851 protein-coding genes, 2 tRNA genes, 8 pseudogenes and 3 riboswitches (2 of these 864 running past the window's edge) are annotated in these 914,577 nt (G+C 64.7%); of the genes and pseudogenes, 377 read left to right on the top strand and 484 right to left on the bottom strand.

Features of this window, described 5'->3' with window-relative positions; genetic code table 11:
* Together N2605_RS15705 and N2605_RS15700 are read left to right on the top strand one after the other, a co-directional pair.
* On the top strand, positions 1-82 hold the end of the coding sequence (locus N2605_RS15705; RefSeq protein WP_035999994.1) for an alpha/beta hydrolase. 566 nt of this gene lie to the left of the window's left edge; 82 of the gene's 648 nt are visible here — the last part of the coding sequence; the start codon falls outside the window, past its left edge; the stop codon is at positions 80-82.
* Between the two features lie 64 nt (positions 83-146).
* On the top strand, positions 147-437 hold the full coding sequence (locus N2605_RS15700; protein ID WP_225125548.1) for a DUF1330 domain-containing protein: 291 nt from the start codon (positions 147-149) through the stop codon (positions 435-437).
* A gap of 13 nt (positions 438-450) precedes the next feature.
* On the opposite strand, the gene N2605_RS15695 is transcribed toward N2605_RS15700, so the two are convergent.
* The 3 genes from N2605_RS15695 to N2605_RS15685 all read right to left on the bottom strand — a co-directional run bounded on the left by N2605_RS15695 (position 451) and on the right by N2605_RS15685 (position 2,890).
* Positions 451-774 (bottom strand): DMT family transporter, encoded by a 324-nt coding sequence (locus N2605_RS15695; RefSeq protein ID WP_225125549.1) that lies wholly within the window; start codon positions 772-774, stop codon positions 451-453.
* 10 nt (positions 775-784) lie between these two features.
* Positions 785-1,462, bottom strand: coding sequence for a glutathione S-transferase family protein (locus tag N2605_RS15690; RefSeq protein ID WP_225125550.1), 678 nt, complete (start codon positions 1,460-1,462; stop codon positions 785-787).
* A 324-nt stretch (positions 1,463-1,786) separates the two neighbouring features.
* A complete protein-coding gene (locus tag N2605_RS15685; RefSeq protein ID WP_225125551.1) occupies positions 1,787-2,890 on the bottom strand; it encodes an anhydro-N-acetylmuramic acid kinase in 1,104 nt (367 codons plus the stop codon).
* Between the two features lie 158 nt (positions 2,891-3,048).
* Between N2605_RS15685 and tyrS the strand changes: the two genes are divergently transcribed.
* The 4 genes from tyrS to N2605_RS15665 all read left to right on the top strand — a co-directional run bounded on the left by tyrS (position 3,049) and on the right by N2605_RS15665 (position 8,382).
* The gene (gene tyrS / locus N2605_RS15680) at positions 3,049-4,299 is read left to right on the top strand and encodes a tyrosine--tRNA ligase (RefSeq protein ID WP_225140345.1); all 1,251 of its coding nucleotides are present in this window, start codon (positions 3,049-3,051) and stop codon (positions 4,297-4,299) included.
* Between the two features lie 97 nt (positions 4,300-4,396).
* Entirely contained in the window at positions 4,397-5,656 is a 1,260-nt protein-coding gene (locus N2605_RS15675; RefSeq protein WP_260347450.1) for an MFS transporter, read from the top strand.
* A gap of 228 nt (positions 5,657-5,884) precedes the next feature.
* On the top strand, positions 5,885-6,295 hold the full coding sequence (locus N2605_RS15670; RefSeq protein ID WP_036000011.1) for a DoxX family protein: 411 nt from the start codon (positions 5,885-5,887) through the stop codon (positions 6,293-6,295).
* A 392-nt stretch (positions 6,296-6,687) separates the two neighbouring features.
* The gene (locus N2605_RS15665) at positions 6,688-8,382 is read left to right on the top strand and encodes a methyl-accepting chemotaxis protein (RefSeq protein ID WP_260347211.1); all 1,695 of its coding nucleotides are present in this window, start codon (positions 6,688-6,690) and stop codon (positions 8,380-8,382) included.
* Between the two features lie 157 nt (positions 8,383-8,539).
* Here N2605_RS15665 and N2605_RS15660 read toward each other — a convergent pair whose 3' ends face one another.
* Positions 8,540-12,346 carry a DUF3971 domain-containing protein gene (locus N2605_RS15660; protein ID WP_260347210.1) on the bottom strand — a complete coding sequence of 1,269 codons (3,807 nt, stop codon included), beginning with the start codon at positions 12,344-12,346 and terminating at the stop codon, positions 8,540-8,542.
* Positions 12,347-12,541: 195 nt separating this feature from the next.
* Between N2605_RS15660 and N2605_RS15655 the strand changes: the two genes are divergently transcribed.
* Together N2605_RS15655 and N2605_RS15650 are read left to right on the top strand one after the other, a co-directional pair.
* On the top strand, positions 12,542-13,243 hold the full coding sequence (locus N2605_RS15655; protein WP_225113980.1) for a peroxiredoxin: 702 nt from the start codon (positions 12,542-12,544) through the stop codon (positions 13,241-13,243).
* 111 nt (positions 13,244-13,354) lie between these two features.
* Complete coding sequence (locus N2605_RS15650; RefSeq protein ID WP_260347209.1) at positions 13,355-14,710, top strand: M23 family metallopeptidase; 1,356 nt, start codon at positions 13,355-13,357, stop codon at positions 14,708-14,710.
* On the opposite strand, the gene N2605_RS15645 is transcribed toward N2605_RS15650, so the two are convergent.
* The 5 genes from N2605_RS15645 to N2605_RS15625 all read right to left on the bottom strand — a co-directional run bounded on the left by N2605_RS15645 (position 14,697) and on the right by N2605_RS15625 (position 21,956).
* Positions 14,697-15,674, bottom strand: a complete 978-nt coding sequence (locus tag N2605_RS15645) for a DMT family transporter (protein WP_225173391.1) — start codon at positions 15,672-15,674, stop codon at positions 14,697-14,699. The genes N2605_RS15650 and N2605_RS15645 overlap by 14 nt on opposite strands.
* Before the next feature lie 134 nt (positions 15,675-15,808).
* Entirely contained in the window at positions 15,809-16,690 is an 882-nt protein-coding gene (locus tag N2605_RS15640; protein ID WP_109143907.1) for an NAD(P)-dependent oxidoreductase, read from the bottom strand.
* 2 nt (positions 16,691-16,692) lie between these two features.
* Positions 16,693-17,824, bottom strand: a protein-coding gene (gene prfB, locus N2605_RS15635) for a peptide chain release factor 2 (RefSeq protein WP_260347208.1) whose coding sequence is annotated in 2 segments (ribosomal slippage) — positions 16,693-17,754 and positions 17,756-17,824 — 1,131 coding nt in all. Because the reading frame shifts where the segments join, the coding sequence is not laid out codon by codon here.
* 107 nt (positions 17,825-17,931) lie between these two features.
* Positions 17,932-20,433: a penicillin-binding protein 1A gene (locus N2605_RS15630; protein WP_036022896.1), complete on the bottom strand. Its 2,502-nt coding sequence runs from the start codon at positions 20,431-20,433 to the stop codon at positions 17,932-17,934.
* 227 nt (positions 20,434-20,660) lie between these two features.
* The gene (locus N2605_RS15625; RefSeq protein ID WP_036000033.1) at positions 20,661-21,956 is read right to left on the bottom strand and encodes an N-acetylmuramoyl-L-alanine amidase; all 1,296 of its coding nucleotides are present in this window, start codon (positions 21,954-21,956) and stop codon (positions 20,661-20,663) included.
* Positions 21,957-22,661: 705 nt separating this feature from the next.
* Here N2605_RS15625 and N2605_RS15620 point away from each other — a divergent pair.
* Both N2605_RS15620 and N2605_RS15615 read left to right on the top strand, forming a co-directional pair.
* Positions 22,662-25,769 (top strand): Rne/Rng family ribonuclease, encoded by a 3,108-nt coding sequence (locus N2605_RS15620; protein WP_036000036.1) that lies wholly within the window; start codon positions 22,662-22,664, stop codon positions 25,767-25,769.
* A gap of 66 nt (positions 25,770-25,835) precedes the next feature.
* Complete coding sequence (locus tag N2605_RS15615; RefSeq protein WP_260347207.1) at positions 25,836-27,068, top strand: NAD(P)/FAD-dependent oxidoreductase; 1,233 nt, start codon at positions 25,836-25,838, stop codon at positions 27,066-27,068.
* Positions 27,069-27,078: 10 nt separating this feature from the next.
* Here N2605_RS15615 and N2605_RS15610 read toward each other — a convergent pair whose 3' ends face one another.
* Both N2605_RS15610 and N2605_RS15605 read right to left on the bottom strand, forming a co-directional pair.
* A complete protein-coding gene (locus N2605_RS15610; RefSeq protein ID WP_036022889.1) occupies positions 27,079-27,636 on the bottom strand; it encodes a biotin transporter BioY in 558 nt (185 codons plus the stop codon).
* A 92-nt stretch (positions 27,637-27,728) separates the two neighbouring features.
* Positions 27,729-28,916, bottom strand: a complete 1,188-nt coding sequence (locus N2605_RS15605) for a pyridoxal phosphate-dependent aminotransferase (protein WP_260347206.1) — start codon at positions 28,914-28,916, stop codon at positions 27,729-27,731.
* Positions 28,917-29,121: 205 nt separating this feature from the next.
* On the opposite strand from N2605_RS15605, the gene N2605_RS15600 reads away from it, so the two are divergent.
* The 10 genes from N2605_RS15600 to aat all read left to right on the top strand — a co-directional run bounded on the left by N2605_RS15600 (position 29,122) and on the right by aat (position 39,049).
* Entirely contained in the window at positions 29,122-30,522 is a 1,401-nt protein-coding gene (locus tag N2605_RS15600; RefSeq protein ID WP_260347205.1) for a M48 family metalloprotease, read from the top strand.
* A 97-nt stretch (positions 30,523-30,619) separates the two neighbouring features.
* Positions 30,620-31,387, top strand: coding sequence for a DsbA family protein (locus tag N2605_RS15595; RefSeq protein ID WP_036000050.1), 768 nt, complete (start codon positions 30,620-30,622; stop codon positions 31,385-31,387).
* A gap of 209 nt (positions 31,388-31,596) precedes the next feature.
* Positions 31,597-32,472, top strand: a complete 876-nt coding sequence (locus tag N2605_RS15590) for a DUF1236 domain-containing protein (protein WP_260347204.1) — start codon at positions 31,597-31,599, stop codon at positions 32,470-32,472.
* Positions 32,473-32,698: 226 nt separating this feature from the next.
* Positions 32,699-33,166: a type II 3-dehydroquinate dehydratase gene (gene aroQ, locus N2605_RS15585; RefSeq protein ID WP_225171224.1), complete on the top strand. Its 468-nt coding sequence runs from the start codon at positions 32,699-32,701 to the stop codon at positions 33,164-33,166.
* A gap of 35 nt (positions 33,167-33,201) precedes the next feature.
* A complete protein-coding gene (gene accB / locus N2605_RS15580; RefSeq protein ID WP_036022883.1) occupies positions 33,202-33,690 on the top strand; it encodes an acetyl-CoA carboxylase biotin carboxyl carrier protein in 489 nt (162 codons plus the stop codon).
* Between the two features lie 82 nt (positions 33,691-33,772).
* On the top strand, positions 33,773-35,131 hold the full coding sequence (accC, locus tag N2605_RS15575; RefSeq protein ID WP_036022882.1) for an acetyl-CoA carboxylase biotin carboxylase subunit: 1,359 nt from the start codon (positions 33,773-33,775) through the stop codon (positions 35,129-35,131).
* Between the two features lie 106 nt (positions 35,132-35,237).
* Positions 35,238-36,764, top strand: a complete 1,527-nt coding sequence (locus N2605_RS15570) for a sensor histidine kinase (protein ID WP_036022881.1) — start codon at positions 35,238-35,240, stop codon at positions 36,762-36,764.
* The gene (locus tag N2605_RS15565; protein WP_036000093.1) at positions 36,761-37,201 is read left to right on the top strand and encodes a response regulator; all 441 of its coding nucleotides are present in this window, start codon (positions 36,761-36,763) and stop codon (positions 37,199-37,201) included. The genes N2605_RS15570 and N2605_RS15565 overlap by 4 nt, the downstream gene beginning before the upstream one ends.
* Entirely contained in the window at positions 37,198-38,313 is a 1,116-nt protein-coding gene (locus N2605_RS15560; protein WP_225125574.1) for a sensor histidine kinase, read from the top strand. Before N2605_RS15565 ends, N2605_RS15560 begins: the two co-directional genes overlap by 4 nt.
* A gap of 55 nt (positions 38,314-38,368) precedes the next feature.
* On the top strand, positions 38,369-39,049 hold the full coding sequence (aat, locus tag N2605_RS15555) for a leucyl/phenylalanyl-tRNA--protein transferase (protein ID WP_036022879.1): 681 nt from the start codon (positions 38,369-38,371) through the stop codon (positions 39,047-39,049).
* A 12-nt stretch (positions 39,050-39,061) separates the two neighbouring features.
* On the opposite strand, the gene N2605_RS15550 is transcribed toward aat, so the two are convergent.
* Positions 39,062-40,090, bottom strand: a complete 1,029-nt coding sequence (locus tag N2605_RS15550) for a DUF2155 domain-containing protein (RefSeq protein ID WP_192893224.1) — start codon at positions 40,088-40,090, stop codon at positions 39,062-39,064.
* A gap of 204 nt (positions 40,091-40,294) precedes the next feature.
* Between N2605_RS15550 and N2605_RS15545 the strand changes: the two genes are divergently transcribed.
* Positions 40,295-41,341 (top strand): Na+-dependent transporter, encoded by a 1,047-nt coding sequence (locus tag N2605_RS15545; protein WP_225141774.1) that lies wholly within the window; start codon positions 40,295-40,297, stop codon positions 41,339-41,341.
* A 38-nt stretch (positions 41,342-41,379) separates the two neighbouring features.
* Positions 41,380-41,634, top strand: coding sequence for a PepSY domain-containing protein (locus N2605_RS15540; RefSeq protein ID WP_260347203.1), 255 nt, complete (start codon positions 41,380-41,382; stop codon positions 41,632-41,634).
* A 76-nt stretch (positions 41,635-41,710) separates the two neighbouring features.
* Here the strand turns inward: N2605_RS15540 and N2605_RS15535 are convergent, their stop codons facing one another.
* A complete protein-coding gene (locus N2605_RS15535; RefSeq protein WP_074447899.1) occupies positions 41,711-42,649 on the bottom strand; it encodes a GlxA family transcriptional regulator in 939 nt (312 codons plus the stop codon).
* Between the two features lie 104 nt (positions 42,650-42,753).
* Between N2605_RS15535 and N2605_RS15530 the strand changes: the two genes are divergently transcribed.
* Positions 42,754-43,440, top strand: coding sequence for a DJ-1/PfpI family protein (locus N2605_RS15530; protein WP_225146725.1), 687 nt, complete (start codon positions 42,754-42,756; stop codon positions 43,438-43,440).
* A 422-nt stretch (positions 43,441-43,862) separates the two neighbouring features.
* Here N2605_RS15530 and N2605_RS15525 read toward each other — a convergent pair whose 3' ends face one another.
* The gene (locus N2605_RS15525) at positions 43,863-44,270 is read right to left on the bottom strand and encodes an NADH:ubiquinone oxidoreductase subunit NDUFA12 (RefSeq protein WP_036000111.1); all 408 of its coding nucleotides are present in this window, start codon (positions 44,268-44,270) and stop codon (positions 43,863-43,865) included.
* A 243-nt stretch (positions 44,271-44,513) separates the two neighbouring features.
* Between N2605_RS15525 and N2605_RS15520 the strand changes: the two genes are divergently transcribed.
* The 3 genes from N2605_RS15520 to N2605_RS15510 all read left to right on the top strand — a co-directional run bounded on the left by N2605_RS15520 (position 44,514) and on the right by N2605_RS15510 (position 48,122).
* Positions 44,514-45,206, top strand: coding sequence for a BA14K family protein (locus N2605_RS15520; protein WP_260347202.1), 693 nt, complete (start codon positions 44,514-44,516; stop codon positions 45,204-45,206).
* Between the two features lie 238 nt (positions 45,207-45,444).
* On the top strand, positions 45,445-45,867 hold the full coding sequence (locus N2605_RS15515; RefSeq protein ID WP_036022871.1) for a response regulator: 423 nt from the start codon (positions 45,445-45,447) through the stop codon (positions 45,865-45,867).
* A complete protein-coding gene (locus tag N2605_RS15510; protein ID WP_225171227.1) occupies positions 45,864-48,122 on the top strand; it encodes a CHASE3 domain-containing protein in 2,259 nt (752 codons plus the stop codon). Before N2605_RS15515 ends, N2605_RS15510 begins: the two co-directional genes overlap by 4 nt.
* A 21-nt stretch (positions 48,123-48,143) precedes the next feature.
* Here the strand turns inward: N2605_RS15510 and N2605_RS15505 are convergent, their stop codons facing one another.
* Both N2605_RS15505 and mdcA read right to left on the bottom strand, forming a co-directional pair.
* Entirely contained in the window at positions 48,144-49,424 is a 1,281-nt protein-coding gene (locus N2605_RS15505; RefSeq protein ID WP_260347201.1) for a malonyl-CoA decarboxylase, read from the bottom strand.
* A 12-nt stretch (positions 49,425-49,436) separates the two neighbouring features.
* Complete coding sequence (gene mdcA / locus N2605_RS15500; protein WP_260347200.1) at positions 49,437-51,083, bottom strand: malonate decarboxylase subunit alpha; 1,647 nt, start codon at positions 51,081-51,083, stop codon at positions 49,437-49,439.
* 111 nt (positions 51,084-51,194) lie between these two features.
* On the opposite strand from mdcA, the gene N2605_RS15495 reads away from it, so the two are divergent.
* From N2605_RS15495 to N2605_RS15485, 3 genes are all read left to right on the top strand, one after another.
* Entirely contained in the window at positions 51,195-52,055 is an 861-nt protein-coding gene (locus N2605_RS15495; protein WP_036000125.1) for a LysR substrate-binding domain-containing protein, read from the top strand.
* A 581-nt stretch (positions 52,056-52,636) separates the two neighbouring features.
* Complete coding sequence (locus N2605_RS15490; protein ID WP_225141768.1) at positions 52,637-53,608, top strand: ABC transporter substrate-binding protein; 972 nt, start codon at positions 52,637-52,639, stop codon at positions 53,606-53,608.
* An 8-nt stretch (positions 53,609-53,616) separates the two neighbouring features.
* Entirely contained in the window at positions 53,617-55,416 is a 1,800-nt protein-coding gene (locus N2605_RS15485) for a cache domain-containing protein (protein ID WP_051056832.1), read from the top strand.
* Positions 55,417-55,435: 19 nt separating this feature from the next.
* On the opposite strand, the gene N2605_RS15480 is transcribed toward N2605_RS15485, so the two are convergent.
* Positions 55,436-56,335, bottom strand: coding sequence for a DMT family transporter (locus tag N2605_RS15480; RefSeq protein ID WP_225187414.1), 900 nt, complete (start codon positions 56,333-56,335; stop codon positions 55,436-55,438).
* Positions 56,336-57,103: 768 nt separating this feature from the next.
* Between N2605_RS15480 and N2605_RS15475 the strand changes: the two genes are divergently transcribed.
* The 5 genes from N2605_RS15475 to N2605_RS15455 all read left to right on the top strand — a co-directional run bounded on the left by N2605_RS15475 (position 57,104) and on the right by N2605_RS15455 (position 64,200).
* The gene (locus N2605_RS15475; protein WP_260347199.1) at positions 57,104-60,871 is read left to right on the top strand and encodes a vitamin B12-dependent ribonucleotide reductase; all 3,768 of its coding nucleotides are present in this window, start codon (positions 57,104-57,106) and stop codon (positions 60,869-60,871) included.
* A 42-nt stretch (positions 60,872-60,913) separates the two neighbouring features.
* Complete coding sequence (locus tag N2605_RS15470; RefSeq protein ID WP_260347198.1) at positions 60,914-61,612, top strand: ImmA/IrrE family metallo-endopeptidase; 699 nt, start codon at positions 60,914-60,916, stop codon at positions 61,610-61,612.
* A gap of 285 nt (positions 61,613-61,897) precedes the next feature.
* A complete protein-coding gene (locus N2605_RS15465) occupies positions 61,898-62,191 on the top strand; it encodes a hypothetical protein (protein ID WP_260347197.1) in 294 nt (97 codons plus the stop codon).
* Between the two features lie 342 nt (positions 62,192-62,533).
* Positions 62,534-63,049 carry a ParB N-terminal domain-containing protein gene (locus tag N2605_RS15460; RefSeq protein WP_260347196.1) on the top strand — a complete coding sequence of 172 codons (516 nt, stop codon included), beginning with the start codon at positions 62,534-62,536 and terminating at the stop codon, positions 63,047-63,049.
* Positions 63,050-63,336: 287 nt separating this feature from the next.
* Positions 63,337-64,200: a nitroreductase family protein gene (locus tag N2605_RS15455; RefSeq protein WP_260347195.1), complete on the top strand. Its 864-nt coding sequence runs from the start codon at positions 63,337-63,339 to the stop codon at positions 64,198-64,200.
* 138 nt (positions 64,201-64,338) lie between these two features.
* Here the strand turns inward: N2605_RS15455 and N2605_RS15450 are convergent, their stop codons facing one another.
* The gene (locus N2605_RS15450) at positions 64,339-64,605 is read right to left on the bottom strand and encodes a DUF2312 domain-containing protein (protein WP_260347194.1); all 267 of its coding nucleotides are present in this window, start codon (positions 64,603-64,605) and stop codon (positions 64,339-64,341) included.
* Positions 64,606-64,649: 44 nt separating this feature from the next.
* Here N2605_RS15450 and N2605_RS15445 point away from each other — a divergent pair, with 44 nt between their 5' ends.
* On the top strand, positions 64,650-65,435 hold the full coding sequence (locus N2605_RS15445; protein ID WP_260347193.1) for a phasin family protein: 786 nt from the start codon (positions 64,650-64,652) through the stop codon (positions 65,433-65,435).
* A gap of 189 nt (positions 65,436-65,624) precedes the next feature.
* On the opposite strand, the gene N2605_RS15440 is transcribed toward N2605_RS15445, so the two are convergent.
* Positions 65,625-65,924, bottom strand: coding sequence for a hypothetical protein (locus N2605_RS15440; protein WP_260347192.1), 300 nt, complete (start codon positions 65,922-65,924; stop codon positions 65,625-65,627).
* Between the two features lie 313 nt (positions 65,925-66,237).
* On the opposite strand from N2605_RS15440, the gene N2605_RS15435 reads away from it, so the two are divergent.
* A complete protein-coding gene (locus N2605_RS15435) occupies positions 66,238-67,251 on the top strand; it encodes a hypothetical protein (protein WP_260347191.1) in 1,014 nt (337 codons plus the stop codon).
* Positions 67,252-67,430: 179 nt separating this feature from the next.
* Here N2605_RS15435 and N2605_RS15430 read toward each other — a convergent pair whose 3' ends face one another.
* The 7 genes from N2605_RS15430 to N2605_RS15400 all read right to left on the bottom strand — a co-directional run bounded on the left by N2605_RS15430 (position 67,431) and on the right by N2605_RS15400 (position 72,347).
* Entirely contained in the window at positions 67,431-67,934 is a 504-nt protein-coding gene (locus N2605_RS15430; RefSeq protein ID WP_225113956.1) for a hypothetical protein, read from the bottom strand.
* Between the two features lie 288 nt (positions 67,935-68,222).
* Positions 68,223-69,263: an acyl-CoA desaturase gene (locus tag N2605_RS15425; RefSeq protein WP_260347190.1), complete on the bottom strand. Its 1,041-nt coding sequence runs from the start codon at positions 69,261-69,263 to the stop codon at positions 68,223-68,225.
* Between the two features lie 219 nt (positions 69,264-69,482).
* Positions 69,483-69,764 carry a hypothetical protein gene (locus N2605_RS15420; protein ID WP_036022858.1) on the bottom strand — a complete coding sequence of 94 codons (282 nt, stop codon included), beginning with the start codon at positions 69,762-69,764 and terminating at the stop codon, positions 69,483-69,485.
* A 297-nt stretch (positions 69,765-70,061) separates the two neighbouring features.
* Positions 70,062-70,703: a cell envelope biogenesis protein TolA gene (locus tag N2605_RS15415; RefSeq protein ID WP_260347189.1), complete on the bottom strand. Its 642-nt coding sequence runs from the start codon at positions 70,701-70,703 to the stop codon at positions 70,062-70,064.
* Between the two features lie 97 nt (positions 70,704-70,800).
* A complete protein-coding gene (locus N2605_RS15410; protein ID WP_260347188.1) occupies positions 70,801-71,205 on the bottom strand; it encodes a VOC family protein in 405 nt (134 codons plus the stop codon).
* Positions 71,206-71,441: 236 nt separating this feature from the next.
* The gene (locus N2605_RS15405; protein WP_225133101.1) at positions 71,442-71,801 is read right to left on the bottom strand and encodes a c-type cytochrome; all 360 of its coding nucleotides are present in this window, start codon (positions 71,799-71,801) and stop codon (positions 71,442-71,444) included.
* 93 nt (positions 71,802-71,894) lie between these two features.
* Entirely contained in the window at positions 71,895-72,347 is a 453-nt protein-coding gene (locus tag N2605_RS15400) for a pyridoxamine 5'-phosphate oxidase family protein (RefSeq protein WP_225113953.1), read from the bottom strand.
* 233 nt (positions 72,348-72,580) lie between these two features.
* Here N2605_RS15400 and N2605_RS15395 point away from each other — a divergent pair, with 233 nt between their 5' ends.
* Positions 72,581-72,931, top strand: coding sequence for a zinc ribbon domain-containing protein YjdM (locus N2605_RS15395; RefSeq protein WP_260347187.1), 351 nt, complete (start codon positions 72,581-72,583; stop codon positions 72,929-72,931).
* A 6-nt stretch (positions 72,932-72,937) separates the two neighbouring features.
* Here the strand turns inward: N2605_RS15395 and N2605_RS15390 are convergent, their stop codons facing one another.
* Together N2605_RS15390 and N2605_RS15385 are read right to left on the bottom strand one after the other, a co-directional pair.
* Positions 72,938-73,852, bottom strand: coding sequence for a DMT family transporter (locus tag N2605_RS15390; protein ID WP_260347186.1), 915 nt, complete (start codon positions 73,850-73,852; stop codon positions 72,938-72,940).
* Between the two features lie 85 nt (positions 73,853-73,937).
* On the bottom strand, positions 73,938-74,153 hold the full coding sequence (locus N2605_RS15385) for a nuclear transport factor 2 family protein (RefSeq protein WP_260347185.1): 216 nt from the start codon (positions 74,151-74,153) through the stop codon (positions 73,938-73,940).
* On the opposite strand from N2605_RS15385, the gene N2605_RS15380 reads away from it, so the two are divergent.
* Complete coding sequence (locus N2605_RS15380) at positions 74,140-74,397, top strand: hypothetical protein (protein ID WP_260347184.1); 258 nt, start codon at positions 74,140-74,142, stop codon at positions 74,395-74,397. The genes N2605_RS15385 and N2605_RS15380 overlap by 14 nt on opposite strands.
* Positions 74,398-74,484: 87 nt before the next feature.
* Complete coding sequence (locus N2605_RS15375) at positions 74,485-75,045, top strand: bifunctional transcriptional activator/DNA repair enzyme AdaA (RefSeq protein WP_074447944.1); 561 nt, start codon at positions 74,485-74,487, stop codon at positions 75,043-75,045.
* Here the strand turns inward: N2605_RS15375 and N2605_RS15370 are convergent.
* Positions 75,042-75,293, bottom strand: coding sequence for a hypothetical protein (locus tag N2605_RS15370; RefSeq protein WP_225187402.1), 252 nt, complete (start codon positions 75,291-75,293; stop codon positions 75,042-75,044). The two genes, N2605_RS15375 and N2605_RS15370, sit on opposite strands and share 4 nt — an antisense overlap.
* Positions 75,294-75,464: 171 nt before the next feature.
* Positions 75,465-75,668: a hypothetical protein gene (locus N2605_RS15365; RefSeq protein WP_025035973.1), complete on the bottom strand. Its 204-nt coding sequence runs from the start codon at positions 75,666-75,668 to the stop codon at positions 75,465-75,467.
* A 241-nt stretch (positions 75,669-75,909) separates the two neighbouring features.
* Here N2605_RS15365 and N2605_RS15360 point away from each other — a divergent pair, with 241 nt between their 5' ends.
* The gene (locus tag N2605_RS15360; protein ID WP_260347183.1) at positions 75,910-77,229 is read left to right on the top strand and encodes a M15 family metallopeptidase domain-containing protein; all 1,320 of its coding nucleotides are present in this window, start codon (positions 75,910-75,912) and stop codon (positions 77,227-77,229) included.
* 4 nt (positions 77,230-77,233) lie between these two features.
* Here the strand turns inward: N2605_RS15360 and pdxY are convergent, their stop codons facing one another.
* The gene (pdxY, locus tag N2605_RS15355; RefSeq protein WP_225155984.1) at positions 77,234-78,049 is read right to left on the bottom strand and encodes a pyridoxal kinase; all 816 of its coding nucleotides are present in this window, start codon (positions 78,047-78,049) and stop codon (positions 77,234-77,236) included.
* Between the two features lie 124 nt (positions 78,050-78,173).
* On the opposite strand from pdxY, the gene N2605_RS15350 reads away from it, so the two are divergent.
* Entirely contained in the window at positions 78,174-78,518 is a 345-nt protein-coding gene (locus N2605_RS15350; RefSeq protein ID WP_036000232.1) for a DMT family transporter, read from the top strand.
* A gap of 42 nt (positions 78,519-78,560) precedes the next feature.
* On the opposite strand, the gene N2605_RS15345 is transcribed toward N2605_RS15350, so the two are convergent.
* The 3 genes from N2605_RS15345 to N2605_RS15335 form a co-directional block, all read right to left on the bottom strand.
* A complete protein-coding gene (locus N2605_RS15345) occupies positions 78,561-78,767 on the bottom strand; it encodes a hypothetical protein (RefSeq protein WP_036000235.1) in 207 nt (68 codons plus the stop codon).
* Between the two features lie 129 nt (positions 78,768-78,896).
* Positions 78,897-79,178 (bottom strand): hypothetical protein, encoded by a 282-nt coding sequence (locus N2605_RS15340; protein ID WP_036000293.1) that lies wholly within the window; start codon positions 79,176-79,178, stop codon positions 78,897-78,899.
* A gap of 225 nt (positions 79,179-79,403) precedes the next feature.
* Entirely contained in the window at positions 79,404-81,326 is a 1,923-nt protein-coding gene (locus N2605_RS15335) for an FAD-binding monooxygenase (protein ID WP_260347182.1), read from the bottom strand.
* Between the two features lie 101 nt (positions 81,327-81,427).
* Here N2605_RS15335 and N2605_RS15330 point away from each other — a divergent pair, with 101 nt between their 5' ends.
* Positions 81,428-81,892: a MarR family winged helix-turn-helix transcriptional regulator gene (locus tag N2605_RS15330; protein WP_260347181.1), complete on the top strand. Its 465-nt coding sequence runs from the start codon at positions 81,428-81,430 to the stop codon at positions 81,890-81,892.
* 118 nt (positions 81,893-82,010) lie between these two features.
* Positions 82,011-82,442 carry a COG4315 family predicted lipoprotein gene (locus N2605_RS15325; protein WP_036000243.1) on the top strand — a complete coding sequence of 144 codons (432 nt, stop codon included), beginning with the start codon at positions 82,011-82,013 and terminating at the stop codon, positions 82,440-82,442.
* A gap of 42 nt (positions 82,443-82,484) precedes the next feature.
* Here N2605_RS15325 and N2605_RS15320 read toward each other — a convergent pair whose 3' ends face one another.
* A complete protein-coding gene (locus tag N2605_RS15320; RefSeq protein ID WP_167361659.1) occupies positions 82,485-83,081 on the bottom strand; it encodes a L,D-transpeptidase in 597 nt (198 codons plus the stop codon).
* 343 nt (positions 83,082-83,424) lie between these two features.
* On the opposite strand from N2605_RS15320, the gene N2605_RS15315 reads away from it, so the two are divergent.
* Together N2605_RS15315 and N2605_RS15310 are read left to right on the top strand one after the other, a co-directional pair.
* Positions 83,425-84,498, top strand: coding sequence for a hypothetical protein (locus N2605_RS15315; protein WP_260347180.1), 1,074 nt, complete (start codon positions 83,425-83,427; stop codon positions 84,496-84,498).
* Positions 84,499-84,987: 489 nt separating this feature from the next.
* On the top strand, positions 84,988-85,218 hold the full coding sequence (locus tag N2605_RS15310; protein WP_057029028.1) for a DUF6894 family protein: 231 nt from the start codon (positions 84,988-84,990) through the stop codon (positions 85,216-85,218).
* Position 85,219: 1 nt separating this feature from the next.
* Here N2605_RS15310 and N2605_RS15305 read toward each other — a convergent pair whose 3' ends face one another.
* Positions 85,220-86,002 (bottom strand): SDR family NAD(P)-dependent oxidoreductase, encoded by a 783-nt coding sequence (locus N2605_RS15305; protein WP_225140314.1) that lies wholly within the window; start codon positions 86,000-86,002, stop codon positions 85,220-85,222.
* 127 nt (positions 86,003-86,129) lie between these two features.
* Here N2605_RS15305 and N2605_RS15300 point away from each other — a divergent pair, with 127 nt between their 5' ends.
* A complete protein-coding gene (locus tag N2605_RS15300) occupies positions 86,130-86,522 on the top strand; it encodes a hypothetical protein (RefSeq protein ID WP_036000295.1) in 393 nt (130 codons plus the stop codon).
* Positions 86,523-86,629: 107 nt separating this feature from the next.
* Positions 86,630-86,878: a hypothetical protein gene (locus N2605_RS15295; RefSeq protein WP_057029327.1), complete on the top strand. Its 249-nt coding sequence runs from the start codon at positions 86,630-86,632 to the stop codon at positions 86,876-86,878.
* Positions 86,879-86,899: 21 nt separating this feature from the next.
* On the opposite strand, the gene N2605_RS15290 is transcribed toward N2605_RS15295, so the two are convergent.
* The 8 genes from N2605_RS15290 to N2605_RS15255 form a co-directional block, all read right to left on the bottom strand.
* Positions 86,900-87,085, bottom strand: a complete 186-nt coding sequence (locus N2605_RS15290; RefSeq protein ID WP_036000257.1) for a hypothetical protein — start codon at positions 87,083-87,085, stop codon at positions 86,900-86,902.
* Positions 87,086-87,261: 176 nt separating this feature from the next.
* Positions 87,262-87,543, bottom strand: coding sequence for a cell division topological specificity factor MinE (minE, locus tag N2605_RS15285; RefSeq protein ID WP_036033781.1), 282 nt, complete (start codon positions 87,541-87,543; stop codon positions 87,262-87,264).
* Positions 87,540-88,355, bottom strand: coding sequence for a septum site-determining protein MinD (minD, locus tag N2605_RS15280; RefSeq protein WP_036022837.1), 816 nt, complete (start codon positions 88,353-88,355; stop codon positions 87,540-87,542). Before minD ends, minE begins: the two co-directional genes overlap by 4 nt.
* A 21-nt stretch (positions 88,356-88,376) precedes the next feature.
* The gene (minC, locus tag N2605_RS15275; RefSeq protein WP_225140313.1) at positions 88,377-89,075 is read right to left on the bottom strand and encodes a septum site-determining protein MinC; all 699 of its coding nucleotides are present in this window, start codon (positions 89,073-89,075) and stop codon (positions 88,377-88,379) included.
* Between the two features lie 259 nt (positions 89,076-89,334).
* Positions 89,335-90,426 carry a TRAP transporter substrate-binding protein gene (locus N2605_RS15270; protein WP_225140312.1) on the bottom strand — a complete coding sequence of 364 codons (1,092 nt, stop codon included), beginning with the start codon at positions 90,424-90,426 and terminating at the stop codon, positions 89,335-89,337.
* Between the two features lie 185 nt (positions 90,427-90,611).
* Positions 90,612-91,112 carry an SMI1/KNR4 family protein gene (locus N2605_RS15265; protein ID WP_225113942.1) on the bottom strand — a complete coding sequence of 167 codons (501 nt, stop codon included), beginning with the start codon at positions 91,110-91,112 and terminating at the stop codon, positions 90,612-90,614.
* A 94-nt stretch (positions 91,113-91,206) separates the two neighbouring features.
* Positions 91,207-91,464 carry a hypothetical protein gene (locus N2605_RS15260; protein WP_036000273.1) on the bottom strand — a complete coding sequence of 86 codons (258 nt, stop codon included), beginning with the start codon at positions 91,462-91,464 and terminating at the stop codon, positions 91,207-91,209.
* Between the two features lie 66 nt (positions 91,465-91,530).
* Positions 91,531-92,481, bottom strand: a complete 951-nt coding sequence (locus N2605_RS15255) for a DUF2778 domain-containing protein (protein ID WP_036000297.1) — start codon at positions 92,479-92,481, stop codon at positions 91,531-91,533.
* 206 nt (positions 92,482-92,687) lie between these two features.
* Between N2605_RS15255 and N2605_RS15250 the strand changes: the two genes are divergently transcribed.
* Complete coding sequence (locus N2605_RS15250) at positions 92,688-93,128, top strand: DUF1810 domain-containing protein (RefSeq protein ID WP_036000275.1); 441 nt, start codon at positions 92,688-92,690, stop codon at positions 93,126-93,128.
* A 10-nt stretch (positions 93,129-93,138) separates the two neighbouring features.
* Here the strand turns inward: N2605_RS15250 and N2605_RS15245 are convergent, their stop codons facing one another.
* Together N2605_RS15245 and N2605_RS15240 are read right to left on the bottom strand one after the other, a co-directional pair.
* Entirely contained in the window at positions 93,139-93,915 is a 777-nt protein-coding gene (locus tag N2605_RS15245; protein ID WP_225114106.1) for a crotonase/enoyl-CoA hydratase family protein, read from the bottom strand.
* 35 nt (positions 93,916-93,950) lie between these two features.
* On the bottom strand, positions 93,951-94,433 hold the full coding sequence (locus tag N2605_RS15240; RefSeq protein ID WP_225114107.1) for a tautomerase family protein: 483 nt from the start codon (positions 94,431-94,433) through the stop codon (positions 93,951-93,953).
* Between the two features lie 126 nt (positions 94,434-94,559).
* On the opposite strand from N2605_RS15240, the gene N2605_RS15235 reads away from it, so the two are divergent.
* The 3 genes from N2605_RS15235 to N2605_RS15225 all read left to right on the top strand — a co-directional run bounded on the left by N2605_RS15235 (position 94,560) and on the right by N2605_RS15225 (position 98,114).
* On the top strand, positions 94,560-95,147 hold the full coding sequence (locus tag N2605_RS15235) for a TetR/AcrR family transcriptional regulator (RefSeq protein ID WP_225140308.1): 588 nt from the start codon (positions 94,560-94,562) through the stop codon (positions 95,145-95,147).
* 14 nt (positions 95,148-95,161) lie between these two features.
* Positions 95,162-95,947, top strand: a complete 786-nt coding sequence (locus N2605_RS15230) for a 2-keto-4-pentenoate hydratase (protein WP_225128566.1) — start codon at positions 95,162-95,164, stop codon at positions 95,945-95,947.
* Positions 95,948-96,032: 85 nt separating this feature from the next.
* Positions 96,033-98,114 carry a methyl-accepting chemotaxis protein gene (locus tag N2605_RS15225; protein WP_036022825.1) on the top strand — a complete coding sequence of 694 codons (2,082 nt, stop codon included), beginning with the start codon at positions 96,033-96,035 and terminating at the stop codon, positions 98,112-98,114.
* A 103-nt stretch (positions 98,115-98,217) separates the two neighbouring features.
* Here the strand turns inward: N2605_RS15225 and N2605_RS15220 are convergent, their stop codons facing one another.
* Together N2605_RS15220 and N2605_RS15215 are read right to left on the bottom strand one after the other, a co-directional pair.
* Positions 98,218-98,808, bottom strand: coding sequence for an NADPH-dependent FMN reductase (locus N2605_RS15220; RefSeq protein ID WP_036022824.1), 591 nt, complete (start codon positions 98,806-98,808; stop codon positions 98,218-98,220).
* A 50-nt stretch (positions 98,809-98,858) separates the two neighbouring features.
* Entirely contained in the window at positions 98,859-99,806 is a 948-nt protein-coding gene (locus tag N2605_RS15215; RefSeq protein ID WP_225114110.1) for an AraC family transcriptional regulator, read from the bottom strand.
* Between the two features lie 296 nt (positions 99,807-100,102).
* On the opposite strand from N2605_RS15215, the gene N2605_RS15210 reads away from it, so the two are divergent.
* From N2605_RS15210 to N2605_RS15200, 3 genes are read left to right on the top strand one after another with little or no spacing between them, the layout of a single operon-like run.
* Positions 100,103-101,215, top strand: coding sequence for a DUF2336 domain-containing protein (locus N2605_RS15210; RefSeq protein WP_260347449.1), 1,113 nt, complete (start codon positions 100,103-100,105; stop codon positions 101,213-101,215).
* Positions 101,212-101,544 (top strand): PilZ domain-containing protein, encoded by a 333-nt coding sequence (locus N2605_RS15205; RefSeq protein WP_036033812.1) that lies wholly within the window; start codon positions 101,212-101,214, stop codon positions 101,542-101,544. The genes N2605_RS15210 and N2605_RS15205 overlap by 4 nt, the downstream gene beginning before the upstream one ends.
* Before the next feature lie 51 nt (positions 101,545-101,595).
* On the top strand, positions 101,596-102,714 hold the full coding sequence (locus tag N2605_RS15200) for an HD-GYP domain-containing protein (RefSeq protein WP_260347179.1): 1,119 nt from the start codon (positions 101,596-101,598) through the stop codon (positions 102,712-102,714).
* A gap of 363 nt (positions 102,715-103,077) precedes the next feature.
* Here the strand turns inward: N2605_RS15200 and N2605_RS15195 are convergent, their stop codons facing one another.
* Positions 103,078-103,755 (bottom strand): nitroreductase, encoded by a 678-nt coding sequence (locus N2605_RS15195; protein ID WP_109145820.1) that lies wholly within the window; start codon positions 103,753-103,755, stop codon positions 103,078-103,080.
* A 115-nt stretch (positions 103,756-103,870) separates the two neighbouring features.
* On the opposite strand from N2605_RS15195, the gene N2605_RS15190 reads away from it, so the two are divergent.
* Entirely contained in the window at positions 103,871-104,833 is a 963-nt protein-coding gene (locus tag N2605_RS15190; RefSeq protein ID WP_260347178.1) for an alpha/beta hydrolase, read from the top strand.
* A 6-nt stretch (positions 104,834-104,839) separates the two neighbouring features.
* Here N2605_RS15190 and N2605_RS15185 read toward each other — a convergent pair whose 3' ends face one another.
* Positions 104,840-105,301 (bottom strand): cupin domain-containing protein, encoded by a 462-nt coding sequence (locus N2605_RS15185; RefSeq protein WP_036000328.1) that lies wholly within the window; start codon positions 105,299-105,301, stop codon positions 104,840-104,842.
* A gap of 202 nt (positions 105,302-105,503) precedes the next feature.
* Between N2605_RS15185 and N2605_RS15180 the strand changes: the two genes are divergently transcribed.
* The 3 genes and pseudogenes from N2605_RS15180 to N2605_RS15170 all read left to right on the top strand — a co-directional run bounded on the left by N2605_RS15180 (position 105,504) and on the right by N2605_RS15170 (position 107,729).
* Positions 105,504-105,752 (top strand): hypothetical protein, encoded by a 249-nt coding sequence (locus tag N2605_RS15180; protein ID WP_260347177.1) that lies wholly within the window; start codon positions 105,504-105,506, stop codon positions 105,750-105,752.
* Positions 105,753-106,044: 292 nt separating this feature from the next.
* Positions 106,045-107,097, top strand: coding sequence for a type II asparaginase (locus N2605_RS15175; protein WP_225141706.1), 1,053 nt, complete (start codon positions 106,045-106,047; stop codon positions 107,095-107,097).
* A gap of 180 nt (positions 107,098-107,277) precedes the next feature.
* Positions 107,278-107,729, top strand: a pseudogene (locus tag N2605_RS15170) (REP-associated tyrosine transposase).
* A gap of 167 nt (positions 107,730-107,896) precedes the next feature.
* On the opposite strand, the gene N2605_RS15165 reads toward N2605_RS15170, so the two are convergent.
* Both N2605_RS15165 and N2605_RS15155 read right to left on the bottom strand, forming a co-directional pair.
* Entirely contained in the window at positions 107,897-109,519 is a 1,623-nt protein-coding gene (locus tag N2605_RS15165; RefSeq protein WP_109143956.1) for an ABC-F family ATP-binding cassette domain-containing protein, read from the bottom strand.
* A gap of 281 nt (positions 109,520-109,800) precedes the next feature.
* Positions 109,801-111,081 (bottom strand): amidohydrolase family protein, encoded by a 1,281-nt coding sequence (locus N2605_RS15155; RefSeq protein WP_225114117.1) that lies wholly within the window; start codon positions 111,079-111,081, stop codon positions 109,801-109,803.
* A gap of 415 nt (positions 111,082-111,496) precedes the next feature.
* Here N2605_RS15155 and N2605_RS15150 point away from each other — a divergent pair, with 415 nt between their 5' ends.
* The 5 genes from N2605_RS15150 (at position 111,497) to N2605_RS15130 (ending at position 116,286) form a co-directional block, all read left to right on the top strand.
* Positions 111,497-112,624 (top strand): TRAP transporter substrate-binding protein, encoded by a 1,128-nt coding sequence (locus N2605_RS15150; RefSeq protein WP_036000349.1) that lies wholly within the window; start codon positions 111,497-111,499, stop codon positions 112,622-112,624.
* Positions 112,625-112,738: 114 nt separating this feature from the next.
* Positions 112,739-113,341 carry a TRAP transporter small permease subunit gene (locus tag N2605_RS15145; RefSeq protein WP_025035930.1) on the top strand — a complete coding sequence of 201 codons (603 nt, stop codon included), beginning with the start codon at positions 112,739-112,741 and terminating at the stop codon, positions 113,339-113,341.
* Positions 113,338-114,687: a TRAP transporter large permease gene (locus N2605_RS15140; protein WP_260347176.1), complete on the top strand. Its 1,350-nt coding sequence runs from the start codon at positions 113,338-113,340 to the stop codon at positions 114,685-114,687. Before N2605_RS15145 ends, N2605_RS15140 begins: the two co-directional genes overlap by 4 nt.
* A gap of 97 nt (positions 114,688-114,784) precedes the next feature.
* On the top strand, positions 114,785-116,119 hold the full coding sequence (locus N2605_RS15135; protein ID WP_260347175.1) for an amidase: 1,335 nt from the start codon (positions 114,785-114,787) through the stop codon (positions 116,117-116,119).
* Positions 116,116-116,286: a hypothetical protein gene (locus N2605_RS15130; RefSeq protein ID WP_157284651.1), complete on the top strand. Its 171-nt coding sequence runs from the start codon at positions 116,116-116,118 to the stop codon at positions 116,284-116,286. Before N2605_RS15135 ends, N2605_RS15130 begins: the two co-directional genes overlap by 4 nt.
* A gap of 74 nt (positions 116,287-116,360) precedes the next feature.
* Here N2605_RS15130 and N2605_RS15125 read toward each other — a convergent pair whose 3' ends face one another.
* The gene (locus tag N2605_RS15125) at positions 116,361-116,819 is read right to left on the bottom strand and encodes an Rrf2 family transcriptional regulator (protein ID WP_260347174.1); all 459 of its coding nucleotides are present in this window, start codon (positions 116,817-116,819) and stop codon (positions 116,361-116,363) included.
* Positions 116,820-116,906: 87 nt separating this feature from the next.
* On the opposite strand from N2605_RS15125, the gene N2605_RS15120 reads away from it, so the two are divergent.
* The gene (locus N2605_RS15120) at positions 116,907-117,686 is read left to right on the top strand and encodes a class I SAM-dependent methyltransferase (protein WP_260347173.1); all 780 of its coding nucleotides are present in this window, start codon (positions 116,907-116,909) and stop codon (positions 117,684-117,686) included.
* 183 nt (positions 117,687-117,869) lie between these two features.
* Positions 117,870-119,129 carry a glycosyltransferase gene (locus N2605_RS15115; protein WP_482151222.1) on the top strand — a complete coding sequence of 420 codons (1,260 nt, stop codon included), beginning with the start codon at positions 117,870-117,872 and terminating at the stop codon, positions 119,127-119,129.
* Positions 119,130-119,693: 564 nt separating this feature from the next.
* On the opposite strand, the gene N2605_RS15110 is transcribed toward N2605_RS15115, so the two are convergent.
* Entirely contained in the window at positions 119,694-119,948 is a 255-nt protein-coding gene (locus N2605_RS15110) for a hypothetical protein (protein ID WP_260347171.1), read from the bottom strand.
* Between the two features lie 160 nt (positions 119,949-120,108).
* Here N2605_RS15110 and N2605_RS15105 point away from each other — a divergent pair, with 160 nt between their 5' ends.
* Positions 120,109-120,843 (top strand): DUF3750 domain-containing protein, encoded by a 735-nt coding sequence (locus N2605_RS15105; RefSeq protein ID WP_260347170.1) that lies wholly within the window; start codon positions 120,109-120,111, stop codon positions 120,841-120,843.
* Positions 120,844-121,022: 179 nt separating this feature from the next.
* Here N2605_RS15105 and copM read toward each other — a convergent pair whose 3' ends face one another.
* Together copM and N2605_RS15095 are read right to left on the bottom strand one after the other, a co-directional pair.
* A complete protein-coding gene (copM, locus tag N2605_RS15100; protein WP_260347169.1) occupies positions 121,023-121,793 on the bottom strand; it encodes a CopM family metallochaperone in 771 nt (256 codons plus the stop codon).
* Positions 121,793-122,425: a hypothetical protein gene (locus N2605_RS15095; RefSeq protein ID WP_260347168.1), complete on the bottom strand. Its 633-nt coding sequence runs from the start codon at positions 122,423-122,425 to the stop codon at positions 121,793-121,795. The genes copM and N2605_RS15095 overlap by 1 nt, the downstream gene beginning before the upstream one ends.
* A gap of 433 nt (positions 122,426-122,858) precedes the next feature.
* Here N2605_RS15095 and N2605_RS15090 point away from each other — a divergent pair, with 433 nt between their 5' ends.
* Entirely contained in the window at positions 122,859-123,611 is a 753-nt protein-coding gene (locus N2605_RS15090; protein WP_050991661.1) for a hypothetical protein, read from the top strand.
* 158 nt (positions 123,612-123,769) lie between these two features.
* Here N2605_RS15090 and N2605_RS15085 read toward each other — a convergent pair whose 3' ends face one another.
* The 5 genes from N2605_RS15085 to N2605_RS15060 all read right to left on the bottom strand — a co-directional run bounded on the left by N2605_RS15085 (position 123,770) and on the right by N2605_RS15060 (position 131,313).
* Positions 123,770-124,348 (bottom strand): cupin domain-containing protein, encoded by a 579-nt coding sequence (locus N2605_RS15085; protein WP_225140298.1) that lies wholly within the window; start codon positions 124,346-124,348, stop codon positions 123,770-123,772.
* 75 nt (positions 124,349-124,423) lie between these two features.
* The gene (locus N2605_RS36455) at positions 124,424-125,908 is read right to left on the bottom strand and encodes an enoyl-CoA hydratase-related protein (RefSeq protein ID WP_225126007.1); all 1,485 of its coding nucleotides are present in this window, start codon (positions 125,906-125,908) and stop codon (positions 124,424-124,426) included.
* Between the two features lie 124 nt (positions 125,909-126,032).
* Positions 126,033-127,346 carry an epoxide hydrolase family protein gene (locus N2605_RS15070; RefSeq protein WP_036022790.1) on the bottom strand — a complete coding sequence of 438 codons (1,314 nt, stop codon included), beginning with the start codon at positions 127,344-127,346 and terminating at the stop codon, positions 126,033-126,035.
* A 173-nt stretch (positions 127,347-127,519) separates the two neighbouring features.
* On the bottom strand, positions 127,520-130,264 hold the full coding sequence (locus tag N2605_RS15065) for an ATP-binding protein (RefSeq protein ID WP_225125637.1): 2,745 nt from the start codon (positions 130,262-130,264) through the stop codon (positions 127,520-127,522).
* Positions 130,265-130,569: 305 nt separating this feature from the next.
* Positions 130,570-131,313: a hypothetical protein gene (locus N2605_RS15060; RefSeq protein ID WP_036022789.1), complete on the bottom strand. Its 744-nt coding sequence runs from the start codon at positions 131,311-131,313 to the stop codon at positions 130,570-130,572.
* A gap of 245 nt (positions 131,314-131,558) precedes the next feature.
* On the opposite strand from N2605_RS15060, the gene N2605_RS15055 reads away from it, so the two are divergent.
* Positions 131,559-132,647 (top strand): alpha/beta fold hydrolase, encoded by a 1,089-nt coding sequence (locus tag N2605_RS15055; RefSeq protein WP_036022787.1) that lies wholly within the window; start codon positions 131,559-131,561, stop codon positions 132,645-132,647.
* Positions 132,648-132,773: 126 nt separating this feature from the next.
* Positions 132,774-133,670, top strand: a complete 897-nt coding sequence (locus tag N2605_RS15050) for an alpha/beta fold hydrolase (protein WP_036022786.1) — start codon at positions 132,774-132,776, stop codon at positions 133,668-133,670.
* 97 nt (positions 133,671-133,767) lie between these two features.
* On the opposite strand, the gene N2605_RS15045 is transcribed toward N2605_RS15050, so the two are convergent.
* Entirely contained in the window at positions 133,768-134,472 is a 705-nt protein-coding gene (locus tag N2605_RS15045; RefSeq protein ID WP_225140293.1) for a hypothetical protein, read from the bottom strand.
* 303 nt (positions 134,473-134,775) lie between these two features.
* On the opposite strand from N2605_RS15045, the gene N2605_RS15040 reads away from it, so the two are divergent.
* Positions 134,776-135,228, top strand: a complete 453-nt coding sequence (locus tag N2605_RS15040) for a hypothetical protein (protein WP_036022783.1) — start codon at positions 134,776-134,778, stop codon at positions 135,226-135,228.
* Between the two features lie 102 nt (positions 135,229-135,330).
* On the opposite strand, the gene N2605_RS15035 is transcribed toward N2605_RS15040, so the two are convergent.
* The 3 genes from N2605_RS15035 to N2605_RS15025 form a co-directional block, all read right to left on the bottom strand.
* The gene (locus tag N2605_RS15035) at positions 135,331-136,152 is read right to left on the bottom strand and encodes a tetratricopeptide repeat protein (protein WP_036000453.1); all 822 of its coding nucleotides are present in this window, start codon (positions 136,150-136,152) and stop codon (positions 135,331-135,333) included.
* A gap of 69 nt (positions 136,153-136,221) precedes the next feature.
* Complete coding sequence (locus N2605_RS15030; RefSeq protein WP_036022782.1) at positions 136,222-136,923, bottom strand: GrlR family regulatory protein; 702 nt, start codon at positions 136,921-136,923, stop codon at positions 136,222-136,224.
* A gap of 186 nt (positions 136,924-137,109) precedes the next feature.
* Positions 137,110-138,144, bottom strand: a complete 1,035-nt coding sequence (locus N2605_RS15025) for a glutamine synthetase beta-grasp domain-containing protein (RefSeq protein ID WP_036000382.1) — start codon at positions 138,142-138,144, stop codon at positions 137,110-137,112.
* 539 nt (positions 138,145-138,683) lie between these two features.
* On the opposite strand from N2605_RS15025, the gene N2605_RS15020 reads away from it, so the two are divergent.
* A complete protein-coding gene (locus tag N2605_RS15020) occupies positions 138,684-138,887 on the top strand; it encodes a DUF2735 domain-containing protein (protein WP_036022780.1) in 204 nt (67 codons plus the stop codon).
* A 111-nt stretch (positions 138,888-138,998) separates the two neighbouring features.
* Here the strand turns inward: N2605_RS15020 and N2605_RS15015 are convergent, their stop codons facing one another.
* Entirely contained in the window at positions 138,999-139,325 is a 327-nt protein-coding gene (locus N2605_RS15015; protein ID WP_225114128.1) for an MliC family protein, read from the bottom strand.
* 86 nt (positions 139,326-139,411) lie between these two features.
* On the opposite strand from N2605_RS15015, the gene N2605_RS15010 reads away from it, so the two are divergent.
* The 4 genes from N2605_RS15010 to N2605_RS14995 all read left to right on the top strand — a co-directional run bounded on the left by N2605_RS15010 (position 139,412) and on the right by N2605_RS14995 (position 142,040).
* Complete coding sequence (locus tag N2605_RS15010) at positions 139,412-140,155, top strand: tyrosine-protein phosphatase (protein ID WP_036022792.1); 744 nt, start codon at positions 139,412-139,414, stop codon at positions 140,153-140,155.
* A gap of 24 nt (positions 140,156-140,179) precedes the next feature.
* Positions 140,180-140,860 (top strand): SDR family oxidoreductase, encoded by a 681-nt coding sequence (locus tag N2605_RS15005; protein WP_225125646.1) that lies wholly within the window; start codon positions 140,180-140,182, stop codon positions 140,858-140,860.
* A 98-nt stretch (positions 140,861-140,958) separates the two neighbouring features.
* Positions 140,959-141,645, top strand: a complete 687-nt coding sequence (locus tag N2605_RS15000; protein WP_260347167.1) for a DUF2161 domain-containing phosphodiesterase — start codon at positions 140,959-140,961, stop codon at positions 141,643-141,645.
* 95 nt (positions 141,646-141,740) lie between these two features.
* On the top strand, positions 141,741-142,040 hold the full coding sequence (locus tag N2605_RS14995; protein ID WP_036000395.1) for a hypothetical protein: 300 nt from the start codon (positions 141,741-141,743) through the stop codon (positions 142,038-142,040).
* 80 nt (positions 142,041-142,120) lie between these two features.
* Here N2605_RS14995 and N2605_RS14990 read toward each other — a convergent pair whose 3' ends face one another.
* From N2605_RS14990 to N2605_RS14960, 7 genes are all read right to left on the bottom strand, one after another.
* Positions 142,121-142,726 (bottom strand): GNAT family N-acetyltransferase, encoded by a 606-nt coding sequence (locus N2605_RS14990; protein ID WP_036000398.1) that lies wholly within the window; start codon positions 142,724-142,726, stop codon positions 142,121-142,123.
* A gap of 151 nt (positions 142,727-142,877) precedes the next feature.
* Entirely contained in the window at positions 142,878-143,276 is a 399-nt protein-coding gene (locus tag N2605_RS14985) for a PaaI family thioesterase (RefSeq protein ID WP_036000401.1), read from the bottom strand.
* 140 nt (positions 143,277-143,416) lie between these two features.
* The gene (kynU, locus tag N2605_RS14980; protein ID WP_260347166.1) at positions 143,417-144,619 is read right to left on the bottom strand and encodes a kynureninase; all 1,203 of its coding nucleotides are present in this window, start codon (positions 144,617-144,619) and stop codon (positions 143,417-143,419) included.
* Positions 144,620-144,627: 8 nt separating this feature from the next.
* The gene (gene kynA, locus N2605_RS14975) at positions 144,628-145,467 is read right to left on the bottom strand and encodes a tryptophan 2,3-dioxygenase (protein ID WP_260347165.1); all 840 of its coding nucleotides are present in this window, start codon (positions 145,465-145,467) and stop codon (positions 144,628-144,630) included.
* Positions 145,468-145,498: 31 nt separating this feature from the next.
* Positions 145,499-146,311 carry an alpha/beta hydrolase gene (locus tag N2605_RS14970; protein ID WP_260347164.1) on the bottom strand — a complete coding sequence of 271 codons (813 nt, stop codon included), beginning with the start codon at positions 146,309-146,311 and terminating at the stop codon, positions 145,499-145,501.
* Positions 146,312-146,554: 243 nt separating this feature from the next.
* Positions 146,555-147,832: an ArgE/DapE family deacylase gene (locus N2605_RS14965; protein WP_036000410.1), complete on the bottom strand. Its 1,278-nt coding sequence runs from the start codon at positions 147,830-147,832 to the stop codon at positions 146,555-146,557.
* Positions 147,833-147,886: 54 nt separating this feature from the next.
* A complete protein-coding gene (locus N2605_RS14960) occupies positions 147,887-148,612 on the bottom strand; it encodes a pyridoxamine 5'-phosphate oxidase family protein (RefSeq protein ID WP_260347163.1) in 726 nt (241 codons plus the stop codon).
* A 74-nt stretch (positions 148,613-148,686) separates the two neighbouring features.
* On the opposite strand from N2605_RS14960, the gene pdxR reads away from it, so the two are divergent.
* Together pdxR and N2605_RS14950 are read left to right on the top strand one after the other, a co-directional pair.
* Positions 148,687-150,156, top strand: coding sequence for a MocR-like pyridoxine biosynthesis transcription factor PdxR (gene pdxR, locus N2605_RS14955; RefSeq protein ID WP_260347162.1), 1,470 nt, complete (start codon positions 148,687-148,689; stop codon positions 150,154-150,156).
* 67 nt (positions 150,157-150,223) lie between these two features.
* Positions 150,224-150,469, top strand: coding sequence for a DUF6719 family protein (locus tag N2605_RS14950; RefSeq protein WP_225155956.1), 246 nt, complete (start codon positions 150,224-150,226; stop codon positions 150,467-150,469).
* Positions 150,470-150,479: 10 nt separating this feature from the next.
* On the opposite strand, the gene N2605_RS14945 is transcribed toward N2605_RS14950, so the two are convergent.
* Positions 150,480-150,842 carry a hypothetical protein gene (locus tag N2605_RS14945; protein WP_036022768.1) on the bottom strand — a complete coding sequence of 121 codons (363 nt, stop codon included), beginning with the start codon at positions 150,840-150,842 and terminating at the stop codon, positions 150,480-150,482.
* A gap of 32 nt (positions 150,843-150,874) precedes the next feature.
* Positions 150,875-151,039, bottom strand: a complete 165-nt coding sequence (locus N2605_RS14940; protein ID WP_167361658.1) for a hypothetical protein — start codon at positions 151,037-151,039, stop codon at positions 150,875-150,877.
* A gap of 415 nt (positions 151,040-151,454) precedes the next feature.
* Here N2605_RS14940 and N2605_RS14935 point away from each other — a divergent pair, with 415 nt between their 5' ends.
* Complete coding sequence (locus tag N2605_RS14935; protein ID WP_311735374.1) at positions 151,455-151,664, top strand: hypothetical protein; 210 nt, start codon at positions 151,455-151,457, stop codon at positions 151,662-151,664.
* A gap of 12 nt (positions 151,665-151,676) precedes the next feature.
* Here the strand turns inward: N2605_RS14935 and N2605_RS14930 are convergent, their stop codons facing one another.
* A complete protein-coding gene (locus tag N2605_RS14930) occupies positions 151,677-152,225 on the bottom strand; it encodes a CreA family protein (protein ID WP_036000425.1) in 549 nt (182 codons plus the stop codon).
* 208 nt (positions 152,226-152,433) lie between these two features.
* Here N2605_RS14930 and N2605_RS14925 point away from each other — a divergent pair, with 208 nt between their 5' ends.
* From N2605_RS14925 to N2605_RS14905, 5 genes are all read left to right on the top strand, one after another.
* A complete protein-coding gene (locus tag N2605_RS14925) occupies positions 152,434-153,957 on the top strand; it encodes a L,D-transpeptidase (RefSeq protein ID WP_225114137.1) in 1,524 nt (507 codons plus the stop codon).
* Between the two features lie 89 nt (positions 153,958-154,046).
* On the top strand, positions 154,047-154,616 hold the full coding sequence (locus N2605_RS14920; RefSeq protein ID WP_036022762.1) for a glutathione peroxidase: 570 nt from the start codon (positions 154,047-154,049) through the stop codon (positions 154,614-154,616).
* 179 nt (positions 154,617-154,795) lie between these two features.
* On the top strand, positions 154,796-155,815 hold the full coding sequence (locus tag N2605_RS14915) for a polysaccharide deacetylase family protein (protein ID WP_036033905.1): 1,020 nt from the start codon (positions 154,796-154,798) through the stop codon (positions 155,813-155,815).
* Between the two features lie 9 nt (positions 155,816-155,824).
* Positions 155,825-156,376 (top strand): dihydrofolate reductase family protein, encoded by a 552-nt coding sequence (locus N2605_RS14910; protein ID WP_260347161.1) that lies wholly within the window; start codon positions 155,825-155,827, stop codon positions 156,374-156,376.
* Positions 156,377-156,666: 290 nt separating this feature from the next.
* Complete coding sequence (locus N2605_RS14905; RefSeq protein WP_260347160.1) at positions 156,667-157,782, top strand: helix-turn-helix domain-containing protein; 1,116 nt, start codon at positions 156,667-156,669, stop codon at positions 157,780-157,782.
* 3 nt (positions 157,783-157,785) lie between these two features.
* Here N2605_RS14905 and N2605_RS14900 read toward each other — a convergent pair whose 3' ends face one another.
* Both N2605_RS14900 and N2605_RS14895 read right to left on the bottom strand, forming a co-directional pair.
* Positions 157,786-158,238, bottom strand: a complete 453-nt coding sequence (locus N2605_RS14900) for a DoxX family membrane protein (RefSeq protein ID WP_036000486.1) — start codon at positions 158,236-158,238, stop codon at positions 157,786-157,788.
* Between the two features lie 352 nt (positions 158,239-158,590).
* Positions 158,591-160,900: an NADP-dependent malic enzyme gene (locus tag N2605_RS14895; RefSeq protein WP_036022760.1), complete on the bottom strand. Its 2,310-nt coding sequence runs from the start codon at positions 160,898-160,900 to the stop codon at positions 158,591-158,593.
* A 239-nt stretch (positions 160,901-161,139) separates the two neighbouring features.
* Here N2605_RS14895 and N2605_RS14890 point away from each other — a divergent pair, with 239 nt between their 5' ends.
* Positions 161,140-163,104 carry a hypothetical protein gene (locus N2605_RS14890; protein WP_225125659.1) on the top strand — a complete coding sequence of 655 codons (1,965 nt, stop codon included), beginning with the start codon at positions 161,140-161,142 and terminating at the stop codon, positions 163,102-163,104.
* A 44-nt stretch (positions 163,105-163,148) separates the two neighbouring features.
* Here the strand turns inward: N2605_RS14890 and N2605_RS14885 are convergent, their stop codons facing one another.
* Together N2605_RS14885 and aspS are read right to left on the bottom strand one after the other, a co-directional pair.
* Complete coding sequence (locus N2605_RS14885) at positions 163,149-163,304, bottom strand: hypothetical protein (protein WP_158284410.1); 156 nt, start codon at positions 163,302-163,304, stop codon at positions 163,149-163,151.
* A gap of 169 nt (positions 163,305-163,473) precedes the next feature.
* Positions 163,474-165,246 (bottom strand): aspartate--tRNA ligase, encoded by a 1,773-nt coding sequence (gene aspS / locus N2605_RS14880; RefSeq protein WP_260347159.1) that lies wholly within the window; start codon positions 165,244-165,246, stop codon positions 163,474-163,476.
* A 197-nt stretch (positions 165,247-165,443) separates the two neighbouring features.
* Here aspS and N2605_RS14875 point away from each other — a divergent pair, with 197 nt between their 5' ends.
* Genes N2605_RS14875 through N2605_RS14860 form a run of 4 tightly spaced genes read left to right on the top strand, consistent with a single transcriptional unit; the run spans position 165,444 to position 168,180 of the window.
* On the top strand, positions 165,444-166,916 hold the full coding sequence (locus tag N2605_RS14875) for a protein adenylyltransferase SelO (RefSeq protein WP_260347158.1): 1,473 nt from the start codon (positions 165,444-165,446) through the stop codon (positions 166,914-166,916).
* A 12-nt stretch (positions 166,917-166,928) separates the two neighbouring features.
* Positions 166,929-167,501 (top strand): SEL1-like repeat protein, encoded by a 573-nt coding sequence (locus N2605_RS14870; RefSeq protein WP_225114143.1) that lies wholly within the window; start codon positions 166,929-166,931, stop codon positions 167,499-167,501.
* A complete protein-coding gene (locus N2605_RS14865) occupies positions 167,498-167,932 on the top strand; it encodes a hypothetical protein (RefSeq protein ID WP_225114144.1) in 435 nt (144 codons plus the stop codon). The genes N2605_RS14870 and N2605_RS14865 overlap by 4 nt, the downstream gene beginning before the upstream one ends.
* Positions 167,929-168,180: a hypothetical protein gene (locus N2605_RS14860; RefSeq protein WP_260347157.1), complete on the top strand. Its 252-nt coding sequence runs from the start codon at positions 167,929-167,931 to the stop codon at positions 168,178-168,180. Before N2605_RS14865 ends, N2605_RS14860 begins: the two co-directional genes overlap by 4 nt.
* A 4-nt stretch (positions 168,181-168,184) precedes the next feature.
* Here N2605_RS14860 and N2605_RS14855 read toward each other — a convergent pair whose 3' ends face one another.
* Entirely contained in the window at positions 168,185-169,192 is a 1,008-nt protein-coding gene (locus N2605_RS14855) for a M23 family metallopeptidase (protein WP_260347156.1), read from the bottom strand.
* A gap of 251 nt (positions 169,193-169,443) precedes the next feature.
* Between N2605_RS14855 and N2605_RS14850 the strand changes: the two genes are divergently transcribed.
* Genes N2605_RS14850 through N2605_RS14835 form a run of 4 tightly spaced genes read left to right on the top strand, consistent with a single transcriptional unit; the run spans position 169,444 to position 173,456 of the window.
* Positions 169,444-170,295, top strand: a complete 852-nt coding sequence (locus N2605_RS14850) for a phosphodiesterase (protein WP_260347155.1) — start codon at positions 169,444-169,446, stop codon at positions 170,293-170,295.
* Between the two features lies 1 nt (position 170,296).
* A complete protein-coding gene (locus tag N2605_RS14845; RefSeq protein ID WP_260347154.1) occupies positions 170,297-171,247 on the top strand; it encodes a carbohydrate ABC transporter permease in 951 nt (316 codons plus the stop codon).
* Complete coding sequence (locus N2605_RS14840; protein WP_260347153.1) at positions 171,244-172,113, top strand: carbohydrate ABC transporter permease; 870 nt, start codon at positions 171,244-171,246, stop codon at positions 172,111-172,113. The genes N2605_RS14845 and N2605_RS14840 overlap by 4 nt, the downstream gene beginning before the upstream one ends.
* An 11-nt stretch (positions 172,114-172,124) precedes the next feature.
* Positions 172,125-173,456, top strand: a complete 1,332-nt coding sequence (locus tag N2605_RS14835) for an ABC transporter substrate-binding protein (RefSeq protein ID WP_260347152.1) — start codon at positions 172,125-172,127, stop codon at positions 173,454-173,456.
* A gap of 76 nt (positions 173,457-173,532) precedes the next feature.
* Here N2605_RS14835 and N2605_RS14830 read toward each other — a convergent pair whose 3' ends face one another.
* Positions 173,533-174,522, bottom strand: coding sequence for a zinc-dependent alcohol dehydrogenase family protein (locus tag N2605_RS14830; protein ID WP_260347151.1), 990 nt, complete (start codon positions 174,520-174,522; stop codon positions 173,533-173,535).
* A gap of 103 nt (positions 174,523-174,625) precedes the next feature.
* On the opposite strand from N2605_RS14830, the gene N2605_RS14825 reads away from it, so the two are divergent.
* On the top strand, positions 174,626-175,525 hold the full coding sequence (locus tag N2605_RS14825) for a LysR family transcriptional regulator (protein ID WP_036000535.1): 900 nt from the start codon (positions 174,626-174,628) through the stop codon (positions 175,523-175,525).
* Positions 175,526-175,876: 351 nt separating this feature from the next.
* Positions 175,877-177,025: a ribonuclease D gene (rnd, locus tag N2605_RS14820; RefSeq protein ID WP_036000537.1), complete on the top strand. Its 1,149-nt coding sequence runs from the start codon at positions 175,877-175,879 to the stop codon at positions 177,023-177,025.
* A 127-nt stretch (positions 177,026-177,152) separates the two neighbouring features.
* Here the strand turns inward: rnd and N2605_RS14815 are convergent, their stop codons facing one another.
* The 5 genes from N2605_RS14815 to N2605_RS14795 all read right to left on the bottom strand — a co-directional run bounded on the left by N2605_RS14815 (position 177,153) and on the right by N2605_RS14795 (position 180,746).
* Complete coding sequence (locus tag N2605_RS14815; protein WP_036000540.1) at positions 177,153-178,535, bottom strand: aspartate aminotransferase family protein; 1,383 nt, start codon at positions 178,533-178,535, stop codon at positions 177,153-177,155.
* A gap of 196 nt (positions 178,536-178,731) precedes the next feature.
* Complete coding sequence (locus N2605_RS14810) at positions 178,732-178,902, bottom strand: hypothetical protein (protein WP_260347150.1); 171 nt, start codon at positions 178,900-178,902, stop codon at positions 178,732-178,734.
* Positions 178,903-178,932: 30 nt separating this feature from the next.
* Positions 178,933-179,496, bottom strand: coding sequence for an isochorismatase family protein (locus tag N2605_RS14805; protein WP_225187364.1), 564 nt, complete (start codon positions 179,494-179,496; stop codon positions 178,933-178,935).
* Positions 179,497-179,521: 25 nt separating this feature from the next.
* Entirely contained in the window at positions 179,522-180,142 is a 621-nt protein-coding gene (locus tag N2605_RS14800; RefSeq protein WP_036033956.1) for a GNAT family N-acetyltransferase, read from the bottom strand.
* Complete coding sequence (locus tag N2605_RS14795; RefSeq protein ID WP_036000548.1) at positions 180,129-180,746, bottom strand: hypothetical protein; 618 nt, start codon at positions 180,744-180,746, stop codon at positions 180,129-180,131. The genes N2605_RS14800 and N2605_RS14795 overlap by 14 nt, the downstream gene beginning before the upstream one ends.
* 68 nt (positions 180,747-180,814) lie before the next feature.
* Between N2605_RS14795 and N2605_RS14790 the strand changes: the two genes are divergently transcribed.
* Positions 180,815-181,855, top strand: a complete 1,041-nt coding sequence (locus N2605_RS14790) for a LysR family transcriptional regulator (RefSeq protein WP_036000552.1) — start codon at positions 180,815-180,817, stop codon at positions 181,853-181,855.
* Positions 181,856-181,872: 17 nt separating this feature from the next.
* Here N2605_RS14790 and N2605_RS14785 read toward each other — a convergent pair whose 3' ends face one another.
* Entirely contained in the window at positions 181,873-183,039 is a 1,167-nt protein-coding gene (locus N2605_RS14785; protein WP_260347149.1) for an autotransporter outer membrane beta-barrel domain-containing protein, read from the bottom strand.
* 379 nt (positions 183,040-183,418) lie between these two features.
* Here N2605_RS14785 and N2605_RS14780 point away from each other — a divergent pair, with 379 nt between their 5' ends.
* Entirely contained in the window at positions 183,419-183,625 is a 207-nt protein-coding gene (locus N2605_RS14780) for a cold-shock protein (RefSeq protein ID WP_027576280.1), read from the top strand.
* 25 nt (positions 183,626-183,650) lie between these two features.
* Positions 183,651-183,893, top strand: coding sequence for a DUF6678 family protein (locus N2605_RS14775; RefSeq protein WP_260347148.1), 243 nt, complete (start codon positions 183,651-183,653; stop codon positions 183,891-183,893).
* Between the two features lie 155 nt (positions 183,894-184,048).
* Here N2605_RS14775 and purN read toward each other — a convergent pair whose 3' ends face one another.
* Together purN and purM are read right to left on the bottom strand one after the other, a co-directional pair.
* Positions 184,049-184,702 (bottom strand): phosphoribosylglycinamide formyltransferase, encoded by a 654-nt coding sequence (gene purN / locus N2605_RS14770; RefSeq protein WP_225156138.1) that lies wholly within the window; start codon positions 184,700-184,702, stop codon positions 184,049-184,051.
* A gap of 14 nt (positions 184,703-184,716) precedes the next feature.
* On the bottom strand, positions 184,717-185,790 hold the full coding sequence (purM, locus tag N2605_RS14765; RefSeq protein ID WP_036000563.1) for a phosphoribosylformylglycinamidine cyclo-ligase: 1,074 nt from the start codon (positions 185,788-185,790) through the stop codon (positions 184,717-184,719).
* Between the two features lie 156 nt (positions 185,791-185,946).
* On the opposite strand from purM, the gene N2605_RS14760 reads away from it, so the two are divergent.
* From N2605_RS14760 to ppx, 4 genes are all read left to right on the top strand, one after another.
* Positions 185,947-186,489, top strand: a complete 543-nt coding sequence (locus tag N2605_RS14760) for a CDP-alcohol phosphatidyltransferase family protein (protein ID WP_025035876.1) — start codon at positions 185,947-185,949, stop codon at positions 186,487-186,489.
* Between the two features lie 92 nt (positions 186,490-186,581).
* Positions 186,582-187,259 (top strand): P-loop NTPase family protein, encoded by a 678-nt coding sequence (locus tag N2605_RS14755; RefSeq protein ID WP_260347448.1) that lies wholly within the window; start codon positions 186,582-186,584, stop codon positions 187,257-187,259.
* A gap of 135 nt (positions 187,260-187,394) precedes the next feature.
* A complete protein-coding gene (locus N2605_RS14750) occupies positions 187,395-189,584 on the top strand; it encodes an RNA degradosome polyphosphate kinase (RefSeq protein WP_260347447.1) in 2,190 nt (729 codons plus the stop codon).
* Between the two features lie 15 nt (positions 189,585-189,599).
* The gene (gene ppx, locus N2605_RS14745) at positions 189,600-191,102 is read left to right on the top strand and encodes an exopolyphosphatase (protein ID WP_260347147.1); all 1,503 of its coding nucleotides are present in this window, start codon (positions 189,600-189,602) and stop codon (positions 191,100-191,102) included.
* A 4-nt stretch (positions 191,103-191,106) separates the two neighbouring features.
* Here ppx and N2605_RS14740 read toward each other — a convergent pair whose 3' ends face one another.
* The 4 genes from N2605_RS14740 to ndk all read right to left on the bottom strand — a co-directional run bounded on the left by N2605_RS14740 (position 191,107) and on the right by ndk (position 196,355).
* On the bottom strand, positions 191,107-192,231 hold the full coding sequence (locus N2605_RS14740; RefSeq protein WP_260347146.1) for a PepSY-associated TM helix domain-containing protein: 1,125 nt from the start codon (positions 192,229-192,231) through the stop codon (positions 191,107-191,109).
* A 117-nt stretch (positions 192,232-192,348) separates the two neighbouring features.
* Entirely contained in the window at positions 192,349-194,685 is a 2,337-nt protein-coding gene (locus N2605_RS14735) for a TonB-dependent receptor (RefSeq protein WP_425248847.1), read from the bottom strand.
* 345 nt (positions 194,686-195,030) lie between these two features.
* Complete coding sequence (locus N2605_RS14730; RefSeq protein ID WP_225146665.1) at positions 195,031-195,891, bottom strand: TerC family protein; 861 nt, start codon at positions 195,889-195,891, stop codon at positions 195,031-195,033.
* Positions 195,892-195,932: 41 nt separating this feature from the next.
* Complete coding sequence (gene ndk, locus N2605_RS14725) at positions 195,933-196,355, bottom strand: nucleoside-diphosphate kinase (RefSeq protein ID WP_036000620.1); 423 nt, start codon at positions 196,353-196,355, stop codon at positions 195,933-195,935.
* Between the two features lie 305 nt (positions 196,356-196,660).
* Between ndk and N2605_RS14720 the strand changes: the two genes are divergently transcribed.
* From N2605_RS14720 to N2605_RS14710, 3 genes are all read left to right on the top strand, one after another.
* On the top strand, positions 196,661-196,942 hold the full coding sequence (locus N2605_RS14720) for a sulfur globule protein precursor (protein ID WP_074447892.1): 282 nt from the start codon (positions 196,661-196,663) through the stop codon (positions 196,940-196,942).
* A 213-nt stretch (positions 196,943-197,155) separates the two neighbouring features.
* Positions 197,156-197,329 (top strand): hypothetical protein, encoded by a 174-nt coding sequence (locus N2605_RS14715; RefSeq protein ID WP_225149509.1) that lies wholly within the window; start codon positions 197,156-197,158, stop codon positions 197,327-197,329.
* Between the two features lie 46 nt (positions 197,330-197,375).
* A complete protein-coding gene (locus N2605_RS14710; RefSeq protein ID WP_260347145.1) occupies positions 197,376-199,235 on the top strand; it encodes an ABC-F family ATP-binding cassette domain-containing protein in 1,860 nt (619 codons plus the stop codon).
* A gap of 133 nt (positions 199,236-199,368) precedes the next feature.
* Here the strand turns inward: N2605_RS14710 and N2605_RS14705 are convergent, their stop codons facing one another.
* Positions 199,369-200,334: a tripartite tricarboxylate transporter substrate-binding protein gene (locus tag N2605_RS14705; RefSeq protein WP_225150952.1), complete on the bottom strand. Its 966-nt coding sequence runs from the start codon at positions 200,332-200,334 to the stop codon at positions 199,369-199,371.
* A gap of 325 nt (positions 200,335-200,659) precedes the next feature.
* Between N2605_RS14705 and N2605_RS14700 the strand changes: the two genes are divergently transcribed.
* Positions 200,660-201,637 carry a hypothetical protein gene (locus N2605_RS14700; RefSeq protein WP_141697615.1) on the top strand — a complete coding sequence of 326 codons (978 nt, stop codon included), beginning with the start codon at positions 200,660-200,662 and terminating at the stop codon, positions 201,635-201,637.
* Between the two features lie 116 nt (positions 201,638-201,753).
* Here the strand turns inward: N2605_RS14700 and N2605_RS14695 are convergent, their stop codons facing one another.
* Complete coding sequence (locus N2605_RS14695; protein WP_260347144.1) at positions 201,754-202,224, bottom strand: MarR family winged helix-turn-helix transcriptional regulator; 471 nt, start codon at positions 202,222-202,224, stop codon at positions 201,754-201,756.
* Positions 202,225-202,321: 97 nt separating this feature from the next.
* Between N2605_RS14695 and N2605_RS14690 the strand changes: the two genes are divergently transcribed.
* Together N2605_RS14690 and N2605_RS14685 are read left to right on the top strand one after the other, a co-directional pair.
* Positions 202,322-202,690, top strand: a complete 369-nt coding sequence (locus N2605_RS14690) for an antibiotic biosynthesis monooxygenase family protein (protein ID WP_260347143.1) — start codon at positions 202,322-202,324, stop codon at positions 202,688-202,690.
* A gap of 23 nt (positions 202,691-202,713) precedes the next feature.
* Positions 202,714-203,187 (top strand): hypothetical protein, encoded by a 474-nt coding sequence (locus tag N2605_RS14685; RefSeq protein ID WP_260347142.1) that lies wholly within the window; start codon positions 202,714-202,716, stop codon positions 203,185-203,187.
* A 43-nt stretch (positions 203,188-203,230) separates the two neighbouring features.
* Here the strand turns inward: N2605_RS14685 and N2605_RS14680 are convergent, their stop codons facing one another.
* From N2605_RS14680 to N2605_RS14670, 3 genes are all read right to left on the bottom strand, one after another.
* Positions 203,231-203,719 (bottom strand): hypothetical protein, encoded by a 489-nt coding sequence (locus N2605_RS14680; RefSeq protein WP_260347141.1) that lies wholly within the window; start codon positions 203,717-203,719, stop codon positions 203,231-203,233.
* A 149-nt stretch (positions 203,720-203,868) separates the two neighbouring features.
* Positions 203,869-204,321 carry a DNA polymerase III subunit chi gene (locus N2605_RS14675; RefSeq protein ID WP_260347140.1) on the bottom strand — a complete coding sequence of 151 codons (453 nt, stop codon included), beginning with the start codon at positions 204,319-204,321 and terminating at the stop codon, positions 203,869-203,871.
* A gap of 6 nt (positions 204,322-204,327) precedes the next feature.
* Positions 204,328-205,827, bottom strand: coding sequence for a leucyl aminopeptidase (locus N2605_RS14670; protein ID WP_260347139.1), 1,500 nt, complete (start codon positions 205,825-205,827; stop codon positions 204,328-204,330).
* A gap of 339 nt (positions 205,828-206,166) precedes the next feature.
* On the opposite strand from N2605_RS14670, the gene lptF reads away from it, so the two are divergent.
* The 9 genes from lptF to N2605_RS14625 all read left to right on the top strand — a co-directional run bounded on the left by lptF (position 206,167) and on the right by N2605_RS14625 (position 216,109).
* Positions 206,167-207,333, top strand: coding sequence for an LPS export ABC transporter permease LptF (gene lptF, locus N2605_RS14665; RefSeq protein WP_109143997.1), 1,167 nt, complete (start codon positions 206,167-206,169; stop codon positions 207,331-207,333).
* Positions 207,330-208,427 carry an LPS export ABC transporter permease LptG gene (lptG, locus tag N2605_RS14660; protein WP_036000645.1) on the top strand — a complete coding sequence of 366 codons (1,098 nt, stop codon included), beginning with the start codon at positions 207,330-207,332 and terminating at the stop codon, positions 208,425-208,427. Before lptF ends, lptG begins: the two co-directional genes overlap by 4 nt.
* Positions 208,428-208,459: 32 nt before the next feature.
* Positions 208,460-210,916, top strand: coding sequence for an LPS-assembly protein LptD (locus tag N2605_RS14655; RefSeq protein WP_425248858.1), 2,457 nt, complete (start codon positions 208,460-208,462; stop codon positions 210,914-210,916).
* A 61-nt stretch (positions 210,917-210,977) separates the two neighbouring features.
* Positions 210,978-211,913, top strand: coding sequence for a peptidylprolyl isomerase family protein (locus N2605_RS14650; RefSeq protein ID WP_036000650.1), 936 nt, complete (start codon positions 210,978-210,980; stop codon positions 211,911-211,913).
* On the top strand, positions 211,913-212,980 hold the full coding sequence (gene pdxA, locus N2605_RS14645) for a 4-hydroxythreonine-4-phosphate dehydrogenase PdxA (protein WP_225141637.1): 1,068 nt from the start codon (positions 211,913-211,915) through the stop codon (positions 212,978-212,980). Before N2605_RS14650 ends, pdxA begins: the two co-directional genes overlap by 1 nt.
* Positions 212,980-213,834 carry a 16S rRNA (adenine(1518)-N(6)/adenine(1519)-N(6))-dimethyltransferase RsmA gene (gene rsmA / locus N2605_RS14640; protein ID WP_225141635.1) on the top strand — a complete coding sequence of 285 codons (855 nt, stop codon included), beginning with the start codon at positions 212,980-212,982 and terminating at the stop codon, positions 213,832-213,834. Before pdxA ends, rsmA begins: the two co-directional genes overlap by 1 nt.
* 27 nt (positions 213,835-213,861) lie before the next feature.
* The gene (locus tag N2605_RS14635; protein ID WP_225141633.1) at positions 213,862-214,920 is read left to right on the top strand and encodes an alcohol dehydrogenase; all 1,059 of its coding nucleotides are present in this window, start codon (positions 213,862-213,864) and stop codon (positions 214,918-214,920) included.
* Positions 214,921-214,994: 74 nt separating this feature from the next.
* Positions 214,995-215,231 carry a hypothetical protein gene (locus N2605_RS14630; RefSeq protein ID WP_036000665.1) on the top strand — a complete coding sequence of 79 codons (237 nt, stop codon included), beginning with the start codon at positions 214,995-214,997 and terminating at the stop codon, positions 215,229-215,231.
* Between the two features lie 158 nt (positions 215,232-215,389).
* Complete coding sequence (locus tag N2605_RS14625; protein WP_260347137.1) at positions 215,390-216,109, top strand: Crp/Fnr family transcriptional regulator; 720 nt, start codon at positions 215,390-215,392, stop codon at positions 216,107-216,109.
* A gap of 10 nt (positions 216,110-216,119) precedes the next feature.
* Here the strand turns inward: N2605_RS14625 and N2605_RS14620 are convergent, their stop codons facing one another.
* Positions 216,120-216,857, bottom strand: coding sequence for a Crp/Fnr family transcriptional regulator (locus N2605_RS14620; protein ID WP_036022714.1), 738 nt, complete (start codon positions 216,855-216,857; stop codon positions 216,120-216,122).
* Between the two features lie 153 nt (positions 216,858-217,010).
* On the opposite strand from N2605_RS14620, the gene N2605_RS14615 reads away from it, so the two are divergent.
* Both N2605_RS14615 and N2605_RS14610 read left to right on the top strand, forming a co-directional pair.
* On the top strand, positions 217,011-217,250 hold the full coding sequence (locus N2605_RS14615) for a hypothetical protein (protein ID WP_036000675.1): 240 nt from the start codon (positions 217,011-217,013) through the stop codon (positions 217,248-217,250).
* A gap of 17 nt (positions 217,251-217,267) precedes the next feature.
* Positions 217,268-217,969, top strand: a complete 702-nt coding sequence (locus N2605_RS14610; protein ID WP_036022712.1) for a Crp/Fnr family transcriptional regulator — start codon at positions 217,268-217,270, stop codon at positions 217,967-217,969.
* Here N2605_RS14610 and N2605_RS14605 read toward each other — a convergent pair.
* The 3 genes from N2605_RS14605 to N2605_RS14595 all read right to left on the bottom strand — a co-directional run bounded on the left by N2605_RS14605 (position 217,957) and on the right by N2605_RS14595 (position 219,483).
* A complete protein-coding gene (locus N2605_RS14605; RefSeq protein WP_036000681.1) occupies positions 217,957-218,568 on the bottom strand; it encodes a cupin in 612 nt (203 codons plus the stop codon). The two genes, N2605_RS14610 and N2605_RS14605, sit on opposite strands and share 13 nt — an antisense overlap.
* Before the next feature lie 115 nt (positions 218,569-218,683).
* Positions 218,684-219,169, bottom strand: a complete 486-nt coding sequence (locus N2605_RS14600; RefSeq protein ID WP_036000685.1) for an SRPBCC family protein — start codon at positions 219,167-219,169, stop codon at positions 218,684-218,686.
* Positions 219,166-219,483 (bottom strand): ArsR/SmtB family transcription factor, encoded by a 318-nt coding sequence (locus tag N2605_RS14595; protein ID WP_036000689.1) that lies wholly within the window; start codon positions 219,481-219,483, stop codon positions 219,166-219,168. Before N2605_RS14595 ends, N2605_RS14600 begins: the two co-directional genes overlap by 4 nt.
* Before the next feature lie 268 nt (positions 219,484-219,751).
* Here N2605_RS14595 and N2605_RS14590 point away from each other — a divergent pair, with 268 nt between their 5' ends.
* Positions 219,752-220,954, top strand: a complete 1,203-nt coding sequence (locus N2605_RS14590; RefSeq protein WP_260347136.1) for a hypothetical protein — start codon at positions 219,752-219,754, stop codon at positions 220,952-220,954.
* Here the strand turns inward: N2605_RS14590 and gmk are convergent.
* The 9 genes from gmk to N2605_RS14545 form a co-directional block, all read right to left on the bottom strand.
* Entirely contained in the window at positions 220,887-221,546 is a 660-nt protein-coding gene (gmk, locus tag N2605_RS14585) for a guanylate kinase (protein WP_036000695.1), read from the bottom strand. The two genes, N2605_RS14590 and gmk, sit on opposite strands and share 68 nt — an antisense overlap.
* Positions 221,547-221,549: 3 nt before the next feature.
* Complete coding sequence (locus N2605_RS14580; protein WP_260347135.1) at positions 221,550-222,437, bottom strand: YicC/YloC family endoribonuclease; 888 nt, start codon at positions 222,435-222,437, stop codon at positions 221,550-221,552.
* A gap of 117 nt (positions 222,438-222,554) precedes the next feature.
* Positions 222,555-223,838: an endolytic transglycosylase MltG gene (mltG, locus tag N2605_RS14575; protein ID WP_036000702.1), complete on the bottom strand. Its 1,284-nt coding sequence runs from the start codon at positions 223,836-223,838 to the stop codon at positions 222,555-222,557.
* 127 nt (positions 223,839-223,965) lie between these two features.
* On the bottom strand, positions 223,966-225,231 hold the full coding sequence (gene fabF / locus N2605_RS14570) for a beta-ketoacyl-ACP synthase II (protein ID WP_260347134.1): 1,266 nt from the start codon (positions 225,229-225,231) through the stop codon (positions 223,966-223,968).
* A 108-nt stretch (positions 225,232-225,339) separates the two neighbouring features.
* Positions 225,340-225,579 carry an acyl carrier protein gene (locus N2605_RS14565; protein WP_008551805.1) on the bottom strand — a complete coding sequence of 80 codons (240 nt, stop codon included), beginning with the start codon at positions 225,577-225,579 and terminating at the stop codon, positions 225,340-225,342.
* 312 nt (positions 225,580-225,891) lie between these two features.
* Positions 225,892-226,629: a 3-oxoacyl-[acyl-carrier-protein] reductase gene (gene fabG / locus N2605_RS14560; RefSeq protein WP_025035827.1), complete on the bottom strand. Its 738-nt coding sequence runs from the start codon at positions 226,627-226,629 to the stop codon at positions 225,892-225,894.
* Between the two features lie 12 nt (positions 226,630-226,641).
* Positions 226,642-227,601 (bottom strand): ACP S-malonyltransferase, encoded by a 960-nt coding sequence (fabD, locus tag N2605_RS14555; protein ID WP_109144010.1) that lies wholly within the window; start codon positions 227,599-227,601, stop codon positions 226,642-226,644.
* A 188-nt stretch (positions 227,602-227,789) separates the two neighbouring features.
* A complete protein-coding gene (locus N2605_RS14550; RefSeq protein WP_036034039.1) occupies positions 227,790-228,815 on the bottom strand; it encodes a fatty acid desaturase family protein in 1,026 nt (341 codons plus the stop codon).
* A gap of 3 nt (positions 228,816-228,818) precedes the next feature.
* Positions 228,819-229,523, bottom strand: coding sequence for a TetR/AcrR family transcriptional regulator C-terminal domain-containing protein (locus tag N2605_RS14545; RefSeq protein ID WP_036000718.1), 705 nt, complete (start codon positions 229,521-229,523; stop codon positions 228,819-228,821).
* A gap of 349 nt (positions 229,524-229,872) precedes the next feature.
* Here N2605_RS14545 and rpsF point away from each other — a divergent pair, with 349 nt between their 5' ends.
* The 4 genes from rpsF (at position 229,873) to rplI (ending at position 232,348) form a co-directional block, all read left to right on the top strand.
* On the top strand, positions 229,873-230,340 hold the full coding sequence (gene rpsF / locus N2605_RS14540; RefSeq protein WP_025035823.1) for a 30S ribosomal protein S6: 468 nt from the start codon (positions 229,873-229,875) through the stop codon (positions 230,338-230,340).
* A gap of 5 nt (positions 230,341-230,345) precedes the next feature.
* Entirely contained in the window at positions 230,346-230,585 is a 240-nt protein-coding gene (gene rpsR / locus N2605_RS14535) for a 30S ribosomal protein S18 (protein WP_007592020.1), read from the top strand.
* A gap of 134 nt (positions 230,586-230,719) precedes the next feature.
* Complete coding sequence (locus N2605_RS14530) at positions 230,720-231,697, top strand: DUF2232 domain-containing protein (RefSeq protein ID WP_057028958.1); 978 nt, start codon at positions 230,720-230,722, stop codon at positions 231,695-231,697.
* A gap of 51 nt (positions 231,698-231,748) precedes the next feature.
* Positions 231,749-232,348, top strand: coding sequence for a 50S ribosomal protein L9 (rplI, locus tag N2605_RS14525; protein ID WP_036000730.1), 600 nt, complete (start codon positions 231,749-231,751; stop codon positions 232,346-232,348).
* Between the two features lie 75 nt (positions 232,349-232,423).
* Here the strand turns inward: rplI and N2605_RS14520 are convergent, their stop codons facing one another.
* The 3 genes from N2605_RS14520 to N2605_RS14510 form a co-directional block, all read right to left on the bottom strand.
* Complete coding sequence (locus N2605_RS14520; protein ID WP_225112259.1) at positions 232,424-232,891, bottom strand: PaaI family thioesterase; 468 nt, start codon at positions 232,889-232,891, stop codon at positions 232,424-232,426.
* Between the two features lie 11 nt (positions 232,892-232,902).
* A complete protein-coding gene (locus tag N2605_RS14515) occupies positions 232,903-233,499 on the bottom strand; it encodes a TetR/AcrR family transcriptional regulator (protein WP_225112258.1) in 597 nt (198 codons plus the stop codon).
* A gap of 110 nt (positions 233,500-233,609) precedes the next feature.
* Positions 233,610-234,458, bottom strand: coding sequence for a hypothetical protein (locus N2605_RS14510; protein WP_225112257.1), 849 nt, complete (start codon positions 234,456-234,458; stop codon positions 233,610-233,612).
* A 275-nt stretch (positions 234,459-234,733) separates the two neighbouring features.
* Between N2605_RS14510 and N2605_RS14505 the strand changes: the two genes are divergently transcribed.
* Positions 234,734-235,984: a cyclopropane fatty acid synthase gene (locus N2605_RS14505; protein ID WP_225185928.1), complete on the top strand. Its 1,251-nt coding sequence runs from the start codon at positions 234,734-234,736 to the stop codon at positions 235,982-235,984.
* Between the two features lie 9 nt (positions 235,985-235,993).
* On the opposite strand, the gene N2605_RS14500 is transcribed toward N2605_RS14505, so the two are convergent.
* Positions 235,994-236,305: a hypothetical protein gene (locus tag N2605_RS14500; protein WP_225133024.1), complete on the bottom strand. Its 312-nt coding sequence runs from the start codon at positions 236,303-236,305 to the stop codon at positions 235,994-235,996.
* A 445-nt stretch (positions 236,306-236,750) separates the two neighbouring features.
* On the opposite strand from N2605_RS14500, the gene N2605_RS14495 reads away from it, so the two are divergent.
* Both N2605_RS14495 and alr read left to right on the top strand, forming a co-directional pair.
* Positions 236,751-238,256 (top strand): replicative DNA helicase, encoded by a 1,506-nt coding sequence (locus N2605_RS14495; protein ID WP_036000744.1) that lies wholly within the window; start codon positions 236,751-236,753, stop codon positions 238,254-238,256.
* Between the two features lie 54 nt (positions 238,257-238,310).
* On the top strand, positions 238,311-239,588 hold the full coding sequence (gene alr, locus N2605_RS14490) for an alanine racemase (protein WP_260347445.1): 1,278 nt from the start codon (positions 238,311-238,313) through the stop codon (positions 239,586-239,588).
* Positions 239,589-239,599: 11 nt separating this feature from the next.
* Here the strand turns inward: alr and N2605_RS14485 are convergent, their stop codons facing one another.
* The gene (locus tag N2605_RS14485; protein ID WP_128262008.1) at positions 239,600-239,815 is read right to left on the bottom strand and encodes a cysteine rich repeat-containing protein; all 216 of its coding nucleotides are present in this window, start codon (positions 239,813-239,815) and stop codon (positions 239,600-239,602) included.
* A 39-nt stretch (positions 239,816-239,854) separates the two neighbouring features.
* Here N2605_RS14485 and N2605_RS14480 point away from each other — a divergent pair, with 39 nt between their 5' ends.
* Positions 239,855-240,625, top strand: coding sequence for an exodeoxyribonuclease III (locus N2605_RS14480; protein ID WP_109144012.1), 771 nt, complete (start codon positions 239,855-239,857; stop codon positions 240,623-240,625).
* Positions 240,626-240,783: 158 nt separating this feature from the next.
* Here the strand turns inward: N2605_RS14480 and N2605_RS14475 are convergent, their stop codons facing one another.
* Positions 240,784-241,560 (bottom strand): potassium channel family protein, encoded by a 777-nt coding sequence (locus N2605_RS14475; protein WP_036022702.1) that lies wholly within the window; start codon positions 241,558-241,560, stop codon positions 240,784-240,786.
* A 506-nt stretch (positions 241,561-242,066) separates the two neighbouring features.
* On the opposite strand from N2605_RS14475, the gene N2605_RS14470 reads away from it, so the two are divergent.
* From N2605_RS14470 to N2605_RS14430, 9 genes and pseudogenes are all read left to right on the top strand, one after another.
* Complete coding sequence (locus tag N2605_RS14470) at positions 242,067-242,807, top strand: FadR/GntR family transcriptional regulator (RefSeq protein ID WP_036000760.1); 741 nt, start codon at positions 242,067-242,069, stop codon at positions 242,805-242,807.
* Between the two features lie 48 nt (positions 242,808-242,855).
* A pseudogene (locus N2605_RS14465) lies at positions 242,856-243,761 on the top strand (NAD(P)-dependent oxidoreductase); the annotation flags it as partial.
* A 10-nt stretch (positions 243,762-243,771) separates the two neighbouring features.
* A complete protein-coding gene (locus tag N2605_RS14460; RefSeq protein WP_036000766.1) occupies positions 243,772-244,455 on the top strand; it encodes an amino acid ABC transporter permease in 684 nt (227 codons plus the stop codon).
* 7 nt (positions 244,456-244,462) lie between these two features.
* Positions 244,463-245,131, top strand: coding sequence for an amino acid ABC transporter permease (locus tag N2605_RS14455; protein ID WP_036034095.1), 669 nt, complete (start codon positions 244,463-244,465; stop codon positions 245,129-245,131).
* Between the two features lies 1 nt (position 245,132).
* A complete protein-coding gene (locus N2605_RS14450) occupies positions 245,133-245,891 on the top strand; it encodes an amino acid ABC transporter ATP-binding protein (RefSeq protein WP_036000768.1) in 759 nt (252 codons plus the stop codon).
* A gap of 21 nt (positions 245,892-245,912) precedes the next feature.
* Positions 245,913-246,707 (top strand): transporter substrate-binding domain-containing protein, encoded by a 795-nt coding sequence (locus tag N2605_RS14445; RefSeq protein WP_260347133.1) that lies wholly within the window; start codon positions 245,913-245,915, stop codon positions 246,705-246,707.
* A 72-nt stretch (positions 246,708-246,779) separates the two neighbouring features.
* Entirely contained in the window at positions 246,780-247,226 is a 447-nt protein-coding gene (gene rpiB, locus N2605_RS14440; protein ID WP_036022692.1) for a ribose 5-phosphate isomerase B, read from the top strand.
* A 12-nt stretch (positions 247,227-247,238) separates the two neighbouring features.
* Positions 247,239-248,189: a ribokinase gene (locus tag N2605_RS14435; RefSeq protein WP_260347132.1), complete on the top strand. Its 951-nt coding sequence runs from the start codon at positions 247,239-247,241 to the stop codon at positions 248,187-248,189.
* A gap of 25 nt (positions 248,190-248,214) precedes the next feature.
* Positions 248,215-248,940 (top strand): sulfite exporter TauE/SafE family protein, encoded by a 726-nt coding sequence (locus N2605_RS14430; protein ID WP_036034075.1) that lies wholly within the window; start codon positions 248,215-248,217, stop codon positions 248,938-248,940.
* A gap of 12 nt (positions 248,941-248,952) precedes the next feature.
* On the opposite strand, the gene N2605_RS14425 is transcribed toward N2605_RS14430, so the two are convergent.
* Together N2605_RS14425 and N2605_RS14420 are read right to left on the bottom strand one after the other, a co-directional pair.
* Positions 248,953-251,004 (bottom strand): putative bifunctional diguanylate cyclase/phosphodiesterase, encoded by a 2,052-nt coding sequence (locus tag N2605_RS14425; protein ID WP_370111401.1) that lies wholly within the window; start codon positions 251,002-251,004, stop codon positions 248,953-248,955.
* A gap of 17 nt (positions 251,005-251,021) precedes the next feature.
* Positions 251,022-252,134: an ABC transporter substrate-binding protein gene (locus N2605_RS14420; RefSeq protein ID WP_036000788.1), complete on the bottom strand. Its 1,113-nt coding sequence runs from the start codon at positions 252,132-252,134 to the stop codon at positions 251,022-251,024.
* Positions 252,135-252,360: 226 nt separating this feature from the next.
* On the opposite strand from N2605_RS14420, the gene radA reads away from it, so the two are divergent.
* From radA to N2605_RS14395, 5 genes are all read left to right on the top strand, one after another.
* Positions 252,361-253,806, top strand: coding sequence for a DNA repair protein RadA (gene radA, locus N2605_RS14415; protein WP_260347131.1), 1,446 nt, complete (start codon positions 252,361-252,363; stop codon positions 253,804-253,806).
* Between the two features lie 167 nt (positions 253,807-253,973).
* Positions 253,974-254,603, top strand: coding sequence for a CvpA family protein (locus N2605_RS14410; RefSeq protein ID WP_036000794.1), 630 nt, complete (start codon positions 253,974-253,976; stop codon positions 254,601-254,603).
* A 29-nt stretch (positions 254,604-254,632) separates the two neighbouring features.
* The gene (gene purF, locus N2605_RS14405; protein WP_109144018.1) at positions 254,633-256,156 is read left to right on the top strand and encodes an amidophosphoribosyltransferase; all 1,524 of its coding nucleotides are present in this window, start codon (positions 254,633-254,635) and stop codon (positions 256,154-256,156) included.
* 139 nt (positions 256,157-256,295) lie between these two features.
* The gene (locus N2605_RS14400; RefSeq protein WP_260347130.1) at positions 256,296-257,036 is read left to right on the top strand and encodes an SDR family NAD(P)-dependent oxidoreductase; all 741 of its coding nucleotides are present in this window, start codon (positions 256,296-256,298) and stop codon (positions 257,034-257,036) included.
* Between the two features lie 275 nt (positions 257,037-257,311).
* Positions 257,312-258,535 carry an ABC transporter substrate-binding protein gene (locus N2605_RS14395; protein WP_157284558.1) on the top strand — a complete coding sequence of 408 codons (1,224 nt, stop codon included), beginning with the start codon at positions 257,312-257,314 and terminating at the stop codon, positions 258,533-258,535.
* Positions 258,536-258,638: 103 nt separating this feature from the next.
* Here N2605_RS14395 and N2605_RS14390 read toward each other — a convergent pair whose 3' ends face one another.
* From N2605_RS14390 to N2605_RS14350, 9 genes are all read right to left on the bottom strand, one after another.
* A complete protein-coding gene (locus N2605_RS14390) occupies positions 258,639-259,895 on the bottom strand; it encodes a TCR/Tet family MFS transporter (RefSeq protein WP_260347129.1) in 1,257 nt (418 codons plus the stop codon).
* Positions 259,892-261,274, bottom strand: coding sequence for a ribosome biogenesis GTPase Der (der, locus tag N2605_RS14385; RefSeq protein WP_260347128.1), 1,383 nt, complete (start codon positions 261,272-261,274; stop codon positions 259,892-259,894). The genes N2605_RS14390 and der overlap by 4 nt, the downstream gene beginning before the upstream one ends.
* Before the next feature lie 124 nt (positions 261,275-261,398).
* Positions 261,399-261,962: a hypothetical protein gene (locus N2605_RS14380; RefSeq protein WP_260347127.1), complete on the bottom strand. Its 564-nt coding sequence runs from the start codon at positions 261,960-261,962 to the stop codon at positions 261,399-261,401.
* A gap of 31 nt (positions 261,963-261,993) precedes the next feature.
* Positions 261,994-262,647 (bottom strand): tetratricopeptide repeat protein, encoded by a 654-nt coding sequence (locus N2605_RS14375; protein WP_036022675.1) that lies wholly within the window; start codon positions 262,645-262,647, stop codon positions 261,994-261,996.
* Between the two features lie 166 nt (positions 262,648-262,813).
* A complete protein-coding gene (locus N2605_RS14370; RefSeq protein ID WP_260347126.1) occupies positions 262,814-264,406 on the bottom strand; it encodes a class I adenylate-forming enzyme family protein in 1,593 nt (530 codons plus the stop codon).
* A 73-nt stretch (positions 264,407-264,479) separates the two neighbouring features.
* Complete coding sequence (locus N2605_RS14365) at positions 264,480-265,064, bottom strand: NnrU family protein (RefSeq protein WP_036022669.1); 585 nt, start codon at positions 265,062-265,064, stop codon at positions 264,480-264,482.
* A gap of 70 nt (positions 265,065-265,134) precedes the next feature.
* On the bottom strand, positions 265,135-265,713 hold the full coding sequence (locus tag N2605_RS14360; protein ID WP_036022667.1) for a hypothetical protein: 579 nt from the start codon (positions 265,711-265,713) through the stop codon (positions 265,135-265,137).
* A 76-nt stretch (positions 265,714-265,789) separates the two neighbouring features.
* Positions 265,790-266,767, bottom strand: a complete 978-nt coding sequence (locus N2605_RS14355) for an ABC transporter substrate-binding protein (RefSeq protein WP_260347125.1) — start codon at positions 266,765-266,767, stop codon at positions 265,790-265,792.
* Positions 266,768-266,824: 57 nt separating this feature from the next.
* Complete coding sequence (locus tag N2605_RS14350; RefSeq protein WP_036034125.1) at positions 266,825-268,447, bottom strand: peptide chain release factor 3; 1,623 nt, start codon at positions 268,445-268,447, stop codon at positions 266,825-266,827.
* A gap of 158 nt (positions 268,448-268,605) precedes the next feature.
* On the opposite strand from N2605_RS14350, the gene sugE reads away from it, so the two are divergent.
* Positions 268,606-268,920, top strand: coding sequence for a quaternary ammonium compound efflux SMR transporter SugE (sugE, locus tag N2605_RS14345; RefSeq protein ID WP_036022660.1), 315 nt, complete (start codon positions 268,606-268,608; stop codon positions 268,918-268,920).
* Here the strand turns inward: sugE and N2605_RS14340 are convergent.
* The 7 genes from N2605_RS14340 to N2605_RS14310 form a co-directional block, all read right to left on the bottom strand.
* Positions 268,913-269,917, bottom strand: a complete 1,005-nt coding sequence (locus N2605_RS14340; RefSeq protein WP_036022657.1) for an inorganic phosphate transporter — start codon at positions 269,915-269,917, stop codon at positions 268,913-268,915. The two genes, sugE and N2605_RS14340, sit on opposite strands and share 8 nt — an antisense overlap.
* A gap of 12 nt (positions 269,918-269,929) precedes the next feature.
* Positions 269,930-270,574: a DUF47 domain-containing protein gene (locus N2605_RS14335; protein ID WP_036000836.1), complete on the bottom strand. Its 645-nt coding sequence runs from the start codon at positions 270,572-270,574 to the stop codon at positions 269,930-269,932.
* A 157-nt stretch (positions 270,575-270,731) separates the two neighbouring features.
* A complete protein-coding gene (locus tag N2605_RS14330) occupies positions 270,732-271,700 on the bottom strand; it encodes a branched-chain amino acid ABC transporter permease (protein ID WP_036022655.1) in 969 nt (322 codons plus the stop codon).
* 1 nt (position 271,701) lies between these two features.
* The gene (locus N2605_RS14325) at positions 271,702-272,565 is read right to left on the bottom strand and encodes a branched-chain amino acid ABC transporter permease (RefSeq protein WP_036022653.1); all 864 of its coding nucleotides are present in this window, start codon (positions 272,563-272,565) and stop codon (positions 271,702-271,704) included.
* 75 nt (positions 272,566-272,640) lie between these two features.
* Entirely contained in the window at positions 272,641-273,861 is a 1,221-nt protein-coding gene (locus N2605_RS14320; RefSeq protein ID WP_036000846.1) for an ABC transporter substrate-binding protein, read from the bottom strand.
* A gap of 56 nt (positions 273,862-273,917) precedes the next feature.
* A complete protein-coding gene (locus tag N2605_RS14315; protein ID WP_036022650.1) occupies positions 273,918-274,664 on the bottom strand; it encodes an ABC transporter ATP-binding protein in 747 nt (248 codons plus the stop codon).
* A complete protein-coding gene (locus N2605_RS14310; RefSeq protein WP_018317619.1) occupies positions 274,657-275,412 on the bottom strand; it encodes an ABC transporter ATP-binding protein in 756 nt (251 codons plus the stop codon). The genes N2605_RS14315 and N2605_RS14310 overlap by 8 nt, the downstream gene beginning before the upstream one ends.
* A 340-nt stretch (positions 275,413-275,752) precedes the next feature.
* On the opposite strand from N2605_RS14310, the gene N2605_RS14305 reads away from it, so the two are divergent.
* Positions 275,753-276,400: a hypothetical protein gene (locus tag N2605_RS14305; RefSeq protein WP_167361655.1), complete on the top strand. Its 648-nt coding sequence runs from the start codon at positions 275,753-275,755 to the stop codon at positions 276,398-276,400.
* Positions 276,401-276,403: 3 nt separating this feature from the next.
* On the opposite strand, the gene N2605_RS14300 is transcribed toward N2605_RS14305, so the two are convergent.
* Positions 276,404-276,763: an ArsC family reductase gene (locus tag N2605_RS14300; protein WP_036000881.1), complete on the bottom strand. Its 360-nt coding sequence runs from the start codon at positions 276,761-276,763 to the stop codon at positions 276,404-276,406.
* A gap of 105 nt (positions 276,764-276,868) precedes the next feature.
* On the opposite strand from N2605_RS14300, the gene N2605_RS14295 reads away from it, so the two are divergent.
* On the top strand, positions 276,869-277,240 hold the full coding sequence (locus tag N2605_RS14295) for a tRNA-binding protein (RefSeq protein ID WP_057028941.1): 372 nt from the start codon (positions 276,869-276,871) through the stop codon (positions 277,238-277,240).
* 13 nt (positions 277,241-277,253) lie between these two features.
* On the opposite strand, the gene N2605_RS14290 is transcribed toward N2605_RS14295, so the two are convergent.
* Positions 277,254-277,985, bottom strand: a complete 732-nt coding sequence (locus tag N2605_RS14290; RefSeq protein WP_036022638.1) for a glutathione S-transferase N-terminal domain-containing protein — start codon at positions 277,983-277,985, stop codon at positions 277,254-277,256.
* Between the two features lie 86 nt (positions 277,986-278,071).
* On the bottom strand, positions 278,072-278,218 hold the full coding sequence (locus N2605_RS14285; RefSeq protein WP_192893234.1) for a hypothetical protein: 147 nt from the start codon (positions 278,216-278,218) through the stop codon (positions 278,072-278,074).
* A gap of 166 nt (positions 278,219-278,384) precedes the next feature.
* On the opposite strand from N2605_RS14285, the gene N2605_RS14280 reads away from it, so the two are divergent.
* Positions 278,385-278,597: a hypothetical protein gene (locus tag N2605_RS14280; RefSeq protein ID WP_157783966.1), complete on the top strand. Its 213-nt coding sequence runs from the start codon at positions 278,385-278,387 to the stop codon at positions 278,595-278,597.
* A gap of 6 nt (positions 278,598-278,603) precedes the next feature.
* Here N2605_RS14280 and N2605_RS14275 read toward each other — a convergent pair whose 3' ends face one another.
* Positions 278,604-279,275, bottom strand: coding sequence for a DUF429 domain-containing protein (locus tag N2605_RS14275; protein ID WP_036000909.1), 672 nt, complete (start codon positions 279,273-279,275; stop codon positions 278,604-278,606).
* Between the two features lie 942 nt (positions 279,276-280,217).
* Between N2605_RS14275 and N2605_RS14270 the strand changes: the two genes are divergently transcribed.
* The 3 genes from N2605_RS14270 to N2605_RS14260 all read left to right on the top strand — a co-directional run bounded on the left by N2605_RS14270 (position 280,218) and on the right by N2605_RS14260 (position 283,258).
* Positions 280,218-280,373, top strand: a tRNA-Arg gene (locus N2605_RS14270).
* A 107-nt stretch (positions 280,374-280,480) separates the two neighbouring features.
* Positions 280,481-281,806, top strand: a complete 1,326-nt coding sequence (locus tag N2605_RS14265) for a TROVE domain-containing protein (protein WP_260347124.1) — start codon at positions 280,481-280,483, stop codon at positions 281,804-281,806.
* A gap of 111 nt (positions 281,807-281,917) precedes the next feature.
* Complete coding sequence (locus tag N2605_RS14260; protein WP_036022627.1) at positions 281,918-283,258, top strand: RtcB family protein; 1,341 nt, start codon at positions 281,918-281,920, stop codon at positions 283,256-283,258.
* 71 nt (positions 283,259-283,329) lie between these two features.
* Here N2605_RS14260 and N2605_RS14255 read toward each other — a convergent pair whose 3' ends face one another.
* From N2605_RS14255 to N2605_RS14230, 6 genes are all read right to left on the bottom strand, one after another.
* Positions 283,330-283,851 (bottom strand): RNA polymerase sigma factor, encoded by a 522-nt coding sequence (locus N2605_RS14255; protein ID WP_225150983.1) that lies wholly within the window; start codon positions 283,849-283,851, stop codon positions 283,330-283,332.
* Positions 283,848-284,057 (bottom strand): YgaP family membrane protein, encoded by a 210-nt coding sequence (locus tag N2605_RS14250; protein WP_225150985.1) that lies wholly within the window; start codon positions 284,055-284,057, stop codon positions 283,848-283,850. Before N2605_RS14250 ends, N2605_RS14255 begins: the two co-directional genes overlap by 4 nt.
* A gap of 94 nt (positions 284,058-284,151) precedes the next feature.
* Positions 284,152-285,336, bottom strand: coding sequence for a serine hydrolase domain-containing protein (locus N2605_RS14245; RefSeq protein WP_225150987.1), 1,185 nt, complete (start codon positions 285,334-285,336; stop codon positions 284,152-284,154).
* 73 nt (positions 285,337-285,409) lie between these two features.
* Positions 285,410-286,102: a GNAT family N-acetyltransferase gene (locus tag N2605_RS14240; RefSeq protein WP_225150989.1), complete on the bottom strand. Its 693-nt coding sequence runs from the start codon at positions 286,100-286,102 to the stop codon at positions 285,410-285,412.
* A gap of 4 nt (positions 286,103-286,106) precedes the next feature.
* The gene (locus N2605_RS14235; protein WP_225140228.1) at positions 286,107-286,454 is read right to left on the bottom strand and encodes a Lin0512 family protein; all 348 of its coding nucleotides are present in this window, start codon (positions 286,452-286,454) and stop codon (positions 286,107-286,109) included.
* Between the two features lie 213 nt (positions 286,455-286,667).
* Positions 286,668-288,323: an acetolactate synthase large subunit gene (locus tag N2605_RS14230; protein ID WP_225150991.1), complete on the bottom strand. Its 1,656-nt coding sequence runs from the start codon at positions 288,321-288,323 to the stop codon at positions 286,668-286,670.
* A gap of 162 nt (positions 288,324-288,485) precedes the next feature.
* Between N2605_RS14230 and N2605_RS14225 the strand changes: the two genes are divergently transcribed.
* Together N2605_RS14225 and N2605_RS14220 are read left to right on the top strand one after the other, a co-directional pair.
* On the top strand, positions 288,486-289,358 hold the full coding sequence (locus N2605_RS14225) for a bifunctional helix-turn-helix transcriptional regulator/GNAT family N-acetyltransferase (protein WP_260347123.1): 873 nt from the start codon (positions 288,486-288,488) through the stop codon (positions 289,356-289,358).
* 55 nt (positions 289,359-289,413) lie between these two features.
* Positions 289,414-289,800: an ester cyclase gene (locus tag N2605_RS14220; protein WP_109144036.1), complete on the top strand. Its 387-nt coding sequence runs from the start codon at positions 289,414-289,416 to the stop codon at positions 289,798-289,800.
* A gap of 21 nt (positions 289,801-289,821) precedes the next feature.
* Here the strand turns inward: N2605_RS14220 and N2605_RS14215 are convergent, their stop codons facing one another.
* Positions 289,822-291,042 (bottom strand): MFS transporter, encoded by a 1,221-nt coding sequence (locus N2605_RS14215; protein WP_225141568.1) that lies wholly within the window; start codon positions 291,040-291,042, stop codon positions 289,822-289,824.
* Between the two features lies 1 nt (position 291,043).
* Positions 291,044-291,385, bottom strand: a complete 342-nt coding sequence (locus N2605_RS14210) for a hypothetical protein (RefSeq protein WP_260347122.1) — start codon at positions 291,383-291,385, stop codon at positions 291,044-291,046.
* Here N2605_RS14210 and N2605_RS14205 point away from each other — a divergent pair.
* On the top strand, positions 291,384-291,839 hold the full coding sequence (locus N2605_RS14205; protein ID WP_109144039.1) for a cupin domain-containing protein: 456 nt from the start codon (positions 291,384-291,386) through the stop codon (positions 291,837-291,839). The two genes, N2605_RS14210 and N2605_RS14205, sit on opposite strands and share 2 nt — an antisense overlap.
* A gap of 13 nt (positions 291,840-291,852) precedes the next feature.
* Here the strand turns inward: N2605_RS14205 and N2605_RS14200 are convergent, their stop codons facing one another.
* Both N2605_RS14200 and N2605_RS14195 read right to left on the bottom strand, forming a co-directional pair.
* Positions 291,853-292,428, bottom strand: a complete 576-nt coding sequence (locus N2605_RS14200) for a DUF308 domain-containing protein (RefSeq protein WP_109144040.1) — start codon at positions 292,426-292,428, stop codon at positions 291,853-291,855.
* Positions 292,429-292,505: 77 nt separating this feature from the next.
* Positions 292,506-293,090, bottom strand: coding sequence for a TetR/AcrR family transcriptional regulator (locus tag N2605_RS14195; protein WP_036000944.1), 585 nt, complete (start codon positions 293,088-293,090; stop codon positions 292,506-292,508).
* An 80-nt stretch (positions 293,091-293,170) separates the two neighbouring features.
* Here N2605_RS14195 and N2605_RS14190 point away from each other — a divergent pair, with 80 nt between their 5' ends.
* Entirely contained in the window at positions 293,171-293,671 is a 501-nt protein-coding gene (locus tag N2605_RS14190) for a peptide deformylase (RefSeq protein ID WP_225140220.1), read from the top strand.
* 163 nt (positions 293,672-293,834) lie between these two features.
* Here N2605_RS14190 and N2605_RS14185 read toward each other — a convergent pair whose 3' ends face one another.
* Positions 293,835-294,197: an ArsR/SmtB family transcription factor gene (locus N2605_RS14185; protein ID WP_057028929.1), complete on the bottom strand. Its 363-nt coding sequence runs from the start codon at positions 294,195-294,197 to the stop codon at positions 293,835-293,837.
* A complete protein-coding gene (locus tag N2605_RS14180) occupies positions 294,197-294,859 on the bottom strand; it encodes an SRPBCC family protein (protein WP_260347121.1) in 663 nt (220 codons plus the stop codon). The genes N2605_RS14185 and N2605_RS14180 overlap by 1 nt, the downstream gene beginning before the upstream one ends.
* Before the next feature lie 173 nt (positions 294,860-295,032).
* Between N2605_RS14180 and N2605_RS14175 the strand changes: the two genes are divergently transcribed.
* The gene (locus N2605_RS14175) at positions 295,033-295,383 is read left to right on the top strand and encodes a cupin domain-containing protein (protein ID WP_036022587.1); all 351 of its coding nucleotides are present in this window, start codon (positions 295,033-295,035) and stop codon (positions 295,381-295,383) included.
* Between the two features lie 160 nt (positions 295,384-295,543).
* On the opposite strand, the gene N2605_RS14170 is transcribed toward N2605_RS14175, so the two are convergent.
* From N2605_RS14170 to guaA, 5 genes are all read right to left on the bottom strand, one after another.
* Positions 295,544-296,797, bottom strand: a complete 1,254-nt coding sequence (locus N2605_RS14170) for a serine hydrolase domain-containing protein (RefSeq protein WP_260347120.1) — start codon at positions 296,795-296,797, stop codon at positions 295,544-295,546.
* Between the two features lie 307 nt (positions 296,798-297,104).
* On the bottom strand, positions 297,105-298,115 hold the full coding sequence (gene cydB, locus N2605_RS14165; RefSeq protein WP_225151000.1) for a cytochrome d ubiquinol oxidase subunit II: 1,011 nt from the start codon (positions 298,113-298,115) through the stop codon (positions 297,105-297,107).
* A complete protein-coding gene (locus N2605_RS14160; RefSeq protein ID WP_057028924.1) occupies positions 298,112-299,557 on the bottom strand; it encodes a cytochrome ubiquinol oxidase subunit I in 1,446 nt (481 codons plus the stop codon). The genes cydB and N2605_RS14160 overlap by 4 nt, the downstream gene beginning before the upstream one ends.
* Positions 299,558-299,781: 224 nt before the next feature.
* A complete protein-coding gene (locus N2605_RS14155; RefSeq protein ID WP_260347119.1) occupies positions 299,782-300,219 on the bottom strand; it encodes a nuclear transport factor 2 family protein in 438 nt (145 codons plus the stop codon).
* Between the two features lie 214 nt (positions 300,220-300,433).
* The gene (gene guaA, locus N2605_RS14150) at positions 300,434-302,032 is read right to left on the bottom strand and encodes a glutamine-hydrolyzing GMP synthase (protein ID WP_036000981.1); all 1,599 of its coding nucleotides are present in this window, start codon (positions 302,030-302,032) and stop codon (positions 300,434-300,436) included.
* A 260-nt stretch (positions 302,033-302,292) separates the two neighbouring features.
* On the opposite strand from guaA, the gene N2605_RS14145 reads away from it, so the two are divergent.
* Positions 302,293-302,625 (top strand): DHCW motif cupin fold protein, encoded by a 333-nt coding sequence (locus N2605_RS14145; RefSeq protein ID WP_036000985.1) that lies wholly within the window; start codon positions 302,293-302,295, stop codon positions 302,623-302,625.
* A 263-nt stretch (positions 302,626-302,888) separates the two neighbouring features.
* The gene (locus N2605_RS14140; protein ID WP_008141931.1) at positions 302,889-303,098 is read left to right on the top strand and encodes a cold-shock protein; all 210 of its coding nucleotides are present in this window, start codon (positions 302,889-302,891) and stop codon (positions 303,096-303,098) included.
* 205 nt (positions 303,099-303,303) lie between these two features.
* Here the strand turns inward: N2605_RS14140 and N2605_RS14135 are convergent, their stop codons facing one another.
* Both N2605_RS14135 and N2605_RS14130 read right to left on the bottom strand, forming a co-directional pair.
* Positions 303,304-304,605, bottom strand: a complete 1,302-nt coding sequence (locus N2605_RS14135) for an RsmB/NOP family class I SAM-dependent RNA methyltransferase (RefSeq protein WP_260347118.1) — start codon at positions 304,603-304,605, stop codon at positions 303,304-303,306.
* A gap of 28 nt (positions 304,606-304,633) precedes the next feature.
* Complete coding sequence (locus tag N2605_RS14130; protein ID WP_260347117.1) at positions 304,634-305,056, bottom strand: MAPEG family protein; 423 nt, start codon at positions 305,054-305,056, stop codon at positions 304,634-304,636.
* Between the two features lie 153 nt (positions 305,057-305,209).
* Between N2605_RS14130 and N2605_RS14125 the strand changes: the two genes are divergently transcribed.
* From N2605_RS14125 to N2605_RS14115, 3 genes are all read left to right on the top strand, one after another.
* Positions 305,210-305,824, top strand: a complete 615-nt coding sequence (locus N2605_RS14125; RefSeq protein WP_225155895.1) for an acriflavin resistance protein — start codon at positions 305,210-305,212, stop codon at positions 305,822-305,824.
* A gap of 69 nt (positions 305,825-305,893) precedes the next feature.
* A complete protein-coding gene (locus N2605_RS14120; RefSeq protein WP_260347116.1) occupies positions 305,894-306,736 on the top strand; it encodes a metallophosphoesterase family protein in 843 nt (280 codons plus the stop codon).
* A 202-nt stretch (positions 306,737-306,938) separates the two neighbouring features.
* Positions 306,939-307,469, top strand: a complete 531-nt coding sequence (locus N2605_RS14115) for a DUF992 domain-containing protein (RefSeq protein WP_050995857.1) — start codon at positions 306,939-306,941, stop codon at positions 307,467-307,469.
* A gap of 18 nt (positions 307,470-307,487) precedes the next feature.
* On the opposite strand, the gene N2605_RS14110 is transcribed toward N2605_RS14115, so the two are convergent.
* Complete coding sequence (locus N2605_RS14110) at positions 307,488-308,429, bottom strand: alpha/beta fold hydrolase (RefSeq protein WP_260347115.1); 942 nt, start codon at positions 308,427-308,429, stop codon at positions 307,488-307,490.
* 230 nt (positions 308,430-308,659) lie between these two features.
* Between N2605_RS14110 and N2605_RS14105 the strand changes: the two genes are divergently transcribed.
* On the top strand, positions 308,660-309,256 hold the full coding sequence (locus N2605_RS14105; RefSeq protein ID WP_036001015.1) for a phasin family protein: 597 nt from the start codon (positions 308,660-308,662) through the stop codon (positions 309,254-309,256).
* A gap of 174 nt (positions 309,257-309,430) precedes the next feature.
* Here N2605_RS14105 and N2605_RS14100 read toward each other — a convergent pair whose 3' ends face one another.
* The 3 genes from N2605_RS14100 to N2605_RS14090 all read right to left on the bottom strand — a co-directional run bounded on the left by N2605_RS14100 (position 309,431) and on the right by N2605_RS14090 (position 312,756).
* Positions 309,431-309,724 (bottom strand): hypothetical protein, encoded by a 294-nt coding sequence (locus N2605_RS14100; protein WP_225125753.1) that lies wholly within the window; start codon positions 309,722-309,724, stop codon positions 309,431-309,433.
* A gap of 257 nt (positions 309,725-309,981) precedes the next feature.
* Entirely contained in the window at positions 309,982-311,004 is a 1,023-nt protein-coding gene (locus N2605_RS14095; RefSeq protein WP_225185901.1) for an NADP-dependent oxidoreductase, read from the bottom strand.
* A gap of 186 nt (positions 311,005-311,190) precedes the next feature.
* On the bottom strand, positions 311,191-312,756 hold the full coding sequence (locus tag N2605_RS14090; RefSeq protein ID WP_225185900.1) for a winged helix-turn-helix domain-containing protein: 1,566 nt from the start codon (positions 312,754-312,756) through the stop codon (positions 311,191-311,193).
* 195 nt (positions 312,757-312,951) lie between these two features.
* Here N2605_RS14090 and N2605_RS14085 point away from each other — a divergent pair, with 195 nt between their 5' ends.
* Genes N2605_RS14085 through N2605_RS14075 form a run of 3 tightly spaced genes read left to right on the top strand, consistent with a single transcriptional unit; the run spans position 312,952 to position 315,235 of the window.
* A complete protein-coding gene (locus tag N2605_RS14085; protein ID WP_225185899.1) occupies positions 312,952-313,722 on the top strand; it encodes an SDR family oxidoreductase in 771 nt (256 codons plus the stop codon).
* The gene (locus N2605_RS14080; RefSeq protein WP_036022549.1) at positions 313,719-314,540 is read left to right on the top strand and encodes an alpha/beta fold hydrolase; all 822 of its coding nucleotides are present in this window, start codon (positions 313,719-313,721) and stop codon (positions 314,538-314,540) included. The genes N2605_RS14085 and N2605_RS14080 overlap by 4 nt, the downstream gene beginning before the upstream one ends.
* A gap of 47 nt (positions 314,541-314,587) precedes the next feature.
* Positions 314,588-315,235: an HD domain-containing protein gene (locus N2605_RS14075; protein ID WP_036001024.1), complete on the top strand. Its 648-nt coding sequence runs from the start codon at positions 314,588-314,590 to the stop codon at positions 315,233-315,235.
* Positions 315,236-315,364: 129 nt separating this feature from the next.
* On the opposite strand, the gene guaB is transcribed toward N2605_RS14075, so the two are convergent.
* Positions 315,365-316,858, bottom strand: a complete 1,494-nt coding sequence (guaB, locus tag N2605_RS14070; protein ID WP_109144053.1) for an IMP dehydrogenase — start codon at positions 316,856-316,858, stop codon at positions 315,365-315,367.
* A 453-nt stretch (positions 316,859-317,311) separates the two neighbouring features.
* Here guaB and N2605_RS14065 point away from each other — a divergent pair, with 453 nt between their 5' ends.
* Positions 317,312-318,802, top strand: a complete 1,491-nt coding sequence (locus N2605_RS14065) for an MDR family MFS transporter (RefSeq protein ID WP_225141541.1) — start codon at positions 317,312-317,314, stop codon at positions 318,800-318,802.
* Positions 318,803-318,950: 148 nt separating this feature from the next.
* On the opposite strand, the gene N2605_RS14060 is transcribed toward N2605_RS14065, so the two are convergent.
* Both N2605_RS14060 and N2605_RS14055 read right to left on the bottom strand, forming a co-directional pair.
* Positions 318,951-319,637 (bottom strand): RlmE family RNA methyltransferase, encoded by a 687-nt coding sequence (locus N2605_RS14060; RefSeq protein ID WP_036022539.1) that lies wholly within the window; start codon positions 319,635-319,637, stop codon positions 318,951-318,953.
* A gap of 2 nt (positions 319,638-319,639) precedes the next feature.
* On the bottom strand, positions 319,640-320,713 hold the full coding sequence (locus N2605_RS14055) for a Ppx/GppA phosphatase family protein (RefSeq protein ID WP_225146611.1): 1,074 nt from the start codon (positions 320,711-320,713) through the stop codon (positions 319,640-319,642).
* 210 nt (positions 320,714-320,923) lie between these two features.
* On the opposite strand from N2605_RS14055, the gene N2605_RS14050 reads away from it, so the two are divergent.
* Positions 320,924-323,296: a xanthine dehydrogenase family protein molybdopterin-binding subunit gene (locus N2605_RS14050; RefSeq protein ID WP_260347114.1), complete on the top strand. Its 2,373-nt coding sequence runs from the start codon at positions 320,924-320,926 to the stop codon at positions 323,294-323,296.
* Between the two features lie 170 nt (positions 323,297-323,466).
* On the opposite strand, the gene N2605_RS14045 is transcribed toward N2605_RS14050, so the two are convergent.
* Complete coding sequence (locus tag N2605_RS14045; protein ID WP_225146609.1) at positions 323,467-324,267, bottom strand: hypothetical protein; 801 nt, start codon at positions 324,265-324,267, stop codon at positions 323,467-323,469.
* 104 nt (positions 324,268-324,371) lie between these two features.
* Here N2605_RS14045 and N2605_RS14040 point away from each other — a divergent pair, with 104 nt between their 5' ends.
* Genes N2605_RS14040 through N2605_RS14030 form a run of 3 tightly spaced genes read left to right on the top strand, consistent with a single transcriptional unit; the run spans position 324,372 to position 327,760 of the window.
* Positions 324,372-324,863, top strand: coding sequence for a YaiI/YqxD family protein (locus tag N2605_RS14040; RefSeq protein ID WP_109144059.1), 492 nt, complete (start codon positions 324,372-324,374; stop codon positions 324,861-324,863).
* A gap of 2 nt (positions 324,864-324,865) precedes the next feature.
* A complete protein-coding gene (locus N2605_RS14035; protein WP_225146608.1) occupies positions 324,866-326,677 on the top strand; it encodes an ABC-F family ATP-binding cassette domain-containing protein in 1,812 nt (603 codons plus the stop codon).
* A 3-nt stretch (positions 326,678-326,680) separates the two neighbouring features.
* Positions 326,681-327,760, top strand: coding sequence for a D-TA family PLP-dependent enzyme (locus N2605_RS14030; protein ID WP_260347113.1), 1,080 nt, complete (start codon positions 326,681-326,683; stop codon positions 327,758-327,760).
* Between the two features lie 115 nt (positions 327,761-327,875).
* Here N2605_RS14030 and N2605_RS14025 read toward each other — a convergent pair whose 3' ends face one another.
* From N2605_RS14025 to N2605_RS13990, 8 genes are all read right to left on the bottom strand, one after another.
* Entirely contained in the window at positions 327,876-329,051 is a 1,176-nt protein-coding gene (locus N2605_RS14025; RefSeq protein ID WP_260347112.1) for a TIGR03862 family flavoprotein, read from the bottom strand.
* A 38-nt stretch (positions 329,052-329,089) separates the two neighbouring features.
* A complete protein-coding gene (locus N2605_RS14020) occupies positions 329,090-330,007 on the bottom strand; it encodes an SDR family NAD(P)-dependent oxidoreductase (protein WP_260347111.1) in 918 nt (305 codons plus the stop codon).
* A 118-nt stretch (positions 330,008-330,125) separates the two neighbouring features.
* The gene (locus tag N2605_RS14015) at positions 330,126-330,605 is read right to left on the bottom strand and encodes a MaoC family dehydratase (RefSeq protein WP_260347110.1); all 480 of its coding nucleotides are present in this window, start codon (positions 330,603-330,605) and stop codon (positions 330,126-330,128) included.
* Complete coding sequence (locus N2605_RS14010; protein ID WP_260347109.1) at positions 330,606-332,324, bottom strand: AMP-binding protein; 1,719 nt, start codon at positions 332,322-332,324, stop codon at positions 330,606-330,608.
* Positions 332,324-333,214: a 3-hydroxyisobutyrate dehydrogenase gene (gene mmsB / locus N2605_RS14005; protein ID WP_225112209.1), complete on the bottom strand. Its 891-nt coding sequence runs from the start codon at positions 333,212-333,214 to the stop codon at positions 332,324-332,326. The genes N2605_RS14010 and mmsB (N2605_RS14005) overlap by 1 nt, the downstream gene beginning before the upstream one ends.
* A gap of 25 nt (positions 333,215-333,239) precedes the next feature.
* On the bottom strand, positions 333,240-334,304 hold the full coding sequence (locus N2605_RS14000) for an enoyl-CoA hydratase/isomerase family protein (protein ID WP_225112208.1): 1,065 nt from the start codon (positions 334,302-334,304) through the stop codon (positions 333,240-333,242).
* The gene (locus N2605_RS13995) at positions 334,301-335,446 is read right to left on the bottom strand and encodes an isobutyryl-CoA dehydrogenase (protein ID WP_225171305.1); all 1,146 of its coding nucleotides are present in this window, start codon (positions 335,444-335,446) and stop codon (positions 334,301-334,303) included. Before N2605_RS13995 ends, N2605_RS14000 begins: the two co-directional genes overlap by 4 nt.
* A 23-nt stretch (positions 335,447-335,469) precedes the next feature.
* The gene (locus tag N2605_RS13990; RefSeq protein WP_036001072.1) at positions 335,470-336,966 is read right to left on the bottom strand and encodes a CoA-acylating methylmalonate-semialdehyde dehydrogenase; all 1,497 of its coding nucleotides are present in this window, start codon (positions 336,964-336,966) and stop codon (positions 335,470-335,472) included.
* Between the two features lie 102 nt (positions 336,967-337,068).
* On the opposite strand from N2605_RS13990, the gene N2605_RS13985 reads away from it, so the two are divergent.
* Positions 337,069-337,977, top strand: a complete 909-nt coding sequence (locus N2605_RS13985; protein WP_036001074.1) for a LysR family transcriptional regulator — start codon at positions 337,069-337,071, stop codon at positions 337,975-337,977.
* Positions 337,978-338,115: 138 nt separating this feature from the next.
* Here the strand turns inward: N2605_RS13985 and N2605_RS13980 are convergent, their stop codons facing one another.
* Together N2605_RS13980 and N2605_RS13975 are read right to left on the bottom strand one after the other, a co-directional pair.
* Positions 338,116-338,736, bottom strand: coding sequence for a TetR/AcrR family transcriptional regulator (locus tag N2605_RS13980; RefSeq protein ID WP_036001077.1), 621 nt, complete (start codon positions 338,734-338,736; stop codon positions 338,116-338,118).
* A gap of 69 nt (positions 338,737-338,805) precedes the next feature.
* Complete coding sequence (locus N2605_RS13975; protein ID WP_225171307.1) at positions 338,806-339,333, bottom strand: PaaI family thioesterase; 528 nt, start codon at positions 339,331-339,333, stop codon at positions 338,806-338,808.
* A 155-nt stretch (positions 339,334-339,488) separates the two neighbouring features.
* On the opposite strand from N2605_RS13975, the gene N2605_RS13970 reads away from it, so the two are divergent.
* From N2605_RS13970 to N2605_RS13955, 4 genes are all read left to right on the top strand, one after another.
* Positions 339,489-340,259 (top strand): enoyl-CoA hydratase, encoded by a 771-nt coding sequence (locus N2605_RS13970; RefSeq protein ID WP_109144069.1) that lies wholly within the window; start codon positions 339,489-339,491, stop codon positions 340,257-340,259.
* 297 nt (positions 340,260-340,556) lie between these two features.
* Positions 340,557-341,753 (top strand): acetyl-CoA C-acyltransferase, encoded by a 1,197-nt coding sequence (locus tag N2605_RS13965; protein ID WP_260347108.1) that lies wholly within the window; start codon positions 340,557-340,559, stop codon positions 341,751-341,753.
* Between the two features lie 109 nt (positions 341,754-341,862).
* The gene (locus N2605_RS13960; protein WP_225155877.1) at positions 341,863-343,152 is read left to right on the top strand and encodes an MFS transporter; all 1,290 of its coding nucleotides are present in this window, start codon (positions 341,863-341,865) and stop codon (positions 343,150-343,152) included.
* A gap of 121 nt (positions 343,153-343,273) precedes the next feature.
* Positions 343,274-344,017, top strand: coding sequence for a DUF72 domain-containing protein (locus N2605_RS13955; RefSeq protein ID WP_051056846.1), 744 nt, complete (start codon positions 343,274-343,276; stop codon positions 344,015-344,017).
* 22 nt (positions 344,018-344,039) lie between these two features.
* Here N2605_RS13955 and N2605_RS13950 read toward each other — a convergent pair whose 3' ends face one another.
* A complete protein-coding gene (locus N2605_RS13950; protein ID WP_081494475.1) occupies positions 344,040-344,207 on the bottom strand; it encodes a DUF2934 domain-containing protein in 168 nt (55 codons plus the stop codon).
* Between the two features lie 182 nt (positions 344,208-344,389).
* Here N2605_RS13950 and N2605_RS13945 point away from each other — a divergent pair, with 182 nt between their 5' ends.
* Positions 344,390-345,859, top strand: coding sequence for an FAD-binding oxidoreductase (locus N2605_RS13945; RefSeq protein ID WP_260347107.1), 1,470 nt, complete (start codon positions 344,390-344,392; stop codon positions 345,857-345,859).
* Positions 345,860-346,810: 951 nt separating this feature from the next.
* On the opposite strand, the gene N2605_RS13940 is transcribed toward N2605_RS13945, so the two are convergent.
* From N2605_RS13940 to N2605_RS13930, 3 genes are all read right to left on the bottom strand, one after another.
* Entirely contained in the window at positions 346,811-348,508 is a 1,698-nt protein-coding gene (locus N2605_RS13940) for a GMC family oxidoreductase (RefSeq protein ID WP_260347106.1), read from the bottom strand.
* Between the two features lie 270 nt (positions 348,509-348,778).
* A complete protein-coding gene (locus N2605_RS13935; RefSeq protein WP_260347105.1) occupies positions 348,779-350,338 on the bottom strand; it encodes an acyl-CoA carboxylase subunit beta in 1,560 nt (519 codons plus the stop codon).
* The gene (locus tag N2605_RS13930; protein WP_036034277.1) at positions 350,268-351,242 is read right to left on the bottom strand and encodes an IclR family transcriptional regulator; all 975 of its coding nucleotides are present in this window, start codon (positions 351,240-351,242) and stop codon (positions 350,268-350,270) included. Before N2605_RS13930 ends, N2605_RS13935 begins: the two co-directional genes overlap by 71 nt.
* Before the next feature lie 95 nt (positions 351,243-351,337).
* On the opposite strand from N2605_RS13930, the gene N2605_RS13925 reads away from it, so the two are divergent.
* The 4 genes from N2605_RS13925 (at position 351,338) to glsA (ending at position 357,074) form a co-directional block, all read left to right on the top strand.
* Positions 351,338-351,559, top strand: coding sequence for a biotin/lipoyl-containing protein (locus N2605_RS13925; RefSeq protein WP_036001120.1), 222 nt, complete (start codon positions 351,338-351,340; stop codon positions 351,557-351,559).
* Positions 351,560-351,726: 167 nt separating this feature from the next.
* Positions 351,727-352,893: a TAXI family TRAP transporter solute-binding subunit gene (locus N2605_RS13920; RefSeq protein ID WP_036001123.1), complete on the top strand. Its 1,167-nt coding sequence runs from the start codon at positions 351,727-351,729 to the stop codon at positions 352,891-352,893.
* Between the two features lie 236 nt (positions 352,894-353,129).
* Positions 353,130-355,205, top strand: coding sequence for a TRAP transporter permease (locus N2605_RS13915; protein WP_156447100.1), 2,076 nt, complete (start codon positions 353,130-353,132; stop codon positions 355,203-355,205).
* A gap of 21 nt (positions 355,206-355,226) precedes the next feature.
* Positions 355,227-357,074: a glutaminase A gene (glsA, locus tag N2605_RS13910; RefSeq protein WP_260347104.1), complete on the top strand. Its 1,848-nt coding sequence runs from the start codon at positions 355,227-355,229 to the stop codon at positions 357,072-357,074.
* Between the two features lie 130 nt (positions 357,075-357,204).
* Here the strand turns inward: glsA and N2605_RS13905 are convergent, their stop codons facing one another.
* From N2605_RS13905 to N2605_RS13840, 14 genes are all read right to left on the bottom strand, one after another.
* The gene (locus tag N2605_RS13905; protein WP_036022497.1) at positions 357,205-357,507 is read right to left on the bottom strand and encodes a nucleoside triphosphate pyrophosphohydrolase family protein; all 303 of its coding nucleotides are present in this window, start codon (positions 357,505-357,507) and stop codon (positions 357,205-357,207) included.
* A gap of 28 nt (positions 357,508-357,535) precedes the next feature.
* Positions 357,536-358,063 (bottom strand): carboxymuconolactone decarboxylase family protein, encoded by a 528-nt coding sequence (locus N2605_RS13900; protein WP_036001128.1) that lies wholly within the window; start codon positions 358,061-358,063, stop codon positions 357,536-357,538.
* 638 nt (positions 358,064-358,701) lie between these two features.
* Positions 358,702-359,061 (bottom strand): Zn-ribbon domain-containing OB-fold protein, encoded by a 360-nt coding sequence (locus tag N2605_RS13895; RefSeq protein WP_225125785.1) that lies wholly within the window; start codon positions 359,059-359,061, stop codon positions 358,702-358,704.
* Positions 359,058-360,194: a thiolase family protein gene (locus tag N2605_RS13890; protein ID WP_260347103.1), complete on the bottom strand. Its 1,137-nt coding sequence runs from the start codon at positions 360,192-360,194 to the stop codon at positions 359,058-359,060. The genes N2605_RS13895 and N2605_RS13890 overlap by 4 nt, the downstream gene beginning before the upstream one ends.
* Positions 360,195-360,351: 157 nt before the next feature.
* Entirely contained in the window at positions 360,352-361,551 is a 1,200-nt protein-coding gene (locus N2605_RS13885) for a CaiB/BaiF CoA transferase family protein (RefSeq protein WP_260347102.1), read from the bottom strand.
* A 124-nt stretch (positions 361,552-361,675) separates the two neighbouring features.
* A complete protein-coding gene (locus N2605_RS13880) occupies positions 361,676-361,882 on the bottom strand; it encodes a hypothetical protein (RefSeq protein ID WP_036001140.1) in 207 nt (68 codons plus the stop codon).
* Positions 361,883-362,004: 122 nt separating this feature from the next.
* Positions 362,005-363,174, bottom strand: a complete 1,170-nt coding sequence (locus tag N2605_RS13875; protein WP_027571779.1) for an acetyl-CoA acetyltransferase — start codon at positions 363,172-363,174, stop codon at positions 362,005-362,007.
* A gap of 59 nt (positions 363,175-363,233) precedes the next feature.
* Positions 363,234-363,884: a bifunctional 4-hydroxy-2-oxoglutarate aldolase/2-dehydro-3-deoxy-phosphogluconate aldolase gene (gene eda, locus N2605_RS13870; RefSeq protein ID WP_260347101.1), complete on the bottom strand. Its 651-nt coding sequence runs from the start codon at positions 363,882-363,884 to the stop codon at positions 363,234-363,236.
* Between the two features lie 37 nt (positions 363,885-363,921).
* Positions 363,922-364,884: a sugar kinase gene (locus N2605_RS13865; RefSeq protein ID WP_260347444.1), complete on the bottom strand. Its 963-nt coding sequence runs from the start codon at positions 364,882-364,884 to the stop codon at positions 363,922-363,924.
* 24 nt (positions 364,885-364,908) lie between these two features.
* Entirely contained in the window at positions 364,909-365,895 is a 987-nt protein-coding gene (gene denD / locus N2605_RS13860) for a D-erythronate dehydrogenase (RefSeq protein ID WP_036022474.1), read from the bottom strand.
* A gap of 87 nt (positions 365,896-365,982) precedes the next feature.
* Complete coding sequence (locus tag N2605_RS13855; protein WP_036022472.1) at positions 365,983-366,918, bottom strand: carbohydrate ABC transporter permease; 936 nt, start codon at positions 366,916-366,918, stop codon at positions 365,983-365,985.
* The gene (locus N2605_RS13850; RefSeq protein WP_197424462.1) at positions 366,911-367,828 is read right to left on the bottom strand and encodes a carbohydrate ABC transporter permease; all 918 of its coding nucleotides are present in this window, start codon (positions 367,826-367,828) and stop codon (positions 366,911-366,913) included. Before N2605_RS13850 ends, N2605_RS13855 begins: the two co-directional genes overlap by 8 nt.
* A 101-nt stretch (positions 367,829-367,929) precedes the next feature.
* Positions 367,930-369,249, bottom strand: coding sequence for an ABC transporter substrate-binding protein (locus N2605_RS13845; protein WP_036001174.1), 1,320 nt, complete (start codon positions 369,247-369,249; stop codon positions 367,930-367,932).
* A gap of 51 nt (positions 369,250-369,300) precedes the next feature.
* Positions 369,301-370,368 (bottom strand): ABC transporter ATP-binding protein, encoded by a 1,068-nt coding sequence (locus tag N2605_RS13840; RefSeq protein WP_036001178.1) that lies wholly within the window; start codon positions 370,366-370,368, stop codon positions 369,301-369,303.
* 201 nt (positions 370,369-370,569) lie between these two features.
* Between N2605_RS13840 and gntR the strand changes: the two genes are divergently transcribed.
* From gntR to N2605_RS13805, 7 genes and pseudogenes are all read left to right on the top strand, one after another.
* A complete protein-coding gene (gene gntR / locus N2605_RS13835) occupies positions 370,570-371,670 on the top strand; it encodes an HTH-type transcriptional regulator GntR (RefSeq protein ID WP_057028886.1) in 1,101 nt (366 codons plus the stop codon).
* 123 nt (positions 371,671-371,793) lie between these two features.
* Entirely contained in the window at positions 371,794-373,623 is a 1,830-nt protein-coding gene (locus tag N2605_RS13830) for an IlvD/Edd family dehydratase (RefSeq protein ID WP_225155868.1), read from the top strand.
* A 136-nt stretch (positions 373,624-373,759) separates the two neighbouring features.
* The gene (locus N2605_RS13825) at positions 373,760-374,491 is read left to right on the top strand and encodes an SDR family oxidoreductase (protein WP_036001186.1); all 732 of its coding nucleotides are present in this window, start codon (positions 373,760-373,762) and stop codon (positions 374,489-374,491) included.
* 18 nt (positions 374,492-374,509) lie between these two features.
* Positions 374,510-375,257 (top strand): annotated as a pseudogene (locus tag N2605_RS13820) (SDR family NAD(P)-dependent oxidoreductase).
* 7 nt (positions 375,258-375,264) lie between these two features.
* Complete coding sequence (locus N2605_RS13815) at positions 375,265-375,657, top strand: GFA family protein (protein WP_225155866.1); 393 nt, start codon at positions 375,265-375,267, stop codon at positions 375,655-375,657.
* 147 nt (positions 375,658-375,804) lie between these two features.
* Entirely contained in the window at positions 375,805-376,485 is a 681-nt protein-coding gene (locus N2605_RS13810) for a site-2 protease family protein (protein WP_036001193.1), read from the top strand.
* 63 nt (positions 376,486-376,548) lie between these two features.
* Positions 376,549-376,971, top strand: a complete 423-nt coding sequence (locus N2605_RS13805) for a hypothetical protein (protein WP_036034307.1) — start codon at positions 376,549-376,551, stop codon at positions 376,969-376,971.
* Here N2605_RS13805 and N2605_RS13800 read toward each other — a convergent pair.
* From N2605_RS13800 to N2605_RS13780, 5 genes and pseudogenes are all read right to left on the bottom strand, one after another.
* Positions 376,959-377,783 (bottom strand): TonB family protein, encoded by an 825-nt coding sequence (locus N2605_RS13800; protein WP_036001198.1) that lies wholly within the window; start codon positions 377,781-377,783, stop codon positions 376,959-376,961. The genes N2605_RS13805 and N2605_RS13800 overlap by 13 nt on opposite strands.
* Before the next feature lie 12 nt (positions 377,784-377,795).
* The gene (gene exbD / locus N2605_RS13795) at positions 377,796-378,251 is read right to left on the bottom strand and encodes a TonB system transport protein ExbD (RefSeq protein WP_036001202.1); all 456 of its coding nucleotides are present in this window, start codon (positions 378,249-378,251) and stop codon (positions 377,796-377,798) included.
* Positions 378,252-378,254: 3 nt separating this feature from the next.
* Complete coding sequence (exbB, locus tag N2605_RS13790) at positions 378,255-379,187, bottom strand: tonB-system energizer ExbB (protein ID WP_225185873.1); 933 nt, start codon at positions 379,185-379,187, stop codon at positions 378,255-378,257.
* Positions 379,184-379,390: pseudogene (locus N2605_RS13785) on the bottom strand (PKHD-type hydroxylase); the annotation flags it as partial. The gene exbB and the pseudogene N2605_RS13785, both read right to left, overlap by 4 nt.
* A 147-nt stretch (positions 379,391-379,537) precedes the next feature.
* On the bottom strand, positions 379,538-379,834 hold the full coding sequence (locus N2605_RS13780; RefSeq protein ID WP_225146776.1) for a hypothetical protein: 297 nt from the start codon (positions 379,832-379,834) through the stop codon (positions 379,538-379,540).
* Positions 379,835-380,208: 374 nt separating this feature from the next.
* On the opposite strand from N2605_RS13780, the gene N2605_RS13775 reads away from it, so the two are divergent.
* Genes N2605_RS13775 through N2605_RS13765 form a run of 3 tightly spaced genes read left to right on the top strand, consistent with a single transcriptional unit; the run spans position 380,209 to position 385,148 of the window.
* The gene (locus tag N2605_RS13775) at positions 380,209-381,381 is read left to right on the top strand and encodes an efflux RND transporter periplasmic adaptor subunit (RefSeq protein WP_225125804.1); all 1,173 of its coding nucleotides are present in this window, start codon (positions 380,209-380,211) and stop codon (positions 381,379-381,381) included.
* Positions 381,378-384,521: a multidrug efflux RND transporter permease subunit gene (locus N2605_RS13770; protein WP_036022406.1), complete on the top strand. Its 3,144-nt coding sequence runs from the start codon at positions 381,378-381,380 to the stop codon at positions 384,519-384,521. Before N2605_RS13775 ends, N2605_RS13770 begins: the two co-directional genes overlap by 4 nt.
* Before the next feature lie 60 nt (positions 384,522-384,581).
* Positions 384,582-385,148 (top strand): invasion associated locus B family protein, encoded by a 567-nt coding sequence (locus N2605_RS13765; protein WP_225146584.1) that lies wholly within the window; start codon positions 384,582-384,584, stop codon positions 385,146-385,148.
* Between the two features lie 10 nt (positions 385,149-385,158).
* Here N2605_RS13765 and N2605_RS13760 read toward each other — a convergent pair whose 3' ends face one another.
* The 6 genes from N2605_RS13760 to N2605_RS13735 all read right to left on the bottom strand — a co-directional run bounded on the left by N2605_RS13760 (position 385,159) and on the right by N2605_RS13735 (position 390,510).
* Entirely contained in the window at positions 385,159-385,521 is a 363-nt protein-coding gene (locus tag N2605_RS13760; RefSeq protein ID WP_225146583.1) for a DUF1428 domain-containing protein, read from the bottom strand.
* 172 nt (positions 385,522-385,693) lie between these two features.
* Positions 385,694-385,767: transfer RNA gene (locus tag N2605_RS13755), tRNA-Gln, on the bottom strand.
* A 158-nt stretch (positions 385,768-385,925) separates the two neighbouring features.
* Positions 385,926-386,828, bottom strand: coding sequence for a ribonuclease Z (gene rnz, locus N2605_RS13750; RefSeq protein WP_260347100.1), 903 nt, complete (start codon positions 386,826-386,828; stop codon positions 385,926-385,928).
* A 52-nt stretch (positions 386,829-386,880) separates the two neighbouring features.
* Entirely contained in the window at positions 386,881-387,864 is a 984-nt protein-coding gene (locus N2605_RS13745) for an antibiotic biosynthesis monooxygenase (protein WP_260347099.1), read from the bottom strand.
* A 15-nt stretch (positions 387,865-387,879) separates the two neighbouring features.
* Complete coding sequence (gene guaD / locus N2605_RS13740) at positions 387,880-389,277, bottom strand: guanine deaminase (RefSeq protein WP_036001234.1); 1,398 nt, start codon at positions 389,275-389,277, stop codon at positions 387,880-387,882.
* Positions 389,278-389,292: 15 nt separating this feature from the next.
* Positions 389,293-390,510, bottom strand: a complete 1,218-nt coding sequence (locus tag N2605_RS13735) for a multidrug effflux MFS transporter (RefSeq protein ID WP_036001237.1) — start codon at positions 390,508-390,510, stop codon at positions 389,293-389,295.
* Between the two features lie 509 nt (positions 390,511-391,019).
* Here N2605_RS13735 and N2605_RS13730 point away from each other — a divergent pair.
* Positions 391,020-391,604: a DUF1349 domain-containing protein gene (locus N2605_RS13730; protein ID WP_225112182.1), complete on the top strand. Its 585-nt coding sequence runs from the start codon at positions 391,020-391,022 to the stop codon at positions 391,602-391,604.
* 44 nt (positions 391,605-391,648) lie between these two features.
* Here N2605_RS13730 and N2605_RS13725 read toward each other — a convergent pair whose 3' ends face one another.
* Positions 391,649-392,278 carry a TetR/AcrR family transcriptional regulator gene (locus tag N2605_RS13725; RefSeq protein ID WP_225149461.1) on the bottom strand — a complete coding sequence of 210 codons (630 nt, stop codon included), beginning with the start codon at positions 392,276-392,278 and terminating at the stop codon, positions 391,649-391,651.
* Between the two features lie 199 nt (positions 392,279-392,477).
* On the opposite strand from N2605_RS13725, the gene N2605_RS13720 reads away from it, so the two are divergent.
* Positions 392,478-393,722 carry an efflux RND transporter periplasmic adaptor subunit gene (locus tag N2605_RS13720; protein ID WP_036001246.1) on the top strand — a complete coding sequence of 415 codons (1,245 nt, stop codon included), beginning with the start codon at positions 392,478-392,480 and terminating at the stop codon, positions 393,720-393,722.
* Between the two features lie 181 nt (positions 393,723-393,903).
* The gene (locus tag N2605_RS13715; RefSeq protein ID WP_036001401.1) at positions 393,904-397,092 is read left to right on the top strand and encodes an efflux RND transporter permease subunit; all 3,189 of its coding nucleotides are present in this window, start codon (positions 393,904-393,906) and stop codon (positions 397,090-397,092) included.
* Positions 397,093-397,128: 36 nt separating this feature from the next.
* Here the strand turns inward: N2605_RS13715 and N2605_RS13710 are convergent, their stop codons facing one another.
* The 6 genes from N2605_RS13710 to N2605_RS13685 all read right to left on the bottom strand — a co-directional run bounded on the left by N2605_RS13710 (position 397,129) and on the right by N2605_RS13685 (position 402,141).
* Positions 397,129-397,641, bottom strand: coding sequence for a hypothetical protein (locus tag N2605_RS13710; RefSeq protein ID WP_036001249.1), 513 nt, complete (start codon positions 397,639-397,641; stop codon positions 397,129-397,131).
* 86 nt (positions 397,642-397,727) lie between these two features.
* Complete coding sequence (locus N2605_RS13705) at positions 397,728-398,174, bottom strand: MaoC family dehydratase (protein ID WP_260347098.1); 447 nt, start codon at positions 398,172-398,174, stop codon at positions 397,728-397,730.
* A 484-nt stretch (positions 398,175-398,658) separates the two neighbouring features.
* Positions 398,659-399,081 carry a hypothetical protein gene (locus N2605_RS13700; RefSeq protein WP_036001255.1) on the bottom strand — a complete coding sequence of 141 codons (423 nt, stop codon included), beginning with the start codon at positions 399,079-399,081 and terminating at the stop codon, positions 398,659-398,661.
* Between the two features lie 12 nt (positions 399,082-399,093).
* Positions 399,094-399,315 carry a hypothetical protein gene (locus N2605_RS13695; RefSeq protein ID WP_007592399.1) on the bottom strand — a complete coding sequence of 74 codons (222 nt, stop codon included), beginning with the start codon at positions 399,313-399,315 and terminating at the stop codon, positions 399,094-399,096.
* A gap of 113 nt (positions 399,316-399,428) precedes the next feature.
* Complete coding sequence (locus N2605_RS13690; protein ID WP_036001257.1) at positions 399,429-400,247, bottom strand: lytic murein transglycosylase; 819 nt, start codon at positions 400,245-400,247, stop codon at positions 399,429-399,431.
* Positions 400,248-400,287: 40 nt separating this feature from the next.
* Entirely contained in the window at positions 400,288-402,141 is a 1,854-nt protein-coding gene (locus tag N2605_RS13685; protein WP_260347093.1) for a flavin-containing monooxygenase, read from the bottom strand.
* 170 nt (positions 402,142-402,311) lie between these two features.
* Between N2605_RS13685 and N2605_RS13680 the strand changes: the two genes are divergently transcribed.
* Positions 402,312-403,937 carry a long-chain fatty acid--CoA ligase gene (locus N2605_RS13680; RefSeq protein WP_260347092.1) on the top strand — a complete coding sequence of 542 codons (1,626 nt, stop codon included), beginning with the start codon at positions 402,312-402,314 and terminating at the stop codon, positions 403,935-403,937.
* Positions 403,938-403,968: 31 nt separating this feature from the next.
* Positions 403,969-405,180 carry an acyl-CoA dehydrogenase family protein gene (locus tag N2605_RS13675; protein ID WP_036022388.1) on the top strand — a complete coding sequence of 404 codons (1,212 nt, stop codon included), beginning with the start codon at positions 403,969-403,971 and terminating at the stop codon, positions 405,178-405,180.
* Between the two features lie 21 nt (positions 405,181-405,201).
* On the opposite strand, the gene N2605_RS13670 is transcribed toward N2605_RS13675, so the two are convergent.
* The 5 genes from N2605_RS13670 to N2605_RS13650 form a co-directional block, all read right to left on the bottom strand.
* A complete protein-coding gene (locus N2605_RS13670) occupies positions 405,202-406,110 on the bottom strand; it encodes an amino acid ABC transporter substrate-binding protein (RefSeq protein WP_260347090.1) in 909 nt (302 codons plus the stop codon).
* A gap of 136 nt (positions 406,111-406,246) precedes the next feature.
* On the bottom strand, positions 406,247-407,680 hold the full coding sequence (locus tag N2605_RS13665) for an amidohydrolase family protein (RefSeq protein WP_260347088.1): 1,434 nt from the start codon (positions 407,678-407,680) through the stop codon (positions 406,247-406,249).
* 16 nt (positions 407,681-407,696) lie between these two features.
* Positions 407,697-408,722 (bottom strand): ABC transporter substrate-binding protein, encoded by a 1,026-nt coding sequence (locus N2605_RS13660; protein ID WP_225185860.1) that lies wholly within the window; start codon positions 408,720-408,722, stop codon positions 407,697-407,699.
* Between the two features lie 39 nt (positions 408,723-408,761).
* Positions 408,762-409,538, bottom strand: coding sequence for an ABC transporter permease (locus tag N2605_RS13655; RefSeq protein ID WP_036001283.1), 777 nt, complete (start codon positions 409,536-409,538; stop codon positions 408,762-408,764).
* Entirely contained in the window at positions 409,538-410,395 is an 858-nt protein-coding gene (locus tag N2605_RS13650; RefSeq protein ID WP_036001404.1) for an ABC transporter ATP-binding protein, read from the bottom strand. Before N2605_RS13650 ends, N2605_RS13655 begins: the two co-directional genes overlap by 1 nt.
* Positions 410,396-410,589: 194 nt before the next feature.
* Here N2605_RS13650 and N2605_RS13645 point away from each other — a divergent pair, with 194 nt between their 5' ends.
* Positions 410,590-411,348, top strand: coding sequence for a GntR family transcriptional regulator (locus N2605_RS13645; protein ID WP_225185859.1), 759 nt, complete (start codon positions 410,590-410,592; stop codon positions 411,346-411,348).
* On the opposite strand, the gene N2605_RS13640 is transcribed toward N2605_RS13645, so the two are convergent.
* Entirely contained in the window at positions 411,345-411,761 is a 417-nt protein-coding gene (locus N2605_RS13640) for a nuclear transport factor 2-like protein (protein ID WP_225185858.1), read from the bottom strand. The genes N2605_RS13645 and N2605_RS13640 overlap by 4 nt on opposite strands.
* Positions 411,762-411,910: 149 nt before the next feature.
* Here N2605_RS13640 and N2605_RS13635 point away from each other — a divergent pair, with 149 nt between their 5' ends.
* Together N2605_RS13635 and N2605_RS13630 are read left to right on the top strand one after the other, a co-directional pair.
* Positions 411,911-413,146: an amidohydrolase family protein gene (locus N2605_RS13635; RefSeq protein WP_260347083.1), complete on the top strand. Its 1,236-nt coding sequence runs from the start codon at positions 411,911-411,913 to the stop codon at positions 413,144-413,146.
* Positions 413,147-413,342: 196 nt separating this feature from the next.
* Positions 413,343-413,666 carry a hypothetical protein gene (locus tag N2605_RS13630; protein WP_128262247.1) on the top strand — a complete coding sequence of 108 codons (324 nt, stop codon included), beginning with the start codon at positions 413,343-413,345 and terminating at the stop codon, positions 413,664-413,666.
* Here N2605_RS13630 and N2605_RS13625 read toward each other — a convergent pair whose 3' ends face one another.
* The 6 genes from N2605_RS13625 to N2605_RS13600 form a co-directional block, all read right to left on the bottom strand.
* Positions 413,667-414,590: a DUF1932 domain-containing protein gene (locus N2605_RS13625; protein ID WP_109144107.1), complete on the bottom strand. Its 924-nt coding sequence runs from the start codon at positions 414,588-414,590 to the stop codon at positions 413,667-413,669. It abuts the gene before it with no gap.
* The gene (locus N2605_RS13620; protein WP_260347081.1) at positions 414,590-415,468 is read right to left on the bottom strand and encodes a substrate-binding domain-containing protein; all 879 of its coding nucleotides are present in this window, start codon (positions 415,466-415,468) and stop codon (positions 414,590-414,592) included. Before N2605_RS13620 ends, N2605_RS13625 begins: the two co-directional genes overlap by 1 nt.
* Complete coding sequence (locus N2605_RS13615; RefSeq protein ID WP_260347079.1) at positions 415,465-416,178, bottom strand: PIG-L deacetylase family protein; 714 nt, start codon at positions 416,176-416,178, stop codon at positions 415,465-415,467. Before N2605_RS13615 ends, N2605_RS13620 begins: the two co-directional genes overlap by 4 nt.
* A gap of 75 nt (positions 416,179-416,253) precedes the next feature.
* Positions 416,254-417,138, bottom strand: a complete 885-nt coding sequence (locus N2605_RS13610) for an amidohydrolase family protein (RefSeq protein ID WP_260347077.1) — start codon at positions 417,136-417,138, stop codon at positions 416,254-416,256.
* A gap of 31 nt (positions 417,139-417,169) precedes the next feature.
* Positions 417,170-417,880, bottom strand: coding sequence for a TetR/AcrR family transcriptional regulator (locus tag N2605_RS13605; RefSeq protein ID WP_036001304.1), 711 nt, complete (start codon positions 417,878-417,880; stop codon positions 417,170-417,172).
* 84 nt (positions 417,881-417,964) lie between these two features.
* Complete coding sequence (locus tag N2605_RS13600; RefSeq protein WP_036001308.1) at positions 417,965-419,107, bottom strand: mechanosensitive ion channel family protein; 1,143 nt, start codon at positions 419,105-419,107, stop codon at positions 417,965-417,967.
* Between the two features lie 126 nt (positions 419,108-419,233).
* Here N2605_RS13600 and N2605_RS13595 point away from each other — a divergent pair, with 126 nt between their 5' ends.
* The gene (locus tag N2605_RS13595; RefSeq protein WP_225171328.1) at positions 419,234-420,484 is read left to right on the top strand and encodes a DUF763 domain-containing protein; all 1,251 of its coding nucleotides are present in this window, start codon (positions 419,234-419,236) and stop codon (positions 420,482-420,484) included.
* Positions 420,485-420,519: 35 nt separating this feature from the next.
* Here N2605_RS13595 and N2605_RS13590 read toward each other — a convergent pair whose 3' ends face one another.
* The 8 genes from N2605_RS13590 to N2605_RS13555 form a co-directional block, all read right to left on the bottom strand.
* Positions 420,520-420,762 carry a hypothetical protein gene (locus N2605_RS13590; RefSeq protein WP_036001316.1) on the bottom strand — a complete coding sequence of 81 codons (243 nt, stop codon included), beginning with the start codon at positions 420,760-420,762 and terminating at the stop codon, positions 420,520-420,522.
* A gap of 24 nt (positions 420,763-420,786) precedes the next feature.
* Positions 420,787-421,050, bottom strand: a complete 264-nt coding sequence (locus N2605_RS13585) for a hypothetical protein (RefSeq protein ID WP_036001319.1) — start codon at positions 421,048-421,050, stop codon at positions 420,787-420,789.
* Positions 421,051-421,065: 15 nt separating this feature from the next.
* Positions 421,066-421,293, bottom strand: coding sequence for a hypothetical protein (locus N2605_RS13580; RefSeq protein ID WP_225171329.1), 228 nt, complete (start codon positions 421,291-421,293; stop codon positions 421,066-421,068).
* Position 421,294: 1 nt separating this feature from the next.
* Complete coding sequence (locus tag N2605_RS13575; protein WP_036001325.1) at positions 421,295-421,495, bottom strand: hypothetical protein; 201 nt, start codon at positions 421,493-421,495, stop codon at positions 421,295-421,297.
* A 14-nt stretch (positions 421,496-421,509) separates the two neighbouring features.
* Positions 421,510-421,695 carry a hypothetical protein gene (locus N2605_RS13570; RefSeq protein WP_225171381.1) on the bottom strand — a complete coding sequence of 62 codons (186 nt, stop codon included), beginning with the start codon at positions 421,693-421,695 and terminating at the stop codon, positions 421,510-421,512.
* A gap of 147 nt (positions 421,696-421,842) precedes the next feature.
* Complete coding sequence (locus N2605_RS13565; protein WP_225141457.1) at positions 421,843-423,114, bottom strand: cytochrome P450 family protein; 1,272 nt, start codon at positions 423,112-423,114, stop codon at positions 421,843-421,845.
* Between the two features lie 101 nt (positions 423,115-423,215).
* On the bottom strand, positions 423,216-423,539 hold the full coding sequence (locus tag N2605_RS13560) for a hypothetical protein (RefSeq protein WP_036001330.1): 324 nt from the start codon (positions 423,537-423,539) through the stop codon (positions 423,216-423,218).
* A 191-nt stretch (positions 423,540-423,730) separates the two neighbouring features.
* The gene (locus tag N2605_RS13555; RefSeq protein ID WP_036022348.1) at positions 423,731-424,504 is read right to left on the bottom strand and encodes a ferredoxin--NADP reductase; all 774 of its coding nucleotides are present in this window, start codon (positions 424,502-424,504) and stop codon (positions 423,731-423,733) included.
* Positions 424,505-424,661: 157 nt separating this feature from the next.
* Between N2605_RS13555 and N2605_RS13550 the strand changes: the two genes are divergently transcribed.
* Positions 424,662-425,858 carry an amidohydrolase family protein gene (locus N2605_RS13550; RefSeq protein WP_036001335.1) on the top strand — a complete coding sequence of 399 codons (1,197 nt, stop codon included), beginning with the start codon at positions 424,662-424,664 and terminating at the stop codon, positions 425,856-425,858.
* A 124-nt stretch (positions 425,859-425,982) separates the two neighbouring features.
* Entirely contained in the window at positions 425,983-426,585 is a 603-nt protein-coding gene (locus tag N2605_RS13545; protein ID WP_260347068.1) for a hypothetical protein, read from the top strand.
* 102 nt (positions 426,586-426,687) lie between these two features.
* Here the strand turns inward: N2605_RS13545 and N2605_RS13540 are convergent, their stop codons facing one another.
* The 9 genes from N2605_RS13540 to N2605_RS13500 form a co-directional block, all read right to left on the bottom strand.
* Positions 426,688-427,077 carry a hypothetical protein gene (locus N2605_RS13540; protein WP_225171382.1) on the bottom strand — a complete coding sequence of 130 codons (390 nt, stop codon included), beginning with the start codon at positions 427,075-427,077 and terminating at the stop codon, positions 426,688-426,690.
* 162 nt (positions 427,078-427,239) lie between these two features.
* Complete coding sequence (locus N2605_RS13535; RefSeq protein WP_036001344.1) at positions 427,240-427,695, bottom strand: MarR family winged helix-turn-helix transcriptional regulator; 456 nt, start codon at positions 427,693-427,695, stop codon at positions 427,240-427,242.
* Positions 427,696-427,719: 24 nt separating this feature from the next.
* Positions 427,720-428,424: an ABC transporter ATP-binding protein gene (locus N2605_RS13530; RefSeq protein WP_036022338.1), complete on the bottom strand. Its 705-nt coding sequence runs from the start codon at positions 428,422-428,424 to the stop codon at positions 427,720-427,722.
* Entirely contained in the window at positions 428,421-429,212 is a 792-nt protein-coding gene (locus N2605_RS13525) for an ABC transporter ATP-binding protein (RefSeq protein ID WP_036001349.1), read from the bottom strand. Before N2605_RS13525 ends, N2605_RS13530 begins: the two co-directional genes overlap by 4 nt.
* The gene (locus N2605_RS13520; RefSeq protein WP_260347063.1) at positions 429,209-431,098 is read right to left on the bottom strand and encodes an ABC transporter permease; all 1,890 of its coding nucleotides are present in this window, start codon (positions 431,096-431,098) and stop codon (positions 429,209-429,211) included. The genes N2605_RS13525 and N2605_RS13520 overlap by 4 nt, the downstream gene beginning before the upstream one ends.
* 165 nt (positions 431,099-431,263) lie before the next feature.
* Positions 431,264-432,466 carry an ABC transporter substrate-binding protein gene (locus tag N2605_RS13515; protein WP_225140161.1) on the bottom strand — a complete coding sequence of 401 codons (1,203 nt, stop codon included), beginning with the start codon at positions 432,464-432,466 and terminating at the stop codon, positions 431,264-431,266.
* Positions 432,467-432,502: 36 nt separating this feature from the next.
* Positions 432,503-433,087: an amino acid synthesis family protein gene (locus tag N2605_RS13510; RefSeq protein WP_025035619.1), complete on the bottom strand. Its 585-nt coding sequence runs from the start codon at positions 433,085-433,087 to the stop codon at positions 432,503-432,505.
* A gap of 15 nt (positions 433,088-433,102) precedes the next feature.
* On the bottom strand, positions 433,103-433,999 hold the full coding sequence (locus tag N2605_RS13505) for a UPF0280 family protein (protein WP_036001359.1): 897 nt from the start codon (positions 433,997-433,999) through the stop codon (positions 433,103-433,105).
* Positions 433,996-435,453 carry a 6-hydroxynicotinate reductase gene (locus tag N2605_RS13500; RefSeq protein WP_192893441.1) on the bottom strand — a complete coding sequence of 486 codons (1,458 nt, stop codon included), beginning with the start codon at positions 435,451-435,453 and terminating at the stop codon, positions 433,996-433,998. The genes N2605_RS13505 and N2605_RS13500 overlap by 4 nt, the downstream gene beginning before the upstream one ends.
* Before the next feature lie 265 nt (positions 435,454-435,718).
* On the opposite strand from N2605_RS13500, the gene N2605_RS13495 reads away from it, so the two are divergent.
* Both N2605_RS13495 and N2605_RS13490 read left to right on the top strand, forming a co-directional pair.
* Positions 435,719-436,201, top strand: a complete 483-nt coding sequence (locus N2605_RS13495) for a (2Fe-2S)-binding protein (RefSeq protein WP_260347059.1) — start codon at positions 435,719-435,721, stop codon at positions 436,199-436,201.
* Positions 436,201-439,725, top strand: coding sequence for a molybdopterin-dependent oxidoreductase (locus N2605_RS13490; RefSeq protein WP_260347056.1), 3,525 nt, complete (start codon positions 436,201-436,203; stop codon positions 439,723-439,725). Before N2605_RS13495 ends, N2605_RS13490 begins: the two co-directional genes overlap by 1 nt.
* 116 nt (positions 439,726-439,841) lie before the next feature.
* Here the strand turns inward: N2605_RS13490 and N2605_RS13485 are convergent, their stop codons facing one another.
* Positions 439,842-440,807, bottom strand: a complete 966-nt coding sequence (locus N2605_RS13485; RefSeq protein WP_036001365.1) for a catechol 2,3-dioxygenase — start codon at positions 440,805-440,807, stop codon at positions 439,842-439,844.
* A 252-nt stretch (positions 440,808-441,059) separates the two neighbouring features.
* Here N2605_RS13485 and N2605_RS13480 point away from each other — a divergent pair, with 252 nt between their 5' ends.
* From N2605_RS13480 to N2605_RS13470, 3 genes are read left to right on the top strand one after another with little or no spacing between them, the layout of a single operon-like run.
* Complete coding sequence (locus tag N2605_RS13480; RefSeq protein WP_260347054.1) at positions 441,060-442,286, top strand: hypothetical protein; 1,227 nt, start codon at positions 441,060-441,062, stop codon at positions 442,284-442,286.
* Entirely contained in the window at positions 442,283-443,383 is a 1,101-nt protein-coding gene (locus N2605_RS13475) for a hypothetical protein (RefSeq protein WP_260347052.1), read from the top strand. The genes N2605_RS13480 and N2605_RS13475 overlap by 4 nt, the downstream gene beginning before the upstream one ends.
* Positions 443,380-444,780: an esterase/lipase family protein gene (locus tag N2605_RS13470; RefSeq protein ID WP_260347050.1), complete on the top strand. Its 1,401-nt coding sequence runs from the start codon at positions 443,380-443,382 to the stop codon at positions 444,778-444,780. Before N2605_RS13475 ends, N2605_RS13470 begins: the two co-directional genes overlap by 4 nt.
* On the opposite strand, the gene N2605_RS13465 is transcribed toward N2605_RS13470, so the two are convergent.
* Positions 444,777-445,409 carry an ABC transporter ATP-binding protein gene (locus N2605_RS13465; RefSeq protein ID WP_260347048.1) on the bottom strand — a complete coding sequence of 211 codons (633 nt, stop codon included), beginning with the start codon at positions 445,407-445,409 and terminating at the stop codon, positions 444,777-444,779. The two genes, N2605_RS13470 and N2605_RS13465, sit on opposite strands and share 4 nt — an antisense overlap.
* 275 nt (positions 445,410-445,684) lie before the next feature.
* On the opposite strand from N2605_RS13465, the gene N2605_RS13460 reads away from it, so the two are divergent.
* Both N2605_RS13460 and N2605_RS13455 read left to right on the top strand, forming a co-directional pair.
* Positions 445,685-447,424: an ATP-binding protein gene (locus tag N2605_RS13460; RefSeq protein ID WP_225146559.1), complete on the top strand. Its 1,740-nt coding sequence runs from the start codon at positions 445,685-445,687 to the stop codon at positions 447,422-447,424.
* A gap of 213 nt (positions 447,425-447,637) precedes the next feature.
* The gene (locus N2605_RS13455; protein WP_109144125.1) at positions 447,638-448,219 is read left to right on the top strand and encodes a peroxidase-related enzyme; all 582 of its coding nucleotides are present in this window, start codon (positions 447,638-447,640) and stop codon (positions 448,217-448,219) included.
* 84 nt (positions 448,220-448,303) lie between these two features.
* Here the strand turns inward: N2605_RS13455 and N2605_RS13450 are convergent, their stop codons facing one another.
* The 3 genes from N2605_RS13450 to N2605_RS13440 form a co-directional block, all read right to left on the bottom strand.
* A complete protein-coding gene (locus tag N2605_RS13450; protein WP_260347046.1) occupies positions 448,304-450,856 on the bottom strand; it encodes a cation-translocating P-type ATPase in 2,553 nt (850 codons plus the stop codon).
* Positions 450,853-451,020, bottom strand: coding sequence for a hypothetical protein (locus N2605_RS13445; protein WP_167361653.1), 168 nt, complete (start codon positions 451,018-451,020; stop codon positions 450,853-450,855). The genes N2605_RS13450 and N2605_RS13445 overlap by 4 nt, the downstream gene beginning before the upstream one ends.
* Before the next feature lie 239 nt (positions 451,021-451,259).
* Positions 451,260-451,403 (bottom strand): hypothetical protein, encoded by a 144-nt coding sequence (locus N2605_RS13440; RefSeq protein ID WP_198399654.1) that lies wholly within the window; start codon positions 451,401-451,403, stop codon positions 451,260-451,262.
* A gap of 259 nt (positions 451,404-451,662) precedes the next feature.
* Here N2605_RS13440 and N2605_RS13435 point away from each other — a divergent pair, with 259 nt between their 5' ends.
* Positions 451,663-451,818 carry a hypothetical protein gene (locus tag N2605_RS13435; protein ID WP_165637160.1) on the top strand — a complete coding sequence of 52 codons (156 nt, stop codon included), beginning with the start codon at positions 451,663-451,665 and terminating at the stop codon, positions 451,816-451,818.
* A gap of 11 nt (positions 451,819-451,829) precedes the next feature.
* On the opposite strand, the gene N2605_RS13430 is transcribed toward N2605_RS13435, so the two are convergent.
* A complete protein-coding gene (locus tag N2605_RS13430) occupies positions 451,830-452,459 on the bottom strand; it encodes a ParB-like protein (RefSeq protein ID WP_057028844.1) in 630 nt (209 codons plus the stop codon).
* Positions 452,460-452,782: 323 nt separating this feature from the next.
* Here N2605_RS13430 and N2605_RS13425 point away from each other — a divergent pair, with 323 nt between their 5' ends.
* The 6 genes from N2605_RS13425 to N2605_RS13400 all read left to right on the top strand — a co-directional run bounded on the left by N2605_RS13425 (position 452,783) and on the right by N2605_RS13400 (position 457,569).
* On the top strand, positions 452,783-453,124 hold the full coding sequence (locus N2605_RS13425) for a hypothetical protein (protein ID WP_128262271.1): 342 nt from the start codon (positions 452,783-452,785) through the stop codon (positions 453,122-453,124).
* 234 nt (positions 453,125-453,358) lie between these two features.
* Positions 453,359-453,646 carry an acyl carrier protein gene (locus tag N2605_RS13420; RefSeq protein ID WP_007592476.1) on the top strand — a complete coding sequence of 96 codons (288 nt, stop codon included), beginning with the start codon at positions 453,359-453,361 and terminating at the stop codon, positions 453,644-453,646.
* A 10-nt stretch (positions 453,647-453,656) separates the two neighbouring features.
* Positions 453,657-454,127: a 3-hydroxyacyl-ACP dehydratase FabZ family protein gene (locus N2605_RS13415; protein ID WP_036001387.1), complete on the top strand. Its 471-nt coding sequence runs from the start codon at positions 453,657-453,659 to the stop codon at positions 454,125-454,127.
* Entirely contained in the window at positions 454,124-455,329 is a 1,206-nt protein-coding gene (locus N2605_RS13410; protein ID WP_036034420.1) for a beta-ketoacyl-ACP synthase, read from the top strand. The genes N2605_RS13415 and N2605_RS13410 overlap by 4 nt, the downstream gene beginning before the upstream one ends.
* Positions 455,330-455,350: 21 nt before the next feature.
* Positions 455,351-456,628 carry a beta-ketoacyl-ACP synthase gene (locus tag N2605_RS13405; protein ID WP_225129697.1) on the top strand — a complete coding sequence of 426 codons (1,278 nt, stop codon included), beginning with the start codon at positions 455,351-455,353 and terminating at the stop codon, positions 456,626-456,628.
* 8 nt (positions 456,629-456,636) lie between these two features.
* Entirely contained in the window at positions 456,637-457,569 is a 933-nt protein-coding gene (locus tag N2605_RS13400) for a lipid A biosynthesis lauroyl acyltransferase (protein ID WP_260346925.1), read from the top strand.
* A 99-nt stretch (positions 457,570-457,668) separates the two neighbouring features.
* On the opposite strand, the gene N2605_RS13395 is transcribed toward N2605_RS13400, so the two are convergent.
* The 7 genes from N2605_RS13395 to N2605_RS13365 form a co-directional block, all read right to left on the bottom strand.
* A complete protein-coding gene (locus N2605_RS13395) occupies positions 457,669-458,781 on the bottom strand; it encodes a polyamine ABC transporter substrate-binding protein (RefSeq protein ID WP_260346924.1) in 1,113 nt (370 codons plus the stop codon).
* Between the two features lie 6 nt (positions 458,782-458,787).
* Complete coding sequence (locus tag N2605_RS13390; RefSeq protein WP_042336240.1) at positions 458,788-459,969, bottom strand: aminotransferase; 1,182 nt, start codon at positions 459,967-459,969, stop codon at positions 458,788-458,790.
* 7 nt (positions 459,970-459,976) lie between these two features.
* Positions 459,977-460,303 carry a rhodanese-like domain-containing protein gene (locus tag N2605_RS13385; protein WP_036001486.1) on the bottom strand — a complete coding sequence of 109 codons (327 nt, stop codon included), beginning with the start codon at positions 460,301-460,303 and terminating at the stop codon, positions 459,977-459,979.
* Positions 460,304-460,476: 173 nt separating this feature from the next.
* Entirely contained in the window at positions 460,477-462,411 is a 1,935-nt protein-coding gene (locus N2605_RS13380) for a potassium transporter Kup (protein ID WP_260346917.1), read from the bottom strand.
* Positions 462,412-462,551: 140 nt separating this feature from the next.
* Entirely contained in the window at positions 462,552-464,450 is a 1,899-nt protein-coding gene (locus tag N2605_RS13375) for a potassium transporter Kup (RefSeq protein WP_036001442.1), read from the bottom strand.
* Positions 464,451-464,623: 173 nt separating this feature from the next.
* The gene (locus N2605_RS13370; RefSeq protein WP_036001445.1) at positions 464,624-465,454 is read right to left on the bottom strand and encodes an OmpA/MotB family protein; all 831 of its coding nucleotides are present in this window, start codon (positions 465,452-465,454) and stop codon (positions 464,624-464,626) included.
* 23 nt (positions 465,455-465,477) lie between these two features.
* Positions 465,478-466,251: a motility protein A gene (locus N2605_RS13365; RefSeq protein WP_036001447.1), complete on the bottom strand. Its 774-nt coding sequence runs from the start codon at positions 466,249-466,251 to the stop codon at positions 465,478-465,480.
* 301 nt (positions 466,252-466,552) lie between these two features.
* Between N2605_RS13365 and N2605_RS13360 the strand changes: the two genes are divergently transcribed.
* Positions 466,553-466,846, top strand: coding sequence for a hypothetical protein (locus N2605_RS13360; protein WP_036001448.1), 294 nt, complete (start codon positions 466,553-466,555; stop codon positions 466,844-466,846).
* Positions 466,847-466,963: 117 nt separating this feature from the next.
* Here the strand turns inward: N2605_RS13360 and N2605_RS13355 are convergent, their stop codons facing one another.
* The 4 genes from N2605_RS13355 to N2605_RS13340 all read right to left on the bottom strand — a co-directional run bounded on the left by N2605_RS13355 (position 466,964) and on the right by N2605_RS13340 (position 471,529).
* Complete coding sequence (locus N2605_RS13355) at positions 466,964-467,683, bottom strand: RraA family protein (protein WP_036001451.1); 720 nt, start codon at positions 467,681-467,683, stop codon at positions 466,964-466,966.
* A 124-nt stretch (positions 467,684-467,807) separates the two neighbouring features.
* Complete coding sequence (locus N2605_RS13350) at positions 467,808-468,689, bottom strand: CDP-alcohol phosphatidyltransferase family protein (protein WP_036001453.1); 882 nt, start codon at positions 468,687-468,689, stop codon at positions 467,808-467,810.
* A gap of 86 nt (positions 468,690-468,775) precedes the next feature.
* Positions 468,776-469,474, bottom strand: coding sequence for a phosphatidylserine decarboxylase (locus tag N2605_RS13345; protein ID WP_036001456.1), 699 nt, complete (start codon positions 469,472-469,474; stop codon positions 468,776-468,778).
* 96 nt (positions 469,475-469,570) lie between these two features.
* Positions 469,571-471,529 (bottom strand): ABCB family ABC transporter ATP-binding protein/permease, encoded by a 1,959-nt coding sequence (locus N2605_RS13340; RefSeq protein ID WP_036001459.1) that lies wholly within the window; start codon positions 471,527-471,529, stop codon positions 469,571-469,573.
* Between the two features lie 200 nt (positions 471,530-471,729).
* Here N2605_RS13340 and N2605_RS13335 point away from each other — a divergent pair, with 200 nt between their 5' ends.
* Positions 471,730-472,335 (top strand): LOG family protein, encoded by a 606-nt coding sequence (locus tag N2605_RS13335; RefSeq protein ID WP_036001463.1) that lies wholly within the window; start codon positions 471,730-471,732, stop codon positions 472,333-472,335.
* 109 nt (positions 472,336-472,444) lie between these two features.
* On the opposite strand, the gene N2605_RS13330 is transcribed toward N2605_RS13335, so the two are convergent.
* The 4 genes from N2605_RS13330 to cysS form a co-directional block, all read right to left on the bottom strand.
* On the bottom strand, positions 472,445-472,822 hold the full coding sequence (locus tag N2605_RS13330; RefSeq protein ID WP_036001466.1) for a VOC family protein: 378 nt from the start codon (positions 472,820-472,822) through the stop codon (positions 472,445-472,447).
* A gap of 141 nt (positions 472,823-472,963) precedes the next feature.
* Positions 472,964-474,562, bottom strand: a complete 1,599-nt coding sequence (cimA, locus tag N2605_RS13325; protein ID WP_036001469.1) for a citramalate synthase — start codon at positions 474,560-474,562, stop codon at positions 472,964-472,966.
* Positions 474,559-475,050 carry a GNAT family N-acetyltransferase gene (locus N2605_RS13320; protein ID WP_036001471.1) on the bottom strand — a complete coding sequence of 164 codons (492 nt, stop codon included), beginning with the start codon at positions 475,048-475,050 and terminating at the stop codon, positions 474,559-474,561. Before N2605_RS13320 ends, cimA begins: the two co-directional genes overlap by 4 nt.
* A gap of 115 nt (positions 475,051-475,165) precedes the next feature.
* Positions 475,166-476,548: a cysteine--tRNA ligase gene (gene cysS, locus N2605_RS13315; protein WP_036001475.1), complete on the bottom strand. Its 1,383-nt coding sequence runs from the start codon at positions 476,546-476,548 to the stop codon at positions 475,166-475,168.
* 290 nt (positions 476,549-476,838) lie between these two features.
* Between cysS and N2605_RS13310 the strand changes: the two genes are divergently transcribed.
* The gene (locus N2605_RS13310) at positions 476,839-477,132 is read left to right on the top strand and encodes a hypothetical protein (protein WP_036001478.1); all 294 of its coding nucleotides are present in this window, start codon (positions 476,839-476,841) and stop codon (positions 477,130-477,132) included.
* A 139-nt stretch (positions 477,133-477,271) separates the two neighbouring features.
* Entirely contained in the window at positions 477,272-478,441 is a 1,170-nt protein-coding gene (locus N2605_RS13305) for a DUF2865 domain-containing protein (RefSeq protein WP_260346908.1), read from the top strand.
* 52 nt (positions 478,442-478,493) lie between these two features.
* Here the strand turns inward: N2605_RS13305 and N2605_RS13300 are convergent, their stop codons facing one another.
* Complete coding sequence (locus tag N2605_RS13300; protein ID WP_225155823.1) at positions 478,494-479,399, bottom strand: DUF2189 domain-containing protein; 906 nt, start codon at positions 479,397-479,399, stop codon at positions 478,494-478,496.
* Between the two features lie 527 nt (positions 479,400-479,926).
* On the opposite strand from N2605_RS13300, the gene N2605_RS13295 reads away from it, so the two are divergent.
* The 5 genes from N2605_RS13295 to N2605_RS13275 all read left to right on the top strand — a co-directional run bounded on the left by N2605_RS13295 (position 479,927) and on the right by N2605_RS13275 (position 484,452).
* Positions 479,927-480,760: a cytochrome c oxidase subunit II gene (locus N2605_RS13295; RefSeq protein WP_109144140.1), complete on the top strand. Its 834-nt coding sequence runs from the start codon at positions 479,927-479,929 to the stop codon at positions 480,758-480,760.
* Between the two features lie 73 nt (positions 480,761-480,833).
* The gene (locus N2605_RS13290; protein ID WP_036001499.1) at positions 480,834-482,612 is read left to right on the top strand and encodes a cbb3-type cytochrome c oxidase subunit I; all 1,779 of its coding nucleotides are present in this window, start codon (positions 480,834-480,836) and stop codon (positions 482,610-482,612) included.
* A complete protein-coding gene (locus N2605_RS13285) occupies positions 482,609-483,313 on the top strand; it encodes a cytochrome c oxidase subunit 3 (protein WP_036001502.1) in 705 nt (234 codons plus the stop codon). The genes N2605_RS13290 and N2605_RS13285 overlap by 4 nt, the downstream gene beginning before the upstream one ends.
* A 14-nt stretch (positions 483,314-483,327) precedes the next feature.
* The gene (locus N2605_RS13280; protein WP_036001504.1) at positions 483,328-484,050 is read left to right on the top strand and encodes a heme-copper oxidase subunit III family protein; all 723 of its coding nucleotides are present in this window, start codon (positions 483,328-483,330) and stop codon (positions 484,048-484,050) included.
* A 9-nt stretch (positions 484,051-484,059) separates the two neighbouring features.
* Positions 484,060-484,452, top strand: a complete 393-nt coding sequence (locus N2605_RS13275) for a cytochrome C oxidase subunit IV family protein (protein ID WP_036001507.1) — start codon at positions 484,060-484,062, stop codon at positions 484,450-484,452.
* 25 nt (positions 484,453-484,477) lie between these two features.
* Here N2605_RS13275 and N2605_RS13270 read toward each other — a convergent pair whose 3' ends face one another.
* Genes N2605_RS13270 through N2605_RS13260 form a run of 3 tightly spaced genes read right to left on the bottom strand, consistent with a single transcriptional unit; the run spans position 484,478 to position 488,004 of the window.
* Positions 484,478-486,235 (bottom strand): NAD+ synthase, encoded by a 1,758-nt coding sequence (locus N2605_RS13270; protein ID WP_260346903.1) that lies wholly within the window; start codon positions 486,233-486,235, stop codon positions 484,478-484,480.
* Between the two features lie 22 nt (positions 486,236-486,257).
* Positions 486,258-486,611 carry a diacylglycerol kinase gene (locus tag N2605_RS13265; RefSeq protein WP_036001513.1) on the bottom strand — a complete coding sequence of 118 codons (354 nt, stop codon included), beginning with the start codon at positions 486,609-486,611 and terminating at the stop codon, positions 486,258-486,260.
* Positions 486,612-486,615: 4 nt separating this feature from the next.
* Entirely contained in the window at positions 486,616-488,004 is a 1,389-nt protein-coding gene (locus N2605_RS13260; RefSeq protein WP_036001515.1) for a class II 3-deoxy-7-phosphoheptulonate synthase, read from the bottom strand.
* Positions 488,005-488,185: 181 nt separating this feature from the next.
* Here N2605_RS13260 and N2605_RS13255 point away from each other — a divergent pair, with 181 nt between their 5' ends.
* Complete coding sequence (locus tag N2605_RS13255) at positions 488,186-489,082, top strand: alpha/beta hydrolase family protein (protein WP_109144142.1); 897 nt, start codon at positions 488,186-488,188, stop codon at positions 489,080-489,082.
* Positions 489,083-489,089: 7 nt separating this feature from the next.
* Here the strand turns inward: N2605_RS13255 and N2605_RS13250 are convergent, their stop codons facing one another.
* From N2605_RS13250 to N2605_RS13230, 5 genes are all read right to left on the bottom strand, one after another.
* Positions 489,090-489,353 (bottom strand): hypothetical protein, encoded by a 264-nt coding sequence (locus N2605_RS13250; protein ID WP_036001521.1) that lies wholly within the window; start codon positions 489,351-489,353, stop codon positions 489,090-489,092.
* A gap of 202 nt (positions 489,354-489,555) precedes the next feature.
* Complete coding sequence (locus N2605_RS13245; RefSeq protein WP_036022249.1) at positions 489,556-490,140, bottom strand: TIGR00645 family protein; 585 nt, start codon at positions 490,138-490,140, stop codon at positions 489,556-489,558.
* Between the two features lie 31 nt (positions 490,141-490,171).
* Positions 490,172-490,819, bottom strand: a complete 648-nt coding sequence (locus N2605_RS13240) for a TerC family protein (protein ID WP_036022248.1) — start codon at positions 490,817-490,819, stop codon at positions 490,172-490,174.
* Positions 490,816-491,178, bottom strand: coding sequence for a hypothetical protein (locus tag N2605_RS13235; protein WP_036022245.1), 363 nt, complete (start codon positions 491,176-491,178; stop codon positions 490,816-490,818). The genes N2605_RS13240 and N2605_RS13235 overlap by 4 nt, the downstream gene beginning before the upstream one ends.
* A 2-nt stretch (positions 491,179-491,180) precedes the next feature.
* Complete coding sequence (locus tag N2605_RS13230) at positions 491,181-491,648, bottom strand: tellurite resistance TerB family protein (protein ID WP_260346896.1); 468 nt, start codon at positions 491,646-491,648, stop codon at positions 491,181-491,183.
* 359 nt (positions 491,649-492,007) lie between these two features.
* Here N2605_RS13230 and N2605_RS13225 point away from each other — a divergent pair, with 359 nt between their 5' ends.
* The 4 genes from N2605_RS13225 to N2605_RS13210 all read left to right on the top strand — a co-directional run bounded on the left by N2605_RS13225 (position 492,008) and on the right by N2605_RS13210 (position 495,798).
* Positions 492,008-492,835 (top strand): class II glutamine amidotransferase, encoded by an 828-nt coding sequence (locus tag N2605_RS13225; protein ID WP_036001537.1) that lies wholly within the window; start codon positions 492,008-492,010, stop codon positions 492,833-492,835.
* Between the two features lie 18 nt (positions 492,836-492,853).
* Entirely contained in the window at positions 492,854-494,083 is a 1,230-nt protein-coding gene (locus tag N2605_RS13220; RefSeq protein WP_260346894.1) for a carboxylate-amine ligase, read from the top strand.
* Positions 494,084-494,148: 65 nt separating this feature from the next.
* Positions 494,149-494,334, top strand: a complete 186-nt coding sequence (locus tag N2605_RS13215) for a hypothetical protein (protein WP_036022282.1) — start codon at positions 494,149-494,151, stop codon at positions 494,332-494,334.
* 324 nt (positions 494,335-494,658) lie between these two features.
* Positions 494,659-495,798: a glucuronate isomerase gene (locus N2605_RS13210; protein WP_260346892.1), complete on the top strand. Its 1,140-nt coding sequence runs from the start codon at positions 494,659-494,661 to the stop codon at positions 495,796-495,798.
* 2 nt (positions 495,799-495,800) lie between these two features.
* Here N2605_RS13210 and gor read toward each other — a convergent pair whose 3' ends face one another.
* From gor to rpiA, 3 genes are read right to left on the bottom strand one after another with little or no spacing between them, the layout of a single operon-like run.
* Entirely contained in the window at positions 495,801-497,189 is a 1,389-nt protein-coding gene (gor, locus tag N2605_RS13205) for a glutathione-disulfide reductase (protein ID WP_225125865.1), read from the bottom strand.
* A gap of 47 nt (positions 497,190-497,236) precedes the next feature.
* Positions 497,237-497,779, bottom strand: coding sequence for a DUF2059 domain-containing protein (locus tag N2605_RS13200; protein WP_036022233.1), 543 nt, complete (start codon positions 497,777-497,779; stop codon positions 497,237-497,239).
* On the bottom strand, positions 497,776-498,495 hold the full coding sequence (gene rpiA, locus N2605_RS13195; RefSeq protein WP_260346890.1) for a ribose-5-phosphate isomerase RpiA: 720 nt from the start codon (positions 498,493-498,495) through the stop codon (positions 497,776-497,778). The genes N2605_RS13200 and rpiA overlap by 4 nt, the downstream gene beginning before the upstream one ends.
* Before the next feature lie 175 nt (positions 498,496-498,670).
* On the opposite strand from rpiA, the gene N2605_RS13190 reads away from it, so the two are divergent.
* The 5 genes from N2605_RS13190 to N2605_RS13170 all read left to right on the top strand — a co-directional run bounded on the left by N2605_RS13190 (position 498,671) and on the right by N2605_RS13170 (position 504,656).
* Complete coding sequence (locus N2605_RS13190; RefSeq protein WP_057028819.1) at positions 498,671-499,378, top strand: HAD family hydrolase; 708 nt, start codon at positions 498,671-498,673, stop codon at positions 499,376-499,378.
* 265 nt (positions 499,379-499,643) lie between these two features.
* Positions 499,644-500,663, top strand: coding sequence for a GTP 3',8-cyclase MoaA (gene moaA / locus N2605_RS13185; protein WP_036001562.1), 1,020 nt, complete (start codon positions 499,644-499,646; stop codon positions 500,661-500,663).
* 169 nt (positions 500,664-500,832) lie between these two features.
* Entirely contained in the window at positions 500,833-501,414 is a 582-nt protein-coding gene (locus N2605_RS13180; RefSeq protein WP_036001566.1) for a TRAP transporter small permease subunit, read from the top strand.
* A 27-nt stretch (positions 501,415-501,441) separates the two neighbouring features.
* Complete coding sequence (locus N2605_RS13175; protein WP_036001569.1) at positions 501,442-503,097, top strand: TRAP transporter large permease; 1,656 nt, start codon at positions 501,442-501,444, stop codon at positions 503,095-503,097.
* Between the two features lie 269 nt (positions 503,098-503,366).
* The gene (locus N2605_RS13170) at positions 503,367-504,656 is read left to right on the top strand and encodes a M20/M25/M40 family metallo-hydrolase (RefSeq protein WP_260346886.1); all 1,290 of its coding nucleotides are present in this window, start codon (positions 503,367-503,369) and stop codon (positions 504,654-504,656) included.
* Between the two features lie 90 nt (positions 504,657-504,746).
* On the opposite strand, the gene N2605_RS13165 is transcribed toward N2605_RS13170, so the two are convergent.
* The 4 genes from N2605_RS13165 to N2605_RS13150 all read right to left on the bottom strand — a co-directional run bounded on the left by N2605_RS13165 (position 504,747) and on the right by N2605_RS13150 (position 507,455).
* Positions 504,747-505,043, bottom strand: coding sequence for a type II toxin-antitoxin system RelE/ParE family toxin (locus N2605_RS13165; RefSeq protein WP_036034500.1), 297 nt, complete (start codon positions 505,041-505,043; stop codon positions 504,747-504,749).
* On the bottom strand, positions 505,033-505,308 hold the full coding sequence (locus tag N2605_RS13160) for a ribbon-helix-helix domain-containing protein (protein ID WP_036022224.1): 276 nt from the start codon (positions 505,306-505,308) through the stop codon (positions 505,033-505,035). Before N2605_RS13160 ends, N2605_RS13165 begins: the two co-directional genes overlap by 11 nt.
* 97 nt (positions 505,309-505,405) lie before the next feature.
* A complete protein-coding gene (locus tag N2605_RS13155) occupies positions 505,406-506,779 on the bottom strand; it encodes a sensor histidine kinase (protein ID WP_425248846.1) in 1,374 nt (457 codons plus the stop codon).
* Between the two features lies 1 nt (position 506,780).
* A complete protein-coding gene (locus N2605_RS13150) occupies positions 506,781-507,455 on the bottom strand; it encodes a response regulator (RefSeq protein ID WP_036034504.1) in 675 nt (224 codons plus the stop codon).
* Between the two features lie 251 nt (positions 507,456-507,706).
* Here N2605_RS13150 and N2605_RS13145 point away from each other — a divergent pair, with 251 nt between their 5' ends.
* Positions 507,707-507,916, top strand: a complete 210-nt coding sequence (locus tag N2605_RS13145) for a hypothetical protein (RefSeq protein WP_036001583.1) — start codon at positions 507,707-507,709, stop codon at positions 507,914-507,916.
* A gap of 438 nt (positions 507,917-508,354) precedes the next feature.
* Here the strand turns inward: N2605_RS13145 and N2605_RS13140 are convergent, their stop codons facing one another.
* The 4 genes from N2605_RS13140 to N2605_RS13125 form a co-directional block, all read right to left on the bottom strand.
* Entirely contained in the window at positions 508,355-509,443 is a 1,089-nt protein-coding gene (locus N2605_RS13140) for a TRAP transporter substrate-binding protein (protein WP_225146538.1), read from the bottom strand.
* Positions 509,444-509,609: 166 nt separating this feature from the next.
* Positions 509,610-510,698, bottom strand: a complete 1,089-nt coding sequence (locus tag N2605_RS13135; RefSeq protein WP_057028813.1) for a TRAP transporter substrate-binding protein — start codon at positions 510,696-510,698, stop codon at positions 509,610-509,612.
* 207 nt (positions 510,699-510,905) lie between these two features.
* A complete protein-coding gene (locus tag N2605_RS13130; RefSeq protein WP_036022219.1) occupies positions 510,906-512,042 on the bottom strand; it encodes an Mrp/NBP35 family ATP-binding protein in 1,137 nt (378 codons plus the stop codon).
* Positions 512,043-512,095: 53 nt separating this feature from the next.
* Positions 512,096-512,533 carry a VOC family protein gene (locus N2605_RS13125; protein ID WP_036001594.1) on the bottom strand — a complete coding sequence of 146 codons (438 nt, stop codon included), beginning with the start codon at positions 512,531-512,533 and terminating at the stop codon, positions 512,096-512,098.
* A gap of 182 nt (positions 512,534-512,715) precedes the next feature.
* Between N2605_RS13125 and N2605_RS13120 the strand changes: the two genes are divergently transcribed.
* The 5 genes from N2605_RS13120 (at position 512,716) to N2605_RS13100 (ending at position 517,728) form a co-directional block, all read left to right on the top strand.
* Positions 512,716-513,588, top strand: a complete 873-nt coding sequence (locus N2605_RS13120; RefSeq protein WP_036001597.1) for an NAD(P)-dependent oxidoreductase — start codon at positions 512,716-512,718, stop codon at positions 513,586-513,588.
* A 117-nt stretch (positions 513,589-513,705) separates the two neighbouring features.
* Positions 513,706-515,139 (top strand): sodium:proton antiporter, encoded by a 1,434-nt coding sequence (locus tag N2605_RS13115; RefSeq protein WP_425248845.1) that lies wholly within the window; start codon positions 513,706-513,708, stop codon positions 515,137-515,139.
* A gap of 162 nt (positions 515,140-515,301) precedes the next feature.
* Complete coding sequence (locus N2605_RS13110) at positions 515,302-516,897, top strand: sensor histidine kinase (RefSeq protein ID WP_036001601.1); 1,596 nt, start codon at positions 515,302-515,304, stop codon at positions 516,895-516,897.
* Between the two features lie 44 nt (positions 516,898-516,941).
* Positions 516,942-517,145: a DUF1289 domain-containing protein gene (locus N2605_RS13105; RefSeq protein WP_036001604.1), complete on the top strand. Its 204-nt coding sequence runs from the start codon at positions 516,942-516,944 to the stop codon at positions 517,143-517,145.
* A gap of 28 nt (positions 517,146-517,173) precedes the next feature.
* Positions 517,174-517,728, top strand: coding sequence for a TIGR02281 family clan AA aspartic protease (locus tag N2605_RS13100; RefSeq protein WP_036001607.1), 555 nt, complete (start codon positions 517,174-517,176; stop codon positions 517,726-517,728).
* Positions 517,729-517,833: 105 nt separating this feature from the next.
* Here the strand turns inward: N2605_RS13100 and dusA are convergent, their stop codons facing one another.
* The 4 genes from dusA to N2605_RS13080 form a co-directional block, all read right to left on the bottom strand.
* Complete coding sequence (dusA, locus tag N2605_RS13095; RefSeq protein ID WP_260346877.1) at positions 517,834-518,790, bottom strand: tRNA dihydrouridine(20/20a) synthase DusA; 957 nt, start codon at positions 518,788-518,790, stop codon at positions 517,834-517,836.
* Between the two features lie 1,282 nt (positions 518,791-520,072).
* On the bottom strand, positions 520,073-521,371 hold the full coding sequence (locus N2605_RS13090) for a lysine N(6)-hydroxylase/L-ornithine N(5)-oxygenase family protein (RefSeq protein WP_036001610.1): 1,299 nt from the start codon (positions 521,369-521,371) through the stop codon (positions 520,073-520,075).
* 22 nt (positions 521,372-521,393) lie between these two features.
* A complete protein-coding gene (locus N2605_RS13085; protein WP_225146537.1) occupies positions 521,394-522,455 on the bottom strand; it encodes a GNAT family N-acetyltransferase in 1,062 nt (353 codons plus the stop codon).
* A 177-nt stretch (positions 522,456-522,632) separates the two neighbouring features.
* A complete protein-coding gene (locus N2605_RS13080) occupies positions 522,633-524,330 on the bottom strand; it encodes a cyclic peptide export ABC transporter (protein ID WP_225146536.1) in 1,698 nt (565 codons plus the stop codon).
* A 300-nt stretch (positions 524,331-524,630) separates the two neighbouring features.
* On the opposite strand from N2605_RS13080, the gene N2605_RS13075 reads away from it, so the two are divergent.
* Together N2605_RS13075 and N2605_RS13070 are read left to right on the top strand one after the other, a co-directional pair.
* A complete protein-coding gene (locus N2605_RS13075; RefSeq protein ID WP_260346875.1) occupies positions 524,631-525,686 on the top strand; it encodes a siderophore-interacting protein in 1,056 nt (351 codons plus the stop codon).
* Positions 525,683-526,534, top strand: a complete 852-nt coding sequence (locus N2605_RS13070) for an ATP-binding cassette domain-containing protein (protein WP_260346873.1) — start codon at positions 525,683-525,685, stop codon at positions 526,532-526,534. Before N2605_RS13075 ends, N2605_RS13070 begins: the two co-directional genes overlap by 4 nt.
* 6 nt (positions 526,535-526,540) lie before the next feature.
* Here N2605_RS13070 and fhuB read toward each other — a convergent pair whose 3' ends face one another.
* From fhuB to N2605_RS13000, 14 genes and pseudogenes are all read right to left on the bottom strand, one after another.
* The gene (gene fhuB / locus N2605_RS13065) at positions 526,541-528,547 is read right to left on the bottom strand and encodes a Fe(3+)-hydroxamate ABC transporter permease FhuB (protein WP_260346872.1); all 2,007 of its coding nucleotides are present in this window, start codon (positions 528,545-528,547) and stop codon (positions 526,541-526,543) included.
* The gene (locus tag N2605_RS13060; RefSeq protein ID WP_225146532.1) at positions 528,534-529,466 is read right to left on the bottom strand and encodes an ABC transporter substrate-binding protein; all 933 of its coding nucleotides are present in this window, start codon (positions 529,464-529,466) and stop codon (positions 528,534-528,536) included. Before N2605_RS13060 ends, fhuB begins: the two co-directional genes overlap by 14 nt.
* An 81-nt stretch (positions 529,467-529,547) precedes the next feature.
* A complete protein-coding gene (locus tag N2605_RS13055) occupies positions 529,548-530,528 on the bottom strand; it encodes an alpha/beta hydrolase (protein WP_225146531.1) in 981 nt (326 codons plus the stop codon).
* A gap of 4 nt (positions 530,529-530,532) precedes the next feature.
* Positions 530,533-546,966: a non-ribosomal peptide synthase/polyketide synthase gene (locus N2605_RS13050; protein ID WP_260346869.1), complete on the bottom strand. Its 16,434-nt coding sequence runs from the start codon at positions 546,964-546,966 to the stop codon at positions 530,533-530,535.
* On the bottom strand, positions 546,959-553,507 hold the full coding sequence (locus tag N2605_RS13045) for a non-ribosomal peptide synthetase (RefSeq protein WP_260346868.1): 6,549 nt from the start codon (positions 553,505-553,507) through the stop codon (positions 546,959-546,961). Before N2605_RS13045 ends, N2605_RS13050 begins: the two co-directional genes overlap by 8 nt.
* 2 nt (positions 553,508-553,509) lie before the next feature.
* Entirely contained in the window at positions 553,510-563,241 is a 9,732-nt protein-coding gene (locus N2605_RS13040; protein ID WP_260346866.1) for a non-ribosomal peptide synthetase, read from the bottom strand.
* A gap of 78 nt (positions 563,242-563,319) precedes the next feature.
* A complete protein-coding gene (locus N2605_RS13035) occupies positions 563,320-564,288 on the bottom strand; it encodes a TauD/TfdA family dioxygenase (RefSeq protein ID WP_036023852.1) in 969 nt (322 codons plus the stop codon).
* Complete coding sequence (locus tag N2605_RS13030; RefSeq protein ID WP_260346864.1) at positions 564,257-564,973, bottom strand: thioesterase II family protein; 717 nt, start codon at positions 564,971-564,973, stop codon at positions 564,257-564,259. Before N2605_RS13030 ends, N2605_RS13035 begins: the two co-directional genes overlap by 32 nt.
* A gap of 60 nt (positions 564,974-565,033) precedes the next feature.
* Positions 565,034-565,261: an MbtH family protein gene (locus N2605_RS13025; RefSeq protein ID WP_036013449.1), complete on the bottom strand. Its 228-nt coding sequence runs from the start codon at positions 565,259-565,261 to the stop codon at positions 565,034-565,036.
* 376 nt (positions 565,262-565,637) lie between these two features.
* Positions 565,638-567,977, bottom strand: coding sequence for a TonB-dependent receptor (locus N2605_RS13020; protein WP_260346863.1), 2,340 nt, complete (start codon positions 567,975-567,977; stop codon positions 565,638-565,640).
* 249 nt (positions 567,978-568,226) lie between these two features.
* A pseudogene (locus N2605_RS13015) lies at positions 568,227-569,374 on the bottom strand (amidohydrolase).
* A 283-nt stretch (positions 569,375-569,657) separates the two neighbouring features.
* Entirely contained in the window at positions 569,658-570,089 is a 432-nt protein-coding gene (locus N2605_RS13010; RefSeq protein ID WP_260346862.1) for a RidA family protein, read from the bottom strand.
* Between the two features lie 18 nt (positions 570,090-570,107).
* Positions 570,108-571,286 carry an acyl-CoA dehydrogenase family protein gene (locus N2605_RS13005; protein ID WP_225112776.1) on the bottom strand — a complete coding sequence of 393 codons (1,179 nt, stop codon included), beginning with the start codon at positions 571,284-571,286 and terminating at the stop codon, positions 570,108-570,110.
* A gap of 16 nt (positions 571,287-571,302) precedes the next feature.
* The gene (locus N2605_RS13000; protein ID WP_036023847.1) at positions 571,303-573,621 is read right to left on the bottom strand and encodes a bifunctional salicylyl-CoA 5-hydroxylase/oxidoreductase; all 2,319 of its coding nucleotides are present in this window, start codon (positions 573,619-573,621) and stop codon (positions 571,303-571,305) included.
* Positions 573,622-573,902: 281 nt separating this feature from the next.
* Here N2605_RS13000 and N2605_RS12995 point away from each other — a divergent pair, with 281 nt between their 5' ends.
* Positions 573,903-574,409: a MarR family winged helix-turn-helix transcriptional regulator gene (locus N2605_RS12995; RefSeq protein ID WP_036013463.1), complete on the top strand. Its 507-nt coding sequence runs from the start codon at positions 573,903-573,905 to the stop codon at positions 574,407-574,409.
* A gap of 12 nt (positions 574,410-574,421) precedes the next feature.
* On the opposite strand, the gene N2605_RS12990 is transcribed toward N2605_RS12995, so the two are convergent.
* Genes N2605_RS12990 through N2605_RS12960 form a run of 7 tightly spaced genes read right to left on the bottom strand, consistent with a single transcriptional unit; the run spans position 574,422 to position 581,808 of the window.
* Positions 574,422-576,077 carry an ATP-dependent acyl-CoA ligase gene (locus tag N2605_RS12990; protein WP_425248857.1) on the bottom strand — a complete coding sequence of 552 codons (1,656 nt, stop codon included), beginning with the start codon at positions 576,075-576,077 and terminating at the stop codon, positions 574,422-574,424.
* Positions 576,078-576,095: 18 nt separating this feature from the next.
* Entirely contained in the window at positions 576,096-577,253 is a 1,158-nt protein-coding gene (locus tag N2605_RS12985; RefSeq protein WP_260346857.1) for an ABC transporter substrate-binding protein, read from the bottom strand.
* 58 nt (positions 577,254-577,311) lie between these two features.
* On the bottom strand, positions 577,312-578,091 hold the full coding sequence (locus N2605_RS12980) for a cyclase family protein (RefSeq protein WP_036013430.1): 780 nt from the start codon (positions 578,089-578,091) through the stop codon (positions 577,312-577,314).
* A gap of 35 nt (positions 578,092-578,126) precedes the next feature.
* Positions 578,127-579,368 (bottom strand): SDR family NAD(P)-dependent oxidoreductase, encoded by a 1,242-nt coding sequence (locus tag N2605_RS12975; protein ID WP_225186665.1) that lies wholly within the window; start codon positions 579,366-579,368, stop codon positions 578,127-578,129.
* Positions 579,365-580,543, bottom strand: a complete 1,179-nt coding sequence (locus tag N2605_RS12970) for a thiolase family protein (RefSeq protein WP_260346854.1) — start codon at positions 580,541-580,543, stop codon at positions 579,365-579,367. Before N2605_RS12970 ends, N2605_RS12975 begins: the two co-directional genes overlap by 4 nt.
* Positions 580,544-580,565: 22 nt before the next feature.
* Positions 580,566-580,994, bottom strand: a complete 429-nt coding sequence (locus N2605_RS12965) for an organic hydroperoxide resistance protein (protein WP_311735370.1) — start codon at positions 580,992-580,994, stop codon at positions 580,566-580,568.
* 31 nt (positions 580,995-581,025) lie between these two features.
* Positions 581,026-581,808 carry an aspartate/glutamate racemase family protein gene (locus tag N2605_RS12960; protein ID WP_225187239.1) on the bottom strand — a complete coding sequence of 261 codons (783 nt, stop codon included), beginning with the start codon at positions 581,806-581,808 and terminating at the stop codon, positions 581,026-581,028.
* Positions 581,809-582,434: 626 nt separating this feature from the next.
* Between N2605_RS12960 and N2605_RS12955 the strand changes: the two genes are divergently transcribed.
* From N2605_RS12955 to N2605_RS12940, 4 genes are read left to right on the top strand one after another with little or no spacing between them, the layout of a single operon-like run.
* Complete coding sequence (locus N2605_RS12955; RefSeq protein WP_260346851.1) at positions 582,435-583,583, top strand: ABC transporter substrate-binding protein; 1,149 nt, start codon at positions 582,435-582,437, stop codon at positions 583,581-583,583.
* Positions 583,584-583,625: 42 nt separating this feature from the next.
* Positions 583,626-584,669, top strand: a complete 1,044-nt coding sequence (locus N2605_RS12950; RefSeq protein ID WP_057029860.1) for a branched-chain amino acid ABC transporter permease — start codon at positions 583,626-583,628, stop codon at positions 584,667-584,669.
* On the top strand, positions 584,666-586,435 hold the full coding sequence (locus N2605_RS12945) for a branched-chain amino acid ABC transporter ATP-binding protein/permease (RefSeq protein WP_260346849.1): 1,770 nt from the start codon (positions 584,666-584,668) through the stop codon (positions 586,433-586,435). The genes N2605_RS12950 and N2605_RS12945 overlap by 4 nt, the downstream gene beginning before the upstream one ends.
* The gene (locus N2605_RS12940) at positions 586,432-587,145 is read left to right on the top strand and encodes an ABC transporter ATP-binding protein (protein ID WP_109144179.1); all 714 of its coding nucleotides are present in this window, start codon (positions 586,432-586,434) and stop codon (positions 587,143-587,145) included. Before N2605_RS12945 ends, N2605_RS12940 begins: the two co-directional genes overlap by 4 nt.
* A 321-nt stretch (positions 587,146-587,466) precedes the next feature.
* On the opposite strand, the pseudogene N2605_RS12935 reads toward N2605_RS12940, so the two are convergent.
* A pseudogene (locus tag N2605_RS12935) lies at positions 587,467-587,611 on the bottom strand (IS5/IS1182 family transposase); the annotation flags it as partial.
* A 130-nt stretch (positions 587,612-587,741) separates the two neighbouring features.
* Here N2605_RS12935 and N2605_RS12930 point away from each other — a divergent pair.
* The gene (locus tag N2605_RS12930; RefSeq protein WP_225143069.1) at positions 587,742-587,981 is read left to right on the top strand and encodes a hypothetical protein; all 240 of its coding nucleotides are present in this window, start codon (positions 587,742-587,744) and stop codon (positions 587,979-587,981) included.
* 93 nt (positions 587,982-588,074) lie between these two features.
* Here the strand turns inward: N2605_RS12930 and N2605_RS12925 are convergent, their stop codons facing one another.
* From N2605_RS12925 to N2605_RS12880, 10 genes are all read right to left on the bottom strand, one after another.
* Positions 588,075-588,746, bottom strand: coding sequence for an ABC transporter ATP-binding protein (locus tag N2605_RS12925; RefSeq protein ID WP_081494620.1), 672 nt, complete (start codon positions 588,744-588,746; stop codon positions 588,075-588,077).
* Positions 588,743-589,486, bottom strand: coding sequence for an ABC transporter ATP-binding protein (locus N2605_RS12920; protein ID WP_036013413.1), 744 nt, complete (start codon positions 589,484-589,486; stop codon positions 588,743-588,745). Before N2605_RS12920 ends, N2605_RS12925 begins: the two co-directional genes overlap by 4 nt.
* Positions 589,486-590,442, bottom strand: a complete 957-nt coding sequence (locus N2605_RS12915; protein WP_260346846.1) for a branched-chain amino acid ABC transporter permease — start codon at positions 590,440-590,442, stop codon at positions 589,486-589,488. The genes N2605_RS12920 and N2605_RS12915 overlap by 1 nt, the downstream gene beginning before the upstream one ends.
* Positions 590,442-591,341 (bottom strand): branched-chain amino acid ABC transporter permease, encoded by a 900-nt coding sequence (locus N2605_RS12910; RefSeq protein WP_036013410.1) that lies wholly within the window; start codon positions 591,339-591,341, stop codon positions 590,442-590,444. Before N2605_RS12910 ends, N2605_RS12915 begins: the two co-directional genes overlap by 1 nt.
* A 71-nt stretch (positions 591,342-591,412) precedes the next feature.
* Positions 591,413-592,717, bottom strand: coding sequence for an ABC transporter substrate-binding protein (locus N2605_RS12905; protein ID WP_260346843.1), 1,305 nt, complete (start codon positions 592,715-592,717; stop codon positions 591,413-591,415).
* A 350-nt stretch (positions 592,718-593,067) separates the two neighbouring features.
* Positions 593,068-593,775, bottom strand: coding sequence for a hypothetical protein (locus N2605_RS12900; RefSeq protein ID WP_260346841.1), 708 nt, complete (start codon positions 593,773-593,775; stop codon positions 593,068-593,070).
* Positions 593,772-594,209, bottom strand: coding sequence for an acyl-CoA thioesterase (locus N2605_RS12895; protein ID WP_225186659.1), 438 nt, complete (start codon positions 594,207-594,209; stop codon positions 593,772-593,774). The genes N2605_RS12900 and N2605_RS12895 overlap by 4 nt, the downstream gene beginning before the upstream one ends.
* Positions 594,209-595,117: a fumarylacetoacetate hydrolase family protein gene (locus N2605_RS12890; RefSeq protein ID WP_225186658.1), complete on the bottom strand. Its 909-nt coding sequence runs from the start codon at positions 595,115-595,117 to the stop codon at positions 594,209-594,211. Before N2605_RS12890 ends, N2605_RS12895 begins: the two co-directional genes overlap by 1 nt.
* A 45-nt stretch (positions 595,118-595,162) precedes the next feature.
* On the bottom strand, positions 595,163-596,269 hold the full coding sequence (locus N2605_RS12885; RefSeq protein WP_109144189.1) for a cupin domain-containing protein: 1,107 nt from the start codon (positions 596,267-596,269) through the stop codon (positions 595,163-595,165).
* A gap of 53 nt (positions 596,270-596,322) precedes the next feature.
* Entirely contained in the window at positions 596,323-597,345 is a 1,023-nt protein-coding gene (locus N2605_RS12880) for a carbon-nitrogen hydrolase family protein (RefSeq protein WP_260346838.1), read from the bottom strand.
* A gap of 127 nt (positions 597,346-597,472) precedes the next feature.
* Here N2605_RS12880 and N2605_RS12875 point away from each other — a divergent pair, with 127 nt between their 5' ends.
* The 4 genes from N2605_RS12875 to N2605_RS12860 all read left to right on the top strand — a co-directional run bounded on the left by N2605_RS12875 (position 597,473) and on the right by N2605_RS12860 (position 602,327).
* Complete coding sequence (locus tag N2605_RS12875) at positions 597,473-599,632, top strand: thiamine pyrophosphate-dependent enzyme (protein WP_225155792.1); 2,160 nt, start codon at positions 597,473-597,475, stop codon at positions 599,630-599,632.
* Positions 599,629-601,194 (top strand): indolepyruvate oxidoreductase subunit beta family protein, encoded by a 1,566-nt coding sequence (locus N2605_RS12870; protein WP_260346836.1) that lies wholly within the window; start codon positions 599,629-599,631, stop codon positions 601,192-601,194. Before N2605_RS12875 ends, N2605_RS12870 begins: the two co-directional genes overlap by 4 nt.
* 156 nt (positions 601,195-601,350) lie before the next feature.
* A complete protein-coding gene (locus N2605_RS12865; RefSeq protein WP_036023818.1) occupies positions 601,351-601,845 on the top strand; it encodes a MarR family winged helix-turn-helix transcriptional regulator in 495 nt (164 codons plus the stop codon).
* Complete coding sequence (locus N2605_RS12860) at positions 601,845-602,327, top strand: MarR family winged helix-turn-helix transcriptional regulator (protein WP_260346834.1); 483 nt, start codon at positions 601,845-601,847, stop codon at positions 602,325-602,327. The genes N2605_RS12865 and N2605_RS12860 overlap by 1 nt, the downstream gene beginning before the upstream one ends.
* 10 nt (positions 602,328-602,337) lie before the next feature.
* Here the strand turns inward: N2605_RS12860 and N2605_RS12855 are convergent, their stop codons facing one another.
* The 6 genes from N2605_RS12855 to N2605_RS12830 form a co-directional block, all read right to left on the bottom strand.
* A complete protein-coding gene (locus N2605_RS12855; RefSeq protein ID WP_260346832.1) occupies positions 602,338-603,066 on the bottom strand; it encodes an SDR family NAD(P)-dependent oxidoreductase in 729 nt (242 codons plus the stop codon).
* Positions 603,067-603,099: 33 nt separating this feature from the next.
* A complete protein-coding gene (locus N2605_RS12850; protein ID WP_260346830.1) occupies positions 603,100-604,716 on the bottom strand; it encodes an ATP-dependent acyl-CoA ligase in 1,617 nt (538 codons plus the stop codon).
* Positions 604,717-604,723: 7 nt separating this feature from the next.
* Positions 604,724-605,200 carry an aromatic-ring-hydroxylating dioxygenase subunit beta gene (locus N2605_RS12845; protein ID WP_128262357.1) on the bottom strand — a complete coding sequence of 159 codons (477 nt, stop codon included), beginning with the start codon at positions 605,198-605,200 and terminating at the stop codon, positions 604,724-604,726.
* Positions 605,197-606,537 (bottom strand): aromatic ring-hydroxylating dioxygenase subunit alpha, encoded by a 1,341-nt coding sequence (locus N2605_RS12840; protein ID WP_260346829.1) that lies wholly within the window; start codon positions 606,535-606,537, stop codon positions 605,197-605,199. The genes N2605_RS12845 and N2605_RS12840 overlap by 4 nt, the downstream gene beginning before the upstream one ends.
* Before the next feature lie 17 nt (positions 606,538-606,554).
* Positions 606,555-607,505 (bottom strand): PDR/VanB family oxidoreductase, encoded by a 951-nt coding sequence (locus N2605_RS12835; protein ID WP_260346827.1) that lies wholly within the window; start codon positions 607,503-607,505, stop codon positions 606,555-606,557.
* Positions 607,506-607,934: 429 nt separating this feature from the next.
* Entirely contained in the window at positions 607,935-608,879 is a 945-nt protein-coding gene (locus N2605_RS12830; RefSeq protein WP_260346826.1) for a LysR family transcriptional regulator, read from the bottom strand.
* A gap of 229 nt (positions 608,880-609,108) precedes the next feature.
* Between N2605_RS12830 and N2605_RS12825 the strand changes: the two genes are divergently transcribed.
* The 22 genes from N2605_RS12825 to N2605_RS12720 all read left to right on the top strand — a co-directional run bounded on the left by N2605_RS12825 (position 609,109) and on the right by N2605_RS12720 (position 633,410).
* Positions 609,109-610,044, top strand: a complete 936-nt coding sequence (locus N2605_RS12825) for an MBL fold metallo-hydrolase (RefSeq protein WP_260346825.1) — start codon at positions 609,109-609,111, stop codon at positions 610,042-610,044.
* Between the two features lie 13 nt (positions 610,045-610,057).
* The gene (locus tag N2605_RS12820) at positions 610,058-611,053 is read left to right on the top strand and encodes an alpha/beta hydrolase (RefSeq protein WP_260346823.1); all 996 of its coding nucleotides are present in this window, start codon (positions 610,058-610,060) and stop codon (positions 611,051-611,053) included.
* Positions 611,054-611,249: 196 nt separating this feature from the next.
* Positions 611,250-612,500: an ABC transporter substrate-binding protein gene (locus N2605_RS12815; protein ID WP_036013367.1), complete on the top strand. Its 1,251-nt coding sequence runs from the start codon at positions 611,250-611,252 to the stop codon at positions 612,498-612,500.
* Positions 612,501-612,624: 124 nt separating this feature from the next.
* A complete protein-coding gene (locus N2605_RS12810; protein ID WP_036013364.1) occupies positions 612,625-613,452 on the top strand; it encodes a helix-turn-helix domain-containing protein in 828 nt (275 codons plus the stop codon).
* A gap of 286 nt (positions 613,453-613,738) precedes the next feature.
* Complete coding sequence (locus tag N2605_RS12805; RefSeq protein WP_225112745.1) at positions 613,739-614,749, top strand: branched-chain amino acid ABC transporter permease; 1,011 nt, start codon at positions 613,739-613,741, stop codon at positions 614,747-614,749.
* Position 614,750: 1 nt separating this feature from the next.
* Positions 614,751-615,833 (top strand): branched-chain amino acid ABC transporter permease, encoded by a 1,083-nt coding sequence (locus tag N2605_RS12800; RefSeq protein ID WP_225112744.1) that lies wholly within the window; start codon positions 614,751-614,753, stop codon positions 615,831-615,833.
* Positions 615,826-616,608, top strand: coding sequence for an ABC transporter ATP-binding protein (locus tag N2605_RS12795; RefSeq protein WP_057030084.1), 783 nt, complete (start codon positions 615,826-615,828; stop codon positions 616,606-616,608). The genes N2605_RS12800 and N2605_RS12795 overlap by 8 nt, the downstream gene beginning before the upstream one ends.
* Positions 616,601-618,811 carry an ABC transporter permease gene (locus N2605_RS12790; RefSeq protein WP_260346820.1) on the top strand — a complete coding sequence of 737 codons (2,211 nt, stop codon included), beginning with the start codon at positions 616,601-616,603 and terminating at the stop codon, positions 618,809-618,811. The genes N2605_RS12795 and N2605_RS12790 overlap by 8 nt, the downstream gene beginning before the upstream one ends.
* Before the next feature lie 3 nt (positions 618,812-618,814).
* A complete protein-coding gene (locus N2605_RS12785) occupies positions 618,815-619,648 on the top strand; it encodes a phosphoenolpyruvate hydrolase family protein (protein ID WP_057029886.1) in 834 nt (277 codons plus the stop codon).
* 27 nt (positions 619,649-619,675) lie between these two features.
* Positions 619,676-622,594 (top strand): flotillin family protein, encoded by a 2,919-nt coding sequence (locus N2605_RS12780; RefSeq protein ID WP_260346817.1) that lies wholly within the window; start codon positions 619,676-619,678, stop codon positions 622,592-622,594.
* 10 nt (positions 622,595-622,604) lie between these two features.
* Positions 622,605-623,042 carry an SRPBCC family protein gene (locus tag N2605_RS12775; RefSeq protein WP_011086163.1) on the top strand — a complete coding sequence of 146 codons (438 nt, stop codon included), beginning with the start codon at positions 622,605-622,607 and terminating at the stop codon, positions 623,040-623,042.
* A gap of 2 nt (positions 623,043-623,044) precedes the next feature.
* Complete coding sequence (locus N2605_RS12770) at positions 623,045-623,488, top strand: SRPBCC family protein (protein WP_225115173.1); 444 nt, start codon at positions 623,045-623,047, stop codon at positions 623,486-623,488.
* A 3-nt stretch (positions 623,489-623,491) separates the two neighbouring features.
* Positions 623,492-624,310, top strand: a complete 819-nt coding sequence (locus tag N2605_RS12765) for an FAD binding domain-containing protein (protein WP_025035418.1) — start codon at positions 623,492-623,494, stop codon at positions 624,308-624,310.
* Positions 624,311-624,316: 6 nt separating this feature from the next.
* Positions 624,317-624,793, top strand: a complete 477-nt coding sequence (locus N2605_RS12760; protein ID WP_036023772.1) for a (2Fe-2S)-binding protein — start codon at positions 624,317-624,319, stop codon at positions 624,791-624,793.
* Between the two features lie 9 nt (positions 624,794-624,802).
* Positions 624,803-626,395 (top strand): xanthine dehydrogenase family protein molybdopterin-binding subunit, encoded by a 1,593-nt coding sequence (locus N2605_RS12755; protein WP_109144207.1) that lies wholly within the window; start codon positions 624,803-624,805, stop codon positions 626,393-626,395.
* Between the two features lies 1 nt (position 626,396).
* Entirely contained in the window at positions 626,397-627,419 is a 1,023-nt protein-coding gene (locus N2605_RS12750; protein WP_036023767.1) for a xanthine dehydrogenase family protein molybdopterin-binding subunit, read from the top strand.
* 10 nt (positions 627,420-627,429) lie between these two features.
* Entirely contained in the window at positions 627,430-628,311 is an 882-nt protein-coding gene (locus N2605_RS12745) for an AAA family ATPase (RefSeq protein WP_036023765.1), read from the top strand.
* The gene (locus N2605_RS12740; protein WP_260346784.1) at positions 628,308-629,426 is read left to right on the top strand and encodes a vWA domain-containing protein; all 1,119 of its coding nucleotides are present in this window, start codon (positions 628,308-628,310) and stop codon (positions 629,424-629,426) included. The genes N2605_RS12745 and N2605_RS12740 overlap by 4 nt, the downstream gene beginning before the upstream one ends.
* Entirely contained in the window at positions 629,423-630,307 is an 885-nt protein-coding gene (locus N2605_RS12735; protein WP_260346781.1) for an amidohydrolase family protein, read from the top strand. Before N2605_RS12740 ends, N2605_RS12735 begins: the two co-directional genes overlap by 4 nt.
* 30 nt (positions 630,308-630,337) lie before the next feature.
* Complete coding sequence (locus N2605_RS12730) at positions 630,338-631,186, top strand: MBL fold metallo-hydrolase (RefSeq protein ID WP_260346779.1); 849 nt, start codon at positions 630,338-630,340, stop codon at positions 631,184-631,186.
* A gap of 19 nt (positions 631,187-631,205) precedes the next feature.
* Positions 631,206-632,780, top strand: coding sequence for an isochorismatase family protein (locus tag N2605_RS12725; RefSeq protein WP_260346778.1), 1,575 nt, complete (start codon positions 631,206-631,208; stop codon positions 632,778-632,780).
* A gap of 3 nt (positions 632,781-632,783) precedes the next feature.
* On the top strand, positions 632,784-633,410 hold the full coding sequence (locus N2605_RS12720; RefSeq protein WP_109144212.1) for an FMN-dependent NADH-azoreductase: 627 nt from the start codon (positions 632,784-632,786) through the stop codon (positions 633,408-633,410).
* 27 nt (positions 633,411-633,437) lie between these two features.
* Here N2605_RS12720 and hydA (N2605_RS12715) read toward each other — a convergent pair whose 3' ends face one another.
* A complete protein-coding gene (gene hydA / locus N2605_RS12715; protein ID WP_260346776.1) occupies positions 633,438-634,898 on the bottom strand; it encodes a dihydropyrimidinase in 1,461 nt (486 codons plus the stop codon).
* Positions 634,859-635,599: a maleate cis-trans isomerase family protein gene (locus N2605_RS12710; protein WP_036023749.1), complete on the bottom strand. Its 741-nt coding sequence runs from the start codon at positions 635,597-635,599 to the stop codon at positions 634,859-634,861. Before N2605_RS12710 ends, hydA (N2605_RS12715) begins: the two co-directional genes overlap by 40 nt.
* A 206-nt stretch (positions 635,600-635,805) precedes the next feature.
* Here N2605_RS12710 and N2605_RS12705 point away from each other — a divergent pair, with 206 nt between their 5' ends.
* Both N2605_RS12705 and N2605_RS12700 read left to right on the top strand, forming a co-directional pair.
* Positions 635,806-636,516: a GntR family transcriptional regulator gene (locus N2605_RS12705; protein ID WP_225137947.1), complete on the top strand. Its 711-nt coding sequence runs from the start codon at positions 635,806-635,808 to the stop codon at positions 636,514-636,516.
* Positions 636,517-636,518: 2 nt separating this feature from the next.
* Positions 636,519-637,268, top strand: a complete 750-nt coding sequence (locus N2605_RS12700; RefSeq protein WP_260346773.1) for an aspartate/glutamate racemase family protein — start codon at positions 636,519-636,521, stop codon at positions 637,266-637,268.
* Here N2605_RS12700 and N2605_RS12695 read toward each other — a convergent pair whose 3' ends face one another.
* Positions 637,269-638,657: an amidase gene (locus N2605_RS12695; protein WP_260346771.1), complete on the bottom strand. Its 1,389-nt coding sequence runs from the start codon at positions 638,655-638,657 to the stop codon at positions 637,269-637,271.
* An 88-nt stretch (positions 638,658-638,745) separates the two neighbouring features.
* Between N2605_RS12695 and N2605_RS12690 the strand changes: the two genes are divergently transcribed.
* From N2605_RS12690 to N2605_RS12675, 4 genes are read left to right on the top strand one after another with little or no spacing between them, the layout of a single operon-like run.
* A complete protein-coding gene (locus tag N2605_RS12690) occupies positions 638,746-639,840 on the top strand; it encodes an ABC transporter ATP-binding protein (protein WP_260346769.1) in 1,095 nt (364 codons plus the stop codon).
* Between the two features lie 30 nt (positions 639,841-639,870).
* Positions 639,871-640,911, top strand: a complete 1,041-nt coding sequence (locus tag N2605_RS12685) for an ABC transporter substrate-binding protein (RefSeq protein ID WP_260346767.1) — start codon at positions 639,871-639,873, stop codon at positions 640,909-640,911.
* Between the two features lie 24 nt (positions 640,912-640,935).
* Entirely contained in the window at positions 640,936-641,799 is an 864-nt protein-coding gene (locus tag N2605_RS12680; protein ID WP_225137938.1) for an ABC transporter permease, read from the top strand.
* A complete protein-coding gene (locus N2605_RS12675; RefSeq protein ID WP_192893449.1) occupies positions 641,799-642,614 on the top strand; it encodes an ABC transporter permease in 816 nt (271 codons plus the stop codon). The genes N2605_RS12680 and N2605_RS12675 overlap by 1 nt, the downstream gene beginning before the upstream one ends.
* Here the strand turns inward: N2605_RS12675 and N2605_RS12670 are convergent, their stop codons facing one another.
* Complete coding sequence (locus tag N2605_RS12670; RefSeq protein ID WP_225149404.1) at positions 642,615-642,950, bottom strand: hydroxyisourate hydrolase; 336 nt, start codon at positions 642,948-642,950, stop codon at positions 642,615-642,617. It abuts the gene before it with no gap.
* Positions 642,951-642,976: 26 nt separating this feature from the next.
* Here N2605_RS12670 and N2605_RS12665 point away from each other — a divergent pair, with 26 nt between their 5' ends.
* From N2605_RS12665 to N2605_RS12655, 3 genes are read left to right on the top strand one after another with little or no spacing between them, the layout of a single operon-like run.
* Positions 642,977-644,173, top strand: coding sequence for an MFS transporter (locus tag N2605_RS12665; RefSeq protein ID WP_260346762.1), 1,197 nt, complete (start codon positions 642,977-642,979; stop codon positions 644,171-644,173).
* Entirely contained in the window at positions 644,154-645,524 is a 1,371-nt protein-coding gene (locus N2605_RS12660) for an amidase (protein WP_260346761.1), read from the top strand. Before N2605_RS12665 ends, N2605_RS12660 begins: the two co-directional genes overlap by 20 nt.
* Before the next feature lie 17 nt (positions 645,525-645,541).
* A complete protein-coding gene (locus N2605_RS12655; protein WP_260346759.1) occupies positions 645,542-646,402 on the top strand; it encodes an alpha/beta hydrolase in 861 nt (286 codons plus the stop codon).
* 122 nt (positions 646,403-646,524) lie between these two features.
* Here N2605_RS12655 and N2605_RS12650 read toward each other — a convergent pair whose 3' ends face one another.
* The 10 genes from N2605_RS12650 to N2605_RS12605 all read right to left on the bottom strand — a co-directional run bounded on the left by N2605_RS12650 (position 646,525) and on the right by N2605_RS12605 (position 657,247).
* Positions 646,525-646,857 carry a Rieske (2Fe-2S) protein gene (locus N2605_RS12650; protein ID WP_425248844.1) on the bottom strand — a complete coding sequence of 111 codons (333 nt, stop codon included), beginning with the start codon at positions 646,855-646,857 and terminating at the stop codon, positions 646,525-646,527.
* The gene (locus N2605_RS12645; RefSeq protein WP_036005223.1) at positions 646,850-647,554 is read right to left on the bottom strand and encodes an ABC transporter ATP-binding protein; all 705 of its coding nucleotides are present in this window, start codon (positions 647,552-647,554) and stop codon (positions 646,850-646,852) included. Before N2605_RS12645 ends, N2605_RS12650 begins: the two co-directional genes overlap by 8 nt.
* On the bottom strand, positions 647,547-648,329 hold the full coding sequence (locus N2605_RS12640; protein ID WP_260346757.1) for an ABC transporter ATP-binding protein: 783 nt from the start codon (positions 648,327-648,329) through the stop codon (positions 647,547-647,549). The genes N2605_RS12645 and N2605_RS12640 overlap by 8 nt, the downstream gene beginning before the upstream one ends.
* Entirely contained in the window at positions 648,329-649,375 is a 1,047-nt protein-coding gene (locus tag N2605_RS12635; protein ID WP_225114758.1) for a branched-chain amino acid ABC transporter permease, read from the bottom strand. Before N2605_RS12635 ends, N2605_RS12640 begins: the two co-directional genes overlap by 1 nt.
* Positions 649,372-650,244, bottom strand: coding sequence for a branched-chain amino acid ABC transporter permease (locus N2605_RS12630; protein WP_036023707.1), 873 nt, complete (start codon positions 650,242-650,244; stop codon positions 649,372-649,374). Before N2605_RS12630 ends, N2605_RS12635 begins: the two co-directional genes overlap by 4 nt.
* A gap of 68 nt (positions 650,245-650,312) precedes the next feature.
* Complete coding sequence (locus tag N2605_RS12625; RefSeq protein WP_036004998.1) at positions 650,313-651,467, bottom strand: ABC transporter substrate-binding protein; 1,155 nt, start codon at positions 651,465-651,467, stop codon at positions 650,313-650,315.
* Positions 651,468-651,543: 76 nt separating this feature from the next.
* Positions 651,544-652,740 carry a xanthine dehydrogenase family Fe-S subunit gene (locus N2605_RS12620; RefSeq protein ID WP_260346753.1) on the bottom strand — a complete coding sequence of 399 codons (1,197 nt, stop codon included), beginning with the start codon at positions 652,738-652,740 and terminating at the stop codon, positions 651,544-651,546.
* Positions 652,737-653,570, bottom strand: a complete 834-nt coding sequence (locus tag N2605_RS12615) for an FAD binding domain-containing protein (RefSeq protein ID WP_225155759.1) — start codon at positions 653,568-653,570, stop codon at positions 652,737-652,739. Before N2605_RS12615 ends, N2605_RS12620 begins: the two co-directional genes overlap by 4 nt.
* Complete coding sequence (locus N2605_RS12610; protein WP_260346749.1) at positions 653,567-655,960, bottom strand: xanthine dehydrogenase family protein molybdopterin-binding subunit; 2,394 nt, start codon at positions 655,958-655,960, stop codon at positions 653,567-653,569. Before N2605_RS12610 ends, N2605_RS12615 begins: the two co-directional genes overlap by 4 nt.
* 9 nt (positions 655,961-655,969) lie before the next feature.
* The gene (locus N2605_RS12605; RefSeq protein WP_260346747.1) at positions 655,970-657,247 is read right to left on the bottom strand and encodes an amidohydrolase/deacetylase family metallohydrolase; all 1,278 of its coding nucleotides are present in this window, start codon (positions 657,245-657,247) and stop codon (positions 655,970-655,972) included.
* 160 nt (positions 657,248-657,407) lie between these two features.
* On the opposite strand from N2605_RS12605, the gene N2605_RS12600 reads away from it, so the two are divergent.
* Positions 657,408-657,902, top strand: coding sequence for a MarR family winged helix-turn-helix transcriptional regulator (locus N2605_RS12600; RefSeq protein ID WP_225114753.1), 495 nt, complete (start codon positions 657,408-657,410; stop codon positions 657,900-657,902).
* A 266-nt stretch (positions 657,903-658,168) separates the two neighbouring features.
* On the top strand, positions 658,169-659,587 hold the full coding sequence (locus tag N2605_RS12595; protein ID WP_225149396.1) for a cytosine permease: 1,419 nt from the start codon (positions 658,169-658,171) through the stop codon (positions 659,585-659,587).
* Between the two features lie 27 nt (positions 659,588-659,614).
* Here the strand turns inward: N2605_RS12595 and treZ are convergent, their stop codons facing one another.
* Positions 659,615-661,426: a malto-oligosyltrehalose trehalohydrolase gene (gene treZ, locus N2605_RS12590; protein ID WP_260346744.1), complete on the bottom strand. Its 1,812-nt coding sequence runs from the start codon at positions 661,424-661,426 to the stop codon at positions 659,615-659,617.
* Positions 661,427-661,615: 189 nt separating this feature from the next.
* Here treZ and N2605_RS12585 point away from each other — a divergent pair, with 189 nt between their 5' ends.
* Together N2605_RS12585 and glgX are read left to right on the top strand one after the other, a co-directional pair.
* The gene (locus tag N2605_RS12585) at positions 661,616-661,849 is read left to right on the top strand and encodes a DUF3606 domain-containing protein (RefSeq protein WP_036005232.1); all 234 of its coding nucleotides are present in this window, start codon (positions 661,616-661,618) and stop codon (positions 661,847-661,849) included.
* Between the two features lie 20 nt (positions 661,850-661,869).
* Complete coding sequence (gene glgX, locus N2605_RS12580) at positions 661,870-664,107, top strand: glycogen debranching protein GlgX (RefSeq protein WP_260346741.1); 2,238 nt, start codon at positions 661,870-661,872, stop codon at positions 664,105-664,107.
* A gap of 21 nt (positions 664,108-664,128) precedes the next feature.
* On the opposite strand, the gene N2605_RS12575 is transcribed toward glgX, so the two are convergent.
* Positions 664,129-665,325 carry an NADH-quinone oxidoreductase subunit D gene (locus N2605_RS12575; protein ID WP_036005022.1) on the bottom strand — a complete coding sequence of 399 codons (1,197 nt, stop codon included), beginning with the start codon at positions 665,323-665,325 and terminating at the stop codon, positions 664,129-664,131.
* Positions 665,326-665,592: 267 nt separating this feature from the next.
* On the opposite strand from N2605_RS12575, the gene N2605_RS12570 reads away from it, so the two are divergent.
* Positions 665,593-666,597, top strand: coding sequence for a patatin-like phospholipase family protein (locus N2605_RS12570; protein ID WP_225187199.1), 1,005 nt, complete (start codon positions 665,593-665,595; stop codon positions 666,595-666,597).
* Here N2605_RS12570 and N2605_RS12565 read toward each other — a convergent pair.
* The 4 genes from N2605_RS12565 to N2605_RS12550 all read right to left on the bottom strand — a co-directional run bounded on the left by N2605_RS12565 (position 666,594) and on the right by N2605_RS12550 (position 668,748).
* Positions 666,594-667,490 carry an SIR2 family NAD-dependent protein deacylase gene (locus N2605_RS12565; protein ID WP_260346739.1) on the bottom strand — a complete coding sequence of 299 codons (897 nt, stop codon included), beginning with the start codon at positions 667,488-667,490 and terminating at the stop codon, positions 666,594-666,596. The genes N2605_RS12570 and N2605_RS12565 overlap by 4 nt on opposite strands.
* Before the next feature lie 49 nt (positions 667,491-667,539).
* The gene (locus tag N2605_RS12560; RefSeq protein WP_036034746.1) at positions 667,540-667,977 is read right to left on the bottom strand and encodes an NUDIX hydrolase; all 438 of its coding nucleotides are present in this window, start codon (positions 667,975-667,977) and stop codon (positions 667,540-667,542) included.
* Positions 667,978-668,105: 128 nt separating this feature from the next.
* A complete protein-coding gene (locus N2605_RS12555) occupies positions 668,106-668,270 on the bottom strand; it encodes a hypothetical protein (RefSeq protein WP_193760205.1) in 165 nt (54 codons plus the stop codon).
* Positions 668,242-668,748 (bottom strand): DUF2243 domain-containing protein, encoded by a 507-nt coding sequence (locus N2605_RS12550; protein ID WP_225114746.1) that lies wholly within the window; start codon positions 668,746-668,748, stop codon positions 668,242-668,244. Before N2605_RS12550 ends, N2605_RS12555 begins: the two co-directional genes overlap by 29 nt.
* A 359-nt stretch (positions 668,749-669,107) precedes the next feature.
* On the opposite strand from N2605_RS12550, the gene N2605_RS12545 reads away from it, so the two are divergent.
* Positions 669,108-669,323 (top strand): hypothetical protein, encoded by a 216-nt coding sequence (locus N2605_RS12545; RefSeq protein ID WP_036005032.1) that lies wholly within the window; start codon positions 669,108-669,110, stop codon positions 669,321-669,323.
* 242 nt (positions 669,324-669,565) lie between these two features.
* Here N2605_RS12545 and N2605_RS12540 read toward each other — a convergent pair whose 3' ends face one another.
* Together N2605_RS12540 and N2605_RS12535 are read right to left on the bottom strand one after the other, a co-directional pair.
* A complete protein-coding gene (locus tag N2605_RS12540; protein WP_082641518.1) occupies positions 669,566-669,925 on the bottom strand; it encodes a hypothetical protein in 360 nt (119 codons plus the stop codon).
* A 35-nt stretch (positions 669,926-669,960) separates the two neighbouring features.
* A complete protein-coding gene (locus tag N2605_RS12535; RefSeq protein WP_192893250.1) occupies positions 669,961-670,134 on the bottom strand; it encodes a hypothetical protein in 174 nt (57 codons plus the stop codon).
* Positions 670,135-670,318: 184 nt separating this feature from the next.
* Between N2605_RS12535 and N2605_RS12530 the strand changes: the two genes are divergently transcribed.
* Positions 670,319-670,507 (top strand): hypothetical protein, encoded by a 189-nt coding sequence (locus N2605_RS12530; protein ID WP_036005037.1) that lies wholly within the window; start codon positions 670,319-670,321, stop codon positions 670,505-670,507.
* On the opposite strand, the gene N2605_RS12525 is transcribed toward N2605_RS12530, so the two are convergent.
* The 5 genes from N2605_RS12525 to N2605_RS12505 all read right to left on the bottom strand — a co-directional run bounded on the left by N2605_RS12525 (position 670,504) and on the right by N2605_RS12505 (position 674,417).
* Positions 670,504-670,989, bottom strand: a complete 486-nt coding sequence (locus N2605_RS12525) for a metallophosphoesterase family protein (RefSeq protein ID WP_260346732.1) — start codon at positions 670,987-670,989, stop codon at positions 670,504-670,506. The genes N2605_RS12530 and N2605_RS12525 overlap by 4 nt on opposite strands.
* A 14-nt stretch (positions 670,990-671,003) precedes the next feature.
* Complete coding sequence (locus N2605_RS12520) at positions 671,004-671,222, bottom strand: DUF6894 family protein (protein ID WP_057029921.1); 219 nt, start codon at positions 671,220-671,222, stop codon at positions 671,004-671,006.
* Between the two features lie 123 nt (positions 671,223-671,345).
* Entirely contained in the window at positions 671,346-673,112 is a 1,767-nt protein-coding gene (locus tag N2605_RS12515; protein ID WP_260346730.1) for an SDR family oxidoreductase, read from the bottom strand.
* Between the two features lie 87 nt (positions 673,113-673,199).
* Positions 673,200-674,117: a glycosyltransferase family protein gene (locus N2605_RS12510; RefSeq protein ID WP_260346728.1), complete on the bottom strand. Its 918-nt coding sequence runs from the start codon at positions 674,115-674,117 to the stop codon at positions 673,200-673,202.
* Positions 674,118-674,129: 12 nt separating this feature from the next.
* Complete coding sequence (locus N2605_RS12505) at positions 674,130-674,417, bottom strand: hypothetical protein (protein WP_260346726.1); 288 nt, start codon at positions 674,415-674,417, stop codon at positions 674,130-674,132.
* Positions 674,418-674,757: 340 nt separating this feature from the next.
* On the opposite strand from N2605_RS12505, the gene N2605_RS12500 reads away from it, so the two are divergent.
* The 15 genes from N2605_RS12500 (at position 674,758) to N2605_RS12430 (ending at position 690,441) form a co-directional block, all read left to right on the top strand.
* Positions 674,758-675,858 carry an inositol-3-phosphate synthase gene (locus tag N2605_RS12500; RefSeq protein ID WP_225174874.1) on the top strand — a complete coding sequence of 367 codons (1,101 nt, stop codon included), beginning with the start codon at positions 674,758-674,760 and terminating at the stop codon, positions 675,856-675,858.
* Complete coding sequence (locus N2605_RS12495; protein WP_225153773.1) at positions 675,858-676,454, top strand: histidine phosphatase family protein; 597 nt, start codon at positions 675,858-675,860, stop codon at positions 676,452-676,454. Before N2605_RS12500 ends, N2605_RS12495 begins: the two co-directional genes overlap by 1 nt.
* Positions 676,451-677,554, top strand: a complete 1,104-nt coding sequence (locus N2605_RS12490; protein WP_225153771.1) for a CgeB family protein — start codon at positions 676,451-676,453, stop codon at positions 677,552-677,554. Before N2605_RS12495 ends, N2605_RS12490 begins: the two co-directional genes overlap by 4 nt.
* Before the next feature lie 2 nt (positions 677,555-677,556).
* Positions 677,557-678,357: a sugar phosphate nucleotidyltransferase gene (locus N2605_RS12485; protein WP_225153769.1), complete on the top strand. Its 801-nt coding sequence runs from the start codon at positions 677,557-677,559 to the stop codon at positions 678,355-678,357.
* Complete coding sequence (locus N2605_RS12480; RefSeq protein ID WP_074448197.1) at positions 678,354-679,121, top strand: TIGR04290 family methyltransferase; 768 nt, start codon at positions 678,354-678,356, stop codon at positions 679,119-679,121. The genes N2605_RS12485 and N2605_RS12480 overlap by 4 nt, the downstream gene beginning before the upstream one ends.
* Positions 679,118-680,068, top strand: coding sequence for a glycoside hydrolase 5 family protein (locus tag N2605_RS12475; RefSeq protein WP_036005069.1), 951 nt, complete (start codon positions 679,118-679,120; stop codon positions 680,066-680,068). The genes N2605_RS12480 and N2605_RS12475 overlap by 4 nt, the downstream gene beginning before the upstream one ends.
* Positions 680,056-681,261: a phosphopentomutase gene (locus N2605_RS12470; protein ID WP_225153768.1), complete on the top strand. Its 1,206-nt coding sequence runs from the start codon at positions 680,056-680,058 to the stop codon at positions 681,259-681,261. Before N2605_RS12475 ends, N2605_RS12470 begins: the two co-directional genes overlap by 13 nt.
* A 208-nt stretch (positions 681,262-681,469) precedes the next feature.
* Positions 681,470-682,582: an NAD-dependent epimerase/dehydratase family protein gene (locus N2605_RS12465; RefSeq protein ID WP_036023669.1), complete on the top strand. Its 1,113-nt coding sequence runs from the start codon at positions 681,470-681,472 to the stop codon at positions 682,580-682,582.
* Positions 682,582-683,643, top strand: a complete 1,062-nt coding sequence (locus tag N2605_RS12460) for an SDR family NAD(P)-dependent oxidoreductase (protein WP_225111869.1) — start codon at positions 682,582-682,584, stop codon at positions 683,641-683,643. The genes N2605_RS12465 and N2605_RS12460 overlap by 1 nt, the downstream gene beginning before the upstream one ends.
* The gene (locus N2605_RS12455; RefSeq protein ID WP_225153766.1) at positions 683,640-684,926 is read left to right on the top strand and encodes a TIGR04295 family B12-binding domain-containing radical SAM protein; all 1,287 of its coding nucleotides are present in this window, start codon (positions 683,640-683,642) and stop codon (positions 684,924-684,926) included. Before N2605_RS12460 ends, N2605_RS12455 begins: the two co-directional genes overlap by 4 nt.
* Complete coding sequence (locus N2605_RS12450; protein WP_225153764.1) at positions 684,923-686,035, top strand: glycosyltransferase family 4 protein; 1,113 nt, start codon at positions 684,923-684,925, stop codon at positions 686,033-686,035. Before N2605_RS12455 ends, N2605_RS12450 begins: the two co-directional genes overlap by 4 nt.
* Complete coding sequence (locus tag N2605_RS12445) at positions 686,032-687,159, top strand: CgeB family protein (protein ID WP_260346718.1); 1,128 nt, start codon at positions 686,032-686,034, stop codon at positions 687,157-687,159. The genes N2605_RS12450 and N2605_RS12445 overlap by 4 nt, the downstream gene beginning before the upstream one ends.
* Positions 687,156-688,244, top strand: a complete 1,089-nt coding sequence (locus N2605_RS12440; RefSeq protein WP_260346717.1) for a CgeB family protein — start codon at positions 687,156-687,158, stop codon at positions 688,242-688,244. Before N2605_RS12445 ends, N2605_RS12440 begins: the two co-directional genes overlap by 4 nt.
* A complete protein-coding gene (locus tag N2605_RS12435; protein WP_260346715.1) occupies positions 688,241-689,365 on the top strand; it encodes a CgeB family protein in 1,125 nt (374 codons plus the stop codon). The genes N2605_RS12440 and N2605_RS12435 overlap by 4 nt, the downstream gene beginning before the upstream one ends.
* Positions 689,366-689,376: 11 nt before the next feature.
* A complete protein-coding gene (locus N2605_RS12430) occupies positions 689,377-690,441 on the top strand; it encodes a UDP-glucuronic acid decarboxylase family protein (RefSeq protein ID WP_260346713.1) in 1,065 nt (354 codons plus the stop codon).
* Between the two features lie 46 nt (positions 690,442-690,487).
* Here the strand turns inward: N2605_RS12430 and N2605_RS12425 are convergent, their stop codons facing one another.
* A complete protein-coding gene (locus tag N2605_RS12425) occupies positions 690,488-692,800 on the bottom strand; it encodes a TonB-dependent receptor (RefSeq protein WP_260346711.1) in 2,313 nt (770 codons plus the stop codon).
* The gene (locus N2605_RS12420) at positions 692,781-693,860 is read right to left on the bottom strand and encodes a HoxN/HupN/NixA family nickel/cobalt transporter (protein WP_225141446.1); all 1,080 of its coding nucleotides are present in this window, start codon (positions 693,858-693,860) and stop codon (positions 692,781-692,783) included. The genes N2605_RS12425 and N2605_RS12420 overlap by 20 nt, the downstream gene beginning before the upstream one ends.
* 108 nt (positions 693,861-693,968) lie before the next feature.
* Here N2605_RS12420 and N2605_RS12415 point away from each other — a divergent pair, with 108 nt between their 5' ends.
* On the top strand, positions 693,969-694,121 hold the full coding sequence (locus N2605_RS12415; protein WP_156447252.1) for a hypothetical protein: 153 nt from the start codon (positions 693,969-693,971) through the stop codon (positions 694,119-694,121).
* A 72-nt stretch (positions 694,122-694,193) separates the two neighbouring features.
* Complete coding sequence (locus N2605_RS12410) at positions 694,194-694,394, top strand: hypothetical protein (protein WP_036005102.1); 201 nt, start codon at positions 694,194-694,196, stop codon at positions 694,392-694,394.
* A gap of 15 nt (positions 694,395-694,409) precedes the next feature.
* On the opposite strand, the gene N2605_RS12405 is transcribed toward N2605_RS12410, so the two are convergent.
* The 10 genes from N2605_RS12405 to N2605_RS12360 form a co-directional block, all read right to left on the bottom strand.
* Positions 694,410-695,411, bottom strand: coding sequence for a formate dehydrogenase subunit gamma (locus N2605_RS12405; protein WP_036023646.1), 1,002 nt, complete (start codon positions 695,409-695,411; stop codon positions 694,410-694,412).
* 40 nt (positions 695,412-695,451) lie between these two features.
* Positions 695,452-696,048, bottom strand: a complete 597-nt coding sequence (fdh3B, locus tag N2605_RS12400) for a formate dehydrogenase FDH3 subunit beta (RefSeq protein ID WP_036005105.1) — start codon at positions 696,046-696,048, stop codon at positions 695,452-695,454.
* Between the two features lie 13 nt (positions 696,049-696,061).
* Positions 696,062-699,004 (bottom strand): formate dehydrogenase subunit alpha, encoded by a 2,943-nt coding sequence (locus N2605_RS12395; protein ID WP_260346706.1) that lies wholly within the window; start codon positions 699,002-699,004, stop codon positions 696,062-696,064.
* A gap of 14 nt (positions 699,005-699,018) precedes the next feature.
* On the bottom strand, positions 699,019-699,228 hold the full coding sequence (locus N2605_RS12390) for a twin-arginine translocation signal domain-containing protein (protein ID WP_036023641.1): 210 nt from the start codon (positions 699,226-699,228) through the stop codon (positions 699,019-699,021).
* A 29-nt stretch (positions 699,229-699,257) separates the two neighbouring features.
* Positions 699,258-700,037 (bottom strand): molecular chaperone TorD family protein, encoded by a 780-nt coding sequence (locus tag N2605_RS12385; RefSeq protein WP_225149766.1) that lies wholly within the window; start codon positions 700,035-700,037, stop codon positions 699,258-699,260.
* Positions 700,038-700,166: 129 nt separating this feature from the next.
* The gene (locus tag N2605_RS12380) at positions 700,167-700,778 is read right to left on the bottom strand and encodes a DUF3306 domain-containing protein (RefSeq protein WP_036023636.1); all 612 of its coding nucleotides are present in this window, start codon (positions 700,776-700,778) and stop codon (positions 700,167-700,169) included.
* A complete protein-coding gene (locus N2605_RS12375) occupies positions 700,775-701,290 on the bottom strand; it encodes a DUF3305 domain-containing protein (protein ID WP_260346702.1) in 516 nt (171 codons plus the stop codon). Before N2605_RS12375 ends, N2605_RS12380 begins: the two co-directional genes overlap by 4 nt.
* The gene (locus tag N2605_RS12370) at positions 701,287-702,294 is read right to left on the bottom strand and encodes a DUF6352 family protein (RefSeq protein WP_225111855.1); all 1,008 of its coding nucleotides are present in this window, start codon (positions 702,292-702,294) and stop codon (positions 701,287-701,289) included. The genes N2605_RS12375 and N2605_RS12370 overlap by 4 nt, the downstream gene beginning before the upstream one ends.
* The gene (locus N2605_RS12365; protein ID WP_036005125.1) at positions 702,291-702,830 is read right to left on the bottom strand and encodes a DUF6505 family protein; all 540 of its coding nucleotides are present in this window, start codon (positions 702,828-702,830) and stop codon (positions 702,291-702,293) included. Before N2605_RS12365 ends, N2605_RS12370 begins: the two co-directional genes overlap by 4 nt.
* Positions 702,827-703,567: a biotin/lipoate--protein ligase family protein gene (locus N2605_RS12360; protein ID WP_225133610.1), complete on the bottom strand. Its 741-nt coding sequence runs from the start codon at positions 703,565-703,567 to the stop codon at positions 702,827-702,829. The genes N2605_RS12365 and N2605_RS12360 overlap by 4 nt, the downstream gene beginning before the upstream one ends.
* A 164-nt stretch (positions 703,568-703,731) precedes the next feature.
* Here N2605_RS12360 and N2605_RS12355 point away from each other — a divergent pair, with 164 nt between their 5' ends.
* Positions 703,732-705,702, top strand: a complete 1,971-nt coding sequence (locus N2605_RS12355) for a 4Fe-4S binding protein (RefSeq protein WP_260346697.1) — start codon at positions 703,732-703,734, stop codon at positions 705,700-705,702.
* Positions 705,703-705,732: 30 nt separating this feature from the next.
* Here the strand turns inward: N2605_RS12355 and N2605_RS12350 are convergent, their stop codons facing one another.
* Together N2605_RS12350 and N2605_RS12345 are read right to left on the bottom strand one after the other, a co-directional pair.
* Positions 705,733-707,022, bottom strand: coding sequence for a c-type cytochrome (locus N2605_RS12350; protein WP_482151223.1), 1,290 nt, complete (start codon positions 707,020-707,022; stop codon positions 705,733-705,735).
* Positions 707,023-707,110: 88 nt separating this feature from the next.
* Complete coding sequence (locus tag N2605_RS12345) at positions 707,111-707,371, bottom strand: hypothetical protein (RefSeq protein ID WP_128262436.1); 261 nt, start codon at positions 707,369-707,371, stop codon at positions 707,111-707,113.
* 236 nt (positions 707,372-707,607) lie between these two features.
* Between N2605_RS12345 and N2605_RS12340 the strand changes: the two genes are divergently transcribed.
* On the top strand, positions 707,608-707,730 hold the full coding sequence (locus tag N2605_RS12340) for a hypothetical protein (RefSeq protein ID WP_260346694.1): 123 nt from the start codon (positions 707,608-707,610) through the stop codon (positions 707,728-707,730).
* A gap of 313 nt (positions 707,731-708,043) precedes the next feature.
* The gene (locus N2605_RS12335) at positions 708,044-709,180 is read left to right on the top strand and encodes a GNAT family N-acetyltransferase (RefSeq protein ID WP_260346692.1); all 1,137 of its coding nucleotides are present in this window, start codon (positions 708,044-708,046) and stop codon (positions 709,178-709,180) included.
* 20 nt (positions 709,181-709,200) lie between these two features.
* Here the strand turns inward: N2605_RS12335 and N2605_RS12330 are convergent, their stop codons facing one another.
* Positions 709,201-710,418 (bottom strand): FAD-dependent oxidoreductase, encoded by a 1,218-nt coding sequence (locus N2605_RS12330; protein ID WP_260346691.1) that lies wholly within the window; start codon positions 710,416-710,418, stop codon positions 709,201-709,203.
* Positions 710,419-710,827: 409 nt separating this feature from the next.
* Here N2605_RS12330 and N2605_RS12325 point away from each other — a divergent pair, with 409 nt between their 5' ends.
* The 3 genes from N2605_RS12325 to N2605_RS12315 all read left to right on the top strand — a co-directional run bounded on the left by N2605_RS12325 (position 710,828) and on the right by N2605_RS12315 (position 715,121).
* Positions 710,828-712,174, top strand: coding sequence for a lipopolysaccharide biosynthesis protein (locus N2605_RS12325; RefSeq protein WP_128262439.1), 1,347 nt, complete (start codon positions 710,828-710,830; stop codon positions 712,172-712,174).
* A gap of 206 nt (positions 712,175-712,380) precedes the next feature.
* Positions 712,381-713,556, top strand: coding sequence for a glycosyltransferase family 4 protein (locus N2605_RS12320; protein ID WP_109144259.1), 1,176 nt, complete (start codon positions 712,381-712,383; stop codon positions 713,554-713,556).
* Between the two features lie 29 nt (positions 713,557-713,585).
* Positions 713,586-715,121 (top strand): glucosamine inositolphosphorylceramide transferase family protein, encoded by a 1,536-nt coding sequence (locus tag N2605_RS12315; RefSeq protein WP_260346690.1) that lies wholly within the window; start codon positions 713,586-713,588, stop codon positions 715,119-715,121.
* On the opposite strand, the gene N2605_RS12310 is transcribed toward N2605_RS12315, so the two are convergent.
* The 7 genes from N2605_RS12310 to N2605_RS12280 all read right to left on the bottom strand — a co-directional run bounded on the left by N2605_RS12310 (position 715,086) and on the right by N2605_RS12280 (position 723,602).
* Entirely contained in the window at positions 715,086-716,813 is a 1,728-nt protein-coding gene (locus N2605_RS12310; protein WP_425248843.1) for an FAD-dependent oxidoreductase, read from the bottom strand. The genes N2605_RS12315 and N2605_RS12310 overlap by 36 nt on opposite strands.
* A 46-nt stretch (positions 716,814-716,859) precedes the next feature.
* Positions 716,860-717,327 (bottom strand): MarR family winged helix-turn-helix transcriptional regulator, encoded by a 468-nt coding sequence (locus N2605_RS12305; RefSeq protein WP_225111848.1) that lies wholly within the window; start codon positions 717,325-717,327, stop codon positions 716,860-716,862.
* 150 nt (positions 717,328-717,477) lie between these two features.
* Entirely contained in the window at positions 717,478-718,425 is a 948-nt protein-coding gene (locus N2605_RS12300) for an ABC transporter substrate-binding protein (RefSeq protein WP_036023609.1), read from the bottom strand.
* A gap of 101 nt (positions 718,426-718,526) precedes the next feature.
* Complete coding sequence (locus N2605_RS12295) at positions 718,527-719,567, bottom strand: ABC transporter permease subunit (RefSeq protein ID WP_260346688.1); 1,041 nt, start codon at positions 719,565-719,567, stop codon at positions 718,527-718,529.
* Positions 719,560-721,083: a sugar ABC transporter ATP-binding protein gene (locus N2605_RS12290; RefSeq protein ID WP_057029954.1), complete on the bottom strand. Its 1,524-nt coding sequence runs from the start codon at positions 721,081-721,083 to the stop codon at positions 719,560-719,562. Before N2605_RS12290 ends, N2605_RS12295 begins: the two co-directional genes overlap by 8 nt.
* A gap of 138 nt (positions 721,084-721,221) precedes the next feature.
* Positions 721,222-722,667 (bottom strand): xylulokinase, encoded by a 1,446-nt coding sequence (gene xylB, locus N2605_RS12285; protein ID WP_260347441.1) that lies wholly within the window; start codon positions 722,665-722,667, stop codon positions 721,222-721,224.
* An 11-nt stretch (positions 722,668-722,678) separates the two neighbouring features.
* The gene (locus tag N2605_RS12280; protein WP_036023604.1) at positions 722,679-723,602 is read right to left on the bottom strand and encodes a LysR family transcriptional regulator; all 924 of its coding nucleotides are present in this window, start codon (positions 723,600-723,602) and stop codon (positions 722,679-722,681) included.
* Positions 723,603-723,709: 107 nt separating this feature from the next.
* Here N2605_RS12280 and N2605_RS12275 point away from each other — a divergent pair, with 107 nt between their 5' ends.
* The 11 genes from N2605_RS12275 (at position 723,710) to N2605_RS12225 (ending at position 734,577) form a co-directional block, all read left to right on the top strand.
* Positions 723,710-724,033, top strand: coding sequence for a Dabb family protein (locus N2605_RS12275; protein WP_036005173.1), 324 nt, complete (start codon positions 723,710-723,712; stop codon positions 724,031-724,033).
* Complete coding sequence (locus tag N2605_RS12270) at positions 724,030-725,109, top strand: maleylacetate reductase (RefSeq protein WP_260346687.1); 1,080 nt, start codon at positions 724,030-724,032, stop codon at positions 725,107-725,109. Before N2605_RS12275 ends, N2605_RS12270 begins: the two co-directional genes overlap by 4 nt.
* A 4-nt stretch (positions 725,110-725,113) precedes the next feature.
* Positions 725,114-726,478, top strand: a complete 1,365-nt coding sequence (locus N2605_RS12265) for an amidohydrolase family protein (protein WP_260346686.1) — start codon at positions 725,114-725,116, stop codon at positions 726,476-726,478.
* A gap of 20 nt (positions 726,479-726,498) precedes the next feature.
* Positions 726,499-727,401: an NAD(P)-dependent oxidoreductase gene (locus tag N2605_RS12260; protein ID WP_225188305.1), complete on the top strand. Its 903-nt coding sequence runs from the start codon at positions 726,499-726,501 to the stop codon at positions 727,399-727,401.
* Positions 727,402-727,415: 14 nt separating this feature from the next.
* On the top strand, positions 727,416-728,300 hold the full coding sequence (locus N2605_RS12255; RefSeq protein WP_260346683.1) for an intradiol ring-cleavage dioxygenase: 885 nt from the start codon (positions 727,416-727,418) through the stop codon (positions 728,298-728,300).
* 50 nt (positions 728,301-728,350) lie between these two features.
* Positions 728,351-729,745: an FAD-linked oxidase C-terminal domain-containing protein gene (locus N2605_RS12250; protein ID WP_260346681.1), complete on the top strand. Its 1,395-nt coding sequence runs from the start codon at positions 728,351-728,353 to the stop codon at positions 729,743-729,745.
* Positions 729,746-729,755: 10 nt separating this feature from the next.
* On the top strand, positions 729,756-731,279 hold the full coding sequence (locus N2605_RS12245; RefSeq protein ID WP_109144268.1) for a sugar ABC transporter ATP-binding protein: 1,524 nt from the start codon (positions 729,756-729,758) through the stop codon (positions 731,277-731,279).
* Entirely contained in the window at positions 731,272-732,222 is a 951-nt protein-coding gene (locus N2605_RS12240) for an ABC transporter permease (RefSeq protein ID WP_036023591.1), read from the top strand. The genes N2605_RS12245 and N2605_RS12240 overlap by 8 nt, the downstream gene beginning before the upstream one ends.
* Positions 732,219-733,196 carry an ABC transporter permease gene (locus N2605_RS12235; RefSeq protein WP_036005199.1) on the top strand — a complete coding sequence of 326 codons (978 nt, stop codon included), beginning with the start codon at positions 732,219-732,221 and terminating at the stop codon, positions 733,194-733,196. Before N2605_RS12240 ends, N2605_RS12235 begins: the two co-directional genes overlap by 4 nt.
* Positions 733,197-733,238: 42 nt before the next feature.
* Positions 733,239-734,213 (top strand): sugar ABC transporter substrate-binding protein, encoded by a 975-nt coding sequence (locus tag N2605_RS12230; RefSeq protein WP_036005202.1) that lies wholly within the window; start codon positions 733,239-733,241, stop codon positions 734,211-734,213.
* Positions 734,214-734,289: 76 nt separating this feature from the next.
* Complete coding sequence (locus tag N2605_RS12225) at positions 734,290-734,577, top strand: YciI family protein (RefSeq protein WP_036005205.1); 288 nt, start codon at positions 734,290-734,292, stop codon at positions 734,575-734,577.
* A 249-nt stretch (positions 734,578-734,826) separates the two neighbouring features.
* Here the strand turns inward: N2605_RS12225 and N2605_RS12220 are convergent, their stop codons facing one another.
* From N2605_RS12220 to hydA (N2605_RS12160), 13 genes are all read right to left on the bottom strand, one after another.
* Positions 734,827-735,819 carry an ABC transporter ATP-binding protein gene (locus N2605_RS12220; protein WP_225155690.1) on the bottom strand — a complete coding sequence of 331 codons (993 nt, stop codon included), beginning with the start codon at positions 735,817-735,819 and terminating at the stop codon, positions 734,827-734,829.
* Positions 735,816-736,805, bottom strand: coding sequence for an ABC transporter ATP-binding protein (locus N2605_RS12215; protein WP_225186231.1), 990 nt, complete (start codon positions 736,803-736,805; stop codon positions 735,816-735,818). Before N2605_RS12215 ends, N2605_RS12220 begins: the two co-directional genes overlap by 4 nt.
* A 31-nt stretch (positions 736,806-736,836) precedes the next feature.
* Entirely contained in the window at positions 736,837-737,760 is a 924-nt protein-coding gene (locus N2605_RS12210) for an ABC transporter permease (protein WP_036034858.1), read from the bottom strand.
* Positions 737,757-738,698, bottom strand: coding sequence for an ABC transporter permease (locus N2605_RS12205; RefSeq protein ID WP_225128937.1), 942 nt, complete (start codon positions 738,696-738,698; stop codon positions 737,757-737,759). Before N2605_RS12205 ends, N2605_RS12210 begins: the two co-directional genes overlap by 4 nt.
* 17 nt (positions 738,699-738,715) lie before the next feature.
* Positions 738,716-740,320, bottom strand: a complete 1,605-nt coding sequence (locus tag N2605_RS12200) for an ABC transporter substrate-binding protein (protein ID WP_109145850.1) — start codon at positions 740,318-740,320, stop codon at positions 738,716-738,718.
* A gap of 150 nt (positions 740,321-740,470) precedes the next feature.
* Positions 740,471-742,141: a nickel ABC transporter ATP-binding protein NikE gene (gene nikE, locus N2605_RS12195; protein WP_260346670.1), complete on the bottom strand. Its 1,671-nt coding sequence runs from the start codon at positions 742,139-742,141 to the stop codon at positions 740,471-740,473.
* Positions 742,138-742,986, bottom strand: coding sequence for an ABC transporter permease (locus N2605_RS12190; protein ID WP_036005271.1), 849 nt, complete (start codon positions 742,984-742,986; stop codon positions 742,138-742,140). Before N2605_RS12190 ends, nikE begins: the two co-directional genes overlap by 4 nt.
* Complete coding sequence (locus tag N2605_RS12185; protein ID WP_036005288.1) at positions 742,983-744,017, bottom strand: ABC transporter permease; 1,035 nt, start codon at positions 744,015-744,017, stop codon at positions 742,983-742,985. The genes N2605_RS12190 and N2605_RS12185 overlap by 4 nt, the downstream gene beginning before the upstream one ends.
* Positions 744,018-744,045: 28 nt before the next feature.
* Positions 744,046-745,665: an ABC transporter substrate-binding protein gene (locus N2605_RS12180; protein ID WP_036023574.1), complete on the bottom strand. Its 1,620-nt coding sequence runs from the start codon at positions 745,663-745,665 to the stop codon at positions 744,046-744,048.
* Positions 745,666-745,784: 119 nt separating this feature from the next.
* Positions 745,785-747,221 carry an NAD(P)-binding domain-containing protein gene (locus tag N2605_RS12175; protein WP_260346668.1) on the bottom strand — a complete coding sequence of 479 codons (1,437 nt, stop codon included), beginning with the start codon at positions 747,219-747,221 and terminating at the stop codon, positions 745,785-745,787.
* Complete coding sequence (locus N2605_RS12170) at positions 747,218-747,967, bottom strand: SDR family oxidoreductase (RefSeq protein ID WP_225186235.1); 750 nt, start codon at positions 747,965-747,967, stop codon at positions 747,218-747,220. Before N2605_RS12170 ends, N2605_RS12175 begins: the two co-directional genes overlap by 4 nt.
* 1 nt (position 747,968) lies before the next feature.
* Positions 747,969-748,943 carry an NAD-dependent epimerase/dehydratase family protein gene (locus N2605_RS12165; protein ID WP_260346666.1) on the bottom strand — a complete coding sequence of 325 codons (975 nt, stop codon included), beginning with the start codon at positions 748,941-748,943 and terminating at the stop codon, positions 747,969-747,971.
* Between the two features lie 16 nt (positions 748,944-748,959).
* Entirely contained in the window at positions 748,960-750,429 is a 1,470-nt protein-coding gene (gene hydA / locus N2605_RS12160; RefSeq protein WP_260346664.1) for a dihydropyrimidinase, read from the bottom strand.
* A gap of 56 nt (positions 750,430-750,485) precedes the next feature.
* On the opposite strand from hydA (N2605_RS12160), the gene N2605_RS12155 reads away from it, so the two are divergent.
* Positions 750,486-751,148: an aspartate/glutamate racemase family protein gene (locus tag N2605_RS12155; RefSeq protein WP_260346662.1), complete on the top strand. Its 663-nt coding sequence runs from the start codon at positions 750,486-750,488 to the stop codon at positions 751,146-751,148.
* On the opposite strand, the gene N2605_RS12150 is transcribed toward N2605_RS12155, so the two are convergent.
* The 8 genes from N2605_RS12150 to N2605_RS12115 all read right to left on the bottom strand — a co-directional run bounded on the left by N2605_RS12150 (position 751,145) and on the right by N2605_RS12115 (position 763,690).
* Entirely contained in the window at positions 751,145-751,804 is a 660-nt protein-coding gene (locus N2605_RS12150; protein WP_260346661.1) for a flavin reductase family protein, read from the bottom strand. The genes N2605_RS12155 and N2605_RS12150 overlap by 4 nt on opposite strands.
* A 5-nt stretch (positions 751,805-751,809) precedes the next feature.
* Entirely contained in the window at positions 751,810-752,742 is a 933-nt protein-coding gene (locus N2605_RS12145; protein ID WP_260346659.1) for an N-carbamoyl-D-amino-acid hydrolase, read from the bottom strand.
* A 112-nt stretch (positions 752,743-752,854) separates the two neighbouring features.
* Positions 752,855-754,531, bottom strand: coding sequence for a long-chain-fatty-acid--CoA ligase (locus N2605_RS12140; RefSeq protein WP_260346658.1), 1,677 nt, complete (start codon positions 754,529-754,531; stop codon positions 752,855-752,857).
* A complete protein-coding gene (locus N2605_RS12135; protein ID WP_260346656.1) occupies positions 754,528-755,823 on the bottom strand; it encodes an aminotransferase class III-fold pyridoxal phosphate-dependent enzyme in 1,296 nt (431 codons plus the stop codon). Before N2605_RS12135 ends, N2605_RS12140 begins: the two co-directional genes overlap by 4 nt.
* Before the next feature lie 10 nt (positions 755,824-755,833).
* Positions 755,834-757,414 (bottom strand): hydantoinase B/oxoprolinase family protein, encoded by a 1,581-nt coding sequence (locus tag N2605_RS12130; protein ID WP_260346654.1) that lies wholly within the window; start codon positions 757,412-757,414, stop codon positions 755,834-755,836.
* Positions 757,411-759,420 (bottom strand): hydantoinase/oxoprolinase family protein, encoded by a 2,010-nt coding sequence (locus N2605_RS12125; RefSeq protein ID WP_260346653.1) that lies wholly within the window; start codon positions 759,418-759,420, stop codon positions 757,411-757,413. Before N2605_RS12125 ends, N2605_RS12130 begins: the two co-directional genes overlap by 4 nt.
* A gap of 463 nt (positions 759,421-759,883) precedes the next feature.
* The gene (locus N2605_RS12120; RefSeq protein ID WP_260346651.1) at positions 759,884-761,320 is read right to left on the bottom strand and encodes a PepSY domain-containing protein; all 1,437 of its coding nucleotides are present in this window, start codon (positions 761,318-761,320) and stop codon (positions 759,884-759,886) included.
* A 12-nt stretch (positions 761,321-761,332) separates the two neighbouring features.
* Positions 761,333-763,690, bottom strand: coding sequence for a TonB-dependent receptor (locus tag N2605_RS12115; RefSeq protein WP_260346649.1), 2,358 nt, complete (start codon positions 763,688-763,690; stop codon positions 761,333-761,335).
* Positions 763,691-763,803: 113 nt separating this feature from the next.
* Positions 763,804-764,006: riboswitch (cobalamin riboswitch) on the bottom strand.
* A gap of 72 nt (positions 764,007-764,078) precedes the next feature.
* Here N2605_RS12115 and N2605_RS12110 point away from each other — a divergent pair.
* Positions 764,079-764,651, top strand: a complete 573-nt coding sequence (locus N2605_RS12110; RefSeq protein ID WP_260346647.1) for a histidine phosphatase family protein — start codon at positions 764,079-764,081, stop codon at positions 764,649-764,651.
* Between the two features lie 6 nt (positions 764,652-764,657).
* Here the strand turns inward: N2605_RS12110 and cobT are convergent, their stop codons facing one another.
* From cobT to cbiE, 8 genes are all read right to left on the bottom strand, one after another.
* Positions 764,658-765,710: a nicotinate-nucleotide--dimethylbenzimidazole phosphoribosyltransferase gene (gene cobT / locus N2605_RS12105; RefSeq protein WP_260346646.1), complete on the bottom strand. Its 1,053-nt coding sequence runs from the start codon at positions 765,708-765,710 to the stop codon at positions 764,658-764,660.
* Between the two features lie 5 nt (positions 765,711-765,715).
* Positions 765,716-766,465: a precorrin-6A synthase (deacetylating) gene (gene cobF, locus N2605_RS12100; RefSeq protein WP_036023548.1), complete on the bottom strand. Its 750-nt coding sequence runs from the start codon at positions 766,463-766,465 to the stop codon at positions 765,716-765,718.
* A 45-nt stretch (positions 766,466-766,510) separates the two neighbouring features.
* On the bottom strand, positions 766,511-767,188 hold the full coding sequence (locus tag N2605_RS12095) for an energy-coupling factor ABC transporter permease (RefSeq protein WP_036023541.1): 678 nt from the start codon (positions 767,186-767,188) through the stop codon (positions 766,511-766,513).
* Between the two features lie 37 nt (positions 767,189-767,225).
* Positions 767,226-767,444, bottom strand: a riboswitch (cobalamin riboswitch).
* Between the two features lie 45 nt (positions 767,445-767,489).
* Positions 767,490-768,221: a uroporphyrinogen-III C-methyltransferase gene (gene cobA, locus N2605_RS12090; RefSeq protein WP_036005341.1), complete on the bottom strand. Its 732-nt coding sequence runs from the start codon at positions 768,219-768,221 to the stop codon at positions 767,490-767,492.
* Positions 768,218-769,528: a cobyrinic acid a,c-diamide synthase CobB gene (locus N2605_RS12085; protein ID WP_260346644.1), complete on the bottom strand. Its 1,311-nt coding sequence runs from the start codon at positions 769,526-769,528 to the stop codon at positions 768,218-768,220. The genes cobA and N2605_RS12085 overlap by 4 nt, the downstream gene beginning before the upstream one ends.
* On the bottom strand, positions 769,528-770,310 hold the full coding sequence (gene cobM / locus N2605_RS12080; RefSeq protein ID WP_260346642.1) for a precorrin-4 C(11)-methyltransferase: 783 nt from the start codon (positions 770,308-770,310) through the stop codon (positions 769,528-769,530). The genes N2605_RS12085 and cobM overlap by 1 nt, the downstream gene beginning before the upstream one ends.
* Complete coding sequence (locus N2605_RS12075) at positions 770,307-770,675, bottom strand: cobalamin biosynthesis protein (protein WP_192893258.1); 369 nt, start codon at positions 770,673-770,675, stop codon at positions 770,307-770,309. Before N2605_RS12075 ends, cobM begins: the two co-directional genes overlap by 4 nt.
* On the bottom strand, positions 770,672-771,853 hold the full coding sequence (gene cbiE / locus N2605_RS12070) for a precorrin-6y C5,15-methyltransferase (decarboxylating) subunit CbiE (protein ID WP_225145925.1): 1,182 nt from the start codon (positions 771,851-771,853) through the stop codon (positions 770,672-770,674). The genes N2605_RS12075 and cbiE overlap by 4 nt, the downstream gene beginning before the upstream one ends.
* On the opposite strand from cbiE, the gene N2605_RS12065 reads away from it, so the two are divergent.
* Entirely contained in the window at positions 771,852-772,598 is a 747-nt protein-coding gene (locus N2605_RS12065; RefSeq protein WP_260346640.1) for a cobalt-precorrin-6A reductase, read from the top strand. The genes cbiE and N2605_RS12065 overlap by 2 nt on opposite strands.
* Here the strand turns inward: N2605_RS12065 and cobJ are convergent.
* From cobJ to N2605_RS12030, 7 genes are read right to left on the bottom strand one after another with little or no spacing between them, the layout of a single operon-like run.
* Positions 772,574-773,308 carry a precorrin-3B C(17)-methyltransferase gene (gene cobJ / locus N2605_RS12060; RefSeq protein WP_225145927.1) on the bottom strand — a complete coding sequence of 245 codons (735 nt, stop codon included), beginning with the start codon at positions 773,306-773,308 and terminating at the stop codon, positions 772,574-772,576. The two genes, N2605_RS12065 and cobJ, sit on opposite strands and share 25 nt — an antisense overlap.
* Positions 773,305-774,036 (bottom strand): precorrin-2 C(20)-methyltransferase, encoded by a 732-nt coding sequence (locus N2605_RS12055; protein ID WP_225145928.1) that lies wholly within the window; start codon positions 774,034-774,036, stop codon positions 773,305-773,307. The genes cobJ and N2605_RS12055 overlap by 4 nt, the downstream gene beginning before the upstream one ends.
* A gap of 2 nt (positions 774,037-774,038) precedes the next feature.
* Positions 774,039-774,668, bottom strand: coding sequence for a precorrin-8X methylmutase (locus tag N2605_RS12050; RefSeq protein ID WP_036005374.1), 630 nt, complete (start codon positions 774,666-774,668; stop codon positions 774,039-774,041).
* Positions 774,668-775,831, bottom strand: a complete 1,164-nt coding sequence (gene cobG / locus N2605_RS12045) for a precorrin-3B synthase (protein ID WP_225128907.1) — start codon at positions 775,829-775,831, stop codon at positions 774,668-774,670. Before cobG ends, N2605_RS12050 begins: the two co-directional genes overlap by 1 nt.
* The gene (cobN, locus tag N2605_RS12040; RefSeq protein WP_260346635.1) at positions 775,828-779,073 is read right to left on the bottom strand and encodes a cobaltochelatase subunit CobN; all 3,246 of its coding nucleotides are present in this window, start codon (positions 779,071-779,073) and stop codon (positions 775,828-775,830) included. The genes cobG and cobN overlap by 4 nt, the downstream gene beginning before the upstream one ends.
* Positions 779,073-780,122: a cobalamin biosynthesis protein CobW gene (cobW, locus tag N2605_RS12035; RefSeq protein WP_225145930.1), complete on the bottom strand. Its 1,050-nt coding sequence runs from the start codon at positions 780,120-780,122 to the stop codon at positions 779,073-779,075. Before cobW ends, cobN begins: the two co-directional genes overlap by 1 nt.
* Complete coding sequence (locus N2605_RS12030) at positions 780,119-780,493, bottom strand: DUF1636 family protein (RefSeq protein ID WP_036005458.1); 375 nt, start codon at positions 780,491-780,493, stop codon at positions 780,119-780,121. The genes cobW and N2605_RS12030 overlap by 4 nt, the downstream gene beginning before the upstream one ends.
* 94 nt (positions 780,494-780,587) lie before the next feature.
* Positions 780,588-780,809: riboswitch (cobalamin riboswitch) on the bottom strand.
* A gap of 40 nt (positions 780,810-780,849) precedes the next feature.
* Here N2605_RS12030 and cobO point away from each other — a divergent pair.
* Together cobO and N2605_RS12020 are read left to right on the top strand one after the other, a co-directional pair.
* Positions 780,850-781,485 (top strand): cob(I)yrinic acid a,c-diamide adenosyltransferase, encoded by a 636-nt coding sequence (cobO, locus tag N2605_RS12025; RefSeq protein WP_036023503.1) that lies wholly within the window; start codon positions 780,850-780,852, stop codon positions 781,483-781,485.
* 7 nt (positions 781,486-781,492) lie between these two features.
* Positions 781,493-782,941, top strand: a complete 1,449-nt coding sequence (locus N2605_RS12020) for a cobyric acid synthase (protein WP_225145931.1) — start codon at positions 781,493-781,495, stop codon at positions 782,939-782,941.
* Here N2605_RS12020 and cobD read toward each other — a convergent pair.
* A complete protein-coding gene (gene cobD / locus N2605_RS12015) occupies positions 782,930-783,895 on the bottom strand; it encodes a threonine-phosphate decarboxylase CobD (protein ID WP_225145932.1) in 966 nt (321 codons plus the stop codon). The genes N2605_RS12020 and cobD overlap by 12 nt on opposite strands.
* 11 nt (positions 783,896-783,906) lie before the next feature.
* Complete coding sequence (gene cbiB / locus N2605_RS12010; RefSeq protein ID WP_225145933.1) at positions 783,907-784,848, bottom strand: adenosylcobinamide-phosphate synthase CbiB; 942 nt, start codon at positions 784,846-784,848, stop codon at positions 783,907-783,909.
* A gap of 120 nt (positions 784,849-784,968) precedes the next feature.
* Between cbiB and cobU the strand changes: the two genes are divergently transcribed.
* The 5 genes from cobU to N2605_RS11985 all read left to right on the top strand — a co-directional run bounded on the left by cobU (position 784,969) and on the right by N2605_RS11985 (position 790,734).
* Positions 784,969-785,472: a bifunctional adenosylcobinamide kinase/adenosylcobinamide-phosphate guanylyltransferase gene (cobU, locus tag N2605_RS12005; RefSeq protein WP_036023498.1), complete on the top strand. Its 504-nt coding sequence runs from the start codon at positions 784,969-784,971 to the stop codon at positions 785,470-785,472.
* Positions 785,469-786,251, top strand: coding sequence for an adenosylcobinamide-GDP ribazoletransferase (gene cobS, locus N2605_RS12000; protein WP_036005415.1), 783 nt, complete (start codon positions 785,469-785,471; stop codon positions 786,249-786,251). Before cobU ends, cobS begins: the two co-directional genes overlap by 4 nt.
* Before the next feature lie 4 nt (positions 786,252-786,255).
* Positions 786,256-786,888 (top strand): 5,6-dimethylbenzimidazole synthase, encoded by a 633-nt coding sequence (bluB, locus tag N2605_RS11995; protein ID WP_225145934.1) that lies wholly within the window; start codon positions 786,256-786,258, stop codon positions 786,886-786,888.
* A gap of 121 nt (positions 786,889-787,009) precedes the next feature.
* Complete coding sequence (locus N2605_RS11990) at positions 787,010-788,044, top strand: ABC transporter substrate-binding protein (RefSeq protein ID WP_225145935.1); 1,035 nt, start codon at positions 787,010-787,012, stop codon at positions 788,042-788,044.
* Entirely contained in the window at positions 788,041-790,734 is a 2,694-nt protein-coding gene (locus tag N2605_RS11985; protein WP_225145936.1) for a hybrid sensor histidine kinase/response regulator, read from the top strand. The genes N2605_RS11990 and N2605_RS11985 overlap by 4 nt, the downstream gene beginning before the upstream one ends.
* 188 nt (positions 790,735-790,922) lie before the next feature.
* On the opposite strand, the gene N2605_RS11980 is transcribed toward N2605_RS11985, so the two are convergent.
* The gene (locus N2605_RS11980; RefSeq protein WP_060735631.1) at positions 790,923-791,399 is read right to left on the bottom strand and encodes a hypothetical protein; all 477 of its coding nucleotides are present in this window, start codon (positions 791,397-791,399) and stop codon (positions 790,923-790,925) included.
* A 409-nt stretch (positions 791,400-791,808) separates the two neighbouring features.
* On the bottom strand, positions 791,809-792,738 hold the full coding sequence (locus tag N2605_RS11975; protein ID WP_225145937.1) for a LysR family transcriptional regulator: 930 nt from the start codon (positions 792,736-792,738) through the stop codon (positions 791,809-791,811).
* A gap of 128 nt (positions 792,739-792,866) precedes the next feature.
* On the opposite strand from N2605_RS11975, the gene N2605_RS11970 reads away from it, so the two are divergent.
* Positions 792,867-793,805 (top strand): ring-cleaving dioxygenase, encoded by a 939-nt coding sequence (locus tag N2605_RS11970; protein ID WP_260346628.1) that lies wholly within the window; start codon positions 792,867-792,869, stop codon positions 793,803-793,805.
* Positions 793,802-794,428: an alpha/beta hydrolase gene (locus N2605_RS11965; RefSeq protein WP_225145939.1), complete on the top strand. Its 627-nt coding sequence runs from the start codon at positions 793,802-793,804 to the stop codon at positions 794,426-794,428. The genes N2605_RS11970 and N2605_RS11965 overlap by 4 nt, the downstream gene beginning before the upstream one ends.
* A gap of 40 nt (positions 794,429-794,468) precedes the next feature.
* On the opposite strand, the gene N2605_RS11960 is transcribed toward N2605_RS11965, so the two are convergent.
* On the bottom strand, positions 794,469-795,443 hold the full coding sequence (locus tag N2605_RS11960) for a magnesium transporter CorA family protein (RefSeq protein ID WP_225128897.1): 975 nt from the start codon (positions 795,441-795,443) through the stop codon (positions 794,469-794,471).
* 193 nt (positions 795,444-795,636) lie between these two features.
* On the opposite strand from N2605_RS11960, the gene N2605_RS11955 reads away from it, so the two are divergent.
* Both N2605_RS11955 and N2605_RS11950 read left to right on the top strand, forming a co-directional pair.
* Positions 795,637-796,548, top strand: a complete 912-nt coding sequence (locus tag N2605_RS11955) for an arginase family protein (protein WP_260346625.1) — start codon at positions 795,637-795,639, stop codon at positions 796,546-796,548.
* A gap of 232 nt (positions 796,549-796,780) precedes the next feature.
* Complete coding sequence (locus tag N2605_RS11950) at positions 796,781-796,951, top strand: RNA polymerase sigma factor region1.1 domain-containing protein (protein ID WP_036005446.1); 171 nt, start codon at positions 796,781-796,783, stop codon at positions 796,949-796,951.
* Between the two features lie 31 nt (positions 796,952-796,982).
* Here the strand turns inward: N2605_RS11950 and N2605_RS11945 are convergent, their stop codons facing one another.
* The 3 genes from N2605_RS11945 to styA are packed head-to-tail and all read right to left on the bottom strand — an operon-like array spanning position 796,983 to position 799,131.
* The gene (locus tag N2605_RS11945) at positions 796,983-797,510 is read right to left on the bottom strand and encodes a flavin reductase family protein (protein WP_225141360.1); all 528 of its coding nucleotides are present in this window, start codon (positions 797,508-797,510) and stop codon (positions 796,983-796,985) included.
* Positions 797,510-797,830: an EthD family reductase gene (locus N2605_RS11940; RefSeq protein WP_225145941.1), complete on the bottom strand. Its 321-nt coding sequence runs from the start codon at positions 797,828-797,830 to the stop codon at positions 797,510-797,512. The genes N2605_RS11945 and N2605_RS11940 overlap by 1 nt, the downstream gene beginning before the upstream one ends.
* 50 nt (positions 797,831-797,880) lie before the next feature.
* Positions 797,881-799,131 (bottom strand): styrene monooxygenase subunit StyA, encoded by a 1,251-nt coding sequence (gene styA / locus N2605_RS11935; RefSeq protein WP_225145942.1) that lies wholly within the window; start codon positions 799,129-799,131, stop codon positions 797,881-797,883.
* 94 nt (positions 799,132-799,225) lie between these two features.
* Here styA and N2605_RS11930 point away from each other — a divergent pair, with 94 nt between their 5' ends.
* Positions 799,226-800,182 (top strand): LysR family transcriptional regulator, encoded by a 957-nt coding sequence (locus N2605_RS11930; protein WP_225128889.1) that lies wholly within the window; start codon positions 799,226-799,228, stop codon positions 800,180-800,182.
* A gap of 210 nt (positions 800,183-800,392) precedes the next feature.
* Positions 800,393-800,980 (top strand): tetratricopeptide repeat protein, encoded by a 588-nt coding sequence (locus N2605_RS11925; protein ID WP_225128887.1) that lies wholly within the window; start codon positions 800,393-800,395, stop codon positions 800,978-800,980.
* A 408-nt stretch (positions 800,981-801,388) separates the two neighbouring features.
* On the opposite strand, the gene N2605_RS11920 is transcribed toward N2605_RS11925, so the two are convergent.
* Positions 801,389-801,709: a hypothetical protein gene (locus tag N2605_RS11920; protein ID WP_260346621.1), complete on the bottom strand. Its 321-nt coding sequence runs from the start codon at positions 801,707-801,709 to the stop codon at positions 801,389-801,391.
* A 553-nt stretch (positions 801,710-802,262) separates the two neighbouring features.
* Between N2605_RS11920 and N2605_RS11915 the strand changes: the two genes are divergently transcribed.
* The gene (locus N2605_RS11915) at positions 802,263-802,505 is read left to right on the top strand and encodes a hypothetical protein (protein ID WP_225128883.1); all 243 of its coding nucleotides are present in this window, start codon (positions 802,263-802,265) and stop codon (positions 802,503-802,505) included.
* A 303-nt stretch (positions 802,506-802,808) separates the two neighbouring features.
* On the opposite strand, the gene N2605_RS11910 is transcribed toward N2605_RS11915, so the two are convergent.
* From N2605_RS11910 to N2605_RS11875, 8 genes are all read right to left on the bottom strand, one after another.
* Positions 802,809-803,195, bottom strand: coding sequence for a nuclear transport factor 2 family protein (locus N2605_RS11910; protein WP_225128881.1), 387 nt, complete (start codon positions 803,193-803,195; stop codon positions 802,809-802,811).
* A 210-nt stretch (positions 803,196-803,405) separates the two neighbouring features.
* Positions 803,406-805,049, bottom strand: coding sequence for an amidase family protein (locus tag N2605_RS11905; RefSeq protein ID WP_225145944.1), 1,644 nt, complete (start codon positions 805,047-805,049; stop codon positions 803,406-803,408).
* Between the two features lie 226 nt (positions 805,050-805,275).
* A complete protein-coding gene (locus N2605_RS11900; RefSeq protein WP_225128877.1) occupies positions 805,276-806,772 on the bottom strand; it encodes an ABC transporter substrate-binding protein in 1,497 nt (498 codons plus the stop codon).
* 56 nt (positions 806,773-806,828) lie between these two features.
* Positions 806,829-807,833, bottom strand: coding sequence for an ABC transporter ATP-binding protein (locus N2605_RS11895; RefSeq protein WP_225143962.1), 1,005 nt, complete (start codon positions 807,831-807,833; stop codon positions 806,829-806,831).
* Positions 807,830-808,843 carry an ABC transporter ATP-binding protein gene (locus tag N2605_RS11890; RefSeq protein ID WP_036005531.1) on the bottom strand — a complete coding sequence of 338 codons (1,014 nt, stop codon included), beginning with the start codon at positions 808,841-808,843 and terminating at the stop codon, positions 807,830-807,832. Before N2605_RS11890 ends, N2605_RS11895 begins: the two co-directional genes overlap by 4 nt.
* Positions 808,844-808,845: 2 nt before the next feature.
* The gene (locus N2605_RS11885) at positions 808,846-809,733 is read right to left on the bottom strand and encodes an ABC transporter permease (RefSeq protein WP_036005488.1); all 888 of its coding nucleotides are present in this window, start codon (positions 809,731-809,733) and stop codon (positions 808,846-808,848) included.
* Complete coding sequence (locus N2605_RS11880) at positions 809,730-810,680, bottom strand: ABC transporter permease (protein WP_036005490.1); 951 nt, start codon at positions 810,678-810,680, stop codon at positions 809,730-809,732. The genes N2605_RS11885 and N2605_RS11880 overlap by 4 nt, the downstream gene beginning before the upstream one ends.
* Positions 810,681-810,764: 84 nt before the next feature.
* A complete protein-coding gene (locus N2605_RS11875) occupies positions 810,765-812,186 on the bottom strand; it encodes an amidase (protein WP_260346615.1) in 1,422 nt (473 codons plus the stop codon).
* 124 nt (positions 812,187-812,310) lie between these two features.
* Here N2605_RS11875 and N2605_RS11870 point away from each other — a divergent pair, with 124 nt between their 5' ends.
* Complete coding sequence (locus N2605_RS11870; protein WP_036005494.1) at positions 812,311-813,198, top strand: LysR family transcriptional regulator; 888 nt, start codon at positions 812,311-812,313, stop codon at positions 813,196-813,198.
* A 6-nt stretch (positions 813,199-813,204) separates the two neighbouring features.
* Here the strand turns inward: N2605_RS11870 and N2605_RS11865 are convergent, their stop codons facing one another.
* From N2605_RS11865 to N2605_RS11795, 15 genes and pseudogenes are all read right to left on the bottom strand, one after another.
* Positions 813,205-814,140 carry a carbohydrate kinase family protein gene (locus N2605_RS11865; RefSeq protein WP_225145945.1) on the bottom strand — a complete coding sequence of 312 codons (936 nt, stop codon included), beginning with the start codon at positions 814,138-814,140 and terminating at the stop codon, positions 813,205-813,207.
* 5 nt (positions 814,141-814,145) lie between these two features.
* Complete coding sequence (locus N2605_RS11860) at positions 814,146-815,792, bottom strand: FGGY-family carbohydrate kinase (RefSeq protein ID WP_225145946.1); 1,647 nt, start codon at positions 815,790-815,792, stop codon at positions 814,146-814,148.
* Positions 815,793-815,826: 34 nt separating this feature from the next.
* Entirely contained in the window at positions 815,827-816,600 is a 774-nt protein-coding gene (locus N2605_RS11855) for an SDR family NAD(P)-dependent oxidoreductase (RefSeq protein WP_036023419.1), read from the bottom strand.
* Between the two features lie 31 nt (positions 816,601-816,631).
* Complete coding sequence (locus tag N2605_RS11850; protein ID WP_036023416.1) at positions 816,632-817,639, bottom strand: ABC transporter ATP-binding protein; 1,008 nt, start codon at positions 817,637-817,639, stop codon at positions 816,632-816,634.
* Positions 817,640-817,653: 14 nt separating this feature from the next.
* Positions 817,654-818,485 (bottom strand): annotated as a pseudogene (locus N2605_RS11845) (carbohydrate ABC transporter permease).
* A 1-nt stretch (position 818,486) separates the two neighbouring features.
* Positions 818,487-819,359 (bottom strand): carbohydrate ABC transporter permease, encoded by an 873-nt coding sequence (locus N2605_RS11840; RefSeq protein ID WP_225141348.1) that lies wholly within the window; start codon positions 819,357-819,359, stop codon positions 818,487-818,489.
* Between the two features lie 84 nt (positions 819,360-819,443).
* Positions 819,444-820,757: an ABC transporter substrate-binding protein gene (locus tag N2605_RS11835; protein WP_225141346.1), complete on the bottom strand. Its 1,314-nt coding sequence runs from the start codon at positions 820,755-820,757 to the stop codon at positions 819,444-819,446.
* Between the two features lie 216 nt (positions 820,758-820,973).
* Positions 820,974-821,924, bottom strand: a complete 951-nt coding sequence (locus tag N2605_RS11830) for a sugar-binding transcriptional regulator (RefSeq protein ID WP_057030032.1) — start codon at positions 821,922-821,924, stop codon at positions 820,974-820,976.
* A 6-nt stretch (positions 821,925-821,930) separates the two neighbouring features.
* On the bottom strand, positions 821,931-822,593 hold the full coding sequence (locus tag N2605_RS11825) for an HAD family hydrolase (RefSeq protein WP_225111795.1): 663 nt from the start codon (positions 822,591-822,593) through the stop codon (positions 821,931-821,933).
* Between the two features lie 64 nt (positions 822,594-822,657).
* Positions 822,658-824,574 (bottom strand): nitric oxide reductase activation protein NorD, encoded by a 1,917-nt coding sequence (locus N2605_RS11820; protein ID WP_225186267.1) that lies wholly within the window; start codon positions 824,572-824,574, stop codon positions 822,658-822,660.
* Between the two features lie 10 nt (positions 824,575-824,584).
* Entirely contained in the window at positions 824,585-825,397 is an 813-nt protein-coding gene (locus N2605_RS11815; RefSeq protein WP_225133530.1) for a CbbQ/NirQ/NorQ/GpvN family protein, read from the bottom strand.
* A 63-nt stretch (positions 825,398-825,460) separates the two neighbouring features.
* Positions 825,461-826,807, bottom strand: a complete 1,347-nt coding sequence (locus N2605_RS11810) for a cbb3-type cytochrome c oxidase subunit I (protein ID WP_260346609.1) — start codon at positions 826,805-826,807, stop codon at positions 825,461-825,463.
* Positions 826,808-826,848: 41 nt separating this feature from the next.
* Positions 826,849-827,301, bottom strand: a complete 453-nt coding sequence (locus N2605_RS11805) for a c-type cytochrome (protein ID WP_036005521.1) — start codon at positions 827,299-827,301, stop codon at positions 826,849-826,851.
* Between the two features lie 95 nt (positions 827,302-827,396).
* Complete coding sequence (locus N2605_RS11800) at positions 827,397-827,657, bottom strand: cytochrome C oxidase subunit IV family protein (RefSeq protein WP_109145859.1); 261 nt, start codon at positions 827,655-827,657, stop codon at positions 827,397-827,399.
* 2 nt (positions 827,658-827,659) lie between these two features.
* Positions 827,660-828,235 carry a cytochrome c oxidase subunit 3 family protein gene (locus tag N2605_RS11795; RefSeq protein ID WP_260346607.1) on the bottom strand — a complete coding sequence of 192 codons (576 nt, stop codon included), beginning with the start codon at positions 828,233-828,235 and terminating at the stop codon, positions 827,660-827,662.
* 170 nt (positions 828,236-828,405) lie between these two features.
* Between N2605_RS11795 and N2605_RS11790 the strand changes: the two genes are divergently transcribed.
* On the top strand, positions 828,406-828,573 hold the full coding sequence (locus N2605_RS11790; protein ID WP_085974376.1) for a hypothetical protein: 168 nt from the start codon (positions 828,406-828,408) through the stop codon (positions 828,571-828,573).
* Positions 828,574-828,673: 100 nt separating this feature from the next.
* Here the strand turns inward: N2605_RS11790 and mmsB (N2605_RS11785) are convergent, their stop codons facing one another.
* The 14 genes and pseudogenes from mmsB (N2605_RS11785) to N2605_RS11720 all read right to left on the bottom strand — a co-directional run bounded on the left by mmsB (N2605_RS11785) (position 828,674) and on the right by N2605_RS11720 (position 842,214).
* Entirely contained in the window at positions 828,674-829,864 is a 1,191-nt protein-coding gene (gene mmsB, locus N2605_RS11785) for a multiple monosaccharide ABC transporter permease (protein WP_036005525.1), read from the bottom strand.
* Positions 829,861-831,438, bottom strand: coding sequence for a multiple monosaccharide ABC transporter ATP-binding protein (mmsA, locus tag N2605_RS11780; protein ID WP_225141340.1), 1,578 nt, complete (start codon positions 831,436-831,438; stop codon positions 829,861-829,863). Before mmsA ends, mmsB (N2605_RS11785) begins: the two co-directional genes overlap by 4 nt.
* Positions 831,439-831,683: 245 nt before the next feature.
* Positions 831,684-832,754: a multiple monosaccharide ABC transporter substrate-binding protein gene (chvE, locus tag N2605_RS11775; protein ID WP_036005529.1), complete on the bottom strand. Its 1,071-nt coding sequence runs from the start codon at positions 832,752-832,754 to the stop codon at positions 831,684-831,686.
* Positions 832,755-832,825: 71 nt separating this feature from the next.
* Positions 832,826-833,704, bottom strand: coding sequence for an SMP-30/gluconolactonase/LRE family protein (locus tag N2605_RS11770; protein ID WP_260347440.1), 879 nt, complete (start codon positions 833,702-833,704; stop codon positions 832,826-832,828).
* A complete protein-coding gene (locus N2605_RS11765; protein ID WP_036005553.1) occupies positions 833,704-834,780 on the bottom strand; it encodes an aldose epimerase family protein in 1,077 nt (358 codons plus the stop codon). Before N2605_RS11765 ends, N2605_RS11770 begins: the two co-directional genes overlap by 1 nt.
* Before the next feature lie 2 nt (positions 834,781-834,782).
* Complete coding sequence (locus tag N2605_RS11760) at positions 834,783-835,709, bottom strand: Gfo/Idh/MocA family protein (RefSeq protein WP_260346606.1); 927 nt, start codon at positions 835,707-835,709, stop codon at positions 834,783-834,785.
* The gene (locus N2605_RS11755; protein ID WP_260346605.1) at positions 835,706-836,482 is read right to left on the bottom strand and encodes a FadR/GntR family transcriptional regulator; all 777 of its coding nucleotides are present in this window, start codon (positions 836,480-836,482) and stop codon (positions 835,706-835,708) included. The genes N2605_RS11760 and N2605_RS11755 overlap by 4 nt, the downstream gene beginning before the upstream one ends.
* Positions 836,479-836,625, bottom strand: a complete 147-nt coding sequence (locus tag N2605_RS11750) for a hypothetical protein (RefSeq protein ID WP_157784002.1) — start codon at positions 836,623-836,625, stop codon at positions 836,479-836,481. The genes N2605_RS11755 and N2605_RS11750 overlap by 4 nt, the downstream gene beginning before the upstream one ends.
* 2 nt (positions 836,626-836,627) lie before the next feature.
* Positions 836,628-836,732 (bottom strand): annotated as a pseudogene (locus tag N2605_RS11745) (sugar ABC transporter substrate-binding protein); the annotation flags it as partial.
* A 333-nt stretch (positions 836,733-837,065) separates the two neighbouring features.
* A complete protein-coding gene (locus N2605_RS11740) occupies positions 837,066-838,238 on the bottom strand; it encodes a fumarylacetoacetate hydrolase family protein (protein ID WP_109144324.1) in 1,173 nt (390 codons plus the stop codon).
* Between the two features lie 112 nt (positions 838,239-838,350).
* Entirely contained in the window at positions 838,351-839,328 is a 978-nt protein-coding gene (locus N2605_RS11735; protein ID WP_036005565.1) for a HEAT repeat domain-containing protein, read from the bottom strand.
* Positions 839,329-839,330: 2 nt separating this feature from the next.
* Positions 839,331-839,564, bottom strand: coding sequence for a 4Fe-4S dicluster domain-containing protein (locus N2605_RS11730; protein WP_007593252.1), 234 nt, complete (start codon positions 839,562-839,564; stop codon positions 839,331-839,333).
* Positions 839,565-839,596: 32 nt separating this feature from the next.
* Positions 839,597-841,339, bottom strand: coding sequence for a fumarate reductase/succinate dehydrogenase flavoprotein subunit (locus N2605_RS11725; RefSeq protein ID WP_036005569.1), 1,743 nt, complete (start codon positions 841,337-841,339; stop codon positions 839,597-839,599).
* A 101-nt stretch (positions 841,340-841,440) separates the two neighbouring features.
* A complete protein-coding gene (locus tag N2605_RS11720) occupies positions 841,441-842,214 on the bottom strand; it encodes a ferredoxin--NADP reductase (RefSeq protein ID WP_036005636.1) in 774 nt (257 codons plus the stop codon).
* A gap of 205 nt (positions 842,215-842,419) precedes the next feature.
* Here N2605_RS11720 and N2605_RS11715 point away from each other — a divergent pair, with 205 nt between their 5' ends.
* The 5 genes from N2605_RS11715 (at position 842,420) to N2605_RS11695 (ending at position 846,971) form a co-directional block, all read left to right on the top strand.
* Positions 842,420-842,716 (top strand): gamma-butyrobetaine hydroxylase-like domain-containing protein, encoded by a 297-nt coding sequence (locus tag N2605_RS11715; RefSeq protein WP_036005572.1) that lies wholly within the window; start codon positions 842,420-842,422, stop codon positions 842,714-842,716.
* Positions 842,717-842,816: 100 nt separating this feature from the next.
* A complete protein-coding gene (locus N2605_RS11710; protein WP_260346604.1) occupies positions 842,817-843,590 on the top strand; it encodes a Crp/Fnr family transcriptional regulator in 774 nt (257 codons plus the stop codon).
* A gap of 182 nt (positions 843,591-843,772) precedes the next feature.
* Positions 843,773-845,194 (top strand): ABC transporter substrate-binding protein, encoded by a 1,422-nt coding sequence (locus tag N2605_RS11705; protein ID WP_036023356.1) that lies wholly within the window; start codon positions 843,773-843,775, stop codon positions 845,192-845,194.
* Positions 845,191-846,102 (top strand): ABC transporter permease, encoded by a 912-nt coding sequence (locus N2605_RS11700; protein ID WP_260346603.1) that lies wholly within the window; start codon positions 845,191-845,193, stop codon positions 846,100-846,102. Before N2605_RS11705 ends, N2605_RS11700 begins: the two co-directional genes overlap by 4 nt.
* A complete protein-coding gene (locus N2605_RS11695) occupies positions 846,099-846,971 on the top strand; it encodes an ABC transporter ATP-binding protein (protein WP_260346602.1) in 873 nt (290 codons plus the stop codon). The genes N2605_RS11700 and N2605_RS11695 overlap by 4 nt, the downstream gene beginning before the upstream one ends.
* A 126-nt stretch (positions 846,972-847,097) precedes the next feature.
* Here N2605_RS11695 and N2605_RS11690 read toward each other — a convergent pair whose 3' ends face one another.
* The 3 genes from N2605_RS11690 to ald all read right to left on the bottom strand — a co-directional run bounded on the left by N2605_RS11690 (position 847,098) and on the right by ald (position 849,759).
* The gene (locus N2605_RS11690) at positions 847,098-848,156 is read right to left on the bottom strand and encodes a YeiH family protein (protein ID WP_260346601.1); all 1,059 of its coding nucleotides are present in this window, start codon (positions 848,154-848,156) and stop codon (positions 847,098-847,100) included.
* A 111-nt stretch (positions 848,157-848,267) separates the two neighbouring features.
* Entirely contained in the window at positions 848,268-848,486 is a 219-nt protein-coding gene (locus tag N2605_RS11685; protein ID WP_260346600.1) for a hypothetical protein, read from the bottom strand.
* A gap of 157 nt (positions 848,487-848,643) precedes the next feature.
* A complete protein-coding gene (ald, locus tag N2605_RS11680) occupies positions 848,644-849,759 on the bottom strand; it encodes an alanine dehydrogenase (RefSeq protein WP_260346599.1) in 1,116 nt (371 codons plus the stop codon).
* A gap of 143 nt (positions 849,760-849,902) precedes the next feature.
* Between ald and N2605_RS11675 the strand changes: the two genes are divergently transcribed.
* From N2605_RS11675 to N2605_RS11650, 6 genes are all read left to right on the top strand, one after another.
* Positions 849,903-850,382, top strand: coding sequence for an Lrp/AsnC family transcriptional regulator (locus tag N2605_RS11675; RefSeq protein WP_260346598.1), 480 nt, complete (start codon positions 849,903-849,905; stop codon positions 850,380-850,382).
* Between the two features lie 140 nt (positions 850,383-850,522).
* Positions 850,523-851,008: a (2Fe-2S)-binding protein gene (locus N2605_RS11670; RefSeq protein WP_260347439.1), complete on the top strand. Its 486-nt coding sequence runs from the start codon at positions 850,523-850,525 to the stop codon at positions 851,006-851,008.
* A complete protein-coding gene (locus N2605_RS11665) occupies positions 851,005-852,021 on the top strand; it encodes an FAD binding domain-containing protein (RefSeq protein WP_260346597.1) in 1,017 nt (338 codons plus the stop codon). The genes N2605_RS11670 and N2605_RS11665 overlap by 4 nt, the downstream gene beginning before the upstream one ends.
* Positions 852,022-852,028: 7 nt before the next feature.
* A complete protein-coding gene (locus tag N2605_RS11660) occupies positions 852,029-854,233 on the top strand; it encodes a xanthine dehydrogenase family protein molybdopterin-binding subunit (protein ID WP_260346596.1) in 2,205 nt (734 codons plus the stop codon).
* A 96-nt stretch (positions 854,234-854,329) separates the two neighbouring features.
* Positions 854,330-856,687 (top strand): Orn/Lys/Arg family decarboxylase, encoded by a 2,358-nt coding sequence (locus N2605_RS11655; protein ID WP_260346595.1) that lies wholly within the window; start codon positions 854,330-854,332, stop codon positions 856,685-856,687.
* Positions 856,688-856,693: 6 nt separating this feature from the next.
* Positions 856,694-857,269: a GNAT family N-acetyltransferase gene (locus N2605_RS11650; RefSeq protein ID WP_260346594.1), complete on the top strand. Its 576-nt coding sequence runs from the start codon at positions 856,694-856,696 to the stop codon at positions 857,267-857,269.
* A 4-nt stretch (positions 857,270-857,273) separates the two neighbouring features.
* Here N2605_RS11650 and N2605_RS11645 read toward each other — a convergent pair whose 3' ends face one another.
* Positions 857,274-857,486 carry a hypothetical protein gene (locus tag N2605_RS11645; protein ID WP_260346593.1) on the bottom strand — a complete coding sequence of 71 codons (213 nt, stop codon included), beginning with the start codon at positions 857,484-857,486 and terminating at the stop codon, positions 857,274-857,276.
* A gap of 164 nt (positions 857,487-857,650) precedes the next feature.
* Here N2605_RS11645 and N2605_RS11640 point away from each other — a divergent pair, with 164 nt between their 5' ends.
* Positions 857,651-858,592 carry an ornithine cyclodeaminase family protein gene (locus N2605_RS11640; RefSeq protein WP_260346592.1) on the top strand — a complete coding sequence of 314 codons (942 nt, stop codon included), beginning with the start codon at positions 857,651-857,653 and terminating at the stop codon, positions 858,590-858,592.
* A 36-nt stretch (positions 858,593-858,628) separates the two neighbouring features.
* Here the strand turns inward: N2605_RS11640 and N2605_RS11635 are convergent, their stop codons facing one another.
* Together N2605_RS11635 and N2605_RS11630 are read right to left on the bottom strand one after the other, a co-directional pair.
* On the bottom strand, positions 858,629-859,069 hold the full coding sequence (locus tag N2605_RS11635) for a flagellar basal body rod protein FlgC (RefSeq protein WP_260346591.1): 441 nt from the start codon (positions 859,067-859,069) through the stop codon (positions 858,629-858,631).
* A gap of 116 nt (positions 859,070-859,185) precedes the next feature.
* Entirely contained in the window at positions 859,186-860,235 is a 1,050-nt protein-coding gene (locus tag N2605_RS11630) for a hydroxyacid dehydrogenase (protein ID WP_260346590.1), read from the bottom strand.
* A 242-nt stretch (positions 860,236-860,477) separates the two neighbouring features.
* Between N2605_RS11630 and N2605_RS11625 the strand changes: the two genes are divergently transcribed.
* The 3 genes from N2605_RS11625 to N2605_RS11615 all read left to right on the top strand — a co-directional run bounded on the left by N2605_RS11625 (position 860,478) and on the right by N2605_RS11615 (position 862,083).
* Positions 860,478-861,029 carry a thiamine pyrophosphate-binding protein gene (locus N2605_RS11625; protein WP_036005614.1) on the top strand — a complete coding sequence of 184 codons (552 nt, stop codon included), beginning with the start codon at positions 860,478-860,480 and terminating at the stop codon, positions 861,027-861,029.
* Positions 861,030-861,037: 8 nt separating this feature from the next.
* Positions 861,038-861,634 (top strand): thiamine pyrophosphate-dependent enzyme, encoded by a 597-nt coding sequence (locus N2605_RS11620; protein ID WP_225111779.1) that lies wholly within the window; start codon positions 861,038-861,040, stop codon positions 861,632-861,634.
* A 77-nt stretch (positions 861,635-861,711) separates the two neighbouring features.
* Positions 861,712-862,083, top strand: coding sequence for a VanZ family protein (locus tag N2605_RS11615; protein ID WP_036005619.1), 372 nt, complete (start codon positions 861,712-861,714; stop codon positions 862,081-862,083).
* A 40-nt stretch (positions 862,084-862,123) separates the two neighbouring features.
* Here the strand turns inward: N2605_RS11615 and N2605_RS11610 are convergent, their stop codons facing one another.
* The 10 genes from N2605_RS11610 to N2605_RS11565 all read right to left on the bottom strand — a co-directional run bounded on the left by N2605_RS11610 (position 862,124) and on the right by N2605_RS11565 (position 874,487).
* Positions 862,124-862,507 carry a DUF1236 domain-containing protein gene (locus N2605_RS11610; protein WP_036005622.1) on the bottom strand — a complete coding sequence of 128 codons (384 nt, stop codon included), beginning with the start codon at positions 862,505-862,507 and terminating at the stop codon, positions 862,124-862,126.
* Between the two features lie 112 nt (positions 862,508-862,619).
* A complete protein-coding gene (locus tag N2605_RS11605; protein ID WP_036005625.1) occupies positions 862,620-863,507 on the bottom strand; it encodes a 2-hydroxy-3-oxopropionate reductase in 888 nt (295 codons plus the stop codon).
* Between the two features lie 100 nt (positions 863,508-863,607).
* On the bottom strand, positions 863,608-864,393 hold the full coding sequence (gene hyi, locus N2605_RS11600; protein ID WP_036005630.1) for a hydroxypyruvate isomerase: 786 nt from the start codon (positions 864,391-864,393) through the stop codon (positions 863,608-863,610).
* A 13-nt stretch (positions 864,394-864,406) separates the two neighbouring features.
* A complete protein-coding gene (gcl, locus tag N2605_RS11595) occupies positions 864,407-866,191 on the bottom strand; it encodes a glyoxylate carboligase (protein WP_260346589.1) in 1,785 nt (594 codons plus the stop codon).
* A 152-nt stretch (positions 866,192-866,343) separates the two neighbouring features.
* Entirely contained in the window at positions 866,344-868,146 is a 1,803-nt protein-coding gene (locus N2605_RS11590) for an adenine deaminase C-terminal domain-containing protein (RefSeq protein WP_260346588.1), read from the bottom strand.
* A gap of 120 nt (positions 868,147-868,266) precedes the next feature.
* Positions 868,267-869,766, bottom strand: a complete 1,500-nt coding sequence (locus N2605_RS11585; protein WP_036023341.1) for a tripartite tricarboxylate transporter permease — start codon at positions 869,764-869,766, stop codon at positions 868,267-868,269.
* On the bottom strand, positions 869,766-870,251 hold the full coding sequence (locus N2605_RS11580) for a tripartite tricarboxylate transporter TctB family protein (protein WP_057030059.1): 486 nt from the start codon (positions 870,249-870,251) through the stop codon (positions 869,766-869,768). Before N2605_RS11580 ends, N2605_RS11585 begins: the two co-directional genes overlap by 1 nt.
* On the bottom strand, positions 870,248-871,216 hold the full coding sequence (locus N2605_RS11575; RefSeq protein ID WP_260346587.1) for a Bug family tripartite tricarboxylate transporter substrate binding protein: 969 nt from the start codon (positions 871,214-871,216) through the stop codon (positions 870,248-870,250). The genes N2605_RS11580 and N2605_RS11575 overlap by 4 nt, the downstream gene beginning before the upstream one ends.
* 103 nt (positions 871,217-871,319) lie before the next feature.
* Positions 871,320-872,162: an IclR family transcriptional regulator gene (locus N2605_RS11570; protein ID WP_036005661.1), complete on the bottom strand. Its 843-nt coding sequence runs from the start codon at positions 872,160-872,162 to the stop codon at positions 871,320-871,322.
* A 195-nt stretch (positions 872,163-872,357) separates the two neighbouring features.
* The gene (locus N2605_RS11565; protein ID WP_036005664.1) at positions 872,358-874,487 is read right to left on the bottom strand and encodes an acetate--CoA ligase family protein; all 2,130 of its coding nucleotides are present in this window, start codon (positions 874,485-874,487) and stop codon (positions 872,358-872,360) included.
* Positions 874,488-874,838: 351 nt separating this feature from the next.
* Here N2605_RS11565 and N2605_RS11560 point away from each other — a divergent pair, with 351 nt between their 5' ends.
* The 3 genes from N2605_RS11560 (at position 874,839) to frc (ending at position 878,684) form a co-directional block, all read left to right on the top strand.
* The gene (locus N2605_RS11560; RefSeq protein WP_157282741.1) at positions 874,839-875,534 is read left to right on the top strand and encodes a GntR family transcriptional regulator; all 696 of its coding nucleotides are present in this window, start codon (positions 874,839-874,841) and stop codon (positions 875,532-875,534) included.
* 76 nt (positions 875,535-875,610) lie between these two features.
* Positions 875,611-877,344 (top strand): oxalyl-CoA decarboxylase, encoded by a 1,734-nt coding sequence (gene oxc, locus N2605_RS11555; protein WP_260346586.1) that lies wholly within the window; start codon positions 875,611-875,613, stop codon positions 877,342-877,344.
* Between the two features lie 62 nt (positions 877,345-877,406).
* Positions 877,407-878,684: a formyl-CoA transferase gene (gene frc / locus N2605_RS11550; RefSeq protein ID WP_036005670.1), complete on the top strand. Its 1,278-nt coding sequence runs from the start codon at positions 877,407-877,409 to the stop codon at positions 878,682-878,684.
* 432 nt (positions 878,685-879,116) lie between these two features.
* Here frc and N2605_RS11545 read toward each other — a convergent pair whose 3' ends face one another.
* The 7 genes from N2605_RS11545 to N2605_RS11515 form a co-directional block, all read right to left on the bottom strand.
* The gene (locus N2605_RS11545) at positions 879,117-879,680 is read right to left on the bottom strand and encodes a group I truncated hemoglobin (RefSeq protein ID WP_036023379.1); all 564 of its coding nucleotides are present in this window, start codon (positions 879,678-879,680) and stop codon (positions 879,117-879,119) included.
* A gap of 204 nt (positions 879,681-879,884) precedes the next feature.
* Complete coding sequence (locus N2605_RS11540; protein WP_249795392.1) at positions 879,885-880,691, bottom strand: ABC transporter substrate-binding protein; 807 nt, start codon at positions 880,689-880,691, stop codon at positions 879,885-879,887.
* A 312-nt stretch (positions 880,692-881,003) separates the two neighbouring features.
* Positions 881,004-881,480, bottom strand: coding sequence for a hypothetical protein (locus tag N2605_RS11535; RefSeq protein WP_225153694.1), 477 nt, complete (start codon positions 881,478-881,480; stop codon positions 881,004-881,006).
* A 662-nt stretch (positions 881,481-882,142) separates the two neighbouring features.
* On the bottom strand, positions 882,143-882,901 hold the full coding sequence (locus N2605_RS11530) for a hypothetical protein (RefSeq protein ID WP_225154115.1): 759 nt from the start codon (positions 882,899-882,901) through the stop codon (positions 882,143-882,145).
* A 179-nt stretch (positions 882,902-883,080) separates the two neighbouring features.
* A complete protein-coding gene (locus N2605_RS11525) occupies positions 883,081-883,803 on the bottom strand; it encodes a GrlR family regulatory protein (RefSeq protein WP_109144347.1) in 723 nt (240 codons plus the stop codon).
* A gap of 224 nt (positions 883,804-884,027) precedes the next feature.
* Positions 884,028-884,858 carry an outer membrane protein gene (locus N2605_RS11520; RefSeq protein ID WP_260346585.1) on the bottom strand — a complete coding sequence of 277 codons (831 nt, stop codon included), beginning with the start codon at positions 884,856-884,858 and terminating at the stop codon, positions 884,028-884,030.
* Between the two features lie 124 nt (positions 884,859-884,982).
* Complete coding sequence (locus tag N2605_RS11515; protein ID WP_225152804.1) at positions 884,983-888,285, bottom strand: outer membrane protein; 3,303 nt, start codon at positions 888,283-888,285, stop codon at positions 884,983-884,985.
* A gap of 384 nt (positions 888,286-888,669) precedes the next feature.
* On the opposite strand from N2605_RS11515, the gene N2605_RS11510 reads away from it, so the two are divergent.
* Complete coding sequence (locus tag N2605_RS11510) at positions 888,670-889,647, top strand: AraC family transcriptional regulator (RefSeq protein ID WP_109144350.1); 978 nt, start codon at positions 888,670-888,672, stop codon at positions 889,645-889,647.
* A 283-nt stretch (positions 889,648-889,930) separates the two neighbouring features.
* Positions 889,931-890,617, top strand: a complete 687-nt coding sequence (locus N2605_RS11505; RefSeq protein WP_225145974.1) for a hypothetical protein — start codon at positions 889,931-889,933, stop codon at positions 890,615-890,617.
* Positions 890,618-890,726: 109 nt separating this feature from the next.
* Here the strand turns inward: N2605_RS11505 and N2605_RS11500 are convergent, their stop codons facing one another.
* The gene (locus tag N2605_RS11500) at positions 890,727-890,972 is read right to left on the bottom strand and encodes a hypothetical protein (RefSeq protein WP_036005707.1); all 246 of its coding nucleotides are present in this window, start codon (positions 890,970-890,972) and stop codon (positions 890,727-890,729) included.
* 260 nt (positions 890,973-891,232) lie between these two features.
* Here N2605_RS11500 and N2605_RS11495 point away from each other — a divergent pair, with 260 nt between their 5' ends.
* Together N2605_RS11495 and N2605_RS11490 are read left to right on the top strand one after the other, a co-directional pair.
* Complete coding sequence (locus N2605_RS11495; protein WP_225111767.1) at positions 891,233-891,676, top strand: SRPBCC family protein; 444 nt, start codon at positions 891,233-891,235, stop codon at positions 891,674-891,676.
* A gap of 156 nt (positions 891,677-891,832) precedes the next feature.
* Entirely contained in the window at positions 891,833-892,411 is a 579-nt protein-coding gene (locus tag N2605_RS11490) for a c-type cytochrome (protein WP_225111766.1), read from the top strand.
* Positions 892,412-892,452: 41 nt separating this feature from the next.
* Here N2605_RS11490 and N2605_RS11485 read toward each other — a convergent pair whose 3' ends face one another.
* Positions 892,453-893,778: an Hsp70 family protein gene (locus tag N2605_RS11485; protein ID WP_225111765.1), complete on the bottom strand. Its 1,326-nt coding sequence runs from the start codon at positions 893,776-893,778 to the stop codon at positions 892,453-892,455.
* A gap of 123 nt (positions 893,779-893,901) precedes the next feature.
* Positions 893,902-895,107: a zinc metallochaperone GTPase ZigA gene (zigA, locus tag N2605_RS11480; protein ID WP_225133499.1), complete on the bottom strand. Its 1,206-nt coding sequence runs from the start codon at positions 895,105-895,107 to the stop codon at positions 893,902-893,904.
* A 263-nt stretch (positions 895,108-895,370) separates the two neighbouring features.
* Here zigA and N2605_RS11475 point away from each other — a divergent pair, with 263 nt between their 5' ends.
* The 15 genes from N2605_RS11475 to N2605_RS11405 all read left to right on the top strand — a co-directional run bounded on the left by N2605_RS11475 (position 895,371) and on the right by N2605_RS11405 (position 912,873).
* Positions 895,371-895,508, top strand: a complete 138-nt coding sequence (locus N2605_RS11475) for a hypothetical protein (RefSeq protein WP_167361641.1) — start codon at positions 895,371-895,373, stop codon at positions 895,506-895,508.
* Between the two features lie 469 nt (positions 895,509-895,977).
* A complete protein-coding gene (locus N2605_RS11470; protein WP_036023325.1) occupies positions 895,978-896,982 on the top strand; it encodes a Bug family tripartite tricarboxylate transporter substrate binding protein in 1,005 nt (334 codons plus the stop codon).
* A gap of 85 nt (positions 896,983-897,067) precedes the next feature.
* The gene (locus tag N2605_RS11465) at positions 897,068-897,565 is read left to right on the top strand and encodes a tripartite tricarboxylate transporter TctB family protein (RefSeq protein WP_036005718.1); all 498 of its coding nucleotides are present in this window, start codon (positions 897,068-897,070) and stop codon (positions 897,563-897,565) included.
* Between the two features lie 42 nt (positions 897,566-897,607).
* Positions 897,608-899,107: a tripartite tricarboxylate transporter permease gene (locus N2605_RS11460; RefSeq protein ID WP_036005721.1), complete on the top strand. Its 1,500-nt coding sequence runs from the start codon at positions 897,608-897,610 to the stop codon at positions 899,105-899,107.
* Positions 899,108-899,516: 409 nt separating this feature from the next.
* Positions 899,517-900,809, top strand: a complete 1,293-nt coding sequence (gene oxlT, locus N2605_RS11455; RefSeq protein ID WP_036005723.1) for an oxalate/formate MFS antiporter — start codon at positions 899,517-899,519, stop codon at positions 900,807-900,809.
* 244 nt (positions 900,810-901,053) lie between these two features.
* Positions 901,054-902,376, top strand: a complete 1,323-nt coding sequence (oxlT, locus tag N2605_RS11450; RefSeq protein WP_225111763.1) for an oxalate/formate MFS antiporter — start codon at positions 901,054-901,056, stop codon at positions 902,374-902,376.
* A 175-nt stretch (positions 902,377-902,551) separates the two neighbouring features.
* A complete protein-coding gene (locus N2605_RS11445) occupies positions 902,552-902,980 on the top strand; it encodes a CBS domain-containing protein (protein ID WP_036005729.1) in 429 nt (142 codons plus the stop codon).
* A 180-nt stretch (positions 902,981-903,160) separates the two neighbouring features.
* On the top strand, positions 903,161-904,180 hold the full coding sequence (locus tag N2605_RS11440) for a 2-dehydropantoate 2-reductase (protein ID WP_225111762.1): 1,020 nt from the start codon (positions 903,161-903,163) through the stop codon (positions 904,178-904,180).
* Positions 904,180-904,962, top strand: coding sequence for a fumarylacetoacetate hydrolase family protein (locus tag N2605_RS11435; protein WP_225139463.1), 783 nt, complete (start codon positions 904,180-904,182; stop codon positions 904,960-904,962). Before N2605_RS11440 ends, N2605_RS11435 begins: the two co-directional genes overlap by 1 nt.
* A 568-nt stretch (positions 904,963-905,530) precedes the next feature.
* Entirely contained in the window at positions 905,531-905,728 is a 198-nt protein-coding gene (locus N2605_RS11430; protein WP_198399686.1) for a hypothetical protein, read from the top strand.
* A gap of 54 nt (positions 905,729-905,782) precedes the next feature.
* Positions 905,783-906,445 (top strand): hypothetical protein, encoded by a 663-nt coding sequence (locus N2605_RS11425; protein ID WP_225139464.1) that lies wholly within the window; start codon positions 905,783-905,785, stop codon positions 906,443-906,445.
* Between the two features lie 310 nt (positions 906,446-906,755).
* Entirely contained in the window at positions 906,756-907,751 is a 996-nt protein-coding gene (locus N2605_RS11420; RefSeq protein ID WP_225111760.1) for an NAD(P)H-dependent flavin oxidoreductase, read from the top strand.
* A 25-nt stretch (positions 907,752-907,776) separates the two neighbouring features.
* A complete protein-coding gene (locus tag N2605_RS11415; protein WP_260346584.1) occupies positions 907,777-908,748 on the top strand; it encodes a zinc-binding dehydrogenase in 972 nt (323 codons plus the stop codon).
* A 208-nt stretch (positions 908,749-908,956) separates the two neighbouring features.
* Entirely contained in the window at positions 908,957-910,330 is a 1,374-nt protein-coding gene (locus tag N2605_RS11410; protein WP_128262575.1) for a cation-efflux pump, read from the top strand.
* 215 nt (positions 910,331-910,545) lie between these two features.
* A complete protein-coding gene (locus N2605_RS11405) occupies positions 910,546-912,873 on the top strand; it encodes a PAS domain-containing sensor histidine kinase (RefSeq protein WP_260346583.1) in 2,328 nt (775 codons plus the stop codon).
* A gap of 227 nt (positions 912,874-913,100) precedes the next feature.
* On the opposite strand, the gene N2605_RS11400 is transcribed toward N2605_RS11405, so the two are convergent.
* Together N2605_RS11400 and N2605_RS11395 are read right to left on the bottom strand one after the other, a co-directional pair.
* The gene (locus N2605_RS11400) at positions 913,101-913,994 is read right to left on the bottom strand and encodes a LysR family transcriptional regulator (protein ID WP_036005748.1); all 894 of its coding nucleotides are present in this window, start codon (positions 913,992-913,994) and stop codon (positions 913,101-913,103) included.
* A 186-nt stretch (positions 913,995-914,180) separates the two neighbouring features.
* Positions 914,181-914,577: the final stretch of a bifunctional [glutamine synthetase] adenylyltransferase/[glutamine synthetase]-adenylyl-L-tyrosine phosphorylase gene (locus tag N2605_RS11395; protein WP_260346582.1), read on the bottom strand. The gene runs 2,573 nt beyond the window's last position; the window shows 397 of its 2,970 coding nt (coding positions 2,574-2,970); the start codon falls outside the window, past its right edge — the gene reads right to left on this strand; it ends in the stop codon at positions 914,181-914,183.

Genomic DNA, 914,577 nt, shown 5'->3' with positions numbered 1-914,577 from the left:
CCACTTCTTCGACTCCAAGCTCGAGCCGCTGATGGAAACCATCACGGCCTATCTCGACATGCGCCTCGCCAACGTGCGGTAATATCTTCCGACGTGGATGGGTTCGCGGCATGGCTGCGAACCCATCACCCTGGAGATTGCGAGCGATGAAGGCGTATCTGGTTCTTGATCTCTCGGTGAACGACTACGCCGGATTCAAGACTTACATCGCTGAAGTTCCGGCGTTCATCGCCAAGCACGCAGGGCGATACATCGTCCGCGGCGTCGAGCCGACAACGATTGAGGGCGACTGGGCGCCCGAGCGTCTCGTCATCATCGAATTTGCGGACCGCGAGAAGGCTCAGGCCTTCTTGGATGATCCTGAGATTCAACCCCTGTTCAAACTGCGTCAGGCGACGACGACCAGCAGGCTGCTGCTCGCGGATGGGTGCATCTGATCGCAGCAACTGACTACGCCAGCTTGAGCGCGACGATCCCCATCAAGACGAGCGCGATGCCGGCAAGCTTCATCGCGCTCAAGGTCTCGCCGAACAGCACCACGCCCATCAGGAACGTGCCGGCCGCGCCAATGCCGGTCCACACCGAATAGGCGACGCCGACCTCGAGCACCTTCAAGGCGCGCCCGAGCAGGAATACGAAGGCGGCGAGCAGCACGAGCGAGGCGATGCTCCAGCCGGCGCGCGTGTAGCCTTCGGCATATTTCATGGTGATCGCCCAGCCGACGTCGAGCAGGCCCGCGATCACCAGCATGAGCCAAGCAAGGGATTGTGACATCGGACGGGGCTCACGCCGCGAGCTTGAGCAGATGCGCGTCGTGGCGAATGAGGAAGGCGCGCAACAATTGCGGATAGTCCGCCCCGACCGCGCTGCGCACGCTCGGGCGCTTTGCGAGCTCGGCACGCCAGGCACGAACCTTCGGCACGTCGTTGAAAATGCCGTGCTCTGTCAGCTCGTCGAACAGATCGAAGTAGCGGAAGATCGGCGCGAACACGGCATCGACCAGACTGAACGCATTGCCGGCGAAGAACGGACCTGCGCCGAGCGCGGCCTCGACACGCGCGAACTTTGCGACCAGCGCCTGGCGCTTGCTTTCGAACGTCGCCGGATCGGTTGTGGTCTCCAAGCCCCAGAGGTCGCCGAGGATCGCCGAGCCGAACTCCATCCAGGCACGGTGCTCGGCCCGCTGCAACGGATCCGCCGGATGCAGCCTGCTGCCTGCCTGCGTCTCCTCGATGTACTCGCAGATCACGTTGCTCTCGAACAGCGCGACCTCGCCCTTCTCCGTCGTCACCACCAGCACCGGCACCTTGCCGAGCGGCGAGAGTTTGAGAAACCAGTCGGGCTTGTTGGCGAGATCGATGTCGATCCGCTCAACCGGCACGCCCTTCTCCTTCAGCGCGATCACCGCGCGCTGCACATAGGGACAAAGCTTGTGGCTGATCAGTTTCAGGGAAGAGGTCATGGCAAGGATCCCGGCAGTTAGATGCGACTGCATCCAATATAGATGCAACTGCATCCAATCGTCAAGATCCATGCACCTGCATTAACCACCAAATATTAGCCCGGGAGCTTCGAGTTTGAGTTTGCCGGACGGGGATAGTCTTCAAATCCCGGGCAGTGGCAATCTTTGCAGCTGCACCTATCGCCCTCCAGATGATGATAGCCGATGGGATGCTGACAATGGAGACAGGTGCCCCGCAAACCATCAGAGGGACCCGGAGGAAAACCATTCGTAGAATCGTTCAAGTTCGGTCTCCTCGCAAAGCTGGCCGGCGGGCACCCCGCTTTACGGCCTGGCGATCACCCCGCCGGTCATCGGCATCGGCACGCCCGTGGTCGCCGGATAGGACAGTGGCAGGCCCTTCATGCCGCGGACGGCGAGAAAGCCGAAGGCCTGCGCCTCGATGGCGTCCGAGGCCCAGCCGAGCGTTTCGGCCGCCTCGACCGTGGCCGAGCCCACCCGCTCCCGCAGCATCCGCAGCATGGTGAGATTGCGCGCGCCGCCGCCGCAGACAATCCAGCTGCGCGGCCGTCGCGGCAGAAGAGGAATGACGCGGGCGATCGCGGCCGCGGTGAAGGCGGTCAGCGTCGCTGCGCCGTCGGCAGGCGCGACGTCGCCGAGCCGCAGGGCCGCAAAATCGTTGCGGTCGAGCGATTTCGGCGGCGGGCTTGCGAAGAACGGCACCTCCAGCGCCTGCGCGATCCAGGCTTCGTCCACCTTGCCGAGAGCGGCGAATTTGCCTTCGGCATCGAACGCCTGGTTCATGCTGCGGTACATGAAATCGTCCAGCAGCGCGTTGCCGGGGCCGGTGTCACAGGCGATCAGCGTTTCGTTGCCGTCGATATAGGTGATGTTGGAGACGCCGCCGATATTGACCACGACGATCGGCCCTTCGCGCTCCAGCGAATGGGCGAGCGCGCGGTGGTAGACCGGCACGAGCGGCGCGCCCTGCCCGCCCGCCTCGACGTCGGCGGCGCGGAAGTCGTGCATGACAGGAATATGGAGGGCCCTTGCCAGCGCCGGCGCGTCGCCAATCTGCACCGTCAGCCGTCTTTCGGGCCGGTGCAGCGCGGTCTGGCCGTGGAAGCCGACAATGTCGATGTCCTCCGGCCTCATCCGATTCTGGGCGAGGAAGGCTGCAACCGCCTCGGCATGGGCCTGCGTCACCGCCCGCTCGGCATCACCCAGAATGCCCGGGCGGGCGTCGCGTTGCTGCAGCTGCACGGCCTCGCTCAAGGCCTGGCGCAGCAGGTTGCGCTCGGCCGGGCCATAGGGCCGGTAACCGGACGGCCCGAACGCCTTCACCTGCTTTCCGTCGGTTTCGATCAGCGCGACATCAACCCCGTCCAGCGAGGTGCCGCTCATCAAACCGAGTGCCGTCAACATCATCTTAAGCGCGCCTCGACGTCGCTGCTGGACGCGTGACTTGTATCAACCAAGTACATCTTATAATGCCACAGCGAGCTAGACTGCCGGAGCCCGAGGAGCAAGGGTTCCGCAACTTGCGGCAATCACCGTAAACTTGGAACTATCCGAGTCGCACACAAATGACTGAATTTAAATCAGATTTTCTGCGAGAGCTGCAGTGGCGCGGCTTTATCCATCAAATCTCAGCGCCGGTTGAACCATTGGATGACTTGGCGAGGCGGGGGGAACTGACCGCCTACGTCGGCTATGACTGCACAGCGCCCTCGCTCCACGTCGGCCACTTACTATCAATAATGATGCTCCATTGGCTGCAGGAGTATGGAAATCGGCCAATCACGCTGATGGGAGGCGGCACCACTCGAGTTGGAGATCCTTCTGGGCGAGATGAAACGCGAAAGCTGCTCACGTATGAGCAAATCGAAGCAAACAAGGACGCTATCCGCCGCACATTCAGACCTGAGTTTGTCAGATTCGGATCCGGCCCCAGAGACGCGATCATGCCAGATAATGCTGAGTGGCTGACTCGCCTAAACTGGATTGAAATGCTGCGCGACGTCGGGAGGCATTTCTCTGTCAATCGAATGCTCGCGATGGATTCTGTTAGGCTCAGATTGGAGCGAGACCAAGAGATGAGCTTCATCGAATTCAACTACATGATCTTACAGGCGTTCGATTTCGTTGAGCTCAACAAGCGTTACGACTGCCGTTTGCAAATGGGAGGCTCTGATCAATGGGGAAACATTGTCAACGGTATTGAACTTGGCAGACGAATGGGCACACCTCAACTGTTCGCCTTAACGTGCCCTCTACTAACGACTGCATCTGGCGCCAAGATGGGAAAAACTGCATCTGGAGCGGTTTGGCTGAACGCCGATATGCTCAAGCCGTACGAATATTACCAGTTCTGGCGCAACACCGAAGACGCGGATGTTGTACGGTTTTTGAAACTTTTCACTACTCTACGCCAGACCGACATCGCCCGCCTTGCAAGTCTCGAAGGCGCCGAGATCAACGAAGCAAAGAAGATTTTGGCTAGGGAAGCCACAGCGTTGATGCATGGAAGGTCTGCCGCAGAGCAAGCAGAACGCACAGCACAGGAGACCTACGAATATGGAAGCTTCGGTACTGACCTTCCAGTATTGATCGTCTCGGTTGGCGACTCCCTGCCTGCAGCAAATACGCAGCTTGGTTTCTCGAGCTCAAACGCTCAGGCTCGTCAATACATCAAGGACGGCGCAATGAACCTTGGTGGTCGTGTTGTGACCGATCCGCAATATCGCTTACGGAGGGAAGACTTCGATGACGACGGACGCGTGTTGCTAAGCACAGGGAAAAGGAAGAGAGGAATCCTGACGCTAGGCTCCGATTGATAGTGAATCGGAAGAAGCACGTCCTCATCAAGCCTGCATAGGCGCATGAGCTTTTCGCTGCTTGTCATGGCGCACGGATGCGCGCTCCCTGACGGCAATGGACCAGAACACGCCCAAGGAAGCGAGCAAGGATAGCGCCGTAGTCACCCGGCGGGACGCGGTGCGCACCGCACTCGTCGTGCTCGGCCTCTGCTTCACGCTGGCTGTTCTTGGCCGGGGCTTGAGCGAGAGCTTCACGGTCTTCCTCAAGCCGATCTCCGAAAGCCTCGGCTGGGATCGCGCCCAGGCCGTCTCGATCTACTCCCTCACCTGGCTCGTCAGCGGCATGACTGCACCCCTGGTCGGGCGCCTGTTCGATCATTCCGGGCCACGGCTCGTCTATGCGCTCGGCTTGCTCCTGCTCGGTTCGGCGTTTCTGATCGCGAGCCATGCGCACGCCCTCTGGCAATTCCAGCTCTCGATCGGAATCTGCGTCGGCATCGGCGTTGCCTTCATCGGCAATGTGCCGAACTCGATCCTGCTCGGTCGCTGGTTCGGACCAAAGCTGCCGACCGCCATGGCGGTGGTCTATTCGGCGATGGGCGGCGGCGTGCTGGCCTTGCTGCCGGCCTCGCAGCTCCTGATCGATCATCTCGGCTGGCGCGAGACCTACCAGCTGTTCGGCTTTGCAGCGCTCGGGCTGCTGGCGCCCCTGCTGCTGCTGCCCTGGCGCATGTTCGCGGCCGGCTCGCCGCACGTCGCCAAGAAGAGCGATCCTGACTTCGTCGACAGCGGCTGGACGCTTGCGAGCGCGATGCGCCACCACGCATTCTGGGCGCTGTTCTCGACCTTCTTCTTCACCGCGGTCGGCATGTATGCGATCGCGGCGCAGATCGTGGCCTATCTGATCGACGCCGGCTTTCCGCCGCTCCAGGCTGCGACCGCCTGGGGCTTCTCCGGAATCGTGCTGGTGTTCGGCATGCTCGGCGTCTCCGCGCTCGACGGCCTGATCGGACGGCGGCCGTCGGTGCTGCTCAGCTACGCGATCTCGATTCTCGGCATCGTTCTGCTCTGGCTGCTGCAGTACTATCCGAACGTCATTCTGCTCACCGGTTTCGTCGTCTGCTTCGGCAGCATGATGGGCTCCCGCGGGCCGCTGATCAGCGCCACCGCCATGAAGATCTTTCGCGGCAAACGCGTCGGCACCATCTTCGGCACGATCTCGATCGGCAGCGGCCTCGGCTCGGCCTTCGGTTCATGGAGCGGCGGCCTGATCCACGATGCCACGCACGGCTACGATCTCCTGCTCGTCTTCGCACTTGCGAGCGTGATCCTCGGAATGATTCCGTTCCTGGTCGTCCCTGCTTTGCGGGAGTAGGTCTCCCCGACGTAACCTGCACACCCTGGTTTCACCGGAATCCTACGGACGAGCGCGAGGCGAACGTGCAAAAAAGAGGGTCGCATGCAGCTGGTGGCGGCGCCTTGCGGTGTTTTGTCCGACATGACGAAAATGTCAGCGCTGAATTGATCCTGGTGGCTTGCGAGGCGGAAGCGAATGCGGTCCAAGTCGCAGCATTGGGTCCAGCATTGGATGGAGGGCAAACCAATGGACTTTCCCTATCTTACTCGCTTTCAACCGGTTCTCCTGAGCCTGTTTCGCTTCATCACCGGCCTGCTGCTGTTCCAGTACGGCGTCGCCAAGCTGTTCAAGTTTCCGGCTGTCCCAATGTTCGCCAAGGTCGAGCTGATGTCGCTTTACGGCGCCGCCGGTGCGCTCGAACTGGTGCTTGGCGGGCTGCTCATGATCGGCCTGTTCTCGCGCCTCGCAGCCTTCATCTTGTCCGGTGAAATGGCTTTCGCCTACTTCATGGGCCACATGTTCAGGGGCGAGACGCCGATCTTCCTGCCGCTGCTGAACAACGGCACCCTGGCGATCCTGTTCTGCTTCGCCTGCCTGTATCTCTCGGCGGCGGGCGGAGGCCCGGTCAGCGTCGACGCAGCGATGGGCAAGAAATAGCCGCCGGACCGGCGGGCGCATCCGCGCCCCGCTGAAGCACATCTCATCCGCTAAGCACGAGGATGGCGCCGGCAGATCTCCGGTGCCGTCTCAGCGCGCGCCCAGCACGTTCCAGATCAGAACGAGGGCCGCGACGAGCAGCAGAGACATGATGATGCGATGAACGAATCGATTCATTGCAGGTCCGTCCAGACGGTCTAGCTGCCAAAACCCAAGATCGATTCCCTTCCCCAGACGGGCTGGAGTCCGTCTGCACGGCGATTTGCCTGCACCATTGCGCACGCGCCTGCGCACGTTGTCCGCGCGGCAGGCCGCCGCATGCCTCCATTCATGATTGGTAAGAACTTCATGCTACCGGTGCGAGCAATAACAACCATTCCGTAGGGGCTGTGATGAAACTGCTGAGTCATTTGAAGATCCGCACCAAGCTTGCCAGCATGGTCTGCCTCGCGGCTCTCACGGTCACAGCCATCATCGGCGTATCGGCCGTGCTCAGCAAGAGCCGGATGATGGAGGACCGCGTCCAGCAGATGCGGACCGCCGTCGAACTCCTCTACAACTACGCCCAAGCGCTCCAGGACGAAGTGACCGCCGGCAAGCTGACGCCGGCCGAGGCCAAGAGCCTGTTCCACCAGCGCGGCCGCCGCATGAACTTCAACGGCAACCAGGGCTATCCGGTGGTTTACAATCCGGACGGCTCCCTGGTCGTGAACGGCGCCAACCAGCAGCTCGAAGGCAAGATCACCGGCGCCAAGGATTCAAACGGCGTGCTGATTGCCGACGCCATCATCAAGGCCGGCAGCGAGACTGCGCAGGGCGGCGTCACCTCCTATCTCTACCCCCGTCCCGGCCAGACCGAGCCGGTCCGCAAGACCGTGTTCGCGCGCAAATTCGCGCCCTGGAACGTCATCATCAGCTACGGCCTCTATGTCGACGACATCGACGCCGATGTGCGCGCCTTGACGCTGGAGCTTGGCGCCATCGGCATCGGCCTGATGCTGCTGATGGCGGCGCTGTCCTGGCTGATCGCCCGCGACGTGCTCGGCGCGCTCGACCGTCAGAAGAACCGCATGCAGGCGATTTCCGAAGGCGCCATCGACAAGCCGGTCGAGGAGACCGACCGCGGCGACGAGATCGGCCGCATGGCCGAGACGCTCGAAATCCTCAGGCAGACCGCGCTCACGGCCCGCACGCTGGAGGCCGCGCAGGTCGCGGCCAAGGCCCGCAGCGAGCAGGAGAAGCGCGAGGCCCTGATCGCCCTTGCCGACCGCTTCGATGCCTCCGTCGGCCAGCTCGTCGGCCTGATGGCCTCCGGCTCCGGTGAATTGGAGACCACGGCCAAGTCGATGTCGTCGACCGCCGAAGGCACCAATCGCCGCGCCGCCGTGGTCGGCTCGGCCGCCAATGAGGCCAGCCAGCGCGTCCAGACCGTCGCCTCCGCCGCCGAGGAGCTCTCCTCCTCCATCACCGAGATCAGCCGCCAGGTCGCGCAATCGGCCGAGGTCACGGGACGTGCGGTGGACAGCGCCCGCCGCACCGACACCATCGTGCGCGCACTCTCGGACGGCGCCCAGCAGATCGAGCATGTCGCCGAGCTGATCTCCAACATCGCGGCGCAGACCAACCTGCTCGCGCTCAACGCCACCATCGAGGCCGCCCGCGCCGGCGAAGCCGGCCGCGGCTTTGCCGTGGTCGCTTCCGAGGTGAAGTCGCTGGCGAGCCAGACCGCGGAAGCCACCCGCGAGATCGGCGACAAGATCGCCCAGATCCAGGGCGCCACCAAGGAAGCTGTCGATGCGATCGGCGGCATCACCGCCACCATCGAGGAGGTCAGCCGCATCGCCACCTCGATCGGCGCGGCCATCGAGGAGCAAGGCGCCGCCACCGCCGAGATCGCCCGCAGCGTCTCGCAGACCGCGGAGGCGACCAAGGAGGTCACCACCAATATCGGCGGCGTCTCCACCGCAGCCAACGAGACCGGCAACGCTGCCGGCATGGTGCTCGCTGCAGCCAGCAACCTCTCCAAGCAGGCCGAGCAGCTCTCCGGCGAAGTCGGAACATTCCTGAAGGGCGTGCGCGCGGCCTGACGCCCCGCTCCAGCCTCAAAACGTTTGGCGCGAAAGCATCGCCACATTCGTCATGGCCGGGCTTGTCCCGGCCATCCACGTTTTTGGCCGCGCCGCACGAAGAACGTGGATGCCCGGGACAAGCCCGGGCATGACGTGCACCTGGAAATGTGCGTGGCTACCGCCGCGCGAGGGTGCAACCGCTCGACAGCTGGCGCGTCGATCCGGTCGAGCCGTCGTTCGAATGCGATGGGAATTCCTCGAATGGCGAGTTCTGCTTGCCGGTGTTGAACTCGAAGATCTTGCGGAACAGGCCCGGCGCCATCGCCGAGATCGGATTGACGCGCATCACGGGCGCGGCTGGCGTGCCGACGACCTCGTAGGTCACGCCGATCAGCCCCTCATTGTTGCCGCCACCGAGGAAGATGCCGAACAGCGGGATCTGGCCGAAGATGTTGTTGACGCCGTACATCGGCACGAAGGTGCCGCTCATGCAGACCTGGTTGCCGGGATAGTCGATCGAGCCCTCGATGGTGGCACCGATCATCGGCCCCTTGACCACGCCGTCACGGACCGTGAGCGCACCGTTCTGCCGCGTGAACTCGGCGCGAAGTGCGCTGAAGGAGACGCCATTCCCGGTCCCGTTCGGCGCGCCGGCGGCAACGCGTTCGAGCTGCGCCTCGCCCTTCACGGTGAAGTCGCGGACATTGATCAGGCCCTCGCGCGCGGCGTTCGGCTCGGAAGACGGCGGCTCCATCGCGACCACCATCTGGCCGCCGACCGCCTTGGTGTAGGTGTCGGTGAAGCGGAGCAGCGCGCCGGCGTCGTTGGTCTGCAGGTAGATCACCTCGCGGTTGCCCTGGGCACGGCCGCCGCGCAGGTCGGCAGCGACAGGCGTGTCGCGGCCGATCTTGCCGCTCAGCGTGAACGCCTTGATAGCCCCATTGCGCTTCGACATCTTGGCATCGAGGCTGCGCATGGCCTCGCCGTTGAAGCCGGCGACGGCACCGAGCTTCACGTCGATGTCGAAATCGACGTTCTTCAGCTTGTTCTTGTCGTCCTTGGAATTGCCTGAGATCGCCGACTTCAGGAAGCCGCGGCCGTCGAACACGTCGCCACGCATGGTGCCGCGCAGCACACCGTCCTGGCTGCGCTCCACCCTGAGCGAGGCCTTGTCGCCGTCGGACGGCGCGTAGGTCGGGAAGTTCGCGTTCACGAGATCGCTGTTCGCGTCGAGCTCGAGCGAGCCCTTGATCGAGGCGCCGCCGCCTTCGATGACGATGTCCTCGAAACGCGTCGATTGCGCCGTCGGCACCACCTTGAAGCTGGCCTTGCCGGACTTGCCCGGCAGCTTGACCCAGCCAGGCAGGATGTTGTCGAGCCTGACCGAGGTCAGATCGGCCTCGACGCCGAGCTTCGTCGTCTGATCCGCGCCGCTCGCGATCTTGCCCGACAGCTTGATCGGCAACGATCCGATGACGGCGGGGCTGAGATCGAAGCCGAGCCGCGCGCGGCTGGCATCGTCCAGCGTCGCCTGCAGCCTGACATCCGCGTCGCCCTCGGCCGGCTTGCGATAATCGAGCGAGGCCGCCTGGCCGTTGATCTTGACGTCGCCCCTGACCTGATAGCCCTGGTTGTTGGCTGATATCTTGAGGTTGTTGGCTTCCAGCTTCTGGTTCATCACCAGCTTGTCGGCGGCAAAACCGTTGAGATCGGCGGTGACGGCGTAGGTGGTGTCGGCCTTGGTCAGCTCGCCCTTGACCGGCATGCCGAGCTGGATGTTCGCCGAGAACGTTCCCTTGCTGGTGTTGGGATCGACGACGGTCGCCGACAGGTCGCTCAGCCGATCATTGGCGAGCATTTCAGCGGCCGCGGGCACCGGCCCTTCGACACGGAACCTGCTCCGCGACGGCGACGGCTTGGGCGCCATGTCGGGCACCTCGAAGACGAAATCGGAGATCGTGACCTTGCGGCCCGCGGGGGTATCGGCAATGCCCTGCCCGATGTTGACGGTCGCGGTGCGACCGGTCACGCGCGCCTTCAGATCGGCATCGCGCACCACCGGCATGCCGTCCACGGGCCGGACCGCAACGCCGCTCGCCACGATGTTGACCGACAGGCCGTCGTCCGGAATGGGCGGACCCTTGCGCGGCAGGTTCCTGGTCGGCGAGTTGACGCCGATCTCAATGCGCTGGAGCGTGCCGCGCTCGATCCGTTCTATCACCCATTCACGCAATTCGGGGACGATCAGCGTCGGCCACATCCGCTTCAAGGCGGAGGCCGACATCGGCGTGCCCGCAAAACCGAGGGTGAGCCGCGGCTCGCCCGAATAGTCGAGGGCGCCGGTGCCGGCGACGCCGATCTCGCCGTTGGAGACGTCGGCCTGTGTCAGCAGGATGCGCTTGTGGTCGGCGTCGAAGCGGAAGCCGATCGCAATGCGGTTGAAGACGAGCGGCGGCTCGTTGTCGATGCCGCCGAGCAGGATCGACCCGCCGCTGAAGCCGAGCTGCCAGTCGTTGATGTTGCCGTTGGGTGGCTCGAGATGGGCCAGCAGCGTCAGGCGGTTCGCGCCGGAGAGAACCTTGAACGGCGCGACCAGCACCCGCCGGTTCGCATCCCACTCGACGTTGATCTCGGCCGAGTCGATTGCCATCGGGTAGTCGGGCGTGTCGGTATCGATGATGTTGCCGGCGCCGGCCGCGATCTTGCCGCGGAAGAAGGTCGGCACGCCGTCGCGGCCGAGCTCGCCCTTGAGCTCGCCCGTCAGCGGCAGGTCGGCGGTGTAGGTGAGGTCCTTCACCCGCAGCGCCAGCAGGATGTTGGAGGTCGAGACCTTGTCGGCCTTGATGTCGACCGAGCGCACGCCGTTCTCGGCCGGGCCGATCGTGGCGCGCAGCATCCACGGGCGCGCGCCCTGCTCGCCGAGGCTGAGCGCGACGCCGCCGCGACTCGGCCGGCGCAGGCTGAGCGTGATGTTCTCGAACGACCATTTGCTGCCGCGCTGCTGATCGTCGACGATCAGGACGCCGTTCTTCAGACCGATCTCGTTGAGGTTCTGACCGTCGAGGCCCGTCATGCTCAGGCTGTCGAGCCAGTCCAGGCCCTGAAGGATGCCGCTCTGCGCGGTCGCCTGCGGCGCGGCCTGCGATGCGTCCGGGCTCGCAGGCGCGGTCGCGAAGGGCGGCGGGGGAACACCGCTGCGCGGGAATGTCGGCGGCAGGCCCGCGTCCTTCTTGGACGCGACACCGGTCGCCAGCGGCTTTGCGGTGTCGCCGGCGGACACGGTGACGGTGCCGTCGGGCGCAATGCGGATGGCGAGCTCGGCATCGACCAGGTTAAGACTCTCGGCACGCAGGTGCCCCATCAGGAGGGCCGCACCCGACAGCCTCACCTCGGCCTTCGGCGCGCTGGCGACGACGGCGTGATCGCGGTCGCGAACGATGATGTCTCGGATGCGGACGGCGACGCGGACCCGGCCGGCCCGCTCGATCTGGGTGCCGCCGACCTCAACGGTGTTGCCGTGGCCGATATTGTCCTCGATCGCGGCTGCGAGCCACGGCGTTGCGATGTCCAGACTGATGGGACCGGCACCGAGCCGCCACCACAGCGCACCGAAACAGCCGATGAAAATGACGATGACGGTGGCGACGGCCACCGCCAGGCGCTTCAGCCAGCGTCCCCCACCCGTCCAGCGGCGCAGCGCGCTAAATCCACCACCGAAGCGAAGAAAGCCCGAACCGGAACGCGCCAGCAACCGGCGTGCGCGATTGCGCGCAGCCGCTTCCTGATCCGGATCCCAGTCGGCGTCGTCCCATTCCTGCGGCTCGAGTTGGCCGCCGCGCCGATCAAAATCCCGGTTGTAGTCCTGGGGCGACGTATTCCTTGCCATTGCCTCTCGATACAGGCGCCCGTCATAGGACTGAGCGCCGCCGGGACCGCAGCCGTTCGCGGGAAGTGATGCTCCCTGCGCCGGCACTGCCGCCATACCTCGAATATTCCTGCTGTTCGTCATTTCGCCCCGGGAGCGCGTTCAACGAGCAGTGGGGTGGTGCGTGGAATTCCTTGTAACCATACTCCGGCGTCGCCAGACTTGCCCAGCCGAGGGCACGATTCCGGCTCGCCGGACAAGAGCTGCAATACCGCTTCGGTTGACCTGCCGAAAGCGTCGAAAGGAAGGCGTATGTCCAAGAAATCCCGAAAGAAATCGTCCAAAACGCCCTCCGGCAGTCCGACCGCTGAAAAGAAGTCCGCAAAAACGCGGGCATCGACTCAAACAAGATCCGCGAAAACGCAGCGCACACCGGCACGCAAATCAGCTGCGACCGTAGCAAAAGCAGGATCACATAAGGCCGCATCGAAACAGTTAAAATCCTCCAAATCCGCCTCTTCTCCGGCTGCCGCCAAGTCGGGCTTGAAGTCCGGCTTGGCCGAGGGCCAAAAGGCCCCGGCCTTCCGCCTGCCGCGCGATGGCGGCGACGTGGTCACGCTCGCCGACTACGCCGGCCGAAAGCTCGTCCTGTTCTTCTACCCCCGCGCCGACACCCCCGGCTGCACGCGGGAGGCGATCGACTTCACGCGCCTGGCGGGCGCCTTCGCGGCCGCCGGCACCGCCGTGCTCGGCATCTCCGCCGATCCGTTAAGGGCCCAGGAGAAGTTTCGCGACAAGCACAAGCTCGGCGTCCCCCTCATCTCGGACGAGACGCATGAGATGCTGGAGGCTTATGGGGCCTGGGGCGAAAAGTCCATGTATGGCAAGAGCTTCCTTGGGATCCTTCGCACCACGGTGCTGGTCGGGACTGACGGTAAAGTCGCGCGGATCTGGCGCAATGTCCGGGTCGATGGCCATGCCGACGAAGTGCTGGAGGCGGCAAGGAGCCTTTAACCAATCCTTTAAATTCGCGCGTTCCCATTTGCGGAAAATTAACCATGAGCGGCCCAGATTGCGGCGGCAATTGAGCCGCAAGGAACCCATCCGACCGGCGCGGGAGTGCCGATGTCGAAAAGTTCTGCCCAATACTCGCAGTACCCCCAACATCATCCTCACGATCACGGACGCGCCTTCCGGCGCCCTCTGGGTGCCCCGGCGGCGGTAACCGCGATTTCCCTGCCCGCCACCGACGATGCCTACACCATCGTGCATGCCGGCAAGCAGGTCCGCTTCGGACCCGTGGTGTTCTGGATCGTGGTCGGCACCGTGGTGCTGCTCGGGCTGTGGTCGGCCGCCACCGCCACCTATTTCGCGTTCCGTGACGACGTCCTGACCCGGCTGATCGCCCGCCAGGCCGAGATGCAATACGCCTATGAGGACCGCATCGCCGAGCTGCGCGCCAAGATCGATCGCACCACCAGCCGTCAATTGCTCGACCAGGAGCAGTTCGACCAAAAGCTCGACCAGATCATGAAGCGCCAGACGGCGCTCGAGTCCCGGGCCACGGCGCTCGGCGCCATGCCCGACGTGACCGGCTCGATTCCCCGCGCCGCTCCGCAGCGCAGCGATGCAAGCCCGACCACGCCAAAACCGTCGCCCATCAGCGACACCGTGATCTTCGTGGCGCCACCGGATCGCGAAGCGCGCCTCGAATCGCGCGCGCCGAGCGTTGCGGCAACGCCGACCAGCCAGTTTGCCAAGAACCGCGGTTTCGACAACGTGCTGGTCCGGCTCACGACCTCGCTTGATCAGGTCGAGCGGCGCCAGATGGCGACGCTCAACGCGGTCGAGGAAAGCATGGATTCGCGCATGCGCCGGATGCGCAGCGTGGTCAGCGACCTCGGCCTGAACCTTGCCCATCTCGAAGCCGCCGTGCCGCGCAGTGCGATGGGCGGACCGTTCGTCCCGGTCAAGCTGACGGCGAATGCCGGACCGTTCGAGAAGCAGCTCCACCGCATCCACACCACGCGCGCCGAGATGGACCGTCTCAACCGCACGCTGGCGTTGGTGCCGTATCGCAAGCCCGTCATTGGCGAGGTCGAGTTCACCTCGGGCTTTGGCGTGCGCAGCGATCCTTTCCTGGGTCGGCCCGCGATGCACACCGGCCTTGATTTCCGCGCCGCCAGCGGTGATCCCGTCCGCGTCACCGCCTACGGCAAGGTGGTTTCCGCCGGATGGTCCGGCGGCTACGGCCGCATGGTCGAGGTCGACCACGGCAACGGGCTTTCGACCCGCTACGGCCATCTCTCCGAGATCAACGTCAGGGTCGGCGAAGTCGTGAAGATCGGCCAGGTCATCGGCCTCGTCGGCTCGACCGGCCGCTCCACCGGTCCGCACCTGCATTATGAGACCCGCATCGAAGGTGAAGCGGTCGATCCACAGAAATTCCTGCGCGCCGGCGTGCGGCTCAGCGCGGGTTAGGCCCGCGCTTTTCAGTTTCGCAGCGCAGAGCTTCCCTAGAGCCAGAGATGGCGGCCGAGAGCTTGCGCAGTAAGCTGAATGCACGCCCATCAATCACCAGCAGCGCGCTGGCGATGACGATCGAGCCGGCGATCTCGCGGCCGGAGATCGGCTCATCCAGCACCAGCCAGCCCAGCAGGATGGCGGTGACGGGAATGAGCAGCGTCACCAGCATCACGTTGCTCGCACCCGAGCGCCGCACGATCTGGAAGAAGACGATGTAGGCGAGCGCCGTCGACAGCGCGGCGAGGCCGAGCACGGCGAGCCAGGTCGTGAGGCTCGGCATCGGTAACTGCCAAGGCTGCTCCACGACGCCGGCTACGACCGCTATCATCACCGTGGATGACATCAATTGAAACGTCGCCGTCCCCAGCGGCGCTGCGTCCTTCAGCAAGCGCCGCGCAGCCAGCGCCGCAAAGCCGTAGCTCAGTGCCCCGCCGAGGCAGAGCAGAATGCCGAGCCCCTGTCCCGGCCTGGTCTCGAAGCCCCATCCGCGCAGCAGGATCACGCCGACAAAGCCCAACGCCACCCCGGCCAGGCGGCGCATCTGCAAGGCCTCCTGGCCCGCTGCAATCATCACGGCCACCGTGAACATCGGCGTGGTCGCGTTCAGGATCGAGGCCAGCCCACTCGGAATGAAAGTTTGGCCGATCGCGATCAGCGAAAACGGGACGACGTTGTTGAGCAGCCCGATCGCAATGAACGGCGCCCAGCCCGTCCAGCTCCTGGGAAAGCCGATGCCATGTGCGCGCAGCAGCGGCAGCAGCATTGCAGCGCCGAGCGCGACGCGCAAAAACACCAGTGTGAGCGGCGGCAATTCCCGCAAGGCTGCGCCGTTGAAGAAGAACGAGCCGCCCCAGAGGATCGAGAGCAGAGCGAGCAACGACCAGTCGCGTGCATCGATCCGGTGGTCATTGTCGGGCATGGGGTCTTACCTCAGCCCCATGGCCTAGAACGGTGCGATCAATGTCGCCACCCGATTTCTGACGAGGTCCCGGTTTACAAACCGATGCTCGGCGCGAATGGAGTGACTGAGGGGCACCGGTTAGCGCGGTTTGACTAGGATGGCTTCTTCGGCCGCGACACCAGCTCGATCATCCTGCCTTCATCATCGTCCGGCATCACCGCTTTCGCCTGCGCGTACGCCTCGACCGCGGCGCGCGCGACCAGCGGCTTGCCCGCGAGCAGGCTCTCGGCGAGCTTCACGGCGTAGGCGGCATCCTTGTGCCGCAGCGCTGCGGTGAAGGTCGCGCCGCTGAAATCGCGGGCGACCATGCGCTTGGAGTGACGCGCTACCTGCGGGCTTGCCGCGACGCCTGCCTGGATCGATTCCAGCACCAGGTTCATGTCGAGCCCGGCCTGCTCGGCAATCGCAAGGCCCTCGGCGAGGCCGGCGATCTGGATCGCGCCCATGAGATTGTTGATCAGCTTGTAGACCGTGCCGGAGCCGACCGCGCCGAAATGGCGGATGGTCGAGCCGATCGGCGTCAGATAGGGCCGCGCGCGCTCGAGATCGGCCGCGTCGGCGCCAACCAAGAGCGTCAACTTCCCGGCCGCCGCCGCGTCCGGCAATCCCGTCACCGGGCAGTCGATATAGATCAGCCCGCGCGCGTTGAGCTCGCGGCCCATCTCACGGGAATGGTCATAGGAGACGGTGGAGCATTCGATCGCGATGGTGCCGGCCTTCGCCGTCTTGGCGGCGCCGTCAGGCCCGAGCCAGACCGCGCGCGAGGCCTCGTCGTCGGCGACCATGGTCACGACCGCGTCGGCATCGATCGCGGCATCCTCCGGCGAGGTCGCCCAAATCGCGCCGCGCGCGATCAGGTCCTCGGCCTTTGCCTTGCTGCGATTCCAGATCGTTACCGTGAAGCCGGCATCGAGATAGCGGCCGGCCATGCCATGGCCCATCCGCCCAAGCCCGATGAAGGCGATTCGGGACATGGCTAGTCCACGTCCTCGACGTCGCCGGCGGTGGTGCCGAAGGCGCGCTGCGCCAAGGTCGCGGCCATGAACTCGTCGAGCTCGCCATTGAGCACGCCCGATGTGTCGGAAGTCTGCACGCCCGTGCGCAAATCCTTCACCATCTGATAGGGCTGCAGCACGTAGGAGCGGATCTGGTGGCCCCAGCCGATATCGGTCTTGGCGGCCTGGTCGGCGGCGGCTTTCTCCTCGCGCTTCTTCAGCTCGATCTCGTACAGACGCGCGCGCAGCATGTCCCAGGCCTGCGCCCGGTTCTTGTGCTGGGAGCGGCCGGCCTGGCAGACCACGGCGACGCCGGTCGGGATATGCGTCAGGCGCACCGCGGATTCGGTCTTGTTGACGTGCTGGCCGCCGGCACCGCCCGATCGCATCGTGTCGACGCGGACGTCGGATTCCTTGATGTCGATCTTGATGCTGTCGTCGATGACGGGGAACACCTGCACGCTCGAGAACGAGGTGTGCCGCCGCGCGTTGGAATCGAATGGCGAGATGCGCACCAGCCGATGCACGCCGGCTTCAGTCTTCAGCCAGCCGTAGGCGTTGTGACCGGAGACCTGGATGGTCGCCGACTTGATGCCGGCCTCTTCGCCCTCGGACTCTTCGAGATACTCGACCTTGAAGCCGTGGGTTTCGGCCCAGCGCGTATACATGCGCAGGAGCATCTGCGCCCAGTCCTGGCTCTCGGTGCCGCCGGCGCCGGCGTGGACTTCGAGATAGGAATCGAAGCGGTCGGCTTCGCCCGAGAGCAGTGCCTCGAGCTCGCGCCGCGCCACTTCCTTCTTGAGGTTCTTCAGGGCAGCTTCGGCTTCGGCGACGACGCCGTCATCGCCCTCGGCCTCGCCGAGCTCGATCATGCCGATGCCGTCTTCGAGCTCCTGCTCGACCTTGCCGATGCCTGAGAGCGAATCCTCCAGCGAGGTGCGCTCCTGCATCAGCTTCTGGGCTTTCTGAGGGTCGTTCCAGAGATTGGGATCTTCTGCGAGCTTGTTCAGCTCAGCGAGGCGCGCCGTCGATTTCTCGACGTCAAAGATGCCTCCTCAGCAGCCCGACTGACTGCTTGATCTCTTCTACCAACCGTTCGATTTCGGCGCGCATGTTGTTCTCTGTCTTGCGGAATCCCGCGTGCAGTTCGAGAGGGGATGTAGCGGCGGCGGCCGCAAAGCGCAACCGCCCGAACCGTGATCGCCGGCCTTATCCGCGGCCTACCACAACCCGCCAGTGCCCGGCCGGAAGAGGAAGCCGGAATCCGGCTGCTGCTGCTGCACCGGCATGCCGCGCCCGTCGGCGTCGGCAACGCCGATGACCGAATAATTGTCCGGCGGCGCCGTGCCGGGCTTGAAGGCTTCGAGGATCGTTCCGCCGGTCTCGCCGGGGCCGGCGCGCATGCCGGTCTTGGCGACGACGCGAACGAGCTTGATGCCGGCGGGCACCTTGAACGGGACCGCGGGCTTGTCGGCGAGCGCGAGCTTGAGGAAGTCACGCACGATCGGAGCAGCGAGATGACCGCCGGTCGCGGCATTGCCCTTACCGAGCGGACGAGGCTTGTCGTAGCCCATGTAAACTGCGACTGCGATGTCCGGCGAGAAGCCGACGAACCAGGCGTCCTTGGCCTCGTTGGTGGTGCCGGTCTTGCCGGCGACGGGCTTGCCGACCTCCTTGATCACCGTGGCCGTACCGGACTGCACCACACCCTCCATCAGCTCGGTGATCTGATAGGCGGTCATGGAATCCAGCACCTGCTCGCGGCGGTCGATCAGCTGCGGCTCGGGCTGGTTCTTCCAGCCGCCCGGCGCGTCGCAGCCGCGGCATTCGCGCTGGTCGTGCTTGAAGATGGTGCGGCCGTAACGGTCCTGGATGCGGTCGATCAGCGTCGGCTTCACGCGGCGGCCGCCATTGGCGAGCATCGAGTACGCCGTGACCATGCGCATCGCCGTGGTCTCGCCGGCGCCGAGCGCGTAGGAGAGATAGTTCGGCAGTTCGTCATAGACGCCGAAGCGGCGGGAATATTCGCCGATCAGGGGCATGCCGATGTCCTGCGCGAGGCGCACCGTCACGGTATTGAGCGATTGCCGCAGCGCATTGCGCAGCGTCACCGGTCCCTGGAACTTGCCCGAGGAGAAGTTTTCAGGCCGCCACACGCCGGCGCCCTGCCCCTGGTCGATCTCGATGGGCGCGTCGAGCACGACGGTCGAGGGCGTGTAGCCGTTGTCGAGCGCGGCCGAATAGACGATCGGCTTGAACGACGAACCGGGCTGCCGGTAGGCCTGCGTGGCGCGATTGAACTGGCTCTGGTCGAACGAGAAACCGCCGACCATCGCGAGCACGCGGCCGGTCCAGGGATCCATCGCCACCATCGCGCCGGAGACTTCCGGAATCTGGCGAAGCCGGTACTGGCCCTCGACGGGGTGGCCGTCCTTGTAGAGGGGATCGGCATAGATGACGTCGCCGGGCTGGAGCACCTGCGACACCGCTGTCGGCGTCTTGCCTCTCGTGCCGCCCTGCAGCGCCCGCGCCCAGCGCACGCCGTCGACCGTCACGATGCCGGTCTCGCGCTGCTTGCTCACCGCGCCGCCGAGCTCGCGGCCAGGCTGAAAGCCGATCCGTGCCGACTGATCGCTGGTCTCCAGCACTACCGCCATGCGCCAAGGCGAGATGTCGGACAGCGACTTGATCTCGGCGAGCTTCACGCCCCAGTCGCCCGAGATGTCGAGCTTGCTGATGGCGCCGCGATAACCCTGCTGCTCGTCATAATTCACGAGGCCGGCGACCATGGCCTTGCGCGCCATGACCTGAATCTTCGGATCGAGCGTGGTGCGAACCGACAGGCCACCCTCGTAGAGCTTCTTCTCGCCGTAGCGCTCGAAAATGTCGCGGCGGACTTCCTCGGCGAAATATTCGCCGGCAAAGGTGTGGGCGCCGTTGGAACGGCTGGTGACGGCGAGCGGCTCCTTGCGCGACTTGTCGGCGTCGGCCTGCTTGATCCAACCGTTTTCCACGAGACGGTCGATCACGTAATTGCGGCGCTCGATGGCGCGGTCGCGGTTGCGGACCGGATGCAGCGTCGCCGGCATCTTCGGCAGCGCCGCCAGATAGGACGCTTCCGCCACCGTCAGCTCGTTCACCGACTTGTCGAAATAGACCAGCGAGGCCGCCGCGATGCCGTAGGCGCCGAGGCCGAGATAGATCTCGTTGAGATACAGTTCGAGGATTTTGTCCTTCGAATAGGTCTTCTCGATGCGCATCGCCAGCAAGGCTTCCTTGATCTTGCGTGAGAAGGAGACCTCGTTGGTGAGCAGGAAGTTCTTGGCGACCTGCTGCGTGATCGTGGACGCACCCTGCGGACGGCGGTTGGAGCCGTAGTTCTGCAGATAGAGCAGGCCTGCGCGAGCCATGCCGGTGTAGTCGATGCCGCCATGCTCGTAGAAATTCTTGTCCTCGGCCGCGAGGAAGGCGTTGATCACGAGCTTCGGCACCGCCTGGATCGGCAGATACAGCCGCCGCTCCTTGGCGTATTCGCCGACCAGCGAACCGTCGACCGCGTGCACACGCGTCATCACCGGCGGCTCGTAATCCTGAAGCTGAGAGTAGTCCGGCAAGTCCTTGGAGAAATGCCAGATCAGGCCTGCCACGGCCCCGACGCCAACAAGGAACACCACTGTTCCCGCGGCGAACAGGAAGCCCATGAACCGCACCAGCAAGCGCATTATCTGTTTATCCGTTCAAACTCTGGATCAGCCCAGTATCAGCCCTTTGGCACACAAAACGGTACCAACCTCACGCCGCGAATTCACCGGCTTACGCAATCACATCGAGGCCGGACTTAAGACGCTTGCCGAACAGGTTCTCGCCGATTCCGGAACCCTCTACCGGTTTCTATAAAGCGTCCGCTGTGGCCAAACTAGGGCCTTCGGGCCGGGAGGAACAAACCGGCTCAGTTCGACGTCCCCGCCGTGGCCATCCGCTTGGTCAAAAATCCGTCGATCGCCTGGGCCATCGAGCCCACGGCGCGGGAGCGCCAGCCCTCGGAGACCAGCTGCTCGAGATCGCCCTTGTTGGAGACGTAGCCGATCTCGACCAGCACCGATGGCACGTCGGGCGCCTTCAGAACCCGGAAGCCGGCGGATTTCAGGGGATGCTTGTGCATCCGCACCGTCTGCTTCATTTCGCTCATCAAATGGCGGGCGAAACGGTTTGAAAAGGTGCGGGTTTCCCGCTGTGTGAGGTCGATCAGGATGTCGGCGACGTCGGTCGGCTCCTCCGCGAGGTTGAAGCCGGCGATCGCATCGGCGCGGTTCTCCGCATCCGCCAGCCGCTGGGCCTCGGCGTCGGACGCCTTGTCGGAGAGCGTATAGATGGTCGCGCCCTGCGCATCCCCTTCCGCCCGCGGCAGCGCATCGGCGTGGATCGAGACGAACAAGGCCGCCTTGAGATTGCGGGCGATCTTGGTGCGGTCATTGAGCGGAACGAAGGTGTCGTCGTCCCGCGTCATGACCACGCGGTACTTGCCGGCTTTTTCCAGCTTGTCGCGGAGCGCCAGGCCAAAGGCCAGCACCAGGTTTTTCTCGCTCTCGCCGCTCGACTGCGTCCCGTTGTCGATGCCGCCGTGGCCGGGATCGATCACCACCACCGGGCGAGTATCAGCCTTCTGCTGCGCGCCATCCGGGGCCGCGGCACTGGGAACCGTGGCAGGCGGCGCTTCAGCGATCGCGGGCCGCAGCTCGGGACGGTTTTCGGGGGCACGCGACGACACGAAGGCGGTGCGCTCGACCTCCTCCAGCTCGAGCACGAGCCGGGCCGGTTGGCCGTTGGCCGCCTCCAGCACGTAGGATTTGGCGATCTTCGCCGGTCCGGTTAGGTCGAACACGATTCGCGAGCCGCCGGGCATGACGAGCCCGTAGCGGAAGGCCTTGACCAGCCCCCGCCCCCCGTTTCCGGTTCCGGCGGGCAGCTGAAAATTGACCTGCGGCACGTCCACCACCACGCGGTAGGGGTCGCCCAGCGTGACGGCGCGGAAGGTGACGGTCTGGTCGAGATCGAGGATGAAGCGGGTCTGCTTGCCATCGCCGGCCAGGCGGGCGGCCGAGGCGACCGGAAAATTCGCCGCAACGGCAGCAGGTTGCAGCCGGCTCTCGGCGGCGATCAGGCGCGCGGAATCAGCACAGGGCAATGCCGCAGTGCACAGCAACACGCCCCCCAGCAAAATCCGTCGATTTGTGCGGCTCGCCACCGATTCCGTGCCTCCGAGCAGCTCTCTTAACGCAATAGAACCACAGGGTTAATCGATCCTTAATGACGGAAACGCGAAACTCGCCGACTGTGACCGCCGTGCGACGCTCCCTTGCACGGATGGCTCATTCCTCGTATGTACGGAATGCTGACGGCCGATATTTCCGGTTGTGTCGCATTCAGCCTCCCGGTGCAGCGCCGGAACTCTCAAGGTTTGAGAATTCCAGCGTTTTCCACTTCCCTCTATGACCAGCGCGGTGCGCGGCAGCGAGGTGGAGCGGGTCAAGCCCCGGCGGCGGACGGTCTCGGGCTACCACTCATGTTGCCGGGACGGTTCTGACAGCGGCGTAACCCATTACCCGGTCCCTTGACCCCAAGGGGGCGGTTCGTGATCCCCAAGGCGAGCGCGCTCGCGCCGTGCCTGGCCAGCAGCAACTGATTGAAGGGCGGCCTCGCCGCCCAGTGTTTCATACGGGCCGACGCTTGATGCGCCAGACTGTGCCGACGAAATCTGAAGGAGCATTCGCGACGCTGCGGAGTGACAATCCCGTGCGTCGCAATGGTCCTGAAGCTTCCGGTTCGGCAAGGCGCGAGAGACGGCGTTTCGGCCTTCCCCTCACCCCCGAATCAGGTGGACCGTCGCGTCACCCGCCGGCGCGATACGCGCCCACGGCTTATCGCGTCCGCCGCCGCCAAGAGTTAAGACATGCCCAACAAGATGTTGATCGATGCCACCCACCCGGAGGAGACCCGGGTCGTCGTGGTCCGCGGCAATCGTGTCGAAGAGTTTGATTTCGAGACCGCGCAACGCAAGCAACTGCGCGGGAATATCTACCTCGCCAAGGTCACAAGGGTCGAACCCTCGCTCCAGGCTGCTTTCGTCGAATATGGCGGCAATCGCCACGGCTTTCTCGCCTTCAGCGAAATCCATCCCGACTATTACCAGATCCCGGTCGCCGACCGGCAGGCGCTGATCGAGGCCGAGGAACAGGCCCATCGCGAGGCCGAGGAAGAAAGCGAGAACCGCTCGCACGGCCGTCGCCGCTCGCGGCACCGCAACGCCCGCCGCCGCGGTCATGGCGAGCGCGTGCGCAGCGACATCGTCGAAGGTCTCGAAGCCGGCGCCGATCCCGCCGCTCAGCCGGTCGAAGGCGCCGCGCTGCCCGAGCATGCCGAGGGCGAGCATCCGCACGCCGATACGGAGCATCATGGCGAGCACGAAGGCCACGATCCCGATCATGGTGACCATGATCATGACGAACATCGTCATGCCCGCGATGACGAGCACGATCACGCTCACGATGATGCCCACGGCCGCGAGGACGAACGCGATCATCACGATCATGATCACGCCGACGAGACGCCCGCGCCTGTCGCGGCGGTCGGCGCCGAGCCCGCGGTCGAAACCGCTGCCGAGCCGCAGCCGGCGTCAACCTTCGACGTTCCCGCTCCAGAAGCTCATGCCGCGGAAGCGCAGGCGGAGCCTCTGGCCGAAGCCGTGACATCGGCCGCCGAGCCGGCCGAGGCCATCTACACCGCCGGCGAAAGCACGGAAGCCCCGCATGCGGACGCCGGGGAAGCAGCCGAGGAGGACGACGAGGACGAGGACGGCGAGGATGCCGAAGAGGAAGTCGTCGAATCCGTCGGCGGCGACGACGTGCTCGAGGAAGTGCCGGAGCGCACCTTCCGCCCGCGCCGCCAGTACAAGATCCAGGAAGTCATCAAGCGCCGCCAGGTGATGCTGGTTCAGGTCGTCAAGGAAGAGCGCGGCAACAAGGGCGCGGCGCTGACGACCTACCTCTCGCTCGCCGGCCGCTACGCCGTCCTGATGCCGAACACCGCACGCGGCGGCGGCATTAGCCGCAAGATCACCAGCGCGCAGGACCGCTCGCGCCTGAAGGAAGTGGTGCAGGACCTCGACGTGCCCGAGGGCATGGGCATCATCCTGCGTACCGCGGGCGCCGCCCGGACCAAGCCCGAGATCAAGCGCGACTTCGAATATCTGATCCGGATGTGGGAGACGGTGCGCGACCTCACGCTGAAATCGCAGGCCCCGACCCTCGTCTACGAGGAAGGCTCGCTGATCAAGCGCTCGCTGCGCGACCTCTACAACAAGGAGATCGACGAGATCCTGGTCGCCGGCGAAGCCGGCCACCGCGAGGCCCGCGACTTCATGAAGATGCTGATGCCCGCCAATGTTGGCGCGGTGAAGCAATATCGCGACGGCCAGCCGCTGTTCTCGCGCATGGGCGTCGAGAGCCAGCTCGATGCGATGTTCTCGCCGACCGTGCAGCTGCGCTCCGGCGGCTACATCGTCATCAACCAGACCGAGGCGCTGGTCTCGATCGATGTCAACTCGGGACGATCGACGCGCGAGCACCATATCGAGGACACCGCGCTCAAGACCAACATGGAAGCGGCTGAAGAGGTCGCCCGCCAGCTCCGCCTACGCGACCTCGCCGGCCTGATCGTCATCGATTTCATCGACATGGACGAGAAGCGCAACAACCGCGCGGTCGAGCGCAAGCTGTCCGATTGCCTCAGGCAGGATCGCGCGCGCATCCAGGTCGGCCGCATCTCGCATTTCGGCCTGCTCGAGATGTCGCGCCAGCGCATCCGCGCCAGCGTGCTGGAATCCTCGACCGATCCGTGCCCGCATTGCGGCGGCACCGGCCACGTCCGCTCGGTGTCCTCGGTGGCGCTGCAGCTCCTGCGCGGCCTCGAAGAGATCCTGATGAAGGGCGCCACCCACAATCTCGTGGTCCGCACCCGCACCGACGTCGCGCTCTATGTGCTGAACCACAAGCGCGGCCATCTGCGCGATCTCGAGAACGGCTTCAAGGTCACGCTGTCGGTGATCGCCGATCCCGGCGTCAGCGGTCCGCAGGCCTATGTGATCGACCGCGGCGAGCAGGTGCATACGCTCGAAGCCGCCAAGGCGCTGCTCGTTGCGCAAGCCGCTGCGAGCCCGCCGCCACCGGCCGAAGAGGCCTATGACGACGAGGACGTCTTCGACCTGGAGACGGAATCCGAGGTCGAAACCGACGAGACCGAAGGCCTTGCCGACGAGCAGGCTGGCGGCGAGGCAGCCTCGGAGCAGGACGGCCAGCGCCGCAAGCGCCGGCGCCGCCGGCGCGGCCGCGGCGGCCAGCGCGAAGGAGAGTTGCGCGAGGATACGGCGCCGACCGTGCCTGAGCCCGCGATGATCGCCGGCGAAAGCGAGGAGGAGACCGAGTCCGAGCAGGACGGTGAGGAAGGCGAGGAACAGGCCGCCCGTGGCGAACAGCAGGGCAGCGGTGATCGCCGGCGTCGGCGTGGCCGCCGCGGCGGTCGCCGCCGTCGCGGTGGCGGCGAGGAAGGTCTTGCCGGCTCCATCAGCGACGAGCTCGGCACCAACCCGCCGCCGGAAGCTGCCGATGCAGTGGCCGATTTCGACGGCCTCGGCAGCCAGGCTTCGCCTTCGATCGCGCAGGCCGAGCCGACCGGCGAGCCGCAAGTTGCGGAGCCTGAGCCGCACGCCGAGATCCGAACCGAGGCGCCGGCCCAGCCGGAGCCCGCTCCCGCCGCGACGACCGCAACGCCGGACGAAGAGTCAGCCGGCGACAGGGCCGCGCGGCGCCGCTCCACCGTGCGCGAAAAGGTGAGCTTCCTGGCGAACAGCCAGGCGGAGCCCGCAACGCCGGCGGCGGAGGCGACCGAGCCGGTTGCTGCACCCGCGCCGGCACCTGAGCCCGCGCCGGAGGCGGCAAGCGAAACCCCGGCCGCCCCACGTCGTGCCGGCTGGTGGTCACGCCGTTTCGGCGGCGGCGAGTAAAGGGACAAATGGAATTGAAACCGCCCGGCCCAACCGGGCGGTTTTGATTTGATGAGGTCAGTTGCGATGCAAAGCGCGATCATTCTCGGCGGCGGCATGGTGGGCGTCGGCGCCGCGCTGCATCTGCAGCGGCGCGGCTGGTGGGTGACGCTGATCGATCGCAGGGAGCCGGGCCGCGAGACCAGCTACGGCAACGCGGGGATGATCCAGGCCGAAGCGGTACGCCCCTATCCGATGCCGCGCGACCTCGCTTCGCTTTTGAAGATCGCGACCGGCCGCACCAACGACGTGCGCTACAGCCTCTCCTCGCTGCATCTCCACATCGAGCCCCTGCTCCGCTATTGGTGGCATTCGGCGCCGAAGCGACATCGCGAGGCGATCGAGGCGTGGGCACAGCTGATCGCCTACGCAACGGCCGAGCACGACATCCTGATCCGCGAGGCGCATGCCGACAATCTCATCCGCCGCGCCGGCTACCGAGCGCTGTTTCGCGATGCCGCTTCGTTGGATCTCTCGGTCAAGGCTGCCGAGGAAGATCAGCGCGAATTCGGCGTGAACTACCGCGTGCTGTCGGGCAGCGAGCTTGCCAGGGCCGAGCCGATCCTGCGCGACGATCTCCCGGGAGCGATCCATTGGCTCGACACCTGGACCGTGTCCGATCCCGGCGCGCTGGTCACGGCCTATGCCGAGCTGTTCGTACGGCTCGGCGGCAGGATCGTGCTCGGTGATGCGCAGTCGCTGCGACAGACCGCGACCGGCTGGTCGGTGGACACCGACCAGGGCCGCATCGACGCTGCCCACGCCGTCGTGACGCTCGGGCCGTGGTCGCCTGATTTATTGTACAAGTTCGGCTATCGCATCCCGCTGGTGCGCAAGCGCGGCTACCACATGCATTACAGCGGCGGCGCTTCGCTCGACCTGCCGCTGGTCGACAAGGCCCGTGGCTACGCCATGGGGCCGATGGCCAAGGGCATCCGCATCACCACCGGCGCGGAATTGACGGGCGCGGACGCGCTCGCAACCCCGGTGCAGCTCGCCAGCGCCGAAGCCTCGGCGCGCGAGCTGATCGACCTCGGCAAACGGGTCGAGCCGGATCCGTGGTTCGGCACGAGGCCCTGCACGCCCGATATGCTCCCGGTGCTCGGCCCAGCCCCGCGCCACCCCGGCCTGTGGATGAATTTCGGCCACGGCCACCAGGGTTTTACGCTGGGACCTGCGACCGGGCGCCTGCTCGCGGAAATGATGAGCGGCGAAACGCCCGCGGTCGATCCCACGCCGTACCGGCCCGAGCGATTTTAGCGAGCGCGTCCTATCCGCGACGCTCGACAATCCGGCGCGCCGCCGGAATCAGGGTCGCGCCGAGCGCATTCTTGACCAGCGAGGCCGCGATGAACGGCACGATGCCGACCTGCCAGGCCTTGGTGGCGCCGAGACCAAGGCCGAATGCCAGCCAGCCGAATCCGGCCGCGAGAATGACGATGTGGCCAACAGCCATCGCCGCAAACAGCAGCACGACGCTGCGATCCCAGCCGCGCTCGGCGAGCCAACCGGTCGCGAACGCAGCCAGCACGAAACCGAACAGATAGCCCGCGGTCGGGCCGACCAGCGGCGCGATCCCACCCACGGGGCCGGCGAACACCGGAAGCCCGATCGCGCCCTCGGCGAGGTAAGCGATCATGGTCGCGCTGCCGAGGCGCCAGCCATAGGCGGCGCCGATCATCAGCACCACCAACGTCTGCAACGTCATGGGCACGTAAGGCAGCGGCAGATTCACCTTGGCCGACAGCGCCATCAACGCCGTGCCGAGCGCGACCAGCACGACGGCACGCAGCGCGCCGACGGCTTCGCCCGGTCGCGTCGGCCACATCAATGCGGCGAGAGAAGAATGTGGCGTAGCGGCGGACGGGACGGAACGGTCTGACAAGCTGAACTCCGGAAGGCTGAAGAAAACTGGCGCAGTTATTTAAGCCACTCAGCAATCCGGTCAACTGCCTCACGCATCTCCCCTGGCGAGCGCGCATAGGAGAAACGAATGAACGAGCGGCCATGAATGGGATCGAAATCAAGGCCGGGCGTTGCCGCCACGCGCGCCTGCTCCAGCATCTGCTTTGCGAATTCGAAACTGTCGGCGGTGAAGTCCGAGACGTCTGCATAGAGATAGAAGGCGCCGTCGGCCGGCAGGAATTTCGTCAGTCCCGCCTTGGGCAAACCATCGATCAGGACGCGCCGGTTTTCCTGGTAGCCGTGCTTGATCGCCTCCATCTCGGCCGTGCCGTCGAAGGCGGCCTCCGCCGCGATCTGCGACAGCGCGGGCACCGAGATCGAGAGGTTCTGCTGCAGCCGCTCGATCGGCCGCACCAGGATCTCGGGCACCACCATCCAGCCGATGCGCCAACCGGTCATGCAAAAATACTTCGAGAACGAATTGATCACGAGCGCGTGCTCGGACAGCGCAGCCGCTGTCACGGCCGGAAACGCGTAATCGAGCCCGTGATAGATCTCATCGGAGATGAAGCGGATGCCGGCGTCTTCTGCGGCCGCGATCAGGCCGGCGAGCGCTTCACGGGACATCATCGTGCCCGTCGGATTGGCGGGGCTGCCGACCAGAACACCCTTCAGCGGCGCCTTGCGATGCGCTGCGAGCAGGGCCTCGCCGGTGAGCGCGTGACGCGTTTCGTTCGTGGTCTCGATCAGCACCGGCTCGCAGCCGAGCGCGGTCAGAATATGTCGATATGGCGGATAGCCCGGCACCGTCACGGCGACGCGATCGCCAGGTTCGAATATCGACAGAAAGGCCAAGATGAAGCCGCCCGACGAGCCCGTCGTCACCACGATCCGCTCGGGGCTGACATCGCAGCCATAGGCGTCGCGATAATGGCGCGCGATGCGCGCGCGCAAGGAAGGGATGCCGAGCGCGGACGTATAGTCGATTCGTCCGGCCTCGAGCGCCGCATGGGCGGCCGCGATCGCGGTCCTGGGCGCGCCGGCCGCGGGCTGGCCGACCTCCATGTGGATCACATGACCGCCGGCGGCCTCGATTCGAGCCGCCGCGGCCATGACGTCCATCACCATGAACGGGGGAACATCGCTGCGGCGGGAGGGCTCGAGCCACTGCCCCAACCGGTTCCTCAATGTCGCGTCGTGCATCGATTTCTGCTATTGGTTGGCGAACCGGTCCGTCCGGTCCGTAAACGGGGCGCTTGTGCCCCAGACTGGCCGCATTGTACGGCTCATAAGGGCATTGCTCACAAGGGCATATCGCGTATCCGGTCCGCCGCCAATCGCCAAAACCAATCACTGAACTGCTTGACCAACACCACTTGACCGAGCCCCTTTTGACCAAGACCGCTTGATGTCGCTCCAGATCGCATTGCGCAAGAAGGCCTCCGCCCTCACCGCCCTCGTCACGGCCACGGCGATCGCGCTGACGCCGTTCTCGGCCGCGCGCGCGCAGGCCAAGGGGCCGCCGGTCCTGCGCGACACCGAGACCGAGCAGCTGCTGCGCGAATACACGCGTCCGATCCTGCGCGCTGCGGGTCTGGAGAAGCACAACATCCAGATGGTGATCATCAACGACGGCTCGTTCAACGCCTTCGTCGCGGATGGCCGCCGCATCTTCGTCAATTGGGGCGCGATCCTGCAATCGGAGACGCCGAACCAGATCATCGGCGTGCTCGCGCACGAGACCGGACACCTGGCGGGCGGCCATCTGTCCAAGCTGCGCGAGCAGCTCGCCGCCGCCCAGACCCAGATGATCATCGCGATGCTGCTCGGCGCCGGCGCGATTGCGGCCGGCAGCACGCAGCGCAGCAGCGTAGGCAACAACGGGCTCGCCAATGCTGGCGCGGCCGCCATCGCCGCTCCGCAGGAGGTGATCCGCCGCACGCTGCTGTCCTACCAGCGCCAGCAGGAGGAGAATGCCGACCGCGCCGGCGTGAAATTCCTGGCTGCGACCCAGCAATCGCCCAAGGGCATGTACGAGACGTTCAAGCGCTTCACCAGCGAGAGCCTGTTCGCCGCGCGCGGCGCCGATCCCTATCTGCAGTCGCATCCGATGCCGGCCGAGCGCGTCGCCGCACTACAGGAGTTCGCAAGCTCCAGCCCCTACTGGAACAAGAAGGACGATCCCGCGCTCCAGCTTCGGCATGACATGGTCCGCGCCAAAATCTCCGCCTTCATGGAGCGGCCGGAGACGGTGTACCGCCGCTATCCCCAGACCAACGACAGCCTGCCGGCGCGCTATGCCCGCGCCATCAGCACCTATCTGCACGGTGATCTGCGCAGCGCGCTCGCCCAGATCGACGCGCTGATCCAGGTGCAGCCGAACAACCCGTATTTCTACGAGGTGCGCGGCCAGGCGCTCCTGGAAAGCGGCAAGGCGGCCGAAGCGATCGCTCCCTTGCGTAAGGCCGTCGCCCTCTCGAACAACGCCCCCCTCATCGAGATGTTACTTGGGCAGGCTCTGGTCGGAACCGATAATAAGGCCTACACCGACGATGCCGTTCGGATTCTCCGCGCCGCGGTGGCCCGGGAGCCCGAGGCGGCGCTCGGTTATACCCAGCTCGCGATGGCCTATGGCCGGAAGGGAGATTATGCGGAGGCAGATCTCGCCTCGGCCCAGGCCGCATATTTGCGCGGCGACAACAAAACCGCCCGCGAGCTTGCCACGCGCGCGAAAACACGTTTCGCCGTCGGCACCCCCGGATGGGTCAAGGCCGACGACATCGTGGCGGCGAAGCCGCCGCGCAACTGACGCAAACTCGAACGAGGCCCGACCACGACGTCACGACACCGGGCTTGAATCCGCCGGGACGTTTCTCGAAACCTGCTTTGGATAAGAGGATTTGACTATGCCTTCGCTGCGCCTGTTCGCTCCTGCCTTGTTCGCGCTCGCCATGTTCGGCGCAGCCGTGCCCGCCTCGGCCGACAGTTTCTCCGACAGCCAGCGCACCGAGATCGAGAAGATCATCAAGAACTATCTCGTCAGCCATCCCGAGGTGCTCGAGGAGGCCATGGCCGAGCTCAGCAAGCGCCAGGCCGCGGCCGAAACGCAGAAGCACCAAGCCAGCATCGCGCAGAACGCCGAGGCGATCTTCAACTCGCCACGCCAGGTCGTGCTCGGCAACAGGGACGGCGACGTCACCTTCGTCGAGTTCTTCGACTACAATTGCGGCTATTGCAAGCGCGCGATGGACGACATGCTGACCATCATGAAGGGCGATCCGAAGCTGAAGGTGGTGCTGAAGGAATTTCCGGTGCTGAGCCAGGGCTCGGTGGAAGCGGCGCAGGTCGGGGTCGCCGTGCGCATGCAAGATCCCTCCGGCAAGAAATATCTCGACTTCCATCAGAAACTGCTCAGCGGCCGCGGCGCCGCCGACAAGGCCCGCGCGATGCAAGCCGCCAAGGAAGCCGGTCTCGACACGGCTCGCATCGAGAAGGACATCGCCAGCCCCGAGGTGCGCGCCACCCTCGAGGAGAATTTCAAGCTCGCCGAAGCGATGGGCATGAACGGTACGCCGAGCTACGTGATCGGCAAGCAGATCGTGATCGGCGCCGTCGGTGTTGAAAGCCTGAAGGAGAAGATCGGCATTGCCCGTTGCGGCAAGGCGACTTGCTGATCACAGTTTTACGATAGCGAGAACACAAAAAGGCCGGCAGACATGCCGGCCTTTTTTCTTGCGCTGAACGTTGGCGCCTTCGTGCAAAGTCATTCATCTGGCGTTCAACAAACAAAAGCCGCGGAACAGTCGAAGTTCCGGAACAACTCAAATCCCCTTTCGTTGTCGGCGCGGGCAATGACGCGAATGAACACGTGAGGAGAATTTCGATGTTGAACCGCTTTATGATTTCGGTTGCCGCAGTCGCGCTCGTCGCGGGCACTGGCCTCGCGAACGCGCAGGGCAATATGGGCCGCGACAGCGGCGGCGGCGCCGGTGGCGCGCAGATGCAGCATTCGCAGCCTTCCGGCGGCGCGGCTGAGCGCGGTGGCTCGATGAGCCAGGACAAGGGGACCGTTGGCCAGGCCGGCGGCTCCGGGACGATGAAGTCCGAAGACAAGTCCGGCGCGATGAAGGACGAGCGCTCCTCGGGCGGCGCGATGAACAAGAACGCGGCCGAGGACAAGTCTGGTACCACCAAGGGCCAGCGCACCGATGATCGCGCGCAGGGCCAGATGGACAAGTCCCAGCAGGACAAGTCCAAGAGCATGAGCCAGGACACCAGCAAGTCCGGTGCTAAGGACCAGAAGGACATGAAGGCTGAGGGCAGCAAGAGCGGCACCTCGACCACCGAGACCCGACAGGGCACCGGCACGAGCACCAACCAGAATGCTCAGGGCCAGACCGGCACCAGCACGAACCAGAACGCGCAGGGCCAGACTGGCACCAGTTCGACCCAGAACGTTCAGGGCCAGAGCTCGACCACGGTCGGCCAGGCCGGCGCCGCTGCCAAGCTTTCGACTGAGCAGCGCACGCAGATCACGTCCGTGATCCGCGAGCAGCGCGTCGCCCCGGTGACCAACGTGAACTTCTCGATCTCGGTCGGCACCCGCATTCCGCGGGAGGGCATCACCCTTCACGCCCTGCCGTCGCGGGTCGTGTCGATCTATCCGGAATGGCGGAGCTACAAGTACGTCCTGGTCCGGGAAGAGATCGTCATCATCGATCCGGACACCTACGAGATCGTGGCCGTCCTGAACGTCTAAGGCGGACACGGGCAATCTCAGGGGCGGGCAGCGATGCCCGCCCCTTTGCATGCGCCGGGCAGCCATGCTTCGGACTGGTTAACAAGCAATTTCCGTGGTTTCCGCACAGGTTTTTGCGCACTGGATGAGGCGGTTGAACCCGCCGCTGAGGCCCTTCAAGGCTTCCCCTCACGCGCTTTGTTACCTATAACCCCCGCCACGCCGAAACACCTCTTCCGGGATTGGAATGGCCGAACCTGCAACCGACACGATCCTCGTCCTGAACGGGCCGAACCTCAACATGCTGGGGACCCGCGAGCCCGACAAGTATGGCCATGCGACGCTGGCCGACGTCGAGTCGCTGTGCCGGGACACGGCCGCGACGTTCGGCCTGAAGGCGGACTGCCGGCAATCCAACCGCGAAGGCGAGTTGATCGATTTCATCCACGAGGCGCATGCGCGCAAGATGAAGGGCATCATCATCAATGCCGGCGGCTATTCCCACACCTCGATCGCCCTGCACGATGCGCTGCTCGCGGTGCAGATTCCGACCGTCGAGGTGCACGTGACCAACATCCACGCCCGTGAGAGTTTTCGTCACCATTCCTACACCGCGCGCGCGGCTTTCGCCTCGCTCTGCGGTTTCGGCATCGAGGGCTACCGCCTCGCCATCCAGGGCCTTGCCGCCAAGCTCGGCATCAAGCCCAACGCCTGACGCTCCCTTCCAACAGAACATTCGGATCAAACAACATGGCGCGCCAGCCAGACGACAAAGCAGCCGCAAAGTTTTCCAGCGAGGATTCCGCGCTCGTCCGCGAGCTGGCACTTCTGCTCGATGAGACCAGCCTCACCGAGATCGAGATCGAGCGAGCGGGTCTGCGACTGCGCGTTGCCCGCAACATCAGCGTTGCCGCGACCATGCCGATGCAGGTGACGGCTCCTCCGGCCGCCCTGCCGGTGGCAGCAAGCCCCGCGGCCCCTGCCGCGGCCGATCTGTCGAAGCATCCCGGCGCCGTGACCTCGCCGATGGTCGGCACCGCCTATTGGGCGCCGGAGCCGGGCGCAAAGCCGTTCATCGACGTCGGCACCAAGGTCTCAGTCGGCCAGACCCTGCTGATCATCGAAGCCATGAAGACGATGAACCAGATCCCCTCGCCGCGCGCCGGCACGGTGACGCAGATCCTGGTCGAGGACGGCCAGCCGGTCGAGTACGGCGAGCCGCTGGTGATCATTGAGTGACGCGAATGGGGAATAGCGAATAGCGAATGGCGTCAGCCTTCCCTACTCGCCATTCGCCACTCGCCATTCGCTGCAGGACAACATGTTCGACAAGATCCTCATAGCCAACCGCGGCGAGATCGCCCTTCGCATCCTCAGGGCCTGCAAGGAGCTCGGGATCGCCACCGTCGCCGTGCACTCCACCGCCGACGCCGATGCCATGCATGTGCGGCTGTCGGACGAGAGCGTCTGCATCGGGCCGCCGGCGTCCAAGGACAGCTATCTCAACGTGCCCGCCCTGCTCGCGGCCTGCGAGATCACGGGCGCCGACGCGGTGCATCCCGGTTACGGCTTCCTCTCCGAGAACGCGCGCTTTGCGGAAATCCTCGCCGAGCACAATCTGCACTTCATCGGTCCGAAGGCCGAGCACATCCGCCTGATGGGCGACAAGATCGAGGCCAAGAAGACCGCCAAGCGCCTCGGCATCCCCGTGGTGCCCGGCTCGGACGGCGCCGTCGGTCCCGACGACGATGCGATGGCGATCGCGAGGAAAATCGGCTTCCCCGTGCTGGTGAAGGCGGCGGCGGGCGGCGGCGGCCGCGGCATGAAAGTCGCGCACAGCGAGGCCGACCTCCAGGTCGCCTTATCGACGGCGGCCAACGAGGCCAAATCCGCCTTTGGCGATGCTTCCGTCTATCTGGAAAAATACCTGCAGAAGCCGCGCCACATCGAGATCCAAATCCTCGGCGACGGCCGCGGCGGCGCGATCCATCTCGGCGAGCGCGACTGCTCGCTGCAGCGCCGCCACCAGAAGGTCTGGGAGGAAGGCCCCTCGCCCGTGCTTGCTGCCGCCGCGCGCGCCAAGATCGGCGAGACCTGCGCGAAAGCGATGCGCGAGATGAAATATCTCGGTGTCGGCACCATCGAATTCCTGTTCGAGGACGGCGAGTTCTACTTCATCGAGATGAACACCCGCATCCAGGTGGAGCATCCCGTCACCGAGAGCATCACCGACATCGACCTCGTGCTGGAGCAGATCCGCATCGCCGCCGGCGGCGACCTGCCGGCCAGGCAGGACGAGGTCCAGGTCATCGGCCATGCGATCGAGTGCCGCATCAACGCTGAGAATCCGCAGACCTTCCGCCCCTCGCCCGGCCGGATCCTGCAATATCATCCACCCGGCGGCCTCGGGGTGCGGATCGATTCCGCCGTCTACCAGGGCTACACGATCCCGCCCTATTACGACTCCCTCGTTGGCAAGCTGATCGTGCACGGCAAGACCCGCGCCGAATGCCTGATGCGGCTGCGCCGCGCCTTGGACGAGATGGTGGTCGAGGGCATCGAGACCACGCTGCCGCTGTTCCGCGCGCTGGTGCGCGAAGCCGACATCATCAACGGCGACTACCACATCCACTGGCTGGAGCAGTACCTGGCCGGCAAGGTGGAACCAGCGCCGCGATAATCACGTCCTCTCATGGAACCCCTTGCCTCCAATCGCGTTCTGGATGGTTGGGGCCAGTTCCAAGGGGGCGTTTTGAACTCCATTGCCTGCAGACAGGTGAACCGTCGTGACGGCTGAAGGCCAGCGACGGCGCGCATTCTGGCAGATCCTGCTGTTCGCGGCGGGCCTTTTGGTGCTGACCGTGATCAGCGCCGGTTCCGTCTACCTCGTCAACAAGGCGCGGGAGGACAGCAAGTGGGTGGTTCACACCATCGAGGCTGAAAACCAGATCAACGCCCTCCTCTTGGAAATCCGGCGTGCGGAAAGCACCGCCCGCGGCTACCTGCTGACCCAAAGATCGGATTTCAAGGCAGACCACGACAAGGCCATCGCTGCAATCGTGCCAGCGCTCGACAGGCTTACACGCCTGATCGGCGACAATCCGCAACAGCGCAAGAGCATCGAAAAGCTGAGTTCGGTGATCGAGACGCGGCTCGGCCAATTCGCGCAGGAGATGGATTTCATCCGTCAGGGTCAGCCGGAGAAGGCCGCAGGGTTGGTGCGCGAGCTAGCCTCCGCCGATACCACGGCGGCGATTGCCGAAGTCGCGACGGGAATGCTTCAGGAGGAGGAACGGTTATTCCGCCTCCGCACGGCCAACTCCGACCGCAGCCAGACCCTGGCCGCTTCGATGACCGGTATCGGATCCGGCCTGGTTGTGGTGCTGGCGCTGATCTCGATCTGGCTGGTGCGGCGTTCGACACGCGAACGCGATGCGGCCGAAGCGCGCCTGCGCGATGCCAACCTCAATCTCGAGGCCGTCGTCGACGAGCGCACGGCGGATCTGCGCGAAGCCAACGACGAGATCCAGCGCTTTGCCTATATCGTCAGCCACGATCTGCGCTCGCCGCTCGTCAACATCATGGGCTTCACGAGCGAGCTCGAAGAGCTCGGCGGCGACATCTTCCGCCGCATCGGCAGCCTCGCGCACGCCCCCGCGGATGGAGCGCCGCTCGCGCCCGCCGCTCCGGGCGAGATCGCGCTCGAGGGCGCCGACAAGCAGCTCCATGAGGATTTCTCCGAAGCGCTCGGCTTCATCAAATCGTCGATCGCCAAGATGGACCGGCTGATCTCGGCCATCCTCAACCTCACCCGCGAGGGCCGGCGCGAATTCCAGCCGGTGAAGGTCGACACGCGCGAGCTGATCGAGGCCATCGTGACGACGCTGGCGCACCAGGCCGCCGAGGCGCAGGCCGAGATTCACGTCGAGCCCCTGCCGGACCTCGTGAGCGACCGTCTCGCCCTCGAGCAAATTTTCTCCAACCTGATCGACAATGCCATCAAATATCTCAAGCCCGGCGTGCCCGGCGAGATCAGAATCCGCGGGCGGACCAAGCTCGGCTACGCTATCTTCGAGGTCAGCGACAACGGCCGCGGCATCGATCCCAAGGACCACCAGCGGATATTCGACCTGTTCCGCCGCGCGGGAACCCAGGACAAGCCCGGCCAGGGCATTGGTCTTGCCCATGTGCGTGCACTTGTGCGTCGCCTCGGCGGCACCATGTCGGTATCATCGGAACTCAACACGGGCAGCACCTTCACGATCACGCTGCCGATCGCCTGGAACGTGAGCAACCGGAACAGAGATCGATGACCCAGCCTGTCACCATCATCATGGTCGAGGACGACGAGGGCCATGCCCGTCTGATCGAGCGCAATATCCGCCGCTCGGGCGTCAACAACGAGATCGTCTCCTTCACCACCGGGACCGACGCCATGCGGCACCTGTTCGGCGCCGACGGCTCCGGGCTGGTGCAGAAGGGCAACGCGCTCCTGATCCTGCTCGACCTCAACCTCCCCGACATGACCGGGATCGACATCCTGAAGCAGATCAAGGAGAACAAGTACCTGAAGGCCTCGCCCGTGGTGGTGCTGACCACCACCGACGATTCCCAGGAGATCAAGCGCTGCTACGAGCTCGGCTGCAACGTCTACATCACCAAGCCCGTCAACTACGAGAATTTCGCCAACGCCATCCGGCAGCTCGGTCTGTTCTTCTCGGTCATCCAGGTCCCGCCCGCCGCCACATGAACCAGCGCACGCCGACACTGCTCTACATCGACGACGACGGGGCGCTGGCGCGCCTGGTCGATCGCGGCCTGACGCGGCGCGGCTTCCGGGTCGTCCATGCCGCGAGCGGCGAGGAAGGTCTCGAGCACATCCGCCGCGCCGCCGCCCAGAACAGCACCGTAGGCGGCATCGACGTCGTCGCGCTCGACCAGTACATGCCAGGCCTCGACGGGCTCGAGACGCTCGAGCAGATCATGGCGATCCCGGACGCGCCGCCCGTCGTGTTCGTGACCGCCTCGCAGGATTCCAGCATCGCGGTGACGGCGCTCAAGGCGGGAGCGGCCGACTATCTGGTCAAGGACGTCCAGGGCGACTTCATCCCGCTCCTCCACGTCGCGGCCGAAGGCGCGCTGCGCCAGGCCGAGCTGCAACGGGCGCGCGAGGAAGCCGAGGCCGAGATCCACGCCTCGCGCGACCGCTACGCGGCGCTCGCCGCCGAACGCGAGCTCCTGCTGCGCGAGGTCAACCACCGCGTCGGCAACTCGCTCCAGATCATCGCCTCGCTGCTGCATCTGCAGGCAAGCTCCGCCGCGCAGGACGAGGTCAAGGCGGCGCTGACCAACGCGATGGGCCGCGTCGCCGCGGTGGCGCAGGTGCACCGCCGCCTCTACACCTCGCAGGACCTCAAGAGCGTGGTCCTCAATCAATATCTGGACTCGCTGCTCGAGGATCTCAGGCGGTCGGCCGAAGGCAACCGCATGTCGCGCCTGACGCTGAAGGCCGAGCCGATCGAGATCGATCCGGACCGTGCGGTCGCCGTCGGCATCATCGTCAACGAGCTGGTGATGAATGCGGTGAAATACGCCTACCCCGACGGCGCCGGCCCGATCCATGTCGAGCTGATCTCGCAAGGCGATGACCTCCTGCTCTCGATCACCGACGACGGCGTCGGCGACAACGCCAAGGCCGATCCGCGCTCCACCGGCATGGGCCAGCGCATCGTCGCGGCCATGGCCACCAAGCTCGACGCCGCGGTCGAGCGCGATCCCGCGCATTCCGGAACCCGGGTCGTGCTGAAGTTCGGCCGCATGCCCGCAAGCGTCGGCAAGACCAGCACCGCTGCCGCCAGCTGAGCGGTCCGGCCGCACCCATCGCAACTGCATTGCGATCCTGCTATGATGGCAAGCCATGACTTCGCGCGACTCCGCCCCGTCTGAAATCACGCCGGCCGTGCTGCTGCGCGCTTATGCCTGCGGCATCTTTCCGATGGCGGAAAGCGCCGACGATCCGACCCTGTTCTGGGTCGAGCCGGAGCTGCGCGGCGTCATCCCGCTCGACGGCTTCCGCGTCGCCTCGCGCCTCGCGCGCACCGTGCGCTCGGATCAGTTTCGCGTCACCGTCAACACCGCGTTCAAGGCGACCATCGCCGGCTGCGCGGCGCCGCAAGTGGGCCGCGAGGATACCTGGATCAACAAGCGCATCCGCGACCTCTATGGCGGGCTGTTCGAGCTCGGCCATTGCCACAGCGTCGAAGCCTGGCAGGGCGACGAGCTGGTCGGCGGTCTCTACGGCGTCAGCCTGGGGCGGGCCTTCTTCGGCGAGAGCATGTTCCACAATGTGCGCGATGCCTCGAAGGTCGCGCTGGTGCATCTGGTCGCGCGGCTCATTCACGGCGGCTTCGAGCTGCTCGACACCCAATATGTCACCGAGCACCTGAAGAGCTTCGGCGCCGTCGAGATCTCGCGGCGACGCTATACCGCGCTGCTCGACAAGGCGCTGGCGGGCGAGCCCGGCGATTTCCTGAAGCTCTCCGCCGGCGAAGCGATCCCGGGCGCACGAGCCCTCGAGATCATCGCTTCGCGGCAATAACAAACAGCTCGGTTAGCGGCCAAACCCGGGAATGCCGAACAGGCCTGGGCGCTGCTCCGGTGGTGGCGGCGGTGGCGGCGCCGGTTGCTGCTGCTGGATCGGCGGCAGCGGCTGCGGCGGGCGCTGCTGCACCTGCTTGGGCGCGGCCTTCTTCTGCGCCGGCGGCGGTGGCGGCGGCTTGGCCGCGGCCGGATCCGGTGCCGCCGTCGCCACAGTCTGCTGCGGCTCTTTGCAGTCGGTCAGCCAGATGTCGTAGATCGGATGCTCGACGCCGTGCAGGCCGGGGCTCGCCGCGTACATCCAGCCCGAGAAGATCCGCTTCACCTCGCCCTGCAAGGTGATCTCGTCGACCTCGACGAAGGCGTCGGTGTTGGCCGCTTCAGTCGCCGGACGCGTGTAGCAGGCGTTGGTCTTGACGCGGAGCGCACCGAACTGGACGGTCTCGCCGATCTCCTCGTCGAAATTGATGATGCGCCCGGTGATCTTGTCGAGGCCGGAGAACGTCGCCTTCTTGTTCACGATCTTCTGGGCCGGCGGCTCCGTCACGACCTCGTCGCCCGGCTGGAGGCTGGCCGGCGTCTGCGGCACGCCGCCCTTCTGCTGGGGCTGCCGCTGACCGGGCGCTCCGGGAGCGCCTTGCGGACCCGGCGGAGTGATCGCGGCCGAGGGCGGCTGGTTCGGCGGCGCGAGGGTCGAGCCCGGCGGCGGTGCTAGGGGCTGGGTCTCGACCGGCCCGGGCATCACGTTGCCCTGCCGGCCCGGAGGCGGCGGCATCGGGCGCGACGGCAGCACCCGGCCCTGCGGCGGCAGCTCCGGCACCTCTTCGTCGTCCTCGGGCATCTGCTGCGGCTGGGGCTGGCCGCGCGGAATGCTGCCGGGCGGCCGCAGCGGCGGCGGATCGGAGAAGATCGTGCCGATCTGCGCACTTGCCGGCGTCGCAGCCGTCAGTGCGGTGGCGGCCAAAAGCGCCGCAAGACCGGTCAGGGAAAAGGTTTTGAACATTTCGCGCGGCTTCAACAGCGAATCGGGCTCGTTGGACATTCTACAGGGGATACCGCCGCTCGCAGGCCTTCCGGTTAACACGCCGAATACGGCGGGGGAAGGGCGGCATCCCTGCCCTTCCCGGCCCGGTCTGGCCAGGCCGGCTCCCGGATGGGATAGTCCTGAGCCCCTCGCCGGGGCACCCCCATGGCCGAAGGCGAGCATGCCCTCCAAAGCGCTACACAGCCGATAATACCGACAGAAATGCCCTCCCTCGTCCGAGCCGTCCTCGCCCTTCCCCTGCGTGCCCTCGGCTGGCTTGGTGGCCAGGGCACGCGCGCGGTGGCGGCGATTGCCTTCATCGCGGTCGCGGTGCCGCCGCTCGGCGCGCTGCTGCGCCCCTACGTCACCGAGGCGATCTTCCTTCTGCTCTGCATCTCCTTCATGCGCGTCGATCTCGGCGCGCTGTACGGACATCTGCGCCGGCCGGCGCTGGTCGCGGCCGCCACCGCCTGGACCACGATCGGCGTGCCGCTAATCTTCGCCCTCGCTGCCCACGCGACGGGGCTCTCCACGAGCTCTCCAGGCCTTGCTCTCGCGCTGATGCTCCAGGGCATGGCCTCGCCGATGATGGCGGCGCCAGCGCTTGCCGCGCTGATGGGCCTCGATGCCGCGCTGGTGCTGGTCACGCTGGTGACCTCGACCGCGCTCGTGCCATTCACCGCCTCGCTGTACGCGAGCCTGTTTCTCGGCGGCATGCTCAGCATCTCTCCGATGACGCTCGGCTTGAAGCTGCTCGGCATCCTCGCCGCATCACTGGTGACCGCCACGATCATCCGCCGTCTGGTGGGCAGTGATGCAATCCAGCGCCACAAGCGGCCGATCGACGGCCTCAACATCATCATACTCTTGGTGTTCGCCTCCGCAGTGATGGGCGACGTCGCAACCGAGTTTCTCGCCGATCCGCTGTTCACGATCGCCGTTGCGCTGCTCGCTTTTGCGGTCTACTTCACCCTCCTCGCCGCAACCACGCTGATCTTCCGACGTGCCGGCACCGAGCGCGCGTTCGCGCTCGGCCTGATGGTGTCACAGCGCAATCTGGGCCTGATGCTGGCGGCCACCGCCGGCGCGCTGCCGGCGACGACCTGGCTCTATTTCGCGCTGACGCAGTTTCCGATTCACTTTGCGCCGTACATGCTGATGCCGATCGCAAGGCGCCTGACGGCACGCACGAATGGGTCCAGCGAGGCAAAAAAGGCCGAAGTTCACTCGTTTGTGTCACAGGAGCGCCGTGAAGGAACAACAATCTAAGGTGGCCGTTCAAGGTCTGTTACCCAAAGGAGGTCGCGATGAGGTTTGCCGTGATTTTGGTTCTCGGCTCGCTCGCGCTGGGCTCGGCCGCGAGAGCCGATCGACTCGGCCCCGACTGGATGCCGATGCAACAAGTGATAGCCAAGATCCTGGAGGCGGGCTATTCCGAGGTCACCAAGCTTGAAGCCGACGATGGCCGGTGGGAGGGCGAAGGCATCAAGAACGGCCAGAAGATGGAATTCCGTGCCGATCCCAAAACCGGCGCCATCGTGAGCGAGAAGCCGGACAAGTGAGCATCGCCGAAGTCCGCTTCTGAGCAACGCCCGACTTCGCCGTTCCGCAGGGCTCGCCAAGGTCAAGAGAAACGTCCTACCCCGCCCGCGCCGCGCGCCGCAGCGCCTGCGGCGGCTGGCCATAGGCGCGGATGAAGGCACGCCGCATGCGCTCGGGGTCGCGGAAGCCGGTCACCTCCGCCACGCGCTCGATCGCCTCGCGCGAGGACTGCACGCGCTCGCGCGCGACTTCGAGCCTGAGCCGCTCGATCGCCTTGGACGGTGTCGTGCCGGTCTCGGCGGCAAAGGCGCGGGCAAAATGCCGCGCGCTCATGCCGGCGCGATCGGCGAGATCCTCCACCGTCAGCGGCGCGTCGAGATTTTCGCGTGCCCAGGACAAGAGCGTGCCGAAGCGTCCGTTTGGCGCCTTCAATTCCAGCAGCGACGAGAACTGCGACTGGCCGCCGCTGCGGCGATGGTACAGAACGAGCTGCCGCGCAGTTGCCTGCGCGATCTCCTCGCCGTGGTCCTCGGTGACCATAGCCAGCGCGAGGTCGATCCCTGCGGTGATACCTGCGGAGGTCCACACATTGCCGTCGCGGGTGAAAATCTGGTCCGGCTCGAACTTCACCTTGGGAAACCGCGCGATGAAATCGCGCGTCCGTCCCCAATGCGTGGTGGCGCGGCGGCCGTCGAGAAGCCCCGCCTCGGCGAGCACGAAGGCGCCCGAGCAGACGCTCGCGACCCGCACGCCGCGCCTTGCAAGCCGCTGCACGAAGGCCCGCGTGATCTGACAGCGCCCAGCTTCCGCGACGCCCATGCCGCCGGCGACGACGAGCGTCGTGATCGCGTTCGCGGTCTTGAAGTCGCGCGCCATCATCTCAACGCCGGACGAGCTGCGCACCAGCCCCGGCTTGGCGGCCAGCACGCGGATGGCTGGCGCCTTGCCGAGGCAGCGCGCTGCGATCTCGAACGCCGAGATCGGACCTGCCGCATCGAGCAGCTGGAAGTCCGGGAAGATCAGGATGCCGATCATGGGCCAAGCCGTAACGTATGTCCGAAAGCGAGGGAATTATGCCATTTCGGACAGAAGGGCACCATGCCATTCTGCCGGCGTCAAGCGCATTATCGGAGGCTCCCATGTCGTCACCGCTCCAGATCGGAATCCTGGTATTTCCGCGCGTCACCCAGCTCGACTTCACCGGGCCCTTGCAGGTGTTCGCCATGGTGCCGGACGCAAAGCTGCACCTGATCTGGAAGCGGATCGAGCCGGTGCCGAGCGATTCCGTCCTGACGCTGACGCCGACCACGACCTTTGCGGATTGCCCCCAGCTCGATGTCATCTGCGTGCCGGGCGGCCAGGGCACCAACGACCTTCTCAACGACGAGGACGTGCTCGCATTCCTGCGCAGGCAAGCGGCAGGCGCCAAGTACGTCACCTCGGTCTGCACGGGATCGCTGGCCCTCGGCGCCGCCGGCCTTCTGAAGGGCTACCGCGCCGCCACCCATTGGAGCGCAATGGAGATGCTCGCACAGTTCGGCGCGACGCCGACCAAGACACGCGTCTGCGTCGATCGCAACCGCATCACCGGCGGCGGCGTCACCGCCGGGATCGATTTCGCGCTGACGCTGGTCTCGATCATGGTCAATCGCACCACCGCCGAAGCGATCCAGCTCCAGATGGAATATAATCCAGCCCCGCCGTTCAATGCCGGATCGCCCGACACCGCGCCAGCCGAAGTGCTGGCGCTGCTGAGGGAGCGCGGCGCGCAGAACCATGCACGGCGGCTCGAGGCGGTGCAGCGCGCGGCCGAGCGGGTGGCGTAAAGGATCGGGCTTGCTCTTGTACCCCGGACGCAGCGCAGCGTTTCACGCTGCAGCGCGCCCGGGACACGCGAGGCGAACAACGACAGAAAAAGGCCGCTCGGTTTCCCAAGCGGCCTTTCCTGTCTCACGGTGGCTGCACATTCACATCGGGCGATGTCGGAGCTTCCAGACCGGGGGCCTATCTCCCGATCGAGTCCTTCCTCGGCGGCCGCTGCATCTCGGGACAGTCGCGAACTGTTGCCCGAACCGAACGCGATGGTCTCCCATCTCCGTAAGATGGGATCATTGAGCCGCATCGCCCGCCTCGCGGCAACACCTGCGCAGGCGGCATCCCCGCTGTTCCCGTTGTCCACAGCGGCGCGGCGCGGATGCATGTGCATCCGCTTTGGACGATGGTGATTCGTGGGTCGGCCGAAAGGGGCTTAGCCGGGCGTCCAGGGCTGATAGTCGCCGGTCGCCTTGGGACGCCTGCCGCTGGCAAGCGTCGAGCCGGAGGGCCGATACGCCTTCGCCGTGCCGGTGAGATTCGGCTGGTGCGGTTTTTCCCACTCGCGCGGCTGATAATTGATCTCGGTCGGCGGCTTGTCGACGACGTGGTGGATCCAGCCATGCCAGGACGGTGGAATCCGGCTCGCTTCCGCGTAGCCGTTATAGATCACCCAGCGCCGCTCGAAGCCGAGTGCCGGATCGATCGCCCCGCCACGGGTGCGGTAGTAACGGTTGCCCTGCTCGTCCTCGCCGACCAGCTCGCCATACCGCTTGGTCCAGAGCTGGGTGCCAAAGGTCTGGCCATTCCACCAGGTGAAGAACTTGAGGAAGAATTGTTTCATGCGGCAAGGGCCCTGCTTCGTGGGGTCCTGATGCCATCCGGGGGGCGAAATGTCCAGTTCGGCAGGCGCGTCGGCGCCCCCGCAAATCCGCCTGCCGCGCGCGCCCCTGCCGCAAAGCGGACGCGATTCATTCATGCGCGGTACAGCGGCGGGACCTGAGGCTCCATGCGCGCGCAAACCGGCGTGATCCGAGGAACCCCCGCGCTTTCGTCGGGTTTGCTTTCCGGGAAAAGGAGTTTCACCATGAACAGTCTGAAATTGTTGAGTGCCGCTGCGACGGTGGCGTTGGTTCTTCCCTTGGCGAGCCCGAGCTTTGCGCAGCAGAGTCGTGCCGCCGCGGTCGGAGCGGGCGGTGGTGCCGCGATCGGTGGCGGAGGTGCCGCGGTTGGTGGCGGAGGCGGCGGCTTCGGTGGCGGCGCCCGCATGGGCGGCGGCGGCGCCGCGTTCCAGGGCGGTGGCGGCGGTTTCGGGGGCGGAGCGGCGATGCGCCCGAGCGGTGGCAATTTCGCAGGCGGTGGCGCGGTCCGCCCGGGCGGTGGCAGTTTCGTCGGGGGCGCGGCAGACCGTGCCGCTATCTCGCCGAGCTTCAGTGGGACCCGTAGCGCTGCAGTTGCGGGCAACTGGCAGGGCGGCAGCGGCAACTGGAGCGGTCGTCACTGGCACGGTCGCCACCACCATCATCATCGCCACGGCGGCTTCTGGCCGGGCTTTGCGGCTGGCGCCGCGATCGGCGGCCTCGGCTCCTACGCCTATTACGGCAGCGGCTACGGCTATTACGATGATCCCTACTACTACGGCTACTATGACGAGCCGTCGGTTGCCGTAGTGCAGGATGGCGGCGGCGACGCCGCTTATTGCGCGCGGCGCTTCAAATCTTACGACCCCGCCTCGGGCACCTATCTCGGCTACGACGGCCGGCGGCATCCTTGCCCGTAAGCAGATCGCGAAGACTAGAGGCGAAAGGCGTCGCAGCAATGCGGCGCCTTTTTTGCAATCGGCGCCTTCCTCGCTCCTTTCGGCTCCATCACCCTCGCAGATAAATACAAATCGATGCAAATGGACCTTTATGCACCAAACCGTGCATATCCTGCGCGATCCAATCGCAAATTGACCGGACCCACGATTCGCGGATATCACAAACCACAGTGGGGACTTCGATCTTCTGGGAAGTGTCATGCCGCGTATTCTCGTGGTTGATGACGATCCGATGGTCGGCGCGACCATCGAGGTCCTCCTCCAACGTCAGGGCTTCGACGTCACGCTGACCGACGGCGGCGAAACAGGACTGGCTGCGCTGGAATCGCAAGCCTTCGACGTCATGCTGGTCGACATCTTCATGCCGCATATGCGCGGCTTCGAATCCATCCGCATCTTTCACGAGCGCGCCCCTGCCACGCCGCTGATCGCGATGTCAGGCTATGCCTTCGCCTCGTCCGCCTCGCCCTCTCCCGATTTTCTCCGCATGGCGCTTGAGCTCGGCGCAACGCGCTGCCTGCGCAAGCCGTTCACGCCGGAAGCGCTGCTGACCACGATCCGGGAATGCCTTGCCGGCGCGGGCGAGAGCGCGCCGCCGAAGGACCAGAAAGAAGCCCCTTGATTCCAACGCAGCGCGTCATTCTCGGTGTTGGACTTGCCATCCTCCTGATCATCACCGCGGCCTCGATCGCCCTCGACGTCAAGTCGCGGTCCGACGCGGCGTCGGTGAACCACACCGTCCAGGTGCAAAAGAAGATCTCCGATCTGCGCGTGCTGCTGCGCCGGGCCGAGAGCGCCGCGCGCGGCTACGAGCTCTATCGCAGCCAGGGCTTCAGCGACGAGTTCCAGGCGGTGCACGCCAAGCTCGCGCCGGCCCTCGCCGAGCTCAAGCGCGACGTGCGCGACACCCCCGATCAGGTCGCCCTGCTTGAGGGCACCGAGCCGCTGGCGCTGCGCCGGATCGAGATCGCCGCCACCGCGATGCGCCTGCGGGCCGCCAACGACCAGGCCGGCATTGCCGCGCTCAACAGCAAGGCCGAGGGCCGCGGCCTCATGGACACGGTGATGCGCAATCTCGACCGCCTGAGCGCGGAGGAAGAACGCCTGCTCGCCGCCCGCTCCCAGGATTCGCGCCGCACCGGCATCGTGCTGCTCGGCATCGACGTCGCCGGCGCCGTGCTGATCCTGCTCCTGGTCGCATTGGTGATGCGCGAAAGCCGCCGCACGACGGGTGAGCTCCAGAGCTCGCTCGAGCAGACCCAAGCCGCCAAGGCGGCGCTCGAGGCGGCGGTGGCCGAACGCACCGAGCACCTCGTCGCCGCGCATGACGAATTGCGCCTGTCGGTCAACGTGCTCCAGAGCACGTTTCGCAGCATGGCGGAGGCGGTGCTGGTCATCGACGCCGAGGGCACCGTGCTGCTGTCCAATCCGGCCGCCGAGCGCATGCTGCTGCATCGCACCGGCATGAACGTCGGCAATCTGCGCGCGCTGTCCGACGTGTTTCACGGCGACGGCGTCACGCCGCTTCCGGCCGACGAGCTGCCATCGACGCGCGTGCTGCGCGGCGAGCAGTTCGAAGAGCTGGAGATGATCGTCCGCCCGCACAGCGGCAACCCGCCGCGCCATCTCATGGTCAGCGGAAGGCCGATGCGGGACGGGCAAGGCAACATTTCCGGCGCGGTGCTGGTCTATCACGATGCGACGACCTCGCGCGAGACCGAGCGGCAGTTGCACCAGTCGCAGAAGCTGGATGCGATAGGCAAGCTGACCGGCGGCGTCGCGCATGACTTCAACAACATGCTCACGGTCATCTCCGGCAACACCGAGACGCTGGTGGAGCGCCTGAAGGACCAGCCCGAGCTGCAGCGCACGGCCCGGCTGATCGACGATGCCGCCGAACGCTGCGCCGAGCTGATCCAGCACCTCTTGGCATTCGCGCGCCGGCAGCCGCTCGAGCCGCGCAACGTCGACATCAACGCCGCGATCTCGGACATCGCAAAGCTTCTGCGCCCCACCCTCGGCGAGCAGATCCAGATCGAGACTGTGCTGGAGCAGGGGCCGATGACGACGCATATCGATCCGTCCAGGCTCACCAACGCCGTGCTCAACATGGCGATCAACGCCCGCGACGCCATGCCGGGCGGCGGCAAGCTGCTGCTGGAGACCCACCGCGTCGTGCTCGACGAAGCCTATGCGCAGGCCAATGCCGACGTGGCAGCGGGCCCCTACATCATGCTAGCGGTCAGCGATACCGGCACCGGCATGCCCCCTGACGTGCAGCAGAAGGCGTTCGAGCCCTTCTTCACCACCAAGGAGGTCGGCAAGGGATCCGGCCTCGGCCTCTCCATGGTCTACGGCTTCGTCAAGCAATCCGGCGGCCACATCAAGATCTACAGCGAGGAAGGCCACGGCACCACGATCAAGCTCTATCTGCCGCCGGGCGAAGGCGCAGCGGACATCGCAACCGGCGTCACGCCGACGGCCGAAGGCGGCGCCGAGACCATTTTCGTGGTCGAGGACGATCCGCTGGTCCGCAACTTCGTCACCGCGCAGCTCCAGAGCCTTGGCTACAAGACGATCGCCGCGTCCGACGGCAAGGCGGCGCTGGACCTGATCGAGGCCGGGCAGAGCTTCGACCTGCTGTTCACCGACGTCGTCATCCCCGGCGGCATGAGCGGTCGCGAGCTCGCCGACGAGGTGGCGAGGCGCCGGCCGGGCGTGAAGGTGCTCTACACCTCCGGCTACACCGACAACGCCATCGTCCATCACGGCAAGCTCGACGACGGCGTGCTGCTGCTGACCAAGCCCTATCGGCGCAACCAGCTCGCCGAGATGATCCGTAAGGCGCTGAACGGCGGCGGGATGGCGCCGAGCTAGCGCAACGAACTTGATCGCGGCTCAGTCGGTGATGTGCAGTAGAGCATCGACATCAGGCGAACGGACGATAGTGCCGTCGCGTACAAATGCTTCGTGATTGGTCTCAATGGTGTTGTGGTCATAAAGATAGTTGACCATGATCCCGAAGGATTCTTGAATCGCACGCAGAGCGGTATTGCCGAGCCAATTGATGCGCTCGAGCCGTGCGCCGTTGCCGAGGTGAAAACGCGCCACGGGGTCGATGCGTATCGAGGGCTTCCGTGTCAGATAGCTAGCGCAGAGCCGCATCAAGGGCACGCGCAGCTTCTCGCTCTGCGCCGGGTCATTCCACCAGCTATCGCTCTCCAGTTGCGATAACAGCGCCGCATCGGGATCACTTGCATTTGCAAGCCGATTAGCGAGCCATTGCCGAAATCCCGGTACCGGAGATAGGGTGGAAAAACGCTTCAGCTGCGGAAACTCCGACTGCAGCTCTTCAACGACCTGCTTGATCAGGAAATTGCCGAACGCCACGCCGCGCAGGCCGTCCTGACAATTGGAGATCGAGTAGAAGATCGCGGTGTCGGCGCGCGCGGCGCGTTGCTGCGCGATGGCTTCACCGTCGTCCTGCGACAACAACGGCTGCACGGCCGTGGCCAGTCCTTCCACCAAAGCAACCTCGACGAAAATCAGTGGCTCGCCTGGAAGTGCGGGATGAAAGAAGCCAAAGCAGCGCCGATCGGGTGCAAGGCGCCGGCGCAGGTCGTCCCAACCCTTGATTTCGTGCACGGCTTCGTAGGCGATCAGCTTTTCCAGCACCGCGGCCGGTGTCTGCCAGTCGATGCGCCGCAACTCGATGAAGCCGCGGTTGAACCATGAGGCGAACAAATGCTTGAGATCCGCGTCGAGCAACTTCAGTTCGGGGTCAGTGCGCATGTATGAAGCAATTTCGCTGCGAATCGCGATCAGCGCGCTGATCCCGCCGGGTGCCATGTTGATTCGCCGCAGCAGTTCCTGGCGCGGCGGCTCGGCAGCACGCGCGAGTGCGGCCGCGGCTTCTGCGGTGCCTTCGGCGAGGTAGCGCTGCGCCGCCGCGCGCAAAGCCGGACCGTGAGGATGGAATTCCGTGGCGAGATAGCGCTGAAAGCAGCGGCGATCGTTGTCGTCGAGTGCACCAAGCATCTCGCGCAATTGCCGCGCGACCAGCGCTCCTGAGGCCTGGCTGCGCTCGGAGAGCAGCGATGCTGCGAGCTGCTTCGCGCGATCGAGGGGCGGCATTGTCGTGCTGGATGGATCGTTGAAAGTTTGGCGGATTGCGGACATGACTATTCCTCCTCAAGCTTGGGCGGTGACGGCGCGGCGGAACTTGGCCGGTGGCGCGTAGAGTCCGCTCGAGGCGGCCACGAGGTCATCGATCGTCTTGGCGGCGAGCAGATCGCGCCTCGCCGTGCCGACGTCGATGCCAAGGTCTGCCGGAAACATCACGATGCCGCGACGGCGGAGGCTCTCGGTTGTGTCAGGCGATTGGCGCTTGCCAAATTCGGTGTCGCCGGCGATCGCGCGCAATGCCGCCTCGCGATCTTGCGGTGATCGGCAGCGCAACAGGTTCGCCACGGCCTTCTCGGTGATGACATGGCTCACGTCGTCGCCATAGATCATCACCGGCGGCAATGCGAAGCCGGCGGAGGCGGCCAGATCGAACGCGTCCAGACGCTCGACAAAACTGGGCGTACCGTTTGGCTGATGGGTCTGCACCATCTGCACCACAAGCTTGCGCCCGCGTAAGGGATCGCCTGCTTCCTGACCGGCGCGAAGCCAGGTGGGACTGTCGTGGCGACGACCGCGTGCATCCGCGCCCATGTTCGGCGCACCGCCGAAGCCTGCGATCCGGTCTTTGGTGGCCGTCGAACTGTTGCCTCGCGCGTCGATTTGCAGCGTGGCGCCAACAAACATGTCGCAGGCATATTGTCCGGCGACCTGCGCCAGTGCCCGGTTCGACCGCAGGCTGCCGTCGGCGCCGATCGGGAATATATCGGCGTGCTTTGCGACGTAGCGCTCCATACCGAGCTCGGAGCCGAAGCAATAGACGCCGTCGACGAAGCCGGCTTCGATCGCCGGGATCAGGGTCGGGTGCGGGTTGAGCACGAATTGGCTCGCGATCTTGCCCTTCAGGCCACGCCGGGCGGCAAATGTCGGGAGGATCAGCTCGATCGCCGCGGTGGCGTAACCGATGCCGTGGTTGAGCCGCCGGACCTCAAATGGCTCATAGACCGCAGCAATCGCCATCATCGCCATCAGCACGTTCTCGTCCCTTACCTTGGCGGGGTCGCGCGTGAACAGAGGCTCGATCGCGTAAGGCTTTGGGCTCGGTATGACGAAATTGACCCAGTCGCCGGGGACGTCTACTCGCGGCAACCGGTCAACGATCTCGTTGACTTGCGCCACGACAATGCCGCCGCGAAAGGCCGCGGATTCGGCGATGGTCGGCGTGTCTTCGGTGTTGGGACCGGTGTAGAGATTGCCGTTGCGGTCGGCCTTGTCGGCGACGATCAGCGCCACGTGCGGCGTCAGGTCCACCAACATCCGAGCATAGAGCTCGAGATAGGTATGGATTGCGCCGATCTTCACCGTGCCGCTGCCGACCAGTTCGGCGAGCTTGCGGCTCTGCGGACCTGCGAAGGCAAAATCGAGCCGATTGGCGACACCGCGCTCGAACACGGCGAGATGATCGGGCAGCGCCAGCACCGACTGCACCATGTGCAGATCGTGAATCTGCGCCGGATCCACGCTCGTCAGGGCGGCGGCAAGAAAATCGGCCTGCTTCTGATTGTCGCCCTCGATGGCAACGCGGTCGCCCGGCTCGATGATCGCTTCGAGCAACTCGGTCGCGCGCTCGGCAGGGCAGAGCTTTTCAGAGCAGATCGTGGCGGCCCGAGCTAGCCTCGCGGAGCGATCCGCTCCCCGTCGTGATGTGGCGTGCATGATGAACCTCCTTCGCTCGACGCTGTCTTCGATGCAGAAGTTAGGTGACCAGTATTGATTATAGAAACGATATTTTGTAATATGATTGATCATGAATTTGGATCAATCGGCATGCTGGAATTCGAGCTTTTGCGTTCCTTTGTTGCCGTCGCGGATTGCGGCGGCTTCCACCGCGCCGCCGAACGGCTCAATCTGACGCAGTCGACCATCAGCCAGCAGGTCAAGCGATTGGAGCTTGAAACCAAACGTCCGCTGTTCCGGCGCACGACCCGCAGCGTCGCGCTGACCGACGATGGAGAGATGCTGCTGGGTGACGCCCGTCGTCTGTTGCAACTCGAGGAGGCGGCCCGCCATCGCCTGTCAGCGCCGCGTTTGTCAGGAGCCGTGCGTCTTGGAGTGGTCGAGGAAGTCGCCGGCGGCTCGCTGCCATCGGCGCTGGGACGCTTCGCCATGTTGCACGCGAGCGTGAAGCTCGAGGTGCAGATCGGCGTTAGTGCGGAATTGATCGAGCAGTTGAACAAGGGACGACTCGACGTCGTGTTCGCTAAGCGTCCGCTCGGTACGTCGCGTGGGCGCCTGGTCTGGCGCGAACCCATGGTCTGGGCCGCCGCCGACGCGTTTGATCTGGTTCCGGGCGCGGTGCTGCCGCTGGCGCTCTATCGCGAGCGGTCAGTATCGCGTGAGGCAGCGCTCGCCGCGCTAAATGACAGCGAACTGACGTGGGAGATCATCTATACCAGCCCCAGCCTGACAGGTGTGCGCGCGGCGGCGCTCGCTGGTCTCGCCATCACGCCGCTTCCCGCGAGCGCGGTCATTGCAGGTTTGCGCATTCTGGGATCGCAAGAGGGGCTGCCGCGCCTTCCTGACCTTGAGTTCGCAATCTATGAGAAAGCCCGGCCCGAAAAGGCCGCGGCGGCGCTGGCCGCAGCGCTTCTGGCACTTGGGCAATCGCCAGCGCGCCCGACGATTTAGCGCCATATGTTCCGTTGCGGGTCCAAACCCCAGGGTACAGATTGGTTCATCTCGCAATGATGAGGATCCGTCAGGCGGTATTGAGCGCATCAGTCTCATGACGGCTCTGGGTCACAAGCAGTGATGCTCTGGCAGATCAGAATATCTCCGCTCGTCCCTCAGGAGCGAACATTGCCTTTATGAGCCCCTAGCCCGTATGAGTACACGCGCTAGCCCGTGAGTTGCCGAAGGCGCTGAAGTCACCCAATCTATGAGGTCGTGGGCACTGGCTCAGGATGTGAGTTCCAACTGTCCTTTTGAGGCGCCATAGCTAGCCCGGATCCGCGCTGGAGGTGTTCAGACACCGCGCGATGCAACGCGCAAGGCCGTTTTGGTCTTAACCGGGCCGGTCTCAAGTAAAAATCAAGCGCATCTCAAGGACAAATCGTCTCGCCAGCCCAGTCTCTGAGCATGCTCACGAGGACAAATGTCGGAGCCGGTGGCGCGACAGTCCGCTTGCGGAGCGCAGCAGTCATCAGACGCACAGCTAGGATCTTGGTCTGCGGCCGGAACTGCAAGGCCCAGCTTCGACAGGTGCTCGCATGAAAAGACGAGAGTTCATCTTGTTGATCGGTGGAGGACTGGCCTGGCCTGCGATCGCACGGGCGCAGGGCGGAGCCAAGCTGCATCGAATCTTCTGGGTCTCGACTGAGTCCGAACCGGATCCCTTCCTGGACGGCTTTCGCGATGGAATGCGCGCCCTGGGATATGTCGAAGGCAAGACCGTAACCTTCGAGACGCATTATGCCCCTGGAAATCCGCAGGCACTGCGGAAGATCGTCTCCGAGCTGCAGCGAGGGGATGTCGACCTTGTGGTCTCGAGCGGTCCGGCGACACGCGGCATGACTGCAATCACCGACATCCCAGTGCTGTTTGCATTGAGCGGCGACCCCGTCGCTTTGGGTGTGGTGAAGAGCCTTGCTCACCCCGGCACCAATTTCACCGGCAGCACATTCCTGTCGCTCGAGCTGGCAGGAAAGCGCGTTGAGCTGCTCAAGGACATTTATCCAAAGCTGCGAAAACTGGCGGTCCTCTCGAACACGGATCATCCGGGAGAGCCGCTGGAATGGCGTGCGACGTTGGAGTCGTGCCGAAACCTTGGGATAGAGGCAGCCTACGTTCCGTTCTGCGGCGCGCGCGAAATCGAGAATGGGTTGAAGGCTGCCGGCAAGGTGGACGCGGATGCTCTCCTCGTGTTTCCCGATGCTGTGACGCTGGTGCATCGTGCGAAGATTGCGGAGCTTGCAATTGCGCACCGGCTGCCTTCGATGTTTGGCTGGTCTGAATATTGTGACGCTGGAGGTCTCTTGAGTTACGGCGCAAACCAGCGCACGACCTATTTTCGGCTTGCCACTTATGCCGATCGCATCCTGCGCGGTGAATATCCGTCAGATCTTCCGGTGATGCGTCCCGAGAAGTTTGAACTGGCAATCAATATGAAGACAGCCAGGCTTCTGGGTATCAAGCTGGATGTGTCGTCGATCCTGTTTCGCGCCAGCAAGGTGATCTCCTGAGAGTAGCTATGAAGGACGGTGCTGCGCAGCCCTCTTCGTGTACGATGCCTCCGCGTCGCTCGCTGTTCTGCAAGTACTTCGCGACGTTGTTTGTCGCTGCGGTCGTGCCTCTGATACTCGGCGCGGCCGTCGAGGCTTCTTTCGGTTACCGAGACCAGCGTCGCCAGATCAGCGCGGTGCTGCAGGCCGATGCTCGCGCGGCGTCCGACAGGATCGAGGCGTTCACCGATGGCATGCGAGATCAGCTGGGTTGGATGGTGCAGCTTCCCTGGTCTGCCGGAGACGATGCGCAACATAAGATCGATGCCTTGCGTCTCCTCCAGCAGGTGCCTGCAATCGTTTCGGTTTCGCTTCTGGATGAGACCGGCACCGAACGGGTCTTTGTTTCCAGGCTGCTTCTGAACAGGACCGGGCGCGGCATCGATATGTCTGCGGATCCCGCTGTTCTGGGCGCACGCGGCAACAAAGTCTGGTACGGACCGGTTCAGTACCAGCAAGATTCAGAGCCCTATATGAGGATCGCGGTTGCCGGGAGCCTGCCGGCCGCAGGGGTTGCGATCGCCGAGGTCAATCTGAAGCTGATCTGGGATGTCATCGCAGCCATTAGAATCGGCGAGACCGGCTACGCCATTGTCGTCGATGATTCCGGTCATCTGATCGCACATCCCGATATCAGCCGGGTTCTGCGCGGCCGCGCCAGCTCCGGCAGTTTTGGCCGGATCAAGCATCTCGTTGGCGCGGCAAGCGGAGCGGCGGTGATAACCGGGGAGCGAGGCAACCCGGTGGTGGCGCTATCCGTTCAAGCCGCCGATGTGGGATGGACGGTGATCGCGATGCAGCCAGCCGCGGAAGCCTTTGCATCAATTCGGGCTGCCTTGTGGCGCTCGTCAATTCTCATTGCCTTTGGTGTTCTTGTCGCGCTGGCGCTCGCCTATTGGCGCGCGCACAGAATGTCCGGTCCGATCAAGCAACTGGAAGAGGGCGTGGAGCGGATTAGAACCGGACAATTCGAGCATCGCATCAAAATCTTCAGCGGTGACGAGTTGCAGCAGCTGGCGTTGCGTTTCAATGAAATGGCTTCTGAACTGGCGATCTCGCAGCAGAAATCTGCGCGGATCGAACGGCTGAAGCAGTTCCTGCCATCACAGGTCGCCGAATTAGTCGAACATTCTCACGAACTGCTCGAAGGGCAGCGCCGTGAAGTGGCTGTCATTTTTGGCGACTTGCGCGGCTTCACGGCGTTCTCCACTCGCAATGAACCCGATGTCATCATGGCCGTCATGCGAGAGTACTACGAGGCCGTCGGCGCCGTGACGACTCGTCACGAGGCAACGCTCATCGGCTTTGATGGCGACGGAGTCATGCTGCTGGTCAATGCCCCGATCGCATGCGAACAGCCGGCAACTCAAGCGGTCCGCCTCGCGATCGACCTGCAAATGACGGTTCAGTCCCTTGCCGGCAAATGGTGTGACGCCGGCCACGCGATCGGCTTTGGTGTGGGCGTTGCCATGGGACCGGCAACGGTAGGAACGGTCGGTTACAACGGCCGGCTGGATTACACGGCGATGGGAGCCGTGGTGAATTTGGCCTCGCGGCTCTGCAATCTCGCCAAGGACGCGCAGATCCTGGCTGATCCCACGATCGCTGGAAGAGTGAGGGATAGCGTCCCGATGGCATCGCTCGGACAGCGGACCATCAAAGGCTACGACCAGGCTCTCGAGGTCTTTGCCGTCGCACCTGCTGACCTGCCGTTGAAACCGCCGGGCCCGGCACAACGCCGGCGAGAGAAAGAACCTCAGGACCACTGATACCCCGGCCTCCGGACGGCTACCCCCGTGTCGCCAGCACCACCGCGGCCAGCGTAAACACCAGCCCCGCGATCTGCCCTGCCCCGAGCGGCTCGCCAAGCGCGACCGCCGAGGCCACGACGCCGATCACCGGCACCGCCATGGTGCCGATCGCGGCGACCGAGGCCGGCAGGCGCGCCAGTGCTGCGAACCAGCTGACATAGGCGATGCAGAACTGCCCGACGACCGAATAGACCAGCAGCCACCAGCCGAGCGGCGTCACATGCGACAAATGCGTCGTCTCGATCAGGAGGCCGACGATCGAGATCGGCAGGCAGCCGATCCCGATCTGCCAGGCTGCCGCCGCGAGCGGCGGCAGGTGAATCGGGTACTTCTTCGAGAGCACGGTGCCGAGGGCAAAGCCGAACGCACCGACCAGCACCATGATGATGCCCGGCAGCTTTTCCGTGCTGGCGGCAAGGCCGTTGCCCCCCATGATCGAGGCAAGCCCTGCGAAAGCCAGCACCAGCCCAAGCGTGCGCAAGACCGTCGGCCGCTCGCCCAGGACCGGCCAGGCGAGGATCGAGGCCCAGACCGGCATCGTATAGGCGATCAGCGCCGCCTCGCTCGCCGGCAGCCAGAGCAGTGCCAGCCCCATCAGCACCATCCAGCAGGTGACGTTGAGCGCGGCTGCGGTGAGCAGGCGTGGCCAGATCGCGCCCTCCACGTACAGGCTTTGCCGCCGGATCACCGCAAGCAGCGCCAGCAGCAGCGCGCCGAGCACACCGGTGACCCCGCGCAGTGTCAGAGGCGGCAGCTCGGCAAGTAGGAATTTCGTCACCGGCCAGTTGAAGCCCCAGCCGATCGAGGTGATCGCAAGGAACATCAGGCCGGCCGGGGCGATGCGCGGCCGCACGCCCGGCGTCGTCGAATCAAGCATGTCGGCTAGTCCGGCAAATCGGGCGGTCACCTTGGCCCGGATTCGCGGGTCCCACCACCGCTTTGGCGGGCATGCCTGCCCTCACCGTCCGTAGGGCTACGTGAGTCCTGCTGACGCAATCCCATTGCTCAAAAATATACCTGCCCTGTGAACAGCGGGATGAAGGCCCCGCGTCATCACGGCATGCAAATTTTTTCAGTTGGGAATCCCTGAGGACTCACTGATACTTGGGTCCACGACAGGCGCGGCGAAGACCCCTGTTATCCCCCGCAATCCACCATATTTAGTATTTGATTCAGGAACTCGCACTAGTTCTTGACGGGCGCAGCGGAGAGTCCTAGCTTTCGGTCCGTTCGGCGCGAGTGAGTTTGCGTCCCGCCGGCACTCCCCCAAAGGGTCTCGCAAATTTCAGCTCCGCCAGCCGGCCAAAGGCTGCGGATGAGGGCTTGTCTGCCCTCGGAATGCAGGCTCTTCGGGGCGCCAGAACGGGCCGGCAACAGGCTCGGATGGCATCGATGACGAAGTGACGTTGTGGGGCGTTGAACGCATGTCGCGCACATCCCCTTGGGGGCGGATGGGTGTGGACATGCCGGCGGGATGATCGATGCGACGCATCGAGCTCGCGCCGGGAAAAAACAGGGCCGGATCCACCGGCTGAACTGCGGTGCCCCGAGGCCGAACGGCCGAAGGCAACGCGAGATGCAATGACGACCCGGCACGCCCACAACGAGGGGCGGGACCGGTCAAAGAAAAGGACGGGGCAAGACCATGCGGATTGAGCGGCGCCACACCACTTCGGGACAGTCACCTTATGCGGGTATCGAATTCCGCCTGACCACGTCGGAGATTCGCAATCCCGACGGCTCGGTCGTGTTCAAGCTCGAGAACGTCGAGGTCCCGGCCGAGTGGTCGCAGGTCGCCTCCGACGTGCTGGCGCAGAAATATTTCCGCAAAGCGGGCGTTGCCGCGCGCCTGAAGAAGGTCGAGGAGGAATCCGTCCCCTCCTTCCTGTGGCGCTCCGTGCCCGACACTGATGCCCTCGCCGCGCTGCCCGAGAAGGAGCGCTATGTCAGCGAGCTCAGCGCCAAGCAGGTGTTCGACCGCCTCGCCGGCTGCTGGACCTATTGGGGCTGGAAGGGCGGCTATTTCACCAGCGACGACGACGCCCAGGCCTTCTACGACGAGCTCCGCTACATGCTCGCCATGCAGATGGTCGCGCCGAACTCGCCGCAATGGTTCAACACCGGCCTGCACTGGGCCTATGGCATCGACGGCCCCGGCCAGGGCCATTATTACGTCGATCCCTTCACGGGCAAGCTGACCAAGTCCAAATCGGCCTACGAGCATCCGCAGCCGCATGCCTGCTTCATCCAGGGCGTCGGCGACGACCTCGTCAACGAGGGCGGCATCATGGACCTCTGGGTCCGCGAAGCCCGCCTGTTCAAATACGGCTCCGGCACCGGCTCCAACTTCTCGCGCCTGCGCGGCGAAGGCGAGAAACTCTCCGGCGGCGGCCGCTCCTCGGGCCTGATGAGCTTCCTCAAGATCGGCGACCGCGCTGCCGGCGCGATCAAGTCGGGCGGCACCACGCGCCGCGCCGCCAAGATGGTCGTCGTCGATGTCGATCACCCCGACATCGAGACCTATATCGACTGGAAGGTGAAGGAGGAGCAGAAGGTCGCCGCCCTCGTCACGGGCTCCAAGATCAACCAGAAGCACTTGAAGGCCGTGCTGAAGGCCTGCGTCAACTGCGAAGGCTCGGGCGACGATTGCTTCGACCCCGAGAAGAACCCTGCCCTCCGCCGCGAGATCAAGCTCGCGCGCCGCAGCCTCGTGCCCGACAATTACATCAAGCGCGTCATCCAGTTCGCCAAACAGGGCTACAAGGACATCCAGTTCGACACCTACGACACCGATTGGGATAGCGAAGCCTATCTCACGGTTTCGGGGCAGAACTCCAACAACTCGGTCTCGCTCCGGGACGACTTCCTGCGCGCGGTCGAGACCGACGGCGATTGGAATCTCAACGCCCGCACCTCGAAGAAGGTGACGAAGACTCTGAAGGCGCGCGATCTCTGGGAGAAGATCGGCTACGCCGCCTGGGCCTCGGCCGATCCGGGCCTGCACTTCAACACCACGATGAACGACTGGCACACCTGCAAGGCGTCCGGCGACATCCGCGCGTCCAATCCGTGCTCGGAATACATGTTCCTGGACGACACGGCGTGCAACCTCGCCTCGGCGAACCTTCTGACGTTCTACAACACCGAGACCAAGCGCTTCGACGTCGAAGGCTATGAGCACCTCTGCCGGCTCTGGACCATCGTGCTCGAAATCTCCGTCATGATGGCGCAGTTCCCGTCGAAGGCGATCGCCGAGCTCTCCTACGAGTTCCGCACGCTCGGCCTCGGCTACGCCAATATCGGCGGCCTGCTGATGACCATGGGCCTGCCCTATGACAGCAAGGAAGGCCGCGCGCTCTGCGGCGCCCTCACTGCAGTCATGACCGGCATCACCTACAAGACCTCGGCCGAGATCGCGGCCGAGCTCGGCACCTTCCCCGGCTACAAGAAGAACGCCGCGCATATGCTGCGCGTGATCCGCAACCACCGCCGCGCCGCGCATGGCCAGTCCAACGGCTATGAAGCGCTCAGCGTCAACCCGGTGCCGCTCGACCTCGTCTCCTGCCCGCAAGCCGACCTCGTCGGCCATGCCCAGGCAGCCTGGGATGCCGCGCTCGAGCTCGGCGAGAAGCACGGCTATCGCAACGCCCAGACCACGGTGATCGCGCCGACCGGCACGATCGGCCTCGTCATGGATTGCGACACCACCGGCATCGAGCCCGACTTCGCGCTGGTCAAGTTCAAGAAGCTCGCCGGCGGCGGCTACTTCAAGATCATCAACCGGGCGGTCCCCGCCGCGCTGCGCGCGCTCGGCTATCGCGAGAGCGAGATCGCGGAGATCGAAGCCTACGCCGTCGGCCACGGCTCGCTCGCGAATGCCCCCGGCATCAACGTCACCACGCTGAAGGCCAAGGGCTTCACCGATGAGGCGATCGCCAAGGTCGAGAAGGCCCTGCCGACCGCCTTCGACATCAAGTTTGCCTTCAACAAGTGGACCTTTGGCGAGGATTTCATCCGCGACCAACTCGGCATCGGCGCCGAGGCGATCGCAGCCCCCGGCTTCGATCTGCTCCAGGCCGTCGGCTTCACCAAGCGTGAGATCGAAGCGGCCAACGTCCACATCTGCGGCGCGATGACCGTGGAAGGTGCCCCGCACCTCAAGGCCGAGCACTATCCGGTGTTCGACTGCGCCAACCCCTGCGGCAAGATCGGCAAGCGCTACCTGTCGGTCGAGAGCCACATCCGCATGATGGCGGCGGCGCAGCCCTTCATCTCGGGTGCGATCTCCAAGACCATCAACATGCCGAACGACGCCACGGTGGAGGACTGCAAGTCCGCCTACATGCTGTCGTGGAAGCTGGCATTGAAGGCCAACGCGCTCTATCGCGACGGCTCCAAGCTCTCCCAGCCGCTCAACTCGCAGCTCATCAGCGACGACGAGGACGAGGACGATGCGGTCGAGCTGCTGCACGAAAAGCCCATGGCGGCGCGCGCCACGCATGTGGCCGAGAAGGTCGTGGAGAAGCTGGTCGAGCGCATCGTCGTGATGCGCGAGCGCGAGAAGATGCCCGATCGCCGCAAGGGCTACACCCAGAAGGCGGTGGTCGGCGGACATAAAGTCTATCTCCGCACCGGCGAATACGATGACGGCCGTCTCGGCGAGATCTTCATCGACATGCACAAGGAAGGCGCGGCGCTGCGCTCCTTCATCAACAACTTCGCCATCGCGGTGTCGCTCGGCCTGCAATACGGCGTGCCGCTCGACGAATATGTCGACGCCTTCACCTTCACCCGCTTCGAGCCGGCGGGCCCGGTGCAGGGTAACGACAGCATCAAGTACGCGACCTCGATCCTCGACTACGTGTTCCGCGAGCTCGCGGTGAGCTACCTGTCCCGCTTCGACCTCGCCCACGTCGATCCCAACGAGACGGGCTTTGACGCGCTCGGCAAGGGCGTCGAGGAAGGCAAGGAGCCGGACGAGGACGGCGGCCAGCACGCGACAAAACTGGTCTCGCGCGGCCTCACCCGCTCGCGCACGGACAACCTCGTGGTGATGCGCGGCGTCTCAATGCCAACAAGCGATCCGTCTAGCTCGGCGGTCAAGATGGGCTTCCACCAACCCGCCGGCTGGACCGAGAAGAACCGTACCGGCGATGCCATTGAAGGCGCTGTCGCCCTAAAGCAAGAGGCCAACCATGACCTCTCTCCGACCGAGAAGCTCGAAGCCCTGCAGTGGAGCAAGTCCGGCAGCGCACAAACGGTCGCAGTTCCTTCCAAGGCCGAGCGGCGCGCAGAAGCCAAAGCAAAGGGATACGAAGGAGAAATGTGTTCTGAGTGCGGAAACTTCACGCTGGTCCGCAATGGCACTTGTATGAAGTGCGACACTTGCGGCAGCACCACCGGATGCTCTTGAGTTTTCCGTAGGAGTGTCTGGTGTCCTAGAGGGACACCCGTAATGCAGTCTGACTACAAGGTTCGGTATCTCCACGATGATATAATCGCGGCAGCCGCCGAATCCTGCTGGAGGCACGCGCCTCCAGAACGTCCCCACACCTTCGACGTCATCAAGCTTCTTGAAGTCTTGGTGACGGCGGGGATTGACCATGTGTTTCACATCAAGGGCGATAGGAAGAAGGGACCGTTAGAAATCGAGTTTTTCGATCGTCGACGCCGATGGCAATGGGAACGACCGGCTTGGGTGACCTTCGATAAGAAAGTCAAATTGGTTGTGGATTCCGCGATCTGGGAAGCCGCCACGTTGGGCAAGACTTTTGCAAGCTTCGTTCTCGCCCACGAAGCAGGCCATATCCTTCTTCACGATAGCAGTGCCAAAGCCTTCTCTAGCAGCAAGTCAGACCAGCTCTCCTTTGTAGACGAAGGAGAGTCGGCGGAAGAACAGGCCAACTCCTTCGCTGGGCATCTACTTGTTCCGACCAGGACGGTGCATCGCTTTCCCGACAAGGATCTGCTCGCAGCAGTATGCAACGTTCCCGATGAACTAGCAGCGGACCGTCTCGCCGCCGTCAGCAACGCAAAGGCGATCTTGGCCCAACATAGGATGACCGACTACTGCCGTGGTTGCGGGCGCTTCACCGAAGTAGCCCTCGGGATTTGCCAATCATGCACGCACGATCAACTTCAGCCGACGAGCTAGAACCGCATTTCATCAGGAGACAGACGACGAACTTCCGTTGATAATCTACCAACGCCCGAGCGCCCTATGAACCGGGTGCTGTAGATTCAGATGTCAGTGTAGTGATTCGCGTTCTTGAGACACCAATGCCGAGGCAAGCCTCGGCATTGGGCCCGTGAAGACCAGCTAAGGTACTTACGGGGACGTCGAGAAAGTTGAGCTTCCTCTCCGTGGCACGAGCAGTTAAGCGATTCTTTCTTCCTACGTCTAGCGGGGCCTTAGCGTTTTCTACAACGAGGTTCGCATATGGCGAATAACCTGCATATCTCCTACGACCTTCACGACCCCGGAAGGAACTATCACACTGTGATTGCTGCGGTTCAAAGCCTCGGCAGTTGGGCGAAGATCCACTACTCGTTCTGGTATGTGCGAAGCAACTACAGTGCGGAACAGGCCCGAGATATACTGGCGCGGGCGATCGATCCCAACGACAGTATCTACGTCGTCGATTCAACTAACAACAATGCTGCCTGGTTGAACATTCCTCCCGAATCTGCCGCCTTTATTCAACGGCACTGGTTCGCACTCGCTGCAGCCTGAGAACAGGGGCGGCGTTGGTCCGCCCCAACTGACCTAACTCGAGCCCGTAGGATCAGCGAAACCCATCAATCCGTGACGGATATCGATGGGTTTCGCTTCCGCTTTACCCATCCTAGGGGCTGCCACAACAATCAGACCGAAGAAGGCCCAGTCTGGTCTTCTGACCGGTGTCATTGGCTTTCCGTTCGCTCTGCCGATCCTACGGACTAGGGCTTCTCGCGTCATCCAAAACCCCGTGAGGAGGGCGTTAGCGGAATTGCCTTGCGCCCGCCCCCTTCCCTCCTAAACTCCCAACCTAGCGGCATGGGTTCCGACGGCCCCGGTAGAAGCGGAGTAAAAGTTATGCCCAAACCGGAAAGCTTCCCGATCGAGAAGATCTTTGTTCCCACGAAGCAGAAGAAAACCATCAAGCCCAAGACCGTCGCTGAGATCGCGGAAAGCATGCTGGAGATCGGACAACAGACCCCGATTTCCGTTTGGCTCGACGGAGACCGCCTCGTTCTGGTCGAGGGACTGCATCGGTTGGAGGCCTGCAAGGCGCTCGGCGAGACGACCATTCTCGGTGTCCTTGTTACGGCCGAGGTTGCTCAGCACAAGCCGCAGCTCGCCGAGCGACCCGAGGTCGAGGCGGAGCGCATCAAGATGGCGCGATTGAAACAGTTGCGACTGGAGAAGGAAGCCGCGGAGGCCTCGATGGCTGCCTTGAACGGCGTCAGGCAGACGGAAGCGCCGCGTACCCGTCCGGCGAAAGGTGTCCGCGACAATACGAAGGCGTCACCGGGCCGGACTGCGAAATCGACGCCGAAAACCTTGTCGGACTGGATCACGCAGCAAAAGAGCAGCGGCGGCCGCTATTGATTTGAACGAGGGCAGCCCGGATGTCGCTAGGCTCATCCCGGAGACGAGACTGCCGATCCGACGAAGACACCCTCTGCGCCGTCATTCCGGGGCGCGCGAAGCGCGAGCCCGGAATCCATTGCGCTTCGTGTCCTGCCGCCCGATGGATTCCGGGCTCGCGCCCAAGCGGGCGCGCCCCGGAATGACGGTGGGTTTTGGTGCACCCCACCTTGCGCCAACCCCGCTCTTTCCTCCTCCGGCCCTGCCGCCCTAAACTCCAGCCAAACAAAATACCGGGAGGACAAACCATGGCCGACGCCCCGCTGTTCCAGGACGTCATCCGCCGCCGCCGCAGCGTGCGGAAATTCGAGCCGGGCCGCAGCGTCGGGCGTGACGTGCTGGAGCGGATCGTCGATTGCGGGCGCTGGGCACCGTCAGGGGCGAACGTGCAGTGCTGGGACTTCATCGTCGTCGACGATGCCGCGATGCGCGAGAAAGTGCTCGCGGTGTTCCTGCGGCAGGCGCAGCGGCTGGTCGATCACGCCAAGGGCTTTCCGGCCGTGAAGAAGACCTATCTCGCCAACACCGTCGCAATCATCCTCGTGCTCGGCGATCCCCGCTGGAAGGTCTGCTTTCCCCAGGCGACCTCGCCCGAGTTCGATGCCGAGTATCGCGACAACAACGAGGCGATCTTCTTCTGCTCGCTGGGCGCGGCCATCCAGAACATCCAGCTCGGCGTCACCGCGGAAGGGCTGACATCGGCCTGGCTCTCCGGTGGCGGCGAGGCCGAGACCAATCGCGAACTCGCGGACGTGCTCGGCTATCCCGAATGGATGACGGCCTATGGCACCATCCCGATTGGCTATCCCGCCGTGGACCAGGACCGCCGCTACCGCCGTCCCCTCAGTCAGCTGCTGCACTGGAACGGCTACCAGAAGCAGCAATATCGCAGGCATGCCCAGGTCGATTTCTACGAGAGCACGCTGCGTCCCTTCGCCATGTATCGCGACCAGGAATCCATGGATTCCTGGCCGGACCGCGACGAGATGCTGGGCGAGTGGACGGACGCCTTCACCGGCCCGGTCAGCAACCCTTCTCAAGCGCTTGAAAGCAAAGCGGACTTCTCGCATCCGCGGGAAATCGGCCAGGCCACCAAGCGGCGTCGAAGCTGAGCGCCTGAACCTGCTCGGCCTCGCGGCCGCATGCCAGAATTTTCGGACTCCGTAACCCCACCCCGCAATTTCGTGCTTGGGTGATGGCCGCAATCCCGGAGATCGCGGCTATCTTTTACGTCGATCAGACAGATCGTCTCACGCCGCCTTCGCCTGCTCCGGCGAGGCCGTCTCCATCGCGCGCATGTAGAGGTCGAGCAGGCTTTCGCGCTCGTCGCGCTCGTTCTTGTCTTCCTTGCGCAGCTTGATGATCTCCTTGAGGATCTTCACTTCAAAACCCTCGCCCTTGGCTTCCGCGAAGACTTCCTTCTTCTGTTCGCTCAACTCCTGCATCTCGCTGTCGAGGTTCTCGATCCGCTCGACGAAGGAACGGATCTTGCCGCCGGGAATGGTGATATCGGACATGGTGCCTCCTCGCTGAATGAGGTCGTGAAAATGCCCGCAAAGAAATGACCAATGTGTTAACCGAGTTGCCGCACCCCATGCCATCGCGCCGCAGCGATACCCGGGACAGGCGGCCACCCCGCAGCTATCTGGATCGGCGACGTCTTGCCGTATGCGTCGACGATGCAGCGGCAAAATCTCACCACATCGCCGCCACGCAAGCGACAGCCCACAATCGCGATTTCAGCGCAAACGCGACGGAGGCTCGCGGCTTCATCGATATTCAGGAGCCATTTGCAATGTTGAGTGCGGTGGACAACAAGCCAAGGGGAAAATCCGGCCGGCGCGGCGGCAAGAAGAAATCGGGACATCGGACCGGGGCCGGCGAGCAACGCGCAAGTGCAGCGCATCAATTGCCGGATGCCCCGGCGGAGACCAGGCACGAGACCGGGCAAGAGCCGAGCCGACCGATCAGTGCGGAGATACCTTCGGCTGCAGCCTTGCCGAACGAGGCTTCCGGGATGGAGCTCGCTGCAAGCCCACCCGTCGCACCGGTCGAACCCTTGGAGGCTAGTACGCAGGCGATTGCCGACGCCTATAGCGACTACATCAGGACCTCGCTTGAGCAAGCCTGGAGCTTCCTGGGAAAGCTCGCGACGGCGCGTTCACCCGTCGAGGCCTTTGAGCTTCAGATGGCGTACGCGAAACAGGCCTGCGACTCGTTTGTCGCCGAATCCCAGAAGATCACCGAGCTGCATGAACAATTGACCAGAGAAAGGGTCATGCATCTTGAGGGGTTCGTGGCCAGGCTCACCCAGACCACGCTCGAAATCCGCACGATACGTCACTGACGACGGGTGCACATTGCGGCGCCGCGGGACGTAAGGTGGGTTAGCTGGCGGTTGCGCGAAGCGCGGTCCGCCGGCGTAACCCACCACCTCTCCGCCGCCGAGATTAAAGAGGTGGGTTGCGCTACCCGACCTGCGCTTTGCGCCGTCGCGGAGCTAACTCACTCTACGCGCCTGAGGACCGCCTGGAGTTCAGTACCCTGACTTCGTGCCGGTGGTCGACCCGGTGCCCGCGCCTGTGGTTTGACTTGTGGTTTGCCCTGTAGTCCGTCCTGGAGCGTAGCTCGACGCGCCGGGGCTGGTTCTCTTCGAGGACTTCGCGTGCTGCTTCTTCTTGTGTCCCGGAGCGTAGCTGGAAGCGCCCGGCTCGCCCTTCTTGCCCATTTGCTGCATCTCATGACCTGGCGTCTTGCTCGATACGCCCTGAGCAAATACGGCTGGTGCGGTAGCCATGACAACGGCAGCCGAAAGCGCGATGATCATTGCTTTCATGTTGTCCTCCTCTGACAAACCCCTCAAAGGAAACGGAATGGACTAGCGCCCGTTCCCCTCAGCGAACGTTCATAGCGCCGCGGGGCTGGACGCCCCTGGGATCGTCATTCGTTGATGATCTTCGATCCGCTCGACTACCCTACGAAATGCGCTTTGCGCAGTCGCGGCGACAACCCATCCTACGCCCTCACTCCGCTCGCTCCCTCGCCCGCCATAATTTCTCCTTTGCACACGCGTTGTGTCTGACAGCGGCGAGACCTATCCTTGATCGGACTGCCTCCCATTGACGCCCGACCGGATGGAGAGCGCATCGATGCCTGACACGAACGACCCCAAGCCTGATACCGGCAAGACCGATAACGCCAAGCCTGATACCGCCAAGCCTGATGCGTCCAAGCCGGACGAGGCGCGCGCCGACGGTGGGCTGGCGCGGGCCTACGACCGGATCAAGAGCGCAGAGGAAGACCTTGCGCGGCTGGACCGGCTGGTTTCCGGAATGGAACGCAACAGCGAAGCCCCGCGGACCTCGCACGCAAGCGCCGCCTCGACGGCAGCCGCCACCTTCGCAAACAAGGCGCCGACGCCGGATGCCAGGGTTCTAAACACCAAGCCACGCAATCAGGGCCTGAGGGGAGACAAGGCCATGATGCGCGCTTTGGCCATTCTCGTGATGGCGATCGGCCTTCTCGGTGCCGCCGTCGCATCGCAATACAGCGACGAGGCGACATCGATCGGCAAGTCCATCATGGCGCGATGGGCTCCACTCGCGAGCGCGCCCCCGCAAGCGTCCGCGGCGGAAAGTCCGGCGCAGCCGGCGACGGTCCTGCTGGCGGCCGCGGATGAGCCGAGTCCGGTGCCTGCGCCGCCGGGGCCCAAGGACACCGAAAGCGCCCCGAAGCCTGCCGCCACGGCGGCCGAGCCGTCATCGTCCGAGCTCGCGCAATCGCTCAAGGCCATCACGAGCGAGCTTGCGAACATCAACGGCAAGCTCGAGCAGTTGAAGAGCCGCAGCGAGCAGACCCTGCGCGATCAGGCCGCCACCATCGAGCAGCTCAAGGCCGCGCAGGAGAAGGACGCGGCGGACAATGCGCGCCTCGCCGCGCAGGTCCAGGCGTTGCAAACGCAACTGAGCGCGTCCTCCGCGTCATCCGCCTCTGCAGCCGCCAAGCCCGTCGTGCGCAGCGTGGTGAGCAACGATGCGGCTGCGCGCGCCCGGGCGTACGTACCGGACACCGCGCCACGGCGGCCGAGGCCGCCGCCGCGAGGCCCCTGGATGCCGCCGCGCTATATGGCCGACCCTTATTATTACGGCGATCCGGATTGGTGAGCCCGTTTCGCGAAGGCGCGCGATTTGAAGTGCCGTAGGGTGAGTTAGCCTGCGGCGGCGCGAAGCGCAGTCCGCTGGCGTAACCCGCCTCTTTGATTTCAGCGGAGGCAGACGTGGTGGGTTACGCTGCGCGAGCTGCGCCTTGCGCAGTCGCGCAGCTAACCCACCCTACGCTCCCCTCAGCGTATCTCGCTCATCGTCACCTTGGCCGCGATCCCCGTCAGCTCGGGCTCTTGCGGCGCAAGCTCCTCATCGGAAGGGCCGACCGAGACTTCAGCCATTCTGCGTTTGACCTGTTCGCAGGTCTTGCGAACGTCTTCGGTGAACAGCGCGCATTCTTCGATACGCTTGAAGATCTTGCGTCCCTCTTCGCGATAGCCTGCCGCCGTTTCTCGCATGAAGGCGATCGCATCATGAACCTGGGCCGTCAGCGCCTCGCATTTTTGCGCGGCGTCGATCAACTCGGTGCCCATGGCCTCGATCTCTTTTGCAGCGGACTCATAGTCGCGAATGACCGCTTCTGCACTGAGCGCACCGACCCGGGACACCCCCGCGGTGTGCTCGACGTAATCAGGCAGATTAATTGAAGTAATGGAGCTTCCCGACCGGATCGAAGTGATGTCCGCTTCGAGTTGGACCAAGTTCACTCCGTCCCGTCTGTGCAATTGTTCGACACTTGCCATGACTGTCCTCCCAATACGCGCCCAGAACCCCAAGCAGCATTGGGTTTATTACGGGGATAAATGCCGTTCTACCTCTATGTATTCTTGACAGTCTCCACTTTGCCACTTTTACCCAATCGCCAACTCTGCACGCAGAGACGGCGAGCCATCAAACTTCAATTTTTCCGTGCACCTGTTCGAACGCGCGAACCTGACAACGAGTTCGACCGGCACTCTCGTCAACCTCAACGTCCGGCGAACCGCCTGCGCAGCGGAAATCCGCATCGCGCCCGCCATTGGCGGGCACGATTATGTTCCGGGGGCGCGAAGGTCGTCGCCCTCGAAGGCATTCCCGACGGCGGCTGGCGCAGGCTCGCCCGGCCCTGCATCCGCCGCACGTTGGCGGCCGGCACCGCCCGCCGCGAAAATATCATGCACCAGCCCGAGCTTCCCCAATCCCAGAATGATCAACCCGTTGATGTCCACCTCGTACCAAGCGTGCGAGATGTAGGCATCGCGCGGAAAGCGGTGATGGTTGTTGTGCAGCCCTTCGCCAAAGGTGAGCAGCGTGGTCACCAGCTCGTTAGTGGTGCCGTCATGGGTCTCGAAGCGACGGTAGCCCCACCGGCCGTCGCTGTGGCAGACCGAGTTCACTAGCGAGGTCGCCATGGTCATGAGGTAGCTGCGGAACAGGCCGGCGAACAGGATGCAGCCGATCATCGTGCGCGCGCCGCCGAAGGCATAGCCGATGGCGCCCGGAATGATCAGCGCCGAGAGCGCGTACCAGTACCAGCGCGTCCTGGTGAAGAACATCGCGATCGGGTCGGCCAGGATGTCCTTGGCGTAGTAGCTGGCATCGGTGGTCTCGCGGTCCCACACCCAGCCGCCTTGCGCATGCGTCATGCCCTTGGCGAAACTGGTATAGGGATGGCCGCCGCCGTCGTAATAGGGGCTGTGCACGTCGCCGGGCCGGTCGGAGTGCAGATGGTGCCGCCGATGGTTGCTCACCCATTTCAGGATCGAGCCCTGCACCGCCATGGTCGCGAGCGCGGCGAAGATCGTCCGCATCACCGGACCGCAGCGGAAGCTGCGGTGCACGAAGTAGCGATGCATGAAGCCGATGCCGATCGTGGACATGATGAACGTGCCGGCGAAGACCGAAACCTCGACCCAGCCGATGCCTTGCCAGAAGGCCCAGACCAGCGCCGCGACCGAGCCGCCGACCATGATGGCGAACGAGATGTAGGAATCGCGAAACTTGGCCTCGACCACCGGACCTTCGGTCAGCACGCCCGGCGGCATCTTCGGCTCCGCAAGCTGCTCGGACGCCACGCTCTCAATCACGCTCATTTCAGCCGATCCATTTACGCCCATGCACTTTTCTGCAGTGCAGCGTACAACCCCTAGTTATCAGAGGCAAGGACCGGAGCGGCCGTAGGAGCACGGGCGGCGCAGCCCCGCCCCTTTCGCTTCTCTGCCGATAGAGAGTGGTGATCATGACGAGCAGATGCACGTCCTGCATCTGTCAGCGTGCGCTCATGCGCCGATCAGTTTGGCGTCCGTCGGCCTTCACCACCAATACGGCCAGCGCCATCCCTCATAGCGCACGTAGGACGGCACCAAGGGCGGCCCGTAGGGATCGACCCGGTCGTGCTCGGGGCGATAGCGATAGCGTGGCACGATGTTGTAATCCCACGGCGTCGGCCTCAGCACCGGCGCCGTGACGATGAGCCGCTCCTGCGGCGCGCGAACGACGACGGCTCTCCGCGTCCGGGCTTCGGCGTCCGAGATTGCAAGGCTGCTCAGAACCAGGGCGGTTCCGAGCGCACAGGCGGCAGTCATCTTGGTCATGCGTTGGTCTCCTTCGCGCGGAGAGTGCAAAAGGATGCCAGGCGAGGCAAGCAAATTTCGCGCGAGGTGCGGACATAAGCGCTGTGAGCTTTGGCGCTCCGACCTCTCCCCGTCATTGCGAGGAGCACTTGCGACGAAGCAATCCAGAGTCCTTCCGCGGAGGGAGCCTGAATTGCTTCGCGGAGCCTGTCATCGGGCCGCGCTCCGCGCGGACCCAGTGGCCCGCAATGACGGCGAGTATGACGCAAGTGTGGTCTGGTTGAGCAACAAATCTCCCCGGACGTCGGCACCTGCTCCTCACTCGCGCGCGCGGCGCAGCGCCTGATCCAGCTTGTGCCTCTGCTTGTCCCAGCGCTCCTGCTCGGCTTCGGCGCGCGCCTCGAGCGCGGCCCGCTCGGCTTCGATCGCCCCGGCCTTCGCTTCGTGCTCGCGTCTTGCTTTGTCGAGCGCGGCTTCCGCCGCGGCAACCGCCTTGTCGCGCCGCGCACGCTCCTTGGCGCGGGCGGCCTCCTCCTTGGCACGCCCTGCCTCGCGCCGCCGCTCCTCCTTCTCGAAAGCTGCAGCAGCCTTGCGCGCGGCCGCATCATCGATTTCGCGGGATGCATTCCGGGCCGTCTTGGCGGGACGCTTCTTTGACGTCGCCTTGCTCTTGGACCTGGTCTTGCTCTTAGTCTTGCTCTCGCCCTCGCCGAGATCGGTCGGCAGCTCCGCGCTCTCGGTGAACGGGCCGTCCGAGCCGACCGGGCGCCTCAGCACCACGCCCGGCTTCGCCATGGTTGCAGCGACGACATCAGGGTCGTCGGTCTCCCTGGCGACTCCCTGATGGAACAGATTGGAGCTGGCGCCCCAGGCGGCAAGTGCCGCCTTCATCGAGGGCGCGGCGATCGCCTGATCGTAGAAGCCGAGCGAGGTCTGGTACGTCTTCAGCTTCTTTGCCATGTCGCTCCGATGTCGGCGCAGCCTTCCGCAGGCGATCGTAGCCCGGATGGAGCAAAGCGCAATCCGGGTGGCTCAGCACGCTCGGCCCCGGATTAGGCTACGCACCTTCAAGCAACGCGTCATACCCTTGCGCGCTGAACGCCAACAGACAAAAACCGTGCCCGAACGGATCGGCCAGCATCGCGATCCGCCCATACGGCGCATCGCTCGCCGGCACCTCCAGAATCGCACCCGCAGCGAGCGCACGCGCGACAGCTACGTCGACATCGTCGACGACGACGTCGATATGCACCGGCGTCCAGTGCCGCTCATACCGGCGGCGGTCGCCGCCGGCGCCGATGGTGCCGGCCTGCTTCGTCAAGAGATACACCGGTGCGGGCCAGCCGTTGAGCTCGACGAAGTCGGCGCCGAAGCGGCGGCCGACCGAGAGGCCAAAGGCTTCGGTGTAGAACGTCGTGGCTTTCGCCACGTCAGGAACGTCGATGTTGAGGAGAAAGCTCATGAGGGAACTCGTCGCAAGTTGCGAAGCGAGCGTAGCCCGGATGGAGCGTCAGCGTAATCCGGGATGGTGCCGCACCTGACGCCCCCGACCGCGTTCCACGATGGCATCATGCCATTGTTTTGCCCGACGGGTCAACTCTTGTTCGATTTTGCCGAAGTCAGGAAAAACCCGAGCAATTCCATGGGGATGGCTACTGTGCATGGGGTTGTTTTCGCAACACTTGCTTGAGCCGGCCCTCAATTGCGCTTCAGGCTCAGGATATAGGCCGATAGCACCTCGGCCTGCTCCGGCGAGATCACGAGATTCGGCATGGTCTGGTGACTGGTCCGCCAGAACACCTTGAGCGAGAGCGCGGTGGTGCCGTTGCGGTCGGCGATGGATTGGAAGCTCGGTGCCTCGTCGAAGAAGCCGGCCATGTGCGGCTCGATCGCGTGACACGACTGGCACCACGCCTGCGCCAGGCGATGACCTGCGGCGACCGCGCGCGAGCCGGGCCTCGGCGCCCCGGCGGCGGTGTGAACGACGCTGAAGAGAAACAGCACCGACAGCGCGATCAGGACGGCGATGCCGATGGAGATTCGAACATTGTGCGACATCGCCCGACCTCACGGCATTGAATCGTGGAGCAGCTTAGATGTGCACCACGACGCCAGCTTGATCTGCGTCAAGCCAGCTCGCAGCTCGCGTCCTCAGCACGTCACGAGATCGGTGTGGCCGAATCCCTTGGAATAATCGAGCAGCGAGATCACCGTCGGTGTGAGACGGATCAGCCGCACCTCGGATGGCTTCGGCACGGGGAGGCCGATGGCCTTCTGCTCGGGATAGCGCGCCATCAAAAGCGCGATCGCCTTCTCGGCCTCGGCTGGATCGGTCACGGCCACCGCCCGCGCCGCCATGGACAGGCCGGTGATCTCCATCACTTGCGCGGGATCGTCGTCGATCGCCAGCGACACGCGCTCGTCCCGCGAGATGTTCTGCGCCTTCTGGCTGTCGGGGCCGCAGAGGAAGTAGATGGTGAAACCTTCGTTGGCATAGCCGACCGTCGTCACTTGCGGCCAGCCATCGGCGCGAAGCGTCGCGATCCGCATCGTGCGGTGCTGGTCCAGCAAGGTCTGGATTTTTCGTCTGAGTGTGTCGTCCATCGCTGCCTCCGGCGGTCATTCCTGAAGACACGATACGCCCCCCGCGCGCAGTGCCGTTGATGCAGCTCAACGCGCGGCGGCGATGTTGCCTCATTGAAAGCGTCGGCAGGCATCGCCCGGTGATATCGCACCGGCAGGCGCGGCCAGCCCGCGCCGTGCGCAGCTTTTGCTTGCTTTCCCGGTTCCCGCCTCTACGGTCGCGCCGCGAACGAACGCGCGAGACAAGACCCGTCATGACCGACACGATGAAATGCCCGACCTGCAATTCCGAGCACGCCTATCAGGACCGCGATCTCTGGGTCTGCCCGGAATGCGGCCATGAATGGAGCGGCGCGGCGGACGCGGTCGCGGACACGGCGCAGGATACGGGCGTGCGCGATGCCAACGGCAATGTGCTCGCCGACGGCGACAGCGTCATCGTGATCAAGGATCTCAAGATCAAGGGCTCGTCCTCGGTCGTCAAGGGCGGCACCAAGGTGCGCAATATCCGCCTGCAGGACGCCAGCGACGGCCACAACATCGCCTGCAAGATCGACGGCATCGGCGCGATGAATCTGAAGTCCGAGTTCGTGAAGAAGGCGTGAGGTCCGCTAGCTTTGCCGCTGCGCCAGGTAGAACCCGCACAGCACCGTCACGAGGCCTGCCGTCTGCAGCATCGTGGGCGGCTCGCCGAGCAGCAGCCAGCCGGTGAGCAGCGTCAGCGCGGGCACGCAGGCCGGAAACACCGCGGCGCGGGCAACGCCGAGACGCTGGACCGAGACGGCGTAGAGATAGAGCGCCGCGGGGCCGGCAAGCACGCCCTGCGCCAGCGCCTGGATCGCGTTCTCGGTCATGCCGATCGACGCAATGTGGGCGAGGCCCACCGTGGCGACGTAGACCGGCACCAGCAGCAGCGACAGCACGTTGATCACGAGCGCAGCCGACACGGCCGAGACGCGCCATCGACGCAGCATCGCGCCGAAGCCGGCGAACATGAATCCGGCGAGCACGAAGATGAGATCGCCCTGAATGCCGTCGGCACCGATGTGGCCGATTGATTCCGCACCGATCACGCCGAGGCCTCCGACGATGACGAGCGCGCCAGTCAGGCGCGAGGCGGAGATCCGCTCCTTCAGCACGACCGCCGCGAGCAGGAGGCCGCCGAGCGTGGCGCAAGAGGGCTGGATCACGCTGCCATGGCCGAGCGGGACGAACAGGAAGCCGATGTACGAGATCAGCGACATCACGGGACCGCCGAGCACCATCAGCACGAGCCCCCTGCCCCAGCCGATGCCGCAGAGATCGGAGAGTCCGGCGCGCAACACCAGGGGCAGGAATGCGATCCCCGACCAGACATAGCGATGCACCAGCAGATCGACCGGCGTGAAGCCGGCCTTGAGGCCGTGCCGCGTGGCGGCAAAGCCGAGCGCCCAGAACAGCGCTGCGGCAAGCCCGCAGACCACGCCGAGCAGTGCCGGCGCGGTATCCTTGTTCTGAGCGTCGGCGCCGCTCGTCCGCTGATCCATGGATCACTCGATATGTCGGCTCGCTGAGCCGCTCAACCCACGCGGCTGCAGGGCTGTCACGCGAGGGCGATGCCGCCTACGCGTGTTACAGCCCCTCATCGAAGACCGTCCGCCATCCCTTGCGCGTATCCATGTATTCCCGCACTTGCCTGATCCGGTCGCCCACCACCTCGAACACGAAGCAATACTCGTTCTCGTACGGCTTGCCGCCGGGCAGCGTGGCGCGCATCCGCTCCTCCACGATCACGACATCGCCGTCGACATACACGCCGCGGAAGACGATATCGATGTCCGAAAACAAATCGGTGCATCTCCTGCGCGATGAAGCGCGCGATCTGGTGCGGCCCCTTCATGTGATCGGTGTGGTCGAGCGCGATGGCGGTGGCATTGCCCTTCGGCGCGATCCATTCGGCGTCTTCGGTGAAGAGTGCCGCGATGCGCTCGGGATCGCGGGACGAAAAGGTCTTCCAGGCGTTCAGTACGACGTCTCTCGGGCTGGTCACGATGGGGTCTCCGGCCGTGTTGCGATGAGAACCGCCTTCTAGGCCGCGAGGCGAGCCGCGGCTCGCCACAATCAGACTCGGTCATCCGGCAGCCCTTCCGCCGCCGACCTCATGCGCTACCATGCGATCATGCTGAGCTTTGATGTCTGCAACGCCGCGCGCCTGCGCCGCGATCCCCGCTATGACGGCCGCTTCTTCACGGCGGTGAAGACCACGGGCATCTATTGCCGGCCGGTCTGTCCGGCCAAGCAGCCGCTGGCGCGCAATGTGGTCTATTATCCGACGGCTGCGGCTGCCGAGGCCGCCGGCTTCCGGCCCTGCCTGCGCTGCCGTCCCGAGACCGCTCCTTTCTGCCCGGCCTGGAACGGCACGCGCTCCACGGTGGCCCGGGCCATGAGGCTCATCGATGACGGCGCGCTGGATGAAGGCTCGGTGGTCGATCTCGCGACGCGGCTCGGCATCTCGTCGCGTCACCTGGCGCGCCTGTTCGAGCGCCATGTCGGCGCTACGCCGCAGCAGCTCGCCAAGACACTGCGTGTCCAGCGCGCCAAGCGCCTGCTCGATGCCGGCGATGACAGCATGACCGCTATCGCATTCCAGGCCGGGTTCGGCAGCCTGCGCAGGTTCAACGCCGCCTTCGCCGAACTCTACGGCCGCTCGCCGTCAAGCCTGCGCGCGCGGCGAGCTTAGCGGCCCGCGCCAGTGATTACGTCCGCGGTCTTCACCTTGCGCGGGCTGAGCACCTTCGCCTGGTGGACCGAGGCGATTGCGCTTGGCGCTGCGACCTGCTGCTCGACATGTGCGGCACCGAGCACGCGCACCTGCAGCGGGGAAACCGGGAAACCGTTGGCCTCATAGGTCGGCAGCTCGGCGGCGAAAGCCGCGGTACCGCCCGCGATCGTCAGGAAGGCGGCGATCGACAAGGTCTTTTTGTTCATTGGTGATGCTCCGAGGTTTGAGAGTCGGAGCCTATTTAGGCGTATTTTGCTGCAGTGCGACATACACCGCCGCATTGCAACATCGCATGCAATGCATGACGTTATGCCTAATGCGTCCAGGGATTTGGGCGAATCACGCCGCCTGCGACGCGGCGCCTCCAGAGGAGCCGCTCAGCCACCAAGCACGTTGCCCCAGCCGTCGAAGAGATAGGTCTTCCAGGCCACGGTTCCATCCGCGCCGGGCCGGCTGGCGCGGCGGTAGTCCTCGGCCTGGTCGGCGGTCCAGGTGATGATCGTGTCGGAGAGACGATCGTGCAGGATGGCGGGCTCGGTGGGGTCGAAGGCGTCCATGGGACGAAGCGAGGGATGCGTCATGGCGCCTCCAACGCACCAGCCGCAACAAAGTTGCGGCAACGTCAAATGGAACCGGGCGTTGCACCTCGGCCACAGTTGCCCCGAAAAGCCCGCACTCCCCGATTTGCGCCATTGCGCCGCCACACCGTGGCCCGAACAATCGACGTGCTGCGTGCCTTTCCGTGCGACTGTTTCGTCAGACTGTTTGCATCATCACTGTTCGGGCAAGATTGTTCGAGCAGACCGTTTGGAGGCAGGGATCATGAACGATCGGCGGTCTCTTCTGGTGGCGGTGTCGTGTCCCTCGGCCGTTCTCGCCGGCTGGCTGGCATTGTCTCTCTCCGCTTATGCGCCTGCGCTCATCGAAAACAGCGCCGCCAATGCGGCCGCCATCTCGCGCGCCAAGGATCATGCCAAGGATCTCGGCCGCATCGACCTCGCCGACGTGCCGCGCGCTACGACCCTTGAGGACCGCTTCGCCTTGACCGCCGACATCGCAGACACCGTCACTGCGCTGCCCGACCCTCCCGCGCCGGCAGAGGCAACGCCGGAAGAGCCCGCCTCCACCATCAAGCTTGCCTCGGCCGACCCGGCGCTGATCCTGCCGGTGGAAGCCGTGCCCGCGCCGCCGATCTTGCCTGAACCGGAGCCCGTCGTCAGCGAGGTTGCCCCCGCCCCTGTGGCGGAGCCCGTCAAGCTCGCATACACCGATCCCACCGAGATCGTGACGACGGACACATTGTCGGCCGCGGCGATCGCGAGCGACCCCGTTGCGCCTGCGCGCAAGGCGTCACCGCCTGCCGACAACATCGCCGTGCTCGACGAATGCTTCGTCATGGAGGCCTGCATCGACCGCTACCTCTGGGCGCTCTATCAGCGCACCGCCAAGGAAGACACGATGAAGGTGCAGGAGCGGCGCGCAGTCACCATCAAGCGCAAGGGCAAGACCGTCACGGTGATGCGCAGCTTCACCAAGCTGGTCGATCAGGACTTCACCTGGAAGGATCCGCATGCGGCCGAGCGCGCCGGCATGTCGATGATGGACTACGTCATCGGCGGCATGGACAAGAGCTTCAAGCAGAAGCTGTTCCGCATGATGCTCGCGGCCGAAGCCGCCGGCCTGTCGCCGGGCATCACCAGCGCGTTCCGCGACGACTATCGCCAGTCGATCGCGAGCGGCCTGAAGGCCGCCTCCAACCGCTCCTATCACGGCGGCAGCACGCGCGGCGGCTACGGTCACGGCATGGCGGCAGACATCGTCAGCACGCAAGGCAGCAACAGGGCGCAGCGCTGGGTCTCGACCGAAATCCTGTGGAAGTGGGTCGATGCCAACGGCAAGGCCTACGGCATCGGCCGACCCTATCTCGGCCGCGATCCGCCCCATGTCGGGCCGATCGACGGCCAGGAATATATCTCGAAGCGCGGCACCTCCGACCGCAAGGACGTTGCCGGCGTTAAGCCGAAGAAGACACAGGGCCTTGCGAGCGCCAAGCCGCCGAAGGCCGACGTCGCGCGCGAGCAGAAGGGCCCGGCGGCCAAGCCGCAGAAGTCGGCGCAATCGGCCGGCAAGCGCGCGACCTGACGGTTTACGGCTTGCGCTCTGCCGTCGGCAGCGGCACCAGCCGCATCTCGGCCGAGCCGGCGGCCTGCGTGCGCACCAGCACGGCAAAGACCGTGTCGACCGCGCGCCGTACCGCCAACTCCATTGCTTCGCCCTTGGCCAGATGCGCCGCGATCAGCCCGGTGAGGAGATCGCCGGTGCCGTAGGGACGGATCGGCAGGCGCGGCGTCGCAAAGCGCGACAATCGCCCATCAGTGCACAGGATCGTCTCCACCTGGCCCGCCGCCGTGTCAGCGAGGGTGCAGCCGGTGGCGACGACGTCGGTGCCTGCCCCAGCCAGCACCGCGCAGGCCGCGCTGAGGCTCTCGGCGTCGGCAATTGCGACCCCAGAGAGCAGCTCGAGCTCGAACTGGTTCGGCGTCGTCAGGTTCGCCGTCGGCAGCAGCCGGTGGCGGAGCACGTCCAGGATGCCGTCCGCGACATAGACGCGGCCGTCGTCACCGATCACGGGATCGCAGAGATAGACGAGCTTCCCATTGCGCGTGCGCGCCCGCTCGACGAAATCGGCGATGACGGCGGCATTGCCGGGCGAGCCGAGATAGCCGGTGACGACCACCGCGGCCTCGTCGACCAGGCCGCGCTCCTCGACTCCCCTCAGGAGATCGGCGACGAGCTCGGTCTCCAGCACCCGTCCGCGCAGGCTCGGATAGCGCGGATGGTTGGACAGCAGCGTCGTCGGCACCGCAGCGACGTTCACGCCCTCCGCCTGCATGGCATAGGCGGCCGCGCTGTTGCCGACATGGCCGTGGACCACCTGGCTCTGGATGGAGATGACGAGCATGAAAGAGGTCCGTAGAGTCAAACTTCGGGCGACGCAAGCGCTGCGTCCTGTCGCGGACTCGTCATTCCCGCGTGATATTTGCGGTCGCACGTCAGCCATCCGTCGGCCCGGACACAGCCTCCGCATGACCTCCGTCTTCAACGCCTATACGGCTCTCGCCCTCGCCATCGTGTTCGAGGTCACCGCGTCGGCGTTCCTGCAGCAGTCCGCGCAGTTCACCCGTCCCTGGCCGACGCTGGCGATGGTGCTGTTCTACGTCGCCTCGTTCTACGCGCTCTCGGTGGCGATTCGGGTGATCCCGTTGAGCATCGCCTATGCGATCTGGGGCGGGGTCGGCATCATCCTGACCGCCACCGTCTCCTTCGTGCTGTTCCGTCAGATCCTGGACGCCGCAGCCTTCGTCGGCATCGCGCTGATCGTATCAGGGGTGGTGATCATCAACCTGTTCTCGGAGACCACCGTGCGTTGATGCGCGCGGTGCCGACTCTGAGCAAGAGGTCGCGCCCCACCATCACGCTGCGGACAGCTGATCGAGCTCGGACGGCGCGTAGGCCTTGCCATCCTGGTCGGTGACGACCACCCGCCACCCCTCGCTCGCCCACACTTTCGCCTTCGCCACGATGAGCAACCGGCTCTCGCGGGCGAAACTGTACTTCTCGTTGTCGCGTTCTGCGACCATCTTGTAGGCCAATTCGCATCCCCTTGCGTCGCCCTGCACCCGGCCTTGTCGTGGCAGCGGGCTTTGGCGGCAATTCGCCGGGAGCGTGGCAATTTGGTGCCATCCACGAGGCCTGTGGCCGGCCCCGTGCCGTCGCAACAGAGCCGATCTCGTTGCCTCGGATCGGCGCTAGTGCACGCGGATAATATGCGGGCGGCCGAGATTGATCAGGCCCTGCACCGCCGAAAGGCGGTCATTGAGGGCTGCGATGGTGAGCAGCAGATTGTTGCGACGCTCATCGAGTAGTCCCATTTCTGCGCCCGACAGCTTGGTGCCCGCCCGCTCCTTGTGGATCTCCTCGAGGGATTCGCGCAGTCCGGCAATCAGGCCGGCCAGCTGCTTGGCCTCCTTGGTCATCGACCGCTTCGCGACATTTTGCTGACGGCGCGTCTCCGCTTGGTTCTGTCTCATCGTCATCCTCCGGTGCCCCGCTGCCCCGAGTGGATGCTTACAGCTTTGGATAGACATATTACGATCGATGAAATCTGCCCGCGAAGAACTTTCTTAAATTGTACGCGCACGGAACCGGAGGGCGCGGGAGCGGAAAGCCCGGCACCAAGGCCGGGCTTTCGTTGCGGCTAGCCAGAGCTCGGCGGCGGAAACGCGGGCGGAACGGCCCGCGCGGCGCTTTCGGCGTCACCTCGCCGGCAGCATGAATGCGTCGAAGAACGAGGCCAGCCCGGCAAAATCGTTGAGCGGCAGCACGGTCGCGACATACTGGTCGGGCCGCACCACGACCATGCAGCCGGCCGCCCGATCGATGCCGCGCATCGTGAAAACGTCGTGGCCGCTCTTGAGATCCGGGCAGAACATCTTCTCGTAGTCGTACAAGCCGTAACGGCCTTTGCTCGGGAGCAACATCGGCGGCATTGCCTCGATGGCGAGCTCGCGATGGTCCTGCTGAAACACCGCGCGCAGATCGATCACGCTGTCGATGTCAGCTCCAACAGGCGTATATCGACGGATAGGTGACTTCCGGGATTCCGCGAGGAAATTGCACAAGGCACGAATGGCCGAGCCCGACGCTGCCGGGCTCTCATCGGGCGAGAACGCGTAGATGCGGAAGCGGCCATCGGCCCGTGCGGCATGGCCGAGATGCACCGGCTTGGCGTCCGCCAGCCGGATCACCGGCGCGGAATGGAAGCGCGTGCCGATAATGAGGCCCTGCGCGAGGTGCTGATGCGTGGCCGCGCCGGTGAGCATCGACGGCTTGTAATGCGTTGCCGTGCCCGCGGTAAAACGTCCGTGCCGGACGAAATAGTCCTGCGTTTTGGCGGCATCGGCGCCGCCGGCCTTGGCGGCGGAGGCGAGGATATCAGCCCATTCGCGATCGAAATCGATCAGCTCCTTCGCGACTGCCCGGCGCTCGGCCGAATAGGAATGCAACAGGCTTGGCGCGCACTGCCTCCGCAGCACGGCGGCGAGCTTCCAGCCGAGATTGAAGGCATCCTGCATCGACACGTTCATGCCCTGCCCGGCCTTCGGACTGTGGGTGTGGCAGGCATCGCCGGCGATGAAGATGCGCGGCTGGCGCGTCTCGATCTCGCCCTCCGGCACGTCGTCGAACTTGTCGGTGAGGCGCTGGCCGATCTCGTAGACGGACCACCAGGCGATCTCCTTCACCTCGAGCCGATGCGGCTTCAGGACCCGCTGCGCTTTCGCAATCACGTCATCGGCGGTGATGTTGCGATTGGCAACGCGTTCGCCGACATCGAGCTTGGCGAGCTCGACATAGATGCGGACCATGTAGCCGCCTTCGCGCGGAATGATCAGCAGGCTGCCGTCCTTGGCCGACTGGATCAGCGACTTGAAGCGAATGTCCGGAAAATCGGTCACGGCCAGCACGTCCATCACGCCCCAGGCGTGGTTGGCGGAATCACCGTGCAGCTCGCGCCCGATCGACTTGCGCACCGTGCTGCGGGCGCCGTCGCAACCGACGACGTAGCGGGCCTTGATCGTCTCGACCTTGCCCTCGTTCGCGGCATCGACGCGTTCGAGGCGCACGGTCACGGCATGATGGTCGGCGCCGGCGGCCGGATCAACATTCACATCAAGCACGCGCCGGCTGTAATACGGCGCGAGCTTCGCCGGCGATTTGCGCATGACGTCGAGAAAGCAATCATGGACGCGCGCCTGGTTCAGGATGAGGTGCGGGAATTCCGACAGCCCGTCCTCGACGTCCTGCACCCGGCCGCTGCGGACGATCTTCTCCGGCGCCGCTTCATCCGGCTTCCAGAACGTGGTCTCGTTGACCCAACAGGCCTCCTTCAGCACACGCTCGCTGAAGCCATAGGCGTGGAACATCTCCATGGTGCGGCAGGCGATGCCGTCGGCCTGGCCGACGAGGAGGCGGTCCGGCTTCTGCTCGACGATGCACGTCCTGATGTCGGCGAATTGCGCGAGCTGGGCGGCGAGCGTCAGGCCGGCCGGCCCGCAGCCGACGATGAGGACATCGACCTCGCCAGGCACGGCGCCCGCCGCTCCCGATGCCTGAACGCGCGCGGCAGGATCGGCGATTTCAGGGTCGCCCGGCTGAAATCCATTGAGATGGAACTGCATGAGCACCTCTCCCGCCAAGTTCTGTTTGGTTATTGATCAGTATGCTGACTATCAGTATACTTGTCAACGATCCGCACCGCTCTGCCCCGGAGGAGATTTCGGTGAAAGACAACAACGACATGCCCGGACATCTGGCACGCCGCTTCCAGCAGATCTCGGTCGCGGTGTTCCTGGCCGAGGTCGAGGACGCCGGCTTCGATCTCACTCCGGTGCAATACGCCGCGCTTGCAACCATCAAGGCCAATCCGGGGCTCGATCAGGTGACGCTCGCCGGATTGATCGCCTACGATCGCACCACCATCACCGGCGTGATCGATCGCCTCGTCCAGAAGGGCCTCGCGGAGCGGCGCCCCTCCAGCCGCGACCGCCGCGCGCGTGAGCTCGAGATCACCGACGAGGGCCGCCGCACGCTGCGCAAGATCACCCCGGCCGTCGAATCCGCGCAGCGCATCATGCTGCGCGGCCTCAGCGCGAAAGAGAGTGAGGAGCTGATGCGGCTGCTGCGCAAGGCCATCGCCGCCGGCAACGAGCTCAGCCGCGCGCCGCTGCGCGATACGCAGCTCTGATCGCGGACCATGTCCGTAATTGTCGCAGCGCACGAAACCAGGAACTAACCTTCGGCTGCTAACGTCGGCCGCATTGGGGCGCTTAACGCGCGATTAACTTTGCGGGGCGGAGTTTCGGATGTTCAGGTTTCTCGTTGTGGCCGCGGCCGTCGCGCTCTCGACCGTTCAGGCGGTCGCAGGGGGCCATGGCGGCGGCGATCCTCCTCCGCCGAAGGTCGAGGCGCCAACGGCTCCCGCGAAGGTCATCCTGACCAAGCAGGGGCCCAAGCTCGTCGATCTCAACGGCATGACGCTCTACTATTATGAGCGCGACACCACGGGAAAGACGTCGAACTGCAACGGCAAGTGCATCGAGAGCTGGGTGCCGCTCGCCGCAACGGCCGACGCCAGGGCCGTCGGCGACTTCACCGTGATCAACCGCAACGACGGCAGCAAGATGTGGGCCTACCGTTATCGCCCGCTCTACACCTCGCCCGCCGACAAGGCGCCGGGCGACGCCAACGGCAACGCCACGACGCTGCAATGGCGGGTCGCCCGGCCTGAGAACTAGAGCGTGACAACGCACCTAAATTCGAACTGACCGGCGCAGACCTCAGCCGCGCCAGCGCCCGCCCGCCGCGGCCTGCGCGCTCTGCCCCGGCGGCAGCACCACGACCATCGAATTGAGCTTCACCCGGTCGTAGAGATCGATGACGTCCTCGTTGCGCATCCGGATGCAGCCGGACGAGATCGCCTGCCCGATATATTCGGGCTGGTTGGTGCCGTGGATGCGATAGAGCGTGTCCTTGTTGCCGACATAGAGATAGATGCCCCGCGCGCCCAGCGGATTGGCGGGACCGCCGGGAACGCGCGCGGGATAGGGACCGAGCCGCGCCTGGATATCCGCGGTGGGGACCCAGTCCGGCCATTCCGCCAAACGGCCGACCCGCGCGACGCCGGAGAACGCCATGGCTTCCTCGCCGACCGCAACGCCGTAGCGGATCGCCTTGCCCTCGGGCAGCACGTAATAGAGGTAGCGCGCGTCGGTATCGACCAGGATCGTGCCCGGCTGCTCCTTGCGGTGGTAATCGACGATGTGACGCAGATATTGCTGGGGCACGTTCGCCTTGGCGTAAGGCGCGTGCGCGAGCAACTGACGGTCGCGCGGCGTCATGCTCGCATCCGTCGATGGCGAAAGTGTCGTCTGCATGCAGCCGCCCAGCGGCAGCAGGGCTGCGACGAACAAAACGAGTAGAGATCTTGGCACCGCCGGCCCCCCGATAGCGGAATAACGACGCCCCCGCCGTCACCAGATAGTGCCAAAATCGTGCTGAAAACAAGGCGGTGCAGGAACACATGCGCGTGTTCGGCAAATTGGGTTCCATCACCACAAAGGGCGGAAGAGTGTCGCATCATCTCCATCCCCTCGCCTTGCTTTGGTCAAACCCGGCTGGACTCGTGCGACATGGGGACCGGGTATGGCCTCACCTCGGATCAGCCCCGCGCCAATGCGGATGCCTTAACCTCGAACACTGGGCTTCAAAGGAGCTGCGATGCTCGCGACGCTGAACGCCAAGCAAATCGTCGATGAGATCGTGAAAGACACGGTCAAGGACAACGATCCTCACGACGCGGTCCAGATCTCGCCCGAGATCGTGCGGGCCTCGCGCCCCGCCAGCGTGTCGCCTGCGCTGGCGCCAGAGATCGCGCCGCGTCCGGAGCCCAGGTTTGCCCCGGAACCCAAGTTTGCCCCGCAGCCCAAGGTCACGCCGAAGTTCACTCTGGAGCCGGCGCGCGCGCCCGAGCCAAGCATCAACGTCGTCTACGGAAAATCCACTGCGGCACCGTCGATCGACACCGCTGTCCGCGTCACGTCCAGCGATGGTCCCGTGATGAAGAAGCGGTCCTCGGTCGGCAAGTGGCTGCGCGGGGCGTTCGTCACGTTCCTGCTTGCCGGCGCCAGCGTGGCCGCCAGCATCGCCTGGGAGAAGCACGGCGACACAGCAAAGCAGTTACTGGCCGAATGGACGCCGGTGCTGACCTCGCTGCTCCCGACGACCTCGTTGTTGTCTGCGACACCGCAGCAAAGCGCGCCGGTCGCCGCCGCCCAGGCTGCGCCGCCCGCAGCGGAAGCCACGCCCAACCAAACCGCAGATCAAGCTGCGACGCCGCCCGCGGCTCAGCTAGCTGCGACTGTGCCCGCGGCACCACAGTCGGTCGACGCGGCGCAATCGGTGCAATCGATGACACGCGATCTCGCCGCCATGGCGCAGCAGATCGAGCAGCTCAAGGCCAACATCGCCGAGTTGAAAGCCGGACAGGAGCAGATGGCGCGCGAGATGGCGAGGCCTCCCGCACCGAAGCCGGTCACCGAGGCGAGGCCGCCGGTCGATCCGCGCGCGCGCGCAGCCGCGCTCCCGCCGCAGCCTGCGGCGGCGCCGGTTCGCAAGCCCAAGCCGCCTGTAACGCGGACCTACATGCCGGCCTCTTCGCCCGCGCCGCTCGCGCCTTCGCCGCCGCTATCGCAGGCCGCCGCCGCCACGCCGCCGGCTGCGCCGACCACGACGACGCAAGCCGTTGCTGATGACGACGGACCTATCGTGCGTCCGCCGATGCCGCTGCGCTAGAGCATGATCCGAACCCGAAGGGCCGCGTAAGCGCAAAGTGCGCAGCGGTTTTCCGAAACGATCATGCTCAAACAACAACAACCTGAAGCGCGATGACGATTCATCCTCATCGCATCGCGCTTTAGAGCAACGACGCAGCCTTGCTGTCACGCGCTCACGCACGCTGTCCGAGTCGATGTGAAGCGTTAACTCCGGGCGATTACGGTGAGCGACGTCTCGCTCAAGAGAAAAGGCCGTCGGGATCTATGCCGGCGGCCTTCTCTTGCAGCTGCCGGTTCCCGGAGCCCGGTTCTGCTGCAATTCCATGCCTAATGATCGCGCGGGTATATTTAATAAACTCTTAACGAGCCCGCACGTTGCACATCATTTCTGCGCCATAAGCCCAGAGATTGCGCGCTCTGTTCATTCGATAGATGTCGACTCAGTGGTACCATCCGACATGTGTTGAGACTTGCACTGAAGCTCAGATCGTCACACCGGGGAATTCGCATGCCCTACTATTCTTTCGATCTCGTGGTTGGTGGTGAGTTCAAGAACCAGGGTGGAATCATCCTCGAAGACATCGAGGTTGCCTCCGATCGCGCCGACCAATTGGCTTGCGAGCTGTCGCAGGTAAAGCCCGAACTACAGCAGAAAGGTTGCGCGGTGCGCGTCACCGATCGCGATCACAACGAGGTCTATCGCACGCCGCTCGATCCGGTGCCGGCCTGGCAGCGCTAGGCTAATCCAGCACCGGCGCCTCGAACCAGTTCGTCAGCGACAATCCGCCGTCGACGACGAAGGCTGCGCCGGTGACGTAAGCGGACAGCTTGTTCGACAGCACCGTGAGCGCCATCGGTGCGAGATCCCCGGCCTCACCGAGGCGTCCGAGCGGAATGTGCCGCGCCAGCGCGGGATCGGCGACGAACCCGCCGGCTGCGATCGCGCCGGGGACCAGCGCGTTGACGCGGATGTCGTAGCGTCCGAGCGTCTTGGCCAGCTCCTTCACCAGCATCGCCATGGCGGCCTTTGCCGTCGAGTAATGCGCCAGGTTGCGCGGCGTGCCCGCATGTAGCGAGGTCAGAAACAGGAACGAGCCCGGCCGCTTCGCCGCGATCAGCCGCTTGGCGAGCCCGCGCGCCAGGTGAAAGCCGGCATCGAGATTGACGGCATGCATCTCCTGCCAGGTGTTGCGATCGACTGCGAGCAAGTGATCCGCCTCGCGCCGCGGCGGCGAGGCGCTGTGGACCAAATGCGTGACCTCGCCCAGCGCGGAATGCGCTGATGTCAGCAGCTCATCGCAGGCCTCGAAGCTGGCAAGATTGCCGACCCAGGGCACGGCGAGACCTGGCCTCTCGCTCGCGCCGATCGCGGCACGCACCCGCTCCGCGCTGACATCCGCGAACACGGTGCGGACGCCCTCGCCGACCAGGCCGAGCGCGATCGCGCGGCCGATGCCGTTGCCTGCGCCGGTGACAAGCGCGGTGTCGCGTGTGGGATCGAACGGCGTGCTGAACAGGCTCATATCGCGCTCCGATGCTGGGGAGCGCAGGTTAGCCTACTGGGCCGATCGGCGACAATTGTGTCCCGGTCCCATTGCCGAGCGGCGCGCCGGACGCTAGCCTCTCGATAAAATGGAGGAGGTCCCAGGGATGCGCACCGGTTTTCTGATGACGGGCCTGTTGCTGTTGGCCGCGCCGGCCCTCGCGGGCGATGCGCCGCCGCGATCGACCTATGTGACGATGGTCTTGCAGGCGTTCGCCGCCAAGGTCGAGTGCCCCAACACCGATCTCGCCTATCAGGACCTCGTGCAGAGGGCGCAGCAGATGCACCTGCCCGACGGCACCACCGAGAAGGTGCGCAAGGCGATCGCCTGGCTGCATACCGGCGGCAAGATGGGCGAGAAGCAGGACGATGACCTGATGGCGGAGGTCGCGATCGCGACCCAGGCGACCGACATGGACCAGCGCCGCCTCGGCATGTCCGGCTGGTGCGAAGCCCAGAAGACCAATCTCGCCGGCCTGATCCGCAGCAAGGGTGGCTAGCGCGCCGCCCCGTTAAGCACGCCGCGACGGAACCTCTGCCGCGGCCCAAAATCGTCATAATTTTTCACAGCATGCGGCCTCTTTCCGAATTCGAACAGGAGGTCCTCATGCGGAGTATCCATTTCGTTTTCGCCGGCGCGATTGCAGCCGCCGCGGTGCTGACTGCGCCCGCACTGGCGAGAAATTCCGACGCCCAGAAGGGCGGGGAAAAGTCCACCTCGCCGTCCTGCAGTGCCTATCAGCAGGCGCCGGACGGCTCGTGGGAACCGCTGCCCTGCAAGGAATCGGGCGAGCGCGCGCAGCCGCAGACACAGAACCGCAATTCGTCCCAAGGCGGCGATCGCGGCGAGCGTTGAAGGGGCTCGCGCCTTCGGATGTCAGCTCTGATGCGGGCCGCGCATGATCTTCATGGCGTCCACGATGTGACGCCATTCCCTGGCCTCATCGGCCTCGCCGCGGCCCTCGCAGGCCTGAGCCTGCTCAGCGGCCTTCGCGATCGCAGCAAAGCCGTGCTGTTCGAGCATCTGCCGGGCAAGTGTATGGACCTGGACCTCGGACATCATGGGCGCTCTCCCGTCTGACCAGCCGCGGTGCAACGCTGCCGCGGGTGGTTCACAACGGTCGAGGCGCGGGGCGCGTTCCGTCCAATCGATGTGAGCGGCAAGACAAGGGCGGCCCGCCATGCCCGGCGGACCGCCTTCTCACCCACCCCAAAACGGGAGTCTGCGGGCCGCGTCCCCTACGCGACCGCCACCTTCTTGCCCTCGAAATCGTTGGGCACCTCGATGTCGACCTCGAGGGTCGAGACCTCGTCGCCGCGTTCGAGCCGGACGATGACCTTGGTCGGGTCCAGCGTCACATGTTTGGACACGACAGCGAGAATTTCCTCACGCAGCACACCGAGCAGATCGGGCTGGCCGCGCATTCCACGCTCATGGGCAAGCAGGATCTGCAGCCGTTCGCGCGCGACGGGTGCTGTGGCCTTCTTGCCGCGGAGGAGTCGAAGCAGACCCATGCTCATGCAGCCCTCCGTCGCAGCAGCCGGTCCATAAATCCTCTGCGCTCGGCAGGAACGTGCATTGTCACGTTCTCGCCGCAGAGGCGCTTAGCGGCGTCCATATAGGCTCGTGCCGGCGCTCCATCGGCATTCGACAGAGTCACAGGCGTGCCGACGTTGGAGGCCTTCAACACGTCCTGGCTCTCGGGGATGATGCCGAGCAAGGGCGTGGCAAGGATCTCCAGGATGTCGTCGATGGTCAACATCTCGCCGCGCGCGGCGCGTGAGGGATCGTAGCGAGTGATGAGAATATGCTTCTCGACGCGCTCGCCCTTCTCGGCCCGCACCGTCTTGGAATCGAGCATGCCGATGATGCGGTCGGAATCGCGCACCGAGGAGACTTCCGGATTGGTGACGATCACGGCCTCGTCGGCAAAGCGCATCGCCATGGAAGCGCCGCGCTCGATGCCGGCCGGGCTGTCGCAGATCACCCAGTCGAACCGGCTGCGCAACTCGGCAATGACCTTGCCGACGCCCTCCTCCGTCAGCGCGTCCTTGTCGCGGGTTTGGGACGCCGGCAGCAGCCACAAATTCTCCAGCCGCTTGTCCTTGATCAGCGCCTGCGGGAGTTTGGCGACGCCCTGCACCACGTTGATGAGATCGAACACGACGCGGCGTTCGGCGCCCATCACGAGGTCGAGGTTGCGCAGGCCGACGTCGAAATCGACGACGACCACCTTGTCGCCGCGCTGCGCCAAGGCAGCTCCCAGCGCGGCGGTGGTCGTGGTCTTACCGACCCCGCCCTTGCCTGATGTCACGACCAGTACCTTACTCATCTGAAATGTCTCCTTTGCTGGTCAGTTCAGTGCTGTAATTCGCATGGTATTCCCCTGCAGCCAGGCCTGCGCCGGCTTGCCGCGCAGGGCCTCGTCGATGTCCTCGGCGGTCTGGTAAAATCCGTCGATTGCAAGCAGTTCGGCTTCGATCTTCTGGCAATAGATGCGCGCGCTGGTGTGTCCATTGACGCCCGCCATGGCGCGGCCGCGCAGCGCGCCGTAGACGTGGATGGAGCCGCCGGCGACGACCTCGGCGCCCGAGCCGACCGAGCCGAGAATGGTGACGTCGCCTTCCGGGAAGATCACGGTCTGGCCCGAGCGCACCGGGGTTTCGAGCAGCAGCGACGTCGGCTTGGTCTCGACCTTCACCTCGGCCTTCTTCGACGCGCTCGGCTCGACCACGCAGCTGCGTCCGCCCGACAGCAGCGGCGGCATCGTCGGCGTCAGCCTTCCCTCCTCCACACCCTCGATGCCGAGCACGCGGATGTTGCGGTCCTGCAGGCTGGTGAGCAGATGGCAGATGCCGGCCTGGCTGAGATCGACCGAAGACAGGTCGATCACCACCGGCCGGCCGGCGAAAAAGCCGGGCGAGCGCGCAATCGTGGCGTCGATCTCGTGCAGCCAGTCCTGGACCGGAACCGTCGGCGTGAACACGAAAGCCACATAGGAGCGCCCGCGCAGGCGCACCATCTGACGTTGGACCTTTGCTGCAGCCTCCATGGCGGCCGACTCGTTCCCTGTTATTGAATGGTTAACGATGCGGCCGATATGGTTAATGGCTGGTTAATGTCTCCGCGCAGTTACGTGAGTGGATGCGCGGTCCCGTAGCCTGGATAGAGCCAACGGTCGGCGCGAAAGCGCCGCCCGTTTGTGCAATCCGGGTCTCGCGCATCACCCGGCACTCTCCCGGATTGCGCTGCGCTCCATCCGGGCTACGAAGCTGGGCGCGGCGTAAACACCGCGCCCTCGCCTCTTCCGCTCAGGTCTTGCTGCGCGTCTTGCTGAGCAGATAGTTGTCGTAGAAATTCTCCGCGATCTGCGTATAGAACAGCACCTCCTTCATATACGCGTCGTGGCCCTCCTTGGTCCGCTTGAACAGGTCGCTCTTGGCGGCGAGCTCGTTCAGATGGTCCTGAGTCGCATTGTAGCAGGCCTCCAGCACCGGTTGCGGGAACGCCTTCAGCTCGGTGCCGTTCGCAATCAGCCGCTTTAGCGCACCGGGGTTCACGCTGTCGTATTTCTCGAGCATCCACGCACCGGCCGCCGCGCCCGCCTGGTTGACGATCGCCTGATATTGCTTAGGCAGCGAATTCCATTTCTCGTCGTTGACGATCATGTGCAACATGGCACCGCCTTCCCACCAGCCGGGGAAGTAGTAGTATTTGGCGACCTTGTAGAAGCCGAGCTTCTCGTCGTCATAAGGACCGACGAATTCGACCGCGTCGATCGTGCCCTTCTCCAGCGCCGGATAGATATCGCCTCCCGCGATCTGCTGCGGGACGACCCCGAGCTTTGCCAGCACATGGCCACCCATGCCGGCGATGCGGAATTTCAGGCCCTTGAGGTCGTCGACGGACTTGATCTCCTTGCGGAACCAGCCGCCCATCTGGGTGCCGGAATTGCCGCAGAGGATGGCGTGCGCCTTGAAGGGTTTGAGCGCTTCGTTGGTGAGGTCGGCGCCGCCCCCGAAGTGCCACCATGATTCCTGATGCCGATGGTTCATGCCGAAGGGCGCGCCGGTGGCATAGGCCAGCGCCGGCTCCTTGCCGATGTAAAAATAGAGCGGCGTCTGCGCCATCTCCACTGATGCGGTGCTGACCGCATCGAGCGCCTGCAGGCCGGGCACGAGCTCGCCCGCCGAGAAGGTCTGGATCTGGAATTTGTTGTCGGTGGCCTCGGCGACATATTTCGCGAAGGTCTGCGCCGTGCCGTAGATGGTGTCGAGCGATCTCGGGAAGCTCGACGTCAGGCGCCATTTGATCTCGGGCATGCTCTGCGCGATCGCAGGGGCCGCAACCAGCGTGGTCGCGCCGGCGACCGCACCACCTTGGAGGAATGTACGGCGTTTCATGATGGGTCTGCCTTGAACTCAGCGTCGAATGGATGGCCTGGGCCACGGTTTCTTGGCGAACCGTTTGCCCGTTCCGGGAGCGGAGTTCAAGCGACGGAAAAGAAAGGTCGGGCTTGCACCGGATACCGTGGACCAGCTGGACCCAGCATGTCGCGGCGGACCCGCCCGCTCGGCCCGGCCTCGCCTCAGGCGGCCGCTGCTTCCTCGTACAGGCCGGCGATGAAATCGCTGAACGTCGGTGCTAGCGGCAGGACATAGCCCCATTGATCGGACATCGCCTGCGCCAGTGTCCAGGGCTTTTCGTATTCGGCCATCTCGTGGTCCATGAACCAGATCTCGCCGAAATGGGCCTTGTCGATCGTCATGCAGATCGGATTGCCGCCGTGGTCGCTCATGATCCACAACAGCTCATCGACGGTCGGCCATTGCGGCGTCTGGCGCGTCTGCACCAGCGAGCACTCGTCGGACCGCAATCCCAGGACCTCCTGCACCGAACCCGCCCAGTCCCCATGCGGCCAATTGAAGCCGGCGCCCCCCTGATGATAGCCGCCGGCGCAGGCCAGCAGGAAGCGGCGATAGTCGTCCGGCAAGCGACAGCCGATGGACGTCTCGAAGGCGGTGAGCGCGGCTTCGGTTGGTTGCTCCGCGCCAACTTCGATGCCTGCAATGAATTCTGCCAATTTCATATTCCCTCTCCCTGGCGCGGACGCGCAAGCCTTCGTCGCACCCGCCTTGCAGTGGGTTCGAGGGCGACGGATCAGGCCAGAGGGAGAGATTCTCTCAGAGCAGCTTGGCGCTGACGAACAGCGCGCGCACGGCGTTGGTTGCCTGCACCGCCAGCATGGCGTTACCGGCGGCGCCTTCCAGGGCCGCGACGGCGTCCTCGTGCAGCGAGCGAAATTCCATCCACTCGACCGATTTGAAGTTGGTCAGGAATTGATAGGCCTGACCGACGGTCGCGATCGCCAGCGTGTCGCCGTTCAGCTTGATCTTGAACGTCGTGCGCAGCGGGGTCTCGGAATTGGATGGATCGCTCATGGGCTGCTTCTGGACGAGGACGGCTTAACGAAGGGGAAACGGCAGCCCCGCCGTCGCAGGCGAATATCAGGAATCGGTGCTCGCGCGCTGCGAGGCGGTCGCCGCGCCGCGCAGACTCGGCACCACGACCAGGCGGTTGAACTCGCCATTGTCGTAGGCCTTGATGAACCGATCATAGTCCTTGATCGAGACGCAGCCGTTGGAATCGCCGCGCGGCCCGAGCAGGTAATTGTGCGTGAGCAGCCCGACGCGGCCGAGCGCGCTGGTGCCTTCGACCGGGGTCATGCGCAGCGCACGGACGCCGTGGAACGGCTTTTCGCGCGGCTTCAGATCGTAGATCGCCGGCGGCGTCGCGCCGACCATCCGCCGGTCGACATGGTCAGGATTGTCCATCAGGGCGCCCAGGCCGGAATGAGCTTCCAGCGCCACGCCGCTCGGCAGATAGACCGCCTTGGCCGAGATGTCATAGACCGCGGTGCGCGAATCGTAGCCGAGCGCGGCGAGGTCCGGCCCCCTGCCGAGCAGGCCGTCGCCGGGCGTCAGCGAGGCCAGCTTGATCTTGTCGGTGAATTTTTCGAAGAAATTGCGGTTGTCGACCCTGAGATTGGTGTCCGCATAGGCCTGGCTGGAGGCGATCTGAGCGGAGAAGTCCGCCTGGACTGGACGCGCGCGCGGCATGGGGATGGCGTCGGCGCGCTGCGAGCGCCTCGCCTCCTCGGTCATGTACCGGTCGTCCTCGGTCAGGATCGAGCGCCAGTCGTCGCCCTGGAGCTTCTGGGCCAGCATCGCCTTGGCATCCCGCAGCTTGAGCTGGGCCGCATTCACCGCGGAGCGCTCCAGCACCCGCAGACCAAGCTCGCGCGGCGACGGGCCGGCTGAGGCCGAGGCGAAACGGTCCTCGAATGAGGGGGCATTGGCCGGCGGCAACGCCGCGGAGACCAGCGGGGTCGAATCGCTGATATCGGCGACCCACGCGGCGGCGCCGAGCGCCAGCGCCATCGCGGCCACAGACAGCAGAATCGTTTCAGCCCGCCCGACACGGCGGCGCGACAACAGCCTCTCGGCGTGTGCTGCGTCGGAAACCATCAGATCCCCAAATCGACCCCCGGGGGCTTACCCACCCCCACCCGGAGAGACTCTATACCAGCTACCACATTGGGAGCCAAAAGTTAGGCATAATCGGGGCCGCCAAGGCCCTCCAAAGGTATCCCCTAAGGTATCCAATGACCGATCCGTTCGATCTCGATCGCTTTGTCCAGGCCCAAGACCCGGTCTATGGCGACATCTTGGGCGAGCTGACTAGGGGCCGGAAGCAGACTCACTGGATGTGGTTCATCTTCCCCCAGGTCGCAGGTCTCGGCGCCAGCGCCATGTCGCAGCGATATGCCATCGGCTCCCGCGCGGAGGCCGAGGCCTATCTCGTCCACCCTATCCTGGGCGGCCGGCTGATCGAATGCACCAGGCTGGTGCTCGCGGTCGAGGGCCGGACCATCAACGCGATCCTCGGCGCGCCGGATGACGCCAAATTCCGCTCGTCGATGACGCTGTTCGGCGCGGTCTCCGACGAGCCCGTCTTCGATCAGGCGCTCGCCCGATATTTCGCAGGCGAACGCGATGGCGCTACGCTGGATATCCTCGAAAGGCTCGATCAGGCCCGGCATTAGCAGGCGCCGATCAACGTCCCTGGAAGACGGCCGCGCGACGCTCGATGAAGGATTGGATGCCCTCCTTGGCGTCGGCACTGCCGAGCACACGATCGCGAATTTTCGGGATGTAGGCAATCGCAGCCGCTTCGCCAGCTTCGACATAGTTCGCCGCCGCTTCCTTGGTCACCTGGATGCCGAGTGGCGCATTGCGCGCGATCATGGCGGCGAGCGTCATCGCCCGCCCGATCTGCTCGCCTGCAGGCACGACCTCCTGGACGAGACCGATCGCATGCGCGCGCTGCGCCGAAAACTCGTCGCAGAGGAACAGATGATACATCGCATCGCCCCAACCGGCCCGCGACAGGAAGCGGAAATGCGCGCCGCCCAGCGGTGCGATGCCGCGCCTCGCCTCCATCTGGCAGAAGCGTGAATCATCGGCCGCAACCACGATGTCACCGGCGAGCATCAGCTCGATGCCGATGGTGTAGACGATACCCTGCACGGCCGTCACGATGGGCTTGCGGCAGCGCTTATTGAGCCCGAACGGGTCGACATTACCGTCCTTGATGTTGCGCTTCTCCGCGGTGGGACCGAAGAATTTGGGCATATCGAGACCTGCAGTGAAATCCCCGCCCTCGGCGCAGACCACGCCGACGCGATAGGCCTCGTTGTGGTGCAATTCGGTGAGTGCATCGGACAATTGCTCCATCATCGCAGGCGTGAACGCGTTCTTCTTCACGGCGTTGGCGATGATGATCTTGAGGACGTGGCCGTGCACCTCGGTGCCGATCTGACCTTCGCTCATGTGCTCGTCTCCCGATTGTTGGTGTTGGCAGCAAGTCAGGCCGGCTGCTGAAGCGCCGCGCGGATCGCCTCGATCCGGGCCGGCGTGAACACGCCGGAATCCAACAGCTGAAGGATCGAGAGCACCCCGCCGCGCGATCCCCAGCTTCCCTCATCGATGATCTCGAAATTGACCCACCAGGTCGGCGACGGCGCCGGCATGCCGCAGGCCTCCGCAAGCCGCGCCAGCACGTTGCGGATCACCTCGGCGCGCACCTCCGCCGGCCAGGCCGCGTTCATGACGGCGATGTTGACGGTGATGATGTCGCGCGGCTTGTCCTGGTCGCACAGCAACCGGCCGCCGATCGCCATGCTGTCGGACGGAAGTTCGTGGAAATGCACCTGAAACCCCATTTGGGCCGCCGGCGCCCTCTGGCCGACCTCGGGCTCGAGCACGGCGTCGGTCAGGCTTTCCGCAAGCTGCCGGCGCTGCGGCAGGCCGAGCCGTCCGGCCGGTGCGGTGACGGTAATGATGGTCAAATCGGCACCTCTCCACGAATATGACACTCGTCATATCTCAGCACGGCTTGCCTATGTCAAGTGTCATAGTCTAGATGGAGATGGCCAATTGCAGGATTCCCGATGACTGCCACCACACGCGACAGGATGATCGCCGGCGCCGCCGACCTGATGAGCCGCCGCGGCGTCAACGCCACCAGCATGCGCGACGTGGTCCGCCACACAGCGACGCCGCGCGGCTCGATCAGCCACCACTTCCCCGACGGCAAGCCGCAATTGATCGCCGAAGCCGTGACCTTCGCCGGCCGGCAGGTATCCATTCCTCTGGAGAAAGCCATGAACGAACGCGGCGTGATCGGCGGCCTCAAGGCTTTTGTCGCATCATGGCGCCGCCAGTTGGAGGCAACCGGCTTCGAGGCCGGCTGCCCCGTGCTCGCCGTGGCGGTCGATCGCTATGTCGGTGAGCCCAGTGACAAGGACGACGCGGCCGCGCAGCAGCACCTGCTCGATCTCGCCGAAGGCGTGTTCGCCGATTGGCGGCGGATCATGCTGGCAGCCTTGTTGCGCGAAGGACTGGCTGCCGAGCGCGCCGAGCGGCTTGCAACGCTCGTCGTCGCCTCGATCGAAGGCACGGTCGCGATGTGTCGCGCCAGCCGCAGCGCCGACGCGCTCGATCAGGTTCAGGAGGAACTGGAGATCGTCCTCGCAACCGCCCTCGCCTGCACAAAAAAATAGATTGGAGACGCGCAATGGACTTATCCCGGCAACGCGAACTCGCCCGTCAGCTCGCCGATTTGCGTCGCGAGGGCCGGCAACAGAGCGGCCTCGACGAACGGCTGGTCCCACCGGATGCGGACACGGCGTACCAAGTCGCGCAGATGGTGGAAGAAGAACTCGGCTGGGATGTCGTCGGCTGGAAGATCGCGGGCATGAAGTCGGGGCTCCAGCGTCAGCTTCGCATCTCCGCGCCGATCTATGGGCGGGTGTTCGCGCCCCTGATCAAGAGTTCGCCCGCCAGCGTCGAGCATGCCAGACAATGCAGCCCGATCCCTGAAGTCGAGTTCCAGGCGCGTCTCGGCGCCGATCTGCCGCCGCGCGCGAAGCCCTATACGGTGGACGAGGTCGGCGACGCCGTGGTCTCGTTGCATCCCGGCATCGAGCTCGCCGAGTGCCGCTTCATTCACGATGCGGCGTTTCCGCCGATGCCGGCGATCATGGCCGACGGCTCCGGATCAGGAACGATCGTGCTCGGAGAGCCCATCGCCGACTGGCGTAGCCGCGACGTCGCCACTCAAGATGTCGTCCTGAATTGCAACGGCATCGAGAGACGCCGCGGCTCCGCTGCAGAGGCGATTGACCATCCGCTGGTGCCGCTGGCCTGGCTTGCCAACGAGCTGTCGCGGACCGGCATCGGTCTCAAGGCCGGCCAGACGATCAGCACGGGCACGCTGACCGGTATGCTCCGGCCCAAGGCTGGCGAGACCTACGTTGCCGATTTTGGTCCGCTGGGATCGGTCAGCGCGACCTACAGCTGAGCCGGCCAGGGAGCGTAAACCGCAGATTAACATGGCCGCCCTATCGTCCGGGCAAAATACTTCTCCGTTATTTGCCGGACAGATCATGAAAATCGGTACGCTCCTGACCAGCGCCATCGTCTCGCTCTCGACCGTCGGCGGCGGTCTCGCCGTCTACGTCGCCGCGACGAAGTACCAGACCATGGAACGGATCACTGAAGCGCAGGGGCGGCTCGCAATCGTCCGTGCGGTCAGCGACATCCCGCGCTATCTCAATCCGGAGCGCGGCTTTTCCACCAACATCCTCTACGGACCTGCGGCCATCGACCCTGCGCTGCTGGCCGAGCAGGACAAGCTGCGCAAGCAGACCGACCGCGCCCGCGACAAGATGAACGCGCTGCGCAAGGAGCTGCCCGGCCCGTTCGACGACGGCACCACGATCGGCAGCAACATCGACGGCATCAACGCGAAGTTCACCGCGTTGCGCGAGGCCATCGACAAGGCGCTGGCGGGTCCCGCCGAGGCGCGCAAAGACGCGGCCAAGAAGATCGTCGCCGACAATGCCGTGCTCAACGGCGGCGTGACTGCGCTGCTCAACGAGCAGGTCCGCCGCATGGCGATCCTGAACGGTGACGCTTACCGGCAGGCTAGCTACGCTAATGTCGCGATGACGCTGCGCGACGTCGGCGGCTTCAATTCCAGCCTGCACAAGAACCTCCTCGGCGGAAAGAAGCCGGCGACCGACGCCGAGAAGGCCGACATTGCCCGCTCGCAGGGCCGCAACGATCAGATCGTGATGTCGCTGCAGGAATTGCGCGGCAATCCAACAACGCCGGCGAATGTCGCGGAGGCCCTGGAGAAGTTCAACGCGATCTATGTCGAGGAGTTCGGCCGCGAGCTCAAGCTGGTGAAGGACGGCGCGATCACCGGCAAATACGAACACGACATGGACACCTATTACGCCGCCACGCAGCGCGGCCTCGGCACCATCATCGGCGTCCGCGACGCCTTCTACGACAACGCCGAGCAGATTCTCGCCGGCGCTTCGTCGGCCGCGCACACCAGCTTCACGATCGCGCTCGTCGGCCTTGTCGCCGTGCTGATCGCCAGCGCCGGCCTCATCGTGACGGTTCGCCGCCGCGTCTGCGCGCCGATCGTCGGCCTGACGACGCGCATGTCGCGGCTCGCCGACGGCGAGGTTGCGGAGAGCATTCCGGGCGCCGAGCGCTCCGACGAGATCGGCGCGATGGCCGCGGCCGTTCAGGTGTTCAAGGATAACATGATCCGCGCCGATCGGCTCGCGGCCGAGAAGCAGGCCGAGAACGACGGCAAGATGCGCCGCGCCCAAGCGCTCGACGATCTCACCCGCGCCTTCGAGGCCAAGGTGACCGAGCTGGTCGGCGGCCTGTCGCGGGCCTCTGCTGCAATGGAAAGCACCGCGCAGTCGATGACCTCGACGGCGGCGCAGACCAACAGCCAGGCCGCCGTGGTCGCCGCCGCCTCCGAACAGACCTCGACCAACGTGCAGACGGTCGCGAGCGCCACCGAAGAGCTGACCTCCTCGATCGCGGAGATCGGGCGTCAGGTCGCCCAAAGCACCGAGATCGCGGCCCGTGCCGTCGACAATGCCCGCCGCACCGGCGACACCGCGCGGACGCTCGCCGAAGGCGCCCAGAAAATCGGCGACGTCGTGACGCTGATCCAGAGCATCGCCGAGCAGACCAACCTGCTTGCGCTAAATGCAACCATCGAAGCCGCCCGTGCCGGCGAGGCCGGCCGCGGCTTTGCCGTGGTCGCCTCCGAAGTGAAGTCGCTGGCCGGGCAGACCGCCAAGGCCACGACCGAGATCTCCGAGCAGATCACCGCGATCCAGACCGCGAGCGACGAGACGGTGGCGGCAATCCGCAACGTCGCCGACGTCATCGCCGAGATCGACCAGATCGGCACCGCCATCGCCGCGGCGATCGAGGAACAGGGCTCGGCGACCAAGGAGATCGCCCGCAGCGTTCAGGAGGCTGCCCGCGGCACCCAGGAGGTCAACAGCAACATCTCCGGCGTGCAGCGCGCCGCCGACGACACCGGCGCCGCGGCAAGAGAGGTGCTGGGCGCGGCCGAGCAGCTCTCGACCCAGTCGCGCGATCTCGCCGGCCAGTTCGAGCGCTTCCTCGGTGAGGTCCGGGCGGCGTAGCACGCGAAGTCGTAGCCCGGATGGAGCGCAGCGCAATCCGGGACAGTGCCGTTGGCGCGCGAGACCCTGGATTACGCTGTCGCTCCATCCAGGCTACGCGACCTCAATACGGCGGCGCCTTGCGCGCGCGCTGTGCTTTCGCCGCCTCGATCCACCAGGTCAGATCGTCGGCGAAGCGCGGAAACGAGCGCTCCAGAGCCTTGCCGCCGTCGCCGATCGGCTCGCCGGCGTCCGACAGCGTCTGCGCGATCGGGCCGACACCGATGGTGCTCGATATCACCACCATGCCCATCTCCGAGAGGGTGCCGTGCCAGGCGGTCGCTGCGCGCGCGCCGGACAGCCGGCCGGCCGAATAGCTCACGATCGCGGCCGGGCGCCAGAACCATTCCTCCAGGAAATGGTCGGTGAGGTTCTTCAGCCCGGGCTGCATGCCCCAATTGTACTCGCCGGTGACGAAGACGAATCCGTCGGCGCCGCGGATCTGCCCGGCCAGCTTCTCCAGCGCCTCCGGCGCCGAGCCCTTGGGATGTTCCTTGTACATCCGGTCCAGCATCGGCAGCCCGATCGCCTTGGCGTCGATGAATTCGACGTCCTCGCCGCGATCGCGCAGCCGGTTGATGACGAAATTCGCAAGGCGGATGCCCATGCGGTCGGAACGGTAAGAACCGTAGAGAACGAGAATGCGATTGCTCATGGCCGAACGGTAGCACGAAACCGGCGCCCAGCCCTACCCGATTTATCGTTCTACCTTCCGCGACCGCGGTCCAGTGTTTGCGACGGCGTCTCGCCGAACTGGTCGCGGTAGCTTCTGGAGAAATCGCTGAGGTGCCAGAAGCCATACGCCAGCGCGACCGCCTTGACGCTATCGGCCCCGGCGAGAAGGCGCCGACGCACCAGCCACAGCCGATGCAGACGCAAATAGCGGTGCAGGCTCATGCCGCGATAGCGGCGCACGACGTCGTGCATGGTGCGAACGGACAGTCCGAGCCTGCGCGCGATCTCGTCGCTATAAATCGGCTCCGACAGGTCGTCAGACAGCAGCGCGCGGATGTCCTGGAATAGCCTGAAATTCCGTCCGTCGTTGGGTGCAAAGGTCCAGCGGGCCGGAACGATCGTCGCAAAGGCCTCGTCAACGGCTCCGAGCAGGGACTCCTTCATCGCCGCGCCCTTCAACAAGAGCTCCGGTGCCGAAATCGGCCCGGCCGCCTCGGCCAGCACCTCCCTAACCACGCCGCGCAACCGCTGCAAGCCGGCCGTGGAGATTTCAAAAATCTTGAAGCTCGAGAGCGTGGGCGGCCAGCCACGATCCCTCACCTCGGGCCGGAAAACCACCGAGGCGATTTGCCGCTGCACCTCCTCGATGGTGGTGTAGGCCGCCCCGCCGCTGCCAATGACCACGGCGGGTCGCGCCCGTTGCGAGCCGTTAAAGCGAATTGGCACGTTGAGATCATCCATCGTGAAGCCGATCGCCGTGCAATTCTCCACGAGTTGTGCGTCAACCACCCGCGGAAACGCGCGCGTCAAATTCACGTCGCAGCCCGGTAGGGCCAGGATCGTCTGCTCAGCCGAAATCTTCCGCACAAAAGGGGTGAATTCGAAATTCAGCCCGCGTATAGCGCTTCGAAATTCGTCGACGTCTGAAAAACGAAATGTTTTGAGTGCCGACCTCGGCACATCGTCAATGCTGTTCATGGAAATATGAGAAATGCCGCGCCGCTCTGAATGTGCGTCCGGCCGCGGGGTGCCGTTCGCTGCCTCCTTCGGTTATTTCGTTAGAATCGATCCTAACGTGCCCTGATCAATTGGAGACGGGCCGGTTGAAAGAACAATCCGGGACAACCCTGTCTCGCCGAATTTCGATAGCGTTTCCTGCGATTGAGGCGGTGCGCCAATACCGAAGCCGTTGCCATTTAAGATTCAAATTAACGCCTTTGCGGCGGAATAACCGTCGTTTGATTGTGCAATTTATTTCATTTCAGGCTCCTGCCATGACGGCAAATTCGCCTGCCGACAATCTGGCCGAATTGGAGAACGCGGTCGCAACGTGTCCGCTGGACCGGTGCGCCCGCATTCTCTTCGGCCTTTTGCAACTGCTCACAACCAGCCGCGGTCGATCCCAGGAATTGCTCGCCGGTGTGGTCGACGGCGTCCTGGTGCGACTGATCGAGCGGGTTGAGGCCAGCGCGCTGATCGATGTCAGCGCGGCGCTCGCAGAGCTCAAGGCGGCTCCGCCGGACACCGTGCGACGTCTCGCCTCGCACCGCGACCCGGAAGTCGCCTGCCCCGTTTTGCTCCGCTCGCGGTCGCTGTCCACGGCCGATCTCACACTGATCGCAGCCGCGAGCGGCGTACGGCAGCAATGTGCCATCGCCGGCCGCGCGCCGATCGATCCACGGGTGATGGAGACGCTGATCAAGGGTGGCACTTCCAGCGTTTGTCTTGCGCTGATCGGCAACAGCGAGGCAAGATTCTCCGAAGCCGCTTACGTTGCGCTGGTTGAGAAGTGCCTGGTGGATGACGAACTCACCAAGGCACTGGCGCTCAGGCCCGACACGCCCGACACAGTCATGCGGAAGTTGCTGTCGGCCTCACCGGCGCCGAAATCCGGCATCGGCCTGAACGCCACCGTCTCGCTTCAAGCCGCAACGGCCGCACCCATCGTCACCAAGCTACCCTCCGCGGCGGCCTATGCGATCGCGCGACCGGAGATCGTTGCACTCAGCCGCATCGGCAAGCTGAACGATTCCACGGTGAACCGCTTCGCCATCCGCGGCGAGACCGCCAACCTCATCACCGCGATATCGGTGCTTTCGGGCGCTCCCATCGAGATCGTCGAACATGTCATGACCGACGAGGATTGCGAGGCTCTCGTCATGGCCTGCCGCGCCTCGCGGCTGAACTGGCAGACCACGCTCGCCATCCTGAGCAACCGCTGCGGCACACGGCTTTCTTTCGCCGAGCGCGAACGCGCGCAGGACATTTTCGAGACGCTGCTGCTGTCGACCAGCCAGTGGACGGTGCGGTGGGGCGAAATTGCCGCAAACGCCAAGGAGTGCGGTCGGGGACAGCGCGACGCAAAAAAGATGGGGGTTAGCCGATGAAGTTCGACGGTCGCAAAGCCTTTCGCGTGAAAATGGACCACAGGCAGCCGGTCAATCTCATGGGATCCGACGGCACCTGGCGGCGCAGCTGCGTCCTGCTCGACGTCTCGCAGACGGGCGCGAAGGTCGAGGTCGAGGGCACGCTGGATGTGCTTCAGGCCAAGGAATTCTTCATGCTGCTGTCGTCGACGGGCCTGGCCTACCGGCGCTGCGAGCTGGTCTGGATCGACGGCACCACCGCTGGCATCCACTTCGTCACCGCACAAAGCAAGAAGAAGCAGGCGATTACGCCGGCTGCCGCAGCGCAGAGCTCCGATCAGGCCAAATAGACCGAGAATTCGACCCATCGATTGGAGCCCGCGCTATTCCGGGGCATATCCGTGCAGAACGCGCAAACCACACTCAAACCCACCAGCCTTGGCGGCGTCGCGGTCGCTGCAGCGCCACGCCCATTCGTTCATGTGCTGGCCGACACGTCCGACAAGCTGGCCGGTGTGTGCTCGCTCCTCGAGCAACGCTTCGCCGTCGCGGGCGAGCGGCTGGACGCCGAGGCCAAGCTGTCAGAGGTGCCGTCCGCCATCGTCATTCGCGCCGAGCTTCGCGATGTCGGCAATATCGCGGCGATCAAGAAACGGGCGGGCAAGCTCGCAAAGGCGAAGAAGCGGATTTTCCTGCTGGAGCACACCTCGCATGTCGCCGTTTCGCAGGCCTATGCGCTTGGAGCGACGCTGGTCCTGCCGGGCACCATCAACCGGGCGAGGCTGCTGGCGGCGCTGTCCGATCCGCCTGATCCGCTCTCGGCCGCGTCGCGCGAGAGCGCGCAGGCCGACACTGCCGTCGAGACCGCCGCGACCGCGATCGCATCCATGTTCACCTCCGTCACCCTGGGCCAGCCGCTTGACGTCAACGCCACCAAGGAAGCCGGTCGCCAGATCGCCGATCGTATCACCCGGCATGGCCTGACGGAGTGGCTCATGACGGTGCGGCGGCACCACGAAGGAACCTATCAGCATTGCCTGCTCGTCACCGGTGTCGCCATCGACTTCGGTCTGAGCCTTGGCGTCGGCAGGGCCGACCTGGAACGTCTCTACTCGGCGGCCATGTTCCATGACATCGGCAAGGCGCAGATTCCGCTCGCCATCCTCGACAAGCCGGGCCGCCTCGATGCCGCCGAGCGCGCGCTGATCGAAACGCATCCCGCCGCCGGCCATACGTTTCTCAAGGATCATGACGGGATCTCGCCGGAGATTCTCGATGCCGTCCGCCATCATCACGAATACCTCGACGGCAGCGGCTATCCCGATGCGCTCTGCGCCGAGAGCATCGGCGATATCGTCAGGATTCTAACGATCTCGGACATCTTCGCAGCCCTGATCGAGCACCGGCACTACAAGCCGACCATGCCGCGCGCGGAGGCCTACGACGTTCTGTGCGGGATGAATGGCAAGCTGGAGAAGGCGCTAGTCCGCTCGTTCAAGCAGGTCGCGCTCACGCGGTGAGCGCTGTGACCCGTCTCGAGCGCAGCCTAATGCGTCGCACGATGGCTGGCGCGGCGCGGGATGGAGCGGCAGGCCAGCCCGTCGGCCAGCAGCTTCATGTCCTCGTGCCGGCCGCTGCGAATCAGCCGACCGAACTCTTCGGGTGTGAAAGGAAGACTTGGATCATCATCGATCGTGTGCCGCAGTCGTGGACCAAACAACCGCCGAACCAAGCTAGCCAGCCGCCGCATATCAATTCCCTCGCGCCAGCAACAAACCTCTCAGTCCGCATAATGTTCCTCCCGCGACTTCGAGATTGCAAGAGGCCACTCGCGACACCGCACCAAAAATTTTCCGCCAGAGAATAATCTCCTCTTGCTCGTGCTAATCGGCAAAACCCACGTAACGCACGAACTGGTGGTTGTGCTCGCGGTCCGAGCGCACGGCGTTCGCGGCAAAGCCGTCGTCGGGATAGCCCATCGCGACACAGGTCATGATGACCTCGTCCTCCGGAATCTCGGCGACCTCGCGCACGATGTCGGAGCGCATGATGCCCTGCCCGTTGATGACCGAGCCGAGCCCGCGGTCCCACGCCGCGAGCACGATGCCGTAGCAGAGCGCGCCGAGATCGAAGTGGCAGACCGCGCCGGGATCGAGCACGCGGTCATAGGTCAGCACCAGCGAGACCGGCGCGTCGAACTGGCGGAAGCCGCGCAGCACCCAGTCCTGCCGCATCGGCTTGTCGTCGCGCGCGATTCCCATCGCTCCGAACAGCTTCTTGGCGATGTCGACTTGCCGGGTGCGATGCACGCCCTGGTATTCGCCATGGCTGACGATGTCGCGCTTGACCTTGGCGCCGCCGGCCATCTCCGCCATGTTGCGGCGACGCACCTCCTCCAGCGGATGACCCGTGAGCACATGGACATGCCAGGGCTGGGTGTTCATCGACGACGGCGCGCGCTTGGCGCTCTCGATGATCGCCTCGATCACCGCGCGCGGCACCGGCTCGTTCTTGAAACCACGCACGCTGCGGCGCGACTGGACCAGCGTCTCGAATTCCACCTCGTGAACCTCCCTGCCCGTTCGTCCGGCCTCGCGACGCACGCCGGTTGCCGATGCGGCCCGCAAAACCTATGCTAATGACCAAGCAAGACCAAGAACCCTGTGAGGAAAGCCCATGGCCGCACCGCTCGATCCCGTCATCGCCCAGATCATTCCGCTTATGCCGATGCGCGATCCCACGGTCATGACGCCACAGAGCGCCCGCGATTCCTTGCGCGCACTCGCTGCCTCGCGTGCCGCCATTCCGCCGCCGCCGGTCGATAGCGTCGAGGACATCAGGGTGAAAGGCGGCGCCAGTCTGCTTCCCGCACGGGTCTACCGGATCGGCGCCGCGCCGGCACCGACCGTGGTGTTCTTCCACGGCGGCGGCTGGGTTGCGGGCGATCTCGAAACCCACGACCGGCAGGCGCGCAACCTTGCGATCGAGACCGGCGCGGTCGTCGTCTCCGTCGACTATCGCCGCCCGCCCGAGACGCGCTTTCCCGGCGCCTTCGAGGATGCTTTCGCCGCGGTCAGCGACGTGTTTGGCCGCGTCGCGGAATTTGGCGGTGACGCAACGCGCTTCGGCGTTGCCGGCGACAGCGCCGGCGGTAATCTCGCAGCGGCGAGCGCGATCGCCTGCCGGGAGGCCGGCATCAAGCTCGCCGCGCAACTGCTGGTCTATCCGGTCACCGACGTCGTCGGCGCTTATGCTGATGCGCGCGAGAACGCGCGCTATCCCTCGCGCAGCGAGAACGCCGAGGGCTACTTCCTCACGCGGGCGACGATGGAATGGTTCTGCGGCCATTATCTCGCCGATCCCGCGCACGCCGGCGACTGGCGCGTCTCGCCGCTGCGGGCCGCCTCCTTGGCCGGCGTCGCGCCCGCGGTCGTGACCACCGCCTGGTTCGATCCCCTACGCGACGAAGGCGCCGCCTATGCACGGGCGCTGGAGGCGGCCGGCGTGAAGGTCAGGCACCATGAGGGCCCCGGCCTGATCCATGGCTATTTCGGCATGGGCGACGCCTCCGACGTCGCGCGCACTGAGGCGCAGCGCGCGCGGGCCGACTTCAAGGCGCTGCTGATGCGCGGCGCATGAAGGCGATCAGGCGCTCTGCGCCCGCTGCGCCGCGGTGTGCCCCCAGGTCTCATCCCAGTCCTGGCCAGCGGCATCGACCACGCGGCCGTCGGCCTCGAAAAACTTGTTCGGCACCTGGAAGATCGCCAGGATCAACGCGCCGTCGGGGCACCAGGCGGCATGCCGGCTCCCCGCCTCGCGCCAGATGAATTCGCCGGCCTTGCAGGCAATGCCCTTGGCCGGACCCTCCTTGTCGACGAGCGCGCCTTCGATCACCCAGCTCTGCTCGATGCCGACATGTTCGTGATCGGGCAGCACCGATCCTGGCGCAAAACGCATCAAGGCGGTCATCAGCCCCGTACGGCGATCGAACAGTAGCGTCTTGGCCTCGCAGCCCGGAAAGCGCGTCTTCTGCCAATCCATGTCTTGGGGTCGAACCAGGTGGGAATGCCGATCGGCTGCCTGGTCGTGCGGGATCGCGGCGTCCATCACGATGCTTCCTCTCCATCTCAAGGGACCGACGCTAGCAGGATCGCCCGATGCGGTCAGCGAGCACTGCAACAGAGGCGACATCTTCCGAGCTGGCGCGCAAAAATCAGCGGGCGACCGGGCCGCCCAGTGCTCATCCTGCTTGATTGCGCCACGATTCCCGGCTCCACTCTCCCGGCCATTTCTGGTTCAGGAGACCCCCATGATGAAACGGATTTTTCTCGCTGCGATCGTTGCCACCTTCGCAGCGGGCTCGGCCCTTGCGCAAGAAACCTGCGAGAGCAAGGCCGTCGGCAAGGACGGCAAGCCGCTGGCCGGCGCCGCCAAGACCTCGTTTCTGAAGAAGTGCAAGGAAGACGCCTGCGCGCCCAAGGCCGTCAGCGCCGACGGCAAGCCGCTCGCCGGCGCCGCCAAGAACAGCTTCATCAAGAAGTGCGAGACCAGCGCGTAACGCGCAGTCCGTTCCCGGCTTTTTCAGCAAAGCCACAACCGAAATGCCGTCATGGCCGGGCAGAAGCGCGTCTTCGCGCGAGAATGTCCCGGCCATTTGCTTTTTGGTGCCTCCCCACCGCCAGTTTCCGACACGCGCCGAGCGCGTAAAGCAAACGCGCCGCGACCCTAGACAGAACGCAGCGGCTGACAGATGATGCGACGCTGAGCGAACCGGGGCGCATCAACGAGGCTTCCAGCAAAGGATGGACGAGATGTTGCAGTTCCGCGTGCGTGATCACATGATGGCGATAATGAGCGTGCTCTTTGCGCTGCTCATGATCGTTGACGTTGCCAACGCGAGAGGCCCCGGCCTGCCCAACGTCATGGTTCTCGCAACCGGCGGCACGATCGCCGGCAGCGGGGCGAGCAGCACCACCGTCATCGGGTATACCGCAGCCACGGTGGGCATCGAGACCCTCTTGAACGCAGTCCCCGAGTTGAAAACGGTGGCCAACGTCAAGGGCGAGCAGGTCTTCCAGATCGCCAGCGAGAATATGAACAATGATTATTGGCTGAAGCTCGCCAAGCGCGTCAATACGCTCCTCGCGCAGGACGACGTGGACGGGATCGTGATCACGCACGGGACCGACACGATCGAGGAAACCAGCTATTTCCTGAATCTGGTCGTCAAGAGCAAGAAGCCCGTGGTCGTCGTCGGTGCGATGCGGCCGTCGACCGCGATCAGCGCGGACGGCCCGATCAACCTCTTCAATGCGGTGATCCTCGCAGGCAGTGAAGAGGCCGTGGGCAAGGGCGTGCTCGTCGCCCTCAACGATCAGATCAACGCGGCACGCGACGTCACCAAGAACAACACGTCCACGGCAGACACCTTTCGCACGCCTGAACTCGGCTTTCTCGGCTACATGCAAGGCAACAAGCCGTATTTCTATCGCCAAACGACCCGCCGGCACACGGCGGATTCCGAATTCGACGTATCCAAGCTCGATGTCCTGCCGCAGGTCGACATCGTCTACGGCTACGCCAACATGAACCGGGTCGCGATCGACGCCTTTGTCGCCGCCGGCGCCAAGGGGATCGTGCATGCCGGCGTAGGCGACGGCAGCCTCGCCCGCCCGGCGGTCGAGCCGGCGCTCGACGATGCCCGCAAGAAGGGCGTGGTGATCCTTCGCAGCAGCCGTGTCGGCAACGGCATCGTCGCGCGCAATGGCGAGGCCAAGGACGATGAGCACGACTTCGTCGTCTCGGATACGCTCAATCCCCAGAAGGCGCGCATCTTGCTGATGCTGGCGTTGACCAAGACGACCGACACCAAGGACATTCAGCGGATGTTCTATGCTTATTAGAGCATGATCCGGACCCGGAGGGCCGCCCTAGTTGTAGCCCGGATGAAGCGCAGCGTAATCCGGGGCAGACCAAGCACCGGCACGACTGTCCCTGTAGCACTCCCCGGATTGCCCTGCGCGGCATCCGGGCTTCGGCCCATCCTTCGCCCGACTGAAGCGCAATCCGGGAAAGTCCCTCGCATGGTTCGCTATCGGCGAAATTTCGTACCCGGCGGGATGTTCTTCTTCACCGTCACGCTGGACGATCGAATGTCATCCGTGCTGGTTGATCATGTCGACGAGCTCCGCAGCGCATTTCGCGTAACGCGTGCCGAACGGCGGGTCGTTGGAAGCGCATCAAGAGTGCCTTCACACACCGGCTGGCAGCTTCCGGCGCACCGATCTGCCGCAATCATCGCGGCGAGTACGCGCTCTGGCAGCGGCGATTTTGGGAACACACAATTCGTAACGATGCGGATTTCGAGCGCTGCGCCGATTACATTCACTACAAGCCGGTCAAGCACGGGCTCGTTGCAGCGGCGATTGAGTGGCCCTACAGCTCGCTCCATCACTACGTTCGCGCTGGTATTCTACCTCCCGATTGGGGAGGAGCCGGCGAGATAAGCGGCAGCTTTGGTGAACGCGGAGACTGATCCCGGATTACGCTTACGCTCCATCCGGACTACCGGTCCATCACGGCCGCCCGTAGCCTGGATGGAGCGCAGCGCAATCCAGGGATGGTCCCGCGGCACGACACGAGCGCCGACGTCGCACACGGATCCCGGATTGCGCTTCGCTCCATCCGGGCTACCGCCCACCACTAGCTCCGCAAACCCGGCGCCTCCTGGCCGGTGCGCGCGACATATTCGGTGTAGCCGCCGCCATATTGGTGGATGCCCTCCGGCGTCAGCTCCAGCACGCGGTTCGACAGCGTCGCCAAGAAATGCCGGTCGTGCGAGACGAACAGCATGGTGCCCTCGAAATCCGACAGCGCGTTGATCAGCATTTCCTTGGTGGCGAGGTCGAGATGGTTGGTGGGCTCGTCCAGCACCAGGAAGTTCGGCGGGTCGAACAGCATCTTGGCCATGACGAGGCGCGCCTTCTCGCCGCCCGAGAGCACGCGGCAGCGCTTCTCGACGTCGTCGCCGGAGAAGCCGAAGCAGCCGGCGAGCGCGCGCAAGGAGCCCTGCCCCGCCGTCGGAAACGCGTCCTCCAGCGACTGGAACACGGTGCGCTCGCCGTCGAGCAGATCCATCGCGTGCTGGGCGAAATAGCCCATCTTGACGCTGCCGCCCAGCGCCACGGTGCCCTCGTCCGGCTCGCTCGCACCGGCAACCAGCTTGAGCAGCGTCGACTTGCCGGCGCCGTTGACGCCCATCACGCACCAGCGCTCCTTACGGCGGATCATGAAGTCCAGCCCGTCATAGATGCGCTTTGAGCCATAGCCCTTGTGCACGTTCTTGAGTGCGACGACGTCCTCGCCCGAGCGCGGCGCCGGCAGGAAGTCGAACGCGACGCTCTGGCGGCGGCGCGGCGGCTCGACCCGCTCGATCTTGTCGAGCTTCTTGACCCGGCTCTGCACCTGGGCCGCATGCGAGGCGCGCGCCTTGAAGCGCTCGATGAACTTGATCTCCTTGGCGAGCATGGCCTGCTGGCGCTCGAACTGCGCCTGCTGCTGCTTCTCGTTCTGCGCCCGCTGCTGCTCGTAGAATTCGTAATCGCCGGTGTAGGTGGTGAGCGAGCCGGAATCGATCTCGATCACCTTGGAGATCACGCGGTTGATGAACTCGCGGTCGTGCGAGGTCATCAGAAGCGTGCCTTCGTAATCGTGCAGGAATTTTTCCAGCCAGATCAGGCTTTCCAAATCGAGATGGTTGCTCGGCTCGTCGAGCAGCATGACGTCGGGGCGCATCAGGAGAATGCGCGCCAGCGCCACACGCATCTTCCAGCCGCCGGACAGCTTGCCGACATCCCCGTCCATCATCTCCTGGCTGAAGCCGAGGCCGGAGAGCGCCTCGCGCGCGCGGCCGTCGAGCGCATAGCCGTCGAGCTCCTCGAACCGGTGCTGCACCTCGCCATAGCGGGCGATGATCTCGTCCATTTGGTCGGCCTTGTCGGGGTCGGCCATGGCGGCCTCGAGCTCGCGCAATTCAGCCGCGACCTCGCTGACGGGGCCGGCGCCGTCCATCACCTCGGCCACCGCGCTGCGGCCACTCATCTCGCCGACGTCCTGGTTGAAATAGCCGATGGTGATGCCACGATCGATGGAGACCTGACCCTCGTCGGGCAGTTCCTCGCCGGCGATCATCCGGAACAGCGTGCTCTTGCCGGCGCCGTTCGGGCCGACGAGACCGATCTTCTCCCCCTTGTTGAGGGCCGCGGAGGCTTCGATGAACAGGATCTGGTGGCCGGCTTGCTTGCTGACGTTGTCGAGGCGGATCATGAGTGACTTTTGGGGGATTTTTGCGTTGCAGCGTCATAGGCCATACGGGGCGTGAGGGGAAGCCCGGGACAGGCCGGGATTCAGCCCATTCGCTCGTGACCGCTCGGTTCGGGGCCTACGGGCAAATGGGTCGGGCAAACTGCGTCCGGCACGGGCATCTATGCTTCGCTTGCCGGATATGTCGGCTTTTCCATCGGCTGGGTCGAAGGCCCGGAGATCAACGCTCGGCCTGTAAGAACTTTCGCCGAATCTCGAAGAGACCTGAGACCGGCGCCGCCTCTCTATCTTACTGAGAACGGCGCCTGATACGGCCGCCCGAACGGCACGCCGTTGATGACGGTCTGGATCGGCTTGAGGTGGGCTTTCCCTTCCCTCCTGTTGTTGCGCGTGTCGACGAAGCTGACCGGTCCCTCCACCAGCTCCATGATCGCGACGTCGGCGGGCGCACCGACCTGCAGCGTGCCGATCTTCGGCGCGCGGCTGATGATCTTCGCCGGCGCGGTCGTTGCCATTGCGACCACCTGCTCCAGCGTGAAACCGAGCGTCATGAACTTGCTCATGACGTTGGGCAGGAAGGGAATCCCCGGCGAATTGCCGGAGAAGACGTGGATGTCCGAAGAGATGGTATCAGGAGCGCATCCGCCGGGGATCGCCACTTCCGCCACGGTGAAATCGAAGCTGCCGCCGCCATGCCCGACGTCGAACATGACGCCGCGCTGCTTGGCCGCGAGAGCCGCAGGCAGCAGCTTGCCGTCCTGAACGATATTCGTGAACACGCTCGACATGTTCGGGGCGCCCGAATAGGCATGCGTCAGCACGTCGCCCGGGCGCATCAGGTCGAGGATTTGCGACATCAGCTCCTTGGATTCGACGCCGCCGATATGTACCATCATCTTCGCCGGCCAGCCGCACATCTCGCACGCCTGGATGCCGCGCTTGAGCGGCTCGAGCCCATGCTTGAAGATGACGTTTTCCGACATGCGCACCTTGACCCCGAGCAGGAAGTCCGAATTCTCGGCCAGTGCCATGGCGCAGGCTTCGGTCTGCGCTGTATCAATGTTGTGGAGCTCGGCGACCGGGAACGCCGACAGGCCGTTATTGGCGATGTGGACGAAGGCGTACATCCGCGCCCGCGTCTGGGCCACGATGAAGCGGCGCAACGCCGCCAGATTGTTGACGCCGGCATCGCCCGCCGACACGACGGTCGTCGTGCCCTGGAACTGGACCAGCTCGTCGGCGGGAATGCCGATGGCCGAGCCGTAGGGATAGACGTGACAATGCAGATCGATCAGGCCGGGCATCACCAGCTTGCCCGAGGCGTCGATGCTCTTCAGCGCGCGCTCGGCCGGGATCGTCTCCTGGACCGCCTCGATCGTGCCCCAGCGGATACCGATATCGCGCCTGGCGCGCAGCGACTGGCTGGGGTCGAGCACCTCGCCGCCGCGGATCACCAGATCGTACTTGTCGTTCGGCCCCATCGCCCCGCGCGCGGGCGCGGCGAGGCCGACGGCGGCGGCCGCCGTCGAGAGTGCCAGGAAATCGCGGCGTGACAACGCAAGCATGATGATCCCCCCTCTGTGCTTTTGTTCGCGGCAACGGCCGGGCTGGATGTCCAGATCTGCTTCCGCCGCCAAGGTCGAGTTCACAACGAACGGGCTTGGAAATGAAGCCCGGATGATCCGATCCTATGACGGCACGCGAGCCCTGAGGAGCCGCGAAATTTTCCAGAATCGCATCGGGCGGGCACCACTGGCAGAAGTCCGGCTGCATCTTTGCTGCGCCGCGACATGCGCGTGAATATCCGGCTGCTTGGAGTCGAACGTCTAAGACCAATAATGCGACACCGGGGCTTGTCGGATGCCGGCAATGCGTCCAAACTGTGATCAAAGTCGCTGGAATGCGGCATACCTCCAGCGGTTCACAACGACAAGCGCGTCGAAACGCGTTCGAACAATCAGGCCGCCAGGGAGGACGTCCATGACTGCAAAGTCCGAAAAGACCAGAACAACTCGTCGCAAATTCCTGCTGACCGCCGGCGCGGCCGGCGCTGCCACCATCGCCATGCCGCAAGTCAGCCGGGCGCAGACAGCGACCCTGAAGATGCAGGGCTCGTGGGGCAAGGCCGATGTCTTCAACGAGATGGCCGAAGATTATGTGAAGCGCGTCAACGATATGGCCGGAGGCCGGCTGCGCATTGACTATCTGGTCGGCGGCTCGGTCGTGCATCCGTTCCAGGTCTTCGACGGCGTTCATGGCGGCCAGATCGACGCGGCACACACGGTGACGGTGTACTGGTACGGCAAGCACAAGGCCGCCTCGCTGTTCGGCACCGGCCCGGTGTTCGGCTTCAACGCCAACGAAGGCCTTGGCTGGATCCACAACGGCGGCGGCAAGGAGCTGTTCGAGGAACTCCAGACCAAGATCATGAACGTCAACATCAAGAGCTTCTTCGCCATGCCGATGCCGACCCAGCCGCTCGGCTGGTTCAAGAAGCCGATCACCAGCGACGCCGATCTCAAGGGCTTGAAATATCGCACGGTGGGTCTGGCCGCCGATCTCTTCCAGGCGATGGGCGCATCGGTCGCGCAGCTGCCCGGCGGCGAGATCGTACCCGCGATGGAGCGCGGCGTGATCGACGGGTTCGAGTTCAACAATCCGACCTCGGACCGGCGCTTCGGCGCGCAGGATGTCGCCAAGAACTACATGATGGGCAGCCATCATCAGGCGACGGAATATTTCGAGATCATGTTCAACCGGACGAAATTCAACGCGCTGCCGAAGGAACAGCAGGCGATCCTGCAATACGCCGCCGAAGCCGTGTCCTCCGCCAACGAATGGAAGGCCATGGATTATTATTCGAAGGACCTGCAGGAGCTGATCAACAAGGACAAGGTCAACGTCCAGCGCACACCGAAGTCTGTGTTCGACGCGCAGATCAAGGCGTGGGACGGTCTGATCGCCCAGCTCGGCTCGGATCCGTTCATGAAGAAGGTGATGGATTCGCAGAAGGAATGGGTGCGCCGCGTGGTTTACTACAACATGAACAACGCGACGGACTACCGCGGCGCCTTCGAGCATCACTTCCCGGGCGTGCTCAAGGTCTGACGGCTGTCGCGGGGGATCGCGTCAGGTCTTATCGCGAGGGCGGCGCAATTGAAGCGCCGCCCATGAGTTGGAGGGGGACATCCGGATGGACTGCTCGCAGCGAGTTCAGCTCGCATGACGAAATTCCTGTTCTTCATCGATGAGCTCAGCACGTGGGTGGGCAAGGCGTTCGCCTGGCTGATCCTCGTTCTCACCCTGGGAGTCAGCTACGAGGTGTTCGTGCGCTACGTGCTGCGTGCGCCGACCACCTGGGCTTTCGACATCAGCTACATCACCTATGGCGCGATGTTCCTGATGGCCGGCGCGTACACGCTCTCGCGAAACGGCCATGTCCGCGCCGACGTGGTCTACCGCCTCTGGTCGCCGCGCACCCAGGCGACGATGGACCTCGTCCTGTATATCCTGTTCTTCCTGCCGGCGATCGCGGCGCTGATGTATTCGGGCTGGAACTACGCCCAGATGTCGGTGCGCTTCCGCGAAGTCAGCATCTTCAGTCCGGCCGGCGTTCCCGTGTTTCCACTGAAGGCGCTGATCCCGCTCACCGGCTTCCTTTTGTTCCTGCAAGGGGTCGCCGAGATCATCCGCTGCGTGCTGTGCATCCGCACCGGTCGATGGCCGCAGCGCCTGCACGACGTGGAGGAGACCGAGAGCCTCGTCATCCGCGAACATCAGCAGCACGCGGCTGAGCCGCAGAGTGAGAAGGGACCAGGCGCATGACCGATCCTCAACTCGGCATGCTGATGCTGGGCCTCTTCATCTTCATCATCATGCTCGGCTTCCCGATCGCCTTCACGCTGATGGCGATGGGCGTCTCGTTCGGCTACTATGCCTACTACACCCCCGGTCAGGACTTCTTCCAGAACCGCATCTTCACGCTTCTGGTGCAGAAGACGTTCGAGGTCACATCCAGCGACGTGCTGGTGGCGGTTCCGCTATTCCTGTTCATGGGTTATTTGATCGAGCGCGCAAACATCCTCGACCGCCTGTTCTACTCGCTGCAGCTGTCGATGAAGAACGTGCCGGGCGCACTTGCCGTGGCCACGCTGATCACCTGCGCCATGTTCGCGACCGCCACCGGCATCGTCGGTGCCGTCGTCACGCTGATGGGGCTGCTGGCATTGCCGGCGATGCTGCGAGCGGGCTACGACGCCAAGCTGTCGGCGGGCGTCGTCTGCGCCGGTGGCTGCCTGGGCATCCTGATTCCGCCGAGCATTCTCCTGATCGTCTATGCGGCGACCGCCGGCGTCTCGGCGGTCAAGCTTTACGCGGCCGCGTTCTTTCCCGGGTTCATGCTGGCCGGCTTGTACGTCCTCTATGCGATGACGCGCGCGATCATCAATCCCGCGCTCGCGCCGAAGCTGCCCCGCGAGCAGACCGACGTGCCGACCTCGAAGGTCATCTGGGCGCTTGCCACGTCGTTCCTGCCGCTCGCGTTGCTGATCATTTCGGTGCTCGGCGCGATCCTGTTTGGGCTGGCGACGCCCTCGGAAGCTGCCGCGGTGGGAGCCCTCATGAGCATCGTGCTGGCGGCCGCCTATCGTTCGCTCAACTACGAGATGATACGCGAATCCGTGTACCTGACCGTGCGCGCCACGGCGATGGTCTGCTACCTCTTCATTGGATCCTGGACGTTTTCGGCGGTGTTTGCCGTCCTTGGCGGACAATCGGTGGTCGAGCAGTTCTTCACTTCGATGAACCTTTCGCCGATCCAGTTCCTGCTGCTGACCCAGATCATCATCTTTCTGCTCGGCTGGCCGCTGGAATGGACCGAGATCATCATCATCTTCGTCCCGATCTTCCTGCCGCTGCTTCCGCAGTACGGCATCGATCCGATCTTCTTCGGCATCCTGGTCGCACTGAACACGCAGACGGCCTTCAACACGCCGCCAGTCGCGATGGCCGCCTTCTATCTGAAGGGCGTGGCGCCGCCCGAGGTCAAGCTGACCGACATCTTCTCCGGCGCGCTTCCGTTCGTCGGCCTGGTCTTCCTCACCATGGCACTAGTCTACATCTTCCCGGGGATCGCATTGTGGCTGCCGAGCTATCTCTATGGGGCGCGATGAGCGGACCCGGCAAACCGACGAGAGGCTGCGCATGAGTCTCAACGCGCTCGGCCTCGCGGAGGCTGCGGCCGGCATCCGCGAGGGCCGGCTCAGCTCGGTGGAGCTCGTCGGCGACTGCCTCAGGCGCATCGATGAGGTCGATCGCGATATCCAGGCGTGGGCGTTTCTCGATCGCGACCACGCGGTGCGGCAAGCCGAGGCGGCCGACGATCATCGCAAGCACGGCAAGGCCACAGGCCCGCTGCATGGCGTGCCCGTGGGCATCAAGGATATCTTCGACACCGGCGACATGCCGACCGAATTCGGATCGGAGCTGTGGGCCGGACGCACGCCGCGGCGCGATGCGGCGGCCGTGGCGCGTCTGCGGGCGGCTGGAGCGGTGATCCTCGGCAAGACGGTGACCACGGAGTACGCGTACTACAATCCGGGCAAGACCCGAAATCCGCACAACCGAAATCACACCCCCGGCGGATCGTCCTCGGGCTCCGCCGCGGCCGTCGCGGCGCTGATGGTGCCGGGAGCCATCGGCTCGCAGACCAACGGTTCGGTGATCCGCCCTGCCGCCTTCTGCGGCGTGGTCGGCTTCAAGCCCACGCACGGCCTCATTCCACGCAGCGGCGCGCTCCAATTGTCGCGTACGCTCGACCATGTCGGCGTGTTCGGGCGCAGCGTCGAGGACGCGGCCCTGCTGGCGGAGGTCATGGTCGACTTCGACCCGGAGGATCCGGACACCCGGCCTGTTGCGCGCCCGCCATTCTCTGCGGTCGCGGCGAGCGAGCCGCCGTTGCCGCCGCGATTTGCCTTTGTGCGCTCTCCGGTCTGGGATCAGGCCGAGCCGGAGATGCGTGAAGCCTTTGCCGAGCTCGTCGACGCTTTGGGCGAAGCGTGCAGCGAAGTCGAGCTTGGGCCGAGCTTCAACGGGGCCGTCGACATGCACCGCATCATCATGGAAGTCGATATGGCGCACAATTTGCGGCGCGATGACCAGCGAGGCGGCGACAGGCTGAGCACGCGTCTGCGCCAGGCGATCGAGCGCGGCCGCGCGCATCTTGCGGCGGATTATTGCAACGCTCTGGCCGGGATTGCGCCGCTCAACCAGGCTCTGGACCACCTTTTCGATGAATACGACGCCATCCTGACGCCCGCAGCGCCGGGCGCGGCACCCGGCATCGAGACGACGGGCAACCCGGTCTTCTGCTCGCTCTGGACGTATCTCGGCGTGCCCGCGATCAGCCTGCCATTGATGCGTTCCGAAACGGGCCTTCCGCTGGGCGTCCAGCTCGTCGGCCGCCGCGGCAACGACGCCCGCCTCTTGCGCACGGCGCACTGGCTGATCAAGAGCATCGGGCGCATGCGTGGCAGCGGTCGGCGCAACGTCCCGAGCGCCGGGTCGAAATCCGCTCCCGGCGCGGAGAAAAGGAAAGTGCGATGACCAATCTGATCACCGGACTCATCGGCCTCGCGCTCATGATCGCATTTCTTGGAATCCTGCTGGTCTGGATCAAGGCCATTCCGCTCATCATCATCGTTGTCTGCGTCGTGGTGCTGGCCGTGATCGATTTCGTGCGATCCCTGCGGACGAACGGCGCGCCTCGCTGAATGCCCCATGGCAAGAAGACGCTTCACTTCTCGGCATTGGCCGGAGCAGCCGGAATTACGACAAGAAGAGAGCTTTAGCGGCCAACCTGTTCGAGCTGCCACCTGGGATCGCCTGCGCAGCGCGCGTCGAGACCTTTGCTCAAGTCTGCGAGGCTCACCGCGCCCAACCGTTCGACCAGCAATGCTTCGGCATCGCGAAGGACATCGTCCACCGCTGCGTTGACGAGTTGCTCGATCGCACAGTCTGGATTGGAATGCTCGTTCCCGATCGCAAATAGCCGGGGACCACCAACCGCACGATAGACATCGAGAAGTGACACGCGCTCGAGGTCGCACGCGATGACCCAGCCGCCGCCATGCCCTTTGTCCGACCGGACATAGCCCGCATCGCGCAGCCCCGCCAATGTGCGGCGAACGACGACCGGATTGGTCCCCAGCATCGTGCCGATCGCCTCCGAGGTCATGGGGCCGTCATGTCGCGCCATGTGGAGCAGCACATGCAGCATTCGGGAAAGGCGGCTGTCGTTTCGCATCGGCTGATCTTTCGCATGCATCCCATCATTGGCAAGGGCACGCAGTCATGCTACATATAAAGTTACATGATACGCGAGCGATCGGAAGTGCGACAGTTTGAGGATCCAGACCACTGGGACAGCGCAGCCAGGCATTATCGAGAGACCGCGCACCCCTTCACCGCCCTGTTTGCGGAGGCGGCGCTGGCGCGCGTAACCCTGACGCCTCAGAGTCATGTTCTCGACGTGGCAGCCGGCACCGGCGCGCTCGCCCTCGCAGCCGCGCGCACCGGCGCACGTGTCCTGGCGACCGACTTCTCGCCCGGCATGGTGGCATGCATCGCCGCCGCTGGTCTGCCCAATGTGGAGGCGCGGGTCATGGACGGACAGGCGCTGGACCTGCCCGACGCGCATTTCGATGCCGTCTTTTCGATCTTCGGTGTCATCATGTTCCCCGATTGGCGCAAGGGTTTGGCCGAGATGCGACGGGTGACGCGGCCCGGCGGGCATGGCGTGGTTGCGACCTGGCGGAAACGGGGCGCGGCGACCTTCCTCCTGTTGGGCGAAGTGCGGCAAAAGCTGTTCCCTGCTCGGCCGGGCATGGCAATGCCTGAAGCCGTTCAGGCCCTGAGCGATCCGCACGATTTCGCCCGCGCCCTCGTCGCTGCCGGCTATCGCAATCCCCGGATCGACACGGTGACTCATGATTATCTGCTCGACGTCGCGGCGCTCGACGCGCCTGACACGCTCTTTGGCATGTCGCCCGACTGGACCAGCCTGGACGACATCGAAAAGGCTGCGGTGATTGCCGAGGTGCGGGCCAGAGCCGATGGTCGTCCGGTGCTGCCGATAAGCTCGACCGCGCTCATTGGCGTCGCTGAACGATGAGGCTCAAACATAAAGCCTGGCGGGCCGTCACACTATCGGCCGATCTCTCGATCTCCCGAAACCCGAGCGTCTGACCAGTGAGCAGAAACTCGCGCCCGATTGCGACACATGGGTGGGGTGTGGTCAAAGCTTAATCAGAAGCGGCTTGTCTGAGCAGCGGTTGTCGTCCCAATCCATTTCTCAATGGTCAGAAGCATGCGAGTCGCAATCCATACACTAGGCACCCGCGGCGACGTGCAACCCTATCTCGCCTTGGCGCTCGGTCTGAAGCAGGCCGGGCACGAAGTGCTGATCGCCGCGCCCTCGCAGTTCGAATCGTTCGTCGTGAGCCGCGGCATCGCTTTCGCGCATCTTCCGAGTGAATATCTCGCCCTCCTGGAAACCCCGGAAGCCAAGGCGGCAATGGCGGGCGGTGCGGGGTTTATGGCTGGCTTCAGGATGCTGAAGCAGTTCAGGCCGATCGGCCGCCAACAGCTCAGCGCCGAATGGCAAGCCGCCCGACGATTTCGTCCAGAACTGATCATCTATCACCCGAAGGCCATCGCCGCGGCGCATATCGCTGAAAAGTTATCCTGCCCTGCCGTTCTGGCTTCTCCCCTGCCTGGCTTCACACCGACAGCAGCGTTCGCGAGCCCGCTCGTGCCGTTCCGCTCGCTTGGCCCCCTCAACAGACTCACGCACAGCGCGATGGCTCACAGCGCCTACGCCCTCTTTCGCGGGATGATCGGGGAATGGCGGGCCACCGAACTCCACCTCGCAAACACGCCGGAGAAGAAGCTGCGGCCTCGCGCGACGCTCTACGCCTATAGTCCGCATGTCGTGCCCGTTCCGCCGGACTGGCCGAATACTGTCGCGGTGACTGGGTACTGGTTCCTGGGAGGCGACGACATTTGGCAGCCTGACCCGCAACTCCAGCGCTTCGTAGAGGGCGATGAGCGGCCTGTTTATGTGGGCTTTGGCAGCATGCCAGGTGTCGACCCGACGTCCCTGACGAAACTCGTACTGGAGGCATTGGCCAAGGCTGGGAAACGCGGCGTTCTAGCGGTCGGCGGCGGTGCTCTTCGAGGCGATCTCGGAGCCAGTCACGTCCATTTCATCCAAGGCGCACCGCATGCGCAGTTGTTCCCGCTGATGTCGGCCTGCGTCCATCACGGCGGGGCCGGCACTACGGGGGCTGCGCTTCGAGCTGGCAAGCCGAATATCATTTGTCCCTTCTTTGGCGACCAGCCGTTCTGGGGAAGGCGCATCGATGATCTGGGCGTCGGACCAAGATCAAGAGGAGTGAGGAACCTTTCAGCCGATTGGCTGGCCGCCGCGATCGCAGAGGCCACCGGAAATCCGTTGATTCAGCAGCGAGCGAACCGCCTTGGCGAAGCGATCCGCGTCGAAGACGGCGTCGCAAGCGCGATTGGCTTCCTGCGAAGCCAACACCTTCTCAATTAGGCCCGAAATTGCACAGGCCGATTCAAAAGGCTCGGGTTGCAATGCAGGTGAGCAGCCCTTGCGGCCGATCAACACAGATGCCTGCTCCTGGTCCACTGCGAGGGAACGTCGACCAAAGCGCTGCCATAGCGAGTGGGCACGCCGCCTTGATCACCGCTACTTCTTAAGGATACCCGTGTTGGTGTTTCCAAGCTGCTGGATGGCGGCGTCGGCGGCTGGCGTGTTGTAAGACGGTCGAGATCCGCCACCCTCCTGACCGGACGGGGGCAGCCCGAGTCTCTGGCCCGTCGTTCCCTGGCCCTTTGCATTAAGCGTGTTGGGCCCCGGCGAACCGCCGGTTCCGCTCAGCGTCGTCCCGTTCGAGAGCGTCGAGCCACCAGCGCCGCCCGAACCGGTTGCGCCCGCCCCTCCAGCGGAGGAAGCACCTCCTGAACCGCCTCCTGAGCTTTGCGCCATGGAAAACGAGATGGTGCCCAGAAGGACAGTCGCGGCCAAAACCAGAAGTCTCATCGTCCACCCTTTCCTATGCCAGCGCCTGAAACCGCTTGCTTCTTGTCACAGTTCCTAGCGGCGGCGAGCGATCCATACTCCGGCCAGGAAAGCGACGAGCAAGGACCGTAACGGCGCCCTCACCGTCACCTCGCGCAACTGATCAGCCCATCGCTTCGCCGGCTCTGGCGACGGCGTGCGGGCCTGCGGAGCAAAAGCCCGTTCTTGCTCTCCGGAACCCGGCCGCGGGCCTGAAGTCCGCTCCATGCCGCCCTGATCGTCCGTCAGCCCGGAGGCTTCGGTCATTGCCGCGGCTTCCTTCATGTCCATGCGTGTGCTCCATCCGTTGCGGAACAACTCAACCGATCTCGTGCCCGCCCGACCGAGGTGACAGGCTCGTTCGGCGACCGGGAGCGGCTATGGCGTCGACATCGATGCGAACTATATGTTTGCCGAAGATCCCCGCCGTACCACTCCCTTGAAAAAGCCATTGCTCATCTTTCTGTTCCTCGTCTTCGCACCGCTTGCCGCATCGGCGGCGAGATATTTTTGGCTGGATGATGGCCGCCAGAGCTGGCAGACGGCCGACCGCTCCAGCGCGGGTCTATTGACCGCCGCGGCCGACCACCGTGAGGCCGTCATCCGGGTGTTCGGAGCAAGAACGGTGAGATGGCGCGGCATCTTCGCGATTCACACCTGGATCGTCGTCAAAGAGAAAGATGCGCCGACCTACACAAGGTACGACTACACGGCCTGGGGCGAGCCGATCCGCACCAACGGCTTCGCTCCGGACGGGCGATGGTTCGGCGCTGTGCCTGAAATCGTCGTGGCCGTCGATGGCGAGCCTGCGGAGGCGCTGATCCCGAAGATCAGGCATGTGGTCGAAAACTACAGGTTTCGATCCTATGGAGATTACAGCGTCTGGCCTGGGCCCAATTCGAACACCTTTGTGCAGGCCGCACTCGATTCCGTCCCTGAGCTCCGGGCCGTCCTGCCGCCGACCGCGATCGGCAAGGACTTCCCGTACACCGGCAAATGGTTCGGCGTAACGGCGTCCGGCACGGGCATCTACGCCTCGCTTGCCGGATACATCGGCTTCTCGCTCGGCTGGGTCGAAGGTCTGGAGATCAATTTCTTCGGCGCCGTTCTCGGCATCGACATCCGACGCCCGGCGCTCAAGCTACCTGGCCTCGGTCGGCTTGGGGTAACCCCCGGCCTGTCGTGATAGAGAGCGAACTGCTGGGTTGGCCGCACCGTTTGTGGACTGCTCAGTCCTTTCGTAAGAGCTTGGATCGATAGAAGAGCTGGCTGCTTACTGACGTGATGTTTGTTCCTGCCGAGCATCTGCTGCGCTCAAGCGGGACCAATCAGGACGACGGAGTCTGTCGCGCTCATCGCCCTTCCTCACGGTTGCGGAATGTTCTTCTGACTGAGCCATGCGCGCATCTCGCCGATCTCTCGCCTTTGGGTGTCGATGATCTCGCGAGCAAAGTGCTGGTTTCGAGGATCCTTGCCAAATTTCAGGACGATCTCGGCCATGTCGACTGCGCCTTGATGGTGAGGGATCATGCCGAGCACGAAGGCTGCATCGGGATCAGCGTTGGTGATGCCTCGCATGATCGGACCGTGCATGCGGTCCATGGCGGCGCGGTAGGCATCCGGAGCCGTCAACCCTATCGCCGCAGCGCCGTGCATGCCATGCGGATGTTCGGGGTTCGGCGTATGGGTCAGCCGCTCTCCAGCCAGCGTTCCGATGTCTCCTTCGAGGCCATAAATCGCAATGTGCAGTCCCCAGTACCCCGTTGTGAAAATGACTAGCGCCGCCGCAAGTCCGGTCGGGACGCCGGCAAGCCTTCGCTTGAGTGCGGGCAGGAAATGAACCTCACGACTATGATCGGCAGCAATGGCAACGACGACCGCCATGATGAGCGCGTGTCCGATCAGGTCGGTTCGCCCGAACGGATAGACCGCTGCGTTGAAGATGATGAAAAGAGCGATGGCCGACAGCCGGCGGACAAGCGGCGTCCAGATCAAGCCAAATCCCATCGTGAATTCGGCGACGCCCGCCATCGGGATAAACACGTCGCGCGGCATGCCGAAGGTCAAGAAGGGCTTTTCCTGCACGAGCGGGTAGAACCAGTCCGGATAGGCAAACTTTTCGAGGCTCGACCACATCAGGCGATGGCGACGCCCCAGCGCAGCGCCTCGAAGCGATGGTTGCGCCATTCCGGATTGGATGAAGCCTCCAACACCAGATAGGCGGCGACACCGACTCCAAGCGCCAGGTAGTCCAGCAAATGGAAGACATCATAGTCGCGCAGCGCGAGTAGCCACAAGGCGATGATCCCGAGAGCCGCAAGTGGCTGCGTCTTGCGAGAGAAGATCAACCCGGCGATCAGGAGCTGGGTCCAGGACACCCATTCGGCCGGCGTTTTGAGATCTGGCGTCAGGTAGACGCCGCCGACGGCGAAGATCGCCACGAAGAAGGCGGCGATCACGACGCGCACGAAGTCGTCGAGGCGCATCCAGAGAGGGTCGGTGATGCGATCCATGGCCAGCAGGATCGTCTCGCCGGCGCTCGACTTCTCGATGGCTCGTGACGCGAGGAAGAATGCCAGCACGAGCGCAATGCCGGTCCAGAACCATACATTGGTCAACGTGGCCCCGATCGACTGTGGTGGCGCTCCGACAATATAGGGCGCAAACCATTTGACATGTGCGTGCGCCGGCACCGGGGCCGCCACCGATGCGAGGATGATCAGGGCCAGCAGGCAACCAGAGGAGCGAGGCGACGCGAGATGGTTCAATTTCTGCTCTTCAGGTGGTGAGGTGACTAAAGCGTGATTGAGGCGGGCGGTAGGAGACGAGAACGCCAGAGCATGATGTCAGGGCGATGGCTCTTGTGATAGTTTAGACGTTGCCAAGCGTGCTCCCTACTCTTTTTTCAATCGAGCTGCATCACGGCGGACGCGCGCTGTATGCCGTGCAATGCTGAGCGCGCGTACCGCCGTGGCAGCGGGCTATTGCGGCAGGTAGCCGCCGTTGATCACAAGTTCGGCGCCGGTGATGTAAGCGCGTAAGCACGCGTCGAAGGAGGCTGTGAGCTGGTTCACATGCTGTCTTAGTTAAACGGAGTACGGTTGGAAGAAGCCGGATAAGAGAAGGGCATCGCGTCGGCGCAGCGTCCGCTGCCGGAATTGGGCTTTTTCGGTCCAAACGTTTTCAGAAAAGTCATTTGCCATGTGTATTTTCACAAGCCGAGCCCGGCGCGCGGCAGGTCATAACCAAGCAAGCCGACCTTTCCTCTACCTTTTGGCTTCCATACTCTCGGCGGCCTGCGTCATTTCCTTTGCGAGCGCCGCGTCCGCTCAATGCGCGGCGCGCGACGTGTTGCAAAACAAGCTGAAGCTCAAGACGCGCTCGGCTCCGGCGTCGCAACAGCCTATTAAGTCCGCGCGCGACGTTGCGACATGGAAAACGATCACAATAGGTACCTTCGCCGACTCTCTTGCCTTGCGCAACGAACTCGATAGCAAGGGCTGCAATGTCGGTGGTCAAGCCGCTGAAATCCTTGCTAGGCCGACGTTCACCGTTAGCTCTCGGAAGACATATGTGGAGCTTCTCGATCTATCGCCTGCGCAGCTTGGATTCACGTCCGATACCGTGACTTTGGCTAACGTTTACGCACGCGCCCAGCAGTTCGGCCTCGAACTCGCTGCGGCCGAAGTCGGCCCGCAATTGCGTCTTCAATATTTCGACCAGCCTATCGGCGAATTTCTCATCATCGGAATGGACCCGATCAAGACATGGAGCGGCGAGCCGATCATTCTGAATGTGGCAAATGGCGGCGCCGGATTGATACTCATCGGCCAGGATGGTCGCTCCGAAGCGGATATACCCGTAGCATCTCGTTTCATTTTCGTTCGATCCCATCGACCGGCAGCTGGCCGCGACGTCGTCGGGCCAATAGCAGGAGCCTTTCCGCCGCCGTGAGCGGACCGACGCGCTTTTGCATCGAATGTCAGGTCAATTGGCCCTCAGCCGAACTGCCCATGACCGCCGCGAAGCCTGCTCTCGGAGAGAAACCGGACCGGACGAGCAGAGCGGTCGGACCGCAGCTTGTGACCCGTTGCGGTCATGCGACAACCCGCTCATTCAATCCGTTCCCTGCTGACGAACAGTCGTCGCGGATCGATGACTGCAGTATGACGGAACTGCTTATCGATGTGATAGGCGAATTCACCCGAAGCGGAGTTGCTGTGGTCGCAGAGACGACCATTGCTCCTCTCGCTTCCGATTGCGGCCCCCGCACTGCCGCGCGGATCATCTCGCGAGTCGTGATACTCGAGGCCGAGCGGACCGAGCGCCGAGACCTGCGTGACGTACTCACCTGATTTCGCCCAGTGGAAATGCCAGGTCTCGCCCGGGAGGACAATGACGCTCCCAGGTGGATAGGCCTTGAGCTTGTCGTCATCGAAGGCTTCTCCAAGGCCGATATAGAAGACCCCGGATATGACCGTGTAGATCCGGTCCTCCGGATGCTTGTGCGGCATAAGCTTCGTTCCGCGCGGTACTTTAACCCAAATTAGGTACGGCCCCGGTTCGGCGGGGTGACCAACCATAACAGCTAGACGTGCGCCCGCTGGAAACGCCGGGAACGGCTCCCACGTAATTTCTTCCGGCAGAATCGCTCGGAATGTATCCTCATCCAATTGATGCTCGAGGATCATAACCTCTCCTCTGCTAGCGAAGACCTGAGAGGGGGCCGCCTCGGGGCAGCCCCTTGTCGCGGATTCTCCGGATGGTTAGTTGTTCAGCCGGCCGACGTGATATCCGAGCCGGTTCTCAACATCGCCCGGCCGATGGAAGCCACGATCGAGCAGGATCTTGATTCGGCTCTGGCTGGCCGGACGCTGGACCGACGCGAGGAAAGCGTCCCATTCGGGCGCGATGTCCGCATCCGACGGCAGGCTCGCGACGTTGACCAGCCGCTTTGTCTCGGCGATCGCTTGCTTGTCGAAGGAGGCGATTCGTCTGGCTAGGGCGTCAACGAAGCCGTCGAGTTCTGCGTCCGTCAGCGATCGATTGACGTAACCGTAGCGTTCCGCAAGATCCCCGCTGATGTCATCGGCGCCTAGCAGCACCTCAAGGGCACGACCCCGGCCGATCAAGCGCGGGAGCCGCGCCATTGGGCCGCCGCCCGGCACGAGGCCAGCGCCGACTTCCCATTGCGACAGGATCGCATTTTCGCGGCTCGCAAAGCGCATGTCGCTTGCCAGCGCCAGTTCGCTGCCAACGCCGGTGGCGCGGCCACGGACCATGGCGATTGACGCGACCGGCGCGCGACTCAGACGGACCAGCAGGTCAGGTAGCGCCTGCAGTCCGGTGGCCCCCGGCGGAATCTTCGTCGACTCCTCCAGTGGGGCGAAGAAATTGTAGTGCGTCAGGAAGAAGCCCTCGACCGCGCTGTCGAACACGACCACCTTGACCTGCGGGTCGGTCTCGATCGCCGTGATGATTTCGTTGAGCTGCGGAATGTTCTCGGGCCCAAAGATATTCAGCGGCGGAAGGTCGAAGGTGACGCGCCAATAAGATGGCGTGCGGCGTTGCAGCCTGATGCCGCGGGTGGCTGCAGGCTTCAGGAGCTTGAGCAGCGCCTCGGCGCCGGCCTTTGACGAGGCTGGATTCTGGCCGGTGACGAGCCTTCCGTCGGTGATGACAAAGCTCTGCCAGTCCGGCGCCTTTTCAAATAGCCCGCCCAGCCGCCTCAATTCGTCTTCGACAAGGAACGGCACGACCTTCGTCAACCCAACCGCTTCTTCCTCACTGTTGGTGAATCCGGCCACGCGCTTGCCCTTCACGATCGGCTCGCCGTTGTATGTGACGTGCCGGAGCACGCCCGGCGCATGGCAGACGGCCGCCACCGGCTTGCCGGCGTTGTAGAAGGCTTCGATCAGCGCGACGGAATCCGGATCCTCGGCGAGGTCCCACATAGGGCCGTGACCACCCGGATAGAATACCGCATCAAAGTCTGCGGGCTTCATCTGCGACAGCTTGCGCGTATTGGCAAGAACCGCCTGCGCTGCGGGATCCTGCTTGAATCGCCTGGTCAGGTCGGTCTGACCTTCCGGCGTATCGCTGACGGGATCGAGCGGCGGCTGACCGCCCCGGGGCGAAGCTACGGTGATGTCCGCGCCGGCATCAAGGAAGGTGAAGTAGGGCGCCGCAAATTCCTCGAGCCAGAAACCGGTCTTGCGGCCGGTGTTACCGAGTTGATCGTGCGAAGTCATGACCATCAGGATTCTCATTGGAAACTCCCATTGTCGGCGCCATCAGGTGAACACGCCGTGTTTGGTTTGAGTGGCAGGGGGCGTCAGGTGCTGATGGGGGCGCGCAATATCGCGCCTCCATTTTTCAGGACGATTGACGCAAAGAGCGGAACGAGGCGCGCATCTCCGCGCTGAACAGCTCGGGCTGCTCCCAGGCGGCGAAGTGTCCGCCGCGATCAAGCCGGTTGAAATGGATCAGCTTGGGATAGGCACGTTCCGTCCAACTCCGTGGGGCGGCGTAGATCTCGTCCGGGAACACGCTCACTGCGACCGGAATAGTGACATTCTTCGGCTGGAAGAACTGAAGCTTGTTCTCCCAATAAAGTCGCGCCGATGACATTGCCGTGTTCGTCACCCAGTACAGCGTTATGTTGTCGAGGATGTCGTCCCGCGTGAGCCCGGCGGTCTCGCCGCCGAAGACTCGGGCAATAAGCTGATGGCTGCGTGTATCGTGGTCGAGGATCCATGCTGCGAGGCCGACCGGCGAATCCGTGATGCCGTACAGCGTCTGCGGCCGGTTGGCCATTTCGATAGCGTAGCCGAGGCCGTGTTTGTAGAAGAAGTCGAGCTGGTTCCACGCGTTCTGCTCTTCGCCGGAGAGACCTGACGGCTGCTTCCCACCGGCCTGGAGCGAAGCCGCAACGTCGTCAGGAACAGTTGCAGGCATGTTGGTGTGGATGCCAACAAGTTCGGGTGCGCCGAGAAGCGCCATCTGTTCGGTGATGGCGTTGCCCCAGTCGCCGCCTTGCGCGACGAACCGCATGTAGCCGAGCCGCTTCATCAACACGATCCAGGCGCGCGCGATGCGCTGCGGATCCCAGCCGGTGGTCTCGGGCTTGCCGGAAAACCCGTAGCCGGGGATCGACGGGATCACCACGTCAAAAGCATCCGACGCTGCCGCCCCGTGGGCAAGGGGATTAACCAGGCGATCAACGATCTTCAGCTGTTCGATGATCGAGCCGGGCCAGCCATGCGTTACGATCAGCGGCAGCGCATTGTCGTGCCGGGACCGAACGTGAATGAAGTGGATGTCAATCCCGTCAATCTCGGTGATGAATTGCGGCAGTGCATTGAGCCGTGCTTCCACCTTGCGCCAGTCGTAGTCCGTCTGCCAGTACTGGACCAGCTTCTTGACGGTCGCGAGCTGCACGCCCTGACTGTCGTCAGTCACGGTCTCCTTCTCCGGCCACCGCGTCGCGCCGAGGCGGTGACGAAGGTCGATCAAAGTGGCCTCGGGAACATGGACGTGGAAGGGGCGGATTTCGCCAGCGGTCTTGCCCGAGGCGGGCTGCAACGGCAGAAGGCTGACGGCTCCCGCGGCGACGATGCCCATGGCGGCGGTACCCAGCAGTTGGCGGCGATCCTGGTCGATCGTTTCGGAAGTGGACTGCGCGATCATTTTAATCTCCTTGGTTTGCGGGCCGTCGATATGGCCGGCCAGGCGGTTCGTGACGCCGCCACACTTGCGCAGAACCTGGGAGATTGCTCGTTAGGTGATGTAAAAGCGCGTTATGCTCCGCTGGGCCGCTTGCTTGCCTCGCGATAACGCGAAGCGTCGCCCACCGAGAATGATCAGGACTGGAGCAGGCCGCGAGCCGACTGCAAATCGGCTGTCTCAAGCCCCTCACTGAAGCGAGCCAACGTCTGGGCTAAAGCCGTCAGCGCGGATTTCTTGCCCTGTTTGCCGGAAAGCACGACCAGCGTAATCTCGGAGCGCAGCCGCCAGGACAACGCGCCTTGCGTCTCGGCGAGTTCAATGGATGATTTGAGGCTCTGCCTCGCGCCGTCTTCGTCGCCGCCCTGGGCCTTCAGCTTGCCGCGAAGCCGGAGCAACTCCGGCATATCAAAAATCTCACCGCCGGCGGATGTACGGGACATCGAGTTGTCGAGCGCTTCAAGCGCTTCCTCAACCCGCCCTAGCCGGCCTAGCCCTTGCGCTAGGTCGGCGCTGAACCCGGATGCGTAGAGTTCGTAGCGGTCGGCGTGCAGGCGGGGCAGCACGTCGTGGAGAAGATCGACGCCGTCCTTCACGTCGCCGCGGGCTACCATCACCTGACCACGGAATCCGTCGGCCACGGCCTGATACGGAACGAAGCCGTGCATCAAGGCGTGTTCGCTCAGGCGCGCGGTCAATTTTTCCACGCTCGCCCAATCGCCGACCCAGCCAAATACTGATGCAGCCCAGCACAGCGCGATGCTGTACATCACAACGTCTTTTGGCGCGGCATCATTGGTGACCGCACGGGCGAGTTCCACCGCTTGATCAGGAAATCCCCGCAACCACAATGTTCGCGCCAGCGGAATGCGTGGCGTGCGCGCAAAGGCGAAGTGGCTGGGACCGGCAACGCGCAGCGCGATGTCGTTTTGCATGGCCTTTTCGAGGTGATGCTGCGCAAGGATCTGATTGCCGGCCAAATGATGGGAAACGCCGAGCAGGACGCTTGCTCCGGCAAGTCCTGCGGGATCGCCGATCTCGCGTGCCACTTCCTCGGCTGCCTCCGCGGACGGTACCAGGCGGTCGCATTCGCCGGTTCGCCGGTAGAACATGTTGAGGCGCGACAGCAGCCGGAATTGGTTGGGTCGATCCGACAATTTCCTTGCGACGGAGAGCCCTCGTAGCAGCGCGGCCTCGGCCTGCTCGCTGTTGCGCTCTGTGAACATGGCTGCGTGACCGAGCGCCGATTGCAGTTCGATTTCCCAGATTCCGCCGCGGTTGGTGTCGTCGAGCGCTCCGAGGGCGCGTTGCGCCACCCGGCTGCACTCGTTGAGCAGGTTCAGTTCGACGAGCAGCGGAGCACTAGCGCCGCTCAAGGGAACGCGCAATTCTGCCGCACCTTCATCCGAATAGGCCCATGACAGCGCGGCACGCACGTCGCCGAGCAGTTCGGAGCGCGCCGGCAGGCCTAGGGCATTTCCGTTCGACCCGCTACGGACCAGCGCGCTCATCACGTATTCCGCGTGCCGTCGCGCGATGGTATTGGCCTCGCCGCTTTCGCTGAGCCTTTTCAGCGCGTAGGTCCGGGTGGTGTCAAGCAACCGATACCGCATCGACGATTTGATTGGCCTGGCTGACAGCAGGGACTTGGCGACGAGTTGCCCGATCATGTCGATGACCTGCTCGTCGTCGGGCTCAGCTCCGGCAACCGCTATTGCAGCTTCCAGGGTGAACGCCCCGGCGAACACGGCAAGCCGCCGAAGCGCCAGCCGTTCGGCGTCGGTGATGAGATTGTAGCTCCAGTCCAGCATTGCGCTCAGCGTCTGGTGGCGCGGCGGTGCCGTACGACGCCCCCGCCATTCCAGTTTCAGCCGACCGTCCAGCAGCGCATCGATCTCGCGCAGGCCGTGCGCGCCGAGGCGAACGGCCGCGAGCTCGATGGCGAGCGCGATGCCGTCGAGTTTCTCGCAGATGCCGGCGAGGAGCCGCATATTGTCGGGACTCATCTCCACGCTGTATCCAGCCGCCGTCGCTCGTTCCGTAAAGAGCCGGACCGCCGGATAGGCCAGCATCTCCTCCGATGTGAGCGCCTGGTCCGCGGGGGGGGTTGCGAGCGGCGGCAACTCGACGATCTGCTCTCCCTGAACCAGCAAGGATTCTCGGCTGGTGGCAAGAATGCTGGTGCCAGGCGCCTGCAGATAGATGGCTTCGGCGAGCCGTGCGGCATGTTCGATGACGTGCTCGCAGCTGTCGAGAATGAGCACGACGCGCCGGCCGCCCAGGAATTGCACGATACTTGAGGTCGGGTCCGCGGTTTGCACGACCAGATTGAGCGCCGAAGCGACGGTGCTTGGAACAAGCTCGCCTTCCTTCAGGGGCCCAAGATCGACGAAGCGCACTTCCTGCGCGCGGCCCGACAATGCGTGGGCAACCGCAAGCGCAACCGTCGTCTTCCCGATGCCGCCAGGTCCCCGCAGCGTAATGAACTGCTCGGCGAGTAATCGCTCCGAGAGGCGCTGAACCACATCTTCCCGTCCGATCGTGCGGGTCAGCAGCAGCGGAAACGACGGTTCGCCCGAGACCATTGCCGCCGGCTTCGGGGCATCCTGCGCCGGCTGGCGCTGTTCGATGGTCGCAACGAAGCAGTATCCCCGATTGGGTACGTTGGTGATGAAGCGCGCACCGTCCTTGCCGTCGCCGAGCACCCTTCGGATCTCTGCGATGTGGACGCGGAGACTGGCCTCGTCCACCGTCAGGTTCGGCCAGGCGTGCGCCAGCAACTCGTCCTTGTGAATAATGTCTCCCGCACGACCAACCAGCAGGCACAGAATGTCGAGCGCGCGGCTACCGATCTTGACGGGACCCTGATCTTTTTCGAGCAATCGGGATTTTTCGTAAAGACAAAACCGGCCGAATCTTACGCCCAGGGAATCAGGCTCGCTCGCGCGAGATGGCTGTGCGCCTCTGTGCTTTGCTGGGAGGCTGGAAGGCATCGCCCGCTACTTCGACAATCGTCGCGATGCAATCCGCGGCGCGCGCGTTGCTTCGTTGCCGTTTATTTCGCGCATTTCACAACTATTCCGGGAAAATTAGCAGTACTGCGGTCGAGGCCAATGAGGAAGCATGTCGCGGGCGGAGCTTCAAATCAATACACAGTTAGGTCATGGGAGATGCGCCCAATATAGGGTCACGATCCGGCATTCGACTCGGCCGGGCTGAAACGAACCACAGATAGATCTATGCCGACCATCAGATCTTCCGGGATCGGCTTCAAATCACGGTCGCGCAGATAGGCGCGCTGCCTGGTCGGAATCGTGATGCCGTCGATCACGACCGGCTCGGAGAAGTATTGGGCGGCAGGAAAATTGCCGGCGATCTGCACGTGATAGTCGTGGCGCCTGATCAGCATGTCGGGTCCGAAATAGAAGTCCTGCTCGAGGCTGTGGCTGGCTAGCCTCTCCGGAAACACGGCCCGCAATCCGCGCCAGATTTCCGCGCCTTCGCGCCATGGCTCGATCTCGCGCAGCGTGAAGCCGCGCATCGTGAGCAGGAATGGCACGGTCAGGCAAGTCCAGAGCGCGTAGCCGCCGAAATAGGCCCGGTGCAGTAGATCCCAGGCGGTACGCATGTCGTGGCCATCGAACGATGCGCGCGGGTTCCTGCGCTCGGCGATTGTCCTGCTGCCGCCGGACAGGATCGCGACGCGGTCGGGGGTGAAGTCACTCCGTTGTCCAGGTTTGCCGATATCGTCGACAGACGCCCATTGCCGGTGCAGATCGACATGCACCGTCCTTGGAAGGCCACTCTGGTGCACGCATTTCAGGTCCCAGAGTTCGCCCGTGATGACGAACGATGCGCTGAGACGGCCGTGCGCCCGCCAGCGGCTTTCGCCACCATGAGCTTCGATCGCTTCGGCCAGGAGCGGAATCATGTCTAATTCTCCCCGTTTCAACCTGGCCATGGTGCCGCCGCCTACGCGCGCGGCGCGAGTTCATAGATGTAAAGCGATGTTAATGGCCGCCCGCGGAAGGCTGGACCGGCATGCGAACCGCCGGAATGGCGCCGTTTCGCGCCAAATAACATCAGTTAACGGGCGGAAATCGCCGTGTCGTTGCACAGTGAGCTCGCAACCAAGCTCGACCGAAAGCTGGACGGGCCAACGACAGGAAAATTACCATGTCAGACAAGATCGACGTTCAGCGCCGCAACTTCTTCGGCACCGCCGCGATGACGCTCGCCACGGCTCAATTTGCTCTGGCCGGCACCTCGCAGGCTGGCCTTACCAAGCTGACCGCCGCAGCCGATGCGGATCTCAACCGGACGAAATCGGGCAGCCTACCAGCGATCAAGCCGGGCACGAATACGGCTTTCTCTGCCCTCAAGCAGATCGATGCTGGCCTGCTCAATGTCGGTTATGTGGAGACCGGCCCGACAAATGGACCCGCGGTCCTGCTGCTGCACGGCTGGCCCTATGACATCTACAGCTTCGTCGATGTCGCGCCGCTGCTCGCCGGCTCCGGCTATCGCGTGATCATCCCGTATCTTCGCGGCTACGGATCGACGCGGTTTCTCTCCCCGACATCCTTTCGCAACGGTCAGCCTTCGGCGATTGCGCTAGACATGATCGCTTTACTCGATGCGCTTAGGATTGAGAAGGCTGTTGTCGCCGGCTTCGACTGGGGCGCGCGGACCGCCAACATCATGGCGGCGCTGTGGCCGGAACGCTGCAAGGCGATGGTATCTGTGAGCGGGTATCTGATCGGCAGCCAGCAGGCCGGCAAGATGCCGCTGCCGCCGAAAGCGGAACTGCAATGGTGGTACCAGTTCTATTTCGCCACCGAGCGCGGCCAGCTCGGCTATGACAAGTATCGCCGGGAATTCTCCAGGCTGATCTGGCAGCTGGCGTCGCCGAAGTGGAATTTCGACGATGCCACTTTCGAGCGCAGCGCGAGCGCCTTCGACAATCCGGATCATGTCGCGATTGTCATTCACAATTACCGCTGGCGGCAGGCGCTTGCCGATGGCGAGGCTAGATACGAGGACATCGAAGCGAAACTCGCGCAGGGTCCTGCCATCGCCGTGCCTACAATCACCATGGAAGGCGACGCCAACGGCGCGCCGCACCCGGAGCCGGCCGCCTACGCCAAAAAATTCTCTGGCAAGTACGAGCATCGGACCATCTCGGGCGGCATTGGGCACAATCTGCCCCAGGAGGCGCCGCGCGCATTCGCAGGGGCGATCATCGATGTCGATGGCGAAGCCTGATCCCGTCGAGCGAACGAGGAGAATGTGACCATGCGCAAGACAAGTGTTCTGGCGGCACTCGCCCTCATCGCGTTGCTCATGCTGATCCAATTCAGCCCGCCGTTTCTCTATGGTTAGGAGGTCGGTATGAGCGTGCGGGCAACAAATCGCGATCTGCGTTCGACACGACAGTCGATCGCCTATCGCAGCATCGAGATCGAAGGCCTCGAGATCTTCTACAGGGAGGCAGGGTCGGTCGATGCGCCGACCGTGCTGCTGCTGCACGGCTTTCCATCCTCATCGCGGATGTGGGAGCCGTTGCTGCCGCTCCTTGCCGATCGATATCACCTGATTGCGCCTGATTATCCCGGCTTCGGTCACAGCAGCGCGCCGCCGACATCCGATTTCACCTATACGTTCGACCGGCTCGCGCAGATCATGGACACGTTTGTGACGAAGCTCGGCCTCGCCAAGTATGTCCTGTTCGTTCAGGACTATGGCGGGCCCGTCGGCTTCCGCCTAGCGCTCGCTCATCCCGAACGGGTGCGCAGCATCGTTGTCCAGAACGCGGTGTCGCATGAGCAGGGTTTGAGTTCGCTGTGGGACGCCCGCCGCAGGTACTGGGCCGATCCGGCCGGCGAACTCGATAACCTCAAGGCCAATTTCACCTCGCTGGAGGCAACCCGGCTGCGGCATGTCGGGACCAGCCCGCATCCCGAGCGGTATGATCCGGATAGCTGGACCGACGAGCACGCGTTTCTCTCCCGTCCGGGTCAGGCGGATATTCAGGCGAAATTGTTCCTGGACTATCGCAGCAACGTCGCATCCTATCCGCGCTGGCAGAAATGGCTTCGCGAAGTTCAGCCACCGATGCTAGTGGTCTGGGGAAAGTACGATCCTTCGTTCACCGTGGCGGGGGCAACTGCGTACGTCGACGATGTGCCTGACGCGGAGGTCCACCTGCTTGAAGCAGGTCATTTCGCGTTGGACGAGGCGACCGATAAGGTCGCCGAACTGGTTCGGCGCTTTCTTGCTAATTGCTAGGTGTGGTTGGTTAATGGCGCCTATGGCCCAATGCGGACATCCAGATGCGCGACTTGATTGTCGCCTCCGGAGCAGACGCGACAGAACGATCGGCGCCCTACGCTCTTCGCATCAGCTTGAGCGACGCCGTCAGCCGCAGGCTCCGCTTTCCCGCGAGCGCGATGCCTTCGAGCTCGCCGCTGTCTTCCGTGCAGGTCCCGGAGAAGCCGATGCCGACCTCGAGGCCGCCGAACACCGGGTTCTCGCCTTTCGCCGGCGTGTGCTCCTGGTTCAGCATCTCGCCCTTCCAGCGGCCGTCCGCCGAGGAATAGGCGCCGAGATAGTAGAAGAACGCATCGCCGCCGAGGATGCGCCCGTCGATCAGCAGCATCACGCCGGACAGTCCAGCATCGACGCCGTCGAGAGCGCGCAAGCCCATCCCATAGAGCCCGTTGGCGATGCCGCCCGGTCCGACCGTTCCGCTCGGCGGCAAGCCTTCGTCGTCGAGGCGCGTGAGATTGGCCCAGAACCTGGCGCCGGGCATGGTGTCCGCGCCGCCCTCGAGACGGATCTGGTTGCCGTAGAGCCGGCCACGCGCTCCGATCGAGGCGACGTCGGCGCCCATCAGCGGCTTGTAGCTGGGGTCGAGGTTGTGCCGCTCGGTGATGACCTGGGCGATGATCTCGCCGTCGCGCTCGACATAGGTACCGAGATGCGCGAAGCCAGAATTGCCGCCCAGCATCCTTCCGTCGTGCAGGCACATGATGCTGCAGCCGAACCCATCGTTGACGCCGTATTCAACCTTGTAGAGCCCGTCCAGCAACGTCTTGAACCTGCAAATCGAAAATGAATTGCGGGCTACCTAGCACCGACGCCACAGCGAAGCCATCGGCTTTTGCGCGCATCGCCACCCCGGGGACCTCCGCCCGCCGTGATGCCATTATGCCCCTGTTTTGCCCGACGGGTCAAAACTTCACTTCGTAAAACCCGCAGTCAATGATTTCAGGGACTTGGCTACTGTGCATGGGGTCGTTTTGGAGGTTTGTTTGCCGGCCTCCGAAAAAAGCTCCTCGGCCGACCGGTGCCAGGCTCGAACCTGCCCCCACGGACGCACGACCAATCGCGCATGGACACGCAATCAGCCGAAGACGAGCTCAGCGCGATCATCGCCGGCGCCGCGAAGCAGCCGCTGCTCGATGCCGCCTACGCGCTCTGGCGCCAGCGCTACCGTCTGGAGGCCATCGCGGGCCGCCCCACCGCCGAAGAGGTGCGGGTCAATCGCACCTTCTCGCCGGAGGAATTCATCATCCAGTACCGCCATGAACGCGCCCACGCCCATGAAGGGCCGATGTTCGGCTATGTGAAGCGCGCTCATCCGCGCGCCGACGATCAGGCGATCCGGCAAGCCATCATCACGGCGGTCAAATTCGAAGACGCCTACAACAAGCACTTCGACTGGAACGGCGATTTCGAGGATTGCGTGGCGCGCGCGGTGAAACAGGCCGCGCGGAAATATCCGCATTATCTCGAGACCACCTACCGCGATGCCCGCAACGATCTCGCCTACTACATGAAGTGAACTAGAGCATGATCCGGAAAAGTGTGAAGCGGTTTTCCGAAAAGATCATGCTCAAACAATAGGCTAAAGCGCGATGACGATTCATCCTGATCGCATCGCGCTTTAGAAGCACAGCGTGGTGACCAGCCTGCCCTGCTTGTCCTTGATCGCATAGGGACAGCGAATGCGCTCCAGCGCCTTCTTGGCATCCTCGTCGCCGAGCGCGGCGGCGCGCTCGTAGTAGGCCTTTGCGGCGTCCTTGTCCTTCGCACCGCCGCGCCCCTCCTGCGCGAAGGCGCCCATCCGCTCCAGCGCGCCTGGATGGTTTTGCGCCGCCGCCTTCTCGAACAGCGCGCGCGCCGCGACATCGTCCTTTGCGCCGCCATCGCCTTCAGACAACATCAGGCCGAGCTGGTACTGCGCTTCCGCATTGGTCTCGGCGGCCTTGCCGAGCAGCGCACGGGCTTGGGCGGGATCGGCCGGCGCGGCGCCACCTGCGCCACCGAGCGCTGCGAGATTGCTGACGCCGCGCGGGTTGCCGGCCTGCGCCGCCTTCTCGAAAAGCTTACGCGCCTGCGCCTCGTCCTTGGCGACGCCCGAGCCGGTGGCGTAGGTAACACCGAGCTCGACCATCGCCGCACTCGATCCCTTGTCGGCCGCCTTGCGCCAGGCCGCGATCGCCTCCGCGGTCTGCCGGTTCGCCGCGTAAGCGCGCCCGAGCTCGAACATCGCGCGGCGCGAGGCGTTTGCCGCCTGCTTGCAGAACTTGACCGCGGTCGCGATGTCGGCGGAAGCGATCTCCGCGACGCCCTTCACGTCGCCCGGCTTGTCGGGATCGCTGGGATCGGCGGCAAGACGGTCGCACAACACGAGATCGGCTGATTGCGCCTGCGCCGTCAGGGGCGCGGCGAGCGCAAAGAGCATGGCAAGGAGGAAAGTCCGCATGATCGTCACGTTGCGTCTGTGGCCCGGCAAATTCAAGGCTCAAGTCGGTTCGCGTCTGCGATGGGTGGCTCAGGCGCGATGCATCAGCTTGAGCGCTGCGGTCAGGCGCAAGCTCCGCTTGCCGGCCAGCGCGGTTGCCTCCAGCACCGCCTGCTCCGCGTCATAGCTGCCGGAGAAGCCGATGCCGACCTCGTGGCCGCCGAAGATCGGATCGTCCTTGGCCGGCGTGTGCTCCTGGTTGAGGATCTGGCCCTTCCAGCGTCCCTTCGCGGCGGTGTAGCTGCCGAGATAATAGAAAGCCGCATCGCCGCCGAGGATGCGGCCCTGGTTGAGCAGCATCACGCCGGTGAGTCCGCCGTCGAGGCCGTCGAGCATGCGCAAATGGATGGAGTAGAGACCGTCGCTGATGCCGGCTTCGCCGACGCCGCCGGCGATCGGCACCTCCTCGTCCGTGATCGGCGTCATCAGCGACTGAAACGGAACGCCCGGCAGCTCCTTGAGCTCGCCTTTGAAGCGATAGAGATCGCCGTCGGCCCAGCCCTTCGCGATCAGGGTTGCATCGTCGGTGCCGGCCATGGCGCGGTAGCTCGGATCGGGATTATGGCGGACGGTCTTGATCACGATGTCGACGCCGCTGCCCGTCTTCTCGTAGCTGCCGATATGGGCGAAGGCCGAATTGCCGCCGAGCATCTTGCCTTCGCCGGCATGCATCACGCTTCGGCCGACGGTATCGCCGAGCTGAAATCTCACTTTGTAGAAGCCTTCAATCACCAGCCGTGTCCCCGGCCCTGCGCGCATCCAGATGCACTCTATCCCGCTTTCGGCGGCGATGGACAAGTTTCGCGGCGCAGCGCCGGGTGTCTTGGGATCATCAAAATGCAAAAAATCCGCCGGAGCCTTCGCTCCGGCGGATTGCAAGCCAACCCGGGCCAGCCCCCAGCCCGGGCCGGGAGGATCTTAGGCCGCGGCCTTCTTGTCGGTCGGCACGGACGAGATCGTCTTCAGGATCTGCGAAGCGATCTGGTAGGGGTCGCCTTGCGAGTTCGGACGGCGGTCTTCCAGATAGCCCTTGTAGCCGTTGTTGACGAAGGAGTGCGGAACGCGGATCGAAGCGCCGCGGTCGGCAACGCCGTAGCTGAACTTGTTCCACGGCGCGGTCTCGTGCTTGCCGGTCAGACGCTTGTCGTTGTCCGGGCCGTAGACGGCGATGTGGTCCATCAGGTTCTTCTCGAAGGCGGCCATCAGCGCCTCGAAATACTCCTTGCCGCCGACTTCACGCATATAGGCGGTCGAGAAGTTGGCGTGCATGCCCGAGCCGTTCCAGTCGGTGTCGCCGAGCGGCTTGCAGTGGAATTCGATGTCGATGCCGTACTTCTCGGTGAGGCGCAGCATCAGGTAGCGGGCCATCCACATCTGGTCGGCAGCGGTCTTGGAGCCCTTGCCGAAGATCTGGAATTCCCACTGACCCTTGGCGACTTCCGCGTTGATGCCTTCATGGTTGATGCCGGCGGCGAGGCAGAGGTCGAGGTGCTCTTCGACGATCTTGCGGGCGACGTCGCCGACATTCGAGTAGCCGACGCCGGTGTAGTACGGGCCTTGCGGCGCCGGATAGCCGGCGGTCGGGAAGCCGAGCGGACGGCCGTCCTTGTAGAAGAAGTATTCCTGCTCGAAGCCGAACCAGGCGCCGGAATCGTCCAGGATGGTGGCGCGCTTGTTGGACGGATGCGGGGTCTTGCCATCGGGCATCATGACTTCGCACATCACCAGCACGCCGTTGGTGCGCGCACCGTCCGGAAACACCGCGACCGGCTTCAGCACGCAATCGGAGCTGTGGCCTTCGGCCTGCTGGGTGGAGGAGCCGTCGAAGCCCCAGAGCGGAAGCTGCTCGAGCGTCGGGAACGACGCGAATTCCTTGATCTGAGTTTTGCCGCGCAAGTTGGGAGTCGGCGTATATCCGTCGAGCCAGATGTACTCGAGCTTGTACTTGGTCATTGAGCCTCTCTGTAGATGATGCGAAAGGTTGGGGGCCCGGGAGGGCCCCCGCACGTTTGTACCCGGCCATCATCGGCCAGCCTTTCCCAAGCATTTCGCGTGCCAAAAGGCCGCAGTACGGGCGGTTTTCCACCGCTTCCGGCTCCTCTTCGCCACAGACGGGCCCTCCACGGCACCGTGCGTCATAGCCGCGCACCTTGGCCCGAAGCTGCGCTGCAAAAATCCGGCGGAAAACGCCCGATTTAGAAGCAGCGGACGCCGACCGCGCATTGCCGATGAAACGCGCATCAACGTCCGGTAACTTTCGCAAACTCCCCCACCCCTCCTCAGCAACCTTCGGAATGGCCCACGCGTTGGTCAGCGGTAGCGTGCCTTGGAGGATGCAGAAGGCTTCCTGCCTACAAATTGAGCGGAAACTGATTTCCTTTTCAGCACTTTCCAATCGGGGATGAGCGGCCGATATGGGGATTCCAGTAACCACAATCGAACGAGTCGGGCGCACCATGGAGGCCAAGGCGCTTCGACCAAGGAGAATCGCAATGATGAACAATGGTCTGAGTCACGGATCTGCAAAGATCTACCAATTCCCCGTCGGCGGCCGTGCGGCCCTCGCCGGACGCCGCTATGGCGAGACCCGCCTTCCCGCCGATCAGGCTTCGCTGCCCGCGAACGTCTCGATCTGCAGCGACAGCTGGTATCACCAGGATGCGGTCGACGAAGCCAAGCCCAAATGGGAACGCTGATGCCAGCTGCTGGTCTGACAGCGCCGGGCTTTCGCAAGCGGCCGGCGGCAGTTTGAAAAAGGGTCGAAACAACGGCGTTTCGGCCCTTTTTAATTCCAGGCGCGCCCGCGCCTAGATCCCGGGCTTGTCGACCACCGCGCAGGCCGTAACCGGCCGCTTCAGGTGTTTGACCGTAGCGGGCCCGGTCTTGGGAATCCTCAGCGTGACTCCCGCCCCCGAATAGCGCATCCCCGAAACCGCCAGCCGCTTGGCGAGCGTAACCGGCTGGCCATCGATCTGGACGAAGGCCCGCTTGTCGTGGTCATAAAAGCCTAGGATGAACTGCGTACCATCGGCGCAGCGGTAGGTTTGGAAGGTCTGCGCATCGGCCTGCCGCGCACCGAGCATTGCGCCCGCCAGCATGCTGACCGTCAAAACAATGGCCTTGTGCCGGCCCATGATCGCCCCCTGTAATAGACCGCAAGGACGCCAAACGTGCATCCGGTGGAACCATAACCCAAGCTCATCCCATGCAAGACTCCTCCCTGAAGGACTCCCCCGCCCGCCATCTCGCCCTTCAGGGTGCGAGCAATTTCCGCGACCTCGGCGGCTATCCGACCATTGATGGCCGCACCACACGCTGGCGGCACATCTTCCGCTCCAACCATCTCGGCCAGCTCACTGCTGCCGACATCGAGGTCGTCCGCGCGCTGGGCGTGCGCAGCGCGTTCGATTTCCGTGGCCTGGAGGAGCGCGCGGCCGGCATCTGCGTCGTGGACGAGATCACGGTGCATTCGCTGCCGATCGAACCGACCGTCGTGGCCGGGCTGCGCGCCGAGCTCGCGAAGGGCACGCTGACCGCGGCCGTGGCGCTCGAGCTCATGCGCGAGTCCTATCGCAATTATGTGCGCCACAACACGCACAGCTTCCGCGCGCTGTTCGGTCATTTGCTGGAAGATCGCGCGCCGCTCGTGATTCACTGCACCGCCGGCAAGGACCGCACCGGCTTCGCCAGCGCGCTGATCCTGCATGCGCTCGGCGTGGCGGACGAGGTCATCGCCGAGGATTATCTCTTGACCAACCGGCACTACAAGCGCGACCCGTCGAACGTCTTCGATCTGCCCGCCGACGTCCTCGACGCGATCGGCAGCGTCGAGGCCTCGTACCTTGCGGCCGCATTCGAAGCGGTCGGCAGCGAATATGGCGATCTCGAAACCTATTTGCGCGACGGGCTCAAGCTCGGCACGGCAGAGCGAGACGCGCTGAAGGCGCGCTATCTGCAAGCATAGGGCGGCTGTGCCGGGAGAACGATCATGCAAGGCAAAATCTTGATCGTGACGGGCGCAGGCGGCGCGCTCGGCCAAGTAGTCGCGGAAACGGCGCTGGTACGCGGCGCGCGCGTGGCTGGCATCGATCACGCGTCTTCGCAAACCGCCGCAAGCGCTGACCACATCGACATCGCGGGCGTTGACCTGTCCGACCCAGCGCAGGCGAAAACGGCCGTCGATGCGGCGGCAAAGCATTTCGGCCGGCTCGACGCATTGATCAACATCGCCGGCGGCTTTGCCTTCGAGACCGTCGGCGACGGCGATATCGCGACGTGGCAACGCATGCATGCGCTGAACGTGCTGACCGCGCTCAACACCTCGCGTGCGGCGTTGCCGCACCTTGCCAAGTCCACGGCCGGCCGCATCGTCAATATCGGCGCCATGGGCGCACTGCAGGCCGGCAACGGGATGGGCCCCTATGCCGCGTCGAAAGCCGGCGTGCATCGCCTGACCGAGGCCCTCGCAAACGAGTGGAAGGGCAAGGTTACCGTCAACGCGGTGCTGCCCTCGATCATCGACACCGCGGCCAACCGCGCCGACATGCCGAAAGCCGACTTTTCCAAATGGGTGACGCCCCAGGAGCTCGCCGAAGTCATCCTGTTCCTCGCCAGCGATGCCGCGAGCGGCGTCACGGGCGCCCTGATCCCGGTCGGTGGCCGGGTGTAGTCGCGTTCCGATCAAAACGTTAGAGGCACCGGCTCCGATTCAATCGGGGCCGAGAACGCTCTAGACTGGCTGCAACTGATTCTCCGATCGGACGTCCCTTGGAAACCGCGCTTTACCTGCCCGTCAAACGCTTCCTCGAAGAGCTCGGCTTCACGGTCAAGGGCGAGATCGGTGGTTGCGATCTCGTCGGCCTCAGCGCGGGCGATCCGCCAGTGGTGGTGATCGGCGAGCTCAAGCTTGCCTTTAATCTCGAGCTGATCCTGCAGGCGGTCGATCGCGCGCCGGCCGGTGACGAGGTCTGGATCGCAGCGAAGATGTCCGCGCGCGGCAAGGGACGCGAGAGCGACGCGCGCTATCGCAATCTCTGCCGCCGCCTCGGCTTCGGCATGCTCGGCGTAACCGATCGCGGCCAGGTCGAAGTGCTGGTGAAGCCGCCGACCGCGGCGCCGCGCCGCGAGCCGAAGGTGCGCTCGCGTCTCGTCGCCGAGCATCAGCGCCGCCAGGGCGACCCCGTGCTCGGCGGCAGCACCCGCGCACCGATCATGACGGCCTATCGCCAGCAGGCGCTGGCCTGCGCGTCGGCCCTTGCCGATGGGCCGAAGCCGGTGCGCGAGCTGCGCGAACGCTGCCCCGATGCCGGCAAGATCTTGCTTAACAATGTGTATGGCTGGTTCGAACGCACGGAGCGGGGAATCTACCGGCTCACCGAAGCTGGACACGCCGCCCTGAACCGTTGGCCTCAGCAACGGTTGGAGGTCGGCGCAGGTGCTGCGTCACCGCTGTGACACCAGACCGGTGCATAGCTGAGATGCCGCACCGATTTCATATTGCAATGCAACATTGGCGGCACTAGGTATCCCGGCATCAAGATGAGGCCGTTATGAGCGCAGACTGGAATACCAAATATGGCACGCGGCGCGTCCGCCACGATCCCCCGACCCTGGACGAGGCGATCTTCGCCGCTGTCGGCATCACAGACGACCAGGCGCAGCAGGCCGAGATCGCCGCAGCCTTGATGGGGATGCCGCTCGACGTCGTCCAGGCCGAGGTGAAGAAGCAGGCCCGCTCCAACAGCCGCATCACCGCCACCCGCGTGATCGCCGGCGAACAGGGCGCGCAGCGCTCCGTCGTGGTCGAACGCCGCGTCGTCCGCCGCTTCGGCGCCGGCACGCGCAGCTGAGCATTCCTTTCATCGCACCGAACACGAAAGCGGACCGGCCTGGCCGGTCCGCTTTTTGATTCCTGTCCGCAATTTCCCGGTTATGCGGCGCGATTGCCGTACATGCTCGAGATCAGCTTCCAGCACGTGCTGTTGAAGCTGAGAAGCGCGCGCCCGGCCGTGAACGGCGAGGCCGCGAGATCGGCAAGCTCGGCCTCGGGCGTCTTGGCGAGGTCGATCGTGCCGGTCGATTCACCATGGCGGAAAGCCAGATGGGCCCCGAACTTCCTGGCGAGCGCCCGCATCGCATGATTGTCCGCGCCCGTCGTGATGCGCAGCTGCTTGTAGCCCTTCCAGCGGGCCTCTGCGATCAGGCGGCGGAACAGCACGGTGCCGACGCCCTGGCGGCGCGCGGAGGCTTCCACGCTGAAGGCGACCTCCGGCAAGGAACCGTCCTCGGGCGGGTGCAGCTCGGCCGCGCCGCGCACCACGCCTTCGACGATATAGGCAACGATGACGGTGCCGTCCTCGGCACAGCGGGCGGCGTAGCGCTCGATGAAGCTGTCGTCGAGAAAGCCGTTGAAACGGTCGTGCCGGCTGCCGGCATCAAGCCTCAGCAGGTGATCGCGCAGGAGCGGCAATTCTTCCTGCTGGATCAGGGTCCGCACATAGCCGGGAACGGTACGGACGGTGTCTTCAAGTACCACGTCAGAACTCCTCTTGGTGTCCCTCGAGGAGGCGTTCGAATCCCTAGGCCTCCTATATTGTGCATCGCACCATGATTTTCAAGACGGAGACCTGCCCAAGTTTCGGGCACCGAAGCGACCAATTCGTTAATAAAATCAAAGTCCCGTAGTTTCACAGGACCAGCTGGGTCTGGGTCACCACCGCAACCAATTTGCCGTCCTCGGTTTCCAATCTGGTGGTCCAGACCTGGGTCCGCCGCCCTCTGTGCACCGGGGTCGCAGTGGCGATGACCGTGGCCCCCTCCTTGGCCCCACCGATGAAATTGGTCTTGCTCTCCAGCGTGGTCGTACCCTTGGCGTCCTCGGGCAGATTGATCACGGTCGCTGCCGCGCCGACGGAATCGGCCAGCGCCATCACGGCCCCGCCGTGGATGGTGTGGTGAAGCGTGCAGAGTTCGGGCCGGACCGTCATCCGCGCCACCACGCGGTCCTTCTCCGCCTCGACAAATTCGACGCCCTTGAGTTCGGCGAACGGCATCTTCATCGCTTTAAGTTTCTCGAGCGGCGTCATCGGATCTCCTCCCAACTTCTTGTTGGCTCAACGTGAATTGCTTCAAGCCGCAAAGCAATGACGTCCGAGTTAATGGCGATGCTGACATCGGCGCGCAGAGCCGGGAAGCGCTGCACTGCGTCCGGGGCACGAGACCACCCTCACGTCACTGCATGCACGACCTGATACTCCGGCCGTCGCCACACCTCCCCTGAAATCACCTCTTCGACGATCTCCGCGGCCCGCACGATCTCGCCCTCGCCGATGTACAGCGGCGTGAGGCCGAAGCGCATGATGTCGGGCGCGCGAAAGTCGCCGACGACACCGCGGGCGATCAGGGCCTGCATCGCGGCGTAGCCGCCGGCGAAGGCGAAGGAGACTTGCGAGCCGCGCAGCTCATGGTCGCGCGGCGTCACGAGCTTGAGTTGCGGACAACGGCGCTCGACTTCACCGATCAGGAGATCGCCCAGCGCCAGCGAACGCGCACGAACCTCGGTAATATCGACCTTGTCCCAGATATCGAGCGAGGCCTCCAACGCCGCCATGGCGAGCACCGGCGGGGTGCCGACGCGCATGCGCTCGACGCCGCCCGCGGACGCATAGGCAAGCTCGAAAGCAAACGGTTTTGCGTGGCCCATCCACCCCGACAGCGCGGCGCGCGCGCCGTCGGCATGGCGCGGTGCGACATAGAGGAAGGCCGGCGCGCCGGGGCCGGCGTTGAGATATTTGTAGGTGCACCCCGCGGCGAAATCGGCACCGCTCCCGGCGAGATCGACCGGCAGCGCGCCGGCGGAATGGGCGAGATCCCAGACCGTGACGATGCCGAGCGCATGCGCTTTCGCTGTCAACTTCGCCATGTCGTGGCGGCGGCCGGTGCGATAGTCGACCTCGGTGATGTACAGAACGGCGATCTCCTCAGACAATGTGTCCTCGATCTCCTCCGGTGCTACCAGGCGCAATTGATGGCCCCGTCCGAGCGTCGCGATCAGGCCTTCGGCCATGTAGAGGTCAGTCGGGAAGTTACCGGTATCCGACAGGATCACCTTGCGCGAGACGCTCATGTCCAGCGCGGCAGCTAGCGCCTGATAGACCTTGAGCGACAGCGTGTCGCCGACCATGACCGAGCCGGCCTCCGCTCCGATCAACCGCGCGATGCGGTCGCCGAGATGGCGCGGCTGCACATACCAGCCTGCACTATTCCAGGCGCGGATCAGCTCGTTGCCCCATTCCTCGGTGATCACGCGGTTGACACGCTCGGCAACGCCCAGCGGCAGCGCACCCAGCGAGTTGCCGTCGAGATAAATCACGCCGTCAGGCAAATGGAACAAGGCTCTGGTATCGTCGTAGACGCGAAGCCGGGTCATGGACATCCCTACAGAATCGTACGCACGCGCCAGAGTTCGGGAAACAGTTCGACCTCGAGCATGCGCTTGAGATAACTGACGCCGCCAGTGCCGCCGGTGCCACGCTTGAAGCCGATGACGCGCTCGACCGTGGTGACGTGGTTGAAGCGCCAGCGCCGGAAATAGTCCTCGAAATCGACCAGCTTCTCGGCCAGTTCGTAGAGCATCCAGTGGGTTTCCGGCGCCTCGTAGACGATACGCCAGGCCTGCAGCACGCCTTCGTTGAAGCTGTGGGTTTCGCGAACGTCGCGCGCCAGCACCGCAGCAGGCATCTTGAGCCCGTTGCGGTCGGCAAGCCGCAGCACCTCGTCATAGAGGCTCGGCGTCGCGAGCTCGGCTTCGAGCAGCTTGATCGTCTCCGCATCGTGCGCGTGCGGCTTCAGCATGGCGTGGTTGCGGTTGCCGAGCAGAAATTCGATCAGCCGGTATTGCCGCGACTGAAAGCCCGAGGATTGTCCGAGTTGCGAGCGGAAGCGGGTATACTCGCTGGGCGTCATCGTGCGCAGCACGTCCCAGGCGCCGTTGAGCTGCTCGAAGATACGCGACATCCGGGCCAGCATCTTCATCGCGGGTTGCACCTCATCCCGTGCGATCGCACGGCGCGCAGCGGCGAGCTCGTGGATGGCGAGCCGCATCCACAGTTCCGTGGTCTGATGCTGGATGATGAACAGCATCTCGTCATGCGCCTCCGACAGCGGATGCTGCGCACCGAGGATCGCGTCCAGCGCGAGATAATCACCGTAGGACATGCGCCGGGTGAAATCGGTCTCGGCGCCTTCGCTTGTGGGATCGTAATCGCTGGACGTCATGGCTGGCCCTCTCGATCGATCGTCCCTGGTCTCATTCATCGAGGCCGATCAGGCGCGCGGTGATCTGTGACGACGGATCCTTGAGCCCGTCGATCACCGTGAAATGGTTGAGGCCGGGCTCGACGACGAGGTGCGTCGGCACGTCGAAGCCGGTCCAGATGTTCGCCATCAGATCGGACTGGCGGATGAATTCGGGCCGCTCGCTGCCGCCGACCCAGGCCGTCACGGGCGAATGCCCTCGTGGCAGATGCAGCGCCGCGCTTTCCAGCGTCGCCTCCTCCATCGTCATGCGCAGCGTCTCGTTCATTCCCGTCTTCAGGAGCGGACGCAAGTCGTGCAGGCCGCTGATCGAGAGCGTACCGGCGATGCGGTTGTAGACGGCGGACTCGAGCCGACTGTCGTCGCACAGCATGCGCGTGACGAGATGGCCGCCGGCGGAATGGCCGGCGAGCCGGATCGGCCCCGAGACGAGCGATGCCGCTTTGGCGATCGCGGCAGTGATCTCCGCAGTGATATCGGAGATGCGGGCAGCCGGTGCCAGCGTGTAGCTCGGCAGCGCCACCGTCCAGCCATGGTGCCGCGCACCTTCGGCGAGATCGGTCCAGGTCGATTTGTCGAAGCGCATCCAGTAGCCGCCATGGACGAAGACGACGAGACCATTGCTGTCGCCGTCAGGCAGGATCAGATCGAGCTTCTGGCGCTCGCCGGCGCCGTAGGCGATGTCGGGGCGAAATTTCTTCAGCCCGGCGCGGTAGGCCGCTGCCCGCTCCGCCCACAGCGCCGGCATCTTGTCCGAGCCCGAGATGTGGGCCGAATTGGCGTAAGCGTCATCCCAATCGCGCATCGTTGCTCCCGAGGACTCGTCCGACGAACCGAAGCCAGTCTGCCACCGGTCAGGGCGGCATCCTAGTCTTTCTTTTAAGCTTAAAAGATTGAGGGAGCCGGTGGATTGGGCAGCGACCGCTACGAGGGTACAGGGTGGGCAAAGCGGAGCGTGCCCACCATCTTGGTTCATCCGAGAGAAAGGTGGTGGGCATGGCGCAAGTGCGCCTTTGCCCACCCTACCGCAGTGGCGATGGGGAGACCGCTACGCCTTCTCCACGCCGCACCATTCCGCGATGAACAGCGCCATCGCCTTGGTCGCCTTCTTCAATGACTCCAGGTCGACGAACTCGTTGAAGCCGTGCATCTCGCCTCCGCTGGCACCAAAACACAGACTCGGGATGCCGTGGTTGAGGCCGTAGAAGCGCGTGTCGGTCAGCGCCGTGAAGACGAGGTCCTCTGGCGTACCGCCATAGACCCTGTTGAAGGCCTTACCGAACGCAGCCTCGGGCTCCGCGGCGTTGGTCAGCTCATAGCCTTCCGACAGGAAGCCGGACCATTCGACCTGCGGCGGATTGTTGGCGAGGAAGCGGTGGTTGCGCGAAGCGGCGGCGACGCAAGCCATGATCTCCTTCTGGTGATCGGCGATCGACCAGCCCGGCAACACCGCAATCCGGCAGTCGACATCGCACCAGGCCGGCACGCTCGAGGCCCAGTCGCCGCCCTTGATGATGCCGGCGTTGAAGTTGACGGGATGGTCGAGCGTCTTGAAGTGACGGTCGGCCTTGGCCCGCTCGTTCCATTCGATCTCGAGCTTTTGCAGCGCCTGGATCAGGTGATATGCCGCCATGATCGCGTTCGCGCCGGAGCCTGCGAAGGCAACGTGGGTCGGATGCCCCTTCACGCGGAGGCGGAACCAGATCACGCCGACCTGGGAGCGCACCATCTTGCCGCCGGTCGGCTCCGGAATGAAGCAGGCGTCCGCGCGATAGCCGCGTTGCAGCGTCGAGAGTGCGCCGACACCGGTGCTCTCCTCCTCGATGACCGATTGGAAATGGATCCGCGCCGTCGGCCTGAAGCCCGCGGCCTTGATCGCGTCCAGCGCATAGAGCGCACCGATCGTCCCGGACTTCATGTCGCAGGCACCGCGGCCGAACATCTTGCCGTCCTTGATGACCGGCGCGAATGGCGGCGTTTCCCACAATTCCAGCGGACCGGCCGGCACCACATCGCAGTGCCCTTGCAGGATCAGCGACTTGCCGCCATTGGTTCTCGGACGGTAAGTTCCCACCACGGATCGCGCTTTCGAGAAGTCGTGCTCGATCGGACCGAAGCCGCGCAGATCCTTCAAATCCTCGACGTCGATATGCCAGTCGTCGACCTCGTAGCCACGTTCGCGCAGGAGATCGCCGATCATGTCCTGGCATGGTCCCTCCGCCCCGCGGGTCGAAGGGATCGCGACGAAATCGCGGGTGGTTGCGAGCTGAGCCTCGAAGCCGCTGTCGACGGCGTCAAGAATCCTCTGCTGCGTTTCGGCATTCATTCGGGCGACTCCAGACATTCCAATGGTCCCAGGGAGCGCGCAAACTAGCCGATTTCAGCCGTTCGGGTACTCCAGAAAATATGCATCCCGCAATGCATCTTCGAGCAGCCGGCCTTCGGAATAGCCGTTCAGAGTCGCAGGCCGGCTGACACCATCGAGCAGGCGCGGGCACGGTTCGGGGGCGCCGAGCACGGTGCGGACCGGAATGCGCTCCGCATAGACCGGCAGCGCATTGTCCTCGTCATCGTCGGCGACGCCCTTGGCGCGGATCTTGGCCGAGGCTTCCTCGATTTCCATTGCGATGAAGGACGTCGCCTTGATTTCCTGCGTGGTGCTCTGTCGCAGGCCGGCGGTGCGATCCGGGAAGAAGCGATCGACCATGGCGATCACCGCGCGCTCCTTCTCATCAGGATCGGTGACGAGATAGGCCGTGCCGAACGCCATCACGGCGCGGTAGTCGGCGGAATGGTTGAAGCCGCAGCGTGCCAGCACGAGGCTGTCGAGATGGGCGACCGTCAGGCAGACGCGCTCGCCCTTGCTCTGGTTGCGCAGCATGCGGCTGGCGCTCGATCCGTGCCAATACAGCCTGGTGCCCTCGCGCCAGAAGAAGGTCGGCGTACAATAGGGCTGGCCGTCGATTGCGTAGGAGACGTGGCACAGCATCGAGGAATCCAGGATGCGATGAACCGTGTCGTGATCATAGAAGCCGCGGTCGTGCCGGCGCTTCACCTGGTTGCGTGCCGATGTCGGATAGGAATTCGAGGTCTCGGTCTGGCTCACGGCCGCTCCTGCTCGGATGGAAGAAATCCGGAGCAGTTGTAGCGGCGCATTTGGTCTGCGATAGTTCCAATTCCATGCAAAAAATTCCGACCAATTCGTCCTCCCGAGCCAAGCCCGAGCTTCCGCTCGACCTCACCGGCCCTCACGTCACGGCCGGCGCTTCCGCGGCGCACCGGCTCTATCAGGCGCTGTGCGAGATGATCGTCTCCGGCCTGGTCAGACCGGGCGAGCCGCTGCCGCCGTCGCGCACGCTGGCGAGGCAGACCGGCTTCCGCCGCAACGCCGTCGTCACCGCCTATGAGCGCCTGATCGCCGACGGCTTTGCCAACGCGACGGTCGGCTCCGGAACGTTCGTCGCGGCGCGTATACCCCAGCGCGCCGCCGAGCCGAACAAGCCGAAGGTCGTTCTCGAAGCGCCAAAGCAAGGCGCGTTTGCGCTTGGCTGCACCCATATCGACGAACGCGCCGTGCAGCGTTTTCGCGCTTTCGTCGGCCGCCGCATGCGCGCATTCGGAACCGAGCACCTGCATTATGGCGACCCTCGCGGCAGCCGCGAGCTGCGCGTGGCGATCGCCGACCATCTGTTGTCGGCGCGGGGGCTGCGTTGCGATCCCGACCAGATCATGCTGACCTCGGGCACGCTGCACGCGCTGCGCATCGTGCTGAGCGCGATCCTGAAATCCAGCGACCAGGTCTGGTGCGAGGACCCGGGCTATCCCGCCGCGCGAAAAACCATCGTCCATTGCGGTTATCGCACTGTGCCTGTCGCGGTGGACGAGCACGGGATGCGCGTCGCCAAAGGCCGCATCGCGGCACCGTCCGCGCGCGCGGCCTACGTTACGCCGTCGCACCAGTTTCCACTTGGCGTGCAGATGTCGATGCCGCGACGGCTCGAGCTTCTGGACTGGGCCAAACAGGCCGGCGCATTCGTGCTCGAGGACGATTACGACAGCGAGTTCCGTTATGACGGCGCGCCGCTGATGTCGCTCGCCGGCATCGATCGGCTCCAGCGCGTGATCTATCTCGGCACCTTTGCCAAGACGCTTTTTCCGGGCCTGCGCATCGGCTATTGCGCCCTGCCCGAACGCCTGATCGCGGAGGTGACGGCGGCGCGGGCGGCGCTCGACCGCTTTCCCGGCACGCTGATGGAGGGCGCGGTGGCGGACATGCTCAATTCCGGCGCCTTCGCCGCGAATCTGAAGCGCGTGCGGAAACTCTATCGCGAGGCGCGCGACGTGCTCGCCGAGAGGCTGGAAGTCGCATCCGGTGGCGCGCTTTCGGTGCCGGTGCCCTCACAAGGCCTGCATCTTGTCGCCCGGTTCGATCCTGCCGTCGATCCGGCGGTGGCGGCGCTGGCCAAGCAGGCGGCCGGCGCCGAAGGCTGGCTATTGGCCGACACCTATTCGCGCGGGCGTCCCCTGCCCGGCTTCGTGCTGGGATTTTCCGGACATCCCGTGCCGCAGCTCGTGGCGTCCGCGGAACGTCTCGCGAGGGAATCGCGCGCAGCCTTGGCCGCAAAAGGAAAACCGGCCCGCCGGGCCTGACGAAGCTTCACTATCAGAATCGCCCGCCGCTCCCTAGATTGCGGCATCGATTCCGGGACCTCACATCATGCTGCTGCGCCACGCGACCTGCCTCTCGCTGCTGATCTCCATCGCGCTTGTCTCGACGGCACGCGCTGCCACAGTCGGACGTGAGCAGGACATCGGCGATCTGAAGCTCGGCCAGCGCGTGCACGTGGATGACGGAACCTGCCCCGCCGGTCAGCTCAGGGAAGTGCGCGGCGCGAAGATGACCGACAAGGGAGTCTCGCGCACGAGTTCCTGCGTGCCCCGGCACGGACCGAAAACGAAGTAAGGATCCGGGACTATTTCGCCGGATCGAACATGCACTGCAGGGTCGGTTTGGCGATCTTGGTGAAGGTCGGGCCGATCTCGCTGTGCTTGGAGGCCGGTACCCAATCGGTCTCGATGGTGGGCACGCCGGTCTCGCTGATGCCGCGCAGCAGCGCTTCGCGCAGATCGCGATCCTCGACGGCCGCGGCGGCGTGATCGTGCAGGCAGCCGCAGACCGCTTCCGGATGCTGCCAGCGCCCGAGCATGTGCGGCGCACACTGGCGCACGAATTCGCCACGCGGATCGGGTAGCCTGGAAGGTGAGCGGACCTGCGCCTGAACGGAGTTGATCGTCAGAAGGGACACGAACGCTGCGGCGCAGAGACGAAGCAACATGATAGTTTTGCCGGCTGTTTCGTTGTGTGCAGTCAGAAGCGCGCGGCGACCATGATCGGCTGAGCGGCCGGAACCGCAACGGGCGAGCCGCTGTACTGGAAGGTACCGACACCGGGGAGATTGCCGTCGGGCGCACCCGCCAACGAGGAGCCGGCGAGCACGAAACCGAAAGCAAGGATGAAGCTGAGCGCGCGCATGATCTGTGTCCCAATTCTGTGGCCGGCGGTGCGCCGTCGTCATTATCAGCCTGATAACCATGGGCGGTTTCGCGCGTGATGCGCGAAAAACTGAAAATGGTTTCGTCTTCGTGAGAATTGTTTCGTCCCGGCCACGGCGACGAAACAATTCTCGGAAAATGCCAGTTATTTCAGATAGGTCTGGCGGCAGGCCAAAGTCGCCTGCCAGGTTCCGGCGCCGGCACGGACGTGCACCCCGCCCAGGCGTTGTCACGCGGCCGCCGCGCGCGCTTCACATGCATTTTACGTTTTTCTGCTGAAAGGGCGGCAAAAGAAGGCTGGATCCTGTCGAACCGGAATTGGTTCAGCAACGACCCAAGCCATCGAAACCGAGACGCCCGGATCATCGGGCGCATTCACGTGAGGGATGGCCATGATGGCGGGAAATCGCGCAACGCCGCGCGATGAAAATCCACCGACGGAGCGCGCAGATCAACCGATCATTCGCGGCAGCACCGGCGCAATGGCGCTGCAATCGAGCCGCGGCCTCGAGGCGGCGCCGCAGACGTTCGTGCGACTGACCGGATCGCGCCTTGCGACGCCGCGCGATCGCCGCCGGGTGAACGCGAGCGCGCTGCAGGAGTGAACGCGGAGCGCCTCATTGCGTGAAGAACTCGCCGCACTTCTGGACGTTTGCGTCCGCCGGTCCCCACGGCATGATCGGCACGGTCGAGGTCGAGTTCTTGGGCGAGCCTTCGATCAGCTTGTCTGAATAGACCATGTAGACCAGCACGTTGCGCTTGGCGTCGCAGCCGCGCACGATCTGCATCTTCTTGAAGAACAGCGACCGGCGCTGGCGGAACATGTCGTCGCCCTGCTCCATTTTGTGCTTGAACTTGACCGGACCGACCTGGCGGCAGGCCAGCGAGATATCCGAGACCTCCTCGGCAAGGCCGAGCCAGCCTTTGAAGCCGCCCTTCTCCGGCACCGTGAAATGACAGGCGACGCCTTCGACTTCGGGATCGTCGAGACCATAGGTCGCGAGCTTGTCGTTCGGGCTCATCCATTTGAACACGGTAGAGCGGCGGAAGATCAGATCAGGTTCGTCGGCCGCAGATGCCGAGGCCATTGGCGCGGTCAGAGCCAGGAGGAATAAAGCGAGGCCTTTCAGACGGATGCTCGAAAGACCGGGGAAACGAGATGACATGAAGTTCTCCGCTAACAAGTCCCCGCAATGTAGGAACGCAAGCGGCGGTCAGGAAGGCGGCAGAGGAGCGGACCAGGCCGCCGTTTACCGCTCCGTGAGGCTTTTTTGCTACGCCTTGGACAAAAGTAGCTGATGGCAGAACCGCGCTGCTGGTGAACGCGTATCCCCTTTGCGAGACTAACGTCTGATTTGGATAATGGATTCGAGGATGAACAGCGTGAACGGGTGGGGTTCGCCTGCCAAGCCGGCACGGCTGTGGCAGGTCGCCATGTTGACGGCGGCGGGTGCGATCGGCGCAACCAGCGAAGCAAACGCAGCATTTTATTACTGGACGGACTATTCCGACCGGCCCTACTACGCCCGGCCGAACCGGCTTCCCGAAATACCGCGCCAGAAGCCGCAAAAGCGCGGCGCCGCAAGCAAGAAGGACGTCGTTGTCGAGAAGGAAGCCGGCACCAAGCCGCAAGGGCCACTCGTCATCGTCGTCTCGATCGACCGGCAGAAGATGACGGTCTACGACAAAGCCGGCGTGTTCGCGGAATCACCGGTGTCGACGGGCATGAAGGGCCACTCGACGCCGATGGGCGTGTTCAGCATCATCCAGAAGCACAAATTCCACCGTTCCAACCTCTATAGCGGCGCGCCGATGCCGTACATGCAGCGGATCACCTGGTCCGGCGTCGCGATGCATGCTGGCGCGCTGCCGGGCTATCCGGCCTCGCATGGCTGCATCCGCATGCCCATGGCGTTCGCGATGAAGATGTGGAACTGGACCAGGATGGGCGCGCGCGTGATCGTGGCGCCCGGCCAGGTGTCGCCGCAAAGCTTCTCCCATCCCGTGCTCGCCTCCATGCGCGTGCCGCCGCAGCCCGCCGCGAGCCTCGCGCCGCAGACCAATGTCGCTGACAAGGCCGATAAGGGCACGACCGAAGCCAAGCCGGTCGAGACCAAGACGGCCAGCGCCGACAGCGTGGTCGAGCTGCGCACCTCGGTCGGCCACACCGTGTTGTCGGACGTGACCACCGGCCATGCGGCTGCGCGCGAAGAAGCCGCGGCGACGGCCGACGAGGTCAAGACGGCCGAAGCAGCCAAGCCTGCGTCCGAAGACGCCGCCAAGCCGGCGACCGAGAACAAGCCTGCCGACAAGGTCGACCCGGTCAAAACGGAAGCCGCGAAGGCACCCGATGCGCCGGCGCTCGCCACCGCACCCGATGCAAAGAAGGACGAGGGCCGCCTCACCGATCCTGCGCCGGCGGCAAAGCCGGACACACCCAAGCGGGCCGGCCAGATTGCCGTCTTCATCAGCCGCAAGGATTCCAAGCTCTATGTGCGGCAGAATTTTGCGCCGCTGTTCGAGGTGCCTGTCACGATCGCCGCGAGCGACCGGCCGCTCGGCACGCATGTCTTCACCGCCGAGCTCGACAAGGCCGATGCCAACACGCTGCACTGGTCGGTGGTGTCGCTGCCCGTGTCCGCCCGTTCCGTGGCGCGCGAGGACGACAACCGCGTGGCGCGCCGCCAGCGCGGTGCCGCCGTGATCCCCGTCGCCGCAAAACCGGTGGTGACGCCGGACAGCCCAGCCGAAGCCCTCAACCGCATCTCGGTCCCCACTGAGACCATGGCGAAAATCAACGAGATGCTGACGTCAGGCGGCTCGATCATCGTCTCCGACCAGGGCATCAACCAGGGCGAGACCGGCGAAGGTACCGACTTCATCGTCCGCCTGTACTAGCTCTCTCGCAGGACCGATAACGCGGTGTTGACGCGCGAGGCCGCAGTGGCGGAGTAATCTGCCCTCGGATCATCTCGGGGGACGCCGTCATGATGAATCGCAGAACCGTGCTGAGCGTCACGCTTGCGGGCGCGTTCGCGCCTGTCACGCGCGCCCTCGCTGATGGCGCCATGAGCCGGATCTCGGCCTACGCCTTCTCCTTCCCCGCATTGTCAGGCGACGACATCCGCCTCGCCACGTTCACCGGCAAACCGCTGCTGGTGGTGAACACGGCCTCGCTCTGTGGCTACACGCCGCAATATGCCGGCCTGCAGGAAATCTGGAACGAGTTTCGCGGGCGCGGGCTCACCGTGATCGGCGTGCCGTCCAACGATTTCGGCGGCCAGGAGCCCGGTGGCAGCAGCGAGATCACGCAGACCGCACACCACCAATATGGCGTTACCTTCCCGATTACGGCCAAGGCTGCGGTGGTCGGTGCGCGGGCGCATCCCTTCTACAAATGGGCCGCGGAAGCCCGACCGAAGGAAGTTCCGCGCTGGAACTTCCACAAATACCTGATCGGCCGCGACGGCTATATCGCCGAGGTATTTCCATCCGCCGTCGAGCCGGCCGACACGCGGATCAAGACCGCCATTGCAAGGGCCCTGGCCGACACTTGACTCACGTGCACGACTCAAGTGCACGCCATCCGGCTGGGCACAATTGCGACGCGGCATCAAACAGCCGTTGCAATGGCGATGGCCCACCATCTAGGCTAGGGTTGTTTTGGGCAGGACGGTTTTTGCCGCAGGCGAAAAGCCACGGCGGAACAACGGGATCAATCTCGAGGGACATCACCATGCGCGTGGCGGCAGGACTGATTTTAGCAGGTGCGATGTCGGTGGCGCTCTCCGGCGCCGCATGGTCGCAGACGCCGGCCGCGAAGCCCGCGGCCGCACCGCAAGCCGCGCCGGCGGCAACACCAGCGGCTGCAACGTCCCCAGCTCCAGCGCCCGCAGCAGCGGCTGCGGCGCCAGCGGGCTTCGTCAATCCGCCCCCGCCGAAACAGCCGCCGCAGCCGGCCCGCGCGGCCTGCAACACGCCGGGCGCGCTCGGCGTCGCCCGCACCGTCGAGATCGACACCACGGGCGGTCCCGGCTTCGGCTTCGAGCACTTCAAGGAGCTCGACTTCCTGCGTGACAAGGAGGTCGTGCTGACCTTCGACGATGGCCCCTGGCCGCGCAACACGCCCGCGGTGCTGAAGGCGCTCGCGGACGAATGCACCACCGGAATCTTCTTCATCATCGGCAAGCACGCGACCTACGAGCCGGAGGTCCTCAAGCAGGTCTACGCAGCCGGCCACACCGTCGGCGCCCACACTTGGTCGCACGCCAACCTCAACAACAAGAAGCTCAACGAAGCGCAGCGCAAGGACGAGATCGAGAAGGGCTTTGCGGCGGTGAAGTGGGCGCTCGGCGGCATCTCGCCCGCGCCGTTCTTCCGCTTCCCGGCGCTGCAGCATCCGCCCGAGATGGTCACCTATCTCGGCAACCGCAATGTCGCGAGCTTCTCCTGCGACATCGACTCGTTCGACTTCAAGGCTTCCAAGCCCGAGAAGATCGTCGAGACCGTGATGAAGAAGCTCGACACCAAGGGCAAGGGCATCATCCTGATGCACGACTTCCAGAAGCACACCGCGGAGGCCCTACCCGAGCTGCTCAAGCGGCTGAAGGCGGGCGGCTACAAGGTGGTAGCGATGCGCGCCAAGTTCCCGGCCTCGACGCTGCCGGAATACGACCAGGAGCTGCTCAAGGATCTCAAGCTGCCGACGGTGAGCCAGCGCCCGGTCAATTCGGTGGTGACCACCGTTTCCGAATAGCCGTCGCACTTGTCTTTCCGTATCGAAGGCTACGTCATCGTCTCCGCGGACGGCATGCTCGCCGATCCATCGCACATCATGCCTGAGACGTTGAAATTCGAAGGTGACAAGCGGTTCTTCGAGCAGGCGCTCGATCGCGCCGCGCTGATCGTGCACGGCCGCAACTCGCACGAGCAGCAGCCGAATTCGGCCAGCCGCAAGCGGCTGATCCTGACCCGCAAGATCAGGGACCTCACCGTCGATCCGGAGATGCCGAACGCGACGCTGTGGAATCCTGAGCATGCGAGCTTCGAGCAGGCCTGCGCCTTCGCCGACGTCGCCTCCGGCATGGTCGCCGTCATCGGCGGACCGGTCGTGTTCGACCTGTTCATGGATCGCTACGACACGTTCTGGCTGTCGGAGGCTCCGCATGTGCGGCTGCCCGGCGGCGAGGGCTGCTTCGTCGGCGTGCCCCAGCGGACGCCTCACGAGGTGCTGGCTGCGCACGGGATGAGGCCGGGTGCGCCCTACCTCCTCGATGCGGCGCATGAAGTGACCGTGACCCCGTGGCGGCGGGGGTAGCCTGCCGGCCGTGCCGGCGGCGCTCCGACTCAAACTGGAAAACAACCCCATGCACAGTACCGGCAACATCATACCGTTACGCATATTGCTGGTGTGCCGTGCTAAAATTGGTCCCGCCGCCGGCCAGCGCAAAGCCGGCTAGCATATTTGCCGAGACCCGAAAATCGGCCCCGACGGCGGTCGTGGCGCTATAGCCAACGTCCGAGGCGCGGCGTCAATACGGGCCAACGGCTGCGACACACCGCATCAATAGACTGAGACAAAAGAGCAAAAACTAACCCACGGCCAGAATGAGCGACGACTGCACGACGACTAGTCCGACGGACGCTTCCGGATTGAATGACGATGTCGCCCCGATATCGTCCCTGCTGCCGGCATTCGGCTTCAGCGCCGATCAGATGGAGACCGAGGCGAACATCGCAGCGTGGCGGGAAGCCGTCGCCACGCTGTTCGAGGTGGACGAGCTCGCCGCCGCCGAACCGGGCCCATTTCGCGCCGACCTCAGCTCCTACGCCATGGGACCGGTGCTGATCGGGCTGAGCCGTGCCAGCGGCCAGCGTTTCCGCCGGACGGCCGAAACGATCGCGCGCAGCGGCGTCGACCACATCATCCTCCAGCTCTATCTGAAGGGCGGCTATGACGGCGTTGCCGGCACACGGCCGATGCGCGTACGCGCCGGCGACATCTGCCTGTTCGATCTCGCCCAGGCGCTGGAGACCAAGGCGACGGCGTTCGAGAATGTCACGCTGGTCGTGCCGCGCCCGATGTTCGCCGCCCATCTCTTGCGGGTCGATGATTTGCATGGCCTGGTGCTGCCGGGCAGCAGCGTGATCGCGCGATTGCTGGCGGGGCATCTCACCGCCCTGTTCGAATTTGCCCCGCGCATGAGCCTCGACGAATGCCAATCCGTGGTCGAGGGCACGGTGTCGCTGCTGGCCGCGTGCCTTCGCAACGAAATCGAACGGGGCGAGGCCGATGCCGACCATGGCGTCGCGGCAAGCCCGTCCTTGATGCGGATCCGCCAATATATCGAGGCTGGCCTTGCCAGCGAGGATCTGTCGGCCAATTCGATCGCCGCCCATTTCGGCCTGTCCCGGGCCTCGCTGTACCGGCTGTTCGCCCCGGTCGGCGGCATCGCCGACTACATCCGCAGCCGCCGGCTGCACCGCGCCTTCTTCGACCTCGCCAATTCGGGCGCGCGGGGCCCCCGGATCAGCGAGGTGGCACGGCGCTGGCAGCTCGGCACCGACGCGCACTTCACGCGCTCGTTCAAGGCCGCCTACGGCATCACGCCCCGCGCCGCACGGGAGGCCGCCCTGCTCGGCCGGCAGCGCGGCAGCGATGGAGCGAGCAGCGCGACGATTTCCCGCTGGATGCGCGAGATCGCGCCGCCGAGAGCGGAGTGACCGCTAGACGTCGCCGTAGGCCGCCTCGGCCGGACGCGTGGTGCGGCCATAGCCGATGATCATGCAGAGCGCGCCGATGATCGAGAGGTTCTTGAGCGCGTCGACCAGCATCTTGGCGTTGTCGGGCGCCGCCATGTTCCAGAAATCGTAGAACAGGACGGTCGCGACGGCGACGTAGACGATCAGCAGCATCGCGAAGAAACGCGCGCCGAAATTCAGCGCGATCATCAGCCCTGCAATGATCTCGAGCCCGCCGATCGCGATCGCCAAGAGCTGCGGCGTGGTCATGGCGGTCGCCGTCTCGACCTGCTGGGCATAAGGCGCGACGACATCGGGCACCACGAGCTTGGTGGCGATGACGTCGGCGGTGGCCTGGATGGCAAACAGCTTGGTCGCGCCCGTGTAGATGAACAGCACGGCGAACAGGATTCGCCCGAAAGTCACGAACGCTGGCATGATCGGCCTCTTGGCAAGCTCAGAGCGCAGAACGCTTGAGGAGATTATGGAGAGTCGTGCGCCGGTTTACAAACGGGGAAATGGCGAACTGATAGGAATTCAAAAGTGCCGGTCTCTTCCCTTCTCCCCCTTGTGGGAGAAGGTGGCTCGCCGCGAAGCGGCGAGACGGATGAGGGGTATCTATCGGCACGAGCAACTCGCGAGATCCCGACTCGCGGAAACAACCCCTCATCCGGCGCCACGGCCGAAGCTTCGCTTCGGCGTCGCTAAGAACGGCGGCCGAAGGCCGCCTATGCCACCTTCTCCCACAAGGGGAGAAGGATTGCACCTCCAGCGGCGCGACAGCGGTGCCTTACGTAAACAACGTCGGCTGCTGCCGCGAGGCGCGTTCCTGCGCTTCCACCACGGCGACTGCGGTCATGTTGAGGATGCCGCGTGCCGTCACCGAGGGGGTGAGGATATGCGCGGGGCGCGCGGGGCCGACCAGGATCGGGCCGACGGGCAGCGCGTCCGCCAGCGACTTGATCATCTGATAGGCGACGTTGGCAGTATCCAGGGTCGGCATGATCAGGATGTTGGCCTCGCCCTCCAGCTTGGAATGCGGCAGCACCATCCTTCGCGCAGCTGCGGAGAGCGCGGTGTCGCCCTGCATTTCGCCGTCGGCCTCGATCTCCGGATGCTTGTCCTTCAGAAGCTGGGTCGCCAGCCGCATCTTGCGCGAGGAATCGGTGTCGTAGCTGCCGAAATCCGAATGCGAGACGAAGGCGATCTTCGGCTTGATGTTGAAGCGCTGGACGTGGACCGCGGCGAGCGATGCGATCTCGGCAAGCTCCTCCGCGCTCGGATTGGGGCGAACTTGCGTGTCGGCGATGAAGAAGGCGCCTTTGCTGGTGATCAATAGCGCCAGCGCCGCATAGTCGCTGATTCCAGGCGAGAAGCCGACGATCTCGCGGACATGGCGCAGATGGCTCATGTAGCGGCCCTCGACGCCGCAGAGCATGGCGTCTGCTTCCCCGCGCGTCACCGCGAGCGCGGCGATCACCGTATTGTTGGTGCGCACCACGGTGCGGGCTGCATCCGGCGTCACGCCGCGGCGACCGGCGACCTCGACATAGGACTGCACGTAGGAGCGGTAGCGCGGATCGTCCTCGGGATTGACGAGGTCGAAATCCTTGCCGGCCCGGATCGAGAGGCCGAAGCGCTTGATGCGCGCCTCCACGACCGACGGACGGCCGACCAGGATCGGCCGAGCCAGCTTTTCCTCCAGCACGACTTGCGTGGCGCGCAGCACGCGCTCGTCCTCGCCTTCGGCATAGATCACGCGCACCGGCTGGGTCTTGGCCTTGGCGAACATCGGCTTCATGACGAGGCCGGAGCGGAAGGCGAAGCGCTCGAGCAGCGCGGTGTATTCGTCGAAATTGGTGATGGGGCGCGTTGCGACGCCCGATTCCATCGCCGCCTTCGCCACGGCCGGCGCGATGCGCAAGATCAACCTGGGATCAAAGGGGCTCGGGATCAGCGAGCCCGGACCGAAGCCCTGCGTCTCGCCGGTGTCGAAACCCTGCGCGACGGCATCCGACGGCGCCTCGCGCGCGAGCTGCGCGATGGCCTCGACGGCGGCCTGCTTCATCTCCTCGTTGATCGCGGTGGCGCCGACATCGAGCGCCCCTCGGAAGATGAAGGGAAAGCAGAGGACGTTGTTGACCTGGTTCGGGTAGTCGGAACGGCCGGTGCAGATCATGGCGTCGGGGCGCGCCTTGCGCGCCTCTTCCGGCATGATTTCCGGCACCGGATTGGCGAGCGCCATGATCAGGGGCTTGTCGCCCATCGCCTTGGCCATCTCCGGCTTGAGCACGCCGGGTGCCGAGAGTCCGATGAAGATGTCGGCGCCGCCGATCACGTCGGCGAGCGTGCGCTTGTCGGTCTTCTGCGCATAGACCGCCTTCCAGCGGTCCATCGAGGTGTTGCGGCCCTCGTGCACGAGGCCGTCGATGTCGCAGACCCAGATGTTCTTGCGCTGCGCGCCCATCGAGACCAGGAGATTGAGTGTCGCGATCGCCGCGGCCCCTGCCCCCGACGCGACGATCTTGACCTCGGACAGCTTCTTGCCGTTCAGCCTGAGGCCATTGGTGATGGCGGCGGCGACGATGATCGCAGTGCCGTGCTGGTCGTCGTGGAAGACCGGAATCTTCATGCGCTCCTTCAAGCGCGCTTCGATCTCGAAGCATTCCGGTCCGCGGATGTCCTCCAGATTGATGCCGCCGAAGGTCGGCTCCAGCGCGGCCACGGTCTCGACCACACGGTCGATGGTGTCGGCGGCGATCTCGATGTCGAACACGTCGATGCCGGCGAATTTCTTGAACAGGACCGCCTTGCCTTCCATCACCGGCTTGGAGGCCAGCGGACCGATATTGCCGAGGCCGAGCACCGCGGTGCCGTTGGAGACCACGGCAACCAGATTGGCGCGCGTGGTGAGCGTGGCCGCCTCGGCCGGGTTCTTGGCGATCTCGGTGCAGGCCGCGGCGACGCCTGGCGAATAGGCCAGCGCAAGGTCGCGCTGGTTGGCAAGCGGCTTGCTTGCCTGGATCTCGAGCTTTCCAGGGCGCGGCAGACGGTGGTAGGCGAGCGCCGCCTGGTGGAGATCATCAGAATAGGACGACATGCGGTGTCTCGCCTCGCGTTACCGGCCTCAAAAATGCGATTCGACGGCCCAAGCGGACCGTATTTCCGGGTCATGGAAACGGGATGAAGCACGGCCGAAGGCCCGGTGGCAACATCCGATTGCATCCCCGTCAACAGGGCGCGCCGTCAAATATTTGAAACCATAGCTTTCTCTGGACCGCGCGGCGTTTCGCGAATATGGCAGGTTGCGCGATCCAAAATCGGCAATCGGAGCTGGGAATGAAGCGAATCCTGATCGGCCTCGTCGTGGCAGCGGTGCTCGCCGCGGGCGGATGGTTCGGCTTCAATCTGTATGTGCAGAACCGGGCGACCGCCGAGGTCGAGGCGGTGTTCGCGCAGATCCGCTCGGGTGGGGGCAAGGCGAGCCATGGCAAGATCGGGTTCGAGCTCGCGACCCGGACGCTGACGGTGGAGGACATCAAAGTCGAGCCTGCCCAGGCGCAGCTCGCCACCTTGAAGGTCGCCAAGATCACGGCCGTCGGTGTGCGCCAGCCGGACGAGGCTCGTTTCTCGGCCGACAGCATCGAGGCGTCGGGCGTCGAGGTCGGCTTTACATCCACCGAGCGGATCACCGTGAAGGCGAACTACAAGCTCCCGCAGATCACCGCGCGCAATTTTTCCGGCCCGACCCGCGCAGAGGGCACGCCGGTGACCGGCTCGATTATCGACATGTACCGCTTCATCCTCGCGCAATACGCGAACATCTCGGCGTCGGAGATCGCGGTGCCGACCCTCGAGGTCAACGTCGATGCGGGCGGCAATGCCGGCGGCGGTGATTATGTCTATTCGGGCGTGTCCATCCAGAACGTCAACCGGGGCAAGATCGAAACGGCGAAGATGGACCGCGTCGCCCTTACGGTCGACCTGACCCAGCCGGGCAGGCCCGCGAAGATGACCGGCGAATTGTCCGGCCTGGCCATCTACGAATTCGACCCAACCGCCGTGAGGGCTGCGCTCGATCCGCAAGGATCGAACGACGACAATTTTCACAGGATCTATCGGCGCATCTCGGTCAACTCCTATGTCGTGACGGCGGCTCCCGGCATGCGCATGCAGGTGGACGGGTTCACCTTCGACGACATTGCCATCCGGCCCTCGAAATTCCGGCCGGCCGAGATCATCGCGCTGGTGCCGGCCGACGGCTCGATCCCAACGCCGGCACAGTCGCGTGACATGATCGAGAAGGTGGCCGACCTCTTCGACGGCTTCCAGATCGGCAAGGCCGAAATTGGCCGGCAAACGGCCGAGACGCCGCAAGGGACGGGACGGCTCGACGCGGTCAAATACGATCAGGACAGAATAACGCTGGAGGGCCTCGACATCCCGATGCCGCAGGGCCAGTTCAAGATGGACCGCTTCGCGTTGAAGTCCTTCAGCGTGGCAAATCTGATGCGCTGGGCGGCGAGTCTCCAAACGCCGGGACGGCCGCCCTCGCCCGATCAGATGGTCGGCCTATTCCGCGTGCTCCAAGGTGCCGAGATCAAGGGCGTGGTCTCGCCGTACAAGACGACGCGGCAGCTCTTCACCATCGATACGATCAGCCTGAACTGGGGGGAGTTCGTCGGGCCGATCCCGAGCAAGGTCAATCTGGTCGTGAAGATGGTCGCGCCGACCGATCCCGCCAATCCGGCGCTGCAGCCGCTGATCGTGGCAGGCGTGGACAAGCTGGCGATCGATCTGGATCTCGGCGCGGCCTGGACGGAATCGTCGGGCGCGTTCGCGCTCGCCCCCGCTACGCTCGATCTCGGCAACCTCGCCAGGCTGCAGACCCGCGTCGCGCTCGTCAATGTGCCGCGCGGCCTGTTCACGACCGACCCGGCGCAGGCGATGGGTCAGGCAGCGCTGGTCGAAACCGGCGCGCTTGAGGCCTCGCTGCGTGACGGCGGCGTGGTCGATCTCGTCGTGGCGCAGTTCGCACGCATGCAGAATGTCAGCCGCGATGCTGCCCGCAGCGCCATCGTCGCGATGATCAGGGCGCAAGGCGAGAAGATCGCAGGGACCAATAGCGATGCCAGGGGCGCGGTCGACGCGCTCGCCGGATTCGTGGAAGCGCCGGGGCAGACGCTGACCATCAAACTGACGCCCCGCGCCAAGGTGCCGTTGATGCAATTGATGCAGCTCTCGCAAACCGACCCGCAGAGCGCGCTGGCGCAGTTCAGGATCGAGGCCTCGACGGGGCTGTAGTTCGATCTCCCGGATGCGGCTCGGGAGGGCTTCAACTCGTGTCGTCAGTGAAGTCCCGTCGGTCCGGGGCGACCGGGCATGCAGTCTTTCATCGTTCCCCCCTTCAGGAGGCGGCAGTCCCAGTAAAAGTCGAGCATCATGCCGGCGATAAGCAGCGCAATCACTGCCAAGACTAGGGCGGCGACGCGACTGTTGCTCATTGAGCTCTCCGTCCACGACGCGACCTTAGATCGATCTCACGATTAACGTCAACTTGAACACGACGAAGACAAAAAGAGCAAGTTCACCGGAATTCTTGGGCCCCAGCTCAGCAGCGCATCACTCGCGTGCCGCGCTGCGTCCGGGGCACCAGACTAGAAACCGTCAAATTCACTTCTGCGGCAGGTTGACCCGCACATGCAGCTCGCGGAGCTGTTTCGTGGTGGCTTCCGACGGGGCGCCCATCAGGAGGTCCATGGCCTGCTGGTTCATCGGGAACAGCGAGATCTCCCGTAGATTCGTGGTGCCACAGAGCAGCATCACGATGCGGTCGACGCCGGCGGCCATACCGCCATGCGGCGGCGCGCCGTACTGGAAGGCGCGGTACATGCCGCCGAAGCGGTCGACCACTTCCTGCTCGCCGTAACCTGCGATCTCGAACGCCTTCACCATGGCTTCCGGCACGTGGTTGCGGATGCCGCCCGAGGCGATCTCGTAGCCGTTACAGGTGATGTCGTACTGGAACGCCTTGATGGTCAGCGGATCCTGCGACTTCAGCGCATCGAGGCCGCCCTGCGGCATCGAGAACGGGTTGTGCGAGAAGTCGACCTTCTTGTCGTCCTCGTTATACTCGTACATCGGGAAGTCGACAATCCAGGCGAGCTCGAACCGCTCCTTGTCGGTGAGGTTCAATTCCTCGCCGACCTTGGTGCGGGCAAGACCTGAGAACTTCCAGAACTTGTCGGGATCGCCAGCGACGAAGAAGGCGGCATCGCCTTCCTTGACGCCGAGCTGTGCGCGGATCGCGGCGGTGCGCTCGGGCCCGATGTTGTTGGCGAGGGGACCGGCGCCCTCGCCGCCCTCGCGCCACATGATGTAGCCGAGGCCGGGCTGGCCCTCGCCTTGCGCCCACGAGTTCATGCGGTCACAGAAGGCGCGGCTGCCGCCGCCCGGTGCCGGGATCGCCCAGACCTGGTTCTTGGGATCTTCGAGCATGCGCGCGAACACCTTGAAGCCGGAGCCGCGGAAATGCTCGGAGACGTCCTGCATCTCGATGGGATTGCGCAGGTCCGGCTTGTCGCTGCCGTACTTGCGCAACGCCTCGGCGAACGGAATCCGGCGCCAGCCCTTGGTCACCGGCTTCCCCTTGGCAAACTCTTCAAAGACGCCCGTGATCACAGGCTCCATCGCCGCGAAGACGTCTTCCTGCGTCACAAAGCTCATCTCGACGTCGAGCTGGTAGAACTCACCGGGCAGACGGTCGGCGCGCGGGTCCTCGTCGCGGAAGCAGGGCGCGATCTGGAAGTAGCGGTCGAAGCCCGACATCATCAGCAGCTGCTTGTACTGCTGCGGCGCCTGCGGCAGCGCGTAGAACTTGCCGGGATGGATGCGCGACGGGACGAGGAAGTCGCGCGCTCCTTCCGGCGAGGACGCGGTCAGGATCGGCGTGTTGAACTCGAAGAAGCCCTGCCCCTCCATGCGCCGGCGCATCGACTTGATGATCTCGACGCGCGTCATGATGTTCTGGTGCAGCTTCTCGCGACGCAGATCCAGGAAGCGATACTTGAGGCGGATGTCTTCGGGATATTCCTGGTCGCCGAACACCGGCAGCGGCAGGTCGCCGGCCGGGCCCAGCACTTCGATCTCGCTGATGTAGACCTCGACCTTGCCGGTCGGCAGATCGTCATTGTCGGTGCCCTCGGGGCGGCGGCGGACCTTGCCGTCCATCTTGACCACGAATTCCGAGCGCAGCTTTTCGGCCAGCGAGAACGCCGGCGAGTCCGGGTCGACCACGCACTGGGTCAGGCCGTAATGGTCGCGCAGGTCGATGAACAGCACGCCGCCATGGTCGCGGACGCGATGGACCCAGCCGGAGAGGCGGATGGTCTCGCCGATATTGCTCTCGCGGAGCGCGCCGCATGTATGTGACCGGTAGCGATGCATGGTCGTCCCAAAATCAATGTCTGAAGGAAGCGAATCGAACGGCCCGTGATGGCCGGTCCGAAGTTGCGGCAGGGTTTACCCCGGCAGGACGGGGGCGGCAACCAAGGGAACGGCCGGATTTGGACCTCAGATGCCCATTTTTGGCTTATCCGGGGACGAACCTTTGCCGATTGACGTTCCAGCCCTATCTTGAGGTCATGACGGTGCATTTCCCCTTCCAGAACTCCTATTCGGCGCTGCCGGACAACTTCTTCGCTCGCGTCGCGCCGACCCCCGTCGCCGCCCCCCGGCTGATCAAGCTGAACCGGCCGCTGGCGGTCCAGCTCGGGCTTGATCCTGATGTGCTGGAGACCCCTGATGGCGCCGAGATCCTGGCCGGCAAGACGGTTCCCGCCGGAGCTGATCCCATCGCCATGGCCTATGCCGGGCACCAGTTCGGGCATTTCGTGCCGCAGCTCGGCGACGGCCGTGCCATCCTGCTCGGCGAGGTCATCGACAAAGACGGCGTCCGCCGCGACATCCAGCTCAAGGGAAGCGGCCCCACCCCATTTTCCCGCCGCGGCGACGGCCGCGCAGCGCTCGGCCCGGTCTTGCGCGAATACATCGTCAGCGAGGCCATGTTTGCGCTGGGCATCCCGACCACGCGCTCGCTCGCCGCGGTCGTCACCGGCGAGCACGTCATCCGCGAGACCGCGTTGCCCGGCGCGGTGCTGACCCGCGTCGCCTCCAGCCACATCCGCGTCGGCACCTTCCAGTTCTTCGCCGTCCGCCGCGACACCGAGGCGATCCGCCGGCTCGCCGATCACGTCATCGCGCGCCATTATCCGGACCTGCTCCACGCCGAGCGGCCGTATCACGCGCTGCTCGCCGCTGTGGTCGCGCGCCAGGCCGAGCTGATCGCGCGCTGGCTGCTGGTCGGCTTCATTCACGGCGTGATGAACACCGACAACAGCTCGATCTCGGGCGAGACCATCGATTACGGCCCCTGCGCGTTCATGGATTCCTACAATCCTGCCCAGGTGTTCTCCTCGATCGACGAGATGGGCCGCTACGCCTATGCCAACCAGCCGCGCATCGGCTTGTGGAATTTGACGCGGCTTGCCGAATGCCTGCTGCCGCTATTTTCGGACGACCAGGAGAAGGCCGTCGCCGAAGCCCAGGACATTCTCGGCGCGTTCTCCGACCAGTTCAGCGCGGCCTATCAGGCCGGCTTGCGCCGGAAGGTCGGCCTGTTCACGGAGCGCGACGGCGACGATGCGCTGATCCAGGACCTGCTCGACGCCATGGCCAAGAACCAGTCCGACTTCACCCTCACCTTCCGCAAGCTCGGCGAGGCCACTGGCGATGAGGCTGCGGACGTGCGCGGCCAGTTCATGGAGCCCGCAGCGTTCGACGAATGGGCCGGCCGCTGGCGCGCACGCATCGCGCTGGAGCCGCAAACCGCCGCCGAGCGCCAGGCCGCCATGCACGCGGTCAACCCGCTCTTCATCCCGCGCAACCACCGCGTCGAGGCCGTGATCCAGGCCGCGGTGAACGACGACGATTACGCGCCGTTCGAGGAGCTGGTGCAGGTGCTGGCGAGGCCGTTCGACGACCAGCCGGAGTATGCGGCCTACGCCGATCCGCCGCTGCCGGATCAGCGCGTGTTGCAGACGTTCTGCGGGACGTGAGGCAAGCGGAATATGCATCCCGAATGGCGCCTCGAAGTGGCGGAACTACTTGTTGCCCGACGCTATTCGGAAGCGCTCACGCTGGTTCGCCAAGCGATCGAGGAAGGCAACATGTCCGCACGCGTGATTCTCGCGAAGATGGGCGAGAATGCAGGCCTCGTGCGTGATGAGGTCGATCGTCTGATCGATGAGGTCGAAACTACCATGGCCCCCGCAGACGTCGAAACGCATCTCGAATTGAGTAGCGCGTATGACCGAAGGCTCGGCAACCTCCCCTATCTCGAGAAGGACAGGCGGTGCTTCGATCACCTGCTGAAAGCGGTCGAACTCGGAGCCGGACCGGTTTACACGACCGCGCTGGCCATCAAATACGGGATGGGCACGCTGTCCGTTGAGGCCAATCAGGACGAGGCCGTCCGCTGGCTCAAACATGCAATCCAGCAAGGTAGCGTTGAAGCCGCCGATCAATTGCAGAGGCTCTATCGACACATCGAGCAAACGCGGCGCAAACGCGAGATCTCCGGCAGCAATGCGTCCGCCCACTCGGTCACTCTGGTCCAGCGAACTGAGAGCGATCGGTCGTGATCACGCAACTCCCGGACGACTTTCGGTTCTCCGGACCCGAAATGCCGCTCTGCTCCCTCGCAATTCGGATCGCAGACCTCGCAAAACGCTTCGGCTTCACGTTGATCCATTATCAGGACGACGGCCTCGGCTGGGCCGCCTCGATGTTCGTGAGGCTGGAATCCGGGCGGCCCCTCTTTCTGACCGAGCACGCGCATGCAGTCGAGCACCTCGGCGCAAAGGGCCCTGTGGTCGAGGTTGATGCGCAAGATATCGCGGAGATCGATGTCAAACCATTTGTCGGCGAAGTGTTGGAGGCTTTCCAGCTGTCACTCCAGGATGCCGACTGGATCACGCCGGTCGACAGGGCCTATGCGCGCGATTGGATCCGCTGGTGGGCCGACCATGTTGCGAAGCGAGATCGAGCGGGCAACGGAGAGTCGCCGACATGAATGATCCACTCACTGCCGACGAGATCGAGGCGATCAAAGCGCGATGCGAACAGGCTACCGCCGGTCCGTGGAAATCGTTCATCGAGACGCGCGAGAATATCAGCGGATCTGACTTCATCCAGACCGAAGGCGAGGATATTTACCTCACCGGCGCAACGGAAGCCGATCAGGACTTCATCGCTCACGCGCGGCAGGACATTCCAAGACTGATCGCCGAAATCGAGAGTTTGCGCACGATCGATCGTTAACCCCCTACTTCGTCGCCTTCCTGACGCCGCCGAACGATGCCACGTCGAACTTCTGGGGATCGACGGTCTCGTAGCGTGACCACTCCATGTCCGGCATCTTGCCGTAGCGTTCGCTCCAGGCCTTGTCCGTCGTCGTGTTGCCGGGAGCGACGGGGCGAAGCTCGAAATGCAGCACCTTGCTCGGGCCGATCTCGCCGATCGTGTCCTTCGCTTTGACGGTCGCTCCCACCCTAAGTGTCTCGCCTTTCGGACCGACCACGCGGCCGAGCTGGACGTAGCGCGTGTAGACGATGCCGCCATTGGGATAGGTGTGCTTGAGCACGACGTATCGGCCGCAGCCGCCGATCCCGGGAAAATCGGCCGGCGCCTGCTCGCCGGTCTCGATCTTGACGATAACGCCGTCCGCCATCGCTGCCACCGGAGCGCCCGGCTTGTCGGCGGTGAAATCGACACCGGGATGCTCGTCGTGGGTCCAGCATCCGCAGGATGTCATCGTCGTGTCCGCCGGCTTGTCGGCACGTGGAAAGCTGCGCGGGGGCAGGAATTCGTTAACCAGCAGTCCCGGCCCGTCTGGCGAGGTGAAGGCATGGATCGCATAAAGCGAGAGCTTGCCGCCGACCGGCACCTCGTTCAGGAGAAACCCGTAAACCACGTCCTGCATGAAGACCTTGAGCTCGCGCCCCTTGGCGGAGCGCACCGTGATGCAGTTGGTCGCCTGCAGGCTGTCGGCATCCTGCTTGGGCATGCCGCTCATGATCAGAGACCGCTTGAGCGCTCCGTTGGCACACGGCTCGCCGTGAGAGGCCAGCGTGACATCGAGCTTCAGGGGCGACATTGGGTAGACGTCCATGCCGGTGGCGGGCCGCCGGCGCGCCAGGAATTCGTCGAGATCGGTCTCCTTGTAGCGGGCGAAGTTGAACTCGGCCGCGGTCGCACGCGGACCGGTGCTCAACACGGCAAGCAGGACGGAGAGAGCAAGCAATCCCAGCTTGCGGAAGACTCGCGGCGGCATTGGGGAAACTCGTGATGCAATGAGGCTTGGACCAGCAAACCATGACCGCATCTTCACGGCAAGGTAGCTTCTCCACTGCAGCGCAATCGTGAGGCGCCGTCCGCGTCGCATCTGCCCCCGGAGGCGTGTCCACATCTTCAGCAGGCCGCGGGAACCGCTGTCATCAAACTGAAACACACGCGCTCTAACGGGCTGACAGCGCCGTCTTGCCGGAGGCGCAGATCCTCCCACCGTCCCGATTTAGGCGCGCCATGCCCTTCAAATTCATCCACCTCACCGACACGCATCTCGCGAATCCCGGCTCGATGCTCTACGGCCTCGATCCGCGCGCCCGGCTGGATGCGGCGATCGCCGACATCAACAAGCATCAGTCCGACGCTGCGTTTGCGGTCGTGACCGGCGACCTCACCCATTGGGGCGAGCCTGAGTCCTACGCCAACTTCGCCGAGGCGATGACGGCGTTGAAGATTCCCTACATCGCGATGGTCGGCAATCACGACAAGCGCGTCACCTGCCTGGACGCGCTGAAGGCGGCGCCGCGCGATGCCAACGGCTTCGTGCAGGGCACGCGCACCACCGAGCACGGCCTGTTCGTCTTCCTCGACACGCTGGACGAGACCAGCCATGCCGGCGAGATGTGCGCAAAGCGCCTCGGCTGGCTGGCGAGCACGCTCGCCGCCGCATCCGCCGACCAGGAATTCGTCGTGTTCATGCACCATCCGCCTTTCCCGGTCGGCGTCCACACCATGGACGAGATCGCGCTGAAGCAGAGCGCCGAATTCGCGGAAGTCATCGCGCCCTATCGCGCGCGGATCCGCCACCTTTTCTTCGGCCATGTGCACCGGCCGATCTTCGGCAGCTACGGCAAGATCCCGTTCTCGACGCTGCGCGGCACCAACCACCAGGTCTGGTTCGAGCTCGACGTTGCGGCCAGCGAGCATCTCGCCAGCCACGAGCCGCCGGCCTATGGCGTCGTGCTGATCGACGACGAGAACCTCGTCGTGCACAGCCACGATTTCCTCGACCAGAGTCTGCGCTTCCCCTTCGAGCCGCCGGCGGGAGTGGACGGCCGCGACTACGCGCTCAATTTCCGGGCGCGATGAGATGAGCCTCGCTGAACCCGCGGCTCTCCCGGTCGCGACGTCGGCGGCACCGCGTCTACACGTCCTGAAACGGTTCACGAGCCGCTTCAAGGCCTCGCTGCCGGCCTATCTGCTGCTCCTGCCCTCGCTGGTCTTCCTCGCGCTGTTCACCTATGGCGCGATGGGGCGCGTGCTGATCGATGCGTTCTATCAGCGCGCGACGCCGAAGGCGCCGGTGCGTTTCGTCGGCTTTGAGAACATCAGCGCGGTGCTCGCCGACCCCGCCTTCGCAGGCGCCGTCGTCAACAATTTGATCTACGCCTTCGGCACGGCGGTGCCGAGCATTGCGCTTGCGCTGTTGTTCGCGCTGGCGCTGTCGCGCACCAACGCGGTGACCAGCGCGCTGCGTGCCGCGCTGTTCCTGCCGGTGCTGATCCCGATGGTCGCGGCCTCGGCGCTGTTCCTGTTCATCTTCCTGCCGAACGTCGGCCTGCTCGACTATTACATCGGCCGGCTGCTGCCGGTGCTGCCGAACTGGCTCGGCGATCCCGACATCGCGCTCTATGCGATCATGGTCATCACGATCTGGAAGAACGCCGGCTATTACATGCTGTTCTTCCTCGCCGGCCTCCAGGCCGTGCCCGAGGACGTGATGGAGGCCGCGCATCTCGACGGCGCCGGACCATATCGGCGGCTGCGCCACATCATCCTGCCGGAGCTCAAGCCCACCTTCCTGTTCGTCACCGTCATCGCCACGCTGAATGCGGTGACGCAGGTCGATCACGTCTTCGTCATGACCCAGGGCGGGCCGTCCAACGCGACCAACCTCGTGCTGTTCTACATCTACCAGCAGGCAGTCGAGCACTACGACATCGGAAAGGCCTCGGCCGCGACGCTGCTGACGCTGGCCGCGCTGATGGCCCTCACCGCGCTGTCCTTCCGCACCATGGCGAGCCGCGAGGGCGGGCCATGAAGCTGTTTGATACGCTGTGGAAGGACGCCCCGCTCGCCACCCGCGGCGAGATCACGCCCAAGCTCGGCTTCGCCCTGACCGTGCTGCTCGCAATGGTCTGGCTGATCCCCTTCCTGTGGATGGTCGTTGCGACGCTGCGGCCGGCCTCCGACGGCATCAACACCATGGCCGAGCTGATGCCGAGCCTCAAACCCACGCTCGACAATGTCAGAGACGCCTGGGAGATCGGCGATTTCCCGCGCTACACGCTCAACACCACGATCATCTGCACCGGCATTTTGCTGGTGCAATTCGTCACGATCACGCTGGCGGGCTTTGCCTTCGCGCGCCTGGATTTCGCCGGCAAGACGCCGATCTTCTACCTGTTCCTGATGCAGCTGATGCTGGTGCCAGTGCTGCTGATCGTGCCGAACCTGTCGCTGGTGGCGCAGCTCGGTCTCTACGACACGCTCACCGGGGTGATGATGCCGTTCTTCGCCTCGGCCTTCGGCACCTTCCTGATGCGCCAGGCGTTCGAGGCCATTCCGACCGAGCTGGAAGACGCAGCCCTGATCGACGGCGCGGGCCTATTCCAGCGCATCCGCCACATCTACGTGCCGCTGTCGATGCCGAGCTTCTCGGCCTTCGCCATCATCTCCGTGACCAGCCACTGGAACGACTTCCTGTGGCCCCTGATGGTGATCAATTCGCCGGACAAGCGCCCGCTCACGATCGGCCTCTCCGTTTTCACCAAGACCGCCGAAGGCACGCAGGCCTGGGGCACCATCGCCGCCGGCACGCTCATGGTGATCGCGCCTCTGCTCGTCGCCTTCCTGATCTTCCAGAAACGCTTCATCAGCTCTTTCGTCACCTCAGGCATCAAATAGGAGATTTTCCGATGCTGTTCTCCCGCAGGCTCATGCTCGGCCTGGCCATGGTAGGCACCATGGCAGGCGCCCTCGCCGTTCCGGCCAAGGCCGAAGGTCCGACCGAGGTCGATCTGTTCTTCCCCGTCCCCGTCGACGGCAAGCTCGCCCGCGACATGGGCACCCTGATCAAGGAGTTCAACGAGACTCATCCCAGCGTCAAGGCGACTGCGGTCTACACCGGCTCCTATGACGACACGCTGATCAAGACGCGCGCCGCGATCAAGGCCGGCAAGCCGCCGGCCGCCGTGATCATGTCGGCGAACTTCCTGCTGGACATGCAGATCGAGAACGAGCTCACCAATCTCGATGCGCTGATCAAGGCCGACGGCACCACCAAGGAGCAGTTCCTCGGCCAGTTCTTCCCGGCGCTGCACGGCAATGCCGTGATCAACCGCTCGGTCTACGGCGTGCCGTTCCACAATTCGACGCCGCTGCTCTACATCAACGCCGACAAGGCCAAGGAAGCGGGCCTTGATCCGAGCAAGCCGCCGCAGACCTGGGCTGAGCTCACCGACTGGGCCAAGAAGCTGACCAAGCGCGAGGGCGACAAGGTGACCCAATGGGGCATCGCAATCCCCTGCGCCTACGATTATTGCGGCTGGATGATGGAAACGCTCACCATGAGCAATGGCGGGCGCTACTACAACGAGGAGTTCGGCGGCGAGGTCTATTACGACACGCCCTCGATGCTGGGTGCACTGACCTGGTGGAATGACCTCATTTACAAGCACAAGGTCCACACGCCCGGCGCCACGCCTGGTCCCGCCGTCAGCACCTCCTTCATCTCGGGCAATGCCGCGATGATGATGCTGTCGACGGGCTCGCTCACTTACGTGCGCGACAACGCCAAGTTCGCCTACAAGGTCGCCTTCATCCCGCGCAACGTCCGCAACGCGGTGCCGATCGGGGGCGCCTCCCTGATCATGCCGGCCGGGCTTGAGGCCGACAAGCAGAAGGCCGCCTGGACGCTGATCAAGTGGATGACCTCGCCCGAGAAGAGCGGCTGGTGGAGCCGCGCCACCGGCTATTTCGCGCCAAACATGGCCGCGTACAAGACGCCGGAGATGGTCGAATTCCTGGGCAAGAACCCGGACGCCAAGACCGCCGTCGAGCAGCTCGACGTCGCAAAGCCGTGGTTTGCGACCTACAAGACCGTGCCGGTGCGCAAGAACCTCGAGGACGAGGTGATGCTGGTCCTCAACGGCAAGAAGCAGCCGAAGGAAGCCCTCGCCGCCGCCCAGAAAGCCGCCGACGAGACGCTCAAGCCGTACAATGCGGAGACGTCGCTGAAGCTGCCGTAAAATCGGCTGTCCATCGCACGAACAAGCTTCGGCGCCCCGTCATGCGGGGCGCCGAATGCGTTGGGAATGCGCTCGATCAGATCGTCACCACGATCTTGCCGAACTGATCGTTCGACTCCAGAAACCGATGCGCTTCGACGATGTCCTCGAAGCGGAACGTCCTGGCGATGACCGGCTGCAACGTGCGATCCGACAGCCCGTCGAGAATGAACGCCTTGGCCTGCGCAAGGCGCGCCGGATCGCGGATGATCTCGTGCACGAGGTAGCCGCGCAACACCAGGCTCTTCGTCAACACGTTGAAGAGCGGAAACGGCGTCGGCTCAGGACTCAATCCACCATATTCGATCAGGATTCCGCCCGGCGACATGGCCGCGGTCAGCGGCTCGAACGCGGGACCACCGACGGCGTCGAAGACGACGCGGACCCCGTTAGATCCGGCGATCGCCTCCAGCCGCGCCCGAATGTCGTCTTCGTCGGAGGCGACGACGTGGGCCGCGCCGGCATCGCGCAAGGCCCGAAGCTTGGCCGAGGTCCGCGTCAGCGCGACCGCCGTCGCGCCGACCCGGTTCGCAATCTGAATCGCCGCAATCCCGACGCTGCTGGATGCAGCGGTGATGGCGACAATGTCCCCTCGACCAAGTCGGGCGATGTCGACCAAAGCGCCGTAGGCCGTCAGATACTGCATCCACACGGCCGCCGCCTTCTTGAAGCCGAGCTCCGGCGGATGTTTCACAATGAGTTCGGCCGGAAACGTCGCGAGCTCGGCATAGGCCGGCCATCGCACCATCGACAGCGGCGGCACGATGCTCACGATATCGCCTGGCACAAAGCTCGTCACATCGTCCCCGACCGCTTCGACGATGCCGGCCGCCTCCAACCCCAGCCCCGACGGAAATGTCGCGCGCTCGATATAGGTCCCCCTTCGCAACAGGGCCTCGGCGCGATTGAGGCCGAGTGCCTTGACCCGGATCTGCACCTCGCCCGTCGCCGGTGGCGGAACATCGATGGTTTCGATGCGCAGCACGTCGGGACCACCATGGCGATAAAAGCGAACGGCGCGGGCCATGGATGCACTCCAAAACAGTTGAACTGAATAGAGCTATGCCGATCCATGCGAAGGGGATAAATCGCCCAAGCAAGCCAACAGTCGAAACCAGGAGTTTTCAATCATGGACCGCCTGACCAGCATGGCCGTGTTCGTCAGGGCCGTCGATCTCGGCTCGTTTGCGGCTGCGGCCGATGCCCTGGAGATGTCGGGGCCGATGGTTGGCAAGCACGTCCGTTTCCTCGAAGAGCGCCTCGGGGCACGGCTCCTCAACCGCACCACGCGGCGCCAGAGCCTGACCGACGCCGGCCAGGCCTACTACGAACGCTGCCGCGCGGTGCTGAGCGAGGCCGAAGCCGCAGATAGCGTCGTTGCCGACCAGCTGTCGGAGCCGCGCGGCAGGCTGCGCGTCACCATGCCGGCCCTGCTGGGACGGCACTGCATTGCGCCGTTGCTGATGAAGCTCGCGCGGAAATATCCGCATCTCGAACTCGACCTCTCGTTCGGCGATCCGATTGCCGACATCGTCGAGGCCGGCTACGATCTGGCAATCCGAACCGGCGATCTCGACGACCAGTCCGGCCTGATCGCACGGCGCATCGCAAGCCAGCGCATGGTGGTATGTGGCGCCCGGTCGTATTTGCGCACGAGCGGCAAACCGAAATCGCTCGACGATCTCGCCGCCCATCAAGCGATCATCTATCGCGGCTCAGGGCGTGTCCGGCCGTGGCTCTTTCCGCAGGAGGGCGCGCCTCCGCGCGAGATCATGCCATCGGGCCGGCTCCGACTTGACGACCTGGAGGCGATTGCCGATGCCGCGGCACAAGGCATGGGTCTCGCCTGGCTACCCTATTGGCTGGTCCGCGAGCGCCTCGACACGGGTGCGCTGGTCAATCTCTTCAGCAGTCAGCCCCAATTCCTCTACGAGTGCCACGCTCTCTGGCCGCGCTCACCCCGGCTGCCGCCGAAGGTGCGCGCTGCCGTGGACATCCTCGCGACCGGCTTGCCGAAGCTGATGGCGTGACCATGGCTGCGCCCAATTAACTTCTCGTCCACCATCCGCCCCGGCCCGCCGCCGGTAACCATCGCAATTAACAGACCCTCAACGCACCCCCGACAAATCTATCAATGTTTCTGGAGATTTCGCCGTGGATCTGTTGGTTTTCGAGTTCCTGGGATTGGCCTTGGTCGCCATGTGCGTGATCGTGGTGGCGCTGCCCTGCGCCCGCAAATCCTCGCACCGGATCCGTTACGAATAGGAATTTCGTCGGAAAGGGACGATTCCGGCCCGATGCAAGGCTCGAATTCGCTTAGAGCCCCTTGACATCACAGCACTTTCGGCGGAACGGCTGATACCAAGTGTCATGGGCCGTTCATGGATTTAATTACCACCACCGCTGACCTCGCGGCTGCCTGCAGCCGGCTGGCCAAGCACCCCGTCATAACAGTCGATACCGAATTCCTGCGCGAGACCACTTACTACCCGCTGCTGTGCGTGGTGCAGATGGCCAGCGCCGAGGAAGCCGTGGTCATCGACACCCTGGCCGAGGGGATCGATCTCAAGCCGTTCTTCGAGCTGATGGGCAACGAGGGCGTGCTCAAGGTGTTTCACGCCGCCCGCCAGGACATTGAGATCATCTGGCACCAGGCGGGCATCATCCCGCACCCGGTGTTCGACACCCAGGTGGCTGCGATGGTGCTCGGTTACGGCGACAGCATCGCCTATGACGCGCTGGTCGAGAAGGTCACCGGCCACCGCCCGGACAAGACCCACCGCTTCACCGACTGGTCGCGCCGGCCGCTGACCAAGGAGCAGATGCATTACGCGGTCTCCGACGTCACCCATCTGCGCGACGTGTTCGCCGCGCTCGACGCCGACCTGAAGAAGCGCCGCCGCAGCGAATGGGTCTCCATCGAGATGGAGGTCCTGACCTCGCCCCGCACCTATGATTTCCATCCCGAGCGCGCCTGGGAGCGGCTGAAGACGCGGGTCCGCAAGCCCAAAGACCTCGCGGTGCTGATGGAGGTCGCGGCCTGGCGCGAACAGGAGGCGCAGAGCCGCGACGTGCCGCGCGGCCGCGTGCTGCGCGACGAAGCCGTCACCGATATCGCGACCCACGCGCCGACCACGCTGGAGAAGCTCGCCCATCTGCGCTCGGTGCCGAAGGGGTTCGAGAAATCCAAATGGGGCGCGGACATCATCGCCGCGGTCGAGCGGGGGCTGGCGCGGGACTTCTCGAAGCTGCCCAAGCTGGAGAAACCGCGCAACAATTCCAACGGCGCCGCCATCGTCGAGCTGTTGAAGGTGCTGTTGCGGATGACCGCCGAGCGCCACGCAGTCGCAAGCAAGGTGATCGCGACCGTCGACGACTTAGAGGAGATCGCGGCGGACGATGAGGCCGACGTGCCCGCCTTGCGCGGTTGGCGCCGCGAGCTGTTCGGCGACGCCGCGCTGAAGCTCAAGCGCGGCGAGCTCGCGCTCGCGATCGAGAAAGGCCGCGTGATCGGGGTGCAGCGGGCGTAGGGCCGCTCCGCTCACTCGATCGTCATTGCGAGGAGCTCTTGCGACGAAGCAATCCAGACTGTCTCCGAGGAGGGATTCTGGATTGCTTCGCTGCGCTCGCAATGACGACGGAGAGAGCGACGAAGCCTTACGCCGGCGTCAGCTTCGCCACTTCGCTCTTCATGTCGTTCAGCACGCCGGAGATCGCGTCCACCAGTTCGTCGATCTGGGTCTTGGTCGTGATCAGCGGCGGGCAGATCGCGATGGCATCGAGCATGTTGCGCGAGATCACGCCGCGCTCCTGGAGCATGCGGCTGGCGATGCCGCCGACGGCGCCCGGCGTTGCCGCCGCGGTCTTGCGCGCCTTGTCGAGCACGAGCTCGAGCGCGGCGATCATGCCGACGCCGCGGACCTCGCCGACCAGCGGGTGGCTGGCGAGTTCACGCAAGCGGCCCTGCATGTAGCCACCGAGCTCGGCCGCGTGTGCGACGAGGCCGCGCTCCTCGATGATCTTGAGGTTCTCCAGCGCAATCGCCGAGCCGACCGGATGGCCGCCCGCGGTGAAGCCGTGGCCGAGCACGCCGATCTTGTTGCTCTCGTCCGCGATCGGCTCGAACATGCGGTCGTTCAGGATGATCGCCGAGAGCGGGAAATAGCTCGATGTGATTTGCTTGGAGACGACGATCGCATCGGGCTTGATGCCGTAGGTCTCGCAGCCGAACATCTTGCCAGTGCGGCCGAAACCGCAGATCACCTCGTCGGCGACCAGGAGAATGTCGTACTTCTTCAGGACCTTCTGGATCTTGTCCCAATAGGTCGCCGGCGGCACCACGACACCGCCCGCCCCCATCACCGGCTCGCCGAAGAACGCCGCGATCGTATCCGGCCCTTCCTTCTGGATCAGGGCGTCGAGCTCCTCGGCCCGGCGCGTGGCGAAGGCTTCCTCGCTCTCGCCGGGGGCGCCGTCCTTGTAGAAGTGCGGCGAGCCCGTATGCAGGATGTTCGGCAGCGGCAGGTCGAACGAGCGATGGTTGTTCGGCAGGCCCGTGAGGCTGGCGGATGCGATGGTGACGCCGTGATAGGCACGCAGGCGGCTGATCACCTTCTTGCGCTGCGGTTGGCCGAGCGCGTTGGAGCGATAGGCGATCAGCTTCAACACGGTGTCGTTCGCTTCCGAGCCGGAATTGGTGAAGAACACCTTGCTCATGGGCACCGGCGCGAGCGCGACCAGCTTCTCGGCGAGGTCGATCGACGGACCGTGCGATTTGGCGGAGAACGTATGGTAGAACGGCAGCGCCTGCATCTGCTTGTGCGCCGCCTCGACCAGTCGCTTCTCGTTGAAGCCGAGCCCGACGCTCCACAGGCCCGCCATGGCTTCGAAATAGCGCTTGCCCGACGCGTCGAAGACGTAAGGCCCCTCGCCGCGCTCGATCACCAGCGGACCGGCCTGCTGATGCGTGCGCGCATTGGTGTAGGGATGGAGCTGATAGGCCACATCCCGGGCCTCTTGCGAATTGGGCAGCATGGACATTTGCGATGATCCCTAAAAGCGTCACGCCGCCGGCGGGCCGGCGTCATCACTCGATGGCGAGTACTTGTCTCAAGTACTTGGCTATTGCCACGACGCAAAACTTGCAATGCCAATTCGTCGGCGGCAAGCGCTCAGCAGCGATGCACAAAGCCGCACATGACAGGACCGCGGATCGCAGAATCGGGCTGGGCAGCTCTCACGCCGCGCCGTCGTCGTCCACTTCGTCGGTGGCGGAAACGGCTTCCCTCACCTCCATCAGCGCCATCGAGGGCAAGTAGACCGTGGTAGGCAGCCCAAGCCTGCGCGCCTTCTCGGCGGCATGCGACAGATCGCTCGCCAGCTCCTTGAGCTCGTCTCCCCGCGACAATTCTCAACCCCATCGACCGGCCGCGGCCGCCTACACCGCAACGGCGCCGCTGGTTCTGATCAGTTCGGCGCTGGACTGGATTGTAGCAAAATTCGCAATGACATCCACTACCGCATGCCGGTAGGCCGCGGCATCGTCCGTGCCCGGCTGCCGGCAAGCCACCGCGTCGGTGATCACATGGTAGCGATGACTGCGGTGAAACCCCTCGACGGCAGTGGCCAGGATGGTCTCGTCCAGGGAAAAGCCGATCAGGATGCAGCGTGTGGTGCGGATAGCGGACATGTGGCCGCCAAACCGCGACGAGCTGTAGGCGGACGGCAGCGGGTGCTCGAACGTCATCTCGCCCGGTTGTGGCCTGGTCTCCGCGATCCAATCGGTCAGCCTGGATGACGGATTGAACCAGGCCGCCTGCGCGATGCGCTTCAGATGCATCACCGGCCATAGATTGCTGCGCCACAGCGTCAGGAGTTCCAGGCAGCGCGCCGTCGTCGCATCGCCGTCGCGGATAACGTGACGGCGGCCGGGGGTCAGGTACTCGACCTGAAGATCCGCACAGACCAGGATCGGCGGATCATCGTACATTGAAACCAGCATCGAGTTGCGCGCAGCTGCACCTGTTTCAGCGGTCGGCGAGCGCGAGGTCCCGCATCGGCGAGGTCACCGCCCGCCCGGCCGAGGCATCGAGCACGCCAGGACGGTCCCAATCGCCCTCGGGACGAATAATCACATAGGGATCGCTGTCCAGCGTGATGGCGTCCGGGCCCGGCTCGATCTCCAGCAGCATCTCCGTGTAGGAGAAATCCGAGAACGTGATCTTGCGGTTGTGACCGAGCGGCTTGGCACCGAAATGGGCCCAGAAATCGACCAGCCGGTCCTGCGCCTGGCCGTAGATCTTGCGAAAGCCCTTGCGCTTCACATAATCGACACTGGCCTGCACCAGCTTGAACGAGACGCGCGAGCGCCGATATTGGTGACGCACCGCAAGCCGCTCCACCTTGGCGAAATCGCCGAAGAAGCGCACCCGCAGGCAGCCCGCAGGCTCGTTGCCGACGAAGCCGATGAAATGCGCCGCGACCATGTCGTTGCCGTCGAACTCCTCCTCGAACGGACAATCCTGCTCGGCGAGGTAGACCGCCGAGCGGATGGCGGTCACCAGCATGAGATCGCTTGGGTCGCGCGCGAGGCGGATGGTGATGGCGCGGGAACAGGGCTTGGCGACTGGAATCCTAGTACCGTGCATCTGCAAAGCTCCTTGATTGGATGATCGCTCCCGGCATGCGCATCGGCTGTCGATGCCAGGGCCGCTCGTAGCACCAAAGGTCGGGTTGGAAGCTCGGGACGGGCGCAAAGCCTGTCGCCTTCATGATGTCGCGTCCGGCCACCGTTGACGGCTGCGCATAGCAATCCGCATCGCGAAACCTTATCTGCCGCAGATGAGCCGCGGCCTTACCGAGACCGGCGATGCCGCGGCCCGTCGCCGCGATCGCCCAGATGTAGATGGCAGCGACGTCTTCGTCTGCCGATGCGAGATAACGCGTCTCGGGCGCGGTGAGGCAAATCTCGTCGAGCAGCAGCGCGTCATGTCCGCGGTCATTGAGAAACAGGAAGGCCATGCCGCCGACGAGCTTGCCTTTGCGGCTGAATGTCAGGATGCTCTGGGGATCGAAAACGTAATATTTGGCAAGCTCCGCCGTCCCGATCTGCACGCCCGGCACCAGCCGGTGCGCCATCTCCGAAAGCGCTCCAATTTCGGAAAATTGCGCACAGCGGACGTCGACGTCCGGGCTCAGCGGCAAGGCATCGAAATCATGCCTTGCGGCAAACGTGCCCCTTTCCATACTCATGTCGCGCCTCTATCGTTCGAGGCTTTCATGCCCCGCTACGACGAGCTTAGCGGTTGGGGATCAGGAGTATGCAGCAGTTATTGCACCGGGGTGCTGCGATGATGCAGCACCGTGAAGAAGCCCTGGGCGCGTCCTGGGATGATTTGAAGCTGTTTTTAGCGTGCGCAAAATTTAAAAGTTTTCGGAATGCCGCCGAAGAGCTCGGCCTCACCTCCACCACGCTGATGCGCCGCATCGACCGGCTCGAGGAGAGCATTGGGTGCAAGCTGTTCCTGCGCGACCAGAGCGGGCTGACGCTCAGCGACGAAGGCGCTGCGATGATCGCCGACGTCACGCATATGGAGCGTCATGCCTTCAACGTCTTCCGCCGCGCGGCGCGGTCCTCGAACGACACCTCGGGCACCGTTCGCGTCGCGGTGACGGAAGGCCCCGGCAATTTCTGGATCCTGCCGCGGCTGATCGACTTCCAGAAGACGTACCGCAAGATCACGGTCGATCTGCGCTGCGCGATGGAGCAGGCCGACGTCGCGCGGCTCGAATCCGATATCGCGATCCAGCTCGAGCCGCCGACCAATCCCGATCTGATCGTCGCCAAGCTCGGCCGCCTCCACATCTATCCCTTCGTCTCCAAGGAGTATGAAAGCCTCTACGGCGTGCCGGCAACGCTCGCCGAACTGAACAATCACCGCATCATCAAGCAGAGCGCGCCGCAGGTCGACGACGGCGCCTATGCCCGCGTGCTCGGGCTGAAGTCGCTCGAAGGCATCGTCGGGATCAAGACCAATTCGTCGGTGGGCGTGCTCTACGCGGTGGAGCGCGGCGCCGGCATCGGCTTCCTGCCGACGGTATCGATCGCGCTCGGTGCGCCGCTCGTTGCGGTCGATCTCGGCGTCAGCCATCACGCCGATCTCTGGCTCACCTATCACAAGGAGTTCCGCAGCTCCGAGCGGCACAAGATCGTGGTCGACTGGCTGAAGAAGATCTTCGATGCCAGGACCTATCCCTGCTTCCGCGACGAGTTCATCCATCCGAACGCGCTGGTGCCGATGATGACGGCGGCGCGCGAGGGCTTTGGCCTGGCGGGATACGTGGCGACGGCGCCGACTTAACGAAGGCGAGCGTCAGCTCACCATTTGTATTCGAAGCCGAGCGTGCCCTGGTGCGAGGTGAGCTCGTTGCGAAATTTGCCGTCGTAATTGACGTAGAGCCTCGCCACGTTGGTCAGGCTGAGCGAAGCCGAGGCGCCGGCATCCGCGCCGTAACGGCTCTCGCCGATGCCGGGGACGATGATGTTTTGGGCGCCCAGACTGATCTGGATGGATCCGAGGTCCTGGTGGAAATTGTCGACGAACTTGCCGTAGGCCGAGAGGTCCAGGATCTTCTGGTCAATGATGAAATAGCGGCCGACCTCGGCCCCGAGCATGATGCGCGCGCGCGAGAGCGCCGACGAGCCGACGTTGAGCGGATCGAGCCCGCCGGTCTCCTGGAACGCGGCGCTGGTGGCACGCACATATTCCAGCGCGCCCTTGGGCACGATGCGCATCTCGTCCTTGGTCCAGTAATAGCTGATCTCGGTCAGCGCGCCGTCCACGGCGGCGCGATAGCGCGCGGTCGCAAGGCCAAGGCCGGTATCGCGGCTGGAATGGACCTTGCCGAAGCCGTGCACCACGGCAAAGGCCCAGGTCCATGGGCCCTTGTCGATTGAGCCGCTGAAGCCGAGCTGGGTGAGATCGAGGGTTGCGGATTGCAGCGCCAGCGGCACGTCGATGTCGGTGTGGCTGTGGTCGACGGAGAATCCGATGTTGACGCCGGGTGCGAGCCGCGCGCCAAAGCCGGCAACGCCGCCGAAGGTCTTGCGCTTGTCGCCGACGAAGTCGCCTTGCGCATCGGTGCGGACCGAAAGGCCATAGCCCTCGAACCAGGTGCGGTAGCGCGGATCTTCCGCAGCCACCGAGGCGCCGCCGCCGCCCGGATTGGTGCGGAACGCCCGGTTGACGCCGCCGGAGGCCTGATTGCCGAGCCGCTCCAGAAAGCCTGAGCCGAAATTGAGCATGCTGTTGCCGGCTGACTGATTTTGATTGGTCGAGGTCGGCGACGGAATCGGGGTCGGTGACGGCGTGGGCGTCGGCGTGGGCGTCGGGGTCGGTGTGGGCGTGCTTTGCGCGAAGCCGGGGCTCACGGCCGCCATCGTCACTACCAGGGCAAACGCCATCGCAAGCGCAGCCGCGATCCGGCGGACGCAGTCCAACCCGATCGTCTGCCGTGTCCCGGAGAGCTGCGCGGCGCAGCGCATGCGATGAATCCCGAAAGCGAAGTGGCGGGCGCGCAAAAATGCAACACGGTCTGCGGCGCTTGCGGCGATTTGGGCCGAACTGCCACGAGGGGTCAACCGGTTGGCGCATAACGGCCGAGGCTATTGCACCGATTGTGGTTCTGCTGCCACAGGTCGCAAATTGCGCTTGAAGGCACCTGGCTTGCTCTTGAAATCCGCGCGCGGCTTGCTAGCCGGCGAATTTCATGTTGCAATAACGTTCACAATCGGAATTGGCCGTTTGCTGTGCGTTTCGCGACATTGCGCCTCAAGACTCGAACAGACTTCCGGGAGCCCGTTTGTGGCGTGGCACGCGAAAAAGCGGCCGCGTCGTTTTTATATCTAGTGGAGGAGACGAGCGATGCCGCAAAAGGGCACCGTCAAATGGTTCAACCCGACAAAGGGCTATGGGTTCATCAAGCCGAATGGCAGCGACAAGGACGTGTTCGTCCACATCTCCGCCGTCGAGCGTGCCGGACTCTCTACCCTCAACGAGAACCAGGTGGTTGAATTCGACCTCGTGGAGAACCGCGGCAAATCATCCGCGGAGAACCTCAAGGTTTCCTGATGTCTCTCGCGGCATGCGAGCGATCATGACGTTGCCCCCGGCTCTGCCGGGGGATTTTGTTTGTGGCGGACAGATGGCTCAGCAGTCCGACTACTATTCGGTCGCCAATGACACAAAATGGCGCGAACTGCGCGTGGCCGTGCTCGAGCTAGCTCCGTCCGAACAACCCCGATTTCGCTGCAAGAACCTGGAAACGGGATACCTGAGCCAGTGGGATGGCGAATGGCACTATCACTGGACGATCGGCGGGGTGGATGGAATGGGCTGAACTATCTGTCGAGACGGCGGCTCAGCGCGAGCGTGTCCGCACAATCCTGAAACGCATCCGGTTTGCCGGAGAGGAAACGGCTGAGGGGTTTCGCATCTACGGATACATCCGCAATGGCGAGACTGCAGATTTTGTCGAATAAGCCAGACCGCGTTTCAGCGCACCACCGGCGCAATCAGAAAATTCTCCGACGCTGCGCTTCCCGCCGTCTTGCAGACATCGCCCTCGATACGGACCTTGCCGGTCGCGAGCAGCCGCAGCGCCTCGGGATAGATGTGGTGCTCGACCTCGAGGATGCGCTCCGACAGCGTCTCCGCGGTGTCGTGGTCGCTGACGGGAACCGCGCCCTGCATCACGATCGGGCCGGCATCGGTCTCGGGAATGACGAAGTGCACCGTCGCGCCGGAGAGCTTGACGCCGGCGCGCAGGGCCTGGCCGTGCGGGTCGAGGCCGGGGAACGATGGCAGCAGCGAGGGATGGATGTTGAGCATCCGCCCGTACCAGGCTTTGGTGAACTCGGCCGTGAACAGGCGCATGAAGCCGCCGAGACAAATCAGCTCGATGCCGTGCTTGTCGAGCGCGGCCTGCAGCACCGTCTCGAAGCCGGCGCGGTCCTTGCCGAACGGCTTGCTTTCGATCACCTCGGTGGTCACGCCGCTCGCCCGGGCGCGTTCGAGGCCGGGCGCATCCGCCTTGTTAGAGATGACGAGCGAGATCTCCGCCGGGAAATCCGCGGCGGCGGCTGCCCTGATCAGCGCAGCCATGTTGGAGCCGCGCCCGGAAATCAGGATGGCGACGCGGCGCTTCATCACGGCGCCAGTCATTATAGCGCCATGTCGAGGTGGCCGTTATAGACGACGCGGTGCTCGCCCTCGGCCGGAATCACGGTGCCGAGCTGCGCCACGGTCTCGCCTGCGTCGGTGAAGACTTCGACGACCTTGTCGACCTTGTCGGGCTCGACGATCGCGATCATGCCGATGCCGCAATTGAAGGTGCGCAGCATTTCCAGCTCGGCGATGCCGGCTTGGGCCGCCAGCCATTTGAACACCGGCAGCACCGGCAGGCGTGCCAGGTCGATGCCGACACCGAGATGCTTCGGCAGCACGCGCGGGATGTTGTCGGTGAAGCCGCCGCCGGTGATGTGGGCGAGCCCCTTCACCGCCCCGGTCTCGCGGATCGCGCGCAGGCAGGATTTGACGTAGAGCCTGGTCGGCGTCAGCAGCGCGCCGCCGAGCGTCATCACCGGCGCGAACGGCGCCTGCGCCTCGAAGCCGAGGCCCGACTGCTCGACGATCTTGCGGACCAGCGAGAAGCCGTTGGAATGCACGCCGGACGAAGCGAGACCGATCACGGCATCGCCCGCGGCGATGTCCTTGCGCGGCAACAACGTACCGCGCTCGGCGGCGCCGACGGCAAAGCCGCCGAGATCGTAGTCGCCGTCCTTGTAGAGGCCGGGCATCTCGGCGGTCTCCCCGCCGATCAAAGCGCAGCCGGATTCGCGGCATCCCTCCGCAACGCCCGCGACGATGGCGGCCGTGGCCTCGGGGTCGAGCTTGCCGCAGGCGAAATAGTCCAGGAAAAACAGCGGCTCGGCGCCCTGGACCACGAGGTCGTTGACGCTCATGGCGACGAGGTCGATGCCGATGCCGCCATGCAGGCCGGTCTCGATCGCGATCTTGACCTTGGTGCCGACACCGTCGGTCGCGGCCACGAGGACCGGATCCTTGAAGCCGGCCGCCTTGAGGTCGAACAGGCCGCCGAAGCCGCCGATCTCGGCATCGGCGCCCGGCCGCGCGGTGGCGCGCACCATCGGCTTGATCAGGTCGACCAGGCGGTTGCCCGCGTCGATATCGACGCCTGAATCGGCGTAAGTGAGGCCGTTTTTGCGGTCGGTCATGCCCGATTTCCAGTGGGTTTGCGGCTGGTTACGTTGAATTCCGGGGACGCGCAATGGCTCGCATGGCGCTCCCCGCTATACTATGTAGACATATCAACCGGTTCAGCCTGCAACGGGCCGGATTTGAGGTCAGAACCGGTGCCGGGAAGCGCTTTCGTGAGTATTCCGAATATCATTACCTTGGGCCGCATCATGCTGGTCCCGATCATCGTCTGGGCCATCGTGTCGAGCCAAATGGAGGTGGCGTTCGCCGTCTTCCTGATCGCCGGCATCAGCGATGCCGTGGACGGCTTTTTGGCCAAGCGCTTCAACATGACGAGCGAGCTCGGCGCCCTGCTCGATCCGCTCGCCGACAAGGCGCTGCTGGTCTCGATCTACATGGCGCTCGGCATCTGGGGCGCGATCCCGCGCTGGATCGTGATCCTGGTGGTCTCGCGCGACATCATGATTGTCGCCGCCGTGATCGTGTCCTGGTTGTTCGACCGGCCGGTCGAGATGAAGCCGTCGAAAGTCTCCAAGCTCAACACGGTGGCACAAGTGGCATTCGCAGCTTTGGTGCTGGCGGCGCTTGCCTTCGGCTTCAAGCCCGCGCCTTATGATATCATCCTGATGGGTCTCGTCACGGTCTTCACGCTCTCCTCCGTGTCGCTCTATCTCGTCGAGTGGCTGCGGCACATGAGCACGATCGAGGCCAAATGAGCGGGGAAGCAGCCCAGCAAAAGGCCAAGTCCCGCACCATCAAGTCGAATCTCTACAAGCGGGCCGGCGCGCCGGCATGGAGCAGAGCAAGCGTGGCAGGCCGCGTTCATCCCCGACAATTGGCGTTTGCGCTTCCGCATGCGGAGAGCCTCAGCCGGGACAACTTCCTCGAAGGCCCCGCCAATGCGGCCGGTCTAGGCCTCATCGACGGCTGGCCGGAATGGCCGAACCGGATCATGTGGCTGGCGGGCCCGGAAGGAAGCGGCAAGAGCCATCTCGCCGCGATCTGGGCCGAGGAAGCCGGCGCCCGCTCGACCACCGCCAATGCGCTGACCGCGACGGACGTGCCCGGCGCGCTCGCCACCGGCGCGCTGGTGGTCGAGGATCTCAAGGCTGGGGAATTCGACGAGCGTGCCCTGTTTCACCTGATGAACCTCGCCCGCGAGGACGGCGCCTACGTCCTGTTCACCGGCCGCGAGGCGCCGGCCGCGCTTCCGATCGAGCTTCGCGACCTGCGCTCGCGCCTGCGGGCCGTTCCAACGGTCACACTGATGCCGCCCGACGACCAGCTGTTCCGCGGCCTCATCGTCAAGTTCTGCGCCGACCGCCAGCTCAATGTGGACGAGAGCGTGGTCGGCTACCTCGCGACGCGCCTGGAGCGGTCCTCGGCTGCCGCCCGGCGGGCCGTCGAGCTGCTCGACAGCGAAGCCCTACGGCTCGGCCGTCCCGTCACCCGGGCGCTGGCCGCTGAGCTGCTCCGGGACGCCTGACAAGCTCGCGGGCCCGCTTGACGCGGCGCGGGGGCGGAACATCAATGTCATCGAAACGTCATCGCTCTAACACATGCTCCCGCCGATTTTTGCGCTTGAGTCGCAATTGGGGTGAACTGGATGGACCGACTTCTGATGGACTCTGCGCAAGCTGTTGAAACCAAAGAGAAAGCCCCGGAAACCGAGAGCCTTCCGGCGATCGCGTCCAGTCCCGAGCGGTTCATCAACCGCGAGCTGTCCTGGCTGCATTTCAACCGCCGCGTCCTGGAGGAATCGGTCAACCCGAGCCACCCCGTGCTGGAGCGGGTGCGATTCCTGTCGATTTCGGCCAATAACCTCGACGAGTTCTTCATGGTTCGCGTCGCCGGCATCAAGGCCCAGGTCCGCGAGGGCATCGCCGAGCGCAGCCCCGACGGCCTGACGCCGTCCGAGCAGCTGGCGCTGATCAACCGCACCGTCTCCCAGCTCGCCTCCGACCAGCAGGCGATCTGGCGCGACCTGCGCGCCACGTTGGCCGAGGTCGGCATCGTGCTGGTCGACGGCAAGGACGTCACAAAGGCGGAACGAACCTGGATCGAGGACTACTTCCTCCACAACGTGTTCCCTCTCCTGACCCCGCTGGCGATCGATCCGGCCCACCCCTTCCCGTTCATTCCGAGCCTCGGCTTCACCATCGCACTGCAGCTCACGCGCGCCGCTGACGGCAAGCAGATGAACGCGCTGATCCGCATGCCCGGCAAGATCGACCGCTTCATCCGCCTGCCGGCGGATGGCACGGTGCGCCTGATCTCGCTGGAGCAGGCCACCGCCCTGTTCATCAACCGCCTGTTCCCCGGCTACAATCTGCACGGCCAAGGCGCCTTCCGGATCATCCGCGACTCCGAGCTCGAAATCGAGGAGGAGGCCGAAGATCTCGTCCGCCTGTTCGAGACCGCGCTGAAGCGCCGCCGCCGCGGATCGGTGATCCGGCTCGAGATCGACGCCAAGATGCCGGAGCAGCTGCGCAGCTTCGTGCAGCACGCGCTCTCCGCCGCCGACGACGAGATCTTCCTGGTCGACGGCGTGCAGGCGATGAACGAGCTCTCGCAGCTCACCCGCCTCGACCGGCCCGACCTCGAATTCACCCCTTACGTGCCGCGCCACCCCGAACGCGTGCGCGAGCATGGCGGCGACATCTTCGCCGCGATCCGGCAGAAGGACCTGATCGTCCACCATCCCTACGAGTCGTTCGACGTTGTTGTGCAATTCCTGCAGCAGGCCACGCGCGACCCCGACGTCGTTGCGATCAAGCAGACGCTTTACCGCACCTCCAACAATTCACCGGTCGTGCGCGCGCTGGCCGAAGCGGCCGAAGCCGGCAAATCAGTCACCGCGCTGATCGAGCTGAAAGCGCGGTTCGACGAAGAAGCCAACATCCGCTGGGCACGCGATCTCGAACGCGCCGGCGTGCAGGTCGTCTACGGCTTCCTCGAATTGAAGACGCACGCAAAGCTCTCGATGGTGGTGCGCCGCGAGGGCGGCAGCCTGACGACTTACGTCCATACCGGCACGGGCAATTATCATCCGGTCACCGCGCGCATCTACACCGACCTCTCCTACTTCACCTCGGACCCGACGATCGGCCGCGATGCCGCGCGCGTGTTCAATTTCATCACCGGCTATGCCGCGCCGAGCGATCTGGAAAAGATGGCGGTGTCGCCGCTGACCTTGCGCAAGCGCATCATCGAGCACATCCAGGGCGAGACCGCACATGCGCGGCATGGCCGTCCCGGCGCGGTCTGGATGAAGATGAATGCGCTGGTCGATCCCGATATCATCGACGCGCTCTACGAGGCCTCGCAGGCCGGCGTCCAGGTCGAGCTCGTGGTGCGCGGCATCTGCTGCCTCAGGCCCGGCATTCCCGGTCTGTCGGAGAATATCCGGGTCAAGTCGATCATCGGCCGCTTCCTGGAACATGGCCGAATCTACTGCTTCGGCATGGGCCAGGGACTGCCGAGCGCGAAAGCGGCTGTGTATATCTCGTCCGCCGACATGATGCCGCGTAACCTCGACCGCCGCGTCGAGGTGCTGTGTCCGCTGCAAAATCCGACGGTGCATCAGCAGGTTCTCGAACAGATCATGGTCGCGAACCTGAAGGACAATGAGCAGAGCTGGCAGTTGTTGCCGGATGGGTCTTCAACGCGTATGAAGACCGCGAAGGGCGAGGAGCCTTTCAACGTCCACAACTACTTCATGACGAATCCGAGTCTGTCTGGCCGTGGAAAGTCGCTCAAGGAATCCTCGCCGCGTCGTCTCACGCGCCGGAACGAACGTCATCAATCCTGATCGGGGATTTGCGACGTGAAGCGGCCGCGCAAGCGCGGCTCGAGCGTCGCGGTTATCGACATAGGCTCCAACTCGGTCCGCCTCGTCGTCTACGAGGCGCTGGCGCGCAGCCTCATCCCGGTCTTCAACGAGAAGACGCTGTGCGGTCTCGGGCGCGAGGTGCAGAGCACGGGCCTGCTCGCGCCCGACGCCGTCGACAAGGCGCTGACCTCGCTGAAACGGTTTCGCGCGCTGTGCCGGGTGATGAAGATCGGACGCGTGTTCGCGATCGCGACCGCCGCGTGCCGCGACGCCTCCAACGGTCCCGATTTCATCGCCAGGGCCGAGCGGATCTGCGCGGTGAAGATCGAGATCCTGTCGGGCCCGCGCGAAGCACGACTGTCCGCACTCGGCGTGATCTCCGGCATCCACCATCCGGACGGAATCGTCGGTGACCTCGGCGGCGGCTCGCTCGAGCTGATCGACGTGCGCAGGAACGCCGTACGCAGCGGCGTGACGCTGCCGCTCGGCGGCCTCGCACTGCAGGACCTCGCCCACAAATCGCTCAAGCGCGCCGATCGCATCGTGCGCGACGAGATCGACGGGGTGCAGTTACTCACTGCCGGCCGCGGTCGCACCTTCTATGCCGTCGGCGGCACCTGGCGCGCGCTCGCGCGCATCCACATCATCCAGAGCGGCTATCCGCTCCAGGTGATGCACGGCTATTCCATTCCGGCTGCCGAGGCGCTCGACTTCTCGCGCCGCCTGCGGCGCCTCGCCGCCGCCGACATGCTTGCCGACATCGAGATCGTCGCCGATGCGCGGCGCCCTCTCCTCACCTATGCGGCGCTGGTGCTCGAGCACATCATCCGCGTCGCGAAGCCAAAGAACATCGTGTTCTCCACCTTCGGCGTGCGCGAGGGCCTGCTGCACGAGAAGCTGCCCGAGACCGAACGCAACAAGGACGGGCTGATCTGCGCGGCGGAGGAGCTGAACCAGCTGCTGTCGCGTTCGGCCAGGCACGCGCGCGAGTTGATTGCCTGGACCGACCGCTTGGTGCGCGTCGTCAAGCTGCGCGAGACGGAAGTGGACCGCCGCCTCCGCCACACCGCGTGCCTGCTCTCCGACATCGGCTGGCGCGTGCATCCCGATCATCGCGGCGAGCAGACGCTCAGCCTCGTCGTCAACGGCAATTTCGGCGCGATCACCCACACCGAACGCGCCTTCGTCGGCCTGTCGGTGTTCTATCGCTATGCCGGCCTCAGCGAGGAAAACCAGCCGCCGGTCACCATGCAGGAGCTGCTGACGCCGGCCCAGCTCGAACGCGCGCGCCTCCTGGGCGCCGCGTTCCGCGTCGCGCATCTGATCTCGGCCGCACGTCCGGGCGTCCTGCCAGCCACGCATTTCCGCAGCCAGGGCCGCAAATTGATGCTGGTGTTCGAGCACCGGCTCGGCGACCTCGTCGCCGACCGCGTCGGCAGCCGCTTCCGTCAGCTCGCCCGCCTGGTTGGCCGCGCCGGTTCAATCGTCAGGCGCTGACCTCTCAGCCGGGCCTCATCTTCCCGGGCCGTCTCTTGAGCCACATCATCGCGCCGCTGACGAAGAGAACTAGCGGTGCGAAGCCGGCCGCGAACACCAGCAGGCGTCCTGCGAATCCGAACGTCGCGCCATTGTGGAGCCAGAGCTGCTCGGCCAGATAGCGGTCCCCCAACGACATGGTGCCCGGCGTGCGGTCGTGCACCACAGCGCCGCTCCACGGATCGAGCCAGATCGCTCCACGCGACCGCACCGCGGGATCAGCTCCATCAGGACGGAATTGCACCCGCCAGGTGTTGCGCGTTGCGGTCGGCGGATTGAGCATGGCGACCGTCGCACCGGGCTTGACCTCTTGCGCGCGTCGCATGATCGCGTCAGGTGAGAGCACCGGCGTCCCTGCCGGAGGCGGCATTTCGACTCGCGGCGAGCGATCAGGCGTCGGCTGCGACACGAGGCCGACGATGGGCCGCACCAGGTCGGGAAAAACGATGCCGACGCCGGTGATCGAGATCAACAAGAGCACGGACAGCGCCCAAAAGCCTGCCGCACCGTGAAGGTCCAGAACAAATCGAAGCAGCGAGACGTTCTTGCGCACCGAGATCGATCGCCAAAATCGCCCCGGCTTCGGCCACCAAAGGAAGAGACCCGAGACCGCCAAGCCGAGCAGCACGAACCCGGCCACGCCGACCAGTTCCTTGCCCCAGAACTCGTAGAGCAGCAGCGTGAAATGGAGACGGTAAACCTTGAGCGCGAACGCGTTGGCGTAGTCACGCCGCCCGAGCACCTTGCCGTTGGAAGGATCGACCATAGTCGTCCACCGGTTCGGGTAGCTGCCTGGCGTGGTCTCGTGCGAATGGATCACGATCCAGACTGGCCAGGTCCGGTCTGGCGCCAGGATCGTCGCGATCGGCGCGGGATCCGCTGCCGCGGCGGCGTGCATCACCTCCGCTAACGTGACGCTCTGCTCCGGACCGGCGGGCGCATAGAGCGCCGGATTCAGGGCGACATCGATCTCCCGGTAGAAGACGATGAAGCTTCCAGTCAGGCCGATCAGCACCACGACGATGCCGCCGATCAATCCGAACCAACGGTGCGCCCACAGCAGCGCGTGCTGCACGCGTCCGGGCATCATCCTGGATCGGGCGGGCGCCGAGCCGCCTCGACGTGGTGCCCTGATTGTTTGGTCCATTCAGAGCACCCGTCGTCTGCGCCCGATCCAGCTCCGCAGCCGGCCCGAGGAGGCCAAAGCTCAGAAGTCGGTCGACATCGACAAGAGCAGGGTTCGGGGCGAGCCTTGCGCTAGCGCAGAGAAGCTCGCGACGCCAGCCCAGTAGTTGGTGTCGAACACATTCTGGACCAGGGCCCGAACCGTCACTGGCCGGTTGTTGATGCGCGTGGTGTAGCGCGCGCCCAGATCGAGCCTCGTCCAGGCCGGAACAACCTGCGTGTTTGCCCCATTCAGATATTGGTGCCCGGTATAGATGGTGTTGGCGACCAATGTCAGCCCCGGTGCGAACGGGGTGTCCCATTCGGCGGACAGATTGGCCTGCACCTCGGGCACTCCGATCGGCGTCTTGCCGAGATTGGCCAGCGTGTTCGTCTTCGTCAGCTCCGCGTCGATCAACGTCACGCCGCCAAGAACGCGAATGCCCGGTTGCACTTCTCCGAACACCGTGAATTCCACGCCGCGATTGCGCTGCTCCTGATCAGCCCGGAAGACGTCGCCGGCACCCGTCTGCCCCGACGGCTTGGTGATCTCGAACAGGCTGATCGTGGTCGCGAGCGTGCCGAAATCGACCTTGACGCCTGCTTCCTTCTGCTTGCTCAGATACGGCGCAAGGACCTCGCCTTGATTCGCCGCCGTCGTCGGTGCGGTATCGCCCTTGCTGAGCCCTTCGATATAGTTGGCGTAGAGCGAAACGTTGCTCCAGGGCTTGACGACCACGCCGACCATCGGTGTGAACGCCGTCTGGTCATAGGCCGAGCTCACGGCGCCCGTGGTGGTGTTGTAGTTGTTCGACCTAACGCCCTGCTGCCTGACGCCGACCGTCAGCTGAAGCCGCTCCTGGAGAACCGACATGGTGTCCGCCAGCGCAATGCCGGTCAGCTCGGTGTCCGACAGCCGCGGCACGGTCGCGGGAGCCGCAACGAACTGCTGGGGACGGGCGATCGGCGCATAGATGTTGGACGACACCGCCGTGCCGTTCACCGAGCCCCGCGAGATCTCATCCCCGTAGTAGCTCCCCTGCAAGCTCACGGCATGACTGATCGCGCCAGTCTCGATTCGGGCCCGCACGCCGACGTCGGCCACGTTCCTGTCGATGTCGAACTTGAATCGTCCCGGTGTCGACGTGGTGTTGCCAGCCGCGTTCAGGATCGTCGGCGTCCCGAACAGACGGTCGACCTGGGTCCTGCCGCCGCCGACATTGGCGAACACCGTCACTGCGTCAGTCACGTCGTATTCGGCGCGCGCCAGAAGCGAGTTGTCGTGAACCTTGGCAAATTCCCAGGATTGCGTGACGTTGCGCCGTCCGACCGGCGCGGTCGGAACGGCGACGCCGGTTGCGACCAGGAACGGTCTCGTCGGCGCGTCGAACTTTTCCTCCTGATCGATGAAATCGAGCGAGGCCCTGAACTTCTCGCCGCGATAATCGAACGCTGCGGAGCCGACATGCGCCTCCCGCGTCTGGTTGTCCAACGGCGTATCGCCGTTGTGATAGCTGCCATTGACGCGAATACCGAATTCGCGATTTTCACCGAACCGCCGGCTCACGTCGAGATGTGTGCCGAGCTGGGTGTTCGACGCGTAGTCGGTCGTGACGCGCGTGAGATCGATGTCCCCGGCACGCTTCGGCACGATGTTGATGGTGCCGCCGACACTACTGTTCGGCGCCATGCCGTAGAGCAGCGCCGTCGGGCCCTTGATGATCTCGATGCGTTCGACGTAATCGGTGAACACGCGGTAGTTCGGTGCAACGCCGTAGACGCCGTTGAAGGCGATTTCTCCGACATTGCCCTCCCCGATCGGAAAACCGCGGATGAAGAAAGAATCGAAAATGCCGCCGGGTTGGCTCCCCAAGCGGACTGAGGGATCGTTGGTGACGACATCGGCGACGGTGACGGCCTGTTGATCTTCGATCTTCTTCGCCGTGTAGCTTGTGATGTTGAAGGGCGTATCCATGAAATCCTTGTTGCCGAGCAAACCGACCTGGCCTCCACGTGCCACCTGCCCGCCTGCGTAAGTCCGCGGCAGTGCACCGGGCCTCGCAGCCGTCGGGGTCGCTTCCGCCTGCAATTTAGCCCGCTCGTTCGCGGGCGCGCCGCGGCCCGCCCTCCTGACTGGATTGGCTCGTGAACGCGCGCGCGGCTTCGGCGCGTCTGCGGTGACGGTCACCGCCGGCAACGTGCTTCCCCCCGCGGCCTGGGGCGCAGCGCTCTGCGCGCTGCTGGCGTGCAGGACGCCGTCGCTGCACAAGGCAATGGAGACCACGGAAACCGTGAAGGCTCTCGGGCTGGTGCACGTCAGAAGCGTCTTGATGCGAGCGGCAAGAACGGCAACAGGACGAGAAAACACTTTCGACGACATCGCACCTTCCGATTTCATGAACATGAACGTCGGGGCGAGGTGCCGTGGGAACCCTCGTCGAGTCAACGAAAGCACCCATGAATCTCAGTAGTTTATAATAAGACAAGGTCTAAATCGCGTGAGGGTTGCGAACGACCACTCTCCACGCAACGCCCGCGCGCACGCGCGCGCGACGCGAGCTCTCGCGAAGCGTGATGCGCGCCGGTCATACGAATGCAATGATGGGAGGATTCGGACGAACCCGTGGCCGGTGATCGCTCGCGTCCTGCCAACGCGGGAAGCGCCCCAGTGATGTGGACGCCTCTCATCGCTGGAGGGGCGGCCGCACCGATGAGCGCTTCAACGTCACTCCGCGGAGGCCTTGGCGTGCCGTTCGGAGGATTCGAGGGCGGCCGCGGTGAGACTGCGCCGGCGCCAGATGGTGCCGACCACCAGCACGACGACGACTCCGATCACGGCACAGAAATACTCGCCGCCGGCCCCGCCATGGCCGAATTGCGGCGGGATGCGCGAGACCCCGAGCATGGCGTCGAGCGAGGCGCCGAACGGCCCCTCGAACAGCGCGTGCAGCCGCGGCGTGACCCCGGGATCGGTCGCCATCACCTCGCCCGCGATCCAGCCGAGCAGCGCCGCACCGGCCCAGACCAGCACCGGGAGCTTTGTGAGCAGTGCCATGATCAGCGCGGCGCCGGCGACGATCAGCGGCACGCTGATGGTAAGGCCGAGGATCAGCAGCGGCACGCTGCCATTGGCCGCGGCAGCGACAGCAATGACGTTATCGAGACTCATGACGATGTCGGCCACCACGACGATCTGGATGGCGTGCCACAGATGCGCGGCAGCGTCGACGTCGTTCTCGTCCTCGTTCTCCGGCACCAGGAGCTTTGCCGCGATCACGATCAGCGCAAGGCCGCCGACCAGCTTGAGGTACGCCAGCTCCATCAGGGTGGCGACGATGCCGGTGAAGATGATCCGGAGCATCACCGCTGCGCCGGCGCCGAAGATCATGCCCCAGAGCCGATGCCGCGGCGACAGACCGCGGCACGCGAGCGCAATCACCAGCGCGTTGTCGCCGGAGAGCAGGATGTTGATCCAGATGATCTTGCCGACCGCGATCCAGAAAGTCGGTGCGGCCATCTCGTTGCGGAACTGGGTAAAGAAGCTCCCGATCGTAGCGGGATCGAAGATCTGCCAGAGCCAGTCCACAATGAGTCCCTTCGCCGGTCGCCTCTAGTCTGCCGACTGGATCAGCCGACGATCTCGTTACCCGAGAAGAACTGCGCGATCTCGATCGCGGCGGTCTCCGGCGCATCCGAACCGTGCACCGAGTTCTCGCCGATCGACTTGGCGTAGAGCTTGCGCACGGTGCCCTCGGCAGCCTTGGACGGATCGGTCGCGCCCATCACCTCGCGGTACTTGGCGATCGCGCCCTCGCCTTCCAGGACCTGAACCACGACCGGGCCGGAGGTCATGAATTCGACGAGCTCGCCGAAGAAGGGGCGCGCCTTGTGGACGGCATAGAAGGTCTCGGCCTGCTCCTTGGTCATGCGGATGCGCTTCTGCGCGACGATGCGCAGGCCCGCCTTCTCGATCACGGCGTTGACTGCGCCGGTCAGATTACGCTCGGTCGCGTCGGGCTTGATGATCGAGAAAGTGCGTTCGATGGCCATGATCTTGTCCTTGGGGAGAAAGCGGGGGTTCGGGGTTGCGGGGCTTATATCGGCGCCTTTGCCGGACGGCAAGCGACCGCGGAACAGCCTCATAGGCGGTTTCCGCGAGGGGATGGCTCCCGATCCGCTGGATGACGACAATTTCACCCAGATGAACCCAATCTGAAACCGCCGTCAGGATCCGGTTCAGCTTCCCCGGCGTAAGGTTGGGCCCATCGAAACCGAAGCCTGACCTCAGGCGGACCGTTTCGGCGGCCTTTCAATCGGCGCGATAGCCCCGCGCTGGCAGTCTTCAGGAGATAACCATGTTGAGGAAACTTTCGCTTGCCGCTGTCGCCGCGGTCGCGCTGGGAGCTGCGCTGGCGCCGACCTCTGCCTCCGCTCATTGGCAAGGCGGCGGGCATGGCGGTGGCCGGCACCACGGGCACGCGCACCATCACCACGGCCATCACCACGGCCATGGCTGGGGCGGACCGCGCTTCTACGCCGGCGGTCCCGTCTCCTACGGTTATGGCGGCTGCTATGTGCGCCGGCTGGTCCCGACCCCCTGGGGACCCCGCTGGCGGCTGATCAACCGCTGCTACTGAATCCGTCAGCACCTTCCGAAGGCTACCTAAGCCCCCAAGGTACCTTCCAAGAGAAGCCCCGGCGCTCCCCCCGCCGGGGCTTTGCCTTGAGTGTACAAGGCGCCGCTCATACAATTTTTACGAGAATGCCCTGCTTTCCCTACAGCCAGCGAAACCATTTGGCCGGCAATGACTTGGTACCGTGTCTTTACTTCGAGAACACGGAACCTTGCGATGGCTGGGCCTTTTGCCAATGACAGCGAACAGATCGACCGGCGCACCAGCCGCTCGATTTGCGATGCCGTGGGCGAACGGCTGCAGCAGAGCCTCCGGCCCGAGCCGCGCCTGCCGACCCATCTCGAGAAGCTCCTGAACGAGCTGCGGCGGCGCGAGCGCGAGACGCACTAACGGAAAAACGAGTTGCGTTCGCCGCGCCTTGCGGTGACAAGGCCGCATGCTCGCCATCAACGACCTCTCCATCCGCCTCGCCGGACGCCTTTTGATCGACCAGAGTTCCGTGCAGATCACGCCCGGATCGCGCGTCGGCCTGGTCGGACGCAACGGCACCGGCAAGTCGACGCTGTTCAAGGTGATCCGCGGCGAGCTTGCGGCCGAGCACGGCTCGGTGACCCTGCCGCCGCGCTGGCGCATCGGCAGCCTTGCGCAGGAAGCGCCGAACGGTCCCGAAAGCCTGATCTCGGTCGTGCTCAAGGCCGACCTCGAACGCGACGCGCTGCTCAATGAAGCCGAGCACGCGACCGATCCGCACCGCATCGCCGAGATCCAGACCCGCCTCGTCGACATCGACGCGCACTCGGCGCCGAGCCGCGCGGCCGCGATCCTCTCCGGCCTCGGCTTCTCCGCCGCCGATCAGCTCCGCCCCTGCGCCGAGTTCTCCGGCGGCTGGCGCATGCGCGTCGCGCTCGCCGCAACGCTGTTCGCGGCGCCCGACCTTCTGCTGCTCGACGAGCCCACCAACTATCTCGACCTCGAAGGCACGCTGTGGCTGGAGGATCACCTTGCGCATTATCCGCGCACCGTGATCGTGATCAGCCACGACCGCGACCTCCTGGAAAGCTCGGTCGACCAGATCCTGCACCTCGAGCGCGGCAAGCTCACGCTCTACAAGGGCAGCTACTCCTCTTTCGAGGAGCAGCGCGCCGCGCGCGAGCTGCTCGACGCCAAGGCGGTCAAGCGCCAGGAGGCCGAGCGCGCTCGCCTGCAGTCCTTCGTCGATCGTTTCAAGGCCAAGGCGTCCAAGGCCCGCCAGGCACAGTCTCGCGTCAAGATGCTGGAGCGGCTGAAGCCGATCACGGCGCTGGTCACCGAGGACGTGCGCGAGATCAGCTTCCCGGCGCCGGAAAAGATTCTGTCGCCGCCGATCATCGCCGTCGACAACGCCTCGGTCGGCTACGACCCGGCGAGCCCCGTGCTCAATCGCGTCACCTTGCGCATCGACAACGACGACCGCATCGCGCTGCTGGGCGCCAACGGCAACGGCAAGTCGACGCTTGTGAAACTGCTCGCGGGACGGCTCGCGCCGTTCTCGGGCAAGGTGACGCGCGCCGACAAGCTGTCGATCGCCTATTTCGCGCAGCACCAGCTCGACGAGCTCAACGAGGACGCCTCCGCCTACGACCACGTCCGCAAGCTGATGGGCGATGCGCCCGAAGCCAAGGTGCGCGCCCGCGCCGGCGCGATCGGCTTCTCCGGCAAGGCGGCCGACACCAAGGCCGGCAAATTGTCGGGCGGCGAGAAGGCGCGCCTGCTGCTGGGGCTTGCGACTTTCTTCGGCCCCAACATGATCATCCTGGACGAGCCGACCAACCATCTCGACATCGACAGCCGCGGCGCGCTCGCGGAAGCGATCAACGAGTTTCCCGGCGCGGTGATCATGGTCTCGCACGACCGCTATCTGATCGAGGCCTGCGCCGATCGGCTCTGGATCGTCGCCGACCGCACCGTCACCAATTACGACGGCGACCTCGACGAGTATCGTCGCCTGGTGCTGTCCACGCGCAACGCGGAGGCCCCGCGCGAGCGCAGCGCGACGCCTGAGAAACCGCAGCGGCCGAAAGCGGACAATCGCGGAGGCTTGAAGAAGCGCATTGCGGAAGCCGAGGCCGAGATCGCCCGCGTCAGCGAGATCATCGCCAAGATCGACACGGCGCTGGCCCTGCCCGACATCTTTACGCGCGATCCCAAGCAGGCGGCGCAGCTGTCGAAGGCGCGCGCCAATGCCGCCGACGCGCTGGCGCGCGCCGAGGAGCAATGGCTCGAGGCGAGCGCGCAGTTCGACGAGGCGGCGGGCTAGCGCTCCTCCGCGCTCCAACCAAACGTGCAAAACAACCCCATGCACAGTACCGGCACTATGGCACCGGCAAGCGAGCCTTTGAACAAGCTGCTTTTTGCCCGCTCCGCCTTCAAGCCCGGCGGGACGCAATAGCTCAATCCGCGTATTGCCCGGCGGCCTTGATGATCGGCGCCCAGCGGTCGATCTCGCTGGTCAGCATCGCGCCCAACGCCTCCGGTGTCGCCTTGTCCTGCGGGACCGGCTCGGTGTTGATGTCGTTGAACCGGGCGATCAGCGCGGGATCCTTGAGCGCGGTCTGCAGCGCCGCCGTCAGCTTCTGAACGACCGCCGGCGGCGTGCCCTTGGGCGCATAGATGCCGTGCCAGACACCGAGCTCGAAACCCTTCAGGCCGGCCTCGTCGGCCGTCGGCAGATCGGGCAGGCTCTTCAGCCGCTCCTTGGTGGTGATCGCGTAGGCCTTGACCTGCTTGGCCGTGATCGGCCCGGTCGTGTTCGTCGCCTGGTCGCAGGTGAGATCGATCTGCTTGCCGAGCAGATCGTTCATGATCGGGCCGTTGCCCTTGTAGGGCACCGTCGTGAGCTGCTTCTGGATCGCGGTCATGAACAGCATGCCGCACAGATGGGAGGCCGCACCCAGGCCGGCGTTGGCGTAGGTCAGCTTGTCGCCCTGCTGCTGGGCGTAGGCGACGAGCTCCTTGAGCGTGTTGGCCGGGAAATCGGGCCGCGCAATGATGGTCATCGGCGCGTTGGTCACGAGCCCGATCGGCGCAAAGGCCGTCTTGGTGTCGTAGCTGAGGTTGCGGTAGAGCGTCGCCGCGGTCGAGATGCCGACGTGATGGATCAGCAGCGTGTAGCCGTCCGGCTGGGCGCGCGCAGCGCGGGTCGTGCCGATGGTGCCGCCGGCACCGGTCGCGTTCTCGACGATGACCTGCTGTCCCAGCGATTTCGCCATGCCGGCCGCGGTCAGGCGCGCGATGGTGTCGGTCGGCCCGCCCGCCGCGAATGGAACCAGCATGGTGATGGGCCGGGTCGGATAGTCCTGGGCGAATGCCGCACCGAGCGGCAAAAGCAGCGCCGATGCGAGGGCAATGAACCGCATTAGTTTCCTCCGGATTGTTGTTTGCGCCATCAAAGCGCATTCCGGGGCGCGCGGCCATCACGAAAGCGACGTCAGCAGGAGTGTTGCGATCACGATTATGGTCGGGCCACCAACGCAGACGGATATCTGAGCGACTGCGACCGGGCCCGTGGCAAGCAGCCGGCAATTGATCAGGCGGTGCGCTAATGCGCGACGAGATCCTGAGCTGTCACGCTTTTGGCTGTTCGCTGCGCATGAACTCTCCGGAAAACCGCTTCGCCCTTTTTCCGCATCATGCTTTAAGTTGTCAGTTGTGGGATCACGACAATCTGGGCCACCACTCGACATGCGATTTCAGCGGCATTTGCATCTATTGGCTGCGGCTCTACTTGCGGCGTTCGCTGCGACCATTGCGTTCGTCATCCCATCTTTCATGCAGATCGAAGAGACGATCAATATCGTCGTGATCACGCAAGGCCTGAACCTGACCATGACGACGTTCATGGTCGCAACGGCGCACGCAGTGCTGCTCGGTCTTCCCCTCTATCTTCTCATCAGCCGCAAGCGATCGCACGTCGGGATTGCGGCCTGCGCTCTCGGAGGTTTCGCCGTTGGGGCAATGCCATTCGGCGTCCTAGCATTGATTTCCATGATCGGTGGCGGCACGCCGACAACGATCAATTGGTTCAACGGCGCACCACCCCCGTTTGGTTGGATCGAGTACGTCAGCACCTTAGGACTCCTGGGTTCGTTGGGCCTTGTTGGCGGCCTCACCTTTTGGGCCGCCATACGAATATCCGGGTCTGATGAACGATCATGGCGTGTCGTTTCTGCAGCCGTCCTTCTGACATGCGGCGTCTTCGTCCTGCCGGTCGTCGTAAGAGACAAAAGCTGCCACAATCTCTTCCGGGACAGCCGCACGCCCGTCCGACTACAAGTCCATGCAAATCTAAGGGTGCCGCCCGAAGAATGGAAAAAACTCGAGCAAACCTTCGCCGACTTCGGTCAAGCGCAAGCGCTATCAATTCGGCGCGACGTACACAGCCAGGATGGAAACGTCATATGGCGGAGCGTAAGCCTGTGCAACGATGCCGGAATCAGCATCAGCGTGGACGACGAGCCGTGGCTCGCTCGTATCCATCCTACTCGTGCGGATGAAGGCATGACCCTCAGCATCTATTCTCTAAGGTCGGGTTGGGACTGGAAGCCGCTCACCCGCCATCTGCTCGGCGAGCTCGAGAAAATTTGGCCCGAGAAAACTACATTCAGGGGACTGAGCGGTCAGATCCTGTTGTTCGAAGATGCAATGAAGGGACGGCCGTAGCCGTTACCTTACGTCTGCTTCCTCTTCGGACTTGGCTGCCCTCGGCATCGGCTGCTGGTCCGGATTGCCTTCGATGGAGGACATGCGACCTGCACGCGGCCTCGCCATCGCCCACCTCACGTCTGCGCCTCGGCATCGCTCTCGAGCTTGTTACGGAGTGCCGCGACGATGCGATGAACCCGCTGCAGATCCTTGACCGCAAGCCCTTCGGAAAGGCTGTTGACCCACGGCATCTGCAAAGCCATGGCGGCATCGAAAGCGCGCCGCCCCTTGTCGGTGAGGACGACGAGCTGTGCGCGGCGGTGATGCGGATTGGCCTCGAAGGCAACGAGGCCTTCCGCATGGAGGTCGTTGACGATCCGCTGCACGTTCTGGCGATTGCCGCCGAGATCGCGGGCGAGCCAGGCTACCGGCTGCGGTCGCTCTGCCTGCACGATGGCGCCGAGAATCTGCCAGCGGGCGCTGGTGAGCCCGAGCGGGGCCACCAAACGGTCCCCTGCGGTCAGGAGCAGGCTGTTCAGCCGGAACAAGTCAAGCATGAGGTTCGTCAGGGCGTCGCCGGACGGCGTCCGTTGGGATTTCCGCATCCGTCACCATAGACAGTTATTGACATCATGATGTCAAATTACTAGATTGCATATAGTACCATAACGACATCATAAAACCATCTCGACGGAGTTCGTCATGGCACGCTTACGCCCACTGGACCCTGACTTTCCCATCGAGCGTCAGCTCGGCATCGACACCGGCCCTTTGGTGCTGGTGAATCTGTTCACGCTCGACAAGGCCGACGAACAAAGCTTTCTCCAGGTCTGGCAGGACGATGCCGCCTTCATGAAGCGGCAGCCCGGCTTCATCTCCACCCAACTTCATCGGGCGATCGGCGAAAGCCCCACGTATCTGAACTACGCAGTTTGGCAGACGAATGCCGACTTCCGGGCTGCGTTCACGCACCCCGAGTTCAGGTCGAAGATCTCGGCTTACCCCGCATCCGCCGTCGCCTCCCCGCACCTGTTCCAGAAAGTTGCGGTATCAGGCATTTGCGTTGCGTAGCCCGCTTTGAAACGGCAGACCCGATGACCAAGATCATCCACCCGTTCGCCGGAGCGGTCGCACTGATCACCATTGCGACCTTTTGGCTTTCCACGGCTCTCAGCGAGCTCTTCGCGTCGCACGAGACCGTCGCCATGGTGAAGACCGCGATACCGTGGGGCTTCCTGTTACTCATTCCGATGCTTGCGGCGACGGGAGGCTCAGGATTCGTGCTGGCAAAGCAGCGGCGCGCCGGCCTGATCGGTGCGAAAATCAAACGTATGCCGTTCATTGCCGGCAACGGCATCCTGGTTCTGATTCCAGCCGCGTTGTTTCTTGCCTCCAAGGCGAAGGCCGCGGAGTTCGACACCACGTTCTACGCCGTGCAGACTTTCGAATTGGTCGCCGGAGCAGCGAACATCGTTCTGCTCGGTCTCAACATGCGTGACGGCCTCAAGATGAAGGGCCGTTTCCGCGCTCGCCAGCCTGATCGCCTCACCACCAAGCCGATCCTCTGAGCGCGAAGATTCTTCCGTTCGACTGCGCCGGAAGTGATCCCGCCTAAGCCTGCTTCTTCTTCGGCTTGGCCGCCCTCGGCATCGGCTGCGGGTCCGGATTGCCTTCGATCGAGGACAGACGTCCAGCCGTGAACGTGTAGATGCCGGCGCGCGGGCCGGTGGTCCAGGTGACGACGGCGACGCGGCGGCCGCCAGCGTCGTTGGAGAGGTTGACGGTCGAGGGCGCGCCGATGCCGCGCACCACGTCGCATTCGGTGTGGCCGAGCGCGACCGTGCCGCCCATCGGTGCCGTCGTCGAGGCATTGGCATCGGCCGGTCCGGGCGGCGGCGCCATGCCGGGACAGGCGCCGTCGGCGCTGACGAGATCCTCAGCCCGCACCGGCTTGTCGGGGGTCAGCGGCGGCGATTCGATCGAGATGTTCTTGATGAAGATGCGCCCCGGTTTCTGGAACCATTCGGCGTCCTTCGACAGCAGATCGGTCGCGCCCGAACAGCCCGCGACCAGCGGTGCCACGGCAACGAGCGCAATCATGAGCGAGCCGGGAAGCTTTTGATGTCGCACGATAAACGAATTCCCCGCGTGAAGGACCAGCCCTAAACGATCGTCCCAACATCCCTTTGCGGCACCAAGGTGGCCAAAGCCAGCATTGCCCGAAAAGTGCAAATTATCATTAATTGCGGCTAATTGCGCTTCTGCCACCGGCCGCGGTCGTCGGCCTGCCAATAGGTGACATCAAATCCCCGCGCCTTGCAATCCGTCCAGGCCGCACGGGCGAGCGCTAGCGCGTCGGGATCGTCGCCGTCGAACAGCAGCACCATGCGTTCATAGCTCTGCGCGTCCTCCGGCAGCGCGGCGTTGTCGATCAGGAAGCGGACATTGGCCCCATTGGGATTGCCGCCCTCGATCGCCAGCACGATCGGCTGGTCGGCAACATCGTTCACCCGCCATGTCGCGTGCGGCAGGAATGAATCGTCGCGATAGGTCCACAAATGCGAGTCGAGCGCATCGGCGCGCTCCTCCGAGGTCGACTGCACCACGACGCGCCAGCCGCGCTCGAGCGATTTCTCCAGAAGCGGCGGCAACACATTCTCCACCGTCATGTTTTGCAGGTGGTAGAACAGCACTTCAGTCATGTCGGGTCATTTGCGCTCGTAATGGTCGGCGACCAGGCGGTCGAGCAGGCGGACGCCGTAGCCGCTGCCCCAGCTCTGGTTGATGTCGGTTTTCGGCGCGCCCATGGCGGTGCCGGCGATATCGAGATGGGCCCAGGGCACACCATCGACGAAACGCTGCAGGAACTGCGCGGCGGTGATCGAGCCGCCATGGCGGCCCCCGGTGTTCTTCATGTCGGCAAACTGGGAATCGATCAGCTTGTCGTATTCCGGGCCGAGCGGCATGCGCCAGACCTTCTCCCCGCTCTCGATGCCGGCCGTGAGCAGCCTTTCGGCCAGTTCGTCGTTGTTGGAGAACATGCCGGCATGCTCGGTGCCAAGCGCCACCATGATCGCGCCGGTCAGCGTCGCCAGATCGACCATGAATTTCGGCTTCACCTTCTTGGCGACGTACCAGAGCACGTCGGCGAGCACGAGGCGGCCCTCCGCGTCGGTGTTGATGATCTCGATGGTCTGGCCGGACATCGAGGTGACGATGTCGCCCGGCCGCTGCGCGTTGCCGTCGGGCATGTTCTCGACGAGGCCGATGGCGCCGACCGCGTTGACCCGCGCTTTACGCGCTGCGAGCGCGTGCATCAGGCCGACGACGCAGGCCGCGCCGCCCATGTCGCCCTTCATGTCCTCCATGCTGCCGGCCGGCTTGATCGAGATGCCGCCGGTGTCGAAGCAGACGCCCTTGCCGACGAAGGCGACGGGGGCCTCGCCCTTCTTGGCGCCGTCCCAGCGCATGATCACGGTACGGCTCGGCCGCGCCGAGCCCTGGCCGACACCGAGCAGCGCGCCCATGCCGAGCTTCTGCATCGCCTTGACGTCGAGTACCTCGACCTTGACGCCGAGCTTGCGCAGCTGACCGGCTCTGCGCGCGAATTCCTCCGGGAAAAGCACGTTCGGCGGCTCGTTGACGAGGTCGCGTGCGATGATCACGCCGTCGACGACATGCCCGGCCGCCGCAAACGCCTTCTTCGCCGCACCGGCATCGCCGACCGCCAGCGAGACGTCGGCGCGCGCGCCACCCTCCTCGCCCTCCTTTTTCTTGGTTTTGTAGCGATCGAATTTGTAAGCGCGCAGGCGCAGGCCCGAGGCGATCGCAACCGCCTGCTCGCTCGTCATGGCGCCACCGGGCAGCTCCGCCAGGATGGTCATGGCGCTGGTGCCAGCGGGCAGCTTGCTGGCCGCCACCCCGCCGAACTTGAGGAAATCGTTGATCTTGAGGCCGGTCGCCTTGCCCGCGCCGATCACGATCAGCCGGGTGGCCTTCACCCCCTCCGGCGCCAGAATGTCCAGCGCAGCCGCGCTCTTGCCCTTGAAGGCGGCGGCAGCCGCGGCGCGCTTCACGATCTCGGCAGCGCCGCCGAGGGCCTTGACCGTCGCCGGACCGAGCTTCAGGCCGTCGTCGCAGAACACGACCAGGATGCCACGAGGGGCGGCAGACAGCGGGACAAAGCCGACCTTGATGGCATCGGACATGGATAACTCCTCCAAAAGATGGGGCTTTTCGTCGTTCGGGCGTTTCCAGCCACAACCGGAGCTGAACGGCGATTCACTGAGGCGTCCCCCACTATGGGCCACCCGCCCGGCAGATGCCAAGCTCCGCCGTGGCCCCCACGCCACAACAGCGAAATATTAACCATATGATGAGGGTGCCACGGGGCAGCCATTTTGTTGACGGATCAAAGGGATGGTAGTGAGAGGATGAACTGGCGGAAGAGCTGCTGGCCGACCTTGGGGATCCCCTGATCGGGGATTGGTTGGGCAGCCGGAATTCCGATCGGAATTGGGGCTTGGTGGGAATTCGTGCGGTAGCGCATGGGGTCGATCGATAGGTATATCTTCCGCACGACGCTGGCGTCGTTTGCGTTGGTCCTGGTCAGCCTCACCGGCGTGATCTGGATTACGCAGGCGTTGCGCGGCATCGACCTGATGACGAGCCAGGGTCAGACCATCCTCACCTTCCTCGGCATCACCAGCCTCGTGATCCCGGCCCTGGTCCTGATCATCTCGCCGATCGCGCTGATGATCGCGATCTCGCACACACTGAACAAGCTCGCGACCGATTCCGAGATCATCGTGATGAATGCCGCCGGCTTCTCGCCGATCCGGCTGTTCGTTCCGTTCTTGTATGCCACCTGCGTGGTGGCGCTGCTGGTCGCCTTCATCGCGGCCTATCTCGCCCCAGACGGGATGCGGCGCATCAAGCAGTGGGATGCCGAGATCACCGCGGACGTGCTCACCAACATCCTGCAGCCCGGCCGCTTCGCCCGGCTCGACGAGAACCTCACGATCCGGATTCGCGAACGCCAACCGGGCGGCATCCTCGCCGGCATCTTCATCGACGACCGCCGCGATCCGAACGAGCGCGTCTCGATCGTCGCCGAGCACGGCGAGGTCGTAAAGAACGAGACCGGCTCGTTCCTGGTGCTGGAAACCGGCAATCTCCAGCGCTTCGAGGCGGGCAAGCGCGATCCGGCGCTCGTGGCCTTCGGCCGCTACGGCTTCGACATGTCGAAATTCGCCAAGGGCCGCGACGTCACCCTCGGCATCCGCGAGCGCTATCTCTGGGAGCTGTTCTCGCCATCCGACAACGATCCCGTCTACAAGCAGATTCCAGGGCAGTTCCGCGCGGCCTTGCATGACAGCCTGCTCGCGCCGATGTATCCGTTCGCCTTTGCGGTGCTGACCTTTGCCTTTCTCGGAGCGCCGCGCACCACTCGCCAGAGCCGCAACTTCTCCATCGCCTCCTCGATCGTGGCGGTGTTCGGCCTGCGCATGGCCGGTTTCGCCTGCTCGGTGATGGCGGTGAAGTCGCCGGGCGCGGTGCTGGCTCAATATGCGATGGTTTTCGGCGCCATCGGCGTCGGGCTGTGGATGATCATCCGCGGTGTCGTGGTCGAGCCGCCTCCCGGCCTGATGGAGGCCATCAACCGGTCGAATGCACGGATCGCACGGCTGTTCGGACGTCCGGCCACCGCATGAGCATGCTCACCAACACACTGGGGCGCTATTTCGCCGGCCGCTTCGTGGTCGCGGCGCTCGGCGTCTTCGGCGGCATTTTCCTGCTGCTGGTGCTGGTCGACTACATCGAGATGGTGCGCAAGACCTCGGGCCTTGCATCCGCCTCCGCGCTCATGGTGGCCGAGACCTCGCTGTTCCGGGTGCCGCAGCTCCTGGAGAAGCTGACGCCGTTCTGCATGCTGATCGGCGCCATGACCTGCTATCTCGCCCTCTCCCGCCGGCTCGAGCTCGTGGTGGCGCGCGCCGCGGGCATCTCCGCCTGGCAGTTCATCGCGCCCGCGCTCGGCAGCGCGCTCCTGATCGGCGTGATCGCCACCGTCGCCTACAATCCGATGTCGGCCAATTTGCGCGAGCTGTCCAAGCGCATGGAGGCCGAGCTGTTCGGCTCCGCACCCGGCGGCGGCATCCAGGACGCCTCCGGCTTCTGGCTCAACCAGATGACCAGCGACGGGCAGACCATCATCAATGCGGCGCGCAGCGAGCAGCAGGGCATCCGGCTGACCGGGCTGACGCTGTTCCGGTTCGACCAGGACCAGCACTTCAAGGAGCGGGTCGAGGCGCGCGAGGCGACGCTGGATGCCGGCCGCTGGCTGTTCAAGGGCGTCCGCCGCTTCTCGCTGGACGGACCGCCGATCGACCAGGCCACCCTGGAAATTCCGACCACGCTGACCGAGGCGCAGGTCCGCAACAGCTTTTCCACCCCCGAGACTGTGTCCTTTTGGCAACTACCGAGCTACATCCGCTCCTCCGAAAGCTCGGGCTTCGCGACAGCGGGATACCGACTCCAGTATCAGAAGCTTCTGGCACAGCCGTTTTTGCTCGCAGCCATGGTGATGCTCGCGGCCTCCGTGTCGTTGCGCTTCTTCCGGATGGGCGGCGTGCAGAAGATGGTTTTGAGTGGCGTGGGCGCAGGCTTTCTGCTCTACGTTCTGTCGAAAGTAACTGAGGACTTGAGCAAGGCTGAGTTGATGCATCCGATCGCTGCGGCGTGGTTGCCCGTTGTGGTGGGCGGCCTCACCGGCTTTTTGGCCTTGCTCTATCAGGAGGACGGATAGTGACTGCCGTCCGCCGAGGGCACGTGTCTCGTTTGACGCGGCGCACATGGGTGCGCGCGAACGGGCGCGACTTGTCCGTCCGCAGGCTCCTGATTGCCGTCGTCGCGGCTGCCTCGCTCGGCGGCTTGATCGACGCTGCCGCCGTGGCGCCGGCGAAGGCCCAGAGCTTCACCTACAATCCGCTGCCGCCGCGTGCGAAGCCGCCAAAGGCCCCCAACGACAACCAGATGCTGGTTCAGGCCACCGAGGTGAACTACGACTACAACAACTCGCGCGTCTCCGCGGTCGGTAACGTGCAGCTGTTCTACAACGGCACCAGCGTCGAGGCCGACCGGGTCATCTACGACCAGAAGACCAAGCGGCTGCATGCCGAGGGCAACATCCGCATGACGGATGCCGACGGCAAGATCACCTATGCCGAGATCCTGGATCTCTCCGACGATTACCGCGACGGTTTCGTCGATTCGCTGCGCGTGGACACGGCGGACCAGACGCGCATGGCCGCGAGCCGCGCCGACCGCTCCAGCGGCAATTACACGGTGTTCGAGAACGGCGTCTACACGGCCTGCGCGCCGTGTAAGGACGATCCGAAGAAGCCGCCGCTGTGGCAGGTCAAGGGTGCCCGCATCATCCACGACCAGCAGGAGAAGATGCTGTATTTCGAGACGGCACAGATCGAGTTCTTCGGCGTGCCGCTCGCCTACATGCCCTATTTCTCGACGCCCGACCCGACGGTGAAGCGTAAATCCGGCTTCCTGATGCCGGGCTATATTTCGGGCACGGACAGAACGGGCTATGGCGTCGAGGTTCCCTATTACTGGGCGATTGCGCCCGACATGGACGCGACCATCACCCCGCGCTTCTTGTCGCGGCAAGGCGCGCTGGTGCAGGGCGAATTCCGCCAGCGCCTGATCGACGGCGCCTACCAGATCCGTGCCTACGGCATCTACCAGCTCGATCCCGGAGCATTCGCGGGGCTGCCCGGCGACCGCGAGTTCCGCGGCGCCATCGACACCAAGGGTCAGTTCGCCCTCAACGACAAATGGGTCTGGGGCTGGGACGGCGTGCTGATGTCCGACTACTACTTCTTTTCGGACTACCGGCTCTACCAGTACCGCGATCCGCTCGGCTCGTTCCTGTTGCTGCCGACGGAAGCGCTGTCGCAGCTCTATCTGACCGGCGTCGGCAACCGCAGCTTCTTCGATGCGCGCACGATGTACTGGCTGAGCTATTCGGGCAACCAGAGCCAGGTGCCGATCGTCTACCCGGTGATCGACTATTCCAACGTGCTCAACTATCCCGTCTTCGGCGGCGAGGTCAGCTACAAGACCAATTTCGTGAACCTGTCGCGCGACGATGCGGTGTTCGACCCGATCACGACGCTCGCCAACACCAACAGCCTGTGCACCACGGCATCGGCCGATCCGCTGGCGCGGATGCCCTCGCAGTGCCTGCTGCGCGGCTTCCCCGGCACCTACACCCGCCTCACCGCGGAAGCGCAGTGGCGCAAGTCCTTCACCGACCCGTTCGGCCAGATCTGGACGCCGTTCGCGAGCCTGCGTGCCGACGCGATCAGGTCCTCGGTCTCCAACCAGCCCGGCGTGTCGAACTACCTGCCCGTCGGCGACACCGAGGCGTTCCGCCTGATGCCGACCCTGGGCCTGGAGTACCGCTATCCCTTCATCAACGTTCAGCCCTGGGGCTCGACCACCCTCGAGCCGATCGCGCAGATCATCATCCGGCCGAACGAGACCTATGCCGGCAGGCTGCCGAACGAGGACGCCCAGAGCCTGGTGTTCGACGCCTCGAACCTGTTCAGCGTCGACAAGTTCTCCGGCTACGACCGCGTCGAGGGCGGCGGCCGCGCCAATGTCGGCGTGCAGTCCACCACGCAGTTCGACAGGGGCGGCGCCGTCAAGGTGCTGTTCGGCCAGTCCTACCACCTCTTCGGCCTGAACTCCTTCACGGTGCAGGATGCCATCAATACCGGCCTGAACTCCGGCCTCGACAAGCCGCGGTCGGATTACGTTGCGAGCGCCAACTACTCGCCGAACAGCACCTACACGTTCAGCGTCCGCTCCCGCATGGACGAGCAGACCTGGAACGTGCAGCGCTTCGAGGCGGAAGGCCGCGCCAACTTCAATCGCTGGTCGGTCAGCGTGTTGTACGGCAATTACGCAGAGCAGCCGGAGCTGGGCTATCTGACCCGCCGCGAGGGCATCCTGACCACGGGCTCGCTGAAGGTTGCGACCAACTGGGTGGTGTCGGGCTCGGCGCGCTGGGACCTCGAGGCCAACAAGATCAACCAATATGTGCTCGGTGCCGGCTATGTCGACGATTGCTTCGTGCTGGCGGCTAATTACGTAACTTCGTATAGCTATTCGGCGGGCACCGCACCGCCCACGCTGAGCCACGCGTTCATGTTCCAAATCGGCCTGCGCACGCTGGCGAACTCAACGACCTCCAGCAGTTCCGCCGGCCTCCAGTAAATGGTTTGAAGTGCCGGCCGCGTTTGCCCTATCTCGACGCGGCCGACATGCGAGCGACATCATGACGACGCCATTGCCTGTCTTCCGCCTCCTTCTCGCCATCGGTGCCGGGCTGATCTTGGCCGCCCTGCCCTCGCCGTCGCGCGCGCAGAACATCGCCGTGATGGTCAACGGCGATCCCATCACCGATTTCGACATCGAGCAGCGCATCAAGCTCGACCAGCTGTCGACACAGAAGACCCCCAGCCGGCAGGAGGTCATCAACGTGCTGATCGACGACAAGGTCAAGATCAAGGAAGGCAAGAAATACGGTGTCGATCCCAGCGTGTCCGACATCAACCAGTCCTATGACGGCATGGCGCAGCGCATGCGCATCACGCCGGATCAGCTCACCAAGTCGCTCGAATCCAAGGGCGTCCGCCCGGAGACGCTGAAGAGCCGCATGAGGGCCGAGATGGTCTGGGGCAGCCTCGTGCGCGGCCGCTTCAAGGAGAAGCTGCTGGTCGGCGAGCGCGACGTCGCGCAGGCCGTGCAGGCGCAGACCGGCGAAAAGCTTCAGATCGAGGGCACCGAGTACAAGATGCAGCCGATCGTGCTGATCGTGCCGCGCGGCTCGTCGGCGGCGTTCCTGGAAACCCGGAAGAAAGAAGCCGAGTCCTATCGGGCCCGCGTCGGGAGCTGCGAGGAGGCCAATTCGCTGTTCCGCTCGACCCCGAACGCGACCATCCGCGACACCGTCACCAAGACCACCGCGGAGCTGCCGGAGCCGCTGCGCAAGGTGCTCGACGACACCCCGATCGGCCGCCTGACCGCGCCCGAGATGACCAAGAACGGCATCGAGATGGTGGTGCTGTGCTCGCGCAAGCCGACCATGATCGACACGCCGAAGAAGCGTGAGGTCCGCGAGAAGATGTATCAGGAGAAGTACGAGAAGACGCAGAAGGCCTATCTCGACGAGCTGCGCAAGGCGGCGATGATCGAATATCGCAACCGCTGATGGCTAAGCCCTTCTCAGAGCCCTCCACCGAGTCCGCAGCCAAGCCTCTTGCAACCAAGCCCCTTGCAGCCAAGCCCCTTGCCCTCACCCTGGGAGAGCCCGCCGGCATCGGCCCCGACATCACGATCGCGGCCTGGCTCAGGCGGGGCGAGCTGAACCTGCCCGCCTTCTATCTGCTCGGCGACGAGGCCCTGATCGCGCGCCGCGCCAAGGCGCTCGGCGCCGATATCAGGATCGCCGCGGTGGGCCCCAGTGAAGCGGGTTCCGCGTTCACGGACGCCTTGCCCGTGGTCGCGATCGGCGAGCGCGCCACCGCCGAGCCCGGCAAGCCCGATTCATCCAGCGCGCCGGCCGCGCTCGCCTCGATCCGGCAGGCGGTCCTCGACGTGCGCGCGGGCCGTGCCGGCGCCGTCGTCACCAACCCGATCGCCAAGAGCGTGCTCTACCGCGCCGGCTTCCGTCATCCCGGCCATACCGAATTCCTCGCCGAGCTCGCCGCGGAGAACGGCCGCGTGCCGCAGCCGGTGATGATGCTGTGGTCGCCCCAGCTCGCCGTCGTGCCCGTGACCATCCACGTCTCGCTGCGCGATGCGCTGGGCGAGCTCACCAGCGAGCTGATCGTCTCGACCGTCCGCATCGTCGCCACCGAGCTGAAGTCCCGCTTCGGCATCGCAAGGCCGCGCATCGCGGTCTCCGGTCTCAATCCCCATGCCGGCGAGGACGGCTCGCTCGGCCACGAGGAGCAGACCGTCATCGTCCCGGCGCTGAAAGCGCTGCGCAACGACGGCATCGAGGCCAGAGGGCCGCTGCCCGCCGACACCATGTTCCACGAGGCGGCGCGACGGACCTATGATTGCGCGATCTGCATGTATCACGACCAGGCGCTGATCCCGATCAAGACCGTCGCCTTCGATGACGCCGTCAACGTCACGCTCGGACTGCCCTTCCTCCGCACATCGCCCGATCACGGCACCGCCTTCGACATCGCCGGCACGGGCAAGGCCAATCCGGCGAGCCTGATCGCCGCGCTGCGGCTCGCCAGCCGCATGGCGGCTGCGACAAGCTGATGAGCGCGATCGACGACCTCCCGCCGCTGCGCGAGGTCATTCGCCAGCACGCGCTGTCGGCGCGCAAATCGCTCGGCCAGAACTTCCTGCTGGACCTCAATCTCACCGCGCGCATCGCGCGTGCGGCCGCACCGCTCGAGGATTCCACCATCGTCGAGATCGGCCCCGGCCCGGGCGGGCTGACGCGGGCGCTGCTCGCGCTCGGCGCCCGCCGCGTCATCGCCATCGAGCACGACGAGCGCGCGATCCCGGCCTTGCAGGATATTTCCGCGCGCTACCCGGGCAGACTCGAGCTCGTGCATGGCGATGCCATGACCTTCGATCCACGCCCGCTGCTCGCGGGCGAACGCGCCAAGATCGTCGCCAACCTGCCCTACAACATCGCGACCCAGCTTCTCATCAACTGGCTCATTACCGAGCCGTGGCCGCCCTGGTACGAGATGATGGTGCTGATGTTCCAGCGCGAGGTCGGCGAGCGCATCGTCGCGCGCGAGGACGAGGAGGCCTATGGCCGGCTCGGCGTGCTCGCCAATTGGCGCTGCGAGACCAAGATCCTGTTCGACATTGCGCCATCCGCCTTCGTGCCGCCGCCGAAGGTCACCTCCTCGGTCGTGCGCCTCAAGCCGCGCGCAGAGCCGCTTGCCTGCGATCGCAGGATGCTCGAACAGGTCGCCGCCGCCGCCTTCGGCCAGCGCCGGAAAATGCTGCGGCAAAGCTTGAAATCACTGAATGTCGACCCCGCACGGCTTGCACGAGCCGCCGGCGTCGACGCGACGCGGCGCGCCGAGACCATTCCCATCTCCGGCTTTGTTGCCATGGCGCGTGAATTGGCGGATATACGCAGCGAAAACTGAGTAACCAAGAATTCCGGAGGAAAGAAAATGGCGTTGATGCGTCGGCAGTCCCTGGTCAAGTTCGATGCGCCGCTGTGCGAGACCATCGTCGAGACGCCCAAGCCGCAGGGTCGTGAGGTCTTGGTCCGCATCGAGCGCTGCGGTCTCTGCCATTCCGATCTCCACATCCAGGACGGCTATGCCGATCTCGGCGGCGGCAAGAAGCTCGACACCACGCGCGGCATGACGCTGCCCTTCACGCTCGGCCACGAGATCGCGGGCGTCGTCGACGAGGTCGGCCCCGATGTTCCGGCCAGCCTCGTCGGCGCCAAGAAGGCGGTGTTTCCGTGGATCGGCTGCGGCCAGTGCCGCGACTGCGCCAATGGCGACGAGAATCTTTGTGTGAAGCAACGCTTCCTCGGCGTTTCCATCGACGGCGGCTTCGCCACCCACGTTCTGGTCCCCGACGCCAAATATCTGCTCGACTACGATCCCCTGCCCGTCAACCAGGCCGCCACCCTGATGTGCTCCGGCGTCACCGCCTATGGCGCGCTCAAGCGCCTGATCGACCGTCCGCGCCAGCGCAATTTGCTGCTGATCGGCCTCGGCGGCGTCGGCATGATGGGCCTGTCGTTCGCGCAGGCGATGTTCAAGCAGCCGATCACGGTCGCCGACCTCTCGCCGGCCGCGCGCGAGACCGCACTCAAGAACGGCGCCGCGGTGGCCTACGATCCGGCCGAGCCCGACGTGATCAAACGCATCCTGAAGGAGACCGAGGGCGGCTTCGACGAGATCGTCGATTTCGCCGGCAACGAGAAGTCGATGGCCTTTGCCGTCGCCGTTGCCGCGCGCGGCGGCAAGATCGTGGTCTCCGGCCTGATGGGCGGCCAGTTCACGCTGCCGATGGTGCAGTGGGTCTACAAGCGCATGACCATCGAAGGTTTCATGGTCGGCACGCTCGCGGAGGCTCACGAGCTGATGGCGCTCGCCCGCGCCGGCAAGATCAAGCCGACGCCGATGCGCGAGGAGCCGATGGGCGACGTGCAGAAATGGATCGACGAATTGCGTGCCGGCAAGGTCGTCGGCCGCATCGTCCTGAAGAACTGACCGCGGCGCGGCGGGTCCGACGCAAGTCTCGCCCGCCGCACGGAACGCCTGCGGCCGCGCCGCGTTGGCTGCGCATGTCGATCCGTTGCACCGTCGAAAGCGCATTCTTCATCGCCTGGAGCTGCCTGGAGAAGAGCGGCGAGCTCGGGCCGCCGGACGCGAGCGCGAACTTCCTGCTCGACGCCATCGAGGCCCAGCTTCGAACCGGTGAGCGCCGGCAATTGATGCTCGCCAACCGGGCGATCGACGCTTACCGCGCCGCTGCGTCACAGGGCCGACTGACGGGGGATCGCGAAGTCCGCTGCGGCTGACGATCCTCGCTGCCGTCCAGCCCGCTGAAGCCGCGACGCCGTGCTCTGGTTTTCAACGTTCGAACGTCCGTTGTGTGCACTTTGGAACCGTCGGTTCCGCCGCGGAAACGTAGGTTTGCCGCTGGCGCCGATTCCCGGCCCGCCCAAGAGAACACAATGTGACCGGTCGGCCCCAGAACGATCTGCTCCGGCAGCTCAATCATCAGGATTTCGAACTGCTCGCGCCTCACCTCCAGCCGATCGACGTCGAGGCGAGCTACGTCCTGCATCACGCCGGCGACGACGTCGCCGCGGTCCATTTTCCATGCGGTCCCGCGCTGGTGTCGTTCGCCGTGCCGGTCGAGGACGATCGCGAGGTCGAAAGCCTGCTGGTGGGGCGCGAGGGCGCGGTCGGCATGGCCGCCGGCCCCAGCCCTTCGCTCGCCTATCCGCGCATGGTCGTGAAGTTTGGCGGCACCCTGGTGCGGCTGCCGTTGCGCGCGCTCGAGCAGGCGCAGCAGAGATCGGCGACGCTCCAGGAGGCCTTCGCGCGCTATGCCGACTGCCAGTTCGCGCAGCTCTTGCAGACTGCGGCTTGCAACGCTGCGCATTCGATCGAGCAGCGGGCCGCCAAGTGGATCATGTCCGCGCAGGAACATATCGGCGGAGCCGAGATTCCTCTCACCCACGAGCAGCTCGCCGGCATGCTGGGCGTCTCCCGCAGCTATGCCAGCCGCGTCATCCAGATGTTCAAGGCGCGGCGCATCCTCGCGACCCGCCGCGGCGCCATCCTGATCCTCGACGCAGCAGCGCTCGAAGCGAGAGCCTGCTGCTGTAACGATTGGGTGAAGAAGCATTTCCACGAGGTGCGCGGTGGAGCGGCACCCGCGGAGGGTTGATGCCTCCGCCTCACGCATGCGGCGGCGACTGCCGCTTCAGATGCAGATAGGTCGGACTGAAATCGCCGAGCCGCTGCAGCTCGCGCCATTTCAGCACGACCAGCTCGCCATCACGAAGATCCATCGCGCCGCTGCGCCTGAGATCGGCGAGCGTCCGGTTCACCGTCGCGATCGCCATGCCGAGCGTCTCGCCGAGTTGCGTGAGACTGATCGGCATGCGGCAACGATTGCCGCGCACCAGCTGCGCCGCGCGGGCGCGGTAAAACAGCTCGCAAAACAAGTGCGCCATGCGGGTCTGCATCGGCCGGGCACTGTTGTTGGTGATGGCCTCGCGAAAGATCGCGGCATCGCGCAGCGTCTCGCGCCAGACCGCGAGGGCGAAGGTCGGCCGCCGCCGGAACGCGATGAACAATTCGCGGTGCGGGATGAACGCCACCGACGCCGGCCCGAGCGCACTGAGCCCGTGATCCATCTGGTCGATGAACAACCCCTGCGCATCCGGAAGGTCGCCGGTGAGATGGAACGCCAGATATTGCCGCCGCCCGCTGCCGAGCAGGTGATAGCGGGCAACCATGCCGGAGACGACCAAAGCGGAATGCTCGGGCTCGTCGCCTTGACGGATGAAATCCTCATTGGGTGCGAAATCGCGCAGCATGAAGGTCAACGCGCGAATCTCGCCCATATCCTCCTCTGCGAGCCCGGTGTGCTCGCCGAGGTTCCGTATCAGCACGTCGTGAGCTTTTTCCATGGAGCCGCCAAAAATCGCGCCGGTTCTATCAAATGATACGTCCGGCTTGCGTTCAGCGGACTAGAACGCAGATCGGAAGCACAGGTTGCTAACCGGCTTGCGACGCATCGATCGCAGCCACCCCATCCCCCATTCGGACCAGCCGGCCTTAACATGAAAAGCACCACTCTCCTGGAGCGCATCCGGCGCCTGTTCGCATCCGATGCCGGCGAGCATCTGGACAGCATCAGCGACGCCTTGCTGAAGGGAACGCTGAGGGAGCCGGTCCGGCCGATGTCGGATCAGGAGCTCGCTCGCGCCATCCGCGAGTTCCGCTCCGTGCCGGTTTCCGACTGGACGCTTGCGAAACTGTCGCGTCGCCTGGCCGAGGCGTCCGTGCCGCGGGACGGCTGAAGCTGCACGCGAGGCCCATGCCACATCCGAAATTCATCGTCCGTCTGCAGACGATCGAAGGCCTGTCCGAGGACGAGCGCCGCCAGATCGCGGGCTTGCCGTCCACGCTGCGCCAGGTCGCGGATGGCGAGATCGTGCTGCGCCAGGGTGAGGCCGCGAGCCGCTGCGTCTTCGTCGTCAGCGGCTTTCTCTACCAGTCGCGCATCGTCGGCGATCGCAGCCAGACCCTCGCCTTCCATGTTCCCGGCGACATGCCATGCCTGCACACGCTGCTGGTCTCGCCGATGGACGCGGATCTCGTGGGGCTCGGCCCGACCATCGTCGGCACCGTCGCCCACAGCCAGCTCCGCCAGCTGCTCGACAGCTCGATCCACCTGACCCGCGTCTTCTGGCGCGAGACGCTGATCGACGCGGCCATCTCGCGGCAATGGATCGCCCGCCTCGGCGCGCAGGCGGCGCTGCCCAAGGTCGCGCACCTCATCTGCGAGCTCGCCGCAAGGCTGGAGATCGTCGGCCTCGTCAAGCGCAACTGCTTCCAGATGCCGATGACGCAGCGTCACGTCGCGGACGCCTGCGGACTGTCGATCGTCCACGTCAACCGCACCATCCAGGAGCTGAGGCATCGCGGGTTGATCGCCTGGGACGGCAGCGAGATCGAACTGCTCCAGCCCGACGAGCTGCGCAGACTTGCGGATTTCTCGCCTGATTATCTAAGCTGAGCGGACCGCCACGCGGCGAGCAGCGGTCCGCCGCTCCCCAGCACGGGATCCGTCTTCGGCTTGCGGACCTTGGCGATGCGCTTGACCGCGTCGGGACGCTGGCGTGTGTCGGTGCACTCGTCATAGGTGCCGTCCTGCGGGTAGGCGCCGACGACCATAAAGTCCCGGCTGGATTCGATCAGCCGGTGGCCGGTGCCCGCGGGCAGGACCAGCACGTCCCCGGCTTTCAGTTTCAGGATGCGGCCCTTGATCCCGCCGCACTCGATCCTCGCCGTGCCGCGCGCCACGCCCATCACTTCATGGATCTGCGAATGATAGTGGACGAAGTCGTACACGGTGTCGCGCCACGACCGGCCCCAGCCATTGGTGTCGAACAGCGTGTCGATGACGACCTCGGGCGGAAAGCGCCGACCGTTCAGCTTCACCGCGCCGCGATAGAGCAGCGCCGGGAAGCGCGGATGGTTCGGCACGATGCCGTCATCGCGAAAGTGCATGGCCGTGGGCTTGCGGGCCCGTACCAGCCCCCGCAGCGTCGCTGCATCGGGCTGCTCCTCTACCAGCTTCTTGGCGAAGTTCTTGATCTGATCCTTGACCGGCATGACGTCTCCTCAGCCGCGAAATAACGGCTGCGGAGGTGAGAAGTTTCCGGGCCCGATCGGAGCAAGGCCCGACAGGGCCTCTCCTCGTCATGACGCGGCGTCGGAAGGAAGCGCGTCAACGCTTGGCGGCAATCAGTTCGGCAAACTGCCGCAGATAGAGCGGCCAACCCTGATCGCTGTCAACGCCGCTGCGGACGCCTTCCCAGCCCTCGCCATGCCGATCGAGGTGACGGTGCTCCAGCTCCAAGCGGGTCCGGCTTGGTGTCTCCGCAATGAACCGGACCTCCCATTCACTCGTCTTGGCGGGATCGGTCTCGATTTGCCAGCGCGGGCTGATGTCCCAGCTCAAGAGGACTCGATTGGGTGGTTCGAACGCCAACACGCGCGCCCAGCGGCATTCGCTGCCGTCGATCCCCCGATCATAAATGCTTCCGCCCACCCGAGGTTCGAATACGGTCTCTGCGATGGGAACGGCGAGCAGATTGTGCTCGCGCGGCTTGAAGCTGCCGAAGTCTTCGGTGAAGACCTTGAACGCGCGCTCGATCGGCGCCTCGACGACGATGGAATGTTTGACGGGCGCAATCGATACACGTGTGTTCATCTGGATCCCTCCGATGGTTTTTCGACGGCTAGTTTGTAAGCGGCCAACGTGTCGCTCCAGAACCGGTCGAGCCAGGCTCGCATCTGGCCGAGTCCCGCCGGATCGACGTAATAGACGTTGCTGGCGCCCTTCGGCTCTGCACGAACCAAGCGGGATTCGCGCAGCACCTTGAGATGCTGTGAGACGGCCGACTGGGACACGGGCAGCTGTCGCGTGATCTCGGCGACCGTGCGTGGCCGTGCACCGACAAGCTCGAAGATCCGCCTGCGGGTGGGATCGCCGAGTGCGGCCAGTTGTGCGCTGTCCTTAGCCATAGACACTCCCCGCCCCATGCCACGCTTGTTCGACCTGTCATAAGTTACCACTAATGATTAGTACTGACTTATGATCGTGTCAACCGGCTCAGGTCGTGGCGTGGAACTCTGATCGTGACGTTCGGAGAGTCTCATCCGGGGGCGGAACGAACGTCGCGCAGGCCCGATTCAAGCCACATCCTCTCCGGATTTGCGGCTCATTGCCACCCAAGTCTTTGACGAGAAGGGGCTCGTTGAGAGTTGCGTCATGCGTAACCGGGAGACCAGGATGGGCAACCGCGCCGCAAAGTTCATTTCGACCCTCGTCGCCAGCATCCTCGCGGGCGCGCCATTGGCCGCGGTATCGCAGAACGCGCCGACGCCATCGAGCACGGCCGCCGCGGCGCCCGACTGCCTGGCTTCGCCGAAGGATGCCACGCCGCAGGGCCAGCACTGGTACTACCGCCTCGATCGCACGACGAAGCGCAAGTGCTGGTATCTGCGCGCCGCAGGCGGCAAAGCCGCACAGACCGCGCAGGCGACGACCGATACATCCGAGCCGGATGCAGCACCGCCGCAGGCCGTGCAGAACGCGCGCGCGGAATATATCGCGCCGCAGACGAGTGCCGCAGCGGGCACGCCGAACATGGCCGCGCCCGCGCCGGCTGCAGCGAATGCACCCGCGGTCGCGCCGCAGACGCCGAGCAGCGTCGCCGAAACCAACGCGCAGCAGCCGGCCGTGACCGCGCGCTGGCCCGAGGCCTCCACAGCGTCCACCGCGCCAGCGCATCAGCCGGCGGAAACCACGGTTGCAGCAGCCGCGCAGCCAAACGCGAAGCTGTCAAAATCCCCTGCTCCGCTCCCGCTCGCGGCCGATGGCACGACTGACAAGTCCGGCGGTTCGCTGCAGATGCTGATGCTTGTGATCGGCGGTGCGCTGGCGCTCGCCGGCATCCTCGCCAGCGTCATCTACCGCTTCGCCGGCGGACGCGTCCGCGCCAGGGCCGCCGACCGCCGCGGGCATTGGGACGATTGGGCGCCGCAGGACCATGACGGAAGCCACGCGCCCTGGCGCGATTCACCGCCGGCCGCCGCCCAGCCGCCCCGCCCGATCGACTTCGATGCGGCACGTCCGCAACCGACCAGACAGGCGACGAAACTCGCCGCGATCGGCCGCGAGATCGAGCTGATCGACGCACGCAGGCAACGTGCCGCCGCTCCGGCCGCAAAACCGGTCGAGTCCAGAAGCGACAAGGTCGAGATCAAGTTGTTCGATCGGGCTGCTGCACCCAAGCTTGCCGCCAACGAAATTGAGGCGGATCGCGATGACGCGCCGGCAGGTCGGGATACCGATGCCGTCGATGTCGACGCGATCACGACGATGCTGGAGCAGCTGGCGAAGGAAGGGCCGCGCCTGTCGCGGCCTAACCTTGAAGCTGACCTTGCAAACTTCGCACGAAGCCTACGAGGCCAATCCGCCGCTCGCGCTTGAGACGCTCGGCCTTGAGGATCGACTGCACCTCGGCGAAGGCTTCGTCGACCGCGTGGTTGATCACGATGTAGTCGTACTCGGCCCAGTGACTCATCTCGTCGCTGGCGCGGCTCATGCGCTTGCGGATCACCTCGTCGGAATCCTGCGCGCGCGAATGCAGGCGCTTCTCGAGGTCGGCGGCCGAGGGCGGCAGGATGAAGACGCTGACGACATCGGCGCGCGCCTTCTGCTTCAATTGCTGGGTGCCCTGCCAGTCGATGTCGAACAGCACATCCTGGCCGGCCGACAACGCCGCATCCACGGGGCCGCGCGGCGTACCATAGCTGTTGTCGAACACCGTCGCCCATTCCAGCAGTTCGTCGGCCTTCACCATGGCATCGAACGTCGCCTTATCGACAAACGTATAGTCCTTGCCGTTGACCTCGCCCGGCCGCATCGCGCGCGTGGTCGCAGAAACCGACATTTTCAAGCCCGGCATCCGGTCGATCAGCATGCGCGACAGCGTCGTCTTGCCCGCGCCCGATGGCGAGGACAGCACGAACATCAATCCGCGCCGCTCGACACCGTCAGTTCCGTGACCGCCCGTCGTCATCGATCACTCCAGATTCTGCACCTGCTCGCGGAACTGCTCGACCACGTTCTTCATGGCGAGGCCCGTGTTGGTCAACTCGATGTCGTTCGACTTCGAGCAGCAGGTGTTGACCTCGCGGTGAAACTCCTGCGCCAGGAAATCCAGCTTGCGCCCGATCGGGCCGCCCTTGCCGATCAGCTCGCGCGCCTGCGCGATGTGGGAGGCGATGCGGTCGAGCTCCTCGCGGATGTCGGCCTTGGTCGCGATCAGGATCGCCTCCTGCATCAGGCGGTCGGAGTCGAAACGGTCGGAGGTGTCGAGCAGCGCTGCGATCTGCTCAGCGAGCTTCGCCTTGATCGCCTCCGGCTTGCGGCCGGGCGCGGCCTCCGCTTTCTTCGCCAGCCGCTCGATCTCGTCGACGCGCTGGGTCAGGATCTGCCCAAGCGAAGTGCCCTCGCGCTTGCGCATCGCAACGAGCTCGTCGAGCGCCTTGTCGAAGGCCTCGGCGGCAGCAGTGCGCGCCGCCTTGTCCTCCTCCTCGTCGCCCTCGGGCTCGGCGACCTCGACGACGCCCTTGATGGCGAGCAGGCCGTCGATGCTCGGCGCCACCGCGTCGACCTTCCCCGAGATCAGCGCGGCGGCCTTCAGCACCGCGTTGAGCACGTCCTCGTTGATGCGGACGGTGGCGGCGGCATTGGTGCGCTTGACGGTGAGATTGGCATAGACGGTGCCGCGCGAGAGCAGCTCGCCCGCGCGCTTCTTGGCATGGGCCTCGAGCTCATCAAACCCCTGCGGCAGCCGCACGCGCAAGTCGAAGCCCTTGGCATTGACCGACTTCAACTCCCATTCGAACGTATACGGCCCGCTTGCGCCGTGGCATCTCGCAAAGCCGGTCATGGACGACAGCGCCATCAGTTCAAATTCTCCAGGAACACGGGATTCGCGAGGCTATCAAGCCACGCGAATCTTAAGACTATTTTGCCGGAAAGTGGAATCGGCAATGTCCGCAAGCCGATCTGCGCGCAAGACTCAGCGCTGAACCACCGGCGGCGAGCCCTGCACCGCGCCCTGCCGGGCCGGTGGGGGATTGGCTGGAGCAGCCGGGCGTGCTGCCGGCGGCCTCTTCTGCTGATTGGGCCGTGCCGGCGTGGCCGCGGTCGGCGCGTCGGCAGCGCCAGGCGCGGCAACGGCCGGCGGCTGCGCGTCCTCGGGCGGCTCGACCGTGTCGTTCTGGATCTGCTTCTCCATCGCGCGGAGCTTGGCGACGTTCTTCTGGTGCGCGTCGTAGGTTTCGGTGAAGGCATGCCCGCCGGTGCCGTCGGCGACGAAATAGAGGTCGCGGGTGCGGGCCGGGTTGGCGGCAGCTTCGAGCGAGGCGCGGCCCGGATTGGAGATCGGGCCCGGCGGCAGGCCGTCGATCACATAGGTGTTGTAGGGCGAGGGCTGCGTGATCTCGCTGCGTTTGATCGGCCGGCCCAGCGTTCCCTTGCCGCCGACGAGGCCGTAGATGATGGTCGGATCGGACTGCAGCTTGATCCGCTGCTTCAGCCGGTTGACGAACACCGCGGCGACGCGGCTGCGCTCGTCCGCCTTGCCGGTTTCCTTCTCGATGATGGACGCCAGCGTGACCAGCTGCTCCGGCGTCTTGACCGGAATGTCCTGATTGCGGCGCTCCCAGATCTCCGACAGCACACGCTTGTGCGCCTGCTGCATGCGCTGGACCACCTGCTCGCGCGGGGTGCCGCGCGGGAATTTGTAGGTCTCCGGGAGCAGCGTGCCTTCGCGCGGCAGCTCGCGCACGCTGCCGGTGAAGATGTCGTTGTCGGACAGCCGCGCCACGATCTGCTCGGAGGTCAGGCCTTCGGGAATCGTCACGGCGTGCTGCACCACCTTGCCCTCGACGATGGTGCCGATGACGTCGCGCAGCGAGGCGTTCTTCTGGAAGGAATACTCACCCGGCTTGAGGTCCGAGCTCGCCTTCAACGCGGCGACGCTGGCGATGAACACCCAGGGATTGACGTCAGTCACGCCTTCCCGGTTCAGCGTCTCGGCGATGTCGCGCTTGCCCGCACGCTGCGGGATGTTGACGATCTTGTCCTCCTTCAGCGGTCCGGGCGCCTCGAGCACCTGGCGGCCGTAATAATAGACGCCGCCGGCGCCGAGCATGGCGATCAGCAGAAGCGTGATGATGGCGTTGCCGACGACGACGAACGGATTGCGCGCGCGGTCCGACCGCTTGGGCGGCGGCGGAAGTTGCTCGGGCTCGAGCGCGGCCCGCGGACTCCGGGGTGAAATGGGCGGCCTTTCACTCATCGAAACAACCTGAATCCTGCCGGTTCAATAGCGGCCCGACAATCGCTTGCCCTGCCAAAAACGCACGCGCCCACGTCCATGACTATCGCCGAATACGGCAAAACGGTGGATTCGTCTCAAACACAAACTAACTGACTAGGCGCCGGACGATCACCGACGCATTGGTACCGCCAAAACCAAAAGAGTTCGACAACGCGACGTTGACCTCACGCTGCTTCGACTTGTGCGGCACGAGATCGATCGCGGTCTCGACCGACGGATTGTCGAGATTGATCGTCGGCGGCACGACATTATCGCGAATCGCCAGAATCGCGAAAATCGCTTCGATCGCACCGGCCGCGCCGAGCAGATGGCCGGTCGACGACTTGGTCGAGGACATCGCGACCTTGGAGGCGGCGTTGCCGAGCAGACGCTCGACCGCGCCGAGCTCGATCTCGTCGCCGAGCGGCGTCGAGGTCCCGTGCGCATTGATGTAATCGAGATCGGACGGCGTCAGCCCGGCACGCTTGAGCGCGGCCGACATGCTGCGGAAGCCGCCATCGCCGTCGGGCGACGGCGAGGTGATGTGATAGGCATCGCCCGACAGACCATAGCCGATCACCTCGGCATAGATCTTCGCGCCGCGCTGCCTGGCGTGCTCCAGCTCCTCCAGCACGAGGACGCCGGCTCCCTCGCCCATCACGAAGCCGTCGCGGTCCTTATCGTAGGGACGCGAGGCCTTTTCGGGAGTCTCGTTGAAACCGGTCGACAGCGCGCGCGCGGCGTTGAAGCCGGCGATGCCGATGCGGCTGATCGGCGACTCGGCGCCGCCCGCGACCATCACGTCGGCATCGCCCAGCGCGATCAGGCGGGCGGCATCGCCAACCGCATGCGCGCCGGTCGAGCATGCCGTGACCACCGAATGGTTCGGCCCCTTCAGCCCGTGCGCGATCGAGACGTAGCCGGAGGCGAGATTGATCAAGCGGCCGGGAATGAAGAACGGCGACACCCGGCGCGGCCCGCGCTCCTTCAGCAGGATCGCGGTATCGGCGATGCCGTTGAGGCCGCCGATGCCGGAGCCGATCATGGTGCCGGTCGCGCATTTGTCCTCTTCGGTCTCGGGATGCCAGTTGGCGTCGTCGAGCGCCTGACCGGCCGCGGCCATGCCGAAGATGATGAAGTCGTCGACCTTGCGCTGGTCCTTCGGCTCCATCCACTTGTCCGGATTGAAGCTGTCGTTCGAGCCGTCGCCGCGCACGACCGTGCAGGCGATCTTGGTCTGCAGATCGGAGACATCGAAGCTCTCGATCCTGCGCGCACCGCTTTCGCCGTTGAGGATGCGCTTCCAGGTCGGCTCGACGCCACAGCCGAGTGGCGAGACCATGCCGAGACCCGTGACGACAACCCGCCTCATATCCGAAAACTCCGCATCGAAAGATTCACGGCCAATAACAAGAAACCGGCTGACCGCTGCGAAGCGGCCCGTCCGGTTTCAATGTTGTCCCCGCGAAATTGAAGAGCCTTAGCTCTTCGCGTTCTTCTCGAGAAACTTCGTAGCGTCGCCGACGGTGAGAATCGTTTCCGCAGCGTCGTCCGGAATCTCGCAACCGAATTCCTCTTCGAACGCCATCACCAGCTCGACGGTATCCAGACTGTCGGCGCCGAGGTCGTCGATGAAGCTCGCGTTGTCGACAACCTTCTCGGGTTCAACACCAAGGTGTTCGACCACGATCTTCTTAACCCGCTCGCCAATGTCACTCATTGCTTAACCTCGTGTTGTTCCCTGTAGACCCGACCCCCCGGGACGATACGAGCCGTCGTGGTCGTTTGACTGCCTTCGCTTACGAACTTTGATTTGGCCCATCCTAACCGATGGAGGCCCCGGCGAACGACGGCCAAAGGCTCCGCATCGCCAATATACAGGGTTTCAAAAACCTGCAATGGCGTTCTTTGCCCATCCGTTGGAGGTCCGGTTATCATACTTCAATTGCCTTGACTACAAGCCTCATTTCGCTCCGGAAACGGCCGTTTGCCGCATGCCGCACCGCCGTGACAGGCGACGCGGCACGAGATGTCAGATCATGGCCATGCCGCCGTTGACGTGGATGGTCTGCCCGGTGACGTAGGCTGCTTCGTTCGAGCTCAGATAGACGGCGGCCGCTGCGATGTCCTCGGGCGTCCCCAGGCGGGCGGCCGGAACCTTGGTGAGAATCGTTTCGCGCTGCTTGTCGTTGAGCGCATCGGTCATCGGCGTCTTGATGAAGCCCGGCGCGATGCAGTTCGCGGTCACGCCACGCTTGGCGTATTCGGCCCCTAACGTCTTGATCATGCCGATCAGGCCGGCTTTCGACGCCGTATAATTGCCCTGCCCGGGATTGCCGGTGACGCCGACCACCGAGGTGATGGCGACGATGCGGCCGAAGCGCTTGCGCATCATCAGCTTGGTCGCGGCGCGCGCCAGGCGGAAGGTCGCGGTCAGATTGACGTTAATAACCTCGTCCCAGTCCTCGTCGCGAAGCTGCACGAAGAGATTGTCGCGCGTGATGCCGGCATTGGCGATGAGAATGTCGACCTGGCCCATCGCCGCTTCCGCAGCGGGCACCAGCGCCTCGACCTCATCGGCCTTGGAGAGATTGCAGGGCAGCACGTGGGCGCGCTCGCCGAGCTTGCCGGCAAGCTCGTCCAGCACCTCCTTGCGCGTCCCTGAAATGGCGACGGTGGCGCCCTGCGCGTGCAGCGCCTGCGCGATCGCGCCGCCAATGCCGCCGGTCGCGCCGGTGACGAGCGCCTTTCGGCCAGTCAGATCGAACATTGATGGACTCCTTTAAGCCTGCTTCGCAGCGGCCAATGCATCCTTGGCGGCGGCAATATCGTTCGGGCCGCCGACCGCAATGCCGACGGCACCGTCCGCGATACGCTTGACGAGACCGGTCAGCACCTTGCCGGCGCCGATCTCGAAGAAGCGGGTGACACCCTGCCCGGCCATGTAAGCCACCGACTCGCGCCAGCGCACCGTGCCGGTGACCTGCTCGACCAGGCGGCGGCGGATCTCGTCGGGATCGGTGATGGCGCTCGCCAGCACGTTCGACACCAGCGGGGCGGCCGGCGCCTTGATCGTAACCTTCGACAGCGCCTCCGCCATGGCATCCGCAGCCGGCTGCATCAACTTGCAATGGAACGGGGCGGACACCGGCAGCAGCATCGCGCGCTTGGCGCCCTTGGCCTTGGCGATCTCGACGGCGCGATCGACCGCAGCCTTGTCGCCGGAGACGACGACCTGGCCGCCGCCATTGTCGTTGGCGGCCTGGCAGACCTGCCCCTGCGCCGCCTCGCCCGCGACCTCCATGGCGGCCTCGTAGTCGAGACCGAGCAGCGCGGCCATCGCGCCGGCGCCGACCGGGACCGCCTTTTGCATTGCGAGACCGCGGGTGCGAAGCAGACGCGCGGTATCCGAAACCGTCAGGCTGCCGGCCGCCGCGAGCGCCGAATATTCACCGAGTGAGTGGCCGGCGACGAAGGCCGCGTCTCGTCCCACGGAAAAACCAGCCTCGGCCTCGAGCACGCGCAAGGTCGCGATAGACACGGCCATCAGCGCCGGCTGGGCGTTCTCGGTGAGTTGGAGAGTTTCGGCCGGACCTTCCCAGATGATGGCCGTCAGCTTCTCCCCGAGCGCGGCATCGACCTCGTCGAATACGGCGCGCGCCACCGGAAAGGCGTCGGCCAGGGCCTTGCCCATGCCGACAGCCTGGGAACCCTGCCCAGGAAATGTGAATGCAGCCGTCATCGGCGCTCCCTGCTGTCAGGCATGATCCCTGTTCTGAACCGGCAGCCGATTTACGCCCGGCCTTAGGCCGTGGTTCCTTGGGCCATGGTTCCGGATCATGCTCCAAAGGGGGCCGTAGACACCGTCCGGGGCCGCACTGTCAAGCCGAGACGGGAACTTGGAGCAGCATTCAACGGGGAATAAGCCCCTCAAAACCCGCCGGCGGTCTGGTTGGCATCGACGTCCGCTCCTGCCCGCGCTCGGCGCGCACTGTTCACCAGTTGCCCCGGCCGATCCTCGCGGTTCGGCTTTGCCGTGGCCAGCCGCAGCACCGAAGCGTAGTTCGGCTGCACTTCCATGCGATCGGCGTACCGGCTCGCACTCAGCAGCCGGTGCACCTTCGGCAGATTGTAGCAGGGCACGTAGAACAACAGATGATGCTCGAGGTGATAGTTCACGTAATACGGCGCGATGAACAGGCGCTCGAGAAAATTGGCATGCGTCGTGCGCGTGTTGCGCAAGGGGTCGCTGCTATCGGGGACGACGGCGTGCTCGGCGATATTGCGGATGCGGGTGATGACCATCATCCACGTCAAGAGCGGCACCAGCCAGAGCAGCGGATAGGCCCACCACACGCCGGCCGCGGCGAGCGCGGCAAACATGATCCCGTTGACCACACATTGCGGGCCGAGCATCTCCCAGAAATGCGCTGCGCGCTGCCGCCATGACCAGTCCTTTGGCCCGAGCGCGTTGAGCAACTGCGCCTTGCGCTGCTGGTAGCCGGTCTGCCCGGTGATGTCGCGGATGAACTTGCGGCGATAGCTCAACTTGGTGATCGGAAACGGCGCCGACAGCACGAGGTCGGGGTCGTCCTCCTGCTGGGTGCGCGCATGGTGCTGAAGGTGATAGCGCCGGTAGCTGCGCGTCTCCGCAAACAGCGGATAGGCGCAGAACCACTGGCTCAGCGTCAGATTGGTTTTCTCGTCGGCGGACAGGCAACCATGTGCGCCGTCATGCATCAGGATCGCAAGGCCGAGCTGGCGCGAGCCGATGATGGCGACGGCGAAGATATAGGTGAGCGGATTGGGCCACCACGCGACCAGCGCGATGGCTGCAATGATCAGCGTCCAGGCGTGCGCGATCAGCGCAGCGCCTTTCCACGTCGCGCGCTGGCGCACCTCGGCCAATTGATCGTCGGTCAGGAAATCGCGGGCACGCATGCGAAGCGCGGTCATGGCCTAACCCTTTCCATTGGAATTGTCGGATGCCTCGCGCGCCTCGACGAGACGCAGGCGGGCGGTGTCTTCAGTGGATTTCGCCTGCTCGCCCAGCACGCGCAGCATCTCGGCGCAGAGCGCCTCGGGCGAGCGGCCCATCGCGTAGCCCTCGAGAATGACGCCGATGGCGACGGCCCAGAACCGCCGCGAGCTTTCGTCGGGCGCGCGCAGCGAGCGCCAGCCGTGCCGCGCGACCTGCCCCGCATAAGCGCGCGTACCCTCGCTGTGCAGGCGCTCGATGGTACGCTCCACCAGTGGCGCGAGATCCTGGCGACGCCGCGTCAGCGTCAGCGCCTCGGCGAAGAAGGCGACCGAATCGCTCGCCGTCACCGTCTCGGCCAGCGCATGGGTGTATTCCCCGGGCGTGCGCGCCTTGAGCGCCGCCTGCTCGGTGGCCCGCGCCAGATACAACAGATCGCGGCAGGCGCATTCGACAAACAGCGCCTCCTTGGTGCGGAAGTAATAGGTGATCTGGCTCGGGAACGCGTCCGCGGCGGCCGCGATGTCGGTAATCGACGTGCCTGACAGCCCCCGCTCCCGAAACAGCGGGCTCGCAGCATCCAGGAGCAGTGACCGCATCTTGCGGCCGGCCGAGCGCGTCGCGCGCGCGGCGTGCTTGGGGTCGCCTGCCGCTTCGAGCGGCGCATCGGCCGACGCTTCTGCCATGGGATCCTCTTCGCTGATTTATTTGTATGTTATACAAACAAACAGATCAAGCCGAATCTTGGTATTGGAGGATGGGGTTCTTGTTCCCGTTGGAGGGGCGGACCGCTCGGCTTGAAAATGCCCCTCCACCTTGCAAAGCCGGCCAAAATCCGTATAAGGCGCCCATCCGCAGACCCCGGCCGGGAGCTGAACGGACGGTCTCAGCAAATCATTCGTGATTTTGGTGTGGCAGGGCCAGTCGGCCCGTCGTCCCGTGTTTCCGCCTTCTGAGCTTGATCCCAGAGTCCTTTCCGAAGGCCTCTTAAGGGTTTGACGCCGGGCGATGCGCCAACATGAGGAAAGGACGACCATGCCTCTTTACGAGCATGTTTTTCTCGCGCGTCAGGACGCGAGCCCGCAGCAGGTTGAAGAACTGACTGCGCAGATGACCGGTATCGTCGAAGGTCTCGGCGGCAAGATCACCAAGACCGAGAATTGGGGCGTGCGCTCCCTCACCTACCGCATGAACAAGAACCGCAAGGCGCACTTCGTGCTGCTCAACATCGACGCGCCGTCCGCGGCGATCGCCGAGATCGAGCGCCAGGAGCGCATCAGCGAAGACGTGATCCGCTATCTCAGCGTCCGCGTCGAGGAGCTCGAGGAAGGCCCCTCCGCGATGATGCGCAAGGCCGACCGTGATCGCGAGCGTGACGATCGCGGCGGTGGCTTCCGCGGCGAGCGTGAAGGCGGCTTCCGTGGCGACCGCGAGGGCGGTTTCCGCGGTGATCGCGGTCCGCGCCGTCCGCGCGACGAAGCTGAAACCACGGATGGGGAGTAAGAATCATGGCTGAAGCTGGTGCACGTCGCCCGTTTTTCCGTCGTCGCAAGAGCTGCCCGTTCACGGGCGCCAATGCTCCGAAGATCGACTACAAGGACTCTAAGCTCTTGATGCGTTACGTCTCCGAGCGCGGCAAGATCGTGCCGAGCCGCATCACCGCGGTGTCCGCGAAGAAGCAGCGTGAGCTCGCCCGCGCCATCAAGCGCGCGCGGTTCCTGGGCCTGTTGCCCTACGTCATTCGCTGATACGACCAATTCGACCGGTGGCGGCTAGCGCCGCCGGTCGCGACTTTTCGAACTCATAAGGCTTCCGGGTCGTCCGGTCGCCGATGGTTGGGGCAAGCGACGCCTCTAACCGCTCGAAGGGAGCGGGACAGCTGATGATGGCCTTTGGACTGATAGCCCTGATCGCCGGCGCTGCGTCGGCCCTGATGTTCGCCTCGATCATCTCGGGGGCGCTGATCGCGCTCGTCCTGTTCTATCTCGCTCCGCTCCCCCTGATGGTCGCCGCGATCGGCTGGGGCCCGCTTTGCGCGAGCATTGGTGGCATCGCCGCCGCGATCGGCCTCGGCGCCCTGTTCGGCCTGCCCTACTGCATCGCCTTCGCCGTCACCGTCGCGTTGCCGGCGTGGTGGCTCGGCCATCTCGTCCTGCTCGGACGTCAGGTGGGAAGCGCCGCGTCTGCCACCGGCACAGCGCCCTCCGCGGAGCCGGAGGTCGAGTGGTACCCGGTCGGCCGCATCCTGCTCTGGATTGCAGGCTTCGCGACGCTGACCACAATGGCCGCTTTGCTCACTCTCGGGACCGACGCGGAGACCATCACCGGCACGTTGCGCCGTGGCCTGACGCGCCTCCTGCGCGCCACCGACCCGCAAACTTCGGGCGAAGCCAGCCAGTTCGTCGACGCGCTGGTGCGCATCGCACCCGCCGCCGCCACGATTGCCGCGACGATGACGCTCACTCTCAACCTCTGGCTCAGCGCCAAGGTGACCGCGACGTCGGGCCGGCTGCGCCGTCCCTGGCCGGACCTCAAGACCACCGAGCTGCCGCAGATGACGCTGGTGGTGCTGTGCATCTCCCTCGCCTTCTGCTTCACCGGGGGGCTGCTTGGCATCGTGGCGCAGATCGCCACCGCCGCGCTGATGATGAGTTATGCGCTGGCCGGTTTCGCCGTATTGCATACGCTGACGCTCGCGCTGAACGGCCGCACGTTCTGGCTCGGCTCGACCTACGCCGCCGTGGTCGTGTTCGGATGGCCCGTGGTCGCGATGGTGATCCTTGGGCTTGCGGATGCCTTGTTCGGCTTGCGCGAACGCTTCCTGCGCAGCCGGCAGCCGCCGCCACTGCCTACACCTTGAGTTCAACCCCGAAACTGAAACCTTCGAGAGCACTTCAAAAGGAGAACGAATATGGAAGTCATTTTGCTGGAACGCGTCAACAAGCTCGGCCAGATGGGCGAAGTCGTGAAGGTTCGCGACGGCTACGCTCGCAATTTCCTGCTCAAGCGCGGCAAGGCGCTGCGCGCCACCGCCGACAACCGGGCCAAGTATGACGGCATGAAGGCCGAGCTCGAAGCGCGCAACCTCGCCTCGAAGGCCGAGGCGTCCAAGGTCGCCGAGAAGATCGAGGGCAAGAACATCATCGTGATCCGCCAGGCCTCGGAAGCCGGCCAGCTGTTCGGCTCGGTCAACGTGCGTGACATCGTGCTCGCGTTCGAAGCCGACGGCGTTTCGCTCGCCCGTCCGCAGATCCAGCTCGACGCGCCGATCAAGACCATCGGCAAGCACTCGATCACCGTTGCCGTTCATCCCGAAGTCGAGGTCGAGATCACCGTCACGGTTGCCCGCAGCCAGGACGAGGCCGAGCGCATCAACCGCGGCGAGGACATCTCGACCCGCAATGAGGATCGCGATGCGGCCGCCGAGGCGATCGCCGCCGCCGGCGAGTTCTTCGATCCGGAAGCCCAGCACGACGAGGTCGCGCCGGCGCCGGCTGCGGAAGAGAAGTAAGCAGCTCAACTCGTCATTCCGGGACGGTCCGCAAGACCAGACCCGGATGACGATCCCGATCAAAGCCCGGCTGCCTCACGCGGCCGGGCTTTTCGTATTGGCAGCGACGTCCTCGCTCAGCATCGCGATCGAGGCCAGCGCGGTGGCCGTATGCTTCTCGACGCCATCGCTGACGCAGAACACGTCGGCGGCGACCACCGCGACCTGGCGGCCCGGCTTGATCACCCGGGCGCGGCAGATCAGCTTCTCGCCGACCGCGGGCGACAACAGATTGAGCTTGTATTCCGCCGTCAGCGCCGGCTGGCCGCGCGACGTGGCGGCTGCGATCGTAGTGGCGTTGTCGACCAGGAAGGCGGTGACGCCGCCATGGAAGAAGCCGTGCTGCTGTAACAGCTCCGGCCGGCGCTCCACGGCGATGGTGCAGGTGCCGCGCGACAATTCGGAGAGCTCGGCGCCGACCAGGTTCATGAAACCCTGCCGGCCGATATTGGCGTGGATGCGCTCGGCAATCGGCGCAAATTCCGGATCAGCTTCGGCCCGCATGCGATCTCCCCTTATTGCTTGTTGATGCGATCGAACGGCCTCAGCGCACGATTGGCGCAGGCGATCAGCGTGTCCGCCTCGATGCGCGGATCGGTGCGCTCGCGACCCGACAGGAAGGCGCGGCAGAAGATCTGCGCCGGACCGATCAGCTGGCTGACGAACATCACCGGCGTCATCGGCAGAAGTTCGCCGCTTGCCACCAGCGGCGCGCGCCAGCGCTCAATGCCTTCGGCAAGCCGCGCATTCTGCGCCCGCTGGGCGTCGCGCACGTCTTCGCCCCACTCGCTGCGCGAGATCTCGAAGAGGTAGCGCGCCTCGCGCCGGCTGGTGACGACCCAGTCGAGATGCGCCCGGATCAGGCGATCGATGCCCTGCTCGGCATCGGGGCCGGGATCGAGCGCGGCCAGTATCGCGGCGTGATAGTGCCGCAGGACCTCCAGAAACAACGCACCGGCAAGTTCTTTCTTCGAACCGAAGACGTGGAAGAAGCTGCCGTTGGAAGCCCGCGCGCGGGTGCGGATCGCGGCCACCGTCGCGGCTTCGAAGCCGACGCGGTCGAACACGGCAAGGCCGGCCGCCAACAGATCGTCTCGTACGCTCGCCGTCATGGCGCCTCCTAGAGCAATACTCTAGAGTACTACTCTAATGGCGGTCAAGTCGATGCGAAGGCCGCGGATGGGCGCGGCCTTCGCATCGTCGATCGAAAGATCCGGGTGACTTAGCGCGAGATCGGCGGCACCGGCGGACCGGAGGACGCAGGCGCCGCCGGCGGCGGCGGGGCTGCAGCGGTCGCGGGCGGCGCCTGTTCCTGCGGCTTGGCCGCGGGAGCCGGCTCGGCAGGTTTCGGAGCAGCCTCTTCCACCGGCTTGGGCGCGGCCGGCTCAGCGGGCTTGGCGGCGGCTGGAGCGGCCGGCGTCACCTGCGGGACCGGATCGGGCCGCAGCGCCGGCGTCTCGCTGCGCGGCTCGACCTTGGCGCTGTCAGGCTTGACGGACTCCGGCTTCGGCTCGCTCTTCTTGTCGTCGGTCGCCGGCGCCGCGGCATCGACCTTCGGGGCTTCCTCCGTGCCGGGCTTGGCGCGCCGCTTGCCTTTGCGTGCCTCGGGCGCAGCCTCTCCCTCCGGCTTGGCACCCTCCTCGGCCGGCCGCGCCGCACGCTTCTGGCGCGTACCCTCGGCGGCAGGAGCAGCGCCCTCGCCTTCCGGCCTCGCGGCATCCTGCGCGCGCTGGCGTCGACCCTGTTGTTCAGGCGCGGCGCCGTCCTTCTTGGCGTCCTTGGCCTGATAGCGCGTGTCGGTGGCACCGTTCGAGATCAGATAGGCGGAGAGGACGCCCGCCATATCCGAACTCGTCGTGTAGTGCTGGCGCAGGAATCCCGGCAGCGAGCCGGGCGACACGGACTTCAGCAGCCCGCGCGGGCTCTTGTGGCAGACATTGCAGGTCTGCGAGAACAGCTGCGACGGGGTCTTGCCAGCCTCGAGGTTCGTCGCCTGCGCAAGAACGGAATTAGCCGCACCGAAGCCAATCAGAAGCAACACCGTCGCGAGGCTGAGCGCTCGGCTCGACATTCCCATCATCTCCGTTGAATTTCCGCAAATGCAGCCGGCATCCGGCGCGGCGGCGGTCACCTTTTAACCGATTGAGCCGCGAATGGAAGCAGGTCCGCGCGCAAGGATGTGATTAAGCGGTTTTCGAATATCTACTTTGAACACAGTGCAACTAGCGCAGCCGGAACCGGCTCGCTAGATTTGAATGCAAACGCATAGGAACCGCTGCGGCGCCTGGGCGTCAGTTATAAAGGCCGGGTAGTCGCATCTTTCGGGTTCGCTCGAGAGGATTGCCGATGGACCGTTTGTTGCGTCGATTTCTGTCCCAATTCATCCGCCGCGGGTCGTTGACGGTGACCAGCGCGAGCGGGTCGAAGTTCACCGTCGGCGACGGCTCCGGCGAGCCGGTCGCAGTCCGCTTCGTCACTGCGGACTCCGAGCGGAGGGTCCTCGTCAATCCCGAGCTGGGGCTGGGCGAGGCCTACATGAACGGCGAGTTCGTGGTCGAGCGCGGCACCATAGCTGATGCCCTCGCGATCCTGCTCGATCAACCCGACCCATTGCCGCAGTGGGCAAAGCCGTGGTGGCACCTGCGCTACCTGACGCGGCACCTCAAGCAGTTCAATCCCCGCCCGCGCTCCCGTCAAAACGTCGCTCATCATTACGATCTCGACGGCCGGCTCTATTCGCTCTTTCTCGATGCCGACAAGCAATATAGCTGCGCCTATTTCGAGACGCCCGAGATGTCGCTGGACGACGCGCAGCTTGCCAAGAAGCGGCACATCGCGGCGAAGCTTCTCGTCAGCAATGGCCAGCGCGTGCTCGACATCGGCTCCGGCTGGGGTGGCCTCGGGCTCTATCTCGCCGAGATCGCGAACGCCGACGTCACCGGCATCACGCTGTCGACTGAGCAGCTGGAGGTCGCCAATGCGCGCGCCGCCGAAAAGGGCCTGACGGGCTCGGCCAGATTCCAGCTCCAGGATTATCGCGACGTCGAAGGTACGTTCGACCGCATCGTCTCCGTCGGCATGTTCGAACATGTCGGGGCGAGATTCTACGACGCCTACTTCCAGCGCTGCGCCGAGCTGCTGAAGGAAGACGGCGTCATGCTGCTGCATTCGATCGGCCGTTCGCAGGGCCCGGATTCGACCAATCCCTGGATCGCCAAATACATCTTCCCCGGCGGCTACATCCCCGCGCTCTCGGAGGTGCTGCCGGCGATCGAGCGCGCGGGCCTGCTGGTCTGCGACATCGAGATTCTCCGCCTGCACTACGCCGAGACGCTGAAGGCCTGGCGCGAGCGGTTCATGGCGCGGCGCGAGGAAGCCGTGCAGCTCTACGACGAGCGCTTCGCCTTGATGTGGGAATTTTACCTCGCGGCCTGCGAGATGACGTTCCGCAAGCAAGCCATGATGAACTTCCAGATCCAGATCACCCGTCGCCAGGGCGTGGTGCCGATGACCCGCGATTATATCCCGCAGGAAGAAGCCCGGCTGCGGGCCCGGGAGGGCGCGGCCATGCCGAAGCTCAAGCTGGCTGGTGAATAGGTCCGGATCCTAGTGACGCAGGGTCGAAATCCCGGACGTCCGGAAAGACGCCGTTAACGCCAATTGCGCCCGCAATTCCAGCAGGATTTCGGGGGCGACCGGCTGGCGACGCACCTCGGGCCGCTCCGCGTGCTTCATGGCCGCGATCAGCCCCGACAGCCAAAGCCGGCTGCCGGCCTCGCTTCGCCAGTTCTGGTGCTGCCGTTCTGGCTGCATCGCTCGCCTCGTATCCCTGTTGGCGGGGAATGAGATAATCCCCTGCCCATCCGCCTGTTCCGGCATGACACCCGAAAGAATCCGGGGAGATGTGATCTGGTTCACAGAAGTCTGGTCGGGCCTGGCTTAGACCGTCGCCATGAGCAAAGAGACCCAAACCTCATTCGACGTGCAGGACGACCTCCGCACCGATTACGCCCTGATCGTCACCGGCGTTGGGGCGGCTCTGGTTGCGCTGGTCTACCTCCTGCTGGTCTGAAGCCGAGCCAAATCGGTCAGCGTGCGTCATTTTGCGCGCCTCTCGATAGGTCTGCGCGTCAGCCCCCAGGGTTCACGGGTTTCAGGATTTTTCCGCGGCGCGATCACAGCCCTCTGCGCCGAGCGAGTTCCGCCAAAATCCAGTCAAGCGCGGCGCGTGCTGCGACTGCTAATCATCCACCATTTTAACTGAGCGGTTGATAGCGGTCAGCTTTTGCTTCCGCTTTGACCTGCGGCGGCGCTTTATCCCGGCCCCGCATCCGCCCAAGAAAATTGCTAAGCACGTCCGACCATGGCACTGACTGATTCGAACGTTCTCAAACTCGCGCCCGATGCCGGAACTCCCGCCTATCGGAGCGCACCGCACAATATCGAGGCGGAACAGAGCCTTCTGGGCGCAATCCTGGTCAACAACGACGCCTTTTACCGCGTCTCCGACTTCCTGGAGGCCAAGCACTTCTTCGAGCCGCTGCACCAGACCATCTTCGAGACCGCCGGCAGCCTGATCCGGATGGGCAAGATCGCCACCCCGGTCACGCTGAAGACGTTCCTGCCGGCCGATACCGATGTCGGCGGCATGACCATCGGACAATACCTGGCGCGGCTTGCGGCCGAAGCCACCACCATCATCAACGCCCAGGACTATGGCCGCACCATCTACGATCTGTCGTTGCGCCGCGACCTGATCGGCATCGGCGAGGACATGGTCAACGTCGCCTATGACGCCCCGGTCGACTTCCAGCCGCGGGCGCAGATCGAGGATGCCGAGCGAAAGCTGTACGAGCTCGCCGAGTCCGGCCGTTATGACGGAGGCTTCCAGAAATTCTCGCAGGCCCTCACCGTCGCGGTCGATCTCGCGGCCAAGGCATTCCAGCGCGACGGCAAGCTGTCGGGCATTTCGACGGGCCTGCGCGACCTCGACACCAAGATGGGCGGCCTGCAGCATTCCGACCTCATCATCGTCGCGGGACGCCCCGGCATGGGCAAGACGTCGCTGGCGACCAACATCGCCTACAACGTCGCGCAGGCCTACGTGCCGGAGCTTCAGGCCGACGGCACCATGAAGGCCGCCAATGGCGGCGTGATCGGCTTCTTCTCCTGCGAAATGTCGGCCGACCAGCTCGCCACGCGTATCGTGGCCGAGCGCACCGGCATTCCCTCCTCCCACATCCGCCGCGGCGGCATCACGGAGGCCGATTTCGAGAAGATCCGGCAGGTCTCGATCGAGCTGCAGTCGCTGCCGTTCTACGTCGACGCCACCGGCGGCCTCTCCATCGCGCAGCTGATGGCGCGCGCGCGCCGGCTCAAGCGCCAGAAGGGCCTCGATCTCCTGGTGATCGACTACATCCAGCTGCTCTCGGGCTCGGGCAAGCGCGCCAGCGACAGTCGCGTGCAGGAAATCACGGAGATCACGACCAGCCTGAAGGCGCTGGCCAAGGAGCTCAACGTTCCCGTGATCGCGCTGTCGCAGCTCTCGCGTCAGGTGGAATCGCGCGACGACAAGCGGCCGCAGCTCTCGGACCTGCGCGAATCCGGCTCGATCGAGCAGGACGCCGACGTCGTGCTGTTCGTGTTCCGCGAGGAATATTACCTCGCCATGAAGGAGCCGCGCCCCGGCACCGAAGAGCATGCCAAATGGCAGGCCGACATGGAACGCACGGTCGGCCGCGCCGAAGTCATCATCGGCAAGCAGCGCCACGGTCCGACCGGCACCGTCGAGCTGCACTTCGATGCCTCGGTCACGCGCTTCGGCGACCTCGCGCATGACGGCCAGCTGCCGGACCGCAGCGACTACTAGATTGTTCCCCGGGTTGAACGGGGCCGGTCTCTTGCGTAAAACGACGCCATGACAATGGCGTCCGCCCCGAAATCGATCCCGCAATCCGGCCCACTCTCCCCGGAGGCCAACCAGGCTGCCGCGCTCGCCGCCTTCGGCGGCGTGCTGACCGTCGATCTCGATGCAATCATCGCCAATTGGCGCAAGCTCGAGAAGACCGCGGTGCCGGCCGAATGTTCGGCGGTGATCAAGGCCGACGCCTATGGCTGCGGCGCCGAGCAGGTGTCGCGCGCCCTGAGCAAAGCCGGTTGCAAGACCTTCTTCGTCGCCACCATCGAGGAAGCGCGCAAGGTGCGCGCCGCCGTTCCGGAGCCCACGATCTACGTGCTCGGCGGCTATTTCCAGAACACCGGCGAGCACTACGCCAAGATCAATTGCCGTCCGGTGATCGGCGATCTCAACGAGCTCGCCGAATGGGACGTGTTCTGCCGCCGCACCGGCTGGAACGGGGGCGCCGCTGTTCACATCGACACCGGCATGAACCGGCTCGGGCTGACGCTTTCGGAGGCGCAGGCCATCATCCCCCGCATCAACGCCGGCGATCACGGCATCACGCTGGTGATGAGCCATCTGGTCTCGGCCGAGCAGCTCAACAGCCCGATCAATGCCAGACAGCTCGCGACCTTCCGCAGCATCGCCAGTGAGTTCACAGGCGTGCCGGCGGCGCTCGCCAACTCCTCCGGCATCTTCCTCGGCGCGCCCTTCCATTTCGACCTGGTGCGCCCGGGAGCTGCGCTCTACGGCGTCAACCCGACGCCGGAGGCCGACAATCCCATGCAGCAGGTGGTCGACCTCAAGGCGCGCATCGTGCAGATCCGCACCATCGATCGCGGCGAGACCGTCGGCTATGGCGGCACCTGGACCGCGCGGCGGCCGACGAAACTGGCGATCATCGCAGTCGGCTATGCCGACGGCTATTTCCGCGCCGCCAGCTCCAATGACGGCACCCGCGGCGCCGATGTCATCGTGGCGGGCAAGCGCTGCCCTGTCGCGGGCCGCATCTCCATGGACCTGATCGCGATCGACATCACCGATCTGCCGCCGAACGCGGTGCGGCGCGGCCACATGGTGACGCTGCTCGGCGAAGGCATCACCGTCGACGAGCTCGCGCACCATTTCGGCACGATCGGCTATGAGGTGCTGACCAGCCTCGGCCGCCGCTATGCCCGCGTCTACAAGGGTGGCAATGTCGAGGAGCCGCTGACGAAGCCGGAGCCCGCCTCGAACGCCGGGCAGCCGCCTTCCCCACCGTCGATCGAACAGCCGTCGGCGTTGCCGCCGCTGCCAAGTTAAACCACCCGCACCTACTTCTTCTTTCTGCTGTCTAGCGCCGTCTTGCAGGTGGCGCTGAGCTGGTCGCGCTTGGCGTTGAGACAGGCGACGATGCCGCTGCCCGGCGCGATGCCGGCGCAGAATTTGTCGTAGTCCGCCTTGCATGCGCCGCGCGTTTCGGCTGACTGTGCCGTGGCCCCGGAGAACGCGACGATGAAGGCGGTAGCGGCAAAGCTCAACTTGGACATTGTATCTCCGGGGACGAAAGGCAGAGCCGGTAGCTCTAGATGAAGATCGCGACATTCAACATCAACAACATCAACCGCCGCCTGCCCAATCTGTTGGCATGGCTGCGAATGGCGAAGCCCGATGTCGTCGCGCTTCAGGAGTTGAAGGCAAGTGATGGCGAATTTCCGGCGGCCGCCATCGAAAGGACCGGCTATGGCGCGGTGTGGCGTGGACAAAAGACCTGGAACGGCGTCGCCATCCTCGCCCGCAATGCCGAGCCCGTGCTGACGCGCGACCGTTTGCCGGGAAAGCCTGCCGATCTCGAAGCGCGCTACATCGAGGCCGCCGTGCGTGGCGTCATCGTCACTAGCATTTATCTGCCCAACGGCAATCCGCAGCCGGGACCGAAATTCGACTACAAGCTCGACTGGTTCGCGCGGCTGCGGCGCCACGCCAACACCTTCATCAAGCAGGACCTGCCGGTGGTGCTCGCCGGCGACTACAATGTTGCGCCCACCGAGATCGACATCTATCCGACGCGCTCATGGGACAAGGATGCACTGATCCAGCCGAAGAGCCGCGCAGCCTTTGCCGCGCTGGTCGAGCAAGGCTGGTGCGACGCGATCCGCGAGCTGCATCCGGACGAGCGCATCTACACGTTCTGGGACTACAAGCGGAACCGCTGGCCGCGCGATGCGGGCCTGCGGCTCGACCATCTCCTGCTCAGCCCTGCCCTCGCCCCGCGCCTCGCCAAAGCCGGCGTCGACAAGAAGATCCGCGGCGAGGACGGCGCCAGCGATCACGCGCCGGCGTGGGTGGTGTTGCGGTGATCGCGGCCCGACAAAAACCTGAAAAACAACCCCATGCACAGTAGCTGGCCCCAGTCCGCTCAATGACTTACGGGTAAACCGAAATCAAAGTTGATCCGTCGGGCAAAACACTGGCATGATGTCACCATCGAAGGCGTTCACGGGGCGCCGAGGGCTCTTCAGATCGCCCCTTCATCGGGAATGTTGAGGACGGTGCCGCAAGCCTTGCAATGCACCGCGTCGGCATCGTGCCTCTGGAGCCCGCACGTCGGGCATGGAAACCGCACCTTGTGGGGACTGAGGAGCGCGCGGGCGAGATTGAAGAACAGCGTCACGCCGAAAATCATGATCACAACGGTGATCAGACGACCGAACGTACCCGCCAGCGTGATGTCGCCGAAGCCGGTCGTCGTCAGCGCCGTGACGGTGAAATACAGGGCATCGGCATAGTTCCGGATCTCGTCGTTGCGAAACTTCTGGGTCTCGTAAACGATCCCGGTCATCACGAAGATGAAAACGGCGAGGTTCGTGACGGCGAAGATGACCTCTTCGTTGCGACGAAAGAACGGGGAATCGATGCGCAGCCTCACCAGCATCTGGTAGTCGCGAAGCAGGCCCAACGTCCGCAGAATCCGGAGAAAGCCGCCCGCCTCGCCGGCAAGCGGCGCCAGGAAGGATACGATCGCGACCATGTCAGCCCAGGTCGCGAGCTGGGTGAATTTTTGAAACGGATGCTGATCGACCAGGAGCCGGGCGGAGAAATCGGCAAGCAGAATGACGCCGAACAGGACATCGAGCGTCTCGACGATGTCACTGGGCGGCAGGAACGAGGTCGCAATAATGAACAGCACCGTCACGATATCGAAGATGAGCAGCGCATAACGGAAGCGCACGCCGTCCGGCGTTGCGCCCTCGTAAAGGAGTCGGACGTTGCTTTTGAGAGACGTGAGGGTCACTGCACCATGATCGCGGTTTGCACGGATGTTGGCAACTCGGAGCGTGTGCCGCAACCAACGACGTCTGTATAGCTAGAGTGGGCCTCGCGATTAGGAACCCGGACCGCGACGCGGTGTTCAGCTCTCTTTGGGGGCTGAATGCTCAAACCCGACGATTGTCGCAAGCTTGCGGAGCAATATCGAGCGCGCGCGAATCATGCCACATCGGCGAAGCGCCTCGCCAATGTGCTTCTGAGCGTTTCCAACGCCTATCTCGCTCTGGCGAGCCAACTGGAGCTCCTTGCGTCCGTCGAACATCAGGAGCACGCGAGGAGAGCCGGTCGGAACGTTCAAGGCTGAGCCGTCAGACGAAAGATGCAAACCGAGCCGGCGCGGCGCCATGAAGCCTCATCATTGCGGTGCTCCGCGATCGAGCTCGCCCCGCTGATCCCTCGGAGGGAAGCCTCTTGACCTCCGCGGCCTGGTAAGCATACTGGTCTGACCACGATCAGACCAAAGAGACGGGGATGGAGTTCAAGCGAGCCGCCGATGGCGAAAAGGGGTTCGAGAAGGTGTTTGCCTTCCTGCGCGAGCGCCTGCTTACCGGCTCGCTCAGGCCGGGCGACCGCCTGATTTCGGAGCGCGAGCTCGCCACCCTGCTCGGCGTCAGCCGGCCAATCGTCCGGGAGGCGTTGCGCGCCCTCACCGTCCTCGGGATCGTCGAGATCCGCGACCGCATCGGCACCGTCGTGACGCGGCCAGATGTCTCGGTGCTGAACGACTTCTTCACCTTCGCCCTCGCCCAGCAGGCCGACATGCTCGAGGACGTCATGCAGGCGCGTGTCGCGATCGAATGCCAGGCGATCCGGCTCGCCTGCGAGCGCGCCAACATCGCCGATTTCGAACGGCTGCAGCGCGCGCTGACGAAGATCGGCGAGACCATCGACGAAGCCGATGCCGGCGGCATGGCGGATTTCGACTTCCACCGCGCGATCGTCGTCGCCTCACATTCGGAGACGCTGAGCGTGCTGCACGCCTCCATGGCGGGCCTGTTGACACATTCGCATCGCAGCCGCCGCGAGCTGGTGCAGGCCTTCCCGTCGATGAAGACCTACCTTGTCGACGATCACCGCCGCATCTTCGAAGCCCTCATTGCGCGCGATCCCGAGCGCGCGGATGCGACGCTGCGCAAGCATTTCGCCATCGGCGACGAATACCGCAGACGCGCCGTCGTCGGCGACATCGACAAGACCAGTGCCTCGGGCTGATCGCGCACAGCCCTTCAATCAAGACGCCAATTAAACAAGAAACGGACTGACGACATGGGACGGAACGACAAGGGCAAGGTCGGCTTCATCGGCATCGGCACGATGGGGCGGGAGATGGTGCGCAACCTGCAGGCGGCGGGCCACGCGGTCCGCGTCTTCGATCTGAACGAAGCCGCGCTGGCCGACAGCGTCAAGGAAGGCGCGACGCGTGCCAAAAGCCCTGCCGATGCCGCGCAAGGCACCGATATCGTCATCACCATGCTGCCCGACACGCCGCACGTCGAGGCGACGATCTACGGCGAGCAGGGCCTGCTGAATTCCCCGCCGCCGGGCAAGCTGATCGTCGACATGAGCACGATCTCGCCGGTTGCCGTTCGCCGCATCCATTCGGACCTGCAGAAGACAGGCGTCGGCTTCATCGACGCGCCGGTCTCCGGCGGGCCGGTGGGCGCCAGGAACGCCGCGCTCTCGATCATGGCCGGCGGCGATGCGGACACGTTCGCCAAGGCCGAGCCGTTCTTCCGCGCGATGGGCACGACCATCACCCATGTCGGCGCATCCGGCGCCGGCCAGACCGTCAAGCTCTGCAATCAGCTGATCTGCGGCATCAACATCCAGGCGATCTGCGAGGCGCTCGCGCTCGGCCGCGCTTCGGGCCTCGATCTCAACCTGCTGCGCCGGGTGCTGCTCGGCGGCTCCGCCGCTTCCTGGATGCTCGACAAGCTCGGCCCCGCGATGATCGCCGGCGACGTTTCCGCGGGCTTCCGAATCGATCTGCAGCTCAAAGACCTTCGCCTGGTGCAGGAGCACGCACAGGCCCTGAACGTGCCCCTGCCTGGCACCGCGCTCGTCACCAGCCAATATGTCGACGCGCGCGCCCATGGCGAAGGCAGCAACGGCAACCAAGCGCTGTTCCGCGTCTATGACCGCATGACCAACCAGACCACCGGCTGACCCTGGAACGATGAGCCTCCAACTCGACTTTCCCGCAGTGCTGGAGCGTTGGCCGAGCTTTCTGGCCGGCGCCGTCCTCACGCTCGAGTTGGCATTCTTCGCGACCGTGCTAGGCGCTTTGCTCGGCACGCTCGCGGCGGTCGGACGCGGCACTCACAATTCGCTGATTGCAGGTGCCTGCAAAGTCTATGTCGAGACCATCCGCAACACCCCGCTGCTGGTGCAGATCTTCCTGGTCTATTTCGGCCTCGCCAGCCTCGGCTTGAAATACTCCGCCTTCACGGTGGCGGTGGCGGCGCTGACCATCAATGTCGGCGCCTATACCGCTGAGATCATGCGGGCCGGCTTCGAGGCGATCCCGCGCGGGCAGATCGAGGCCGCCGAGGGGCTGGCGCTGTCGCGCTTCCAGATCTACTGGCACATCATCCTGCTGCCGGCGGTCGAGAAGGTCTATCCTGCGCTCACCAGCCAGTTCGTGCTCCTGATGCTGGCCTCCTCGGTCTGCTCGCAGATCTCGGCCGAGGAGCTCACCGCGGTCGCCAACTACATCCAGTCGGACACCTATCGCGCGTTCGAGACCTACATCATCGTCGCCGTGCTCTACGTCATCCTGTCGCTGGTGATGCGTGCCGGCTTCTGGGGCCTCGGCCTCCTCCTGTTTCCGCGCCGGCGCCGGCTCGGCACGCCGTTGTGAGATGACCATGGGCGGACATCTCAACATCAATCACCTGATGTTCCTCGGCCAGGGCGCGCTGTGGACCATTGGTCTGTCGCTGATCGCGCTGATCGGCGGCGGCATCGTCGGCTTCGTGATCGCGCTGGCGCGCATCTCGCCGCTGAAATCGGTGCGGCTCGCCAGTGCGATCTATGTCCAGTTGATCCAGGGCACGCCGCTGCTCGTCATCCTGTTCCTCGGCTATTTCGGTCTTGCCGCGATCGGCCTGAAGGTCTCGCCGCTGGTCGCGGCCGGTGCCTCGCTGACGCTCTACGTCGCGGCCTATCTCGGCGAGATCTGGCGCGGCTGCATCCAGTCTGTGCCGAAGCCGCAATGGGAAGCCGCCGAAGGCCTGGCGCTGAGCCGCACCCAGCGCATGGTCAAGGTGATCCTGCCGCAGGCGATCCGCATCGCGACGCCGCCGACCGTCGGCTTCATGGTGCAGATCATCAAGAACACCTCGCTCGCGTCCGTGGTCGGCTTCGTCGAGCTGATGCGCTCGGGCCAGATCGTCAACAATTCGCTGTTCGAACCGTTCGCCATCTACGCCATCATCGCCGTCACCTACTTCGCCATGTGCTATCCCCTGTCGCTGTTCAGCCAGAGGCTGGAACGGCGGATGGGACGTGGCAGGTCCAACCTCGCGCCAGCCTGACATGCAGCAAAACGCCCCCTCCTCCGAACCGATCGTGTCGCTCCACAACGTGCAGAAGAGCTTTGGCGCGCTCCGCGTGCTCGACGGCGTCTCCTTTGCCGTTGCACGTGGCGAGGTGCTCGCCCTGATCGGCCGCTCCGGCTCCGGCAAGAGCACGGCGCTGCGCTGCATCGACCGCTTCGAGAAGGTTGACGGCGGCCAGATCGTGGTCTGCGGGCATCGCGTCGACCGTCCCGACGTGAACTTGCGTGCGCTACGCCAGGACGTCGGCATCGTGTTCCAGAGCTACAATCTGTTTCCGCACCTCACCATCGAGCAGAACATCACGCTCGCGCCCTGCGCGGTGAAGGGCATGGCGACGTCGCAGGCCAAGGATCTCGCACGAAAAGTTCTGGCGCAGGTCGGGCTGGATGAAAAGCTGCACGCCTATCCCGAGCAGCTCTCGGGCGGCCAGCAGCAGCGCGCCGCAATCGCCCGCTCGCTCGCCATGCAGCCGAAGGTGATGCTGTTCGACGAGGTCACCTCCGCGCTCGATCCCGAACTCACCGGCGAAGTGCTGAAGGTGATCGAACAGCTCGCGGCTGACGGCATGACCATGGTGATGGTTACCCACGAAATGGGCTTCGCCAAGGGCATCGCCGACCGGATCGTGTTCATGCATCGAGGCAAGGTCCACGAGACCGGACCTGCCTCGATCCTGACGTCGCCGACCACGCCCGAACTCACGCAATTCGTGGGGACGGGGAACCTAAAATCATAACAGGGAGAGGAGAACCAAGGGATGACCAACAGAATGGTGCTGGGGACTGCCGCCGCGTTGTGCGGCCTCATCATGATGGCGGCAACGCCCGCGTCGGCCGATCTGCTCGACGACATCATGAAGGCGAAGAAGATCCGCATATCGACCGACCTCGCCATCCCGCCCTCGGGCATGATGGATTCCACCATGAAGCCGACGGGCTCCGATGTCGAAGTGGCGCAGATGCTCGCCAAGGATTGGGGCCTCGAGCTGGAATTCATCCAGACCACCGGTGCGACCCGCATCCCGAACGTCCTGACCGGCAAGGCCGACATCATCATCTCGACCCTGTCGGTGACGGCCGAGCGTGCCAAGGTGATCGACTTCACCAAGCGCTATGCGACGCTGCAATCCGACGTCGGCTGCCTGAAATCGTCGACCGTGAAGGACTGGCCGGACCTGAAGGACAAGCCGATCGGCGTCTCGCGCGGCACCACGCAGGACACGACCTTGTCCAACATGAAGGACAAGGACCTCAAGATCGCACGCTATGACGACGATGCCACCATGGTGACGGCGGCGGTGTCGGGCCAGGTCGACTGCGTCGGCACGTCCGCGACAATCATCAACCAGATCGGCGTGAAGAATCCCTCGCGCGTGTTCGAGTCCCGGATTCCGCTGGCGACCTTCGACCTCGCGATCGGCCTGAAGAAGGGTGAGCAGCCGCTGATGGACAAGCTCAACGCCTGGATCACCGACAACGTCAAGAACGGCAAGCTCAACGCCATCTACAAGAAATTCCACGGCGTCGATCTGCCGGCGGACATGCGCAGCTGAACCACGGGGAAAGACATCGTGACAGCCGCGCGCGGCTGTCACGATCAATGCAAAGATCAAGAAGGACAAAGAATGCGTCTCGTCATCGGATCCGACCACGCCGGCTGGCCGCTCAAACAGACCGTCATCGACCACATCCGCAAGCTCGGCCACGAGGTCATCGACGTCGGCTCCTATGACGACAAGCCGGTGGATTTCCCCGACATCGCCCGCGCCGTGGCGGCGAAGGTGACGTCGGGCGAAGCCGCGCGCGGCATCATGGTGTGCGGCACCGGCGTTGGCGCCTCGATCGCCGCCAACAAGATGAAGGGCATCCGCGCCGCGGTCTGCCACGACGTCCACTCCGCGCATCAGAGCGTCGAGCATGACGACGTCAACGTCATGTGCATCGGCGCGCAGATCGTCGGCGCCTGGCTCGCTGTCGATCTCGTGTCGTCGTACCTGTCCGCCGAATTCTCCACCGACGAGGATTTCCGTCGCCGCGTCGAGAAGCTGCGCGTCATGGACGAGGAAGGCTGAGGGCTCTCCGCCATGATCCTGGTGTTCGGATCGCTAAACATCGATCTGGTCGCGCAGGTCCCGGTGATTCCAGGTCCCGGCCGAACGGTGCTGGCGCCGTCCTACCGAACGCATTTCGGCGGCAAGGGTGCCAATCAGGCCGTTGCCGCCGCGCGGATCGCCGGGCCTGGACGCGTGAGCATGGCTGGCCGCGTCGGCCGGGACGGATTTGGCGACAGCGCGATCGAGAACCTCAGAGCCAACGGCGTCGACGCCGACCGCGTCATCAGAGCCGACGAGCCGACCGGCTGCGCTTTCATCACCGTCGATCAGGCCGGCGAGAACGCAATCACGGTGGCGAGCGGCGCCAACATGACGGCGCGTGCCGGCGATCTTGCGAGCGAGCTGTTCAATTTGGGCACCGTACTAGTGCTTCAGATGGAGGTGCCCTTTGCGCACGCGCTGGAAGCTGCCCGAAGAACCGCCGCGGCCTCCGGCACCGTCATCTGGAACCTTGCACCCGTTCCGGAGCAGATGACGCGTGAGATGGTCACGGAGCTTCTCGCCGTCACCGACTATCTCCTCGTCAACGAGCACGAGGCGCGCGACGCCGCCACCGCCATCGGCGTGGCGTCCGCCGACTACGAAGCCGCAAGCGCCGGACTCGCGAAGTCCGGCAACCTCACCTGCATTGTCACCGCCGGCGCACAAGGCGCGCTCGCCGTGACGGCGGAAGGCACCCGCCTGCGGGCGCCCGCCCAGCGCATCACGCCGGTGGACACGACCGGCGCCGGCGACACCTTCGTCGGCGCCTTTGCGGCGATGATCAGCGAAGGCGTGTCGCTGCAACGCGCGCTCGAAGTGAGTTGCGAAGCGGCGGCTTTGAAATGCCTCAAGGCCGGCGCCCAGACCGGCATGCCCATGCGCAGCGCGATGGGCTCCCCTCGCGTAGGACCGATCGCCCGCATCGCTGCCCGCGGCTAAACTCTCCCGATTCCTGGAGGCTGTTTTGGCCTTTCTCTTCGTCCTCAGCGTCGGCCTCGTCGCCGGCACCATCTCCGGCATCGTCGGCACCGGCTCGTCGATCATGCTGATGCCGGTGCTGGTGTATGCCTATGGGCCGAAGGAGGCCGTGCCGATCATGGCGGTGGCCTCCGTCATGGCGAATTTTTCGCGGATCCTGGCCTGGTGGCGCGAGGTCGATTGGCGGGCCTGCGCGGCCTATTCGGTCACGGGCATCCCGGCGGCGGCGCTCGGCGCGCGGACGCTGCTGGCACTGCCCTCGCATGCCGTCGATCTCACCATCGGCCTCTTCCTGATCGCGATGGTGCCGGTGCGGCACTTTCTGGCGCGGCACGAGCTCAAGGCCAATCTCTGGCATCTCGCCATCGGCGGCGCGCTGATCGGCTATCTCACCGGCATCGTGGTCTCGACCGGGCCGCTCAGCGTGCCCTTGTTCTTGTTCTATGGCCTGTCCAAGGGCGCGTTCCTCGCCACCGAAGCGGCCTCCTCGCTGGGGCTCTATTTCGCGAAGTCGGTGACTTTCGAGCGTTTCGGCGCCCTGACCGGGGAGGTCTTCATCAAGGGTCTGATCGCGGGCGCCTCACTGATGTCGGGCGCCTTCATCGCCAAACGCTTCGTGCTGCATCTGAGGCCGGAAACCTTCCGCCTGCTGATGGACGCGATCATGATCGCGGCGGGGCTCTCGATGCTCTGGACCGCAACGCAGCCGTGACCCAGCCGCTACTCAGACGGCGAATTCGGGGGTGATCGATGGGCCGTCAGAGACGACGCGGCTCGCCACGGCCGGCTGCCCGTCGAGCCATTGCAGCACGGCCTCGAGTGGCTGCGGCCGCTGATAGAGGAACCCCTGCCCGAGCCGCACTCCGATCTCGCGCATGGCCTCCGCCTGCTCGGCGCGCTCGATGCCTTCGGCGACCAATGTCAGTCCCAGCGTGGCGGCGAGCGAGGCGATGACGCCGACAATGGCCTTGTCCTCGGCGCTGTCGGGGATCTCGCTGATGAACGCCTTGTCGATCTTCACCTTGTCGAGCGGAAACCGGCGCAGATGGGCGAGCGAAGAGTAGCCCGTGCCGAAATCGTCGAGCGCGATCGTGGCTCCCAGGCGCCGCAGGCGATGCAGCGTTTCGGAGGCGCTGGCGATGTTGTTGATCAGCGACCCTTCCGTGATCTCGAGCTCGAGCATCGATGCCGCGACACCGAAGCGCGCACAGGTCGCGCGCAGCTCGGCGGCGAGCGAGTGGTCGGCAAGCTCGGACGGCGGCAGATTGATCGCGATCCGCAGCTGCGGCCTGCCCGCAGCGGCCAATTGCTGCAAGGCCCGGCAGGCATCGGTCAGCACGTAGCGGGTCAGCCGCGCATTGTTCCCGCTGCGCTCGATCAGCGGCAGGAATTCGCCGGGGCCGATCACGCCGTGCTCGGGATGGCGCCAGCGGATCAGCGCTTCCAGACCGACGACCTCATGGCTGTCGAGATCGACCTGGCTCTGGTACCAGACCTCGAACTGGCCCTCGGCGAAGCCGGTGGGAATTGCGAGCTCGAGATCCCTGCGGCGGCGATAGTCGCGCTGAAGCGCTTCGTCCAGCACGGCGACCGTGCCGGGCGCCTTGCTCTTGGCGTGATAGAGCGCGATGTCGGCGAGCGTCGGCAGATGCGACAGTTCCGGATCGTCGGCGTGGCGCACGGCAAGGCCGATGCTGGCGCGCGGCACCACCTGCTTGTCATGGAGGCGGATCGGCTCGGAAATGGCATCGAGCACGCGTTGAGCGAATGCGTGCGCGGCCTGCTCGTCGCTCACCTCGGGGCGAATGACGACGAACTCGTCGCCGCCGAGCCGGGCGACCCAATCCTCGGCTTCGACCGCGCGACGAAGGCGCTGCGAAATCTGGACCAGGAACGCATCGCCGGCCTCGTGACCGAAGGTGTCGTTGATGCCCTTGAAGTCGTCGAGATCGATGAAGCAGAACGCGACCAGCGTATCCGGCGCGCCTCCATTCTGGCTCGTCACGGCGAGGCGCTCGGTCAGGGAGCGCCGGTTCGGCAGCCCGGTGAGCGGATCGTGCGTCGCCATGTGCCCGAGCCGGTCCAGCGCGCCCGACGTCGTGTGCTGCATGGCGTTGAAAGCGCGCGCGAGCTGGCCGAATTCGTTCGAGGAGGTGACGTCGGCCGGATAGGCCCGGCCATCCTGCTTGCTGCGCTGGATCGCCGACATCATGGCCGCGAGCGGCCGGCCGATGAAGATGTTGGCGGAAATCCGCATGGCGATCAGGGTCGCGAACGTTGCCAGCAGCCCGACGACGAGCAGCAGCAGCAGGCGGCTGCCCGCATCCGCGTACAGCGTCGCACGCGAATACGCGATGGCGATGCGGCCGGCCTGAACGGCCATATTGCCGTTGCTGTAGTGGATCGGGTGCGAGACCTCGGCGACCGACTGGCCTTGGGGGCGCGCCACCACGCGGGCGATCGCGGCGCCGGTATCGTCATAGACGGCCGCCGCCGCAATGGTCTCGTCGTGCATGATCTCGTTGAGCACGCCCGTGACCTGGTCGTAGCGCATCTTCCAGAGCGGCTCGGCGATCAGCTCGGCCCGGCTCTCGGCGACGCGGGCCATGCGGGCGTCGAGTTGCCTGAGCTGCGACCAGAAGCTCGATGCCTCGACGCCGGCGGAGGCGAGCAATTGCACCAGCAGCAGAACGGGCACGGTGGCCCAGATCATCGCGTGGACGACCGAGCGCAAGCGCGGCGGCGCTGCCTGCTCGTTGCGATCCGGCTCGGTCATCGCCTCATCCTTGCGCATCAGTCGGCAACGCCTTCGGCGACCGGCAGCGACGAGATGAGCGCATCGAGGGAAAAGTCATATTGACCGCAGCGCCCGGCCTTCGCCCGGAACCGCGCGAAGTCGATCCGGTCGAACGCACGGGTCTTGATGAGGTCGCCGACCGAAGCGAGATTGTCGCGCGTGATCGCTGACGTCTTGACCTCGACGCGGGGCGAGACGGCTGCAAAATCGCAGCCATCGGCATAATCGCGCAGGAGAATGACGGACCAGCCGCCGAGCAGGAAATGCCCGCCATCGGTCAGGAGCATGCGGCCCGCCTTGATCTCGCGCAGCGCATCCTCCGACCAGTTGAGGCCGACCACCTGGATGTTCTCGCCGGGCACGAGGCCGGCGGCGATCGTCGCGCGCAGCGCGCCGAGCGCCATCGGATCGTTTCCGGCCCAGATCCCGGCGGGCCGGATCTGCTTGCGCGCGGCCCAGCTCAGGTAATTTGCCGTGACCCGCTCGGCCTCGGACTTCGTCCAGTTGGCGAACAGCATGCGGTCCACCACGACGTCGGACGCAGCATCCACCGCGAGCGTGAGGCCGGCGTTGCGGGCGATCGAGGCGGGCGTGGTCTCGTCGCCACCGATGCCGAGAATGTGGATCTTGCCGTCCGCGCTCTGCCATTTCTCGGCACGCGCCGCCGTGATCAGCGCATTGGCCATCCGCGCGCCCGCGGTCTGAAGATCGGTCGTGATGTCGCCGAGCCAGGTCTTGAGCTTTTGCCTGGGCGGTCCAAGGCGCACCGCGTCCTCGCCGATCAGCGTGTTCGAAAGCAGCAGCGTCTTGACGCCCGCGGCTTCGGCCGCCTCCAGGATGGGAACGGCGGCGGATTCCTCGTTCGACAGGATGAGGAAGTCGGGCTTGTCGGGACGGGCCACCACGCCGAAGCCGAGCTCCTGCATGGTGCGGTGGTTCCGCTCGCTGGTCAGCACCTCGACATGGGCATCGAGCTTGCGGCCGGCGGCCTGCATGGTCTGCGCGACCATGTCCCAATAGACCTCGCCGGACTTGCCGGGATTGACGAAGACGATGTTGAGGGGCTTGGCGATGCTACCGCCAACGGACCCGAAGACGCCGCAGGCCATGCCCGCCGCGAGCAATATTCGCAGGAATCTCGTCAATTTCGCCGCCCCCATTGGTTCCGAGATTGGACCCACGTCCGCTAAGAATTGGCAAAATCGCACCGGGCACAGCGGCGCAGGGCTAACGAAAGGTATATCTCCCGTGCCGAATTGAGATATTCGAAGCGCCGGCGATCGGCCTGCCAATCCGTGCTATCAGCACATCTGAAACCCGCGACTCGCGCTCCCCATGGCCAAATCCACACTGTCCTTCGTCTGCCAGAACTGCGGCGCGGCCTATAACCGCTGGCAGGGCAAGTGCGAGTCCTGCGGCGAGTGGAATACGCTGGCGGAAGAAGACACCAGCGGCAGCGTGCCGGTGTCGATCCGCTCCAAGCGCAAGGGAAGAACCTTCGCGCTGGAGAGTCTCGCCGGAAAGAGCCCGGATGCGCCGCGCCTGTCCTCGGGGATGACCGAGCTCGACCGCGTCACCGGCGGCGGCTTCGTGCGCGGCTCGGTGCTGCTGGTCGGCGGCGATCCCGGAATCGGCAAGTCGACGCTGCTGACGCAAGCGACCAGCCTGCTCGCGCGCGCTGGCCACCGCGTCGTCTACATCTCCGGCGAAGAGGCGGTCGCCCAGGTGCGCCTGCGCGCCGAGCGGCTCGGGCTGTCGGACGCGCCGGTGCAGCTCGCGGCCGAGACCTCGGTCGAGGACATCGTCTCGACGCTGTCGGAGGGCGCGGTGCCCCGGCTGATCGTGATCGACTCGATCCAGACCATGTGGACCGACACGGTGGAATCGGCGCCTGGCACGGTGACGCAGGTGCGCGCCTCGGCGCAGGCGCTGATCCGCTTCGCCAAAAAGACCGGGGCCGCCATCATCCTGGTCGGCCACGTCACCAAGGACGGCCAGATCGCCGGCCCCCGCGTGGTCGAGCATATGGTCGATGCGGTGATGTCGTTCGAGGGCGAAGGCTCACAGCAATTCCGCATCCTGCGCGCGGTGAAGAACCGCTTCGGACCGACCGACGAGATCGGCGTGTTCGAGATGACGGGCCTCGGCCTGCGCGAGGTCACCAACCCCTCCGAGCTGTTCCTGTCCGAGCGCGACCTCGGCACGCCCGGCACCGCGGTCTTTGCCGGCATCGAGGGCACGAGGCCCGTGCTGGTCGAGTTGCAGGCACTGGTGGCCCCGACCTCGCTCGGCACCCCGCGCCGGGCCGTGGTCGGCTGGGATCCGAGCCGGCTCTCAATGGTGCTGGCGGTGCTGGAGGCCCATTGCGGGGTCAAGCTGTCCGGCCACGACGTCTATCTGAACGTTGCCGGCGGCCTTCGCATCCACGAGCCCGCGGCCGACCTCGCCGCCGCCGCGGCCCTGGTGTCGTCGCTGGTTAATGCGCAGTTACCCACCGATGCCGTCTATTTCGGCGAAATCTCGCTGTCGGGCGTGGTGCGCCCGGTGGCGCAGACCCCGGCCCGGCTCAAGGAAGCGGCAAAGCTCGGCTTCCAGCGCGCCGTGCTGCCCGAATCGGCACGGGGCGATGCGGGCGGCGATGCCGGAATGTCCCTGAATGCGGTGAACAGCCTGACGACATTGGTGGCCGAGATCGCAGCGCGGGGCTCCCGCCGGGGCGAATCCGGTGCACAGCCAGAGAAAAATGCCACACCGGCCAGATTCCGCCGCGGAGAGGGTTAGGTGGAGGTGACGCCGGAGGCCTCCGCCGCTATACAGCCGTCACAAAAGCAGCATGGGATTGCGTGGTTGCGGCCTTGCCGGGAACGCCGTCTGCCCTTCTTTTAGGGCAGCGGCCAAGCACCGATTCGCTAGAGCACCTTTGAAGTACGAGCGGACCAGACCAGCCGATGCCAGTAACCATCCTCGACCTGATCCTGCTCGGTGTGATGCTGATCTCGGGCCTGCTCGCGATGGTTCGCGGCTTCATGCGCGAAATCCTGTCGATCGCGGCCTGGGGTGCCGCGGCGATCGTGACGCTGTATTCGTTCTCGAAGTTGCTGCCGACCGCCAAGACCTATTTCAACAACGACACGGTGGCGAGCGTCGTCGTGGTAGCCGGCGTGTTCATCGGCACCCTGGTCGTGGTCTCCGTCATCACGGTCCGGATCTCCGACATGATCCTGGATTCGCGGATCGGCGCGCTGGATCGGACCCTCGGCTTCCTGTTTGGGCTGGCTCGCGGGCTTTTGATCGTCGTGGTCGCGTTCCTGTTCTTCACCTGGCTGGTGCCGGACAAGCAGCGCCCCGACTGGGTCAGCGGGGCCAAGTCCCGCGTCGTGCTGCAGGGAACCGGCGATTGGCTGATGGCCCTCTTGCCTGACGACCCCGAGAACACCATCTTGAAGAGATTCAAGAAAAACAAACCAGATGATGATCAAGCTGAATCCGAGCAGCAGCCTTCGGGCAGTGGCGACGGGTACAGTAAGTCGGCTCGTGACGGCATGAAAAAGCTGATCGAGAAACCTGCGGCGCGTTGATAGGGCCCCAAAAGAGAGGCGAGAACGAGATGCGACACCCTGACCAGGACGCCCTGCTTGATCTCGATCCAAACGCCGGTCCAGGCCCGGCGGCGCTTGAGCTTCAGGACGATCTGGAAGGCGATACGCTGCGCGAGGAATGCGGCGTCTTCGGCATCTACGGCCACCCTGATGCGGCCGCCATCACCGCGCTCGGCCTTCACGCGCTCCAGCACCGCGGCCAGGAGGCCGCCGGCATCGTCTCCTACGACGGCAGCCGCTTCCACTCCGAACGCCGCCTCGGCCTCGTCGGCGACACCTTCTCCCGCCGCGAGGTGATCGACCGCCTGCCCGGCAATGTCGCGGTCGGCCATGTCCGCTACGCCACGACCGGCGCGACCATCCTGCGCAACGTGCAGCCGCTGTTCGCCGAGCTCAATGCCGGCGGTCTCGCGGTCGCTCACAACGGCAACCTCTCCAACGGCCTGACGTTGCGCCGCGAGCTCGTCAAGAACGGCGCGATGATGCAATCGACCTCCGACACCGAGGTGATCCTGCACCTGGTGGCGCGCTCCAAGCGCGTCCGCTTCATCGAGCGCTACATCGACGCGCTGCGCGAGATCGAGGGCGCCTATGCGCTGGTCTCGCTGACCAACAAGAAGCTGGTCGGCGCGCGCGATCCGCGCGGCATCCGCCCGCTGGTGCTCGGCGAACTCGACGGCTGTCCGATCCTGACCTCGGAGACTTGCGCCCTCGACATCATCGGCGCCCGCTTCGTGCGCGACATCGAGCCCGGCGAAGTCATCGTGTTCGACGAGAACGGCCAGGACATCCACAAGCCGTTCCCGCCGATGGCGCCGCGCCCCTGCATCTTCGAATACATCTACTTCTCGCGGCCGGATTCCATCGTGCACGGCCGCTCGGTCTACGAGGTGCGCAAGAATTTCGGCGCGCAGCTCGCGCGCGAGAGCCACGTTCCGGTCGACGTCGTGGTGCCGGTGCCGGATTCCGGCGTGCCGGCCGCGGTCGGCTACAGCCAGCATTCCGGCGTGCCGTTCGAGCTCGGCATCATCCGTAACCATTATGTCGGCCGCACCTTCATCCAGCCGACGCAGGCGATCCGCGAATCCGGCGTGCGCATGAAGCATTCGGCCAACCGCGCCGCGATCGAAGGCAAGCGCATCATCCTGATCGACGACTCGCTGGTGCGCGGCACCACCTCGAAGAAGATCGTGCGCATGATGCGCGATGCCGGTGCCAAGGAGGTGCATTTCCGCCTCGCTTCGCCACCGATCCTTTACCCTGACTATTACGGCATCGACTTGCCCGATCGCGGCGGCCTGCTGGCTGCGACGCATTCGCTGGAGGAGATGCGCGAGCTCATCGGCGCCGACTCGCTCGCCTTCCTGTCGATCGACGGCATGTACCGCGCCATGGGCGAGCCGGGCCGCGACCCCGCCAATCCGAAGTTTGCGGATCACTGCTTCACCGGTGTCTATCCGACCCACCTCACCGACCAGACCCAGACCGAGCCGCAGCCGCGGCAATTGTCGCTGCTGGCGGAGGCGAGCTGACCAAGGATCGTCCCCGGGGGCTCATCGGAGACTTCTTTTCGTCATGGCCGGGCTTGTCCCGGCCATCTTCGTCTGTAATACCCGCCGCAAAGAACGTGGATGCCCGGGACGAGCCCGGGCATGACGGAAGTATTCGACGATGACCAAACCTCTCGCCAACCGTATCGCTCTCGTCACCGGCGCCTCGCGCGGCATCGGCTTTGCCACCGCAATCGCATTGGCCAAAGCCGGCGCGCATATCGTGGCCACCGCGCGTACGCAAGGAGGGCTCGAGGAGCTCGACGACGAGATCCGGAAAATCGGCGGCAGCGCCACCCTGGTGCCGCTCAACCTCACCGATTCCGACGGCATCGCGCGTCTCGGCGCCGGCCTGCACGAGCGCTATGGCAAGCTCGACATCCTGGTCGGCAATGCCGGCGTGCTCGGCCCCTCCTCGCCGATCGGCCATATCGAGCTGAAGACCTTCAACGACGTGATCGCGGTGAACGTCTCCGCGAACTTCCAGCTGATCCGCTGCATGGAACCGCTGCTGAAGCAGTCCGATGCCGGCCGCGCCGTGTTCATCACCTCGGGTGCCGCCAACAAGGCCACCGCTTACGTCAGCCCCTACGCCGCGTCCAAGGCCGCACTGGAGACGCTGGCGCGTGCCTGGGCGCAGGAAACCGCAAACACCAAGCTGCGCGTCAACCTGTTCAATCCGGGCCCGGTGCGCACCCGCATGCGCGCCACCCTGATGCCCGGCGAGGATCCGGCGACGCTCGACACGCCCGAGCAGGTCGCAGAATTCATCGTGCCGCTGTGCGCGCCCGACTGGACCGAGACCGGCAAATTCTACGATTACAAGAGCCGCACCCTAATGAGCTTCCGCGCGCCGGCCTGATTGCCCTCCGACGCCTTGGACGTCATGCCGGCGGTAATGTCCGTACCGCCGAGTTCGATACCGGAAAGCACATTTAGAATTTCAAGCCGACATCGAACGCGCTGAAATAGCGTCTCAACGCATTTTGCCCAAAAGTTAACCGATGGATGACGCTACGACGCAGCGTCATCCGGCTTTAGGTGCATTGCCGTCGGCCATGGGACACTGTAGAGCGTCAATTGGAACAAGGCTCCCGAAGAGAGCCGTCCGCATATTTGACAATGGAGGAAGCCTTTATGACGATGCCCGCACGCCGCGCCGCGGCTCTTCTGGCCTGTGCCGCTTTCGGCTTTGCCACATCCGCCTTCGCGCAAGACAAGACCATCAAGATCGGCGTGCTCAACGACATGTCGAGCCTCTATGCCGACATCGGCGGCCCGAACTCGGTGGCGGCAGTGAAGATGGCGGTCGAGGATTCCGGCCTGAAGGCCAAGGGCTGGACCATCGAGGTGCTCTCCGGCGATCACCAGAACAAGCCCGACATCGGCGTCAACATCGCCCGGCAATGGATCGATTCCGACAAGGTCGACGCCATCGCCGACACGCCGAGCTCCGGCGTCGCGCTCGCGGTGAGCAACCTCGTCAAGGAAAAGAATGCGGTGCTGCTCAATTCGGGTGCGGCCACCGCCGACCTCACCGGCAAGGCCTGCACGCCCAACACCGTGTCCTTCACCTACGACACCTACATGCTCGCCAACGGCACCGGCAAGGCGCTGACCAAGGCGGGCGGCGACAGCTGGTTCTTCCTCACCGCGGATTATGCCTTCGGCCATGCGCTGGAGCGTGATACCGGCGCGGTCGTCACGGCGACCGGCGGCAAGGTGCTCGGCGGCGTCAAGCACCCGCTGAACACGGCCGACTTCTCCTCGTTCCTGCTCCAGGCGCAGTCCTCCAAGGCCAAGATCATCGGCCTTGCCAATGCGGGCGGCGACACCACCAACGCGATCAAGCAGGCCGCCGAGTTCGGCATCGTCCAGGGCGGCCAGAAGCTCGCCGCGCTGCTGCTGTTCATCAACGATGTGCACTCGCTCGGCCTGAAGACCGCGCAGGGCCTGACCTTCACCGAGTCGTTCTACTGGGACCTCAACGACCAGACCCGCGAATGGTCGAAGCGTTTCCAGAAGGTCTCGCCCAAGGGCTCGATGCCCTCGATGACAGTTGCGGGCCTCTACGCCGAGATCCTGCATTACCTGAAGGCGATGGAAGCGCTCGGCAGCAATCCGCGTGACGGCGCCAAGGTCGTCGCCAAGATGAAGGAGCTGCCGACCGACGATCCGCTGTTCGGCAAGGGCCCGCTGCGCCAGGACGGACGCCGCCTCATCCCCGCCTATCTGTTCGAGGTGAAGAAGCCCGAGGAGTCGAAGGGGCCGTGGGACTATTACAAGCTGGTCGCCACCATCGCGCCGGAAGATGCGGCCAAGCCGCTCAAGGACAGCGACTGCCCGCTGGTGAAGAAGTAGGATCGTAGGGTGGGTTAGCATGCGGCTGCGCAAAGCGCAGTCCGCTGGCGTAACCCACCTCTTCCGCCTCCGCGGAAATGAAAGAGGTGGGTTACGCCTCACCCTACGAGACTGTCCTGGTCGCACCCAGCGACCGCACCGCGATCGCCACGCACACCACCATCAGCACCGCGGCGAGCAGGAACGGTGCGCCGGGCAGATGCAGCGGCGCGCTGGCGCCGATGAAATAGGAAAATGTCAGCGTGAACAGGAACGGGCCGACGAGCTGCGACACGCTCTGCACGCTCGCGGTTGCGCCCTGCAGCTGGCCCTGCTGATCCGGCGCGACGAGCCGCGTCGTCAGCGCTTGCGAGGCGGCACCAGAGATGCCCCACAGCGCCAGAATGGGAATCCCGAGCCACGATAGCGGTCCGGTCGGCGCAGCGCCGAGGACGACGAATCCGATCGCGCCACAGCAGAGGCCGAGCAGGAGCGCGTTGCGCTCGCCGAGCGCATGCACGATGGGGCCGATCGCAAAGCCCTGCACCACCATGGCGCAGATGCCGACCATGGCGAGCGTCAAGCCCACCGTCTTGGCATCCCAGCCGTAGCGATAGGTCGCGTAGAGCACGAAGGTCGAGGGCAGCACGACATGGGCGACCTGCGCGATAAAGTTGACGATCGACAACGCGGCCAGCAGCGCGTCGGACCGCAGCAGATGCAGCGCTCCGAGCGGACTGGCGCTGCGCCAGCGCAGCGGCGCGCGCTTGTCGGGCGCAAGCGACTCCGGCAGCACGAACAGGCCATAGAGCGCGTTGGCGAAGCTCAGGGCCGCCGCGGCCCAAAACGGCAGGCGCGGATCGATGTCGCCGAGCAGGCCGCCGAGCGCTGGCCCCAAGATGAAGCCGGCGCCGAAGGCCGCGCCGATCCGGCCGAAGACCGCCGCACGCCGTTCCGGCGGCGTGATGTCGGCGATATAGGCGAAGGCGGTCGAGATGCTCGCCGAGGTGATGCCGGAGATCACGCGGCCGATGAACAGCCACGCAAGCGACGGCGCCAGCGCCATCAAGACGTAATCGGCCGCGAGCCCGAAATTCGACAGCAGCACCACCGGCCGGCGTCCGAAACGATCGGACAGCGCACCAAGCACCGGCGAGAACACGAACTGCATCAAGGCCCAGGCGGTGCCGAACAGGCCGAAGATGCGCGCGGCATGTGCGGTGTCGTTGTCGACGAAGCTTTCGATCAGCTTCGGCAGGACCGGCATGATCACGCCGAGCGCGACCATGTCGAGCAGGATCGTGACAAAGATGAAGGCGACCGCGCCGCGCGGGGCCGGCGCTGCGTCCTGCACCACCGCCTCGCCGGCACCGTCGCTCACGATGGCCGCTTGCGCTTGTGCGCGAAGGGATTGGCCTTCTCGCGCAGCGTGATGCGCACCGGCGTGCCAGGCAGCTCGAAGGTCTCGCGCATGGAATTGGTGAGATAGCGCAAATAGGATTGCGGCACGGCGTCGGCACGCGAGCAGAACAATACGAAGCTCGGCGGCCGGGCCTTGGTCTGGGTGATGTAGTTCAGCTTCAGCCTGCGGCCGGAGACCGCCGGCGGCGGGTTGGCCTGGATCGCCTGCTCGAACCAGCGATTGAGCGCCGAGGTCGGCACGCGCCTGTTCCAGATCGCATAGGCGTCCTGGATCGCCTGCATCAGGCGATCGATGCCCTCGCCCATCAGGCCCGAGACGGCGACGATGGGCACGCCCTTGAGCTGCGGCAGCCAATGATCGGCATCGCGGCGCAGGCCGGAGATCGCGCCGCCGCCCTTGGTCTCCATCAGATCCCATTTGTTGACGGCGAGCACGACCGCCCGTCCCTCGCGCTCGATCAGGTCGGCAATGCGCAGGTCCTGCTCCTCGAAGCGGTTCTGCGAATCCATCATCAGCACGACGACCTCGGCAAAGCGCACCGCGCGCAGTGCGTCCGCAACCGACAGCTTTTCCAGCTTCTCCTCGATGCGCGAGCGCCGGCGCAGGCCCGCGGTGTCGAAGACGCGGAAATCGCGGCCCTTCCAGTTGATCTCGACCGCGATGGAATCGCGCGTGGTGCCGGCCTCGGGGCTCGTCAGCAGGCGCTCCTCGCCGAGCAGATGGTTGATCAGCGTCGACTTGCCGGCATTGGGCCGGCCGACGATCGCGACCCGGATCGGGCGCGTCGCGGCCTCTTCCTCCGAGATCGGCGCGTCGTCCTCATCGTCGTCTTCCTCGACGGGTTCGGGCATTAGCCTCGCGAGCGCGTCGTAAAGCTCGCCCATGCCCTCGCCATGCTCGGCCGAGATCTGGATGGGATCGCCGAGGCCGAGCGCGAACGCTTCCATCGCGCCGGCATCGCCGTGCTTGCCCTCGCTCTTGTTGGCGATGAGCAGCACCGGCTTGTCGGCCTTGCGGGCGAAATCGGCGAAGGCGCGATCGGTCGGCGTCAGGCCGATGCGGGCGTCGATGACAAAGAACAGCGCGTCGGCCTGCGCGATCGCGGTCTCGGTCTGCTCCTGCATGCGCGCGGTCAGCGAGCCCCTGGCGCCCTCGTCGAGGCCGGCGGTATCGATGATGGTGAAGCGGAGATCACCGAGCCTGGCCTCGCCTTCGCGGCGGTCGCGGGTGACGCCCGGCAGGTCATCGACCAGCGCGAGCTTCTGCCCAACCAGGCGGTTGAACAGCGTCGACTTGCCGACATTGGGCCGGCCGATGATGGCGATCGTGAAGGACATCGGTCATTCGTGCGCTGCCGGGGCTGCGCCTGTCAATGCAACGGGAAATATTGTTTGAGCATGATCTTTTCGGAAACCGCTTCACACTTTGCGCTAACGCGGCCCTCCGGGTCCGGATCATGCTCTAGCGCGAGAAGCTGCCGCTCGGCAGCGGTGCCGGGAAGGCGCTCTGCGATTGCTGCTGCGGGGGCTTGGTCGGCTGCGCCTGCTGGGTCGGCTGCGCCTGCTGGGCCGGCTGATCTGGCGGCGGCGCGGTGGTGCGCCTGCGGACGATCTTGTGCTTGGGCGGCGGAGCGGACGTCGCGGGCGCTGCCTCCGGCTGCGCCTCGCCGTCGACCTCGCCGGTAGGTGCTTCGGCCGGCGCGACGGCCGTGGCGGATTGCCTGGTCTGCTTTGCCTTGGCCCCCTTCGCCGGCTTGGCCGGCTCGGGCTCGGCAGGCAATGCCGCGACGGCAGGTGCGTTGGGATCGGGCTGCTGCTGCTGTGCGCCTTTGTACAGGTCCCTCGGCACGCCCTGCTCGAGCCCCGGCACGCCCTCGGGGAAGACCGGCTTGCGGTCGCCCGGCAGCTTCTTCTTGGTGTCGAGGAAGTCGAGCAGATCGCTCGGATCGAAGCTTGAGCAGCCGCCCAGGGCGCCGGTGAAGGCGATCAGGACGGCGGCTGCGATCAAGCGTGGCGTGCGGCGCATCTTGGTGTCTCGTTACGTCAGAGAACCGTCGTCAGCTTTTGGCGACGGGTGGCAACAAAGCCTGGAGCGCCTCGGCGCGAGAGCGCAGGCCGGGCGGCGTTTCGCCGTCTCCGTCAATCGCCTCGAGCCATTTGCGGGCTGCAGTCATGTCGTTGTTACGCCAGGCCGACAGCGCCAGCATCTCGCGGGCGGTGTGGCGGAAGGTCGATTTCGGCGCGGCGGAAGCTTCCAGCCGCTGCTGGATGTCGGCATAGCCGGCGCTGTCGAGCAGGAGCCCCGCGGCGCGGATCTTGGCCAGATCCTGCCACTCGCCGCCAATGCTGCGGTCGGCGGCGATGTCGTCATACATCTTCGCGGCCGCCTTGGGATCGCGGCTCGCGGCCTCCGCCGCAGCACGTAGCCGCGCCAGGGTGCGATAGCCGGACGGCGCCTTGGCGGCGAGCTCGGTGAAGGCCTTCTCGGCGTCCTCGTGCTTGCCCTGCTCGGACAGCTCGGCGGCCTTCTCGAAAGCGGCGCCGGCCGCGGCGGCCTTCTGGGCCTCCAGGTACCTATACCCCTGCCAGCCACCGGCGCCGGCGACGATCAGCACCATCAGCGCGATGAAGTAGATCGAATACTTGTCCCACAGCTTCTTGAACTGTTCGCGACGTACTTCCTCGTTGACTTCGTCAAATAATTCAGACACTTATGCCAATCCCATGCCCGTCCGGGTGCGCGCGCCAAAGCGTTCGCGTCAGGAATCCCGTCCCCGTGTGGCGGCGAGGTAGCCTAACGATATGGCGGTGGCAAGGCAAAGCGAGCCCGATCAAGGCGTTAACCACCCGGGACATCCCCGGATGCCCCTGCCCGGCTCAAGCTCCCAGCAGCTCCCGCAGCTGTCGCTTCAGTACCTTGCCGTTGGCGTTGCGCAGCAGGGGGTCTGTCGTGATCGCCATGGTTTCGGGAACCTTGTAGTCGGACAGGCGCTCGGCGCACCAGGCGCGCAGGTCCGTATCGGTCACCGGCTGTCGCGTCACCACCACGGCGTGGACGCGCTCGCCCAGCACCGGGCAAGCCCTGGCAATGATCGCGCTCTCGACCACGGCGGGATGGCCGGCCAGCACGGATTCGACCTCGGCCGAATAGATCTTCAGGCCGCCGCGATTGATCATGTCCTTCTGCCGGTCGAACACGCGAACGAAGCCTTCCGCATCGACCGAGCCGAGATCGCCTGAATGCCAGAATCCGCCCGTGAAGCTTTCGACGGTGGCCTTCGGGTTATTCCAGTAGCCCCTGATGACGGAGGCGCTCTGGATCCAGAGCTCGCCGATCTCGCCGGGAGGCAGCTCGCGCCCGTCCGGGCCCATCACAGCGATACGCGCGCCGGGACACGGCAGACCGACGCTGTCGATATGGCGCTCGGTCAGCTCGCCCGGCATGATGGTCGAGGGCGAGGTCGTCTCGGTCGCGCCGTAGCAGTTCATCAGCTTCAGGCCCGGAATCTTCGCCTTGAGCTTCTCGATGGTGGCGACCGGCATCGGCGCGCCGCCGAAACCGCCGATGCGCCAGCTCGAGAGATCATAGCCGTCGAAATCGGGCTGGAGCAGGCAGAGATTGTACATCGCCGGCACCATCACCGTGTAGGTGACGCGCTCGCGCGAGGCGAGCTTGAGGTAATCGGCGGCCTTGAACTCGGGCATGATGATCAGCGTCCCGCCGCAGCGGATCATGGTCGTAATGTTGGCGACGACGCCGGTGACATGGCCGAGCGGCACAGCTGCGATCGAGCGATCGACCTCCGTCAATTGCAGGCAGGACACGAACACCATGGAGGAATGGACGATGTTGCAATGGGCCAGCATCGCGCCCTTCGGCTTGCCCGTGGTGCCGGAGGTGTAGAGGATCATCGCGGTGTCCTCTTCGCTCACCTCGATCGGTGCCGATGCCGGAGCGTTTTCGGCGAGCGAAGAGAAGCTCGACCGCGCGGCATCGTCATCGATGGCAATGCGATGGATCACATCGGGCACGTCCTTTGCGTCGGGCAGTCGCTCGGCGAGCGAGGCCTCGTGGATCAGGATCTTCGCGCCGCAATCGGCGAGCACATAAGCGATCTCCGGCTTCTGCTGGCGCGTGCTGAGCAGCACGGTCACCAGCCCCTCATGCGCGGCGGCAAACAGCAGCAGCGGAAATTCGATGCGGTTGCCGAGCAGGATGGCGAGGCGATCGCCGCGCTGCAATCCTAGCTTACGCAATCCCGCAGCGATCCGCGCCGCCTGCTCCGCTGCCTGCCGCCAGCTCAGCCGAACATTGCCGCAGATCAAGGCTTCGCCATCGGCATTGCGGCCGCGCGCCTCCGCGATCATCGCCCAGAGGCTCGATGGCCGATCGCAAAATGCCGGCACCACCCGATCGCCAAAGCGCGCCTCGCGCCGCATCGGCGGGATCTGAAATTGCGACCAGTCCATTGGGATGCCCTCGGCTTGTTGCTCTCGTTGTCTTCCCCGCACGGTCAGGCGAGCCCCGTCTTGCGCCGATCGGCTAGACCCCGATCACGGGCACACCGATCACCACCGGATGGAAGGCGAAGGCCAGGGCCAGATAGGCGACCACGCCTACCGCGACCGCGATCAGATCGTTGGTGGGGCCGCCGACCGGAATCGGCGGGGCACCGGCGTCGGTGCGAGCTTTCAGCGAGATGCGGTCATAGACCGCCCAGGCGAGGAACGAGCCGAACAGGACGATGGAGCCGAGATCGCCATTGGCGAGCAGATGCGCCGCGGCCCACAGCTTGATGCCGGCCAGCATCGGATGCTTCAACGTCGCATAGATGCGGCCACGCATGTAGGACGCTACCACGAGGATGACTGCAGGCAGCATCAAGGCCAACGCGATGTGCTTCATCGCCTTCGGCGGATACCAGACGTCGATCCAGCCGGAGCTGCGGTAGTGGGCATAGCCCCAGATGATCAACGCCAGCCCCGCCAGTGAGACCGCCGAATAGAGGAGCTTGTAGGTCCCCTCGCCCAGCCTCGCGATCGCCTGCGCGCGCGCCTTCCGTCTGGTTGTGAAAATATGGGATGCAAAAAACAGCACCAGCCCCAGGATCATGACCAGCAGACCCACGACATCCTCCCCGCAAAGCAGCCCCCGCCACTGAGGTATCATCGATCGGCCGATGCTCGCAACTCGCGCGCTATTTGCCGAGCTCCCGATTGTCGACATAACGGATCGCGATGGGCCGCCCGGCCAACGCCCCGCCGAGCCCGCTGGTCAATTTCAGCGGCAGACAGGCCTTCAGCGATGCATTGATGGCGTTCAGATAGGTCGTCCGGGTGTCCGCCGGCACGCCCGCAGTCGCGTATGTGAGGCGCGGCGGGCCGATCAGGCCGCCGGTCTTGTTGAAGCTGAAGCGCACCGACATCTGCATGCCTGCGCGCGCATGGTCCGATGGCGGCGACCAGCAGCTGCGCAGCGCGGCGAAGAGGTCGCCGATCGTGTCGAGATCGTGATCGGGCTTCCGGTATTTGGCGCGGTCGGCCTCGGCAGGCACGCTCTCGATCGTGAGCTGGAGGTTCTGGCCGTAAGGGTAGTCGATCTCGGGAATACAGGGGCCGGGCTCGAGCGGGCTGCAATAGGATGGCGTGCAGGGCTCGCCGTCGAGCACGCTGCAAGGCTCGTGCGCGAACGGAATCGGATTGATCTGGCGTCGCTGCGCGTCGGCGGCGATCGAGGTCATTGCCAGCAAGGCAAGAACAAGAATGCAGCGCCACATGTACCGGGACCGCAATGGCATTTGCAACAGGTGGCGACGGCTATGAAAGCTTCAAGGCTGGCCGCGATGGTTCGCTTCACTCGACAATCTGATCCGCTTGCGCCACCAGCGTGGGCGGTAAATTCAGCCCCAACGCATTGGCTGTCTTGAGATTGAGCAGGAACTGAAATTCATTCGGTTGCTGGACTGGCAGGTCTGCGGGACGGGTTCCTCTCAAGACGCGGTCGACATAATCCGCCGAGCGACCGACGAGCTGCGTAATCGAGACTCCGTAAGACATCAGCCCGCCGTCCGTGACGAAGGACGGGAACGGATACATCGCCGGCAGACGATGCGCGGCCGCCAAGTTCAGAATCAATTGCCGATGAACGAGTGGAAATGCGTCGGGAAAGATCAGCAGCCCGCCATCTGGCTGCTCTGCAAAGCGGGAGATCGCCTGTTCGAGCTCGGCGGCGTTGTGCGCCGGCGCCGGAACGAGCTGGAGCTGGACTGCCGGAATGGCCGCCTGCACGGACGGCATCAAGATCATGGGCGCCGTGCGCGGATTGAAGATTGCGGCAACCCTCCGTATCGCCGGGGCCGCCTGCTTGAGCAATTGCAGCCACTTGCCGGCCATTTCAGGCTCGAAAGTCGTGAGGCCCGTGATATTTCCGCCCGGCTTGCCCAGACTTTGGACGAAACCGGCACCCACGGGATCGGCAACGACCGTGAAGATGATCGGCAAGGTCGGCGCGCGTCGCCTCAGGGCTTCCACAGAGGGAGTGCCGATTGCCAGAAGCACATCCGGCCGCAACTCCACGAGCTCAGCCGCTTGAGCATCGGCGACATTCGGATCGCCGGCCCACCAGCGATACTCGATATGGATGTTGCGCCCCTGTTCCCAACCGAGTTCACCCAGACGCTGTCTCAGTTTCTGGTAGCCGGCCTGGCTCTCCGGATCGCTCGACCTGCCTCCCGCCAACACACCGATCCGCCGCACATTCCCCTGCGCGGATGTGCTCAGCGGATAGGCCGCCGCGCCTGCAACGAGCATGATGAATTCGCGCCGCCTCATGACCGTCGACCTCGCTATGCGTTGCCGTCCTGCATCACGGAGAACGTCTGGGAAACATTACCCCTTTTTCTTGACGTCCTTGACGTTGCTGAACTCGATGCCCTCGGCACGCTCCTTGGTGTAGCCGAGGTAGAACTCGTTCCGGGCGAGATAGACAGGATCGCCGTCGACGTCGTCGGCAATGCTCGAATTATTGGCGGCGATGAAGCTGTCGAGCTTCTTGCGGTCCTCCGAGGAGACCCAGCGCGCCAGCTGGAACTCGCTGACCTCGAATTCGACCGGCAGCGAATATTCCGCCTCGAGCCGGGCCTTGAGAACATCGAGCTGCAGCGCGCCGACCACCCCGACCAGCGCCGGGGCGCCGTCGCGGGGGCGGAACACCTGCACCACGCCCTCTTCCGACATCTGCTGCAGCGCTTCCTTCAGCTTCTTCGCCTTCATCGCGTCGGTGAGACGGACACGGCGGACGATTTCCGGCGCGAAGCTCGGCACGCCGACGAAGTTGAAATCCTCGCCCTCGGTCAGCGTATCGCCGATGCGCAGCGTGCCGTGGTTGGGAATGCCGACGACGTCGCCGGCGAAGGCTTCGTCCGCGACCGAGCGGTCCTGTGCGAAGAAGAATTGCGGGCTCGACAGCGGCATGCTCTTGCCGGTGCGCACGAGCTTGGCCTTCATGCCGCGGCTGAGCTTGCCCGAACACAGGCGCGCAAACGCGATGCGGTCGCGGTGGTTGGGATCCATGTTGGCCTGGATCTTGAACACGAAGGCGCTCATCCTGGGATCGGTGGCCTCGACCTTGCGCTGGTCGCTGTCCTGCGCGCGCGGCTCGGGCGCAAACTTGCCGAGGCCCTCCAGGAGGTCTCCGACGCCGAAATTACGCAGCGCGCTGCCGAAATAGACCGGCGTCAGATGTCCCTCGCGGAACGCGTCCAGCTCGAACGGCTTCGACGCCTCGGTGACGAGCTCGAGCTCGTCCTTCACGGCGGAGACGTCGAGATTGGCGTTGAGCTTGGCGAGCTCTTCGATCTCGATCTCGAGCGCCGCGCCGGTCTTGGCGCCGCCGCCTTCGAGCAGGCGCACGCCGCCATTGACGACGTCATAGGTGCCGAGGAAGTCGCGGCCGCGGCCGACCGGCCAGGTCATCGGCGTGGTGTCGAGCGCCAGCGTCTTCTCGATCTCGTCGAGCAGCTCGAACACGTCGCGGCTCTCGCGGTCCATCTTGTTGATGAAGGTGATGATCGGGATGTCGCGCAGACGGCACACCTCGAACAGCTTTCGGGTGCGCGCCTCGATACCCTTGGCCGCGTCGATCACCATCACGGCGGAATCGACCGCCGTCAGCGTGCGATAGGTGTCCTCCGAAAAGTCCTCGTGGCCCGGCGTGTCCAGCAGGTTGAAGACGAGGCCTTCGAACTCGAAGGTCATCACCGAGGTCACCACCGAGATGCCGCGTTCGCGCTCGATCTTCATCCAGTCCGAACGCGTGTTGCGCCGCTCGCCTTTGGCCTTGACCTGGCCGGCGAGGTTGATAGCGCCGCCGAACAGCAGCAGCTTTTCGGTCAGCGTGGTCTTGCCGGCGTCGGGATGGGAGATGATCGCAAAGGTCCGCCGCCTCGCCACCTCGGCGGCAAGCGGGGAACGGGCCGGCGATTCGGCTGTGGTGGCGGCGATGTCGGACATGGCGGGAGCGTGTGGCAGGGAAAACGGGCCTGATCAAGCCTCATTTGGTGATTGCGAAGGTTTCCGGCCAGCCCCATATCCCCGTTTTGGGAGGACGACCTCCCTGCCCATCAGCACACCAGCCGCGGGGACGACCCTGCCTTGAATGGAGGGTCGTCATGGCCTGGAGCATCCTGTTCGTCGCCGGTCTCCTCGAGATCACCTGGGCCATCGGCCTGAAATACACCGAGGGCTTTAGCAAGCTTGTCCCGTCCGCGGTCACGCTCGCGGCCATGGCCGGCAGCGTCATCCTGCTCGGATTTGCGCTCAAATCCCTGCCCGTCGGAACCGCCTATGCGGTCTGGACCGGCATCGGCGCGGTCGGCACCGCGACGCTCGGCATGGTTCTGTTCGGCGAGCCGGCGACGGCCTTCCGCCTCGCCAGCATCGGCCTGATCGTCGCCGGCATCATCGGACTGAAGCTCGTCACTTGACGAGCTGGACCACCCACCAGGTCAGCGCGGCCACGATGCCTGAGGCCGGGATCGTGATCACCCAGGCATAGACGATGGAGCTTGCGACGTTCCAGCGCACGGCCGAGACGCGGCGGGCGGCGCCGACGCCGACGATGGCGCCGGTGATGGTGTGGGTGGTCGAGACAGGAACCCCGAGGTAGGTCGCCATGAACAGAGTCACCGCGCCCCCGGTCTCGGCGCAAAAGCCCTGCATCGGGGTCAATTTCGTGATGCGCAGGCCCATGGTGCGGACGATGCGCCAGCCGCCCATCAGCGTGCCCAGCGCCATCGCCGCCTGGCACGACAGCACCACCCAGAACGGCACCGAGAACTCGCTGCCGAGATGGCCCTGCGAATAGAGCAACACCGCGATGATGCCCATGGTCTTCTGCGCGTCGTTGCCGCCATGGCCGAGCGAATAGAGCGACGCGGAGACGAATTGCAGGATGCGGAAGGCGCGGTCGACCGCGAACGGCGTCGAGCGCACCGAGGCCCAGGACACGATCGCAACCAGCGCCATTGCGAGCAGGAAGCCAACCAGCGGCGACAGCACGATGGCCAACACGGTCTTGGACAGGCCGCTCCACACCGCGGCCGAAATACCGGCCTTGGCCAAGCCGCCGCCGACTAGCCCGCCGATCAGCGCGTGCGACGACGACGATGGAATGCCGAGCGCCCAGGTCACGAGGTTCCAGACGATGGCGCCGACGAGGGCTGCGAAGATCACCTGGGCGTCGACGACCGCGGGATCGATGATGCCTGTGCCGATGGTCTGGGCGACGTGCAGCCCGAACACCAGGAACGCGATGAAATTGAAGAACGCGGCCCAAAACACCGCGAATTGCGGCCGCAGCACTCGGGTCGAGACGATGGTCGCGATCGAATTGGCGGCGTCGTGCAGGCCGTTCAGGAAGTCGAACAGCAGAGCGACGGCGATCAAGCCGACCAGGACGGGAAAAGCCAACGCAGCATCCACGGCGGCCCTGCCCTACACTTGCTCGATGACGATGCTGTTGATCTCGTTGGCGACGTCGTCGAAGCGGTCGGCGACCTTCTCGAGATGGTCGTAAATCTCGACGCCTACGATGAAGTCCATCGCATTGCCGTCGCGATGCTTGAGGAACAGCTCCTTCAGGCCGATGTCGTGGAGATCGTCGACACGGCCCTCGAGCTTGCCGAGCTCCTCGGTGATCGCGGTCAGCATGGCGACGTTCTTGCCGATCTCCTGCATCAGCGGCAGCGCACGGCCGACCAGATTGGCGCATTCGATCAAGAGTCCGCCGATCTCGCGCATCGGCGGCTCGAAACTGCGCACCTCGAACAGCATCACGGCCTTGGCCGTCTGCTGCATCTGGTCGATGGCATCGTCCAGCGACGTGATCAGGTTCTTGATGTCGCCGCGGTCGAACGGGGTGATGAAGGTGCGGCGCACCGCCGTCAGCACCTCGCGGGTGATATTGTCGGCGTCGTTCTCGAACTGGTTGACGCGCTGGCAATAGACCGGCGTCTCCTCGCCCCCGTTGAGCATGCCCTGGAGCGCGACCGCGCCCTGGATCACGGTCTGGGCATGGCGGTCGAACAGGTCGAAGAACCGCTCTTCCCTGGGCAGGAACGCACGAAACCATCGCATCATGGGGACAAACTACCGGTTGGAAAATGGTCAGGCCCGCAAGGGCTGTCACAAAACTGTCATAGACCATTTTCGATCCGCGCGCGTGTCGCCTCACGCCCGCGGAGCCGGATCATCCACCGCTTTCATGCATCAATGAAACTGATGCAATACCAGTTACTTAGAGCGATCGCCGGAAGTAATGCGCGATTTCGCCGACGACGCCGCGGCGGAAGGTGAGCACGCAGACCACGAAGATCGCGCCTTGGATCACCGTCACCCACTGGCCGAAGCCGGCCAGATATTGCTGCATGGCGATGATCACGAAGGCGCCGACCACGGGACCGAAAACGGTGCCGAGCCCGCCGACCAGCGTCATCAGCACGACCTCGCCCGACATCGTCCAGTGCACGTCGGTGAGCGAAGCGTTCTGCGCCACGAACACCTTCAGCGCACCGGCAAGTCCGGCGAGCGTCCCCGACAGCACGAAGGCCAGGAACTTGTATTGGTCGGTGCGGTAGCCGAGCGAGATCGCGCGCTGCTCGTTCTCGCGGATCGATTTCAGCACCTCGCCGAACGGCGAGTTGATGATGCGGAAGATCAGGAGGAAGCCGGCGAGGAAGCCGACCAGCACGACATAGTACAGCACCGTCGGCTTGGACAGATCGAGCACGCCGAACATGCGTCCCTGCGGGATGCCCTGGATGCCGTCCTCACCATGGGTGAACGGGGCCTGGAGATAGATGAAGTACAGGAGCTGCGACAGCGCCAGCGTGATCATCGAGAAATAGATGCCCTGGCGTCGGATCGAGATGTAGCCGGTGACGATCGAGAGCACGAACGCCGCGGCGACGCCGACGAGAATGCCGAGCTCGGGCGGCAGCGCCCAGACCTTCAGCGCATGCGCGCTGCAATAGCCGGCCGTGCCCAGAAACATCGCGTGGCCGAACGACAGCAAGCCGCCATAGCCGACCAGCAGATTGAAGGCGCAGGCGAGCAGCGCAAAGCACAGCGCCTGCATCACGAAGAACGGATAGACGCCCGTGAACGGCACCGCTGCGAGCAGCAGCGCCATCACTGCGAATACAATCATCTCGTCGCGCATTGCGCGCGGGGTCACAGGAAGCGTGTCGTCCGTCAGGGTTGTCATCTCAGGCCGCCCTTCCCGTCAATCCCGTCGGCTTCACCAGCAGCACCAGCACCATCAGCACGAACACGACGGTGTTGGAGGCCTCGGGGTAGAAATACTTGGTCAGGCCCTCGATCACGCCGAGCGCAAAGCCGGTGATGATGGAGCCCATGATCGAGCCCATGCCGCCGATCACCACCACCGCGAACACGACGATGATGAGGTCGGCACCCATCAGCGGCCGCACCTGGTTGATCGGCGCCGAGAGCACGCCGGCAAGCGCGGCAAGGCCGACGCCGAGACCGTAAGTGAGCGTGATCATGCGCGGCACGTTGATGCCGAAGGCACGCACCAGCGTCGGATTTTCAGTGGCGGCGCGCAGGTAGGCGCCGAGCTGCGTCTTCTCGATGAGAAACCAGGTCGCAAGGCACACCGCCAGCGAGAACACGACGACCCAGCCGCGGTAGATCGGCAGGAACATGAAGCCGAGATTCATGCCGCCCCTGAGCTGCTCGGGAATGGCGTAAGGCAGGCCCGAGGAGCCGAAATAGTTCTGGAACACGCCCTGCACGATCAGCGCGATGCCGAAGGTCAGGAGCAGGCCGTAGAGATGATCGAGCCCGGTTAGCCATTGCAGCATGGTCCGTTCCAGGATCATGCCGAAGATGCCGACGATGATCGGCGCCAGCAGCAGCGCCCACCAATAATTGATGCCACCAAGGTTCAACAGGAAATAGGCGACGAAGGCGCCCATCATGTAGAGCGCGCCGTGGGCGAAATTGATGATGTTGAGCATGCCGAAGATGACGGCAAGCCCGAGACTGAGCAGCGCGTAGAACGAGCCGTTGATCAGTCCCACCAGTAGCTGAGCGTAGAGAGCCTGCATCGATCCCGCACCCGGTCCCTTCTATTCCTCAAAGACAGGCCGGCGCCGTTGCGCGCCGGCCCGCATCGTTCACCGTTACTTCTTCACCAGCGGACAGGCGCTTTCCGACAGCGGCCGGAAGGCCAGGTCGCCGGGGGTCGTGCCGATCAGCTTGTAATAGTCCCAGGGGCCCTTGGATTCCTCGGGCTTCTTGACCTCGAACAGATAGGCCGGATGCAGCTTGCGACCGTCCGCACGGATCGTTCCCTTGCCGAACAACGCATCGTCGGTCGGCATCTCCTTCATCTTGGCGACCACCTTGGCCCCGTCATGCGGATTGCCGCCCATCGCCTCCAGCGCCTTGAAGTAGTGCAGCAGGCCCGAATAGACGCCGGCCTGCACCATCGAGGGCATCGCCTTGTTCTTCATCCGCTCGGAAAAGCGTTTGGAGAAGGCGCGCGTGCCGTCGTTCATGTCCCAATAGAAGGTCTCGGTGAAATTCAAGCCCTGCGCCACCTTCAGACCGAGCGAGTGCACGTCGGTGATGAAGAGCAGCAGACCCGCAAGCTTCTGGCCGCCCGAGACGATGCCGAACTCGGACGCCTGCTTGATGGTGTTGGTGGTGTCGCCGCCGGCATTCGCCATGCCGATGATCTTGGCTTTGGAGGCCTGCGCCTGAAGCAGGAAGGACGAGAAGTCAGCGGTATTCAGGGGATGCTTGACGTTGCCGATCACCTTGCCGCCCGACTTCACCACCACCGCGGCGGTGTCGCGCTCGAGGGCATGGCCAAAGGCGTAGTCCGCGGTGAGAAAATACCAGGTGTCGCCGCCCGCCTTCACCAGCGCCTGCCCGGTACTGTTGGCCAGCATATAGGTATCATAGACCCAGTGGACCGTATTCGGCGAGCATTGCGCGTTGGTGAGATCCGACGTCGCCGCACCTGTGTTGATCAGGATGGAATTCTTCTCTTTGACGATATTGTTCACCGCCAGCGCAACGCCGGAGTTCAGGACATCCATGAAGATGTCGACCTTCTCGACGTCGATCCATTGCCGAGCAATCGTGGAGCCGATGTCGGGCTTGTTCTGATGGTCGGCGGAGATCAGGTCGAGCTTCCAGCCCTTGGCAGCGAGCCCGGAATCCTCGATCGCCATCTGTGCGGCGACGGTCGAGCCGGCGCCACCGAGATCGGCATAAAGTCCTGAATTGTCGGTCAGCACGCCGATCTTGATGTTCTTGTCCTGCGCGACCGCGCCGCCTGCCGCGCCGAGCGCCAGGGCCGTCCCGAGCAACATTGCCGAAATGCTGTGCTTCATAATCCGACCTCCCAATATTCCTTTGATAGTTACTCTCGATCGTCCGGCCTGCTCGGCTACACACCGAGATAGGTGTGGAGCTTGTCCATGTTGGCGGCAAGCTCCGAATTGGAAAACCCGTCAATGATCTTGCCGTGCTCGACTACGTAATAGCGGTCGGCGACGGTGGAAGCGAAGCGGAAGTTCTGCTCGACCAGGAGGATCGTGAAGCCCTCCTTCTTGAGCCGCGCAATGGTATGGCCGATCTGCTGGATGATGACGGGTGCAAGACCCTCGGTCGGCTCGTCCAGCATCAGGAAGCTCGCGCCGGTGCGTAGGATGCGCGCGATCGCCAGCATCTGCTGCTCGCCGCCCGACAGCTTGGTGCCCTGGCTGTTCAGCCGCTCCTTCAGGTTCGGGAACAGCTCGAAGATCTGGTCGAGCGGCAAACCGCCTTCGCGGACAACCGGCGGCAGCATCAAATTCTCGCGGACGTCGAGGCTGGAGAATATGCCCCGCTCTTCCGGACAGAAGGCGACGCCCATGCGCGCGATCTTGTCGGAGGTCGCGCGGATGATCTCCTGGTTGTTGAACTTCACCGAGCCGGTGCGCTTGCCGATGATGCCCATGATCGACTTCAGCGTCGTCGTCTTGCCGGCGCCGTTGCGCCCGAGCAGGGTGACGACCTCGCCCGCGTTCACGTCGAAGTTGATCCCGTGCAGGATGTGAGACTCGCCGTACCAGGCTTCCAAGTTGCGGACTTGCAGGATATTCCCGCCAGTCGCAGCCCTGGCCGGAGCCTCGGCGATCGCTGTATCAGGCATGACCGGCTCCCAGGTAAGCTTCCTTGACGCGCTCGTCCTTGGTGAGCTCGGAGTAGTGGCCTTGCGCGAGCACCTGCCCGCGCGTCAGCACGGTGATGATATCGGAGAGGTTGGCCACGACGCTTAAGTTATGCTCGACCATCAGGATGGTGTATTTCGCGGAGATGCGCTTGATCAGCGCCGCGATCTTGTCGATGTCCTCGTGGCCCATGCCGGCCATCGGCTCGTCGAGCAGCATCATCTCCGGGTCGAGCGCCAGCGTGGTCGCAATCTCAAGTGCACGCTTGCGCCCATAGGGCATCTCGACCGCCGGCGTGTTGGCAAACTCGTTGAGGCCGACATCGTTCAACAGCTCGCGCGCGCGGTCGTTGAAGCGGTTGAGCACCGACTTGGAGCGCCAGAAATCGAACGAAGAGCCATGCTGGCGCTGCAGCGCGACACGGACGTTCTCGAGCGCGGTGAGATGGGGAAACACCGCCGAAATCTGGAACGAACGGACCAGCCCCATGCGGGCCACATCCGCCGGCGCCATCGCGGTGATGTCCTGCCCTTTGTACAGGATTTTCCCGGCCGACGGCTTGAGGAACTTGGTCAGAAGATTGAAGCAGGTCGTCTTGCCGGCCCCGTTCGGGCCGATCAACGCATGAATGCTCCCACGGCGAACCTTGAGCGCAACGTCGCGGACGGCGAAGAAGCCCGCGAACTCCTTGGTCAAGCCTTCCGTTTCGAGAATGAACTCATCGGCCAAACAGTTTTCCCCCTGCCCGCGCGCGGCGCGTGGCTGTCCTTGTTGCTTCGGCTGTCCGGAGGACTTGCAGCCCACCGGGGCGCCGCCTCCGGGCGCGGAATATGCCGGAGGTGACGGGGGTTAGGCAAGGCGGAAAGCTGAGCAGGTCAGGCCTCCGGCCGGGGTACAAATGCTCCCTTAGTCGCAGAGGTCGATGTCGTGCCTGCCCGGCCTTTCCGGTTCGCAAGGCACCGGCCATCAAGCCGTCGTTAACGGTCTTTCGTCTCCCGCGCCAGCCTTCATCGAAAATTTTCCCGCAAGCCCGATCATCCCAGGGTTTTCACGCGCGGAGAATATTGTCTTGGATTTTGCAAGCGCCGCTCCCTCCGTCGTCAAGTCGATCCGCCAGCGTGATCTCCTCAACACGTGGCTGCGACTTTATGCGCGCCAGCAGATCGCTCCCGCGATCTGGGAGTATCAGCCCGCGCGGCTCGAGGAGGAGCTGTCGGATCTCATCTATTATACGGTGGAGCTTTCGACGCCGACGCCGCGTCTGGTCATCCAGAGCGAAGGCACGCGCATCTCGCGCGCCTATGGGCATACCGGCAAGGGCGTTTCGCTCGATGATTACGTCGGGCCGCGGCTCGCACCATACGTGATGCCGATCTATCATGAATGCGTCGCGCGCGGCCTTCCGATCTACAGCGTTGCCGACGTCGACGACGCCTATGGCCGAATCGTCGCGTATGAGCGGCTGCTGCTGCCGTTCCTGACCGACGGCAGGGTCAGCCACGTCATCGCGTCAGTAAAGACCTTCTGCGAGGACGGCGGCTTCGAGATCAAGAATCTGATGCGCGGAAATGACGCGCTGCCGCGCCCGAAGCTGCGGGCCGTGATCGATCGCGAGCTGTTTCATCGCGCCCCCGGCCGCATCGCACCCGCCGATCCGGTCGAGTTCTCGGACCAGCCGGGCCGCGCCATCTCCAACGAGATCATTGAGCTGAACTAGCCGTCAGCGCGCCTTGCCGCCGACCTCCTTGGCATAGATATCCGGCTTGAAGCCGACCAACAGCTTGCCGCCGATTTCGAGCACCGGCCGCTTGATCATCGATGGTTGCGCTAGCATCAAGGCCAGCGCCTTCTTCTCGGTGAGGCCTTCCTTGTCGGAGTCGGGCAGCTTCTTGAAGGTCGTCCCGGCGCGATTGAGCAGGGTCTCCCAACCGACCTTGTCGCTCCACTGCTTCAGCCTGTCCTTCTCGACACCCGCCGCCTTGTAGTCGTGAAACGCGTAAGCCACGCCATGGCCATCGAGCCAGGCGCGGGCCTTCTTCATGGTGTCGCAGTTCTTGATGCCGTAGATGATGGTGGGCAAGACGGTCCTCGCGCATGGCGTAGCGGTGATGTGCGTGGCGTTGTACGAAACTCCGCGTCGCGCGACAATGTCGCGAGACGCGTCACCCCACCGAACGGACATCCCATGCACGTCACCCACGATCCCGCAGCGGCGGCCGCACCGACCATCGACTTCGACACATTCCTCGCGGTCGACGTCCGTGTCGGCACCATCGTCGACGCCAAACCGTTTCCGGAAGCGCGCAAGCCGGCCTGGCGGCTGTGGATCGATTTCGGCCCCGCCATCGGCGTGCGCAAGAGCTCGGCCCAGATCACCGAAAACCACCCGCTTGAAAGTCTCGTGGGCCAACAGGTCGCGGCCGTCGTCAATTTCCCGCCGCGCCAGATCGGCCCGGTCGTCTCCGAGGTGCTGACGCTCGGCTTCCCCGATGCCGACGGCAAGGTGGTGCTGGTGCAGCCGAGCAAGCCGGTGCCGAACGGCGGACGGCTGTTCTAGCCTCAGGGCCTTGTCAGGGCCTTGCCGGAATGTTCAATCCGCGCTGCACCGCGGGACGCGCGAGGCCGCGTTCGAGCCAGGCGCCGACCGCCTTGAACTGGGCGAATTCGACGAGATCGCCGGCGCCATAAAAGCCGATGAGATTGCGCACCCAGCCGAGCATGGAGATGTCGGCAATGGTGTAGTCGTCATCCATGAACCATTGCCGGCCGGCCAGATGCGTATCCATCACGCCGAGCAGGCGCTTGGCTTCGGCGACGTAGCGGTCACGAGGCCGCTTGTCCTCGTAATCCTTGCCGGCGAATTTGTGGAAGAAGCCGACCTGACCGAACATCGGCCCGACGCTGCCCATCTGGAAGTGCAGCCACTGCAGCGTCTGATAACGCCGCGCGGCATCCTGCGGCAGCAGCTTGCCGGTCTTCTCCGCGAGATATTGCAGGATCGCCCCGGACTCGAACAGCGCCAATGGTTTCCTGTCGCGGGGACCGTTGGGATCGAGGATCGCCGGAATCTTACCGTTGGGATTGAGCGAGAGGAATTCGGGCGTCTTCTGGTCGTCCTTGCCGAAGTCGACCAGATGCGCTTCGTAAGGAAGCTCGATCTCCTCCAGCATGATCGAAACCTTGACGCCGTTCGGCGTCGGCAGCGAATAGAGCTGAAGTAATTCCGGATGCTTGGGTGGCCAGCGCCTGGTGATCGGAAAGACTGACAGACGGTCCCAGTTGGGGACAGGAATGGAGGACATATCGGACATCGGGACTCTGGGTGCATGGACTGAGGCGTGCTCAATCTAGGCAAGGTACCGCACCGCGCAAGTCACTTCCGGCTGTGCTAGGGCGGCAGTGTCGCCATCGCCACGAACGGGGGCATTGCTTCATACTGCAGCCGAGACTCGATGAACCGTTGACCCGTGATCAGCAGCAGGGCCGTAAAGGCAACCGCGAGCATCGCGGTCGCCAATTGGCACACGTCGTACATTGTATTGTATATCCCTCGACAGCCTCTGGCGTAGAACGTCGGCTCAGGCGCCACGTTCCAGGCGACGACAAAATATTGCTATTTTTTCCCGATCTCGCTGCGACGGCATCGCTCTGTTCCGGCGGCTCTCAAAGGGACCAATGGCCCCCTCGCGCGTTGTCGCTTAATGAACATCGAGAAACGCGCCCTGCTCGACCACGCCGAACGCTGTCGCCGCGTCGCGAACGATCTCACGCACAGCAAAGCGGCGCAGCGGTTGCGGGCGATGGCCGAGGAGTACGAAGCGAGAGCAACAAGACTGGACGACGAAGACGTCCGCTCGACTCCAAGCCGCAATAGTCGCTGCCGGCTGGAAGGTAAAGGCGAGCGGCGGGGCTGATCGCCTTCAGAAGTTGATCTCCATCCGTAGTCCGCGCGGATCGATCCTGCCGTCACCAACGGATTGCGTGCTGTCGCGCGCTGCGACAGCGCAGGCACAGGCGTCGATGAGATCGTCGCGACCGATCCCGGTGCCGTGGCGAAGCGTGAGCCATCTCTTGACCTCAGTGAAGCCGCGGCCTCTCAAAAGCGCGATACGCTGCTCGCGGCCCCGCGGCGAGGACTTCGGTTCGAGCCGCACGCGTCCTGCCAGATTCCAGAAGATCAATTCCGGATGCGCTTCGCCGATCGTCGCCTGCCGCGCCGGCGTCATGGCCTCGTCGACCTCCCTCATCTTGTCCCTGATATTCCAGAGCTGCGCCGACACGCCCCTGCCCTCGCCTTCGTGCTTCCAGTAATGGCGATTGGCCGCCGCCATGTCGTGGAACGCCCAGAGGTCGCGGCGCGCGCCGAGAAACACGGCTGGGCCGATCAGTTCGCGTGCGCGCAAATCGCAGGCGCGGTAGCCGCTCGCGTTCAGTCCGATCGGCATGTCGATCATCGCGCGGGCGTGCGGGATTGCGAGCAGACGCATCAGGCTTGGCGAATAATCGAAGCCTTGATCGCCGCGCTCGTCGATCCACGCTGCGACCCAGCCGAAGCGAAATCCGTCGAGCCCCAGATAGTTTTTGCAAGTCATGCGTCCGTCAATTTCAGTTTCCTCGCGCGTCTCGCTTGACATCCGCAAGTTGCGGGCGTATGTCCCGCGCCCTCGCAAGCACTTCCGTTTGCGACAGACACCATGAACCGAGCGATGTCGTACCGCTACGAAAGAACTGTCCGCATACCGAATAGCCCAAAGCTGTTCGATTGCGCATGCCCGGCTCATGGGAGCGATCTTGCCTGACCGCGAGATCGACAGTCCGCTTCTCACGGACCCTCCTGAGCCTGCCGCTCCGGAGGGTTTTTTGTTGCCCGCCGCGCGGCCCCACCGAACATCCCGGCAATGGCCGGAACGAGAGACCCGGATCTCGGGGCTCGCGCTGGAGAGGCGCGTGCCCAAGTGCGCGGGGCCTGCCGGAGGGAACGAGGCGATGAGCCGGACACCGATGGCAGAGCGAACCCAGTGGGTTCGCAATGTGCGGCGCGTCGACAGCGCCGCGATCGAATTTTTCTAACTCGGTTTGCCGTGAGGGATCGCGGCTCAACCGACGCTGGTGGTGAAGATGTCGGATACTTCTCCACACGGCACAGCGGGTATGCCTCCCGCCTTTGACACACGCACCGGGATGCGGCCTCGGAAAAGGCTTGCACGCGGCCCGGCGCAGGATCTATCCGTTGGGGACAGAGACTGTGTTGTTGTCACTGAAAGCCGATATCGCCCGTTCCCCAGCGTACCCATCAATGGCCGATGCGAAAGCACTGGCCTGGCGGTGGTGAAGATGTCTGTTACTTCGTGGTAAAGGCGGGAAAGCGCCGAGCAGGTTCGAACCCTGCGCGCCGAAAGGCGGATCGCCCGCAAGGGCAGCAACAGCATCGATCGTTCCCCGCCAACCCCATCACGATCCGTGGTGAAGATTTCTGTTACTTCGCCTGCAACGCGAGAGGTCGCGGGTTCGAATCCCGCCCGGTGTCCCATGCACCGGTAGCTCAGAGGATAGAGCGCTTTCCGGCGAGCTTCGGCTCGTCGGGTACAGCAATCGCCCGTTCCCGGATCGTGTCCCCTAGCCACCGCCGGTGGTGAGGAGCGCTGTTACTTCGGATCGCAATGTCGAAGGTTCGACTCCTTCCGGACGAAAGTCCGTAGCTCAGCGGTTGAGCATGTGACTTGCCCGCAAGGGCAGTACAGCCTCGCCTGTTCCCCGGCACCGTTTCCATCGCCCATCAACCCAAGAGGAGGCCATCATGGTCAGGCTCAACAAGATCGTTCGCGCCTTCACGCGGGAGGGCGCACGCGCAATTCGCTTCACGCCCGAGATGGAGCTGAAGCGCGCGCTGATGAACTGCCTCCTGTGGGAGGACCAGTTCTACGAGGATGGCGTCGCCATCGCCGACCGCATCAAGGCCCTCGTGCCCAAGGTCGCGCCCGCGCGCGTCGCGCAGCTTGCGATCGAGGCGCGCGAAGTGATGAAGCTGCGGCACGCACCGCTCCTCGTCATCCGCGAGATGGCGCGGAACGAGAAGCACCGCACCCTCGTTGCCGACACGCTCGCCCAGGTGATCCAGCGTCCCGACGAGATGACGGAGCTGCTCGCGATCTACTGGGCGGATGCGCTGGGGCCGATGCAGCAGCGCAAGCGCCAGCCGGTCTCGGCACAGGTGAAGAAGGGTCTTGCCCGCGCGCTGACCAAGTTCGACGCCTATCAGCTCGCCAAGTGGGACCGCGACGGCGCGGTGCGGATCAGGGACGTTCTGTTCCTGGTGCACGCCAAGCCGAAAGACGCCGATCAGGCGAAGGTGTGGAAGCAGCTCGTCGATGGCGAGCTCGCCTCCCCCGACACCTGGGAGGTTTCGCTCTCGGCCGGCAAGAACAAGCGCGAGACCTTCGAGCGGCTGATCGCCGAGCGAAAGCTCGGCGGCCTGGCGCTACTGCGCAATCTGCGCCTGATGCAGAACGCGCAGGTCCTGCGCGAGACCATCGCAGGCGCGATCGAGGCGATGCGGACGGATCGTATCCTGCCCTATCGCTTCATCACGGCGGCGCGCTATGCGCCGGACTTCGAGCCCGAGCTCGAGGCTGCGATGCTCAAGTCGATCAAGGACCATGTGCGGCTTCCGGGCCGCACCCGGCTCCTGATCGACGTGTCCGGCTCGATGTTCGCAACGCTCTCCGCGCAGTCGGAAATGACGCGCGCGGAGGCGGCGTGTGGCCTTGCCATTCTCGCCCGCGAGATCTGCGACGAGGTCGAGATCTTCACCTTCTCCAACGAGGTCGTGAAGGTCCCTCCCCGCCGCGGTTTCGCGCTGCGGGATGCGATCATCAACTCGCAGCCGCATGGCGGAACCTATCTCGGCAAGGCGGTGACGGAGATCGACTGCAAGGGCGATCGCCTCATCGTCTTCACCGACGAGCAGAGCCACGACCAGGTGCCCGAGCCGAGGGCGCGCGGCACCATGGTCAACGTGGCCTCGTATCAGCACGGCGTCGGTCACGGCGCCTGGACCCGCGTCAACGGCTTCTCCGAGGCCGTGGTCGCGTGGATCGCGGCGTCCGAGACGGCGTTGACCTGATGCGCAACAACAATGGCCCCGGACGCGAGATGCGCCCGGGGCCAACGAAATCTCTGAAATGATCCGCCCGCCCCCGTTATGGTGCGCGCGGAATGACAAGGATCTACGACCATGCGACGACCCGATCCCTACATGGAACGCGCCCGCGAGCTCTGCCTCGCCGCCGGTGTCGATCCCGACTCGCGCGTCGGCGAAGGCCGCGGCCAGCCGGCCTGGTGCCTGTACAAGGACGCAGCGCGCAAGGAGCATCTTGCCCGCGAGGCCAATGCGACCGCGAGCTCGATTGCCGCGTTCCGGACGCAGGACGCCCGCTTCCAGAATGCGCCGCTGAAGGTGTTCGGCCCGCATGAGGAGGCGACGATCGCGCAGATGCGCAATTGCATGGCCATCGGCAATGTCGTCTCCGGCGTGATCTGCGCCGACGGCCATCTCGGCTATGCGCAGCCGGTCGGCGGGGTGATCGCCTATGAGAAGCAGATCAGCATCTCCGGCGTCGGCTTCGACATTGGCTGCGGCAACATGGCGGCTCGGCTCGACACGCGCTTCGACGACATCGCGGGGATCGCTCCCACGATCATCCGCGACGTCGCCAAGGTGATCTCGTTCGGCGTCGGACGTGCCAACGCGGAACGGGCCGAGCACGACCTGTTCGACGACGGCGAGGCCTGGCGCGAAAGCGACATGGAGGACTACCGTCAGAAGGCGGTGAAGCAGCTCGGCACGGTCGGATCGGGCAACCACTATGTCGACCTCATGCGCGACGAGGAAGGCTTCGTCTGGATCGGCGTCCACTTCGGCAGCCGCGGTCTCGGGCACACCTCCGCGACGCGCTACCTCAAGGCCGCCGGCGGCAAGGACGGCATGAACGTCCCGCCCGCCGTCGTCGACGAGGACAGCGAGCTCGGCCGCCGCTACATCGCGGCGATGCAGCTCGCCGGGCGCTATGCCTATGCGGGCCGCGAATGGGTCGTCGAGCGCGTCCGCCAGATCATCGGCGGCAGCGTGACCGAGAGCGTGCACAACCACCACAATTATGCCTGGCGTGAGACCCACGACGGCAAGGATCTGTGGGTGGTGCGCAAGGGCGCGACGCCGGCGTTTCCCGGCCAGAAGGGGTTCGTCGGCGGCTCGATGGGCGACGACGCCGTCATCCTCGAAGGCGTCGACAGCCCGGAAGCCAAGGCCTCGCTCTACTCGACCGTGCACGGCGCCGGCCGCCTGTTCGGACGACGTGAGGCGAAGCGGCGCTTCTCGCGCGAGGAGATGGACCGTTGGCTGAACGAGCGCGGCGTCACCTTGATCGGTGCCGACCTCGACGAGAGCCCGATGGCCTATCGCCGCCTGCCGGACGTGCTGGCCCAGCACGCCGGCACCGTGCGCGTGCTGCACACGCTGCGGCCGTTCGCCGTCGCCATGGCCGGCGAAGGCGAGTTCGATCCGTGGAAGGACTAAAGCGAACCGCGGGCGGGAGGCGACGTCTCCCGCCCACGTCACTCCATTCTTTTCCTTAATCCGGTCGTCTCTCATCTCGTCAGATATTCGCGCATCAACGCGCGGGCGCGACGCAGCCGCGCCTTCACGGTCTGCCTGCTCGCGCCGAGCGCGGCGGCAATCTCTTCGATCGTCATCTCCTTGACGTCGCGCATCAGCGCGACATCGCGATAGTGCGGCGGCAGCGCCTCGAACGCCGCGGCGACGTCGAGCCGCAGATCGGCCTCAGGGCGCAACAGCAGTGCGGCCTCCGCCTCGGCGCCATCGACCGCCGGCACAAGGCCGGCCCGGCGCGCGAGCCGCAGGCATTCGCGCCGGACCACGCTGAACAGCCAGGCCGACAATGCCAGCAGCGAACGGATCGTGCCGACGTGACGGAACAGGATCCAGAGCGCCTCCTGCGTCGCATCCTCCGCGTCCGCCGAGCTGCGGCAGGTCGCGCGCGCATAGCGACGAATATCCGGCTGCGTCGTCTCGAGCAGACGCGCAATCGCCTCGGCATCGCCGAGCCGCGCGGCCTCGAACAGATTTGGCGAGATCGCCGCCGCGCTCACGACATCCCTCCCTTGCCGATGCCTGCCATCGCGCACATCGGACAATAACCGACGAGACCGGTCAGTGCGAAACCGGCGCCACCGAGCGCGACCAGCCATGCCGTCGCGCCGGCAAGATAAACGAACGCCGCAGCCGCCACCGCAATCCCCAGGACGACCCGCACCACCTGATGCAGTCCGCCGATGTTCTTTCGATAGAATCCCATCACATCCTCCGATATGGGCCGAGACCGATTGCCTCGACCAACAAGAGGACGCGACGGCCAAAAAGGATTCGCGCTGACGGAAGATTTTTTGCGATCAGGCTCCGACCGCCTGATAGGCCAGGCGCTTGAACTCGAAGAAGAACGGATTCCAGAAGCCCATATAGCGCTGGGCCATCAGCACGCCCGCCGTATTGGCTTCCGGACAGATCCACCAATGGGTCCCGGCCAGGCCGCCCCATTGGAATTCACCGGTCGAGTTCGGCGGATCGAACGGTGTCGGCGCGAAGGTGACGGCGCCGCCGAGGCCAAAGCCCTTGCCGGGAATCGGGCCGAGATTGGCAAAGCGGATGGTCTGGCCTGCGGGCAGCTGGTTCGTCATCATCTGCCGCAGCGTTTCCGGCTTCAGCAACGCATCGGACCCGGGCAGCAGCGCACACACCAGCGCGAGCATGTCTGGCAAGGTCGAGACCAGACCGCCGCCGCCCGAGAGCCGCGGCAGCGGCCGCCGATAGGCTTGCGGGTAAGGCAAATGGTCGGCCCGCGTGAGGCCGGGCTTCATGGGGTCGAGCACGTCGGCGCCGTTGTAGAGCGCGACCAGCCTGCCCTGCTGTGTCTCGGGGACATAAAAGCCGGTGTCGGTCATGCCGAGGGAATCGAAGATGCGCGCCTTCAGGAAGGCGTCGAGCGGCTGGCCCGAGACGACCTCGACCACACGGCCGAGCACGTCGGTCGCCACGGAATATTCCCAGGCCGTGCCAGGGTGATAGGACAGCGGCAGGTCGGCGAGCCTGTCGATCATGTCGCTGAGCGGCGTTAGCGGATTGAGCACGCGCGCCTCGTTGTAACCCTTGAACAGCACCGTGCCGGGATCGAAGATGCCGTAGCTGAGGCCGGAGGTGTGGGTCAGGAGCTGGCGGATCGTGATCGGGCTCTTCGCCGGCTCGACATCGGCAAGGCTCGAAGCGTTCTGCTTCAGCACCTTGCGATTGCCGAGCTGCGGCAGGAATTTTTCGACTGCGTCATCGAGGCCGATGCGGCCTTGCTCGACCAGCAGCATGATCGCGCAGGTGACGAAGATCTTGGTGTTGGAGAACGCCCGGAAGATATGATCGGGCCGCAGCGCAGTGTTGGCCTCTCGGTCGGCAAAGCCCACGCATTGCTGATCGACCACCTCGCGGCCGCGCAGCACGGCCCAGGATACGCCGGGAATGATCTCCTGATCGACGTAGCGCTGCATCGCCGTCCGTACGGCGGAAAAATCAGTCGTTCTGGCGTCCATGTGCTCCCCCCCCCGATTTGTGGTTGGAATCGATATAGCGCGATTTCTCAGGATATGAAGCCCACGGTGCAGCTCATCCCTGCTTCATCAGCACGGTGACCTGCAGCCGCCGCCGAATCCGCATGCCCTGCCGCTGGTACAGCGCGATGGCAGACGTATTGCTCGCGAACACGTGCAGGAACGGAATTTCGCCGCGCGCCTCGATCTGGCGCGCGATGGCGGCGAGCAACGCCTGTGCGTAACCGCGACCGCGATGATCGGGATGCACGCAGACCGCCGTCATCTCGGTGAAATTGCCCGGCTTCATCCGCTCGCCGGCCATGGCGACCAGCTCGCCGCGTGCACGGATGCCGAGGAATGTGCCGAGCTCGTGCGTCCGCGCCGCAAACGGCCCGGGCTTGGTCAGCTCGGTCAGCGCCATCATGGCGGGAACGTCAGTCGCGCCGAGGCGGACGATCTCGGCATCGCGCAGCGAAGTGTCGGCGGGCGAGCCGATCAACTGCTCGCCGGGCTCCGCGAGCAGCACCTTGAAGCCGGCGCAAATTTCGACGGGCTCGGGCGTGAACAGCACCGCGACTTGCGAGCCCGACATGAGATCGCCGAGCGCCGCAAAACTTGCCGCGGACATGTCCGCCATATCGGCAAACGGCGTCATGTCCACGGGATAGCGCAGAGCCCGCGGGCCGCCCTCGGCCAGATGCTTCTGGCTCGTCGTCAACGCGCTCCAGATCGGGCGATCCAGCAGCGCCTCATCGCTCGCGGACATCGGCCTAATCCTTGTCGAAGCTGACGATGACGGCGGCATTGGCGATCAGGATGGGATCGTTGGCCACTTCCGTGGCCGAGGGGATCTCCAGCCCGCCCTTGACCGCGGTGACGGTCACGGTGCCGTAAGGCAGCTCCTTGGCGACGGCTTCCTTGTCGACGGTTTCTGGATTCGGCACGCCGATCGTGACGTCCACGAACATGTCGTTCGCGGTCTTGCCGATCATCCGGAAGAAGCCGAGGCTGGAATGCCTGATGGCATCGGAGACCGCTCGCTTGGCCGCCTTGGTGGCGTCCCTGCCGTGGACGTCGACGCCCATGCCCATCTCGGTGACACAACGAACGCGAGGCATGCTTTATTCCTGTGGCTGGTTGGGTAGTGGAGAGTTTCGACGATCGGCACGCCCAACACAAGTGTGGTTGTCATGTTGAACCGAGACGTGCGCCACAGGCTCCGTCATTGCGAGCGCAGCGAAGCAATCCAGAATCTTTCGGCGGCGACAGTCTGGATTGCTTCGTCGCAAGGGCTCCTCGCAATGACGAACGGTGAGAGCGTTGCACAAAATTCACGCCTTCGCCTTCTCGTGCGCCCGCAGTTCGTCCACCAGCACCCGCACGTTCTCCGAATAATCGATCGGGACCACGACCAGATGCACGCCGCCTTCCCTGAAGGCGGCATCGAGCGTCGTGCCGAAGCTGTCGATGCTTTCGATGCGATGACCCTTGGCGCCATAAGCCTTGGCGTATAGTGCAAAATCCGGATTGCCAAACGTCATGCCGTAATCGGCAAAGCGGTCGACGGCCTGCTTCCAGCGGATCATGCCGTAGGCCTTGTCCTCCAGCACCAGCACGACCAGGTTGAGCTTGAGGCGGACCGCCGTCTCCATCTCCTGGCTGTTCATCATGAAGCCGCCGTCGCCGGCAACCGCAAGCACGCGGCGGCCGGGATAGAGCATCGCGGCCATCATCGCCGACGGCAGGCCGGCGCCCATGGTCGCCAGCGCATTGTCGAGCAGCAGCGTGTTGGCGACGCGGGTGCGGTAGTTGCGCGCAAACCAGATCTTGTACATGCCGTTGTCGAGGGCGACGATGCCGTTCTCCGGAATCACCTGGCGGATGTCGTGCACGATGCGCTGCGGCGTCGGCGGCCAGCGCGCTTCGGTGGCGCGGTCGGCGATGTGCTTCAGTATCTCTTCGCGCAGCGGCAGCAGCGCCGCGGCCTGCGGCAGCTTGCCTTCGAGGCGATCCGCCAGCAGCTCCAGGCTCGGGCCAACATCCCCGACGACCTCGGCATCCGGGAAATAGACCTGCTCGACGCTTGCCGGCGTGTAGCTGACGTGAATGACCTTTGGCCCTGACGGCCCCATGATGAATGGCGGTTTCTCGATCGGGTCGTGACCGATCGCAACGATCAGGTCGGCAGCGTCAATGGCATCATGCACATAGTCGCGCTCGGACAAGGCGGCAGTGCCCATGTAGAGATTGGTGCCGCCGGGCACGGTCCCCTTGCCCATCTGCGTCGTGAAGAACGGCATGCCTGTCCGCCGCACGAAGCTTGCGATGCCGTGTGTCGACCGCGGCCGGCTGGTCGCCGCGCCCATCATCACCAGCGGGCGCTTGGCGGCCATGATCATCTCGGCGGCGCGGTCGAGCGCGGCGCGATGGGCGACCGGGATTTCGATCGGATGGACCGGGATCACGGGGACCGCAGGCACCTCGTCCCCGGCAACGTCCTCGGGCAGTTCGAGATGCACCGGCCCGGGCCGCTCCTCCATCGCGACGCGAAAGGCGTCGCGCACCACGGTCGGGATACTGGAGGCGCTGACGATCTGCCGCGACAGTTTCGTGAGCGGCTTCATGGTCGCCACCACGTCCACGATCTGAAAGCGGGCCTGCCGGCTGCTCATGATCGGCTTCTGGCCGGTGATCAGGATCATCGGCATGGCACCGAGATGCGCATAGGCGGCGCCCGTCGACAGATTGAGAGCACCCGGGCCGAGCGTCGACAGACAAACGCCGGGCTTGCCGGTCAGCCGCCCGTGCGTTGCGGCCATGAAGGCCGCGGCCTGCTCGTGGCGGGTCAGGATCAGCTCGATCCTCGAAGCACGCAGCGATTCGACCAGATCGAGATTCTCTTCGCCGGGGATGCCGAAGATGCGGTCAACACCCTCATTCTCCAACGCCGCGACAAACAGGTCCGATCCCTTCGCTTTGCGTTCCATCCCGCCCAATGCCGCCTCCGCTCGTTGTGAATTCAGACTCCCCGAGCGGCCGCATGGTAACGGCTCGCGACACGGGAACAACTCACAAAGAGGCGCGCAACTGCAACTCGATCAGCTCTCGCTCGATTGACAAGCCGAGATATCTGACTAAAGTCAGATATCATGCTCGATCCCGTCTCCCGCGTTCGCCGCTTCAACCGCGCCGTCACCTCTGCGGTCGGAGCGCTCGATACGTCGTTTCTCGGGCGCGGCCGGCCGCTGGGTGCCGCGCGCGTGCTCAATGCGATCGGGCACGGGCGATCGGACGTGGCGGAGATCCGCGACTATCTCGGTCTCGATTCCGGGCTGATGAGCCGGCTGCTCCGCAGCCTCGAGGACGAGGGGCTGATCGAGACCGCCGCACGCGAGGACGATGCGCGGCGGCGCATGGCAACGCTCACACGGGCGGGCCGGCGCGAGTTCGCAGCCTACGAGGCGCTGTCCAAGGCGCAGGCCGAAGGCCTCCTCGCGCAACATTCGCAACGCGAGGCGTTGCTGGCGGCGATGGACCTGATCGCCTCCGCGCTGACGCGCGAGCGCGTCGCGCTGGAGGAGACGGATCCGCGCTGCGAGCAAGCGCGCTACTGCCTCGGCGAGTACTATGCCGAGCTCGGCCGCCGCTTCAGCCAGGGCTTTGAGGTCTCGCTGTCACGCGACCCCGACGCCAAGGACATGCGCCGGCCGCGCGGCACATTCCTCGTTGCGATGTCGGACACGCTGCCGATCGGCTGCGTCGGCTTGAAGGGCACCGATCACGGCTACGCCGAGATCAAGCGGCTGTGGGTCGCGCCCGCCGCGCGCGGGCTGCGGCTCGGCCGCCGCCTGATGGATGCGGCCGAGAGCGCCGCGCGCGAGCTCGGCATCGCGCTGCTGCGGCTCGACACCAACAGCGCACTGCCCGAAGCCGGTCAGCTCTATCGCAGCACGGGCTGGCGCGAGATCCCGCGGTTCAACGACGATCCCTATCCGGACCTCTTCTTCGAAAAGCGCCTCTGACGCTGGACCGGTTCGCGGTCCTCGCGCGTTGGTCGAGGCCGTGGGAGCTTCGATAATGATGAGAGACGACCTCGCCGACATCTACCGCGCCTACATCGCTTGCCTGAATCGGCGGGATTGGCCGGCACTCGGACAATTCGTGCATGAGGAGGCCACCCACAACGCGCGGCCCCTTGGGCTTGCGGGCTATCGCGCGATGCTGGAACGGGATGTTCGGGAGATCCCCGATCTGCAGTTCCATATCGAGATGCTGATCTCCGATCCTCCCCGCATCGCCGCCCGATTGAAGTTTGACTGCACACCGGTCGGGACATTCGTTGGTCTTGCGGTCAACGGGCGGCGCGTGTCCTTCTGCGAAAACGTCTTCTACGAATTTCTCGACGGCAAGATCCGGCAGGTCTGGTCGGTGATCGACAAGGCCGCGATCGAGGCGCAGCTCTGACGCCACGCCTCGATCTCGAATTCACGCCGCCGCGGGCGCCACCTCGCCTTGCGGCTTTGCGAAGGGGCGGAACGTCATCGCCATCAGGAAGGCCCCTAAGCCCATCGCCCAGGAGGCGATGTAGAGCCAGGCATAGCTGGAGAAGGCATCGTAGATCAGGCCGCCGGCGAGCGGGCCGGTCGCCATGCCGAGGCTGCCTGCCATCGCCGTGCCGCCGATCACCGTGCCCATCATCTTGAGCGGGAAGTTCTCGCGGATCAGAACGGCATAGAGTGGCATAGTGCCGGCATAGATGAAGCCGAAGATCGCGCCGACCGCATAGAACGTCGTCAGCTGTTGCGCGAAGACATAGGCGAGCGCGCCGAAGGCCTGCAGCAGCAGGCCCGAGACCAGCACGCGCTTGGCGCCGAAGCGGTCGCCCATCAGGCCGAAGGCGATGCGCCCGCCGAGGCCGGCAAATCCCTCGATGCTGTAGATCGTCACCGCTGCGACCAGCGGGATGCCGCAACTCACGGCATAGCTGACGGTGTGGATGATCGGGCCGGAATGCGTCGCGCAGCAGAAGAAGTTGGTGGCGAGGAGGATCAGGAATTGCGGCGAGCGCAACGCCTCGCCCATCGACATCTCGTTTTGTCCGGCGGTTTCGCCGGCGGGCGCGGCCGGACCTTGCGCGAGCGCCGGAGGACGGCGCACCAGGAACGAGACCGGGATCATGATGGCGCCGACCACGAGCGCGATGATCTGCATCGAGGTGCGCCAGTCGTGGCCGGAGACGAGCCAGGCCGCCAGCGGCGACATCGTCATCGGCGCCATGCCCATGCCGGCCGAGACCAGCGACACGGCGAGGCCGCGATTGGTGTCGAACCAGCCCGTGACGGTCGCCATCATGGGCGCGAAGATCGCCGCGCAGGCGGCGCCGACCAGCAGGCCGAACACGATCTGGAACACGAGAAGCGAGGTGGCGTGGCTCGCCGCAAACAGGCTGAGCGTCAGCACGACCGATCCCGTCACCACCACCGGCAGCGGCCCGAACCGGTCGGACAGCGTGCCCCAAGCCATGCTGGTGAAGGCCATCGCCAGAAAGCCGATCGTCATCGCGCTGGAGATGCCGGTCACCGACCAGCCGGTGTCCTTGGTGATCGGCTGCAGGAACACCGGCAGCGAAAACATGCCGCCGATCGCGACGCAGCCAAGCACGCCGCCGGCGGCGACGATCACCCAGCGATAGTTGGACGAAGTCATTTCAGTCTCCCGTCAGGTCTGTCTCGCGTGGAAGACGAATGGGAACTGAGCCCGCCGACAGGCCGACGTCATTTTTGCCGCACGCTTTCGTGAGCGGCCAGCAAAACTCGAAAAACAACCCCATGCACAGTAGCGGCGCCAGCGGGATCAATGACTTACCTACCAGGAACGACAGCTCAGCGGCTCCCTGTCCTCGCGCGACATCATCACAGATCGGTTTGACACGTCGGGCAAAACAGCCGCAGAATGACAGCATCCCACACATAGTGATCTGGTCCGCGATGTTCATCGTGATGATGCTTCGCGCCGCCGGTCTGTTGGTGGATTGCAGGGAGTCCCACATGCCAAAGATCGACGTCGCCGCCGTGCCGGCCCGCAAGGGCTCCGGCTATCCGGCGCCTTTCAATGCGCCTTGCGCCGAGCGCATTCGCAAGCGGCTCGGCGATGCCGGAGGCTTGTCGGATTTCGGCGTCAATCTGATGCGCCTGCCGCCGGGCACCTGGTCGAGCCAGCGGCACTGGCATTCGCACGAGGACGAGTTCGTCTACATTCTCGAAGGCGAGGTGACGCTGATCGAGGATGGCGGCGAAACCGTGCTGCACGCCGGCGATTGCGCCGCCTTCCCCAAGGCCAGCGGCAACGGCCATCACATGATCAACAGGTCGAGCGTGACGGCGGTCTATCTCGAGATCGGCTCACGCTCGCCAGCCGACCTCATCACCTGCTCCGACATCGACATGATGAGCCCGGCATCGGACGGCCGCTTCCTGCACAAGGACGGCACGCCCTATCCGTAAGTGACATTGCGGCTCACAGGGCCGCACTACGGCGCCAGTCGTCGACCGTGAGCCAGACGGCCGAGACCAGGAAGTAGATCGCGCCGACGGCGGCATAGCCCGCGACATTCGCAATCGACGGCACCGCAGGCGTCGCGGCCTGGAAGATGAAGAAGCCGCCCGCCAGGGCCGACTGGCCACCGCTGAGCACCATGGCCCATTGCGCGCCGAGACGCTTCCAGCGCCGCACGGCCGTGCCGAGCTGGAGCAGTCCGGACAGGATCGCCCAGGCTCCGAAGATTCCGAGCACCCAGTTCATGCTGACCTGCAAGGCCAGGATGACCGCAATGGTGGTGGCGAGGCTGACCAGCACGTTCAGGCCCTGCGTGCGGTTCTGGTTCAAGCCACCGCTCCAGAGCGCGTCGAGATAATTGGCGGCAGCGTCCCAGGCCGGATAGGCAACGAGCAACGTCGCTGCGATCACTGCCGATGACGGCGCGATCGCGAGGGCCGCAATGACCCAAGCGACGGAAAACGCGGCACGCATGAAGTAGTACCGTTTCAGCCATTCCGCCTGGTCGGCGCCCAATGCCATCTCGCTGGTTCTCATTTTCTGCTCCTTACCTACTAGTTGGTAGTTTACGTACGACGCCGAAGCACCGCCCTGCCCGGCCTGTGCCGATCTCGTCAGTGCCTGGTGGAAAGCCGCTCCAGCAGCGGCCGGGTGATTGTCCCGAAGATTTTTGGATCGCCATAGGCCCGCGCCGACAGCATCGCGCCGTGAACGGTTGCCATGAATCCCTCCGCCTCGGCCCGCGCGGTGCCGGAGAGATGGAGCCGGCCTTGCCGCTTGCCGCGCTCCATCACCGAAGCCAGCCACGACGACACGGAGCGGAAATGCGCGCGGACTTCGAGCGCCACTTCCTCGGGCAGAATCGGAAGCTCACTGGCAAGGAGCGCGCAGACGCAGAAGGGAGCCGTCGCATCCTTGATGCACGCCTCCCAATAGGCGATGTAGCTTTTGAGCTGCTCGGCGGGGTCGGCGACATTGCGCTCGAGCGCCGACAGCCCTGCCTGGGCCTCCTCGCGATAGCGCGACACCAGGGTGCGGACCAGATCGACCTTGCTGGCAAAGTGGTGGTGGATGCTCGGCTTGCGGATGCCGACGACATCGGCGATGTCGGCGTAACTGAAGCCGTTGTAGCCGCCCGCGATGATCAGCGTACGGGCGCAGCCAAGAATGTCGTCGGCGGTCGAGGAAGCGGTACTCATGGCGCTTAGCTACCTTTCAGTAGGTAGGCGGTCAAGCGAGGATGCTTCAATGATCCGTGAGTGAGTGGTAGGAGCCCTGCATGACCATCCGCCCGATCGTGCGCTATCCCGACCGCCGGCTCGCGCTGCCGGCCCGCGCCGTCACCGCGTTCGACGATTCCTTGCGCGAGCTCGCGCAGGATCTGCTCGACACAATGCGCGCCGCGCCCGGCATCGGCATCACCGCGCCGCATATCGGCGTGCCCTTGCGCGTCGTGGTGCTGGAGCTCGACGCGAAGGACGGCCCGCAGACCTACGTCAATCCGGAGATCACATGGGTCTCGCCGGAGATGATCATGCACCGCGAAGGCAGCGTCTCGATGCCGGGGATCAACGACGAGGTGCAGCGACACGCGCGGGTGCGGATCAGCTATCGGGATCTGGACGGCAACATGCACACCGAGGAGTCCGAAGCCCTGCGAGCTGTCTGCCATCAGCACGAGATCGACCAGCTCGACGGCATGTTCTGGATTCAGCGGCTGTCGCGGCTGAAGCGGGAGCGGCTGGTGAAGAAGTTCGAGAAGATGTCGCGGAATTCGTAGGGTGGATTAGCGCAGCGTAATCCACCTGAGTACGACAAAATGAGAGAGATGGTGGATTACGCCGCCCGCTGCGCTTCGCGGCGGCCTGCTAATCCACCCTACGCTACTGCCTGTGTGGGACACCCCGGATTACGCTGCGCTCCATCCAGGCTACGGAGCCCGATTACGCCCTCTTCCCTGTCCGCTTGATGATCGGCGCCTTGCGACGCTCGCGCTTGCCGCGCGCGATCTCGGTGGCGAGCGCGTCCAGCTTCGGCTCCCAGAAAATCCTGAACTGGCCGACCCAGGCATCGACCGCTTGCAGCCCGGCGGCGTCGACCGAATAGAGGCGCCTTTGCGCCTCCGCCCGGACGCTCGCAAAGCCGCTCTCGCGCAGCACCTTGAGGTGCTGCGAGACGGCCGCCTGGGTGATGCCGAACTCGGCCCCGATGACTTCGACGACCTCGCCGGACGCCATCTCCTTGAGGCCGAGCAGCTCGAGGATGCGGCGGCGCACGGGATCGGCGAGAACCTCGAAGGCGTGCATCAGCTTCCGGTGCCGGGATGAACGATGTCGGGCGGCATCTCGCCGCGATAGAATGCGATGGTGCGGTCCGAGCGCTGCTTCGCCTCGTCAGGATCGACCCCGCTTGCGACATGCGCCGCACGCCAATATTCGCCGCTCGTCGTCATGAAGTCCTTGCCCTCGGGCGAGATCATCCACGCCTCCGCCGTTTCATGATCGACCGATGCCCCGGTCGCAAGATATCGCTCAAGTCCCGCAAGCGCGAGGTCCCAACCGATACCGACCGCACCCGGACCGAACTGATTCCAATGATCCTCGATGATCGCGGTGTGCTCAAGCGTCAGGCGCGCCTGGCTCCGCTCGGCTTTCAGGCTGACGTCGATCCAGCTCGTGGCGCCGCCGAATTCCCAGGTTGCGGCGAAATGGGTGGGCGGCGTGCAGGACGTGATGGTGCCGCCGGCATTGCCCTTGACCTGGTAGCGTCCGCCGAGCCGGAGGTCGCCCTCGACCGGCGCAAACCAGCGCGGGATCCGCTCCCTGCTGGTCACGGCGTCCCAGAGATCGTCGACGCTGGTGTCGTAGAGCCGCGTTAGCGTCACCGCGCTAGCCGGCTTGCCGTCTCTCTCCAAGCTCCTCACCGAGCGCGTCACAAGCCCCAAGACCCTGGCGACGTCGATCTGCATTTTCGGTTCTCCCTGTGGTTCATCCGCCGAACAAATATCGATCGCGACTAATATAAGTCAATACTTATATTGCGCGACGTTCCGCTGCGTCAAACCGCCCGCGAGGCGGAACCAAACAACGGCCACGGCGTCTATCGGTGCCCTCCCCCAGCCCCACAAGACGGAATGACCTCATGAAAGTTCGCAAATTCGCCATCGCCGACGCCTCGCTCGAGCGCTCACCGGGACAGGACGGCGATATCTTCGTCGCCAACTTGGTCGACCAGCGCCACGGCGGACCTATCACGATCGGCTTCGGCCGCTACGCGCCGAACCAAAATCTCAAGGAGACGATGAAGGTCGACGATGTCATGATCGTCCTCGAAGGGAAGCTGTCGGTCACGAGCGACGGCAGCACCGTGACCGCGGGGCCCGGCGAGATCGTCCATATGCCGAAGGGCGAGACGGTCACGATCCGCTCGCACGAGCAAGGCGCCGTCACCGCCTATGTCACCTATCCGCATTGGCAGGAGGCGCATGAGTGAGGCACGAGCTGCGACGCCCTACCCGCCGGGCATCAGCGCCTTCGCCGGCTCGTAGGGCGGATTAGCCGAAGGCGTAATCCGCCATTGCCGACACGGCGCGGCGAGAGATGGTGGATTACGCCGGCGGGCTGCGCTTCGCGCAACCGCAGGCTAATCCACCTTACCCGCCCGTCACTAGCGCCTTCGCCAGCGCCATATAGGCCGGCAGCGTCACGGGATCGTTGGCGGCGTTACCCGCCATCGGATGCGAGGCGTAGCGTGCGATCACCATCTCGGCCTTGGGATCGATGTAGATGCCCTGGCCGTAGACGCCGCGCGCCATGTAGGCGCCGTGCTCATTGTGCGTGATCCACCATTGATTGCGGTAGGAGGCGCCCGGCAGTGTGGTGTAGCCGGCCGGCTTGAATTTTTCGGGATCGCCGCCGCGCGCGATGTCCTCGACCACCTGCGACGGCACGATCTGGCGGCCGTTGAAGCGGCCGTGGTTGCGCATGGTCTCGCCGAAGCGGGCGAGATCGCGCAACGTGGTGGAGAGGCCGCCGCCGCTCTCGGTGCCGATGCGATCGACGTGATAATGCGCATCCTCCTCCGCGCCCATCGGCTGCCAGATCCGCTCCGACAAGAGATCGGACAGCGTCAGCCCGCTGGCACGCCGGCAGATCCACGCCAGCACGTCGGTGTTGACGGTCTTGTAGGCAAAGGCCTTGCCGTGCTCGCCTTGCTTCTTCTGCGCGATGAGGAAATCGAAGATGGTGGTGGGGCCGTCATAGCCCGGGGGGATCGGCGCCATGCCGTTGGCGCGCCGCAGGCCCCACACGTCGGAATTCTTGTCGGTGTAGATTTCGGTGTAGGCGAGCCCCGTGGTCATATCCATGACCTCGTGCACACGCGCATCGCCGAACGCGCTTGGCTTCAGCTCCGGCACATAGTCCGTGACGGGCGCCTGCGGGTCGATCCTGCCCTCGGCGACCAGAATCCCCGCGAGCACGCCGGTGAACGACTTCGTCACGGACATCGCGATATGCGGCTTGTGCGGCTTCAACGCGCCGAAATAGCGCTCATAGATCAGCCTGCCCCGATGCAGCACCGCGATGCCGTCGGTGTAGGTCTCCTCCAGCATCTTCTCGAAGGTCATGGGACGCCCGTCCATCGTGGTCGAGGCGACCGCGCCGATGTCATGCTCCGCGCGCGGCAGCACCGATGCCGGCCCCGCCCCGCGCCAGACGTTCACGGTCGGCACCAGCTGGCGGATGTTGCTCCAGGCCCAGCGAAGCTCGGGGAAGCTGCGGAAAGAGCCGTCCTGGAAGGTGATGAGGCGGTCGGGGGATGGCGGGAAGCCGCGCATATAGCCGAGGGTTTCGGGGTCGGTTTCAGCGGCAGCAGGCGGCTGGCTGGCGGCAGTCGCGACGGACATTAAGCGGGCTCCTTGGAGACGATGCGGATGTCGTATCACGGGAGCAGAGATCGGGCATCCGACGTTTGTGCCGGGGAGCTACGCACAGTCGGGATGACGTGGCCAAGCATGGCACGCGAGGGGCTCGCAGCGCCGCACTATGCCGAAAGAGGAGTGGCAGCCTGCCGATCCTGCCCGCTCCGGATTCCTCATCCCGCCTTGAGCAACCACCGGATCGGCAATGCGACCACGAAGAGCGTGGTGACACCTGCAGCCCACAGCGTCACGAACCATAGCAGCTGCTTCCAGGTCCGCGATGCGCGCAGCATCAGTGATACCCCTCGCCGTGCCGCACCTTGCCGCGGAAGATCCAATAGACGTAGCCGGTATAGACAAGGATCACCGGTACCAGCACCGCCGCGCCAACGAGCAGGAATAACTGGCTGCTGGGATGCGTGGCTGCCTGCCAGATCGTAATCGAGGGCGGCACGATCATCGGCCACATGCTAATGCCCAGCCCGGCATAGGAAAGCAGGAAAAAGCCCAGTGCGCACAGGAACGGCATCCCATCCTCGCCCTTTGCGAGCGCGCGATGAAAGCGCCATGCCAACAGGGCCAGAAGGATCGGCACAGGCGCTGCGTAAAGCATGTTCGGCAGCGTCAGCCATCGCTCCCGAAACGCAGGGCTTTGGATGACCATCATCAGTGATATGAGGCCGATGAAGCCGAGTGTCGCAAATCCGAGAACGCGTGCGTAGTTGCGGCAGCGTGCCTGAAGCGCGCCGTCGGTCTTCCATATCAGCCAGCACGCGCCGAGCAGGCCGTAGCCGACGACAAGGGCAACACCGGTCAAAACCGAGAAAGGTGTCAGCCAGTCCCACCACCCGCCGGCGTAAGCACGCCCCTCCACGCGGATGCCCTGCACGATGGCACCAAGGCAAACGCCCTGGAGCAATGCGGCCGCAAAGCTGCCCCACGAGAAGGCGCGGTCCCACCATATTTCACCAGCCGACGTCCGCGCTCGAAACCGCATTTCGAAGGCTACTCCGCGGAACACCAGCGCCAGCAGCATCAGAATGAGCGGCATGTAAAGCGCAGGAAAAATCGTCGCGTAGGCCAGTGGAAACACGGCGAACAATCCGCCGCCACCGAGGACGAGCCAGGTTTCGTTGCCGTCCCAGACCGGTGCCACCGAGTTGACCATGACATCGCGATCGGGCCTCGCCACCTCGGCCGGAAACAGGATGCCGACGCCGAGGTCGAAGCCGTCCATCACAACGTAGAGCAGCACGGCCGTGGCGATCAGCAGCGCCCAAATCAATGTGAGGTCGATGCTCATGGCCGGATCCCCGCTTGCCGCGGCTCTGCTCTGTGCGTGTCTGACCCTGCTATCAAGGCTGGCGCCGGCGTGATGCCGGCCGTGCGGACCGGCTGGCCTTGTGGCGGTCCGTGCTCGCCGGCTTCAGGGGTCTGGCGGAAGAGGTGAAACAGATAAGCAATCCCCGCGCCGAAAACGACAAAGTACACGACAACGAATGCCGCCAGAGACGCGGCCACCGCCGGCGCTGCGATCGGCGCCACGCTATCGGCGGTCCTCAGCAGTCCATAAACCGTGAATGGCTGGCGTCCCGCCTCCGTCACCGTCCATCCGGCCGTCACAGCGATCAGCCCCGACGGCCCCATGGCCACGGCAAAGCGGTGCAGCCATGGCGTGTCGTACAGAGCGTCGCGCCAACGCAGAACGAGCGAGGCCATGCCGAGCACGATCATCAGAATCCCCAAGCCGACCATGATGCGGAACGCCCAGAAGACGAGCGGAATGTTGGTCGGCCAGGTGTCTTTCGGGAAAGCCTTGAGCCCCTTGACCTCTCCATCAAGGCTATGCGTGAGATAGAGGCTCGCAAAGCCAGGAATGGCAATTTGGCCGCGCGTCACCCCGGCTTCGGCGTCCGGCATTCCGAACAGGATGGAAGGCGCGCGGCGCTCGGTCTCGAAGTGACCCTCCATGGCGGCGACCTTGGTGGGCTGGTGGTGATACGAATTCACCCCATGCAGATCGCCGATCAGAAGCTGTAGCGGGGCCACGATCGCGGCCATCCACATCGCCATTGAGAACATGATGCGAGCGCGTTCGTTCATCCTGTTCCGCAGCAGGTGCCAGGCGCCCACGGCTCCCACGATCATCGCGGTGGTCAGGTAAGCCGCGGTGACCGTATGGGCGAACCGATAGGGGAACGACGGATTGAAGATGATCGCCGGCCAGCTCTCGGGGATGAATTGGCCGTCCGCTCCCATCGCGTGTCCAGCCGGCGTCTGCATCCAGGAATTTGCGGCTAGAATCCAGAAGGCCGAAAGCAAGGTGCCGCCCGCGACGAAACAGGTCGCGACGAAATGCAGGCGCGGGCCAACGCGTCCCAGGCCGAAGAGCATGACTCCAAGGAAGCCGGCCTCGAGAAAGAATGCCGTCAGCACCTCGTAGCCGAGGAGCGGCCCGAGCACCGGGGATGTCTTGTCGGCAAACACCGACCAGTTCGTGCCGAACTGGTATGACATGACCAAGCCCGACACCACGCCCATGGCGAAAGCGACGGCGAAAATCTTAAGCCAATAGCGGTAGGTATCGAGATAGGCGCCGCGGCCCGTCCACAGCCACAGCCCTTCGAGCACGGCAAGATAGCTCGCCAGTCCGATGGTGAAGGCCGGAAACAGGAAATGCCAGACCACCGTGAAGGCAAACTGGAAGCGCGCGAGATCCAACGCGCTGGGTAATAAGTCGGACATAGCTCCGCCCCCGACATCAAGTGCGGCCCGCAGCTAACGCTTTCAACCTACGCTTGTTCCAGCTGCCTCGAACATCCGATGTCGAGGGTTTTAAGCATTCTCTGCGGGCGCTGTCCTTGAAGGCTATCCTCGGCACATTACCATCTCAATATGCCGGAATGTCCTACCCCGCGCACGGCCTGCAACGGACGAGTTGCGGTTGACGCGCTGCCGTTGGGCAAGCCTCACACGAGGCCATTGTCCTTGAGCAGTTGAACTTCATCACCCGTAATCCAGCCGAAAACCTTCAGCAGCCCATCATTCTGCTCAAGCAGATAGGCATTGGTAAAAGGCACATCGATACGCCTGCCATCTTTCTCGAACTCGCTGCTCCAGCCCACGTGGACGAGGCAATGTGTTTCATCGATCGAATGCATCTCGATCTCGGAGACGGTGACCGCCTTGTTTCCGATCTGACGGTAGCGCTCGTATCCTTTTGAAATCCGCTCGACAAAAGCGTGATCGTTGTCCCCTGCCATGACACCCTTTGGTCCTGCAGCGATATATTGGGTGGAAAAAAGCGAACGGAAAAACTCCTCATCAAGAGTACCGTCCAAGCCATCTCTGAAGGCTTGGGCATATCGTTCAAAGAACTGTTCCACTTCGCTTGTCGAGATGGTCATTCGCAGCTCCTCCTTCGACCTCGAGAAAGTGTTGCCAGATCCGCCGCAAGCTGATGGTCCGCTACCTATCGATCTTGGCAAAGATGGACCCTGTGCCAGCGACGCGAGTCTTGCCGGCGCTCGCAAGCACCAGCTTGAAAACGAAGAAGCCCGCATCTCTGCGGGCGGTCCAGGGTTTCACCTTTCTGGTTTCGGGCCGTGCCAACCAACCAGATCACTCCCACTCGATCGTCCCAGGCGGCTTGCTCGTCACATCATACACCACGCGGTTCACGCCCTTCACCTCGTTGATGATGCGCGTCGCGGTCTCCCCTAAGAACTTCATGTCGAACTGGTAGAAGTCCGCGGTCATTCCGTCGGTCGAGGTCACCGCGCGCAGGCCAACGACGTAATCGTAAGTGCGGCCGTCGCCCATGACGCCGACGGTCTTTACCGGGAGCAGCACCGCAAAAGCCTGCCAGATCTCGTCGTAGAGGCCGTGCTTGCGGATCTGGTCGATGTAGACGGCGTCGGCCTTGCGCAGGATGTCGAGCTTGTCCCGGGTGATGTCGCCGGGGCAGCGGATGGCGAGGCCCGGGCCCGGGAACGGGTGGCGACCGACGAAGATTTCGGGCAGGCCGAGCTCACGGCCGAGCTTGCGCACCTCGTCCTTGAACAGCTCGCGCAGGGGCTCGACGAGCTTCATGTTCATGCGCTCAGGAAGGCCGCCGACATTGTGGTGCGACTTGATGGTGACGGAAGGTCCGCCGGTGAAGGAGACGCTCTCGATCACATCAGGATAGAGCGTGCCTTGCGCCAGGAAATCGGCGCCGCCGATCTTCTTGGCCTCAGCCTCGAACACCTCGATGAAGAGGCGGCCGATGGTCTTGCGCTTGGCTTCGGGGTCGGTGACGCCCTCGAGCTCGCCGAGGAATTGCTTGGAAGCGTCCACGTGGACGAGCGGGATGTTGTAGTGGTGGCGGAAGAGGTCGACGACCTGCTCGGCCTCGTTGAGGCGCATCAAGCCGTGATCGACGAACACACACGTCAGCTGGTCGCCAATGGCCTCGTGGATCAGGACGGCCGCCACGGCCGAATCGACGCCGCCAGAGAGGCCGCAGATCACCCTGCCCTTGCCGACCTGCTGGCGGATCTTTGCGATCTCCTCCTCGCGGAAGGCGCGCATGGTCCAGTCGCCGGTGAGGCCGGCGATCTTGCGCACGAAATTGCGGATGAGCTTGGCGCCGTCGGGCGTGTGCACCACCTCGGGGTGGAACATCAGGCCGTAATATTTGCGCTTCTCGTCCTGGATGATTGCGAAGGGCGCGTTCGGCGAGGTGCCGGCGACGGAGAAGCCCGGCGGCATCCTGGTGATGCGGTCGCCATGGCTCATCCAGACCTGGTTCTTGCTGCCTGACGACCAGACATCGGCGAACAGCTGGCTCTCGGCCTTCACCTCGACATCGGCGCGGCCGAATTCGCGGTGATGGCCGCCCTCGACCTCGCCCCCTAACTGGGCCGCCATGGTCATCTGGCCGTAGCAGATGCCCATCACCGGCACGCCGGAATCGAAGATGAGTTGCGGGGCGCGGGGTGAGCCGGCTTCATGCACCGACTCGGGGCCGCCGGAGAGGATCACCGCTTTCGGCTTCATCTCCTCGAAGGCGGCTTCCGCCTTGTTGAACGGGACGATCTCGCAATAGACGCCGTCCTCGCGCACGCGACGCGCGATCAGCTGCGTCACCTGGCTGCCGAAGTCGACGATGAGAATCTTGTCGTGCGCCGAGGCCACCGAGGGCGTCGACGCGGAGCGGTCGTTCTGTGCTGCTGTCATGGCCAGCCAATACGCTGGCGGCGCGCGGGCCGCAACCGCGGTGGTGGAGCGCCCACATGCTTCTTTGGGCATGGACACGAGGCGCTTAGGTAAGTAACATTTACCTAATTTGGTCAACGCAAACGTCGTCGCAACGCTAACGAGCGCTCCAAGAAAAAGCGGCCACATCGGGGCGACGATCAACGCCTCGCGCCCGCAATGACGGAGGCAACAGCGTGCGCTAACAAAAGCAGCGCCGGCTCCGAGACAGGATCGCCCCCATGAAACTCCCCACCTCCCCCTTCACCGTCACCGACTGGAGCAAGGTTGAGCCGACCACGCATCCCGGCGAGAGTGGCGAGGCCACATGGCGCACGCTCAACATCGGCGAACTCCGCGTGCGGATGGTGGAGTACTCGCCGGGCTATCTCGCCGATCACTGGTGCGATCGCGGCCACGTGCTCTACGTGCTGAAGGGCGAGCTCGACTCTGAGTTGCGCGACGGGCGCAAATTCAAGCTCACGGCGGGGATGAGCTACCAGGTATCGGACTTCGGCGACGCCGCGCACCGGTCCTCGACGACGACGGGGGCGACGCTCTTCATCGTAGACTGAAGCGCGCCGACGGTTAATTTGCACCGCGAAATAGCAAAGTGGCGGGACGTTTCGGGCCACGGGTGGTGCCTTGAAGTGGCCCCAAATTCTCGCTATATTGTGATCATCGATACTTGGCCGAACGACTGGGCCGCTTCGCTTCGTTGCTGACGGGCGCGCACGCTTCAGATGAATTCTCCAAACATCGACTCATCAGGGACTATGGGCGCAATGCTGCGTACCGGTCTGCGTGCGTACCTCTCTAACTAAACAAGGAAATTCCCATGGCTATGGGCACCGTGAAGTGGTTCAACACCCAAAAGGGTTATGGTTTCATCCAGCCGGATGACGGCCAGAAGGACGTATTCGTTCACATCAGCGCCGTCGAGCGCGCTGGCCTCTCCTCCCTCAACGAGGGTCAGAAGGTCTCGTTCGACATCGTCGCCGACCGCCGCAGCGGCAAGTCGTCGGCTGACAATCTCCGCGTCGGCTAACGCCCTCGCACCGTTCTGACCGCGGACGTACCGGCAGAACGTTGGAACTCGAAAGCCCCGCGACCGGGATCGGTCTGCGGGGCTTTTGTTTTGATGTCATTCCGGGGCGCCCGCAGGGCGAACCCGGAACCCATGGACCCGCGGAGACCCGCCGCACGATGGATTCCGGGCTCGCGCTACGCGCGCCCCGGAATGACAACGTCGATCAGCCGGTCTTTTTCAGCACCGACACGAAAAACCCATCCGTCCCGGTCCGGCGCGGCGTCATCAGCCAGCCCTCGGCTGACTGCAGCGCAGCCTCGCCAAAGGCTTCCGCCTTGTCCCAGAGCACGCTTGCGGTCTGCTCGGGCGGGACAACCGAGAACTCGCCATGTCGGCCGACGAACGCCCTCACCTGCTCGCCGTTCTCCTCCGCCAGCACCGAGCAGGTGATGTAGGCGATGCGGCCGCCCGGCTTGACCAGCGGAACCGCGCGCTCCAGCACCTCGGCCTGGTCACGCAGGCGGATCTCCAGCGCACCGGGGCGCATCCGCCATTTGGCATCGGGGTTGCGGCGCCAGGTGCCGGTTCCGGTGCAGGGCGCGTCGATCACGACGAGGTCGGCGGTGCTGCGGATGTCGGCAAGCGAATCGGCCTCGCCCTTGGGCGTGCGGATTTCGGCGTTGTGGACGCCGGCGCGCGACAGCCGCTCATGGATCGGCGCGAGCTGGCGCTTGTCGCGGTCGGTCGCGATCAGCCGGCCCTTGCCCTGCATCAGGGCGGCCAGCGCCAGCGTCTTGCCGCCGGCGCCGGCGCAGAGATCGATCACCTGCTCGCCGGGTTTTGCCGCGGTGAACTGGGCCGCAAGCTGCGATCCCTCATCCTGCACTTCAATCGCGCCCTTGATGAAATCCTCTTCCGCCTGGATGCCGGGGTTGCGCGCATCGGCCGAAAGCTCGATGCGCAGGCCGGTTGCGGACCAGGGCGTCGGTTTTGCATGAAGATGAGAAAGCGCCTTCAGCGCCTTGTCGCGGTTGGATTTTAGCGTGTTGACGCGCAGGTCCAGCGGCGCCCGGCTCGCCATCGCGGCCGCCTCCGCGGCGCGATCCTCGCCGAACACTTTTGCAAGGTGCGGGTCGAGCCATTCCGGGTAGTCGCCGGCTACGGCGGCAGGTGCGTCCTGGAGGGAGCGCGAGGCGAGCGCAGCCTGCTCGGCCTCGGTCAGCGGCGCCGGCGCAAAGCGGCTGCCGTCGAACAAGGCGCCCATGGTCGCCGTGTCCATGTTGCGCTCGAGGCGGAGCATGCCGATCAGCCGGGCCCGTGCGGTATCGGAATGCATCAGCCAGGCGCTCGAGGCGTAGCGGCGCAGCACATCCCAGACGAGGCCGGCGATGGCGGCGCGGTCGCCGGAACCGGCGAAGCGGTGCGCGGTGCCCCACTCCTTCAGCGCCTTCGCCGCGGGCACGCGGTCCCTCTCGATGGTGTCGATCAGTTCGATGGCTGCGGACAGCCGGGCAGCGGGGGTCATTTGGGTTCTTTCAAGTGGTGCGCAGCGCCTAGATCAGCAGCAAAAGCTTCAGCGCGAAGTAAATCCACATCGCGAGCAGCACCAGCACGCCGGCGAGCCAGACCGTGGAGCGGCGGCCGAGATCGTTGGAGGAAACGAACACGCCGGCATGGGCAAAGCGCGTCACCACGAACACCCAGGACATCAGCACGATGAAGAGATCGGCGCGGCGCAAGGGCAATGCCAGCGCGATCAGGACGTAAAACAGCACCGGCAGCTCGAACTGGTTGCGGTAGCAATTGGCGATTTGTGTGGCGCCCTTCGGCCAGTTCGGTTCGCCGAGCGCAATGTCGCGGATCTTGGTTTCGCCGGAGACCAGGGTCTTGCGGCGCGCCACGACCATGCCGATCAGCAGCCCGAAGGTGAGAGCGACCTGCACGAAGACCGGCAGCAGGACCATTTGAACGGACATCGGAACTTTCCCGGGAGGCGAAATGCCGCCGACGTCATTAGCCGCGACTTTTGGCGCTGACAATGAACGACTTGAACCGGCATTCCCGCTTCCCCGACCAACCCCAGATTGTTGAAGCGATTTCGGCCCCTTGGGCCCCGAGGCGAGCCAGCCATGAATTCCTTGTCCAGCTTGTTCAGCGAAGCCGCCGCGGGCCAGCTCGGCCTCCTGATGTCGGCACTGTCGGGGATCGCGGCAGCGCTCGCGGTCGCGTTGGCCATGACGGTCTACTTCCGCCTGAGCTATCGGACCTGGCGGGACGTCGCCCGGCATGGCCTGGCGACCTTGGCCGCGCTCGCGCTGTTCGCCTTTGCCGCCTACGACATGCGTCACGCGGCGCTCGCCTATCTCGGTCTCAACCCCTCCAAGCCCGCCGTCGAGTTCGAGATCCGCATGCCCCGGGAGATGCTGGCGGCGGTGGGCGACAGCCAGATCGAGCTGCACACCGACCGCAACCAGACATTGGCGCTGGTGGACGGCGTGCGCGACCTCTCGGACGGCCGGGCCGTGCTGCGCGGCGCAGTGGTGCTCAACCACCGCACGGCCGATCGCGTTCTGGTCGTGAACCTCTCAGGCAAGGGCGTCTTCGAGTTCCGCCTCCGCCTGCCGGCCGAGCCGCATCGCTCCGGCCAGTTCGGCCCCTGGCACCTCGCCGACCGCATCGCTTCCCCGCTCGCCGCTGCCGTCGCCCCGCAGGACGGCTACAGCATCCGCTATCGCGTGCTTTAAACTTTGTTCGTTGCGATCCATGCCCGGCCCGTCATCGTTCCGACGCGCGGCGACGGGTAGGATGATCGCATGCCCGAATTTCGTCTCACGCAGATTTCCGACACCCATCTCGGCCGGCGCTTTCCCGGCCTGATCGCCAACTTCCATCGCATCAGCGAGCACATCGGCGCCGGCAGACCCGATCTCGTCGTCAACACCGGCGACGTCTCATTCGACGGGCAGACCAGCCGCGACGACCTTGAATTCGCGAAAGGCCTGCACGACGCCCTGCCGGTCACCTGCCGCTATCTCCCCGGCAATCACGATATCGGGGACAATCCGACCGCGATCGGGCCGGCGCCGAAGCCGCCGGTCAGCGAGACCCACCGCCGGCAGTTCTGCGACATCATCGGCGAAGACCATTGGTCGTTCGAGGCCGCAGGCTGGTGCTTCATCGGCCTCAATTCGCTGGTGATGAATTCGGGCCTCGCCTTCGAGGCCGAGCAGTTCGACTGGCTGTCTGGCGAGATCGCGCGCACGAACGGCAAGCCGATCGCGCTGTTCCTGCACAAGCCGCTGTTTCTCAACCTGCCAGACGATCCCGAGACGCCGGAGACGTCGATCCGCTACGTGCCGCAGCCGGCGCGGGCGCGGCTGATCGAGATGTTCGGCAAGGTCGACCTGCGTCTCATCGCCAGCGGACACGTGCACCAGCGCCGCGACTTCACCTTCCGCCACACCCGCCACGTCTGGGCGCCGTCAGCGGGCTTCGTCATCAACGATCAGCGCCAGGACCGGATCGCGATCAAGGAAGTCGGCCTGGTCGAATACCGCTTCCAGGCCGACAGTCTCGAGGTCCGCCACATCAGGGCGGCCGGCCAGGTCGATGTCGATATCGAGGAGCTGCTCATCCAGATGGGCGACGGGCACTGATAAAATCGGCTGCGTGCAGTAGGCGCGCTTGATGTCCGCCTGTCACTCAACACCTAGCGCAGAACCGGACACGCGTGCTCCACATCCCGACCCCGTAAGCGAGGCCTGTCTCGTGGTTCTGGAGCTTCGGCTTGCGACCAACAGGAACATCGCTGGCTCCGCGCGCATTGAAGGACGATCAGACTACGTCGATGGAGGCCCCATGACCAGGACAACGCTGAATGAAGCGAGGCTGACCAATTTGGCCACGGCTTGCGCGGCCTTGGCACTCGTCCTCACGATGGTTCCGGCAACGGCGCAGGAGGCTGGGCGCTCGAGAGTCGGCACACTCACGTGCAACATATCGCCCGGAGTCGGCATGATTGTTGCGGGACAACGGCAGCTGAGCTGCATCTATGCATCGGCACGAGGCAGGGCGCGCGAGGCTTACGAAGGCACCGTCAGCACGCTTGGTCTGGACATAGGAGCCACGTCCGGCGGTCAGCTCGTTTGGACCGTGTTTGCGCCAACGACAGTTCGCCGGGCAGCCTTGGCCGGAACTTATGCGGGCGCGACCGCCGGCGGCACTGTCGGCGCCGGAGTTGGTGCCAACCTCCTGGTGGGCGGCTCGGATCGTACGATTGCCTTGCAGCCGGTGTCCGTCCAGGCGCAGACAGGTGTGAACGTCGCAGCAGGCATATCAAGAATGGAATTGCGGCCGGTTGCTGCGCCTGCACGCGGCAAGGCCCAGTGACGGCCGTCGCTGCCGATCTCAGGAGTTCGTCATTGAGTTGACGACCTCCACGATGGCGGCGGGGTCTGCGTACGTGACCATATGCCCGGCATTTGGAACAAGGTGAAGATCGGACCGAGGCAGTGCTTGATGTAAATCCTGCGCTTGTCTGAATTCGATCACTTGGTCCTCTGTTCCGTGGAATATCTGCACTCGCTCGCCGATGGCTGGATAATAAGCTTGGAATTGTGTTGCAGTTGGAATGAGGAGTGCACTTTCCTCCGCAGCCGCCCTCAACTGTGCGGGTCTGAGCACCAAAGACGCTGGAAATTCATTCCTGAACGTCTGCGGGACAGAACGGGGCGCAAAGATCTTGCGAAAAGCTCCTGGCAAGACGGCCCACGAAACGATCGGCGCGACAGTGTAACTGACCAGGTCGCCCAGGACCGGTATGGCTGGACCTGACATCAGCCACACGTCCAATCGGCCGGTCGGGAAATAGTACCCTGACGCAAGCACAAGACCCTGGGTCGGATAATCCTTTCGCACGGCGAGAGCGATAGCGACCAAGGCGCCCCAAGAATGGCCGAGCACAACCGGATTGCGGATTCCAAGTTGATTGAGCGCCTTGGCCAACAGAGCGGCTTGAGCTGCCGCGGTCCATATTCGGAGCCGCGGCCGCTGACTATAGCCAAAGCCTGGGCGATCGAAGCACACCACGCGATTGGTGCGGGCAAGAAGATCGACCAGACCGCTGATCGTGAAGTCCTGGATCATGGATCCGTTGCCATGGAGCAGCACGACGCAAGGAGCGGCCGGATCCCCTCGATCGACATAGTGGAGCACTACGCCGTCGCATTCGAGGAACTTGCCGATTGGTGGGTTCCTCCACTCGGCCAGTTTGGAGAAGCCGATGTTACCGACGATGAGAAGCGCCAATAACAAGGCAGCGATGAGCAACACGGTTTCAGCGGTGGTCATTACTGACCCTTGATGATCGAGGGTATGAACATGAGACCCGCGGTGCCAAGCAAGTGAACCAATCCATGGAGTAATTGGAAGTTGAAGCGCTCGTTCCTGCGCGCGATCGCGGAGGATTGATTAAAAATCACGTGCCCCGGAACGGTCCAGAAATGCCCACGTTGGCCGCTAAGGATCGCACCTGTGACGGAGAGGATCCGACGTCACCAACAATAATCAAGGAGCAACAGATGGCTAATCCACGCCAGGAGGAAAAGTCTACGCAAAGCCCTGAGGACACAATGCGCCGCGCCGCCGAAAGGACCGCTGAGCAAACCAGACGGATCGGCTTAGCTACCGCTGAGGCCAGCGAGGAGGTGGCCCAAGCCAGCAGTCACCTGCTGCAACAGAATGCCGAGATGTTGCAAAACAGTTGGCGCTTCGGCGTCGACATGGCCACTGTGATGTTGGGCCGGTCTGCTGATCAGCTTGGTCGCACGTTCGGTGTGACGGGCAATGAAACGGAGCAGGCAACAGAACGATCGGTCCGCAACGCTGAAGCAATCATGTACTCTACAACCGCGGTCGTCAAAGGAATGAACGGCGTCTCACGCGAGTACTTCGATTTCGTTCGACAGCAGATCGAGAGGACCATGGACCGTATGAATGAACTCTGGCGCTGCCGAACTCCGCAGGATTTGGCGGCTGTGCAGACCGATCTGATGCGCGATTCGATCAGAAGCGCCCTCGATACCAGCCGCCGGATGGCGGACATGTCTTTGAAGGTCGCTGACGATGCAGGAAACCATATTACTCAGAGTATCGAACGCATGCGGCACGCCGCCTAAAGCGCGATGCGACTAAGATGAATCGTCATCGCGCTTTGGGTTACTGTTTGAGCATGAGCTTTTCGGAAAACCGCTACCCACTTTTCCAAATCATGCTGTAGCGGGCTGTCACAGCCATGGCGCACATGTGCGGCTGAACCTCAGCCGCTCTTGTGTTGCGGCCTCGCGGAAGACTCAAGCCACGCTTTTGAGATCCTGCTGGATCGCGGCGAGCAGCGATTGCAGCGCGGCGCTGTTCACCGGCTTGGCCTCGGTGCTGGCTGGCTGGGCAGCGGGGCGCTGCGCAGCTTTCACGGGACGCTTCGGGAATGGCGGAGGCGCAGGCATTGCGGCCGGGGCGAATTCGCCCTCGTCCTCGGCGTGAACGAACTTGCCATGGATGACGTCGTCGCGACGGCCCATGATGAACATGGTCGCCCAATAGCCGACGGCCAGGAGGATGACGCAGAAAATACCAATCTCTAACATCGCAGCACCTAAAATATGCGCGATGATTCAATGCCTTCGTCCGGCCGTCAATGAACAGGCGGTCACACCCGCGGCTTTTGCGGGCAGGTGTGACCATTTGGTGACTCTTTCTTAACTATCCCCACGCGGCGTGTGGCCGCGGGGCCACGTGAGTCCCATTCCCTGTCGCCTAAAGCGCGATAAATGCGCTCGCGCTTTAGGTTGTTGTTTGGGCATGATCTTTCCGGAAAACCGCTTCGCACTTTTCCGGAGCATGCCTAGGCCTTGTCCGGCCCGACCCGGACCAGCTGCTTGCCGAAATTGGCCCCCTTCAGCAGGCCTATGAAGGCGCCGGGGGCGCTTTCCAGGCCCTCGGTGACGAACTCCTTGTACTTGACCTTGCCGTCGCGAACCCAGCCGGACATGTCGCGCAGGAAGTCTCCGTGGCGGGCGGCGAAGTCGGAGACGATGAAGCCGCGGAAGGTCAGCCGCTTGGTCAGCGTGGCGCGCATCAGGCTGGCGGCCCATTTCGGCGGCTTGGCCTCGGTGTCGTTGTAATGGGCGATCAGGCCGCACACCGGCACGCGCGCAAACGGGTTGAGCAGCGGGAACACCGCCTCGAACACGGCACCGCCCACATTTTCGAAATAGACGTCGATACCCCCAGGGCAGGCGTCCTTCAGCTTGGCGGCGAGAGCGGGATCGCGATGATCGATGCAGGCATCGAAGCCGAGCTCCTTCATCACGTAGTCGCACTTGTCCTTGCCGCCGGCGATGCCGACCGCACGGGCGCCCTTGATCTTGGCGATCTGCCCCACCGCCGAGCCGACCGCGCCGGAGGCACCGGCAACGACGACGGTCTCGCCCTGTTGCGGCTTGCCGATGTCGAGCAGGCCCGTATAGGCGGTCATGCCGGGCATGCCGAGCACACCGATCGAGGTCGAGATCGGCCCGAGCTTGGGGTCCACCTTAATCAGGCCCTTGCCGTTCGAGATCGCATGAGTCTGCCAGCCGGAGCGGATGCGCACGATGTCGCCGACCGCGAAATCAGGATTGTTTGAGGCCGCGACCTCGCTGACCGCCTCGCCTTCCATCACGCCGCCGACCGGCACCGGAGCTGCGTAGGACGGCCCTTCGCTCATGCGCCCGCGCATATAGGGATCGAGCGACAGCCAGATCGTGCGCAGCAGGACTTCGCCCTGCCCTGGCGTCGGAACGGCGAATTCCTCCAGGCGAAAATCAGACGGCTTGGGTTCGCCGACGGGACGCGCGGCGAGAACGATGCGTTTGGCTTGGGCCATGGCTTCCTCCTTTTGTCTTTCGATACGGACGGAAGCGGAGGCAGCGAGGCGCGTCAACACAAAAGCGGTGAGCGGTTGGCCCCTCGGAGCCGAGGGCGCGTCGGCGTCTAATCAAGGCCTATCGCCGATCAAGCCTGTTCAGATCTGTTGTCGCCGTTTCCAGCACTTGTGCCGACACGGCGTCCTTCATTCGGGTAGCCCGGCCATCCGCATGCCCTCCGAGGCGAGCGCGAAATCCTGCGGGCGGCGGACAAGCAGCCAATCGTCCAAAACGCCGACCCGTAAAGTCGGATCCAGCCTGCGGACGTGGGCCATCGCTTCACGGGCTTCGTCCATCCGCCCGGCCAGCGCGTGGCTCGCCGCCATGAAGGCGGCCACCCGCAGGACGTTCGGCATCTGCCGCGATGCCCGCTGCAGTGACGCCACCGCCTCGTCGAAGCGGCGGCAATACAGATGTCCCATCGCGATCCCGGTCTGCATCTGAAATATCTCGGGGTCGAGCGGGCTGAGCCGCATGGCGCGATTGAAATAGTCGATCGCGCTGTCGTGTTCGCCCATCGAGATTCGTTGATACCCGCCGAGATACCAGATCGTCGACGAATTCGGATTGAGCACCAGCGCGCGGTCTACATGGGCGACGCAGGTGTCCAGATCGCCGCCGAAATGGGGCCATGCGTGGCCGCCACGGCACAATGCAACTGCGTCGTTCTTGTTCAGCGTCACCGCGCGCTGGCACAACCGCGCCGCCTCGGCGCCATCGGCGGCGCGGTCTGCGAGCCAGCGATTCATCTTGCGCCAGTAAAAGCACCACGCCGCCATGCCATAAGCCGCAGCAAAGTCCGGATCGCGATCGATCGCCCCGTAGAACAGTGGCAACGCCGCATCGATTCCGTCGCGGGTCGCGGTGTGGAATTGCGCCAGCCCGCGGAGATAATAGTCGTAGGCATCGAGGCTTTCGGTCGGCTTGCGCTTGGCGCGTTCGATTTCGGCGAGCTCAAGCTGCGGCGCAATCGCGCCGACGACGCTGGCGGTGATCTGGTCCTGCAGTTCGAAGATGTCGTCCATCGCGCTCTCGAACCGCTCAGCCCACAGATGAGCGCCGGTAGAGGCGTCGATCAATTGTCCGGTGATGCGCACGCGGCCAGCGGAGCGGCGCACGCTGCCTTCCAGGACGTAGCGCACGCCCAGTTCGCGGCCAATTTGCTTCACATCGACCGCGCGGCCCTTGTAGGTGAAGCTGGAATTGCGGGCGATCACGAACAGCCAGCGGATTCGCGACAGACCGAAGATGATGTCTTCGACGACGCCGTCGGCGAAGTAGTCCTGAGCGGGGTCCCCGCTCAGGTTCAGAAACGGCAGCACTGCGATCGAGGGCCGGTCGGGCAGGTCGAGCGCGGCAACCGGCTTCTCCGCCGACGGCACGATCGCGATGCGCTGATCGCCCGCTACGTGCACCTCGCCGACGAAGCGGAACCCCTTGCGCGGAACGGTTCGAATCAGCCGCTGTCCCTCTCCACTGTCTTCCAGCGCCCTGCGCACAGCGTTGATGTGGCTGGCCAGCGTCGATTCCGAGACGATCCGCCCGCCCCAGACCCTGTCGAACAGATCATTCTTGCTGACGACGTGGCCGCGGTTGCGCACCAGATACAGCAGCAGATCGAAAGCCTGCGGCGTGAGGCTGACCGCCTCGGAGTCCCGCCGCAACTCCCGCCGGTCCTCATCGAGGACATAGGCTTCGAAGGTGAACCGCACCACAAAGACCCTGATTGGAACCCGAGCGGCATCCCGCTCTCGGCGCACCCCAGCCGAGGCTGCTGCGCCCTGTTTGGACGAAACTCCAAGTAGATTTCAAGCGAAAACCAAGGGCGCTGCACGTCCATACCAAGGTCTTGGGCCGGATTCCGGCGCATCCTGCCGCATCTGGAGCGAACGAGACGCGAGGGCACAATGAAGATCGTGGTGATCGGCGGCAGCGGCCTGATCGGAAGCAATGTGGTGCGCAGGCTTCAGGCCAAAGGCCACCAGGTGGTCGCGGCCTCGCCCTCCTCCGGCGTCAACACATTGACCCGCGAGGGCCTCGCCGAAGCAGTCGACGGTGCACAAGTCGTAATCGACGTCTCGAATTCGCCCGCCTTCGACGACAAGAACGCGATGGATTTTTTCCGGACCTCGGGCCGCAACCTGCTGGCGGCCGAAACCGCCGCCGAGGTGAAGCATCATCTCGCGCTGTCGGTGGTGGGTACCGACCGACTGCAGACGAGCGGCTATTTTCGCGCAAAGCTTGTGCAAGAGGAGCTCATCCAAGCATCAAGCCTTCCATACACCATCCTGCGCGCGACCCAGTTCTTCGAATTCATCGACGCGATCATCGCAGGCGGCGCCGAGGGCGACGTGATCCGGCTGTCGCCTGCGCATCTCCAGCCCGTCGCTGCCGACGACGTCGCGGCCACACTGACCGAATTGGCGCTTGGTCCGCCTCGCAACCGCATAATCGAGATCGCTGGTCCCGAAAGGCGTGGCCTCGATGAGTTTGCACAGCAGGTTCTGGCCGCCAGGGGCGACACACGCCGAGTGATCCCCGATATCCGGGCGGACTATTTCGGCCTGCCCCTGAACGATCAGTCGCTGACGCCGGGCGACGAGCCACAGCTCGGGCGGACCCGGCTCGCCGACTGGCTCCACAACCCTCTCCTCACCCCAAAGGACGCAAAACGATGAGCACGATCACCACCAAGGACGGCACCGAGATCTATTACAAGGACTGGGGCCAAGGCCCCGTCGTGACCTTCTCGCACGGCTGGCCGCTGAATGCAGACGCCTGGGACGGCCAGATGCTGTTCCTTGCCCAGCACGGCTTTCGCGTCGTCGCGCACGACCGGCGCGGTCATGGTCGCTCCAGCCAGGCCTCGGAGCACAACGACATGAACGGCTATGCGGACGATCTCGCCGCGGTGATCGAAGCGCTTGATTTACGCGACGCCACGCTGATCGGCCATTCCACCGGCGGTGGCGAGGTCGCACGCTATATCGGCCGCCATGGTACCGGTCGCGTCGCCAAGGCGGTACTGATCGCGGCGGTGCCGCCGATCATGCTGAAGACCGAAGCCAACCCGGAGGGACTTCCGATCGAGGTGTTCGACGCCATTCGTGCAGGCGTCGCCGGCGACCGGTCGCAATACTACAAGGATCTGGCGATTGCCTTCTACGGCGCAAACCGGCCTGGTGCAAAAGTCTCGCAGGGCACGCTCGACCAGTTTTGGCTGTGGAGCATGCAGGCAGGCGCCAAGAATGCCTATGAGAGTGTCAAAGCCTTTTCGGAAACTGATTTCACCGAGGATCTGAAGAAGTTCGATGTGCCGACCCTAGTCCTGCACGGCGAGGACGACCAGATCGTGCCGGTCAAGGACTCCGCGCGCAAATCGGCGAAGCTCATCAAGGGCGCCAAAGACGTCTACTACCCGGGGGCCCCGCACGGCCTGACGGCCACCCATCAGGATCAGATCAACGCCGAGCTGCTGAAATTCATCCGGAGCTAGCGATCTCGTTCACCTGAATTGCAGATCTCAACGAGAAAGACAGCAGCATGGACAAACCTGCCCACCGCACCCTCGCGGGCGTCGTCGTTCCCGACGCTCCCATAGTCGATGCCGCAATCGAACATGCGCGGCAGCACTGCGCGCCGTATCTGTTCAACCACGTCGTCCGCTCGTGGCTGTTCGCGGCAAGGCTCGGACAATTGCAGAACGTGGTGCACGATGAGGAGGTGCTCGCGGTCGGCACCCTGCTGCACGACATCACGCTGAATGAAAGCTTCGCCGGACCGCGCCGCTTCGAGGTCGAAGGCGCGGACCAGGCGCGGCACTTTGCCGCCGAGCGCGGCTTCGACCGGCGCCGCGCCCAGCTGATCTGGGACAGCGTCGCGCTGAACTCGACCCCGTCGATCGCTCTCTACAAAGAGAGCGAGGTTGCACTCGCCACAGCCGGCATCTGCTTCGACGTCATCGGGCTGCAATACGACGTCATTCCCGCCGCCGAAGTGTCGCGGATCGTCGCCGAATTCCCGCGAATGCAGATCAAGCGGCAATTCCGCCGCTGCTTCTGCCATATTGCAAGCACCAGGCCGGAAACAAGCTACGACAATTTCATCCGGGATTTCGGCGAACGCTTTGTCGAAGGATACAGCGCGCCTTCGGTGGTTGATCTGGTGGATGCAGCGCCATTCGCCGAGTAGGATTGCATCTCAACCTTACCTGAGCGACAGCGACGACGAGCTTATCCGAAATCCGGTCGCGGGCCGCTCCGATCGAATTAAGCACGGCAGTATCTTATCGCGCGCAAAACGCGCGCGCGACCGAAGCGCCTAACCCCCGCCCGGATAGTTCGGGCTCTCGCGCGTGATGGTGACGTCGTGGACGTGGCTTTCGCGCAAGCCCGCACCGGTGATGCGGACGAACTGGGCCTTGTCGTGCAGCTCCTTCATGTCGCGTGCGCCGACATAGCCCATCGCGGCGCGCAAGCCGCCGGCGAGCTGGTGCATGACGTTGCCGACCGGGCCCTTGTAGGGCACCTGCCCCTCGATGCCCTCGGGCACGAGCTTGAGCGTGTCCTTGATGTCCTGCTGGAAGTAGCGGTCGGCAGATCCCCGCGCCATCGCGCCGACCGAGCCCATGCCGCGATAGGCCTTGTAGGAACGGCCCTGCCACAAAAACACTTCGCCGGGCGTCTCGTCGGTGCCGGCGAGCAGCGAGCCGACCATGGCAATGTCGGCGCCGGCCGCGAGCGCTTTCGCAAGGTCGCCGGAAAATTTGATGCCGCCATCGGCGATGACGGGGATGTCGGCCTTCTTCGCCGCTTCGACCGCATCCATGATCGCGGTGAGCTGGGGCACGCCGACGCCGGCGACGATGCGCGTGGTGCAGATCGAGCCCGGGCCGATGCCGACCTTGATGCAATCCGCGCCCGCATCGATCAGCGCCTGCGCGCCTTCCGTGGTGGCAACGTTGCCGGCGACGACCTGCACCGAATTGGACAGGCGCTTGATGCGGTTCACCGCCTGCAGCACGTGACGGGAATGGCCGTGCGCGGTGTCGACGACGACAAGGTCGACGCCGGCATCGATCAGCCGCTCGGTGCGCTCGAATCCGGTATCGCCGACCGTGGTGGCGGCAGCGACGCGAAGACGCCCCTGCCCGTCCTTGCAGGCGAGCGGATGAGCAACCGCCTTCTCCATGTCCTTCACGGTGATGAGCCCGACGCAGCGATATTGATCGTCGACCACCAGCAGCTTCTCGATGCGGTGCTGGTGCAGCATCCGCCGCGCCTCATCCTGGTTGACATTCTCACGGACCGTGACGAGCCCTTCACGGGTCATCAGCTCGGAGACTTTTTGCCGGCGGTCGGTGGCAAAGCGCACGTCGCGGTTGGTGAGGATGCCGACCAGCTTGCCGGGCGTGTTCTTGCCGGCGCCGGTGACGACGGGAATGCCGGAGATGCCGTGATCGCTCATCAGCTTGAGCGCGTCGTCGAGCGTGGCGTCGGGGCTGATGGTGAGCGGGTTCACCACCATGCCGGACTCGTAGCGCTTGACCTGCCGCACCTGGGCGGCCTGCCCTTCGGGATCGAAATTGCGGTGGATGACGCCAAGGCCGCCGGCCTGCGCCATGGCGATCGCCATGCGGGCCTCGGTGACGGTGTCCATGGCCGAGGCCATGATCGGGATGTTGAGCGGAATGGCGCGGGTGACGCGAGAGCGAATGTCGACCTCGCCCGGCATGACGTCGGACAGGCCCGGCTTCAACAGCACGTCGTCGAACGTAAAGGCTTCGCGGATGCCCTGAAGTTGCACCGTGGCCATCTGCCAACTCCTTCCTGCGGCCCTGCCGCAAATGGTAATGGATGAGCGCCGCCCTCGGCGTCCCTTGCGGCAACGCCTTGAGAATCGGAGCCCATCGGTGGGGTTGACGCGGGTCGATAGCACGGCCGCGTGACGAATCAAAGCAATTCGGGCCGCTGGCCAGCCATGCACAGGGGTTTTTTGGTCGATTCAGCGGGGTTGGGCTCGGTACGCCGTCCCTCCACCGGTCATTCCGGGGCGCGACGAAGTCGCGAGCCCGGAATCCATCGCGCAGCGGATGCTGCGGTCCGATGGATTCCGGCTTCGCGCCAAGTGGGCGCGCCCCGGAATGACGAAAGACGGTCACACCGTTGTTACGCGGGATTTAGGTGCCATGCATGGATCCGCAATGGTCGGCGGCGGACGGCGGTGATAAGCCGCAACTCCACTCCTCCTTCCGATTTCATTGCCCTCATGGTCGACAAGCAACGCGTCATTCCGCTGATCGTGGCCACGGCTCTCTTTATGGAGAACATGGATTCGACCGTGATCGCCACCTCGCTGCCGGCGATTGCGGCCGACATCGGCACCAGCCCGCTGACGCTGAAGCTCGCGATCACCTCCTATCTGCTGTCGCTCGCGGTGTTCATTCCGGCGAGCGGCTGGACCGCCGACCGGTTTGGCGCGCGGATGGTGTTCGCGATCGCCGTCGGCGTGTTCATGGTCGGCTCGGTCGGCTGCGCGCTCTCGACCTCGGTCACCGACTTCGTGTTCGCGCGCATCCTGCAAGGCATGGGCGGCGCCATGATGACGCCGGTCGGGCGCCTCGTGCTGCTGCGTTCGGTCGATAAGAGCGCGCTGGTCAACGCCATGGCTTGGGTGACGGTCCCTGCCCTGATCGGTCCCGTGATCGGCCCGCCGCTCGGCGGCTTCATCACGACCTATGCGTCCTGGCACTGGATCTTCCTGATCAACATCCCGATCGGGCTGCTCGGGATCTTCATGGCGCTGAAGTACATCGACCCGATCAAGAGCGAGGAACGCGAGCCGTTCGATCTCTACGGCATGGTGCTCTCTGGGCTGGGGCTCGCAGGCATCGCCTTCGGCCTTTCCGTCGCCGGCCTCAACCTGCTGCCGTGGAGCACCGTCGCCGCGTTGATCGTGGGCGGTGCGATCTCGATGACGCTCTACGTCATCCATGCGCGGCGGACCGGATCGCCGGTGCTGGACTTCTCGCTCCTGAAGCTGCCGACGCTGCGCGCCGCCGTGTTCGGCGGCTTCCTGTTCCGGCTTGGCATCGGCGCGCTGCCGTTCCTGCTGCCGCTCCTGATGCAGATCGGCTTCGGCCTGTCGCCGTTCCATTCCGGCCTCGTCACCTTTGCCTCCTCGCTCGGGGCGATGGGCATGAAGACGCTGGCGGCGCGCATCATCCGCACCTTCGGCTTCCGCAATTTGATGACGGTGAACGCGATCGTCAGCGCGTTCTTTCTCGGCGTCTGCGCGCTGTTCACGGTGACGACGCCGCTGCTCATCATCATGGTGATCCTGGTGGTCGGCGGCTTCTTCCGCTCGCTGCAGTTCACCGCGATCAACACGGTCGCCTATGCCGACGTCGAGACCGCGCAAATGAGCCGCGCCACAACCCTCGTCAGCGTCAACCAGCAGCTCGCGATCTCGGCCGGCGTCGCCGTCGGCGCGGCCTGTGTCGAGACGACGATGTGGTTCAGCCACGTCAGCGAGCTCAACGCCACGGTGTTCGCGCCCGCCTTCGTCGTGGTGGCGCTGACCTCGGCGGCCTCGAGCTGGTTCTTCTGGCAGATGCCCGCGGACGCAGGCCACGAGATTTCGGGGCGCAAGGCGGTGGAGATCGCGAGCCGCAAGGGCGCCGGCAAGGGCGCAGAGAAGGCCGCGGTCAAGGCGGCGTCCGAGGATACGCAGGACGTGCGGGATCAGCGGCTGGGGTGAATACCTCCTCGGTCATTCCGGGGCGATGCGCAGCATCGAACTATGATGCGCAATTGCGCATCTGAGAATCCATCGCACCGCGGAACGCGTCGAGACATGGATTCCGGGCTCGCCTCTTCGAGGCGCCCCGGAATGACGGAGTGCGAGGCTACGCCGCTCCCCCGCCGCGAAATCCCGTCGCCAGCACGTAGCGTTCCGAGGAATCCTGCCGGCTCGCCGCCGGCTTGACGTGACGCACGGTGGCGAAGTCGCGCTTGAGCTGGGCCAGCAGCTCAGCGTCGGCGCCGCTCTGGAACGTTTTCGCCAGGAACGTGCCGCCGGGTTTGAGCACGTCGCAGGCAAAGGCCGCCGCCGTCTCGACCAGGCCGACGATGCGGAGCTGGTCGGTCTTGCGGTGGCCGGTGGTGTTGGCGGCCATGTCGGACATCACGACGTCGGCCTTGCCGCCCAGCATCGCGGTGAGCTTCTCCGGCGCGTCGTTGTCCATGAAGTCGAGCTGCGCGAAATCCACGCCCGGAATCTCGGGCATCTCCAACAGATCGATGGCGACGACCTTGCCCTTGCCTTCCAATGATCCGACGCGCTTTGCTGCGATCTGGCTCCAGCCGCCGGGCGCCGCGCCGAGATCGACCACGGCCATGCCAGGCTTCAGAAGCCGGAACTTGTCGTCGATCTCCAGCAGCTTGAACGCGGCGCGGGAGCGATAGCCCGCCGCCTTGGCTTTGGCGACGTAGGGATCGTTGAGCTGCCGCTCCAGCCACAGCTTCGACGACAATTTGCGCTTGCCGCCGGTCTTGACCTGAACGTGCAAGCGGCCGGTAGTGTCCTTGGCCATACTCACCAGCTCCTGAGCGCGCCGTCCTCGCGCATCATCTCGACCAGCATGCCCTCGCGCAAGCCGCGGTCGGCGACGCGCAGGCGCGGCAGCGGAAAGGCGCGGCGGATAGCGTCGAGGATGGCGCAGCCCGCCAGGACGAGATCGGCACGCTCGACGCTGATGCAGCTGTTGGCGGCACGCTCCTCATAGCTCATGCCCAGCAGCTTGTTGATGGTCGCGGTGATGTCGGCATCGTTCATCCAGATGCTGTCGATGCGGCGGCGGTCATAGCGCGCGAGGTTGAGATGGATGCCGGCCAGCGTCGTCACCGTGCCCGACGTGCCGAGCAGGTGCATGTCGGCGAGATCGCGGCCGTGCTCCTCGGCGAATGGCGCGACGTGGCTTGCGACCTCCTGCTCCATGGCGGCATAGATCTCTGGCGTGACGTCGCGTCCGCCGAACTGCTCAGCGAGCGTGACCACACCATAGGGAATCGACATCCAGGCTTTTATGCGCGGCTCCGGATTGGTGGCGTCGCGCTCGATCCGCACCAGCTCGGTCGAGCCGCCGCCGATGTCGAATAGGATGGCCCCGCGTCCCCTGGGATCCACCAGCGGCGAGCAACCCAGCACGGCGAGCGCGGCCTCGGTCTCGCGGTCGATCACCTCGAGCTCGATGCCGGTCTCAGCCGCAACGCGGCTGCGGAAACCTTCCGCGTTCGAAGCCGCGCGGCAAGCTTCGGTCGCGATCAGCCGCAGCCGCCGTGCCTTCCGCAGATTGATCTTGTCGCGGCAGATGCTGAGCGCGGCGATGGCGCGCTCGATCGCGGCGTCGCTGATGCACCCGGTCGCCGAGACGCCCTCCCCGAGCCGGATGATGCGCGAGAAGGAATCGACCACGCGAAAGCCGTCCTGGGTCGGACAGGCGATCAGCAGCCTGCAATTGTTGGTGCCGAGGTCCAGCGCCGCATAGACGCCGGTTCCCGGCGCCTGCGCGCCGACGGCCGGATTGGTGGCAAACGCCACCGCCGCCATCGACCCCTCCAGCTCGCTATGCGGCGCATGGCCGTCGCGGAGCCGCGTGTGGTCATTCATACAAACTGTCTTTCCGCGGCCGGTCGGGCCGGTCTGGAATTGATTATTCGCCTGAAACATTAGCAGCGCGGCAGGCCTGCGCAACAACGCATCACATGGGACCATGTCCAATCGTGCGTTGTCGTGAACGGGGGTGGTGGGTTATTTGAGGGAGTCCGGTGCTCCGCTGCCGCGAAAATGCGCAAATGCCGGCTTTTCAGGTCAATTCCCATGCAAGAACACACCAAATCGTCGACGCTCGAGAACGCTATTGCACTGCAAAAGTATGGCGTCGGGCAACCGGTCCGCCGCAAGGAGGATGACACGCTGGTGCGCGGCAAGGGCCGCTACACCGACGATTTCAACCTGCCGAACCAGGCCTATGCCGTAGTCGTCCGCTCGACCCATGCCCATGGATTCATCCGCAGCATCGGCCTCGATGCCGCCAAGGCCATGCCGGGCGTGCTGGGGGCGTGGTCCGGGAAGGATCTTGATGCCGCCGGCTATGGCCCCTTCACCTGCGGCCTGCCGCTGAAGAGCCGCGACGGCTCGCCCCTGCTCCAGACCAACCGCCAGCCCCTGGCGACCGACAAGGTCCGCTTCGTCGGCGATCCCGTCGCCTTCGTGGTGGCCGAGACGCTGGCCCATGCGCGCGACGCGGCCGAGGCGGTCGAGCTCGACATCGAGCCGCTGCCGGCGGTGACGGACCCCGAGCAAGCCGCCAAGCCCGGCGCGCCGCAGCTCTACGACCACATCCCCAACAACGTCGCGCTCGACTACCACTATGGCGACATGGACAAGGTGAACGCAGCCTTCGCCAGCGCCGCTCATGTGACCAAGCTCGACATCGAGAACACCCGCGTTGCCGTGGTCTCGATGGAGCCGCGCGTGGGGCTTGCCTCCTACGACAAGAAGACCGAGCGCTACACGCTTCAGGTTCCGACGCAGGGCGTTGCCGGCAACCGCGCCAATCTCGCCAAGAACCTGAAGGTGCCGAACGAGAAGGTGCGCATCCTCACCGCCAATGTCGGCGGCTCCTTCGGCATGAAGAACATCAACTATCCCGAGTACATGTGCATTCTGTATGCGGCGAAGGCACTGGGACGCCCGGTGAAGTGGCTGGACGAGCGCTCGACCAGCTTCCTCTCCGACAGCCACGGCCGCGCCCAGAAGATCCACGCCGAGCTCGCGCTCGATACCGAGGGGCACTTCCTCGCGGCAAAACTGTCCGGCTACGGCAATCTCGGCGCCTACATCACCGGCGTCGCGCCGGGGCCGCTTTCGCTCAACACCGGCAAGAACTTCTCCAGCGTCTATCGCACGCCGCTGATGGCGGTCGACATCAAGGTGGTGCTGACCAACACCACGCTGATGGGGGCCTATCGCGGCGCCGGCCGGCCCGAGGCGAACTATTACATGGAGCGGCTGATCGACCGCGCCGCCGACGAGATGGGCATCAATCGGCTGACCTTGCGTAAGCGCAACTTCATCAAGCCGAACCAGATCCCCTTCGCGGCGTCGTCCGGCGTCACCTATGACAGCGGCGACTTCCAGGCCGTGTTCAACAAGGCGCTCGAGATCTCCGACCACGAGAACTTCGCCAAGCGCAAGAAGGAGAGCAAGAAGGCGGGCAAGCTGCGCGGCATTGCGGTCGGCTCCTATCTCGAGGTCACGGCGCCGCCGAGCCCCGAGCTCGGCAAGATCGTGTTCGATCCTGACGGCACCGTGCAGCTCATCACCGGCACGCTCGACTACGGCCAGGGCCACGCCACCCCGTTCGCGCAGGTGCTGTGCGATCAGCTCGGCGTCCCCTTCGAGAGCGTCAAGCTCGTGCAGGGCGACAGCGATATCGTCCACACCGGCAACGGCACCGGCGGCTCACGCTCGATCACCGCGACGGGCCAGGCCATCGTGGGGGCCGCAAAGCTCGTCATCGAGAAGGGCAAACGCGCCGCTGCACATATGCTGGAAGCATCCGAAGCCGATATCGAGTTTGCCGACGGCAGCTTTACGATCGCCGGCACCGATCGCAGCATCGACATCATGGAGCTCGCCAAGCGTCTGCATGACGGCAAGGTGCCGGAGGGCGTGCCTGACAGCCTCGATGTCGACCACACCAGCGAACCGGTCGCCTCGGCGTTCCCGAACGGCTGCCACGTCGCCGAGGTCGAGATCGACCCGGACACCGGTGTGGTGCAGATCGTGCGCTACAGCGCGGTCAACGATTTCGGCACGGTGATCAACCCGATGCTGGTCGCGGGCCAGCTCCATGGCGGCGTGGTCCAGGGCATCGGCCAGGCCCTGATGGAGCACATTCGCTACGACGACAATGGCCAGCCGATCACGGGCTCGCTGATGGACTACGCCCTGCCCCGCGCGGAGGACGTCCCCAACATGACGGTCGGCGACCACCCGGTGCCCGCCACCACCAATCCGCTCGGCAGCAAGGGCTGCGGCGAAGCGGGCTGCGCCGGCAGCCTGTCGACGGTGGTGAACGCGGTGCTCGACGCGCTGTCGGAGTACGGCATCAAGCACATCGACATGCCGCTGACCCCCGAGCGGGTGTGGCGCGCGATCCAGGAGGCGAAGGCCAAGGCGGCGTAAGGGGCACTGTCGTCGCCACAAACTCTACTGTCATCGCCCGGCTTGACCGGGCGATCCAGTACTCCGAGACGGCAGCGATTGACCGAGAAGCTGCGGCGTACTGGATTCCCCGCCTTCGCGGGGAATGACGACGTCCTTGATTGACGGGCGTGGGCTTTCCCAACTGTCCGCTACGCCGCCGCCTGCTCGCGCGGCTGGTAGATCGCGGTGTGCTGGCAATGCGCGAGCGGCGTCGTGCCGTTGGCGACGACCAGCGCGTCGAACTCGACGAAGCGGTGGCCCTTCTTCTCGTAATTCGCAGTGACCTTGGCCCGCGCCGTGATCTCGTCGCCGGCGCGCGCGGCGGACAGCAGCTGCATGCGGCTGCCCACGTGGATCCAGGGACCCAGGATGGTGTTGTCCACCAGGACGCGGTTCATGACGCGCTGGATCAGCCCGGGATGGCCGAGGCTCTCGCGGGCAAAAATCGGATCGGCCTCCCTGACGTCAGTGAGATAGTCGGCCGCATCCTGCCCGGCCCACCGGCGCGGCGTCGTGCCCAGCCATTTGCCCAGCTCGAATGTCGCAGGACTGACAGGCTTGCGCTCGGCGGCGGCGGGGACTTCGACATAGTCGCTCAACGACAATGCCGGCACCGCCGCCGGCAGCGACGCCGTTCCCGTGGCGCAGAGCTCGGTGCGGCTGAACACCTCGATCGTCAGCAGGCCGTTATGCTCGGTGGCATCGACGTCGGCCGTCTCGCCGTCATAGACCGGCTTGATGAAGCGCGCCTCGACCAGCCCGCGCGACAGGAAGTCCCGCCCCCAGCGGGCGATCGGCACGTGCATCATATAGGCGAAGACATCGACGCCCGGGACCAGCCCGCCTTCAAAGCCGAAGCGGCGCGCAATCGTGTCGTCATGCATCTTGTTTTCGGATTGTTTGGCGGTGTTGTAGGCCTCGACGCGGTAGGTTTCGAGCCGGTTCGGCATGGTTGGCGTTCCCATTTCTTGTTGTTCGCGGCCGATCGTAGGCGCCGGGGAACAGCGGTCAATCCCCCTCGCCTTTGCGGCCTGAATGGGGTACCACGCGGCGAATGACCGATACCCCGACCCGCATCTATGTCGACGCCGACGCCTGTCCGGTGAAGGACGAGATCTACCGCGTCGCGCTCCGGCACGGCGTGCCCGTGAGCGTCGTCGCCGGCAACTTCATCCGCGTGCCGCAGGACCCGCTGATCGAGCGCATCGCTGCGGGTAGCGGCATGGATGCGGCCGACGACTGGATCGCCGAGCGCGCCAGGCCCGGCGACGTGGTCGTGACCTCGGACATCCCGCTGGCGAGCCGCTGTGTGAAGGCGGGCGCCGACGTGATCGCCCCGAACGGCAAGCCTTTCACGGAGGAATCGATCGGCATGACGCTGGCGGTGCGCAATCTGATGACCGATCTGCGCTCGGCCGGCGAAGTCACCGGCGGCCCACGCTCGTTCTTGCCACGAGACCGCTCCACCTTCCTCTCGGCGCTCGACCAAACGCTGCGCCGGATCCAGCGCCGCCGCGCAGATCAGGCCGCAACGAGCCAAGGTTAACCATGGCGCCGCCGTTGATCCAACTGAAAGACATCCGGCTGACCTTCGGCGGCACGCCGCTGCTCTCAGGCGTCGAGCTCAACGTTGCGCCATCCGAACGGGTCTGCCTGATCGGCCGCAACGGCTCCGGCAAGTCGACGCTGCTGAAGATCGCAGCCGGCCTGGTCGAGCCGGATTCCGGCACGCGCTTCGTGCAGCCGGGCGCAACGGTGCGCTACCTGCCGCAGGAGCCGGATTTTGGCGCGCACAAGACCACGCTCGCTTATGTCGAATCCGGGCTCGCGCCCGGCGACGACCAGCACCAGGCGCGCTATCTCCTGGAGCAGCTCGGCCTCACCGGCGAGGAGAACCCGCACGACCTCTCCGGCGGCGAGGCGCGCCGCGCCGCGCTGGCGTTCGTGTTGGCGCCCTCGCCCGACATTCTGCTGCTGGACGAGCCGACCAACCATCTCGATCTCGCCACCATCGAATGGCTGGAGCAGGAGCTCGACTCCAGGCGCAGCGCGCTCGTCATCATCAGCCACGACCGCCGCTTCCTCACCAACCTCTCGCGCTCAACCGCCTGGCTCGACCGCGGCAGGATCAAGCAGATCGACCGCGGCTTTGCCTCGTTCGAGAGCTGGCGCGACGAGGTGCTGGCCGACGAGGAGCGCGACCAGCACAAGCTCGACCGCAAGATCGTCGACGAGGAGCACTGGCTGCGCCACGGCGTCTCCGGCCGCCGCAAGCGCAACGTCAAGCGGCTCGCCAATCTGCATGCGCTGCGCGCCCAGCGCCGCAACTATCGCGGCACCGCCGGCAGCGCCAACCTCGCAGCCAGCGAAGCCGAGCAGTCCGGCAAGCTGGTGATCGAGGCCAAGGGCATCACGAAATCCTACGGCGAGCGCAAGATCGTCGAGAATTTCTCCACCCGCATCCAGCGCGGCGACCGGCTCGGCATCATCGGGCCGAACGGCGCCGGCAAGACCACGCTGGTCAACCTGCTCACCGGCGGCATGCAGCCGGATTCCGGGACGATACGTCTCGGCGCCAATCTGGAGATGGCGACGCTCGACCAGCATCGCGAAAGCCTCGATCCGAAATCGACACTGGCGGAAGCGCTCACAGGCGGCCGCGGCGATCAAATCATGGTCGGCGGCAAGCCGAAGCACGTCGTCGGCTACATGAAGGACTTCCTGTTCGCGCAGGAGCAACGCGGCACACCGCTGGAGGTGCTCTCGGGCGGCGAGCGCGGCCGGCTGATGCTGGCGCGAGCGCTGGCAAAGCCGTCGAACCTCCTGGTGCTGGACGAGCCGACCAACGATCTCGACCTCGAAACGCTCGACGTGCTCGAGGAGATGCTTGGCGACTACGAAGGCACCGTCATCCTGATCAGTCACGACCGCGACTTCCTCGACCGCGTCGTCACCTCGGTGATTGCGCCGGAGGGTAACGGCAAGTGGATCGAATATGCCGGTGGCTACAGCGACATGCTGAGCCAACGTGGCGCCGATTTGAAGCGCGAGGCGCCGAAAGCGCCACCGCTGGCGGAGAAGAAGGACGAGCGCGCAGCGGTCCCCTCGTCCGCGCCCAAGCGCAAGCTCAGCTTCAACGAGAAGCACGCGCTGGAAACGCTGCCGAAGAAGATAGAAACGCTGCACGCCGATATTGCAAAATTGCAGCGCGTGCTCGACGATCCCGGTCTCTATGCGAAAGATCGCAAAAAATTCGACGACACCTCGGCTGCCATCGCCAAGGCGCACGAAGAACTGTCCGCCGCCGAAGAGCGCTGGCTCGAACTCGAAATGCTCCGCGAAGAGATTGAACAGGCATAACTCATGACAACAACTCTTGCAGCCAAGATCGCCCGCGAATACGACACACCCTGTGCCGTCATCGACATGGACAGGGTCGAGCGTAACATCGCGCGGATCCAGAAGGCCTGCGACGACGCCGGAATCGCCAATCGCCCCCACATCAAGACGCACAAGAACCCGACCATTGCCAAGATGCAGGTCGCGGCCGGCGCCAAGGGCATCACCTGCCAGAAACTGGGCGAAGCCGAGATCATGGCCAATGCCGGCATCGACGACATCCTGATCAGCTACAATCTGCTGGGCGATGAGAAGATGGCGCGGCTCGGCGCGCTGCAGACGAAGGCCAACATGACGGTGGCGGCCGACAATTCGACCGTCGTCGCCGGCCTGCCTAAGGCGGCTGCGGCGTCAGGCCGCCCGCTCTCGGTCGTGGTCGAATGCGATACCGGGCGCAAGCGCGCAGGCGTCGAGACCCCGGCCGAGGCCATTGCGCTGGCGCGCGAGATCGCTTCGTCCAAGGGGCTCGAATTCGCCGGCTTCATGCTCTACCCCACTGAGACCGGGTGGACGGACGCGCAAAGATTCTACGACGAGGCGCTGGCCGGCGTGCGCGCGCACGGGCTCGACGCCAAGATCGTCTCGACCGGCGGCACGCCGAACCTCGTCAATATCGGCAAGCTCAAGGGCGGCACCGAGCATCGCTTCGGCACCTATATCTACAACGATCGCATGCAGGTCGCCGCGGGCTCGGCCACCTGGGACGATTGCGCGCTGCACATCTATTCGACGGTGGTCAGCCGCGCCGCGCCCGAGCGCGGCATTCTCGATGCCGGCTCGAAAACGCTGACGACGGATACCGGCGGGCTCGACGGCCACGGCCTGATCCTGGAACATCCCGAAGCCAAGATCGCGAAGTTCGCCGAGGAGCACGGTTTTCTCGATCTCTCCCGCAGCAACACGCGGCCCAATGTCGGCGACGTCGTCCGCATCGTGCCGAACCACGTCTGCGTCGTCGTCAACATGATGGATGAGGTGGTGATGGTGCGCGGCGAGGACATCATCGGCACGCTGCCGGTGGCCGCGCGTGGGAAGCTGCGGTAGGTGTACGCGCGCCGTTGCCACGGCCGTCATTGCGAGGAGCCCTTGCGACGAAGCAATCCAGACTGCCTCTGCGGAGGGATTCTGGATTGCTTCGCTGCGCTCGCAATGACGGGGGTTAGCGTTTGAGCCAGCCCAGCACGCCCCTGCCCGCCGCAGCCCCGGTCGCGAACGACGCCTGCAACAAGTACCCGCCGGTCGGCGCCTCCCAATCCAGCATTTCGCCGGCGGCGAACGTGCCCGGCACCTTGCGCAGCATAAAGTGCTCGTCGAGCTCGTCGAACAGAATTCCGCCTGCCGTCGAGATCGCGCGGTCGATCGCCGCTACTCCGGTAAGCTGAACCGGAACAGCATTGACCAGATCTGCGAGCTCCGCCGGCGAGAACGCGGCCAGCGGCCGGCCGGAGGCGATGGCGGCCTCCTGCATGAGGCCGATGCCGACCGGCGACAGCTGCGCGGCCTTGCGCAAAAAGTTCGCCAGCGATTGCTTGCCACGCACGCCCGACAACCGCGTCGTCAGCGCAACTGCGTCGAGGTCGGGCCGCAACCCGATCATCAGCGTCGCCTGCCCGAGATTCAGCACGGCCTCACGTAGTTCCGCCGAGAGCGCGTAGATCGCACCGCCTTCGATGCCGCTGCGGGTGATCATCGCCTCTCCGCGCACCGTGTGCGCACGAAGCGTCAGCGCCACGCCCTTGAGCGGCTGGCCTTCGAAACGGTCACGGAACACTTTGGACCATGCGACCGTGAAGCCGGAATTGGCCGGCCGCAGCTTCGAGACGGCAATGCCCTTTGCAGCGAGGATGTCGACCCAGCCGGCGTCCGAGCCGAGCCGCGGCCAGCTTGCGCCGCCGAGCGCGAGCAGCGTGGCGTTCGCTTCGATGGCGGAGACGCCTTTCGGCGTCTGAAAGATCAACCGACCCTCGCCGTCCCAGCCGATCCAGCGATGGCGAAAAGCAAAGCGGACACCGGCGGCATCGAGCCGCCGCAGCCAGGCGCGCAGCAAGGGCGAGGCCTTGAACGTTTTCGGAAACACGCGTCCGCTGCTGCCGACGAAGGTCGGCTCGCCCAGCGCCTCGCTCCAGGCACGCAGCGCATCGGGCGAAAATGCCTCGACCGCCGCCTGCAGCTTCGGTGCGGCCTCGCGGTAGCGCGCCATGAATTGCGGCAGCGGTTCGCTGTGAGTGAGGTTGAGTCCGCCGCGGCCGGCCATCAGGAATTTGCGTCCCGCCGACGGCATCGCGTCGTAGACAGTGACGCGGGCGCCGCCTGACTCCAGCACCTCCGCCGCCATCAGCCCGGCGGGACCTGCGCCGATGACGGCGACGTCGGTCAGAGCTTGATCCCCGCCCGCGCGGCGGCCTGGGCAACGTATTTCTGCGTCTGCTCGAACGCGCCCTGCAGCGCCCTCGCCTTCGACATGTCACTGATCTCGGCGAAATGCGCGGCGATCGCATCCGGCGTCCACTCGCTCTCCGGCAGGTTGATGCCTTCGCTCTCCAAAATCTTGATCACCGCAAACGAGCCGGCACCGGCGCCTATGATGGTGCGGGTCGGCGCATCCTCGCTCAGCATGTACTCGACCGCGGGGGTGATCGCGTTCGCCTTCATCAGCTGCAGCGCCTGCGGCGGCAGCAGCTCTTCCGTCATGCGGGTCGCAGCCGTCGGCGAGATGATGTTGACGCGGATGTCGTTCTTGCGGCCCTCCTCGGCGAGCACGTTCATCAAGCCGACCATGCCGGATTTCGCGGCGCCGTAATTGGCCTGGCCGAAATTGCCGTAGAGGCCCGAGGACGACGTCGTCAGCACGATGCGGCCGTAATTGCGGTCACGCATGCCGGCCCAGGCTGCCTTGCAGCAATAGAAGGTGCCGACGAGATGCACGTCGAGTACCTTCTGGAAATCGGCCACCTCCATCTTGCCGAACGACTTGTCGCGCAGGATGCCGGCATTGGCGCACAAGAGATCGACGCTGCCCCACTCCTTGGTAGCGCGCTCGACCATGGCGGTGACCTGCTCGAAATTGGAGACGTCGGCGCCGTCGGCCATCGCGATGCCGCCGGCCTTGCGGATCTCCTCGACCACGGCCTCGGCCGGCGACAGCGAGCCTCCGGTACCGTCGCGCGCGCCACCGAAATCGTTGACCACGACCTTGGCGCCGCGGCTCGCCAGCCCCAGCGCATGCGCGCGTCCGAGACCATTGCCCGCGCCGGTGACGATGGCGACGCGTCCGTCGAACCTGATTGGCATAGTGGGTTTCCCAGATGTTAGCCGTCATGGCCGGGTTTGACCCGGCCATCCATCAAAATCGACAGGCTTTTGAGCAGCGATGGGTTGCCGGGTCAAGCCCGGCAAGGACGGCACGGGCCTACTCGAAATAGATCAGGCCGAGCCAGTCGGCGACGAGCGCCGGTTTATCCTCGCCCTCGATCTCGACCGTGACGTTGGTGCGGGACTGGAGCTCGCCTGGCTTGCGGAGCTTGGCTTCCGCCAGCACGAAACGGCCACGCACGCGCTTGCCTGAGCGCACCGGCGAGATGAAGCGCAGCCTGTCGAAGCCGTAATTCACGCCCATCGTGGTGCCCGTAATCACGGGCATCACCTCGTAGGACATGATCGACAGCAGTGACATCGTGAGAAAACCATGCGCAATGGTAGTGCCGAACGCGGTTTCCTTCTTCGCGCGTTCCGGATCGACGTGGATGAACTGGTGATCTTCGATCACGTCGGCATAGCTGTCGATGCGGGGCTGATCGATCAGGTGCCACGACGATACGCCGATCTCCTTGCCGATCATGGCCTGATAGGCCTCGAGCGTAACAGGCGGCTTCTTCCAGACTTCGTTCACTTAGGTCTCACTCCGTGTCTTCGCCAGCTCCGAAAAATCCTCCTCACGGAATTCCCGGCCGCGCAAGGGATCGCCCCGATCGTCGTCGCGTTCGAGCCGTCGTAGCTGGACGCGGCGGATCTTTCCAGAGATCGTCTTCGGCAGCTCGGTGACGATTTCGAGGCGGCGGATGCGCTTGAACGGGGCCAGGCGCGCGTGCAGGTGCTTGAAGATCGATAGCGCGGTTTCCGGCGAGCGTTCTGCACCCGCGGTCAGCAGCACGAACGCCTTGGGGATCGCGAGCCGGATTGGATCCGGGCTCGGCACCACCGCAGCTTCCGCGACCAGCTCGTGCTCGAGCAGGACGCTCTCCAGTTCGAACGGGCTGATGCGATAATCGGAGGATTTGAAGACGTCGTCAGAGCGGCCGACGAAGGTCAAGTAGCCATCCTCATCCGCGAAAACGACGTCGCCGCTGCGATAGAGCGCGCCTGCGGCGCCGGACAATTTGCCGTCGTCGCCCTGATAACCCTGCATCAGGCCGGCGGGGCGGTCGGCGCCGAGCACCAGCGTCACCTCGCCCTCCTTTGCGGGATGGCCGTCGGCATCGCTGATCTGCACGCGATAGCCCGGCAACGGACGGCCCATCGAGCCGATCTTGATCGGCTGGCCCGGCGAATTGCCGGCGAGCGCCGTGGTCTCGGTCTGGCCGTAGCCGTCGCGAATGGTGAGGCCCCAGGCCGCCTGCACCTGATCAATCACCTCGGGATTGAGCGGCTCGCCGGCGCCGCAGACCTCGCGAAGCGCCACCTTGAACGAGGCGAGGTTCTCCTGGATGAACAGCCGCCACACCGTCGGCGGCGCGCACAGCGTGGTGACGCCGCAGCGGCCGATGGTGGCAAGCAGCGCCTTGGCATCAAAGCGCGGCTGGTTGACCACGAACACGGTCGCGCCCGCATTCCACGGCGCGAACAAGCAGCTCCAGGCATGCTTGGCCCAGCCGGGCGAGGAGATGTTGAGATGGACGTCGCCGGGCTTCAGCCCGATCCAGTACATCGTCGAGAGATGGCCGACCGGATAGCTGCGCTGGCTGTGCCGGACGAGCTTTGGTTTTGCTGTCGTGCCCGAGGTGAAATACAGCAGCATCGGGTCGTCGGCATTGGTCGGACCGTCGGGCGCAAAACTTTCGGAGGCCTTTGCCGCCTCGTCATAGGCGAGCCAGCCGTCGGATGCAGGGCCGACGACGATGCGGACGACGTTCTCCGCACCCAAGCTCGCGAATTTCGCAACCTGGTCTTGCGCCGCGATCACCGCCCTCGCCTTGCCGCGATCGAGCCGGTCGCGCAATTCATCGGCAGTCAGCAGCGTCGTGGCGGGAATGACGACCACGCCGAGCTTCATCGCCGCAAGCATCGTCTCCCACAGCGGAACCACATTGCCGAGCAGCAGCAGGAGAGGGTCGCCGCGCTTCAGACCCTGCGCGCGGAGGAAGTTCGCGACCTGGTTCGAGCGGCGCGACAGCGCCGCGAAGGAGAGCTTCGTCTGCTTGTCCTGGGCGGCATCGACGATCCAGAGCGCGGGCCGATCCTTGCTGTCCGCATTGGTCGCGAGCTCGGCGTCGAACCAGTCGAGCGCCCAGTTGAAAGGAACCGGATCAGGCCAGCGGAAGCCTTTGACCGCTGCCTCGTAATCCGTACGGTGTTGCAGAAGGAACGCGCGTGCTTCCTGGAATGTGGTCATCAAGCTTTCCCGGCTAAACTCCTAACGTGCTTGATAATTCCGGAAAAATCCACCCCGCCCTGGCCGGCTGCGTCGAAAGACTGATAGATCTCCTGCGCATGCTTGCCGAGCGGCGTGGCCGCGCCCGCGGCCTTGGCCGCCTCCTGCGCCAGGGTGAGGTCCTTCACCATCAGCGCCGAGGCAAAGCCCGGCTTGTAATCGTTGTTGGCCGGCGAGGTCGGCACCGGGCCCGGCACCGGGCAATAGGTCGTCAGCGACCAGCACTGGCCGGACGAGGTCGAGGCGACATCGAACAGCGCCTGATGCGAGAGCCCGAGCTTCTCACCGAGCGCAAAGGCCTCGCTGACCGCGATCATGGAAATGCCGAGGATCATGTTGTTGCAGATTTTTGCGGCCTGGCCGGCACCGGCGCCGCCGCAATGCACGATCTTCTTGCCCATGCTCTCGAGCACGGGCTTGGCCGCAGCAAATGCCTTCTCCTCGCCGCCGCACATGAAGGTGAGCGTTGCGCCCTTGGCACCGCCCGTGCCGCCGGAGACCGGCGCATCGACCGAGAGCACGCCGTGCTTGGCGGCGAGCGCATGCGCGGCCCGCGCGCTTTCGACGTCGATGGTGGAGCTGTCGATGATCAGCGCACCCTTGGTCATGACAGGCACGACCTCGTTCCAGACGCCGAGCACGTGCTTGCCCGCGGGCAGCATGGTGACCACGACGTCGGCGCCCTTCACCGCGGCGGGCGCGCTGTCGGCGATGGCGGCGCCATCGGCCTTGGCCTGATTGCGCGAGGCTTCGACGAGATCGAACGCCACCACCTTGTGACCGGCCTTGACGAGGTTGGCCGCCATCGGGCCGCCCATGTTGCCGAGACCGATGAATGCGATCGTGGCCATTGTCGTTTCCTCCGCTACAGCGTTGTTAATTGAACTTCAGCTCGTCCGCGCCGATCTCGGCGAGATAGGGCGCAAGCATCTCCGGCGTCACGTCCTCGATCCGCGGCGGCGACCAGGTCGGGTTGCGGTCCTTGTCGATCACGGCGGCGCGCACGCCCTCGCGGAAATCATCGCTCCGAAACACTTCCAGCGCGGCGCGGTATTCGCGCACCAGGCACTCTTCCAGGCTCGATCCGCGCGCAAGCCGCAGCAGCTTGAGCGTCACCACCATGCCGCGCGGCGATTTTTCGTTCAGCGTCTTCAGCGTCGCCAACGCGAACTCGGAACCGTCGCGCTTCAACGCAGCGACAATGTCCTCCATGCGGTCGAAGCCGAACAACGCATCGATGACCGGCTCCCTGGCGGCGACCGGCCCCGCAGTCTCGCCGGAGGCGAAGCCGTCGATGAGCTTGCTGACATCGGCTGCGGTCGCACCGGACCGCAGCTTGGTCAGCGCCTCGCGCAGCTCCGGCAATCTCACGGCCGGCACCACCCAATCGGCAAACTTCGCGTGGATCGCGTCCGGCCCGTTCATGGTCTGGCCGGTCAGCCCGAAATAGGTGCCGATCTCGCCCGGCGAATGCGACAGCAGATAGGTGCCGCCGACATCGGGGAAGAAGCCGAGGCCGACTTCGGGCATCGCGAGCTTGGTCCGATCGGTGACGATACGGTGGCTGGCATGGGCGGACAGACCGACACCGCCGCCCATCACGATGCCGTCCATGAAGGCGACATAGGGTTTTGGAAATTTCTTGATCCGGGCATTGAGGATGTACTCCTCGCGCCACAGGATCTTGCCGAGGTCGCCATTGACCTTGGAACTTTCCCAGAGCGTGCGGATGTCGCCACCGGCGCAGAGGCCGCGCTCGCCGGCGCCTTCCAGCAGGATCACGGCAACGGCAGGATCAGCCTCGAAGCGATCGAGCGCCTTGTCGATGTCGCGAAACATCTCAAGCGTCACGGCGTTGATCGCCTTGGGACGATTGAGCCTGATGATGCCGGCCGCGCCTTCGACGCGCGCGACCAGATCGCCCTCTTCCACTCCACTCATCGCGCGCCCTCGATCAGTTTGCGCGCCACGATGAGCCGCATGATTTCATTGGTGCCTTCGAGTATCTGGTGCACGCGTAAGTCGCGCACGATCTTCTCAATGCCGTATTCACTGAGGTAGCCGTAGCCGCCGTGAAGCTGCAACGCATGGTTGGCAACCTCGAACCCGACATCGGTGCCGAAGCGTTTAGCCATGGCGCAGAGCATGGTGGCGTCGGGGTCTTTGCGATCGAGCGCCGCGGCGGCGCGCCACAGGAAAGTGCGCGCAGCCTCCAGCTCGATGGCCATGTCGGCGAGACGGAATTGCAGCGCCTGGAATTCGTCGAGCCGCTTCCCGAACGCCTTGCGCTCCTTCATGTAGGCGCGCGCCTTGTCGAGTGCTGCTTGCGCGCCGCCGAGCGAGCACGCCGTAATGTTGAGACGGCCGCCGTCGAGACCCGCCATCGCGATCTTGAAGCCTGTGCCCTCCTCGCTCAGACGATTGGCCATAGGCACGCGGGCGTTCTCGAATATCACCGCGCGGGTCGGCTGCGCGTTCCAGCCCATCTTGCGCTCATTGGCACCGAAGGAGACACCCGGCGCCTTGCCGTCGATGACGAGGGTCGAGATGCCGCCGGGGCCATCACCGCCGGTCCTGACCATCGCGACCAGAATATCCGTGCCGCCAGCGCCGGAGATGAATTGCTTCTGGCCGTTTAGGACGTAGTGGTCGCCGTCGCGCACGGCGCGCGTGCGCAGCGCCGCGGCGTCCGAGCCGGCACCCGGCTCGGTCAGGCAGTAGCTTGCGATCAGCTCCATGGTGCAGAGCTTCGGCAGCCATTGGTGGCGCTGGGTGTCGCTGCCGAAGGCATCGATCATCCAGCTCGCCATGTTGTGGATGGAGATGAAGGCCGAGGTGGTCGGGCAGCCCGTCGCCAGCGCCTCGAAGATCAGCGCTGCGTCGAACCGCGTCATGGCGGAGCCGCCAACATCGTCGCGGATATAGATGCCGCCCATGCCGAGCTTGGCGGCTTCGCGCATCACCTCGACTGGAAAATACTTCTCCTCGTCCCAACGCAGCGCGTGCGGCGCGATCCTTTCCGCCGCAAACGCCAGCGCCATGTCGCGAAGGACGACCTGATCCTCGTTCAGAGCGAACTGCATGCTGGCCTCGCTCTTTAAGAGGATTACTTCATCAGCGGGATCGAGAACTCCGCGCCTTCCTTGACGCCGGACGGCCAGCGCGAGGTCACCGTCTTGGTCTTGGTGTAGAAGCGGATCGAATCCGGTCCGTGCTGGTTGAGATCGCCGAAGCCCGATTTCTTCCAGCCGCCGAAGGTGTAATAAGCGATCGGCACCGGGATCGGCACGTTGATGCCGACCATGCCGACGTTGACTCTGGCCGCGAAGTCGCGCGCGGCATCGCCGTCGCGGGTGAAGATGGCAACGCCGTTGCCGTAATCGTGGTCGGACGGCAGCGCCAGCGCCTCCTTGTAGTCGTGCGCGCGCACCACCGAGAGCACCGGGCCAAAGATCTCTTCCTTGTAGATCCGCATGTCCTTGGTGACGTTGTCGAACAGCGAACCGCCGAGATAGAAGCCGTTCTCGTAACCCTGCATCTTGAAGCCGCGGCCGTCGACGGCGAGCGTCGCGCCTTCCTTGACGCCGATGTCGATGTAGCTCTTGACCTTCTCGACCGCCTCGCGGGTCACGAGCGGACCGTAGTCGGCCGACGGATCGATCGAGGTGCCGATCTTCAAGGACTCGACGCGCGGGATCAGCTTTTCCATCAGGCGGTCGGCGGTGGACTTGCCGACGGGGACCGCGACGGAAACGGCCATGCAGCGCTCGCCGGCCGAGCCGTAGCCGGCGCCGATCAGCGCGTCGACGGCCTGGTCCATGTCCGCGTCCGGCATGACGATGGCGTGGTTCTTGGCGCCGCCAAAGCACTGGCAGCGCTTGCCGGTCTGCGCGGCGCGCTCGTAGATGTATTGCGCGATCGGCGTCGAGCCGACGAAGCCGATGGCCTTGATGTCGGGATCGTCGAGGATGGCGTCGACCGCCTCCTTGTCGCCGTTGACGACGTTGAGGATGCCGGCGGGCAGGCCCGCTTCCATCATGAGTTCGGCGAGCAGCATCGGCACGCCGGGGTCGCGCTCCGAGGGCTTGAGGATGAAGGCGTTGCCGCAGGCGATCGCCGGCGCAAACTTCCACATCGGGATCATCGCCGGGAAATTGAACGGCGTAATGCCTGCGACGACGCCGAGCGGCTGACGCATCGAATAGATGTCGATGCCGGGGCCAGCGCCTTCGGTGTACTCGCCCTTCATCAGATGCGGAATGCCGCAAGCGAATTCCGCGACTTCTAGGCCGCGCTGGATGTCGCCCTTGGCGTCGGGGACGGTCTTGCCGTGCTCGCGCGCGAGCAGCTCGGCGAGCTTGTCGTAATCGCGCTGGACCAGCTCCACAAATTTCATCATGACGCGGGCGCGGCGCTGCGGATTGGTCGCGGCCCATTCGGGCTGTGCCGCGCGCGCGTTCTCGACAGCGGCGCGGACTTCGGCCTTGGACGCCAGCGCCACCTTGGCCTGAACGTCACCGGTCATCGGCTCGAAAACGTCGGCGGTGCGGCCAGAGGTGCCCTTGACCTCCTTGCCACCGATGAAATGTCCGATTGAACGCATGGAATGATCTCCTTCAGGCCGAGCGTGGTCGCTTTGACAAATCCTATTGACCTGCATTTTATAGGATTCAAGTCTGAGATAATGCACCATAGATGTGCGAAAATGCTGGATCAAGGCGCTATCGATTGGGACGACTTTCGCTTCGTGCTGGCCATCGTGCGGGGCGGCTCGGTGTCGGCTGCGGCAAAACAGCTGGGGGTCGACCATGCCACCGTGATCCGCCGCGTCGACCGGCTGGAGAAGCACCTCTCGGCCAAGCTGTTCGACCGGCGCAAGACCGGCTACCTCCTCACCGAGGCCGGCCAGCGCGTCGCCGACAGCGCCGAAGCCATGGAATCGACCATTGTTGCCAATCAGGAGCAGGTCGGCGGCTCCGTGGCGCGGCTGACCGGGACGGTGCGGATCGGCGCGCCTGATGGGTTCGGCACCGCCTTCCTGGCGCCGCGGCTGACGCCGTTCGCGGACCGCTATCCCGATCTCGACTTGCAACTTGTAGCAACCGCGCGGCTGTTCAGCCTCTCCAAGCGCGAGGCCGACATCGCCATCAGCCTGACCATGCCGAAGGAAGGTCGCATCGTCGGGCGCAAGCTGCTCGACTACCGCCTCGGGCTCTACGCAGCCCCCGCCTATCTCGACCGCTTCCCGAAAATCGCCTCGCGGCAGGATCTGACGCAGCACCGCTTCGTCGGCTACATCGAGGAACTCTTGTTCACGCCTGAGCTCGACTATCTGCCGCAGGTGTCGCCGCGGATCTCGGCGCGCTTCCGCAGCGCCAATCTGATCGCGCAGCTCAACGCCACCCTCTCCGGCTTCGGCATCGCGGTGCTGCCGCATTTCATGGCGAGCGACTATCCGCAGCTTGTCGCCGTGCTGCCCGAAGAGATCTCGATCACGCGGACGTTCTGGATGCTGATGCACGCCGACAGTAAGGACCTGGCGCGGATCAGGGCCGTGGCGGATTACATCTCGGAGATTGTCGAGCGCGAGCGGGCGTTGTTTGCTGGGCGGTGAACGGCGGTCTCGTAGGGTGGGTTAGCCGAAGGCGTAACCCACCTCTTCCGTCTCCGCGGACGAACACAGTGGTGGGTTACGCCAAGCGAATGCGCTTCGCGCAATCGCATGGCTAACCCACCCTACACGGCATTTCGCCTAGTTCTGTTTCGCCTTCTTCGCGGCCGCCACCTTCGACTCACGCTTCGCTCCCTCGAGCGCGTGGTCCCGGCCGGCCTTCAGCATCTCGTCGGACAATTCGCTCGAGCCGGCGATGCGCGCCAGCAGCATGGTTCCGGCCATCGTCGCGAGCGTCGCGATCGCCTGCTTGCGTGCCGCCTTGCGGGGCATGTTCGGGATGGTGTCGGTCAGGGCCTCGATCATCTCATCCAGCTTGCCGGCAAAGGCCTTGCGTGTCTTCGGACTCTCGCGGGCGATCTCGGCTCCCAGCGCGGGAATCGAGCAGCCGTGACCGGGATTGTCGCGATGCAGCGTGGACAAATAGCTTTCCGCGATCAGCGCCAGCCGCTTTTCCGGAGCGACCTCGCCGGTGAGCTTGCGCCAGTGTTCCATCGAACGGTCCATCGCGTAGGCAAAAGCCTCGATCACCAGCGCCTCGCGGGAATCGAAATGCGCGTAAAAGCCGCCGTGGGTCAGGCCCGCCTCCTTCATGAGGTCGGCGACGCCGATACCGTGGGCACCCTTCTCCCGCAGCCGCACCGAGGCCTTCTTCACGATGCGATCGTGGGTTTCCTGCTTGTGTTCCCGGGAATAGCGCATGCGGATCTCATTGAATGTCGGAGATCATCTCATAACACGCAAATGCCGAGATGGGTGCATTAATTCATGTCAAGTTGTGCCGATCATAGAGAAGGTCGCAGTTGCATGGACCGCAAGTGCGCCCTTGCCGTCCCGCACAAAACCCTCGGTGTAGCTGGTCTGGCGTCCTAGCTTGATCACCTTGCCCTCGGCCGAAACCAGCCCGGAACGCACCGACAGGGGGCGCAGATAAGTCAGCTTCAGATCGAGGGTCACCGAGCTTTGTCCGGCCTCCAGCCTGGTCGAGATGGCGCATCCCATGGCCGTATCGAGCAGCGCTGCGGCGGTCGCGCCATGGAGAAGTCCGATGGTGTTTTCGAGATCCTCGCGCGGCTCCAGTTCCATGACGATCCGGCCCGGCTCGACCACGGCCATGGTGAAACCTATCAGCTTGGCGAAGGGCGGCGGCGGCAGGCGGCCGTCACGGATGCCCAGCATGGCATCCATGCCCGACAGGCCCATCGCCGCCCGCGCCACCGGCGCAGGCACCTGCCAGTCCACTACGCGTTCCCGCCTCTGCGCGGGCGAAAACAGGTCGGGTTGATCGTCACCGGTCATGGCAGCCTCTTTAGATGATATTCGTCATACTATGCCACGGACTTCACGCTGGCAACCCGCCCTCCCCGCCGCTTGACAAGACGTACGTTTCGGCCCGGAAGTGATCCCGACCGGCGCGCCCCGCGCATGTCCACGAAACCTTTCGAGATCCCACGATGGAAATGCTCAACAATCATTGCGGCGTGACGCGCGATGCGCGCGGCGTCGTTCATGTCGCGATCTGCAACGCCGGCCCGCTCAACATCCTCGGCTCGCCCGTGACCGACGCCGTGCGCGAAGGCCTGCAGCAGCTCGCATCCGACCGCAGCATCCGCGTCGTGGTGCTGCGCGGACAGAGCGAGAAGAGCCTGATCGGCGGAGCCGACATCAAGGAGATGGCCGGGCTCGACCAGACATCCGCCGAGGCCTTCATCAGCCGCCTGCGCGATCTCTGCGAGGCGGTGCGCGCCTTCCCTGCCCCGATCATCGCACGCATGCCGGGCTGGTGCCTCGGCGGCGGGCTCGAAGTGGCGGCGGCCTGCGACTTCCGCGTCGCCGCGCATGATGCCCATTTCGGCATGCCCGAGGTGCGTGTCGGCATCCCCTCGGTGATCCATGCCGCGCTGTTGCCGCGCCTGATCGGTTGGGCCCGCGCGCGCTGGCTGGTGATGACGGCGGAGAACATCGATGCAGCCACGGCGCTGGCATGGGGCCTGGTCGACAAGGTCGCTGCGCCCGGCGAGCTCGATGCCGAGGTCGAGCATCTAGTGAAGGCCTTGCTCGAATGCGGCCCCGAGGCGCTGCGCTCGCAAAAGGCGCTGCTGCGGCAATGGGAGGAACTGCCGCTGACCGAGTCGGTGAATTTGAGCGTGAAAGTGTTCGGCGAGTCATTCCTGACGGACGAGCCGACGCGGCTGATGGGCGCGTTTGTCAACCGGAAGCGGTAGACGCGAGGAAGCAACAGCGCAGCCAAACGGTGTCATGCCCCGCCTAGTGCGCAGTTGCGCACGGGGGCGGGGCCTCCAGTACGCCGCGCCTTCCCGGTTCTAGCCGCGTGGCCTCTGGAATACTGGATTGCCCGCCTTCGCGGGCAATGACAGCGTACTGTGGGTAAGCAGCCCCCAATCGCACGACCAAATCTCATCCGGCCCACGACATTTTCTCATCCCTGTCGCGGTTGCATTTTTTGCGACGCATCATATGATGTCCATCATCTTACACGTCATCGCCAGGGAGTTCTCGTCATGGCCGAAGCCGCCGAGCCCGTCGTCATCGTCTCCGCCGCACGCACCCCACTCGGCCGCTTCATGGGCGAATTGTCACAGCTTTCCGCGCACAAGCTCGGATCACACGTGATCGGGGCGGCACTGGAGCGCGCCGAGCTCGCTCCGGAGAAGGTCGACGAGGTCTTCATGGGCTGCGTGCTGCCGGCAGGCCAAGGCCAGGCGCCGGCGCGCCAGGCCGCACGCAGCGCCGGTCTGCCTGATGCGACCGGTGCCACCACCGTCAACAAGGTCTGCGGTTCCGGCATGAAGGCGACCATGCTGGCGCACGACATCATCCGCGCCGGCTCGGCCGACATCGTCGTCTCCGGCGGCATGGAGAGCATGAGCAACGCGCCCTACCTGCTCGCCAAGGCGCGCGGCGGCTATCGCGTCGGCCACGACCGCATCATCGACCACATGATGATGGACGGCCTAGAGGACGCCTACGAGACCGGCCGTTCCATGGGCGATTTCGGCGAAGCTACCGCGGAAGCCTATCAATTCACCCGCAAGGACCAGGACGCCTATGCGATGGAGACGCTCAGCCGCGCCCGCAAGGCCGTCGAGGGCGGCGCGTTCAAGGCCGAGATCGCGCCGATCACGCTGACCGAAAAGGCCGGCCCGCGCGTGATCGCCAATGACGAGCATCCGCTCAAGGTCGACCCCGCCAAGATCCCCGGATTGAAGCCGGCATTCCGCGCCAACGGCACCATCACGCCGGCCGCCTCCTCCGCCAATGCCGACGGCGCCGCCGCGCTGGTGCTGACGAAGCGCGCACTTGCTGACCGGAGCGGCCTGCCTGTTCTCGCCGAGATCAAGGGCCACGCCACCCATAGCCAGGAGCCGCAATGGTTCACCACCGCGCCGATCCCGGCGATCCGCAAGCTGCTGGACAAGGTCGGCTGGAGCGCGGGCGACGTCGACCTGTTCGAGATCAACGAGGCCTTCGCCGTGGTGGCGATGGCGGCGCAGCGCGACCTCGGCATTCCCCGCGAGAAGCTCAACGTCAACGGCGGCGCCTGCGCGCTGGGCCACCCCATCGGCGCCACCGGCGCGCGGCTGATCGTGACGCTGCTCCATGCGCTGGAGGCCAACAACCTCAAGCGCGGCATCGCCGCACTCTGCATCGGCGGCGGCGAGGCCACCGCGATTGCGGTGGAACGCCTCGCCCGCTGACGCAAAAGTCCGAAAACAAGGGAACTCTGTCATTTGCGACAGATACATCCCGTGCCATTCTCTAACTGACGCAGGTCTCTTGCGGCCTGCCCATCCACGTTGAGGCCCAATGATTTCGAACTGGCTCGCGGCAGCACTGTCCCGCCGTAACATTCATTATGGCTGGGTGATGGTCGGCGTGACTTTCCTCACCGCGCTGATCAGCGCAGGCACGGTCGGCGCGCCCGGCGTGTTCATCGTTCCCCTGCAGAAGGAGTTCGGCTGGAGCACGGCGGAGATCTCGTCCGCGCTGTCGATCCGCTTCATCCTGTTCGGACTGATGGCGCCGTTCGCGGCCGCCCTGCTCAACCGCTATGGCCTGCGCAACGTCACGCTGGCCGCCCAGCTGATCGTGGTCTCGGCACTCGTGCTCTCGCTCGGCATGACAGAGGTCTGGCAGCTCATTGCCCTCTGGGGCGTGGTGATCGGGATCGGCACCGGCATGACGGCCTTGGTGCTCGGCGCGACCATCGCCACGCGCTGGTTCGCGACACGACGCGGCCTCGTGGTCGGCATCATGACCGCAAGCGTTGCCACCGGCCAGCTCGTGTTCCTGCCGCTGCTGGCGAGCCTCACCGAGCGCTACGGCTGGCGTCTCGCACTCGGCCTGGTCTGCATCATGCTCGTTATTTCGTCGCTGGCGGTGCTGCTCGCAATGCGTGACCGGCCGAGCGACGTCGGCCTGCGGCCGTTCGGCGACGAAGGCACCGAACCTTTGCCGGCGCCGCCGGTCAGCCACGGCTCGATCACTGGCGTTGCGCTCGGCACGCTGCGCGATGCCTCGAGGTCGATGGCGTTCTGGATCTTGTTCGCGACCTTCTTCGTCTGCGGCGCCTCCACCAACGGGCTCGTGCAGGTGCACCTGATCCCGATGTGCCTCGATTTCGGCATCCCGCAGGTGCAGGCGGCGAGCCTGCTGGCGGCGATGGGCATCTTCGACTTCTTCGGCACGATCATGTCGGGCTGGCTGTCCGACCGCTACGACAATCGCTGGCTCCTGTTCTGGTACTACGGTCTGCGCGGGCTCTCGCTGATCTTCCTCCCCTTCAGCGATTTCTCCTTCTACGGCCTCTCGGTTTTCGCGATGTTCTACGGTCTCGACTGGATCGCGACGGTGCCGCCGACGGTGCGGCTCACCGCGCAGAAGTTCGGGCCCGAGCGCGCCAATCTGGTGTTCGGCTGGATCTTCGCCGGCCATCAGCTCGGCGCGGGCGCCGCGGCGTTTGGCGCAGGCTTCTCGCGGACCGTCTATCAGAGCTACCTGCCCGCCTTCTTCATCGCCGGCGCGCTCTGCGTATTCGCGGCCCTGATCGTGCTGGCGCTGTCGCGGCAGCCGAAGCCGCAAGTGGCGATGGCGTGAGAAGGAATCACGTCTTCTGCCTTCCGGTTTGACAGAAGAAACAGAGCCCCGCAGTGTCGTGAAGGCGGGCCAAATCGTTCCGACATGACCACGCCGCAAAGATGCCTCCTATGCTGTGGCGATGACAGACAGGCCTGGACGGACGCGCAAGCATGCCCTTCGGATTGGCACGGCGGGATGGAACGTGCCGTCCCAGCATGCGGATGCGTTCAAGGCCGAGGGCTCCCACCTTGAGCGCTACGCCTCAGTGCTGAACTGCACCGAGATCAACACGTCGTTCTATCGTCCGCATCGGCGCACGACATATGAGCGATGGAGCGCTGCGGTGCCGGCCGGCTTCCGTTTTGCGGTCAAGGTCCCGCAATCGATCAGCCATGCGCCGGAGCTGAGGTTCGATCGCGCGGACGTCGATCGGTTCTGCGAGGAGATTTCCGGCCTTGGGCAAAAGCTCGGCGTGCTGCTGCTGCAATTGCCTTCGTCGACAATCTTCGCAAGGCGCGGCGCCGGGAAGCTCGTAATAGCGCTGCAGAAAGGGGGGCAGGTGCCGGTGGTTTGCGAGCCACGGCACGCGAGCTGGTTCACCAGGCCGGCCGACGACTGGCTGGCGCAACGAGGCGTCGCGCGGGTGGCCGCGGATCCACCGCGTGCCGCCAATGGCGCTGCGCCCGGAGGCTGGACCGGGCTGGCCTATTTTCGGCTTCACGGTTCACCGAGGGTATATTATTCCAGCTATGACGCGGCTGCCTTGGCGGCGCTCAAGGTGCGGCTGGCCGGATGCGCGGCGGCCTCGGTCTGGTGCATTTTCGACAACACCGCTTCGGGCGCAGCCATGGCCAATGCCCGCCAGCTGGTTGAAGCCCGATAGCGCCAGACCGTTCGCTCGCGGATTACTCCGTGAAAGTCTTTGAGGATTCTTCGGCATTTGCGCCGGCGTCGTTTGATAATTCGCGCTCGGCTTCTCGCCAGAACTCGTCCTGGCGGCCCTCCGGCTTGCCTGCGAGTTCCCAAAGCTGGTGGGCTCTCACCCGGATGAGCTCCTCGTCAACCTTCGCCATGCGGCTCTCCTGTTGTGCCGAGAAGCAAACGTCGTGCTGCTGCGGACCGTTCCAAGCGGTCAGGCCGACCCAAACTCCCCACACGCGTGGCGCATTGCCGTTAGACTCGGCAGCCTAAACGTGGACAATGGCTGCGGCGCTTCGCGCGCTCAGTACACACAAAGATGTGCCAGAGGAAACAAATGCCGCTCCCGACGTCCCTGCCCACCATCCCGACCGCTCCCGTGACCGAACCATTGCGCGATGCGTTGCGCGCGACCGTCGGCGACAAAGGCCTGATCGAGGACGAGCATGGCAAGCAGCCGTTTGTGACGGATTGGCGGGGATTGCTGGTCGGCAACGCCGGAGCCGTCGTTCGCCCTGGCAGCACCGAGGAGGTCTCGAAAGTTGTCCGGCTCTGCCACGAGCACGGCGTCGCGATCGTGCCGCAGGGCGGCAACACCGGCCTGATGGGCGGGGCGACGCCCTGGCCTGCGCACACCGGCATCGTGCTGTCGCTCGGCCGGATGAACCGCGTGCTGGATGTCGATCCCGTCGGCTATTCGATGACGGTCGAGGCCGGCTGCGTGTTACAGACGCTTCAGGAGACCGCAAGCGAGCACGACCGCTTCCTGCCGCTGAGCCTCGGTGCCCAGGGCTCCTGCATGATCGGCGGCAATCTCTCCACCAACGCCGGCGGCGTGCAGGTGCTGCGCTACGGCAATGCCCGCAATCTCGTGCTGGGGCTCGAGGTCGTGCTGCCGAATGGCGAGGTCTGGGACGGATTGCGCGCGCTCAAGAAGGACAACACCGGCTACGACCTCAAGCACCTGTTCATGGGCGCCGAGGGGACGCTGGGCATCATCACCAAGGCCGTGCTCAAGCTGTGGCCGGCACCGAAGGACGTCTGCACGGCGTGGCTGGCGATCCGCGATCCCCGCGCGGCGCTGGAAATCCTGTCCGAGGCGCACGCGGCATCCGAGGACAATGTCGGCTCCTGCGAGCTGCTCAGCCGGGCGGCCATCGACCTTTCCCTGCGCCACATTCCCGGGACGCAGGATCCGCTGAAGGCGGATACGCCCTGGTACCTGCTGCTGGAATGGTCGTCGGCGCGCCCGCGGCAGGACGGAACCGAGGGCATGTCCGGCAAGATGGAGCAGTTTCTCGCCGATCAACTCGAGGCCGGCCGCGTGCTGGATGCGGCGATCGCGCACACATTCGGTCAATCGCGCAACATGTGGCGCATCCGCGAAGCAATGGCGGAGGCCTCACGCGCCGAGGGACCGGGGATCAGTTTCGACGTGTCGGTGGCGATCTCCAGAATCCCGGAGTTCATCGACAAGGGCCTCAAGGCCGTGCTCGACATTCTCCCGACCATTCGGCCCTATCCGCTCGGCCATATCGGCGACGGCAATCTGCACTTTTCGTTCATGGGGCCGAAGGGCATGGACCAGCAGACGCTAAACCAATACGCGGCCGCCATCACGCGCGCTGTGAACGATCTCGTCACCTCCATGGGCGGCTCGATCTCGGCGGAGCACGGCATCGGCATCGACAAGCTCGACGAGCTCAGCCACTACCGCTCGAAGACCGAGCTCGACATCATGCGCACCATCAAACGCGCGCTCGATCCGCACAACATCATGAATCCCGGCAAGGTGCTCCGGCTGTGATCGGCTCGGCGCCCGGCGTTGGCGGGTCGCAAAGATGTTGCGACCCGTCCGCCGTTTTTGGAGTGCTATCCGCTAGCCTCAAGCCACCGAGCCACCGCGCGGGTTGACAATCGTATACCCTCGCAGCGAACGCGCGTGGATTCGCGTCGCGCGCCCACCCGAGTTGGCGTCATAGGCCATCCAGACGTCGCCTCCGAGGTGCTGCTCAAGGACGAACACGTGTCCTCGTCGCGCAGCAACCATTCCCGGTGCGGGTGTTGTCCGCGGAAAGCGGAGCCAATTGGACGCAAGATTTAATTCCGGCACGATACGGCCGAACACGCGCAGAGCCGCGCCGCAGCCGCAGAACGACGAAGGGCAACCGGCCGGACGGCCACCGACAATGCGAGTGCCGTGGGCACCGGAGACGGCCGCCGGCGTGGTCGTGCTCCCAGCATCAGTCACCGTCAGTTGTGTCGAGCGGTACGCTTGCAGTGTGGGCCTGGAAATCAACGAAGATCTGGAAGCCAGTGAGGGCCTGGCAGCCCGCTCGCGTCGCCTCTGCGAATAGGAGAAGTCGCAGGGCATGGTGACGTTGCATTCGGGAGCTTGATGAATGCGATAAGGGCGCGCTTCCGAAGTGATAGAACCCAGGATAACGAGGACGCACGCAGAAAATACGCGCTTGAACATTGCAGGACTCCAAATGAGAGACCCTGCCCCGGGCAAAGAGACCAATAACAGTTTGGCTGAAATGGGCCTAAAGCGCGGCTGAAAATGGCTGCCATCGTGCGCCACGACTGCACGATCTCATAGCCTACACGTAGCGCCTGAGATGATTAACTCGCAGCGCTCGAATGCGCGATTAGCGCGTCAAGCTCGCGGCATGCAACCAAGTCGGACCGCGCGAGGCAAGTATCCATCAGCGCTCCTCCTCCCCGCACTGCCCGGATCGCCAGAACTCGCTGCCGCTCATTGCATCATTGCGGCCGCGATCTTCTCCGCTGACATCAACACCGGAAAGTTGGTGTTGGCGCATGGCACCACCGGGAAGATCGAGGCATCGACGACGCGCAGGCCCTGCACGCCCTTGACGCGGCCCTGATTGTCGACCACCGCCATCGGATCCTCAGTGCGGCCCATGCGGCACGAGCACGAGGCGTGCCAGACGCCGATCGTCGCCTTGCGCACGAAGGCTTCCAGCGCCTCGTCGTCGTTCATCACCTGATCGAAGGTGAAGCCTTCGACGACGAAATTGTCAATCATATAGTGACGCAGCGCCGCCGGTCCGTCCATCAAGGTCGCGGCGATCGTGGTGAGAACCTTGTTCCTGGTGTTGACCACGCCGATCTTGCGGACGCGATCGGTATAGGCGGCCGGAAACGGCTTGTCCGTCACCTTCCTGACCACCTCGCTCATCTGGATCGCCGCCATCTTGCGGAAACCGCTCATCAGGCGATCGAGATCGCGGCGGTCGGACAGCAGGTTGAACTCGACGATCGGCTCTGCCGAGGGATCGCGCGAGGCGAGCTTGACCTGTCCGGTCTCGGAATAGGTCTTGTTGACGAAGGTCAGGAGCGAGCCGATCTGCGCGCCGACGGCGTGCCAGGCCGATTTGCTGATGACGACGACGAACATGTCGCCCTTGGGCACATCAGGCAGCCCGGAGGAGTACCGCAGACCGAGCTGCATGTGACGCCTGGTGTGCTCGTTCATGCGCGCGCCGCGGCGAACAAACGACGACAGCGAGATCGAGGGATGGTCCATCAGGCGCTGGCCGACGCCCGGCAAGGCCGCCAGCACGGGAATGCCCAGATCCTTGAGGTGACCGACGGGACCGATGCCGGCGCGGAGCAGATGCGCCGGCGAATGGATGGCGCCGCTGGAGAGGATGATCTCGCGCCCGCGGAATTCCTGCTCGCGTCCGTCGACCATCGCCTTCACGCCGACGCAGCGCGTGCCTTCGAACAGCAGCTCTCGCACCTGCGTGTTGGTCGAAATCGCAAGGTTCGCACGCGCGCGGGTGTCGCGATCGAGATACCCCATCGCGGCCGAGACGCGCTGCTCGGCCTGATTGGAATGCGTCACCGGGAAAAAGCCGTCGACGAATTCGCCGTTCTGGTCGGCCACGAATTGATGGCCGGCCTGCTGGAAGGCCTGCGCGAACGCCTCCGAATGCCGCGTCCAGTGCTCGCGCGGGATGCGGCGAACAGGGATCCTTCCGTCCGTGCCGTGATACGGTCCGTCGAAATCGAGGTCGCGCTCCACCTTCTTGAAGAACGGCAGCACGTCAGCCCACGACCACCCCTCGGCGCCGCGCGCCTCCCATTCATCGTAGTCGGTCGGCGCGCCGCGGTTGGCCATCTGCCCGTTGATCGACGAGCCCCCGCCCAGCACGCGCGCCTGCTCGTATTTGCGCAAAGGAGGCCGCGACTCCTCGGGATTGTTGTGGCTGACGACCTGGGTCGTCACCTTGAGCTCGGTCCAGTGAAAGCGCGGATCGAAATAGGCGGTGCCGGGATAGCTGTCCCTGATTTCGGCTGGCTCGTTGCCGGGTGGCGTGTCCTGACCGGCTTCGCAGAGCAGGACCTTGTTGGCGCTCCTGGCGGAGAGCCGGTGGGCCAGCACGGACCCCGCCGAGCCGCCGCCCACGATGATGAAGTCGTACACGATTGGCGCTTCCTCTTGTTCTTGTTGGCGGAGCTTAGCGCGTTATTGTTTTGCCGTGGAAGTGTCTTGGATTGTGTCGATGCCGCACCTCGTGTCCCGGACGCACTGCTTCAAGCGTTGCGGCGCTGAGCCGGGACCCAGGAAGCTCCAGATTCGCTGTGGCATGGGCCCCGGCTCTGCAGCGCACCGCTGAACTGGACGATGCTTCGCATCGCCAGGGCAGCGGCGCGCTGCGTCGGGGCACGAGCGTCATGACTTGGCACAAGGATGCTACGGCCTGATCGTCATATTCTCCGGCGGCCCCGGCTTTCGCAGCGGCTCCGCGAGCCGGGCAAACTCGCACAGGAGCGATCGCGTCTTCCTGGGATCGATGATCTCCTCGACCCAGAATTTTTCGGCCGAGCGGAACGGCGAGCGGAGCTTGTTGAGCCGCTCCTCGATCTCCTTCAGCTTAGCCGCCTTGTCTTCCGCCGCGTCGATGTCGGCGCGGTAGGCGGCTTCGATGCCGCCTTCGAGCGGCAGCGAGCCCCAATAGGCCGAGGGCCAGGCATAGCGGATCGAGAAGCGGTCGGCCGGCTGGTGCACGACACCGGCGACGCCGAACGCATTGCGCAGGATCACGGTGCACCAGGGCACCGTGCTCTGGTTCACCGCCGCCATGGCGCGCACGCCGTGGCGAATGGTGGCCGCCTTCTCCGCATCGAGGCCGATCATGAAGCCGGGGCAATCCATGAGATAGACGACCGGCAGGTGGAAGGTCTCGGCGAAGTCGACCCAGCGCACCACTTTCTGGCAGGCATCCGCGGTCCAGGATCCGCCATAGTGGAAGCTATCGCTGGCGAGCAGCAGCACCGCCCTGCCCTCGAGCCGCGCGAGGCCGACGATGATCGGCTTGCCGAAGTTTTTTGCGACCTCGAAGAACGAGCCCTTGTCGACGACGGACTCGATGATGGGCCGCATCTTGTAGACCTGCTTGCGGTTGCGCGGCACCGCGTTCATCAGCGCTTCGTCGCTGCGTTCAGGACTGTCCGTGCAGGGCAAGGTCGGCGGCAGCTCGTAGACCGATGACGGCAGGTAGGAGAGGAAGCGCCGCGCGCAGGCGAACGCCTCCTCCTCGGTGTCGACCGCATGATCCACCGCGCCGGCGCGGGTCTGGATGTCGGCGCCGCCGAGCTCCTCCTTGGTAAGGTCCTGCCCCAGCGCCTTCACCACCGGCGGACCCGCGACGAACATCGCGGACTTCCGCGTCATGATGGAATAGTGGCTGGCGGCAAGACGCGCGGCGCCCAGGCCCGCCACCGAGCCGAGGCCGAGCGCGACCACCGGCACGCGCGACAGATTCTCCGTCGTGAAGCGATACCAGCGCGTGCCGCCGATGCCGCCGGGCAGATTGGCCGCGCCCTTGGTCTCGATGGTCTTGACCGAGCCGCCGCCGCCGGAGCCTTCGATGATGCGGACGATGGGCAGCCGGAAATCGTGCGCCATCTCCTCCGCCATCAGCGGCTTGGCCGAGATCGACGCATCCGCCGAGCCGCCGCGCACGGTGAAATCGTCGCCGACCACGACCAATGTGCGGCCGTCGACGCGCGCGCGGCCGAACACGCAATTAGCCGGCGTGAGCTTCTTCAGATCGCCGCTGGAATCGTACTCACCGATGCCGGAGACGGCACCGATCTCGTGAAAGCTGCCTTTGTCGATCAGCTTGTCGATACGCTCCCGAACAGTCAGCCGGCCCTGGTCATGCTGTCGCTTGACCTTGTCAACGCCGCCCATCTCCCGCGCGAAGGCTTCGCGCCGGGCGAGCTCGTCGAGTTCCGGCTTCCAGTTCATTCACTCCCTCCGAATGGATCGGCTTGTTATTGTTGTGCACGGCCATGGCGACCGGCTTGCGCGAGATGCGGTTGTTGAAGGCGTCGCCTTCCGCGCCTTCCATCAGGCTGCCGAGCGAGCGGCCAAGCTGGAGCATCAGCGGTGCGACTTCGTCGTGCAGACGCTGCTCGTCATACATCGCCGACAGAAGACCGATCGTGATGACCACGAAGGTCTGGTACTGCGGCGACCAGATCGGCACCGCGAGGCCGTTGATGTGCGGGCTCCAGAGGCCGCAGGCGACGACATAGCCGCGCTCGCGCAACATCTGCCGGTTGGCCTCGATGCGGGGCTTGAGAATCTTCGCAGCTTCGGGGGCTTCCCGCTCCATGTCCGCGACGAAGGCATCACCGACTTCCGGCGCGAGCGCCGCGGTGTAGGCCGCGCCCGCGGCTGTCGAGGCCATCGAGATGCGGCTGCCGGTGCCCTCGTGCAAGCCGAGCGCCGTCGCCGAACGCGCGAACTGGAGATAGACGAGATGGAAGCGGTCGGGGACGACGAACCCGACCGTGCCCGGCAGCTGCTCGGCGACTTCCTGCAGCCGCTGGCGAATCATGCTGCGCAGCTGCGCGCCCTTCATCATCGAAGCACTCATCGCCACCGCGCTCGGGCCGATGCGATACTTCTGGTCGCGCGGGAGATACACGAGCTGGCCCATGCGGGTCAGCGTATGCGTGAGCCGCGATACCGTCGAGCGCGGCAGACCGCAGCGATTTGAAATCTCGAGATTGCCGAGTCGCGCCTCGTGGCCCTCGAAGCATCGCAATACGTCGAACGCGCGCGACACCACCTGGATCACATCACCCTCACCGGCTTCGCCAGCGAGCGCACCTTGCCTGCTCAACCGCTCCGAACGTCGTCCCATGATCCCTACCGTTGTGTTCCGCTCTGCGGAATTAAATTCCACTTGCAGACGACGCTACCTCAGGCATTTTGCGACGACAACAAAAAGGCGATGGCATGCCAGAAATTAAGATCGTCACGGAGGTCGCGGGACGCATCTGCGCAACTCCCGTGCAAGTTGGAGGAACCGTCGCTGATGGCGATGACGTTGTGGTGGTCGAAGCGATGAAGATGGAGATCCCAGTGCCCTCGCCCGCAAACGGCACCATCACATCGCTTCTGGTAAAGGTCGATGACGTCGTTGCGGAGGGACAGGCGATAGCGATCGTCGCGAGCTGAGCGTCTTATCCGGTCTTTTCCGCGACAATGTGTCAGTCGCATTCCCACGCGCGCTGTATGGCGTTGCCATCGCTTGATCGCGGTGACATGATCGGTTTCAAACAAAACGTTGTTTCAAACAAAGAATGAAAATCTTCGCGGCAAAGCGAAGATCATTGGAGGGAAACATGCTTCGTGGGCTGCTCGTGCTCGCGCCTGCTCTGGTGGCGGGCATTTCTTTTGCGTCTACACGCTATTCGTTCGCCGAAGACATCAAGCTGCCGGCGACATTGACCTTCACCGCCTATGACACCGGCACCGCCGGATTCAACATCGCGGTCGGCGTCGGCAAGATGATGAAGGACAAGTACGGCACCGACGTGCGCGTGCTCCCCGCAGGCAACGACGTCGCGCGCCTCGCGCCGCTGCGCGCCAAGCGCGCGGTTTCCGCGGCGATGGGGTCGGGCACCTACTTCGCGCAGGAAGGCGTGTTCGAGTTCGGCTCGAAGGAATGGGGTCCGCAGCCGCTGCAGACCCTGCTCTCGACCGTCGACTGCAATTGCGCCTCGCTTGCGGTGGCCGCCGACACCGGCGTGAAGGAGCTGAAGGACCTCAAGGGCAAGCGCGTCGGCTTCGTGGTCGGCTCACCCGCGCTGAACCAGAACTCGCTCGCGGTGCTCGCCTTCGCCGGGCTGACGCAGAAGGACGTCAAGGCTGTCGAATTCGCCAGCTACGGCGCGATGTGGAAAGGGCTGATCAACAACGACGTCGATGCCGCCTTCGGCACCACCATCACCGGTCCCGCCAAGGAGGCCGAGGCTTCGCCGCGCGGGTTGATCTGGCCGCCGCTGCCCGCCAAGGACAAGGAAGGTTGGGCGCGGATGCAGAAGGTCGGCTCGTTCTTCTTCCCGCAGCTGGCGACCTGCGGTGCCGGCATCTCGCCGGAGAAGCCGATCGAGCTCGGCAATTATCCCTACCCGATCTTCGTCGCCTACGCCTCGCAACCGGCCGACCAGGTCTATGCGATCACCAAGGCGATGATCGTCAACTACGACGCTTATAAGGACTCCGCGCCCGGCGCCGGCGGACTCGCGGCCAACCGCCAGACCAAGAACTGGGTGGTGCCGGTGCATCCCGGCGCGGTGAAGGCGTTGAAAGAGGCCGGCCAATGGAGCGACGCTCAGGAGGCACACAACAACCAGCTGATCAAGCGGCAGGAGGTGCTGGCGGCCGCCTGGGCCGATTACGGCAAGTCCAATCCGCCGTCGGACGACAAGGCGTTCCTCGAAGGCTGGACGAAGGCGCGTGCCGCGGCGCTAGCGAAAGCGGGCATGCCGAACGGGTTCGAGGAATAGAGCGAGGTGTTGTTAGGCGTGATCGTTGCCTCGCGAGAAGTGCGCCCCCTCTCCCGCTTGCGGGAGAGGGTTGGGGAGAGGGTGCCTCCGCGGTGGGATTCCCCCAGAGGAGAAAGCCCTCACCCGGCGCTTCGCGCCGACCTCTCCCGCACGCGGGAGAGGTTGAGCGCGCGGCCAGAGCGGTTCAAACAACTGCCGTTTGCCTGATTGCGTTCACCAGCCCACGCGCGGGATCGATGATGTCCTCTTCCACTTCCACCGTCCCGCAAGACGAGCCCAAGCGCGTCGTGTTCGATGATCCCCATGGCGCCGCCGGCAACATGCAGGAAGCGGAAGTCACGCGCGTCCGCACGTTGCGCGGCGCGTGGCGCTGGACGCTGATCGTTGCGACCGCGGCGACGATCCTGCTCTGCATCAACCAGCAATTCTCGTTGCGCTTCTTCGTCGGATACACCCAGCTCAACACGGAATATTTCTATCTCCTGATCGCGTTGATGCTGCCGTTCACCTTCCTGATCTTTCCGGGCACCGAACGCGCGCCGCTCGACCGCATGCCCTGGTATGACCTCGTCCTGTTCGTCGTGACCTTCGCGGCGGCGATCATACTGATGGTTAACGTGCGCAAGGCGGCGGAGGCCGGCTGGGAATTCGGCGGCGCGCCCAACACGGTGATCGCCGCAGGCCTCGTGATGTGGATGATGCTGATGGAAGCGTTGCGCCGCACCGGCGGCTGGAGCCTGCTCCTCAGCGTTCTGCCCTTCACTGTCTATCCCCTGTTCGCCGAAGCCCGCTGGCTCGGACCGTTCCGTGGCACGCAATCGACGCTCGAGCAGGCGACCGCCTATCACGTGCTCTCGGGCGAGAGCCTGCTCGGCATCCCCATCCAGGCCTTCGCCGACACCGTGATCGGCTTTTTGGTGTTCGGCACCGCGCTGATGATGACGGGCGCCGGAAAGTTCTTCATCAACCTGGCCTTCGCGCTGTGTGGCACCTTTCGCGGCGGCGCGGCAAAAGTCTGTATCTTTGCCAGCGGCCTGCTCGGCATGATGTCGGGTTCGATCATCTCCAACGTGCTCACCGCCGGCACCATGACCATCCCGGTGATGAAGAAGAGCGGCTTTCGCGCCTCCTATGCCGCCGCGATCGAGGCCTGCGCCTCGACCGGCGCCGTGCTGGCGCCGCCAGTGATGGGTGCGACCGCCTTCGTGATCGCCCAGTTCCTCAACGTCAGCTACGCCGATGTCGCCCTCGCCGCAATCATTCCGGCCGTGCTCTACTACGTCGGCCTCTTCATGCAGGTCGACGCTTACGCGGCGCGCCACAAGCTGAAAGGTATTCCCCGCGCCGAGCTGCCGCGGATCATGGATACGATCAAGGACGGCTGGTACTACGTCTTCGTCATCGCGCTTCTGATCGTGATGCTGCTCTACTTCAAGCGCGAGAGCCACGCGCCGTTCTACGCCACCGCGCTGCTTCTCGTGCTCAACCAGTTCTTCTCGAAGGACACGCGCTGGACATTTGCGACGATCGGCAAGTTCCTGGAGGTCAACGGCCGCACCTTCGTCGAGCTGGTCGGCATCCTCGCCGGCTGCGGCCTGCTGATCGGCGCGTTCTCGATGACGGGCGTGGTGTCGAGCCTTGCCAACGACCTCCTGCACATCGCCGGCGACAATGCCTTCCTGCTGCTCGGCATGTGCGCCCTCACCAGCCTCATTCTCGGCCTTGGGCTGACGACGACGGCCTGCTACATCTTCCTCGCCATCCTGGTCGCGCCTGCGCTGGAGAAGCTCGGGCTCAACCGCATGGCGGTGCACATGTTCATCTTCTATTGGGGCATGCTGTCGTCGATCACCCCGCCGGTCGCGATCGCTTCCTTCGCAGCTGCCGGCATCGCCGGATCGCCGGCCATGAAGACCGGCTGGGAATCGATGTGGGTCGGCAGCATCATCTATTTCCTGCCGTTCTTCTTCGTGCTCAATCCGGCGCTGGTGCTGCAGGGTTCGAGCCCATACCTCGCCGGGCTCGGCCTGATGGGCCTCGCCGCCTTCGGTACGCTGTTCATCTGCGGCGGCATCCAGGGCTACCAGCCTTTCGTCGGGGACTTGCGCGGCACAGGCAGCCTGGAATGGCCCATCCGTGTGCTGCTGGTGATCGGCGGCTTCGTGGTGGCGACCCCCGGCGGCGGCATCATGCCGCTGTCGCAGATGCAAGTGACGCTGCTCGGCCTTGGCATCCTGCTGCCGACGATCCTGATCGCGCTTCTCTTGGTCCGGCGCCCGCCTGTGATGCCGGACGGGTTGCGCGTGCTCTGATTGCGTTGCACAAGGGAGGCGATGAAACCGCTCTCGCCTCTCGCCACCGCCTGGACCCGTTCGAAGCCGCCCCTGCTGCGGTTTCTGGGCAATTGCCTCAGCGAATTCTCCGCCGAAACGTCGGGCCATGTCGCCGATTACATTCCCGAGCTCGGCAAGGCGGACCCTGCCTATTTCGGCATCAGCCTGGCGACGCTTGACGGCCATGTCTATGAAGTCGGCGACTCCAGGGTGCCCTTCACCATCCAGTCGATGTCGAAACCCTTCGTGTTCGCGCTGGCGCTGGACCTGCTCGGCGCCGGCAAGGTCGAAGGCGCGATCGGCGTCGAGCCCTCCGGCGATCCCTTCAACTCGATCCGGCTCAATTCCGAGAACCATCCGTTCAACCCGATGGTCAATGCCGGCGCGATCGCCTGCACCGGGTTGATCTACGACAGCAGGGGCGCGGAGGCTTTCGAGCAGATCCGCCTTGCGCTCAGCCGTTTTGCAGGCCGCGACCTTTCCGTCGACGACGCCGTCTATTCTTCCGAGAGCCAGACCGGCGACCGCAACCGCGCCATCGGCTATCTGCTCAAGACCAATGCGGTGATCTCGGACAACGTCGCCGGCGTGCTCGACGTCTATTTCCGGCAATGCGCCGTGCTGGTGACCGCGCGCGATATCGCGGTGATGGCGGCAACGCTCGCCAATCGCGGCATCAATCCGGTCACCGGCGAGCAGGTGCTGAGCGCCTACGCGATCTCGCGCACACTTTCGGTGATGACGTCGTCGGGCATGTACGACTATGCCGGCGAGTGGATCTACCGCATCGGCATCCCCGCCAAGAGCGGCGTCGGCGGCGGCATCCTGGCCGCGCTCCCTGCCCGCCTCGGCCTCGGCAGCTATTCGCCAAAGCTCGACAAGCACGGCAACAGCGTGCGCGGCATCAAGGTCTGCGAGGCGCTGTCCTCGCATTACGACCTGCACATGCTCAACCGCAGCGACGACGCACGCAACGCCGTCATCGCCGACTACGACATCGGCAAGAGCCCGTCGCGCCGCGTGCGCCGCCCGCAGGAGCGCGAGATCCTGGCGGCCCACGAGCAGGAGGTGCGCATCATCGAACTGGTCGGCACGCTGTCGCTGTCGGCGGTGGATTACGTCTCGCGCCGGCTCGCGGGACGACCGCGGCCGCAATTCGTGATCTTCGATCTCCACCGGGTGACCTCGACTACGCGGGCCGGCGCACGACTTGTGGCCGAAGCGTTCGAGGAATTGGCCGCGCTGAATGTCACGGTGGTCTTGTCGGGCGTCCGGCGCGCCTCCAAGGAATGGAATACGTTACGCGAATGGACCGCTGAGCTGAAGAACGTGCGCGATTTCTATCTGCTCGACACTGCGATCGAATGGGCCGAAGACCAGATCGTCTATCGCTACGGCGGCTCGATCGATTTTCACGAGACCACCGAGCTAGCCGAACAGCCGCTGCTGACCGGGCTGAGCGAGGAAGAGCTGACGGATCTCGCCTCGCTCTGCACCATCAGGACCTATCAATCCGGCGCCAAAATCCTCACGGCCGGCGACCCCGCCGATGCCCTGTACTTCCTGCGCAGCGGCGCTGTGCACGTCACCTTGCCCGATGGCGTCAGGCTGGCGACGCTCACCGCCGGCATGGCGTTCGGCGAGATGGCGCTGCTGGAACAAACCCGCTCCGCCGACGTGTTCGCCGACATGGCAGCGACGGCATGCGAGGTCCCGCTGAAGGATTTCGAGCGCTTCCGCAAGCAGCACCCCCGCGCCAGCGAATGCATCATGCGTAACCTGGCCCAGCTCCTGGCCGACCGCCTGATCGTCGCCAACGCCAAGGTGGATATTCTGACCTCGACGTGAGCGGTTCATGCGCAACAGATCGTCATGCCCGGGCTGTCCCGGGCATCCACGTTCTTCGTGCTGCGCGGCAAGTCGTGGATGGCCGGGACAAGCCCGGCCATGACGCCGGAGCTCCCAGCTTTCACTTGCTCTACCGGCTCGCCGCTTCGCTGATGCGTCGCCTGATCTTGGCGGCACTGGCGTTGAGCAGCGCGGACGGCTGCTGGCCGGTGGCGGCGCACAGGCAGGCCCAGTAGTAGACGACATCGCCAAGCTCTTCGACGAGACCGGCCTTGTCGAGCCAGTCGTCGCGCAGGAGCTTCTTGATGTGCTCGGCGACCTCGCCCGCCTCAGCGGCAAGGCCCAGCCCGAGATAAGACAACCGCTCGTTCGACGGATGCTCGTCGACTTTGGCAATGGTTGCGGCCCAGGCCGCATATTCATCGATTGTCATGAGCATCCCTCGCAAGCCGAGCTTTGGATCAGCCCACCACTTCGGTGACGGGCTGGAGGTCGATCTCGAACGTCTCCAGGAATTTTGACGTCATGATGTAGAAGCCGACCGAGAGCTGGAGCTCGACCAGCGCCGCTGGCGTCAGCTTCGATGCGATCGCCTTGAAGGTCGCATCCGTCGGCTTCGTCAGCTTCACGATCTCGTCGGTGAAGGCGAGCGCGGCGCGCTGCACCTCGTTGAAGCAGGATGCGGCCTGCCAGTTCTCGAGCGCCTCGTTCTGCTCGTCGGTGACGCCGACATTCTTCCCGATGCGCTTGTGCGCGACGATCTCATAGGGTGCCTCGCACAGGATGCCGGTACGGGTGATCGCAAGCTCGCGCACGATGGGGTCGAGCTCGCCCTTGTGCCTGATTGCGCCGCCGAGGCGGCAATACTGCTCAAAGTAACTCGGCGAATGCGCCATCATCCGGAAGATGTTGGCATGGCGGTTCTTGTCGAGGATTTCGCGGGTGCGGTCGGATGCCTTGGACGGGTCGCTGTACTGAATGCGGGCCATGATTTTCCTGAAGTTTCCCTGATCTTTTGATGCTTTTTGTCGCCATTGGCGAAGGTTCCCGAAGACTCTATTCGCGTGGGGACGCACGAGCAACATCATCGAGTCAAATTGCCGCCGCATTGCTGATCGACCCTGGCACAGTCGATATTCGCCGCGGGGGGACAAATCGCGGCGGATACTCGCAAGGGGTGTTCCGAGTAAAAACAATTGGCCGTCGTATGCGCTCACCGCGCAACGATGAGTCATGCCCAAGTCTAGGGAGAAAACGGCATGAAGGAAGCCACCAAGGGGGCAGCCTCGGGAGCGCTCGCGCATATGCTGGCGGTGACGGCGATGCTCGTCATCGCCAGCATCTTGTTCTACGGGCGTTAGAGTATTTCGATTGCGCATGATCTTTTCGGAAAACCGCTTCACACTTTTCCGGATCAGGCGCTCAGCGTTTTCGTCATTCCGGGGTGGCTCTCGCACAAGCCAAGCCCAGAATTCCCGTTCCAGGCTCGGTCACATGACCGCCCCCGAATGACGGATCCCTCGTTGGCGTGTAGCCCGGATGAAGCGCAGCGCAATCCGGGAAGTCTGTCCGCGAGGTGCGAATCCCGGATTTCGCTGCGCTCCATCCGGGCTACATTCGCGTTTCCCTATTTGGTTTTGGCAAAGAACGGCACCAGCTTGCCGGCAAAGGGCTTGAAGCTCGCAATGACCGAATCGCCGATGGCGAGGTCATTCTCGCCGTGGGCCATCATGCGAAATCCCTCGGCGCAATCGACCAGCAGGATGTTGTAGGGCACGTGCGCGCGCGTCTCGGGCGTTGCCGCGCGGCAGACCAACGAGGTCGCATACACCCTGCCCTTGCCGCTGGCGCGCTGCTCGCGCGGGTCCGATTCGCCACAAGCTGCGCAGAAGGCCCGATGAAAATACTGTACATGCCCGCATGCGGTGCAGGCCTGGTAGGTGATGGCCTCTTCACCCTTGGTCCAGTCCGCCAGACGCTCACTCATCGCACCCGCTCCAGGAACATGCTGACGTGAGACGACAGCACGCCGCCATCGCCGTGCAGCAGTGCAATCGAGGCGTCGCGGACCTGGCGGGTGGCCGCCCGCCCCGTCATCTGCAAATGCGCCTCGACGAGATGCGCCATGGCGCCGCCGACGCCGCAATGGCCGTAACTGAGCAGGCCGCCATGGGTATTCAGCGGCATCGCGCCGTCACGGCTGAAATGGCCGGCGCGCACGCGCGCGGCCGCCTCGCCGCGGCCGGCGAGACCGAGGTCTTCCAGCAGCATCGCGAGCGTGATCGTAAAGCTGTCATAGATCGCGGCGTAGCGCACGTCGGAGATCGCGAGACCCGTGGCCGCCTTTGCACGCGCGATGGAGATCTCGGCGCCAAGCTCGCTGAGGGCGGGCGCTGCCGTGACATGCTGATGCGTGTGGGCCTGGGCGCAGCCGCGGATGCGCACGCCCGCTTCCCCGGTTCGCTCGCGGCTGACAACGAACGCCGCGCCGCCGTCGGAGACCGGGCAGCAATCGAGCAGTTTGAGCGGCAGCGCCACTGGCTTGGAGGCCATGACGTCGGCGACATTGATGGGATCGTGGAATTGCGCGCCGGGATGGGTGCAGGCGTGGGCACGCATCAGCACCGCGAATTCGGCGAGATCCTCTTCGGTCACGCCGTATTCGTGCATGTACCTGCCGGCAACGAGGCCGTAATAAGCGGGAATGGTCGGTCCTAACGGCACCTCGTAGTCGGGATGGCCGACCTGCGCCAGCGCCTGGATCGAGGCATCGCGGCTCTGCCCGGTGAGCCGGTTCTCGCCAGCGACCACCAGAACGTTCCGGCAGACACCTGACGCGACGAGATGATGTGCAAGCATCGTCATCGCAAGACCCGTGGCGCCGCCGACCTGGACGGCATGGGCGTAAGACGGGCGGATACCAAAATGCTCGGCGAAGACGGTGGCGAGCATGATGTGCGGGGAGACGGTGGAGTAGCCGCAAAGGATGCCGTCGATCTCGGTGCGCTCGAGGCCGGCATCGTCGAGCGCGGCTTGCGCGGCCTCGCTCATCAGGTCGAGCGAGGACGAGCCCTCGTGCTTGCCGAACGACGTGAGGCCGACGCCGGTGATGAAGCTCATGGTGCCATTTCTCCACCGTCATTCCGGGGCGCGACGAAGTCGCGAGCCCGGAATCCATCGAACGGCATGTGCGGAGGATGAATGGATTCCGGGCTCGCGCCCAAGTGGGCGCGCCCCGGAATGACGGATGAGAGAAGCGTGGTCATCTCCACTCCCCCTACTCCAGTGCGTCACGCGTGACGCCGTCGCGCACCATGGCTGCGATCTCGTCAGCGGAATAGCCGATCTCGCGCAAAATCTCGGCGCCGTGCTCGTTGAGCCGCGGCGCCAGGCGTACCGGCTCGGCTTCGGTCTCGGACCAGGTCGCCGTCACTTTCATGCTGCGGATCGGACCTTCGGTCGGATGGGTCACCACCGGGAAAAAGCCGGTCGCCTCCAGATGCTCATCGTGCAGGATCGAGGCGAGATCGTGCATCGGCATGACAGGCACGTCGGCTTTCGTCAGCAGGTCGATCCATTCCGCCGTGGTCCGCGTCTCGAAGATGCGGGCGAGCTCGGCATACACCACATTGATATTGGCGGCCCGGCCGGCGAAGGTTGAAAATTTGGGATCGGCGCGCAGGTCGTCGCGCCCCGTGGCCTTGAAGAAGTTCTCCCACTGCTTGTCGTTGTAGACGATGACGCTGAGATAGCCGTCCGAGGTCTTGTAGGGCCTGCGGTCGCGCGAGAGATGGCGGGCATAGCCGCCCTTGTCGAGCGGCGGCTCGAACGTGAGCCCGCCCATGTGGTCGCCCATGACGAAGCCGGCCATGGTCTCGAACATCGGAATGTCCAGACGCTGGCCGCGGCCGGTGCGGTCGCGGTGCACGAGGCTGGCGCAGATCGCGCCGACCGCGGTGAGGCCGACGATACGGTCGACGAGCGCATTCGGCACGTAGCGCGGCACGCCGTCGCCGGTCTGCGCCATCAGCGCCGGCAGCGCCGTGGCGCCCTGGATCAGGTCGTCGTAAGCGGGTTTTGCGGCATAGGGCCCGTCCTGGCCGAAGCCGAACACGCCGGCATAGACCAGGCGCGGGTTGATGGCGGAGACGACGTCGTAGCCGAGCTGAAGCCGCGCCATCGCCTGCGGGCGGACGTTGTAGACCAGGACGTCGGCGTCCTTCAAAAGCCGCAGCACGGCTTCGCGCCCCGCAGCCTTCTTCAGATCGAGACAGATCGAGCGCTTGCTGCGGTTGGTGTTGAGAAACACCGGCCCCATGCCGGCGTGACGCATCGGGCCGATCAGGCGGGTGACGTCGCCGTCCAGCGATTCCACCTTGACGACGTCGGCACCGTAATCGCCGAGCATTTGGGTCGCATAAGGGCCCATCAGCACGGTGGTCATGTCGACGACCTTGATGCCTTTCAGCGGCCCCATCGTTCGCTCCCGATTGCGCCGAGCCCAACTGCCCACGCGATTTCGGTCCAGCTAACGGCAGTGCCGCCGCTCGCGCAAGGGCGGGCGGCGTATGGCGGCATGCGCCGCGGGGCGACGTCGGCCGCTATTTCTTCTGACGGGATTCCCGGATCTTCAGGAGCCGGTCGAGTTCGTCATTCTGCTGATTGATCCGGTCGGCGATGCGCGACTCGTTCTGCTCGCCGGAGGCGGCAGCGGCCTGCTCGATGAGCTGGCGGATATTGTCTTCGAGGATCGCGATACGATCGTTGAGTGCGTCCATCGACAGTGAATCTTCGTAGTTAGTGCTCATGATGCATTTCCCGCAAAATCAATCAGAGCATTAAGGGGGGCCGCGCGAGCCCACCATGATCTAACGCAAAGAAATAAGGCGGGCATGGCGTATGGCGCCTTTGCCCACCCTACAGGATCAAACTACTTCAGCGGCTCCAGGACGGAGACGTAGTTGGCGACGGCCGCACCACCCATGTTGAAGATGCCGCCGAGCTTGGCGTTCTTGAGCTGCATGCCCTCGGGCGCCTGGCCCGCGAGCTGCATCGCGGTCATCACATGCATTGAGACGCCGGTGGCACCGATCGGATGGCCCTTGGCCTTGAGGCCGCCGGACGGATTGACCGGCAGCTTGCCGTCCTTGAGCGTCCAGCCTTCTTTGATGGCGCGGGCGCCCTGCCCCTTCGGCGTCAGACCCATCGCTTCGTACTCGATCAGCTCGGCGACGGTGAAGCAGTCATGGGTCTCGACGAAGGAGAGATCGGACAGCGTGACACCGGCCTTCTCCAGCGCCCGCTGCCAGGCGACCGTGCAGCCCTCGAACTGCAGGATGTCGCGCTTACTCATCGGCAGGAAGTCCTGGGCGTGCGCAGTGGCGCGGAAGCCGATCGACTTGGTCATGCCCTTGGCCGTCTCGGCATCGGCCAGCACCAGCGCAGCGGCGCCGTCGGAGACCAGCGAGCAGTCCGTCCGCTTCAGCGGGCCGGCGACATAGGGGTTCTTCTCGCTCTCGGCGCGGCAGAAGTCGAAGCCGAAGTCCTTGCGCATCTGGGCGAAGGGATTGGCGACGCCGTTCTTGTGGTTCTTGGCCGCGATCAGCGCCAGCGCATCGGACTGGTCGCCGTATTTCTGGAAGTAGGAGCTGGCGATCTTGCCGAACACGCCGGCGAAACCGCCGACCGTGTCGCCGTCCTCAGGGAGGTAGGAAGCCTTGAGCAGGTTCTTGCCGATCTCGGCGCTCGGCGTGCGTGTCATCTGCTCGACGCCGACGACCAGCACAATCTTGGCCGCCCCTGCGGCAATCGCGCGCAGGCCCTGATGCACGGCGGCAGATCCCGTGGCGCAGGCGTTCTCGACACGGGTCGCCGGCTTGAAGCGCAGCTTGGGATCGGCCTGCAGTACCAGCGACGCCGTGAAATCCTGTGGCGAGAAGCCGGCGTTGAAATGGCCGAGCACGATCTCGTCGACATCACCGGCCGAGATGCCGGCATCCGCCAGCGCCTCATTGGCGACGCGGGTGACGAGGCTTTCGACGGTTTCGGTGTCGAACTTGCCGAACGGCGTATGCGCCCATCCGACGATGCTGGCGGTCATGTTCGTCTCTCCCTGAGGTCTTGTCCTGAGCTAAGTCTTAGCCCAGGGATGGCAAGACTTCACGCGCCTTTCAGCGCCTTGAGGGTCCGCTCGCAGATGGCAGTTATGCCGGCCCAGTTCCCGGCCCGGATTTCCGCCGTCGGGCACAGCCAGGACCCGCCGACCGCAACGACATTGGGTTCAGCCAGCCAGGTCGCGGCATTGGCCTCGCCCACCCCGCCGGTCGGGCAGAACCGCACGTTCGGGAACGGCCCGCCGAGGGCGCGCAGACCCTTGATGCCGCCGGCCTGCTCCGCCGGGAAGAACTTTGCGACGTCGAAACCGTAGGACAGCGCCATCATCAGTTCCGAGGCCGTGGCAATCCCCGGCGCGAACGGCAATGAGCTGTCGGTCGCGGCCTTGAGCAGATCGGGGGTCAGGCCCGGGCTGATGCCGAACGCGACGCCGAGCTTCTCGACCCGGCTGAAGTCGGACGGGTTGAGAATGGTGCCGATACCCACGACCGCCTCGGGGACCTCGGTCATCATCGCGCGCGCCGCCTCGATCGCAACGGGGGTGCGCAAGGTCACCTCCAGCGTGCGGACCCCGCCGGCAACCAGCGCGCGCGCCAGCGGCACCGCATCCTGGATGCGCTCGATGGTGAGGACGGGAATGACGGTCGCAGCCTTGAACAGCGCGACGAGGTGGTTCTGTTGGGCAGCCGTGGTCATGGGTCTCGATTCATTTGGTCGCTGTCTGATTGTTGGCCTAGCGGGACGCCGCCGGCCGGTGCCGCTTCTTCGGCGGCATGGCATAGCCCGGAATGATGGCGCCGGGATAGCAGATCACGAGGCTGGCGAGCCGATGTCCTGATAGGGCCGCCTCGGCCGGCTCGGCGCCGGCAAGTCGGGCCGCGATATAGGCCGCGGCGAAGCTGTCGCCGGCGGCGGTGGTATCGACCACGGGCTTGGTCATGGGCTCGGCGCGGACCTCGCTGGCGCCGCCGGGGTAGCGCAACAGGCTCACCGGCTCGGGCAGACGGAACACCAGTTCCGGGGTTGGGATGCGCGCCATCAGCTGGTCGTGACTTTCGCCGGGATGGAGCGCGAGCAGATCCTCGGTCGAGGTCAGCACGATGTCGGCGGCCGCGAAGGCGGTCGCAAACACCTCCCGCGCGATATCGCGGTCCGGCCAGCCGCGCGCGCGGAAATTGGTGTCGAACACGAAGCGAGTGCCGAGCAGGCGCGCGCGCTTGATGGCGCCGAACAGGCGCTCGCGTCCGGCCGCGTCGTAGATCGAGAGCGTGATCGCAGAGAGATAGACGACGTCGTAGCTCATCAGCGAGTTGAGCAGCTCGTCCGTCTCCGGCAGGCTCATCAGCTGGCGCGCGGCCGCACTGTCGCGCCAATGGAAGAACTGGCGCTCGCCCTCCGCATCCGTCTGGATCATGTAGAGGCCGGGCAGCTTGCCCGCGAGCCGCACGACACGCCGCGTGCCGACGCCTTCCGCATTCCAGGCCGCGACCATCTCGTCGCTCAGGGCGTCATCGCCGAGCGCGGTGAGATAATCGACCTTGACGTCCAGCCGCGCCAGATACACCGCCGTGTTGAGGGTGTCGCCGCCGAAGCCGCGTGAGTACAGGCCACCGCCCTGCCCCTGCCCGGCGGACGCGCCGCCCTGGGCCTGCCGCAGCTCGACCATGCATTCGCCGATGCAAGCAACGCTCGCCATCATCAGGGCCCGCTCAGTCCGAGCTCAGGCGACGAAATTGCCGCCGAGCTCGTCTTCGATGTGAATGCGGATGATATCGTCGAACGTCTTCTCGGCGGTGGTGAAGCCGAGTTCGCGCGACCGCCTGGCATCGAAATTGCGCGGCCAGCCGCCGACGATGCCGACGATGAAGGGATCGGGCTCGCGCTTGATGCGCGCGGCGACCTTCTCGCCCGCGACCCGCTTCAAGGCGGCGATCTGCTCGCCGACCGTGGCCGACAGGCCCGGCATGGTCAGGTTGCGGCGCGGGCCGACAGTGGCGAGATCCATGGTGCCGGCGTGAAGCAGGAAACCGACGGCCGAGCGAGGCGTCGCGTGCCAGTGGCGGACGTCCTCGGAGACCGGGAGGATCGCTTCCTTGCCGGCGAGCGGTTCGCGCAGAATGTTGGAGAAGAAGCCGGATGCCGCCTTGTTGGGCAGGCCCGGCCGGATGCAGATGGTCGGCAGGCGGATGCCGATGCCGTCGAGGAAGCCGCGGCGGGAATAATCGGCGAGCAGAAGTTCGCCGATCGCCTTCTGCGTGCCGTAGCTGAGCAGCGGGGTATGGAAGAACTCGTCGCCGATCGCATCGGGAAACGGCGCGCCGAACACTGCGATCGAGGACGTGAACACCACGCGCGGCTTGTAGCCGCCGCCCGCAAGGCGGATCGCATCGAGCAGCATCCGCGTGCCGTCGAGATTGATGCGATAGCCCTTGTCGAAGTCGAGCTCGGCCTCGCCGGAGACGATCGCGGCGAGATGGAAGATCACGTCGGGGCGACCTGCGATCAGTTTCTCGGCGGCACCGGGGACTGCGAAATCGCCCGAGACGGTCTCGACGGCAAAACCGGCCTGCTCCGGCTTCTTCGGCTCGACCACGTCATGCATGGTCAGCTTGGTGATATCGCTCTTGCCGAGCCGGCCGTCGCGCAGCAGCCGTTCACAGAGCTTGCGGCCGACCATGCCGGCGGCGCCGAGAACCAGAATGTGCAAGAGCTCAACTCCTCCTTATTGGCCGGACTTATTGGCCGGAGCGCGCCGCTCTTGAAACCATTGGCGCGCCCTCGGCAAGCCCCGCGATCATTCCTTCACGGCGCCGGTCATCGCCGACACATAATGCTCCACGAAGAAGGCGTAAAGGATCACGAGCGGCAGCGAGCCGGCCAGCGCGCCCGCCATCAGCGAGCCCCAGCGGTAGATGTCACCGTCCACGAACTCGTTCACGATCGCGACCGGCACCGTCTTGTTGCTGGTCGATTGCAGGAAGGTCAGGGCGTAGATGAACTCGTTCCAGCACAGCGTGAAGCAGAAGATGAAGGCCGAGATCAGGCCGGGAATGGCCAGCGGCACGACGATCTTGATCAGGATCTGCCAGCGGCTCGCCCCGTCGATCAGAGCGCATTCCTCGAGCTCGAAGGGGATGGTCTTGAAATAGCCCATCAACAGCCAGGTCGAGAACGGGATCAGGATGGTCGGATAGGTCAGGATCAGCGCCAGCGGCGAATCGAACAGGCCGTACTGATACACGACCGTGGCGAGCGGAATGAACAGGATCGACGGCGGCACCAGATAGGCGAGGAAGATCAGCCCGCCGACGAGATTGGCGCCCTTGTAACGCAAGCGCACGATGGCGTAGGCGGCGAACACCGAGGCGATGATCGAGAGCACCGTGGCGCAGATCGCCACATACATCGTGTTCCAGAGCCAGTACGGATAGTAGCTCTCGAACAGCAGCTTGTGGAAGTGCTTGAAGGTCGGATTCCAGGTCCAGAACGGATTGTACTTGTCGAGGTCGAGCAGCTGCTCGTCGGGTTTCACCGAGGTCAGCGCCATCCAGTAGAATGGGAACAGCAGGACGACGACGATGATCGCGAGCGGCAGATACAGCGTCACCAGCCTGCGCGGCACCGACTGCAGATAGCTCATGCCCTCGCTGTGATCATCCTTCGCGACTGTCGGAGCCGAGCTATGCAGGACGGCCTTGAGATCGATCCGCGAGGTGGGGAGATCAGTCATTGTTTTCTCCCTGCTGCCACTTGCGGCGCTGCAATCCGAACCAGGACACCATGATCGCGGCGAGCAGGAACGGAATCATCGCGCTGGAGATCGCGGCCCCCTCGCCGAGCTGCCCGGCGATGATCGCACGCTGATAGGACAGGGTCGCCATCAGATGAGTGGCGTTGACGGGGCCGCCACGCGTCATCGCCCAGATCAGCTGGAAATCGGTGAAGGTGAACAGCACCGAGAAGGTCATCACGACGGCGATGATCGGCGTCAAGAGCGGATAGGTGATGTAGCGGAAATTCTGCCAGCGCGTGGCGCCGTCGAGCGTCGCGGCTTCATAGAGCGACGGCGAGACGGTCTGGAGGCCTGCGAGCAGCGTGATCGCGACGAACGGCACGCCGCGCCAGATATTGGCGAAGATCACGCAAATGCGTGCCCAGGTCGTGTCGCCGAGGAAGTTGATGTTTTGGTTGATGATCCCGAGATGCTTCAGCGACCAGGAGATGATCGAGAATTGCGAGTCGAAGATCCACCAGAAAGCGAGCGCGGAGAGCACCGTCGGAACGATGAAGGGGATGAGCACCATCGCGCGCAGCATCGCCTTGAAGGGCATGTGCTCGTTGAGCAGCAGCGCAAGGTAGAGGCCGATGCCGAATTTGAAGGCGCTGGCGACGAAGGTGTAGAGCAGCGTATTGAACACCGACAGCCAGAAGATGGAATCGTCCCACAGCCACTCGTAGTTCTCGAAGGCGATGAACTGTCCGACCCTGCCGATGCGCGTGTCCGTGAAGGACAGCCAGATGCCCAGCCCAAGCGGATAGGCCAGGAAGAAGATCAGGAACACCATGGCCGGCACCATGAACCAGAAGCCGAGCCAGTTGCGATTGTATTTGAGCTGGGTCCAGGCGCCAGCCTCGGTCATCTGAGGCTTGGCCCGGGGAATTGCGACATCAGCCATGCCCGATATCCCTGATCGAAATGTTGACGAGCGGGCGACCCAAGAGCCGCCCGCTCCGTGACTGTTCAGCGATAGATGCGCTTCAGCTGGCGCTCGGCTTCCGCCATCGCGCCCTTCACATCCTTGGCGCCGGTGCAGTAATTGGCGAACATGTCGACGACGATGAAGTCGGCGATCGCGGTTGCCGCCTTCTCGCCGACGGTGCCGATGCCGGACGCCGGTAGCGTGCGCTTGGAGGCCTGCGAGAACACGGCGTTCTTGGGATCGGCCGTCCAGATCGGCGCCGATTCATAGGCGTTCAGGGTCTGCGTCAGATAACCTTGCGCGCCGGCCAGCCACTTCTCGTAGTTCTCCTTCTCCAGCATGAAGGCGACGAAGGCCTTTGCCGCATTCGGATATTTGGTGAAGTTGAAGGCGAGGATCGGCAGCGCCAGCTGCAGCTCGGTCGGCTTGCCGACAGGACCGACCGGCCAGAGCGCGTGATAGGTGTCCTCGGTGAGCTCCTTCTTGCTGGCATCGGTCTTGGCGGCGACGTAGATCGAGATGCCGTTCGCCGTGCAATAGAGCTCGCCGGCGAGGTACGCCTTGTTGTTGGAGGAATCGTTCCAGGACGCCGTGCCCGGAATGAAGCTGTCGTACAGCGCCTTGCAATATTCCAGCGCCTTCGCCGTCTCCGGCGAATTGATGACGATCTTGTCGTTCTGGTCGACCGTGTAGGCACCGTGGCCCCACAGCACCCAGTGCAGCCAGGAATTGCCGTCGCCCGAGGCGTGACCGAGCGCAAAGCCGGCCGGCGTATTATTGGCCTTGAGCGCCTTGCACATCTCGAGGAAGCCGGGAAAGTCCTTCGGGAATTCCTTGAAGCCAGCCTTGTCGAGCGCCGACTTGCGGTAGGTCATGTAACCGCCGTTGGTGGCGACGGGAATGCCGAGCCAGTCGTTGCCGAGCTTGCAGGTCTTGGCAGCCGCATCGGTCCAGCCGCCGTACTTGTTGCCGAGATAATCGGCGACATCGTTCATCTTCAGCACTTTGGTCGGGAACAGCTGCGGCAGGGTGTGCAGACCCCAGGCGAGATCGAGGCCGGAGCCGGTGTTGGCCGCAACCGAGGCCTTCGGCTGCACGTCCTCGAAGGACTCGCTGAAGGTGTTCATCTCGGTGCCGGTCGCGGCCTTGAACGCCGCCACCATCGCGTTGAACGCATCGTCCTCCGCCGGCACGAAGCGCTTCCAGCGCATCACCGTCAGCTTGGCGCCGGGTTCGGCCTTCCAAGGCGCGCTCTGCGCCCAGGCCTTGGCGAAGTCGAACAGTGCCGGCCCCGTCAGCATGCCGGTCGCAGCCAAAGCGGTGCCGCCTTGAAGCAGAGACCGGCGGGTAAAGTCTTGCATGTTGTCCTCCCTGTGATGCTTTTTGTTGTCTATGCCTTGTCGTCTGATGCGTTAGGCGTTCATGCGTTTGCCCGTCGCATCGTCGAACAGATGGACCAGCGATGGCTCGGGCTTCAGCCGCACCTTGTCGCCCGGATTGAACTGGTGACGCTCGCGGAAGACCGCGACGACCTGCTCGCCGCCGAGCTTGGCAAACACCTGCGTCTCCGAGCCGGTCGGCTCGACGACGATGATCTCGGCCTCGGCGCCGTCATCGGCGATGGTGAAGTGCTCCGGTCGCACGCCATAGACCGCAGGACGGCCGTCGGAATTGGCGGGCGCGGTCTTGAGCGGGAGCTTGACGCCGTTCGGTCCTTCGAAGCTCGCAACGCCGTTGACGCGCACATGGCCTTTGAGGAAGTTCATGGCCGGCGAGCCGATGAAGCCGGCGACGAACTGGTTGTCGGGCTTGTCGTAGAGCTCGAGCGGGGTGCCCATCTGCTCGACGATGCCGTCATGCATGACAACGATCTTGTCGGCCATGGTCATGGCCTCGATCTGGTCGTGGGTGACGTAGACGGTCGTCGTCTTCAGCCGCTGGTGCAGCTCCTTGATCTCGGTGCGCATGGCCACGCGCAGCTTGGCGTCCAGGTTCGACAACGGCTCGTCGAACAGGAACACCTGCGGATCGCGCACGATGGCGCGGCCCATGGCGACGCGCTGGCGCTGACCGCCGGAGAGCTGTCGCGGATAGCGGTCGAGCAGCGGCGACAGCGCGAGGATCTCGGCGGCGCGCTTGACGCGCTTGTTGATCTCGTCCGAGCTGGCATTCCGCAGCTTGAGCGAGAAGCCCATGTTGTCGGCGACCGTCATGTGCGGATAGAGCGCGTAGTTCTGGAAGACCATCGCAATGTCCCGCTCCTTGGGCTGGACATTGTTGACGACGCGGTCGCCGATCGAGATCGTCCCGGAAGTGATGTTCTCGAGGCCGGCGAGCATGCGCAGAAGCGTCGACTTGCCGCAGCCGGAGGGGCCGACCAGGACGACGAACTGGCCGTCCTCGATCGGAATCGTCACGCCGTGCAGGACTTCAAAATTGCCGAACGATTTCCGCACGTCGCGGATTTGCACAGACGACATCTAGCTCCCTCCTCGAAAGTCCACGGCGCCTCTCGCGCCGCGACCGTCTTGTTTTTCGGACTTTACCGAACCAGGCCCGATATTAGCGGGCAACATTGTCGGTAGTTTGTGCGGTTTTGGCAATTTGTCTTTGGTTAGTCGTTGCTGGTAGCGCTGTCAACGTTCCTTTGTTTGCGGGACTGACTGTGTTAAGAGCAGCAAATGGGTCGAAAACGCACCAAGTCAGGCAAAATCCGGCTGGCCGAAGTGGCCGAGCTCGCCGGCGTCAGCCCGATTACCGCGTCGCGCTTTTTCCGCAATCCGGAGGCCCTGTCGGTCGCCAAGCGGACGCGGGTCGAGAGCGCCGCCAAGGAGCTCGGCTATGTGCCCAACCTTGCCGCGCGCGCCCTCGCCTCGCAACGCACCGAGGTCATCGGTGTCCTGATCCCATCGCTCACCAACAACGTGTTCTCGGACGTGCTGCGCGGCATCTATGACGCCTCCGAAGGCAGCCGCTACTCGATCCAGTTGTCCAACACGCGCTACAGCATTCTCCAGGAAGAGAAGTTGCTGCGTCTGTTTCTGGCACAGAAGCCGGCCGGGCTGATCGTCACCGGCATCGACCAGACCGCGGAGTCCCGCGCGATGCTTCAGGCCGCGGACTGTCCGATCGTGCAGATCATGGAGATCGGCCCGGACCCGGTCGACATGATGATCGGCTTTTCGCACTATGATGCGGCCCGCGCGGCGATCGCGCATCTGTTCGAGCAAGGTCACCGCAAGGTCGGCTTCGTCGGCGCGCGGATGGATCCCAGGGTGCAGCGGCGGCTGGACGGATATGTCTCGGCCATGAGGGACGCCGGATCGTTCGACCAGCGCCTGGTGGTCACGACGGCGACGCCGACCTCGGTGACGCTCGGCGGCGCCCTGTTCACCGATCTGCTGGCGCGCGAGCCGGACATCGATGCGGTGTTCTGCGCCAACGACGACCTCGCGCTCGGCGTGCTGTTCGAATGCCGGCGCCGGGAGATCGCAGTCCCCGGGCAGATCGCGATCGTCGGCTTCAACGATCTCGAATTCATGGCCGCCGCCGTCCCCACCCTCACCAGCGTCCGCACCAACCGCTATGAGATGGGCAAGACGGCCGCCACCATGCTGATCGACGCGATCGAGGGCCGCCGCCCGGAGCAGCCGGTGCTCGATCTCGGCTTCAAGGTGATCGAGCGGCAAAGCTCGTCGGCGCGACGTTCGGACAGCAGGCCAGCCGTATCAGGCGCGGGCGCGGCGAACAAAATGATAGCGTTACCAAGCAGCCACGACTAGTATCGGAATCGTGAGGAAACGACCCGCCAGCGGGAAGGCAGATCATCGCGCGCGCCGTTGGGCACCGCACATGCCGACACCATGAGACGGACGGTAGTCGCGTTTGCATTGCAGGAGAAACCAATGACAAAGAAACCAACCAACGGGCATGCCGCCGGCAGCAACGGTACCCGCCGCCATCTTCGCTCGCAGGAATGGTTCAACAACCCGCACAATCCGGGCATGACCGCGCTCTACATGGAGCGTTACCTGAATTACGGCCTCACCCGCGCCGAGCTGCAATCCGGCAAGCCGATCATCGGCATCGCCCAGACCGGCAACGATCTGTCCCCCTGCAACCGCCATCATCTCGAGCTCGCGCACCGCGTCCGCGAAGGCATCCGCGAGGCCGGCGGCATCGCGATGGAATTCCCGACCCATCCCATTCAGGAGACCGGCAAGCGACCGACCGCGGCGCTCGACCGTAACCTCGCTTATCTCGGCCTCGTCGAAATTCTCTACGGCTATCCGCTCGACGGCGTGGTGCTGACCACCGGCTGCGACAAGACCACGCCGGCCTGCATGATGGCGGCGGCGACGGTGAACCTGCCCGCGATCGTGCTGTCGGGCGGCCCGATGCTGAACGGCTGGCACAATGGCGAGCGCACCGGCTCCGGCACCATCGTCTGGAAATCGCGCGAGCGGCTCGCGGCCGGCGAGATCGACTATGAAGAGTTCATGGAGATCGTGGCCTCCTCGGCGCCCTCGGTCGGCCATTGCAACACCATGGGGACGGCCTCGACCATGAACGGGCTTGCCGAAGCGCTCGGCTTCTCGCTGCCGGGCTGCGCGGCGATCCCGGCGCCCTATCGCGAGCGCGGCCAGATCGCTTACGAGACCGGAAAACGCATCGTCGAGATGGTCTGGGAGGATTTGAAGCCTTCCGACATCCTGACCCGCAAGGCGTTCGAGAACTGCATCGTGATCAATTCGGCGATCGGCGGCTCGACCAACGCGCCGATCCACATCAACGCCCTCGCCCGCCATATCGGCGTCGAGCTGTCGATCGAGGACTGGCAGAAGTTCGGCCACGACGTGCCGCTCCTGGTCAACATGCAGCCGGCCGGCTTCTATCTCGGCGAGGAATTTCACCGCGCCGGCGGCGTGCCCGCGGTGGTGCGCGAATTGATGAAGCACAAGCGCATCCATGAGGACGCGGTCACGGTCAACGGCCGCGGCATCGGCGAGAACTGCAAGAACGCGCCCGCTCCCGACAACGACGTGATCTGGGCTTACGACAAGCCGCTGGTGAAGGACGCCGGCTTCCTGGTGCTGAAGGGCAATCTGTTCGATTCCGCGATCATGAAGACAAGCGTGATCTCCAAGGAATTCCGCGACCGCTACCTCAGCAACCCGAAGGACCTCAATGCCTTCGAGGGCCGCGCCATCGTGTTCGAGGGGCCGGAGGATTATCACGAGCGGATCGACGATCCCTCGCTCGACATCGACGAGCGCTGCGTGCTGTTCATCCGCGGCACCGGCCCGATCGGCTACCCCGGTGGCGCCGAGGTTGTGAACATGCAGCCGCCGGCGGCGCTGATCAAACGCGGCATCCTGTCCCTGCCCTGCATCGGCGACGGTCGCCAGTCCGGCACTTCTGGCTCGCCCTCGATCCTCAACGCCTCGCCTGAAGCGGCCGCCAATGGCGGGCTTGCCGTCCTCAAGACCGGCGACAAGGTCCGCATCGACCTCAACAAGGGCAGCGCCAACATCCTGATCCCGGACGAGGAGCTGAAGAAGCGCTACGCCGAGCTCAAGGCCAGCGGCGGCTTCAAGCATCCGCCGAACCAGACGCCGTGGCAGGAGATCTATCGCAACACCGTCGGCCAGCAATCGACCGGCGCCTGCATGGAGCTCGCCACGCGCTACCAGAACGTCGCCGGTACGTTCGGTGTGGCGCGGGACAATCACTGACACGGTCATTCCGGGGCGCGACGCAGTCGCGAGCCCGGAATCCATTCATCCACCGGCGCTGTGGCGCGATGGATTCCGGGTTCGCGCCAAGAGGCGCGCCCCGGAATGACGAAGGAAAATTCGCAGGAGAAACAACATGGCAGACCGCCTAAAGGGAAAGCGCGCCGTCGTCACGGCTGCCGCGGCAGGCATTGGGCGCGCTTGCGCCATCGCGTTCGCGCGTGAAGGCGCAACCGTCATCGCCACCGACATCAACGAAGCCGGCATCGCGAGCCTGACGAAGGAAGGCATCGCCGAGGTCGCAAAGCTCGACGTCCGCAACACCGCCGACGTCAACGCCTTCGCCAAGCGCGTCGGCAAGATCGACATCCTGCTCAACGCCGCCGGCTTCGTGCACCACGGCACCATCCTGGAGTGCTCGGAAGAGGATTTCGATTTCTCGTTCGACCTGAACGTCAAGTCGATGCACCGGACCATCAAGGCCTTCCTGCCCGACATGATCGCCGGCGGCGGCGGCAGCATCGTCAACATCTCGTCCTGCGCGGCCTTGCGGCCGCCGGCGAACCGCTACGTCTACAGCTCGTCGAAGGCGGCGGTGTCGCTGCTGTCGCGCGCGGTCGCGCTCGACTTCATCACCAAGGGCATCCGCTGCAACTCGATCTGTCCCGGCACCGTCGAGACGCCTTCGATGCTCGACCGCGCGGCAGCCCAGGGCCCGCAGGGCAAGGAGATGTTCATCTCGCGCCAGAAGATGGGCCGGCTCGGCACCGCCGAGGAGATCGCCGCGATGGCGGTCTATCTCGGCAGCGACGAGAGCGCCTTCACCACCGGCGTCGATCTCGTCGTCGACGGCGGCTACATGCTCTGACGCAGGAAGGCCTCCGGCATGAACAAGATCGATCTCAACGGCCGCATCGCTATCGTCACCGGCGGCGCGCAGGGCTTTGGCCGCGCCATCACCGAGCGCTTCGTCGCCTCCGGCGCCAAGGTCGCGATCTGGGACTTTGACGCCGCGCTGGCCGAGAAGACGGCAAAGGAGATCGGCGGCGAAACGAAAGTCTTCAAGGTCGACGTCACCGACACGGCGGCCGTCGAGCAGGCACGCGATGCGACGCTCAAGACCTTCGGCAAGATGACACATTCTCGTCAACAACGCCGGCATCGCCGGGGTCAACAAGCCGGTGTGGGAGACGGACCTGGAGGAATGGCGGAAAGTTCTGCGCATCAACCTCGATGGCCCCTTCATCGTCTCCAAGGCGATCGTGCCCGAAATGCTCAAGCAGAAATACGGGCGGATCGTGAACATCGCCTCGATCGCCGGCAAGGAAGGCAACCCGAACGCCGCGCATTATTCGGCGTCCAAGGCCGGCCTGATCGCGCTGACGAAGTCGCTCGGCAAGGAGCTCGCCGCCCATGACATCCTCGTCAACGCGGTGACACCGGCGGCGGCGAAGACCGCGATCTTCGACCAGATGACGCAGCAGCATATCGACTTCATGTTGTCGAAGATCCCGAAGGGGCGCTTCGTGCTGGTGGAAGAGCTCGCCGCGATGGTGAGCTGGCTCGCGTCGGAGGACTGCGCGTTCTCGACCGGCGCGGTGTTTGATATTTCCGGTGGGCGGGCGACCTATTGAGGACATCATGATCCGGGAAGGCGGCTGCCTGTGCGGCGCGGTACGGTTCAAGGCGGAGGGCGAGCCGCTCAACGTCCGCATCTGCCATTGCCGCATCTGCCAGAAGGCGATGGGTTCGCCCTATTTCGCCCGCGCGCAGTTCGACCAGCGTGCGCTGAGCGTCGACGGCGAGACTGCACGCTACGCCTCCTCGGAGAATATCGATCGCGTGTTCTGCAAGCGCTGCGGCACGCGGCTTTTCGCCTGGCGCCGCAACGGCACGCTAGCGGGCGTTGCGCTCGCCACCTTCGATGATCGTAACGCCTTTGCGCCGACCGAGCACATCTGGGCGTCGGAAAAGCTCGCCTGGGTGAAGCTCGACGACGGCTTGGTGCAATATCCCGGGACGATCCCGGCGTGACTTTGCGCGACTGCACGGCGGCCGGCCGAAGCATCCATCTGCAGCGTGGCAATTCGGAACCGGCCACCCTATGTTGAGCCGAAGCGTTGCTGCGCCGGTTTGGTCAGGACGGTTGCAAGGCCGCTAGCTAACCGAAATGGATGAGCTGTGAACATTTCCTTGTACGACCTGTCGGTGTGGGTGCTTCCCCTCGTGCTCGCCATCACCTTCCATGAGGCCGCGCATGCCTTCGTCGCGGACCGGCTCGGGGACAACACGGCCGCGCAGCTCGGCCGCGTCAGCTTCAATCCTATCAGGCATATCGACCCGTTCGGCACCGTCATCCTGCCGGCGATGCTGCTGTTCGCGCATTCGCCGTTCCTGTTCGGCTACGCCAAGCCGGTGCCGGTAAACTTCCGCAAGCTGAACAATCCCAGGCTCGACATGGTCTGGGTAGCGCTGGCCGGACCCGCCACCAACATCCTGCTGGCGCTCGCCACCGCCCTCGCCTTCCATGCCCTGCCGCTGGTGCCCGCGAGCGCGGCGAAATGGGTTGCCGACAACCTCAAGAATGCCCTCATCATCAACGCCATCCTGGCCGTCTTCAACATGATGCCGATCCCCCCGCTGGACGGCGGCCGAGTTGCGGTCGGGCTGCTGCCGCGGGCCCTCGCCTTGCCGCTGGCCCGGCTCGAGCCGTTCGGTATGTTGATCCTGATCGGGCTCTTGATCCTGCTGCCGCTGGCGGGCTCGCAGTTAGGTCTAAATCTTGATGTTATTTCAGCAATACTGCGGACGTTGACCGGTTATGTGATTCAGGCTGTTCTCTTCCTGACCGGCAATGCGTAGTTGAACCGGAACACCCGAACACGAGCCGAAAGGCCAGAGGCCGACTTGGTCAAAGCTGCCGATATGCTGATCGCGCGACGCGCCGACACCCGCGCCCGCGCCGATTTCGCCACCTGGAAGATGATGGCTAAGCTCAACGGGGCGTCCGCGCTGCCTCCGGAAGCCCAAGAGTTCCTGAGCAGCTACAGGAACCTGTTGGCGCAGATGAGCGAGGGCGAAGCCACCGAGGCCACCATCGGTGCGATCTACAAGGCCTATTACGTCGAGATGGGTGGCGCTGGAACGCCGCCCGACGTCCGTCCGCGCGAGGCCGAGCCGGCAGCGGATAATGTTACCGCTTTCCGGCGCCCGGCGCCGAAGCCGAAAAGCGCTGGTTTCTTCGGGACAGGCGCGGCCAGCGGAGCCCAGAAACGGCCCCTGCCCGTGGCGCTGATCTTCGCCTGCCTGGTGGTGGTCTATGTCGGGATCCGGCTCTACTGGCGTTGAGCCGACTTCTTGTTGGCGGTCTTCTTCGATTTCTCAGGGGCGAAGCTGATCTCGAGGGTGCGCTCGAAACGCTCCTCGGTCAGTTGAACCGGAGGCGGCTCGAAAGGATCCGCCTTGCGAACCATCGAGATCGCAGCTGCATCGTAGGCGGCGTCGCCGGACGACGCGATCACGTCGACCGAGACCACATTTCCCTTTCGGTTGAGCGCGAAACTCACCGTGACCTTCTGATTGGCGTTCTCTCTGCCTTCCGGATTGATCTGGTGCTGCTTGATACGCGCACTGATTTTCTTGTTCCAGTCCACCGTGATCTTCAGGATGTCCTTGCCGAGCCCAACCACCGGCGCCAGGGCCTTTTCGGCCTCGCGCGTTGCGTCCTCGAACGTTTGCCGGGCCATATCAACCTGCTTTGGGGCAGCCTCCATGGCGGGCGTTTCAACGGCAGCCGCCTTTGGATCGTCGTCCTGCTCCTTCTTCGCAACCTTTTCGCTGACGATGCGATCGGGATCCTCGGCCTCTTGCGGTCGATCTTGAGGAAGTTCTGTCTCCTTCAGTTCGGCCTTCTGCTCCGGAAGCTCCGGGCGCTCCTCTTGTGCCGCGGAGTCGTTTGGTCCGGTCGGCAAATCGGATTCCTGAGCCTCCGGCGAAGCCATCTCGACGGCGAACTCGGCTCCGGCCGCGCCGAGACCATCGCCGTCGTCGTCGCCGTGCAAATGCGCCAGCGCGAGCGCAGCACCGCCGAGATGCAGGGCGAGCGCGGCCGCCGCCGCCAGGATCCAGAGCTTCCGGGATGGTCTCGGTTCGTCCGCCATCGTTCCGTCTTCTTAAGGCTGGGCGGCGCCTGCCACAGGCGCCCCCGGTGCGCCTTCCAGCGCGACCAGCTTCACCCGCGTATAGCCGCCCGAGCGCAAGAGCTCCATCACGCCCATCAACTCGCCATAGGGCACCGAGCGATCAGCGCGCAGGAAAACGTACTTGTCCTTGCTCATCTCGGAAAGGCCGTCGAGGGTTCCGATCAACTCGGCCCGGTGAACGGCGTTCTCCCCGATCGCGAGCGTCAGATCGGGCTTGATGCTGAGATAGGTCGGCTTGTCCGGCTTCTTCTGCGGCGTGGCACTCGACGTCGGCAGATCGATCGGCAGGTCGACCGTGGACAGCGGCGCGGCGACCATGAAGATGATCAGCAGCACCAGGATGACGTCGATGAACGGCGTGACGTTGATGTCATGCGTTTCCGAGAAATCGTCGTCGTCATCATTGTCAGCGAGCGAAACGGCCATGGTCTACTCCGCCGCGCGCGAATGCACGCTGCCGTGGCTGCGGTCGAGATCACGCGACAGCAGTCGCCCCGCCGCGCCCGAGGCGCGGCTGACGAGCTCGAGATAGCCTTTCGTCACGCGCGAGAAGTGGTTGTAGATGATGACGGCGGGAATGGCGGCGACGAGGCCGATCGCGGTGGCGAGCAGCGCCTCGGCGATGCCGGGCGCGACCACGGCGAGGTTCGTGGTCTGCGACTTCGAGATGCCGATGAAGCTGTTCATGATGCCCCAGACCGTGCCGAACAGGCCGACGAAGGGCGAGGTCGAGCCGATGGTCGCGAGCACGCCCATGCCGATCCGGATGCGCCGTTGCTCCGCGCGCACGATCTCGGAAAAGCTCGAGGCGGCGCGTTCCTTGATGCCGGCATCGCTGGACAGGCCAGCCGAGATCCGCGCTTCGCGCAACGCCGCCGCAAGGAACGACGGCAGGATGCCCTCCTTGGTGCCGAGCGCCATCTGCGCTTCGGCAAGCGAGCGCGCCTCCGCAATCTTCTTCAACGCCGCACGCAGCTTGCCGGAGGCGACCGACAGCTCGATCGACTTGGCGATGAAGACGGTCCAGGTCATCAGCGAAGCGAAGGCGAGCCCGATCATCACCGCCTTCACGATGACGTCCGCCGACATGAACATCACCCAGGGCGACAATTCCTTCATGGCCGCAGCCTCGGGCTTCGCACCCGCGGGATTGGCGGCCACCGGGGCGGCGCCCACGACGGCGGGAGCCGTCGAGGCCGCAGGCGCAGCTGCCGGGGGGACGGTCCCGGCAGCGGACGGCTGAGCCGTCGATGGGGCCGGTGCCGGCGGGCTCTGCGTCTGGGCGGAAACGGGGGATGCGAGCCAGGCAGACGCCAGCATCAAGGCTGCGGCAAGGCTTGCTTGAAAGGAGATGGTCTTCATACTTCGGCCCAGTAGCGAATGAGATTGTGATAGATACCCGTCAATTTGACCGTTTCGGGATCGTCACGCCCGAGCCGTTCCACCAGCGCCTGTATCGCGGTGTCGAGGCCATAGATCATGCTCCGGGCTTGATCGTCCCGTATCATGCTCTGAAGCCAGAAGAAAGACGCAACCCGCGTCCCCCTGGTCACGGGGGCGACGAGAGGTGCTGGAGGATAGAGCACAAGGCCCTCCAATTCCTGTCGTTCACACGCGTCGAACGAATGTCGCCTGTTGGTATCGGCCACGCAATTGCGGGTCAATGCGTGCCGTTCGCGAGAACCCTTGAATAGATCAAGATCAAAACGATTCTAAACTGCCCCGCTCTCTGAGCGAAGGATGCGTCCTAAACGCAAATCGATTGCTGGCCACTCGATCGCCGCTCTGGGTTTCATCAGCCACAGCAACTCGTCGACGGTCTTCGCAACGGCGCGCACGCGATCGGTGCTGTCCATGCCGGCGATGTTGGCGCCGTTGACAACGGCTTTGATTTCGTCGCGAAAGTCGGTGAGGAAGCACAAGGGATCGCGCTGCTCGTTGGCGACACGCGCGATCAACCCCTTGATCAGAATCTGGCACGCGATCAGCTTGCCGTTCAGCTCGTGCATGCTTTGCTCCGTCGCTGCGGCGCCGAAATGGACGATGCCGAAATCCATGGTAACCGAAACGGCTACGAGGCGACTTAGAACCGTTCTTGCGGCAGATCCGAAAGGCAGCGCGGCGCGGGGCCGATCGGTCCTGAGCACACTGCTCCGCGTGCTGCGCAAGACTTGCACGCCGGCCGGTCGCGGCGGGAAAACGCGGCATTGCACGTCGCCGCGCCAACGAGCTGCCTACACGGTGCAAAGCTTTCCAATTGTTTAGGATTCTCACCCGATAGTGCTGTTTACTCTGGAAGTTGGCGTGTATTATACATCATGCTGGAACCGTACGATTGCCCCGATATTCGTAGCCGAGGGCATACGAGCCGACACGAGACGACATGAACAAGTCCCGGCCGATCCTTTGGCTTCTGATCATCGCGGCCGTGGCTTCTGCGGGCTATTATGGTTGGCAGAAATTCGGCACGTCCGAGGCTGGAAAAACCCAGACCGCACAAAAAGGCCCGCCTCGCCCCTCCGCCGTCCCGGTCAGCGTTGCGCCGGTTCAGAAGACCGACTTTCCGGTCTATCTCACTGGTCTCGGCACGGTTCAGGGCTTTAACACGGTCCAGGTCCGAAGCCGTGTGGATGGCCAGATCGACAGGCTCGAATTTAGGGAAGGCCAGATCGTCAAGCAGGGCGATCTCCTGGTTTCGATCGATCCCCGCCCCTATCAGGCCACGCTTGACCAGGCCAAGGCCAAGAAGGCGCAGGACGAGGCCAGTCTCGCCAACGCCAATCTCGAGCTCCAGCGCGCCACGAAGCTCGGCGAATTCGCCACCGCCCAGCGCGTCGACACACAGCGCTCCACCGTCGCTCAGCTCACCGCCCAGATCGCCGCCGACGATGCCGCGATCTCCAACGCCCAGACCCAGCTCGATTACACCCAAATCAAGGCGCCGATCACCGGCGTGGCAGGCCTGCGTCAGGTCGACGTCGGCAACATCGTCAACGCTTCGTCGCAGACTGCCATCGTCACGATCTCGCAGGTCGAGCCGATCGCCGTGATCTTCACCGCGCCGGAAGACCAGCTCCCCTATATCAGCGAGGGCCAGAAGGCCGGCGCGCTCAAGGTGATCGCCTTCACCACCGACGGCAAGAGAACGCTGGCCGAGGGCAAGCTCGCGGTGATCAACAACCAGGTCGACGCGACCAGCGGCACGATCCGGCTCAAGGCGGTGTTCGACAACAAGGAAAGAACGCTGTGGCCGGGGCAATCGGTCTCGACGCGGCTCCTGGTGCGAACGCTGAAGGATGCGACGGTCGTTCCGGATGACGCGGTCCAGCGCTCCACCAACGGACTCTATGCCTATACGGTCAACCAGGACAACAAGGCCGAACTGCACAAGATCAAGGTCAGCTATGGCATCGACGGTCATTCGGTCATCGAGGAAGGATTGAGCCCCGGTCAGCAGGTGATCGTCGGCGGACAGTTCAAGGTGCAGCCCGGAAGCCTGGTGTCGACGGCGGTAGCAAGCTCGGATCCGACCCAGAACAAGGTTCGACAGCAATGATCGGGGGCGGGATTTCGGCGCCTTTCATCCGATATCCCATCGGCACCTCGCTGCTGATGGCCGGCATTCTCTTCGTCGGACTGGTCGCCTATCCCCTGCTCCCGGTCGCGCCCCTGCCGCAGGTGGACTTTCCGACCATTCAGGTCACCGCCAATTTGCCCGGCGGCAGCCCCGAGACCATGGCTTCGTCGGTGGCGCAGCCGCTCGAGCGGCAATTCGCCCAGATTCCTGGCATCGCGCAGATGACCTCGACGAGCTATCTGGGCACGGCGTCGATCACCATCCAATTCGACCTCAACCGCAACATCGACGGCGCCGCCAACGACGTACAGGGTGCCATCAACGCGGCCAGCGGCCAGTTGCCGAGGAACCTGCCGTCGCCCCCGACCTACCGCAAGGTCAACCCCGCCGACGCGCCGATCCTGCTACTGTCCGCGACATCGGAGACGCTGCCGCTGACCAGCGTCAGCGATGCCGTCGACACCCAGCTCGCCCAGCAGATCAGCCAGCTCTCGGGCGTCGCCCAGGTCTTCATCGGCGGCCAGCAGAAACCCTCGATCCGCATTCAGGTCGATCCCGCAAAGCTGGTCGCCAAGGGCTTGTCGATGGAGGATATCCGCAGCCAGATCGCGATCACCACGGTCGACAGCCCCAAGGGCAATATCGACGGCGAGAAGCGGGCCTATACGATCTACGCCAACGACCAGCTCACCCACGCGAAGGACTGGAACGACGTCATCATCGCCTATCGCAACGGCGCTCCGTTGCGAATCCGCGATATCGGCCAAGCGGTCACCGCTGCCGAAGACGCCAAGCAGGCGGCGTGGGCCAACGGCAAGCGCGGCGTGTTCCTGGTAATCTTCAAGCAGCCCGGCGCCAACGTCATCGAAACCGTCGACAGGATCAAGGCGACCCTCCCTCGTCTCGTGGCGGCGATCCCGCCCGCGATCAAGATCGAGCTCATCAGCGACCGCACCGCGACCATCCGTGCCGCGGTCGAGGACGTCCAGTTCACGCTGCTCTTGACCATTGTGCTCGTGGTCATGGTCATCTTCATCTTCCTGCGCAGCTTCTGGGCGACGGTCATTCCCACCGTCACGGTTCCGCTGGCGTTGCTGGGCGCGTGCGCCCTGATGTGGCCGGTCGGCTATTCGCTCGACAATCTGTCGCTGATGGCACTCACCATCGCGGTCGGTTTCGTGGTCGACGACGCCATCGTGATGCTCGAGAACATCACGCGCTACATCGAGGAAGGCGACTCGCCGATGGAGGCCGCCTTCAAGGGTTCCAAGGAAATCGGCTTCACGATCGTCTCCATCAGCATCTCGCTGGTCGCGGTGCTGATCCCGCTGCTCCTGATGGGCGGCATTATCGGGCGCCTGTTCCGCGAATTCGCCGTGGTGCTGGCGATGACGATCTTCGTTTCGATGTTCGTATCGCTGACGCTGACGCCGATGATGGCCTCACGCTTCCTGCGCGCCCATGGTGAGGTGCAGCACGGCCGCTTCTATCAATGGAGCGAGCGCGCCTTCGACGCGATGCTGCGCGGCTACGAATATGTGCTCGATCACGCCCTCGCCTGGCGGCGCACCACGCTCGCGATCTTCTTCGTCACGCTCGGCCTGTCGATCTACCTGTTCGTGCTGATCCCCAAGGGCTTCTTCCCGCAGCAGGACGTCGGCCTGATCACGGCCACGTCCGAAGCCTCGCAGGACATCTCGTTCAAGGAGATGGTGAGACGCCAGGAGCAACTCGGCAAGATCATCCTGGCCGATCCCGACGTTGCCAGCGTTGCCATGTCGATCGGCGGCAGCGGCCGTGCCGGCAACAACGGCAACCTGTTCATCACGCTGAAGCCGCGCAATGAGCGTGACGCTTCGGCCCAGCAGATCATCGCGCGTCTGCGTCCGCAGTTCGACAAGGTCCAGGGCGCCCGCCTCTACATGCAGGCGGCTCAGGACGTGCGGCTCGGCGGTCGACCCACGCGCACTCAGTTCGAATTCACGCTGCAAGACGCCAATCTGGACGAGCTGAACGAATGGGCGCCGAAGATCCTTGGCAAGATGCAGACACTGCCGGAGCTGCGCGACGTCGCGACCGACCAGCAGACGCAGGGCACAACGGTCCAGCTCAAGATCAACCGCGACACCGCCGCCCGCTACGGCATCCAGCCCCAGCTGATCGACGATACGCTGTATGATTCCTTCGGACAGCGGCAGGTCACGCAATATTTCACGCAGCTCAACACCTACAAGGTGATCCTGGAAGTCCTGCCGGAGATGCAGGGCGATCTCGAGACGCTAAACAAGCTCTACGTGAAATCGCCGCTGACCGGCGACCAGGTGCCGCTGTCGACCTTCGCGAGCTGGACCACCGATCCGGTCCGCCCGCTCTCGATCAGCCATCAAGGCCAGTTCCCGTCGATCACGATCAGCTTCAATCTCGCGCAAGGCGTCGCGCTCGGCCAGGCCACCGAGGCCGTGCAGAAGGCGATGGCGGAGCTCGGGACGCCGCCCACGCTGAATTCGAGCTTCCAGGGCACCGCGCAGGCGTTCCAGCAATCGCTCGGCACCGTGCCGCTCCTGATCCTCGCCGCGCTGGTCGTGGTCTATCTGATCCTCGGCATTCTCTACGAGAGCTACATCCATCCGATCACGATTCTGTCGACGCTACCCTCGGCCGGCGTCGGCGCGCTCGCGATCCTGATGGCGGCCGGATTCGACTTCAGCCTGATCGCGCTGATCGGCATCATCCTCCTGATCGGCATCGTGAAGAAGAACGGCATCATGATGGTGGACTTCGCGATTGCCGCCGAGCGCGACGAGCACAAGACGCCGGAGGAATCGATCCGCCAGGCCGCACTGCTGCGCTTCCGCCCGATCATGATGACGACGATGGCGGCCCTGCTCGGCGGCGTGCCCCTCATGCTCGGCCACGGCACCGGCGCCGAAATCCGCCAGCCGCTCGGCTACGCCATGGTCGGCGGCCTGATCGTCAGTCAGGCGCTGACGCTGTTCACCACGCCGGTCGTCTATCTCTACCTCGACAAGCTCAACAACTGGTTCTCGACCTGGGGCCGTTCGGACGACGAAGGCGAGGAGACGCCCGAGCACGGCAGCGTCAAGGAAGCCGCCGAGTAAGCTTGCGCCGCGCCTGCCGCGACGCTACAGCGAGACCCCGGTCCGCAAATGCGGTTTCCCATGCCTGTGCAATCCAGACTTGTCGCCCTTGTCGCTGCTGTCCTGTTGTCAGCGGGCGCAGCACACGCCCAGCAGGGCGCCAAGAAGAACGCCGCGCCCGCCCCGGCCGCGCAGCCCGCGCCTGCCCCGACACAGGCGCAGGCTGACGGTGCTTCCGGACAGCCCGGCTGGATCGTCCGCTGCACCAGCGCAAACCGCGACGCGCCGCTCGAATGCGCGATGGAGCAGAACGCGGTGCTGACCAAGACGGGCCAGACCGTCGTCCTGATCAACATCCGCATCGCGCCCGACACCCGCACGCCGATCGCGCTTCTGCAATTGCCGCTCGGCCTCAACCTTCCGGTCGGGGCCAAGCTCCAGGTCGACGAAGGCAAGACGTTCGATCTCCAGATCCAGACCTGCGAGAATCGCGGCTGCTACGCCTCGACCCCGGTTGCGCCGGACCTGCTCGCCGCCTTGCGGTCGGGCAAGCAGCTGAAGGTCTCTTTTCAGAACATGGCCAAGGAGACCATCGCGATCCCGATGCCGCTCGGCGATTTCGCGGCGGCCTACGACAAGATCAAGTAGCGGGCACGCCTCACGTCACGATGTCACTCGCCCGAAGCAGCGTTGTGAAGCCGCCATAGATCATGCGCTTGCCGTCGAACGGCATGCCCTCGAACTTGATGCGCGGGTCCGCCATCACCTTCTTGTTGATGGCATCGCGGCTCTCGCGGTCCCGATAGACGATCCAGGCGAACACTACGACCTCGTCCTCCTTCGCGATCACAGCGCGCGGAAACGAGGTGAGCTCGCCATAGGGAACGTCGTCGCCGATGCATTCGACGTAGTCGAGCGCGCCGTGCTCCATCCAGATGGCGCAGGCTTGCGTCGCCAGCGCCTTGTAAGCCTCGATGTTGGCCTTCGGCACGGCGAGAACGAAACCATCGACATAGGGCATTTGCGGATCTCCTTGGGTTGTCCAGCCCAAGGACGATACAGCGCGCGGCGATCCGACTTGGAAACGCAAATACTAGGTGAGGCAAACCGTCGCGAGCAGCGAGGCAGCCCATCAACCTGCCTGCCATCCTGCCCAGGGACCGGAACCATACCTTTGCGAAAGCGTCCGGAACTGGCTGGGGAACCTGGATTCGAACCAAGACAAACAGAGTCAGAGTCTGTTGTGCTACCGTTACACCATTCCCCAACGGAATAGTCGAACAAATTCAAAGGCCTGCTTGATTTGTTCGACTGTGGCCGGGAAGCGCATCGCGCTAATCGCGGCTCAGGCGTGGCAGCCTTCTACCCGCTCGCATCTGGGCTGGCAAGCGCTGCGGTGGACGGATCGGGTCAGGGCGCGTTTGATCAGACGACGATGTGGTCGAAGTCTGCGGCGATCCGGGTGTTCGGGAAGATTTTTGCCGCCTCGGCGAGAATCTCTGCGTCTTCGTAGCGTCCCGACATATGCGTCAGCACGAGCTGTCCGACCTCGTTCGCGGCGGCAAAGGAGGCCGCTTCTGCCGCGGTGAGATGGCCGTAATTCCGCGCGGTCGGCGCGTCGCGATCGAGGAACGTCGCCTCGATCACCAGCATGTCGGCGCCGGCGACGTATTGCGACAACCCCTCGGTGGTCTCGGTGTCGCCGATCACGACGAGCTTGCTGCCGCCGCTCGGCGGACCGAGGACGTCTTCCGGATCGATAGTTCGGTCGGCAACCACGATCGGTCGGCCGGCGGCCAACTCGCCGCGCAACGGACCATCGGGGACACCGAGCGCGATGAGGCGATCAGGCCGCAGATGACGGCGCGCGGGGCTTTGGAAGATGAAGCCGAAGCTGTCGGTGTCGCGGTGGCGGACCGGAAAACAGTCAACGGCGAATTCACCGGTATCGATAGCTCGTCCCTCGGTCAGCGCTTCGAACTGGACGGCGATCGGCGCCCTGCCCGCGCCCCACAGGCCGGCGAGCATGCGGGTGACGAGGTCGAGCGTGCCCGCGCCGCCGTGAACGGTCATCGTCTCGGACGTCTGCCGCAAGCCGAGCGTCGAAAACAGTCCGGGGATGCCGAGCACGTGGTCGAGATGGGCGTGGGTGAGCAGGATGCGGTCGAGCCGCCGGAAGCCGGCGCCGCTGCGCAGCAGCTGGCGCTGCGTGCCCTCGCCGCAATCGACCAGGACGCGCTTGCCTGCGGCTTCCACGAGGAGTGCCGGATGGTTGCGCTCCGCCGAGGGAACGCTCGCCGATGTCCCGAGAAACGTCAGGGCGAACATGGTCGTCGATGTCCAGCGACCGTCCTTCTCCGCGTCGATACGGTTGACGGTCTCACCGTCCCCAATGCCACGCGAGCAGCAGCGCGTACAGGCCCATCGACGCGGCATAGAGCACGGCGAGCAGCACGTACCCCGCGATCTGGCGACTGATCGTCGCCTTCGGCGTCACCCACCAGTCGAGCGCCTTGAAGGCGGCGGGCACTAGCCACCAGCCGAGCAGCTGGGTGCTGACGAGATTGCCGAGGAACAGCGACAGCCAGACCGGCACGCCGTTTCTGTCGATCAGGGGCGCGCTGATGAAATAGCCCCAGAGGTAGACCACGGGATAAAGCACCAGGAGAACGATCAGGTTGCTCTTCCAGATGAAACCGGGCCCTTGCTCCGGGGCCGACGTCTTGCCGGCCGGGAACCAGAAATTGAAGCCGTAGCTCGCCCGTTTCACGTTCATGCCGGCGTTGAAGCGCGCGCCCTCCTTCAGCAGCGTCTGCCGCAACGGCGAGTCGAGCCAGGCATTGAGATTGGCATCGCTGTCGAAAGACAGGATGATGATCCATTCGTCATGCAGGCCCGGAATCGGCCGCTCGACCTTGTGCCGCAGAAATCCCTTGAACTCGGCCTCCGCTGCCTGGATGCGCTGCTGCCATTTCAGGAAGGCGTCCTCGAGTCCATCAGGGACTTTGAATGAGATGACGGCCGAGACCGCGCTGTCGCGCGGGACGCCGGTGTCGGGCAGGATATGGACGTCCTCCGAACCGACGAAGAAGCGCTGCACCTCCGCGATCAACTTCGCCCGCACCTCGCTCTGCAGCCAGGCACGTGCCGCAGCCGGGCTCGCGAAACGCAGGATCGTCACCCAGTCCACATGCGCCGGCGGTTGCGGCGGCACCACTTCAAGGCTGAGGAAGCCTGGCCAGGCCTTGAGCACCTCGCCGACCTCACCGTTCCACCGGGCGAACGCAGCAAAGCCGTCGTCGGCGATGCGGCGCTGAATGACAAGAGCGACCGGCTGGCCGGTTGTTTCAGGAGATGCGCTCATTGGCAGCGGTCCGCCTCAGCCTTTCTTGTAGAGCCGCTTGCCCATCACCCAGGTCTCGTCGACGCAGCGATCGTCGCCGACCATCATGATGGCGAACAGCATGCTCGCGGCCTCGTCCATCGTGCGCGGGCCGGCGCCGTCGGCGATCAGCGATTGATGCCACGCTTGCGCGACCTGCCCGCCGTTCGGATCGAGCGCGACGAAATCGGCCTCCTTGCCCGGCTCGAAGTTGCCGAGCTTGTCGTCGATGTAGAGGCCTTCGGCGCCGCCGAGCGTGATCGACCAGAAACCGCGATAGGGCGAGAGCTTGTTGCGCTCGGCTTCCGCGAGGTCCTTGCGCGCGGGATCGATGCTGCCGTCGAGCAGCGTGTTGTTGCACATGCCGACCTTGTAGGCGTCGTCGAGCACGGAGATCATCGAGAAGCGGTTGCCGCCGCCGACATCGGTGCCGAACGACATCTTGACGCGATGCTCGGGATCGGTGGCGCGGCCGAGGCGGAACAGGCCACTGCCGAGGAACAGATTCGAGCACGGGCAGAACACCACCGCCGCGCCCTTCTTCGACATGCGGCGGAACTCGTTGTTGGAGAGATAGACGCCGTGGCCGCCGGAGAATTTCGGACCGACCAGGTCGAACTTCTCGTAGACACCGAGATAATCCTGGCAGTCCGGATGCTCGACCAGCACGCCGCTGCATTCGGCCGGATTCTCGGAGATATGGGTGTTGACCCAGCAGTCCGGATGCTCGTGCTTGAGACGCTGACACGCTCTCAGCAATTCCGGCGAGGCACCAAAGGCGAAGCGCGGCGTGATGGCGTAGAGATTGCGGCCCTTGTTGTGGTACTGCGCGATCAGCCGCTTGCTGTCGCGATAGAAATTTTCCGGCGTATCGATGAAATCGGCCGGCGCGTTGCGATCGATCCCGGTGAGGCCCGCGATGACGCGCATTTTGCGCCTGCTCGCTTCCTCGAACAACTCCTCGGTCGAAACAGGCGAGGAGCTCGTGAAGGCTTGGCAGGTGGTGGTGCCTGAGGCGAGCAGCGCATCGAGGAAACGCTTCACGCCCTCGCGCGCGTAGTCGCGATCCCGGTATTTGAGCTCTTCCGGGTAGACCCATTTCTGCAGCCACGGCAGGAGCTGCTCACCATAGGCCCCTAACACGCGCGTCTGCGGCAGATGGATGTGGCCGTCGATGAAGCCGGGAACGATGATGCGGTCCTTGATGTGGGTGACCTCGACGCCCGGATGGGCGGCGGCAATCTTGTCATAAGGACCGAACGCCTTGATCACGCCGTCAGTGACGACCATGAGACCATCCTGGTGAAAGCGCGCGGCGGCCGGCTCGTTGCCGACGTGCTTCCAGGGATCGTCGACGAAATCGAAGAACGTGCCGCGAATTCCGACCGTGGTCATGATTTGGTTCCTTATTTAACTGTGTGTCGCTTGGCGCGCCGACGGCAGCGAGATCGCGAGCAGCGTCCCCGCAATGGCGCAGAGCCCGAGATAAAGCCATCCGATCGGCGCCTGTGTCGCTTCGGGCAACACCGCCGTGATCGCCATGGCACCGCTCACGGCGAGATAGCAGAGCGCGCTGATGAGGCCGCCAACCAGGCCATGGTCGCGTTCGAACAGGCCAAGCGCCATGCCGTACATCATCGGGCACAGCACGCCGCAGCCGCCGAGCACCAGCGCGCCGCCGATCGTGATCGACGTAAAATCCAGACCTAGGGTCATGCCCGTTACGCTCAGGACCGCAGAGCCGGCGAGGAACAGCGCGAAGGCGCCGAAGCCCAGCAAGCGCGCCGGCATGACGCGCGCGAAATGCGCGCAGCCGAGCTCGCCGGCGAGATTGACCCCGCCAAGCCCGAGTGCGACGAGGCCGTAGATGGCCGCCGAATAGCCGAGACCGGTCTGGTAGAAGAACGGCGCGACGACGCCGAACGCCAGCTGCGCGCTGGCCGCCGCGGCAAACACCAGCACGAAGGCGAGGAAGCCCGGGCGGACCAGCGCATCGCGCAAAATACCGGCAGTGCGGCGCGGATCGAACGGCGCGCGCCGCTCTGCCGGCAATGTTTCGGGCAGAAGAAATGCGACGATCGCGGCGACGATCGCCGCGGCGACGGCAATGACGACGAAGACGCCGCGCCACGAGGTCAGCTCGACGATGAAGCCACCGGCTGCCGGCGCCAGCACCGGCGCAAGGCCCCAGGCGGCACCCAACAAGCCGGAGATCGCGGTGAGCTCGCGGCCGCGGAAACAATCGGCTGCGACCGCATAGGCGACGACGAGACAAGTGCAGCCGCCGATGCCTTGCAGGAAGCGCAAGCCGAGCAGCAGCGAGGCGCTGGTGGCCATCGCACAGGCGATGCTCATCGCGATCAGGACCGACAGGCCTGCGAGCAGCACGTTGCGGCGGCCGAGAGTGTCCGAGGCGATACCGACCGGCACCAGCGCCAGAGACATGCCGAGCATGTAAGCGGTGACGGTGTTCTGCATCGACGCCGCGTCAGCTGCGAGATCCACCACCATCTGCGGCAGGCCGGGCGTGTAGGCATCGAGCGGAATCTGGCTGAACGGCACGACGCACAACAGGATCGGCACGATCCCACTCCTGGCGCGACCGGCGTCCGAAGCAAGTGCAGTCATGGCTTACGGCCCCTCGACTCCCGCCGGCTCCGTCTTTTCGTGCGCGCAATGAGACACGATGCAGGCTGCGGATATTGACGCGCGGAACGTGCCAGAACTGTATGTAAAAACTCTTAGGGGTTCCCGTATCGATACGGTTTGCGGCGCTGGATGATCAGGCTCCGGGCACGCTCAAACAAAAATGCGAAAACAACCCCATGCACAGTACGAATCATTGAAGAATTTCGCGCCGCATGGTGCGGGTCCTGCCGGCGAAGGCCGTTTGACACGTCGGGCAGAACAGGCGCAAAGTTGCATGATCGCCGATCGTGAATCCGCAACTCGCGCCGACGCCGTTAACCGGTCGGAAGCCATGGCTGCTATGAAACGTGAGCCGGCCTCGACATCGGCACCACTGTCGATGGCGCGAGGCTGAACTCTATGCACGCGCCCGATCGCAGTTTGCACGAGGCCATGCTTGTCCGGCAGATGGATCGAGCCACGGCAGGCATCGGCAATCGAGGTTGGAAATGACTCTCCTCAGAAGTGACGGCGTGTGGTTGAACGAACCGAAACGATGGACGGCAGAGGACGATCGCCTCCAGGTCGTGACGGACAAAGGCACCGATTTCTGGCGCGAAACCTACTACGGCTTTAATCGTGACAGCGGGCATTTCCTGGGCTTTCCAACCCGCGAGGCATTCACCGCCAGCTTACGTGTACAGGGCGACTTCCAGACGCTCTACGATCAGGCGGGCATCATGGTGCGCATCGACGCGCGACATTGGGTCAAGGCCGGCATCGAACTGTCGGACGGCCGCGCCATGCTTGCAAGCGTGCTAACCGACGGGCGATCGGACTGGGCAACGGCACCCTATGAGCATGATGCCGGAGACTTCTGGGTCCGCGCAACCGTCGCCGACGGCGTCCTTCGTCTACAAGTCTCGGCCGATGGCAAGACCTGGCCTCTCATGCGGCTAGCGCCGTTTCCGGCAGCAAGCTCCTATCTTGTGGGCCCGATGGCCTGCACGCCCGAGCGGGCGGGACTGGAAGTCGTGTTCTCGAACTTTCGTCTGACACCGCCGCTTGGAAAGGACCTTCACGACCTGAGCTAAGCGGCCTTGCGATCTATCGCGCTCCCGAGCGGGCAGATCGTCGTTCAGCGCAGCGCCCTGCCACTCGTCTCTATCGCCTCCGCCGACTGCGCCTCGACCGCCTGCACGGCGACATCAGCGACCTGCCGCAGCGCTTCACGATCCGCGCCCGAAGATGCCATCACGCCCATGCCGACCGACACCGCCGAGATATAGCGCGCGAGCGCGGCCGGATCGGCGGTCTCCTTGAGATCGCCCTCCGCCTTGGCCCGGACGAAACGGTCGCGGAGCTGGTCCTCGTTCTGGGCACGGCGCGCGGCGAGCTCGAAAGGGACGTTCTCGGAGCCGGTGCCGCAGGCGATGCCGCCCTGCACGAGCAGGCAGCCGGGCGGATTGGCGGGATCGGTCTGCTTGTCGGCGATGCCCATCAGCATTCGCTCGGCGACGGCTCGGGCGGTGGGCGCTGCGACCACCTCGTCCATCCAGATGTTGCGCAGCGTGGTGTAGCGGTCGAGCGCAGCCTTCAGCAGGCCTTCCTTGTTGCCGAAGCAGGCGTAGAGACTGGGCGGATTGATGCCCATGGCCTCCGTGAGCTGGGCAATGGTCGCGCCCTCATAGCCATGGCGCCAAAACACTTCCATCGCCTGGTCCAACGCCGTTTCGGCGTCGAATTCGCGGGGGCGTCCCATGCCCATGTGCCTGTCTCCTCGGATTCGGCGTGCTGTCTCAGCCTAACGCCGGATCCTATCTATTTGTTCTAGCTTTCTTTTTCTTGTGTCTTCCAATCGTCGCGGTATCGGCGTACAATTTTCTTAGTGATTGGTACATAAGTATCTTGCACTGCGGTATCCAGCTCCACATCTGTAGTGAACACTACATATCTGGAGCGCGCAAATGCATCCCTCCCAAAATACCTCCCGCACCGGCCATTTCCGCCGCCTTCTGGGCGGCGTCGCCATCGTGGGCGCCCTCGCCGCGGCCGGCTCGATCGTGACCGGCCGCTATTTTCATGCGGCGCAAGCGACCGCACCGGCGGCCGCAGCTGAACAAGCCGTTTCCGTCACCGTCGCGATGATCGAGCCGCGGCAGACCGTGCTGTGGGACGATTTCTCCGGCCGGCTCGAGGCGATCAACCGTGTCGAGCTCCGCCCCCGCGTTGCGGGTGCGATCATGTCGGCGAACTTCACCGAGGGCGCGCTGGTGAAGGCCGGCGACGTGCTGTTCAAGATTGATCCCGCCCCCTATGCGGCCGAGGTCGACAAGGCTGCCGCCCAGCTCGAGGCCGCCAAAGCGCGCGTCGTCTTCACCCAAAGCGAGCTCGAGCGTGGCGCACAGCTCGTCGGCAACGCCGTGGTCACCCGGCGGGACTACGACCAGCGCGACAACGCCAATCGCGAAGCAATCGCCAACGTCAAGGCGGCCGAGGCGACGCTGCAGACCGCAAAGCTCAATCTCGACTACACCGAAGTGCGCGCCCCCGTGGATGGCCGCGTCGGCAAGATCGAGGTCACCGTCGGCAATCTCGTCGCCGCCGGCACCGCCTCGCCGGTGTTGACCTCGCTGGTCTCGGTCAATCCGATCTACGCCTCGTTCGATGCGGACGAAGAGGTGGTGCTGCGCGCGCTGAACTCGATCGCCGATGCTTCCGGCCAACGCGGCAAGCTCGACCAGATCCCGGTCGAGATGACGACCTCGGGCGGCTTGTCCGCGAAGGGCAACATCCAGCTTATCGACAACCAGGTCAACGGCCAGAGCGGCACCATCCGTGTCCGCGCGGTGTTCCGCAACGACGATGGGCGTCTCATCCCCGGCCAGTTCGCGCGCGTGCGCATGGGCCAGCCGAAGCAACAGGCTCTGGTGATGATCGACGAGCGCGCGATCGGCACCGACCAGGACAAGAAGTTCGTGATGGCAGTCGGCGACGACAGCCGCGCCGTCTACCGGCCGGTCACGCTCGGCGGCGCGGTCGATGGGCTTCGCATCGTCACCTCGGGCCTGAAGTCCGGCGACCGCATCGTCGTCAATGGTCTGCAACGCGTGCGTCCGGGAGCCCTCCTCAAGACGGAGGTGGCGGCGATGGGTGCACGGGGGCCGCAGCAGGCGTCGAACCACAGCAACCAGGACGTGGTGCAGCGGTAATGCACCCCGTCATCCCGGGGCGCGCATCGCGCGAACTACGGTGCGCAATTGCGCACCTGAGATCTCGAGCGTACGAAACTCCGAACACATCACCTCTGGATTCCGGGTTCGCGCTTCGCGCGCCCCGGAATGACGAGTGGAGGTCTCGGAGAACATCAGGATATTGCCCAGGGGCAAGGCCATGAATCTGTCAAAGTTCTTCATCGATCGTCCGATTTTCGCCGGCGTGCTGTCGGTCCTGATCTTCCTTGCCGGCCTGATCTCGCTGTTCGCGATGCCGATCTCGGAATATCCGGACGTCGTGCCGCCCTCCGTCGTGGTGCGCGCGACCTATCCCGGCGCCAACCCCAAGGTTATCGCGGAGACAGTGGCGACCCCGATCGAGGAGCAGATCAACGGCGTCGAGAACATGCTCTACATGTCGAGCCAGGCGACCACCGACGGCGCGATGACGCTGACGGTGACGTTCCGGCTCGGCACCGATCCCGACAAGGCGACGCAGCTGGTGCAGAACCGCGTGCAGCAGGCCGAGCCGCGCCTGCCGGCCGTGGTGCGCCAGCTCGGCATCATCACCAAGAAGTCCTCGCCCGACCTCACCATGGTGGTGCATCTGTTGTCGCCGAACGGCCGCTACGACATGACGTATTTGCGCAACTATGCCGTGCTCAACGTCAAGGACCGACTGGCGCGGATCGACGGCGTCGGCGACGTCCAGCTCTATGGCGCCGGCGACTATTCGATGCGGGTCTGGGTCGATCCGCAGAAGGCGGCCGAGCACGGCCTGACCGCAAGCGACATCGTGCGCGCCATCCAGGCGCAGAACGTCGAGGCTGCCGCTGGCGTGGTCGGCTCCTCTCCGAACGTCAAAGGCATCGATCTCCAGCTCTCGGTCAATGCCGAAGGCCGGCTCGCCAACGAGGAGCAGTTCGGCGACATCGTGGTCAAGACCGGCACGCGCGGCGAGGTCGTTCGTCTGCGCGATGTCGCGCGCATCGAGCTCGGCGCGTCCGAATACGGCCTGCGCTCGCTGCTCGACAACAAGCATGCGGTGGCAATCCCGATCTCCCAGGCGCCCGGCTCCAACGCGCTGCAGATCTCCGACAACGTCCGCGCCACCATGGCGGAGATCAAGAAGAACATGCCGGAGGGCGTGTCCTACCAGATCGTCTACGACCCGACTCAGTTCGTTCGCTCCTCGATCGAAGCCGTCATCCACACGCTGTTGGAAGCCATCGCTCTCGTGGTGCTGGTGGTGATCCTGTTCCTCCAGACCTGGCGGGCTTCGATCATCCCCCTGCTGGCCGTGCCGGTGTCGATCGTCGGCACCTTCGCCGTGATGCACGTGTTCGGCTTCTCGATCAACGCGCTCACCCTGTTCGGCCTGGTGCTCGCCATCGGCATCGTCGTCGACGACGCCATCGTCGTGGTCGAGAACGTGGAGCGCAACATCGAGTCCGGGCTGTCGCCGCGCGATGCCACCTATCAGGCCATGCGCGAGGTCTCGGGCCCGATCATCGCGATCGCGCTGGTGCTGATCGCGGTGTTCGTGCCGCTCGCCTTCATCTCCGGCCTCACGGGACAGTTCTACAAGCAGTTCGCGCTAACGATCGCGATCTCGACGGTGATCTCGGCCATCAATTCCCTGACGCTGTCTCCGGCGTTGTCGGCGCTGCTGCTCAAGGGCCACAACGAGCCGAAGGACTGGCTGACGCTGATCATGGAGAAGAGCCTCGGCTGGTTCTTCCGCGGGTTCAACAAGGCGTTCACGCGGTCCTCGGAGAACTACAGCGGCAGCGTCGGCAAGGTGATCTCGCGTAAGTCCGCGATGATGGGCCTTTATGTGGTCCTCGTCGGACTCACCGCATTTCTGTTCCAGCAGGTGCCGAGCGGCTTCGTGCCGGGCCAGGACAAGCAATATCTGGTCGGCTTCGCCCGCCTGCCCGACGGCGCCACGCTCGACCGCAGCGAAGAGGTGATCCGCAGGATGAGCGACATCGCGCTGACCCAGCCCGGTGTCGAGAGCTCGGTGGCCTTCCCGGGCCTGTCGATCTCCGGCTTCACCAACTCATCCAATGCCGGCATCGTGTTCTCGACGCTGAAGCCGTTCGACGAGCGCAAGGATCCCTCGCTCAGCGGCCCTGCGATCGCGGCCGAGCTGAACAAGAAATATGCCGGCATCCAGGAAGCCTTCATCGCCATGTTCCCGCCGCCGCCGGTCAACGGCCTCGGCACCATCGGCGGCTTCAAGCTGCAGATCGAGGACCGCGCCGGTCTCGGCTATGACGCCCTGAACGAGGCAACCACCGCCTTCATGGCGGCGATGCAGAAGGCGCCGGAGATCGCCGGCGTGTTCTCCAGCTTCCAGGTCAACGTGCCGCAGCTGTTCGCCGACATCGACCGCACCAAAGCGCTGCAGCTGGGCGTGCCCGTCACCGAGGTGTTCAACACGCTGCAGATCTACCTCGGCTCCTACTACGTCAACGACTTCAACAAGTTCGGCCGCACCTATTCGGTCCGCGTCCAGGCCGATGCGCCGTTCCGCGCCCGCGCCGACGACATCAGGCAGTTGAAGGTGCGCTCGTCGTCCGGCGACATGGTGCCATTGTCGGCGCTGCTCAATATCCGCCAGAGCGCGGGGCCGGAGCGCGCGATCCGCTACAACGGCTTCCTCTCGTCCGATATCAACGCGGCGGCTGCGCCGGGCTTTTCATCGGGCCAGGCGCAGGAAGCGGCGACGCGGATCGCGGCGGAGGTGCTGCCGCCGGGCTTTGCCTTCGAATGGACCGACCTGACCTATCAGGAGTTCATCGCCGGCAATTCCGGCATCTGGGTGTTTCCGCTGGCGATCCTGCTGGTGTTCCTGGTGCTGGCCGCGCTCTATGAGAGCCTGACCCTGCCGCTGTCGATCATCATGATCGTGCCGATGGGCTTGCTCGCCGCGATGTTCGGCGTCTGGATCTCCAAGGGCGACAACAACGTCTTCACCCAGATCGGCCTCATCGTGCTGGTCGGCCTCTCCGCCAAGAACGCGATCCTGATCGTCGAATTCGCGCGCGAGCTCGAATTCGCTGGGCGCACGCCGATCCGGGCTGCGATCGAAGCTAGCCGCTTGCGGCTACGCCCGATCCTGATGACGTCGATGGCGTTCATCATGGGCGTGCTGCCGCTGGTGCTCTCGACCGGCGCCGGCTCGGAGATGCGGCGCGCCATGGGCGTTGCCGTGTTCTCGGGCATGATCGGCGTCACCGTGTTCGGCCTGTTCCTGACGCCGGTGTTCTATGTGCTGCTCAGAACCGTCACGGGCATGAAGCCGCTGGTTCATCACGGCAGTGACATCAGCGCAGCGCCGGTCCAGGGGCCTGCCGAGTGAACAGCGTCCCGCCGCGGCACGCCCCCGGCGGGACCATCATTTCCGGTTCTCCTCGCAGAATTTCAGCGCCGCCAGCGCCTCGCCGGCCCGCGGGATCTGCATCTCGATGCTGTCATCGTCGTCGTCCTCGAAGTCCAGCGTGAGGCGCTTGGCCTTCGCGAGGCGGTCCATGATCGACTGGTCGTATGCGAAGATGCCGCGCACCGTGGTCTTGTCCATGACCTCCCACTTGGCCTTCTTCATGATGTCGGCATCGTCGGTGCCGACATCGGCCCGGAGGATCTCACCGGCCTTGTCCCATTCCCAACCGTCGTAGATCATCACGATCACGATCGCCTGCTCGGAATAGGTGATCACGATGACGTAGTCGCGGTTCTCGTCATCCTTGTCCTTGTAGCCGCGGCTGGCATTGCAATGGGTGTCCTGCGCCCGCTTCTCGATGGTCCAGTCCCCGACTTTGGATTGTTGCGCAAGCGCGGGCCTCGAGCTCGAGGCGGTTGCGCTCAAGACGCAAGCGAGAATTCCGGCGGCAAGAAGAGATCGTTTCATGTCGGCCTCCAGCGCGTTCCCCGCGCCGAGATGACCACCTCTCCCGGCGGCTCGCAAGAGGGCGAGGCGAACGGCCGGCGGCCGTCCTATCCCCGCCGCGGCACGATCGCGATCGGAGTGAAGGTGTAAACCTCCTCGCTGTTCTGGTTGAACATGGTCCATTTCACCAGCGCGATGCCTTGCGGCTTCGATTTCGACGGCGTCAGGCTCATGACCTCGCCGACCAGATGCAGGCGGTCGTTGGGCCGCACCGGCATGGTCCAGCGCAGGCCGTCCACACCGGCGCCGATCAGCGGATGCGGGCCGAACGGACGGGTCTGGATCGCAAGGTTCATCGCGATCGCGGCGGTGTGCCATCCCGAGGCGGCAAGCCCCTTGAACAGGGTCTGCTTCGCCGCCTCGTGGTCGAGATGCATCGGCTGCGGATCGAACTCGGCGGCAAAGCGCTTGATGTCGGCCTCGGTGACCACGACTTCGGGGGATTTGAACTGCATTCCGGTGGTGAGATCGTCGAACCACTCGACCTGCGCCATGATTTTGCCTCGCAAACTGACGTGCCGCTCCCGAAGAGACGGCTCAAAATCGACTGAGCCATGAGGGATATAGCGGGCCCGCAGTGCACAAACCAGCGCAAGGTTCCTGACGAAACCCCTTTCCCGATGCGACGAAACACGCCTGAAACAGATGGCCGCTTAAGTAGTTGTCAAAATAAATACAGGGACGGCCACCATGCAGTTCATCCTCGACCTGATCTACGAATATTCGTGCTGCCAGAATCTCGTTGCCCAGCCGCTGCGGGAGGACGAGCTATGATCGAGCTGATCTCAGCTCTGCTCGCGCTGTGCAGCATCGGCGTCTTCGCGGCGCATGCGTTCGACGCTTACCGCACTACGCATTCCTGACCGTTCTGACGCTAAAGCGCGATGCGATTAGGATGAATCGTCATCGCGCTTTAGGTTGTTGTTTGAGCATGATCTTTTTGGAAAACCGCTCCGCACTTTTCCTCCGGATCATGCTCTAGAAAGGTCGCCGGTAGAAGTGCTCGGAATGCGTCGCCGGCGGAAACCGGTTGGCGAGCGCAAGCGCCCCCCTCTCGTCCGTCTCGAGCGCGATCTTCTGCGCCAACATCACATCGCCCGGTACCAGGAAGCCTGACGGGACGAAGCACCACCCCATCGTCGCGCGCCCCTCACTATCGACCTCGTGGACGTTGGCGGCTGTGCCGTAGTGGATGCGATAGGTCCGGCCGGTGTCGCAACCGACGACGTCGAAATACCGAAACTGCTCGAATTGAGCGCGCTGCGCCGGTGACAGCCATTCGGCCAGAAGCCGGCGGCCGCGCGCATCCGGCGTGTTCTCGCCGAAGAAGCGGCGATAGAGTTCACGCAGCGCATGCAAGCGCGCACGCGCCGGCGCGCGGAGCCAAACTGCCGCGATCATGAGCAGCTCAGATCAACCGCCGACCAGGCGGGGATAGAACAGCGTTTCCTGCGCGGTCGGATCGAACGATCGGATCCGGGTCACTTCGCCGGGTCCGGTTCGAAGCGCGGCGGTGAAGCCCGCTCCGGTCAGCTCACGAAAGCGCCGTTCGGCTCGCGCCAGCGCCTCGGCGTTGCCAGGATCAAACTCGTGGCGCGTATCGCCAGTTTGGTCCATCACGATCTGGGTAGCCATGTTGAGTCTCCTCATGCCCAGCCCTGAACTTGATCAAAGCAAACCTCGTGCCGTCGGTTCCAGAAGGCAACAACTTTCTCTCGCCGTCGCATCACACGTCGCTGAGCAAGAGCTCAGCGTGAGGCCGCAGCACTCCCGCCCTCGTCGATCTGCCGGCCCATCAGCGCGATCGCCTTCTGATAGACACCAGCGGCATTCCAAGCCTCGATGGCAGCGAAATTGGGCTCGCCCGGCTGGTATCCGGCTCCCGCACGCCAACCATGGGCTTTGAGGAAATTCGCGGTCGAGTTCAGCGCATTGGCCGCAACTTCGAGATTGCCGGTGCCGTAGGCCAGAATGCTCTTGGGCATGAACTGGGTCTGGCCGACCTCGCCATGCATGGAGCCGCGGGTCGATCCCGACAGCGTACCGCGGTCGATCAGCTTCAGGGCGGCATAGAGCTGGTCGGTGAAGAATTCGGGACGGCGGCAGTCATAGGCGAGGGTCGCAATCGACGACAGCATGTTCTGGTTGCCGCGCTGGCTGCCGAAGCCGGTCTCCATGCCCCAGATCGCGATCAGCGGCCCGGGCGGGACGCCATAGCGCTGCTCGATCGAGGCGAACAAGGCGGCCTGCGACTGCTTGAGCTGCCGGCCCTTGGCGACGATGGTGGTGGCGCCGCGCTTGGCCAGGAACTGGTCCAGCGTCAGCGAGAAGCTGCGCTGGCCGCGGTCGGCCGCGATCGTGGCGCTGGCATAGTTCGTTTGCATCAGCGCCGACAGTGCGGTGGGGCCGATGCCCTTGCCCTGAGCCTCCGCGCTGAACTCGCGCTTCCAGGCCTCGAAGCCGGCCGGCGAGCTGCCGCATTGCGCGGCCTCGGCGGAGGATGCCAGGCAACCGAGCAGCGTCATTGCGCCAAGAACCGCTCCCGCAACAGCCCTGCCCCTGATCATGCCCGACCTCTCCTGTCCTGTACCGCTCGGCGGCGCAATCTTACCCGCTGGAATGCGCCGACTCCATGGCCCGATCATAGGACAATTCGAGGCCTTCCAGGTTGCCCTCTTTGCGCCATTTGTCGAGCAGCCGCAGGAATGCCACCGGCCCGCGCCAATATTGGCTGTTTCTTGCCGCGATCGGATCGAACACGCCTTCGTTATTGTAGTAGCCCGGCGTGCATTCGGCGAGATAGGTCTGCCGACCGAGCGCGGCCTTGACGACCTCCTCGACCCAGGCGTTCTCGGCCGCAAGCGTCGGCTCCAGGGTGCGTGCGTTGCGCTCGCGCGCCTGCTTGATGACATAGGCGATGTGCTGCGACTGCTCGTCGATGATGTGCGGAAAATTGGCGCTCTGGCCGGCCTGCACGGTGACGATCAGGAAGCAGTTCGGAAAGCCGCGGCTGTAGAAGCCGTGCAGCGTCTTGACGCCGTCCTGCCAGCGCTCGGACAGGCTCATGCCGTCGCGGCCATAGACCTCGAAGCCCATTCGGCGCGCGTAATCGGTGCCGACCTCGAAGCCGCTGGCATAGATCAGGCAGTCGAGCTCGTAGGCCTTGCCGCCGGCGACGACGGCATTCTCGGTGATGCGTTCGACGCCCTTCCCCCCGGTATCGACGAGATGCACGTTGGGACGGTTGAAGGTGTCCAGATATTCGTCGTGGAAGCAGGGCCGCTTGCAGAACGCCTTGTACCAGGGCTTGAGCGCAGTCGCGGTCGCCTCGTCCTTGACCACGGTGTCGACGCGCGCGCGGATCTCCTCCATCTTGCGGTAGTCGGCCTGCTCGATGACCTTCAGCGCTTCCTCAATCGAGGTCACCGGCTGCTTTTGCCGGCGCGGTGCCAGCAGGATTTCGCCGAGCAGGCCGGTCCAGCCGTCCTGCACCAGGTCCTGCTCGAACGGCTCGCCTGAAATCACGGCGGTAAAATTGTCCATGCGCTCGCGCTGCCAGCCTGGCTTGAGGCTCTGCGCCCAGGCCGGGTCCGTCGGACGATCGTCGCGAACGCCGATTGCGGACGGCGTGCGCTGGAACACATAGAGCTCCTTGGCGGAGCGGCCGAGATGCGGCACGCATTGCACGGCGGTGGCGCCGGTGCCGATGATGCCGACGCGCTTGCCGGCAAGACCGGTAAGGCCACCATCCGCGTTGCCGCCGGTGTAGCCGTAATCCCAGCGGCTGGTATGAAAGCTGTGACCTCTGAACGTCTCGATGCCGGCAATCCCCGGCAGCTTCGGACGGCTCAGCGGACCGCCGGCGAGGATGACGAAGCGCGCGCGGATCTGGTCGCCCCTGTTGGTCTCGACCAGCCACCGCGCCTCATGCTCCTGCCAGGTCATCCGCGAGATGACGGTCTGAAACAGCGCGCGCTCGTACAGGCCGAAATGACGGCCGATGCGGCGCGAGTGCTCGTAGATCTCCGGCGCCCGGGCATATTTGCGCACCGGCATGTAACCGGTCTCTTCCAGCAGCGGCAGGTAGATATAGCTCTCGGTATCGCAGGCGGCGCCGGGATAACGATTCCAGTACCAGGTGCCGCCGAAGTCGGCGGCCTTTTCCACGATACGAAAATCCGCGATGCCGGCCTCGCGCAATCGCGCGCCACACAGCAGGCCGCCGAAGCCACCGCCGACGATGAGCACTTCGGTCGCTTCGCTGATGGCCGCGCGCGCAAATCCGGGATCGGCCCAGGGGTCGTCGAGATAACGGCCGAACTCGCCCGCAACCTCGACATACTGGGCCTTGCCCTCGGCGCGCAGACGGCGGTCGCGCTCGTCGCGATAACGGGCACGGAGGGCGGAAATATCGACCGTAGAAGCGCCGCTTGCATCGGTCTTGTGTCTTTCCGCTGACATTCGATTCCTCCCGCGCATGCTGCTTCGCCGGCAGCTCACCGCACGTTAGCGCCGAAAAAGCGCGGCATGCAATCACGCTGATTGTTTTTTGCGTGAACGCTGCGTGACGTTCCGCTAACCTCGAGCGCAAATCACGAGCCACGCAACGACGTGACCATCCGGAGGAAACCATGCAGGGATTGATGATGGACATGCCGCTGATGATCAGCGGCCTGATCCAGTATGCGGCCGATTATCATGGCGAAGCCGAGATCGTCGCACGCGAGATCGAGGGCGACATCCATCGCTACACCTACTCAGACGCGCATCCGCGCATCAAGCGCATGGCGCTGGCGCTGAAGCGGCTCGGCATGAAGCAAGGCGACCGCGTCGGAACGCTGGCCTGGAATACGCACCGGCATTTCGAGATGTTCTACGCCGCGCCGGGCATGGGCTACGTGCTGCACACGGTCAATCCCAGGCTGTTTCCCGAGCAGCTCGTCTACATCATCAACCATGCCGGGGACCGCCTGCTCTACATCGACCGCGCCACGCTGCCGATCGTGGAGGCGATCGCGCCCCAGCTAACGACGGTCGAAGCCTATGTCGTGATGTCCTCGCGCGAGCGGATGCCGGAGACGAAGCTCGCGAACGTGCATTGTTACGAAGAGCTTCTGGAACGCGAGAACGATGCCGGCTTCGCCTGGCCGGAGTTCGACGAGAAGTCTGCCTCGACGATCTGCTACACGTCGGGCACGACGGGCAATCCAAAGGGCGTAATCTACTCGCACCGCGCCGCGATCCTGCAGACCATGACCTGCTGCAATTTCGACTTCCTGCCGGGACATGTCGAAGGTGTGCGCGAGGTGATGATGCCGATGGCGCCGCTCTTCCACGGCAATGGCTGGAACATGCCGTTCACAGCGCCCTATACGGGATCGAAGCTCGTGCTGCCCGGCCGCAACTACGAGCCGGACAAGCTCTATGAATTGCTGGAAGGCGAGAAGGTGACGCTGTCGGCGGGCGTGCCGAGCTTCTGGCTGATCCTGCTCGATTGGCTCGGGCGGACCGGCAACAGGTTCTCGACCTTGCGCGCGACGTTGTCGTCGGGCTCGGCCCCGCCGCGCGCGATGGTGGAGAAGCTCAAGCGCGAGTACAATGTCGATTACATCCAGGCCTGGGGCATGACCGAGGCGCTGGGCTGCTCGATGCCGGGCCTGCGACCGGGCTCGGAGCATCTCAGCGAGAAGGAGAGATTCGACCGGCGCCAGGTCTCCGGCCGCGCCTGCTTCGGCACCGCCTTGCGCATCGTCGATGATGCCGGCAACGAGCTGCCGCGCGACGGCAAGACGGTCGGCCATTTGCGCGCCCGTGGCCCCTGGGTCGCCTCCGGCTACATGAAGCTGGACGAAGGCCTCGACCGCGACGGCTGGCTGATCACCGGCGACATGGCCGTGATCGACCCACAAGGCCACGTCACGCTGACCGACCGTTCCAAGGACGTGATCAAGTCCGGCGGCGAGTGGATCTCCTCGATCCAGCTCGAGGACATCGCCCTGTCCCACCCCGACGTGCTGCAAGCGGCCGTCGTCGCGATCAGCCACGAGAAATGGCAGGAGCGCCCCCTGCTCCTCGTCGTCCGCAAGAAGGGCGCGACCGTCGACGGCAAGGCGCTGCTCGAGCACATGCGTCCGAAGATCGCGAGCTGGTGGCTGCCGGACGCCGTCGAATTCCTCGACGAATTCCCGATGACCGGCACCGGCAAGGTGCTGAAATCCGCTCTGCGCGATAGGTTCAAAGAGTACCGGGTCGCGTGACCCGCTCGCCGTCGATCAAGGAGACCAGAAAATGCTCTATCCGATGTCGCCGAAAGTCGTCGAGCTCAAGCGCAGGCTCGAAAGCTTCATGGACCGGCACATCTATCCGAACGAGGAGCGCTTCTACCGCGAGGCTGAAGAGCTCGGGCCGTGGAAGGTCTATCCGGTCGTCGAGGAGCTTAAGCCGCTGGCGCGCGCGGAGGGGCTGTGGAATCTGTTTCTGCCCGAGAGCGATCACGGCGCGGGCCTCTCCAATCTCGAATACGCGCCACTGTGCGAGGTGATGGGCCGTTCGCACCTTGCTCCTGAAGTCTTCAACTGCTCGGCGCCCGACACCGGCAACATGGAGGTGCTGGAGCGTTACGGCAGCGAGCAGGACAAGGAACGCTGGCTGAAGCCGCTGCTCGCGGGCGAAATCCGCTCCTGCTTCGCCATGACCGAGCCGGCGGTCGCATCATCCGATGCGACCAACATCGAGAGCTCGATCGTACGGGACGGCGACCATTACGTCATCAACGGGCGCAAATGGTACACCACCAACGCGACCGACCCTCGCTGCAAGATCTGCATCTTCATGGGCAAGACCGACCCCGACAATCCCGACCGTCACAAGCAGCAATCCATGATCCTGGTGCCGATGGACACGCCGGGCATCGAGGTCAAGCGTCCCCTGCCCGTGTTCGGCTTCTACGGCGTGCCCGACCGCGCCTCCGAAGTGGTGTTCACCAATGTGCGCGTGCCCAAGGAGAACATGCTGCTCGGCGAGGGCCGCGGCTTCGAGATTGCGCAGGGCCGGCTCGGGCCCGGCCGCATCCATCATTGCATGCGGCTGATCGGCCTTTCCGAACGCACGCTGGAGAAGATGTGCCGCCGCGTGCGGAGCCGGGTCGCCTTCGGCAAGCCGGTCTCTGAGCAGACGGTGACGCAGGAGCGCATTGCGGAGGCGCGCATCATGATCGAGCAGGCGCGGCTACTGACGCTGAACGCGGCCCATGCGATGGACACGGTCGGCAACAAGGTGGCGAAGGCAGAGATCGCAATGATCAAGGTCGCCGTGCCCAACATGGCCTGTCAGATCATCGACTGGGCCATTCAGGCCCATGGCGGCGGCGGCACCTCGAACGATTTCGGCCTGACGCAGGCCTACGCCACCGCGCGCTTGCTGCGACTTGCCGATGGACCCGATGAGGTCCATCGCAACCAGATCGCGCGGCTCGAGCTGAAGAAATACTCGAACGCGTAAGAAAGGCGCTCTTCCTTCGCTTCAGTTCACCACATAGACGTCAGGATCGGCGCTCGAGCTCGGTTTCTTGAAGGCGTTGCGCAAGGCCGATGACATTGGGACGTTGTAGTTGAGGCCGTTCGGCGGCGTCGGCGATTGCAGCCATTTCTTGTAGAGCACCTCGATCTCGGGGCTGGCATAAAGCTCCGCGGTGGCGCGATCGGCGAGCGCCTTGAACGGCGCATCCTCCCGCCGCAGCATGATGCCGTAGGGCTCAGGCTTGGAGAACGCTTCTTCGCTGATCATGTAAGCTTGCGGCTCCTTCGACCGCGCGATCGCGACCGCGAGCTGGACGTCGTCGAGCGCATAGGCCTGGGCGCGGTCGGTCTCCAGCAGCAGGAACGCCTCGGCCTGGTCCTTGGCCGGCATGATGTTGATGCCGAGATTGCGCTCGGTGTTGACCTTGGCGAGCTGCGTCAGGTTCACAGATCCCGCGACCGCCGTGACCGCCTTGCCCTTGAGATCGTCGATGGTCTTGATGCTCGCCGCCTTCCTGGCCGCGAACCGCGTCGCGCTGAGGAAGTGCGTGTTGGTGAAGGCGACCTGCTTCTGGCGGTCGGCATTGTTGGTGGTCGCCGAGCAATGCAGGTCGAGCGTGCCGTTGACCATCAAAGGAATCCGGTTCGAGGACGTCACCGCGACAGTCTCGACCGAAATGTCTGATATGCCGAGCTGCTTCTTCACGGCTTCGACGATACGGAGGCAGATGTCCATGGCAAAGCCGACCGGCTTCTGGTTGCCGTCGAGATAACTGAATGGGACGGAGGCCTCCTGATAGCCCAGCGTGATCTTCTTGGTCTCCTTGATCTTCTGGAGCGTGCCCGCGAGGTCTTCGGCTGACGCCGCGCCGGCAAGACATGTCAGGGCCAGGAGAATGGTCGGTAGGCGCATCAGGGGCTCCTCGAAGGGGATGGGTGTCGAGCTATCGAGGAGCTGATAGCCGACGGGCCGGTCAAGCGCCAGACGAGGCTGCGTCTACCTGCTATCGCTCTTTGATATGCGTTCCGTCGCGGCGCCCACCGGCACGTCACTCGCAGGTCAGCTGCTGCTCGAACCAGCCGCTCAACCGATCCGACAGGGACGGCCACATCCGCCGGAAGCTGTCGAGCTTGCCGACATTGGCGCGGTACATCGCCCGCGATTCGCGCTCGATGGCCGGAAGGTCGACGCCCGTGCAGACCCCGTCCCGCGCGATCGTCCTGCCGGCGACGACCACCTCCTTCACCAGCGACGCATTGCCGCGCGCGAACAGCAGCGCCATCGGGTCAACCGACATGATCTGGTCTCGATCCAGCCGGTCAAGATCGATCACGACGTAGTCGGCGGGATTGCCCGCCGCGAGCTCCCCATTCCCGGGCGCCCCGGTCGCATGGCGTCCGTTGCGGATGGCGAGCGAAAACATCTCGGCCGGCGTCCATGTCGCCTTGAAGCCGAGGCCGCCGTGGACCATCTGCACCAGCCGCATCTCGCGCAGGATGTCGTCATCCTCGTCCAGCGCCAGGCCGTCGACGCCGACGGCAATGGCGCAGCCGCATCTGTGCGCGGCGGCGATCGGGGCGAGGCCCGAACGCAGATGCATGTTCGAGCTGAAATTGGTGACGATGCGCGCGCCGGAGGCGGCGATCATCTCCAGCTCATCCGGACGGGCGTGAATGCAATGCGCCAGCGTCAGCCGCCCGGAGAGAAAGCCGACATCGCGAAGCCAGCGCACCATTTCCGGAAAGTGCTGGTCGGCCCAGGCACGCTGGTACACAGTTTCCAGCAGATGCATGTGAATGCGGCGACCGGACCGCGCGGAGTTCTCCGCGACGGCCTCCAGCAGCGGCTTCGAGCACCATTGCACACCGGCCGGCCCGAGCTGCACGTCGACCATCGGTCCGGCGATGGCTGCGGCAATTGCGTCGGTCAGCTCGATATAGGCCTTCGGCGACATCGGCGCGCGAACGAAGAGATCCTCGATGGTCTTGCGATCGTCCCCGGCAAGCCCCGACAGCAACGGCTCGGCATCACCGTAGACGATGGGATTCTGGTCGCGCACCGCCATTGCAAACGCCATGCGAATCCCGACGTCGGATGCGGCTTTCGCGATGGCCTTGGCCTCGTCCAGCAGCGGCATCGTCCCGCTCGGACGCGTGTAATGGACCATCATCGCCGCGCAGCCTGCCTTGGCGGAACGGGCCAATGCCGAGGCGGCGGTCAGATAGGGATCGACCGGCGAGCCCAGTGCGGTGCGCAGAATCCAGCTTTCCAGGGGCATGCCGACCGCACCGAAGGACGACGGCGTGGCACGGGCATGATCATGGGCGTTGACGAAGGCTGGGATGACGAAGGAGCGAGGCGCCGGCCCCGCTCCTTCCGAGATTTCGGTGATGACGCCGTCGTCGTGCCGCAGCACGACGTTCTCGCTTACGCCACGGTCAGGGCCACGGAACAGGCTGGTTGCCGAGACCTCCGTGGCCATGGCTGTTCCTCCAAGTTCAGTTGGCAGTGTACACCAGCTCCCGCTCCGCGCGCGGCGGCAGGAATTCGCGCGAGAACACCTCCGCCGGCGTCGGCGCACGGGCGAGCTGATAGCCCTCGACCACGATGCCGATCGCGCGCGTCATCCGGTCGTCCTTGATGTCGCCGATGCCGATCTCCTTCATCTCGGACGAGACGATCAGCTTCTCGAAGGAATATTGCAGCCGGCGCTTCTCCACCTCGGCGTTGATGAGGTTGTCGTAGTTCAGTGCCGCCTTCATGCCGGCATTCTGGTCCTTGGCGATCGCGATCGCACCCTTGTTGATGGCGCGCACCAGGCCCGCCACGGCCTTCGGATTCGAGGTGATCAGCTTGCGGGAGACCATCACGCCGTTGGAGTAGAGATCGAGGCCATATTCACCGAAGGAGAACCATTTAAAGTCCTTGTCCGGATCCTGGCGGTTGAGCACCAGATTGAAATAGCTGGTGATGTTGAAGACGAGGGCCGCATCGATGTCGCCCTTGATCAGCATCGGCTCCTGCAGGTTCGGCGCCATGTTGGAGATCTTGATCTTCTCGCCGTCGAGCCCGTTCTTGCGGGTGAACACCGGCAACAAGCGCGTGGTTGGCGTGCCCTGCGCACCGCCGAGCGTGCGGCCTTCGAAATCCTTGATAGTGTTGATGCCGCTGCTCTTCTTGGCGACGATGGCGAACGGCGGCTGATTCCACATCATGTAGACCATGACGGGCGCCTCCTGCGGCTTGGTCGAGGCGTTCTGGATGATGGCGTTGACGTCGCCGAAGCCGGCGTCATAGGCGCCCGACATCACGCGCGTGACGGTGGCGCCGGAGCCCTCGCCCTGATCGATGACGACGTTGAGGCCTTCCTCTTTGAAGAAGCCGTTGTCCTTGGCATAGAAGAAGGCAGCGTCGCTGCCCTGGGTTTTCCAGCCTAGCGTGAACTTGATCGTGGTCTCCTGCGCGGTGGCGGCGCCTGCGGACAGCGCCAATCCAAGCAGCGCGGCGGTTAACTTCCTCAACATCGAGACCTCCTCAGCTTCGTTGCGTGACGGTTCAAGAAATCAGGTGGCGATCACGTCGTTCTTGCGCGTGGCCCAGCCGGTGACCTGTCCTTCGATCAGCGAGAACACGACGTAGAGCGCGACACCGAGCCCGGCGAGCACGAACAAGCCCGCGAACACCAGCGGCACGTTGAAATTGGAGGACGCGGTCATCATGACGTTGCCGATGCCGCGGTTGGAGGCGACCGTCTCCGACAGCACCGCGCCGACGAAGGCGTAGGAGATCGCGACCTTCAGCGAAGCAAAGAAGAACGGCATGGTGCGCGGCAGACCGACATTCCAGAGGATATCGAGCTTGCTGGCGCCGAGCGCCTTCAAGACGTCCTCGAGCTCGGGCTCCGTGGTGGCAAGTCCCGTCGCGATATTGACCACGATCGGGAAGAAGCAGATCGACAGCGCAGTCAGCACCGCCGGCACCGTGCCAGAGCCGAACCACAGCACAAAGATCGGCACCACCGCGACCTTGGGGATGGAGGAGAAGCCGATCAGCAGCGGATAGCAGGTGTCGTAGGCCGTCTTCGACACGCCGATGATCGCGCCGAGGGCGACGCCGAGCGCGACGCCAAGCACGAAGCCGAGCATGGTGGTGGCGAGCGTCTGCACGATGTGCGGCCACAGCACCGGGAAGCGCTGGACCAGCGTCACGAAGACCTGCGAGGGCCGCGGCAGCACCAGGTCGGACATGCCGGTCATCAGGCAGAACAGCTCCCAGGCGACGAAGAACAGCACGATCAGCCCCGCCGACCACGCTTTCTGCCTGACATCGATCCCGAACATCAGCCTGCCCCCTGCTCAGCGGCGCTGCGCGCATCCTCGATGAAGGCGCGCAGCTTCTGGTTCAGCGCGACGAAATCCGGCTCGAACGTCATCGCGACCGTGCGCGGCCGCGCGAATTCGACGCGGCTGTCGTCGAGGATGCGGCCGGGGCGCGCGCTCATCACGCAGATGCGGCTGGCAAGGAAGCCCGCCTCGCGCAGATCGTGCGTGACCAGCAGCACGGTCGGCTTGTGCGTCATCCAGAGATTCTGGAGGATCGCCCATAGCTCCTCGCGGGTGAACTGGTCGAGGGCGCCAAAGGGCTCGTCGAGCAGCAGCATGCGCGGCTCGTGGATCAGCGCACGGCAGAGATTGGCGCGCTGGAGCATGCCGCCGGAGAGCTGCCAGGGATAGCGGTTGCCGAACCCTTTGAGGCCGACCTGCTCCAGCAGCGCATTGGCCTTGTCGCGGAATTCGGTCTTGCGCAGCTTGCGGAACTTCGAGCGGAACGGCTCGACGATCTTCAACGGCAGCATGATATTCCGCTCGATCGTCATCCACGGCAGCATGGTCGGGTTCTGGAAGGCCATGCCGACCCGCATCGCCCGGGCCGCCACCTCGCGGCCGCCGACGATGACGACGCCGCTGGTCGGCTGCACCAGGCCGCTGACGAGACGCAATATGGTCGATTTGCCGCATCCGGACGGGCCGACCAATGCGACAAACTCGCCGTCGGCGATCTTGAGCGTGGTCTTCGACAAAGCAGGCACGGCGCGGTCGCCGCGCCCGAAGGTCACCGAGGCCTCCGACAGCTCGATGGCGATCGTCGCAGAGCCTTCGGGAACGGGCTGGCCGTCGAACTGGGCGTTGGGTTGCATGCGCATCACGGAAAAAAGTGCATGCAAGCTGGATGCCAGCGATCGAGCCCCGCGAAATCAAAGGCCTAGCCGAAATCCGCGCCAAACCGCCGGATTCGATTTAGGCAGTCCGGAGGCCAAACTGCATGCAATTGGAGCGCTGAATCGGCGCGAGCCTGTGCTAAAGAGAGATGTCACTCCCATGGGATTCGCCGATGGCGGCGCGCGCCAGCAGCAAGACTTCTGAATCGTCGGACAAGGTCAGCGTGATCTGCCGCGCGCTCCGGCGCGCCATCATCGAGCAGGCGCTGGAGCCCGGCGCCAAGCTGCCGGAAGATGCGCTCGGCGAACGTTTCGGCGTCAGCCGCACCATTGCCCGCCATGCGCTAGGTCAACTCGCCGCCGAAGGCCTGGTCGAGCTCCGCCGCAACCGGATCGCCGTGGTGGCGACGCCGAGCTGGCAGGAGGCGCGCGATGCCTTCGACATCCGCATCGAGCTCGAACGCCTCGTCGTGCGCCAGCTCGCGGGCAAGCTGACCAAGGCGCAGATCGCCGAGCTGAACGCCCATGTCGATGCCGAGGATCGCGCCCGCGGCGGCACGGATGCGGTGTCGATCCGACTCGCGACCGAATTCCACATTCTGCTCGCCCATATGACGAACAGCCCGATTCTGGTGCGCTATGTCAGCGAGGTCGCCTATCGCTGCTGCCTGACGCTGTCGCTGTACAGCCGGCCGCATTCCACCGAATGCGCCATCAACGAGCACCGCGCCATCATCGCGGCGCTTGCCAAGGGCGATGCGGCCAAGGTGATGGAACTGATGCATCATCACCTGGATTCGGTGGCTAATCGTGCGCTGGTCGCCCCCACTCCGCAGCGCGGCCGCGATCTACTCGACATCCTCGCACCCTATGCGGACGAGGTGACGAGCGATCGGGTGATCAAGCTGCCGAAGCTGGCTCGACGGAGTTAGGCCTCGATGCCGCGCTGAACGAGAATGCGCTCGGCGCTATCGTTCCAGACGTCCATCTTCACGATCTGCCTGTCCCTCACGACGAAGCGATCGACGTAGCGGTTGCCCTCGAACGGCGTGCCGTCCATCCACTCGCCATAGAGCGTACCGACGCTGTAGACGACGGTCTCGTCCGCGCCCGGGCAGACGTCGAACCGATCCATCTTCTTCTTGACCCAGCGATAGCGCTTCGCGTTGAAGCCGGTCGGCCCGCGCGGATGGTCGAACGCGCGCCCGCCGGTGAACGTGATCACCGTGCCCGGCTTCATATAGGCCGCAGCGGCGTCGGGATCCGGTATCATCGAAGCGGTGAGATAGGCTTCGACAATCTCGGCGTCGGTCATCGGGCTTTCGGATTTTGCGGGAGTAGACATCGCGGGATTCTCTCCGGATGCCGCTATTTTACCATCCGGGCCTCAAAGTGCATGCACAATTTTTGGACAATCCAGCCCCAGCATTGCACACAATCTGGAGCTGCCCGCCCCCACGGCTTCCGCTAGGCTGCCACGGCTGATCCAACGCCATGACCACCCAAGCCGCTTTCGACCTGATCTTCCGCAACGCGCTGTTGCGCTCTTCCGCCGCACCGGTCGATATCGGGGTGAAGGACGGCCGCATCGCCGCGATCGCGCCAAAGCTGGCCTGCGAGGCCGCCGACGTCGATCTCGGCGGCCTCCTCGCCCTGCCCGGCTTCGTCGACACCCACATCCATCTCGACAAGGCCTGCCTGCTCGGCCGCTGCGGCCACGATCACGGCAGCGTCTCGGAGGCGATCCGCGCCGTCGCCGCGATGAAGAAGGATTTCACGATCGAGGACGTCTACGCACGCGGCGCAAGAGTGCTCGAACGCGCCATCGTCAACGGCACGACGCGCATGCGCACGCATGTCGAGATCGACCCTCGCATCGGCCTTCGCGGCTTCGAGGCGGTCAAGGCGCTGAAGCGCGATTACGCCTGGGCGATCGATCTCGAGCTCTGCGTCTTCCCGCAGGAAGGCCTCACCAATGATCCCGGAGCGGAGGAGCTGCTGATCCAGGCGCTTCGCGAGGGTGGTGAAGCCATCGGCGGCTGCCCCTACATGGACACCGACCCGAACGCGCACCTTGCGCGCATCTTCGACCTTGCCGGGGAATTCGACATCGACGTCGACCTCCATCTCGACTTCGACCTCGATCCCTCCTGGTGGCATCTCGACGAGGTCTGTCGCCAGACCGAGCAGCGCAATTATGGCGGACGCGTCGCGATCGGCCATGCCACGAAACTGTCGGCCTTGCCCCCCGAACGGATGAAGGCGGCCACTGCGCAACTGGCAAGGTCAGGCGTTGCGGTCACCGTCCTGCCCGCGACCGATCTCTATCTGATGGGGCGCGAGGCCACGCATAACGCGCCGCGCGGGCTGACCCTGGCCCACAAGCTTGCCGGCGACGGCGTGCTCTGCTCGGTCGCGACCAACAACGTGCTCAATCCCTTCACGCCGTTCGGCGATGCCTCGCTGCTGCGGATGGCGAACTTCTACGCCAACGTCGCGCACGCCTCGGTCAGCGACTTCGACACCTGCCTGGACCTCGTGACCGGGCTGCCGGCCCGGTTGATGAACCTCGCCGACTACGGCATCGAGGTCGGCAATCCCGCCGATCTGATCGTGCTCGATACCAAGGACAGCCGACTCGCGATCGCCGAGCTGCCTGACGTCCTGATGGGCTTCAAGCGCGGCCGGCAGACATTTGCACGGCCCCGGCCGACCCTGTTCAAGAGCTGAGCGCGTTTCACGGCCGATATTTCGGGCATCGCGCGCACAACCTGATCGGCCGCGAGGCCACGGCAGTTCGATTTTACCGCCGGTCCGCGCCGACCCGAGTTCGGTAGAATCCCGGACCGTAGCTCAACGCATTGCGAGGCAGGCCGCGCCGCCATAACTAGGACGTGCACTGACAATCTGCGTTCAGTGGGGAAGTATGAGTCTGTTCAGCGCATTCAGCAGCATCGATGATTCCGTCCAGGCCCGAACGCCGACCGATACGGCGGTGAAGCGGCTGGACGGCATCGGCCACGTTCTCTCGGGTCTCGATATCTCGGCCATCCAGACGCAGGCCGACGTGAACCGTACGCTCTGGACGCTCGATGCCGCCAGCAAGTGCGTTCGCGCCGTGCTGGCGGAGTTCCGCACCCAGCCGGCCACCGAGCAGCTCGTCCGTAAATCCCGCAATCTGATCGACCTCATCGAACGCGCGCGTGACCAGGTCGGGAGCTTCGAATCCCGCGACCCGGTCCTGAGCTGACTATTTCGTCCGATTGATCTTCGCCAGGATCCGGTCCGCCTCGGTGCGCCAGTCCGCACTGCGGGCGAATTCGCTGCTGCCCCTCAACCCGAACAGCCCCTCATCGGCGAGATCGGCCATCCAGGCCTGCCGCTCGGCCGTGCCTTGCGCCGACCACGGCGTCAGCCCCGCCTCGCGCACGGTCTCGGCGACCTCGCGCACCTCCTCGGCCCGGCGGCGGCCGTGCTCGATCACGCGCTGGAAGCAATAGGCGCCCAGCTCCTCCCAATCGATCCCGGGGAACGTTTCCGCAAGCGAAGGCAGCACCGCATCCTCGACACCATAGGCGCGCGCTGTCGTGAAGCTCTCGATGACCATGGCCTCCAGGCCCTTGATCATGATGCTGCGGCACATTTTGACGGCCGAGGACACGCCGAGCTTGTCACTGGCAACCTTGGCCGCGAAACCGATCGTATTCAGAAGCGGCTCGAGCTCCCTCGCGCCGGGTCCGCCGAGCAGCAAAGGCACCTTGATGCGATAAGGCGGCACCGAGGTCATCACCGCGCCCTCGACATAACGCCCGGCGGCACCGTCGATCAGCCCTGCCGCGCGCTGCTTGGCGCCGGGAGAGGCCGAGTTGAAATCGAGAAACCAGGTGCCCTGATTGATCGCTGCCGCACAGGCCTTTGCGACCGGCACGGCCTGGCTCGCCGTGACGGCGGAGATGATGAAGTCGGATTTCGCGGTCAGCTCGGCGTGGGAAGTTGCAAGAGCGACACCGAATTTCGCCGCATGCTCTTGCAGCGACGCGCCCTGCTCGCCTCCGAGCTTGATGTCGTAGGCTGAGACCTTGATGTCCTGCTGGCGCAAATCCTCGGCCAAAATCCTGCCGACCTCGCCATAGCCGACCAACCCGATCTGCCAGCGCCTGGGATCACCTGCCATCAGTTCAGTCCTCGTGTCGTCTCGTCAAAGAGCTCATCGACCGCATAGCGGCGCGGGATCAGCGCCTGCTGGAATGCGTAGTCGATGATCAGCTCGAGCGGTTTTCTGTTGGCCTCGATCCCGAACGGAACGAGGTCGGGCGTTGCCGCCGGCCCTGCCTGCGCCTTGCTCCGCTTCAAGAGATCATAAACGCCGGCGACCACGTCGGGGCGCGATTTCGCGAGGCTCTCGGTCACGACCACGAGATGATTGACCGGCACGACGCTGCGCCGCGCATACCATCGGGCGGCCTCTGTGGCCGGATCGGGAAACAACGGCATCAGCTTGGGATCATCGGAGGTCTCGCCCAGAACGGCATCGAGCTCGCCGTCGCGCAGCATCTGCAGGATCTTCTTGTCCTTCGGGGCGCGCTCCGTGGTGTCGACATACTCGGCGACATGCGGATCCTCGAAGGTTATCCAGCGAATCCTGTCGAGATCGACGCCGCAATCGTTGGCGAGGATGCCCCTGATCCAGGCGCCCGTCGTGGTCGTGAAGGAGCGGATACCGACGCGCTTGCCTTCGAGATCGGTGGGCCCGAGCGTCCCATGCGCGGGATTATAGAGAGCGTAGGAATGCTGGAAGCGGCCGAGCATGGTCGCCGGCAGCAGAACCAGCGGCTTGCCGTGCGCTTTCGCCATCAGATAGGTGACGATCGCCATCTCGCAGACGTCAAAGGCCTGCTCGCGCACCATCGGCTTGAACGCCGTGTTGGTCGGCGTGTATTCGATGAAATCGAGATCGAACAGGTCGGAACGGAGCGCCCCGCTCTTCACCGCCTGCACATGGTGGTGACTGCCGAGCACGGCCTTCAGCTTGATGTTGCGGACCGGCGTCATGCCAGCTCGTCCGCAACCGTCGGGAACAGGCGCTGATAGGCCTCGCCATAGGTCATGGGCACGCCGGTGTTGCGGCTGCCCTGGATGCCGCGGTTGAGCGCGACGCGCTCGTAATAGCCCCAGAGATGTTTTTGCGCAGCGAGAATCTGGAACGTCTCATACTTCTCCTTCCAGACTTCGTCGATCTTGAGGATCGTGTCCGGCTTGTAATTGCACTGCTCGGGCTGATGCGGCTCGAACAGGAACACCGGCGGGGCCGAATATTTGTACTGCGCGCCGGGCTTGTGGCCCATGGCCTGCGCGACCACGCGCGTCTCCTGCGCGAAATGGGCCGCGTTCGGATGGTCGAAATTATAGGGGTCTTCCAGCGCATGTGTCAGGACGAAGCTCGGATTGAGCTCGCGGTAGATGTCCACCATGCGGTCGAAATGCGCCTCGGTGAGCTTCAGCGGATAGTCACCGCAATCGAAGAACTCGATTTCAGCACCCAGCAACCTGGCCGCCCGCTCCGCTTCGTCCTTGCGGCCGGCCTTGACCGATTCCAGCGTCGCACCCTGCTCCTTCCAGGCGAACTGGCTCTCGCCGCGCTCCCCGAAGGACAGGCACACGATCTTCACGCGATAACCTTTCTTCGCATGCAGCGCGATGGCGCCGCCGGCGCGCCAGACGAAATCGCCGGGATGGGCGGTGACGACGAGGCCTGTTTTCATGGGCTACTCCTTTTTGTTTCGTATGCATGCGTCCACAGCACATGTCCTCCCAGCGTGCCGGTCGCGATGACGTCGTCACGCCTCGAACCCGAACAGGCGCGCGGGATTGTCGACCAAAATCTTCGTCTGCACCGCCGGCTCCGGCGCGAACAGCGGAATCAGATCGACGAGATCGCCGTCATTCGGCATCACCTTGACGTTGGGATGCGGCCAGTCGGTACCCCAGATGACGCGATTCGGCGCGGTCTCGACGATCTTTCGCGCGAACGGCACCGCATCGGTGAACGGCGGACCGATAGAGGACACCCGCTCCGAGCCGCAGATCTTCACCCAGCACTTGTCATCGCGCTGCATCAGCTCGATCAGGATTCTGAACGGCAACTGGTCGAGCCCGTCTGCCGCCTTCACCCGGCCCATATGGTCGATGGTGTAGGTCAGGGGCAGCCTTGTCAGCATGTCGGCATATTCGGGCAGCTCGATCGCATCGAAATGCAGATCGATGTGCCAGCCGAGCGGCGTGACCATCGCGAGGATGCGGTCGAACACGCGCTCGTCGGGGACGCCGCCGAGATGGCGGACGAAATTGAAACGGCAGCCGCGAAAACCGCCCTCATGCAGCACGCGCAGGTCGCGCTCGGTGACGGCGCCATCGATGTTGGCGACGGCACGGTAGGCGCCATTGCTCTCAGCGATCGCATCGAGCGCCACCCTGTTGTCGGTGCCGTGCACGCTGGCATTGACGATGACGGCCCGCTCCACGCCGAGCTTGGCATGCAGGATGCGAAAATCCTCCAGCGGCGCATCCGGCGGCGTGTAGGAACGCTCCGGCGCGTACGGATATTTCGTGCCGGGCCCGAAGATGTGGCAATGCGCGTCACACGACAACTTCGGCAGCCTGAACTTCGGCGTGCGCGTGTTCGGGTCGGGCGGTGGAATGGTCGGCGTGTACATCATCGTCATGAGGTGAACCGCCGAAGCGAGATTTCTTGCTTCACGCCTTGCCGGCGACGACCGGCCGCCGCCGCGCCGGCGCGGCCTCATCCAGCGCCGGCGCCTGGAAGGCGGCGACGGTGGCCTGCACCAATTGTTCGATGGCGCAAGCGGCATCGCTGCCGTCGGCCTCGCCGCGCGACAGGCGCGACACGCGCTCCGGCGTCACCAGCGAATAATAGAGTGCGCCGAGCAGGAAGTGACTGCGCCAGACGATGTCCGTGCGCGGAATGTGCGGCAGACTCTCGTGCACCGCGTCGATGAAGGCGTGGCTGGTGTCGTCGAAGGTCTGCGCGATGATCTTTCGCGCGACCTCGTTACCTTCCGCCGACATCACCGCGCGCAGCCGCGTGAAACGCGCCCCGCCGCCGGCGAGATCGCTGCCCGAGGTGAAGGCCGGCACCACATAGGCCCGAACGATCGCCTCCAGCCGGTCCTGGAGATCGCGCACGCGCTTTGCGGCCGCGAGCAGCTCGGAACGGCGCAGATTCATCGGCCCGCAATGACGCCGGTAGATCTCCAGCAGCAAACCGTCCTTGGTCTTGAAATGATAGGTCACGCTGCCCGGATTTGCCCCGGCAGCTTGCGCAATGTCGCGCACCGATACGGCATTGAAGCCGTTGGTGGCGAACAGCTCCTCCGCGGCGGCGAGGATCGCCTCGCGCATGTTCGGCTTGCGGGCCGCTTCCTTGCTGGTGGGCTTGCGTACCATGAGATTTGTACTATCGTACAAAAGATCAGGTCTCGTCAACAAGAACGTGGCAATGGCGGGACGGCGCAGGCGCGTAAGCGCCGTTCAGTGACTGGCGCTCGCCCGCATCTTCTCCGGCGGTGCGGGACGCAGTCCGAGATCGCCCTCTCCGTCTCCCGACGGGATCAGGATGGCGCGGTCGCGCGGCAGCGCCTCCGGCATCTCGTCGCGGATGAAGGCGATGAGCTTCTCCCTGATCTCGCAGCGCAGGTCCCACGACTGCGGTGCGTTCCTGGCACTGACCAGCGCCCGAAGCTCGATGGTGCGCGAATCGGCATCGATCACCTGGAGATTCACCACCTCCCCGTCCCACAGCTTCGACTGCTTCACCGCCTCCTCCAGCCAGCGTCGGATGCGCGGGACGTCGGCGCGATAGTCGACATGCAGCGCGACGACGCCGATGAGGGATGCGGTGTCGCGCGTCCAGTTCTGGAACGGCTTTTCGATGAAGTAGGACAGCGGCACCACCATGCGGCGCCAATCCCACAGCCGGATCACGACATAGGTCGAGGCGATATCCTCGATCCAGCCCCATTCGTTCTCGATGATCACGGCATCCTCGATGCGGATCGGCTGGGTGATCGCGATCTGCAGGCCGGCGATCAGATTGCTCAGCAGCGGGCGCGCGGCAAGGCCGACGATGATGCCGGCAGCACCTGCGGAGGCGAACAGGCTGACTCCGTATTGCTTCACGGAGTCGAACGTCATCAGCGCGGCGGAGACCGTGATGATGACGATGATGGTGTCGGTGACGCGCTTGAACACGCGCACCTGCGTGACGTGCTTGCGCGCGACGAAATTCTCGGTGACATCGCGAAAGTTCTGCAAGTAGCGCGCCGCGCTCATGTCGACGATCCGGATCGAGATCCAGCCGATCAGCGCGATGAAGGCCACGACGAACAGCCGCGTCAGGGGGGTGCGGATCGTATCGTCGAGCGGCGCCAGCGGCAGCACCATTGCGACGGCGGCAAGGCAAAGCGCCATTTGCGCGGGGCCTGCCGTGCGCTCGATGAACACGCTCAAGAGCGGAAGCCGCGTTCCGAAAGCGCGGTTGAGAAGCCATGTGGCAACCCGGTAGACGAGCAGGGCAAGCAGGATCGCGCCGGCAACCAGGGTGAGGCCGATGAACCATGACGGTATCCAGCCGAACATCCTGTCGATATCGGCCGTCAGAGCCTGCCAATCCATGGATCGTCCCCATCATTGCACTCACGCAACCCGCACAACGCATCCCGGCCGGCTTCGCTCCCCCGCCCCGTGCAATGCAGCATCCCGCAGGTGCAACCGTCGCTGAGCTGCGCTAGGCTTGTCGCCATGACTCGACGAACCGGCAGCGCCGATCTTCCTCTTCACACCGGGCGGGTTCCGCCCTGGCTGGCAAGTCGCATGTCCTCGCTCGGGGCGATCGTCACCCAGGCGATCGTGCATCATTACGGCCGCGACGCATTTCTACAGCGCCTGTCGCATCCATTCTGGTTCCAGTCGTTTGGCGCCGTGATGGGAATGGACTGGCACTCCTCCGGCATCACCACCTCCGTGATAGGCGCGCTGAAGCGCGGGCTCGGACCGCTCCAGGACGAGCTCGGGATTTACGTCTGTGGCGGTCGCGGTCAGCATTCGCGCAAGACGCCGGACGAGCTGTTGCAGCTCGGCGACCGCGTCGGATTTGACGGCGTCAAGCTGACCCGGGCCAGCCGTCTGGTCGCCAAGGTCGACAGCGCCGCGGTCCAGGACGGCTTTGACCTTTACCTGCACGGCTTCTTCGTCACCACTGACGGCAAATGGACGGTGGTGCAGCAGGGCATGAACGGCGACAAGCGGCAGGCGCGGCGCTATCACTGGCACTCCGAGGCACTGAAGAGCTTTGTCGATACACCGCACAGCGCAATCGACGGGCCGCAGCAGGGGGAGATCGTCAATCTCACCGATCATCGCGCCGATCTATCTCGGACGGCACAGCTCGAGCTGCTCTCCGACCTCGGTCCGGATCGCATCGTCTCCGAATTCGAGCGGCTCACGGGGACCCCGTCCACGCCGGCGCAAGGCATGCTGCCGCATCTGATCATGCCTGCGCATCATGATGTGCGGCCGAAGGACGTGTTCGCGCGCCGCCTGCACGGCACGCTCGCCGCCGCAGCCGAACGCGGCCCGGCGGATTTTCCGGAGCTGCTGCTGACGCCGGGCGTCGGCGCGCGCACGGTGCGCTCGCTCGCGATGGTTGCCGAGGTCGTGCACGGCGCGCCCTATCGCTTCAGGGACCCCGCACGTTTCTCGCTCGCCCATGGCGGCAAGGACCGGCATCCCTACCCCGTTCCGATCAAGGTCTATGACGAGACCATCCGGGTGCTGAAGGGCGCGATCCGAAACGCGAAGCTCGGACGCGACGAGGAGATGCAGGCGATCAAACGCCTCGACGACCAGGCACGGCGGTTGGAGAGGACCGCGCGCGGCCCCTCAGTCGATGCTTTCATCGCCGGCGAGCGTGCGGCCTCACCGGAGCTCGATGGCCGTTCGGTGTTCGGCTGGGAGCGTGACCTTGCGCCCACAAAAAAGCGGACCGGCTGAACACCGGTCCGCAAGTTGGCGGAAGGAACGTCCTCTCAGGTCTCGTCGGCCTCCGGCTTCTCATCGAGCCGGTTTGCTGCGTGGTCCTGATATTGTTCGGTCTGGATGGACTTGCCGTCCATGCCACGAATGTCCGAATGCTGTTTCTTGTCGCGGTTGGACAGGACCATGTTGTCGCCGATCATCTCCTTCGGCACGTCGGTCAATGCGCCGGTGCCGTCGCCCTTGCCATGCATGCCCGATCTGAAGTGCGTCTTGCTGCCATGCCCACCAGGCATCAGTCTCTCCTCTCTTCCGATGATTTAGTGCTTCTGTTGTGCCGTCGTCGGTTTGGGCGGCTTGTGGCCGCTCTGGCCGGGATCGTTGTGCTTGTTGTGATCGCTCTCCTGGTTGAGACCGCCGCGGCTCACTGGAAACTCGCTGTGACGAGCTTCGGGGTTCGCACGATGGACGCGCGTGTCTTGCGGGTTATGACCGGCGGCCTGCTCGAGTTCTCGCGCATCCGGAACATCTGGCTTCCGCTCGAGGATGCGCACTTGCTGTTCGTGAGTCTTCTTGCCCTGCATTGTGGGCCTCCAATCTTACCGGCCTCTTCGGGGCGAACCGCTCCGCGCGACATCCTTGTCGATACCGCCACCGGCGTTCACGTCGTTTTCGACGTCGCCTTCGATCGTGTTCTCGCCCAAGACCTCCTCGAGGTCGTCAGGCGAAACGCCTGCCCTATTCACGCCCTTGGATCCGCCGATCAGGGGGTTGTCATGCAGGTCCTTCTCGGTCGGCGCGTACAGCTTGGGTTGCTTGTTGGTCATGTCACCTGCCTCCGCCCTTTCCGGCCTCGTCGTGCGTGTGATGGGAGTCGCGCTCGCCACCGCCGCCGGAAACCCGGCTGTGGCTGCGCTGCGGATCGTCCGCCGGCGGCTTCTTCACCTGAAGCGGTGCCTTCGCGTTCTCATGCGAGGCGCCGGGCCCACCCTGTCGAATGCTGTTCGGTGTCTTCGTGGATGTCGACATGAATGTCGTCCTCCTCAGCGATCTTGCTGATAGCCTTGGTTGGTCGTGTTCTGCTTGATGTTGCCCTGCTGTCCATGCTGATCTGGATTCTGTACACGCTCCTGACCGTGCGGCATCTGATCGGCGGACATCTGCTTGCGATCGCCGGTTCCCTTGCGGCTCTGATTGTCCGGTGGAACAGGTGGCATCTTGCTGGCCATGATCTGGTCTCCCGTTAAGACGTCGATCTGCGACATGCGCCCCAAGGAACTCCCCTCCGCGTCATGTCGGGATGACAACAGCACGAACGGCACACCGTTCCTGGCCGATCACAACAAGCAAAGATTTTCCGAAGGGCGCCGCCGACGTCAGTTTGCCGCGGTGAGGGAACGATCGCCCCTCGTTCCGCTGCGTGCAGTCGCCTCTGTTCCGCGGCCCTCTGCCGTGACGGGAAGCTTCGCGATCGCGCGCAAGCCCGGCCGCTTGCGCCAGCGGATTTCAGCGGCATCGACGGCAAGACTCAATTTCGGCCAACGCACGAACAGCGCCTCCAGCGCGCAGGCCGCCTCGATGCGCGCGAGCTGATGGCCGAGGCAGAAGTGGATTCCCGTGCCGAATGAGATATGGCGGTTCGGCTTGCGTTCGAGATCGAGGGTCTCGGGACGATCATGTACCGCGGGATCCATGTTCGCAGCGGCGAGCATCACCATGACGCGATCGCCCTTCTTCAGGCGCACGCCCTCGACCTCGACATCGCGCCGCACGTAGCGTGGCTTGGAGAATTGCACGGGCGAGACGAAGCGCAGAAACTCCTCGACCGCGAGCCCGACGCGGCTCCAATCCTGTTCCAGCCAGTCGCGCAGCTCGGGATTCCTGAGCAGCTCGTAGATGGAACCGCTGATGAGATGGGTGGTGGTTTCCGATCCCGCCCCGAGCAACAGAAACACCATCGAGACCATTTCATCCGGCGTGATCTGGCCGCCTTCGCGCTCGACCTGAATCAGCTCGGCAATCAGGCCCTCGCCGCCCTGGACACGCGCGATCTGCAACTGCTGCTCGAGGTAGGCGCGCATCTTGCGCACCGCGAACAGCAGGCGGAAGAAGCTGACGACATTCGTCAGCGAGGATATCGCGTTGGCCCAGGCGATGAATTTTGGACGATCTGCGAGCGGCAGGCCGAGCAGCTCCGAGATCACCGCGAGCGGCAGGATGCGCGCATAGCGCTGGACCAGATCGGCCGGGGATCCTTGCGCGAACAGCTCGTCGGCCAGACCGTCAGCGATGGCCCGGATGCGCGGCTCCATCGCAACGATCGCGCGGCGGCGAAACGCTTCGTCGACGATGCTGCGCAGCCGCGTGTGATCTGGCTCGTCCATCGTCAGCATGTTGTTGGCGATGGTCCTGACGAATCTCGGCATCCACCAGCGCAAGCCCGCGATGTCACCATCCTCCTTGCGCAAGGTGAAGGTCGCGCCGTCCTTCAGGACCTGCGCGGTGGCGTCATGGGTCGTGGTGATCCAGACATTGCCGACGATGGGAAACCGCGTCGCGACCACGGGTGCGGACATGCGCAATTTCGCGATCGCCTTGGGCGGATCGCGAAAGAAGGCCTCGCTGGTGAAATCGAGGCGCACTGTCATGGGATCACCGGAACGATTGGTGGCGTATCACCGAGATGGTGCGCGGCGCGGCCGGCGCAAGGGTGCGTCTGCTCGTCGGCCGCAGGCGTGGCGAGCCGCGCCTATCCGCGCCCGGAGGAGCGCTGGCCGCTCTTGCGCTGCTGTTGGGTGTAGGCGTCCCAATGGCTCCAGCTGCCGTTGCTGAGGCTCTGCAGGTCGGTTGCGAGTGGACGGCGCGTCCGTTTGTCGTGATCGGCGATGGCGCGCTCCGACTGTGCGATCTTGCGCTTGAGTTCCGCGATCGTCTTCTGCGTCTGGCCGTTGCGCTTCGAGGTGGCGATCTCGCCCATCGTGAAGCGCGCGGTCTCCAGCGCCTTCAGCTCGGCGCGGTTCTTCTTCAACTGAACCCGGTGCCAGGCGATGTTGCTGTCGCTGTCCGCAACCATGTGGGAACTCCGCTGATTCGGTCCCACATAGTATCGTGCGCCGAATCGGCGCCGCAACGCCCCGGCGGTGGCGAAAATGCGATCTTCTCGCGCAGAAATTCCGGATCTGGAGCCCCCGCAACGGGGCCCTAGATTCCTATTTGGGCGGGTCTTCTTGACGCGAACCGGTATCCACTTCGCTCGAAAACGCTTCAGCGCTCGGCGAAGGCCTTCTCTACCACGAACTGGGCAGGCTCGCCGTGATTGCCCTCGACGAAGCCGCGCTCACCCAGGAGGACGCGGGTGTCCGCCACAAGGGCCGGGCTGCCGCAGATCATGACGCGGTCATGGGCGGCTTCCAGCACCGGCAGGCCGATATCGGCGAACAGCTTGCCTGAGGTGATGAGATCGGTGATGCGGCCGCGATTGCGGAAGGGATCGCGCGTCACGGTCGGATAGTAGATCAGCTGGTTCTGGATGTACTCGCCAAGCAGCTCGTCCTTCGGCAGATGCTCGGTGATCATCTCGCCATAGGCGAGCTCCTTGACGTGCCGACAGCCGTGCAGCAGCACCACCTTCTCGAACCGCTCGTAGGTCTCGGGATCCTTGATCACGCTCAGGAACGGCGCAAGACCCGTGCCGGTGCCGATCAGGTAGAGGTTACGTCCCTCTTCCAGATTGTCGATCACCAGTGTGCCGGTGGCCTTGCGGCTGACGATGATCTCGTCGCCTTCCTTCAGATGTTGGAGGCGCGAGGTCAGCGGTCCGTCCGGCACCTTGATCGAGAAGAATTCCAGCGTGTCCTCGTAATTGGCGCTGGCGACGCTGTAAGCCCGCAGCAGCGGCTTCTCGCCGACCTTGAGCCCGATCATGGTGAATTCGCCGTTACGGAAGCGGAAGGTCGGGTTGCGGGTGGTCTTGAAGGAGAAGAGCGTATCGGTCCAGTGGTGGACGCTCAAAACGCTTTCTTGATTGAAATTGCTCATCTCACCTTCCCTGTCGCGTCGATTGCGGTTCCGAGGCCGGCAGCTATGCGTCGTTTGTACACGATCATTCGTATACTAATGAATAATCCGGCTTGATCCCGCGGTCAAGGCTGCCCAAGATCGGAAGCGTTGCAGTTAGGAATAAGGAGCCCCTTCCATGGCGCATGACGCACCCCAGGCCACCGGACCCTCGAAGCTGGTGATCCGCAATATCGGCCTGATCCTGTCCGGCGCTTTGGAAAAGCCGATCCTGGACGGCGACACCATCGTCGCCGAGAACGGCAAGATCAGCGCGATCGGCCGCTTCAAGGAGGTCAATACCGAAGGCGCCACCACCATCGTCGACGCCAACGGCACCACGGTGGCGCCGGGCCTGATCGACAGCCACGTCCACCCTGTCGCCGGCGACTGGACGCCGCGGCAGAACCAGATCAACTGGATCGACAGCTATCTGCACGGCGGCGTCACCACCATGATCTCCGCCGGCGAGGTGCACATGCCTGGCCGACCCCGCGACGTCGTCGGCCTCAAGGCCATGGCCGTGTTCGCCCAGCGCGCGTTCTGGACCTTGCGCCCCGGCGGCGTGAAGGTTCACGCCGGCGCGCCGGTGATCGAATGCGAGATGGTGGAAGAGGACTTCAAGGAGATGGCGGCCAACGGCGTCAAGCTGCTCGGCGAGGTCGGCCTCGGCGGCGTCAAGGACGGCCCGACCGCGCGGAAGATGGTCGGCTGGGCGCGCAAATACGGTATCCAGAGCACCATCCACACCGGCGGCCCGTCGATCCCCGGCTCCGGCCTGATCGACAAGGACGTGGTGCTTGAGGCCGACACCGACGTGGTCGGCCACATCAACGGCGGCCACACTGCTCTGCCCGACGACCAGATCCGCTGCATCTGCGAGGGCTGCAAGCGCGGCCTCGAGCTCGTGCACAACGGCAATGAGCGCTCGGCCCTGTTCACGCTGCGCACCGCCCGCGAGATGGGCGACCTGCATCGCGTCATCCTTGGTACCGACGCGCCCGCCGGCTCCGGCGTGCAGCCGCTCGGCATTCTGCGCATGGTCTCGATGCTGTCCTCGCTCGGCGACCTCCCGGCCGAGATCGCATTCTGCCTTGCCACCGGCAACACCGCCCGGATGCGCCAGCTCGACTGCGGCCTGATCGAGGTCGGCCGCTCCGCCGACTTCGTCATCATGGACAAGGCCCAGCACTCGCCGGGCAAGAACATCCTGGAGAGCGTTCAGCTCGGCGATCTCCCCGGCATCGGAATGACCATCATCGACGGCATCGTCCGCACCCAGCGCAGCCGCAACACGCCGCCCGCCGGCAAGGTGCCGGAGGTGGTGGCGAAGTGATGCAGCCGGAGCGGCCCGCCGCTCGCACCGTCCCTCGAAGGCATTGAACAAGTCGCAAGCCTGTTGCGTCTAACGCAGGCAGCCCTCGGCGGCGGCAGTTCATTGTTCGACCATCGAGGCTGACATGAAGGACCCATCACGGATAGCCGTGGGCGTCGCTGGCGCGGTGGCGGGCTATATCGCGATCTTTGTGCTGTTTTCTCTCCTCGATGTCGGCAACCGTGCGGACCCGATCACATCGGGTCTGCTGGGACTGTTCGTCTACTCGCCCACCGGTGCAATCGCCGGCGCGGTCCTCGCCAATTGGCTCGTGACGCGTTCAGGCAAAAATGCAGGGCAGGACGCAGGCGTCGGCGGCGTCGCGCGGAACAGCTTGAAGTCGCTCGGCATCGTCGCCCTGCTCTGCACCGCCGGCCTCGGCGCCTACATTGCGTACGCATACGCGACCGCAACGCCCTGGCTCAACCGCAACGGCGCCAATCCCCTGCTCGTGTTCGAGGTCCGCTTTCCGGCGGGAGCAACGGTGCCAACATCGGCGCAGGACATCACCATCGAACTGCAAACCGACATCAACACCATGCCGGGCGAAGTCAGTCCGGCCGCGTTCTATCGCGATGGCGACCAGGCGGTTATCGCCGGCGAAGTCGAGCTGGCGTTTCGAACCTCGCACCGGCAGCTCGCCATCAACATCCAGGGCCAGCCGAGCCGGATCTATCGATCGATTTGACGGCCCGCGCGCCGCATACGCCGGAATTCGGAACGTGGCGGCGGCTTGGTGACGGCAGCGAAATCCGCTACCGCGCCAAATGGCCGGGAAAGACGTAAGAGATCAGCGCTTCTTCGCAATCTCACAGCGCACATAGGTCTGGCGCTTGGCCCGCCCAACTGGACCGTTGTCCATCACCAGCCTGCCATCCGCAGCGACGGAGACGCGAGGATTGGAGCGGAATTTTTCGCCCTCGCCTTCGCAGGCCAGCTTCATTTTCCAGCCGAGCCTTCCGTCGGCCGTGATCTGGCTGGCGCGGCACCGCGTCTCATACCAGTACAGGCGATTGCCGCCCTCGATGCTCATGCGGTTGGGACTGTCGTCGTCGCGACAGTCCTTTTTGGTCGAGGCCCAGAAGCCTTCGTAAGGCTGCGCCGCCAAGGCGGGAGCGCATTGGCCGGCGAGCACGGCACCAAGACTCAAGACAACCGCAAAGCGCGTCGCAACTCTCATGACCAAAACCTCGATAAACCCTTCATCAAGGTTAGTCGCCAGTTCCGGCACCTTGTTCAACTGCCGTAGGGTGGTCAAACGGCGCGAAGTGCCGTGCCCACGATTTTTGCGACTCGAGAAAGGATGGCGGGCACGCTTCGCTCTGCCCGCCCTACGAAACCTTCACCTGAGCTTGTTCAGCAGCATCATCAGCGTCTCGCGCTCTTTCGCCTCGAGCGGCGCCAGCGTCTCGCGGGTGATCGCCAGCGCGTTCGGCGCCAGCTTTTCGGCAAGCTGCTGTCCGGCGCGGGTCAGGCTCACCAGCAGGCGGCGGCCGTCCTCGGGATCCTGGCTCGTCTCGGTGAGGCCGCGCGCGGTGAGACGATCGATCACGCCCTTGATGGTCGCGACGTCCATCGCCGTCAGGCGCCCGAGCTGATTCTGCGAGCACGGCCCGGTCTCGGCCAGTTTCGACAGCGCCGCCCATTGCGTCGGCGTCAGATTGGTGCCGATGTCGCGGGCGAAGATCGAGCTGTGGCGCTGCCAGACCTGGCGCAGGATGAAGCCAACCTGTTCGTCGAGCACGTAAGGCGGTTTCGCCGGTTTGACACTTTTCTTTGCCGCAACGCTTCTCGCCATCCGTTCGCAGCCCTTCCCCTTGCCTCACAACGACAGATGCGCGTCGCGGATATCCGGGCGCGCGTCGAGCTCGGCCATGGTGCCGCCGAAGCAGATGCGGCCGCGCTCGATGATGTAGGCGCGATCCGAGATCAGCCGCGCGAAATGCAGATTTTGCTCGGAGACGACGATGCTGACGCCTTCCTTCTTCATGGTCAGGATGGCGTCGACCATCTGCTCCACGATCTTCGGCGACAGGCCCTCCGACGGCTCGTCCAGCAGCACCAGCGAGGGATTGCCCATCAGCGTGCGCGCGATGGTGAGCATCTGCTGCTCGCCGCCGCTCATGCGTCCGCCCGGGCGGTTCTTCATCTCGCCGAGGTTAGGAAACAGCGCGAACAGCTTTTCGCGCGTCCAGTGCGGTGCGTTCGGACGCTTCGGCTGGCGGCCGACTTCGAGGTTTTCCTCGACGGTCAGGTCCGTGAAGATGCGACGCTCCTCCGGCACGTAGCCGAGGCCATCGCGCACGATCTCGTGTGTCGGCTTCGACGAGACGTCCTTGCCCTCGAACGTGATGCGGCCGGAGCGCTGCGCGACGAGGCCGACGATCGACCGGAACGTCGTCGACTTGCCGGCGCCGTTGCGTCCCAGCAGTGCCACCACCTCGCCCTCGCCGACCTCGAAGCCGATGTCGAACAGGATATGCGCCGGACCATAATGGCTGTTGAGGTCTTGCACCGTGAGCTTCATGTGGAGGCTCCCTCGCGGTGCCGGGCATCGTAGACAAGGCCCTCGCCGAGATAGACCGCCTGCACCTGGGGATTGCCGCGCACTTCCGCCGGCGAGCCCTCCGCGATCAACGTCCCGCGGTTGAGCACGAGGATGCGGTCGGCATGCTCGAACACCACGTCCATGTCGTGCTCGGTGAAGAGAACGCCAATGGATTTTTCCCGGGCAATGCGCGCGGTCAGCCGCATCAATTCGACGCGCTCGCGCGGTGCCATTCCGGCCGTCGGCTCGTCCATCAGCAGCAGCTTGGGCTGGTTGGCGAGCGCAACCGCAAGCTCGAGCCGCTTGAGATCGCCATAGGCAAGCTCGCCGCAGGGCCGGTCCGCATAGCCGCCCATGCCGACCAGCTCGAGCAGGCGGCCGGCCTCGTCGCGATCGAACTTCGGCGCCGAGCCGAACAGATTGAACAGCTGCTTGCCGTGCGAGATCAGCGCGACCTGCACGTTCTCGCGCACGGTCATGGTGGCGAAGGTCGCGGTGATCTGGAAGGTGCGGCCGACGCCGAGCCGCCAGACCTCACGCGGCTTCCGGCCGGTGATCTCCTCGCCAAGCAGGCGAACGTGGCCGCTATCAGGCATGTTCTGGCCGTTGAGCATGTCGAAGCAGGTGCTTTTTCCGGCGCCGTTCGGCCCGATCAGCGCCAGGATCTCGCCGGCCCGCAGCGAGAACGAGACGCCTCGCACGGCATGGATGCCGCCATAGGATTTGGTCAGGCCTTCGACCGCGAGAAGTGGAGGTGCGACGCTCATTCGGCAGACTCGATCGGCTTGGCGAGCAAAGGTGATCCCGGCGGCGATGCTTTCTTGCGGCGCTGCGCCAGCATCTCCAGCGTGCCGACGATGCCCTTGGGGAAGACGACGACGATCAGCATGATGAAGCCGCCAAGCACGAGCTTCGACAGATCGGTCTGGCTCACCAGCCAGATGTTCAAAGCCTTGTAGACGATGGCGCCGATCACCGCGCCCGAGACCGTCTCGACGCCGCCGAGCAGCACCATGACCAGCGCGTCGACCGAGAGCGAGATGCCGAGATTGTCGGGGAACACGCTGCCCTTCAGGTAGGCAAACAGCGCACCGCCGATGCCGGCGGTCGTGCCGGCGATCACGAAGGCGGTCCACTGGATGCGCTTGGCATCGATGCCGATGGCTTCGCTGCGCAGAACCGAGTCGCGCGTGGCACGAAGCGCGTAGCCGAACGGCGAGAACACCATGGCCCGCAGCGCGACAGTCACCAGCGCCGCGACGCCGAGCGAAAGCCAATAGAAGCGCGACGGACTTGCCACCCAGCTCGATGGCCAGAGGCCGAGAATGCCGTTGTCGCCGCCGGTCACGTCCACCCACTGGAACGCGATCGACCAGACGATCTGCGCGAAGGCGAGCGTCAGCATCGCGAAATAGACGCCGGAGAGCTGCACCGCGAAGAAACCGAACACGGCCGCGCCCATGCAGCCGAGCAGCGGCCCGAGCAGCAAGCAGACGATCATCGGCAGTCCCGCCATCTTGGCGAGGAAGGCGATGCCATAGGCGCCCAGGCCAAAATAGGCGGCGTGCCCGAACGATGCGAGGCCGCCGACCGACATCAGGAAGTGCAGGCTGACGGCGAAGATCACGAAGATCGCGATCTCCGAGCCCACGGTCAGCAGATAGTTGCCGGCGAACAGCGGCAGCATGGCCGCGACGATCAGCGCCGCAAGCGCCATCAGCCGCTCGTTCGAGGTCAGCGGCCGCCAGGGATTGACGGTGAGACCCGGCGTCTTGCGCGCGGCCGCCTCCGGCTTGCCGAACAGGCCCCAGGGACGCACGATCAGCACCACGGCCATCACCAGGAATACAAGGATGATGGAGATCTTCGGGAAGATCAGGATGCCGAAGGCATTCAGCTCGGAGACCAGCACCGCCGCGACGAAAGCGCCGACGATGCTGCCGAGGCCACCGATCACCACCACGACGAAGACCTCGACGATGATCCGCAGGTCCATGGCGTGATGCACGGCATCGCGCGGGATCTGGAGCGCGCCGCCGAGCGCTGCGAGGAAGACGCCGACGGCGAACACCGACGTGAACAGCCACTTTTGGTTGACGCCGAGCGCGGCCACCATGTCGCGATCCTGCGTCGCCGCGCGCACCAAGACGCCCCAGCGCGTGCGCTGGAACAGCAGCCAGAGAATGCCGAGCACGACGGGACCGAGCACGATCAGGAACAGGTCGTAGCTCGGAATGTTCTGGCCGAAAAAGTCGATCGCGCCCCTGAAGCCCGGTGCGCGGCGGCCGACGAGATCGTCGGGCCCCCAGATCAGCACGACGAGATCCTCGACCATCAAGGTCAGGCCGAACGTCGCGAGCAGCTGAAACAGCTCGGGCGCATGATAGATGCGGCGGAGCAGCACCATCTCGACGATGACGCCGATCAGCGCCACCGCGAACGCGGCCAGCACGATGCCGCCCCAGAAGCCGAACGCGCCGGACAGGCGCTCGGTCAGCGTGAAGGCGATGTATGCGCCGATCATGTAGAAGGCGCCATGCGCGAAATTCACGATCCGGGTCACGCCGAAAATGATCGACAGGCCCGAGGCCACCAGGAACAGCGACGCTGCGCTGGCGAGACCGGTCAGAAACTGTACGACGTAAAAGGCCATCGGCGGTCCGGGTTAGGTTTGAAGTCACCTCTCCCCGCTCTTGCGGGGAGAGGTCGAATTGCGGAGCAATTCGGGTGAGGGGCTCTCTCCACCAGCGCGGGGGCGTGGAGAGAGCCCCTCACCCCAACCCTCTCCCCGCGAAGAGCGGGGCGAGGGAGAAAGAACTCAATCCTTCGGGCGCAGCTTGGCGACTTCGGCGTCGCTTGGCAGATAGTCCGCGCCCTTCTTGTAGGACGAGTCCACCATCACGCCCTTGCCGTCCTTCAGCGCGGTCTTGCCGACGAAGGCCCCGAGTGTCGACTGGTGGTCGATCTTGCGGAAGGTGATCTCGCCGAACGGCGATGGCATCGTAAGCCCCTCCGCCGCGGCAATCAGCTTCTCCGGATCGGTCGATCCTGCCTTGGCCAGGATCGCGGCGGCCGACTTGATGGTCTGGTAGCCGACGATCGAGCCGAGACGCGGATAATCGTTGTACTTGGCCTGGTACGCCTTCAGGAACGCATCATGCTCTGGCGTCTTGATCGAGTACCAGGGATAGCCGGTGACGATCCAGCCCTCCGGCGTCTCGTCCTTGAGCGGGTCGAGATATTCGGGCTCGCCGGTGAGGAAGGAGACGACCTCGCGCCCCTTGAACAGGCCGCGGGTGTTGCCTTCGCGCACGAGTTTGACGAGATCCGCGCCGAACGTGACGTTGAGGATCGCTTCCGGGTTGGCGGCGGCAACCGCCTGCACCACCGGGCCGGCGTCGATCTTGCCCTGCGGCGGCCATTGCTCGTCGACCCACTGGATGTCGGGGCGCTTCTCCGACATCAGCTTCTTGAACACCGCGACCGCCGACTGGCCGTATTCGTAGTTCGGCGCGATCGTCGCCCAGCGTTTGGCGGGCAGCTTGCTGGCGGCTTCCACCAGCATCGCCGCCTGCATGTAGTTGGAGGGACGCAGGCGGAACGTGTACTTGTTGCCCTTGGACCAGGTGATGGCGTCCGTGAGCGGCTCGGCCGCGAGGAAGAAGACCTTCTTCTGGTTGGCGAAGTCAGAGACCGCAAGACCGATGTTCGACAGGAACGTTCCCGCGAGCATCGCGACGCCCTCGCTCGAGACGAGCTCGTTGGCCGCGGTCTGCGCATCCGCCGGCTTGCCGCCGTCGTCCTTGGAGATGACGACGAGCTTCTTGCCGTTGATGCCGCCGGCCGCGTTGACTTCCTCGACCGCAAGCTGCCAGCCCTTGCGATAGGGCTCGGTGAATGCCGGCAGCAGCGAATAGCTGTTGATCTCGCCGATCTTGATATCCTGCGCCAGGGCCGAATGGGCCATGCCGCCCGCCAGAAGCGCGAAGGCCGCGCCGACGATAGTATTTCTTGCTCGCATCCCAACCTCCAATTTGAACTCGCCTACGACTTCTATCTATCTCAGACCGTCTTCGCCCTTGATCTCCGCAACCGTCAGCCCGCCGACGCGCGGCAGCGGACGGCCGCTGTCGGTGACGGCGACCGCGACCATGATCTCGTTGGCGCGCGGCGCATCGTTGATCTGTACCTCCATCCCGTCGAAATGGCTGCGGACGAAGGCTGCGTCCTTGTGCCCCAGCGGAATGTCCAGGGTCGTGCCGGGGCCGCTGCGCTTCTTCGAGGACGGGATCAGCGCCGCGCCCTTGCCCAGAACTTTACGCACCGGCGCGCCCATCTTGGGGTGGAGGATTGCGGCGGCATGCTCCAGCTCGCCGTTCTCGCCGACGGCCGCGGCCTTGCCGTAGCTGTGCGCCTTGGCGCCATCGATGCCGAGCGCCGCAACCGCGCGCTTCGATAAGAGCTCGCCCAGCTCCTCGCCGATCGCGATCAGCGGCGAAAGATCCTCGACATATTTTCCGGCGAAAGGATTTTCGATCACGGCGATCGCGGCGGCACGCCGGGTCGGCGGCGACACCTGGCGTCCCATCTCCATCTGCGTCTCTTCGACGACGGTGACGATCTTGCGGATGATCGCGCTCATGTTTCGCTTCCCTGTTCAGGCATGGACCGCGTTCTCCAGCACACGCGGGCGCGATCGTTGCTCTTCTATATCCTTTGTTCCGATGACAAGCATATCACCACAAAGCCGCAGCACGGCACCTTCGATCAGTCCGCGATCGAACAATTGCCGTGCACATTCCGCGCCAGATTCAAGCGCGGCTGCGATCTCATCGTGAGACAGCTCGCCGACACCGCGCGTCACAAGGCGTGCGCCCAGATCGCTGTCGGGCTGAAGCTCGTTCGCAGGCTGTCGGATGATTGCGGGATGCCCGGGCAGATCGACGGCATTGGCGATCACCGTCGCGGCCGCATCGGCCTGCGAAGCGGTTGCGGCCAGCACGGTCACGGCATCGGCGATCCCGAGCGAAAAGCTGCGGCCGTGCCGACCGCTGGTCGCGACGCCCCGCACCGGATCGTTCGCATCGATCCGCATCCTCCGCATCACGCCGTCGTGGTCGGGACGATCCATCAGGCCGACCGAAAAATGCTCGCCCACACCGAGATGCAGCGCGATGTCGCCCCCATTGTTGACGTAAATCCGATCGAGCGGTGCAGCTCGCAGCATCGCGGCCAGAATCTCCTCCGCGACGCTGCCGGCAACGGCCGCCATCGGCGTGATGAAGCAATCGGCGGCATAAGGCGCGACGGCAGCGTGCATGCGGCGGGCGACAACGCCCTTCAGCGAGGTCTTCTCCTCGACCGCCGTACGCAGCCCTGGCAATTCCGCGCAAAGCTCGTCGAGCAATCCAGTGAACCGCAGCGCCGCAGCCTCATAGGCGACCCGCACCGCATCCGTACGTCCCCTCGCCTCCACGATCAGATCGATCGGTCCATCCTGCAAATGCAGCCGCCGGCCATCAGACAGCAATGCGATTTGCGGGCGCCTGGTCATGTGCGAGGCCCCGGAATCGGGTTCTGCCAGGGCAATTGGCGGACATCGTCGCCGCTCTGCACCTCGGAGAGCGGCTTCACATAATCCATGTGGCCACCGAGCGCGGCATAGTCGGACAGCTTCATGGTGAATTCGATCGGCGCGACCAGGGCCGGTGTCGGCACATAGCCGAACGCGCCTGACGGCATCTGCGTCACGTCGACCATGTAGGTGATGCCGCCGCCGGGCCAGACATAGACCGGCGCGCCGCCGCTGGTGACGCGCGTCAGCGCATCCTTCACCGAGCGCGTCAGCCGCACCGGGTTGTCGGTGACGCCAGCGCGCAAGGAGCCGCCCGCGCCCGCCATGAACAACACCGTGCACAACGCGGGCTCGCAATTTTCCTGGATGCGCTCGACCGAGAACTTCAAGTCGTCAGGCATCTCGGTCTCGACCGGCTTCAAGGCCTCATCGAGCACGTAATAGGACGAATGCTCTCCGGTGGTGGAGACCATCAGCATGGTCAGACCGGGCTTTGCTTCCTTGGCATCGAACGGGCCAAGGATCGACAGGGGATCTGAGATGTTGGTGCCGCCCCAGCCCGTGCCTGGATCGGCCACCTGGAAATAGCGGCCGGGCGTCGAGCGACGGCCCTTCATCTTGATGCCGGTGTCGGCGATGTCGAGCAGCTTGCCCGCTTGATGCTCGCTGAGCACGCCGGTGATGTGGTCATCGACCACGACGACTTCGTCCACCTTGCCGTGCCATTGCTTGGCGAACATGCCGATCGTCGCCGAGCCGCAGCCGACGCGCATGCGCTCTTCCTTCACGCCGTTGACGATCGGCGGCTGCCCGGCCTGCACCACCACGGTGGCGCCGCCGTCGATGGTGAGCTCGACCGCCTTGCAATTGGCGAGGTCCATCAGCGTGTCGCAGGTGACGCGGCCCTCCTTCTTGGAGCCGCCGGTGAGATGATGCACGCCGCCTAGCGAGAGCATCTGCGAGCCGTATTCGCTGGTGGTGACATGGCCGACCGCCTCGCCCTGCGCGCGCACGGTCGCGGTCTCCGGGCCGAGATAGCGATCGGTGTCGATCTTCACCTTGATGCCGCAATAGGAGAAGATGCCCTCGGTGACGACCGTCACCATGTCGACGCCGTCGACCTCCGCAGAGACGATGAAAGGCGCCGGCTTGTAGTCGGGATAGGTCGTGCCTGCCCCGATCGCCGTCACGAAAGTCGAGGGCTCGTGGACGATCTTGCCGTCCCAGTCCTCGGTGCGGCTGAACGGGACGAGCTTGCCGCCATGAGAAACGGTACGCTCCAGGATGACATGCGGATCGACGCGGACGAGCTTGCCGTCGTGATTGGCATAGCGATCGCAGGCGCCCGCCGCGCCCGGCTTGATGTAGCACATCACCGGACAAGCATCGCAGCGGATCTTGTCGATGACGGCGCTCGTCGTTTCTGTCACCATGTCGGAGCCGGCGGACATCGCAGTTATCATTCGTATACGAACGATGTTGCGCGCGCTGCCCCGGGGCTGTCAAGCGGCGGTGCAGCGCAAAAGATGCCACTGCCGCATAAAACCTCATTTGCCTATCCGCCCTGTCCACAAAGAAGGCAACCGCGCTGCAGTGCGGCATGCATGGCTTGCACGTTTGTGTACAAACGGTATCGTCGCGGCGTCCGATTTTCGCGATTGCATGATCTTGGATATCGTCTTGGGCTTGGAAACGAGGATGACGCAGACACCGATCCGCCTCACCGTGAACGGCAGGATCCACGAGGTCACGGCAGCGCGCGACACGCCGCTGCTCTACGTGCTGCGCAATGATCTCGCGCTGAACGGCCCGAAATACGGCTGCGGCTTGGGGGAATGCGGCACCTGTACTGTCCTGATCGACGGACTGGCGGCACGCTCCTGCGTGATTCCGGTGAGCGGCTGCGCCGGGCGCGACATCGTGACGCTCGAAGGCCTCGGCACAAGCGACAAGCCCGACGTCGTGCAGCAGGCCTTCATCGACGAGCAGGCCGCACAATGCGGCTATTGTCTCAACGGCATGATCATGACCACCAAGGCGTTGCTCGCGATCAACCCGCGGCCGACCGAGCAGGAGGCGCTGGCGGCACTGCGCTACAATCTCTGCCGCTGCGGCACGCATGTCGAGATCCTTCGCGCGGTGATGCGCGCATCCGGCCAACTCACCGAGGCCGCAGGTTGATGGCCTTCTTTGTTTCGAACGGAGCTGAGCGCACGGGTTCGCTCGTCGTTGCGCGCAGCGTGGACGAGGTCACATCGGAGACCTTCGTCCGCATCACCGCGGACGGTTCGGTCACGGCCTATAACGGCCATGTCGATCTCGGCACCGGCATCCGCACTGCGCTGGGCCAGATCGTCGCCGAAGAGCTCGACGTGTCCTTTGCGCGCGTTGTCGTCGTGCTCGGCAATACGGCATTGGTGCCGAACCAGGGCGCGACGATTGCGAGCGAGACCATCCAGATCACGGCCGTGCCGCTGCGGAAGGCCGCGGCGCAAGCGCGGCACTTTCTGATCGCGCGCGCGGCGGAACGCCTGGACTTGCCCGAAGCCGAGCTCAAGATCGAGGACGGACTCGTTCGCGGCCACGACAATCGCAGCGTCAGCTATGGCGAGCTCATCGGCGACGAAGCGATCCGCCTCGAGCTGGCCGATGACGTCGAGCTCAAGCCTGTCGGCGATTACGCGACCGTCGGCCAGTCGGTGCCGCGCGTCGATCTACCTGCTAAAGCCACGGGCGAGCTGACTTTCGTGCACGACGTCCGAGTATCAGGAATGGTGCATGGCCGCGTGGTGCGGCCGCCCTATGCTGGCGTCGATGCCGGACCGTTCGTCGGCACCAGCCTCATTGCGGTCGACGAATCCTCCGTGCGCGACATTCCCGGCCTTGTCGCCGTCGTGCGGATCGGCGATTTCGTCGGCGTCGTCGCCGAGCGCGAGGAGAATGCGATCCGCGCGGCAGAGCAGCTCAAGGTGAGCTGGAAGCCGACGCCGACGCTGACCGATCTTGGCGATGTCGAGACCGCCCTGCGCGCCAATCCCTCGACGCCGCGCACGCTGATCGACAAGGGCGAGGTCGAAAAGGCGATATCGGGCGCGGCCAAGCCGATGCAGCGCACTTACGTCTGGCCGTATCAGATGCACGCCTCGATCGGCCCCTCCTGCGCCGTCGCCGACTTTCAGGACTGCAACATCCGCGTCTGGTCGGGCACGCAGAACCCGCATGTGCTGCGCAACGACCTCGCGTTGCTGGTTGAGCGTCCCGAGAGCGAGATCGAGGTGATCCGGCTGGAGGCGGCCGGCTGCTACGGCCGCAACTGCGCCGACGACGTCACCGCCGATGCGCTGCTGCTGTCCCGCGCCGTCGGCCGTCCGGTCCGCGTGCAGCTGACGCGTGAGCAGGAGCATGCCTGGGAGCCCAAAGGCACGGCACAACTCATCGACGTCAATGGCGGCCTCGACGCTGACGGCGGCATTGCTGCTTACGACCTCGCCACGCGCTACCCCTCGAACGCCGCTCCGACGCTGGCGCTGCTGCTGACCGGTCGCATCTCCCCCGAGCCCACCGTGCTCCAGATGGGCGACCGCACCGCGATCCCGCCCTATGATTACGAGCACATGCGCGTCGTCGCCCACGACACGCCGCCGATCGTGCGGGCCTCCTGGTTCCGCGGCGTCTCGGCATTGCCGAACACCTTTGCGCATGAATCCTATATCGACGAGGCTGCGGCCGAAGCCGCCGTCGATCCGATCGAATATCGCCTGCGCTATCTGAAAGACCCGCGCGCGATCGATCTGGTCAATGCGGTGGCCGAGCGCGCGGGCTGGACGCCGCGGCCGGTCCGAGAGGAGAAGGACGGCGAGGTCGTGCACGGCCGCGGCTTTGCCTACGCGCTCTACGTCCACAGCAAGTTTCCGGGCTATGGCGCGGCGTGGTCGGCCTGGGTTGCCGACGTCGCGGTGAACAAGACGACCGGCGACGTCAGCGTGACGCGCGTCGTCGCGGGGCAGGATTCCGGGTTGATGATTAACCCGGACGGCGTGCGCCACCAGATCCAGGGCAACGTCATCCAATCCACCAGCCGCGCGCTGATGGAAGAGGTGTCGTTCGAGCGCGGCACGGTGGCCGCGCGCGAATGGGGCGCCTATCCCATCATCCCCTTCCCCGACGTACCCAAGATCGACGTCTTGATGCTGCCGCGGCAGGACCAGCCGCCGCTCGGCGTCGGCGAGTCTGCTTCGGTGCCGAGCGCAGCGGCGATCGCGAACGCCATCTTCGATGCCACCGGCGTGCGCTTCCGCGAGCCGCCGTTCACGCCCGAGCGAATCCTCAAGGGTCTGCGTGGCGATGCGGCGGTGACGCCGCAGGCTCTGCCCGCACCGGCGGCATCGCGGCCGTCCCGGGTCTGGGCGAATCCGTTCGCCAGGCGCGCCGGTATCGCTGCAGCGATCGCAGCCGTCTGCACCGCTGCCATCGGCATCGGTGCGGCGCTCCTTCCAGGTCGCGCAATTGCGCCGATCGCACGGCCCGACGCGTCGGTCTATTCCGCGGCGACCATCGCCCGCGGCGAGCAGCTTGCAGCGCTTGGCAATTGCGCGGAGTGCCATACCAGCATTGGCGGCGCGCTCAACGCCGGCGGCCGCGCATTGGAGACGCCATTCGGCACGATCTATTCGACCAACATCACGCCCGACGTCGAGACCGGGATCGGTGCCTGGTCCTATCCGGCCTTCGAGCGCGCCATGCGCGATGGCTTGCATCGCGACGGACGGCAGCTCTATCCCGCTTTTCCCTACACGCATTTTGCAAAGACCAGCGACGCGGACATGCAGGCGCTCTATGCGTATCTGATGGCGCAGCCTTCAGTGCGTGCGACGGCACCGCCGAACGAACTCGCCTTCCCTTACAATCTCCGCTCGTTGCTCGCGGGCTGGAATGCGCTGTTCCACGACACGAAGGAGTTCAAGCCTGATCCCGCCAAGTCCGATCAATGGAATCGCGGCGCTTATCTGATTGAGAGTCTCGGCCATTGCAGCGGCTGTCATTCGCCCCGCAACGCCCTCGGCGCCGAGCAGCGCAACGCCTATCTCGCCGGCGGCTTCGCCGAGGGGTGGGAAGCGCCGGCGCTGACCTCGCTCTCGCACGCGCCGATTCCGTGGAACGAGGAGGAGCTCTACGCCTATTTGCGCACCGGCCATTCGCGTTACCACGGTGTCGCGGCCGGCCCGATGGCGCCTGTCGTCAGGGATCTCAAAGCCCTGCCCGACCAGGACATCCGCGCGATGGCGGTCTATCTGAACTCCTTCAACGACACGGCCGATACACCAGCGCCGGATGCGCTCGCCGCCAAGCTCGAGAGCGCAACGCAAGTGACCGTCGCCTCCTCCGCGGGCGCCCGCCTCTATCAAGGCGCCTGCGCCGTGTGCCACGAGGTCGGCGGCCTGCCGCTGTTCGGCACGCGGCCCTCGCTCGCGCTCAACAGCAACGTTCACAGCACGAAGGCGGATAATCTCGTGCAGGTGATCCTGCACGGCATTGCAGACCCAGTCTCCAGCGATCTCGGCTACATGCCCGCGTTCAGGAACAGCATGAGCGATGCACAGGTCGAGGAGCTCGTGACGTTTTTGCGCAAGCAGTTCGCGCCGGACAAGCCGGCCTGGACCGGCGTGCGCGAGACGATCTCGCGGGTGCGAAGTTCGACCCACTAACGTCATTCCGGGGCCCGAGCATAGCGAGGGAGCCCGGAATCCATAACCACCAGCCGGGGTTATGGATTCCGGGCTCGCCGCTTCGCGTCGCCCCGGAATGACACTGCGTGAATACGCTAGTCGTGCTTCACCTCCACCGGCGGCGTGCCGTGGGTGTGGAAGGACTCGATCGTCTTCAATCCCCACGCCTGGCCCTTCTTGCGCTCCTCCTCGGTCCACACGATCGGCTTCCAGTCGGGCGCGAGAATGAGACGCGCGCCGGCATTGGCGACTTCGACGCGGTTGCCGCCGGGCTCATAGACATAGAGGAAGAAGGTCTGCTGGATCGCGTGCTTGTGCGGCCCGGTCTCGATGTGCACGCCGTTCTCTAGAAAAATGTCGGCGGCGCGCAGAATCTCCTCACGGCTGTCGAGCGCGTAGGTGACGTGATGGAAGCGGCCCGGCACGCCCGAGTGATCGAGCGAATAGGCGAAGTCGTAGCTCTTGTTCGACATCGTCAGCCACATCGCGGCCTCACGGCCGTCGTTGAGTACGATCTGCTCGGTGAGGCGGCAGCCGAGGTAATTCTCGAAGAACTCGCGGTTGGCCTTGATGTCGACGGCGAGGCAATTGAGATGATCGAGCCGGCGGACGTTGACGCCGCGCGCCGGAAAGCGCTGCGCCTGGTTCTTTAGTGCGGGCTTGAGCTCCGGCGGCGCCTGATACCATTCGGTCTCGTAATAGAGCTCGACGATGTGGCCATCGGGGTCGCGGCAGCGGAAGGTCGGCCCCTGCCCCATGTCGCCGTCGATCCAGCCGATGTCGAAGCCGGATCCCTTCAGCGCGGCGACGCGCCGCTCCAGCGCCTGCTGGCTGCGCGCACGGAGCGCCATGTGGCCCATGCCCGAGGTCTTCGACGCCGTGAGCTTGAGCGAATAGCGCTCGTAATCGTCCCAGCCGCGCAAATAGACCGACTCGCCCTTCTGTCCGCTGACGGTCATGCCCATGACATCGACGAAGAACTTCAGGCTCTCGTCGGGCTTCGGCGTCAGCAGCTCCATGTGGCCGAGGTGGGCAAGGTCGAGGATCGGTTCGGGCTGCATGGCTTCCTCCTGGAGCAGTCGCAGGCATTCTGCGCGGCGCTCATTTGTACTAATGTACAAATGATTAGGTCTCGTCAACAAGCTCGCTTATCCCGACACAGCCCGCGAACGCTCAGATCTGCACGTTGCATCACGACTTGGGGAAAGACGCTCAGACCGGTTTATTTTGAGGACACGCGCTATCTAAACGTGTAACTTGAGGAGCTAGGGCGCAAACCAATGCGTCCGGTCGCCGAGAGTTGGGGGAACTCGATGGCAAAGAAATCTGGGAGTACGCATCCGGCCGCCACTCAGCCGTCAGATAAGCATATCGCCACCATTCGGGCCGCGGGCGTCGAAGACACCCACATCAAGCACCCCGAGTTGCTGGCGCGTCTAGCGCAAGAGTGGACATATCTCCTTCGGGTACGCTCCCGCTGGGCCTCCGACACCGAACTACGCAAATCCGTCGCCGAACGCGCCGTCACAGCCCTCGCAAGCGTCGGCGTGACGTCCGAGCGCCTGCGCGAGTTGGCGACGGCCGAACGCATCGAGATCGAGGTGCATGATTGGGATCGGTCGGATGCGCGGACATGCGTGATCCACGAATCCGCCTGCGAAATTCCCTGGGAATACCTGCTCAGTGCTGGTACGCGCGCGGAAGGCCGCTACCATAGCACCTTGATCACCCGCCTTTTCGACAATGGGCTAGCGCAGGTCAGGCCGCACCCTCCGACAGGCGTCCTCTTCGTCGAGAGCGCGCCCGGACGCTTCAAGGACAAGTACGAATTCTCGGACGAGGAGAGACGTATCAGCGTCGCAGTTGGTGCGCCCAACAGACGGAATGACGAAGACTACTGGACGATCCTCCGCACGCCCCAGACGAGCGAGCTTGCCAAGAAAATCCACAGCTCGAAGTGGGAGGCGATCCACGTCACAGGAATAGATACGCACCAGGCCGCATGGATCGTCGACGATTTCTATGTGGATATGAAGAACAAGAATAAGCCGCTGTTCGACACGCTCGTCGATTCCAGCGGGCGGCTGCCAGATGGAATGATCCTTCGCGAAGGTAATGAGAGCGAGCTTCCCGTTCCCTACGGTGACCTCGCCAAGATCCTGGTGGGTCCAACGCCCCCCCGTATCGTCACGCTCAATCTCTATTACTCCGGCGCGCGTATCGCGCGCGAGCTCGTGAAAAATAAAGCCCACGTCGCTCTCGGATTCCTCGACGAGATCGACGACGAGGTGGCTGAGCTGTTCTTCCAGGCCTTCTATTGGAACTGGTTTCACGGAACCGACAAATTGACCCTTTCGATCCCGGATGCATTCCTGAAGGCCTGGGAGGCGATGCCTTCTGACAAGGTGCATGGCACGTCGATCGTGATTTGGATGGGACGAAGCATCTTCGCACCCGGCGCCGAGTCGATCAGGAAGTCAGCACCGGGATCGTCTCCCGCCAAGAGAGCGTCTTCCCCGAAGAAGAGGACAGCCAGATGATCCCGATCCAGGTCGACTTGGACGTGGCGGAGGAAATCAATTACTCCCTGCTGCATAATAACAGGCCGTTGCTCGACAAATTGACGTTGACACGGCTGACCCAGAAGCCGGTGCAAGCGATCTACGTTCAAGTCGAACTCTGCATCGGCGCCGAGAACTACCCCTACCGTTACACGATCCCGGTCATGACGGAGGTGCAGCTACCGCTATCCTCCAACGTGATCATCCCTCTCACCGCCAGCTTGAGCCGCTCGTTGCACGAACGTGTGCAGTCCGCCGTCTACGTCAAAGTGACTTGCGATGGACAGACGGCTTTCGAGGATACCAGACGCGTTACCTTGATCCCCGTCGATGAATGGCTCGACGATACCAAGAACAATCCCTGGCTGCCGTCCTTTGTGCTGCCGAGAGATCCGGCCATCCTGAAGATCATCAACGCCTCGCGGCGCTACCTGATCGGTATTCTCGACGATCCCGGCGCGGGGTTCGATGGGTATCAACAGGAGGACTGGCACGCGGTCGATCGCCAGGTCCAGTCCATCTGGACCGCGCTCGTGAACGAATATCGCCTGCAGTATATCAACCCTCCCCCTGCCTATTCGGAGCAGACGCAGCGGCTGCGCACGCCCAGCGAGATCGTCGCCTCCAACACCGGCACCTGCATCGACCTCGCCCTGTTGCTCGCCTCGTGCCTCGAATATGTCGGCATCTTCCCGGTCTTGGTGCTGCTCACCGGTCATGCCTTCGTCGGCTATTGGAGGTCCGAGGAGGCACATGACGACTTCGCCGCTGTGGCCAAGATACCTGCCACGGTGCCGACCGTCGGCGACGCCGCGACCCGCGATGCGGGCCTGTGCTACGTCGATCCCTACGGCTGGCGGCTCACCAGAATGAGTTACGCGGAGATCATGGCCTATGTGACCTCCGGCGACCTCGTCATGCTGGAAGCCACCTATCTGACGGGGGCCTACGGCTTCAAGGACGCGCAAACCGAAGGACGGGCCAACCTGCGCAGCCCGAAGGAATTCGACAGCCTGCTCGACGTCCAGCACGCGCGAACCCTGAACGTCACCCCGCTTCCGATCATCAATGAATGACGGCATCGAACATGTCACAGTTTGTTGCGGAAGATCCCGGACGTTTTCTGTCGCAGATCAAGGCGGCAGAGGACAACGATGACCTGTTTGAGCATCTCTACGTTGATCACGACGAGAGAATGGATTCCGTCGCTGGCCTGCGCCGCCGCCGGCGTCGCGCGTCCAACGTGCCCGACAACGTAATGCTCACAGCTTCGCTGGTCGAGGAAAACGGGGTCCTGCGCTGGTACGACAGCATACCGGCGCAGGAGCAAGCACCGCATCGCCGCCGCCGTGCTCGCCGCGCCGGCGGGCCGCCGCCGCTTCCGGACCAAACGGTCGTTCTGACCAGGGAGTTTCCGAGGCTCCAGCCCAACAAGGCGGCGGCCGCCATCGGCGCGATCGACATGCGCCTCAATTCCGCGATCGGCACCTCGTTGCGGTCCCACCTCCGGCAGCTGCGGGGCGGACCGCGAACATTCACCATCGATGCCAACGATGTCCACGGTCCATTTACCGGCCGGACCCTGTTGCTCGTCCACGGGACCTTCTCCAACGCCGTCAACATGGTTGGCGAGTTCGCGGCGACCCCGGACGGCCAAGCATATCTGAATGCCGCGCTGAACGGACCTGACAAGTATGACCAGGTTCTCGTTTTCGAGCACGCAACCCTTGCTGTAAGCCCCGTGCTGAACGCACTCGAGCTCGGACGCGCTTTCAACGGCGCTACCGGAGCGGTCCATGTCATCGCCCACAGCCGCGGGGGATTGATCGTGCGCTGGTGGCTGGAGGCGTTCGGCGCGGCGCTCAAAGCCGAGACCAGCGTGGTCTTTGCGGGCTCGCCGCTGTACGGGACTTCGCTGGCCGCACCCGACAAGCTCCAGCACGCGCTGAGTCTGATTTCCAATGTTGGCACCTATGCCGAGAGGACATTGCAACTCGTCGAAGGCGCCAATCCATTCCTGTGGGTCGCGAGCAAGCTGGTAGAAGTTGTGCTGACCGTGACCGGGACGCTCGCCCACACGCCGCTTCTTGACGGGCTCATTGCGCTCACTCCGGGGCTGTTCGGACAGTCCCAGATATCCAACAACTACGAACTCAACTTGCTGCGGCTCGGTCCTTGTACAACCGAGCCTGTGTACTTCGTTGTCCAATCAAATTTCGCTACGGTGAACCCCGGATGGCAGTTCTGGAAGAACTTCCGAGCATTACGGGGCGCCGACCTTGCGGCCGACCAGATCTTCCCTGGCGACAACGACCTCGTGGTCGATACTGAGTCGATGGCCAATCTGGGTGCGAAGGACTTTCCGCTGAAAATCAGAGACGTCGAGGATTTTGGCAACGATCCGGAAGTCTGGCATTGCAACTATTTCCGCCAGAAGAGGACCATCGACTTCATCCGGCACAACCTGCCTTAGCCTGCCGGCACCGACAATTTCTCGGCATGCACGCGAAACACTGCCCTCAGCTTTCGTCGCAGCGGCAGCAGCGGCTCGGACGCTGCGCCGAGCTTCTCCGACGGCGCGATCAGATAGGCCTGGGTTTCGTCCTCGATAACGTGTTGCGCATAGCCAGCCTTTGCGATTTGCCGCTTCAGCGTGCGCGTATCATGTGATCGCATCGCCTCGCATACCCTTTTACGGTATTCGGCGTCGGTGAAGAACAATGCGTGCGCCAGTTCGTGCGTTAAGCTGTCGCCGCGGCCCTCGTAAATCCCGATCACGTAGAACCGGCTTCGAAGCCCGGCGAACAGGCGGAGCAGCCTCCTTTCCTTGCGTGTGAGCGGGTCGAATGCGCCTGAATAAAACGGTGTGAACGCTGTTGATGGCACGTTGAAGCCCGACCAGTCCTGGTAATAGGTGAAATTGCCGTTCTGCTCGGCGTACCAGTCCATGTACTGCTCGAGCGAGAAGACGCGACCGTGAAATTCGGGCGACTCGTAGTACTCCTGCACGCGCAGGAAGGTCGAGGTTAGTTCGTACTGGGTCTTGAACCGAAGCAGGTAGATGCCGGGACCGACGCGCTGTCTAACGAGCTTTCCTGGCATTCGTCGCACCTCTCTTCTTGATCACCCAAGAACCGCGCCCCATTGGCCGCTCTTTAGCATATGGTAAACTACTCCTTAAGCCATCACAGCCCGGATCGGCCCGGAATTGCTGCATCTTCCCGCCGTTCTGGCCGTAAGGATGTAGTCGGAACAAACCTCCGGACCGAATTACCGCGGATTTAACGGAGCCGCGGCGTCCGGCGTTTAACCGTTTGTGCAGCGACGGCCGCGCATAGTCCGGGCAACTCCCCTTGCTCTTGCCAGGTTCATTCATCGTGACATCCTTTGGACGCGTGATTTCGGTTCGCGGATCGCTCGCCCGGGTTGGGCTTCTGGCGGAAAGCCGGATGCCGATCTCGGAGGTGCGGGCCACCGTCGGCCGGTTCGTCAGCATTCGCTGCGCCAGCTCGGTCATCGTTGCGATGATCACGGAGGTCTCCTGCGAAAATCTGTCGGGCTCGGACAATTACATTGCCATCGCCTCGGTCGACCTGCTCGGCGAGATCCTCAATGCCGCGGACAAGGCCAAATTTCAGCGCGGCGTCACCAACTATCCGACCATCGGCGATGCCGTCGACCTGATCACGAGCCAGGAGCTGCGCACGATCTACGCGCCGACCGGCTCGGACCAGATCAATGTCGGCTTCCTGCAGCAGGACCGCTCGGTCATCGCCTATGTCGACGTCGAGGAAATGCTGTCCAAGCATTTTGCCGTGCTGGGATCGACCGGCGTCGGTAAATCGACCGGCGTCTCGCTGCTGCTCAACGAGATCCTGAAGGCGCGGCCGAACCTGCGCATCTTCCTGCTCGACGTGCACAACGAATATGGCCGCTGCTTCGGCGACCGCGCGCTGGTGCTCAACCCGCGAAACCTGAAGCTGCCGTTCTGGCTGTTCAACTTCGAGGAAATCGTCGACGTGCTGTTCGGCGGCCGCGCCGGCGTGCCGGAAGAGCTCGACATCCTCGCCGAGGTGATCCCGCTCGCCAAAGGCGTCTACACCCAGTACCAGAACGCCGACCGCATCGGCCTCAAGCGCATCGATCCCAAGCAGATCGGCTATACCGTCGATACGCCTGTGCCCTATCGCCTGGTCGACCTGTTGTCGCTGATCGACGAGCGGATGGGCAAGCTCGAGAACCGCTCCTCGCGCATCATCTATCACAAGCTGATCTCGCGCATCGAGGCCGTGCGCAACGACCCGCGCTACGCCTTCATGTTCGACAACGCCAATGTCGGCGGCGACACCATGGCCGAGGTGATCAGCCATCTGTTCCGCCTGCCCGCCAACGGCAAGCCGATGACGGTGATGCAGCTCGCCGGCTTCCCGGCCGAGGTGATCGATTCCGTCGTCTCCGTGCTCTGCCGCATGGCCTTCGACTTCGGGCTGTGGAGCGACGGCGTCTCGCCGCTGCTGTTCGTCTGCGAAGAGGCGCACCGCTACGCCTCCGCCGACCGCAACATCGGCTTCGGCCCGACCCGCAAGGCGGTATCGCGCATCGCCAAGGAAGGCCGCAAATACGGCGTCTATCTTGGCCTCATCACCCAGCGCCCCGCCGAGCTCGACGCCACCATCATCTCCCAGTGCAACACGCTGTTCACGATGCGCCTCGCCAACGACCGCGACCAGGCGCTGCTGCGCGCCGCCGTGTCGGACGCCGCCGCGAACCTGCTCTCCTTCGTGCCGTCGCTCGGCACCCGCGAGGTGCTGGCGTTCGGCGAAGGCGTGGCGCTGCCGACCCGCTTGCGCTTCAAGGAGGTGCCGCCGCACCAATTGCCGCGCGGCGAGGCCACCATCTCGAGCGTGCCCTCCGTCACCTCCGGCCACGACATGCATTTCGTCAGCGCCGTGCTCGAACGCTGGCGCGGCGCCACCTCGCAGCGCGACGTGCCGAACGACCCCGTGTTCTCGGCACCGCCCGCGAAGACGATGTCCAGCGTCGAAGCCCCGATGCTGCAGCCCTCGATGGGCCTCGATCCGGACCGCTTCTCGCTGCTGAAGAAGCCGCTGCGGTAAGGCTTCGCTCCATCCACATCGTCATTGCGAGCGCAGCGAAGCAATCCAGAGTCTTTCCGCCGGGGGGACTCGGGATTGCTTCGCTGCGCTCGCAATGACGGAGGATGGAACGTCGTTCCCACCTGACACCTTCGTCGCGGCCGCTTCGGACCGGCAGATTGAGCCCGCCCCACGCATCGACTATGGTTCCCGCCCCAAGCTGGAACCATGCCCATGACAAAGACCGCCGCGCAACGCTTTCCCGCACCCGCCCTCGACACCCTGCCCGACGACATTCGCACGCGCCTCCTTGCCGTGCAGGAGAAGAGCGGCTTCGTCCCGAACGTGTTCCTGACGCTGGCCTATCGCCCCGACGAGTTCCGCGCCTTCTTCGCCTATCACGACGCGCTGATGGAGAAAGACGGCGGCCTCACCAAGGCCGAGCGCGAGATGATCGTGGTGGCGACGTCGGCGGCCAACCAGTGCCAATATTGCGTGATCGCCCATGGCGCGATCCTGCGCATCCGCGCCAAGAACCCTGTGATCGCCGACCAGGTCGCCATCAACTACCGCAAGGCCGATATCACGCCGCGGCAGAAGGCGATGCTCGATTTCGCCATGAAGGTCTCGGTAGACGCGCAGCGGATTTCCGAGAACGATTTCGCCGCTCTCGCGCCGCACGGCTTCAGCGACGATGATATCTGGGACATCGCCGCGATCTCGGCCTTCTTCGCGCTGTCGAACCGGCTGGCGAATTTCACGGGCATGCGGCCGAACGAGGAGTTCTATCTGATGGGCCGCCTGCCGAAGACGTAGTCGAGGCGCGAGGACCGGGCTCGATGGTCGGAACTCCTGTCCGCAACCGACGGACGCCTGGCTTCACAGGAGTCCTCGCGAGAGCTAGAACCGAAGCCGCCGCGCCCAAATCGGCTTCAGCAGTTCGAGCGCCGTGAGCACCAATAGTCCGGCGCCGAGCGTGATCATCAAATCGTCAAGATGCAGCGGACCGAAGCGAAACAGGCCGGAGGCCGGCGGCCAGAACAGGGCTGTGGCGAGAACGAGCGCAATCAAGAGGAAGATCCAGAGCAATGCCGCGTTCGGACGGAAGAAGGCAGACAAGAACGATGCGCTGAAGGATCGATTGACCAGCACCAGCGCGAGGACGCAGACGACGAGCGCGATGAATGCGAGGGTGCGAGCCTCCTCGGGCGGAAGGCCGGAACGAAGCGCTGCGACGAAGATCACGGCGATCAAGGCGAAGGCCATCGTGCCTTGCAGAACGCTCCAGGCGATCAGGGGCCACGAGAACAGCTCCGCATCGGCACGCCGCGGCGGACGCTTCATGACGTCGCGCTCCTCCCGCTCGGCCTCGAACACCAGCGAGCAGACGGGATCGATGATCAGCTCCAGAAAGGCGATGTGCACCGGGCCGAGCACCAGCGGCAGCCCGAACACCAGGGGAAGCAGCGCAAGACCCGCGATCGGCACGTGGACGGCAAAGATAAAGGCCATCGCCTTGCGCAGATTGTCGTAGATCCGGCGACCGAGGCGGATGGATGCGACGATGGAGCTGAAGTCGTCGTCGAGCAGGACGATCGAGGATGCCTCGCGAGCGACGTCGGTGCCGCGGCCACCCATCGCGATTCCGATATGGGCGGCCTTCAGCGACGGCGCGTCGTTGACGCCGTCGCCCGTCATCGCAACGATCTCGCCGCTGCGCTTCAGCGCCTGGACGATCCGCAGCTTCTGCTCCGGCAGAACCCGCGCGAAGACGTTCACCTTCCTGACGAGTGCCTCGAGCTCGCTGTCCTCCGCGAGCTTGACCTGCTCCCCGGTCGCGACCTCAGTGATGTCGAGCCCGGCTTGCAAGCCGATCGCCATGGCGGTCGCCGGATAGTCGCCCGTGATCATGATGACGCGGATGCCGGCCGAACGGCATTCGCGAACCGCCTCCGGAACGTGAGGCCGCAACGGATCGGCAAGGCCGACCAAGCCAACGAAGCGGAATACGAAAGCCTCCTGGGATGCCGGCAGGGAAGCCTCGTCGCAAACGGCAACCGCCATCCCCAGCACCCGAAGCCCGACCTTCGCCATTGCCCCGACGGCAGCTTGCACGGCCTCCCGATCGGCTTCGTTCAGCCTGCACAGGCGCGCAATCGCCTCCGGCGCGCCCTTGGCGCATGCGATGAGGTCCGCCGCTCCGGCTGTCCGCCAAACCTGGGTCATGGCGAGCAGCTCGGGGCGCAGACCATAGGTGCGCACCAGCGTCCGCTCGCCATCCATCGCGTCGCCGTCCCGCAGGACACCACGCGCGAACGAATGCAGCGCCTTCTCCATCGGATCGAACGGCTCCGGAGAGCTTGCCAGTGCCCCGCAGCGCGCCAGCTCTGCGAATTCGCGCCCGACCTGATCCGGTCCGGACGCCTCCGCGCGCAGGCGCGCGCCGTCCAGCAGGCGCAGCTCGGCGACCGACATCTGATTCTGCGTCAGCGTTCCGGTCTTGTCGGTGCACAGGACTGTTGCTGAGCCGAGGACCTCGATGGCGGCGGCGCGCCGCGTCAGGACGCGGGCCTGCGAAATCCGCCACGCACCCATTGCCATGAACACCGTGAGCACGACGCCGAATTCTTCCGGAAGCATCGACATACCGATGGCGACGCCTGCCAGCAGCGCCTGCAGCCAGTCGCCGCGCGAGACGCCGTAGAGCACAATCGCGGCCAGGCTGATGATGGTGCCGCCGAGGAAGCAGAGCCGCACCAGCCTTGCGGTCTGTTGCTGAAGCCGCGGCGGCTCGGCCTGCAAGCCGCGAAGCGACAGCCCGATCTTCCCGATCTCGCTGCGCGGCCCGGTGGCCTCGACCAGCGCCAACCCCTCGCCGCGCACGACGAGCGAGCCGGAATACACGAATGGCTGATCCTCGCCGCCGGGCCGGTGAGCGGCTACTTTGATCTTGTCGGCGGTCTTCTTGCGGACGGGCACCGACTCGCCGGTCAGCAGGGACTCGTCGATCTGCAGGTCCCGCGCTTCGACGAGCGCGGCGTCGGCGGGAACGCGATCGCCTTCACCGAGGACGAGAAGGTCGCCCTGCACGACCTCGCGGCCGGCAATTCGCCGGCGCGCACCGTCACGCACCACCAGCGCCCGCGGGCTGGTCAGGTCGCGCAAGGCTTCCAGCACGCGCTCGGTCCGGGTTTCCTGCATCACCGTGATCACGATGGACATCGCCCCGAAGGCCAGCAAGATCAGCGCCTCCTTGAGGTCGCCGAGCACGAGATAGATCAGCCCGCCGCAGAGCAGCAGCAGGAGCATCGGCTCGCGCAGCACTTCCACCACGATGCGCAGCGGACTGCGTCGTTCCGGCCGAGGCAGTTCGTTGGGGCCGTCTGCCGCGAGCCTCGCCCGCGCCTCGGTCTCACTCAGACCGGCCGCACCTCCGCGTTGCACCTCGCTCACGGTTTCCGCCGCAGGCTCCAGAAGCTGCCGGCACCGACGATTGCGGTGGCGAGCAGGACGGCGACGAAAGTCTGGATGATGGTGAAGTTCAGCGCGTCACGCGCAACGAACAGCGCCGTGATCGCGCCGGCGAGGACAAAGAGGATGCGAAAGATGACGCTCATGGCCGTGCCTCCAAGATCTGCATGACAAGATCTGCATGACTTGGAGCCCGGGCCCTCCCATCGGGCACAACGCTGTCTCTGCAACCATGCAGGCAGACCTTAGCCGGTCAGGGCGAGGCAGGTTTGCGACAGGTCAAACCTGACCCGGCCATCATCGGTCGACGACTGCGACGTGATGTCCACCCAGCAGCCAACAGTCAACAGCCGCTGCATCGCTCACGGCTGCGAGGCGTATGCGGCTAGCGCTTCGCCATCAACTCGAGCGCCGGAGCAAAGCGCTCCGCGAACGTCAACGTCTTGGCGTGGTGGACTGCGGCAAAGGATGCAGAGATTCCCGCCGAAGCGACCGCGAGCAAGGCAACTACGAAAGCCAGACGGCGCATGTTCGCCTCCTGTATGAGCTCGACTACCCCATAGAGATGGGGCCGCTCTGTTTCAGGATGGTTTCGTGGGCGGGGAAATTGATTTCGCTCAAGCGGCTGTGATGAGATCCGGCTTATCTCGGCACATTCCGTAACCAACTAACAAGGGTGGACGTGTTTTGCAGCGCCGGCCGTATTGGGAATTTGATACCCGCGAGCGCTATCCTAGGCACTGCGGCGGCAACATTCGCCGGGATGGGAGTCATCGAGGACTACGCAAATGAAGATCGTGATCCAGAAGCTCAATGGCCTGTGGCACCTCATCGTCGGATCGAGCCAGATCCGAACGCCGTTCCTGGACACCCAGGACCGCGCGCTGGTGGTCACTTACGCCCGCCGCGCCTATCCCGGCGCCAGGATCTTCCAGCGCGACTGACGTGAATACCCTCAGTCGTCGTCCGCCGGGCCGCACCAGCCGGGCAGATAGATCGCATTCTTGCTTCTGGCCGCGGCCATCGCCTTCTCGAGCGCATTATCGAAATCGGCCTCCACCGCCTTGCGCGAGACCTGCCGGCGCAGGAAGTCGGCCCACAGGAATTCGGAGAACGGTGTGGTGTCCTTGGCGAAGCCGCCCATGCGGCGCAATTCGCCGGCAAGACTGCGGAACGGATCGTCCTTGAGGTCAGCGACGGATTTCGGCAGGTCGCGGAACGAGCGCCGCTCACCCTTGGCGTCGTAAGGATAGACCCAGCGCTTGTTGTCCATGACGCCCCAGAACGCCTCGCGCTCCACCATCCTGAGATCGCCGACGACGGTCACCAGCACTTCCTTGACGCCTTCATCGTGCAGTGCGCGGCCGAGGTGATGATGATCGATCACGTAGTAGCGCGCGTCAGGACCGTAAACGACGGGGATCATGTGCTTGCCGAGCAGATCCGCCTGCTTCTTCTTGCCGTGCTCGCGCCAGCGCCTGCGCTTCTCCTTGACCTCGCGCATGCCGACCGTCATCTGCGTCGGCCGGAGCGACAGGATCGGAACCGGATGCACTCTCGGCTCGCGCGCGTTGGTCGTGGTCATGATCGAGGCCCCTGGCAGCAACGAACGGTTCGGGTTCCCGCGACTATGCCACGGGTCCCGCGGTTGCAAATTCCGTTCGGAAGACGCGCAGATCACAAGTCGATGCCGACCGGTAAAAAAGACGTCCTCAATGGCTGTCGCTATGCCCGCGTTGCAGCGCAACGCTCGCGACGGACACGATGGCCCGTTGCTGGATCGCGGCACACCGGTCCATGCGCAAAATAGTACGAACGCACAAATGCATCCTGGCATTGCAAAGATTTACTGCAACGCGTGCCTCACCTATGCTATCTAGATCGCTGCTTCGGAGTGATCCCCGCCCCATGAACAATCAGCGGCCCATAAGCTCTGATGAGGAGCACCGGGTGCTCCAGTTCAGGCCGCGCACCCCGCCTGCCCCAAGGGTCCAGCGTGGTAATGGCTCCGTGCAACCGCTTCGCCTCACGCCCGAACGGCTGGACCTGTCGCGCTACGAGCAGCCGCGTGCCGAGCCCGACAATTACCGGCAGCGCATGCTTGCCAACATCGCAGCACTCGCCTTCACCATCGCGCTGACGGCGATCGGGATCTGGCTCGCGGTCAGCATCGCCGACCTGCGCCGGACCCAGGATTGCGTGCTGATGGGTCGCCGCGACTGCGTCAAGATCACGACGCCGCATATTTAAGGCCCGGCCCGGCACGGACCTCGCGGCGGACGGACCCAGCCGGCATCCCCAGCCACGTCCGGTGCTGTCCCCGGAGGCCTGCCCGGCTCCATTGAACTCAAGGCGGCGCTCCGATATACGGGCTTTCGACCCGGCCAGAGGGGGGTTTGAGGGCGTCATCAGGGACGCGATGCCCAGCCACCGTGCCACTCTGGACAATCTGACAAATACCTACAATATATCAAAGGCTTAGTGATGTCCTCCACATTCGATCAGGTCGCCACGATCATCGCTGAAACCTGCGACATCCCGCGCGACACGATCACGCCGGATAGCCATGCCATCGATGACCTCGGCATCGACAGCCTCGATTTCCTCGATATCGCCTTCGCGATCGACAAGCAGTTCGGCATCAAGCTGCCGCTGGAGAAGTGGACTCAGGAGGTCAACGACGGCAAGGCGACCACCGAGCAATATTTCGTGCTGAAGAACCTGTGCGCCCGCATCGACGAACTGGTTGCGGCCAAGGGCGCGAGCGCCTAAGGGCGCAGTCATGCAACTCGAATACTTCCACATGATCGATCGCATCGTCGACCTCAAGGTCGACGAGAAGACGATCGTCGTCGAAGCGCAGGTCCCGCAGGAAAGCACCATCTTCGAGGGGCACTTCCCGGGTTATCCCTTGATGCCCGGCGTGCTCCTGATCGAATCGATGGCGCAGGCCTCGGGCTGGCTTCAACTCGGCGTGTTCCGATTCGAACGCATGCCGATCCTGGCCGCCGTGAAGGAGGCCAAGGTCCGCGGCTCGGTCTTCCCCGGCGACCTCATGAGCATCGAGGCGAGCCTCACCCATGAAGGCTCCGGCTATGCCATGACCGAGGCCAAGATCCGGGTCGGCGGCAAGCTGCGCGCCAATTCGGCGCTGACCTTCACGCTGATTCCCTTCCCCAATGCGGATATGCGCGGATACATGGCGAAGGTCGCCGAGCGCGTCGGCTTTCCGCAACAGGCCGTATCGTCATGACTGACACTCCCGCTTTGAAGCCGGGCCAGACCGAGGTCTGGATCACCGGCATTGGGCTCGCCACCTCGCTCGGCGAGGGCCTCGACGCCAACTGGGCCGCGCTTTCCGAGAAGCGCATCAATGTCGACGAGAAGGGCTTTGCGCCCTACATCGTGCATCCCTTGATGCCGGTATCCTTCGACAGCCAGATCCCGAAGAAGGGCGACCAGCGCCAGATGGAAGCCTGGCAGCGCATCGGCACCTATGCCGCCGGTCTTGCGCTCGATTCTGCCGGCATCAAAGGCAACAAGGACATCCTGTCCAAGATCGACATGGTCGTCGCCGCCGGCGGCGGAGAGCGCGACATCAACGTCGACAGCGGCATTCTCACCGCCGAGGCCAAGGGCGCTAACGCGCCGGGCTTCCTCAACGAACGGCTGATGAGCGATCTCAGGCCGACGCTGTTCCTGGCTCAGCTCTCCAACCTGCTCGCCGGCAACATCGCCATCGTGCACGGTCTGGGAGGCACCTCGCGCACCTTCATGGGCGAAGAGGTCGCCGGCGCCGACGCCGCCCGCATCGCGCTCGCGCGCATCGCCTCGGGCGAGAGCGACATCGCGCTGGTCGGCGGCTCGTACAACGGCGAGCGCAAGGACTTGCTCGTCCTCTACGAGTTCGGCGACTTCAACCTGAAGGACAAGTTCGCGCCCGTGTGGGCGCGCAAGGACCATCCCGGCTTCGCGCTCGGCTCGGCCGGCGCCTTCCTGGTGCTGGAATCGAAGGCGCATGCGGAAGCGCGCGGCGCCAAGCCGTTCGCAAAGCTGTCGAGCGTCGTCGCCGACCTCGCCAAACGCAAGCAGCCCGGCGACATGACCGCGACGCTCGAGAAGCTGTGGGACAAGCTGCCCAGGCGCGAGGGCAAGGGCGCGATCATCACCGGGGCGACTGGGGCGGAGCCTGCGACCTCGGACGAGCGCGACTTCCTGAAGAACCATGCCGACTTTCCGGTGCGCTCGACCGGCACGGTGTTCGGCCACGCCATGGAAACGCAATTTCCGCTCGGCATTGCCCTCGCTGCATTGTCGATCTCGCGCGGAGCGCTGTTCCCGCCGAATGATTCCACGGGGACCGAGATTGAAATGCAGGGCGCGCCCACCCAGATCGTGGTGGTGGGAGCCGGACACTGGCGCGGCGAAGGCATGGCGCTGGTCGAGGCGGTTTAATCAGCTCAAGCGGGGATCGACATGACTGCACCACGCGACAAACTCGGGCGTCCCGTCGTCGTCGTCACCGGCATGGGCATCATGACCTCGCTCGGCGCCGGCAAATCCGACAATTGGGCAAAGCTCGTCGCCGGCGAATCCGGTATCCGCACCATCACGCGTTTTCCGATCGACGGCCTCAAGACCACGATGGCCGGCACGGTCGATTTCGTCAGCGCCGATCCGTTCTCTTCCACCGCTCTGTCCGAGCGGATGGCCGAGCTGGTGACGCAGGAAGCGCTGGAGCAGGCCGGCATCGGCGCCAAGGCCGATTTCCCGGGTCCGCTTTTCCTCGCGGTGGCGCCGGTCGAGGTCGAATGGCCGCAGCGTCGCGAGCTCGGTCGCGTCGTCGGGCAGCAGGACATCACCTATGACGATCTGCTCCGCATCTCCGGCGGCGGCAAGTTTAGCGCCTATCATCATCGCTTCATGTTCGGCTCGGTTGCCGCCTATCTCGCCGAGACCTTCGGCACCAAGGGCTCGCCGATCTCGCTGTCGACGGCGTGCGCGTCCGGAGCCACCTCGATCCAGCTCGGCGTCGAGGCGATCCGCCGCGGCGAGACGGACGCAGCGCTCTGCGTCGCGACCGACGGCACCGTGAACCCGGAAGCGCTGGTGCGCTTCTCGCTGCTCTCGGCGCTGTCGACCCAGAACGATCCGCCGCAGGCGGCCTCCCGTCCCTTCTCCAAGAACCGCGACGGTTTTGTCATGGCGGAAGGCGCCGGCGCGCTGGTGTTGGAGAGCTATGAAGCCGCCACCGCGCGCGGCGCAAAAATTCTCGGCGTGATCGCCGGCTGCGGCGAGCTCACCGATTCCTTCCACCGCACCCGCTCCTCGCCCGACGGCAAGCCGATCATCGGCTGCATGAACAAGACGCTGGCCGATGCCGGCATGACGCCGGATCAGATCGACCACATCAACGCGCACGGCACCGCGACGCCCGAGAACGACAAGATGGAGTTCAACACGACGTCGGCCGTGTTCGGCGAGCTCGCGCAGAAGATTCCGGTCACCTCCAACAAGTCGATGGTCGGCCATACCATCTCGGCCGCCGGCGCGGTCGAGGCGATCTTCTCGCTGCTCACGCTCGAGCATCAGCGCATTCCGCCGACGATCAACTACGACAATCCGGATCCCACGATCCTGTTCGACGTCGTCGGCAACAAGGCGCGCGATGCGCGCGTAACCGCGGTGATGTCGAACTCATTTGGCTTCGGCGGCCAGAACGCTTCGCTGATCCTGACCCGCGAACCGGCCTGACCGGACGCATGGCGCTGCTTCCTGCGAGCACGAAGGCCCGCGCGCGGGAGACTGCCAAATCGCTCGGCGGCAGCCTGATCGGCGCCGCGACCGTCGCGATGCTGCGCACCACGCGCTATTTCGATCCGGCCAAGACCTCGGACTTCTTCGCGCGTGCCGTCAAGCTGATCGGGCCGCGCCTGCGCGAGCACCGCATCGGCCGCGCCAACCTCACCGCCGCCTTCCCCGAGAAGTCACCGGAGGAGATCGAACGGATCCTGATGGGCGTCTGGGACAATCTCGGCCGCGTCGGCGCCGAGTTCGCCCATATCGACCAGGTCTGGGACTACGCCCGCGATGTCCCCGAGAAGAGTCGCATCGAGATTTCCCCGCGCAGCATCGAGCTGTTCGACCAGATCCGCGACGACGGCAAGCCGGCGCTGATCTTCGCCGCACATCTTGCGAACTGGGAATTGCCGGCGCTCGCCGCGGTCGCGCATGGCCTGGACACCGCGATTCTCTATCGCCGCCCGAACATCGCCTCGGCCGATCGCATCATCCAGGAGATGCGCCAGGTCAACATGGGCACGCTGATCCCGGCCGGCCGCGACGCGCCGCTGCGGCTCGCGCAAGCGCTGAAGGACGGCAAGCACGTCGCCATGCTGATCGACCAGTATCTGACGGCCGGCGTCGAGGTCACGTTCTTCGGCCGCAAGACCCGCGCCAATCCGATGCTGGCGCGCCTCTTGCGCCAGGTCGAGTGCCCGATCCACGGCGTGCGCATCATCCGCCTGCCCGACGGCCGCTTCCGCGGCGAGCTCACCGAAGAGATCCAGCCGGTGCGCGATGCCGATGGCAAGATCGACATCCAGGGCACGACGCAGGCGATCACGAGCGTCGTGGAAAGCTGGGTCCGCGAGCATCCCGAGCAGTGGCTATGGCTGCACAGAAGGTGGCGGTAAATACTCCGTCATTGCGAGCGCAGCGAAGCAATCCAGAATCGTTCCACGGAAGCAGTCTGGATTGCTTCGTCGCTTCGCTCCTCGCAATGACAGGCGCTACTACCGCCCCGTCTTCACCTTCGTCCAGAGCCGGTTGATGATCCGTTGCGTGGCCGGCTCGCGCGCCGTGATCACGAACAGTTTTGCGAGCGTCGCTTCGTCCGGATAGATGTTCTTGTCGTTCAGGATTTTTGGATCCACCAGCTTCTGGCTGGCGAGGTTGCCGCTGGCGTAGGACAGGAAGTCCGAGTTCTTGGCGGCAACGTCCGGGCGATAGAGATAGTTGATCAGCTCGTAGGCTTCCCTAACATTCTTGGCATCCGCAGGGATCGCGAGATTGTCGAAGAACATCTGCGCGCCCTCCTTCGGAATGGTGTAGCCGATGTCGACGCCGCTTTTGGCTTCCGCGGCGCGGGCGCGGGCCTGCATGATGTCACCGGACCAGCCGACCACGAAGCAGATCTCGCCGGTGGCGAGCGCGCTTAGATATTCGGACGAGTGAAACTTGCGTACGGAGGGGCGGACTTTCGCCACGGCATCGGCGGCCTTTTCCAGGTCCGCCTGCTTGGTCGAGTTCGGATCGAGCCCGAGCCAGCTCAGCGCCGCCGGGAAGATGTCGTCGGCGGAGTCGAGCATGTGCACGCCGCAGTCCTTGAACTTGGCGAGGTTCTCCGGCTTGAAGACGATGTCCCAGCTGTCGATCTTGGCGTCGGGCCCGAGGATCTGCTTCACCTTGGCGACGTTGTAGCCGATGCCCGTCGTGCCCCACATGTAGTTGGCGGCGTAGACATTGCCGGGGTCGTAGGTGGCGAGGCGCTGCGTCACCACCGGCCAGGCATTGGCGAGGTTCGGGAGCTTCGACTTGTCGAGCTTCTGGAAGATGTTGGCCTTGATCTGGCGCTGCAGGAAATAAGCGGTGGGCACCACGACGTCATAACCGGACTTGCCGGCCATCAGGCGCGTCTCCAGCGTCTCGTTGGCGTCGAAGGTATCGTAGACGACCTTGATGCCGGTCTCCTTGGTGAAGGCCTCAAGGACGTCAGGCGCCATGTAGTTGGACCAGTTGTAGAAATTGACGACCCGCTCCTCGGCACCTGCGGGAGCGGAGAGCAACGTCAGCGCGGCGGCGATCGCGAAACCAAGGCCAAAGCCGGAGCGGCCGACGTTCGTCATCTCTGTCTACCTCTTGCGTCCACGCACCGCGTCCGACAGCCGCTCCAGTGCGGTGTCGAGCGTCTCGTCCTTCTTGGCAAAGCAGAAGCGCACCACTGATGTGACCGGGTCCTGCTCGTAGAACGCCGAGACCGGGATCGCGGCGACCTTGTAGTCTTTCACGATGCGCCAGCAGAACTCAGTGTCACTCTCGTTGAGCCCGAGCGGCGACAGGTCGACGGTGAGGAAGTAGGTGCCTTGCGACTTCAGCACGGGGAAGCCGAGGCTCTCCAGTCCCTTGGTCAGCCGGTCCCTGCTCCGCGTCAGGTCCTTGCGCATCGACAGGAAGTAGTCGTCGGACTTGCCGAGCCCATAGGCGACCGCGGCCTGCAGGTTCGGCGCGGTGGTGAAGGTCAGGAACTGGTGCACCTTGGCCGCGACGCGGAGCAGCGGTGGCGCCGCGCAGACGAAGCCGATCTTCCAGCCCGTCAGCGAGAAGATCTTGCCGGCCGAGCCGACCTTGATGGTGCGCTCGCGCATGCCGGGAATGGTGATCAGCGGGATATGCTTGTGCTCGTCGAAGGTGACGTGCTCCCAGACCTCGTCGCAGATCGCGATGACGTCGAACTCCTGGCAGTAGCGCGCCAAGAGCTCGAGGTCCTCGCGCGGATAGACCACCGCGCTGGGATTTAAGGGGTTGTTGAAGAGCACCGCCTTGGTCTTTGAATTGAACACGCTTTTCAGCATGTCCTCATTCAGCCGCCAGTGCGGCGGCTCGAGCCGGACCAAGCGCGGAATGCCGCCGGCCTGGCGGATGATCGGCAGATAGGAATCGTACACCGGCTGGAAGCAGACCACTTCGTCGCCGGGCTGGACCACCGCGAGGATCGCCGAGGTCAGCGCCTCAGTCCCGCCGGAGGTCACCATCACTTCGCTCATCGGATCGAGCTTGAGGCCGTGCCAATGGCCGTAATGGGTCGCAATCGCCTGGCGCAGCTCCGGCAGGCCCATCATCGAGGGGTACTGATTGTAGCCGTTCAGCGAAGCCTCGGCCGCGGCGCGGCGGATGTCTTCGGGGCCGGGATCATCCGGAAAACCCTGGCCGAGATTGATCGCATTGTTGTCGCGCGCGGCCTGCGACATCGCCTCGAAGATGGTGACGGGAAGGTCGGCGAAGACCTTGTTCAGCGAAGAGCTCTTGGTCGTCATTGCGCGGTTAGCCACCGACCTTGCTGGGAAGCCCAGCCGCCTTCCAGCCCAGCATGCCGCCGGCCAGATGCTTGTCGTAAGGCAGGCCCGCCGCCTGCGCCGCCAGCGAGGCGGTCACCGAACGCTTGCCCGAGCGGCAGGCGAACACGACCTGCTTTCCTTGCGGATCGGGGATCGCCTTGGGATCGAAGGTCGAGAGCGGAACCACGACGCCGTAAGGGTAAGCCTCGGCCTCGACCTCGTTCGGCTCACGGACGTCGACGAGCAGATAACGCCCTTCCGCGACACCCTTGGCGACCTCGTCCGGGGTCAGATCCTGCACTTGATTTGCCACATCATCCTCCAACGTCGCGGGCCGCATGCCGGGGTGATCCCGGCCGGCGGCAACCTCGCCTCTCGGGAGACGAAAATCAAGCGCCACAAAGGCTTGAGCCGCGCGGCGCAAGTTAAAGCTAAATCGCAGCGACTTGAAGTCCGCTTTGAATCCCAGGCCCTGAGGTCGCTGCCCTAGATCGTCACCTGCGTACCGACCTCGACCACACGGCCGGACGGGATCTGGAAATAGTCGGTGGCGTCGTTGGCGGAGCGGCTGAGCGAGATGAACAGCCGGTCCTGCCAGCGCGGCATGCCGGAATGGGCGGCGGGCTTGAGCGCCCTGCGCGACAGGAAGAACGAGGTCGACATGATGTCGAACTGCCAGCCCAGCTTGCGGGCGATCGCGAGCGCCTTCGGCACGTTGGGCGATTCCATGAAGCCGAACTTCAGCGTCACCTTGGAGAAGGTCGGTGAAATCTGCTCCAGCTTCACCCGTTCGGCCGGATCGATCCGCGGGGTCTGCGCGGTCTCGATGGTGAGAATGACGTTCTTCTCGTGCAGCACCTTGTAGTGTTTCAGACTATGCATCAGCGCGGTCGGCGCGCTGAGCGGGTCCGAGGTCAGGAACACCGCAGTGCCGGGCACCCGCTGCGGCGGCCGCTTCTCCAGCATCGCCACGAGATCGGCGAGCGGGAACTCGAGCTTGCGCGATTTCTCGAACAACAGCCGGCTGCCGCGCCGCCATGTGTACATCAAGATGATCATGACCGCACCGAGCGCCATCGGCACCCAGCCGCCCTCGAACACCTTCAACAGGTTCGCGCTCAGGAAGGTCAGATCGAGGAACAGGAACGGCGCAATCAGCGCGCCGGCGGCAAGCGCTGACCAGCGCCAGCCCTTCCAGACCACGACGAAGCCCATCATCGCCGTGACCACCATGGTACCGGTGACGGAGATGCCATAGGCGGATGCAAGCGCGCTCGACGAGCGGAACAGCAGCACCAGCAGCACCACCGCGACCAGCAGCAGCTGGTTGATGCGCGGAATGAAGATCTGGCCGGAATGGGCTTCCGACGTATGGCGAATTTCAAAGCGCGGCAGCAGCCCGAGCTGGATCGCCTGGCGCGTCAGGGAATAGGCGCCGGTGATGACGGCCTGGCTCGCGATGACGGTCGCCATGGTGGCGAGCACGACCATGCAGCCTCGGACGAAGCCTTGCGGGAACAGCTGAAAGAACGGGCTCACGATCAGGCCGGGGTCGCCGAGTACCAGCGCGCCCTGCCCCAGATAGTTCAGCGCCAGCGAGGGCAGCACGATGGTAAGCCACGCGGTCTGGATCGGCCGCTTGCCGAAATGGCCGAGATCGGCATAGAGCGCCTCGGCGCCGGTCACCGCCAGGAACACCGCGCCCAGCGTCACGAAGCCGACGATGCCATGGTGCAGCATAAAGTTCACGGCGTAGAGCGGGTTGAGCGCAAGCAGCACCTGCGGCTGCTGGGCGATCTGAGGGATCGCCGCCACCGCCAGAACCGTGAACCAGACGCACATGATCGGGCCGAAGAAGGCGGCAACGCGCGCCGTGCCGCGGGACTGCACGGCGAACAGGCCGACCAGGATCACAACCGTCAGCGGAACGATGTAGGGCTCGAACCTTAGCGTGACGTCCTTCATGCCCTCGATCGCCGACAGCACGGAGAGCGCCGGCGTGATAACGGCATCGCCGTAGAACAAAGCTCCAGAAATGATGCCGAGCAGGACGATGGTGGCCCCGCCGCGGCCGGTGCCAACCGCCCGCTGGGCCAGCGCCATCAGTGCAAGCGTGCCGCCCTCGCCGTTGTTGTCGGCGCGGAGCAGGATCACGACGTATTTGAGCGTCACCACCACGATGAGCGCCCACAGGATCAGGGAGAGCACGCCGAGCACGGCGGCCGGCGTCGGCAACCCGTCCGCGCCCGAGGCCGCCATCACCGCCTCGCGGAACGCGTAGAGCGGGCTGGTGCCGATGTCGCCGTAAACGACGCCGATGCTGCCGAGCGTCAGCGCGCCGAAACCGGCGGTGGTATGGGCATCGCCATGCCCATTTGCCGCCACCGTTTCCGGGGCGGGAACTGCTATGTCGCTTGTCATGGGAGAGCCCGATGGCCTCTAAAATGCTTCACTGCACAACGGCGGAAGAGCGCGCGGCTTATAGTCCTGCGCCACCGGCATGGCCTAGCCCGATTCCGGGCCATAGCCATGCAAATCTGCATGGCTACGCCAGTTGCATTCTAGATAGTGACCTGGGTTCCGACTTCGACAACGCGGCCGGTGGGGATCTGGAAGTAGTCGGTGGCATCGTTGGCCGACCGGCTCAGCGCGATGAACACATGATCCTGCCAGAGCGGCATGCCCGACTGTGCCGAGGCCTTCAGTGACCTGCGCGACACGAAGAACGACGTCGACATGATGTCGAACTGCCAACCCTGCTTGCGCGCGATGGCGAGCGCCTTCGGCACGTTCGGCTGCTCCATGAAACCGAAGCGCAAGCGGACCTTGGAGAACTTTTCGCTGATCTTCTCCATCCTGAACCGCTCCGACAGATCGACCCGAGGCGTCTGCGCGGTCTCGATCGTCAGAATCACGTTGTGCTCATGCAGCACCTTGTTGTGCTTGAGATTGTGCAGGAGCGCGGTCGGCACGAACGCGGGATCGCTGGTCAGGAACACCGCGGTGCCCTTGACGATGTGCGGTGGCCGCTTCTCCAAACTGCGGATCAGATCGTCCAATGGCACCTCGATCCGGCGGGTCTTCTGGATCAGGATTGCGGAGCCCTTGCGCCAGGTCCAGATCGTCCCGGCCATGACGATGCCGAACAGCAGCGGCACCCAGGCACCTTCGAGCAGCTTGAGCAGGTTGGCGCTGAGGAAGCTCAAATCGACGATGACGAAGGGGACGATCACGGCTGCAGCCGTCGCGGCGCGCCAGTTCCACAACTTCCAGATCACGACGAAGCCCATGATGCCGTCGGCGACCATGGTGGTGGAGACGGCAATACCGTAGGCGGAAGCCAGATTGCTGGGGGTGTGGAACAGCAGCACCAGCAGCATCACGCCGATCAGCAGCAGGCGGTTGACGCGCGGCAGATAGATCTGGCCGGCATGGGATTCGGAGGTGTAACGCACCTCAAAACGCGGCAGGAGCCCGAGTTGCACGGCCTGGTGGACCAGCGAATAGGCGCCGGTGATCACCGCCTGGCTCGCGATCACGGTTGCGGCCGTCGCGAGTCCGACCAGCGGCAGGACCAGGCTCTCGGGCACCATGCGGTAAAACGAATGCTCGATCGCGCTGGGATCGGACAGCACCAGCGCACCCTGCCCGAAATAGTTGACTAGAAGCGCCGGCAGCACGAAAAACATCCAGGCCGACTGGATCGGCTTGCGGCCGAAATGGCCGAGATCGGCATAAAGCGCCTCTCCGCCCGTCACCGCCAGGAACACCGCGCCGAGCGTCACGAGGCCGATCACACCGTGCGACAGCACGAACTGCACCGCATAGTACGGATTGATCGCCGCCAGCACCGTGGGATCGTCGGCGATGTGGACAGCCCCCATCACGGCGATGACGGTGAACCAGACCACCATCACCGGCCCGAAGGCCGAGGCGACCAATGCGGTTCCCTTGCTCTGCACGGCGAACAGCAGCACCAGAATGAGCACGGTGAGCGGCACGACATAGTGCTCGAGCGCGGGGGTCGCGAGCTTGAGGCCCTGCACCGCCGAGAGCACCGAGATCGCCGGCGTGATCATGGAATCGCCGATGAACATCGAAGCGCCGATCACGCCGAGCGCGAGCAGGACCCAGCTTCGCCGCCCGAGCGCGCGCTGGCCGAGCGCCATCAGCGAGAGCGTGCCGCCCTCCCCGTTATTGTCGGCGCGCAGCAGCAAGAGGACATATTTGGCGGTGACGACGATCAGGAGCGCCCACAGGATCAGCGAGAGCACGCCGAGCACGATGACGCGCGAGACGGGCTCGCCATGGGCGGCGGCCTTGACCGCCTCGTGGAATGCATAGAGCGGCGAAGTGCCGATATCGCCAAAGACGACGCCGACACTCCCGAGCGTAAGGGCCCAAAAACTTGCGGTGGGCCGCCCGTCCTGGGTCTCGGCCTGTGTGATGCTCGCCGTCATGAAGGTGGAGAACGCTTCGTTCCTGAAATTGATCCGGCGCCTTTTGACGCTTCCGGTGCACCTGTCAATCGGCGCACCATCATAGCAGGCGCCGAGCCGGATGCTGTGACGCCACAGCCACGCTCATCGCCCGCGCGACGACATGCCTCAGGTAAGATGGTAGCGCAAGGGGGTTACGGCCTCAGATTCGGCGGCAGCGGCGGATCTTCGCGCATCAAGGTGATGGTCACCCGCCGGTTGGCTGCCAGTGAGGGATCGTCCGGAAACAGCGGCTGGGTATCGGCCTTGCCGGAGACGGCGAAGATGTGCGACGGCGGCAGGCCCTGGCGCTCGAGGATCTGGCGCACGGCGTTGGCGCGATCGGCCGACAGATCGAAGGCGCCATAGTCGCTGCGGGTCGGCACGAACCCCGCCGCGGTGTGGCCGGCGATGGAGACGCGGAGCGGCGTCGCCTTGAGCGGGATCGCGAGCTTCTCGACCAGGCGGCGGGTGCGGTCATAGGGCACCTTGGAGCCGTCGGCGAACATCGAGCGGCCGTCCTGGTCGACGATCTCGAGGTTCAGGCCCTGCTTGGTCTCCTCGAACATGATGTGCTTGGACATCTCGGTCAGTTCCGGCATGTCCTGCAACGCCTGGCGCAGCGAGGCTGCGGCCAGCGCGAAATTGCGGTCGACCTTGATCTTCGCGCCGGAGGTCTTTTCGCGGTCTTCCTGATCTGGCGTCGGCGTGTTGGAGGCATCTTCCGGCTGGATGTGGTCGACGTTCTTGAGCCGCGGGCGCGTCGGCAGGCCGTCGGATTCGACGATGCCGGAGTAGCGCGCCTCGGTCTGCACGCCGAACGCCTCGCGCATCGAGCCCGCGACGATCTTCAGCTTGTTGGCGTCTTGCGTGGAGAACGCGACCAGCATCACGAAAAACGCCAGCAGCAGCGCCATCAGGTCGGCGAAGGTCACGAACCAGCCGTGGCCGCCACCGTGAGCATTGCCGCGCTTCTTCTTGGCCATCTCTCAAAATCCAGGCGGCGGCCTCAAGCCGGCACCGGCTCGCCTTCGGTGTGACGATGCTTCTCCGGCAGATAGGCCAGCAGCATTTCGCGCACCAGGGTCGGGCTCTTGGAGTCGCGGATCATCAGGATGCCGTCGATGATCAAGGTGCGGTTGGTCTCTTCGTCCAGCAGCTTGCCGTGCAGCTTGTCCGCGATCGGCAAGCAGATCAGGTTGGCGACAACGGCGCCGTACAGGGTCGCCAGCAGCGCGGTGGCCATGAACGGGCCGAGCTTGGAGGGATCCGACATGTTGGAGAACATCTGCACCATGCCAAGCAGCGTGCCGATCATGCCGAACGCCGGGGCGCAGTCGCCGACGGCGCGGTAGATCTTGCTGCCTTCGTCGAGGTGCATCAGGAAGTTGTCCCGGTCGCGCTCCAGATTGTCGCGAATGAAATCGAGGTCGTAGCCGTCGGCAACATAGCGAATGCCCTTGGCGAGGAAGGGCTCGTCGGTCTCGACCTTTTCGAGTCCGACCGGGCCCTGCTTGCGGGCGATTTCCGCGATGCGGGCGAGCTCGTCGACAAGGTCGTGAGCCGACAGGCGGCTCAGGGTGAAAGCAAACTTCGCGCCCAGCGGCACGCCGTGGATCATCGCGGACAAAGGAAAGCGGATCATCGTCGCTGCGAACGAGCCGCCGAAGATGACGATGACGGCGTGGATGTCGTAGAACATCCCGAACGTACCGCCCATCAGGATCAGCGACGACACAACAATGGCGCCTGCGACGAGGCCGACAAGTGTTGCGATATCCATGATCGACTCCAACGCCTACGCAACAACGGCCGTCCTGGCCGCTGGCGCGGCTCAACCCCGAACCGCATCGCAGACCCTAGAGCGCCGCCCTTAAAGGCGCGTAAAGGTTAAGTCTCGACGATGTGCCGCCTGCCGCCGCAATTTGTCCCGGTTGCCGTCCAGCGATAGGAATTTCAACCCTTCGCTAACCATAAGCAGGCGCCCACCACGTCACGTCGGCTGCGGCCCTCCGCCACATCGTGGACGGGGATCAGTTGGTGTCTGCTAGCGTTGCGACAGGGCCAATCGCGGAGCCAGCGCGATGTTGATGCTATTCGGTCTACTCACGGCGCTGCCCGCGGCGCTGGCGTTCCACCTGCTCGAGCCGGAACTCGTGCTTCCGGCGTTCAGCGTGCTGCTCTTTATCGAGGCCGCCTTCGCCGTGCTCGCGGCGCGGTTGATGCGCAGCGCCAACAGCGCAGACGATATCACCCTCTGGGACCTTGCCGGCGGCTTCACCCTGATCGGATGCGCCGCCGCCGTGCTCGGAGAACCGGATCAAGTCGCCCTGCTTCTGACCGAGCAAGGCGGCATTCGGCCGTCGTCCGGGCCGTAGATTGCCCTAAAGCGCGATGCGATTAGGATCAACCGTCATCGCGCTTTAGGTTATTGTTTGAGCATGATCTTTTCGGAAAACCGCTACACGCTTTTCCGGATCATGCTCCAGCAGCCGTCAATGGATCTCCGCAGAGCGCTTCAACGCGGCCTTGAGCTTCTCGAGCGAGAAGTCGGGACTGCGGGCGATCTCCAGGATCGGCGTCTCGCGGCGGCCGCACAGTTCGGCCGCCTCCGGCAGCTTTGCGGCAAGGTCGAGCGGGATCACGATGGCGCCATGCCGGTCGGCGTGGATGAGGTCGTCCGACTTCACGGTCATGCCGGCGACGCGCACCTCGCCGCCAAAGCTTTCCGCGTGCACCCAGGCGTGCGACGGGCCGATCGAGCCGGCTAGCGCCTGGAACCCTGGCGCCCATTGCGGGATGTCGCGGATCGAGCCGTCGGTGATGACGCCGAGGCAGCCGAGCGCCTTGTGCACGTTGCTCTGTACCTCGCCCCAGAACGCGCCATAGCCGACGTCGGGTCCGTCGATGTCCTGGATCACCGAGATGCGCGGGCCATGGCCGGTGCCGACATATTCGTAATATGCGATTCGGCGCTTGGACTGCTCCTCGGCCGGAAGCGATGACTTCAGAACCGAGCGGATCGTCACCGTGCGGGCATAGCCGACGATCGGCGGCAGGTCGGGAAACGGACAGACCAGCTGCTTGGTGGTGTAGCCGATCAGCCGCCGCTCGGGCGCCACGATCTCCATGGCGTTGCAGATCGTCGGCGTATCGTAACGGCCCAGCGCTTCGAGGACGGAAGCGGGCAGCGGCCCGGTCGCGGAATTGGTCACGGCGTTCTCTCCCAGGTTTGCGGCGATTGATTGCGCGATGCCGCCGGCACAAGGGCGATATAGCCGAGATCGGACCTCGACCCAACTCAGGCAGGCTTCATGGCAGATATCCGCGAGGAGCGCTTTAGTGCAGTCGTCCGGGCCGATCGTCGTCTTGCGGCGGCTCCGACAAATTCGCCAGCGTCGGCGCCGAGGGCGGTGACGGGACCTCGCCTCCCGCCGGCGCGGTGGCTTCCATCGCGCGCGCCTGGTCGCGATAGGATTTGTAGCCGAGCGGCAGCGCGAGGAGGTACAGCACCGTGCCGATCGACAGCACGTGCCAGGGATAGGCGATCAGGAGCGCGATGAAGACGATCACGGCGACGAAGGCCGGCAGCACCAGCTCGGGCGGCACGCGCATCCGCTTGGTCTTGCCGGAGAACACGGGCAGGCGCGACACCATCAGAAACGCGATCAGAAGCGTGTAGGCCGCGGTCACCGCCGCAGGTGTGCGCCCGACGTCGAGGAACGCGACATAGATCGGCAGCAGCACGGTGATCGCGCCGGCGGGCGCCGGCACGCCGGTGAAGAAATTGGCGGCGAAGGCCGGCTTGTTCGGATCGTCCATGGTGGCATTGAAGCGGGCGAGCCGCAGGCCGCCGGATATCGCGAACACCATGGCGGCGATCCAGCCGGCATTGCCGAGCTCGTGCAGCTGCCAGAAATACAGCATCAGGCCGGGCGCCACGCCGAAATTGACGAAGTCGGCGAGACTGTCGAGCTCGGCGCCGAACTTCGACTGCCCCTTGATCATGCGCGCGATGCGGCCATCGATGCCGTCGAGCGCGGCGGCGAACACGATTGCATAGACCGCGAGCGTCATCCGCCCTTCGATCGACAGGCGGATCGAGGTCAGGCCGGCGCAGATCGCCAGCAGCGTGATGACGTTGGGCACCAGCATCCGCACCGGGATCGGTCGGAACCGCCGGCGGCGGACGTCGGGATCCTTGAAATCGTAAGGCGTCATGGCTCGTCCTTATCTCGAGGCGAGATATAGCAAGCCGCGCCGCCGTCCGCCATTGCGGCGGAACGCCTGCGAGCACCGACTATTGGTTAATTGGCGCGGAACGCGCGGCCCGGGTCGTCGCCGGCAAGGTCGGCCAGGATCGTCTCTCCGGCGACCGCGGTCTGCCCTTCCGAGACCAGCGCCTTGGTGCCCACGGGCAGGTAGACGTCGAGGCGCGAGCCGAAGCGGATCAGGCCGAAACGCTCGCCGGCGCCGATCGCCTGCCCCTCCTTGACGAAGCAGACGATGCGCTTGGCGACCAGGCCGGCGATCTGGACCACGCCGATCCGCGCCGTCGGCGTCGTGATCACCAGCGAGTTGCGCTCGTTGTCCTCGCTCGCCTTGTCGAGCTCGGCGTTGATGAAGAGGCCGGGCCGGTAGGCGATACGATCCACCCTGCCCGCCACGGGCGCGCGGTTCACGTGGCAATTGAACACGCTCATGAAGATCGAGACGCGCGGCAGCGGCCGGTCGCCGAGCCCGAGCTCGGCCGGCGGCAGCGCCATGGTGATCATGGAGACACGCCCGTCGGCCGGCGACACCACGAGACCCTCGCGCGCCGGCGTCACACGGACGGGATCGCGGAAGAACAGCGCGCACCAAACGGTCAGGATCGTGCCGATCCACCCCAGCGGCGACCACAGCCAGAACAGGAGCAGGCTCGCCAGCGCAAAGGCGCCGATGAAGGGATAGCCCTCCTTGTGGATCGGCGGGATCTGACGCTGGATCGAATCGAGAATGGACATTGCTTTTTGCCGGTCGGGGGTTAATGCCACGGGGTCGTCGCGCGGGCTTGTTTAGGCCAGACTTTGTTTAGGCCAGACTTGGGACCGGAGACAAGGTCACTCCGCCGCCGCGGGCGTCGTCAGGCTATCATCGACCGGCGGCGGCTCCCGGTTAGGCGCGGCATTGGTGTCGGCCATCTTGGCCAGCTTCTCGCGGGCCTCCTCGGCCTCGCGCTGCCTGTTCCACATGCTGGCATAGAGCCCGCCCTGCGCGAGCAGGCTCGCGTGAGTGCCGCGCTCGGCGATGCGGCCCTGGTTCAGCACGATGATCTCGTCGGCGCCGACGATGGTGGAAAGCCGATGCGCGATCACCAGGGAGGTGCGGTTCTTCGCCACGCGGTCGAGCGCCCCCTGGATCTCGTGCTCCGTATGGGTGTCGAGCGCCGAGGTCGCCTCGTCGAGCACCAGGATCGGCGGCGCCTTGAGCACCGTGCGCGCGATCGCGACCCGCTGCTTCTCGCCGCCCGACAGCTTCAGGCCGCGCTCGCCAACCTGGGTCTCGTAGCCCTTCGGCGCCATGCGGATGAAGTGGTCGATCTGCGCCAGCCGCGCCGCCTCCTCGACCTCGGCATCGGTCGCGTCCCAGCGGCCGTAGCGGATGTTGTAGCGGATGGTGTCGTTGAACAGCACGGTATCCTGCGGCACCATGCCGATCGATGCGCGCAGGCTGGCCTGCGTGACCTCGCGGATGTCCTGGCCGTCGATCAGGATCCTGCCGCCGGAGACATCATAGAGGCGAAACAGAAGCCGCGAGATGGTCGATTTGCCGGCGCCAGAGGGGCCGACGATGGCAACCGTCTTGCCGGCCGGCACTTCGAAGCTGATGCCCTTGAGGATGGGGCGCGCCGGCTCATAGGCAAAGCGCACGTCCTCGAAGCGCACCGTGCCGGCGGAGATGACCAGCGGCTTCGCGCCAGGCGCGTCCTTGATCTCGGCCTCGCGGCTGAGCACGCCGAACATCTTCTCGATGTCGATGATCGCCTGCTTGATCTCGCGATAGACCATGCCCATGAAGTTCAGCGGCTGGTAGAGCTGGATCATCATGGCGTTGACCAGCACGAAATCGCCGACCGTGTTGGTGCCGTTGCGCACGCCGATCGCGCACATCAGCATGGTCGCGGTCAGGCCCAGCGTGAAGATCACCGCCTGGCCTGTGTTGAGCACCGCGAGCGAGGTGTAGGTGCGGACGCTCGCCTCCTCGTAGCGCTCGACCGACCTGTCGTAGCGCTGCGCCTCGCGTGCCTCGGCACTGAAATACTTCACCGTCTCGTAGTTGAGCAGCGAGTCGATCGCCTTGGTGTTCGCCTCGGTGTCGGAATCGTTCATCTTGCGGCGGATGCCGATCCGCCACTCGGTCGCGACGTAGGTGTAGTACATGTAGAGCGTGACCGTGATCAGGGTCGCGACCACGTAGCGCCAGTCGAATTGCCAGAGCAGCACCGCCAGCAGCAGCGAGACCTCGACGATGGTCGGGATCAGCTGCAGGATCACCATGCGCACGATGACCTCGATGCCCTCGCGGCCGCGCTCGAGCACGCGCGTGAGGCCACCGGTCTTGCGCTCGAGGTGAAAGCGCAGCGACAGCTCGTGCATGTGGATGAAGGTGAGGGTCGCGAGCTTGCGCACCGCATGCATGGCGACGCGGGCGAAGATGCCGTCGCGCCATTGCGTCAGCACCGCCATCAAGATGCGCATCACGCCGTAGCTCGCGGTCAGCAGCAAGGGCGAGGCGATCACCCAGAGATGCCAATTGTCGGCCGCGACCGGCGCGGTGTTGGCGCCGGTCAGCGCATCCGTCGCCCATTTGAAGCTGAACGGCACGGTGAGCGTGATCAGCTTGGCGGCGAGCAGCAGCACCAGCGACCAGACCACCCTCATCTTCAGGTCGGAACGGTCGCCGGGCCAGATGTAGGGCCACAGATGTGCCAGCGTGCCCATCAGCGTGGCCCCGGCCTGCGGTCCTGCCACGGAAGGATCAGGAACGTCGGCGCCGTCGAACGATTGAGGTTGGTCCATCAACAAACCCGAAGCCCGCCGGGTGCGGGCGCAACTGCGATTAACGATTTTCGCCCGTCATATAGAGCCTTCCCGATGCCCGTGCACCCCGCCAGATGGCGAATCTTCGATTGTTTGTCGCGATTTACCGGTAAATTCCCGGACGTATCGAATCACCGTTTGGGCTTGACGCCACTTCGCTGCAATGCATCATGGCACCAATGAGCACGATCAAAACCGTCTGTGTCTATTGCGGCTCCGGCCCTGGAACAAATCCCAACTTCATTGAAGCGGCGAAGGCGCTCGGCAGAGCGTTGGCGGAAAACAAGATCCGTCTTGTTTATGGCGGCGGCTCGCTCGGCCTGATGGGCGCGGTTGCGACCTCCGTGCTGGATCACGGCGGCATGGTCACCGGCATCATCCCCGACTTCCTCCGGATGCGCGAGAATGCGCTGACGCGCGTGCAGGAGATGGTCGTCACGCCCGACATGCACGAGCGCAAGCGGCTGATGTTCGAGCGCTCCGACGCCTTCGTGGCCCTGCCCGGCGGGCTCGGCACGCTGGAGGAGCTGGTGGAGCAGCTGACCTGGCAGCAACTCGGCCGTCACGCCAAGCCCGTGCTGCTCGCCAATGTCGACGGCTTCTGGGAGCCGCTGTTCTCCCTGGTGGCCCACATGCGGCAGACCCAGTTCATCCGCGCCGGCCTCACCGTCGATATCCTGAAGGCGGACAAGGTCGAGGAGATCATCCCACGGCTGCGCGCCGCGGCGGCGCAGATCCCTGACGACCAGCGCGATCTCGCGCCCGACGTGGCCCGGCGGCTCTAAAGCATGATCCGGAAAAAGTGTGAAGCGGTTTTCCGAAAAGATCATGCTCAAACAACAACCTAAAGCGCGATGACGATCCATCCTAATCGCATCGCGCTTTAGACCGTCCCTATTCCTGCGGAAACGTCACCGCCTCGATCCGGTTGCCGTCGGGATCGGTGACGAAGGCGGCGTAGTAGCGCACGCGATCGTGCGGGCGGAGGCCCGGTGCGCCGTCGGAGGCGCCGCCAGCGGACAGCGCAGCTGCGTGAAACGCATCGACCTCGGCTGCGGTTTTCGCCCGCAGGCAGATGTGCACGCCGCTCTCCGGCGCGACACGCGGCATGCCCTCGCGCAGATTGATCCAGAACTCCGGATAGGCCTTGCCAAACCCGATCGTCCGCGGCCGCGTGACGAGGCGCGCGAGGCCGAGTGCGGCGAGCGTCGCCTCGTAGAACTTTGCGGCGCGATCGAGATCGCTGACGCCGACGGAGATGTGGTCGATCATGGCCGTGCCCTTTCCCCATCCTCGGTGTCATCGCCCGGCTTGACCGGGCGATCCAGTACTCCGTGACAGCAGTAGATAAATCGATGGGCCGCAGCGTACTGGATTCCCCGCCTTCGCGGGGAATGACAGTCGTCGTGGGGGTTACGCCGGCGCGTCCGACTTCACGAGCTTGTAGATTACCGAATCCATTAGCGCCTGGAACGAGGCATCGATGATGTTCGGGGACACGCCGACGGTGGTCCAACGATCGCCGTTCTCGTCCTCGCTCTCGATCAGCACGCGCGTGACCGCGCCGGTGCCGCCATTGAGGATACGGACGCGATAGTCGATCAGTGTCAGGCCCTCGATGAACTTCTGGTACTTGCCGAGGTCCTTGCGCAGGGCGACGTCGAGCGCGTTGACGGGACCGTTGCCTTCGGCCGCCGAGATCAGATGCTCGCCGGCGACGTCGACCTTGACCACCGCGAGCGCCACCGTGACGCGTTCGCCGAGCGCGTTGTAGCGCTGCTCGACGTTGACGTCGAACTGCTCGACCTCGAAATAATGCGGCACCTTGCCGAGCGTGCGGCGCGCCAGGAGCTCGAACGAGGCGTTGGCGGATTCATAGGCATAGCCGGCCGCCTCGCGCTCCTTCAATTCCTCGACGAGACGCGTCAGCTTCGAATCGCTCTTCTCGTAGGGGATACCGGCGCGGTCGAGCTCGGCGATGACGTTGGAGCGCCCGGCCTGGTCGGACACCAGCACCTTGCGGTGATTGCCGACCAGCTCCGGCAACACATGCTCGTAGGTCTGCGGATCCTTCAGCACGGCGGAGGCATGGATGCCGGTCTTGGTGACGAAGGCGCTCTCGCCGACGTAAGGAGCATGCCGGTTCGGCACGCGGTTCAGCATGTCGTCGAGCGTGCGCGACACCTTGACGAGCGTCGCCAGCTTCTCGGTGGTGACGCCGATCTCGAAAGCGTCGGCAAACCCCGTCTTCAGCTTCAGCGTCGGGATCAGCGAGCAGAGATTGGCATTGCCGCAGCGCTCGCCGAGGCCGTTCAGCGTGCCCTGGATCTGCCGCGCGCCGGCACGCACCGCGGCGAGCGAATTGGCCACCGCCTGCTCGGTGTCGTTATGGGCGTGGATGCCGACGTGATCGCCGGGGATGTGCCTGGTCACGTCTCTGACGATGGCCTCGACCTCATCGGGCATGGTGCCGCCGTTGGTGTCGCACAGCACCACCCAACGCGCACCGGCATCGAAGGCGGCCTTGGCGCAGGCGAGCGCGAAGGCGGCGTCTTCCTTGTAGCCGTCGAAGAAATGCTCGCAATCGAGCATCACCTCGCGGCCGGCCGCCTTCGCCGCCGCGACGCTGTCGCGGATCGAGGCGAGGTTTTCTCCCTTCGTGGTCTCCAGCGCGACGCGGACCTGATAGGCCGACGCCTTCGCCACGAAGCAGATCGCGTCCGCCTTCGCTTCCAAAAGGCCCGCGACCCCAGGATCGTTGGACACCGAGCGGCCCGCCCGCCGCGTCATGCCGAAGGCGGTGAAGCGCGCATGATTGAGCTTGGGCTTGGAGCCAAAGAACTCCGTATCGAGCGGATTGGCGCCGGGATAGCCGCCCTCGACATAGTCGATGCCGAGATCATCGAGCATCGCCGCGATGACCTGCTTGTCGGCCAGCGTGAAGTCGACGCCATTGGTCTGCGCCCCATCGCGCAGCGTGGTGTCGAACAGATAGAGACGCTGCTTGCTCATTGCCCCGCTCCGAGCGTCTTCTTCATGGTGGTGTTGGCGAGCCACTCGTCGTTGATGGTGACGCTGTTGCGCTGCTGGGCGGTGTAGCCGCGCTTGGCGAAGAAGCCCTCCGCGGTATCGCTGGCGTCGACCGAGAGGCTCTTGGCGCCGCGGCCGCCGGCGAGCTTCTCCAGCGCGTCGACCAGCATGGTCGCGATGCCCTGCCCGGCCACGGCCGGATGCACATAGAGCATGCGGATGTGATCATTGCCGCGCAGCGAGGCGAAGCCGACAGGCGAGCCTTCCAGCGTCGCGATCAGCGTCAGGTCGGACGCAAGCCGCTTGCCGAACTCCTCGTCCTCGGCCGCCGCCATCCAGGCTTCCTGCTGCGCCTCGCTATAATCGTCGCCGGTCAACTCCTCGATGCTGGCGGCGAAGATCGCGGCGAGCATCGGCACATCCGCCGGCAGGAAGGGCCTCAGTGCGGGCTTTGGCAAAGTCTGTCCCATCGTCCTTACCACATCCCATAAAGCTTGAGCACGATCGCCACCGCGCCGGCGAGCAGCGCGATTTTCAGCGCGATGTAATAGAGCCAGTGCCGCGGAAACGGCGTCTCGGGGCGCTTCATCGGGCGATCTCCCAGGTGGTGCCTTCCTTGGAGTCCTTGATCACGACGCCCATCGCAGCGAGCAGATCGCGAATGCGGTCGGACTCGCCAAAGTCCTTGCGGCCACGCGCAGCTGTTCGCTCCGCGAGCAGGCGCTCGACCTCCTTGGCGTCGATCCCGCTCGCCTGCTGCTTGCGCCCTTCCCACTGCGCCGCGCTCTCGGAGAGGAATCCGAGCAGCCGCAACGAGCCCGCAAGACCTGCGATATCGTTGCCGCGGAGGCCGTGCAGCGCCGCGATCGCCTGCGGCGTGTTGAGGTCGTCGAGCAGCGGTTCGACCACCGACGGAGCCGGCTCGCCGGACACGACATCGGCCGCGACGCGATACCAGTCGTCGAGCGTCTTGGCGCTCTCCTCCAGCGACTTCATGGTCCAGTCGATCGGCGAGCGGTAATGCGTCTTGAGCATGTTGAGGCGCAGCACCTCACCCGGCCAATCCCTGAGCAGCTCGTGGATCGTGATGAAGTTGCCGAGGCTCTTCGACATCTTCTCGCTCTCGACCTGCAAGAAGCCGTTGTGCATCCAATAATTCGCCATGCGCTCGCGATGGAAGGCGCAGCAGGTCTGCGCGACCTCGTTCTCGTGGTGCGGAAACACGAGATCGATGCCGCCGCCATGGATGTCGAAATGCTCGCCGAGATGCTTCCAGGCCATCGCCGAGCACTCGATGTGCCAGCCCGGACGCCCCTCCGCCTTGATGCCGGATGGCGACGGCCAGGACGGCTCGCCCGGCTTCGACGGCTTCCACAGCACGAAGTCGGTCGCATCGCGCTTGTAGGGCGCAACATCGACCCGCGCGCCGGCGATCATCTCGTCGAGCGAGCGCTTCGACAGCGCGCCATAGCGCGGCAGCGCGGAATTGGCCGCGTTCATCGCCTGCGGCGAGAACAGCACGTGGTCCTCGGCCACATAGGCAAAGCCGCCGGCGACCAGCTTCTCGATGATCTCGCGCATCTCGCCGATATGCTCCGTGGCGCGCGGCTCGACGCTCGGCCGAAGCGCGCCGAGCGCATCGACGTCGGCATGAAACTGCTTGCCGGTCTGCTCGGTGACCTTGCGAATGGCCTCGTTCAGCGGCAGGCCGGGAAAATCGCGCGCGGCGCGGTCGTTGATCTTGTCGTCGACGTCGGTGATGTTGCGGACATATTTGACGTGCGCCTCGCCGTAGATGTGGCGCAGCAGCCGAAACAGCACGTCGAACACGATCACCGGCCGCGCATTGCCGATATGGGCGAAGTCATAGACCGTCGGTCCGCAGACATACATGCGGACGTTGTTCGGATCGAGCGGCACGAAGGTGCGCTTTTCCCGGCTCAGCGTATCGTAAAGACGCAATTCCATGACAACCCATCCCTCTCGGCCGGGCGTCCAAGGCTCTCAATGTGTTTGAGAAAAGACGGCTCCAGCCAGCGAATCGCTAGCTCGTAATCTCGCGGCAAATGGCGCAAATGGCGAGGAGACCGTCCATGCGGCCACATATGGGCCACCACGGGCCCCGGCGTCAAGGGCCGCGAAAATGCCGTTTTTGCCTCCGCACGGGGCGCGGCCCGCCCGGGGGGTTCATGATCCCCTAACCATTTGAGCCCATTCTGAAACCCGCGGTTCCCTAATTTTTTGCCCCCGGTATTTTCATGCGATCCCTGCTCGCGCTCATTTTCAGCGCCTCGCTCCTTGCAGCACCTCAGGCGTGCGCCGAGACCCGCGTCTTCATCATCGCCGACCAGTGCCTGTCCAAGAACGACACCAAGGGCGACACATGCGGCGCCTCCGCCGCGCGCACCTATTGTCAGTCACGAGATTTTGCAAAGGCATCAGGCTATCGCCGGGTCGATCCCGACGAAATTACCGGCTCCGTCCCCAAAACCGGCACAAACTGCTCCCATGGCCATTGCGACGAATATGTCGCAATCACCTGCCAGCGCTGAATTCCCTCGGAGCTGGCGGACCTTAGGACCAGTTCGGCCCCTGAAACGACGTGACGATGCCGCGGGAAGCGGCTATTGGAGGGCGCGCTTCGGCCCCCACCTCACTTGGATGATCACGCTGGGCCGTGACCTCGCTAGAATGGCGGATATGCCTGAATTCTTCTCTCTCCTCCGTGCCCGCTCCCTCCTTGCCTGCACCGTGCTCCTCGGCACACTCGTGCTCGCCGATGGCGCTTTGGCGCAGGCCGGCCCGCCGCCCCAGCCCGGCCAGAACGGGCTCGGACCGAACCCGATGTGCGTGCGGCTGGAAGCCCAACTCGCCGCGCTCGATCGCGGCGGAGGTGATGCCGCGCGCGAAGAGCAGATCCGCCGCTACCAGGATTCCCAGGCCAAGCAGCAGGCCGAGCTCGACCGTGTCACCATGCAGGCCAAGCGCATGGGCTGCGATTCCTCCGGCTTCTTCTCGCTGTTCAACGGCCAGTCGGCGCAGTGCGGCCCGGTCAACACCCAGATCCAGCAGATGCGCGCCAATCTGGACCAGATTACCGGCAGCCTCGAGCGGCTGCGCGGCGGCCCCGGCGCCAACCCGGAGCGCGACAACCAGCGCCGCTCGGTGCTGATGGCGCTGGCGCAGAACAATTGCGGCCCGCAATATGCCAATGCCGTGCAGCAGCAGGGCGGCGGCAACTTCCTCAGCAATCTGTTCGGCGGCAACAACCCGAACAATCCGCAGGCCGTGCCGCCCTCCGATCTCGGCCCGCAATCCGGCACCTTCCGCACCGTCTGCGTGCGCACCTGCGACGGCGCTTATTTCCCGATCTCCTTTGCCACCGTGCCGGCGCGTTTCGCCGACGACGAGAGAACCTGCAAGGCGCTGTGCCCGGCCGCGGAAGCCGTGCTCTACAGCCATCGCAATCCCGGCGAGGACATGAACGCGGCGGTCTCGATCGGCGGCCAGCCCTACACGGCGCTGCCGACCGCATTCAAATTCCGCAGCGAGTTCAACCCGTCCTGCTCCTGCAAGGCGGCGGGACAGACCTGGGCGGATGCGCTGAAATCGGCCGATGACAAGGCCGCGGCCGAGCAGCAGGGCGACATCATCGTCACCGAGGAAAGCGCCAGGAAGATGCAGCAGCAACGACTCAACAAGGGCGCGCCGCAGCCTGCCAATGCCAAGAAAGGCGCGGCTCCTGCGCCAGCAACTGCTGCCGCACCGGTCGCCACGCCACCCGCGGACGCGAGCCCCGCGTCGGAGAACAAGCCGATCCGCTCGGTCGGCCCGACCTTCCTGCCGCAGCAGCAGAAGTAGGCCGCCACTCTGTCATGTTCCGCGCAGGCGTCCCAGCGCGGCCGTTCCGCTGTTACGGCTCGCCCTCGCGGCTCCACGGGAAGAGATTGGCCGGAAAGTCTGCTGCGTAGCGCCTGCCCTTCCGGGGCGGAAGCGGTGCATCCGGTGGGTTCGGATTGGGCTCGACCACCCGCCGATAGAGGTGCCAGGTGGCATGACCGAGCACCGGCAGAACGACGGCGAGACCGACGAAGAGCGGCAGCGAGCCGATCACGAGCAGCGCCGCCACGATGAGGCCCCATCCGGCCATCGCAACCGGATTCGCCGCCACCGCTCGGAGCGACGTGCGGATCGCGTCGATCGCCGTCGCATGACGGTCCAGCATCAACGGAAATGACACGACGCTAACGCACAATGCCACAACCGCAAACAGGAAGCCGACACCGCAACCGATGATGATGAGCGACCAGCCTTCGGGTGTCGTCAGCACGCGCGTTGCGAAGTCGGGTATGCTTGCGGCCGCAGCGTGACCGAAGATCGCGACATAGATTGCGTTCGCGGCACCGATCCAGGCCCCGAACAGGACCAGCAGGAGCACGCCGAGTTCGACCATGGCGCCGAACGACGGTGCGCGCAGCACCTTGATCGCATCCCATGCTTCGACCTCTTCGCCGCGCTCGCGACGACGGCTGAGTTCGTAGAGACCGATCGCGGCAAAAGGACCGATCAAGGCAAAGCCGGCGGCCAGCGGAAACAGTAGCGGCAGCACCGAATAGCCGAGCACCATCCTGAACAGGACGAGACCGAGAACGGGATAAATCAGGCACACGACGATCGCGTGACTCGGCATCGCCTGGAAATCCGCCCAGCCCAGGCGCAGGGCCTCGGTCAGGTCGGACAAGCTGATCTTGCGAATGGGATAGGCGGCCGCTTCGCCGAATGCGCGCCGCCTGATGTCGTGGGAGTACAGAGTGGCCATGTACGGACCCTCCCGTGCTGAAAATCGCGGTTTTCGACAACACGCGCTCTTCAAGCCACGCGTGTCCGCCTGACGAGCAGGAAACGCGAAGGGTCTGGTACGGAAACCCAGGTTCAGTAACCGAGCCTGGCCGGACGGAACCCGTCGCGACCTGCCCGGCAAGCTTAGCGCGCGCGGAGCACGACTGCACTCACGGTTGGGTGAATTGCGCACCCGCACGGATTTGTGCGTTGCATCACCCAAACCGAACAATGGGCGCCGGATGCTTGTCGGTTTGCCAGCACCGGCAATCACACCAATTCGGGCACCTCTATTGCTCTATTGACGCCGGATTAGGCTGGGATCATTTTAGACGCAGACGCCCTTAGAGTTGAAGGTCGCGAGCGTTCTCTTGATTTCGCGATCGGTGGACTGGGCGAAGCAAGAGGCCGGCGATGGCATATGCCAAGAAAGGCCAGCCATCGCGACCGACATGAGCTCCGCCCTGGATTCGTATCCGTAGCCTTCGATGGCAAGGATGGATCAGGATGGCTGTCGCACTGATACTGCTTCTGGTCGCGATCGGCTCGGTGCTGTTTCACATCTACAGCCCGTGGTGGTGGACGCCGATCGCCACGAACTGGGCCTATATCGACCACACGATCAACATCACGTTCTGGATCACGGGCTTTGTTTTCGTCGCCGTGATCGCCTTCATGGCTTACTGCGTCTTCCGCTTTCGCCATAGAGAGGGAAGAAGGGCTGACTACAATCCGGAAAACAAAAGGCTCGAATGGTGGCTGAGCGTCGGGACCGGCGTCGGCGTCGCGGCCATGCTGGCGCCTGGCCTCGTGGTCTGGCACCAGTTCGTGACGGTGCCTGCGGATGCCACCGAGCTCGAGGTCATGGGCCAGCAATGGCAGTGGAGCTTCCGCCTTCCGGGCAAGGATGGGCAGTTGGGCACATCCGATGTCCGCAACATCGCTTCCGACAATCCGATGGGGCTCAATCGTGACGACCGGCACGCGCAGGACGATGTCGTGATCGAGAGCGGCGACCTGCACCTTCAAGTCGGAAAGCCGGTCAAGGTTCTCCTCCGCTCGGTTGATGTCCTGCACGATTTCTACGTGCCCGAATTCCGAGCCAAGATGGACATGGTTCCAGGCATGGTGACCTATTTCTGGATCACGCCGATCCGAACCGGAACGTTCGATGTCCTCTGTGCGGAGCTTTGTGGCACTGCTCACTATCAAATGCGGGCCAAGGTCATCGTCGACGAAGAGCGTGAATATCACGCTTGGCTGGAGCAACAAAAAACGTTCGCAGAATTATCGCCGGCAAAAGCCGTCGTGAAGACGACGTACCAATCCGGCAGCAAGTAGCAAGCTGCCGCCGAAGATAGATCGGGCGCAAGAGGCCAGCGCCTCCCCCCGATGGAACGACCGAGGAGGTTCTATGGTCGATGTTCCATATGAAGGGATCCCCGGCATCCCGCCTGCCGAAGTACCTGACGTCGAGCTCTATCATCCGCGGAGCTGGTGGACACGATATGTGTTCTCGCAGGACGCCAAGGTGATCGCCATTCAGTATTCGCTGACGGCCACGGCCATCGGGCTGGTGGCCCTGGTGCTGTCGTGGCTGATGCGGCTGCAACTGGGATTCCCCGGCACATTCTCTTTCATCGATGCCAACCAGTACCTCCAGTTCATCACCATGCACGGCATGATCATGGTGATTTACCTGCTCACCGCATTGTTCCTGGGCGGCTTCGGCAACTACCTGATCCCGCTGATGGTCGGCGCCAGGGACATGGTCTTCCCCTATGTGAACATGCTGAGCTACTGGATCTACCTGCTCGCAGTCCTGGTGCTTGCCTCGACATTCTTCGTGCCCGGTGGCCCCACCGGCGCCGGTTGGACGCTGTACCCGCCGCAAGCAATCCTTTCAGGAACGCCCGGGCAGGATTGGGGCATCCTTCTCATGCTCGCGTCCCTGATCCTGTTCATCATCGGCTTCACCATGGGCGGGCTGAATTATGTGGTCACAGTGTTGCAGGCGCGCACGCGCGGCATGACCTTGATGCGCCTGCCCCTGACGGTGTGGGGCATTTTCACGGCGACCGTTATGGCGCTCCTCGCGTTCCCTGCATTGTTCGTTGCCTCGGTCATGCTGCTGTTCGACCGTCTCTTGGGAACCAGCTTCTTCATGCCCGCTCTCCTCGAGATGGGCACGCTTTCGAAACATGGCGGCGGCAGCCCGTTGCTCTTCCAGCACCTGTTCTGGTTTTTCGGTCATCCCGAAGTCTACATCGTCGCCCTGCCCGCCTTCGGCATCGTCTCCGATCTGATCAGCACGCATGCGCGCAAGAACATCTTTGGTTATCGCATGATGGTCTGGGCGATCGTAGCCATCGGCGCGCTCAGCTTCATCGTATGGGCGCACCACATGTATGTGAGCGGCATGTTCCCGCAATTCGGGTACTTCTTCGCCACCACGACGCTCATCATCGCAATCCCCACCGCGATCAAGGTCTACAACTGGGTGCTGACCCTGTGGCGCGGCGACATTCATCTCACGGTGCCGATGCTGTTCGCCCTCGGCTTCATCGTCACCTTCGTGAACGGCGGGCTCACCGGCCTCTTCCTCGGCAACGTCGTCGTGGACGTGCCCCTCTCGGATACCATGTTCGTGGTCGCCCATTTCCACATGGTGATGGGCGTGGCGCCGATCATGGTCGTGCTCGGCGCGATCTATCATTGGTACCCAAAGGTCACGGGGCGGATGCTGAACGAGGCCATGGGCAAGTTTCACTTCTGGGTCACCTTCCTCGGCGCCTACCTGATCTTCTTCCCCATGCACTATCTTGGACTGCTCGGGGTCCCGCGCCGGTATTTCGAACTCCTGGATACGACGTTCATCCCGTCCTCGGCCCATTCACTCAACGCCTTCATCTCCGTGGTGGCCTTGATCGTCGGCTTTAGCCAGATGGTGTTCCTGTTCAACCTTGTCTGGAGCCTGTTCAAAGGTGAGGCCTCAGGCGGCAATCCGTGGCGGGCGACGACGCTGGAGTGGCAGACGCCGGAGACGCCCCCGGCGCACGGCAACTGGGGCAAGGAGCTCCCTGTCGTGTACCGCTGGGCCTATGATTACAGTGTGCCCGGTGCCGCGGAGGACTTCATTCCGCAGAACCAGCCGCCGCGTGCGACTCAGCTCGTTCAGGGAGCTGCTTCGTGAGCGCCATCATCCTGTTCCTGGCTGTGCTTGCGGTGATCGCCGGATGGTGGCTGTCGCAGCAGCGCCTGACGGCGAAGCCCTGGCTGGAGGAAGGCCCGGCCGGTGACTTCCCCGGCGGCGATGCCATAACCTGGCCGGCAGCGAAGATCGGACTTGGCGTGTTTCTCGCGGTCGCGAGCGCCTTGTTCATCCTCTTCATCAGCGCCTACTCGATGCGCATGAGCGTGGTGGACTGGCGGCCGCTGCCGGTGCCGCGGCTGCTGTGGGTCAACACGGGCGTCCTGGTCCTGAGCAGTGTCGCGCTGCAATGGTCTTACGTGGCCGCGCGCCGACACGATACCGAAGGCGTCATGATCGGTCTGCTCGCGGGCGGAGCATCTGCCGTGATCTTCCTCGCCGGGCAGCTCCTGGCCTGGCAACGGCTCGGGGCTGCTGGATATTTCGTGGCGTCCAATCCATCGAATTCCTTCTTCTATCTGTTGACCGCAGTGCACGGGCTGCATCTGACGGGCGGTCTGGTGGCCTTGGGCCGAACCTCGGCCAAGATGTGGCGCGGCGCCGAGATCGCCGGCATGCGCTTGAGCGTGGAGCTGTGCGCCATCTACTGGCACTTCCTGCTGTTGGTCTGGCTTGTCCTGCTCGGTCTTCTCACCGGCTGGACCGACGATTTCGTCGACATCTGCCGCCAATTGCTGAGCTAGGGAGGCGAGACCAGATGGCTGAGACCGTGCTGACAAATCCGGGCCAATCGCCTGCGCGGCTTGAAGGCTGGCGCGGCATCGCCGCCGACTGGGCGTCCGATCAGCGCGCCTTCAAGAACGTGTCCTGGGGCAAGGCCATGATGTGGATCTTCCTCCTCAGCGACACCTTCATCTTCAGTTGCTTCCTGCTCTCCTACATGACGGCGCGCATGTCGACGACCGTGCCGTGGCCCAATCCCAGCGAAGTCTTCGCCCTCGATATCGGGGGCAACCACATGCCCCTGATCCTGATCGCCATCATGACCTTCGTGCTGATCAGCAGCAGCGGCACGATGGCGATGGCCGTCAATTTCGGCTACCGCCGCGATCGGGTGAGAACCGCAATCCTGATGCTGGTCACTGCAGCCTTCGGCGCGACCTTCGTCGGAATGCAGGCCTTCGAATGGACCAAGCTGATCATGGAGGGCGTCCGGCCCTGGGGCAATCCATGGGGCGCCCCGCAGTTTGGTGCGAGCTTCTTCATGATCACCGGCTTCCACGGCACCCATGTGACGTTCGGTGTGATCTTCCTGATCGCCATCGCGCGAAAGGTCTTTCGTGGCGACTTCGACGTCGAGAGGCGCGGCTTCTTCACGAGCCGAAGGGGGAATTACGAGATCGTCGAGATCACGGGCCTATACTGGCACTTCGTCGATCTCGTGTGGGTGTTCATCTTCGCATTCTTCTATCTTTGGTGAGGTCGGCGCATGACAAACGCGGCGGTACACATGGAAGAGCGGCTCCACGCTCCGGCGCACGGCGCAGTCGCAACGGAAGCCGTTCACGCCGAGGGGCAACAGCACCCGATCAAGCTCTACCTCGTGGTCTGGGGCTGGTTGTTTGTCCTCAGCACGTTCTCCTACCTCGTCGACTACTTTGGCCTGCATGGCTATCTGAGGTGGTCGCTGATCCTGCTGTTCATGATGTTGAAGGCCGGCCTGATCGTCGCCGTCTTCATGCACATGGCCTGGGAGCGGCTGGCCTTGACCTATGCCATCCTGCTGCCGCCGGTCGTGGTATTCGTATTTGTGGCGATCATGGCGCTCGAATCCGAATACACGCGCTTCCTGAGGGTGCTGTTTTTCGCAACCCCGTCATAGCGCCTGCCGTCGCTCAGGCCAGGCTTCACCCCTCGAATGCGTCGATTGACGCCGTGCTTCCACGTGACACCAGCGCCTCATCCGTCGCCGGCAACGGCTGGCCCTTGTCGCGAAAACGGTTGGTGATGGGATAACGGCGGTCGCGGCCGAAATTCCTCGGTGTCACCTTCACCCCAGGCGCGGCTTGGCGGCGCTTGTATTCGGCGACGTTGAGCAGATGATCGATCCGGATCACCGTCTCGCGGTCGAAGCCGGCGGCGATGATCTGGTCGAGCGGCTCCTCGCGCTCGACCAGGCGCTCCAGGATGGCATCGAGCACGTCGTAAGGCGGCAACGAGTCCTGATCGGTCTGGTTCTCGCGCAGCTCCGCGGTCGGCGGGCGCGTGATGATGTCGGGCGGGATCACCTCGCCGGCAGGGCCGAGCGCGCCCTCCGGCTTCCAGGAATTGCGCAGGCTTGCCAGGCGGAACACCTGCGTCTTGTAGATGTCCTTGATCGGGTTGAAGCCGCCGTTCATGTCGCCATAAAGCGTGGCGTAGCCGACCGACATCTCCGACTTGTTGCCGGTCGTCACCACCATCAGCCCGGTCTTGTTGGAGATCGCCATCAGCAGCGTGCCGCGGGTGCGGGCCTGGAGGTTCTCCTCGGTGATATCGGGCGGCAGGTTCTTGAAGATGCCGGACAGGATCGTCTCGAACCCGGTCACGGCTTCGGCGATCGGCAGCACCTCGTAGCGGATGCCGAGATGGCCGGCGAGCTCGCCGGCATCCGCGATCGAATGCGGCGCGGTGTAGCGGTAAGGCAGCATCACGCCATGCACCTGGTCGACGCCGAGCGCGTCGACCGCGATCGCCGCGCAGAGCGCCGAATCGATGCCGCCGGAGATGCCGAGCAGCACGCCTGGAAAGCCGTTCTTGGTGACGTAATCGCGTAAGCCCAGCACGCAGGCGGCGTAGTCGGCCTTGTCGCCCTCGGGCAGCTCGGCGATCGGCCCGCTGCAGCGCCAGTCGTCGCCGTTTCTGCTGAAGCGCAGCGTGACGATGCCCTCTTCGAAGGCCGGCAGCTGCGCCGCGAGCGAGAGATCGCCATTGAGCGCGAAGGATGCGCCGTCGAACACGAGCTCGTCCTGGCCGCCGACCTGGTTGAGATAGACCAGCGCCAGCCCGCTCTCCGTGACGCGCGCCACCGCGACCGACAGGCGCACGTCGTTCTTGTCGCGGGCGTAAGGCGAGCCGTTCGGCACCAGGATGATCTCGGCGCCGGTCTCGGCCAGCGTCTCGACCACGTTCTCGTAATCCTCGGACTCTTCCAGCCAGATGTCCTCGCAGATCGGCACACCGATGCGCACGCCGCGCACAGTGACGGGACCGGCGGCAGGGCCGCGCGAAAACAGCCGCTTCTCGTCGAACACGCCGTAATTCGGCAGGTTGCACTTGAAACGCAGGCTCGCGATGCGCCCGCCGTCGAGCAGCGCACAGGCATTGTAGAGCATGCCCTCCTCGACCCAGGGCGTGCCGACCAGCATCGCAGGCCCGCCATCGGCGGTCTCGCGCGCGAGGCTTTCGATCGCGGCGCGGCAGGCGGCCTGGAAGGCGGGCTTCTGCACCAGGTCTTCCGGCGGATAGCCGGCGATGAACAGTTCTGGAAACAACACGAGATCGGCGCCGTCGGACTTGGCCTGCGCCCGGGCCGCGCGCGCCTTGGCCGCATTGCCCTCCACGTCGCCCATGGTCGGATTGAGCTGGGCGAGCGTGACCGCGAATGTGTCGAGACGTTCGGTCATGGCCGCTTTATCCGATCCCGAGTTACAGGAATCCCAATCGCTCGATGATGGCAATGATCCAGAACGCGCCGGTCATCAAAAGCGCAACGCCAACCGCGGCCGAGCCCATGTCCTTGACTCGGCCGATCTGCTTGTCGTGATCCAAGGTCAGCCGGTCGGCGAGCTTCTCGATCGCGGTATTGAGCAACTCGACCGTCAGCACGAAAGCGACAGAGCACACCAATTCGACCGCGCGCATCGCGGTGGCGCCGATGAACCAGGCGAGCGGCACCGACAGCAGCAGCGCAAAGATCTCCTCGCGGACCGCCTGCTCCGACCGGAACGCAAAGGCCAGCCCGTTGCGGGAATTGATCGTGGCCTTCCAGATCCGCAGCAAGGTCTTACAACCCCGCTGCGGCCGGAATCGGCTGAGCCTTGCCGGCGCGCTCCTGCTTGAGCAGCTCCGCGACCAGGAACGCCATATCGATGGATTGCTCGGCGTTGAGGCGGGGATCGCAGACCGTGTGGTAGCGATCGTTGAGATCCTCATCCGTGATCGCGCGGGCGCCGCCGAGACATTCGGTGACGTCCTGGCCGGTCATCTCCAGATGCACGCCGCCGGCATGGGTGCCCTCGGCGGCGTGGACCGCGAAGAACGACTTGACCTCGGACAGGATGCGGTCGAACGGGCGAGTCTTGTAGCCGGACGTCGAGGTGATGGTGTTGCCGTGCATGGGATCGCAGGACCAGACCACCACCCGGCCCTCGCGCTTCACGGCGCGGACCATGTTCGGCAGATGCTCGCCGATCTTGTCGGAGCCGAAGCGGCCAATCAGCGTCAGCCGGCCCGGCTCGTTGTCGGGATTGAGCACGTCGATCAGCTTCAGCAGCTCGTCCACCTTGAGCGAGGGGCCGCACTTCAGCCCGATCGGATTCTTGATGCCGCGGAAATATTCGACATGGCCGTGATCGAGCTGGCGGGTGCGGTCGCCGATCCAGATCATGTGGCCCGAGGTCGCGTACCAGTCGCCGGTGGTGGAATCGACGCGGGTCATGGCCTGCTCGTAGCCGAGCAGCAGCGCCTCATGGCTGGTGTAGAAATCGGTGGCACGCAGCTCCGGATGGCTCTCGAGGTCGAGGCCGCAGGCGCGCATGAAGTTGAGCGCGTCCGAGATGCGGTCGGCCAGCTCCTTGTAGCGGCGTGACTGCGGGCTATCCTTGAGGAAACCCAGCATCCATTGATGCACGCTGCCGAGATTGGCGAAGCCGCCGGTGGCGAACGCGCGGAGCAGGTTCAGCGTCGCGGCGGACTGGCGATAGGCCATCAGCTGGCGCTGCGGATCGGGAATGCGCGCTTCGCTGGTGAAGGCGATGTCGTTGACGATGTCGCCGCGATAGCTCGGCAGCTCGACGCCATTCACCTTCTCGGTCGCCGACGAGCGCGGTTTCGCGAACTGGCCGGCGATGCGGCCGACCTTCACCACCGGCACCGCGCCGGCATAGGTCAGCACCACCGCCATCTGCAGCAGCACGCGGAAGAAGTCGCGAATGTTGTTGGCGCCGTGCTCGGCGAAGCTCTCGGCGCAGTCGCCGCCCTGCAGCAGGAAGGCCTCGCCGGCCGCAACGCGGCCCAAGGCCTTCTTCAGATTGCGCGCCTCGCCTGCGAACACCAGCGGCGGAAAGGTCGCAAGCTGCGCCTCGACGTCGGCCAGAGCCTTGGCGTCGGGATATTCGGGCACCTGTAGCACCGGCTTGCTGCGCCAGGACTCGGGCGTCCACCGCTCGGACATCGCAATCTCTCCGTGAAGCAAAAACCACAACCTGATCTGGGGGTTGCGAGGGCCGCCTTATACACAGGCCGGCCACGCCCCGCCAGTTGTAAATCCATTTCGCAGCGCAAACCCTTGCGGCCAAAGCCGAATTCGCATTTGCTTGGGCAGGCTTGAGGAATCCGACAGGACACCGACCGCCATGGGCGAGGCACTGGATGACGTTTTCATCGACGAGATCAGCTTCCCGGCAGCCGACGGCTATGCCCTGACCGGCACCCTGTTCCTGCCGCGCGGCGCCAAGCGCCATGCCGTCCTGATCAATTCGGCGACCGCCGTGCCGCGAAAGATCTATCGGGGCTTTGCCTCCTACCTCGCCCATCGCGGCTGCGCGGTGCTGACCTACGATTATCGCGGCATCGGCGATTCCCGCCTGCCGGCGATGGTCGGCTACAACCAGCCGAAATCGCTGGTCGGCTTCAAGGCCTCGATGTCGGACTGGGCGGCGCTCGACGTCACCGCCGCGGTCAGCTGGATGCGCGAGCGCTATCATGCCCTGCCGCTCGCCTATATCGGCCATTCCTTCGGCGGCCAGGCGCTCGGGCTGATCGCGAATAACAGCGATATCTCGCGCGCGGCCTTGGTGGCCTCGCAGGCCGCGACATGGCGGTTGATGACCTCGCCGGAAAAATACCGGGTCTACGCCTTCATGAATTTTGTCGGTGTGCCGCTGGTCAAAGCACTCGGTTACGCACCGGGCTGGGCCGGTATCGGCGAGGATTTGCCCAAGGGCGTCTTCCTGCAATGGACCGAATGGGTCTCGAGCCCGCGCTATCTGTTCGATTCAAAGCTGCCGGCACTCGAGAACTTCGCCAGGTTCAAGGGCGAGCTGCGCTCGCTATGTTTCTCCGACGATCCCTGGGCGACGCGGCCCGCGGTCGAGCTGCTCGCGAGCGGATTCACTGCGATCAAGCCGGAGGTGCTGATGGTCAAACCGTCCGACGTCGGCGCCAAGGGAATAGGCCATTTCGGCTTCTTCCGCCCCGAGCACCGCGACACGCTGTGGCGCGGCGTCGCGGAATGGATTCAGGGGGAATGAGGCTGCGTCAGCGGATGATCGTCGTCAGCGACGAGTAGCGCCGGTTCGGTTTGGCGTCGCTAGGTGCGAACTGCGCGAAGGCGTCGCTGACGCGCACCGCCGGCGGCGTGTCGCTCGCGAACCGAAACTCCTTCGGCCGCGGTGCGTAGAAGCTTGCGCGGTAATAAGCGTCGTCGAAGCGCGCCTCGCCGACGCCGAACAATGCGTCACAGACCAGCAGGAGCGCGTAGACTCCCGCGACCGCTGCGACGATCTCCCTGAGAATTGTCATGCCCGATGCCCTGCCCTTTGCGGGCAGGATGCAGATCGGTTCCAAAGGCCTGGTTTAAGGCGCCCGGCTTCTTGTCGGCAGCGTTTGCCGGCACTGAACCGATTGCAGACAATTTTATCGATCTCGAAAGAGAGCCCGCCCAACCGGACGATCAGGCGGGCTCCAGGATTGGCCGCTCGGGAGGTATTGGGCGGCCAGCTTATCAGCCGTGCTCGGCCGCCTTGCGATGGCCGCTCTCGCTGAGGCGGTCGACCCATGCGATGCCGACCGCCGAGACGATGAAGGTCATATGAATCAGCACCTGCCACATCACCCCGCTCTCGGTGAAATTGCTGCGGGTCGTGCCGAGATTGCCGGCCTCGATGAAGGTCCTGAGCAGCGAGATCGAGGAGATGCCGATGATCGCCATTGCGAGCTTGATCTTGAGCACGCTGGCATTGACGTGACCGAGCCATTCCGGCTCGTCCGGATGGCCGCTGAGGTTCAGCCGGGAAACGAAGGTCTCGTATCCACCCACGATCACCATGATCAGAAGGTTCGAGATCATGACGACGTCAATCAGCCCAAGCACGACCAGCATGATCTGCTGCTCGCTGGCGTCGAACGAATGCAAGACGAGGTGCCATAGCTCCTTCAGGAACAACAGCACATAGACGGACTGGGCGACAATGAGGCCAACATAGAGCGGCAGCTGCAGCCAGCGCGAGCCGAAGATCAGCTTCGGAAGCAGGCCGACCGGCGGCAACGGCGCGGCCCGCGCCGAAGGTGCTTTGGGTTCAGACGTCATTGATCACTCCGGACTGCGGTAGATTGTCGCCTCAGAGACTCGCAATCACCGGTGCAAGTTCCAGCGTGCCGCGATAGATCATCTCAAACGAGACGTAAAGGATGATGGCGAGGCCGACATAGGCCACCCAGCGCTGCTTCTGGAGCAAACGGCCAAGCAGATCCGCGGCAACGCCCATCATCCCAACCGACAAGAGCAGGCCGAAGGCCAGGATGTAGGGATGCTCCCGCGCGGCGCCCGCGACCGCGAGCACGTTGTCGAGCGACATCGACACGTCGGCGGCGACGATCTGCACCGCCGCTTGGCCGAAAGTCTTCTGCGTTACCGGCTGCTGTACCGGCGCAGCACCTGCGCCGTTACTATCGAATGCGAGTTCTTTCGAATGCGCGGCCTGCTCGCGCAGCTCGCGCCACATCTTCCAGCAGACCCAGAGCAGCAACACGCCGCCGGCGAGCAGAAGGCCGATCACTTGCAGAAGCTGGGTCGCAACGCCGGCGAAGGCGATACGCAGTGCGGTGGCAGCGGCGATACCGACGATGATGGCGCGGCGGCGCTGCTCGGCCGGCAGGCCGGCAGCCGCAAGGCCGATGACGACGGCATTGTCGCCGGCGAGCACGAGATCGATCAGGATGACTTGAAACAGCGCGGACAGCGCTTCGGCGGTGATGAGTTCAGTCATGATTGATCATTCCTAGAGGCAGACGGATCGAGCCAATGCGGCTTGCGCCGCTCGATCCAGTCGAAGACTTTTGAACGGGAGGAGCGCAGCGCAGGCACGTCCTCGGCGAGCAGAGCAAGGCCGAGCGGCAGCATCCAGACGCCGAGCACCGGGAGGATGGAGAGCACACCGCCGACGACCAGCAGCGTGCCCGAGGGGATCCTGACCCAGCGGCTGGACGGCTTGAGCAGATAGGTCAGGGTGTCGCTCATGCGCGGCGGCAGGCGGTCGACGAGCTTGGCCAGGCGCGGGTCTCCACCAGCGATCTGCTCGGTGTTCCCCTCGGTTTGCCTGGCGCGCTCGTTCGAAATCGTGCTCATGCTTACCCCTTCGAGGCGGCCTGCAGCTTGGGGCCCGGCGCACTCGCCCCGACCGGCTTCGCGCGCGGCAGCACCAGCGTCAGCAAGCGCAACAATTTAATCGCCTGGACTTCGTGGGGATGTACGTCCTCGTCTGCGGCAGCAACGCGCTCCGACAGCTCCACCAGATGCGACGACAGCGGCAGGTCCGAAACCGGTCGCAGCGTATCGATCACGACGTTGGCAAAATCCGGCTCTTCGAGCCGTTCGGCGAGTTCGTCGAACATCGCACGGAGCCGTTCGTCGCCGATGTGCGGCGCCAGCTTGCGGTCTCTGATGAAACGGATCACCTCGTCGCGTTCGACGGGTGAGACGCGCCGGTCAGCAACCGCTACCAGGGCGCCCACGATCACCACGGCCGCCGCGGCCTGCTCATTCAGGCTGGACGGTTCCGTGATCTCGATCGAATTTGAGGACTTGGTTCCGGACATCGTAGCTCCCTTAACTTGCGAAATAGCCGCACGGAGCTGCGATGGGGACGAATGGTCGGAGAAAACGAAACAGGGGGCCCGACAATCGGCCGATCCATCGCATTCGCGCGGGACTGGTCATCCGACATCGCGAGGTTTGCCGACGAACGTCGACGTCCTCGCCAGAGGGGCCCGGATTCTTGTTCGCTTCAGAATTATAGGTACGCCTGTCGGAATCAAGCAGGACCGGCTGCGACCAGCCGCCGCATCCGTTCGGCGTTGCGGGATCGGTCATGCAACCCTTTCGCAGCTGGAACCATGCGTCCGTAACAGGTGTTGATGCACCTCGCGACGCATCAAACCGCCTGGCAGGAACCCGCATGTGCCGCTGGATCGCATACCGGGGCGAAACCACCTCGTTCGAGCCTTATGTCACCGAACCCGAGCATTCGCTGATTGCGCAGAGCATCCGCTCGCTTCAGTCCACGGCGGGCTCGAACGGAGACGGCTTTGGTCTCGGCTGGTATGGCGAGCACCCCGAGCCGGGCCTTTATCGCGAGACGCGCCCGGCGTGGTCGGACGAAAACCTGCGCTACCTCTGCCGGCATCTGCACTCGCATCTGTTCTTCGCTCATGTGCGTGCCGCAACCGGCACGGCCGTGACGCGGCAGAATTGTCACCCCTTTGCCTGCGGGCACTGGATGTTCATGCACAACGGGTTCGTCGGCAGCTGGAATCGGCTGCGGCGCAAAGTCGAGGCGCTGATTCCCGATGCCTACTATCCGTCGCGGCTGGGCACGACGGATTCGGAAGCCGTGTTCCTGGCCATGATGGGGGCCGGTCTCGAGCACGATCCGCTCGGCGCGACACAGTCCGTGCTGCAATCGCTCCTCGGATTCGTCAATGAAGGCGGGCTTCGGGAGCGGCTGCGCTTTACCAGCGCGATTGCCAACGGCCGCGACCTCTACGCATTTCGGGTCTCGGTGAACGATGCCGCGAACACGCTCTACTTCCGCGAGGACGGCGGGCAAGTCATCGTCGTCTCCGAGCCGTTCGATAAGGAATCGGACTGGGCGGAAGTCCCGCCGAACCACGCCCTGATCGCGCGAGCGTCCGAAGCCGTCAAAATTGTTCCGTTCGACCTTGCAATTTCCAGTACATCGGGTGCGGAACCGGCCACAATCAGACGGATTATCGCCCGCAGGTAATGACCGCGCCGGTGGCCAATGACATTTGCTTCAGACGTTTCAAAGCTGCTACGTCTTGCCCCCTCCGAGGACAAGCAGCATGTCGTCATCCGTTCTGCCGGCGGCGGCGGCAATCCGGCGGAATATTCCTTCGGCATCGAGGAGGAATACTTCCTCGCTGACCGCCGCAGCTTCGAGGTCGCGATCCGCACGCCCAACGAGCTGTTCGAATCGGCAAACTGGTCGACCGGCGGCCAGGCCATGCGCGAGATGCTGCAATCGCAGCTCGAGGTCGCAACCAACGTTCATGTCGACGTGAACGACGCGCGCGAGGAGCTGCGCTTCCTGCGACGCGAGGTCGCGAACGTCGCTGCGCAATACGGCTTCGTGATCATGGCCTGCGGCACGCACCCGAGCGCAGTCTGGCGCATGTCGCAGCCCAGCCCGAAACCGCGCTACGAGGAGATGATCGAGGATCTGCGCAGCATCGGCCACCGCAACATGATGTGCGGCATGCATGTGCACGTGCAGCTGCCGGATCCCGAGAAGCGCATGGCGGTGATGCGGGCCATGCTGCCGCATCTGCCGCTGTTCATCGCGCTGTCGACGTCCTCGCCGTTCTGGAATTCGCACAAGACCGGATTGAAGGGCTACCGCCTCGCGGCTTATTCCGAGCTGCCGCGCAGCGGCCTGCCCGAATTGTTCGAAGGCAAGCAGGATTTCGACGCTTATGTCGGCGCGTTGCAGCGCTCCGGCGTGATCCCGGACGAAAGCCACATCTGGTGGGCAATGCGCCCCTCCATGAACCATCCGACGCTGGAGCTTCGCGCGCCCGACACCTGCACCTTCGTCGACGACGCGGTTGCCATCGCCTCGCTCTACCGCTGCCTGACGCGGCATCTCTATCTGCGCCCTCAGCTGTCCCGGGAGGTCACTGCGGTCGAGCGCGCGATCGCGGTCGAGAACAAATGGCGCGCCCAGCGCTACGGCACCGACTGCATCTTCGCCTCCAAGGACGGACCGGTGACGATCTCGGAGCTGCTCACGCGGGTGATCGACGACATTGCGGAGGACGCAGCCGCACTGCACTGCTCCGCCGAGATCGAACACTGCCGCACCATCGTCGCGCGCGGCAGCTCGGCGGAATTCCAGCTTCGCGCCTATCGCGAAAGCGGCGACGACATCGCAGCCGTGTCACAATGGATCGCTACCTCTACGCTGTCAGGAACGAGCGCGCCTGTGCATCGCAGCGCTCCTGCGCCGTCATAGCGCCCCGCGCAAGCTTGTGCGACGAAAATGCCATTCCTGAGTTACGGAGATCGTTGGAGAAGCGCATGAACCGCACCACACCCTGCCCCGGCTGCGGCCATGCGCTTGTCCCGATGCTGACGGCCCACGGCCACACGGAGCCGAGCTGCCTCTGGTGCGAAGGCTTCGACGCGCGCGCCATGGACATGGCGAAATGGGCAGGCAGCCCGTCCGGCAAGCCCGAGCCGGCGCTCCCGCGATCATTCGACTGAACCGAGCCGGGCGCCCGTCGCGGGCCGGCTGCATCCGCTTTTGCAGGGCATGCCGACAAATTAGACAAGACAAGCCGCTGCGCCCACTGACGGCTTGCCAGGACAGGTCGGGCGAGTTCGGCGCCACCTATTGTCTAACCTCAGGTGCAATCTCGATTATTTGCGCGTCGCGTGCAGCCGGCGGACCAGCGCGCCGCATTGCGCTCCGGCTGGCCTGAAATTCGCAAGACAGCATCAGGCCAAGTCCCTGCCCGGCCACGATGAGGAGCGGCCAGTCACGCGCGCTCGGCTTCCGGGATGAATGGCCTCAGATCGGAGAATGCCATGAACGTGCATGCTGCCGGAGACATCAAATTCACCGGTCTCACCCATCCGAACGGCGCCCGGCTGCGCCTCAACGATCAGGACTTCGTGGCGATCGATCGCGACAAGAATGCGAATTTCGAGGCGACCTACCGGCCGCAGGCGCTCTACAACCGCGCCAACGAAGGCTTCCACGCCAACAACGAAACCTTCCTGCTGCACGAGGTCGCCACCAATCTGCCGATCTACCGGCCCGACACCGGCCCCACCGACTTCCATCTACATCTGCCGCCGGGCGGCTTTCAGCTCGTGCTGGTCACCTCGGGCGCGTTCACCTTCGACTATGACGGCCGCTGGTACAATGTCGGCCCGGGCGCGGTAATGCTGCAAAGCGCGATCGTGCATCGCCAGCTGTTCTACACGTGGTCGGGCCTGTCGACCGAAGAAAATTTGAAGACGCCGCAGACGGTGGTGCCCGATCCGATCTCGATGGGCTATTCCGGCAAGTTTCTCGAAGCCTTCATCACCGATCCCACCACCTTTCCGAACCCGACCATTGTCGGCCCGGATCAGATCAATGAGGACGAAACGCCGCGCGTGGCCTGGAGCCATCCGCTGCATGACCGCCCGGCCGATGCCGGCTTCTGGCTTCAGGATCCCCTGGCGCTCGACGCGCTGTTCAAGCCGCTCACCGATGGTTCTGTCAGATCGGCGATGCCGGTTTACGTACGCGACATCGGCATCGAGATTCCGAGCGGGCATCTCGTCACGGGCCACATCATCGCGACCGACCCGCGTGGCCACGCGCTCTTGCCGAAGAGCACGTCTGCGGCGGCGGACGCGACCTGCTTTGCCAAGGGCGAGGTCGTGATCTATCGCGTCATTCGCGGCACGGCCGAGTTCAAGAAGAAGTCCGGCGAGAGCTTTGAACTCTCTGCCGGCGACGTGGTGACGGCGGGCAAGGATTCCATCAGCCTGATCGGCGTCGGCGAAAACACGCAGGTCCTCCGCCTCGGCCTGCTCAAGGGCATGAACGAGCTGCGCAGCTGGACGGCGACACAGCGCGACGAGATCGACGGCCTCGCCGGTCAGATCATCACGCAAAAGGACGTGCGTCCCCTGCGCACCGAAGGCAAGCCGGTCGGATATCTGTACGGCTGAGGCTACTCCGCCGCCTGCCGCACGTGCCGTGCGGTCGGGGTGCGCATGGTGACGAGCTCTTCGGCCGCGGTCGGATGCAGCGCGATGGTCGCGTCGAAATCGGCCTTGGTCGCCTTCATCTTCACCGCGATCGCGACGGCCTGCGTGATCTCGGCGGCGGCATCGCCGACAATGTGACAGCCGAGCACGCGGTCGGTCGCGCCGTCGACCACGAGCTTCATCAGCACGCGGGTGTCGCGGCCGGACATCGTCGCCTTGATGGGCCGGAACGTCGTCTTGTAGATGTCGACGTGGCTGAATTGCGCGCGCGCCTCGGTTTCCGTCAGGCCGACAGTGCCGACCTCCGGCTGCGAGAACACGGCCGTCGGGATATTGGCGTGGTCGACCTGCACCTCGCGCTTGCCGAACACCGTGTCGGCGAAGGCATGGCCCTCGCGGATCGCGACCGGCGTCAGGTTGAAGCGGTGGGTAACGTCGCCGATGGCATAGATGCTGTCGACCGAGCTCTTGGAGAAATGGTCGACCGCGATGCCGCCGTTGGCGGGATTGATGGCGACGCCCGCATTCTCCAGGCCGAGATTGGCGACGTTCGGATGGCGGCCGATCGCGAACATCACCTGGTCGGAGGCGAGGCTCGAGCCGTTCGACAGATGCGTGGTGAAGTCCTCGCCGTGGCGGTCGACCTTGGTCACGGTGCAGCCGGTGAGGATGGTGATGCCATGCTTCTCCATCTCGGCGCGGACATGGGTCCGGACATCCTCGTCGAAGCCGCGAAGAATGTTTTCGCCGCGATAGATTACCGTCACATCGGAGCCGAAGCCGGCGAAGATGCCGGCGAATTCCAGCGCGATATAGCCGCCGCCCTGGATCACGATCCGCTTCGGCAGCCTCGCAAGATGAAACGCCTCGTTGGAGGAGATCACGTGCTCGATGCCGGGGATCGCCGCGCCATGGTTGGGCGCGCCGCCGGTGGCGATCAGGATGTACTTCGCCGTGACCTTCCTGTCGTTCTCGAGCAGGCGGACGGTGTGCTTGTCCTCGATCACCGCGCGGCTCTTGACGATCTGCGCGCCTGATTTCTCGACGTTGGCGGTGTAGGCCGCCTCCAGCCGCGCGATCTCCTTGTCCTTGTTGGCGATCAGCGTCGGCCAGTCGAAGCTGGCGGGCGGCACGGTCCAGCCGAAGCCGGCGGCGTCCTCGAGCTCGTGACGGACGTGCGAGCCGATCACGAACAGCTTCTTCGGCACACAGCCGCGGATCACGCAGGTGCCGCCCATGCGGTACTCTTCCGCGATCATGACGCGGGCGCCGTAGCCGGCCGCGATGCGGGCGGCACGGACGCCGCCCGAGCCGCCACCAATGACGAAGAGGTCGACGTCGAAATCAGCCATTATCCACTCCGACCCCTTATCAGGAACGACCTTTCAGATAGGTGCGCTCAGATCTCCTTGCCACGCTTGCGCATCTCGGCACGGAAGGCGCCCATCACGGTTTCCGAGAAGTTCTGGGCCCAGCTGTTCATGAACGCCATGCTCTGCCCGATCGCGCGCGGCTCGGCATCGATCAGCTTCTTGCCCAGCGGCGACTTGTAGAAGGTGACGAGGTCCTTCAGCTCCTGCTCGGTGAACTCGCTGGCATAAATCTGCGCCATGCCTTCGCCGATCTCGCTCTGGCGGCCGTTGAGCTGCTGGGCCACGATCGGCGCGACCTCGTTGAGGTCCTTCTGGTAATTCAGGTTCTGCTGGATCAGCGCGCCCTTGGTCTTCTCGACCATGCCCGGCACGGCGCCCGCATACATCCCGGCGGCGTTCTTGATCTGCAGAATTTCCTTCGCTGCCGCAATCGCCGCGGGCGACGCCTTCGGCAGGGCCGGCGCCGCGGGAGCCTTCTGGCCCGCCTGCTGCGCGGCGACCGGGGCGGCCGAAAGGGCCAATCCCGCAGCGAGAGCCGCAGCCGGCAAGATTTTCAACACGTTCTTCATTCCTGGTCTCCTTTCGGCTTGCGCCGTTCAATCACGCGGATTCCGCCGCCGCCCGCCAGAACGGCCGAGCTGGCCAAGCCGATGAACAGCCCATGCTCGACCACACCGGGAATGGCGCTCAACGCCTTGGCGAGACCGGGGGGATCCGTAATACGTCCGAGCTGGGCATCGACGATCCAGTGGCCGCCATCGGTGACGAAAACGTGGCCGTCCTTGGCCTTGCGGACCGCCATTTGCCCGGAAACGCCGCATTCGGCAAATGCCTTTTCGATCGCGCGGCGCGTCGCACCGAGCCCGAACGGGATGACCTCGATCGGCAGCGGAAACTTGCCGAGCGTCGGCACCCATTTGCTGTCGTCGGCAATCACGATCATGCGGTCCGAGGCGGCCGCCACGATCTTCTCGCGCAACAGCGCGCCGCCGCCGCCCTTGATCAGATTGAGCTCGGGATCGATCTCGTCGGCGCCGTCGATCGTGAGGTCGAGATGGTCGATCTCGTCCAGCGTCGTCAGCTTGACGCCGCAGCGTTCCGCATCGGCCCGCGTCGCCTCGGAGGTCGGCACGCCGATCACCTTGAGCCCGGCGGCAACGCGTTCGCCGAGCAGCTCGACGAAGTGCTTGGCGGTCGAGCCGGTGCCGAGCCCGAGCTGCATGCCGTCGCGCACTTCCTCCAGCGCACGCGCCGCAGCCTGCCGCTTCAATTGGTCCATGGTCACGTGTGCGCCTGCCTTGTGAAGTCTCGGCCGATTCCGGCCGCTTTCGGGCGCCTATGTAGCCTCGTTTTTCCCAGGAGAACAGGGCCTGGAACAGGGTCTGGGAACAGGCCTATAAGGTGATCTTATGGGCCCGCCCCTTGCGCGGATAGGACCGGGCCGGTAGCGCTTGGGAATCATGACCTCCTTCAAGACGACTTCCCCTCACACCATCGTCTTCGATCTCGACGGCACGCTGGTGGATACGGCACCCGACCTGATCACGGCACTGAATTACGTGCTCGACCGCGAAGGCCTGCCGCCGGTGCCGATGGCCTCGGCCCGCAACATGATCGGCGCCGGTGCCCGCAAGCTGATCGAGCGGGGGCTGGAAGCGGAGGGCCGCACCGTCACGCCCGCGGACATGGACCGGATGACTGCGGATTTCATCGCGTACTATGCCGACCATATCGCGGTGGAATCCCGCCCCTTCGAGGGTCTCGAGGCCGCGCTCGACCAGTTTTCGGCGCAAGGCCACCGCCTCGCGGTCTGCACCAACAAGCTGGAATGGCTGTCGAAGCGCCTGCTGGACCAGCTCGACCTCAGCCGCCGCTTCGCGGCGATCTGCGGCGCGGACACTTTTGGCGTCCAGAAGCCCGATCCGACTATTTTTCGGGAGACGGTGGCCCGGGCCGGCGGCGACGTGAAGGCCAGCATCATGGTCGGCGATGCCGGAACCGATGTCGGTGTCGCCCGGCGGGCCGGCGTGCCCGTGATCGGGGTCAGCTTCGGCTACACCGACGTGCCGATCGCCGAGCTGAAGCCGGACCGCCTGATCCACCACATGCGCGACCTGCCGGCGGCCGCGATCAGCCTGATGACGGCAAGCAAAACAGCAACGCTTTGATAGGATTGCCATTTTCGCCGCCCCACATCCCGAATGGATGCATAGAGGGCTGACTTCACCGGCGCCGCGGGCGTTGCCGGCCGTACGCGGAACCCAGCTGCGAGCCCACCGAACGAGCCGAAATCCCGCGCCGAGGGGGTCACATGCGTCAGTGCTGCACTCACGTATACCACCCGATTGTCCTTGCCGCGTCCGATGCTTAGATTGCGTCGACCGCACCGCTGCAGCAAAGGTGCGCCCGTCGCCATAAGTGAAGGCCTCTCGCATGACCGGATCCGCCGCATTGTCGACCCCGATGACCGATCCGTTCGGGCGGACCATCACCTACTTGCGCGTCTCCGTCACCGACCGCTGCGACCTGCGCTGCTTCTACTGTATGTCCGAAGACATGACGTTCCTGCCCAAGGCGGACCTGCTGACGCTGGAGGAGCTCGATCGGCTCTGTACGGCCTTCATCGCCAAGGGCGTGAAGAAGCTGCGCCTCACCGGCGGCGAGCCCTTGGTCCGCCGCAATGTGATGTCGCTGGTGCGCTCGTTGTCGCGGCATCTGTCGAGCGGCGCGTTGAGCGAGCTGACGCTGACCACCAACGGCACCCAGCTTGCGAAGCACGCGCGGGAGCTCGCCGATTGCGGCGTCCGCCGCATCAACGTCTCGCTCGACACCCTCGATCCCAAGAAGTTTCGCGAGATCACCCGCTGGGGCGAGATCGACAAGGTGCTGGAGGGCATCGAGGCCGCGCGCGCCGCAGGGCTCGCCGTGAAGATCAACGCCGTGGCGCTGAAGAACCTCAACGAGGACGAGCTGCCTTCGCTGATGCGCTGGGCCCACGGCAAGGGCATGGGCCTGACGCTGATCGAGGTGATGCCGATGGGCGAGATCGGATCGGGCCGCATTGACCAATATCTGCCGCTGTCGCTGGTGCGCGCCCGCCTCGCCCAGCAGTTCACGCTGACGGATCTGGCCGAGAGCACCGGCGGTCCGGCCCGCTATGTCGGCGTCGCCGAGACCGGCGGCAAGCTCGGCTTCATCACGCCGATGACCCATAATTTCTGCGAATCCTGTAATCGGGTACGCATCACCTGCACCGGAACGCTGCACACCTGCCTCGGCCACGAGGATGCCTCCGATTTGCGCAAACCTCTGCGTGCATCGAGCGACGATCTATTGCTTGCGGATGCGATCGACCGCGCCATCGGGCTGAAGCCCAAGGGCCACGATTTCATCATCGACCGCCGCCACGACCGGCCCAGCGTCAGCAGGCACATGAGCGTCACCGGCGGCTAACTCCGTATAGTTGCGGCCCTATTCCCCTTAACTATCAACAAACTTCCGATTGACTGACGGCACGCCCGCTGGTTTGGTGCGGCGGCCTCATGCCTGCGCGGCGAGATAAGCCACGCGCCATCTCGGCGCAGTCAAGACGGCCGGGGCACAATCGGGGGAGGACCTATCGTTGCAAGCGCTCCTTAAGCTGAGCAGCAGGATCGACGCGTTCACGCGCTGGACCGGCAAACGTATTGCGTGGCTGATCGTGCTCGCCGTTGTCATTTCGGCGGTCAACGCGATCATCCGCAAGACGTTCGACACCTCGTCCAATTCGTGGCTCGAGCTGCAATGGGTGCTGTTCAGCATCGTCTTCCTGCTCTGTTCGCCGTGGACGCTGCTCGACAATGAGCACATCCGCATCGACATCGTAAGCAACACGATGCCCAAGAAGGCGCGCAACGTCATCGACATCGTCGGTCACGTGTTCTTCCTCATTCCGATCTGCATCGTCATGATCGTCACGGGCGTGCCGTTCTTCCTGCGCTCCTTCCAGATCAACGAGCAATCCGGCAATGCCGGCGGCCTGCCGCAATGGCCCGCCAAAGCCCTGATCATGGTGGGGTTCGCCTTCCTTCTGGTCCAAGGCATTTCCGAGCTGATCAAGCGGATCGCGGTGATGCGCGGCTTGATACCGGACCCGCACGAATCGCAGGTGTCGGCGCTCGAAGCGGAAGTCGAGCATCTCGTTGAAGCGATCGAGAAGAAGTAGCCGTTGGCGACGGTGTAGGGGGAATCCATGACCGCATTCATCATCGCCAATATGGCGCCCATCATGTTCGTATCGCTGGTCGTCATGCTGCTGCTCGGCTATCCGGCGGCATTCTCGCTCGGCGCCGTCGGCCTGTTCTTCGCCATCATCGGCGTCGAGCTCGGCCAGTTTCACCCCGACTTCCTCCAGGCCTTGCCGGAGCGCGTCTATGGCGTGATGAACAACGACACGCTGCTCGCGATCCCCTTCTTCACCTTCATGGGATTGGTGCTGGAGCGGTCGGGCATGGCCGAGGACCTGCTCGACACGATCGGCCAGCTGTTCGGCACGATCCGCGGCGGCCTCGCCTATGCCGTGATCTTCGTCGGCGCGCTGCTCGCTGCGACCACCGGCGTGGTCGCGGCGTCCGTGATCTCGATGGGCCTGATCTCGCTGCCGATCATGCTGCGCTATGGCTATGATCGCCGCGTGGCCGCCGGCGTCATCGCCGCCTCCGGCACGCTCGCGCAAATCATTCCGCCCTCCCTCGTCCTGATCGTGATGGCCGACCAGCTCGGCAAGTCCGTCGGCGACATGTACGAAGGCGCCTTCATCCCGGGCCTCGTGCTTGCCGCCCTCTACGCCGGATACGCTTTCCTCGTCAGCATGATCTGGCCGAAGGCGACGCCCGGCCTGCCGAAGGACGCCATCGGCTTCCGCGAAGAGAACGGCGATCGCGGCCTTGTATCGCTCGGTGTGCTGTTCCTCGCGAGCTGCGCATTCGGATGGCTCATGATGCGCAATTCCAGCACTCGTGGCGCCGATTACGTGGTGCTCAGCATGTTCTACGGCATCATCTTCGCATTCGCCGTCGCCGTGCTGAACTGGGTGGTGGATAAGCTGACCGGATTCCGTTTCCTCTCGAAGATGGCGCAGCAGACCACCTTCGTGATGGTGCCGCCGCTGTTCCTGATCTTCCTGGTGCTGGGCACGATCTTCATCGGCATCGCCACGCCGACCGAAGGCGGTGCGATGGGTGCCGCCGGCGCCCTCATTCTCGGTGCCGTGAAGCGGCGGCTGAGCTGGGACCTGATCCGGCAGGCCACGGAATCGACCGCCAAGCTGTCGGCCTTCGTCGTGTTCATCCTGGTCGGCGCCCGCATCTTTTCGCTCACCTTTTACGGGGTCAACGGTCACGTCTGGGTCGAGCACCTGCTCACATCGCTGCCGGGCGGCCAGATCGGCTTCCTGATCTTCGTCAACGCGCTCGTATTCGTACTGGCCTTCTTCCTCGACTTCTTCGAGCTGGCCTTCATCGTGATCCCGCTACTGGGACCGGCCGCCGAGAAGCTCGGCATCGACCTGATCTGGTTCGGCGTCATTCTCGGCGTCAATATGCAGACCTCGTTCATGCACCCGCCGTTCGGATTCGCGCTGTTCTATCTCCGGTCCGTCGCGCCGAAGGAGCGATACACCGATCGGGTCACTGGCAAGCGGATGGACCCCGTCACCACCGGCCAGATCTATTGGGGTGCGGTGCCCTTCGTCGTCATCCAGATCATCATGGTCGGCCTCGTGATCGCGTTCCCGTCGATGGTGATGCACTACAAGGGCGTGCAGACGAACATCGATCCCAGCACGATCAAGATCGAGGTGCCGCAGATCGAGCTGCCTCCGCTGGATCTCGGCCCTCCGCAGAAGTAGTGCGACAACTGGTTCTAGGCGCGAGCGCCCACACCCTCTTCCCTTCTCCCCTTGTGGGAGAAGGTGGCGCGAACGCAGTTCGCGCCGGATGAGGGGTTTCTCTCCGCGCATTTTACTCGCCGTCGGACTCGCGGAGACAACCCCTCACCCGGCTTCGCTATCGCGAAGCCGCCCTCTCCCACCAGGGGAGAGGGTGCAGCACGGCCGCGTGACAAGCGCCGCGAACACAGGCATATCGGCTCCTTCTTCAACCGAAGGACTGTCCGCTCATGCCCCGATCGCACCCCGCTTCCACGTTCTTTGGAACGTTGATCGCCTCACTCTGGCTGGCATCTGCCGCAACGCTGGTGCACGCCGAGCCGGTCGCCAACGTCCATGCGCTGGCGCAGAAGGAACAGCAGCCGCTGCTCGACACGCTGCGCGATCTCGTCAACATCGAATCCGGCAGCAAGGACATCGAAGGCCTGAACCAGATCGCCGAGCGCATTGCCGGTCAGCTCAAGCAACTCGGCGGCACGGTGGAGATCCTGCAGCCGACTGACATCTATCGCCTCGACGACACCCCCGAAAAGATCGGGCCGGCCGTGCACGCCGTGTTCAAGGGCACGGGGTCCAAGAAGATCATGCTGATTGCCCACATGGACACGGTGTACCTGAAGGGCATGCTGAAGGACCAACCGTTCCGCATCGACGGCGACAAGGCGTACGGGCTCGGCATTGCCGACGACAAGCAGGGCATCGCGCTCATTCTCCATACCGTGGCATTGCTGCAGAAGCTGAACTTCAGGGATTACGGCACGCTCACGGTGCTCACGAACGGCGACGAGGAGATCTCCTCGCCCGGCTGGCGCAGCACCATCACCAAGCTCGCCTCGGATCAGGACGTGGTGTTCTCGTTCGAAGGCGGCGGCACCGACGGCACGCTGCGCCTCGCCACCAGCGGCATCGGCTCGGCCTATCTTACCGTGCATGGCAAGTCGTCACATGCCGGCGCACGGCCCGAAGGCGGCGTGAATGCGCTGTACGAGCTCTCGCACCAGGTGCTGCAGATGAAGGACTTGTCCAAGCCCGAGCAGGGCCTGAAGCTGAATTGGACGGTGTCCAAGTCCGGAACCAACCGCAATGTGATCCCTGCCGAGGCGACGGCCCAGGCCGACGCGCGCGCCCTCAAGGTGTCCGACTTCGACGAGTTGCAGAAGGCGCTGCAGGACAAGATCAAGAATCGCGTGCTGCCCGATTCCAGAGTCGAGCTGAAGTTCGAGGTGCGGCGCCCGCCGCTCGAACCCAGTGAGGCCTCGCGCCGGGTGGCGGCCTATGGCAAGACGATCTATGGGGAGATCGGACTATCCCTCAAGGTCGACGAGAAGGCCATCGGCGGCGGCACCGACGCGGCTTTCGCCGCGCTGCAATCCAAAGGAGCCGTGGTGGAAGGCATGGGCCTGTCGGCCTTCGGCGCGCACTCCAACGATGCCGAATATGTGCAGGTGGGCAGCATCGTGCCGCGGCTGTATCTGACGACACGCATGATCATGGACCTGTCCACCGGCAAGCTGAAATAGCGGCTCGGTCGCCGCGTTTCACTTTCAGGCTTGCCGCCCTCCACGGCGAACGAGACCGAGCGAAGCTGTTTCGTCAGGAACAGGAAGCGTTCAGAGATCGTCTTCGAAATGACGTCCGGCATATGCGATTGTGACGATCTCGACCTCTGTCTTCAGGACACGGAACGCGATCGTCACGCGCCGCTCGAATCCGACGGTACGCAGACCTGGAAGAAGATCGTCGCGACTGGTCCCACGTTTGGGAAAGGTGGCGAGAGCCATGCATGCCTTCTCGATACGGTCGATATAGCCGCCTGCAATTCGGTAGCCGGCTCGTTCTGCGATGTACTCGTAAAGGCCGACCAGATCGGCCTCCGCCTCCGGTCGGAATACGACCTTAAGTGCCACGCTTGGCTGCCTTCACGTTTCTGGCGTGACGAGTCCGCAGGCGCTTGAAAACGTCGCTCGCAGCAACGCTTGGGCGAGGATCCTGGACCGAAGCTTGGACCTTGGCGGCCAGATATTCGTCAAGCGCGGCATCCTGACGATCGAGGGCGCGGAGGGCCGAGCGCATGACTTCGCTGGCAGAGGCATATTCGCCTGACTTCAGGCGGGCTTCCAGGCTCGCGCGCTGCGGGCCAAGAGTCACGGTGATCGGCTTGCTGGTCCGCATGTGGTTCCCCTTCAGTGCTCTACAACGCAAGATATGACAGTGTCATACATACCTCAAGCGCCATCCGGGCCTCCCTGCTCCGCGCACGAGGTGCATGTCATTGCCGGGCCAATTCCTCTCCCATCGTGACCTTGTCCGCCAGCCGAAACCGCAGCGTGAACTCCGCACCGCCGCCGGGGAGGTTCTGCACCGCGACCGTGGCGGCGTGATCGTCCGCTACGGCGCGCACGATCGAGAGTCCCAGCCCCGCACCGTCGCTGCGCCGGCGGTCGGCGCGCCAGAAGCGCTGGAAGATCAGCTCGCGCTCAGCCTCCGCGATCCCCGGGCCGGAATCGCGCACCCGCACCGAACCGTCCTCCCCTACCTCGACCTCGACGGTGGTGCCCTCCGCCGTGAACTTGATGGCGTTTTCGGCAAGATTGAACACCGCGCGCTGCAGCATCTCCGAATTGCCGTGGATCAGGACCGGTGCGTCGGTGCCCTTCAGCGCGATGTCCTTGCGTTGCGCGATCGCGAACGGGGCGATCGAGCCGACCACCTCGGTACAGACGGCGCGCAAATCCGCGGCCTCGCGGGGATCGAGCACCAGGGTGTCGAGCTCGGCGATCTCAAGCAGCTGGGCGACGATCCGGCTCATGGCCTCGATGTCGGCATGCAGCGCCTGCCGTTCGGCGCCGTCGCCGAGCGTCTCGATCCGCGTGCGCAGGATCGCCAGCGGCGTGCGCAATTGATGCGCGGCATCCGCCGTGAACTGCCGCTGCACGCGAAAGCCGGCCTCGAGGCGGTCGAGCGCCTGGTTCACGGCGGTGACCAGCGGCACGATCTCGCGCGGAATCTGCTCGGTCGGCAGGCGAATGTCGGTGCGTGCAGGGCCGATGTTGCTGGCCTCCTGGGAGGCCTTCCACAACGGCGCGATCGCGCGGCGGAAGATGATGATGTCGATGGCAAGCAGGACCAGGAGGATCGGGACGGTGATCCACCCGACCCGCCGAAAAAAGTTCGAGACGATATCGTCGATGATGACGTCCCGGTGGGCCAGATCCTCGGCAACCTGGATGCGCACCGTCTTGCCGGCAACGTCTCGCGTGACGCTGGCGCCGGAGACGGTGTCGGAGAAACGGGAGGGCGCCGTTGCGGCGGAACGCCGGTGCGAGGAGAACAGCAACCTTCCGTCGGCATCGCGAATGTCGAACTGGTAGCGGCCGTAGGCGTCCGAATAAAGCCCCTTGAGGCTGTCGGGCAGGTTGAAGGTCAACGTGCCGTCCGGCTGCGCGACGATGCGCTCCGCCAGCACCTCGGCCTGCGCGCGCATGGCATCGCGATGCAACTGGTCGATCTCGGAGTTGAGCAGCCAGAACAACACCAGCGGCAGGAAGATCGCGACCATCGCGACCGCGACGATGTGCAGAAACACGATGCGCGAGATCAGCGATTTGAAGGTCAGCGATCCGGCACGGCCCGCGGCGGGCACGCTATTTCTCCTCGGTCATGAGATAGCCGACGCCACGGATCGTATGGATCACGACCTTGGCGCCGTGCTCGGTCAGCTGCTTGCGCAACCGCGACACGTAGACCTCGACCGCGTTGGAGGCGACCTCGCCGTCGAGGCCGAAGATGTGGTCCTCGACGTTCTTCTTCGGTACCACCCGCCCCTGCCGGCGCAGCAGGATCTCGAGCACCGAGGTCTCGCGCGCGGAGATGATCCGCGGCTGGTCGTCGACGAAGATCTGCCGGCTCTCGGTGTCATAGACGAGGTTGGCGAGAGTGAGCGAGCGGCCGAGCAACTGGCCGGGGCGGCGCAGGATGGCCTCCAGCCGCGCCACCAGCTCCTCCATCGCAAACGGTTTTGCCAGATAATCATCGGCGCCGCTGCGCAGGCCCGTGACACGGTCCTGCAAGCCGCCGCGCGCAGTCAGCACCAGAACCGGCAGCGGCTCCATCTGGTGACGCAACTCGCGCAGCACCGACAGGCCGTCGGCATCAGGCAGACCGAGGTCGAGGATCATCGCAGCATAGCTGACGCTGTTCACCGCCTCGCGCGCCTCGGCCGCGCTGCCCACGATGTCGCTCTCATAGCCGGCTGCGGCCAGCCCACCGGCCACGAGCCGCGACAGCTCGGCATTGTCCTCGACGATCAGAAGCCGCATCGCATATCCGCTGGACGTTCCTGATACCGCACCGCTCGCGCCGCATCTGCGCTCTTTTCCAGCATTCGGGGCGCCGCGGCCAGCGAAAAAGCGCCGAATAGCTCTCCTTGTCAGGTCGGTGTAAGCCAGCGCTGCGCATGAACCCGGTCATCGACCACATGATCATCGCCGGCCGAAGATTGACCCACGGAACATTCGTTTTGGCGTGTCGTTAAATCCAAGCGCTCAGGATGAGCGCCTGGAGGAGCCCGATGTCGTATTTTCCATCTGGCGAAGACCAAGCCTTCCGCATTTGCAAGGTGCTCGCCGACGTCTTCTGCGCGATCCTGCTCGGCACCTTTTCGATCGTGTTCTTCGGCTGGATCGGCGGAATTGTCGCCTTCGTCATTCTCGAAGCTGCCCTGCTCGGGCTCGACTGGCTCATGCCAAGCGCAAGAGACGCAGCAGGCGTCGTTCGCTAGCCGCGCTTCCGATGCTCGGCAGCCGACCGATGGTCCGCCTCTGGCGGCAAATAAGCTCGGCTGCTACGACTCAGCTTGCCCCAACGCGCGGACCTTTCCATTACGACGCGCGCCGGCACTAACGGAAAAGGACACCGACCAGGCCTTGCGCAGCGCTCTTTGAATTTCATCGGGATCGAAGCGCATCGGGGGCATCGTTCAGCGCCACGATTTCGGATCGGGCGATGATGCATGTCTACCACTGTTTTGCCCGACGGGTCAAAAATTTCGGTAATTTCGCAATCGCTCGTGGTAACGAAGTCAAGTCATTGATATCGCTGCCCCTGTCTACTGTGCATGGGGTTGTTTTCGATGTTTTGGTTGGACACCCTCCCAACAGCAGCGACAACGCCCCGGAGTCTTTCGCTCCGGGGCGTGCCGCATTCGATCGGGACGCGATCAGCTCTGCGAGCGCCGCGCCATGAAGATGTCGTAGCCGACCTCGGCCACCTGGAACCAGGAATAGCCGTCGCTCGTGAACTTGGCGAGCGAGTCGTTCACCTTCTTGAAGTTCGGATTGGTCGCAGCGACTTCGGCGTGCAGCTCCTTGGCCGCCTTGTAGCAGGCATCCATGATCGCGGGCGAGAAGGCGTGCAGCTTGGTGCCGCCCGCGAGCAGCTTCCTCAGCGCCAGCGGATTGGCGTTGTCGTAGCGCGCCATCATGTAATTGTTGGCGTAGTGGCCGGCCTGCTCCAGCACGCTCTGGTAATATTTCGGCAGCGCGTTCCACTTGTCGAGGTTGACGAAGGCCATCAGCATCGGTCCGCCTTCCCACCAGCCGGGATAATAATAGTGCGGCGCGATCTTGTAGAAGCCGAGCTTCTCGTCGTCATAGGGCCCGACCCATTCGGCGGCGTCGATCGTGCCCTTCTCCAGCGCCGGATAGATATCGCCGCCGGCGAGCTGCTGCGGCACCACGCCGAGCTTCTGGAGCACGCGGCCGGTGAAGCCGCCGATGCGGAACTTCATGCCCTTGAGATCGTCGGGCGTGTTGACCTCTTTCCTGAACCAGCCGCCCATCTGGCAGCCGGTATTGCCCGCGAGCAGCGAGATGACGTTGTAGCCCTTGTAGAACTCGTTGAGCACATCGCGGCCGCCGCCGAGCATGTACCAGGCCTGATTGATGCGCATGTTGGGACCGAACGGCACGGCCGATCCGAAGGTGAAGGTCGGGTCCTTGCCGAAATAATAATAGGACGCGGTGTGGCCGATCTCGCAGGTGCCGTTCTGCACGGCGTCGAGCACCTGCAGGCCCGGCACGATTTCGCCGGCCGCGAAGATCTGAATCTGGAATTTGTTGTCGGTCGCCTCGGCAACCATCTTGCACATCATCTCGGCGCCGCCAAACAGCGTGTCGAGCGATTTCGGCCAGCTCGTCGGCATGCGCCATTTGATTTCCGGCATCGACTGCGCGATCGCGGGAGCCGCGAGCGTGGCGGCGCCGGCCGCACCAAGTCCTGTGACCTTGATGAAGTCTCTTCTCTTCATGATTTCCTACCCTGATGGATCTGATTGTGGAGCCTTCTTTGCGAGGCTTGCCGACAGAATGGAGCATCACGGGACCGAATGCCATCCCGATCGCACTGCGGCAAAGAAAAAGCCCGGCCTCGCGAGCGAGGCCGGGCTTTTCCGGTCTTACTACTTAAGCAATAAATCAGCCGCGAGTGCGCGAGCGGATCATGAAGCTGTCGTAGGTATATTCGGCAACCTGCCACCACAGATATTCGTCGGAGCGGTAGGCCTGCATGGCGTCGATGGCCTTCTTGAAGTCGGCGTTCTTGCCGGAGACCTCGGCCCACAGCTCGTTGGTCGCCTTGAGGCAGGCTTCCAGCACCTCGTTGGTGAACGGACGCAGCTGGGTGCCGCCGGCGACCAGGCGCTTCAGCGCCGCCGGGTTCTGCATGTCGTAGCGCGCAGCCATCCAGCTGTTGGCGTTCGCCGTCGCGTTCGTGAGGATCGCCTGGTAGCTCTTCGGCAGCGCATTGAACTTTTCCAGGTTGGCGAAGGCGTGGACGGTCGGACCGCCCTCCCAGAAGCCGGGGTAGTAGTAGTACTTGGCGACCTTGGCGAAGCCGAGCTTCTCGTCATCGTAGGGGCCGACCCACTCGGCGGCGTCGATCGTGCCCTTCTCCAGCGCGGGATAAATGTCGCCGCCGGCGAGCTGCTGCGGCACCACGCCGACCTTCTGCAGCACCTGGCCGGCAATGCCGCCGATGCGCATCTTGAGGCCGGAGAGGTCGGCAACGGTCTTGATCTCCTTGCGGAACCAGCCGCCCATCTGGGTACCGGTGTTGCCGCATGGGAAGCCGATCACGTTCGACTTCTTGAAGAACTCGTTGGCGAGCTCGTTGCCGCCGCCCTGATAGAGCCACGAATTCTGCTGACGCGCGTTGAGGCCGAACGGCACCGAGGCGAAGATCGCGAAGGTGGGGTCCTTGCCGACGTAATAGTACGAGACGGTGTGGCACATATCGACCGTGCCGTTCGAGGTCGCATCGAGCGCCTGGAGGCCGGGGACGATTTCGCCGGCGGCGAACACCTGAATCTGGAACTTGTTGTCAGTCATCTCGGCGACGTACTTCGCCACCTGCTCGGCGCCGCCATAGATGGTGTCGAGCGACTTCGGGAAGCTCGAAGTCAGGCGCCACTTCACCTCGGGCGAGGACTGTGCGATCGCCGGCGAGGCCACCGCGGTCGCCGCCGCGCCTGCTGCCGACACTTTGAGAAAATCACGACGCTTCATCTTCAGGTCTCTCCTTGCTGGGGCGTTTCCCCTTGACTTCTCTTCTTGCCGCCGCTCGTTCCGGCGACGCGTTGAGGTCGCGTCGAACCGAAGGGGCTTGACTGCGGGGGGCCTTTAACACGGCCAGCCCGGTTTCGGAACGCGACAATGACATGACGGGGCTCTACGAAAGTCGCATGCCCCGGAGCCTGCCGCGGTGCCCCCCATTCAGGCCGCGGCGATGACACCCTTGAGCTGGTCCCGGACCTGGCCGGCAATGGCGCGGTAGATCGCCGCATGAGGGCCGTCCGGCTCGCTGTCGACCACGGGATTGCCGGCGTCCGAGGTGGCGCGAATCGCCATGTGCAGGGGGATCTCGCCCAGGAATGGGACGCCGAGCTTCTCGGCCTCGTGCCGCGCCCCGCCATGGCCGAAAATATCCGACTTGGTGCCGCAATGCGGACATTGGAAGTAGCTCATATTCTCGACGATGCCGAGCACGGGCACGTTGACCTTCTTGAACATGGCAAGCCCCCGCCGTGCATCGATCAGGGACAGGTCCTGCGGGGTCGAGACGATCACGGCGCCCTTGAGCGGCACGTTCTGCGCCAGCGTGAGCTGGGCATCGCCGGTGCCCGGCGGCATGTCGACGACCAGCACGTCGAGCTTGCCCCATTCGACGTCGCGCAGCATCTGCGTCACCGCCGACATCACCATCGGGCCGCGCCAGATCATGGCGGTCTCCTCCTCGACCAAGAAGCCGATCGACATGATGGCGAGCCCGAAGCGCCGAAGCGGAATCATCTTGCGCTCGTCGTTCAGCTCCGGCTTGTCGCGCAGGCCCGTCAGGCGCGGCACCGAGGGGCCGTAGATATCGGCGTCGAGCAGCCCGACCTTGAGGCCGAGGTCGCGCAGGCCGAGCGCCAGATTGAGCGCCGTGGTCGACTTTCCGACGCCGCCCTTGCCGGAGGCGACCGCGATTACGGCGGCAACGCCGGGAATTTCCGATTGCCGCGCCATCGGCGACCCCCCGCCCTGGGGCGGCTTGTGGGCATGGGCCGGCTGCACGCCGGGCGCGCCGCGGCTCGGCTGCGGGGGTGGCAGCGGCGCGGAGCCCGGCTTGCGCTCGGCGGTCAGCGCCACCATGACGGTGGTGACACCGGGAATGCTGCGCACGGCGGCTTCCGCTTCGGCCCGGACGGATTCCCAGGCTCTTGCCTCGGCGGCGTCGACATTGATCGAGAAGAATACCTTGCCGTCGGAGGCGCTGATCGCGCTCAGCACATTGGCATGGGGAAGCGCGACCCCGCGGGGCGACTGGACCCTGGCGAGGCTATCGAGAACCTGTTGCTGCGTCACGCTCAAAGCGCATCTCCTGCAGTTGAGGATGCCCCATTAGAGCGGAAACGCCCAAAAGGCTACTGTCTGCCGATATCGTCCGCCTTTTCGGCCGGCGCCGCCCCCTGCTCCAGGGCGGCCTCGTAGTTCAGCTCGATCATGACCCCGTTGGGGTCGTGGACGAAGATCTGCCAGAGATCGCCACCGGGCACCTGGCGGGCCTCGAACTTGATCTTCTTTGACGCCAGCCGCTGTTTCATACCGTCAAAGCCGCGACTGGCGAAGGCGACATGGTGGACAACGCCGGAATCCGGCTTTTGTGGCTCGTCGGTCGGGGAAATGTCGACGAGGTGAACCACCGGCCTGCCCTCGCTGTACATCCAGGCGCCCGGGAAGGCGAAGTTCGGCCGCGCGCCTTTTTCCAGGCCCAGCACGTCTTCGTAGAAGCGGACGGTCTCGGCCAGATTCCGGGTCCGGATGTTGAAATGATCGAGGACGCCTACGCTCACGCCGCCCATGCTCTCGCTCCCTTGTTTTGAAATCCTTGGGTCGCCACCCTAGCACGGCAGGCCGCCAAACGAAGCCGTTGCCCTCTGGCCTCAAGGGTTTATGGTGCGCCTCCGGTCCGCCCTCACCGCGGAACCCAGGCATCCCTCGCTTGGCAAGAACCGTAAACCCGAACTACGGACAAGGTACCACTATGGCTAAAGTCGCTTTCCTCGGTCTTGGCGTGATGGGCTTCCCCATGGCCGGACACCTCGTGAAAAAAGGGGGCCATGAGGTCACCGTCTACAACCGCACCGCGGCGAAGGCGAAGGAATGGGCGGACAAGTTCGGCGGCAAGACCGCACCGACCCCGAAGGCCGCCGCCGAGGGTCAGGATTTCGTGATGTGCTGCGTCGGCAACGACAACGATCTGCGCGCGGTCACGATCGGCCCCGACGGCGCCTTCGCCGGCATGAAGAAGGGTGCGACCTTCGTCGACCACACCACTGCCTCCGCCGAGGTCGCCCGTGAGCTCGACGCAGCCGCGACCAAGGCCGGCTTCAAATTCGTCGACGCCCCCGTCTCCGGCGGCCAGGCCGGCGCCGAGAACGGCGTGCTGACGGTGATGTGCGGCGGCGCGCAGGACGCCTATTCCGGCGCCGAGCCGATCATCACGGGCGCCTATGCGCGGATGTGCAAGCTGCTCGGGCCCGCCGGAAGCGGCCAGCTGACCAAGATGGTCAACCAGATCTGCATCGCCGGTCTGGTGCAGGGCCTCTCCGAGGGCATCCATTTCGCCAAGAAGAGCGGCCTCGACGTCGCCGCTGTGATCGAGACCATCTCGAAAGGGGCCGCCCAGTCCTGGCAAATGGAGAACCGCTACAAGACCATGAACGAGGACAAGTACGATTTCGGCTTCGCGGTCGAATGGATGCGCAAGGACCTCTCGATCGCGCTGGCCGAAGCCCGCCGCAACGGCGCCAATCTGCCGGTGACCGCGCTCGTCGATCAGTTTTATTCCGAGGTCGAGAAGATGGGCGGCAAGCGCTGGGATACGTCGAGCCTGCTCGCACGCCTGCAACGCTGACGCTCTGTTGCGACCTGGTTCGGCGTAGCCGGCTTTGAACGTCGTCGCGACATCCGTCGCGACGGCGTTCCGTAAAGCGCGCCGACCGAAACAATCATAGACTTCCGGGGGGAAGCCTTGCCTAACGTGATCGCCGCCGTCCTTGCTGTTGTTGCGCGCCTGTTCCCGGTCGCGCTCCTGGCCCTGCTGGCATCACCTTCGCAGGCGCTTGCCGCATCGCTCGATGGTGCCAGCATTGGCCCGCAATGGGCGCTTCCATTCGCGGGGATGCTGCTCTCGATCGCCATATTTCCGCTCGCCGCGCCTCACTTCTGGGAGCATCACCAAGGCAAGATTGCCGCGATGTGGGCCACCCTGATCGCGCTGCCGCTTGCAATCTGGTACGGCCCGCTTCCAACCGTCCAAGCGCTCGTTCATACGGCGCTGCTCGAATACGTCCCGTTCATTCTGCTGCTCCTCGCTCTGTTTACCGTCGCCGGCGGAATCGTGGTGCGCGGCAATCTTCACGGCTCCCCCGTCCTGAATACGCTGCTGCTCGCTCTCGGCACTCTGATCGCGAGCGTCATCGGCACGACCGGCGCCTCAATGGTCATGATCCGACCGGTGATCCGCGCCAATGACGATCGGCGGCACAACGCGCACGTCGTGATCTTCTTCATCTTTCTGGTGTCCAACATCGGCGGTTCGCTCTCCCCCCTTGGAGATCCCCCGTTGTTTCTGGGGTTCCTGCGCGGCGTGGATTTTTTCTGGACGACGACACACCTGCTTCCCCAGACCACGTTCGCGGCCTGGATTCTGCTCGCCCTGTTCTTTTGCATCGATACTTATCTCTATCGCAAGGAAGGCCGCGTCAAACCGGACCCAACTCCGGACAATCCCTTGCGGATCAGCGGCGGCCTCAACTTCGCTTTGATGGGAGTCATCATCGCTGCGATCCTCTTGAGTGCCAAGCTCGACCTCGGCGGATTTGAAGTTCTCGGCACGCATCTCCAGGTGCAGAATCTCCTGCGCGATGCCGTGATGATCGGAGTCGTGTTCGCATCTCTCGCCGTCACCTCGAAGGAGGACCACGACGCGAACGGCTTCTCTTGGGGCCCGATGATCGAAGTGGCAAAGCTGTTTGCCGCGATCTTCATCACCATCATTCCCGTGCTCGCGATTCTCAACGCCGGCAAATCCGGCGCGTTTGCCTCCGTCGTAAACATGGTCACCAACGCCGACGGCACGCCGAACAATGCCGCATATTTCTGGTTGACCGGCCTGCTCTCATCCTTTCTCGACAATGCGCCGACCTATCTGGTCTTCTTTGAACTTGCCGGAGGCGACGCCAAGCATCTGATGACGAACGGCGCCTTGACCCTTGCCGCGATTTCCGCCGGTGCGGTGTTCATGGGCGCAAACTCCTACATCGGCAACGCGCCCAATTTCATGGTGTACGCAATTGCCCGAGCGAGTGGTGTCGGCATGCCCGGCTTCTTCGGATACATGGCCTGGACCTCCGTCCTGCTGCTGCCGGTCTTCGGGTTGGTCACGCTCGTTTTCTTCAGATGATTGAAGCGCGGGTTGATGAAAGCGGCCGCCCGGACTGCGTATGAATTAACGTTCGGTTAACGTAATTCTTTAGCTCCTTAAGTCAGCTCTTAAGGATTTCTTGCCAGAGATAGACAATGCAGAAAGCCCGCGTCCGGCGTGGGCAGGAATCCGTGTTGCTTGATGAGTAACCCCGCTGAAAAGCCTGAGGTCGTGCAGCTTCCGGCCGAGCCGGTGAGCGCGCCATCGGCGAGCAGCCGAAGGGCTGCGGCGCAGCGGGTGCGCGAGGCGCGCGACAAGTTAACGTCGACCAGTGGAACCCGGCCGGCTTTCGACGCCGAGATGCTGCGGCAATACGCCCAGACCCGGCTGTCGGCCTCCTATGTCGTGATGCTCCTGGTGGTGGCGACCGGCGTGCTGTTCGGGCTATGGATGCAGCCGATCCCGGCCGCGGCCTGGACCGCGGGCATGCTCTGCATCCACAGCGCCATGATCCGCAGCTGCCGGCGCTTCCTGACCGAGCCCGCCTCGCCGGCCGCGACACGCGCATGGCGGACGCGCTTCGTCGTGCTCGACCTGCTCTATGGCCTGTGCTGGATGGCGATCCTGATCCATCCCGTGCTCGACATGGTCACGGAAACGCTGATGATGTTCTTGATGCTGCTGGTGATCGCAGTATCGAGCATGCTCGCGGCCAATCTGCCGATCGCAGCCCTCGCCGCCACGGCGCCGGTCGCGGTTGCGATGGCGCTGAGCTTCGTGACGACCGGATCGCTGGACAATTACATCCTGGCAGCGCTGTCGCTCGCCGCCGAAGGCTATTTCGTGCTGCTGGCGCACCGCCTGCACTCCTCCACCTTCGCCACGCTGGAAGCACGTGCGGAAAAGGACGCGCTGATCGGCGAGCTGGAGCAGGCCAAGGCAATCTCGGACGAAGCGCGCCACCGCGCCGAAGCCGCCAACGTCGCCAAGTCGCGCTTCCTCGCGCAGATGAGCCACGAGCTGCGGACGCCGCTGAACGCCATCCTCGGCTTCTCAGAGGTCATGAAGAGCGAGATTTTCGGCGCGCATGCGGTACCGGTCTACAAGGAATATTCCGCCGACATCCATAATTCCGGCGTGCACCTGCTCAACCTGATCAACGAGATCCTCGATCTGTCGCGGATCGAAGCCGGCCGTTACGAGCTCAACGAGGAAGCGGTGTCCCTGGTCGGCATCGTCGCCGATTGCCATCATCTGATGAAGCTGCGTGCCTCGAGCCGCGGCATCACCATCCACGAAGTGTTCGAGCAGGCGATGCCGCGGCTCTGGGCCGACGAGCGCGCGATCCGCCAGGTCGTGCTCAACCTGCTCTCCAACTCGATCAAGTTCACCCCGCAGGGCGGCGAGATCTGGCTCAAGGCCGGCTGGACCGCCTCCGGCGGACAATATCTCTCGGTGAGGGATTCCGGCTCCGGCATTCCCGAGGACGAGATCCCGGTCGTGCTCGCCTCGTTCGGCCAGGGCTCCAATTCGATCAAGTCGGCCGAACAGGGCGCCGGCCTCGGCCTGCCGATCGCCAAGAACCTGATCGACCTGCACGGCGGCACGTTCACGTTGAAATCGAAGCTGCGCATCGGCACCGAGGTGATCGTCACATTCCCGCCGGAGCGCGTGATGAGCGCGCTTGCCCCACTCTCGGACGATTCTCCACCGCTCCAGCCGGAGAGCTCCGTCGTGCCGGACGAGAAACGCCGGCCGCGGCACAAGCCGATCATGAGTGCCGGCACAGGCTCTTAACGAGATGCTTGCAGACATGCCCGATCATCCCTCACTATGTCCGTATGAGCAAAGAAACGCCGTGCGTCGCCGTGTGCATGATCGATCCCAAGACGAAGCTGTGCTTCGGCTGCGGCCGCACCTTGCCGGAGATCGCACGCTGGCACGCCATGGAGAGCGCGGACCGGCGCGCGATCATGGCCCTCTTGCCGGAGCGCATGACGGAAGCCGGACTAGTGCGGATCGCTGGATCCCCAAAGCACGTCTGATCCGCCTGCGTGCCCTTGGAGGCGCGCGATGATCCGCTTCCTGCTCGTCCTGATCATGCTCGCCGGCACGGCAGGTGCCGTCGTCGCCTATGGCGATCCCGACCAGATCGCGCGCGCCAGCCACAAGGTCTCGCATATTTTTCGCGCACAAGCCGCCTCCCCGGCGCCGGCCGTGCAGATCCCGCGTGGCCAGGGCGGCGAATTCACGCTGCGCGCGAAGATCAACGGCGTCACTGCGCCGATGGTGATCGATACCGGCGCGACGTCGGTGGTGCTGACCTGGGAAACCGCAAGGGCGATCGGGCTGCCGCTCGAGATGCTTGAATACGACGTCGATCTCGAGACCGCAGGCGGCCACACCAAGGCAGCGCGGCTCACGCTCGACCGTCTCGCCGTCGGCAAGCTGGTCGAGAAGTCGGTGCCGGCCCTCGTCGTGCAGCGCGGCCAGATGAAGACCAATCTGCTCGGCATGAGCTTCCTCGACCGGCTGGAAAGCTGGGGCGTGCGCGCCGACACGCTGATGCTGACAGGGTATCCGGAGCAGCAGCGCAGTCCCCGCCGCGCGCGCACGGCGGTCGACTAAAGCGCGATGCGATTAGGATGAATCGTCTCGCGCTTTAGGTTGTTGTTTGAACATGATCTTTTCGAAAAACCGCTGCGCACTTTTCCGGATCATGCTCCCGCTCATTTAGGCCGCCTCAGCCGGCGCGCGGGCCCCGACACACGTGATCGCCTCGCGCAGCACGTCGAGACCGGCGCCGGGCTTCACACCCTGCTCGGCAAGATGCCGGCGGAACGCACGCGCGCCGGGCACAGCATGAAATGCGCCGACGAAATGCCGCGTGATCGCGTGCAGCCGCGTGCCGTGCGCGAGCTGCTCTTCGATGTAGGGCATCATCGCCTCGAGCGCGTCCTGCATGGTGGCGTGCGGCGCCGGCGCTCGAAAGATTTCGTGGTCGACCGCGAGCAGCCGCCACGGCTCCTGATAGGCGGCGCGGCCGAGCATCACGCCGTCGACATGGGCAAGATGCGCCTTTGCCTCGTCGATGCTCCGAACGCCGCCATTGATGATGACGGGCACATCGGGCATCGCGCGCTTGAGCCGGTAGACGCGATCATAGTCGAGCGGCGGGATATCGCGGTTCTCCTTCGGCGACAGGCCGTTGAGCCAGGCCTTGCGGGCGTGCACGATCAACGCATCGCTCCCCGCGGCGACCACCGCACGCGCGAGCGCATCGAGCGCGACCTCCGGATCCTGATCATCGATGCCGATGCGGCACTTCACCGTGACAGGAACGGCGACCACGCGCTTCATCGCGTCGACGCACCTCGCCACCAGCTCCGGCTCGGCCATTAGACAGGCGCCGAAACGGCCATCCTTCACACGATCGGACGGGCAGCCGACATTGAGATTGATCTCGTCATAACCGAAGTCCTCGCCGATCCGTGCCGCCGCCGCGAGCTCGCGCGGATCCGATCCGCCGAGCTGAAGCGCCACGGGGTGCTCGACCGCGTCGAACCCAAGCAGCCGCACCCGGTCGCCGTGAATGATCGCGCCGGTCGTCAGCATCTCGGTATAGAGCAATCCCCGCCGCGTCAGGTGACGGTGGAACACCCGGCAATGCCGGTCGGTCCAATCCATCATGGGGGCCACGGAAAAGCGATGAGACAACATATGGATCATATAGACTTTCGAGCCCCCGACGGGAATAGCGGATTTCATGACCGTGCCGGGCCCGATGGCACGCTCTGCGAGCCAATCGGCGCGGGGAAGGCCGGCGCCAGACCAGACGGCAAGCGGTTCGCGGCAACACGGCGCGGCGCCGCGCTCGAACGCGTACACGTCGAACGCGACCAGTCCGCTGCCAGCGAGTAGCGCGCGAAGAGCATGCTCACTCACGTGGGCCGTCGGAAGATTTGCCTTGATCTCCCGGTGCACATGTCGTGGACACGATAGCCCCTAACCAACATGAGAGATCGAAAGCGAAATCAAGCACGCTATTGCAGCGCAGGCTGCTCCAATCACGTCGCCATGCAGCAAATCTGTGCAGCGTGGTTGCGCCTGATCAGATCAGGCTTCGCCACTCGGCCGTCCTTACCTCGCTTGTTGCGGGCCGCGAGGATTGGCGTACGCCGCGGCGCTACACCAAGCTCAAGCAGTAGCTCGCCTGCGAGCACTCGGGCGAGCTCGCTGGCTTCGACAGGGAGCACCGGTCCAATGCTCAAGCTCGTGAGACAGCGTCTGAAAACAATCGACCTGCTTTGCGCCCACGCATGTACCGCCTTAGCCACCAGCCGCCCGCGTGAAACGCGAGGGCAACGCCGATAAGGGGAGAGAACGAACGTTTCCTTTCCGAACGGAAGAACGTCGGAACGCAAAGCGGCAGATGACGCTATCGAGACTCTCATTCACGTCGCGCATGCGGTGTCCGTGAAAGGCCATCCAGTTCTCGATGCGACGCATGCCTGAGCGTCCCAAGCCCGGCTGCGCCAGGAGCTCGGCCTTGGTGTGAAGCGACGCAATCTCGAGGAGGTAGTGCATGCGCGTCACGGGCTCTCTGCCAACCAACGCCGCAAGCGGACTGTGAACCAGAATGCCTGCAATTCGCTCAGGGAGAAGGCTTTGCCCCTGCTTGGGAACGAGAGCTTTCCTCACGGTCAATTCCAGCTAGACTTTCAGAAATTCCAAGATCGTTCTAAGAACTCCTCTAGCAAAGCCAATCGGCGTTGTCTCACACGTACACGCTGCGGTTGATCTCGATTAGACAGGTTCTAGATCGGGGAACCCCAAAGCGACAGCGGAACACGCCTGCAGGGTGACCGCGAGAACGCCGGCTATTGTGTAATGAGAACGGGACGATTCGTGATGCGTTTCAATCTCCATCCGCGCAAGGCTTTTGGAGCTGCGATCTCTCCCGGATCGTGTTCTAGGCGATGAGTTCCCGGCGCGAGATTGTCGAGAGCAGAGACTCCGCAATCTCCTGCGACCGCACGGCAATCACCGAAAGCAGCGTGTCGCTCAGACCGTGAGAGGATTCCGAATAGCCCTGGAGGTGGATCTGCGGCCGGAACGCCGGATTGATCACGAGCCGGTAGTTGCGATCCAGCGCCGCATCGCGAATGTAGCGGCGGATCGGTTCGAGAAACCCGTGCGGCGTCTCCCTGTCGTATCCCGTCGCCAGCACGACCACGTCATAAGTCGAACGACGGTTTTCGCCGCGGAACTTGTCAATCACGCCGATCTCGATGCCGTCCGGTCCCGCATCCACATTGGAAATCTCGCTGCGGGGACGCAACATGACCCTTGTGTCGCCACCGACGCGCTGCTGGTAGAGCAGCCGATAAAGCTGGTCCAGCAGGTCGGCATCGACGACGGCGTAGTTGGTGTTCCGGAAGTTGCGGACGATCGCATCCCGCCGCTCGGCAGGCTGCGCGTAGACGAAGTCCGTATAGTCGGGGTTGAAGATCTCGTTGACGAAGGGACTGCTGTCGGACGGCTTGAGAGCATGGCCGCGGAAGATCAGATCGATATGCGCTTCGGGACATCGGCCATGAAGATCGACCGTTACCTCGGTCGCGCTCTGTCCGCCACCGACGACGGCCACACGCACGGACCGGCCGCGCGGGACAACGCGCTCGATCAGGTCGAGATAGCGGCTGGAATGCAGCAGCCTGCGATCGTCGGTAGCCTTGGCAAACACCTGCGGAACATAGGGCTGGCCTCCAACCGCGACCACGAGATTTCGCGCCAGCCGCACGGTCTCCCCGCCGGCGAGCGAGCGCGAATGCACCCGCAACGACGTCACCGTCTGCCCGGCCGTCACCGGCTCGACGGCGACGATGGTCTCGCCGTAAGCGGCCTGCGACTTGAAATGGCTCGCCACCCACTGCAGGTAATCGTTGAACTCGACCCTGCTCGGATAGAACGTCCGGCAGTTGATGAAATCCAGTAGGCGGCCGCGCTTATGCAGGTAGTTCACGAAGGTGAAGGGACTGGTCGGATCGCGCAAGGAGACCAGATCTTTGAGAAACGATATCTGCATGTCGCTGCCCGGAAGCAGCATGCCGCCATGCCAGGTGAAGTGCGGCTGCTTCTCCACGAACAGCGGCGTGCATTTCAGCCGTGATCGCTTCGCGCATTCGTCCAATGCGATGGCGAGCGCGAGATTGGAAGGCCCGAATCCGACGCCAATGACGTCGTGCTCGATCGCAAGTTGATGGGACATGAAGCCGCGCTCCGCTTGCGCTTTAAGACGAGACCGTTGGGCCGGCGGCTGCCGGAAGCCAAAGCCGATCGCCGAAGAAGCGCTCGCGCAACAGCATGACCAGGGTCGCGCGCTTATGGGGAAAGTTGAAGTTCTTGATCCTTGCGAATCCCGAGCGCTCGAGATTGCGAAGCTGCTGCGTATGCGCCGCCGCCGGCTCCCCGACGATCCGCTGCGTGCGGCAATCGTCGAGGAACATGTAGTGCATCAGAGACGGCAGCCACGCGCTGATGTAACGAGCGCCGCGAAAAGCGTCCTCGCCCACGACCACGTGCCATCCCCGGTCATAGTCGTCGGCATCATAGAACGGCGCAATGCGATTTTCCTTGGCCCAATAGAGCTCGAAATAGCCGAACGGCTGCTCGCCGAAGCAGCCGATCAACGGCAGCATATGAGGATCGGCCAGAATGCCGGCCAGATATCGCCGATGCTTGCCGAGATCGCCCGCCTCGTTCCAGAATGCATCGACGCGAGGATCGTTCATCCAGCGGTGCAACAAATGGAGGTCATTCTCGAGATCGGCCACGCGAAACGAGATGACCTCCGACAGCCAGGGAATGAAACGACCGTACACCTTTCCCGCCGGCTTTGCGGCGCGGCGCGGATGGCGCTTGCCGTCCGTCATGACGTGGAGTTGCGGCAATGGCGGTCGCCCGGGGTTGACCAGCCAGTTGTCCCGCCGCTGCATCACCAGTTCGGGCAGCAGCACCAGTCGCCCCTCGGACATGATGGCAAGACCACTCTCGGTCAGCTCTCGTGCAAGCGGCGCTCTTCCAGCGAAGTCCAGAACAAGTCGATCGGCGCCAGGTCGCCAGGCAAACAGCGCCTCGGCGGACGCCGACACCGCCCGTGCCGCAACCTCGCGGTCGTCCGAGGCATTCAGGATATCGAGGTGATCGACGCGCTCGCGCAGACGCAGTTCCAACGCGGTCACATCGGCGGCGACGACGCGAAGGCGATCGCCCTCCTGGAAAACGGTCTGAGCGGAATATGGGCCGACCGGGAACGCACGAGGTCCGGTTCCGGAATCCGAAGCCTTGTTCATCCGGCCCTCGCATCTCGATCATCGTTGAGGCGTGGTGTAGATCACTCGCCTACAGGCTGACAAGGAATGCGCGCACACGCAGATTAGATTCTCTACAAATCTGACGGCCTGTCGCAAAACGGGATCGTATGCCGTCATTTGTGCGACAGATGGCGCCAGCGGCTCGCTACAATGTGTCTAAAGCGGCGCATCGGTTGGAACTGCGGAAGGCCCAGCGACGTTGCTGGCCCTTGCCTCGCTTGCGACGATCTTGCCGTCGCGCAGCCGCACCAGATGATCCGCAATCCCGAAATAGCGATCATCGTGTGAAATCACGATGATGGTCTTTCCGAGACGCTTCAGATCGGGCAGCAGCTCCGTATAGAAGATGTGCCGGAACGCCGGATCCTGATCCGCGGCCCATTCGTCAAACACGAGCACGGGTCTTTCCTCGAGCCATGCATTCATCAGCGCCAATCGCTTGCGCTGTCCGGTCGACAGGTCCGTCGTCGTGAACACGCCGTTCTCGACCGAGACCTTGTGCGCGACCTCCAGCCGCTGGAGATAGCGTTCCGCCACATCAGGAACCACGCCCTCTCCACGAATGAGATCCTCAAACAGATAATAGTCGGAGAAGATGGTCGTGAAGAGCTGGCGGTAATCGTCGCGTGTCTCCGTCAGGACCGGCGAACCGTCGCGCAGCACGGCGCCGCCATGCGGAGCATAAAGGCCCAGCAACAACTTGATCAGGGTCGTCTTTCCGCTGCCGTTCTGCCCCACGACGAAGACGATGTCGCCTTGCCGAACGAACAGATCAACCGGCCCGAGGACAAAGGGATCGCTGCCCGGCACGGCGCGAAAAGCATAGGTTACGCCGCGGAGCTCGATGGATTCGATGGCGGTCTTGCCGGGTGCAGCGGGCGCACTGGCCAGCAGATCGTGCTCGGGGCTCGAGAACTGCCCCGAGAGCTCCGCAATGCGGCGCATCGCGACCTGGGCGCGACCGAGCGCCGGCAGGATGCCAATGACCTGGTCAATAGGCCCGCGCATAAAGAGCAGCACCAGCACGAACCCGCTGGACACCGCAGCGGGACTGTCGGGCCACAGGAACGGTCGCAAGGTCAGCGCCACGCCGATCACGACGAAGAACAGCATCGTCCCGAACGCCCGCGCCGTCACGAACAGATTGATCGACCTGATCTGCACCGAGCTGATCCGGTCGACGGTCTGCTGGAGCTGCTCGACATAGACGCGCCGACGGCGCACCCGATTGAGGCGCAACTCCTTGGCACCTTCGGCGATCGCGCGATATTGCTTGTGCAGCTGATCTTCGGCCTCTCGCGCGGTGCTGAAGCCGCGAACGCCGCGCGTCCTCGCATATCCATGCGCCAGCGATCCCAGCACGATGACGACTCCCGTGATCAGGAAAAGCTGCCAAGACAGCACCGCCAGGTAAACCATGCAGCCGAGCGCGATCACGAGCGACACGAAAAAGGACGAAAAGAAGAACGCGAAATCGCTGATCGTGTCGACGTCCTGCGTGAGAACCGGGATCAGGCGATGCGTCCGGTAGATTTCGAGCTGATCGATCGGCGCAGCCAGGATTTTGGCGGCGAGCGACTTACGAAGCTCGGCGATGATCCGCTGTCCGACAAAATTGGCGCTGATGTCGGCGCCAATGGAACCGATCAGGATCAGAAGGCACAGGCCAGCGAAGGCGAAAAACAGCGTTACCACGTCGGCCTGCGTGGCATAAAGCCCATGATTCACGACCGCGAGCAACGCCGCGACGGAGGCACCGCCGACCACTCCGAGAACGCTGCCGCCGAGCACGAGTGGCCAGTAGGGCCGCAGGAGCTGCAGGATCTGCGTCGTCAGGCCGCTTCGTGAGTTCATGATGAGAGCCGCGCTGGAGGAGACCTGAAGCGAACCTATATGGGCGGACAAGCCGTGCCGAAGTGATGCGAATACATGATGGCAGCACCGCAACTCCAGCGGTTATTTTCGCTGCTCTTTCGATGGATTCTAATTTGGGATCGGCAATGCCTTTAATATGATGCGGGTAGTATCGCTTTTGCATCGCAGCCGGCGAGCGAGCAGGATTTTTGATCCAGAGCCGTGCCAGGCCGCGACATCCGGACATTTGAAGCGCTTGCAGGCTGGCATCGGACAGGCCGGTGGAGAATGAGTTTGGACTTGCTGATCTCCGAAACCCGCATCGCGCTTCCCGACGCCGCCGGCCTCGCCGCGCGGATGATCGATCATCTGGCCGAGCATGACATCGCCTTCGAGGACCGGGACGGTCTCATGGTGGCGAAACTGCCGTTCGGCACCAGTTTCCTCGCCGTCGAGGCCGAAGCGCTCAAGATCCGCGTCGAGGCCAACGACAAGGGCAATCTGGAAATGCTGCGCTCGGTCGTCGCCTCGCATGTGATCGAGTTCGCGGGAGACATTGCCCCAACCATCATTTGGTCAGGTCACGAATCCAACGGCGGCACGCTGGCCAATTTCCGTGAAGTGCGGCTGAAGGCCGCGATCACCCTGACGCCGCACATGCGGCGGCTGACCTTCACGGGCGACGATCTCGCCCGTTTCGCGAATGACGACGATCTGCACGTGCGGCTGTACTTCCCGCCCGAGGGCCTCGCCAAGCCCGAATGGCCGTGGCCCGCGCCCGACGGACGCATCCTGTGGCCCGAGCCCGACCGCAGGCCCGTCACCCGCTATTACACGATCCGCCGCATCGACTTGCAGAGCCGCGAGATCGACATCGACTTCGTGGTCCATGATCATGCCGGGCCGGGCTCGGCGTTCGCCGTGAACGCGACGGCCGGCGCCATCTGCGGCATGGCCGGCCCGCTCGGCCGGGGCATTCGTCCGGCGCGCTGGGTGCTGCTGGCGGGCGACGAAACCGCCCTGCCCGCCATCGCGCGAATTCTGGAGACGCTGCCCGCGACGGCGACGGGTGAGGCCTTTATCGAGGTCGCGGATCGGCGCGAGGAAGTTCCGCTGGTCGCCCCGGCCGGGGTAGCAATCCGCTGGTTGCATCGCGAGGGCCGTCCAGCCGGGACGACGCAGCTCCTGGTCGACGCCGTCAAGGCGGTGCGATGGCCGGACCATCGGGACGTCTTCGCCTGGATCGCGTGTGAGGCGCAGGCGCTGAAGGCCCTGCGCAACCATCTGCGCGATGAGCGAAAGCTTTCCCGCGACCAGCTTCTGGCCGTCGCCTATTGGAGCCTACGCCAACCATGACGATCCAACACTCGCAGACGAGCGAAAGGACGCTCGCCTTGCCCGACGTCACGCAGGCCTCGCTGGAAGCGCCCGCGCCCTTGTTCCAGCTCGACCAGGTCGGCTTCGCGGTGGCCGGGCGCGCGCTGCTCGAACCGCTGACGCTATCCCTTCCCGCACGCAGCGTCGTCGGGCTGATCGGCCATAATGGCTCCGGCAAATCGACCTTGCTGAAATTATTGTCGCGCCAGCAGCCGAGCTCGTCGGGAACGATCCGTTTCGAAGGCCGCGCACTGCGCGCCTGGAGCGATCGGGACTATGCCCGCAAGGTCGCCTACCTGCCGCAGCAGACGCCGCCCGCCGCCGGCATGCTGGTCAAGGAGCTGGTCGCACTCGGTCGCTATCCCTGGCACGGCGCGCTCGGACGGTTCGGTGACATCGACCGCGAGAAGGTCGCAAACGCCATGGCGTTGACCCATATCGAACCCTTTGCGGATCGCCTGGTCGATACGTTGTCGGGCGGCGAGCGCCAGCGGGTGTGGATCGCCATGCTGGTTGCGCAGGACGCCGAGTGCCTGCTGCTTGACGAGCCGACCTCGGCGCTCGACATCGCTCATCAGATCGAAGTGCTGTCGCTGGTCAGACAGCTCGCCCGCGAGCGCAGTCTCGGCGTGGTCGTGGTGCTCCACGACGTCAACATGGCCGCCCGCTTCTGCGACGAGATCATCGCGCTGCATTCCGGGAAGCTGATCGCGCGCGGCACACCGGACAAGATCATGACGCCGGCCGAGCTCGAAACCATCTACGGCATCCCCATGGGCGTGATGCCGTCGCCGGACCATGGCCATCTCATCAGCTTCGCGCGGTGAGCGCCGTCAACCGCGCTGCGGGCGCAGCAGCCAGATGAGATAGGGTCCGGCAAGCATCATGGCGAAGATGCCGGCGGGCATCTGGAACGGGAAGATCACCATGCGTCCGGCCCAATCCGCCGTCACCATCAGGATCGCCCCGATCAACGCGGCCAGCGCCGCCTGATGCAGCGCGCGCTGCGCCCCCATCATCCGTGCCATATGCGGCGCGATGAAGCCGACCAGGCTCAGAAGACCAACCATCAGCGTGGCCGTCGCCGTCAGCAACGCCGTCAGCAGCATGATGATGACGCGGCTCCGCGTCAGCGAGATGCCGATCGAACGCGAGGTCGCAGGCCCCAGCGGCAGGATATCAAGCCAGCGGGACAGCATTGGCACCATGATCAGCAGAACGAGCGCCGCGGCGGCGAGGATTGCGGCCTCGGCCGGGCCGATCTGGTAGAGCGAGCCTGTCAGCAGCGACAGCAGCGTGCCGATGCGGGGATCGCCTGTCGCCAGCGCCATGGCAATGATCGCGCCGAATGCCGCGCTCATGGCGACGCCTGCCAGCAGCACGCGCTCCGGACTGAACTCGGACCGCCGGCTGAACAGCAGCACCAGCGCCAGCACGATGAAGGCGCCGATCCCGGCCGCTGCAATCTGCTCCAGCCTGGTGTGGGCGGGAAAGAGATAGAGCAGAACGATCACGCCCATCGCGGCGCCATAGCTGATGCCCATGACCTCCGGCGCGGCCATCGGGTTTCCGGTCATCCGCTGCAGCAGCGTGCCGGCGACCGCCAGCGTCGCGCCAGCTGCCAGCGCCGACACCACGCGCGGCCAGCGCCACGGCCAGAATTCCTGCAAGCCCGACAGGCCGCTCCAGCGCCAGCCGTCGGAGCCGACCCCGAGGCCGAGTGCGATCCAGACGGCAAGCAGCAGCAAGACGAACGCGAACAGGATCACGCGCCAGGGATGATCGAGCCGCGCCGGAACGGATGGCGTGAGGTTTCCCATCGGCATGGCGGCCCGCAGCCGCGGCAGCAGCACGAGCAACATTGGCGCGCCGATCAGGGCCGTCACCGCACCGGCCGGCATTTCGCGATAGCCGGGCGGGATCAGAAGCACGAGCTGATCCGTCAGCCACAGCAGCAGGGCGCCGCAAAGTGGCGCCCAGATCAGCCGGTCGCGAAAGCGGCGCGCGCCTGACAGCATGACGATGGCCGGCGCGGACAAACCGACAAATCCCATGACGCCGACCACGCTGACGACCGACGCGCTGAGCGCGATCGCGATGACGAGCGCGAAGACCCGGGCCCTCGTCAATCCGAGGCCCAGATTGCGCGCGGTCTCGTCGTCGAAGCCGAGCAGGGTCAGCGGACGAACCATCGCCGCGATCAGCACGATCGAAATCAGCAGCCGCGGCGCCAGGAAGGTGACGTTGCTCCAATCCTGCTGATTGAGGAAGCCGGCGCCCCAGATGAACAGACCGATCAGATATTCGTGGTTGAGCAGCACCAGCGCCTGGGTGGTCACCGCGCAGTAGTAGCTGACGATCAATCCAGCGAGCACCAGGACGACGGGCGACAGCGCACGCTTCCAAGTCAGCCCGAACACGCACAGGAACGCAGCGAACCCGCCGCACAGCGCAATCCACTCGCGGCCGAAGGCCAGCAGCGACGGCGCCCACAGCGTCGTCACGGCCAGCGCAAGATAGGCGCCGTTCAGGACGCCGATGGTGCTCGGCTCCGCAAGCGGATTGCGCAACACCTGCTGAGAGACCGTGCCGGCAAGACCGAGGGCTGCGCCGGCCAGCAGCGCCACTGCGATGCGCGGAAAAACGGTGTAGTGCACGAGCATCTGCTGGGGATCGGTGACCTCGGGCCGCCACAGCACCGGCAGCCAGGCGCCCGCGGGCAGATATCCGGACAGGTTGCGCCAGGTCAGCGCGGCCGCGGCTGCCAGCAGCAAGCCGATCAGCACCGCCGGATGCATCTCCGAGCCGGACCGGGCCGGCAGTGCCTCAACCTTGCTCATGGCTTTCCCGCGGCAGACGTTCGGCGAGAAGGCGGGCGAAACGTTCGGCCGCCGGCACGCCGCCATAGAAAAATTGATTACCCAGGACCGTCAGCCGATGCGACCGAAGAGACGGCAGGGTTTGAAGCACAGGGCTTGCTTTCAGCAGCGCTTCGACATCCGCGACCCGCGAGGTCATCAACACCAGCCGCGCGTCCGGAACCGCGGCGAGCACTTCGAGCCCAACACTGGTATGGCCCCATGGGCCGCTCTGTCCGGTCCAGGCATTCCTCAATCCGCACTGATCGAGCACCTCCTGATAGAGGCTGTTCGGACCGAACACGAGCGCGCGGTTGCGCGCGATCTCGCTGACGAGATAGAGCGGCTTGCCGCCGCGACCCCGGAGCCGCTCACGATAGCCGGCCATGGCGACGTCGAAACGGGCGAAATAGGCTTCGCACGCCGACTGCACCCCGAGGCGTTTGGCAAGCTCCAGCGTCGAATGGCGCGCCGTGTCGAGAGGATGCCCGCCGGGTCTGAAGATCGTGAACGTTTCGACCGGCGCGATCAGCTTGAGCCGGGGGACGGCGGCCGCAATGCTGGGATCGATGACGATGATGTCGGGCGCGAAGCTCTGCAGCAGTTCGAGATTTGGCTCCGAACGCAGACCGATTTCCTGAACCGCGGACGGAACGGGCGGCTCGACGACGAGCCGGCCATAGCGCTCGATCTCCGGAATCACCAGCGGCACGACGCCGAGCGCCAGGATCGTCTGGGCACAGGCCCAGCCGAGCGCGGCGACCCGGGGCCCGGATTGCGATCCAGCGGTTTGGGCAAACGCCGTGGGCCATGGACCCGCAAGGGCCGTGCCTCCGATCGCTGCGCCCGCGCCGAGGAGCGCACGGCGGGACAGCCTATGGTCTGGAATAGAGGTGCTCATGGGATCCGTTCAGGCGCCTCTCGCAAAGAGGCCGCGAGAGATGATGATCATGACATACTTTGGCTCACGCTGCATTCCATGTCAGGCCCCGTTTTCGCCAGCGGCGAGAAAGGCCTTGGCCAGCGCCCGCCCGATCGCCGCCCTCGCCTGCAAGGCATCGGCCACGACATTCCCCATGCGCAGGAATTCATGGATCATGCCGGGATAAACGTGCAGATCGACGGGAACACCGGCCGCCGCCAAGCGGGCTGCATAATCGTTTCCCTCGTCCACCAGCGGATCGAACTCGGCGAGGACGATGCATGCGGGAGCGAGGCCTGACAAATCATCCGCTGCGAGCGGCGCGAAACGCCAATCGTCGCGATCCGACTCGTCGCGGAGATATTGCCGGAAGAACCAATCGACGGTGCTACGCTCCAGGAGATGGCCGGTACCGTAGCGCTGGTAGGATGCGGAGGTCTGTCGAGAGCTGAGACCAGGATAAGCGAGAATCTGAAGCACCGGCTGCGGAAGGCCCCTGTTTGTCCTCGCCTCGATCGCGAGCGCGGCGGCAAGCGTTCCGCCGGCGCTGTCGCCGCCGACGGCGACCCGGCGCGGATCGAGGCCGATCGCGCGGCCCTCGAGGCCAATCCAGGCTAGCGCGTCGACCGCATCCTCGAAAGCGGTCGGAAACTTGTGCTCCGGTGCGAGCCTGTAGCCGACCGAGAGCACGGCCGCACCGCTGTCCTTGGCGAGGCCGCGGCACAATGGCTGATGCGAATCGAGGCTGCCGACGACGAAGCCGCCGCCGTGCATGTAAAGAAGAACCGGAATGGGAGTGCGTTCGCTCGGCTGCGCGCTCGCATAAAGCCGCGCCTCGATGATCGCGCCATCCCGCACCGGCAGCGACAAACGCCGCTCGTAGGCAAGCGCCGGCGGATCGACGTCGAGCAGCGGCGAGGACGCATCGAAATCGGCCCGCGCCTGCGCAGCAGTCAATTGCGGAAACGGAACGCGCGCGCCGCTTTCGGTGCCGGCCTGCACCATCTCGAGCAATGCCGCGATATCTGGATCAAGACTCAAAGGCTTACTCCGCCGGTTCCGGGACCGTATCCTGCGCGGTCGACGCCGCCGCCGCCAGGAGCAGACCGCAGATCTCATCGAGCAGGCCGGCATCCCTCAGGATCGTGAAATGGCTGTCGCCAATGAGGCCGCGATCGACCGCCTTCGGCAACTGCGATTCCAGCCGATCACGCTGTGCCAGACGGGTCGAGGTCCACCAGCAGAGCGGCGTGGCTTCCAGGCCCCGCGGCAGCGCTGTGTTCTGCGCCAGCCTGTTGAGGTGCCGTCCGACTGCGAATGCAGCGGACAAATCATCGGCGCCGAGCGAGGCGTCGTTCGCTCTCACGCTCCTGCTCTGCTCCACAACAAAGGCGACCAGATCGCGGATGCGCTCCGGCGTCTCCGGCAAATCAGCGCGTTTCGCTGCCTCGACCTGCGCCTTGATGCGAGAGGCCGCAGCGCTCGGAAGAACCGCCGACAGCAATCCTGCGAGATCGTCGGCCCAGTGTGCCATCGGCTCCTGCCGGTTCGATCCGTCCGGCTGCCGCGGCACGAAGCTGTCGACCAGCGCGAGACGATCGACGCGCTCACCGCCGCGTTCGAGCTCGGCCGCGACGAGACCGACCAGCAGTCCTCCCAAGGACCAGCCGACCAGGCTATAGGGACCGCGCGGCTGCATCCGCCGGATCTCGGCCGCGTAGTCCACGGCCATGGCTTCGAGGGAGGCGTCGGTCCACGAGGGATCGACCAGCATTCTCGATTGCAGCCCGATCAGCTGCCGGTGCCCTTCGAGGCGGCGCGCCAGCGGCCCGTAGTCGAACACTGTGCCGAAGCCGCCATGCACAGCGAAGACCGGGTTCACGCCGCGAACCGCGGCATTCAGCGGCAGCAGCGCCGATGGCGCGGATGCGACGGCGGACGCCGCGGTGGCGCTGCCGGCGAGCAAGGCGCGGATCGTCGGCTTCTGAAGCAGATCGCGCAGCTTGATCTCGATCCCGAACGTCTTGTCCTGACGGACCCGCGCCACGACCTTGAGGCACAGGATTGAATTGCCGCCAAGCTCGAAGAAATTGTCGGTGACGCCGACCTGCGGCACCTCCAGGATCTCGGACCACAGGCGCGCCATTGCAATCTCTGCCGGGGTTCGCGGGGGGACGAAGCTCCGCATCGACGCATCGGGAGCCGGCAATGCACGCCGGTCGATCTTGCCGCTCGACAATGTCGGCAACCGCTCCAGCACCACGATCCGAGCCGGCACCATATAGGCCGGCAGGACGAGCTTCAGGAAACCGGTCAAGCGCTCGACCAGCGTCTCGGCCGCATCAGGCGCGGCGTCATCTGCCGCCTTCGGTGCGACATAGGCAATGAGCTGATTTCCGGCTGCACCCGGCACCGCCACCACCGCGGCCTGCGCGATTGACTCGTGACGGAGCAGCGAGGTCTGGATCTCTCCGAGCTCGATCCGGAAACCGTTGACCTTGACCTGGTCATCGCTGCGGCCGAGATATTCGACGGTGCCGTCCTCGCGCCACCGCGCCAGATCGCCGGTGCGGTACAGCCGCGCGCCCGGGGCCGACGAGAATGGGTCAGGCACGAAGCGCTCTGCGGTCATACCGGCCTTGCCGTGATAGCACCGTGCCAGCCCAAAGCCGCCGAGATAAAGCTCGCCGGCGACGCCGGCGGGAATAATGTCGAGCGCGGCATCGAGAATGTAGGCACGGCGATCTCCGACCGGCACGCCGATCGGCGCGTAGGGCGTGTCGCATTCCGACGCGCCATCGACTTTCCAGACCAGCGGCGTGACGACGGTTTCGGTCGGACCATAACCATTGATCAGAATGCGTGGCTTGAGAACGCGCCTGACCTTGTCGAAGCCCGCCTTCGGCATCGCCTCGCCGCCGAACGAGTAGAGCTTGACCGGCGGTGGATTGCCGCTCTGCTCGACGCAATCGGCGACCTGCTGGAGGTAGGCCGGCGGCAATCCGATATGGCTGACGCGATGGGCGTGCAGGTTCTCGACGGTCTGTTCCGGCGTCCACAATTCGGCGTCACGCATCAACAGCCGTGCGCCATGCGACAGAACTGTGAGCCAGCGCTCATGAGCGCCGTCGAAGGCCAGCGATAGGAAATGCAGCTCGCAGGAGCTTTCGTCGATCTCGTAGAGGCTGCCCGTGACGCGACAGTGCATCGCCAGCGGTCCGTGGGCGACAGCGACGCCCTTTGGCGTCCCCGTCGAGCCCGAGGTGTAGATCAAATAGGCAAGGTTTTCCGGATGCAGTTCGGGCTGCGGCGGATGGTCCGGTCCCGCGTCGAACTCGAACGAAGACAAGGAAATTCGCTCCATGCCGTCCGGGCTGCCCTCGATTTCGAGCGGACCCGTCAACAGGAACGCGATTGCGGCATCGCGCATGACGAACGCGCGCCGCTCCGAGGGCAGCTCGGGATCGAGTGGAACGTAGGCCCCACCCGCCTTGAGCACGGCCAGCAGCGCAATCATCGTGGCAGCAGTTCGCTCGACCACCACGCCGACGCGCTGCTCGGGCTTGAGCCCCCGGGCGATCAGGTGATGCGCCAGGCGGTTGGCCCTGCGCTCGAGGTCTCCGAACGAGAGCACCGAGCTGCCGATTGTCAACGCCGTCCGCTCCGGGAGACGCCGCGCATGGCTGCTGATCGCCTCATGCACCAGCGGCAGCGGAGCGCTCGACGTCGCGTGCCGATTGCAACGATCCGCAAGGACGGCGTCGAGCTCTGTGACGGGATGGATGCTACCAAGCAAGGCCGTGGCATCCCGAGTCAGCTCCGCCAGCAAGAGCTCGAACTGCGCCTTGATCTGCGCCGCCTGCGCTGCGGTGAAATGACTCGGCATATAGGTGTATTCGACCTGGAGCGTGTCTTCGACCAGCACCGAGAGGTCCATCGGATAGTTCGTCACGTCGACACTCTTGAGGCCGCTGAACTGCAATGCGCCTGCGCCGCGGTGCATGCTGCGTTCGATCGGATAGTTCTCGAAGACGATGATGCTGTCGAACATGGTCTGACCGGCGCGGCCGGCCCAGCCCTGGATGTCATAGAGCGGCGTGTGCTCGTAGTCCCGGATCGCCGAATTGCGGTCCTGCAGCGCGCGGAGCCATTCTCCGATCGGGCTTTCGGGCGGAATTGTATCGATCACGGGCAGCGTGTTGATGAAGAGCCCGAGCATCTGCTGCGATCCGTCGAGACCGGCCGGACGACCGGCCACGGTTACGCCGAATGTGACTGTGTTCTGGCCCGTATAGCGCTGCAGCAGCAGCGCCCACACGCCCTGGACGACGGTGTTCAGCGTGATCCGTTCGCGGCGCGCGAACGCCTTCAGCTCCGCGGTCGCGGCCTCTCCGAGACGCGTGTAACAGCGTTCGTGGCCGGATGCCTGATGGCGGCGCGCGCCGAAGGCGTCGGCGAGCTGCGTTGGCTGATCAAAGCTCCTGAGTTGTTCACGCCAGAAAGCTTCGGCAGCCTTGGCGTCCTGCGCCTGCAGCCAGGCGATATAGTCGCGGTAGCGCGTCGCGTTCGCGGCAGCAGCGCCGCCGTAATAGCACTCCAGGACTTCTCCGACGAACCTTGCCGAGCTCCAGCCGTCCATCAGGATGTGATGATAGGTCCAGATCAGCCGATACAGGTGGTCCTGGAGGCGCAACAGCCGCACCCGCTGGAGCGGCGGCCTCTGGAGATCGAACTCGGCGGCGCGCTCATCGGCAAGAGCCGCCGCAATTCTTTCATCACTGATCGCCTGCCCTCGCCAGTCCACCTGTGCGAACGGCACGATGGCGTCGCGATAGACGGCTTGCAGCGGGGAGCCGGAGAGCTCACGCCAGAGGAAGCCGGTCCGCAGCATCTGATGACGCGCGCTCACCTCGCGCCACGCTGTGCCGAGCCGTTCCGGGTCGAGGCCCCGGATCTCGACACTGACCTGATTGACATAAACGCCGCTGCCAGCATCGCGCAGGCTGTGAAACAGCATGCCCTGCTGCATCGGCGACAGCGGATAGACGTCCTCGACGCGGCTCCAGTCCAGACCGAGCCGTTCGAGCTGCTCACTGGAGAGTCCCGCCAGCGAGCCACGCTCCGATGCGGGGTCTTCCTTATCGGGCTCGACATCTCGGGACGACGCACTCAGCAGCTCGATGGTTTGATGCCGGAACACGTCGCGCGGCTCGATGAGCACGCCTTCGCGCCGCGCGCGGCTCACCATCTGCAGCGAGATGATGGAATCACCACCGAGCTCGAAAAAATTATCGGTGACGCCGATGTTGGGCTGGCGCAGCAGATCGGCCCAGATCGCGGCCAATGTAACCTCCGCCGGCGTGCGCGGCGCCACATGCTGGGCGGACGCCGCGAGCTGATCCGGCGCCGGCAATGCCTTGCGGTCGATCTTGCCGTTCGGCGTCAGCGGCAGGCGCTCCAGCACCACGATCCGCGCCGGGACCATGTAGTCGGGCAGCACCGGGGACAGCGCCGTTTTGAGCGCCGCCCCATCCAGCGCTTCGCCGCTGACATAGCCGACCAGCTGGCGGCCGGTGCCGGCCTCGCGCGCCACCACCACGGCCGCGCGGACGCTCGGCTGCGCCTGCAGCCGCGCCTCGATCTCGCCGAGCTCGATGCGGAAGCCGCGGATCTTCACCTGGTAATCGGCACGGCCGACATAATCGAGCACGCCGTCGGATCGCCACCGCGCGACGTCGCCGGTGCGGTACAGCCGCGCCCCCGGCGGACCGAACGGATCAGGGATGAAGCGCTCCGCCGTCAGGCCGCCGCGCTGCCAATAGCCGCGGGCGAGCCCGCTCCCGCCGATATAGAGCTCGCCGGCGACGCCGACCGGCGCGAGGTTGAGGTCACCGTCGAGAACGTAAAGCGTGGTGTTGCCGATCGGGCGGCCCAGCAGCGGACGATCATCCATCGCATCGAGCCGATGGCACGCCGACCACACCGTGGTCTCGGTCGGGCCGTACAGGTTCCAGACCTCGCCGGCCTGGGCCACCAGCCGCCGCGCCAGATCGGGCGGCAGCGCCTCGCCGCCGCACAGCACCCGGCAGCTCGCCGGCAGCGCAGGGCCGTCATGATCGAGCAGCATCCGCCAGGTCGACGGCGTTGCCTGGATCAGGGACACGCCATGCCGCTGCACGATCGCCTTGAGCTTGGCAGGATCATGCGCGGCCGCGCGATCCGCCAGCACGACGCAGGCGCCAATCGTCAGCGGCAGCCAGAGCTCAAGCACTGCGATGTCAAAGGACAGCGAGGTCAGGCCAAGCACCCGGTCGGCGGCCGTCATGCCGGGCTGCTCCGCCATGGTCGCGAGGAAGTTTGTCACGGCGTCGTGGCGAACCATCACGCCCTTGGGCAGACCGGTCGAGCCCGAAGTGTAGATCACATAGGCGAGGCTCTCGGCGTGAACGGCGACATCGAGATTGGCGGCATCGCTGCCCTCGCCGTCCTGTCCATCAACGAGCCAGGCTTCTGCGCCAGTCTTCGCCAGTATGTCTGCGAACTGATCGTGCAATCCCTGTTGCGTCAGCACCAGCGCCGCGCCGCTGTCGCGCAGCATGTGCGCCAGCCGCTCCGGCGGGTAATCCGGATCGAGCGGCAGATAGGCCCCGCCGGCCTTCAGCACCGCCAACAGCGCGACCAGCATCTCGACGCTGCGCTCGAGCGCCAGCCCGACCACGATTTCGGTCCCGACGCCGCGATCCCGCAATCGTCGCGCCAGCCGGTTGGCGCGTGCATTCAGCGCAGCGTAACTCAGCCCCACCTCGCCGAACACCAGCGCGATCGCCTGCGGCGACTTCCGGACCTGTGCCTCGAATTGCGCAATGATCCCTTCGCGCGGTTCATCCCGGCGCGTATCGTTCGCCCGTGCAAGCAGGACGTCTTCCGCGGGGTCGCGGGCCGCGATCATCCCGACCGGTCGATCGGCATCCATGCTCAGCGCCTCGATCAGCCGCACAAAGGTTCGCTGCAGCCGTGCGATCTGGGCCTCGTCGAAATATTTGCGCTGATAGTTGAAGACGAGGCGCAGGCGCTCATCGACGCCGATGCTGGCGAACAAAGGATAATTGCTGGTCTCGACGATCCGGGTTTCGCCGACCTGGATCTGCCGGTTCTGTCCGATTAGCGCGCGGTCGACCGGGTAATTCTCGAACACCAGGATGCTGTCGAATAGCGGCCGTCCGGGGCGCCCTGCCAGCCGCTGGATTTCATAGAGCGGCGTCGCGCCGAATTCGCGCAGGGCCAGATTGCGATCCTGCAACTCGTGCAGCCATGATCCAACGGCCTGCTGCGGGCTGACACCGTCGATGACCGGCAACGTATTGATGAACAGGCCGACCATCTCTTCGGCGCCGGCGAGCTCCGGCGGTCTGCCCGACACGGTGACACCGAAGCAGACCGTGCCCTGCCCGGTATGCTGTCGCAGCAACTGCGCCCATGCCGCCTGCACCAGCGTGTTCATCGTGATCCGCTCGCGCGCCGCGAATTCCTGCAAGCGTCCGGTCAGAGCCGCATCCAGCTCCAGCGCGAGGGTGCCGTGGCCTGACGATTGCGCGCCCGACCGGTCAGCCAGGCTGTCTGCCAGGAAACCCGGCTCGTCAAGTTCTGCCGTCGCATTGCGCCAGAACGCCGCCGAGGCGTCGCTGTCGCGAGCCTTCAGCCACGCGATGTAGTCGCGATAACGGTGATGCAGCGCCGGCAGACGTCCCTCGCCATTATGCTGCATCACCTCGGCGATCAGACGCGCCGAGCTCCATCCGTCGAGCAGGATGTGGTGATGCGTCCAGATCAGCCAATGCCTGTCGGCGCCGAGCCGGATCAGCCGGACCCGCTGCAACGGTGGTCGCGACAGGTCGAACCCGGCGGCCTGCTCCTGCCGCGAAACGTCGGCCAGCGCCGCATCCAGTTGCGCCTGGTCCCACGTCGCACTCCGTGCTCGCCAGTCATCCTCGATAAAGGGCACTTCGGCCCGCCGATAGACGACCTGTTGCGGTGCGCCGGGCAAGTCGCGCCAAATGAATCCCGTCCGCAGCACCGCGTGACGATCGCTGGCTGCCTGCCAGGCGCGGCGCAGCTTTCCGGCTTCCAGCCCACGGATCTCCGCCGCGACCTGGTTGACGTAGAGCCCGCTCTCGCCGTCATGCATCGCATGGAACAACATGCCTTGCTGCATCGGCGACAATGGATAGATGTCCTCGATCTCGCGCCAATCAAGCGCAAGCCTGTCGAGCTCGGTCTGACCCAGCCCCGACAACGCCACGTCCGATGGTGTCAGACCGCAAGCGCCGCCGGTGCAGTGATCGACCAGCTCGCGCAACGCAGCCTCGTACAACGCGGCCAGCCGCTCGACCGTCTCGCGCCGATAGCGCTTGCGGCCGAACCCGAACGATAGAAACAACCGACCATCGCGCACCGTGCCGTTCACGGTCAGCCAGCGTCGCAGCGGGCTCGATGCATCCCGCGATCGGCCGGCGCTTTCCGCTGCCATCTTGAACAGCGCCGCCTCGTCGCCTCCGTCGATCTGGCCGAGATAATTGAACGCAATCTTCGGCTCGCCGGCATGCGATAGCGCCAAACGTTGTTCTTCGGAGCCAAGATAGCGCAATACGCCGTAGCCCAGCCCGCGGCCGGGAATGACGCGAAGCTCCTCCTTCACGGTCTTGATCAATGACGAAGGATCTTCCGAGCCACCGGCCAACCGCACGGGAAAAGCCGTCGTAAACCAGCCGACCGTGCGCGAGAGGTCGAGATCGCCAGCGAGAGGCTCGCGGCCATGCCCCTCCAGCTCGACGAGAACGTCGTCCTGCCCACTCCACTGCCAGACGGCGCGTGCAAGGCCGGCAAGAAGGAGATCATTGATCTGCGTACGATAAGCCGATGGCGCATCCGTCAGCAGGCGCCGCGTCCATTGCTCTTCGAACGACAGCAGGATTTCATCGGCATCCGCCATGCGATCGAGGTCGGCATGATCGTCGTCGCAGGGAATGTCCGCATGCGCGCCGCGGCTGGCCCAGTAAGGCAATTCCGCCGCCAGTTCAGGGGACGTTGCGTAGGTCCGTAAGCGCTGTCCCCACAGTGCGTAGGCGTGGCTCTTGGGCGGAAGCACAACCGTGGCGTCGCCGTTTCCAAGCCGCGCGTAAGCTGCGGCGATGTCCTCCAGCAGAATGCGCCATGACATCCCGTCGACCACGAGATGGTGGATCACGATCAGGAAACGCTGGCTGCCGTCGGCGACATCGATGCCGATCGCTCGCAAAAGCCTGCCCTCGGAGATGGACAGGCTTGCTTGCGCCGACGATGCCAGCGCCGTCACGGCATCGCGGCCGGCCGCCTGCCGGACCCAGAGCAGTTCCTCCGCGCCAACAGCAGCGCCGTGCTCGGCATACCAGCTTCCTTGCTTCTGCTCGAAGCGCAGGCGTAGCGCATCATGATGATCGACCACGGCGGCGAGCGCGCGCCGCATCACGTTCCAGTCGAGGCGCTCTCGCGGATGCAAGAGCACAGCCTGGTTCCAATGATCCCGATTCTCCATGTCCTCAGCAAAGAAGCGGGACTGAATCGGCAAGAGCGGATGCGGGGCGATGACCTGCCCCTGATCGGCGAGCGTCCCCGTGCGCTGCTCGGTCCGCGCCGCGCGCGCCAGAGCTTCGAGCGTCTGATGCTGGAATACGTCGCGGGGCTCGATCAGGTATCCGGCGCGCCGGGCGCGGCTCACCATCTGGAGCGAGATGATGGAATCGCCCCCGAGCTCGAAGAAATTGTCGGTGAGGCCGACGGCCGGCCGGCCGAGCAGCTCGGCCCAGATCGCCGCAAAGGCGATCTCCGCAGGCGTGCGTGGCGCCTGATGATCCGCATGGCCATGGGCCATGTCGGGCGCCGGCAGCGCCTGGCGATCAACCTTGCCGCTCGGCATCAAGGGCAGCCGCTCCAGCACGGCAATTCTCGGCGGCACCATGTAATCCGGCAGGACGGCCGACAGCGCTGTCCGCAGCGCAGCCTCTTCCAACTCCGCCGTGCCGCTGACGTAGCCAACGAGCTGCCGGCCGGCGCCGACCTCTCGCGCCACCACCACGGCGGAGCGAACGCCGGGCTGCTCGAGCAGCCGCGCCTCGATCTCGCCGAGCTCGATGCGGAAGCCGCGGATCTTGACCTGGTGATCCGCGCGTCCGACATAGTCGATCGCGCCATCAGCGCGCCAGCGCGCCAGGTCTCCCGACCGATAGAGCCGCTCGCCTTGCTCCCCGAAGGGATCGGGAATGAAGCGCTCCGCCGTCAGCTTCTCGCGCCGCCAATAGCCCCGCGCCAAACCGGCCCCGCCGATGAACAACTCGCCGGTCACGCCTGCCGGAACCATGTTCAGATCGGCGTCGAGGATGCGGATCGTCACGCCGGGAATGGGCTGGCCGATCGGCACGCGCGTCCCATCCTCGTCGCGACAGGTCCAATACGTGGCGTTGATGAGAGCCTCGGTCGGACCGTAGCGATTGTCGAACCGCACATGGGGGAACGCCGCACGCACACGCGTCATGAGATCGAGTGACAGCGCCTCGCCGCCAGCAAACAGGCGCCTCAGCGAGGTGCAGCGCGGCGCGCCGGGCTCGGTCACGAAATGCTCGAGCATCTGCGGCACGAAGTGGAGCGTCGTCACGTCGTGGGCGATGACGGCGTCCACCAGGAGTCGCGGCTCGCGATGCGCGCCTGGAGCCGCGATCACGAGCCGCGCGCCGGTTGCGAGCGGCCAAAATATCTCCCAAACCGAGACGTCGAAGCTGAACGGGGTCTTGTGCAGCAAGGTCTCGGCAGGATCGAGACGATACTCCGCCTCCATCCAGTCAAGCCGCGCCGCCAGCGCGCGATGCGAACAGGCCACGCCCTTGGGCACGCCGGTCGAGCCTGATGTGTACATCACATAAGCCAGGCTGTCCGGATGAAGCGCCGCACCGGGATTGCCGGCATGGGCTTCGATCCGAGCTTCAGCCTCGCCGTCGATTGTCCAGGCCTCGACGTCCGCATCCGTGATCACAGACGCCAGATGCGGAAGCAGCCGCTCCTGGGTCAGCACCAGCGCCGTTCCGCTATCACGCAGCATGTGGAGCAGGCGATCGGACGGGTAGTCGGGATCGAGCGGCAGATAGGCGCCTCCGGCCTTCAGCACGGCCAGGACGCCGACGATCAGCTCGATGCTGCGCTCGAGCGCCAAGCCGACCAACCGGTCGCGACTGATCCCGTGCTCCCGCAACCGCCATGCCAGGCGATTGGCACGCGCGTTCAGCTCGCCATAGCTGATCTGCCGTTCACCGAAGATCAACGCGATCGACGATGGCGAAGCCGCGGCCCGGGCTTCGATCTGCGCGACGATAGTGTCGCCAAACTTCGGTGCCCGCTCGGCGCTGCCGCCCCAGCCGAGCAATCTCCGCTCCTCATCGGCATCGAGGCTGTCCAGCGCGCCCAGCGGCCGCGAGGCGTCCGCCACGATCCAGGCCAGCAGTTGAGACAGCGAGGCCTGCAGATATCTGATATGATCGTGGTCGAGGCGGCTGCGATCGTAGCGAAAGCCCAGATTGATGCCGTCGGGCTTGACGAAGACCGCCACCGTCAGCGCATAGTTGGTGATCGAGACCTGCTCGACCCGGCCGAACCGGCGTCCGCTTTCGCTCTCGCCCCGCAGCGCCTGATCGATCGGATAGTTCTCGAACACGAGGATGTTGTCGAACAACGCGCGTCCGGAACGGCCGGCAAGACGCTGGATTTCGTACAGCGGCATCCAGCCGTGATCGCGCAGATCCGTGTTGCGCGCCTGGAGATCGCGCAGCCACGCTCCAATCTCGGTTTGCGGGCTTGCCTGATCGACGACGGGCAGCGTGTTGATGAACAGGCCGACCATCTCCTCGGCCCCGCTGATCTCCGCCGGCCGGCCCGAGACCGTCGCACCGAAACAGACCGCGCGCTGACCGGTGTGGCGGCGCAACAGCTGCGCCCAAGCGCCTTGCACCAGCGTGTTCAGCGTGACGCGCTCGCTCCGCGCAAAGGCTTGCAGGCTTGCCGTCAGGTCGGCCGTGAGCAGCAGGTCCGACGAGCCATGGCCGGAAGCACCGTTGGCCGCAGGTCCTCCCAGCGTGTCCGCTAGGAAGCTGGGCTCGTCCAATTCGGCCAAGGCCGATCGCCAGAACGACGCGGACGCGTCGCGGTCCTGCCTTTGCAGCCACGCGATGTAGTCGCGGTAGCGGCCCTTCACGGCCGATAGTCGCGCACCGCGTTCGTGCTGCAGGATCTCAGCCATGAGACGCGCGGCGCTCCAGCCGTCGAGCAGGATATGGTGGTGGGTCCAGATCAGCCAGTGGCGTGCCTCGTCGAGCCGGATCAGCCGGACCCGCTGCAATGGCGCCTGAGACAGATCGAATGCCCTGGTACGTTCGGCTTGCGCAATACCCGCGAGCGCAACCCGCAGCTCCTCCTCTTCCATGGCGGCCGCCCGCGAGCGCCAGTCTTCTTCCTCGAATGGCAAAGGCGCAGAGCGATAGACCACCTGCTGCGCGGCCCCCGACAGCTCGCGCCACGCAAATCCGGTTCGCAACACGGCGTGGCGCGAGCTGATCTCGTGCCAGGCTGCGCGCAGCCTGCCGGCCTCGAGACCACGGACCTCCAGGCCGATCTGGTTGACGTAATTGCCGCTCTCGCCATCACGAAGGGCATGGAACAGCATGCCCTGCTGCATGGGCGACAGCGGATAGATGTCCTCGATCTCGCGGCAGTCGATCGTCGCGACCAGCGCGTCGAGATCAGCCTGTTTGAGGTTCGACAAGGCGAAGTCCGACGGCGTGATGCCGCGGGCGCCGCCCGTGCAATGCGCGACGAGTTCGCGCAAGGAAGCCGCGTAATGCTCGGCGAGACGTTCGATCGTTGCGCGCCGGTAACGCCTGCGGCCATAGCTGAACGACAGGCGCAACTGTCCTTCGCCGACCTGACCGTTGATGCTGACCCAGCGGCCGAGTGGCGCGCTTTCGCTGCGCATCGGCCCCGAGCTCTCGGGCGCGAGGCGGAACGGGGCACTCTCTCCCATGCTGGAATCGAACTGGCCGAGATAGTTGAAGACGATGCGCGGCTCAGGGCGTGTCGCCAGGGCGCTCCGCTGCGCCTCGGTGCCGAGATGGCGCAGGATGCCGTACCCCAGCCCGCGGTTGGGAACGGCCCGAAGCTCCTCCTTGATGGATTTGATCAGAGAGGCATCTTCCTCGGAGCTACCCGACAGCCGCACCGGAAAAGCAGTGGTGAACCAGCCGATGGTGCGGGACACATCGGCGCCCGCAAAGACGTCCTCGCGGCCATGGCCTTCGAGCTCGACGACCTCGTCCTCGATCCCGCCCCAGCGCGACACGGCTCGCGCAAGTGCCGCCAGCAGGAGATCATTGACCTGGGTGCGGTAGGCGGACGGGGCTTCCTTCAGCAGCCGCGTGGTCAATCCGGCGTCGAACGCCAGCAGGACCTCCTCGCCGTCTGCAACCCGGTCGACCCCGCCATGATCGTCATCGCAGGGAAACGCCGCATGCGATCCCCGCTCCAGCCAATAGTCGAGCTCGGCTGCCAGCTCGTCGGTTGCAGCATAGGCCTGCAATCGCGCGCCCCAGGATGCATAAGAGTCGCTCCTCGCCAGTGCGACTGAAGCCGCGCCCTGGCGGAGCTGATCGTACGCCGTCGCAAAGTCTTCGAGCAGCACACGCCATGACACGCCGTCGATGACGAGATGATGCACCACCACCAGAAGCCGCTGGCTGCCGTCCGCGAGATCCATGCCGACCACACGCAACAACGGCCCGGCCAGCGACAGGCTGGCCTGAGCTTGTGAGGCGACCTTCGTGACTGCGGCGGCATCCTGGAGGTCACCAAGAATCCACAGCAGCTCGGACGTTGGCGGTGTAGCGCCGTAGGTCGCGCGCCAACCGCCATCAATCTCCTCGAAGCGGAGGCGCAGGGCCGCATGATGCGCGACAAGAGCGGCAAGCGTGAGCTCGACGAGCTTCCAGTCGAGCCGCGACTTCGGCATCAGCAGGACGGCCTGATTCCAGTGATGACGGTCCCCTGCATCCTCACTGAGGAACCGCAACTGGATCGGCAGCAGCAGGTGCTCGCGGCCGTCGAGATCGATCTCAGCGGCGACGATCTCCGCTTTGTCTTCACTCCGCGCCACGCGCGCCAGATCCTGCAAGGTCTGATGCCGGAAGACGTCACGCGGCTCGATCAGCAGGCCCGCCTGGCGCGCGCGACCGACCAGCTGCAGCGAGATGATGGAATCGCCGCCGAGCTCGAAGAAATTGTCGGTGGCGCCGATGGCGGGCTGGCCGAGCAGCTCGGCCCAGATCGCAGCGAGCACCGTCTCGGCTGCGGAGCGCGGCGCGACATGCGCGGTGGTTGCGGCCGGCATCTCAGGCGCCGGCAGGGCGTCGCGATCAACCTTGCCGTGCGCGGTGAGCGGCAGCCGGTCCAATCGCACGATGCGGGCCGGCACCATGTAGTCGGGCAGCTCATCCGAGAGCGCCGCACGCATCGCCGCTTCGTCGAACGGCCCATCGCCGGCGACATAGCCGACCAGCTGACGGCTGACGCCGGCTTCACGGGCAACGACCACGGCCGACCGCACGCCGGCCTGCCGCATCAGCCATGCCTCGATCTCGCCGAGCTCGATCCGGAAGCCGCGGATCTTCACCTGATGATCGGTCCGGCCCACATATTCGATGACGCCATCGGCGCGCCACCGCGCCAGATCGCCGGTGCGATACAGCCGCGCGCCCGGCGAACCGAAGGGATCAGGGATGAAGCGCTCCGCCGTCAGCCCGCCGCGCTGCCAATAACCGCGCGCCAGCCCCTCGCCGCCGATGAACAGTTCTCCGGTCACGCCGACCGGGACGATGTTGAGATCATGGTCCAGGATGTAGGCCGAGCGGCGGCCCACGGGGCGACCGATCGGGGCATAGTTGCCGTCGATCTCCTCGCTCGCATCGACCTTCCAGACCAGCGGCGTGACCACGGTTTCGGTCGGCCCGTAGCCGTTGATCAATGCCCGCGGCTTGAGCGCGCGCTTGACCTTGTCGAAGCCCGCCTTGGGCATCGCCTCGCCGCCGAACGAGTACAGCTCGACTGGGGGCGGATCGCCACGCCACATCGCGAAATCGGCGAGCTGTTGCAGGTAGGCGGGCGGGAACCCGGCATTGGTGACTCGCTGCCGGCGCAGAACCTCGATGGTCTGTTCGGCCGACCACAGGTCGGCATCCCGCATCACAAGCGCGGCGCCACAGGTCAGTGCGGTCCAGAGCCGCTCATGGGCGCCATCGAAGGTGAAGGACAGGAAGTGCAGCTCGCGCGAGTGCCGATCCATGTCGTAGAGCCCGGCCGTCACCTCGCAGTGCATGGCGAACGGACCGTGTTCGACGGCGACGCCCTTGGGAATGCCGGTGGAGCCGGAGGTGTAAATCACATAGGCAAGGCTGGTTGGCACCACCGCGATCTCGGGATCGCTTTCGCTCTCCTTGGCGAGATCGATCGCACCGAGCGGAACGACCACAACGCCAGCTGGCGGCGGCGTTAACGCCAAACTATCTGCGTCGACCAGCACGACACGCGCGCCGGCATCGCGCAGGGTGCCGACCTGTCGTCTGGCCGGATGCTCGGGATCGAGCGGCAGATAGGCTGCACCCGTCTTCAAGATGGCGAGCAGCGCTGTAATGAGGCCTGGCGAACGCCGTGCCGAGACACCGACAAGGTCGTCGCGCCCGACACCGAGGCGGATCAGGTGGTGCGCGAGCCGATTGGCGCGGCGGTTGAGCTCGGCATAGCTGATTTCATCGTCACCGAAGACCAGCGCCGGCGCGTCGGGCGTTTCGGCGGCCAGCCGTGCAACCGTCCGATGCACCGGTGTGAACGATGAGCTTGCCGTTTCGTCGGCGCGATTCCATTGCCGCAACTGCCCCAGTTCCTGTTCGGACAGCAACGCCACATCGGCGATCCCTTGCGCGTCGTCGGCGACCATGGCCTTCAGGGTCGTGGTCCAATGCGCGGCAAGACGCTCGATCGTCGCCGCCTCGAACAGCGCCGCCGCATAGGTAAAGACGGCGCGGATTTCGCCTGATAGCCCCTCCTCGGTATCGAGCGCGAGGTCGAACTTGACGGCATCGACCTCCGTATCGATCGTCTCGATCTGGAGACCGGTCCGATCCGATGGACTAGCCGACGCCCGACGGCGCTGGTGATTGTAGAGGACCTGGAACAGTGGATTCTGACTCAGGCTGCGCGTGGGCCGAAGGATTTCGAGCAGACGTTCGAACGGCAGGTCCTGGTTTTCCTGTGCCTCGACAGTGGCCGCATGAACCGCCGCAATGAAGTCCGCGATCGCCGCGCGGCCGTCGATCTGCGTGCGAAGCACCTGGGTATTGACGAACAGACCGATCACGCCGCGCGCTTCGCCGCGATGCCTGTTGGCGACGGGCACGCCGATGTTGATGTCGGACTGCCCGGTGTAGCGATAGAGCAGCAGCTTGAAGCTCGCCAGCAGGACGGCGAACAGGGTCGTGCGATGCCGCCGCGCGAGCCCGCGCAAGCCATCGGCTAGCGCCGGGTCGAGCGGGATGCGATGTGCCGATCCCGCCAGATCCGGGACCGCCGGGCGCGGCCGGTCGATCGGCAGCTGGAGCACCGCCGGATCGGCGAGACGCCTGGTCCAGTAGCCGACCTGCCGTTCGCCATCGACCGCACTCATCCAGAGCCGCTGCCATTCGGCGTAGTCGGCATAGTCAATCTCCGGCTCCGGCAGCGCCGGTTCTTCACCGCAAGCGAATGCCGCGTACAGTTTCCAGAACTCGTCAACCAGCACGCCCATCGACCAGCCGTCGGCCACGATATGGTGCAGGCTGACGACGAGGAAGTGATCGCCCTCGTCCAGCGTCAGCAGCGTCGCGCGCATAAGCGGGCCGGCCTCGAGATCGAACGGCAGCGAAGCCTCCTGCCGCGCAAGCTCGCGCGCCTGCCGTTCGCGGTCGTCGCCATCGAGGGCCAGGTGCCGCAATGCGGCCGGCTGCGGAACCTGGATGACTTGTTCGGCCTGCTCCCCTTCCTGCCGAAAGACGGTGCGAAGCGCGCTGTGGCGGGCGACAAGCATATCGAACGCCTGTTGCAATGCGCGTGGTTGCAGCTGGCCGCGCGCGCGCACCGTCGCTGATATGTTGTAGGCCGCGCTGGACGGATCCATCCGCCACAGGAACCAGAGGCGCGCTTGCGCAAAGGACAGCGGCGCCCGCTTTCGCCCCTGGCGCACGATCGGCAGCATGGCGAGGTTGACGCCCTTCGCCGCGAGCTGCGACACGAACGCGTGCTGCTTGCCGGAATCGAGACGCATCAAGCGCCGTGAAATGTCGCGCAGCTGCTGCTTTTGCGTGGTTGCCGTGTCACTCATGGGACAGTTCGACTTCCTTCAACAGGTCGAGCATCGCTACGATGTCGTCGCTTCGCTTGTCGATCTCGCTCTCCAGGCCCAGCGCAGCAGCCATGGTTTCAACGGTCGTCAATTCAAACAGACGATTGAGCGGCAGGTCGTGGCCGAGATCGCGCTTGATGCGGCTGACGAGCTGGACCGCGATCAAGGAATCGCCGCCGAGCTCGAAGAAATTGTCGGTGACACCGATATTGGGCTGGCGCAGCAGATCGGCCCAGATCGCGGCCAATGCAGCCTCCGCCGGCGTGCGCGGCGCCACATGCTGGGCGGACGCCGCGAGCTGATCCGGCGCCGGCAAGGCCTTGCGGTCGATCTTGCCGTTCGGCGTCAGCGGCAGACGCTCCAGCACCACGATCCGCGCCGGGACCATGTAGTCGGGCAGCACCGGGGACAGCGCTGTTTTGAGCGCCGCGCCATCCAGCGCTTCGCCACTGACATAGCCGACCAGCTGGCGGCCGGTGCCGGCCTCGCGCGCCACGACCACGGCCGCGCGGACGCCCGGCTGCGCCTGCAGCCGCGCCTCGATCTCGCCGAGCTCGATGCGGAAGCCGCGGATCTTCACCTGGTAATCGGCACGGCCGACATAATCGAGCACGCCGTCGGATCGCCACCGCGCGACGTCGCCGGTGCGGTACAGCCGCGCCCCCGGCGGACCGAACGGATCAGGGATGAAGCGCTCCGCCGTCAGGCCGCCGCGCTGCCAATAGCCGCGGGCGAGCCCGCTCCCGCCGATATAGAGCTCGCCGGCGACGCCGACCGGCGCGAGGTTGAGGTCACCGTCGAGAACGTAAAGCGTGGTGTTGCCGATCGGGCGGCCCAGCAGCGGACGATCGTCCATCGCATCGAGCCGATGGCGCGCCGACCACACCGTGGTCTCGGTCGGGCCGTACAGGTTCCAGGCCTCGCCGGCCTGGGCCACCAGCCGCCGCGCCAGATCCGGCGGCAGCGCCTCGCCGCCGCACAGCACCCGGCAGCTCGCCGGCAGCGCAGGGCCGTCATGATCGAGCAGCATCCGCCAGGTCGACGGCGTTGCCTGGATCAGGGACACGCCATGCCGCTCCACGATCGCCTTGAGCTTGGCAGGATCATGCGCGGCCGCGCGATCTGCCAGCACGACGCAGGCGCCGATCGTCAGCGGCAGCCAGAGCTCAAGCACTGCGATGTCAAAGGACAGCGAGGTCAGGCCAAGCACCCGGTCGGCGGCCGTCATGCCGGGCTGCTCCGCCATGGTCGCCAGGAAGTTCGTCACCGCGTCATGACGGACCATCACGCCCTTGGGCAGGCCGGTCGAGCCCGAGGTGTAGATCACATAGGCGAGGCTCTCGGCGTGAACGGTGACATCGAGATTGGCGGCATCGCCGCCCTCGCCGTCCGCAGCGTCGAGCATCCAGGCCTCGGCGCCGGTCTCCGCCAGCACGGCGGCGAACGGATCGCGCAACTCCGTCTGCGTCAGCACCAGCGCCGCGCCGCTGTCGCCCAGCATGTGCGCCAGCCGCTCCGGCGGGTAATCCGGATCGAGCGGCAAATAGGCCCCGCCGGCCTTCAGCACCGCCAACAGCGCGACCAGCATCTCGACGCTGCGCTCGAGCGCCAGCGCGATCACGATCTCGGTCCCGACGCCGCGATCGCGCAAGCGCCGCGCCAGCCGGTTGGCGCGTGCATTCAGCGCAGCATAGCTCAGCTCCGCCTCGCCGAACACCAGCGCGATCGCCTCAGGTGACTTCCGGACCTGTGCCTCAAATTGCTCGATCAACGACTGTCGCCGATCATGCGCCTGCGTCCGGTTCCACGTCTCCAGCAACAGCTGCCGCTCGTCGGGGGGCAAAATGTCGAGCTGCCGGACCGGCGCACGCGGCGCGCGATCCAGCGCATCGGCCAGTTGATCGAGTGCCTGCTGCATCATGGCGCAAATGCGATCGGCCGAGAACGGATGGACGATCTGGGCGGTCAGGCCAAGCGCCTGGCCATAATCCTCGACCGCCAGCATCAGGGGATAATTGGTGCGTTCCTCGCCCCCGAGCCATTCGATGCCGGTGCTCTCCCTGTTGGCAGCCAGATCCGCCGGCATTGCATTGTGCCGATAGTTCAGGACCGCGCTGAACAGAGGCGCAGGTGCCGTGACGCCGCTGCATCGCTGCGCGAGCGCCAGGGAGGCGTGCTCGTGTGCCATCAGTTCGGTCAGCCGGCGATGCGCATCACGAACGCTGTCCTCGACCGCAGCGTCACCAAGATCCAGCCGCAACGGCAAGGTGTTGATGAACAAGCCCATGGTGCGATCGCCGCCCGCGCCGGCGTGCATGCGGCCGAACAGGACGGTCCCGAACACCACCTGCTCGCGCCCACTGGTTCGCCCCACCACCTGCCCCCAGGCGAGATGGCAAAGGCTGGCCAGGCTGACGCCCAACCGCCGCGCCTGCACACGAAGCCTTGCGTTCAAGCTCTCGGGCAGCATCAGCCGGGTTTCGGCAATACCGGCACCATCGCCGTGCACCCGATCCAGGCCGAACGGCGTGGAGGGCTCGTCGATGTCGGCGAGCATGCCGCGGAAGAAGCGCTCATGCTCCTTGGTCGCCGCCGATCCGCGCGCCTGTGCCACCAGATTCCGGAACGGATAAGGCGGCGGCAATTCGTGGCTCCGCCCGGACAGGATCTTCCCGACCTCGTCGTGCATCACTTCGAGCGTGGAGTGGTCGCCAATCAAATGATGCAGCAGGACCAAAAGCAGCCAGCGCTCTCCACCCGGATCGGCCGCGACCGCAAATCGCAAAAGCGGCGGCCGTCCGAGATCGATCCGATGCAAACGCGGATCGAATCGTCGCGCGAGCTGCTCATCCCCAGGGCCTTCGCCATCCAGCACGACCTCGTCGACGACCAAGGACGCCTGCCGCCAAACCACCTGTGCCGGCGTGGACAGTCCGCTCCACACGATAGACGTTCGCAGAATGTCGTGACGGGCGACCACCTGCCGGACCGCGTCGAGATAGCGATCGAGCAGGTTGCGGCTGGCAAATGCCATTCGGCCGACCAGCAGATAGGGATCGCCTTCCTTCGACAGCAGGTGGTGGAAGAGAATGCCATCCTGAAGTGGCGAGAGGCCGTAGACATCCTGGATGTTGGCGACGCCGCCAGGAACGTCGGCCACGATGCTGTCGATGTCGGATTGCGTCAACGTGATCAGCGGCAACAATTCCGGTGTGATCGCCGTCGTCTGCCGGGTGATCTGATTGACCGGAACGTCGGCCTCTACGCCGCCATCGAGGCTGGCGGCAAATTCCGCCAGCACCGGCTTCGCGAACAGCATGCGCGCATCCGCCCTCAGCGCATGCCGCTGCAATCGCTCCAGCATGCGCACTGCGAGCAGCGAGTGGCCGCCGAGCTCGAAGAAGTGGTCACTGCGTCCGATCCGATCGACGCCCAAGAGCTCGGCCCAGATATTTGCGACAATCTGCTCGACCTCGCCTCGCGGCGGTTCGAAACGGCGCCGCGCATATGCATCGTTCTCCGGCGCCGGCAGCGCCTTGCGGTCCACCTTGCCATTCGGCGTGAGCGGGAGTGCATCGAGACTTACGAACGCTGACGGCACCATGTAGTCCGGCAGACACGCACGCAGGTGATCGCGCAACGCGCTGGCAAGCTCTCCGCCATCGCGCCTTACGCCCCCCCTAGCGGCCACATAGGCGACCAGCCGCATGTCGCCGCCATGATTGCGCTGCACCAGCACGATTGAATCGGCAACGTCGGCGTGCTCGTTGAGCCGAAACTCGATTTCAGCGAGCTCGATACGAAAGCCACGGATCTTGACCTGGTGGTCGTTGCGGCCGAGAAACGCAATATTGCCGTCCGGGAGATAGCGGCCGAGATCGCCGGTGCGGTACATGCGTGCATCCGCATCGCCGCAGAAGGGATCGCGCACGAAGCGTTCCGCCGTCAGATCGGCGCGATTGAGATAACCGCGCGCGATGCCGACCCCTCCGATATGGATTTCACCGACCGCACCGAGCGGAACGGGCGCACCGAACCGGTCCAGGAGATAGATCCGCGCATTCGGCAGCGGTCGACCGATCGGAGCCGCGTCGCCATCAAAGCCCCGATGCCGCAACCAGCTCGTGGCGCAGACCGTTGCTTCCGTCGGCCCATAACCGTTGAAGACGGCCATATCAGGAGGCAATCCCTTGACCAGCTCGGCCCTGGGCAATTCACCGGCAAGAACGAGAACCCGCAACGAGGCGAGCCGTTCGAGATCGGTCCGCCCGTGCAGCATCGCCGGCGGCAAGGTCGCATGCGTGATCGCATTGTCCGCGAGATAGCCGAACAATGCCGCGGTGTCCTGATGCTCGCGCGTGCCGGCCAGAAACAGCGCGGCGCCCGAGCACAGGGCCATGACGATTTCCCAGATGCTGGCATCGAAACTGAGCGAGGCAAACTGCACGACGCGACTGCTCGAATTGATGTTGAACAATGCCCGCTGCGCCAACGCCAAATTCACCAGGCCACGGTGCTCGACCATCACCCCCTTCGGCCGACCGGTCGAGCCGGACGTGTAGATGATGTAGGCGAGGCTTCGCGCAGTCAGGCCTTCGAGGAGAACACTCGGATCCGACGTCGCCAGCCCTGCGTCTACGTCGGGGTCGACCATCTCGCAGGTCCCATCTGGAATGATCGCGCGTCCTGTGGCGTCTGCGATCAGCAGGCGCGGCCTGGCATCGTCGACAATCTGACGTAGCCGCTCCGCAGGATAAGCGGGATCGAGCGGCAGATAGGCGCCGCCCGCCTTCAGCACGGCCAGCAGGCTCACCACCATTGCGATGCCCCGCGGCAGGCAGATCGCAACGGGCTGATCCGGCACCACTCCCAACGTGATCAAGTGCCGCGCAAGCCTGTTCGCCCGCGCATCGAGCTCGCTATAGCTCAGACGAACGTCCTCGTATGCCAGCGCAATGGCGTCCGGCGCCCTTCTCACCTGCTCCGCAAACAGATCTTGAATGCAGCTTTCGGAGGGAAACGGCGTGGCCGTCTCGTTCCAAGTGTCGAGAACGCGCCTGCGCTCATCGGCACCAATGATATCGATCCGGTCGACCTCATGGTCCGCATCGGAGATCATCGCCCGCAGCACGGTCAACAGATAGCCCCGATGGCGCGTGATCGTCGCTTCGTCGAATAGCGACGTCGCATAATTCAGGGAGCCGACAATGCGCCCGTCCATCTCGCCGAGATTGAGCTCGAGATCGAACTTGACCTGTTGCAGCGGAATATCAGCGACCTCGGCTTTGAGGCCGGGCAACTCGAGAGGCCCCCTCTCGTTGTTTTGCCAGGCGAACACGGCCTGGAAGACCGGTGTCTGCTCCGGCCGTCGCAGCGATTGGACGATCTCGACGACCTGCTCGAACGGTAGGTCCTGATGATCCTGCGCCGCGAGCGCCGCCGCGCGCACGCGGCGGAGCAGTTCGGCCACGCTGGGCTCCGCCGAGAGATCAACGCGGACAGCCAGCATGTTGACGAAGAATCCGATCAGGCCCTCGATCTCCGGCCTATTTCGGTTGGCCGTCGGAGTCCCGATGACGATATCGGTCTGCGAGGAGAGTCTCGACAACACCACTGCCCAGGCCGCCAGCACCGTCATGAAAGCACTGGCGCCATGCGACTGACTCAGTCGCCTGATGCCGGAGGCCAGCTCCACATCGATCTCGATCGGCAGGGACGCCCCGGCGAGCGACCTGATTGGCGGACGCGGCCGATCCGTCGGCAATTCAAGCACGGCAGGAGCGTCCGCGAGTGCTTCTCGCCAATAGTCGACCTGCCGCTGCAAGCGTTCGCCCGACAGCCATTGCCGCTGCCAGACGGCATAGTCCGGATACTGGATTGCCAATGACGGCAGAGGATCGTCCTTGCCGGCGGCGAATGCCCGGTAGAGAGCGCCGAGCTCGCGCATGAGCACGCCGATCGACCAGCCATCGGAGACGATGTGATGCTGGGTGAGCAAGAAGAGATGCTCTCCCTCCGCCATCCGGATCAGGCGACCGCGGACCAACGGTCCAGCGGCGAGATCGAACGGCGTCGCGGCCTCCTCGCGGCAGAGGCGCGCCAGCTCCTGCTCGCGAACGTCCCGGCTACTCAGATCATGTTCGAGCAGCGGCACACGCGCATCCGTGGGCAGCAGCACCACGCGCGGCTGTTCGTCCACTACGCGAAAGACGCTGCGCAGGGCTTCGTGGCGCGCGAACACACGGTCGATGCTGCGACGCAAGGCTTCGAGATCGAGCTCGCCCGTAAGCCGCAATGCTCCGCGAATGTGATAGCTGGAATTCGTACCATCGAGCTGCGCCAGCAGCCAGAGCCGCTGCTGCGCAAAGGACATTTCCAACGATCCGCTCCGCGCCACCACCGGAATGGCACTGGCGCCACTCCTGTCGGCACTCCGGCCGCGATCCCTGGCCAGCGCGACGAGCTTTCTCATCTGCTGGGGATCCAGATCGCGTAAGCTCGGCTTTGCCGTGTCAGCCATGCTCACTGCTCCGTTCCCACCAGTTCCTGGAGCTCTTCGGCATCGAATTCTTGCTCGATGAGCCTGATCGACACGACCCGGGCAAATGAGGCAAGATCGGGATGAGCGAACAGATCCGAGACCGCGATTGACACGCCGATCTCCTGCGACACCCGGCTCAGCACCCGCACTGCGAGCAAGGAATGTCCGCCGAGCTCGAAGAAGTGATCGTTGCGTCCGACCTGATCGACGTCGAGCAGCTCCGCCCAGATCCCGGCCAGCGCCAGCTCGATCTCGTCCTCGGGTGCCTCGTAGGTGCGACTCGCCAACGCATCCTCGCCCGGCGCCGGCAGTGCACGCCGATCGATCTTACCGTTAGCGGTGAGCGGCAACTGCTCCAGCACCGTCACCGACGACGGCACCATGTAGTCAGGCAGAACGGCGGACAGTGCATCGCGCAAGGCGCGGCCGTCGAGCGACGGCCCGCCACTCGCATAGGCGAACAATTGGCGCCCGGTCCGGCCTTCGCCCGCCACAACGGCCGCCGCACGCACGCCACGCTGCTCGAGCAGACGCGCCTCGATCTCTCCGAGCTCGATACGGAAGCCGCGGATCTTCACCTGCTGGTCGGCGCGGCCGACATATTCAATCACGCCGTCGTTGCGCCAGCGCGCGAGATCGCCGGTGCGATAGAGGCGCGTGCCATCGTCGCTGAACGGATCGGGGACGAACCGCTCCGCGGTCAGTGCAGCCCGGTTCAGATAGCCGCGGGCCTGGCCAACACCACCGATGAACAGCTCGCCGGTGACGCCGGCGGGAACGATATTGAGGTCGGAATCGAGAATGTGCGCCGACCTCGCACCAACGGGCCGTCCGATCGGTGCGGGCTGGTGAGGTGTCAACGCGGCGGCGTCGACGATCCACGCCGTCGGCGCGATCACCGTCTCGGTCGGGCCGTAGGCGTTGACCAGAAGATCGATAATGAAAGCTTCTCGAAATGCCCTGACCCCGGTATCGGACCAGGCTTCGCCGCCGACGATACAGGCCCTGATCGCCAGCCTGCGCCCACCCTGCCGCAATGCCGCGCTCAATTGATCCGCATAGGCCGGCGGCAGGAAGATCGAGGTCACCGCATTGCGGGTCATCTCGCTGACGAGATCGTCAATCAGGAGACCGGGCTTCGAAGGCAGGACGAGCGAACCGCCCGTCATCAGCGGTACCAGCCATCGCTCGTGGGCGATGTCGAAATTGATCGATGCCGTCTGGAACTCGCGGTCACGCGAGGTCATGCGGTACAGCCGGCCGATGGCTTCGCAATGCATCGCCAGCGGTCCGCGCGCAACCGCCACGCCTTTCGGCGCGCCGGTCGACCCGGACGTGTAGATGACATAGGCCAGGCTGTCCGGATGGATTTCGATGTCGAGGTTCCCGCCGTCCTCGCCGGCGCGCGGCGATGGCTCGTCGATGCAGAGCGCCTCGACCCCGGCTTCGCGCAGCACCGGTGCAAGCGGCTCGAGCAGCGCGCCTTGCGTCAGGACCAGCGCCGCGCCGCCGTCACGCAGCATGTAGGCAAGCCGCTCGGCCGGATAATCCGGATCGAGCGGCAGATAGGCGCCTCCGGCCTTCAGAACCGCGAGCAGCGCGATGATCATGTCCGGGCTTCGGCTCAAGGCAATGCCGACCAGCCGATCCGGACCGACGTTCCAGAGGCGAAGGCGTCGTGCGAGCGCGTTCGCACGCGCGTTCAACTCGCCATAGGAGATGCGCTGGTCGCCGCAGACGATGGCAATGGCAGACCGCGCCTGCGCGGCCTGTGCTTCGATATGCATCACGACGTCGGCGCAGGATGATGCGGAGGTCAGCCGCGCTGCGCCACTCCATTCGAGAGCTCGTCGCGCGTCCTGCTCGACTGCCGCAGAGAGATCACCGAGCGCACATTCCGAATTCGCCGCAATCCGTTCCAGCAGGGCGTGGAGAATGTCGCGAAGGCGCAGGATCGCCGCCTCGTCGACCCGGCTCCGGTCATAGTTGAATTCAATGTTCAGCCGATCGCCGGCGGCGAACACCGCGACCGCCAGCGCATAGTTCGTCGGCGTCACATGCGCCACACGTCCCAGCCGCGGACCACCTTCCCCGCCTCGTAGCACCCCCTCGTCGATCGGATAGTTTTCGAACACCAGGATACTGTCGAGCAGCGGCTGCCCGGCACGGCCGGCGAGGCGCTGAATGTCGTAGAGCGGCGTCCAACCGTGCTCGCGCAGCGCCAAATTCTGTTCCTGCAACTGGCGCAGCCAATCGCCCACGATAGCTTGCGGGCTGGTCGCATCGACGATGGGAAGCGTGTTGATGAAGAGGCCCACCATCTCCTCTGAACCGGGCAATTCGGCCGGACGGCCCGAGATGGTCACGCCGAAAGAGACCGCGGACTGCCCTGAATGACGCCGCAGCAGCTGTGCCCACGCGCCCTGGATGAGCGTATTGAGCGTCACCCGTTCATGCCTGGCAAAGGACTTCAGCCGCTCGGTCAATGCCGCGTCCACCGCAAGCCCGGCGCTGGCATGGCCTTCGGCGAGGGATGTTTTGGGGGGCGTCAGTGTGTTCGCGAGCAATGTGGGCGCCTCAAGCCCTGCCAGAGCCTCGCGCCAGAACCTCTCGGTGCTCTCGCGATCGCGGCCCTGCAACCATGCAATGTAGTCGCGATAGCCGCCCTGCACGGCCGGCAGCGGGCGGCCGCTCGCCTGCTGCAACACCTCGGCCACTAGCCGGGCCGAGCTCCAACCATCGACGAAGATGTGATGATGGGTCCAGATCAGCCAGTGCCTCTCGTCGTCGAGACGGATCAGACGGATACGCTGAAGCGGCGGCTGCGAAATGTCGAAGCCCATCTCGCGCTCACGCCGGGATATCTCCGCCAGCGCGGCTTGCAGATCCGGAGGCGCGCTGCCGCGCCAGTCCTCCTCGACGAACGGCACCGTCACATGACGATGCACCATCTGCTGCGCTGCGCCCGACAGGTTCTGCCAGACAAATCCGGTCCGCAGGGCCGCATGCCGGTCGCTGACTATCTGCCACGCGGCTTTCAGCTTGCCCGCATCGACGCCGAACAGTTCGAGCCCGACCTGATTCACATAGGCGTCGTTGGCACCGTCGCGCAGCGCATGAAACAGCATGCCCTGCTGCATCGGCGAGAGCGGATAGATGTCCTCGATGCCGCGCAGATCCAGGTTCGCAGCCAACCGGTCGAGGTCGGCTTGAGCGAGCCCAGACAACGGGACATCCGATGGCGTGAGGCCGAACGCTCCGTTGCAGCAATGGGCGATCAGTTCGCGCAGTGCGTCCTTGTAATGTGCGGCGAGCCGCTCGACCGTCGCGTCCCGGTAGCGCTTGCGTCCGTATCCGAGAGATAGTTCCAATCGGCCGTCACGCACGAGGCCAGTGATGTTTAGCCAGCCGCGCATGGGTGCCGTGGCGCTACGCGAGGGACCTGCACTCTCCGCTGCGAAGGAGAAGTGCTGGTTGGTCCCTATGTTGGCGTCGAAGCGTCCTAGATAGTTGAAGACGATCTGCGGCTCCGCCAATTGCGCCAGAGCATGGCGCTGCTGTTCAGAGCCGAGATGGCGCAACACGCCATAGCCGATCCCGCGATTCGGAATGGCGCGAAGCGTCTCCTTGACCGCCTTGATCAGCGACGCCTCGTCGCCTGCATCTTTCAGCCGGACCGGGAAGGCCGTCGTGAACCAGCCGACGGTGCGGGACACATCCGCATCTGGGAAGATCTCCTCGCGGCCGTGGCCTTCGAGCTCCACGGTGATCTCGTCGTGCTGGCTCCAGCGCGACACCGCGCGCACGAGACCGGCGAGCAGGAGATCGTTGGCCCCGGTCCGATAGGCAGCCGGCGCCTGTTCGAGGAGCTGCGACGTCAGATCGGCATCCAACACCAAGGACACCTCGCCGCCATCACCGACGCGATCGACATCGCCATGGTCGTCGTTGCATGGCAGGCGTGCGCCGGCGCCACGATCCAGCCAATACGGCAATTCGGCCGCGATCTCCGCCGTTCCCGTATAGGCATGCAGCCGCTCGCTCCACGAGGCAAAGGAGTCGCTCTTCGGCGGCAGCGCGACGGGACTGCCACGCTGCAGCTGGTCATAGGCCAACGCCAGGTCTTCCAGCAGGATACGCCAGGACACGCCATCGACGACGAGATGATGGATCGCAAGCAGCAAGCGTTGGCTACCGTCCGCCAGGTCCATGCCGACCGCGCGCAGCAGCGGTCCCGAAGACAGTGAGAGGCTTTCCTGCGCAGCGCGGGCGAGCGCCGTGACCTCCATCGCGCCGCCGACGCCCGCATGAAGCCATAACAGTTCGGTTGAACCCGGCGCCGGTCCCTGCTCCCCCCGCCAAGCACCATCCACCTGCTTGAACCGCAAACGTAACGCATCGTGATGGTCCGAGATGGCCGCAAGCGCGCGCCGCAGCGTCTCCCAATCGACCTGCATACGGGGCAGCAGCAGAACCGCCTGGTTCCAGTGATCCCGGTTGGCAATGTCCTCGGCGAAGAAGCGCGTCTGAATCGGCATCAGATGGGGCATGCCAGATGCGGTGTCGCCGACTGACGCCTTCGCCGCCGGTCTCTCCTTCTTGGTCGTCCCCGCCGATATCACGGCGACCGTCGCCAACCCGGCAATCGTCTGCTGGCTGAAGATCTGCTTCGGAGTGAGCCGGATGCCGCGCTTGCGCAAGCGGGCGATGATCTGCAGGCTCAGAATCGAATCGCCGCCGAGTTCGAAGAAATTGTCATTACGGCCGACGCGCTCGCGAACGAGCACCTCGCACCAGACCGCCGCGATGGCAATTTCAATATCCCCCGCAGGCGCGGCATAGCCGGCCGACGCCCCCTCTTCGGCCGGTTCGGGCAAGGCGCGACGATCGACCTTTCCATTGGGCGTCAGCGGCAATTGCGCCAACATGACGATGTGTGACGGAACCATATAGTCCGGCACGATTGCAGCCAGCTGTTGCTTGATCGCATCGGCCTGTGGAGCGGCGCCGCTCTCAGCCACGCAATAGGCGATCAGCTCCTGGCGCTCACTTTCACCGATGGCGCGTGAAACGACCACCGCGTCACCGATTCCCTGCAGCGCCTTGATAACGCGCGCGACCTCGCCCAACTCGATGCGATAGCCGCGCAACTTGATCTGGTCATCAGAACGACCCAGGAATATCAGCCGGCCCTCGCGGTCGCAGCGGACACGATCCCCGGTTCGGTAGAGGCGCCCGCCCGCGGCGCCGAACGGATCCGGCACGAAGCGTTCCGCGGTCAGGCCCGCCGCGCCGCGATAGCCCCGCGCCAGCCCAGCGCCGCCGACATAGAGCTCGCCAACGACTCCGATCGGCACCTCGTTCAAGGCGTCATCGAGGACATGGACGCGCAGATTGGCAAGAGGCAGACCGATCGGAACCGAACCGTCCCCGCGGCCTGCCGCGCACTCATGCGTCACCGCACCGACGGTCGTTTCCGTGGGCCCGTAATGATTCAGGATCCGGCATTCCGGCCGCAAACGCCGGACGTCGTCCAGCAGCGCGCCATCGCACGCCTCGCCGCCCAGGACGAGCGCGTCGCGGGGGAGCAGATCGGCCGAGTGCGAGGCCTGAAGCAGCCCTCGCAGATGGCTCGGCACGATCTTGAGAATGTCGACCTCGCCCTCGCGCATCGCTTGTGCAAACGCATCCGCGTCGAATACGGCCTCTGGTGACAGCAGATGCAGCGTGCCGCCGGATGCGAGCGCACCGAACAGGACAGTGTGGCCGAGGTCGGCCGCCACCGTCGAAACCATCGCCATGCTCGCCGACGGGCGCGGCTTCAGACGTTGCAGCAGAGCCTGGACATAATTGGCCAAGGCCCCGTGCGAGACGCTGACGCCCTTAGGCGCGCCGGTCGATCCGGAGGTATAGATGACGTAAGCGGTCTGCGTTGGATGAATGGTCGTGTCGAGCGGCAGGCTCGATACCTCGGCGCGCGCCGCTTCCGCCTCCGCGTCGAGCACCAGGCAGCCCAGCTCGCGCGCATCCGTCAATTTGTCGCCTGCCGCAAGCATGATGTCGATGCCGCCGTCGGTCAGGATACGGCGGACGCGCTCCAACGGCCATTTCGGATCGAGCGGGACATAAGAGCCGCCCGCCTTCAGCACACCGAGCAAGGCGACGACAAAGGCCGGAGAGCGCTCGATCCACAGCGCAACCGGTGTCTCGCGTGCCACGCCCTTCGCGATGAGGGCGTGTGCGATACGATTTGACCGCTGCTCGAGCGCCGCAAAGGTCAGTTGCCCCCGGCCGCATCGAATGGCGATGGCGGTCTGTCGATCGACTGTCGCCGCGCGATGAAGGCTCACCATATCGGCGAAGCCGAACGCCGCAGCCTCACTCGGCACGGTCTGCCGGTGTCCGTCGTCGATGACGAAGTCCGATATCCGCCGCTCGGCGTTGTCGGCGATCTGGCGCAGCATCGAACCGAATTGCGCCGCCAGCCGTGCAATGGTCGGACGATCGAATAGGTCGGTGGCGTAGTTGAACGTGACCTTCATCCCGACGCCATCGATGACGTCGAGGGCGAGATCGAAATGCGAACCAGCGAGATCGACAATGTCGACGTCGGCAGCGAGCCCCTCCACGCCGGAGAAACCGCCCGGCGCCGTCATGTAGTTGAACTTCGCCTGGAACAGGGGATTTTGCCCACCGCTGCGTTCGGGCTTGAGGCTGTCGACCAGCATTTCGAACGGAAGATCCTGGTGCGCCAGTGCCTCGACCACCAATTCCCTGACCTGACGCAACAGGCTCGTGAAGCTCGCTTCGGCGGTCATCTCGGCCCGCAGCACCAGCGTGTTGACGAAACATCCGATCAGTCGTTCGAGCTGCGTATGCCGGCGCCCGGCGACCGGCACGCCGACACGCAAATCACTCTGCCCGGTGTAGCGATGGAGCAGCGCGTAATATGCGCCGAGCAGTAGCATGAAGACGCTGACGCGCTGCTTGCCGGCGATCTCCCGGAGCTGGGACGCAAGCACGGCGTCGATGGCCAGACCGATCGTATCGCCGGCATGGCTCTGGATCGTCGGGCGCGGCCGATCATGCGGCAGCGCCAGCACCGGGTGAACATCGCCGAGCTTGGCGCGCCAATAGGCGAGCTGCCGATCGCCCTCGCCGCCCGCAAGCCAGCTTCGCTGCCAGGCCGCAAAATCAGCATATTGAATTGCCGGAACCGGCGGCACGCCTGCGTCCTGACCGGTACCGGCTCGATAGAGAGCGGCTAGCTCTTCGAGTAGCACATCAAGCGACCATCCATCGACGATGATGTGATGGGCCAGCAACAGCAATTCGTAGGCATCGTCCGCGAATTGAAGCAGCACGGCGCGCAACAATGGCCCGTTCACGAGATCGAATGGCTTGCCGAGCTCGGATCGCCTGACCGTCTCCGCGCGCTCGGAGCGCTCCCGCACAGAATAGGCGCGGAGATCCTCGTGCCGAACGCCGATGCTCATGACATCGTGGACGAGCTGCGTCCCACGGCCGTCTCTGGCGATGAACGTGGTGCGCAATATCTCGTGACGACGGACGATCTCGCCGAAAGCACGCGAAAGCACTGCACGGTCGAGCCGTCCCTTCAGGCCGATTGTGCTCGCAACGGTATAGGCTGTCCCAGCAGGATCCATGTTCCAGAGGAACCAGAGCCGCTCCTGTGCGTGCGACAGCATCGTGCGATCGGCCGCGACGGCCCATGGGATCGGCGGGAGCGCCCGGCCAGCACCCGTGCCCGCCAGAGCATCGATCCGGCCAGCGAAGGCCGCAAGCGCCGGCGCGTCGAAGAAGGTGCGCAGCTCCACTTCCACGTCCAGGCGGTCGCGGATCGCAGCAGCAACCTGGCCAGCCGCGATCGAGTTTCCGCCCAGCACAAAGAAATCGTCCTCGCGATGCACCGCCGCGACGCCAAGCGCCTCGCACCACATCGCAGCGACGGCACGCTCGGTATCGCTCGCCGGCACCGTCACGGATGCAGTGCCGCGGCGACGCCCTCTCTCGAACACCGCGAAGCTGTCGAGCGTGTTGTCGGCGAGACGCGTTGCGCAGGCCGACCGCTGCAGCTTGCCGCTCGTCGTCAGCGGCATCGCTTGCGGGTTCAGCAGAACGATCACGGCCGGATATTCCTGCGCCTGCCGGAGCACGGCTTCGCCGATCGCATGTGCGAGCGCTTCCGGATTGCTACGCTTGAGCACGGCGCGGCTGAACTCCGCCGCCACTCCGATGGCTTCACGCCCCTCGACCTCGATGGGAAAGGCGGCAACCCGTCCGCTGCGGACGGATTCGACCTCGGCTTCGACCGCCTGCTCAACATCCGTCGGATAGACGTTCTGCCCGCGAACGATCAGCAGGTCCTTGAGACGACCGGCCACCACGAGTGCGCCGTCGCGAAGGAAGCCGATGTCGCCGGTCCGCAGCCAACGCGCACCATCTCGCTCGACGAAGGCTTGATGCGTGGCCTCGACATTGTTCCAGTAGCCGAGCGCGACACTGGGACCAGTGACCCAGATCTCGCCCACCTCATTCGCCTCGGCCACCGCCGATTCGTCGACGCGCATGATGCGCACGGCGTGACCAGCAGCAGTTCGACCACATGCCACGAGGTCCGTGCCTTCGCTGGCGCTCGCGATGCGGCCGGCGGCGAGTTCCGCGGTGTCGAGCGTGTAGCTGACGGTCTCGGCGGTGATGTCGCTGGCCGTGACCAGCAGCGTCGCCTCCGCAAGTCCATAGCAAGCCGTCAACGCCCGTCGATCGAACCCGGCCCGCGCAAACCGGTCGCCAAATTTCTCGAAGGTGGTGCGGCGGACGAACTCCGAGCCCGAGAACGCAAACCTCCACCGGCTGAGGTCGAGCCGACGGATGGTCTCTTCCGAGATGCGGTCGGTGCAGAGTGAGTACGCGAAGTCGGGGCCACCGCTCAACGTGCCGCCGTGACGGTCGATGGCCTCGAGCCAGCGCCGTGGCCGCTCCAGGAAGTTCCGTGGCGACATCAGGACGCCGGTAAAGCCCGTGAACAGCGGGTTCAGAAGTCCGCCGATCAGCCCCATGTCGTGATAGAGCGGCAGCCAGCTCACAAACACATCGTTCGGCGTTCCACTACAAACCGCTTCGATCGCACGCTCGTTGGCCGCTAGATTGCCATGGGAGACGCAAACGCCCTTCGGCTGCGAGGTCGAGCCGGATGTGTATTGGAGGAACGCGATCCCATCGGTGGCAGGCCTCGTCTCGCACCAGTCCGCGGCGAGATCGGGCGAAATCGTGTCCACCGCAACGATCTCCACGTCGGCGAGCTCGGGCAATGCCGCCTCGATGAGACCGCGCAGCCCCGTCTCCACCAGGATGAAGCGAGGCGCGGCATCCCGCAGGATACCGTTCAGTCGTCCTGCATAGCGCTCGGGACCGCCCTCAGGCGGATACGCCGGCACGGCGACTACGCCCGAATACAGGCAGGCATAGAATGCGACGGCATAGTTGATCCCGCTCGGAAGCAGAATCACCGCCCGTTCGCCCGCACCGCCCATCTGCTGAAACCATGCCGCAAGCGCCCTGATCCGAGCGTCCAGCGCGGCAAACGTCAGCTCATCGGCAACGTCGTCGCCCTCCAGGAATCGCAACGCCACCTTCTCCGGTCGCAAGGCGGCATGCTCTCGCAAGCGTTCGACGAGGTCGGATCTGTCCATGTTCTCAAATTCCTGTCCGGCCGCGCGCCGGAAATCCCCGCCGCCCGAATGAGACGTGCCGCTGATCACCCTTGCCGATCACCCCTGCCGATGAGCTTCCGCCATGGCGACGATCACCTTGCGCGGACCCCTGAACGGGGCCCGCGCGTGCGCGGTGAGCATGTTGTCGAGCATCACGACGTCCCCAGCCTGCCAGGGAAAGCTGATCTTGTGCCTCTCCAGAACGGTCCGGACCGTTGACAATGTTTCGTCCTCGATCGTCGAACCGTCGCCATAGAAGACGTTGCGCGGTAGATCGGCTTCGTCCTCGACCACGTCGAGCAGACTCTCGCGCACCTCCGGCTCGAGATTGGAGACATGGAACAGATGCGCCTGGTTGAACCAGACCCACTCCTTCGTGACCGGGTGCTGCGCCGTGCCCTGACAGACCTGGCGCGTACGGAGTTCGCCATCTTCCTTCCACTCGCATTCGATGTCGTGGCGAGCGCAGTAAGCTTCCACCTCCGATCTGGAGTCGGTGCCGAACACCTGCTGCCAATCGACGTCGAGCCCGTTGCCGTAGTTCCGCACATACATCACGCCCTTCTCGGCGAACCGCTCGCGAATGGCCGGCGGCATGTCGCGATAGATGGCGCGGCTGTCGGCGATCGGCGTCTCGCCGCCTTCCAGCGCTGGCTGCATGCAGTAGAACCAGATCTTCATCGGCCAATCGCGGGTATAGGCCTGCTCGTTGTGCAGCGGGATATGCTGGTGCGGCGGATACTCCGTGGACGTGTAGACGCCTGAGGTCACCTGCGAACGCGGCGTCGACCCGAACTCGTAGGTCAGCAGCGGGTGGCCGAAATCGGCCGCGAAGGCTCGAAACGCATCGGGACCATCGAGCGCGAAATCGCGAAACACGATGCCGCCGCTGTCGGTGAGGTACCGGTCGATCGTTGCACGCAGCATGGGAAGGGATTCGCCGAGCGGCTGCCCGGCCTCACCTGCCCTAAGCAGCATGGGAAGAGCCTTGCCCTCAATGAGTGGCTGGACGGAGAACGCGCTCATGATCCTCGCTCCGATGCAAACCGGTCGATCGCCCCGATTGCCGGGCCAGCGCCCAGCCGATCCGGTCGATCAGTTCGGCCTGCTGTGTGTGAATGAAGAAGTGATGCCCGGGCAGAATATCGAGCGTGAATGCCGCCGAGGTCTCCAGCCGCCAAGCCTCGAGTGCTTCGCGGCTGGTCTCGTCGTCCGCTCCGCCAAAAACGTGTACGGGGCACGGCAATGGACGCCGCGGCCGGTAGGCATAGGCTCCGCACATCAGAAAATCTGCGCGCAGTACCGGCAGCGCGGATCGCATCAACTCGGCATTCGACAGCGCCTCGTCGGGTGTGCCCTGAAGATCACGCAGCTCCTGCATCAGCGCCTGGTCGCTCAGGGGATGGCGCCACTTGCTGCCGTCCCGCACCGCCGGCGCTTCCGCACCCGAGGCGAAGAGAATGGCCGGCGCAGGCGCCCCGCGATCGAGCAGGCCATGTGCGAGCTCGAACGCGATCACGGCACCGAGGCTGTGCCCGAATAGTGCGTAGGGCCCGTCGAGCTGCGCGGCGAGTTCACCAGCCAGCTGTGCCGCCAGCACGCGCGGATCGGTCGCCAGCGGCTCGTCCATGCGCGCACCGCGGCCGGGCCATTCCACCGGCCGAACGTCGATCGACGACGACAGCAGCCTGCGCCACCGCGCATAGAACATGGCAGTTCCGCCGGAATAGGGCAGACAAAGAAGCCGCATCGGACGACCGGACTTCGCTGACTACGTCGTCTGCTGAGGCGACGCGCCGTCCATGAACTTGCGCAAGCTGAGCGGGCGCATGTCGGTCCACACCTGCTCGATATGGTCGAGACATTCCTTCTTGCTGCCGGACTTGCCCACCGCCTTCCAGCCGGCCGGAATCTCCTTGAACGTCGGCCAGATGGAGTATTGCTCTTCGTGATTGACGACGACGGTGAAGGTGACGTCGTCTCTGTCGAACACCATCATGGCGCGATCCCCTTTTCGGAAAGCGAAAGCAGAGACGTTTGACTAGGTGAGAAGCCGACGAGGGTCAAAGCAATATCGACGCGACTTTTTGTAAGACCTCAAAATTGGCGACGGGCGGACACAATGCAACCTCCGCGCTTGCGCGCCAATACGCGGAAAACTATTGGGATTTCAGGACGCGACGAAGATTGCTGCAATTCTAACTGCGCAAGGAGGAACTTTTCCGATGTGGCGTGATGGTGCGATTTTATCGCGGTGGTGTTTCATGACACTGTCATCAATCGCGACAAGTGCAGCTTGCTGATTATGGACCAACGAAAAACCGCCGCGGACCAGATCCACGGCGGTGCGCATCGGGAGTACCAAGGACCAGCGTTCAGAAATTGAACGTCGTCGACAGGAGGTAGGTGCGCGGCGCGCCGAGTGATACCGCGCTACTCACCGTGCGATAGGAATTCCAGTACGCCTCGTTGAACACGTTCTCCACGCTGGCGCGAACAACAATCGGCTTACCGTTCCAAGGCGACACGAATGTGTAGCGTGCGCCAAGGTCGACTCGCGTCCACGCAGGAAGCTCCTGCGTATTCGCATCGTTGGCGTAGCTCTCGCTAGTGTAGATGACCCGGCCGGTCATAGTCAGTCCCGGCAGGAACGGGGTGTCCCACTCGGCGCCGAGGTTCAAGTTAACCGCCGACACGCCGACGGGAACCTTGCCATTGTAGTTGACGATGATCGATCCGACGGAGACCGCCTGCCTGACGACCTCGCCGTCAATGAAGGTCACACCACCCAGCACCCGGAACGTCGGGGTCACCTCCCCGAAGGTGAACAGTTCGAAGCCCCGATTGCGCTGCTCGCCGGAAAGTCGCCTCGCAGGTAGGGTTTGCCCCGGCACTGCGACCGAAATAATGTTCGGACTGGTGATGTCAAATGCGCTGGCAGTAAAGCCGATCCGGCCCATATCGACCTTCATGCCGACTTCCTTCTGCTTGGTCTGAGCAGGAGGAATGATCTCGCCAACGTTCGAATACGACGTGGCGCCGACAACGACTTCGGGCGCCTTAAGGCCTTCGATGTAGTTTGCGTAAAGGGAGATGTTCTCCACCGGCTTGACGATGACCGCATAGCCGGGACTCCAGGTCGGAACGTCGACACTCGATTTGGCAGAGGTCAGCAGGTTCACGCTGTCTACGCCCGCTGTCTGCCGCCTCGCCCCGACAACAAACTGAAGCCTGTTGTTGAACATCGACATCGTATCAGCGATACCGACACTGGTAAGCTTGGTTCGCGTCTCCAGATTCTGGGCGACGGTAGCGAAGTTGGGATAAGGGATCGGAACCGGATTGTACAAGTTTGAATTGATCGCAGCGCCTGCCCTGCCGAACGAACTGTAATCTCGCTCGAAAGCCGAGTAGTTCACAGTCAAGAGATGATTGATGGGGCCGGTATCCACCGAGGCTCGCAGCCCGACCTCACCTGTATAATTGTCATAAACATCGCGCCCGCTGAATGGAACGGCCGTCCAGTTGCCGTTCGCGTTCGTGATGCGCGGCGATGGATAGACGTAGTCGATCTCGCTCTTGTGATATCCAGCCGCACCGTACGCCGTCACCGACTCCGTTAAATCGACTTCACCGCGCGTCATGGCAAACGCGTCTTTCGGTTTCCATGTCGCCCATTCCGGCATGTAATTGGCGCCGGGCTTCGGAAGGGCGGGAACTGGGATGGTGGTCGCGAACGGAGGACTGGTGGTAAACGTCAGGAACCGCAGCGGCGGCTTCAGATCATCAGCCTGATAACCGATATCCGTTGAAAAGCGCACGCGTTCACCCCGGTAGTCCAGATTGAGCACGGCGTTGCCGAACTGATCGGTCTGCCGATCATACGCAGTCGAGCCGCCCCGCGCCTCACCATTGAACCGGACGCCCCATTCTTTATGTTCGCCGTATCGACGGCTCACATCGGTTTGCAGTCCGAACTGAGACCTTGATATGTAAAGTGCAGTGAGTTGCGTGATGTCGAAGTCAGGTGCGCGCTTAGTCACCAAGTTAATGCTACCACCATTGGCACCTGCAGGCGGCATGCCGCCGAGAAGCACGCCCGGTCCCTTCAGAACCTCGACGCGCTCAAGGAAATTCGCTGACGTGGAATAGAACGGCGCCATTCCATAGAGGCCATTCATGGCGTAGTCGCCACTGTCGTGGTAGAAGCCCCTGATGTAGACACCATCGATGCCATTGCCGGCAGGCGTCTTCACCCGGACCGAGGGATCGTTGAACAGCACATCGCCGACGGTGCGCGCCTGCTGATTCTTGATCAGCTCCGCCGTATAGCTCGTCTGGTTGAACGGCGTGTTCATCACGCCGCGATTGCCGAGCAGACCGAGACTCCCGCCGGTTGCAACCTGGCCGCCTGCGTAGGCGGGCGGCACCGTGCCGACCGTTCCGGTCGAGGGCACCACATAGGGAACGGGTGCAGCCTGGCGCGGAGGCGCCGCGGCGACTGATCGCTGTCCACGCGAGGCGCGCGTCGACTGTGATCTCTGGACCGGCTGACGAACTCTTGGCTTGGGGGCATCCACGGTCACGGGCGGCAGATTGGATTGCGCAACCGCATGCTGAAGGTCACCCGAAGATTCCATCGACAGTGCGAGATAACTCACCGCGCCCAACGATAGTGTACGCACGATTTTCCTGGCCGAGAGTTCACGCATCATTCCTGCGCCCCAATTCCACTTGCAAGCACGTCCCCGTCGCTTCCTAACATACGACGGTGCTGCGAGAAGGAATTGGGACCTAGAAATTATCTAAGGTTGCACGACGAAACCGTCGTGATCGGAGAAGCGATTTCCTGCTTCGGACTTCACTGCAAATTTTCGAAAGCTTCTAGTTTCAAATCGTTCTAAGCGCCGATCCAACATGTGACATGCAGGCGATACGCTGTCACTCCGTCCGGAATTCTCTATTTAGCCAAGCAGGTTGCGTATGGTGCGCACGAATATTCTTGCACCAATTTCTATCAACTGATCCGGAAAGTCGTAGTTCGACTCATGCAGCCCGGGATGCTCTTTGCCGGCTCCCAGGAAAAACATCGCCGACTTCGAACGGGAGCCAAAACGTCCGAAGTCCTCGGAGCCACGCAGTGGAAGGCCCTCCGCCGAATGTCGCACCCCCTCTGCGTCCAGCGCGCTTCTAAGCTGGGCAACAGCATCGACGTCGTTTGCGCAATGATTGAAGACGTCGCGATAAGCGATTTCCGTGCTCAGCCCCTCACCGGCCGTCACGCTTCGAACCAAGTCTTCCGCCTCCAGGCGGAGCCGTTCCATCATCACGTCGGTGCATGTTCTCAGTGTCGCCCACAATTCGCCGAAGCCTGGCGCGATACCGAACGCAGGCTCACCAAGTCTTGCGTGGGTGATCGTCAGCATCGAGAAGTCGTCGTCCAGCTCCGTCCCGCGCCCGAGCGCGGGTATCTCCAGCAGAAGCCTGGCGAGCGCGTCTTTCGGGGAGATACCGAGCGCCGGATTCGACGCGTGCGTCGTTCGTCCTGATAATCTGATCTGCATTCCTTGCGAGGCGCAATTCACCAAACCTTCGGCAAGAGAGACCTGTCCAAGACCGAGGCCGGGAAGGTTATGCAGCGCGAAGACAAAGTCGGGCCGCATCTGCTCAAACTTCGCGTCAGCCAGAACGGCGGCCGCACCGGACCCGTCCTCCTCGGCCGGCTGAAACAGGAGCGCTACGCGACCTCGGCTTGGACGTTGCTGGCTCAGATTTTGCGCTACGGCCGCCAGAATTGCCATATGACCATCATGACCGCAGAGATGGGCCTTTCCTGCTATCAGCGATCGATGCTTGAGTTGTGATTTTTCCTGAATCGGCAGTGCATCCAGTTCGGCCCGAAGCATGATCGTCGGGCCAGACTCACGTCCATCATAGATTCCAAGCACGCCGTGACACCGAGGCCCGAAACGATCCTGTCGGCACCCGCCGCCTGAAGACGGGCCCGCACGGCTTCCGCGGTTTTTGCCTCTTGCCCCGACAGTTCCGGCACGGCGTGAAGATGGCGTCGCCATGCCACCAATTCATTCAGATCGTTCTCGGTCAGGAACATTGGGCTTCTTTCTCACTCATGACCGGCGGCGAAACGCCTGTTGTAGTCGCTGCACTGCTCTCGTCAATTCGATCGCGCGGAAGCCGAGCTCAGTATCACGCCTCAGACCGTCTGCTCAAATTTGCAGTCGATAGATTTTTGTGCATCTCCCGGTGCACACATCGTGCACATGCCGCCCCTTAGCCGATTGAAAATATTGAGCTCTCGCTCCAATCCATCACGGGCGCCGTAGAGAGCTTTCCATCGTCGCGGTCTCGCCGCGGGCCTGCGGCCGACGCCTTCGTCAGCGCGGGACGACGGCCGTCGCCTCGATCTCGACACGCGAGGATGGCTCGACGAGACGCACGATCTGCACCAGCGCCATGCTGGGGAAATGGGTGCCAATGACCTCGCGATAGACTTTGCCGAGCGCCTTCAGGTTCGACACATATTCGTCCATATCCACGACGTACCAGGTCAGGCGCACGAGATGGTCCGGCCGCGCGCCGCCCTCTGCCAGGATCGCGACGATGTTTTCGAGCGTCTGGCGGACCTGCGCAACGAAGCCGTCCGCAAATCGCCCGGCGACGTCCCAACCGACCACACCACCCGTCATGACGAGTCGTCCTTCGGCCATGACGCCGTTCGCATACCCCTTCGGCTGCCGCCAGCCGCTGGGCTGAAGCAGTTGCAGACCACGCGTCGCGGGGACTTCCGGCTTTCTGATCGTGCTCATGCGTAGTTCTCAATCCCTTCAGCGCGGCTTCAACAGCTCGCGGGCGACAATCAACTTCTGGACCTCGGTCGCACCCTCGTAGATGCGCAGCGCGCGGATTTCGCGGTAGAGACTTTCGACGACCTCTCCCTTGCGCACGCCGCGGCCGCCGAACATCTGGACGGCACGGTCGATGACGCGCTGCGCGGTCTCGGTGGCGGTCAGCTTCGCCATGGCGGCTTCGCGCGTCGTCGGAAGCTTCTGGACATCGCGGCGCCAGGCCGCGCGGTAGGTCAGCAGCGCCGCCGCGTCGGTGTCGGTCGCCATGTCGCCGAGCGCGGCCTGGGTCAGTTGAAGATCCCCCAGCGTCGCACCGAACATGTTTCGGCTGCGGGCATGCGACAATGCCTCGTCGAGCGCGCGACGGGCAAAGCCGAGGGCTGCGGCGGCGACCGATGCGCGGAAAATATCCAACGTCTGCATCGCGAGCTTGAACCCGCCCCCGGGCGCGCCGAGCCTACGGCTCGCGGGAATCCGGCAATTAGTAAAGCGCAACGTCGCCAGCGGGTGCGGCGCAATGACGTCGATGCGCTCGGCAATGCTAAAACCGGGATCATCCGGAAAGACGACGAAGGCCGAAATGCCGCGGGCGCCCGGCGCCTCGCCCGTTCGCGCAAACAGCGTATAGACGTCGGCAATGCCGCCGTTCGAGATCCAGGTCTTCTCGCCGTCGATGACGTAGGTGTCGCCGTCGGCCCGCGCCGTGCAGGACATCGCCGCGACGTCCGACCCCGCCTCCTTCTCGGAGAGCGCGAAGGCCGCGAGCCATTCGCCGGAACGCACCTTCGGCAGCACGGCCTTGCGCAACTCCGCCGAGCCACCCAGTGCAATCGCTCCGGAGCCAAGCCCCTGCATGGCGAAAGCAAAATCGGCGAGGCCATCGGCATAGGCCAGCGACTCGCGCGACAGGCAGATCGAGCGGGAATCGATCGACGTCGCATCGCCATCGGGCGCCGCGACCGCGCAATCGAGCAACCCCGCCGCGCCCATCGCGCGCACAAGCTTGCGACAGGCACCATCCACATCATTGTGATCGATCTTGTCGAGGGCTCCCGACTGCACGAAGCGATCGAGCGCCTCGCCGATCGCAAGATGGCGGGGCTCGAAGAACGGCCAGTCCAGCCATTCGCGCCGGATCATCTTTACCACGGAGTTCATCCGATCCCTCCTTCGCTCACTGCGCGGCCACGGCAGCGGCACGCGCCAGATTGGCTTCGTATTGTCCCTTGGCGGACAGATATTGCTTTGGCCAGTTGACCGCTGTGATCCCGATGCGCGCGGCTTCGTGCAGCGTCCAGGCCGGGTCGGCGAGATGCGGCCGCGCAATCGCGCAGAGATCCGCGCGGCCAGCCGCGAGAATCGAGTTGGCGTGATCGGCCTCGGAGATCGCACCGACTGCTATCGTCTCGATGCCGACTTCGTTGCGGATCAGATCGGCGAATGGCGTCTGGAACAGGCGGCCGTAGATCGGCCGTTCCTCCTTCCAGACCTGTCCCGAGGAGCAATCGATCACGTCTGCTCCCGCCTCCTTGAACATCGCAGCGAAGATCGCGGCGTCGGCCGGCGTGTTGCCGCCTTCGGTCCAGTCATGGCAGGACAGCCGCACCGACATCGGCCGATCGGATGGCCACGCCGCGCGCATCGCCCTGAAGACCTCCAGCGGAAAGCGCGCACGATTTTCGTGGTTGCCGCCATATTCGTCAGTCCGCCGGTTGGTCAGCGGCGAGAGGAAGCTCGATAGCAAATAGCCATGGGCGCAATGAAGCTCGAGCCAATCGACACCGGCGTCGGCAGCACGGCGCGTTGCGGCGACGAAATCGTCGCGGACGCGGTCCATATCGCTGCGGTTCATCTCCCGCGGCAACTGGCTGTGCGGCAGATAGGGCAGCGCGGAAGCCGAGATCAGCGGCCAATTGCCTGAAGCCAGCGGTTGGTCAATCCCCTCCCAGGCGAGCCGGGTCGATCCCTTCCGCCCGGCATGGCCGAGCTGGATGCCGACCTTGGCATGTCCGAGGCTATGGACCAGATCGACCAGCCGGCGCCATTGTGCCGCTTGCTCATCATTCCAGAGCCCGAGACAGCCCGGCGTAATCCTGGCATCCGGTGAGACGCAGGTCATCTCGGCAAAGATCAACGCGGCGCCGCCCATGGCGCGCGCTCCGAGGTGGGCGATGTGGAAGTCGTTGATCAGCCCGTCCTTCGCCGAATACATCGCCATCGGCGAGACCATGATGCGGTTCGCCAGCGTGAGGCCGCGCACGCGGTGCGGCGTCAGCATCGGCGGCGGTACCCGTTCGCCGTCCTCGACGGCGATGCCCGAGCGCGCGGCAAACCATCGCTCGAATCCTTCCAACCAGGCACGGTCGCGCAGGCGCAGGTTTTCATGGCTGATGCGCTGGGAACGCGTCAGCATCGAATAGAAGAATTGCGGCGGTTCGAGCGTATCAGCATAGCGCCGGCCGACCACCTCGAACCATTCCATCGCATTGCGCGCGGCGTTCTGGATGCGCGCCACGTCGACGCGGCGTACTTCCTCGTAGGCCTCCAGCACGGTCTGGATGCGGTCGCGCCCGTGACCATGGCGATCGAACTGGTTGGCGAGCTCGATGGCGTCGTCGAGCGCGAGCTTGGTGCCCGACCCGATGGCGAAATGCGCAGTGTGCGCGGCGTCTCCCATCAGCACGACATGGGAGCGGCCGTTGAACACGCTCCATTTGCCGCAGATCAGGCGGCTGAAATTGAGCCAGGCCGAGCCGCGCAGATGGCGGGCGTTGGTCAAGAGCTTCGCACCGTCGAGCGTCTCGGCAAAGATCTTCTCGCAGAAGTCGATCGACCCCTGCTGATCGAGCTCGCCCAGCCCGTGAGCATTGTAGGTCTCTTCCGTGGTCTCGACGATGAAGGTCGAGGTCTCCGCGTCGAACTTGTAAATGTGTGCCTGGAACCAGCCGTGCTCGGTCCTCTGGAAATCGAACGTGAAGGCGTCGAACGCCTTCTTGGTGCCGAGCCAGATGTAGCGGTTCGGCCGGATCACCATGTCCGGCTGGAACTGTTCGGCATAGCGGGCGCGAATCCTGGAATTCACACCGTCGGTGGCCACGATCAGGTCGGCGTCGGGGAATTCAAGATCGGACTCCACCTCACGCTCGAAGGCGAGCTCGACACCCAGAGCCTCGCAGCGCCTCTGGAGAATGTTGAGCAGATGCTTGCGACCAATGCCGATGAAGCCGTGGCCGGTCGTGCGCTGGCGCGTCCCCTTGAAGACCAGCTCGATGTCGTCCCAATGATTGAAGGCGTCCTCGATCTCGGCCGCGCTTTCGGGGTCGGCAAGACGCATCGCAGACATCATGGCATCGGAGAATACCACCCCCCAGCCAAACGTATCGTAGGGCTTGTTGCGCTCGACGACCGTGACGACATGTTCCGGATGTCGACGCTTCATCAGGAGGCCCAGATAGAGGCCGGCCGGCCCGCCGCCGATACAGACTATGCGCATGATCCCTCGCTTTCGCGCGTTGCGCCGAGCTCTCACCCAATTATTTTAAGTATAAAATATTTCCTCGACGCGTGCCTTGTCAAGGCGGTTCTGCAAAGGCCCTGGAGGGCACGCCTCTCGCCGCAGCGTCGATCTGAATTTTAGTGTAAATCGGATGCACGGCGGCGCCGATTCCGGATCCCTCGGACCCAGCCTTGAATTTACTTTTGGCACGAACTATCTTGCCAATGTCCACGAGAGCTGCGCCAGCTTTCGTAAGCCACGAAGCCCGGGAGATTCGATTGGCACTCGCGAAGGAGTCCACCCCTGTTTCGGCCAAGAACGAGACGGATCAGGAGGCTGAGTACAGGGCTCAAACACGCCTTTGGCTCCGACTGCTCGCCTGCACGTCCCTCATCGAAAGCGAGTTGCGGCGCCGGTTTCGCGAAGAGTTCGACTTCACGATGCCCCGCTTCGACGTTCTCGCCCAGCTCGACCGCGAACCAAGCGGACTTGTGCTGGGAGAGCTGCCCAAGCGCCTGATGGTCTCCGCCGGGAACCTCACGCCAATCGTCGACCGCCTGGTCGCAGATGGATACATCACCCGCACGGCGTCGAACCTCGACCGGCGGGTGCAGATCGTCTGTATGACGGTCGAAGGCCGCAAGATCTTCAGGCGAATGGCCAAGAGCCACGGCGCGTGGCTTGCCGAGCTCCTGGCGGATTTCCCGGCAGATCGGTTCGATGGATTGATCGGCGAGCTCGACGAACTCAAGGCCGCCGTCAGGGACGCCTTGCAAAAACCTTGAGCGGATACGACGTCAGCGTCGTACCTTCACTCCGGCCGCTTCGCGATCCCATGTATCCGTCGTGACACCGGCATCGCGCAGCACGCCCTTCTTGATCTTGCCGTTCTCCGTCAGCGGCATCTGACCGAGGATTCGCACATAACGCGGAATAGCGAAATAGGCGATCCGTCCTTCGCAATGCCTGACGATGTCGACGGGCTGTAGCAAGTGGCCCGGTTCCAGCAGAATCGCAGCAGCAACTTCGTCCTCACCCAACTCCGACGGCAGCGGGTAGACCGCGCAGGCAGCGACCGCGGGGTGCGCCTGGATCGCCTGCTCGACCTCCCACGAGGACACGTTCTCGCCGCGCCTGCGGATGGAATCCTTCATGCGATCGATGAAGCGATAATGCCCGTCGGAATCGCGAACGACCCGATCGCCTGAGTGGAACCACAGATTTCGCCAGGCCTCCACGGTCTTCTCCGGCATGCCGAAATAGCCGGACGCGAACGCAAAGGGTTCTCTCGCGCGAAGCACGAGCTCGCCGGCCTCTCCATCAGGCAGCGCGGAATCATTCTCGTCGACGATCCGCGCCTCAATGCCATCGGCCAGGTACCCCATCGTCCCCGCCCGATCCGACGGAATCGTGCCGGCGAACACGAAATTCGTCTCCGTCGACCCGTAGCCGTCGACCAGCGGTACGCCGAAGCGCTCGCGGAACGGGCCGTGGATTTGCGGCGGCACGCCGCCGCCAAGAGCGACACGAAGACGATGCATTGACTCGTCTGCGCTCTTCGGCTGTGCCAGGAGCATCGACGCCATCGCACCGAGCAGATAGCCGACCGTCGCATTGTGCTGTCGCGCGGCAGCCCAAAAGCCGGAAGCCGAGAACTTCGGCTCGAGCACGTACGTGCATCCGTTCAGCAGCGCCTGATAGAACGCATTCAGCGCGTTGGTGTGGAACAGCGGCAGCGTCGTGAACAGCACATCGCCCTCGCGGATTCCGAGCGCGCGCGCCGAATAGACGCCCCACCAGAACAGCTGCGCCTGCGGACAGCACACACCCTTCGCAGGCCCCGTGGTGCCCGACGTATAGAGGATCGCAACGGTGTCACCGGGACGCACGGCGCCGGCCGGGGCTGCGGCGCCAAGAGGCGGCAGCGGGACCGCGGAAAGCCTGGCACCGATTGCGTCGGCGGCAGCTCCGATGATCCAGGTCCGAGGCGGCAGCTCGACATCCGCCTCGACACTCTCGACCGCGCTGACGAACTGAGCCTCGATGACGAGCAGCGCGGGACGCGAGTTGCGGAAAATGTGGGACAGCTGGAAGCCGCGCAAGGCGGTATTGATCGGGACCGCAATCGCCCCCAGCCACGCACAGCCGAGATAGACCTGCAAGAACTCCGGACGGTTCGAGCACATCAGCGCGACCCGGTCGCCCGGCTTGATCCCGGTATCGACCAGCGTCTGGGCCGACGCAGCCGCAATCGTCGCAGCCTGCGTAAAGCTCCAACGCGCCTCTCCGGCAACGAGCAGAAGGCGATCGCCGTAACGCTCCGCCTGGCGCGTGAGCATCGTCGAGAGGATGCGCTCAGACGACGGAAACGACGCCATCGCGCGCGCCCAGGCAGGCGTCACGTCCTCACCGCCGACCACCTCGGTGATGTTCGCTAGCGCATCTTTCTCCATTGCGACCATGCTCGCACCTCAAGGCAACAGCTTGTACTTGCCGTCCTCGATCTGAACCATGATGCGCGAGCGATCGTCGACTCCATGCCGGTCCGCCGGCGTGTAGGTGTACACGCCCTGCGTCCCGACGACCTCCTTGGTGGTGAACAGTGCCTGGCGAATCGCGGTACGGAACTCAGGTGAGCCTGGTTTGGCACCGGTTGCCAGCGCACGCTTGGCGGCGTCGGCGAAGATCAGCCAGCCGTCGAAGGAATAGGACGAGAATGAATCCGTCGGCGCCTCGCCATTGGCCTTTTCGAAGGCCGCGCGGAAATCCAGGGCGACCTTCTGGATCGGATTGCTGGCCGGAAGCTGCTCCGCCGCGGTCACAGGTCCCGTCGGACACATGATGCCATTGGCGGCTTTGCCGGCCAGACGAAGGAAATCGGCGCTGATCAGCCCGTGATTGCCGTAGAGCGGTCCCTTATATCCCCGCTCGGACAGAGCGATGACCGGCAGCGCGCCTGGCGTGCCAGTGCCGCCGAGCATGATGGCGTCGGGACGCGCGGCGAGTGCGCGCAGCACCTGAGCCGTCACCGAGGAGTCCGACCGGGCATAGCGTTCGTTGGCGACGACCTTGATGCCGGCGGCCTTCGCACTCTGCTCGAGCGAATTGTACATGAGATCGCCGAACGCATCGGAGAAACCGATGAAGGCCACGGTCGTCAAGCTCTTCGCCTTCATGTGGTCGACGATTCCTTGCACCAGAAGCGGCGTGGGCTGCGGCGTCTGCACGACCCAGGGGCCGCCGTCGCCTGATGGCACCGGTGCGATCGGCGACACCGCGATCATCGGAATCTTCATTTCGATGGCCGCAGTCGCCATCGCGAGCGTCTGGGGAGCGCCGGACGTGCCGATCAGGATATCGACCTTCTCTTGCTCGACCAGCTTGCGCGCATTGCGTGCCGACGCGGTCGGATCGGAGCCGTCATCGAGCTGGATGACCCGCAGCTTCTCGCCGCCGATTTCGCCGATATAGGCCTGACCTGCGGCGACGCCCTTCGCGTTGGGAATGCCGATCGATGACACCGGCCCACTGAGGCCGGTAACGAATCCGACGAGGATCTCGGCTCGCGCGAATTGCGGAACGGCAAGCAGCAATGCAGTGGAAGCCACCAGGCTCTTGATCAAGTTCATGGCACCTGTCTTTCGGGAGAATTTCTTGGTCTGATTGGCGAGCGCCATTGATTGGGGCTCAAGTGGACGACACCAGAGCGATGACTCGAAGCGGGCTGCCGGAACCGTTCTGGATCTTTAGTGGCGAGGCCACGATGACGGCGCCGGTGGCCGGAAGCTGATCCAGGTTACACAGGCATTGCAGGCCGTAGCGGCCCGCGCCGTGCAGGAAGTGATGCGCCGGATAAGGCGGCTCGAAGTGTCCGGCCTGCCCCGCATCCGTGCCGATGGTTTCGGTGCCGAAACCGATGACACCGCGCTCCTCCACCAGCCACTTCATCACCGCCGGGTTCGGGCCCGGCGTATGCGCGCCGTCGTCCCTGAGATTGGAGTAGTCACGCCAGCCCTTCTTCGACCAGTCGGTCCTGAGCAGGACCCAATTCCGCTCAGGGATCCGGCCGTGCCTGGCTTCCCAGGCTTCGACAATCGGGACGGTCAGCAGGAAATCGGGATCCTGCGCCGCCTGCGCCGAGCAGTCGATGACACAGGCCGGTGCGATCATGTCCTTGGCCGGCATGGTGTCGACGGCATTGTTCGGCAGGTTCTTGCCGGTGAACCAGTGAATCGGCGCGTCGAAATGCGTGCCGGTGTGTTCGCCGAACGTAACGTTGTTCCAGTACCAGGCCGGGCCGCGACCATCGTATCGCGATATCTCCTGGATGCGGACAGGCGCGGCCTGACCGAATTCCGGCGGCAGGACGATGACCGGAAAGTCCGGACTGAGTGTGAAGGTCAGATCGACGACGCGCACCGCGCCGGAAGAAATCGCACTCGCTAGCTCCAGGAGATTGCTTTGCATCGTCAAGTCCTCCAGCTCGGTTGAAATCCCGCTTCTTATCGGTCGAGCTCGCGCTCGAGCGCTTTCGGATTGGCCGCGAGACGTTGCCGGATCTCTTCGGCGACATCTCCGACATACATCTCTTCGAGTCCGTTCTTGAGGCCCGACACGACCGCCTGCGCAATCACGCGCGGCGCGACCTTGGGCGGCGGCACGGTCTGGAACCATTCGGTGTCGACAGGGCCGGTGAACAGGTTCATCACCCGGACGCCGCCCGGCCGCAGCTCCGCGCGCAAGCAATGCGACAACGACAGGCAGGCGGCCTGCGAAGCCGAGTAGGCGCCGAAGGCGGGCCAGTTCGCCAGTGCATAGACCGAGAGAATATTGACCCATGCCGCGCTGCTGTTGATGCCGTCGGCACCGCGCATCCGCATGGCGGGGCCAAAGGCTTGAGCGAGATTGATGAAGCCGAGATAGGCCTGATCGATCTCGTCCCGTGCGATGCTCGTGCCCCTGCGGTCGAGCAGGCCGCCCGGCCGGACATATTCCGTCGTGTTGACGAGAATATCGACCTTGCCGCCGATGTCGGCCGCAAGATCGGTAGCCGATTTTTCGTCAGCAGCATCGAGAGTCACGATCTCGATCCCTTCCTGGCCGCGCAGCCGCTCCTCGCCGGCGAACGGCCGCCATGGTTCGGCAACGCCGACGAACACCGTCTTGGCGCCCGCCGCCTTCAAAGCGGCGACGGCTTCCTGACCGATGACGCTGCGGCCGTTGGTGACGAGCGCGCGACGGAATTTCGGATCGGCCGTCATTTCCCGCCACTGCTTGTCGTCTGCCATGTTGGGAGTCTCCCCTTCGGGACGGGCAAAGGCCACCGCCTGGCCGCTCTTGTCGAGTTGCAGCGACATGCTGACGGCCGCGCCCTCTGCGCAGTCGGCATGAAGATGTGCGACGATCATCGGACCGCAATCCATCTTGATGAGGCCGATCCGCCACGGCGCCCGTTCGCGGAAATAGACGTCGCTCGGCACCCGTGCGGTTGTCTCGGCAAGCAGTACACCTCGCCGCGGCGCATCGACGAAAGCGAGGCCGGCCGAAAGACAAGACGGGCAGGCTTCGCGCGCCGGATAGGCAAAGGTGCCGCAAGCCTCGCAGCGCTGCAACATAAAGCGGCCTTCGGCGGCCGCGCGCGTGAACCCGTGCGACATCCTGCTGCGCGGTCGCGGTGGCGAGGCCGGTAGCCGCGTCCGCAGCAGCGGGTTCTTGCGCCGGGGCGGCTTGATCTGCTCTATCATCGCGACGGTCCAGCAAGGATCGCGGCACCCGAGGCGAGACCACGATCATAGTTGATCATACCGAACCCCGAGGCCAGAGCGAGGCTCGCATTCCTGACCTGCGTGGGACCGGCACTGCCCAGAACCTGCCGCAACCCTTCAACGAGGCCGAGATAGGCGCCGGCGGCACCGGCCTGCCCGACCGAGAGCTGTCCGCCCGAGGTGTTGTGCGGGAAGTCGCCATCGATGGTGAGATCGTGTTGGCGCACGAACTCAGCGCCCTCGCCCTTCTTGCAGAATCCGAGATCCTCGAACTGCATCATCGTGATGACGGGATAGTCGTCATAGGTCTGCACGACATCGAGATCGTCAGGCTTGACGCCGGCCATCGTATAGAGCTCGTCGACATCCATCGCCCAGCCGCCGCGCACCTGCATCGGATCGTCGGCAAAGGCATTGTGCCGCTCGATCGTCGAAAGGAGTCGCGCGGCGGGCAGCTTCAGGGATGAAGCCGTCTCATCGCGCATCACGAGGAAAGCTTCCGCGCCCGCACAGGGCATCACGCAATCGAACAGGTGGATCGGATCGGAAATCGGCCGGGCCGCCAGGTATTGCTCGAGCGTGAGCGGAGCCTTCATGAGCGCATGCGGGTTGCGCAGGGCATTGGCGCGCTGGGCGACAGCGATCTTGCCGACGTCCTCGCGCGCGACGCCGAACATTCGCATATAGTTGCGCGCAATCAGCGCAAAGCTGGCATTGGCGCCGCCCGCGCCGTAAGGATAGACGGCGTCCTGATTGAACCGCGAGAAATTCTCCAGCGTCAGCCTGAACGAATCGACGTGATTGGTGTCGCCAGCGACGCACGCCACGATGTCGGCATCGCGCGCCTGAACCGCGCGCGCCGCCTTGCGCAGCGCCGCAATAGCGCTGGCGCCGCCGAGCGGGATCGTGTCCAACCACCGGACGCAGAGCCCGAAATGCTGTGTCAATCCGATGCCACTGTCCGTGCCCATGGTGAAACTGGAGACGCACAGGCCGTCGATGTCGGAGGCCTTGATGCCGGCCTGCGCGACGAGCGCGCTCAGCGCTCGCCCGATCCACCACTGCGCGCTCTCGATGGAGTAGCGCACATAGGGAATCGTGACGGGAGCCGCGATCACCACGCCGTCATATGGAGCGCGCAAGGTGTTGGTCACCGACCGCCCTCGTTCATCCGCCTCAGACCACCGTCAGTTTCACGTCAATATTGCCGCGGGTTGCGTTCGAATAGGGGCAACGCTCATGCGCACCGGCAACGACCTCTTCGGCCACGGCCTTCTCGACACCGGGCAGGCTGACCTTCAGCTCGACAGCGAGCGCATATCCGACGGGCACCGGCCCCATCGCAACCTTCGCAGTCACGGACGGCTCGGCAGAGGGCACCACCTTCCGCGTGCGCGCGACGAGCTTGACCGCGCCGAGAAAGCAAGCGGCATAGCCGGCCGCAAAGAGCTGCTCGGGATTGGTGCCTTCGCCGCCGGGACCACCCATCGATTTCGGCAAGGACAGGGACACCGAGAGCAGACCGTCAGCGCTGACCGCCTTGCCATCCCGACCACCGGTCGCCGCCACCTCGGTCTCGTACAGGATCTTTTCGGGGGTCATCATTATTTGTTCTCCAGGAACGGTTTTTCGAGGACTAGCGGCTGTTACGGGCAAGTAGCGCGCGGAAGTCATCGCGGGCCTGGGCGCTGGCCCGCCTGAAGCTCGGCCCGCGGCTGGGCTCGGTGCCATTGAGCTTCCGGAGCTGTACCCACATCTCGGCACTCTTGAGCGCCACGGCCGCGCAGTTGACCACCGGAGCGTGGCCGACCTTCAGGCCATGCTCTCGCCCGATCAAGAGGCCTGGCAACACGCCGGCCGGGATCACGACATCCGCGCCGCGTTCCACCAGCGGGAGTGCGCAGGCGACGAAGTCCTTGATCATGCGGGCTTGGGCGGCGGCGTTTCCGGCGAACGCATCGGCGAAATCATCCGGCCTGCAGCCAAGGCCGGTCACATGGACGACGCGATCGCCGAGGCCGTAACGCTCGGCCTGCTCATAGTGCAAGACCTCGAAGACGGGATCGAGCGTCACAAGACCCAGCCGCCGCCCGAGTTGTGAGGCCGCCAGCAACGTCGCCTCGCCGGTCCCGATCACGGGAATGTCGAGGGCCGAGCGCAGCTCGTAGAGTCCGGGATCCTGAAAATGCCCCATGACGAAGGCGTCGAACCCGCCCTCTTCCGCTGCGATGCCGTTGTCGATCGCCTGGACCGCACAGCGCAATTCCGCGAGCCGTCCGAACTCGCGGTCCGGCGGACTGATGCCCTGGACGTGGACCGCCGTGCCTGGCGCAGCGATGTCGTTCAGGTATTCCGACAGCCGCGCCATGTAGGGCGCATTCACGCTCGCATCAACAAAGCTCTGCCAGAAGATGCGCATCGTCCTTCTCCTCAAGCGGTGATCGGAGGATCGGTCGTCGGCTGCCGATGAATATATTTCAACCATAAACTAATTGACGCGTCAAATGCGCGCGGCGGCGACGGCGACCAGTGCCGTCGGGGTCAAGGCGAGCACGGCGTTTTCTATGGGTCGATGAGCGCAGGAGCGCCGCACACTGACGAAATTGTATGCAACAACATTTTTTTCTGACAGCCCCGTGACACGTGTTGACGGCGCCACCGGAGTTACTTTAGGCTTTAAGTAATTCCTCGCCGGTCAAAGACCGGTGGCCATGACAATGATGTTGCAGGGCACCGATTTTGAGAGACTCGATCGTGTGGACAGTCGCCGTGCTCGAACAGCCGGCCTTAGCAGCAGCATCGCCGTTCGCGCATCGCGGCGGCACCGACGACCTTTCATCGCTCCGGAAAAGGCCCGCTTGCATGTGCCGGTGGGCCTATCGTTCGCGCGGCACGCAACATCATGGCTGCTGAGCGCCGGGCGAGTTCGGTCGCGCTCGGTATTTGGCGCCGCAGCAATGTTTTCAATCGGTCGGTTCGTCGTTCGGGGACCCCGTGCGGCAGCATCGAAGCATTCCTATCCAGCATCAACGGAGGAGAACGCATATGCGCAAGACTCTGAGTTTACTTGCACTTGCCGCCGGCATCGTCACAGCCCCCGCCGCGCGGGCCGATATCACCATCGGCTTCGTCACCTCGCTCAGCGGCAACGGCTCGTCGATCGGCATCCCCTACGGGCGTGGCATCAACGCGGCCTATGAATACAAGAAGACCGTCAACGGCGAGACCATCCGCCTGATCCAGCTCGACGACGGCTCCGACCCGTCGGCCGCGACCCGCAATGCCCGCAAGCTGGTGGAAGAAGAGAAGGTCGACCTCCTGATAGGCACGGCGACGGCGCCCTCGACCATCGCCATGGCGGCGGTGGCGAGCGAATTGAAAGTGCCGATGATCGCGGTCTCGCCGATCGGCAAACTGCCGGAAGCACCCGAGCAGTGGGTGGTGTCGGTGCCGCAGCCTGCGTCCCTCCTCGTCAAGATCATCGCCGATCGCATGAAGCGCGATGGCATGAAGAACATCGGCTATATCGGCTTCTCCGACGCCTGGGGGGACCTCGTCTACAACGGCGCCAAGGCGGCGGAGGCCGCCGGCGACGTCAAGATCCAGACCAACGAGCGCTATGCGCGCACCGACACCTCGGTCACGGCGCAGATCCTCAAAGTGCTCGCGGCGCGGCCGGACGCCGTGCTGGACGGCGGCTCGGGGACGCAAGGCGCGCTGCCGCTCCTCAGCCTCGCGGAGCGCGGCTTCAAGGGAAACACCTACGGCACGGTGGCGCTCGTCAATCCGGACTTCGTGAACGTCGGCGGCAAGGCGGCCGAAGGCATCCAGGTCTCCGCCGGCCCGGTCATCGTGGCCGAGCAGCTGCCCGACGAACATTTCGCCAAGAAGATCGCGCTGGATTTCCGCAGCGTCTACCAGAAGGTCCATAACATCCCGACCACCGACGGCTTCTCGGCCTACTCCTTCGACGCCTGGCTGATCTTCGCCAACGCAGCGGAGCGCGCGCTCAAGACGGCGAAGCCCGGCACGGCGGAATTTCGCGCCGCCCTGCGGGACGCGATCCTCAGCACCAAGGAGCTGCCCGGCGTGCACGCCATCTACAACTTCAAGCCCGGCTCGGTGACCGGCGTCGATGAGCGCGCGCTGGTCGTGGTGCGCCTGACGGGCGGCGCCTGGAAATACGCGCCGTAGTCGGACAGGGCAGGCCACCAGAACAAGGGGACGGCGTTCTCAATGACGAGCGACATCGCAGCCATTCTTGCGATCGACGGGATCGCCACCGGCGCAGTCTACGCGCTGGTGGCGATCGGGACCGTCCTCATCTTCACGGTGACACGGGTCATCTTCATTCCCTTTGGCGACATCGCGGCCTTCACGGCGCTGACGCTGGCGGCGCTCGACGCGAAGCGCTTTCCGGGCACGGGTGCGCTGGTCGTCATCCTTGCGTGCCTCGCAACCCTGATCGAAATCGTCTCGCTGCTGCGCAATGGCGAGCGTCGGCTGCTTCCGCGCGCTCTCTTCTTCTATCTCGCATTGCCGCTGGCCGTGGTTGGCCTCGCCTGGCTGACCATGCGCGCCGATCCGCCGCTCGCCATCAGGCTCGTGCTGGCCTTGATGCTGATCACCCCCATCTCCCCGCTGCTGGACCGGATCGTCTTCCGTCCCATTGCGGACGGAACGGTGCTGCTGCTCCTGACCGTTTCCGTCGCCCTGCACTTCGCGCTGGTCGGCCTTGGGCTGCTCTTCTTCGGTCCCGAGGGTGTCAGGACCGAGCCGCTGACGTCATTGTCGACCGAACTTGCGGGCGTGCTGATCTCGGGCCAGACCATGCTGATCGTGATCGCAGCCCTCGTCTTCTCTGGCCTGCTCTATCTCTTCTTCGACTTCACGCTGGTCGGTAAATCGCTCCGCGCGACGGCCGTGAACCGGACCGGCTCCCGCCTGATGGGCATACGTCCCGCCCGCGCCGGCACCATCGCCTATCTCCTGGGCTCGCTGATGGCCGGCGTCTCCGGAATCCTGATCGCGCCCGTCAACACCATATTCTACGATTCCGGCTTCCTGCTCGGCCTCAAGGCCTTCGTCGGCGCCATCGTCGGCGGCATGACGAGCTATCCCGGCGCGGCCATCGGCGCGGTCGGCGTCGGTATCCTCGAAAGCTTCGCATCCTTCGAGAGCAGCGCGCTGAAGGATGTCATCGTGTTCTCGCTTCTGATCCCGATCCTGATCTGGCGATCCCTCGCCTCGCTGCATTCCGAGGAGGAGATCGAGGAATGACGCGCCTTCACGTTCAGCTCGCGGCGGTGGCGGCGGTAGCGTGCCTTGCGCTCGCGCCATTCGTCCTCAACCCCTTCAGCATCACGCTGATGAACTATATCGGCATCTATTCGCTGGTCGCGATCGGCCTTGCCCTGCTCACCGGCGTCGGCGGCATCGTGTCCTTCGGACAGGCCGCCTTCGTCGGCGTCGCGGCCTATGCCACGGCCTGGGTCTCTGCTCTGAATGGATCTTCCCCGTGGCTCGGCCTCGTGTTCGGGGTGGCGCTGACCTGCGGTGTCGCCACCGTCCTCGGCGTCGTCACCTTGCGGCTCCAGGGCCATTTCCTGTCGCTCTCGACCGTCGCCTGGGGGCTCGCCATCGGCTTCCTGTTCGGCAATGTCGAGGGGCTCGGGCGCTTCAACGGCATCTCGTCGATCCCGCCGATCAGTATCGGATCGTTCGCGCTCGTTTCGAGCGCCCAGATCTATTTCCTGATCTGGGGCATCGTCGTCGTGGTGCTTTTCCTCGGATACAATCTCCTCGATTCCCGCGTCGGCCGCGCCATGCGCGCGCTGCGCGGCGGCAATATCCTGGTCGAAAGCCTCGGCATCAACGCCTTCCGGATCAAGCTCGTGACCTTCGTGATCGCGGCCTTCCTCGCCTCGCTCTCCGGCTGGCTCTACGCCCATATGAGCCGCTTCATCAGCCCGGGCCCGTTCGAGGCCGGCATGGGCATCGAATATCTGATGATGTCGATGGTCGGCGGCGCCGGCAGCCTGCTCGGCGGCGTCGTAGGCGCCGCTATCGTCACCCTGCTCAAGAACAGCGTGCAGGACTATCTGCCGCTGATCGCCAAGGGCGCGTCCGGCCAGCTCGAGATCGTCGCCTTCTCCGCGCTGTTCATCCTGTTCCTGCAATGGGCGCGGCAGGGCATCGTGCCGTTCGTCGCGCGCTACTTGCCGAAGATCAAGCGCGAACGGCCGCCAGCCGCCCCGCCACTGCCCCGCCGTCCCCAGCCGAAACCGGGCGAACTGCTTCTGAAGGTCGACGGCGCCGAACGGCGGTTCGGCGGTCTTGTCGCCGTCAACAATGTCAGCTTCGAAGTCCGCTCCGGCGAGATCCTCGCCGTCATCGGCCCGAACGGCGCCGGCAAGAGCACGATGTTCAACTGCCTGACGGGCGCGCTCAGGGTCAACAAGGGCGAGATCGTCTTTGCCGGCCGCGCCATCACGCGCGATCCACAATCCCGCATCGCGAGGGGCGGAATCGCCAGGACCTTCCAGCATGTGAAGCTGCGGCCGCGCATGAGCCTGCTCGAGAACGTCATGCTCGGCACCTACGCGCGCACCAGCACGGGCCTGTTCGCCGGCGCCCTGCGCCTCAACCAGCGCGAGGAAGCCAGCACCCGGCACGAGGCCTTGAAGCAGCTCGAACGCGTCGGGCTCGGCGACAAGCCGTTCGAGCTCGCGGGCAATCTGCCGCTCGGCAACCAGCGCATCCTGGAGATCGCGCGCGCTCTCGCCGCAGACCCGGCGCTGCTGGTGCTGGACGAGCCGGCCGCGGGCCTGCGCCGCCAGGAGAAGCTCAGGCTTGCGGAGCTGCTCCGCTCGCTGCGGTCGGACCATCTCACCATCCTGATCGTCGAGCATGACATGGAGTTCGTGATGTCGCTGGTCGACCGCATCGTCGTCCTCGACTTCGGCTCCAAGCTCTGCGAGGGCGCGCCCGCCGCGATCCGGAGCGACGAACGGGTGCAAGAGGCCTATCTCGGAGGCGTCGCGTGAGCGAGATGTTTTCCATGACGGACGTGACCGTCTGCTACGACAACGTCGAAGCAGTCCGCAACGTCTCGCTGTCGGTCGAGGAAGGCCAGATCGTCACCGTGATAGGCCCGAACGGTGCCGGCAAGACCACGCTGCTGATGGCCGCCATCGGGCTGCTCGCCTCGCGCGGCCGCCTCGTCTTTCAGGGCAACGACATCGGCAGGATGTCCGTCGAGGACCGCGTCGAGCGTCGGCTGTGCCTCGTGCCGGAGAAGCGCGAGCTGTTCTCCGACATGTCGGTCGCAGACAATCTCCTGCTCGGCTCCTACAGCCTGCGCGACCGCTCGGGCGTCCAGAAGACGCTGGACGAGGTCTATGATCGCTTTCCGCGCCTGAAGGAGCGGCAGCGCCAGGCCGCCGGCACCCTCTCCGGCGGCGAGCGCCAGATGCTGGCGCTCGGGCGCGCGTTGATGGCCAAGCCGAAGCTGCTCATGCTCGACGAGCCGAGCCTCGGCCTCGCACCGCTGATCGTGCGCGAGATCTTCCGCACCATCGCCTCGCTGCGCGATCTCGGCGTCTCGATCCTGCTGGTCGAGCAGAACGCCCGCGCCGCGCTGGAGACGGCCGACTACGGCTATGTGCTCGAGACCGGCGAGATCGTGCAGTCCGGCCCCGCCAAGGATCTCATCCACGATCCCCGGCTGATCACGGCCTATCTCGGCGGACACTAGCGCCGGCCTGGATCAGGCCCCGCTCGCTGAAAACACAAAACGTCGAAAACAACCCCATGCACAGTAGCCGCTGACAGCGTTTTCAATGACTTGCAGAGAGCCTTACGGATTTTACGAAAACAGGTTGTTCCGTCGGGCAAAACAGGGGCATAATGCCATCATCGCCGCTCCGGATGCCGACGGCTTCAACCGCCAACCTGGACTTCCGTTTTCATAAGGTACACTGCAAGACGCGCGACCGTCTGAATCCGTGCGACGCCAATTCTCCAACGCTCTCGCCAATCTAGCGCGTGGACTCGTAACGCGCGGACAGCCATAGCCGTGGATTTCACTCGTCAAGCCACCGCGTGACCTTTCGATCGATTGGTCCCAGTTCCTAGTGACACAGCGCCATGCTGATGGACGCGGACAATCGAGGTGTCGATCTCTGGACAGCGGCATCATGGGCAGCAGCAAGTGCGTCTAGAGTGACTTACATCACCTTATTCAAGTAACCCCCTCCGATCGTGCGCCGTATGTCGCGCTGATTTTGAACTCCCCCGCTTTGCGTGGCCACCAACGGCTACTCTGAACTCGAACTCCATAGGGAGGAAACCATGATGACCAAGACGCTGTTCGTCGGACTTCTTACAGCCGGATTTCTCTCTGCATCCTTCGCAGTTGATGCAGAAGCAGAACCAACTCGTTCCCAGCAAGTGAAAAACGTGGGAACTAGCCAGAATGGTGCCCGGGCGGGCTCCATGGATAGCTGGCCGCAGACGATGGACGAACTGAACAACGCCTACAACTGTGGTCCGTATGCGGACAAAGAGTCGGCCAAGAAGTGCAAGAAGTAAGCGTGTTTTTTGATCGCTCAAGTGCTGCTGAAGGGGTCAGCTACACGCTGGCCCTTTCTCTTCGGGCAATAACTCCGTGGCGGCCGCACGGCGCTACGCAAGGACCCGGCTTTCGATTTCGCCGCGCTCGATCGTCAGCGTCACGTCGGCGAAGGTCTCGAGCAGCTTCGGGTTCGACTCCGTGATCAGCAGGGTAATGTCCCGGTCCTGCGAACGAAGCCGACGCAGCGCCTCGGCGTACCTCTGCGCCAGCACAGGGGCGAGGCCCTGGAACGGCTCGTCCAGAATGACGAGGCGGGTGCCTAGCATCAGGGCGCGCCCGAGAGCGACCATCTTGCCTTGGCCCCCCGAGACGGAGCCCGCCGGGCGATCCGCCAGTTCCTTGAGTTCCGGCAGGACGGAGTAGGTCCGCTCCAGCCGTCGGCGCGCCTCGTCGGCGCCAAGTTTCGCCACGCGAGCAGGCAAAAGAATGTTTTCTTCCACCGTAAAGGCCGAAAAGAGACGACGGTCCTCGGGGGCGTAGCCGATGCCCAGGAAGGGCCGTCGGTGCGGAGGAACATGCCCCAGGTCCTGACCGCCCAGGCGCACGGTACCGCTCGCCTTCGTGAAGCCCATGATGGTCCGTACCGTCGTGGTTTTGCCGGCGCCGTTTCGCCCGATGAGCGCGGCGGTCGCGCCCGGCGGCAGCGAGAAACTGACGCTGCGCAGCACCGGCGCATCGGCGATCGCGACGTTGACGTTCTCGAAGTCCAGCATCGCCGTCATATGCCGATCACCTGTTCGCGGACCTTGGGATCGGCCAGAACCTCCGCGGGCGTGCCGACCTTTTGGATCTTCCCGACGTTCCACACCGCGACTCGGTGGGCATAGCGCTCCACCATGTCCATGTCGTGCTCGACGAAGACCGAGGTCACCTTCTCCTTGGCGAGCGCGGACGTCAGGATGTCCATGATCTCCAGCTTCTCTGCGGAGGCGACGCCCGAGGTGGGCTCGTCCATCAGCAGCAGTCTGGGCTTCAGCGCGAGCGCCAGAGCGATGTCGACCAGCTTGCGTTGTCCCTCGGGAAGCTCCCTCGCTTTGCGAGATGCGTACAGCTTGACGCCGACGAGATCCAGGAGGCGCTCCATTTCAGACAGCTCAGGCAGGGCGGAAAGAGCCCTAAAGCCGGAAGGGCTTCCCAGCCGCGAGGCTGCGGCGATCAGCATGTTCTCCATCACGGTCTGATCGAGAAAAAGCTGCGGTATCTGAAAGGCCCGCGCGATGCCGAGCTTGGTGATCGTGCGCGGGAGCTGCGCCGTGATTTCCTGGCCTAGGAAGGTGATGCTTCCGGCCTGCGGCCGCAGATAACCCGTCGAGATGTTGAGGAAGGTGGTCTTTCCGGCGCCGTTCGGTCCGATGATCGCGAGGTTCTCGCCTTGGAGCACGTCCAGATCGATACCGTCGGCGGCGACGACGCCACCGAACCGGATTTTGATGCCCTTCGCGGAAAGGAGGACGTTGGTCATCAATGTCCTCCCTGCTTCGCCTGGCCGTAGCGCTGCCTGAGACCTATCAGTCCGTTAGGCGCATAGAGAATGATGACGATCAAGACCACGCCGAGGATCAGTTGCCAGGTGTCGGCCAGGTGGGCCGCCGCATAGAAGCGCACGCACTCGAACATCGCCGCGCCGGCGAACGCTCCGAAGGCGTGGGCGCTGCCGCCGAGGATCGCGATAAAGACGAACTCGCCCGACTTCGTCCAGAACCCGAACTCGGGCGTGGCGATCTGCTGGATGATCGCCACCAGCGAGCCGCCGATGCCGCCGAGAAAAGCCGAGATCACGTAGCCTATCAGAAGCACGCGCCGTGCGGACGTCCCGAGATACTCGAGCCGGGTCTCGTTCGATTTGATGGCACGCAGCATGTGTCCGAGCGGGCTATCGAGATAGCGTTGCACGCCGTAGAAGGCGACGACCGCGATCAAGAGGCTCACGTAAAGAATGACGTACTGGAAGGTTTCGGGCGTAAACGACAGCCCGAACAGGGCCGGACGAGGGACCCGGATGCCGTCGGCGCCGTTGGTGTAATGAAACATCTTCTCCAGCAGCGACCACAGCACCATCGAAAACGCCAGATTCAGCATTCCGAAAAAGATTTCCCGGTAGCGCACGACGAAGAGCCCGACGAGGAGGCCGAAGACGGCGGAGGTTATGCCGCCCAGCGCGATAAAGAGCACGATGTCGCCGCCACCGACGTACTTGCCCCAGAACGCCGCGGTATATGCCCCGGTAGCGAAGAACATTGCATGTCCGAACGACACCTGCCCCGCCTGCAGCAGAAGAATGATACCGAGGACGACGATGCCCTTCGCGAGGATCAACGCGAACAAGGTTGCCCAGCTCGCTACAAAAAGGGGCGCGACGGCGCTGGCCAGAAAGAAGATGGTCGCGATCGCGGTGACCGGCTGGATGCGACCGCTCATCATATTTTCCTTACCTGCACGGCGCCGAACAGGCCGAACGGACGCACCAGAAGCACCAGCACCATCAGCAGATAGGGAACGAGAACTTCGAATTCCGGCTGGAGATAGATTACGAAGGCACGGGTCAGGCCGATCATCAGCGCGGTGAGCGCGGTGCCCTCGATCTGGCCGAGACCCGCGGTCGCAGCGACGGCAAAGGAAAGCACGATCATATCGGCGCCCATACCGGGGACCAGCGAGGTGGTCGGCGAGGCCAGCGCTCCTCCCAACGCGGCCAGACTCGCGCCGATGACGAAGGTGACGAAATATACGCGTTTTGCGTCAATCCCGATGGCCGTCGAAGCTTCGCGATCCTCCGTGACCGCAAGGATCACCGCTCCCGACAGCGTCCTGCGCAGGAAGTAGCGGAGTCCGAACAGCGTCGCCAAGGCGACGCCGGGCAGCAGAATGACCTGGTACGACGTGTAGCTGACGCCGAACACGGCGATGTTGGGAAGTAGTCTCAATGGCTCCGCGGCGAAGATGGGCTGCACGCCCCAGATCAGACGCTGCAGGTTGTCCATGATCATGAAGGCGGCGAAAGTGATCAGAAGCTGGAGGACATCCTCCTGTCCGGAGAGCGGTCGCAGCAGAAACCGTTCGATGAAACCGCCGCACACGACGCCGATCACGATGGAAGCGGCCAGCAGCGCGGGATAGGTGAGCCAAGGCGAGATCGGCGCGATTGCAAGGCTGAACGTCGCAGCCAGGTAGGCGCCGAACGCGTACAGCGAACCGTGCGCGACGTTGACCACGCGCAACACGCCGAAAATCAGGCTGAGCCCGACCGAGACCAAAAACACCAGTGCGGCGTAGCTGATCCCATCGAGGATCGCCAAGATAGCGAGTGTCGAGTTCATGATGGCCTTCGGAAAAGGTCCGTCCTCCGGGACGAGGCACGGAGGACGGGGATCAAAAATCGAGCGTGCCGTTATTGAGCTTTGAAGGTCGGCACGTCCATCTTGACGAAGTCCGGCTTGAGCGTCTTGAGCCACTCAACCGACCGTACGCCCGCCGGGTTGGTGATCATCTTCGGATCGAAGATCATCATGTTGTCGAGCAGCTTGAAGTCGTACCCCGGAACGGACTTGGTGACGCCGACCAGCTGAGCTTCGAGACCCTGGTTGTCCTCGGGCCGCAGCGTAATCGGACGGCCGAAGCCGGTGGCGAACTCGATGCCCGCCGTCGCGTCGACGACCTGTTCGCGCGTGGGCCAGTTGCCGCCGTTGGACTTGATCGCCTTGTCGTAGGCGGTCTGCAGGGCCTTGAACGCCTGCGCCATGTGATAGACCGGGTAGATCGGCCAGGCACCGGTCTTCGCCTTGAAGGCTTCATTGAACGCCTTGAAGGCCGCGTCGTTCTTCTTCTCGGGATGCAGGAACCAGTGGTCTCCGCGTGCGCCGACGATCAGTCCTTCAGGCAGGTCTTTGCCCAACCGCTGGATCGATGATTCGCCGATCCCGAGCACGAAGGTCGACTGCTGCAACAGGCCGCGCTGACCGGCCTGGCGGACCAGCGTGTCGAGATCTCCACCCCAGGACGTGGTCAGGACCACATCCGGCCGCAGCGCCAACAGACGGGAAACCTCAGTGGAATAGTCCGGTGCGCCGAACTTCGGGAAGAGCTCCGCGACGACTTGCACGTCCGGCTTCATCGCCTTGAGCGCGGTCGAAAAGATCTCCCAGCTCTCCCGACCCCATGCATAATCCTGATTGACCACCGCGATCGTCTTAAAGTCGGGCTTGGTCTTGAGCAGGTAAAGGAGCACGGCCAGCATTTCCGGCGTGCCGTTCGCCTGAGTCCGGAAATTGTAGCGGTACTTCTTGGTTTCGAGGATGGAGGCCGCACCGCAGTCCCACATGAAATTCATGACTTTGAGGTCTTCGGCGACGGGCACCAACTGGGTGCAGCTGCCCGACGAGATCGAAGCAAACGTGGCATCGACCTTTTCGTCCTGCACCACGCGTCGGTAGTTCGAGACGAGCGCTTCGCCTCCCGCGCCTTCGTCGATGAAGGAGAGCTTGACCGGCACGCCGCCGATGCCGCCCTTCTTGTTGAGGTCCTCCGCGATCATCTCCGCCGCGGCCTTCGCCGGCACACCAAAGACTGACGCAGGGCCCGACAGGAACGTCGTGATGCCGATTTTGAGCTCCGACGGCTTGCTCTGCGCAAGCGAGGGGCCCGTAAAGGCCGCAACTACAAGCCCGGCCGCAACCGCAGCCTTGAGAAACTGCATCGAAAGTCCTCCCTGTTTTATTGTTGCGCCCGGCTTCAGCCGCCGTGCGCTTCTTCTTGCAACAACGCTACTATAATTGTCGCGTGTTGCCAGCCCTCTTCTGTCATTCGCGAGCCGACGAACCCGGTTCGACGCCGTCGCCCATTTTGTCGGCTGCGCATCGATTGGAACGGACAAGGGCCCCAAATGGTCGATGCCTCCAATTCCAGCGTGCGAAAAAACAAACACCGACCGCGCTTTGCGCTTTGGGCCCATCGCGACATACTGCGCCGCCGCACGAACTCGGTCGCTATAGGAGTAAAGCAGACGTTGCTTTTGGCCGCATCACGCCCGGGTTACGGGTACGCGGCCTAGGACCTCGCCCCCACCACTCTGGTCAGCATCGGAAAATGCTTGTTGCCGCCTGCGAATGGCGGGAATTTCACGAAGTCGGCACGCATGTGCTTGATCACGTCGGAGCCGAGTGCGTGCGCGAGGGCTTGCGGGCTGTCGAACACCAGCTTGTTGCGTTGCATGTGCTCGACGCGCCGCGACGGCAGCCGGTCGACCCAGTCGATGCGGGTGTAGATCTCGATCTGGCGGACGTTCGGGAAGGTCCGCATGATCGAGGGGTGGTGCTCCAGATAATGCAGGTTCCAAGCGTTCATATCCTCGGCCGGGCCGGGATAGTGCACGAGGTAACTGCACGGGGTGGTCGTTCCCGCCGGATGCTCTGCGACATCGACCGGAAACGGGCGCGTCAGCATCACCTGGTGTGCGACATCGAGTCCGGTGAGGCCGGATAGCCCGGCCCCTGTTGCGAGGCTGGCGAGGACGCCGCCGCGGTCCATTGCCGCCTCGCAGGCGAACAGGTCGGGAAACCGGAGTTGAAGCGCAAAGGCGGGGCCGGTGCCGTCGGCCTTGTAAGGATGGTCGACCGACTGTTCCAGCGGCGTGAACAGCAGGGCCTCGGTCATGCCTGGGATCGATCCGACGCGCTCCGCCACAGCGGCAACCTCATCGGGACGGAGTCGCCGTTCGCCCGTGGAATCGGAGAATGTCATGAACAGCGAGATCATGCGGGCGTTGCCTCGGTCCCCTCGCCCACACTCACATGCGCCATCAGAGCGAGGCGAATGTCATCGGGCCATGGGATCGCATGATGATCGACCAGCGAGGTCGCAGCAAGGATCTGGCGCGCGCGCCAGCGCGGGCCATTCGCGCCGGAGATGACATGCTCGAGATGAAGAGATGACCCACCGACCCTGATGATGCGCAGCTTGAATGTCAGGAGATCGCCGAACATCGACGGCCGGGAGAAATCGCAGTTCAGGTGCACCGTGGGCGTTCCGATCTTTCGGACCGCGATCAGCTCCGGCCATGGAAAACCGATTCCAGCCCAGAACTCTTCGACGACGCCGTTGAGAATGTTCAAATAGGACGGGAAGTACGCGATCCCCGAGGGATCGCAGTCTCCGAACCTGAGCACGCGATCGAACGAAAAATTCGTCATCAGATCGCAACAACGGGGTGGCGGATGACACCGACGCCGTCGACGCCGGCCTCGACCACGTCGCCCGGCCAAAGCCATTCCTGCGGGCTCATGCCGGCGCCGACGCCTTCAGGCGTACCGGTGGCGATGATGTCGCCCGGCTCGAGCGTCATGCCCGACGAAATGTCCGCTATCAGCACCGGAATGTCGAAGATCATGTATTTGGTGTTGGAGTCCTGCTTCATGACCCCGTTCTTGGTCAGCCACAGCCGCAGATCGTGTGGATCAGGAATCTCGTCCGCGGTCACGATGCACGGGCCGAACGGCGCATAAGTGTCCATGCCCTTCGAGAAAATCCACTGTCCGGCGCGGCGATTGTCGCGCGCGGAAATGTCGATCATCACCGAATAGCCGAAGACGTGGTCCATCGCCTTGTCGGCCGCGATGCGCGTTGCGGTCTTGCCGATGATGACGGCGAGCTCGACTTCCCAGTCGAGCTGCTGCGTCATCTTCGCATTGTGCTGGATCGCCGCGCCCGGGCCGATCACGGAGGTCGGCGGCTTGGAGAAGACGACCGGCTGCTTCGGCAGGTCCTTGTCCGTATCCAGGCTTTTGGCGGATTCCGCCACATGCGCCCGATAGTTCAGCCCGATGCCGAATATGTTTTTCCGCGGCCGCGGGATCGGCGCCTGCAGCTTTACATCCTCGACCGCAACCGCCGAGCCAGCCGGGAAGCGGCCATCGGCGTCCGCCAGTGCATCCCTGAGCGCAGGCAGCAGGGTCACGCTGTTGTCGATGAACGACAGCATATCACCCGGCCATGTCACGCCGCTGGACGCACCAAGGTGCTCGACATCGACGACCAGTCCATTGACGAGGGCTCCAAGACGGGCACCGCTGGAGCCCAAGGTGTAGGTGACGAGACGCATGAAGGCTTCTATCCGGCTGTTCTGGTTGAATTCTGCAAGGGCCTATCAGGCGGCAACCGACTGGTAACCGCCATTGTCGCCATAGGCCTCTTCCCGATAGAGCCCGAGGCCCTCGATGACGGGCAGGTCGTTGAAGCAGAACAGGCAGGCATCCTCGCTCGCTGAGGCATTGCCATGCTCGTGCCAGGCCCAGGACGGAACGCAGAAGATGTCGCGCTCCTCCCATTCGAGCCGCTTGCCGCCGATGATCGAATAGCCACGCCCCTTGGCGACCTGGTAGATGAAGCTGCCGGTGTGCCGGTGCGACTTGGTCTTCTCGCCGGGGCGCAGCAGCTGCATGCTCGCACCGATCGTCTGCATCACGTGCCCGCCGGTGACCGGGTTGACGTAGTTCATGAGGATGCCGTCATAGGGTGAGCCATCGGTCGCGGCCGCATATTTCTGCAAGGACTCGTAGGTCGGCTCCCACTCATATTTGAACATCGGCGAATAGCCCTTCGACCAGCGCGAGTCCGCCGGCCGAAGACCGGGATTGCCCCAGGTCCGGGTCATGTCGTCCACGGGATAGCCGGACGGCTCCTGCTGGATGTTCGGATGCACGACGAAGAAATTGGCTTCCAGCGCGTTGACGAGCGGGATGTCCAGGCCATCCTGCCAGATGCAGACCGAGCCGTTGCCTTCGACGCCATGCTCGTGCCAGGTGCCGTTCGGCGTCAGCACGAAATCCCGCGCGCCCAGCGTCATCTTGTGACCGTCGACGATGGTGTAGGCGCCCGCGCCCTCCATGATGAAGCGCAGCGCCGAGGCCGAGTGGGCATGGGCCGTGGCGACCTCGCCGGGATGCATCACCTGCAATCCGGAATAGAGCCAGCCGACCGCGGCCGACACGTCGCGCCGCCCGGGATTGTTGAGATAGATCACGCGCCGCCCGGCTTTCTCGGGCGAGACCAGCTCGACCGAGCGCAGCACGTGCTCGCGCAGATCCTTGTAGCGCCAGAGCACGGGAACCGAGGCCGATTGCGGCGCCCACGGCTCGATCTTGTTGGCGACGGTCCAGAGCGCTCCGGCTTCGTACCTTTCGAGATCCTTGTAATAGGCCTCGAGCTCGGGGGTGTCCTCGACATTGGCCCGGCCGATCACGTTCTCGCGCATCCTATCCTCCAAGTCCTGTCTTATGATCCCGCACCCTCAAGCGAACCGGCCCGTCATTCCCATCGACCTGGAATCGACGAGAAGCCCGCCTGCTCTTGGCCGGCGACGGCTTCCGCCTCTGTCAGACCGAGCGGCGTCTGCGGACGACGGTTGACCCGCAGATCGAAAATGTCGAACCGGTTATAGTGCCCGACGATGTCGTGCATCTGCTTCGGCTGGATGCAGCGATCGAGGTCGATGTCGGCATAGACGATGCCTTCGTCGTCGATCAAGGGATCGCCGACCACGCGCCCGTCCGGACCGATGATACCGGAGAATGCGCTCGACTTCCGTTGCAAACGCGCGCGTGCGTCGGGAACGACGGTCTCCATCGCCGCGATGATTTCCTCCGACACGGTCGAGCAAGAGACGATCGTGAAGATCTTGCCTTCGAAGGAGTGGGCAATCGCGCGCAATTTGATCGCCTCCGCCATGTCATAGTCGGGGGGCGCGACGGGAAGCGAGATATAGCTGGCGACGTGCACGAGCTCGCCCTGCCCGAGCAGCGCAAAGCGCGCGAGCGTGTTGGTGTTCTCGCCGCAGGCCAGGCCTCCGAGACGCCCGATCTCGGTATCATAGACGCGCAGGCTCGACCCGTCACCGCCGGTCCAGGTCAGCTTCTCTGCCCAGGTCGGCACCAGCTTGCGATGCTTGCCGAGCAACGCGCCATCGGGCCCGATGAAAACCAGCGTATTGTAGATCGCGCCGAGCGAGACCGGGCTGCGCTCGTTCACGCCGAGCACGACGTGGCATCCCGTATCGCGCGCGGCCTTGCAGACGATTTCGACCTCCGGCCCCGGCACCAGCACCGACGCCTTGGCGAGCTTCTCGAACCATGCACTGCCGGTGACGGGATCGGTGATCCAGTTCCAATAAGGATAGCCGGGAACGAACACTTCGGGGAACGCGACGAGCTTCGCCCCGTTGGCTGCGGCCTCACGGACCAGTGAAGCCGCCTTCTCCGCGGTCGCGCTTGCGTTGAGATAGACTGGTGAAGCCTGGACGGCGGCAGCTTTAAAGCGAGGCAGCTTCAGCATCGGCCCTACCCTGTCGCTGGCTCATGACCGCCTTGTCGGAGAGAGCATCCGCAAGCGTGATAGCATGGCGCGGCGTTGACTTACTTCACATGTAAACGTATGCTATCGCATATTTCTGGAGGGTGCAATGGCTGAACGGTCTTTTGCTCGCGAGGTCGAGGATCTCAGGCTCGGCGATGGCGACACGTTCCGCGGCGAAGGCATCCTCGCCATCACCAAGGCGCTGCTGCAATCGGGGGTCGCCTATGTCGGCGGCTATCAGGGCTCGCCGATCTCGCACCTGATGGACGTGCTGGCCGACGCCAAGGACGTGCTCGACGATCTCGGCGTCGTATTCCAGAGCTCGGCGAACGAAGCCGCCGCCGCGGCGATGCTGTCGGCATCGGTGATGTATCCCCTGCGCGGCGCGGTGGCGTGGAAGTCGACCGTCGGGACCAACGTCGCCTCCGACGCCCTTGCCAACCTCGCCTCGGGCGGTGTCACCGGCGGCACCATGATCATCGTCGGCGAGGACTATGGCGAAGGCTCCTCCATCATGCAGGAGCGTACCCACGCCTTCGCGATGAAGTCGCAGATGTGGCTGCTCGATCCCCGCCCCGAGCATGAATGCATCGTCAATCTGATCGAGAAAGGCTTCGAGCTCTCCGAGTTCTCCAACACGCCGGTCATGCTGGAGGTGCGCGTGCGCGCCTGCCACATGCACGGCAGCTTCGCCTGCAAGGACAATGTCAGGCCGGCGCACACCATCAAGGACGCGCTCAACAATCCCAAGCGTGACGTCAACCGCATCGTGCTGCCACCGGCGGCCTATGAGCACGAGCAGGAGAAGATCAAGACGCGGATGCCCGCGGCTATCGGATTCATTCGGGACAACAAGCTGAATGAGTGGATGGGGCCGAAGCAGGGCAAGGTCGGCATCATCATGCAGGGCGGCATGTACAACAACGTCATCCGCGCGCTGCAATATCTCGGGCTGTCGGATGCCTATGGCAACACGCAGATCCCGCTCTACATCATGAACGTCACCTACCCCGTGATCGATACCGAGGTTGCGGAATTCTGCATCGATAAGGAGGCCGTTCTCATCGTCGAGGAAGGCCAGCCGGAATATCTGGAGCAGGCGATCAATACGGTCTTGCGCCGCAAGGACATCCAGGCGCGCGTCCACGGCAAGGACGTGCTGCCGATGGGCGGCGACTACACCGCTCAGGTGCTGCTCGGCGGCGTCAGGGAATTCCTGGAGAAGACCGAGCCGCGGCTGCTGGGCAACCGGCCGCCGGCGCCGGACGCAGCGCCCGTGCTCAATCACCCCGCGGTCGAGAAGCTCAAGCAGGTGGTGCCGGCGCGCCCGCCCGGGCTTTGCACCGGCTGCCCGGAACGGCCGATCTTCGCCGCCATGAAGCTGGTCGAGGAAGAGCTCGGCCAGCACCACGTCTCCGCGGACATCGGCTGCCATCTGTTCTCGATCCTGCCGCCGTTCAACATCGGCGCGACCACGATGGGCTTCGGCCTCGGCCCGGCCTCGACCTCCGCCTTCAACGTCAAGGCGGACAAGCGGTCGATCGCGGTGATGGGCGACGGCGGCTTCTGGCACAATGGACTGACCAGCGGCATCGGCAATGCCGTGTTCAACAAGCATGACGGCGTGTTCGTCATCGTCGACAATTACTATACCTCGGCGACCGGCGGTCAGGACATCCTGTCCTCGCGCGCGGTCAACAAGCGCCGCAAGACCAACAATTCGATCGTGCAGGCGGTGAAGGGCATCGGCGGCCAATGGGTGCGCCAGCTCGACCGCACTTACGACGTCGGCAAGATGCGCGACACGCTGAAGGAAGCGCTGACGACGAAAGAGGAAGGCCCGAAGGTCATCGTCGCATCCTCCGAATGCATGCTGAACAAGCAGCGGCGCGTGAAGCCGCAGATCAACAAGGCGATCAAGGACGGGACGCGCATCGTCAAGGAGCGCTTTGGCGTCGACGAAGACGTCTGCACCGGCGACCATGCCTGCATCCGCCTCTCCGGCTGCCCGTCACTGTCGGTGAAGCAGCTCGACGACCCCTTGCGCGACGATCCGGTCGCGGCGATCGACAATTCCTGCGTCGGCTGCGGCAATTGCGGCGAGGTCTCCGAGGCCGCCGTGCTCTGCCCCTCGTTCTATCGAGCCGACGTCATCCACAATCCGACTCGCTGGGACATGTTCAAATCCAGGGTCGCCATGAGCGTGATCGGCTGGCTGCAGCGTCGGCGCGACCGCCGGCGGCCGGCGCTCGAGGCACTGGCATGAGGGACGAGACGGTCCGGGTGGCCCTCCCCGCCGCAGGCGAAGCGACGGAGCGGCCGATCTCGATCGCGATTGTCGCGATGGGCGGCCAGGGCGGCGGCGTCCTGACCGACTGGATCGTTCAGCTCGCCGAGAACCATGGCTGGGTCGCGCAGTCCACCTCCGTGCCCGGCGTCGCCCAGCGCACCGGCGCCACCATCTACTATATCGAGGCGATGCCGCCGCTCGACGGCCGCAAGCCGATCCTGTCGCTGATGCCCACCCCCGGCGACGTCGACGTGGTGATGGCGGCCGAATTCATGGAGGCCGGGCGATCGATCCTGCGCGGCCTCGTGACGCCGGATCGCACCACGCTGATCGCGTCCAACCACCGGTCGTTTGCGATCGGCGAGAAGATCGCGCCCGGCAACGGCATCGCCGACGGCGGTGCCGTGACCGGCGCCATCGGCATTGCGGCGAAGACCGAGATCATCTTCGATCTGAACGCGCTGGCGATCGCGCATGGCAGCGTCATTTCGGCCGCGATGTTCGGCGCGCTCGCAGGCGCGGGCGTGCTGCCGTTCAGCCGCGACAGCTATCTCGACGTCATCCGCACCGGCGGCAAAGGCGCCAAGGCCAGCGTCGAGACGTTCGAGGCCGCCTTCGAGCGGGTCAAGACCGGCCCGACAGAAGTTGCGGCCCCCGCGCCAACCAAACCGGCCGACGATACCCCCTCTTCCGCGACGCCCGATCCGCAGCTCGGCGAGCTTGTCGCAAGATTGAATGGGGAGCTGCCCCAGCCTGCACTCGGCATGGCTCGTGCAGGCTTGCGGAAGGTCGTCGACTTCCAGGACATCGCCTATGGCGGCGAATATCTCGACATCCTCAAGAGGTTGCACGCAGCCGACCGAAACGCCGGCGGTGGAGCACGTGCCTATGCCTTCACGGAAGCCGCGGCAAAGTACCTCGCCAACGCCATGACCTATGACGACGTCATCCGCGTCGCCGACCTCAAGACGCGCACCGGCCGCCGCGCGCGCATCGAGAGCGAGCTCGAGATGTCGAACGGACAGGTGCTCCAGACCACCGAGTTCATGCATCCCCGCATGGAGGAAGTGATGGGCATGCTGCCGGCAGGCTTCGGCCGCTGGCTCGGCGCGCGTCCGCGCCTGCTCGGCTGGCTCGATCGCCGCGTCAACCGGGGACGCCGGGTGCGAACCTACTCGCTGCCCTGGTTCCTGGCCCTCTATGTCGTCGGCGGAATGCGCGGCCTGCGCCGCCGCTCGCTGCGTCACGCCATCGAGACCGCGCACCGGGATTCATGGCTCAAGGCCGCGACCGAGGCGGTCGGCACCAATTACCAGCTCGGTGTCGAGATCCTGCAATGCCGACGCCTCGTCAAAGGCTATTCAGACACCCACAGCCGGGGGCTGTCGAAATTCGACAGGACGCTCGCGGCGATCAAGCTGGTGGAGCGCCGCGAGGATGCCGCCGACTGGGCGCGCCGCCTGCGCGAGGCCGCGCTGAAGGACAGCGCCGGAACGGCGCTCGACGGCGTGATCCGGACCATAAAGACTTTCGCATGATTCCACGGGCGCCGGACGCAGGATTGGATTGCCGTTCGCTCCGCAGGAGGTCAGGATCAGACCGCTTGACTACGATTCTCAGGTTGTTAATCGGAGCGAACGACCCGCGGTAATTCCCTTCACTCGACGAGACATTCTGTACTCGATGGTCATGCGATGCCGGCAGCACTCAAGGAGAACGTTGTTCCCGTCCCTGGGCAGATCGAAACCCGGCTCTGGCTCCAATTGCTGTCGCTGCATGGTGAGCTGTTCGCCTCGCTCAATTCGATGCTGAGTTCGGAGTTCGGCCTGTCGCTGGCAAAATTCGACGTGCTGGCCCAGCTCGATCGTTACCAGGAGGGCCTCGCGCTCGGGCAATTGTCGCAAAATCTGAAGGTGACCGGCGGCAATGTCTCGGGGCTGGTGCAACGTCTTCTCGCCGACGACCTCATCAGCAGGGAGATGTCGAGCGAGGACCGGCGGTCCTTCATCGTGCGCCTGACGCCGAAAGGCGAAGCGCTGTTCCGGCAGGCGGCCGAAATCCACAAGAAGCATCTCGCCAGACGGCTCGAGAACGTCCCGGCCCGGGAGCTGGACACCGCGCTGTCCGTGCTGAAATCGCTTTCCTCGAAACTTCATACCGAGAGCAAGAAGCAAAGTCGCAAGAGATAATGGCCAGAGAATCCAAGAGCAGATGGAAGTCGGGTCCGCCGAGGACGAGGGAGCAGCTGCAAACCTATATCCCGTACCTGTTCAACCGGCTCGCCAACCGCTGGAACCTGGATCAGAACCGTGATTTGAGCGAGCACGGCATCAACAATGTCGTGTTCCGGACGCTGTCGGTGCTGTTCATCTACAGGACGCTCACGGTCAACGAGGTCGCCGTTCTCGCGGTGACCGAGCAGTCGACGGCGAGCCGCATGGTGGAGTCCATGGTGTCGTCGGGCCTCGTCAAGCGCGAGATCGCCGAGGAGGACCAGCGCCGCCGCGTCGTCGCCCTGACGCCGGAGGGCGAAGCGCTGCTGCGCAAGATCTGGCCGATCATGGCGAACAATTACGACAGGCTGGTCGCGGGCATCGAGCCCGACGACATCGAGGTCTGCGCGCGCGTGCTGGCCAAGATGGTCGAGAATATCCGCCAGAACCAGATCTAGAACGCGCGCGTCAAGGCCCGAGGCCGACGAGGCTGGTACCGCCGCAGACATAGAGCACCTGGCCGGTGACGAAATCGGAGTGCTCGTCGAGGAAGAACGAGATTGCGTGCGCGACGTCCTCGCGCGAGCCGAGCCGCCCGACCGGAACGTTGCGCGCCATCCGCTCCTGCTGCTCGGAGCCGTTCGGGATGATGCCCCAGAAATTATCGGTCAGGATCGGCCCCGGGGCGACGACATTCACGGTGATGCCGCTCGCGGCAAGCTCCAGCGCCCAGGTCCTTGCCATGCCGTGCACGCCGGCCTTGGTGGCCGAATAGGCCGAGCGCGTCACTGCCCCCATCGCGGCGCGCGAAGAGACGAACACGATGCGCCCGAAGCGGCGCGCACGCATCCCTTCCAGCGCCGCCTGGGTCAGGAGCATCGGCGCGCCCAGATGCAACTGCGCCAGCATCAATATGTCTTCCGGCCTGGCGTCGGGCAGCAGGTTCGGCAGGATGATTCCGGCATTGTGGACCAGGCTGTCGACGGCGTGATCCCGGCAGATCTCCTGCGCGATCGCACGCGTCTGTTCGATATTGGTGAGGTCGGCGCGATAGGCCGCGAGCAGATCATGTGTCCAGCCGGGCTGCTCCAGCCCGACCGAGACCACGCGCTGCCCGCGCGCGACGAGCTTCTTCGCCAGGGCCTCGCCGATCCCCGAATTGCCGCCGGTGATGAGGGTGGTGCGGATCTCGCTCATGATCAGACCTTCTTTGATCAGACCCTTCTTTGATCAGACTTGCCGCTTCTTGAGGTCGCGCAGGTCGAAGAACGCGCCCTCGCCCATCAGCTTCCCGACAAAATCCTTCAACCCGCCGCGCTGGATCTTCTCGGTCGCGGTCAGTGGCAGGCTGTCGGCGAAGCAGATCCAGCCCGGCGCCTTGTAATAGGCCATCTGCTCAAGGCTCCAGCGCACGATCTCTTCGGCGAGCGCGCGGTCCGCGCCGGCCTTCTCAGCGATGATGACCGCCGCAACCTCGTCGCCGCGCACCTGATCCGGCGTCGCCGCAACCGCGGCCTGCCGGATCGCGGGATGGCGGTTGAGAACGGATTCGACCTCGACCGCGGCGATGTTCTCGCCGGAGCGACGGATCACGTTCTTCTTGCGATCGACGAAGTGCAGGTCGCCGTCCGCATCGCACGACACGATATCGCCGGTGTGCAACCAGCCGCCGGCCCACGCCTCGGTGGTGGCAGCCTCGTTCTTGAGATATTCGCGGAAGAAGCCGTAGCGCGGATCGGCGCCGGCGCGCCGCACCAACAGCTCGCCGGGCACATCGAGGGGGGCATCATTGCCGCCGTCATCGACGATCCGAACCTCGATCTCGGGGGCCGGGCGGCCAAAACAGCTGGTGCCGACCTTGCGCGGCTCGACATTGGCGGCGATGACGCCGCCGCTGCCGGTCTCGGTCATGGCCCAGGCCTCCAGCAGCGGAAAGCCGAAGCGCTGCTCGAACGTCGCATGCAACAGCTTGTCGACGCCGGCGCCGAAGCCGAAGCGTACGCTGTGCGCGCGGTCCAGCTCCGATGGCGGCGCGCTCATCAGCATCGAGGGCATCACGCCGAGATAATGCAGGCAGGTGGCACGGCTGTCGCGCACCGAGGCCCACCAGCTGCGCGGGTGGAAGCGATCGAGCATGGTCAGGCAGCCGCCGACCGACAGCATCGCCATCAGAGACACCGCCATCGCGTTCATGTGGAACAGCGGCAGCGGCGTGATCATCCGCTCGCCGTTTGGCTTGAGGTCGATCAGCCCGCCGACGTCGCGATACCAGTTTCCGCAATGCAGGAAATAGGTGTTGGTGAGCACGCAGCCCTTGGGCTGGCCCGTCGTCCCCGACGTATAGAGCAGCGCGCATTCGCTCCCCTCGCTAGCTGAGGTCGAGGACCGCGCACCGCCGAAGGGAGCGGGAACGTCGTCCTGATCGTCCACGACAGGGATTGGCCTGCCGGCCTGACGCGCGGCCAGCTCCACCTCCTCGCGCCGTTCGGTGAGGACGAACGCAGCATTCATCTCGGAATGCCCGATGATGTATTCGAGCTCGCTGAGACGGAGGTCCGGATTGATCGGCACCACCGAGACGCCGAGCGCATTGAGCGCGAACCACAGCTCGATGAAGACGGGCCTGTTCTGGAGCAGCAGCCCGACCCGGTGGCCTTCGCCGTAGCCGCGGCTCGCAAACGCTACGCGACGGCGCTCGACCCGGTCGAGCATCGCGCGGTAGGAAATCTCGCCCGCCGCAATGCCGTAGAAGCCTGCGGTCTCCGGCAGCACGTTGAGGAAACCCGCCTCGCCGCGGCGGAGCGCGGTCTCTTGAAAACGGGCATGGACAGTAGTCGCAGCGGACAAGGCAGTCTCACATGAAAAGCTGGATGTTGCCGAACGGCGCATCGAAATTGACGAGATCGACGCGCTTGAGCTTGATCTTCAGGGCATCGCCGACTTGCACGAGCTCGTGCGAGGCCCATCCCGAATAGCGCTCCAGCATATCGCCGCGCGTCTCGGTGTAGATGTAGGAGGTCCGGGCCTTGAACATTCCGGCAGCAGGATCGCACGCGACGATCCGCGGTGCTTGGAGCAGATGATGGCAACGGCTCTTCGGCTTCTGGCTGAAGGTGCGCTCGCCGGCGAGCCGCTCGACCCGCACCTTCAGGAGCAGCAGATCCTCGTACATCAGGGACGGCTGCAGCACCGGATCCTGCTGCTGCCATTCCAGCGGCATCCAATAACGCCCTTCGGGGTGAAACAGATCGAGCCAGGCCTGCCACTCCATGGTGTCGAGCAGCTCCGCCTCGCGATAGATGAAGTCCGTGATGGTCTTCTCGCCAATCATTCCGCAGCCTCGATGCGCTTGTCCATGTCCATGGTGATGAATTTCGCCCAGGCGTGAAACTGGTTGCGCATCTGCCGCTCGGACGTGCCGTTGATCACCGCCGTGACGTCCTGCTCTTCATGGCCGTCGTAGAGCCGTCGCAGATTAACCCATCGATTGCCGTTGGACTTCAGTCCTTCCTGCGCCCGCTCGTACATTTCGAGGTCGTCGTGGCCGACGATCGAGGTCGGCGCGTTGATGAAGCGGTTGTACATCAATGCGCGCTCGTAGAGCTTGTCGGGCGCGCCGACCAGGCGATAGACCCAGCTCTCGACCAGCGTCTTGTCGACCGCGATCGGGATGAAATTGCGCAGGATCTGGACAGCGCCCTTCACCATGATGTTCGGGAAGTAGACGGTGTTGTGCCTGACCTCGCCAAGGATCTCATGCGCGCGCTGCTCGCCGTAGGCTGCGACCATCTGGTCGAGGTAGCCCGGGATGTCCGAATAGTTCGAATGGATGGAGTTGGCGACGCCGGTGTGGCCGTGGCCGTTCGGCCAGATCCGGATGCCGCTCTGCTCGTAGAACTCGTACGGGCTCATGAAGGGACCGTAGAGCTGTACCGCCATCGGTGTTTCCGTGGAATCGCCCTGCTCGCGCTTCCAGACCTTGACCGCGGTGCCGGCCGAGCTCTCATGCGCCACCATCGGATGGCAGGTGTCGGTCTGGTTCTCGACCAGCATCTTCCAATTGCACGTGTGCATGTAACGGATCGGCGTCGCCTGGACTGCGAGCTTCCCCTCCGGCGAGCGGTCGACCATGTTGTCGATGGTCGAAAGACTTTCGCCGAAATAATCCTCGAAGGAGACGCCTGAAACGCTCAGGCGAGCGAAGATGAAATCACGATAAATGACGACGTTCCTGACCTTCGACAAGCCCTCATTCGCCTGGGTGTCGCCGAAGCCGGTGCCCTCGTAGCCCTTCTTCAGCGGGATCGCGAGCAGGGAGCCGTCGGTCTTGAAAGACCATGCGTGATAGGGGCAGCGGAAGAACTTTCCGGTGTTGCCGCAGGGTTCGGACGCGATCTTCACGCCTTTGTGCGGGCAGCGATTGTAGAACACATGGATGGAGCCGTCGGTATGGCGGCTGGCCATGACCGGCTGCCGGCCGATATTGGCGGTGATGAAATCGCCGGGTTTTGCAAGTTGACTGGCATGGCCGACATAGACCCAGCTGTTGGGAAACAGATGCTCCATCTCGAGCTCGAAGATCTCGGGGTCGACATAGACGTCGCGATGCACCTCGGCCTCGCGCACCAGCGCCGCAATCGCGTGGGCATTCCCGCCGTATCTTTTCATGGCGTCCCTCGTCTCCCCTAGAGATCCAGCACCAGTCGTTCCGACTTCGCGCGTGACACGCAGATCTGCATGACCTTGTTGGACGCCCTCTCCTCGTCGCTGAGGATGACGTCGCGATGATCGGGGAGTCCCGCGATCACGCCGCACTGGCAGATGCCGCAATCGCCGCGCCGGCAGTCGTAGAGCACGTCGAAACCAGCCGCCTCCAGCGCCTCGATGATGGTCTGCCCGGCAGCAACGCCGACAACCTGCCCGGTCGACTTGATCTCGACCTCGAACGGCTGGTCAGGCGATGACGGCTGCTCGGACTTGAAGAGCTCGTAATGAACGCGATCGGTTGACACGCCGGCGGCGGCCGCAGCGGCCTTCACCGCCTCGATCATGCCCGAAGGGCCACAGACATAGACGTGGGCGTTTGCTGCGGCATCGCCGAGCGCCGCGGCAATGTCGAGGCGGGATTCATCGCTGTCGTAGTGGACGGACAGCCCTCCGGCGCAGATCTCCTGCAATTGCGGCAGGAACGCCAGCAATCCTTGCGTGCGCCCGGCATAGTGCAGGCGATATGAGCTTCCCCGCGCCGCCAGTTCCGCCGCCATCGACAGAACGGGCGTGATGCCGATGCCGCCGGCGAACAGCAGCGCCGGCGCTGCTCCCTCGTGCAGTCGGAAATTGTTGACCGGCGCGCTCGCCTTCACGACGTCGCCGACCTTGAGCGCGTGCATGAACTGCGAGCCGCCGCTCGAAGCCTCCTCGCGCAGGACACCAAGCGCCAGCGCATCTTCAGGAAGTCCCGGCAACGCCATCAGCGAGTACGGCCGGTCTCCGCCATTCGGGAGCGCGACGCGGAGATGCGCACCTGCCTGCCATTGCGGCACGACGCCGTCCTCCACACCAAACACAAGGCTCCGTATGAACGGCGTCTCCGCGACATACGACCTGACCTTGAGCTTGAGCGGATGCACGTCCATTCAGGCATCTCACGGATTATATGAATTTGCATATTTTTAGACATGTAATAATTCGCTGTCAATCGTCAGCGTGGGGGGTAGGTCTGGATGTGCAATCAATGGATTGCCAGCTGGCTTCTCGGGCGATCGCCCGCTGGCAACGTCAGTGGCCAGCCTGGGGGCTCGCTACCGGTCTTTGCCGCCGGTCGCCAGGCCCGGCGCATCATGCGCTCTCCTGCGCTCCGCATCGAGCAAGGATACAAGGGGCGAAAGCCGGCGGTAATGGCGATCCGGTGATACTTCGAGGCACCTGCCCATCTCGGCACGCAGCTCAGGAAGGCGGCAGGCGGCATACCGGACGCGACGAATGCAAGCTGGCCGACTTCATTCCGAAATCAGAACTTACAGCCTGAGCAGCGCCCGCTCGTCCCCACGTGAGGGCAACCGCGATCAAGCGGCAGCCGCCTGGTATAGGCACTCGCGAAGCCAGGCGTGGCCTTTGTCCTCCTGATTGCGCGGATGCCACAACGCGACGATGCGAGCGGGCGGCAGATCGAGCGGCGGTGGCGTGAGATCGAGCTCGTGGGCGAAGCGGATCAGGAAGCGCCGCGGAAGGGTGCAGATGCAGTCGCTGTGCGCAAGGATGACCGGCGCCAGCGCATAGGTCTGAATCGAGACGGCGACGCGCCGGGAGCGGCCGAGCACCGCCAGCGCGTCGTCGACCAGGCCCGAGAAACCGCCGCCATCGGCGGAGATCAGCAGATGGTCGAGCGCGCAAAAGCTGTCGAGATCGAGCGGACCGATGCCGCGGGGATGACCCTTGCGCTGTGCGGACAGGAAGCCGTCTTCGAACAGCGGCCGCTGCATCAGCTCGCCATGTGTGCGGTCGGCGCCCGTCACCAGGATGTCGATCTCCCCCCTTTCGAGCTGATCCACGACATCGCGCGCGGGGTGAACGAGGGCGAGCCGCGCCCGCTCGGCCATCGCGGTCAAGCGCGCGACCAGGCCGGGCGCCAGCGTCACGGCCGGATTCTCGTGGATGGCAACGACGAAGGTACGCTGGCTCTTGGCGGGGTCGAACTCAGCCGGCCCCTCCACCATGCGACGAAGCTTGCCGAGCACGTCCGCAAGCGCCGTCTGCAGCTCCACCGCCCTCGTCGTCGGCACGACGCCGCGCCCGCTCGCCGCGGGCACGAACAGCGGATCGGCAAAGATCTGCCGCAGCCGGTTCAGCCGCGCCGAGAGCGCAGGCTGCCCGATATTGAGCCGGGAGGCCGCGCGCGTCACGTTCCGCTCGCGCAGGAGAGCCTCCAGAGCCAGCAACAGACCGAGGTCGATCTCGGCGAGATCGTTATCATCGGCCGGCCGACCCCGGCCGTGTTCCGCATCCTGCATCGGTGGCACCTCCGTCTGGGGCATGTCGCGACCGCGACGAGCCGCGATACGAGGGTTAGGGCCAAAACGCCGGCGTGAAAAGCTGGGCCAGCGTCCTTTCCGATATCGACAATGTCGATGGGACCTATCGAGCCCGCGACTCTCCCCAAGGCCTGGCGCGCTTCGTACCTCACCGTCACCGCGGCCCGGGCAACCAGCCCTACGCCGCGGTCCAGTGGAGGACATCTTGATGATTCACGCGGCCAAGACCTATCAGGTCGGCGAAGCATCCATCACGCGGATCGACGAGTTGCGGCTTGCCGCATTCAAGTTCGACGCGCTCTATCCGGGAGGCGAGCCGCGGGCGCTGGAGCGCCATCGCGACAGCCTGGAGGCGGGCTCGTTCGATGCTGCGACCGGTACCTTCATCCAAAGCATTCACAGCTGGGTGGTCAGGACACCGCACCACACGATCCTGATCGACACGGCCACCGGCAACGAAAAGAACCGGCCGGAGATTCCGCCGCTTCACCGGCTCAACGAACCGTTCCTGGCGCGGCTGGCCGCAGCGGGCGTCACGCCGGAGCAGGTCGACTACGTGCTGCTCACCCACGTGCATGCCGATCACGTCGGCTGGAACACCCGTCTCGTCGACGGACGCTGGGTCCCGACCTTCCCGAATGCGACCTACGTCTTCTCCGCGATCGAGCAGGCCTATGGCGAGAGCCTCGCGACGGGCACAGAGCCGACCGGAACGGCCCGCCCGGCCCCGTCCCTCGGCCCCGCGCTGCGCAAGCCGGCCGACCATGTCTATGACGACAGCGTCCGGCCGGTGATCGAGGCCGGACTTGCCAGACTCATCGCAGTGGACGGGAGCGAGGCCATCGAGGGCATCTCGTTCGTCCCGACGCCCGGCCACAGCGTCGATCACGCCTCCATCCGCCTCGTCTCGCGTGGAGAGGAGGCGCTGTTCGCCGGAGACGTGATGCACCACCCGCTCCAGGTCTATGAGCCTTCACTCAATTCCTGCTTCTGCGAATTCCCGGAAGCCGCGTTGCGCTCGCGCGCCTTCGTGCTGGAGGACGCCGCCGAGCGGGGCTCAACCATCTTCACCACCCATTTCGCACAGTCATCGGTCGGCCGCGTCAGCCGCACCGGAGGACGCTTCACCTGGCAATTCGTCTGAACGGAGAACGATCATGAACCAGCACGCCAGCGCGCGCGTCGGCAGGCCCAAGATCGTAGTCGAGGATCTCATGATCCCGAGCGACACGGCCGGAATTTCGCTTCACCTGCGGAACAAGCGCCCCGCGGCGCTCGAGACCTTCTCCGCCGAGCGAACCATCCTGATGATGCACGGCGCGACCTATTCATCGGGAAGCCTTTTCGATACGCCGCTCGGTGGCCTCTCGTTCATGGATCATCTCGCCGGCCATGGCTACGACGTCTTCGCGCTCGACGTGCGCGGCTATGGCCAATCGACCCGCCCGTCCGAGATGGACGCGCCGCCGGAGCAGTCCGAACCGCTCGTGCGCACCGAGGCCGGCGTGCGCGACCTCGCCAGCGCCGTCGCGCACATCCTGAAGCAGCGCAGGATCGCTCGCCTCAATCTGGTTGCAATGTCCTGGGGCGGCTCGGTGGCCGGCGCTTACACCGCAGGCAACAACGACAAGGTCGTCAAGCTCGCGCTGGTCGCGCCGCTTTGGGTGCTGCAGGGCCCAGCTCCGATCGATGCTGGCGGGCGCCTCGGCGGCTATCGCAACGTTCCGGTGCTGGACTTCAGGGAGCGCTGGCTTTCGGCTGCGCCGGAAGCGGCACGATCGAGCTTGATTCCGGCGGGCGGCTTCGAGCGCTGGGCCAATATCTCGCTCGCCACCGACCCGCTAGGCAGCGCGCAAGCGCCTGCCATCATGCGTGCAGTCAACGGCCCGATCCTGGACATCCGCGAATACTGGGCCGCGGGCAAGAGGCTCTATGACGCCGCTGACATTCGCGTGCCCGTGCTCCTGGTCCACGCGGAATGGGACCAGGACGTTCCTATCGACTCGGCGCAGAACTTCTTCCTTTCGTTGAAGCATGCGCCATACCGGCGATGGGTCGAGATTGGCGAAGGCACGCACATGGTTCTGCTGGAGAAAAACCGTCTGCAGGCGTTCGATGCGATCAACCAGTTTCTCGGCGAAGATTACAGCTAGCGCGGCGTCCTGCTGCACCGCGAAAATCACTCGCGCCGCAACATTCAAAAATGAGACTGCCAGTCAAGCCGAACGAGGCCGCGATGGGTGCAGCGCATCCGACTTCGGTTAGCTTTCCTCCAAAGCCGCGGGCTTCGAGAGCCACGGGCACCATACGGTTCGTCGCGGCAACAAGCGATGACACAGGGAGGAGCACATGTCGAAATGCAGCATCGGACTGCTCGCGTTGAGCAGCCTGTTTCTTTCGGGCGCGGCGATCGCCCAGGAAAAGATCAAGGTGGGCGTGACCGCAACGCTCGAGGGCACCTACACGGTGCTCGGCGAGGACGGCATGCGCGGCCACCAGACCGCGCTCAACGTGCTCGGCAAGAAGGTCGGCGACAAGGAACTCGAATTCATCGTCGCTTCGACCGATGCAACGCCGGACTCCGCCGTGCGCGCCGTGCGCAAGCTGATCGAGCAGGACAAGGTGCAGATCCTGCTGTCGCCGCTCTCCGGCGACGAAGGCATCGCGGTCAAGAATTTTGCCAAGAGCCATCCCGGGCTGACGTTCATCAATGCCGCATCCGGTGCGCAGGAAACGACCTATGTCGACCCGGCACCGAACTTCTTCCGCTACAACATGGACGGCGCGCAGTGGCAGATCGGCCTCGGCAAATACGCCTATGAAGAGAAAAAGTATCGCAAGATCGCGACCGTCGGCGAGGACTATTCCTTCATCTATACCCAGGTGTTCGGGCTGGTGCTCGAGTTCTGCGGCATGGGCGGACAGGTCACCAACCGGCAATGGGTGCCGCTGGGAACGAAGGACTTCGCCTCCGTCATCGCTGCCCTGCCCGACGACGTCGATGCCATCTATCTCGGGCTTGGCGGCGCCGACGCCGTCAACTTCCTCAACCAGTATCAGCAGGCCGGCGGCAAGGCGCATCTGATGGGCGGTTCCATCATGATCGACCAGACGATCCTGTCGTCGAAGGGCAACGCCAAGAACGCGCTGATCGGAACCATCGCGGCGAGCGGACAGGCCGACACCTGGGAGGATCCGGGCTGGCAGAAATTCGTGAAGGCCTATCAAGACGCCTTCCCGCCCAACAAGCGCTTCCCGAGCCCGTCGCTGCTCGCCACCAACTACTATAATTCAACCATGGCGCTGATCCTCGCACTGCGTCAGGTCAACGGCGATCTCTCCAACAACCAGGCCAAGTACAAGGAAGCACTGGCAAAGATCGAGCTCGACGCACCGAACGGCAAGATCAAGCTCGACTCCAACCGCCAGGCGATCGGCACCAACTTCGTCACCGAAGTCGTCGACGACGGCAAGGGCGCGCTGTTCAGCAAGGTCGTGAAGGTGATCCCGAACGTGAACCAGACGCTCGGCTACGACCCGGCCGTGTTCTCCAAGATCGGGCTGCCGAGCCGCACCGTGCCGGAATGTAAGAAGTACTGACGCATCACGTCAGGCAGACGCAACCGGGGAGCGACTCGCTGACGCGGTCGCTCTCCGCTCTTGCAATCTCGGCGGTGTTGTTGAAGGCTGGCCGAAAAGACAAGAACATTCGGGAGGGGAAGGCATGAGCCGTGCGCTCGCCGTCTTCCATGGCCGCTTCGGCCGGGCGACGGTTTATCAGTTGAACCGGCCTTTCAATATCCACGCCCATCGCGAAGGTCATCTGATCTTCCATGTCGGCGGCATGTCGGCATGCATCGATGTCTCCGACGGGCATTACGATCTCACCGAGACGTCGGTCGTCGCCGTCAATCCCTGGGAACCGCACAACTTCCTGCCGACCGATCTTGAGGGCGGCGCCATCTTCTTCGTGCTCTACGTCAACGCCGAATGGTTTGCGCCGGATGCCTCCGGCTCCGACCGGTTGCGCTTCGGCCGCACCCAGTTCAAGCGCACGCCAGCACTCGACAAGCACATCAGGCGGACCGCCGCGCTCGTGTGCGGCGCACCATCGCTCTCCAGTCTCGATTCCGAGCTGAGGCGGCTGATCGACATCTGCTACGACGAAAGCTGGCAGCAGGCCGAGATCGCGCGCGATCCGCGCGCAGGCGGCGCCGTCACCGACTTTCGCGTCCGCAAGTGCATCAAGATGATGTCGGAGAGCCCCGGCGCTGAAATCGAGCTCGACACCATCGCGCGCGAATCCGGCCTGTCGCGACCGCATTTCTACCGGCTGTTCCGCGTGCAGACCGGCGTCACGCCGAACCTCTATCTCAACACGCTGATCATGGAACAGGCGCTCGAAGCGCTGGTGGCGAGCGAGACACCGATCGCCGACATCGGCTTCGATCTCGGCTTCTCCTCACAGAGCGGTTTCACGCGCTTTTTTGCCGCCAATGTCGGGATGGCCCCGACCGATTATCGTCGCGCCGCCAAGGTTTTGCGCGCCTGAGCGCAGGCCACGAAAAGATACTCACGATCAAATGTCGCCCTCGCCGCTTGGCTAGGATGCCGGCAACGCGATCCCGGAAAAGAGGATCGCGCGTGACGGGAGGAAGTTCGCTCATGGCAGGGCCAGCAGCCGGCAACGGCTTGCATGCCCCCTCGCCCCGCTTGCGGGGAGAGGGTCTGGGTGAGGAGGAGTCTCCGCAAGTGCGGCGGCAGTTTGGCTTGCGGAGAGTCCCCCTCACCCGGCGCTACGCGTCGACCTCTCCCCGCAAGCGGGGCGAGGTGAAGCCATGAGCCGCTTCGTCGAACGCCATCCGGCTTGGGCGCTGATTACGATCATCGCGATTGCGGTCGCGCTCTGGCTGATCTTCGCAGTCTGGCCGCCGGGGCTGGAAGAGGCGATCGGCCGCAAGCGCGTCTTCCTCAACGCGGTGTTCAACGGCATCACGCTCGGGGGCCTCTATTTTCTGGTCGCCAGCGGCTTCACGCTGATCTTCGGCCTGATGCGCAACGTCAACCTCGCGCACGGTTCGCTCTATCTGTTCGGCGGCTATATCGGTTATGCCATCAGCACATCGTCCGGCTCGTGGATCCTCGGCTTCATCGTCGCCTTTGTCCTGACCGCCTTTGTCGGCGTGCTGCTGCAGGTGATCGTGTTCCGCCGGATGGAGGGCCAGGATCTCAGGCAAACAATGGTGACGATCGGGCTCTCGATCGTGTTTGCCGATCTCATGCTGTGGGCCTGCGGCGGCGACTTCTACCAGATCCAGACCCCGAAATGGCTGATCGGTCCCATCGAGCTGCCGCTGGTGACTGCGATCAAATCCTCGGGCGATCCGGTCTACCTCAGATATCCACTCGTCAGGCTCGTGATCTTCGTGGCCTCCGTGGTCATCGGCGTCGCGATGTGGCTCGCGCTCAACCGCACCCGGATCGGCATGATCATCCGCGCCGGCGTCGACGACCGCGATATTCTCGCCGCGACCGGCGTGCGCATCCAGCTCGTCTTCGTCGGGGTGTTCGCCTTCGGCGCGGGGCTTGCCGGCATCGCTGGCGTCGTCGGCGGCACCTTCCAGTCATTGTCGCCCGGCGAAGACATCCGTTTCCTGCTGGCGTCCCTCGTCGTCGTGATCGTGGGCGGCATGGGCTCGATCCCGGGCGCTGCGCTCGGCGCGCTGATCATCGGCCTCGCCGAGCAGCTCGGCTCGGTCTACATCCCGACCTACGCCATCGTCGTGACCTTCCTGATCATGGTGCTGGTGCTGGCTATCCGGCCGCAAGGCCTGTTGGCGAGGCGCTGAGATGTCGCTCGCCCACGATGCCCCAGTTGCCGTAGGCCGCGCCACCAAGGCGCAGCCCCCCGCCCGGACATGGCCGGAGATCAACAACCCCGCTGCCTGGGCCGTCGCGGCCATTCTCCTGATCATGCCGCTGATCGCGAGCAGCTTTTTTCTGATCGAGATCTTCGCGACCACGCTGATCCTCGGCACCGTGGCGCTGAGCCTGATGTTTCTTGCCGGCTATGGCGGCATGGTCAGCCTGATGCAGCTCACCATCGCGGGCTTCTCAGCCTACATGGTCGCGGTGTTCGGCGTCAGCGGCAACCCCAATATCAGCCTGGGCTGGCCGTGGTGGCTCGCGGTGCCGATGGCGCTGGCGCTGGCGACCGCCTTCGGCACGCTCGGCGGAGCGCTCGCGGTGCGCACCGAAGGCATCTACACCATCATGATCACGCTCGCGATCGGAGCGGCCTTCTACTATTTCACCAACCAGAACTGGGCGATCTTCAACGGTCATACCGGCATCAACACCGTGGCCACGCCACACTTCTGGGGCGTGAACTGGCGCGCCGACATTCCCTTCTATTACATCGTGCTCGCGGTCGCCGCGCTCTGCTATTTCGCGGTCGAGTATCTCTCGCGCGCGCCGTTCGGCCTGGCGCTCCAGGGTGTGCGCGACAATCCGCGGCGCATGGCGGCGCTCGGCTTCAACGTCAATGCGCACCGCGTCGCGGCCTATGCTTTCGCGTCTTTCGTCGCCGCGCTGGCCGGCGTGCTCCAGGTCTGGAACTATCGCCAGATCTCGCCGGGTTCGGTCAGCGTCGGCGCCTGCATCGACGTGCTGATCATCTCCGTCGTCGGCGGCATCACCCGCCCGATCGGGCCCTTCATCGGCGCGTTGATCTTCGTGCTGCTGCGCACCTTCGCGCTCGACTTCCTGGTCCGACTCGGACTCGACGGCAACCGCTTCCGCCTGCTGATCGGGCTCGGCTTCCTCGCCATCGTGTTCTGGTCCTCGGACGGCGTCATCGGCCTCTGGCAGCGCTGGCGTCAGCATCAACGGCGCGAGGTGAGCCGCACCAGTGGAGGGCGCGGCCATGGATAGCGTCGCCCAACGCCTCTCCGCCGTCGGTGCCGGCGCCGCGCTGGAGCTGCGCGGCGTGACGCGGCTGTTCGGCGCGCTCGCCGCGCTGACCGACGTCACCATCACCGTGCGACCGGGCGAGCGGCGCGCCGTGCTCGGCTCGAACGGTGCCGGCAAGACCACGCTGTTCAACTGCATCACGGGCGACTTCCCGCCCTCCTCCGGCACCATCCGCTTCTTCGGCGAGGACGTGACGCACTTCCCGCCCTATGAGCGCATCCGCCGCGGGCTGCGCCGCACCTACCAGATTTCGGCGCTGTTCCCCGGCCTCACCGTGCAGGACAACGTCTATCTCGCCTGCCGCGGCGTCTCGCGCGGACGCTTCTCGTTTCTGCGTCCGGGACAAAACGATGCATTGATGCATGCGGCCGACAACCTGATCCAGGCCGTGCATCTGTCCGCCGTGAAGGACCAGCGCGTGGCCGAGCTCGCGCACGGCCAGCAGCGCCAGCTCGAGATCGCGCTCGCGCTCGCCGGTGCGCCGCGCTTCGTGCTGTTCGACGAGCCGGCAGCGGGCCTCTCGCCGACGGAGCGAGCCGAGCTGATCGAGATCCTGACCTCCCTGCCCGCCCATATCGGCTACATCATCATCGAGCACGACATGGACGTCGCGCTGCGCGTCGTCGAGAGCGTCACGATGATGCACAATGGCCGCGTCTTCAAGGAAGGCCTGCCGGAGGAGATTCAGTCCGACCCCGAGGTGCAGGAGCTCTATCTTGGAGGCGGCCATGAATGAGATCCGCCGCAGCAATCCCGCGCTCGAGATCCGCGGGCTCGACGTCTATTACGGCCACTCGCATGCGCTGCAGGGCGTCGATCTCACTTTGGAGAGCGGCGTGTTCTCAGTCGTCGGCCGCAACGGCATGGGCAAGACCACGCTGTGCAAGGCGATCATGGGGCTGGTCGGCGTGAGCGGCGGCTCGATCCGCGTGCGCGGCGAGGATGTCACGCGGCGGCCGCCGGCCCAGATCGCCCGGCTCGGCGTCGGCTACGTGCCGCAGGGCCGCCGACTGTGGCGCTCGCTCAGCGTCGACGAGCATCTGCGGCTCGCCGGCGGCCTGCGTTCGGGCGCCTGGACCGTCGAGCGCATCTACGACACCTTTCCCCGGCTCGCCGAGCGTCGGGATCACGGCGGCGGCCAGCTGTCCGGCGGCGAACAGCAGATGCTGGCGATCTCGCGCGCGCTGCTCACCAATCCGCACCTGCTCATCATGGACGAGCCGACCGAGGGCCTCGCGCCCGTCATCGTCGCGCAGGTCGAGGAGATGCTGCTGCGGCTCGGCGAAGACGGCGACATGTCCGTGCTCGTGATCGAGCAGAACATTGGCGTCGCCACCGCGATCTCGCGCAACGTCGCGATCATGGTCAACGGCCGCATCAACCGCATCATCGACTCCGCGCGCCTTGCCGCGGACCGCGAGCTACAGCAGCGCCTGCTCGGCGTCGGGCTTCATGCGGAGCTCGAACCGGATATCGAAATCGCCGCATCCGGCGCCGAAACGAAGCCGGCGCCGGCGCCACGGCGCGACGGGCCGGTGCGCATCTACATCTCCAATCCGACGCTGCCGACGCGATGGTCGCAACCGGTGCCGATCGCCCGCATCGAGGCCGCGGCGCGGACGCTCTCGACGCAGGTCGCCCGGCTCGACGAGACGGCGCGGCGCAAGCACGAACCGGTGGCGGCGCAGGCTTCGGGCCCGCCGGTGGTGCTGGTCGTCGGCACGCTCGATACCAAGGGCCAGGAGCTGCGCTACATCCGCGACATCATAGCCGAAAGCGGCCTGCGCACGCGGTTGGTCGACGTCTCGACCAGCGGCAAGCATTCCTCCTGCGATGTCTCCGCGCAGGAGATCGCCCTGAACCACGGCCGCGGCGGCTCCGCCGTGTTCGGCACCGATCGCGGAGCCGCCGTGACCGCGATGGCAGATGCGTTTGCCAATTGGCTGCGGCGCCAAGGCAATGTCGCCGGCGTGATCTCGGCAGGCGGTTCCGGCGCGGCCTCGCTGGTCGCCCCGGGGATGCGGGCCCTGCCCGTCGGCGTTCCCAAGCTGATCATCTCATCCGTCGCCTCGGGCGATGTCGGCCCCTATGTCGGCCCGGCCGACATCACCATGATGTACTCCGTCACCGACGTGCAGGGGCTCAATTCGATCTCACGCGCGGTGCTGGCCAACGGCGCCAACGCGCTCGCCGGCATGGTCAAGGCGCGGCTCGACACGCGTGCCGCAACGGCGCGCGAAGCCGGCGGGCTGCCCGCAATCGGCATCACCATGTTCGGCGTCACCACGCCGGCCGTGCAGAAGATCGCCGCCGACCTTCGCGACGATTTCGAGTGCCTGGTCTTCCACGCCACCGGCGTCGGCGGGCGCTCGATGGAGAAGCTCGTCGAGTCCGGCCAGCTCGCCGGCGCGATCGACCTCACCACGACTGAAGTCTGCGACCTCTTGATGGGCGGCGTGTTCCCGGCGACCGAGGATCGCTTCGGCGCGATCATCCGCAGCCGCCTGCCCTATGTCGGCTCGGTCGGCGCACTCGACATGGTCAATTTCGGCGCGCCTGACACCATTCCCGAGCGCTATCGCGGCCGCAAATTCCACGTCCACAATCCGCAGGTGACGTTGATGAGGACCACGGCCGAAGAGAACGAGCGCATGGGCCGCTGGATCGGCGAGCGGCTCAACCAGATGGATGGCCCGGTGCGTTTCTTCCTGCCCGAGGGCGGCGTCTCGGCCCTCGACGCGCGAGGTCAGCCGTTCTGGGATCCGGATGCCGACGCCGCGCTGTTCCGCACATTGGAGCGGACCGTGCGGCAGACCGGCAACCGCCAGCTCATTCGCATCCCCAAGAACATCAACGATCCCGATTTCGCCGCCGCCATCGTCAGTGCGTTCCGAAACCTGTTCGGGCGGACCGGTGTGCGGCGGAGACTCGCGAGGTGACCGATGGCCAGGTTTGAACGCGCGGCGCTGCTGAAGAGGTTTCGCGACATGGCAAGGCGCGGCGAGCCGATCGTCGGCGGCGGCGCCGGCACGGGGCTGTCAGCCAAATGCGAGGAAGCCGGCGGCGTCGACCTCATCGTCATCTACAATTCCGGCCGCTACCGCATGGCCGGGCGTGGCTCGCTCGCGGGCCTGATGGCGTATGGCGATGCCAACGCCATCGTGCTGGAAATGGCGAGCGAGGTGCTCCCCGTGGTCGACCAGACCCCGGTGCTGGCGGGCGTCAACGGCACCGATCCCTTCCGCGACATGGACGTATTTCTGGACCAGCTGAAGGCACTCGGGTTTGCCGGCGTCCAGAACTTTCCGACGGTCGGCCTGATCGACGGTACCTTCCGCGCCAATCTCGAAGAGACCGGCATGTCCTACGCGCTCGAGATCGACATGATCGCCAAGGCGCACGACAAGGACATGCTGACCACGCCCTACGTATTCAGCGAGAAGGAAGCCGCGGCGATGGCCATCGCCGGCGCCGACATCATCGTCTGCCACATGGGCCTGACCACCGGGGGCACGATCGGTGCGCAAACCGCCTTGAGGCTCAAGGACTGCCCGGCGCGGATTGACACCTGGGCCACCGCCGCGCTCAGCGTCAATCCGGACATCCTGGTGCTGGCGCATGGCGGCCCGATCGCAGATCCCGCCGACGCCGATTTCATCATGAAGAACACCCGTCATTGCCACGGCTTCTACGGCGCATCCTCGATGGAGCGGCTGCCGGTGGAGCGGGCGCTGACGGAACAGGTGCGGCAATTCAAGGCGATCGGCGCGCGATAACGCCCGAGAGGTTCGAGGGAGGGAAAGATGTCAGGGATGTTGGTCGGTGAATTGATCCTCTGGCTGATCGTCGCGATCATCGTGATCGTGGTTGGCGTCTATATCGTGAACTGGCTCTACCACCGCTCCTCCAAGGAGACATCGTTCGTCCGCACCGGCTTCCTCGGCGAACGCGTGGTGATCAATGGCGGCGCCTTCGTGCTGCCGTTCATCCACGACTACACGCCCGTCAACATGAACGTGCTGCCGATGGGCATCGTGCGTTCGAAGCAGGATGCCGTGATCACCCGCGACCGCATGCGCGTCGACATCGAGGCCGACTTCTATGTCCGCGTGCAGCCGACCCGGGAGGCCGTCTCGATTGCCGCTGCGACACTCGGCCGCCGCACCCTGGAACCCGGGCAGCTCCACGCGCTTCTCGCCGGCAAGTTCATCTCCGCGATCCGCTCGGTCGCTTCCGAGATGACCATGGAGGAGATGCATGAGCGTCGCGGCGACTACGTCGCGCGGGTCAAGACCGAAGCGGCGGAAGCTCTCGCCCAAAACGGCCTCGAGCTGGAATCGGTTGCGATCACCGATCTCGACCAGACCGATCTCGAGTTCTTCAACCCTTCGAACCGCTTCGACGCCGAAGGCCTGACGCGGTTGATGGAGGACATCGAGGCCAGGCGGAAGCTGCGCAACGACATCGAGCAGGATTCGATGATCAAGATCCGCTCCCGCAACCTGGAAGCCGAGCGGCAGGCGCTGGAGATCGAGCGCGAGAGCGAGACCGCACGCCTGGAGCAGGAACGCGACATCGAGATGCGCCGCGCGCTTCAGCGCACCGAAGTCGCCCGCGAGCGGGCCCTGCGCGAGACCGAGGCCGAACAAGCACAGATTTCCGCCCGCGAGGCCATCGAGCGCGCCCGCATCGCCAATGAGCAGGCGATCGCCGAGGCCCGCATCGCCTCCGAGCGCGAGACCCGCCAGAAGGAGATCGAACGGACCCGCACGATCGAGGAGAAGGAGCTGCTGGCGCGCGAGGAGATCGAGAAGACAAGGATCGCCAACCAGCGCTCGATCGATACCACACGCATCGCTTCGGAACGCGAAGTCCGCCAGCGCGAGATCGAGCGGATGCGCACAGTCGAGGAAGCCGAGATCGCCGCGCGCGAGGCAATCGAGAAAGCCCGCATCCAGCAGGACCGCGTCGTCACCGACGCCCGCATCGCCAACGAGGAAGAGACGCGGCGCCGCGAGATCGAGCGGACGCGCGCGGTCGACGAGGCCGAGATTGCCGCACGCGAGGCCACCGAAAAGGCGCGCATCGCCCAGACGCTGATCGTCAATGTCGAGCGTATCTCCTCGGACGAGCGCACTCGCGCGCTGGAAATCCAGCAGGTGCGGACCATCCAGGAGGCCGAGATCGAAGCGCAGCGCGCGGTCGAGGCCGCCCGCATTGCCCGGGAGCGGACGCTGGCTACCGAGCGCATCGCTGCCGAGCAGAACACACGGCAGCTGGAGATCGAGCGCAACCAGGCGCTGGACGTCGCCGGCATCGCCGCGCGCGAGACCACGGAAGCCTCGCGCATCGCGCAGGAGGAGCGCGTGCGCTCCCTGGAGATCGCCCGCAACCGCGCCGTCGAGGAAGCTGACATCGCCTCGCGCGAGGCGATCGAGGCGGCCCGCATCGCCCAGGAAAAGGCGGTTGCGGCCGAGCGCATCCAGGCCGAACGGGAGACGCGCGCGCTCGAAATCGAGCGGACCGGCGTCCTCGAGGCGGCCGAGCTGAAGCGGCGCGACGCCATCGAGCGGCAGCGCATCACGGTCGACCTGGCGCTCGAGGCCGAGCGCATCAATTCCTCCAAGAAGCGCGAAGTGCTCAACATCGAGCAGAAGAAGGCGATCGAGATCGCGGACGAGGACCGCGTCATCGCGCTGTCGACCAAGAAGTCCGAGCGGATCGACGCCGACCGCCAGGTCCGGCAGGCCGAGATCGTGGCGCGCAAGGAGGTCGAGACCACCGACGTCTCGCGCGAGCAGGCACTGGAAGCTGCCCGGATCGAGCGGCGCCGCGCCATCGAGCAGCTCGAGGTCGCCCGCGTGCAATCCCTGCAGGAAGCGGAGATCGCCTCCCGTGAGGAGGTCGAGCGTGCCCGCATCGCCTCCGACCGCGGCCTCGACGAGGCCCGCATCGGCCGCGAGCGCGAGCTGCGCAAGCTCGAGGTCAATCGTGAGAAGGACGTCGAGACGGTGCTGATGGAGAAGGCGATCGCGATCCATCAGAAGTCGCTGGAGGAGTCGGCCGCGCGCGCAGCCGCCGAGGAGGCGCGGATCCGGGCGACCGAAGCCGCCGAGCGCGTCGTCACCGCCCGCGAGAGCGAGATCGCCAAACGGCGCAAGACCGTCGAGGTTCTGCTGGCGGAGAAGCAGGCCGAAGAGACCCGCATCGCCGCCGAAGCCGAGCGCGTGCGCGCCGCGGTCGAAGCCGAAGCGCAACGCATGCTGAACGAAGCCGAGAACGTGCTGACTGACCAGGCACGCTACTCGCTGTTCCGCAGAAAGCTGCTCGACCGCATCGAGGGCATCGTGCGCGAGAGCGTCAAGCCGATGGAGAAGATCGAAGGCATCCGCATCCTCCAGGTCGACGGCCTCAACGGCAACGGCCACGGCAACGGCAATGGCGGCCGCAGCGCCACCGACGAGGTGATCGACTCGGCGCTACGCTACCGAGTCCAGGCGCCGCTGATCGACTCGATCCTGTCGGATATCGGCGTCGAAGGCGGCAGCCTGGCCAAGATGCCGGGGCTGATCCGCGAGGCCCGCGACATGCAGGGCATCAAGGAGGCCGCGCGCAAGGGTGGCGGCGGAGGTGGTGGCGGCGGCGACAAGCCGGCGGCCGCTCCGCCTGCGACCGAGGGCGGCGAGCCGCCGGCCGAGCGCGGGCCGCGGAAGAAGAGCTGAGGTTTGAGCGATGGCCCGCGTCTACGTCTCCACCGTCGTCAACGCCCGCAACGACCGCGTCTGGGCGCGGGTGCGCGATTTCAATGGCCTGCCGAACTGGCATCCGGCCATCGCCGAAAGCCGGATCGAGGGCGGCGAGCCCTCCGACAAGATCGGCTGTGTCAGGGATTTCCGCCTGCGCAATGGCGACCGCATCCGCGAGAAGCTGCTCGGCCTCTCCGATTACGACATGTTCTGCACCTACTCGATCCTGGAATCGCCGATGGGCGTCGAGAACTACGTCGCCACCCTGCGCCTGACGCCCGTCACCGACGGCGACCAGACGTTCATGGAATGGACCGCGGAATTCGACTGCGCGCCGGAACGGGAGACCGAGCTCGTCAACAACATCGGCGGCGGCGTGTTCCAGGGCGGCTTCGACGCCCTGAAGCGCGTGTTCGGAGGCTAGCCGTGCCGCATATCGTCAAGAGCACGATCCTGAACGCACCGACGGACGCGGTGTGGGACGTGCTGCGCGATTTCAACGGGCACGACCGCTGGCACCCGGCAGTTGCGACCTCCTCCATCGAACGCGCGCAGACCGCCGACAAGATCGGCTGCGTCAGGCGGTTCAAGCTGAAGGACGGCTCGGAGCTGCGCGAGCAGCTGCTGGCGCTGTCCGACCTCGAGCAGACCTTCAGCTATTGCCTGCTCGATACGCCGGTCCCGATGTTCAACTACGTCGCCCATGTCCGGCTGCTGCCGGTCACCGACGGCGACCGCACCTTCTGGCACTGGGAGTCGCGGTTCACGACGAAGCCGGAGGACAAGGACCGCGTCAGCCACATGGTGGCCGAAGACATCTATCAGGCCGGATTCGAAGCGATCCGCCGCCATCTGAAGGAGGCCGCTTAAGCCATGGCCGTGACGGTAAAGACCTTTACGAATGCGAGCGAGGCGGCTGGCGCGCTGTCGTCGGACCGGAGCGCGCGCTATCTCGGCGGCGGCACGCTGGTGATGCGCGCGCTGAACGAAGGCGACGTCTCGATCTCGACGATCGTGCGGGCTCAGGACCAGGCGCTGACCCGGATCGACGCCTCCGGTCCGCGCATCACCTTGGGCGCCGGCGTCACCTTCGCGCGCGTGCTAGCCGAGCGCGACCTCGCCTTCCTGCATGCCCCTGCCCGCTCGATCGGCGGTCCCGCCGTGCGCAACATGGGCACCGTCGGCGGCAATCTGTTCGCGCCGAACCCTTACGGCGATTTCACCGTGGCGCTGCTGGCGCTCGACGCCACCATTGCGGTTCAAGGCGGCTTCGGCTCGCGCGATATTCCGATCGAGGAGTTTCTGCAGGGGCGTGAGCGCCAGGCCGGGACGTTGGTGCTGTCGGTGTCGTGCACGCGGCCGGCCAGCAGCGAGGCGTTTCGTTATCGCAAGATCGCGCGCATCAAGCCGAAGGGCGGCTCGGTGATCACGCTCGCCGCGCATCTGCCGGTCAGCGGCGGACGGATCGCGGGTGCGCGGATTGCGCTGGGCTCGATGGCGCCGACCCAGATCCGCGCTCGCGCCGCCGAGCGCGCGCTGGAGGGCCGCTCGCTGGATGCGGCGACCATCGCTGCTGCGGCCTCTGCCGCCACAGAAGGAACATCGCCCTCAGACAACGCGCTCGGCAGCGCCTGGTATCGCCGCGAGATCGTCGGTGTGCATTTGCGGCGCCTGCTGTCGGGACAGGAATAGCTCGCCATGACAAAAATCCCCCTGCAGTTTCGCCACAACGGCCGCGACGTCGCAATCTTCGTCGACGGCGGCACCAACCTGCTCGTCGCGCTGCGCGAGCTGATCGGCGACATGACGCCGAAATTCGGCTGCGGCCAGGGTGGCTGCGGCACATGCAGCGTGCTGATCGATGGCGAGCTTCACCTCTCCTGCCTGACGCTCGCCGAGACCGTCGCGGGCCGCTCGGTCGAGACGCTCGACGGCATGAAGCAAGGCCCGAACCTGCATCCGCTGCAGCGCGCCTTTGCCGACAATTTCGCCGCCCAGTGCGGCTATTGCACGCCGGGCATGCTGATGGCTGCAAAGGCGCTGCTCGACCGCAATCCCGCCCCGAGTCGGGCCGACGTCATCGAGGCGATCTCCGGCAATATCTGCCGTTGCACCGGCTACGAGCCCATCATCAATGCCATCCTCGCCGCCGCAGGCGGCCGGGCCAGCGCCTGAGGTCAGACCATGCTGGAACTGCGCAAGGACATCTTCGCCGACGAGCGTGACGATAATTTGAAGGAAATCGGCAAGGGTACGCAGCGGCAGGACATGCTCGGCCACATCACGGGCACGTCCAGCTATTTCAACGACCACAAGCTGCAGGGCATGCTGCACCTGAAGGTCGTTCGTTCGACCCAGGCCCATGCAAGGCTGCGCCGCATCGATACCACCGAGGCCGAGCGCTCGGCCGGCGTGCGCCGGATCATCCGTGGCGCGGACGTGCCACGCAACCTCAACACGCTGCTCAGCCTGATCAACTTCGGCAAGGACGACGAGCCGTCGCTGGCGGTCGACAAGGTCCGCTACAAGGGCGAACCGATCCTCGCTATCGTCGCCGACAGCGAGCGCGAGGCGTTCGAGGCGATCGCAAAAGTCAGGATCGATTACGAGCCGCTGCCGGCCGTGTTCGACGTCGAGGATGCGCTGAAGCCGGGTGCGCCCGTCGTCAACGAGACCTATCCGAAGAACGCCTTCATCTATCATGACGTCTACGACCACCAGCGCCTGCGCTTTGGCGATGCCGATGCCGCGCTCGCAACCGCCGACCACGTGCTCGAGCAGCGCTACCAGATGTCGCCGATCGAGCACGCGCCGACCGAGACCAACGGCGCGATCGCCGCGCCCGATACCAACGGCCGCTACGTCGTCTATACCTCGACGCAGGCACTGTTCTTCTCGGTCGACACCTGCGCCAAGATCCTCGACGTGCCCTCCAACACCTTCCACTTCATCGGCGGCACCGTCGGCGGCGGCTTTGGCGGCAAGGTCGACACCTTGACCGAGCCGCTCGCGATCCTCGGCGCCATGTTGACGGGGCGCCCCGTCCGCTACGTGTTCGGCCGCGAGGAGGAGATGCAATACGGCCCGCCGCGCGGCGCCGAGCGCATCTACATCAAGGACGGCGTGATGCGCGACGGCCGCATCGTCGCGCGCAAGATCCGCGCCTATTTCGACAGCGGCGCCTATACGCGGCTGTCGAGCTATGCCGCGGTGAAATGCGCCGCGCATCTGCCGGGTCCCTACACTATCCCGAATGTCTATGGCGACGTCTATTGCGTCTTCACGAACCGCACGCCGGCGACCGCCATGCGCGGCTTCGGCGTCACTGCGATGGACTTTGCCATCGAATGCCAGATGGACAAGCTCGCAAACCTCGTCGGCATGGACCCGATGGAGTTCCGGATCCTGAACGCCTATCGCGACGGCGACATGAAGGCGCACCGGCGCGAGGCCAAGAACACCGCGCTGATCGAGTGCGTCCAGGTTGCCGCCGAGAAGGCCAAATGGCCGATCCGCGACGAGTTCAGGCGCGCCTCCTCGCGCAAGGACGGCGGCGGCAGCCGCGCCGTGATCCCGCCAACACCGACGGATTCGCGCAGCCGGCCCGCTGCGCCGGCGCAGCAGCGCACGACCTACGACCGCGCGCCGGTGACGGCGACAAGAGAGCCGCCGCGCGAACCACCTCCGCCGGCGCCGCCACCTCCCCCGCCCCGCCCGGCCGCGCCATCGCACGGCGCGACCCGATTCTCCTCCGTGTTCGGCACCAGGAGACGCTGAGATGACCCGGCATCGTGGACGCGGCATGGCGTCGATCAACTACCCCATCGGCATGAATCTCGGCGGCGATCCGAGCCAGGCGCTGGTGCATTCCAACCCGAGCGGCAAGTTCACCGTGGCGCTGTCGTCGATCGACCTTGGCCAGGGCATGAAATCTGTGACGCGGCAGATCTGCGCGGAGACGCTTGGCGTGCCGGTCGAGGACGTCTATGTCGACACCGCGGATTCCGATACCGGCCCGCACTGCATGGGCTCGTTCGCCTCGCGCGGCACCCATCGCGTCGGCAATGCCGTGATGGCCGCAGCCCGCGAGGCGCGCGGCGTGATGATGGAGGCCGCCGCCGAGGAGCTCGAGGTCAACGCCGCCGATCTCGAAACCGACGGTCGCGGCAACATCCACGTCAAGGGCGCCCCGCACCGCTCGATCTCGACAAAGGACGTGGCCATTGCCGCGCAGTTCAAGCAGGGCAAGACCATCTCGGGCCGCGGCATCTTTCTCGTGCCGCTGTCGGATGTCGATCCTGAAACCGGCGAGATGTCGCCGGCGACCTGCTACGCACACGCCTGCCTGGTCGCGGAGGTCGAGGTGGACGATGAGACCGGCGAGGTCGCGATGGTCCGGATGGACTCGGCTTACGAGCTCGGCCGTGCGCTCAACCCGCGCCTCGTCGAGCAGCAGCTGGTCGGCGGCGCCTGGATGGGCGTCAGCCACGCCCTCTACGAGACGCCGGAGCCGTACTATCCCGATCCTGTCCACGGGCCCCGCGACTTCGTCGAATATCTGATGCCCGGTCCCGGCGACATCTGTCCGCATGATATCGCCGTGCTGGAGCGCCCCGCCCCTGACGGTCCGTTCGGGGGAAAAGGCCCTGGCGAGATGTGCGCCAATCCGGTGCTGCCCGCGGTGGCGAATGCGATCTTCAACGCGGTGGGCGTTCGCATCGACGACCTGCCGATCACGCCGGAAAAGGTGCTGCGGGCGATCAAGGCGCAGGGCGGCGCGCGGCCGCAGGCGCGGCGTTAGAGGATCGGCCGTGGCGGTTCGCAGCAACATCGTCGGCATCGACAGCCCGGAGGCGCTGGAGCGGGCGCTGCGGGCGGCCTATTATCTCGCCGACGAAGGGCTCGCGACCGCCGCCTATCTCGGCCTCGCGCTCGGCAAGCCGCTGCTGCTCGAAGGCGCGCCCGGCGTCGGCAAGACGGAGGCGGCCAAAGCCATCGCCGCCGTGCTCGGCCGCCGCCTGATCCGCCTGCAATGCTACGAGGGCATCGACGCCTCTGCCGCGCTCTATGAGTGGAACTATCCACGCCAGATGCTGGCGATCCGTCAGGCCGGCGACGAGAGCATCGACATCTATGGCGAGACGTTCCTGATCGAGCGGCCGATGCTGGCGGCGCTGCGCGCACCTGATTCCACCGTGCTCCTGATCGATGAAATCGACCGCGCCGACCAGGAGTTCGAGGCCTTCCTGCTCGAATTCCTCTCCGACTTCCAGATCTCAATTCCCGAGCGCGGCACGGTCCGCGCGGCCGAGCGGCCGGTGGTCGTGCTCACCTCGAACCGGACCCGCGATCTGCACGAAGCCTTGCGCCGCCGCTGCGTCTATCACTGGATCGATTATCCGACGGCGGAGCGCGAGGCACGCATCATCATGATGCGCGCCTCCAGCGTCGCCGAAGCCACGGCCCGCGCCGTCGTCGCGGCCGTCGAGAGATTGCGGCGCGAACCGCTGAGCAAGGCCCCCGGGATCGCCGAAGCCGTCGACTGGGCCGAGGCCGCGACCCTCCTCAACAAGGGCGGCGCGCGCTGGCCTGATGCCTTCAAACGCTCGATCGGCGTCGCGCTGAAGGACGAAGAGGACCTGCACTTCATCGCGCCGCGGCTCGATGCCATGCTCGCGGAGGCGACCGCATGAGCATCGAGCCGCAGCTCCCGCGCGCTGCCCGCACCTTTGTTTCCTTCGTCGCCCTGCTGCGCGCCAACGGCTTCGCCGTCGCGCCGGAGCAGACCACCGCGTTCCTCGCCGCGATTGCGCTGCTCGGACCGCGCAAGCTCGAGGACATCAAGCAATCTGCGCTCGCCACCCTAGCCCCTCCGCCCGAGCGCCGCGCCACCTTCGATCGGCTGTTCGACCTGCATTTCCGCGGCAGCGAGGCGATCGAGCGTGCCGACGACGGCGAGGACGACGAGACCGTCCGTCTGCAGGAGGAAGGTCGCGGCGACGAGGAGCCCCTGCTCTCCGACGAGGCCAACGAGTCCGGCCTGACTGCATCGCGCACCGAGGCGCTGGTCGAGCGCCGCTTCGCGCAGCTCTCCACGACCGATGCGCTCCGACGGCTGGCGCGCGAGGCCCCGCGGCGCCTGCCGCGGCGGCGCGGGCACCGCCGCATGCGGGCGCGCCGCGGCCCCTTTGCCGACCTCCGCCGCACCTTACGCGACAGCGTCCGCAGCGACGGCGAGATCCTGCGGCTCGGCCACATGAAGCGGCGGCAACGGCCGCGCAAGGTGTTGCTGCTGATCGACGTCTCCGGCTCGATGAAAAGCCGCACCGAGGAGAATATGAAGCTTGCGCATGCGCTGGTGCAGGCCGCGCCCAATGTCGAGGTCTTCACCTTCGGCACGCGGCTGACCCGTGTCACGCGTGCACTGCGTCTGAAACGGCGCGAGCAGGCGCTGAGCGCCGCGGCACATCTGGTCAGCGATTGGGACGGCGGCACCCGGATCGGCGACGCGCTGCAAGCGTTCCTGGCGGTCCCGCGGTTCGGCGGCTACGCCCGCGGCGCCGCTGTGATCATCATCTCCGACGGGCTCGAGCGTGGAGAGCCGGACGCCCTTCGCGACGCTGTCGCGAAACTATCGCGGCGGGCCTGGCGCCTGAGCTGGCTGACGCCGCTCGCGACAGGCCCCGCGTTCCGTCCGCAGACAGAAGCTCTGGTCGCGATCGAACGCTCCGTCGACGATCTCGTGGACGGCGGGTCGAGCGCATCGATCGTCGCCCACGTCCTGGCACTGGGAAGGAGAGCTGCGTGAACGATATTGTCGACGGCCATCATCACATCTGGCGGCAGGCCGACCTGCCCTGGCTGACCGGCCCCATGCAGCCCCGCATCTTCGGACCGTACGAGCCGATCCGGCGCGACTATCCGATCCAGGAATATCTCGACGATCTCAAGGACAGCGGCGTCACCCGTTCCGTCTATGTGCAGACCAATTGGGCGCCCGAGCATTTTGAGGAGGAAGCAGCGTGGGTACAGCGTACCTCCGACGAACATGGCTGGCCGCACGCCATCGTTGCCTACGCCAATTTTGCGGCCGAGGACGTCCGCCCGCAGCTCGACCGCCTCAAGCGCTATCCTCTGCTGCGCGGGGTGCGCATGCAGCTGCATTGGCACGAGAACCCGCTCTATCGCTTCGCAGCGCGTCCGGATCTCTGCACCGACCCGACGATCCGTCGCAATGTCGCACGTCTTTCCGATTACGGCTGGAGCTTCGATTTGCAGGTGTTCACGCCGCAGATGCCGGATGCTGCGCAGCTGGCCGAATCCTGTCCCGGCGTGACCTTCATCCTCCAGCATGCCGGCATGCTCGAGGATCTCTCGCCGGCTGGACGGGCGGCCTGGCGCGCCGGGATGGCCCGGCTCGCGAGTTGTCCGAACGTGGTCTCGAAACTGTCCGGGCTCGGCACCTTCATCCATCGCAACGATCCCGCGCATATCGCCGCCGTGCTCACCGATACCGTCGCGATCTTCGGCGCCGAGCGCTGCCTGTTCGGCACCAATTTTCCGATCGAGAAATTGTGGACCAGTTATCGCGAGCTCGTCGCAGCCTTTCGCGCCGCCGCCGCCCCGTTCAGTGCGGAGCAGCAGGATGCGATCTTCAGGACGACGGCGACGCGCGTCTATCGGCTTTGACAGACAAGAAACGAGACGGGAGGGAAACGAATGGCGCTGGAGATCAAGATCCTGGACTACGGCGATATCGAGCTGGAATCGAGCTTCCTGGTGCTCGGCCGCGACTGCGGCCGCACCCGCCGCGTCCTCACGCTCGGCTTTTTGATCCTCGGCGGCAAATATCCTGTTGTCGTCGACACCGGCTATCGCTCCAACCAGATCATGGAGACGCTGGGCATGCGCGGGCTCCAGTATCATGAGAACATGATCGAGAACCAGCTCGCGCGCCACGGCGTTCGCATGGGCGACGTTCGCTTCGTCTGCCACACGCATTTGCATATCGACCATGCCGGCAAGGACGACCTGTTTCCGATGAACACGACCGTCGTGCTCAACCGCAAGGAGCTCGAATATTCCGTCTCCGGCCTGATGCATCCGCAATATCCCGCGCCAGACATCAAGCACCTGATCGACCGGCTGCATACCAAGAGCGCGCTGCGCTTCCTGGACCTCGAGATCACCGGGCCGATCGAGCTGATGCCCGGCGTCTATTGCGACGCCGCCAACGCGCACACCGAGGGCTCGATGAACATCGTCGTCGAGACCGCCGACGGCATCGCCACCATCTGCGGCGACGTGATCTACGACTTCAACGACCAGATCGTCACGCCCTTCCATGAGATCCACGATTGGGAGCCGCGTACCACCGGCAACCATGGCACCACCAAGCGCGCGGAAAAGGCGGCGATCAAAAAGCTGCTGAGCAGCTCGCGCTACCTGCTCCCGGTCCACGACCGTCCCGCCAAGATCGAAGGCGGCAATGTCGTGGGGCGTCTGCACGATCAAGTCCCTGGCCCGATCGTGCAGTCGCTGCCCGAGCGCAACTGGTTCCCGGCTTGACGTTGTCGAGGATCGACCGATGACGCATGTGACGTTGCGAAGCGAGTTCGAAACCCTGATCGACCCCTATGCGCCGGTCGCACAGATCGGCACCGGCTTCGACTTCACGGAAGGGCCGATCTGGCATCCGGTCGATCAGTATCTGCTGTTCTCGGACATGCCGGCCGACGTGCGGCGGCGCTGGGATGCGCGGCGCGGCGTCGTCGAGGTCAAACGCCCGTCGAACAAATGCAACGGCATGACCTATGACGCCGAGCTCAATTTGATCGTCTGCGAGCACGCGACCTCGTCGCTGGTCCGCGAACGCCCGGACGGACGGCGCGAGGTCCTGGCCTCGCATTTCGGCGGCCAGGAGCTCAACAGCCCGAACGACGTCTGCGTGCACTCATCCGGCGCGATCTATTTCTCCGATCCATGGTATGGCCGCATGCCGGTCTTTGGTCTCGAGCGGCCGCGCCAGCTCGGCTTTCAGGGCGTCTATCGCGTGGTGCCGGGCGGCGAGCCGAAGCTCGTGGTCGAGCGCAGCCTGTTCGACCAGCCGAACGGGTTGTGCTTCTCGCCGGACGAGAGGCTGCTCTATGTCAACGACACCGTGCAAGCCCTGATCCGCGTGTTCGACGTCAACAGCGATGGTTCGCTGTCCAATGCGCGCGTGTTTGCGAGCGGCATCAAGTCCGAGCTCGAGCCCGGTCTGCCCGACGGCATGAAGTGCGATCAGCACGGCAACATCTGGGTCACCGCGCCCGGCGGCGTCTGGGTCTATTCGCCGCGCGGCGAACTGCTCGGCAAGGTTCGCGTGCCCGAGCTCGTCGCCAACCTCGCCTGGGGCGGGCCGGATTTCCGCACGCTCTATCTCACCTCGACACATTCGGTGTATGCGATCCCGACCCGGGTCGGCCCGCGCCATGAGCCCTATATGAGCGGCCGGCGCGCTGGCGGCGGAGCAAGCCCGGGCTCATCGCCAGCCGCGCCTATTCTGAGCGAGGGCGAGATGCGGCTCGATCCGCAACGCTGCGCCATGATCATCCAGGATCTCCAGAACGACGTCATCATGGACGGCGGGGCTTTCGCCGAGTCGGGCGCGCCGGGTCATGCCAAGCAGCAGCATGTCGTGGAGAATGTGCGGCGCCTCGCGGAGGCCGCGCGCGCCCGCGGCGTCACCATCATCCATGTCTGGTTCGTGGTCGAGCCCGGCGCGCCCGGCGTCACGCTGAACGCTCCGTTGTTCGAGGGCCTGGTCGACAGCAAGGCGATGGTGCGCGGGAGCTGGGGTGCGGCCCCGGTTTCAGGCCTCGAGCCCCGGCCCGGCGATTTCGTCGTCGAGAAGATGCGGATGAGCGCCTGGGAAGGCACGCGGCTGGAGACGATCCTGAAAGCGACCGGTCGCGACATGATCATCAATACCGGCGCCTGGACCAACATGTCGATCGAGCACACGGCGCGGACCGGCGCCGACAAGGGCTATTTCATGATCGTGCCCGAGGATTGCTGCTCGACCATGAATGCCGACTGGCACAACGCCTCGATCAACTTTGCCATGCAGAACGTCGCGGTCGTGACCAGAGCCGACGCCGTGATCCGAGCGCTGGGATGAGCTGTGGCAAAGCTCCTGCACTTGTCCTGCTCGCCGCGCGCCGAGGCCGAATCGACAGCCGGCGCGCGGCTCTTTCTCGATGGCTTCCGCCAGGCCCGGCCGGATTGGGACATTGATGTCGTGGACATCTGGCGTGAACGGATGCCGGAATTCACAGGTCCGATCGTCGAGGCCAAATACGCGCGCATGAAGGCTCAGGTCTTCACCGATGCGCAGCGCGACAGCTTTGCCGAGGCCGAGCGAATGGCGTTGCGCTTCTCGCTCGCCGACCGGGTGCTGATCTCGACCCCGATGTGGAACTTCGGCCTTCCCTACAAGCTCAAGCAGTGGTTCGACATCATCGTCCAGCCCGGTCTCACCTTCCGGTTCGATCCGTCGCAGGGATATCTGCCGCTGCTCAAGGACCGGCCGACGCTGGTGATCATCGCCAGCGGCAGCGATTTTGCCACCGGCATGAACCGCGGCCGTATCGATATGGCAACGCCCTACTTACGGGAGATCCTGCGCTTCATCGGGATCAGCAATGTCCGCTTCGTCCTGATCGGTCCAACCACGGGACCACAAGCGCCGATCGATGCCGCCCGCGAACGGGCCCATCAACGTCTCGCTGCAATGGCCGCGACCTTCTGAAGCGCGATGGCGGCGTGTCGAGCCGGATCAGATCAGGCTCGACTTGCCCCGGCTCAGCACCTGGCCTGCGCCTTTGGCGCCGACGATCCGGCCCTCGCTGCAGACCACCTCTCCCCTCGCGATCGTCGTCACCGGCCATCCCGTAACCTCGAAACCTTCCCAGGGCGTGTAATCCGCGCCGTGATGCAGATCGGCCTGCCGGATCGGCTTCTTCAACTTGGGATCCCAGAGAACGATGTCGGCATCGAAGCCGACGCCGATCGAGCCCTTCCGGGGATAGAGACCGTAGATGCGGGCGTGGTTGGTCGCGGTCAGCTCGACGAACTTCTGCAGGGTGATGCGGCCCTTCGAGACGCCTTCGGAGAACAGGATCGGCAGCCGCGTCTCGACGCCGGGGATGCCGTTCGGCACCCAGCGGAACGAGGTACGGGCGTTCGGCGTCAGCTTGCCCTTGGGATCATCGTAGCGGAACGGGCAGTGATCGGACGAGAAGGTCTGGAACACACCCGACGTAATGCCCTCCCAGATCGCCTCCTGGCTCTCGACATCGCGCGGCGGCGGCGAGCAGACGTATTTCGCGCCCGTAATGTCCATGTTGAGGCCCTTCATGTCGTCGGCCGTCAGCGTGATGTATTGCGGGCAGGTCTCGGCATGAACGGGCAGACCGCGCTGCTGCGCCCAGCGTACCTGCTCCATCGCCTCGCGTCCGGAGACGTGCACGATCATGATGGGAACGCCGATCAGCTCGGCATGGCTGATGGCCCGGTGCGTCGCCTCGCGCTCGACCGCCTGCGGCCGCGAGGTGCCGTGATAATACGGCGCGATATGACCTTCGCGCTCCAGCTTGCTGGTCAGGAAACGGATGGCGTCGTAGCCCTCGCAATGGACCATGACCAGCGCCTCCTCGCGGCGCGCGACCTCGAACACTTCGAGCAGCTGCTTGTCGCTGAGCACGAGGTCGTCATAGGTCATGAACACCTTGAACGAGGTGTAGCCGTCCTTGACCAGCGCCGGCAGCTCCTGCCCGAGCACCACGGCAGTCGGATCGGAGATGATGAGATGGAAGGCCGTATCGATGTAGCACTCACCTTCGGCGAGCTTGCGATAGTTCTCGACACAGCTGCGCAGCGAGGTGCCTTTCTCCTGCAGCGCAAAGGGCAGCACCATGGTGTTGCCGCCGGCTGCGGCTGCGCGCGTCGCCGAGGCAAAATCGTCGGCCATCACCACGTCGGGGCCCGAGGGCTGGGAAATATGGACGTGGCTGTCGATGCCGCCCGGCAGCGCCAATAGGCCCGACGCATCGATCTCGCGCGCCGCGCCCGCGATGCTATCGGCGATGCTGACGATGCGGCCGTCGCGAATTCCGATATCAGCGCGAAACTCGTCGCTGGCCGTCACGATGGTGCCGCCGCGGATGGCGAGGTCGAGCTGCGTCACTGATGTCTCCGTCACCTGATATTTGGCATTGTCTGGAAGATCCGTCCCCATTGCGCAAGGGCCGTCACATCGCCGCCGGCGAGGCAGAGGGTCCGCCACAGCGTCACCGCGACCGAATCGAGCACGGCGATATCCAGCTCCCGCTCCAGCGTGGCCGCAAGCGCCGCACCATCGAGATTGGTGCAGAGGATGACGATCGCGTCAGTCCCCTCCGCCGCCACGGCGCGGATCATATCCGTGATCGTCGACGGCGCGACTTCGCCAAAGGAAAAGTTGTCGCGCAAGCCGAGATGCCGCTCGGCATGCGGGGCGATCCCCTCCTCAGCCCAGACGTCGGCAATGCGCCGCTGCACGTCGTCGGTATAGGGCGAGACCAGGCCGACGCGCCTGGCGCCGAGCGCGCAGGCGGCATCGATGCAGGCCAGGGTCGATGTCGTTGCCGGCACATTTGTGCGGGCCGTGATCGCCTCGCACAGGCTGCGGTCGCGGCCGATGCCGAGCCAGCTTGCGGACGTTCCGTTCCAGGCGATCGCGTCGACCTTGGCATCGGCCAGCAGATCTGCCGCCGGCAACATCACCGAGGCATCGAACTGGCTCAGCGCGGCGGCATCGAGCGCGATCTGGGTGACGCGGAAGCGAGAGAAATGCGCGGTGACGCCGGGGGTGCCCGCCAGCATGGCGCTGGTGACGGGCTCGAGCACCGAGTTGGAGGACGGCGTGATCATGCCGAGGCGCTTGCGCATGGCTGACATCGATCACAGTCGCTCCGTTGCCGCAGGGAGCATCAAACGCTCCCTCGAAACGATCATCGGCATCCCCGGCGCCGTGCGCAACCCGCAATTTGCATACTGCATACAATTTGTTCGATATGCATTTGTTTTACGCCACATACGTCGCCTATTTGAGCATCGCGTTCGGCTCGGTATGGCTAGGATGAGTTGCAAGCAGGAAGCCTCGCGTGCAGCAAAAATCCGAAACGAACCCGGCGCGAAAGTCGCCCAAGCTCAAGCGGATGGGCCTGCATGAGCGCGCCGCCGCGCGGATGCGGACGATGATCATTCGCGGCGAGCTGCCGCCGGGCTCGCAGACTCAGGAGACCAAGCTGTCGAAGGAGCTCGGCGTGTCGCGCACGCCCTTGCGCGAGGCGATGAAGGTGCTGGCGGCGGAGGGCTTGATCGAGCTGCGTCCGAACCGCAGCCCGCGCATCGCCGATATCGCGGTCGACGGCATCTCGGAATTGTTCGAGGCGCTCGCCGGCATCGAGCGGCTCGCCGCCGAGCTCGCCGCGGAGCGTGCCACCGAACGCGATCTCGCCCGCCTGCGCACGCTGCAGACCCGGATGGAGGGTCATCACCGCAGCGGCAAGCTCGACGATTATTTCGCCATCAACGGCGAAATCCACAACACCATCGTCCGCATGGCGCGCAATACGCCGCTGCGCGAGGCGCACGAGACGCTGATCTCGCGTGCCGAACGTGCGCGTTATCTCGCGCTCGGCGCCGACAGGCGCTGGAGCAATTCGGTCGACGAGCACGCCGACATCCTGGCTGCGCTCGAAGCGCGCGACGGCGAAGCGGCCGGCCGGCTGCTCGGCGCGCACGTCGCGCGGACCGGCACGGCGCTGCTGGAAGTCCTCGCCGCCTCTCAGGCCAAGCGGCCGGCGGCGTGATCATGAAGCTGCTCCTGCTCAACCCAAATACCAGCACCGAGGTCACGCAGCTGATGCTGGGCGTCGGGCGGCGCGCCGCCTCAAAAGGCACCGAGCTGATCCCCTGCACCGCGACCCGCGGCGTGCCCTATATCGCCACGCGCACCGAAGCGCAGATCGGCGGCGCCATCGCGCTGGAGATGCTTGCCGAGCAGCACAAAAAGGTCGACGCCGCGATCATCGCGGCCTTCGGCGATCCCGGCCTGTTCGCCGCGCGCGAGACCTTCGACATTCCCGTGGTCGGCATGGCGGAAGCCGCGATGCTGACCGCGTGCATGGCCGGACGCCGCTTTGCCATCGTCACCTTCGCGCAGGCGCTGGGGCCCTGGTACGAGGAATGCGTCCGCGCCCACGGGCTGTGGGAGCGCTGCGCCGGCATCCGCATGCTGGATACGCCGTTTCAGGCGATCTCCGAGGTCGGCACCGAGAAGGAAGACCTGCTGGTCGAGCTCGCCCGGCGCGCCATCGTCGAGGACGAGGCCGATGTGCTGATCTTTGCCGGCGCCCCGCTCTCGGGCCTTGCCGAGCGCGTCGCCGACCGGATCCCCGTCCCCGTGGTCGATCAGGTCATAGCTTCAGTGAAGCAAGCCGAGGCGCTGCATGCGCTGCGTTTACGCAAGGCCGTGGCCGGCACCTTCCGCCGCCCCGCCGCCAAGCCGACCATCGGCCTTGCCGATGCGCTCGCCGCCCGGCTCGAGCATCGCGACAGCTGATCAGAGAGGCGGCCGGCGATGCGAAAAACCCAGTTCGTTCTCGAGCACGCGGCCGAAGGCAAACAAGCGGGATTCGCATCCCGGCGGCGCGATGATCTGCATGCCGAAGGGCAGCTCATTCTCCCCGCACGGCACCGGCACGGTCAGCACCGGGAAGCCGACCAGCGACACGATGAAGGTCACGGCGAGATAGTCGATCGGCGTCTCCAGCGCGGCCCCATCGATGGCCGTGACGTCGGCGATTTGATTCGGCCAGGGCAAGACCGACGCAGCCGGCGCGACCAGGAAATCGGCGCGAGTGAACAGCTGGCGAAAGCTGCGGTAGATCGCGGTGCGGCGCCGCTCGGCGTCGAGGTAGTTCTGCGCGGACAGTTTTGCGCCGGCTTCGATATTCCAGATCACCGTCGGCGTGAGCTCCGCACGCCGCGTTCTCAGCAACTCGCCGTAAGCGTTGGCGATATGCGCGGCGCGCAAGGTGCGGAAGGTTTCGATCGCCCCGCCGCAATCCGGCGAGGACGGCACGACATCGGCGACACGCGCGAGCGCCTCGCACGCCGCCGCGAAGCGGGCACGAGCCTCGCGCGCAACGGGCGCCACACCGAAATCGGGCGTGACCGCAATCCGGGCACGGTCGGGGACTGGTCGATCATCATCGGTACTGCCGAGCGAGAGCGGATCATTCGCATCGTCTCCGGCGCAGACCGACAACGCGAGTTCGAGATCATCGACACCGCGGGCGAGGAAGCCGTGGGTCGCCAGCATGTCCCAGCCGAGCGGCCGGCGCGGCGATGCAATGCGGCCGGGTGTCGGCCGGATCGAGGCGACACCACAGAAGCTGGCGGGCGTGCGCACCGAGCCGCCGAAATCGGTGCCGTGCGCCAGCGGCACCATGCCGGATGCGACCGCGACGGCAGAGCCGCCGGACGATCCGCCGGAGGTCAGCGCCGGATCGAAGGGGTTGCGTGTCGGCCCGCGCAATCTGTTGGTGCAGACCGCGCCGAAGCCGAACTCCGGCGTGTTGGTTTTGCCCAGAATGACCGCGCCGGCACGCCGCAGCCGCGCCACGACGAGATCATCCTCGGCCGGGACGTGATCGCCGAACAGCAGGGATCCGTAAGTCGTCGCAAGTCCCGCAGTGTCAGTGAGGTCCTTGACCGCAATGGGCACGCCGTGCAGCGGGCCCATCGGCGCAGAGGCGGCATCGCACATCTGCGCTGCACGGCGGGCACCATCCGCATCCACCGTCACGAATGCCGCCAATCGGCTGTCGAGGCTCGCCATCCGCGCCAGATGCGCTTCGACGGCCTGGCGGGAGGACACTTCGCGCCTTGCAATGGCGCGCGCGAGCTCTGTCGCCGTGAGGTCGCATATCGATCGATCCGATGTCATGGGGTCACCATGCCAAAACGCTCCGCGAAAAGCGACAGTCGCGGGCACGAGACTTGCTTTCTCCTCTGGGGCAACGGGAGGCAACACCATGGTTGATGCGCCAAGCAGCCGATCGCTTGTCGTCGATGCGGTCACCCACCGGTATCCGAGTGGCGCGCTTGCGGTCGAGAACATCAATCTCGACATCAAGGGCGGCGAGATCATTGCGCTGCTGGGTCCGTCCGGCTGCGGCAAGACAACGCTGCTGCGCATCATCGCCGGCTTCATCGCGCAGACGCAAGGGAGGATCATCATCGGCGACGACATCGTCGATGCGCTGCCGCCGAACAAACGCGCCGTCGGCATCGTGTTCCAGAACTACGCGCTGTTTCCGCACCTGTCGATCAGCGAGAACGTCGCCTACGGCCTCGCCGCCCGCGGCATCGACAAGGCGACGCGCCAGCGCGAAGCGCAGCGCCTGCTCGAGCTGGTGCAGCTACCGGCTATGGCCGAGCGGCTGCCGCGGCAGCTCTCCGGCGGCCAGCAGCAGCGCGTTGCGCTCGCCCGAGCGCTCGCGATCAAGCCGTCGATCCTGCTGCTCGACGAGCCCTTCGCCGCGCTCGACAAGAATTTGCGGCTGGACATGCAGATCGAGGTCAAGCGGCTGCAGCGCGTCTCCGGCATCACTACGCTGATCGTGACACACGACCAGGAAGAAGCGCTGTCGATGGCCGATCGTGTCGCCGTGCTGAGCCATGGCAAGCTCGAGCAGTTCGGCTCGCCATCGGATGTCTACGACCGTCCGCAGACGCTGTTCGTCAACACCTTCGTTGGCTCCACCAACCGCATGCCCGGCATTGTGGTCTCAGCGGACCGCACGGCAGCGAAAGTGCGCCTCGATGCCGGCGCGGAGATCATCGCGCGTCCCGCAGGCGGTGCGCTCAGCGAGGGGGGCCGCGTCACCGTCTGCATCCGCCCCGAGCACCTGCAATTCGTCGGCGACGAGACCGGCTTTGCCGGCGTCGTTGGCATGTCGCTGCCGCTGGGCGCCACCGTCGTGCACGAGGTCACCACCGCCGACGGCTCCGGCGTCAAAGTTTCTCAGGCGCGCATCGGCGAGACGCGCGCCCTGGAGAACGGCGCTGCGGTGCGCCTCGCGCCGCTCGCCCCATCGCTCGCCAACGCCTTTCCCGCAACGCTTTAGATCCAGTCCTTGTCCAGAGGGGAGTTTGATATGATCATGAATCGCAGAAGCCTGCTGACCACGGCGCTCACGCTCGGGGCCATGAAGGCGTTTCCAGGCCTGAGCTACGCCCAGGCGCGTCCGCTGGTGTTTGCGACCTTCACCGGCAGCTGGGAGGAAGCGCACAAGGCCGTGCTGGTGCCGGCGTTCCGCAAAGCCAATGCGGACGCCGCGATGGTGCTCGATCCCATGCTCTCTGTCGACCAGATCGCCAAGGTCAACGCAGCGAAAGCAAATCCGCCGATCGACGTCATGCTGCACGATCCCGGTCCTGCCCTCGTCGCCGTCGGCCAGGATCTGGTCGAGCCTTATCCCGTCGAGAAGAGCGCCTACTACAAGGACCTGATCGCCGAGGCACAGGAACCGATGGGCCCCGCCCCGTTCTTCCAGGTCGTCGGCCTCACCTACAATCCGGAAGCGGTCAAGACGCCGCCAACGTCATGGGCCGATCTCTGGAAGCCGGAATTCAAGGGCCGCGTCGGCATCACCAACCTCAACTCGACACTCGGCACCGGCTGGCTGGTCGAGATCGCCAAGATGCGCGGCGGCTCGGAGGCCAATGTCGATCCGGGCTTCAAGGCACTGGAGGAGCTCAAGCCCAATCTCGCCGCGGTCGCCGCCAATCCCGGCGCGCTCGCGACCCTGTTCCAGCAGGGCCAGATCGACATCTCGCCCGGCAATTTCAACGCCATCCAGATCCTGAAAGCGCGTGGCGTGCCGGTCGAGTTCGTGGCGCCGAAGGAAGGCGCGATCGCCTTCAAGACAACGATCCACATCGTCAAGAACTCGCCGAACCGCGAGCTCGCCTTCAAGCTGATCGAGGCGGCGCTGACGCCGGAGGTGCAGACCACGCTGATGAACCCGCCCTACCTGATCGTGCCGACCAATTCAAAGGTGACGATGGGCGGCGAGATCGCACGTGTGCTGGCCAAGGACACCGCCGAGCTGAAGAAGAAGTTCGTGTTCCAGGACTGGAAGAAGATCAACGAGCAGCGCTCGGCCTGGATCGAACGCTTCAACCGCGAGATCTAGATCTAAAACCTCGAGGTTCGAGCCATGGGCGCAGCGCCGGCAGCACGGGACGTGACGTCCTACGGAATGGGATTGGCAGCGCCGCTGGCGCTGTTCTTCCTGGTCTTCTTCGTCGCGCCGCTGCTGCAATTGTTCTGGCTCTCGCTGCACAACGACACGGCCGGGCTCCATTGGGGGCTCGGCCAGTATCTGCACTTCCTCACCGATCCCTTCAGCCTCGGCGTGCTCGGCTCGACTTTGCTGCTGGGCGCCGAAGTGACGGCCGTCTGCCTCGTGCTCGGCTTTCCCATCGCCTGGCTGTATCAGCGGGTCGGGCCAAAGCTTCAGACCGTCATCATCCTGATCGTGCTGCTGCCGCTTCTGACCAGCGTCGTGGTCCGGACCTTCGCCTGGATCGTCATCCTGGGTCGCCAGGGCATCATCAACGCGACGCTGCAATCGCTCGGCCTGATCGATACCCCGCTGAAACTGCTCTACACCCAGTTCGGCGTGGTGATCGCGCTGGCGCAGGTGCAGATGCCCTTGATGACGCTGCCGCTGATAACCGCGCTCAGCCGCATCGATCCCAATCTCGACGACGCCTCCTGTTCGCTCGGCGCCGGAAGCTGGCGCACCTTCTTCCGGATCGTGCTGCCACTGTCGCTTCCGGGCGTCATCGCCGGCTGCACGCTGACCTATGCCGCCGCGATCACCGCCTTCATCACCCAGTCGCTGATCGGCGGCGGACAGATGCTGTTCATGCCGATGTATCTCTACCAGCAGGCCTCGACGCTGCAGAACTGGCCGTTCGCGGCTGCGATCTCGATCATCTTCCTGCTCGCCGTGCTCGCGGTCGTCTCGGTCTTCACCACGCTCGGCCGCATGTCGCGCGGCTATGGAGGCGCATGATGAGCGGCCGCAAGCGCACGCTCGAGGCGATCAGCTTCGAGCTCGTCATGACCGTGATCGCGATGATCGCGCTTCTCATCATCATCGCCCCCTCGCTCGTGGTGCTGATCGTCTCCTTCACCAGCGGCTTCTCGCTGCGCTTCCCGCCACCGGGCTATTCGCTGCGCTGGTACGTTGAGCTGTGGAATGCCTGGCAGCTGCACTTCGCCGCCAAGAACAGCCTGATCGTTGCGATGTGGGCGACCGGCCTGTCCGTTACCCTCGGCGTCGCCGCGGCGCTCGCGATCTCGCGCTCGCGGACACTGTCGGCGCGGCTGCTCGATTCGCTCTTCATGTCGCCCCTGGTGCTGCCCGCGCTCGCCTTCGGCCTTGCCGCCCTGATGCTGTTCTCGCTGGTCGGCCTGCCGGTGTCGCCGCTGACGCTGGTGATCGGCCACACCGTGGTCTGCGTGCCCTATGTCGTGCGCAACACGGTCGCAGCGCTGGCCCAGCTCGAGCCGACCCTGCTCGAAAGCTCGGCCGTGCTCGGCGCGAGCCGCCTCTACACGTTCCGCCGCATCGTGCTGCCGCTGATCCGGCCCGGCATCATCGCCGGCGCCTTCATCGCCTTCATGTCGTCCTTCGACAACGTACCGGTGTCGCTGTTCCTGCGCGATGCCGCCACCGACATGCTGCCGATCCGGATGTGGCAGGATCTCGAAGGCAAGCTGGACGTCACCATCGCCGCCCTCTCGGGCGTGCTGATTATCGCCACCGTCGCGCTGGTCGCGGTCATGGAGCGCGTCACCGGCCTGTCGCGGCGGCTGACGAACTGATCAGGCGCCGCGGAACAGCGAATAGCCCCAGCGCGTGAATTTCAACGGCAGATGAAAATGCTCGTCAACGTTCTTGATGCGAAAGCGGAACGGCGTCACGGTGAGGAAGCCGTCGCGCTCGCCAAAGAATTCGCCGAGATGAAACAGCACCTCGTACGCGCCCTCCGTCACACCGGCACCTTGCGCAACGGCATGATCGAGCACGCCGTTGGCGCCGAGCCGCCCGCCGGCGATGCGCTGGGAATCCGGATCGATCCGCCAGATCTCGACGCGCAGCCCCTGCGCCGGGCGCCCGCTCGCCACATCGACCGCGTGAATGGAAATACCGCCTGCCACAATGTTCCTCCCATGAGCACGTTGCCATGGTAGACGGAAACACGGCCGCTCGGCCAGCGCCCGCGCTGCTGCCGGCCCTGGGCGCGATGACCGCGCTGCAGGCCCTGGTCGCGCTGGCCTTGTTCGCGCCCGGCGTGGTCGCCCCGCGCGCCCATATCGAGGTCTGGCAGCTCTCGATGTTCTCCGCCGCGGTGTTCGCGGTCGGCATCCCCGCCTCGTTCTGGGGCGGCGGCTTCATCGCGCGCCTGGGCTCGCTGCGGATCGCGAGCCTGTGCGCGGCGGCCATCGTCGTCGGCATGGCCCTGGCTTCGCTCGGAACGAGCGCCGCCCTGCTGGCCGCGGGCCTCTGCATCGGCCTCGCCATGGGGCCGGAGACGCCGGCGAGCGCGGCGCTGCTGGCGCGGCTCGTCACTGCCGAGCGGCGCGCCTTCGTGTTCTCGGTGCGCCAGACCGGCAACCAGATCGGCGCCGTTTGCGGCTCGCTGGCCCTGCCCGCGATCGCCATCGCGTTCGGACCGGTCTGGTGCTATGCGGCCGTTGCTGCCTTGGCGCTACTGGCGATCGCGCTGTTCGAACGGTTGCGGCCGGCCTATGCCGGCAAGGTCGCCCCGCCGCCAAAGCTCGATCTCCGCGCGCGGGTGGCGCTGGTGATCGCGGACCGGCGGATCGCGATGCTGGCGCTGGCCTCGATGCCGTTCAGCGCGACGCAGGTGTCGCTCAACACGGTCTTCGTCACGCTCGGCACACGCGAGCTCGGCCTCAGCCATATCGAATCCGGCATGGCGCTCGCCTGCGCGCAAGCCGGCGGCCTGATCGGCCGTCTCGGCTGGGGCTATGTCGCCATGCGGCTCGATGCCTCGCGCGCCGTCCTCGTCGTCATCGGCCTCGGCATGGCCTTCTGCGCCGCGCTGCTCGGCCTGAATGGCGCTTCGCTCGGCCGCAGCGGACAATTCATCATTGCCGCATTGTTCGGCCTGACGGCGTCGGGCTGGAACGGCGTCTTTGTCGCCGAGATCGCCCGCCTCGCCCCGCAGGACCGGATCGGCGAGACCACCGGCGCGGTGCTGACCGCGTCCTATGCCGGTCTCCTTGCCGCGCCCGCGCTGGTGTCGATCCTGGATGGCGTGGCCAGCCTCGGCATGGCCTTCTTCGCTCTGGCGTGCCTTGCCCTCGGCGGTACATTGGCGTTGATCTGGGGAGGCCATGACAACGCGGACAAATAGCGCGCGCGAGATCGCCGCCGACGTCAGCGCCGGGCGGACCAATGCCGTCGAGACTGCGAAAGCAGCGCTCGGCCGCATCGAGGTCGCCAAGGCCTTGAACGCGGTCGTCACGATCGATCCTGCGCGCACGCTGTCGGATGCTGCGGCGGTCGATGATCGCCTGCGTATGGGCGAGATCATGCCGCTCGCCGGCGTTCCCGTGATCGTCAAGGACAACATCTGGGTCGGCGGCTGGCGCGTGACGCAGGGCTCGCGCCTATTCTGCGATTTCATCGCGCCGCGCGATGCCATCGCGGTCGAGCGGCTGCGCAAGGCCGGTGTCGTTGTCGTCGGCATCGGCGCGACCTCCGAGTTCGCCTGCAAGGGCGTGACGACCTCGCAACTATACGGGCCGACGCGACATCCGCTCGATTCCGCGCTGACGCCCGGCGGCTCATCCGGCGGCCCGGCCGCAGCGGTTGCGGCCGGCCTGGTGCCGCTGGCGATCGGCACCGATGCGGGCGGCTCCAGCCGCAGGCCGCCGGCCCATGTCGCCGTCGCCGGCTTCAAGCCGTCCTACGGCGCGATCCCCTATGGGCCAGGTTTCGCCGAGCCCTTCTTCGGCCTCTCCGTCATCGCGCCGATCGCATTGGACGCGGCCGATATCGCGCTGGCGTTTGAAGCCATGGCCGGCGCCGATCCGCGCGATCCGGAGTCTGCCGTCGTGGTGCAGCAAGCCAAAGACATCGGCAGTCAGCGCATCGCGTTCTCGCCGCGCCTTGGTCTCGACGTCGCGATCGACGACGTCGTCGCGAATGGCCTCGCCGCCGCCGTCGACCGGCTTTCCGCAGCAGGTTTGCACATTACACGACGCGATCCCGCCTGGCCGGCAGGCGCCACGGAGGATGCGATCATGCCGCTGCAGCATGCGGGGCTCGCAGCACTCCACGGCGAACGCTTTCGCAACGATCCGACTGTCTTCGATCCCGACATCGCCAAGCAGATCGAGCGAGGTCTCTCCTGGTCGGGTGCGGAGGTCGCCGCAGCGCTGCTCGCGAGCACCGCGATCGCCAATGCCTTCGCAGCGTTCTTCACCGAAATCGACCTGCTGCTGGCGCCGACCGTCCCCTGCGTCGCCTGGCCGCTGACGCAGCTCGGCCCTGATATGATCGGCGGAAAGCCGGCAAGCCCGCGGGCCCACGCGGTGTTCACGCCCTTCGTCAATCATGCCCGCCTGCCGGCGATCTCGATTCCGTGCGGAACGGATCGGCGCGGGCTTCCCTTCGGCCTTCAAATCATCGCGGCGCGCGGGCAAGACCGCTCGCTCCTCGCAGCAGCGCAAGAGATCGAAGCGATCTTGCGCAGTGCCTGACGCAAACGGAGACTCCCATGGTTGAGAACGCTCATTCGACAATTCGACCGCTCGACCCCCGCGACCGGTGGTCCGAGCTGTCTCGGGTGGAACGCAGTGCCGCCTATGACAACAACGCGGCGGTCAAGAACAGCCCGGCCCTGATCGCCGAGCGCAACGAAGCCTCAAGCCGGCTGCGGGGCTCGCTCAAGTCCCATCTCGACCTGCCCTACGGCGAGCGGGCGAATAACAAGATCGACCTCTACCCGGCCGCAAAGCCTGATGCGCCCTGCCTGGTGTTCCTGCACGGCGGCTACTGGCAGCGCAACTCGCGCGAGCTGTTCGCGATGCTGGTCGAAGGCGTCGCCGCGCATGGCTGGTCGGTTGCGATTCCCGGCTATTCGCTGGCGCCCGAGGTGTCCCTCACCGACATCGTCGCCGAGATCCCGCGCGCGCTCGACTGGCTCGCGGCGCACGGCGCGTCCTACGGCGTTGCCGGACCGGTCGTGCTGTCGGGCTGGTCCGCTGGCGCCCATCTCGTCGCAATGGCGCTGGATCATCCGCGTGTCCATGCGGGGCTCGCGCTCTCGGGCGTCTACGATCTCGCGCCGATCCGCGATACGGGGCTGAACGAGGCGCTGAAGCTGACGGACGCGGAGATCGCCACGCTGTCGCCACTGCGCCTGCCCGTCACCCGGAAGCGTCTCGACATCGCCTATGGCAGCAGCGAGCTGCCGGCGCTCGTCTGCGATTCCATCAATCTCTTCGACAAGCGCGTGGCGGCGGGAGCGCCGGGCAAGCTCATCTCGGTCGAAGGCGCCGACCATTTCACCATTCTCGAGGCTCTGCGCCGGCCGGACGGAGTCCTGGTGGAGGCCGCGCGGCGGCTGCTGGACTAAAAGTGCGAAAAACAACCCCATGCACAGTAGCGATGTCGTTGTTTGCAAAGGCGAATTGTTTGAGGGTCGATCGACACCGCCTTCCGCTTTGACTCGTCGGGCAAAACAGGGGCATGATGTCATCATCGCCCCGGCTGCCGCTCCTGCATCTCAATCCAGATTCGCTCGCCCGTGATCCGCACCGGATAAAGCCGCAGCGGCCGGCTCGGCCATCCCGCGGTGATTGCGCCATCGCGCAAATCGAACGACGCCGCATGGCGGGGACAATTGAGGCGCCCGGCCGTCACCTGCCCCAAGGCCAGATCCGCCTGCTCGTGCGGGCATGCACGTTCGCAGGCGACGACGTCGCCCTCGTTCCAGATCACGAGCAGGTCGCGCCCGGCGACGCGGACGATCGTCTCCGCCTTCAACCGGTCGAGATCGCAGACGGCAATCCACCCGGCCTCGTCACCCACCGAGATAGGCCTTGCGCACATGCTCGTTCGCGATCAGCTCGCTGCCGGCGCCCGATAGCACGATGCGGCCGTTCTCGAGCAGATAGGCGTGGTCGCACATCTCGAGCGCAGCGAAGGCGTTCTGCTCGACCAGCAGCACCGTGGTGCCGGCATCGCGAATGCCGCGGATGATCGCAAAGGTGCGCTCGACGATATTGGGGGCGAGCCCGAGCGACGGCTCGTCGAACATGATCAGGCGCGGCCGCGACATCAGCGCGCGGCCGATCGCAAGCATCTGCTGCTCGCCGCCCGACAGCGTGCCCGCCGCCTGCCGGCGCCGCTCGGCGAGCCGCGGGAATTCCGAGTAGATACGGTCGCGGTCGGCCGCGATCTCGCCCGAACGACGCCGGAGGTAAGCGCCCATATCGAGATTTTCCTCGACGCTCATATGCGGAAACACGCGCCGCCCTTCCGGGCAATGCGCGATGCCGCTCGCCAGCACGCGCGGCGGCTTCGCGCCGGTGATGTCGATGCCCTCAAACTTCATCTGGCCCGAGCGCGGCGCCACCAGGCCGGAGATCGCGCGCAGCGTCGTGCTCTTGCCGGCGCCGTTGGCTCCGATCAGGGCGACCAGCTGGCCGGCCTTCACGTCAAGCGAGATGCCGCGCAGCGCGGTGACGCCACCGTAGCCGCAGACCATGTCGCGGATCTCAAGCACGTCCTGCTCCATGTCCAAGATAGGCTTCGATGACAGCAGGATCGTTGCGGATCACATCGGGCGTCCCTTCGGCGATGATGCGGCCATAGTTGAGCACCACGATGCGATCCGAGACGGTCATCACCATCGGCATGTCGTGCTCCACCAGCAAAATCGTGATGCCGCGGTCGCGGATGCCACGGATCAGCTCGACGAAACGGTGCGTCTCCGAGGCGTTCATGCCGGAGACGGGCTCGTCGAGCAGCAGCATCGACGGCTCCGCCGCCAGCGCCAGCGCGACACCGACCAAGCGCTGCTCGCCGTAGGAGAGCGAGCCCGCCGCATCGTGGGCGCGGCGTTCGAGCCCGACCCACTCGAGCAGCTCGCTCGCGCGCTGCCGCAGCTTGCGCTCCGAGGCGCGCGCGCCTGGCAAGCCGAGGATGGCGTCGAGCAGCCGGACCCGGCCCTGCCGGTGCAGGCCGATCAGGAGGTTGTCATAGACGGTGTCGTTCGGGAATACGCTGGTGCGCTGGAAGGTGCGGATCAGGCCGAGATCGGCGATCTCGTGCGGCTTCAATCCGGCGAGCGCAGTGTTGCGATAGTTGACGCGGCCTGCGCTCGGCGTCAGGAAACCGGTCATGACATTGAAGGCGGTGGTCTTGCCGGCGCCGTTCGGCCCGATCAGGCTGACGATCTCGCCCTCGCCGACCTCAAAGCTCATGTCGGAGATCGCGACCAGCCCGCCGAAGCGGACCGCGACCTGATCGATGGTCATGGCGATGCTGCGCGCGGTCATCACGCCGGCTCCTTGGCGCCGGTTTCAGTGAGCGCGACCGGCGCCAGCGCCGTCGTCCCGCTCCGTCGCCGGGTCAACCGCTGCGCCAGCGACGGCACGATGCCGCGCGGCAACACGAACAGGATGGCGATCAGCACACCGCCATAGGCGATCCACTGCGCTTCCGGTGCCATCACAGGCCGTAGCGCCACCGGCAGCAGGCCAAAGATCAGGCCGCCGACGACGGGACCCGCCAGCGAGCCCTTGCCACCGCTGATGACCATGATCACCATGGTGACGGTGTTGATGAAGGCGAAGACTTCGGGATCGATGATCCGGATGTAGTGCGCATAGAGGCTCCCGGCCGCGCCGGCGATCGCGGCGGAGATCACCGCAGCAATCGTCAGCGTCCTGGTCACGTCGATGCCGACCGAGACGGCGAGCGTTTCGTTCTCCATCAGGCCACGCATGGAGCGGCCGAAATGGGAATGAACGAGGCGCGCGATCAGGAGATAGGCGATGAGCGCAACGACCAGGACGAGATAATAGTTGTGGAACTTCGTGCGCAGCGTCAGCTCGCCAAAGCCGGGCAAGGGCAACGCGATGGACGGGATGTTGGTCAGCGCCAATGGACCCTGCGTCAGCTCGACCCAGTTCAGCGCGACCAGCCGGACCACCTCGGCAAAGGAGATCGTCACAATGACGAAATAGGCTCCGCGAACGCGGAACGACAACAGACCGACGAAATAGCCGCACAATCCTGCAATCAAAATTGCCAGCACGAAGCCTACGATCGGCGGCCATGGTGTGTGGACAAGACGAAAACCCCCTAGCAGGCCGATGTCGAAGCCGAGCGATGTCAGTGCGCTGACATAGGCGCCGATGCCGAAGAAGGCGATATGGCCGAGGCTGAGCTGGCCGGTGAAGCCAAGCAGCAGATTGAGACTCATCGCGCCGATGACGAAGATGCCGGTCGTGATCAGCGCGTTGAGCAGATAGGGATCGCGCAGCCAGAGCGGCACCGAGGCCAGCGCCGCGACGGCGAGAATGGTGACGATCGTCTTCATCCGACGCGCTCCGCGCGCGCGAACAGGCCGGTCGGCCGGAAGATCAGCACCGCGATGATGATGAGAAAGCCCATGGCATCGCGGTAGCCGGACGAGACGTAGCCGGCGCCGAGCTCCTCGGCCAGCGCCAGGATGAAGCCGCCGATCACCGCGCCCGTGATGTTGCCGAGGCCGCCGAGGATGACGATGGCGAAAGCCTTGACCGCGGCGAGATCGCCCATCTGCGGGAAGATCACGTAGACCGGCCCGAGCAGCGCGCCCGCGGCAGCGGCGAGGCTAGAGCCGATCGCGAAGGTCGAGGTGTAGATCATGTCGACGTTCACGCCCATCAGCGACGCCGTGTCATGGTCCTGGAACGTCGCCCGCATCGCGCGGCCGAGGCTGGTCTTGTTGATGAGCAGATACGTCACAAGGATCAACATGGCCGCAGCGGCGAGCACGAACAGGCGCAGCCATGAGACGGAGACCGGGCCGAGCACCAGCGGCGCCTCCGGGAATGGCGTCGCTACGGATTTCGCGACGCCGCCCCAGATCCACAGCGTGCCCGACTGCATCGCGATCCAGGCGCCGATCATCACCAGCATGGTGGTGTCGATGTCGGAGCCGCGCAGGGGACGCAGCAAGGTCAATTCGATGGCCGCACCCAGCAGCCATCCGGCCAGCACGGCCACGGGTAGCGCGAGAAAGAAGTTCAGCCCGAACTGCTGCACCACGATGAACATGATGTAGGCGCCGAACGTGTAGAGCACGCCATGCGTGAAGTTCACGACGTTCATGATGCCGAAGATCAAGGTCAGCCCGATACCCAGCAGCGCATAGGTGCCGCCGAGCACGAGCATGTTGATCAGATGCTGAAGGAATTCGCTCAAGATTGTTCCCGATTAGTCCGTATTCGGCGAGAGCGGTGACGTACCGCCCTCGCCTGCGAACAAGCGCGTCAGAGCGTCTTCATCTCGATCTTGCCGTCGGCGATCTCGATGAGATAGACATTCGGCTGGCTCTGACCGCTTTCCTTGCCCTCGGGGCCCGACTTGCGGAACACGATGTCGCCGTTCAGCCCCTTGATGTTGATGTTCCAGAGCGCCGCCTTGATCGCGGCAGGCTCGGCCTTGCCGGCCTTCTCGATCGCGGCGGCGACGGTGCGGATGCCGTCATAGCCGCGAAAACTCTCGGTGCAGCCGGCGAAGTCGAAGCCGCGCTTCTTCCATTCCGCGATGAAATAGTTGGTGGCTTCCGGGTTCGGCGTCTTGTCCGGGAACCAGGGCAGGAAGGTGGTCAGATGCATGGTGCCGTTGGCGGCCGCTCCCGCCTGGGCGATGATCTGGTCCGGGTTCTGCGAGCCGCCGGTGGTGATGATGCGCTTCTTCAGGCCGAGCGCGGCGGCCTGCTTGAAGATCAGCGTGAGCTGGTCGACGGCGGTGGTGACGATGACGGTCTCGGAGTCCGAGCTCTTGATCTTGGACAGCTGCGCGCTCATGTCCTGCGCGCCCTGGTCCATGGTCTCGACCAGGCCGATGCCGATGCCCTTCTCCTTCATCATCTTGCTGAAATCCTCGGCGGTGCCGCGGCCCCAGTCGTTGTTGATGACAAGGAAGTCGACCTTTTTCAGCGCGAGCTTGTCGACGATGTTCTTGAACGCGGCCGCCTCGATCGCGGAGGGCGGCGAGATGCGGAAGATGAAGGGATTGCCCGTCGTCGTGATCTTGCCGGAGGACGAGGTCTCCACCACCATCGGCGTCTCGTATTCCATCAGCTTCGGCATCACCGCGAGCGTCAGGCTCGAGCCCCAGGCGCCCATCAGGACCGGCACCTTGTCGCTTGTGATGAGCTTCTCGGCGACGGCGGCGGCCTCCGTCGGGTTGCTCTTGTTGTCCTCGATGACGAGCTCGATCTTCTTGCCGAGGATGCCGCCCTTGGCGTTGATCTCGTCGGCGGCGATCTTGGCACCGTTAACGACGTAAGTGCCTGAGGCCGCGAACGCGCCGGTGAGCGGCTCGTTGACGCCGATCTTGATGGTCTGCGCCCCCGCGGCGCCGCCGAACAAGGCCGTCGCCAACGCGATTGCCGGAACCAGTCCGAGTGTTCGTGTCATGTTTGTCTCTCCAAATCCCACGCTGTTGATGTCAGGGCAGTCCAGGCTTCGTCACTCCGCGGCGCCGGTTCGCCGATCATTCCGCGCCACCTCTTCCGAAGGTGCGGCGAAATGTTTGCACGAGCCGGGCTCGCAAGACGTCCGATGCAATCGACCAGAAGCTGAGCTCCGCCGGACCTGCCTGCCCCGACGAGGCGCCGGACATGTGGCGGTCGAGATTGGCGGCGAACTCCGCAACGAGACGTTTTGCAAGGTCTCGCACCAGGCCGGGACGACCGACCTGAGCCAGCATTCCCGTGAGCGTGTAGCCGATAGACAGTTCGACCGCGGTCGCCGCGCCGCCTTCGAGCGGCAGCAGGCGGTAACGGATCTCGCCCTGCGTCGCGGAATGGCTGCGCTGGTCGGTACCGATGCCGACGATGCGCCCCGAGAGTGTCGCGGGATCCCGCTCGACACGCGCGGCCCCCTCGAAGCTTGCTGCGATCGGACCGAGCCTGACGCGGATCGATCCTTCGACGCGCTCCGGCTTTGGCGTCGACGACAGCGATACGCCAGGGAGGCAGGCGGCGATGCCTGCGATGTCCTCGAACATCGCGAACACCTTTGCCGGCGGATACGGCAACGTGAAGCGCTGATCGAGCACGGTTGCCGGCGTGAAGTCGGGGATGCTGCTTGGGGTGGCACTTTCCGGTGCCGGAGCTGGCGCGTGCCGCGCGGGCCGCAGCTCGTTCCGGGCGGTTGCCGCTCGCCCCGAGCCGGCAGGACCAAGGACGGTCCGGCCTCCATCCGCCACCGGCGCGACGTTGCGCGCGCGCCTTGCCTCGATCACGGACTGCACCGCGCGCACAATGCCGACATAGCCTGTGCAGCGGCAGAGATTGCCGCTGAGGCCAATGCGGATCTGGCGCTCGTCGGCGTCGGGCAGACGCAGCACCAGGTCGCGCGCCGAGACCAGCATGCCGGGCGTGCAATAGCCGCACTGAAGCGCGTGCTCGCGGGTGAAGGCAGCGCGCAGCTCGGTCGTGATCTCGTCCTCGTCGAGGCCTTCGATCGTGGTGACATCGGCGCCCTCGCAGGCCGCCGCATAGGTGATGCAGGAGCGCGCCGGCACGCCGTCGAGCAGCACAGTGCAGGCGCCGCAGACCCCGTGCTCGCAGCCGAGATGCGTGCCGGTGAGATCGAGCCTGTCGCGGACGAAATCGGCAAGACTGGTGCGCGGCTCCGCGTGCAGCTCCACCGCGCGGCGATTGACCTGAAGCGCGATCGTGGTCATGCCGCGGCCTCCAGAACGGCGCGCTTCAGCACGCTGACATGGATGTGGCGCTGCGCGGCATCGTCGATGCCGGCGCTTGCGAGCAGGGCATCGGCGACACGAACATCGAAACGCTGCTTGTAGTCGGCGGCGATCCGCCCGCCGAACAGCTCGGCATTCGTGACGACGATCGGCGCCGTGTCGATTGCACCGATGACGATACGCGCCGCGGCGGCGGCGGGATCGACCAGCACCGCACCGATCGCGTGGGCAAATTCGCCGGTCTTGCGGCAGCTCTTGGCATAACCCCAATGCGCCGTCGCTGATCGCGCCGGCACATGGACCGCCTCGACGATCTCGCCGGCATGCAGCGCAGATTCCAGCGCACCGACCACAAACGCTTCGACCGCCATCGATCGCACACCGGCAAGACTGCGCAATGTCACGCGCGCACCCAGGGCCGCCAGCGCCGAGATCCAGTCCGCGGCGGGATCGGCATGGCTGAGCGAGCCGCCGATCGTGCCGCGATTGCGGACCGCGCGATAGGCGATGTTGGCAGCGACAGCCCGCATGGCGCCGCGGGTCACGTCGGCCGTGCGGCCGTCCTCGATATCGGCATGGGTGACGAGGGCGCCCAGCACGAGCTCGTCGCCGGAGACCTCTGCGCGCTTGAGCTCGGCAAGGCCGGAAATGTCAATAATCAGCTCCGGCTGCACCAGCCGCAGATTGAGCATCGGGCCGAGCGATTGGCCGCCGGCGATGATCTTCGCCGATCCGCCGCTTGCGGCCAGCATCGAGAGAGCCGCATCGAGATCGCGCGGGCGCTCGTAAGCAAAGGGCGCCGGTTTCATGCCGCGCTCCTCTCAGCCGCACGCGCGGCCAGCACCGCCGCGACGATGCGATGCGGCGTGATCGGCGACTGCATCAGCTCGACGCCGAGCGGGCGCAGCGCGTCGTTGACGGCATTGGCGATTGCGGCGGGCGGTGCGATGGCGCCGCCCTCGCCGATGCCCTTCACCCCGAATTGCGTATAGGGCGACGGCGTCTCCATGTGGTCGAGGCGCGCGGCCGGGACCTCGGTCGGGCCGGGCAGCAGGTAATCCGCGAGCGTCGTCGCCAGCGGCTGGCCGGAGGCGTCGAACGGCATTTCCTCGTAGAGCGCGGTGCCGATGCCTTGCGCGAGGCCGCCATAGATCTGGCCGTCGACGACGAGCGGATTGACCAGCACGCCGCCGTCCTCGACGATCACATAGTCGAGGATCTCGACCTCGCCGATATCAGGATCGACCGCGACCACGGCTGCATGCGCGGCATAGCTGAAGGTGCCGCTGTCGCGCACGGGCTTGTAGCCTTGGGTGACCTCGAGCCCGCCGGGATCGACGTCTGGCGGCAAATCCTGCGGGCGGCGGTACCAGGTGTGGGCGATCGCCTTCAGGCTGACGCTGCCGTTGACGCCGCGCACCTCGCCATTCTGCAACACCACCGAGGCCGGATCGTGCTGCAAGAGTTTCGCGCCGATGCGGCGCGCACGTTCCCCGAGTTCGCGGCAGGCCGTCGCGACCGCACCACCCGCCATCACCATCGAGCGCGAGCCCCAGGTGCCGGTCGAATAGGGCGTCATCGCGGTGTCGCCGAGGACGATGCGGATGTTTGCGACATCCACGCCGAGGATTTCGTGCGCGACCTGGGCGAGCGTCGTCTCCATGCCCTGCCCGTGCGAGTGCACGCCGATGCGCAGTTCAAGGCCACCGTCCGGCGTCAGGCGCGCCGAGGCCTGCTCATGGCCCGGCACCATCGGGATGCCCCAGCCGGAATAGACCGAGGTGCCGTGCGCGGCCTGCTCGCAATAGATGGAGATGCCGACGCCGATGCGGCGGCCGTCGGCCTCGCCCTGCTTTTGCCTGGCGCGGATGGCGTCGATGTCGATGGCCGCGAGCGCGCGGCGCATCGCTTCCGGATAATCGCCGCTGTCGAAATGCTTCTTGGTGATGTTGTCGAACGGCATCTGTTCAGGGCGCACCAGATTGCGCAGCCGCACCTCGCCGGGCTCTAGGCCGGCTTTCGCCGCCACGAGGTCGAGCATCAATTCCAGCGCAAAGCAGACGCCGGTGCGCGCGACGCCGCGATAGGGCAGGATCGGGCATTTGTTGGTGGCGACCGAGAAGGTGCGGCAGCGATAGGCCGGCATCTTGTAGGGACCGGGCAGGATGCTGGCGACCTGCGCGGCTTCGAGACACGCGGAGAACGGATAGGACGAGTAGGCGCCGGAATCCACCGTCGCTTCGCAATCGATGCCGCGCAGCGTGCCGTCACGGTCAGCATAGACCGTGATTTTGTAATGATGTTCGCGGCAATTGGAGCTGGCGACGAGATGCTCGCGGCGGTCTTCGAGCCAGCGGACGGGATGGCCGCAGCGCATCGTCAGCCAGGACAGGCAGACCTCTTCGGGCAGCAAAATTCCCTTGTGACCGAAACCACCGCCGACGTCGGGCGAGATGACGCGGATCTGGCCCTCCTCCATGTCGAGGCATTCGGCGAGGCCGCTGCGCGTGATGTGCGGCATCTGGGCCGCCGAATGCAGCGTGAGCTGGTCGAGCCTCTTGTCGAAGTTCGCGACCACGCCGCGGCCTTCCAGCGGCGACATGCATTGCCGCGCCGTCGAGATCTCGCGCGTCACCTTGATCGGCGCATCGAGCGCGGCGGAGATGTCGACCTCGTAATTGGTCTCCAGGAAGACGTTGTCGCCCCAATGCTCGTGCACCAGCGCCGAGCCGGGCTCGCGCGCCTTCAGCATGTCATGGATCGCCGGCAGCTCCTCCAGATCGAGCGTCACGGAGGCCGCGATGTCCTCGGCCTCGGCGCGGGTCGGCGCGAGGCACATCGCGACGAGCTCACCGACCTGGCGCACCTTGCCGGTGGCGAGCACCGGCTGCTCCGAGATCTTGAAGCCCGGCAGGCCCGACACCGCACGGATCGGCTTGATGCCGACGAGATCGGTCGCCGTGAACACGCTGCCGCGATGGCGTTCGGGCACATGGATGCCGCGGATGCGCGCATGCGCCAGCGGGCTGCGCACGAAGGCGACGTCTTGAAGGCCGGCGAGCCTGACGTCGCCGACATATTGGCCGCGGCCGCGCATCAGGCGGTCGTCTTCCTTGCGCGGGAGCCGCGCGCCAACGCCCTGCCCCGTCTTTCCGTCCGGAAATTCTCGCTCGCTGCGCAACTTCGCGTTCTCCTTCACCGCCCGGCCTTATGCCGCGACGGCCTGCGGCAGGATCGGCGCGACCGCGTCGAAGCGGGTGCCGGCGCGCAGGCAGAAGGCTGGCTGCAGCAGGCGCTCGGCAATCACCTCGTTGTTCTCGTTGTCCTTGAGGACGAAGCGGCCGTTTTTCTCCGTGAGCACGGAGACGTCGGCGTCCATGCCGATCTTGAGCGCACCAATCTCGTGGCTGCGACCAAGCATTTTTGCGGGATTGGAGGTGACCATCGGCACCACCTGTTCCAGCGACAGGCCGAGCGCCATCATCGAGCTCATCGCCTGGACCAGGCTGAACTTGGCCTGACCGGCAAAGGGATGGTTCTCATCGTCCTCGTGCTGGTCGGGCGTTCCGGCCGGCGCGGGCACATGGGTGTTGTAGCCGTGGATGTCGGCGCCGAGCGTGGTCGGAATGATTCCGGCGGCGATCGCCTTCTTCGCGAGCCGATAGGAGAAATGGCTGCCGTGGCCGACGTCGACCTTGAGGCCGCGGTCGAGCGCGGCCTGGATCACCGGATGCACCTCGCCCTCGCGATTGACGAAGCCGCCGGGATGGCGCGTGAAGGGATGAGCGAGGATGTCGCCCTCGCGCAAGAGCGGGATCACGCGGGTGAGGATGGTGTCGGCGTCCTCGCCATTGGCGCCGCTCTCGGGCAGGCCCCAGAGCTGGCCGAAATGCACATAGACCGGCAGGTCGGCGCGCTTGCCGATCTCGGCCGCCATCTCGATCACGCGAATGCCCCAGCGCGCGAAGCCGCCGATCTCGGCATGGGCCTTGATGCCGCGCACGAGATCGAGATTGGCGGTTGCCGCCTTGACGGTCGCATCGATGTCGACGCCGTCGGGGCTGTAGAGCTGCGGATAGAAATGGCCCTCGAGGCCGCCGACGAGATAGGCGGAGATAAACGCATAGACGCGCGAGGCCGAGGCTTCCGCGATGAAATGGCGGAAACCCGGCAGCGTCATGCAGGACGGACCGCCCTGGTCGACCAGCGTGGTCACGCCGGACTGCACCCCGACCATGTCGGGGTTCATGCCGAAACGGCCGGAGACATATTGATAGACGTGCGCGTGGGTGTCGATCAGCCCGGGCAGCACGAGCTTGCCGCTGACATCGGCGACCTCCTTCGCGCTGGTCGGCAGAATGTCGGATGCGACCGCCGCGATCTTGCCATTGCGCATGGCGACGTCCTTGAGGCCATCGACGCCGGAGGCCGGACAGATCACGCGGCCACCCCGGAGCAGAAGATCGAAGCTGGCAGTGACGGACATGGCGCTCTCCTCTTCTTGCGAGGGGCGACGGCTTCGTCCCTCGAATTACGAAGCATGCTTCGCATTTTGACAAAAGCAAGCATCGTGCCATGATCCCGATGTGGCAGGCGCACTCGAATCGAGCTAAGCGCGGCAGGGTTTCGGCTTGGGAGTGTGTGCATTGCGGCAAGCGAAGACACGTCGCGGCGGGACGCGGCACCGCCCCTGGCCCTTGTCGGAACGGCCCGGCTATCTGATCCGCCGGCTGCACCAGATTCACGTCGCGCTGTTTCAGGAAGCCTGCGGCGAATTCGAGGTCACGCCGCTGCAATACAGCCTGCTCTCGGCGCTGGCGGTGCGAGAAACCGCCGATCAGACCACTTTGGCGGCCGATATCGCGCTCGATCGCACTACGACGACCGGTGCGTTGAAGCGTCTCGCGGCGCGCAACCTTGTCGAGCGCGCGGTGAACAAGGACGATCGGCGCGCGCGATTGTGCCGCCTGACGCCGGCCGGCGCCGCGCTGCTGGTTAAAATCGAGGGCGCGGCACGGCGAGCGCATCGCGCAACGCTCGGTGATTTGAGCCAGCGGGAACAGGCCCTCTTCATCGAGATGATGCAGCGCATCGTGGCCGGCCATCCCAGTCGCGACAGCGCCGCTGCCCTATTCGACTAGAGGCGAGTGCTGCGCTTTTGAGTTGGGCTGCTTAATTTATCATCGTACCGCTGCCCGGCCGTGCATCGATCGCCGTCAACCGGCGGCGGGTCCGGTGTGCTGCGGCAGGCCGGCGCGTCGGCATGGCCGGCGCTTAAAAACGCAGTCGCATCCGAGGCGAGCCTCGCTGCGTCCGGCATCGAAACGCGCCCGGCCCGGCCGCTCCGCAACCCATGGCACGATTTATGCTGCGATGATGCGAAGCGTGCTTCGTATTGGGGGATGTCATGACGGATTCCGAACTTCGCGCTGATATTCACAGCATCGAGCCAATTCCTGACGCGGACCGGGACTCCTCCGGGCCGCAGCAGATGTGGATCTGGGCCGGCGCCAACATCGCGCCGGTGAACTGGGCGCTCGGCGCGCTCGGCATCATCCTCAAGCTCGGCCTGATGGAGACAATCGCGGTCATCGTGCTCGGCAACATCGTGGGCTGCGCGATCTTCGCGACCTTCACGGTGATGGGACACAAGACCGGCGTCAACCAGATGGTGCTGAGCCGGTCCGCCTTCGGCGTCCGCGGCGCCTACCTGCCGAGCATCCTGATGTTCCTGATGACGCTGGGCTGGATCGGCGTGAACACCTATTTCCCGGTCAAGGTCTCGATGGGCATCCTCGGCCAGTTCGGCGTGCCCGACACCTGGCTGGTCGAGATGATCGTCATCACGCTGGTGATGGCGGTGCAGGTGATGATCGGCGTCTACGGCTTCTACGCGATCCGCACCTTCGAGAAGTACACGGTGCCGCCGACCATCGCCATCATGGTGCTGATGAGCGTGCTGGCCTGGACGCGGCCCGGCGTCGTCAACTGGAACCTGACCACCTCGCTGCCACCAGGCGCGCATCTGGCGATGCTGACGATGCTGATGACCGCAATCGGCGTCGGCTGGGGGATTTCCTGGGTCACCTGGGCCTCCGACTATTCGCGCTTCGTGCCGCGCTCCACGCCGTCGAAAGCCGTGTTCTGGTACAGCTATGTCGGCATGTTCGTGCCGACGGTCTGGCTCGGCATTCTCGGCGCGACCATTGCCTCGACGACGCTGGACACGGACCCCGCCAAGATGGTCAGCGCGGTGTTCGGCGGTCCCGTCAGCATCCTTGTCCTCCTGATGGTGTTGCACGGCCCGATCGCCACCAACATCCTCAACGTCTATTCGGCAGCGCTGGCGGCCCTGAGCGCGGGGCTGAAACTCTCGCGCTTCTGGCTCACCGTCATCGTCGGCGTCGCCGGCTATCTGGTTACCCTCTACTTCATCTTCGCGCCGTCGTTCGCGAAGGCGTTTGACCATTGGATGATCAGCCTGCTGTTGTGGATGAGCCCGTGGGCCGGCGTGGTGCTCGCCGACTTCTTCATCAAGCGCAAGGGCAAGATCGAGGTGGCCGAGCTCTATCGCTCGCCGGAGAGCAGCGCCTATGGCGACATCAACTGGGCCGGCATGATCGCGTTCTTCGCCGGCCTCGTTGCCGGATGGCTGGTGCAGGACGGCCTCGTCAGCGCGCTGCAGGGGCCGATCTCGATCTATCTGCTCGGCGGTGCCGATCTGAGCTGGTTGTTCGGAATCGGCGTGGCGGGCCTCGTCTACCTTGGGCTCGGCAAGTTCGCGACCTCGCCCACACCGGCCGTCGCGAGCCGTGCCGGCAGTTAGCCTGAGAGCGCTGAACCTCGTCTGTCGTCAGCGCGTGCGGCCAAGCCTCACGATCATGTCGCCGGGCGCAAGTGCTCCGGCGACATGACGGCGCAATCGCCACAGGCTCTCGCCGTCGACCAGCGAGGGCATCGGCAGTTCGTGGTCGGCGAAATTGGCGACGATCTGCAGAACGTCGCCCTGCTCGGTCTGCCAGCGCACATCCACGCCGCCCATGCTGGGATCCGCGCCGAGCAATTGTCGCTGCGCCGAAACGAACCCGCGTTTGATCAACGGCACGATCTTCTCTTGCCGCATCTTCAATAGCTGCGTCGTCAGCGCCCGGAACCTGGTGCCGGAAGGCGATTGCTCGATGCTGGTCCAGTCCAGCTTGGAGGCGCGGAAGGTTCTTTCGTCGCACGGGTCCGGGATTCCGGCGCGCGTTTCGGGGGTCGCGAACGCCTTGAAGTGCGAAAACTCCTTGCGGCGGCCCTCCCGTGTCAGTTCGGCGGCCTCGCCCGTCCAGTCGGCGAAGAACAGGAAGGGCGTTTCGGCTGCCGCTTCCTCGCCCATGAACAGCATTGGAATATGCGGGCTGAGCAGAACCAGTGCGAGGGCCAGCTCCAGCTTGTCCGGACCGACCAACCGCGACAGCCGCTCCCCGAAGGCGCGGTTGCCGACCTGGTCGTGGTTCTGGGCGAAGAAGATGGTCGCTTCGGGCGGCAGATGAGCGCTCGGCTCGCCGCGCGGCGCCTGGTGCAGGGGAAACACCTCGCCCTGATAGGCAAAGCCCTCGGTGAGGGATCGCGCCAAATGCTCGAGCGGCTTGTCCGCAAACGCCCGGTAATAACCTTCGTCCTCGCCCGTGAGCAGGACGTGGAGCGCATTGTGGAAATCGTCGCCCCATTGCGCATCGTAGTACGTCGCTCGTCCCTGCGAACGCGCGAGCAGGTGCGCCTGATTGGCCTCGTTCTCCAGCATCAGATGGATGCGCCGGCCCGCCAGCTGGCTGCGCAGGGTCTCGGCGAGCTCGACCAGGAAATGACGCTTCGAGTCGTCCTTCAGCGCATGGACCGCATCGAAGCGCAGGCCGTCGAATCCATAGTCCCGCAGCCACATCAGGGCATTCTCGATCAGAAACCCGCGCACGAACGCGCCGTCGGCTCCTTCGAGGTTGACGGCGGGCCCCCACCCGGTGGTGTGGCGCGGGTTGAAGAAGTTCTCCGCATAGAGATGCAGATAGTTCAGCTGCGGCCCGAAATGGTTATAGACGACGTCGAGATAGACCATGAGGTCAAGGGCATGCGCCGCGCGCAGCAGCCGCTTGAGATCCTCCGGCCGGCCATAGCGGGCATTCGGCGCGTTCAGGAGCACGCCGTCATAGCCCCAATTGTGCCGTCCGGGGACGTCGTTGAGCGGCATCAGCTCGATGGCGGTGATGCCGAGATCGCGAAGATAAGGCAGCTTCTTCTCGACGCCGGCATAGGTCCCCTCCTCGCTGAACGTGCCGACATGCAGCTCGTAGATCACGGCTTCCGCCCAGGGACGGCCCGCATAGAGCACCGGGTCCCGCAACGAGGCGGTATCGACCACCTCGCTCGGCGCGCCGACGTCGTCCGGCTGGAAGCACGAGGCGGGATCGGGCACGACGAGGTCTTGGTTGATCCTGAACTGATAGCGCGTGCCGGCGCGCGCAGTTTGGCTCAATAGCTGATACCAGCCGTCCGCATCGCGCGGCATCTTGCGTGGCGGCTGGCCGATTTCGAGCAGCTCGACCGATCGCGCCGTCGGCGCCCACAGGTTGAACGAGACCCCATGATCGACGATCTGAGGACCATGGCGCCGATTTTGCTCGGCCATTCCCAGCCTCTGATTCAAGCCCGTCCCCTTTCGCTGCATGCCCACTTCGGCATGCAATTGCGCACGTCAGGGCGACAAAGCGGAGCGGTGTGCGTTCGTTCCTGCACGGCGCCGACGCCGGACATTTGCAGCGCAACGGGAACGGAATCAGCAGCGCGACGGTTACCATCCCAGACAGGAGCCGTGGCCATGCGCCGCCCGAAGCCGCAACTGATCCGCAACAAGCTCGACCTGACCGACCGCGCCCAGGTGCGCCTCGTCAAGAAACGGCTCGGACTTTCGGACGCTGAGCTGATCGCGATCGTCGGGCGGATCGGCAACTCCATTCCGGCCATCAGCAAGGAGGCGGCTCTGCAAAAAGCCAACGCGCCGTCCAAGCCGGCCGACGTGGAGCCCACCGCCGCGACTGCGCCGACATCCTGACGGGCAACTCGGGGGCAGAGATGGACCAGCCAGCACATTCAGACGAGGCCCTGACGCGGACGGCCTCACGCCTGCGCCGCACCCGGATCACCGAAGGCAGACCTTTCCCGCTCGGCGCCACCTGGGATGGCCTCGGCGTCAATTTCGCGCTGTTCTCCGCCCACGCCAACAAGGTCGAGCTCTGCCTGTTCGACGATGCCGGCGAAACGGAACTCGAGCGCATCGAGCTGCCCGAATTTACCGACGAGGTCTGGCACGGCTATCTGCCCTCCGCCCGGCCCGGCACTGTCTACGGCTATCGCGTCCACGGCCCTTACGAACCCGACGCCGGCCACCGCTTCAACCCCAACAAGCTCGTGCTCGATCCCTACGCCAGGCAGCTGGTTGGCCAGCTCCGCTGGGGGCCGGAGCTGTTCGGCTACCAACTCGATCACGCCGACAAGGACCTGTCATTCGACGAACGCGACAGCGCGCCCTTGATGCAAAAATGCCGCGTCATCGATCCCGCCTTCACCTGGGGCGTGGCGCGCAAGCCGGAAGTGCCGTGGGAGCGCACGATCGTCTACGAGATGCACGTCAAGGGCTTCACCCAGCTGCATCCCCTGGTGCCGGAAGCCGATCGCGGCACGTTCTCGGGCCTGGCACATTCGGAAATCCCGGCTTACTTGCGCTCGCTCGGCATCACCAGCGCCGAGCTGCTACCGATCCATGCGTTCGTCGACGACAGCTATCTGGTCGAGAAAGGCCTGCGCAATTACTGGGGCTACAATTCCATCGCCTTCTTCGCTCCTGATCCGCGCTACCTGAAGGCGACGTCTGCGAACGAATTCAAGGCCATGGTCAACCAGTTTCACGCCCATGGCATCGAGGTCATTCTCGACGTCGTCTACAATCATACCGCCGAAGGCAACGAGCTCGGCCCGACCCTGTCGTTCAAGGGCATCGACAATGCCAGCTATTACCGCCTGCTGCCGGACAAGAAACGCTACTACATCAACGACACCGGCACCGGAAACACCGTCAATCTCTCGCATCAGCGTGTGCTGCAACTCGTCGCTGATTCCTTGCGCTACTGGGCGACAGAGATGCGGGTCGACGGCTTCCGTTTCGATCTCGCCACCATCCTGGCGCGCGAGCCCTATGGCTTCGATGAAGGCGGCGGCTTTCTCGACGCCTGCCGCCAAGATCCCGTGCTCTCCAGCGTCAAGCTGATCGCGGAACCCTGGGATATCGGGCCCGGTGGCTATCAGGTCGGTCAGTTTCCGCCGGGCTGGGCCGAGTGGAACGACAAGTTCAGGGACACGGTGCGCGCCTTCTGGAAGGGCGATCCGGGCACGCTGGCCGACGTCGCCAAGCGCGTTTCGGGCTCCGGCGACCTCTTCAACAAGCGCGGACGCCGGCCCTGGGCCAGCGTCAATTTCGTCACCGCGCATGACGGCTTCAACCTCAACGATCTCGTCTCCTACAACGACAAGCACAACGAGGCGAATGGCGAGGACAATCGCGACGGTCACGACAACAACCATTCCTGGAATTGCGGCGTCGAAGGGCCGACCAACGACGCCGAGATCACCGCCTTGCGCGAGCGCCAGAAGCGGAATCTGCTGGCAACGATGCTGCTGTCCCACGGTACGCCGATGCTGCTCGCGGGCGACGAGTTCGGGCACACCCAGAACGGCAATAACAATGCTTACGCCCAGGACAACGAGACCACCTGGCTCAATTGGATGGGCATCACCGCGAACGGCCGCAGCCTGCGCGAGTTCGTGCGCAAGCTGATCGCCACCCGCAAGGCGTTTCCGATCCTCTACCGCAGCCGCTTCCTGGTCGGCTCGCACAACGAGGAGCTCGACGTCAAGGACGTCACCTGGCTCTCGCCGTCCGGCGAGGAGATGACGACGGAGCAATGGCAGGACGGCAATGCGAAGTGCTTCGGCATGCTGCTCGACGGCCGCGCGCAGGAGACCGGGATCAAGCGCCGCGGCTCGGATGCGACCATGCTGCTGGTCTACAACGCGCACCACGACGTCGTGAATTTCACCCTGCCGGAGGTCACCGACGGACGCAGCTGGCTCGGCCTGATCGACACCAATCGGCCCGACGCGCCGATGGCCGAGTTCGAGTTCGGGCATGCTTACGCGGTGACCGCGCGCTCGCTCGTGGTGTTCGGCCTTGCCAACGACAGCATCGCGACGCGGCGCCTCCGCCAAGGCCTCGGCGCGCTGCTGGACATCGCCGACACGCCTCTGCCCGAGTAGGTGCGTGCCGGCCGTTCACGATCAGCGATCGACTTCGCCGAACACGATGTCCAGCGAGCCCAGGATCGCCGAGACGTCCGCCAGCAAATGCCCTTTGCAGAGGAAATCCATCGCTTGCAGATGGGCGAAGCCGGGCGACCTGATCTTGCACTTGTAGGCGGTGTTGGTCCCATCCGCGACGAGAAACACGCCGAATTCGCCCTTGGGCGCCTCGACGGCGACGTAGATTTCGCCGGGGGGAACATGGAAGCCCTCGGTGTAGAGCTTGAAGTGATGGATCAGCGCCTCCATCGACCGCTTCATCTCACCGCGCCGGGGCGGCGCGACCTTGTTGTCCTGCACGATCACCGGGCCGCCGCCGTCCGGCGACTTCAGCTTCTCGATGCACTGCTTCATGATGCGGACGGACTGCCTCATCTCCTCCATGCGAATGAGATAACGGTCGTAGCAGTCTCCGTTCTTGCCGATGGGGATGTCGAAATCCATCTCCGCATAGCAGTCGTAAGGCTGCGCCTTGCGCAAATCCCAGGCGGCGCCCGAGCCGCGCACCATCACGCCCGAAAATCCCCACGCCCAGGCCTGCTCCAGCGTCACCCTGCCGATATCCACGTTGCGCGCCCTGAAGATCCGGTTGAGCGTTAGCAAGCGGTCGAGATCATCCACGACTTTCAGAAACGGATCACACCAGGCCTCGATGTCGTCGATCAGCTTGGGCGGCAGATCCTGGTGCACGCCGCCCGGCCGGAAATAATTGGCATGCATCCGGCTGCCGGAGGCGCGCTCGTAGAACACCATGAGCTTCTCGCGCTCTTCGAAGCCCCACAGCGGCGGGGTCAAGGCGCCGACGTCCATGGCCTGGGTGGTGACGTTCAGAAGGTGCGAGAGGATGCGGCTGATCTCGTGATAGAGCACCCTGATGAGCTGGCCGCGGCGCGGCACCTCAATGCCGATCAGCCGTTCGATGGCGAGGCAGAAGGCATGTTCCTGGGTCAGCGGAGCAACGTAGTCGAGCCGGTCGAAATAGGGAATGGCCTGGAGATAGGTCTTGGCCTCGATCAGCTTTTCGGTGCCGCGGTGCAGAAGGCCGATATGCGGATCGACGCGCTCGACGACTTCGCCGTCCAGCTCGAGCACCAGCCGCAACACCCCGTGCGCGGCGGGATGTTGAGGACCGAAGTTGATGGTGAAATTTCTGAGGCTCGGAGATTGTTCTGGCATCCCGCTTCCGGTCGGAGCTGTCGCAGCCGTCACCTTAGCCGCGATCTGCAGCGACCGGCTTCACACAGGTTAATGGCTCGCCGCAAAGGGCGGCCATGCGTGCCGTTTGAGCCTTTGGAACACGGCATCAAGAGCCGCGTTCAATTGTCGACATTGGAGCTTTGAGATGAATGTCGATTGCTCGCCGCCGCTCTCGCGATCAATCTTCGCTATTGCGGGAGATACCGGTGATCGGCGCGACCACCCGACCGGCAATTGGCGCCCGTCTTGACCGACCGTGCAGCTGAGCCTGGCGGCACAGCCGAGCGTCCTCTCACCGCCATCACGTTCTCCGGCGGGCTCGGCCTCGGCGCCTATCATGGCGGTGTGTTTGAAGCCCTCAGTTCGCTTCGGCTGCCGATCGACTGGCTGACCGGTTCGTCGGCCGGGGCCATCACGGCCGCGCTGATCGCGGGGAGCCCGTGCGACGATCGGCTGCGCAATTTACGCAGCTATTGGCATGCCCCAAGCAGTCCAGCCGACGTGCCGAACGCGGGCCGCCATACTTTCGCGTGGCTGAGCTCGATCAGTACGCGCGTGCTGGGTCATTCCGGTTTCTTCCACCCCCGCCTCCCCATTCCGGCGTCTCACTACGGCGGCATCTACGATCTCGGCCCGACCCGCCAACGCCTGCAGCGCTTGATTGATTTCGGACGTCTGAATGGCGGCGATCTGCGCATCACGATCTGCGCCACCGATGTCGAGAGCGGCGATGCCGTGTTGTTCGACTCCGCATCGGAGCGGATCGAAATGGACCATATCCTGGCCAGCTGCGGCTTTCTCCCCGAATTCGCTCCGGTGCAGATCGCCGGCCGCTGGCTCGTCGACGGCGGGTTCTCGCTGAACGCGCCGTTCGATCCGATCCTGGAGACTGCAGGCCCGCTCCGCCTCTATGTGATCGATCTGTTTCCGCGCGACGGCAAAGTCCCCGATGGGCTCGAGGCCGCCTCCGAGCGCAAGAGCGACCTGACCTTCGGCAACCAGACCTTCCAGCGCCTCGGCTACGCTCTGGAGGCCCGTCAGCTCCGCGCCGAGCTTCAGGACCTCCACTACAAGGACGAGGTCTATCTCCTGAGCTACCGGCCGGGCCGCGAGGAGGCCGGGCCGGAAAAATCCTTTGATCTGTCGGAGACGGCCATGGCGCAGCGCTGGCGGGCCGGCTTTCTGGATATGCAATATGCCGCAAGCCTCACTCTAGCCCCGAACGAGATCTGCAGCGTGCGGCGGCCCTAGCGATGTCTCTCGGTGTCGGGACCCGAGCTGGGCGCTGTCCTGCCGTCAAGCCGCTCGCGAATGTCGTGCAGCAGCCGCCTGAGACCGTCATCGGCAGCCATACCCTCGGGCGGGGCGATGGTGGTGATGCCCCAGTTGGCGAGCACCGCCTCCTGCACCGGATTGCGCTGCGCGACGAATACGAAGGATCGCGGCCGGTCCTGGCTGTGCCCGGACTCGTCCCAGATCTGCCAGATCCGGTGCAGCAGCAGCCGGATGTTCGGATCGGACATGCTGTATCCGACGAAGAGCAGCGTGCTTCCCAGCGCATCGGCGCGAAAGCGGATATCGAGCGGGGAATTGAAGGCGAGCCGGTTGAGAAAATCGGTCTCGGTCAGAACCAGCGAAGCATCGTCATCGAAGTCGCCGTGGAATTTGATGATGTGGGTGACGCCGGCGCGAGCGCTCGCGATCTCCTTCGCGTTGCTGATCTTCGCAAAGGGCTTGTTCAGCACGTCGAACGCGGTTTCGAGGTTGCGGTCGTAATTGGTGGTGTAGATGACCGGAAAATCCAGCTCGACGATCATCCGGTGCAGCTCTGAAGCGGCGATCTTCTCGGGGTCGACACGCCAATTGCGGTCGAGCCAGCTGCGCAGCGGGCCGATCCCGCCGCGCTTGATCCGATAATATTCCGCGAGCATCTGATAGCCGCCATGCATTCCATCGATGACGTTGCGATCGAGGCCGAGATCGTCAAGGAGATGATCGATCAGGGACTGCCAGGACGGCAGGCCGACGGCCATCGAGACACCGGCGCCCACGAACAGGACGGCGCGGCGTCGCTCGATCGCCGCTGCCAGGATGTCGTGAGGCGGCCGCTCCTCCGATATGAGCCCCGTGGTTTGTTGGTCCATCAACCTTGAATGATTGGGCGCGCGACGCGTTCCTAATCCCGACGACCCCTCACCGGCCGAGCGGCGAGGATGTCTCGCGCGCCGTCTGCGCCGCGAACCGGGCGATCAGGCGCCGGAGCTGCGCCTTATGCACCAGGCGCGCCGCCGTCTTCGGCGAGACCCAGATCGCCTCCCGCTCGCCCTTCTCGGGCCACCAGCGCTCCCGCCCGTGCACCTTCATGGGGAAGACGGCAACGTTCATGGTCCGCTTGCGATCACCTTTTCGCTTGCGGTGCTTGAAGCTGCCCAGTGCGCGCGTGGCCACGACACCGACCAGGCCCGCCTCCTCATAGGCTTCGAACGCAGCCGTCAGGTGCGGCTCCTTGTTGCGCATCGGCGATCCCTTTGGGACGCTCCACCTGCGCTTGCGCCTGGTCGTGATCAGCATCACCCTCAGCTCGGACTTGTCCAACCGAAACGGCAGAGCGGCAAATTGCTTCTTTCCCATCAGGCGCCTCCAACTCGCGTCTGATAAGCGAGCGCCGCAGCCATGGTTCCTGTTTTGCGAAGTGGCGCCTCGCGTGTGGGCGCTGGAATTTCTAGGAAGCCTGAACTCCACCATGGTCACCTCCGCGCTCAGACCGGCGAAAAACAGCGCAACTGCAAGAGATCGTCGACGGAGAGGCCAAACAGCACTGGCCGAAACGCTGGTGCCGTCGCGAGCACGAGCAGCAGCAGAAAGATCACGTAGACCAGAGCCGGCGGCGTGTTTCTAACGACCCTGTAGACTGCCTTTCGCATGCACTCCCTCCTGCGCCCCCACGCGTGCCATGGCAACGCCCATTCCGATCATCGCAGCTCCCCACAGCAGGAAGCCGATATCCCAGAAAATGCGCTGGCCGTCGGGCACGGTCTCGTTCACCTGATGCAATCTCAGGATCTGGTGATCGACCACGCCTTCAGCGAGATTGAAGATGCCCCACCCGATCAGGATCGTCCCGAAACACTGCGAGCCGGACCACCGCGGCGCGCTTCGGCGTGTCCGCTGCCACATCAGGAAAAGCCCGGCGAGCACGAGGACGTAGGCGGCACTGTGAAAGATGCCGTCCCAGGTCGTATTGAGGGTGATGTTCTCGATGGAATTGAGGGGATACCAACCGCTTAACATATGATGCCATTGCAGCAGCTGATGAAAGACGATGCCGTCGAAGAATGCGCCGAGGCCAAGTCCGAGAAGGACGCATGCGGACGTCGGGAAATTGCTTTGTCTGTCTTCCATGTGGTGAACTCGTGCGCGGCTCGGCACTTCCGATACGGAATCAAGCCATGCCACACGCGCACGTTCCTATGGCGATCAGCATCTCACTGGGATCGAGCTTGCGATCAATCGTGCCAATTCATCGAGACTAACATGCGTTAAGACGAGCCAGACATTCGTCGGCACGCGTGCGCGATTGGTTATCGGCTTCATTCCCGATAGGAACGTTCGGTATCAACGCTGCGTCTGTCGCTCACATTTTGGAGATGCACATGCCGAGAAGATCGTTCTTGCTTGCTTTGAGTGGCCTCGGATTGTCGACCCTGAGTCACCTCAGGGAAATCGCATAGTGCGTAGCGACGGAAGCCAGAGAGGCGATCATGGCATACGCCCTGTTCAAGGACGGAGAGAAGATGAGCCGCACGTTTCCGACCAAGGAGGAAGCGCTGGAGAAAGCCGATGAGGCGGGGTTGGTCGAGCATGCCGAGGGCGAGGCGGTGCTCGAGGACGAGTTGAAGATCAGGCCTTGCCCGGCCGACCCCGAGCCTTGCGATGATGCGGACCTGGACTGGACGCCGGTCAAGCCGGCGTCCTGATCAGGGGCAGCGCAATCGCATATGACTTGTGGCGGCGGTCTGCGCGCACGCCTCGTCCTTCGAGACGGCGCTGACGCGCCTTCTCAGGATGAGGCTAATCGGTGTCAGTGCCCGTTGAAACTGCTGCCGCGCACTCCGACCTCATCCTGAGGAGCCCGCCTCAAGCGGGCGTCTCGAAGGATGGCCGCAGGGAAAATCTCAACTGCGATAGCCCTGCTGATCAAGAGGTCAGCATCATGGGCTCAGCATCCCCTGCAGATGCCTTTGATCTTTCGATCCGCCTCGGAATCGCGGGAGGTCTCCGAACGAATCTGGTCGTCGCCCTGCAGCGAGGGTCCGGGCGTGACGGTCCCATCGATGCGTCCGATGTTGGTGCCGCCTGCAGGATTGCCGGGTCGGCCGACGGTCGTCGATCCCCGTGGGCCGGAGCCGCCGCTCGATTGCGCTGTCCCGGCCGAGTTGGTCCCGGGCGCCGACGACGTGCTCCCGGCCGCCCCGCCACCGGCGCTCCCTCCCCCGCCGCCGCCACCTCCCTGCCCGAATGCCGCTCCGGCGGAGGCGGTCGCCAGCACGGCGAGCAGCACCAGACCTGTCCTGCTCATCGACTGTCTCTTGGTGCATCTGTTGAGGTCGAGCATCATCGATCCTGCTGGTAGCCCTGGTTGGTCGTGTTCTGCTTGATGTTGCCGTGGCGGCCCTGGGTATCGAAATTCTCGCGGCCCGGCTCCCGTTCTGTCGGCTCGACGGCCGGATCGGAACCGGGTCCCTTGTTGCTCCGCTGTTCTTCGGGGACTGGAGGCATCTTTGACATGTGCTGCTCCTGTGTCGATGGTTCGCAATGTCGAAATAGAACAATGAGTTGTCGCAGGGGTCGTTCCTGCGCCCGTCGCCGCAGCGCGAGACAGGGAACACCGCGCTGCGTCCCGGGTTGATCAGAGGGTGCTGCCGCAGCCCATCCTGCGAGCTCGACAGGGAAACTCTCGACGGGGAAACACATGCCAAAGGCGACTGAACCTGAAACCGATCCGCGAGAGACACCGCTCGACGATCCGCGCCGGAAGACCGATATGCCGACGCACCGGCAGACGGATAAGCCTTGGCAAGGCAATCCCGAGAAGGAACAGATCGATCCGGAACGGCCGCCGCTGGATCTGGAGCGGTGGCAGAAATCGAAGACGCACTAGCAGCGGAGGCCTGCTGGCGTGTCGAGATCGTGAATGACCGGCCGCAGCGGCCCGCCGGAGTGCAGTTCCATCGTTGCCAGCGTAATCGGCAGCTTGAAGCGGCGCTTCCCTGCGCTGCCTGGATTCAGATAGAGCACGCCGTTGACGGTTTCCATCCGCGCGCGGTGGGAATGCCCTGAGACCACGACATCGATCCCGAGCTCGGCAGGATCGATCGTCAGCTCGTTGAGGTCGTGCAGGACGTGGAAGCTGCGGCCGCCGAGGCGCAGCGTTTGTGTTTCGGGAAAGCGTTCAGCCCACGTGCCCCGGTCGACATTTCCCCTGATCGCGGTGACGGGTGCGATGCGGCAAAGCCCGTCCATCACCGCCTGGGCGCCGATGTCGCCGGCGTGGATGATGTGCGAGACGCCGGCGAGGCAGCGCTTCGCCTCGGGCCTCAGCAGTCCATGCGTGTCGGCGATCACCCCAATCATGAACGTCATGTCAGATCACGGCTTCAGTGCACTACATCCAGCGGCATCCGGCCGATTTCCTCACCATCCTCGTTCGTGACGAGGATCGAGAAGTGGCGGCCCTTAAGCTCGGGACGCTCCTCGAGCAGGCGCCGCGCAATCTCTTCGGCGACATCCAGAGCCTTGATGTCGTCCGGCAAATCGGCACCTCCCTCGTCGGCTACGGTTTCAGAATCCACCAAATCAAAATGATAGCGCGGCAACGTCTGGTCCTCGGGTGTTCCCGCAGGAACGCGCGGTCTCAGGGCTTCGTTCCGGCGCCGGAGCCATCTGCGGTCCGGCGGGCGGGCATCGCCGTCGGTCCTCGGCGCGAGATTGCCGCGGACTCACGCGCGGCGCCGCCGCGTCCTCGCGCGGGGTCTGGAACGGCCCGCCCTCGATGCCGCGAATGCCAGGCCGGCAGCGATCCCGAGCACCACGAGCCCCTTGCTGAGCACAGCGGCCGGCGGAACCTGCTTCCGCACCAGCCAGCCGCCGTCGACGGACGTGCCCTGCGGACCCGCTTCGAGCAAGGTCCCTTCGTTCCTTGCTGCTGGACGCGCGCGCGACAGCAGCCAGCGGAATGCGGCTCCGATGACATTCTCGGTGATCTCAGGAGCAACCGCATAGGCCAGTTGCCCGGCGCGCGCCGGCCACCCCACGGCCATCTCGTCACGAGGCGCGCGGACGAGGCGCAGGAGGGTCTGGGCTACATCTTCGGATTGATAAAGCAGCGGACCAGGATCGAGCCTTCGTCCGGAGACGTTGGCGCCGTGGACGAAGCCCGGCGTATCGACCATGGACGGAAAAACGCCACAGACGTGAATGCCGGGATGAGCCCGGAGCTCCTGACGCAAGCTTGCGGTGAAGCCGCGAAGGCCGAACTTGCTGGCGGTATAGGCTGCGGCAAAGGGCGTCGGCGCCCAGCCGCCAAGCGAAATGTTGTTGATCAGGACACCGCGGTTCTGGCGAAGGAAGATCGGAAGCACCGCGAACGCGCCATGCATGGTGCCGAGCAGATTGACCTCGATGGTCCGGCGATGAAGCGCGATGTCTGCATCCTGATAGGCCCCGAACACGCCCGTGCCGGCGTTGTTGATCCAGACGTCGATGCCGCCGAAGGCCTCATCCGCCTCACCGGCCAGACGCTGCACCGCCTCCGCGTCAGTGACGTCGGTCGGCACGGCCAGGGCCCGGCCTCCGAGCGCCTCACAATCCGCAGCAAGCCGCATCAAGACCTCGCCGCGGCGTGCGGCGAGGACCACGCTTGCGCCCTCGCGGGCAAAGGCCAGCGCCGCGGCGCGGCCGATTCCACTGGAGGCGCCGGTGATGACGACGCGCGTGCCGACCATCTGCCCGTGCTCGCGTCCCGAGACGTCCGCGGGAAGCAGCCAGCGCAGGGATCGCCGCAGGCGTGCCGTTCCCTGTGTTTCGAACCAGTCGCCATGCGCAAAGATCACCCGCTCCGGAGCCAGCTTCACGAGCCGCTCGCCCGCAGCCCGCGCCGAACGGCCGCCGAGGCGGAGCAGCAGCCGCAGATAGACCGGGGCCTTCCCGTCCGGCTTGGCAATGCCGAGCAGGCTCGCCGCGGCTGTATTCGAGGCGCTGAGGTGGTGGGGATCGAGGTTCTGCACGATATCCGTCAGAACCAGCGTCCGGCTCCGCCTGTCGAACAGCTCGACCTCCGAGAACATCGGAGCATTCACCGACACCGTTTCGAGGTCGGCGGCCCATTCCTCCGGCGTCGTGTCTCCAAGCTCGCGATCGACGCGGAGGCCGGCCGCCCGCACCTGCCTGCGCGCCGCAAGGCCGCGCGCAGCAAAGATCGCGGCCTGCGGCAGCTGCCTTTGCCATTCTGGCAGGAACATCCAATGCGCAATATTCGGCGCCAGCAGGTATCTGATCGTGCCCAGCCGCTCCAGCTCTTGGCGCAAAGCCGGCGAATATCTCACCGGCGAATGCAGCACGAGGTCGCCGTTCGACAGGCGGATGACAGTCATCCGCACGGGCAGTTGCAGGCCGGCGGCGTTGATCGGCTTGTCGTTCACGATCCAGATATCGTCGGTCACCTGCGACAGGCTGGCAGTCGACACACCGGCGTCGGAACTTTGCATGAGCGTCTTTCCATTGCGAGGGCGTTGCACCAAAGCGCGTGGGCGGCGCTCGTTCCTCATCAATGTCTTGGAAAGAACGTCTGGAAATCACATCGCCGCGGTCGTTGGACCTCCTTCGAGCCGCACCCGTAGCGCGTTGCGGGCGTCGGCGATGACATCGACCCAATCGCCCGGCCGTGTTTGATGAAACAGCCGCAGGCTCGGGTACCAGAACGAACGCGCACCGGATTGGGGCCAGCGCCAGTCGCAATCGGCATGCAGCAAGACCCAGGCCTCGCATCCCAGCGCGCCCGCAAGGTGTGCCACCATGGTGTCGACACATACGACGAGATCGAGCTGCCGCAGGCGATGGCCGAGAGCGACGATATCAGGCGTGCTGATGTCCCGTGCCCCGATCGTCGCGAGCTCTTCGGTGCTCGTCCCGCGCTGAAGCGAATGGAGCGTCACGCCGGATCCAGCGAGATTGCGCAGCAAGACGGCCGGAACCTCCCGCCGCTTGTCCCACTCACCGACTTTCCAGACCAGGCCGACGGCCAGACTTTGCAGCCGAAGCGGTTGTACGGCAACAGGAGGGAGCGTCAGGTAGGGAACGCGCATCTCGACCTCATCGCGGCGCGCTCTGATAGCGTGCGGCACCTCCATGATCTCGATGTCGACCTCGAAAGCGCTCTCGGGCGCACCATCATGCAGCGGGATGGCGCGATCGACGCCCGCTGCGCCCTCGACCATCGGCAGCAGCTCGGGTTGACACCACAGGGTGACGCTGCGCGCAATCGCGCGAAGCGGCTTCATGAAGCGCAGGAACTGGATGGTGTCGCCGAGTCCGTGATAGCAGCGCACCAGCACGTGCTTATCCCTCAGCTCCTCGCCGCGCCAGATCCGCTGGAGGTGACGCGGGCCAGTGTGCTTCGGCGGATGCGCGATCTCCAGCAAATCACCATCGCTGATGGTCCAGGCGCGTGCGAAATCGCCCGCCCTGATTGCTTCCGCCCAGCCGCCCGCCATGTCGCGCGGTCGCTAATGTCGCACGAACTTGTGGAATCGACTGAGCTTGCCGTCCTTGGTTCGATCCTGATGCAGGAACGCAATGCCGGATTCATCGAACTTCTCGAAGAACGCATCCCAGCTGATCCGATCCAGCGCTTCGTCCGGCGGATCAAAATCAATGCGCAGGATTCCGGCGTGGCCGTCCTCCTCCGTCGCTTTCACTGTCGCCGGCTTCCCGCCGCGTTCTTCGGCCCATTTCTGGATGACGTTGTGATCGGTGGTCTCGTGGGCTTCGCTGTTCTGTGCCTTGGATGTCATGTCACACCTCGTTCACTAGGCGGGCGATGAACGCCGCACCGCATCGAACCATTGGCCGACAAACGCGGGCCGGAGTGATTGGTTCTTCGCGGCAGATACGAAACGGTCCGCGTGAGGCGAGCATCATCTTCTTCATCTTCATCATGAAAGTCGTTCGTTCCGAGCTGGCGGTACGGGACTTTATCCCATGTTAAGCGCGTCGCATTTTGTCGCGATGAATCGGCCCACGGCGTGCCGCTCGCATCTCCTTCCCAGGAACGAACATACCTTCCACACGTTCGCCGACGTACTTACACCGACTCTTGCACCGACGCCGCATGCTTCCGGAGGGCTTCATTCCATGCATTCTCGTCTCCAACACAGGCGCCGCGTGCGCGTCGGACTCGTCGGCGTCGGCAATTGCGCGAGCTCCTTCGTCCAGGGCCTCACCTACTACCGGAACGCCAAGTCGAACGAGCCGGTCCCGGGGCTAATGAACGCGGATCTCGGCGGTTACCATATCAGCGATATCCAGATCGCTTCGGCGTTCGACGTCAACGCCAACAAGGTCGGCCGCGACGTCGCCGATGCGATCTTCGCCTCGCCCAACAACACGCACCGTTTCTCCGACGTCGCGCCGACAGGCGTGATCGTGCAGCGCGGACCGGTCCTGGACGGCATCGGGCATTATCTCACCGACGACGTTCCGATTGCGGAGGTGCCGGAGGCCGACGTGTCCGAAGTGCTGGCGATGTCCCGCACCGACGTTCTGGTCTCCTATCTTCCGGTCGGCTCGCAGCGCGCCAGCGAATGGTATGCGGCGCGCGCCATCGAGGCCGGCTGCGGCTACGTCAATTGCATTCCGGTCTTCATCGCCTCCAATCCGGAGTGGCAGCGCCGCTTCGAGGAGGCCGGCCTGCCGATCGTCGGCGACGACATCAAGAGCCAGGTCGGTGCCACCATCCTGCATCGCGTGCTCGCCAATCTGTTCCGCGAGCGCGGGGTGCGGCTCGACCGCACTTACCAGCTCAATGTCGGCGGCAACACCGATTTCAAGAACATGCTCGAACGGGAGCGGCTGGCGTCGAAGAAGATCTCCAAGACCCAGGCCGTGACCAGCCAGTTCGACGTCCCCATGGACCCCGACAACATCCATGTCGGACCGAGCGACCACGTGCCGTGGCTCACCGATCGCAAGCTCGCCTTCATCCGCCTGGAGGGAACGACGTTCGGCGGCGTTCCCCTGAGCGCCGAGGTCAAGCTCGAGGTCTGGGACTCCCCGAATTCGGCGGGCGTCGTGATCGACGCGGTGCGCTGTGCCAAGCTCGCCATGGACCGCGGCCAGGCCGGAGCGCTGACCGGCCCTTCGAGCTATTTCATGAAATCGCCGCCGCAGCAGTTCACCGACGAGGAGGCCGGACGGCGGACGCGCGCCTTCATCGACGACAAGGCGTTTGCGTGATGGCTGGGATCATCCATCTCGTCCGCCACGGTCATCACGCCCTGCTCGGCCGCATCCTGTGCGGCCGGATGAAAGGCGTCGCGCTCGACGATCTCGGCTGTGAGGAAATGGCGCGCTGTGCCGGCACCATCGCGGCGCGGCCATCGCTCATTCAGTCCAGCCCGCAACGGCGCTGTATGCAGTCGGCATGCATCCTCGCGGCGCATTTCAGGCTGCCGGTCGAGATCGTTCCTGCCCTCGACGAACTCGATTATGGCGAATGGACCGGGCGATCGTTCGACGAGCTGGCGCCGGATCCCCGATGGTCGCGCTGGAATGGGCGGCGCGGCACCAGCCGCCCGCCCGGCGGCGAGAGCATGCGGTCGCTTCAGAACCGCATGGTCGCTCATCTGGAGCAGCTGCGCGGCGACCGCAATCTCGACGCGGTCGTCCTCGTCAGCCACGCCGAGCCGATCCGCGCCGCGCTGCTGCACTATTCGCGCACGCCGCTCGACCAGTTTCTTTCGATCGAGATCGATCCGGCCAGCATCAGCACGCTCCGCGCCGACAGAAGCGGCATGAAGATCACCAGGATCAACCAACGGGTGACGGCGTGAAGATCATCATCTTCGGCCTGACAATCTCGTCTTCCTGGGGCAACGGTCACGCCACCCTGTGGCGCGGCCTCTGCAAGCATCTCGCGCGTTCGGGACACAGCGTCGTCTTCTTCGAGCGCGACGTGCCCTATTATGCCGGTGCCCGGGATCTCTACGAGCTGCCGGGTGGCGCGCTCCGGCTGTTCGCGAACTGGGACGACGTGCGGCAGGCGGCAAGCGCCGAAATCCGTGATGCCGACGTCGCGATCGTGACCTCCTATTGCCCCGATGCGATCGCCGCGACCGAGCTGATTCTCGCTGAGGATCGTGCCGTTCCCGTGTTCTACGACCTCGATACTCCGGTTACGCTGGCAAGGCTCATCGCCGGCGAGGCTGTCCCCTATATCGGCCCGCGCGGCCTGCGGGACTTCGCGCTGGTGCTCAGCTTTACCGGAGGGCCTCACGTTGCGGACGAATTCCGCAACAGGCTCGGCGCGCGCGACACCCGGCCGCTTTATGGGCATGTCGACACAGACATCCACCATCCGGTTACGCCGCAGCCGCATTATCGCGCCGATTTGTCCTATCTCGGCACCTACTCCGAAGACCGCCAGCGCACGCTCGAGGCGCTTTTCGTCGCGCCCGCGCGGGCGCGCCAGGATCTCCGCTTCCTGATCGGCGGCGCGCAGTATCCGGACGATTTCCCATGGTCGCCCAACATTTATTTCGTGCGGCACCTGCCGCCGTCCGAGCACGCGCCGTTCTTTGCCTCATCGCGGCTGACCCTCAACGTCACCCGCCGGGCCATGGCGGAGATGGGCTGGTGCCCGTCCGGCCGGCTGTTCGAGGCCGCGGCCTGCGGTGCCCCGCTGCTGAGCGACGACTGGCCCGGAATAGCGGACTTCTTCGCGCCCGGAGAAGAGATCCTGATCGCACGCGACGAGCACGACGCGCTTGCCGCACTCGCGATGCCGGATGCCGAGCTCAGGCGCATGGCCCTGCGCGCCTATGAGCGCACCATGGACCAGCACACATCCGACAAGCGGGCGCGTGAACTGATCTCGATGCTCGAGCAGATTGCGTCGAGCCGGGTCAGCCGGCAACAAATCGAGGAGGCCTGATCATGTGGGGCATCGTTCCGGCCGCGGGCCGCGGCAGCCGTATTCAGCCGCTCGCCTTCTCGAAGGAATTGCTGCCGGTCGGCAGCCGGCGCGACGACGGTACCGATCGTCCCTGCGCCGTCTCCGAATATCTGCTGGAGCGCCTCATCCTCGGCGGCGCCGACAAGATCTGCTTCGTGATCTCGCCCGGCAAGTCCGACATCCTCGAATATTTCGGCGACCATTACGGCAGCGCCGAGCTCGCCTATGTGGTGCAGCCCGAAGCCTCCGGCCTGTGCGACGCGGTGTTCAGGGCAAGCACCGTCGTCGGGCGGCACGAAGACGTCATGGTCGGCTTGCCCGACACGGTGTGGTTTCCCAAGGCGGCCCTGCAATCCCTGCCCGAGGCAGACCTCTCGTTCCTGCTGTTCCCGGTCGAGCACCCCGAATTCTTCGATGCGGTGGTGCTGGACGGCGAGCAGGTGACGGAGATCCAGGTCAAGCAGCCGAATGCAGCCTCGCGCTGGATCTGGGGTGCTTTCAAGATGTCGGCCCACGGCTTCCGCCAGCTCCAGGCGCTGTGGCACGCACGCGAACGCCGCGACGAATATTTCGGGACGCTGGTCAATGCCTACCTTTCGACCGGCGGCAACGGCATCGGGGTCAAGGCCGGCGAATCCTACGTCGATGTCGGCACCATCGACGGCTATCGCACGGCAATGGCCCTGCTCGCCGAGGGCGTCGAGGGCCGTTCCAAGTCGCGGACCCGCGCCTCATCGGACGGGGCCCGGCCGGTCTCAATGAATAACGGAGCGATTGCATGACCAGAGGCGCCCTCTCCCGCGAGGAAATCCGCCAGCGCGTCGATGCGCTGGGGCCATGGTTTCACAATCTCGACCTCAAGGGCGTGCCGACAGCGCCGTCGCACTTTCTCGGCGACTACCCCAATGTGAAGTGGCAGCGCTTCTCCGGCATCATTCCGGACCGGCTCGAAGGCAAGACCGTGCTCGATATCGGCTGCAATGCCGGCTTCTACGCCATGGAGATGAAGCGGCGCGGTGCCGAACGCGTGCTCGGCCTCGACACCGACGAAGAATATCTGGCCCAGGCCCGCTTCGCGGCCGAGGTGAACGGGCTCAGGATCGAATTCCGCAAGATGTCGGCCTATGATGTCGGGCAGCTGCGCGAAAAGTTCGACCTCGTGATCTTCATGGGCGTGCTCTATCATCTGCGACACCCGCTGCTGGCGCTGGACCTGATCCATGAGCACGTCGCCGGCGATCTCCTCCTGTTTCAGTCGATGCTGCGCGGCGACAGCCGGGTCGATGCGATCGAGAAGAATTACGACTTCTGGACTACCGATCAGTTCGATTCCTCCGGCTACCCGAAGCTGCACTTCATCGAGCACAAATATGCCGACGACCCCACCAATTGGTGGGTGCCCAATCGCGCCTGCGTCGAGGCCATGCTGCGCAGCGCCGGCTTTGCCATCGCGGCCCATCCGGAAGAGGAGGTCTATCTGTGCAAGCGCACGACGCGGCCGCAGGTCGACGGGCCGGTTTATCCGTCACGGGAGGCGAGCCGATGATCGAGGCGGCCAAGATCTGGAACGAGCCCAACAACAAGTCGCATTGGGACCTCCTGATCGACCCGGACTGGGCGATGTTTGCCAACCTGGCGCTCGCGGCCGGCAAGGCCATCCGCAGCGCGCATCCGACCTTGCCGCGCGTGCTCGGCGGCATTTCGCCGATCGACCCGTCCTTCATGCGCAGCATGCAGGCGCGTGGCGTGCTCGATCACGTCGACGCCGTCGCCGTGCACGGCTTTCCGCTCGACTGGAATTTATGGCAGATCGGAGAATGGCCGGCCAAGATCGAGGAGATCAAGGCTGTTACCTCGCTCCCGGTCTGGGTGACCGAGGTCGGCGTCTCCTCGTTCGGCGCCGAGGAGGTGCAAGCCTGGGGCCTGTCGCGCACCGCCGACCTTCTGATCGGCCGCGCGCCCCGCATCCACTGGTACAGCCTCTATGATCTCCCTTCGGCCTGGGAGGCGACCACGCGGCACAAGGAGGCCGAGGGGTCCTCCTATTACCGGCATTTCCACATGGGCCTGCTGCGCGAGGATGGAACGCCGAAAGCCGCGGCGGAGCTGTTCGGCCAATACGCCGCCGACATGGGCCTCTGCCAGTGGTTTCATTTCGAGGACCATCGTCTCGATGACGCCGTGCGCTGGATGCGACGGTTCGGCGTGCGGCACTTGCGGACCGGCCTGTCATGGGCCGACAGCTTCCGCCCCAACGCACTGGACTGGTTCGACCGCCAGATGGATGCGCTGGCCGAGTTCGAGATCACTGTGACGTTCTGCTTCACGCCGGAACACCGCGGTCTCGAACCGCATCACACCAGCCCGCCGCTCGACGTGAACGAGTTCGCCGATTTCTGCGCGCAGATGGTCGAGCGCTATTGCACGAAGACCGGTCTCGCCTCCTCTAGTGGCGTCTCCCCGCCGATCAGGGAGCCGACATGCGTGCCCTGATCCTGGTGATGGATTCCGTCGGAATCGGCGCCGCGCCCGACGCCGCCAATTACGGCGACGAAGGTGCCGACACCATCGGCCACATTGCGGATGCATGCATGGCCGGGCGTGCCAATAGTCCGCAGCGGGAGGGGCCGCTGTGCCTGCCAAATCTCGTGGTGCTCGGCCTCGGCGAGGCCTGCCGCCTTGCGACGGGGCGCGTCCCGCCCGGGCTCGACGGCCGGGTTCAGGGTGCGCGCCATGGATGCGCCAGCGAGATATCGAGGGGCAAGGACACGCCATCCGGCCATTGGGAGATCGCCGGCGTGCCTGTCGCGTTCGACTGGGGCTATTTTCCAAAGATCCAGCCCTGCTTCCCGCGCGATCTCGTAACAAAGCTGTGCGAACAAGCCGGACTGCCCGGCATCCTCGGCAACTGCCACGCCTCCGGCACCGACATCATCGCCGAATTCGGCGAGCGCCACATGCGTAGCGGCGAGCCGATCTGCTACACCTCGGCCGACAGCGTGTTCCAGATCGCGGCGCACGAGGAGACGTTCGGGCTTGAGCGGCTTTACGACGTTTGCACGATCGCGAGACGGCTGGTCGATCCCCTGAACATCGGCCGCGTCATCGCGCGTCCGTTCGTCGGAACGGACGCAGGCAATTTCAAGCGCAGCTCGCACCGGCGCGATTTCTCGGTTCCGCCGCCCGAGCGAACCATCCTCGACCTTGCAGAAACTGCCGGCCGCGACATCGTCACGATCGGCAAGATCGACGACATCTTCGCTCATCGCGGCACCGGGAGAAACCTGCGCGGCGACGGCAATGCAGCGCTGTTCGATGCCACGCTCGATGGGCTTGGAGGCCTTGCAGAAGGCGGGTTTTTGTTCGCCAACTTCATCGATTTCGACACGCTCTACGGCCACCGCCGCGACGTCGCCGGCTACGCAGCGGCGCTCGAAGCTTTCGACGCCCGCCTCCCTGAGCTGCTGAGCCGGCTGCGAAGCGACGATCTCCTCATCATCACCGCCGATCATGGCTGCGATCCGACCTGGAGCGGCACCGATCATACGCGCGAGCAGGTCCCGATCCTGGCGTGGACCGCGCAGTCAACGGCTCCGATCGGCCGACGCGCCGGCTTTGCCGACATCGGCGCGACGGTTGCAAGACATCTCGACCTGCCGGCGCCACTTCATGGCGCGCATTTCTAGCCGGATTCTAGCTGGGATTCACTTGGGTTATTGATCCAGGTTAGAGAAATTTTCGTTTGTAGGTTTCGCAGGAACGAACATTCCTTGCACCGCTTCTAACTCCCAGACGTGACTGGCGCGCAGGTCGCCCGACCAAGCAAAGGCGCGCTTCAACTCTCATCATCGGCTGGTCCCGAACGGATCGGTCCCATGCGGCACGGAGCGGTGAATGACGCGAGTATTGATTACCGGAGGCGCGGGATTCATCGGTTCGCATACGGCCGACGTGCTGCTTGCGGCTGGCTATGAGGTCCGCCTTCTCGACAATCTCTCTCCGCAGGTCCATGGCGGCAACCGTCAGCGGCCCGCTTATCTCGCGGACGATGCCGAGCTCGTGGTCGGCGACGTCACGGACAGCGTCGCCGTCGAACAGGCCTTGCGCGGCGCCGACATGGTCCTGCATCTCGCCTCCGCCGTCGGCGTCGGCCAGAGCATGTACGACATCGAGCCCTATGTCAGGACGAACGAGCTCGGCACCGCCGTGCTGCTGCAGGCGCTGGCGAAGCGACCGGTCGCACGGCTGGTGGTGGCGTCCTCGATGAGCATCTACGGCGAGGGCCTGTATCGTGATGCCGTCGGCAACGTCGTGGCTTGCGACGAACGACCGATCGGGCAGCTTCGCCAAGGAGAGTGGGAACTGCGGGATCATGCAGGCCATGCGCTCGATCCCGTGCCTACGCCTGAGACCAAGCAGCCGTCTTTGAGCTCGATCTACGCGCTGAACAAATATGCGCAGGAGCGGATGTGCCTGATCACGGGCAAGGCCTACGGCATTCCGACGGTCGGCTTGCGCTTCTTCAACGTGTTCGGTCCGCGGCAAGCGCTGTCGAATCCCTATACCGGGGTGCTGGCCATCTTCGCCGCGCGGCTGCTCAATGGCCGGCCGCCGCTCGTCTTCGAAGACGGCCTGCAGCGGCGCGACTTCGTCCACGTGCACGATGTCGCCCGCGCCTGCCGCATGGCGCTCGAATCCGACCACGCCCAGGACGTCTTCAACGTCGGCTCGGGCCAGAGCCGCACCATTCTGTCGGTAGCCGAGGATCTTGCCCAGGTGATGGGACGGTGTGAGATCGCTGCCGAGATCACACGGAAATACCGTGCTGGCGACATCCGGCACTGCTTCGCCGACATCGGCAAATCACGCGACCTGCTCGGCTTCGAGCCGCATGTCGCGTTCAAGGACGGGCTCGAAGAGCTCGCCGGGTACCTCGCCGACCAGATCGCCGACGATCAGGCGGAGCGGGCGACCCGTGAGCTGCTGCAACGAGGGTTGGTCGCGTGATGAGTGAACAAGACAACAGACCTGTCCTGGTCACCGGCGGCTGCGGCTTCATCGGCTGCAATCTCGCCGACCGTCTGGCCGAGCGCGGCGACCGTGTGCTGGTGCTGGACAATCTCGCCCGCGCCGGCGTGCGCGAGAACGCGCAATGGCTGAAATCCCGGCATGGCGAGCGCGTCGCGATCACGGTGGCCGATATCCGCGACCCCATTCCGGTGATCGACGCCGTGCGCGAGGCACGCGCCGTGCTGCACCTCGCGGCCCAGGTCGCCGTGACCGACAGCGTCAGCGATCCCTCGGCCGATTTCGAGATCAACGCCCGTGGCACGCTGAACGTGCTCGAAGCCGTCCGCCTGCACAACGCCTCAGCGCCAGTGATCTTCGCCTCGACCAACAAGGTCTACGGGCGCCTGATCGAGGACAGCGAGATCGCGCTCACCGGCCGTCGCTACACGCCGGTCAACGATCTGCTCGCCGGCGGCATTTCGGAGAACGCGCCGTTGGACTTCTACAGTCCCTATGGATGCTCAAAGGGCACCGCCGATCAATACGTCCACGACTATGCCCGGGTGTTCGGGCTGCAGACCGTGGTGATGCGCATGAGCTGCATCTACGGGCCGCGGCAGTTCGGCACCGAGGACCAGGGCTGGATCGCACACTTCCTGCTCAGCGCCATAAGCGGCAATCCGCTGACGATCTATGGCGATGGCAAGCAGGTCCGCGACGCGCTGCACGTGTCGGACGCTGTGAGCGCCTGGCTCGCGGCGCTCGACCACATCGCGCTGGCGCGCGGGCGCGTCTTCAATCTCGGCGGCGGTCCTGCGAATGCGATCAGCCTGCTCGAGTTGATCGACCGCATCACAGAGCTGACGGGCCGCAAGGTCAGCTATCGCTTTGCGGACTGGCGACCGGGCGATCAGCCCTGGTACGTGACCGACACGCGGGCGCTCGCCACCGCGCTCGGCTGGACGCCGCAAATGCCTCTCGCCGATGGCCTGCGCTCGCTCCACACCTGGCTCGACAGCCGCTTCGGATCACAGAATAGAAGCGAGGCCCTGGCATGACGCGGGTCGCCCTCATCAATCCGAACTGGGATTTTTCGGGCAGCATCTATTTCGGCTGCCGCTCGCCTCACCTGCCGCTCGAGCTCGGCATCTCCCAGCACTATCTAAAGGCGGCCGGCCACGACACGTTGCTGCTCGATGCGCATATGTTCGATCTCTCTCTCCGCGACATCGAGACCGAGCTGCGCGCCTTTCGTCCCGGCCAGATCGTCTTCACCACCGCACCGACCTATCTGTTCTGGCGCTGCGCGCCGCCCGAGCTGCGCGTACCGCAGCAGCTCGCCATCGCGGTGCGGGATCTTGCGCCGACCCTGATCGCGGTCGGCCCGCATGGTTCGACCACGCCGAAGACCGCGCTGAAGAAGCTCGGCGTCGATATCGTCGTGATGGGCGAGTGCGAGGCGTCCCTGCTGCGTCTCGCCAATGGCGAACGGGACTTCCCCGGCCTGTGTTTCGCCGACGGTGCTTCGCTCCGGGTCAATGGCGGGCCCCAGGCGGTCGCGTTCAGCGATCAGCCCGCGCTCGACTGGCCGGAGGATATGATCCGGCGTCACCATCACCATCATCACCGCTTCGAGGCCGCGCCGACCGCACCGGGCGCCGAGGTGGAGGCCTCGCGCGGCTGCCCCTACAACTGCACGTTCTGCGCCAAGGAGAATTTCCGCAACGCCTATCGCAAGCGGCCACCCGCCGTCATTCTCGGAGAGATCGATCGTCTGCACCGTCATGGCATCGAGTACGTTTACTTCATCGACGAGATCTTCCTTCCTAATCGCGAGCTGCTGGAGGGCCTGACGACGCGCGGGGTGAAGTTCGGCGTGCAGACGCGGATCGATCTCTGGAAGCCCGACATGCTCGCCCTGCTCGGGCGCGCCGGCTGCGTCTCGATCGAAGCCGGCATCGAAAGCCTTACCGTGGAAGGGCGCGCGGCCCTCGCCAAGAACTGCAAGATGACGACGGATCAGCTTGCCGACCGGCTGGTCGAAGCCCGCCGCCACGTTCCCTTCGTGCAGGCCAATCTGATCGAGGTGCCCGAGGACGACGATCCCGTCGTGCAGCGCTGGCGCCGCACGATGCAGGATGCCGGTGTCTGGGCCAACGATCCGGTGCCGCTCTATCCCTATCCCGGCTCGCCCGACTACCGCAAGCTCTGGGGCGAGCCCGACGATGTCGCCTGGGAGCGTGCGCACCGGCACTATCTCGCGATGTTCGACCAGTTCAGCGACGTGCAGAACGATCGCCCGGTCCCGCTCGACAGCCTCGAACTCCAGGTGGCCTCATGAGCCGTGGCGCCGACAACAGGATCATGATGACGACCGACACGGTTGGCGGCGTGTGGACCTATTCCTGCGCCCTCGCCACGAGTCTCGCTGCGTCCGGTGCCGACGTTACGCTCGTGACGCTGGGCCCGCGGCCGCGTGACGATCAGCATCAGATGCTGCGCGAGACCAGCGTGCACCTGGTCGAGACCGACCTCGCACTCGAATGGCAGGACCCGGAGGGGCGGAACGTTTCCGACGCAAGGCGCGTGCTTGCGAAGCTCGAAGCCAGATTGGCGCCTGACGTCGTGCACCTGAACAGCTTTCGCGAGGCGACCTTTGCATGGCAGGCCCCGACCGTGCTGGTGGCGCATTCCTGCGTGAACTCCTGGGCCTTGGCCTGCCGCGATACGGCCTGGCTTGGCGAGCCCAGATGGCGCCGCTACAGCGAGCGGGTCGCCGCTGCGCTCGACGCGGCGCAGGCCTGGGTCTGTCCGAGCCGGGCCTTCCACGACGACATCACGGCGATCTACCAGCCGCAATCGCGCGGCGCGGTGATCTGGAACGGAATTTCGCCACGCGCCCCGTCTGGGCGAAAGCAGGACCTGATTTTCGCGGCAGGACGGCTGTGGGACCGAGCCAAGAACATCGAAGCGCTCGCCGCCGCCGCGCCTGGGCTGGATTGGCCGGTCGAGGTGGCCGGTCCTATCGAAGCACGCCTGCCAGCGGGTATCACCTGGCTCGGAGAGCTGCCGCACGCGGCGCTGGAGACGCGCCTGCAGCATGCAGCGATCTTCGTCAGCCCCGCACTCTATGAACCGTTCGGTCTCTCGGTGCTGGAAGCCGCCGCCGCCGGCTGCGCGCTGGTCCTCTCTGACATCCCGACCTTCAGGGAATTGTGGCGCGGCGCCGCCTTGTTCGTCGATCCCGCCGACAGCGAGGCGCTGCACCGGGCTCTGGCAGATCTTTGCGCTGACGAGATGGGCCGCGCAAAGCTGCAGCGGGCCGCCTATGAGCAATCCCTGACCTATTCGCTGACGCGCATGACGAGCGCCTATCTCGGTCTCTACCAGGATCTGATCGCATCGCGCCGGACGAGCGCCGCGGCCAGCCAAATCGAGGTGCGCGCATGAAATGCGTCCTGTTCTATCATGCCTTCACCTCCTGCTGGAACAACGGCAACGCGCATTTCCTGCGTGGCTATGCGCGCGAGCTCCATGCGCTCGGGCACGAGGTCGTCGTGTTCGAACCCATCGACGGCTGGAGCCGGCTGAACGCGATCCGCGAAGGCGGCAGTCATGCCATGGACGACATCCCGGCGCTCTTCTCCGGCATCGACATCCGCCGCTACGATACCGGCCTCGATCTCGACCGGGCGCTTGATGGCGCCGATCTCGTCATCGTGCATGAATGGAATTCGCCCGATCTGATCGCGCAAGTCGGGCGCAGGCGGGCGCAAGGTGCGTCCTTCACCCTGCTCTTTCACGATACTCATCACCGTGCGGTCAGCGCGCCCGACGAGCTTGCGCAATTCGATCTCGACGGATTCGACGGCGTGCTCGCCTTCGGCGAGGTGCTTCGGCAGATCTATTTGAAGCTCGGCTGGGCCGACCGGGTCTTCACCTGGCACGAAGCCGCCGATGTCGCGCTGTATCATCCGCTGCCGCAGGTCGAGCGGACCGACGATCTGGTCTGGGTCGGCAATTGGGGCGACGGCGAGCGCAGCGCCGAGCTGAACGAGTTCCTGGTCGAGCCCGTGGCGGAGCTGAAGCTCCGCGCCAGCGTCCATGGCGTGCGCTATTCGGATGATGCGCTCCGCACCATCAGGAGCGCAGGCATCCGCTATGGCGGCTGGCTGCCGGCGCACTGGGCCCCCGTCGCCTTCGCGGGCGCGCGCGCAACCATTCACGTGCCGCGCGGGCCTTACGTCCTGCTGCCGGGCATCCCGACCATCCGCGTGTTCGAGGCGCTGGCCTGCGGCATTCCCCTGGTCTCGGCACCCTGGTCGGATGAGGAAGGCCTGTTCCCCGAGGGCGCTTATCTCAGCGTTGGCGATGGCCAACAGATGAAGCATGCGCTTCGCTCCGTCATCGACGATCCGGAATTCTCTGCCGCGATGGTGGCGACCGGCCTGAAGGTCATCCAGGATCGTCATACCTGCCGCCACCGCGCCGAGCAGCTCATCGACATCGTCACCGACCTCAGGGATTCCAGCCGTTCGGCACGGCCTCAGCACGACATCGGAGCCGTCGCATGAACATCTGCTTCTTCGGATCCAGCCTCGTCTCGTCCTACTGGAACGGCGCCGCCACCTACTATCGCGGCATGCTGAAGGAGATCGCGGCGCTCGGCCACGAGGTCACCTTCTACGAGCCCGACGCGTTCGACCGCCAGTCGCATCGCGACATCGACGAGCCGGATTGGGCCAAAGTGGTCGTGTATCCCGCGACCGCGGACGGCTGGCGCCGCTCGCTCGACACAGCCGCACAATCGGCCGACATGCTGGTCAAGGCCAGCGGCGTCGGCGTCTTTGATCTCGAGCTGGAGAACGCCGTCGCCGCGCTGCCCTCACGGCTGACGCGGATCTATTGGGACGTCGATGCTCCCGCCACGCTCGAGGCGATGGAAAGCGATCCGCAGCATCATCTGCGCCGCGCGATCCCGTGCTACGATATGGTCCTGACCTATGGCGGCGGCGAGCCCGTCGTATCCGCGTATCGATCGGTGGGCGCGCGGGACTGCGTGCCGATCTACAACGCACTCGATCCCTCCACGCATTTTCCGTCACCGCCCAATCCGCGCTTTGCCTGCGATCTCAGCCTGCTGGCGAACCGCCTGCCCGACCGCGAGACGCGCGTCGAGCATTTCTTCCTCGACGTTGCACGCCATCTGCCCGAAAAGTCCTTCGTGCTCGGCGGCTCCGGCTGGGACGACAAGGACGCCTCCGCCAATCTGCGCAAGGTCGGCCATGTCGGCACCGCCGATCACAACGCGTTCTTCGGCTCCGCGCTCGCCACGCTCAACGTCAATCGCGACAGCATGGCGCGCTATGGCTTCTCACCGCCGACGCGGGTGTTCGAAGCGATCGGCGCCGGCGCCTGCCTGATCACCGACGAGTGGGCCGGCATCGATCATTTCCTCGAACCCGGCCGCGAGGTGCTGGTGGCCGCCGACGGAGCCGAGGTGGCCGAGCACCTCACCGCGCTCGATTCCGAGCGGGCCCGGTCTATCGCCCGCCGCGCCCGCGCACGCATCCTCAGCCAGCACACTTACCGGCAGCGCGCCCGCCAGTTCAACGATCTCTTCGTCGCCCACAGCTCCCGAATCGAGGCAGCAGAATGAACCTCTCCATCGTCGTCATCGGTCTTTCGGTCACTTCGTCCTGGGGCAACGGTCATGCCACGACCTACCGCGCCCTGATCGAAGCGCTGGCGCGACGAGGTCACCGCGTCACGTTCCTGGAGCGGGACGTGCCCTGGTATCGGGATCACCGCGACCTGACCAAGCCCTCTGCCTGGACTGTCGAATTGTACCAATCTTCGAAAGATGTTCCGCGCCAGTTCGGCAAGCTGATCCGCGATGCCGATCTGGTGATCATCGGCTCTTATGTTCCTGACGGGATCGCGCTCGCCGAATGGACCACGACGCACGCGAGGGGCATCACCGCGTTCTACGACATCGACACGCCAGTCACTCTGGCGCGGCTCGAGCAAGGCCTCGACTATCTCTCGGCGGCAATGATCCCGCGCTTCGATCTCTATCTGTCGTTCACCGGCGGACCGGTGCCCGGCATGATCGAGCAGAGCTACGGCAGTCCGCTCGCGCGTGCGCTTTACTGCAGCGCAGACGCGGAGATCTACGCGCCGAAGCAGGCGCCGCCGAAATGGGCGCTCGGCTATCTCGGGACCTACAGCGAGGACCGGCAGCCCGTTCTCGAGGAGCTGCTGCTGGCACCGGCGCGCACGCTGCCGAGCGATCAATTCGTCGTCGCCGGCGCGCAATATCCGGACAATATCGCCTGGCCCGCCAACGTTACGCGGATCGAGCACCTCTCGCCGAAGCAGCACCCGGAGTTCTACGCGGCGCAGCGTTTCACGCTGAACGCCACCCGCGCCGACATGAAGGCGCTGGGCTTCTCCCCGAGCGTCCGGCTGTTCGAGGCGGCGGCCTGCGGCACGCCCGTGATCTCGGACCGGTGGCCCGGGATCGAGACGATCTTCGCGCCCTCGAAGGAAATCCTGCTGGCAACCAGCCCGCGCGAGGTTGTCGAGATCCTGCGCGACATGCCGGACGAGCAACGGCGCACGATCGCCCACAACGCGCGGCGGCGGGTGCTCGCCGACCACACCCCCGACCATCGCGCGCGGCAGCTGGAGACCTATTACGCCGAGGCAGCCGCGCGGCGCCGCCGCAAGACGGCGCCACTCCCCGTCGTTCGCCCCATGCAGGTCGCCCAACTCTGAAAGGCCACGTCATGACGCTCCAGACCCGCATCCACGCGTCCCGCCGCTCGCCGACGGTCCTGGTCGCCGGCGGTGCCGGCTTCATCGGATCGCATCTCTGCGACGCGCTCCTGCAACGCGGCAGCATCGTGATCTGCCTGGACAATTTGTTCACGGGGACCACCGACAACATCCGGCCCCTGCTCAACCATCCGAACTTCCGCTTCATCGAGCATGACGTGCGCGATTCCATCGAGATCGAGGGCGAGATCGACCGGATCTACAGCCTCGCCTGCCCGGCCTCGCCCCGCCATTATCAAGTCGATCCGGTCGGAACGATGAAGACCTGCGTGCTCGGCTCGATCAACCTGCTCGAACTGGCGCGGCAGAAGGGCTCCCGGATTCTTCAGGCCTCCACCAGCGAGGTCTACGGCGACCCGGAGGTGCATCCGCAGCCGGAATCCTATCTCGGCAACGTCAATCCCGTGGGGCCGCGGGCCTGTTACGACGAAGGCAAGCGGGCCGCGGAGACGCTGATGTTCGACTATCGGCGGATGCACGGGACGGAGATCAAGGTCGCGCGCATCTTCAACACCTACGGCCCGCGCATGCTCGAGAACGACGGCCGCGTCGTGTCCAACTTCATCGTGCAGGCGCTGCGTGGCGAGCCGATCACGATCTACGGCCAGGGCACGCAAACCCGCAGCTTCTGCTTCGTTGACGATCTCGTGCGGGGGCTTCAGCTCCTGATGGAGAGCCCCGCCTCGGTCAGCGGTCCGTGCAATCTCGGCAATCCGCACGAGGTCACGATCGAGGCCATCGCCCGTGAGGTGCTGGCATGCACCGAATCTGCATCCCCGCTGCGCTTCGAGCCCCTGCCCAAGGACGATCCCAAGCGGCGCAAGCCTGTGATCGACGCCGCCGAGAAGATCCTGGGATGGCGTCCGAGGGTGGCATTGAAGGACGGCCTTCAAGCGACCATCGCCTATTTTGCGCTCCGTCTCGCCGGGGAATCGCCCACGCTCGTGCCGGCCATCGCCGCGCGCAGGACGCGCCCTCCAGCACGCGGCCGCCTGACGATGTCCGAGCAACCGTGAAGGCAAATCCTTTGACAGGCTAGCCCAGTGTGCTCGCGCAACAGGCCTAAAACGTTCCGGCCACAGTGACCCGAAACGCCATCGGCTCGACCGGGTGCAGCACATAGTCCATCACGCCGTTCCCGCAGACTGCGGCCGGTGCGGCATTGGCGGCGCAGAGATTGTAGAGCGTGTCGGTCTTCAACAGCGAGCCATAGGCATAGGTGATCTGGTTCGCCTTGCTGTTGAACAGGTTGAGCACGTCGAACTGGATGCGCCAGCCGTTCTCGCTGCGGTAGCCGAGCCGCGCGTTGGCGATGCCGGTCGGCCGCGAGCGGAACGCATTGTCCTCGGTCAACGGGCTCGCGCCGATATAGCGCCAGCGCGCGCTGCCGAACCACCCCGTCTTTTCGCCAAGCGTTATTCCGGCCGATGCCACCATCGCCGGGGCGTTGGGAATGTAGTTGCCGGGCGCATTGCCGATTTGCGCCTCGGGATAGCCGGCGAGCGAGGCATAGACCGCGGCCTGCTCGCCGTCATGGCCACGGAAGCGCGCATGCGTCATTGCAAGATCCACATCGATGTCGATCCAGGACCGCGGCCGGTAATGGTTGGTCCACTCGAAGCCGTAGCGGCGGCTGGCGCGGGTTGCCGAGGTATCGCCGGCATCGCCGGAGAACAGGATCTCGGAATCCTGGTCCAGGATGAAGAGGCTGAGAGAGCTCTCGAGGCCGGGAACGATCCTGCTGCGAACCCCGACCTCCGCGCCTCTGGTGCGCACCAGGAGCAGCGACGGCGTGAGCCTTGTCGCGGGATCGGTGGGATCCTCCGTCGTGGTCGCACCGCGGGCATCGTTCGAGTGCATGCCGTAGCCGGCGCCGAGGAAGAATTCCGTATGATTGAACGGACCAAGCACCATCCTGAATTTCGGGCTGCCGAGCGCGGCATCGGCGCGACCGGAATTTGCGGCGTTGAACAGAGAGATGACGTCGGCGGCGTAATAATCGCCGCGCCAGCCCAACGTCGTCCTGAGCCAGTCGGTCCAGCGCACCGTGTTCTCGGCATAGACCCCGACGCTGCCCTCGCCGACCTTGTCGCTGCGGATATTGCCGATGAAGCCGCGACGGAACGTATTGGTGAGCGCGAGGTCGATCGCATCATAACGCGATTGCAGACCGAAGGTGGTCTGCATCGGCAGGCCGGCCAAGGAGCCGTCCAGCGTGCGCGAGACATTGGCGCCCGCCATCAAGCGGTCGTCGTGCTGGTGGAACTGGTCGCCGAGCACGGGATCGTCAAGGAAGTAAGTGAAATTATTGAAGAGGTCGAGTTGGCTCTTCACCAGATAGGCGTTGACCTTCCATGAACCGATGTCGTCGGTCTGCGCGATGCGCCCGGACAGCGCAAAGCGGTTGGCATGACCGCCGTCGCTCGGATCTTCCGAACCGTACCGGCCGAGCAAGCCGCTGGTGATGGCGCGCTGCGGCACCTGGTCGGTCGCGTTCCATTTGTTGACGTAGGCCATGCCGGTGAGCGACATGCCGTCGGTCGCGGTGCCCTGGCTGTAGCGCACGAGGCCGTTGAGCTTTCGCAATTTGTCCGGATTGTCCCACGGGCCGTCGTAGGTCCCGATCTCGCCGGCCACCAGCAGCGAACCGTCGCCGACTTTCGCGGAATCCATGCCGAGCAGACGGCGGTAACCGAAGCTGCCGGCGCTCACCTGCGCCAGCCGCCGGGTGCTGTCGATCAGGCCGATGTGAACGCTTCCGACCGAGGCGAAGTCGCCTTCGTCGGCGAAGTAAGGTCCCTTGCGCACGTCCATTGCGGCGATGGTTTCCGGGATCAGCCAGTTGAGATCGGCATAGCCCTGACCATGCGCGTGGGTGCGCATGTTGACGGGGACGCCGTCGACGATGATCGCCAGATCGGTGCCGTGGTCGAGATTGTACCCGCGCAGGAAATACTGGTTGGCTTTGCCCTCGCCGGAATGCTGCGTCACGATCAGACCGGGCACGGCTTCGAGCGCCTCGCCCGGCCGTGTGAAAGGGCGCGCGTTGATCTCGTCGCCGGAGACAGTGATCTCGCTGGCCATGCCGGCTGCGGCCCTTGGACCCGAGCCGGCACTGCGCGGATCGGACGCCTGCGTCGTCGCGGGAGACACGAAGATGCGGCGGCCGGCCGCGGGCGATCTGGCGGCACGGCGCGATGCGGCCGTCATCTTGCGCCCGGGCGTGGCGCCGCCACTGACCTCGACCGGCGGCAGTTCGCGTGAGGTGTCATTGCTCTGTGCGAGGGCGCGGCCGTCATCCGCGAGCAGCGCCAGGACCGAGAGTGCCGTCAAAGCGCCGCCGCGACGACCGTGCTCAGGCCGCCTCGGTCGCATCGGTGCATTCCAAAACTTTCGTGCCGGCGCGGCGAGGCTCGTTCCCGAACATGCGGCGATAGAGCACGACCGAGACGAGCCATGCGACCGCAAACAGCGCGATCACGACAAAGCCGACATTGGCAAGCGACTCGTTGAGGTCCTCGACCAGCACCCATGCGCCGCCGGAGAGACCGAGCCGCTCGCCGATCAGGCCGAGCGCTTCGATCCCGCCGATGAACAGTGCAACCGCGACGGAGGCGCCGGTGATCGTGAGATTGTACCAGAGCTTGCGCAAGGGATCGACGAAGGCCCAGCGATAGGCGCTCACCATCAGCGCGGAATCGGCAGTGTCGACCAGCGCCATGCCTGCAGCGAACAGCGCGGGGAAAACCAGCACATCGGCGAGCGAGGCGCCGCGCGCGGCTTCGCTGGCGGAGATGCTGAGCAGGCTGATCTCCGTCGCGGTGTCGAAGCCGAGGCCGAACAGGAAGCCGAGCGGGTACATGTGCGAGGGCTTCGTCACCAGGCGGAACATCGGGCCGAGCAGCCGGGCCAGAATACCGCGGCTGGCAAGCAGCGCATCGAGCTGCGCAGCATCGTGAACGCCCTGGTCCCGCGCCGCGCGAAACGTCCGCCACAGGCCGACGAAAATGACGAGGTTGATCGCGGCAACCGCAAGCAGGAACAGCGCCGAGACTGAGGTGCCGATGAGACCGCCGATCTCCTTGAGCAGGCTGTCGCCGCCGAGGCTCACGACGCCCAGTGCCAGCAGCATGGTCGCCACCACGACGACGGTGGAATGGCCGAGCGCGAAATAGAGGCCGACGCTGCGCGGCGTCTCGGCGCCTTGCATCAGCTTGCGCACGACGTTGTCGATCGCGGCAATGTGATCGGCATCGACGGCATGACGCAGGCCGAACACCCAGGCCAGCAAGGCCGTCGCCATCACCGTCGGCCGGTCGCCGAACAGCGTGAAGGCCCAGGCCCATGCGGCGATGTTGGCGGCGACGAGCCCGCCAAGCAGCGCCACCGTTCCGGGCTCGACCGCCCGCAAAGTCCGCATCGCTGCTCGTTCCATTCGCTCGCCCTTACAGTATGACGTTTATCAAAATTTCTCATACTGGCAAGAGCAAGAGCCGGACCAGTTTCGGTCTGCCCCCTGACGAGCCGACGGAATGCGAGCCAAATGGCGGGCCTGATGGAGGAATTCCGCGTCAGCGGGATCACCGCGCCGATGCGGGATGGGCGCTCGCATTGGCAAGCAGATATCCAGTTTGACGCCGAAGTTGACGGTCGTCAGGGGGAGCTCGACCCACGCAACTGGAACCCGTTGCTGTGAAGCCGCTCACATCCGATTCGACGATCCGGATGTATTCATCGTGGCGGGTGGAGATGGCAGACGGAGACGCGCATGAAATTCCTCATGCTCTCGCTAATCGCAGCCATGCTTCTCGCCGGTGCGGCCAATAGCGTGTTCAGGCCGCATGCAGTACCTCACTTCGGTCAGCCCGGCATGGCGTCCATTCAAGACATGCAGACGGGCCAAGCCGACAAGCTTCCCGAGCAGGAGCTGCAGGACCGCTCCGTCTTGTTTGCGAAAGAGCCGCGGTAGGCCGGCAGGTCCGCTTTATTCGGCCGCTGCGGTCGCGGGTTGCCGCTGCCCGTCGTTCGGTCCCGTTCGCGCCATCTGCTCGTCGAGCCAGAGGCTGTGGTGCTCGCGCGCCCAGTTGACGTCGACTTCGCCCGAGCCCATGGCCGCGAACGCACCTTCCATGCCGATGGTGCCGATATAGATGTGCCCGATCATCGCCGCGACGAACAGGACCGCCACAATGGAGTGGACGATCTGGGCCATCTGCATGCTTTCGATACCCGTGCCGTAGAACGGGAACATCAGCGCATAGCCGCTCGCCGCGACGAGCCCACCACCGATCACGACGATCCAGTAGATCATCTTCTGGCCGCCATTGAAGCGATTGGCCGGTGGATGGTCATGCCCGATCAGGCCGCCACCCCGCTTGGCCCATTCGATATCCACCTTATTGGGGATATTGCCGCCGATCCACATCAGGAAGATCAGCACGACCCCCAGCGTGAACGGGAAGCTCAGATAATTGTGGGCGTATTTGGCCCATTGCGACCATTCGGAAAAGGCCTCGAAACCGATCAGCGGCAATAGCAGTTGCCGGCCAAAGGTGACGTTGAGGCCGGAGATCGCCAGGATGATGAAGCAGGTTGCCGTCATCCAGTGCACGAAACGTTCGAAACCGTTGAAGCGCACGATGGTGCGGCCCGAGTGGCCGCTTTCCAGCCGAACCATGCCGCGGGTGAGATAGAAGATCATGATCAGGGCGATCATGCCGATGATGGCAACGCCGCCGATCCAGGGCAGCGTCACCATGCGGAATTCCCGCCATTCCCGCCCCTGCGGCTGCTCGAGAACGCCGGACCGCTGATCCGGAATGCTGACACGCCCTTGAATCCGGTTCAGCTCCTGCAGAAGCTGCTGCTCCTTGACCGAGCTTGCAGTCGGATTGACCTGCTGAGCACTCGCAGGCGCCGCCATCGCCAAGAGAAGCAGCGTGCAAACGCCGAACGCCAGGCGAATGAACCTTCCAAATGACGCCATCACGTCCTCCCCGGTATTTGCGCGCCCTTCTGTTGCCACCTCAGGACTCGATCGCCTCGCGATAAGCGGTCTTCCAGCCCCATGCACCCGAGCCGTAGCCGCGCTTCATGACGCGCTCCTTGTAGATCTGTGCGATGATCTCGCCGTCGCCCGCAAGCAACGACTTGGTCGAGCACATCTCAGCGCACAGCGGCAGCTTGCCTTCGGCCAGCCGGTTCGCACCGTACTTCGCATATTCCTCCTTGCTGCCGTCGGCCTCAGGGCCGCCGGCGCAATAGGTGCACTTGTCCATCTTGCCCCGCGAGCCGAAGTTTCCGACCTTTGGATATTGCGGCGCGCCGAACGGACAGGCGTAGAAGCAATAGCCGCAGCCGATGCAGAGGTCCTTGGAGTGCAGCACCACGGCATCGGCCGTGGTGTAGAAGCAGTTCACCGGACAGACCGCCGCGCAGGGCGCGTCCGTGCAGTGCATGCAGGCCATCGAGATCGAGCGCTCGCCCGGCTTGCCGTCGTTGATGGTGACGACACGCCGCCGGTTGATGCCCCAGGGCACCTCGTGCTCGTTCTTGCAGGCGGTGACGCAGGCGTTGCACTCGATGCAGCGATCAGCGTCGCAGAGAAATTTCATCCGAGCCATGTGCGTGCTCCTCTCAGGCTGCGACGATCTGACAAAGCGTGACCTTCGGCTCCTGCATGCCGGTTGCAGGATCGTAGCCGTAGCTCGTGATCGTGTTGGCGCTCTCGCCCAGCACGATCGGATCGGTGCCGGCAGGATAGTTCTTGCGCAGGTCGTTACCGCCGAGCCAGCCGCCGAAATGGAACGGCATCCAGGCGACGCCCTGGCCGACGCGTTCGGTCACCATCGCCTTCATCTTGGCCCGCGAGTTGTTCTCAGCGCCGCTCACCCAGACCCAGCCGCCGTCCTTGATGCCGCGATCGGCGGCATCAGCCGGGCTGATCTCGATGAACATGTCCTGTTGCAATTCGGCGAGCCACGGATTGGTGCGGGTTTCCTCGCCGCCGCCTTCGTATTCGACGAGACGTCCGGAGGAGAGGATCAGCGGGAACTGCTTGGCGATCCCCTTCTCCACCGCCGCCTTCTGCACCGAGAAGCCGATGTTGGGCAGACGGAACTGCTTGGCATCGGGCAAGGTCGGATACTTCTCGACGAGGTCGACGCGCGGCGTGTAGATCGGCTCGCGGTGCACCGGGATTGGATCCGGCAGACCGAACGCATTCATGCGCGCCTTGCCGTTGCCGAAGGGCACGCAGCCATGCTTCAGCGCGACGCGCTGGATGCCGCCGGAGAGGTCGAGCGCCCAGGACACCGCATCCGGATTGGCCGGGTTGACCCGCTGGATCGTCGCCATCTCGGCCTCGGTGAGATCCTTGTCCCAACCGAGCTTCTTCAGGCTCGCCAGCGTGAACTCGGGATAGCCGTCCTCGATCTCCGAGCCCTTGGAGAAGGACTTGTCGGCGAGCAGGCTGACCTTGCGCGTCGTGCCGTCGGGCAGCTTCTCCTCGCGCTCGATGCCGAAGCGCGGACGGAATGCGCCGCCGCCGTCCATGACGTGCAGATTGTTGTTGTAGAGCAGCGGCGAGCCGGGATGCTTCACCTCGGGCGAGCCCCAGCACGGCCAAGGCAGGCCGTAATAATCGCCGCCGACTTCCGGATCGTCCTTGGGGGCGCGCATCGTCACCAGGTCGAACTTGTGCTGGTTCTTCATGTGCGCCTTGATGCGCTCCGGCGACTGGCCGCAATAACCGGTCGACCAGCTTCCACGGTTGATCTCGCGCAGCACGTCCTCGGGGACCGGAAGGTTGTTCTCGACCTTGATATTCTTGAACATCTTGTCGGCGAAGCCGAACTTCTTCGCCAGCAGATAGATGATCTCGAGGTCGTCCTTGGATTCGAAGATCGGCTTGACGATCTGCTCGCCCCATTGCATCGAGCGGTTGGAGGCGACGCGCGATCCCGCGCATTCGAACTGCGTCGCCACGGGCAGGATATAGACGCCGTCCTTGCGTCCGGCCTCGACCGCCAGAGACGCCCAGGTGGTCGGGTGCGGATCGGCGATCACCAGCAGCTCCAGCGCCTTCAGGCCCTTCAGCGATTCGGGAATGCGCGTGATGCTGTTGCTGGCGTGACCTTGCACGAACACGGCCTTGACGTTGTCCTTCTGTGCGACGTCGGCCTTCGGCAACAGCGCCGCATCGAACCAGCGCGTCAGCGGGATGCCTGGCGTCTCCATCTGCTTCTTCTCGTCGAAGCGCGAGACGAGATAGTCGTAGTCGACCTCCCAGACCCGGGACCAGTGCTTCCAGGCGCCCTCCGCGAGGCCGTAATAGAACGGCAACGTCACGATATCGAGGCCGACATCGGTCGCGCCCTGCACGTTGTCATGGCCGCGCAGGATGTTGGCGCCGGCCCCGGCCTTGCCGACGTTGCCCGTCATCAGCAGCGCGATGCAGCTCGCCCGCACGTTGGCGGTGCCGACCGTGTGCTGGGTCTGGCCCATGCACCAGATGATGGTCGCGGGCTTGACCGTCGCGAATGTCTTGGCGACGCGCTCGAGCTGCGCCGCGGGCACACCGGTGACGCGCTCGACCTCCTGCGGATTCCATTTCTCGACCTCCTTGCGCAGGTCGTCGAAGCCGTAGACGCGCTGGGCGATGAATTCCTTGTCCTCCCAGCCGTTCTTCAGGATGTGCCACATCATGCCGTAGAGCACGGGAATGTCGGTGCCGGGACGGATGCGGACATATTCGGTGGCATGTGCCGCGGTGCGGGTCAGGCGCGGATCGAAGACGATGAAATTCGCCTTGTTGAGCTCCTTGGATTCGAGCAGGTGCTGCATGCTGACCGGATGCGCTTCCGCCGCGTTGCTGCCGATGAACAGCATCGTCTTGGAGTTGCGCATGTCGTTGATGCTGTTCGTCATCGCGCCGTAGCCCCAGGTATTGGCGACGCCGGTGACGGTGGTGGAGTGGCAGATCCGCGCCTGGTGATCGGTGTTGTTGGTGCCCCAGAACGCGCCCAACTTGCGGAACAGGTAGGCTCCTTCGTTGGTCATCTTGGCCGAGCCGAGCCAATAGACCGAATCGCTGCCCGACTTCTCGCGAACCTGCAGCAGCTTGTCGCCGATCTCGTTCACCGCCGTGTCCCACGACACGCGCGTCCACTGCCCGTTCACCAGCTTCATCGGATAGCGCAGGCGGCGATCGCTGTGCACGAGCTCGCGCACCGAGGCGCCCTTGGCGCAATGCGAGCCACGGTTGATCGGCGAATCCCAGCTCGGTTCCTGCCCGATCCAGACTCCGTTGAGGACTTCCGCCGTCACCGTGCAGCCCACGGCACAATGCGTGCAGATGCTCTTCTTGACGGTGGCGCCGGCTGCGAGCGGGCCGGCGGCGGCCGCCTCCGCCTTTCGCACGTTGCCCACCGGCATGGCCCCGAGCGCGGCGAGCGCGCCGCCGGCCAAACCGGATTTGCGCAGGAATGTGCGGCGATCAAGTCCCCCGCCCTGCCCCGCAAGGGATTCGGCGACGGAACCGCGGCGATCGGAACGCTGGTGTGTTCGCTTGATAAGCACGGGCAGCCTCCCTCTCAGGCCGGATAACGATTGACGCGGTAGAACGTCTTCACGTGATCGGATTCCTTGTAGCGCGCCTTGCGCTTCTCATCGTTGGTTTCACTGTCGGCCTGGGCGGACCCGACCAACGGTGTTGCAAGCGCCGCGCCGGCACCGGCGGTACCCAAGCCGACCTTGCGCAGGAAATCGCGGCGTCCGACCTTTGATTTCGTCTCGTCACTCATCGCATCTCTCCCGGACCGAAGCGCCTCGGTCAGCTGGCGAATGTAAATGCTTCCGTCTCGATTTCGATGAAAGTGCGGCCGAGCGCGCCGACTGCGCGATAGAAACGGGCAGTCCCCGCGTTCTCGATGTCGGCGAACAACCGCCCCATCCATGGCGACACGTGCTTTTCGAAGAAGGCGCGCTGCGCCTCGTGTGAGGCATCGAAGCGGCCATCGGCAAGGCCCGACATGATCTCGCACAGGATGGCAGCGTGATCTTCGGGTTCGGAATCGTTGGCGATACGCTCGATGCCGAGCGTCATCAGGTCGCCGCGCAGGCGCGACAAAGGCCGTTCGTTGAGAAAGCCCGTGAGATAATAGGAAGCATAGGGCAGCAATTCACCGCGGCCGAGCCCGACAAACAAATCGAAATACTCCCGCTCGACTTTCGACGGGACGGCGCTCGAGGCCGCGTCGGCGAGCGCCGCATGCGCACGACCGAGCGGCGTCGCGTCTCCGCTGAGCGCGGCGAGCTGATCGAGCAGGCGCTTCGACGGAGGCGCAGACAGCAGCGCCGCGAGCAAGACGTATTCCCGCGCGCGCGCCGCATCGATGGGATCGACGAGCTCGGCGGAGCCGGCTTGCTCACCGTAAAGATCGGGCCGCAGATCGTTTCGGGAGACGCCGGTCGCCGTTTCGACTGCAACCACCCGTTGTGCGGGCACACGGGTCCAATTCGAGACGGAGGGCTGGCTGATGCCTATTTTGCGTGCAAGCTGAGCGATGCCGCCTGCGGCATCGATCGCTCGATCAAGTCCGTCATCGCGCACGTGGACCTCCCATCCCAGTCCCGTCTGCTTGATTATCGCTTTTGTTACAAAGCAGTAGGTAGCGTAATCCGGGTTCCAGCAACGGTCAATCGCCTGCCATAGCCTGTACCTATAGTCTTTGGTCGTGGTTCAGCGCGGCAGTGCACCACCATGCGTGCGGGACCTCACAGGCTCTGCAGAATCCGCAGGTCTTTCACCCACTGTCGGTTGCACTGCAGCAGGGATTGCCAGGTGCTGCGTCTCATCGGGCGGCTCGACGACATTGGAAACAAGTGCCACATCGGCTTGATGCGATTCCGCCGGAGAATCCGCCGTTTCGATCGACGCCTCAGCAAGAGTCTGGGCCGCCTCGCGCACGCCGCCGACAATGCGATCGACCAGTGCGGCCAGCTCCTCCGAGGAACAATCCAGCGGGCCAAATCCCGGCATCGCCGTCGGGTCGTTGAAGTCCCATGCATTCTCCGCGAGCCCGACGAAGTCGCGAATCGCGGGATCGGTCGCCCAAGCGCGGCGAAGAGCCGCAAGGCTCAACTCGCGAGGAATCCCCTTGCCGAGGAAGGCCGTGATGTCGGTGGCAGCATTGATCTCGTCGATCGACGGCAGGCTCGACAGATCGAACTCCGTCTCGTCCTCTTTGTCCTCGGACGGCGGCGTCGGCTGCGCCGGGGCAGGTTTCGCCGGCTCCGCTCGCGACTGCTGTTTGCGGCGGGACCAACGCGCAAGGAAGTCCTCCTCACTCATTCCTTTCCGCCTTCATGTTCGCGCCGCGCCAGCGCCTCCGGATCGGCACGGCGCCGCTTGCGTTTGACGAATTCGCGCTCGACATGGTGCTCGGCCACGAAGCTTTCAATCGCCTCGCGCAGCACTTCCGGCATCGGCACGGCCTCGACGAGATTGTCGGCGGCTTCGGTAAAGCCTTCGCCCTCGGCGGGGTCGGCGGTCACCGCGGTGACTGCATAGGGCCAGACGCCTTCCGCAGGCGACAACACGACCCAGATGCTCGGACCGCCGGAGGCGAGATTGTCGCGATAGCGCGCCGTCTCCGACGGATAGAGATCGATGGTCGCACTTCCGGCATAGAACAGGGTCGTGCCGTCCTGCTCGCGAAGCACGGTCCATGGCTCGGTCGACGGCTCGTCCGGCAGGACAGCAATTCCGCGCCAGATGAAATTGACCCAAGGCGAGTCGGCCTTGCGCCGCTCGACTACGACGCCGACGGCAATCGAGAGGGACGGCAATGCCGCGGGGCTCATGTCGCCATCTCCAGCCGCTTCACCGGCAACCCGGTCAGCAGATTCTGTGGCTTCATCCGCAGCTTCTGATCCGCCGTCATCGACAGGATCAGGTAGACCGGCTCATCCCCGACATCGTCGAGGGCACGGCTGGAATCCGCAAACGTCAGCCGGAACAGCGCCAGCACGCGATCGGCGTCGCGCTCGCCGAGCTCTTCGCCGTGCCACAGACGGTCGCCGAGCCTCGTGGCATCGGCGTCGAGCCCGACATACCAGCTCAGCTTCGCCTCGTGCAGCGCCCGTAGCGGCTCGATCACGACATCGATGCCGAGCAGGTGGGAGACCCAACGCGTCATCGCCTGCGCCAGCGCTACAGGTCCGCGGCCGTCGGCGGTCAGGTCGAGGGCCATGTCGAACTGGTCGCTCCGGTGCCAATAGGCCTCGGCATTCTCCTCGCCCAACACCTCGACCACCGCATCGGTGGTGGCGCCGAGCATCGACATCAGCGAGAGCACCGGGGTCGGGCTCCGGCCGCCGACGACCTCCTCGTCTCCCAGCAACAAAGCGTGCTCATGTGGGAGAACGCGCTGGATCCGGAAGAACAATTCGGCCGCGCGCAGCACGAACGGGTCGTCGCAGCCGTCGAGCGCGTTGCGCAGGATGACGTGCACGAGCTGGTTGACGAACAGCGGCGGCAGATCGTTCGCCCCTGATCGCACCCAGGCAAGATAAGCGGCTTCAAGCGTCGGATGCCGCAGCAGAAGATCGCGGAACGCCAGCACGAACTGCCAATTCTCCCTGGCATCAGCATCGGCAATCGCGGCGATCTCGCCGGCGCCGACGGCCTGGCGCGGGTCGGCGAGCAGATCGCGGTGCAGCCGGCGTTCGACCGGGCACGCGTCGTCCGGCGGCATCAGCTCGGGACGGGCAAAATAGGCTTTGAGAAATTCGTCCGTGACACGCAGGCCGCCGCCCTCGTCGCGATCGAGCAGGTGGTGACCACAGGAGATCCAGAAATCGTTCATCGGACGGTCGGCTCCCGGCCGAGATCCGCAAGCCTGAGATCGCCGTCCGGCTCGACGTCGTCCTCCATCTCGATGAACGAGAACGCCTTGCCATGCCCCTGGCCTTCCCGAAGCTGCAGCCGGCGGAACGACTCGCGGACCTCCCCGTCGCTCGAGGTGCGGTGCACTGCAATAAGCGAGCTGATGGGATGGCTGCAGAGCGACTGGGCAAAAGCGACCTCCTCTTCGGCCGCCGTTTTCGCCGCCGCCATATCCGGCGCGCCGAAACGATCGACCAATTGCCTCGCCAGCAGATCGACCAAGCCGTGGTAATCGTCCGCGGTCGCCGGAACGATCTGCGCCAGCGTCGACCAGCCCCAGGATTGCACCCCGAGGAACCCACCGCGAAACGCCGCGCGGGCCTTGCCCTCGAGCTTCGCGCCATCGCAATCCCAGAAGCGGAAGGCGCCGGAAACGGCCCATTCGCCCGGCTCTGCCGCCACGTCGAACACGAAAGTGTCCGAGGGATCGAGCGCGATCGTGCGCAGGAGTTTCACAGGCGCGGTCCTCCGAGGGCCGGATCGAGCCAGGACGGCACCGCGAGCGCCCGGACCAGGTCGCTTCGTTCGATCGTCTCCGTCCCGATGCGGCGCGTCAGGAGGTCGCCGCAATCATCTATGCGCTGTATCGTCTGCCTTTCACGCGGCATCCGCGTGAGATAGTCGCGCGCGACGCTGTCGAAGCCGTCGACCCTCCAGCCGTCCAGCGCCAGCATCAGATGCCGGGCGAAGCTTTCCGTGATCTGCGCCGCGCCCGCCTCGCCAAAGCCTTCCTGGTCAAGCGCCGAGGCCAGCGGGTGGACGCCTGGATCGTCATCATTCATGGCAACCGTCCGTATCATCGCGCCGAAGACCAGCCAGGGCGGCGGCGCGTCCTCGTCAGCTCCGGAACACCAACCCATCCGTCCGCCGCCGACCAGCCCCCCGTCGATCCTGACCGCATCCGGCCAGCCGATCGTGATCGGCTTGCTCGGCGGTGCATAGGCGCGAAGCGCGTCGGTGAGCGCGACCATGCCTGCGTAGAACGCACGCCGCGCGCTGCGCAACGGCTCGGCCGGCTCGAGCACCACGGCGAACTCGGCGAGGTCGAAGCGGCCGACATAGACGAGCGTTCCGGCGCCGCTCTCCGGTGCGATGCGGCATGCATGGGCAAAAGCGTCGCCGCTCTCGCGCAATCGCACCAATGTGAACGGCGGCGGCAGGTGGATCGGTTCCGCCGTGGAAACATGGCTCACTGGGATCGACGGCAGACCGTCCTCCGCTTTCCTTTTCTTCCCGATGGATAATGTCTATACGAGGCGAAGGGCCGGCGCGAGTCCGTCGTCGTCGTCCGAAAGGCGGAGGAGTTAACCTGGAGCAGCCGTCGAAGACCATCCTGATCTGCTCGTGCGAAGACACGATGCGCCTCGACGTGGCTGCAATCCGGCGCGCATGTCCGAACAGCGAGGTCAAGAGCTTCCGCCACCTCTGCGGGGCGGAGCTCGATCATTTCCGCAACATGGCCGCGACAGAAGGCGTGTTGACGGTCGCCTGCACGCAGCAGGCGGCGCAGTTTTCGGACGAGGCCGGCGAGCGGCCTGACGCGATCGGCTTCGTCAATATCCGCGAGACGGCCGGCTGGTCCCGCGACGGCGCGCACGCCGGCGCAAAAATGGCCGCCCTGCTCGCATCCGCCTCCATCCCCGCCCCGGACTATCCGCTCGTCACCTTGTCGAGCGAGGGCGTCATCCTGATCTACGGGCGCGATGAGGCCGCGATTGAGGCCGGCCGCCTGCTTGCCGATCACCTCGACGTCACCGTGATGCTGAAGCAGCTCGATGACACGGTGCCGCCGGTTGCCACGGTGTTCCCGATCGTGAAGGGCACGATCCGCTCCGCGAAGGGACATTTCGGCGCGTTCGAGCTTGTCATCGACGACTATGCGCGTCCCCGCCCCTCCTCGCGCGATCGCTTCGTGCTCGACTCGCCGCGAAGCGGGGTCACCTCGCGCTGCGATATCGTGCTCGATCTTTCCGGCGGTCTGCCAATGTTTCCCGCCCACGACCTGCGCGACGGCTATCTCCGCGCCGACACGAAAGATCCCGCCGCGGTGCTGCGCGCGGTGCTGACCGCGCGCGATCTCGTCGGCAGCTTCGACAAGCCCAGATATGTCGAGGTTGCGCCGGCGCTTTGCGCCCATTCGCGCTCGAAGCGTACGGGCTGCCATCGCTGTCTCGATCTTTGCCCGACCGGGGCGATCACGCCCGTCGGCGATCATATCGCAATCGATCCGAATATCTGCGCGGGCTGCGGCCAATGCGCGGCGGCCTGCCCGACTAGCGCGGTCTCCTACGCGCTGCCGCCCGCCGATACGCAGCTCCATAAACTTCGCGCCATGCTGCTCGCCTATCGCGAGGCCGGCGGCGCGAATGCGGTGCTGCTCTTTCACGACAGCCCGCACGGCACGCCGCTGATCGACGCCCTCGCGCGGCATGGCGACGGCCTGCCGGCGAACGTGCTTCCCTTTGCCGTCAACGAGCTCACGCAGGTCGGGCTGGAGGCGATCGTCGGCGCCTTTGCCTATGGCGTCTCTGCCGTGCGCTTCCTGCTCCGTGGCAAGCCGCGCCACGACGTGACCGGATTGACGCAGACGATCGCGATGGCTGAGGCGATCCTCGGCGGCCTTGGATTTGCGGGCCGTCGCCTCGCCACCATCGAAACCGACGATCCCGACGCGCTCGGCGCGCATTTGACTGATATCGGCACGCTCGCCGCGGTCCCGACGCCGGCAACTTTCAAGACCGTCGGCAAGCGGCGCGACCTCTTGCGGTTTGCCCTCAGCGAGTTGCATCGGCTGGCGCCGCAGCCGGTCGACGTCATCGCGCTGCCGCAAGGTGCGCCGGTCGGCGCAATCAGCGTCGAGACCGATGGCTGCACGCTGTGCCTATCCTGCGTCTCGGCCTGCCCGACCGGCGCGCTGCGCGACGATCCCGAGCGGCCGGTGCTGAAATTCATCGAGGATGCCTGCGTCCAGTGCGGCCTGTGCCAGAGCACCTGTCCGGAGAAGGTGATCAGCCTCAAGCCGCAGATCGATTTCCGCGCTGCGCGAGCGCCCGCCCTTGTCATTAAGGAAGAGGAGCCCGCGCTCTGCGTCCGCTGCGGCACGCCCTTCGGCGTCAAGAGCACGATCGACCGCATCGCCGCCAAGCTCGAAGGCCGGCACTGGATGTATCCGGCCGGCGACAAGCGAATCGAGGCGCTCAGGATGTGCGCGGACTGCCGCGTCGTGGTCATGAGCGAACAGCAATTCGATCCGTTCAAGGGCGTTCCGGAACGAACGCCGCCGCGAACGACGGATGATTACATCCGCGAACGCAACGGCAAGGACTAAAGCGGACGCCGTCGAATCGGCGCAAGGCAATCATCTCGACGTCGCGCGGGCCAGAAATTCGGTCAGCGCGCGCCGGTCCTCGGCCGAGCCGATGCGCTGCTCCGGCATCTTGGTGCCGGGGGTGTAGGCATTCGGCCCGATTTCGAACAATCGTGCGACGGTTTCCGGCGTCCAGACGATGTCCATCGTCTTCAGTGCATCAGAGAAGCGATATCCCGGCACCGAAGCGATCTTGCGGCCGTAGAGTCCCGCAAGTGTGGGACCCGCGCGCTGCACCTCCTTGTCCGAGAGCGTGTGGCAGGCAACACAGGCCCGAAACACATCGGCGCCGTGATCGCCGGCATAGGCCGCAAGCGGGTCGGCCGGTGTGCCGACCAGGCTTGAACCGATGGGATTGCCGGTGCGGGCATTCCAGCGCCTGATCCTGCCGTCCGCACCACCCGTCATCAGTGTCTCGCGATCGGCAAGGAAGGCGACCGCCCACACCGGCAGCCCGGGCCCAACCAGGGTGCGCAGCAGGTTGCGCGACTTGCGCTCGATGATCGCCACCGTGCCGCCGATCCCGGCCGCAGCGATCAGCGCACCGTCCGCCGACATGGCCAAGGCCACGACCGGCGTCGGACTGGCTGCGACCTCGCCGCTGACCTTGCCGTCCGTTGTCAGCATGCGCAGCCTGCCATCGACCGCGCCCGTGACGATTTCACCATCCGGCGCGACAGCCACCGCGTTCAGCGGCGCCGGCAAAGTCACGATGTCAGGTTGGCCATCCGGCAAACGCCAGATGCGCAGCGCAAGATCGTAGCCGACGCTGACGAGCCTGCCGTCCGGCAGGAAAGCGACCCCATTGACGTTCTGCGTATGCCCTTCGAGCATGCGGGATGTGCCGTCCGACAGCGACCAGAGCCGCACTGTCTGGTCCCATGACGCCGATGCGAGAAGCGTCCCATCGGACGACACAGCAAGCGCCGCGATCGGTGCGACATGTCCCTCCAGCACCCGGTCCGGTTCCGGCCGGCCCGCCGTCCACACCGCAATGCGCGCATCGGCGCCGGCCGTGATCATGCGGCCGTCTTTGAGAAAGGCGACGGCGTTGACGCCATCGGCATGATACCGCAGCACGTGCTCTGCCGTATCTGTCCTGAGCGACCAGCGGATGACGGCGGTGTCGAAGCTGCCGGAGAGAAGGCTGTCGTCATCGGGCGAAATGGCGAGAGCCCGTATCGGGCCGCCGTGTCCGACCATGTCGGCATGCACGGACGATGCGGCAAAGATGGTCCACAGCAATGCGGCCACCTTCGTGCACAGAGCCGATCTGTTCATTCCTGGCCGCCTGCTGACGTTCACCCGCTCGAGATTGCCAGAAGAGGCAACGGAAATGAATATCCTGGAACGGTCTACTTGAAACAGTCTACTTGGCCGGTGCCGTCGTGGTCTTGGACGACCCCTCCGGCGCGGGCTGCATTCCGGGCGGACTCTGGCCCTGGGGGCTTTCGGGCGGCGCACCACCCGAGCCGGTATTGATCGGACCCGTCCAACCTTGCGGCTGGAGCTGGCCCTTGTCCTCGGGAGGCGTTTGCCCCGTCGGCGAGTTGGTTTGCGCCGGCTGGGCCAGGGCGCCCTCGACAATGCAAAGTGCTGCGAAGCACAGGATCGTTCTCGGTAATTTCACGCCAAGCCTCCGATGCGCTCACCAGGCCTGCAGAAAACTTGCAAGACCCGCATCCGTTCCGGATCGTGCAGCGCAGCAGCACCGAGCTCCGGTCCCTTAGCTCGATGGGCGATGCGTCTTTCCGCCGATCCCGTGTTCAAAAGCCCATAGCGGGCGGATGGCTGATGCGATCGACGAGCTTGCTCGCCGCAGGCCCTGTCGTATAGATGGCGTGGTCCAATCGAGGGAGGCGGAGGATGAAGGCTTTTTTGCTTGGCTGCGTCGCGGCCGTGGTGATCGCGGTTGGTGGGATGGTGATCCTCGATCGCGTGCAGGAGCCCGCCGCGCACGCGTTTGCCACCACCGGGGTGCGTCTCTAAGAAGTCTCACTCGCGCTTGAGCCCGATCGGCCCGAGGATCGGAGCGGAGGGAACGAGCTCGACCTTGCGAACCATAGCTTTCCTGCAGCCGAGGATCGTAGATCATTGCCTGCGCCGTGCAGACGATGGCGCCGCGCAAGGTGCGCTCCATGCGCCATTTCCGCCTCCGGCTTCAGAATTTGGTAACCATACGAGCATGGTTGAACGCATTGGCGCAAATCGCGCGGCGGCAGTGTCTGACCTGTAACGGCCTTGGTATAAGCGCAGCTACGGTTCGAACGACGTTCGCGGATGATCCGGTTTCCTTGTGCGCATGAATAAGCCCAGCAACACGTTCGACATCGCCATCGAGCCGTCGTTCGACTTTCTGTCTCCGGAATATGCAGAGCTGTTCGATCGTTCGGCTGCCACTGCCTTCCAGCATCCGGTCTGGTTGCATAGCCTCTACACCAGGCTCGCGCCGGAAACGGATGCAACGGCTCTGATCGTCGTGGTGCGCTACCGCGACACCGGCGCCCTTGCCATGGTGCTGCCGCTGCTCCGGATCCGGCGCGGTCCGATACGGACCGTCGAGTTCGCCGACTTGCGCGTTTCCGACTATCTGGCACCGGTTTGCAGCCCGGACGTGTTCTCGCAATTGCTCCATGATGCGGCTGCATGCGCGCAGATTCGGCGCCTTGTCCGCCCCTTCGATCTGCTGCGAATGGCCAAGCTGCCTGACGGACGGCTTCCGATCGAGGACCTCCTCGCCACGTCCCGCCGTGTCTCGATGAACACCAATGCTTATGCCACGGTTCTGGTCGCGCCGTACGAGCAATGGCGGGCCAGTGCGATGGATCGCTCCTACCAGAAGGAGCTCGCCAAGAAATATCGCCAGCTGCAGAAGAAGGGCGCGCTGAGCTTCTCATGCTGCAGCGACAGCGCCGCCGTGCTCGAGACGATGGAGGTGATGAGGAAGTTTCGCGGCCCGCGCTTTCACGCACAAGGCGACGGAGACCTGCTGCAGCGGCCCGAATATTACGGCTTCTATTCCGACGTCGCCCTTCGGGGCCTTGGCTCCTTCGTTCGCCTCTATGCCATGAAGATGGACGGCGAAGTGATCGCCGCCGTGCTCGGATTGTGCCACCGCGACAGCTTCCTCGTCATCATGAGCGCCTTCGACATCGCCGGCTACAAGAGCCAGTCCATCGGCGCGCTGATGTTCGAACAAGTGGCGCGGGATTGTATCGAGCGCGGAGATCTGATGCTCGACTTCACCATCGGCGACGAGCCATACAAGAAATCGTTCGGCGCACAGGCTTCACCGATGTGGGAGGTCACGCAGGTCGGCAGCGCCGTAGGCGCGATCGCCCTCTTCGCGCTGAAGCAGGCGCCCTGGCTCAAGCTGGCGGCCAAGCGGCTCTCCGATTTGAAGGTTCAGCCCGCCCACACCGCGAGGCCCACGCGCTGACCGGCGGGGGGTCGCAGAGATCAGGCGCGCAATACGCCGCGGACGCGGCCAAGCCAGCCCGGATGCATCTGATCGACGCGGTGTGCAAGACTGCGCCGCAGGAAGTGCAACCGTCGCCGCACGTCCCAGCCGATATCGTTGCGCGAGGTCAGCGCCTGGCGGAAGCGTGCCATCTTCAGCGATTGCTGATCCGCCGCGATCTTGTCGCGATCGGCATAGAATTGCGAGATCTTCTCCAGGCCCATGCCTGCAGTCATGAGCCATCGCGGCACATATTCGGTGCAGAGACGGTCGACGTCCACGAGCAGGCGGGCGACGCCCGTTCCGGCCGCAGGACAATTGGTCTGGAACGCATCGCCGATGAGCACGATTCCGGGCCGGAGATGCCCCTCGACGACGGTCAGATCCATCACCCAGTTCTGGACGCGATCGGTCACACGGAAATCGCCGAGGTAGCTCCGCAATCCCGGCAGCAGGCGCAAAACTGTCGCCTCCGGTTCGCGGCGCAACTCGCGCATAACAGGATCGGTCGGATCGCGGAACATGAAGAGATTGGCACGCATTCCGGCGTGGACGGGAAACAGGCTGAGATAGTCGATGCCATCGGCGGTGCGTTCGCCGTAACAGGTCAACGCCTCGAAATCGAACGGGGTGCCATCCTTGCGCGCGATCGTGAAACCGAACGACACCGAATGGCGCTCGGCAAGCACGCGCCGCCTGATGCCGAGCTTGTAGCCCAGGGCTCCCGCCATGCCGGTGGCCAGAACGACGAGGCGCGCCGCCACGCGCCGTCCGGAGGCGAGCTCGAGATGCTGGACATCGCCGCTGCTGCCAATCGCTGTGACCTCGTCGACGATCAGGTTGGAAGGATCCGGAAGCTGGCGACGCGCCATTGCGACGAGATCGGCATAGGCAAATCCGTAAGCCCTGCCGACGCTGACATCGACCACCTTGCCCTCACGGATGTTGAGCACTTGATCATATCGGCACGCGACATCTTCGAGCGCATCGAGAAAGCCGAGCTTACCGAACAGCTCCAGCTGATGGCCGCCGATCTTCTCGACCCGAAACTCATCCGGATGGACTGCCCGCTTGTCGATCAGAGCGACGCGACGCCCTGCCCGCGCCAGCACGGCCGCCGCAAGCGATCCCGCAAGACCGCCACCGACGAGGGCGACGTCCGAGTCGATGGTTGCGGTCTCGTCCCCGTCGACCGGCTCGGTCACGGTTCTCGTCATGGCTCCGGCTCCCACGGTTAACAGCGTCTGCAGTGCAATTCTCTCGCCTGATGTCGCATCGCAGGGCCGGGTGCGAACATTTCCTGAGATTGAGGTTAATGACCGCAGGTGCCCAGTTCGCCGACTCGCCGCGGCACGCGTCTTGCTGTCCCGAAACCATTCTGCACGCGAGCCCCGGATCTCGCCTTCTCAGTCGTCGATGCGGCGTTATGCCGTCCGTCGCGCGAGTTGAAACTCGCAGATGTTGGACAATGGAGACAGCGATGTTCCAGAACGAAGCAACCCGTATCACCGCGATCGCCGAAATCCTCCAACTCGTCCATTAACACTCGCGATTGCTCGACATGCTAGGTTCTCGCCGGTATCGGAACATGTCTCGTCAGGGGAGCGCGGCTCCCTTAACCCTTCCATGATCGCATCCATTCTCCAGTTCATGCGGCGCGACGTCACGCGCGGTGTCGCCGGGACCATCCTGCTCAAGGTCGGCAGCGGCGTGCTCGCGTTCGCGTTGTTCTCGCTGGCGGCGCGGACGATGTCGCCTGACGGCTTCGGCATCTTTGCGACCTGGCTGTCGGTCGCGCAGATCGCAGCCGTGGTGGGACTGGTCGGCCAGGAATCCCTGCTGGTGCGATTCCTGAACGAATATCAGGTCGGCGAAAGGCCGGACCTTACCAAAGGCGTGCTGCAATCGAGCTTGAAGATCGCCTCGGTCGCAATGCTGATCGTGATCGGCGGGATCGCGATCGTCGCGAGCATGAGAGGCGACTGGTGGCTGCTGATCCTTGCGGTGTCGGCCTACACGGCCGTCAATGCCGGATTGATGCTCGGCAGCCAGATCGCGCGCTCGCTGGTCAGCATTATCATGGGCGAAGGAAACCGCGAGTTCCTTTGGCGGGCCCTCGTCGTCGTGTTCCTGCTCGTCATGCTGCTCGCCCATCGCCAACTCGATCCGGCCGAGCTGTTCGCGGCGATGACGGTCGCCATGTCGGTTGGCCTTGTTGCGCAGATCGTATCCGTCGCGCGCGTGCTGCCGGATCTGCGCAGTACGCCGGCGCGCTCGGAGACGTCACGCTGGCGATCAAGTGCCCTGCACTTCTGGCTCGCATCGATCCTCGAAGTCGCCAATCAGTATCTCGACGTCATTCTGGTCTACTGGATGCTGGATCCGACGACCGCGGGAATCTACTTTGCCGCCTCGCGCCTCGCCAACATTTTCGCCATGGTGTCCGCGGCGCTTTACACGTTCGGTGCGCGCCGGCTCCCGTCGCTCTATTTCAGCAAGAACCACGGGGAGTTCGAGCGGACCTCGCGCTTGATGGCGGAAGTGACTGGGCTCTGCGTCGTCGCCGGTCTCGCCACGATCTGGATCGGCGGCCCCTATCTCCTCAACCTGTTCGGACCTCATTTCGCCGAGCAGCATTCGGTCCTGATCGTGCTTGCAATCGGAACCGCCATTCAGGCGGCGGGCGGCCCGGCTGCTGCGATCCTGCAGCTGACCGGTCATGAACGAATCTATGTGCCGGTGGTCGCTGCCAACGTCGGGCTGCGGCTCGTCGGATTTCTCGTCCTGGTCCCCTTCCTCGGCGTGCTTGGCGCGGCGATTTCGACGACCGTGTCGCTCGCGCTCGCGACCATCGCCCTGAACGTCCTCTGCCGCCGGCGCAGCGGGGTGGATCCTTCCGTTCTGGTGCTCTTGCGCTTCCCAGCATCGAGGCGCGGCAATTATGCCGTTCGTAGCGCGGACTCGCGTGACTAGGTGTCAGCACGCGCCGCCGGGGTGAACGCGCAGGACCGATTGGTTAACGCGCCAGCCGGGAACCAGCGGAAATGCTGCGCCAACGACACCGTCGCCATCGCGCCGCATTAACTCCGTTTGTTGCTAGCCGGTGTCCGCGGGATGCCCGCATGATAGGTACGGAGTTAAGAAGGTGAAGATTTCGTTGCTTTAGCGGGTCGGGATCCGTGCTCCATTATCAGCCGAACAAGGACCTGGACGAGACGAGCGCGACGGCACCTGCGCGGCCGAACGGCAGTGGGCGAAAACTCCACGTGCTTCTTGCGCAAACCCAGGCCGAGAACGCCGGTGCACAGGAGATCTCGCGGCTGCTCGGCGCCGGGCTGACCGCGCGCGGTCACCGGGTCACCAACCTGTTCTTCTTCCGCAAATCGGACTCCTTTGACGAACCGCCCGCCACGCTCTACTGCGCGCCGAGCCGGCCGGGCAATCCGCTGGCGCTGCTGCGGATGCTGTGGACGCTCGGCCGCCACATCAGAACCACCAGGCCCGACGCCGTCTTGACCTTCCAGCATTTCGGCAACGTCATCGGCGCCGGCGTCACGCGCCTCGTGAGCCGTGCACCCGTCGTCGCCAATCAGGTTTCATCCGCGCTGGCGATGAGCTGGCCGGTCCGCACCGCCGACATCGCCATGGGCAGCCTCGGCTTCTTCGACTGCATCACGCTCAATTCGCAGGACATGGAGCGCGAATATTCGCGCTACCCCGCGGCCTACCGGTCGCGCATGGTGCATGTGCCGCACGGCTTCGACGACAAGGCCCTTACCCTGTCGAAGGAGGCGGCACGAGGTCAATTCAACCTGCCACCGGACCGCGTCCTGCTCGGTTGCGCGGCACGGCTGCATCCGCATAAGCGGCTCGATCTGGCGATCGGTCTGCTGCCGGATCAACCGTCCTGGCATCTTGCGCTGGCCGGCCAGGGAGCCGACGAGGCCCGGCTGAGGCAGCTCGCGAACGACTTGAACGTCGCGGACCGTCTGCATTTGCTGGGAGAGATTCCTCCTGGCCGGATGGCGGACTTCCTTGCTTGTCTCGACGTGTTCGTCTTTCCGACCCAGGCCGAGACCTTCGGTCTGGCCGCGGTCGAGGCCGCCAACGCCGGTGTTCCCTCCGTCGTGACCGATCTTCCCGTCCTGCGCGAGGTATTGTCCTACGAGGGCAGACCGACGGCGCTCTTCGTCGATGCCTCCGATCATGCGAAGCTCTCCGCGGCGGTCTCCAGGCTGGTAACCGACAAGCAATTACGTGACGAGCTGCGACAAAACGCCAAAGGCCTGCGGCTGCGCTATTCGGTAGATGCCATGGTCGAGGAATACGTCCGGATTCTCGACCGGGTCGTTTGACCTGGTACGTCGGAACAGATTGGCTCGACATGATCATCGAGTTTCGCTGTGAACGTGACTATGCGCGGCGCTGGATGGACCGCAGGACGCTGTCGGTCGACGGCCGGGACATGCCGGTGCAAGTTGCATGGACGGCAACGGCGGAGCCGCGGCCGGCGGGTCTCGATGCGCTGTTCGAGCTTGAACGCATCGTGTTGCACAAGGGCAAGCACAGCGGCGCCGACAGGCTGAGTATCGGATCGGAACCGCCGCGGGCCAACGTCGGCACAGCCGACGTGATCGTCGATTTCACGAATGCCCCGCGCGATCCGGCGAGCCCGGCCCGGCTGTATCTGCGGCCGCTGTTCAACGGCGTCGCAGGCGAAAATGCCGCGCTCGCCGCCATCCTCGCCGGCGACCTGCCCGTGATCGAGATCGTCAACGAGATCGACGGTTCGGTCCTCGACCGCGGCCATCCGTCCGGTGAGATTGCTGCGGGCGTCAGTGGTGCGCTCGAAACGATCATGGCGCGGACCCTCACCATGCTGGCGGCGATCCTGTCGGGAAGGCCGCGCATCGTGCCGCACCTGCCGCGCCCCGCTTCAACTGTCCCGCACCGCGGACCCGTTGGCTACGTGGCGCGCGGCCTTGCCGTATCGATCGCCAAAGAGATCTATCGCCTCTGCTGCTATGCCCCGCATTGGCATATCGGATGGCGCTTCAACGACGGCCCGGGCGTCTGGCAGACCGGAGACCTGTCAGGTCCAAGCTGGAACGTTCTGGGAGATCCTGGAACCCACTTCTACGCCGATCCCTTTCCCGTCACGTGGCAGGGACGGACCTTCGCCTTCTTCGAGGATCTCGATCACCGTGTCGGAAAAGGTATCATTTCCGCGATCGCGTTCAACGACGCGGGGCCGATCGGCGAGGTGATGCCGGTGCTGGAGGAGCCCTGTCACCTCTCCTATCCGTTCCTGATCGAGGACGATGGCGAGCTGTGGATGATCCCGGAGAGCTCGACCCGCGGGGACGTCGCCCTCTACAAATGCACTCGGTTTCCGGACAAATGGGAGCGATACGCAACGCTCCTTTCCGGCCTCGAGCTGGCCGACGTCACGATCACGCGCCACAACGGCCTGTATTATCTGTTTGGCGCCTGGCGCGACGGAACGGGTGGCTATTCGGATTCGCTGGCGATCTATTACGCCGATCGGCTCTTGGGGCCTTGGCTTCCCCACGCCAGCAATCCCGTCTTGATCGACCGCGCCAGCACGCGGCCGGCAGGAAACTTCGTCACGCTCGATGACAGACTGTGGCGACCCGTCCAGGATTGCACCGACGGATACGGCGCAGCGCTTGCCTTGGCGGAAGTGGTCGAGCTGTCGCCGACGGTATTCAAGCAGGTCGTCCGCCACACTCTGAAACCCGGACCGGCATGGCCGGGCAGGAAGCTGCACACCTTGAATCGCTGCGGGCGGCTCGAGCTGATCGACGGATCGCGCGTCCAGCCCAAGACCAGTCTCTTTACGAGCGCAATTCCATCGGCCGTGTCACCTGCGCGAACCAATCCCTCCACCGCCGGCTAGCAGCCGCGCGTCTTCGCGCCCGAGTACGCGGCTAAGAACGCGTGCGATCGTTCCGGCCTGCGATGCGTTGCCGCGCCAAGCCACGATCTGGTCGGGACGTATCAGGGCGAGATCCGCCTCATAGAGATCGCGCAACGATCTGGGTAGCGTGACGAGCTTTACGTCGGCCTCGATCGCGCGAATGGTGTCAGCGAATGACGCATGGGCCGACATGACGTCCCCAAACTGAAGCAAGGTCCATTCGAATCCGAACAGGTCGTATAGCGACATGCCGTCCTCCAGCCACGCATGCGGTGGGCGGCCACCCGGACAGGCGGTGGGAACGTAGACGTTGGCAGCATCCGGCGGCGGCTCGCTACCATCGGGGACGATGATTGGGGAGCCGTCGTAGCGTCCGCCGAAGGTGACGCCGGGGATGTTGAACTCGGCACGGGCGTGCTGATTGAGATAGGCACCCGCGATTCGCCGCGCCTTGTGGCCGGCCTCCGTGGCATCCTCGATCTCCGGCGCCGGCGCGAAGAGGCCAAGCGAATCGGCGAAGCGGCGCGCATGATCGGTGTTGCGGAGCGCCACCGGACGCCGCTCGACCTCGTAACTATTGAGCAGTGCCGCCGGGCTCACGCCCTTGACGACGCTTGCGAGCTTCCAGCCGAGATTGACAGCATCCTCGATGGCGGTGTTGTAGCCGAGCCCGCCGGTCGGCGTGAACAGATGCGCCGCGTCGCCGCCGAGGAAGACCCTGCCCCGCTGCATCCCGCTTGCCACCAATGCGTGACCGGCGGTCCAGGTCAGGAAGGACAGAACTTCGCAATCGATCGGCGCACCGCAGGCGCGCTGGAACGCGGCTTTGGCCTGGTTGATCGTGATCGCAGTTTCGTCCTCGCCCGGTCGCAACTGGGTGTGGAATGCAAATTCATCACGGCCGTTCACCGAGGCCATGAAGGCGCGGCGGTCGCCGTTGAAGCAATTGTACATCCACGCTTTCGCGTGGGGAACGCGCGCGTAGAAATCGGGCGAGCGGAGATAGACCGCCAGCATGCGGCCGCCCATGAAGTCGCGCTGCGTCCCGCTCTCGCCGCCATAGACGATCCCGAGCGATTGTCGGACCATCGAGCGCGGCCCGTCCGCCCCGACCAGGAAGCCGGCCCGGACCCGGGAGCGGCTGCCATCGTCGAGACGTTCGATTTCGCCGACGATACCGTCATCACTTTCCGTGTAGCCGATCAGCCGGTGACCGTAGTTGAGCTGGATTCCGGGCAGCCGTTCGGCGTGGCGGCGCAGCACCGCCTCGACATATTTCTGCGAGACCCGATGCGGCAGCTCCGCCGCGCTCCAGGAGCCTGACATGCCCTTGATCAGCTCACCCGCCCGCGACGCTGACGGCAGCGCGAACCGCGCCAGCTCGTATCCGGTATAGCGCGTGAAATATGCGACATCGGTCGGGTAGTCCGCGGGCAGACCTTCGCGCCTGATCTCGTCGGAAAAGCCCAGCCGCCGATAATGCTCCATCGAGCGCGCCTGCGTCGCATTGGCTTGCGGGTTGAAGGTCGTGCCCGGCTTTTCGTCGACCAGGATCGCGGACACGCCGCGGCGGCCGAGCTCGTTGGCCAGCATCAGCGCGCAAGGGCCCCCGCCAACGATGAGCACCGCGGCCGTCAGACGAATTTCCAAGATGCTTCTTCCTACCAACACCAACCTGCATGGTAAGGACACCTGACTATTTCGTCAAGCTGCCTGACTAATCCGGGTCATCGAGCGTGTCAAATTCCGTGCCATACACCGCGAGCCCCTTCAGGATTGCATCCATCGTGGCCTTGCCGAGCTCGACGCGCATCTCCCGCTCGGCAATGTCGACGGCATCACGGAACGCATCGAGCCATTTGCGCCCCGTGCGCGTGAACACGACGATGCGCGCGCGCCGGTCGGTCGGATCGGCGATGCGATCGACGAGGCCGAGCGCGGCGCATTGGTCGACCAGCTCGCCCATCGCCTGCTTGCTCATGGAGGCGCGGCGGGCGAGCTCGGTGAGCCGCGTCCCCTCCACGTCCAGATTGCGCGTGAGGCTGACATGGGCGATGCGCGTCTCGTCGTGGCCCCGCTCGGTCATCAATTCGAGCACACGGCCTTCGAAGCGCCGCACGGCGTTATTGAGCAGGCGGCCGATATTGGCATGCCGCCACGCGGTGCCTGACGTCGTGGATTTCACCGGATCTGCTTTCCGAATCGACCGAACGAGATCGTGGAAAGCTAGCACAGGCATTGCTGCGTGCTACTGGTGAGCACGCGAGGTATCGGCGGCGGGCGGCGCGATCGAACCGCCACCCGCCATCTCTCGTGCTTCGAACGCCCCGATGCCTTACTGCGAGCGATCCGAGGTCCAGCCCTTGTACGCGGCGACGTTATCCCGTGTCACCAGCTTGGACGGCAGCAGCTCGACGGTCGAAGCCGGCTTCTGGCCGTTGAGAATGCCGACGCCGACCTGCACGGCCCGCCGCGCCATGAAGAACGGATCCTGCGACGCGGACGCCTGAATCTGCGGCGACTGCGGATCTTTCAGCGCGGCCTCGATATCGGGCGCGCCGTCGACGGCGGTGATGATCATGCCGGTTCGGTTCTGCTGGCGTGCCGCAAGGTCGGTGCCGATCGCCTGCGGATCGTTGATGGCGAAGATGGCGTCGATCTTGGGGAAGCGGGTCAGATAGCCCTGCGCGACGGTGAGGCCGCCCTCTCGCGAGCCCTTGCCGTCCTGGTCGCTCGACAACACCTTGATGCCGGGATTCTTCGCGAACACGTTCTTGCAGCCGACCACACGGTCGATCACGGCGGAGACCTGCGGCCCGTTCTCGATGATGACGTCACCCTTGCCGCCCAATTTGTCGACGATGTACTGGCAGGAGATCTCGCCGGCCTGCACGTTGTTCGTGGTCACGGTGGCATCGGCGCCTTCGGCCGCGGTGTCGACAGCGACGACGACGATGCCTGCGGCCTGCGCCTTCTTGATGGCCGGCCCGATCGCCTTGGGATCGCCGGGATTGAGCAGGATCAGGTCGACGCCAGCGGCGATGAAATTGTCGATCTGGGTGACCTGCTTGCCGAGGTCGTATTCGAAGCCGACCGTCGTGATCTTCACGTTGGGATTGGTCTTCTTGGCCTCGAACTCGGCGCCCTTCGACAGCGCGACGAAGAACGGATTGCCCATCGATCCCAGCGAGACGCCGATCGACTTGAGCTCCTTGGCGAAGGATGGTGCGGTGGTGAGGGCAAGCGCCATGGCGGCGCCGGCGAGCATGATCGTCTTCAACATGGACTTCCTCCCTGGTCTGTCTTCGTCCCCGGCGCGGCAGACCAGTTGCCGCAACGGAATCTCGTCTCAAGCCATGCGCACGCCGTTGCGCGCCAGACCTTTCACGTTCTCGCGGAGCCTTGCAGCCGGTAGCGGTCCAGCGCCACGGCACCGATGATCACCAGGCCCTTGATCACATATTGCCAGATGTCGGAGACACCGATCAGGATGAGCCCGTTCGAGAGCACGGCGATGATGAGCGCACCGACCAGCGTGCCCCAGATCGAGCCGATGCCGCCGACGAACGAGGTACCGCCGAGGATCACCGCGGTGATTGCATCGAGCTCATAGGACTGGCCGAGCTGGAGTCCGTTGGCTGCGTAGAGCCGCGCCGCCTGCATGGCGCCGCCGAGCCCGGCGAAAAGTCCGGAGATGCCGTAGACGAAGATCAGGACGGCCCAGACCTTGATGCCGGCAAGCCGCGCTGCGCTCTCGTTTCCGCCCACGGCATAGATATGCACGCCGAGCACGGTCCGGCGCAGCACCAGCCAGGAGACGAGAATGACGAGCAAGGCGATTACCGAGAGCCATGGGATCGACGCGACTCCGGGAATGAGCGTCAACGAGCCGTTGCCGATGAAGGCATAGGGAATGGAGGGATTGAACACGGTGGTGTCAGCCCCGAGCAGCCGCGCCAGGCCGCGCACTGCGGTGAGCGAGCCGAGCGTGACGATGAAGGGCGGCAGGCGCAGCAGCGCAATCAGCGCGCCGTTGACGATGCCGAAGACGAGGCCGGTGAGCAGTGCGGCCGGCAGCCACAGCAAGCCGAGCTCCGACATCTTGGAGAGCGTCAAACCCGCCATCGCGGAGGCCGCCAGGATCGAGCCGACCGACAGGTCGATGCCGCCGGTGAGGATGACGAAGGTCATGCCGGCGGCGAGCACGGTGTTCACCGCGGCCTGCTGCAATACGATGCCGAGATTTTGTCCGGTGAAGAAGCGGCCTTCCGACAGCACGTTGAAGCCGATGCAGAGGATCAGCAGCACCGGCAACATGCCGAGCGCGCTGATCAGCATCCTCATCCGCTGGCGTCTTGTCTCCGCGGCAGCGCCATTGGTCGTCGTCGATGCCGGCTTTGCCTCCGCAGCACCATTGTCAGGCATCGAGATGCTCCATCCCCGTGGCAAGCCCCATGATGTCTTCCTGCGCAAGCGGCGAATTCGGACCGCGGCTGACCTCGCCGGCAATGTGCCCGGCACGCATCACGATGACGCGGTCGCAGATGCCGATGATCTCGGGCAGATCGGACGAGATGACGAGGATCGCGGTGCCGGCCTTGGCGAGATTGTCGATGATCGAATAGATTTCCGACTTGGCACCGACATCGACGCCGCGCGTCGGCTCGTCGAGAATGAGGACCTTCGGCGCGATGGCGAGCAGTCGCGACAGCAGCACCTTCTGCTGGTTGCCCCCTGACAGGCCGCCGGCGGGAACGCCGGCATTCGCGGCGCGGATGCTGAGGCCGGCAAAGGCGCGGTCGGCGCGCTCGCGGGCCTTGTCGCGATCGAGAAACCAGCCGAGCTTCGCATCGCGGCCGAGCACGGCGAGGTTGATGTTGTCCAGACACGACATGTCGAGAAACAGGCCGAGCGCTTTCCTGTCTTCCGTCAGATAGGCGATGCCGGCCTCGAGCGCCTCGCCCGGCGTGCGGATCTCGACCGGACGTCCCTCCAGCTCGAGCCGGCCGGAGGTTTTCGGTGACGCGCCGATGATGAGATGCGCAAGCTCGGTGCGACCGGCGCCGATCAGGCCGGCAAGGCCGACCACCTCACCCGCATGCACGGTGAGAGAGCAGCCCTTGACGCGCCCGCCATCGGCCATGTCGATCGCCGCGAGCACGGGATGCCCCCGCCCCGCCTCCGGATCATGGTCCTTCTTGTAGAACGAGGAGACGTCGCGACCGACCATCAAGCGCACGATGGTGTCGGCACGGATCTCGGGCTTGTCGAGCGAGCCGACCAGGCGGCCGTCGCGCAGCACGGTGACGCGATCGCCGAGCGCATAGACCTCGTCCATGCGATGCGAGATGTAGATGATGGCAAGGCCCTCGGCGCGAAGCTGGCGGATCAACGCGAACAGCCGCTCACTTTCGGCGGCCGACAACGAGGTGGTCGGCTCGTCCATGATGAGGATTTTCGATCTGACGTGCAGCGCACGGGCGATCTCGACCAGCTGCCGCTGCCCCATGGACAGATGCGCCACCAGCGTCGAGGGCAGGAAGTCCGCGCCCAGGCGCTTCAGGATCGGGCCGACGCCCTCGCGCATTGTGCCGCGCGCCAGCAAGCCTGACCGCGATATCTCCCGTCCCAGATAGATGTTCTCGGCAACGCTGAGATTGGGAGCGAGCGACAGCTCCTGGTAGATGATGGAGATGCCCGCCGCGCGGCCGCCGAGCGGGCCTTCGATCCGCACCGCCCTGCCCTCGATGCGGATCTCGCCGCCCGGGTCGGGCCGGTAGGCGCCGGACAGGATCTTCATCAGCGTCGACTTGCCGGCGCCGTTCTCACCCATCAGGGCGTGAATTTCGCCGGGATAGACGGTGAGATCGACGGCCCGCAGCGCCTTGATGCCGAAGAAGGTCTTCGAGACCCCGCGCATCTCGAGGATCGGATCGTTCATCGTGCCTCCCGGCGCACAATGCGTTTCCCACCCGCGTCTCGTTTCTCGGCAACGCGGTTTGGTCATTAAACAAAAGCGGGTGACGCAGGGCAATACCGAAGGCGAATATACCGAAGTATGCAAACCAGATTGGGCCAGCTAGTGGCGCGGCCGATACAGGTCGCGCCAGGCGGGAAGCCGTTCAGCGTAGGCATCGACCAGTGCAGCGTCGGGCTCGAATGTTTCGATGCGCTGCGGCTGCATGCATACGTCACCGATTGCCTCACCCGTGACAGCAAGCCGCCCCAATCTCGCCGCACCGAACGCGGCGCCGGTTTCACCTCCGGCAAAGCGATGGATCGGAATGCTCAGCACGTTCGCCAGCACCGAGAGCCAGAAGGCAGAGCGTGAACCGCCGCCAATCACGTCGGCTTCCGCAATCCAGATGCCGGCATCCGCGAGCGCATCGCGGCAATCGGCAAGCGCGAAGGCAACGCCTTCGAGCACCGCCCGCACGATCGCCGCGCGATCGGTGCCATGGCTCAGGCCATCCAGCATGCCGCGCACAACGGGATCGTCGTGCGGCGTCCGCTCACCGGCGAGATAAGGCAGGAAGCTCACGGGCGACGGCGCCTGCGGTCGTGCTCCAAGCGGCGCCAGCAGCTCGGCCTCGGCGGCGCCGAACAGGCGCGCGAGCCAGGCAAGGCAGGAAGCGGCCGAGAGGATCGCGCCGGCCTGAATCCACATCCCTGGAATGGCGTGGCAGAACGTGTGCACGACACGGTCGGGATTGGCGGCGATCCGGTCGGTCGGGACCATGAGCGCACCCGAGGTTCCCAGCGACACGAAAGCGGCTCCCGGCCGGATTGCGCCGATACCGATGGCGCCCGCGGGATTGTCGCCGGCCCCACCCGCGATCACCGGCTGCCTGATCATCCCCCAGCGCCGCGCGAGTTCGCTGCGCAGCGTGGTTGCGGGCGCGCATCCCTCGACCAGGCGCGGCATGTGCTCGCGCGACAAGCCGCTCGCTGCCAGCGCTGCGTCCGACCAGTCGCGGCGCGCGACGTCGAGCCACAGGGATCCCGAGGCATCCGAGACATCCTCGACGGCCTCGCCCGATAGCACCAGTCGCAGATAGGCCTTTGGCAGAAGAACGAGTTTCGTCGCCGCAAAGATCTCAGGCTCGTGCGCGGCGATCCAGAGCAGTTTTGGCCCGGTGAAGCCCGGCATCGCCTTGTTGCCCGTCACCTCGCGCAAGGCGGGCCAGCGTTGCTCCAGGACACGGCACTCAGTCGCAGAGCGTCCGTCGTTCCAGAGGATGCAGGGCCGCAGCGGCCTCAAGCTCGCATCGAGCAGCGTGGCGCCATGCATCTGGCCGGACAGCCCGATGCCTGCGACCGCCGCCAACGCATCGGCATGCGACGCCTTGAGGGCATCCAGCGTGGCGAAGGTCGCATCGATCCACTGCGCCGGATCCTGCTCGGAATAGCCCGGTTGCGGCGAGACGGTCGCGAGCGACCGGCTCTCGCTTGCGATCACGCGCTGGGCATCGTCGACGAGAACCGTCTTGACCGCCGACGTGCCGAGATCGATGCCGAGATACATGCTGCTTCCGCTCACTTCGCCGCGTCGATCCAGATCCCCGGCTCTGAATGCTCCCGGATGTAGCTGACGAGGAAGTCGGAGAACACCCTGATCTTGGCGGGCAGCCTGACGCGGTTCTGATAGGCGATGTTCATGGTGAGCAACGGCAGCTGCCAATCACTCAGGACAGGCACCAGCCGGCCAGCCGCGATATCGCCCTGCACGATATAGAGCGGCTGGATCAGGATGCCGAGCCCCGCGCGCGCCGCACCACAGATGATCTGGCCGTCATTGCTGTCGAGCGTCGGCGCGATCCGGATCGTCTGCGTCGTGCTGCCCTGGCTCAGCCGTAGCGAATAGGGATCATTGGCGAGATTGTAGATCAGCATGTTGTGACGGGCGAGATCGGCGGGATGCTCGGGCCGGCCGTGCTTCTCCAGATAGGACGGAGCGGCCGCGAGCACGCGGTGCATTTGCCCGATGCGGCGCACGATGATGTTGGAATCCGGTTCGTGCTCGCGGGTACGGATCGCAACGTCAATGCCGGCTTCGATGAAGTCGAGGTAGCGGTTCGCGCTGATGATCTGCACGCTGAGATCAGGATAGAGCGCACGGAAGGCTGGCAGCATCGGTGCGAGGTAGATCATCGCAAAGGAGAGCGAGCTCGTCACGCGCAGCATGCCCTTCGGCGACAGCGCGCGGTCGGAGACGGCGTCCTCAGCCTCGGCGAGCTCGTTCAGAAGCGTGCTGCACCGCTGCAGCAGTTCCTGTCCCGCTTCGGTCAGCCATTGCCGGCGCGTGTTGCGCTCGATCAGCCGGACCGCAAGCCGCTCCTCCAGCGCACTGAGATGGCGGCTCGCAGCGGCGTTCGACATCCGCAGGATTTCGGCGGCCTTGGAAAGGCTGCCGAGCTCAGCGGTTTTGGAGAAGACCTCGAGTTGAAGCAGCCGGTCCATTTTTGCGAAATAAGGAAAAGAGACTTACAAATTTTGACCTTTATTTCCGATTTCTGCAAGGCAAAATGGCACCAACAAAGCACCATCGCAGGCGAGGAAATCAGGAAATGTCGGGCCCGATCAGGCACATCGTGATGTGGCGACTGCGCGGGGAGAGCCCTGAGGAGCGCTCGGCCGCCCGGCTCAAGGTCAAGACCCTGTTCGAGGGCCTCAAGGGCCGGATCGACGGCCTCACCCATATCGAAGTCGGCATGGACGTCAGTGCGGTCGATTATGCCTGCGACGTGGTGCTGTTCTCCGAATTCACCGACCAGGCGGCGCTCGCCGCCTATGCCAACCACCCGGAGCATCTGCGTGTGCGCGAGGCGCTGGGCGACTTGCGGATCGGGCGCTTCCAGGTCGATTATCCCATCAAAGAGACCGGCGCATGATCGGTTCGTTCACCTTCGAAAACCTGCCCTGCCGCGTCGTGTTCGGCAGCGGCACGCTCGCCTCAGCCAAGGCCGAGGTCGAGCGGCTCGGCGGCAAGCGTGCGCTGGTGCTGACGACGCCGCAGCAGGAGGCACAAGGCAAGAGCTTGGGAGCCGCGCTCGGCCCGCTCTATGCCGGCATCTTTTCCGGCGCCACCATGCACACGCCGGTCGAGGTCACGGACCGCGCGCTCGCGGCAATGAAGGCATGCGAAGCCGATTGCGTCGTTTCGCTCGGCGGCGGCTCGACCACCGGGCTCGGCAAGGCCTTGGCCTTGCGCACCGGCGTCAACCAGCTCTGCATTCCCACCACCTATGCCGGCTCGGAGATGACGCCGATCGTCGGCCAGACCGAGAACGGACTGAAGACCACGGTGCGCGATGCAGCCGTGCTGCCGGAGACCGTGATCTACGACGTCGACCTGACGCTGACGCTGCCGGCGAGCCTCGCCGCAACCTCCGGCATCAACGCGATCGCCCATGCCGTCGAGGCGCTTTACGCGCGGGACGCCAACCCTGTCACCTCGCTGATGGCCGAAGAAGGCATCCGCGCGCTGGCGCGCGCCCTGCCCGCCATTGTCGCCAGGAGCGACGATCGGGAGGCCCGCATTGAGGCGCTCTATGGCGCCTGGCTGTGCGGTGTCTGCCTCGGCACTGTCGGCATGGCGCTGCATCACAAGCTCTGCCATACGCTCGGCGGCACTTTCGACCTGCCGCACGCCGAAACGCACACCATCGTGCTGCCGCATGCGCTGGCCTACAACGCGCCGGCCGTGCCCGACGCGATGGTGCGGATCGCGCGCGCGATCGGGGCAGCCGATGCAGCTCGGGGGCTTTTCGAACTTGCGAAGCGGCTGGGTGCGAAGGTCGCGCTACGCGATGTCGGCATGCCCGAGGGCGGCATCGACAAGGCGGCTGACCTCGCAGTCACGAATGCCTACTGGAATCCGCGCCCGCTCGAGCGTGGCGCCATTCGCGACTTGATCGCACGCGCCTGGGCCGGCGAACCACCCGGCGCCATAAAAGCGGCAGCTTGAAGCGATGCGGCGCACCCTGATCAGATCCGCCACCGTCATCAGCATGGATGACGCGATCGGCGATCTCTCGACCGGCGATGTGCTGGTCGAGGGCAGCCGGATCGCCGAGGTGCGCCCGTCGATCGACGCTGCGGCCGACACGGCGGTCGTCGACGGCAGGGGCCGCATCGTCATTCCCGGCCTGATCAACGCACATATGCACACTTGGCAGACTGGCTTGCGCGGCTTTGCAGCGAACTGGACGCTGCTGGAGTATTTCCGCCGCATGCATGCGGGCCTCGCCACCGTGTTCCGGCCCGACGACATCTACATCGCAACCCTCGTCGGCGCGCTGAACCAGATCAATCACGGCGTCACTACGCTGGTCGACTGGTGCCACAACAACCCGACGCCGGATCATACCAACGCAGCCGTGCGCGGCCTGATCGAAAGCGGCGTCCGCGCCGCGTTCTTCCACGGCTCGCCGAAGCCCGAGCCGAAGCCGGGCGAGCCGCATTTCTCGGAAGTGCCGCATCCGCGCCGTGAGGTCGAGCGGCTGCTGGCCGGGCCCCTCGCCGACCGCGACGGCCTCGTCACGCTCGGGCTCGCCATCCTCGGTCCGCATTATTCGACGCTCGACGTCGCCATGCACGATTTCCGCCTGGCGCGGGAGCTGAAGCTGATCGCATCGATGCATCAGGGCGGCGGTCCGGCCAAGACGCCCGGCGGCTGGGAGAAGCTGCTCGAGGCCGGCCTCGTCGGTCCCGGCATCAACATCGTCCATGGCAACGATCTGCCCGATGATCTGCTCGATCGTCTCGTCGATCTCGGCGTATCGTTCTCGGTGACGCCCGAGAACGAGATGATCCAGGGCCATGGCTTTCCGATCACCGGCCGCCTCCTGAAGCGCGGCGTGCGGCCGACGGTCGGGATTGATCTCGAATCCGTGCTGGCCGGCGATCTCCTCTCCGTCGCGCGCGTTGCGCTCTCGATGCAGCGGGCGCTCGACAATGCGGAATCGCGCAAGGCGAGTGGCGCCATTCCGGCGACGACCACGATTCCCGCGCGCGAAGCGCTGCGCTGGGTCACGACGGAAGGCGCCCGCATGCTCGGCCGAGGGCACCAGATCGGCTCGCTGACGCCTGGCAAGCTCGCCGACCTCGTCATCATCAACGCCTCCGACCTCAATCTCCATCCAGTGCATGATCCCGTCGCAACCGTCGTGATGCAGACGAGCCTCGCCAACATCGAGGCCGTCATGATCGGCGGCGCCTGGAAGAAGCGCAACGGCTGGCTGCTGGTTGACGGGCTGGAGACGAAGAAGGAGTTGCTGGCGCAATCCGGCCGGCGGCTGGTGCAGGATATTGAACGACAGGGACGCGCCGCCTGAGGCGCCAATGGACAAGAACAATGACTGACGCTCTGAAAACAGTTGGTTTCATCGGGATCGGCAAGATGGGCCTGCCGATGTCGGTGCTCGTCGCCAAGGCGGGCTTTGCCGTTACCGCGTTCGACCAGAGCGCGGCGCGCATCGACGAGGCACGCGCGCAGGGCATTGCGATTGCCGCCTCGCCGGCCGAGGCCGTGAGCGGCAAGGCCGCAGTGATCACGTCCCTGCCCGACGACGCTGCTTTGCGCGGCGCATTGCTCGGCTCCGCCGGCCTGATCGCCGCGATGGCGCCCGGTGCCGTCTTGATCGAAACCAGCACCGTGAGTGTCGAAGCCTCGGCTGAGGTTGCAGCCGCCGCGCTGGCACGCGGCATTTCCTATCTGCGCTCGCCGGTCTCCGGCAATGCCAGCATCGTTCACACCGGCGCGCTGAGCTGCTTCGTGTCGGGGCCGAAGGACGCCTTCGAGAGCGCAAAGCCGCTGTTCACCGCATTCACCCGCGCCCAGACCTATCTCGGCCCGGCCGAGGAAGCGCGCTACGCAAAACTCTCGGTCAACCTGATGATCGCGGTGTCTGCGGCGATGATGGCCGAGAGCCTGGCGCTGGCGCGCAAGGGCGGCATCGCCTGGCAGGACATCCTGAAAGTGCTCGACGACAGCGCGGTCGCCTCTCCCATGGTGAAGTACAAGACCGCGCCGCTGCGGACTCGCGACTTCGAGTCCACCTTCTCCTGCAGGCAGATGGCCAAGGATCTCGACCTGATCCTGGGCGCCGGCCACGCCGTCGGCGTGCCGCTGCAGCTCGCCGCGCAAGTGCGCGAGACCTATGGCGCGCTGGTCGCGCAGGGCGACGGTGATACCGACTTCATCGCGACCGTCAAGCATCTCGAACGGCTGTCCGGCCTCGGCGAACCAAAACCCTGATCGCGGAGATACACATGCGTAACTTCAACGAAAACACGATCACGGACGCCGTTCTGGAGCGGATCGCGGGCGCGACCGATTCACGCATCAAGCAGGTGAGCGAAGCGCTGGTGCGGCACTTGCACGCCTTCGTCCGCGAGGTGCGGCCCACCCAGACGGAGTGGGAGTTCGGCATCGATTTCCTGACCCGCACCGGGCACATGTGCAACGACAAGCGCCAGGAGTTCATCTTGCTGTCGGACACGCTCGGCGTCTCCATGCTGGTCGACGCCATCAACCATCCGGTGCCCGAAGGCGCGACCGAGACCACGGTGCTCGGGCCGTTCTTCGTCCAGGCCGCGCCGGAGAAGGACAGCGGCGCTGACATCTCCGGGCCGATGGATGGCGATCCGATGCTGGTCACCGGCTCGGTCTCGGCCGTGGACGGAAAGCCGCTCGCCGGCGCCATCGTCGACGTCTGGCACTCCGACGACGACGGTTATTACGACGTGCAGCAGCTCGATGAGATCGGCGATCTCGCGATGCGCGCCCGCTTCCATACCGACACCAACGGCCGCTTCCATTTCTGGTCGATCAAGCCGGCCGCCTACCCGATTCCGCATGATGGACCGGTCGGCGAGATGCTGGAGGTGCAGGGACGTCATCCCTGGCGCCCGGCGCACGTGCACTTCATGATCTCAGCCCCCGGTTTCGAGCAGCTGGTGACGCACGTGTTCGTTGCCGGCGACCAATATCTCGACAGCGACGTGGTGTTCGGCGTCAAGGACAGCCTGATCCGCGAATTCGTCCGTCATCCCGCCGGCCGTGCGCCGGATGGTCGCATGGTGGAGCGCGACTATTTTCATCTCAACTATGATTTCGGCCTGAAGCAGGTCGCAAGCAACGCAAGAGCCGCTTAAGCTCAACGACGGACCAACAAGAGTCCGTAAAACAGGGACGGGAGCCGAGGATGGGACCGCGGGTCAGCACGGGCATTGTGGCCGAGCGCCTTGCCGGCATGATCGGTCCGCGCGCGAGCGTCGCGCGCGGCGTGCTCGATCAGCACGGGCAGAGCGAGTCGCACTATCAGAGCCTGCCGCCCGACATCGTGGTCTTCCCCGAGACCACGCAGGAGGTCGCCGAGATCGTCAAGCTCTGCGCCGGCGCGGGCATGCCGATCGTCCCGTTCGGCGCCGGGACCTCGCTCGAAGGCAATGCGGCGGCGGTCGCCGGCGGCGTCTGCTTCGACTTCGCGCGCATGAACAAGGTGCTCACGGTGCACGACAGCGACATGGACGTCGTGGTGCAGCCCGGCATCACGCGCAAGCAACTGAATGCGGAGCTGCGCAATACCGGCCTGTTCTTCCCGATCGATCCCGGCGCCGACGCCTCGATCGGCGGCATGACCTCGACGCGCGCCTCCGGCACGATGGCGGTGCGCTACGGCACCATGAAAGACAACGTCATGGCGCTCGAGGTCGTGCTGGCCGACGGCCGCGTGATCCGTACCGCCCGGCGCGCGCGGAAATCGGCGGCCGGCTACGACCTGACGCGCATGTTCGTCGGTGCGGAAGGCACGCTCGGCGTCATCACGGAGATCACGCTGAAGATACACCCGGTGCCGCAGGCGATCTCGGCGGCAGTCTGCAGCTTCGACACCCTGCACGATGCGGTGGACACCGCGATCTCCGTGATCCAGTCCGCGATCCCCGTGGCCCGCATCGAGCTGCTCGACGATGTCATGATGCGCGGCATCAATGCCTACGCAAAGCTCGGCTATCGCGAGGCTCCCACCCTGTTCTTCGAATTCCATGGCTCAGAGACTTCCGTCGCCGAGCAGGCCGAAGCCGCGCAGGCGATCGCGGCCGAGCATGGCGGCCATGGCTTTGCCTGGGCTAAGGCGCAGGAAGACCGCAGCCGGCTCTGGCATGCCCGCGACAACACCCTGTACGCCGGCCTTGGCTTGCGGCCCGGCGCGCGCGCTGTGATCACCGACGTCTGCGTGCCGATCTCGCGTCTGGCGGAATGCCTGATCGAGACGCGGCGCGACTCTGACGAGCACGGCTTCACCGCGCCGATCGTCGGCCATGTCGGCGACGGCAATTTCCACATGCTGATCCTGATCGACCCGACAAAACCCGAGGAGGCGGAAGGCGCCAAGGCGCTGCAGGCCCGCATGGTCGCGCGTGCCATCGCCATGGACGGCACCTGCACCGGCGAGCACGGCATCGGGCTCGGCAAGATCGGCTATCTCACCGACGAGCTCGGCGAGGCCGTGGATGTGATGCGATCGATCAAGACGGCGCTCGATCCTGACGGATTGATGAACCCCGGAAAGATCTTTGCTGGCAGAGCCAAAACATGAGCAACAAGCCATGAGCGACGCGCTCCCGATCGAGGTCACCTCGCCCACGCCGCTGCTGGAATTGCGCGGCATCAGCAAGGAGTTTCCGGGCGTCAAGGCACTGGACGACGTGTCCTTTGCCGTCTACCCCGGCGAAGTCCATATGCTGCTGGGCGAGAACGGTGCCGGCAAGTCGAGCCTGATGAAAGTGCTGTGCGGCGCCTATCGCGCCGACACCGGCGAGTTCTATTACAATGGCGAAAGAGTCGCGATCTCCTCGACCGCCGATGCGCAGAAGCTCGGCATCGCCGTGATCTTCCAGGAATTCTCGCTCGTCCCCTATCTCGACATTGCCCAGAACATCTTCCTCGGCCGCGAGCCAAAGGGCCGCATTCCCGGCACCATCGACCGCCGCAGGATATTGGCCGACGCAAAGCGCGTGCTCGACACGATCGGCTTCGACATCGATCCCGCCACCACCGTCGACAAGCTTGGCGTCGCCCAGCAGCAGATGGTCGAGATCGCCAAGGCGATCAGCCAGAATGCCCGCATCCTCGTCATGGACGAGCCCACCGCAGCCCTGTCCGATCGCGAGACCGAGCTCTTGTTCGCGCTGATCGCGCGGCTGAAGGCCGATGGCGTCGCCATCGTCTATATCTCGCACCGCATGGCCGAGGTGTTCGCGCTCGGCGATCGCATCACCGTGCTGCGCGACGGCCGCCGCATCGACGGTGTCCGGCCTGCCGACGTCACGCCGGACCAGCTGGTCCGCATGATGGTCGGCCGCAACGTCGACATGACCTATCCGCGGAATTTCGCCGACAAGCCCGGCGAGGTGCTGCTCGAGGTCAAGGGCCTCTCCGCGTCCACCGGCATCTCCGACATCAACATCGAGGTGCGCCGCGGCGAGATCGTTGGGCTGTGCGGGCTGGTCGGCTCCGGCCGCAGCGAGGTCGCCCGCGCCATCTTCGGCGCCGATCCCGTGACATCGGGGGAGATCATCTTCGACGGCAAGAGCATTTCCGGCGAGCCGGATCTCGCCGCCCGCCGCGGCATCGCGCTGATCCCTGAGAGCCGCAAGAGCGAAGGCCTCGCGCTGCTGCGATCCGTCAGCGACAATCTGGTGGTGTCGGCGCTGAAAAAGCTGTTTCCGAGCGGGCTGTTCGACCAACGCTCGGCACAGCGCACCGCCGACGGCCTGATCCGGCAGCTCCGCATCGCGACACCAAGCGCACGCCAGACCGTCGGACTGCTCTCGGGCGGCAACCAGCAGAAAGTCGTGATCGGCAAATGGCTGGCAGCCGGCTCGAAGCTCTTCATCTTCGACGAGCCGACGCGCGGCATCGATATCGGCGCCAAGTCGGAGATCTTCGCGCTGATCGACCGCCTCGTCGCGGACGGCGCCGCGGCCCTGATGATCTCGTCCGAGCAGGTCGAGATCTGCCATGTCTGCGACCGCGCCTATGTGATGCGCGAGGGGCGCATCGCGGGACATTTGTCACGCAACGAATTGACCGAGGAGAACATCGTGCGATTGGGGATGCATCATGCGTGAGGTCGCGGTCGTCGCTCAACCCAATCCGCTGCAGCGCATTCCCGGCGTTGCCATGGTGCTGGTGCTGCTGATCGCGCTGTTCAGCGTGATCGCGCCCGGCTTCCTGTCGGTCGCCAACCTCTCCAACGTGCTGGTGCAGTCGACCATCCTGACCATGCTCGCGCTGCCGATGACGCTGATCATCATGACGGAGGGGCTGGACCTGTCGATGGGCGCGGTGCTGACGCTGACTTCGCTGTGCGTCGCGATCGTGTCGCTTGCGACCAAGTCGATGCTGCTCGGCCTCGGCGCCGGCCTTCTGGTCGGCACGGCCTTTGGCCTCGCCAACGGCTGGCTGGTCGCCATTCTCGGCATACCTCCCTTCGTCGCGACGCTCGGCACGCTCGGCATGGCGCAGGGCCTGTCGCTGATCGTCAGCGACGGCCAGAGCGTGGTCGGCATTCCCCACAGCGTGCGCGACATCTATTCGGCGACGCTGCTCGGCATTCCCGTGCCGATCGTGATGGCGCTGGTGACATATGCGACCTTTCACGGCCTGCTCTATCACACCCGCTTCGGCACCTACATCTTCGCCCTCGGTGGCAACCGCGAGGCGCTGCGCTATGCCGGGCTCTCGCCCAACAGGCTGCTGATCGCGGTCTACGCGATCGGCGGCGCCATGGCCGGCATCGCGGGCCTGTTGATGACCGCACGCATGAACTCCGGCCATCCCACCGCCGGCCTCGGCCTGGAATTCGATGCCATCGCGGCCGTCGCCGTCGGCGGCACCTCGTTCGAGCGCGGGAATGGTTGGCTACTCGGTACGCTGCTCGGAGTCCTTTCCGTCGGCGTGTTGCGCAACGGGCTGAACCTGATCTCGCTCCCCTCCTCGGTGCAGGTCGCCAGCGTCGGCGTGCTCGTCATCGTTGCCCTGTTCCTCGACGGCCTCAGGAGCCGCACATGACCGACATCACCAAGGGCGCCATGGCGCCGCCCCGCTCCTTCCTGTCGCAGGACGCGGTCCAGCTATTCTATCGCCTGCTCGCGGCTTTCCTGATCTGCGCGGTGCTGGCCGTGCTCAGCGATTCCTTCCTGAGCCTCGGCAACATCCTCAACGTGCTGAGGCAGGCAAGCTTGACCTTCTTCATCGCCTCCGGCCTGACGCTGGTGGTGCTGACCGCAGGCCTCGATCTCTCCGTCGGCGCCAATGTCGCGCTGTCCGCCTGCCTCGCCGGTACCGTGATCCACACGACCGGTTCGCCTGCGCTCGGCATCCTCACCGGACTTGCCTGCGGCGGGCTCGTCGGCCTGATCAACGGCGTCATGGTCACGGCGCTCCGCATCCCCTCCTTCATCGCCACCTACGGCATGCTCTGGGTGCTGAACGGCCTCACCTATTGGTACATGGCGGGCGAGACCCTGCACGGCTTCCCGGCCGGCTTCCGCCAGATCGGCAGCGGCTATCTGTTCGGCCTGCCCATTCCGGTCTACCTGCTCCTGGTGTTCCTCGGCATCGGGACGTTCTTCGCGCAGCGCACGGTCTGGGGCCAGGAGATCTACGCGATCGGCGCCAATCCTGTCGCCGCACGACTATCAGGCATTCCCGTCGCACGCCGCCTGCTGCTGGTCTACGCGGTCTCAGGCACCATGGCGGGACTTGCCTCGATCATCTTCCTGTCGCGGCTCAATTCGGCCGAGGCCGATATCGGCGAGAGCCTGACGCTGCCGGCGATCGCGGCCGTTCTGATCGGGGGCACCTCGCTGTTCGGCGGCGTCGGCACCGTGTTCGGCACCTTCATCGGCGCGCTGATCCTGACCCTGGTGCTGAACGGCATGAACCTGCTCGCGGTCAGCGCCAATTGGCAGCCGCTCGTCACCGGCGTCATCGTCATTCTCGCGGTCTGGCTCGACATGAAGACCCGCCGCCGCGCGCAATGAGCACTTAGCAATCCAACAAGCAAAATGAGGGATGGAGGCAATATGAGAAAGACAATTGGCTATGTGGCGCTGCCGCTGCTGATGGCGACCGCGCTCACCACTGCGGCGCGTGCCGACGGCGAGACCATCGCCGTCTTCACCAAGAACCAGACCAATCCGTTCTTCCAGACGGTGCGGGTCGGCGCCGACAACATGGCGAAGGTGCTGAACGCGAAGACGCTGCAGTACATCCCGACCAAGCCGGACTCGATCCCCGAGCAGCTCAGCCAGATCGAGGACGTCGTGGTGAAGAAGCCGAGCGCGATCGTGTTCACGCCGGTCGACTACAAGGCGATGGTCCCCGGGGTCGAGAAGATCAACGAAGCCAAGATCCCGGTCGTCAACATCACCGACCGTTCTGCCGGCGGCAAGTTCCTGTCCTTCGTCGGCGCCGACGATTACAGCCTTGGGCTGGAGACCGCGCGCTTCCTGCTGAAGACGCTCGGCGGCAAGGGCAACATCGTCATCATCGAAGGCGTCAAGGGCTCGCTGACCAATGTCGACCGCGTCCGCGGCTTCAACGACGCGCTGAAGGAAGCGCCCGGCGCCAAGCTGCTGGCCTCGCAGCCCGGCAACTACCAGCGGCTGCAGGCCCTTCAGGTCATGGAGAATTTGATGCAGTCGAATTCACAGATCGACGGCGTGCTGGCGGCCAACGATGCCATGGCGGTCGGCGCGATCGAGGCGCTCGACGGTGCCAACCGCAAGGCGCAGGTGATCGGCATCAACGGCACCAAGGAGGCGATCGACGCGATCAAGTCCGGCAAGCTGCTGGCGAGCGGCGACTACAACGGCTTTGCGCAAGGCTGCCTCGGCACCATGATGGCGATCCGCTCCTTGCGGGGCCAGCCTGTCATCAGCGAGATCGTGCTGAAGCCGACGGTGATCACCAAGGACAATTACGGGCCGTTCGACGTGCCGCTGGAGCAGCGGACCTGCCCCACCTTCGAGGACGCCGGCAAGCTCAGCGCGAAGTAGGCCATCCCCCCACATCAAGACCGGACGGCCGCAGCCCGCGGCCGTCCCAAGAATGAAGCCAAGAAACGGAGACAGCATGCTGTTCGCCATTCACGCCCTCGACCGCACCGGCGCGTTGCCGACCCGGCTCGCCAATTACGATGCCCACAAGGCTTTCCTCAGCGACACCTCGCGCTTCGGCGTCAAGATCGTGATGTCCGGTCCGCTCGTCTCCGACGACGGCCAGACCATGATCGGCAGCCTGTTCCTGATCGAGGCCCCTAGCCGTAGCGAGGTCGAGGCCTTCAATCGCGCCGATCCGTTTGCCGCGGCCGGCATCTGGGACAAGGTGACGATCACCGGCTTCCTGCGCCGGCAGGGTTGAGGGTCCGCCACGACAAAGTGCGAAAACAACCCCATGCACAGTAGAACGGGGCTTGTTTTCGCTTACGAATTTCCGATGCACCGCGCGACCTCGCATCCGAGGCCAATGCCGACCCGGATCGGCGGTGGATTTTGACTCGTCGGGCAAAACAGGGGCATAATGTAATCATCACCCGATGTCAGTTGCGCCCGCCATCCAGGCACCTGCCCAGCGTCGGCGCGGTGTGCGACGCGGACTGGAGTCAGGTCCTTAACCGCTGACTGCCGGCGCAGCCTCTTCCAGGTGACACGCCACCCACTGCTCGGGTCCCGTCGCGCGCAGCGTCGGCTCCTCGGTCCGGCAACGATCGAACACGAACGGGCAACGGGTGTGAAAGCGGCATCCCTTCGGCGGATTGATCGGGCTCGGCACGTCGCCCTTGAGGATGATGGGATTGCGCTGGGCTCCGGGCTCCGGCAGCGGCACGGCCGAAAGCAGCGCCTTGGTGTAGGGATGCCTCGGCGCGGCAAAGATCTCGCGGCGCGGAGCCACCTCGACGATCTTGCCGAGATACATCACGGCGACGCGATGGGTCATGTGCTCGACGATGGCAAGATCGTGGCTGATGAAGAGCAGCGCGAGCCCGAACTCGCGCTGCAGGTCCTGCAAGAGATTGACGATCTGCGCCTTTACCGAAACGTCCAGCGCGGAGACCGCCTCGTCGCAGACGATCAGCTCGGGCTCGGCAGCCAGCGCCCGCGCAATGCCAATGCGCTGACGCTGGCCGCCGGAGAATTCGTGCGGCCTGCGGTTCAGCGCCTCGCGCGGCAGGCGCACCGTGTCCATCAGTGATGTGACACGGACCTCGAGATCCTCTGCGGACTTGGCGAGGCCGAAATTGCGGATCGGCTCGGCGAGAATGTCGCGCACACGCATGCGCGGATTGAGGCTGGAGAACGGGTCCTGGAACACGACCTGCACGCGGCGGCGCATCTGGCGCATCGTGCCAGGTGCTGCGTCGTCGATCCTCTGGCCATCGAGGATGACCTGGCCCGAGGTGATCTCGAACAGTCGCAGGATGGCGCGGCCGACCGTCGATTTTCCGCAGCCGGACTCGCCGACCAGGGACAGCGTCTCGCCGCGCGCGATCTCGAAGGAGACGCCGTCCACCGCGTAGACGAATTCGGTTTGCCGTCCGAAGAGGCCCTTGTTGATCGGAAAGTGCTTCTTGAGGTCGTTGACCTGGAGCAGCGGAACACTCATGCCGCGATCGCTCCCTTGGCGGCGTAATGGCACGCAGCGATGTGGCGGGGGCCCTTCTCTTCCAGCCCCGGCGCATACTGGCGGCACAGATCGGTCGCGAGCGCACAGCGCCCGGCAAAGACGCAGCCCGTGATCGGCTTGCGCAGATCAGGCACCTGCCCGGGAATCTCGGCGAGCCGCGTCGCGGTGCCCGCAAGCGAAGAGCCGAGCTTCGGCACCGCGCCTAACAGGCCCTGCGTATAGGGATGGCGCGGGGAACGGAACAGCTCGGCCACCGGCGCCTCCTCGACCTTGCGGCCGGCATACATCACCATGACACGCTCGGCGATCTCGGCGACGACGCCGAGATCGTGGGTGATCAGGATGATGGCGGCGCCGACCCGGCGCTTCAGGTCCAACATCAGCTTAAGGATCTGCGCCTGGATCGTCACGTCGAGCGCGGTCGTCGGCTCGTCCGCAATGAGAAGCTTGGGATTGCAGGCCAGCGCGACCGCGATCATCACGCGCTGGCGCATGCCGCCGGACAGCTGATGCGGATATTCGCCGACGCGCCGTTTCGGCTCGGGAATGCCGACCAGTGTCAGCATCTCCACCGCATGCGCCTCCGCCGCCTGCTTGTCGAGGCCTTGATGGATCATCAAGGTCTCGCGGATCTGGCGGCCGACGGTGAGCACCGGGTTCAGGCTCGTCATCGGTTCCTGAAAGATCATCGAGATGTCGTTGCCGCGGATCGCGCGCATCTCGCGATCGGACAGTTTCAGCAGATCCCTGCCCGCGAAGCGGATGCTGCCTGCGATCCGGCCCGGCGGCTCCGGAATCAGCCGCATCAAGGACATCGATGTCACCGACTTGCCGCAACCGGACTCGCCGACGATGGCGAGCGTCTCACCCTCGTTGATATGGAAGGATACCCCGTCGACCGCGCGGTTGATGCCGCCGGGCGTGCGGAAATGGGTCTGGAGGTTCTCGACTTCGAGCAAAGCCATCGCAATCAGCCTCGATCCAACACAGACAACATCACAGGCTTTTGGCCATGCGCGGGTCCAGCGCATCGCGAAGGCCGTCGCCGAGCAGATTCACGGCGAGCACGGTGACGGACAGGAACGCCGCCGGGAAGAACACGATGTAGGGCTTCACCTGCCAGAGCGCGCGGCCCTCGGCCATGATGTTGCCCCAGGACGGGATGGTCGGCGGCGTGCCGGCGCCGATGAAGGACAGGATCGCCTCCGTGATCATGGCGCTGGCGCAGATGTAAGTTGCCTGGACCAGCATCGGCGCAACCGTGTTGGGCAGGATGTGGCGCAGGATGATCATCGGCGTGCGCGTGCCGCAGGCCACGGCCGCGTCCACATAGGGCTGCTCGCGCAAGGACAGCACGACGCTGCGGACGAGGCGCGAGACGCGCGGAATCTCGGCGATGGTGATCGCCAGGATGACGTTGCCGACGCTGCCGCGCGTCAGGGCCATGAGCGCGATCGCCAGCAGGATCGGCGGGATCGACATCAGCCCGTCCATGAACCGCATCAGGATGCCGTCGGCCCAGCGGATGAAGCCGGAGACCATGCCGATGGCAAGGCCGATCGCCGAGGCGCAGATCGCGACCGACAAGCCGACCGTGAGCGAGACGCGCGCGCCGAACAGCACGCGCGAATAGATGTCGCGGCCGAGCACGTCGGTGCCGAACCAGAAATCGGCCGACGGCGCGCGGGTGCGCTTGGCGGGCGCAAGCGCCGTCGGATCGACCGTGCCGAGGTATGGCGCAAAGATCGCGATCAGCACCAGCATCAGCAGCAGCGCGCCGCCGATCGCGACCGTCGGATGGCCGCGCAGGAGGCCGACGAAGCCGCGCCGTATCCTGACCGGCCGCAGGATCTCGGGCAGCTGCGGTGCAAGGACGAGGCCGGCCGGAAGCGAATGCGGATTAACGGTGGTGTCGGTCAATAGCGGATCCTCGGGTCAACGAGCGTGTAGACGACGTCGATCATCAGATTGACGAGGACGTAGACGAAGCTGAACAGCAGCACGATGCCCTGAATCACCGGATAGTCACGGCGCAGGATGGCATCGATGGTGAGGCGGCCGAGGCCGGGAATCGCGAACACGCTCTCGGTCACGACCGCGCCGCCGATCAGGAGCGCGATGCCGATCCCGATCACGGTGACGATCGGCACCGCCGCGTTCTTCAGCGCGTGAATGAACAGGATGCCGCCCTGCCCGAGGCCCTTGGCCTTGGCCGTGCGGATATAGTCCTGCTGCAGCACTTCGAGCATGGCTGCCCGCGTGATGCGGGCGACCAGCGCGATATAGACGCAGCCGAGCGCGATCGCCGGCAGGATGAGATTCTCAAGCCACGGCCAGAAGCCGGAGCTGAGCGGCGTGTAGCCCTGCACCGGCAGCCATTCCAGCTCCAGCGCGAAGATGTAGGCAAGCATGTAGCCGACCACGAAGACGGGCAGCGAGAATCCGAACACGGCAAAGCCCATGATGACGCGATCGATCAGGCTGCCGGCCTTCCATGCCGCCACCACGCCGAGCGGCACCGCCACCACGATCGTCAGCAGCAGTGTGACGATCATCAGCGACAGCGTCGGTCCGAGACGCTGCCCGATCATCGCCGAGACCGGCAGGTTGGTGAAGATCGAGGTGCCGAGATCGCCGTGCAGGATGCGCCAGACCCAGCCTCCGAACTGGACCAGGAAGGGCCGGTCCAGCCCGAGGCTCTGGCGGATGCGCTCCACATCCTCCGGGCTTGCCTGATCGCCCGCGATCACCACGGCCGGATCGCCGGGCGCGATGTAGAGCAGGCTGAACACGAACAGCGCGACGATGGCCATGACTGGCAAGGTCGCGACGATGCGACGGAGGATGTAGGAGAGCATCTGGCCTCAGCGCACGATCATGCGGACTTCGACACGCCCCAAAAGAACGGCAGCGGTCCCTTGGCAACGCCGGAGACGTTCTTGCGCCACGCGGTGTAGCTCAGGAAGAAGCCCGTGGGCGCGTAGACGACGTCATCGATCGCCGCCTTGTTGAGGCGGCCCATGGCGGCCTTCTCCTCGTCGACGTTCTTGGCCTCGAACCACGAGGCGACCTCCTTTTCGGTGGCCGCGCTGGTGGGCCAGCCGAACCAGGCCTTGTCGCCGTTAGCACGGATGGCGGTGTAGGGAGCCGGATTGACGCAATCCGCGCCGGCGTGCCAGGTGTGGAACATGTTCCAGCCGCCCTGTCCCGGAGGCGTCTTCTGTGCGCGGCGGGAGCCGACGGTGCCCCAATCGGTTGCGACGAAATCGACATTCATGCCGAGCTTCTTGAGAAGGTCGGCGGTGACGTCGCCCATTGCCTTGGTGATCGGTTGGTCCTGCGCGACGAGGCAGGTCACCGGCTGGCCGGAATAGCCGCTCTCGGCGAGCAGCTTCTTGGCGGCGTCCAGATCGCGCTTGCCCTTCAGGATCTCGCCGCCCACTTCGGTGTAGAGCGGCGTATCCGGCGTGAAGAAGCCGGGCAGCGGCTTCCACAGCGAATTGTCGTCGCCGACGATCGCGCGCATGTAGTCTTCCTGGCTGAGCGCCATCAGCACCGCACGCCGCGCCTTGACGTCGTTGAACGGCGGATACAGGAAGTTCATGCGGAACGAGCCGATATTGCCGAGGGGATCGCCGATATCGACGCTGATATTCTTGTTCTTCTTCAGAACCGGAACGAGATCCGCGATCGGGTTCTCCCACCAGTCGATCTCACCGTTCTGCAACGCGGCCGCCGCGGTTGCCGGATCCGGCATGATCACCCACTCGACGCGGTCGACCATCACCTGCTTGCCGCCAGCAAGCCAGGACGCCTTCTCCTGCCGCGGTGAATAGTCGGCGAATTTCTCGAACACGGCCTTCGCACCGGGGACCCACTCGCTCTTGGCGAACTTCAGCGGACCGGAGCCGATATATTCGGAAATCTGCTTGAACGGATCGGTCTGCGCGATGCGCTCCGGCATGATGAAGCTGCAAGGCGAATTGTTCTTGCCGAGCGCATAGAGCAATTTCGGGAAGGGCTGCTTCAGCACCCATTTGAAGGTGCGGTCGTCGACGGCCGTGAGCTCCTGCTGGAGCGCCTTGATCATCAGGCCCATCGGATCGCGCGCCGACCAGCGCGTCAGGCTTGCCACGACGTCCTTGCTGAGCACCGGCTCGCCATCGTGGAATTTGAGGCCGGGCCGCAGCTTGAACGTCCAGGTGGTGCCGTCGTCGGTCACTTCCTCGGACTCGACCATCTGCCGCTGCGGCCGGAACGAGGAATCGATGCCGTAGAGCGTGTCCCAGACCATCGCGGCGGCATTGCGCACGACATATTGCGTGCCCCAGATCGGGTCGAAATTGGCGAGATTGGCCTGGGGCACGAATCGCAGGGTGCGCGCCGCCGCACCCTGGGCGATCGCCGGGGCCGACAGGCCACCCGTCAACGCCAGACTGCCCGCGCCAGCCAGTCCCTTCAATACCGTCCTGCGATCCATGAAGTCCTCCCAGAGATGCCGTGATGCCAGCTATTCATTGGCAAAGGGCAAGTGAAACCGAACCCATTTGCAAGCAAATGGTATGCCACTAAATGCGGCTTCGCCAGCGGGATCTCGCCATTTGGCGGCCCAGGAATACGAGTTCGGGGTTCACAGAGCGGCCGCCAGCGTCGGCCCGGTCTCGATATGCGGGATCGCCTCGACCAGTTTGCGCGTGTAGTCGGTCTTTGGATTGTCAAACAGCGCCCGGCTCTCGCCCTGCTCCACGATGCCGCCGTTGCGCAGCACGATGGTGCGGTCGCACAGCATGCGCACGACGTTGAGATCGTGGCTGACGAACAGCAGCGCAATGTCGTTCTCGCGCCTGAGGCGATCGAGCAGTTGCAGCACAACCGCCTGCACCGAGACGTCGAGTGCGGCGGTCGGCTCGTCCAGCACCAGCAGCCGCGGCCGGCAGGCGATGGCGCGGGCAATGCCGACGCGGGCCTTCTGCCCGCCGGAGAGCTGATGCGGAAACCGCGGCAACAGATCGAGCGGCAGCCCGACTCGCTCGGCGCATTCTTCCACCCGTTTGCGCAAGCCTTCGCCCGCGCGCATGCCGTCGAGCCGCATCAAGGGATGGGCAATGCAATCGAACGCCGTGAAGCGCGGGTTGAGGCTTTCGTTCGGGTCCTGAAAGACCATCTGGATGTCTTTGCGCAACGGCGAGCGGTGGAAATCGCGCGCCGCCACGTGCCCGATCGACTGCCCGTCGAACACGATGTCGCCCTCGCTCGGATCGATCAGGCGGCAGATCATGCGCGAGGTCGTGCTCTTGCCCGAGCCGGACTCGCCAACCAGCCCGACACTCTCGCCGCCCGCCATCGTCATCGAGAAGTCGGCAACCGCAGCAGAGCCCTGATCGAAACGCTTGGCGAGCTTGCGCACTTCCAGGAGCGGCGGCGTGCCGTGCGCTCGCTCCTGCCTGGGCCTGGTGACGACGTTGGCGTAACGCTCTCTGTCCTCCTCCGTCACGAGATCTTCGATCCGTGACGTCGCCGTCGGCGACGCCGCAACCAGGCGCCTCGTATAGGCGTGCTGCGGCGCACTGAAGAGAATGCCGGGGCTCGCCTCCTCGACGATGCGGCCGCGCTCCATCACGGCGATGCGGCGGCAATAGCGCGCCGCAAGGCCGAGGTCGTGCGTGATCAGGATCGTGGCCATGCCTCGCGCGGCGGCAATGTCTGCCAGCAGATCCATCACCACCTTCTGCGTGGTGACGTCGAGGCCGGTGGTCGGCTCGTCCGCGATGAGCAGTGCAGGATTGCAGGAGATCGCGATCGCGATCATGACGCGCTGGCACATGCCGCCGGAGAGCTCGTGCGGATAGGCGTTCATCCGCGCCTCGGGATCGCGGATCTGAACGGCGCGCAGCAGGTCCAGCGCCTCGGCACGCGCGGCCTCTTTCGAGATACGCTTGTGGGTGAGGATCGTGTCCGCGATCTGCAGGCCGATCGCGCGGATCGGGTTGAGCGCCGCCCGCGGATTCTGGAAGATCATCGACATCGCCGCGCCCTGCAGCTGTCGCAGATCATCGCCGCGGAGCTTGGTGACGTCCTGCCCGCGGAACAGAATCTTGCCGCCGGTGACGCGGCCGGCTGCATCGAGCAGCCGCGTCGTCGCAAAGCCGGTGACCGACTTGCCCGAGCCGCTCTCGCCGACGAGGCCGAGCATCTCGCCGGCCTTGACGGTGAGCGTGACGCCGCGCACGGCCTCGACCATGCCCCGCCGCGTCGAGAACGCGACGTGGAGGTCGTCGATCCTGAGCAGGTCCTCGCTCATGTGCGCATCCGGGGATCGAGAATGTCCCGCATGCCGTCGCCGAGGAGGTTGAAGCACAGCACGGCCAGCATCAGTGCGAGGCCGGGAAAGGCCACCAGCCACCAGCGTCCGGTGGAGATGAAGCGCGCGCCTTCCGCGACCATGATGCCCCATTCCGGCGTCGGCGGCTTGACGCCGAGACCGATGAACGACAGGCCGGCGGCATTGAGAATGGCCCAGCCGAGATTGAGCGAGATCTGCACCGCCATCGCCGGCAGGATGTTCGGCAGCAGGAAGCGCAGCACCACCGAGAAATGGCTCTCGCCGCAGGCGCGCGCAGCCTCGACCCAGCCGACATTGCGGCGGACGTTGACCTCGGCGCGCGCGAAGCGGATGTAGAACGGAAGATTGATGATCGCGGTCGCGATCACGATGTTCTCGATCCGGTTGCCGAGCGCGGCGACCATCGCCATCGCTAGCACGAACAGCGGAAACGCCATCATCACGTCGACGAAGCGGCCGACGGCGCGATCAAGCCGTCCGCCGGCATAGCCGCAGAACGCGCCGACCACGGCCCCGATCACGAAGGAGATTCCGACCGCGGAGACTGCGATGGCAAGGTCGAGCCGTGCAGCGATGATGAGACGGCTGAACACGTCGCGGCCGAGCTGGTCCGTACCGGCAATGTGCGCCGCACTCGGTGGCAGCAGGGCCTCCGACACGTTCGAGGCCACGGGATCGTAGGGCACGATCCACGGTCCGAAGATCGCGACCAGGACGAACAGCGTCACCCCGGCCGCGGCCACCGCCGTGAGCGGATTGCCGCGCAGGATCCAGACCGAATGGCGAAGTGTGGCGCTGGTCATTCGATCGACACCCTGGGATCGGCGATGCCGTAGCAGATGTCCACGACGAGATTGACCAGCACGAACAGGCTGGCCATCAGCAGCACGAAACCCTGCACCGGCGCATAGTCGGAGGACAGCAACGCGTCGAGCGCATAAGAGGCCACGCCCGGCCAGGAGAACACTTTCTCCACCAGCACGTTGGCGCCCAGCATGGTCGAGAACACGATGCCGGCGATGGTGATGACGGGCAGGATCGCATTGCGGAGCGCATAGGTGACGACCACCTTGCGCCAGGACAATCCGACCGAGCGCGCAGTGCGCACGAAATCGCTGCCGAGCGAGACCAGCATCGAGGCCCGCGTGATCCGCGCCAGCGGCGCGATCACGAACAGCGCCATGCTCACCGCCGGCAGGATCAACTGCCTGCAGGCCGCCCACCAGCCCTCGACGTCGCCGGCGAGCAGGAAATCGATCGAGAGGAAGCCGGTGCGCTGCGGCGGCAGCGAGGTGAAGACGTCGATGCGCCCGGTCGGATCAGGGGCCAGCCCGAACAGATAATAGAAGACATAGATCAAGAGCAGGCCCGAGACGAAGGTCGGCACGCAGACGCCGAGTGCGCAGAACAGCCGCACGCCGTGATCGATGATTGATCCCGGCCGCAGCGCCGCCAGCACCCCAAGCGGCACCGCCGCGATGAGCGCGATCAACAGTGCGGTGAAGGTGAGCTCGAGCGAGGCCGGCAATCGCTCGCGCAGGTCCTTCAGCACCGGCTGTCCCGTCATCATCGAGCGGCCGAGATTGCCGTGGCCGATGTCGGAGAGATAGAACACGAGCTGCTCCGGCACGGATTTGTCGAGCCCCATCTGCTTGCGGATCTGCTCGATCTCCTCCTTGCCGGCATTGGGCCCCGAGGCGAAGAACACCGCGGGGTCGCCGGGCAGGACGCGCATCAACAGGAAGGTGAAGACCAGCACACCGAACAGTGCCGGCAGCGACGACAAGAGCCGCCTGCCCGCCCGCACCATCGTTGCACCAAGACCGGTCGTCACCATTCAGCGTCCCTGCTGGCCGCGGATGTCACTTGCGGCTGACATCGCGATAATCCACCTGGCGGTGGAACTCATAGGTGTAGCCTTCGATCGACGGCGCCATCACCGCGTCCTGATTGGGCTGCCACAGCATGATCTGCGGCATCAGGTCGACATGCATCGCGTTGAGCTTGCGGCCGGCTTCCTCGTACTTGGCCTTATCCGGCTCGAAGCGGGCCTCCTGCGCAATCGCGGCAAGGTCCGGATTGTTGATCGAAGAGTAATTCCAGCGCTGAGTGCCGGTGTAGAAGTTGCGGTAGAAATAGTCGGTCGACGGCAGCCAGGCGACGATGCCTTCGGTGAAGAACGGCAGCTTCTTCTCGTTGATCTGCGTCGACATCTGCGCGTCCGGCAGCTTCTGGATGTCGACCTTGATGCCGATCTTGCCAAGAGACTCCTTGACGAGGGCGGCCATCGGCTCGGCCGTCGAGGCCTGGCCGACATTGAAGCTGAAGGTGGTCGAGAAGCCTTCGGGCAGACCTGCAGCCTTGAGGTATTCCCTGGCCTTGTCGAGATCCATCTTCACCGGCTGTTGGAACGGATAGATGCCGTTCGCCGGCTTGCCGTCCGGCCAGGTCGCGCCGAACAGCGGCGCGCCGCGGCCGAACAGGGCCGCCTTGAACATGTCCTCATAGGGCAGCGCGGAAGCGATGGCGCGGCGGACATTGACGTTGTCGAAGGGCGGGATCTGGTTGTTCATCGAGACGTAGGTGACCGCATTGTATTGCGGCGTCGAGATTACCTTGAGCTTGCCCTTGGCCTCCAGCGACTGCACGTCGCTGGCCTGCAGGTCGAGCACGAGATCGGCATCGCCGCGCTCGACGAGGTTGGCGCGGGTCGCCGGCTCCGGCACCGATTGCACGATGACGCGCTTGAAGTACGCCGGCTTGCCGGGCGATCCCCGGTTCCAGGCCTCGTTGCGCTTGATGATCACCTGCTCGCCCGGCTTGAAGCTCTCGACCGCATAGGCGCCGCTGCCGGCGGTGTGCTCCTTCAGCCAGGCCGTGGCCCAGGGATCGTCAGCCGTCGCGTGCTCTTTCGCCACTTTCGAGTTGATGATCATCGGGTACACGGTGGCAAGATTAGGCAGCGCAAGCTTGTCGGGTTTGGGAAGCGTCACCTCGATGGTGAGGGGATCGATCACCTTGAACTGATCGGCCGACGTCAGCGAGCCCGTCAGCAGCTGCGCCTTGCCGAGGATCGGCGCGGTGACGCAGCGGTCGAGCGACCACTTGACATCCTCGGCCGTAACAGGCGAGCCGTCCTGGAACTTTGCATCCTTGCGCAGGCGGAAGGTGATCTTCAGTCCGTCGGGACTGACGTCATAGGATTCGGCGAGCTCGCCGGTGATCGTGTCGAGGTCGAACACCCATTTGCCGTTGAGCTGCTTGCGGCCGAATGCCACCAGCCGGTCATAGGTGCTCATGCTCAACGCGAAGGATTCGCGGGTCGAGCCGGGGATGTTGGGATCGAGCGTGTTGACGGAGGCGCCGGTGACGTAGCGCAAGGTCTCTGCCCTGGTTTGCGCTTGCGACGGCGCAGTGGCGATGAGCAGCAGCGCAGTGGTGGCGAGAACTGAGGTCGCCAGTCTGAAAGACACAAAACGCATTGGTTTTTCCCTGAATTTCGAACGAGAACGCCAGCAAGGCAGGTTCAGAAGGAAGCAAGTTGCGCGCCAGTCCGATCGGACATTTCGAGGGACGCGAGGTCGCGACGGCGCATGGGTGATCACAGCGATTCCCCCATTTCTCGCGCATGACGCGTCACCACGGCCTGCGGCACGTCATAGGCGCTGAGCGAATCCCAGTGCCGTTCGACATCGGCGCGAAACAGGCCGCGCGTCAGGCCGTGGACCAGCTTTGGAACGGCGGTCGTCATCGCATTGATCGACGATCCCGACGGACCGAAGCTCATGGTCGAGGCGATGGCGAACAGATGGATGTCGGCGATCCACGGCGTCATTCCCGGCTCGCGCTCGGTGAAGGCATAGTCGTCGGCGAGATAGGGAAAGCGGCCGAGCCGTTCGTTGCGTTCGTCTTCCGGCGGCTGGTAGCGGTCGGCCCAGGTCGCGATGTTGCCGGCACATTGGGCGAGCTCGCCGCGGCCGGCAAAGTCCATGTCGATGCCGGTGCCGCAGATGACGACATCGGCGGTGATGGCGCCGCGCGGCGTCTGGAGTTCAACGCCGTTATCGGTCTTGCGCGCGGCTTCGACCGGCGCGCCCTCGTGCAGTGTGAAGTTGGCGTGACGCGCGCAGCGGTCATAGGTCGGCTGCGGAAATCCTTCCCGCATCTCGAGGATCTTGCGCATGAAGCGCCAGCGCCAGGCATCGTCGAGATCGCTGAGATGACGCAGGAAGCCACGAAAGGTCAGCCAGCGATAGGGCTGGATCACCTGGATCTGCGCACGGCGGCACAGCAGGTGCACTTCAGCGGCACCGGCCTCCAGCGCAGTCGCGGCATTGTCGAAAGCGGAGGCGCCGGCACCGATCACGGCGACGCGCTTGCCGCGCAGGCTTTCGAAATCGATGTCGTCGGCCACGGTTGCAACAGAGCTCGCCGGCAGATGCACCAGCTGCTCCGGAATCATCCAACCGCCCATGCCCTCCTGCCCTGTCGCCAGCACGATTTTGCGGGCATAGAGCGTTTCGACCTCTGCTGCCCGTTTCACGCGCGCAGCGAGCAGGCCGTCAGCCGCCGGCGCGATCTCCTTGAGCTCGCAAGCGTTGCGCACCGGCAAGCCGACCGCGCGCCGCAGCCAGAGCAGATACTCCGCCCAATGCTCGCGCGCGATCAGGCCGAGCTCCTGCCAGCTCGCCTTGCCGAAGCGGGCCTCGTGCCAGGACTGGTACGTCAGGCCGGGGATGTCGAGGTCGGGCCCGGTGTAGTCCTTCGGGCTGCGGAGCGTCGGCATCCGGGCGTAGGTGAGCCACGGGCCCTCCTTGCCCTCTTCGGCCTTGTCGATCAGCAGGATGTTGCTGACGCGCGAGCGCAGCAGGCCGAAGCCGATGGCGATGCCGGACTGGCCGGCGCCGACGATGAGAACATCCAGCGCCGGCTTGCCGTCCGGCCCCGCTTTCGGTTCGAGCCACGCCGCGCCGGGATGCGCGATCATCGCGAGATCGGCGCGAATGTCGGCTTCGAGCTGGGCCAGCGCCTCACTCATGCGGCGAGCCAGCCTCCGTCAACCACCATCACGGTGCCGGTCGTGAACGACGAGGCATCGCTGGCGAGATGCAGTGCGGTCTGCGCGATTTCCTCAGGCACGCCGAAGCGCTTCATGGCGTGGCGGTTGCGCGAGGCCTCGCGCACTTGCTCGGAATTGGCGTGACGGGCAAAGCTGCGGCGAAGCATCGGCGTGTCGATCGCGCCGGGCGCGATCGCGTTGACGCGGATGCCGTCGGTGGCGAAGTCGACCGCCATGGTCCGCGTCAGGCTGACGATCGCGCCCTTGGCGGCGATATAGGCGCTGTTGCCCTTGCCGCCGGCAATGGCGAGCTGCGAGGCCAGCGTGATGATCGAGCCGCTGTTCTGCCGCTGCATCTGCGGCACCGCAGCCCGCGCCCACAGCCAGGTGCCGCCGACATTGGCGCGGAACACCGCGTCCCAGTCGTCCAGGCTCGTCGTCAGCACCGTGCCACCACAGGAGAAGCCAGCCGCCGTCATGAGGATATCGAGCCGGCCATGCCGGGCCACGACGTCGCCGACGACGGTTTCGGCGAATGCGCCATCGCCGACGTCGCCGATATGCGTCGTCGCTTCGCCGATAAGGCTCAGCGTTTCCTCGAGGCCCGCGGCGTCACGATCGACCAAAGCGAGGCGCGCGCCCTCCTCCGCGAACAGTTTTGCGCTGGCGCGGCCGATGCCCGAGCCCGCGCCGGTGATGATGGCCGTGCGCCCCTGCAGCCGCATGTCAGATCCCCTCCCTGTGCTGCATCCACCAGGCGCTCATCGCGGCAGCTGACTCCGCACAGCCGAACCGCGCGCGCCAACCGAATTCGTCGGCCATTCGCGTTACTGAGAGCGGCGCGCGATCGCCCCCATGAAGCTTGATGAAGGTCTTCTCGCCCGGCTCCGCCAGCCGACACTCCAGCCCGGGATGCAGGGCCGCAAAAGCCTCGCCCCATTGCAGCGCCGACCAGGCCGCGCCGCTGGAGATATTGTAGAGCCGGTGGCGCGGCCGCTCGGCTTCGATCAGCACAGCCACGGCCTCGGCAGCGTCCAGCGCGTAGGTCCAATCCTTGATGCCTGGCGCCGGCAGCAGCGCCGGCTCGCTGCGAGCGAATGCGGCTAGAATCTGAAACTGGAGGCTTGGCGTATCGCGCACCTTCCCGATGCGTTCCCACGGACCGAACACTGCGCTTAAGCGCACACTCAGAAAATCGCCTCCCCACAACTCGGCAAGCCGCGCCACGGATCTCTCTGACGTGAATTTGCTGATGGCGTAGAAGGAGACGGGATCGCACGGCGTCTGCTCGTCCAATATCGGATAGCGTTGCCCCGCGGCTCCATAGGCAGATGCTGACGACAGATTGATCACACGCCGAACACCGCGGCGGATCGCAGCGCTCAGAATCGGGAACTGAGCCATCACATTGATCTCGAGAATGCTCGAGGTCGTGGACCGCTCGAGCTGATCCCCGGCAGTTATGGCAGCGCCAAGGACAATCGCGTCAAAGCCCTGCTTTACAAGCGTTTCGATCCTCTCGACGTCCGAGATCTCGCCCTGAATAATCGTGAGCCGCTCCCGGTAGTCGGCAAAGGATCGCTCCGCTCCAGCCGGCAGTTGCTTACGATCATACAGCGTCACCTCATGCCCGCGCGCGAGCAGCACCTCGGCGAGATTGAGGCCGACAAAGCCGGTGCCGCCGAAGATGACGATCCTCATCGCACGCGATCCACCATCACAGCAGCTCTGCCCCAAAATTCCGTTCGGGATCCATGTCGGCGACGAGCCGGCCGGTCGGCCTGGCCGCCTCGCCGCCGCTGCGCGCCAGGAATTTTCCGCTGCCGGCGCTCGCGAGGCACTTGTCGCCCTCGATGATCACGCGGCCGCGCGAAAGCACCGACACCGGCCAGCCCTTCAGCTTGCGACCCGCGAACGGCGTGTAGCCGGCAAGGTCGTGCATCATCTCGTCGGCGATGGTGACCTCGCGGTTGGGATCCCAGATCGCGATATCGGCGTCGGCGCCGACGGCGATCGAGCCCTTGCGCGGGTGCAGGTTGTAGATCTTTGCAGGCGCCGTTGCGGTCAGCTCGACAAATTTCTCCAGGCCCAGCCGGCCCTTCGACACCATCGCGTCGAACAACAGCGGCAGCCGCAGCTCCAGGCCCGGCAGGCCGTTGGCGACCTGCTTGAAGTTGGGATTGGGGCCGGCGCGCAGCTTGCCGGTCTCGTCATAGCGATACGGCGCGTGGTCCGACGAGATGGTCTGGAGATCGCCGAGCGAGAGCGCCTGCCACAGCGCCTCCTGGTCGGCATGCGTGCGCGGCGGCGGGCTGCACATCCACTTCGCCCCCTCGGCGCCGGGCTTATCGAGATCAGCGGCGGTCAAGAACAGGTATTGCGGGCAGGTCTCGGCAAAGACCTTGAGCCCCTGCCCGCGCGAGTCGCGGATCACCTTGGCGCCTTCGGCTGTCGAGACATGGAAGATCATGATCGGCTGGTCGATCAGCGCCGCCATGCCGATCAGCCGGGTGAAGGCTTCCGCCTCCGATATGCGGGCGTGGCTGACGGCGTGGTATTTCGGCATGGTGTAGCCACGTGCGAGCAGCCGCTTCACCATCCAGGCGATGATGCCGTGGTTCTCCGCATGGGCGCACAGCATCGCGCCGGACTGGCGCGCCGCGAGCAGGATGTCGAGCAGCGGCTCGTCGTCGACCTTGAGGCGGTCATAGGTCATGAAGATCTTGATCGAGGCATGGCCCTGCTTCACCAGCGCGGGAATGTGCTCCTCGACCGTCTCCTTGGTCGCGTCCGCAATGATCATATGAAAGGCGTAGTCGATCACCGCACCCTTCTTAGCCAGGGCGTGATAGTCCGCGACGACCTCAGGCAGCTTCATGCCGACATGCTGGGCCGCGAACGGGATCACCGTGGTGGTGCCGCCGAACGCGGCGGAGACGGTGGCGCTCTCGAACGTATCGGCGTTCATGATGCCGGCGGCCGACAGCTGCTCGATATGCGCATGGCTGTCGACGCCGCCGGGCAGCACCAGCTTGCCGCGCGCGTCGATCTCGCGCTTTGCGGGCGGAAGCCCGCGGCCGATGGCCGCAATGGTCTCGCCGGAGATGGCGACGTCGGCCTCGAAGACGTCGGTCGTGGTGGCGACGCGGCCGCCGCGGATGATCAGGTCGTAAGCGGGTTCAGTCATGAGGCACTCCGTGATAGGCTCAAGGCACGTTCGCTAGATCTCGCAGGAAGTCCATCATGTCCCGGCCACGCATTCTCGTCATCAACCCGAACTCCAACCACAAGGTCACGCAGGGGCTGGAGGACGCGTTGAAGCCGCTCGATTTCGAGGGCGGGCCGGAAGTGGTCTGCCAGACGCTGGCCGAAGGTCCGTTCGGCATTGAAAGCCAGGCGGACGCAGACAGCGTTGCGATCCCACTGCGAAAGCTGATCGAAAGCGACAACAGCTCGGCCGCCTTCGTCATCGCCTGCTACAGCGATCCCGGGCTGCAGGTTTGCCGCGAAGGCACCGACCGGCCCGTGTTCGGCATCGCCGAGTGCGGCGTGCTGACGGCGCTTTCCCGCGCGGAGACTTTTGGCGTCATCGCGATCGCCCAGCGTTCGATCCCGCGTCACATGCGCTATCTCAGGCAGATGGGCCTGACCGACCGCTTTTCCGGCGAGCGGCCGCTGAACATGAGCGTCGCCGAAACCGCTTCGGGCGAAGGTACGCTCGCCAAGATGATCGAGGTCGGCCGCGCGCTGCGCGACGAGGACGGTGCCCGCGCCGTCGTGATGGGCTGCGCCGGCATGGCGCGCCATCGCCGCGCGCTGGAAGACGCGCTGCGCATTCCCGTGATCGACCCGACGCAGGCGGCCGTTACCATGGCGCTGGGTACGGTGCAGTTCTCGGCTCACTAGGCGTCCTTCAGCTCGTTGGTGTCCTGGCGCGCGAGCCATTGCGCATGGCTCTCGCGGACAAGGGCAAACGTATCCCGCTGCGTGGTGTAGAGATTGCCGAACATGCGGCCAATCGGCCGGTAAGCGTCGAGATCGACATACATGTTGGCGGTGTCGACTAGCCCCTCGCGGGCGTGAACCCGCAAGACCTCGGCGACCAGGAGCTCGCGATCGGGCGAGAAGGTCATCACGACATGGCGCCGGCATTCCAGCGCAAAGGGCGCCGCGGCGAGACGCGGCACCTTCACGTCGACGGAGGGAAGCGTCGCCAGGCCCGTCGCGGCGACCTCGCTGTCTCCGGAGGGGAAATCGACCGCGCAGTCGTTCATTGCGACCGACAGCGCCTCGTCCACCATGTGCACCACGAACTCGCCGTCGCGATGGATGTTGCGGGTGGTGTCCTTCGGCGAGTGATCCGGCTTGTGCTGCAGGCCGAGCACGATCAGCGCGGGACTTTCGGAGAACACGTTGAAGAAGCTGAAGGGGGCGGCATTCACCGTGCCGTTCTCATCCAGCGTGGTCACCAGCGCGATCGGCCGCGGCACCACCACGCCGCACAGCAGCTTGTAGCGATCGCGCGGATCGAGCTCACGCAAGGAAATGCCTTTGTCGGCCATCGGCGTCACGTCTCCGGCGGCGGCACCGCGCCGGTCTGGCTGGTGATCAGGCCGTAATGCTCGATGCGGCGATGCCGGGCGAAATCGAAGATGGTGGTCTTGCCGAACGCCGTCGCATCGAGGTCGCAGGCATGGACCAGCACCTCGTCGTCATCCGTCTTGGCCTCGGCAACGATCTCGCCATTGGGATCGACGATCAGGCTGCCGCCGAACAGGGGATGACCGTCCTCGACGCCGGCCTTGGCGACTGCGACCACCCAGGTCGCGTTCTGATAGGCGCCGGCCTGCACCGAGAGGCGATTGTGGAACAGGCGCTTCTCGACGCCCTCCTCGCTCTTCTCGGCATTTACGGACGGCGTGTTGTAGCCGATCAGCACCATCTCGACGCCCTGCAGGCCCATGACGCGATAGGTCTCGGGCCAGCGGCGATCGTTGCAGATCGCCATGCCGATGATGCCGCCGAGCTCGCGCCAGACCTTGAAGCCGAGATCGCCCGGCTCGAAATAACGCTTCTCCAGGTGCTGGTGCGAGCGCTTGCTGTCGTATTCCACATGGCCAGGCAGATGCACCTTGCGGTATTTGCCGACGATCCTGCCGGTTTTGTCGGTCAGGATCGCGGTGTTGAAGTGGTGGCCATCGGGCGTCAGCTCGGCATAGCCGAAATTCATCGCCATTCCGTGCTGGGCCGCACGCTCGAACAGCGGCCTGGTCGCCGCGTTCGGCATTTCGCGCTCGAACCAGATGTCGAACTCGGCGCGGTCCTCGACGTACCAGCGCGGGAAGAACGTCGTCAGCGCCAGCTCGGGATAGACGATCAGGTCGGCACCCTTGCTCTTGGCTTCGTCCATCAGCGCGATCATGCGCTTGACCACGGCCTCGCGGCTGTCGGCTTTCTGAATCGGGCCCATCTGGGCGGCGGCGACATTGACGATGCGCATCAGCGAGTTCCTGATTTCTTGAGTTTCTTGGCGAGGCTGGGGATCGCAGCTTCAGGGACGTGGCGCACGCAGCATATCGCAGCCTCGCGCTGTTTTTCCAGCCAAGCAGCTTTCATGCCGTCCGCCCCCATTCGGCATCCTGCAACAGCCGCCAGTTGATCTTGTTGCTGGCGGTGCGCGGCAGGGACTCGACGAAGACGACGGCGCGCGGCGCCTTGTAACTCGCCATCGCGCAGCGTGCCCAGCCGACGATGTCGCCCTCCGACGTCGTCGCGCGCGCGGCCTCATCGAGCACCACCAGCGCCTTGACGGTCTCACCGCGATAGCCGTCCGGCGCGGAAATGATGCAGCATTCCCGGATGGCGCGGTTCTGGTACATCGCCGCCTCGACCTCGGCCGGCCACACCTTGAAGCCGCTGACATTGATCATGCGCTTGAGGCGGTCGACGGCGAAGAAATAGCCGTCGGCATCGCGATAGCCGAGATCGCCCGTGCGCAGGAACCGCTTGCCGTCGCGTTCGATGAAGGCCTCGGAATCCGCCTCTGGCCTGTTCCAGTAACCCTGCAGCACCTGCGGCCCGTGCACGATGATCTCGCCGACCACGTTGTCGTCGAGCTCGATCAGGCTCTCGGGATCGATCACCCGGGCGTCGGTCTCGTGCACGGCGATGCCGAGGCACTGCCGCTTCGGCGCCGCCATCGGATTGAGGTGCGTCGGAGACATCGTCTCGGTCATGCCGTAGCCCTCGACGAAATCGAGCCCAAACCGCCCCTTCAGCCGTTGCGCGACGACTGTCGGCATCGCCGCGCCGCCACCAGTCAGCACCTTGAGCTTCGCAAAACATTTGTCGCGGAAGCCGGCGCTGGCGAGCACATCCACGATCATGGTCGGGGCGGCGTTCCAGAATGTGACGCCATAGGTCTCGAACAAATCCGGCAGCAGATCCTTGTCCCAGCGCGCCATCAGCACCAGCGTGGCGGCGGCGACGATGGCGGCATTCATCGAGCCCTGCATGCCCGCGACATGGAACAGCGGCATGAAGCCGGTCATCACGTCGCTGCCATTGAGCCCATACCAGCGCGCTTGCAAGACGGCGGTGAACAGCGCGCTGCGATGGGTGTGCATGCACGCCTTGGGCTTGCCTGTTGTCCCTGAGGTATAGGGCAGGATCATCAGATCCGCCGGCCCCGCCTCCATCGCACCCGGCTGCAGGCCCTGCACTATCGCGGGCGACCACGAATACCAGCCCGGCGATGACGGCGGCTCCAACGGCCCCTCGGTCACGCATGATGGCAGTGTGTAGGGCGTCGCGGCTGGAACTTCGTCGCGGTACTGCGCGACAATCGCATGCGTAATCGCCTCGCCCACCAGCGGTGCAAACACATCGCTTAGCTCGCTGCCGATGATTGCAACCCTGGCGCCGCTGTCCGCGGCGAGATGCGCGATCTCGGCGGTCTTGTTCATGGGATTGACCGGCACGATCACGGCGTCCGCCCGCATCGTCGCGTAATAAGCGACGACATATTGCGGCGAATTCTGCAGCGCGATCATGACGCGGTCGCCGCGCTTCACGCCGCAAACGCCTTGCAGAAAGCCGGCCATGGCATCGACCCGGTCGCGCAGCTCGGCGTAGCTCAGGCTCGCCCCGTAGAACATTGTGGCCGGATGCGTTGGCCGTTCACCTGCAGCGCGCGCCAGCGCGTCGTAGAGCGTCCCCTCCGGCATCGCGAGATGCCAGGGCTCGTCCGCCGGCCAGGCCGGTGACCTCAGGGACTTTGTGTGATTCACCCGCGCTCCTCGTCGGCGATATCAAGACCGTGGTCGAGCGCGTCCAGAAGCTGGTTAGCCTCCCACTCGGAAATCACCAGTGGCGGCGCCAGGAAGAGCGAGGTCTGCTCGCCGCTGGTGCCGATCACGGCGCCGGCTTCCAGCGCGCGCTCCGCGACGCGCGAGGCGATCGGCACCTCGGTGGTGTCGGCGTGCCAGCTGCGCCAATCCGGGCCATGCAGCTCCACCGTCCAGTGCAGCCCCTGCCCGGCCACGCGCTGCACGCTGGGGTGCTTTTGCGCTATTGCGAGGAGGCGGCGGGTGAACAGCTTCTCCAGATTCTGCACGTGGTCCAGAATCCTGTCCTCACTGACGACCTTCAGATAGGCGCTGACGGCCGCCATGCTGATCGGATGGCCACGCAGCGTGCCGTAGTTCTGCCAGCTCGTGCCCTTCAGCCGCTCGACGATGTCTTTGGACACCACGACAGCGGCAACGGCCGCCGCGCCGCCGCCGAGCGACTTTCCGAGCGTCACGATATCGGGCCGGCTCTGCGCGCCCTGGAACGCGAACCAGCGCCCAGCGCGGCCCGCGCCGGTGACGACCTCGTCCGCGATCCAGTAAGAGCCGGCCTGCCGCGCGCAGCGCGCGACCTCGTCCTGATAGGCCCCGTCGTAATAGATGCCGCCTTGCGTATAGTCGATGATCGTCGCCGCCGTGTCCGAGAGCAGGCGCGGGGCGTCCGCGAGATATTCGCTGGGCGGGGTGTTGATGGCCGGCGCGCCATAGATCGCCCCATCCGGCGCCGGCAGGATCCGCACCGGCGCCATCGGTGCCGGTAGTTTCGAGCCGCCGGCGTGCACCGCAAGGCCACCGTGCCATTGCGGCTGCACCGTCATGCTGCGCGACAGCCCGGTGATGCCGTGATAGGCGCGCTCGCGCGTTGCCAGCGCCGAGCGCTGCGTCAGCGCCTGGCAGAGCGACAGCGCCATGTCATTGGCCTCGCTGCCGCTGATGCAGAAGCGCACCGCGCCGACCCAGTCCTCTTCGCCCATGAAGGCGATAGCCATCAGATCGTCGGCGGCCTGCTCGCGGCCGACCCAGGTCCAGCCTTCGTTGACGACGGGCGTATCGGCCGCGCGGCGGATCGCCTCCACCATTGCAGGATGGCGATGGCCGAGACCGCCGCCGGTATTGCTGCCGTCGATCAGCTTGCGGCCATCCGCAAGATGAAAGTAGACGCCCTCGCCGCCGACCACGGCCATCGGCGCGGCCTCGCCCGCATTCAGCCCGGTTCGCAACAATCTGCTCATCGCCACTGCCTCACTCCGCCGGAACGGCGCCGTAGCCACCGCCACCGCACATCTCGATCGTGACGAGATCACCTTGCTGCAACACCAGGTTCGACTTGCCGTCGATGGCGACGTTGGCGCCCTGCCGAACCAGCGAGATGCGGCAGGCCTTGCCGGGAGAGCCGCCCTGCATGCCCCACGGCGCCATCACCATGCGTTCGACGCAGGTGGTCAGGTGCATCGAGGGCGCCAGGATGCGGTAGGTGCGGACTGAGCCGTCACCGCCGCGATGCGCGCCCGCGCCGCCGGAATTCCGGCGGATGGCCTGCTGCTCGAGCCGGATCGCGTAATTCGCCTCGATCACCTCGACCGGCGTGTTCGAGGTGTTGGACAGATGCACGCGGGTCGCGGACGTGCCGGCCCGATCGTGCCGCGCGCCTTCGCCACCGCCATGGACTTCATAGAGCATCTTCCACGACCCGTTCGGCCGCGGCTCGGCGAAGAACAGCACACCCGCGGTGGTCGCACCGCCCGCGGACAGGCGCTCGGGAATGGTGTCCTGCATGGCACGGAAAATCGCATCGACGATGCGCATGGAGGTCTCGTGATTGCCGGCGGCAACGGAGGCGGTCCAGCCGGGCTCGAGGATCGAGCCCGGGCGCGTGATGATGGTCAGCGGCCGCAGCGCGCCGGCATTCTGCTGCATGTCGCGCCCACTCATGATGCGCGCGGCATAGGCGACCGCCGAGCGCGCCATGAATGGCGTCGTGTTGCAGAAATTGGAGACGCGGTCGCAACTTCCGGAAAGGTCGAAGGTCGCTTCGTCGCCGCGGATGGTGATCTTGACATGGATGCGCGCCGGCGCGTTGTTCGCGCTGCCGTCGTCGAGATAATCCTCGCCCTCATAGATGCCATCCGGCAGATCGCGCAGCGCTTCCCGCATCTCGATTTCGGAGAGGTCGTGCAGGCGCGACTGCGCCGCCATGAAGACCGCCTTGCCATGCTCGCGGCAGAGCTCGACGATGCGCTTCTCGCCGGCCTTGGTCGCCGCGATCTGGGCAAGAAGGTCGCCCTCGCAGGATTCGGCATCGCGGACATTGGCCTTGAGCAGCTGCACGATCGGCGTGTTGAGGCCGGCCGACGTCGCGATCAGCACCGGCGGAATCCGCATCGCCTCCTGGAAGGTATCGACCGCCTTGGCGAAATAGCTGCCGGGCCAGGTGCCGCCGATGTCGGGCCAATGCGCGAGGCTGACTGCAAAGGCGACGATCTCGCCGTCGAAGAAGACGGGACGCACGACCTTGACGTCGTTGAGATGATTGCCGCCGAGCGCGCCGACATTGTAGATCACGACGTCGCCGTCGTTCAGGCCATCGCGCGGCATCACCTTCAACAGTTCGGGGATGGTGTAGGCCATCGCGCCGAGATGAATCGGAATGTCGCGGCCCTGCCCGACCAGGCCGCCGTGACCGTCGGTGATCGCGGAGGAGAGGTCGCCGGCCTCGCGCAAGAGCGGCGAGCGCGCCGAGCGCGTCATGACGAGGCTCATCTCCTCGGCCGCGGCGGAGAGCCCGTGCCTGATGACCTCGACGACGAACGGATCGAGCTTCATGCCGCCCTCCGCGTCAGGAACAGATTGCCTGATGTATCGGGCCTCGCCTGCCAGCCCGGCGGCACCACCACGGTCGACCAGGCGTCTTCGATGATGGCGGGACCGTTGACGGTCTCGGTCAGCGAGGCGCGGTCGATGATTGCGGTCGGGATGTCATGGAAGCCGTCGAACGAGCAGCTACGCGTGCCCGTAGACACCGCCCTTGCTGCCGTCGCGGGTCGGCTGACGACCGTCGTCGACGGGCGGCGCGCCTGCACGCGCACGGACTCGATGACACAGGGCTCACCGGTCGCATAGCCGAACAGCTCGTGGTGCCGCGTCAGGAAGTCCTGCTTCAGCCTGGCGACGTCAAGCGGCAGCGTGAAGGATACCGGAATGGCGTCATTCTGCGCCGCGTAGCGCATCAAGGCCACCAGCTCGACCTGGATGTCCGCCTTCGCAACATTGCTGGCGAGAAGCGGCGCCGAGGCATCGGCAATCAGGGCCTCGATCCGTTCCGAGACGCGCGCGAGATCGATGCCGTCGAGGGCGGCGCGAAGGGTCTGCTGCTGCAGGAAGCTGAAATCGGCGGTGAGACAGCCCAACGCCGAGAATGCGCTCGACGCACTGGGCACGACCACCTCCGCAATGCCGTAGAGATCGGCGAGGCCTGCGGCATGCATCGGGCCGCCGCCGCCGAAGGCCAGCAGCGTGCAATCGCGCCCGTCGATGCCGCGCTCGACCGTGACGCGGCGGAGCGCGCGGGCCATGGTCGCGTTCGCGACCTTGATGATGCCGAGCGCCGTCTCCGTCAGGCTCAGCCCGAGCGCGCGGGCAATCGGCGCGATGACGCGCTTTGCGGCCGCGATGTCGATGCCGATGCGGTCGCCAAGCTTGGTCTCAGGATTGAGATAGCCGAGCACCGCATTGGCATCGGTGATGGTCGGCTCCGTGCCGCCACGGCCATAGCAGGCCGGGCCCGGCTCGGAACCGGCGCTCTCTGGCCCGACCGTCAGCCCGCCGGGACCGTTGCGCACGATCGATCCACCGCCGGCACCGATCGAGTGCACCGCGAGCATCGGCTGGCGCAGCGGCTTGTCGCCGAGCATGCGGCCGTCGGTCATCTCGGCCTGGCCGTCGACGATCAGGCACACATCCGTCGTGGTGCCGCCCATGTCGAAGGTCAGCATCCGCGCGCAGCCGAGCTGGCGCGCAATGCTGACCGACGCCGAGACGCCGGCCGCCGGGCCCGACATCGCCATCACCAGCGGACGCTGCTTCACCGCCGAAATCGGCACCATGGCGCCGGCGGAGTGAAACACCTGCAGGCCGGGCCCGATCGGCAGCCGCTGCTCCAGCTCGCTGAGATATTCCACCGCGATCGGCATCGCGGCCGCGTTGAACACGGTTGCCGAGGTTCGCTCATATTCGCGCGCCTCGGGATTCACCTCGTGCGAGAGCGAGACGTGGGCGACGACGCCCCTGAGCCGCTCGCCCAGCATCTTTTCATGCACCGGATTGGCATAAGCGTGAAGGAGCGCGACTGCGACGCTCTGCACGCCGGTCCCCTTCAGCCACGCCACCAGGCGTTCGACCTCCGCTTCCTCGAGCGCCTTCAGCACCCGCCCCTCATGATCGAGGCGCTCGGCGAGCCCAAAGCAGCGTTCAGGCGGCACCAGAGGCAGCGATTTCGGCGGAATGTCGAGCCGGTAGAGGTCTCGGCGGCGATAGCGCGCGATCTCGAGCACGTCGGCAAAGCCTTCGGTCGCGACCAGCGCCACCTTCGGCAGCCGGTTCTCGACGATCGCGTTGGTCACGCGCGTGGTGCCGTGGACGAAGCGCTTCACCTCGCTCTTGCGCAGGCCGGCCGCCTCGATCGCCTCCAGCATCGCTTGCACCGGTGCGTCGGGGCGCGACGGCACCTTCGCAATCCGCGCTTCCGCGGAATCGCGCCGGATCGCGATGATGTCGGTGAAGGTGCCACCGATATCGGTGCCGACCTCCCAATGATTGCCGGGATCGCTCATCTGCACAATCAGCTACGCGTGACGTTCATCATCATTCCCTGTCATGCCATCACGTGCGAGCGTGCGACAGAGCGATGGCCGCGGGATAGGGTCAGAGTTGTCGCAAACCAAAGCGCTAGCAAGCCACCGGCCTTGCGCGGCGCAGCATCGGCTGCACGTTTCCGTGCAGCGCTGCTCGCGCAGAGAGCAGAAGGCCGCGAAGTCAAAATGTGCAGCGCACCCTTGGATTCTTCGAGGCAAATAGAAGCGCCCGTTGCACTGCAATCGGATCGCACAAGGCCGTTTGTCTAATTTGCAGGCGATCGGTCGGCGGTGCGGGAGACAGCACTGACCAAGAGCTATGCACGCAGGTCGGCTCAGCCTCTCTTTATTGTACGGTCGGTAAGCGAGGACATCACCGGCCGCTGGTGGATAACCCGGCGCGCCGAACGGGTCGCGCCGGGTACGGAGATTTCGCGACTGGCTATGCGCTCGCCAGCCATGCCCGCAAGCGCCGCCAGCCGATGACGATGCCGGTGATGGAGAACATCAGCCCGAGCGTACAGAGCCCGACAATGAGAGCGTCACGCAGCCGCGCATGAGCCAGCAGAATCGGGAAATCAAGCGTGTGCAGCGCACTGTAAAGCCAGCGATAGGCGCGGCGCGACGGGTCCAGTCTTTGCAGCAGCTTGCCATCGGCGGCATCGACATCGAACCAGAGATCGCCGCAGGTCGTGCGGTAGACGGGGGCCCCCGGAAGTGCGGATTGCGCCGGATAGTCGTCGTTGCCGGCGAGCAGGAACGGTGCGGCACAGCCGGCGCCAAGGCGCGCCGTCAGGTCGCCGATCTCCTGCCTATCCAGGTATGGCGCCGGTCCATCGCGCGGCGCCTCCCCTGCCCTGATCAACGCCTGACGGCCGAGACCAACCCGGTCGCGCCGATAGACATGGCCGTTGAAGGCGAACCATTCGACCTCGCGGGCCAACGGCGATATTGGCTGCGGATCGAGCGACGACGCGTCTCGCCAATCCGGGGCGGCATCGACCACGCCGGCCTCTGTCGGAGTCAGTTGCCCGCGCGAGAACAGGCGGCCGTGATCCATCGACAGCCAGCCGCTGAAGATCCAGGTCAGCACAAACACGGTCGCGACGAGACCGATGATGTGATGCAGGGCGTGCCAGCCACGATAGGGCGACGAGAGCTGGCGTCCCCGCATTTTCACACGCACGATTCCGAGCACCGCACCAAGCAATGCCGCGATCAGGGCCAGCAGCGACAGCGTCCAGACCACGCCATCCCACAGCGCCCAGCTGCTGCGCAGAATTGTCGGATAGATCCAGTGCAGCACGCTGCCGGCCCAGTTCCACGCGCGCTCGCTGCGCCTCGTATCCAGGACGACTTCGCCGGTCAGCGACGAAACGTAGACCTCCGTTCCAGGGGCATCGCCGAGAGCGGCGCGAGACAAGGGGCGATGCCGATCAAAACCGTTCGGCACGCTCCACTGATCGTAGTCCGACTGCGCGACGATCGCGGCGCGCGGCGCGTCGAGCCCGCGCTGACGTGAATAAGCTTGCACGATGGTGAGCGCGACATCGGCTGATGTCACCGACGCGTCTCCTCCATCGGAGGCGCGAACCGCTCGCGAACCTGTGGAGCCCGAGACGACGTAGACCGGTCCATCGCTCCGCTGGATCAGCCGAACACGCCTGCCATCGGCAATCCCGCTCGCCGCAACGGCGTCCGCGACCGAGATCCTCGTCCCGTCGCGATCGACCGGCACAAGTCCGGCAAATCGCTCCGCTTCCGTCAGCGACGGAAACGGGACGAAGTGCATGACGATCCCGCTCGCGAACCACATCGCGAACAGCAGACAGAACGCGATGCCGAGCCAGCGATGCGTGAGGACGATCGCGCCCATCATGCGCTCAGGGCCTCACCATTTGAACGCGGCCGATATTTCGTAGGTGCGCGGCGCGCCCAGGAGGATCTGGTCCGGATAGAACGGATCGCCCCAGATCGCGTAGCGCTTATCAGTGATGTTGCGGATACGGAAGGTCAGGCGGGCCTGGTCGACCGCATTGAACGCCGTCTTGGGGATGTCGACGAAGGCGTAGACGTCGGCCACGGTGTAAGCCTTCATCGTCACGACGTTGGCGTCGGTGTTGTAGCGGTCGCCGACATGACGGCCGGTGATGCCAAGCTCCACCGGCCATGGTGTGAAGAAGCGATACGACGCGCCGGCATTGGCGACGATACGCGGCACGTTTGGCGGCGTGTTGCCGGAGAACGAGCCGCCGGCAAAATTGTAGTCGGCATAGCGCGCATCGACATAGGCGATGTTGCCCCACAGCCGCAGCGGCTCGATCGGGCGTATCGAGGCGGCAAGCTCGACGCCTTTCGACTCCTGTCGTCCGGCGATGTTCAGTTGCATGCCGCCGGCGGCCGCATAGACGTTCTTGCGCAGGATGTCATAGGCCGAGAACGACCACTCCGCCCGATTGTCCCAGAACAGGTGCTTGACACCGGTCTCATAGGTGCGCGCGGTGGTCAGATCGAGCGGCTGGGTGGGCGAGAGCAGGAAGATGTTGTTGGCTGCGACGTCGGCGCCGGTGGCGTATTGGCTGAAGAAGGTCAGGCCGGGAACGGCCTCCCAGGTGTAGCCGATGCGGCCCGTCACCGGCGCCCAGTCTTTCCTGAATGGGAAGCCCACCTTCTCCACACCGTTCTTGTCGGTCGAGTTGCGGTCGAGCCCGATGTGCTCGACACGAAGGCCGCCGATCAGCGCGAAGCTGCGCGTCAGCTTGAGCCGGTCCTCGAATGACAGCGCCTCGTTGTCGATGCGCGCGGTCTGCTGCTGTGTCGTGAGCAAGCCGTAGAAACCGCGGTTGGGGTCGACCAGCGAAACGGAATCGCCGGGAAAGTTTGCCGCACCGGGCCTGACGAAATCGAGATAGCTCGACGACAGCGTCGTCACGAGCCGATTGTCGAAGCCCGCAATATTTGTATCCCAGATCAGGTCGGTGATGTTGCCGACCAGTCGCTGACTGTGGGCGACATAGAAACGCTCGCGATCGACCAGGTTCGTGGTGGAATTGAACGCCTCGATCTCGTTATTGAACCAGGTCCGTTCCGCGCCATAGCCATAGGCCTGACTTTTCAGCGTGAGGTCAGGCGCGAGCTTCAGCTCGAAGCCGCCACGCAGCCACACTTCCTGCGCCACGTTGCGGTTATCGAGAACGTTGTAATTGGTGTTGAAGGTGCGGTCGTCGATGGTGACGGCACCGAGATTGGTTCCGTTGTAATTCGAGACGTAATTGCCGGAGACGATCCCCGTCGTCGCATGCGAACCGCTGAAGGCCACCGGCACCAGCGGCGCGCCCCAATAGGCCTTCGAGCGGTCTTCGCGATATTCGACCGCACCCCAGATCCTGAGGCTGTCGGAAACACGGTAGTTGAGCTGGCCGGACGTGCCGAACGTCTTGACATTGGTGTCATCGGCAAAGCCGTTGAGGGCGGAACGGCTGATGTCGAAGCGATAGTCCAGGCCTTGCACATTGGTGCTGCCGCCGGAGCCGTAATGGGCACGGAACGAGTTCAGCGAGTCCCAGGAGAAATCGGCCTCGTTGCTGACAGCTCCGGTGTGCGGCTGCTTAGTGACGAAGTTGATCGCGCCGCCCGCGGCGCCCTCGCCCGAAATCAGCGAAGCCGGGCCCTTGAGGAATTCCACCGCTTCCAGATTGGCGGTATCCACGATCCGCGAGGTCATGTTCTGCGGACCGATCTTGATGCCGTTGTAGAGCGTGTTGATCTGGCTGTTGGTGAAGCCGCGCATCGAGAAGGCCGAAGGTTCGGCCGGGTTGTCGCCCGAGGTGACGCCGGCGGCGCCCTGCGCCACCTCGGACACGGTGCGATGGCCCTGCTCGCGCATGGTTTCGGCCGAGATCACCTCGACCGTCGCGGGCGTCTGCCGCACCGTCAGGCCGAGCCGCGAGGCGCTTTCGGCAACGGCATTGGTGTTGAGCGGCGTTTGCGGCGTCGAATCCGGCGTGACGGGTCTTGGCGCTGCGGATACAGCCGCCGGCCTGCGCGCTGCCGCGCGGCGCGCGCTCTGCGCCGTTCCTGCTGCCGGTTTGGCCGGCTTGCGGGCCTGGGCAGGCGACACCTCGACGGGTGGCAGCGACTCTCGGGCCTGCTGCGCCAGAGCGGCCGGCAGACCAAGAGCGGCAAAGGACGTGAACGCGGCGGAAACCAGCAGGACGCGGCGCGGTCGTGCGATACGGATGGAAGACACAGGTGAAAACCTCGGTATGACGTCAGTGGCACGTCACAGCGAACGAGGTTTCACCTTCGGCCTTAGCCGTCCGATGAAGCCGAATGTCTGTACTCCCCGACCGACATCTTCGCGTGTGACCACGGCTGACGGCAGGTCTCCTGGCTCGCGGGTCGTGACCGCTTCGTCGCCTTCCCGGGACCGAGGACCCAGTGGCTCCTGACGAAGGATTCACCGCTTACAGTTGCGGGGGCAGCCGCGGCATTGGGGACAATTTTCCCCGCACCGCATTCCCTTTTCATTCCCTCTCGGGAAAACCGTCGCGAGCATCTAGGATTACCACCAAGACAGAGTCAATGTGCCAGTTGCGGCGTTGGGGCCACAGCAACCAACTTCCTTGGAGATGAGCATGGAAGGCGAGACCTTCCTCTGGTTGATCAGGCATGCGGCCGTCGCGGGCGTGCCCGGGACGATCCATGCGGCCGATGCGCGGGCCGACCTCGGCGATCACGCTGCATTGGCGGCCCTAAGGCAGCTGTTGCCCGCGGATGTCGCCGGCTATGCCAGCCCGTCGCGGCGCACGGTCGAGACGGCGCGCGCGCTGGGGCTCGAACCGGCGCTGATCAGCGAGTTTCGCGAGCAGGATTTCGGCGACTGGACCGGCCATCGGCATGACGAGCTCGCCGCGACCGGTGGCGAGGCCTACGCGCAGGTCTGGCGCGATCCGGCGCACGGACGGCCGCCGAATGGCGAGAGCTTTGCGGATCAGGTCGCCCGCGTCCGCCTGGGCCTGGCCCAGATTGGCGCAGGCTCCGCAGCACTGGTCGTCCATTCCGGCACCATACGCGCTGCGCTCTGCATCGCGCTCGATCTCACACCGGAAGCCGCGCTGCGCTTCGTCGTCGATCCGCTGTCGCTGACCCGGATCGACCGGCTGGCGGGCGGTTGGCGCGTCGTGTCGGTCAACCAGCGCGTGGCTTGAGCCGCATCAAGAAGACCGATCCGGCACATTGGCCTGCGCGAACGTCGCCATGCCATTGTGAAGTGCGCACGCCGAGCGCACCAGCGGCAGCGCGATGGCGGCGCCCGATCCCTCGCCGAGCCTGAGATCGAGGCTGATCAGCGGCTGCACATTCAGCGCGCGCAACACCAGCCGATGCCCCTGCTCCGCCGATTGATGCGAGGGCAATAGGAACGGCTGGCAGGACGGGTTGAGGCGCGCCGCCGCCAGCGCCGCCACCGAGACGATAAAGCCGTCGATCAACACGGGGATGCGACGTTGCGCAGCCGCGATGATCGCGCCCGAGATCGCCGCGATCTCGAGGCCGCCTACAGCGCACAGGATTTTTTCGGGTGACGCCCCCGCAACGCCGTGATGCGCGATCGCCGCATCGATCACCCGCACCTTGTGCGCGCGGCCCAACGCATCGACGCCGGTGCCGCTGCCCGCGATCTCCCCGGCGCTCACACCGAGCAGGCTCGCAGCAATCGCCGCCGACGTCGTGGTGTTGCCGATCCCCATCTCGCCGAAGATCAAGAGATCAGGCCGGCCGGCCTCGGCGCGCACCACCGCGCGCTGCCCGGCCTCGAAGGCGAAGGCCAATTCCGTGGGCGTGAGCGCGGCCTCGACACTGAAATCGCGGGTGCCGCTGCGCGGCTTGTCGGTGACGATTCCCGCGATCTGCGCCTCGGCCAGCGTGCCGGCGTCGACCACCTCGAGGCTCGAACCCAGCTCGCGCGCCAGCACCGAGATCGCGGCGCCACCGGCGGCAAAATTCGCCATCATCGCGATGGTGACGGCTTGCGGATAGGCCGACACGCCCTGCGCGACGATGCCGTGGTCGCCGGCGAAGATGATGATCGGCACCCGCGCGGCGCGCGGTTGCTCGGTGGCCTGCAGGCCCGCAAGCTCGATTGCGAGCTGCTCGAGCCGGCCGAGCGCGCCGGTCGGCTTCGTCAGTTGCGCCTGCCGCGCAATGGCCGCCTCGCGATGAACAGCGGAGACCTCGGGGCAGTTCTGATAAACCCATTCGGGAAGCATGCTGCTCAACGCCTGCGTTTGATGATGTAGCTATCCATGATCCAGCCGTGCCGCTCGCGCGCCTCTTGCCGCAACGCGACGATGCGCGGGCCGACCTCGGCCAGCGCGCCGGACATGATGATCTGATCGGGCATGCCGAGATAGGCCCCCCACCAGATGTGAAGCCCGGCCGGATCCAGCGATTGGAACGCCGTGCCGCCATCGAGCATCACGACGACGGTATCGACGCCCTGCGGCCAGCCGCCTTCGCGCAAGCGCCGCCCCGTCGTGACCAGAAACGGCTCGCCGATGTCGTTGAGCGGCAGCGCATGCGCCGCGCACAGCGCCTGGATCGAGGTGATCCCAGGCACGACCTCGATTGTCGGCAATGGATCGAGCCGCCGCGCAATGCGCAGCGAAGAATCATAGAGCGAAGGATCGCCCCAGATCAGCAGCGCGACCTTGCCCTCATCTTCGAGATGCCCAGCTATCGTCTGCGACCAAATCGCGGCCACCGCATCGTGCCAATCGTCGACGCCCTTGCGGTAGTCCGCCTCGGTCGCATCGCGCACGGGAAGATCGAATTCGGCGATGCGCGTCGTTTTGTTGGTGAGCACACCGGCGCAGATCGTTCGCCTGAGATCGGCGAGATCGGATTTCGCAGTCCCCTTGCGCGGGATCAGGATGAGATCGGCGGCGTTGATGGCGTCAACGGCGGCGCGCGTGAGCTGCGCGGGATCGCCGCAACCGATGCCGATCAGGGAGAGCGTTAGCATCGCGAGCGCGATGGGCGGCCACACCGGCCGCCCATCGCTGATCTCTTACGCCGCGTTGTGCAGGCGCGGGGTGACGAGGCCGGGCGCGGTGACGCCGCGCAGCGACTTCGCCAGCGCCAGCACCGCGAGATCGGCGAGCGGTTCGATCACGATCACCAGCGCATAAGCGGCAGCGAACGTCCCGACGCTGGCGAGATTGCTCATCGCAAAGCCGGAGCCATAGAGCGCCCAGAACGCCACCCATGCGATCACGCCGGCCTGGTAGGTCGTCGAAAGCGCCAGCGCCTGACCGTACTTCAAATCGACATAGGCGGTGTTGCGGGCAATGATCCGCTTGGCGATCGCCTGGATCGCGAACAGCGGCACCAGAAGCGTGGTGACGTTCATGCCGTATTGCGGCAGATCGACTGGCTCCAGCAGCATGCCCTGAAGCAGCAGGCCAAATGCAAGGCCGAAGGCGGCGGGCGCAGCACCAAAGAGCAGGAACAAGGTCGAGCCGAGGATGAAGTGCACCTCTGATACCCCAACCGGAAAGTGCGGCAGGATTTCGAAGAAGACGAAGACGAGAGCGGTGGTGGCCAGTGTCCGCGCCGCGAACGAGCCGGCGCCCTGCTCGCGCACGGTCTCGACCGCGAGCTTCAAGGCAACGCCGCCTGCGGCGATGCCGGTTGCGTAACTCAACACGAGCTTGGCGCCCGTCACGATCCCGGGTTCGATATGCATGGCTCAATTCCTTTCCGCCGTCACACCCGACGGCCTTGGCCTCAAAACGTGCACGGCCGGTCTCCTGGCTCGCGGTTCACTGGGTTCTCCGGCCTTCCCGGACCTTGCGGTCCAGTGGCGGTTCGGAGGCCCTCACCGCTTACAGTCGCGGGGGCGGCTGGGGTTTTGGGCGCCGCAACTGGGTCCGCCCATCCCCATTCCCGATTATGCTCCGGCGCTTTGCGCCGCGTCGAGCACCATGCCGCTCTTGTGTGCCCCTTTCGTATCGCGGGCGTCAAGGGGCGAACCGCTGCCGGAGCCGTCATGCCGGATATTCTCCCGCCAGCGCGCCGAACAGGATGACGGCCGCAGTGGAAGCGGCGCCGCCGCGCCCAAGCTGCTCGGCGAGCTCGGCAATCGTGGTGCGGACCAGCCGTTCGTCGGGACGCCCGAGAGATTCGGCGAACAGCGCCGGAGTGCTGGGAGCGAGGCCGTGCGCGATCAATTTTGCGGCAAGCGCCGGAAAGGTGCGCCGGCCCATATAGACCACGGTCGTGGCCTCGGGGTCGGCCAGTGCCGCCCAATTCAGATTGGGCGGCAGCTCGCCCGTGACGTCAGCGCCGGTGATGAACTGCACCCGGCGGGAGGTATACCGGCGGGTCAGGGGAATGCCGGCCTGGGCGGCGGCGACACAGGCGGAGGTGACGCCGGGAACGATCTCGTAGCCGATGCCGGCCTCGCGCAGCGTCTCGATCTCCTCCTCCAGCCGGCCGAAAATGCCGGCATCGCCGGACTTGAGCCGCACCACGCGCGCGCCGGTTGCGGCATAGTCGACCAGGAGACGGTTGACGTGGTGCTGCTTGGTCGAAGGACGCCCGGCCCGCTTTCCCACCGCGACGAGATTGGCGCCGGGCCGTGCGAGATCGAGGATCGCGCCGGAGGCAAGATCGTCATAAAGCACGACGTCGGCCTCGCGCAGCCGCGTGGCGCCCTTCACCGTGAGGAGCTCGGGATCGCCCGGACCGGCGGAAACGAAAGAGACAAAACCGCTCACCGGTCCTCCGCGATCAGATGGAAGAACGTGCCGGTGGCATGGCCACGGCGCGAGCCGGTTTCGGCAATGACCGCGCCGGTGGCATCGTGCACGACCGCGAGCGGCGTATCGGGCTGGGCGAGGATGGTCGAATAGTGGAACTCGTGGCCGCGCAGGCGCGCGCCAGGCTGATGCCCCGGCATCGGCGCAGCCAGTTCAGCAAGACGATAGCCGAGATGCATGCGGCGCTTGGCAAAGCTGGTCTCGAGGCCAAGCAGCCCCGCCATCTCATGGCTGATACCGTCGGCGTCGGTCAGGCCTGCGCCCAGCACCATATAGCCTCCGCATTCGCCATGCACCGGCCGCGTCTCGGCGAAAGCGCGCAAGCCGCTGCGAAAGCGCGCATTGGCCGCGATCTTTCCTGCATGAAGCTCGGGATAGCCGCCGGGCAGCCAACACACGTTGGCGCTCGCATCGGGCGCTTCATCGGCCAGCGGCGAGAACGGCACGATCTCGGCGCCCGCGGCGCGCCAAGCTTCCAGCATATGCGGATAGACGAAGGAGAACGCCGCATCGCGCGCCAGCGCGATGCGCTGGCCGGGCGGCGTCACGTTCAATCCGTTCGCCGCAGCTTGCGGCGACCATTGGCCTGCCGAGTGGAGCACCGCATCGAGATCGACGTGCTCGGCGACAAAGCGCGCGGCCTCGTCGATCAGCTTGCCGATCTCGGCCTGCTCCTCGGCCTGCACGAGACCGAGATGCCGCTTCGGCAGGCTGATCTCGGCATGGCGCGGCAGCGCGCCGAACACTTTGATGCCGGCCTCGTTCAGCGCGCGCCGCACCAGATCCTCATGGCGGGGGCTGGCGACGCGATTGAGCACGACGCCGCCAAGGCGCACGCCGGCGCGGTAATCGCGAAGGCCGGCGGCGATCGCTGCCGCAGTCTGCGCCTGGCCGGAGGGATCGATCACCAGAACCACTGGCCAGCCCAGCATCTCCGCGATATCAGCGGTCGCTCCGGTGGCGGAGACACCGCGCGCGGCGACACCGTCGAACAGGCCCATCGATCCCTCGGCGAGAACGACATCTGCATTGCCGCCACGGCTGACGAGATGCGCGATGGTGCCGCGATCCATCGCCCAGCTGTCGACGTTGACCGAGGCGCGTCCCGTGGCTGCGGCGTGGAAGGCGGGATCGATATAGTCGGGGCCGCTCTTGAAGCACTGCACGTTCAGGCCGCGCTTGCGCCAGGCGCGGGCGAGCGCCAGCGTCAGCGTGGTCTTGCCGACGCCGGAGGCCGGCGCGGAGATGACGAGGCTCGCCGGCATCACGACGCCTCCGGAAAGCGCGGCTCGGCACCGACCGGCCGGTAGCGGCGGTCGTAATCGGCGGCATAGAGACGGCTCTCGTCAAAATCGGCAGCGCCAAGCGTCTTGCCGACCAGGATCAGCGCCGTGCGCTCCATCTCGCCACCCACGAACGCACCGAGCGTTGCAAGCGTCGCGCGCACGATGCGCTGCTCCGGCCAGCTCGCGCGCCAGACGATCGCGACCGGGCAATCCGCGCCGTAATGCGGCGTCAGCTCGGCGACGACCTGGTCGAGCAGATGGATCGACAGGTGGATCGCGAGCACCGCGCCGGTCGCAGCGAACGCGGCGAGCTTCTCGCCCTCGGGCATCGCGCTGGCACGGCCCGGCGTGCGCGTCAGCACGACCGTCTGAGCAAGACCGGGCAGCGTCAGCTCAGCCTCCAGCGCGGCCGCGGCAGCCGAGAACGAGGGAACGCCGGGTGTCACCGAGTAGGGAATCCCGAGCGCACGCAAACGGCGGAGCTGCTCGCCCATCGCCGACCAGATTGAGAGATCGCCGGAATGCAGCCGCGCGACATCCAGGCCTGCCGCATGCGCGGCTGCGATCTCGGCGATGATCTGGTCGAGCGACATTGGCGCGGTGTTGACGATACGTGCGCCGGGCGGGCAATGCGCCAACACGCCCTCCGGCACCAGCGAGCCGGCATAGAGACAAACCGGACTGGCCGCGATCAGGTCGCGGCCGCGCAACGTCAGCAGATCGGGTGCGCCCGGCCCGGCACCGATGAAATGCACCGTCATGGGCCGTCTCCTTCGGCAATCGCGGCGGTCGCGGTGCGATCCTGCGAGACAACCCGTGCTGCAATCAACCGCGCGCGCGGACCGGCGACCGCGAGCGCAGCAGCCTCGGCTACAGATCCGGTGCCAAATTTCTCCGCGATGAGCTTCGATTGCGTGGGCGTGTCGATGCCGGCCAGTGTCGCGACCGGAACGGCCCTGATCGGCACGCCGCATTCGCGTGCGAGCTGCTTCAGCGCCTCGGTATCGGCCTTGTCGCTGACGGTTGCCATCGCCGCAAGCCCTTCCGCACCGCCCGCAGCGAGCAGCGCTTCGCGCAACGAAGCCAGCGTCACATCGCGCTTGAAGCCGAGTCCGGCGACCTTCATCGGACCACACTCCACTGCACCACGGGGCGTGCTGCTTCCCACGACCGATAGCGGCCGAGCGGAGCGGCATGAGAAATTTCGGCTCTCATAAGCTCGCCACCATGGCGCTGATGTAGCTCGCTGAGCAACGCTTCCGTTTCCAGCGTGACCGAGTGTGCGACGAGCCGCGCTCCGAGCGAGAGCCGCGTCCAGATCGCATCAAATAACACTTCGTCGAGACCACCGCCAATGAAGACGGCATCCGGCGCTTCCAACCCGGCAAGAGCTTCCGGTGCCCTGCCCGTGACGATTGTGATCCGATGTGCCAGACCGAAGGCGGCCGCATTCTTGCGAATGTTCGCGGCGCGATCCTCGCGCGCCTCGACCGCAATCGCCGTCCCACCATCCAGCGCCCACTCCACGGAGATCGAGCCTGAACCAGCGCCGATGTCCCACAGCCGCTCGCCGGCCCGCGGCGCCAGCGCCGAGAGCGCAAGCGCGCGCACCGGCCGCTTGGTGATCTGGCCGTCATGGACGAAGAGGTCGTCCGATAATCCCGAACTGCGGGGCATCCCCTGTCCGCCCTTCGCCTCGACGGCGACGGTGACCAGGTTTCCGGCGAGATCACCGGCAAGACTATCGGCGCGATATTCTGTGATGCTTTCGCGCGGGCCACCGAGGGCGGCGAGCATCCAGAAGGCTGAGGCGCCCCACCCGCGCTCGCTCAACCACCTAGCCAGATCGCCAGCCGCTTTCCCATCGCGCACGAGACAGATGATGCGCGCCCCTCGCGCCAGATGCGGACCGAGACGCTCGAACGGTGCGGCGTGAAGCCCGAGGCAGACGGTGGATTCGAGTCGCCAGCCCAGCCGCGCGGCGGCGAGCGAGAAGGTGGACGGAGCAGGATGCGCGATCCACTCGTCGCCACCGAGCTTCTCGGCAAGGCTCGCGCCGGCGCCATGCCAGAACGGATCGCCGGAGGCGAGCACCACCGTCGGCCTGCCGCGACAGCTCAGCACGACATCCGCATCGAACGGCACCGGCCATGGACGACCGCGGCTGCCAATTTCGGCAAGCGCAAGATGGCGCTCGCCGCCGAACACGGTTTCGGCCTTGGCAAGCGCCTTTCGGCTTGCCTCCGACAGCCCGGCAAGGCCATCTTCGCCGATACCGATGATGGTCAGCCAGGGATCAGACATGATTCGCGCCCTCATTCTGGGCGGAACGGCCGATGCGAGCCTGCTCGCCGCGGAGATCGCGCGCGCCGGCATCGATGCCGTCTATTCCTATGGCGGCCGCACCCGCGCGCCCGCCGATCAGCCGCTGCCGACGCGCATCGGCGGGTTTGGCGGCGTGAGCGGACTTGCGGATTACATCCGCGCCGAAGGCATCACGCATGTGATCGATGCAACGCATCCCTTCGCCGCGGAAATGAGCCGCAACGCCGTTGCGGCTTGCACCGAGACGGGCACGCCGTTGCTTGCGCTGGAGCGCGCGCCCTGGATCAAGGCGTCCACCGACAACTGGATCGAGGTGGCGGATGTCAATCCTGCCGTCTCCGCACTGCCCGACGCCCCGGCAAACGTGTTCCTCGCCATCGGTCGCCAGCACATTGCGCCATTCGCGACGAAGCCGCAGCACGCCTACACGCTGCGCTTCGTCGACCCGCCCGACGCGCCCCTGCCCTTCGCGGCCGATGTGATCGTGTCGCGCGGACCGTTCACGCTTCATAGTGAGCTGGCGATGATGCGCACACGCGGCATCGCCTGGATCGTTGCCCGCAATTCCGGCGGCGACGGCGCACGCGCGAAGATCGACGCGGCGCGCATGCTCGGCCTGCCCGTGATCATGATCTCGCGACCAGAGCTGCCCGAGCGCCAAAGGGTCGAGAGTGTCACTGACGTGATGCAGTGGCTCGGTCATTCTGCCCGCCTCGGCGCATAGACCCAGCGGCCGACGCGGCGCGTCTGCGAGTTGCCGAGGATCACCAGCGTGCGCATGTCGGCCATCTCGGGCGTCGCCTGGTTCAGCGTCACGATCTCGATCTTTTCATCGGCCGCGCTGATCGCGCGCGCGAAGATCATGAGACGCTCGCCGCAGCCGGCCTCGCGAAGCAGCGCCAGCGCACGGCCGAATCCTTCCGGGCGGCTGGCCGAGCGCGGGTTGTACATCGCGATGGCAAAATCGCCTTCCGCCGCGAGGCGCAGGCGCTTCTCGATCACCGCCCACGGCTTGAGATTGTCGGAGAGATTGATCGCACAGAAATCATGGCCGAGCGGCGCGCCGGCACGCGCGGCGGCCGCCAGCATCGCGGTGACGCCGGGCAGCACACGGATCGAAAGTTCACGAAATTCCGGCGCCTGCTCGAGCGCCTCGAACACGGCGGATGCCATCGCGAACACGCCGGGATCGCCAGAAGAGACGACGACGACCTGACCGCCTTCGGCGGCAAGCCGCAGGGCTTCGCTCGCGCGTTGCAGCTCTTCGCGATTGTCGGATGGATGCAGAGTGAGCCCAGGCCGCGGCGGCACGCGCGCGACATAGGGCGCATAGCCCAGAATGTCGGTCGCCGTCGCAAGCGCGGCGGAAACTTCCGGCGTCACCAGCGCGTCGCTGCCCGGCCCGAGGCCCGCGATGGTCAGTGTGCCTGTCATTCGGCGGCATCCAGATGCCGGCCCTTGCCGTGCACGAGCACGATCGCGAAATAGGGACAATCGGCCGCATCGATCTCGGCGAGCCGCACCACGCGCTCGCCTGGCATGGTGCCACGCTCAACCAGCCAGGCATCGGCGAGCCGCCCGGCGGAGCTGAGCGCGCGGCGCACTTTTGCGAGATTGCGGCCGGTCTTCATGACGACCAGTGCATCGGAATCGCGCATGCGCCGTTCGAGCTCGGCCTCGGACAGCGTGCCCATCAGCACCGTCGTCACGTCGTCGCCGAGCGCGATCGGCCGGCCGACGCCGTTCCAGCAGCCGACCATGCCGGGAATGCCGGCGATCACCTCGATCTCGACGCGGCCTTGCAGGCGCGTGTGCAGATGCATGAACGATCCGTAAAAGTAAGGATCGCCCTCGCAGAGCACGACGACGTCGACGGCGCGCGAAAGCCGCGCCAGGCGCTCGGCCCATTCGTCGTAGAAGCCGGCGAGCAGCTGGACATATTCGGGGCTGTCGAAAGCGATCTCCGTCGTAACAGGATATTCCATGGGATATTCGGTAACGCCCGCAGCCAGCATGCCATCGACGATGCGGCGCGCCTGACCGGGCCTGCCCTTCTTGCGAAAATAGGCGACGTGGCTAGCGCCCCGCACCGTACGATCGGCACGCACGCTCATCAGATCAGGATCGCCGGGGCCGAGACCGCAGCAGATGATGCGTCCCATGGCTATTCGCTCCGGCTTGCCAGCGCGTTCACGGCAGCAACCGTGATGGCGGAGCCGCCGAGGCGGCCTTCGACGGTGAGCGCCGGTGCCGGCGGATCGGCCATCAGCGCGGCCTTGGATTCGGCCGCGCCGACGAAGCCGACCGGACAGCCGATGATCGCAGCCGGCCGCGGGCAGTCGCGATCCTCCAGCATGTTGAGCAGATGAAACAGCGCGGTCGGTGCATTGCCGATCGCGATGATCGCGCCATCAAGATGCGGCCGCCACAGCTCCAGGGCCGCGGCCGAGCGCGTGTTGCGCATAGACTGCGCCAGCGCGGGCACGGCGGGATCGCCGAGCGTGCAGATCACGGCATTGGCCGCGGGCAACCTCGCGCGCGTAATGCCTTCGGAGACCATGCGCGCGTCGCACAGGATCGGCGCGCCCTTCTGCAAGGCCGCGCGCGCGGCAATCGCCATATCAGGGGTGAAACGGATATGCGCCTCGAGGCCGACCATGCCGGCGGCATGGATCATCCGCACCACCACCTGCTCCTCGTCCGACGTGAAGCGCGCGAGATCGGCCTCGGCCCGGATGGTGGCAAAGGATTGCCGGTAGATCACAGCGCCGTCGGTCTCGTAGGTGTGCGGCATCAGTTCCCTCCGACCAGGATGGAGGGATCGCTGACGATGTCGGCGCCGTTCAGCCCGCGCAGGACCGGCGCGTCGCGGGTCGAGCCGTCGCGGACGAGATCGAACCCGGCGCGCGTCGCAATCAGGGTAACCGCAGCCGCGCCGGAATGGGCGCAGCCCTTGCCGCAGCCGGAGACGTGGAGTCGCGCGTCGGCGGGGATGCGCGGCGCCAGCGCCGCGGCCAGCGCGCGCGTATCGGCATGGGCCTCGCGGCAGCGCGGCGCGCCGCTGCAGGCGATGACGCGCAGCGCCGGATCATGGGGCCTGGTGATGAGCCCCGCCGCGCTCGGCATCTCGCGCTTGCCCTCGCTCAGCACCATCCGCCAGGGCGTCATGCGCAGCGCATGGCCGCAAGCAGAGAATTGATGCAGCGTCGCGTGCAGCATCTGCCCGAACGCCACCCCGACCATTGCGCCTTGCGGATAGTGCCCGGGACGCACCGCGGCCATCACCGGCGCAGGCTCGGTCTCGCCGCGCAAGGATTGAGGCAACACGGCGCCGGATGCGATGTGGGCTGCCATGCGCCCTCGCCCGCCGTTTGCACCGCCGGAGATGATGAACCAGCTTGCGAGCGCCAGCGCCGCGCTCACCGCCTGTCCGCGTTCAACGGAACGACCGAGCTTGGCGCCATCGGCCCGCACCAGGAGACCGCCCGAGCGGTCGCGCTCGATGCGGATGTCGGCGGAATCGCCGGCGAGAACACGCGACCGCCCGTCATCGATGGCGAAGCCGAACTTGGTGGGAAGCGCCAGGCCAGAATCGGCAAGCGCCTCCTCGAGCTCCGCGGCGAGCGACTGCGTTTCGTCGCCGTTGCTCCAGAACGGCGTCACCAGGATGTTGCGCCTGGCTTCGATGTCGGCGTCGGGATCGAGCAGCGCCAGTTGCGCCAGACCATCGAGCAACGGCCGATGGCCGTCCTCCTGAACGCCCCTGATCTGCAGATTGGCCCGGCTCGTGACGTCGATTAGACCGTTGCCGAAGCGCTCGGCGAGTTCCGCAAGCCCGGAGATTTGTGGTGCTTCAAGGCGTCCCCCGAACGGACGCACGCGCACCACGAGCCCGTCGCCCGATTGCATCGGGCGCAGCGCGCCGGGACACCAACCCTTGACCGTGGTCGCGCTCATGAGGCCTCCCGCAGCGCCGCTGCAATCGAATTGCGGCGGGTTCGCCAGAGCGAGGCTTCGCGCAGGCGCGTGAAGCAGGTTTCCATCGCGGCGAGTGCGGACGGATTTTCGTGCGCCATGAAGGCGCGGACGTCGTCGTTGCCGAGTGTCGCGTCGTAATAGAGGTCGAACAGATGCGGCGGCACCGCGCCGGCGAGATGCGCGAAGGCGGCCATGTGCTCCAGCGTCGCGGTGATCTCGGCGGCGCCGCGGAAACCGTGGCGCATCATGCCGGAGATCCAGGCCGGATTGGCCGCCCGTGCGCGAACGACGCGCGAGATCTCTTCCGTCAGCGTGCGCGCATGCGGCTCGCCGGGCCGCGTCGCATCGAGGTGATAGAGCGACGGCACGCCTGCGCCGAGGTTCGCGGCTGCCGCGGCGATGCCTGCCTCATGCGCGGCATAGTCGGCGGCCAGCAGCAGATCGGTTTCGGGCAAGTCCTGGACATGGACAAAAGCATCGGCGGACGCGAGACGCTGTTCGATACCAGCGCGATCCGGCTGCATCGCGCCATCGGCAGAGAACGCCCAGGACGATGCCGACAGCCACGCTTCGCCTGCGGCCTCGCGCGTGTCCGGCGTGAAGGCATCCGGGATAGCCGAGAGGCCGACGCCGTATTGTCCCGGCCGCGGCGCGAACACGCGGGACGCACGCTGGCGATAGGGATTCTCATCGCCCTCGTCCTCGCGCGCGGCGAGCGCCTCGGCGGCGGCTTCGAACAATTGCCCGAGCCCCGCGAAGACGTCGCGGAACAGGCCGGATACCCGCAGGGTGACGTCGATGCGCGGACGGCCGAGCTCGGCCGGCGCGATGATGTCATAACCGGTGACACGGCCGGAAGCGTGATCCCAGCGCGGCGCAAGGCCCGCCAGATGCAGCGCCATCGCAAACTCTTCGCCTGCGGTGCGCATGGTCGCCGACCCCCAGAGATCGATGACGAGGCCCTTCGGCCAGTCGCCGTGATCCTGCAAGTGACGGCGCAGCAGCTCTTCGGCGAGTTTTATCCCCTGCGCATGCGCCGACGGTGTCGGCACCGCACGCGGGTCGACGGCGAAGAGATTGCGCCCGGTCGGCAGCACATCCTGACGCCCGCGATACGGGGAGCCCGACGGCCCGGGGGCAACGCGTTTTCCGGCGAGCGCGGAACGCAATGCATCGCGTTCCGCATCGGCACAAGCGCCGCGGCCGAACACGTGCAGGCCGTCGCCGAACTGGCTCTCCTTGAGATCGCAGACGAAGCGGTCGATTCGCGGGATGGCTTCGGCTGGTGCTGCCGAGGCATCGAGGCCGAGATCGTCTTCGAGGCCCGCCACTCGCGCCTCGTCGCGGATCGCCGCGATCAGGCGTTGGCGACGGGCGGGATCGAGGCCGTCAGCGGTCGAATACTCATCGAGCAACCGTTCCAGCCGACGTAGACCTTCCGGCACCGCGGATGTCTCAAGCGGCGGCGGCAGATGACCGATCGTGACCGCGCCGATGCGCCGCTTGGCCTGCGCGGCCTCGCCGGGATCGTTGACGATGAAGGGATAAATGACGGGCAGGTCGCCGATCAGCGCTTCCGGCCAGCACGCTTGCGACAGCGCCACGGATTTTCCGGGCAGCCATTCCAGCGTGCCGTGCGCGCCCATGTGCACGGCGGCATCACAGCCTTGCTGCCGGAGCCAGAGATAGAACGCGACATAGGCGTGGCGCGGCGTGCGGGCGAGATCGTGATAATCGGCATCGCGCGAGGCCGCATCGCCGCGCTCGGGCTGGACTGCGATGATCGACCGGCCGCATTGGATCGCAGCGAAGTAGAACGCGCCGTCGCGGCAGCTCGGATCGTTCTCCGGTGCGCCCCAGGCCTGCACGAGATCGTGCTGCAAGGATTGCGGCAGGCGCGCCAGCCCCGTGCGATATTCGGCGACGCCCCAGGTCAAGCTCTGCTTCAATAGTTTTGCGCCGAGCGCATCGACCGGCGCAACGTCGAAGCCGACCTCCGCGAGATCGGAGATCAACGCCTCGACCGACGCCAGCGCGTCGAGCCCGACGGCGTGCGCGATCTGATGCGGCCGGCCCGGATAGTTCGAGAGCACGATCGCCAGCCGCTTCTCGCCGGCGGGCTTCTCCGCGAGGCGACGCCAAGCCGCGACGCGCGTGGCAACGGCGTTGACGCGCTCTTCGTCGGGCCTGTGCGCTAGATGCGCGAATTGCAGATCGGGATCGCGCTGACCGGCCGATTTGAAACTCACCACGCCTGCGAACAGGCGGCCGTCGACCTCCGGCAGCACGACATGCATCGCGAGATCGCCGGGCGACAGGCCACGCAGTGATTCCGCCCAATCTTCGCGCCGCGCCGTCGAGAGCGCGACCTGGAACACCGGACAGGACGCGGCATCGAACGGCGTCGTGCCGTCATCGCCAAGGGCCGAGAACGCCGTCGCATTGACGATCGCCGCCGCAGGATGTTGCGCCAGATGCGCGCGCAGCCAGTCGGCAACGCCCGGCGCCTTCAGCGAGGTGACGAACACGCCGTAGGCGTCAAATCCCTTCTCGCGCAGCGCCGCAATCAAGGCGTCGACCGGCCCCGTATCGGCGGCCGTGAGATAGGAGCGATAGAACGTCACGAGTGCGCGCGGCTTGCCCTCGCCAACTGGCGCGGCAATGACACCGCGCGCGGGATCATAGAATCCCATCTCGGGCACGGTCATCTCGCCGATGACCGGGCCGGCATAAAGGCCTGAGGCCAGCGCGAGCTGCGCGATCGCGGCTTGCGCGGCGACCGGACCACCGGTGTCGCAGAGCACCTTGAGCCGCCGCAGCGTCGAGACCGGCAGGGTCGAGTACGCATCCAGCCGCGCGTCGTCGCGGCCGTCCGCCGGCAGCACGGCGAGCACGATGTTGCGCTCTTGCGCGAGTTGCTGGAGCGCCGCAAGCCCGTACGCCCAATAGGATTCCCCGCCGATCAGGCGCACCATTATGCCGCGGGCCTGCGACAGCGTGCGCTCGATATAGGTGTCGACCGACAGCGGATGCCGCAGCTCCGCGAGATTGGCCAGCCGCAGCGACGGCAGGCTGCCCCGACCGCGGCGCCAGCCGGCCGCAAACGCGGCCAAATCGGAATCCGAATACGAGAGCACCACGAGATCGGCCGGGTCCTGGCCGATGTCTCTTGGCGTCGCGGTCTCCTCGAGACCGCGGCTCTCGCGGAAGACGACGTGCATCAGATACCAAGTCCTGAAAGACCAAGTCCTGCCTTGATGGCGGCCTCGTCGATATCGCCATGCTCGCCGATCACGACGAGCTTCGACTGTCTGAGACCCGCGCCCCAGGGCTTGTCGAACTGATGGCGCACCCGCTCGCCGACCGCCTGCAACAACAGGCGCATCGGCTTGCCAGCGACCGCGATGTACCCCTTCGCCCGCAGCACGTTCTGCTCGCGCGCCAGTTTCTGGACCGATGCGACCAGCGCGTCGATGTCGGCGACCTCCGGAAGGTCAATCACGACCGAGGCAAAATCATCGTGCTCGTGCTCCTCCTCGCCGTCATGATGCGATGGCCGCGCGGCGAGATCATTCTCGGCGGCCGCACCGAGGCCGAGGATGACGCGCGCGTCGATCGCGCCATCGGTGACCGGCAGCATCGGCACGCGGCGCGGCATCTCGGCTGTGATCGCCGCCTTTGCGGCTTCGATTCCGGCTGCGCCCGCAAGGTCGGCCTTGGTCAGCAGCACGATGTCGGCGCAGGCGATCTGGTCCTCGAACACTTCTGACAGCGGCGTCTCGTGATCGAGATTGTCGTCCGCCGCGCGCTGCGCTTCCACCGCAGCCGGATCCGGCGCGAAGCGGCCGGCCGCGACGGCCTCGGCGTCGGCCAGCGCGATCACGCCGTCGACCGTGATGCGCGAGCGGATCTCCGGCCAGTCGAACGCCTTCAGCAGCGGCTTTGGCAGCGCCAGGCCCGAGGTCTCGATCAGGATGTGATCGGGCCGCACCGGGCGCGCCAAGAGTTGCTCCATGGTCGGAATGAAATCGTCGGCGACGGTGCAGCAGATGCAGCCATTGGCGAGCTCGACGATGTTCTCCTCCGGGCAGTTCGCATCGGCGCAGGACCTCAGGATCTCGCCGTCGACGCCTTCGCTGCCGAACTCGTTGACGAGCACGGCGAGCTTCTTGCCGCCGGCATTGCTGAGCAGATGCTGGATCAGCGTCGTCTTGCCGGAGCCCAGGAAACCCGTGACGACCGTAACCGGGACTTTTGCGAGCGAGTTCATTCAGCGGCCTCCGGCACGACGGTAACAGGGGGAATACGGGCAAGCGACTGCTTGCGGAAGATTTCGGGACGGCTGCGCCAGGGCACGATTCCGTCGGGCGCCGCCGCGTAGGCCGCAGCACCTGCGACCACGTCCTGCGCATTCGCATCGGAGAGGCGGCCATAGACATAGGACCAGCGGCCGGGCGCGCTGAGCGCGACCGAGCAGCCCTGGCTGCACGCCGACAGGCATTCGACGGGAACCACGCTGACGCCCTCGGGCACGCCGGCCTCGAGGATCGCGCCATGCAGGCGCTTGCCGGGCGTCGTCTCGCCCTCGCCGAGCGTCTGGCCGGCGCGGCAGGTGATGCAGACATGAAGTGTGACGGTCATCGCCTCTTCCAGATAACAGCGGGAGGCGATGAGGCGCACGGACCATTCTCCAGAAAGGCCCGCTTCCCCGTCGCGGAACACCCCGTCCGCCGGTCCAAAACTCGTCGCGCTGGCAGGTCTCCCGGCTTGCGGAGCAGGGTTTTGGCCCTTCGATCCCCGCCTTCCCGATTCCAAAAGGAATCAGTGGCTTCGGGCATCTCTCCGGTCACGGTCGCGGGGGCGGCTGCAGTTTGGACCCAAATCTTTGCGGATTCGGACCCTATCGCATTCCCTCTTCGCCTGTCATAGGACAGGAACCAACGCCAGGCCACCATTTGCCGGTGGCCGCCACTTGTCAAGCCGAAGGACCGGGACCGATGACGCCTGAACCGGAAACCCACACGACCGAGGAAACCGACGCCCGCCACGCCGCCAAAATGGCGAAGAAGAAGGCCGCTCGCGACAAGATCATGGCGACCAAGAGCGGCGAAAAGGGCCTGATCATCGTCCATACCGGCGCGGGCAAGGGCAAATCCTCCTCGGCTTTCGGCATGATCGTCCGCTGCGTCGCGCATGGCTTCCCTTGTGCGGTGGTGCAATTCATCAAGGGTGCCTGGGATACGGGCGAACGGCGCCTGCTCACCGGCCATTTCGGCGAACTCTGTCAGTTCCACGCGATGGGCGAAGGCTTCACCTGGGAGACGCAGGACCGTGCCCGCGACATCGCTGCAGCGCGCGCCGGTTGGGAGAAGGCCAAGGAGCTGATCCTCGACGAGCGGCTGCGCATGGTCGTGCTCGACGAGATCAACATCGCGCTGCGCTACGACTATCTCGACATCGCCGAAGTCGTCGAATTCCTGACGACGCAAAAGCCTGCGATGACGCATGTCGTGCTCACCGGTCGCAACGCCAAGGACGAGCTGATCGAGATCGCCGACCTCGTCACCGAGATGACGCTGGTCAAGCATCCGTTCCGTTCCGGCATCAAGGCGCAGGCCGGCGTCGAGTTTTGAAGGCACGATGGCACCTGCGTTGATGATTCAGGGGGCCGGCTCGGACGTGGGCAAGTCGCTCATCGTCGCCGGCCTCGCGCGCGCCTTTACGCGCCGTGGTCTGCGCGTGCTGCCGTTCAAGCCGCAGAACATGTCGAACAACGCCGCGGTCACCGTCGATGGCGGTGAGATCGGCCGCGCCCAGGCGCTGCAGGCCCTCGCCGCCGGTGTCGAGCCGCACACCGACATGAACCCGGTGCTGCTCAAGCCCGAGACCGATGTCGGCGCGCAGGTCGTCGTCCACGGCAAGCGCATCGCGACCGCACGCGCGCGCGACTACGCGGCGATGAAGCCGTCGCTGATGGGCGCGGTGCTGGAGAGCTTTGAACGGCTGAAGGCGCGGGCCGATCTGGTGCTGGTCGAAGGCGCCGGCAGTCCGGCCGAGGTGAATTTGCGCAAGTCCGACATCGCCAATATGGGCTTTGCCCGCAAGGCGAATGTGCCGGTCGTGCTGGTCGGCGACATCGACCGTGGCGGTGTCATCGCCCAGCTGGTCGGCATCAGGACGGTGATCGACCCCGACGATGCCGCGATGATCTCTGGCTTCGTCATCAACAAGTTCCGCGGCGATCCCACGCTGTTCGACGACGGCTACAGGCTGATCGAGCAAAAGACTGCATGGCGCGGCCTCGGCGTGCTGCCCTGGTTCCCGCGTGCCGGCGAGCTGCCGGCCGAAGACGCGCTCGGCCTGCGCGATGCGCGCAAGCCGGGCCAATGCAAGATCGCCTGCCTGGCGCTATCGCGCATCGCCAATTTCGACGATCTCGATCCTCTCAAGCTCGAGCCGGGCGTCGATCTCGTGATGGTGCGCCCGGGCGAGGCGATCCCGGGCGACGTGCGCCTCGTCATCATCCCTGGCTCAAAATCCACCCGCGGCGACCTCGCCTTCCTGCGCGCGCAGGGCTGGGACATCGACCTGCTCGCGCACCACCGCCGCGGCGGCCACGTGCTCGGCCTCTGCGGCGGCTATCAGATGCTGGGGCGCAGCGTCGCAGACCCCGAAGGCATCGAGGGGCCTGCGGGCGACACGCCGGGCCTCGGGCTTCTCGATGTCGAGACGGTGATGAGCCCGCAGAAAACGCTGACACGTGTTGCGGCCGTGCATGCGGCGACGGATCAGCCGATCCAGGCTTACGAGATCCATATCGGCCACACCGACGGCCCGGATCGCGCCCGCCCCTTCGCCAAGCTGGACGGCGAGGCAGAAGGCGCGATCTCCAGGGACGGCCGTGTGCAGGGCAGCTATCTGCACGGCCTGTTCACGTCGGATGATTTCCGCAAGGCCTACCTCGCCAAACTCGACATTCCCGCAGGCGACGAGCCCTATCACGCCAGCGTCGAAAGCGCGCTCGAGGCGCTGGCCGATCACATCGAAAAGCATCTCGACGTCGAAGGCCTGCTCGCGCTAGCGCGCTAGGGCCTCGGCAAGGCGCGTCCATTCGGCTTCGCTGCCGGGGAGCCCGAGGCGCAGCCATGTCGGCTGTTGCGCGAACACGCGGGACCAGATGTGGCTGCGCGCGAGCCTCTCCTGCGCAGCCACCGCGTCGCCCGTTTCGTACAAGCGAAACAGCGGTGTGCCGCCGATGAGCCGCCAGCTTCGCGAATGCGCCATTGCATCGAGGCGAACACAGTCGCGCGCGAGCCGCGCCGACGTCGCCTCGGCCCAAGTCTGATCGCGCAAGGCACGACAGCCGATTTCGATCGCCGCGCCCGAAACAGGCCATGGACCCGACACGGCGGCAAGCTTGTCGATGTCGGCGGCATGACCGATGGCGAAGCCGAGCCGCAGGCCGGCCAACCCATAAAACTTTCCGAAGGAACGCAGGATCAACAGTCCTGGTCGATCCGCGTCCAGTGCAAGCGACAGCTGCGGATCGGGATCGGCAAAGCTCTCATCTACAACGAGACGGCCGACGCGCGGCAACAGCGCGAGCAGATCCTTGCGCGAATGGCACCGCCCGTCGGGATTGTTGGGATTAACGACGATGGCGAGGTCTGCACCCGCCAGCGCATCGAACTCCGTAATCTCGTGGACATCCAAGCCGGCGGCCGACAGGACGCCGGCGTATTCATTGTAGGTCGGCGCGAGGATGCGCGCCCGCCCCGGCGCCGCGAGTTGCGGCAGCAATTGAATGGCGGCCTGAGCACCGCCCATCGCAACGATCGGTGCGCTCGTGCGGTAGCCGTGCCGCGCCGCCTGATGCAATGCCTCGATCTCGGAGCGTGACGGCAGCGCGCTCCACGCGCGTGCGCTTACCTCGCCCACGGGATAGGGCACCCGGTTGATCCCGGTCGACAGATCGATCCAATCCTCTGCGCGTCCGCCGAAACGCCGCTGGGCCAGATCGAGATTTCCACCGTGCTCGCGCATGCCCCGTTGTTTCACGCGAAAGCCAGGATCGCAAGCACGCCGGCGACCAGCAGCATGGCGCGACGATAGACTGTCAGCGCCTCGGTGATATCGGCGGCGCGCGGATCGCGCGCACCCTCGTTCAGCCAGGGCTCGTTGGTCGCGTTGCCGTGATAGATGCGGGGGCCGCTGAGCCGCACGCCGAGTCCGCCCGCCATCGCCGCTTCCGGCCAGCCGGCATTGGGCGAGCGATGCCGGCGCGCATCGCGCGTCATGCACGCCAATGCCTCCGACCGTTGCGGTGCCAGCAGCACGAACAGAAATCCGGTCAGCCGCGCCGGGATGAAATTGGCGACATCGTCGATGCGCGCTGCCGCCCAGCCAAAGGCTTCGTGTCGTTCGCTGCGGTGGCCGATCATGGAGTCCAGCGTGTTGATCGCCTTGTAGGCGAGGATACCGGGCAAGCCCAACAGCGCGCCCCAGAACACCGGCGCGACGATGCCGTCGGAGGTGTTTTCGGCAAGACTCTCGATTGCCGCGCGCGCAATGCCGGCCTCATCGAGGCTTGCGGGATCGCGGCCGACGATGCGCGAGACCGCGTCGCGCGCCGCGGCAACGTCGCCGGCCAGCAAGGGCGTGGCGACGGCAGCCACATGATCATGCAGCGAGCGCAGCGCGACCAATGGCCAGGCCAGGATGCCAATCAGCACGATCTGGATCCAGCCCGAAGGAAGCAGTGATTGCAGCGCCCAGCCGAGCGCCGCGGAGAGCGCGATCACCGCAAGCGCGCCGGCGACGCCCGCGGCTCGGCGCAACGCCGGCGGATCGGACGCGCGATTCAAGGCGGTGTCGATGCCGGCAATCAGCCCGCCCAGCCAGGTGACGGGATGCCCGATCCGCGCGAACAGCCACGCCGGCCAGCCCAGAAGGGCATCCACCGCCATCGCCACCACCATCGCGCCCGCAAAGTCCACATCCAGCTCCTGTCCCGCCCCTGTTGCGCAAGACGGCGGCCGAGCGCAAGCCCCTCGCTGCCTGATTTCGGCTTTGTCTTTGGCCGCGTTTGATGATTAGTGCTGCGGCAGGAGACCTTTATGGCCATCATCTTGATCACCGGCGGGGCGCGATCGGGCAAGAGCACCCGGGCGGAGGCGCGCGCGCGCAGCTTTGCCGGCCAGCCCGTCTACGTCGCGACGGCCGAGGCGCTCGACGGCGAAATGCAGGAACGCATCGCAAGACATCGCGCGCGGCGCGGAGCCGATTGGATCGAGCGCGAGGTGCCGCTCGATCTCGTGCCCGCGCTGCTCTCGACCGAAGGTGGCGGCGCGAGGCTGGTGGACTGCCTGACGCTGTGGCTCTCCAACCTGATGCATGCGGCGCGCGATTGGGAGCGAGAGGTGAGAGAGCTCGCCGACACGCTGCCCCGCCTCAACAGCCCCGTCGTGCTCGTCACCAACGAGGTCGGCCTCGGCATCGTGCCCGACAACGCGCTGGCGCGCAGCTTCCGCGATGCCGCCGGAATCATGAACCAGATCATTGCCGGTGTCGCCGACGAGGTCGAGTTCGTCGTCGCCGGCCTGCCGTTGAAGCTGAAATGATCCCGCGCGCCGAGCACCTCAAGGACATCCTCGCCGATCTCAAGATGGCGACATCGTTCGTGACGATCCTGCCGGTGGCATCCTCGAAGCCTGCGGGCGACGGCGCCGTTGCGCGGGCAATGTGGGCGCTGCCGGTCGCGGGACTGCTGGTCGGCCTCGCCGGCGCCCTCACTTACAAGATCGCCATTCGCTTCGGACTGACGCCGAGCCTTGCCGCCCTCCTTGTGCTAGCCACGACCGCCCTCATCACCGGCGCGCTGCACGAGGACGGACTTGCCGACACCGCGGACGGCCTCGGCGGCGGCCGCACGCGCGAGCGCAAGCTCGAGATCATGCGCGACAGCCGGATCGGGACCTATGGCGTCTGCGCCCTGATCCTATCGTTCGGCCTGCGCTGGAGCGCGCTTGCGACGATCGCAAATCCATGGGCCGTCATGCTCGCGCTGTGCGCGGCGCACGTTGCTGCCCGTGCCGGCCTGCCGGCCTTCATGTCGCTAGTCCCGTCGGCGCGGCCTGATGGCCTCTCTGCCGGCGCCGGGGCGCCGCCCGGGCGCAGCGTGGCCATCGCCTTCGCGCTTGGAACGCTTGCGCTTGCCCTGACGTTGGGGCCGGGCAAGGCGCTGGTCGGCCTGATCCTGCTGTCACTGGCCGGCCTGCTGCTGGCGCGGCTTGCCATCCGCCAAATCGGGGGGCAGACCGGCGACATCCTCGGCGCGTTCGAGCAGACGGGCGAGATCCTGATCCTGCTGGTGGCGGCGTCCTTCCAAATGGGGCGATGACCTCATGGTCGAGTTCGACGATAGCTTCCGCCAGCACTTACGCGAGCTGTTCGTGTGGCGCCGCGACGTGCGCCGCTTCCGCAGCGATCCGCTGCCGGAGGGGGCGATCGATCGCCTGATCGAGACCGCCTGCCTCTCGCCTTCGGTCGGCCTCAGCCAGCCCTGGCGCTTCGTGATCGTCAATGATGCTGCAACGCGCCGCGCCGTGGTCGAAGATTTCAGGACGTGCAATGCCGACGCGCTGAGCTGCTACTCCGGCGACCGCGCCGCCCGCTATGCCACCTTGAAACTGTCCGGCCTCGAGCAGGCGCCCGGCCATCTTGCCGTGTTCGCCGACATGGGCAGCGACATCGGCCACGGCCTCGGCCGCGCGACCATGCCTGAAACGACGGAATATTCCGTGGTCGCCGCCATTACCGCGATGTGGCTCGCCGCCCGCGCCGAGGGCATCGGCCTCGGCTGGGTGTCGATACTGAACCCTGCGCGCATGCACGCTGTTCTCGACGTGCCTGACAGCTGGAAGTTCATCGCCTATCTCTGCATCGGCTATCCCGAGATCGAGTGCGACCGGCCCGAGCTGGAGCAGGCGAAATGGGAGCAACGGCGCAGCGCGGACGCGTTCACGCTGCGGCGCTAGGCCGCCGGGCACCAGATCGAAAGCCTGCGAACGAACATTCACATGCGCCTTTCGTCGATTGTGGGCACCCCGCTTTCGCGCTAAGCATCGAGCAAAGCAAGGCGATCGTGCAACGTAGTCCATGACGGGGCGATCTTTCGTTTCCTCGGCGGTCAATCGCCGCGGCTTCATTCGCCTCGCGACTGCATCGGTCGCGGGATGGATCGCGCTCGGCGCAACGCCGGATCGTATGCGGATCGTCGCCTCGCTCACCGCATTGCCGCTCGACGACGAGCTGACCAGACGCGGCATGATCGACAGCGCGAGCTCTCGCCTGGGCAACCTCGTCGCCGGCTTGCGGCAGCGCGGCTGGGTCGAAGGCGTCAACTTCCGCCTCGAGCTCCGTTCCACCTTCGGCGCGCCGGACCGGCTGAAGATGGCCGTCCAGGAATTGCTCGACCTCAAGCCGGACGTGATCCTGACGGGGTCGACGATCGAGACCGCCGCCGTCCTTGCCGCCACCAAGACCATCCCGGTCGTGTTTGCGACCGCGAACGATCCGGTCGGCAACGGCTTCGTCGAAAGCCTCGCGCATCCCCGCGGCAACGCCACCGGCTTCACCAACAGCAGCGCCGAGATGGGCGGCAAATGGCTCCAGCTGATCCGCGAGGCCGTGCCCGACGTCGCGCGCGTCGGCATCCTGTTCAACCCCGCGACCACGCCGCGCGGCGGACGCTTCTTCCTCGAATCGATCGAGCAGGAGGCTGCCGCATCCGGCGTCTCCGTGATCCCCGCGCCCGTCAACGCGCCCGCGGAGATCGACGACGCCGTCAAGCGCTTTTCCGAACTGCCCAAGGCGGCGATGGTCGCGCTGGTCGACAGCTTCCTCGTGGTCAACCGCAAGGCGGTGGTCGCGGCCGCCGCCAAATACCGCGTGCCCACGATCTATCCGTTCCATTACTTCATCGATGCCGGCGGGCTGATGAGCTACGGCCCAACGCTCGAGGTGCGCTCGGCCGATTACGTCGACCTGATCCTGCGCGGCACCAAGCCCGGCGACCTTCCAGTGCAATCGCCGCGCAAATACGAGCTGTTGATCAACCGCACGGTCGCCCGCTCGTTCGGCTTGACGATCCCGTTCACGCTGCTCGCGCGCGCCGACGAGATCCGCGAGTGAACGATCCCGGCGACCAGGAACCTTCGCGCACGCCTTCCGGCCGGCTGTTCAGGAAATATCTCTACTCGATCGTCGCCCTCGCCTTCGCCACGCTCGCCATCAACGCCAGCTTCGACGTCTGGTTCTCCTATCGCGAGCAGAAGCAGCTGCTGGCGGCGACCCAGCGCGAACAGGCCGCCTCCGCAGCGATTCAGATCGGCCAGTTCATCGGCCAGATCGAGAACCAGATCAGGTGGCTCGCGCGCCTGCCGCCGGAGCTGTCGACCCACGAGGACGAGCGGCTGAACGCCATCCGCCTCCTGCGCCTCTCGCCTGCGATCGCGGAGATCGCCCAGCTCAATTCGGAAGGCCGCGAGCAGCTGCGCGTATCGCGCCGGATCGCCGACAAGGTCGGCAGCAACGCCGATCTCTCCGCTTCAGCCGCCTTCCGCGGTGCCAATGACAGCCGGGCCTATTACGGTCCCGTCTATTTCTTCGGCGACACCGAGCCCTTCATGACGCTCGCCACGCGCGGCACCGGGCGCGCTCCCGATGTGATCGTCGCCGAGGTCAATCTGCGCTTCATCTGGGACCTCGTCACGGGAATCAGGGTCGGCAACACCGGCAAGGCCTATGTCGTCGACCGCATGGGCGTGTTGATCGCGCATCCCGATTTATGGCGGGCGCTCCAGCGCAGCGATCTCTCCGGCCATGCCGACGTCCGCGCCGCGCTCGACGGCATCGGGCCGCCTTCGGGCGGCCTCGGCAAGGAGGATCTCTCCGGCCAGCGCGTGCTGTCGACCTATGCGACCGTGCCCTCGCTCGGCTGGCTGGTGTTCGTCGAGCTGCCGCTTACCGAAGCCTACGCGCCGATCTATGCCTCGATCGGCCGCTCGACCTTCCTGCTCGTGATCCTGCTCGCCTGCGCGGTGCTGGTCTCGCTCATTCTCAGCCGGCGCATGACCGTGCCGATCCAGCTGCTGACCCAAGGAGCCAGGCGGATCGGCAGCGGCGACCTCAACTCGCGGCTCGCGATCAAGACCGGCGACGAGCTGGAGGCGCTCGGCGAGCAGTTCAACCGCATGGCGGCGCATTTGCGCGAATCCTACGCCACGCTCGAGCGCAAGGTGATCGAGCGCACCTCCGAGCTGGAGAAGGCCCGCGACCACGCGCTCGCCGAGCACGACGCCGCCGAGCGCGCGCGCCGCGCGGCGGTCGCGGCCAATGAGACCAAGTCGCGCTTCCTCGCCGTCGTCAGCCATGAGTTGCGCACGCCGCTCAACGGCGTCATGGGCGTGCTGCAACTCTTGGACGACGGCAGCCTCAGCGAGGCCCAGCGCCGCCATCTTGCCACCGCGGCGGCGTCGGGCGAAACGCTGATCGCGCTGGTCGATGCGGTGCTGGAATATGCGCGCCTCGAGGCCAGCACGGAAATGCTGGAGACTCGCGACTTCCGTCTCGACCAGCTCATCGAAGCCGCCGGCGACCTGATGCGTCCGCAAGCCCTGGACAAGGGCCTGAGCTTCGATCTCGCCTGCGATGACACGGTCGACACCGCCGCGCATGGCGATCCCGTCAGGCTCAACCGCATCCTGCTCAACCTGATCGGCAACGCGATCAAGTTCACCCCGAGCGGCGGCATCGGCGTGAGCGCGGGAACCGAGCGGCGCGGCGATCACCTCCTGCTGTGCATCATCGTGCGCGACACCGGCATCGGCATCGCGCCCGAGCTGCACGAGCGGATTTTCGAGGATTTCGTCCAGGCCGACGACAGGATCGCGCGTCGCTTCGGCGGCACCGGCCTCGGCCTTGCGATCGCGCGCCGTCTCACCCGCCTGATGCGCGGCGAGCTCAAGGTCGAGAGCGCGCCCGGCGCGGGCAGCACGTTCACGCTCCAAGTGCCGCTCGGGCTTGCCGGAAGCAGCGTGGCGCAAGGCGCGCTTGCGCCGCCGTCGCGGCAGCTCCGCGTGCTTCTGGTCGACGATGACCCCGTCAATTGCGAGGTCGGCGCAGCGATCCTGCACCGGCTCGGCCACCACACGACGATCGCCAGGAACGGCGCCGCAGCCGTCGAGCTCGCCCGCGATCAGGCCTTCGACGTCATCCTCATGGATCTGCACATGCCCGACATGGACGGCGTGGTGGCGGCCTTCCGGATCGGCGAGCTCGGTCTTGCCAAGATGCCGCGCCTCATCGCCGTGACCGCCGACGTCTCCGGCCGCGCCCGCGATCGGCTTGCCGGCGCCGGCATCGCCAAGGTCGTCAGCAAGCCGATCCTGGTCAACGCGCTGCGCGAGGCGATCGAGGATGATCTGGTGGCCGAGCCGGCAGCCGCGCAACGCCCGGCGACCGAACTGATCGATCGGCCATTCCTCGACGACCAGCGGGAGCTGCTGGGCGCCGCGCAAATCGACAAGCTCCACCATCTGCTCCAGCAGACGGGAGAACGATTGATCCACGACATCGCCGACGCCGTGGCGGCGGGCGATCACAAGCACCTCGCACGATCCGCGCATCAACTTGGCAGCGCGGCAAGTGCGCTCGGCCTCGTCCGCCTGTTCGAGCGCAGCCGCGACGTCGAGCTGGCGGCACCCGCGATGTCACCTGCCGAACTCGACAGTGCCGCACGCGAACTCGCCGAGATTCGACAGGCGTCGATGCAAGCGCTGAATGATCTGCTTGAACCTGCCGGACAGCAATCTGTCAGCTAGATTTGCGCAGGTCGGAGCTCCCAAGGGTTCTCTCCTGCGGCACCAGCGGCTGGCCAAGCGGAAAGATCAATCCCACGACTCCAGCCGGTTCTTCAGTAGGTCGCCCGGCCGGCGCTGTGTTTCCGGCCGGGCCAGCGCGCCCCCCAAGAGATCAACTACCTTCGTGCGGGACCTGTTAGCATTCGCTATCACGAGCCCGAAGTTTTAACGACCAGCTTTATGTTGAGCAGGTTGACACCCTTGAATGGGTTCGGCGCGCTTTCGATGGTTCCCGTACCCGTTGCATTCGCGTAGGCACCAGTGCCCGACAGAATCGTGTATTCGCCCGTCGATTTGCCGTCTTTGGCCGATCCGGTGTAGCGCGCCGTAATCGAGCCTTCCTCGAACGTGTAAGTGCTATAGCCGAAGAAGGGGCCAGACCCTTTGAGCAGGTCCGAACTATTGACGAACTCTTTCACGCCGATACGGCCATCGCTGAAGACGGCCACTCCGAAGAATTTCCCGGACACGACCGTCTGTCCTTCAACGTTTGCGGCCTCTATGACCTTGAGGTCGAGCGGCTTGGTGACGAGCTTGAACTCGAGCACCCGCTCACCGGCCACGGCGGTTGACGCCGCGACGGCCAATGCCACACCAGAAAGGAAAAAGGTGAGAGACTTCCGCATAGTTTCCTCCTGCGCTTGTTGAAACCAAGTCGAGAAGTGCGGGCGACTCATCGAGCCAGGCTCTTCGCGGTGGCACGGAAGAGAGCCCTCGGCAACGCCCGACAGCGGCTGAACTCTCTCTGTCCTGAGGCGAAGTCGGGACGCGAATATGAGTCCCAAGCCACGGGAAGAAAGTTCAAGTCTCCGTTGCGATATAATCTTATCCAGCCACTGCGCGGGACTCTCAGCAGAGGCACAATCATCATGGCCGCTGCTGGTTGCCGGACTTCATTTTATCATTCGCGCAAGAGTAATTCCGAGGAATCACTGTCAACAACGCTGACAATGGGAGAACCCATGCCACTCACAATTTCAGCGGCAGAGTCCCTAGACTGGCGCTGCGAGCCGTTGCCCCGGCAGATTCGTGGCTTCACGATCCAGCCTCCGCACGTCTGCGCCCGCCAACTTCCTCATCCTCTCGCCCGAACCGCTCGACCAGGAAATCGATGAACAGCCGCACCTTCACCGACAGATGCCGCGTCGGCGGATACACCGCATAGAGCGCTAGCGGCGGCGCGGAATAATCATCCAGCACTGTCCGCAACTCGCCTTTCCGCAACGCATCGGCCGCAATGAACTCCGGCAGCAGCGCCAGTCCCCTGCCCTTGATGGCGACATCGCGCAGCACCTCGGCATTGTTGACGCAGAGTGACCAGGCCGGCTGGATCCAGTGGTCGCCGTCGCGGCCGGTGAGCTTCCACTGATTACCCGTGAGCAGGAAGCCGTAGGTCAGCGAAGCATGCTCGCGCAGATCCTGCGGATGCTTCGGCGTGCCGTGCCGGGCGAGATAATCCGGCGACGCGCAGATCATGCGCGCCACCGGCATGATTTTGCGCGCGATCAGGCTCGACGATTCCAGCTCCGCGATCCGCAACGTCACGTCAAAGCCGTCCTGCACGGGATCGAGCAGATCGTCGCTGAGCACGATCTGGAGCTGCAGCTCCGGGAAGCGCGCCATGAAATCGGCGAGGACCGGCCCGAGGCGCATCGTGCCGAACGACATCGGCGCGTTGACGCGGAGCAGTCCCCGCGGCGCCGATTGCGCCTGCGTCACCGCCTGGTCCGCCGCTTCGATCTCCGAGAGGATCACGACCGCGCGCTCGAAATAGCGCTGGCCGTTCTCGGTCGGGCTGGCGTGCCTTGTGGTGCGCTTCAGAAGCTGGACCCCGAGGCTCTCCTCGAGGTCGGCGATGTATTTGCTGATCGCCGAGCGCGACAGCCGCAGCTGCCGGCCGGCCTCGGCAAAGCTGCCGCTTTCCACCACTTTCACGAAGGCCCGGAGGCTGCCGAGCTTATCCAAGGGATCGCCCCGTCGACTGTTTCCAAATCGTAGACATAGCCGTCATATTTGCATGGATTGTCTCCAATCCAAAGCGGAACGATATTTCCGGCCAGAGCAAGACCGCTCCCCGAATCTGGAGGACGACAATGTCTGGACTGCACCATGTCACCGCGATCGCCGGCGATCCCATCCGCAATTTCGGCTTCTACACGCGGGATCTTGGCCTGCGCTTCGTCAAGAAGACGGTCAATTTCGACGATCCCGGCACCTACCATTTCTATTACGGCGACGAGACCGGCCGCCCCGGCACCATCCTGACCTTCTTTCCGTGGGCGGGCGTCTCGGCCGGGCGCCGCGGCGTCGGCGAGACCCATCAGACCGCCTTCCGCGTGCCGCAGCGCTCGCTCGGCTACTGGACGCAGCGCTTCACCGAGAAGGGCATTCGGTACGAGGCGCTGGAGAAGCGCTTCGGCGAGTCCGTGCTGCCCTTCACCGATCCTGATGGCATGGCGCTCGCGCTGGTCGGCATTCCCGGCGCCGAGAATGAGCCCGGCTGGACCAATCGCGACGTGCCGGCCGAGCATGCGATCCGCGGCTTCCACGGCGTGACCCTGCTGCTCGACAGCGCGGCGAAGACGGCGGCCATCCTCACCGACGTGTTCGGCTTCAAGGAGACCGGGCGCGAGGGCTCGGTGATCCGCTTCAAGGCGCCCGGCGATGCCGAGGGCAGCGTCGTCGACGTCTACGAGGCGAAGGGCTTTCTGCGCGGGCATCAGGGCGGCGGGTCGGTGCACCACATCGCCTTCCGCGCGGCCGACGATGCCGAGCAGGGCCAGATGGCCGAGAGGCTCGTGAGCAATCACGGCCTGCACCCGACCGAGCAGCGCGACCGCAACTACTTCCGCTCGATCTACTTCCGCGAGCCTGGCGGCGTGCTGTTCGAGATCGCGACCGACATCCCCGGCTTCGCGGTCGACGAGCCCGTGGCGAGCCTCGGGCGCGAGCTGAAGCTGCCTGCTTTCCTCGAACCGCACCGCAAGCAGATCGAGGGCGTTCTGCCGAATCTGGAAGAGACCGCGTCATGACGGAGACTGCATTCATCCATCGTTTCGAGCCCGCAGGCGACGCGGGCTCTCCACCTCTGCTGCTGCTGCACGGCACCGGCGGCGACGAGAACGACCTGCTCGGCCTCGGCAAGATGATCTCGCCGGGCTCCGCCCTGCTTTCACCCCGCGGCCGCGTGCTCGAGCACGGCATGCCGCGCTTCTTCCGCCGTCTCGCCGAAGGCGTGTTCGACGAGGAGGACGTGCGCCGTCGCGCGCACGAGCTGGGCGAGTTCGCCACAGAGGCGCGGCAACGCTACGGCCTCGCCGCGCCGATCGCAGTCGGATTCTCCAACGGCGCCAACATCGCGGCCGCGCTGTTGCTGCTGCAGCCGGACGTGCTGGCCGGCGCGATCCTGCTGCGCGCGATGGTGCCGTTGTCGGATCCGCCCAAGGCTGCGCTCGGCGGCAAGCCGGTGATGCTGTTGTCCGGTCAGGCCGACCCGATCGTGCCGGCGAGCAATTCGGCACGGCTCGCCGCACTGCTGTCGCAGGCAGGTGCGAGCGTCACCCACAAGGTGCTGCCGGCAGGCCATCAATTGTCGCATACTGACGTAACGCTCGCCCGCGACTGGATCAGCAAGGCGGACGCCAAGGCCGCATGATCGAGCAGCGGCGCATCGTTTGAACGATGCGCCGCTGCCATCACTCGAACCAGCCGCGCCGCTTGAACCAGATCAGCGGCAACAGGCCACTGGCGATGATTGCGAGCCAGGCCAGCGGATAGCCGAAGCTCCAGTCCAATTCGGGCATGTGCTTGAAGTTCATGCCCCAGATGCCGACCATGATGGTCGGCGGCACGCCGACGACTGAGACGATCGTCAGGATCTTGAACAGCTCGTTCTGCTGGATGTTGATGAAGCCGAGCACGGCATCGAGCAGCAGCTGGATCTTGTCCGACAATCGCGTCTCGTAATCGCTGAGCGAGACGACGTCCTTGGACACGGCTTCCAGACGCTTCTTCGAGGATGCCGTGATCCACTCGCTGCCGACGTCGCCGGCAAACGCGGCAACGCGGCCCACCCCGAGCAGGACATCGCGCGCCTTGGCGAGCCGGTCGGCCAGCTCGCCGACAGTCTCCAGGGCCTCCCGCATCCTGCGGCTGGAGCGCACCGGGCGCTGGGTGCGCACCAGCCCGCCCCTAAAGACACCGCGCGAGAGCTGGTCGACCTTGCCGCCGAGATGCTCCAGGACATCGGCGCCGCGATCGATCATGGCCTCGAGCAGGCTGACGAACACGCACATGCCGTTCTCCAGGCTGTCATCGGAGCCGATGCGCTTGCCGATGTCGTCGAAGATCGGCAGCTCTGCGAAGCGCACCGTCACCAGCACATGCGGACCGATGACGAAGCCCACCGGCGTGATCTCGGCCTCGTCGGCCTCGGTGACCCGGACCGCGGGCGAACTGAGATAGAGCGTGCCGTGGTCGAAGATCAGGCGGCTCGACGCCTCGATCTCGCTGAGCGAGTCTTCCGAGGGAATGCGGATGCCGAGCAGCCGCTCGACGAACTGCTTTTCCTCGTCGGTACCGTTTAGAAGATCGGCCCAGATGACCTCCGTGGGCATTTCCGCGCCGATGCCGTGCCAGTCGTCGGACGGCCACCTGTAAAGTCTGAGCAAGAACCGAACTCCGTGGCCGCATCGTCATGCCGGATGGCGCCGCCCACTAACGCATGAGAGTTCCAGACGTTCAAGACCCTCCAAGTGACAGCGGCATTCCAGGGGACATCGAGATACCGACCCGGAACACGGTCGAGCGATGCACGTTGACGGACGCGCGGGTGATCCATGGATACGCGTAGTGCATCCCGACATGACGACATTCCTAGGTGTTGAGGCCTGCGACCTGACCGCCCCACCGCCGGCGGCTGACGCGATCCTGTTCGGCGCGTCGGATGCCACCCCGTACCTCGCAGGTCAGACCAGCCATGCCGCAAGAGCGCCCGACGTCATCCGTCGCGCGCTGCGTCACTATGAGAGCGATCTCACCCGCTGGGATTTCGATCAGGACGCCGAGCTGCTCGATCCGAGCAAAATGAGGGTCTTGGACGGTGGAAACGTCCCGACCGACCCAATGACGCCGGAGAGCAACCGTGATGCCATCAGAGCAGCCACGCAGGCCGTCCTTTCGGTCGGCGCCGTTCCGATCCTCCTGGGCGGTGATGATTCCGTCCCCATTCCTTTCTTCGAGGCGTTCCAGGACTGCAAGGGACTGACAGTCGTGCAGATCGACGCCCACCTTGATTGGCGGGATCAGCGCAACGGATCGGGCTATACCTTCTCCAGCACGATGCGGCGCGCCAGCGAATTGCCCTGGGTCAAGCGCATCGTGCAGGTCGGCTTGCGCGGCATCGGCGGCTCCGGTCGCGCCGAATTCGACGATGCAAAGGCGTGGGGCGCGAAGATCTTCACGGCAAGACATGTCCAGCATCACGGGATCGCAAGCGTGCTCGACGCGATCGAGGATGACGGCGAGTGCCTGATGACCATCGATTGCGACGGTCTCGATCCATCGGTCATCCCCGGCGTGCTCGTCCCACAGCCCGGCGGCCTATCCTATTTCGACGTTGTCGATCTCATACGGGGTGTCGCGGCAAAATCCAGAATAGTCGGCCTGGACATCGTCGAATTCGTTCCCGAGCGCGATGTGCAGAATCTTGGAGCGATTGCGGTCGCGCGGATCATCTGCAATGCGCTGGGTTGCATTGGTCGGCGGAAGGTATAGCTGCTACCGCATATGAATCGTGGCGGCGACCGGTGCGCACGCCTCGTCCTTCGAGGCGGCGCTAACGCGCCTCCTCAGGATGAGGCTCATCAGCATCAGTGCCCGTTGAAACTGCCGCCACGCATTCGATCCTCATCCTGAGGAGCCCGCCCAAAGCGGGCGTCTCGAAGGATGGCCGCAGCGAAAGCCCTCAAATGCGATAACCCAGTAGGGCGACCGAAAAGGTGAGAACATGCTAGTGCCGGACATCATACGACGAGCCATCGAAATTGGCGAACGGAGCGGCAAGATCACATTCGATCAGTTGAATCAGATTTGTGAAGGCCGTGTACTGAGCCCCGAAGACATCGACCGCATTCTGAGCGCTGTGAGCGAGGCTGGAATTCGGATTGAAGAAGACTGACGCTTTGGCTCCTGGCGCAACAACAGAGGTCTCAAGTCCACCATCCGTCACCGGGATAGGCAACACGATCCGCGGAAGAGATTTCCATCCCGACGCCCCTTCGAAGACGGCTGGCGTAGAATGCGAGAGGTGTTCCCTCGTTGTGCCGGCACCAGCGCACCTCGCCGATGAAGAGCGTGTGGTCAGCGATATCGATCGATTGGACCACCTCGCAGGCGAACTGCGCGATCGCCTGCGGGAGCACGAAAAATCCTTGGCGAGCGACGAGCGGCGGAGCGTCGCGCAACAAGGGCCTTCCGGCGAAGTGCGCGCAGAGCGCAGCATCTTCCGCATGCAGGACATTGACGGAATAGATGCCGGACTTGGCCACAGCCTGCCAGGTCCGCCCGTGCATGAGAGAGACAAGCACAGTTGGCGGATCCGCCGAAACAGTCGTGAAGCTGTTGGCGGTCATGCCGAGCGGCGCGCCATCCTCATCGACGGTCGCGACGACCGTAATGCCCGTCGCGAACCGCGATGCGGCTGCCCGAAAACCGGCCGGTTCGGCAACGTGACCCATTACGCGCCTTCGATCTTGAAATGGCAGAGCGTCGCACCCTTGGGCGAATAGTTCGGCACGTCGGCTGCGACCTTCCGGCCGATCTCCGAACCGAGCGCCGCGTCCATCGCAGCAGCGTCGGGGAAGAAGGCCTGGAAGATGCAGAAAGGCGCCTCCCCCGGTCCGAGTCGTTGGGGGAAAGCGTAATGATGACGCACCAGACCAGGGAGCGTCGCTGCCAGGGGGCATGCTTGTCGACGTAGTAGGCCCTGAAGGCCGATGGATCGTCGGGCGTCGGGTAAAGAACGGTCAAGCAATGCATTGGTGTTCCTCTCAGACATGGTTCAGCATCCGCCCAGGAGCGGAACTGAGTCCGTACGGCGGTTCGTCGTCAGGCGGCGATCCTGCCGCTTCTATCGATCCAGGCGTGGATGCGTTTGTCGCTCGCCAGACGATCCCACTGGCGCTCCGGATAATTGAAGTTCTCGGTGAACTCGTCGCAAAGCTCCCGGTCCTGCGACATGGCGAAAATCAGCCGGCCCATGGCTTCCGACGGCGGCTGCAACATCATGTTGGTCCAGCGGGCCGCGGCAAGCACGCGGTTCTCGCGCGCGCGGTCGACGTTCTCGACGAAGCGCGCATCGAATGCCACGGCATCGACGATCGCCTTGCCGAGCTCGAACGCCGCATATGAGGCCATGTTGGCGCCCTGGCCCATCAAGGGATCGACGACGGAGTGAACGTCGCCCAGGGCAATGGCGAGCTTGTCGCCGTCGAAAGCCACCCAGGACTGCCGCACCGTTGGCACCACCGCGCCTTGCAGCAGGTCGAGCGGCTGGGCCAGCCCGAAGCGGTGCGTGTCGATCCGGTTGTAGGTGTGCGGATGATGCTTTTCCAGCTTGTCCAGAAGAGTCTGGCGGAATGCTGCCGGGTTGGCGTCATAGCTGAGCGAGACCAGGTCGGCCATGTCGCCGCCGGGAATGTTTTCCATCAACAGCGCCGTTTTCATGCCGCCGAAGCTCAGCGTGGGAATGACGATCATCTCGCCATGGCCGGGCGAGACGGACAGGGTGACGCCGCGCGGATCGTCGCCATCCGGGCTGCCGTGATCAACGCCGTCGTACAGGCCGACGCAAAGCAGGCGCTGCGGCCGAGTGTACGGAGAGAGTTCGGGCCGGTGAGCGAACATGCGCCCGAGGGCGCCTTTGCCGGTGGAGACGACGAGAAGGTCGAAGCGCGAGACCAGCGCGGGGATGTCGTCATCCTGAATGCTGGCATATTCGATCAGGCCGCCACGATCCTCGAAGTCCTTCATCAGTGCCGGCAGGTAGATCCGATAATCCACCGCGCGGCTTGGCCGCTGAAAAGCACCGCGGAACAGGAGCCCGCCGTTCGGGAAATTGAAGTAATGATCGTGGTGGTGATAGACTACTCCGGGATCGTCCCAGTGGTTCACGCCGAGCTCGTTCTCGCGCGCGATGGTGACGCTGTGATGCGCGACGGTGTTCATCAGCCGTGTCGCCGCATATTGCTCCGGCGCGCGATCCGTCAGCACGGTTGCCGTAATCCCCTGCTTCTGCAGGTAGAGCGCCAGATGCAGGCCGCCGATGCCGGCCCCGAGAATGCCGATCGATTTGCTCATTCGCGTTCCTCCCCTGAACGCAGGAAGGCTAGACCGGACCCGCCATGACCGTATATGGAATGGTCAGAATAATATAAATTCCGGCGAGGAATGAATGGACCGGATCGAGGCGCTGCAGACCTTCATCCGGGTGATGGAGGCAGGGAGTTTCACCCAGGCCGCCGACGACCTCGGTTTGGGGCAGCCCGCGATCAGCAAGCGCATCGCGCTGCTGGAAGCCGAGTTTCGCTGCCGGCTATTCGTGCGCACCACGCGCAAGCTGCGGCCGACGCCCGAAGCCGACCGCGTCTTGAAATACGCCAAGGACATCGTCGCGCTGCTCGAGAGCGCCGGCGCGCCGACGCAGAGCCGGGTCGGCACTCCGTCAGGGACGTTGCGGATGACGGTGCCGACGTCGTTCGGCCGCTTCTTCTTCCGTGAGATCTTCGCCGAATATACCCGCCGCTATCCTGATGTCCGGCTGGACGTCAGTTTTACGGAACAGTTCGTCGACCTCATCGAAACCGGGACCGAGCTTGCGATACGGATCGGCAGCCTCAATTCGAGTTCGTTGGTAGCGCGGCGGGTGGGCACCATTAAGCGGTTGCTGGTGGCGTCGCCCGCGCTGCTTGCGCGTCATCAGGTGCCCTCGCTGCCGGATCATCTGCGCCGCATGCCCTGCGTCACGTACTCACGCCTGTCGCAGAAGAATCAATGGACGTTCGAATCCGAAACCGGCCGTTACGTCGTGGACATCGCGCCGGCGATGACCTGCGACGATGCGGACGTGATGACGCTGGCTGCATTGGAGGGGATAGGCGTCGCCGTGCTGCCGAACTGGTGCACCGCCGAGCACATCGCGGCCGGCCGTCTCGTCCATGTGCTGCCCGACTTCGTCGTGCCGCCGCTGCCCATGCACATTGTCTATCCCGACCCGCAATGGATGTCACACCGGGCGCGACTGTTCCGCGATCTGATCATCGAGCGTGCGGACGTCTTTGCGCTCGCTGATCGCTTTCGAAACGCCGATCTCGCCCCTTCGGCAACCACGGAAACTGGCTCGTTCCGTTGAGTGTTCGGCGTCTGGAAAGGGGCCACAAGCAGCAGTCGAGGTACGCACGGCTCCGCCGCCGCTCTGAGAGCCAACATTGATGGCCTCAGCATTGTTCGGCTCAGGGCCAGAAGCGGACAAACGTCGCTTCCAATTGTTAGCCACAGAGTGGTGTTTCCTTAATTTCCTGTGTGACAAAATCCGAGGATCGCAGGGATATTGCTTTGAACGATGCGGCTTTCACTAACGACCCGCGCTGACAATCTCGCTAAGCGTCGTAGCAAGATTCCTGAATGGATCGCTGCTGCATCGTCCGGCGACGTGGACGCTCAGTTGGCCCTCGCGTGGGAGTATGCCCGAGGTGATGCCGTTGCGCCCGATCTCGTGACGGCATGGAACTGGTTTGATCGTGCCGCCTCATCTGGTCAGGAGAACGGCGTCTTACATCGAGCCCGCTTCCTTCAGCTTCGCGGTGTCCCGGAGGGGGTTCGAGAACTTCGCAAGCTCGCTGTCAAAGGTAATTGGAACGCACAGTTTTGGCTCGCGACGCACTATCAGTCCCGAGACGGGCGTTTGAACCAGTTGAGAGCCGCCGTGTGGTACGACCGATCCTACAAAAACGGCTTGCTCGGCGGCAAGCTCGCCAAGCTGGCGCAACTGAGAAGAACCGCGCATCAACCCTACAAGACTGTGTTTGCCGTCAGGCTCCTCATTGAAGCCTTTTCGTTTTTCTTGCAAATTTTTCGTCAAGAGCAGAAGATCGAACTCCACGAGGTGCTTCTGTATCGCTTAAAGAGCAGACCTCGTGAGAGCAGCTAATCGGCGGTTGAAGTCTGCATCGGGTCAAAAGCTTGCGCTAATCGCGAGGTTTCTTGACTATGAAATCAAATGTTGAAGTAGGACCCTGCTGCCTCTTCCAATCCGCAAGCCTCTCCTCTTGCTCGTGCAACTCACGATACAGCTCAGACATCCGGGCAAATATCGACCGGATAGTTTCATCATTCGCGGCCTTCGAAATCTGAGCACATCGCTCGGCCGTGTCGAGATTTTCGCTGATGAACGCTGTCTCTACGCTACCACTAGGCCCTTACCTTGGCCTTCCGGCCAGACGTCTCGGATGCCTCAACGCATGCTTGTACTCGGATCGGGAAATGAACGGCCAAGCATTGTAATCTCCAGCCGCAAGAAAGCCGGAGGCACGATCGTGAGAAATCGGATTGTGCCAACTCACCACATCGGGCGGGCGCGTCGCATCGGGTGGAGGCCGGGCAATGAAATCTTCGGCCAACGGTACTCAAAGTCGCCGTCGAGAAACAATATCCAGCGCAGCACTTCGCGTTTCCAGACCGGATCGAGGCTGTGACGTCGGACCAAGCGATGCTCCTTCATATCGCTGTAGAGGAGCCACGACATGTCTGTAATCGCCCAGATCGCTGGGTCCCCGTCGTTCACCGGCATAGTTCGTTCAAACTGATCGTTGGTAATCGAGCCGGCAATCAGGTGTCTAAGGTTTCCTGAAAGCTGGTCGCGTGCTACGCGATCTATCATCCTGCTGCTCCGATCCGGCCGGTGGATCATTCACCCGGCAAACCTTCCGTTGAGTTAGCAGCTTTGCTCGCAGTTGAGAGAAATCTAGCGAGGTCCGCTTCGGGTCAAAAGCCGCCGATTTGCCCAGCAGCCGGGGCGCTTCCGGTTTACCCCGCTTCCGGACAACTCGTCGCTACGCCCTAACGGAAGCGATGGGCCAACAGCGGAAGTCGCGCTCATTCGATCACCTCGTTGCGCAGATAAGTCCTTGGCTCAGATTTCATTTCGGCAGCCCGGGGCAATGTGCCGCACGCCGGTTGATGGAAACGCGGTTCGGGGATGAGAAAAAAGGAGCTTCCGATTTCGGCGTAGCGGAGTTGATACCGCACGGGATCACCACACTGGCGCCTGACCTTCCGCCGCCACTGTGGGGCCAAGTCGCTCGGGCGGGGGTCGCATGGTGGTCGGCGCACGAGACGAAAAGTTCCACTCCGGCGGCCTGCCTGTGACTGCGTCCGTATAGGCAAATCGCGGAGCGACGCTCCGACGTCGGTTTTCGGGGAGCACACGCGTCATGGATGAAATCCTGCGTTGGGTGGCGACAGTCGGCACGATCGGGGCCGGGCTGATCCTAGCTGCGCGGGCGCGGCCACTCGTTACCGGCTGGGCCTTCGTCGTACTGAGCGGTGCATCGGTGATCTGGATCGTCGTCGGCTATCTAACAGCGGAATATGCGCTGATGGTTCAAAACGTGGTGGTGACACTTATCAACGTGTTCGGCGTCTACCGATGGCTGATCTGGAAAGGAAATGTATGAAATCGATCTGCCTGCGCGCTCTGCCGTCCGCGCGCGCACAGGTCAAGCTTAGGCTCGGCGAGCTCTGTCCGGTCTTACGTCACGTCCATTGGGAGATTTGCGGGTTAGCGAACAGGTAAGATCGGCTCCCCTACCCCGGTAAGCCCAGTCCATCGGATATACAAATTGAGAACGGCAGTAAGTCCGATATGGATCATGAGCGCCAATTGTCGGCACGCAGGTTACTTCCGATTTCCCCGATGAGCCGACAACAGAACGCTGCCTGGACCTGCACCTCTGGGCCACATTCGGACATGTGCGTCGTTAGGCTGACGAAGGTCCTTCAATAATCTTCCAATACGAGTCCTTGCGGATCACTTCGTCCGCGCGAAAAGTGTAAAAGTCACATCCTCGGACCTCGATCTTTTTTCCTTCGCCGGTAGTGCCCGTTAGCGTCCATTTTGAAATGCCCGTGTTTGCCATCGTATCCACAAAATGCTCGGCGTCGCCGTAGTGAACATCCGGTAAGCCTTCAAAGCGCGTCGCGAGCCCGTCTCGTACGTTGCGCTTGCCCTCGAAGCGGGAGCCCCACGGCTTGCTTCCCCTCGGCATCTCCAAGACACAATCGTCAGCAAAGAACTCCATGATGGAATCCAAGTCGTGCGCGTTGAACGCTTCACACAGCGCCGTCAATTTCGATCGAATGTCCATCCTTCCCTCCATCGAGTTCCCGGAAGGGATACAATAACACAAGGGCACGCAGGTGAGTTGAAGGGCCGATTAGACGTCCGATCGATGTCGCCTTCGGGTCACAAAGCGCCCTCCGCAGGGCAGGACGGCACGTCCGCCATATCGGTGAGAACAGACAACGGATTTGTCAGCGCATGCCACCGGCACCAACCGGCGCACGCACAGTGCACTCTAAGGCGCCGGCAAGCCGGGCAGCGGCTTGCGCTTGGCGGAGGCCTGCTCATACGCGTAGGCCAGGCGTAGCAGCTTGTGCTCGCTCCAGGCGCGGCCTGCGAAGGTAATGCCGAACGGATAATCGGGCGTGTCCTTGCCGTCGTCTGTGCCCGAAACGAGCCCGCCCGGCACCATGACGCTGGGATAGCCCGCCCTGGCGGCGATTGCGGCGCCGTATGCGCCGGGGAACAGGACGGCGTCGAGCTTGTGTCGGCTCATATAGGCATCCATGCCGCGCGTCTTGGCCGAGAGCAGGTCCATGGCGCGCGCCGATTTGTACTCGCGCTCGCTGAGATCGCCCCTGGTCATCTCCGCGGCGAGAAAGTGGTCCTGGCCGAAACGCAGCGCCCTGCCCGCATTCGCCTCGTTGAAGGCGACGATGTCGGCCATGGTCTTGATGTCCGTATTGGTCGCCCAATCCTTCAGATACAGATTGAGGTCGTGCTTCATTTCGTAGAGGAAGACGACCGGCGGTCGGGTGATCGTGCCTTTGTGGGCGCTCAGCGGATTGCGGTTGAGCACGGCCATGGTCGTGCCCGGCCCGCCGATCCAGCCAAGCGTCGGCATGCTGGCACGCACGATGACGGCTCCGAGATCCTCCAGCACCTGGATCGCCTCAGTCATCAGCTTGGCCGACTTCGGTGGCAGCTTGCCGTAATAGCAGTCGTTCAGTGGGTCGGCATGGTCGCTCGGCACGCCGATGCGCGCCCCCTTCATCGCATCGCGGGTCAGACCGGCGGTGTAATCGGCCGGCCGCCGCTGCTTTTGCGTCGCTGGGTCGAGCGGGTCCTTGGCCGCCAGCACGTTGAGCAGCAGCGCTGCGTCGCGCACGGTCCGCGTCATCGGCCCTGCGGTGTCCTGGCTGTGCGCGATCGGCACGATACCGGCACGACTGATCAGCCCGACGGTCGGCTTCACGGTGACGAGGCCGTTCTGGCTGGCGGGAAACAGTAGCGAGCCCGAAGTCTCCGTGCCGATCGAGGCCGCACACAGACCGGCCGCCACCGCGACCGCCGGGCCCGCGCTTGAGCCCCCCGGGGACACGACGGGGATGCCGTGATCGTCGGCCAGCGCCGGCGCATAGGGGTTCTTGACCTGGCCGCCCAGCGACGAAAAGCCGTGGGACATGTCGATTGCGAGCATGTTGGAAAATTCGGTCAGGTTCGCCTTGCCGAGGATCACCGCGCCGGCCTCGCGCAGCAGCTTGACGAGCGTCGCATCGTCGCGTGCGCGTGCGCCTTCCAGCGCCAGCGAGCCCGCCGTGGTCGGCTGCGCGTCGCCGGTTGCGATGTTGTCCTTCACCAGGATCGGGATGCCGGCCAGCGGCCGCTCGGCCGACGGCTCGGCGCCGTCGAGCCTGCCCGCGATCGCGAGCGCGTCGGGATTGAGCGCGCGGACCGCGTTGAGCTTGGGCCCGTCGCGGTCGTAGGCTTCGATGCGCGCGAGATAGGCTTCGACCAGCGCCGTGGCCGTGACATGCCCACTGGCCAAGGCATGAGTGATATCGCTCATCGGCGCATGATCGAGCTTCAAGGAGATCGGCGCCTCGGCGCTGATGGCCGCCGCGGCAATGCCTGCATCGCGGCGGGATGATTTCTGCACTTCTGCCTCGCCCGACGGCGCATCTCCACCACGAGACGCGAGCATGCCATCATGCCAGTGTTTTGCCCGACGGGTCAACTTCTAGGCGAATCGCGTCGATCGTACAGGCGCGACGTGTAAACCATTGAAACGATTGACCCCCGCTACTGTGCATGGGGTTGTTTTCAGGTTTTTGTTTTGAGTTGTCCTCTCCAATGCGTGGAGAGGACACAGCAACGGACGTCGCCTACTCCCAATACCACGTGGAGAAGTCGTTCTCGTATTGCGGCACGTCCTTCCAGACGCCCTTCAGCTTCTTGGCTGTGATGGTGATGAGCTGCGGCTGGAACAGGTAGGCGGAGACCGCGTCGGTGGCGAGCATGCGCTGGGCGTCGCCGAGCAGCTTGGCGCGGCCGGCTTCGTCCGGCGTCGAGACGATCTGCTTATAGAGCGCGTTGAACTTCTCGTTGTTGTAACCGAGGTAGTAGTCCGGCTCGGTGATCTTGACGAGGTCGAACGGCTCGACATGGCTTACGATGGTGAGATCGAAATTGTGCGGACCATTGCCGGCGAACACCTGCGACAGCCACTGCGCCCATTCGACGTTCTCGATCTTGGCGATGATGCCGACCTTGGCGAGCTGGGCCGCGGCGATCTCGCCGCCCTGCCGCGCATAGGACGGCGGCGGCAGCTTGAGCGACAATTCGAGCGGCGTGGTGACGCCGGCCTCCGCGAGCAGCTTCTTGGCCTTCTCGGGGTCATAGGGGTTGATGCCGGTGGTGTCGACATAGCCGAGCGCGCCCGGCACGTAGAAGCTGCCGATCGGCGTGCCGAAGCCGTCGACGGCGCCGTCGATCATGGCCTTGCGGTCGATCGCGGCAAGGATGGCGCGGCGGACGCGGACGTCGTCCAGCGGCTTCTTGCGGTGGTTGATGGCGACGATGGTCTTGGCCCGGGAGCCGCCGACCAGCACCGTGAAGCGCGGATCCGCCTTGAACTGTGCCAAGGCGCGCGCCGCGGCGACGCGCGGGAATGCATCGACGTCACCCGACAGCAGCGCCGCCACCTGCGCCGCCGGATCCGAGATGAAGCGAATCGTCACCTTGGACAGCTTGATCGCGGAGGCGTTGCGGTAGTCGGCCCATTTGGTCAGCGTGAGCGAAGAGCCCTTAGCCCAGCCGCCAAGCTGGTACGGTCCGGTCCCGACCGGCTGCGTGACATTGGTGCCCGCGCTCTTCGGCTCGACGATCGAGCCGCCCGCCTGCCCGAGCAGGAACGGCAGGTTCGGCTCGGAATATTTCACGGTGATCACGACGGTGTCGGCGTCAGGCGTCTCGACCTTCTCGAAGGCCTGGTACAGGCTCTTGTCCTTGTTGGTGCTGGTCGGCGCCGCGTTGCGCTCGAACGAGAACTTCACCGCAGCGGAATCGAACGCTTCGCCATTGTGGAATTTGACGCCCTTGCGCAGCTTGAACGTATAGGTCTTCAGATCGGGCGAAGCGGTCCAGCTCTCGGCCAGCAGCGGCGAGACCGAGCCGTCCTCGTTGATCTTGGTCAGCGTCTCATAGATGTTGTAGAGCGTGACCTCGGCGATCGCGGCGGCGGCCGCATTGGTCGGGTCGAGCCCCGGCGGCTCCAGCGCCATCGCCATGACGACGCTGTCCTTCTTGCTCTGCGCCAGCACCGGCAAGGGCGCCGCGACGAGCGCAGCGGCAAAGGCGACGATCGATAGTTTCCTGAACATGCGCAAACTCCCCTGCCAATCCTGTTTCCAGCTTAACGCCAATCCTGCCCCGGACACTAACCTTCCATGGCCGCCTGCGGCAACGCCATCACAGCCTCGGCCTTGTGGCAGGCGGCAAGGTGCCCCTCGCCCACCTTGCGTAACGCAGGCGGAACCTCGCGGCAATGCTGGTCGGCAAGCGGGCAGCGCGATGCATAGGGGCATCCGGTCGTCACCGCCGAGTGCGAGGCGATCGCCTGGGCCCCGCGCCGGCGGCGGCCACCCCCGGCGCGAGCCCGCGGCACCGCCTCCAGCAGCGCCCGCGTATAGGGATGGGCGCAGCGCTCGAACAAATCCTCTGGCCGCCCCTGCTCGACGATGCGGCCGAGATACATCACCGCGACCTCGTCGCAGAGATAGTCGACCACGGCGAGGTCATGGCTGATCAGGATGTAGCTCAGGCCGAACTGCTCCTGGAGGTCCTGCATCAGGTTCAGCACCTGGGCCTGCACGGAGACGTCGAGCGCCGAGACCGGCTCGTCGGCAACGATCAGCTTCGGCTGGGTGATCAGCGCACGCGCAATCGCGATGCGCTGGCGCTGGCCGCCGGAGAATTCGTGCGGATATTTTTCCATGTCCGCATCGCGCAAGCCGACCTGGCGCAGCACCGCGGCGACGCGGTCGCGGAACGTGGTGCGGTCGGCACCTTCCAGCACGGTCAGCGGCTCGGCGACGATCCGCGCGATGGTCTGCCGCGGATCGAGCGAGCCGTAGGGATCCTGGAACACCATCTGGAAATCACGCCGGGCGCGGCGCAGCTCGTCGGCCGGCAAGCGGTTGAGATCGCGCCCGAGCAGCGCGACCTGTCCTGCGGTCGGCCGCTCCAGCGCCATCACGACGCGCGCGAAGGTGGACTTGCCGGAGCCGGACTCGCCGACGATGCCGAGGCTCTTGCCGGCCCGGACCTGCACACTGACGCCGTTGAGTGCGCGCACCTGCCCCGGCGGACGGAACAGGCTCTCGCGCGGCAGCGTGTAGCGCTGTTCGAGATCCCTGACGTCGAGAAGCGGGGCGATGCTCATGCGGTCAGCGCTCCGACGCGCTCGGCCATCGACACGTCCGTTCTTATGCAACGCGCAAAATGGCCGGGGCCGACATCCACCATCGGCGGCAACGCGGCGCGGCACTGGTCGATCACGAGTGGACAGCGATCGGAGAAGGTGCAGCCGGACGGCAGATCGGCGAGCTCCGGCACCGTGCCGGAGATCGTCCTCAGCCGCGTCCCCTTGCGCGCGCCGAGCTTGGGCCGTGCACGGAACAGGCCCTGCGTGTAGGGATGGCCCATGCGACGGAACACCTCGTCGGTCGGGCCGCTCTCGACGACGGTGCCGCCATACATCACCATCATGCGCTGGACGTTCTCGGCAATGACGCCGAGATCGTGCGAGATCAGGATCATCGACATGCCGCGCTCCTCGACGAGGTCGGCGATGAGGTCGAGGATCTGGCCCTGGATGGTGACGTCGAGCGCGGTGGTCGGCTCGTCCGCGATCAACAGGTCCGGCTCGCAGGCAAGCGCCATCGCGATGGTGATGCGCTGACGCTGCCCGCCGGAGAACTGGTGCGGATAGGCATCGACACGACGTGCGGGGTCGGGCAGCCCGACGCGGTCGAGCAAAGCGATTGCTTCCCGACGTGCCTGCGCCGCCGAATAACTCTTGTGACGGCGCAGCGGCTCGGCGACCTGGTTGCCGATCGTGTGCATCGGATTGAGCGCAGTCATCGGCTCCTGGAAGATCATGCTGATGCGGTTGCCGCGCAGGCGGCAATAGTCAGAATCCGCAAGTCCGACGAGTTCATCTTCGTCCAGCTTGACGCTGCCGGTCACGACGGCACTGTCCGGCAGCAACCCCATCAACGACAACGCCGTGACCGACTTGCCGCAGCCGGACTCGCCCACGAGCCCGAGCGTCTCGCCGCGCTTCAGCGCAAAGCTGACACCGCGCACGGCCTGCGCTGGCCCGCGGCTGGTGTTGAGGCGAACGCCGAGATTGTCGACCACGATTAGCGGCATGTTGGAGCACTCGGCCATCGTCATCGCTCCCGCGCCAGCCGGGGATCGAGCAGGTCGCGCAATCCGTCACCGAGCAGGTTGAGGCCGAGCACCGAGATTGCGATCGCAACGCCCGGATAGACCGCGAGCATCGGCGACTGGAACAGCAACGTCTGCGCATCGTTCAGCATCCGTCCCCAGGATGGCTGCGGCGGCTGCGTGCCGAGGCCGAGATAGGACAGCGCGGCCTCGGCGAGAATGGCGAGCGCGAACTGGATGGTGACCTGCACGATCAGGATCGACAGGATGTTCGGCAGCACATGCTCGATGGTGATGCGGAAGCGCCCCTTGCCCGCCGCCCGTGCCGCCAGCACGAATTCACGCGCCCAGATCGCATTGGCCGAGCCGCGCGTCAGCCGGGTCAAGGTCGGGATCTGGAAGATGCCGATCGCGACGATCGAGGTCACCATGCCCGGCCCCACGACGGCGGCGAGCATGATCGCGGACAGCACGGCCGGAAAGGCGAAGGTGAAATCGGAAAAGCGCATGATGATCTCCTCCGTCCAGCCGCGCCGGGCCGAGGCGATCAGACCCAGAGTGACGCCGAAGGTGAGACCGATGCTGACGGCGATGACACCGACCATGATGGTGGATCGGGCGCCCGCAAGCAGCAGCGAGACGATGTCGCGGCCGAAGGAATCGGTGCCGAGCCAATGCGCCGCCGAGGGCGGGCGGAGCTTTGCGGCGATGTCGATTTCGTAAGGCGACCACGGCGTCCATACCAGCGACAACAGTGCCGAAGCCAGCACCAGAAGGCTCAGCGTGCCACCGAGGACGAAGCTGCGGTGGCGCAGCGCACGGCGCCAGAACGTGCGCGCCGGCAGCGGACGCGTTGCGACGGGCGCGTCGATGGTGATGGGCGCGCTCACAGGTCGTGCACCTTGATGCGGGGATCGATGAAGGCATAGAGCACATCGACCACGAAATTGACGATCACCACCATCGCGGCGAGCAACATCACGCAATTGCGCACCACGATCAGGTCGCGGTTGGCGATCGACTGGAAGATCAGGCGGCCGAGGCCCGGCAGGTAGAACACGTTCTCGATCACGATGGTGCCGGCGAGCAGATTGGCGAATTGCAGGCCCATCACGGTCATCACGGGGATCATGGCATTCCGCAGCACGTGGCTCCACAGCACCTCGCGCTTGCCGAGGCCCTTTGCGCGGGCGGTGCGGACGAAATCCTCGCGCAGCACTTCGAGCACGGCCGAACGCGTGACGCGCGCGAGGATCGCGGCCTGCACCACCGCGAGCGAGATCGCGGGCAACAGCAGCGACCTGATCCCCGGCCAGATGCCGTCCTCCCAGCCGGCAAAGCCACCGGCCGAAAGCCATTGCAGCCGCACCGAGAACAGCAGCACCAGGAGAATCGCGAACCAGAAATTCGGCAGCGCGATGCCCACTTGGGTCAACGACATCACGCCGACATCGCCGAGCTTGTTGTGGTTGGCGGCGGTGTAGATACCGGCCGAGAGCGCCAGCGTCACCGTGATCGTCATGGCCATGATCGCGAGCGGAATGGTCAGCACCAGCCGCTCGGCGATCAGGCTGCCGACCGGGGTGCCGTAGACGTAGGAATTGCCGAGATCGCCGACGAGAAGGCCCTTGATCCACTGCAAATAGCGAACCGCCAGCGGCTGGTCGAGCCCGAGCTTGACGGTGAGCGCGCGCACCGCGTCGGGCGAAGCATCGGCGCCCATCAGCATCTGCGCTGCGTTGCCGGGCAGCGCGTCCAGCACCAGGAAGATGATCAGCGATGCGCCGACCAGCGTCGCCAGCAGAGTCAACAGACGTCGGAGGACAAAGACGCTCATGCGCGCTCGGCTTCAGGGCTCACCCAGGCCACGATCAACATGTCCGGACGCCTTAAGCAAGCTCTTTGCTGCATCTCCATCTCCTCAAGACGGCCAGCGGGACAGAAGGTCGCTTGACGCCTCGAACAGAGCGCTCACGCGCAGCAATTCCGCGTCGGCCCGGAAACGGCCGACCAGTTGGAGCCCGATCGGCAGCCCGTCGCGGGCAAAGCCCGAGGGAAGGCTGATCGCGGGGTGACCGGTCATGTTGAACGGCATTGTCCAGGGGAACCAATGCGGCCGGACGCTGTCGTAATGCCTGCCGTCGATCTCGATATTGCCGAACAGGTCCTGCTTGATCGGCAGCGCGGTGCGCGTCAGCGTCGGCATCGCCAGCAGGTGACCGCGCGCAAGCAGCGATTGCACGCGGCGGAACAACGCGGTGCGCGCGAACATCGCCTCCTGATAGTCGATGCCGCTGACTTCGCTGGCGAGCGCGAGCTGCTTGAGGAAGGCCTCGCTCAGTTCGTCCCGATGCTCGGCCGCAAGCTTGGCAAAGCGCGTGCGCCAGACGGTGTGGTTGATGGCGCGCCAGATCGGCTCGATGTCGAACCCCTCGCCGGAGAATTCCTCGAGCTCGGCCCCTAACCCGGCCAGCCGGTCGAGGCTCACCTTGAAATTGGCGGCGACTTCGGCCGATACCGGACGGCCCGGCGGCGTCAGGCAGTACAGGATCCTCAGCCCGCGCAAATCACCATGCGGGGCGGCGGTGCCGATGAAGTCGGGCACGGGCACGGCGATCGACCAGGGATCGATAGGATCTTCGCCCGCCATCGCCTGCATCATCAGCGCGGTGTCCGCGACGGTGCGGGTGGTCGGCGTGACATAGGTCTGGTTGCCGAACACGTCGAGCGCCTGGCTGTGCGGGATCACGCCGTTGCTCTGCTTCAGGCCCACCACGCCGTTGCAGGCGGCCGGAATTCGTGTCGAGCCGCCGCCGTCGGTCGCAATAGCGAGCGGCGCGATGCCGCTCGCCACAGCGACCGCCGCGCCGCCGCTGGAGCCGCCGGAGGATCGGCAGGCGTCCCACGCATTGCGGGTCCGACCGAACAAAGGTGAATCGGTGAGGCACTTGCTGCCGAACTCCGGCGTCGTGGTCTTGCCGATCAGGATCGCGCCTTCGCTGCGCAACCGCGCGACGGCGACGGCATCCTCGGCCGGCACATTATCCTTGTAGGGAACGGCGCCGAAGGTGGTCTTGACCCCCTTGGTATTGACGATGTCCTTGACGGTTACGGGGATGCCGTGCAGCAGGCCGAGCGGTTCGCCCGCCATCACCTTGCGCTCGGCTTCGCGCGCCGCTGCGATCGCCTCGTCGCCGCACAACGTGACGAAACAGTTCAATTCGGGCTGGAGGGCCTCGGCGCGGGCAAGCACAGCGCGGGTGAGCTCGACTGGCGAAATCCGCTTTGCCGCGACGAGACCGCGCAGCTCGGTCGCGGACAACAGACAGGGATCGCCGTTCATCGTCACATCACGCTCCGAAGCGGGCCGCCATTGGCCCGAAGACATTGACAGCGAGAATGACAGTTTTGTTAACTCGCCGTCCAATACGATTTTTATCGCCAACCCATACGCTCTCGGTATGCCAATGGATCTTCGCCGGCTCCGCTATTTTGTCGCCGTTGCCGAGGCGCGCAGCATCGGCAAGGCGGCCGAGCAGCTCCGGATGGCGCAGCCGCCCCTCTCGGTCCAGATCCGCAAGCTCGAGGCCGAGATCGGCGCGCCGCTGTTCCGCCGCGGCACCCGTGGCATGGATCTGACCGAGGCCGGCCAGGCATTGCTGGCGCGCGCCAGCGAAGCGCTGGCGTTGGCAGCCGACGGCGCCGAAGCCGCACGCGCGGTTGCTTCGGGACGGCGCGGCCGGCTGTCAGTCGGTTACATGTTCGTGCTGGCGAATGCGATGTTGCCGCGACTCATCCCCGAACTGCGCCGCGCAGTTCCCGGCGTCGACCTCAGCTTCGTTGAGCTGAGCGCCTCGACGCGCGAGGCCCGCGTGCTCGACCGCAGCGTCACAGTCGCGCTGTGTATGCCCGCAATCAATCATCCCGAGATACAGGTGGCAAAGATCGGTGCACAGCCTTTCATGCTGGCCATGCCGATCCGCTCGCCACTCGCCCGCTTGAGCTCGGTGCCGATGGCCCGGCTGCAGGGCCGCCCGCTGATCGCACTCCCGCATCCGGACCATGGGCCCGCCTCCTCCGCGGTCGTCCCTTTATTGCGTCGGCACCAGGTGGTGATGCCGATCGCCAGCCGGGTGGAGACGGTGCATTCGGCGATGAGCCTGGTCCTGGCCGGCGAAGGTCTCGCCATCCTGCCGGCCTGCGCACAGCTCGGCGCGCCACGCGGAGTCGTGTTCAGACCCCTGCGTGACGTCACTGACTCCCTCGACATCGCAGTCTGTTGGCGGCGGGACTCCCACAGTCCGTTGATCGGAACCTTCCTCAAATGTGCCGAGAAGGCCGTCGCGCGGATGTGACGTGGGCTACCAGTCCCAATTGATCTCGTGGCTCCAAGGCGGATCGGCGCCCGGACGGGTGCAGGTCAGGCCGGCACAATTGGCGGCGAAGGAAAGCGCACGGCGGAGCTCGTCCGCGCCGATGTCCTGCAATCTCGGCCGGGCGATGCGATCCTGCTTGTAAAGTGCCAACAGCAGCGCCGCCTGAAAGCTGTCGCCGGCGCCAATAGTGTCCGCCACCTCGACCTTCGGTGCTTGCACTTCGATCTGCCCTGCTTGCGCATGCCAGGCTATGGCACCGTTATTGCCGCGGGTGATGACGACGAGGCTCGTCCCCTGCCCCAGCAATGTGCTCGCGCGCTGCTGATACGGCTCCTCGCCGAAGAGATAGGCGAAATCGACGTCCGACATCTTGATGAGATCGGCGCTTCCGGCGAACTCGGCCATTCGGCCGAGATAGGTTGGCTTGTCCTTGACGAGGTTCGGTCGGCAGTTCGGATCGAAGGAGATCGTGGACGACGCCCGCGCGTCTGCGATCAGCACCTTGGTCTCGGCCGCACCCTGGTCGTTGACCAGCGTGGTCGAGCCGACATGGACGGCCTCGACAGTATCGAACGGAATGGACCCATGCCGGTAAGTCCAGTTCCGCGTCGCGGTCTCGGCATCGTAGAAGGCGTAGTGCGACTCGCCCGCGACAATGCGGACAAAGGCGAGCGTGGTCTGGTGGTCGCTGCGGGTGGCGAGATCGAGTGCAACCTTCGATGCGGAGGCATGATCGGCGATCATGCGCCCGAACAGGTCGGTCGAGATGCCGCCGACGAAACCAGTCGGCGCGCCCAGCCGCGCCATGCCGATCGCGACGTTGAGGCAGGAGCCGCCGACCGCGGGCATCACCGCTTCGCGCCCTTCGACGTTTCGCGTCGGCACGAAATCGATCAGCGCGTCGCCGCAGGCAATCAGCATGTCCTTCAACCTCTCGCGACGCTGCGCATCGCGGCACGGCTGCCGCGATCGAGCTCGCGCAGCAGCTTGTAGACCTCGCGCTTGCGGGCGTGAAACGCGGCCATATCAGGCGCGGTCGGCTCGCTCTTGCGCCCCAGCGCCGACATCTTGGCCATGGTCTCACCGATCGAGGCATAGGCGCCACCGGCGACCGCCCCTAACATCGCGGCGCCCAGCAGCACCGGCTCCTTCGTCTGCGGCAACGCGACCGTGAGACCGGTGGTATCCGCCATGATCTGCCGCACCAAAGGACTGCGGCTGGCACCGCCACCCATGATCATGATGCTGGAGCGGACCCCATGCGCGGCAAAAGCCTCGATGACCTCCGCAAGCCCGTAGGCAAGACCGCAGAGGCCGGCGACGAACAGCCGTTCCATCGCGGCGATGTCGGTGTCGAGATCAAGGCCCGCGATCACCGCGCGCGTGTCGGGATCGGCATAGGGCGAGCGGTTGCCAATGAATTCCGGCAGCACGTGGACGTCGCGCGCCAGCAGCGCGGCGCGGCTAGCACCGCCGGAGCGCGCGATGATGCGGCGCTCGAGGAAATCGATGAGATCGAGGCCTTCGCTGCGTGCCGCCGCGCTCGCCTCGCCATGGCCGGGATGCGACTTGAGGAGATGATCGATCGCAGCGCCCGCGGCGGACTGCCCGCCTTCATTGAGCCAGAAATCCGGCACCATGCCGGAATAATAGGGACCCCAAACGCCCGGCACGAAGCACGGCTCCTTCGTCGTCGCCATGATGCAGGCCGACGTTCCCATGATGTAGGCGAGACGATCGCCGACATCGCTCGGGCCGGCTGCCCCGTCACGGCCGCCAATCGCACCGATACCGCCGGCATGGGCATCGATCAGGGAGGCGCCGACCGGGGTGCCCGGAGGAAGGCCGAGCTCGACTGCTGCTGCCGGCGTGAGCCCGACGCCGAGGCGCGTACCGGGCGCAACGATTTCGGTGCCGATGCGCGCGTATTTTTCGGCGACGAAGTCGGACAGGCCGATGCGCTTGAAGAACGGCGCGCTCCAGCCGCCGCCGTCATGGGCGAGATAGTTCCACTTGCAGGTGACGGTGCAGGTCGAGCGCTGCAGCGCGCCGGTCGCCCGCCAGGTCAGATAATCGGCCAGGTCGAAGAAGTGACCGGCGGCATCGAAACTCGCGCGCAGATGCCGCTTCAGCCATAGCAGCTTCGGCATCTCCATCTCCGGCGAGATCGAGCCGCCGACATAGCGCAGCACGGCATCCTCGGTCTCGTTGATCAGCCGCGCTTCGGCCGTGGCGCGATGGTCCATCCAGACGATGACGTTGCGCTGCGCCTCGCCGGAGGTGCTGACGGTGAGCGGCTCGCCTTGCGGATCGAGCACCACGAGGGAACAGGTGGCGTCGAAACCGATGCCGCCGATGCTGCCCGGCGTAATCGCTGCTTCCGACATCGCCGCGCGCACCGATTTGGCGCAGGCCTGCCAGATGTCCTCCGACGACTGCTCGACGATGTCGCCGGCCTCGTGCCAGATCCTGATCGGATGCCGGGCCGTCGCGAGCAGCGTGCCGGCCTCGTCAAACACCCCTGCCCGCGTGCTCGTGGTCCCCACGTCGACGCCGATATACGCTCGCGGCATGGTCTCTCCCGGTCCGTCCGTTTTGACGGTGAGCCTACCAGCAAGTGTAGCCGCCATCCACCAGCACGATACTGCCGGTCATCAGGCTCGCGGCCTCCGACGAGAGGAACAGCACGACGGAGGCGATCTCCTCAACCTGCCCCATGCGCGCCATCGGAGTTCCACCAATCCAGGCGTCATACATTTTCGGATTGCTCTTCACGAAGGCGTTGAGCGGCGTCTCGATATAGGTCGGCGCCACCGCGTTGACGCGGATGCCGCGCGCGCCCCATTCGGCGGCCAGCGACTTGGTCAGATGGTGCACGGCGGCCTTGGAGGCGTTGTAGAAGCACTGCTCCTGCGGCTTGTTGACGATGAAGCCGCTCATCGAGCCGACATTGACGATGGCGCCGCTTCCAGCCTTCAACATGTGCTTGCCGAACTCGCGGCAGCACCAGAAGGTGCCGTTGAGATTGACGTCGATGACGTTGAGCCAGTGCTCGTCGGTAACGGTCTCGGCCGGCGTCTCGCTCCGCGCGATGCCGGCATTGTTGACGAGGATGTCGACCTTGCCATGGCGGGCGACGAGATCATTTGCCACCTCCGCCACGCGTGTGGTGTTGGTGACGTCCATGATTGCGGTCTCGATGTCGTAGCCCTTCGCCCTCAGGCTGGCTTTGGCGCCGTCGGCGACCTTGCCGTCGCGGTCGCCGATGATGACCTTCGCGCCGGCCTCGGCCAGTGCCTCCGCGCAGGCGAGGCCGATGCCCTGGCCGCCGCCGGTGATGAACGCGGTCTTGCCGCTCAGCCTGAATTTTTCCAGATACATGATCGTCTTTCCGTCTTCTTGCCGTTTCTTGTCAGCCCCGAAGAGCGTTGCCGCTCTCGTCGAAGCGGTGAATGCGCGCAGGGTCGGGCATCAGCGACACCCGGTCGCCGCCATGCAGGCTCAATTCGCCGATGTAGCGCGCCGTCAGCATGCCGAGCGCGCCGGCGTCGACGTAGAGGAAGGTGTCACTGCCGAGATGCTCGGCCACCGCAATGGTTCCCTGCCAGCCGCCACCGCCGTCGCGCTCGATCTTCAGATGCTCCGGCCGAACGCCGATCGTCGCCGCCCCCTTCTGCAAAGCAGGCTCTCCGGTGACGAAATTCATCTTGGGCGAGCCGATGAAGCCGGCGACGAAGAGATTGGCGGGTCGCTCGTAAAGCTCCAGCGGCGAGCCATATTGCTCGATCTTGCCGCCGTTGAGCACGACGATCTTGTCGGCCATGGTCATGGCCTCGACCTGGTCGTGGGTGACGTAGATCGCGGTGGTGCCGAGCTGCTTCTGAAGTCGCGTCACCTCGATGCGCATCTGCACGCGCAGCGCGGCGTCGAGGTTGGAGAGCGGCTCGTCGAACAGGAATGCCTTGGGCTCGCGGACGATGGCACGGCCGATCGCGACGCGCTGGCGCTGGCCGCCGGAGAGCTCGCGCGGCTTGCGGTCGAGGTAGGGCGTGAGATTCAGCGTCGCGGCGGCCGCCTCGACCTTGCGGTTGATCTCGTCCTTCGGCAAGCCCGCCATCTTGAGGCCGAAGCCGATATTGCCGCGCACGCTCATATGCGGATAGAGCGCGTAGGACTGGAACACCATCGACAGCCCGCGCTTGGCGGGCGGCGTATCGACGACGTTCTTGCCGTCGATCAGGATCTTGCCGCCGCTGACGTCCTCGAGCCCCGCGATCAGCCGCAGCAGCGTGGTCTTGCCGCAGCCGGAGGGACCGACGAACACCACGAAGGAGCCATCGGCGATCTCGAGGTCGGCGCCCTTGATGATGTGCACGGGGCCGAAGGATTTCTGCACGCCCTGAAGTGTGATCTGACCCATGATCCGGCAGCCCCCTATTTCACCGCGCCAAAGGTGAGCCCGCGCACGAGCTGCTTCTGGCTGAACCAACCCAGGACGAGAATGGGCGCGATCGCCAGCGTGGACGCCGCCGACAGTTTTGCCCAGAACAGCCCTTCGGGGCTCGAATAGGAGGCGATGAACGTGGTGAGCGGCGCAGCGCTCGAGGTGGACAGGTTCAGCGTCCAGAACGCCTCGTTCCAGGCCAGGATCAGATTGAGCAACAGCGTGGACGCCAGTCCCGGGATCGCCATCGGCGTCAGCACATAGACCAGCTCGCGGCCGATCGTGGCGCCGTCCATGCGCGCGGCCTCTAAGATGTCGCGCGGGATCTCCTTGAAATATGTGAAGAGCATCCAGATGACGATCGGCAGATTCCCGAGGCAGAGGATGAAGACGAGGCCGATGCGGGAATCGAGCAGCCCGAGGCTCTTGTAGATCAGGTAGATCGGCACCAACACGCCGACCGGCGGCATCATCTTGGTCGAGAGCATCCAGAGCAGGATGTCCTTGGTGCGCTTGGTTGGCGAGAACGCCATCGACCAGGCCGCCGGAATGGCGATCAGCAGCGCAATGAGCGTCGAGCCGCCGGCGATGATGATCGAGTTCATCGCGTGGTGCAGATAATCGCTGCGTTCCTGCACGGTCGCGTAGTTTTCGGTGGTCCAGTGGAAGAACAGGAAGGATGGCGGGATCGCGAAGGCCTCGAGCTCGGTCTTGAAGCTCGCCAGCCCCATCCATAGGATCGGGAAAGAAGATCAGGAAGCCGAACAGCCAGGCCGCCGCCGTCGATATCATCACCCGCCGCGTCGTCGCCATCCGTGCCATGTCAGGCCTCCAGGTTGCGGCCGACGATGCGGACCAGGAAGAAGGCGACGATGTTGGCGATGACCACCGCGACGAGCCCGCCCGCCGAGGCGCTGCCGACGTCGAACTGGATCAGCGCCTGCGAATAGATCAGGAAGGCGATGTTGGTGGTTTGCAGGCCCGGCCCGCCGCCGGTGGTGACGAAGATCTCGGCGAACACCGTGAGCAGGAAGATGGTCTCGATCAGGATCACCACCGTGATGGGACGCGCGAGGTGCGGCAGCGTGATGTAGATGAAGGTCGAGACGGCGCTGGCGCCGTCCATCTCGGCGGCTTCCTTCTGCTCTTCGTCGAGCGATTGCAGCGCGGTGAGCAGGATCAGGGTCGCGAACGGCAGCCATTGCCAGGTCACGATCAAAATCACCGCAAACAGCGGCACGTCGTTGAACCAATCGATCGGCGTCAGGCCGAACAGCGAAGCGAGCCAGGCGAACAATCCCGACACCGGATGCATCAACAGGTTCTTCCAGACCAGCGCGCTCACCGTGGGCATCACGAAGAACGGCGCAATCACCATCAGCCGCACGAAATTGCGGCCGACCACGGGTTGGTCCATCAGCAGCGCCAGGGGAATGCCGAGCAGGATGGTCAGCGCCAGCACCGAGCCGACCAGCACCAGCGTGTTCTGAAGCGAGGCGAGGAAGGCAGGATCGGTGAGGAAGTAGCGGAAGTTTTCAAGGCCGACGAACGATTCCGAGCCGGGATCGAGCAGGCTGTAATGCAGCGTCGAGAAGTAGATCGTCAGCGCCAGCGGGACGATCATCCAGATGAACAGCAGTCCGACGGCCGGGGTCAGGAGCGACCGCGCAAGAAGCTGCGTCTGCCGGGTTGCCATTCTTGGCGCTCCGCTCGGAGGAAGAAGGGCGGCCATCCAGCAAGGATGGATGGCCGCAAGTTTGAGCTCAGGGAGAGCCCGGGTTCACTTGATGTAGCCGGCGCGCTTCATCTCGCGCTCGGTAGCGGACTGCGCAGCCGTGAGCGCCGCATCGACCGTCATCGATCCCGCAAGCGCCGCCGAGAACTGCTGGCCCACCTGCGTGCCGATGCCCTGGAATTCAGGGATGGCGGCGTATTGCACGCCGACGTAGGGAACGGGCTTCACCGTCGGCTTGTTGGGATCGGCGGCGTTGATCGAGGCCAGCGTCAGTTTCGCAAACGGCGCGACCTTCAGGTACTCATCGTTCTGGTAGAGCGAGGTACGCGTGCCCGGCGGCACGTTGGCCCAGCCCTCCTTCGAGGCCACCAGCTTGGTGTAGTCCTTGCTGGTGGCCCAGGCGATGAACTTCTCGGCTGCTTCCGTCTTCTTGGAGCCGGCAGGGATTGCGAGATTCCAGGCCCACAGCCAGTTGGCGTTCTTGCCGAGCCCGGTGTTGGGCGCGAGCGCGAAGCCGACCTTGTCGGCGACCTTGGACTCCTTGGGGTTGGTGACGAAGGACGCCGCGACCGTGGCGTCGATCCACATCGCGCATTTGCCGGCGTTGAATAGCGCCAGATTCTCGTTGAAGCCGTTGGAGCTGGCGCCGGGAGGCCCGGCTTCCTTCATCAGGTTGACGTAGGTGGTGAGTGTCGTCTTCCATTCCGGCGTGTTGAACTGCGGCTGCCACTTTTCGTCGAACCAGCGCGCGCCATAGGAATTGGCCATTGCCGAGAGGAACGCCATGTTCTCGCCCCAGCCTGCCTTGCCGCGCAGGCAGATGCCGTAGGTGCCGGCGCTCTTGTCGGTCAGCTTCTTGGCCGCATCGATCACGAAATCCCAGCTCGGCTTTTCCGGCATCTTCAGGCCGGCCTTCTCGAACAGATCGGTGCGGTACATCACCATCGAACTCTCGCCGTAGAACGGCGCGGCGTAGAGCTTGCCGTCGGCGGAGACCGCGTCCTTGATCTTGGGCAGGAGGTCGGCGACGTCGTAATCGGCGCCGAGGTTGGCGAGCGGTACCAGCCAGCCCTTCTTGGCCCAGATCGGCACCTCGTAGGTGCCGATGGTGAGGACATCGAACTGGCCACCCTTGGTGGCGATATCGGTGGTGACGCGCTGGCGCAGCACGTTCTCCTCCAGCGTCACCCATTTCACGGTGATGTCAGGGTTCTTCTTGGTGAACTCACCCGTCAGCCCCTGCATGCGGATCATGTCGCCATTGTTGACGGTGGCGATCGTCAGGGTCGTTTCGGCCATCGCCGGGACGGCCAGTAGCAGGCAAGACGCGCCGCAGACGGCGCCCAGGACATGTTTCACGGTGACCTCCCCTCAATTCGCGTTTTGGGCATATGCCCACGCGTTGGGCGTATGTTCAGCGCAAGGGCGGCACGTTGTCAAGCAGGCGCGTGGGCATTCCAGCAACTTGTGAGTGCTGCGGTGCGGGAAGGATGGGGAGGTTTTGCTTCACCCACGGCTGTCGTGCTCCGCGAACGCGGAGCATCCAGTGTGGTAGGCACGCGAAGCGTGAGCGCTTTACCGCTCCAGAATCGCTCTTGCCGTCGCCTCGTCCGTGATCAATCCGTTGATCAGCCCGCCGCTCAGCGCGGCTGCAATCGCCGCCACCTTGGCTGCGCCCACCGCCGCACCGATGGTCGTGGTCTTCGCCGGCACTTCCGGCGGAATGCTGGTGAGGCGCTTGTTGGTGCCGGCCTTGAGCAGGCGCCCCTTGGCGTCATAGGCCCAGCCGGTGATCTCGCCGATGGCGCCAAGCCGCATCATCTCGAACAATTCGTCGCGGGTGACGAAGCCGTCGACGTGCACCTGCGCCTTCTGATCCATCTGGCCGATGCCGACGAGGCGCAAGTCAGCCCTTGCCGCGACCGCCTTCACCTTCGCGATCGGCTCGATGCGCACCATCCTGTTGCGCTCGTCTTCCGACGACATCAGGAACGGCAGCGGCATCGGATAGTGCCGCGCGCCGGTGCGGTCGGCGAGCCGGCCGACGGTGTCGTAGAAGCTCGCCGAGCCGTCGGCGGAGATATTGCCGACCAGCGAGACGATCTGGTGATTGGGCCGCTCGATCGGCGTGACGCGCTCGACGGCGGCACGCACCGCCCGGCCCGTGCCGAGCGCGACGATCACGGGCGTCTCCGAACGCAGCGTGGAATCGAGCAAATTGGCGCAGCGCTCGGCGATTCCAGCCACCGCCTGCGGCGCGGCCGGATCGGCCGGCACCACCTCGCAATGAACGAGGTCGAACCGTTGCTTCAAGCGCGCCGCCAGCTCCATGCAGGCTGCGATGGGGTGCTCGAGCCGGAAGGTGATGAGCCGCTCGGCGAGGCACAACGAGACCAGCCGCTGCGCCGAAGCCCGCGACACCTGAAGCATCTTTGCGATCTCGTCCTGTGTGTGACCGGCAATGAAATAGAGCCAGCCGGCGCGCGCGGCGTCGTCGAGTCTCGACTTGTCGTTCTCGGCGGCCATGCGCGCTCACACCTCCCAGAGATCGCTCATATGTGTAAAGACCCGATCGGCCCCGGCGGCCGATAATATAGCCCGGCCATCGCGGCTGCGATAATGGCCGCCGCCGACAAATCCCCAGACGGTCATGCCGGCCGCCTTACCCGCCTGCACGCCGCTGACGCTATCCTCGATCACCAGCGTGCGCGATGGCGGCGTGCGCATGCTCTCGGCCGCATGAAGAAAGAGATCAGGCGCCGGCTTGCCGTGCCTGACCATCTGCGCGGTGTAGATCCGATCGCCGAAATATGCCCGAAGACTGGTGACGTCGAGCGAGAGCGAGACGCGGTCGAGATCGCTCGACGAGGCCACGCAGAACGGCACGGTCAGTCCGGAGATCGCCGCCTCCACCCCGGGAATCGGCGCGAGCGAGGCGGCAAAATTCTCCAGCACACGCGACTTCAGTCGGGGCGGGAAGGCGTCCGTCAGCGAGTGCCCGAGATCGCGATAATGCTGCTCGACGGCCTTGGTGCTGCGTCCGAGAAACAGCTCGAGCGCCTGCTCCTCGCTGAGCACGAGACCGAATTCCGCCAGGACCTCGGACAGGCAGCGGCAGCTCAAGAGTTCGCTGTCGACGAGCACACCATCACAGTCGAAGATGATCAGATCGGGATTTGGCCGGCCCTGCTCCATCCGGCCATTCGATCATATACCCAAGCCTTGAGCAATAGCCCAACGCCCAGTTGCATGAACCGCATCAGTGTGCCACCTGCCGGTAGATCGCCGGCAGTGCCGCGGGCAATCGTTTGATGTTGCCGACGATCGCATAGCCGCTGCGCCCGAACAGGGCCGGAAAATAGGATTGCGCCCCCGCGTCGATCGTTACGCCGAACACCGTGATCCCGAGCCGGCGCGCTTCCTGCACGGACTTTCTGGTGTCTTCGACCGCAAAGCGCCCTTCATAGTGGTCGACGTCGTTCGGTTTGCCGTCGGTGAGGACGAGCAGCAGCTTCTTGCGCTGCGGCTGGCGTGCAAGCTCGGCGGCGGCATGCCGTACCGCCGCACCGATCCGCGTGTAATAGCCGGGCTTGAGCGCGCCAATGCAGCGCTCGACCACGTCACTCATCGGCTCGCCGAACGCCTTAACCGTCTCGAGCCGCACCCAGGAGCGCCGGCGCGAGGTGAAGGTCAGGATGTTGTGGTGATCGCCGCAGGCGGATAGGCCGTGGGCAAGCACGAGCAGCGCCTCCTTCTCGACGTCGAGCACGCGGTAGCCATTGGCCCAGGCGTCCGTGGAGAGCGAGACGTCGACCAGCAGCGTGACAGCGAGATCGTGACCTTGCGGGCGCATCGCCAAATGGACGCGATCAAGACCGCTGCTGCTGCCGGCGCGGAGATCGCACCGCGCACGCACCAGCGCGTCTAGATCCAGATCATGCCCGTCGGCCTGAGCCCGCATCAACTCATGGCGCGGCCGCAGGACCTCGAAGCGGCGGCGCACCTGGCGGATGTGCCGGCGCATGGTCTCGTTGGGCGTCCAGCTTTCCCCATTCTCGGGGGCGGCAGATGCGAGTACGCGGCAATGATCCGGCAAATAGGAGCCGCTGCGATAATCCCACTCCGGATAGGTCAGGTCCGCAGTCAAGCGCGAGGCATCGAGGGCCTCCGGCGGGAGGTCGAGATCAAACTTGAACCGGCCCGCCGGCTTGCCGCTGCGGCGGCTGAGCGTTATCTCCTCGAGATCGTCCGCCGCCTTCTGCGCATCCTCCTCCTCACTGTCATCGGTGGGGCGGTCGACATTGACCATCTCGGCCATCGCGAGAATTTTCTCGAAGCGGTTGAGTACGAAGGGATCGCGGCGATTGGCGCCGTCCTCGCGCTCGCGCACGGCAAAGTGCTTGCGATTGTCCTCGCTCGCGGCCTCCGCACCATCGGCGCATTCATCCACGCCCGCATGCGCAGGCGACAGCTCGCGGGTCCAGCAATCGCCCCACAGCGGGCACGGAAGCATCGAGCGATAGCCAGGCGGCGCCTTGACCAGCAGCGGCTCCGTTCCCATCATCGCGGGCCACAGCTTGCCCGCAGGCGCCTTTCCGGTTCCGAGTAGCCCCAGCACGATCTGCTCGACCTCCTGCTCGATGCGCGGCAAGGGGCGACGCGGCCTGGCTTCGGCAGTTGCTGCGGCGAGTTGCGCATAGTCGTCGACGAGGCCGGGAAATTGCGCGAGCACGAAGACCGCCGTCTCGCTGGCCCGGCGCAACACCAGAAGATCCCGCCGCAGCGGATCGGATTCGGTGATGGTTTCGATCGGCGCGGCTGCGAACCATGTCGCGAGCCAGCGATAGAGCGCTGCATTCAGCGCGTTGTCGGGAAAGATCGCGATGCTTTCAGGAAGGAAGATGGAGGTGGCATCGCGGCCCGGCTGCTCCAGGCGCTCGTCACCGAGACCGATGCGTTGCCGCCAGCCGAGCCGATGCCCGGACTTGCGCGCGCCGGCACCGGCGATCTGCACACCCGCCTCACCGCCCAGCGCGCGGAACATCACCGCGAGCCTGTTTCTCATTTCCGCAAGCGAGACCGCATGCTCGGCATGAACCGGATAGCTGGCGGTGCCACCGACCATGCGGTGCCAGGCGCGGCCGACGGTCTCTTCCAGTTCGAGGAAATCGAGCATCGGAGCCGCCTCAGCCGATCACGGCACGCGCGACGTCCAGCAGCGCCGCCTTGACATCGGCATCGTCGGTCAGCGGCTCGATCATGCCAGCGAGCACGGCATCGGCCGTCGGCATGCCGGCCGCAATCAGGGTCGCGCAATAGACGACGAGCCGGGTCGAGACACCCTCCTCCAGGTCGTGGCCCTTCAGCGCGCGCAGCCGGCCAGCCAGCCCGACCAGCGGCCGCACGCGCTCCGGCGATAGTCCGCTCTCGGCGGCGACCACCGCAATCTCCTGCTCCGGCGGCAGGAAGCCGAACTCGATCGCGACAAAGCGCTGCCGCGTCGACGGCTTGAGCGCCTTGAGCAGCGTCTGATAGCCTGGATTGTAGGAGACGACGAGCATGAAGCTGTTCGGCGCAGCAAGCTGCTCGCCGGTACGCTCCAGAGGCAGGATGCGGCGATCGTCGGTCAGGGGATGCAGCACCACCGTTACGTCCTTGCGCGCCTCCACGACCTCGTCGAGATAGCAGATGCCGCCCTCGCGCACCGCCCGCGTCAACGGGCCGTCGCTCCACACGGTATCGCCGCCCCTGAGCAGATAGCGGCCGGTGAGATCGGCCGCGGTGAGATCGTCGTGGCAGGCGACGGTGTGCAGCGGCAATCCCAGCCGCGCCGCCATATGCGTGACGAAGCGCGTCTTGCCGCAGCCGGTCGGCCCCTTCAGCAGCACCGGCAGCTGATTGCGCCAAGCGTGCTCGAACAGCGCGCATTCGTTGCCACTGGCAATATAGGCGGGCGGCTGAGGTTCGGGCTTCGCCACGGCGAGAAGTGCTGCATTCATGGTCTTTCTCCGGAATTCACATAGTGACGGCGGCCGCAGCGAGCCACGGCCGCCTTTGCGCGCTCACTCGGCCGGCTGCAACGCGCCGGGGATGACCGGCTGACGGGCGCGACCGGGCACAAGCACGGCCCACACGAACATCAGCGCGGAGATCGCGACGAACACGCCGGACCCCAGCCGGACCCAGTAAAACATCGCGAGCTGGTCCTGCACGTCCATGTAGCCCTGGCCGAGCACGCGCTGGAGATGGACCTGGACCACGCCGGCGAAGGTCAGCGCGAAGGTCATCACCATCATGGCGGTGCACATGATCCAGAAGCTCGCCATGGAGAGCCATTGATTGTAGGGCGCACGCCCTCTGATCTGTGGGATTGCATAGGCCATCACGGACAGGTTCAGCATCACATAGGCGCCGAAGAAGGCGAGATGGCCGTGCGCGGCGGTAACCTGGGTGCCGTGGGTGTAGTAGTTGACCGAGGACAGGGTGTGCAGGAAACCCCAGACACCGGCGCCGAGGAACGCCATGACCGAGCAGCCGACCGACCACAACAATGCAGCGCGGTTCGGGTGCTTGCGGCCGGCCTTCCAGGTCATTTGCACCGTGAAGATCACCATGGTGAAGAACGGCGCGACCTCGAGCGTGGAGAACAGCGAGCCGATCCACTGCCAGTAACCGGGCGCGCCGATCCAGTAGAAATGATGGCCGGTGCCGAGGATGCCGGAGAACAGCGCCAGCCCGATGATGACGTAGAGCCACTTCTCGACCACTTCGCGGTCGATGCCGTTGAGCTTGATCATGAGATAAGCGAGCACGGAGGCCATGATCAGCTCCCAGACGCCCTCGACCCAGAGATGAACAACATACCACCAGTACATCTTGTCGACCGCGAGATTTACCGGGTTGTAAAAGGCGAACAGGAAGAAGATCGCAACGCCCCACAGCCCGAATACCAGGATGTTGGTGATCGTGGTCTTACGGCCCTTCAGCGCCGTCATGGTGACGTTGAACAGGAACATCAGGCAGACGACGACGATGCCGACCTTGATGATGAAGGGCTGTTCGAGGAATTCGCGGCCCTCGTGGTATTGGAAGAGATAACTGACCACAGCCACACCCGCAGCACCGAAAAACATCCAGAACTGGATCTTGGCCAGCAGCGGGCTGTAGAGCTCTGTCTCGGTTTCCTCGGGCAGCAGGAAGTAGGTCGCGCCCATGAAGCCGATCAACGACCACACGATCAGCGCGTTGGTGTGGATCATCCTGACGACGTTGAACGGCAGCAGGGTCGACAGCGTGTTGGGCAGGACGTAGATCGTTCCAGCGACGAGGCCGAATAGGACCTGCGCCACGAACAGGGTCAGCGCGCCGTAGAAATACAGCATCGCGACTTTCTGGGTCTGATATTTCATCTCAGGCTCTCTGTCTTGAGGGATTTCAGGAAGCGATGCGCTCAGCCCGCCTTGTTCGGCGGCCACTCTTGGCGCTTGATCTTGCTGGTCCATTGCAGGAAGTCGGCGAGATCATCGAGCTCCTGGTCGGTGAGGTTGAATTGAGGCATCTGCCGGCGGCCCGGTGCGCCCGAAGGCTGCGACTGCATCCAGGCCTTCAATGTCTCGCGCGCGGCGGCCGGATCCTCGTTGCCACCCCAGCGATCCCAGACATTGCCGACTTCAGGCGCAAAGTAGGCGCCCTCGCCCAGCAGGGTATGACAGTTGATGCAAGAATTCTTCTCCCAGACGTGCTTGCCGCGGGCAACCGAAGACGTCAGCGTGGCTGCGTCGGTCGATGTCGTGGCCATGTAGTAATGGCTGTGCGCCGTTAGCCCTATGAAGATGGCGAAGAAAAAGGCCGAGCCGCCGTAGAAGACGTTTCGAGCGGCCGACTTGGTCAGGCGTTCAGCCATTGCCAATCCTTTCCGGTTGATTCCTGCGAAATTGCGATGGTGTGATTTATTGCCGCTTTGCCCGGCCCGTTCTTTGTCAGGGCGCAATGAGCGCGTCAGATCAGGGCGACGAGCGCCGAGGCTAGCCAGGCAAGCAGCAGCACGATGAGGATCCAGCTCGCGACGAGACCGCGCCAGAGTGCGGGGACGGCGCGAAGATCCATGAAGTCGAGCGCGATGCGATGCCCCTTGAGCGCGGCGAAGGCAAGCAGCAGAGCGTTGCCGAGCAGCGCCCGTGGTATTAGCGGCGGCAGCAGGACGGTCGCAAGCGCAAGGCCGATCAAGGCGATCCAGGTGACGTCGACACGATCTGGCATCGTCATTTCACCAGATACAGGATCGGGAACATCACGATCCAGACCAGATCGACCATGTGCCAGAAGGCCGTTCCCGTCTCGACGCCTGATATCCCGGCACGGCGGCAGACCACGGCGAGAATGATGATGCCGAGGCCAACGTGCAGGAGATGAAAGCCGGTCAGCAGGAAGTAGAGCGTGAAGAAGGGATTGGTCTCAAGCCCGACCCCGCGCCGGGTTTCTTCGGCGTACTCTGCGAGCTTGATCGCGATGAAAAGGCAGCCGAGCGCCATGGCGCCGAGAAGCCAGTATCGTGTCGTTGCCCGTTGTCCATTCCGCACGGCCTTGGTCGCCCGGGCCGCCGCCCAGCCGCTGGTCACCAGCACGACGGTGTTGAGGCCGGAGAGATGCGAATCGAGCGTGGCCTGCCCGGCCGCGAACACCGCGGGGTGAATCGCGCGGGCGACAGAGAAGGCGCCGAGGAGCAGGCCGAAGGCGACGAGTTCGCTGAAGATCAGCACCCAGATCATGGGATCGCCGGGGAGATCCTGCAGGATTCCCCAGCCTGTTTCCTGCTGTTCGCACTCGGCCGTCGACATCGTCTTTCCGGATCAGGACACCGGTCAGACTTAGCTCGGCCACCAGGTTCCGAATTTGTTGCCGGACAAACTGGAGGACTGCAGGGCTCCTGTTTGCGCCGACACAACGTTCAGCCAGCCGTTTCGCGGTACGAACCGGCTCAGAGCTTCACGGAGCGCCGGACGATCCCATGAGCGATGCACAGATCGGGCTGATGACCGCAACACCCATCATCATTGCCTTCGCCATCGCGCTCAGGCGCATGGGCGTGCTGTCGACGGTGGGAACCGTATCGGCGGTGGGGCTCTCGATCGGGATCGCGACCGTGCTGTTCACGACGCAATCACCGCTGCCGTAGTGCTTAGGACCGTAGCCCGGATGCAGCGCAGCGCAATCCGGGAAATCTCACCAAGCGCAGAGACCCGGATTACGCTGCGCTGCATCCGGGCTACGAAGCGCTACCGCCGCTGATTGTACACGTCGATGCACACCGCGCCCAGCAGCACCAGGCCCTTGATGACCTGCTGATAGTCGATGCCGATGCCGAGGATGGACATGCCGTTGTTCATCACGCCCATGATCATGGCGCCGACCACGGCACCGCCGACTCGCCCGACACCGCCATAGGCCGAGGCGCCGCCGATGAAGCAGGCGGCAATGACGTCGAGCTCGAAGCCGAGGCCGGCCTTCGGAGTCGCCGTGTTGAGCCGCGCGGCGAAGACGAGGCCGGCGAGCGCGGCCAGCACGCCCATGTTGACGAAGGTGAGGAAGGTCAGCCGCTCGGTCTTGATGCCAGACAGGCTCGCCGCCTTGGCGTTGCCGCCGACGGCGTAGATCTGCCGGCCGATCACGGTGCGGCGGGTGACGAAGCCGTAGAGCGCGATCAGCGCAGTCATGATCACCAGCACGTTGGGCAGGCCGCGATGCGAGGCGATCAGATAGGTGAAATACAGCACGGCGCAGGCGAGCAAGATGCTCTTGCCGAGGAAGAACGCATAGGGTTCGACCTCGATGCCGTGCGACTGCTCGCGCGACCTTCCCTTGGCGCTGGCATAGACGAGCCCGAGCGCGAGAACGGCGCCGATCAGCATCGAGGTCGGATGCAGCGTGCCGGCCTCGGGCAGCAGTTCCGGAATGAAACCCGAGGACAGCTTCTGGAAGGTCGCCGGGAACGGCCCGAGCGACTGGCCCTGCAACACCGCGAGCGCTAGGCCCTTGAACACCAGCATGCCCGCCAACGTCACGATGAAGGAGGGGATCTTGAAATAGGCCACCCAATAGCCCTGCGCCGCACCGATCGCGCCACCGAGCGCGAGGCAAGCGATGAAGGCGAGCGTATAATCGACCTTGTAGGTCACCATCAGCAAGGCCGCCACGGCGCCGATGAAGCCCGCGACCGAGCCGACCGAAAGGTCGATATGGCCGGTGACGATGACCAGCAGCATGCCCAGCGCCATGATGACGATGTAGCTGTTCTGCAGCACCAAGTTGGTGAGGTTGAGCGGCTGCAGCAGCGTGCCGCCGGTCACGACCTGGAAGAAAAGCATAATTGCAACCAGCGACATCAACATGCCGTAATTGCGCAAATTGTTCTTGATGAAGCTGCCGTGCCGGCGCTCCTCGGGCAGCGAAACCGTCTTGTCGGTCATAGCTGCGATCCTCCCATCTCCGCGGCCGCGGGCGCGGCGTTCCCAATGCTTCGTTCGTTGCGCATGATGGCGCGCATGATCTTTTCCTGTGTCGCCTCTGAGCCCTTGAACTCGCCGACGAAGGCGCCGTCGTTCATGACGCAGATGCGATCGCAGATGCCGAGCAGCTCGGGCATCTCCGAGGAGATCACCACGACGCCGCGGCCGGCTTCCGCAAGCTCGTTGATGATACAGTAAATCTCATATTTGGCACCGACGTCGATACCCCTGGTCGGCTCGTCCAGGATCAGGACCTTCGGGTCGGTCATCAGCCATTTCGACAGCACGACCTTTTGCTGGTTGCCGCCGGAGAGCTGGCCGGTCTCCTGGTAGACGTCGGAGCAGCGGATGCGCATGCGGTTGCGGTAGTCGCTGGCGACCTTGAGCTCGGCGATGTCGTCGATCACCCTGCCAGGTGCAACCTGGTCGAGGCTCGCCAGCGTAATGTTCTTGCGGACGTCGTCGGCAAGGATCAGGCCGAGCTGCTTGCGGTCCTCGGTGACGTAGGCTAGGCCGGCATCGATCGCGGCGGCGACGCTCGGCAGCGCGATCTCACGGCCTTCGAGCCGGATAGTGCCGCTGATATTGGTGCCCCAGGAGCGGCCGAACAGGCTCATGGCGAACTCGGTGCGCCCTGCCCCCATAAGCCCGGCAATGCCCACGACCTCGCCGCGCTTGACACCGAAACTGACGTTCTTGATCACCTGCCGCTCGGGATGGATGGGGTGATAGACCGACCAGTTCTCGACGTCGAGCACGGGCTCGCCGATCTTCACGTTGCGCTCCGGGAAGCGGTGCGCCATATCGCGGTTGACCATGCTGCGGATGATGCGGTCTTCCTGGATCGGCTCGGCATGGCAGTCGATGCTGTCCACCGTGCGGCCATCGCGCAGCACGGTGATGTGGTCGGCGACCTTAGCGACCTCGTTCAGCTTGTGTGAGATCAGGATCGAGCCGATGCCCTGCTCGCGGAAGGTCATCAGGCGTTCGAGCAGCGCGGCGCTGTCGGCCTCGTTAAGGCTCGCGGTCGGCTCGTCCAGGATCAGCATCCGCACCCGCTTGGACAGCGCCTTGGCGATCTCGACGAGCTGCTGCTTGCCGACGCCGAGATCGGTGATCAGCGTATCCGGCGATTCCTTCAGGCCGACCTGCGCCAGCAGCTCGCGCGTGCGCCGGTAGACCTCGTCGCGGTCGATCACCCCCAACTTCGACGGCGGATGCGACAGGAAGATGTTCTCCGCAATCGACATCAGCGGGATCAGCGCCAGCTCCTGATGGATGATGATGATGCCCAGCGCCTCGGAATCATTGATGTCGCGGAAGCGGCGCTCCTCGCCCTCGAAGACGATGGTGCCCTCGTAGCTGCCGTGCGGATAGACCCCGCTCAGCACCTTCATCAGCGTCGACTTGCCGGCGCCGTTCTCGCCGACGAGCGCATGGATCTGCCCGGCGCGAACCGAGAAGTTGACGTCGCGCAATGCCTGCACGCCGGCAAAGCTCTTGCTGACGTTGCGCATCTCCAGCATGGCGGTCATGGCTTTGGTGTCCCTTGCGTTACTTCGCCTCTTCCCGCGTGCGGGGAGAGGTTGACTGATATCGGTGCATCCACATCGTCATTGCGAGCGCAGCGAAGCAATCCAGACAATTTCCGCGGTGGCAGACTGGATTGCTTCGCTGCGCTCGCAATGACGGAGTGCATACCAACCACTGCCCGTATGGAAAGAGGCCCCTCACCCTAACCCTCTCCCCGCAAGCGGGGAGAGGGGAAAAAGAGAGAGTCTTACTGGAACTGCGACTTCTTGTAGTAGCCGCTGTCGACCAGGGTCTTCTCCCAATTGTCCTTGTAGACCACAACCGGCTTCAGCAGATAGGACGGCACGGTCTTGACACCGTTCTCGTAGGTCTTGGTGTCGTTGACGGTGACCTGCTTGCCGGCGAGCGCGGCGTCGACCATGTCGGCGGTCACCTTGGCGAGGTCGCGGGTGTCCTTGAAGATGGTCGAGTACTGGTCGCCGCGCAGCATGGCCTTGATCGAGGGCACCTCGGCATCCTGGCCCGAGATGATGGGCATCGGCTGGCCGGCACTGCCGTAGCCGACGCCCTTCAGCGAGGAGATGATGCCGATCGAGAGGCCGTCATAGGGCGACAGCACGGCGTTGACCTTCTTGTTGCCGTAGTAGGCGCTGAGCAGGTTGTCCATGCGGGCCTGCGCCGTGGCGCCGTCCCAGCGCAGGGTCGCGACCTTATCCATGCCCATCTGGCCGGACACGACGACGAGCTTGCCGCTGTCGATATACGGCTTCAGCACGCTCATGGCGCCGTTGTAGAAGAAGTAGGCATTGTTGTCGTCGGGCGAGCCGCCGAACAGCTCGATGTTGAAGGGGCCCTTGCCGTCCTTCAGGCCGAGACCTTGCACGATCGACTCCGCCTGGAGCACGCCGACCTGGAAGTTGTCGAAGGTCGCGTAATAGTCGACGTTCGGCGTGCCGCGGATCAGGCGGTCATAGGCGATCACGGTGATGCCTTTTGCTTTCGCCTGCTTGAGCACGTCGGACAAGGTGGTACCGTCGATCGCGGCGATCACCAGCGCCTTGGCGCCCTTGGTCACCATGTTCTCGACCTGGGAGAGCTGGTTCGGGATGTCGTCCTCGGCATATTGCAGGTCGGTGTTGTAGCCGCGCTCCTTCAGCACCTTGACCATGTTGTTGCCGTCGTCGATCCAGCGCGCCGAGGACTTCGTCGGCATGGCGATGCCGACCGTCGCCTTCTGGGCGAAGGCAGCGACGCCTGTGGCCATCGTGGCGGCACTGGCCAACGCCAGCGCGAGAAATGTTGTCTTCAGTTTCAGCATGTTTCACTCCCTTTGGGTGTCAGACTTTCTTCGTGGTGTCGAGAACGACGGTCGTGTACGGCTTGGGCCTCCTATGCGAGCTTGACGTCGGGTTCCGCGCGTCCGCGCGCGGCTGCTTCGAGCAGAAAGGTGCAGCCGGCTTGCGGATCGGCAGCGCGTGCCGCGGTGTCCATATCCTGCCAGGCCGACGTGACGAGCAGGCGCGACAGGTCGGGGCCGACGAAGGCGGGGCAGCTCGCCTGCTTCGCCGGCACGCTAAGCGAACGCAGGCGCTCGCCTTGCGGCGAGTAGACGTCGATCCGGCTCGCGCCCCAGCACGCATTCCAGATCTGCCCGTCGGCGTCGCATACCGAACCGTCGAGACCGCCGATGCCGCTGTGGCGCAACAGCACCTCCGGCTCGCCGCGCGGCAGGCCGGTCGCGGGGTTGAGCGGCACGGCATAGAGCACCGCACGCGGCGTGTCGGTGAAGTAGCCGGTGGCGCCGTCGGGCGAGAAGCAGATCGAATTGGGAATGCTGATGCCGGGAAACAGCGTCGAGATCTTGCCGCGATGAAGCGCGTAGATCGCGCCCGCCTTCGGCTCGGCTTTCTTGCCCATAGTGCCGATCCAGAACGTACCCGATTGATGCACGCGGCAATCGTTTGAGCGCGTCATCGGATTGTCCGCTTCGAGCGGACAGAACAGCGTCATCGAACCATCAGCGACCTTGCGAATGTAGAGGCCGTCTTCGGCGACGATCAGCTGCCGCTCGGCGTCGATACGCCCCAGCGCGCTCGCCATCCGCCCGAGCGCGTGGCTGCGGACAGTGCCGGTGCCGAGTTGCGCCTCGAACAGCTTGCCTTCGCGAATGTCGAACCACCACGCCGTATCCGTGGTCACGTCATAGGTCGGACCTTCGCCGAGATGGCAAGGATGATCCGAGAGGACAGTCGTCGGCACCTGATCCATCATGGCGACCTCACTGAAAAGCGATAGACCGTGTGATGGCGATAGACCGCGCCGGGATCGAGGCGCGGGCTCGGGAAATCCGGCCGGTTCGGCGCGTCGGGCCAGATGTGCGGCTCCAGGCACATGGCGTCCGATTGCCGGATCAGCTTGCCGCCCTTGCCGGACATCGTACCGTCGAGATAATTGCCCGAATAGACCTGAAGTCCGGGCTGATCGGTGAACAGCTCCATGATGCGCCCGGAGCGCGGCGCCTCCAGCCGCGCCGCGAGCGCAAGCTTGCCGTCGCGCCCGAGGCAGTAGGTGTGGTCGTAGCCCCTGCCGTTGCGCAATTGCGGGTCACCTTCGCGGATGCGCTCACCCACCGGCCACGGTTTGCGGAAATCGAACGGCGTGCCGGCCACGCTGCGCGGCGGCTCCGGCAGCGGAATGGCGGTGGGATCGATGGCGAGGAACTGCTCGGCGGCGACCATCAGGCGGTGGTCGAGAATGGACGTCTCTGACGTCGCACCCTCGAGATTGAAGAAGCTGTGGTTGGTCAAATTGACGACGGTCGGCCGGTCGGTCCGCGCTTCCATCAGCAGCGACAGCTCGGTCGGCCCGGTGATGCGATAGGTCACGCGAACGTCGAGCCTACCGGGATAACTCTCCTCGCCATGCGGGCTGACATAGGTGAGCGTCACCGCGGGCTCGGCGCCTTCGTCGATCTCCGCGATCTCCCAGAGCTTGCGATCAAAACCCTCGAGCCCGCCGTGCAACGCATTCGGACCGTTGTTGACCGCTAGCTGCACCGTCTCGCCTTGAAGCGAAAACTGTCCCTTGGCGATGCGGTTGGCATAGCGGCCGACGGTGGCGCCCAGAAACTTCCGTTCGGCGAGATAGCCGGCGAAGGCATCATGGCCAAGCACGACGTCGTCATATCCGCCGTTGGCATCCGGCGCGATCAACGCCTGCAGCACCGCGCCGTAGCTGATGATGCGCGCCTCGAAGCCGCCCTCCCCGCGCAGCACGACGCGCTCGACCTCGCGGCCGTCGGGCAGCGTCCCGAACACGTCTCTTGTGATTGTTGATGCGGCCATGCTCAATCCACAAACGGTTCGACGATCGTGCGCTTGCCGAGCAGGAAGGCGTCGGCGACGAGACGGAGCGGCGTCAGATCGACGTCACTTGCGCCGGTTGCTGCGAGCGCGACGAAGCGTCGGTAGAGCCCGCGATATTCCTCATCGGGCCCTTCGGCAAGCACCTTGCCGTCGACGGCCATGCGCGCGCCACCGCTGGACAGCGTCAGCCGGCCCTGATCGGTTTCGACGAGGATATCCCAGCTCTGCGGCCCGGTCTGGCGGAAGTCGAACTCGGCGGTCACGGGCAGCCCGCTGATATCCGTCAGGTTCACGTTCGCCGCGATCGGCGCCTGGCAATTGGCTGGAAAGGCCAGCTCGGCCGCGGTGACGAACACGGGCTTCGGCAGAATCCTGGTCAGGATCGACAGCGCATTGATGCCCGGATCGAACACGCCGAGGCCGCCGGGCTCCCAGATCCAGCCCTGCCCGGGATGCCAGACACGCACGTCTTCCTTCCAGCTGATGTGAACGGATTTGATGTGCCGATCAGTGAGCCATTGCCGGGCCGGCTCCACCGTCGGCGCATAGCGCGAATGCCAGGTCGCAAACAATGTCCGCTTCGCACCCGCCGCCATCGCGATCAACGGATCAAGCTCGGCAACGCCGTTGCCCGGCGGCTTCTCCAGCATGACGTGCTTGCCGGCGGCGAGCGCCGCCGCGGCCTGGGCCCGTCGCACCTGCGGCGGCGTGCAGAGCGAGACCGCGTCGATCGGCGGCCCCTTCTGAAGCAATTCCTCGATGGTCGCAAAATGCGGCACCCCCTGCAGCGAGGCGTTGCGGCTCGCCACGGCGGCAAGCGTTGCGCCCGGTGTGGCGGCGATCGCCGCCACATGCTGGTCCCGCGCGATCTTGCCGAAGCCGACGATGGCGATGCGAAGGTCTGTCACGCTTGTTCTCCAGTGTCGGCCGACGGTGGCGGCTCGGCCGGGGCGGTTTCGATCGCCGTACTGTCATGGCGGCGCATGCCGTTGTGAATGACATAGACCATGGCCTCGGATGCGGCATGGGCATCGCCCGCGACGATGGCATCGACGATCTTCTGATGCCAGAGCAGCACGGTATCGCGATCCTCCGGCTCGACCGGAGCGCTGAGCAGGAAAGAGGCGCGCAGCGCTGCTTCAATGACATGCCCAATCGAGCGCATGAACAGATTGCCCGAGGCACGCGCCACGGCAACATGAAGCGCGAGATCTGCATCTGCAAAACCGACCGAGTCGGACGCTTCATGCCGCATCCGATCCATGCTGCGGCGCAGCTCGCTGATGTCTTGCTCGGATCGCTGTGTTGCCGCCAGCATCGCCGCGCGCGGCTCCACGGCGAGACGGATCTCGGCGAGGTCGTCAAGGAAGCGCTTGTCGATGCCGGCATCGAGGTGCCAGGCCAGCACGTCTGCGTCGAACATGTTCCAGGCACCTCGCTCGCGCACGACGGTGCCGACCCGCGCCTTGGTGGTGAGCAGGCTCTTGGCGACCAGCGTCTTGACGCTCTCGCGCAGCACCGGCCGCGACACGCCGAACATTGCGATCATCTCGGCATCCCCCGGCAGGCGCGTGCCTTCCGCATAGCGGCCGGCGATGATGTCGACGCCGATCGAACGCGCCACCTCCGCATGGTTGGAATGGGCCCGCCGGGTCGGGATGACGACGATCCGCGAGGTCATGACGCCGCTCCCGCATGCTTCGCCGCCGGCCGGCGCGCAAGCGCGACCAGCCCCTGCAGCAGGGCGATGAAGGCGAATAGAAGCACGCCCGAGGTGCGGGGGATCAGCAAGAGCTTTGGCGCGGTGCAGGAGGTCGACTTCATGCTGAGACGGACGTTTCGGCCGCGCGCCAGCCGGATTCCGATCCAATCTGCGAGAAGCCGATCGTGAGCTGGGCGCTGGCCGGCGTCGCGAGCAACAAGGCGGCCATGGCGCTGGCCGCACAGAGAGCTTTAGGGGGCATCAGGCGCGTCTCCCAAGATGTTTTATCCGGGGGCGCCGATTGGTAGCATGGCACCCACAGGCCGGCCTTCGCGCCAGCGGCGGGCACTATTTCACGGAAGTTGAGTTCCGACTAGTCATATTATTTGACTATTTGGAGCAAACGCAGCCGAGGTGGAGCGAGCTGAGTTATGACACGTTCAGCGCGATTTTGCTCCCTTCATGCAACGGAGGGATGAAAAAATTAGGCGGCGCGATGGAGCCTCAGCTGTCAGCGGGGCGAAGGTGCGCCCCCGCTTGCGGGAGGCGAAGGGCAGCAGCGCTAGATCAGCTTCCGCTGCGCCAGGTTCTTCATCAGTGCGCCGATGCCGAACGTCCAGGGCTCGCACTCGTCGCTGGTGCGCATGCGGTTGACGAGCTTGCCGAGCTGAGGCGCTGCGATAGTGACAATGTCGTCGCGCTTGTGGGTGAATCCCTGCCCCGGCGCATCGCGATCCTTCACGGGTGCGAACATGGTGCCGAGGAACAGCACGAAGCCGTCAGGATATTGATGCACCTTGCCGATGGTCTGCGCGACGAGATCGGTCGGATCGCGGCTGATCTTGCTGATCGAGGAATGGCCGTCGAGAACGAAGCCGTCCGCGCCCGTGACATTCAGGCTGATGTCCAGCCTGCGCGCGTCGTCGAGCGTGAAGGTGTCGTCGAACAGGCGCAGCAGCGGGCCGATCGAGCAGGACGCGTTGTTGTCCTTGGCCTTCGACAACAGCAGCGCCGAGCGGCCCTCGAAGTCGCGCAGGTTCACGTCGTTGCCGAGCGCGCCCCCGACGATCTTGCCGCGGCTCGACACGAACAGCACGAGCTCGGGCTCGGGATTGTTCCAGGTCGATTTCGGGTGCAGGCCGGCATCCATGCCGGTGCCGACCGACGACAAGGTGGGCGCCTTGGTGAAAACCTCGGCATCCGGACCGATGCCGACCTCAAGATATTGGCTCCAGGCATTCTGATCGATCAGCACTTGCTTCAGGTGCATCGCCTGATCCGAGCCCGGCTTGAGCTTTGACAGATCGTCGCCGATCAGGCGCGTCACTTCTTTCCGGATCGCTTCGGCCGAGGCCGGATTGCCCTTGGCGCGCTCTTCGATGACACGTTCGAGCATCGAGATCGCAAAGGTGACCCCGGCGGCTTTCAGCGTCTGGAGATCGACGGGCGCGAGCAGCCAGGGCTTTTGGGGATCGCGCCCGTCCGGCGGGGTGTTGGCGACGATCGCCTCGAGATCACCGATGCGCTCGCCCTTGGTGGCGGCAAGCGCCTTGGCGGGATCGTCCGTCTCGCAGAGCGCACTGATGGTCGGAAATTTTGCTGTGACGTCATACACACCGTCACCGCGCATGGCGGCGACGGCCGGACCGTTGACCTGCGGCAGCCAGACGCGGCCGACCAGCGTCCCCTTCGTGCCGTCCTCGGGGAGAAGGTCCTTTACAGTCAATGTCGTCATGGCCGCGTCCTCGCTGTTCTAAGGAATGGCCGCATTCGCAGCGGCCGTTCCCGTGAGCGAAGACCAATAAACGTCTGGCGCTGGAAGTCCAGAGCGGCGACGCGCCGTGCAATTATGCCCCTGCCCGCGCCTTTCGCGCTGCAATCTGGTGCAGTGCCCAGCGCGCATTCTTGCGGACATCAGGATCAGGATCGTCGGCGATCACGGCCAGGAATGCCTCGCCGTCAGGGTGGCCGATCTCACCTAGCGCGGCGGCGGCCTCTTTGCGCAAATTCGCCTGGTCGTGATTGACGCAATTGCCGATCGGCCGCACCGCGCGTTCGATCTTCATCTTGCCAAGGCTGCGGATCGCCTTCAGCCGCACCTGCCAGAACTCATCCGCGAGGCAAGCGACGAGCTGATCAGCCGCGATTGCACCATTCACGTTGAGGCCCAGCGTCTCCGCTGCCATCTCGCGGACCATCCAGTCGGCATCCTTCAGCGCGCGGGTGATGGTCTCCGCCGCCGGCTTCATCTGCGAAAAGGCCAATGCGCTCACGGCGGCGCGGCGCACATGGGCATCGGGATCGTTGATCAGCGCGGTTAGCGCCGGAATGGATTCTTCCAGCTTGAGAAAGCCGATCACGCCGATCGCCTGCACACGGACGGCGGCGTCAGGGTCCTGGAGCGCTTCCAGCGCGGGCTTGAGTGTATCCCTGCGGCGCAGTTCCTTCAGCGCGCGCAGAGCGCCCATGCGGACGAAAGCGTGGGTATGCCTGACCAGCGGCAGGATCGCGTCGGCGCAGGCGGGATCCTTGAATTCAGCCATGCTGTCGGCCGCAGCCGCCGCGACGATCCTCTCGGGATCGACGAGCAGCTTCACCAGCGCGCTTGCTGCCTCCGGTCCGTCGAACTCGCCGAGCGCCATCGCGACCTGCTGGCGCACACCGGCATCGGGATCGGTGACCATTTTGGCAAGATGTGCGACCGCGGCGGGATCGCCGGAATGACCGAGTGCAATGATGGCGACGCGGCGTTCGGCGGGATCGGCCGCCTGCAGCCGCTCGTCGGCGTCCTCGAGATCGTCATAGGATTCGAACGGGCTCGACATGATCACCTCAACAGATAGGGAATGTTGACGGTGACGGCGCCGGTCGGACAATCCGCTTCGCAGGGCATGCAATACCAGCACTCGTCATAGGCCATGTAGGCCTTGTTGGTCATGTCGCTGATGCGCAGCACGTCGAGCGGGCAGACATCGACGCACACCGTGCAGCCCTTGTCCGCGATGCATTTGGCGTCGTCGACCACCACCGGAACCGATGTCTGATAGGACGCGAGAGGCATGTGATGTCTCCTGTTGGCTATGTTCTGGTGGATCAGGCCGAGGCGCGAATGCGCTGCTTGTCGTAGAGGTCCTTCTCGTCGTCCGCGATCGGCACGACATAGGGCTCGACTGCGCGCTTCTCGCTGGTCATCCTGCCGTCCTGCTTGGACAGCAGCGTGTGGCAGAACCAGTTCTCGTTGTCCTTCTCCGGGAAATCCGTCCGCCAGTGATAGAGACCCCAGCGGCTCTCTTCGCGGTAGAGCGAGGCGTGTGCGGCCATATCGGCACAGTCCATGATCGACTGCACTTCGAGCGCGCGCAGCAATTCGTGCGCGTTGCGCGCGATCATGCGCTCCTGCATATCCTCACGCGCTTCGGCGAGCCGCCGCACGCCGAGCTCATATTTGCGCGTGACCTTCGGCGGCTGGAGATAGTCGTTGACCAGACGGCGGGTCTTGTACTCAATCTGGTTCGGCGGAATGCCGTCCTCGCGCTTGGTCGGCGCCATCACGCGCTCGCGTTCCATGGCGACGTCGGCCGCGTCGAATTCCGCGAAATCATGGTTGTCGGCGAACTCCATCGCGTCGATGCCTGCGACCGAGCCGTTGGTGAAGGCGCCGAGCATGTAATTGTGCGGGACGCTCGCCATGTCGCCGGCGGCGTAGAGGCCGGGTACGGTGGTGCGGGCATTGTCGTCGACGAACACGCCTGACGCGCTGTGGCCGGAGCAGAAGCCGATCTCGGAGATATGCATCTCGATGGACTCACTGCGGTAGTCGACCCCGCGCCCCTGCTGGAACAGGCCGCGCGTCGGACGCTCGACCTTGTGCAGCGTGGATTCGATCTCGGAAATGGTGTCGGGGTGGAGATGCTTGAGCTGGAGGAACACCGGACCCTTGCCGGAGAGGAGCTCGTTGTAGAACTCCAGCATCATCTGGCCGGACCAGTAGTCGCATTCGATGAAGCGCGAGCCTTCGTTGTTTGCCGTATATGCGCCGAACGGGCCGGCGACATAGGCGCAAGCCGGGCCGTTATAGTCCTTGATCAGCGGGTTGATCTGGAAGCATTCGAGGTTCGCAAGCGCGGCGCCGGCGTGATACGCCATGGCGTAGCCGTCGCCGGAATTGGCGGCGTTCTCATAGGTGCCGAACATGTAGCCGGAGGTCGGCAGACCTAGCCGGCCGGCGGCGCCCATGCACAGGATCACGGCCTTGGCCTTGATCACGAGCATCTCGGCGGTGCGCGTATTGACGCTGATGGCACCGGCGATGCGACCGTCGGAGGACTTGAGCAGACGCGTCGCCATGTAGCGGTTGGAGATCAGGATGCGGGCGCGGCGGAGCTGGCGGTAGAGCGCCTTCTTCACGGTCTCGCCGTTCGGCATTGGCAGCACATAGGTGCCGATGTGGTGCACCTTCTTGACGGCGTAGTCGCCGTTCTCGTTCTTCAGGAAGCGAATGCCGAAGCTGTCCAGTTCCTCGATGATCTTGTAGCAGTTCTGGGCGTATTTGTAGACCGCCTTCTGATCGACGATGCCGTCATTGGCGATGGTGATTTCCTTGGTGTACTGCTCCGGCGTCGCGTAACCGGGGATGACGGCGTTGTTGAGCCCATCCATACCCATCGAGATCGCGCCGGAGCGCTTGACGTTCGCCTTCTCGAGCAGGACGACATTGGCCTTCGGGTTCTTCAGCTTCGCCTTCAGTGCCGCCATCGGGCCGGCTGTGCCGCCGCCGATCACCAGCACATCGCAGGAAACTTCCGAAAGTCCGTCGACGATCTGATCTAGTGCCATCGCTTGCTCCTGGTTCGCCGATCCCGGCGCCTTTGCGTCAGATTTGTTCAGGGGGCGTCGCCGCGATAGCAATTAGTTGTCGCTGGGACGCGATTTGTAGCTCAGCGCTCGACGAAGGCTTTTTCGATGACGAAATGGCCGGGCTGGCTATGGTTGCCCTCGACAAAGCCGCGCGCCGCGAACATCGCGTGGAGTTCCTCGAGCATCGCCGGGCTGCCGCACAGCATGATGCGGTCAGTTTCGATGTCGAGGCTCGCTTGTCCGATATCCTCGAAGAGCTGGTTCGAGGCGATCAGGTCGGTGATGCGGCCGCGATTCCGGAACGGCTCGCGGGTGACGGTCGGGTAGTAGACGAGCTTGTCGCGGATCAAGGGGCCGAAGAATTCGTGATTGCGCAGGTCCTCGACGAGGTGCTCGCCATAGGCGAGTTCCGAGACCTGGCGGCAGCCATGGGCGAGCACGATGGTCTCGTAATTCTCATAGACGTCGGGGTCCTTGATCAGGCTGGCGAAGGGCGCCAGGCCCGTTCCGGTTGAAAGCAGCAGCAGGCGTTTTCCCGGAATGAGGTTGCCGGTGATCAGCGTGCCCGTCGCCTTGCGCCCGACCAGGATGATGTCACCTTCCCTGATCTTCTGAAGGCGCGAGGTCAGCGGGCCGTCCTGCACCTTGATCGAGAAGAATTCGAGCGCCTCCTCGTGATTGGCGCTGGCCATGCTGTAGGCGCGCATCAACGGCTTGCCCTCGACCTCCAGACCAATCATTGCGAACTGGCCGTTCTGGAAGCGGAAGCCGGGATCGCGCGTCGCGGTGAAGCTGAACAGGGACTCGGTCCAGTGCCTGACCGACAGAACCGTTTCCTTCTGAAATGCACTCATCGTCTCTCCTTGGTCATCGATGACGCGCAAGGTTTCGGAGAGAGGAGAGTCCGGCAATTCGGAAGTGAAGTTCCCGGTCGATTAGTTTCACATTTCGCGTGGGTTGCTCGAAGAGCAGGCTCGCGATCCCACCCGCACCGGCAATTAGTTGCTATTCGTGCGTTCCCGCCTCGACGTAGAACGAAGTCAGAGGTTCGTCATGACAATGACATTGGTGGCACCGACCGTGGCCGACTACGAAGCCAGCGCCGATCTCGCTTCGCTCCTGGTCCGCACCGCGCAGGACGACGCGCTCAGCGTTTCTGCCGAAACACTCCGCCTCTCCTGCAAATGCGCCCATTGCACCCGCGCCCGCTTCGACGGCCGCTTCCCCAAAGCGTTTCCGGGGATTGCGATTACCGACATCGGCGATCTCGGCTATGGGCTGAACATTTCGTTTTCGGATGGGCACAACCGGGGGATTTATCCGAAGCCGTATCTGCTGAACTTGGCGGGGCGGTGACCCGGTATTCGGTGTCATTTCCCCGCGCGAGGCGTCTGCCCCCATCTGGCACGGACATTGCTCCTCTTTAGAACGATTTGAAACGTTCGGGAGGCAGGCGATGTTGCAGGCAGCGAATGCGGTTCGCGGGGCTGTTCCCCCAGCAGTCAGGCCTGCCAGCAGTTCCTCGCTGCTGCTCACCGAGAACCAGCAATGGATCGGCGGTCCACCCCCGTTGATGGACAAGCTCTCACCGCGCGAGCGGGAGTTGGTGCTGAAGCAGGGCCGCCGCAAGGTGCTCAATCGCGGCCAAACGCTGTTCAGCCAGGGCGGCAAGCATGACGGCATCTGGCTGATCGAGAGCGGCCGCATCCGTGTATTCTACACCTCGCCACTCGGACGCGAAATCACGCTGGCCTATTGGCATGTTGGCAATTTCGTCGGCGGCCCCGAAGTGTTCGAAGGCACCGTGCATCAATGGTCCGGCGTTGCCTCCAGTAATTGCAGCGTCGTGCACCTGCCCGGAAAGGAACTGCGGTCCCTTGCTACAGAGATCCCGAACCTCGCGATTGGCCTGATCGAAGGCCTGACGTTCAAGGGCAAATGCTATTCGGCGCTGGCCCAGATGCTGGGGACGCGCTCGATCACGCAGCGTCTCGCCCATCTCTTGCTGCATCTCGTCGAGCTCTACGGCGTCGAGGATGCCGACGGCACGGTGATCGCCGCGGCCTTCACCCACGCCGACATCGCCCACATGGTCGGCGCCACCAGGCAATGGGTCACGATCAGCCTGAAGCGGATGCAGGAGAAGGGAATCGTGCTGACCAAACGGTCGCAGATCGTGGTCTGCCGGACCGACATTCTCGAGGAGATGCGCGGCCAGGCGACGGATTGAAGGGGGCCCGCGACCATGGCCGATGCACAGGCAAGCGGCTTTATAGTGCAGGACTGCCCAAGGAGTATGCAATCAGCTTTTCCCGGCAACTAATCGACTGCGGCGGCCACTCCGGATTTGCCCTGCTTGCGCCCTCCCCCAATCATGGCACCCACAGCACATCCAACCGAATGAGGATGAGAATGGTCCGCCATCTTCCCACGCTCTCGATCGCGATGTCGGTGACGTCGCTGGCGCTGCTCGTCGCGCAGCCGGCTTCTGCGGAAACCGTCAAGCTCGGCATCGGAACGCAGGATACCACGACCAACACGGTCACCGCAGGCGTCGTCATCCGCCAATTGCAACTGCTCGAGAAGTACCTGCCGAAGGACGGCAAATACGCCAACATCAAGTTCGAGCTCGAATGGCAAAACTTCACCTCCGGTCCGCCCGTCACCAACGCGATGATGGCGAACAAGCTGCAGATCGGGATGATGGGCGACTATCCGCTCATCGTGAACGGATTCACCTTCGAGAGCAATCCGGAGAGCAAGAGCCGCCTCGTCGGCATCGCCGCCTACAGCCTGTCCGGCTCGGGCAACGGCCTCGTCGTCCACAAGGACTCACCCTATTACGACCTCGCCGATCTCAAGGGTAAGCTCGTCAGCGTGCCTTTCGGCTCCGCCGCGCACGGCATGGTGCTGAAAGCGATGCAGGATCGCGGCTATGCGTCCGATTTCTTCCAGCTCGTCAGCCAGAGCCCGGAGGTCGGCTCGACCAATCTGCAGGAGAAGAAGATCGACGGGCACGCCGATTTCGTCCCCTTCGCCGAGCTGTTGCCGTTCCGCGGCTTCGCGCGGAAGATCTTCGACGGCGTCGAAACGAACTTGCCGACCTTCCACGGCATCGTGGTTCGCACCGACTTCGCCGAAAAATATCCCGAGGTCGTCGTCGCCTATTTCAAGGCGCTAATCGCCGCCAATCAGTGGCTGCGCGCGGATCCCAAGCTGGCCGCCGAGAAGATCCAGGAATGGACCGGCATCAACAAGGAGGTCGTCTACATCTTCTTAGGGCCCAGCGGCAATATGACGACCGATCCGACTATCAAGCCGGCGCTGATCGATGCGGCCACGACCGACGTCAAGGTGCTGCAGAATCTCGGCCGCATGAAGGAGTTCGATCCGAAAAAATGGGTCGACGACAAATACATCCGCAAGGCCTATGCTGAAATGAAGCTCGACTACGACGCCCAGCTCGCGAGCACCAACAACTATGAGATCTCGGGCGAGGACAGCTTCTGCAAGAAGCCCATCACCGATCCGCGCAAGGCGGGCGAAGTTTGGGTCGACGGTGCCGGCATCATGCCCTTCTCGTCCGCCAGCTGCACGCTCGGCGCCTATGCCGACTACAAGGCCAAGGGCAAGAAGATCAACGTCGCCTACGTCTTCGACACCACGCGCGGCATCAAGCTGTTCGCCGATCAGGCCTTCTTCGCGGTCGGCAATAGCGAGGTCGCCCCGTTCCTGCTGAAGAAGGACGCCGAAGCCTACGCTGCCAAGATCAGCGGCAAGGTGCTCGGCTTCGATGAAGCGATGAAGGCCGCCGTCGGCGGAGGCAAGACGTGAGCAGCCCCGCCCTCGTCAGACAGCCCGAGGACAGCATGCCGGCAACAGCACTTGCAGCGGCGGACCCCTCGCTCGCCGCCATCACCCCGCCCACGACGCCGCCTTCCTTCGGCACACTCGCCTTGCGCTGGTACCGGCTCAATCGGGCGGGTCTGCGGGCGACCGCGATCGGCATCGTCTCGCTGCTCGCGTTCCTGCTGGTCTGGCATCTGCTCACGACCTATCGGGTCGTGTTCTTCGTGCGCTTCACCAACGTGCCCTCGCCGCTCGCGGTCTATGACAGCTTCATCAAGGCGATTCACGATCCTAAATTCCTGATGCACATCCTGCTCAGCTGCCGGCGCATCTTCATCGGATTCTCGCTCGCGGCGATCCTCGGCGTGCCGCTCGGCCTCATCATGGGACGCTTCAAGCTGGTGCATGAGGTGATCTTTCCGGTCGCCGAAGTGCTGCGGCCGATCCCGGCAATCGCCTGGGTGCCGATGGCGATCATGCTGTGGCCGACCAACGAGCAGAGCATCGTCTACATCACCTTCCTCGGTTCGTTCTTCCCGATTCTCGTCAACACCCTGCACGGCATGTCGCTGGTCGACCCCGTGCTGGTACGCGCCGCGCAATGTCTCGGCGCGCGCGAACGCTCGATCTTCCGGGAGGTCTATTTCCCAGCCTCGCTGCCGCACATCTTCACCGGCCTCACCGTCGGCATGGGCGTCGCCTGGGTGTCGCTGATCGCCGCCGAGATGATCTCCGGCCAGTACGGCATCGGCTATTTCACCTGGGAAGCTTATTCGCTGGTCCAGTACGCCGACATCGCGCTCGGCATGATCGCGATCGGCGTGCTCGGCCTCGGGTCCAGCTTGCTGATCAGGGGCGCGGGGCAATTGGTAATGCCGTGGAGGTCGACATGAGCGAGGTGCTAGTGAACAGCCCAAAAGGCCACATCGAAGTCAAGAACTTCTCCCTCGCCTACGAGACCATCGAGGGCGCGGTGCAGGCCGTGACCGACACGCAGATCCATGTGCGGCCCGGCGAGTTCGTGTCGATCGTCGGCCCGTCCGGCTGCGGAAAGTCGACGCTGCTCAATGCGGTCGCAGGCTTCCTCAAGCCGACGACCGGCGTCGTTACCGTCGACGGTGAGCGGGTAAACGGTCCGAGCGCCGAACGCGGCATGGTGTTTCAGCAGTATTCTCTGTTTCCGTGGAAAACCGTGCGGGAGAACGTCGAGTTCGGCCTGAAGATGCGCGGCATGCCACGCTCGCAGCGCGAACGCGCCGCGCGCACGCTGCTGGGGCTTGCGGGACTCGAAGCGTTCGAAAAGCATTATCCGGAAAGGCTCTCTGGCGGCATGAAGCAGCGCGTCGGCATCGTTCGCGCGCTCGCGACGGGACCGAAAGTGCTGTTGCTGGACGAGCCCTTCGGCGCGCTCGACGCGCAGACGCGCGTCATCATGCAGCAGATCCTCACCAATATGTGGCAGCGGCTGAAGATCTCGGTGCTGTTCGTCACCCACGACATTGACGAAGCCATCTTCCTGTCCGACCGCGTCTATTGCATGACCGCGCGGCCGGGCTCGATCAAGGCAGAGATCCCGATCCCGCTGGAGCGGCCGCGGCAGCAATCGATGATGATGTCGTCGGAATTCTTGGCGCTCCGCCGCGGGCTGATGTCGCTGATCCGCGAAGAGAGCCTGAAGGCGATGGGCGGAGAGATCACCGACTTGGGCATGCAGGGGCTGAACATCGAGCTGCACGGCCACTCGCTCGCGGACGTGATTTGATTTAGCCCCTCCTCGCTGCGATGACGCTCTTGTAGGGTGGGCAAAGCGGAGCGTGCCCACCACCTGTCGCAATACGAGAGAGATCGTGGACGCACCTTTGCCCACCCTACGGCAGCTTTGCCCTGATCACTTGAACCAGTGCACCAGCGCGATGCTGATCCCCAGCAGCAGGATCAGCGACAGCGTCACGGCGGCTGTCACCCGGCCGCCGACATTGGCGAGCACGCGCACGTCGACGCCGAGGCCGAGGGCGGCCATCGAGACCACCGTGAGAAAGCCCGTGATCGTCGTCACGGGGCCAACCACTGTCACCGGCACGATCTCCAGCGAGCGCAGGGTCGCAAGCGCAAGGAAGCCGAGGATGAACCAGGGGACCAGGCGGAAGAAGCCGACGCTGGTTTTCTTGGCATCGCTCTGCCAGCGCGAGGCGACCAGCGACAGGCCGACCACGACCGGGCCGAGCATCAGAACACGCATCAGCTTCACCAGCGTGCCGATCTGGGTCGAGACGAGCCCTGCCGGCACCGTCGCGGCGAGCACCTGCGGCACTGCGTAGACGGTGAGCCCGGCGAGAATGCCGTACTGCGTTGCGGACAATTGCAGCAGCGGGATCAGCAGCGGCAGGCCCAGCACCATCATCACGCCAAGGATCGCCGTGAAGGAGATCGAGGACGCGATCTCGTCGTTGCTGGCGCCGATGATGGGCGCCACCGCCGCGATCGCGGAATTGCCGCAGATCGAGTTGCCGCAGGCGATCAGGATCGACAGCCGCGTCGACAGGCCGAGCAACCGGCTGAGCCCGAAGGAGGCGCAGAGCGCGACCACGACAACCGCGGCAATGGAGGCGAGCAGCGCGATGCCGGAAGCAGCGATCGCGGCAAAGCTGATGGAGGCCCCGAGCAGCATCACGGCGACTTCCAGCAGTTGCTTGGCGCTGAAGGCGATGCCCGCCTGCCAACGTGGGGCCGGCTTCCAGAAGCTGCGCACCGCCATGCCGAGCAGGATCGCCATGACCAGCGCCTCGACATAGGGATGCTCGAACACGCCCAGTTCGGCCCGCTCGAGCAGGGCCGACACGCCGGCGATCGCGATACAGAGGAGGATGCCCGGAATCAGCGCCGCAATACGGCTGACGGCGGTGGCCGGCTTGGCATCGGCCGGGCTGGATGCTTGATTCTGCGACACAAATCTCTCCCGAAGGAGAAAGATTTATACGCACCGCGACCCGATTGGGAAATATGTTTTCGACATATCAGGGCCGAGAGAAGTTCTGTCCTCGGACCGGAATAAACGGACTCAGAAGATCAGGTTCTTGGCCAGCGAGGCGACGCGGCTGAAGCCGTCATAGATGCCGGGCTCGAAGAAGGCTGCGCGGGCCAGCACGATGCCCGCGACCAGCGACCAGAACAGGGTAGTGCCGGCCCGCAGCAGGAGCTTCGATGCGCGCGACTTGGGCTGTGTGTCCGTTGCGGACACCAGTTGCTCGCCGAAGGGCTCAAATCCAATGCGTTCCATGGCTGCCGATCCACCAATTTCTGGCGGAAATGTCGTCGTTTCGGCTGCAAACAGCAATGGAAGCGATTGGCGTTTTTGCCCTCGGAAGGGGAAACTCCTTCCTCCGGATAGAGCCGCGGCAATAGTTTTCTTCTTCCCGCCTGTTTGGACCCCGCCGCTAAGCCGCCAGCCCGCTCTCTACTGGCGCAAACTCCAGCCCCAGACTCTCCGCCACCGCCTTGTTCGTCACCCGGCCGCGATGCACGTTGAGCCCGTTGCGCAGGTGCGGATTCTCCAAGACGGCCGCAAATCCCTTGTCGGCGAGCATCAGGCCGAACGGCAGCGTTGCGTTGTTCAGGGCCTGGCTCGAGGTCACCGGCACCGCGCCCGGCATGTTGGCGACACAATAGTGAACGACGCCGTCGACCTCGTAAGTCGGCTCCGCGTGCGTGGTCGGGTGCGAGGTCTCGAAGCAGCCGCCCTGGTCGATCGCGACGTCGACCAGCACGGCTCCCGGCCGCATCGATTTCAGCATCGCGCGCGTGACGAGCTTCGGCGCGCTCGCGCCGGGCACAAGCACGGCACCGATCACGACGTCGGCGGCGAACACCTCGTCCTCGACCGCCTCGATGGTGGAGAAACGGGTGCGTACGCGTCCAACAAACAGATCGTCCAGTTCGCGCAGGCGCGGGATCGAGCGGTCGATCACGGTGACTTCGGCCCCTAGGCCGGCGGCCATGCGTGCCGCCTGCGTTCCGACCACGCCGCCGCCGAGCACGACGACGCGTGCCGGCTGCACGCCGGGCACGCCGCCGAGCAGGAGGCCGCGGCCGCCGGCCGAGCGCTTGAGCGCGGCGCCGGCGGCCTCGATGGCGAGGCGGCCGGCGACTTCGCTCATCGGGGCGAGCAGCGGGAGGTGACCGCTCGCGTCGGTGACGGTTTCATAGGCGATTGCGGTGCAGCCGGAAGCGAGCAGGCCCTTGGCCTGCTCGGGATCCGGCGCAAGATGAAGGTAAGTAAAAAGGATCTGGCCTTCGCGAAGCTGAGCCCATTCGCTCTTCTGCGGCTCCTTCACCTTCACGATCATGTCGGACTTTGCAAAGATCTCGCGAGCGGTCTCGGCAATGGACGCCCCTGCCCGCCGGTACACCTCGTCGGACGCACCGATGCCGCTGCCGGCGCCGCTCTCGACCGTCACCTGGTGCCCGGCGGCGACATATTCACGGACAGCGCCCGGGGTGAGCCCGACGCGATATTCCTGCAGCTTGATCTCCTTGGGGACTCCGACGCGCATCTTGATCTCCCTCGCCAATGCTTTGATTCCGTTGTTGATCGTAGCGAGAGCGTCGGTTTGGTTTCGTGCAAATATCCGCTACCTTGGCGGCGCCCGCGCCGGTTTCCGGCGCGAAATTATCCTTTGACGCTGGAAACGAAACCTTGGCCCTCGACCGGAAAGACCTCGCCATCCTCGCGGAACTCACGACCAATGCGCGAGCCAGCCACACCGAGCTTGCCAACAAGATCGGCTTGTCGAGCACGGCGCTGGCGCGGCGGCAGAAGGCGCTGGAGGATGACGGCTACATCCAGGCCTACCAGGCCGCGCTTGACCTGACCCAGTTCGGCCTCACCACCACGGTGCTGGTTCGCATCGCGTTGGAGAGCCAGAGCGACGAGGCGCTGAAGGCGTTCGAGGCAGAGGTGACGAAATGTCCCTCCGTCGTGCGCTGCTTCCTGATGTCGGGGACGGACGACTACATCCTGATCGTGCTTGCCCGCGACATCCAGGATTTCGAGCGCATCCATCGCACCGAACTGTCCCGCCTGCCGCGCGTCGCGCGGGTGCAATCGAGCTTCGCGCTGCGCGAGATCGTCAACCGCGCGGTGCCGACCGTGGTGTTCGGCGAGACCAAGCGCTGATCCCGTCGATCCGATCGGGAGAACCGGTCGGGAACCAAGCAACCCGTCATCCGTTGGGCGCTATCGGCCAGCGACGGCAACGCATTCTCGCGTCATTTGCACAATTTGCCCGGCTCGGCCTTTCCGCAGGGAAATACACCATGGCCGACCTTACGATCCCCGAACGCATTCCGATCAACCTCGTCGTCAATGGCGAAAGCCGCGCGCTCGAGGTCGCGCCATGGACCACGCTTCTGGATGCGCTGCGTGACCGTCTGGAGCTGACCGGCACGAAGAAAGGCTGCGATCACGGCCAATGCGGTGCCTGTACCGTGCTGATCGACGGAAGGCGGGTCAATTCCTGCCTGACCCTGGCCGTCATGAGGGATGGCGCCGAGATCACGACCATCGAAGGCTTGGCAAAGGACGGCATGTTGCATCCCCTGCAACAGGCCTTCATCGATCACGATGCCTTTCAGTGCGGTTATTGCACGCCGGGACAGATTTGCTCTGCCGCGGGCCTGTTGGCCGAAGGCCGTGCGCGCGATGCGGACGAGATCCGGGAGCTGATGAGCGGTAACCTCTGCCGCTGCGGTGCCTACCCCAACATCGTGGCTGCGATCGAGCAGGCAATGAGCCGGTCATGAACAACTTCCAATATTCCCGCGCAAGCGATATTGCCGACGCCATCCGTCTGCTCGCCGCCGATCCCGGCGCGAAGCTGATTGCCGGCGGCACCAACCTGATCGATCTGATGAAGGAGAATGTGGAACGGCCCTCGCGCCTGATCGACATCTCCCGCCTGCCGCTCCGCGACATCGAGGAGACGGCGGACGGCGGTCTGCGCATCGGCGCCTTGGTGCCGAATTCGGACCTCGCCTACCATCCGTTGATCGAGCAGCGCTATCCGCTCCTCGCCAGCGCAATCCTGGCCGGCGCCTCCGCGCAATTGCGCAACATGGCCTCGGTCGGCGGCAATCTGATGCAACGTACGCGCTGCCCCTACTTCTATGACACCACGACACCCTGCAACAAGCGAAGCCCCGGCACGGGCTGCTCGGCCATCGATGGCCTCAACCGCAACCACGCAATCCTCGGCACCAGCAACTCCTGCATCGCGACCAATCCATCCGACATGAGCGTGGCGCTGGCCGCGCTCGGCGCGCTCGTGCATATCGCACGCCCCTCGGGGCAGCGCACCCTCGCGCTGACGGATTTCCATCGGCTTCCCGAGGACAAGCCTCATCTCGACACCAATCTCGGTAGCGGCGAGATCATTGTCGCCATCGAGCTGCCGCCGCACGGCTTTGCCCGGAACTACAGCTATCTGAAGATCCGCGACCGGCTATCCTACGCCTTTGCTCTGGTCTCGGTCGCGGCCGCGCTCGAATTGGAGGGCAACGCGATCGGCGAAGCGCGCCTTGCGCTCGGCGGCGTGGCTCACAAGCCCTGGCGAAGTCTCGAGGCCGAAGCTGCATTGCGCGGTCAGGCGGCAACACCGGATCATTTCGGGCGCGCCGCCGACCTGCTGCTGCAGGGCGCGACGGCACGCTCCCATAATGGGTTCAAGATCGACTTGGCGCGCCGAGCCGTCGTGCGTGCGCTGATGCAGGCCGCAAGCGCCACGCCGCAATCACAAGCTCACAAGAAGATCGCATGAGGGCTCGATGAACGCCTATGTCGGAACATCAACATCGCGCGTTGACGGCCGCGCCAAGGTCACCGGGGCCGCCAAATATGCCGGCGAATTCGTAGCTGACGGTCTTCTGCACGGCTTCGTCGTCGAGGCCACCATCGCGCGCGGGCGCATCGCTCGTCTCGACACCAGCGAGGCGCTGAAGGTGAAGGGCGTGATCGACGTGCTCACCCATGCACATCGGCCGCCACTCGCCGACAAGGACGAAGCCTGGAAGGACGAGGTGGCGCCGGAGAAGGGCTCGCCCTTCCGTCCGCTCTATGACGACAGGATCAAGTTCAACGGCCAGCCGATCGCACTGGTCGTCGCGGAAGACTGGGAGACCGCCAAGTTCGCCGCAACCCGCGTTCGGGTCGAATATGAGCAGGAGGCGTTTGCGACCGATCTCGAATCCGAACGCGGCAAGGCCGAAAAAGTGGATCAACCGCACAAGCCGCGTGGTGATGCCGCAGCAGCCCTGACCCGCGCGGCCGTGCGCCACGAGGCGGACTACGTCATTCCGAGCGAGCACCACAACCCCATGGAGCTCTTCGCGACGACGGCGGTCTGGAACGGTGATGGCGGGCTCACGGTCTACGACAAGACGCAGGGCGTCCAGAACGTCCAGAAGTTTCTCTGCAGCGTTTTCGGCAAGAAGCCGGACGACATCCGCGTGATCTCGCCCTATGTCGGCGGCGCCTTCGGCTCGGGCCTGCGACCGCAACACCAGGTGGTGCTGGCAACCCTTGCCGCGCTGGCACTGAAGCGCTCCGTCCGCGTCGTGCTGACGCGACAGCAGATGTATGGCCTGGGCTATCGTCCCATGACCATCGAGCACGTTGTGCTCGGCGCAAGGCCGGACGGCACCCTCGATGCGATCAGCCATGAAGCCATTGCTGTGACCTCACGCTATGAGGATTTTTCACGCAACGATACGGGCTGGGCCGAGCAGCTCTACAAGAGCCCCAACAGCCACTATTCCCACAAGCTGGTCGACCTCGACGTCCCGACGCCCTCCGATATGCGCGCGCCCGGTGCGGCAACGGGCGTCTCCGCGCTGGAATGCGCCATGGACGAATTGGCCGTCGCGCTGAAGCTCGATCCGGTCGAACTGCGCCTGAGGTGCTACTCGGATCGCGACCAGAGCGGGGACCTGCCCTACACCAGCAAGCAGCTGCGCGAGTGCTACGCCCGCGGCGCCGAGGCGTTCGGCTGGAGCCGGCGCAATCCGGCGCCGCGCTCCATGCGCGACGGCAAGGAATTGGTCGGCTGGGGCATGGCGACGGGCGTGTGGGAAGCACTGCAGATGCCGGTCGCTGTCCGCATCGTGCTGACCGCCAACGGCCATGCCGAGGTCTCCTGCGCCGCCTCCGATATCGGCACCGGTACCTATACGATCGTTGCCCAGGTCGCGGCCGATGCTCTCGGGCTGCCGATCGAGAATATCAGCGTCCGGCTCGCGGACTCGAGCCTGCCGCAGGCACCTGTGGAAGGTGGCTCATGGATGGCCGCCTCGAGCGCGCACGCCGTGCTTGGAGCAGCCGAGGAGATTCGCCGCGAGCTCGCGCGATATGCCAAGGCGATGCCTGCCTCGCCACTCGCCGCCGTCGATGCGCCGGACATCATCCTCCTCAACGGCACGGTTGCCAAGGCCGCCGACAGCAATCGCGCCGTTTCGATCGCTGATGCGATGCGCCATGGCCAAGTCGAGCGGATCGAGAAGGAGAAGCTGAACGAGTTCGCCGAGGACAAGTCGCATGCGCGAAACACGCATTCTGCCGTTTTTGCCGAGGTCAAGGTTGATGAAGAGCTCGGCGTCATTCGCGTCACCCGGATCGTGAATGCGGTCGCGGCCGGGCGCATCCTGAACACCAAGACCGGCCGCAGTCAGATCATGGGCGGGGTGGTCTGGGGAATTGGAATGGCGCTGCACGAGGAGACGGTGATGGATCACCGCTTCGGCCGCATCATGAATGCGAACATTGCCGAATACCACATTCCCGTGAACGCCGACGTCCACGACATCGACGTCATTTTCGTCGACGAGCCCGACGACCGCATCAACCGGTTGGGCATCAAGGGGCTCGGCGAGATCGGCATCGTCGGCGTGCCGGCCGCGATTGCTAACGCCGTCTATCATGCCACCGGCAAGCGCATCCGGCGCTTCCCGATCACGCTGGACAAGCTGCTGGAGTGAAGCGTCAGGCCAACCTTGCCGCAGCACTCGGGCATGTCATCCAGATGTCATCGAATGTGCAGAGAGCTGTATCTTCCTGCACATTCGGGACCCGCCATGGACTATTTCAAGCGCTTCAACTTCCTGTTCGCCGCCCCTGTGTTCGATGCCGACGATCTCGAAGGCGTCCGCTTCAACCAGATCATCGAGGAGATCCAGCGCTCCGGCTTCGAAGTGGTCCGGGCCCGCAAGCTGGAGGACGCCGAGATGGCGGTGCAGACCGATGCCGCGATCGGCTGCATGGTGGTGGACTGGGGCAAGAAGGGCCTGGAAGGCAAGACCTCGGCGCTGATCAATCTGATGCGCCGCCGCGGCCTCGACTTCCCGATCATCCTGCTGATCCGTCGCAAGCGGTTCGAGGATTTGCCAGTCGAGGTGCTCGACTTCATCGACGGCTATGTCTTCCTCTCCGAGGAGACGCCCACCTTCATCGCCAAGAACCTGATCAGCCGGCTGAAGCAATATGCGGAGACGCTGAAGACGCCGTTCTTCGGCGCGCTGGTCGACTATGCCGAGGAAGGCAACCAGCTCTGGACCTGCCCGGGGCATAATGGCGGCGTGTTCTATAATCGCAGCCCGATCGGGCGCGTGTTCGTCGAGCATCTCGGCGAATCCGTGTTCCGCGACGACCTCGACAATTCCGTGCTCGACCTCGGCGACCTCCTCACCCATGAAGGCCCGGCGCTGAGGGCGCAGAAGGAAGCGGCGGCGATCTTCGGCGCGGAAAAGACCTATTTTGTGCTCAACGGCACCTCGACCTCGAACAAGATCGCGCTGGGCGCCCTCGTCACCGACGGCGATCTCGTGCTGTTCGACCGCAACAACCACAAGGCCGCCCATCACGGCGCGCTGATGATCAATGGCGGCATCCCGGTCTATGTTCCGACCGTTCGCAACGCCTGGGGGCTGATCGGCCCGATGCGCTGGGACAGGCTCGACGAGAAGGCCCTGCGCGAGGCGATCCGCAACCATCACCTGGTGAACGATCGCGACGCCTGGCGCAAGGAGCGGCCGTTCCGCGTTGCCGTGGTCGAGCAGTGCACCTATGACGGCTCGATCCACAGCGCCGAGATGATCATCAGGCGCATCGGCCATCTCTGCGACTACATCCTGTTCGACGAGGCCTGGGCCGGCTTCATGAAATTCCACCCGCTTTATGCCGGCCGCTTCGCCATGGGGCTGGCAAATCTTTCGCCCGACGCCCCCGGCATCATCGCGATGCAGTCGACCCACAAACAGCTGGCAAGCTTCTCGCAGGCCTCGCAGATCCACATCAAGGATCGCCACATCCGCGGGCAGAAGCGCCGCGTGGAGCACCGCCGCTTCAACGAGAGCTTCATGCAGCATGCATCGACCTCGCCGTTCTACCCGCTGTTCGCCTCGCTCGACGTCGGCGCGCAGATGATGAAGGGCCGCTCCGGCGAAGTGCTGTGGGACGACACGATCCGGCTCGGCATCGAGCTGCGCAAGAAGATCCGGGCGATGCGCCGGGAGTTCGAGGAGAAGGAGCAGAATCCGGATCGCCGCTGGTTCTTCGAGCCGTTCGTTCCCGATCGCGTCGCCATTGCCGACGTCAGCCGCCCCGGCGCGGCGCACAATGTCGCCTGGGAGACTCTCTCGACCGACGAGCTCGCCACCAACCCCGCGCTGTGGCAGCTCTCCCCGGATACCAACTGGCACGGCTTCCCCGATCTCGCGGAAGGCTTTGCCATGACCGATCCGAACAAGCTGACGCTGCTCACGCCCGGGTTCGATCGTGCGACCGGCGCCTATGCCGAGCACGGCATTCCCGCGCCCGTCGTCGCGCAATATCTGCGCGAGAACCGGATCGTCCCCGAGAAGAACGACCTCAACTCCCTGCTTTTCCTGCTCACGCCCGGCGTCGAGGCGAGTAAGGCGGGCACGCTGATCTCCGGCCTCGTCGCGTTCAAGAGGCTGCATGACGACAATGCACTGCTGGCCGACGTCATCCCCGAATTCTATCAGCGGCGGCAGGCGCGCTACGCCGGTGTGCGGCTGCGCGACCTCTGCGGCGAGATGCACCGTTTCTTCCGCGCCGCCGATGTCAGCGCGCTCCAGGCCCGGCAGTTCATGCCCGAGCACATGCCCGAGATCGCGATGTCACCCCGCGATGCCGCGCGCTATCTATTCAAGAACGACGTCGACTACCTCCCGATCGAGGCGATCGCCGGCCGCATCGCGACCACGCCGTTCGTGGTTTACCCGCCCGGCATCGCCACCATCGTGCCCGGCGAGCGGCTGACGGAACGGGCCAAGCCCATGATTGATTATCTCAAGATGTTCGAGACCTGCTTCAACACATTTCCGGGCTTCGACGTCGAGATCCAGGGCGTCTACAAGGAGGTCGATGCGAACGGACGCATCGGGCTCTACACTTATGTCGTGACCGAGTAGGTGCCGATGAACGAAGCAGCTGGGCGCGCGAGCGATGAACCCGTCCTGGTGCGGCCGTCACGCGAGAGCGACGTCGAGGCGATGCTGGCGATCTACCGCCATCACGTCCGCAACGGCGTGCCGCGCGATGTCGAAGGAACCGGTGCACCGGAACCGGACGATCTGCGCGACCGGCGCAAGAACCTGAAGCAGACCCGCCTGCCGCACCTGGTCGCGACCTGGCGCGGCGAGGTCGTTGGCTACGCCTATGCCGTGCTGTTCCGCAAAAGGCCGGCCTATCGCTACACCGCCGAGCACTCGATCTACGTCCACCACGCCCATCTCGGCCGCGGGGTCGGACGGCTGTTGCTCCAGGAATTGATCGACGCCTGCGCGGCGGCCGGCTTCCGCCAGATGATCGGCTATATCGATGCAGATAACGCGCCCTCGCTGACGCTGCACGAGCGATTCGGCTTTGCGCGCGCCGGTCTGCTCAGCGGCGTTGCCTATCGCCACGGCCGCTGGTCCGACACCGTCATGGTGCAACGCTCGCTCGGCGCGGGGACGACGACGCCCCCGCCTGTCACGGCACCAGGCCGGTAGGCCCCTACGACGGAAAGTCTGCCGGTCTCACATGGATGCGGTCGGCGTGCAATGACCAGTGACGCAGTGCCTGATCCTGGCAGAACTTCGCCTTCGCCCGTTCCCTGGCCTCGTCCTCGTCGGCGGCGTCGATCTCGAGCGTGCCCTGGCAGACCTCGCATTGCCGGCCGTATTCGCCGAGCACGTCCTTCATGAACCTGACGACATAAGTTGACATGGGACCTCCCTGCCTGCCCGCCGGCACTCTAGTCCCATTTAGGCCGGACGGGGAAAGGAGATTTTGACGCGGATCAAGGCTTGTCCAGTCCCGGAGGAAGATTCGTTGCGGAACCTGCCGCGCGGGTTTATGGGCAAATGCCGGTCGCCCATGAGGATTTTGCCTTGCACTTTGTCTCCGATACCGAAGTCACGAAAGCTCTGACCTTTCCGATCCTGATTGCGGCCCTCGAAGCAGCGCATCGCCGGCCGAAGATGGAGGTGCTGGACGCCTTCCTTGGAGACGAGAGGGGACAATACGTCATCCGTAGCGCCGTCGATCCCGGCCGCTACATGGCCAGCAAGATGTTCACCAGCTTTCCGGCCAACCTGGCCGAAGGCAGAATGCCGGCGGTGCAGGCCGTGTGCGTGCTGTTCGACGGCACCAATGGGCGGCCGCTGGCGGCGATGGACGGGACCGAGATCACACACTGGCGCACCGCGGCCGACTCCGCGCTGGCCACGAAACTGCTCGCCCCGCCCAATCCCGAGACGCTGCTCTGCGTCGGGGCCGGCGAGATGTCCGAATGGCTGATCCGGGGTCATCGCACCGTGCGGCCGTCACTCGAGCGCGTGCTGATCTGGAATCGCAGCCCGGACCGGGGCGCGGATCTCGCTCAGCGCTTGGCGAAGGCCGGCATCAAGGCGGAAGCAATCACGGATCTCGACGCAGCGACGCACGAGGCCGATGTCATCACCACCTGCACCCGCGCGCATCAGCCGCTGATCAAGGGCCGCAATCTGCGGCCGGGCACGCATCTGGACCTCGTCGGCGGCTACACACCGCAAACCCGGGAGGCTGATGACGAGGCGGCCAAGCGCTCCCGCGTCTTCGTGGACCGGCGGGAATCCGCCTTCCACGGCGTCGGCGACATCCTGCAGCCGATCGCGAGCGGTGCGATCAGCGAGACGGACGTCCTCGGCGACCTCTACGACCTCGTCGGCGGCCTTGTGCAGGGGCGAACGTCACCGTCCGACATCACGTTCTTCAAGAACGCGGGCGGCGGCCATCTCGACCTCATGACCTGCGAGGCCGTGTTCCAACAGCTCGGCGCAAAGCTGGGGTAGTGGCCCAGGCTGGCGAGACACGGCCGACGTCAGCCCTCACGCCTTGATGTCGAGGAGCGTGTCTTGCGTCTCGGCGTAGGCCTGAATGACGTTCGCATTGGCAACGAAGCTGTATTTTGCGGTCACCAGCTGAGCGAATTCGCTAACAAGATCGACATTCGGCGCTGCCACCAGGCCGTCCTGGTTTGCGAAGGGAGCGCTCGGGTCGGATTGCGCGGTATAGCTCGGCGATACCGTCGATACGGTCGCAACCGTACCGCCCGGCGTCGAACCGCTCGAGTGAGAGACCTGATCGACCCGCAAGGGCACGTAGGCTGCAGGAAACGTTAGAGCAATGCCCGCACCGGCCGATGCGCTCGACCCGCCTGACGCGGGTAGTGGGCCGGTCGTGCTGATGTTGGCGATATTGCTCGCCGCCACGTTCACGCGCAAACTCGCCGCAGAAAGTCCGGATGTCGCAATCGAAAGTATGCTCATGCTCCCTGATCTACAGGAGAGGTCAAACGCGTTCATTCACGCCATCAGTAAAATCCACCGCGCTCCGTTTTCATCCTGATAACCAAGGATCGGCGCGCGACTGGGCTTCGCGCGCCCTACCCCGGCGTCACGCCAAAAGCCTGCTTGAAGCGCTCGGCATAGCGCGGCCAAGCTTCGGGATTGATGATGCGCGGCGGGCGCTTGCCGTCGAGCACATCCAGCACCTGCTCGGCGGCGATCCGGCCCATGTTCTGGCGCGCCTCGATGGTGACGCCTGCCGTGTGCGGGCTCGCCAGCACGTTGTCGAACTGGAGCAGCGGATGCTCCGGCGGCGGCGGCTCCTTGGACCAGACGTCGAGGCCGGCACCGGCGATGCGCTTGTCGCGCAGCGCCTGCAGCAGCGCGTCCTCGTCGTGGATGAAGCCGCGTGCGGTGGTGATGAAATAGGCATGCGGCTGCATCAGCGCGAATTCGCGTGTGCTGATCAAGTTGCGGCTGCCCTTGTTGAGCGGGCATGAGATCGAGACGAAATCGGCGCGGCGCAACAGCTCGTCGAGCTCGACCTTCTCCCCGCCCCGCTCGGCCATCACCTCGGCCGACAAATACGGATCGTAGGCAAGCACTGTCATGCCGAGCAGGCCCTTGCACAAGGCGGCGATGCGCCGGCCGACATTACCGAGGCCGATGATGCCGACGGTCTTGCCCTCGACCTCGTTGCCGACGAGATCGTTGCGGTTCACGTCGCGCTCGCGGCGCAGCCGGCGATCCGACTGGATGATGCGCTTGGACAGCGTCAGCATCATCGCCAGCGCGTGCTCGGCGACCGAATGGGCGTTGCCGCCGGACTGGTTGACGACTACGACGCCTGCCTCCGTGCAGGCCTCGACGTCGACGGGATCGAAGCCGGCACCGTTGCTGGAGACCAGCAGCAAATTCGGCGTCCGCTTCAGAAAGGCGGCATCGACATGGAAATGCGGGGCGAGCTCATCGCGGGCGGCGCCGACCTGGTAGACCTGGGCAGCGCCGAGGAGCGGCCCATAGACATCCTCGGGGCTTCGGTTTTCGATGCGATCGAGCCGGACGTCGGGCCGGGCCTTCAGGATATCGATATAGATCGGATTGGCCAAATAATTGGAGTAGACGACGCGCTTGTTGTTGACGGACATCAGGACCCTTCCGGCTCGTTCGCGGGAGATCCGCAAGGTCAGCGCGATGCGCGCCCTCCTATGCCCCTCCCGTGTTCTGGTTGTCGCCGCTTATGCCATGGCGGTGCCGGCCACGGCAGGCCTGCTAGCGCAGATCACGGTGACGGCGCGGACATGTTGACAATCCCGCTGCCCGCGTCAAGTTCGGCAGACCGCCGCGACGGCCAGAACCAAGAAGCATGCGCGGCCCCAGGGAGAGCGCGATGGCGATTGCGGAACAGCAGCCGCAGGGGAGCAGCGACGGAAGCTGGCACGGCATCGTCCTGCAAACCTTGAAGCGGAACGAGATCAACCTGATCCCTTACGTGCCGGACCGCGTGCTGACGCCGCTGATCAAGAACCTGCACGCCGATCCCTTCTTCACCACTTTCGCGACCGCCCGTGAGGAAGAGGCCGTCGGCATCGTCGCCGGCGCCTGGATGGGCGGTCGGCGCGGCGCGGTGCTGATGCAGACCTCCGGCTTTGCGACGCTCGCAAACGTGCTGGCCTCGCTCGCAGTGCCCTACCAGATTCCGCTGATCATGCTCGTCTCTGAGCGCGGCACGCTCGGCGAATTCAACTACGGCCAGTCCCTGGTCTGCCGCACCATGCGACCGGTGCTGGATTCGCTGGCGCTGGAGCATCACACCATCACCCGGCTCGACGAGCTCGAATTCATCGCCGACCGCTCGATCAAGCAGGCCGTCACCACGCAGGCGCCGGTGGCGTTGATCCTCAACCCGCTGCTGACGGGCGGCAAGGTCTTCGACAAGTGAGGCCGACGATGAACACTGGCAACACCAAGGTGATGAACCGCTTCGACGTCACTTCGCGGCTGATCGCGAAGCTGAAGCACGAGGAAGCCGTGATCGGCGGCATCGGCAACACCAATTTCGATCTGTGGGCCGCCGGCCACCGCCCGCAGAACTTCTACATGCTGGGCAGCATGGGACTCGCCTTTCCGATCGCGCTCGGCGTGGCGCTGGCGCAGCCCGACCGCCGCGTCTTCGCGCTCGAAGGCGACGGCTCGCTCCTGATGCAGCTCGGTGCGCTCTCGACGATTGCAGCCTTGAAGCCGAAGAACCTCACGATGATCGTGATGGACAACGGCATCTACCAAATCACCGGGGCGCAGCCGACGCCGGCAGCGAACGTTGCCGACATCGTCGCCATTGCCATTGGCTCTGGTCTTGCGAGCAGCGCCTGGGCCGCGGACGAGGAAGATTTCGAGCGGCTGGTCGACGACGCCATGGCCGCTTCCGAGCCGAGCCTGATCGCGGTCAGGATCGACGACAAGCCCGGCGTGGGCACCACCCGGCGCGACCCCGTGCAGATCCGCGAACGCTTCATGCATGGCCTCGGCGTGCGCGATCCGCTTTAACATTTTTGTCATTAACTACACGGCGATCTGATACGAGCCTCGCGACAACCCGACCAAATTCGTGCTAAGCGACTCGGATGTTCATTCGTACCTTTGCCTGGCTGCTCGCCGCTGCCGTTACGTTCGCCACCCTCGGTCCTCCCGGCCTTCGCCCCCATTCCGACCTCGGTCAGGACGGCGAACATGCGCTTGCCTTCGTCATGGTGGGATTGGCCTTCGGCCTCGCCTATCCACGCCGGCGCCTACTGAGCGCAGCGGCCGCGGTCGTCCTGATCGGCGTTCTCGAGCTGATGCAATTTTGGGCACCCGGCCGTCACGCGCGGCTGGTGGATTTTTTGGTCGATGCTGCCACCGCGTGCCTCGGCTTTGCACTCGCCGCCGCCGCAGACCGGCTACTCTCGCGCTTTCGCACCAGCTCCGCCATGACAAGCGAAGGCCCCGCGGAGTGATGCTCCGCAGGGCCCTGCTCAGCACAAAGAATTGCGTCGATCAGTCGATGATCTTGACCACGCGGCGTGTGCGCGGCTCGACGATCACCCGGCGATCGTTCACGACCGCATAGCGATATTCGGTGTAGTTCGGCACGGGCCGCAGCACCACGGTCGGAGGCAGCGGCTCGCCGACCACGACGCGCTCCTGGACCACGACGGAGTCGCTGCGAGGAATTCCGCCGAGGACCGCATTCGGAATTTCGAGACCGGCGCCGACGGCTGCACCCACGGTGCCGCCAACCATTGCACCGATCGGGCCGCCGATGTCGCCACCTGCACGCGCGCCGTCCCTGGCGCCCTGTTCGGTCGTCGACTGAGCAAAGGCTGCGCTCGACGCCAGCAGCGACGCTGCAGCCAACGTAATCGCAAGACGGGTTTTCATGGTGTTTTGTCTCCAGTGATTGTCCTGCGCCTTCAACCCGCGGGGCCGGAGCATTGTTCCGGTTCCCCTGCGACGAAAGATGCATCACTGGACAGTGTTACCGCGTAACAGTTCAGGCCCTGGCGATCTCATGCCCCGCCATCAGTTCCAGCGCCCGCACCATGGCGGAGTGATCCCAGGCCTTGCCGCCATGTGCAGTGCAGGACGAGAACAATTGCTGCGCCACCGCCGTGCTCGGCAGCGACAGGCCGAGTGCACGCGCACCTTCGAGCGCGAGATTGAGATCCTTCTGGTGCAGCTCGATGCGGAAGCCAGGATCGAAATTGCGCTTCACCATGCGCTCGCCATGCACCTCCAGAATTCGCGAGGACGCGAAGCCGCCCATCAGCGCCTTGCGCACCAGCGCGGGATTCGCACCGGCCTTGGATGCGAACAACAGGGCCTCGCTCACGGCTTCGATGGTGAGCGCGACGATGATCTGGTTGGCAACCTTTGTCGTCTGCCCGTCGCCGTTGGCGCCGACATGCGTGACGTTCTTGCCCATCTTGTCGAAGATTGGCTTCATGGTGCCAAAAGCCCGCTCGGGCCCGCCGACCATGATGGTGAGGCTCGCCGCCTTGGCGCCGACCTCCCCGCCCGACACCGGCGCATCGAGATAATCGGCGCCGAGCGCCTCGATCTTTTTTGCAAACTCCTTCGTCGCCAGCGGCGAGATCGAGCTCATGTCGACGACGATCTTGCCCTTGGAGATGCCGCTAGCGACACCCTCCTTGCCGAACAGCACGGCCTCCACATGCGGCGTATCCGGCACCATGATGATGACCGCGTCCGCCTGCTCCGCGACCTCCCTGGCCGATGTGCAGGCGATGCCGCCCGCGGACATCAGCTCCGGCGCGATCGGAGCAACGTCACGCAGAAGCACCCGATGGCCCGCAGCCAGCAGATGGCCGGCCATCGGCCGTCCCATGGTGCCAAGTCCGATGAAGCCGATGTTGGTCATGTCTGATTTCTCACAGTTGGAGTAGCAAAACTCATCCGCGCACTCGGTGCACCTCTCCCGCTAGCGGGAGAGGGAGCGCACCGCCGACATGGCAATATTCTCAGGTCTCAAACGTCTGTGCCGCATGCCACGATAGGCCCTCCAGCGTCGTGGTGCGCGGCTTGTATTCGCAGCCGATCCAGCCGCGATAGCCGATCGCGTCGAGGTGGCGGAAGAGGAAGGGATAGTTGATCTCGCCGGTGCCGGGCTCGTGACGGCCGGGATTGTCGGCAAGCTGGACGTGGGCGATCTGAGGCAGATATTCCTGCATGGTGCGGGCGAGATCGCCCTCCATGATCTGCATGTGGTAGATGTCGTACTGGATGAAGAGGTTGTTCGATCTCACCTCGGAGATCAGCTGCACCGCCTGCTCGGTGCCGTTGAGGAAGAAGCCGGGAATGTCGAGCGTGTTGATGGGCTCGACCAATAGCTTGATGTTCTCTCGCGCCAGCGACGAAGCTGCAAAACGCAGATTCCCGACCAGCGTCTCCCGAAGCTCGTGCGGATCGGCGTCGACAGGGGCGATGCCGACGAGGCAGTTGAGCTGCTCGCAATCGAGCGCCCTGGCATAATCGATCGCGCGGAACACGCCGTCGCGGAATTCGGCGATGCGGTCGGGCAGGATCGCAATGCCGCGCTCGCCCCCCGCCCAGTTGCCCGCGGGGAGATTGTGCAGCACCTGCGTCAAGCCATGCGCCTCGAGCTGCTCGCGCAGCTGCGCCTTGTCGAAATCATAGGGGAAGAGATATTCGACCCCGGCAAAGCCCGCCGCCTTCGCCGCCGCAAAGCGGTCGAGGAACGGCATCTCGTTGAAGAGCATGGTGAGATTGGCGGCAAATTTCGGCATGGTGCTTCTTCCCCTATTCCGCCAGCTGCAGCACGCGCGTGGTCTCGACTTCGTCGAGCGGAAGGTCCAGCACCTCCTCGAACTCGACGATGTTGTCGATCTCCGTGCCCATCGCGATGTTGGTGACCCGTTCGAGGATGAACTCGACCACCACAGGCACGCGGTGCTTGGCCATCAATTCGCGGGCGGTCGCAAACGCTGCCTGCGTGTCCTTCGGGTCGGTGACGCGGATGGCCTTGCAGCCGAGGCCTTCGGCGACCGCGACATGGTCGACGCCGTAGACGCCGATCTCGGGCGCGTTGATGTTCTCGAAGGAGAGCTGGACGTGATAGTCCATGTCGAAGCCGCGCTGGGCCTGTCGGATCAGGCCGAGATAGGAATTGTTCACGACGACGTGGATGTAGGGCAGATTGAACTGCGCGCCGACCGCGAGCTCCTCGATCAGGAACTGGAAATCGTAGTCGCCGGAGAGCGCGACGATCTCGCGCTCCGGGCACGCCGCGCGCACGCCGAGCGCGGCCGGCAGCGTCCAGCCGAGCGGCCCCGCCTGCCCGGCATTGATCCAGTTGCGGGGCTTGTAGACGCCGAGGAACTGCGCGCCGGCGATCTGCGACAGGCCGATCACGGTGACATAGGTGGTGTCGCGGCCGAACGCCTTGTTCATTTCCTCGTAGACGCGCTGCGGCTTGATCGGGACGTTGTCGAAATGGCTCTTGCGCAGCATCGTCTTCTTGCGGTCGCGGCAGGCCGCAGGCCACGCCTGGCGCTCGCGGAGCCTGCCTGACCGCCGCCACTCCCTGGCGACGGCGACGAACAGTTCGAGCGCGGCCTTTGCGTCCGAGACGATGCCGAGATCGGGATTGAACACGCGCCCGATCTGCGTCGGCTCGATGTCCACGTGAACGAATTTGCGACCCTTGGTGTAGGTCTCGACCGAGCCGGTGTGGCGGTTGGCCCAGCGATTGCCGATGCCGAGCACGAAGTCGGACTCCAGCAGCGTGGCATTACCATAGCGGTGGCTGGTCTGGAGACCCACCATGCCGGCCATCAGCACGTGATCATCGGGGATCGCGCCCCATCCCATCAGCGTCGGCACGACGGGTATGTTGGCGATTTCGGCGAACTCGACCAGCAGGTCCGAGGCGTCGGCGTTGATGATGCCGCCGCCCGCAACGATCAGCGGCCGTTCGGCCGCGTTGAGCATCTCCAGCGCCTTCTCGACCTGCTTGCGCGTCGCGGCGGGCTTATAGACCGGCAGCGGCTCGTAGGTCTCGTCATCGAATTCGATCTCGGAGAGCTGTACGTCGAGGGGCATGTCGATCAGCACCGGCCCCGGCCTGCCTGAGCGCATCACGTGAAAGGCTTGGCTGAACACACGCGGCACCAGCGCCGGCTCACGTACCGTCAGTGCCCACTTCGTGACAGGCTTTGCAATTGACTCGATGTCGACCGCCTGGAAATCCTCCTTGTAGAGCCGCGCGCGCGGCGCCTGCCCCGTAATGCAGAGGATCGGGATGGAATCGGCGATCGCGGAGTAAAGACCGGTGATCATGTCGGTGCCAGCCGGCCCGGAGGTGCCGATACAGACCCCGATATTGCCGGCCTTGGCGCGTGTATAGCCTTCGGCCATGTGCGAAGCGCCCTCGACATGGCGCGCCAGGATGTGGCGGATCGAGCCGCGCTTCTTCAGCGCCGAGTAAAGTGGATTGATTGCAGCGCCGGGAACACCGAAGGCCGTCGATATACCTTCCTTCTCCAGGATACGCACGGCCGCATCGACAGCTCGCATCTTCGCCATATCGGACCTCGCTCAAATTGCGTCAGCGAGCGAGATCATCAGATACGCAGAAGCCGATCTCAACGAGACCGATTTTATTTTCCACGATGCGGCAACCACGAGAAAATCGTGGACGTGTCAATCGGTTAGATCAACAGATGCGTGAAAGCAGCTCACTCGAACAGCGGCACCAGCTGCATCTGCGGCACCAACACGAGTCCCTTATCGGTGATGCGAATTTCCGGAATGACCGATAGCGGAATCAAATTGAAGCCCATGTACGGGATGGTGCAGCCGGCCTCGGCCCATTCCTTCTTCAGCACCTTCACCTCTTCCGCCACTTCGGTGACACGCTTGTCGGACAGGAGTCCTGCGATCGGCAGCGGAACCAGCGCCCTCACCTCGCCGTCGGCGACGACGCAGACGCCGCCCTGCCGCTCCTTGATGGCGGCGATGGCGACCTGCATGTCGCCCTCGTTGGTGCCAGCGACGATGAGATTGTGGCTGTCGTGCCCGACGCTGGACGCGACCGCACCGCGCTTCAGGCCGAAATCCTTCAAGAGGCCATGGGCGACGTTGCCCGCGGATTGGCCATGACGCTCGACCACGGCGACGAAGCAGAGACCGTAGCGCGCGAACAGCGACGGCCAGTCTTTTGCGGGTTCGATCGCGACCTTCTCGTGGATCAGCGTGATGCCAGGCAGCGCGGTCTTGATGGCGTTGACGGTGCAGGCCTTGGCCGGCAATTCGGGCGTCAGCTTCATGGTCTGCGGCAGCTTGACGGTCGCATAGGCTCCCTTGGGATATTGGTAGCGATGCGACAGCGCCTGATCGAGACGCGGGGTGATCTTGCCGTGCTCGACCACGAGCTCGCCACCATACCAGGTGCATTGTGGCTCGAGCTGATCGTCCATCAGCACGAGATCGGCGCGGCGGCCGCCGCCAAGCCCGCCGATATCGCCTTCCATCCCGAAGCGGGTCGCGCCATGCAGAGAGCCCATTGACCAGGCCTGCTCGGGCGACATCCCCGCCTTCACGGCTTCCCGCACGACCCAGTCGAGACCGAACAGCAGGAGATCATCGGCGTCACGATCGTCCGTGCACACGGCGGTGCGCTTGTGCGAGGCCCCGAGCTCGGTGATTGTTCGGATCGCTTGCGGCAGCGAGTGCCAGGGCGTAGTCGGCGGTCCCCCGCGCAAAAACACCCAAACGCCGGCATCGAGCAGGTCATCGGCGATGTCGCGGTCGATCGCCTCATGGGTGTCGGTGACGCCGGATGCCGCATAGGCCGCAACGAATTCGCGGCCGTAGACATGCCCGGAAACGGGACGCCCCCGCTTTAAGGCTGCGGAGAGGATGGCATGGCTGCGCTCGTCGCCCATCGTGACAGGCACAAAATCCATCTTCTCGCCAAGCGCCACCGCTTCGGGCCAGCGATCGAACAGACCGGCGACCTTGTCCGGCGTGAGGTCGCCGCCCGCCGTCTCCAGTTCAGCCGAGGTCGCGGGAACCGTGCTCGGCACGGTCAAGAAGATCGACAGCGGCGCCTCGCGCGCATCTTCCAGCATCGCCTCCACACCGGCGACGTCCATGACGTTGCCGATCTCGTGGCTGTCGCAGAAGATCGTGGTGGTGCCGTTCAGCAACGCAGCCTCGGCATAGGCGCAGGCCGTCACCATCGAGGATTCGATGTGGATGTGCGGATCGACGAGGCTGGGCGCGATGATGCCACCGGCGGCGTCATACAGCGGAACATCGCTCCAGGCTTTCTTGGCTGTGCCTGCCGGTTTCACCGCCGCGATGCGGCCGCCTGTGATCCAGACTTCCCGCCCCTGATGAATGCGCTCCGAATAGGTCGAGAGCACCCGCGCCCCCGTGACGACGAGATCCGGCGCGACGCGGGCCGACGCAACATCGGCCAAGCGCCGCGTCATGCTGTGCAGGGGAGCAACGGTGAAGCGGGTGAGTTTGGTCATCGGGGCTCTCACGGATATTGGACAGCCCAGCGATGGTTGCCCCCGACGGCGGCAGGGGCAACTCAAATAAAACGGCACCTTTGCTTACGCATTGGGCAAACTGGCCGTTGATGAGTTCCGCTAGTCCTCATTCGCCTTGAACCGCCCGAGCCCCTTCAAGACGAAGGGTGCCACCAGCGCGATCAGCGCGACGCCGAGGAGCGTCGCCGAGATCGGGCTCTGCAGCAGCGTCATGGGATCGCCGAGGCTGATCGCGAGCGCGCGGCGGAGCTGGCTTTCGGCAATCGGGCCCAGGATCAGGCCGACGACGACGGGCGCGATCGGGAAATCGAACCGGCGCATCAGGAAGCCGAGCACACCGAAGCCGGCCAGCATCGACAATTCCACCACCGACGGCTTTGCCGCGATCGTGCCCATGGTCGCGAACACGAGGATGCCGGCATAGAGCCAGGGCTGCGGGATCGCGAGCAGCCGCACCCATAGGCCGACCAGCGGCAGGTTGAGCACCAGCAGCATCATGTTGGCGATGAAAAGACTTGCGATCAGACCCCACACGAGGTCGGGCCGCTCGGCGAACAGCAGCGGGCCCGGATTGAGGCCGTATTGCTGGAAGCCCGCCAGCATCATCGCGGCGGTCGCCGAGGTCGGCAGGCCTAGCGTCAGCAGCGGCACCAGCGTGCCGGCAGCGGAGGCGTTGTTGGCGGCTTCGGGGCCGGCGACCCCTTCGATCGCGCCCTTGCCGAATTCTTCGGGATGCTTCGTCAGCCGCTTCTCGGTCGAATAGGACAGGAAGGTCGGGATCTCCGCGCCGCCGGCCGGGAGCGCACCGATCGGGAAACCGAACATGGTCCCGCGCAGCCATGGCTTCCAAGACCGCTTCCAGTCCTCCTTGGTCATCCACAGCGAGCCGCGCACCGGCTCCAGCTTCTCCTCGGTGTGGTGGCGGCGCGATGCGACGTAGAGTGCCTCGCCCACCGCGAACAGGCCGACCGCGAGCGTTGTGACTTCAACGCCGTCGAGCAATTCAGGAACGCCGAACGCAAGCCGCGCCTGACCGGTCAACTTGTCGATGCCGACGAGACCGAGCGTCAGACCGATGAACAGGCTGGTCAGGCCGCGGATTGGGGAATCGCCGAAGGTCGCCGACACCGTGACGAAGGCAACGCACATCAGCGCGAAATAATCCTCCGGACCGAAGCGCACGGCGACATCGACCAGCCATGGCGCAAGGAAAGCCAAGCCAATGGTGGCGATGGTGCCGGCGACGAAGGAACCGATTGCGGAGGTCGCAAGCGCCGGCCCGCCGCGGCCGGCCTTGGCCATCTTGTTGCCTTCGAGCGCGGTCGCCATCGAGGCGCTTTCACCCGGCGTGTTGATGAGGATCGCTGTGGTCGATCCGCCGTACATGCCGCCATAATAGATGCCGGCGAACATGATCAGCGAACCGCCGGGGTCGAGCTTGTAGGTCACTGGCAGCAGCAGCGCGACCGTCAATGCCGGGCCGATGCCGGGCAGAACGCCCACGGCCGTGCCGAGGAACACGCCGATCAGCGCGTAAAGCAGGTTCATCGGCTGGACGGCGACCGCCATGCCGTGAGCCAGCGCGGCAAAGGTATCCATCACAGCAGTCGCTCCAGCGGGCCGGCAGGCAGGCTCAGCGTCAACAACCGGTCAAACGCGAGATAGATGAGGGTCGACATCACGAGAGCGATGATGGCGTCGATGAGGATGGCACGGCGCCCGAAGGCCGCCGAGGTCGTCACGAACAGGGCCGAGGTCGCCAGGATGAAGCCGCCGCCAAAGCCGATGATGGCGATCAGTAGCGCCAGACCGACGAGGATCAGAACCACAGGCACGGGATCGGCGCTTTCGCGTGCCGGCAGATTGCCGCGCAGAGCGTCCACGAAATTGCCGATCGCAAGCAGCGCAAGGCCGCAGGCGACCACGACCGGCATCGCCTCCGGCCCCATCCCGTACATCGCGGCAGATTGCAGGCCGCGCGCGTCCCAGACCAGCACGACCGCGAGCACCGCAAGCGATGCCGCGATGACGAGACCGGCGCGGTCGACGCGCCGCGGCGGCTGGACGGGATCGCCCGAGGTCATGATTTGACCAAGCCGACCGATTTCAGCACGTCGGTGACACGGGCCGTTTCCTTCTTCAGGAAGTCGGCAAAAGCATCGCCGCCGAGATAGGCATCCTCCCAGCCCTTCTGCTTGAGGATCTCTTTCCAGGCGTCAGACTTCACCATCTTCTCGACCGCATCGCTCAAGGTCTTGCGCTGCTCCGGCGTGATGCCGGGAGGCGCGACCACCGAACGCCAATTGGCGATCACGAGGTCGATGCCCTGCTCCTTGAACGTGGGGATGTCGTTGCCTGCGATGCGCTTCTCCGAGGTCACGCCGATCGCGCGCAGCTTGCCGGACTTGATCTGCCCTTCATATTCGCTGAGCCCCGAAATGCCCGCGGTGACCTTGCCGCCGAGGATCGCCGCCAGCGACTCGCCGCCGCCGGAGAACGGGATGTAATTGATCTTCTTGGCGTCGGCACCGACGGCGCCGGCGAACAAGGCCGCCATCACATGGTCGACGCCGCCGGCCGAACCGCCGGCAAAGGTGACCTTGGCGATATCGGCCTTCACCGCGGCGGCCAGATCCTGCGCAGTCTTGATCGGTGAGTTCGCGGGAACCACGATCACCTGGATTTCCTCGGTCAGGCGCGCGATCGGCGTCACCTGCTCCAGCGTCACTGGCGACTTGTTCATGGCGAGCGCGCCGACCATGACGAAGCCGTTGACCATCATCTGGTTGCCGTCGCCCTTGGCGCCGTTGACGAACTGCGCGATGCCGACGCTGCCACCTGCACCGGGAACATTGGTGACCTGCACGCTGCGGGCGACGCCCGCAGCCACCAGCGCCTGCTGCATCGAGCGCGCGGTCTGGTCCCAGCCTCCGCCCGGAGCCGCCGGCGCCATCAGCTTGAGCTCGAGCTGCTGGGCAAAACCCGGATTGGCTGCCGCGAGGGTCAACGCGACGGCTGCGCCGACAAGGCGCGCGAGAAATCGGAACATGAGGGCATCTCCAGGCTCATGCGGACGTTTGCCGCATTGTGTCGTTTGGTCGCATATCAGCCAAAACGGCCGATGCTGTCCAGTGAGATCCCCAAGAGTCCTTTTAGCGGGGCGCTGGGATCACCCCGCCAAGCGCGGCCGTCAATTCGGCCGCAACTTCCCGGACGATCTGCCCGATCTCCGGCAACCGTTCGTCGGTAACGCGGCTGGTCATGCCGGATACGGAGATCGCGGCAAGCGGTTCAGCCAGTGAGTTGTATACCACCGCGGCGACGCAGCGTAGCCCGATCTGCGCCTCCTCATCGTCAACAGCAAAGCCCTGTTTGCGGATTTTCTCGAGCTCCCTGAACAGGTCGCTCGGCCGCACGATCGACTTCTCGGTCAGGCGGGGCATGCCGTGATGGCGGATGACGGCGCCGACATCCTCGTCTGAATAGGTTGCGAGCACCGCCTTGCCGACGCCGGAGGTCACCATGGGGACGCGGCCACCGACCTTGGTCAGCGAGCGCATGATCTCGCGGCTTTCCATACGGGTCAGCACGATGATGAACTCATCGTCGACCACGGCGAGATTGGCCGTCTCGCGGGTGAGATCGCGCAGCTTGCGCAAATATGGAATCGCCTGTGCGGAGAAATTGCGTCGCCGCGCAAAGCTGGCGCCGACCGTGAAGCTGCGCACCCCGACATGCCATTTGGATTCGCCACGGTCGAACTGCACGAAGCGGCGGCTTTCGAGCGTTGCGAGCAGCCGGTGCACGGTGGACGCCGACAGGCCGGTGCGGATCGCGAGATCGCTCAGACGATAGCCTTCGTCGTCCTCGGCCAGCGTCTCGATGATCGACAGCGCGCGGTCGACCGATTGCACGCCACCGTCGCGGCTCTCGTGATCGGCCTCCGAGGCCGATTTGGGCTCGAGCGATTTGCGCCGGATCACGTTCTTGCTCATCGCGACCTGCATTTCTTCTCTTCCCCTCTCCCGCTTGCGGGGCCGAGACGAGCAACGCTCGCTCTGAAAGGGTCAGGGTGAGAGGGAGCTTCCGCAAGGACAGTGGCAATTGGACTCGCGGAAGCTCCCCCTCGCCCGGAATTTGCTGTGCAAATTCCGGCCTCTCCCCGCAAGCGGGGAGAGGTGAACGCAAGCTCAGAGCAGCCCTGCCCCGCGCGCCCACTTGTACTTGGCGCCAAGCACCTCGACCGGTAGCTCGGTCGAATAGGCGTAAGCCGGGATGCCGTTCTGATAGAGATATTCGGCGGCCTCCTCGACCTCGACGTCGCCAGCGAGCGAGGCAACCATCGGCTTCACAAAACCCTTGGCCTCCATCTCCTTCTTCACCTCGACCATGTTGCGAGCGAACACCATCGGCGGCGTGACGATGGTGTGCCAATAGCCGAGGATCAGCGCGTGGATGCGCTCATCCGACAGGCCGAGCTTCACGGTGTTGACGTAGGTGATCGGCGGTTCGCCGCCGGTGATATCCACGGGATTGCCGGCAGCACCGAACGGCGGGATGAACTTGCGGAAGGCCGCATCGAGATCCGGCGGCATCGACATCAGCGACAGGCCGTTATCGACGCAGGAGTCCGACAGCAGCACGCCCGAGCCGCCGGCACCGGTGATGATGAGAACGTTCTCGCCCTTCGGCGTCGGCAGCACCGGTACGCCGCGGGCGAATTCGAGCAACTGGCGAAGTGAGCGGGCACGGATCACGCCGGACTGCTTGAACACGTCCTCATAGATGCGATCGTTGCCGGCGAGCGCGCCGGTGTGGGACGACGCCGCCTTCGCGCCGGCCGAGGTCCGGCCGGCCTTGAGCACCACCACCGGCTTCTTCTTGGACACGCGCTTTGCGGCTTCCGCGAAGGCGCGGCCGTCCTTGAGGTCTTCGCAGTGCTGGGCGATCAGATTGGTGTTCGGGTCCTGCTCGAAGAAGGCGAGCAGATCGTCCTCGTCGATATCGGACTTGTTGCCGAGGCCGACGATCGCGGACACGCCCATCTTGGCCGAGCGCGAGAAGCCGATGATGGCCATGCCGATGCCGCCCGACTGCGACGACAGCGCCGCATGGCCCTTGACGTCATAGGCGGTGCAGAAGGTCGCGCAGAGATTGGCGGGCGTATAATAGAAGCCGTAGATGTTCGGCCCCATCAGACGGATGTCGTACTTCTTGCCGACCTCGACGATCTCGGCCTGCAGCTCCGGCGCACCGGCTTCAGCGAAGCCCGACGGGATCAGCACCGCGCCCGGGATCTTCTTCTCGCCGCATTCGGTCAGCGCGGCCGCGACGAATTTCGCGGGGATTGCGAACACCGCGACGTCGATCACACCAGGCACGTCCTTGACGCTCTTGTAGGCCTTGTAGCCGAGGATCTCGGCGGCCTTGGGATGGATCGGATAGATCTCGCCCTTGTAGCCGCCGTTGATGAGGTTCTTCATCACGGAATTGCCGATCTTGCCGTCCTCCGCGGAGGCGCCGACCACGGCGACCGCCTTCGGCTGCATGATGCGGTTCATCGCCGCGACGATCTCATCGGTCGGACGCGGCTTCGGCTTGGGCTTGTAGGCGAAGTCGACCACGATGCGGACGTCTGCGGCCGTGGCATCCTTCGGCGTCGCGAACACCGGGTTGAGGTCGAGCTCGACGATCTCAGGGAAATCGGTGACGAGCTGCGAGACCTTGACGATGACGTCGGCGAGCGCGTTGCGGTTCACCGGCTCGCCGCCGCGCACGCCTTTCAGGATCTCGTGCGCCTGGATGCCGTCGAGCATCGAGAGCGCGTCTTCCTTGGTCGCCGGCGCGAGGCGGAAGGTGATGTCCTTGAGCACCTCGACGAGCACGCCGCCGAGGCCGAAGGCGACCAGCTTGCCGAACGAGCCGTCGGTGATCGAGCCGACGATGACCTCGGTTCCGCCGGCCAACATCTGCTGCACCTGCACACCTTCGATCTTGGCATCGGACTTATATTTCTTTGCGTTGCCGAGGATGGTCTCGTAGGCCTTCTCAGCCTCCTCGGTCGTCTTGAGGCCGACGATGACGCCGCCGGCTTCGGTTTTGTGGAGAATGTCCGGCGAGACGATCTTCATCACGACGGGGAAGCCCATGGACGAAGCCATCTTGCCGGCCTCGCCCGCCGACTTGGCCACGCCCTCCTTCGGCACCGGAATGCCGTAGGCGTCGCAGACCAGCTTGCCTTCCGGGGCCGTCAGGCTGGTGCGATTGTCCGCCTTGACCTGGTCAAGCACCTTGCGGACGGCATCTTTGGAATTGGACATGTGGCTTCTCCCTTGACCTCAGTTCGTTCTTTTCAAAGCGCGCGCGTGTTTGCGGCTGCCCATGATGCTTGCCATTCGCCGCGCTCTGTTCCATGCGGCGGTACGGAGTGGCATAAGCCTCAAGACTACTCCGCCGGCATGGATCAAAAATGGCTGGCGATGGCATTTGGTATGCCAGAAGCCAACTTGTCAAGCTGGTGCATGGCCTAGAAGGCCGCAAAAAATAGGCAGCTTGACATTCTGGCATGTGGTATGCCAAAAACTTTCCAGTTAATATTCCTGTAAAAGACGACTCCCCACTGGAGGAGATTCGTCGTGTCACTACGGAAACCAACCAAGGCGTTGCCGAACATGGCCGAGGCAGACATCGCAATCGTTCGTATTGCCCCGGAGAGCAGCTTCAAGAACAAGGCGTATGACGCCTTGAAGGAAGCCATCCTCAAGATGGACATCTACTCGACGCCCGAGCCGGTGATGCTCGACGAGCGCGCATTGTCTGAGAGGCTTGGCGTCAGCCGCACGCCGATCCGCGAGGCCATCGCGATGCTGGAGCAGGACGGTTTCGTGAAGACCGTGCCCCGCCGCGGCATCATGGTGGTGCGCAGGACCAAGAGCGAGATCGTCGACATGATCCGCGCCTGGGCGGCGCTGGAGAGCATGGCCGCCCGCCTCATCACCACCACCGCGCGCAAGAAGGACATCACGGCGCTGCGCGACTATTTCAAGGATTTCGGCAAGGACCGACTGCCCGAGGATCACGTCGAGGAATATTCGCGCGCCAACATCGCCTTCCACCAGGCGCTGATCTCGCTGTCGGAATCCCCCGTGCTGGTCGATCTCACCAACGACCTCCTCTTGCACGTGCGCGGCTATCGCCAGCTGACCATCGGACGCAAGGACCGCACCGCGACGTCACTGCCCGAGCATCTCGGCATCATCGAAGCGCTGGAAGCGCGCGACACCGAGCTTGCCGAGAAGCGCGCCCGCGATCACACCCTCGGCCTTGCCGCTTACGTCGAAGCGCACGGCCAAGAACTGTTTACGTAACTGTTCACTTAAGCAACGTTCACCAGAAGGGCGAACAATTCGCCCCAACGACCTTGAGACCAGGGAGACAAGGCCCATGCTGAATACCGCGACCAAGTCCGAAGCACCGGGCACCGAGCAGGAACTGACGGATGGCTTCCATCTCGTCATCGACGCGCTCAAGCTGAACGGCATCAACACCATCTATAATGTGCCGGGCATCCCGATCACGGATTTGGGCCGCATGGCGCAGGCCGCGGGTATTCGCGTGATCTCGTTCCGTCACGAGCAGAACGCCGGCTACGCCGCCGGCATCGCCGGCTATCTCACCAAGAAGCCCGGCGTCTGCCTCACGGTGTCGGCGCCCGGCTTCCTCAATGGTCTCACCGCCCTCGCCCACGCCACCACCAATTGCTATCCGATGATCCTGGTCTCCGGCTCTTCCGAGCGCGAGATCGTCGACCTCCAGCAGGGCGACTACGAGGAGATGGACCAGCTTGCGATCGCAAAGCCGCTGTGCAAGGCGGCCTATCGCGTGCTGCACGCCCAGGACATCGGCATCGGCTTCGCCCGCGCCATCCGCGCTGCGGTCTCAGGCCGTCCGGGCGGCGTCTATCTCGACCTGCCGGCAAAACTGTTCGGCCAAGTCATGAACGCCGAGGCCGGCCAGAAGTCGCTGGTCAAGGTGATCGACGCGGCGCCCGCGCAGATCCCCTCGCCCGCGTCCGTGAAGCGCGCGCTCGACGTGCTCAAGAGCGCCAAGCGCCCCCTCATCATCCTCGGCAAGGGCGCGGCCTACGCGCAGGCCGATGAGGAGATCAAGAGCTTCGTCGAGAAGAGCGGCGTTCCGTTCCTGCCCATGAGCATGGCCAAGGGCCTGCTCCCCGACACCCATCCGCAATGCGCCGGCGCCGCCCGCTCGACGGTGCTGAAGGACTCCGACGTCGTCATGCTGATGGGCGCGCGGCTGAACTGGCTGCTGTCGCACGGCAAGGGCAAGAGCTGGGGCGAGGCGCCGAAGAAGTTCATCCAGGTCGACATCGAGCCGAAGGAGATGGATTCCAACGTCGAGATCGTCGCGCCCGTCGTCGGCGACATCGGCTCGGTCGTCTCCGCCTTCAACCAGGCGATGGGATCATCCTGGACCGCCCCGCCGGCCGAATGGACCAAGGCGGTCTCGTCCAAGCGCGAAGAGAACGTCGCCAAGATGGCGCCGAAGCTCATGAACAACAAATCGCCGATGGATTATCACGGCGCGCTCGGTGTGCTGAAGAACGTCATCAAGGACTATCCCGAGGCGATCCTCGTCAACGAAGGCGCCAACACACTCGACCTCGCCCGCGGCGTCATCGACATGTACAAGCCCCGCAAGCGTCTCGACGTCGGCACCTGGGGCGTGATGGGCATCGGCATGGGCCAGGCGATCGCGGCCGCGCTCGAGACCGGCCACCCCGTGCTAGCGGTGGAAGGCGACTCGGCGTTCGGCTTCTCCGGCATGGAGGTCGAGACCATCTGCCGCTACAATTTGCCGATCTGCGTCGTCATCTTCAACAATGACGGCATCTATCGCGGCACCGACGTCAACGGCGCCAACTCCGATCCGGCAACGACCGTGTTCGTCAAGGGCGCGCGCTACGACAAGATGATGGAAGCCTTCGGCGGCGTCGGCGTCAACGCGACCTCGCCGGACGAGCTGAAGCGTGCCGTCAACGACGCCATGAAGTCCGGTAAGCCGACGCTCATCAACGCCGTGATCGATCCGGCCGCCGGCTCGGAGAGCGGCCGCATCGGCAACCTCAATCCACAGAGCGTTCTGCAGAAGAAGAAGTAAGTCCACCCCTCAACCCTTATTCCCTGCCGGGTGCAGGGGCAGACAGAGTACGGAGCAATACGATGACCAAAGCGCTCGAGGGCGTTCGCATTCTCGACTTCACCCACGTCCAGTCAGGACCGACCTGCACGCAGCTGCTGGCCTGGTTCGGCGCCGACGTGATCAAGGTGGAACGCCCGGGCGTGGGTGACATCACCCGCGGCCAGCTGCAGGACATCCCGAACGTGGACAGCCTGTATTTCACCATGCTCAACCACAACAAGCGCTCGATCACGCTCGACACCAAAAACCCCAAGGGCAAGGAAGTCCTCACCGAGTTGATCAAGAAGTGCGACGTGCTGGTGGAGAATTTCGGCCCCGGCGTGCTCGACCGCATGGGCTTTCCTTGGGAGAAGATCCAGGCGATCAACCCGAAGATGATCGTCGCCTCGATCAAGGGTTTTGGCCCCGGACCGTATGAAGACTGCAAGGTCTATGAGAACGTCGCCCAGTGCACCGGCGGCGCCGCCTCCACCACCGGCTTCCGCGACGGCGTCCCGCTCGTCACCGGCGCGCAGATCGGCGATAGCGGCACCGGCCTGCACCTCGCGCTCGGCATCGTCACCGCGCTCTACCAGCGCACCCACAGCGGCAAGGGCCAGCGCGTCACTGCCGCGATGCAGGACGGCGTGCTCAACCTCTGCCGCGTCAAGCTGCGCGACCAGCAGCGCCTCGCCCACGGCCCGCTGAAGGAATACAGCCAGTTCGGCGAAGGCGTGCCGTTCGGCGACGCCGTGCCGCGCGCCGGCAACGATTCCGGCGGCGGCCAGCCCGGCCGCATTCTGAAGTGCAAGGGCTGGGAGACCGATCCCAACGCCTACATCTACTTCATCACCCAGGCCCCGGTCTGGGAGAAGATCTGCGATGTGATCGGCGAACCCACCTGGAAGACCGATCCGAACTACGCCAAGCCGGCGGCGCGCCTGCCGCGCCTCAACGAGATCTTCGCCCGCATCGAGCAGTGGACGATGACGAAGACAAAGTTCGAGGCGATGGAGATCCTCAACAAGGACGACATCCCCTGCGGCCCGATCCTGTCGATGAAGGAGATCGCGGAAGACCAGTCGCTGCGCGCCACCGGCACCGTGGTCGAGGTCGACCACCCCACCCGCGGCAAGTACGTCTCGGTCGGCAACCCGATCAAGCTGTCGGATAGCCCGGCAGACGTGACGCGATCGCCGCTGCTCGGCGAGCACACCGACGAGATCCTGCGCTCGGTGCTCGGCTTCAGCGATCACCAGGTCGCCGAGATCCACAAGTCCGGCGCGCTCGACCCGCCGCAGAAGCAGGCCGCGGAGTAAGCGGACCACATTTCACGAGACCAAAGGGGCCGTCCGAAGGGGCGGCCCCTTTTGCTTGTGAAGGCGTGCAATCGCAGGCTCAAAATCAAAACTGGAAAACAACCCCATGCACAGTAGCCATCCCATTGGCACACAACGATATTTCTGATTCGACGAAAAAATTCTGACCCGTCGGGCAAAACAGGGGTATTATGCCATCGTGGCTATCATGCCGGGAGCGCACATCAGGCGCTGGCTGCTGCACATCGGAGCGGATCCCGACCACACGCTGTTCGCGGAAGGGGCTGCAGAGATCTGGAGTCCAAGGGCGCTTATCGGACGTCAGCCCGAGGGACGTCAGCATGGGCCACAACTGGACGGATCGCGGCGCGATCCAACGTGCCCGCCCAGCCGGAGCCAGTCGGTGCTAGCGAAGACCGGGAAGATCACCCTTCAGCCGCGCTTGCCGACCGTCGCAGACCCGGCGGTAACCTCGTCCTTGTGCGCGGCAAACGCAGCCAGCACCTCGGCTTTCTCGCGCTTAGGGACCTTGGCAAAGTCGAGGCTCCGCCCGAGTTCCGCCGCGACCTCATCGAACTCTGCCGGAGATATTCTGAGATTGCGGTGCGCTTCCTCAAGTCCGAGCGGCGTCGCGCCAGGCTTGGTGGCCGCGAACTTAAGGGGCCCGCCCGAAACGTCGCAGACCCACAGCGTCCGCATGAACTTGAGGCCCGGCAACCTTGTCAGGTTCTTGGTGTGCCATTCTCGTAGTTGCGGATTCTTGGACTTCTGGCCCACGACGGGATTCTTCACGACAGCGTCGCTGAAGTGATCCACCACGGCCGCAATAGCAAAAACGCCGCCCAGCCGCTCATACAGACTTTTCTCAGGCGAGGTTTGCTGGGCCTGCGCGTATGCCTTACTCGCTCCCTGCAATGCAGTCGTCGGGGCGGCGGTCAGCGCCATTCCTGCGACCATGCTTCGTCGTGTGATGGAAGTCGGAATAAATTGTACCATGGTCACCTCCTCTGGTGAGGCAACAGGATAATCCGTTGGGAGCATGCAGCCGGTCAGAATTCGTCACTTTCTTCCGGCATTAAATTTTAGGTCGATGGATTAAGATGGAAGCGTCGGGGTTACACGCTAAGAACGATTCACCGCACATTGGCTTGTGTGGCCGCCCGGGACGTCTGCGATGGGCCACAAGCGGAAGTCGGCTCTCTATTCGATAACTTCATCGGCGCGGGCTAGGAGGCTTTCAGGTAATTCCAAGCCGAGCACCCTCGCGGTGTTGCGGTTGATGATGAATTCGAATTCGGTCGGAGCTTGCACTGGCAGGTCTGCCGGATTGGCGCCGCGCAAAATTCGATCAACGTAGGATGCCGCGCCTGCATATATTTTATTGAGGTTTACTCCATACGAAACAAGACCCCCTACATCGCAGAATAGTCGTAGGAAGTAGATCGCGGGCAACCTGCACTTAGCAACAAGCGCGGTCATTTCCTTCCGTCGTGCGGCAGTCAGTGCGTCAGGTAGAAAAACAAGACCAGCGTTCCGCGTGTCTTGGAGAGATACGATTAGCCGTTCGATGCTGGAGCTATCGCCGTGGGGCGTCTCCACCGAAACCACTCCGGAGGTTTGTGCGACGGCCTTTATCGAAGCGAGAAACGCAGCAGAGTTATTCCCTAGTTCTGGGTTGTAGACAACGCCGATCCGCTCAATCTGCGGCGCGATTTCCTTCAGCAGGGAGACCCACTTACCCCCGAGAGATGGTACAAAGGCAGTGAACCCGGTAACATTACGACCGGGCCGCGCGAAAGTCTCGACATAGCGCATTCCAATCGGATCGCTGACCATCGCGAATACGGTCGGGATATTAGACCCCTCAGCTTGCAGTGACGCCATCGACGTGTTGGTAACCGCGAACAAGACATCAGGCTTCAACGAGATCAATTCGCGCGCGCACTTGCGGCTCTCCTCAGTATCGCCATCGCTTATGCAATAGTCTATGAGCAGGTTCTGACCCAACAGCCATCCTTTCTCCTTCAATACTCTTTCGAGAATCGGCCTGCTTAGAGGGCTAGCTAGGAGCGCACCCACGCGGCGGACTTGGGCCTGAGCCCCCGCAGTATATGGGAGGATTGCTACGGCACCGCTGAAGGCTATGAATTCCCGCCGTCGCATGCGTCGCTCCCTCTAGGGATCACGCCTGTGGGAAGATCAGCTTAGCACTTTTTTCGTGAGACCGGGTGCAATGACTGCTTCGGGTCAAAAGCTGCTGTCGAACACGAAGCCGCAATAGGTCTGCCAAGGGCCAGAAGCGGAAGAAGTACAGCCGAACTAATCAGGTATTCCCCAGGTGGCACGCACAAATAAACGGGCCGGCGGCAGCACGGAGGCGAGGTCAACTGGGGCGCGGTCCGGCTTAATTGCAATCAGATCGTAGCTCGCACCATGGTCGCTCGTCGTGTCCCTTAGCATTACACCGTCCGCGGTGTCCCGCGTCAGGGTCGCCGGTGCGGGATCAACGATGACGGCGGCGCGAATGCGCGCGTCCTGTATCGGCTCGGGCGGCGTCTCGCCGTTGTGAGGCTGTGCGCACATGCCGGTCGTCTCCTTGCAGAGGCTGGCGACCCTGGCGAAATCCGGCTTGATCCCCATCAGCACGAGGCCGGTCGCCCCGCCGAGCGAGAACCGACGAAGCCGACCCTCGCAGGATCGATCAAGGCCCTGTCCTTCGCATTGACTGGTGGCGGCCTGCGCGCACGCCTCGTCCTTCGAGACGGCGCTCACGCGCCTCCTCAGGATGAGGTTCATCGGCGTCCGTGCTCGTTGGCTATCTCGACCGGCTCAATGCGCCGACACCCTGGTCGACAAAGATGATGCCGCATCATCTCTGCATGCTGCGCAGCCAGTGCCGGATCGCCGCGAGCTTTGGCGGCGGCATCGCAGGCTCGCGAGGCGCAAGGACGTCAGCGACAAGCCAATACGCGACTTTCACTGACTGTCACTCCTCTCAGGGGTGCCCACGCAAAAGGACCACGAACAGCGTCGCAGAAAGCACGCTAGCCAGAGCAGCGTCACGACAACAGTGGCGAAGTGCCAATCTATGTCGCGGCGTCTGGCGCGCATTTGTGTTTCCAGCGGGTGGTCAGAGGTCCGGGCGAACGCGACGTATGCACAGCGCAGGCGAGTCGCTCCGCCTCTTCGACCTTGAGGCGGAGTTCTTCTAGTTCTGCAAGTTGGGAAGAGAGTTCGTTCAGCCGTTCGACAAACACAATCGTGCGGTGGTTCTGCATCGACGCCCTCGCCACAAGACTTGAACGGTCTAAGAGTAGAGAAGAGGAAGTGCGCAGCTCATTAAGATAAGTGAATCGGGGGTTGCGCCAAAAGACCTCTAGCCCGATTCAGGCTCAAACCCGTCCACTCCCTCAGGAACTCTCAGAGAGCGGAAAAAAGCGACACAACAACTGCTAGATTCAATATAGGCGGATCACGCGAGCAAATGCATTCTCAAGCGGCTTCGGGTCTGCTCCGATTTTTACATAGACTGGGGCGTAGCCTCTTTTTTCGGAATTTCCATCTTTGTAGACCTGAGACACGCAGTCGCTTAGCAGGCAATATAATCTGAGATGTGGAAGCCCCGGAGCGTGCGTTACAAATTCCGGTTCTGGTTTGAGATCGCCGAGGCGAGCCCAATAAGCCGAAGATCTGTTAAATATCTCAATTTTGTCGTCATTGATGCTAACCCCGTACGTCAAAGGGGGACCAATCTGCTCTCCATACGCGTGCCTTGCAATCTTTCTGAATGCAGTATGAAGGTCTGCAAGAGCTAAACGCTTTTCATCGCGTGTACCTGATTTCTTGTTCGGGAAAAGCTCTTCGAAGAATCGGTCGATATAGGGCTTTAGGCAATCGAGCTGTCGCTCAGAGAGTTTGACTCCGCTGTCAGTTACTTCTTCTTGCAGTGCAGCCACCAGCCCGTGGGCTTCCTCCTTCGTGAAGTTGACACTGGCGCCGGCGTCGGCGGATGCGTCAGCAGGTCTCAACAGTGTAATGCGACCGGTCGCATTTCCCTTCACTTCTGTTTTCTGCGTTGCCGAGCCGGTAGGGCATCCTACTTTAATAAGCCTCATGCCCAGCTCGATGCGTCTGGCTAAGTCGTCGGATTGGGCATGAGCCAATCCGATACCGATCGATTGAAGCGCGACAAGCCCAACGAATAGCAGCCGTTTCATCTCCTCCTCCACACTTTTAAGTGCTCAAAGCGACTAGGACAGGCCGGTTCGCGAGCTACGCCGCGGTTTGGTTGACAACTTCAAGTAGCTTATCTCTATTTCTACTACTTTAGCTTGGAAAAATGATGGGTGTGCGGCGCGGCGTCGCGCGGCAGCTGCGCCCTCGGCTTTCGCGCCCCTTAAGCAGCGCAGATCAATTTCAGATCAGCTTCGAACCTGATGCTGCGCTTGCCCGCAAGCGCCGTGCCCTCGAGGAAACCGCCCTTGGCATCGCACGTCCCGGAAAAACCAATTCCAATCTCGTGTCCGCCGAATACCGGGTCTTCCCCTCGCGCCGGCGTATGCTCTTGATTGACCATCTGCCCTCTCCATCGACCGCTGGAGGAGGAATATGACCCCAGATAGTAGAAGAAGGCATCGCCACCCAGGATACGGCCGTTGTTCAATAGCATCACCCCAGTCAGGCCGCCGGGGACGCCGTCCAAGATTTTGAGATGGATGGAGTACAATCCGTTGGAAATGCCACCTTCACCAATCATCCCGGGCGCCGGAAGGTCGCTTTCATCCAGCGGGGTCATGATGGATCGAAAGACGGCACCCGGCACCTGCGGGGAACTGCCCTCGAAGTGAAACGCCTTGCCAACGGCTCTTCCAACGACGGAAATTGACGAGACGTCGGAACCCAGCAAAGACTGATGATCAGCGCCAAAATTGTGTCGTCGGCTGGTCACATCGACACGGATTGAGTCCCCCTCGACATGGTAATTCCCGATATGAGCAAACCCTGAATTGCCGCCCAGCAACTTGCCCCGGCGCACATACGTGACGCTCCGGCCAACCATTTGATTGATCGAGAATTCACTTTTGAAGAGGCCGTCGAAAGTGCTTGATAACTCGTTCATCCGGCACCACCGATTGACTCGGACTCCTCTTTTGCTCAGCGGCTAGTCTCGGAAGACCGAGAGTACCGTTCGATTATTTCGACATCGGGGTCGATGACGCCCTCGCGATAGCCGAACAAGTTGACGTCCGAGTTCGGGGCAGAGCAGACTTGCTCTGCCCTGCCCGTGGTTCGCTACTGGCCGCGCCTGCGTTACCACCACTAAGCACCACAAAATCCATTCAGTCAAAACCGATAATTGATGCCGCCCTTGGCCGTATGAAGCTGAACCTCGGTGTCCGTGAAGGACGCTCCGGGGAATGCAAGAGCATTGCCGTTCGACTTTCCGAGATTGATGTAGATGTACTCGGCCTTGAACGTCCAGCGCGGGTCGAAAGCCCATTCAATGCCGCCACCCGCGGAGAAGCCGACCTGGACGTCGGACGATGACGCGCTTCGCGTCAGGGCCGGGAAGAAGCCGTTGAAATTGGCGATATTCGGCGTGGCGAGATTGGAGGTGAAGATGCTGTTCTTGACGTGGCCCCAGGCGAAGCCACCGGTACCGTAGATCAGCACATTGTTCGCCGCGTATCCGAGACGTCCGCGGATCGTGCCGAAGACATCGATTTCCTGCTTGAGATTGAACACGCCGGTGAAGGCGCCATTGTCGCCGCCGATCGTTCCGGTGACGCTGAAGGGGCGGCTCGCCGTTTCCCTGATGGCAGCGCCGCTGACATCCGCTTCCAGACCATACACGAACGTGCCGGACTGCCAGTTATAGCCGATTTGGCCGCCGCCGAATCCGCCCTTGGGGCTCACATCCAGGGTGAACGGCCCAGTGCCACCCGTGACGACATAGCCGGGCACCGTCCCGGTTGCGAGCGCGCCGGGATCGAAGGTCGCCGTCGGATCGCTCCAGCCATAACCGCCATGCACGCCGGCGTAAAAACCGGTCCAGCTGAATGCGACCGGCGCGGGCGGCGCCTTGGTGTAGGCCCTGGCAAGATCGGCCGCGGAGGCGGCGTGGGAGAGACACACAGCCGAGGCCAGAAGGGCAGCAGAGACGATGGATTTCATGACTTCCCTCAAATTGCGCCGAGAGGCGGCGCACCCATGGAACGATTCAGTAGCGGCTTTTCGCCTGCCTATTTCACAGAGGTGATCGCAACCACCATCTGCATGCGCGTTTGCCACCGTGCACCTAGTCGCAATAGCAGAAGCCATAGACGGCACCGATCTTCGCAATGTGAATATCCGCACTGGTCTTTCGCGACGTGGTGTCTGCGTTCGACCTGAAAATGGTCGTGGTGCCCAGGGTCTGCGTGCTCGAGCTGGTCCGTGTCTCGTTGCGGTCGATGTCGAAGTGCATGTAGCGATATTCGCCGCGCAATGACCATCGCTGCGTCAGCTTGAACTCGCCGCCCGCGCCGGCCGTATAACCCGCCACCCACTTGCCGTTGGGCCCTTCGAAATTGCCGGGATCGGGAAAAGTGAAATGGCCCAGCGCCAGGCCGCCGAGACCGTAAAGCATCAAGTTCGGGGTCACGAGATAGCCGGCCCGGCCGATCACGCCGACGTTCGAGCGCAATTGCTCGCTGGCCTGCATCGCCACCTGATTGACACCTGTCGTCACGACACCGTTGGAAACTTGCCGGGTATTCCTCGTTTGCTCGCCGACCGTCTTGAACGCGACATCGGAGAACAGCGTGCCTTCGATCTGACCGCCGGCCACGACATTGCCGGCTCGCCAATTGTAGCCTGCGAACAGGTCGACCATCGAGCCCATCGTGTCGCCGACGGCATTGCCGCGGGTCGTCGTGCTGACGACGCCATTCGTCGTTAGCACGGCGCCATTGAAATTCTGCTGCGCGGAGTCGGCCGTCGAGGCGAGGTTCTGTCGGGCGCGGCCTGCGCCGGCAGCGAAATAGGCGCCGAGATAGGGGCCCGCCCAGTGGTCGCTGGGCGCGCCAGGCATCGCGGCCATGGCCGAACGCGGTCCGCCTTCACCGAACCGGTAGACCATGCCGATCTTCCCGGTGTGGAAATCGGCATTGATCTGACGATGGGTGCTGTCGGTGGACACAGAGGTCCTGGAGGATCCGGTCGATTGCGAGTTCGATGCGAATTTGCTGGATTCGTCGCGGTCGAAGCCGTAATGCGCATAGCGATACTCGCCACGCAGCGACCAATTGCCTGTCAGCTTCACTTCGCCGCCGGCGCCCAATGTGTAGCCGGCCACCCACTTGCCGCTGGAATCGCCGCGGCTGAAGTCCCCGTCTGCGTTAGTGAAATGCCCCAGCGCCAGACCCCCGAGGCCGTAGAGCAGCACGTTCGGTGTCACCAGATAACCGGCCCGGCCGATCACGCCGACATTCGAACGCAGCTGCTGCGGAGCCTGGCTCGCGGCGGTTTGCGAGCCCGAGAACCGCGAGGTGACAGCTCCGTTCGAGGTGTCGACTGAGGTGAATGTCTGAGGACCGATGGTGTTGAACGTAACGTCGGAGAACACCGAGCCTTCGATCTGCCCGCCGGCCACGACATTGCCGGCGCGCCAATTGTAGCCCGCGAAAAGATCGACCATCGAGCCCGTCACGTCCCCGACGGGACGGCCGCGCGCCGATTCAGTGCTGGTGGAGGTCGTGGTCCCGACGCTGGTGGTCGTGCTGGTCCTGCTGTTGTTCGTTGCGATGGTTTCCGCCGCACGTCCGGCACCGGCACCAAAATAGGCACCGATATAGGGTCCCGCCCAGCCGTCGCTCCAGGCCGGGCCCGGCGGTGCCGCCATCGCCGACCGCGCGCCTGACGCGCCGAATTGGTAAACCAGTCCAACCTTGCCGACGTGGAAATCGGCATCGATATGCCGCCGGTGGACGGTGCTGTTGGTGGACGTGTTGGTGCCGCCGCCCGATACGGACGTCGACGAGTTGCCTGACGGCTCGTTACGGTCATATCCGAAATGCATGTAGCGGTATTCGCCGCGCAGCGACCAGCTGTCCGTCAGCTTGACCTCGCCGCCCGCGCCCGCGACATAACCGGCCACCCATTTGCCGTTCTTGTCGCTGACCTGCGCTTCCGGGTCGGGATAATTGTCGGGATAGGTCAGGTGCCCCAGCGCCAGGCCTCCGAGGCCGTACAGCAGCACATTCGGTGTCACCAGATAACCGGCCCGGCCGATCACGCCGACGTTCGAGCGCAATTGCTGCCGGTCCTCGATGCTGTTCGTCCCCGATTCTGTCGAGGTGACGACGCCGTTGTCGCTCGACACCGAGCTGTATGCCTCGTTGCCGACCATCCTTGTGGTGACGTCGCTGAACAGGGTGCCTTCGATCTGCCCGCCGACCACGACATTGCCGGTTCGCCAATTGTAGCCCGCGAACAGATCGACCATCGAACCGGTCATGTCGCCGGCGAGATTGCCGAATCCTGATCGCGTGAACGCCGACGACCCGCCGAGACTGCTGGCATTGCCTTCGTCGTCGATTCTCGTGGAGGTCTGCCTTGCCCGTCCGGCGCCGGCGCTGACGTAAGCACCGATATAGGGGCCGGCCCAGCTGTCACCCCAGGCGCCTGCGAATGAAGACCCGCGTGCTGCCGAAGGTATCGCCGCCATTGCGGACAGCGGCCCGGAATCACCGAATTGGTAGACCAGACCGATCTTGGCCAGGTGGAAATCAGCATTTATGCGTGACGAAAAGGATTGACTGCTAGTCGAGACGGACGTGGTTGCGCCCGTCGCCGAGTTGGCCGTTGAGCTGGCGGCTGCGCTCCGGTTGAAGCCAAAGTTCAGATACCGATACTCGCCGCGCAGCGACCAATTGCCGGTCAGCTTCAGCTCGCCGCCGGCGCCGACCGTGTAGCCGGCCACCCATTTGTTGTTGTCACCGCCGAAAGGATCGGCGCCGTCGGCAAAGGTAAAGTGACCGAGCTCGAGGCCGCCGAGGCCATACAGCAGCAGATCCGGACGCGCGAGAAAACCGACCCGGCCGATCAGCCCGACCCGCGAGCGCAGCTGCTGGTTGCTCTGCACGATCGCCGTGCGGGCACCCGTCGAGGTCACCGCCCCGAGCAGCACGTTGGTGCTGACGCTGTTGAGCGTCTCGTTGCCGAACGGCTTCAACGCGACATCGGAAAAGACCGTGCCTTCGACCTGTCCGCCCGCCACGATACTCCCGGCCTGCCAATTATACCCCGCGAACAGGTCGACCATCGAACCGGTCACATCGCCCGCAAGATTGCTCGCAGTCGTTCCGGCCAGGGTCGAGCTCGACGTCACAACACCGGCGTTTGTCGAGACAGAACTGTTACCGAAACGGCCCGTCGAGGATTCCGTCACACGTCCGGCACCCGCGCCGAAATAGGCGCCGATATAAGGCCCGGCCCAGCTATCCACCCAAGCGGGTCGGGGTGGCGCCTTCACAGAGAGGTCGGCGGCCAGAGCTCCTGCAGAAACCATGATCGAGGCGCCAGCCAATGAAGCGCCCGTCAGTGATGTCAGCTTTTTCACTCCACCCCCCAATTCCAATTCCAAAGCAGGCGCTCCAAAACCACAGGAACGCGCCCCGTCAAAAGGCGTAGCGCACCACGCCCTTGCCGCCGTCGTTTGATGGCTAAGTTACTGACACGTCATGGCCATCGGCTTCTTGTCCTGGCCTGCACCCGAGTTGAACGATTCCGCATCGTCTGCCCTTTTCGGAATCCATGTTGCTCGGTGGATACATTCGCCCGTTCAAAGCATGACGAAGTTTGACAGCGACGCGCTCGACTTAGACTGGCGCGCGCAGCCAATTGGTTCTCGCAGAGAATGCGGCGCTTTACCGCACACGTAGCGCTTGCGCCGCGATAAACTCTGCGGCGGTATCAAGTTACACCTGAACTTTGCCGTGCAACGATGTCCAAGGTCGTATTCGCTTCGGATCAGCTTCCCGCGCATCTTGACGAAGGTGCGCGCCAGCGGCTGTGGCTCGACCTGTTCACCGACCATTTGTGCGCGGCGGACATTTCGTTCTTTCCCGATGCGCCGTTTTACTCGCGGTCCGAATTCCTGAAACTCGGCGATATCGCGGTCACCCAGCTTGAGGCTAATATTCAGACGGCAGTTCGTACCCAGCGTCACGTCGAAGCCGATACCCGCGGCGACTACATCATCGGCACCACGTTCAACGGTGTGAGTACGCTGATCAGGCAGGAAGGCCGCGAAGCCATTCGCGGCGCGGGGGAGGCGATGCTCTATACCAACGCCGCGCCGATCGCGTCGCAACTTGATGGGCCGATCGCCTTTCGCGGCATCACGGTGCCGCGCGCGCTGCTGGCCGAGCGGCTGCCGAATTTCGAGGACCTTGCCTTGACGCCGTTGGCTGCATCGCCGGCCTTGCGTCACCTGGAGCGCTATCTCGCCATCGTCATCGACTCCGACATCGATGCCGACCTCGTGCTGAAGGAGAACATCGGCACGCATCTCATCGATCTGGTCGCGCTGGCCCTCGGCGCCCGCGGCGATTCAGCCGAGCTTGCGACGCGGCGCGGGTTGCGTGCCGCGCGGCTGCAGGACGTGATCGCAGATATCAGGGGGCGTTTCGCTGATCCGTCGTTTTCGCCGAGCGAACTTGCACGCAAGTTAGGGCTTTCGCCGCGTTACGTCCAGGAACTGCTGCAGGAGACCGGATCGAGCTTTACCGAACGTGTCACCGAGCTGCGGTTGCAGAAGGCACGGAAGATGCTGCTCGATTCCCGCTACAACCGATCGAAGATCAGCGATATCGCCTATGCCTGCGGATTCAACGAGGTGTCCTACTTCAACCGCTGTTTCCGCCGCCGCTTCGGAACTTCGCCGAGGCATTATCGCCGCGATGTCGGCGAGCCGATGTGATCGGACGCGCAGTCCGGCGCTCGGCTGGCTCGCGTCCACCACGCACCATGATCGCCTCCGATCGTGTCGTGGCTGCGGCTTGCCAGGCGGAGACACCTTGCCGCCGCTGTTGGTGTTGAGGCAAAGTGTCCGCAAGAAAGTCAGGGCTATCGCATATGACTAGTGGCGGCCTGCGCGCACTCAGCCCTCATCCTGAGAGCCCGCCTAAAGCGGGCATCTCGAAGGATGGCCGCAAGGAGAAGCTTTCAAATGCGATAGCCCCGCGCAAGGCAGGGAGGTCAGCATGTCACTGCTCGGCAAGGCCGCCGTCGCGATGTGGTGGAGCGTCCGCCCGGAGCAGCGCAGCGAGTTCGGCGACTGGCATTCGCACGAGCACTTTCCCGAGCGGCTGAGCATTCCCGGCTTCCGGCGCGGGTCACGGTGGACCAGCACGACGGACGCCGAGGGCTTCTTCGTGCTCTACGAGCTCGAGCACTACGACGTCCTTACGTCGAAGGGATATCTCGACCGGCTCAATGCGCCGACACCGTGGTCGACAAAGATGATGCCACATCATCTCGGCATGGTGCGCAGCCAGTGCCGGATCGCCGCGAGCTTTGGCGGCGGCATCGCAGGCGCGCTCGCCACCATCAGGCTGTCGCCGCTCTCTGGACGTTCCGCCGAGCTGCAGGCGCGCCTTCTCGATACGCTCGGTGCCCTTGCCTCGAAGCCGGGACTGACGGGCGCCCACCTCCTCCTGACCGATACGCCCAAGACGAGTTCGCCCACCACTGAACAGCAAATCCGCGGCAATGACGGTGCCGCCGATTGGATCATTCTGGTGTCAGGTTACGATATCGATGCGGTTGACGCTGTCATCGCCGGACAGCTCTCGCCGCCATCGCTTCAAAGAGCGGGCGCGCAGGATGGTCCGACGCCAGGTCGTTACAGATTGGCGTTCACAATGACACCGAATGACGTTGGGGCCTAGGCCGAGCCGATCAAAGAGCGCGCCGCTGCTCCGCAAAGAACTTCCTTGCCGCGGCTTGAAGTTTGCGCCCATCGTTTGGTCGTAGACCGACAATGAGCGCCTCCTGAACTCATTTGGGCGTCGAGCTCTTCTTGGAGGATTGTCCGCCAGGGGTGCTGCTGCCCGAGCCGTCCGTGGTGCCGGTCGACGAGGTCCCGGTCGTCATGCCGCCTTTGGTTTTGTCATTGTTCTTCGTGGTGTCGCTTGTTCCGCCCACCCCGGATTGCGCGCCTCCCTGTTGCTGACTGGGTTGCGCCATTGCGGTGGATCCCATCATCGAGGCGATCACTGCGCCCAGCATGAGCTTCTTGATCATCTGACCTGTCTCCTGTTCTGACTGCCAACAACAAGCCGATACGCTCCGTGTTCCTCACGTGCGCGGTTAAACCAGGAGAGAGCTTCTGCGCTCTGCGGTCCCTGCGCAGGCAGGGTTCTCGCATATGAGGGTTCGCGGTCCCGGCACCCGCGACAAAAAATCCGCAAAGTCCTGTCGGATCAGCGACGTCCCGGTCGTCCTCGTGACATGAATGGGCCATAGAGGCCAGCTCGGGCCCATCAACACTGAGGATAACAACCATGCCCAATACCGTCCGCCTGCACCGCGTTCTCGCCACCAGCCCGGAGAAAGTCTATCGCGCCTTCCTGGAAGCCGACGCGATGGCGAAATGGCTTCCGCCGAACGGCTTTACCTGCACCGTGCAACATTTCGAGCCCAAGGTCGGCGGCACGTTCAAGATGTCGTTCCGGAACTTCACGACGGGCAACAGCCATTCGTTCGGCGGCGAATATCTCGAGCTCGTGCCGGGCGAACGTCTCCGCTACACCGACAGATTCGACGACCCCAACCTGCCCGGCGAAATCCAGGTGACCGTGATCCTGAAGAAAGTCTCGGTCGGCACCGAGATCGACATCACGCAGGCCGGTATCCCCGACGTCATTCCACCGGAGGCGTGCTATCTCGGCTGGCAGGAATCGCTGCGTAATCTGGCCAGGCTCGTCGAGCCGGAGATCAATGAATAGCGGTCAGTATGGTAGGGTGGGCCAAGCGACTTGTCCGCCGTAGCTCGACGAGCGAAGGCGGAAGCGTGCCCACCACCAACGGTCTCTCAACCTCGCAAAGATGGTGGGCACGGCGCGCGAAGAGCGCGCCTTTGCCCACCCAACGGCACTTGCCAGATGGCGCGCACGGCGGAGCGCGCCTTTGCCCACGCGGCGGCACTGGTGTGCAGTCTTGATATGCATCAAGCCGTCAAGACGGCGAAGCGGCTAGGAGCAGACGTCTTCCCTGCGCGCGTCGGAGGCGAAATGATGCGATCTGCTGTCGAATGGTTGATCATTGCCGGTCTTGCCGCCGGTTTCGCCACCGCCGCCAAGGGCGAAGACGTCGATATCGGCAAGGCGGAATTTCAGTCTTCGTGCGCGAGCTGTCATGGCACTGACGCGAGGGGCAACGGACCCGTCGGCAGCCAGCTCAAGACCCGGCCTTCCGACTTGACCGTGCTGACCAAGAACAACAACGGGGTGTTTCCCACCAACGCCGTCTACGAAACCCTGTATGGGTCGAAATCGGTCCCGGCGCACGGCACCCGTGAAATGCCGATCTGGGGCGAGCGGTTCAACCCCATCGTCAACCTGCCTCACGCCGTGGATTCCTATTACTGGCAAAAGGCAGGGCCGCAGCAGAACCCGGAGGTCGTCGTGCGGACTCGGATTCTCGCCGTGATCGACTACCTGAACCGAATTCAGCAGAAATAGCGATCGAACAGCGTCGCCGCACAGACGCCGAACGCCGCCTGCTATGCCTTCGCGGCAGGTGCACCGCCTGCCGTCCAGCGCTCGGGATCCGGACTGTGCCCGATCAGCGCCAGGCCATAGGCGATCGACTCGAACTGGTCGCCGGACATCAGGCGCTCGTTGCCGAAGCGGTCGGCGAACAATTTTCGGACCGCAGGCACAAACGAGGTGCCGCCGGTCAGAAACACCTTCTCCACCTCGCGCGAGGCGATGCGGGCCTCGGCCAGCACCTTGTCGACGGTGGCACCTAACCGGGCGATGTCGTCGGCAATCCAGGCTTCGAATTTCTTCCGCGTGATGGCCGCGCCGATGTCGACGCCGCCGCCCCTAAAGCGGAAGTCCACCTCGTCCTGCGCCGAGAGCGCCACCTTGGCGTCGGACACCGCGCGGTAAAGCGCAAAGCCGAGGTCGAGATCGACGATAGTGATGAAGTCCTCGAGCAGCTCGGGCTTCAGCGCGGTGCGCGCGAGCTCGCGGAGCTCGCGCAGATCGCCGTTGCTCTTCATCATCGCGAGCTGATGCCAGCGCGCCAGGTTCGTGTAGTGCCCGGTCGGGACCGGCAGCACCTTGTCGAACGAGCGGAAGCTGGAGCCCTTGCCGAGCCGCGGCGAGACGATGTGGTCGACGATGCGATAGTCGAAGGTGTCGCCGGCAACGCCGATGCCGGCATGGCCGAGCGGCTCGGCGCGAAGAACGCCGCCCGTACGCGAGAAACGCATCACGGAGAAATCGCTGGTGCCGCCGCCGAAATCGGCCACCAGCACGGTGGCATCGCGCTCCAGCCTGCGCGCGAAGGAGAACGCCGCGCCGACGGGCTCATAGACATAGCGCGCGTGGCCGGCGCCCAAGCGCTCGAACGCGGCGCGGTAGCGCTGCATCGCCAGCGCCTCGTCGGGATTGCCGCCGGCAAAGCGCACCGGGCGGCCGACGGTGATGTTCGCCGCCTCGAAGCCGAACTTGTCCCCGCCGTGGCGCGCCAGCGTGCGCAGGAATGCCGCCAGGATGTCCTCGAATTTGTAGCGCTGCCGGAAGACTTGCGTGGTGTTGAAGCTCGAGCTCGCTGCGAAGGTCTTGAACGATTGCAGGAAGCGGTAGACGTGGCGTCCTTCGAGGAACTGCTCGATCGCCCATGGCCCGCCCTCGGCCTGGGCACCGGCGCCCGGCCGGTCCTCCCAGAAGCACAGCGCCGACACGTAGACGCTGTGACGCTGCCCGCCATGGTCGAAGCGAATGGCTTCGACCCGGCGGTCGTCCGCCGCCAGCGCAACGACCGTGTTGCTCGTGCCAAAATCGATGCCGATCGAGACGGCGGGCGAGGCGCTCGACATGAACCACTCTGAATGATGCTTGGAAAGGGGGCAGAGCACTAACGGCTTTGCCGTCCCCTTGCAAGACCTGGTCCGAGATGGTCGAGCTCGAACCTCACGCCGCGTGCCTGGCAGGCACGTCGATCAGTTGGACTGATCGCCTCGACGCCAGGCCGGAAACGGATCGGCGAGAGCGGACCATGCGGCGATGTCCATGGTGGACGTATCAGGGACAAGGCATGCGTCCAGCCTGCCACGGATCTCGGCCTCGTCCATGCCGGTGCCGATGAACACGATCTCCTGGCGACGATCGCCGTACAGCTTATCCCAATACTGGCCGAGCCGCTTGCGCCAGGCCTCATCGTTCGGCCACCGCTCCTTTGGAACGCTCGCCCACCAGAACCCCAGCGCTTCGGTCCTCACGATCGCTCCCGCCTGGCTGATCTCGCCGAGCCATTGCGGCCTCGTCGCCAGCCAGAAATGACCCTTCGCCCGGATCACGCCTGGCCAGGATGCCTTGACGAACTTGTCGAACTTCGCCGGATCGAACGGCCGGCGGGCGCGGTAGACGAAGTTCTTCACGCCATATTCCTGCGTTTCAGGCACGTGGTGGGCGAAACCATAGAGCTCCTTGTACCAGAGCGGATGCTGCTGGGCCTTCTCGAAGTCGAACCGGCCGGTGTTGAGCACGCGGTCGAACGGCACGCGGCTGTGATTGGCTTCGATGATGTCGGCTTCGGGATTCAACGAGCGGATGATCTGCCGTGCCGCCTCGCGCTGTTGCGGCGAGGCATCGTCCACCTTGTTGAGGACGATCACGTCGGCGAACTCGATCTGCTCCACGAGGAGATCGACCAGCGTCCGCTTGTCGCCGTCCAGCGCCTCGCCGCGCTCGCCGAGGAACTCGGTCGAGGAATAGTCCTTCAGCAGGTTGGCGGCGTCGACCACCGTCACCATCGTGTCCAGGTGGGCGATATCGGAGAGGCTTTCGCCCTCTTCCGAGCGGAAATCGAACGTCGCTGCGACCGGGAGCGGCTCCGAAATGCCCGTCGATTCGATCAGCAGATAATCGAAGCGCCCGCTTTCGGCGAGCGCACGTACTTCCCTCAGGAGATCGTCGCGCAGGGTGCAGCAGATGCAACCGTTGGTCATCTCCACCAGTTTCTCATCAGTCCGCGAGAGGTTGGCACCACCATCGCGGACCAGGTCCGCATCGATGTTCACCTCGCTCATGTCGTTCACGATTACCGCCACTTTCAAGCCGTGCCGATTGTTCAGGACGTGATTCAGCAAAGTGGTCTTTCCAGCCCCGAGGAAGCCGGACAAGACGGTGACGGGGAGTTTGGGCATGGAGATCGAACAGCCTCTTGAGGGGGATGGGCCGAGGACAACGAGACACGGCATCTCACTATGTAATGTTATAACATTACATTCTCTTTTCGACCTGACCCTGTCAAGGCGCTCGGCCCGCCCAGGGTTCGCCGCCTATGCCGCAATGCGGAAGAAAGAATGCTGCTATGCAAACAAGAACATGGACGCTGGCATCTGGCATACATAGATTGTTCCGAGAAATGAGACAGCAAGACTGACTGTTCTCAAGAAAGGGATTTCCGATGTCCAAGACCGCTTCCGTCGCTCTTGCGCCCTCCTCCTCGCTGTTCGCCCGCCTGATGGCCGCGATCGACGGCTTGCTGCTGGCGAGCGCCGAAATCTCCAATCGCAACGGGGACTTGCCGCGTTTCGGCCTGTAAGAAGGCCTTCGCTCCCGCACCGAACGGGCGACGGCACAGAAGCCAAAAACACGTTGTTTGACCAAATGGCCCCGCTTGTCGGGGCCATTTCTGTTTGGCAGCGCCCTCCCTCGCAGGCGAGCGGAACTGCGACGATTAGTCCGCCGAGGCCAACCGACGATTCCGGTTGTTTGTCTACTGGCATTTCGCATACCATCCATTCAAACAAGAATGGTTGCACGATTCAAAAGTGTAAGGACGGGGAAGCGTAACGCAGGACGGAAGGCCGAGTGGCAAGTTTTGCCGCGCCCTTGGCGAAGCCTTAGCCGAAAGATGCGGATGCCGCGCGTTATCCCTGCTCATACAGTTTCTATCGGGACTGCCATGGGTGCTAGACCGCAAGGGTAATCCCGGGGCATGTGACTCGGGATGGGCTAACGCAAGCCGACAAAGAGCGGCTGCGTTGAGGGTTCGACAGGGAGTGAACAAGATGAAGCCATTCGTTCTGAATGTCGCGTTGGCGGCAATGGTGATGTCGTGCGCGAGCAGCACCGCTAGCCGTGCCGCCTGGGAGCCGGTCCGTCCGGTCGAGTTCATCGTGCCCGCGGGCACAGGCGGCGGCGCCGACCAGATGGCGCGCACCATCCAGGGCATCGTCACCAAGCACAATCTGATGAAGCAGCCGCTGGTCGTCATCAACAAGGCCGGCGGCGCAGGCGGTGAAGGCTTCCTCGATGTGAAGACGTCGGCGAACAATCCGCACAAGATCATCATCACGCTGTCGAACCTGTTCACGACGCCGCTGGCGACGGGCATCCCCTTCAACTGGAAGGATTTGACTCCGGTCGCGATGCTGGCGCTCGACGAGTTCGTGCTCTGGGTGAATGCCGAGAAGCCGTACAGCTCCGTGAAAGACTATGTCGAGGCCGCGAAGAAGGCACCAAGCGGCACGTTCAAGATGGGCGGCACCGGGTCCAAGCAGGAAGACCAGATCATCACGGTCGGGATCGAGAAGGCCATCGACGCCAAGTTCACCTACATTCCCTACAAGGGCGGCGGCGAAGTCGCGGTGCAGCTGGTCGGCAACCACGTCGATTCGACCGTCAACAACCCGATCGAGGCGGTCGCGCAATGGCGCGGCGGCAAGCTCCGTCCGCTCTGCGTGTTCGACGCCCAGCCGATGGCCTATGACGAGCCGATCGCCGACGGCAAGGCCTGGAAGGACATTCCGACCTGCAAGTCGCAGGGCCTTGCGATGGAATATCTCATGCTGCGCGGTATCTTCATGTCGCCCAAGGCCACGAAGGACCAGGTCGAATATTACGTCGAGCTGTTCAAGAAGGTGCGCGCCACGCCGGAATGGCAGGAGTTCATGAAGAGCGGCGCCTTCAACACGACCTTCCTGACCGGCGCCGATTACGCCAAGTGGATCGAGGCGGAGGAGAAGCGGCACGAAAGCCTGATGAAGGAAGCCGGCTTCCTCGCATCGAATTGAGCCTGGCATCGATGACGGCCGAGGATGCTGCGCGTCCTCGCGCCGGCAGCGACTGCGAAAGACTGCATTTCCGCCTGGAGGCCTCATGACTGAACGATCCCGAGCCGAATCCGGCCCCGCCCACAAGACGCTGGAAATCGGCATGGGGCTGCTGATCGGCGTGTTCGGCCTCATCGTGATCTTCGGCAGCCTCAAGGCCGGCATCAATTGGGGCCCGGAGGGGCCGCGCGCCGGATTTTTCCCGTTCTATATCGGCGCGGCCATCGTCGCGGCGAGTGCGATCAACGTCTGGAACGCGCAGCGCGACGACGACGGACGGTTGTTCGCCGAATGGGGGCAGCTGCGCCAGGTCATGAGCGTCGTGGTGCCGACCGCCATCTACGTCGGCACAATGCCGTTCATCGGCCTTTACGTCGGCTCGATGCTCTTCATCGCCTGGTTCATGCGCTGGCTCGGCGGCTATCGCTGGCTGACCGTCGCAGCGGTGGCGGTCGGCATGCCGGTCGTGACTTACCTCGTTTTCGAGCGCTGGTTCCTCGTCCCTCTGCCCAAGGGGCCGCTCGAGGAATGGCTCGGCCTGTGAGACCCATCCACCCATTCAATTGCTGCTGCAGGACGTTTTGACATGGAAGAGTTGGCCAATCTGTTTCACGGCTTCGCGGTCGCCCTGCAGCCCTACAACATCATGCTGATGGTGATCGGCATCACGCTCGGCGTCCTCATCGGCGTGCTGCCGGGGCTCGGGGGCGCCAACGGCGTCGCGATCCTGCTGCCGCTGACCTTCAGCATGCCGCCGACATCGGCCATCATCATGCTGTCCTGCATCTATTGGGGCGCATTGTTCGGGGGAGCCATCACCTCGATCCTGTTCAACATCCCTGGCGAGCCATGGTCGGTGGCGACCACCTTCGACGGCTATCCGATGGCCCAGCAGGGCAAGCCCGGCGAGGCCCTGACGGCGGCCTTTACCTCCTCCTTCGTCGGCGCGCTGTTTGCCGTCGTCATGATCACGCTGGTTGCGCCGCTCGTCGCGGGCTTTGCGCTTCGATTTGGGCCGGCGGAGAAGTTCGCGGTGTATTTCCTCGCCTTCTGCTCCTTCGTCGGCCTCAGCAAGGAGCCGCCGTTCAAGACCATCGCCGCAATGATGATCGGCTTTGCGCTCGCGGCCGTCGGACTGGACTCGATCACCGGACAATTGCGGCTGACCTTCGGCATCACCGAACTGCTCAACGGCTTCGACTTCCTGATCGCCGTGATCGGCCTGTTCGGCATCGGCGAGATCCTGCTGACCATGGAGGAAGGGCTCGCCTTCCGCGGCGGCAAAGCCAGCATCAACCTTCGTGTCGTGCTCCAGACCTGGCGCGAGTTGCCCGCCTATTGGATGACATCGCTGCGGTCCTGCCTGATCGGCTGCTGGATGGGCGTCACCCCGGCCGGCGCGACGCCTGCTTCCTTCATGAGCTACGGCATCGCCAAGCGGCTGGCGCGACGCGGCAACAATTTCGGCAAGGGCGAGATCGAGGGCGTGATCGCGCCGGAGACGGCCGCACACGCCGCCGGCACCGCGGCGCTGCTGCCGATGCTGTCGCTCGGCGTGCCGGGCTCGCCGACCGCCGCCGTGCTGCTCGGCGGCCTCTTGATCTGGGGCCTGCAGCCTGGCCCGATGCTGTTCGTCGAGCAGAAGGAATTCGTCTGGGGCCTGATCGCCTCGATGTATCTCGGCAATCTCGTCGGGCTCATCGTCGTACTCACCTGCGTGCCGATCTTCGCCGCGATCCTGCGCGTACCCTTCGGCATCATCGCGCCGTTGATCCTGGTGCTCTGCGCGATCGGCGCCTATTCGGTGCACAACAGCACCTTCGACGTGATGCTGATGTTGGTGTTCGGCGTGATCGGCTATCTCCTGAAGAAGTGCAATTACCCGCTCGCGCCGCTGGTGCTCGCCATCGTGCTCGGCGACAAGGCCGAGGAAGCCTTCCGACAATCGCTGCTGGGCTCGCAAGGATCGCTCGGAGTGTTCTTCTCCAACGGCCTCGTCAGCACCATCATGGCGCTCGGCTTGGTCGCCCTGTTCTGGTCCGCGATCCAGGAAGGCTACAGCCGGCTGCGCACGTCGATGGCGTGAGGCGGGATCTGCGCAATCCGCATCGGTACCGACGCCAAATTGCCGCACTCCAGTCTTCTGGAATATAGAATTCCAGAGATTGCGCCGTCCCCCGCCGACGGCGCCTCGGCGCACGCGACCAATGCAGGCCTGCAAGAACGCCAAGTGCATAGGCTTTCAACAACGCCCCGCGACGTCGCCGATCCGAGATAAAGCGCTGTAAAAACAGCCTCTTAGCTTTAATCAACTGCAATCGCCGCCATCACGCCGACGCGATCGGGCTTTACATTTCCGCGCTCATAGCGCATGTGAACAAGCCCGCGCTATTTCGCCGCACCCTCCCGTCCTCGCTTGAATCTTGGCATATTGCATACCAGAGTGCGCGCCAGCGCATGCATAAAAATGATGGGCGCGTTTGGGAGGGTTTTTGATGACGGACATGGTGCAGTCGGCAGCAGCGGCCCCGAGTGCCGCGCGCGTAAGCGATGCCTATCGCTGGGCGCAATTGGCGATCGGTGTGGCGGCGATGGTGATGATCGCCAACTACCAATATGGCTGGACGTTCTTCGTCCCCGACATCCAGAAGACGTTCGGCTGGGATCGTGCCTCGATCCAATGGGCCTTCACGCTCTTCGTGTTGTTCGAGACCTGGCTGGTGCCGGTTGAAGGATGGTTCGTCGACAAATACGGCCCGCGCATCGTGGTGCTGGTCGGCGGCGTGCTCTGCGCTATCGGCTGGGCGATCAACGCGCAGGCGACCTCGCTGAACGGCTACTATCTCGGCATGATCATCGCAGGCATCGGCGCCGGCGGCGTGTACGGCACCTGCGTCGGCAACGCGCTGAAATGGTTTCCGGACAAGCGCGGTCTTGCGGCCGGCATCACGGCGGCCGGCTTCGGGGCAGGCTCCGCGCTGACCGTGGCGCCGATCCAGGCCATGATCAAGGACAGCGGATTCCAGACCACCTTCCTCTATTTCGGCCTCGGGCAAGGCATCATCATCTGCCTCCTCGCCTTCTTCCTGCTCGCGCCGAAAGCGGGCCAGGTGCCGCACGTGGTGGCGAATGCTAATATCATCCAGACCCGGCGCAACTATCAGCCGACCGAAGTGCTGCGCCAGCCGATCTTCTGGCTGATGTACTTCATGTTCGTGATCGTCGGCGCGGGTGGACTGATGGTCACCGCGAACCTGAAGCCGATCGCGGTTGACTGGAAGGTCGACAGCGTCCCTGTGACGCTGATGGCGGTGACGATGACGGCGGTGACCTTCGCGGCCACGATCGACCGCGTGCTCAACGGCCTGACGCGTCCGTTCTTCGGCTGGATCTCCGACATGATCGGCCGCGAGAACACGATGTTCATCGCCTTCGGCATGGAAGGGTTCGGCATCTGGATGCTCTACCTCTGGGGCCACGATCCGGTCTGGTTCGTGCTGCTCTCGGGCTTCGTGTTCTTCGCCTGGGGTGAGATCTACTCGCTATTCCCCTCGACCTGCACCGACACGTTCGGCACCAAGTTCGCGACCACCAATGCCGGCCTGCTCTACACCGCGAAGGGCACCGCCGCGCTGCTGGTGCCGATCGCCAACTACATGCAGCAGACATCGGGGACCTGGGACAGCGTGTTCATCATCGCGGCCGGCGCCAACATCCTGGCTTCGGTGCTGGCGATCGCGGTGCTCAAGCCCTGGCGCAAGGTCGTGGTCGCGAAATCGACGATCTGACCGGCGATACAATTCAGCAAGCACGACGCCCGGCCTCACGGCCGGGCGTTTTTCTTTGGCGATCGTCGCATCGCCTCGCCGGGGCGCGAGCGGAGCCACCAAGAAGTGACAAGTTAGGGCTTGCAATGTGGAATATCGTATACCAATCTCCGCGTCGCGCCTGCGACGATAAGCCACAATACTCGCGACACCAGGTCGTCTTGCGATCCTGTGTCACGGACAATCAGGCGCTGGGAGGTTCTCGATGATTTCCAGCCCGGACGGCGCCGTCACCGCCGCGCCGCTTCGCACCGGTTTCCGCTGGCTCCAGCTCGGCATGGGCATCGTCTGCATGGCGATGATCGCCAATCTGCAATATGGCTGGACGCTGTTCGTCGATCCGATCGATGCCGCCCACCACTGGGGGCGCACCGCGATCCAGCTCGCCTTCACCATCTTCGTCGTCACCGAGACCTGGCTGGTGCCGGTCGAGGCCTGGTTCGTCGACAAATACGGCCCGCGCATCGTCATCATGTTCGGCGGCGTGATGATCGCACTGTCCTGGATCCTCAACGCCTCCGCTGACAGCCTCACCCTGCTCTATGCGGCGGCGATCGTCGGCGGCATGGGCGCGGGTGCCGTGTACGGCACCTGCGTCGGCAACGCGCTGAAATGGTTTCCCGACCGCCGCGGCCTCGCGGCGGGCGCGACCGCTGCCGGCTTCGGCGCAGGGGCCGCGATCACCATCGTGCCGATCGCGAGCATGATCGCCTCGAGCGGCTATCAGCACGCCTTCCTCACCTTCGGCATCGCCCAGGGCCTCGTCGTGTTCGTGCTCGCCTTCTTCATCCAGCCGCCGCGCCTCTCCATTCCGCCGAAGAAGAAGCAGATCAACCTGCCGCAGACCAGGATCGATTTCACCCCGCCGCAAGTGCTGCGCAGCCCTGTTTTCTGGGCGATGTATCTCGTCTTCGTCATGGTCGCTTCCGGCGGGCTGATCACTGCGGCGCAGATCGCCCCGATCGCACGCGACTTCGGGATTGCCAACACGCCGGTGACGCTCGCCGGCTTCCAGATGGCGGCGCTGACCTTCGCGATCTCGCTCGACCGCATCTTCGACGGATTCGGGCGACCCTTCTTCGGCTGGGTCTCCGACACGATCGGCCGCGAGCCCACCATGTTCATCGCCTTCGGCACCGCCGCCTTGATGCTGCTGACGCTCTCGGCCTATGGCCGGGTGCCTGTCGTCTTCGTGCTGGCGACCGCGGTGTATTTCGGCGTGTTCGGCGAGATCTATTCGCTGTTCCCCGCAACCTGCGGCGATACCTTCGGTGCGAAGTTCGCAACCACCAACAACGGCATGCTCTACACTGCGAAGGGCACGGCTTCCCTGCTCGTCCCGCTCGCGAGCGTGATCTCGACCGCCTATGGCTGGAAGGCCGTGTTCGTGCTGGCGGTGGCACTGAATGCCATGGCGGCGCTGATGGCGCTGCTCGTGATCAAGCCGCTGCGCCGCGCCTTCATCCACGGCCAGGAAGCCGAGCGCACGGACAAAGCGACCGGCACTGCCAAGACCGAGACGGCGTGAGCTGCTGAACCTTGCCGGCTTGCGAAGGGGCGCAGCGATGCGCCCCTTTCTTTTTGGGGCACGGCGATAATGTCAGTACGCCTGTCGCAAGATTTTTCGGATCCGCCAAATCCAGCGCTTGACGATTGGCATTATGTATACCACACTTCCTCACCACTCACCCAGGGAGGTTGCAATGCTGGTCGGAGACATTCTGCGCAAGAAGACGCCGCGCGTTGTCACGGTGCGTATGAACGAAACGGTGGGGATCGCGGCCAAGCTGATGCGCGCCAACAATATCAGCGCGCTGGTGGTCAAGGATGTGGTCCGCTCCGAGGGCAACACCGCGGTCGGCATGTTCACCGAGCGCGACGTGGTGCGCGCCGTCGCCGAGCACGGCGCGGGCGCCGTCAACGTCAAAGTCTCCCAGCTGGTCTCGGTGCAGCAGCTGGTGTCCTGCACCTCCACCGACACGATCGAGCACGTCCGGCATCTGATGAACCGTCATCATATCCGCCATCTGCCCGTGATCGACGATTACAGCCTCGTCTCCGTCATCAGCATGCGCGACATCGCCGCGGCGATGGACGAGGCGCTCAACGGCACGCCGCAAGCGGCGGCTTAAAGCATGATCCGGAAAAGCGCGCAGCGGTTTTCCGACAAGATCATGCTCAAACAATAGACTAAAGCGCATCGCGCTTTAGAGCGGCAAAACTTCCCCCTGCGACTGCCGGCCCCGGCTCGGATCCTTCCGAGCCGGACCGGATCTTTCGTCCCAAAATCCGTCTCTGCTCGCGAGGATTTCATGAAGATCTGCATCTACGGCGCCGGCGCGATCGGCGGATATCTCGGGGTTCAGCTCGCGCGCGCGGGCGCCGACGTCAGCCTGATCGCACGCGGCGCGCACCTTGCCGCCATGCGCGAGCGCGGCCTGACGCTGCTCGCGGGCGAGGAAAAGCACACCGTTCATCCGCGCTGCACCGATGACCCCACCGAGCTCGGCGTGCAGGACTTCATCATCATCACGCTGAAGGCCCATTCGATCACCGGCGTAATCGAAAAGATGCAGCCGCTGCTCGGGCCTCACACCCGCATCGTCACCGCCGTCAACGGCATTCCCTATTGGTACTTCTACAAGCACGGCGGCCAATACGAGAACTCGACGCTGGAGAGCATCGATCCCGGCGGCCGGCAGTGGGGTGAGCTGGGGGCCGAGCGCGCCATCGGCTGCATCGTCTATCCCGCCACCGAGATCGAGGCGCCCGGCGTGATCCGCCACGTCTACGGCAACAACTTTCCGCTCGGCGAGCCCTCGGGCGAGATCACCTCCGACGTGCAGCGCCTCGCCGATCTCTTCGCCGCCGCCGGCCTGAAGGCTCCCGTGCTCGACCGCATCCGCGACGAGATCTGGTTGAAGCTTTGGGGCAATGTCTGCTTCAACCCGATCAGCGCGCTGACCCACGCCACGCTCGACGTGATCTGCACCGATCCCGCCACGCGCGCGCTGTCGCGCGCGATCATGGTGGAGACGCAAGCCATCGCCGAGACCTTCGGCGTCAAGTTCCGCGTCGACGTCGAGCGCCGCATCGAGGGGGCGCGCAAGGTTGGCGCGCACAAGACCTCGATGCTGCAGGATCTCGAGCGCGGCCGCCCGATGGAGATCGATCCGCTCGTCACCGTGGTGCAGGAGATGGGCCGGCTCACCGGCATCGCCACGCCCGCGCTCGATTCGGTGCTGGCCATGGTGACGCAGCGCGCCCGCATCGCCGGCCTCTATGACGGCGTCTCGACACCGGCTGATCCGCGCGCACTGGCGGTGGCGTGATGACGAGCGTGACCAAATGGCTGCGCTTCCGCCATGCCGGGACGACGGGCTTCGGCACGCTGACGTCCTCCGGCATCACCGTGCACGAGGGCGACATGTTCGGTCGCAACGCCGCAACGGGCAAGATTTTGGCGCTCTCGGAGGTCGAGCTGCTTGCGCCCTGCGTGCCCAGCAAGATCGTCGCGCTCTGGAATAATTTCCACGCGCTCGCGGCCAAGCTGAACCAGCCTGAACCGCCGGAGCCGCTGTACCTGCTCAAGGCCACCACCAGCATCGCCGCACCCGGCGCCGTGATCCGCCGCCCCTCTTATTACGACGGCAAGACCACCTATGAGGGCGAGCTCGGCATTGTCATCAGCAGGACCTGCGCCCGTGTCTCGCCAGATGAGGCCGACGGCTACATCTTCGGCTACACCTGCGTCAACGACATTACCGCCAACGACATCCTGACGCGCGACCCCACCTTCGCCCAATGGGCCCGCGCCAAGGGCATCGACGATTACGGTCCGTTCGGCCCTGTGATCGCGACCGGTCTCGATCCAGCAAAACTCACGGTTCGCACCATCCTCAACGGCGCGGAGCGGCAGAACTACCCGATCTCGGACATGATCTTCAGCGCGCAGGAGCTGGTGAGCAGGATCTCCCACGACATGACCCTCTCGCCCGGCGACCTCATCGCGGTCGGCACCTCGGTCGGCGTCGGCGTGATGAAGGAGCCCGTCAACACGGTGACCGTCGCGATCGACGGCATCGGCGAGCTCACCAACGAGTTTCGGCTGTAGACTTTTTCGCCGCCGCAGAGCAGCAAAATTGATCTGGCGCAAACCCGCCGTCGCGGCCAAGGCTACCCTCCCCGGCAAAAGATTGATTTCTGATGCAAGGGAGGACGCACATGTCGAATGCCGGCAACGCACTGCTGTGGACCGTGCTGTACTTCGCTCTCTCGTTCGCCGCGATCTTCGTGGTCTGGTTCGCCGATAGGATTCGGTCGAACTTGCTCGGGAAGCGATAGCCCCAGGGCACGTTGCTTCGTCCTAGCGCTGGCGGCTGGCCTGGGTGCAAGCGGGCCGGCACAGGGACGTGGGCGCCACCTCGCATCTTCCCGCAGCGCCTGGCGTCGACGGAATCCCGGTGCTGCGCGCTCCCGGCAAGCCCAGCGGGCCCCTGTCGGCACCAAGGGTCGGTCGCGCTCCGAAACATCCAGACACATCACATCTTCGCGCGCCCGAGCAATGCCGCCAACATGTCCCGTGCGCGCCGCAACTTGGACGCATTCGGCCGCCCTTTTGGGAGGCGTGTCTGGGGGCACGGCATGACCGTGTTTGGACCAAACCTTCTAGGGGTATCGCTGTGAAGAAGATTGTATTTGCTCTGGGTGCCACGCTTGCTTTTGCGACGGCTGCAAACGCTGCAGATCTGCCGCGCCGGCAGCCGGTGCCAGCCTATCCGGGCGAGCAGGCGCCAATCGGCAAGATGCCGATCGGCAAGAGCCCGATTGGAAAGGCCCCGATCGGCAAGGCGCCGGGCCCGGTCGCCGCGCGCTACTGACGCGCAGCGAAATACGCGTCAGACATTTGCGCTCGATGGTCGAGGGGGAATAGCGTGACGAACAAAGCTGGTCGATCGGGATCCTGCATCCTCGCGGGCTTCGCTCTTGCAGCTATGCTCTCATGCACGACGCCCTCGGCCTCGGCCCATGAGACCGACAAGCAGACCGACAGGCGCGTTGCCGATGCGAACGCGCTTGCTACGACCGACACTGCCTCGCGGCCACAGCCGCAATCGACGCGGCGCTCCGTCGCGCGTGCGGAGAAAGGCCCCTATTACGTCGACTTCCGCGCCCGCACGGCTGCGAGCTGGGGCCATGCGTTCGTCTGGTACGGCAAGACCAGTGAGAAGGCCGTCGAGGTTGCGGGCCTGACACCGGCCGGCGATACGCTCGCTTACGTGCTCGGTCACATCACCTTTGTGCCATCCGAGACCGGCGCCAGCTATGGCGATCTCGATCCGGAATATCTGACCGCGAGCTATCGGGTCTATCTCAACGAAGCCGACGCCAAGCGCGTGTTCGCCTACATCAAGGAGTTGCAGGCCAGCTCGCCGGTCTGGAATGCCGAGACCATAAACTGTACCGGCTTCATCGGCGACATCGCGGAGTTCATGGGATTGAAGGTCCCCCATCGCTGGCAGCGCCCGGAAAACTTCGTCAACAGCCTCAAGGAAATCAACGGCGGGCGGCAGATGGTGCGGTTGTCGGCGAAGTAGCTCTTCGCCCCATACTCGGTGTCATTGCCCGCGGAGGCGGGCAATCCAGTATTCCAGAGACTGCGCGGGTAGAGCCGAGAGGTCGCGGCGTACTGGATACCCCGCTTTCGCGGGGTATGACGGCGGAGTTTGAGGAAAGAGCTTGCCCTCATCAGGCAGCAGCGCACCCCAATTATCCGCCCCGCGGAATCTCCTCGCCTTCCGCATGGTCGCCCCGCCGGGCGGCGCAATAGACTTTTCCCACCCCCAGCGGCATCCTGCCGCCATCAACCGAGAACAAAGCGCCACGCGGGGCGCGGGGAAACAGATCATGTTGCAGACACGGTTCACCAAGCTCGTCGGCGTCCAGCACCCGATCGTTCAGGGCGGCATGCAATGGGTCGGACGCGCCGAGCTGGTCGCAGCCGTCGCCAATGCCGGCGCGCTCGGCTTCATCACCGCGCTGACCCAGCCGACGCCGGAGGACCTGACCAAGGAGATCGCGCGCTGCCGCGACCTCACGGACAAGCCGTTCGGCGTCAACCTCACCATCCTGCCGGCGATCAAGCCGCCGCCCTATGCCGAGTACCGCGCCGCGATCATCGAGAGCGGCATCAAGGTGGTCGAGACCGCCGGCAACAAGCCGCAGGAGCATGTCGACGAGTTCAAAAAGCACGGCGTCAAGGTCGTGCACAAATGCACCAGCGTCCGCCACGCGCTCTCGGCCGAGCGGATGGGCGTCGACGCCATCTCGATCGACGGCTTCGAATGCGCCGGCCATCCCGGCGAGGACGACACGCCCGGCCTGATCCTGATCCCGGCCGCCGCCGACAAGATCAAGATTCCGATGATCGCCTCGGGCGGCTTTGCCGATGGCCGCGGCCTGGTCGCGGCGCTGGCGCTGGGAGCCGAGGGCATCAACATGGGCACCCGTTTCATGGCCACCAAGGAGAGCCCGATCCATCAGCTCATCAAGGAGAAGATCGTCGCCAATGACGAGCGCGAGACCGAGCTGATCTTCCGCACCATGCGCAACACCTCGCGCGTGGCCAAGAACGCGGTCTCGACCAAGGTCGTCGCGATGGAGAAGGAAGGCGCCAAGTTCGAGGACATCCGCGAGCTCGTCGCCGGTGCCCGCGGCAAGATGGTCTATGCCACCGGCAATTCCGACGAAGGCATCTGGTCGGCCGGCCAGGTGCAGGGCCTGATCCAGGACATCCCGAGCTGTGCCGAGCTCGTCTCCCGCATCGTGCGCGAGGCGGAGGCGATCATTCGCAGCCGGCTCGAGGGGATGATCGTTCAGTCACAACGCGAAGCGGCGGAATAATCACTGCAAGACGTGAGAGTATTGCATGAAAGCCTACGTCTACGGCCCTGAAGGCGCGAGGATTTCCGACGTCGCTCAACCAAAGCCCAAAGGCACGCAGGTGCTCGTCCGCGTTCGCGCCTGCGGCCTCAACCGCGCCGACACCGGCATGCGCAAGGGCCACGCCCATGGCGCGGCCGGCGGCGTCGGCACCGTGCTGGGCATGGAATGGGCCGGTGAGGTCGCCGAGCTCGGGCCCGATGCGAAGGGCGTGAAGATCGGCGACCGCATCATGGGATCGGGCGGCGCGGCGTTCGCCGAATATACGCTGGCCGATCACGGCCGGCTGTTTCACGCGCCCTCGAACATGAATTTCGAGGAGGCCGCCACCCTCCCCGTCGCGCTCGCGACCATGCACAACGCCGTCGTCACGATCGGCGGGGTGCAGGCTGGCCAGAGCGTGCTGGTCCAGGGTGCGAGCTCCGGCGTCGGGCTGATGGCAATGCAGATCGCCCGGCTCAAGGGCGCGAAGCTGGTGATCGGCTCGTCCACCGACGCGTATCGCCGCGGCCGGCTGAAGGAGTATGGCGCCGACCTCGCCGTCGACAGCTCCGATCCGAAATGGGTCGACGAGGCGCTGAAGGCGACGAACGGCGAAGGCGTCGACCTCGTCGTCGACCAGGTCTCGGGCAAGGTCGCCAACCAGAACCTCGCCGCGACGAAGATCAAGGGCCGCATCGTCAATGTCGGCCGCCTCGGCGGCACCCATGCTGACTTCAATTTCGACCTGCACGCGGCCCGCCGCATCGACTATGTCGGCGTCACCTTCCGTACCCGTACCATCGAGGAGGTCCGCGAGATCTTTGCCGAGGTCCGCAGGGACATCTGGGGCGCGGTGGAATCGCGCAAGCTGCAACTGCCGATCGACAAGGTGTTCGCGTTCGACGACATCGACAAGGCGTTCGAGCACATGGAAGCGAACAAGCATCTGGGGAAGATCGTGGTGACGGTGCCGTAGGGCGCCGGCAGCGGCCCGGTAGGGTGGGCAAAGCGAAGCGTGCCCACGATCTGCATCCATCGCGGACGAATGGTGGGCACGGCGCTAACGCGCCTTTGCCCACCCTACGGGGCCGGAGCAAGGCGTAGACCGCTCCTGCAACTCACTAGCGACTACATCCTGTGGATCATCGCTTGATGTCCCACACGGGGCTGCTAAATCCCCGCCCATGACCTCCCAGCATGACAAAACCTCGGTCGCGGCCATCTCGATCTTCGCCAGCGGCGGCATGGCGGCGGCCAAGTTCGCGGTCGGGATCGCGATCGGCTCGCTGGCGCTGATCTCGGAAGCCCTGCATTCCCTGATCGACCTGGTTGCGACCATCATCACCTGGGCGGTGGTGCGGGTGTCCGACAAGCCCGCCGACGAGGAGCACCATTACGGCCACGGCAAGCTGGAAAGCATCTCCGCGCTCGGCGTCACCGCCCTGCTCTACGTGCTGGCCGGGGGCATCCTGGTTGAGGCCTATAGCCGGCTGCGCGAGGGAACCCCGCCGCCGACCATCTCTGCCGTGCCGTTCGTGGTGCTGGTGATCGATATCGCCGTCAATCTCTGGCGCGCCCGCGCCCTGCACCGTGCCGCGCGGGAGACCAGAAGCCAGGCCTTGGCGGCCGACGCGCTGCATTTCGCCTCGGACGTGATGGGCTCCTGCGCCGTGATCGTGGGCCTGATCCTGGCTGGGCTCGGCTTCTGGTGGGGCGACACCGCGGCGGCCGCAGCGGTTGCCGTGATGATCGCAGCGCTCGGCCTGCGCATGGCCGGCTCGACCGTGCAGACGCTGGTCGATCGCGCTCCCGAAGGCGCGCAGGAGAAGGCCAAAGCGGCGATCCGCAGCGTGCCCGGCGTGATCGACGTCGAACGCTTGCGCGTGCGCATGGTCGGAGCGACCACGTTCATCGACACTATCGCGAAGGTGCCGCGGACCTATCCGATCGACCGGGTCGAGGACATCAAGCGCAACGCGCAGGCCGCCGTCGCCAAGGCTTTCGGCGATGCCGACCTTACCTTCGCCGCAGTGCCCGTCGCGCGCGACAACGAGACCGTGCGCGACCGCATCATGGTGATCGCGCGCAATTCCGCCCTCGCCGTCCACCACGTCACGGTGCACGATCTCGGCGTCAAGCTGATCGTCAGCATCGACCTCGAGGTCGATGCCAACATGCAGCTCGAGGCCGCGCACGACATCGCCAACACGCTGGAGCGCAACATCCAGGAGGAGTTCGGCGAGGACGTCGAGGTCGACGTTCACATCGAGCCGCTGGAACCGGAACTTCCGTTCGGGGTCGATGCCACGCCGGACCGGGTGCGGACCATCGCCGCCGCGCTGACGGAATATGCCGCCGGCAGCGAGATCCACGACATCCACAATGTGCGGGTCCGCAACACCGACGCCGGCGAGATCGTCAACTTCCACTGCCGCGCAACACCGTCGATGAGCGTGATCAAGGTGCACGAGCATGTCGACGCGATCGAGCGTGCGTTGCGGCGCGCGTTCCCGAGCGTGAAGCGCGTCATCAGCCACGCCGAGCCGCCGCGGGCGTGATGAAGAATGCGCGACGAGTCACATGTTCTCGTTTCGGACTCGTTGCACCCGTGCCTTTGCGGACGCGCGACGCACAAACTGCGTGTTGGATAAGAATAATTTCGCGTTAACGATTCGTTGACTCTCGACAGCCCGCGAAAACTGGATTCAAATCGGTGTGATTCGGAAGTGACGTGGGGCTGCTTCCGGAACTCGTTTTTCAGGGGGCCGAAGGCATGTCGCGTGCAGACGCCGCGAACGCGTGCGTCCAATCCGATTCGATCAAGGGATTGGCGCAATCGATCGCGAAACCTGCCTATCATCGGCTGTTGATCGCGGAGCCGGCGCTGCGTCGCGCCGTGCCGACGCTCATCATCGCCTTCCTGATCACGATCTGCCTCGGTGCCTTCGTGCAGGTGGTCGATCAAACGCGCCAGAAGCGGCTGGTGATCCGACACGACATTTCGGCGCTCGCCGACCTGCTCGCCGAGCGCATCGACCGCCTCACTTCGGTTCGCCAGGAGCGGCTCAAGACCATCGAGGGCCTGCCGACGCTGCTGCCTGATCTCATTCCGTCCTGGGCCACGGCCTCGGGCCGGCACGTCATCGTCACCTCCGCCGGCATCGACCGCCGCATCCTCGCGCGCATCCCGGCCGACAGCGACCCGATCGGCAACGACCGCCTGCTCGATGCGATCACGACCGCGCAGCTGGTCGCGGCGCCGCCACGCGACGCCAACGTCTCCGACCTGACGCTGCCGAGCGGCAACGCGGCGATGGCGACCTCGCGGCAGATCAAGTCACTGCCCGGCTTCGTCACCGTGATCCAGGAGCGCAACGAGCCGATCTGGGGCTCGGACGCCGCGCTTTCGGTGACGCTGTCGGCGACCACGGGCTTCGTCGTCCTGATCCTGGGCTTCGCCTTCCACTGGCAGTCGACCCGCGCCCGCGAAGGCGACCTCATCAACGACGCGGTGCGCGGCCGCATCGACACGGCGCTCAACCGCGGCCGCTGCGGGCTGTGGGACTGGGACCTGTCGCGCGGCCGGATCTTCTGGTCGCAGTCGATGTTCTCGATCCTCGGTCTCGACGGCCGTCACGAACTCCTCACCTTCGGAGAGGTCAATGCGCTGGTGAAGTCCGATGACATCGACCTGTTCGCGATCGCCGACCAGCTCATCTCCGAGAAGATCGACCATATCGACCAGACCTTCCGCATGCAGCATGTCGACGGCCACTGGATCTGGCTCCGTGTCCGCTGCGAGAAGACGCGCGGCGCGACCGATTCCAGCGTGCACCTGATCGGAATCGCCGTCGACATCACCGAGCAGAAGAGCCTCGCCGAAAAGACCGTGGAAGCCGACCTCCGCCTGCGCGACGCGATCGAGACCATTCCGGAGGCCTTCGTGCTGTGGGATGCGAGCGACCGCCTGGTGCTCTGCAACTCGCACTTCCAGCGCCTGCACAAGCTGCCCGACAGCGCCGTCATCCCCGGCACCTCCTACGAGACCGTGCTCGAGGTCGGCCGCATGCCGGAGGTGCGCACCCGCCACAACGAGACCGCGGCCCAAGGCCCGGGGGCGCGCACCTTCGAGGCGCAGCTCGACGACGGCAGCTGGCTGCACATCAGCGAGCGCCGCACCAAGGACGGCGGCTACGTCTCGGTCGGCACCGACATCACCCGTATCAAGGAGCACGAGCAGAAGCTGGTCGACAACGATCTGCGCCTGCGCGCCACCGTCATCGACCTCAAGCGCTCGCAGGCCGCGCTGGAGCGCCAGGCGGTCGAGCTCGCCGACCTCGCCGAAAAGTACCAGCGCGAGAAGACCCGCGCCGAGGAAGCCAACCAGACCAAGTCGAAATTCCTCGCCAATATGAGCCACGAGCTGCGCACGCCGCTCAATGCCATCATCGGCTTCTCCGAGATCATGGGGTCGGGCATGTTCGGCGAGCTCGGCAGCGAGAAGTACCAGGAATACTGCCAGGACATCCTGACCAGCGGCCATTATCTGCTCGAGGTCATCAACGACATCCTCGACATGTCCAAGATCGAGGCCGGCCGCATGAAGCTCGACATGGAAGAGCTCGACCTCGCGCAGACGCTCGCCGAATCCTTGCGGGTCGTCACCGGCCGTGCGCAGGACAAGCACCTGACGCTCGATGCCGACATCGCGAAATCCATCTCGGTCGTCGCCGACCGCCGCGCCACCAAGCAGATCATCGTCAACCTGCTTTCCAACGCGGTGAAGTTCACGCCCGACGGCGGACGCGTCGTGGTGCGCAGCCGGCAGCTCGACGACAGGATCGTGCTGATGATCGCCGACACCGGCATCGGCATCGCACCGCATTCGCTGGCGCGGCTCGGGCGCCCGTTCGAGCAGGTCGAGAGCCAGCTCACCAAGACCTATCACGGCTCGGGCCTCGGCCTTGCCATCGCCCGCTCACTGGCGCAGCTCCACGGCGGCTCGATGCGCCTGCGCTCGAAGATCGACGTCGGCACCGTCGTGCGCGTGACCCTGCCGCGGGATGCGGTGAAGGCGGCCGGGATATCGGCTGCGGCTTAAAACCGCGAGCAACGATCGAGTCAGTTTCGATCTGGGATGCCCTTCTCCCCTTGTGGGAGAAGGTGGCGCGAAGCGCCGGATGAGGGGTGTCTATCCACGCGCAATACTTTCGGGAGGAGAGATACCCCTCACCCGTCTCGCCGCTACGCGGCGAGCCACCCTCTCCCACAAGGGGAGAGGGGAAGAAGAGCTCTCGGTTCACTCGGCTCAGCCAAAAGACCTTCCGCTTACGATTGCAGTGTCGGCGCGACTTCGCGCGCGACGTTGACCAGCGCTGCAATCAGCGGCGTCATGGGATCGCGTTGCGGGATCACCAGGCCGATGCTGTAATTGACCTCGGGGTCGACGATCGGGATCGAGCGGACGGTGTCGGACAGGCCGAGCGTCTCGGCGAGCTTGGCCGGCATCACGCTGGCCCAGCGCCCGGTCTTGACGTGCGTGAACAGCACCAGCAGCGAGTTCGACGTCAGCGTCGGTGTCGCCTCCGCGCCGACCGATCGCAATGCGCGGTCGATGATGCGGCGGTTCTGCATGTCTGGCGTCAAGAGGCACAGCGGCACCTGCCCGACCTCGGTCCAGGTCACCGTCTCGCGATCGCCGAACATCGCGTCCGGCGCGGTGAGCAGGCGATAGCTCTCGTTGTAGAGCGGGATGGTGCGCACCTTGCCGATCGGCTCGTTCTCGATATAGGTCAGCCCCGCATCGACCTCGAGATTTTCCAAGAGCCCCAGCACCTCGGACGAGGTGGTGGACTGGATGCGGAAGCGCACCTCCGGATGCTTGGCACGAAACGGCGTCGTCAGCGCGGCGACCATGCCGAGCACGGTCGGGACCGCCGCGATGCGGATCTCGCCGGAGAGCTGATGCTTCAGCCCGTTGATCTCGTCGCGCATCGCGCGGGCATCGCCCACGATCCGCCGCGCCCAGTCGAGCGCCCGCTCGCCTTCCGGCGTAAATCCCTGAAAGCGCGAGCCGCGTTGGACCAGCATCACGCCGAGAATTTCCTCGAGCTGCTTGAGCCCGGTCGACATCGTCGGTTGCGTCACGCCGCAGGCTTCCGCGGCGCGGCCGAAATGCCGCTCCTTCGCCAGCGCCAGCAATAGTTCAAGCTTGTCGATCAACCGATCGTCCCCTCGAATTCCATCGTGGCATGCAAGCTAGCACGCCGGGCCCACACCAACACGCAAAAACCCGCAGCCGACCCAACTTTCATGACCAATCCGTATCGATCAATCGCGGTTGCAAATCGATCGGAATCCGCAATCGCAGCTTCTGAGCGATGAGCTCGGTCACCGCGCTGAAGCAGGCTATGACCCTTCCAGCAGCGCCCTGAACACGCGCCGCACCTCGCTCTGGGTCTCCTTCACCCGCGCCTCCAGCGAGGAGAAATCCGGCGCGTCGCCGGCGCGCGCCATGACGCGTTGCAGGTCGGTGCCGGCGGTATCAGGCTTGAAGCGCTCGCTGACGCAGAGCCGCAGGATCTGGGTGAGGTCGTGATAGAGCCGCGCCGCGGCCCGCAGGATCTCCGTCTCCGATTGTGCGAGCACGCCGATCCTGCAGGCGTTCTCCAGCACCTGCATGGTGCTAACGTCGAGAATCTCGGGCTTGTCGTGCGCGTGCACGAGCTGGAGATATTGCGCGATGAAGTCGATGTCGACCATGCCGCCGGCGGCATGCTTGAGATCCCAGCAATCGGCCTCGCCC

Origin of the sequence: Bradyrhizobium yuanmingense (genome assembly GCF_025200905.1) — a bacterium.
GTDB classification, from domain to species: domain Bacteria; phylum Pseudomonadota; class Alphaproteobacteria; order Rhizobiales; family Xanthobacteraceae; genus Bradyrhizobium; species Bradyrhizobium yuanmingense.
This window is presented reverse-complemented; position numbering and strand designations above follow the sequence as displayed.

Excerpts from the sequence above, each read along its gene's own strand:
- N2605_RS15700 (WP_225125548.1), top strand. The coding sequence starts at position 147 with ATGAAGGCGTATCTGGTTCTTGATCTCTCGGTGAACGACTACGCCGGA.
- N2605_RS15695 (WP_225125549.1), bottom strand. The coding sequence starts at position 774 with ATGTCACAATCCCTTGCTTGGCTCATGCTGGTGATCGCGGGCCTGCTC.
- N2605_RS15690 (WP_225125550.1), bottom strand. The coding sequence starts at position 1,462 with ATGACCTCTTCCCTGAAACTGATCAGCCACAAGCTTTGTCCCTATGTG.
- N2605_RS15685 (WP_225125551.1), bottom strand. The coding sequence starts at position 2,890 with ATGATGTTGACGGCACTCGGTTTGATGAGCGGCACCTCGCTGGACGGG.
- tyrS (WP_225140345.1), top strand. The coding sequence starts at position 3,049 with ATGACTGAATTTAAATCAGATTTTCTGCGAGAGCTGCAGTGGCGCGGC.
- N2605_RS15675 (WP_260347450.1), top strand. The coding sequence starts at position 4,397 with ATGGACCAGAACACGCCCAAGGAAGCGAGCAAGGATAGCGCCGTAGTC.
- N2605_RS15670 (WP_036000011.1), top strand. The coding sequence starts at position 5,885 with ATGGACTTTCCCTATCTTACTCGCTTTCAACCGGTTCTCCTGAGCCTG.
- N2605_RS15665 (WP_260347211.1), top strand. The coding sequence starts at position 6,688 with ATGAAACTGCTGAGTCATTTGAAGATCCGCACCAAGCTTGCCAGCATG.
- N2605_RS15660 (WP_260347210.1), bottom strand. The coding sequence starts at position 12,346 with ATGGCGGCAGTGCCGGCGCAGGGAGCATCACTTCCCGCGAACGGCTGC.
- N2605_RS15655 (WP_225113980.1), top strand. The coding sequence starts at position 12,542 with ATGTCCAAGAAATCCCGAAAGAAATCGTCCAAAACGCCCTCCGGCAGT.
- N2605_RS15650 (WP_260347209.1), top strand. The coding sequence starts at position 13,355 with ATGTCGAAAAGTTCTGCCCAATACTCGCAGTACCCCCAACATCATCCT.
- N2605_RS15645 (WP_225173391.1), bottom strand. The coding sequence starts at position 15,674 with ATGCCCGACAATGACCACCGGATCGATGCACGCGACTGGTCGTTGCTC.
- N2605_RS15640 (WP_109143907.1), bottom strand. The coding sequence starts at position 16,690 with ATGTCCCGAATCGCCTTCATCGGGCTTGGGCGGATGGGCCATGGCATG.
- N2605_RS15630 (WP_036022896.1), bottom strand. The coding sequence starts at position 20,433 with ATGCGCTTGCTGGTGCGGTTCATGGGCTTCCTGTTCGCCGCGGGAACA.
- N2605_RS15620 (WP_036000036.1), top strand. The coding sequence starts at position 22,662 with ATGCCCAACAAGATGTTGATCGATGCCACCCACCCGGAGGAGACCCGG.
- N2605_RS15615 (WP_260347207.1), top strand. The coding sequence starts at position 25,836 with ATGCAAAGCGCGATCATTCTCGGCGGCGGCATGGTGGGCGTCGGCGCC.
- N2605_RS15610 (WP_036022889.1), bottom strand. The coding sequence starts at position 27,636 with ATGTGGCCGACGCGACCGGGCGAAGCCGTCGGCGCGCTGCGTGCCGTC.
- N2605_RS15605 (WP_260347206.1), bottom strand. The coding sequence starts at position 28,916 with ATGCACGACGCGACATTGAGGAACCGGTTGGGGCAGTGGCTCGAGCCC.
- N2605_RS15600 (WP_260347205.1), top strand. The coding sequence starts at position 29,122 with ATGTCGCTCCAGATCGCATTGCGCAAGAAGGCCTCCGCCCTCACCGCC.
- N2605_RS15595 (WP_036000050.1), top strand. The coding sequence starts at position 30,620 with ATGCCTTCGCTGCGCCTGTTCGCTCCTGCCTTGTTCGCGCTCGCCATG.
- N2605_RS15590 (WP_260347204.1), top strand. The coding sequence starts at position 31,597 with ATGTTGAACCGCTTTATGATTTCGGTTGCCGCAGTCGCGCTCGTCGCG.
- aroQ (WP_225171224.1), top strand. The coding sequence starts at position 32,699 with ATGGCCGAACCTGCAACCGACACGATCCTCGTCCTGAACGGGCCGAAC.
- accB (WP_036022883.1), top strand. The coding sequence starts at position 33,202 with ATGGCGCGCCAGCCAGACGACAAAGCAGCCGCAAAGTTTTCCAGCGAG.
- accC (WP_036022882.1), top strand. The coding sequence starts at position 33,773 with ATGTTCGACAAGATCCTCATAGCCAACCGCGGCGAGATCGCCCTTCGC.
- N2605_RS15565 (WP_036000093.1), top strand. The coding sequence starts at position 36,761 with ATGACCCAGCCTGTCACCATCATCATGGTCGAGGACGACGAGGGCCAT.
- N2605_RS15560 (WP_225125574.1), top strand. The coding sequence starts at position 37,198 with ATGAACCAGCGCACGCCGACACTGCTCTACATCGACGACGACGGGGCG.
- aat (WP_036022879.1), top strand. The coding sequence starts at position 38,369 with ATGACTTCGCGCGACTCCGCCCCGTCTGAAATCACGCCGGCCGTGCTG.
- N2605_RS15550 (WP_192893224.1), bottom strand. The coding sequence starts at position 40,090 with ATGTCCAACGAGCCCGATTCGCTGTTGAAGCCGCGCGAAATGTTCAAA.
- N2605_RS15545 (WP_225141774.1), top strand. The coding sequence starts at position 40,295 with ATGCCCTCCCTCGTCCGAGCCGTCCTCGCCCTTCCCCTGCGTGCCCTC.
- N2605_RS15540 (WP_260347203.1), top strand. The coding sequence starts at position 41,380 with ATGAGGTTTGCCGTGATTTTGGTTCTCGGCTCGCTCGCGCTGGGCTCG.
- N2605_RS15535 (WP_074447899.1), bottom strand. The coding sequence starts at position 42,649 with ATGATCGGCATCCTGATCTTCCCGGACTTCCAGCTGCTCGATGCGGCA.
- N2605_RS15530 (WP_225146725.1), top strand. The coding sequence starts at position 42,754 with ATGTCGTCACCGCTCCAGATCGGAATCCTGGTATTTCCGCGCGTCACC.
- N2605_RS15525 (WP_036000111.1), bottom strand. The coding sequence starts at position 44,270 with ATGAAACAATTCTTCCTCAAGTTCTTCACCTGGTGGAATGGCCAGACC.
- N2605_RS15520 (WP_260347202.1), top strand. The coding sequence starts at position 44,514 with ATGAACAGTCTGAAATTGTTGAGTGCCGCTGCGACGGTGGCGTTGGTT.
- N2605_RS15515 (WP_036022871.1), top strand. The coding sequence starts at position 45,445 with ATGCCGCGTATTCTCGTGGTTGATGACGATCCGATGGTCGGCGCGACC.
- N2605_RS15505 (WP_260347201.1), bottom strand. The coding sequence starts at position 49,424 with ATGTCCGCAATCCGCCAAACTTTCAACGATCCATCCAGCACGACAATG.
- mdcA (WP_260347200.1), bottom strand. The coding sequence starts at position 51,083 with ATGCACGCCACATCACGACGGGGAGCGGATCGCTCCGCGAGGCTAGCT.
- N2605_RS15495 (WP_036000125.1), top strand. The coding sequence starts at position 51,195 with ATGCTGGAATTCGAGCTTTTGCGTTCCTTTGTTGCCGTCGCGGATTGC.
- N2605_RS15490 (WP_225141768.1), top strand. The coding sequence starts at position 52,637 with ATGAAAAGACGAGAGTTCATCTTGTTGATCGGTGGAGGACTGGCCTGG.
- N2605_RS15485 (WP_051056832.1), top strand. The coding sequence starts at position 53,617 with ATGAAGGACGGTGCTGCGCAGCCCTCTTCGTGTACGATGCCTCCGCGT.
- N2605_RS15480 (WP_225187414.1), bottom strand. The coding sequence starts at position 56,335 with ATGCTTGATTCGACGACGCCGGGCGTGCGGCCGCGCATCGCCCCGGCC.
- N2605_RS15475 (WP_260347199.1), top strand. The coding sequence starts at position 57,104 with ATGCGGATTGAGCGGCGCCACACCACTTCGGGACAGTCACCTTATGCG.
- N2605_RS15470 (WP_260347198.1), top strand. The coding sequence starts at position 60,914 with ATGCAGTCTGACTACAAGGTTCGGTATCTCCACGATGATATAATCGCG.
- N2605_RS15465 (WP_260347197.1), top strand. The coding sequence starts at position 61,898 with ATGGCGAATAACCTGCATATCTCCTACGACCTTCACGACCCCGGAAGG.
- N2605_RS15460 (WP_260347196.1), top strand. The coding sequence starts at position 62,534 with ATGCCCAAACCGGAAAGCTTCCCGATCGAGAAGATCTTTGTTCCCACG.
- N2605_RS15455 (WP_260347195.1), top strand. The coding sequence starts at position 63,337 with ATGGCCGACGCCCCGCTGTTCCAGGACGTCATCCGCCGCCGCCGCAGC.
- N2605_RS15450 (WP_260347194.1), bottom strand. The coding sequence starts at position 64,605 with ATGTCCGATATCACCATTCCCGGCGGCAAGATCCGTTCCTTCGTCGAG.
- N2605_RS15445 (WP_260347193.1), top strand. The coding sequence starts at position 64,650 with ATGACCAATGTGTTAACCGAGTTGCCGCACCCCATGCCATCGCGCCGC.
- N2605_RS15440 (WP_260347192.1), bottom strand. The coding sequence starts at position 65,924 with ATGAAAGCAATGATCATCGCGCTTTCGGCTGCCGTTGTCATGGCTACC.
- N2605_RS15435 (WP_260347191.1), top strand. The coding sequence starts at position 66,238 with ATGCCTGACACGAACGACCCCAAGCCTGATACCGGCAAGACCGATAAC.
- N2605_RS15430 (WP_225113956.1), bottom strand. The coding sequence starts at position 67,934 with ATGGCAAGTGTCGAACAATTGCACAGACGGGACGGAGTGAACTTGGTC.
- N2605_RS15425 (WP_260347190.1), bottom strand. The coding sequence starts at position 69,263 with ATGAGCGTGATTGAGAGCGTGGCGTCCGAGCAGCTTGCGGAGCCGAAG.
- N2605_RS15420 (WP_036022858.1), bottom strand. The coding sequence starts at position 69,764 with ATGACCAAGATGACTGCCGCCTGTGCGCTCGGAACCGCCCTGGTTCTG.
- N2605_RS15415 (WP_260347189.1), bottom strand. The coding sequence starts at position 70,703 with ATGGCAAAGAAGCTGAAGACGTACCAGACCTCGCTCGGCTTCTACGAT.
- N2605_RS15410 (WP_260347188.1), bottom strand. The coding sequence starts at position 71,205 with ATGAGCTTTCTCCTCAACATCGACGTTCCTGACGTGGCGAAAGCCACG.
- N2605_RS15405 (WP_225133101.1), bottom strand. The coding sequence starts at position 71,801 with ATGTCGCACAATGTTCGAATCTCCATCGGCATCGCCGTCCTGATCGCG.
- N2605_RS15400 (WP_225113953.1), bottom strand. The coding sequence starts at position 72,347 with ATGGACGACACACTCAGACGAAAAATCCAGACCTTGCTGGACCAGCAC.
- N2605_RS15395 (WP_260347187.1), top strand. The coding sequence starts at position 72,581 with ATGACCGACACGATGAAATGCCCGACCTGCAATTCCGAGCACGCCTAT.
- N2605_RS15390 (WP_260347186.1), bottom strand. The coding sequence starts at position 73,852 with ATGGATCAGCGGACGAGCGGCGCCGACGCTCAGAACAAGGATACCGCG.
- N2605_RS15380 (WP_260347184.1), top strand. The coding sequence starts at position 74,140 with ATGTCCGAAAACAAATCGGTGCATCTCCTGCGCGATGAAGCGCGCGAT.
- N2605_RS15375 (WP_074447944.1), top strand. The coding sequence starts at position 74,485 with ATGCTGAGCTTTGATGTCTGCAACGCCGCGCGCCTGCGCCGCGATCCC.
- N2605_RS15370 (WP_225187402.1), bottom strand. The coding sequence starts at position 75,293 with ATGAACAAAAAGACCTTGTCGATCGCCGCCTTCCTGACGATCGCGGGC.
- N2605_RS15365 (WP_025035973.1), bottom strand. The coding sequence starts at position 75,668 with ATGACGCATCCCTCGCTTCGTCCCATGGACGCCTTCGACCCCACCGAG.
- N2605_RS15360 (WP_260347183.1), top strand. The coding sequence starts at position 75,910 with ATGAACGATCGGCGGTCTCTTCTGGTGGCGGTGTCGTGTCCCTCGGCC.
- pdxY (WP_225155984.1), bottom strand. The coding sequence starts at position 78,049 with ATGCTCGTCATCTCCATCCAGAGCCAGGTGGTCCACGGCCATGTCGGC.
- N2605_RS15350 (WP_036000232.1), top strand. The coding sequence starts at position 78,174 with ATGACCTCCGTCTTCAACGCCTATACGGCTCTCGCCCTCGCCATCGTG.
- N2605_RS15340 (WP_036000293.1), bottom strand. The coding sequence starts at position 79,178 with ATGAGACAGAACCAAGCGGAGACGCGCCGTCAGCAAAATGTCGCGAAG.
- N2605_RS15335 (WP_260347182.1), bottom strand. The coding sequence starts at position 81,326 with ATGCAGTTCCATCTCAATGGATTTCAGCCGGGCGACCCTGAAATCGCC.
- N2605_RS15325 (WP_036000243.1), top strand. The coding sequence starts at position 82,011 with ATGTTCAGGTTTCTCGTTGTGGCCGCGGCCGTCGCGCTCTCGACCGTT.
- N2605_RS15320 (WP_167361659.1), bottom strand. The coding sequence starts at position 83,081 with ATGCAGACGACACTTTCGCCATCGACGGATGCGAGCATGACGCCGCGC.
- N2605_RS15315 (WP_260347180.1), top strand. The coding sequence starts at position 83,425 with ATGCTCGCGACGCTGAACGCCAAGCAAATCGTCGATGAGATCGTGAAA.
- N2605_RS15310 (WP_057029028.1), top strand. The coding sequence starts at position 84,988 with ATGCCCTACTATTCTTTCGATCTCGTGGTTGGTGGTGAGTTCAAGAAC.
- N2605_RS15305 (WP_225140314.1), bottom strand. The coding sequence starts at position 86,002 with ATGAGCCTGTTCAGCACGCCGTTCGATCCCACACGCGACACCGCGCTT.
- N2605_RS15300 (WP_036000295.1), top strand. The coding sequence starts at position 86,130 with ATGCGCACCGGTTTTCTGATGACGGGCCTGTTGCTGTTGGCCGCGCCG.
- N2605_RS15295 (WP_057029327.1), top strand. The coding sequence starts at position 86,630 with ATGCGGAGTATCCATTTCGTTTTCGCCGGCGCGATTGCAGCCGCCGCG.
- N2605_RS15290 (WP_036000257.1), bottom strand. The coding sequence starts at position 87,085 with ATGATGTCCGAGGTCCAGGTCCATACACTTGCCCGGCAGATGCTCGAA.
- minE (WP_036033781.1), bottom strand. The coding sequence starts at position 87,543 with ATGAGCATGGGTCTGCTTCGACTCCTCCGCGGCAAGAAGGCCACAGCA.
- minD (WP_036022837.1), bottom strand. The coding sequence starts at position 88,355 with ATGAGTAAGGTACTGGTCGTGACATCAGGCAAGGGCGGGGTCGGTAAG.
- minC (WP_225140313.1), bottom strand. The coding sequence starts at position 89,075 with ATGGAGGCTGCAGCAAAGGTCCAACGTCAGATGGTGCGCCTGCGCGGG.
- N2605_RS15270 (WP_225140312.1), bottom strand. The coding sequence starts at position 90,426 with ATGAAACGCCGTACATTCCTCCAAGGTGGTGCGGTCGCCGGCGCGACC.
- N2605_RS15265 (WP_225113942.1), bottom strand. The coding sequence starts at position 91,112 with ATGAAATTGGCAGAATTCATTGCAGGCATCGAAGTTGGCGCGGAGCAA.
- N2605_RS15260 (WP_036000273.1), bottom strand. The coding sequence starts at position 91,464 with ATGAGCGATCCATCCAATTCCGAGACCCCGCTGCGCACGACGTTCAAG.
- N2605_RS15250 (WP_036000275.1), top strand. The coding sequence starts at position 92,688 with ATGACCGATCCGTTCGATCTCGATCGCTTTGTCCAGGCCCAAGACCCG.
- N2605_RS15245 (WP_225114106.1), bottom strand. The coding sequence starts at position 93,915 with ATGAGCGAAGGTCAGATCGGCACCGAGGTGCACGGCCACGTCCTCAAG.
- N2605_RS15235 (WP_225140308.1), top strand. The coding sequence starts at position 94,560 with ATGATCGCCGGCGCCGCCGACCTGATGAGCCGCCGCGGCGTCAACGCC.
- N2605_RS15230 (WP_225128566.1), top strand. The coding sequence starts at position 95,162 with ATGGACTTATCCCGGCAACGCGAACTCGCCCGTCAGCTCGCCGATTTG.
- N2605_RS15225 (WP_036022825.1), top strand. The coding sequence starts at position 96,033 with ATGAAAATCGGTACGCTCCTGACCAGCGCCATCGTCTCGCTCTCGACC.
- N2605_RS15220 (WP_036022824.1), bottom strand. The coding sequence starts at position 98,808 with ATGAGCAATCGCATTCTCGTTCTCTACGGTTCTTACCGTTCCGACCGC.
- N2605_RS15215 (WP_225114110.1), bottom strand. The coding sequence starts at position 99,806 with ATGAACAGCATTGACGATGTGCCGAGGTCGGCACTCAAAACATTTCGT.
- N2605_RS15210 (WP_260347449.1), top strand. The coding sequence starts at position 100,103 with ATGACGGCAAATTCGCCTGCCGACAATCTGGCCGAATTGGAGAACGCG.
- N2605_RS15205 (WP_036033812.1), top strand. The coding sequence starts at position 101,212 with ATGAAGTTCGACGGTCGCAAAGCCTTTCGCGTGAAAATGGACCACAGG.
- N2605_RS15190 (WP_260347178.1), top strand. The coding sequence starts at position 103,871 with ATGGCCGCACCGCTCGATCCCGTCATCGCCCAGATCATTCCGCTTATG.
- N2605_RS15185 (WP_036000328.1), bottom strand. The coding sequence starts at position 105,301 with ATGGACGCCGCGATCCCGCACGACCAGGCAGCCGATCGGCATTCCCAC.
- N2605_RS15180 (WP_260347177.1), top strand. The coding sequence starts at position 105,504 with ATGATGAAACGGATTTTTCTCGCTGCGATCGTTGCCACCTTCGCAGCG.
- N2605_RS15175 (WP_225141706.1), top strand. The coding sequence starts at position 106,045 with ATGAGCGTGCTCTTTGCGCTGCTCATGATCGTTGACGTTGCCAACGCG.
- N2605_RS15165 (WP_109143956.1), bottom strand. The coding sequence starts at position 109,519 with ATGATCCGCCTCGACAACGTCAGCAAGCAAGCCGGCCACCAGATCCTG.
- N2605_RS15155 (WP_225114117.1), bottom strand. The coding sequence starts at position 111,081 with ATGCTTGCGTTGTCACGCCGCGATTTCCTGGCACTCTCGACGGCGGCC.
- N2605_RS15150 (WP_036000349.1), top strand. The coding sequence starts at position 111,497 with ATGACTGCAAAGTCCGAAAAGACCAGAACAACTCGTCGCAAATTCCTG.
- N2605_RS15145 (WP_025035930.1), top strand. The coding sequence starts at position 112,739 with ATGACGAAATTCCTGTTCTTCATCGATGAGCTCAGCACGTGGGTGGGC.
- N2605_RS15140 (WP_260347176.1), top strand. The coding sequence starts at position 113,338 with ATGACCGATCCTCAACTCGGCATGCTGATGCTGGGCCTCTTCATCTTC.
- N2605_RS15130 (WP_157284651.1), top strand. The coding sequence starts at position 116,116 with ATGACCAATCTGATCACCGGACTCATCGGCCTCGCGCTCATGATCGCA.
- N2605_RS15125 (WP_260347174.1), bottom strand. The coding sequence starts at position 116,819 with ATGCGAAACGACAGCCGCCTTTCCCGAATGCTGCATGTGCTGCTCCAC.
- N2605_RS15115 (WP_482151222.1), top strand. The coding sequence starts at position 117,870 with ATGGTCAGAAGCATGCGAGTCGCAATCCATACACTAGGCACCCGCGGC.
- N2605_RS15110 (WP_260347171.1), bottom strand. The coding sequence starts at position 119,948 with ATGGACATGAAGGAAGCCGCGGCAATGACCGAAGCCTCCGGGCTGACG.
- copM (WP_260347169.1), bottom strand. The coding sequence starts at position 121,793 with ATGTGGTCGAGCCTCGAAAAGTTTGCCTATCCGGACTGGTTCTACCCG.
- N2605_RS15090 (WP_050991661.1), top strand. The coding sequence starts at position 122,859 with ATGTGTATTTTCACAAGCCGAGCCCGGCGCGCGGCAGGTCATAACCAA.
- N2605_RS15085 (WP_225140298.1), bottom strand. The coding sequence starts at position 124,348 with ATGATCCTCGAGCATCAATTGGATGAGGATACATTCCGAGCGATTCTG.
- N2605_RS36455 (WP_225126007.1), bottom strand. The coding sequence starts at position 125,908 with ATGACTTCGCACGATCAACTCGGTAACACCGGCCGCAAGACCGGTTTC.
- N2605_RS15070 (WP_036022790.1), bottom strand. The coding sequence starts at position 127,346 with ATGATCGCGCAGTCCACTTCCGAAACGATCGACCAGGATCGCCGCCAA.
- N2605_RS15060 (WP_036022789.1), bottom strand. The coding sequence starts at position 131,313 with ATGATTCCGCTCCTGGCCGAAGCGATCGAAGCTCATGGTGGCGAAAGC.
- N2605_RS15055 (WP_036022787.1), top strand. The coding sequence starts at position 131,559 with ATGTCAGACAAGATCGACGTTCAGCGCCGCAACTTCTTCGGCACCGCC.
- N2605_RS15050 (WP_036022786.1), top strand. The coding sequence starts at position 132,774 with ATGAGCGTGCGGGCAACAAATCGCGATCTGCGTTCGACACGACAGTCG.
- N2605_RS15040 (WP_036022783.1), top strand. The coding sequence starts at position 134,776 with ATGGACACGCAATCAGCCGAAGACGAGCTCAGCGCGATCATCGCCGGC.
- N2605_RS15035 (WP_036000453.1), bottom strand. The coding sequence starts at position 136,152 with ATGCGGACTTTCCTCCTTGCCATGCTCTTTGCGCTCGCCGCGCCCCTG.
- N2605_RS15025 (WP_036000382.1), bottom strand. The coding sequence starts at position 138,144 with ATGACCAAGTACAAGCTCGAGTACATCTGGCTCGACGGATATACGCCG.
- N2605_RS15020 (WP_036022780.1), top strand. The coding sequence starts at position 138,684 with ATGATGAACAATGGTCTGAGTCACGGATCTGCAAAGATCTACCAATTC.
- N2605_RS15015 (WP_225114128.1), bottom strand. The coding sequence starts at position 139,325 with ATGGGCCGGCACAAGGCCATTGTTTTGACGGTCAGCATGCTGGCGGGC.
- N2605_RS15005 (WP_225125646.1), top strand. The coding sequence starts at position 140,180 with ATGCAAGGCAAAATCTTGATCGTGACGGGCGCAGGCGGCGCGCTCGGC.
- N2605_RS14995 (WP_036000395.1), top strand. The coding sequence starts at position 141,741 with ATGAGCGCAGACTGGAATACCAAATATGGCACGCGGCGCGTCCGCCAC.
- N2605_RS14985 (WP_036000401.1), bottom strand. The coding sequence starts at position 143,276 with ATGACGCCGCTCGAGAAACTTAAAGCGATGAAGATGCCGTTCGCCGAA.
- kynU (WP_260347166.1), bottom strand. The coding sequence starts at position 144,619 with ATGACCCGGCTTCGCGTCTACGACGATACCAGAGCCTTGTTCCATTTG.
- kynA (WP_260347165.1), bottom strand. The coding sequence starts at position 145,467 with ATGACGTCCAGCGATTACGATCCCACAAGCGAAGGCGCCGAGACCGAT.
- N2605_RS14970 (WP_260347164.1), bottom strand. The coding sequence starts at position 146,311 with ATGCGCGATTGGGATGACGCTTACGCCAATTCGGCCCACATCTCGGGC.
- N2605_RS14965 (WP_036000410.1), bottom strand. The coding sequence starts at position 147,832 with ATGAATGCCGAAACGCAGCAGAGGATTCTTGACGCCGTCGACAGCGGC.
- pdxR (WP_260347162.1), top strand. The coding sequence starts at position 148,687 with ATGCAAAAAATTCCGACCAATTCGTCCTCCCGAGCCAAGCCCGAGCTT.
- N2605_RS14950 (WP_225155956.1), top strand. The coding sequence starts at position 150,224 with ATGCTGCTGCGCCACGCGACCTGCCTCTCGCTGCTGATCTCCATCGCG.
- N2605_RS14945 (WP_036022768.1), bottom strand. The coding sequence starts at position 150,842 with ATGTTGCTTCGTCTCTGCGCCGCAGCGTTCGTGTCCCTTCTGACGATC.
- N2605_RS14940 (WP_167361658.1), bottom strand. The coding sequence starts at position 151,039 with ATGCGCGCGCTCAGCTTCATCCTTGCTTTCGGTTTCGTGCTCGCCGGC.
- N2605_RS14935 (WP_311735374.1), top strand. The coding sequence starts at position 151,455 with ATGGCGGGAAATCGCGCAACGCCGCGCGATGAAAATCCACCGACGGAG.
- N2605_RS14930 (WP_036000425.1), bottom strand. The coding sequence starts at position 152,225 with ATGTCATCTCGTTTCCCCGGTCTTTCGAGCATCCGTCTGAAAGGCCTC.
- N2605_RS14925 (WP_225114137.1), top strand. The coding sequence starts at position 152,434 with ATGAACAGCGTGAACGGGTGGGGTTCGCCTGCCAAGCCGGCACGGCTG.
- N2605_RS14920 (WP_036022762.1), top strand. The coding sequence starts at position 154,047 with ATGATGAATCGCAGAACCGTGCTGAGCGTCACGCTTGCGGGCGCGTTC.
- N2605_RS14915 (WP_036033905.1), top strand. The coding sequence starts at position 154,796 with ATGCGCGTGGCGGCAGGACTGATTTTAGCAGGTGCGATGTCGGTGGCG.
- N2605_RS14905 (WP_260347160.1), top strand. The coding sequence starts at position 156,667 with ATGAGCGACGACTGCACGACGACTAGTCCGACGGACGCTTCCGGATTG.
- N2605_RS14900 (WP_036000486.1), bottom strand. The coding sequence starts at position 158,238 with ATGCCAGCGTTCGTGACTTTCGGGCGAATCCTGTTCGCCGTGCTGTTC.
- N2605_RS14895 (WP_036022760.1), bottom strand. The coding sequence starts at position 160,900 with ATGTCGTCCTATTCTGATGATCTCCACCAGGCGGCGCTCGCCTACCAC.
- N2605_RS14890 (WP_225125659.1), top strand. The coding sequence starts at position 161,140 with ATGAAGCGAATCCTGATCGGCCTCGTCGTGGCAGCGGTGCTCGCCGCG.
- N2605_RS14885 (WP_158284410.1), bottom strand. The coding sequence starts at position 163,304 with ATGAGCAACAGTCGCGTCGCCGCCCTAGTCTTGGCAGTGATTGCGCTG.
- aspS (WP_260347159.1), bottom strand. The coding sequence starts at position 165,246 with ATGCATCGCTACCGGTCACATACATGCGGCGCGCTCCGCGAGAGCAAT.
- N2605_RS14875 (WP_260347158.1), top strand. The coding sequence starts at position 165,444 with ATGACGGTGCATTTCCCCTTCCAGAACTCCTATTCGGCGCTGCCGGAC.
- N2605_RS14870 (WP_225114143.1), top strand. The coding sequence starts at position 166,929 with ATGCATCCCGAATGGCGCCTCGAAGTGGCGGAACTACTTGTTGCCCGA.
- N2605_RS14860 (WP_260347157.1), top strand. The coding sequence starts at position 167,929 with ATGAATGATCCACTCACTGCCGACGAGATCGAGGCGATCAAAGCGCGA.
- N2605_RS14855 (WP_260347156.1), bottom strand. The coding sequence starts at position 169,192 with ATGCCGCCGCGAGTCTTCCGCAAGCTGGGATTGCTTGCTCTCTCCGTC.
- N2605_RS14850 (WP_260347155.1), top strand. The coding sequence starts at position 169,444 with ATGCCCTTCAAATTCATCCACCTCACCGACACGCATCTCGCGAATCCC.
- N2605_RS14845 (WP_260347154.1), top strand. The coding sequence starts at position 170,297 with ATGAGCCTCGCTGAACCCGCGGCTCTCCCGGTCGCGACGTCGGCGGCA.
- N2605_RS14840 (WP_260347153.1), top strand. The coding sequence starts at position 171,244 with ATGAAGCTGTTTGATACGCTGTGGAAGGACGCCCCGCTCGCCACCCGC.
- N2605_RS14835 (WP_260347152.1), top strand. The coding sequence starts at position 172,125 with ATGCTGTTCTCCCGCAGGCTCATGCTCGGCCTGGCCATGGTAGGCACC.
- N2605_RS14830 (WP_260347151.1), bottom strand. The coding sequence starts at position 174,522 with ATGGCCCGCGCCGTTCGCTTTTATCGCCATGGTGGTCCCGACGTGCTG.
- N2605_RS14825 (WP_036000535.1), top strand. The coding sequence starts at position 174,626 with ATGGACCGCCTGACCAGCATGGCCGTGTTCGTCAGGGCCGTCGATCTC.
- rnd (WP_036000537.1), top strand. The coding sequence starts at position 175,877 with ATGGATTTAATTACCACCACCGCTGACCTCGCGGCTGCCTGCAGCCGG.
- N2605_RS14815 (WP_036000540.1), bottom strand. The coding sequence starts at position 178,535 with ATGTCCATGCTGCCCAATTCGCAAGAGGCCCGGGATGTGGCCTATCAG.
- N2605_RS14805 (WP_225187364.1), bottom strand. The coding sequence starts at position 179,496 with ATGCTGGTTTCAATGTACGATGATCCGCCGATCCTGGTCTGTGCGGAT.
- N2605_RS14800 (WP_036033956.1), bottom strand. The coding sequence starts at position 180,142 with ATGCACGGTACTAGGATTCCAGTCGCCAAGCCCTGTTCCCGCGCCATC.
- N2605_RS14795 (WP_036000548.1), bottom strand. The coding sequence starts at position 180,746 with ATGAGTATGGAAAGGGGCACGTTTGCCGCAAGGCATGATTTCGATGCC.
- N2605_RS14790 (WP_036000552.1), top strand. The coding sequence starts at position 180,815 with ATGCAGCAGTTATTGCACCGGGGTGCTGCGATGATGCAGCACCGTGAA.
- N2605_RS14785 (WP_260347149.1), bottom strand. The coding sequence starts at position 183,039 with ATGCGCTGCGCCGCGCAGCTCTCCGGGACACGGCAGACGATCGGGTTG.
- N2605_RS14780 (WP_027576280.1), top strand. The coding sequence starts at position 183,419 with ATGCCGCAAAAGGGCACCGTCAAATGGTTCAACCCGACAAAGGGCTAT.
- N2605_RS14775 (WP_260347148.1), top strand. The coding sequence starts at position 183,651 with ATGACGTTGCCCCCGGCTCTGCCGGGGGATTTTGTTTGTGGCGGACAG.
- purN (WP_225156138.1), bottom strand. The coding sequence starts at position 184,702 with ATGAAGCGCCGCGTCGCCATCCTGATTTCCGGGCGCGGCTCCAACATG.
- purM (WP_036000563.1), bottom strand. The coding sequence starts at position 185,790 with ATGACCGACCGCAAAAACGGCCTCACTTACGCCGATTCAGGCGTCGAT.
- N2605_RS14750 (WP_260347447.1), top strand. The coding sequence starts at position 187,395 with ATGGACTCTGCGCAAGCTGTTGAAACCAAAGAGAAAGCCCCGGAAACC.
- N2605_RS14740 (WP_260347146.1), bottom strand. The coding sequence starts at position 192,231 with ATGATGCCCGGACGCGTGCAGCACGCGCTGCTGTGGGCGCACCGTTGG.
- N2605_RS14735 (WP_425248847.1), bottom strand. The coding sequence starts at position 194,685 with ATGTCGTCGAAAGTGTTTTCTCGTCCTGTTGCCGTTCTTGCCGCTCGC.
- ndk (WP_036000620.1), bottom strand. The coding sequence starts at position 196,355 with ATGGCCATCGAACGCACTTTCTCGATCATCAAGCCCGACGCGACCGAG.
- N2605_RS14720 (WP_074447892.1), top strand. The coding sequence starts at position 196,661 with ATGTTGAGGAAACTTTCGCTTGCCGCTGTCGCCGCGGTCGCGCTGGGA.
- N2605_RS14715 (WP_225149509.1), top strand. The coding sequence starts at position 197,156 with ATGGCTGGGCCTTTTGCCAATGACAGCGAACAGATCGACCGGCGCACC.
- N2605_RS14710 (WP_260347145.1), top strand. The coding sequence starts at position 197,376 with ATGCTCGCCATCAACGACCTCTCCATCCGCCTCGCCGGACGCCTTTTG.
- N2605_RS14705 (WP_225150952.1), bottom strand. The coding sequence starts at position 200,334 with ATGCGGTTCATTGCCCTCGCATCGGCGCTGCTTTTGCCGCTCGGTGCG.
- N2605_RS14700 (WP_141697615.1), top strand. The coding sequence starts at position 200,660 with ATGCGATTTCAGCGGCATTTGCATCTATTGGCTGCGGCTCTACTTGCG.
- N2605_RS14695 (WP_260347144.1), bottom strand. The coding sequence starts at position 202,224 with ATGCGGAAATCCCAACGGACGCCGTCCGGCGACGCCCTGACGAACCTC.
- N2605_RS14690 (WP_260347143.1), top strand. The coding sequence starts at position 202,322 with ATGGCACGCTTACGCCCACTGGACCCTGACTTTCCCATCGAGCGTCAG.
- N2605_RS14685 (WP_260347142.1), top strand. The coding sequence starts at position 202,714 with ATGACCAAGATCATCCACCCGTTCGCCGGAGCGGTCGCACTGATCACC.
- N2605_RS14680 (WP_260347141.1), bottom strand. The coding sequence starts at position 203,719 with ATGATTGCGCTCGTTGCCGTGGCACCGCTGGTCGCGGGCTGTTCGGGC.
- N2605_RS14675 (WP_260347140.1), bottom strand. The coding sequence starts at position 204,321 with ATGACTGAAGTGCTGTTCTACCACCTGCAAAACATGACGGTGGAGAAT.
- N2605_RS14670 (WP_260347139.1), bottom strand. The coding sequence starts at position 205,827 with ATGTCCGATGCCATCAAGGTCGGCTTTGTCCCGCTGTCTGCCGCCCCT.
- lptF (WP_109143997.1), top strand. The coding sequence starts at position 206,167 with ATGGGGTCGATCGATAGGTATATCTTCCGCACGACGCTGGCGTCGTTT.
- lptG (WP_036000645.1), top strand. The coding sequence starts at position 207,330 with ATGAGCATGCTCACCAACACACTGGGGCGCTATTTCGCCGGCCGCTTC.
- N2605_RS14650 (WP_036000650.1), top strand. The coding sequence starts at position 210,978 with ATGACGACGCCATTGCCTGTCTTCCGCCTCCTTCTCGCCATCGGTGCC.
- pdxA (WP_225141637.1), top strand. The coding sequence starts at position 211,913 with ATGGCTAAGCCCTTCTCAGAGCCCTCCACCGAGTCCGCAGCCAAGCCT.
- rsmA (WP_225141635.1), top strand. The coding sequence starts at position 212,980 with ATGAGCGCGATCGACGACCTCCCGCCGCTGCGCGAGGTCATTCGCCAG.
- N2605_RS14635 (WP_225141633.1), top strand. The coding sequence starts at position 213,862 with ATGGCGTTGATGCGTCGGCAGTCCCTGGTCAAGTTCGATGCGCCGCTG.
- N2605_RS14630 (WP_036000665.1), top strand. The coding sequence starts at position 214,995 with ATGTCGATCCGTTGCACCGTCGAAAGCGCATTCTTCATCGCCTGGAGC.
- N2605_RS14620 (WP_036022714.1), bottom strand. The coding sequence starts at position 216,857 with ATGGAAAAAGCTCACGACGTGCTGATACGGAACCTCGGCGAGCACACC.
- N2605_RS14615 (WP_036000675.1), top strand. The coding sequence starts at position 217,011 with ATGAAAAGCACCACTCTCCTGGAGCGCATCCGGCGCCTGTTCGCATCC.
- N2605_RS14610 (WP_036022712.1), top strand. The coding sequence starts at position 217,268 with ATGCCACATCCGAAATTCATCGTCCGTCTGCAGACGATCGAAGGCCTG.
- N2605_RS14605 (WP_036000681.1), bottom strand. The coding sequence starts at position 218,568 with ATGCCGGTCAAGGATCAGATCAAGAACTTCGCCAAGAAGCTGGTAGAG.
- N2605_RS14600 (WP_036000685.1), bottom strand. The coding sequence starts at position 219,169 with ATGAACACACGTGTATCGATTGCGCCCGTCAAACATTCCATCGTCGTC.
- N2605_RS14595 (WP_036000689.1), bottom strand. The coding sequence starts at position 219,483 with ATGGCTAAGGACAGCGCACAACTGGCCGCACTCGGCGATCCCACCCGC.
- N2605_RS14590 (WP_260347136.1), top strand. The coding sequence starts at position 219,752 with ATGGGCAACCGCGCCGCAAAGTTCATTTCGACCCTCGTCGCCAGCATC.
- gmk (WP_036000695.1), bottom strand. The coding sequence starts at position 221,546 with ATGACGACGGGCGGTCACGGAACTGACGGTGTCGAGCGGCGCGGATTG.
- N2605_RS14580 (WP_260347135.1), bottom strand. The coding sequence starts at position 222,437 with ATGGCGCTGTCGTCCATGACCGGCTTTGCGAGATGCCACGGCGCAAGC.
- mltG (WP_036000702.1), bottom strand. The coding sequence starts at position 223,838 with ATGAGTGAAAGGCCGCCCATTTCACCCCGGAGTCCGCGGGCCGCGCTC.
- fabF (WP_260347134.1), bottom strand. The coding sequence starts at position 225,231 with ATGAGGCGGGTTGTCGTCACGGGTCTCGGCATGGTCTCGCCACTCGGC.
- N2605_RS14565 (WP_008551805.1), bottom strand. The coding sequence starts at position 225,579 with ATGAGTGACATTGGCGAGCGGGTTAAGAAGATCGTGGTCGAACACCTT.
- fabG (WP_025035827.1), bottom strand. The coding sequence starts at position 226,629 with ATGTTCGATCTGACTGGCCGAAAGGCGCTCGTCACCGGCGCGACCGGC.
- fabD (WP_109144010.1), bottom strand. The coding sequence starts at position 227,601 with ATGACGGCTGCATTCACATTTCCTGGGCAGGGTTCCCAGGCTGTCGGC.
- N2605_RS14550 (WP_036034039.1), bottom strand. The coding sequence starts at position 228,815 with ATGACCGCGCTTCGCATGCGTGCCCGCGATTTCCTGACCGACGATCAA.
- N2605_RS14545 (WP_036000718.1), bottom strand. The coding sequence starts at position 229,523 with ATGGCAGAAGCGTCGGCCGATGCGCCGCTCGAAGCGGCAGGCGACCCC.
- rpsF (WP_025035823.1), top strand. The coding sequence starts at position 229,873 with ATGCCTCTTTACGAGCATGTTTTTCTCGCGCGTCAGGACGCGAGCCCG.
- rpsR (WP_007592020.1), top strand. The coding sequence starts at position 230,346 with ATGGCTGAAGCTGGTGCACGTCGCCCGTTTTTCCGTCGTCGCAAGAGC.
- N2605_RS14530 (WP_057028958.1), top strand. The coding sequence starts at position 230,720 with ATGATGGCCTTTGGACTGATAGCCCTGATCGCCGGCGCTGCGTCGGCC.
- rplI (WP_036000730.1), top strand. The coding sequence starts at position 231,749 with ATGGAAGTCATTTTGCTGGAACGCGTCAACAAGCTCGGCCAGATGGGC.
- N2605_RS14520 (WP_225112259.1), bottom strand. The coding sequence starts at position 232,891 with ATGCGGGCCGAAGCTGATCCGGAATTTGCGCCGATTGCCGAGCGCATC.
- N2605_RS14515 (WP_225112258.1), bottom strand. The coding sequence starts at position 233,499 with ATGACGGCGAGCGTACGAGACGATCTGTTGGCGGCCGGCCTTGCCGTG.
- N2605_RS14510 (WP_225112257.1), bottom strand. The coding sequence starts at position 234,458 with ATGTCGAGCCGAGCGCTCAGCCTCGCGACGGTGTTGCTTCTGATTGGC.
- N2605_RS14505 (WP_225185928.1), top strand. The coding sequence starts at position 234,734 with ATGGACCGTTTGTTGCGTCGATTTCTGTCCCAATTCATCCGCCGCGGG.
- N2605_RS14495 (WP_036000744.1), top strand. The coding sequence starts at position 236,751 with ATGGCACTGACTGATTCGAACGTTCTCAAACTCGCGCCCGATGCCGGA.
- alr (WP_260347445.1), top strand. The coding sequence starts at position 238,311 with ATGGCGTCCGCCCCGAAATCGATCCCGCAATCCGGCCCACTCTCCCCG.
- N2605_RS14485 (WP_128262008.1), bottom strand. The coding sequence starts at position 239,815 with ATGTCCAAGTTGAGCTTTGCCGCTACCGCCTTCATCGTCGCGTTCTCC.
- N2605_RS14480 (WP_109144012.1), top strand. The coding sequence starts at position 239,855 with ATGAAGATCGCGACATTCAACATCAACAACATCAACCGCCGCCTGCCC.
- N2605_RS14470 (WP_036000760.1), top strand. The coding sequence starts at position 242,067 with ATGGAGTTCAAGCGAGCCGCCGATGGCGAAAAGGGGTTCGAGAAGGTG.
- N2605_RS14460 (WP_036000766.1), top strand. The coding sequence starts at position 243,772 with ATGAGCCTCCAACTCGACTTTCCCGCAGTGCTGGAGCGTTGGCCGAGC.
- N2605_RS14455 (WP_036034095.1), top strand. The coding sequence starts at position 244,463 with ATGGGCGGACATCTCAACATCAATCACCTGATGTTCCTCGGCCAGGGC.
- N2605_RS14450 (WP_036000768.1), top strand. The coding sequence starts at position 245,133 with ATGCAGCAAAACGCCCCCTCCTCCGAACCGATCGTGTCGCTCCACAAC.
- N2605_RS14445 (WP_260347133.1), top strand. The coding sequence starts at position 245,913 with ATGACCAACAGAATGGTGCTGGGGACTGCCGCCGCGTTGTGCGGCCTC.
- rpiB (WP_036022692.1), top strand. The coding sequence starts at position 246,780 with ATGCGTCTCGTCATCGGATCCGACCACGCCGGCTGGCCGCTCAAACAG.
- N2605_RS14435 (WP_260347132.1), top strand. The coding sequence starts at position 247,239 with ATGATCCTGGTGTTCGGATCGCTAAACATCGATCTGGTCGCGCAGGTC.
- N2605_RS14425 (WP_370111401.1), bottom strand. The coding sequence starts at position 251,004 with ATGACCGAGCCGGATCGCAACGAGCAGGCAGCGCCGCCGCGCTTGCGC.
- N2605_RS14420 (WP_036000788.1), bottom strand. The coding sequence starts at position 252,134 with ATGGCCTGCGGCGTCTTCGGGTCCGTTGGCGGTAGCATCGCCAAGCCC.
- radA (WP_260347131.1), top strand. The coding sequence starts at position 252,361 with ATGGCCAAATCCACACTGTCCTTCGTCTGCCAGAACTGCGGCGCGGCC.
- N2605_RS14410 (WP_036000794.1), top strand. The coding sequence starts at position 253,974 with ATGCCAGTAACCATCCTCGACCTGATCCTGCTCGGTGTGATGCTGATC.
- purF (WP_109144018.1), top strand. The coding sequence starts at position 254,633 with ATGCGACACCCTGACCAGGACGCCCTGCTTGATCTCGATCCAAACGCC.
- N2605_RS14400 (WP_260347130.1), top strand. The coding sequence starts at position 256,296 with ATGACCAAACCTCTCGCCAACCGTATCGCTCTCGTCACCGGCGCCTCG.
- N2605_RS14395 (WP_157284558.1), top strand. The coding sequence starts at position 257,312 with ATGACGATGCCCGCACGCCGCGCCGCGGCTCTTCTGGCCTGTGCCGCT.
- der (WP_260347128.1), bottom strand. The coding sequence starts at position 261,274 with ATGTCCTTCACGATCGCCATCATCGGCCGGCCCAATGTCGGCAAGTCG.
- N2605_RS14380 (WP_260347127.1), bottom strand. The coding sequence starts at position 261,962 with ATGCGCCGCACGCCACGCTTGATCGCAGCCGCCGTCCTGATCGCCTTC.
- N2605_RS14370 (WP_260347126.1), bottom strand. The coding sequence starts at position 264,406 with ATGGACTGGTCGCAATTTCAGATCCCGCCGATGCGGCGCGAGGCGCGC.
- N2605_RS14360 (WP_036022667.1), bottom strand. The coding sequence starts at position 265,713 with ATGTGGCGCTGCATTCTTGTTCTTGCCTTGCTGGCAATGACCTCGATC.
- N2605_RS14355 (WP_260347125.1), bottom strand. The coding sequence starts at position 266,767 with ATGAGGCGGCGCGAATTCATCATGCTCGTTGCAGGCGCGGCGGCCTAT.
- N2605_RS14350 (WP_036034125.1), bottom strand. The coding sequence starts at position 268,447 with ATGTCCGACATCGCCGCCACCACAGCCGAATCGCCGGCCCGTTCCCCG.
- sugE (WP_036022660.1), top strand. The coding sequence starts at position 268,606 with ATGGCCTGGAGCATCCTGTTCGTCGCCGGTCTCCTCGAGATCACCTGG.
- N2605_RS14335 (WP_036000836.1), bottom strand. The coding sequence starts at position 270,574 with ATGATGCGATGGTTTCGTGCGTTCCTGCCCAGGGAAGAGCGGTTCTTC.
- N2605_RS14330 (WP_036022655.1), bottom strand. The coding sequence starts at position 271,700 with ATGACAACCCTGACGGACGACACGCTTCCTGTGACCCCGCGCGCAATG.
- N2605_RS14325 (WP_036022653.1), bottom strand. The coding sequence starts at position 272,565 with ATGCAGGCTCTCTACGCTCAGCTACTGGTGGGACTGATCAACGGCTCG.
- N2605_RS14320 (WP_036000846.1), bottom strand. The coding sequence starts at position 273,861 with ATGAAGCACAGCATTTCGGCAATGTTGCTCGGGACGGCCCTGGCGCTC.
- N2605_RS14315 (WP_036022650.1), bottom strand. The coding sequence starts at position 274,664 with ATGCCTGATACAGCGATCGCCGAGGCTCCGGCCAGGGCTGCGACTGGC.
- N2605_RS14295 (WP_057028941.1), top strand. The coding sequence starts at position 276,869 with ATGCACGTCACCCACGATCCCGCAGCGGCGGCCGCACCGACCATCGAC.
- N2605_RS14290 (WP_036022638.1), bottom strand. The coding sequence starts at position 277,985 with ATGTCCTCCATTCCTGTCCCCAACTGGGACCGTCTGTCAGTCTTTCCG.
- N2605_RS14285 (WP_192893234.1), bottom strand. The coding sequence starts at position 278,218 with ATGTACGACGTGTGCCAATTGGCGACCGCGATGCTCGCGGTTGCCTTT.
- N2605_RS14280 (WP_157783966.1), top strand. The coding sequence starts at position 278,385 with ATGAACATCGAGAAACGCGCCCTGCTCGACCACGCCGAACGCTGTCGC.
- N2605_RS14275 (WP_036000909.1), bottom strand. The coding sequence starts at position 279,275 with ATGACTTGCAAAAACTATCTGGGGCTCGACGGATTTCGCTTCGGCTGG.
- N2605_RS14265 (WP_260347124.1), top strand. The coding sequence starts at position 280,481 with ATGGTCAGGCTCAACAAGATCGTTCGCGCCTTCACGCGGGAGGGCGCA.
- N2605_RS14260 (WP_036022627.1), top strand. The coding sequence starts at position 281,918 with ATGCGACGACCCGATCCCTACATGGAACGCGCCCGCGAGCTCTGCCTC.
- N2605_RS14250 (WP_225150985.1), bottom strand. The coding sequence starts at position 284,057 with ATGGGATTCTATCGAAAGAACATCGGCGGACTGCATCAGGTGGTGCGG.
- N2605_RS14245 (WP_225150987.1), bottom strand. The coding sequence starts at position 285,336 with ATGGACGCCAGAACGACTGATTTTTCCGCCGTACGGACGGCGATGCAG.
- N2605_RS14240 (WP_225150989.1), bottom strand. The coding sequence starts at position 286,102 with ATGTCCGCGAGCGATGAGGCGCTGCTGGATCGCCCGATCTGGAGCGCG.
- N2605_RS14235 (WP_225140228.1), bottom strand. The coding sequence starts at position 286,454 with ATGCCTCGCGTTCGTTGTGTCACCGAGATGGGCATGGGCGTCGACGTC.
- N2605_RS14230 (WP_225150991.1), bottom strand. The coding sequence starts at position 288,323 with ATGGAACGCAAAGCGAAGGGATCGGACCTGTTTGTCGCGGCGTTGGAG.
- N2605_RS14225 (WP_260347123.1), top strand. The coding sequence starts at position 288,486 with ATGCTCGATCCCGTCTCCCGCGTTCGCCGCTTCAACCGCGCCGTCACC.
- N2605_RS14220 (WP_109144036.1), top strand. The coding sequence starts at position 289,414 with ATGATGAGAGACGACCTCGCCGACATCTACCGCGCCTACATCGCTTGC.
- N2605_RS14215 (WP_225141568.1), bottom strand. The coding sequence starts at position 291,042 with ATGACTTCGTCCAACTATCGCTGGGTGATCGTCGCCGCCGGCGGCGTG.
- N2605_RS14205 (WP_109144039.1), top strand. The coding sequence starts at position 291,384 with ATGCCAAAGATCGACGTCGCCGCCGTGCCGGCCCGCAAGGGCTCCGGC.
- N2605_RS14210 (WP_260347122.1), bottom strand. The coding sequence starts at position 291,385 with ATGTGGGACTCCCTGCAATCCACCAACAGACCGGCGGCGCGAAGCATC.
- N2605_RS14200 (WP_109144040.1), bottom strand. The coding sequence starts at position 292,428 with ATGAGAACCAGCGAGATGGCATTGGGCGCCGACCAGGCGGAATGGCTG.
- N2605_RS14195 (WP_036000944.1), bottom strand. The coding sequence starts at position 293,090 with ATGAGTACCGCTTCCTCGACCGCCGACGACATTCTTGGCTGCGCCCGT.
- N2605_RS14190 (WP_225140220.1), top strand. The coding sequence starts at position 293,171 with ATGACCATCCGCCCGATCGTGCGCTATCCCGACCGCCGGCTCGCGCTG.
- N2605_RS14185 (WP_057028929.1), bottom strand. The coding sequence starts at position 294,197 with ATGCACGCCTTCGAGGTTCTCGCCGATCCCGTGCGCCGCCGCATCCTC.
- N2605_RS14180 (WP_260347121.1), bottom strand. The coding sequence starts at position 294,859 with ATGCAGATCGACGTCGCCAGGGTCTTGGGGCTTGTGACGCGCTCGGTG.
- N2605_RS14175 (WP_036022587.1), top strand. The coding sequence starts at position 295,033 with ATGAAAGTTCGCAAATTCGCCATCGCCGACGCCTCGCTCGAGCGCTCA.
- N2605_RS14170 (WP_260347120.1), bottom strand. The coding sequence starts at position 296,797 with ATGTCCGTCGCGACTGCCGCCAGCCAGCCGCCTGCTGCCGCTGAAACC.
- cydB (WP_225151000.1), bottom strand. The coding sequence starts at position 298,115 with ATGAGCATCGACCTCACATTGATTTGGGCGCTGCTGATCGCCACGGCC.
- N2605_RS14160 (WP_057028924.1), bottom strand. The coding sequence starts at position 299,557 with ATGTCCGACTTATTACCCAGCGCGTTGGATCTCGCGCGCTTCCAGTTT.
- N2605_RS14155 (WP_260347119.1), bottom strand. The coding sequence starts at position 300,219 with ATGACCATCTCGACAAGCGAAGTGGAACAGTTCTTTGAACGATATGCC.
- guaA (WP_036000981.1), bottom strand. The coding sequence starts at position 302,032 with ATGACAGCAGCACAGAACGACCGCTCCGCGTCGACGCCCTCGGTGGCC.
- N2605_RS14145 (WP_036000985.1), top strand. The coding sequence starts at position 302,293 with ATGAAACTCCCCACCTCCCCCTTCACCGTCACCGACTGGAGCAAGGTT.
- N2605_RS14140 (WP_008141931.1), top strand. The coding sequence starts at position 302,889 with ATGGCTATGGGCACCGTGAAGTGGTTCAACACCCAAAAGGGTTATGGT.
- N2605_RS14135 (WP_260347118.1), bottom strand. The coding sequence starts at position 304,605 with ATGACCCCCGCTGCCCGGCTGTCCGCAGCCATCGAACTGATCGACACC.
- N2605_RS14130 (WP_260347117.1), bottom strand. The coding sequence starts at position 305,056 with ATGTCCGTTCAAATGGTCCTGCTGCCGGTCTTCGTGCAGGTCGCTCTC.
- N2605_RS14125 (WP_225155895.1), top strand. The coding sequence starts at position 305,210 with ATGAATTCCTTGTCCAGCTTGTTCAGCGAAGCCGCCGCGGGCCAGCTC.
- N2605_RS14120 (WP_260347116.1), top strand. The coding sequence starts at position 305,894 with ATGCCCGAATTTCGTCTCACGCAGATTTCCGACACCCATCTCGGCCGG.
- N2605_RS14115 (WP_050995857.1), top strand. The coding sequence starts at position 306,939 with ATGACCAGGACAACGCTGAATGAAGCGAGGCTGACCAATTTGGCCACG.
- N2605_RS14110 (WP_260347115.1), bottom strand. The coding sequence starts at position 308,429 with ATGACCACCGCTGAAACCGTGTTGCTCATCGCTGCCTTGTTATTGGCG.
- N2605_RS14105 (WP_036001015.1), top strand. The coding sequence starts at position 308,660 with ATGGCTAATCCACGCCAGGAGGAAAAGTCTACGCAAAGCCCTGAGGAC.
- N2605_RS14100 (WP_225125753.1), bottom strand. The coding sequence starts at position 309,724 with ATGTTAGAGATTGGTATTTTCTGCGTCATCCTCCTGGCCGTCGGCTAT.
- N2605_RS14095 (WP_225185901.1), bottom strand. The coding sequence starts at position 311,004 with ATGGCCCAAGCCAAACGCATCGTTCTCGCCGCGCGTCCCGTCGGCGAA.
- N2605_RS14085 (WP_225185899.1), top strand. The coding sequence starts at position 312,952 with ATGAAGATCGTGGTGATCGGCGGCAGCGGCCTGATCGGAAGCAATGTG.
- N2605_RS14080 (WP_036022549.1), top strand. The coding sequence starts at position 313,719 with ATGAGCACGATCACCACCAAGGACGGCACCGAGATCTATTACAAGGAC.
- N2605_RS14075 (WP_036001024.1), top strand. The coding sequence starts at position 314,588 with ATGGACAAACCTGCCCACCGCACCCTCGCGGGCGTCGTCGTTCCCGAC.
- guaB (WP_109144053.1), bottom strand. The coding sequence starts at position 316,858 with ATGGCCACGGTGCAACTTCAGGGCATCCGCGAAGCCTTTACGTTCGAC.
- N2605_RS14065 (WP_225141541.1), top strand. The coding sequence starts at position 317,312 with ATGGTCGACAAGCAACGCGTCATTCCGCTGATCGTGGCCACGGCTCTC.
- N2605_RS14060 (WP_036022539.1), bottom strand. The coding sequence starts at position 319,637 with ATGGCCAAGGACACTACCGGCCGCTTGCACGTTCAGGTCAAGACCGGC.
- N2605_RS14055 (WP_225146611.1), bottom strand. The coding sequence starts at position 320,713 with ATGAATGACCACACGCGGCTCCGCGACGGCCATGCGCCGCATAGCGAG.
- N2605_RS14050 (WP_260347114.1), top strand. The coding sequence starts at position 320,924 with ATGCAAGAACACACCAAATCGTCGACGCTCGAGAACGCTATTGCACTG.
- N2605_RS14045 (WP_225146609.1), bottom strand. The coding sequence starts at position 324,267 with ATGCCGAACCGGCTCGAAACCTACCGCGTCGAGGCCTACAACACCGCC.
- N2605_RS14040 (WP_109144059.1), top strand. The coding sequence starts at position 324,372 with ATGACCGATACCCCGACCCGCATCTATGTCGACGCCGACGCCTGTCCG.
- N2605_RS14035 (WP_225146608.1), top strand. The coding sequence starts at position 324,866 with ATGGCGCCGCCGTTGATCCAACTGAAAGACATCCGGCTGACCTTCGGC.
- N2605_RS14030 (WP_260347113.1), top strand. The coding sequence starts at position 326,681 with ATGACAACAACTCTTGCAGCCAAGATCGCCCGCGAATACGACACACCC.
- N2605_RS14025 (WP_260347112.1), bottom strand. The coding sequence starts at position 329,051 with ATGGCGGCGGAGGTGCTGGAGTCAGGCGGCGCCCGCGTCACTGTCTAC.
- N2605_RS14020 (WP_260347111.1), bottom strand. The coding sequence starts at position 330,007 with ATGCCAATCAGGTTCGACGGACGCGTCGCCATCGTCACCGGCGCGGGC.
- N2605_RS14010 (WP_260347109.1), bottom strand. The coding sequence starts at position 332,324 with ATGACCACATTCCAGGAAGCACGCGCGTTCCTTCTGCAACACCGTACG.
- mmsB (WP_225112209.1), bottom strand. The coding sequence starts at position 333,214 with ATGGCCACGATCGCATTCATCGGTCTCGGCAACATGGGCGGCCCGATG.
- N2605_RS14000 (WP_225112208.1), bottom strand. The coding sequence starts at position 334,304 with ATGAGTGGAGTGGAAGAGGGCGATCTGGTCGCGCGCGTCGAAGGCGCG.
- N2605_RS13995 (WP_225171305.1), bottom strand. The coding sequence starts at position 335,446 with ATGCAGTTCGCTCTGAACGAGGATCAGGTCGTCCTTCGCGACATGGCG.
- N2605_RS13990 (WP_036001072.1), bottom strand. The coding sequence starts at position 336,966 with ATGCGTTCAATCGGACATTTCATCGGTGGCAAGGAGGTCAAGGGCACC.
- N2605_RS13985 (WP_036001074.1), top strand. The coding sequence starts at position 337,069 with ATGCTGGATCAAGGCGCTATCGATTGGGACGACTTTCGCTTCGTGCTG.
- N2605_RS13980 (WP_036001077.1), bottom strand. The coding sequence starts at position 338,736 with ATGCGCTATTCCCGGGAACACAAGCAGGAAACCCACGATCGCATCGTG.
- N2605_RS13975 (WP_225171307.1), bottom strand. The coding sequence starts at position 339,333 with ATGACCGGTGACGATCAACCCGACCTGTTTTCGCCCGCGCAGAGGCGG.
- N2605_RS13970 (WP_109144069.1), top strand. The coding sequence starts at position 339,489 with ATGGAAATGCTCAACAATCATTGCGGCGTGACGCGCGATGCGCGCGGC.
- N2605_RS13965 (WP_260347108.1), top strand. The coding sequence starts at position 340,557 with ATGGCCGAAGCCGCCGAGCCCGTCGTCATCGTCTCCGCCGCACGCACC.
- N2605_RS13960 (WP_225155877.1), top strand. The coding sequence starts at position 341,863 with ATGATTTCGAACTGGCTCGCGGCAGCACTGTCCCGCCGTAACATTCAT.
- N2605_RS13955 (WP_051056846.1), top strand. The coding sequence starts at position 343,274 with ATGACAGACAGGCCTGGACGGACGCGCAAGCATGCCCTTCGGATTGGC.
- N2605_RS13950 (WP_081494475.1), bottom strand. The coding sequence starts at position 344,207 with ATGGCGAAGGTTGACGAGGAGCTCATCCGGGTGAGAGCCCACCAGCTT.
- N2605_RS13945 (WP_260347107.1), top strand. The coding sequence starts at position 344,390 with ATGCCGCTCCCGACGTCCCTGCCCACCATCCCGACCGCTCCCGTGACC.
- N2605_RS13935 (WP_260347105.1), bottom strand. The coding sequence starts at position 350,338 with ATGAACTGGAAGCCGGAACTCGACGAGCTCGCCCGGCGCGAAGCCTTC.
- N2605_RS13930 (WP_036034277.1), bottom strand. The coding sequence starts at position 351,242 with ATGGGACGACGTTCGGAGCGGTTGAGCAGGCAAGGTGCGCTCGCTGGC.
- N2605_RS13925 (WP_036001120.1), top strand. The coding sequence starts at position 351,338 with ATGCCAGAAATTAAGATCGTCACGGAGGTCGCGGGACGCATCTGCGCA.
- N2605_RS13920 (WP_036001123.1), top strand. The coding sequence starts at position 351,727 with ATGCTTCGTGGGCTGCTCGTGCTCGCGCCTGCTCTGGTGGCGGGCATT.
- N2605_RS13915 (WP_156447100.1), top strand. The coding sequence starts at position 353,130 with ATGATGTCCTCTTCCACTTCCACCGTCCCGCAAGACGAGCCCAAGCGC.
- glsA (WP_260347104.1), top strand. The coding sequence starts at position 355,227 with ATGAAACCGCTCTCGCCTCTCGCCACCGCCTGGACCCGTTCGAAGCCG.
- N2605_RS13905 (WP_036022497.1), bottom strand. The coding sequence starts at position 357,507 with ATGACAATCGATGAATATGCGGCCTGGGCCGCAACCATTGCCAAAGTC.
- N2605_RS13900 (WP_036001128.1), bottom strand. The coding sequence starts at position 358,063 with ATGGCCCGCATTCAGTACAGCGACCCGTCCAAGGCATCCGACCGCACC.
- N2605_RS13895 (WP_225125785.1), bottom strand. The coding sequence starts at position 359,061 with ATGAGTGAGCGTCTGGCGGACTGGACCAAGGGTGAAGAGGCCATCACC.
- N2605_RS13890 (WP_260347103.1), bottom strand. The coding sequence starts at position 360,194 with ATGAGCTTCATCACCGGCGTCGGCCTCACGTCGTTCGGCAAGCACGAG.
- N2605_RS13885 (WP_260347102.1), bottom strand. The coding sequence starts at position 361,551 with ATGGGGCCGCTGAAAGGCATCAAGGTCGTCGACATGACCACCGTGCTG.
- N2605_RS13880 (WP_036001140.1), bottom strand. The coding sequence starts at position 361,882 with ATGAGCACTAACTACGAAGATTCACTGTCGATGGACGCACTCAACGAT.
- N2605_RS13875 (WP_027571779.1), bottom strand. The coding sequence starts at position 363,174 with ATGACCGCCAGCATCGTCGGATGGGCGCATACGCCGTTCGGCAAGTTC.
- eda (WP_260347101.1), bottom strand. The coding sequence starts at position 363,884 with ATGACCACGGCTGCCCAACAGAACCACCTCGTCGCGCTGTTCAAGGCT.
- N2605_RS13865 (WP_260347444.1), bottom strand. The coding sequence starts at position 364,884 with ATGGCGAGCGTTGCTTGCATCGGCGAATGCATGGTCGAGCTGCGGCAG.
- N2605_RS13855 (WP_036022472.1), bottom strand. The coding sequence starts at position 366,918 with ATGACTGATCTCCCCACCTCGCGGATCGATCTCAAGGCCGTCCTGCAT.
- N2605_RS13850 (WP_197424462.1), bottom strand. The coding sequence starts at position 367,828 with ATGACCGAGGCTGGCGCCTGGACCCAGCTCAAATACAATCGCAACTGG.
- N2605_RS13845 (WP_036001174.1), bottom strand. The coding sequence starts at position 369,249 with ATGCAAGACTTTACCCGCCGGTCTCTGCTTCAAGGCGGCACCGCTTTG.
- N2605_RS13840 (WP_036001178.1), bottom strand. The coding sequence starts at position 370,368 with ATGTCGTCTGTGCAAATCCGCGACGTGCGGAAATCGTTCGGCAATTTT.
- gntR (WP_057028886.1), top strand. The coding sequence starts at position 370,570 with ATGGGTCGAAAACGCACCAAGTCAGGCAAAATCCGGCTGGCCGAAGTG.
- N2605_RS13830 (WP_225155868.1), top strand. The coding sequence starts at position 371,794 with ATGACAAAGAAACCAACCAACGGGCATGCCGCCGGCAGCAACGGTACC.
- N2605_RS13825 (WP_036001186.1), top strand. The coding sequence starts at position 373,760 with ATGGCAGACCGCCTAAAGGGAAAGCGCGCCGTCGTCACGGCTGCCGCG.
- N2605_RS13815 (WP_225155866.1), top strand. The coding sequence starts at position 375,265 with ATGATCCGGGAAGGCGGCTGCCTGTGCGGCGCGGTACGGTTCAAGGCG.
- N2605_RS13805 (WP_036034307.1), top strand. The coding sequence starts at position 376,549 with ATGCTGATCGCGCGACGCGCCGACACCCGCGCCCGCGCCGATTTCGCC.
- N2605_RS13800 (WP_036001198.1), bottom strand. The coding sequence starts at position 377,783 with ATGGCGGACGAACCGAGACCATCCCGGAAGCTCTGGATCCTGGCGGCG.
- exbD (WP_036001202.1), bottom strand. The coding sequence starts at position 378,251 with ATGGCCGTTTCGCTCGCTGACAATGATGACGACGACGATTTCTCGGAA.
- exbB (WP_225185873.1), bottom strand. The coding sequence starts at position 379,187 with ATGAAGACCATCTCCTTTCAAGCAAGCCTTGCCGCAGCCTTGATGCTG.
- N2605_RS13780 (WP_225146776.1), bottom strand. The coding sequence starts at position 379,834 with ATGCACGAGCTGAACGGCAAGCTGATCGCGTGCCAGATTCTGATCAAG.
- N2605_RS13775 (WP_225125804.1), top strand. The coding sequence starts at position 380,209 with ATGAACAAGTCCCGGCCGATCCTTTGGCTTCTGATCATCGCGGCCGTG.
- N2605_RS13770 (WP_036022406.1), top strand. The coding sequence starts at position 381,378 with ATGATCGGGGGCGGGATTTCGGCGCCTTTCATCCGATATCCCATCGGC.
- N2605_RS13765 (WP_225146584.1), top strand. The coding sequence starts at position 384,582 with ATGCCTGTGCAATCCAGACTTGTCGCCCTTGTCGCTGCTGTCCTGTTG.
- N2605_RS13760 (WP_225146583.1), bottom strand. The coding sequence starts at position 385,521 with ATGCCCTATGTCGATGGTTTCGTTCTCGCCGTGCCGAAGGCCAACATC.
- rnz (WP_260347100.1), bottom strand. The coding sequence starts at position 386,828 with ATGTTCGCCCTGACGTTTCTCGGGACATCGGCGAGCGTTCCCTCGGCG.
- N2605_RS13745 (WP_260347099.1), bottom strand. The coding sequence starts at position 387,864 with ATGAGCGCATCTCCTGAAACAACCGGCCAGCCGGTCGCTCTTGTCATT.
- guaD (WP_036001234.1), bottom strand. The coding sequence starts at position 389,277 with ATGACCACGGTCGGAATTCGCGGCACGTTCTTCGATTTCGTCGACGAT.
- N2605_RS13735 (WP_036001237.1), bottom strand. The coding sequence starts at position 390,510 with ATGACTGCACTTGCTTCGGACGCCGGTCGCGCCAGGAGTGGGATCGTG.
- N2605_RS13730 (WP_225112182.1), top strand. The coding sequence starts at position 391,020 with ATGACTCTCCTCAGAAGTGACGGCGTGTGGTTGAACGAACCGAAACGA.
- N2605_RS13725 (WP_225149461.1), bottom strand. The coding sequence starts at position 392,278 with ATGGGCATGGGACGCCCCCGCGAATTCGACGCCGAAACGGCGTTGGAC.
- N2605_RS13720 (WP_036001246.1), top strand. The coding sequence starts at position 392,478 with ATGCATCCCTCCCAAAATACCTCCCGCACCGGCCATTTCCGCCGCCTT.
- N2605_RS13715 (WP_036001401.1), top strand. The coding sequence starts at position 393,904 with ATGAATCTGTCAAAGTTCTTCATCGATCGTCCGATTTTCGCCGGCGTG.
- N2605_RS13710 (WP_036001249.1), bottom strand. The coding sequence starts at position 397,641 with ATGAAACGATCTCTTCTTGCCGCCGGAATTCTCGCTTGCGTCTTGAGC.
- N2605_RS13705 (WP_260347098.1), bottom strand. The coding sequence starts at position 398,174 with ATGGCGCAGGTCGAGTGGTTCGACGATCTCACCACCGGAATGCAGTTC.
- N2605_RS13700 (WP_036001255.1), bottom strand. The coding sequence starts at position 399,081 with ATGATCGCGGCAGTTTGGCTCCGCGCGCCGGCGCGTGCGCGCTTGCAT.
- N2605_RS13695 (WP_007592399.1), bottom strand. The coding sequence starts at position 399,315 with ATGGCTACCCAGATCGTGATGGACCAAACTGGCGATACGCGCCACGAG.
- N2605_RS13690 (WP_036001257.1), bottom strand. The coding sequence starts at position 400,247 with ATGATCAGGGGCAGGGCTGTTGCGGGAGCGGTTCTTGGCGCAATGACG.
- N2605_RS13685 (WP_260347093.1), bottom strand. The coding sequence starts at position 402,141 with ATGTCAGCGGAAAGACACAAGACCGATGCAAGCGGCGCTTCTACGGTC.
- N2605_RS13680 (WP_260347092.1), top strand. The coding sequence starts at position 402,312 with ATGCAGGGATTGATGATGGACATGCCGCTGATGATCAGCGGCCTGATC.
- N2605_RS13675 (WP_036022388.1), top strand. The coding sequence starts at position 403,969 with ATGCTCTATCCGATGTCGCCGAAAGTCGTCGAGCTCAAGCGCAGGCTC.
- N2605_RS13670 (WP_260347090.1), bottom strand. The coding sequence starts at position 406,110 with ATGCGCCTACCGACCATTCTCCTGGCCCTGACATGTCTTGCCGGCGCG.
- N2605_RS13665 (WP_260347088.1), bottom strand. The coding sequence starts at position 407,680 with ATGGCCACGGAGGTCTCGGCAACCAGCCTGTTCCGTGGCCCTGACCGT.
- N2605_RS13660 (WP_225185860.1), bottom strand. The coding sequence starts at position 408,722 with ATGTTGAGGAAGTTAACCGCCGCGCTGCTTGGATTGGCGCTGTCCGCA.
- N2605_RS13655 (WP_036001283.1), bottom strand. The coding sequence starts at position 409,538 with ATGTTCGGGATCGATGTCAGGCAGAAAGCGTGGTCGGCGGGGCTGATC.
- N2605_RS13650 (WP_036001404.1), bottom strand. The coding sequence starts at position 410,395 with ATGCAACCCAACGCCCAGTTCGACGGCCAGCCCGTTCCCGAAGGCTCT.
- N2605_RS13645 (WP_225185859.1), top strand. The coding sequence starts at position 410,590 with ATGGCGGCGCGCGCCAGCAGCAAGACTTCTGAATCGTCGGACAAGGTC.
- N2605_RS13640 (WP_225185858.1), bottom strand. The coding sequence starts at position 411,761 with ATGTCTACTCCCGCAAAATCCGAAAGCCCGATGACCGACGCCGAGATT.
- N2605_RS13635 (WP_260347083.1), top strand. The coding sequence starts at position 411,911 with ATGACCACCCAAGCCGCTTTCGACCTGATCTTCCGCAACGCGCTGTTG.
- N2605_RS13630 (WP_128262247.1), top strand. The coding sequence starts at position 413,343 with ATGAGTCTGTTCAGCGCATTCAGCAGCATCGATGATTCCGTCCAGGCC.
- N2605_RS13625 (WP_109144107.1), bottom strand. The coding sequence starts at position 414,590 with ATGGCAGGTGATCCCAGGCGCTGGCAGATCGGGTTGGTCGGCTATGGC.
- N2605_RS13620 (WP_260347081.1), bottom strand. The coding sequence starts at position 415,468 with ATGACGCCGGTCCGCAACATCAAGCTGAAGGCCGTGCTCGGCAGTCAC.
- N2605_RS13615 (WP_260347079.1), bottom strand. The coding sequence starts at position 416,178 with ATGAAAACAGGCCTCGTCGTCACCGCCCATCCCGGCGATTTCGTCTGG.
- N2605_RS13610 (WP_260347077.1), bottom strand. The coding sequence starts at position 417,138 with ATGACGATGATGTACACGCCGACCATTCCACCGCCCGACCCGAACACG.
- N2605_RS13605 (WP_036001304.1), bottom strand. The coding sequence starts at position 417,880 with ATGGTACGCAAGCCCACCAGCAAGGAAGCGGCCCGCAAGCCGAACATG.
- N2605_RS13600 (WP_036001308.1), bottom strand. The coding sequence starts at position 419,107 with ATGGATTGGCAGGCTCTGACGGCCGATATCGACAGGATGTTCGGCTGG.
- N2605_RS13595 (WP_225171328.1), top strand. The coding sequence starts at position 419,234 with ATGACTCGACGAACCGGCAGCGCCGATCTTCCTCTTCACACCGGGCGG.
- N2605_RS13590 (WP_036001316.1), bottom strand. The coding sequence starts at position 420,762 with ATGCCTGGTGGGCATGGCAGCAAGACGCACTTCAGATCGGGCATGCAT.
- N2605_RS13585 (WP_036001319.1), bottom strand. The coding sequence starts at position 421,050 with ATGCAGGGCAAGAAGACTCACGAACAGCAAGTGCGCATCCTCGAGCGG.
- N2605_RS13580 (WP_225171329.1), bottom strand. The coding sequence starts at position 421,293 with ATGACCAACAAGCAACCCAAGCTGTACGCGCCGACCGAGAAGGACCTG.
- N2605_RS13575 (WP_036001325.1), bottom strand. The coding sequence starts at position 421,495 with ATGTCGACATCCACGAAGACACCGAACAGCATTCGACAGGGTGGGCCC.
- N2605_RS13570 (WP_225171381.1), bottom strand. The coding sequence starts at position 421,695 with ATGGCCAGCAAGATGCCACCTGTTCCACCGGACAATCAGAGCCGCAAG.
- N2605_RS13565 (WP_225141457.1), bottom strand. The coding sequence starts at position 423,114 with ATGACAGTGCGCCTCGATTTCACCAGCGAGGCCTTCTTTCGCGATCCG.
- N2605_RS13560 (WP_036001330.1), bottom strand. The coding sequence starts at position 423,539 with ATGGTTGCGGACAGCGACAGCAACATCGCCTGGCACCGGGTTCAGTTG.
- N2605_RS13555 (WP_036022348.1), bottom strand. The coding sequence starts at position 424,504 with ATGAGCAATTTCAATCAAGAAAGCGTTTTGAGCGTCCACCACTGGACC.
- N2605_RS13550 (WP_036001335.1), top strand. The coding sequence starts at position 424,662 with ATGGCGCATGACGCACCCCAGGCCACCGGACCCTCGAAGCTGGTGATC.
- N2605_RS13545 (WP_260347068.1), top strand. The coding sequence starts at position 425,983 with ATGAAGGACCCATCACGGATAGCCGTGGGCGTCGCTGGCGCGGTGGCG.
- N2605_RS13540 (WP_225171382.1), bottom strand. The coding sequence starts at position 427,077 with ATGAGAGTTGCGACGCGCTTTGCGGTTGTCTTGAGTCTTGGTGCCGTG.
- N2605_RS13535 (WP_036001344.1), bottom strand. The coding sequence starts at position 427,695 with ATGGCGAGAAGCGTTGCGGCAAAGAAAAGTGTCAAACCGGCGAAACCG.
- N2605_RS13530 (WP_036022338.1), bottom strand. The coding sequence starts at position 428,424 with ATGAAGCTCACGGTGCAAGACCTCAACAGCCATTATGGTCCGGCGCAT.
- N2605_RS13525 (WP_036001349.1), bottom strand. The coding sequence starts at position 429,212 with ATGAGCGTCGCACCTCCACTTCTCGCGGTCGAAGGCCTGACCAAATCC.
- N2605_RS13520 (WP_260347063.1), bottom strand. The coding sequence starts at position 431,098 with ATGGCCTTTTACGTCGTACAGTTTCTGACCGGTCTCGCCAGCGCAGCG.
- N2605_RS13515 (WP_225140161.1), bottom strand. The coding sequence starts at position 432,466 with ATGCGAGCAAGAAATACTATCGTCGGCGCGGCCTTCGCGCTTCTGGCG.
- N2605_RS13510 (WP_025035619.1), bottom strand. The coding sequence starts at position 433,087 with ATGAGCGCGATCATCCGCAAGATCGTCACCGTCGTCGAAGAGACGCAG.
- N2605_RS13505 (WP_036001359.1), bottom strand. The coding sequence starts at position 433,999 with ATGACCAGGCGCCCGCAAATCGCATTGCTGTCTGATGGCCGGCGGCTG.
- N2605_RS13500 (WP_192893441.1), bottom strand. The coding sequence starts at position 435,453 with ATGGTGACAGAAACGACGAGCGCCGTCATCGACAAGATCCGCTGCGAT.
- N2605_RS13495 (WP_260347059.1), top strand. The coding sequence starts at position 435,719 with ATGACGCAGACACCGATCCGCCTCACCGTGAACGGCAGGATCCACGAG.
- N2605_RS13490 (WP_260347056.1), top strand. The coding sequence starts at position 436,201 with ATGGCCTTCTTTGTTTCGAACGGAGCTGAGCGCACGGGTTCGCTCGTC.
- N2605_RS13485 (WP_036001365.1), bottom strand. The coding sequence starts at position 440,807 with ATGCAGCCCGAACCGATCCTCGACCTTGCCCACCTCGGCCACATGGAG.
- N2605_RS13480 (WP_260347054.1), top strand. The coding sequence starts at position 441,060 with ATGGCAAAGAAATCTGGGAGTACGCATCCGGCCGCCACTCAGCCGTCA.
- N2605_RS13475 (WP_260347052.1), top strand. The coding sequence starts at position 442,283 with ATGATCCCGATCCAGGTCGACTTGGACGTGGCGGAGGAAATCAATTAC.
- N2605_RS13470 (WP_260347050.1), top strand. The coding sequence starts at position 443,380 with ATGACGGCATCGAACATGTCACAGTTTGTTGCGGAAGATCCCGGACGT.
- N2605_RS13465 (WP_260347048.1), bottom strand. The coding sequence starts at position 445,409 with ATGCCAGGAAAGCTCGTTAGACAGCGCGTCGGTCCCGGCATCTACCTG.
- N2605_RS13455 (WP_109144125.1), top strand. The coding sequence starts at position 447,638 with ATGACAAAGACCGCCGCGCAACGCTTTCCCGCACCCGCCCTCGACACC.
- N2605_RS13445 (WP_167361653.1), bottom strand. The coding sequence starts at position 451,020 with ATGAGCGTCATCTTTCGCATCCTCTTTGTCCTCGCCGGCGCGATCACG.
- N2605_RS13440 (WP_198399654.1), bottom strand. The coding sequence starts at position 451,403 with ATGCGCCGTCTGGCTTTCGTAGTTGCCTTGCTCGCGGTCGCTTCGGCG.
- N2605_RS13435 (WP_165637160.1), top strand. The coding sequence starts at position 451,663 with ATGAAGATCGTGATCCAGAAGCTCAATGGCCTGTGGCACCTCATCGTC.
- N2605_RS13430 (WP_057028844.1), bottom strand. The coding sequence starts at position 452,459 with ATGACCACGACCAACGCGCGCGAGCCGAGAGTGCATCCGGTTCCGATC.
- N2605_RS13425 (WP_128262271.1), top strand. The coding sequence starts at position 452,783 with ATGAACAATCAGCGGCCCATAAGCTCTGATGAGGAGCACCGGGTGCTC.
- N2605_RS13420 (WP_007592476.1), top strand. The coding sequence starts at position 453,359 with ATGTCCTCCACATTCGATCAGGTCGCCACGATCATCGCTGAAACCTGC.
- N2605_RS13415 (WP_036001387.1), top strand. The coding sequence starts at position 453,657 with ATGCAACTCGAATACTTCCACATGATCGATCGCATCGTCGACCTCAAG.
- N2605_RS13410 (WP_036034420.1), top strand. The coding sequence starts at position 454,124 with ATGACTGACACTCCCGCTTTGAAGCCGGGCCAGACCGAGGTCTGGATC.
- N2605_RS13405 (WP_225129697.1), top strand. The coding sequence starts at position 455,351 with ATGACTGCACCACGCGACAAACTCGGGCGTCCCGTCGTCGTCGTCACC.
- N2605_RS13400 (WP_260346925.1), top strand. The coding sequence starts at position 456,637 with ATGGCGCTGCTTCCTGCGAGCACGAAGGCCCGCGCGCGGGAGACTGCC.
- N2605_RS13395 (WP_260346924.1), bottom strand. The coding sequence starts at position 458,781 with ATGACGAACGTCGGCCGCTCCGGCTTTGGCCTTGGTTTCGCGATCGCC.
- N2605_RS13390 (WP_042336240.1), bottom strand. The coding sequence starts at position 459,969 with ATGACGACCAAGAGCTCTTCGCTGAACAAGGTCTTCGCCGACCTTCCC.
- N2605_RS13380 (WP_260346917.1), bottom strand. The coding sequence starts at position 462,411 with ATGACAAGCGACATAGCAGTTCCCGCCCCGGAAACGGTGGCGGCAAAT.
- N2605_RS13375 (WP_036001442.1), bottom strand. The coding sequence starts at position 464,450 with ATGACGGCGAGCATCACACAGGCCGAGACCCAGGACGGGCGGCCCACC.
- N2605_RS13370 (WP_036001445.1), bottom strand. The coding sequence starts at position 465,454 with ATGGCCAAGAAGAAGCGCGGCAATGCTCACGGTGGCGGCCACGGCTGG.
- N2605_RS13365 (WP_036001447.1), bottom strand. The coding sequence starts at position 466,251 with ATGGATATCGCAACACTTGTCGGCCTCGTCGCAGGCGCCATTGTTGTG.
- N2605_RS13360 (WP_036001448.1), top strand. The coding sequence starts at position 466,553 with ATGTTGATGCTATTCGGTCTACTCACGGCGCTGCCCGCGGCGCTGGCG.
- N2605_RS13350 (WP_036001453.1), bottom strand. The coding sequence starts at position 468,689 with ATGACGCCTTACGATTTCAAGGATCCCGACGTCCGCCGCCGGCGGTTC.
- N2605_RS13345 (WP_036001456.1), bottom strand. The coding sequence starts at position 469,474 with ATGTCCATTCTCGATTCGATCCAGCGTCAGATCCCGCCGATCCACAAG.
- N2605_RS13340 (WP_036001459.1), bottom strand. The coding sequence starts at position 471,529 with ATGGACCAACCTCAATCGTTCGACGGCGCCGACGTTCCTGATCCTTCC.
- N2605_RS13335 (WP_036001463.1), top strand. The coding sequence starts at position 471,730 with ATGAGCACGATCAAAACCGTCTGTGTCTATTGCGGCTCCGGCCCTGGA.
- N2605_RS13330 (WP_036001466.1), bottom strand. The coding sequence starts at position 472,822 with ATGATCGACCACATCTCCGTCGGCGTCAGCGATCTCGATCGCGCCGCA.
- cimA (WP_036001469.1), bottom strand. The coding sequence starts at position 474,562 with ATGAGCAAGCAGCGTCTCTATCTGTTCGACACCACGCTGCGCGATGGG.
- N2605_RS13320 (WP_036001471.1), bottom strand. The coding sequence starts at position 475,050 with ATGGGACAGACTTTGCCAAAGCCCGCACTGAGGCCCTTCCTGCCGGCG.
- cysS (WP_036001475.1), bottom strand. The coding sequence starts at position 476,548 with ATGGAATTGCGTCTTTACGATACGCTGAGCCGGGAAAAGCGCACCTTC.
- N2605_RS13310 (WP_036001478.1), top strand. The coding sequence starts at position 476,839 with ATGCGATCCCTGCTCGCGCTCATTTTCAGCGCCTCGCTCCTTGCAGCA.
- N2605_RS13305 (WP_260346908.1), top strand. The coding sequence starts at position 477,272 with ATGGCGGATATGCCTGAATTCTTCTCTCTCCTCCGTGCCCGCTCCCTC.
- N2605_RS13300 (WP_225155823.1), bottom strand. The coding sequence starts at position 479,399 with ATGGCCACTCTGTACTCCCACGACATCAGGCGGCGCGCATTCGGCGAA.
- N2605_RS13295 (WP_109144140.1), top strand. The coding sequence starts at position 479,927 with ATGGCTGTCGCACTGATACTGCTTCTGGTCGCGATCGGCTCGGTGCTG.
- N2605_RS13290 (WP_036001499.1), top strand. The coding sequence starts at position 480,834 with ATGGTCGATGTTCCATATGAAGGGATCCCCGGCATCCCGCCTGCCGAA.
- N2605_RS13280 (WP_036001504.1), top strand. The coding sequence starts at position 483,328 with ATGGCTGAGACCGTGCTGACAAATCCGGGCCAATCGCCTGCGCGGCTT.
- N2605_RS13275 (WP_036001507.1), top strand. The coding sequence starts at position 484,060 with ATGACAAACGCGGCGGTACACATGGAAGAGCGGCTCCACGCTCCGGCG.
- N2605_RS13270 (WP_260346903.1), bottom strand. The coding sequence starts at position 486,235 with ATGACCGAACGTCTCGACACATTCGCGGTCACGCTCGCCCAGCTCAAT.
- N2605_RS13260 (WP_036001515.1), bottom strand. The coding sequence starts at position 488,004 with ATGTCCGAGCGGTGGACGCCCGAGTCCTGGCGCAGCAAGCCGGTGCTA.
- N2605_RS13255 (WP_109144142.1), top strand. The coding sequence starts at position 488,186 with ATGGGCGAGGCACTGGATGACGTTTTCATCGACGAGATCAGCTTCCCG.
- N2605_RS13250 (WP_036001521.1), bottom strand. The coding sequence starts at position 489,353 with ATGACAATTCTCAGGGAGATCGTCGCAGCGGTCGCGGGAGTCTACGCG.
- N2605_RS13245 (WP_036022249.1), bottom strand. The coding sequence starts at position 490,140 with ATGACGTCTGAACCCAAAGCACCTTCGGCGCGGGCCGCGCCGTTGCCG.
- N2605_RS13240 (WP_036022248.1), bottom strand. The coding sequence starts at position 490,819 with ATGACTGAACTCATCACCGCCGAAGCGCTGTCCGCGCTGTTTCAAGTC.
- N2605_RS13235 (WP_036022245.1), bottom strand. The coding sequence starts at position 491,178 with ATGAGCACGATTTCGAACGAGCGCGCCAGGCAAACCGAGGGGAACACC.
- N2605_RS13230 (WP_260346896.1), bottom strand. The coding sequence starts at position 491,648 with ATGTCCGGAACCAAGTCCTCAAATTCGATCGAGATCACGGAACCGTCC.
- N2605_RS13225 (WP_036001537.1), top strand. The coding sequence starts at position 492,008 with ATGTGCCGCTGGATCGCATACCGGGGCGAAACCACCTCGTTCGAGCCT.
- N2605_RS13220 (WP_260346894.1), top strand. The coding sequence starts at position 492,854 with ATGACATTTGCTTCAGACGTTTCAAAGCTGCTACGTCTTGCCCCCTCC.
- N2605_RS13215 (WP_036022282.1), top strand. The coding sequence starts at position 494,149 with ATGAACCGCACCACACCCTGCCCCGGCTGCGGCCATGCGCTTGTCCCG.
- N2605_RS13210 (WP_260346892.1), top strand. The coding sequence starts at position 494,659 with ATGAACGTGCATGCTGCCGGAGACATCAAATTCACCGGTCTCACCCAT.
- gor (WP_225125865.1), bottom strand. The coding sequence starts at position 497,189 with ATGGCTGATTTCGACGTCGACCTCTTCGTCATTGGTGGCGGCTCGGGC.
- N2605_RS13200 (WP_036022233.1), bottom strand. The coding sequence starts at position 497,779 with ATGAAGAACGTGTTGAAAATCTTGCCGGCTGCGGCTCTCGCTGCGGGA.
- N2605_RS13190 (WP_057028819.1), top strand. The coding sequence starts at position 498,671 with ATGACCTCCTTCAAGACGACTTCCCCTCACACCATCGTCTTCGATCTC.
- moaA (WP_036001562.1), top strand. The coding sequence starts at position 499,644 with ATGACCGGATCCGCCGCATTGTCGACCCCGATGACCGATCCGTTCGGG.
- N2605_RS13175 (WP_036001569.1), top strand. The coding sequence starts at position 501,442 with ATGACCGCATTCATCATCGCCAATATGGCGCCCATCATGTTCGTATCG.
- N2605_RS13170 (WP_260346886.1), top strand. The coding sequence starts at position 503,367 with ATGCCCCGATCGCACCCCGCTTCCACGTTCTTTGGAACGTTGATCGCC.
- N2605_RS13160 (WP_036022224.1), bottom strand. The coding sequence starts at position 505,308 with ATGCGGACCAGCAAGCCGATCACCGTGACTCTTGGCCCGCAGCGCGCG.
- N2605_RS13150 (WP_036034504.1), bottom strand. The coding sequence starts at position 507,455 with ATGCGGCTTCTGATCGTCGAGGACAATGCCGAGCTGTCGCGGCTCGTG.
- N2605_RS13145 (WP_036001583.1), top strand. The coding sequence starts at position 507,707 with ATGTCGTATTTTCCATCTGGCGAAGACCAAGCCTTCCGCATTTGCAAG.
- N2605_RS13140 (WP_225146538.1), bottom strand. The coding sequence starts at position 509,443 with ATGAAGAGAAGAGACTTCATCAAGGTCACAGGACTTGGTGCGGCCGGC.
- N2605_RS13135 (WP_057028813.1), bottom strand. The coding sequence starts at position 510,698 with ATGAAGCGTCGTGATTTTCTCAAAGTGTCGGCAGCAGGCGCGGCGGCG.
- N2605_RS13125 (WP_036001594.1), bottom strand. The coding sequence starts at position 512,533 with ATGGGCGGCGTGAGCGTAGGCGTCCTCGATCATTTCAACATCCGGACC.
- N2605_RS13120 (WP_036001597.1), top strand. The coding sequence starts at position 512,716 with ATGGCTAAAGTCGCTTTCCTCGGTCTTGGCGTGATGGGCTTCCCCATG.
- N2605_RS13110 (WP_036001601.1), top strand. The coding sequence starts at position 515,302 with ATGAGTAACCCCGCTGAAAAGCCTGAGGTCGTGCAGCTTCCGGCCGAG.
- N2605_RS13105 (WP_036001604.1), top strand. The coding sequence starts at position 516,942 with ATGAGCAAAGAAACGCCGTGCGTCGCCGTGTGCATGATCGATCCCAAG.
- N2605_RS13100 (WP_036001607.1), top strand. The coding sequence starts at position 517,174 with ATGATCCGCTTCCTGCTCGTCCTGATCATGCTCGCCGGCACGGCAGGT.
- dusA (WP_260346877.1), bottom strand. The coding sequence starts at position 518,790 with ATGATGGATTGGACCGACCGGCATTGCCGGGTGTTCCACCGTCACCTG.
- N2605_RS13090 (WP_036001610.1), bottom strand. The coding sequence starts at position 521,371 with ATGTCCCATCAACTTGCGATCGAGCACGACGTCATTGGCGTCGGATTC.
- N2605_RS13085 (WP_225146537.1), bottom strand. The coding sequence starts at position 522,455 with ATGAACAAGGCTTCGGATTCCGGAACCGGACCTCGTGCGTTCCCGGTC.
- N2605_RS13080 (WP_225146536.1), bottom strand. The coding sequence starts at position 524,330 with ATGAACTCACGAAGCGGCCTGACGACGCAGATCCTGCAGCTCCTGCGG.
- N2605_RS13070 (WP_260346873.1), top strand. The coding sequence starts at position 525,683 with ATGACGATCCAACACTCGCAGACGAGCGAAAGGACGCTCGCCTTGCCC.
- fhuB (WP_260346872.1), bottom strand. The coding sequence starts at position 528,547 with ATGAGCAAGGTTGAGGCACTGCCGGCCCGGTCCGGCTCGGAGATGCAT.
- N2605_RS13060 (WP_225146532.1), bottom strand. The coding sequence starts at position 529,466 with ATGAGCACCTCTATTCCAGACCATAGGCTGTCCCGCCGTGCGCTCCTC.
- N2605_RS13050 (WP_260346869.1), bottom strand. The coding sequence starts at position 546,966 with ATGAGTGACACGGCAACCACGCAAAAGCAGCAGCTGCGCGACATTTCA.
- N2605_RS13045 (WP_260346868.1), bottom strand. The coding sequence starts at position 553,507 with ATGGCTGACACGGCAAAGCCGAGCTTACGCGATCTGGATCCCCAGCAG.
- N2605_RS13040 (WP_260346866.1), bottom strand. The coding sequence starts at position 563,241 with ATGGACAGATCCGACCTCGTCGAACGCTTGCGAGAGCATGCCGCCTTG.
- N2605_RS13035 (WP_036023852.1), bottom strand. The coding sequence starts at position 564,288 with ATGAGCGCGTTCTCCGTCCAGCCACTCATTGAGGGCAAGGCTCTTCCC.
- N2605_RS13030 (WP_260346864.1), bottom strand. The coding sequence starts at position 564,973 with ATGTTCTATGCGCGGTGGCGCAGGCTGCTGTCGTCGTCGATCGACGTT.
- N2605_RS13025 (WP_036013449.1), bottom strand. The coding sequence starts at position 565,261 with ATGATGGTGTTCGACAGAGACGACGTCACCTTCACCGTCGTCGTCAAT.
- N2605_RS13020 (WP_260346863.1), bottom strand. The coding sequence starts at position 567,977 with ATGATGCGTGAACTCTCGGCCAGGAAAATCGTGCGTACACTATCGTTG.
- N2605_RS13010 (WP_260346862.1), bottom strand. The coding sequence starts at position 570,089 with ATGAGCACGATCAGAAAGCCGGAAGTCCCCGCGACGCGTGGTCTGCAA.
- N2605_RS13005 (WP_225112776.1), bottom strand. The coding sequence starts at position 571,286 with ATGAACTCCGTGGTAAAGATGATCCGGCGCGAATGGCTGGACTGGCCG.
- N2605_RS13000 (WP_036023847.1), bottom strand. The coding sequence starts at position 573,621 with ATGCGCATAGTCTGTATCGGCGGCGGGCCGGCCGGCCTCTATCTGGGC.
- N2605_RS12990 (WP_425248857.1), bottom strand. The coding sequence starts at position 576,077 with ATGGAGAAAGATGCGCTAGCGAACATCACCGAGGTGGTCGGCGGTGAG.
- N2605_RS12985 (WP_260346857.1), bottom strand. The coding sequence starts at position 577,253 with ATGAACTTGATCAAGAGCCTGGTGGCTTCCACTGCATTGCTGCTTGCC.
- N2605_RS12980 (WP_036013430.1), bottom strand. The coding sequence starts at position 578,091 with ATGCAAAGCAATCTCCTGGAGCTAGCGAGTGCGATTTCTTCCGGCGCG.
- N2605_RS12975 (WP_225186665.1), bottom strand. The coding sequence starts at position 579,368 with ATGATAGAGCAGATCAAGCCGCCCCGGCGCAAGAACCCGCTGCTGCGG.
- N2605_RS12965 (WP_311735370.1), bottom strand. The coding sequence starts at position 580,994 with ATGATGACCCCCGAAAAGATCCTGTACGAGACCGAGGTGGCGGCGACC.
- N2605_RS12960 (WP_225187239.1), bottom strand. The coding sequence starts at position 581,808 with ATGCGCATCTTCTGGCAGAGCTTTGTTGATGCGAGCGTGAATGCGCCC.
- N2605_RS12955 (WP_260346851.1), top strand. The coding sequence starts at position 582,435 with ATGCGCAAGACTCTGAGTTTACTTGCACTTGCCGCCGGCATCGTCACA.
- N2605_RS12950 (WP_057029860.1), top strand. The coding sequence starts at position 583,626 with ATGACGAGCGACATCGCAGCCATTCTTGCGATCGACGGGATCGCCACC.
- N2605_RS12945 (WP_260346849.1), top strand. The coding sequence starts at position 584,666 with ATGACGCGCCTTCACGTTCAGCTCGCGGCGGTGGCGGCGGTAGCGTGC.
- N2605_RS12930 (WP_225143069.1), top strand. The coding sequence starts at position 587,742 with ATGATGACCAAGACGCTGTTCGTCGGACTTCTTACAGCCGGATTTCTC.
- N2605_RS12925 (WP_081494620.1), bottom strand. The coding sequence starts at position 588,746 with ATGACGGCGATGCTGGACTTCGAGAACGTCAACGTCGCGATCGCCGAT.
- N2605_RS12920 (WP_036013413.1), bottom strand. The coding sequence starts at position 589,486 with ATGACCAACGTCCTCCTTTCCGCGAAGGGCATCAAAATCCGGTTCGGT.
- N2605_RS12915 (WP_260346846.1), bottom strand. The coding sequence starts at position 590,442 with ATGAGCGGTCGCATCCAGCCGGTCACCGCGATCGCGACCATCTTCTTT.
- N2605_RS12910 (WP_036013410.1), bottom strand. The coding sequence starts at position 591,341 with ATGAACTCGACACTCGCTATCTTGGCGATCCTCGATGGGATCAGCTAC.
- N2605_RS12905 (WP_260346843.1), bottom strand. The coding sequence starts at position 592,717 with ATGCAGTTTCTCAAGGCTGCGGTTGCGGCCGGGCTTGTAGTTGCGGCC.
- N2605_RS12900 (WP_260346841.1), bottom strand. The coding sequence starts at position 593,775 with ATGATCTCGCTGTTCATGACATTCTCCGATTCCACGGGCGAACGGCGA.
- N2605_RS12895 (WP_225186659.1), bottom strand. The coding sequence starts at position 594,209 with ATGACGAATTTTTCGTTCGATCGCGTGCTCAGGTTCGGAGACTGCGAT.
- N2605_RS12890 (WP_225186658.1), bottom strand. The coding sequence starts at position 595,117 with ATGCGTCTCGTCACCTACACCTTGGGCTCCAGCGGTGCCCGTCTTGGA.
- N2605_RS12885 (WP_109144189.1), bottom strand. The coding sequence starts at position 596,269 with ATGCGCGAGAACGTGATCGGCCGGGCCAATGTCGAGGACACCCCCGAG.
- N2605_RS12880 (WP_260346838.1), bottom strand. The coding sequence starts at position 597,345 with ATGCTGAAGCTGCCTCGCTTTAAAGCTGCCGCCGTCCAGGCTTCACCA.
- N2605_RS12875 (WP_225155792.1), top strand. The coding sequence starts at position 597,473 with ATGGCTGAACGGTCTTTTGCTCGCGAGGTCGAGGATCTCAGGCTCGGC.
- N2605_RS12870 (WP_260346836.1), top strand. The coding sequence starts at position 599,629 with ATGAGGGACGAGACGGTCCGGGTGGCCCTCCCCGCCGCAGGCGAAGCG.
- N2605_RS12865 (WP_036023818.1), top strand. The coding sequence starts at position 601,351 with ATGCCGGCAGCACTCAAGGAGAACGTTGTTCCCGTCCCTGGGCAGATC.
- N2605_RS12860 (WP_260346834.1), top strand. The coding sequence starts at position 601,845 with ATGGCCAGAGAATCCAAGAGCAGATGGAAGTCGGGTCCGCCGAGGACG.
- N2605_RS12855 (WP_260346832.1), bottom strand. The coding sequence starts at position 603,066 with ATGAGCGAGATCCGCACCACCCTCATCACCGGCGGCAATTCGGGGATC.
- N2605_RS12845 (WP_128262357.1), bottom strand. The coding sequence starts at position 605,200 with ATGATTGGCGAGAAGACCATCACGGACTTCATCTATCGCGAGGCGGAG.
- N2605_RS12840 (WP_260346829.1), bottom strand. The coding sequence starts at position 606,537 with ATGAAAAGATACGGCGGGAATGCCCACGCGATTGCGGCGCTGGTGCGC.
- N2605_RS12835 (WP_260346827.1), bottom strand. The coding sequence starts at position 607,505 with ATGGACGTGCATCCGCTCAAGCTCAAGGTCAGGTCGTATGTCGCGGAG.
- N2605_RS12830 (WP_260346826.1), bottom strand. The coding sequence starts at position 608,879 with ATGCAGGATGCGGAACACGGCCGGGGTCGGCCGGCCGATGATAACGAT.
- N2605_RS12825 (WP_260346825.1), top strand. The coding sequence starts at position 609,109 with ATGATTCACGCGGCCAAGACCTATCAGGTCGGCGAAGCATCCATCACG.
- N2605_RS12820 (WP_260346823.1), top strand. The coding sequence starts at position 610,058 with ATGAACCAGCACGCCAGCGCGCGCGTCGGCAGGCCCAAGATCGTAGTC.
- N2605_RS12815 (WP_036013367.1), top strand. The coding sequence starts at position 611,250 with ATGTCGAAATGCAGCATCGGACTGCTCGCGTTGAGCAGCCTGTTTCTT.
- N2605_RS12810 (WP_036013364.1), top strand. The coding sequence starts at position 612,625 with ATGAGCCGTGCGCTCGCCGTCTTCCATGGCCGCTTCGGCCGGGCGACG.
- N2605_RS12805 (WP_225112745.1), top strand. The coding sequence starts at position 613,739 with ATGAGCCGCTTCGTCGAACGCCATCCGGCTTGGGCGCTGATTACGATC.
- N2605_RS12800 (WP_225112744.1), top strand. The coding sequence starts at position 614,751 with ATGTCGCTCGCCCACGATGCCCCAGTTGCCGTAGGCCGCGCCACCAAG.
- N2605_RS12795 (WP_057030084.1), top strand. The coding sequence starts at position 615,826 with ATGGATAGCGTCGCCCAACGCCTCTCCGCCGTCGGTGCCGGCGCCGCG.
- N2605_RS12790 (WP_260346820.1), top strand. The coding sequence starts at position 616,601 with ATGAATGAGATCCGCCGCAGCAATCCCGCGCTCGAGATCCGCGGGCTC.
- N2605_RS12785 (WP_057029886.1), top strand. The coding sequence starts at position 618,815 with ATGGCCAGGTTTGAACGCGCGGCGCTGCTGAAGAGGTTTCGCGACATG.
- N2605_RS12780 (WP_260346817.1), top strand. The coding sequence starts at position 619,676 with ATGTCAGGGATGTTGGTCGGTGAATTGATCCTCTGGCTGATCGTCGCG.
- N2605_RS12775 (WP_011086163.1), top strand. The coding sequence starts at position 622,605 with ATGGCCCGCGTCTACGTCTCCACCGTCGTCAACGCCCGCAACGACCGC.
- N2605_RS12765 (WP_025035418.1), top strand. The coding sequence starts at position 623,492 with ATGGCCGTGACGGTAAAGACCTTTACGAATGCGAGCGAGGCGGCTGGC.
- N2605_RS12760 (WP_036023772.1), top strand. The coding sequence starts at position 624,317 with ATGACAAAAATCCCCCTGCAGTTTCGCCACAACGGCCGCGACGTCGCA.
- N2605_RS12755 (WP_109144207.1), top strand. The coding sequence starts at position 624,803 with ATGCTGGAACTGCGCAAGGACATCTTCGCCGACGAGCGTGACGATAAT.
- N2605_RS12750 (WP_036023767.1), top strand. The coding sequence starts at position 626,397 with ATGACCCGGCATCGTGGACGCGGCATGGCGTCGATCAACTACCCCATC.
- N2605_RS12740 (WP_260346784.1), top strand. The coding sequence starts at position 628,308 with ATGAGCATCGAGCCGCAGCTCCCGCGCGCTGCCCGCACCTTTGTTTCC.
- N2605_RS12730 (WP_260346779.1), top strand. The coding sequence starts at position 630,338 with ATGGCGCTGGAGATCAAGATCCTGGACTACGGCGATATCGAGCTGGAA.
- N2605_RS12725 (WP_260346778.1), top strand. The coding sequence starts at position 631,206 with ATGACGCATGTGACGTTGCGAAGCGAGTTCGAAACCCTGATCGACCCC.
- hydA (WP_260346776.1), bottom strand. The coding sequence starts at position 634,898 with ATGGGGACGGATCTTCCAGACAATGCCAAATATCAGGTGACGGAGACA.
- N2605_RS12710 (WP_036023749.1), bottom strand. The coding sequence starts at position 635,599 with ATGTCAGCCATGCGCAAGCGCCTCGGCATGATCACGCCGTCCTCCAAC.
- N2605_RS12700 (WP_260346773.1), top strand. The coding sequence starts at position 636,519 with ATGAAGCTGCTCCTGCTCAACCCAAATACCAGCACCGAGGTCACGCAG.
- N2605_RS12695 (WP_260346771.1), bottom strand. The coding sequence starts at position 638,657 with ATGACATCGGATCGATCGATATGCGACCTCACGGCGACAGAGCTCGCG.
- N2605_RS12690 (WP_260346769.1), top strand. The coding sequence starts at position 638,746 with ATGGTTGATGCGCCAAGCAGCCGATCGCTTGTCGTCGATGCGGTCACC.
- N2605_RS12685 (WP_260346767.1), top strand. The coding sequence starts at position 639,871 with ATGATCATGAATCGCAGAAGCCTGCTGACCACGGCGCTCACGCTCGGG.
- N2605_RS12680 (WP_225137938.1), top strand. The coding sequence starts at position 640,936 with ATGGGCGCAGCGCCGGCAGCACGGGACGTGACGTCCTACGGAATGGGA.
- N2605_RS12675 (WP_192893449.1), top strand. The coding sequence starts at position 641,799 with ATGAGCGGCCGCAAGCGCACGCTCGAGGCGATCAGCTTCGAGCTCGTC.
- N2605_RS12665 (WP_260346762.1), top strand. The coding sequence starts at position 642,977 with ATGGTAGACGGAAACACGGCCGCTCGGCCAGCGCCCGCGCTGCTGCCG.
- N2605_RS12660 (WP_260346761.1), top strand. The coding sequence starts at position 644,154 with ATGACAACGCGGACAAATAGCGCGCGCGAGATCGCCGCCGACGTCAGC.
- N2605_RS12655 (WP_260346759.1), top strand. The coding sequence starts at position 645,542 with ATGGTTGAGAACGCTCATTCGACAATTCGACCGCTCGACCCCCGCGAC.
- N2605_RS12640 (WP_260346757.1), bottom strand. The coding sequence starts at position 648,329 with ATGACCGCGCGCAGCATCGCCATGACCATCGATCAGGTCGCGGTCCGC.
- N2605_RS12635 (WP_225114758.1), bottom strand. The coding sequence starts at position 649,375 with ATGAAGACGATCGTCACCATTCTCGCCGTCGCGGCGCTGGCCTCGGTG.
- N2605_RS12625 (WP_036004998.1), bottom strand. The coding sequence starts at position 651,467 with ATGACACGAACACTCGGACTGGTTCCGGCAATCGCGTTGGCGACGGCC.
- N2605_RS12620 (WP_260346753.1), bottom strand. The coding sequence starts at position 652,740 with ATGACCACGATCGCGCTTCAGGTCAATCGCCGCGCGGTGGAGCTGCAC.
- N2605_RS12615 (WP_225155759.1), bottom strand. The coding sequence starts at position 653,570 with ATGAAACCGGCGCCCTTTGCTTACGAGCGCCCGCGCGATCTCGATGCG.
- N2605_RS12605 (WP_260346747.1), bottom strand. The coding sequence starts at position 657,247 with ATGTCCGTCACTGCCAGCTTCGATCTTCTGCTCCGGGGTGGCCGCGTG.
- N2605_RS12595 (WP_225149396.1), top strand. The coding sequence starts at position 658,169 with ATGACGGATTCCGAACTTCGCGCTGATATTCACAGCATCGAGCCAATT.
- treZ (WP_260346744.1), bottom strand. The coding sequence starts at position 661,426 with ATGGCCGAGCAAAATCGGCGCCATGGTCCTCAGATCGTCGATCATGGG.
- N2605_RS12585 (WP_036005232.1), top strand. The coding sequence starts at position 661,616 with ATGCGCCGCCCGAAGCCGCAACTGATCCGCAACAAGCTCGACCTGACC.
- glgX (WP_260346741.1), top strand. The coding sequence starts at position 661,870 with ATGGACCAGCCAGCACATTCAGACGAGGCCCTGACGCGGACGGCCTCA.
- N2605_RS12575 (WP_036005022.1), bottom strand. The coding sequence starts at position 665,325 with ATGCCAGAACAATCTCCGAGCCTCAGAAATTTCACCATCAACTTCGGT.
- N2605_RS12565 (WP_260346739.1), bottom strand. The coding sequence starts at position 667,490 with ATGGACCAACAAACCACGGGGCTCATATCGGAGGAGCGGCCGCCTCAC.
- N2605_RS12560 (WP_036034746.1), bottom strand. The coding sequence starts at position 667,977 with ATGGGAAAGAAGCAATTTGCCGCTCTGCCGTTTCGGTTGGACAAGTCC.
- N2605_RS12555 (WP_193760205.1), bottom strand. The coding sequence starts at position 668,270 with ATGCGAAAGGCAGTCTACAGGGTCGTTAGAAACACGCCGCCGGCTCTG.
- N2605_RS12550 (WP_225114746.1), bottom strand. The coding sequence starts at position 668,748 with ATGGAAGACAGACAAAGCAATTTCCCGACGTCCGCATGCGTCCTTCTC.
- N2605_RS12545 (WP_036005032.1), top strand. The coding sequence starts at position 669,108 with ATGGCATACGCCCTGTTCAAGGACGGAGAGAAGATGAGCCGCACGTTT.
- N2605_RS12540 (WP_082641518.1), bottom strand. The coding sequence starts at position 669,925 with ATGAGCAGGACAGGTCTGGTGCTGCTCGCCGTGCTGGCGACCGCCTCC.
- N2605_RS12535 (WP_192893250.1), bottom strand. The coding sequence starts at position 670,134 with ATGTCAAAGATGCCTCCAGTCCCCGAAGAACAGCGGAGCAACAAGGGA.
- N2605_RS12530 (WP_036005037.1), top strand. The coding sequence starts at position 670,319 with ATGCCAAAGGCGACTGAACCTGAAACCGATCCGCGAGAGACACCGCTC.
- N2605_RS12525 (WP_260346732.1), bottom strand. The coding sequence starts at position 670,989 with ATGACGTTCATGATTGGGGTGATCGCCGACACGCATGGACTGCTGAGG.
- N2605_RS12515 (WP_260346730.1), bottom strand. The coding sequence starts at position 673,112 with ATGCAAAGTTCCGACGCCGGTGTGTCGACTGCCAGCCTGTCGCAGGTG.
- N2605_RS12510 (WP_260346728.1), bottom strand. The coding sequence starts at position 674,117 with ATGGCGGGCGGCTGGGCGGAAGCAATCAGGGCGGGCGATTTCGCACGC.
- N2605_RS12505 (WP_260346726.1), bottom strand. The coding sequence starts at position 674,417 with ATGACATCCAAGGCACAGAACAGCGAAGCCCACGAGACCACCGATCAC.
- N2605_RS12500 (WP_225174874.1), top strand. The coding sequence starts at position 674,758 with ATGCATTCTCGTCTCCAACACAGGCGCCGCGTGCGCGTCGGACTCGTC.
- N2605_RS12495 (WP_225153773.1), top strand. The coding sequence starts at position 675,858 with ATGGCTGGGATCATCCATCTCGTCCGCCACGGTCATCACGCCCTGCTC.
- N2605_RS12485 (WP_225153769.1), top strand. The coding sequence starts at position 677,557 with ATGTGGGGCATCGTTCCGGCCGCGGGCCGCGGCAGCCGTATTCAGCCG.
- N2605_RS12480 (WP_074448197.1), top strand. The coding sequence starts at position 678,354 with ATGACCAGAGGCGCCCTCTCCCGCGAGGAAATCCGCCAGCGCGTCGAT.
- N2605_RS12475 (WP_036005069.1), top strand. The coding sequence starts at position 679,118 with ATGATCGAGGCGGCCAAGATCTGGAACGAGCCCAACAACAAGTCGCAT.
- N2605_RS12470 (WP_225153768.1), top strand. The coding sequence starts at position 680,056 with ATGCGTGCCCTGATCCTGGTGATGGATTCCGTCGGAATCGGCGCCGCG.
- N2605_RS12465 (WP_036023669.1), top strand. The coding sequence starts at position 681,470 with ATGACGCGAGTATTGATTACCGGAGGCGCGGGATTCATCGGTTCGCAT.
- N2605_RS12460 (WP_225111869.1), top strand. The coding sequence starts at position 682,582 with ATGAGTGAACAAGACAACAGACCTGTCCTGGTCACCGGCGGCTGCGGC.
- N2605_RS12455 (WP_225153766.1), top strand. The coding sequence starts at position 683,640 with ATGACGCGGGTCGCCCTCATCAATCCGAACTGGGATTTTTCGGGCAGC.
- N2605_RS12450 (WP_225153764.1), top strand. The coding sequence starts at position 684,923 with ATGAGCCGTGGCGCCGACAACAGGATCATGATGACGACCGACACGGTT.
- N2605_RS12445 (WP_260346718.1), top strand. The coding sequence starts at position 686,032 with ATGAAATGCGTCCTGTTCTATCATGCCTTCACCTCCTGCTGGAACAAC.
- N2605_RS12440 (WP_260346717.1), top strand. The coding sequence starts at position 687,156 with ATGAACATCTGCTTCTTCGGATCCAGCCTCGTCTCGTCCTACTGGAAC.
- N2605_RS12435 (WP_260346715.1), top strand. The coding sequence starts at position 688,241 with ATGAACCTCTCCATCGTCGTCATCGGTCTTTCGGTCACTTCGTCCTGG.
- N2605_RS12430 (WP_260346713.1), top strand. The coding sequence starts at position 689,377 with ATGACGCTCCAGACCCGCATCCACGCGTCCCGCCGCTCGCCGACGGTC.
- N2605_RS12425 (WP_260346711.1), bottom strand. The coding sequence starts at position 692,800 with ATGCGACCGAGGCGGCCTGAGCACGGTCGTCGCGGCGGCGCTTTGACG.
- N2605_RS12420 (WP_225141446.1), bottom strand. The coding sequence starts at position 693,860 with ATGGAACGAGCAGCGATGCGGACTTTGCGGGCGGTCGAGCCCGGAACG.
- N2605_RS12415 (WP_156447252.1), top strand. The coding sequence starts at position 693,969 with ATGGCGGGCCTGATGGAGGAATTCCGCGTCAGCGGGATCACCGCGCCG.
- N2605_RS12410 (WP_036005102.1), top strand. The coding sequence starts at position 694,194 with ATGAAATTCCTCATGCTCTCGCTAATCGCAGCCATGCTTCTCGCCGGT.
- N2605_RS12405 (WP_036023646.1), bottom strand. The coding sequence starts at position 695,411 with ATGGCGTCATTTGGAAGGTTCATTCGCCTGGCGTTCGGCGTTTGCACG.
- fdh3B (WP_036005105.1), bottom strand. The coding sequence starts at position 696,048 with ATGGCTCGGATGAAATTTCTCTGCGACGCTGATCGCTGCATCGAGTGC.
- N2605_RS12390 (WP_036023641.1), bottom strand. The coding sequence starts at position 699,228 with ATGAGTGACGAGACGAAATCAAAGGTCGGACGCCGCGATTTCCTGCGC.
- N2605_RS12380 (WP_036023636.1), bottom strand. The coding sequence starts at position 700,778 with ATGAGTGAGGAGGACTTCCTTGCGCGTTGGTCCCGCCGCAAACAGCAG.
- N2605_RS12375 (WP_260346702.1), bottom strand. The coding sequence starts at position 701,290 with ATGAGCCCCGCGGCATTGCCGTCCCTCTCGATTGCCGTCGGCGTCGTA.
- N2605_RS12370 (WP_225111855.1), bottom strand. The coding sequence starts at position 702,294 with ATGAACGATTTCTGGATCTCCTGTGGTCACCACCTGCTCGATCGCGAC.
- N2605_RS12355 (WP_260346697.1), top strand. The coding sequence starts at position 703,732 with ATGCGCCTCGACGTGGCTGCAATCCGGCGCGCATGTCCGAACAGCGAG.
- N2605_RS12350 (WP_482151223.1), bottom strand. The coding sequence starts at position 707,022 with ATGAACAGATCGGCTCTGTGCACGAAGGTGGCCGCATTGCTGTGGACC.
- N2605_RS12340 (WP_260346694.1), top strand. The coding sequence starts at position 707,608 with ATGAAGGCTTTTTTGCTTGGCTGCGTCGCGGCCGTGGTGATCGCGGTT.
- N2605_RS12335 (WP_260346692.1), top strand. The coding sequence starts at position 708,044 with ATGAATAAGCCCAGCAACACGTTCGACATCGCCATCGAGCCGTCGTTC.
- N2605_RS12330 (WP_260346691.1), bottom strand. The coding sequence starts at position 710,418 with ATGACGAGAACCGTGACCGAGCCGGTCGACGGGGACGAGACCGCAACC.
- N2605_RS12325 (WP_128262439.1), top strand. The coding sequence starts at position 710,828 with ATGATCGCATCCATTCTCCAGTTCATGCGGCGCGACGTCACGCGCGGT.
- N2605_RS12315 (WP_260346690.1), top strand. The coding sequence starts at position 713,586 with ATGATCATCGAGTTTCGCTGTGAACGTGACTATGCGCGGCGCTGGATG.
- N2605_RS12300 (WP_036023609.1), bottom strand. The coding sequence starts at position 718,425 with ATGTTGAAGACGATCATGCTCGCCGGCGCCGCCATGGCGCTTGCCCTC.
- N2605_RS12295 (WP_260346688.1), bottom strand. The coding sequence starts at position 719,567 with ATGCCTGACAATGGTGCTGCGGAGGCAAAGCCGGCATCGACGACGACC.
- N2605_RS12290 (WP_057029954.1), bottom strand. The coding sequence starts at position 721,083 with ATGAACGATCCGATCCTCGAGATGCGCGGGGTCTCGAAGACCTTCTTC.
- xylB (WP_260347441.1), bottom strand. The coding sequence starts at position 722,667 with ATGTATCTCGGCATCGATCTCGGCACGTCGGCGGTCAAGACGGTTCTC.
- N2605_RS12280 (WP_036023604.1), bottom strand. The coding sequence starts at position 723,602 with ATGGACCGGCTGCTTCAACTCGAGGTCTTCTCCAAAACCGCTGAGCTC.
- N2605_RS12275 (WP_036005173.1), top strand. The coding sequence starts at position 723,710 with ATGTCGGGCCCGATCAGGCACATCGTGATGTGGCGACTGCGCGGGGAG.
- N2605_RS12270 (WP_260346687.1), top strand. The coding sequence starts at position 724,030 with ATGATCGGTTCGTTCACCTTCGAAAACCTGCCCTGCCGCGTCGTGTTC.
- N2605_RS12265 (WP_260346686.1), top strand. The coding sequence starts at position 725,114 with ATGCGGCGCACCCTGATCAGATCCGCCACCGTCATCAGCATGGATGAC.
- N2605_RS12260 (WP_225188305.1), top strand. The coding sequence starts at position 726,499 with ATGACTGACGCTCTGAAAACAGTTGGTTTCATCGGGATCGGCAAGATG.
- N2605_RS12255 (WP_260346683.1), top strand. The coding sequence starts at position 727,416 with ATGCGTAACTTCAACGAAAACACGATCACGGACGCCGTTCTGGAGCGG.
- N2605_RS12250 (WP_260346681.1), top strand. The coding sequence starts at position 728,351 with ATGGGACCGCGGGTCAGCACGGGCATTGTGGCCGAGCGCCTTGCCGGC.
- N2605_RS12245 (WP_109144268.1), top strand. The coding sequence starts at position 729,756 with ATGAGCGACGCGCTCCCGATCGAGGTCACCTCGCCCACGCCGCTGCTG.
- N2605_RS12240 (WP_036023591.1), top strand. The coding sequence starts at position 731,272 with ATGCGTGAGGTCGCGGTCGTCGCTCAACCCAATCCGCTGCAGCGCATT.
- N2605_RS12235 (WP_036005199.1), top strand. The coding sequence starts at position 732,219 with ATGACCGACATCACCAAGGGCGCCATGGCGCCGCCCCGCTCCTTCCTG.
- N2605_RS12230 (WP_036005202.1), top strand. The coding sequence starts at position 733,239 with ATGAGAAAGACAATTGGCTATGTGGCGCTGCCGCTGCTGATGGCGACC.
- N2605_RS12225 (WP_036005205.1), top strand. The coding sequence starts at position 734,290 with ATGCTGTTCGCCATTCACGCCCTCGACCGCACCGGCGCGTTGCCGACC.
- N2605_RS12220 (WP_225155690.1), bottom strand. The coding sequence starts at position 735,819 with ATGAGTGTTCCGCTGCTCCAGGTCAACGACCTCAAGAAGCACTTTCCG.
- N2605_RS12215 (WP_225186231.1), bottom strand. The coding sequence starts at position 736,805 with ATGGCTTTGCTCGAAGTCGAGAACCTCCAGACCCATTTCCGCACGCCC.
- N2605_RS12205 (WP_225128937.1), bottom strand. The coding sequence starts at position 738,698 with ATGCTCTCCTACATCCTCCGTCGCATCGTCGCGACCTTGCCAGTCATG.
- N2605_RS12200 (WP_109145850.1), bottom strand. The coding sequence starts at position 740,320 with ATGGATCGCAGGACGGTATTGAAGGGACTGGCTGGCGCGGGCAGTCTG.
- nikE (WP_260346670.1), bottom strand. The coding sequence starts at position 742,141 with ATGAGCGAGGACCTGCTCAGGATCGACGACCTCCACGTCGCGTTCTCG.
- N2605_RS12190 (WP_036005271.1), bottom strand. The coding sequence starts at position 742,986 with ATGACCAGCGCCACACTTCGCCATTCGGTCTGGATCCTGCGCGGCAAT.
- N2605_RS12180 (WP_036023574.1), bottom strand. The coding sequence starts at position 745,665 with ATGCGTTTTGTGTCTTTCAGACTGGCGACCTCAGTTCTCGCCACCACT.
- N2605_RS12175 (WP_260346668.1), bottom strand. The coding sequence starts at position 747,221 with ATGAGTGAGGCGCTGGCCCAGCTCGAAGCCGACATTCGCGCCGATCTC.
- N2605_RS12170 (WP_225186235.1), bottom strand. The coding sequence starts at position 747,967 with ATGCGGCTGCAGGGGCGCACGGCCATCATCACCGGCGCGGGCTCGGGC.
- N2605_RS12165 (WP_260346666.1), bottom strand. The coding sequence starts at position 748,943 with ATGAGGATCGTCATCTTCGGCGGCACCGGCTTTGTCGGCCTCAATCTC.
- hydA (WP_260346664.1), bottom strand. The coding sequence starts at position 750,429 with ATGACTGAACCCGCTTACGACCTGATCATCCGCGGCGGCCGCGTCGCC.
- N2605_RS12155 (WP_260346662.1), top strand. The coding sequence starts at position 750,486 with ATGTCCCGGCCACGCATTCTCGTCATCAACCCGAACTCCAACCACAAG.
- N2605_RS12150 (WP_260346661.1), bottom strand. The coding sequence starts at position 751,804 with ATGGCCGACAAAGGCATTTCCTTGCGTGAGCTCGATCCGCGCGATCGC.
- N2605_RS12145 (WP_260346659.1), bottom strand. The coding sequence starts at position 752,742 with ATGCGCATCGTCAATGTCGCCGCCGCCCAGATGGGCCCGATTCAGAAA.
- N2605_RS12135 (WP_260346656.1), bottom strand. The coding sequence starts at position 755,823 with ATGAGCAGATTGTTGCGAACCGGGCTGAATGCGGGCGAGGCCGCGCCG.
- N2605_RS12130 (WP_260346654.1), bottom strand. The coding sequence starts at position 757,414 with ATGAAGCTCGATCCGTTCGTCGTCGAGGTCATCAGGCACGGGCTCTCC.
- N2605_RS12125 (WP_260346653.1), bottom strand. The coding sequence starts at position 759,420 with ATGAGCGATCCCGGCAATCATTGGGAGGTCGGCACCGATATCGGTGGC.
- N2605_RS12120 (WP_260346651.1), bottom strand. The coding sequence starts at position 761,320 with ATGATGGGCGCGATCGTCCTCACGCATCGCTGGCTCGGCATCGCGTTC.
- N2605_RS12110 (WP_260346647.1), top strand. The coding sequence starts at position 764,079 with ATGGAAGGCGAGACCTTCCTCTGGTTGATCAGGCATGCGGCCGTCGCG.
- cobT (WP_260346646.1), bottom strand. The coding sequence starts at position 765,710 with ATGCTTCCCGAATGGGTTTATCAGAACTGCCCCGAGGTCTCCGCTGTT.
- cobF (WP_036023548.1), bottom strand. The coding sequence starts at position 766,465 with ATGCTAACGCTCTCCCTGATCGGCATCGGTTGCGGCGATCCCGCGCAG.
- N2605_RS12095 (WP_036023541.1), bottom strand. The coding sequence starts at position 767,188 with ATGCATATCGAACCCGGGATCGTGACGGGCGCCAAGCTCGTGTTGAGT.
- N2605_RS12085 (WP_260346644.1), bottom strand. The coding sequence starts at position 769,528 with ATGCCGGCGAGCCTCGTCATCTCCGCGCCGGCCTCCGGCGTCGGCAAG.
- cobM (WP_260346642.1), bottom strand. The coding sequence starts at position 770,310 with ATGACGGTGCATTTCATCGGTGCCGGGCCGGGCGCACCCGATCTGCTG.
- N2605_RS12075 (WP_192893258.1), bottom strand. The coding sequence starts at position 770,675 with ATGAAGGTCGCCGGACTCGGCTTCAAGCGCGATGTGACGCTGGCTTCG.
- N2605_RS12065 (WP_260346640.1), top strand. The coding sequence starts at position 771,852 with ATGATTCGCGCCCTCATTCTGGGCGGAACGGCCGATGCGAGCCTGCTC.
- cbiE (WP_225145925.1), bottom strand. The coding sequence starts at position 771,853 with ATGTCTGATCCCTGGCTGACCATCATCGGTATCGGCGAAGATGGCCTT.
- cobJ (WP_225145927.1), bottom strand. The coding sequence starts at position 773,308 with ATGACAGGCACACTGACCATCGCGGGCCTCGGGCCGGGCAGCGACGCG.
- N2605_RS12055 (WP_225145928.1), bottom strand. The coding sequence starts at position 774,036 with ATGGGACGCATCATCTGCTGCGGTCTCGGCCCCGGCGATCCTGATCTG.
- N2605_RS12050 (WP_036005374.1), bottom strand. The coding sequence starts at position 774,668 with ATGCCGCACACCTACGAGACCGACGGCGCTGTGATCTACCGGCAATCC.
- cobG (WP_225128907.1), bottom strand. The coding sequence starts at position 775,831 with ATGAGCGCGACCACGGTCAAGGGTTGGTGTCCCGGCGCGCTGCGCCCG.
- cobN (WP_260346635.1), bottom strand. The coding sequence starts at position 779,073 with ATGCACGTCGTCTTCCGCGAGAGCCGCGGTCTCGAGGAGACCGCGACG.
- cobW (WP_225145930.1), bottom strand. The coding sequence starts at position 780,122 with ATGAACTCGCTCGCAAAAGTCCCGGTTACGGTCGTCACGGGTTTCCTG.
- N2605_RS12030 (WP_036005458.1), bottom strand. The coding sequence starts at position 780,493 with ATGACCGTCACACTTCATGTCTGCATCACCTGCCGCGCCGGCCAGACG.
- cobO (WP_036023503.1), top strand. The coding sequence starts at position 780,850 with ATGACGCCTGAACCGGAAACCCACACGACCGAGGAAACCGACGCCCGC.
- N2605_RS12020 (WP_225145931.1), top strand. The coding sequence starts at position 781,493 with ATGGCACCTGCGTTGATGATTCAGGGGGCCGGCTCGGACGTGGGCAAG.
- cobD (WP_225145932.1), bottom strand. The coding sequence starts at position 783,895 with ATGCGCGAGCACGGTGGAAATCTCGATCTGGCCCAGCGGCGTTTCGGC.
- cobU (WP_036023498.1), top strand. The coding sequence starts at position 784,969 with ATGGCCATCATCTTGATCACCGGCGGGGCGCGATCGGGCAAGAGCACC.
- cobS (WP_036005415.1), top strand. The coding sequence starts at position 785,469 with ATGATCCCGCGCGCCGAGCACCTCAAGGACATCCTCGCCGATCTCAAG.
- bluB (WP_225145934.1), top strand. The coding sequence starts at position 786,256 with ATGGTCGAGTTCGACGATAGCTTCCGCCAGCACTTACGCGAGCTGTTC.
- N2605_RS11990 (WP_225145935.1), top strand. The coding sequence starts at position 787,010 with ATGACGGGGCGATCTTTCGTTTCCTCGGCGGTCAATCGCCGCGGCTTC.
- N2605_RS11980 (WP_060735631.1), bottom strand. The coding sequence starts at position 791,399 with ATGCGGAAGTCTCTCACCTTTTTCCTTTCTGGTGTGGCATTGGCCGTC.
- N2605_RS11970 (WP_260346628.1), top strand. The coding sequence starts at position 792,867 with ATGTCTGGACTGCACCATGTCACCGCGATCGCCGGCGATCCCATCCGC.
- N2605_RS11965 (WP_225145939.1), top strand. The coding sequence starts at position 793,802 with ATGACGGAGACTGCATTCATCCATCGTTTCGAGCCCGCAGGCGACGCG.
- N2605_RS11955 (WP_260346625.1), top strand. The coding sequence starts at position 795,637 with ATGACGACATTCCTAGGTGTTGAGGCCTGCGACCTGACCGCCCCACCG.
- N2605_RS11950 (WP_036005446.1), top strand. The coding sequence starts at position 796,781 with ATGCTAGTGCCGGACATCATACGACGAGCCATCGAAATTGGCGAACGG.
- N2605_RS11945 (WP_225141360.1), bottom strand. The coding sequence starts at position 797,510 with ATGGGTCACGTTGCCGAACCGGCCGGTTTTCGGGCAGCCGCATCGCGG.
- N2605_RS11940 (WP_225145941.1), bottom strand. The coding sequence starts at position 797,830 with ATGTCTGAGAGGAACACCAATGCATTGCTTGACCGTTCTTTACCCGAC.
- styA (WP_225145942.1), bottom strand. The coding sequence starts at position 799,131 with ATGAGCAAATCGATCGGCATTCTCGGGGCCGGCATCGGCGGCCTGCAT.
- N2605_RS11930 (WP_225128889.1), top strand. The coding sequence starts at position 799,226 with ATGGACCGGATCGAGGCGCTGCAGACCTTCATCCGGGTGATGGAGGCA.
- N2605_RS11925 (WP_225128887.1), top strand. The coding sequence starts at position 800,393 with ATGCGGCTTTCACTAACGACCCGCGCTGACAATCTCGCTAAGCGTCGT.
- N2605_RS11920 (WP_260346621.1), bottom strand. The coding sequence starts at position 801,709 with ATGATAGATCGCGTAGCACGCGACCAGCTTTCAGGAAACCTTAGACAC.
- N2605_RS11915 (WP_225128883.1), top strand. The coding sequence starts at position 802,263 with ATGGATGAAATCCTGCGTTGGGTGGCGACAGTCGGCACGATCGGGGCC.
- N2605_RS11910 (WP_225128881.1), bottom strand. The coding sequence starts at position 803,195 with ATGGACATTCGATCGAAATTGACGGCGCTGTGTGAAGCGTTCAACGCG.
- N2605_RS11900 (WP_225128877.1), bottom strand. The coding sequence starts at position 806,772 with ATGTTCAGGAAACTATCGATCGTCGCCTTTGCCGCTGCGCTCGTCGCG.
- N2605_RS11895 (WP_225143962.1), bottom strand. The coding sequence starts at position 807,833 with ATGAGCATCGCCCCGCTTCTCGACGTCAGGGATCTCGAACAGCGCTAC.
- N2605_RS11890 (WP_036005531.1), bottom strand. The coding sequence starts at position 808,843 with ATGGCCGAGTGCTCCAACATGCCGCTAATCGTGGTCGACAATCTCGGC.
- N2605_RS11880 (WP_036005490.1), bottom strand. The coding sequence starts at position 810,680 with ATGAGCGTCTTTGTCCTCCGACGTCTGTTGACTCTGCTGGCGACGCTG.
- N2605_RS11875 (WP_260346615.1), bottom strand. The coding sequence starts at position 812,186 with ATGAACGGCGATCCCTGTCTGTTGTCCGCGACCGAGCTGCGCGGTCTC.
- N2605_RS11870 (WP_036005494.1), top strand. The coding sequence starts at position 812,311 with ATGGATCTTCGCCGGCTCCGCTATTTTGTCGCCGTTGCCGAGGCGCGC.
- N2605_RS11865 (WP_225145945.1), bottom strand. The coding sequence starts at position 814,140 with ATGCTGATTGCCTGCGGCGACGCGCTGATCGATTTCGTGCCGACGCGA.
- N2605_RS11860 (WP_225145946.1), bottom strand. The coding sequence starts at position 815,792 with ATGCCGCGAGCGTATATCGGCGTCGACGTGGGGACCACGAGCACGCGG.
- N2605_RS11855 (WP_036023419.1), bottom strand. The coding sequence starts at position 816,600 with ATGTATCTGGAAAAATTCAGGCTGAGCGGCAAGACCGCGTTCATCACC.
- N2605_RS11850 (WP_036023416.1), bottom strand. The coding sequence starts at position 817,639 with ATGGGTCAGATCACACTTCAGGGCGTGCAGAAATCCTTCGGCCCCGTG.
- N2605_RS11840 (WP_225141348.1), bottom strand. The coding sequence starts at position 819,359 with ATGGCAACCCGGCAGACGCAGCTTCTTGCGCGGTCGCTCCTGACCCCG.
- N2605_RS11830 (WP_057030032.1), bottom strand. The coding sequence starts at position 821,924 with ATGGCCGCCGAGAACGACAAGTCGAGACTCGACGACGCCGCGCGCGCC.
- N2605_RS11825 (WP_225111795.1), bottom strand. The coding sequence starts at position 822,593 with ATGGAGCAGGGCCGGCCAAATCCCGATCTGATCATCTTCGACTGTGAT.
- N2605_RS11820 (WP_225186267.1), bottom strand. The coding sequence starts at position 824,574 with ATGCTCGATTTCCTCGAACTGGAAGAGACCGTCGGCCGCGCCTGGCAC.
- N2605_RS11815 (WP_225133530.1), bottom strand. The coding sequence starts at position 825,397 with ATGAATGCAGCACTTCTCGCCGTGGCGAAGCCCGAACCTCAGCCGCCC.
- N2605_RS11810 (WP_260346609.1), bottom strand. The coding sequence starts at position 826,807 with ATGAAATATCAGACCCAGAAAGTCGCGATGCTGTATTTCTACGGCGCG.
- N2605_RS11805 (WP_036005521.1), bottom strand. The coding sequence starts at position 827,301 with ATGGCTGAACGCCTGACCAAGTCGGCCGCTCGAAACGTCTTCTACGGC.
- N2605_RS11800 (WP_109145859.1), bottom strand. The coding sequence starts at position 827,657 with ATGCCAGATCGTGTCGACGTCACCTGGATCGCCTTGATCGGCCTTGCG.
- N2605_RS11795 (WP_260346607.1), bottom strand. The coding sequence starts at position 828,235 with ATGTCGACGGCCGAGTGCGAACAGCAGGAAACAGGCTGGGGAATCCTG.
- N2605_RS11790 (WP_085974376.1), top strand. The coding sequence starts at position 828,406 with ATGAGCGATGCACAGATCGGGCTGATGACCGCAACACCCATCATCATT.
- mmsB (WP_036005525.1), bottom strand. The coding sequence starts at position 829,864 with ATGACCGACAAGACGGTTTCGCTGCCCGAGGAGCGCCGGCACGGCAGC.
- mmsA (WP_225141340.1), bottom strand. The coding sequence starts at position 831,438 with ATGACCGCCATGCTGGAGATGCGCAACGTCAGCAAGAGCTTTGCCGGC.
- chvE (WP_036005529.1), bottom strand. The coding sequence starts at position 832,754 with ATGCTGAAACTGAAGACAACATTTCTCGCGCTGGCGTTGGCCAGTGCC.
- N2605_RS11770 (WP_260347440.1), bottom strand. The coding sequence starts at position 833,704 with ATGGATCAGGTGCCGACGACTGTCCTCTCGGATCATCCTTGCCATCTC.
- N2605_RS11765 (WP_036005553.1), bottom strand. The coding sequence starts at position 834,780 with ATGGCCGCATCAACAATCACAAGAGACGTGTTCGGGACGCTGCCCGAC.
- N2605_RS11755 (WP_260346605.1), bottom strand. The coding sequence starts at position 836,482 with ATGACCTCGCGGATCGTCGTCATCCCGACCCGGCGGGCCCATTCCAAC.
- N2605_RS11750 (WP_157784002.1), bottom strand. The coding sequence starts at position 836,625 with ATGAAGTCGACCTCCTGCACCGCGCCAAAGCTCTTGCTGATCCCCCGC.
- N2605_RS11740 (WP_109144324.1), bottom strand. The coding sequence starts at position 838,238 with ATGACGACATTGACTGTAAAGGACCTTCTCCCCGAGGACGGCACGAAG.
- N2605_RS11735 (WP_036005565.1), bottom strand. The coding sequence starts at position 839,328 with ATGTCGAGCCCGTTCGAATCCTATGACGATCTCGAGGACGCCGACGAG.
- N2605_RS11730 (WP_007593252.1), bottom strand. The coding sequence starts at position 839,564 with ATGCCTCTCGCGTCCTATCAGACATCGGTTCCGGTGGTGGTCGACGAC.
- N2605_RS11725 (WP_036005569.1), bottom strand. The coding sequence starts at position 841,339 with ATGGCACTAGATCAGATCGTCGACGGACTTTCGGAAGTTTCCTGCGAT.
- N2605_RS11720 (WP_036005636.1), bottom strand. The coding sequence starts at position 842,214 with ATGAGTGCATTTCAGAAGGAAACGGTTCTGTCGGTCAGGCACTGGACC.
- N2605_RS11715 (WP_036005572.1), top strand. The coding sequence starts at position 842,420 with ATGACATTGGTGGCACCGACCGTGGCCGACTACGAAGCCAGCGCCGAT.
- N2605_RS11710 (WP_260346604.1), top strand. The coding sequence starts at position 842,817 with ATGTTGCAGGCAGCGAATGCGGTTCGCGGGGCTGTTCCCCCAGCAGTC.
- N2605_RS11705 (WP_036023356.1), top strand. The coding sequence starts at position 843,773 with ATGGTCCGCCATCTTCCCACGCTCTCGATCGCGATGTCGGTGACGTCG.
- N2605_RS11695 (WP_260346602.1), top strand. The coding sequence starts at position 846,099 with ATGAGCGAGGTGCTAGTGAACAGCCCAAAAGGCCACATCGAAGTCAAG.
- N2605_RS11685 (WP_260346600.1), bottom strand. The coding sequence starts at position 848,486 with ATGGAACGCATTGGATTTGAGCCCTTCGGCGAGCAACTGGTGTCCGCA.
- ald (WP_260346599.1), bottom strand. The coding sequence starts at position 849,759 with ATGCGCGTCGGAGTCCCCAAGGAGATCAAGCTGCAGGAATATCGCGTC.
- N2605_RS11670 (WP_260347439.1), top strand. The coding sequence starts at position 850,523 with ATGGCCGACCTTACGATCCCCGAACGCATTCCGATCAACCTCGTCGTC.
- N2605_RS11665 (WP_260346597.1), top strand. The coding sequence starts at position 851,005 with ATGAACAACTTCCAATATTCCCGCGCAAGCGATATTGCCGACGCCATC.
- N2605_RS11660 (WP_260346596.1), top strand. The coding sequence starts at position 852,029 with ATGAACGCCTATGTCGGAACATCAACATCGCGCGTTGACGGCCGCGCC.
- N2605_RS11655 (WP_260346595.1), top strand. The coding sequence starts at position 854,330 with ATGGACTATTTCAAGCGCTTCAACTTCCTGTTCGCCGCCCCTGTGTTC.
- N2605_RS11650 (WP_260346594.1), top strand. The coding sequence starts at position 856,694 with ATGAACGAAGCAGCTGGGCGCGCGAGCGATGAACCCGTCCTGGTGCGG.
- N2605_RS11645 (WP_260346593.1), bottom strand. The coding sequence starts at position 857,486 with ATGTCAACTTATGTCGTCAGGTTCATGAAGGACGTGCTCGGCGAATAC.
- N2605_RS11635 (WP_260346591.1), bottom strand. The coding sequence starts at position 859,069 with ATGAGCATACTTTCGATTGCGACATCCGGACTTTCTGCGGCGAGTTTG.
- N2605_RS11630 (WP_260346590.1), bottom strand. The coding sequence starts at position 860,235 with ATGTCCGTCAACAACAAGCGCGTCGTCTACTCCAATTATTTGGCCAAT.
- N2605_RS11625 (WP_036005614.1), top strand. The coding sequence starts at position 860,478 with ATGGCGATTGCGGAACAGCAGCCGCAGGGGAGCAGCGACGGAAGCTGG.
- N2605_RS11620 (WP_225111779.1), top strand. The coding sequence starts at position 861,038 with ATGAACACTGGCAACACCAAGGTGATGAACCGCTTCGACGTCACTTCG.
- N2605_RS11615 (WP_036005619.1), top strand. The coding sequence starts at position 861,712 with ATGTTCATTCGTACCTTTGCCTGGCTGCTCGCCGCTGCCGTTACGTTC.
- N2605_RS11610 (WP_036005622.1), bottom strand. The coding sequence starts at position 862,507 with ATGAAAACCCGTCTTGCGATTACGTTGGCTGCAGCGTCGCTGCTGGCG.
- N2605_RS11605 (WP_036005625.1), bottom strand. The coding sequence starts at position 863,507 with ATGACCAACATCGGCTTCATCGGACTTGGCACCATGGGACGGCCGATG.
- hyi (WP_036005630.1), bottom strand. The coding sequence starts at position 864,393 with ATGCCGAAATTTGCCGCCAATCTCACCATGCTCTTCAACGAGATGCCG.
- gcl (WP_260346589.1), bottom strand. The coding sequence starts at position 866,191 with ATGGCGAAGATGCGAGCTGTCGATGCGGCCGTGCGTATCCTGGAGAAG.
- N2605_RS11590 (WP_260346588.1), bottom strand. The coding sequence starts at position 868,146 with ATGACCAAACTCACCCGCTTCACCGTTGCTCCCCTGCACAGCATGACG.
- N2605_RS11585 (WP_036023341.1), bottom strand. The coding sequence starts at position 869,766 with ATGGATACCTTTGCCGCGCTGGCTCACGGCATGGCGGTCGCCGTCCAG.
- N2605_RS11580 (WP_057030059.1), bottom strand. The coding sequence starts at position 870,251 with ATGACCTCGGGCGATCCCGTCCAGCCGCCGCGGCGCGTCGACCGCGCC.
- N2605_RS11575 (WP_260346587.1), bottom strand. The coding sequence starts at position 871,216 with ATGTTCCGATTTCTCGCGCGCCTTGTCGGCGCAGCCGTCGCGTTGACC.
- N2605_RS11570 (WP_036005661.1), bottom strand. The coding sequence starts at position 872,162 with ATGAGCAAGAACGTGATCCGGCGCAAATCGCTCGAGCCCAAATCGGCC.
- N2605_RS11565 (WP_036005664.1), bottom strand. The coding sequence starts at position 874,487 with ATGTCCAATTCCAAAGATGCCGTCCGCAAGGTGCTTGACCAGGTCAAG.
- N2605_RS11560 (WP_157282741.1), top strand. The coding sequence starts at position 874,839 with ATGGCCGAGGCAGACATCGCAATCGTTCGTATTGCCCCGGAGAGCAGC.
- oxc (WP_260346586.1), top strand. The coding sequence starts at position 875,611 with ATGCTGAATACCGCGACCAAGTCCGAAGCACCGGGCACCGAGCAGGAA.
- frc (WP_036005670.1), top strand. The coding sequence starts at position 877,407 with ATGACCAAAGCGCTCGAGGGCGTTCGCATTCTCGACTTCACCCACGTC.
- N2605_RS11545 (WP_036023379.1), bottom strand. The coding sequence starts at position 879,680 with ATGGTACAATTTATTCCGACTTCCATCACACGACGAAGCATGGTCGCA.
- N2605_RS11535 (WP_225153694.1), bottom strand. The coding sequence starts at position 881,480 with ATGAACCTCATCCTGAGGAGGCGCGTGAGCGCCGTCTCGAAGGACGAG.
- N2605_RS11530 (WP_225154115.1), bottom strand. The coding sequence starts at position 882,901 with ATGAAACGGCTGCTATTCGTTGGGCTTGTCGCGCTTCAATCGATCGGT.
- N2605_RS11525 (WP_109144347.1), bottom strand. The coding sequence starts at position 883,803 with ATGAACGAGTTATCAAGCACTTTCGACGGCCTCTTCAAAAGTGAATTC.
- N2605_RS11520 (WP_260346585.1), bottom strand. The coding sequence starts at position 884,858 with ATGAAATCCATCGTCTCTGCTGCCCTTCTGGCCTCGGCTGTGTGTCTC.
- N2605_RS11510 (WP_109144350.1), top strand. The coding sequence starts at position 888,670 with ATGTCCAAGGTCGTATTCGCTTCGGATCAGCTTCCCGCGCATCTTGAC.
- N2605_RS11505 (WP_225145974.1), top strand. The coding sequence starts at position 889,931 with ATGTCACTGCTCGGCAAGGCCGCCGTCGCGATGTGGTGGAGCGTCCGC.
- N2605_RS11500 (WP_036005707.1), bottom strand. The coding sequence starts at position 890,972 with ATGATCAAGAAGCTCATGCTGGGCGCAGTGATCGCCTCGATGATGGGA.
- N2605_RS11495 (WP_225111767.1), top strand. The coding sequence starts at position 891,233 with ATGCCCAATACCGTCCGCCTGCACCGCGTTCTCGCCACCAGCCCGGAG.
- N2605_RS11490 (WP_225111766.1), top strand. The coding sequence starts at position 891,833 with ATGGCGCGCACGGCGGAGCGCGCCTTTGCCCACGCGGCGGCACTGGTG.
- N2605_RS11485 (WP_225111765.1), bottom strand. The coding sequence starts at position 893,778 with ATGTCGAGCGCCTCGCCCGCCGTCTCGATCGGCATCGATTTTGGCACG.
- zigA (WP_225133499.1), bottom strand. The coding sequence starts at position 895,107 with ATGCCCAAACTCCCCGTCACCGTCTTGTCCGGCTTCCTCGGGGCTGGA.
- N2605_RS11475 (WP_167361641.1), top strand. The coding sequence starts at position 895,371 with ATGTCCAAGACCGCTTCCGTCGCTCTTGCGCCCTCCTCCTCGCTGTTC.
- N2605_RS11470 (WP_036023325.1), top strand. The coding sequence starts at position 895,978 with ATGAAGCCATTCGTTCTGAATGTCGCGTTGGCGGCAATGGTGATGTCG.
- N2605_RS11465 (WP_036005718.1), top strand. The coding sequence starts at position 897,068 with ATGACTGAACGATCCCGAGCCGAATCCGGCCCCGCCCACAAGACGCTG.
- N2605_RS11460 (WP_036005721.1), top strand. The coding sequence starts at position 897,608 with ATGGAAGAGTTGGCCAATCTGTTTCACGGCTTCGCGGTCGCCCTGCAG.
- oxlT (WP_036005723.1), top strand. The coding sequence starts at position 899,517 with ATGACGGACATGGTGCAGTCGGCAGCAGCGGCCCCGAGTGCCGCGCGC.
- oxlT (WP_225111763.1), top strand. The coding sequence starts at position 901,054 with ATGATTTCCAGCCCGGACGGCGCCGTCACCGCCGCGCCGCTTCGCACC.
- N2605_RS11445 (WP_036005729.1), top strand. The coding sequence starts at position 902,552 with ATGCTGGTCGGAGACATTCTGCGCAAGAAGACGCCGCGCGTTGTCACG.
- N2605_RS11440 (WP_225111762.1), top strand. The coding sequence starts at position 903,161 with ATGAAGATCTGCATCTACGGCGCCGGCGCGATCGGCGGATATCTCGGG.
- N2605_RS11435 (WP_225139463.1), top strand. The coding sequence starts at position 904,180 with ATGACGAGCGTGACCAAATGGCTGCGCTTCCGCCATGCCGGGACGACG.
- N2605_RS11420 (WP_225111760.1), top strand. The coding sequence starts at position 906,756 with ATGTTGCAGACACGGTTCACCAAGCTCGTCGGCGTCCAGCACCCGATC.
- N2605_RS11415 (WP_260346584.1), top strand. The coding sequence starts at position 907,777 with ATGAAAGCCTACGTCTACGGCCCTGAAGGCGCGAGGATTTCCGACGTC.
- N2605_RS11410 (WP_128262575.1), top strand. The coding sequence starts at position 908,957 with ATGACCTCCCAGCATGACAAAACCTCGGTCGCGGCCATCTCGATCTTC.
- N2605_RS11405 (WP_260346583.1), top strand. The coding sequence starts at position 910,546 with ATGTCGCGTGCAGACGCCGCGAACGCGTGCGTCCAATCCGATTCGATC.